The following is a 922,746-nucleotide window of genomic DNA, read 5'->3' on the forward strand; positions in this document are numbered from 1 at the left end:
CCCTGCCGGGCTACAAAGTGGGTAAGCTGCCCTTCTCCCCTCTCAACCGTAAGCTGGAAAGTGAGATCGTACAGGCCGCCGCCACTGTCTCTATCAAATGGGATGACGCACTGGAGCTGTGGCAGCGTGATAAAGAGATCTGGCTCTTCCCGAAAGCCGTCACCCCGCTGCTGGGCAAAGTGCGCTTTTCGCGCATTGGCCTGAAGCTGGCAGAAACCTTTGCTAAAGGCTATCGCTGGCAGCATGAAGCCGTGATTGCACTGGCGCAACCCGATGCGACGCAGGCCTTTGAGCTCACGGCGGCAGAAGCTGAAGAGTGGTATCGCGGCCGGGATATCTATCCGGAAACGGCACCCGTTAACAATGAGATGATTGTGACCTATCAGCAGCAGCCGCTGGGGCTGGCGAAGAAAGTTGGCACCCGCATCAAGAACAGCTATCCGCGCGAACTGGTGCGCGACGGTCGCCTGTTCCGCTAACTCACTTGAGTTGCAGCATCGTCAGATGATTGCCAAACACGGCGCCGGTATCGATGTAATGCAGATTGGCAATCGTCAGCGGCTGTTTCAGCGGGGTATGACCGAAGTAAAAGGCATCTGCGCCATGGATGCCCGCCTGCTCACCTGACTCCAGGTCCTCCAGCCGCTGACGGCTCCAGACCACCTTTTGCCAGTCGAGTGACTTATTCAATGCGTATTCCCGGGCCGGATAATCTGCATGGGCAATCACAATAGTGCGCTCACCCAATTGCAGATGCAGTATCAGCGGCCGTTCACCACAGCGCCGCAACGCATGACGTGCCGCGATTAACGCTGCGCCCCGCAGCCGGAAGAACCAGTCGCCGCCGTTCATCCGCCAGAGCGCCATTTCCTGTCCCTGCAACGCCGCCAGCGCCATCTCCTCATGATTGCCGCGCACGCAGCGAAACCAGGGCTCGTCCAGCAGGGTCAGACAACCCAGACTGTCGGGCCCGCGATCAATAATGTCGCCTACCGAAATCAGTAAATCCTGCTGAGAGTCAAACTGTTGCTGCTGCAACAGCGCATCGAGTTCGCGGCGGCATCCATGGATATCGCCCACCACCCAGATCCGTCGCCATGCTGCGCCATTCAGGACGTCGTAATACATGGGTGCATGCGCCTCTCTGCTGAAAACATTATCAGAGTATAGTCAGGGCTGGCCACGAATCGGCGTGATGAACGGGGAAACAGAACCAGTAAGGCTGTGGGGCGAAGAGAAACAGAGGGTGGAAGAAAAGTGCGTCCCTCCCGGCGCTTATCTCCGGCACTCAGTTAAGGTGGTAGCTCTGTCAGGGACGAGATTCATCATAACGGCATCGGGCCACGCAGGCTATTCTGCCTCTGACGTAATCGTCGTCATTTGAGATCAGCTGCGCATTTTGGCCGGATATTTCTGTAGTTTCTCTGCCGGACGCACCGGACGGCGCACCAGTTCACCGCCGCAGTTGGGGCAAACATGCGCGAAATGCTCATCGCAGTCAGCGCAGAAGGTGCATTCAAACGAGCAGATGCGTGCCGCCAGAGACGATGGCGGCAGATCGACGTCACAGTGTTCACAGTTCGGGCGCAGTTCCAGCATGGTATGACTCCTGAAGAAGCGGGTGACTCAGCATCGCTGCTGCTGGCCCGCCTGTCGAGCCAGTGACCGGACAGAAGTGAGCCAGATCCGGACATTATGCATAAAGCCATGCAAAGCCTGGCGAACAAGGTCCTGCCCTGTCGCGGCTATTTATGGCGCTGATCTTCGGAAACCTCCCCGGGATGATCGTCGGACAATGCCTCTTCATCAGTCGCGCCCTCGTCTCCACCGTACTCCTCCTCCGGTGCCTGACCGCCCATTGACGCCTGAATCACCTCCTCTTCCAGCGTCGGGATCAGCGCAGCACCCAGTGGCGAGGTCGCCAGACTGTCAGGCATGACCACGTGCGGCAGCGGGACTTCGGTTGTCGGAAGCGGACCTGGCGCACGGACAAAACTCAGTCCGCCAATCACCAGCGCACAGAGCGCAAAGAAGAGATAGAGCATATTGCTGCCCAGCGGCTGCATCAGCGCACCGACCACCAGCGGGCCGATACTGGCACCAATACCAAACGCCATCAGCAGACAGGCGGTTAACGACACGCGGCGCTCGGCGGCCACCTGATCGTTGGCCAGCGCCACCTGCAATGGATAGAGCGCGAACTGCATCATGCTGGCGGCAAAGGCGATGCCGATCATCCAGTCAAACGTCAGATGCGGCAGCAGGATAAGTGGCACGCAGATGACGGCAAACAGCATCGCAATAATAAACAGCAGTCGCTGACGATCGTAGCGGTCAGAAAGCCAGCTCAGTGGAAACTGCGACACCAGCCCGGCAAAGATCGTAAGACTCATAAAATAGCCGGTCTGACCGGTGGTGAAGCCTTTGCTGCTGCCATAAACGGGTGCCAGACCGTAGAAGGCACCAATTACCATGCCGGTTACCAGTGTGGTGCCGAGCAGTTTGGGGATGGTGCGGATAAAATAGCCCAGTTCCATGGGTGCGGGCGTCATCGGCCTGACATGGGTGCGGGTGGTCAGCGCTATCGGCACCAGACAGAGCGCGAAGCAGAGTGCGACAATCAGCAGCGTACTCACACCAAATCCGGTCTGCAGGCTCAGTATCACCTGCCCGCCACTCAGCCCAAGGTAGGTAGCGACCATATATAAGCCGAAAATCATGCCACGCTGCGACGATTCCGCCTGATCGTTGAGCCAGCTCTCCAGCACCATGTACTGGCACATCATGCAGAGTCCGATAATCAGACGCAGAAAGACCCAAAGCGGAATAAAGTCAGTCAGGCCGTGACCCACCACGGAGGCGGTAATGATCCCGGCGCAGGCGACGTAGGCACGGATATGGCCGACGCGGGCGATCAGGTTGTGCCCCACCTTGCCGCCAATGACCAGCCCGATATAGTTTGCCGCGATAATTGCACCAATCAGCGCGCCGTTAACCTGCTCGCTGGCCAGCCGTAATGAGACATAGGTGGTCAGTAAACCGGAACCAAGCAGCATCAGCAGCGTGGTGGTGTAGAGCGGCAGAAACGTACTGAATATTTTTCCCATATGACTCCCTGTCTATACCCTTCAGGCATCAGGCCAGCAAAGCCCTAAAGATAGACGATATCGGCAGGCGACGGCGTGTAACGGCTCGTCGATGGCAAAAAAAAACCCGCCAGCACAGTGCTGACGGGCCTGGTTTACACGCTTGGGAAGCTGATATTGCTGCCCGGCGCTTCACGGTTGAGATGGATGAAGTTCAGGTGTCGCTCATACTGATCCAGTATGTCGATGATCACCTGCTCTTTGCTGTAATCCATCAGGTCGTTACCCTGGCTGCCCTCCATCAGGAACGTTTCCAGTCGATAGTAGGTCGACTTACCGCTACGGGCGCGGTAGGTAAAGCCCGGAATCGAATATTGCTGCGGCCAGACCTGATAAATGAAGTCCTGCTCTTCGCCCAGATGAACACGCAGATCCAGATAGCCAATCGGGTTCGCCTCATCTGCCTCGACGCTTTCCAGTGTGACGCGGGCATCACGCAGTTCCAGCTCTTTTGCCACTTCCTGCATCGCCGGGAAAATGGTCTTTTCCATCATCTGCTGGGTGTAACGCGAACCCGGGTAGTTCATCAGGCGTGACAGACGCTTCTTCCAGGTCAGACGGTCGGTCGCATGCGCCAGATAGGGCGCAGTATCGCGCGTGGCGCTGGCACGGCGGTGATCCTCAATCTTCAGTGATTTAAACAGACCCGCCATCACAAAGAAGATCACAAAGCTGAACGGCAGTCCCATGATCACCGTGGTGTTCTGCAGGGCAGTGATACCGTTGGTCATCAGCATGCTCAGCGTCAGCACCCCAATCGCCACGGACCAGAAGATGCGCAGCCAGTTTGGCGCATCGCTGTTAATGTCTTTCAGCCGCGAGGTGAAGTTACCCAGCACCAGCGAACCGGAATCCGCAGAGGTCACGTAGAACAGCATGCCAGTGATGGTGGCAACCGATGCGCTGAGTTTAAACGCCGGATACTGCGCCAGCAGGCTGTAGAAGCCACGCTCTGCATGATTCATTACTTCCTGCGCAAATTCCGTATTACCGTGAATGATCTGATACAGCGCGGCGTTACCGAACACGGACAGCCACAGCAGTGTAAAGGTGAACGGAATAATCAGCGTGCCCAGCACGAACTCACGAATGGTACGACCGCGTGAGATACGCGCCAGGAACAGGCCGACAAACGGCGACCACGCCACCCACCACGCCCAGAAGAAGAGCGTCCAGCTGTTCATCCATTGGGTTGGACGATCAAAGGCAAAGGTATTGAGCGTCATGCCCATGAAGCGGTTGATGTAATCGCCAACGTTCAGCACCAGAGCATTCAGCAGGAACTCGGTGTTGCCGAAGAACAGCACAAACAGAATCAGGCCAAGCGCCATGATCACGTTGAGTTCGGAGAGGAAACGGATCCCTTTATCAACACCCGACGTCACAGAGATGGTAGCGATCACCACAGAGAGGACAATCAGCGCGGTCTGCGCGGTCAGGCCTTCCGGGATATCAAACAGCACTTTCAGGCCGTAGTTCAGCTGTACGACCCCTATCCCTAACGTGGTAGCGATACCAAAGATGGTGCCGACCACGGCTGCGATATCTACCGTGTGACCAATGGGGCCATAGATGCGTTTACCGAATATGGGATAGAGCGCCGAACGAATAGTCAGCGGCAGGTTATAACGGTAGCTGAAGTAGCCCAGCGCGATGCCCATCAGTGCGTACATCGACCAGCCGGTCAGTCCGTAGTGGAACAGCGTCCAGACCATCGCCTGGCGGGCGGCTTCCAGCGTCTGCCCTGCTCCTTCCGGCGGCTGCATATACTGCGTCACCGGTTCGGCGACCGAGAAGAACATCAGGTCGATGCCGATCCCGGCAGCAAACAGCATGGCGGACCAGCTGAGCACGCTAAATTCGGGTTTAGAGTGCTCCGGCCCAAGCTTAATAGAGCCAAAGCGTGAGCAGGCCATATAGAGCACAAAGACGATGTAGAGGGTGGCAGCCAGCATGTAGTACCAGCCGAAGGTGGCGGAAACCCAGTTGACCGCCTTGAGGATCCAGCTCGCGGCCAGTTCACTGTAGAGAATCGTCACAAGTGAAAACGTCAGAATCAATCCGGCAGAGGTATAAAATACAACGGGATTGAGTCTGTCTTTTTCACCGGAAGGTGGATTATTCATCGATTACCTCTGGTTAATGTCCTGAAAATTCGCAATGGATACGTCTTGCCGCCCACGGTGTTCAGGCCGTGCGGCTCTGTCTCGTTCTGTCACTTCCTGTTAATCGCTATGACAATCCAGCCTATTTTAGCACTCATTGCCGTTTCGCTTACGCTACATTTAAAAAACAGCATCCTAACAAATTTTCTTTTTATATTGAACGTGCAATCAAAAAAAGATTAAATAGGGGCTCGATTTGAGGGTGGAGCTGGAGCTATGCCAAAGGTAGGGATGCAGCCGATACGACGTCGGCAACTGATTGATGCGACCCTGAGCACGATTAATGAGATGGGGATTAATGATGCCACGATTGCCCAGATCGCCCGGCGGGCGGGGGTCTCAACCGGCATCATCAGTCACTACTTCAAGGACAAGAACGGTTTACTGGAAGCTACGATGCGTGATGTGACGCGTCAGCTACGCGAGGCAGTACTGTCGCGGCTAAAACCGCTGGCCGATGCCTCTGCAGAACAGCGGCTGTGTGCCATTGTTGATGGAAATTTTGATGAAACCCAGGTGCACACCGCGGTGATGAAAGCCTGGCTCGACTTCTGGTCGAGTAGCATGCATCAGCCCCAGCTTAACCGGCTTGAGCGGGTCAGCAGCCGTCGGCTTTACTCAACGCTGGTGGTCGAATTCCGGCGTGAACTGCCGCTGGAAAAAGCACGCCTGGCCGCACACGGTCTGGCTGCCCTGATCGACGGTCTGTGGCTGCGCGCCGCGCTAAGCGGTAAGCCATTCGATCCCGCTATCGCGCTCACACTGACCACCCAATTCATCCGTCAGCAACTGGCTGGCGAGCACGAATAACGGAAGGAGAAAACATGTCCCGATTCACCGAGCAGAAACTCTACATCGATGGCGCTTATGTTGCCGCAGCGTCTGGCGAAACGTTCCAGACAATCAACCCGGTCAACGGCGAAGTCCTGGCAGAGGTTCATGCCGCCGGCCAGGAAGATGTCGATCGCGCCGTTGCTGCCGCCAGAAAAGGCCAGAAGGTCTGGGCGGCAATGACCGCCATGGAGCGCTCACGCATCCTGCGTCGCGCCGTCGACATCCTGCGCGAGCGTAATGATGAGCTGGCAGAGCTGGAAATGCTGGACACCGGTAAACCTTACAGCGAAACCTCAGCAGTCGATATCGTCACCGGTGCAGACGTGCTGGAGTACTACGCGGGTCTGGTTCCGGCGCTGGAGGGTCAGCAGATCCCACTGCGTGAAACCGCCTTTGTTTATACCCGCCGCGAACCGCTGGGCGTGGTCGCCGGTATCGGTGCCTGGAACTACCCGATTCAGATCGCCCTGTGGAAATCCGCACCCGCGCTGGCAGCGGGTAACGCGATGATTTTCAAACCCAGCGAAATGACTCCGCTTACTGCCCTGAAGCTGGCAGAAATCTACACCGAAGCGGGCCTGCCGGATGGCGTGTTTAACGTGCTGCCGGGCATCGGTTCGGTGACCGGTCAGTTGCTCACCGAGCATCCGGGCATCGACAAAGTCTCCTTTACCGGCGGCGTTGTCAGCGGCAAAAAAGTGATGGCGAATGCAGCGGGGTCAACGCTGAAAGAGGTCACTATGGAGCTGGGCGGTAAATCACCGCTGATCATATTTGATGATGCCGATCTCGATCTGGCCGCTGACATTGCCATGATGGCGAACTTCTACAGCTCCGGTCAGGTCTGCACCAACGGCACCCGCGTCTTTATCCCTGCAAAACTGCAGGCGGCGTTCGAGACCAAAATCAGCGAACGCGTTGCCCGTATTAAAGCAGGCGATCTGCGTGATCCGGCTACCAACTTTGGTCCGCTGGTCAGCTTCAGCCATCGCGACAACGTGATGCGCTACATCGAATCCGGCATTGCTGAAGGCGCACGCGTGCTGTGTGGCGGCAAACGTCTGACTGGTGGTGATTTCGACCAGGGTGCCTGGGTGGCCCCCACCGTGTTCACCGACTGCCGTGATGAGATGAAGATTGTCCGTGAAGAGATCTTCGGGCCGGTGATGTCGATCCTGAGCTATGAAAGTGAAGAAGAAGTGATCCGCCGCGCCAACGATACCGAGTTTGGTCTGGCCGCCGGACTGGTGACGCAGGACCTGAATAAAGCGCACCGCGTGATTCATCAGATCGAAGCCGGTATCTGCTGGATCAACACCTGGGGCGAGTCCGCCGCAGAGATGCCGGTGGGCGGCTACAAGCACTCCGGTATTGGCCGCGAGAATGGTCTGATGACGCTGCAGAGCTACACCCAGGTGAAGTCCGTGCAGGTTGAGCTGACGCGTTTTCAGTCAGTCTTTTAATCACTTAACCTGAGGAACGACGAATGGAATTTGATTACATTATTATTGGAGCCGGATCCGCAGGTAATGTTCTGGCGACCCGTCTTACCGAGGAAAGCAACGTGAGCGTCCTGTTGCTCGAAGCGGGCGGCCCGGATTACCGTTTTGATTTTCGTACACAGATGCCTGCGGCCCTTGCCTTCCCGCTGCAGGGAAAACGCTATAACTGGGCCTATGAGACTGAGCCAGAGCCTTACATGAACAACCGCCGCATGGAGTGTGGTCGCGGCAAAGGCCTGGGTGGTTCATCCCTGATTAACGGCATGTGTTACATCCGCGGCAACGCGATGGATCTGGACAACTGGGCCAGCGAGCCGGGACTGGAGAACTGGAGTTATCTGGACTGCCTGCCCTACTACCGTAAAGCGGAAACCCGTGATATCGGCCCGAACGATTTCCACGGCGGCGATGGCCCGGTTTGCGTGGCAACGCCGAAAGCGGGCAACAACGTGCTGTTTGAAGCGATGATTGAGGCGGGTGTACAGGCGGGTTATCCACGCACCGACGATCTGAATGGCTACCAGCAGGAAGGTTTTGGTCCGATGGATCGTACCGTGACGCCAAAGGGTCGTCGTTCCAGCACTGCCCGTGGCTATCTCGATATGGCCAAAGGTCGCCCCAACCTGAAGATCATTACGCATGCCACCACCGATCGCATCATCTTCGACGGCAAGCGCGCGGTTGGCGTGGAGTATCTGCAGGGCGACAGCAACACCATCAATAAAGTGACGGCTCGTCGTGAAGTGCTGCTGTGCGCGGGTGCTATCGCCTCGCCACAGATCCTGCAGCGTTCTGGCGTGGGTTCGCCTGAGCTGCTGAAGCAATTCGACATTCCGCTGGTGCACGACTTGCCGGGCGTGGGTGAAAACCTGCAGGACCATCTGGAGATGTATCTGCAGTATGAGTGTAAAGAGCCGGTTTCTATCTATCCGGCCCTGAAGTGGTGGAACCAGCCGAAAATCGGTGCAGAGTGGATGTTTAACGGCACCGGAATCGGTGCCAGCAACCAGTTTGAAGCAGGCGGCTTTATCCGCAGCCGCGAAGAGTTCAGCTGGCCGAACATTCAGTATCACTTCCTGCCGGTAGCAATTAACTACAACGGTTCTAACGCTGTTGATGCCCACGGCTTCCAGTGTCACGTCGGCTCTATGCGTTCGCCAAGCCGTGGTCATGTGCGCCTGAAGTCACGCGATCCGCGTCGTCATCCGGCTATTCTGTTCAACTACATGTCACATGAGCAGGACTGGCATGAGTTCCGCGATGCTATCCGCATTACGCGTCAGATAATCAATCAGCCAGCGCTGGATAAATATCGTGGCCGTGAAATCAGTCCGGGTCTGGATTGCCAGACGGATGAGCAGCTGGACGAGTTCGTGCGCAACCACGGCGAAACCGCCTATCATCCGTGCGGCACCTGTAAGATGGGTAACGACCCGATGGCCGTCGTGGATGGCGAAGGTCGTGTACATGGGCTGGAAGGTTTACGTGTCGTTGATGCGTCGATTATGCCGCTGATTATCACCGGTAACCTGAATGCCACCACTATCATGATTGGCGAGAAGATTGCCGATAAGATTCGTGGCCGCAATCCGCTGCCACGCAGCACCGCCACTTACTATGTCGCGGGTGATGCGCCGGTTCGCACCGTGCCGCAGCGCGCTGAGTGATTCGTGACGGTGTCACGTAACAAAAACCGGGCATTCTGTTGCCCGGTTTTTTTTTGCACTGTTTTACGAACTCGCGCTTCCCTACATACGTTTTAAAAAAAACTGATTTTTGAACCATCAAACCTCAACAGGAATCAAAAATAGCAGCATCTGCTGTTGATTTCATGATGTGCAGAATGGTATAAATCCGGCGTGTATTTCACCGGAGGCATTATCCGTCCACTGACGAGAAGCAACAATGTGGATGCGTTGTAAATTTTATGAGCAGAATGTTCATGTCACATCTTACCCCCACCTTCCTTTCTGGCTGGAACGTCGCCGATCAGCACTGGCGTAACGCCCTGTAGTCCCCTCACCACTTCGACACTGTTCTGAGTCTGCCCTGTGTACTGTGGCAGGTCGTCTTTTATCGTTGCTGGAGAGCACCCATGCGCGCCTGGGTTTTACTATCACTCGCTATTGTTACTGAAATTATTGGTACCCTTTTCATGAAATGGTCCAGCCTCATTGGCAGCCATTCAGGCTATCTCATGATGCTGGGCATGATCGCTTGTTCCTATATTCTGCTGAGTTTCGCCATCAAACGTATCGCCCTGGGTGTGGCTTATGCCCTATGGGAAGGGATTGGCATCATGCTGGTTACGTTATTCAGCGTACAACTATTTGGCGAAGCGCTGTCAGCGCTGAAAATCTGCGGTCTGGTAACGCTGATCGTCGGGATTGTGCTGATCAAGACTGGCACCCAATCATCAGCGGAGGTTAATCATGGTCATCGCTGATTTTATTCATGCCGTCTGGCTGGCACTTGCTATCGTGCTGGAGATTGCCGCCAACATATTCCTTAAATATTCTGATGGGTTTAAGAAACCGCTGTACGGTCTGCTATCACTCTGCTGTGTGCTGCTCGCTTTCAGCGCACTCGCTCAGGCGGTCAAAGGCATCGATCTGTCGATCGCCTATGCAGTCTGGGGCGGTTTTGGGATTATTGCCACTGTCGCGGCTGGATGGGTGTTGTTTGGCCAGCGACTAAACCGCAAAGGCTGGGCCGGTCTGACTCTTCTGCTGGCTGGCATGATCCTGTTAAAGCTGGCCTGATCGCTTATCTCAATCAGTAATTCTGGTTAAGGGTGTGCGCTTGTACACTCTTACCTTTGCGTGCCTTCCAGCCCTTGTGCAGTTGATTTCTTCCTAATCTCTATGCTCGGAATCCTCTTACTTTTGTAAAGGCCCGTTTACATATCTTTTGCCTTAAGGCTTAGTGAGCGCCAAAAGCCGGGTAAAAACGAGGAAAAGTTATGTCTGCAACACGAGGTTGGTCAACGGAGCTGGAAGGGTTACGCGGCATTGCCTCTCTCTGGGTACTGGTTGGCCATATCAGCTTACTGGTTCATTGCCATATCACACTAATTTCATCACCGGGCATCGGGGTCGACCTTTTTATTCTGTTATCGGGTTATCTGATGGCGAAAAACTACGTCGAGCGCCAGCAGAAAGAGCCATGGCAGAGCGCGGAGACGATTAAGAAGTTTTGGATCCGCCGCTTCTTCCGTATCGCCCCGCTCTACTATCTGCTGTTAATCATTGCCCTGATTTATGGCCCGTGGTTTGGTGAAATGCGTGACACCATTGCGCATTTTTATTCCGGCACCGCCACGGAGTCGTCGCGTTACAACGACCAGTCGCTGGCAAATATCCTGACTCACTTCAGCTTCCTGTTCGGCATGTTGCCCGAGTATGGGTTTAACACCGTGCTACCTGACTGGAGTATTGGGCTGGAGATGCAGTTCTATCTGCTGTTCCCGTTCATCATGCTGGTCACGCTGCGCTTTGGTTATGCCGCCTCCCTGATTGGCATCATGGCGCTCTGCTGCGCCGGTCGGTACGTGCTGGCCGATTATTATGAGGCGTTTGAGATGCCTTCGATGATCCTGATTAAGCTGAACATGTTCCTGGCAGGAATGCTGCTGGCCGAAGCAATTCGCCGTAAATCGCTGCTCTATGTCGGCTATGCGCTGCTCGGCCCGGTCGTCACCGTGGCGATTGGCATGGACGCGATTAAGCTGCAGGTGATAATGGAGGCGCTGATGATCGTCGGTATGACGGCGATTCTGTGGCAATACCCGCAGGGCAGCATGATGGCTCAGCTGATTGCCCTGCCGCGGAAACTTCTGAACAACCGACTCAGCACGTGGCTGGGCGACGTCTCGTTCTCGGTCTACCTGCTGCACCTGCTGATCGTGATCCCGCTGATCGCCCTGCTGCTCACTCATACTGACTTTGAGTTTAAGAGCGACATGATGCGTTTCCTGATTGTCTGCATATCTGCCATCCCGGTGACCTATGCGCTGGCCTCTTTACTCTATAAGTATGTTGAGAAGCCCGGCATTCAGATGGGTAAGCGCGTACTGAAGCCTAAGCTGGCCAATCAGACCAGCTAAGTTTCAGTCCACTCATTTCTTAAAAGCCCCTGTCTGGGGCTTTTTTATTGCCTCTGACACCGTTGATCAGCCCTGTACAGGCAATGATTAAGCGCCCTCGCCAGCACGCCTGCTGAGGTGAACTACACTTTCCCGGTTAGCAATCTGAAGCAAAGGAGAGAACATGAGCATTCAGCATCTGCTGCTATCCAGTGACGGTGGCGCGGTGATCATTGAAGCAGAACAACTCGAAAGTGAGCTGGTTATCCCGCCCCATCTGCAGACCCTGAGCGGCGGTGAAGCTGACAGCGATACCGGCCATCGAGTGGCGGTAACAAAGCACTACTGCAAGGGACGCTATTATGCGGTTGCCCTTGATCGCCACGCGGCCAGCAATGAAATCGATGACGTAATTGACCTGCTGCATCCTGCCCCGCTTGATTAGCCTTTATCGGCCACGGTGCGTTTAAGGTCAGGTTCCGCTGAGAGTCCGGCAAAAGAACGGCCTGTTAAGGCATTATCGCCACGCGGCATTACTATTTTCAGAAGAGGAAAAGCATCATGGAAAAGAAGAAGTGGTTTGTTTCCTACGTCATTAAGCCAAAAGGTGAAAATCATGTTACGACGCATGCCTTTATTGAAGGTGATGATGTTGAGGAGGCGCTTGAGACCTTTATGTTCGAAACCAAAAAAAGCCTGTCGCTGGAAACTGAAGAACTGACGCTGCTGTCGGTAAGTCTGGTGTAACCTCTGATTAACCTCGCGATAGCGGGGTTTATCCCTTTCGAGAGGGAAAGGTTATCTATTTATATTATTTATAATTTCCCTGGTGCCGCACTCAGTTACTTAGTGGGATAAGGCCAGGCGTGATCCATGCCCGTCGATGACATCAGACCGGTCACAGCCAGATACGCCAGCATCAGGACAAACAGTACAATTGCAGCAATTTCAATGGATTTAAGTAAGTGATGCTTCGCCATAAATAACCCTCCTTCGGTTGTGTGTAATCATGCCTTCCCCTCATAAACTATAATGTTACCGGTAAAGTGCAAGCGAAAATCACACAATGAAACATAAAGCCGTGCTTATTAATGTTTGTGGGGAATACGCGTTAAGGCCTTCACGTGGCAGGACCAGGCGCTGCAGACATAAAAAAGCCCGCAATGCGCGGGCCTTAGTAACGCTCAGTTGGGTTCTAACTGGCAGGCTGACCGGTAAAGTCGATAACCATCCTGCCGCGGATTTTGCCGTGAATCATCTCATCGAAGATGGCATTGACCTCACCAATCTTCCTTTTGGTCACTTTCGGCACCACCTTGCCTTCTGCCGCAAACTGGAAAGCTTCCGCCAGATCGTTGCGCGTTCCGACCAGCGATCCCACCACCTGGATGCCATCAAGCACCAGTCGCGGGATATTCAGGCTCATTGCTTCCGGCGGCAGTCCGACTGCTACGACCCGACCTCCGGCTCTGACCGCGTCCACCGCTGAATTAAAGGCCGCTTTGGCGACGGCTGTGACCACAGCAGCATGTGCCCCACCGGTCTTCTCCTGAATAAAGCGTGCCGCATCTTCGCTGGCAGAGTTAACGACCAGATCGGCTCCCATCTCTTTCGCCAGCGCCAGCTGTCCATCACTGACATCAATCGCAATCACTTTGGCGTTGAAGACGTTTTTCGCATACTGCAGAGCGAGATTACCCAGCCCACCAAGGCCATAAATCGCCAGCCACTGTCCCGGTTTGACCTCTGATACTTTTACCGCTTTGTAGGTAGTGACACCGGCACAGGTAACGCTACTGGCGGCAAAGGGATCAAGTCCGTCGGGAACTTTGACCGAGTAGTCAGCAACGACGATACACTCTTCAGCCATGCCGCCATCGGCGGTAAAACCGGCATTGATGACGTCCCTGCAGAGCGTTTCATTACCGGAGTTACAGTATTCACAGTGTCCGCAGCCCTTGAAGAACCAGGCAACGCTGGCGCGATCGCCCGGCTTGAGCGAGGTGACATCTGGCGCGACTTCCTCAACGATACCGATCCCTTCATGACCCAGCGTTACACCGGTCTTATCACCAAAATCACCGTTCTTCACATGTAAATCGGTATGGCATACACCACAGCATTCCATCCTGAGCCGCGCTTCGCCGGTTTTGAGAGGACGTAGCGTCTTCTCAACCACTTCAACCTGGTGTTCACTATTAGCAATTGCCGCTTTCATAAACGTTCCTCCATTTGATTGGAGGTTAAGAATAAGCCAAACCGCGGTGATGACAAGATGACAGGTAAGCTTTGGGTGCTTGCTGCGGGAGTTGTTGTGGCTTTTGCGAGTGGGGTCGGTTTTTTAGGTGAAGCCGCGGGATTGTGTTTAGCGGCAACGCTTCGTCAGGCTTGAGTTTTCTGTCGGGGACAAATAAAGCGCGCTTACGGTACGATTTTAGTCAGGTAAAGATTGCCCGTTAAAAGGGGCAATAAAGCCCCTTGTCGCTTCAGATGATTTCGTACTATTTGCTCAAACGCGTCTTAAGAGTGCCAGCGGTGGATGCCACTGTCAGCGGGTGGCGGCCCCATATGCTGAGCGGCACTATCCGGCGCTGGTGGTGGTCCCATATGCTGAGAAGCATTGTTTACTGGCGAAGCAGGTCCGGCGTGCTGACTCCAGCTGGCGTCATTATGATGGTTTTCATGATGACGATGCCAGTCAGAAGATGGGCCACGATGATGACCACCATCAGCCATCACACAACCTGACGTTGCGGCACTCGCTAACGCTACAATTACACATGGGATAACTTTTTTTAAGAACATAACAGATCCTGATTGAATATCACCGGGGCAGGTTACGACTGAGTTTTTATACGTTGGGTAAACATGGTGAGGGGTTTGGGGAGGATGTTGGAAGAGGTTGATTGAGGTCAATTTTAGGTAGGATTGTGTTCCTTAAAGGCTATTCTCTGCTGTTGGGCTGCTAGTTAAGCGAGAGTGTCACCAGAAACTTACTGAACCTAAGATGAGGTTTGGTACTATTTCTTTTCTGACTTCCTCTGATGTTTAGCTATACATGAACAAACGCTAAATCCCTTTTTTCTCTGGTTGATGGGACACTCTAGCCCCATCAACTTACAAATCTTAAAGATTTGCGCCTGCTACGCAACGTGACCAGCATCGGAACCGTGTCGGCCCTCAATCTTGATAGCCCTTTATGCCGTGTTGTTACCTGAAAACACAATCAACTGGCTGAGCACCGGTGCGGATAAAACCCGCTCATGGAATGCGCCGTCAGTGGGCGAACAAGTTCTTGTTCTGTGTCTGGGCGGTGAACTTGATACCGGCTTTATGCTGTCAGATATTTTATCTGACAACACCCCGGCCTATGCTTTGCACTGGTCATTTCATGACGGCGCGGTGATCGAGTACGAGCCGGGAAACTGGCCTACTGGCCGAAACCGGCAAACAAACGGCCATCATCAAGACGGCGTTAAAAATCCTGTTCGACCTGGCTGAAGTGGAATACAAAACGCTGCGAAAATTGCGCAGCTGGAAGTCACCCAAGGCTGCACGCTGACCGATCTTGAGCACATATGGCAGTGAGTGCGAGTGGCCGTGTTCAAGCGTGAGCATAACGTTGATGCGGATAATTATGTATTACATCCACTTCGCGCCCGCTCATCCTGAGGATGCAATTCGCTGGCGTTCCTGGCGAAGAAAAATGGCGACAAAGTGGCGGGTAAAATTCCAGCAGAATAGAAATCCAGGTAACAGAATGGGTTTTAACTGGTTGATTTAGGTATTAAATTTTTTAAATTCCAGCCAAAAAAAGACCGAATACGATTCCTATATTCGGTCCAGGGAAATGGCTCTCAGGGAGCCGTGCGCTAAAAGTTGGCATTTATGAAGGCGATGTCGCCTTGCAATTTAAGGTTAGAACAGCGCGGTGGAAATGCCAGCAAACGCGGGGATCAGGGCCATAAAGTGGATCAGTTTGTGATCGCAACGGCAAAAAATCGGAGATTGGGCGCAGCGCGAGGCTGCACCCGAGAGGTTTATTTACCGCACAGCGCCTGGGTGCGCTCAATAATCGGCTGCAGGCTCATCATCTGGCCCGGATGCGCTTTGTCTTCGGCCTGAATCACGCTGATCGGCTGCGCTTTCACCTGCTTGTTTTTGAACAGCTGGTCGGCGATGTCGTTCAGCGGATATTGCATCAGTGTGCTCGGGTTGATGGCAAACATTGCTCCATCTTTCTCGCAGGTCAGCATCACCTCTTCACGGTTAAACGGCCACTTCTCTTTACCGATCTCAAAGCGGCTGACGGTAATGATTTGTGTCGCCAGCGCCTGGCCGCATACGGATAACAACAGGATTGCGGGGATCACTTTCTTCAGCAACATAACTACCCTTTTCTCTCTTAAACCACATTCAGGCTGGCGACAGCGTGGCAAATACGCTCACCAGCCCAACCACTCCACACGCCAGCAGCAGTTCAAGCTGCGTCATGCGAATAAATTTTTGCTGCGTGCCGCTGCCCGCCAGGCGGAAACGCGGCACCAGCCAGTATCGGTTAATCAGCGCCACCAGCACCATCAGGGCAACCAGCAGCATTTTGCACAGCAACAATATAATGTAGCGTGAATCGTGCCACATCAGTGGCCAGCCTGCGATCATCACGCTGTTTATCACGCCGCTCAGCAGCGTTAACGCCACCGCCAGATGACCGTAGCGCGAAAACCGCATCATGGTACGAATCGCGTCGGTGCGGCGATCAATCTGGCGCGCCTCGCGCATCAACAGCAGCAAGGGCAATAATCCCCCCACCCAAAACGCCGCCGCAATCAGATGCATTGCCTGGCTGATCTGCTGAAGCAGACCGGGCACTCCATCGCGCATTGCGGCGTGACCAATCAGGGCCATGCAGGACAGTTGCAGCACGCCTGCCAGCAGTAACACCTGCTGGCGCAGCTTTCCGGTCAGTAATAGCGCGAAAATGCCCATGACGCCGAAAATGATTTCCCACTGCCACACCGCACCAAAATGTGTGCCGAGCACCGCCAGCCAGATGTCGGTATCGGCCAGATTGGTACTGTCGCCGCTCATCAGCACATTCTGACAGGCCAGCATCAATAGCGCACTCAGCAGCGCCAGCCAGGCGCTCCCCTTCACCAGCGGGTTTAACCGTAACGCCAGCAGGAGTCGATAGCGTCTGGGTGCCAGCAGCGCGCTGTAACAGGCGCTGCCGGTCAGCAGCATCACGGCAGCGAAATGCAGTCCGCGCAGCAGGATCCAGAAGGTGTTCACCGGGTTACTTCACGCTGAAGCGATAGCTTCCTGCAGTTTTATGTCCATCCACTGACAGCACATGCCAGTTAACCTGATAACTCCCCGCTTTCAGCGGCTGAGGAAGACCGACAATCAGGCGATTTTTCTGGTCAGACTCAACGCGGGCTTTGGCGGTCGCGACCGGCTTCTGTTCACTGTCCAGCAACGTAACGCCGCTGAAGGCCGCTTCAATATCTTCACTGAAGTTCAGCGTCAGCGCATCGGGGGATGTCGTCACCTGCGCTTTGGCTGACGGGATAGAAGTCTGGAGATGCGCATGCGCGGCGGCCAGCGAGCTGAATGCCATCAGTCCTGCTGTCGCCAGCGCAATAACCATGCGGGAAATGGGTTTTTTCTGCATAATATCATCCTTTTAACCGCCGCCAGGGCGAAAAACGTGGCAAAAGGATACGCTGCTGCATTTGCACTGTCGAGGCCAGCGATGCGATCCTTATCCTTGATTCAGACCGCCGAAAACATTACTTTTGCCGGCTATCGTCAGGAGAATATTATGAGCCATAACCTTGCCGTGCTGTCCCAGGAAGAGAAAGACAAGATCAATGTCGATTTGGCGGCAGCGGGCGTGGCGTTCAAAGAGCGCTATAACATGCCGGTCGTCGCCGAAATGGTGGCGCAGGAGCAGCCCGAAGCGCTGCGTGACTGGTTTCGTCAGCGTCTGATGCAATACCGCCAGGCGTCACTCAGCCTGTCGCGCCTTCCTTATGAACCGAAGATGAAGCAATGATGTTTCGCGTTATCGATACCGAAACCTGCGGTCTGCAGGGCGGCGTGGTGGAAGTCGCGTCCGTGGATGTGGTCAACGGTCAGATTGTGAATCCGATGAGCGATCTCACCCTGCCCGACCGCCCTATCAGCCGTCAGGCGATGGCGGTGCATCGCATCACCGAAGCGATGGTCGCCGGTAAACCGACGATTGAAGAGGCGATCCCGCGCTATTACGGCAGTGCTTTCTACGTGGCGCATAACGCCAGCTTTGATCGCCGGATGCTGCCGGAGATGTACGGTGAATGGATCTGCACCATGCAGCTGGCGCGCCAGCTCTGGCCGGGCATTAAATATGGCAACCAGGCACTGCGTCATTCGCTGAAGCTGGATGTGACGCCGCCTGCTGACCTGCATGCCCACCGCGCACTCTATGACTGCTATGTCACAGCGGCGCTGCTGATTCGCATTATGGAGGTCTCCGGCTGGGGGGCCTCCGAGATGATTGTGCGTTCACAACCAGCGGCCCAGCGCGACGATATTCTGCCGTTCGGCAAATACCGCGGCCAGGCGATTGCAGTGATTGCGAGAAAGGATCCGAGCTACCTGAAGTGGGTGCTGAATAATGTTAGCGATCTGCGCCCGCCATTACGGCAGGCGCTGAATAAGTACCTGTCGGAGTCTCAGTAGTCCTGAGCTGGCGGCAGGGTACCCTGTGCCAGTCCGAGCAGGAAGGTGTACTCCATCGCGATGCCCTCGTAGGCTTTGTAACGCCCCGACTTCCCGCCGTGACCGGAATCCATATCGGTGCAGAGCAGCAGCAGGTTGTTATCGGTTTTCATCGCTCTCAGCTTCGCCACCCACTTGGCCGGTTCCCAGTACTGCACCTGTGAGTCATGCAGGCCGGTCGTGACCAGCAGGTGGGGATACGTTTTCGCCTCAATGTTGTCATAGGGGCTGTACTGGCGGATGTAGTAGTAATATTCCTGATCGTTGGGGTTACCCCACTCGTCATATTCACCCGTGGTCAGCGGAATTGACTCATCCAGCATGGTGGTGACCACATCCACAAACGGCACCTGCGCCACGACGCCGTGGAACCGCTGAGGCGCCAGATTAATCACGCCACCCATCAGCAGGCCGCCTGCACTGCCCCCCATCGCATAGAGCCGTTCCGGGTGGCCGATGCCGCGCGCCACCAGCGCATCCGTGACATCAATAAAGTCGGTAAAGCTGTTCATTTTGTTCAGCAGGCGACCGCCGTCATACCATTGCTGCCCCAGCTCACCGCCGCCGCGCACCTGTATCAGCGCATAGACAAAGCCGCGATCCAGCAGGCTCAGACGGCTGACGCTAAAATCGGCATCCATGCTGCTGCCGTAGGCACCATAGCCATAGACCAGCATCGGGTTCTGACCGGGCTGATAATGTTTGCGGTGATAGACCAGCGACACCGGCACTTCAGTGCCATCGCTGACTTTAATCCAGTGGTGCTCACTTTTGTAATCTTCCGCGTTGAAGCCTTTAACCTGGCTCTGCTTCAGGATGCGGCGTTCGCCGGTATCCATGTCCAGTTCAAACAGCGTGGTCGGCGTGGTCATCGACGAATAGCCGTAGCGCAGTTTGCTGGTACGCGGCGTCGGATTATAGGCCAGCCAGGTCACATAGGTGGGATCGTCAAAGGCGATGCCGCTGGTTTCGCCGCTGGCCCAGTTAATCTGACGCAGGCTGGTTAAACCGCGCTGGCGCTCCTCAACCACCAGCCAGTCGCGGAATAGCTGGAAATCCTCCATCACCACCTGTTCCCGCGCCGGGATGAGTGTTTCCCAGCGTGACTCATCCAGATAACGACTGCGGTAGAGACCGAAGTTTTTGCCTTCGCGGTTTGAGCGAATGAAGAACTGATGATCGTAATGGTCGATGCTGTATTCATGGTCGCGACGGCGCGGCAGAAAGACATGTGGCTGCGCATCGGGGAAGTTCGCATCGATAAGCTGAATTTCACTGGTGTTGGTGCTGTAGAGCGCAATCATGATGAACTGCTTAGAGGTGCTCTTGTGCACGCTGAGATGGTAAGTGTCATCCTGCTCTTCGTAGACGAGCTTGTCCTCCGACTGCGGCATCCCCAGTTCATGTCGCCACACCTGATAAGAGAGCAGCGTCTGCGGATGTTTCCGCACATAGTATATCGTGCGCGAGTCGTTGCCCCAGGCGAAGCTGGATGAGGCGTTACTCAGCACTTCAGGATACCAGCTGCCACTCTCCAGGTTGCGGAACCGGATGCCGTACTGGCGTCGCGACAGGAAATCTTCGGCCAGCGCCATCACCCGGTTATCGGGGCTGATGTGCAGCGCGCCCATCGTGTAAAAATCGCTGTGCGAGGCGCGCTGGTTAGCATCCAGCAGCAGGCTCCACTCGCCAGACTCCTCGCTTGCTGCCGGTTGACGGTAATAAGCCGGATATTCGTTACCACTCTGATAGCGGCTCTGATAGCGATAACCGTTTTTCACATAGGGCACAGAGTGATCTTCCGGCGGCAGTCGATCGATAATCTCTTTTAAAACCCGGTCCTGCAGCGGCTGCTGCGATGACATGATTTTTTTGCCGTAATTGTTTTCGGCACGCAGGTAATCAAGAACCTCGCTGTTTTCGCGTTTGTCGTCGCGCAGCCAGTAGTAGTCGTCAACGCGCGTCTCACCATGCAGCGTCATCTCATGGGGAATTTTTTTTGCGATGGGTGCTTTCATCCATCCGTCTCCGTGAACGTAATGATCTGTAAGCGTAACACTTCAGCCGTGGGAAGCCAGGTATGACGAGAGAAGCTGCCGCTGACGAATCACGTTCTGTGACCTGCCAGCGGACGTTTGAAAGGATTAACCGGCGGGCAGACGGGCTTTTTCAGCCTCCAGATCCTGCTGGATGCCGTCACGCACATCCTGAGGAATTTTCAGCGCGTCGCCCAGCGCGGAGAGATAGCTGCGTTCCATAAAGTGATCGACGTCAATAGCGGCACAGCTCAGGAAGTAAAGCTCCAGCGCCTCTTCCTCATTTTTCACATCGGCGGCCAGCCACTGCGGATCCAGCGGGCGGTTCATCGCTTTCTGAATGAGCTGCTCTGCATCCTGGCCGTAACCGGACTGATGAATATTCTGCTCAATAGCTGCCCGCTCCTGATCGTCGATGTGTCCGTCACTTTTAGCGGCAAACACCAGCGCCGTGACCAGACGTTCAGCGCGCTGATCGACTGGCGTCTGGGCCACGCCAAAGTCAGGTTCATTCTGGTGCGCTTCGCTGACCCGCTGCTTGTATTTGTTCCACAGCAACGCTCCTGCGGTCGCACCACCACCAATAATCAGCGCTTTACCGCCATATTTTGTCAGCAGTTTGCGTGAAGACTTACTGGAGACAAGCATTGCGGCCAGACCGCCCAGCGCACCCGGCGCCAGCATGTCACTTAAGCCGCTGCCCGATTTGCTTTCACCGCCCTTCTTAGTCAGTACCGACTGAATCTGTTGCAACCAGTTGTTCATCATCCACTCCTTTTTGAGATGTCAGCCCGCTATCCTGACCAAAAGGATGTCAGGAAACGTCAGAGCGGGAAAAGTACGGCAAACGGCGGTGTCGTATGGACGAAAGATGAGAACGCAAACGTTTTCGTTTATACTTGCGCGCGAATTTTGACTGCTTAGAGGAATGTATGACGACTCTCGGAACAGCGCTGCGTCCGGCGGCGACGCGCGTAATGCTATTGGGTTCAGGTGAACTGGGTAAAGAGGTGGCGCTGGAGTGTCAGCGTCTGGGTGTGGAAGTCATCGCAGTTGATCGTTACGCCGATGCCCCGGCGATGCATGTCGCCCATCGCAGTCATGTGATTAATATGCTGGATGGCGCAGCGCTGGCTGCGCTGATTGCCGAAGAGAAGCCAGACTTTGTGGTGCCGGAAATTGAAGCCATCGCTACAGATACACTGGTTGAGCTGGAGCAGCAGGGCCAGCGCGTGGTTCCGACCGCCCGCGCCGCAAAGCTGACTATGAATCGTGAAGGCATTCGTCGCCTTGCGGCTGAAGAGCTGGCGTTGCCGACCTCAAGCTATCGCTTTGCCGACAGCAAAGCGCGTTTTGATGAAGCCACAACCGAAATCGGCTTCCCGTGCATTGTAAAGCCGGTGATGAGTTCATCCGGCAAAGGTCAGAGCTTTATCCGCGACGTCAGTCAGCTTGAGAAAGCCTGGGATTATGCGCAACAGGGTGGCCGCGCCGGTGCCGGTCGCGTCATCGTCGAAGGCGTTGTTAACTTCGATTTTGAGATCACCCTGCTGACCATCAGCGCGGTCGACGGGATTCACTTCTGTGCGCCGATTGGTCACCGTCAGGAGGATGGCGATTATCGTGAATCCTGGCAGCCACAGCAGATGAGTGAACTGGCGCTGCAGCGAGCGCAGGATGTTGCCGCGCAGGTGGTGAAGGCGCTGGGCGGCTATGGCCTGTTTGGCGTTGAGCTATTTGTCTGCGGTGATGAGGTGGTGTTCAGTGAAGTATCACCTCGTCCTCATGATACCGGCATGGTGACGCTGATTTCACAGGATTTGTCAGAGTTTGCGCTGCACGTACGGGCGTTCCTGGGTCTGCCGATTGGCGGGATTCGTCAGTATGGTCCATCGGCATCTGCCGTTATCCTGCCGCAACTGACCAGCCAGAATGTGCAGTTTGTGAATGTCGAAGCAGCACTGGGGGCCGGTCTGCAGCTGCGGCTGTTCGGGAAGCCGGAGATCAGCGGGCAGCGTCGTCTTGGCGTTGCGCTGGCCAGCGGTGACAGCACCACGCAGGCGATTGCGCGTGCAGTGGCCAGCGCAGCGGCGGTTACGGTTCAGGGGTAAATTTGTGCGGTGAGCAGACGCTCACCGCCATTACTTACTTCGCGCCTTCGACAGCTTCGCGTGCCAGGCGGGTGATGCGATCCCAGTCGCCCGTTTCCAGGGCGTCGTTGGGTACCAGCCAGGAGCCGCCGATGCACAGCACGCTTTTCAGCGCCAGGTAGTCACGGTAGTTGGCGGGAGAGATGCCGCCGGTCGGACAGAAACGTACCTGCGGAAAAGGTCCGCCAATCGCCTGCAGCGCTTTCACGCCGCCATTCGCTTCTGCCGGGAAAAACTTAAACTCGCGCAGACCATAGTCCATACCGGTCATTAACTCTGAAACGGTGCTGATGCCCGGAATCAACGGAATCGGCCCTTCAACCGCCGCTTTCAGCAGCGATTCTGTTACGCCAGGACTGATAACAAACTGCGCACCGGCATCGGTCACTTCCTGTAACTGCTGCGGATTAATCACCGTTCCTGCCCCGACGATCGCATCCGGCACTTCTTTGATCATCGCACGCAGTGCATCCATCGCTACGGGCGTGCGCAGCGTCACTTCCAGCACTCTGACACCGCCTGCCACCAGCGCTTTCGCCATCGGCACAGCGTGTTCCAGTTTGTTCACCACGATTACCGGCACGACAGGTCCGGTGGTCAGAATCTGTTCAGCACTCGTTTTCCAGTTTTTCATCAGTTCCCCTTGCTTGATAACACCGGGATTGTGGCCCGGTCATGGAGCATCGGCTCCTGCCCTGTAATTTGCGTCACTACCATACATGATCCGCTTCCTGAGCGTCTATCCTCCTGCGCCGATTTTGAAACAGCAGTTCAGTTTTATTCATATCCGCTGGCCCGGTTTAAAGGCGAAAAAAAAGCCCGCATTGCGGGCTGTAACTGCAGATGAAACCAGGTTTCGTATTTGCCTGGCCGCAATGTCTTAGTTTAAGGCGCAGGGAACACGGGCAGAGGAGGAAAGCGTCCCGCGCCATGGACGGCGCGGGCCGAGCGGCCAGGGATTGGCTCAAGCGCCTTTCCGATCTGACCGTGTTCCTTTCGCAGTCACAGTCTTACAACAGACCGGGCTGATATAATCACCCATCTCACCACCGCGTTACGGGCTTCATCGTCACTTCAGTTATTCAAACTCGTTCCATGAGCGGCCATCGCGGGTGATCATCGCCACCGAGGCTACCGGGCCCCAGGTGCCGGCCTGATACGGCTTGGAAGAGTCACCATCCGCCGCCCAGGCTTCAATAATGGAATCGACATAGGTCCATGCGGCTTCAACTTCATCGCGACGCACAAACAGCGCCTGGATACCGCGCATGCTCTCCAGCAGCAGACGCTCGTAAGCATCGGCAAGGTGCGACTGGTTGAACGTCTCGGAGTAGCTCAGATCCAGCTTGGTGGTCTGCAGCTTGTGCTTGTGATCGAGGCCTGGCACTTTGTTCAGGATCTCGATATCCACGCCCTCGTCCGGTTGCAGACGAATGGTCAGCTTGTTCTGCGGCAGCTCTGAGTAGGAATCTTTGAACAGGTTCATCTCAGGGTTTTTAAAGTAGACCACGACTTCGGAACACTTGGTCGGTAAACGCTTGCCGGTACGCAGGTAGAACGGCACGCCTGCCCAGCGCCAGTTATCGATATCGACACGAATTGCGACGAAAGTCTCCGTAGCGCTCGTTTTATTGGCACCCTCTTCTTCCAGGTAGCCTGGCACTTTTTTACCCTGTACAAAGCCCGCAGTGTACTGACCGCGTACGGTTTTCTCACGCACGTTGGTCTGGTCGATGCGGCGCAGCGAGCGCAGCACTTTAACTTTTTCGTCACGGATGCTGTCGGCGCTAAGATCGGACGGCGGCGACATGGCGATCATGGTCAGAATCTGCAAAAGGTGGTTCTGAATCATGTCACGCATCTGACCCGCTTTATCGAAGTAACCCCAGCGGCCTTCGATACCCACCTCTTCGGCCACCGTGATCTGCACGTGGTCGATGGTGCGGTTATCCCAGTTGTTCACGAAGATAGAGTTCGCAAAGCGCAGCGCCAGCAGGTTAAGCACGGTCTCTTTGCCGAGATAGTGGTCGATACGGAACACCTGGCTCTCATCGAAGTATTCACCAACGCTGTCGTTGATCTCCTGCGAGGTTTCCAGTGAGGTACCCAGCGGCTTCTCCATCACGACACGCGCCGGTTTCGCATTCAGCTTCGCGGTGCCCAGTCCCTGACAGATCGCGCCAAAGGTGCTCGGCGGCATCGCGAAGTAGTTAATGGTGGTGCGGTTTTTCTGGTCCAGCATCTTGCCCAGTTTCGGGAAGTGCGTGGTGTCATTAACATCGAGGTTGCAGAAGTCGAGACGATTGCTGAGTTTGTCCCACAGCGCTTCGTCAATCTTCTCCTTCATGAAGGTTTCCAGCGCTTCACGTACCACTTTGGTGTATTCCGCTTTGTCCCACTCGGCACGGCCGACACCAATAATGCGGGTTTCCTCGTGGATCTGACCCGCTTTCTCTAACTGGTACAGTGAAGGCAACAGTTTACGGCGTGCAAGATCGCCTTTGGCACCGAAAATCACCAGATCGCATGCCTGGGCTGTTTGTGTTACCGCCATTTTCCTCTCCTCGTTGCAGGATAGTCCGGTGGTGATGCATCCTCTGCCACCGGGTCCAGGTTATTATTTTCTTTCAGCACAATGTACTTTTTTCCCCGCGCCAGGTAAACCGACTCGCCGGGTCAACCGCATTAACTCTGTACCGGATACGCTGAGCGCGTGTGATGACACGTGCGGATTGCCGGTTTTTTCTGTGTCTGCTGGTGTCAGGAAAATCTGGCATCGGTCAAAGTATCCCAAAAAAAAGCGCTATCGGCTTGTCAGCCGTTGCGCTCGCCGGATGCTGGCGCGATATAGTCGCTGTTAATCGCCTCCTGCGACAGTGATAATTGAAATTGATAAAAGTGATAATGGTTATCGGCTTATGAATATGCTGGAAAAAATTGAAGCGCAGTTTGCTGCGCTGAGCAAAGCGGAACAGAAAGTCGCCCGGCAGATTCTGGCTGCACCCCAGGCGGCAATGCACTCCAGCATTGCGACGCTGGCAGGCGTTGCCGGCGTGAGTGAGCCCACCGTAAATCGCTTCTGCCATCACCTTGGCGCACGCGGCTTTCCTGACTTTAAACTGCAACTGGCGCAGAGTCTGGTGAAAAGCAGCAGTTGGGTCAGCCGGGGCGTGGAGGATGACGACAGTGTGGAGAACTACAGCCACAAGATCTTCGACTCGGCGCTGGCTGGACTGCAGCGTGTGCGGGATCAACTAAACAGCACGCAGTTGCAACAGGCCGTCACCCTGCTTGCGCAGGCCGACAAACTCGCCTTTTTCGGGCTGGGAGCGTCCGCAGTCGTGGCGCATGATGCCTTTACCAAATTTCTGCGCTTTAATCTGCCGGTGATCTGGTCGGACGATATTGTGATCCAGCGCATGAGTTGCATAAATAGTCGAGCCGGTGACGTTTTTGTTCTCATTTCGCATACTGGACGCACAAAAAATATGGTAGAACTGGCTCGCCTGGCCCGTGTAAACGGTTCCACCGTTATTGCCATCACCTCTCCCGATTCACCCCTTGCCCATGAAGCAGCGATAGCTTTAGTGCTTGATGTACCGGAAGATACGGATGTCTATTTGCCGATGGTGTCGCGCCTGGCGCAGTTAACCGTGATCGATGTGCTGGCGACCGGTTTTACCCTGGAACGGGGAGCTCCCTTCCGGGAAAACCTGAAACGCGTGAAAGAGGCGTTGAAAGCGTCGCGTTACGAAAAGAACACCATTCGGGAAGAGAGTGATCAGCAAAAAAATTAACATCACATTTACAATGTGAGTCGTATCACAACCCGTCGATCATATAGAATAGATAACCATGCTGTGTCCACAGACCCGGACACGCTTAAATGTTTACGGAGTCCTCGATGTCAAGACGTCTCAGAAGAACCAAAATCGTAACAACCCTCGGCCCGGCTACCGATCGTGATAATAACCTCGAAAAAATCATCGCTGCCGGTGCGAATGTTGTACGACTCAACTTCTCTCACGGCACCGCAGAAGACCATCAGCTACGTGCCGATAAAGTGCGTGAGATTGCCGCAAAGCTGGGCCGCCACGTGGCTATTCTTGGTGACCTCCAGGGTCCAAAAATTCGTGTTTCGACCTTCAAAGAAGGCAAAGTTTTCCTGAATATTGGCGACCGTTTTCTGCTGGATGCGAGCCTGGGTAAAGGCGAAGGCGATAAAGAGCGCGTCGGTATCGACTACAAAGGTCTGCCTGAAGATGTGGTGCCGGGCGATATCCTGCTGCTGGATGATGGTCGCGTGCAGCTGAAGGTGCTGGAAGTTCAGGATACGAAAGTCTTCACCGAGGTCACCGTGGGTGGCCCGCTGTCGAACAACAAAGGCATTAACAAGCTGGGTGGCGGCCTGTCAGCTGAAGCGCTGACCGAAAAAGACAAGGCAGACATCATCACCGCCGCTAAGATCCGCGTCGATTATCTGGCTGTCTCTTTCCCACGCTGTGGCGAAGATATGAACCTGGCGCGTCGTCTGGCGCGTGAAGCGGGTTGTGACGCTAAGCTGGTCGCTAAAGTGGAACGTGCCGAAGCGGTCGCCAGTCAGGAAGCGATGGATGACATCATTCTGGCCTCAGACGTGGTGATGGTTGCGCGTGGCGACCTGGGCGTTGAGATTGGCGATCCGGAACTGGTCGGCATTCAGAAAGCATTGATTCGTCGTGCCCGTCAGCTTAACCGCACCATCATTACGGCGACGCAGATGATGGAGTCGATGATCACGAACCCGATGCCAACTCGCGCAGAAGTGATGGACGTGGCTAACGCCGTACTGGATGGCACCGATGCTGTGATGCTCTCTGCGGAAACCGCAGCGGGTCAGTATCCAGCGGAAACCGTCTCAGCGATGGCGAAGGTCTGCCTGGGCGCGGAGAAAATCCCAAGCGTCAACGTCTCCAAGCACCGTCTGGATGTGCAGTTCGACAACGTCGAAGAAGCGATCGCCATGTCTTCCATGTACGCCGCAAACCATCTGCAGGGTGTCACCGCGATCATTACCATGACCGAGTCGGGCCGTACTCCACTGATGACCTCACGTATCACGTCGGGCCTGCCGATTTTTGCGATGTCGCGCCATGAGCGCACGCTGAATCTTACCGCGCTCTATCGCGGTGTGACGCCGGTGTTCTTCGACAGTAACAACGACGGTGTCGCGGCCGCACACGACGCGGTTAATCTGCTGCGCGATAAAGGTTTCCTGGTTTCCGGCGATCTGGTCATCGTGACGCAGGGTGATGTAATGGGCGCCACCGGCACCACCAATACGACTCGTGTGCTGCGCGTGGATTAATTGCGCCCGCGTTGACATTGTCGGTGTAGAATCAACGACGCGACTGCCTGGCAGTCGCGTTTTTCTTTTCTGACAAGGAGGCAAGATGCCCCGTTTCCAGCCCATCAGCCAGCTTACAGGCCGAATTTTACTTTTTCCTCTGGCGTTAGTGCTGTTCGAGTTTGCGACCTATATCGCTCACGACATGATTCAGCCCGGCATGCTGATCGTCACCAGCGAGTTTTCTGTTGGCCCGGAATGGGTTTCTACATCGCTGACCGCTTACCTGATTGGTGGCGTGGTGCTGCAATGGCTGCTGGGTCCACTCTCCGATAAGTTTGGCCGGCGACCCGTGATGCTGTCCGGCATTCTGTTTTTTGCCGTCGCCTGTATGCTCACGCACTGGGTCAGTTCGATTGAAGAATTTGTCAGCCTGCGCTTTATTCAGGGCATCAGTCTCTGCTTTATTGGCGCAGTCGGCTATGCCGCGATTCAGGAAGCCTTTGATGAGGCGCTGGCGGTGCGCATAATGGCGCTGATGGCCAACGTCGCGCTGATGGCTCCGCTGGCAGGCCCATTGGCCGGTGCCGCCTGGCTCACCGTGGGCAGCTGGCGCAGTATGTTCTGGCTGTTTGCCGCCTGCAGCCTCGTTGCGTTTGTGGTGTTGTGGCGTGTGATGCCTGAAACCGCCGGCGATCGCAGTCACTCCATTGCCCTGCCCAATCTGGCGCGCAACTATGGCCGACTAATGAAAGACCGTCTGGTGATGTTCGGATCTTTTGCTATCGGACTGGTGTTTATTCCGATCCTCACCTGGGTTGCTCTGTCGCCGGTGATCCTGATGCATGACGAAGGTCTTTCTCGCATGCAGTATGCCCTGCTGCAATTGCCGGTGTTTCTGGCGATGATCGCCGGTAACCTGACGCTGAGTAAGCTGGCCGGACGCGTGCCGATTGAACAGCCGGTGAAGTTCGCCGCCTGGCCGATTCTGATTGGTCTGAGCCTGGCGTTGGTGGCAAGCCTGCTCAACAGTCACGGTTATCTGCTGATTACGGCAGGCCTGAGTCTCTACGCTTTTGGTGCGGGAATGGTGAATGCCGGACTCTATCGCCTGACGCTCTACGCCAGCGATGAAGGCAAAGGCAGCGTGGCGGCCATGCTGGGAATGATTAGCATTCTGACGCTGGCGGTGGGGATTGAGCTGGCGAAAAGTGGCTACTTCAGCGGCGGCACGTTGTGGTTCTGTCTGATCAACTTTATCAGTGGCGTGTTATGGTTTGGTCTCGTCACCCTGTTTATGCGCGAGCGTAAACGTCGCAGCAGGCTGGAAGCGTTATAAACAGGCAGCCCAGCCACAGGTTTGCCCTGAGCAGGCAGCTTAGAAGCTCAAAGCGACGGGCGCATACTGCTGTAGCCAATGATTAAGAAATAAGAAAAGGCCGCTTTCGCGGCCTTACTGCTATTTACGTGGATAAAGCTCTTTGCGCGAATAGGGTTCGATGTCACCCTCTTTACGGGTCTTCAGCAGCTTGAGGATCCACGTGTACTGCTCTGGATGCGGGCGAACAAACACTTCCACCTCTTCATTCATCCGGCGAGCCAGCTGGTGATCGTCTGCCTCCAGCAGGTCATCCATCGGCGGACGCACATAAATCTCAAGCTTATGCGTTTCACTGTTATAAACCGGGAACAACGGCACCACGCGGGCACGACACACCTTCATCAGCCGGCCTACCGCAGGCAACGTCGCCTTATAGGTAGCGAAGAAATCGACAAATTCGCTGTGCTCTGCACCGTGATCCTGATCGGGCAGATAGTAGCCCCAGTAACCATGACGTACTGAACTGATAAACGGCTTAATCCCGTCATTGCGGGCATGCATCCGGCCGCCATAGCGGCGACGGGCCGTATTCCAGGCATAGTCCAGCAGCGGGTCGCTCTGGTTGTGGAACATGGCCGCCATCTTCTGGCCTTCTGACGCCAGCAGCATGGCGGGAATATCCACCGCCCAGCCGTGTGGCACCAGGAAAATCACATTCTGCTGCTCAGCTTTCATCTGGTCGATGATTTCACGACCATGCCACTCAACGCGCTGCCGGATGCGCGCAGGATCGCGCAGCACCAGCTCGGTCATCATTGTCATCGCCTGCGGCGCTGTCGCAAACATCTCATCGACCAGCGTGGCGCGCTGCGCTTCACTGAGTTCCGGCAGGCAATAATAGAGATTAATCAGCGCGCGGCGACGTGCGCCCTTTGCCAGCTTACCGGCAAACCGGCCTAACCGGCCCAGCAGCGGATCGCGCACTTTCGGCGGTAAATAAGCCAGACCCGCCAGCGCACCTATTGCCAGCCAGCTGCCCCAGTACTTAGGTTTGAGAAAAGAACGTTCAAAAACGGGAATAAATTCAATGTTATTTTTTTTACGGGTTTCCATGCACTCGCCTCAAGCAATGACCGGCTTATGATAGTGACGACCTGAAAATTTGCAATCATCCTGCGCCAGATAGCAAAAAACCGACGGAGAAGCCGTCGGTTTTTGCGCGATTTGACGAAATTCGCTTACTTCAGACCCAGCTGGGGCAGCCAGGATTTAACCTGTGCCATGTAATCGCTGCGATCTTTGCCGGTCAGACCTTCCATGCGCGGCAGCTTCGCCGTTAATGGGTTAACCGCCTGGTTATTGATCCAGATTTCGAAATGCAGATGCGGGCCAGTGGAGCGTCCGGTGTTGCCAGACAGTCCGATGCGGTCGCCGCGTTTCACTTTCTGACCTGGTTTCACCAGCACTTTCTTCATGTGCATATAGCGCGTCATATACTGACGGCCATGGCGGATAGCGACGTAGTTACCCGCGGCTCCGCCGTTCTTCGCTACCACAATCTCACCATCACCGACTGCCAGCACCGGCGTACCGATTGGCAGCGCAAAGTCGACGCCTTTGTGCGGCGCAATGCGGCCGGTTACCGGGTTAAGACGACGCGGATTAAAGTTGGAAGAGACACGATACTGCTTAACCGTCGGGAAGCGCATAAAGCCGCGTGCCAGACCCGAGCCGCTGCGATCGTAGAACTTGCCATCTTCCGCGCGGAATGCGTAATAATCTTTACCGCCGCTGCGCAGGCGCACGCCCAGCAACTGACTCTGCGCACTCTTACCATCCAGCATTTCGCGTGACATCAGCACGCTGAACTGGTCACCGGCACGCAGCTTACGGAAGTCCATCTGCCACTGCATCGCTTTGATCACCGCGCTGGCTTCGGCACTGCTCAGTCCTGCACGCTGGGCGCTGGCGGCAAAACTGCCACGCACTTCGCCCTGCATTACGCTGTTGCGCCATTCGCCCTTCTGCATCTCCGCATCCATCTTAAAGCCACCCGCTGGGGTGCGCTCATAGGTGCGGGTTTCACGGCGGGAAATTTCCCAGCTCAGGGTTTTCAGGCCGCCATCATCATCCAGCGTCCAGCTAAGCTGCTGACCGACCTGCAGATTACGCAGATCGCGATCGCTCACCACCAGCGCATTAATGTCACCGATGTCGATGCCATACTGATTAAGGGCACTGCTCAGGGTATCGCCAGATGACACGGTGTAGTCATGCACCCCTGCCGTTTCGGGCGCGTCGGTGTCGACATCATCCGCAGGCAGCTCTTCGTCCGGTTCCGGTGTGCTTTGATCGATCGGCTCACTGGCTTCCGGCAACAGCGTGCGAAGCGTGTTCTTATCCAGTTCAATGTTCTTAACGATGGGCGTCACATCATCCGTGGGATGATAAACGTAGGGCCGCCAGACAGCGACGGCCAGAGTGACTACAGTTAAAGAACCCAGCATTACGCGGTGGGGGCGCGGCAAATTATTAAATGCGAGGGCGACAGAGCGGGCTATCTGCTGCACTTTTACCTATTCCTCATGCTCCATTCAGGCAGCTTTCATACTGGCTCGACAGTTGTGAGAGGAATTTCACATAGCTGTCTTTGGCTAAGCTGATGTCCGTGCCCAGGGGATCAAGCGTGCCTTTACGCACCTGTGTTCCGCGGGAGACAGCATCGATGACTGCTGGCCTGAATTGTGGCTCAGCAAAGACGCAGACCGCCTTTTGCTCAACCAACTGTGTTCGTATCTGGTGTAAACGCTGAGCGCCCGGTTGAATTTCAGGATTGACGGTAAAATGCCCGGCGGGCGAGAGACCGTAGTGCTTTTCAAAGTACGTGTAAGCGTCGTGAAAAACGAAATATCCTTTATTTCTGACCGGAGCAAGTTGTGCGCTGACGCGTTTGTCCGTGTCCGCCAAAGCTACCTCAAACTGCTGGAGGTTGGCGTCAAGTTTGGCTTTATCTTGCGGCATAAGTTCCAATAATTTTCCATGGATTGCAACCGCGGTTTTGCGCGCAATCTCTGGCGACAACCACAGGTGCATATTAAACTCGCCGTGATGGTGATGATGGGCTTCAGCATCCTGATCTTCGGATTTTTCCGCTGCATGTTCATCTTCATCTTCACCACCACTAATCAATAACGGTTTTACCCCGTCGATGTTCACCATCGCGAGGTTTTTTTGAGCCGGAAGTTCAGCCGCAGACTTTGCCATAAAGGCTTCCATTTCTGGCCCGACCCAGACAACTAAGTCCGCGTTTTTTAAGCGTTTTGCATCAGATGGCCGCAGGGCATAATCGTGTTCGGACGCGCCGTCTGGCAGCAGCACCTCGACCGGTGTAACGCCATCAGCAATAGCTGCGGCGATAAAACCTACCGGTTTGAGTGAAGCCACGACATTCGCCTGGGCAGGAAGGGTTAACAAAGCTGAAACAGATAAAGCAGTCAGGGCGAAAATTGTGCCCTTTTTATTATGTAACATATTGCGTCATTCCATCGTGACCATGAGGTGGAATGTGATATTATAACATTCGAAATTCTGTGCAACCTGTAAATACTATGACCTCACTTGTCACACTCGATAACGTTTCCATAAAATTTAACCAGCGCAATGTGTTATCAGGCGTCAGCCTGGCGTTGCAGCCTGGTCGCATCCTCACCCTGCTGGGTCCCAACGGTGCCGGAAAATCTACGCTGGTGCGTGTGGTGCTTGGCCTGCTCGCCCCTACAACCGGTTCGGTTCAGCGTGATCCTGCTCTGCGTATCGGCTACGTGCCACAGAAGCTCCACATCGATCCTACCCTGCCGGTCACGGTTGAGCGCTTTATGCGTCTGACCCGTGGCAGCAAACACGCGGAGATTATGCCGGCACTGAAACGAGTGCAGGCGGGCCATCTGCTCAATTCTCCGCTGCAGAAGCTGTCCGGCGGTGAAACTCAGCGTGTGTTGCTGGCGCGCGCCCTTCTGAACCAGCCTCAGTTGCTGGTGCTGGATGAACCGACGCAGGGAGTGGACGTGAACGGTCAGGTTGCCCTGTATGACCTGATCAATCAGTTACGTGTGGAACTGAACTGCGGTGTGCTGATGGTTTCCCACGATCTGCATCTGGTGATGGCAAAAACCGACGAAGTGTTGTGCCTCAACCACCATATCTGCTGTTCCGGCACGCCGGAAGCCGTCTCGCAGCATCCCGAATTTATCGCGATGTTTGGCCCGCGTGGCGCGCAGGAGCTGGCGATCTACCGTCATCATCATAATCATCGTCACGACCTTCAGGGACGTATCGTTTTACGCAAAGGACAGGGTTCATCATGATTGAGTTGTTATTACCGGGCTGGATAGGCGGTGTGATGTTAGCGCTGGCTGCCGGTCCGCTGGGTTCGTTCGTCGTCTGGCGTAAGATGTCCTACTTTGGCGATACCCTGGCGCACGCGTCTCTGCTCGGCGTAGCCTTTGGCCTGCTGCTGAACGTGAACCCCTACTATGCGGTGATTCTGGTGACGGTCTGCCTGGCACTGGGACTGGTCTGGCTGGAGCGTCGTCCGCATCTGGCTATCGATACCCTGCTGGGCATTATGGCGCACAGCGCGCTGTCGCTGGGCCTGGTCGTCGTCAGCCTGATGAAGAATGTGCGCGTCGATCTGATGGCGTATCTGTTTGGCGATCTGCTGGCGGTGACGCCAGACGATCTCTGGATGATGGGTGGCGGCGTGGTGATTGTGCTGCTGGTGATGGCGTGGCAGTGGCGGTCGCTGCTGTCCATGACCATCAGCCCGGAACTGGCGCAGGTCGATGGCGTCAACATCCAGCGTACCCGGCTGATTCTTATGCTGGTCACGGCGCTGACGATTGGCGTGGCGATGAAGTTTGTGGGTGCGCTGATCATCACCTCACTGCTGATTATTCCGGCTGCTACCGCACGCCGTTTTGTGCGCTCGCCGGAAGGCATGGCGGCCGTCGCGGTGGTCATCGGCGTGATCGCCGTCACTGGCGGTCTGACCTTCTCGGCGTTTTACGACACGCCTGCCGGGCCGTCAGTGGTGCTCTGTGCCGCCATCCTGTTTATCTTCAGCATGGTGCGCAAACCGGCTGTGTAATTACTCTTCGCGCGTAATGCCGAAGTGACGATAAGCATGCTGCGTGGCCAGACGGCCACGCGGTGTGCGCTGAATGAAGCCCTGCTGAATCAGGAAGGGTTCAATCACATCTTCGATGGTTTCACGCTCTTCACCAATCGCCGCAGCCAGGTTATCCAGCCCTACCGGCCCACCCATAAACTTGTCGATGATCGCCAGCAGCAGTTTACGGTCCATATAATCGAACCCTTCGCTGTCGACGTTAAGCATATCCAGCGCACTGCAGGAGACCTCACCGCTCATATCACCATTCGCCCGAACTTCAGCGAAGTCACGTACCCGGCGCAGCAGGCGATTAGCGATACGCGGGGTGCCGCGTGCACGACGAGCGATCTCTAATGCCCCTTCGTCACTCAGCGCCAGTCCCAGACAGGCGGCACTGCGTCCTACGATGTGCTGCAGATCTTTAACCTGATAAAACTCCAGACGCTGCACAATGCCAAAACGATCACGCAGCGGCGAGGTCAGCGAGCCTGCACGCGTGGTGGCACCAATCAGGGTGAACGGCGGCAGATCGAGCTTGATCGAACGCGCCGCCGGGCCTTCACCGATCATGATATCGAGCTGATAATCTTCCATTGCCGGATAGAGCACTTCTTCCACCACCGGTGACAGGCGATGGATCTCATCGATAAACAGCACGTCATGGGGTTCAAGGTTGGTCAGCATCGCCGCCAGATCGCCCGCCTTCTCCAGCACCGGACCCGATGTGGTACGCAGGTTCACGCCCATCTCGTTGGCCACGATGTTCGCCAGCGTGGTTTTCCCCAGACCTGGCGGACCGAAGATCAGCAGATGATCCAGCGCATCGCCACGCAGCTGGGCGGCTTTGATGAAAATCTCCATCTGCTCACGCACCTGTGGCTGACCGACATACTCGGTCAGCATCTTCGGACGAATGGCGCGGTCGATTATCTCTTCTTCGTTAATGCTGGCAGCGGAGACCAGGCGGTCGGCTTCTATCATGACTTACCTCAAATGGCGGCGCGGAGCGCTTCACGGATCAGGGTTTCACAATCCGCATCCGGTCGACCGACTTTACTGATCATACGGCTCGCTTCCTGCGGTTTATAACCCAGTGATACCAGTGCTGCAACCGCTTCAGATTCCGCATCGTTGGTTTCCGGCTCGGCGCTCGGCGTGGTGAGCGTAAAGGCCGAATCGCCGCCAAACAGGTCGCCGTGCATCCCTTTGAAGCGGTCCTTCATCTCGACGACCAGACGCTCAGCGGTCTTTTTACCTACGCCAGGCAGTTTCACCAGTGACGCGATCTCTTCTTTCTCAACAGCGGTCACAAATTGCTGCGCCGACATGCCGGAGAGGATCGCCAGCGCCAGCTTGGGTCCGACGCCATTCACTTTTATCAGCTCACGAAACAGCGCGCGCTCCTGCTTGCTGTTAAAACCAAACAGCAGCTGAGCATCTTCACGCACGACAAAGTGGGTAAAAATAACCGCTTCGTGCTGAAGTTCAGGCAACTCATAAAAACAGGTCATGGGCATGTAAATTTCATAGCCGACGCCGTGTGCCTCAAGCAGCACCAGTGGCGGCTGCTTTTCCAGAATGTTGCCCCGTAAACGACCTATCACCTGAATGCTTCCTTAACTAACGAATGTGGCGGATTTTATAACATAAAAAAGGCTGGATGAATATCCAGCCTGAGTGTCTGTTCTGTGCCATGCCCTAACCTGAGCGCAACCGTCCGCGCGTCAGCACCAGCTTGCTGTCACTCATGCGAGCGGCGTTCTGCGCCACATGACAGTGAGTAATGGCTATCGCCAGCGCATCGGCAGCATCCGCCTGCGGGTTTGCTGGCAGCTTCAGCAGGGTTCGCACCATATGCTGCACCTGACTTTTCTCGGCGCTACCGATGCCAACTACAGTCTGTTTTACCTGACGGGCAGCATACTCAAACACGGGCAGATCGTGGTTTACCGCAGCAACAATCGCGGCACCGCGCGCCTGGCCGAGCTTCAGCGCGGAGTCTGCATTCTTCGCCATAAACACCTGTTCAATGGCGAAGAAATCGGGTGAAAACTGCGTGATGATTTCACAGACGCCCGCATAAATCAGCTTCAGGCGGGCGGGCAATTCGGTGGTATTGGTGCGGATACAGCCGCTGCCCAGATACGTGAGCTGGCGGCCGGTCTGACGAATAACACCATAACCGGTGATGCGTGAGCCGGGATCGATACCCAGAATAATCGACATTACGCCTCTCCGGTTAACAGGGTGACAACCGCCATTACAGCGTTTCCGCCACCTCGTCGGAGATCTCACCGTTGTGATAAACCTCCTGCACATCATCGCAATCTTCCAGCATGTCGATCAGACGCAGCAGTTTTGGTGCGGTTTCTGCATCCATTTCCGCTTTGGTGGTCGGGATCATTGCCACTTCTGCGGTATCCGCTTTCAGGCCAGCGGCTTCCAGTGCATCACGCACGGTGCCCATCTCTTCCCATGCGGTAAAGACATCAATCGCGCCGTCGTCATAAGTGACGATGTCTTCGCCGCCCGCTTCCAGTGCGGCTTCCATCACCGCGTCTTCATCCTGACCTGGCGCGAAGGAGATCACACCTTTTTTGTTGAACAGGTACGCCACGGAACCGTCGGTGCCCAGGTTGCCGCCTGTTTTGGTGAAGGCGTGACGCACTTCGCCTACAGTACGGTTACGGTTATCACTCAGGCATTCAATCATGATGGCTGAGCCGCCAGGACCGTAACCTTCATAAATGATGGTCTCCATGTTGGCGTTGTCATCGCCGCCCACCCCGCGCGCGATGGCGCGATCCATGGTGTCACGGGTCATGTTGTTGGCCAGCGCTTTATCCATCGCTGCACGCAGACGCGGGTTGGAACCCGGATCGCCACCACCCAGCTTGGCCGCCGTCACCAGTTCACGAATGATTTTGGTAAAAATTTTGCCGCGCTTGGCATCCTGCGCCGCCTTACGGTGTTTGGTATTTGCCCACTTACTGTGTCCTGCCATGTTAAATATTCTCCGATCTTTTACAGGGTGCAGACTCTCCTGGCTGCGAGCTTATTTACCGTCGGTGCTCAGCCAGGTAAGTGACAACCTGACGGCCCTGAGAGGCGAGCGTTACGCGTTATCCTCACGTATCTGTGTACGCAGGGGATTCGCGCTGACGGTGAACAATTTCGTGGCGAGGATGACGCCTGACTGTTCAATAGGTTGGTGTAGTCCTGTTAAAACTCACCAGATTCATAAAATTTAATCTATCCGCCGCCGGAATACCGGGCGATGGCGAGCATTCAGATAAATTCTTCAATTGCCTGGCGATTACTCCATGATCGGGTTAATGCTGCAGCGTCAGCGGGTGCCAGCCAGCGAAACGCCAGATGCTCGGTCAGCGTGATATTACGCTCTTCCGGCAATTGCAGGCGAAACCAGTGCTCGTGATTATGGGTAACATCCGGCGCATAGCGATGGCGGAAATGGGGGAAGATTTCAAAATCAATCTGACGCTGACAATCCTCTATTTCCAGCTGCTCAGCCAGCACGTTAATGCCGACCTCTTCATGCACCTCACGACACGCGGTTGTCAGCGGTGACTCTCCCGCTTCCAGGCTGCCGGTCACCGACTGCCAGAACGTGGGATCGTCACGCCGCTGCAGCATCAGCACCCGGCCAGTATCGCGCGCCGAAATGACGACCAGCACTGAAACCGGGTGTTTATAGCCCATTATTTATTCTCAGGCTTTTCTTTTTTAACCACCTGGATGCCAAGCTCCAGCAGAGAAGCCGGGTTCGCTTCGCTTGGCGCTTCGGTCATCATGCAGGCTGCCGCCGTAGTTTTCGGGAACGCGATAACGTCACGAATGTTGTCGGTGCCGGTCAGCAGCATGGTCAGGCGATCCAGACCAAAAGCCAGGCCTGCATGCGGTGGTGTACCGAACTTCAGCGCATCCAGCAGGAAGCCAAACTTCTCGCGCTGCTCATGCTCTTCAATACCCAGAATGCTGAACACCGTCTGCTGCATTTTGCCGTTGTGGATACGCACTGAACCGCCGCCAACTTCATAACCGTTGATCACCATGTCATAAGCATTCGCCACGGCACGTGTCGGGTCGGCTGCCAGTTCTTCTGCGCTCATCTCTTTTGGTGCAGTGAACGGATGGTGCATGGCGGCCAGACCGCCTTCCTCGTCCTCTTCGAACATCGGGAAGTCGATCACCCACAGCGGTGCCCAGGCGTTCTCATCGGTGATGTTCAGCTCGCGGCCCACTTTCAGGCGAAGCGCACCCAGTGCGTCAGCGACCACTTTTGCGCGGTCAGCACCAAAGAAGATAATGTCGCCATCCTGCGCGCCGGTACGGCTCAGAATGCCTTCAACGATCTCTGCATTCAGGAACTTGGCAACCGGACTCTGCACGCCTTCCAGGCCATCTGCACGGACGTTAACCTTCATCCACGCCAGCCCTTTCGCGCCGTAAATCTCCACGAATTTGCCATATTCATCAATCTGCTTACGGCTCAGCTGCGCACCCGTCGGTACACGCAGCGCGGCAACACGGCCTTTTTCGTCGTTAGCCGGGCCAGAGAAGACCTGGAACTCCACGTTTTTCAGCAGGTCGCCAACGTCCACCAGCTCCATCGGGTTACGCAGATCCGGCTTATCGGAACCGTAGCGATGCATCGCTTCCGCAAAGGTCATCTGCGGGAACGCACCGAGATCTATGCCCTGCACGTCCTGCCACAGATTGCGGATTAAACGCTCCATGATTTCGCGCACCTGTGGCGCAGTCATAAAGGAGGTTTCTACGTCGATCTGGGTAAACTCTGGCTGACGATCGGCACGTAAATCTTCATCGCGGAAGCATTTTACGATCTGATAGTAGCGGTCAAAGCCGGACATCATCAGCAGCTGTTTGAACAGCTGTGGTGACTGCGGCAGCGCATAGAATTTGCCTTTGTGAACCCGGCTTGGCACCAGATAGTCGCGCGCGCCTTCTGGCGTCGCCTTGGTCAGCATCGGGGTTTCGATATCCAGGAACCCTTCGTCATCCATAAAGCGACGGACAAAGCTGGTGATTTTTGCGCGGGTTTTCAAACGCGTCACCATCTCAGGGCGACGCAGATCCAGGTAGCGGTATTTCAGGCGCGCTTCTTCGCTGTTGGTCTGGTTGGAGTCCAGCGGCAGTGGCTCAGAGCGGTTGATGATGGTCAGCGCCTGGGCAAACACTTCGACTTCGCCGGTCGCCATGTCGCTGTTTTTGTTCTTCTCATCGCGTGCGCGCACAGTACCGGTGATCTGGATGCAGAATTCGTTACGCAGTTCAGAAGCCAGCTTAAATGCGTCCTGACGATCGGGATCAAAAAATACCTGCACGATGCCTTCACGGTCGCGCATGTCGATAAAAATCAAACTGCCCAGATCGCGACGGCGGTTTACCCAGCCGCAAAGCGTGACTTGCTGACCCACATGAGACAGATTGAGCTGTCCGCAATATTCTGTACGCATAACACTATCCTTTTAACTTCGCCGCTGCAGCTGACAGCATCCGGCCGCGTTACCTGATGCGATGCTGTCGCAAAAATGGCGGCCATTATAATGGAAAAAGCCAGACAGGATAAGCAGATCAGCGCCAAAGCACCGATTTCCTGTGTGCATTTGCCCCTCAGCCTGACCATAGCGGATAATGAGGTCACTTAACCTGCAGCCAGGAGCGCGCGTGACACTTCGTATTGGCCTGCCCCAGTGGCAGCATTCACACTGGAAACGCTGGGGTATCGAAAGCCTGGCGGACTATGCCCGCTACTTCCACTGCGTAGAGGGAAATACCACCCTCTATGCGCTGCCGAATGCTGAAACGGTGATGCGCTGGCGCGACATGACCCACGATGCATTTCGCTTCTGCTTTAAATTTCCCAACACCATCAGCCATCAGGCGGCGCTGCAGCATAGCGATGATCTGCTGACCGATTTTCTGCGCCTGATGGAGCCGCTGGCCGATCGTATCGGTCAGTACTGGCTGCAGCTGCCCGCCAGCTTCTCCCCGGCACAGCTCAATGACCTGTGGCGTTTTCTGGATAGTCTGCCGCGCCGTTTTCACTATGGCGTTGAAGTGCGTCATCCGGCTTTCTTTGCCAAGGGCGAGGCGGAACGGTCATTGAATCGGGGCCTGCTGGCGCGTGGCATCAATCGTGTAATCCTCGATAGCCGTCCGGTTCACGCCTCCACCTCGCAAAGCCCGGCGGCGCTGGTCGCGCGTTCGCAGAAGCCGAGAGTGCCGCCGCATGCCCTGCGAACTGGCTCGCAGCCGATGGTGCGGTTTATCGGCAGCGACAGCGTGGACGAGAGCGTGCCGCTGTTCCAGATCTGGCGTACTAAGCTGGCTGAGTGGCAGCGACAGGGCGACGCCATGCTGTTTCTGCACACGCCCGATATGGGTCAGGTCTTTCCGCTGGTGCAGGCACTCTGGCCGCAGTTGCAGGAGATCGATCCGGCTATCGGTAACGGACCCGACTGGCCGCAACAGACGTCACTGTTTTGATTGCGTTACAGGACAGCGGGCTGTGCGCCCGTTAGAATCGAATCATTATGGACAGTCGCGGGAGTGGCTATGGTTAGCGCGTTATATGTGGTGATAGGGGCATTGCTGATAATGAAATTCACGCTGGACGTGGTGCGTTACCGTCGGTTCTACCGGGTGGCGTATGGCGATGGCGGCTATCACGACCTGAAAATGGCGATCCGCATTCATGGCAATGCCATCGAAACCATTCCACTGGCGCTGTTTCTGCTGGTGATGATGGAGATGAACGGCGCCGATATCTGGATGGTGCATCTCACCGGCCTGCTGTTCTTTATCAGCCGCCTGCTGCACGCATGGGGATTGCGCAGCAGCGCCATGGCGGGCCGTAAATATGGCATGCTCCTGACGCTGTTTTCACTGTGTGGCATGGTGATTTTCAACCTGATTTATATGCCGTGGGAACTGGTCCTGACGTTCCATTAAGCCAGCCTGGGTTAAGGGGTGCAGCCCGCCCCACTTTCTGCGAGAATAGCGCCCTTTCCGTCGTCTCTTCGGATTTTCGATATGTCTGACCGCGATCAACTCTTCTCAGCGCCCATTGCAAAACTGGGCGACTGGACTTTTGACGAGCGTGTAGCTGAAGTCTTTCCTGACATGATTCAGCGCTCGGTGCCCGGCTACTCCAACATCATTTCGATGATTGGCATGCTGGCAGAACGTTTTGTGACTCCGGACAGCAGGGTCTATGACCTGGGCTGCTCGCTGGGTGCGGCCACCCTTTCGGTGCGTCGCAATATTCATGTGCCGGGTTGCCAGATCATCGCGGTGGATAACTCCCCGGCGATGGTGGAGCGCTGTCGTCGCCATCTTGATGCGTTTCGCGCGGACACACCGGTCACGGTGCTGGAAGCGGATATCCGCGACATTGAGATTGAAGACGCCTCGCTGGTGGTACTCAACTTCACGCTGCAGTTTCTTGAGCCGCCTGCACGTCTGGCGCTGCTGGAAAAGATCTGGCAGGGACTCAAACCGGGCGGCGCGCTGGTGCTGTCGGAGAAGTTCAGCTTTGAAGATGCCGAGGTCGGTGAACTGCTGTTTAACATGCATCACGACTTCAAGCGCGCCAACGGCTACAGCGAACTGGAAATCAGCCAGAAACGCAGCATGCTGGAAAATGTGATGCTGACTGACAGCGTTGAAGCGCATAAAGCCCGCCTGAAACAGGCCGGGTTCTCGCACGCCGAACTCTGGTTCCAGTGCTTTAATTTTGGATCTCTGGTGGCGTTGAAATGATCGACTTTGGCCGTTTTTATCAGCAAATTGCAGTGGGCCCGCTGGCGAAGTGGCTGGAAGTCTTACCGGCGCAAATCAGTGAGTGGCAGCGTGAAAACCTGCACGGGCACTTTCGTGACTGGTACAAGTCGCTGGAGTATCTGCCGCTGCTGGAACCGCAAAAACTGGACCTGCTGCACAGCGTCACCGCCGACCGCGATGACATCAGCGACCGCCATCGTCAGGGGATTGAGAAATTACTGCGTAACCTGATGCCGTGGCGCAAAGGGCCTTATTTCCTCTATGGCACCCACATCAACACAGAATGGCGATCTGACTGGAAGTGGGAACGCGTGATACCGCACATCTCCCCGCTGGCGGGCCGCACAGTACTGGATGTCGGCTGTGGCAGCGGTTACCACATGTGGCGGATGATTGGCGCAGGCGCACACCTGGTGGTCGGCATCGATCCGATGCAGCTGTTCCTGGTGCAGTTCGAAGCAGTGCGTAAGCTGCTGAATGACGATCGCCGTGCGCATATGCTGCCGCTGGGCATTGAGCAACTCCCAGCGTTACAGGCGTTTGATACCGTATTTTCGATGGGTGTTCTCTATCACCGTCGTTCGCCGCTGGATCACTTGCTACAACTAAAAAATCAGCTGGTGAGCGGAGGCGAGCTGGTGCTGGAAACGCTGGTGATTGAAGGCAATGTGAATCAGGTGCTGGTGCCCGGTGAACGCTATGCACAGATGCGCAATGTGTTCTTTATCCCTTCAGCGAAAGCGCTGAAAAGCTGGCTGGAGAAAAGCGGCTTTGTCGATGTGCGGATTGTCGATTTTGCTCTGACCACCACCGAAGAGCAGCGCCGTACCGACTGGATGACCAGCGAGTCGCTGGCTGAATTCCTCGACCCCGATGATCCCAGCAAAACGGTTGAAGGCTATCCGGCGCCTCTGCGTGCCGTTCTGGTCGCCACCAAACCTTAATACCCTAGCGGCGAGACAACGCCAGTTTCGCCGCAAATCCAATAAATACACAGCCGGTCAGACGATCCATCCCCTTCAGCACCGTCGGTTTTCGCAGATGGCTGGCGAAATAGTGGCTGCCGCCAATCAGTACCGCATTCCAGAACAGCCCCAGTAGCATGTGCGCCAGTGCCATCAGTGTGCACCAGAGCGTCACGGACGCCCCCGCCGGAATGAACTGTGGCAGAAAAGTGACGTAAAACACGCCAATTTTAGGATTCAGCAGATTTCCCATTAATCCCCGACTGAAGCAGGCCAGATAGCCCTGCTGATGTGCAGGCTGTTCAGCTGTCCCCACGGATTGCTGACGCGGCTTAAGCAGCAGCTTTATGCCCAGACAGAGCAGCCAGCCTGCACCGATCCACTTTAGCAGGTTATAGGCGATTTCAGAGGCCATCAGCAGCGCGCCCAGCCCCAGCCCAACTGCGATCCCCCAAAGCAGACAACCCAGCGTTACGCCAAGGGCTGTCGCCCAGGCGCGTTGCCAGCCCTGTGCAATGGCGGTTCGCAGCACCAGCGCGGTATCAAATCCAGGTGTGAGTGTCAGAATAGTTATCGCAAACAGAAATGAAAAGAGCGTGGCGCTCATGACGATTCTCCGTTATTTCTCCCGGCAAGGGGTGTTCAGGCAGCTTAACAGCCCATGGAGCAGTCATGCGCGGAATCGACTGCCACTCTGAGTGGATTGTGCCAGGCTGGATCGGGTCGAACCATTCATCTTAAGGAGATGTGATTATGAGTAAATTTATTTTTTCATCACCCCGTAAATATGTGCAGGGCGCAGGTGTGCTTGATGAGCTGGGAACGTACCTGACTGAACTGGGCGATCAGGCCTTTCTGGTGGCGGATGACGTTGTCTGGAAGCTGATTGGCGAACGCACACAACAGACATTGCAGTCCGCCGGGGTGAAATTCAGCTGGCAGCAGTTTAACGGCGAGGCCTCCAGTAATGAGATCACCCGTCTCAGTGCGCTGGCGAAGAGCCAGGGCTGTAACGTGGTTGTCGGGCTGGGCGGCGGCAAAACGCTGGATACGGTTAAGGCGGTGGCGGACGAACTTAAACAGCCGGTGGCCATCGTGCCGACCATTGCCTCCACCGATGCCCCCTGTAGTGCGCTATCAGTCATCTACTCTGACAGCGGCGTATTTGAGAGCTATCGCTTCTACAGCAAAAATCCCGATTTGGTGCTGGTCGATACGGCAGTCTGCGCCAGTGCACCTGCGCGGCTCTTTGCCTCCGGCATTGCCGATGGTCTGGCCACCTGGGTTGAAGCGCAGGCAGTGGCGCGCTCCCATGCGAAATCGATGGTCAGCGGCGATCCGACTCTTGCCGGACTGGCGATTGCCCGCGCCTGCGAAGAAACACTGCTTAAGTGGGGATACAGCGCATACATCGCCGTTACCGAAAAACGGGTCACGCCCGCAGTGGAAGCGGTGGTTGAGGCGAACACGCTGCTTTCAGGGCTGGGCTTTGAAAACGGCGGGCTGGCAGCCGCCCACGCTATTCACAATGGTTTTACCGCCATCGATGGCGATATCCATCATCTCACCCACGGCGAGAAAGTCGCCTACGGCACACTGACGCAGATGGTGCTTGAGCAGCGGTCGGATGAGGAAATTGCGCGCTATATTCGTTTCTATCGCAGCATCAACATGCCGACCACGTTGCGTGAAATGCATCTGGAAAATGAAAGCTGGGAAAATCTGGTGAAAGTGGGGGCACTGGCGAACAGTGAGGGCGATACGCTGAAAAACCTCAACCCTCATCTGTCACCGGAAGATATCGCCAACGCCCTGCTGGCGCTGGATGCCTTTAGTCAGATGGTGAAATAAGCCGCCAACAGGCGATCATCCGATCGCCTGTTACTCTTCTGCCGCAGGCTGGTCCCAGTACTCATATTTGTAGGCGGAACTGAGATGGCGCTCAATGGTGCCACGCGTAAAGATTTCGGTTTCATGCAGATAGCTCAGTGTACAGTTGCCAACCTCATCCCAGGACTGACACTCATCGACCGACCGGATAGTGCTAAGCGGTGTGGTCGCAGTGCCGTTGAGCCGCACTTCACGCCACTGGTGATCGTAGGTGTATTCGTCGGTCCCCCGGGCAGAGGTGGTGCGCGTCACCAGACCTTTTGGGTTCCAGTGGTAGTGGAACTCGCCGTTGGTCAGCGGATCGCTGCCACGTGCCACACTCTTCTCCAGTCGTAGCTGGCGATCATACCGATAGGTGGTGTCGGTAAAGCCGCTTTTACCCATGCTGGTAAATCTGTCGGAAGCGCTGGTGATAGTGCCACGCTGGCCTTTCTGCCAGTTAATCGTTCCCTGCCGGTTATCAACCACGACTTCCCTGCCCTCTTTCAGCACTTTTACCAGATACGCATATTCCGCCACCCAGCCGTCCTGTACCCGGGCGATGTGTTGCTCCATGCTGAGGATCACGTTGCGTTCACTTTTGTCGTAGCTGACGTCAGCCACCGTCAGATTGCCGCAGGCGTCAAACTGTCCCAGCACCCGCTTTTGCGAATTCACATCTTTGCCAAATTCACCTGCAATCACCTGCTTCACCGCGCCTTTCGCATTTCCGCCAAGCAAAATCAGGGTATTACTGCTGGAAACGGCGGTGTTGTCTGGCCCACATACGCTGGCCGCAGCGCTTCCAGTACTAGCGGTCAGTATCAGGCTTAAAGTAAGAATCTGATTGCGTTTCATAGGGTAAATTCCAGGCGACGTTGCTTTCAGTGTAAACGCTGTGGAGATGAACAGCGGCGATGATTTAAGCCAGCATCGCCTTTTAAACATCGAAAATGCGACAAGGCGCCAGCGTAACGGATAAAGCGCATGTTAAGGATGCCGTCAGGCCTTAAATTCCTGGATGACATTAATTAGTTAGTAAAAGGCAGGCATTTTAACTGAACCGGACGAAACGCTGTCACGGCAAACGGAGCGTGTTTTACACAAAAAGAACCCCAGCAAGCTGTACTGGGGTTTGGTACTTGCAAACACCACGTCAATGATCGGCGTGCTGCGCGGCAAAATCTGTTGTGGTTCAGGCAACCCGAACGGTGCTCATCTGCATCACGCTTTTCATCGCCTCAACCACATCGCCGTCTACGCAGTAGCGGCTGAACTCATCGGTTTCGGCTTCAGAACACATGGAGACACCCGCTTTGCGGTAGCGCATCGGTGACGCCGTCAGGCGACTGGCCGAGCTATGGACTTCATCAATCCCCATGTCGAGAAACTTTTGCAGGTTGCTGAGACGCACGCCCGCACCTGCCATAATAATAGGACCGGTACTGGTCTCATTTAGTTCCCGAAGTAATGCAATTCCGTTTTCAGCGCTCTGCTGCTGACCGGATGTCAGAATGCGCGCTACACCCAAATCCGTTAACGCTTCCAGTGCGCGCTTAGGGCTGTGACAGAGATCGAAGGCGCGATGGAAGGTCACCGCCAGACCGTCACACAGCGCCATAATCTGTCGCATCTGCCCCTGATGAATATGGGCGTCTTCATCCAGCATCCCAATCACCAGACCGGGAAAACCGAGTTCACGAATTAACGCCACATCCGATTTCATCGCCTCGAATTCACGTGCGGTGTAACAAAAATCGCCACCCCGTGGCCGGACAATAGGATGAACCGGAATCGAAACCTCGCGCCGGGCGGCATTCAGCATCCCCGCAGACGGGGTCAGGCCGCCTTCGCGCGGTGCGGCACAAAGTTCAACCCGATCAGCGCCCGCCTGTTGTGCGGTCACGGCGCAATCCACGCCATAGCAGCAAATTTCCAGTGTGGTCATTCTCTTCTCCTTTACATGACTCTGGTTCAAGGCAGATTCATCAGTTAGTCTGGCTGCTGGAATGAGTTTACCGGGAAAGTTAACTATGGCATTCAATTTCGACCAACGGATAGACCGTCGTCACAGCGATAGCCTTAAATGGAACAAATATGCGGACCAGGACATTCTGCCGTTGTGGGTGGCAGATACGGATTTCCGATCCCCTGACTGCGTCATCGAGGCAATTAAGACCCGCGCCGTGCATGGGATTTTTGGTTATGGCGATACGCCGGTGGCGTTTATTGACAGTGCGATAGCGTGGCTCGCCTCACGCTATCATTGGCACGTTAATCCGGAGTGGATTGTGGTGTTGCCGGGTGTCGTGAGCGGGCTTAATCTCGCCGTGCGTGCGTTTACCGCGCCGGACGAGCTGACGATTGCCCCTACGCCAATCTATCCACCGTTTCGCGGTTCGGCAAAACTGGCAGAACGGGGTCAGCTCAATCTGCCGCTGACGCTGAAACAGGGACGCTGGGTGCTGGATATGGATGCGGCTGAAGATCAGCTCACCGGCAAAGAGCGGCTGTTAATGCTGTGTAATCCGCAGAACCCGGGCGGCACCGTTTATCGGCGCGACGAACTGCAGGCGCAGCTGGAATTTGCGCATAAGCACGATCTTATCGTCTGTTCAGACGAGATCCACAGCGATCTGCTGCTGGAACCGGGCGCTAAACACATTCCGTTTGCGTCGCTGAGTGAAGATGCCGCCCAGCGCAGTGTGACACTGATGTCACCCTCCAAGAGCTTTAATATTGCTGGTCTGGGTGCGTCCATTGCCATTATCCCTGATGCTGAACTGCGTGCGCGCTTTAACCGAATGCGACGCGGTATTGTGCCGGATGTGGATATTCTGGCGCTCACCGCCGCGGCAGCGGCATGGCGCGAAGGTGAACCCTGGCTGCAGGCGCAGAATACCTACCTGCGAAGTAATCGTGACTGGCTGGTCTCACAGGTTAATAAAATGACCGGTCTGTCCGTCGCCGCGCCGGAAGCGACCTACCTGGCCTGGATCGACGCCAGTGCGCTGGGTGTGGCCAGTCCTGCCCTCTATTTTGAGAAGCACGGACTCGGCTTAACCGCCGGTCGCGAGTTTGGCAATGACCAGTTTGTCCGGCTCAATTTTGGCTGTACCCGCGCGCTGCTGGATGAGGCCGTTGCGCGCCTGAAGCGCGCAGTAGCCGCCCGTATCTAGTTCTGCTCGCTGGCGACAATCTCTTCCAGTCGCCATGGGTGAAACTTGATTGTCGTCTGCCCATCCGTTACCGCCAGGGTCGGATTGGGCAAACGCTCATTCTCGCCCTGCGGTGAGCTGGTTTTAAATGAAATACCCGGCTGCGTCAGCGCGTCATCGGAAAGCAATGCCATCGCGCGCATGCCCAGCGTCTGATGATCGCCGCGCAACACCACTTCAATATGCTCCCAGCCTTCATGGCGATAACGCTTTTCACCCGGCCACGGCAGTTCAACCACATCAACCTGCCTGCCCGCCACGAACAGCGGATCATGTAGTTTAAACAGGCATATCTGTCTTCCGTTGATCATCGCTGCTGAAAATTCAGTACCAATCTGCTGCAGGCCTTGCTGCCAGCGCATTGCCGTCGTGTCCTGATGACAACGCAGCGAAATATGGTCAACTTCCAGATCGTTAAGGCGCAAACCCAGTCTCTGCGCAAAACTTTGCAACGATTCTTCAAAACGTCCTAAATCTGTCTTTAAATCATCCAATTCTGCCGGAAAAGATTGCTCAGCCACCGGGATTCCTCTCTGTTTGTTTAGTCTTTATAATCAGTCTGGTTCATTGTGCACCGCGTGCTCCGCGTCACAAAATGGTAAGATTCATCTTATTTGGCCCGGAATTTAACGCAAAACCGTATAATAACATCTTTCATTTCGGATTTATCTCCTGTTTAGGGCCATGAGTTCCTTGATGAAAGCACCTTAACTATATGATTTAAATGATCTTCTTTAATACAATAAGATAACTCTTATTTGAACGGCAAACAATTGCAGCCTCCCCCGCCTTCCTATAAATTTGACCTAACACAACCAAAAGGAATGGCTCTATGTCTATGCTCATCGTTGTCGCTGTCCTGATCGCACTGATGGGGTTTGCAATTTCCCGCCATTGGAAGGTGCGCGAAGATAAAAGCGTAAAGAACCCACGCCGTCATCTGCGACGTCGTTAACGCCTCCGGGAAACATCTTCTTCAGCTCTGTTTCCCCGCTTCATCCAACTGCTGACGCCCATCCACATTTCACGTATACTTTTCCCCTCATTTTTTTCCGTTTTGTCTGTCCTATCCGTTTCGGCCAATTCGTTACGCGATGCGCTCAGGCAAGATGATGACAGCCCGGCTTTTCATCCGGGCGTTGTTCAGCACATGAAGGTAACTCGGTGAATATTCAGGCACTTCTTTCCGCAAAAGTCAGTCAGGCAATGGTTTTAGCCGGCGCACCCGCCGATTGCGAACCGCAGGTTCGCCAGTCTGCCCGGGTTCAGTTTGGAGACTATCAGGCCAACGGCATTATGGCCGTGGCGAAAAAGCTGGGACAGGCACCGCGACAATTAGCGGAAGCGGTAATCCAGCACCTCGACCTGACCGGTATCGCCAGCAAAGTTGAAATTGCCGGACCGGGCTTCATCAATATCTTCCTCGACCACAACTGGCTGGCAAAGCATGCCCGCGAAGCGCTGAGTCTGCCGCGCCTGGGCGTGCAACTGGCCGAACCCCAGACCATTGTGGTCGACTACTCTGCGCCCAACGTTGCGAAAGAGATGCACGTGGGCCACATCCGCTCCACCATCATTGGTGATGCGGCGGTGCGCACGCTGGAGTTTCTCGGACACAAGGTGATCCGTGCGAACCACGTTGGTGACTGGGGTACGCAGTTCGGCATGCTGATTGCGTTCCTGGAAAAACAGCAGAATGAACACCACGCTGAGATGGCGCTGGCCGATCTTGAAGGCTTTTACCGTGAAGCCAAGCGCACCTACGATGAAGATCCTGAGTTTGCCGAGCGCGCGCGCAGCTATGTCGTGAAGCTCCAGAGCGGCGATGAATACTGCCGCCAGATGTGGAAGAAGCTGGTCGACATCACTATGAGTCAGAACCAGAAAATCTATGACCGTATGAACGTGACGCTGACGCGCAACGACGTCATGGGTGAAAGCCTCTATAACGATATGCTGCCTGGCATCGTCTCCGATCTGAAGCAGAAAGGCTTAGCGGTTGAGAGCGAAGGTGCGACCGTCGTGTTCCTGGATGAATTCCAGAACAAAGAAGGGGAGCCGATGGGCGTCATCATCCAGAAAAAGGATGGCGGCTACCTCTACACCACGACTGATATCGCCTGTGCGAAATACCGTTACGAAACGCTGAAAGCCGATCGGGTGCTCTACTACATCGACTCCCGTCAGCATCAGCATCTGGTTCAGGCCTGGACCATCGTGCGTAAAGCGGGTTATGTGCCGGAATCTGTGCCGCTGGAGCACCATGCGTTCGGCATGATGCTGGGCAAAGATGGCCGTCCGTTCAAAACCCGCAGCGGCGGCACCATCAAGCTCTCCGATCTGCTGGATGAAGCCTGGCAGCGTGCCTACACGCTGGTGCGTGAGAAGAATCCGGAGATGAGCGAAGCGGAAGTCAAAGCGCTGGCGGAAGTGATGGGCATCAGCGCGGTGAAATACGCTGACCTGTCAAAAAGTCGCACCACCGACTACATCTTCGACTGGGACAACATGCTGGCGTTTGAAGGCAACACGGCGCCTTACATGCAGTACGCCTACACCCGCGTGCTCTCTGTATTCCGCAAGGCAGGCATTGATGCCGATTCGCTGGATGCAGAGATCGTGATTAGCGAAGAGCGCGAAGCACAGCTGGCAACCCGCCTGCTGCAGTTCGAAGAGGTTATCACGCAGGTGGCTCGCGACGGTACGCCACACGTGATGTGTGCTTATCTCTACGATCTGGCCGGTCTGTTCTCCGGATTCTACGAGCACTGTCCGATTCTCAGCGCAGAATCAGACGCGACTCGTCTGAGCCGACTGCAGCTGGCCGCGCTGACCGCGAAGACACTGAAGCAGGGTCTGGATACGCTCGGTATCGACACCGTCGAGCGCATGTAATCGCTACAACGGAGAGGGAATTCCCTCTCCGTTGCTGACTCCTCACGTTTCCCCTGTTCTTCCTCCACTCTTTCAGCAGCAGGATGGTGCCATGTCTTTAGCCGCGCATCTCATCAGCAGCCACCTTCCCACAATTAAACAGTTACAGTGCTTTCTGGCGGTCGCGCACGAGCTTAATTTTCGCCGGGCTGCAGAACGCCTTAGCATGACGCAGCCTCCGCTCACCCGTCAGATTCAGAGTCTGGAAGATCTGCTGGGCCAGCCGCTTTTCGGGCGCACGACGCATAAGGTCACCCTGACAGATTCTGGCCACGCGCTGGTCACGAAAGCGGAAGCGATCCTGACTGCGCTGAGTGCCCTGAAGCAGGATGCGCAGCCCGCCGCGGCACGACTACGCATCGGGCTGACCCGCACGCTGAACTTTGAACTGATTTCCCCACTTAACCGGCTGCTCGCCGCTTTTCATGCCAGCGATGAGATGGAGATGCCCAGCCTCACTTCGGCTCAGCTGCTGCAGAGCCTGGCGAAAAATAGCCTGGATTTGATCCTTACCGGGGAAAAAGGTCCGGAGGCGGAAGATACCGTCCGGTATGCCTGGGTATACCGTGAGCCACTGCGGATTGCGATGCCGTCAGCACACCCCGCCAGCCTCTCTGAAAACGTTGCGCTGGAGGCGCTGGCTGACCTCCCGCTGTGCTGGTTTCCGCGCAGTGCCAATCCGCAGTTTTATGATAAATGTGAGCGCTACTTCTCCACACTCAGCGTCACGCTGAAACGGGTCAGAGAGCCAGAAGACTCCCTGCTGATGCTGGCGCACATCGCCAGAGGCAAAGGGTTCGCCCTGATGCCGCAGTCAAAATGTACCTTTCATCAGGCAGGCCTCTGTTACCGGCCACTGGCTGACGATGCAGCTAAACAGCTGGCAATTGACGTTTATGCGGCTATTCGCGCCGATGAAACCAATGCGGCAGTTGTTAATGCGCTGATCGCACTCTCGCAGCCTGATGAACCCGAAGCCCCCCGCCCATCCGCGCGTCTAAGTCGCTGTACTATCCGCACCAATAGTACCTGAAGCTCGCTGATACCTTTTTTGCATGACCGAAAGAGCAATTCATTGCTTTCACGCCAGGTGAAACAATCATCTCTCACTTACGAGGAGAGACAGATGAAAAAGCGATCGTTAACTCAGGGTCTGGAGGTCAGCGCCATCGGTTATGGTGCGATGGGGCTCAGCGAATTTTATGGTCAGACCGATGACCGCCATTCCCTCCAGCTGCTCAGCCGGCTGCGTGATCTGGATATCACCTTTATCGATACTGCAGACCTTTACGGGCGCGGCCACAACGAGCAGTTGATAGGCCAGTTTCTTGCCGGATTGAGCAAAGCCGAACGGCTGAAATTCACCGTCGCCACCAAGTGTGGCATTGAGCGTCCGGCGGAGGAGGCTTATGCCCGCACTATCAATAATCAGCCCGACTACCTAACCCGCAGCTGCCATGCCTCTCTGAAACGGCTGGGCGTTGAGCGTATCGATCTCTTTTATCTGCATCGCATCAGTCCGGCGACACCGATTGAGGAGAGCATGCAGTGTCTCAGCCGTCTGGTGCAGGAGGGAAAGATTGCCCGGATTGGGCTGTGTGAAGCATCGGCTTCAACACTGAATCGGGCGCAGGCGATCCATCCGCTGGCCGCGCTGCAGACGGAGTATTCACTCTGGACGCGTGACATCGAAGAAGAGATTCTCCCTATGGTGAAAAAACTCGGTATCGGACTGGTGCCCTATTCGCCGCTGGGCAGAGGATTCCTGACGGGTAAATACCGTAAAAACAGCGATTTTGCCGAGGGTGATTTCCGCAAAAATAATGACCGTTTCCGGCAGGAAAATATCGATCACAATCTCCAGCTTCTTAACGCGGTGACGCCACTTGCTGAGAAATATCACGCCACCACCGGACAGATTGCGCTGGCGTGGTTGCTGGCACAGTATGAAAAAATTGTGCCGATACCGGGCACCAAACAGATTGCTTATCTCACTGAGAATGCGCACGCCGCGGATATCAGGCTGGAAGAGGACGACGTGCGGTTACTGAATACGATACATCAGCAGATTGAGGTCAAAGGCGGTCGCTATTCTGAGGAGGGAATGAAGGGAGTTAACGCCTGAAGACACATTGCGCACTTGCGCACCGTGCAGCGGTGCGCAAGTCAATTCAGCAACGAGACTCTTACTCGTAATTGACCATGACTTCGCTGCTCACTACCCGTAATCCCGGTGGCAGCGCCCCGCTGCCGGCAAAACCAAACACCATATGCAGGGTTTCTCCAGCGTTAAGATGTGCCAGCCCGCGCGTGGTGCCGCTGGCACCCTCAAGCGTGGTGCAGCGCTGTTCGCCGCACAGCCGCACTTCCAGGCCCGACGGCGCAGGTCTGCTCAGCTCATAACGCCAGTTAATGATGCTGACCTCCCCGCCAACATCGGCGGGTGGCGTCAGCGGCTGCGTCCGTTGCCAGCTGCCGCGATTCGCCAGCAGCGGTCCGTTGGCCGTGGCGCTCCAGGCCCCCCCGGCCGCCTGAACCAGCATCGGCAGCATGAAGAGCACCAACAGCAGCCCGCGCATTATTTGCCTCCGATGGTGGCAGTCATACGGATCTGGCGGTTGTCGCTCAGTTCCAGATTCGAGAGCACCACCAGCTGCGGCAGATTGCGGCGCAGGAACCGTGCCAGCAGCGCACGCAGCGGATGATTGACCAGCAGCACCGGTGGCGCACCCAGCATCTCCTGACGCTGCAATGCCGCCTGTGCCTGACTCAACAGCCGATCGGCCAGCCCCGGCTCCAGGCCGCCACCGCCCTGCAACGCCTGTAACAGCAGACGCTCAAGCGTGGAATCCAGCCCGATAACCTGCACTTCATCATTGCCCGGGAACCACTGCTGAGTAATTGCGCGACCCAGCGCCACACGGACTACGCTGGTCAGTTCCTGCGGATCGCTCTGTACCGGCGCATGTTCCGCCAGTGTTTCGATAATAGTGCGCATATCGCGAATCGAGACCCGCTCAACCAACAGGTTCTGCAGTACCTTATGCAGCGTGGTCAGTGAGATCACCCCCGGCACCAGATCTTCGGTCAGCTTCGGCATCTCCTGCGTCACGCGATCCAGCAGCTGCTGCGCTTCCTGACGGCCAAACAGCTCACTGGCGAACTGGCCGATCAGATGGTTGAGGTGTGTTGCCACCACGGTACTGGCTTCTACTACGGTAAAGCCCTGGATCTGCGCCTGCTCTTTCAGCGCGCTGTCGATCCAGACCGCCGCCAGGCCAAAGGCCGGATCGACAGTTGCTTCTCCCGGCAGACTGCCGGCAGCCGTGCCTGGGTTAATCGCCATCCAGCGGCCCGGATAGGCATCCCCACTGCCAATCTCCACCCCTTTCATCAGAATGCGATAGCGCGCAGGTGGCAACTCCATGTTGTCACGGATATGCACCACCGGCGGCAGGAAACCGACATCCTGCGCAACTTTCTTACGGATACTGCGGATACGGCCCAGCAGCTCGCCATTTTGCTGATGATCGACCATCGGAATCAGGCGATAGCCCACTTCCATGCCCAGCGTATCTTCCAGCTGTACATCGGTCCAGGATGCTTCAGTGGCGGCGGGCGTGTCCGCTGCCGCTTTGTTGCTGATGCTGCCAGCAACGTCCACTTTCTTCTTCGGCTGCGTTTCGCGTCCGCGCAGCCACCAGGCCAGACCCAGCAAGGCGGCGGTGAACAGCAGGAAGACGAAGTTAGGCATGCCTGGCACCAGACCCAGCAAGCCAATCACCCCGGCGCTGAGCATCAGCACGCGAGGATCCTTAAACAGCTGGGTGACCATCTGCTCGCCGACATCCTGATCGGTGGCGACGCGCGTCACGATAACACCGGCTGCGGTAGAGATAACCAGCGCCGGGATCTGCGCAACCAGGCCATCACCGATGGTCAGCAGCGTATAGGTCTCTGCGGCGTGCCCCACATCCATACCGTGCTGCACTACGCCCACCAGCAGGCCGCCGATGACGTTGATCACCATGATCATGATACCGGCGACGGCATCACCACGAACGAACTTACTCGCACCGTCCATCGAACCGTAGAAGTCCGCTTCCTGGGTCACTTCAGCACGGCGGCGTTTAGCTTCATCTTCACCGATCAGCCCGGCGTTGAGGTCGGCATCGATCGCCATCTGCTTACCAGGCATCCCGTCCAGCACAAAGCGCGCGCCCACTTCGGCGATACGACCAGCACCCTTGGTGATAACCATGAAGTTGATGATGACCAGGATGATAAACACCACGATACCGATGGCGAAGTTACCGCCCACCAGGAAGTGACCGAAGGCTTCAACGACCTGTCCTGCCGCAGCGGCACCGGTGTGCCCCTCCATCAGGATGATACGGGTTGAGGCCACGTTCAGTGCCAGACGCAGTAACGTAGAGAACAGCAGAACAGTCGGGAACGCCGCAAACTCCAAAGTCCGCTGGGTGAACATCGACACCAGCAGGATCATGATCGACAGCGCAATGTTAAAGGTGAACAGCAGATCAAGAATGAACGGCGGTAATGGCAGAACCATCATCGACAGGATCATCAGGATCAGCACCGGCCCGGCCAGCACCTGCCACTGCATATCTTTAAAGTTGCCCGGTAAACGTAGTTTTGCGGCCAGGTTATTAGCCATCGTTTTTGCTCTCTCCTGCAAAGTCCATCTCTGCCGGAACCGGCAGGTTTTTTGGTTTGGTTGGGATCAGGCCGCCTTCGCGCTTCCAGCGACGCGACTGCCAGACCCACGCCAGTACTTCTGCCACGGCAGCATAGAGCGCGCCGGGGATGTGCTGACCAATTTCGGTATGTCGGTATAACGCACGCGCCAGCGGCGGTGCTTCCAGAACCGGGATGCGGTGTTCAGCAGCCAGTTCACGAATTCTCAGGGCGATCTCGCCCGCGCCTTTCGCAACCACTTTCGGCGCGCTCATCTTCTTCTCGTTGTACTGCAATGCCACTGAGTAGTGCGTCGGGTTGGTGACGATGACATCGGCTTTTGGCACATCGGCCATCATTCGGCGGCGCGCGGCGGCGCGCATCTGCTGCCGGATGCGCCCTTTAACGTGCGGGTCACCTTCCTGCTGCTTATGCTCGTCACGGATCTCCTGCATCGACATCTTCAGCTTTTTGAAGTGGCTGTAGAGCTGCCAGAAGACGTCATATCCCACCATCGGGATCAGCCCCAGCATCACCAGCGAACAGCAGACCGCGATCATCTCCATGCCGTGAATCAGCGCGGTGACGGGCGCTTCACTGATCAGCCGCAACATTTCCGGCCAGTGACTCCAGATGTACCACCAGCCTACTGCGCCCACCAGAATGGTTTTGAGAATGCCTTTAAACAGTTCGGTCCACGCCTGTGCCGCAAACATTCGCTTAAAACCGGCCATCGGATTGAGCTTTTTCAGGTCGAACTTGATCGATTTGCCGCTGAAAATGATACCGCCAAGCAGCATGGGCGCGGCAATCGCCACCAGCACCAGCCCGCCCATCAGCGGCAGCAGCGCCATCAGTGCCTGGGTGATCAGGCTGCCGATGTGGCTGACGATAATTTTGTCATCCCTGACCATGCCGTGGTCAAAACGGAGCCCGGTGGCCACCATGGCCGCCAGCCGGTGCGCCATCATATTGCCGCCCATCCACAGGATCATGATGCCGGCCAGCAGCATCAGCAGTGACGTCAGTTCGCGCGAACGCGGAATCTGGCCCTCTTCACGCGCTTTCTCAAGTCGGTGGGCCGTGGGCGATTCTGTTTTGTCTTCGTCGCTATCTTCAGCCACGACAAACCTCGGTTGGCAGGAATTCTGAGCTTAGAATGCCAAATCTGGCTTAAGTTAAAGCGGAGATAAGATGGGGAAAACAGGCGTTCTTTCGGGGATGGGTCTGACAATGCGGAACGGGGCCACCCGAAGGTGACCCTGTTTTTGACGCCGGGAGCCGTTTTGCCCGCCCGCAGGCGGACAACACCGGATCAGAATCCTAAGCTGTCCAGCAGGTCATCAACCTGATCCTGGTTCGCCACCACACCCGGTGCATCGGCGTGGATCTGCGGACCATTCAGCAGGCTGGTGCCTTCCTGACGCTTCTCAGCGCTGACTTCTGGCATGTTCTCCAGCAGCACCATTAACAGCTGGCGCTCAATCTCCTGGATCACATCCATCATGCGCTTGATTACCTGACCAGTCAGGTCCTGGAAATCCTGTGCCATCATGATTTCAAGCAGCTGCTTGTTGGTAAAGGCGGTGTGCTCTGGCACGGCGGTGAGGAATTCGCGCGTATCCGTCACCAACTCCCGCGCATCACCCAGTTCAATCGGGTTCTCAAACCACGCATCCCAACGCCCTTTCAGCTGAGTTGCCCCGGCTTCCATCTTATCCTGATGGGGTTGTGCTGCTTCAACACAGTTCAGCGCACGGTCGGCTGCCTGCGCCGTCATTTGCACCACATAATCAAGACGATCGCGGGCATCAGGAATGGCTTCAGCTGCATCGGCAATGGCTTTATCCAGCCCCAGCTCGCGCAGACTGTCGCGCAGCATGCGCGTCAGTGAGCCAATACGTGAAATGATGTCGTGTGCCGCGGCATCCTCAGTTGGTTTCGGAAAGTCGCTCATCACATCCCCTTACATGCCCAGTTTTTCGAAAATTTTGCCCAGCTTCTCTTCCAGGGTTGCCGCAGTGAATGGCTTCACCACATATCCACTGGCTCCCGCCTGGGCGGCGGCGATAATGTTCTCTTTCTTCGCTTCCGCGGTCACCATCAGCACCGGCAGCGAACTCATCGCCGCGTCGGCACGAATAGTCTGCAGCAGCTGCAGGCCATCCATGTTTGGCATGTTCCAGTCGGAAATCACGAAGTCGAAGCCACCCGCTTTCAGTTTGCCAAGGGCATCCACACCATCTTCCGCTTCTTCTACGTTATTGAAGCCCAGCTCTTTCAGCAGGTTACGCACAATACGACGCATCGTATTGAAATCGTCTACTACCAAAAAGCGCATGTTTTTATCAGCCATATCTACTCCTGAGTTGTCTCGCCCGGCGGGACGGGCCTGTTAAATACGCAATGCCTGTCCGGCGCTAATTTTCGCCAGCATGTGCTGGCTGATGTTGCTTAAATCCACGACTTCGCTCACGCCGCCTGTGGCGATGGCCTCACGCGGCATGCCAAATACCACACAGCTGGCTTCGTTCTGGGCGATAGTCCAGGCACCTGCCCGATGCATTTCCAGCATCCCGGCGGCACCATCATTGCCCATTCCGGTAAGGATGACCCCTACCGCATTTCGTCCGGCGTACGTTGCCACCGATTTAAACAGCACATCCACTGAGGGTTTGTGCCGGTTGACCGGTGGACCTTCATTCAGTTTCACCACATAGTTGGCACCACTTCGGGCCAGCTCCATGTGCATCGCGCCTGGCGCGATATAAGCGTGCCCCGGCAGAATACGCTCACCGTCTTCGGCCTCTTTCACCGTGATCTGACACAGCTTGTTCAGACGTTCGGCAAAAGAGCGGGTAAAGCCTGGCGGCATATGCTGGGTAATCAGCAGCGCCGGACTGGTGGCCGGTAACGGCTGCAGCACGTGACGAATCGCCTCGGTGCCGCCGGTAGAGGAGCCAATCGCAATCAGCTTCTCACTACTCAGCAGTGGCCCCGCTTTCAGCGTCGCGGGCACCGGCATCGCTGCACGGTTGTGCAGGCGGGCCCGGGCCGCCGCGCGGATTTTGTCGCCAATCATCTGGCTGTAGCCCAGCATGCCTTCGCGGATGCCGAGCTGGGGTTTGGTGACGAAATCCACCGCCCCCAGTTCCAGCGCACGCAGGGTGATTTCGGAGCCTTTTCCGGTCAGCGATGAAACCATCACCACCGGCATTGGCCGTAACCGCATCAGTTTTTCCAGGAAATCGAGGCCATCCATGCGCGGCATTTCCACATCCAGCGTCAGCACCTGCGGATTGAACTGCTTGATCAAATCGCGGGCGACCAGCGGATCGGGCGCCGTAGCGACCATCTCCATATCCGGATGGCTGTTGATGATCTCGGTCATCAACTGCCGCATCAGCGCAGAGTCATCTACGCACATCACGGTGATTTTGCTCATCATCTTTCCTTCGTCAGTCCATAGACGGTTTGTCCACGCAGCCAGAACTCTTTACTGATCTGACTAAAGTTTTCTGAGTGTCCGGCGAACAGGATGCCACCCGGCTTCAGCAGCGGCACAAACCGACGCAGAATCTTCTCCTGCGTCTCTTTATCGAAATAGATCATCACATTGCGACAGAAAATTGCGTCGAACTGACCCGGCAGCGCCCAGTCGTTGGCCAGCAGGTTAAGCTGTGCGTAGGTGACGAGGTTGGTCAGCTCAGGACGCGCCCGCACCATTCCGGCGTGTGGACCGGTGCCGCGCAGGAAGAAGCGCTGCATTTGCGCGGGTGACAGCGTGCGCAGCTCTTCCTGGCGATAAACACCCGATACCGCTTTTTCCAGTACCTGGGTGTCAATATCGCTGGCATGAACCTGGAACTTGCCCGGTCCGGTACCCAGCGTTTCCGCCAGTGTCATCGCGATGGAATAAGGCTCTTCGCCGGTTGACGCCGCGGTACTCCAGACGCTGAAATTGCCCTGGCGCTTACGTGCATGCTCCGCCAGAATCGGGAAGTGATGCGCTTCGCGGAAGAACGCGGTCAGGTTGGTGGTCAGGGCGTTGATAAACGCCTGCCACTCGGCACTGTTCGGATCGGACTCCAGCAGCGCCAGGTAGCGACCGAAATCATCGATATTCAGCGTACGCAGGCGACGAACCAGGCGGTTGTAGACCATCTCACGCTTGTGATCGGCCAGTACGATACCGGCACGCTGATAGATCAGCTGGCTGATACGACGAAAATGCGTATCGGAGAGCGGTAAACGCTGCACCATCTGCGACAGCAGCGTTGTCGTCTCACTTTGATCTAAAATTGTCGATTTTTTCATCTCTGCACCTGGCCCGAACTGAATATATTATTTTTCTGCTGCGATGCCCGGCGGCTAAATGGCGGCCGGGCCACGGGCGATTAAAAGGTTTCCCAGTTGTCGTCGCTGCGTACCGCAGACGAACGACCAACGGCTAACGGTGCATCTGACTGGAGCGTTTTTGTCGCCGTTGTCTTGTTAACGGCCTGAGCGACAAATTCTTTACCAATATTGAACACTGATACCGCTTGTTTTAAGTGACTTGCCTGATCTTCGAGCGCTGCAGCTGCTGCCGCTGACTCTTCAACCAGTGAGGCGTTCTGCTGCGTGACGCGATCCATCTCGGTCACCGCAAGGCCCACCTGGTCAATGCCACGGCTCTGTTCGTCTGACGCAGAGGCGATCTCGCCCATGATGTCAGTGACGCGTGTGACCGCGCTGACGATGTTGCTCATGGTGTCACCGGCGCTCTCTACCAGCACCGAGCCGGTATTAACGCGGCTAACGGAATCTTCGATGAGACCTTTAATCTCTTTGGCGGCCTGGGCGCTGCGCTGCGCCAGACTGCGTACTTCACCCGCCACCACGGCAAAGCCGCGGCCCTGCTCACCGGCACGGGCTGCTTCAACCGCCGCATTCAGTGCCAGGATGTTGGTCTGGAAGGCGATGCCGTCGATCACACTGGTGATATCGGCAATTTTCTTAGAGCTGCCCGCAATCTCTTTCATGGTGGTGACCACGCCATCCACCACTTTGCCGCCCTGCTGTGCGGTTTCAGAGGCGGTCAGCGCCAGCTTCGACGCCTGACGGGCGTTTTCGGCATTCTGCTTCACGGTCGCGGTGAGCTGCTCCATGCTGGCAGCAGTCTGCTCCAGCGAGGCGGCCTGCTGTTCGGTACGCGAAGAGAGATCGTTATTGCCGATGGAGATTTCGCTGGCACCGGTATAGATGGCTTCCGAGCCGTCACGGACGGTGCGGACAGTGCGTGCCAGCTCCTGCTGCATATGCTGCAGTGACGTCAGTAACTCACCAATTTCGTTGCGTACGGTAATCTCAACCGGCTGAGTCAGATCGCCGCGTGCGATGTGCTGGATGTGCTCAATGCTCTGACGCAGAGGACGGATCAGCACCGAGCGCATGACGTTCCACACCAGGATAATCATCAGCAACGTCACGGCCAGCGTGGCGATGACGATAGTGATGGAGCGGCTGTAAGCCTGCTGGTTGGCTTCCACACCCTGCTGTGACAGTGCTTTGTTGTTCTCAAGCCAGGCACTGTAATCTTTCTGGAACTTGTCCTGGAAACTCTGCGTTGGCTGATCCACAAAGCCTTTGAAGTTGCCGGTGGTGAAGAACACCATCAGTTCTGCCAGCGCATCGTGATAGGCCTTGTAGTTCGCCTGCAACGCCAGAACGTTTTCAGCCGTTTTGCCCTGTTCTGACAGGTTATCGTTGAAAATCTGATAGTTGACTTCAGCCTGTTTCAGCTCCTCGCCCGCCAGTGCGACCAGCTCTTTTACGCTGGCGCCCGATCCCGACATCTGCGCATCCTGCAGAAAACGGATACCGGCGCGGTTAAGGGTATTGCGCGCCTGAACCAGCGAAACCCATGAGGTGCCCATCGCCTGTTGCAACGTATTCAGACGCTGGTTGTAGGCAAAATTCTCTTTATCTGAACTGACAGTTTTGAAAAACATTCCGCCGGAAAACAGCTGCAGCAGCGCAAACAGCGCCAGCACACTCAGCAGGCCGGAAACAACGCGCACTCGACTAAACATAAACACCTCATTGGTTGGCGATTCGTGTTTATTTATCGGCGGCGTCGGGGGGAACTTTATGCGTGGCAACGGCTTTAAACCGCCACCACGCTGAAAGGCAGAAAATCAGGCGCGGGAAATTTTGAAAACCGAGACAGCCTGGGTGAGGACGCTGGCCTGCTGCTCCAGTGCGGCAGCGGCAGCGGCAGACTCCTCCACCAGCGAGGCGTTCTGCTGGGTCACGCGATCCATTTCGGTGACGGCCAGACCGACCTGCTCAATACCGCGGCTCTGCTCGTCTGATGCAGAGGCGATCTCGCCCATGATATCGGTTACGCGGGTCACGGCACCCACAATCTCATTCATGGTGCTGCCGGCGCTTTCAACCTGCAGTGAACCGCTGTTAACGCGAGACACGGAGTCCTCGATCAGGCCTTTGATCTCTTTAGCGGCCTGAGCACTGCGCTGTGCCAGGCTGCGCACTTCACCGGCCACTACCGCAAAACCGCGCCCCTGTTCCCCGGCACGCGCCGCTTCAACCGCGGCATTCAGCGCCAGGATGTTGGTCTGGAAGGCGATACCGTCGATCACGCTGATGATGTCTGCGATCTTCTTCGAGCTGCCCGCAATCTCTTTCATGGTCGTCACCACGCCGTTCACCACTTTGCCGCCCTGCTGCGCGGTTTCCGAGGCGGTCAACGCCAGCTGCGAGGCCTGACGGGCGTTGTCAGCATTCTGCTTCACCGTGGCGGTGAGCTGCTCCATGCTGGCTGCAGTCTGCTCGAGTGAGGCGGCCTGCTCTTCGGTGCGGGCTGACAGGTCGTTGTTACCGGCGGCGATTTCACTGGCACCGGTAAAGATAGCGTCAGATCCGTCACGTACATTACCGACCGTCATCACCAGCGATTGCTGCATCTCCTGGATGCCGGCCGCCAGCTGGCTCATCTCATTGCGTCCTTCAACCACAATTGGCTGGGTCAAATCGCCGGATGCGATAGCGCGAATCTGCGCCAGCAGCTGTTGCAGCGGCTGAATCAGAACCTGACGCAGGCCAAACCAGCACGTAATAATCACCGCGAGCACCGCAACGCCAATGATAGCCAGCAGCCACATCATCTGCTTAAAGGCTGTCTGATTCTGTTCCATACCTTTATCGGAGAGTTCGGTCTGACGCGCCCGCCATTGGTTGTAACTCTCCTGCATCGCCACCTGCTTCTGCTCAATATTCTGTTTAAACATTCCTTCCAGGTCACGCGCCTGTAAACTTTTCACCATCGCTTTCAGGCCGTTTTCGTAATTAGCGTAATCGGCTTCCAGCTTGTCGCCCATGGTTTCATCAAGGCCCGGCGTAGTTGGCAGATGGTAATAAATTTTAAAGTGGCGATCGGCTTCCGCCAGCTGCTTATTGGCTTTGGTGATCAGCTCATCAAGCTGACCGCCGTTCATCTGCGATGCCATGCTGGTCTGTAAGCGCAGCATGCCGCGGTTCAGCGTGGTACGGCTGTTATTTAATGAAATATAAGCGTCTGTCATCTCGGTGACATTGCGGTTAGAGACCTGTGACAGTGCAAAGGACTCTTTGTCTTTATTAAGCGCTGACCAGAAAAGGCTGCCAGCCACTAACTGGAGCGCGCCAAAGATAACCAGGACTGCGATTAAACTGGTCACCACTTTTATTTTTTTTAACATCTCGTTCCCCTGCAGGTTAATTTAGGTGCAGCGGCTATATCGGCGTGTTTATAGGATTAATTAACGCTTTTCAGCGCTTTCAGAAGAGAAGTGGCTTTTGTAATTAATTTTATTAGCAGGAGCTGCTGAGTTTGGCTTTAAGCAGAGGAATAAAGGGGGTGGCTGCGCATCCCACAGGATGCGCAGCTTTACATCAGAAGGTTTCCCAGTGCGTATCACTGACCGGGGCCGTCAGGGCTTTGCGCGGTGCCAGCGGCGCCGTGGCGGGCGCGGCAATCGGCAAATGCTTTGTCAGCGTCTGCCTGGCTTCACGTTTGATTTTAAAGACCGAGACTGACTGGCTTAACCGGCTGGCCTGATCTTCCAGCGAAGCGGCCGCTGCCGCGGACTCTTCCACCAGCGAGGCGTTCTGCTGGGTGACGCGATCCATCTCGGTGACGGCCTGCCCGACCTGATCGATACCGCGACTCTGCTCATCCGACGCCGAGGCGATTTCGCCCATGATATCGGTGACGCGCGTGACCGCACTGACGATATCGCTCATGGTTTCCCCGGCGGTACCGACCAGTTGCGAACCCACGCTGACGCGGTTGACTGAATCGTCGATCAGTCCTTTGATCTCTTTGGCGGCCTGGGCGCTGCGCTGCGCCAGACTACGCACCTCGCCTGCGACCACCGCAAAACCGCGCCCCTGTTCACCGGCACGCGCCGCTTCAACGGCGGCGTTGAGCGCCAGAATATTCGTCTGGAACGCGATGCCATCAATCACGCTGGTGATGTCAGCAATCTTCTTCGAACTGCCGGCGATTTCGCTCATGGTTTTCACCACGCCAGCCACCACATTACCGCCTTTTTCTGCGGTTTCGGACGCGCTGAGTGCCAGCTGTGACGCCTGGCGGGCGTTCTCGGCGTTCTGTTTCACGGTGGCGGTGAGCTGCTCCATACTGGCCGCCGTCTGCTCCAGTGATGCCGCCTGTTGTTCGGTGCGGGCGGAAAGATCATTGTTTCCGGCAGAGATCTCACTGGCACCGGTGAAAATCGCATCCGATCCGTCACGCACATTGGTCACGGTGCGGACCAGCGACTGCTGCATTTCATGCAGGCTGGCGGCGAGTTGCGTCATCTCGTTACGCCCTTCCACCGCGATCGGCTGGGTTAAATCGCCCTGGGCAATATGCTGAATGTGATTAATGCTGTTGTTGAGTGGTGTCATCACGATTTTGCGCAGGCCAAACCAGCAGAGCACGATCACGGCGATCACAACGACCATAATGGCGGCAAGAATCCACATCATACGGCTGTAAGCGTTACTGTTCTCGGCCACGCCCAGCGTGGTCAGGCGACTCTGATCGGCGCGCCATTCGCGGTAAAGCGTCAGAAACGCACTCTGGCTCGGGGCCACCGGGGCTTTTGCGGCTGCGGCCATATCATTGACCTGCAGCGCACTCTGCAGGCTGTTCAGCGCGCCCGCATAATCACTGAAGCGCTGGTCAAGCTGATTGTTAAGCTGCTCATCCTGCCCTGGGGTATCTGGCGTCTCTTTGAACGTCTTGTAGAAACCCGCTGCAGCCTGCTGGAAACGCTGACTGTCCTCAAACAGCGAGGCGATATCGGCCGTTTTACCTTCCAGTTTACTGGTGGCGATACGCAGCTGAATGCGGGTCAGCAACACACGACTCTGGTTAAGGCTCATATAGGCGTCATTAAGCGCCTGGGTGTTTTGCATCGCCAGCTGCGATACGGCAAAGCTTTGCTTGTCGTGGCTTAATGCGGAGTAGAAAACAGAACCGGAGAAGGCCTGTAACAGCCCGAACACCAGCAACACCAGTAGCAGGCTGGTGACCACACGGATTTTCGTTAACATGAGTAACCCTGAAAAATGTAGGTAATTTAAAAGTGACAGTGAGATTATCGGCAGGTGACAGCAGGAAATTAGGGGGAAGTGCGGTTTTAAATATATGAATTCAAACGAAACCATTACATATTGTAACTATCACGGACCAGCCGAAGCCAGCCCGTGATGATGCAATTACGCGGTACGCAGGTTATCCACCAGCGCCATCTCGTCGCTGCTCAGCAGCTTCTCAATGTCGACCAGAATCAGCATGCGCTCGCCCAGCGCACCCAGACCAGTCAGGTACTCGGTAGACATGGTTACCGCGAACTCTGGTGAAGGACGGATCTGATCCTGGGTCAGTGACAGCACGTCAGAAACGCCATCGACCACGATACCGACCACGCGATTTTCCAGATTCAGCACGATGACCACGGTGTTGTCATTGTACTCAACGTCAGGCTGCGCAAACTTTACGCGCAGATCGATAATCGGCACGATTACGCCGCGCAGGTTCGTGACGCCGCGGATGAATTCAGGGGTATTCGCAATACGCGTTACCTGATCGTAACCGCGAATTTCCTGAACTTTGAGGATATCGATGCCGTACTCTTCGTCGCCCAGCGTGAAGACCAGAAACTCCTGACCCACAGTTTCGCCAGCAATTTTTGTCACGGTTGCCATTCCATTCATGTTATTTACCCTTTCGTTATCTGTCAGGCGGCAGCGCCGGCCACACGTTTTTCGCGGTTAAGTGACTGCAGTGCTGATACATCAACAATCAGCGCTACGCTACCATCGCCAAGAATGGTCGCGGCGGAGATGCCCGGCACTTTGCGATAGTTACTTTCCAGGTTCTTCACCACCACCTGATGCTGACCAATCAGCTGATCGACCAGCAGCGCGTAACGTTTGCCCGCGCTCTGCAGGATCACCACGATGCCCTGCGTGGCCTCGGTTTTGGCACCCTGTACATCAAAGACGTTCCACAACTCGACCAGTGGCAGATATTCACCACGCACTTCCAGCACGCACTCGCCTCCCGCCAGCGGTTTCAGCTCTTCGGCACGCGGTTGCAGTGATTCCATCACCGCATTCAGCGGCAGAATAAAGACTTCATCAGCCACGCGAACAGACATGCCATCAAGGATGGCCAGCGTCAGTGGCAGCAGGATACGAATAGTGGTGCCTTTGCCCTGCTTCGAGGCGATTTCAACGTGACCGCCCATCTCCTGAATATTTCGTTTCACCACGTCCATTCCGACGCCGCGTCCTGAAACATCCGTCACCTGCTCCGCCGTAGAGAAGCCCGGTGCGAAGATCAGCATGCCGACCTCTTCGTCGCTCATGTTCTCGTGAACCGGCAGGCCCGATGACAGGGCTTTAGCCAGAATACGTTCACGGTTCAGGCCGGCACCATCATCTGACACTTCGATACAGATGTTGCCGCCCTGGTGTTCCGCGGAAAGCGTCAGGTTACCCGTGGCCACTTTACCGGCCACCAGACGTTTCTCGGGGGTTTCGATACCGTGGTCAAGACTGTTACGCACCAGGTGCGTTAATGGATCGATGATACGCTCAATCAGGCTCTTATCGAGTTCGGTGGAACTGCCCAGCAGGGTCAGTTCGACCTCTTTGCCGAGTTTGCTCGCCAGGTCACGCACCAGACGCGGGAAGCGGCTGAAGACATATTCCATTGGCATCATACGAATCGACATCACCGATTCCTGCAGGTCGCGGGCGTTACGTTCCAGCTGCCCCATGCTGTTCAGCAGGTCGCCGTGCGCCACCGGGTCGAGTTCACCGGAACGCTGGGCAAGCATTGACTGGGTAATGACCAGTTCACCCACCAGGTTGATCAGCTGATCGACCTTCTCTACCGCAACACGGATGCTGGTCGATTCGCTCGACTTGGCCGGTGCCGCGACGCGCTTACTTTCACGCTTCACCGCTGCCACGGGCAGTTCGGTAACGCTGGCGGTGTGAACCTCTTCTGCCTCGGGTGCGGCGGCTACAACAGCAGCAACCGGCGCGGCAACGGCTTCGTCAGCCTCCGGGAAACGGATCTGCGCTTCGTCGATGACGAAGCAAAGCACCGCCACGATGTCATCTTTACCGACGCCATCAATGCAGACGTCCAGCGTGGTGCTGCCCTTCTGCACATTGGTCAGGGTGCCGAGATTGCTCATCTCTTCCAGCATCAGGTCGACTTCTTTCTCTTTGAGGTCGATCAGCTGTACCCGCAGGCCGCTGGTGCTGGCGGGTTCTGCGCTGGCAGTGGTTACCGTAGCCGGAACATCAACCGGCAGACCTTTGGCCTCGAGCGCCAGCTGGCGCAGCGCTTCACAGATATATTTGAAGCTCTCCGCGTTAGGCTCCTGCGCGGTTTTATAAGCATCGAGCTGTTCCTGCATAATATCTTTGGTTTCCAAAAACAGGTTGATGATGTCGGTGCTGAGCTGCATCTCGCCGCGACGAGCACCATCCAGAATGTTTTCCAGGATATGAGTCGTTTCCTGTAATACCGTAAAACCAAAGGTTCCGGCCCCACCCTTAATGGAGTGAGCGGCACGGAAGATGGCGTTAAGCTGTTCCGAATCTGGCTCCTGCGGGTCCAGGCCCAACAGGTGTTGTTCCATATCCGCTAACAGCTCATCGGCTTCATCAAAAAACGTCTGGTAAAAATCGCTGATGTCCATACTCACGGGAATCACCTCGGCTGTGAGGGGGCTGCTGTATTCACCGCGCTGCCTGGTGTTGCAGGTGCGGTAATCTGTTCAATGGCCGCCGGATCGCTGATCTGGACGGCATCACTTTCTGCGTTCTCTTTTTCTATTGCTGCTTCGGTGTCGTGGTTCAACACCAGCAGGCTGATGCGGCGATTAACTGCGTCGTTACCGCCACGATTTTTCAGGCGCATGGTGTCGGCCATACCTAACACCCGTAAAACTTTGCCGCTATCCAGGCCGCCCATCACCAGTTCCCGGCGTGAAGCGTTAGCGCGGTCGGTAGAGAGTTCCCAGTTGCTGTAGCCCTTGTCACCGCTGGCATACTGAAAATCATCGGTATGTCCGGCCAGGCTGATGCGGTTCGGAATATCGTTAAGGATCGGCGCGATGGCACGCAGAATATCGCGCATATACGGCTCCACCTCCGCCCGACCGGTTTTAAACATCGGGCGATTCTGGCTGTCGATAATCTGAATACGCAGCCCCTCTTCCACCATGTTGATGATCAGATGCGGCCGCAGCGCTTTCAGACGCGGATCCGCTTCAATCATCTGGTCGAGCTTTTCACGCAGCCGGTTAAGGCGAATCTCATCCAGCTTGCGTTTCTGGGCGTCCATATCGACGACTTTGTTCACTTCGCCAATCTTTTTGGTCGGATCGTCACCGCCGCCAGGGATCGGGCTATCGCTGTCGCTGCTGCGCGCGCCGCCGGTAATTGCGACTTTAAGCGGCGTTTTGAAGTAGTCCGCAATCTGCACCAGCTCCTGCGGGTTGGCGATCGACAGCAGCCACATCACCATAAAAAAGGCCATCATCGCCGTCATAAAGTCGGCGTAGGCAATCTTCCACGATCCGTGGCTGCCTTCATGGCCTTTATGTTTGCGCTTTTTGATCAGCACAATTGGGCGATTGCCGTGTTTCATGAAGCCTCGTCTGAAGTCTGTTTAGCCGGGTTCTTAGCGTTACGTACATGCTCTTCCAGTTCGCTGAACGATGGGCGCTCGGCGGAGTAGAGCGTCTTACGACCAAACTCCACTGCAATCTGCGGCGCATATCCGTTCAGGCTCGACAGCAATGTCACCTTGATGCACTGCATCATCTTGGTGGTTTCTGCACATTTCTGACGCAGTACTGACGCCAGTGGAGAAACGAATCCGTAGGCCAGTAAAATGCCAAGGAAGGTTCCCACCATCGCATGGGCCACCAGCGCACCGAGTTCAGCAGCCGGACGGTCGGCTGAAGCCAGCGCATGGACCACGCCCATTACCGCGGCGACGATACCGAATGCCGGAAGACCATCGCCTACTGCAGAAATACTTTGCGCTGGTACGTCACACTCGTGTTCGTAAGTCTCAATCTCTTCATCCATCAACGCTTCGATTTCAAAGGCGTTCATGTTGCCGCTGACCATCAGGCGCAAATAGTCAGTAATAAAATCTACTAACTGTTTATCGGCAAGGATGCGGGGATAATTAGCAAAAATTTCACTCTGACTGGGATCTTCAATATCGCGTTCCAGCGATAACATCCCCTGCTGACGCGACTTCGCCATCAGGCGATAAAGCAGCGCCATCAAATCCATGTAAACGGCTTTGTTGTATTTGGAGCCGCGAAATAACTTTGGCAGCGCCTTCAGCGTTTTTTTAATCGACTTGCCATTGTTACCGACTAAAAAAGCACCGGCACCGGCACCGCCGATCATTAATAATTCGGCTGGCTGATAAAGCGCGCCCAGATGGCCACCTACCAGCGCATATCCGCCCAACACGGAGCCTAAAACAATCAGGTAACCTATAATTATCAGCACAAAAAAATCCTTACGTCCGTAACGTGTTGGTGGAAATTTAGCCAGAGAGCAGCAGGTGTTATTCCTGAACCGCAAGCAAAAAAAAAGCAGCGGTATTAACCGCTGCTGGATGGCTTCCACAATGCGAACAAACTTAAACGGCGTGTTTAACCTGTTCATCCAGCAGTTGTGGAAACATATCGGCAGGTTCTGCAGAAAGTTTACGTCTTTTTACGGCACGTGATGGCGGCTGGCACAGGCTGCAGGTAAAGCTCCCAACCGGCTGATGCGCATGATTAATAAAGCTGCCGTTGCAGCATTTGCAATCCGCCAGTTCCAGCATACCGCTATCAACGAATCGGACCAGGGTCCAGGCACGAGTCAGCGCCAACAGCGGGCCCTCGTCCGATTGAGGACACTGTTCAAGATACAGGCGGTAGGCTTTGATTACGGCATCTACACCGCTGCACAGGCCAGTTTTCAGTAAAAATTTCCAGGCGTTACAGAACATAGAAGCATGTATGTTCTGCTCCCATGTCATAAACCAGTCCGTGGAGAACGGCAGCATGCCTTTTGGCGGCGGACTGCCACGTAATTCTTTATAGAGCTTGATCAGACGACCACGGCTCAGCTGAGTTTCACTCTCTAACATCTGTAAGCGCGCACCTAAAGTGATGAGCTCCATAGCGAGCTGAATATCACGTGCTTCCTGAACGATACTTTTCTCACTCATGACATTGCTCTCTTTTTAGCAGGCGCTTCATCTTTAGACGCATTACGCAGTAAACGGCTCGATAATAAAATTCCGGTGTGGATTTGTTGTAAATCATCCACGCGTGATTCCTGCGTCAGGCGATTAATAGTGCTGCTATCGGTAAAACGGAAGTGGCAAACCAGCTGATTGGTTTCCGCCATTTTCACCATCTCAGGCAATGTTAATTCAGATAATGCGTTCGCCATCTTCTCGTCAATGCCGAGGCGAAACATTGCAGAAGCTTTATCCTGGTTAATTAAACGCTGCGCGAGCAGTAAATAAGACAAGTTGAGATCATAAATATGTTTCAGTACTTCAGAGTTGCCCATTATTTTTCCATCCTGAGAGATGCGACGTAACTGTATCGCAGATTAAAATCTGCGGTTCGAGCTGCTGTTTGTTAAATCAAAAGATGGCAAAAAAAACTTCACATAATTTTAATGTCACTGTTTTTCGCCTTCTATTTTCGCGGGTTTCAGACCCACTGAAGGTCGAAAATCCATGCCATTCTATTTTCAAGTTCCGGACATCTTCCGTGACGTCTTCTTACATTTTTTAGGACTATTCCGAAAACAACGCAAATCTATATCGTCTGATTTCGACATACAACGACAGCCGGATGAAATTTTAGATAAAGTGTGACGCAGATCACACTTTTAACGCAAATTTCTTCAGCAATCCTTTACGATTGCTTACTGACTGGTCGTTTTTTGAACAAAAAAGTGTGTTTTTAAGTCCAATTCGTCCTGAGAAAGGTTTAATAGGGGGTAAAAGCATCGCTATTCGTCGCTTTGCGCAGTCCGGAATGATTATCGGGTGTTAATCGTTTTAACACCCTATTTAGAACCACCTAAACGAAGGTTATCAGAATATTATGCTGGTAAGGTGGGACGTTATTTGCTGTTAAATTAGTTACTTAAGGGGAGTGTCGCAGGGTGTGAGTAATGAAATCGTTAAGGTTTCTACGGCAGTAAGGGGGGATTCTGGCAACCTGGTGTTAACAGCGACAGCGGGACGTTCAGGCTCCGAAACCCAATGTAACAAGGGGTTACATAAGAAAGACGAATGAATTAACGGCAGGTTATGCGTTGGCACTATCACTATCGGCAGTCTGAAGAAGAACTTTAGCAAAGTAGCTAAAGAAAGCGGCAGGCAGTGGTATGACAGGGTTTTCGGGGGTCATTGCATAGATCCGGCCACACTCAGCCGCTACTGAGGTCATCGGCACAAAATCGCAACGCAGAGTCGTTAACAGATAGCGGGCGAGTTTTCTGTGAGCTGGGCTTAAAAAAAAGCAGCGATACCGTCATAGTATCGCTGCTTCCATTATTGCCCTAAAGGCTCAGGTCAGGCGAGTTTCGGGAAGGTCGCCACCTTATTAACGGTACTGTGGTCAACACTGCGTGGGTCAATGCGCTCAAGGTCCTTCAGGAAGCTCTCACGCCAGGCGGTAATGTCGTTTTTGCGCAGTACCGCCATCATATCGTTGTAGCGTGAAATCCTTTCGGTACGCGGCATGGTAATCGCCTTATCCAGCGCAGCGGCCACTTCATCGCGGTCATACGGGTTCACTATCAGCGCTGAGGTCAGTTCGTTGGCGGCGCCGGCAAAGCGCGACAACACCAGTACACCCGGATCGTCCGGGTCTTGCGCTGCGACATACTCTTTCGCGACCAGGTTCATGCCGTCACGCAGCGGCGTCACCAGCCCCACATCGGTCAGCCGGAAGATCTTCATCAGCAGACGACGGTCGAAATGCTGGTTGAGATAGTAGAGCGGGGTCCAGCCCAGCGTACCGTACTTACCGTTGATGCGCCCTGCTTCAGTCTCCAGCTGATGACGGATGTCCTGATAGGCCTGCACATCGCCACGTGAGGTGGGTGCGATCTGCGAATAGCGGATCTTACCGCGATGCTCCGGGAAGTTCTCCAGCAGCGCTTCATAAGCAAGAAAACGCTCAGGCAGACCTTTGGAATAGTCGAGACGTTCACAGGCAATAATGTTGCGTGCATCGCCCAGCTCTTTCTTCATAGCCGCCATTTTTGGCGGTAGCGGCCCTTCTGCCATCTCTTTAATACTGTCTGGCTCAATCCCGATGGGATAAACCTCAGTCATAAAGGTGTTGCCAAACGCGCGATGCTTTTTGTCGCCTTTATTCTGTAGCTGCGTAAGCTGACTGACGCTGTCCAGGAACGCCACCCGATCGGATTCAGTCTGGAAGCCCAGCAGGTCATATTCACACAGCATTTCCAGCAGCTCTTTGTGCGGAGGCAATGCGTTGAAGATTTCAGGCGTCGGGAATGGAATATGCAGGAAGAAACCGATGCGGTTATTAATACCGGCCCGACGCAGTGCGGCGGCAAAAGGTAAAAAGTGATAATCGTGGATCCAGACAATATCATCAGGCTTGATCAGCGGTTTTAAACGCTGCGCCACCGAATCATTGACGTCGCAATACCCTTCCCACGCTTCACGCTGGAACTTTACCAGGTCGAGGCGGTAATGGAAGGCGGGCCAGATAACTGTATTAGAGAACTGGCAATAATAGAGATCGTAATCGTTCTGACTCAGCGGGAACGAGGCATACTCGATACCCTCATGCTCCTGAACCTTAACGTCTTCAACGTCTTCGCCTGTGAACTCGCTGATTTCACCGTTCCAGCCAAACCACATTCCACCGGTGCTTTTCAATGCATCGAGAATGCCGACGGCCAGGCCACCAGCGCTGGTTTTAGACCCATCTGGCATGGCGACACGGTTAGATACAACCACTAAACGACTCATAACCTAAACTCCTTACCGACGTTGTCTTGATCTAATAGTAATAATGTTTTTTCCAGCCAGCCGTAAACGTCATCGACATCGTTGAGTCGATAATTGGCCTGGCTTGCCCCTTCGCCGACTTTAACTGAGACGCCCTGTCGTTCATTAACGGCCAGAAAGCCCTTCTCATCCGTCAGATCGTCGCCAATAAAGACTGGCGTACGCCCGGCAAAAGGGGGCTGCTGCATAAAGTCGCTGATTGCCGCGCCTTTATCGATGCCTGCAGGTTTAATCTCAACGACACATTTCCCTGGCTGAAGCGCCAGTCCCGGGAAACGCTTCACTGACTGTTCAGCCAGTCGCAACACATCCTGCTCATGCTGCATCGCCTGGCGGTAATGAAGTGCAAAGGCCATGCCTTTCACCTCAAGCTGAGTGCCAGGCCAGCAAGCCATCGCATCCTGCAATTCCTTCCTGAGATTTTGTTCAACCTCAACAGGCAGGCTGATGCGCTGCACATTACCCTCTGCATCACGACGCTCAGCACCATGCACGCCCGCCGCCGGGCCGTGCCACGGCGCAGCCAGCGCATCCAGTTGTTCGATGGGTCTGCCGGAGACCAGCGCCAGTGCGCCCTGAGAAAGCGCAGAGAGCTGTTGAAGTTGTGCGATGACCTGCTCAGGAATAAATACCGCTTCGGGACGGGACTGTATCGCTGCCAGCGTGCCGTCGACATCAAAAAAGAAGGCGTACTGCCCGCTGCTTAATGTCGGGTACCTGGCATAGGTGTCTGCCGCTTGGGTCACGTTACTTCTCCTGAAAATCAAATTTAATAAAACATTGAGTTAAAACAAGAATGTCCTGACGCAGTCAGGTCAGCAAGCGGGAAATTCTGATAAAGCGGTGATTGAGGGGTAAAACGCGGTGATTGGATAGGTCACTCTCCTCAAACTTGCAAGCGCATTGCTGACAATACTGGCTAACTGAGAACATCTTCACAATAAGTGTAGTCATTAACAGGGGTTATGCCAGAAATATGCACTTTTCATGCCAGCCGCTGCGGTTAAGTCAGCAGAAAAGCGCCATTCACATCTGTTCCTTTTTTAATAATCGTAGCGGTATCGGTCCGCATCAGGCTGGAGTGATGCTGGTTACTCACCCGGAACAAATGACATTCTTCAAAGCTTAAGTTTCTTAAGGTATTCCTAATATAGAAAGCGCAATCTCGTGACACTTTTATTACTCTGGTTCCTGCTCACATGGTGTTTACCCTGAAGAGGCCGCTAATTAGCCGCCTAAGCTTGCTGATCCTGGCTGCGGTTTATATCGCGGTTTTCCTTAATATTGCTTATTACCGTCAGGTGCTGGCGGTAATGCCGCTGAACAACCTGCATACCACGCTGGTGTTTTTATCAATGCCATTCGTTGCCTTTAGCGTGATTAACATCGTGATTACGCTGGCCTCATTTGTCTGGCTGGATCGGCTGCTGGCCGCACTGTTTATTCTGCTCTCTGCGTCGGCACAGTTTTTTATTCAGACTTATAACATCGTGGTCGATCGCTCAATGATCACCAACATGATGGATACCACAGCTTCCGAATCCTTTGCGCTGATTACGCCGCAGCTGCTCTTCACCCTGCTCACCTCGGGCGTGCTGATGGCGTTACTGGTTTTCTGGCCGCGCATAAAACGGCAGCAGTGGCGTGGCGTGCTGGCGCGACTGCTCAGCGTGCTGCTTTCCGCCGCGCTGATCGTGCTGGTTGCCCTGCTCTTCTATAAAGATTACGCTTCGCTGTTTCGCAATAACCGCGAGCTGGTTAAAGCGCTCAGCCCTTCTAACAGCATTGCGGCAACGCTCTCCTGGTATAAGCATGAGCAGTTGCAGAATGTGCCGCTGGTACGCATTGGTGAAGATGCCCATCTGCAGCCCAGCCGCAGCAGCGGTAAGCCGAATCTGACCATTCTGGTGCTGGGAGAGACGTCGCGCGCGCAAAACTTCTCGCTGGGCGGTTACCGTCGTCTGACCAATCCTCTACTGGCGAAAGACGATGTGATCTACTTCCCGCACACGACCTCGTGCGGCACGGCGACGGCGGTTTCTGTGCCCTGTATGTTCTCCAACATGCCGCGCGCGCATTATGATGATGTGCTGGCTGCCCATCAGGAGGGACTGCTGGATATTATTCAGCGCGCCGGCATCAGCGTGTTATGGAATGAAAATGATGGTGGCTGCAAAGGTGCCTGTGACCGGGTGCCGCATCAGGACATGACCAGCCTGAACCTGCCCGGCATGTGTATTAATGGTGAATGTTATGACGACGTGCTGTTCCACGGTCTGGACGACTACATCAGCCAGCTGAAAGGTAACGGGGTCATTGTCCTGCACACCATTGGCAGTCATGGCCCGACCTACAGCCATCGCTATCCCCCACAGTTCCGTCAGTTTGAACCGACCTGTGACACTAATCAGATTCAGGACTGTTCGCAACAACAGCTGATCAACACCTATGACAACACGCTGGTCAATGTGGATCATATTGTCGATAAGGCCATCAATGTCCTGCGCGCGCATCAGGATCGCTTCACCACCAGCCTGGTCTATCTTTCTGATCATGGTGAATCGCTGGGTGAAAATGGGGCTTACCTGCATGGTCTGCCCTATGCTATTGCCCCGGATACGCAGAAACATGTGCCGATGCTGATCTGGCTCTCTGATGATTATCAGAAACGTTATGCGGTTAATCGCGGCTGTCTGAATAAACGGGCGGCGACAGATGATTTTTCACAGGATAATCTCTTTTCAACCATGCTGGGATTAACCGGCACCGCGACCCACGAATATGTGCCTGCGGATGATATTTTGACGCCGTGTCGGAGCCAACCTTAATGAAGATACTGATTGTTGAAGATGATGCTCTGCTGCTGCAGGGCCTTATGCTGGCGCTGGAGGGCGAAGGCTATGTCTGCGATGGCGTGAAACGGGTACGCGATGCAGAAGCGCATTTCGCCAGCGGTCTCTATAGTCTGGTGGTGCTGGACCTGGGCTTGCCGGATGAAGATGGATTGCACTTCCTGATACGCCTGCGGCGGCAGAAGAAGATGACACCGGTGCTGATCCTGACCGCGCGCGACACCATCAGCGAGCGCATTGCCGGGCTCGACGCGGGTGCTGATGACTATCTGATTAAACCGTTTTCGCTGGATGAGCTGCTGGCGCGCATCCGCGCCCTGATTCGCCGTCACGTCAATCAGGGCGACAGCCAGGTGAGAGTCGGCTCGCTGGCGCTGGATATGACCCATCGTCAGATCACCCTCGGCGATATGCTGCTGGATCTGACGCCCAAAGAGTTTGCGATTCTGTCACGACTGATGCTGAAGGCCGGCAATCCGGTTCACCGTGAAATTCTCTACCAGGACATCTATAACTGGGAGACCGAGCCTTCTACTAATACGCTGGAAGTGCATATCCATAATCTGCGCGACAAAATTGGCAAAAGCGCCATTCGTACCGTGCGCGGATTTGGTTATGCGCTGGTGACGCAGGATGGCGTTCGCGAGGCCACATGATAAAACGTTTCGATCACCGCAGTATGCGCTTTCGCCTGATCCTGACTATTGGTCTGATCCTGCTGGTATTCCAGGTGATCAGCGTGGTCTGGCTGTGGCATGAGAGTAAAGAGCAGATTCAGTTTCTGGTGGAAGCGCAGTTGCAGAAGCGCAACATGGACAGCCACGTGAAGCGTGAAATCCACGAAGCAGTGGCCAGCCTGGCGGTGCCGAGCCTGGTGATGATTACGCTGACGCTGCTGCTTTGCTATCAGGCGGTGAAATGGGTCACCCGACCGCTGTATCAGCTGCAGCGGGAACTGGAAAGCCGCAGCGAAGAGAATCTCGATCCCGTCACCTGTCACAGTCAGGTTCATGAGATCGATGCGGTAACTCAGGCGATAAACCAGCTGGTCGCCCGCCTCAACAGCAGTCTGGAGCGCGAAAGATTGTTTACCGCCGACGTGGCGCATGAGTTGCGCACGCCGCTGGCGGGATTACGGCTCCACCTGGAGTTAATCGAACGCAACAGCGATGTCAAAGTTCAGCCGCTGGTGCAACGCCTGGATCAGATGACCCACAGCGTATCGCAGCTGCTGAATCTGGCGCGCGCCGGACAGTCATTTACCTCAGGCACCTATCAGAACGTCGGGCTGATCGAAGATGTGATCCTGCCGATGGAAGCGGAGCTGAGTATCATGCTGGAGGCGCATCAGCAGACGCTGGTTCTGGATCTGCCGCAGGCGCAGTTTGTGCGTGGTGATGCCACCCTGCTGAAGATGCTGCTGCGTAACCTGGTGGAGAACGCCCATCGCTACAGCCCGGATAACAGTACTATCAGCGTGCAGCTGCTGTCTGTGCCACAGCCCATGATGGTGGTGGAAGATGAGGGACCGGGAATTGATGAAAGTAAAAGTGGTGAGCTGAGTAAAGCGTTTATCCGGATGGACAGTCGCTATGGCGGTATCGGACTCGGGCTGAGCATTGTCAGCCGCATCGTCCAGTTACACCGTTTTCAGTTTTTCTTAGAGAACCGTCGCGACCGGAGCGGTTGCCGGGCCGTCATTAAGTTTTAAGCGGTAAACCAGGCAAACAGGAACAGTACAACCGTTGCTGCGGCAATCAGCAGAGCCGTATATTCGCTCATCGGACGTGTCGGAGTGACAGCCAGGGTAGCAGGGGCAGTTTTCATAGTATTCTCCTCCGTTAAAGCAGGCAGTATCGCGCCTGCATATTAAGGAAACCTTAAGCTCGCGAGACGATCGGTGAAAATGTCTGCTCTGTCCTGTTTCTCCCATGGCCCCCTTTATGCCCGCTAACCTTCCTGCCGCACCCGCAGGGTGCTCTACACTTAATGGCACCATTCCGTTAAAGGAGCTACGCCATGAGCCAACGCATGCACAAATATGCTTTTCCGGTCAGCAAAGCCCGTAAATATCTTGAGCCCGGACCGGTATTGCTGCTCAGTTCGCAGTATCAGGATCAGCATGACATTATGACGCTCGGCTGGCACACGGTGCTGGAGTTCTCTCCGTCACTGGTCGGCTGCATGATTGCCGGCATGAATCACAGCCACGAGCTGATCCGCAACAGCGGTCAGTGCGTGCTGAATATCCCTTCTGCCTCGCTGATTAATGAAGTGGTGGCTGTCGGCAACAGCCACGGTGACAGTATTGATAAGTTTGAGGCGTTTGGCCTGACGCCGGAACCGGCTCAGGTAGTGGTTGCGCCAATGATTGCCGAATGTTTTGCCAGCTTTGAATGTCAGCTTTATGACGATTCTATGGTCGCCCGCTACAACCTGTTTATTTTTGAGATCGTCAAAGCGCATGTCGTCGGGGAGCCCGAATATCCCGCTACCCTGCACTATACCGGTGAAGGCCGCTTCAGCGTGATGGGCGACAAAATGCTGGATAAAAGCGGAGATTTTAAACCGGAGATGCTCATCTAGTTGAAAGCGCTCTGCTGCGCCCCCATTCACCTCTTTCGACCTGACAGGAGTAAATTATTATGGCAATCGAATACGCAGTTATCGCTGGCGGCTGTTTCTGGTGTACCGAAGCGGTATTTAAGGACGTGATCGGCGTAGAGTCGGTTGAAAGCGGCTATACCGGCGGAGCCCGTCCTAATCCGACCTATGGGCAGGTCTGCAGCGGTGCAACCGGTCATGCAGAAGCGATCCGCATTGGCTTTGATCCGGAGCAGGTAACCTACGGCGATCTGCTGGATATCAGCTTTGTCACGCATGATCCGACCCAGCTTAACCGTCAGGGCAATGATATCGGCACCCAGTATCGCTCCGCCATTTTCCCGGCGAATGCAGAACAGGAAGCAGAAGCGCGTGCCGCCATTGAACGCGCCCAGGCCGACCATGATGTGCCCGTGGTCACCACGATTGAGCCGCTGAAAGAGTGGTATCCCGCCGAGGCTTATCATCAGGATTACTGGGAAGGCGCGGGCCAGCGCAACGGCTACTGCATGGCCGTGATCCCACCGAAACTGCAGAAGCTGCGCAAGAGCTTCGCTAATCGGGTGAAGAGCTGATTTAGCGTCTGACGGTGCGGCGCCCGGCTGGGATACAGGCCCGGACGCCGCACCGGGTTATTTCAGTCGTAACGCAGCCCTGAAAATGACCCGGTCTGCTTCTTTGTTACTGTGGAATATGGCGCATAAACGGCCGGTTTTAAGCCGCAGTAAATCGATTCGTTCAGAGCTTAAGCGAATAGATCGAAAGAAAAAAATAGTGCTTGACCCTTTTCAGCCGACTCCCTATAGTAGCGCCCCGTTGACCCAGCGCGGTCAGCGAAGTAAATGTGGTGAGGTGTCCGAGTGGCTGAAGGAGCACGCCTGGAAAGTGTGTATACGGCAACGTATCGGGGGTTCGAATCCCCCTCTCACCGCCACATTCTGAAGAAGAGCCTGAACAAATGTTCAGGCTTTTTTTTGCCTATTGCACTGCGAGAGGGGGTGAGAACCCCCGCCGGGGTTCGACAGCAGGTGAAACCTGCTGGACAGCGGAGCCTGCGACGCTGCCCGCAGGGTGAGCGCAGCGAATCCATCCCCCTCTCACCGCCACATTCTGAAGAAGAGCCTGAACAAATGTTCAGGCTTTTTTTTGCCTATTGCACTGCGAGAGGGGGTGAGAACCCCTGCCGGGGTTCGACAGCAGGTGAAACCTGCTGGACAGCGGAGCCTGCGACGCTGCCCGCAGGGTGAGCGCAGCGAATCCATCCCCCTCTCACCGCCACATTCTGAAGAAGAGCCTGAACAAACGTTCAGGCTTTTTTTTTTTGCATATTGCACTGCGAGAGGGGGTGAGAACCCCCGCCGGGGTTCGACAGCAGGTGAAAGCTGCTGGACAGCGGAGCCTGCGACGCTGCCCGCAGAGTGAGCGCAGCGAATCCATCCCCCTCTCACCGCCACATTCTGAAGAAGAGCCTGAACAAACGTTCAGGCTTTTTTTTTTGCATATTGCACTACGAGAGGGGGTGAGAAGCCCCACAGTGGAAACGATCGCATGCTGAGCGAATTCCTCTCTTCGCTGATGTTCTCTTCTTTAATTTTCCTATCCTTTGCTCATTATTCTTATTTGAGGCCATTAATTAAATTTACGTAATTCTCAAACTGGAAAGTTTATATTTAATTCTGCGACACATTAAATGACCTGCCTCAAAAGGCATCTGCTATAGCCTGTTACTATACGCGGCTAAAAATTTGCAAGACGCTGATAATGAACGATGAAAAAAGATGAATTAAAAAAACACCTGTATGAATGTTTACGCTTCGAAGTGATGGTGAGTGAGAAACCTTTTAGCTGGACACGTACGCTTCATAAAGCCTTAAAGTGTCCGGACAGGCGATTTAACTTCTGGTGGCGGATTGTCTCATTTCTGTACCATTCCGAGAGTAAAACCTCAAAGAGGCTCGCGAAGAAAATTAATCGCAAATTAATTCAGAAGTACAACACTGAAATCCAGCCCGGCACCCAAATCGGACCGGGACTGAACGTCAGCCACTTCTTATCGGTGGTGATAAATGAATGCACCGTTATTGGCCGTAATTTCAAAATCCGTCAGAACTCCACGATCGGCATCCCCGGCCGCACAGATAACAGCACATCCGCCCGCATCGTTATTGGCGATAACGTTGAAGTGGGTGCCGGAAGTTGCATCATTGGGGACGACCTGGTCATAGGAAGTAACGTGACTATCGGCGCGATGTCATTTATCAATAAAAGCATCCCGGACAATAGCGTTGTTTATACCGAAAAAATTCTGGTCATCCGCGGTAAATAACAGCCAGCATTGTGGTTAAACTGCACGAAAGTTTCCTGCATAACGCTATGCAGGGCGTACCTTTGAATGCCAGCCTGCATTAATACGAAGTCATGATTAAGCCTTTAATGCCTGACTTATCAGCATCAGCCTGTTATTAAGTCCGTCAGGCAACATCCATTGCCTCAGCTTTTTTATATCAAAGTCTGCGGTGCCATCATTAACGACGTCACCTGTTATTCTGACATCCACTCCGTCCTGGCGCCCTAACCTGAACAGACAAAAGAAAACCCGGCCGGAGCCGGGTTTGGGCGCTACACTTCTACTCAATCGAACGCTAGCTATATGCGTGCAGGGTGCGCTGACAAAGCGCAGAACGCACACAATCCTCTTTGCCAAAGCGCACAATGCCAACCATCTCGTCCTCTTCAAAACGCGCCAGCGCGTCCGCGAGACCGGAAGGCACCCCAGCGGGCAAGTCGCACTGGGTAATATCGCCGTTAACAATGACCGTGACGTTTTCGCCCAGTCGGGTCAGGAACATTTTCATCTGCGCGGCGGTCACGTTCTGCGCCTCGTCCAGAATCACCACAGCATTTTCAAAGGTGCGGCCTCGCATATAGGCGAAGGGCGCAATCTCTACCTTGGCAATTTCCGGACGCAGACAATATTGCATAAATGATGTGCCAAGACGTTTAACCAGAATGTCATAAACCGGGCGGAAATAAGGGGCGAATTTCTCAGAAATATCACCGGGCAGGAATCCCAAATCCTCATCTGCCTGAAGTACCGGGCGCGTAACGATAATCCTGTCGATATCCTTATTAATCAGGGCTTCAGCCGCTTTCGCAGCACTGATCCAGGTTTTACCGCACCCGGCTTCACCGGTTGCGAAGATCAGCTGTTTTCTCTCTATGGCGTTAAGATAGTGCGCCTGAGCTTCATTACGGGCTTCAATCGGCAACCGGTCACGCGTATCGCGCGCCATGCCAATGGCATCCAGTCCGCTCATATGCACCAGCGAAGTGACCGACTCTTCTTCACGCTGACGATGACTCCGGGAGTCATTACGAAGCACTCTTCTTGCTTCACGACGCGCTTTGATCACTGCTTTCTGTCTTCCCATAGTGGCACCTTTCAGTTGGTTTCATTTCCCGCGCAGGCCGGTGGCCCGTTGCGATTACGTGAACGCTTTAGAGGTTTCAGTTGGCTTCCTTTTGAGCCATGACAGGACAGGATAGTGGGTATACAGCAGCGCAATAGCGTGGCTGAACACCGGATAAAACAGGCTGTGCTAAGACGAAAGAAATGGTTGAAGGAAGGGAGAAATAACGAGGCAGAATTGCCCTCGCGGTCAGGCGCAATTTATTCAGTGACAGTAACGTTCCATAAAAGACTCGACCCATGCGCGAACTCCAGTGTGATACATCGACACATCCGATTACGCCTGTTGAATAAAGTGCATCATTTCGTTGGACCTTTGCAATAGTAATTTTACCTGCTGGCAAAGGAATTGCTAATCACACGTAACTATTTCTTTTAAGGCGAAATGTAAAATCCATAGATTACAGTGAATTAGCTTATTTGATATATGCCAGAGCATGGCTTAATCTCAGCTAAAACTCAGTAAGCAAAGCGTTGAAACCTAAAAGGCAGGCGGTTGAGGATAAGCCGCCTGCGATGGTTAAATTTTAATCAGGCTTCCAGCAACGACTGTGCTAAATAATGGCTGGCGTCGGGGACACCGGGTAAAACGAAAAAGTAACCGCCGCCAAAAGGCCGGATATATTCTTCCAGCGCTTCACCGTTCAGACGCTGCTGCACGGTCAGAAACCCACGTTCCAGATCGTGCTGGTAGCAGACGAACAGCAGCCCCATCTCCAGCTGGCCGGATGCGGAGATACCCGCCGAGTAACTGTAGCCACGTCGCAGCATCAGGCTGCTGGCCGTCTCAGGTGTACGAGGGTTAGCAAGACGGATATGCGCATCCAGTGCAATCACATCGCCGTCCGGATCACGGGCGTAATCCGGAACGTCACGCTCATGCTTCATCCCCAGCGGCGCGCCGCTCAGCTTCTCGCGTCCAAAGATAGTCTGCTGCTCACCCAGCGGCGTGCGGTCCCACATTTCGACGTGAAAGCGGATAAGCCGCACGGCCTGATAGCTGCCGTTGCGTGCCCAGGCAGGTTCATCCTGGTCCGCGGTCACCCAAAGCAGCTGTTTCATTAACGCAGAATCGTGAGTATCCGGATTCGCGGTGCCATCTTTAAAGCCCAGCAGATTGATCGGCGTCTCCTGCCCCTGACTGCGTGCCGCGTGGTCGGAGATAAAGCCTTCACGCCGCCAGCGTACACCCAGCAGATCGGGCGTATGCTTGATGATGTCACGCAGGGCATGAATCACCGTATCCTGCGTATTGGCACAAATCTGCAACAGCAGGTCCCCATGACACTGGCTGGCATCCAGCGAATCATTGGGGAAGCGCGTCATCGGCTGCAATTTTTTCGGCTTACGCGGCGCCAGACCAAAGCGTTCATCAAACAGCGAATGCCCGACCGATACGGTAATCGTCAGATTATCCGGCGCGATCGTCGCCCCCAGAATGCCGGAATCCATCGGTGGCAGTTGCGGATTGGTGACCGCAGGTGCCGGACCGCCCGTCGTGAGAAAGGCGATACGCTGGGTCAGCAGCTGAAACAGACGCTTCAGTTCGGCTTTATCGCTGCTGAGCAGGTCAAACGCCACCAGCATCATTGATGCCTGCTGGGGCGTCGTGATCCCCGCCTGATGCTGACCATAAAACGGCTGCGTCTGCTGTCGCGCCTGCGGCGTCACCGTACCTGGCGAAAAGCTGTCAGCGGCAGCGGTATGGAACGGACAGCCGCCGCCGATGGCCGCTGCCCCGCCCAGCAGACCCAGTCCTTTCAGTAAACGACGGCGCGCAGGCTGCGCGTCATCTTCCTTACGACTCATGATTAATCCAGACCCAGAGTGCCACGAAGTAATGAAAGATCTTCCGCCAGCGCGGTGATCGGCCCTTTCAGCGCGTTACGGTCGGCGCTGGTCAGCTTCTCATAGGATTCGAAACCGGTCTGGGTGCGGTACTTGCTCAGGATCGCATCCACTTTTTTAAAGTTGGCGTCAACTTTGGCCAGCAGCTGCGGATTCGCTTTGCTCACCAGAGGGCGCAGCAGCTCAACGATTTTCTGTGCGCCATCGATATTGGCCTGGAAATCCCACAGGTCGGTGCGGCTGTAGCGATCTTCTTCGCCGGAAATCTTGCTGGAGGCCACTTCTTCAATCAGACCGGCTGCGCCGCCGACCACTTTGGCTGGCGGAAAGGCCAGCTCACTGATGCGCACCTGCAGATCTTTCACATCTTTATTCAGCTGCTCAGCGTAGTCCGCCATGCCTTTGGTGCTGTTATCAGCAAACAGCGCTTTCTCCAGACGGTGGAAACCGGTGAACTTCGGATCGGCTGATTTCTTTTCGTAGTCATCTTCGCGGGCATCAATGCTGCCGTCGAGATCGGAGAACAGCTCAGCAATCGGCTCAATGCGCTCATAGTACTGACGCGTTGGGGCAAACAGCGCTTTGGCTTTTTCCACATCGCCCGCTTTAACCGCGTCCGTGAATACCTGAGTGCTGCTCACCAGCTGGTTCACCTGCTCCGTCACATAAGCTTTATATTCGGTGATCGGCCCTTCGAGCTGCATACGTGCGGAAGTGCTGTTTGTCGCTGCGCCCTCACCTTTTACAATCAGCTTGCCTTTTGGATTGCTCAGCAGGCCACAGGTCATCTCATATTCACCCGCTTCCAGATTAGCGGTCAGCTTCTGACTGAAGCCCGGTGCGATATTTTCACGCTCTTCCACCACCAGCACGCCTTTGAGGATCTCCCACTCCAGCGCTTTCTGGCTGTTATTTTTAATCAGGAACTGGGTTTTGCCAGCCTTGACCGTCAGGTTCATCGGCTCACACTGCCTGTCATTGACGCTTACGGTAACCTGAGGAATCGCTGCGGTAGCCGATGCGGAGATTGCCAGCAGAGGAAGCAGCAGCGCCTTGCGGCGGAAACGCATTGTCATCTCGATATTCCCTGTTAAGTTGCAGGCGCGGCGGGCGCGCCTAAAAATGTCTGATTAGACCGTTGCCGACGCTGCAGGCCGCGCAGGCATAAAGAACAGAATCAGCGCCGGGATCAGATAGACGAAGTAAATCGTCACTTCACTCACGCTTGGCGTCTCCTGATAACCCAGAATGCCTTCCAGCAGCGTACCGAACAGCGAATGGGTCGATAAGGTATTGCTGAGATCGAAGGCCACATCCTGAAAGCGATTCCACAATCCTGCTTCGTGGAAGGCGCGAATCGCACCGGCTGCCAGGCCCGCTGCGACAAACAGGATGAAGACGCTGGTCCAGCGGAAGAAATGCGCCATGTTCAGGCGTATACCGCCCCAGTAAAGCAGCATGCCCAGCACCACGGCGGTTGCCAGACCCAGTACCGCGCCGATCGGCGGCGCATAACCGACATCCTGCGTAAAGGCCGCCAGCAGGAAGAACACCGACTCCAGCCCTTCACGTGCCACGGCAAGAAATACCATCAGCACCAGCGCCAGACCGCCCCGACCGGAACGTTGCAGCGCCTGATCGACCGCCTGCTCAAGTTCGACCCGGATGTTTCGGGCGACTTTGCGCATCCAGAACACCATTGAGGTCAGGATCACCACCGCAATCACCGCCACGATGCCCTCAAACAGCTCCTGCTCTTTTTGCGGGAATTCACCGGTAGTGGCATTGATAAACAGACCCAGACCCAGACAGAGCGCAGCGGCGATAAACACGCCAGCCCACATTGCCGGAAACCATTGGGTGCGCTGGGTGCGCTTGAGATAGCTGGCTATCAGGCTGACTATCAGCGCGGCTTCAAGCCCTTCGCGCAGCATGATGAGAAATGGAACAAACATCGCCAACCTCTTGAATGTTAAGCAGCGTCAATGAACAGTAAAATCAGGTAAAGTGTAAACGATACCGATTATCATTATCGCTGCGAAAAAAACAAGTTACTGGCGGAGATAATTTCATCTTTGGGTGATTTATCTTTGTAACAAAAAAGCCCGCTCCTTACGGGGCGGGCTCTCATGACTAACGCTTCGCTTATTTGGTCTGGAACTCCGCTTCTGCGGCAGCAAAGCGCTGCTGCGCTTCGGCTGAAGGTTCACGTCCCATCAGGCTGAAGACTACAATCGCGATGCTGGCGAAGATGAAGCCAGGGATGATTTCATACAGTCCCAGCCAGCCATACTGTTTCCATACCAGCACGGTCAGCGCACCGATGATCATCCCCGCCAGCGCACCGTTGCGGTTCATACGCTTCCAGCAGACGCCAAACAGCACTACCGGACCAAACGCCGCACCAAAACCCGCCCATGCGTAGCTTACCAGGCCCAGCACACGGTTTTCCGGGTTTGACGCCAGCGCAATCGCAATCAACGCCACCAGCAGCACCATCAGACGCCCTACCCATACCAGCTCTTTCTGACTGGCATTTTTGCGCAGGAAGCCTTTATAGAGGTCTTCGGTCAGGGCGCTGGAGCAGACCAGCAGCTGACAGCTCAGCGTGGACATCACGGCTGCCAGAATCGCTGACAGCAGAATACCGGCAATCCACGGGTTGAAGAGAATGCGTGCCAGCTCGATAAAGACGCGCTCAGCGTTGTCATTGACGCCGGTTGCCAGGGTCGGGTTGTTCTGGAAGTAGGCGATACCGAAGAAACCGACGGCCACCGCGCCCGCCAGACAGAGCACCATCCACGCCATACCGATACGGCGTGCGGTGCGGATAGAGCGATGCGAATCTGCCGCCATAAAGCGCGCCAGAATATGGGGTTGCCCGAAGTAGCCCAGACCCCAGCCGAGCAGGGAGATGACCGCGACGAAGTTCAGCCCTTTGAGCATATCGAGGTTTTCAAGGCTTTTCGCCTCAATCACCGTCAGCGAATCGGACCAGCCGCCTACTGCGATAATGACAAACACCGGGGTCAGGATCAGCGCAAAAATCATCAGGCTTGCCTGAACGGTATCGGTCCAGCTCACCGCCAGGAAACCGCCCACCAGCGTATAGAGAATGGTCGCTGCTGCACCCGCCCACAGAGCCGTCTGGTAGTCCATACCAAAGGTGCTTTCAAACAGACGCGCACCGGCCACCACGCCCGAGGCGCAGTAGATGGTGAAGAATACCAGAATCACAATAGCGGAGATGACGCGCAGAATTTTACTGTGGTCTTCAAAGCGGCTGGTAAAGAAGTCCGGCAGGGTCAGCGCGTTATTGTGATGCTCGGTCTGAACACGCAGGCGACCGGCCACGATTTTCCAGTTCAGCCAGGCACCGATCGTCAGGCCAATCGCAATCCAGCTCTCAGAGATGCCGGAAATAAAAATGGCTCCCGGTAAGCCCATCAGCAGCCAGCCGCTCATATCGGATGCACCGGCAGAGAGTGCCGTGACCACGCTACCCAGACTGCGGCCACCGAGGATGTAATCATCGAAGTTTTTGGTCGAGCGATAAGCCGCAAAACCGATTAATACCATCCCAAGAATATAAACCACAAAGGTCACCAGCATCGGTGTACTTACACTCATCTGTCTCTCCACTTATTATTTGATATCCCAGAGAAATCGCCAGCTACCCGCCTGCCGGAACGGGGCAAAGCGGGTCGATTTTCTTCGTCAGGGCGTCAGTCATTTCCCAGCGGCGCGGTATCCTGCCGGAAAGGCGTTCCGCGCACAATGGATTTAACACAGGCGTTACAGTGATTTCACTAACCGTTTGTGAAAACGTGCTGATAGGTTGCACTCGCTCACAGTTATCCGGTTGTACCTCTGTATAACCGGCCGTAAACCCGCTTTTTATCGGGCCTGCCGACCTGGCGAGGATCTTGCAGCAATATCCGTGCCGCATTGCGGGATTTAACAATTGCCGATGTAAGAAGGGTGTTAACTGGCTCACATTTAACACGGTTGCACAAAGTTGCAACTTAAGTGATAGTGCAGCCAACGCCGTACCGAACCACTATTAAGGAGCTCTGGAGTCATGGCTACAACCACCATGGGTGTGAAACTGGATGACGCAACACGTGAGCGCATCAAACTGGCTGCGCAGCGTATTGATCGCACGCCACACTGGCTGATTAAACAGGCCATCTTTAATTACCTGGGCCAGCTGGAGAGCGGCGATGCCGTGCCGGAGATCCCGCTTTCTGCCCAGGCGGCGGCCGAGTCTGACGACACCCAGCCAGAGGAGACGCATCAGCCGTTCCTTGACTTTGCAGAGCAGATTTTACCTCAGTCCGTGACGCGTTCAGCGGTGACTGCCGCCTGGCGTCGCCCGGAGACCGATGCGGTGCCAATGATGCTGGAGCAGGCGCGCTTACCGGCAGCGCTGGCAGAGAAAACCCATCAGCTGGCTTATCAGCTCGCCGACAGGCTGCGGCACCAGAAAGGTGCAACCGGACGCGCCGGTATGGTGCAAAGCCTGCTCCAGGAGTTCTCTCTTTCTTCACATGAAGGCGTGGCGCTGATGTGCCTTGCGGAAGCGCTGCTGCGTATTCCTGACAAGCCAACGCGCGATGCGCTCATCCGCGACAAGATCAGCAACGGCAACTGGCAGTCGCATCTGGGCCGCAGCCCGTCGCTGTTTGTCAACGCCGCGACCTGGGGCCTGCTGTTTACCGGCCGGCTGGTCTCAACCCACAACGAGGCGAATCTTTCCAGCTCGCTCAACCGCATCATCGGTAAGGGCGGCGAGCCCCTGATCCGCAAAGGCGTGGATATGGCGATGCGTCTGATGGGTGAGCAGTTCGTCACCGGTGAAACCATTGCTGAAGCGCTGGCCAATGCCCGCAAGCTGGAAGAGAAAGGCTTCCGTTACTCTTACGATATGCTGGGCGAAGCGGCCCTGACCGCAGGCGATGCTAAAGCCTATCTGCTCTCTTATCAGCAGGCGATCCACGCCATCGGTAAAGCGTCGAATGGTCGTGGCATTTATGAAGGCCCGGGCATCTCCATCAAGCTCTCAGCCCTGCATCCCCGCTACAGCCGCGCACAGTATGAGCGCGTGATGGAAGAGCTCTACCCTATTCTGAAATCACTGACGCTGCTGGCTCGCTCCTATGACATCGGCATCAACATCGACGCAGAAGAAGCTGACCGCCTGGAACTGTCGCTGGATTTACTGGAAAAGCTCTGTTTCGAACCAGAGCTGGAAGGCTGGAACGGCATCGGCTTCGTGATTCAGGCCTACATGAAACGCTGTCCGTTTGTGATCGATGAGCTAATCGATCTGGCGCAGCGCAGCCGCCGTCGTCTGATGATCCGTCTGGTGAAAGGCGCGTACTGGGACAGCGAAATCAAGCGCGCCCAGATGGAAGGTCTGGAAGGCTACCCGGTTTACACCCGTAAGGTTTACACCGATATCTCTTACCTGGCCTGCGCCCGCAAACTGCTTTCTGTTCCCAGCCTGATCTATCCGCAGTTTGCTACGCACAATGCCCACACCCTGGCCGCGATTTATCAGCTGGCAGGCAACAACTACTATCCGGGGCAGTATGAGTTCCAGTGTCTGCACGGCATGGGTGAACCGCTGTATGAGCAGGTCGTCGGCAAAGTGGCGGACGGCAAGCTTAACCGTCCCTGCCGCATCTATGCGCCGGTCGGCACCCATGAAACCCTGCTGGCCTATCTGGTTCGTCGACTGCTGGAAAACGGGGCCAACACCTCGTTTGTAAACCGCATCGCTGATACCTCGCTGCCGATTGATGAGCTGGTAGCCGATCCGGTAACTGCCGTCGAGAAACTGGGTGCCAGTGAAGGCGCCATTGGCCTGCCGCATCCGAAGATCCCCCTGCCGCGTGACCTGTATGGCGAGAACCGCGTGAACTCAGCGGGTCTGGATATGGCTAACGAGCACCGTCTCGCCTCACTCTCCAGCGCCCTGCTGAGCAGCGCTGCACAGCCCTGCCTGGCCGAGCCGATGATCGACGGTGAAGCGGGTGCGGGTGAGTTGCGCGACATTCTGAACCCGGCCGCACCGGGCGATCGTGTGGGTCAGGTGCGTGAAGCCACAGAACAGGAAGTCTCTGTGGCGCTGGATGCCGCCGTGAGCAGCGGACCGATCTGGTTTGCCACCCCGCCGCAGGAGCGCGCGGCGATTCTGGAACGCGCCGCACAGATTATGGAAGGCCAGATGCAGCAACTGCTTGGCATCCTGGTGCGTGAAGCAGGCAAGACCTATAACAATGCCATCGCGGAAGTGCGCGAAGCGGTGGATTTCCTCTATTATTACGCCGGTATGGTCCGTGACGATTTCGACAACGAAACCCATCGTCCGCTGGGTCCGGTGGTCTGTATCAGCCCATGGAACTTCCCGCTGGCGATCTTTACCGGCCAGATTGCGGCTGCACTGGCAGCAGGCAACAGCGTGCTGGCTAAACCGGCTGAGCAGACACCGCTGATTGCTGCACAGGCAGTTCAGATCCTGCTGGATGCGGGTGTACCGTCGGGCGTACTGCAACTCCTGCCGGGTCAGGGTGAAACCGTAGGCGCGCAGCTGACCGGGGACAATCGGGTCCGTGGCGTGATGTTTACCGGCTCAACCGCAGTCGCGACTTTGCTGCAGCGGAATCTGGCCGGTCGCCTTGATCAACACGGTCGTCCGGTGCCGCTGATTGCGGAAACCGGCGGGATGAACGCGATGATCGTTGACTCGTCGGCGCTGACTGAGCAGGTGGTGATCGATATCGTCGCGTCGGCCTTCGACAGTGCCGGACAGCGCTGCTCAGCCCTGCGCCTGCTCTGCATTCAGGAAGATGTCGCCGACCATACGCTGAAGATGTTGCGCGGCGCGATGGCGGAGTGCCGCATGGGCAATCCGGAGCGCTTCTCAACCGACATCGGCCCGGTGATTGATGCCGAGGCAAAAGCCAATATCGATCGCCATATTCAGGCGATGCGTAACAAGGGCTTCACGGTTTACCAGGCGGTACAGGATAACCCGCAGGACAGCAAAGAGTGGACCAGCGGCACCTTTGTCAAACCGACGCTGATTGAGCTAAATCAGGTCAGCGATCTGGATAAAGAGATTTTTGGACCGGTGCTGCATGTAGTGCGCTTCACCCGCAATAACCTGCCGAAGCTGGTTGAGCAGATCAACGCCTCCGGCTATGGCCTGACGCTGGGTGTGCATACCCGCATCGACGAGACCATCGCACAGGTTACGGCCAACGCCCGTGTCGGTAACCTCTACGTTAACCGCAACATGGTCGGTGCAGTGGTCGGTGTGCAGCCGTTTGGTGGGGAAGGCTTATCCGGAACGGGTCCGAAAGCGGGCGGTCCGCTCTATCTCTACCGCCTGCTGGCCAGTCGTCCGGATGGCGCGCTGCGTCTGACCTTTGATCGTCAGGATGCCGAGCGTCCGGCAGACAGCACGCTACGTCAGTCTCTGCTGGCACCGCATCAGGCGCTGAGCAACTGGGCGAAAGATAAGCCTGAACTGGCTGAACTCTGCCAGCACTATGACGAGCTGGCCCAGGCGGGCGTGGTCCGTCTGCTGCCTGGCCCGACCGGCGAGCGCAATACCTTCTCGCTGCTGCCGCGTGATCAGGTGCTTTGTCTGGCGGATAATGAGCAGGATGCGTTGATCCAGCTGGCTGCGGTCACCAGCGTGGGCAGTAAAGCGCTGTGGCAGGATGATGAGCTGCATCGCGCCCTGCGCGCCTCGCTGCCTGATGCCGTGAAAGCGCGCATCACGCTGGCACGTGATCCGTTAGCGGCAGAGTTTGATGCGGTGATCTATCACGGCGATGCCGATCAGCTGCGTACGCTGTGCGAGCAGATTGCAGCGCGTGACGGCGCGATTGTCTCGGTGCAGGGCTTTGCCCGTGGCGAAACCAATCTGCTGCTTGAGCGTCTGCTGATTGAGCGCTCGCTGAGTGTGAATACCGCGGCGGCGGGTGGTAATGCGAGTCTGATGACCATTGGGTAGCGCTGAAGCTTAAGGGGCTTGTTCGCTGCGCGAACGGGCTTACAGCTGAGCTGTTGCTGTGGGTTGTTCGCTGCGCGAACGGGCTCTGAGAGGGGTTTCGTTCGCCTGGCGGATGCATGCGCTAAAGCTGGGGTGGTTCGCTGCGCGAACGGGCTCTGAGAAGGGTTTCGTTCGCCTGATCAGTTGGGCAGTTTCAGACACGCCTCTGCAGGCGACCGACAAGGGGCGCCAGTCGCCGCGCCCCTTGACCCCCGGCTCCGGCCTGCTTCACCGCCGCTTCGCGGTCCCTTCGCTTCTTCCGGATTTCTCACGGACCACCGGGACGCGCCATCCCTGGCGCGAACCCGCCTCTTCGCGACATCCCTGTCGCTCGTCCTGAAATCCCTCATCCGCTCAGCGGTTCAGATGGCCTCCCTGACCCCTCGCTGTTATTTCTTCTTTCTGTGTTGGTTACTTTATCGCTTTACGTTTCCGGGATTGGCTTTGGCTTTGGCTTTGGCTTTGGCTTTGGCTTTGGCTTTGGCTTTGGCTTTGGCTTTGGCTTTTCAGGTCAGCAGACAATACAGCACCAGAGAAAACAAAAGAGATAACAGGCGGGGGTTTGCCAGAGGCATCCGAAGCGCTGAGGAACAATCGGAGGCCAGGATGAGCCGACAGGACGTCGGCGAAAGGACGGTTCACGCCAGGGATGGCGCGTCCGGCCGGTCCGCTGGCCGCAGGGCGTGACGAAGGTACCCCGCAGAGCGGGGCGCGCAGGCTGCCGGACGCCGGGATTGTTAAGGGGCGGGCATCCACCCCTTAACGCGTCCGCCTGCACAGGCAACCTGAAACTCCCCATCACCTGGCGGGCGAAATCTTCTCAGTGCCCGCCCGCTGCACAGCGTCCTCTTCCCACTGCAAAGCGCCCCTCACCCGCCGCCAGGCACCCTCTTCATCAGCGTCGGAAACACAAACAGCGACTGCCCCACCCCGCGATTGGTCAGCGACCAGATTGCCACTGAACAGACCGAACAGAGCCCCACGATGGCCACCGGATAGAAACAGGCCCAAAGAAACGAAAACCATGCCTGCTCGAACAGATGATGCCGCTGCGCGAACAGAATCGCGGACATCCCAAAGAACTCGATGAAAATACGGTGAATGACGTAAATCTGCAGCGTATTGCGGCCCACCCAGTTGAGATAGCGCATGCTGAAATGCTGATTCAGCCAACGGCATGCAGCAATACTGAACAACACCGCCAGCACACACAGGAACAGACTCTTATCCAGACCGAATATCACATGAATACCGGCGACCGCAGCAAGTAGCGCCCAGGGCATCAGATTCTCTCGCCGCCATTCACTCAGGCGCAGCATGGTCTGGCTCCAGAACGCACCTAAAAGGAAGAACAGGAAATATTGCGCCAGACTCTGCGGACCCCAGAACGGGATCACTTTTTCGACCGCCAGATAATTCAGCAGAATCGCCACCGCCACCAGGGCCAGCTTATATTGGCGAAAAACTTTGGCACAGAGGAAATAGAGTCCCAGCCCGTAGAGATACCATGAGGTACTCATGGCCATAAAGGTCAGCTTGAGAAATTCAAACAGCGAACCGGCATAGGCGGCATTCAGATTCTGCGAAATCCGCTGGCCGGTAATTTCAGTTGAGATGCCAATGATGGACCACCACTGAATAAATCCCCACAGAATATAGAGATAAAAGAGATTAGTGATGCGACTGGTAAACACCTGTTTCCAGGGCCGGTTAATAATGCCATTGGTCGCCAGCAATCCTGACACAAAGAAAAAGGCGGGCATACGCAGCGGCGACAGGACCGTATTAAACTGTATCCATATTTCGGCGGGGATCCATCCGGCAGTGAGGTATTTCATCGTCCCTTCAAAACCCGGTAATACCGTGTGATACAGGACCACCAGCAATATGCAGGCGCCCTTAAGGGTATCTACCCACAGGATCTGGTCTGACTTAGTCTGGCTCATTCAATGACTCCTGCTATGTAGGTCAGAATGCTGGAAAGTAAAAGCGAGGAAATTAGTATTGCTTTTATGATTATCCAGCGATTATTCGCCATTGAGCCGATGATGAATGTAGCGAAACTCTTAAAAGCCGCTGGGTGGCCCTGATGCCACAGTTATTTACTCTGCAGAACGTTTCCTTACACTTATTAATCAACATGCAAATACGCTAATTATCAGCGCCACAGCCAGGATAAATGATAATAATGTTTCATATTGCAGGGAATATAAATAAGAGAAAGCGGTATCGGGAAAAACCATTAAATATCCGATGAAAGGAAAAGATTTGTCAGATGTGGCAAAAGGTTTAACAGCTGAATAATGGGTTGTGCTATTACGGCACGCATTATGCTGACAGCCGCCCGTTATCGTTAAAAAGTGAGGCCATTGAGTCGGTTAAAACTGCCTTCCCGGGAAGGCAGTGAGGTTACTGACTGAGAAACTTATCGAGGAACTGACGGGTACGCGGCTGCTGAGGATTACTGAACAACGCTTTCGCCTCGCCCTGCTCCACAATGCGCCCCTGATCCATAAAAATAGCGCGGTCAGCGACGTCGCGGGCAAAGCTCATCTCATGTGTCACAATGACCATGGTGCGTTTCTCTTCGGCCAGCGCGCGAATAGTGCTGAGCACTTCACCCACCAGCTCCGGATCCAGCGCCGAGGTCGGTTCATCAAACAGGATCACTTCAGGTCGCATTGCCAGCGCACGCGCAATCGCCACGCGCTGTTGCTGTCCACCCGACAGACGACGCGGATAGCTCTCCTCTTTACCATGCAGACCGACCTTCTCCAGCAGCGTACGGGCGCGGGCTACCGCATCCGCTTTCGGTTCGCCTTTAACGATGACCGGTCCTTCAATGATATTCTCCATCACCGAACGGTGCGGAAACAGATTGAAGTTCTGGAAGACAAACCCGACCTGCTGACGCAGACGACGCACCTGCTCTTTCTGCTTACTTTGTGCCAGCGCCGCATCTACGATGATCTCTCCAACGCGGATGGTGCCGCTGTCCGGCACTTCCAGCAGGTTGATACTGCGCAGCAGCGTGGTTTTACCCGAGCCGCTGGGACCGATAATTGCCACCACTTCACCGGCGGCCACATCAAGGTCAATGTCGTGCAGCACCCTCTGGCCGTTAAAAGATTTCACCAGCTTTCTGACTTCGATGGCGCTCATTTCGACTCCGAATCCTGACGATTAACATGCTGTTCCAGCCGGTTCTGCAGCGCAGATAACACCGTTGCCATCACCCAGTAAATCAGCGAGGCGGCCAGATACATGGTGAAGACTTCCAGCGTACGTGAGGTGATCAGCTGCGCCTGACGGAACAGTTCCGGCACCTGAATGGTCGCCGCCAGCGAGGTATCCTTCACCAGGCTGATAAAGCTGTTGCCCAGCGGAGGCAGCGCGGTGCGGGCCGCCTGCGGCAGGATCACCCGGCGCAGGGTCTGCCAGCGGGTCATACCGATACTCGCCGCCGCTTCCCACTGTCCGCGTTCAATCGATGCAATCGCGCCGCGCAGTGACTCTGAAGCATACGCGGCGGTATTCAGGGAAAGACCAATCATCGCGGAGGGGATTGGATCAAGCTCGATGCCAAACTGCGGCAGGCCGTAGTAGATCATAAACAGCTGGGCGATCAGCGGCGTGCCACGGAAAATCGAGACATAGATCCGCGCCAGCCAGCGAACCGGCCAGAAGCGCGACAGACGCATCAGCGCCAGAATAAAGCCCAGCAGCAGACCAAAGAACATGCCGCCGATGCTGAGCTGCAGCGTGAACAGCGCGCCTTTTAATAAAAAAGGTGCTGAATCCAGCACCAGTTGAAGACTTTCCTGCATTATTTCGTCACGTCCGCGCCAAACCATTTCTGAGACAGCTTGCTCAGCGAGCCATCTTTCTGCATGTCAGCAATCGCCTGGTCAATCGCTTTCAGCAGATCGTCGTTGCCTTTACGCACTGCCACGCCCGATTCCTGACGTGAGAAGGCATCACCCGCAACCGCCATGGTATCGCCGGTTTTCTTGACCAGATCCAGCGCAGCCAGACGGTCAACCAGAATGGCATTCAGACGCCCAGAGCGCAGATCCTGATATTTTGTCGGGTCATCATCATAGGTACGGATGTCCACACCCTTCACGTTCTCACGCAGCCACTGTTCATAGTTGGTGCCCAGACCCACGCCCACTTTCTTGCCCGCCAGGTCGGCTGGTTTAGTGATGGTGTTCGCATTGGCTTTCATCGTCAGCGCCTGAATACCGGAGACCGTGTATGGCGTGGAGAAGTCATACTTCTTCTTACGCTCATCAGAGATGGTGACCTGGTTGATGACGACATCAATACGCTTCGCGTCGAGTGAGGCCAGCATGCCGTCCCACTTGGTCGGTTTCAGGCTCGCCTTAACGCCCATGTGCTGCGCCAGCTGTTCCGCGAACTCCACTTCAAAGCCGGTCAGCTTGCCCTTTTCATCCTGGAAACTGAATGGCGGATAGGTGCCTTCCAGCCCCACCAGCAGCGTACCGCGTTCTTTAATTTTGTTCAGCAGGTTTTCGGCTGCAAAGGTTTTAACGTTGACGCCTGCGATCAGCGCCACAGCCATGACGCCCATCACCATCTGACGACCTGCACGAGAAAAGGACATATTCACCCCATTATTGACAGTATTGTGTGTGTGTTCTTATAAGGGCAGCACCGCGAGCTGCTGCCAGTCCAGAATGATAACGCACGGAGTATAAACTGTTTTATTCGCTTGTCTCAGACCGAAGGATGATAAGCAAATAACGCCGGTGCGCCGCCCGTATGAATAAACAGCAACGGGCCTTCACGACGGAAACGATTCTGGCTGATGCCATCCAGCAATCCGGCCATCGCCTTGCCGGTATACACCGGGTCGAGCAGAATGCCTTCCAGCTGCGCCAGCAGTTTCACCGCCGCCATGCCTTCATCATTCGGCTCGCCGTAGCGCGGCGCAAAATAGTCATCCCACAGCGTGATCGGTGCCTTAGCCTCCACTTCCAGCGTCTCTGCCAGCGACTGACGCAGCCGCTCAACCAGCGGCAACTGCGCGTCGACCTGGCGTGAAACGGTGACGCCGACCAGCTCAGTTTCCGGCAGCAGATGCTCCAGACCTACCGCCAGTCCTGCATGGGTGCCGGCACTGCCCGAGGCGACAACCACGGCGGCGAAATCGACTACGCCTTCGCTCTGATGGGCGATCTCCTGCGCGCACTCTACATAGCCTAGTGCACCCAGCGCATTTGAGCCGCCGACCGGCACGATGTAAGGGCGAAATCCCTGGGCTTCCAGACGCGTGGCCTCTTCAGCCAGCTGTTCAGTGGGGTTGTGCAACGCATCCACCCTAATCACTTCCGCGTCCATCAGGTCCAGTAACAGACGGTTACCGTTGCTCAGGTAGTTTTCAGCATGGGTGCCAATCGGGTTTTCCAGCAGCGCCACACACTTCAGGCCAAGCCGGGCCGCGACGGCCGCCGTCTGACGCACATGATTAGACTGGATTGCGCCCGCGGTCAGCAGCACGTCTGCACCTTCGCGCAGCGCATCGGCTGCCAGGAATTCGAGTTTGCGCAGCTTATTGCCGCCCATCGCCACTGGTGTGAAGTCATCACGTTTGATGAAAATATCGCGACCCAGATAGTCGGAAAGCCGTGGCAGATGTTCTAACGGCGTCGGTGCGCCAAGCAGTTCAAGACGCGGGAATTGATGTAACAGATGTAAAGACAATGCTGCCTCCGGTCGGGCATGAAAATTATCCTTACAGTGTTGCAGAAGATGCGCAAAGGATCACCCTGATTCCGGTGTCCGCAGATGTGGTAATAGAGGTGAGAAGAAAGAAGCGCCGTGCTCCCCCTTCCCTTTTCCCTGGCGGGCAGGTAAGGGAGAACGTGCGGCAGGCACGCGGGGGAGCAATCGGTGCAGAACAGGCTTACGCCTGCTGCCAGCCTAAAAACTGATCGTACTTGCGCAGCGCAATACGGTAATTGTTATTACCGGCATCGGGCAGATCGCTTTCCAGACACTGATGCCAGCTATTTCCTTTAAGCCTGTCGGCCGGGAAATTTTTGGCTTTTAGCATCTCATCCAGTCGACGCAGACGCACCACATATTCACGAATCGTGCTAGGGCTCATCTCTGTCTGTTCAAACAAATATTGTTTAAACGCCATAATGTCGAAGTAATTAGGATGGGTATTACAAAAAATATCACTACAAAAACGACAAAGCGCGGTCAGTTCGGGCTGAAGTTTCAGCCACAGCTGCTCATCAATCATCTGGTCCATCCGTGCGATGGCCTCTTTATTGATGATCTGGCCACGAAAAACGAGCGCCATTCGATCTAATATCTTGCCACAGTGTGAACAGTTGCTCTGGCTGTGCTTATAGTCTTTAAGATAACGACTTAACGGTCTGGCCTTGGTCTTGGCTCCCATTACTGAGTCCCCGGTTTCTTATAATTTTGAATCGCCAGGAACTGATACTGCTAGCGCGCTCCCGCAAGTCGGGCCCGCAGGCGTTTAATCGCCTGACTGTGCAGCTGGCTGACACGGGATTCACCCACATCAAGTACCGCACCAATCTCTTTCAGGTTCAGTTCTTCCTGGTAGTACAGTGTCAGCACCATCTTTTCACGATCGGGTAACGCTTCGATCGCTTCAATGACGCGCTCACGCAGACTCCCTTCAAGCAACTGGTGAAGCGGATTAGCCTCTTCATGGCCTTCCGTCACCAGTTCCGCGCTGTCGCCGTGCTCTTCCCGATACTCGTCGTAGGAGAAAAGTTGACTATTGTTGGTGTCCAGCAGGATCTGCCGGTACTCCTCCATGGAAACATTCAGCTGCTGCGCCACTTCCTGCTCGGAAGCAGAACGCCCCAGCGACTGTTCCACTCTGTGCATTGCGCCCGCCACTTCACGTGCGTTACGACGCACGCTGCGTGGTGCCCAGTCCCGACTGCGAAGCTCGTCGAGCATTGCGCCACGAATACGCTGCACGGCGTAGGTGGTAAAAGCTGTGCCCTGGAGCGCGTCGTAACGCTCTACGGCATTTAACAGCCCTATCCCACCCGCCTGCAGCAAGTCGTCAAGCTCAACGCTGGCCGGCAGGCGAACCTGCAGACGCAACGCTTCATGGCGCACCAGCGGCACGTAGCGCTGCCAGAGCGAATGCTTGTCCATCACGCCTTCGGCGGTATAGAAATCGTTCACGTTGACTACCCTGCGTTAATGAAGTTATCGGCATGATTATCCAATTCTGTAGCGTTTTCGATTGGCTGAATAGGCGGGGTAAAACGAGGCTATTTGATTTTTGTTAAGTCAGCGTGCAGTTATTTCTGCACGCCTCCTGGAATTAACGACGGGCGCGCAGCCGTTGCCGCGTGGCGGGCGGCACCGCGGCCCACAAACTGCAGATACGCCCCTCCAGCTCCTGATACCAGGGCGCAATGTGCTGCCGCGCCTCCTCGCCGGGATGCACCTGAATCGCGCCTGATTCAGCATCAATGCTAATCAGTCGGTTAATAAATAGCCGCTGCAGATCGCTGCGTAAAAACAGGCCGTTATCGATGCTGTTGTCCGCCAGGACGCCATCATCGCCTTCCTGCGTGTCGATATGGCAGGCTTCCACCCACGGCCAGTTGTGCCGTTCGGTCAGCTCGGTGCCGGTCATCACGCAGGCACCGTAGCGGGCTTTGACACCGGCGCTGAATTCCGCCTGGCTGGCACGCTGCAGCACCCGTGCTTTGACGCGACGGCCGACTTCAGTACCCGGCATCACCGCTGCAGGGACCTTGTGCTGCGGCGTACTGAGCACCACGATGAACTGAATACGCTGCGACTGCGGAAAACAGGGGTCCGCCTGCGGATTAAAGAGCTGCCAGTAGATGTCCTCATCATCCTGATGCATCAGCACCAGTTTATAGCCGCGACTGTTTAACAGATTCTGTGCCGTGGCCGATTGTGGATCGATCATTGCGAAGACCTGACTGCTGCCCATCACTTTCCACAGATTGTCGCGCTTCTCGTTGTCGCTGCGACGAAAATAGAGGAATGAGAGATTCTGCTTAAGGTAGTGCTCAAAGCGGCGCAGATAATTTTTACGCTCGTTGTCATGGGAGATGAACAGCAGATCTTCCAGCGGACTGTTGCTCTCTTCGCGTGCGAACACCGCACGGATTTTCAGCGTGCGCAGGCCGGTAGACGGGCTAAGCAAGGCGCGCGCCGTCAGCTCTTTATCATCAGGATATTGCAGCGCATAACGCCGGGCGATCTCCTCGAAGGTCAGCCGCTCGCCCGGTAACAGGTCATAATTGAAGCGCATAGACACTCCACAAAGTTAAAATCAAAAATGATGTTGTTCTGTGGAGAGTTATCGGCAGGCTGGAGGGGAACTGTAACGGATGGGATGATCGTCATTATCTGGCTGACTGTGCCAGGCTGTGGAAATCCATGCACCGAATGGGTACGTATACGTACCCATCTTCCCGGTATCAGCGATCTTTACGGGCAAGCCATACCGGCAGTTCTCCCGACTGGTAAATCCAGCGTCTGTTAACTTCCTGATAGAGGTTTTCACCGAGGCTTTGCATTAAAAGCGGATTGCGGATCATTTTGTTAATCATAAATCGCCACTGCGACGTTTTATTTTTAATACGCTCAACGCTCATTATCTCTTTATAAGCATCGTGATCGCTGGCCAGCACCGGGTAACCGCAGGCACCTAACTGCGCGATAACACGATGCCCTTCCGCCTGGTTGAGTAACGAATCTGAGAGAGGTGCAAGCGCAAGGTTTAAATTTAAGGACTGAAACAACGGCGCAAGCCTGTTTTGCGGCACTTTACGATGATATTCATGGATAGAGGCTTTCCATGCGTCAGGACAGGCTCCGTAAATAATCCAGCAGACATCTTCACACATCTCCTTGATAAGCACCTCAATGTGCCGCCAGTCTTCCGGGTGCAAATCCGTCAGCACGATGCCCACTCTGGGCTTTGCGTCATTTTCGGCTGAACGATAATCAGGCTGAACGAGTCCCTGCCAGTCCGTGCCGAGCTTATCCTCCTGAAGGAGCATGTTTTTGTGGCTGAAAAGTTTCAGCGCAGCGGCATTCCTGACCACCAGCATGTCCGCGCCCTGCATAATCGCATCACGATCACGCTGATGACTGTTCGTGCTAAACGACGCCCGGGTTATGTCAACAATGAAACGGGTGTCAGGGAAAAGATGCCGGTTCTGTAACAGCCGCACCTGTCTGTTGGCCATCACATCGCTCAGCACAACATACTCAGGTTTTAGTCTGTAAAGTTCACCAGCAGATAAACGATGAGTGACCAGAGTGTGTAAGCCGCTTGCGGAGTGGGTAATCGCCTGATGACGATCTTTGACACGCTGAATTTCCGCGAAGTCTTCGGGATCAGACAAAAATAGCGAATCGGATTTTAAGCCCAGCCGGGCCGCTATCAGCGCGCTATTATTTTCCCGTACAAAACGCTCACCACTCCAGGAGAGATTAGGATTCATAACAGGGTCACGGGCTAACCGGTCGATCCACTGGGCTGTAAAGAGCGCAGTGCCGGGGATAAGTTCTGCTTCTGACATGATTTCATCGCAACATACCCGTGACTGAGGAACGGCTAACATGACAGATTCTTTTTCTGACGCCCTTAACAGCAGATCGCTGACTGCCTCATGGACGGTAGTGAACTTTTCATTAAGCCCTCCTGCCTGATGGCAGGCTGCGGTTTCTCAACATGATACATTCGCTGCTGAGCAGTAAATAGCGTTGCGGAACAATCTGTTCCGGGCTGTACGTCCCGTCTGCTGCGTTGAACTGATCATAGTGGCAGCGTACCGTCCCATCAATAATGCCCGGGGAGTAGAGGTGGTGACGTTTATCAGTTAAAAATGGCGCACAGGCGAGGAGTTCAGAACGCCCGCAATGGTTCAGCAATGCGTTCAGCCAGGCTTTATTATTAAAATAAACCCCACAGGAAAGATAAAGTGTAAATTCACCGCGCGCCACAGAGAGAGCATAATTCAGCGCACTGACGCTGCTGATTTTCTCATCAACGAAATAGACTCTGAAGATATCTTCATTTATTTCTGAGAGTGAAGATAGCCATGCTCTGACGCTCTCGTCTTCTGACAGATTATCGATAAAAATGATTTCATAGGCTGTATCAGTGACGGTGTCGACAAACGTCGACAGCGTCCGCTTAACCTGATCAATTTCATTGTCTACGATAAGAACGACGGTAAGCTTTTTAATTGCTGAGGTATTGTAATGTATAGCAAACACGTTCTTATTTTTTTCAACTGAAGCATTGCTGTACCCTCTCAGCGTCAGGTGCTCTGCCAGTAAAGCCTGCGTTAACTCGTCATTATTATTGTCTGCTGATAACACCTCTAACACAGGCAGCGGGATATGCTGAATATCAGCCATCATTCGCGCATTGAGCAGTGGGAATAAAAAATCGATTTCAACCGTCCGGGGTGAAATGTCACGTGATTTAATTATCTCCATACACAATTCACGTCTGAAGAAAGCCCCCCTGGCAAAGCACTCTGGCTTCGCTAAAAAGTAATCAGGATCAAAATCGGGCAGAAAAAGTGACGAAGTCTCCCCATCCGAATCCAGCCAGATACGGTCTGTATAAAATGCCAGCGAGGTCGTGATTTTTTCGCTGAAAAGAGAGAGACTGTTGAAAATATTCGGGAAAATTCTGTCGCCAGAATGGAGGAACATTATCCATTCATTCTGGTCTTCAGCCAGCAGTTGGCTTAACCAGCGGCTGAAGTGATTCGGTTTTGAATCCTTTTCACTCATTTCCACAGTGGCGTAGATGTTAATATCCACGCACAGCGTATGAAGTGAGGTGAGTGTAATATCAAGTGCCTGCTGCGATGAGTTGTCATCCAGAACCACCACGCTGAGGGACAGACCGCCATCCGTCTCAGCCAGATATTTTTCAGGCACGGGATAATGGGCCAGCCAGTTTTCCGTTGAGACAAACTTCTCTTCACTTTTCTTCTCTGCAGCCGTCTGCGTTTTACTAAAAAAGTGCGTTAACTGCTGCGAGAAATTTGCTTCAAATTTTCGCATGTGGTCGCGAACGTTATAAAGCCCGGCACGCGTGCTCTCCAGTTCCGCGGGATCGTCACTAAAGCAGACACCCGCCCCACCCATATCGCGAATCGAAGCATCGGAGATGGCGAGTTTTTCATAACCCGGGGCGACCAGAGAAACCACCGGCACCCCACACAATGCAGCCAGGTTACAGGTTTCCGGACCATTCAAAGGTGTACATCACCGTGGCCGACTTTAAAATTTCTGCCAGCTCTGCCAGAGGACGAGGATTTTTAACCGATATAATCGTGATATCGTCGGGTAAAGCAGTAAAATCGACTTTCTCTTCGGGTACCCGATTCAGATAGAGAAGTTTTGTCGTTTTTACTCTGCCGTCATCCGAGAACATCGCTAAATCCGGGCCTACCATCGTTAAAAAATCAACGTCAGGTTCTTTCACAATCAGCTGTGAGCTATACCAGAAAAAGAGATCCTCTTCTGTTTCATTAAGACGATTACCATTGAGCAGCGCTTCATGATTTAACATGTAGCGCACACAGACGTCAGCCTTAATCGGATTACCAGAATAAATTTCAGGATAAACAGCGATGGGGATCAGCTCCGATTTTTTATGCTGATCATAAATTTCAACATCCAGCTTAGGCGTATTCCAGGCAGGATTGGTGATATCGCTATTTACCATCCATGCATTGCCGCCATGCAGATTGATTTGATGACAGAGTTTGTGCAAAGCCTGAATACCGCCGGACGACTCCCGATAATCAGGTGAAAATATATAATAAGGATGTTTAAATTCAGACATTGCAACTCCGCCCGCCAGGTTGATGAAATCACTTAACCGTTCTGTGCTCTGCGCTGTTTCAGGCCATCTGAAATTTTGATCAGATAGCCTGAAAGGTTAACAGCTGCCGAAAGGAATCAGGGCTGCCATGCTTTTGCCCACAGCCGCAGGGTCTCACCGGTCAGCATCCAGTTACGTCGGATCTCAGCCTGCAATTCCATTCCCATTTTTGCGCTGGCATCCGGGTCAGCCAGATGCATCCGGATAGCCTCGCGCCAGTCAATGAACCGGTTATTAACACGGGTAACCGGCAGATTATCGTCCCGATAACAGGCAACGTTGCTGCAAATAACGGGCACTCCGCAGGCACCGTATTCCAGTAACCTCAAATTACTTTTACAGGCGTTAAAGATATTGTCTTCAACCGGTGCCAGCGCCAGATCGAGATTGAGCGACGCGAGCGCTGCAGGATAAAGTGTGAGATCAACGCCACTGTGTATTTCGTGCACATAAGGACGGAGTTTATCCGGACACATACCCATAAAGATCCATTCAACGTCTTTAGAAAATTCCCGGACAATGTCGAAAATCATTTCAAGATCGCCCCGATGGCTGACACCGCCAGCCCAGCCCACACGGGGTTTCTTACCCTGCTGACGCAGTGAGCGAAGGCTGCCCCAGGCCTCTGAAGGAAGGCGATTTTTCATCACAACGATATCCGGATGCATATCACGCATCGCGTCGGCCAGTGGTGCGGTAGAGACCACAAAGCGGTCAAAAAAGCTCAGGCTTTTACGTATTAATTTTGCCGTCTCCTGCTTATAAGCGTGACGGCCATGATGTTTCATGGGCAGATTGATGATGTAATCGTCCAGTTCAAACACCTTAAATACGTTGTGAAGTTTACTGACTCGCTCCATCCAGTTATGAAATGCTGGTGCATACCGGCGCTGGATAATCAGACTATCGGGGCTGAACTGCCCCATTTCACTCAATGTCAGCAGTGTCATGCCGCTTTTCCCCTGAGCAACGCCTTCCGCTATCATCGCCTCAAGCGGTTGAGTAATACGGTAATGTCCGCAACCGTAAATATCGGCATTATGCGCAAGGAAGGTGGGCAGATTTTCTGCTCTGACCGGCAGCCAGTTAACATCGTCATTTCGTAATTCGAAGTGACGACTTCGCATTGAAAGGTTTGGGTTATACGCAGGGTCACTGGCCACGACCGGCATCCATTCAGCATAAATTTTGTCTTCTTCCAGCTGTTTTAATTTACTGGACGTCTGCACGGTTTCATCCGGGAACGGGCTGGTGCGTGCTGCGGGACGATGCAGACGGGCATAAGGTGTCCAGACCGTCAGATAGCCCTGCTCCCGCGCCTTCAGGCACAGATCAACGTCAGCATATAAGCGCTTATCCTGATCAAATCCTCCCAGCTCGTCGAATACCGATTTGCGCATAAGCATCAGATCACCCGAAACGGCACTGTAGTTCTGATCGACATTCATGCGCCCCAGATAGTTGGCGTCTTTGTCGTCATTACCTCTGAAGACTTCACCCACTGCACCGTTTACCCCCAGGACGTAACCCGCATGCCTGATCTTATTGTCAGATGAGAGATGCTTTCCACCCACAGCAAAGACTTCAGGCCGTAGTCCATGATTCAGGAGATTATCGAGCCATTCACCGTCAGTGACCGCCATTTCACAATGCATGAAAAGCAGATAGTCTCCTGTAGCCTGTTCAGCGGCGAGATTAGCCATAGCACTGTGGCTGAATGCGCCGTTAAAGCTTGCGGTTTTTATACGGACAGGATCAACTTTTGCAATATCTGACAACCATTTATCCCGCTCAGTCGTCCCCTGGTTATCAGAGATGATGATCATCTCGTACTGGTGCCAGGTGGTTTTTTCCAGCACGGTCGTGACGCAACTAATCAGCGAGGCGAGATCCCAGTTAGCCAGAATGATGATTGAAACCACCGGCTTATCGGGATGGTTGTATCGTAAACGGTAATTGAAGAATTTATCTAATGCCGCCCGTCCATCCGGGTAGCCGCGATTATGCAAATGCCGCTCAATGATCGCCACATCTTCAAGGATATCTCTGCTTTTCAGATGGCCTGTTAACAATGGCTCAGCGAGGTGACCGATACTCTCAAACCCCTGAGATTCAATCAGCTTAAGAATGAGATCAAACTCTGCTGAAGCGGGATAATCGGCATCCAGTCCTTCCGCCGCTAACAGCAGCTCTCGCCGGAACAACCAGTGTTGCGCCATCGTTTTGGGCGAACTTAGCAGTAAATCAAGATTAAAATCGGGCCTGAAAGCGGCACCGAGTGGTGCATTATCGATATAAAAAAATTCATCCGCATAGAGTGCTAAATAATGGTTTTGAACGAGGAGCATTTTGCTCAATGCGATCATACCGGAGGCGTGCAGAATCGTGGTCGCCTCAAGAAACATGATCCACTGGTCTTCACGTTCATGGATGATTTGATTGATGACACTGATTCGGCTCTGCTCTGTTGCGGCATAGCATTCAGCGTTCGTGTCAGGCGTTACGTCGATGGCAACGATAACCGGTTCAAACCGGATGCCCACTGTCGCTGTCTGGCCGATTGATTTCAAAAGTATATCCAGACCGGTGACGGTCTCTTCTGTAACCGTAATCACGACCAGCACGCTGACGGGATGCGTGTGCGTCGCGGCAAGATCCACCAGCATATTATGCTGCAATGGATTCAGGGTGCGTGAAGCTCTCCACGTCGCAAGCGTGTCTAAGGTAAAGTTCTTCTGCTGCTCTTCAGAAAGATTTTTAATGCCAAACAGATCAGGTCGCTCCGTGGAAGCAACGCGCGCCAGATGTGGCTCATGGTCGACATCATTAAACCAGCTTTCGTTACGGATCTTTTCATATAACGCCTCTCGTCCGTCTCTGAAAATATCGTTACTTTCACGCTGATGAGGCTGAAATTCCACATCTGAAGCACGAATGCTACACAACGGCGTGGCAAACCAGAGAAGGTGGCTGTGCCTCAATAAATGGTGAAAAATAACCAGCGCCGGAACCGCCTGTAATGCCGGATCGCCGGTGGTGAGCAGTGAATGATCGATAAGGCTGCTGGTGAGATCTTCGCGGTAAAACAGCGCGGCGGTCATTTCTCCCGGCAGACTGTACGCTTTCAGTGTCTGATTACGCAGCAAATCCTGGCCGTTGATAATGCTGTTTTCACTGTACAAAGCCGATGTTGAGATAAGCTCGGGCAGCACTTCACCCTGTGGACCTACCCGCTCCCGACGGGAGGCCGCCACACGGCACTCAGGCTGTGTCATCAGGCCTGAGACTAATGTGGAGACGCAGGCAGGTTTCAGGAGATCGGCATCTGACAGGAATTTAATATATTTTCCGCGCGCTGCGCTGACGGCAGCCTGATAAACCGGTACCGTCCCATCATCTATTTTTAAATAGCGGAGAAGATGGCCGTATCGGACAAGATAACCCTGTAGCTTCTTATGAATAAAAGGCGCGTCACTGTAATCAGCCACAATGATTTCAATCTGCGGGTAATCCTGGCTGAGCACACTGTCGAGTGCGTTTGTAAACCAGGCTGAAGCGCCGGCGGTAATGATGATGCTGACCAGATCATGTTGATGCATTTTACTCTCTCTCACTGACTCCTCTGAGTCATGACCGACTGAGAGCAGCGCACATTTTGCTTTAGCATAATCTTTGTGCCTGGGTTCAATCGGAGAAGTAAAACAGCAAAGAGGGCCTAATCTGCCAGAACGGAAACGCTGGACTATTCTCCAGCCATAAAAAAACCCCGCCGAGGCGGGGTTTTTGCGTGGATTCTGAGGGAATCGATTAGCCCTGCAGCAGAGACAGAACCTGCTGTGGAACCTGGTTAGCTTTTGCCAACACTGAGTTACCAGCCTGCTGTACGATCTGCGCTTTAGACATGTTTGAAACTTCAGTTGCGTAGTCAGCATCCTGGATACGAGACTGTGCAGCTGACAGGTTGGTCGTGGTGTTGCTCAGGTTAGTCACGGCTGAGTTCAGACGGTTCTGAATCGCACCCAGTGAAGAACGGAACTTATCCACGCTTGCAATCGCTTCATCCAGTTTAGCCAGTGGGCTTGATGATGCACCCGTAGTCAGGCTGGACAGGCTCATGTTAGAGGTGTCCAGTTTGAACGCTGCGGTGCCTGCAGTCGTTGCAGTATCGGCTGACTGTGGGTCAACTGCGACAAAGAAGGACTGAGACGCGCCGCTGGCGATATCAAAGCCATTTGCTTTCAGGTTGTTGGTTTCAGCAGCGCTTGCTGATGCAACAGTGACTTTAGCAAACATTTTGCCGTTGTCATCTTTGTACACAGTACCGGTGTCAACAGTCACACCTGAAGTTGCCACACCCAGACGGGTAGACAGGGCATCAGCAGTTGATTCAGCAACAGTTGCGCCAGTTACGTTGGTAGTAGAACCGTAAGCAGCTTTAAATTCTGTTGCGCCAGCTGCAGTTGGGGTACCAGCAGGACCGTTCACGTTGAAGCTATCCAGACCCAGGGTCTTGGAGTCGATTTTTTTCAGGTCGATAGTGATGGTTTCGCCATCGTTAGCGCCAACCTGGATGTTCATTTTTCCGTCTTTAGCCAGCACGTTCACGCCGTTGAACTGAGTCTGACCCGATACGCGGTCAATCTCGTCCAGACGTGATTTGATTTCGTCCTGGATTGAAGATTTGTCAGAATCTGAGTTAGTACCGCTTGAAGCCTGTACAGTCAGCTCACGGATACGCTGTAAGTTGTTGTTGATTTCTGACAGCGCGCCTTCAGTCGTCTGCGCAGCAGAGATACCGTCGTTGGCGTTACGAGCAGCCTGAGTCAGACCCTTGATGTTAGAGGTGAAACGGTTGGCAATCGCCTGACCAGCAGCGTCATCTTTCGCGCTGTTGATACGTAAACCAGAAGACAGACGCTCCATTGAAGTAGACAGAGCTGACTGGTTCTTGTTGATGTTGTTCTGAGTGATCAGCGAGAGGCTGTTGGTATTAATGACTTGGGCCATGATAAATTTTCCTGTTAATCAAGTCTTTCGGTTAAGGTGTGGGCTTCAACCCGCCGGCTTCAGCGCCGTCAAAGTTGTTATCGTCTGCCGTTTAACAACCTTTAGAATTTTTTTAGTACCAGGCGAATTTTTCTGCTTCAGCCTGTCACGTTTTAAGTTATCGCCACCCGTCCCGACTTCTTTAGACTTAATTCATTAATTTTCTAGTCACTGAATTACCCTTCTCTATAGTGCTTATTTACCTCATTACCCTAAGGCAAATAACGTTAAACTTTACCTATTCAAGGCCGATAACCCAGGTATCAATTTCCCTGTCGACCTTATAAAGGAATTAACATGGCCAGTATCAGTAATCTCGGTGTGGGTTCCGGCCTGCCACTCAGTACCATGCTTGACAGTCTGACCACCGCGGAAAAAGCGGCACTGACACCCATTTCAAAACAGCAGTCAGCTTATACGTCCAAACTCAGTGCCTATGCCACCCTGAAAAGTTCTCTGACAACATTCCAGACGGCCAACACCAAGCTGAACAGTGCGGACCTGTTTACCGCAACGACCGCAACCAGCAGCTCCACGGCCTTCAGTGCCACGACCTCTGGCAGCAGCACCGTCGCCGGTAAATATGCGATTAACGTAACGCAGCTGGCGCAGGCGCAGGTTTTGACCTCTGCTGTGCAGAGCAGTAGCACTGCCGCACTGGGTGACAGTTCAGTGGCCAGCCGCAGCATTGCGATTACCTTAAAAGATGGTACCAGCAAAAGCGTAACGCTCTCGGCCGACCAGACCTCGCTGACCGGTATGCGTGACGCTATTAATGGCGCGAATGCGGGTATCACCGCCAGTATCATTAAGGTGTCAGACGGCAGTTTCCGCCTTTCCATGAGTGCCAACAAAACCGGCAGCGACAATGCGGTGGCAACGATTGCCGTCACCGGTGACAACACGCTGCAGGGAATTGTGGGCTTTGACGCATCCGCCAGCAGCAATGTAATGACAGAAAGCGTTAAAGCGCAGAATGCCCAGCTTACGGTAAACAACGTTGCAATTGAAAACAGCAGCAACCAGATCAGTGATGCACTGGAAGGGATTACGTTAAATCTGACTGCGCAGACGGTTGGCAGTCAGACACTGACCATTACCAAAGACACCTCAAAAGCCTCCAGCGCCATCAGTGCCTGGGTGGATGCATACAACACCTTGCTGGATCAGTTCAACACCCTGACCAAATACACCAAGGTTGATACCAATACGGATTCACAGGACTCCAGTAATGGCGCGCTGCTGGGCGATAGCACATTACGGACGATTGAGACGCAGCTCAAGACGATGCTGACCAACGCGCAAAGCTCATCATCCTATAAATCACTGGGTCAGATTGGTGTTACTACCGATCCCACCACCGGTTCATTAAAACTGGATTCGACCAAGCTGAGTGCCGCCCTGGATAAAGATGCGGCGGGCGTGAAAGAGATGATCGTGGGTGACGGTAAAACTGGCATTACTGCGAAAATCGACAGCAAACTGACTGACTGGCTGGCATCCAAAGGGATTGTCCAGGCTGCGACTGATGGCGTCAGTAAAACACTGAATACCTTAACCGCCCTTTATAACACCACCAGCGATCGCATCGATGCGGATATTGCGCGTTATAAAACACAGTTTACCCAACTGGATATGGCTATCAGTAAACTTAACTCGACCAGTACCTATCTGACACAGCAGTTCGATACGTCAGATTCGTCTAAAAAATAACAGGAGTGTCCATGTACAGCGCTACAGGCACCAAAGCCTATGCAAAAATTGGCGTAGAAAGCGCCGTGATGAGCGCCAGCCAGCAGCAGCTGGTCGTGATGCTGTTCGACGGCGCACTGAGCGCGTTAATCCGCGCCCGCCTGTTTATGCAGGATGGCAATATCGAAGGCAAAGGCAGCTCCATCTCCAAAGCCATCAATATTATCGAAGCGGGTCTGAAAGAGGGCCTGGCTGAAAACCGTGGTGATGAGCTGGCAGACAATCTGCTGGATCTTTACAACTACATGACGCGTCGCCTGTTGCAGGCCAACCTGCACAATGATGTTGCAGCAGTCGAGGAGGTCGAAGGCCTGCTGCGCAACATCGCGGACGCGTGGAAAGAAGTGGTTCAACCTAACCTGATTCAGGACGCCGTTTAATGACTACTGCACCGCATCTGATTGCCGTTTACCAACAGTTACTCGATCTCAGCCAGGGAATGCTGCGTCATGCCGCACAGGGCGAATGGGATGAATTGATCAGCCGGGAGATGGAGTATGTCAATGCGGTGCAGGACTTAGCCCAGTCGACAGAGGCAGTATCGCCTTCATCACAGACGCAGGAGCAGTTACGTCCGGTACTGCGCCGTATTCTCGACAACGAAAGCGAAGTAAAACGCCTGCTGCAGGCGCGGATGGATGAGCTGGCCTCGCTGGTCGGTCAGAACAGCCGTCAGAAATCGGTGATGTCCGCCTATGCCAACCAGGGCGGCATTGTGATGGTACCGCGCGAAACCCTCTCCTGATCCCCTGCTCTGCTACGCCGCCAGATTTATTTTTCTGCGCGGCGTCTCTTTTCTGCCGCTTACTCCATACTTGATTTTCATCATCCCCCTGGAGTGTGGTACATGCAAAACCCAACGTTATTACAGTTTTTCCATTGGTATTACCCGGATGGCAGCAAATTGTGGCCGGAAGTCGCCGATCGCGCGGCCTGGCTCAGCGAAATTGGTATCACTATGGCATGGCTGCCACCCTGCTACAAAGGGGGGTCGGGGGGCTATTCAGTGGGTTACGACAGCTACGATCTGTTCGACCTGGGGGAATTTGATCAGAAAGGCGGCGTTGCCACCAAATATGGTGATAAAGCGCAATTACTGGCTGCCATGGAAGCCCTGCGTAGCCACAACGTTGGGGTGCTGCTGGATGTGGTGCTGAACCACAAAATGGGCGCGGACGAGAAAGAGGCGATCAGCGTTAACCGCGTCAATCCGGACAACCGCGATGAAATTTATGATGAGGTCGTCGACTGTGAAGCCTGGACGAAATTCACCTTTCCGGCGCGGAAAGGTGAGTATTCGAAATTTGTCTGGGACCACAAATGTTTTAGCGGCGTAGACCACATCGAAAACCCGGACGAGAACGGCGTATTCAAAATCATCAACGACTACACCGCCGAAGGCTGGAACGATCAGGTCGATAACGAGCTGGGCAACTTCGACTATCTGATGGGTGCCAACATCGATTTCCGCAACAATGCGGTCAGGGAAGAGCTGAAATACTGGGCGCGCTGGGTGATGGAACAGGTGCCCTGCACCGGCTTCCGTCTGGATGCGGTAAAACATATCCCGGCCTGGTTCTATAAAGAGTGGATCGATCATATTCAGGACGTCGCTGAAGAACCGATGTTTATCGTCGCGGAATACTGGTCGTTTGAAACCGAGAAGCTGCAGGAGTACGTGCATCAGGTGGAAGGCAAAACCATGCTGTTTGATGCGCCACTGCACATGAACTTCCATCAGGCCTCTACCGCAGGCAGCGCCTACGATATGAGCCAGATTTTTGCTAACTCGCTGGTGGTGGCGGATCCGTGGCATGCCGTGACCATCGTGGCTAACCATGACACCCAGCCGCTGCAGTCGCTCGAAGCGCCGGTTGAGGCCTGGTTCAAACCGCTGGCCTATGCGCTGATCCTGCTGCGTGAGCAGGGCGTGCCAACCATTTTCTATCCTGACCTTTTCGGGGCGACTTATGAAGATGAGGGCGGCGACGGCGAGACGCACAAAATTGAGATGCCGGTCATTCCTGAACTGGAAGGATTAATCCGGGCACGTCAGCAGTATGGCTGGGGCGTGCAGACCGACTATTTTGATCATCCTAACTGCGTGGCGTTCAGCCGCAGCGGCACCGAAACGCAGCCAGGCTGTGTGGTGATCATGTCGAACGGCGATGCGGGCGAGAAAAGTGTGCCGATGGGCGAAGGCTTTGCCGGTAAGGTCTGGCGCGATCATCTGGGGAACCGTGAAGAGACCATTACGGCTGACGAGCACGGTACAGCCGTCTTTGCCTGTAACGGTGGCAGCGTCAGCGTCTGGGTAGTAGCAGAATAAGTGACTGAATAAGCGTAAAACCGCCCTGCCGGACGCTTTCGCGTGCTGCCGGGGCGGTTTTTTTATGGGCTGCGGTTAGGACTGCGCGTTATGCTCAGTAATCGGCGTGCGCAGCAGCTGCGGTTCAATATTCTGAATGACAGCAGCTTTCGGCTGTTTTGCCACTTCTTCCAGTGCCTGCTGACACTCTAGTGTCGGACGCGCCACTTTGCGCAGGGTCAGCCCGTCATACTTAAGTTCACTGTTATCGACGACCAGCGGCATCACCCGAATCTTTCGCGTGACGTTGACATAGTCACCGTTCAGACGGGTCAGCTTGCCTGGCTTCGCAATCACACGCATCCACTGGCGGCAATCCAGCGTGCTGCCATCCGCATTGATAATCAGACTGGCTATTGCCTGTTCGCTGATCAGGCTGCTTTGTGGGCCGACAGTTTGCCAGTTCCCCTGCAGATCAGCCGGTGCCGGCGCCTGTACCGCATTTTCATAATCGTTGATTTGCGCACAGCCACTCAGTGCCAGCGCGGCAATCAGCATCCACTTTTTCATGTTTAATCCCTAAGATCGCGTCAATGGCGGCTACGTTATAATTTTTTCACCGCGCAGCGCAAGGAATCTGGCTGTTCAGACACCCGCAAGCGGCCGATTGCAGCAGAATTTACTCATGAGCCAGGACATCGGTCAGCGTTTTAATCGGCTACTGGCAGTCTGAATGGGCTCTGGCACGCCTGACAAGCGGAAGACAACCCGATACACTGACGCGCTGCATCAGCCTTTCAGGAATATAAATATGAAAACGCCAGAAGCCTATTATGCCCAGGCACGTGAAATGTTTTTTACCGCGCATCCCGACTTTCAGTCAGCACTGGATGAGTTAACGGAGAGCGATGCCCGTGCCGCTAATCTGTCGCTGCGACAGCTGCGTGAATGGCACGCCGAACGCATCTATGCGGCCTTTTTACGGCAGAAGAATCTGGATGGGATGATTTTTTCTATTCAGCTCGCTGAGCCCGATAAAGCGGTAGCGGCTGAGGCTATCGAGACCTATCTCAAATCTCATGCTGAGTCGCTGGGAATGAGCTGGGAAGAGTTCTGCATCAAAAACGAGCTGTAACGTTCCCTGCACTGAAGAGGTATAAGTGACACCTCTCAGACTGTCGCACAGCATCGGATAGAGCAGTAAAGCAAAAACGCGATACCTTCACGTTAAGCCGCAGGTGATGATTGCACTTTTGGGCAAAGCAACTGCACTGCCTCCGGAGAGATTGCCGGGCTTTCCTCTCCGGAGGTGTATTGAAAAATGGCCCTACTCTCGCTCTTCCGTGGCTTTGCCTTTCACTTCTACATAGCTTGCAACCGCCAGCAGACGATTGATATGCGTCAGCAGCAGATCAACATCCGACTGCAGAAACTCAGTCGACGATTGCGAAGCGGTAATGATGGCATCCTGCACCGTTTCTGTAATGGTCAGCGAGTTGTCCTGTTTCGCCTGCACCAGCAGCGCTGCAACCAGCAGGGACTGCGCTTCAAGCTGCGCCGTCAGCTCTTTTGCATCGACGTCCATCTTTGCCAGCTTTAGCAGAATATCAATGACCAGTTGTCGCATCGCGGACCTCCTGAAAAGTAAGCCAGCATTATGTCGCGATGCGTGCGCATTTTGCTAGTCGAAGATGGAGGTTTTCGCGAGATAAAAATTTACGCGAAATCAGGCGCACTGCCTTGCTACTGTTTTTATTTACAGTATTATATATCAGCGATTTTGCCCTGAATGGATTGCCATCATGTTTGTTGAGTTGATTTATGACAAGCGCAACGTTGCCGGTTTACCGGGTGCTCGCGAGATGATTCGTGAGGAGCTGGAAAAGCGGGTACATCGGGTGTTTCCTGACATCGAAGTTAAGGTCAAGCCGATGGAACGTAACGCGATTGATACTGATTTGAGTAAGAACGATAAGGCGACAGTTGCGCGTATTGTTGAAGAGATGTTCGACGAAGCGGAAATGTGGCTGGTGGCCGACTAATCTCTTAGCGGCCACCGTATCAGTCAGCGGGAGATGAATCAGCTCTCCTGCTCACTGTGATTAATTTCAATCTCGATGTCCTGAATGGCGGCATCCAGATCTTCCAGCAGTTTCCCCTGCTTATTCAGCAACGCATCGATACGGTCGGCATTCGTCTTATCTTTATACTCACCAGCATCAAACGCTAACCAATGGCTGGACAGGGTTTCGGTGTTGGTCTGCGCGTAGTGGCGCATCTCTTTAAGCTGCGAAGTCACATCGCGCAGATAGTCATTTTTGGTTTTGGTTTCTGTTGAATCGCTCATGCTAAATTTCCTTCTGGTCAGTTATCAAAAGTGTTTAGGCTTAGCGGTTCATCAACCGGCCAATCAGCGGACGTCAGTTCAGGTACAAAATGTCGTCCGGAGATTTAAAACTAGTCGATCATAGCGAATCCGCACTAAGAATAATCGGAAGTTACGGTTTCCCGGTGGGTTTCGCGGATGGCACCTCATTCTCAATCACGACTTCTTTTACTTTTGTGATCGTTTTGTCGGCGACGCGATCAGGTATCACATCAAGCTTATGCTGTAATGCTGCAACCTGACTGGTCAGCAAATCCACCCGCTCATCACGCCGCGCTGCAATGACCCGATAATCTGCCCGGATCTCCTCAACCCGCTTATTTGCCGTGTTACTGACGTAGAGAAAAATAATTGTCATCAGAATGCAAATCATCGAACAGCTCAGCAGAATGCAGCCGAGGATAACTTTGCGCCGTTGTAACATAGGAGCCTTAAGGCTGTTAATTGTTGTCATCGCTGCGATCCTCCAGAGTTGAGATCAGCCGATTAATCTCATTACGAAATTTATCGTTCTGATCGGTTTCGGTCATCGCCAGTAAAATACCTACGGCATTCTTGATTAACCGTAGATCCGTTTCGAGTGTCGCAATACGTCGCAAATTTCTGTCATGACGTTCACGTAACTCATCGTTCTCCTCCCGTATCATCAGGTTGCTCTCTTTCAGCAACACCACCTGCTCTTTGTAGCTGGTAATAATTTCGCCGCCGGCTCGATTACTGGTTACGATTGACGCAATACCCGCCAATAACGGTTTCCAGAACAGTGCTGCTGCCCCCCCACCCAGAACCAACGCACCCATACTGGTAATCAGACTACTTTCCATGCCACACCCCTTTGTCCGGTAAGGTCTCTGGAACACACTGCGTGCAGAACAGCCACGTCCTTAACCCTGAATTTAAGATTGCTTAAATACCAGGGTTAAGTATACTTAAGTCACTCTCAATCAAAAAGTCAAGCTGATGAAAAATGAAACGCTGGGTGACCGCATCCGACTCCGACGTAAATCACTGCAATTAACGCAGAAGCAATTGGCACAACAGGTAAAAGTCTCCCATGTGGCTATTTCGCAATGGGAAAAAGAGGAGACGCTGCCGCGCGGTGAGAACCTGCTTCGGCTTGCCGAAGCGCTGGGCTGTGCACCGGCTTATCTGATAGATGGGGATGGTCCTGTTTTCAGCGAAAATAGCTGGGCAGGACTGCACCAGATCCCGCTGCTTGCTCAGCGTAACGTCGCACAATGGCTGAACGATGCCGGTGCTGTCCGGCATCAACTGCTGATGCACAACGATATGGCGCTGTCGAAACAGAGTTTTGCCTTCCGGGTGGAAGAACAGGCCATGTCACCCGCTATTCTGCGGGAGGATGTGGTGATTATCGATCCCTGCCTGTCACCTCAGCCTGGTGACCACGTACTGGCATTACAGCAACAGAATGTCCTGCTGCGCACCTGGCGCCAGCGCGGCAGTGAGGATGGTGTTACGCAGTTTGAACTGGCACCGGTCAATATCAACTTTCCCGAGCTGCATTCAGGCCGTGACAGCCTGAAGCTGATAGGCACGCTGGTGGAATTGCGCCGCTATCGGCAGCCATAAAAAAACCCGCCGGGTGCGGGTTAGCTTTTCAGCGAAAAACTGTAGTTAGAGTAATAGCCATGCAACTACAGGGCGTCGACCAGTTGATCCACTACGACCTTACCCTGCAGGTCGGTCTGCATAATGCGATAGTTGACTGGCCATGAGCGGCGGGTGCTGAGTTTATCGAACAGGGTCACGCCGCCTTTTTTGACACCCTGACGGCTGACAATAATCCATTCTGTCACCTCTTCCTGACCACGATTTCTCAGACTCAGTGTGCGTTGTTCAATTAGCTGGTCTTCAGCTTCAATCTTTAAATAGTCTCGTAACATAATTTCTATCTCCTGGTAACGCAGGTCACTATATGCTTTTTATTAATCAGTTCAATCGAATTTATTAATCGAAGATTTTATCGTCGGGAATGTGACCTGCCGCAGTCGATATGACAGGTTTGTCCATTTCTGCATCAGACCTTTCCCGTTAGCATGATTGTGCTGCACACACCCAAACATCGAAAAATGACGTGTTCAGTATGAGAGAAACTCCGATTAGCCCGCCTCTGGCGGGTTTTTTTTCGCTCTGTAATCCGATGTAAAGGCGGGATGTCAGGGCTGGTCTAGACTTAAGGCACTGGAAAAAAAGGAGTGAGTTATGTTTAAGCACAATACAAATGAAGAACGTAAGAAAGAAGGTGATGTCAGCAAGAGCCTGCCCGAAGCTGCGCCAAATGCGGGCAATGCTTATGAAGAAGATGATCACCCTGCCACTGACGCACCGAAAGATCATGGTGAAGTGCCGCGCAAAAATGATGACAGCCAGGATGATAAAAAAGATCCCTATAAAGCGAGTTGATGTGCAGATGGCGCGCCCGACGGGCGCGCTGTTTCCTGTTGCTCAGGGAAGCTTCAGGTAAAGAGTACGCCACACCTTCAGGGCAGAAAAGTTTTTGCGTAATAGCATTTCTCACCGTTTCGTTATGTTCCTGCTTTTACTACGGCAAAAACCGCCTGACAGACTGTTCATTAAACCCCGAAGGTTCAATTTGAAGTAGCGCTTCGCAAATTTTTCGTTCATTTCCCGTAACCCGTAAATTGAACCTTCCATTCGTCCTCCGTTAACTCAAAGTGAGGCAGGTATGTATTGTGTTCATGAATCGGTGACGCTGAGTGTTGTACCCTCTGCTCTCGCTGACTTAATCACAGGTTCGTGACAGAGCCTTAAAGGGCGCAGATTAGCCGGAAAAATGATAACGAGAGTGGATGCCATGAATAGATTAATAATCGCTCTGAGCGTAAGTTTGCTGAGCGGATGTGTAGATACGGGACGAGTTGGATTGCACCCGGAAACGAAGACCGCCTGGTTCGACGGTCATCCTTATCAGGTTGCGTCCTGCCTTACCGAAGTGGCACAGAATAAGCAGTCCTACCTGGAGCAGGATGATCCGCTGCCAGATGGCACGAAGCGATATAACCTCGAAAAGGATAATGAAACCGTAGCCTGGATTGAAATTGCAAAGTTCAGTCATCATCAGACCAGCGCGACGTTTTACTACGATCCAAAAGCGCCGGATATCAGCGCACTGGTTTCAGCGATGATTGCAGCGTGCAAAACAACGCGTTAGCGGCATCGCCGGGCTGGTCGCAGATCAGGCTATTTAGCGGGTTCGCAATCATAGAGTCCCCGTATGCGGATCTGACTCTGGCTGGTGCGGACGATTTGCGCCCGTAACATTCCTTTGCCCTCGCGCGTCGTCTGCTCCATATCTACCATGCCCGGCGCTTTGCTGTTTTTAACCAGCAACTTTATCGTGGCGTTGTCGTAATCACCCTTCTCTTTTGAAAACGTGACTTTCTGGGTCTTCGCACGTTCTTCGTTTACGGAGAACCAGCCACTCTTATCGGCTTTAAGGTAAAACGGCCCGCACTGTGTGGCGGCAAAAGCTGGGGCTGATAAGGCGATTAATGACGTTATCAGAATAAGTTTTTTTAGCATCGGGCTGGCGTCCTGTTGATGGGTGATGAAATATCGCCGGTGCCAAAAAGTGAGTTCACTGCTACACGGCTCATAATAAGAGGCAGTATAGCCAATGACGCCTGCATGATTGCCAGTGCAGGCCCATAGACTCAGCAAAGAAACTGGGGATATTGCTGGCAACCCTCATCCGCCACCAGGCAGGTGCTCATTGAGCAGCGAAATCAGTTCAACTAAACCTGCATATTCATAATTTCACTGTACGCCGACACCAGCTTGTTCCTGACCTGAATCCCCATCTGCATGGAGATGGAGGATTTCTGCAGATCGACCATCACATCATTCAGCGCGATGCCGGGTTTCCCCATTTCAAAATCCTGCGCCTGGGTGCGGGCGGTGGTCTGCGTTTCGCTGATCTTATCCAGCGCCGCTTTCATGGTTGCGCCAAAATCGATCTGATTAGTGGCTTCACTGCTGCGGTTACTGGCCTGCAGTGAGGTCGCCTGAAGCTGCTGCAGTACGCCGTCAATTGCCTGAATGGACATGAACGATACCTTATTAAAGAGGATGACATTTTTGATGTGAGGAAAAGTTAGCACGTTGTCAATGAGACAAAGCCGCTAAATGACAGCAAAAAACCTACCTTATCCAGCCATCGAATTTTGCTTATCACCTAATAATGCCTGGCATTGAAGTGGAAATTTTATCTACGCAGGTCAGGGAGTCTGTTTTGCCATCTCAACTTACCCGGTCAATTACGTCAGGCAGGAATCGGTCATGAATGCGAGCACAGCCGCCACAACAGAACAAGAAAAGAAAGGCTTCGGTGACCTGCTCGCTCGCCTGCGCGCAAATCCGCGTATTCCTTTAATCGTCGCGGCGGCTGCCGTGGTGGCGATCGTGATCGCGATGGTGCTGTGGGCCAAGCAGCCCAGCTATAGCGTCCTTTATAACAACCTCACTGATGAAGATGGCGGTGCCATCGTCACCCAGCTGACGCAGATGAACATCCCCTATCGCTTCGCCGAAAACGGTGGCGCACTGATGGTGCCGGAAGCGAACGTGCATGAGCTGCGTCTGCGTCTGGCTCAGCAGGGTCTGCCAAAAGGCGGATCGGTGGGCTTTGAGCTGCTGGATAAAGAGAAGTTCGGTATCAGCCAGTTCAGCGAGCAGGTTAACTACCAGCGCGCGCTGGAAGGCGAACTGGCCCGCACCATCGAATCACTGGGTCCGGTCAAAAGCGCCCGCGTTCATCTGGCGATGCCAAAACCCACCTTATTTGTGCGTGAGCAGAAAGCGCCATCCGCCTCTGTCACCTTAACCCTGCAGCCTGGCCGTGCGCTGGATGAAGGCCAGATTCAGGCCATCGCCCACATGGTTTCAAGCAGCGTCGCCGGTTTACCGCCGGGCAACGTCACCGTGGTCGATCAGACCGGTCGCCTGCTGACCCGTTCTGATAACGCCGGTCGCGATCTGAATGACGCGCAGCTGAAGTACTCTTCTGAAGTTGAAGCACGCTACCAGCAACGTATCGAAGCGATCCTGAATCCGATTCTTGGCCAGGGCAATGTGCATGCGCAGGTTACCGCACAGATTAACTTCGACACCAGCGAGCAAACCGACGAGAAATATCAGCCTAACGCTAACCCGTCGAACACGGCGATCCGTTCGCGTCAGACCAGCACCAGTGACCAGTCGGGCAGCCCTTATCCGGGTGGCGTGCCAGGCGCGCTCTCTAACCAGCCTGCGCCAGCCAACACCGCGCCGGTCACGACTAACAATGCAGCCAACGGTCAGGCCGCGAATGGTCAGAACAACGCAGCGAATAACGCTAACCAGACCACCAGCACCGCACCGGCCAGCTCAGGACCGACTAATTCACGTCGTGATGACACGGTGAACTACGAACTGGATCGCTCCATTCGTCATACCAAAGTTAACGTCGGCGACGTACAGCGTCTGTCGGTTGCGGTCGTCGTGAACTTCCGTGCAGATGATAAAGGCAAAGCGGTTGCGCTGAACGAGCAGCAGCTGAAGCAGATTGAAGACCTGACCCGCGAAGCGATGGGTTACTCCCAGACGCGTGGCGACAGCGTCAACGTGGTGAACTCGCAGTTCAACACCACTGAAGCAGTGACCGCCGATCTGCCCTTCTGGCAACAGCAGTCCTTCTTTGATCAGCTGATGAACGCCGGTAAGTGGCTGTTGATTGCCCTGGTCGCCTTTATCCTCTACCGCAAACTGGTTCGTCCGCACCTGGTTCGTAAGCAGGCCGCCGAGAAAGCCGCTGCCGAAGCCGTTGCTGCCCGCGCCGCTGCACAACAGCCAGAAGAAGAAGCCTTTAATGTGCAGCTCAGCAAAGATGAGCTTGATCAGGAACGTAAGTCTAACAACCGCATGAGCGCAGAAGTGATGAGTCAACGCATCCGCGACATGTCAGAAAACGATCCGCGCGTTGTTGCGCTGGTGATTCGCGAATGGATGAGTAAAGAGCTATGAGTCTGACCGGAACCGAAAAAAGCGCCATCCTGATGATGACCATCGGCGAAGAGCGCGCTGCGGAAGTTTTCAAACACCTGAACCAGCGCGAAGTACAACACCTGAGCGCGGCGATGGCCAATATGCGTCAGGTGTCACACAAGCAGCTGACTGAAATACTGCGTGAGTTCGAAACCGATGCTGAGCAGTTTGCTGCATTGAGCCTGAACTCCAACGAATACCTGCGTTCAGTGCTCACCCGTGCGCTGGGCGAAGAGCGCGCCTCCAGCCTGCTGGAGGACATTCTCGAAACGCGCGAAACCACCAGCGGGATGGAAACGCTCAACTTTATGGAGCCGCAGGCTGCCGCCGACCTTATCCGCGACGAGCATCCACAGATCATCGCCACCATCCTGGTCCACCTCAAGCGTGGTCAGGCCGCCGATATTGTGGCGCTGTTCGACGAACGTCTGCGTCACGATGTCATGCTGCGTATCGCCACCTTTGGTGGTGTACAGCCAGCTGCACTGGCCGAACTGACCGAAGTGCTGAATGGCCTGCTGGATGGCACCAACCTCAAGCGCGCGAAGATGGGCGGCGTGAGAACCGCAGCCGAGATCATCAACCTGATGAAAACGCAGCAGGAAGAGGCCGTTATCGAAGCGGTACGCGACTTCGATGGCGAACTGGCGCAGAAAATTATCGACGAGATGTTCCTGTTCGAAAACCTGGTGGAAGTGGACGACCGCAGCATCCAGCGTCTGTTGCAGGAAGTGGAGTCCGAACAGCTGCTGGTTGCACTGAAAGGTTCCGAGCAGCCACTGCGCGAGAAGTTCCTCAAAAACATGTCAGCCCGTGCGGCCGATATCCTGCGCGACGACCTGGCCAACCGGGGTCCGGTGCGTATGTCCGCTGTGGAGAACGAACAGAAAGCGATCCTGCTGGTGGTCCGTCGCCTGGCCGAATCGGGCGAGATGGTGATTGGTGGTGGCGAGGAAACTTATGTCTGATGCATTTTCTGCCCGCCCCTGGCAGCTGTGGCAGCCCACCGATTTAGGTCGTTTTGACGAGCCTGAACCGGAGCTGCAGCCAGAAATTTACGAAGCTGAAGACGGCGTGGATGAGCAGCAACAGCAGCTCGAACGTCTGCAGCAGCAGATGCGCAAAGAGGCGCAGGGCCAGGGCTACAACGAAGGCTATCAGCAGGGTATGACTGAAGGTCAGAAAGCAGGCTACGACGCCGGTTTTCAGCAGGGACTGGCCGATGCCCGGCAGCAGCAGGCACCGCTTCAGGCGCGGATGCAGCAACTGGTGACGGAGTTCCAGAACACGCTGGAGTCACTGGACAGCGTGATTGCTGCCCGTCTGATGCAGCTGGCGCTGGAAGCGGCTCGCTCGGTTATTGGCCAGGCCACCACGGTAGATGGTACCGCCCTGCTGCGCCAGATTCAGGGTCTGCTGCAGCAGGAACCGATGTTCAGCGGCAAACCACAGCTGCGTGTTCACCCGGACGACTTACAGCGTATTGAGCAGACTTTAGGTCCGACGCTGGATCTGCATGGCTGGCGGCTGATCGCAGACAGCACCCTGCACCCTGGCGGCTGCAAACTCAGCGCTGAAGATGGCGATCTGGATGCCAGCGTCGCAACGCGCTGGCAGGAACTCTGCCGTCTCGCTGCGCCAGGAGAAATCTGATGACTACCCGTCTGAACCGCTGGCTGGGCTCACTCGACGCCTTTGAAAAACGCATCGCCCAGGTGCAGCCGGTGCGCCGTTATGGCCGCCTGACCCGCGCGACCGGCCTGGTGCTGGAAGCGACGGGTTTACAGCTGCCGCTGGGTGCGACCTGCATCATCGAACGCAACGATGGCAAAACCATCAGCGAAATCGAAAGTGAAGTGGTGGGATTCAACGGTCAGAAACTGCTGATGATGCCACTGGAAGAAGTGGACGGTATTTTACCGGGTGCGCGGGTCTATGCGCGTCAGAATGGCGATAACCCGCAGGCGGGCAAACAGCTGATGCTGGGGCCGGAACTGCTGGGCCGCGTGCTCGACGGTAGCGGCCGACCGCTGGACGGTCTGCCGTCGCCGGATACCGGCTATCGCGCACCGCTGATCACCCCGCCGTTTAACCCGCTGCAGCGTACGCCGATTACTGATGTGCTGGATACCGGCGTACGTGCCATTAATGCCCTGCTGACGGTCGGTCGCGGGCAGCGTATGGGACTGTTTGCCGGTTCAGGCGTGGGGAAAAGCGTGCTGCTCGGCATGATGGCGCGCTACACCAAAGCGGACGTTATCGTAGTCGGTCTGATTGGCGAACGTGGCCGCGAAGTTAAAGATTTTATCGAAAACATTCTGGGTGCTGAAGGCCGCGCCCGTTCGGTGGTAATTGCTGCCCCGGCGGATGTTTCGCCACTGCTGCGTATGCAGGGTGCCGCTTACGCCACCCGTATCGCTGAAGATTTTCGCGATCGCGGCAAGCATGTGCTGCTGATTATGGATTCCCTGACCCGCTACGCCATGGCGCAGCGTGAAATCGCCCTGGCGATTGGTGAGCCACCGGCAACCAAAGGCTACCCGCCTTCTGTATTCGCCAAACTGCCTGCGCTGGTTGAACGCGCCGGTAACGGCATCGACGGCGGCGGTTCGATCACCGCCTTCTATACCGTCCTGACCGAAGGCGACGATCAGCAGGATCCGATCGCGGACTCCGCGCGCGCCATCCTTGACGGCCATATCGTGCTGTCGCGCCGGCTTGGCGAAGCGGGTCACTATCCGGCGATTGATATCGAAGCCTCAATCAGCCGTGCGATGACCTCGCTGATCGATGAGAACCACTATGCGCAGGTGCGCCAGTTCAAGCAGTTGCTCTCCAGCTTCCAGCGTAACCGCGATCTGGTCAGCGTCGGGGCCTATGCCGCCGGCAGCGATCCGATGCTCGATAAAGCCATCAGGCTCTATCCGCAGATGGAAGCCTTCCTGCAACAGGGCATCTTTGAGCGCAGCGATTATGACGACGCCAGCCTGCATCTGCATGCGCTGTTTGGCTCGTCACAATAATTAACGCGAGGTAACGGCAATGAAAACTGCAAATGCCATTGATACGCTGCGCGACTTAGCGGAGCAGGATCTCGAACGTGCCGCCATCTATTTAGGCGATATGCGCCGCGGCCAGCACGCCGCTAACGAGCAGCTGACGATGCTGCTCGATTATCAGGACGAGTATCGCAACAAGCTCAACGATGACATGTCATCCGGCATCGCCAGCACCCGCTGGACGAACTATCACCAGTTTATTCAGACGCTGGAAAAAGCGATTGAGCAGCATCGCAACCAGCTTAATAACTGGAATCAGCGGCTGGAGCAGGCGCTGATTAACTGGCGCGACAAACAGCAGCGGCTGAACGCCTATCAAACCCTGATAACGCGGGCAGCGGAAAATGCATTACGACAGGAAAACCGTCTCGATCAGAAACGGATGGATGAATTTGCCCAACGGGCCGCATCGAGGAGAGGCGAATGATTACGCTGCCACACATTGGCATAAAAGCGGCGGCTAAAACCGACGCGGAACCATCCGGCGCGACGGACCTGGTAGCAGGGGCTGATGCCCTGCCACAGGACTTTCTGACCACGCTGGGAAACCAGCTGGCAGGCCTGGCGAAACAACCGGGAAAAGCGGCGCAATCCGCTGACGTCAAAGCAGAAACTGCCGATGACGCCCGCCCGAAGGCGCCGCTGAATGCGCTGATGGCGGCGCTGGATAATCCTGCTGAACTGACCGCTCTGTTTAAGCCGGAAAATATTAAAGGTGGGTCAAAATCAGCCGATGATAAAGACAAGCCGGAGGCCGCACCTTTAAGCGCCAGTGACATGCAAAATGTGCAGGCACTGTTTGCCATGTTACCGGGTGCGGTAACGCCGACAGCGACGCCTTCGACGCCGGTCAGCAGTGAAGCCGGTGAGCTGATTGCCCAGACCGACACCGGCCGGAAAAGTCAGACCGCGCTGACGCAACTGCTGAACAGCGCGCAGCAGGGCCACGCACCGGATAGCCCTGCGCCGGGTAAAGATGAGAAGCATGATGCTAAAGGTGCCGCACTGAATTCACCTGCGGTGAACAGCTCCGCCAGTCAGAGTCAGCCCGCCGCGCAAAGTGCGACCAGCAGCGGCCTGACGCTCGACAGCAGCTTCCAGCAGGCGCTAAGCAATATGGTGAAGCAGGATGATCAGAGTGCGATCAAAGCCAGCACCAGCGACAACGCGATCAGCGCCACGCCGTTCGCCAGTGCCAGCAGCCTGCCCGCGCCAGTGACCGCCTCTGCGACCAGCAGCACCCCGTCCACCCCGATGCTGAATTCACAGCTGGGCAGCGACGAGTGGCAGCAGGCGCTGAGTCAGCAGATCGTGATGTTCAGCCGCAACGGCCAGCAGAACGCGGAGTTGCGTTTACATCCGGAAGACCTTGGCGCTATCCAGATCAGCCTGAAACTGGACAACGACCAGGCACAAATTAGTCTGGTTTCCAGCCATAGCCACGTCAGATCGGCACTGGAAGCCGCGATACCGCAGCTGCGCAGCGCGCTGGCAGAGAGCGGTATCAACCTGGGCGAGAGTCAGGTGAGCAGTGACAGTTCCGCGCAGGGCCAGCAATTCCAGCAACAACAGGAGGCGCGCCGCGATGGACAGCATGGCCGCTTCTCCCTCACCCAGGACAGTGACACCGACATTACGCCGATCGCCGTTCCCGCCGCCCTTCAGGCTCGCGTTAACGGCAACAGCGCCGTCGACACTTTCGCCTGACAGCGGCAAACGCTGAAGGTAAGCGTAAAACCCGCGTCTTTTCTACCCATTGGTTTGACTTAAGACGCGGATAATCTGTCCCGTGAGCCGAGAGGCTTGCCCATAATTCACAGGAAGTAACTGCACCATGTCTGATAACGCGAAAGCAAAAGGCAGCAAACGTAAAATCTTAATACCAGTGTTGATCATTCTGACGCTGGCCGCTTGCAGCGTGGCAGGCTATGCAGTCTGGCGAATGATGAATAAACACGAGGGCGATAAGCCTGAGGTGGCGAAAGTTGAACCGCCTCCCGCTCCGGTCTTTTTTGCACTTGATACATTTACGGTTAACCTGGTCAATCCCGACAACGATCCTGACCGCGTGCTTTACGTAGGCTTTACCCTGCGTCTGGCCGATGAAGAGTCCCGGAGTCGGATGAATGACTATCTGCCTGAGGTGCGCAGCCGTCTGCTGCTGCTGCTCTCGCGTCAGAGTGCTGCGGCGCTGGCGACGGAGCAAGGAAAACAGGCGCTTGTTGAACAAATCAAACAGGCGCTGACACCTCCGCTGGTAAAAGGTCAACCTCCGCAGGCCGTAAACGACGTGCTGTTTACTGCCTTCATTTTGAGGTGAATCAATGGGCGATAGCATTCTCTCCCAGGCTGAAATTGACGCCCTTTTAAACGGCGACAGTGGCAGCGCGGAAGAAGAAAAGAAACAAAACGGGCCGGAAGGCGATATTCGTCCTTACGACCCGAATACCCAGCGCCGCGTGGTGCGCGAGCGTTTGCAGGCGCTGGAAATTATTAACGAGCGTTTTGCCCGTAGTTTCCGTATGACGCTGTTTAACCTGTTGCGCCGTAGCCCGGACATCAGCGTCGGGGCGATTAAGATTCAGCCGTATCACGAGTTTGCCCGCAATCTGCCGGTGCCAACCAACCTGAATCTGATCCACCTGAAACCGCTGCGCGGCACGGCGCTGGTGGTGTTCTCACCCAGCCTGGTGTTTATCGCCGTCGACAACCTGTTTGGGGGTGACGGACGTTTTCCGACGAAAGTCGAAGGCCGTGAGTTTACCCATACCGAGCAGCGCGTTATCCGCCGCATGCTGAAGCTGGCGCTGGATGGTTACAGCGACGCATGGAAGGCTATTTATCCCCTGGACGTCGAGTATGTACGTTCAGAGATGCAGGTAAAGTTCACCAACATCACCACTTCACCGAACGACATCGTGGTTAACACGCCGTTCCAGGTGGAGATTGGTAACCTGGTGGGTGAGTTTAATATCTGCATCCCGTTTTCAATGATTGAACCGCTGCGCGAGCTGCTGGTGAATCCACCGCTCGAAAACTCACGTCAGGAAGATAACCACTGGCGCGATAACCTGGTCAAACAGGTGCAGCACTCTGAGCTGGAACTGATTGCTCACTTTGCCGAAACGTCACTGCGTCTCTCAAGGATTCTGCAGCTGAAACCCGGTGATGTGCTGCCGATTGAGAAGCCGGAACGCATTATCGCCCATGTCGATAGCGTACCGGTCTTAACCAGCCAATATGGCACGATGAATGGGCAATATGCGCTCCGTGTCGAACACCTGATTAACCCGATTTTGAATTCGCTTAACGAGGAACAGCCCCATGACTGACAGTAATAAACCGTCTGACGATATCTCTGCGGACGATCTGTGGGCTGAAGCAATGAACGAGCAGGTCGGCAGCAGCAGTGCGCCGCAGACCGATGACGTCTTTAAGTCATTCGACAGCGGCAATGTCGCGGGCTCGTTGCAGGATATCGATCTGATTATGGATATCCCGGTGAAACTCACCGTCGAACTGGGCCGCACCAAGATGACCATCAAAGAGCTGCTGCGCCTGGCGCAGGGTTCGGTGGTAGCACTGGACGGACTGGCAGGTGAGCCGCTGGATATTCTGATCAACGGTTACCTGATTGCACAGGGTGAAGTGGTGGTGGTGAACGACAAATATGGCGTTCGTATCACTGACATCATCACCCCGTCTGAACGTATGCGTCGTCTGAGTCGCTAAGAGTCACATTATGAATAGCCAGAATCAAACGCTGCAACCGGCCGCACCGCACGCACAGGCGATTTCGACCGGTTCTATGCTGGCACAGGTCAGCAGCGTGTTAGCAGTGATTATTTTATTGATTCTGGCCTGCGCCTGGCTGGCACGCCGTGCCGGCTTTGCGCCGAAAAAGGTCAGTGGTCAGGAGCTGAAACTCACGGCCAGCGTCTCAGTGGGCCAGCGTGAGCGGGTGGTGATTGTCGATACTGCCGATGCGCGTCTGGTGCTGGGCGTCACTGCCCAGCAGATTACTCATCTGCATACGCTGCCGCCGGGTGAACCGGTCTCTGTGACGCCAGTAAACAGTGCGCCACAGGATTTTCGTCAGCTGTTACAGAATCTGGTTAAACGTCCCGGAAAACCACAATGATGCGTCGACTGCTTCCTTTATTGCCACTGCTGTTACTGGCACCGGTTGCCCATGCCCAGTTGCCGGGCCTGGTGAGTCACTCACTGCCGAATGGCGGTCAGAGCTGGTCACTGCCGGTACAGACGCTGGTCTTTATCACTGCGCTGACCTTTATTCCGGCCGTGCTGCTGATGATGACCAGCTTCACCCGTATCATCATTGTGTTTGGTTTACTGCGTAACGCGCTGGGCACGCCCTCTGCGCCGCCTAACCAGGTGTTGCTCGGACTGTCGCTGTTTCTGACTTTCTTTATTATGGCACCGACCTTCGACAAGATTTATCAGGATGCTTACCTGCCGTTCAGCCAGGACAAGATCAGCATGGACGTGGCGATTGATAAAGGTGCCCAGCCGCTGCGCGAGTTTATGCTGCGTCAGACCCGTGAAGCGGATTTAGCCCTGTTTGCCCGTCTGGCGAATACCGCCCCGATTGCCGGTCCTGAAGCGGTGCCAATGCGTATTCTGCTGCCCGCCTATGTGACCAGCGAGCTGAAGACCGCGTTCCAGATTGGCTTTACCGTATTTATCCCGTTCCTGATCATCGACCTGGTGGTTGCCAGCGTGCTGATGGCGCTGGGGATGATGATGGTACCGCCAGCGTCCATCGCGCTGCCGTTTAAACTGATGCTGTTTGTTCTGGTCGATGGCTGGCAACTGCTGGTCGGTTCACTGGCGCAAAGCTTCTACTCCTGATCCCCTTTTCTTACCGGAGCACGACATGACACCCGAATCAGTAATGGTAATGGGACAGGAAGCGATGCGCGTCGCCCTGATGCTGGCCGCCCCGCTGCTGCTGGCAGCCCTGGTCAGCGGTCTGCTGATCAGCCTGATCCAGGCGGCGACCCAGGTCAACGAACAGACCTTATCCTTTATTCCTAAGATCCTGGCGGTTGCCACCACCGGTATCATTGCCGGTCCGTGGATGCTGAATCTGCTGCTGGACTATATCCGGACCGTCTTTACCAACCTGCCTTATATCATCGGCTGATGATTACTCTCGACAGCAGCCAGCTGGTTCAGTGGGTCAGCCAGTTTTTCTGGCCACTGGTGCGCATCATGGCGTTGTTCGCCACTGCGCCGATCCTCAGTGAACGATCCGTCAGCAAACGTGTCAAAATCGGACTGGCGGTGATGATCACCTGGCTGCTGATGCCGCTGTTACCTGCTGTCAATGTCACCCTGTTTTCCCCTGCCGGTTTCTGGCTGCTGATCCAGCAGATGCTGATTGGTATCGCGCTGGGCTTTACCATGCAGTTTGCGTTTGCGGCGGTGCGCCTTGCCGGGGAAGTGATTGGATTGCAGATGGGCATTTCGTTCGCCACCTTTTTTGATCCTGGCAGCCGTCTGAACATGCCGGTGCTGGCCCGTTTTCTCGACATGCTGGCCATGCTGCTGTTTCTGACCTTTAACGGACATCTGTGGCTGATCTCACTGCTGGCGGACAGTTTCCACACGCTACCGATTGGTGGCCACCCGCTAAATGCCAACGCATTTATGGCGCTGGTGAAATCCGGCGGATTAATTTTCCTTAATGGCATGATGTTAGCGCTGCCCTTAATCGTTTTGTTACTCATGGTAAATCTGGTACTGGGTTTGTTAAACCGTGTTTCACCACAGTTATCAATCTTCGCAATTGGCTTCCCGATTACCTTATCAGTCGGAATTTTAACCATCAGCCTGCTGATGCCCCTGCTGGCCCCGTTCTGCGAGCATTTGTTCAGTGAAATATTTGATTTACTGGCCCTGTTCCTGACAGAACTATCCCGCCCCTGAACATTAAGTTTCTAACTACCTTTGCTCAGCAACACTTAAGTATCGCAAAACCATCCCTGCATTTTCCGAACCATGTTTTCCAGAATGCAACTAAGGAAATTCTGATAAATGTGCTGAGAGTCTGAAAATAATTCTTATTAAACCGGGCTTCGCGTATTTTAGTTGGGTGGTTCACAGAAGCGGTCAGACTGTGAATGTGCATGCAAAACTGGCAATACACTGAATTCACAGGGAAAAAAACTTTAAGTGATTTTTCTTGTTAAAAAATGTTTTTTCCGGCATTGTCATCGCACGCTGAGACTTCACACTTTCGTAAAACAAATGTTTTTGAGAATTGTCCTATCAGAAAACTTCCTGTTTTCAGGGATAGTGACACAGCTCTCAAAAAATGAGCTTTACTGAATCTCCGGCACTTCACTGGCATTCCCCGCCATTGCCGGAGAATGTGTGACGTCATGGCAGCACAAATTTTTTGCAGAACGGGTCAGGGATGAAGACTTTTACGGGCGTTTGCCTGTTGCCACACTGCACGAGCAGAATAAAAAAGTACCTAAGAAATCTCTCTCGTACCGCAACGCGTATTCATCGTTGATTTAAACGGATAACAAATTGGTGAGGGTCGCTATTATGCCAACTATTATTATGGATTCCTGCAACTACACACGCCTGGGATTATCAGACTACATGTCTTTAAAGGGAGTTAAGAAGAAAAATATCTCTTCTGTCTCCGATATTGAGCAACTACAGCAAAAATGTGAGCAATTAAATCCTGGTGTCGTCTTTATTAATGAAGATTGTTTCATTCATGAGTCAGATTCCAGTGAACGTATCCGCAGTATTATTACGCAGCATCCTGATACGCTGTTCTTTATATTCATGGCGATTAGCAATATCCATTTTGAGGAATATCTCTACGTTCGTAAGAACCTGATTATTACATCAAAATCGATGAAGACATCGACCCTGGATTCCTTACTCAGCACCTATTTGCAGAAGAAGCTTAACCAGTCTGCGCGCATCTCTTCGGGCATGGATGTTCACCCGCTGACGCTGAGCCAGACTGAGTCAAACATGCTGAAGATGTGGATGTCAGGTCATGACACCATTCAGATCTCAGATAAAATGCAAATTAAGGCCAAAACGGTATCGTCACACAAAGGTAATATTAAACGCAAAATCAAAACCCATAATAAACAGGTTATTTATCATGTGGTGCGTTTAACCGATAATGTGACCTCGGGTATTTACGTTAATATTCGCTGATCGTCAGACCTGAAGAACCGGCCTTAATGGCCGGTTTTTTTTGCGCTGAATTGGGATCCAGGTCTCACTCTTGCTCCTAAGCCTTTACACTCTTTTGCCGATGTTAAGCCTTATAACAACAGCCTCAAGAGAGCAAGGATATGAACACTGCATTAGATAATAATGGACATAAAAGCGCTGGCATCTGGCAGAATCTCCGCCTGATGCCGCTGTTTAGCCTGATCTTCGGCGGCATATTGCTGCTGTTCGCACTCTGTATTGGTATCGCCAGTTACTTTCTTATCTCAAGCAACCACTCTCTCAATGATGCTACGGACGAAATCCAGGTTCGCATGGGCCTCGCTAACAGTTCCAACCACCTGCGTACGGCACGCCTGACCATTATTCAGGCCGGTGCCGCCGCGCGTATTGGTGAAATGGACGCGTTTCGCGCCAACGTGGCGGCTGCTGAAAAACGGATTCAGCAGGCTAAAGAGGGGTTTGCGGTCTATCAGGCACGTGAAGTGAAGACCCCCGCTGACGTTGAACTGGATGCCACGCTGCAGGCACGCTTCAACGATTACATCAATAAAGGCCTGATACCCATGATTAATGCCGGTAAACAGGGCAGCTTTGAGGGCATTATCGCCCAGGAGACGGACGTTACCCGCAGGCTGGATGATGACTATAACGCAGTGTTACTGAAGGCGATCAAAATTCGTACTGACCGCGCGAATGCTATTACTGCCGAAGCCGATCATCTGTCACGCATTGGCTTTATCTCGATGGCCGTGGCGTTTAGTGCCGCGCTGGTGCTGGTGCTGCTGACCTTTGTCTTCCTGCGACGCGTGGTGATTAACCCGCTGCGTCAGTCGGTGATGCGTATCGAACGCATTGCGCAGGGCGATCTGACCTCTGTTCCCCTGCCCTATGGCCGCAGTGAGATTGGTACGCTGATCCACAACCTGCAGCTGATGCAGCAGGCGCTGGTCACCACCGTCGGAACGGTGCGTGAAGGTGCTGTGGCGATTTATCAGGGCTCCAGCGAAATTTCAGCTGGTAACACCGATCTCTCTTCACGCACCGAGCAGCAGGCGGCAGCACTGGAGCAGACCGCTGCCAGCATGGAACAGCTCACCGCCACGGTAAAACAGAACGCCGAGAATGCCCATCACGCCAGCCAGCTGGCCGCGGATGCCTCTGGCAAGGCGCGCAGCGGGGGTGATCTGGTCGATAGCGTGGTGAAAACCATGACCAACATTTCCGGCAGCTCAAAGAAAATCGCTGAGATCACTAACGTCATTAACAGCATCGCGTTCCAGACCAACATCCTGGCGCTGAACGCAGCGGTTGAAGCAGCGCGCGCCGGTGAACAGGGTCGCGGCTTTGCGGTGGTGGCAAGCGAAGTGCGCAATCTGGCCCAGCGTAGTGCGCAGGCGGCCAAAGAGATTGAATCCCTGATTGCTGAGTCGGTCACGCTGATTAATGACGGTTCGCATCAGGTTGGCGCAGCGGGCAGTACCATGGGTGAGATTGTCGAGGCGGTACGTCGCGTCACCGATATTATGTCGGAAATCGCCGCGGCATCGGACGAACAGAGCCGGGGTATTCAGCAGGTGAGCCAGGCGGTCACTGAGATGGACAACGTCACACAGCAGAACGCCTCGCTGGTGGAAGAAGCCTCAGCAGCAGCAGCCTCGCTGGAAGATCAGGCGGGCAAACTGACACAGGCGGTAGCGGCATTCCGTCTGCAGGATTCGCCTGCCACGAAAAGTGTGGCCGCGCGCGTCACATCACCAGCCAAAACATCCGCTCTGACACCGCGCCCGGCGCTGACCACCGGTAGTGATAACTGGGAAACCTTCTGACGCCAGGCAGGTAACTGGCAGCGGCTGTTGTCGACGGCAGCGGCGCTGAATGCAAAAAAGCCCCGTTACGTTTAACGTAACGGGGCTTTTTTATGCATGTCAGGCTCAGGCGTCGTGGTAAGGCTCGACGAAAATACCATCCGGCTGCTGCGTTTCATTAAAAAACCAGATGCCTAATGGATAATCTTCCAGCGCGACCAGAAACATGGTGCCTTCATTAAATGGCTCCATAGCCAGAATGGTGCCAACGCGACGCGGGCCGCCATCGGTTTTGACGCTGACGCGGTCATTTACCTTCATTTCGGTTCTCCTGATTATTTACTGCGTACAGTCTAAACGAAGAACCGGCGCGATGCAGCGCGTTAGCGGCGGGCAATGACCCAGACGGCATGAACGATACCAGGGATGTAACCACAGATCGTCAGCAGAATATTCAGCCAGAAAGCACCACCAAAACCGACCTGCATAAACACACCCAGCGGTGGCAGCAGAATTGCGATAATAATTCTTAAGATGTCCATAACCATTCCTTTAGGTATTGAAAAAAATCAGCTTTATCATCAACTATAGCCGAATCTGCTCTGTTCAAGGGCAAAGTCAGGTAAATCTGAGTAAGGACCATTTTTGCAATTTCTTAACATTTCACCGCAAGACTTCTTACGCGCCTGGCCTTTACACTTCCTCCACTGCACCACCCCCATAGGTGCAGCCACAACCTGAAGTAACAAGGATTTTGCCCGCGCAGCGCGGGCTTTTTTTTGCCTGCGATCTGCCCGGTCCCCTCTTTCTGCCCCGCGTTCTATACTGATTATTCTGTTTGCTCTCAGGAGTCAGAAAATGACAGACGAAAAGCAGCACACCGATATGCCGGCGTCCGATTTGAAGGTGGATGTTGAGGGTTTACTGGCGGCGATTCAGGCGAAAACGTCAGGAGAGATACGGGAATATATGGAGCAGGGCCAGATGCCACGGCTCGAAGTTGAAGGTCAGATATTCCACTCCTATACCGAACTGGCAGAAGCGTTTGAAATCGACATCTGTGACTATCGCGCCTATGAAGCTAACCGCTGAAATCGATTTCAAAAAAATACCCGGCGGGAAGGCCGGGTAAAAATTCAATTCGTTACACCAGGGAATTCTTAACACCTATGCAGATTACGCGATCGCGTCACCGAAACAAGTATCAGATATGCACGTTTTTGCAACGAACCGGGTCGTTGTAAGGCTATAGTTACCGAAAACACCGGGCCAGCCAGTGACTTAGCGCCTGCACATTTCTTGTATCCCCCGTTTTCCCCTCTTCTCTTTTAAGATTTATCCTGGATTTTCAGCCGGCGTGGCAGGAAAAAAAGTGTGAGCCATATTCAACTATAATATTGAAAAATCGCTGCTTTAGCCGCGAACGTGATGAAAGGAGCCTGTTAATGCCCGATCTTCAACAGCCGTTAATGATTATTACCGATCTCGATGGTTCGCTACTGGACCACCATACCTATCGCTGGGATGCGGCCACGGAGTGGCTCACCACACTAAAACAGTCCGCTATTCCGCTGGTGATCTGTTCCAGTAAGACGGCAGCCGAAATCATTCCGCTGCAAAAAAAACTTGGGATCAGTGGTTCACCCTTTATTGCCGAGAACGGTGCCGTGCTTCAGCTGCAGGATCAGCAGCGTATCCGTCTGCCTGATAACACGCTGACTTATGACGCTCTCTGCCAGCGGCTGGCTGCATTGAAAACAGCCTACCGCTTTACCGGCTTTCATGATTTCTCCGATCCGGAAGTGGCCTCAATGACCGGACTGAGTGAGGGAGATGCCGCGCTGGCACGCCAGCGCGACGCCTCTGAAGTGATTGTCTGGCGCGACAGCGATGAAGCTTTCGATAGCTTTCAGGAGGCACTGCGTGCTGAAGGGCTGGCGCTGACGCAGGGCGGACGTTTCTGGCATGTCATGCCAGCAGGCTGCGGCAAAGGTGAAGCGCTGCGCTGGCTGCTGGATCATGCCCCCGGTGAAGCGCCCATCACAATTGGTCTCGGTGACGGGCCGAATGATGCGCCGATGCTGGATGCAGTTGATTATGCCGTCGTGATTAAGGGCTACAGTAAAACACCGGTAACACTCAGCCGGACCGATCAGCAGCAGGTCTATCACACCGCTCACCATGGCCCCGAAGGCTGGCGTGAAGGGCTGGACTATTTTTTGACTCAACCTCAATAAGCTGCCCACGGGCATTAAAAGGATGATGCGATGAGTGACTTTTATCAGAATGGCGTAATCACCAACTTCCACAACCTTACCCACCGCAGCGTGGAGTCGCTGGAAAAAGAGATGGTTCGCTTTGCCCGCAAACGCAAAATGGGGCTGATCCTGCCATCGCTGTTTTCCGAACTTGAAGGTCCGGCGCTGACGAAAATCGTTGATGAGCTGGCCAAAGTGCCTTATCTGGACGAAATTGTCATTGGTCTGGATCGTGCTGACCGCGATCAGTTCCTGTTTGCCCGCGAGTTCTTCTCCCGCCTGCCGCAACGGCATCGCATCCTGTGGAACGACGGCCCGCGTCTGAAAGCCATTGATGCGGAACTGGATAAAGAGGGTCTGTCGCCCACCAACCCCGGCAAAGGCCGTAACGTCTGGTTCTGCACCGGTTATACGCTGGCGTCAGATCGCACCAGCTGTGTGGCGCTGCATGACTGCGATATCGTCACGTATGAACGTGGCATGCTGGCCCGCCTGCTCTACCCGCTGGCCAACCCGGCGTTTCAGTATGAGTTCTGTAAGGGCTTCTACGCGCGCGTCGCGGATGGCAAGCTGAATGGCCGCGTCGGCCGTCTGCTGGTCGGGCCGCTGCTGCGCTCACTACAGAAAGTGTATGGCCATTCGGAATACCTGGATTACCTGACAAGCTTCCGCTATCCGCTCTCTGGCGAGTTCGCCATGCGAACGCATGTGCTGAACGGCATCAAGATCCCCGGCGACTGGGGACTGGAGATTGGCGTGCTGTCGGAGATTTATCGTAACTACACCACCCGCCAGTCGTGCCAGGTTGAGATCGCCGATAACTACGATCACAAGCATCAGCCGCTGGCAGAAGATGATGGCACCGGCGGCCTGAAGCGCATGAGCAGTGATATTGTCCAGTCACTGCTGCGCAAGCTCGCCACCATGGGTGTGCCGCTGACCAGCGACTCGTTCCGGGTGCTGAAAGCAACCTATTATCGTAATGCGCTGGATATGATGGAGACCTACAATCACGAAGCGGCAATGAACGGGCTGAAGTTTGATCAGCATGTGGAAGAGGCTGCGGTAGAGATGTTTACCCAGTCGATTCTGGAAGCAGGTCAGGCGTTTATTGAGCGTCCTAACGATAAGCCGTTTATACCGAGCTGGAGTCGTGTCCAGTCAGCCTTCCCGGATGTGCTGCAGCGAATCTATCAGGCGGTTGAAGAGGATAACGACGGTAACGTCTGAAAACAGGGCGGCACAGGGAGTGTGCCGGGCCATAGGCAGTCAGAAACCGGGCCTGGCGGGTCGCAGAACCCACAGGCCTGATGCTGTCAGCCCGCCAGTTGTTGTGCCGGATTCAGGGCGCAGAGTTCATCGCTGCGAAAAGCCTCGCTGCGCACGGCAAAGCCGTCATACCAGCGGCACTCCACCATGCCACTCGCGTAGCCGGTCACCACCATCGTCTGCCCCTCTTCCTTATGCTGCACTTCTTCACTGATTGCGAAAACCATAATGCGCTCCTTTCATGCGTGTTATTAACCTGAGTGATTATTTTCTTTATAGCAGGCAAAGCCGACCCTTGCCTGTTAAGGCACGCAAAAAAAGGGCGAATTCAGAATTAAGCAGCTGGATATGCGGAATATAAAAAAAGCGGATAAAACTTATCCGCTTTTATGAAGTGTTGACGCTGACGTCAGATTTTACAGCCTTCGCAATCGGCTTCGTCACCGAGATCATCCGGCACTTCGCTGGCTTTTTTCTCTGCTTTCGCTTCAGCCTGCTCAAGTTGTGCGTCGATATCAAATTCAAACATGTCGTCGTTCATCGTCATTCTCCTGACCTTTAATCACAGTGCGCTTTATACCGATTTTCCGCGCACTCTGGCAATAAGGTTGACCACTAACAGCACGATCGACCCAATGATAAAGCCGAGCACCAGGTTAGCGCCGTTGCTGAGCAGCATCGCGATCCAGCTGCTGAAGCCACTGCTGACTTCCTCTATCAGATGATGCAGCGGCGTGATGCCATGCACCACGATGCCGCCGCCGACCAGGAACATGGCGATGGTGCCGACTACCGAGAGGATCTTCATCAGCCAGGGCGCGGCGGCCAGCAGCACACTGCCGATACCCTGCGCAACGCGCGACGGCTTTTCACGCAGCCAGAAACCGAGGTCATCAATTTTCACGATGGCCGCCACGATGCCGTAAACGCCTACCGTAACCAGAATTGCGATGCCCGCAAGGATAATCACCTGGTTGAGCAGCGGCGATTCCGATACGATGCCTAAGGTAATCGCAACAATTTCGGCTGACAGAATGAAATCGGTGCGCACTGCGCCCTTGATCTTCTTCTTCTCAAACTCGGCCGCATTCTGATTCGCCAGCGACTCGAGTCGCTGCTGACGCGCTTCCGGTGATTTGCTCTGCTTGTCATGCTGCAGACTGTGCATTACCTTCTCCACGCCTTCGTAGCAGAGATAGGCACCGCCAATCATCAGCAGCGGCGTAATCAGCCAGGGCGCAAACGCGGAGATAATCAGCGCCAGTGGCACCAGGATCAGTTTGTTAAGAAACGATCCTTTGGCAACGCCCCATACTACCGGCAGCTCACGGTTGGCTTTGACGCCGCTGACCTGCTGAGCATTCAGCGACAGATCGTCGCCCAGTACGCCAGCAGTCTTTTTCGCCGCCACTTTCCCCATGACGGAAATATCGTCCAGAAGTGTTGCAATATCATCAAGTAAAGTCAGTAAACTGGTTCCCGCCAAAATCTTATCCTTAGTCTGGTTCGTTATGTTGACAACATGGGCAGCGCTCAATTTCCGTAACAGTCATCTCCGCGATGCCCTCACAATCCCACTCTACCCGCACCGTCTCGCCTGCTGCTCCTTCAGCATGCAGATATTTGCTGACCGGGCTTTCAGTCATACCGGTGATCTCCTCCGTGGCGATAAGCCTGTCACCACAGTAAACCCGCGCGGTCGCTTTGGTATTCACCATCCGCTCGTCACGAATCTGGTAAAGGCGTTTTACCGTCAGTTTTATGCTGCTCATTTCAGGATCCTTGCCACGGAGAAAGCGCCGATCTAACCAATTATGTCTCTGATTAGCAATCGGCGTTGTAATGATGAATGCCCTGATGGTCGATCTCCGCACTCTCCGGCATCGCCAGCAGCCACTCCTCCAGCCGCTCCAGCAGATCCTGATCCGCCAGGCGCAGTTTGCCACGTAGCGCACACTCCCAGATGATCAGCACTTTCCAGCCGCTTTCCTGCAGCTGGCGCACATAACGCCGGTCACGTTCAACATTGCTGTTAATTTTTCCGGTCCAGAATTCTGTGCGCGTCGCCGGCAGCTTAAACAGATAGCAGTGATGACGATGCCAGAAGCAGCCATGAACAAAAATAATCGCCTGCTGTTCGGTCAGAACAAAATCAGGCCGTCCCGGCAGATTTTTATCCTGCACGCGAAAACTGAATCCCCGATCTTTCAGCAGCAGCGCAATACGTTGCTCAATGGCCGTATCCTGAGCGCGAATGGCACGCATATTTTTGCTGCGTGTTTCGCTGGAGTGAACATCAGCCATAACGTCTCCTTTTTTGCTGGTTCTGTAACTTTAGCCTGCGCCGCGAAAAGCGAAAGCTGTCGCCGGACGACTTCGGAGATTACGCCGCAAAAACAGAACTTTCCGGCGGTCTGACACAGGGCACATCCCGGCAATTTCCTCGCAGCCTCTGGAGTGTTAGCATAGGCTCCTTACTGTTAAGGAAAAACGCATGCATCCCGCCGCCCTCGCTGAACCACTCTCTGCTGCACTTTCATCTGCTGATGCGTCTGAACTCTTTAGACAGGTGCTGGACATCTATTCGGTTCGTGATCTCACGGCCCGACTGCAGCAGGCAGGATTTTCCTGCTGGACGCCGGCCCTGCTGAACCGGATTCGTCAGGGTAAAAGCGTCCTGCCACCGCTGTGTGAGGCGGAGCTGTCGCTGTTGCAGAGTCTGCTGCCGACCCGGCCCGCCCACTATGATAACCCTGAGTTTCGTTTTATCGATCTCTTTGCCGGGATTGGCGGCATCCGTAAAGGATTCGAGGCGATCGGCGGTAAGTGTGTGTTCACCAGTGAATGGAATAAAGAGGCGGTTCGCACTTACAAAGCCAATCACTACAGCGATCCGCTGGAGCATCACTTCAATACCGATATTCGTCAGGTGACCCAGCCTGAAGGTCTGACTGACGATGAAGCGATATACCGCGCGATTGATGCGGCAATCCCTGACCATCAGGTGCTGCTGGCCGGTTTTCCCTGCCAGCCTTTTTCGCTGGCGGGGGTCAGCAAGAAAAATGCGCTGGGCCGCGCCCACGGGTTTGAGTGTCAGGTACAGGGCACGCTGTTTTTCGATGTTGCGCGCATTCTGGCTGCCAAGAAGCCGCCATTTTTTGTGCTGGAGAATGTGAAAAACCTCAAAAGCCACGATAAGGGCCGCACCTTCGCCATTATCATGGAGACGCTGGATGAGCTGGGCTATGACGTGGCCGATGCCGGAGCCAGCAGCCCCGATGCCAAAGTGATCGATGCGCGCAACTTCCTGCCGCAGCATCGCGAACGCATTGTGCTGGTGGGGATTCGCCGTGACCTGAAAAAGCAGGACTTTACGCTGCGCGATATCCGCCGTTTCTACCCGGCGCAGGTCCCCAGCCTGCAGAGCCTGCTGGAGAGTGCGCCGGACGACAAATATATCCTGTCACCGGTGCTGTGGCGCTACCTCTACCAGTATGCGAAAAAACATAAAGCCAAAGGTAATGGCTTTGGCTTTGGCCTCAACGATCCGCGCAATCCTGACTGCTGCGTGCGGACGCTGTCAGCGCGTTACTACAAAGATGGCTCAGAGATTCTGATTGATCGCGGCTGGGACAGTGCGCTGGGCGAAGCGGAGTTTCAGGATGCGGATAATATGGCGCGTCGACCACGCCGCCTTTCCCCGCGCGAATGCGCGCGCCTGATGGGCTTTGATGTGCCGGGTCGCGAGCCGTTCCGCATTCCGGTTTCAGATACCCAGGCCTATAAGCAGTTTGGTAACTCGGTGGTGGTGCCGGTGTTTGCAGCGGTGGCTCAGCTGTTGCTGCCGCATATTCGTCAGTTGAAGTCGTCATCGAACTGAAATAAAAAAACCCGTCTTGCGACGGGTTTCAGGTTTCTGTAAAACCTGGCCAGATTAGCGGTGAGAACGAGCCTGCTCAGGGAACAGGGTCAGATCGGAAAGACGCAAAAACTGTCATCCATGACCGCTCGGCCCGCGCCGTCCATGGCGCGGGACGCTTTCCTTATCTGACCCTGTTCCCTGCGCGCTGAGGTATTGAGTTGCGGCCAGATTTAGCGGGTTTCATCAAACCCTGAAATGAAAAAACCCGTCTGGCGACGGGTTTCTGTTTTATTTTTTCTTCTTGCTCTGCTTCTTCAGCAGCAGCCGAATCTGCTTCAGCTCTGTTGCACTTAATGCATCGGTCTTCACGTCAGCGGCACTGGATCCCTCAGTCCCCTCTTCAGTGATGTCCTGATTATCAATGGCGGGATGCGGATGCGTTTCGAGACTGGCCTGCAAACGCTGCACAATTTCCTGGCTCATTGAAACCTGGTTTTCCAGCGCCAGCTGTTTAATCGTTTCTTTCAGTTCGGGATCAATTTTAATCGTTAAATTAACAGTTTCGGTCATCGGGCAGCTCCTTTTTGTTATTGCTCACACGCTACCGGATGACCGTATCGATTAACATACTGTCATAAAAATTTAATATTCAGTTTTCAATGGAGTAAAATCCCGCAGCACGCCCTCATCCATCCCCACCAGATTGCCCTGAAGCTCGGCATACAGCTTCGCCATATAGCGCACCAGGAAATCGGCGTTATGCTCAGCCAGCATGCGGCCGGTTTCGGTATGCATGGTTTCCGGCAGGCGCAGCAGCTTCTTCTGGAAATGGTCCAGCGTCCACTTAACATCATTCAGCTCGCGATCTTTACCCAGCGGATCCTGACTGTCGAATAATGGACGATTCAGTGCACCGGCCGTGTAAAAGACCCGCGCCAGCCCGATTGCGCCCAGCGATTCGAGCCTGTCTGCATCCTGAACGATTCTGGCTTCGAGCGTCTCTGGCGGGATACCGGCGCTGAAACTGTGGGTTTTAACTGCATGCATCACGGCATCAATCTTTTCTGCCGGGAAATCGAGAAAATCCTGCTGCAGAATGCGCTGCGTTTCCGCGGCTGCATACGTTGAGGCGAGATGCCGTTCCGGATGATTCTTTGGAAGATTCACTACATCATGAAAATAGCAGGCGGTGAGCACCACCAGCGGGTCCGCCTTCGTGCCTGTCATGATTCGCTGCGCGCTCATCCAGACGCGTCGCAGATGGGCGATATCGTGCGCGCCGTCGTCGTGGATCCAGTTCGCCTGAAACCAGCTTTCATAGCGGGATTGCCAGAGTGTGAGTGACATAATCTATCTCCCTGTAGTGATCGACAGCGGATTCTCTGTCGTGATCAGTGCGCAAACGGCAAGCCATCATAGCGACTGGCTAATGACACCTTTTTTACAGTGCTGTTGAAAAGAGCAGTGCTGCCAGCTATTTCGGGCAGAAAAATGAGATCTGGATCATCTGTATAGCATCTCTGTTACATAAATACCGCAATTTCGGCGGTTTTAAGCCTTTCCTCAGTGAATTGCTGCTAAGAAAATTAGTTTAACAGCAGTAATGTTTGATTCATTCTCAACCAGCTAAACCTGTCGGGCTTAACCTTTTTTTGTCACGCATTTAATTGTAAAAGTGTGGGCAATAGCAGGTGAAAAAATCTGAAAAGGTTCCTATTTTTACCGTTATAACGTACTGTATCCGGGCTGTTCGTCGCGTTCTGCCGATTGCGTGATAAGCTTTGGTGCGCTTTTTGCATTTTGCTGGTTTTTAACACCCAACGTGACAATTTTGAAGTGACTGTCAGGCGACAAATTATTAAGCAAAATGATTTAAAGCTTTTATGATAATTCTCAGATGTGAAGCAAATGGACGTTTACAGCAGTAACCGGGTTCTACTAATAAAAAGAGGTAATCCATGAAAGAACGGCCGATTCTTTTTTCCGAACAGCGTGTTCGTGCCCTGTTGGTTGGCCAGCAAACACAAACCCGGCGCATTATGAAAACTCAGGCTTTCGGGCCGGGGCAGGATCATCACGAGGGCGTACATGCTTTTGATGTGAGTGCTAACCATCTGCATGGCTACAAGATGATGTCGATGGCGGACATCAGCTATCAGTGCCCCTACGGCAAGCCGGGTGACATCCTCTGGGTGCGTGAAACCTGGCGTGGCCCGATGGTGCCAGAAAGCGATCTGGCCGAATATGAACGTGATCCGACGCCGTTTCGCCTGCCGGAATATTGCCAGTATCGTGCCGACAGCAATGAGCTGGGTCAGCATGCGATGAGCACCCCGGAAGCCGAAGAGTTTGGCTGGCAGACCGCCATCCACATGCCGCGCTGGGCCAGTCGTATCAACCTCGAAATCACCGGCGTGCGCGCGGAGAAGATTCAGGATATCAGTGAAGATGACATTATGGCGGAGGGCGTACAGACCGACTCGCATTTCCTTAATAACTTCTTCACCATGAACGTTAATTCTGAGTCGCCTAAAGAGGCGTATCGTAAAGCCTGGGAAAAGCAGTATGGCGCAACCAGCTGGGAAGTGAATCCCTGGGTCTGGGTCATTGAATTTCAGCGCGTTGAACGCAGGTAATCCCTCAACCCTGCGCTTTGCGGGTTGAATCACAGACAACGGCTGCGCTAACGGGTTGAATAGACAGCCTTCAGCCCTGAAGTCAGACAGAAGATGCCAGCATTCGATGCTGGCATTTTTATGTCTGCCGCGTCAGGATAACGACATAGCCCGGTTCTGTGCAGGAGTTGCGATGTTTAAATGGCCCTGGAAAACGCATAACGACACCATGCTGGCGGCCCTGCCGTGGCAACAGGGGCTGTCACAGCCTGTCTTCAGCCCGCTGGATGAGGCTGAACAGCAGGCGCTGGTGGAGCTGGCAAGGCGCTTTCTGCAACAGAAAAAACTGGTGCCTCTCGGGGGTGCTCAACTGGATGAACTGCGCAGCGTGCGGATCGCCCTGCTCTTCTCTCTGCCAGTGCTGAAGCTGGGTCTGGAGTGGCTGGACGGTTTTCATGAGGTGCTGATCTATCCCGAGCCGTTTGAGGTTGACGATCAGTGGCAGGATGAAGATGGGCTGGTTCACAGCGCACCTGCCGTTCATGCCGGACAGAGCTGGACCCAGGGACCGGTCGTCCTCAACTGGCTCGATATTCAGGATTCATTCGATCTCTCCGGCTTTAATCTGGTGATTCATGAGGTGGCACACAAACTGGATGCGCGCGGCAGCGGTTATACCAGCGGTGTTCCGGTCATGCCGCTGCGTGACGTAGCCCAGTGGGAAAAGGATTTGCGAGCCGCGATGGCAGAGATTGAGAGTGAAGTGGAACTGGCAGGCGAACAGGCTGCGACCATTGATCCCTACGCCGCCAGCGATCCGGCAGAGTGTTTCGCTGTACTCTCTGAATATTTCTTTACGGCTCCGCTTCTGCTGGCAGAACGTTTTCCCGCCATGTATCAGCATCTGCGCCAGTTTTACCAGCAGGATCCCCTGAGCCGGATGACATCTGAAACGGCTCAAACTGCTTAAATCCCGATCGCATTGCGTTAAAGCTAGCCAGTTGAATGATAATGTCTTTTTTGCTGTTGACACCTCAGTGCGACGCCGCTAATATTCGCCTCGTTCAAACGATTCCTCTGTAGTTCAGTCGGTAGAACGGCGGACTGTTAATCCGTATGTCACTGGTTCGAGTCCAGTCAGAGGAGCCAGAATTAGAAAAGCCCGCTCAGGGAAACCTGAGCGGGCTTTTTGCTTTTCAGTACTCCCGATTTTCTCGTTCTTTCTGATTAGCATCCGGATCCGCCTGCTGTTACCTGCATATTCCTGGTGAATCCGGCGGTTATAAATGCAAGAAACCAGCCGGGCAATCCCTGCTCTGGCTGGCTCGTACTCCCGGCGAATTATTACTCAGGAATAGTCAATACCTGACCCGGCGCAATTTTATCCGGGTTGCTGAGGATATTTTTATTCGCCTCAAAGATTTTCATATATTTTGATGCGTCATTATAAAGTTGCTTAGCGATTGCGCTGAGCGTGTCCCCGGATTTCACCGTATATGTGCGAACACCTGATATTGAGGCATCAGTCTTATTCTCAACATTTTTATCAACGCTATGTAACAACTCATCGCCAATATTTTTAATATTATCCAGAATGCTCATAATTACTCCCCTATCGTTTCCGATACGTTTAGTTTAATTAAAAAAACAGGATTGCCAGACAAATACTACGCGGCGTACGATACACCTGCTTTTATGTTTCGGATTAAACCACTGCTAAACGTGCAGTAATTTATATAAAAAGAAGGATGGTAATGATGGGTATATTGTCATGGGTTGTATTTGGTCTGCTCGCCGGTATTATCGCCAGATGTATTATGCCAGGTAAAGAACATATGGGCATTTTCATGACCATGATTCTGGGTATTATCGGCGCACTGATTGGCGGTGTCGCCAGTACGGCTCTGGGCTTTGGCAAGGTCAGTGGTTTCAATATTTACAGCATTGCGATTGCAACCCTGGGTTCAATTATTGTGCTGTTTGTCATTCATAAAATCAGAGCATGTAAACAGTCTTAAGCGATCACTATTCAGGGGAAATAAAATGAGTTTATTGGAAACGGTGCTGGCGATGTGCGGCCTGAATACTCAGACCAGTCAGGAAGTGAAAGGTGTACTGGAGTGGGTGGAACAGCAAGGCGGTTTACACACCATCGTAAGCCATCTTCAGAGCGGTGAGTACAGCGAGGTGGTTAACTCCTGGCTGGGCGATCAGCAGAACGTTGCCCTGAGCAGCGATCTGGTGAAGAAGATGATTAACTCCGAAGCGATTGAGCAACTGGCTGCGCGGATGGGTATCAACACCAGCGATGCACTGAACCTGCTGGCAAAATATCTGCCACAGCTGGTGGATAAAGCGTCATCTGCAGGTGTGATTGATAAAAAAGCCGATCTCACCGGGCTGGTCAGTCAGTTAATGCACTGAGTATGATGCAATTGGGAGATAAAAGCCTGCTGCGAAAGTATGAGGCTTTTATCTTTTAGATTTGGGGAAGATGCGGAAGAATTTTCAATAGATGGCCTTAATATTTATCATAGGTCATTTTAGAAAGTATTCAAATTTATCTTCACAGCAAAATTTTATATCCTGTTGCTTTGTCCGTTAGAAAATCTGGATAATTTTATCAAATCGCTTTCCGAGCCTTTTTTTTGATAAATCTGAATGATGCCATGTTATTTTTATTGGCCTTCCAATCTGTACTCAGGCGATCCCATAAGGAATCCAGATCCCTGCCATATTATGGACCAAAATCCATCAACTCAGTCAGAGTACTATAAACATCAGATTCTGTATGTATATCATGACCATCTATGATTAAATTGCTATTACTTATCGCATTTATCCATTGAAAGAGCTTATTCAGTCATTTCCACAAGCTCTGGGTGCAGACTGGATGCGGTATAACAGAGGCAATAAGAGTAGCCCGATCATCGAGGTAGGAAGTGAGCTTAAAAATTTGTAATCATTCATGATGAAATTATGGATTTTCACACAGCCATCGCCTCATTCAACCGATCATTTCTGCCTTAAATGATCGGCGTTACGGATTAGATAGGAATTTATACCGATCTCATAAGAGTAACCCTGGATAATCTATCATTCTGATTAAATTGTAGATGTAGCTTATATCCCTCTTTTTCATACCTTATCCAACGATCAATATAACCCATAAGTGCATCCATTTTTCCACCACCAGAATCTAAGGGGTGGCCTAGCATTTGAACAGCCTTATGCTCCGAACTATCAATTGATAATGGTAAATCCCCTTCATACTCAGAAAACCCCTCATCCTTTGTTGCGTAAAATGTAATTTGATCGATAATTTTATCTTCTAACAAAAATAAAACACCAGACTGTAAAAATGAATAGTAGCTCCTGTCACCTAAAACACTCTCCTCAATCTTAGGCAACTCATTAAAATCACTTGAAATATTAATAAAATTATCATCGAATTTTTTGCAGCCTAATAACTTAATAAACTCATCCCACATCAACATTATTTTGTTACTCCTGTTTGAGAATTTCTTTTTTTGATTTCTATTATAGCATCATCAACAAGTTTAGGATCATATCCTCGGTTTAGCATATTTTTTCTATGTAAATCTGTATCGCGACATTCTGCACCACAAAGATCTATGGCATCTTGTTTTATTAGGGATGGCGTATTTTTACCACCATAAGTACGGCCTGCCTGATGTACATCTTTAGGTACTTCAATAGCTGTTGCATTATTGTATAGGCTTTTTTCTTCAGTTGGAGTTAACTTTCTTCCCAACTCATTTTCTTTTGCCTGACGAATAGCAGCAAATGATGGGATATGATCGTGCTCCAGTCCATCACCAACCACGGCACGATCTTTGAGTTCTTTAAATGAACCAACATCTAGCGGCTTAACTGCCTGAATTTGATCACTGGCCTTATTAATCAACTTCGATGCTTCAGCCACATCCCCTTTCTTCAGCGCCGTTTCTGCGGCCTTGATGACCTTTCCTGCCGCATCACCTGCGCCGGGTATAATACCGATTGCAGCCGCAAGATAATCCAGCGCACTCCGCGCCTCGGCAAAACTCTTGATGTCGCCTACAACCGGCACGAAGTCAGCGCCCAGTAACGCTGTATCTTTCAGCGCCTCACGCCGCTCTTCGTACATTTTCACCGAGCAGGCTTCGGCGCTCATCCCGTCGCAGTTGGCCTTCCTATAGCGTTCGTTTTCGACCTCAACGTACTCACCAGCCTTCTGCTCAACCGTTTTGCCTTCAGCCTGCGCCTGAGCTATATCAGCGAGAGAGTTGTTCTCAACCGCATTCTTCCCTGCAATCGCGCCGCCCGTCGCCGCAGCACTGCTGTTGCCCGCCATGCCGCCCGCCAGTCCTGCCGCCAGCGTGCCCAGCAGGCTCAGTTGCTCACGGTCTTCCTGCCCCAGTGCCGCTATCTTCTCCGGCGTGTCCGCGCCCCAGTATTTCTCTGCGATGTAGCGGGTGGCAAGCTCGCCGCTGAACGCCCCTGCCGCACCCGCCGCCGCACTTCCCCCGGACATCTGCGATGATACCGCACCCCACACCGCATGCGCCATGGCATTGGCTGCCACGTCAACGTTGCCGGAAGCGTCGGTCGTTTCCTTCTTAATCAGCTGCGCTGCCCACGGATTAAGGCCGCCTGCGACCGCCTGACCTGCATTGCCGGTTACCAGCCCCGTCAGGATGCTGCCAACCGTCTGTGCGACCTTCTGCGACGTGCTGCCGATACCCCACTGCTTTATCTCCGCCTGATACTCTGGCGAATCACGCATTTTCTCCAGCCACTCTCCCCACTGTTTTTCAGTTGCTCCGGCGGGCAGCGTTTCTGCGTTCTTCGCACTCTGCGCTTTCTCAAGCCCTCTGATATCGCCCATGGTTGTGACGATATTTGTCATCTGGCCGCTGATTTCACCGGCTAGCTGAGCGGTCTGAAGCCGCTTCTGCTCCTTCTCTTTGTCAAAGATCGCGCTGATGCTGCCGTTGGCATGTTCAGTATCACGGCTGAGCGCCGATACGTCCCGGGTCTGCCTGCTCTGATCGCGGACAATGAGAGTGCCATTTGCCACGGCGGCCCGGGTGGTGCCTTCGGCGTGCCCTTTATTATTCAGACCCGATAACAGCGTGCTGGCACTGTTGGAGGCGGCGTTAGCAAGCATCTGTTTACCCATGCCAGCGCCATTCGACAGCGCAATGCTGCCGCCGCTGTGACTGACTTTATAGTCAGCAGAGGCTCCATCCGCAATGCAGAGTCAAGGCGGGTTAACATGCATATACAGTATGAAAGTTTATCTTTAACGGATATTCCGGGAGGCTAAAGGAAGAAGGGATAAGCGAAATGCAGACCTGAAAAAAGAATCCGTTTTCAGAGTCATCTCGCAGTTTATTAATCAGCTTTCAGCGAGTTTGAGCAGCAGAAGGTGTATATTCAAACAGGAAAAAAATAGCATAGGAAGCGCATAACCAGCGATATTTAGCGCGGCTGAAGCGGGCGGCAACCCGCAGCAACCGCTGACCACAAGCAACTATCGAGGAGTTGATTATGGCTGACACGCATCATAAGCCAGAGACCCGCACGGCCACAACCGCCGCCAGTGAAACGCAGGCGCATTATTACAAAGTGGGATACCGGCCTGATAAAGGCCAGCCGAGCCCGCTGCCGCAGCTGACCATTAAAGGCCGCTGGCTGGAAGCGCGGGGATTTACCACCGGGCAGAAGATCGAGGTGATCCCGGAGATAGGGCAGCTGATTATCGGGCTGGCTGAGGAGTAGGCGGCAGGTAAAAATATCCCGGCGCGATGGCCGGGATATTTATTAATTTAATGCTGTAGATATCTGATCGAAGAAAAAATCACCAAAATCATCATAATATGGTTTAAAAGCAGCTTGTTGGTTTTTTATACCCGGCATCCACAGAAAAACTTTATTTTTCTCATCATTGCCGCAGTCTAACACAACGTAATCACCATCGCCTGTCGAATTTATAACTACATAGTTATTAGGTAAATTTGACTCCTGACGTTCCTTCATGGTTAACCATATAGCATCAGGTATTCCAGAGTTAATAAAATCTGCTTTGATGATTCCATAAAATTCCTGTCCTGCGATATCACCACAGCCTAGTTTTTCTAGGAAAAACCTATAACTATCAGGGAATTTAATACCTAGCGTTTTTTCCGCAAGAGTAATCAAACCGTCTTCTTTGGTTCCTTCAAAATCAGCACTATCCTGGTGCTGATTTATTAAAGAGATTGCTTTTTTAACGTTATCAATACTCATCATAACCTACTTTTTAAAATCAGTTGACCTTTGCTTCCAGTAATCAGAACGCCATTTATTAAATTCATTACGATTGATACCTGAAGGTATGCTGTTATCGTTAATATGAATAACGCTATGATTATCTTTATGGAAACTCTGAGTAACTTCTGCTATGGGGCCATCTTGTTTTTGCAGCATATGGTGAAGGTTTACTGATTGGCCATTTGCATCCAAAGGAGCCAATCCTTTCTCCATCCTTTGAATATTAGTTCTTCCTCTTGAATCTACTGCATTAGGATCAAACAAGTCATTCCTTTGGTAAACTTTATTTCCGTTAATGTTAACTGGATCAGCACTCCAGTATTTACGTTGCTGACCAAAATAGGTCGCTGATCCAACTTCATCACTGGCCTTATTTATTAGCTTAGAAGCTTCAGCAACATCCCCTTTCTTCAGCGCCGTTTCTGCGGCCTTGATGACCTTTCCTGCCGCATCTCCCGCGCCGGGAATTATACCGATTGCAGCCGCAAGATAATCAAGAGCCGACTGCGCTTCCGCAAAGCTCTTGATGTCGCCATAAACAGGTATAAAGTCGCTGCCAAACTCTGCACCCGCTGACGCCATATCTTTCAGCGCTTCACGCCGCTCAGTGTACATCTTCACCGAGCAGGCTTCTACGCTCATGCCGCCGCAGTTGGCCTCTTTATAGCGCTCGTTTTCGGCTTCAACCTGCTCACCGGCTTTCTGCTCCAGCGTTTTACCTTCAGACTGCGCTTGGGCGATATCGCCGAGAGAGTTATTCTCTACCGCATTCTTCCCGGCAATCGCGCCGCTCGTCGCCGCAGCACTGCTATTGCCAGCCATGCCGCCCGCCAGTCCTGCCGCCAGCGTGCCCAGCAGGCTCAGCTGCTCACGGTCTTCCTGCCCCAGTGCCGCTATCTTCTCCGGCGTGTCCGCGCCCCAGTATTTCTCTGCGATGTAGCGGGTGGCAAGCTCGCCGCTGAACGCCCCTGCCGCACCCGCCGCCGCACTTCCCCCGGACATCTGCGATGATACCGCACCCCACACCGCATGCGCCATGGCATTGGCTGCCACGTCAACGTTGCCGGAAGCGTCGGTCGTTTCCTTCTTAATCAGCTGCGCTGCCCACGGATTAAGGCCGCCTGCGACCGCCTGACCTGCATTGCCGGTTACCAGCCCCGTCAGGATGCTGCCAACCGTCTGTGCGACCTTCTGCGACGTGCTGCCGATACCCCACTGCTTTATCTCCTGCTGGTAAGCGTCACTTTGTCTCAGATCGTCCAGCCATTTCGTCCGGTCTTTCTCACTGGCATTTTCCTTCAGCGGTGCGGCGCTTTTCTTCGCCTCCTCAAGGCCTTTGATATCGCCCATGGTCGTGACGATATTTGTCATCTGGCCACTGATTTCACCGGCTAACTGAGCGGTCTGAAGCCGCTTCTGCTCTTTCTCTTTGTCAAAGATCGCGCTGATGCTGTCGTTAGCATGCTCAGTGTCACGGCTGAGCGCCGATACGTCCTGCTTCTGCCTGTTCTGATCGCGGACAATGATGGTGCCATTGGCCACGGCAGCCTGGGTGGTGCCTTCAGCGTGCCCTTTATTATTCAGACCCGATAACAGCGTGCTGGCACTGTTGGAGGCGGCGTTTGCAAGCATCTGTTTCCCCATGCCAGCGCCATTCGACAGCGCAATGCTGCCGCCGCTGTGACTGACTTTATAGTCAGCAGCGTTACCGATGTCGCTGAAGCCCAGCGTGCCGGTATCCAGACGGTTATCTGCGGCATCACCCTGGCTGGCAATCACTGCACCGTTAAGCTGCGTGTGATTGCCGACGGTGATATCGAAGCCGCCTTTACCGGCATAGATACCGCTTTGCTCCTGCACACTGTCGTAGTTGCTGTGCATTTTATCCTGATTGATGCTGGCATATCCGGAAGCCGTCATCGAACCAAAGGTAAAGCTGCCGCCCGCGCCGTAGCTGGTCTGTTTTGAATCGTAACGATCGCTGTCCTGCTGGCTGGTCAGGGTTAAATCGCGGCCTGCGTTTGCGATGACCTGGTCAGCGCTGACCTGAGCGCCCTCCAGTGTGGTGTCGCGCCCGCTGGTGAGGTTAAGTCTGCCGCCACTGTCCAGTGTGGTCTCAGTCCATCGCGTGCCGTTGCCGCTCTCTTTGCCTTTGGCGCCATTGATGCTGGCAAAAATACTGATGCCTGCACTGCCCTGGCCGGCACCCATACTGACGCCCACCCCGCCGCCGCTGCTGCTGTTCTTACCGCTGCTCTCCTGAGTATTTGCTGCGCCGGTCAGTAAAATTTCGAGCGCCCAAGCCCGCAGCCCATAACCAACTGCCAGGGGGTTGATTATGGGTGACACGCATCATAAGTCAGAGACCCACACGCCTAAAACCGCCACCAGTGAATCGCGGGCGCATCATTACAAAGTGAGCCATCGACCTGAAAAGGGCCAGCCGAACCCGCTGCCACAGCTCACCATCAAGGGCCGCTGGGTGGAAGCGCTGGGATTTAGGACCGGGCAGAAGATCGAGGTGATCACCGGGCAGGGACAGTTGATCATCCGGCCGGCCTAGGTGTAATCGATAGATAATCACATCCCGGCTCGGTAGCCGGGATATTTCTAACTTAGATTATTTTTCTTTTCTTCGTATTCTTGTAAATACTTTTCAATAGGATACGCCGTCCCAAGTTCATGTATTTCACCTGTATCTTTATCAACAAGAAATGGCGAATTACCTACGAGTTGAGCAGAAAACTCTCCCGTCTCCAGATATTCTCGAGATTGAAAACAAAAAAACCATCCTTCAGAAAAACGTCCCTGAAGGGTAATAACAACCGGAATATCAGTATTTTTTAAATATTCCGTCGCTTTTTCTACGGCCTCGCTAAAATTAACCATTAGTTCGTCCTCAATAATTGGAATGATTTAAACTGGCTGAGATCAGCAGACTTACCTGTTTGCCCATCAAGGAATCGAACTGTTCCGTTCTGGTTTACAACATTAAACACATGTCCAGGTTGACCTGGCCCATATGAACCAAAAACAATTCCTCGGGAACCAGAGCCTGCACTTGACATTTGCTGTGTAATGCTTTCGGACGAAGAAATATATTTAAATTTCGTCCCATATTGGTTTTCCAAAACGGCCAACGGGATACCGTTATTATGATTCACAGGCAACGCCGATGCAGGATTTCCAGCCAAAGTAGCATCAGTGGCAACAGAACAGTTCACACAGTTATGTTTTCTCCCTGGTTCCGGGTATCCTGGGTTAACATTTTTTATAGAGCCAGCATTCTCACCACTTGCTCCTGTACCCTTCATTCCATAAATCGCGCCACCAATCGCCGCCGTGGTATGAACGCCAGCCATCGCGGTATAAAGGCCGTCTGCTGTTTCCTTACTCACACCCCAGTTTTCAGCGATACGGTTAACATTAGCTTCACGCTCCGCTTTCGCATCCGCCGAGGCATACTGCCACATCAGCGCGTCAACATGACCTTTCCCTTCTTTATATACGCTGCCCATCGTGCCGATATATTGGCCGTCGAGTTGCTGGTCATAGCTCTTCGACATCGCTGCCAGTTCCTGGCAGGCTGCTGAAGAAAGTCCTTTACAGGCTGAGTCTAGCGCTGCATCGAATGCCTTGTCCTTCGCATTCAGGTCACTGATTAACCTCTCTGCCTGCTGTTTCTTTTCACCGTCCAGATAAGGCAGTGACCACTTCGCATCCTGACGTTTCTTATCGTCTGTGGCTGACAGCGCATTATTCTCAACCGCATTCTTTCCGGCAACCGCCCCCTGAATGCCACCCTCAACAGAACCGGATGCTAAACCCGCAGACAACTGCGCGGCTAACTGGCCGAGCGCGCTGACAACCTGCTTCTCATCCTGCGTCAGGTCGCTGGCCTGTTTGCGAGGATACATTGAGCTGATGATCGCTCTGGCCATCAACTCGCCACCTGCTGCCCCGGCTGCACCCGCTGTTGCGCTGTTTCCTGCCAGCTGAGCCAGCACTGCACCTGCGACCGCGTGCGCCATGGTGTTAGCCAGGACGTTAGTCTGCTCCTGTCCGTTAACAAATGTGCTGGTAGCGTGCTTGATTTTATTGGCGATATACGGTGCCATCCCACCTGCTGCGGCTGCGCCCAGGTTGCTTGCGCCAAGGCCGCCCAGCACGCCGGTCACCGCTGCTGCCGCCATGGAATAGCTGCCGCCTGTGCCCCACTTTTCTGCAACCGCCTTATATCCCGCATCTTTTACAATCAGATCGTTTAATGCCGCCCTGGATAAAGTGGCATTTTGCGGGTTCGCTTTTAGCAACCGTTCTAAGGTCTCTTTTTCAGCTGCCTGCATTTGATAGCTGCTGACATCGCCTGCTACACGCTGGCCCAGCTCCTGGATTCCCTGAGCGAACTCAAGCTTGCTGGCGACTTTATCTTTGTCGAATATCTTATCGATATGACCGTTGGCGTTGTCGGTATCTCTGCTCAGGTCCGCGACGTTCTGTATCTGAGCCTGACCGCTACGTACCGTTATGGAACCGTCCGACACGGCTGAACGGGTGGTGCCGGATGCACTGCCATGAGTATTTGCAGAGGTGGGTATCGCGCCCCCTGACATTTGCTTTTGTTCATAGCCTCCACTCATGCTGATCGATGAGCTGCTGGCTTTGTAAGAAGCGTGGTTGTCGATGTCAGACCAGCCCAGCGTACTAGTGGAGAGCGCATTGTTCGCGGACTGCGCCGTTGAGGCGATGACCGCGCCATTCAGCTGGGTGTGGTTGCCAACATAGATGTCATAGCCGCCATTCCCTGCAAACAGGCCGCTCTGATCGCCAACGCTGGCGTACTCACTGTTCACTTTGCTCTGGCTCAGGCTCAGGCTCAGGCCAGCTGAGCCGGTCATACTGCCGAACGTAAAGCTGAAGCCACTGCTGGCGGTGATGCATGTTCCGGCATCAGTCTTCTGTGTGCCATCTGGCGGCGTGACGGTCTGATTAACAAATCGCTGATCGATCCCGCTCAGATAGTAGCTGTCACTTCCGGGCTACCGCTGACGGAAGCGCTCATTGCTGCCGCTATTTTCAACAGCAGGGAAATCTTTTCGTTATCATTTTCGGCGGCGATACGTGGGTAATCAGGAAGACAGACTGAAGACAGGTTAACGCGGATTTATAGCATGAAAGCCCGCCCGCAACTGATATTCCAGAAGGCTACAGGACGAAGTAATAAGCGAATTGCAGACCGGGAAAAAGAATCCATTTTTCAGAGGCGACTCGCATTTTATGTCTTAGCTTTCAGCGAGTTTTCCCGACATAAGGTGTATCTTTGAACAGGTGAAAACGGAACAGGAAGAGCCCAAGAAGAGAATTTAGCGCGGCTGAAGCGGGGGGCAACCCGCAGCAGCCGCTGACCACAACTAACTATACGGGAGTTAATTATGGCTGATAAGCATCATAAGTCAGGAACACGCACGGCCACAACCGCTGCGCATTATTACAGAGTCGGATATCGGCCTAATAGGGGCCAGCCGAATCCCCTGCCCCAACTCACTATCAAGGGCCGCTGGCTGGAAGCGCTGGGATTTACCACCGGGCAGAAGATCAAGGTGATCACCGGGCCGGGACAGTTGATTATCCGGCTGGTGACTGAAGGGTAACTTACTGATAAAAGTAAAATCCCAGCCGGATTTGGCTGGGATTTCTTATTAATCATCATACAGGAAGCTGATGTTTATTTTCTCTTCCGGTATATCAACGGTTATTTCACAAGAGGTCCACGCGGGTTTTCCGTTAGTCATATTATTCTTAATATAAAAATCCCTCATCTCAACCAACAGAAGACGAAGGTCGTAACTGGCTAACTTATCAGGTACAAACCAGTCACTTTCATCCTCCTGATCAATATAATCATATTCATATTCGCACGACTCACCATCCAGAGGTAGATTTGCACGAACAATAATATTTTTGGCATTTTCAGGCCCAGCATCCACTAATAACTGACCAATTTTATTATGCAACTCATCTAGTTCGTTCATTTTACCCCCCCTGGAGTATTGCTAATATCTTTAATGACAGGGCGACCACCATCGACAGAGTATGTCACACTAAAGCTATCAGGCCGTTTATTATTTCCCGAGTAAACAGGCTCTATCTTAACGTCAACCTGTTTCCCATCTTTTAGCGCTTTAGCCCAAGTAGTTTCCATACTTTTCCAGACACCTTTATTAAGATTTCCATCCATAGGAACAAGATTCAACTTCTCCCCTGGACCATTAAAGATACTGGCTATTAAATGCCCACCTTCATCACCCGTATTTCCGTATTTCCGCATTTCCCTGCTTTACATTGCTGATACCCATTGCGATCTTTTTTTCGTCGGGGACAAAGTACTTGCAGCTAGACTAGTCCGACCTTGTGCATCCGTATGGAATGTTTTATCACCATCCACCTTATAAACCGTGTTCGGTTCCGGCTTATTCATCGTCTTGTTCCAGGCTCCTTTTTTACCTGAGTCTACAACAACGATGTTTTTACCTGCTTCAGATTTACCACTTTTACCCATTCCACCGGTAACAGCTCCTAAAGCAGCCGCTGCCAAAAGATCTGCCTGCTGACTATCGATTCCGTAAATGCTCTTGAGCCGGCTAGCAAACTCTGTACTCGATACAACTCCTTCCGCTTCTATCTGTTGCGCCAGTAATGAAGACATATCATTCTTCATTTTTGACGGTACATCAGCGCCTAAGACCCTATCGATTGCTTCACGTACCAGCATTCCATTTGCGGGAATATCACCATATTTTTCTTTACAGGCGGAAGGATTAGAAGAACATACCGCTATCATTTCCTGCTGCTGTTTAAGGCTTAGATCTTCCATTTCTTTAACGACTTTTCCGCAGTCGCCACGGACTTAGCAGCCTTTTGCTTTTTCTGCAAAATCGTCAATTTGTTCAGCATGCAGGAAGTTATTCTCAACCGCATTCTTCCCTGCAATCGCGCCGCTCGTCGCAGCAGCACTGCTGTTACCCGCCATGCCGCCCGCCAGTCCTGCCGCCAGCGTGCCCAGCAGGCTCAGCTGCTCACGGTCTTCCTGTCCCAGCGCCGCTATCTTCTCCGGCGTGTCCGCGCCCCAGTATTTCTCTGCGATGTAGCGGGTGGCAAGCTCGCCGCTGAACGCCCCTGCCGCACCCGCCGCCGCACTTCCCCCGGACATCTGCGATGATACCGCACCCCACACCGCATGCGCCATGGCATTGGCTGCCACGTCAACGTTGCCGGAAGCGTCGGTCGTTTCCTTCTTAATCAGCTGCGCTGCCCACGGATTAAGGCCGCCTGCGACCGCCTGACCTGCATTGCCGGTTACCAGCCCCGTCAGGATGCTGCCAACCGTCTGTGCGACCTTCTGCGACGTGCTGCCGATACCCCACTGCTTTATCTCCTGCTGGTAAGCGTCACTTTGTCTCAGATCGTCCAGCCATTTCGTCCGGTCTTTCTCACTGGCATTTTCCTTCAGCGGTGCGGCGCTTTTCTTCGCCTCCTCAAGGCCTTTGATATCGCCCAAGGTCGTGACGATATTTGTCATCTGGCCGCTGATTTCACCGGCTAACTGAGCGGTCTGAAGCCGCTTCTGCTCTTTCTCTTTGTCAAAGATCGCGCTGATGCTGTCGTTGGCATGTTCGGTATCACGGCTGAGCGCCGATACGTCCTGGGTCTGCCTGTTCTGATCGCGGACAATGATTGTGCCATTTGCCACGGCGGCCTGGGTGGTGCCTTCGGCGTGCCCTTTATTATTCAGACCCGATAACAGCGTGCTGGCACTGTTGGAGGCGGCGTTGGCAAGCATCTGTTTGCCCATGCCGGCGCCATTGGACATCCCAACGCTGCCGCCACTGTGACTGACTTTATAATCAGCAGAGGCGTAATCCGTAATGCAGAGTCAAGGCGGGTTAACATGGATATACAGTATGAAAGTTTATCTTTAACAGATATTCCGGGAGGCTAAAGGAAGAAGGGATAAGCGAAATGCAGACCTGAAAAAAAGAATCCGTTTTCAGAGTCATCTCGCAGTTTATTACTCAGCTTTCAGCGAGTTTGAGCAGCAGAAGGTGTATATTCAAACAGGAAAAAAAGCACAGGAAGCGCATAACGAGCGATATTTAGCGCGGCTGAAGCGGGCGGCAACCCGCAGCAGCCGCTGACCACAAGCAACTAAGAAGGAGTTGATTATGGCTGATACGCATCATAAGCCAGAGACCTGCACGCCTACAACCACCGCCAGCGCATCGCAGGCACATTATTACAAAGTAGGATACCGGCCTAACAAAGGCCAGCCGAACCCGTTGCCACAGCTGACCATAAAAGGCCGCTGGCTGGAAGCGCTGGGCTTTAAGACCGGGCAGAAGATCGAGGTGATCACCGGGCCGGGACAGTTAATCATCCGGCTGGCGAGTAAAGGATAACTGACTGGTCCATAAAGTAAAATCCCGGCACTAAGGCCGGGATTTGTAACATTAAATCTAACGATATTGCTCAGGGATATTTTTTAATTGCTCATCTAAAGACCAAACAGCTGGCTTTTCCTTTTCTCTAAACCAGACAGCTCCTTTTTTAAGCCACTTCTCGCGATATCGCTTTAACGCGTTAATATTCATATCTTCATAGCCGAACTCAACGCCACAACAGTCGCATATCTCATAACTAGGTGTCAGCCCATCCTCTCCCCAAGGTGGTTCCAACTGTTTAGCACCACATACTCTGCATACATTTAATCCATTACTATTGCGCATTGAAGTAATCCAAGTTTGTTTTAAATCCATGATCAGAAGTATCTGGCCTAAACATTGTTTTAAGCACCCTTGAGGTTCAGTGCGTCGCGTTTCTGTTGCTCCTGCGGGGTGAGGCTCTTTTTGTAGTTAAGTTCTATCTGGCGGCTCTTTTCCGTGCAGCTCAGATAGTTATTCTCAACCTCAGTTCTACCAGAAGAGTCTCACTGCTCACCTCAGCGCTGCCATCAACTGCACAGCCCGCTGCCACACCTGACAACGTTACAATGTTGGCAATCAGCATCTTGTCATCGGCTGATAGTTCCGATACATCTTTACCGTACAGAAGGTAACTGAGTGCATCGTTATAACTAAGCATCCCGGCAGGCACTTCATACCAAACTAAAAACGATAACTAAAGTAAATCAGACGAATATTTCTTCAAACTCGCAATAATTTCACTTATCTCTTTTTTTGGAATGGTAATATCTTCAAGGTTTGGTTGTTCTATGTCCTCCCATGCTCTTCCGTTTTCTCCATCAACTAACTCAGTTATTTTCCCCCCAACAATCCTCACTAAACTTTCATTTGAAACAGCAAAAAAATACGCCCCTGATTCATTGATTATTGTAGGGGATACGCAAAAATCTAACACCTGCTCAGGATATTCATCATCTTGTGTCGATTCTGGGTATGTCAGTTTAAATAAGGCATTAAAAGCTTCAATTGTAGTGGCCTTGAAAATATCATCATTGCATGGAAAAGAAAGCAGAGCATTTTTTTCATCAATAAGATCATTAATATCAACAAATAATGTTGATGTTCTTATATCTTCTGGATACATATGTCCATTTATAAAAAAATAAAAAAAACCATTTTTATAGGATTCACTCCATTGAGGAATACACTCTATCCAGATAGCAAACCGATATGGATCACCGAAAATCATATTTATCTCCATTTCCCAGGCAACCCGAATTCTTTTTTAACAGCATTGGGTATATCGCTTTTTTTGATTGGGACTGATGCATCTCCCGTGCTCCCTGACCAATGCCACGAACCATCATTTGTATTCGTAAACTGATGTACATTGCCATTCTCGTCCAATGCATACCTTTTCTTCCCATTCTCTACTGAATTACTAAACAACTGAATAGAGTTTGTAGGTTCTGTTCCAGCGTTTCTATTATAACCGGCTTGCCCGGGCGTATGTTTACCATTCGATTGATAAACCAAGCCATTTTCAGCCCGGGTTGGGGTAGGAACAGGCATCGCGCTTCCTTTACTTTTCCCGATTCCAGCAGCAATCCCTGCAGCACTGGTTCCAACCACCTGAGCCAGCGAGTTAATCGCAAGCTGCTTCGCCTCTTCCGAATCACCAGACATCAACGCATTATGAATCGCTGCATTTCTGTCCGCTTCTAGCTGGATCGTCGTTACCTGAAGGAAGGAAAGCTCGTTCTGTGCTGCCGGACTCAGACCACCATCAGCTCGGGCTTTTTCCAGTAACTCATTGGTACGGTTAGCATACTCAGTTTGCAACCTGCCAACATCATTCGCTTTATCAACACAGTCCTTAGCACCGGAGCAGTTCACCACGCTGTCATGCTGCTCGGCATTTATTTTCTTATATTTTTCAATAACGGCATTGCAGGCATCACCCTGACACTGGGTCATTTCGTTGGCCCGATCCTGGTTTTGCTGGACGCTCAGCGCATTATTCTCAACCGCATTCTTCCCGGCAATCGCGCCGCTCGTCGCAGCAGCACTGCTGTTACCCGCCATGCCGCCCGCCAGTCCTGCCGCCAGCGTGCCGAGCAGGCTCAGTTGCTCGCGGTCTTCCTGCCCCAGCGCCGCTATCTTCTCTGGCGTGTCCGCGCCCCAGTACTTCTCTGCAATATAGCGTGTGGCAAGCTCGCCGCTGAACGCGCCCGCCGCACCCGCTGCCGCACTTCCCCCGGACATCTGCGATGATACCGCACCCCATACCGCATGTGCCATGGCATTGGTTGCCACGTCAACGTTGCCGGAAGCGTCGGTCGTTTCCTTCTTAATCAGCTGCGCTGCCCACGGATTAAGGCCGCCTGCGACCGCCTGACCTGCATTGCCGGTTACCAGCCCCGTCAGGATGCTGCCAACCGTCTGTGCGACCTTCTGCGACGTGCTGCCGATACCCCACTGCTTCATCTCCGCCTGATACTCTGGCGAATCACGCATTTTCTCCAGCCACTCTCCCCGCTGTTTTTCAGTTGCTCCGGCGGGCAGCGTTTCTGCGTTCTTCGCACTCTGCGCTTTCTCAAGCCCTCTGATATCGCCCATGGTTGTGACGATATTTGTCATCTGGCCGCTGATTTCACCGGCTAACTGAGCGGTCTGAAGCCGCTTCTGCTCTTTCTCTTTGTCAAAGATCGCGCTGATGCTGTCGTTAGCATGCTCAGTGTCACGGCTGAGCGCCGATACGTCCTGCTTCTGCCTGTTCTGATCGCGGACAATGATGGTGCCATTGGCCACGGCAGCCTGGGTGGTGCCTTCGGCGTGCCCTTTATTATTCAGACCCGATAACAGCGTGCTGGCACTGTTGGAGGCGGCGTTAGCAAGCATCTGTTTACCCATGCCAGCGCCATTCGACAGCGCAATGCTGCCGCCGCTGTGACTGACTTTATAGTCAGCAGCGTTACCGATGTCGCTGAAGCCCAGCGTGCCGGTATCCAGACGGTTATCTGCGGCATCACCCTGGCTGGCAATCACTGCACCGTTAAGCTGCGTGTGATTGCCGACGGTGATATCGAAGCCGCCTTTACCGGCATAGATACCGCTTTGCTCCTGCACACTGTCGTAGTTGCTGTGCATTTTGTCCTGATTGATGCTGGCATATCCGGAAGCCGTCATCGAACCAAAGGTAAAGCTGCCGCCCGCGCCGTAGCTGGTCTGTTTTGAATCGTAACGATCGCTGTCCTGCTGGCTGGTCAGGGTTAAATCGCGCCCTGCGTTTGCGATGACCTGGTCAGCGCTGACCTGTGCGCCCTCCAGTGTGGTGTCGCGCCCGCTGGTGAGGTTAAGTCTGCCGCCACTGTCAAGTGTGGTCTCGGTCCATCGCGTGCCGTTGCCGCTCTCTTTGCCTTTGGCACCATTGATGCTGGCAAAAATACTGATGCCTGCACTGCCCTGGCCGGCACCCATACTGACGCCCACCCCGCCGCCGCTGCTGCTGTTCTTACCGCTGCTCTCCTGAGTATTTGCTGCGCCGGTCAGTAAAATATCATTAGCCGCATGCAGACTGCTGTCGCCTGCTGCTTTCAGCTGACTTCCGGCAATCTGAATATCACCACTGTGCGCACTGTTATTTTTTCCTATGGCAGTGATCGCGAGATTATTGCCAGCATTGATCGTAGATCCCGAAACGCTGTCCGTGCTCTGATGCTGCTGCGATTTGGATTTCTGCGTATTCAGTGAAAGACTGACGCCCATTCCATTGCTGGGATCGGCACTCACTTCCGCCATCTGGCTGGCCTGGGCCGCCTGAACGCCAGAGAGCGCAGCCTTTGTTGCCTGCAGAGCAGCCAGACGACCATCACTCTCTTTTTTCGAGGATTGTGCGGCGGCAACGGCATTATTGATGGCATCACCGACGGCACCGGATAACGCCAGTGTCAGCCCGCTCTTCTTCTGCTCAAACAGTTCATCGTGAGTCCGTTTATCATGGCCCGGATCGATGATTACGCTGTCGCCGGTAATGGCGAGATCACGCCCCGCCACCAGATCTGAGCCGCTGACATGAGCCTGTCCACCCGCAACAATGCTGACGTTACCGCCCGTGCTGCCCACCGTGCTGGCACTCTGACTCTGGGTGGTGCCCTTGTCACGTAAGTCATGGACCGATTTACTGCTGCCCACCGTGATGCCGATGCCGCCGGTTCCCATCAGGCCGCTTTTCTTCGTTTCCGAAAAGCGCCAGGTTGAGTCTGTATTGGTCGCAGCAACAATATCCACGTTGTTACCGGCCCTGAGCGCTACGGTGCCATCGCCTGCGACCTGTGAACCCTGTACAAGTAAATTGTTGCCCGCATTAAGCGTGACATTGTCGCCGCTCAGCAGGGTGCCATTTTCACGCGTATTACTGTCTTCGCTAATGGTATGGGTGGTCTTTTTACTCAAAAATCCTTTTTTGGCTTTGGTCTCTTCTTTGTAGGCATAATCGCTATCAGTTACAGTCGTCAGGTTGATGTCACGTCCGGCACCCACTGCGATATCACCGCTGGCGGTAACCTGAGCCGCTTCACTGTTAACATCCCGGCCCGCTTTAACCGTCGTACTGCCGCCGCTGACAATTTCAGTGCCCTGCTGGCGTACCGACTCATTAATCTCGACCTTCTTACCAGATTTGTAGCTGTTGCCAGAACCGGTTTCAGCCGCCAGCAGATTGACATCACGCCCCGCCTGCAAGGTCACGTCTTTGTCTGCGGCGATGCCTGCCGCCTGGCTATTGAGATCGCGTCCGGCCTTAAGTGCTACGTCGCCGCCACTGGTCAGCGTCGTGCGATCCAGCCCGGTTGAATGGGTTTCACGTTTACCCTTCAGATCATTCAGGCTGGTGGTCGCGCTGTTGAGATTAAGATCGTTACCGGCTGCCAGCGCCGCGTTTTTACCTGCGCTGATGCTGCTGGCGGTAACAGTCAGATCGTGGCCCGCCTGCATCGCCATGTTGCCGCCTGCGGCGATCTGGCTGCCGACTGTGGTGACGGTGGTTGTGCTGGTCGCATCCACCTTTTGCCAACGGTTTCCGAAGCCGGATTGCGCGCTGCCAGTGACGTTCTGATTGCCGGTGATTGCAATATCATTCCAGGCGTTCAGCAGCAGATCGCCACCCGCTTTGAGGTTAGCGCCGGTGACGGTAATATCGTTGCCCGCCTTAAGACTCAGAGAATCCAGTGACGTGATGCTCGCCGTTGGCCCGAACAGGGTTTCGGTATAGGATTTCTTCGCACCCTTACCGTTGCCTGCATCCAGATGCCAGAGCTGTGACGTGGTCAGGTTGTTGATATCACCGTTAAGACTCTCAAGCTCAACCTTTTTACCGCTGATGGTCGCGCTAACGTTGTTAATATCGTTCAGTGCGCTAAGTTGCAGGTCACCACCCGCATGGAGCAGACCGGCGTTGAGGTTACTGAGCGTATTCTGGCTGTCGATGGTCAGATCGTTTTTGGCCATCACGCTACTGCCGGTGTTGGTGACGTTCCCGCCTTTCAGCGTCACGTTGTTCCCTGCAATGACGCTGCCATCGCGCACTTCCACATCTTTAGTCGACAGATAAAGCTTCGGCACCATCACCGTTTCACCGTTGATCGTGGTGGCTTCCCACCAGACCATACTCTTGTCTAAAGAGGCGAGTTGCCCGGCAGAGAGTGAGACACCAAACTCCAGTCCCAGCGACTGTTGCGCCGCCGCAGCGTTGTCCATCAGATAACGCATCTGGGCGAGATCGGATCCCAGGCCATTGATATAGCGATTACCGGTCTGGTTCAGTACCGCATTGCTGACGTAGCGGGTATCAAATGCCGCATCACCGAGAAAACGATAATCATAATCTGGCTTCAGGTTCAGGCGATCGAGCATGTACGAGGAGCCGAGGAAAGCCTTCTCGTCGGTATACTGAGGACGTGTTTCCTGTAATGGCGTGGTAGCAGGCTGTTTGCTGAGTTTTGCGTTCAGCTCGCCGAACAGGCTCTGATCCAGCTGACCAAGGCCGTTAAGTTTGGGGTTAACGGTAATCAGATAGCGGCTATTGTTGTTCGACGCGACAAAGTAGCCGTTCTCACCTGAAGGTAATGGATAGGCGCTGATATCGACCTCAGCGGCCTTATAGTTATGCAGCGATGCAGGACCCTGAGGAGCATTTGTCAGGTTGACGGCTTTACCCAGTGCTGCGTTATTCTTACCCGCCGCAACATATTGCGTCAGCGGAGCGCTGCCCTGTGAAGCTGACTCCAGCGCCCCTGCGCCATTGACCTGCTGCAGTGCATTCTGGAGCTGGTCGCGCCATTGTGGTGTATTGATTGCGGCTTTATCAGCGGTTACCAGTTGCTGATGAGACTGCGCGCCAGCGATGCCTGTCGCGGGTAAGGCGCGTAAAGCCGGGGCTGAAAGCGTATTACCACTCCAGCCGGCATTCGCTGTGGTGTTGGTATTACTGATATCGCCGCTGAAGTTAGCAGAGACGTCGCCCCCGGCCTGAATAACGGCGCGGTAGAGTTGCCCAGGTGTAAAGGTTGTCTCTTGACCGGTAAGGGTATAGGTAATGAAATTACTTTCAGTTTCCAACTGGCCCGTACCTTTAAATGCACCGGTATTAGGACCCGTTACATTGTTGGTAGGTTTATTGCCCTTATATTCATAAACCGCATAGTTATTCTGTACACCGGCCTGCCATGACTGATTATTTAAATTATCGCCAACAAGACTAATATTACGACTCGCAAGCAGATTACTCGCCTGGTTATCCAGATTATTTGCCCTTATCAGCAAGTCGTGCCCGGATGAAACGAGACCTGCTGCGCCGTCACTACTGACATCTACCGTTGAACCGGAAAGCGCAAACTTCTGAATTAACGCTGACTGAAATGGCGCGTAGTAATTTTTTGTTGTAGTACGTACTGTGCATCCACCATCAGCCCCGGAACATCCTCCACCGCTCTCTTTTGTTTGAGTTATGGTGAAGTAACCATAAGATCCGGCAGGTAACTCATTAACATTAATTTTAATAGTGGCATTACCTACACCAGCTCGTGAAGGTGAGGTCGCGTCCGTCTGCGATGTCCTCAGCCCATCCCGCGTGTTCAGCAAATGTCCCGTATTAATCGTGATATCGCCGTTCTGCGTTTCGATGGTGCCGGAGTTATTGATCACCTCGCCGCTGGCATTCCCTGCGGCATCGCCCTGAAGCCACATACTGCCGCCTGCCAGCATATCGGCACGCTGGTTTTTAATACTGTTAGCAAACAGCGAGAGATTGCTGCCCGCATAAAGCAGCGCGGTGTTAACGATGCTGCCCAGTGCGCTGAGGGTCAGATTGCCCAACGTACCCGTAAAACCATCAACAGTGATGTCACTGCGGCTGTTCAGGCTGATATTACCGCCACCCTGCAGACTGCCATTTCCGTTCATGGCGATGCGGTTGCCGCTTAAGGCACTGTCACCCGAACCGGTAGTGAGCTGACCATTATTGGTGAGATCGCCGCCTGCACTCAGCGTCAGCGCCCCGCCCTGCATCGTGCCCTGGTTTTCTATCGCGCCATTACTGCTGACGGTGAGTCGCCCGCCCGCAGCCAGCACATCGCGACCGGTAAAACCATTCGCGATGTCCAGCGTGGCATTACCCAGCGCCACCACCTGTCCGTTCTGATCAAAGCCATTGCTGTGAACCAGCAGGTCACCACCGCTGAACAGACGACCACTACCTTGCTGACCGAACTGAGCCGCCATCACACTTAGCCGGTTGTTACCCAGCAGCGTACCGCTGTTGTTGACCTGCTGATAATTAACCTCAAGGTTGCCGCCCTGGGCTGTGCCCTGGTTGCTGAAGCCATTGCCGGTCAGCGTGCCCTGACCGTCGGCCAGCAGTGTGCCATTGTTGCTGGCATTGGTCGCATTAAGAATCAGCTGCGACGCCTGCAACCAGCCGTTGTTATTGAGCTGCGGCGTATTGATTGTCTGCGCACCGCCCGAGAGCCACCGGCCATCATTTTGCGTTAAACCGGTAATCGTCGCGACACCGTTGCCACTGCCCTGAATCAGGCCATAGTTGAACAGTTCCGGCCCGGTCAGCGTCAGGGCGTTTTGGGTGATCACGGCACCGTTACCGCCGTTAGTGATGCGCCCAACGGCACTGATCAGCAGGCTGTTGTCGCCCTGTAAGCGCCCGTTGTTATCCACTGCGCCACTGGTGATCTGCAGGTCGCCGCCCTGCACGCGTCCGGCATTATTGAGTGAGGATGACTGAAGCGTCAGCTTGCCCGCGCTGAGCAGCGTTTTATCCTGCTGCTGGGTCAGAGCACCGTTAAGGCCCACCGTCAGCGCCTCGACACCGGTCACGGCGCCGTTATTGTTTAACGTGTCACCGCGCAGCGTCAGGTTTCTGGCAATCCATTCGCCCTGATTGGTCAGCGTCAGTGCCTGTAGCGCCGCCGTACCATTCGCCGAAATCTTGCTGCCCGCGCCCGCATCAAGGCGGTCCGCCAGAATCAGTTGCAGCGCATCAGCACTCTGGATCGCGCCATTATTGGTCAGTTGCCGGGCATTCAGCAGGATCTGCTGACCCTGCCAGCTGCCGTTATTCACAACGTCACCGCCGTTGATGTTCAGCGTGCCCTGCGTCAGCAGCGATCCGCCCTGATTATTGATCAGCTGACGTGCTGGTGCGGCAAGCGCCCTGAGCAGCATTCGTCCGCTCACCTGTGGCATTGCCGCAAACGTTAATGCCTGCAGTCCAATCAGGCTGCCCTGATTAATCACGCTGGCGGGGGTAATGGTCAGGGTTTTACCCTGCACCGATCCGCTGTTATTCAGCGCGGCACCGTTCAGCGTCATCGCCCCTTCACTGAGCAGTGAGCCGCTGTTGTTCAGCGTGCCAGCCGCAACCTGGGCTTTGTCCTGACTCATCAGAGAGCCGGTGTTATGCAGCTCATTGCTGATGCTGACGTTCAGATCTTTGCTGCCCAGCAGCGATCCCTGATGCAGCCAGTTATCCGCAATAACCGTTGCCTGCTCGCCCTGCAGCAGCCCCTGAGTGTTAATCTGGCCTGCATTGAGCGTCAGTGTTCCGCCGCTCAGTGTTTTGCCGCCGGCTGATTGCGTGATGTTATCGGCCTGAGCAGTCAGCGCCGTGTTGCCCTGTAACAGACCGTCGTTGTTCAGGCTGGTGCTCTGAAACCCCAGCCGGTTCGCCATTATTTTGCCGCTATTGCGCAGCGTGCTGGCGTTCAGGTCGCCTTCTCCCTGACTGACCAGCGTGCCACTGTTGATCAGATCGCTGGCGATGTCAGCGCGCAAGGCGCTGATGCCATTGATGCTGCCGCGATTGGTGAGCGAATCCAGCGTGACGTCGAGTTGCTGACCCTGCCAGCTGCCATCATTGACCGCGCTACCGCCCTGAACGATCAGTCGATCGCCGCTCAGCAGCTGCCCATTGTTGTGATTGAGGGTCTGAGCAAATCCGAGATCCAGTAGCGTGTCGCCCTGGAGCAGCCCGCTGTTTTCCAGCGTATTACCGCTGGCGCTGAGTTGCTGTGCCGCAATCTGGCCGCTGTTACTGAGGGTTTTTGCCTGCAGGTCGGCCTGCTGGCCGGTCACGATCTGCCCCGTCCCGCTGTTCGTCAGCGTATCGCCAATCTGAAGATCCAGGTTGTCACTCAACAAACGTCCGCTGTTGTTGAGACGGTTGCCGTTGACCGCCAGCGCACCGTTAACCTGCAGCAACCCGGCGTTATCCAGCTGATCTAAGGTCAGCGTCAGCGGTCCTCCGGCGATCAACTGCCCGCCATTGAGGTTATGCAGTTGCTGATGATCCAGCAGCAACGTGCTGTTGCCCTGTAGCAGACCGGCGTTGCTGAGCACTGGCGCATGCAGGCTGAGGTTATCCGCCGCCAGTGTGCCCTGATTATTAATCTCTGCTGCCTGCAGATTCATCTGCTGCTGGCTGAGCAGATTGCCGCTGTTGGTCAGCGCACCGTTAATCACAGCAGTGAATGCTTTTCCGGCAAGAACAGTGCCGTCGTTCTGCAACGTCCCCGCGTTTAATTTCATCTCCCCGGCCTGCATTGCACCGTGGTTATTTAAAGCAATAAAGTCACCGTCCAGCGTGCCGTCACTGAGCAACTGGCCGCCCTGCTGATTGTCCAGCTGGCTGCCCTGCAGCGTAATCTTTTGATTACCCTGAATCAGGCCGCTGTTGATCATGTCGCCGCGCAGCGTCAGCGCCTGCGCAATCAGCCAGCCGCTGTTATCGGTGTGGTCAGATTTCAGTGCGATGCCCTGCTGCCCCAGAATTTTGCCGCTATTGATCAGGGTATCGCTTTGCAGATCGGCGTCAGTCTCACTCAGGGCATTGCCGCTGTTCTGCCAGTGGTCAATATTCACTGTCAGCTGCTTGCCCTGCACAAGTCCGCTGTTGTCCAGCGTCTGCTGTTTCACACTCAGCTGGCCTGCGCTCAGCAGCGTGCCGTTGTTGGTTAACGCGTTGCCCTGCAACGATAATGCCTTGTCGCCCTGGACCGTCCCGCTGTTAGTGATCTGACTGACATCACTGTTCAGCGTGCCGGCAGCCATCGTACCCTGATTGATCAGCGCATCGCCCTGCAACCGGAGCTGATCATCTGCCAGCAATTTACCGCCCTGCTGATTATGTAAGTTTTTGAGTGTGGTGCTCAGGCTAGCAGCGTTGATCTCTCCGCTGTTGTTCAGCTGGTCGCCTGTGGCAGTCAGTGTTTTGCCGCTGGTGATCAATCCGCTGTTATTGAGCTGTGGCAGCGCGAGGGCAAAGTCGTTGTCAGAGCTGATCGTACCCGCAGCCTGGTTATCCAGCTGCCCGGTATGGAAGGCGAGCAGCTGAATGCCCTGCAGCAGACCGCTATTAGTGATTTGCCCGGCGGTGAGAGTCAGATTGGGTGCAGTTAATGAACCTGTATTGCGCAGTTGCGCGCTGTTCAGGATCAGGGCGTTCTGACTGCTGATGGCGCCCTGATTTTCCAGCCAGCCACGGGCGGTCAACTGCGCGTCACCCCGGGCGGTGAACGAGCCGTTTTGCTGCAGCGTATCGGCGTTCATCACAACATCGCTATGACTCATCATCTCGCCGCTGTTAATCAGTGTCGGGGCATCAATTTGCAGGCGCTGACTGACCATTTTGCCGCTGTTGCTGAAGGTGTCAGCGATATTAAGCGTTGCATTCCCCTGCGCGGAGAGCGTGCCGTCCTGATTCAGACGACTAGCGGTGAGCAGGGCATCGCCGCTGCTGATCATTTTTCCGCTGTTGTCGAGCGTGTCGCTGGTTATATCCAGGCTATTTCCGCTCAGTTCACCGCTGTTACTTAACCGATCGGTGACTTTCAGCTGCAGTCTGCCCTGGGATGAGAGCGTTCCATCCTGCTGCAGGATGCCAGAGGTGATGTCTGTCTGCTGACTGCCCAGCAGATACCCGCTGTTAAGCAGCGATCCACTGTGGATATTCAGACTGCTCCCGCTCACTTCACCGCTGTTGTTCAGCGCGCCGGTAACGTTAAGCTGATTCGTGTTGCTGGCTGAAAGGGTGCCGCGTTGCTGCACGCTGTCTGCGGTGATCAGCGCATCGCCGCGGCTTAACAGCTTGCCCCCGTTATTGATTGACCCACTTTGAATGTTCAGGCTGCTGCCGCTGATCTCACCGTCATTGCTGAGCTGTCCGGCAACGATACTGTTATTACCCTGAGCCAGTAACATACCCTGCTGCCGCAGCGTGCTGGTGCGAACCTGCAGGTCACCCTGACTAATCAGGCTGCCACTGTTGATGATCTGTGCGGCCTGAAGATCAAGTTTCTTTCCAGCTGTCATCTGACCGCTATTCTGTAGCTGCGCGTTGGCAGAGAGCTGCATCGCGTCTGACGCATTGCCGCTGCTGCTGTTATCAATATCCAGAGCCTGGCCGCTGAGACGGGCCGTCTGGCCTGCCGTCAGGCTGCTGCCTTTAAGCGTTATCTGCCCCTGACTTTTCAGCTCGAGCGCCGCGTCGCTACCCAGTTTTGCGCCCGTTAAAGCAATATCCTGCTGCGCTGTCAGCGCGACATTGCCCCCGGCTTTATGTTCTCCCTGCAGGGCGATGCTGCTGCCTTTTACCGTCAGCGTGCCGCTGGTCAGGCTGTTGTTGATGCTTAAGCGACCCTGCGCATCCAGCACCATATCGCCCTGACGGGCATTCAGATTACCGAGATTAACGCCGACGCCGTTTTCGCTGGAGACCAGATGGATGCGGTTTGCGTACATGCCACCCAGCGCGCCGGTATCTACGGCGACCGCTGGCGCAGCACCTTCGCCCGCGATGGGTGTCACGCTGCCATCCGCACCAACCCGGTTTGCGCCCAGCGTCACATTAAGATCTTTGGCATGGATGCCCGCGTTGATTTCGGTTGCGCGCGCGATGATCGAGACAGCATCAGCCTGGCTGCCATCCAGTCCTTTACCCTCAATGCTGATTGCGCCTTTCGTCACCTCCAGCGATTGCAGATTGCCCTGCGCATCCAGCTGCGGTTTACCGGTAGTCAGCGTCACGTTTGGCGTATTGATAAAACCGCAGCCGTTACAGGTAATGCCATAGGGGTTGGCGACCATAACGTTGGCCGCTTTACCCGCCACTTCGGTGTAGCCCTGAAGCTGAGAACGGTTGGCCCCGACCACCTCGTTGATGATTGCCCTGGCTTCCTGCCCCGCTTTCAGATTCGGGTTGTTCTGGATGAGTCCACCCAGTTGCGTCTGCGTCAACCGGCCGGTTGTGTTGTTCAGGATCAACCCTTCCTGACCGACGTTGTAATTCTGATACTGGTTGTGCGACAGGCCCGCCGCATTCGGCGTCGCGATATTGATGACCTGCACGCCATTCCCGGCAGCATCCACCTGAGTACCCTGTGTCGCAGGCGTAATCGCGGCTGAAAAGGCGGGCAGCAGTGGCTGAAACGCGATCAGCGAGCAGATGAGATAGCTCAGCAGACGACGCGGCAGTGAAAGCGTTATTTGATCATCCATAATCGGGGCCTTTTTTTAGAAAACGAGTCCAATACGCGCGTAAACGCTGAGGCGGTCAGGCGCAAGGTAATCGGGATAGCTGACAGGGATGCCCAGCGACAGCTGAGTGGAGACATGCGCGTTACGGGTGCCAAGTCCCAGCGAACTGCCCCACAGCGTGCCTGCTGCGTAGCGATCCTGTTTGTCGCTCTGGAGCCACCCGCCGTCCAGCGCCAGGGTGGTGCTGACCTCGCCGATTGCAGGCAAGGTAAACAGCGAGTAATTCAGTTCGTTACGCAGATAGCCGCCAACATCGCCGGACAGGTATTGCTCCTTGTAGCCGCGAACCGAGTTCTCGCCACCAATCGTCAGGCGTTCGCTGCCATAGAGGCGATCCGGCGACCACTGAGCGTAAAAACTGCTGAGCCACCACATTTTCTGAGTAACTGGCCGCTGATAGCTGCTGCTGACGCTCCATTTGCGGAATTCAGCTTTCGGAAAATCGTCGCTTTTACCCTTGTCGCTTTCCGCATCAAACCACGGCATCCCGCGGCTCAGCATCGGGTTCAGGGTGGCCACCCCACCTGCAATTTTTTGCGTATGGTTAAAACCGATCTGCAGACTGGTCAGTTTGCGGCTACTGCTTTGCAACAGCGTCTGGTTCAGCCAGTTATGGCTGACATAATGGTTCAGCCCGAGCTGAACGCCGGTTTTGATTTGCCCGTTGCGGAACAGCACCCACGAGCCGCTGATACGATTAGAGATGTTGTCGCCGTTGCTGTACCAGTCGAAGCTATTGGCGTTAAAGCGGCTGTGATAATTGCTCCAGCTATAGCTGTAATCCAGCAGCCCATAGCCATAAGGCACGCTGACGCCCGCCTGGAAATTTTGCGCGTCACGCCAGTCGCTGAAAGCGCTGCTGCGACCACCGCTGACAAACCAGCGATCGGCAATGCCCAACAGGTCATTACCCACCAGCGAGGCGGAAAGCTGACCAGTGCCCGTCGTTCGCTGGCCGCTGTTGTCCATATTCAGCCCCAGCGTCAGCGGGAATTCAGGCGTGCTGGTCAGATTGACGATGGAATAACCGGGCTTAGCTGACGGGATGATTTCAATCTGAACCGGCGTGGTACGCAGCCGGTTTATCTGCTCCATACCCTGTTCAATGTCGCGTAAATTTAAAATGCGACCGGCACGGGTCGGGAATGCCATTGTCAACTGACGTGAACGGACACCCTGCAACCGAATTTCTTCCAGCCTTCCCTCAAGCACGGTAATCGTTAAAATCCCGTGAGACAGGTTCTGTTCTGTCAGGAAGGCCCGGCTGGTGATATAGCCCCGCTGGACATACCATTCAGATATCTCGCGTACCAGCTGATTAATGCGCGCCAGACTCAGACACTGATTGATGTAAGGCGCGACGAGTTTCGCCTGCTTATCTGGCGTAATTAACGTCGCCTGTTGCAGGGTAATCTGGCGGATAGCGAAGCAGGGACCATGAGCAGGAACCGGCACTGATTGTTGCAGTTCAACCTGATGCGCCTGCGTTAACGCGTCGCGCTGCTGCTGATCCTGTTGCAGACGCTGCTGCTGCTGATTCTGAATAACGTCAAGGTCACCGGGCGTAACCGGCGCAGCCATGAGATGGCTGATAAAAAAACTGGCTCCGAAAACCAGCCACTTCCCTGTATGAGGCATTTTCATCGAAGTATTAACGGCACTTATTGTAAGTTTTGTGTAAGGACAGGCGTGCAGACTACCACCTTAACAATCAGAAGTTCCTTATTGACTTGAAAAAAAGATGTAATTTCAGAAAAAGTGAAATTATCGATAAATAATTAATCCTTAAATCAAATTCACAGCTTCCTTGCAACTTTCGCAGGATGCAGCTCTTTTTGATTGTTAAGGAAATGAAAGTATTGTCCTGCATGCTTAACTCTTTATTCTCGCAGGATTGTTGTTTCTTATAGCAGTACGGCGGTATTTACAGGTTTAAAAGCAGTGATGGAGATATCTTCGTGATCAGATATGAAGGTTCAAATGACACTCAGCCCTGAACGCAAAAAGGCCCGCAAAGAAGCGGGCCTTTAACCAGACAAAGCACAACAACCGTTATTTTTCATGATAACGATGCACTGCCGGATAGTATTCCAGTCCATAGAGCTGGCTTAGCGGCAGTAGCAGTTCAACGTTAATGTCATGGCTATGGGCATCCGCCGCAGGGCCGCTCAGCAGCTGTTCAAACCAGGCTATCAGTTTCTGTTTCATCTCGGGTTCTCCGCATCAGTTTATGCCCTGAGTAAACCCGCTTACGCGCCCGATCAGAACCAAAAATTTCTGCGCTGCTTATGCCGAAAATGGCATAACGCGCCTTGCCTGGCCCATCATCAGCTGCCGCGAGACACCGGCCGGTTACTGCGTTATCAGCGTCACCCAGTTTGCCCCTTTGCCAGCTGGTGCTTCCGCCACCCGTTTAAGTTCGCCGCTGGCCGGAGCGATGGCGTAGCTGCCAATCACGGCGCTCTTCTCTCCGCTGACGATCAGCCATTTGCCCTGGGCATCAATCGCGATACTGCGCGGCTGTTTTTCCACCGGCCAGCTGCCGATGAGTGTTAACTCCCCCGACGATTTATCTACCCGATAGCCGCTGACGGTACTGGAGGTGCGCTCGGTCACATAGATAAATTGTCCATCCGGCGTGATTCTGATGTCCGCCGCCCAGATGCGCGGCGTCGGATCGCTGTAACCCGCCGGGCGCTGCTCGCCATGCTGCAGGTTATATTTCTTCGCCACCGCATTGGGCCAGGTTTTTAATGGCGTCAGCGTGCCATCGGCTGCACGCCGGAACTGCGTAATGGTGCCGCTCATCTCCGCGAGGTTGTAGAGGAAGCGATTATCCGGCGATATCACCGAATGCCGCGCACCGCTGTTCTTCTCGCCCTGAACAAAACCGGTGCCCAGCGGCGTGATCGCCCCGTCACTGGCAAAAGCATATTGCAGCACCCGATCCGCGCCAAGGTTGCCAACGTAGAGCGAATGATTGCTGACGTCGGTGATCACCGAATGGGCATGCGGCCCGGTTTTCACTTCGCCCGTAACCTGGGTCGTCACAATGCCTTTATCATCAATCCGGTTGCTGGTGACGATATCGCTGTCATAGGAGGCGGCCAGCAGGTAGCGCCCGCGCTTATCGGTAGTGATCCAGGGAAAGCTGGCTTTAACCGGCGTCAACGCCAGTTTCTGCAGATCACCGTGTGGACGGGTGACGCGCCAGCTGATGATTGCGTAAGGCGGCGAGCGCAGCGCGCCATAGAGATGTTTACCATCCGGGCTGACCGCCAGCGGCATAATCTTTTTCCCGGCGGGCGTATCGCCCCGCCATTGCAGGCTGCCATTCGCCTCGCTGAGCTGATAGCGGGAAACCGTGCCGGATTCGGCATTCGACACATAAACAAAGGTTGTCGCCCACAGCGGGGGGCTACACAGCAGCGGCAGAAGTGCCAGCGCCGTTTTCAGACGGATCATAGGGTCACCTTGATAAGAAATGTCTGCGTCAATGCGCAGCAGGAATTACGCTAACCCTGTCTGATGAGACTGGCTTTGTGCAACTGACTGAAATTATACCTGAAAGTCTGGAGATGTGACGAAGATGTTATTTTTAAAGGCGGGGGCCTGAGAGGTGATGCCTTCCCCCGGTGCCAGGAGAAGGCATATGCTTGTTGCTACCCGGTTTTCGCGATCATTTTATAGTAACGGTTAAGCCACTTGCCGCTGTTAAGTCGCCACCAGAAGAAGATGCCACGCACCGTCCAGTCGAGGAACATCCCCAGCCAGACGCCGGTGACGCCCATCCCCAGCTGAATACCCAGCAGATAACCGACCACCACGCGCGCACACCACATGCTGAACATCGACACATACATAGTGTAGCGCGCATCACGTGCGCCCTTAAGTCCGGCAGGTAGCACCCATGACGCAGCCCATAGCGGCATAAACAGCGCATTCAGCCAGAGCAGATGTTTCGTTACGTTGATCACTTCCGGGTCGCTGGTATAGAACCGCGCCAGCAACCCGGCCAGCGGCACCGTCAGCAGCGCTATCGCGCTCAGGCACGCCGTTGCCAGCCAGAAAACATGCCGCACCTGTCGTTCCGCCTGAAAGACCTGATTTTTGCCCAGACGGGTACCGGTAATAATGGTCGATGCTGAACCCAGCGCATTGCCCGGCAGGTTGATCAGCGACGCAACCGAGAACGCGATAAAGTTACCCGCAATCTCACTGGTGCCCATGCCTGCCACAAACACCTGCGTCAGCAATTTACCGCCGTTGAACAGCACCGACTCGATACTGGCAGGCACACCTATACCTAATACTTCCATCAGAATGCTGCTGTTCCAGCGTCGGAAATAACTCGACAGCGTGATTTTCAGCGAGGCATTAAAGCCAATCATCAGCACGTAAATCACCGCGATCGCCCCGATATAACGGGTGATGGTCAGACCGAGTCCGGCGCCGACAAACCCCAAACCGTCCCATGAGAAGCAGCCATAGATCAGCACGCTACTGATAATGATGTTAAGGATGTTCATGCCGCCGTTAATCAGCATCGGAATTTTGGTGTTACCCGCGCCACGCAGCGCACCGCTGCCGATCAGCGTGATGGCCGCTGCCGGGTAGCTCCAGGCGGAGGTCTGCAGATAGCTCAGCGCCAGCGCTTTAACTTTAGGGTCGGCGGCACCGGCTATCGCATCAACGATGAGATGGCCCCAGAACTCAATGGCGATCACCAGCACAAAGGCGAGTATCGTCATCATCGCCAGCGACTGACGCGTGGCGGCACGGGCGCGCTTGCCGTTGCGTTTTGCCAGGCTGAACGCCACCACCACCGTGGTACCGAGATCGATAGCCGCAAAGAACGAGATGATCACCATATTGAAGCTGTCGGCCAGGCCAACGCCCGCCATTGCCTCTTTGCCCAGCCAGCTGACCAGGAAGGTGCTCAGTACGCCCATCAACAGCACACAGGCGTTCTCGAAGAAGATAGGCACTGCTAATGGCGATATTTCACGCCAGTAGAGCGTGCGATAAGAGCGGCGTTTCGGGTACCACGCCGTGCGCTTAATCGCCTGCATCACTGCTACGCCGGGATTTTGCAAAGGATTACCAAATCAGAAGAGACTGACGAGATCTAATGATGATAGTGGGCAGAGAAATATGCAAAGTCTTTCCGGGACAAATTAATCATGGTTACAAACTTTTTAATTCAGATTCGGCAGATTCTGCCTCACCGGGTCGTCCCCTGTAGCAAACCTGATTATTTCCGGGACGTTACGATCGCCTGTCAGCACGGTACTGCTGGCTGCGCTGCCGCTCTCTTGTCATATGCAGCGCAACAGACACGGCGGCATCGCCTGTTGCGATAATAAAGATTTTCTTAACGGATTCTCGTGGCGTGCGTTCCGGCTCAGTGCAGCACTGGTCAGATTACGCGCGTCGTTAGCGCAAAAAAAAAGCGATCACAGATTCTTCACCAATCTCTGCAACAAACCCGCTAAGCTTGGGGCAAATTGCGGAAAAAAATGGAAGGAGAAACCATGCCGACACTACGGAAAAACCTGACCAGCCAGCAGGCGCTGGATGAACTCGAACGCCTTTACGACGGTGCCGTTGATGCGCTCCGTGCGGCGATTAAAGTGTTTACCGAAAACGGCACGCTGCCCGATGCCGCGGAACGGGAAAAGGGACTCTTTGTTTACCCGGAGCTGCGCATCACCTGGCACGGTGAAGGTCCACAGCAGAACCGCACGCGTGCCTGGGGCCGCTTTACCCATACCGGCAGTTACAGCACCACGGTCACCCGCCCGGCGCTGCTGCGCCACTATATTTCAGAACAGCTGGCGATGCTGGAGAAGGAATATGAGCTGGAGATCGACGTGGTGCCCTCCAGCCAGGAGATCCCCTATCCTTACGTGATCGACGGTTCCGATCTGTCGCTGGATCGCACCATGAGCGCCGGTATTGCGCGCCACTTCCCGACCACCGAGCTGTCACAGATTGGCGATGAGACCACCGACGGTCTGTTTCACGTCGACGCCAAATTCCCGCTGTCGCACTTCGATGCGCTGCGCACTGACTTCTCGCTGGCCCGTCTGCGTCACTACACCGGCACCAGCGTAGAGCACTTCCAGCCGTTTGTACTGTTCACTAACTACACCCGTTATGTCGACGAGTTTGTGCGCTGGGCAATTGAGCAGGTGCGCGATCCCAATACCCCTTACGACAGCCTGGCCTGTGCGGGTGATGTCGTGCTGACGGCCGACACCGCCGACAGCGAGTCGATGCTCTCGGATCTGGCGTGGAAGAAGCATCAGATGCCTGCCTGGCATCTCACCTCACCCAATCGCCGTGGCATTACGCTGATTAATATCGGTGTCGGCCCGTCGAATGCCAAAACCATCTGCGATCATCTGGCGGTGATGCGCCCGCACGCCTGGCTGATGATTGGTCACTGCGGCGGTCTGCGCGAGAGCCAGCGGATCGGCGACTATGTGCTGGCCCACGCCTATCTGCGTGACGATCACGTACTCGACAGCGTGCTGCCGCCAGACATCCCGGTGCCAAGCATTGCCGAAGTGCAGCGCGCACTGTATGACGCCACCAAGTCGGTGAGCGGCATGCCAGGTGAAGAGGTGAAACAGCGCCTGCGTACCGGCACCGTGGTGACTACCGACGATCGCAACTGGGAGTTGCGTTACTCCGCGTCGGCCCTGCGCTTTAACCTGAGCCGTGCGGTAGCGGTCGATATGGAGAGCGCCACCATTGCCGCGCAGGGCTATCGCTTCCGGGTGCCGTACGGCACGCTGCTGTGCGTCTCCGACAAGCCGCTGCACGGCGAGATTAAGTTACCCGGTCAGGCAAACCGCTTCTATGAGGGGGCGATTTCAGAGCATCTGCAGATTGGTATCCATGCGGTTGAACTGCTGCGCGCCGAAGGCGATAAGCTGCATTCGCGAAAGCTGCGGACGTTTAATGAGCCGCCTTTCCGGTAGGTGTATCGCCGCTGGCTTGGGGAGGTTTGTTCGCTGCGTGAACGGGGCTGCTGCGCTGACGCTGAGGTGTTCGCTGCGCGAACAGGCTATGAGAGGAGTTTCGTTCGCCTCGCGGGCTACATGCGCTAATAACATGGTGTTCGCTGCGCGAACAGGCTCTGAGAGGGGTTTCGTTCGCCTCGCGGGCTACATGCGCTAATAACATGGTGTTCGCTGCGCGAACAGGCTCTGAGAGGGGTTTCGTTCACCTCGCGGGCTACATGCGCTAATAACATGGTGTTCGCTGCGCGAACAGGCTCTGAGAGGGGTTTCGTTCACCTCGCGGGCTACATGCGCTAATAACATGTTGTTCGCTGCGCGAACAGGCTCTGAGAGGGGTTTCGTTCACCTCGCGGGCTACATGCGCTAATAACATGGTGTTCGCTGCGCGAACAGGCTCTGAGCGGGTTTTCGTTCGCCTGAGCAGTTAGGCAGTTTCAGACCCGCCTCTGCAGGCGACTGACAAGGGGGCGCCAGTCGCCGCGCCCCCTTGACCCCGGGCTCCGGCCTGCTTCACCGCCGCTTCGCGGTCCCTTCGCTTCTTCCGGATTTCTGACGGAACGGCGGGACGCGCCATCCCTGGCGCGAACCCGCCTCTTCGCGACATCCCTGTCGCTCGTCCTGAAATCCCTCATCCGCTCAGCGGTTCTGACGGCCTCCCTCTCCCGCTTTTATCTCTTCTTTTAATGTTGAGTAACTTTATCGTTTTACATTTCCGGGATTGGCTTTGGCTTTGGCTTTGGCTTTGGCTTTGGCTTTGGCTTTGGCTTTGGCTTTGGCTTTGGCTTTGGCTTTACAGGTTAGCAGACAACACAGCACCACAGTTAACACAAAGAAATCACAGGCGGGGGTTGGTGAGAGGCATCCGGAGTGCTGAGGAACAACCAGAGGCCAGGATGAGCCGACAGGACGTCGGCGAAAGGACGGTTCGCGCCAGGGAGGGCGCGTCCGGACGGTCCGTCGGCCGCAGGGCGTGACGAGGGTACCCCGCAAAGCGGGGCGCGCAGGCAGCCGGACGCCGGGATTGTTAAGGGGCGGGCGTCCGCCCCTTGACGCGTCCGCCTGCACAGGCAACCTGAAACTCCCCATAGCCTGGCGGGCGTAACCTTCTCAGTGCCAGCCCGCTGCAAAGCGTAATTTTCTCACCGGCAGGGGTCTGCCAGAGGCATCCGCAGCGCTGAGGAACAACCGGAGGCCAGGATGAGCCGACAGGACGTCGGCGAAAGGACGGTTCGCGCCAGGGAGGGCGCGTCCGGACGGTCCGCTGCCCGCAGGGCGTGACGAAGGCACCCCGCAGGGCGGGGCGCGCAGGCAGCCGGACGCCGGGATTGTTAAGGGGCGGGCGTACGCCCCTTGACGCGTCCGCCTGCACAGGCAACCTGAAACTCCCCATAGCCTGGCGGGCGTAACCTGCTCAGTGTGCCGGCACCGCGCAACATAACCTTCTCAGCGTCAGCTCGCTCGAAAGCGAAATTTATGCGGACCACTAAGTCCTGTCATTAACCCTAATTAAATCCCGTAATTAATATGCCTCTTAAAACAAAAAGCCCATAACCTTTCGGTTATGGGCATACTTCTTTTTTTATTATACAGACAACTTTCCCTGCGCATTGGCTTGTGATATTACTTTCACACCCATCCCGGCTTGCATAAAGGTACAATTAAAGTACGGCACTTTATATAAAGTGTTATTACTTTGTAGGGTTATTAAGTTGCAAGGTCAATTTAATGTAGAGTAATGAAACTGTAAGGACACGCTCATGAAAGAAATTACATTACCTGTCAGGCTTATCAGGATGTTTGAAAACGATCCTGTTGTCGGCTGGGGCGTGAAGGACAATCAGTCCCACTTTGTTTATGTCAATAATACGTTCAAAAGCTGGCAGACGCTTTCAACGAAATTTGACTACGAAGGTCGCCATATCAGAGATATGCCTGTTCCGGTTGCAGAATTTGCTGACCTGTTCAGCCAGCAGGAGAGAGAGATAGAAAGAACTGGCCAGGCGGTAAGAGCGATTACCACACATATACAGGGCAAAGAGAAAATCATGCAGCCCGCATACAGCGTTCAGGAGCCACTGTATGACGACACGCATAACTGTATAGGTACACTGGTCAGCGTCAGGCATGTCAGGATCATCACACCGGGAGCGTTGCTGGACGGCAAAATAATTCAGCATGCGACTTTTGAATCGCCCTCATCCGTCTTCACAGAAAAAGAGTGGGAAGTCGTTTATCTGCTGGTCTGTGGCATGAACATAAAAGAAATAAGCAGCATCCTGGCAATTTCAGCCGACGCAGTTAATGGCAGACTCAGAAGTTGTTACAGAAAGACTGGCCTGAATTCGCTTTCCGCACTGACCGGCTATTGCCGTGACAATAAGTTAGACCACTATATCCCACCGTTCTTTCTGAAAAAAGGCCATATTATAATAAGAGGATGAACTGATGGTCAGAAAGCTGAATCCTGTTGAATATTACTTTGATCACTCGCTGTTTGGCTGGGCTATTAAAAACAGTGTCTCACGCTATATTTATGCCAATAAGATTGCATGCAGTTATTTCAACGTTACGTCTGACACTCTTGTGGGGACATTTGACACCGACCTGACGCCAGACATTAGCGATTATTACCACCATATTCTGCATGATGATAAAAAAATCCTGAATACAAAAGAAATGAGCATTGTGCTTAAGACTTTTGAATACGGAAAAGAGAACAGGCTGCGATCTTTTATGGTGGAGAAACGCCCATGGACGTTCAATGACGGAACCGATGGTATTATCTGTACCTACCTTGAGATCACCAATGTTTACTTTTCAACGTTCCTCCGGCCACGTGACAGAAGACCCTTTGTCTTTACCCGGCCCGCGAATATCTTCACCGACAAAGAATGGGAAGTGATTCTGCTACTGCTTTGTGGGGTAAAGCAGAACCTTATGCCAGGAATTCTTGGCATCAGTGCTCCGGCCCTTCGCAACCGGCTTATACGCTGTTACGACAAATCTGGTGCAACCAACAACGCTGCGTTGAAGGAGCATTGTATGCAGGAGGGGTGGGATAACTACATCCCGCCTTTTTTTCTGAACAAAGGATATGTGCTGATTACCTGAGGCGCAGAGGCTGGGTTTGTTCGCTGCGCGAACGGGCGTTGAGAAGGTTTCATTTGCCTGCGGACCAGCATCTCCCGGGTGTGCGCTGCGCGAACAGGCTATGAGTGGGGTTTCGTTCGCCTGAGGAGTTGGGCAGTTGGGCAGTTGGGCAGTTGGGCAGTTTCACACCCGCCTCTGCAGGCGACCGACAAGGGGGCGCCAGTCGCCGCGCCCCCTTGACCCCGGGCTCCGGCCTGCTTCACCGCCGCTTTGCGGTCCCTTCGCTTTTTCAGGATTTCTGACGGACCAGCGGGACGCGCCATCCCTGGCGCGAATCCGCCTCTTCGCGACATCCCTGTCGCTCGTCCTGAAATTCCTCATCCGCTCTGCGGTTCTGACGGCCTCCCTCCCCCCTGCTGTTATCTCTTCTTTCTGTGTTGGGTACTTTATCGCTGTGGGTTTTTTGGGACTGGCTTTGACTTTGACTGTGGCTTTAAGTCCAGCAGACAACACAGCACCACAGTTAACACAAAGAAATCACAGGCGGGGGTTTGGGAGAGGCATCCGGAGCGCTGAGGAACAACCGGAGGCCAGGATGAGCCGACAGGACGTCGGCGAAAGGACGGTTTGCGCCAGGGATGGCGCGTCCGGACGGTCCGCTGGCCGCAGGGCGTGATGAAGGCACCCCGCACAGCGGGGCGCGCAGGCTGCCGGACGCCGGGATTGTTAAGGGCCGGGCGTCCGCCCCTTAACGCGTCCGCCTGCACAGGCAACCTGAAACTCCCTATCGCCTGGCGGGCGTAACCCGCTCAGAGTAAGCCCACTGCAACGCGTAACCCACCCAGAGCAAGCCGCTGCTAAGCATTCCTTAACCGCAACGCGGTAGATTAAGCACTTAACCACCCAAGTTTAATCACAAACAAAATCGACAGAATCACCAGTGCCGCATTCACCTCTTTCGCGCGACCACTCAACAGCTTCACCAGCGTCCAGGTAATAAAACCAAACGCGATGCCATTGGCGATGGAATAGGTCAGCGGCATGGTCAGCGCGGTCACGGTAACCGGGGCAGCCGTGGTGATATCTTTCCAGTCAATATCTGCCAGACCCGATGCCATCAGCACCGCCACAAACAGCAGTGCAGGCGCAGTAGCGTAAACCGGCACGCTGGAAGCCAGCGGTGAGAAGAACAGTGCCAGCAGGAACAGGATACCCACCACGATCGCGGTCAGTCCGGTACGGCCACCGGCACTCACGCCTGCCGCCGATTCCACATAACTGGTGGTGGTCGAGGTCCCGAGCAGTGAACCAAACAGTGCAGCCGCACTGTCAGCAATCAGCGCACGGCCCATCTTCGGCACGTTGCCCTGCTCATCCGCCAGACCAGCACGTTTCGTCACGCCCAGCAGCGTGCCGGTGTTATCAAACACATCGACAAACAGGAAGGCGAAAATCACGCTAATCAGGCCGACGTTAAATGCCCCGGCAATATCCAGCTGCATAAAGGTTGGTGCAATCGATGGCGGCGCAGAAAAGACCCCGGCAAACGGCGACAGACCCATGCCCATCGAGATAAAGGTCACCAGCAGAATACCGATCAGCACCGCGCCGGTGACGCGACGCGCTTCCAGTACCACGATCACCACAAAGCCAAGCATCGCCAGCAGCGGACCCGGTTTGGTCAGATCGCCAATGCCCACCAGCGTGGCCGGATTATCGACCACGATGCCCGCCCCTTCCAGCGCAATGATCGCCAGGAACAGCCCGATACCGGCGCCAATCCCGGCGCGCAGCGGCAGCGGGATACTGGCAATAATCCACTCACGGATTTTAAACAGGGACATTGCGAAGAAAATCACTGCCGAGAGAAACACTGCGCCCAGCGCAACCTGCCACGTGTAACCCATGTGCAACACCACGGTGTAGGTAAAGAAGGCGTTCAGTCCCATGCCTGGTGCCAGCGCGATCGGGTAGTTGGCGATCAGCCCCATCAGCACGCAGCCAATCGCCGCCGCCAGACAGGTGGCGACAAATACCGCGCCTTTATCCATGCCGGTTGCGCCCAGAATGCTCGGGTTCACAAACAGAATATAGGCCATCGCCAGGAAGGTGGTGATCCCGGCGATAATCTCGGTACGAACCGTGGTGTTATGCGCTTTGAGTTTGAATAGTTTTTCTAACATCATCATCTCTCGATACAGGAGACAGCCGTCTCTCTTGCCAAAGGGGTTTGTATGCTGATTATTCTGTTTCCGGGACATGGATGCCGGCCGCTGCATACCTGCGTGCCAGAACCGCCTGAAATCCCTGCCTTACCCACTGCCCAAAGCAATTGCCATGCCATCTGCCGACGCAATCGATTACCTGGCAGAGCCGGACTTGCCTAAGAAGAGTCCGAACCAAAACGAGGCGCGATTATGGTGCAATGCACCGATCCTGCGCAATCGTTTTCCTGCGGCAAATCAGCACCCCCTGAAAACTCTGCGCCAGCGCACGCTTCCATACTTTCACAGGCGAAGCGGGTCACGTTTCAGCACGCTGCCTCAGCAACCTTTTCTGGCCTGTGTAGACTCCAGAATTAACTCTTTCGTAACATTGAGGCCGCGCCATGAAGCCAGCGATTTTGGTGGTGGATGATGATCCTGCTGTCTGCGATGTCCTGCAGGATGCGTTAAGTGAACATCTGTTAACGGTCTACCGCTGTCATCAGGGACGCGAGGCGCTATCAATGCTCAACGCGCACCCGGAGATTTCGCTGGTGATGCTGGATATGATGCTGCCCGATACCAACGGTTTACTGGTGCTGCAGCAGCTTCAGCGGCAACGACCGGAAGTGCTGGTGATTATGCTGACCGGCATGGGTTCAGAAGCGGAGATGGTAGTCGGTCTGGAGATGGGCGCAGACGACTACATCGCTAAACCCTTTAATCCCCGCGTGGTAGTGGCGCGCGCCCGGGCGGCCCTGCGTCGCAGCGGGCGTATCGCACAGGCCGATCCTGAACAGGCGGGCTGGCGTTTTAGCGGCTGGCAACTGGACGATGGCCGCTGCCAGCTGTTTAATCCGCAGCGCGAACTTGTGCCGCTGACCCAGGGAGAATACAGTCTGCTGCGTGCGCTGGTGTGTCACGCCCGCAAGGTGCTGACCCGCGATCAGCTGCTGGAGCTGACCCACAGCGAAAGTCTCGATGTGTTTGACCGCACCATCGACGTGCTCATCATGCGGCTGCGCCGTAAAATTGAAACTAACCCGCATCAGCCTGACCTGATCCGCACCATCCGCGGGCTGGGTTACGTCTTTTCGGCCGATGTGGTGAAACCCGATTCGACAACGCGTGCCAGTCAGATTGCCTGATTACGCCTGCCGCGCTCAGGATAGCCAGTCCGAATAATCGTTGCACAGCAGCCAGCGCGGCGCTTCATCCTCATTCAGTGGATTAAAACGGGCCAGCGGCGTCAGAAACACGTTGTCGTTTTCATCATCGTTGGGCATTGATACCTCACCCACCAGCACATCGCCGAAGCCGCTTTCGCCCCAGAAACTGTGCCAGACGCCCGCCTCCAGCGTTACGCTTTCACCCGGAGAGAGCCGCAGTTGTGAACCGGCAGCATGAATCTGGCGCAGGCCATCCAGCGACACTGCCACCGGCGAGTCAGCCAGCCCGTCACCGTCGCGGTTATGCAGTTCGACAATCAGGTTGCCGCCGCCGCGATTGATGATGTCTTCCATCTTGCGCGGATGATAGTGCATCGGCGTCAGTTGCCCTTCACGCACGTGCATTATCTTCTCGGCGTAGGGTTTATGCCACGGCTGCCCGCCCGGCGAGCCGTTACGAAGGGTAAACAGCGTCAGGCCGGTCTGCATAAAATCTGCCGCGCCAAAACTGGTGAGGTCCCAGCCCAGCCGCAGCGCCAGAATCTCCTGTATCACGTCGCGATCCTGAGCGCGCCACTGGCTGACGCTGTAATCGGCCCACGGCGGCAGATGCACATCCTGCTGCCGGAAAAACTCGCGGGTATGTTGCAGATAAGAGTTAACCTCTGAACGTTGCATAGTGGCCTCCTGAGAGCGGCACCCGAAGGGTGCCACATTAAAGCCTATTTCACCGTCCAGCCCTGATAGCTGCCGATATTATTGCGGTCGATCAGTTTCACCGGGATCAGCACGGGCTTATCCGGGGCCGGTTTGCCCTGCAGGATGTCATAGCCAATCTCAACCGCTTTGGCCGCCATGACCTGCGGGTCCTGCGCAGGCGTCGCAACGAACAGTGAATTCTTGCGCTTCAGCGCCTCTTCACCGTCTGGCGAGCCATCGACGCCAACGATAAAGAACTCACTGCGCTGCGCCTGTTTCGCGGCTAAATCGGCACCAATCGCGGTCGGGTCGTTGATAGCAAAGACCGCATCGATTTTCGGGTTAGCCGAGAGCAGGCCGGTCATGACTTCCAGTCCGCCTTCACGACTGCCTTTGGCGTTCTGGTTGTAGGAGAGCAGCTTGATATCCGGATGGGTTTTCAGCTCATTCATGCAGCCTTCAACGCGGTTCTGTACGGCTGAAACCGGCGGTCCGTTGATGATCACCACGTTGCCTTTGTTCTTCAGGCGGTCAGAAATATATTTACAGGCCATCGCGCCCGCCTCGGTGTTATCGGAGGTGATGGTCGCATTCGCGCCATCGGCTGCCACGTCGACCGCCACCACCACGATACCGGCGTCACGCGCCCGCTTCACCGCCGGGGCGATCCCTTTGGAGTCAGCGGCATTGAGGATAATCATGTCGACTTTGGCCGCGATAAAGTTATCAATCTGGCCGACCTGCTGACCGAGATCGTAACCGCTGGAGACCAGCGTCACGTTGACCTTATCGCCCGCCAGCTGACGCGCCTTCATCTCTGCGCCTTTGGTGATCTGCACGAAGAAGGGGTTAGCGAGATCGCCGACCGTGACGCCAATAGATTTGAGTTCTTTTGCCTGAGCCAGGCCGGTGCTGAGCAGCGTCGCCGCCAGCAGCCCGGTTACAATCGGATTAAAACGCATAGACCTTCTCCTGCTGTTTTTAGGTGCCAACCACTTAATGGCGTTTTTTGGGTGGCGGAGGCGACACGGCGCATCCGCCCTTTTCAGCTTCAACTCACATGATGTCGGGTACGGTATTTGTCGATCAGGACCGCGATGATGATCACCGCCCCCTTGATCACCAGTTGCCAGAAATAGGAGACGCCCATCAGCGTCATGCCGTTATTCAGCGTGGCAATAATCAGTGCGCCAATCAGGGTGCCGGTGATGGTACCAATGCCGCCGACAAAGCTGGTGCCGCCGAGGATCACCGCCGCAATCGCATCCAGCTCGTAGCCGACGCCGAGGTTGCCGTTGGCGCTGTAGAGCCGCGAGGCGCTCATTAAGCCGCCCAGCCCCGACAGCAGGCCGCTCATGCCGTAGACAAACAGCAGCACCACGCCAACCTTGATGCCGGTAAGACGCGCCGCCTGGATGTTGCCGCCGACCGCGTAGATATGGACGCCCAGCGTGGTGCGACGCAGGATGAACCAGCAGATGGCGATTACCGCAAAGGCAATCACAATCAGCCACGGCACCGGCCCGAGATAGCCGTTACCAATCCACTCAAAGTTAATATCGGAGTTAATCACCGTGGTGCCGTTCGCCAGCAGATAGGCCGCCCCGCGCAGCGCAGTGTAGGTGCCGAGCGTGACAATAAAGGGCGGCAATCCGGCCCAGGCGACGAGGATACCGTTGAACAGCCCCATCACCAGGCCCGCGCCCAGCGCCATCGGAATAGTCAGGGAGGCGAGCATCGGATCCAGCGACGCCACCAGCGCGACCACCGCCGTAGTGCCCAGCATCGATCCCACCGACAGGTCGATGCCGCCGGTCAGAATGACAAAGGTCATGCCCGCCGCCAGCACGATGTTGATCGACGCCTGACGGGTAATGTTGAGCAGGTTCGCTTCGGTAAAGAAGTTGGGCGTAACGAACCCAAATACCGCCACGATCAGGATAAGAATCGGCAGGATACCCACCGTTTGCAGCAGATCGCCCATCAGGGCGCGTTTCAGCGTCGGCGCTTTGGTGCGGGCCAGTTGTGACATGATGGTCTCCTCAGATTTCGCCTGCTGACGTGCTGTGCGCACCGGTTGCCAGCGTCATAATGTTTTCCTGACTGATGTGGCTGCCCTCAAGCTCACCGACGATGGTGCCTTCGTGCATCACGTAAACGCGGTCGCTCATCCCGACCACTTCCGGCAGTTCGCTGGAGATCATTAAAATCGCCACACCCTGCCGCGCCATCGCCTGCATCATGCGGTAGATCTCGCTTTTCGCGCCGACATCGACGCCGCGCGTCGGCTCATCCAGGATCAGAATGCGCGGGCCAATCGCCACCCAGCGTGAGATCAGCAGCTTCTGCTGGTTGCCGCCCGACAGGCCGCCTGCACGGACCTGAGCGTGTGGTACACGAATATTGAGTGAGGCGATCGCCTCCGTCGCGATGGTCTGTCCTTTACGGCGGTTGAGCATGCCGTAACTCGAATCGCGCTCCAGCGTCGCCATGACGATGTTCTCCTGCGCCGCCATCTCCAGAAACAGCCCCTGCTCTTTGCGGTTCTCAGTGAGAAAACCGATACCGCGCGCAATCGCATCACGCGGCGAATGAATAGTGACCTTCTCGCCGTCGATCCAGATCTCACCCTGTTTCGGCTTGTGTACGCCAAAGATCAGCTGTGCCAGTTCACTGCGGCCTGCGCCCACCAGACCGGCCAGGCCGACTATTTCCCCGGCCCGCACCGCCAGACTGCTGGGATGCACTTTGCCGCCGTCGGCGAGGTGATTCACTGCCAGCCGGATGTCGCCCAACGGGATAGCCCGGTCTTTGTTAAACAGGTCGCTGAGCGGCCGCCCGACCATCATCCGCACCAGTTCACTGGCATTGAGCTGGTCACGGGTCAGGCTGCCCACATACTCCCCGTCACGCAGCACGCTGACGCGATCGGACAGCTCATAGACCTCCGCCATGCGGTGGCTGATATAGATAATGGCCATGCCTTCGCTGCGCAGCCGTTTAATCAGCGCAAAAAGCTGTTCGGTTTCGCGATTAGAGAGCGCGGCGGTCGGCTCATCCATCACCAGGATGCGGCTGTTGCGTTGCAGCGCGCGGGCGATCTCCACCTGCTGCTGCTCGGCGATGCTCAATCGACTCACCAGATCCCAGGCGCTGAACTGCGCGCCGAGCCGGTCAATCACCCGCTGCGCCTCTTCGGCCATCTGCCGCCGCTTCACCAGCCCGCCGGGTGCGATTTCGCTGCCGAGAAAAATGTTCTCCGCCACCGTCAGATTGGGTGCCAGGTTGATCTCCTGATAAATCAGGGTGATCCCGGCGGCCAGCGCCTCTTTCGGCCCCTTAATCGTATAGGGCCTGCCTTCAATGAGAATTTCCCCGCTGCTGGCGGTATAGGCACCGGCCAGAATCTTCATCAGTGTGCTTTTACCCGCGCCGTTCTCTCCCATCAGCGCATGAACCTCACCAGGATACACCGTGAGGTCAACGCCCTTCAGGGCATGAAAATTGCCGAAGCGCCGGGTAATGCCCCGCATTTCCAGTATCGGTGTGGCTGTCATCGCCCTGCTCCTGCGGACTGTGGATAGCCGCCAGTTAAGCAACACCAGATAAACGGAAAATGTCAGCCGCCATTCATATTTGTCATAAATGCCCGACATCACGCTCCTATACTCGGCCCACTGTTGCAGTGATGAAGAGGTTGTGGGATGCAGCGCAGTTATCCGTGGCAGGCCGGGGCACGTGGCCGCCTGTTGCTGTTCAATCTGCTGGTAGTGTCGGTCACGCTGATGGTGAGCGTGGTGGCGATTATCGGCTTTCGTCATGCCGGGGCGATTCAGGAGCAGGCGCAGGCGCAGACGCTGGCGGATATGAACGGCAGCCTGGCGCTGGCACGTGACACCGCCAACGTGGCGACAGCAGCGGTGCGGCTGTCTCAGGTGGTCGGGGCGCTGGAGTATCAGAGCGAATCACAGCGGCTGCAGCAGAATCAGCAGGCGTTGCAGCAGTCGCTGAGCCTGCTGGCCAGCGCGCCGCTGGCGGCCCGTCAGCCGGAGCGCATCGCCCGGATCCGCGCGCGCAGCCTGATGCTGGAACAGACGATTAACAGCCTGCTGCTGAACGGCCATCAGCGGCATCTGCAGCGCAACAACATGCTGAGCGATCTGTGGCAGACGCAGATTCTGCTCAGCCATATCGACCAGCGGGTGCAGCTGGAACAGCGGACGCGACCGGATGCCGCACTGCGCGAACAGACCGAACGGCTGATCACCATCGCCATCCGTACACCCTCGCCCATCGCCGTGATTGAGCAGCTTCAGCAGATCATGACGCAGTGGCGCACGGTGCCGCTGACGGGGATCACCGGTCAGCAGGTACAGCGGCTGCTGGTCACTCAGCAGCGCCTGCTGCCGCTGGCGGAGGCGCTGGAGCAGAGTGACCTGGCGATCGCCTACGCCACCTACCGGATTAAAGCGCTGGTCGCGATGCTGAACGACGATATCAATGCGTCGGTGCAGCAGGTCGCATTGCAGAGCGAGGCGCGCACCCAGGCCACCCATCACGAACTCGACTCCATCATCGGCTTTATCGCGCTATTTGTGCTGCTGGCGCTGGCGATCACCGGGTACGCCGGGATCTATATCTACCGCAATCTTGGGTCGAGCCTGACGGCGATTGCCGGGGCGATGACGCGGCTGGCGCAGGGCGAGCAGAACGTCAGCGTGCCGGGATTGCAGCGGCGCGACGAGCTGGGCGAGCTGGCGCGCGCCTTTAACGTCTTTGCCCGCAATACCGCCTCGCTGGCGCATACCTCACGACTGCTGAAAGAGAAAAGCAATCAGCTGGAATCCACGTTTCTGGCGATGCGCGACGGCTTTGCCCTGTTCGATCACCACGGTCAGCTGGTGGTGTGGAACGCCCAGTATGCCGAGCTGCTGGGTATCGCGCCGCGTGAGCTGCATCGTGGCGTCCATTATCAGCAACTGCTGGCTCCGCTGGCGGTCGATCTGCACGATCCCGGCGAACCGCAGGAGATCCGGCTGGCCGATGGCCGGACACTGGAGCTGCGCTTCAGCCCGATCCCCCGGCGCGGCATGGTCAATACCGTGCTGGATCGGACCTCGCGCAAAACGCTGGAGGAAGCGCTACAGCACAGCCAGAAGATGAAGGCGGTCGGTCAGCTGACCGGCGGCCTGGCGCACGACTTCAACAATCTGCTGGCGGTGATTATCGGCAGTCTGGCGCTGACTGAAGGCCAGCTGATGCCCGGCCCGCTGGCGACCCGGATAGAGCGGGCGCGGCAGGCCGCCGATCGCGCCGCCCAGCTGACGCAGCGGCTGCTGGCGTTTTCACGCAAGCAGGCGCTCTATCCCCGCGCGGTGTCGGTGGTGACGCTGGTGGATAACCTGCAGAGCCTGTTGCAACACTCGCTGCTGCCGGGACAGCAGCTGGTTATTGATGCGCAGCGTCCTGGCTGGCTGGCCTGGATTGATGCCAGCCAGCTGGAGAATGCGCTGATGAATCTGGTGGTAAACGCGCGCGATGCGATGTATCAGCAAAGCGGCGAAATCCGGCTGCGCATCTGGAATCAGCGTCGTCCGGAAGCAGGCGAGAAAAGTGACAGGGTCACAATAGAGGTCATCGATCGCGGTTGTGGTATGTCCGCCGAGGTTCGCGAGCAGGTTTTCGAGCCCTTCTTCACCACCAAAGCCACCGGCAGCGGCAGCGGACTGGGGCTGTCAATGGTTTACGGCTTTGTGCGACAGTCAGGCGGGCAGATCGAACTGGAAACCGCGCCGGGCCAGGGCACCACGGTGCGGCTGCTGTTGCCGCGCGCTTCGGAAGCCGCCGCCACTGCCGCGATCGCCCCGCCACCGCCAAAGCCCGCGGAGGCAGAGGCAGCGAACAACCGGCTGATACTGGTGCTGGATGATGAACCGGCGGTGCGCCAGACGCTGTGCGAGCATCTGCATCAGCTGGGGTATCTGACGCTGGAGTGTGGTGATGGTGAAGCGGCGCTGGCGCTGCTGCGCCAGACGCCCGATATCGACCTGCTGATCAGCGATCTGATGCTGCCCGGCGAGATCAATGGTGCAGAGGTGATCCGCCAGGCGCAGCAGAACTGGCCGCAGCTGGCGACGCTGCTTATCAGCGGTCAGGATCTGCGCCACCAGCCGGTGACGCTGCCGCTGTGCGAACGACTGGCGAAACCCTGGCAGCAGGCCCAGCTGGTGCAGGCGCTGCAGCGCGCCTGGCAGCGCAGCGAGCGACTTAATCGCGCGCAGCAGGCTGCCACAACGGCACCGGCTTGCCACTGATGTAGCGCTTACGCAGGCGGCTGGAGATCACATCCATCACCATGACCACTACCACCAGGATCAGCGTCAGGAACATCACCACATCCCAGTTCCACAGCCGCATGTTCTCGGCATAGACCAGGCCGACGCCACCCGCGCCGACAAAGCCCAGCACCGCCGCCGAACGGGTATTAGACTCAATCTGGTAAAGGCTGAGCGCCAGGAACTGCGGAAATGACTGGGTGAAGATGCCGAACCGGTGTTTCTGCAGACTGTTGGCCCCGACCGCGCCCAGCCCGCGACTGGGCGAGCGCTCCACCGCTTCATGCCCTTCGGCGTACAGCTTACCGAGCAGGCCGACATCCTGCAGGATAATCGCCAGCACCCCGGCCAGCGGCCCCATCCCCACCGCTCGCACGAATATCAGCCCCCAGATCGCCATATCGATGCCGCGTAACACATCGAACAGACGCCGCACCAGAAACGCCAGCGGCTTCGCAGCGCGATCGTGCATCACATTGCGTGCCGCCAGAAACGACAGCGGCAGCGCCAGCAGCGAGGCAGTCAGCGTGCCGGCAAAGACAATCCCTAAGGTGATGCCGACCTGCGACAGATAGTAGCCAAACGGCCAGTTCACGAAATCGTGCCAGACAAACATCCGCAGGAAATAGCGCCCCAGCTGCTGACAGCCCATCAGCAAACGCGACCACTCCAGACCAAATACCGAGAAGAAAAAGAGGTAGTAGAGCAGCACTGCCAGTGTCATCAGCGCCAGGCGACGCAGATAGCGCGGCTGTGCGGCGAAGAGTTCACGATGCTGCTGCTTCATTAGCGCGATATCGGGAACGGTGCTTATCATGTCCTGTCTCCTGTGACACGGCGACGAAGCTGGCCGGAGAGCGTATCCAGCAGCGACACCACAATCAGGATCAGCAGCAGCGTGATACTGACCTGATCGTAGCGGTCCAGTTTGATATTGGTCATCAGCTCCTGGCCGATGCCACCTGCGCCGACCAGCCCAAGAATGGTGGAGGAGCGAAAGTTAATCTCCAGCCGCATAAAGCTGTAGGAGAGAAAGATCGGTTTCACCTGTGGCCAGAAGGCGAAACGCATCCGCTGCAGCTTGCTGGCACCGCAGGCGGCCAGACCGCGCACCGGCTTATCCGACGCCGACTCAATCGCCTCGTAAAACAGCTTGGTCAGGCTGCCCACGGTGTGCAGCGCCAGCGCCAGAAAACCAGGGATCGCGCCGATGCCAAACGCCATGACAAACATCACCGCCCACGCCAGCTCTGGCATGGTGCGCAGAAAGGCAACACAGGCGCGAATCGTCATCCGCACGCTGACCGGCGTCTGGGTGTTGTCGGCGGCGAAAAAGGCCAGCACTGCGGCCAGTGCCACCGCCACCAGCGTCGAGGCCAGCGCCAGTTGCAGCGTTTCCCAGATCAGCGGCAGCTGAATCGGCAGACGGTAGCCCCAGTAAGCCAGCGAGCCACTGGTTTTGCCGTCGGCAAACAGCAGCGGCAGATGCAGCACCGGCAGGATTTCGTGCAGGTAGTCGAAGAAGTGCGGCAGCGACTGCCAGACGGTGAGCAGATTAAATTCTGCCACCCTGCCCGCCGCCAGATAGAGCGCCACCAGCAGCAGTGACCACAACAGCGTGTCACGCTTCTGCTGACGGCGGATGCGTTGGTAATAGTGTTCGAAGTCGGTCAAAGGGGTTCTCCGGCGCTAAAGCAGCGGGACGCAGGCGGGGTTGCCGCGTCCCGCCTTTCCCGCCTGGGCAGGAAAAGTCAGGAAGTCCGGCCTTAGCCGCGGCTGCCTTTCATCAGGTCACGTTTCATATCGATGATATTTTTGTAATCAGCGACCGTCGCCTCACCGATATGCTGCTCACCGCCTACCGCTTTCACGAAGCAGGCGTGATCTTCCTTATCCAGCTTTTTAATCGCCGACACCACTTTCGCTTTAATGTCGGCAGGCAGCTTGTTGCTGACCAGCACCGGGCCGTTGGGGATCAGCGGTGACTGCCAGATAATGCGGATCTGCTTCATCAGATCCGGATGGTCCATACGGATCAGACGGCCAAATGCGCCAGAGGTGTAGCCGCTGTTGTAGTCACCGACCAGCGAGGTCCAGGTGACCGCGCCATCGAACTGGTTGTTCAGCACGCCCAGAATGTCCTGCTCATGGCCGCCAGAGAAGGTGACGCTGGAGAAGGTGTTGTTATATTTGTCATCCACCGAGCCGCCGAACATCTTCTTAAACGCCTGGTTTGGCATCAGGAAACCGGACGTCGAGTCGGGATCGGCCATACCGAAAGATTTGCCCTTCAGGTCTTCCAGCTTTTTATACGGGCTGTCCGCTTTAACGATGACGACAGAGTGGTAGCCACGTGACTGATCTTTGTCATCCACCACAATGCCGACCACGTCTACCGCTTTCGGGTCCTGAATGTAGACCGAGGCAAACGAAGCCGGTGACATGCTCAGTACCATATCGATCTTGCCGCCCAGCAGGCCCTGAATCACGCCCGAATAGTCAGAGGCGTTGCGCATCTGGGTATCCACACCCAGCTCTTTATCAAAGAAGGTCTTCACACACTGATTATCGCCAATCTGCTGGGTGGCGTTCTGCCCGCCCAGAATCCCCAGATTAAGCTGTTTCGGCGCATCCGCTGCGCTGACACCAAACGCCATGACAGGGGTCAGAAGTGCTAAAGAAGTCAGTTTCATTCGGAATTATTCTCTTGCTGTGGACGTTAATGGATTTGGTTAAGTTCATCACCGTACAGCTGGTGCAGCAGGCTGTCGGTGAGTCGGGAAGGATGGCCGTCAAACAGCACCACGCCGCGCTGGATGCCAATCACACGGGTGCAATAGCTTTTCACCAGCTCAATCGAGTGCAGGTTGACCATGACGCTGATGCCCTGCTCGCTGACCTGACGCAGTACATCCATGATGCGTTTGGTATTTTTAGGGTCGAGCGACGCCACCGGCTCATCGGCCAGCAGGATTTTGGGGTTCTGCATTAATGCGCGACAGATCGCCACGCGCTGCATCTGACCGCCAGAGAGGTTTTCCGCCCGCTGCAGCGCCTGCGGCAGCATGTTCATCCACTGCAGCAGTTCGATGGCGTGCGCCCGGTCCTGGTCAGAGAAGATTTTAAAGAAAGACTTCAGCGTGCCGGTCTGGCTCAGACGGCCCAGCAGCACGTTGGTCAGCACGTCGAGTCGCGGCACCAGACAGAAGTCCTGAAAGATCATGCCGCACTGGCTGCGCCATTCGCGCAGCTGGCGGCTGTTGAGCGTGACCACGTTACGATCGGCTTCGCCTTCATGCAGGCTTATAATCGCGCCGGACGTGGCGTTAATCGTGCCGTTGAGCATATGCAGCAGGGTCGATTTACCCGCGCCCGAGCGGCCAATCACCGCCACCAGTTCACCGGCGTGCAGGTCGAAACTAACCTGATCCAGCACCTGGGTGTCGCCGTAGGCTTTGCTCAGTTTCTGCACCGACAACACTTTTTGTCCGCTGTGGCTGGCCGGTGGTACGTCGTTATCGACCACCGTTTTCAGAAGTGCCTGTGCCATGCTGTTCTCCGTCATCGCTGATTGCGTCTGCCGGTTATTAAGGCGTGGCGCGATGAACGCGGGATGACAGCAAGATGATCAAACCGTGACAGGCCAGTGCGCACCGCACAGCAATGTCTGACCGTCACGGGCAGGCTGCACACCCTCAGACAACGGGTTTTCGGCTAACCAGTTATCCATCTCATGACTGAGGTGGGTCAGCCACGTCTGACGCGGCTGAAGCAGCGCCGCAATCGCCAGTGCCCGGGTCACATCATTGTGATTACGCGGTTCGGCACGGGGCGGATCGTTGCAGTCAATCACCAGTTGATCCAGCGGCTGGCCACGCAGGAAGTCGGCGGTATCGGACGGCAGTCCGCAGGTGTCGCACAGCCAGGCGAGCCGGGTGCCATGCCAGTCGAACAGATAGCCGTGCGTCAGCTTCGAGTGTTGCAGGGGCAGCGGCGTGACCTGCAATTCACCGAAGGCGTGCGCCACAAACGGCGTTAAGGCGGGACGGAAATCGAGCAGGCCAGGGTGTTTATAGAGATCGTCACAGCCTCGCGGATCGGGTGGACCCCAGACCGGAATCGGTGCGCCCACTCCCCAGCGCAGCGCAAACAGGCCCTGCACATGATCCATGTGGTAATGGGTCAGCAGAATGCGCGTCAGCGTGCCGGGCGGAAAGCGCGACGCCAGCAGCGGCAGACCGGCATCCAGCAGGATTCGCTCGTGGCCAAACTCAATCAGCGCACTGCAGGCCGCACGCGCATGGGCGCTATTGCGCTGCGCCCGCTGGCAGGCGCGACAGTCGCAGCCCGGCAGCGGTGCCGCAGTCACCCCGCCGGTACCCAGAAAAGTGAGTTTCATTGATGCGCCTCCAGTATCTGGCGCAGCTGGCAGACGGTATCCGCCAGCGCGCCGTCGTTGTTGAGAATAAGGCAGCCATCGGGCTGCGGCTGAGCGGCGCGCGCCAGCCGCCGGGCGATCTCCGCCTCATCTTCCCGTCCGCGCTGACGCAGCCGCGCCGCCAGTACCGCGGGCGACACCTGCAGACAGACTGGCAGCAGCTGCGCACCAAACCGCGCCTGCGCCTGGGCCAGATGCAGCCGCGACCCGTTCACCACCACATTCTGCCCGCGCAACAGCCATTGCTCGGTCTCACAGCCGATGCCGTAGCGGAAACCGTGCGCCTCCCAGCTCACCGCAAACAGGCCGAGTGCGGCGCGACGCTCAAACTCCACCTCAGTCAGCGCCACATGGTTTTCACCGCCCGCATCGGCGGCGCGGGTAATGTAGCGATGGGCGATCAGCAGCCGGGGCGGCGGTGACGCCCGCAGCGCATCCAGCAGGCTGTCTTTACCCGAACCCGAGGGACCGGTGAGCCAGATCAGCCGCGCCATCAGTACACCTGCCGGCCTTTGCTCCAGACGTGCCGCACGTGCGGATAGCCGTGTGCGGTGTGCGCCAGCACCAGATCGGCGCGGCAGCCCTCGGCGATCACACCGCGATCCTCCAGCCCTAGCGCGCGGGCCGGGTTACAGGTCACCAGTGCAATCGCCTGCGCCATGCCGAGGCTGTTGCGCTCATCATCTGCCAGCCGGAACGCCGCATCCAGCAGGCTGGCCGGGTAGTAATCGGATGACAGAATATTCAGCAGGCCGTGTGACGCCAGTTCCCAGGCGGCAACGTTGCCGGAGTGCGAGCCGCCGCGTACGATGTTGGGCGCGCCCATCAGCACCTGCATGTTGCGATAGCGTGAGGCGCGAGCCGCCTCCAGCGTGGTCGGAAATTCCGCGATGCGGCTGCCTGCCGCATGGGACTCCTCCACGTGCGCCGCGGTAGCGTCATCGTGGCTGGCAATGGCGATGCCATGTTCACGGCACAGTCCGGCAATCGCCTGACGATTGGGCTGCGACCACGCTGCCGCCAGAGTGAGCTGGTCATGCTCGAACTGATCCATCTCGGCGTCGTTGAGCTGATATTTGCCCTGATAATATTCGCGATATTTGGTCAGCGACGCATACTGGCGCTGGCCCGGCGAATGGTCCATCAGCGACACCAGCGCCAGTTCCGGCGTGCCCATCAGCGCTTCAAACAGCGGCGCGGTGGTAGGATGCGGCAGTTCACAGCGCAGATGCAGCAGATGCTCGGCCCGGTTCAGCCCTTTACGGTTGCTGTCGCGGATGGCGTCGATCATCTTGCTGAGGTTATCCAGCCGGTGCCCGCCGTCGCGCACATCGCCCACGCCAATCGCGTCCAGCACAGTGGTGATGCCGCTGGAAACCATCAGCGCATCGTGGCTGCTCATCGCCGAATGTGCAGGCCAGTCCACTTTTGGCCGTGGGGTGAAAAACTTGTCGAGGTTATCGGTGTGCAGCTCCACCAGCCCCGGCAGCAGCCAGGCCCCTTCGCCATCCAGCGCGCCCGGCTGCTGGCTGGTGGTTTCGCTGAAGCTGCTGATGCGCTCATCACGAAACTCCAGCGATCCGTTCACCACTTCGTTTTCCAGCACCAGTCTGACGTTATTGATGATCATGCCTGCACTCCTGTGTCGGTCGGGTGCATCAGGTGCAGCCGGTCGGCTACCCGCTCGCGCACCGCCCGATCGTGAAAAATACCGACGATGGCGGCACCCCGGGCGCGCGCCTGTTCAATCAAACTCACTACCGCCGCGCTGTTGACGCTGTCGAGCGAGGCGGTGGGTTCATCCAGCAGCAGCACCGGATAGTCGGCGATAAAGCCGCGAGCGATGTTCACGCGCTGCTGCTCTCCGCCGGAAAAGGTGGACGGGGCCAACGACCAGAGACGCTGCGGCACATTCAGCCGGGCCAGCAGTTCGACGGCCCGCGCTTCGCAGAATTCACGATCCACGCCGCGCTCCAGCAGCGGCTGCATCACAATCTCCAGTGTCGGCACGCGCGGGATCACCCGCAGAAACTGGCTGACCCAGCCCAGCGTGTCACGGCGCAGGGCGATAATCTGACGCGCTGATGCCTGCGCCATATCGATCCATTCGCCCTGATGCGCCACGCGGATGTGGCCGCTGTCGGGCTGATAGTTGCCATAAAGCGCGCGCAGCAGCGTGGATTTGCCGCTACCAGAGTGACCGTGCAGCACCACGCATTCGCCCTCGCCTGCCGTCAGACTGGCGTTGTGCAGCACCGGCAGCGCCGCGCCGTTCTGATTGTGCAGCACAAAGGTTTTACACAGATTTTCTACACGCAGACGCGGAGTGTGAGTCGTCATTTAATTGAGCACCGAAGAGACCAGCAGTTGAGTGTAAGGATGATGAGGATCGTCCAGCACGCGGTCGGTCAGACCGCTCTCCACCACCCGCCCCTGTTTCATCACCAGCAGGCGATGCGCCAGCAGTCGCGCTACGCCGAGATCGTGAGTGACAATCACCACCGCCAGATTCAGCTCGCGCACCAGCGTTCGCAGCAGATCCAGCAGTCGCGCCTGCACCGAGACATCCAGCCCGCCGGTTGGCTCATCCATAAACATCAGCTGCGGCTGCGTCACCAGGTTGCGGGCAATCTGCAGACGCTGCTGCATCCCGCCGGAAAAGGTGGTCGGCAGATCGTCGATGCGACCGGCATCAATCTCTACCGCCTGTAACCAGCGGCTCGCCTCGGCGCGGATGTCGCCATAGTGGCGCTGCCCGGTCGCCATCAGCCGTTCGCCGATGTTGCCGCCCGCACTGACCTGCGAACGCAGTCCGTCCATCGGATGCTGATGTACTACGCCCCACTCGGTGCGCAGCAGGCGACGGCGATCGCTTTCACTCATCTGATAAAGGTTGCGGTTCTGATAAAGAATGCTGCCCTGCTGCGGCGTCAGACGCGCCGACAGGCTCTGCAGCAGCGTGGTTTTACCGGAGCCGGACTCGCCGACAATCCCCAGCACTTCACCGGGCCAGAGATCAAAACTGACCTGCTCAAACCCTTTGCCCGGCGCGTAAAGATGGGTGAGCTGGTTCACCGCAAGCAGCGGCTGTTCACTGTGCATGTTGCTGTTCCTGCTGCTGATGGCAAAAGTCGGTGTCGGAGCAGACAAACATCCGCGTTCCCTGATCGTCCATCACCACCTCATCGAGATAGCTGTGGCGCGAGCCGCACAGCGCGCAGGGTTCTTCCCACTGCTGCACGGTGAACGGGTGATCGTCGAAGTCGAGACTCTCCACGCGGGTATAAGGCGGCAAAGCGTAGATGCGCTTTTCACGCCCGGCACCAAACAGCTGCAACGCGGGCATCATGTGCATCTTCGGGTTATCGAATTTAGGGATGGGCGACGGATCCATCACGTAGCGATCGTTGACCCGCACCGGATAAGCGTAGGTGGTGGCGATATGCCCGTAGCGGGCGATATCTTCATACAGCTTCACCTGCATGATGCCGTACTCCTCCAGCGCGTGCATGGTGCGGGTCTCGGTTTCGCGCGGCTCAATAAAACGCAGTGGCTCCGGGATCGGCACCTGAAAAATCAGGATCTGATCCTCCTCCAGTGGCGTTTCCGGGATGCGATGGCGGGTCTGGATCAGCGTGGCATCGGCGGTGCGCTCGGTAGTGGCCGCGCCGCTGACCCGCTTAAAGAACTGGCGGATCGATACCGCATTCGTGGTGTCATCTGCGCCCTGATCGATCACCTTGAGCACATCCTGATCGCCAATCACGCTGGCGGTGATCTGGATGCCGCCAGTGCCCCAGCCGTAAGGCATCGGCATCTCGCGTCCGGCGAATGGCACCTGATAGCCGGGGATCGCCACCGCTTTCAGGATGGCGCGACGGATGGTGCGTTTGGTCTGCTCGTCGAGATAGCCGTTGTTATAGCCGGTGAGTTCAGCCATGGTTGCGTTCCTGATAATCGTTCTGGAGCTGTTTCAGCAATTCCAGCTCGGCCTGAAAATCGACGTAGTGCGGCAGCTTGAGGTGCGAGACAAAGCCCGCCGCTTCGACGTTGTCGGCGTGCGACAGCACAAACTCTTCATCCTGCGCCGGGCTGGTCACACGCTCATTCTGCTCGCGGCTTTGCAGCGCGCGGTCTACCAGCGCCATCGCCATCGCTTTGCGTTCGGCACGGCCAAACACCAGCCCGTAACCCCGGGTAAACTGCGGCGCAGCATCATCGCTGTGGGCGACGCCGTTGACCATTTCACACTCCGTCAGCAGCAGTTCCCCGATCTCCAGCTCAAAACCCAGCTCTTCGGGACAGATGCTGACGCTGAGAGTGCCGGTGCGGATCTCACCGGCAAACGGATGGGTACGGCCATAGCCGCGCTGGGTCGAATAGCCCAGCGCCAGCAGAAACCCTTCGTCGCCGCGCACCAGCTGTTGCAGCCGCGCGGCGCGTGAGGCGGGAAAACTCACTGGCTCGCGGGTGATATCGACCGGCTCGCTGCCGTCATCCACCTCGCCAGCAGCCAGCCCTTCCTCGCTCATCATGCTGAACATATGGGGGCACTGGTCTGGCACCGGGCAATCGTCACGCGGCGCAGCGGGCGTTTCACCGTTAGCCAGCAGCGTGAAGTCGAGCAGCCGGTGGCTGTAGTCATAGGTTGGGCCCAGCACCTGGCCGCCCGGCAGATCTTTGTAGACCGCCGAGATGCGGCGTTCGATACGCATCGCACCGGTCGCCAGCGGCGTGCTCTCCGCCAGCCGTGGCAATGTGGTTCGATAAGCGCGCAGCAGAAAGATCGCCTCGACCAGATCGCCGCTGGCCTGCTTGATAGCCAGCGCCGCCAGTTGCGGATCGTAAATTCCGCCTTCGGTCATCACCCGGTCCACCGCCAGGCCCAGCTGCTGCGCCACCTGGTCACAGCCGAGTTCCGCTACTGCCCGATCCCCGCGTCGCAGATCGGCCTGCAGCTGGTGGGCATTAGAGATGGCTTTTTCGCCCCCTTTCACCGCGACATACATCAGCACACCTCCACAACGGTGGTGCGCGGCACGGCCATGATCGCTTCGCCACAGGTGAAGATCAGATCCACGCCCTGTGGAAACGGATGCGGACGGGTGCGCAGATATTCCAGTACGCTTTCCGGCAGCTGCGGCGCAATGGCGCGGGTTTCCCGCAGGCCGGGACCGGAGAGACGCAGCGTTAATCCGCCATTCAGCGACGGTACCTCGATAATCAGCGTGGTGCTTTTTTCCGGCGACATGTTGTCACCCGCCGCGAACTGCGTCGGATCCGGCTGCGCCGCCGCATGGCTCAGCGCGAAAGGGGCGTCCTGCTGCGTGGTGATGGGCGCGCCGGTGTGGAAGCGCAGATTGTTGCGCAGCTGTTCGTTGTCGATTTGCGCATCCAGCCAGACCGGACTTTCCTGGTCGACCAGCGTCAGCAGCAGCGCCGTGGCCGCCGGGGACAGTGCGCCCCAGCCCTGTTGCAGCGGCAGCGAGACCATCACGCCCGGTTCGCTCATCGCTTTCAGAATGCGGCGAAACGCGCGCTGTGCATCCGCGACCGGATGGTTAAAACTTGCCAGTAAAGTCATCAGTTATCTCCGCGAACCAGCGTAAAGAAATCCACTTTGCTGCTGGCGATTTCACGGGCGCGCAGCTGTCGCTGCTCATCGCGCCACGCTGCCAGCGGCGTAATAATCTTCTCTTCCAGCAAAAGCCGGGTTTCCGGCTGCTGCAACAGCGCATCCAGCAGGGCGCAGCGTTCGGCATGGGCTTTGTCGCGCCCTAACAGGTAGCTGTAGCCCAGGGTGCCGTCGCCCAGCTGCACCACTGCGCGCGTTACCGTGGCATCACCCATCACGAAGCGTTTTCCGGTAGCCCCCATCCGCGCCTGTAACCGCGTCAGCCCGATCTCTGCCGGACGAACCAGCGTGAATTCGGGCTGGAGATTAAGCGCCTGCCAGTGCGCTTCAAGCAGGGTGGCGCTGCTGTGTGCCAGCACCGACAGCCAGCGCTGGCGATCCGTTTGCTGTTCCATTAGTGCTCCAGAGTCAGTTCGATCATGTCGCCGCGCGTCAGGCTGACGGAGTATTCCGCCACCGCGCCATCACTGGTTTTGTTCAGGGTCCGCACGCAGAGCAGCGGCGCATGCAGCGCGATATCCAGCTGCCGACACTCCTTTGCCTGCGCCCGGCGGGTGCTGATACGCGTCTGGGTGCGCACCAGCTGTTTGCCGGTGTGCTCCACTAAGAAATCGTGCAGCGACCCGCTGTTAAATTGCTGCAGCTGTGGCCACCAGCTGAGGTCGGCGAGGAAATGGTTGATCAGGCAGAGCGGCACGCCGTTGGCGCGGCGCAGGGTGCGCAGGTGAATGACGTTTTCGCCCTCTTTTACGCCCAGCGCACTGGCGACGTCGTTGCTGGCCGGACGCAGCACCGCCAGCAGCCGTTCGCTGGTCGGGTGACTGCCCTGCTCCATCAGGTTCTGGCTAAAGCGCGCCTGCGCATGCAGCGGATAGTCATACGGGCGCATCAGCACCAGGATGCCGACGCCATGACGGCGCTGCAGCAGCCCTTTGTGCACCAGCTCATCGACAGCGCGGCGCAGGGTGTGGCGGTTCACCTCATAGTGATCGGCCAGCTGTTGTTCGGAAGGAAGATAGTCGCCGCAGCGGTAGCGCTCTTTCAGCGCCTGCTCCAGTTGTGCGGCAACAGCCTGATAGACAGTGGTCGGATGTCTGGATAACTCCATCACGATGAAATCCTCACGGGTTACAGAGTGGGAACGCAGTGATAAGACGCTGCGGGATGGGGTTAGCCTGAGGGACGCAGATGACAGAATAGTGACGCAGGGGTGAAGGTGGGGTGAATGTGAAAGTCGGGACAGAAGCCAGTTAAGGATAAAGAGGCGTCATGGGAATAGAGCTCAGGCCTGAAACCCTCTGCTCTGTTTGTCCGGGAACACTTTCAGGGTGCTGCACGATGGCTTTACGCTTCTTGCCGTGTTTCAAACCAGGGCGTAATGAGCATATGCGGAATCGCCAGTGCGGCCAGTGCCGCAAAAAGTGACTGAATTCCCGCTTTATCCGTGGGATGCATCATCGCGACGGTTCCCGCCGCCAGCAGAATGGCTGCCGTCAGTACCGGCCATGTGGCATGCAGGTAGCCTGTGTAGCTTTTGCATCCCAGCAGATCGCGCCGCTGCCGGGTTTGCGGGAGCGCATGCAAAATCAGAAAGCCCATTGAAAAACCGACGAAAGGCGGAAGGAGTAATAATGCCAGTGTACCGGCCAGAAGACGTCTGTCCCGGCGGAGTAAGCCCACAAAAATAAGGCCTGCTGCACAAACTCCCCCTGTGAGGGCAATGCCTGCAGCAAAAGAGTGTGGCAATGAAAATCCCAGCCCCGCCTCATGCAGAATTGTACTGAACGCCTGCAGATGCAAAGCAGCTGGCGTCGCTATCATGCTTATTCCCCGCGCCAGACGTTCAATGCTGCATCCATGAGGGGCATCCTCAAGTGCAAAGTGTATGGCTGAGGCCAGGAGAAAAACGGGCAGCGCCAGTGCCGGCGCACCGTGCCACCAGAACAGACAGAGCACAATGACCAGCCCATAGGCGGCAAGAAATGGAAACTGACGCTCGCGTTTCACGACGTCAAGATCGCTGGCACCGTGCGCCATGCCGATAAGGCCAATCGCTCCGGTCGCAAACAGCACCTGCCCGGCAAGAGGGCTGAAAGAGGCCGCCAGCGCTGCCCCCCACAGTCCTGCCCAGCCGAGCCGCACCTGGCCTCTCATCTCCTGACTGCACCAACAGGCACGGCATGAGAAAGGGCTTTCTTCATGTTAGCCGCGGCGTAGAAGGCATAGAAAACTTTTGCGATGATATCCAGAATCAGGAATGCCCAGACCGATGTCGCATCAGTAATGATGTTGAGCCCTTCCGGACCCACCAGAAAAACGATCGGATAGATAAACCATACGATGGTCAGCAAGGCCACATTTCTGTTATATGCACCTGCCAGCGCACTACCCCGCGTAGCGGCTATAGCACGCAGCGGTCCCCAGAGCAGATAAACAACGCCCAGAAATGCCGCGCATGACCACAGATACCAGACCCATTTCGCGACAGCATTTTCAGCCAGCGAAGAGACCAGACCGGTGACGATCATCATCACATCCAGCACAATGATGGCCGTGAGAAAGCCCGCCATTTCGCCCGGCTTACCCTGTTCATGGAAAGCCAGCATGACCAGCCCGGCCAGTAAAAGAGGCGTGGTGACAGACCAGTCAGCATAACGTGCCAGATACACTACCGTGCCACTGTCCAGCGTGAGGTTGCCAAATTCAAACGCCATGGCCAGATAAGCCGTGGCCGCAATAAACGGAACTGACGCGTGCACGAGTGTATGGTGGCCAAAAGGATATTTTTTGTCACCCGTCACGTAGATAATCAGTGATGCGATGGCCATGACCGAAAACCCAATCATGAATGCGGATTGATCCATTTTTCTCTCTCCTGTACTAAAACGCCGGTATCGCGCCAGCAATGCAGCGACAAATTATCGTTAATCAAGCAGGTTTATATTCATTCAACGAATATGCTGAAAGTATATGGTGATATTCGTCATCTGCTCAGGATGATTAACTCACAAGTTCTTATTTTTAAATAAACGGTTAAATTAACCTCTTTTATCAACCTGGTAAGCGTCTGATAAAAAATTCAATGTAAAGTTATGTTTCTCAGCGTTTCGCTTTACTTCCATAACCTCAAAAAAAGAGAAAGCAATCCTGCAAATAACCTATTGATTTAAGTCATATTTTTCATCATGGCGGTGGGTCAGACCTCTTATTTGCATAAACTGACAAAAGAGCAATAATTTTATTTTTCAGTGGTAAATATGAAATCGGGCGCTATGAGAATAGCGTGGTGAGGCGTTTCACATGGGTTCAATGGCATAAATAAAAACTGAATTCTGATGTCTGCCGATTAAACGTAAAACGATAAAAAGAAATAATGTCTAAAAGTTGCCCCCATCCTGCCCGTTATCTTATGCCCAATCCATAAGTGGGGAAAGAATGCGCAAACTTAATTTCTGGCTTATAAAATCGAAACGACAGCTGTATTTTTCTGCAAACCCAATTAAACTGCCGTTTCTCTCCTTCTCTAAATATTTTCTTCCATTACTGCTCTCCCCACCTTCTCCGACCCACTATCCGTCAGCGACGCCCTCACCTGTGGCAGGCTTTCCGGGTAATTCTGCTGAATAAACTCAATCATCTTTTCACGCACATAACAGCGCAAATCAAAGGCGATCGGGGAGTTCTGGGCGGTCATCAGCATCCTGATGGTCATGGTTTTCTCGGTGGTGTCGGTCACCTGAAGCACCGAGGTTTCCTGGTCCCAGAGTTTGGTTTCACTCAGGATTTTGTCGAAATGCTTACGCAATGGCTCCAGCGGCATCGAGTAATCCACATAGAGAAATACCGAGCCTAAAATCTGCGCGTTGTTGCGCGTCCAGTTCTGAAACGGATTCTCGGTGAAGTAAGTAATCGGCAGCACCAGACGGCGTAGATCCCAGATGCGCACCACCACATAGGTCAGGTTGATCTCTTCAATCCAGCCCCACTCCTTTTCCACCACCACTGCATCATCAATCTTAATCGGCTGGGTAAAGGCGATCTGAATACCGGCGAACAGGTTAACCAGCGACTTCTGTAAAGCGAAACCAATAATGATACCGGCCACACCCGCACCGGCCAGAATAGTGGTGCCGAATTTACGCACGCCGGGAAAACTCAGCAGAATCAGCGAAACGCAGAACAGCACCAGGATGACAATAACGACTTTCTTGACATAGATAATCTGAGTACGGATTTTTCGCGCACGCAGGTTATTGGAAATATTAATGTCGTAGCGGATATAAAGCATATCCTGCGCCACGTTGGTCAGCCGGATTAAGACCGAGCAGAATGACATGATGATAAAAACGTTGATGATATTGGTGATGAGTTCAAGTGATTCAGGATGGAAATCGATGTAGTTAATCCCGACATTGATCATCAATAACGGCACGAAAAAGAACATCGAACCGCTAAGGTGCTTTTCCAGAGATTTGAACAGCTTTCTGTCACGGCCCTGCCAGTAGCGGATAAACGCGAGCAGGATAAGGCGGGCCAGGAAACCCAGAATAAAAGAAAGCGAGACGAGTAATACAACAGGTACCCATGACGGGAAACCAGATAACTCACCGAATAACAATGGCATTATTTTCCCTTTTCGTTAGCTGTCAGGCGCAGGCTGTCAGATAAGTGACCCACTCAGTAACCGTTGTCTGCACGGTTATCCATTCGTAACACAATCAGCGCTCATGAGTATGAACCATAGCAGCGAAGTTGGCAGGAAATGCGCGGTGATGGACTTGCGGCCGAATTCAGCCTGTCAGCCTTACCGCACAGGTCAGGGTTTACCATCCTGACCTTTATGCCCTCGGCATGACTGCCGCGCTCATTAAAATAACTGATAAAACGTACTCACTTTCTTTCCCTGACTGTCAGCCTGCCCCCGCCGCTCGTTAACAGAAAAACGCTCGCCTGCTCACTATCCATCAAGCTTTTCATGGAAGATCTGTTCCTATCTGCTAATTTTTAAGCTGTTCCCCTGCTGCTGAGAAAAACAACAATATGATTAACACTCTTAAACTTTCCTCTGATTTTCGCCACAGTTTTCTGCGCGAAGTGTTGGTGCCGCTGGTGGCTATCCTTGTGCTGACGTTTGCCGGTGCGGGTGCGGCACTATTTATTGGCACGTCACTGACCAATACTGAGGCCCGGCATCAGCAGCAGCGGATGATTGAGGCCTCTTTTTCGCAGAGTCTGAATGAGCATCTGCGCCAGTTGCATAGCCTGTCACGCTGGTGGCCCTTTGAGGAGCATCTGGCTGAGGGGAACAGCGACAGGTGGCTGGATGAGAACATCGGGCAGTGGCTGTATGAGATGTTCGGTCATCAGCTGATTATGGTGCTGGATGCGCAAAACCAGATCGTCAGAGTCTGGCGTGAAGGCCAGCCGGTTATGGAAGCGGACAACGGTCCGCTGATCGCCGAGGTGCTGCAAAACACGCTGATCCAGGATCCCAGGCGTCAGGATAACGCCGATTATGCCCGTGTTACCCAGCGAGCTGCGGCGCTGGCCGTGGGTAGCATCCAGCGGGATAGCAACGACCTGCCGCGTTTCCGGCTGGTGAGCCTGAAATTTCTTGACGACGGTTATCTGGCGAGCCTGGCGGAACGCAATCAGCTGGAGGGACTGCACTTTTCTGATGGCACATCTCAGTCCGGCACCAGCGCACGCTATCTGCTGATCGCGCAGGCGGGCGAGCCGGTTGGCTATCTCAACTGGATCCCCGCCCGCCCGGGTGCGCAGATGCTGCGCACCATCGGGCCGTCTACCGGGCTGGCGGTGCTGGCGATATCGCTGCTTTGTCTTTATATGGTACGGCGACTCTGGAACTCGTCAGTTAACCTCTCGCAATCGATGCTCAGGCTGGGCGCATCGGAAGCGCAGGCACAACATCTGGCATTTCATGACGTGCTGACCGGCCTGCCGAACCGCGCGCTGGTTGAAGACCGCTTAACCCAGGCGCTGGCCCTGGCGACGCGCAACGATCAGCGGGTAGCCTTGCTGCTGATCGATCTTGACCGCTTCAAGGCCGTCAACGATACCCACGGTCATCATGCTGGCGATGAGCTGATCATCGCGGTGGCGCAGCGCCTGAGTCGTATCGTGCGGGCCAGCGATACCGTGGGACGCATCGGGGGCGATGAATTTATCGTGGTGATGCCGGAGGTCGATAATATTGGTCAGGTGAATAGCCTGGCGCAGCGCATGATTGACGAGCTGGCTCAGCCGTTTACCCTGTTCGGCAGCGATGTCTGGAGCGGGGCCAGTATCGGACTGGCGCTGGCACCTAAAGACGGCATTGATCGGCTGGAGCTGATGCGCAAAGCCGATATCGCGCTGTATGAAGCCAAAAGCGGCGGGCGCGGCCGGTTTCGTCAGTTTGAACGGGCAATGGATGAGTCAGTGCAAACCCGGCAGACCATCGCCGCCGATCTGCGTACGGCGCTGCAAACCCGACAGGGACTGGAGGTATGGTATCAGCCACTGATGGACGTTGGCGGTCAGCTGATGGTCGGCATTGAAGCGCTGCTGCGCTGGCATCACCCGACGCGCGGCCTGATCGCACCCGGTGAATTTATCGCGATTGCCGAAGAGACCGGCCTGATTATCCCGCTGGGCGAATGGGTGCTGGCTGAAGCCTGTGCCACTCAGCAGCGCTTTCCCGATTTGCTGGTGGCTGTCAATGTCTCGCCCGTGCAGTTCCGCTCTACCGGCTTTGTTGACCGTGTAATGGCGATTGTCAGCCAGCACGGCGGTGACCCAAAGCGGCTGGAGCTGGAAATCACTGAGGGCGTATTAATCGAGGATGAACGCGAAGCACGCGAGATTATTGTGTCGCTGCGGGAAGCAGGCTTCCGCATCGCGCTGGATGACTTCGGCACCGGCTACTCCAGCCTCAACTACCTCAGCACCTTCCCGGTGGACAAAATCAAAATTGACCGCTCGTTCACCCAGTCGCTGGGCGTGGCGGAAAATTCCGTGGCGATTGTTGAATCCGTGGTGAAACTGGGCCATGCCATGGGGCTGATAGTGACGGCGGAGGGTGTCGAGACCACCGGGCAGATGTCTGCACTGGCAGATGCAGGCTGTAATCAGCTGCAGGGCTATCTGTTCAGTCAGGCGGTACCCGCCGATCAGCTTGAAGCGCTGATGAGATTACCTGCGCCAGAGGATACGCAGCGCGAATAGTGCTGCGGATGGCCTGAGCGCATAACGGCGCTCAGGCCAGGCGGAATCGCCCTGAGAATCAGGGCAGCACCTCTTACTGTGGGATGCAAAACGCTACACGCCCAGGCTATCCAGCAGCGCGGCCGACGTAGCGACCGCGCCAAAGATGCCGCCCTGCATAGGGATCATGCTCAGCGCCGCCTCATGATGCCGCTGCTCGGTCGCAGCACAGCAATCGGAGAGCACCAGGCACTCAAAGCCGCGATCGTTGGCTTCGCGCAGCGTGGTATGGACGCAGACGTCGGTGGTAATACCGGTCAGGATCAGGTTACGGATGCCGCGACTGCGCAGAATCAGCTCCAGATCGGTGGCGTAAAACGATCCCTTCCCCGGTTTATCAATCACCACTTCCTCCGGCAACGGAGCCAGCTCCGGGATGATTTCCCAGCCCGGTTCACCGCGCACCAGAATACGGCCACAGGGTCCCACATCGCCGATCCCGGCGTTCATCCGTCGCGAGCGCCAGCGCTTGTTGGCGGGCAGATCGCTGAGGTCGGGCCGGTGTCCTTCACGGGTATGGATAATCGGAAACTGCCGGGCGCGCATCGCCGCCAGCACCTGCTGCAAAGGGACGATGGGCGCGCGGGTCAGGCTCACATCATAGCCCATGCTGTGGACATAGCCGCCGACACCACAGAAATCGGTCTGCATATCAATCACGATCAGCGCCGTGTCAGCCGGGCTAAAGCTGCCGTCAAACGGCCAGGCGTAGGGGGTCGAATTAACGCTGTAGTCGGGCATTGCTGTTCTCCATTACCGGGCGCGGCATGCGCATTTTACTGATCAGGGTGTAGCTGATGGCGGCGGTCATCAAACCGATCACCGCTTCACCGAACTGCGGGAAAGCCACATGGGCGATGACTGCACACAGGCTGCCAATCGCCCAGGCGGCAAACGCGGTGCCACGGAAACGCTGCGCCGGACGCTGCTCGCTGATGCGCGCCATGAAAATCAAATCCACAATCATTACCGCACCAAACGGCGGCACCACAATGCCCAGCAGGCTGAGCCACTCCAGGAAGTAAGACCAGACTCCCGCGAGCGCCAGCACGCCGCCAATGGCACCGAGGATCAGCGTCCAGAGGCGCATTTTGCTGCTGAACAGATGGCTGAAACCCACCGCACCGTTGTAGAGACAGTGGGTGCAAACTGACCCCAGATTGATAAAGACAAACAGACAGGCCACCACCGACAGGAAGGCGCTGTGTCCCATCAGCATCGGCAGAAAGTTACCGCCGTTGGTCAGCGGATCAACCGCCGCGCCCACTGCCACAATCACCACGCCAAACAGATAGGAGATCACATTGGCGATCGGAAACGCAGAGAACGCGGCAATCACCGCCGAGCGGCCATTCTTCGACCAGCGGGTGAAGTCAGCGGTCATGGTGCCGGAGTCAGCAAAACCGGCCACCACCATAGTGACGGCGGTGCCCATGCTCATGGCACCGGCGGCGCTGGCGCTGCCCTTCCACTGCGTCACGATGGAGAAGTCGTGCTGTTTGCTGATCAGCCACAACGCCACCATCCCCAGCACCACAAACAGCGGCGCGGCGATCATCCCCAGTACCGACAGCGCCCGCACGCCCAGGAACGTAATACCTGTGTAAAGGATCATGGCAAAGGCGGTCACCGCCAGCGCATTCCAGCCAAAGGTCTGATTAATCACCGTGCCGGTGAGACCGGTCTGGAAGGCATACCAGCCGATCACCACCGTCGAGAGAAAACCGGAAACCAGGATGTAGCCTTTGCTGCCAAAGGTGCGTCTGGCCTGCAGAGCGAAGTTCATCCCGCTGTTACCGGCGTACCAGCTCAGCGCACCGACATAGGCGAACAGCACCAGGTTGCCCAGCAGAATGGCGATCAGCGCGGGCCAGAATCCCAGATGCCAGGTGATGATGCCGCCAAACAGCGCGTTGGTGAGGATCATCGGAAAGCCAAACCAGACCGCCGAGACGGAGCGGGTGGAATGACGGTGCGACAGCGGCACCGGCTCATGTTCAAACTCCTGCTCCAGCGCAGGTGTATCAGATGTTTTCATTGGGCGATTCCGGGTTGAAGGTGATTCCACGGCTGAATGCGCTCGAAAGCGGCACTGGCAGCCAGCACTAACGCATCATCAAGATGACGTCCGACAATCTGCATCCCGACGGGCAGGCCGCTGGCGGTAAAACCGGCGGGCACAGACGCAGCAGGCTGTCCGGTGAAGTTGAACGGGAAGCAGAACGAGAGCCAGTGATCGCTGCGGACCATGCGGCCATCAATGATCTCTGGTCCCTGCATCCCCAGCGGAAATGGCGGCACTGCCAGCGTCGGCGTGATCAGCAGATCAAAGCGCTGCATAAAGCGCCACAGGCTGTTGCTGACCGCTTTTCGGGTGGTGATGGCATCGGTGAAGTTTTCCGCCCGCCAGTCGCGCTGCAGCATGGCGACCAGATGCGGCGACATCTTGCTGTCCTGCTCCGCCATCATCTGGCGCATGCCGGTGAGATCGCTCTCCATCGCCACCAGCGCGCCAAAGGCGGCAGCCGGATCAGGGAAGCCGGGATCGGCCAGCTCCAGTTCAGCCCCGATTTCAGCGGCAAAACGCTGCACCGCCGCGCTGACCAGCGCCCGCACCTCCGGGTCAACAGCCACATAACCAAAATCTGCGCTAAAGGCGATGCGCAGTTTGCCAGGCAAATGCTCTGGTGCGCCCAGCCAGTCAACGTCGCAGCAAGGGATCGAGTGGCGGTCACGCATATCCGGCCCGGCCATCAGCGACATCATCAGGGCGGCATCGCGCACGCTGCGCGTCATCGGCCCGATATGCTCCAGTGACTCCCAGCTCGACACGCCGGGATAGCGCTCATCGCGGCAGCCGGGCCACAATGGCACCCGGCCCATTGACGCCTTAAAGCCAAAAATGCCGCAGTGCGCTGCCGGAATGCGTACCGAGCCGCCACCGTCGCTGCCCAGTGCAATCGGGCAGAGCCGCGCCGCTACCGCTGCGCCGGAACCTGCGCTCGAACCGCCTGGCGTCATTGCCCGATCCCAGGGATTGCGTGGTGACGGGAACAGCGGATTGTGTCCGACGCCGCTGTAACCAAACTCCGGCGCAGTCGTTTTGCCCAGCAGGATGGCGTCGGCGGCCAGCAACCGTTCCACCGTGATGTCGTCATCTTCCGGTACGAAATCTTTGTATGCCGCCGATCCGGAGGTGGTTCTGACGTTTGCGGTGCAGATTAAATCCTTCACCGCCAGCGGTACGCCCGCCAGCGCGCCCAGCGTTTCCCCGCGCACCCGTCGGGCATCCACTTCTCTGGCCTGTGCCATTGCCCGTTCAGGCGTCGGGGTACAAAAAGCCTGTATCGCCGGTTCCCGCTGTTCCATCCGCGCCAGCGCCGCCCCGGTCAGCTCGCACGCCGACACGTCCCCGCTGCGAATCAGAGCGGCCATCGTGGTGGCATCTTCGTCTAATAAGGAGTCAAACATGGGTTACCTCGCCAGAATTGTACCTGTCAGCGAGTGCATGAAGCGTGCCAGTTAGCGGTGATGCATCCGGTCTGAAACGGGGATGCCAGATGGAATACGGGCTGGGATACAAGATCGAATTCTTATGATGTTGGGGATGGGTGGCTGTTTATTTTTTCAGCACGATGATGGCGCAGGCCTGCGCGATAAAGGGGCGTAATAGCTGAATGGTTTGCGGGCTGGCTTACAAAACGATGTCGATAATCAGCAACAGCGGCCGATATGCTGGAATCAATAACCACATCTTTACCAGTGATGTTTGAGGTTACTGAGCAGGAGAGCAAAAATCGAGTTTCAGGGATTCATAAGCTGCGGCAGGGATGAGAAGTGCGCTTTGAAGAAGATATTTATCTTGAAAACTACGAAATCAGGCGAAAAAAATTCATTTACGATCGGCGTATTCATTACAGTTACGCGTTTGTTGCCGGTAATGAGAATTACACTGTCATCGTGGGCACGCTAATGGATGAACAGACCTTTACCCGCATCGGATACCAGTTGCCACCCGGTATCGCTTTTCCGGTTAACGGGCTGGCTGAAGTCTGTTTTGACGTGTTCGATGGTCTGGAGTGTCTGGGCGATTTCCGCCATATCAGCTTTGCAGGATTAGGGGGTGCTGTCGTTTTCAAAAGCGTACTCCTGGCGTTAATGGCACACCATGAAAGCTTCTTTATAGGCGGTTTTGTTTTCCAGGCTGCATCAGGAGAGATCGTCGACCGCAATCGCCCGACACCCCTTGAGGAGATCTATGACGCTTTGCTTGGGTTAAAAAATGAACTACGCTACAATCGCCGAACAGGGTTGCCGAAGAAAGCACCGCAACCTTTAATCCCGAAATATTTCCGGGCTTATAAAGTAGTGACTACAGGGAGAGCTTGCTATGTCGTTTTACGATAAATACGATGGCATCACAGATGCGGCTGATGCCGAGAACAGGGAGTTAAGGGCACTATTGATAGCTGAGTGGCTGGCCAGACCCGATCTGCCCGCCATTAAAGCCCAGTTAGCTCAGAGGAAAAAACGCTCCTCATCTGCCCTGTTGCGCCGCAAGCTGAAAGAGCTGAATGCGCGCGAAATGCAGAAAGCTAAGATCAGCGCTTAACTCTTAAAGGCCCGATAAACGGGCCTTTCGTATTTTTATCAGCTTCTGGCTCACACGCGGGCGGCTTTCCGCCACCCACAGCGCACTCACCTCTACTCCGGAAAATCCGTCTCCACTGACGTCTGTTTCCACGCTTCTATCTCAGCCAGACGCTCTTTGAGCTTGCTGGTAACGGCGTCATGGCCCCAGGCCCCCATCACCAGATGGCGTGGCGGGTTGTCATGTTCGGTGATGGCGATCATCGCCGCGGCGGCCCGTGCCGGATCGCCTTTCTGAGTACCGCTGTATTCGGCGGTGGCTTTCATCCGTGCGGCTGCAGTCTCTGCATAGTCCGGCAAGTTACTCGGCGTCTGATGCAGTGAGCGTCCGGCCCAGTCGGTGCGGAACGGACCGGGTTCGACGCAGGTAACGTGAATCCCCAACGGCCCCGCTTCCAGCGCCAGCGAGTCGGACCAGCCTTCCACCGCATGTTTGCTGGCAGAGTAGTAGCCTGAGCTGGCAAAGCCAATTAAGCCAGCCACAGAGGTGATGTTGATAACATGACCGCTGCGCGCTTTGCGCATCGCAGGCAGCACCGCGCGCGTCAGGGCGAACAGGCCAAAAACGTTGGCATCAAACTGGGCGCGAATTTCACTTTCCACACCCTCTTCCACCGAACTCTGGTAGCCGTAACCGGCGTTGTTTACCAGCACATCAATGGTGCCGAAGGTGTCTAAAGCTGCTTTGACGGCCTGGTCGATGCTCGCCTGCCGGGTCACATCCAGCGCCAACGCCAGTGCGTTGTCGTGTCCTTCAACCAGATCGGCGATGGACGACGTATCACGCGCCGTTACGACGACCTTAAAACCACGCGCGATGGTCTGCTGCGCCAGTTCACGACCAAAACCGGTTGAACATCCCGAGATTAACCAGACAGGGCTGGAATGAGCAGTCATGTTAAGACTCCCGTTAAGTATGATGAAGGGGTTTACGACCCGGACGCGAGTGCATCCGGGGATCAAGGTTAGCGAGGCGGAACCGCCCCACTTAGCCCTTAATGCTTTTTATGGAACAGCTGGCTGGCGGTGTCGCTGATGATCTGCGCCGCCCCGCGATCGCCTTTCACCATCGACGCCATAAAGGCTTTCGCCTGCTTAAAGGTGATATGCGGCGGTAACGGCGCAACTTCCGGATCGGTTTTCACCTCCAGCAAGACCGGGCGATCGGCGCTGAGCGCACGCTGCCATGCACCGGCCAGATCGTCAGGATTATCGACATAAATGCCGACCATCCCCAGCGACTGCGCAAACTCGGCATACTTCACGTCCGGCAACTGCTGCGAGGCGTCAAAGCGCGGATTACCCTCCATCACGCGTTGCTCCCAGGTGACCTGATTGAGATCCTGATTGTTGAACACGCAGACGATCAGGCGCGGATCGGCCCATTGTTGCCAGTATTTCTGGATGGTGATCAGCTCGGCCATGTTGTTCATCTGCATCGCGCCGTCACCTACCAGCGCCACCACCGGTTTCTCCGGGTGAGCAAATTTCGCGGCAATGGCGTAGGGCACCGCCGCGCCCATACAGGCCAGGCCGCCGGAGAGCGAAGCGCGCTGCCCCTGTTTCACCCGATAGTCGCGGGCGAACCAATTGGCGCAGGAGCCGGAATCCGAGGTAACAATGGCGTTGTCCGGCAACTGAGGCGACATCTCCCACACTACCCGCTGCGGATTGACCGGATTAGCGGGTGCCATGGCGCGCTCTTCCATCAGCGTCCACCAGTCACGTACCTGAACCGCGATAGCTTCCTGCCAGCTGCGATCCTCTTTGTGGGTCAGCAGCGGCAGCAGCGCACGCAGGGTTTCAGCCGCATCGCCATGCAGATTGACTTCGCTGGGATAGCGCAGGCCGAGCATGGCCGGGTCGATGTCAATCTGTACCGCACGCGCCTTGCCCTCTTCCGGCAGGAATTCTGTCCACGGGAAGCCGCTGCCGATCATTAGCAGGGTATCGCAGTTCTGCATTAAATCAGATGAGGGCTTCGTGCCCAGCAGGCCAATCGAACCGGTCACAAACGGCGCATCGTCCGGCAGCACATCTTTGCCCAGCAGCGCTTTTGCCACGCCCGCACCCAGCACATTGGCGACCTGAACCACTTCCACGGCGGCGTCGCGTGCGCCTGCCCCGATCAGAATCGCCACTTTTTTACCGGCGTTAAGCACCTCAGCGGCGCGTTGCAGATCCGCTTCGTAAGGAATGACTTTAGGACGTTGATAGCCGCTGCCGGAATGGGTAAAACCGTGCAGATGCTGCGGCGGCTGCCACTCTTCATCCTGAATATCTTTAGGGATGATGATCACCGCCACGCCGTTTTGCGCTTTGGCGATGCGCACGCCACGGTCCAGCAGATGGCGCACCTGCGTTGAGGTCGAGGCTTCCTGAACAAAGTTGGCGACGTCCGAGAAGATGCGATCCAGATTCATCTCCTGCTGGTAACTGGCACCCCGTGCAGTCGCCTCTGCCTGTCCGGCAATGGCCAGCACGGGGGCATGGTCCATTTTGGCGTCATAGAGTCCGGTCAACAGATGGGTTGCGCCCGGTCCGCCAGTCGACAGGCAGACGCCCAGCTCACCGGTAAATTTTGCGTGTCCGGCCGCCATAAAGGCCGCCATCTCTTCATGACGCACCTGAATAAATTCGATGCCGTCCCCTTTGGCGTTTGCGCGCTGAATCGCCCCCAGCACGCCGTTAATCCCGTCTCCCGGATAGCCGTAAATGCGTGTGACGCCCCACTCTTTCAGGCGCTGGACAAAAAAATCACTGGTTTTCATGCTCATCGTCGCGTTTCCCCTCGTTGTCCTTACAGACTTAAAGCGTAGTAGACGATGAGCCATCACCGTTAACTGTTCGCCATTGCCGGGTATCGCTGACGCAAATCACTGAATATTTGCGCCATATCCGCCGTTTCGCCTGTCTCCTCCACCGCCCGGAATACCTGGGTTTTCAGGAAGTGACGCCAGCTCACCGGCGCGTTTGCCAGAAAGGCGGTCAGCAACTGATAACGCTGAGGCGTCCAGCACGTTTCGAAGCGACTCCGTGCTTCGCCGTGCTCAAAATGGTGTGCGACCTGCTGCGGCATGTCGGCGCGCAACCTTTCTGTCGCCGCCTGATCCACGCGGTTATCCACTACCACCACGCCATACTGCGCTCTGGCCGCCGCGACGCTGAGATACCCACAGCGCACATCCTGCATGACCGCCTCAACATCGCGCTGTGACGGCAGGCCGTAACCGCCTGCACCGGGTCCGCGCACGTCGACCACATCACCTGGCTGGCAGTGGATCACATCGGTGTTACCGTGATTAATGACTTCACCGTTGCGCCGGGTACGGAAGGTCGACAGCGCACCGCTCTGTCCGCCCACTACACCCGCCGAGGCAAACACTGACCGGTTACGGTTGCGCGCGGTAATGGTGGTGTTGGGCGAGAAAATCTCGAACGCCATTTCGGTCGCCAGGCCGCCGCGATAGCGACCGGCGCCGGCGCTGTCCTGCGCCAGTCCGTAGCGATGGAAGCGAATCGGCACTTCCGCTTCGTTGATCTCAATCGGGGTGTTTTTCAGAAAGGCGGAAAGCCCGCCAGAACCATCGGGTCCGTCATGATGCGGCGTGCCGCCCGCCCCACCGCCCACCGGCCCCAGTGAGGCGACTACGCTGCGGTTCTGCGTCTGAGTGCGGATGTTCATAATCGAGTTGCCGCCCGGTGAGTTCGCGGGCAGTCGGTCCGGCATCGCCAGCGAGAAGACGCCAATCGTCGCAATCTGCGACAGTGCACAGGTCAGCGAACGCATCCCCACTGCTGCAGGTGCTTCACAGTTCATCACCGTGCCTGGCGGCAGAATTGCCCGGGTTGGCCGCAGCGTACCGGCGTTAAGCAGCAGCGAACGGTCCAGCGTTGATAGCACATAGGTGACGCCCACCAGCGCCAGCGGATGCCGCTCGCGCCCGCCAGTCGGCATGTTCAGCGACGACGCCAGCTGCGGATCGCTGCCGGTGTAGTCCAGCTCCAGCCGGTCGCCCTGCACCCGCAGCGTAATGGCGATGCGACAGGGATAGCCGCCCTCGCCATCTTCATCGGCGTAGTCGGCGTAAAAGTATTCACCGTCGGGAATGGTACTGATAATCGTGCGCGCCTGCGCTTCGGCATAATCGAGAATGCCCTCAATGCCCTGCAAAAAATCATCAATGCCAAAGCGGGCAATGATGTCGTGGATTTTGCGCTCGCCCACGTTCACCGACGCCAGCTGCGCCTTGAAATCGCCCCAGTTCTGATCAGGCACCCGGACGTTGAGCCGCATAATGCTGGCGACCTCTTCGTTGAGCTGACCCTGTTGTATGATCTTCAGCGGCGGGATGCGAATACCCTCCTGCACGATATCGGTCAGCGAGCGCGACAGCGAGGCAGGCACTGCGCCGCCGACGTCGGTGTTGTGAATGTGACCGACCACGAAGCAGACAATTTCGCCCTGATGGAATACCGGCTTCCAGATGTGGATATCGGGCGAGTGAGTTGCCACGTTACCGGCGTAGGCGTCGTTGGTAATACAGATGTCGCCCTCGGCGTACTCCTCTATCAGCGCCAGCACCGGCGCATAGTCGATGCCGCTGTACCAGGGCGCGCCAAAGCTGCGCGGCGAGGCAAATGCCAGCCCGCTGCGGCTGACAATCTGGCAGGAGAAATCTTCCGTCTCTTTCACGAAAGTGGAGTGCGCGGTGCGCATCAGCGTAAAGGCCATCGCATCAGCCGCAGCGGCGCAGTAGTTCGCCAGGATCTGTAAGTTACGTCCGTCAATCGCCATGTTATGCCTCGTTCGCCGTGATGAGCAGATTACCGAATGAATCGACCGTGACGCTCATGCCGGGCGGCACGCAGGTGGTGCAGTCGTCCTGGGCGATGATGACCGGGCCACTGAGCTGATGTCCGGCACGCAGCACTGAACGCAGCACTAAATCGATCTGATGCCAGCCGCCGTCGATCCAGGCTCTGGTCTGTTTCAGGACCGGCACGGGTGCTGTGGCGGGGGGAAGTGTGATGAGCACCGGTTTCGGCGTCGGTGAGGTCATCACCAGCCGCAGGGTGATCAGCTGCACTGGCGCCTCCGGGTCACAGTGACCAAACAGCTGCTGGTGCTGCCGGTCAAAGGCGTCATGCAGCGCAGCGAAGTCCGCCTGCACCAGCCAGCTCGCCTCCAGCGGCACGTCGATTTCAAACGACTGACCGCGATAGCGCATATCCGCGCTGAACTGCAGGCTGTATGGCATGTCGCTGCCGTGCTCCTGCGCCAGCCAGCCGCAGGCGCGCTGCTGCAAGGCGTCGGCTTCACTGGCTAAGGTGTCGGCCAGCGCAGGCGTCAGATCGCCGTAGAGCGTACGGATAAAGTCGTTGCGGATGTCCGCCACCAGCCCGCCCAGCGCGGAGAGCACGCCCGGCGTCGGCGGCACGATCACCCCTTTCATGTTCAGTTCGCGGGCGAGAAAACAGCCCATCATCGGTCCCGCGCCGCCAAAGGCGAGGAACCAGAATTCACGTGGATCGAGGCCAAAGCGCGACAGCAGGCCGCTGGTGTCGCTGTACATGCTGGAGATCGCCAGCTGGATAGCGGTCTCGGCGGTTTCTTCAACCGAAATTGCGAGCGCATCCGCCAGCGGCTGCCAGGCCGCACAGGCGGCGGCAACATCCACCGTCACCGCGTCATAACCCAGCGCACCGTGGCCCATCATGCCGCAGGCGGCAAAGGCATCGGTAGCGGTCGGCTGCGTGCCGCCGCGCTGGAAGCAGACCGGCCCGGGTAGCGAACCGGCGCTGTCCGGCCCCATCTGCAATACGCCCTGCCCATCAATCCACGCCAGCGAGCCGCCGCCCTGACCCACCGAGGTCACAGCGACGGAAGGAATAAAGATCGGGAAATCCCCGATGATTTCGCCATTGCCCTGCGCCACCTTGCCGTCGATGATCACCGCCACGTCGGCGCTGGTGCCGCCGATATCCAGGCTGAGGATTTTGTCAAAACCGCAGGCGCTGGCGAGGTAACTGGCGCCAATCACGCCGGATGCGGTGCCGGAGAGCACCATCTGCACACATTCGCGCTTCGCCTGGTCAACGCCCATTACCCCGCCGTTGGATTTGGTGATGCGCGGCGGTGGCTTAACGCCAAGCCGTTGCAGTGCCTGCTCAAAGGATTCCAGGTAGTGAATGACCATCGGCTGCACGTAGGCGTTGATGGTGGCGGTGATGGTGCGTTCATATTCGCGGATGATCGGCCAGATGTCGGCGGAACAGGAGGTCAGCAGTTCAGGTGCCACCTCATCGATAATCGCCTTCACCGCCGCTTCATTGTGTCGGTTGCGATAGCTGTGCAGCAGCGACACCACAATGCCCTGACAGCCGGCAGCGCGTGCCTGATGGATTGCGTCGAGCACACTCTGGCGATCCACGGGTTGCAGTATGTTGCCCTGCGCGTCGCTGCGTTCGCGGATGGCAAACACCCTGTCACGGGTAATCAGCGGCGCTGCACGCCGTGAGAAAAGGTCATGGATATGCGGGATTTTCAGCCGGGCCAGCTCCAGTACATCGCAGAAGCCCTCGGTGGCAAACAGCGCCAGCCGCACGCCGCGCCGCTGGATCACCGCATTGATGCCTACCGTGGTGCCGTGAGTGAAGTAGCCAATTTCAGCGGGATCAATGCCCTGCTGCTGCTGAAACTGCGCCAGCCCGGTTAAGATTTCGCTGCCGGGCTTATCCGGTCGCGACAGGACCTTCAGGGTGTGGATCTGGTTCGTTTGCTGATCGAGCACGGCGAAATCGGTAAAGGAACCACCAATATCCACGCCAACGCGGTATCGCATATCGGGTTAACTCCAGTGTCAGGAAGGGGGAAATTCCATCAGCGCCTCGGGATGCTGCACCACACGCCAGCCGAGCCGTTGGTAGACCTGATGCGCATCCTGGGTTGAGAGCATCCAGCGATGCACCGTTTGCAGCTCCGGGTGTTCACGAACACAGGTCGCCAGCCAGCTACCCAGCCCGTGACCACGCCAGTTTTCATCAATTATCACGTCGCACAGCCAGCCAAAGCGGGTGTAGTCGGTGATCAGTCGGGCAAAGCCAATCTGTGCCTGCTGGTGATAGAGGCCAAACGGCAGCGAACCGGCAATCGCCCGCCGGGTTTTCGCTTCCGGCTGGCCTTTGGCCCAGTACGACTTCTCCGCCAGCTGGATGTGGATCCAGGCCAGATCGAGCCGCTGGCGATCGGTAGAGACAGTGAACGCATCGCGCTGCCACTGCTGGTCAGCAATCAGTAGTGAGTCCATCACAACTCCTTGTATCGGTTGAATTCAGTGTAAAAGGGTTCGCTCAACGATTGAGACCGTAGCACGCGACAAAACCGGACAGAGCGACTGAATTTTGGGCAGGGAAAAAATTTTATGCTGAGGGAAAAATCGCAAAGGTTAAAGGGGAAAGGAAGCCCGTCTGTGAACAAAGGTGGGTGGGGGGAACAGCAGACAGAGACAATGCGTGTGGCCGCCCTCTCCACCGGGGAGGTGGCGAGAGGCGACCGCCCGTTATACGCCGAATTCGACTGAGTTATGTTTGCCGATGAGCGAGCGTAATGGCACGCTGCTTTTCATGATCGGGGATTTGATGACGATATAGCTGAAGTACTTATCGATGCCGATCTGCGCGTCGAGCATCTTCTCAATCACTTCCTGGTAATGTTCAATGCTGCGGGTAATAAAGCGCAGCAGATAGTCATAGCCGCCGGTGATCAGATGGCACTCCATCAGTTCATCGACGTCGCGCATCGCACTTTCAAATTTCATAAAATCTTCGCGGCGATGGCCGGACAGGGTGACTTCGGTAAAGACAGTCACTGAATCAGTGATGCGGGTGAGATTAATGTGCGCTTCATAACCGGTGATAAAACCGGCCTGTTCCAGACGTTTGACCCGTTGCAGACAGGGGCTGGGCGAGAGGCCTACGGCGTCGGCGAGGTTAACGTTGCTGATACGGCCATCTTTCTGGAGTTGCACCAGGATGTTGATGTCGATGCGGTCGAGTTTCATTAAGCCGTTCATAGCACCCCCCTCATTGTCAGAGCCTGTTGGGCCAGGCGCGCAATCAAATGTTCAGAACCTCCCGAAGATATAACATGCTTTACCGTAAACGCGCCAGCGCTTCGCAGTGGTTATACCAGCGGGAGATTTTCAAATTACTCTAACAAAATCAATGAGGAATACGGTTTAACCCAGCCGGCCGGTGGCACGTGCCAGCGCAATATCGAAAATATGCAGCGCCTCTTCCAGCTGTGAGTCGGTAGTGACCAGCGGTGCCAGGAAACGGATGGTGTTGCGATGCAGGCCGCACTTAATCAGCAGCAGTCCTTCCTGACAGGCGCTGTCGAGGATCTTCTGGGTCAGCGCCGCATCGGGACGACCGGTTTCGAAATCAAGAATTTCTACCGCCTGCATGAAGCCCACACCGCGCACGTCACCGATGCAGGCATATTTATCCGCCAGCTGTCGCAGACGGGCATTGAGCTGTTCGCCGAGCTGACAGGAACGCTGCAGCAGGTTCTCATGCTCAAACAGATCCAGCACCGCCAGTGCCGCCGCACAGGCCAGTGCGTTGCCGCCATAAGTACCGCCTAACCCGCCAGGCGTCGGTGCCTCCATGATCTCCGCACGCCCCACCACGCCAGAAATCGGCAGCCCCCCGCCCAGGCTTTTCGCCAGCGTGACTAAATCGGGTTTGATACCCAGTTGCTGGAAGGCGAACATCGTGCCGGTACGCCCGAAGCCGGACTGGATTTCATCACAAATCAGCAGAATGCCGTGCTGGCTGGTAATGCGACGCAACGCCTGCATAAATGCCGGGCCAGCGGGCAGGAAGCCGCCGTCGCCCTGAACCGGCTCAATGATAATCGCCGCCACACGCTCCGGCAGGATCTGCACCGCGAATAGCTGATCCAGCGCCTTCAGGCAGTCCGCTTCCGTCACGCCGTGCAGTGGATTCGGGAAGGGAAGACGATAGATGTCGCCGGGGAACGGGCCAAAGTTCTGTTTGTATGGCGCGGACATGCCGGTCAGGGTGACGCCCAGCAGGGTGCGGCCATGAAACGCGCCATCAAACGCGATAATGCCGGGGCGCTGGGTGTGTGAGCGGGCAATCTTCACCGCATTTTCCACCGCTTCGGCGCCGCTGGTGAAGAAGACACTTTTGTACGCCTCATCGCCACCCACCAGTCTATTCAGCCGCTGCGCCAGCTCAATGTAGCCCGGATAGGCCACCACCTGAAAACAGGCGTGTGACACCAGACCAAGCTGGCGGGTCACCGCATTGACTACCGCCGGGTGATTGTGACCGACATTCAGCACGCCGATGCCGCCAACAAAGTCGAGATAGCGATTGCCCTCAACGTCCCACACTTCACTGCCTCTGGCGCGTTCAATCACCAGCGGATGGGCGGTCACTACACCGCGCGGCACGTTCTGCTCGCGTGCATCCAGTAACAGGCTGTTATCGGAGTATGCTTGCTGCTCTGCCATGACATTCTGCATTTTAAACCCTCATCCACGTAACGTTCGGTTGGCTCAAGTATCGCAACCCGCTGGTTTCTCACGCTGCCGTAATTTCCGAGGCAGCGGCATTTCCTGTCAAAATCCCGCTGCATTCAGCAGGGAAATTTCTCTGCCAGCGCCTGGCGTACCAGCGCGACAAAAACGTTAACGCCATGCGGGATCAGCGCATCGTTGAAGTCATAAGCGGCATGGTGCAATGGCTTGCAGGGTGCCGATCCCAGCCACAGATAGGCACCGGGACACGCCTGTAACATAAAAGCGAAATCTTCCGAGGTGAGCGCGGGTCTGGCCGCGGTGTCAACCGGTATGCCCGCCTGCGTCAGCGCCTCCAGACAAAACTGCGCTTCCGTCGCGCTGTTAATCGTCGCCGGGTAGTAACGCTGATAGTTCACTTCTGCGCGCAGGCCATGAGCCGCCGTGACGTGCTCCGCCATCTGGCGCAGCCGCGCTTCAATCGTATCCTGCGCCGCCGGGCTGAAGGTACGCACCGTGCCGGTGATACTCGCCTCGGCCGGGATCATGTTGTGTGAAAAGCCACCCTGCATCCGTGTGACGGTGAGCAGCGCGGTTTCACACGGGTCGAGTGCGCGTGAAACCAGCGTATTGAGCTGCACCACCAGCTCGCTGACCGCCAGCAGGGTGTCGCGTGTAAGGTGCGGCTGCGCGGCGTGGCCGCCGCCGCCCAGCACCCTGATATCAAAGCGGTCGGCCGCTGCCATAATCGGGCCAGGGCGGGTCTGTACCTGACCGAGCGGCAGTTCCGGCCAGTTGTGAATGGCGTAGACCGCCTCACAGGGAAAGCGGCTGAAGAGGCCGTCGTCGATCATCGCTTTTGCACCCGCCAGTCCCTCTTCAGCAGGCTGGAAGATAAAGCAGACGCTGCCGTCAAAGCTGACGTCCCGCGCCAGTTTTTCAGCGGCACCCAGCAGCATCACGGTGTGACCATCGTGGCCGCAGGCGTGACTCACCTGCTCTGCCTGACTTTGCCATTCCGTGCCGCCTTGATCCTGCATCGGCAGCGCATCCATATCGGCGCGCAGGCCAATCATGCGTTCACTGGTGCCCTTTTTCAGTATCCCGACCACGCCGGTTTTACCGATGCCGCGATGCACCTCGATGCCCAGCTGGTGCAGGAAGTTCGCCACGATGTCGCTGGTGCGCTGCTCCTGAAAACCCAGCTCCGGGTGCACATGCAGGTCGCGGCGCAGTACCACTAAATGTTCCATCTTAATATCCTCGCGAACGGTCAATCTCACCGTGCAGCGGCTCACCACGCTGGTAGCGCCGCAGATTCTCCAGCAGGGCCGCAATGGCACTCTCATTCTGCGTCTGGCTGGCAATGTGCGGCGTCAGCCAGATGGCGGGATGGTGCCAGAAGGGATGGCCCGGCGGTAACGGCTCCGGATCGGTGACGTCAATGACGGCGGCGCGGAGCTGACCGCTCTCCAGCGCCTGCAGCAGATCATCATGATTCAGCTGCGGGCCGCGTCCGGCCTGTACCAGCGCCGCGCCGTGCGGTAGCTGGCTGAACAGGGACTGATTCAGCAAACCCTGGGTGGTGTCGGTCAGCGGCAGCAGGCAGACCAGAATCTCGCTGTGCGCCAGGAAGTCAGCGAGTTGATCCGCGCCGTGCCAGCAGCGCACACCGGGGCACTCGCGCGGTGTGCGGCTCCAGCCTGCGCAGTCAAAGCCCAGCGCCACCAGCCGGGCTAACGCGGCCTGCCCGAGTTCGCCAAGCCCCATCACGCCGACCCGACGCTGCCCGGCAGGTATGGCTGCATGAGGCTGCCACTGTTGCTGGCGTTGCTGATGGAAATAGCGCGGCATGTCGCGATGCAGACCGAGCACCGCGAAGGTGACATATTCCACCATGCCCTGCGTCAGGCCTGGCTCGATCATTCTGATTACCGGCAGGTCGGGCGGCAGCGTGCTGAAGTCAAACTGGTCGGCACCGGCCCCCACCGAGAACAGCATTTTCAGGCGGGGAAACAGCGCCGGAATGTCAGCTGGTGGCTGCCAGGCGACCAGCGCCTCAACCTGCTCCGGATCACCGGTCTCCGGCCAGAGATGCAGCTGAATATCAGGCGCATGTTCCGCCAGCCAGCGCTGCCAGATCCGGCCTCGTTCCGGCTCCGATTTATAGACGATATGCATCAGGCCATCGCCTGCGTCATCAGTCCAAATGCGTGCATACCCTGCGGCGTCCAGGGCGTGCCGCGCACCATGGTGGTGGGCGCATCGACCTGAGGGATACCAAGACGTTCAAGCCAGGCTGCCATCGGCAGCGCGGCATCGGTGTCGATGCGCAGAAACTCACCCTGCAGCGACTGCATCAGCGAGGCGACCAGCGCCTGAGCCATCGGGAAATCCGCCGCTATCACCGGGCCAATCGCCCAGCCGTGACCAAAGCGGCGCAGGCTGGCGAAGCCCTGAATCCGCTGTGCCGCGTCCTCTAAGAGCACCGTCTGGCAGTCGCGCACTAAATGCTCAATCAGCGCCGGACGATGCATGCCGTGTGCCTGCTGATCCAGCGTGACCAGCGTGTCACGATCGGCTACTGTCGCCGGGCGCAGTTTCAGCCCCGCGGGGATCACCACCTCTGGCAGCGTGGTAACTGCACGCGTCTGGTGCTGACGGATCTCACCACAGCTGACAAAGCCAAGTTTTTCATACAGCCCTTTGCCCATTTCGGTGGCATGCAGACGCACGTTAACGTCGGGCAGTTTTTCCAGCTGCGCCAGCATCAGTTGCTTGCCGAGGCCGCGTCCCTGCTGCTGGTTATCGATAATCACCAGTCCCACCGTGGCGGCACGGTCACCCCAGCGCCAGAGCACAGCGCTGCCCATCAGTTTGCCCTGCTCTTCTATTACTGTGCCTTCGCCCAGTTGTAACGCCAGCTGCCAGTCTTCACGTCGGTGGGGCCATTTCAGCGCCTGCGTTAAGGCGAAACATGGGTCGAGATCGTCTGGCGTCATTGCGCGTATTGTCAGGCTCATTCGCGTTCTCCTTACATCATGCCTGGCGTGTCAAGTCCGCTGCCGTCAACCAGACGGCTGTAGCGGTAAGGGGTCGGGTCAACGATGGGTGTGGCGTCGGTCGCCAGATCGGCGGCCAGTCGTCCGGCACCCGGTCCGATACCGAAACCGTGGGCGCTGTAACCCGCCGAGAGCACCAGCCCCGGCAGTTTCGCCACGGTGGAGATAACCGGAATGGCGTCCGGGGTGCTGTCAATCATGCCGCCCCATGACTGCGCCAGCCGGAGATTCGCCAGCGCCGGGTATTCACGCCGCATTGCCGCCAGTCCTTCTTCCACGATTTTTGCATCCGCTGCCGGATCGAGAATGCGCATCCGCTCAAACGGCGACTCGCGGTCGAATGACCAGCCCCCCATCGCCTCAGGGCCGTTGAAGAACGGTGACAGGCCGAGATTCAGGGTCAGATTCTTGCGGCGGCTCTTAAAGGTCGGATAGAACTGACGGGCATAGCGCAGCCCCTGTGCGCCCGGCTCCAGACGACCACGACCAGATACTGACACGGTATAGCTGCCATCCATTTGTGGGCGACAGGCGAAGCCCGGTGTGTAGAGCGGCATGGCGATCGCCTGCTCAATGGGCTGCGTGCGGAAGGCCGTGCCAATCACGTTGCCCAGCGGCAGGTCGATGCCGTGACGACGGCAGAACATGGAGGTCCAGGCCCCGGCGGCACAGATAACCCGGCTGGTTTTGATCAGACCGCGCTCGGTCCAGACGCCGCTGACCCGTCCGGCGGCGATATCCAGTCCCCGCACGGCGCACTGCTGAAACAGCAGTGCACCCTTTTTCTGCGCGCCAGCCACCAGCCCAGGCGCCGCCAGGCGCGGCTCGGCGTGACCATCGGTGGGCGACGAGAGACCGCCCAGCCAGTTTGTGGTGCTGCCGGGCGTCATCGCTTTAGCCTGCTCTGCGGTGAGAATCGAACTGCGCATGCCATAGCCTTTCGCCATCTGGTTCCACTTATCCCAGGCCGCGATATCCGACTCTGCCTGCGTGGCGTAAACCAGCCCGCTGCGGCGGAAACCCAGCTCTTCGCCGGTTTCTTCACTGAGCTCACCCCAGCGTTGCAGCGCATAGATAATCAGCGGCAGCTCACGCTCATCACGGTTTTGCTGGCGGCACCAGCCCCAGTTGCGGCTTGACTGCTCAGCGCCGACCAGTCCTTTTTCAATCAGCACCACCTTCACTCCCTGCTTCGCCAGCTCCCAGGTGGCGGCGGCACCGGCGATACCGGCGCCAATCACCACCACATCGGCGGAATCGGGAAAGTCAGCACTGTCCTGTACATAACGAATCGGTGCGGGCATAACAAGATGACCTCTGTTGTCAGTATCGGGTCTGGCGCAGAGCGACGTCGCCGCTGTACGCTGACCCACGCCGCCTGCCTTGCACATCAGTACTATGCAGACGGATAAATTCAGTTGCCCGTAAGGCTCAGCGGCAACTCACTCCGCTTTTAAAATCTCTTCATGCTCATCCAGCCAGCCCTGCCGCAGCTCCGGCACTGCGCGCTTCAGCCGCTCGAAATACAACTCGCTGGTCGGCTTGTCGTAGTCGTTGCGTGCCAGCTGGGTGACGATGCGACCGCTTTTCATCACCACAATTTCGTCGCACACCGCGCGCACCGCATGCATGTCGTGGCTGATGAAGATCACGGAAAGCCCCAGTTCGCGGCGCAGTTCGCTGATTAAGTCGAGGACGGCGGCGGCGACCACAGTATCCAGCGCTGAGGTCACTTCATCACACAAAATCAGATCCGGCTCCGCTGCCAGCGCACGCGCCAGGTTGACGCGCTGCTTCTGACCGCCGGAGAGTGCCCAGGGACGCCGCCACAGTACGCTGCGTGGCAGCTGCACCAGATCCAGCAGCTGATAAAGTCGCTGCTGTCGGGCTGCGCCGCTCAGGCCGTGAAACAGCGTTAGCGGGCGCGACAGGATGCGCTCAACGCTATGGGCCGGATTCAGCGCGGTATCTGCCATCTGGAACACATACTGAATGCGCCGCAGCTCGTTGTCAGGACGTTTCTGCATATCGCCGGCGATATAATGGCCGTTAAACAGGATATGCCCGTGGCTCGGCGCGTTGAGACCAGCAATGGCATGAGCCAGCGTCGTTTTGCCTGAACCTGACTCGCCGATGATGCCAATCGCCTGCCCTTTCCACAGCTTAAGGTTAATCTCCTCCAGAATGCGTATTTTTGGCTGGCCGTCGCTGCCGCGCGGACCGTAACCGGCATAGAGATCGCGCACTTCCAGCAGCGGCTGAATATCGGCGGCAGCCGGACACCAGTTGCTGGGCCGCTCTTTCTGCCGCGCTGCGTCCATCAGCAGCCGCGTGTACTCTGCCTGCGGCGCGCCAATCAGGTGCGCGGTGCTGCCATACTCCGCCATTTTACCGCGCAGCAGCACCAGAATCCGGTCAGCCATCTGTGCCACCACGGCCAGATCGTGACTGACGTAAATCGCGGTGACGCCGCGCTGCACCACCACGCGGCGAAACGCCTTCAGCACTTCCACCTGCGTGGTGACATCCAGTGCGGTCGTAGGCTCATCAAGGATCACGACGTCGGGATCGCCAATCAGCGCCATCGCCGTCATCAGACGCTGTAACTGACCACCCGACACCTGGTGCGGGAACCGGTCACCAATGGTCCCGGGATTGGGCAGCGCCAGCTCACGGAACAGGCCGATCGCTTTCGCTTTCGCGTCTTTACGGGTCATCGTGCCGTGAATAACCACCGGCTCAATCACCTGGTCGAGGATCTTCATGCCCGGATTAAATGACGCCGCCGCGCTCTGGGCGATATAGGCGACTTTATTGCCGCGAAACGCGCGCAGCTGGCCCGGTGTCAGACTGTTAATGTCGGTGCCGGCAACGTGAATATTGCCCTCGGCGATGCGGCAGCCGCTGCGGGCATAGCCCATCAGCGCCATCGCGATAGTGGTTTTCCCGGAGCCGGATTCGCCAATCAGCGCCAGCACCTCGCCCTTCTGCACCGTGAAGTGAATGTCGGAAACGAGGTCGATCTCTTCGCCGCGATCGGTCTGCGCGGTAACGCGCAGTTTATCCACCGAAATCACCGGCATGGCGGTATGTGGTGTCACGTTCATGCTCCCTCCTTCGCCAGCGTCATCGGACGCATCGCCTGCAGGCTGTCTATAAACAGGTTGGCGCCAATGGTCAGGCTGGCAATCGCCAGCGCGGGCATCAGTACCGCGGGCGAGCCATCAAACAGCCCCTGCATATTTTCACGTACCAGCGTGCCCCAGTCAGCGTACGGCGGCTGCACTCCCAGGCCAAGGAAGCTCAGGCCGCTCAGCAGCAGCACGATGTAGACAAAGCGCAGGCCAAAGTCCGTCAGCATCGGGTGCACCATGTTAGGCAGGATATCGTGAAGGGCGATATACCAGCGGCTTTCGCCCCGCAGCCGTGATGCCCGGACGTAGTCCATGCTGCGCAGCGAGCTGGCCATGGCAAACGCGATGCGGAATGCGCCCGGCCAGTAGGTGAACACCGCCGTGAGGATCAGCATGGGCAGCGAGGAGCCAAACACCGCGACAATCATCAGCGACAGCACTTTGCCCGGCAGCACCAGCAGGGCATCGTTGACGCGGCCCAGCAGCTCCTCCAGCCAGCGTCCCGTTACCGCCGCCAGCAGCGCCAGCAGCGTGCCGATCAGGCTGGCCAGCAGTGCCGCACTCAGCGCCAGACCGATGGAGAACTTCGCGCCGTAGAGAATACGGCTCAGCATGTCGCGTCCCAGGTAGTCGGTCCCCAGCAGGTTATCCGCCGTCATGCCGCCCATCAGCGGACCGCCGCCGATGTCATCAATGCTGTGCGGAGCCAGTGGCGTGCCAAACACCGCCATCAGCAGCCAGAACAGCGACATGATGAGACCCAGCCGGCCTGACCAGGAGAGCGACTGTAAGAAACGCCAGGGCAACAAGAGAGTATTCATGCGCTTCTCCATTTCGGGTTAAAGGCGATAGTCAGAATGTCGGCCGCCAGCAGCAGAACCAGGTAGCAGGCGGCGAACAACATCACGCAGAGCTGCACCACCGGCAGGTCGCGATTACTGACCGCATCCACCAGCTGGCTGGCCAGACCGGGATAGCTGAAGATGGTTTCGATGATGATCACGCCGCCAAACAGGTAGGAGAGGCTGAGTGAAATCGCATTGGCGATCGGGCCAACCGCGTTGGGTAGCGCATGACGCAGCACGGCGCGGAGCGGCGATACCCCTTTCAGCAGCGCCATCTCCAGGTAGGGGCTGTCGAGCTGGTTGATAATGGCGGCTCGCGTCATACGCGCCATCTGCGCCACCAGCACGCAGCAGAGCGTCAGCACCGGCAGCGCATAGGCTTTGAGGTAACTCAGCAGGTCGCTATCCGGACTGCCGAACGACATCGCCGACACCCAGTGCAGCTTCACGGCAAAAATCAGCACCGCTACCGTCGCCACCAGAAACTCCGGCACGGCCACCGTCGCCATGGTGCCGATAACCAGGGCCCGGTCGAGCCGGGAACCGCGATTCATCGCCGCAATAATGCCGATAATCAGCGCCAGCGGCACGCAGATCAGCGTGGTGATGCCCGCCAGTTCAAAGGTGGCGGGAATGCGCTGCGCCACCAGCTGCGAGACCGGCAAATGGCTGGCAAACGAGGTGCCAAAGTCGCCCTGCACCATGCCTGTCAGCCAGTGGAAGTAGCGCATCAGCAAAGGCTGATCGAGACCCAGTTGCTGCCGTAACGCCGCCACCGTTTCCGGTGTGGCATTCTGGCCAAGGATCATCTGCGCCGCGTCACCCGGCAGCAGGCTGGTGATGAAAAACACCACCGCCGAGACGATAAGCAACGTCAGGATGCCAGCACCAATGCGCCGGGCAATCAGGAACAGCATGTATCGGTTCATCGGCGAACTCCTTATGAATAGCCTGATGGGACAGGCTGAGATCAGGCGGTCAGCCAGGCAAACTCATGGAAGCGATAGCCCATCATCATGCCTGACGGCCAGGCTTCGACCCCTTTAACCTTTTTGTTGTAGCCATCGGTGGAGCTGATAAAGGTCGGGATGATCGTGCCGCAGTGGTCATAAATCAGCGTCTGCATATCGCCATACATCTGCTTGCGCTTTGCCTGATCGCGTTCCCCTCGCGCGGCGACCACCAGCTGATCAAACTGGGGATTTTTCCAGCCCGATTCATTATTCGGTGCGGTAGAGAGATAAAACTGTGAGAAGAGCATGTCGAGCGTCGGACGCGGATTTATCGAGCCATATCCCACCGGATCTTTCATCCAGTGCGAAGACCAGTAACCGTCATACGGCACACGTCGCACTTTTACATTCAGCCCTGCCCCGCGCGCCATCTGCTGGATCATCTGCCCGCCTTCGTTCGCCCCTTCAATGTTGGGCGTCGTGATGATCTCTACTGTCGCGCCAGCCATACCCGCTTTTTTAATGTGGAACTTCGCTTTTTCTATGTCGAGCGGACGCGGTTTGAGGTCGGCGTTGTAGAGCGGATGCCACGGCGGCACCGGCGTGTCATTACTGACGTCGCCATAACCCTGCAGTACCGTTTTCACCAGCATGTCGCGCGGCTGCAGATATTTCATCGCCAGCACAAAGTCTTCGTTGTTACCCGGTTTCACGTCGGTGCGGATAATCAGGTTGGTGTACATGCCTGATTTGCTCTCCAGTATGCCAAACTCGCTGCTGGCTTTAATGCGTTTGCAGTCTGCGGCTGTCAGGGTGGAGACCATCTGCAGATCGCCCGACATCAGGGCATTGACGCGTGCTGCACCGTCGGTAACGCCAATCAGCTCCACCTCATCCAGGTGCGGCAAGCCGGGCTTGTAGTAATGGGGATTTTTGGTGCCGATGGTGCGTGTGCCTGGCATAAAGGTTTTGCAGACAAACGGACCGGTGCCGATGCCTTTGCTGAAGTCGGTGGTGCCGTCTTTGACAATCAAAAAAGGCGGCGTCGCCAGCATGTAAGGGACGTCAAAGTTGGCGCTATTCAGCTCCAGCTGCACCTCGTTATCATTGACTGCGCTGAAGGTTTTGAACTGATCGGCCAGCTTAAAGGCGATTGAGGCGATAGCCGGATCTTTGTGTCGGCTGAGCGAGAAGATCACATCTTTAGCGGTCAGCGGTTTGCCATCATGGAAGGTGACGCCCTTCCGCAGTTTAATATGCCAGGTGATGCCGTCGCTGGACTCCAGTGATTCGGCCAGCGCCGGTTGCGCCATCAGGTTTTTGTCCAGTTCGGTCAGGCCGCTGTAGAACATGAACTGACGGGTATAGTCCGCGCTGTTGTTACTTTTCGCCGGATCGAGCGTGTCGGTAGCGGAAGCATTCGACATTGCCGCCCGCACTTTACCGCCTTTGACCGGCTTGTCGTCCGCCAGTGCCGCCCCGGAAAAGCCCACCAGCCCGCTGCTCATCACCGCACCAGCGGAAAGCATTTTCATCAGGCTGCGACGTGACAGCGATCCTTCGGTGATCATGCGCGTCAGTGCCGGATTTACCGCATCAGCGTCGTTATTATCAAATTTACTCATCTCTCTACCCTCAATAGTCAGGCGAACCGGGATCATGTTCTGGCGGTGCTGGCAACCTGGCGGCCAGCACCCGACGGGACGTTAAGAAAGGCGATCCTTTGCTTTGTAATAGAGTCCTGCGAGCGGTAAAAACCATGGCTTGCCGTGATAACCGGGCAGCGCGGGCCATGCATCACGCTGCCAGGGATTTTCAGTGCGCTTTTCGGCCAGCAAATCGGCCATTACCCGTCCCATCCACACCGACATCTGCGTGCCGTGGCCGCTGTAGCCCAGTGAATAGAACAGGCCATTCTGTTCACCCGCGTGCGGCAGACGGTCGGCCGTCATATCGACCATGCCTCCCCAGCAGTACTCCACCTTTGCCTGGCCGAGCTGTGGCAGCATCTGCGTCATCGCGTGGCGCAGGATCTCGCCGCTGCGCGAATCAGAGGTTGGGTTACTGACCGCAAACCGCGCCCGCCCGCCAAACACCAGTCGGCTGTCGGCAGTGGTGCGGAAGTAGTTGCCGATATTCAGCGATGTCACATAGGTCCGATTATGGGGCAGCGCCTGGCGCAGCAGCGCCGGGTCGAGCGCTTCCGTCACCACAATAAAGCTGCCGACCGGCACGATGCGGCGCTGAAACCAGGGGAAAGGGCCGCTGTTGGAGCAGCCCGTCGCCATCAGCACTTTATCCGCCAGAAGGGTGCCCTGCGCGGTGTGAATCCGGTGCTGATAGCCCTTCAGACGTTCCAGCTTCGTCACGGCGTGGTGCGGGTAAATTTTCGCCCCGCTGCGGGCGGCGGCTTCAGCCAGCCCAATGCCAAACTTGCCCATGTGCATCTGACCGCCACGCTTCTGCAGCAGGCCGCCGTGGAATTTGTCACTGGCGATTTCGTCGCGCACTGCCGTTTTGTCGAGCAGTTCGATCTCGGGGTCCACAGTGCGACGCATCAGTTCATAGGCTTCCCGTAGCCCGGCGACATGCGATGCTTTGCTGGCGAGCTTGAGTTTGCCGCACAGACGGAAGTCGCAGTTGATCGCTTCAGCCTGAATCAGTTGCTGGACGTAGCTCACCGCGTCGTCAAATGCCCGGTAGAAGCGGCTGGCCTGATCCAGACCCTGACTCGCCACCAGCGAGGCGAAGTTCTGCGCCACACCGGTATTGCAGTGACCGCCGTTGCGGGCCGATGCCTGGCTCATGACGTCGCCACTCTCCAGCAGCACCACGCTGATGCCGCTGCGCGCCAGGTTAAGTGCTGCCGAAACGCCGGTGAAGCCGCCGCCAATCACCACCACGTCCGCCTGGGCGGGCAGCGGTTCGCGGGCAGCACCGGTAAAGGCCGGTGCCGTGGCCTGCCAGAACGATTCCAGTTTCATGGGGAGTTCCTCAGAGTCCGACGACGCCAGGCAGGCCGCCGATATCTTTGATTTCGGTGTACTGGTAGTACGGGTTCGCCGGTTCATGACCACGGTTGACCCAGACTTTGTTTTTGATGCCGAGATCGTAGGCGGTCATCAGGTCATAGCGGAAGCTGGAGGAGACGTGCAGGATCTCTTCCGGACCACAGCCAAGCTTATCCAGCATGTACTCGAAGCCCTTCATCTGCGGTTTATAAGCGCCTGCCTCTTCTGCCGTGATGGTCATGTGAATGGGCGCGCCCAGACGCGGTACATGGTGCGGGATGAGGTCTTTCATCGAATTGGTCAGTAGCACCAGCGGAAACGCCTTAGCGACTTTTGCCAGTCCGGCCGGCACGTCGGGGTGCGGACCCCAGCTGGCGCAGTCGGTGTAGATAAAGTCGCTGTCGGCTTTGTCCCACTTAATGCCCCACTTTTTGCAGGTGCGCTGTATCGCATTACTGACCACGTCGTAATAGGGTTTCCATGCGCCGAGCACCTCATCCAGCCGGTAGCTGGCAAAGTCGGCGGTAAACGCGTTCATCGCATCCGGGTCGACGCGGTCGCTGAAACAGCGTTGTGCCGCACCGGCCATATCGAAGCGAATCAGCGTGCCGTAACAGTCAAACGTGATGAATTTCGGTTTAAACAGTGCCATGTAACACCCCTGTCTTGTCAGTTGCGCTTAGAAATCGATGAGTACGCTTTTCTGGCGCTGGCAGGCCTGAAACGCCTGACGCCCTAAATCTTTACCAATGCCGGAGCCGAGAAAACCGCCTGTGGGAATGATGAAGTCGCCGGAGCGACCATAGCGATTGATCCAGACAGTGCCCGCGTCGATGGCGCGCATCGCCCGCAGCGCGCGCGGCAGGCTTAGGGTGTGAACACCGGCGCAGAGGCCATAGGTGTCGTGCGCAGCCATCGCCAGGCCCTGCTCTTCATCATCAAACGTCTGTACCGTCAGCACCGGACCAAAAATTTCCTGCTGTACCGCCGGGTTATCCTGCGCCACATGGCTCAGCAGCGTCGGCTGCCAGAACCAGCCGCCTTGGGTGTCGGCAAAGCGCTCTCCACCCACCAGCACCTCTGCGCCCTGCGCTTTTGCGGCTTCAATGACCGAGCAGACTTTATTGCCCTGGCGTTCATCGATCAGCGGCGCGTAGCGGCTGCCTTCCTGCCAGGTGACGCCCGGTTTCACTTCCCGGCAAAGCTGGGCCAGTCGCTCAACCAGCGGATCGGCAATGTTGCGCTGCACAATAAGACGGGTGCCCGCTACACAGGCCTGACCACCGTTGGCGGTGAAGCCGCGCAGAATGCGCTGAGCCAGCACCTCAAGGTCACCCGCATCATCAAACACCAGTTGCGGGCTTTTGCCGCCCAGCTCCAGCGTCACCGGTTTCATGCCGTGCTGCGCGGCATCACTCATGATGCGCGCGCCGGTCAGGGTCGAGCCGGTAAACGAGACTTTGCGCACCAGCGGATGTTTCACCAGCGCGCTGCCGGTCACCGCGCCACTGCCCTGCACAATGTTCAGCACGCCCGCTGGCAGGCCCGCCTGAATCGCCAGTTCGGCCATGCGCACCGTTGAAAACGGGGTCAGTTCAGAGGGTTTCAGCACGACCGCATTGCCTGCTGCCAGCGCGGGTCCGCATTTCCACGACGCCATCGACAGCGGGAAATTCCACGGGGTAATCGCGGCGATGACGCCATAGGGTTCCGCAATCAGCATGCCGAGGCTGCTGTCCCGGGTGGGAAAGAGATCGCCACTGTATTTGTCGGCGCATTCGGCATAGAAGCGAATCGCCTCGGCGGTAAATGGAATTTCGTGCAGCACCACGTCGCTGATGGGTCGCGTTGAGCCCAGCGCTTCCAGTTGAGCCAGTAGCGTATCCTGCTCGATCAAATCGGCCCAACGGCGTAAGACGCGACCACGTTCACGCGGCGGACAGCCTGACCAGCCGCTGGATTTTAGCGCCTGATGCGCGACGGTGACGGCACGATCAACATCCTGCGGCATGGCGTCCTGCAGCGTGGCATAGACGCTGCCATCAGAGGGACGTTTAACCTCGAAGGCTGCGCCCTGGCTCTGGCAATGCTGGCCGCCAATATAATGGCCAACCGGAAGAGAAACTTTTTCAGGGTCGAAACTTAACATGGAAGAATTCCTTATTTGTAACACCCATCAGTTGCTGGCTTATTAGCGTTTTTAACTGGCATTTTCTGCGCTGTTAATAAGCTAATGCAGAAAGTATGCCAGCCGGGCAAAAAATAAAAATGCGTTTAAAACAGCGCAAAAAAATTTTCTGCCGTATTACCGGGATAATTTTTGTGGATTTGCCGAACAATTAAACAGATGATTTACTTCACAAAATTTATGCGCCCTGCTGGTGCAACCTGCACGGAAATTGCACCAAAGCGGATATTCCGGGTCAGGCTGCCCACTTTTGCGCTCATGCCCCGCCAATTTACCGACCCGCCTCACATCCCTGATAAATTCTTTACTTTTTAAAGAGGATTATTTGACGCAGCAGAATTTATTCTGTGCGCCAGGCGAAAAAAAACGCCAGCCGGAAAATCCGGCTGGCGTTGGGGTCATATTTAATTACAGACTGCCAATGTGAAACGTTTTCTGTTCCAGATATTCATCCATTCCGTAGCGGGATCCTTCCCGGCCAATACCGGAAAGTTTCACACCACCAAACGGCGCAACCTCAAGAGAAATCGCGCCGGTATTGAAGCCGACCATGCCAAACTCCAGCGCTTCCGCCACCCGCCAGGCGCGCCGGATATTTTCGGTAAAGAAGTAGGCGCCCAGGCCGTATGGCGTGTCGTTCGCCATCGCGATCGCCTGCTCTTCATCATCAAAAATAAACAGCGGCGCGACCGGGCCGAACGTCTCTTCATGGGCGATGCGCATGCTGGACGTGACCTCGCCGAGCACCGTGGGCTGAACAAAAGTGCCGTTGCCCTGGCTGATGCCGCCGGTCAACAGCGTAGCTCCCTGACTCAGCGCATCATCAATGTGACCGTTCACTTTCTCCACCGCGCGGCTGTTGATCAGCGGGCCAATGGTACTGTCGGGTGCAAAGCCATCGCCCACTTTCAGGGTGGCGACCGCCTCCAGCAGTCTTGCGGTAAAGCGTGGATAGATGTTGCGCTGCACCAGAATGCGGTTGGCGCAAACGCAGGTCTGCCCGGCATTGCGGAACTTGCTGAGCATGACGCCCGCGACCGCAATCTCAATGTCGGCATCATCGAACACGATCAGCGGGGCGTTGCCGCCCAGTTCCAGGCTCAGACGTTTGATGCTGTCAGCGCTCTGCTGCATTAATAACTGCCCGATGCGGGTCGAGCCGGTAAAGGAGATTTTACGCACCGTACGGCTACTGGTCAGTGCCGCGCCAATCTCCGTGGGCAGGCCGGTCAGCACCTGCAATACGCCTGACGGAAAACCGGCACGCTCTGCCAGTACCGCCAGCGCCAGTGCCGAGAGCGGCGTTAACTCAGAGGGTTTGACAACAATCGGGCATCCGGCGGCCAGTGCGGGAGCCACCTTGCGGGTGATCATCGCAATCGGGAAGTTCCAGGGTGTGATGGCGGCGGCAACGCCTACCGGCTGTTTCAGCACCAGAATGCGCCGGTCGTCGCTGGGCGCGGGAATAGTGTCGCCATAGATACGGCGCGCCTCTTCCGCGAACCATTTCACAAAACTGGCCCCGTAGAGCACTTCACCTCTGGCTTCCGCCAGCGGTTTTCCCTGCTCGGCAGTCATGATGATTGCCAGGTCGTCAGCATGTTCAATAATCAGCTGATGCCATTTTTCCAGCAGTGCGGCACGGCTGGCGTTAGGGGTTTTGCCCCAGCTGATGCGTACCGTTTCCGCATAGGCTATCGCCTGCTCTGTTTCCGCACGGCCCAGCGCCGGAATAGTCGCCAGCGTTTCGCCCGTGGCGGGATCGGTAACCGGCAGCGTGGCACCCTGATGCGCATCCTGCCAGCGTCCGGCAAACAGCGCCTGCTGGCGCAGCAGATCGCTGTCTTTAAGTTGTAATCGCGACATAACATCCCCTTGTGGTCAGCTGATTCCACTTTATCGCGCCGTGTCAGCGCAGGATGTTGTTGTGCGGGGTCAGAAAGGTCGCTAAGCGAGTTTTTCGCGGTGATTTGAAATTTTATGCTGTGCGGAAATGGGCGCGCATCCGGCGGGATGCGCACGCGCTTTAAATCTGGAAGTCGATAACCGGTTCGTCGTCATTACTGTAGGAGAGCGCCTGCCGTTTGATCTCCTCCAGCGACAGGTTAGCGTTGCAGAGCTCCAGGAACTGCCAGACGTAATTACGCTGCAGCTGACCCCGCTTGAGGCCGAGCCAGACGGTGCTGGCATCAAACAGATGTGTGGCGTCGATGCGTACCAGCTCTTCACTCTCTTCGGTTTCACACGCCTGATCGGCCAGTATCCCGACGCCCAGACCAAGTTTAACGTAGGTTTTCACCACGTCGGAGTCCTGGGCGCTGAGCACGATATCCGGTTTTAAGCCCGCCGACTGGAAGGCACGGTCAACCCGCGAACGGCCGGTGATACCCTGGCGGTAAGTAATAAGAGGATAACGGCTGAGGGTGCTCAGTGAAACCGGTTGATTCTGCACCAGTTCATGATCTTTCGGCACCAGCAATGCGTGATGCCAGCTGAACCAGGGGAATGCCGCCAGACTGCTGTTATTAACCAGCATTTCACTGGCGATGCCGATATCCGCTTCACCCGCCAGCAGCATGGTGACAATTTCCTGTGGCGATCCCTGATTGAGTTCCAGCCGGACGTTGGGGTAGAGCTGACGAAACGCTTTGATGATTTTCGGCAGGCTGTAGCGCGCCTGAGTGTGGGTAGTGGCGATGGTCAGAATGCCGCTGGTTTCATTGGTAAAAACATCGGCCAGACGTCGTACCTTCCCCGCTTCATCGAGGATGCGTTCGGCGATGGTCAGCAGCGCTTTACCCGGTTCGGTCATTCCCAGCAGGCGCTTACCGCGACGGATAAAGATCTCAACACCCAGTTCATCTTCCAGGTCACGAATATGCCGACTGACACCTGACTGAGAGGTAAACAGCGTATTAGCGACTTCCGTTAAATTAAACTCACAGCGGGCCGCCTCGCGGATGATTTTAAGCTGCTGGAAATTCACGGTATTTACCTCCCTTTACATAATCTGATTCCCCGATGTTAAGAACTATTATTGATAACAGGAAATACTAAAAAATTTGGCTTTATGAATTTAGGGAATAACGGGGTGGGGCTGAGGTTGTGCGAACATGCTGAGATGATTGGCCTGGCAGCCCGGGCTTAACAGGTGTTCGCTGCGCGAATGGCTGCTGCAGAGCTGAAGCTGGAGTGTTCGCTGCGCGAACGGGCTGGCAGCAGAGCTGATGCTGCGGTTTGTTCGCTGCGCGAACGGGCTATGAGAGGGGTTTCGTTCGCCTGAGAAGTTGGGCAGTTTCAGACCCGCCTCTGCAGGCGACCGACAAGGGGCCGCCAGTCGCCGCGCCCCCTTGCCCCCCGGCTCCGGCCTGCTTCACCGCCGCTTCGCGGTCCCTTCGCTTCTTCCGGATTTCTGACGGACCAGCAGGACGCGCCATCCCTGGCGCGAACCCGCCTCTTCGCGACATCCCTGTCGCTCGTCCTGAAATCCCTTATCCGCTCAGCGGTTCTGACGGCCTCCCCACCCCCTCGCTGTTATCTCTTCTCTCAACGTTAAGTACTTAACTGCGGTTAGTTTCAATGAAGGTCTTTGGCTCTCATGCGAGCAGACAACTCCTCATTCAGGAAAAACAAAAATTTTACAGGCGGGGGTTTTGGAGAGGCATCCGGAGCGCTGAGGAACAACCGGAGGCGAAGATGAGCCGACAGGACGTCGGCGAAAGGACGGTCCGCTGGCCGCAGGGCGTGACGAAGGTACCCCGCGAAGCGGGGCGCGCAGGCTGCCGGACGCCGGGATTGTTAAGGGGCGGGCGTCCGCCCCTTGACGCGTCCGCCTGCTCGGGCAACCTGAAACTCCCATACGCCTGGCGGGCGTCACCTTCTCAGGTGAACGCGCTGCAAAGCTTAACCTCAGCCCGCTGCAAGCGCCCCTACCCCACTAGCATCAACTCCCGCTCCTCATTCAGCGGCTTATTCAGCAGTGACAGCAGGATATTTTTCACGGCCTGTGCAGAAGGCGATAGCGGCAACCGGGCGGAGATGTTCAGCGACAAAGGCAGACTCAGTGACGGGCTGTTGATGCGTGACATCCAGGCATCCGTCGAACCCAACAGCGCCCGGGCAGCGGATTCAGGTAATACGGTGACGCCCATACCGCTGGAAATCGCTGCGGTCAGGGTTGAAATCGATTCGATCTCACCAATGATGCGCGCACTCAGGCGACGCAGTGAAAATGCCTCATCAACCCGTTTGCGCACTGCGCTGTAGTCGCGTGGTAAAAACAGGCTCATCTGCGCCACATCGGCCAGATCGACGCTGGCACCTGGGTAATCGGATGCACCGACCAGGAAGAGATCTTCTTTCATCAGCGGCACGCTGTTGATTCCGGCAGTCGGTGCGCGATCGTACAGCACTGCCATATCCAGCTGACCGTTCATCACCTTCTCATTCAGTACGCTGCCGCTGTTTTCGTGCAGGTAGACCAGGATTTCAGGAAACTGATCGCGGACGGTCTGCAGCAGCGGCATGGTCAGTGAAGAGGCTGCCGTGCCCGGTGCCAGTCCAATCGACACCTGGCCGCTCAGCACCTGACCAGCATTGATCACCGCCGTCTGGGCCTGCTCGCACTGGCGCAGAATAGTACGCGCATGGCCATAGAGAATCTTTCCGGCTTCCGTTGGCGTGACGCCGCGCTTGGTGCGGATCAGCAGTTGCTGATCCAGCTCATTCTCCAGCGTTGCCACCTGCTGACTGAGTGCAGGCTGTGCGATGTGCAGCACTTCGGCTGCCTGCGTCAGACTGCCGATATCGACGATTTTCACAAAGTACTTCAGTCGTCTTAAATTCATCTTGCCTCCGTCACTTACCCCGAATAGCGAAATAGGTCTGATCCTATCGCCCTGATAACAGAGATTTTGCAAGATGCAGGCCAGGTTTAAATTGTACACCTCACCCGTCGGCCAGATTTTTCCTAACGGCCCGGAAAATAAGCGTTTCTGATTACCTCTTAAGGGTTAATAAGGATCAGGAATGTGTAATTGCAATGAAGGAGAGGGGTGGGCGCACTGTGGCAGTGCAGACGCTGCGAGTCAGACGTGCAGAAAAGTGATGGCGGGCTGTACAGTTTAAGTGCAGTGGAAACGCATTGCACCTGATTAAAGCTTGCCGGGCTTACAGGAAAGCATTAACGAACAGCATAAGAATGTAACCGGTATCAGCAGGAAGTCTTATCTCTGCCGAATCACTGAGGCTAAAAGCAACCGTTGCCCTCTCCCGTTACGGAAGAAGGCAACGCCTGTTGATTAACGTTTTTTGCGGTTACGGTGCATGTCGATAGAAACCGCGGCCACGATGATTATCCCTTTAATAATGTCCTGAATGTAGGCGTCAACACCCACGAAGGTGAAGCCGCTTTTGATCAGACCGAGGATAACCGCGCCGATTAATGTGCCGGTGATACGACCTACACCACCCATCAGGCTGCTGCCGCCGATAACAGCTGCGGCAATCGCATCCAGCTCGTAGGACATTCCCATGCTCGACTGGCCGCTGCTGACACGCGCCGCCAGTACCACACCCGCCAGGCCAGAGAGCGCACCGGCAATGGTGTAGACGATGATCAGATACTTATTAACGTTGATACCGGAGACTTTCGCCGAGGTCATGTTGCCGCCGATGGCGTAAACATATTTACCGTAACGGGTATGTTTCAGGGCGATATGGAACAGCAGTGCCACCACCAGGAAAATCACGACCGGCATGGCACCCTGACCGATTGAGGTAAAGCCGTCAGACAGGAAGCTGATCGGATTACCCTGGGTGTAATACTGCGCCAGACCACGTGCCGACACCATCATGCCCAGCGTGGCAATGAAGGGCGGAATGCCGGTGCGGGTAATCAGTACACCATTGACAACGCCCGCCAGCAGACCCACACCGATACCGGCCGCGATAGGGATCACCGCAGGCATATTGACCAGCGAGGGATACATCGGCGACAGGCTGTCAGAGGTCTGCGCCAGACTGGCCGCTACCACCGCCGCCAGGGCGATGACGGAACCGGACGAGAGATCGATACCGGTGGTGATGATGACCTGGGTCACGCCAACGGCGATAATCCCGATAATCGCCACCTGCAGGACAATCAGGATCAGACGGTTGGTGTTGAGCAGGAAAGACTGGTCACGCACGTACCAGCCGAACATTTCAAAAATCAACGCAATCCCCACCATCACCACAAAAATGCCGGTATCTTTCGGCAGTTTATGGCGCAGGCTGGCAAAAAAAGAGGGTTGCTGCGGGGCTGCCGGGGTAGCAGTAGCTTTCATATTGCTCATAGTGGTCTCGCGCCTCACTCGGATGCCAACGACAGAATGGTTTCCTGATCGGCTTCTTCTTTATCGAGGATGCCGGTTATACGCCCGCCGTGCATCACCATCACCCGGTCGCTCATGCCAAGGATTTCCGGCAGTTCAGAGGAGACCATGATGATAGCCACGCCACGGTTGGCGAGTTCACTGATTAAGCGGTAAATCTCCGCTTTTGCACCGACGTCAATGCCGCGCGTCGGTTCGTCCAGAATCAGAATCTTCGGTTGCGCCAGCAACCAGCGGGCAATAAGAACCTTCTGCTGATTACCGCCGCTGAGGTTATTGATGATTTGATCCATGGTCGGCGTTTTGATATTGAGCCGACGGATCTGGTCCATGCAGTCCTGCGCCATCTTCACATGGCTGACAAAACCGCTTTTGCCGCTGTACTCCGGCATGTTGACGATGCTCATGTTCTCCATCACCGACAGCACCAGAAACAGCCCGGACTTTTTACGGTCCTCGGTCAGGAACGCCATGCCCTTTTCAATCGCGGTTGAGGGCGAGTCGATCGTCACCGGCACGCCATCAATCAGGATCTCACCGCTGTCGAAACTCTCCATGCCGAACAGGCTTTCCATCACTTCACTGCGACCGGCCCCCACCAGCCCGGCGACGCCGAGGATTTCACCCCGGCGCACGCTGAAACTGACGTCGGTGAAACGATCTTTGCAGGTGAGGTTACGCACCGTCAGCACCTCTTCGCCAATGGCGCTGTTGAATTTCGGGAACAACTGCGTCAGCTCGCGCCCTACCATCTGTGTGATCAGCGACTGACGGGTGTATTTAGCCGTCTGATCGCTGGCGATCCAGCTGCCGTCGCGGAAGATACTGACCTCATCGGTGATGTTAAAGATCTCATCCATCTTGTGGCTGATGTAGATGATTGCTTTGCCCTGCTCCCGCAGATCGCGAATGATGGTAAACAGATGCGCGACTTCGGTTTCCGTGAGCGCGGAGGTCGGTTCATCCATAATGACGATGTCTGAATCCCAGGAGACCGCTTTGGCAATCTCGACCATCTGCTGCGACGCAATGCTCAGCTCGCCAACCATCCGATCGGCTTTCAGGCGGATGTTGAGGCGGTTGAGCAGTTCCTGCGTCTTCTGATTAAGTCTGGCATGATCGACAAAGCCAAACTTCATCGGTTCGCGGCCAAGCCAGATATTCTCGGCGACGGTCATGTAAGGCACCAGATTGAGTTCCTGGTGGATCATTGAAATGCCGGAACGCAACGCGTCCATGGTGTCCTGAAACTGCACCGGCTCCCCTTTAATTTTGATGGTGCCCTTATCGGGACGATACATCCCGATAAGGCACTTCATTAAAGTGGATTTGCCCGCGCCATTTTCGCCCATCAAGGCATGTACCGTACCCGGACGCACCCGCAACGATACGTTGTCGAGGGCTTTGACACCGGGGAAGAACTTGCTGATGCCTTCGGCTTCAAGCGCAAACGCGTTCATACATCACCTCCGTACAGCTGGGTCGGGAACGATTATTTCAGGTTACGCTGGGTAAACTGTTCCATGTTTTCTTTGGTAATCAGCTGGTAAGGGATGTTGATGACTTTCTGGACTTTTTCGCCTTTCACCAGCTTGATTGCTGTCTGTACCGCGCCTTCCCCCTGGCCCTGCGCATCCTGGAATACCGTGGCGACCATTTTGCCCTGCTTCAGCATCTGCAGCGCATCGGGAGTGCCATCGACGCCAGCGATCAGGATTTTGTCCGGGTTTTTACCCAGCGCCTGCAGCGCACCGATCGCCATTTCATCGTTGTTCGACGCGATGGCATTGATTTCATCACCCGCCGTCATCCAGTTACTGACCACATCCACCGCGTCGTTTCGGGTAAATTTGGCGGTCTGTTTCTGAACGATTTTGATACCAGGGAATTTAGCGGCAACTTCTTCCACACCTTTGGTACGGTCGCGGGTCGCTTCGTTCGCCAGATCACCCATCAGGATGGCGACATTGCCTTTGCCGTTCATCGCTTTAGCCAGCGCTTCCATCTGTAAGCGCCCGGCCAGTTCTGAATCGGAACCCACATAGGCCATTTTGCCGGTCAGTTCCGCCTGTGGACGGCGGTTGACAAAGATCAACGGGATACCCGCTTTGCTCGCCTGATCCATAATCGGTTTCACCGCATTGGTGTCGACCGGGTTGACGATCAGGGCATCCACACCCTGACCGATAAAGTTCTGAACCTGCTGAAGCTGCTGTGAAACGTCACCTTTTGCATCCTCAACCTGGCCTTTAACGCCATCCTTCTGCATCTCCTTCTGCATTGACGTACGCAGAATCGTCAGGAAGTTGTCATCAAACAGCGCCATTGAGACGCCCACCGAGACATCTTTTGCCATAACCGCGGCAGGTAACATGCAGGCTAACAGTGAGGCGACAATCGTTTTTTTAATGTTCATAGGGACCCTTCTTATTTGTTAACTTGCTCAGGGGCTGAAGCCGCGAATGAAAAATATCTTTTACATTCACCCAGCCTGTCTGGCGTCTGTTTCGGGAAATTTGAGGTAAGACTTCAGGTTATGGCTATTTTTGTGATCGACCACTCCTTTTCACAATCACTTGATCTGCAAACAGTTAGTTTAAAAATGCCGTTTCATTTCCGGATGATAATCACGACCGTGATGATAAGCAGTTTATTTGTTCCATATAGTTTCGTTTTGAAATTTTTATCATAAAAGCACTGAAACGGTTGTTTTAACATCGGCAAACAACAAAACTTTGACATGCCTCTAACATCTGCCGAGAAATGCCCGCAAAGTGAGATCCTGTTGGCAGTTTGAAAAGCCAGCAGATTTACGTAAAAACCGCCAATCCGCTGCTTTTACGAGCATCTGAACGCAATTCAGTAAACAGGGCTTTGACAAGCGGGATCAGCGCCGTTAATATTCGCCCCGTTCAAGCGATTCCTCTGTAGTTCAGTCGGTAGAACGGCGGACTGTTAATCCGTATGTCACTGGTTCGAGTCCAGTCAGAGGAGCCAGAATTAGAAAAGCCCGCTCAGGGAAACCTGAGCGGGCTTTTTGCATTGATGTTTTTAATCACGGCGACGTGGTTTTCACGCCAGAGGCTTACACCACGAACCCGTAGTGGGAACCATCCGGCAACTCTACCACCAGCCGCAGTTTCCCCCCTGCCGCATCGACATAACGTTTGAGCGTGGAAAGCTTCAGGTCACGCCCCGGCTTTTCCATGCCCGCCACGGTCGGCTGTGTGATGCCCAGCGCCTGCGCCATTTCCACTTGCGTTTTCTGCACTTTCTCACGCAGCTCGGCAAGGTGAATGTTGAGCAGGATTTCGGTCGCCATAGCCTGTGCGTCGGCAACGACTTCCGGTTTTTCATCCGCAATAAGCTGTTCCAGCGTTCTGCCCATCACGTTACTCCTTATGGTTAAAGCTTTTTAGCCAGTGTGTGAATTCCCGATCGGCAACCGGAAGCATCTCCCGATAAAATCGCTTTTCATTGCCCGCCTTATTACCGGCACACAGCACAATTGCCGTGCGGTTCGGGTCAAAAGCAAAGAAAGCCCTTATTGGGTCGCCGCGGCTCTGGATACGTAACTCTTTCATGTTGATATAAGCGGAACCTTTAATCGTATCCGCATAGGGTCGGCTTAATCCCGGCCCCTTTTCCCGCAGCACCATCAATGCAGCCAGCACGCAGGCGCGATCGCTGTCATTAAGCAACGTAAACCAGCGATCAAACCGCTCTGTCGTTTTAATCATCCACACGAGATCTCCTTATCAATATAGGTCAGATGCTATATAGGTGTAAAGCGATAACCGAGTGTGATGTCGCGGCATGTCAAAATCATGGGTCTTAAATGAAATGCGAGAGAAGTATTCAGTTATGTCAGTGAAAACCGCACAAGATCTGCACACATTCGCGAGCTGTATCTGATTTGCTGCGGGTTGTGGTGATCTCATGGCGGTCAGACGAAAGCCCACTCAGGCTTCACTGAGTGGGCTTTAAGAAGGTTAGCGGCTAAACGCTAAGAGGTAACGCCTGGCGCGTGCTTATGGCAACACGATACGAGCAATCTCGTCAGTGCCTTTAGTGGAGGAATCTTTGTTAAATTCCGCTTTAAGGGTGACAAACAGGGTATTGTTATCCGGACCTATCAGCAGGCTGTTGGGATTTTTTTCGAACGACCAGCTGTTTTTCACCGCATAGGTGGTGGCATCCAGTTGCAGTACTCTCTTCGATTCGCGCTGGCTGATGTAAAGCTCATTGCGCTTAGCGTTGAACTTAATGCCCATCGCATCACCTTCAATGCGTTTGATTACCTTGCCGGTGCGCTCATCAAAGATCAGCGTGGCTTTGCCTTTGGAATCGTCGGTCACGAACAGGCGACCGGTTTCAGGATCTTCTGCCATGTTCAGGAACAGATATGCTTTGCCATCGCCTGGCGTCCAGCGCTTCTCGATTTTATGGCTGCGCGGATTAATCACCAGAATTTCACCCGAGCCATTAGCAGCATAGATGCGATCAGTCAGCGGTGAGTAGATGATACCCGTCACCCATTTACCGGCATTCTTAATTTCGGTTTTAAGCGTAAAGGTTTTGGTGTCGACTACCGAGATATAGCCTGGTTCAGCCACGCGGCCCACATAGAGTTCGTTGCCATGCCATAACACTTCACGTGCACCTGCCGGATAGCCCTCTTTACTGATTTTGCCCGGGAAGACCAGACGCTGCAGCACTTTGCCACTCTTCGCATCCACTCTGGAGATTGCGCCATCCAGCGAGTTGGTGGTGTAGAAGACCTCACCCGCTTCATCGATAGCGGTGCCGAAATTTTTCATGTCGGTATGTGTTTCACCCTGAGTAGTTAGTGTGGCGGGATCAAGACGGTAGATCATGCCGCCGTTCACATCCTTAAACGCCTGCGCACTGGCAACAAATAACGCTTTTGCTGCAGGAGAATAAGCCATTTCATACAGACCATCCCCCAGGGCGCGCTGAGTTACCGCGCTGTCGACTGGTTTAGAGGCTTCTGCAGCAGGCGCATCAACTTTTTTAGCAGGTGCCTGACATGCTGTCAGGCTAATGGCAGCGGCGGCAGCCATGGCAACAGCGGCTTTGCGCGGGCTTAACGATTTCATGCAGAACTCCATCAGGGAATAAAGGGTGCCGGGCCATTCTGATCGGCCAGAATAAGGAATGCGAATCATACTCATTAACAGTCGCTAAGCAAACTACGGCTCAGATTCCTGTAGCGCTCCAGTGCGTTCTCACGACATAAACCTTCAACTTCCGCTTTTTATTAGGGTCAATTCGCCCTTTTTCAGCACCAGAATAATGTAAACGCCAGCAAGTATGAGGCTTTTATCGCGCTTATTTATCTGATTTATTTGAAATTAATATAATGTTACATCTTCAATTGAATCTCACAGGGAATTTATAAAGCAAATGATTATCATTGGCATTCTCACAACTAATTCAGCTTCTCTCTTTCTGTGATGGGCTGAGAAATATAACGATCAAAGCGTAATGACTTAACGCAATACCAACATTTAATGGAAAATTTATGGCTCGTAGTGGCAGGGAATCAGATTTCAAAAACGTTTTCAGCGTTTCATTACTGGCACTGACGGTGCATGCCCTTCTCAACTCCGCTCTGGCGGCTGCGGAAACATCGCAGGATATGGTAGTCAGCGCGGCCCCCGCCGATAACAGTGAAAGTGATAAGCAGAATTACGCAGTCCAGACCACCCGCGCGGGCACTAAACTAATGCTGACACCACGCGATGTGCCGCAATCCCTTAGCGTGGTGACGCAGCAGCGGATGCAGGATCAGGATCTGCAATCCGTTAGCGATGTGCTGACCAATGCCACCGGTATCTCCACCAATCTGATCGACAGTGAACGCTCCGAGTACTATTCACGCGGCTTTAAGGTCAGTAACTTCACCTTCGATGGCATTCCGACGTCAGTCAACGATAACTGGAATTACGGCGATGCGGCGTCTGACACTGCCATCTATGACCGCATTGAGATCGTGCGTGGGGCAACCGGGCTGATGACCGGCGCGGGCAGCCCGTCAGCCTCTATCAACATGGTGCGTAAACATGCCGACAGCAAAACCGCCACCGGTACGCTGAGCGCCAGCTATGGCAGCTGGAATAAACAGCGGTATGTGGCGGATCTCTCCTCTCCGCTGAACGGCGACGGCAGCCTGCGTGGCCGCGTGGTAACCGGCTATACCGATCAGCAGAGCTGGCTGGACCGCTATCAGAAAACCCAAAAGTTTATCTACGGTGTGATGGATGCCGATCTCTCTGAGAAGACCACGCTGTCACTGGGTTACGACTATGAAGATAACAATACCGGCAATCCGACCTGGGGTGGCCTGCCGATGTTTTACAGCAACAACGCCACCACACATTACGATCGCAGCCTGAATTCGTCAGCCAACTGGACACGTTACAACACTAACTCGCGCAAAGTCTTTGCGGACATCGAGCATAACTTTGACAACGGCTGGAATATTCATGTCAACGGCACGCACGCCGAAAACACCTTCAGCGATAAGCTTCTCTATGTGATGGGCAATCCCGACCAAGAGAGCGGTGAAGGCACCACCGGCTACGGCAGCATGGATCGCGGCAAGCGTAAAATGGATTCCATTGATGGTTTCGCCAGCGGCCCGTTTGACTTACTGGGCCGTCAGCACCTGTTAATGGCGGGTGCGAACTACAGTCGGCAGCATAATGCCGCTTACAGTCAGGATGGTTTCAGCGATGCAGAGGCTCGTGAGATCGCCACTGCTGATATGGGTATTTTCAATAATCACTGGAGCGGTAACGTCGCGGAGCCTGAGTGGCAGGGCTGGTATCTCAACGATGATGACACGGTTCGTCAGAAATCGGTGTACAGTGCTGCACGTCTTTCGCTGGCCGATCCGCTGTCACTGATCGTTGGCGCACGCTATACCCAGTGGAGCACGAACGGCAGCAGCGGAGAGATGACCAAAAACAACACCACGCCTTACGCCGGGCTGGTCTATGACATCGATGACACCTGGTCCGCCTATGGCAGTTACACCGCCATTTTCCTGCCGCAGACCTATCGTGATACTCATGGCAGTTATCTCTCGCCTGTCACCGGAAAAAACTACGAAACCGGTCTGAAATCGGCCTGGAACGACGGACTGCTGACGGCCAGCGTGGCGATTTTCCGCATTGAGCAGGATAACGTCGGTCAGGCGCTTGATGGTGTCTACCTGAGCGGCAGTGAGCAGGCCTATGTTGCAGCCAAAGGTGCTGTGAGTAAAGGTGCTGAGTTCGAACTGAATGGTGCGCTGACTGATAATCTGCAACTTACCTTTGGCGCAACCCGGTATGTGGCACGTGACCAGAGTGGCCGCTTTAACAGCTATCAGCCACAAACCTCATTTAAGCTTTTTACCCGTTATCAACTGGCCGCAATCCCCGACCTGACTGTCGGCGGCGGCATCAACTGGCAGAACCGGGTATTTAAAGATGTCACTAATGCCAGCGGCGACAGCGTACGGGTTTATCAGGGCAGTTATCCCCTGGCGTCGTTGTTTGCCCGCTATCAGGTGAATAAACAGGTCGCGGTGCAGGCCAACGTCGATAACCTCTTCGACCGCGAGTATTACAGCTATATGAACAGTTACGTATACGGTGAGCCACGTAATGTGAACGTCAGCGTTTCGTATCAGTTCTGAATGGCCTGCCAGAGATATCAAAAAGCCCGCGATGAATATCACGGGCTTTTTTGTTTTTCAGCAACGAGGGCGGTGACTCCTGTGCAGCTGACTATCCTTTTAAAAGGGTTAATGAAAAGAGTCATACGTGAATATGTCTGAATTGTAGCTGGCTTATTTTATCGATTTATTACGCCAGAAAACAAAAGCAACCACCGCGGTTAACACACCAATCAGCGGCATGGTCGCTGCGCCCGCCAGAAAGTTGTGCTGGTCGATACGCTGGTTCCTGCGGATATCCGCGAAGCGTGCCAGCGCCTCTGTTTCACCTGATGCACGCACTTCCTCAAACTCTTTTTTATACCCCTGCTCTGTTAGATCTGAAGCCCGGTTTACGTCTGATCTTTTCAATGCAACGGTGTGTTTGCCTCTGGAATAGAATCTGTAGTCTGACATTCAGTGAGCTCGCGGTCAGTAGAGTGAATGTCTGTTATATCGGGCAGGCAGTGATTTGCAAAATGGTTTTAGTAAAGCGTGAGGCACGATAAAGATTTCGTGCTGGTTAAACTAACCGCACGCCATCTTCTGGCAGACTCCGTGCGGTACAGGCGACAACATTCCACGCGATGAGAGTGAACCAGGCTCTTAGATCACGTCCAGCCCCAGATTTTCACGCAGCGTGGCAAACTCATACTCCTCACGAAACAGCCCGCGACGGCGCAGTTCCGGGATCACCAGTTCCACAAACAGATCGAGCTGTTCCGGCATGATGGCGGGCATGATGTTGAAGCCATCCGCACCGCCCTGCTCCAGCCACAGCTGGAAATCATCGGCGATATCTTCAGCCGTACCGACAATCACGCGGTGCCCGCGTGAACCGGCGGCGACGGCGGCCAGTTCGCGCAGCGTCAGGTTTTCGCGTTTTGCCATATCGGTCATCAGCTTAACGCGGCTCTGGTTCCCTTCGCCCAGCGGCACCTCCGGCACCGGGCCATCCAGCGGATACTGACTGAGATCCATGCTGAACCGCAGTGAGAGCTGACGCAGCCCATTCTCAATATCCACCAGCGTATTCAGCTCTTTCCACAGCGCCTTAGCGTCTTCGCGCGTGCGGCCGATAATCGGCATGACGCCAGGCATGATCACCACCTGATCCGGGTTGCGCCCGGCGGCCACCACCTGCGCCTTCTGCGCGCGATAGAAAGATTGCGCCTCCTCCAGACTGGCAGAGGCGGTAAAGATCACTTCCGCCGTCTCCGCCGCCAGCTTCTGACCATCCGCCGAAGAACCCGCTTCGATAATCACCGGACGGCCCTGCGGCGAGCGGGTGATATTCAGTGGACCCTGCACCTGAAAATGTTCGCCCTGATGATTAATCGGCTGGATTTTCTCATCAACAAAATAGTTTCCGGTCGCTTTATCCGGCTGCACGGCGCCCTCTTCCCACCCCGCCCACAGTTTACAGGCCACCTCGAGGAACTCACGCGCTCGGGCGTAGCGTGAAGCATGATCGGGCATATCACTGCGGCTGAAGTTTCTTGCAACGTCTGCGGAAAACGAGGTCACCACATTCCACGCGGCACGGCCCCGGCTGATGTGATCCAGTGATGAGAAGCTGCGCGCCAGCGTAAAGGGATCGCTGAAGGTGGTGGAGGCCGTCGCGGCCAGGCCAATGCGCCGGGTATTGACTGCCAGCGCCGCCAGCATCGTCAGAGGTTCAAGACGGGCCATGGTGGACGGCAGACGGTACATGCTGGTTGCCAGGGCATCACCCACAAAAAAGAGGTCGAACTTACCCGCTTCGGCTTTTTTTGCCAGGGCGATCAGCCAGTCAATATCGGTGGGATCGCCCAGTTGTTCGGTCAGACGCCAGCCACTGACGTGCTGACCCACAGGTTGAACAAACAGGCCGAGCCGCAGGCGACGTGGTGAAGTTGCAGAGTTCATAAACGATTCCTGGTCTGAAAGATGAAAAAGCGCGCCGCAGCGCGCTTAGAAAAGGGTGTCGGTCGCCAGCAGGGCCTGTTCCAGCGCGCTGGCAGAGACGTTAAATGGCAGGCGATCTGCACAGGCTTTGGGAAATGTAATCTGCTGTGCGATGTGACGCAGCGCGGTATCACGATCACCCGGCAACGCGGGAAGCTTTAATGGCATGCCGTAATAGCGCAGCAGCGCCAGCAGTTCTGCATCCGGTTCCCCGTCATGCTCAATCAGCGACTGCACCAGCAGGCTGAAGCCCACTTTTTCGCCATGAAGCCAGTGATGGAGTTCCGGCTGGTGGGTCAGACGATTATGGATGGCATGCGCCAGCCCCGGCGTCGGCAGCGCGTCGCGCACGCTGTTCGCCAGCCCTGCCAGCACGATACTGGCATCGATGACTTTGACCAGTTCGGGTGTGACCCGCTGCTGCTGGCAGGCGGCTAGCGCGGCCTCACCATATTGCAGAAACACATCTGCCGCCTGCCGTGCGGTCATCACCTTTAAATCCAGCGCCAGATCGTTGGGGTTATGCCGCTGGTAAGGGCGGAATTCGTAATATTTTGCCAGCGCATCCACAATACCCGCTTTCAGAAAGCGCACGTCGCTTCGGGCAATGACCTCACTGTCTACCAGCAACAGTTCCGGCATTTTGCCCAGAGGCTGGCTGCGCAGATGCCCGCCCGCTTCGTTATAGATGATGGCAATCGGTGACCAGGCGGCACAGGTCGCTGCCTGAGTAGCAAAGTTAATCAGCGTAAGTGCCGGTAACTGGCTGGCGGCGGCTTTGGCGGCATCCAGCACCCGTCCACCGCCAATTGCCAGCAGTAACTCTGCGCCCTGCTGTTCGGTTTGCTGTTTTACGCGGGCAATCGCCTCTTCAGTACATTCACCCGCTAAATAATCCAGCTGCCAGTGAATGCCCGATGCCTCAAGACTCTGGCTTAATTCCGGATTAACCGCCTGCCACGCGTGCGGCGAGGTCAATATCCGGATATGGCTGGCGTAGGGTTTAATAAACTCACCGACGCGTGCACGCAGGCCCGCCTCATGTGCATAGGCTCGCGGAGAAGTAATCGCTAACACAGCGGCATCCTGATTATAAGAATTAGGCCAAAAAGGCTTTAATTACACTTATTTATTAACGAAAGAGCAGCGTTATTTCTTTTTTAAATACTACGACAACCAGCAATTTAAGCAATTGAAAACCGGCCATTCTTTATTCACAAATCTGCATGAGGATAGTTATTTTTCACATATAGCGACCCGGCTTTTTACTGTTAACCTGCCCCTCTGGCTGAATTAATTAACTGCTTATCAGGCAGTGTTCCGGGAAAGAATATGCAACTCGATTTTCGTCAGGTCAGAGAAGATGAAACAGATGTTTATCTGGCGCTGATGCATGCGGCCTATGCGCCGGTGAAAGCGCTGGGCATTAAGTTTGATGCCGCTACCGCAGACCGCGCTATGGCTCTGCGCCATCTGCAGAGCCACGGGGTGTATGCGCTCTATGCTGACGAGAAGATGGTCTCGTCAGTGACCGTCCGCTATCCCTGGGGGCCGCTGCCCGGCCCGTTTGGTCTGCCGCATATTGGCTGGTTCGGCGCGCACCCTGACTATCCCGGCCAGCAGTTTGGTCGTCAGGTGCTGGAAAGGGTCGAACAGGCGATTCTGATCGGTCAGCTGCGTGCTCCTGCGGTCTCGCTGGGAACGGCCACCCGTCACCCCTGGCTGCAGGCGATGTACCTGAAGCGCGGCTTCCAGCCAATGCATACCCGCGACCTCGGCAAGGGTCATATCACCCTCTATATGAAGAAAGTACTGGACCCGGTGGCACACGATGCCTGGCTGAGCCGCCAGACAGCAGCACAAGGAAACCCACAATGAGCATCACTATCCCCTCGACATTAGGCGAACCGCTGATCGCCTTCCGTCACGAACTGCATCAGTTCCCGGAGCTGTCGAATCAGGAGTTTGAGACTACGCGCCGACTGCGCGATCAGCTGGAACAGCATCAGATACGCATTCTCGATCTGCCGCTGAAAACCGGCCTGGTGGCGGAGATTGGGGCGTCAGCGGGGCCGCTGATTGTACTGCGGGCCGATATCGACGCGCTGCCGATTGAAGAGCAGTCTGGCGTCAGCTTTCGCTCGCAGCGTCCGGGCGTGATGCACGCCTGCGGTCATGATTTTCACAGCGCAGCGGCAATGGGCGCGGCGATCCTGTTAAAGCAGCAGGAAGCGAACCTGCCAGGCCGGGTACGGATTCTGTTTCAGGCCGCAGAAGAGACCGGCCAGGGCGCGCCGGAGGTGATTGCCAGCGGCGCATTAACTGACGCGCTGGCGATTTTCGGTATCCACAACGATCCTTCACTGCCTGCTGGCGTCATCGGTTCCAGAGCCGGGCCGCTGACTGCCGCCGTCGACCGTTTTGAAATTGCGATTACCGGTATCGGCAGCCATGCCGCCAAACCCGATCAGGGCAACGATCCGATTGTCATCGCGGCACAGATTGTCTCGGCGGCGCAGACGCTGATCAGCCGCAATGCCCCTTCTGCCGATAACGCGGTGGTCTCTGTCACCCAGATCCACAGCGGCAGCACCTGGAACGTCATTCCGGACAGCGCCTGGCTGGAGGGCACGGTGCGCTCGTTTTCATCATCCACCCGCCAGCGTCTTGAGCAGCGCTTCCGGGCAATTGTGGCGGGCATCGCGTCAGCCTTTGATGCGCAGGTGAGCTTTACCTGGCACGCCGGGCCGCCATCGGTAGTAAATAATGCGCACTGGGCGGACTTTGCTTTGCAGCAGGCTGAGAACAGCGGACTGGAAGCACGCGTGGTCGAGGCGAGTCCGATTGGTGAAGATTTTGCCTTCTATCAGCAACAGTTGCCCGGTGCCTTTATGATGGTGGGCACCGGTGAACCCTATGCGCTGCACCACCCTGCTTTTCGCATCAATGATGAGGTGCTGCTGCCAACGGCGCACTATCTGGCCGGCCTGGCACGGGCGGCACTTCTTTCTCCGGAGCAGCCATAATGAGCCTGACTGCCGCGCTGGCTGATGCGATCCTGTACAGCCAGCCGGATGCCCCGGCACGTGAGCATGCGCGCGAAGGCATCCGGGATTTTCTGGCGGTGAGCTGGCCGGTGCTGCAGGGCACGGTACCGGATAGCGGCTTACCGGCTCTGCGCACCCTCTACAGCGATGGCAGCGTGCGTTCACAGGCGCTGCTGCTGGGCTATGCAGGACATGCGCTGGACTACGATGACTTTCATGCCGATTTTCGCGGTCATCCCAGCGTCGTGATCCTGCCTGCACTTTTCGCCTGGCAACGGGTTCAGCCCAGAAGCCTGGAGCAATTTCTGGATGCTTACGTCACGGGGGTAGAGATGGCCGGTCGTCTGGGGCTGGCGGTCAGCCAGCAACATTACGCTCTGGGCTATCACAACACGGCGACGCTGGGGACCCTTGCGGCGGCAGGGGCGCTGGCGCGTCTGCTGGGGATGAAGAGTGATGCCACGGCCACCCTGCTGGGTATTGCGGCGACCCAGGCCAGCGGTTTACGCGCTCAGTTTGGTTCGGCGGTGAAACCGCTGCACGCGGGCTTTGCCGCCGAACGGGCCGTAACCGCGGCTCAGCTGACCCTGGCCGGAATCGATGGCCGCCAGCAGGGGGTCATTGAGGCCTTTGTTGCCGCCAGCAGCGCGGACCAGGCTCAGCCGGAGAAAGTGCTGGAAAACTGGGGCAGCCCGTGGCGGATCAGCACGCCGGGACTGGAATTCAAACCCTTCCCGACCTGCGCCGGTACGCATAGTGCGGCAGAAGCGGCTCGCATCCTGCGCCAGCAGTGGCTGGCTGCGGGTAAACCGCTTGATGCGCTGCTGAGCCAGATTGTTGATATCACCGTCGCCTTCCCGCCTGGCGGTGACATCGCTGCCTCGATACGGGTGCCGGTTAACGGTATTGAAGCGCGCTTCAGCCTGGAGTATGTGATTGCCGCCATGCTGATTTATGGCGATTTGCGCCTGCAGGACTTTGCGGAAGGCGATCTCAATCATCAGGTTATGCCGCTGGCCGCCCGTGTGCGACGGACACCGGATGAGAGTGCGCCGCCCGATGCGATCAATCCCGCGCTGCGCTTTCACGTCGTTACGCTGACGCTCGCGGATGGCACAACGCTGCATCAGCGCCGTACGCGCCAGCACTCGCTGGCGGAGGGGGTAATTGTGAGCAGCAAACTTCAACGGGCGCTGGGTGATGCGTCACCAGAACTGCTTGCTGCCACTGCGCTGCATTCCACGGCAGAGTTGCAGAGGCTGACCGGGGCGCTGACCCGATAGTGGCTTAGCGCGGCGGAACGAAGGCCTGAACCGGCGTAACCTCACCGGCAAATTTCCGCACCTGCACTACCGTAATCTGGCCGCTGCAGCCCTGCGTCAGCGACGACGTGCCGATATCCATGGTCAGCACATTGGGATTACCGTGGCGGCATAACGGACGGGCGGCAGCAGGCTCGACCGGATCGTACCAGGCACCGGTTGGCAGCTGAACCACGCCAGGCATGATGGTGTCAGTGAGACGCGCGCTGGCGAGCACATGGCCGCGCGCGTTATAGAGTTCGACGATGTCGCCATCCGCGATCGCCTGTGCTGCCGCATCGTCCCGGTTCAGGCTACAGACTTCGCGTCCGTCCCGCTTGCTGCGCTGGCTGTAATCACCAAAATCGAGCTGGCTGTGCAGACGCGTCGCGGGCTGATTGGCAATCAGCCAGAACGGATAGTCAGCGCTGGGTTTTTGCTGCGGTTCACGCCATACCGGATGGCCGGGACAATTTTCATAGCCAAAGCTGGCGATAGTAGCGGAGAAAATCTCAATTTTTCCGCCTGGCGTCGGCAGTGGCGCGGCGTCGGGGTCGGCGCGAAACGCATTGATCATCCGCCCACCATCCTTTAACTGCGGCAGCTCCAGCACGCCCTCCTGCCAGAACTGACTGAAATCGGGTGTCTGCACCTGATGAGCGGCCAGTTTTTCCTGCAGCTGGCCGTAAAGATGCTGCAACCAGCCACGCGCATCACGACCTTCGCTGAATGCCACTTCCCTGCCCAGCCGCCGGGCCAGGTCATGAAAAATCGTATAATCATCCCGGGCTTCGGCGTAAGGCGCAGCCACCGGCTGCATGGCGATTAAATGGCGATCGGTCGGCGCACCGCCGATATCCTCACGTTCCAGCGTCATGGTGGCAGGCAGGACAATATCCGCATGACGCGTCGTGGCGGTCCAGGCGCTTTCATGCACGATCAGCGTATCCAGCTGGCAGAAAGCCTGACGCAGCCGCGCCAGATCCTGATGATGGTGAAACGGATTGCCTCCCGCCCAGTAAGCCAGACGAATATGGGGATAGGTCAGCTGGCGGCCATTATAGTCAAACTTTGTGCCGGGATTGAGCAGCATGTCGGCGATACGCGCCACCGGAATAAAGCGGTCAATGCCATTTTTACCCTGCGGCAGGGCCGGAAAGCTGACCAGATTATGATGCTTGCCATAATGGCCCAGCGCGCCCAGTGCATACGTATATCCACCGCCGGGCAGCCCTGGCTGTCCGAGCGCCGCCGCCATCACCAGGCCGAGCCACACTGGCTGTTCGCCATGCTCGGCACGCTGCAAAGCATGAGCCACGGTCACCAGTACGCGCTTACCGTGCAACTGCCGTGCAAACTGACCGATCAGATCGCTGCTGACGCCGCAGATTTCAGCCGCCCAGTGCGCGTCACGGACTACGCCATCCTCTTCACCGCGAATGTAAGCGACCATCTGCGGCCAGCCGACACAGTAGCGCGCCAGAAACGCCTCGTCGGTTAACGCTTCCGCAATCAGCACCGCCAGCAGACCCAGCATAAACGCCGCATCCGTGCCGGGCCGCAGCGCCAGCCACTCGCCCTGCGCCTCTTCAGGCAGATCGCTTTTCAGCGGGCTCACTGAGATAAACCGGGTACCGCGCTGTGCCGCTCGCTGCATAAAATTCCGCTCGGTGTGTTCGCTCAGGCCGCCGCTGGCCACCTGTGCATTTTTCAGCGCCAGGCCGCCAAACGCCAGCACCACCTCGCTGTGCGCGGCGATCTCTTCCCAGCTCACGCCACGTCGGGCGATCTCGTTCATGTCACCGACAATGTGTGGCAGCAGGACAGATGCCGCGCCAGAACTGTAGCTGTTGACCGAACGGACATAACCGCCCAGCGTGGTGTTCAGAAATCGGTGCACCTGGCTTTGCGCATGATGAAAACGGCCTGCGCTTGACCAGCCATACGATCCACCAAAGATGCCTTCCGGGCCGTATGCTTCACCAACCCGTTTAAGTTCCTGCGCCACCCGCTGACTGGCCTCTTCCCAGCTAACCGCGACATACTCATCGGCACCACGACGCTGATCCGGGCCTGGCCCGTTTTCCAGCCAGCCACGCCGTATCATCGGCTGCGCGACACGCGCCGGATGATTGAGTGCATGACGGAAGTTTTGCAATAGCGGGCTGGGATCGGGATCGCGGTGGAACGGCTCAATCAGCAGTTGATCGTCCCTGTGCTGGACGTGAAAAGCGCCCCAGTGGGCGCTGTGCATTACCGGTTTCTGGGTCATGCTGATTCCTGATTACCAAAAAAGAAACGGTGCTCAAAGCACCGTTGCAATAAAGTTTCTGACACGTCCGTTGTCCGGATCGTCGAGGACCTGCTGCGTCGGACCCGCTGCGACAATTCTGCCGCTCTCCATAAATACGATGTTGTCGGCAACCTCGCGGGCAAAGCCAATCTCATGCGTGACCACCACCATGGTGATACCGGAGTGCGCCAGTTGCTTAATCACCTGCAGCACTTCCCCTACCAGCTCCGGGTCAAGTGCCGAGGTCGGTTCATCAAACAGCATGACGCCGGGATCCATCGCCAGCGCGCGGGCAATGGCCACACGCTGCTGCTGACCACCAGAGAGGTTCTGCGGCCACTCATCTTCGCGGCCAGACAGCCCCACCTGCTTCAGCAGCGCCAGCGCTTTGGTCGTGGCCTGATGACGGCTCTGCTTTTTTACCCGCATCGGTGCATCCGTAATGTTCTGCAGCACGGTGCGGTGCGGAAACAGGTTGAACTGCTGAAACACCATGCCAATTTCCGCCCGCTGGCGGGCAATGGCACTGCTGCTGAGTTCGTGCAGCGCCTGGCCTTTTTGCCGGTATCCCACCATCTGGCCGCCGATGCGGATCGTGCCGCCATCCAGTTTTTCAAGATGATTAATACAGCGCAGCAGCGTGGATTTACCGGAACCCGATGGCCCCAGAATTACGGTCACCGATCCGGCAGGAATATCGAGATTAACCTCGTCGAGAATGGTGACGCCGGAGAAGCGCTTGGTGACTTTGCGTAGCGCGATTGCTTCAGCCATTGCTCACGCTCCTTTGCGTTTTCGGCAGCGAAAAGCGCGGTAACGATGACAGCAGGCTGCGCTTTTCTCGCCGCGCCACACCGCGACCAAAGTAGCGCTCGACATAGTACTGGCCGACAGAGAGCACGGAGGTCATCAGCAGATACCACAAGGTTGCGACCAGCAGCAGCGGGATTACTTCATAGGTGCGCTGATAAATAATCTGTGCCGAAAACAGCACATCCTGCAGAGAGATCACCGACACCACTGCGGTGGTTTTAAGCTGACCAATAATCTCATTACCCGCTGGCGGCATAATGGCGCGCATCGCCTGCGGTAAGACGGTGTGACGGAAAATCTGCGCCGGGCGATATCCCAGGGCGCGAGCCGCTTCTATCTGTCCATTACCCACGCTCTGGATACCGGCGCGCACAATTTCTGCGGCGTAGGCGGACTGATGCATCACCAACGCGATCACCGCCGCACTAAATGGACTCACCAGCGCATTAGACTGCGCGCTCCAGAGTTCGCCTAATCCTGGGATCGACAGCGCGATGCGGGGATAGAGCGCGGCGATGTTGTACCAGAGAAACAGCTGCACCAGCATCGGCACACCGCGGAAAAACCAGGTGTAAGCCCAGCTCACCGCCACCAGCACCGGGTTAGAAGAGAGGCGCATCAGCGCCAGCACCGTGCCAAAAGCGAATCCCAGCACCACCGAGATGGCCGTGAGCTGCAGCGTCATTAACACACCCTGCAGAATAGAGGGCGCAGTGAAGTTCTCTGCAATCACCTGCCATTCAAAGCGCGGATTGTTAATCATCGAATGCGCCATCGCCACCACGCATAACAGCACCACCAGCGCACTCAGCCAGCGACCATAGTAGCGTTTACCGACGATTTTCAGGTCGTCGGTGTGGTCCGGAGTTTCTCTCATTTAAAGATCTCTTCGTTGCGTCGGGCTTCGGTCACGGCACCAAAACCGATTCCCCAGTTATCGAGGATTTTCCGGTAGCTGCCATCTTTGATTAACGAATTCAGTGCCGCCTGTACGGCTGGCTCCAGCGGCGAGTCTTTCGGGAACGCGACCGAGACCGGTGCATCATTCACGGTGATTTCACCGCTCATGGTCAGCGGTTTGATCACTTTGGTCTGCCACAGCAGTCCTTCATAAGGACCGAGGAACAAGGGAACGCGACCGCTGACTACAGCCTGCACGCCCGCCGGACGATCCGGGAATATCGCTACCTTGATCGGTTGTTTACCGGCGGCTTCACAGGCTTTGCTGGCCTCTTCCAGCCGCGTCACCTGAGTCGTACCGGAGCCAGCGCCCACCTCTTTGCCACACACATCGCTGAGTGATTTAAAGGGAGCGATATCAGCGTCTTTGCGGGAAATAATGCCCAGCAGGCTGGCATTGTAGTAACCGACAAAGTCGATCTGTTTCAGGCGGGTCGGCGTGGCATTGATGTTTGACAGCGCCACGTCGTAACGTCCGGTCTTGAGGCCAGGAATAATATTGTCGAAGCCGCCGGTGTCGCGCCACTGAACGGTGATGCCCAGACGCTCACCGACCGCATTCATGATGTCGATTTCACGACCCGCCAGCGTTTTGTTGTCTTCTTTATAGAAGGTGGTGGGCGGCGTATTCGGGTTAGTACCCGCCACAATATAGCCACGCTTAAGGATATCCGCGGGTATCAGGCTTTTCAGCGCCGGATCGGCTTTGACATGTAAGCTGCTTTCAGCAGGCACTGACGGTTCGGCTGCAAAACTGGCGTGCGCACTGAGCGCGAGGGCAAAAAGGGGCATTCCTTTTATATATTTCACTGGAACCTTTCTCCTGATAATTAAAATGTTCCCCCCAGAGGGAAAAGTTATCGCGATCTGTTGTCCGCACCGGAAGCCAGCGAAGCTGCGGGCTTCAGTGCTTTTATCATCCTCGTCACGTTCTGTTGTCATTCTCAGTGAAGACCGACGGCGATCACAAATGCTAAAACCGGGATTATTTAGCCGGAATATGGCAATGAAGAGGTTTCTCCGCTTTTTGATCAGGAAATGAGATGTTGCAGGGCAAGAACAGGGGGCAGAGGTCTCCGGGCGCTGGCGAAATAATAGTAGTTTCCGCAGCGGTTCGCTAACGGCAGAACAACCTCTAAAATGTCATTTTATTGATAAGTTTATTTTTAAAATCGCTGAAATCTTTTCAGGCGAATTTTCAACAGTCATTTAATTGATCAAGATCAATAAATAATGATTGAGTTAGTGCAAACACCCTTGAATGAAAACTATCAACCTCAATTAATTATATTAATCATTAACTTAAACAAAAACCCATCAATTAGCATGAAAATAATTACATCGTAAAACAATGGAGCTCTAATTAATAAGATTACTGAATAAATGATAAATACCTTTAAAGGATTATCAGAAGCTGACGATAAAAAGATCAGGATTGAATTATGTGAATTTCTTTCGTCTGCTTTGAACCTCAATAAAGGTGAACCTCATGGGCCTTGCTCAACGCATCTCCAGTATCAAAATCGGGAAAAAACTTGGCGTCGGTTTTATCGTCGTCATCGCGGCGTCTCTCGCCATAACCTTTATCGCTTTTGACTGTTTCCGCAGTATTAAAGACAACTCTGCACGCCGCACAACAACCGTGGAAATGGTGAATACGTTAAGCAAGGCACGTCTTAATCGCACGCTTTACCAGTACACCAAAAATCCTGAATTTGCCGCGAAGAACGTTCAGGCTCTTAAGGAGCTGGATACCCTTTATCAACGACTGAGTGGATTTAAGTGGGATGATGAAGGTCAGCAAAAAATTACGCTGATGGGCCAGTTACTTAATGATTATCAAAATCAGCGCCAGAAGTTCGTGGCATCTGCGGAGGTGACATCTGTCGCCTTTGCTGCCATTAAACCGGACATGCTAATCGGTCTTGCTCATCAGTCTGAATTACTCGATATGGCTATGGCACCCGACGCCGCGCTGCCGGTCATGAAACTGGCCGCCGCGCTGTTTGATGCCGCGAATATCGAAAAAGCGTTTCTTGATAAGCCAACAGCGGCCAGCAGAGATGCGGTTATTGAGGAGTACACCGCCATCAATACGCTGAGTGAACAACTGGACAGTTTTAATCAGCCAGCGATCAATGCCGTCACGCAAAATGTCATCACTATCCTTACGCAGCAACGTCAGGCATTGACGCGTTATGTTGATGCTTCAGAGAAAGAAAAAAGCGAATCTGCGGACCTGACCACAGCTGCAGAGCGGCTCAATGCGGCAGTTTCTGATACTTTTGCCTTCCAGTCCCGGCTGTCTGCTGAATTTATCAAACAGGCAGAGTGGCGCATCGCCTTTGCTGCGCTGATTTGTGTCGTCCTGAGCCTGCTGATTGCCTGGCGGATTACACGCAACATTACGCTGCCATTGAAAGAGACCCTGAATGCAGCGCAGCGTATTGCCAGCGGTGATTTAACGACCTCACTGAACACCACCCGGGGTGATGAGCTGGGCCAACTGATGCAGGCCGTCGATGCGATGAACCTCAGCCTGCAGAACATCATTACCAATGTGCGCGATGGCGTCAGCAGCGTAGCGCGTGCCTCGGCAGAGATTGCAGCAGGTAATACCGATCTGTCATCCCGCACCGAACAACAGTCTGCGGCAGTGGTTCAGACGGCGGCCAGTATGGAAGAGCTCTCATCCACGGTGAAACAGAATGCGGAAAATGCTCACCATGCGAGCCAGCTGGCGACAGATGCGTCGGTGAATGCCGGACGCGGTGGCGAGATTATCCGTGATGTTATCGTCACCATGAATAACATCAGCCAGAGTTCAGGCAAAATTGGTGAAATCATTCACGTCATCAACAGCATCTCCTTCCAGACCAATATACTGGCATTAAATGCCGCGGTTGAAGCGGCTCGCGCCGGTGAACAGGGTCGTGGGTTTGCGGTGGTGGCCGGTGAAGTCAGAAATCTGGCCCAGCGCAGTTCGCTGGCTGCCAAAGAGATTGAAACGCTGATTCGCGAGTCACTTGACCGGGTTCATGATGGTTCGGAGTTTGTGGAACGCGCCGGAAGCACGATGGATGATATCGTCCGCTCGGTCAGCCAGGTCAAAGACATCATGGGCGAGATTGCTGCCGCATCCGACGAGCAGAATCGCGGTATTTCCCAGATTGCGACAGCAATGTCCGAAATGGATACCACCACGCAGCAGAACGCCGCGCTGGTTGAAGAGTCTTCTGCCGCAGCCAGTTCCCTGGAAGCGCAGGCAGACGAGCTGGAAAAAACGGTGGCGGTATTCCGCTTATCAGACGGGCAAAGTGCCCCCAGCCGGACTGCACATGCCCTGGCGCCGCGTTTAGTGCCCGCGATGCCGGTTAAAGCATCAGCCGAATCCAGCTGGGAAAGCTTCTGATACACAGCGCCGCTTTGACTTAAGCGTCATGCTAATACAGCCAGCCTGATTTAATGAGGCTGGCTAAAGTATGAATTGGCCACAGACAAGGCATCACAGTAATCACAGAAAAAAGCCGGCGCGGGAGCGTATTCGTCCGGGTCAGTTATTGTTTCAGGGCCGGCAGGGTTGTGGCTTCAGGAAAGCCTTCTTAAAGATGGGTATCAAATCGCGGTGGCAGGAGAAGTATCGTCCATGACAGTTTCTCCGGCCGGTATACGCTTCGCGCAACCGATGAGGTCGTCCGCTTCGTCGTTTTCCGGCCGGAGCCGGACTACGTCCACTGGCGTCAGTTCAGTTAATGCTGCTTCAGTTCTTCGTTCAGGGCTGCAAGGGTCTGCAGGTACGGCACCTGCTGTTGGGCAACCGACGGTGACTTAAAACTACTCAGCCAGCGCCTGGCTTCGGAGATTTGCGTCAGCCGATCGGGGTTGCTTTCAGATTTCGCCATAAAACCCAGCTGAGTAAAGAGTGATGCGATACTGATTTCTTTCTCACCCAGGGCAAGGCTTAGTGCCGCTTCGCCAATAATGACGTGGCCTTTCTCGTCGATTTGAATTAACACAGAAAATCCTCCATTAGTACGAATTGATGACAACCTCACCAGAGACTGTAGTCGTAAAAGCAGGACCTGCCCGAATAAATCACTAAGAATCTCGCAACCTTCTGATAGAATACACTTAATGTTTTTTTCCGGATTGTTCTGTTTGTCTCTGCCGTCCATCCTGCCAGACTGGCTGGCCTTATCAGCGACGGATGCACCTATGAAACTCTCTGTTCTTCTCACGTTGTTAGCCGCAACGGTTTGCTCAGTTTTTGCTGCCCATGGTGGATTCGGCACGCATCAGGCCAGCCATTCGCTTCCCACACAAAGTGGCGAAACGGTTACGGAAGAATAAGGGTGAAGTCCGGCGTCGTCAGTGAACCGGCAATCGGTTATGATCCCCTGCCATTCTGCTGCCGGTTGCCCGATGTCTGCCATTATCGATACGTTTATCGCCCCACCCTGCTTTGATGAGATTACTCTCCTGTTTCAGGACGATCATCTGCTGGTGATCAACAAACCCAGCGGGCTGCTGAGCCTGTCAGGCAAAAATCTGCAAAATCTCGACTCCGTGCATCATCGGCTGGTAACGCGTTTTCCCGGCTGCACGCTGGTTCATCGGCTCGATTTTGGCACCTCCGGGCTGATGGTGGTGGCACGAACCAAAGCGATTAATGCCGCCCTCTGTCAGCAGTTCAGCCAGCGCACGGTGAGCAAAACCTATCAGGCACTGCTGTGCGGACACCTTGCCGATGATGAAGGTGTGATTGATGCCGCAATAGCCAAAGATCCGGCGCTGTTTCCCCGCATGGTGATATGCGCTATTCAGGGCAAGCCGGCGCGCTCACGCTATCGGGTCACTGAACGCAGTTATTACCAGGGAAAAGAGGGAAAGGCGTTGCCGGTTACGCGGGTTGAGCTGACACCAGAAACCGGACGCACCCACCAGCTGCGCATTCACTGTCAGCATCTGGGGCATCCGATTCTGGGCTGTGATCTTTACGGCGGGTTGTTACTGCCGGGTGCTGAGCAGGCAGAGAGGCTGATGTTGCACGCCAGTGGATTAACGTTTTTGCATCCTGTCAGCGGCGAGACAGTGCAGCTCTCTGCCGCCAGCCCCTTCTGACTGCATCAACGCGCCATTACCACATCAGATCATCTGGCACTTTGAAATCAGCATAAGGATCATCTTCGTCCTGAGCTTCTTCGCTTAATGCGCTGTTTAAGACGATGGCGCTGGCATCACGCTGGGCAATTTTATCCGCCACGCTGGCCGGGATGATGGCGTACTGGTTTTCACCATTCGCGTCAGCCGCCAGGCGGGCAATGGCGAGACGGCCATTGATCAGCTGAGCCTGCGTCGGCTTATCCACCATAATCTTTTTGATCAGATTATTGTCGGTGAAGTTGAAGCTGATATTGCCCCTCTCCATGGCAATTTTGTTCATTTCGATCAGCTGCTTGACCTGCGCTTTATACTCTTTCGACAGCACAGCCAGCTTCTGCTGCTCGTTCAGCTGCTTATCCCGCTCAAGCTGCGCTTTTTTGTTATCTTCCACTGCTGCTCTGGCTTCGCGCGCCTGAACCCGGGATTTCTTGGCGGTCCGCTGAACCTTGTCCATTTTTTTGCTGGATACTAAGCCCGCTTTCAGCATCTGCTCTTGCAAGGTGAGTTTTGTCATTGTCGTCTCTGAACCTGTGAAATAATGCCCGGGATTATACCTGCAATCGTCCGGAGTGTGCCAGGTTGCCGCATTTGCCGCGCCCGGGGTTGCGCGCAGCCTCTCAACACTGTGCTAACATTCCCCGGTCAGAATCACCTTATTGAGCACCATGTCAGAACTCACAAAACGTAAAAATGACCCTGAAGGGCTGAAGAAACGCATTATTGCAGGCGCACTGAAAACCTTCGCTGAATTTGGTATGCAGGGTGCCAGGCTGGAGCAGATTGCTGAGCATGCGCAAACCACGAAACGCATGGTGGTCTATCACTTTGGCACTAAAGAACAGCTTTATATCGCCGTACTTGAGCAGGTTTATCAGCAGATACGTCAGCATGAAACCGGCCTGAATCTGGCGGCGATGGCGCCGGAACTGGCCATGACCCGACTGGTGGAAGCCAGTTTTGACTATCACGTCGAGCATCCCGATTTTATCCGGCTGGTCTGCAGTGAAAACCTGCTGCGCGGTCGCTACATCACCCAGTCGCCGCAGATTAAAGCGCTGAACCGCAGCGCACTGGATCTGCTGGATGACATCCTGGCGCGCGGTCAGCAACAGGGGGTATTTACTGGTGATGTGCAGACCATCGATGTCCATCGCCTGATCAGCAGTATCTGCGTGCATCACGTCTCAAACCGCTACACCTTCAACGCCCTGTTCAGTCCTGACAACAGCGAAGCCGAGAGTATCCGCCGCAATCGTCAGCTCGCTGTCACTGCAACGTTACGCTATGTCCGCAAATAAATGTCCGCCGCCCCGGCTCCGCTTAGCAATAGTCTACGCTTAGTTAAACTTGTCATTAAAATGCGATTATAAGGAATGCTGTTGTGAGCAGAGACGCACGCCTCTATCCGCTTCGCCAGACCCATGTTGAACCCAATGATGATGCGCTGTGGAACTGGGCGCAGAATGCGCAAATTGGCACTCATCATCAGGTTCAGCGTCCCGCCAGCGAAGCAGAACTACAGAAACTGATCAGCGAATCACACGGCAAAATCCGGGTGATCGGCAGCAAGCTGTCGCCCGGCCGGATGCTGCATGTCGCCGATAACGATGTACTGCTCGATCTCAGCGCACTGAGCGGTCAGCTCGCCAGTGATGAGCAGAGCGTGACCTTTGGTGGTGCCACCCCGCTTGAGCAGGTTTATCGCAGCCTGACCGACATGAACCGGATGCTGGCGTCATCGCCGGGTGTGATTGCGATTCAGACGCTGGCAGGCGCGATGGCGACCGGTACGCACGGTCAGGGTTTGCAGCAGAGTTCCATTGCCGATGAAGCGCTGGCCATACGGATGGTGCTGGCCGATGGCAGCGTGCGGGAATTTGTCCGCGGCGACGCTGACTTTCCGGCGGCGCAGGTCTCGCTGGGGGCGCTGGGCATTGTCACTGCCGTTACCCTGCGCACCCAGCCGTTTAAGATCTTTACCTGCCACAAAAATGCTGTCTCTGCCGATACGCTGGAAGAGGATCTGCTGCAGTGGAACAACGACTATCCGCTGAGCAAGGCCTGGTGGTTTGTTGACGACAACCTGATGCACGTCTGGAACGCCCATGAGGCGAGCGATGAAGAGCGTCAGCGCTATGAAGCGCAGGGTCGCCAGGTGGTCGAGCATGAGGGTGACGTTGATGACAGCCTCAACGACACCATCGACCAGACGCTGGCGCATATGCACCGCGACACGCAGATTCAGGGCAAAGGCGGAAAACAATTCCGTACCGTCACCCGTTTTCGCGACTTCACCGATGTTACCGGTGACATCTACCAGCTCTTCTGTCGCGGCATTGCGGTGCCACAGATTAATGTGGAAATCGGCGTGCCGCTGGCAAAAACCCCGGCCATCATCCGCCGGATTAAGCAGTGGTATGCGGAGAATCGTCCGCACATGCACTACCCGATTATTCTGCGCTGTACCGGCGCCTCGTCGGCCTGGCTTAGCCCGGCTGCTGGCCAGCCGACCTGCTTTTTCGGCTTTGTGGTCTATTACGCCGACGATGGCTCGCTGTCCCAGGAAGGGCTGCACTTCCTGACCGAAGTGGAAAAACTGCTCGCCGAAGAGGGCGGACGCCCGCACTGGGGCAAGTATTACGACGAAGAACGCTACAACTGGCGTGAGATCTATCCGCAGTGGGACGCCTTCCGCGCCCTGCGCAGCCAGCTCGACCCGCAGGGCCGACTGGGGAACGACTACATCACGCCACTTTTTGACTGATTGAGGAAAGCTATGTTTGCCTGGGTAACGCTGTTAACACAACCCGATTATCTGGTGGGCGTGAAAGCGCTGCACCGTTCGCTGCAGGAGAGCCAGAGCCAGTGGCCACTGGTGGTGATGACCACGCCAGCCATTTCAGACGCTGACTGTCAGAGTCTGCAGGATGAGGGCTGTGTGATTAAACCGGTTGAACCACTCTATCCGCGCGACGATCTCGATCAGCATTACGCCTCGGCGCAGTTTGGCGAGGTCTGGACCAAGCTGCGTGCCTGGCAGCTTACCGATTATGAGCGCGTGGTGTTTCTGGATGCCGATATGCTGGTGCTGCAGAACATGGACGAGCTGTTTACCCTGGATCTGGGCGATAATCCGCTGGCGGCCTGTCACGCCTGCCGCTGTAATCCGAACCAGATTGCCTCTTATCCGCCAGAATGGCAGCCCGAGCAGTGCCACTACACCTGGCAGGCACGCGGTGAGCAGGCTCCGGACAGCGTTGACTACTACCTGAACGGCGGTTTTCTGGTGCTTAAGCCCGACAGTGCGATGTTCGATGTACTGGAAAAACGGATTGCGGCGATTGACGATCTCAGCGCTTATCCCTTCTCCGAGCAGGATCTGCTGAATGAAGTCTTTGCCGATCGCTGGAAACCGCTCTCGTATATCTACAATGCGTTAAAAACGCTGCCATTCCAGCACAGCGGTCTGTGGCAGGGGGATGAGGTGAAGAACCTGCACTACATTCTTGCGAAGCCCTGGAAGCGCGACCTCAGCCAGCCCGAGAGCCAGCGCGACCGCTTCTATGCGCTGGATAAACTGTGGTGGGAAAAAAGCGGTCTGATCTGACTGGATACGGGCGGGACACTCCCGCCCTTCGCGCCTGTTCACTCAACTCCGTAGTCTGCCACTCGCTATATCTTCTCTTTCTCAGATTCTGCCTTACACCTCGACCCAGCGGCGCTGCTCTGCGGAGTGGGCAATCGCTTCCAGCACCCTCTGCACCTGCAATCCCTCGGCAAAATCGGGCCACATGCGATCGCCCGCCGCGATACCGTTGATCAGGTCGCGGATCTCCACCGTTTTCTGATCGTTAAACCCGATGCCGTGTCCGGCTGAAACGCAGAAGTTCGCGTAGTCAGGATGGGCCGGTCCGGTCAGGATGGTTTTAAATCCCTGTCGCCCGGCAGGTTCGTCATGCAGATAAAGCTCCAGTTCCGCCATGCGCTCCTGGGTGTAGCGCAGCGTGCCTTTTGTGCCGGTGACAACATAGGTCAGGCCCATTTTTGCGCCACAGGCGATACGCGAGGTTTCAATCACGCCGTGTGCGCCATTGCGGAAGCGCAGCAGCGCGCTGGCCTGATCTTCGTTTTCTACCGGTAACAGTCGCGCAGGTTCTTTCGGGTCGGGCCGTGAGGTGATGACCGTCATCATGTCGCCGCTGACCTCGGTAATATCCCCGACCAGGTAGTGCGCCATATTGACGATGTGCGCCGCCAGATCGCCCAGCGCGCCCAGGCCAGCCAGCGCTTTCTGGCAGTGCCAGTCGAGCGGCGTTTCCGGTCTGGCGAGATAATCTTCGTTATGGGTGCCGTAGAAATGCACCACGTCACCAATCTCGCCTCTGGCAATGATCTCTTTTGCCAGCTGGCTGGTCGGGTTTTTCATGTAGTTAAAGCCGACCAGCGTTTTCACCCCTGCCGCTTCGGCGGCCGCCACCATCTCCTGCGCATCCGCCACGCTCAGCGACAGCGGCTTTTCTGAATAGACGTGCTTGCCGTGACGTATCGCCTCCAGCGCCATCTCTTTATGCAGGAAGTTGGGTGCGCAGATGTCCACCACATCAATCGCCGGATCGCTGACCAGCGCGCGCCAGTCACCGGTAGAACGCGCAAAACCAAAGGTTGCCGCCTGGCGGGCCGCCAGTTCAGGATTCACTTCGGCCAGCATCTCCCGCACGATTTCGCCTTTCAGCGCGAATACAGTGGGGGCCTGGGCATAGGCAATGGCGTGGCAGCGCCCGATATAGCCGCTGCCAATCATGCCGATTCTGACTTTGTTCATTTCAACTCCGGATATTCAGTTCAGGGTTGAAATGGAATCTACGTTTCGTTTTTGTTGCTGACAAAGCCAGAATCGGGACTTTGTGACGGCCATAAAAAACTATCCGGTTAAATCACGCACAATGCCTTCTGACAAGCGCTTTACCGCGTCAGAAAACCTCATAAACACCTCAGATTTACGTGCCGCTTTTTGCCGCGTGAAGCCGTAGTGCAGACCCTTCTTCTATGACGTAAATCGCCATTGTGGCGACTATTTCAGCAGTCGCACGAATTTATGAAAAAGAGCTTTGACATGATCCGACGTGGCCGTTACTATGCGCCCCGTTCAAACGATTCCTCTGTAGTTCAGTCGGTAGAACGGCGGACTGTTAATCCGTATGTCACTGGTTCGAGTCCAGTCAGAGGAGCCAAATTCGAGAAGCCCGCTCAGGGAAACCTGAGCGGGTTTTTTATTGGCTGTGTTTAGCTACTCCAGTGTTCAGTTCAGAATGGCGTCCAGCCGTGCCAGCACTTCATTCACGATAGCGTCAGGTAATTGCTCAAGCCGCCTGCCTTCGCGGGCTTCCATATCGAGCGTCCCCGGCTGATCGCAGCGAATGACGCCCTTTGTCCTGCATCCTGCCCCCTCCAGTGAAACCGTAAAACCCGCTGCGCGGGCAAAGTTTCCGCCACTGGTAACCGGAACCACAATCGGTAATCGGGTGAACGCGTTAAACGAGGCCGGAGAAACGATCAGTACCGGACGCTTCCCACTTTGTTCATGACCTGCGGTGGGGTCGAGTGTCACCAGCCAGATTTCTCCTCTTTCCATTTACAGGTTCTCCTTACCTGCTGCAGGCGCCTCAATCCATTCCCGATCCTCTGTGCTCATTTCAGCGTGTGGATCACATTGCGCCAGCAGTTCCTCGAGTGAATATCGCGGACGATTCTGGGGCTTAACGATCAGATAACCATTATCGATAGTCATACCGACTTCGCTGTTTGTCGACAATGCCAGGGTTTTCAGAACGGCGGGAGGAACCGCCAGCATGACCGATCCGCCAACCTTTTTAAGACGCGTGTTAAACATAAAGCACCTCCTGATGTTATATTTTAATATAACACTGGCGGGCGATGGCGAGTAATTATTAATCAGTTCCATTCTATTATTCTCCTGAAGCGGACCTGTACGGGGATCGACTGTTTTCATCAGGATGACAATAAAAAACGTTTCCGGGGAGGCAAAGATTTGGGCTAAATCTGACGAAAAAATTGCGGCGCGGCTTCCATACGCAGACGACAGGACCAGTAATCAGAAGAAATCTGGCAAAAAAAACTGCACCTTAATCAGTCGGATCACCGACTTTTAGGGTGCAGTTGAATATTAGCGAATGACAGCTTTTACATAATCAACAGCAATCAGATATCAAACCGATCCAGATTCATCACTTTTGTCCAGGCGGCGACAAAGTCTTTGACGAATTTTTCACGGGCATCGCTGCTGGCATAGACTTCTGCCGAGGCGCGTAACACCGCGTTGGAACCAAACACCAGATCGGCGCGGGTAGCGGTGAAACGGGTTTCACCACTGACGCGATCGCGTCCGATGAATTTCTCATTGCTGCCATCAGTCGCTTTCCACTCGGTACGCATATCCAGCAGATTCACGAAGAAGTCCGTGTTCAGCGATCCCACATTGTGCGTGAAGATACCGTGCTGGCTGCCATCGAAGTTAGTGCCAAGCGCACGCATCCCGCCTATCAGCACCGTCAACTCTGGCACGGTCAGGGTCAGCTGCTGTGCCTTGTCGATCAGCAGGCTTTCGGTGGTGGTTTTGCCGAAGCCGGTGCCGAAGTTACGGAAACCATCCGCACGCGGTTTAAGCAGATCGAATGACTCGATGTCGGTCTGATCCTGACGCGCATCGACACGGCCCGGGGTAAAGGGCACGTCGATCGAGACGCCAGCCGCTTTCGCCGCCTGCTCAACACCAACCACACCCGCCAGAACGATGACATCCGCCAGTGAAGCCTTGTGGGCTTCGCGCTGAATCGCTTCCAGCGCAGGCAGAACACGTGCTGCGACGGCATTGACGTCCCACTCACGCTGCGGCAGCAACGCCAGTCGGGCACCGTTGGCACCACCGCGCTTGTCGCCACCACGGAACGTCGATGCCGAAGCCCAGGCAACGGAAACCAGCTCGCTGACGCTGAGGCCGGATGCGGCAATCTTCTCTTTCAGCTGGGCGATGTCTGCCACGGTTGGGTGATAAACCGGTGCAGGCAGCGGATCCTGCCAGATCAGATCTTCCTGTGGCACTTCAGGTCCGATGTAGCGCGCTTTCGGTCCCATATCACGGTGCGTCAGCTTAAACCACGCACGGGCAAAGGCTTCGTTGAACGCCTGCGGATCGTTGTGGAAACGACGCGAAATTTTTTCAAACTCCGGGTCAAAACGCAGCGTCAGGTCGGTGACCAGCATGGTCGGTTTGTGTTTCTTAGTGGAATCAAACGCATCCGGGATGATATCCGGTGCATCAGCCGCTACAAACTGGATGGCTCCCGCGGGGCTGCGCGTCTGAACCCACTCATATTTGAACAGGTTCTCGAAGAAATAGTTGCTCCACTGGGTCGGTGTCTGCGACCAGATCACTTCCAGGCCAGAGGTAATCGCATCTGCGCCGACGCCCGTACCGTGGCTGTTGACCCAGCCCAGACCCTGCGCTTCAATCGGTGCGGTTTCCGGATCGACGCCCACGTGGCTGGCCGGTGCGGCACCGTGGGTTTTACCCAGGGTATGGCCACCGGCAATCAGTGCCACGATCTCTTCGTCGTTCATGCCCATGTTGCCAAAGGTGGCGCGAATCGCCGGGGCCGCAGAGGCAGGATCGCCGCTGTGTTCCGGACCTTCCGGGTTGACGTAGATCAGACCCATTTCGGTGGCACCCAGAGGCGACTGTGCCAGGGATTCCGGGTGACGGTGTTCCAGCCAGGCGGCTTCTTCGCCCCAGTTCACATCCATATCCGGTTCCCAGACATCTTCGCGTCCGGCACCAAAGCCGAAGGTACGGAAGCCGGAGTTTTCCAGCGCAACGTTACCCGCCAGGATGTAGAGGTCAGCCCAGGAGATTTTCTGGCCATATTTCTGTTTAATCGGCCACAGCAGGCGGCGCGCTTTATCCAGACTGACGTTGTCCGGCCAGGAGTTTAAGGGGGCGAAACGTTGCTGACCACGGCCTGAACCACCGCGTCCGTCTACGGAGCGATAGGTTCCGGCGCTGTGCCAGGCCATGCGAATAAACAGGCCGATATAGCTGCCCCAGTCAGCGGGCCACCAGGCCTGTGACTCGGTGAGCAACCCTTTAATGTCAGCTTTCAGCGCAGAGTAATCTAATCTGGCAAATTCTTTACGGTAGTCGAAGGATGCATCAAGCGGATTCGAACGGGATGAGTGCTGGTTCAGCAGGTCAACGCGGAGCTGGTTAGGCCACCAGTCACGGTTAGTTGTTCCGCCACCCGGCGCCTGATTTGGCTGCGCTGGCTTGCCTGCATGAAAAGGGCATTTGCTTTCAGGCGCTTCGCGATCGGCTTCAACAATAGGCTTTGCATCTTTTGCATCTTCATCAATGGAATTGCTCATGGTCACACCTCTTTTTGTATTTTCATCGCTACTCTATAGAGGATCTTCAGGAACTCACACCTGTCTCATCCTATAAGATTGATAGCTTATCCCTTTGAATAAGGTTTATTTCAACAGCTTCCAGCAATGGCGCAACGGATGTTACTACCCGGAATCATCAACGAAGCGGCACCGACCTGCATCAGACTATTCCGACACAACCGGTTGCACAACCGTCTTATTCAATGCTGGCAGAACAACGGCCTGACCAGATTTAGCCGCGGTCGCTGGCTAAACCGGTGTAGTTGATGGAATGGACGGAACACACGCCAGACAAGAGCGGCAGAAAGACGAAAAGAGAAAATGATTAAAAAACGTTAACGATCGCAGAGGTGAATGACAGGTAATACAGGTTTATGGAGAAACAACTGAGCGCCCGCTTGCGCGGGCGCTCGGGTAGTGACTTAACGCCAGCCGAGTTCCGGGGCAACATACTTCAGAATCGCCTCAATCACATGGGCGTTGTAGGCGACACCAAGCTGGTTAGGCACGGTCAACAGCAGCGTATCCGCTTCAGCAATCGCCTCATCCTGCGCCAGTTGCTTAATCAGTACTTCAGGCTCTGCGGCGTAGCTGCGGCCAAAGATGGCACGGGTTTTCTCATCCAGGAAACCAACGGAATCCTGATCGTTACCGCTGCGGCCAAAGTAGGCGCGGTCCATATCATTCACCAGCGCAAAGATGCTGCGACTGACGGAAACGCGTGGCGCATGCTGATGCCCCGCCGCTTTCCAGGCCTCGCGGTAGGCGCGGATCTGTTTCGCCTGCTGAATGTGGAACGGCTCGCCGGTTTCATCATCTTTCAGGGTTGAACTTTGCAGGTTCATGCCCATTTTTGCTGCCCATTCTGCGGTGGCATTGGAACCGGAGCCCCACCAGATGCGATCACGCAGCCCTTCCGAAAGCGGCTCTGGTCGCAGCAGGCCCGGCGGGTTCGGGAACATTGGCTGTGGATTCGGCTTTGCAAACCCTTCGCCGCGCAGCACGTCCAGGAACTCTTCGGTGTGACGACGGCCCATATCCGCATCGCTTTCACCCGCTTTCGGTTCAAAACCAAAGTAGCGCCAGCCATCGATCACCTGCTCAGGGGAACCGCGGCTCAGGCCCAGCTGCAGACGCCCGTTGGAGATGAGGTCTGCCGCGCTGGCATCTTCCACCATGTAAAGCGGGTTTTCGTAACGCATGTCAATAACACCGGTACCGATCTCAATTTTGCGGGTCCGCGCTGCCACGGCAGCCAGCAGCGGAAACGGCGAGCTGAGCTGGCGGGCAAAATGGTGGACACGGAAATAAGCGCCATCTGCGCCCAGCTCCTCAGCAGCGACCGCTAAGTCGATCGATTGCAGTAACACATCCTGCGCGGTGCGGGTGGCGGACTGCGACGAAGGCGTCCAGTGACCAAAGGATAAGAAGCCAATATTTTTCATCTGTATTTCTCCTGACAGGCGGTAAGCGCCTGTGGGCTATAGGCGATTTTTGATAAGGAAAGGTTACGCCCTCCACGCGGCGACTGATAGTGAATATCTTTAAGCGCCATATTCAGGAATTTCGACATAGCTAAGCAGATTATCCACTTTGTCTTTGTTCGTCCTTTCTTTCACTCTCCAGACTCTTGCTTCCGCTGTCAGGTGAATGATGCACAACGGCTATCTCTCTTTACAGCAGCGCGCCTGGCTGAAACAACGCGCGCGCAGCTGGCTCTGGCGCAGCGAACTGCCGACCTGGCTGCTGATGGGCGTGATTTACGGCGGCTGGTTCCCGGTGATGCTTAACTGGCAGACGCTGGGACGACTGCCCGCTACCCTGCTGCTGATCGTTTTCACCACCTGGTATATGTCACTGCAGCATGAGCTGATCCACGGTCATCCCACACGCTGGCCGCGGGTGAATCAGCTGTTCGGCACTCTGCCGCTGGCGGTCTGGTATCCCTATGGTCTGTATCGCGACTCTCATCTGGCCCATCATCGCAATCACACCCTGACTGAGCCGGACGAAGACCCGGAAACCTACTATTTTTCCGCTGCACGCTGGGCGCAGTTGCCGCGCTGGCAGCAGCGGCTGATTCATCTGCGCAACACATTTCCGGGACGGTTGCTGCTTGGCCCGCTACTGGATATCGCGTCGACCGTTGGCGGGATGTGGCAGGCGTTGCGACGTGGCGATCGCTCTGCGACGGGCATGTGGCTGCTGCATGGCGCGCTGCTGGCTCTGCTGTTTTACTGGATGGCGGAGCTCGGGTTTTCGCCGCTGTGGTATCTGCTGGCGGTAAGTTATCCGGCGCTGGCGCTGACCAAAATACGATCCTTTTATGAACATCGTGCAGCGGAAGACCCGCTGGCACGTTCGGTGAATAATGAAGCGGCCTGGCCCTGGCGCTTACTGTTCCTGAATCTGAACTACCATTCAGTGCATCACGATCTGCCTGGCGTTCCCTGGTATGGCCTGCGCCCGCTCTATCTTCGCGACCGCGAGCATTACTATCAGCGCAACCACGGTTTTCGGGTGGCGGGCTATCGAGTCTGGCTGCGCCAGTTCTGGGCCAGACCGGTTAGCGTCAATGCCCATCCGGGCCGCTCAGGGGAGAAAACCCATGAATAATCTGCTCGCTTTGCCCATGTATGCGCTCCATCCGCCTGCCACGCGGGCATTGATGCAGGCTGTGGTTACGCTGCTGGCGCAGCATGACACAGAGGCACAGCCGGTCTGGCCTGACGATCTGCTGGTCCACTGGCGGGATGACCGGTTGCTGCTGAGTCAGACCTGCGGCTATCCGCTGGTCAGCCAGTTACCGGCGGTTCAGTTGGTCGGCACCTTTCACTATCAGGCTGCGGGCTGCAGCGGGCGCGATTATCGCAGCTGGCTGGTGGCGCGAAATAAACAGGCGACGCTGGCCGATTTCAACGGTCAGCGGGCCGTAGCTAATAGTACGAACTCGCACTCCGGCTATAACGCGCTGCGGTTTGTGGCGGCGCTCCAGGGCGTGACGTTTTCACAGCTACTGCTAAGTGGCGGACACCGTCAGTCGCTGGCAGCGCTGCGTGATTCGCAGGCAGATATCGCCGCTATCGACTGCGTCAGCTGGGCGCTGCTGGCGCGCTATGCGCCGGATGAACTGCGCGGCCTGCATATCATCGGTGAGACGCCCGCCGCACCCGGATTGCCGCTGATCACGGCCGCCTCAACGTCAGCCGCCCGGCTGGAGACGTTGCGTACAGCGCTGCATCAGCTGGTAAACGATCCCGCCTTTCGCAGCGTCTGCGACGACAATCTCATCAGTGGATTCAGCCCGGTGCAGCGAGACGATTATCAGGACGTGCTGGCGTGGGAACAGCAGGCTGCCGAGCTGGGCGTCACCTGGCTTTAACGCCGCACGCTAATTCGCCCTGCTGACCGGGAAAATCTGATTTTTCTGCATTCTCGCCTCACTGCTCATGCTTTCCCTGCCTGTTTTTTCACGCACCCCGAAACGCTACGCCGGAGGCTAACGCTGGTAAGCACGCTCGCGGCGTTCTAAGGTAAAGGTTTTCAGCAAAGGGAGAGTGGAATGCGGATTCTGATGGCAGGCGCCGGCGCGACCGGTGGATACTTTGGTGCACGACTGGCTCAGGCAGGTCAGGACGTGACTTTTCTGGTGCGTGAACGCCGTTATCAGCAGCTGCAAAACAACGGGCTGGTGCTGCAGACGCCGCAGGGTACCGAAACGTTACAGCCGCAGCTGACGCAGGTCAGCACCCTGACGGGCCACTATGATCTGATTATTGTGACGGTGAAGAGCTTTGCCCTTGAACAGGTGATGGAGGACATTGCACCTGCGGTCGGCCCGGACACGCTGATTATGCCGATTCTTAACGGAATGCGGCACATCGCGACGCTGCAACAGCGCTTCGGCGAAGATAAGGTGATTGGCGGCCTGTGCAAGATCAACGCTACGCTGGGCGAACAGGGCGAAATCATCCAGATGACACCGCTGCATCAGATCTTTTACGGCGCGCTGGACGGCAATAATGATGAACGGCTGCAACGGGTTGATGCCGCGCTGCGCGACTGTCAGGTTGATACCCTGTTCAGCGATAACATCATGGATGAGCTGTGGGAGAAGTGGCTGCTGCTCAGCACGCTCGGCGCGGTCTGCTGCCTGGCACGCGGCGATACCCGGCAGATCCTCACCTCGCGCGGCGGCGAAGCGCTGCTACAGGGGATCTTTACGGAGATTCTGTCCGTCATTACTGCCGAAGGCTATCAGCCGCGCCCGGCGGTGACGGCCCGCATTTTTGAGCTGTTAAACAATCCCGCGACCCCGATGACCTCCTCAATGTACCGCGATCTCACTCAAGGTTATGATATTGAAGCCGATCAGATCATCGGTGACCTGCTGCTGCGGGCGAAACGAAACGGGCTTGCCACGCCGCTGCTGAACGCGGTGGATGTGAACCTGCAGGTCTATCTGCAGCAGCGTTAACAACCGGCAACGTCCGCGGGTCGGGTGCCGCCATTTTCCCCCGCTGGCATGGTGGTGAACAGGTGGCCGGCAGCAGCACAGCATGAAAATTTGTTACACTCGTCGCTTCATCTTTTGGAGAGTTCAATGACTTCCCGCTCCGTGACCCTTGATGATGTCGCTCAACTGGCCGGCGTCTCATATCAAACTGTTTCACGTGTTTTAAATCGTTCTGAACAGGTGTCAGCCCGCACGCGGGAAAGGGTTGAGGCGGCGATGCAACAGCTCAATTATGTGCCCAATCGGGTGGCGCAGCAGCTGGCGGGCAAAGCAACGCGCACGTTAGGTCTCGCGACCAGCGACCTGGCCCTGATGGCACCGGCGCAGATCGCCTCGGCGATTCAGCAGCGTGCTGCACAGGCGGGTTATCATCTGGTGATTGCGATGGACAGCGGTCACGATGCGGCTGCCACCGTGAATGAACTGCTGGCTCAGCGGGTCGATGGGCTGCTGATTAACCTGCCGCTGGATGCCGATGAAGCGCAGCAGATTCAGTTACTGTGCGGCGGCAAGCCGGTGCTGTTTCTGGATGTCGAACCGCAGGCGGCGGTGGCACAGTGTCAGTATCCCAATGAGTCCGGCGCACGTGCCGCCGTTGAACATCTGGTGGCGCTGGGGCATCGTCAGATTGGCCTGTTAAACGGGCCGCTGCGCTCGGTGTCAGCCCGTCAGCGCGAAAAGGTATGGCGTCAGGCGCTGGCCGATCATCAGTTAACGCCGCATTGCGCGCTGCGCGGTGACTGGAGCGCGCAGTCGGGTTATCAGGCGCTGCTGACACAATTACCTGACGACCTGCCGCAGGCGCTGCTGGTGGCTAACGATCAGATGGCGCTGGGTGCAATGCGGGCGCTGCATCAGTATGGCGTCGCCATTCCTGCCGGGATCTCCGTGATTGGTTATGACGATACCGCCGAGAGCGCGTGGTATCAGCCGCCGCTGACCACGGTGCGGCAGGATTTACACTATCTTGGCGCACAAAGTGTTGAGCGAATGCTGGCGCGGCTTCAGGGTGAAGAGGCACCAGCCAACGCGCTGAAAACCACGCTGGTAATTCGTGAGACCACCGCCCCGCCCGCGGATAAGCGGGTCGATGTAGTGGCGCTCTCTCGTCAGCTACAGGAGATTGCCCGCAGGCTGGCGGGTAAATAATTCTGCGCTGAGACAGATAATAAAAAACCCGCACCACCGGAGTGAATGCGGGTTCACAGGGAACACAGAACGCATAAGCGCTCTGTTCTTAGGCTTTCGGGTGTTCGCCCACGCCCATCGCTTTGATTTTTTTCGACAGCTCGCGACGCTCTTTAGACAGGTCGGCGTTTTTGATGATGTACTCATCCACGCGGTCTTCATAATCCACACGCATGCTGGCGATGATTTCCTGAATGGCCTCAACGCTCATGCCGGGTTTGATATATTCGCTCAGGTTGTCGAGCAGCAGTACGCGCTTCTGGTTATCGCGGATTTTCTTCTCATTATCGACAATTTCACGCTGCAGTTTGTTTTTGCGGCGGAACATACGCACGAACTCCAGTACGTCCTGAAATGACTGCTTGGCATTTTCCATGATGGCACCTTTCTTTAAGCCTGCTGACGCAGGGAGAGAGTCAAAACGATCAGCTTAGCGGCTAGCCCGCCAGGTAAGCAATTTTCACAGCTAAATTCAGACTGGCTCTTATCTTAGCGCAAAGAAACCCGGTTTCACATTAAGTCCTTGTCTGAGGTGATTATTTGCGCAGCGCCATCCGCATCAGATCGGTCATCCGCTCCAGCTGTTTCGCCAGTTCCAGCGTCAGCCAGACGTAGCCGTAGATTGGCGTCTCTTCCAGCCCGTCGCTGCCCGCTTCGGCGATCAGTCTGCGCAGTTCGCCACTGATTTCGGTCAGCTCATGGCTGTTGGCAATCACCTCTTCTGTTTCACCCTCAATCGCCATCACCGACAGCGCCCGTAGCGTATTCTCGGTCATCTGCTGCGTGCGGCGGAGTGCAGGCGCGTTAAGCATAATCAGGTGGCTCTCACGCGAGGCCCACCAGGCATTAATCTGCATCTCAATGGTGTAAACCATATTACGGTTTATGGTCTGAATCGCTTCAAGCACCGACTTCGGAATGCGCGTCTCTTTGCTCGACGGCTCCAGCAGCGCCCGCATTTTGATCACGCTGGTCAGCAATTTGCCCAGCGGCTTATTGAGACGCGGCTTTTCAACCAGGTTAGGCGAGAAGCCGGCGTGATAGATTTTTGCCATGCCCGCCAGCGTGTCGGAGAGCTGAATGCGCCAGTGTGTGTAGGCGCGCTGCGCCCAGATAGCGGTAAACAGCAGCGCCATCAGCGATCCCAGAATGACATCACCACCGCGCCACAGTGCCACGGTGAAATCGCCGGTTGGCGCACCCACCACCACGCTCAGCGTAATCCCGATCAGCAGCGCCATGTAGGGATGTTTGCCCAGCGTCAGGTAGCCGCTGATCACCATGATGATGCCGCACCAGGCCAGCATCACCGGCATGGAAATAAGCTCCAGCTTCAGGGCAATCAGCCCGGAAATCGAGCCCGCCACCGTGCCGCAGATGCGCTGCAGGGCGCGTGGAAAGACATTTCCCCAGGTGGAAATCGGCCCCATCACCACCACCAGCGTGATCAGCGGCCAGGTGCCTTCCGGAATACCGGTTGCCCGGACAAAAATAAAGCAGAGCAAAAAGGCGATGGCAATGCGCACGCCGTGGACGTATCGGTAATGGCGATAAAACCAGAACTCCAGTTTCGAGATGGGCTTGTCAGGACGCAAAGTGACTTTCCGGTTACGGGAACATGATGGGGCTATCTTAACCCTGAACGCGGCCTGGACTTAGCGCGGGCCGGATATTTCAAAACAGTTTTGACGTTCGCTTACAATTATCAACATCCGCCTCACATACCTGACCGGAAGTCATGAACAACTTAATACGGCTTTTTAACCTTTATCAGGTATCGGTAACAGGCTCAGGGTATAAATGTGAAAACGGGCAGCCCGCAGGCTACCCGTTTCTGTACTGCCCGGCGACAATCAGAACCTCTGTTTAAGATAGTCCGTCAGGCGAGTAATCACGCCTGCTGGCTCGACCGCACTCAGTGCCACCAGCGGATAGTGAGCAATCTGCTGATCTTTATCCATCACCTGAATCTCGCCGATCACTTCATTGGCTTTCAGCGGTGCTTCCAGATCTTTACGATCGATGACGTATTTCGCCTTCACGTTCTGCACTTCACTGCGCGGCAGAGACAGATAAACATCTTCTGCCGTTCCCACCTCTACCTGATGCGGATTGCCGTACCAGACATTTTCGCTGCCAATCTTCTTACCCGCATGGAACAGCTGAACGGTATCGAAGGTGTTCTGGCCCCAGACCAGCAGTTTACGCGCCTGCTCTTCCCGGCCTTTCGAACTTTTCCCCCCCATGACGACAGCGATCAGGCGATGTTTGCCCACCACATTTGACGCGATGATATTAAAGCCCGCGGTTTCAGTGTGACCGGTTTTCAGCCCATCAACGTGGAGATTATTATCCCATAGCAGACCATTACGGTTATTCTGGGTAATGCCATTCCAGGTCAGGGTCTTTTCACTGTACATGGCATAAAAATCAGGCTCGCCATCGATGATGGCGCGTGACAGCTTCGCCATATCCAGCGCGCTGGAGTACTGACCTGGCGCATCCAGACCATGAACCGTTTCAAAATGCGTATTCTGCAGGCCGAGCTTCTCAACATAATGATTCATCATACCGACGAAGTTCGCTTCGCTGCCCGCCACGTAATCCGCCAGCGCAACGCAGGCGTCATTGCCGGAGTCGATGATCACGCCGCGGCTTAGATCCCGGACGCTCAGCTTATCACCTGGCTTCAGGAACATCAGGGAGGACCCTTTAAACACCGGATTCCCTGCACCCCAGGCATCTTTTCCAACCGTGACCATGTCGTCCCGGCTGATTTTCTTCTGGTCGATAGCGCGATCGACCACGTAGCCGGTCATCAGTTTGGTCAGGCTGGCGGGATTGCGGCGTTCATCGGGATTGCCCGCGGTCAGCACCTGCCCGGTAGTGGCATCCATCAATACCCAGGAAGCCGCATCAATCGCCGGAGGCGTCACAGGAAAGGGAATCGCATCAGCCTGTGCCAGCGAGGCCCAAAAAACAGTAGCGGTAACGGTGAACAACAGACGCCTTTTCAACACTTCATCCTTAATTGCACGGGAGAGAATATTTCTAAAACCGAAACGGAAACAGCCGCACGTTGTACGGCAAAAGCGTTGTGAAGGTTTGAATAAATTGAAAAAAAGTATGAACCGGGCGCCAGGCGGGTGCGCGTCTGACGAAGTAACGCGGTTCGCCCGCCAGGGCAGAACAGAGGAAGCGCAGGCGTCATTTCATACGCTGCGCTGAGAGCGGCATACATAGGCTGCGAAAATGCGTAGCGGATTCCGCTTTTGAGATGAAAATGGCGTCCGCTGATACAGGCTCGCACGCCTGCTGCAGTGATTGCAGAGGTCTGACGGTTGCAGAGAAGCATCAGGCCGACTGAACCCTTAACTTCAGACGTACCGGAATATGGTTTACCATATGGGAGAGCGTCAGACGATCCCCTGATCCGCTATAATAGCTCTGTGGCAGAACGCACAGTCAGCGCGCACCAGACGCAACGATTACCCTCCTCTGTGGCGCAAAAATTCAGAGCGGACAGAGAGCGGTCTTTACGCTTTCTGTTCTCTACGCCAGTAAACGCAATGAACGGATATGAAATTTGAATAACGACCGCGTACAGCCCACTTTTCTGTTTCACGATTATGAGACCTTCGGTACCAGCCCCTCTCGTGACCGGCCCGCCCAGTTTGCCGGCCTGCGCACCGACAGTGAGTTTAATCCGGTCGGCGAGCCTGAAGTGTTCTACTGCCGTCCGCCTGATGACTATCTGCCACAGCCCGAAGCGGTAATGATTACCGGCATCACCCCGCAGATAGCGATGAGCCGCGGCGTCATCGAAGCAGAGTTTGCCGAACGCATTCATAAGCTGTTCACCACCGAACAAACCTGCGTGGTGGGCTACAACAACGTGCGTTTCGATGATGAAGTGACGCGTAATATCTTCTATCGCAACTTTTATGACCCTTATGGCTGGGCCTGGCAAAACGGCAACTCACGCTGGGACCTGCTCGACGTGATGCGTGCCTGCTATGCGCTGCGGCCTGACGGGATCAACTGGCCGGAAAATGAAGAAGGCTTTCCCAGCTTCCGGCTGGAGCATCTGACCAAAGCCAACGGCGTGGCCCATGAAAATGCGCACGATGCAATGTCCGATGTTTACGCCACGCTGGCGATGGCAAAGCTGGTAAAAGAGAAGCAGCCGAAACTGTTTGAGTTTTTGTTTACCCATCGCAACAAAAACAAGCTGATGAACCTGATCGACATCCCGCAGATGAAACCGCTGGTCCATGTCTCTGGCATGTTCGGCGCCGCGCGCGGCAACACCAGCTGGATCGTGCCGCTGGCCTGGCATCCCGATAACCGGAATGCGCTGATCGTGGTGGATCTGGCAGGCGATATGTCACCGCTGCTGCAACTGGATGCTGACACGCTGCGTGAACGTCTTTACACGCCGAAAAACGACCTCGGCGATCTGCCTGCGGTACCGGTTAAACTGGTGCATATCAACAAGTGTCCGGTGCTGGCACCTGCCAGTACGCTGCGTCCGGAAGATGCGGCCCGTCTGGGTATTGATCGTCAGCACTGTCTGACGAATCTGGCGCTGTTGCGTCAGCAGCCTGACGTGCGGGAAAAACTGGTTACGCTGTTTGCCGAAGCCGAGCCGTTTACACCGTCAGAGGATGTGGACACGCAGCTCTACGATGGATTCTTCAGCGATGCCGATCGCGCCGGGATGAACATTATTCGTCAGACCGCGCCGGCCAATCTGCCTGCGCTTGACCTGAGCTTTGAGAGTGCGCGGGTGGCGAAACTGCTGTTCCGCTATCGGGCGCGTAATTTCCCCGGCACGCTGGATGATGCCGAGCAACAGCGCTGGCTGGAGCATCGCCGTGACGTGCTGAACGGTGATCGGGTGCAGGCGTTTATGCAGGAACTGGAAGGACTGGCTAATCTGCATGAAGCTGATGCAGAAAAGGTTGGGCAGCTCAAAGCGCTCTATCTTTATGCGCAGGAGCTGGTTTCCTGAACCCATGAGAAAGCCTGACCCGGCATCCCCTGCCGGGTCAGGCTTTCCTGTCTTGCTCAATCAGAGCACCATCCACGCCAGCCAGGTCAGCACAAAACCGCTTAATCCCATTATCGTCGTCAGCACCGTCCAGGTGCGTAAACCGTCGGCCACGGAAAGTCCGAGATAACGGGTGACCACCCAGAAGCCCGCATCATTGACATGTGAAAGCCCCAGGCCGCCAAAACAGGCTGCCAGGGTAACCAGTACCCGTTGCATATCCGTCACGCCGGTTACCGCCTGCGTCAGCAGACCGCTGGTGGTCAGAATGGCTACCGTGGCGGAACCCTGTGACGCCCTCAGCGCCAGTGACAGGATAAACGCAGCAGGCACCAGCGGCAGATGCAGCGTTTCCAGCGTCACCGCCAGCGCTTTGCCGACCCCTGATTCCACCAGGACTTTGCCAAATGCCCCACCCGCACCGGCCACCAGAATCACACTGGCGGAGGTGGGAATTGCCCGGCCGGTCAGATCTTCCAGCTTGTCTTTGCTCCAGCCACGACGGACGCCCAGCAGCCAGGCCGCCAGTCCTAAGGCAATCAGCAGGGCAATCGGCGGCGTGCCAATCACAGTCATGACGTTACGCAGCAGACTGCCTTCAGCCAGCAGGGTGTGGGACAGCGTTCCCAGCACGATCAATACAATCGGGACCACAATCAGACCGCTGATGGTCAGCGCGCCCGGTGGGGCAGGTTCATGCTTCTTTTCCTGCCCCTCTGGCTTCGCCATCTGCAACTGCTCCAGCACCTCGACCGACAGATGATAATGGCGACGGTTCATCACTTTCGCCACGTAGTAGCCAATGATCCCGACCGGCACGGAAATCGCGATACCCAGCATCATCAGCCAGCCCATGTCCGTGTGCAGGATCCCGGCGGCGGCCGCGGCCCCCGGATGGGTTGGCAGCGCCACGTGCACCGTCAGCATGACGCCCGCCATCGGCAGGCCAAACTTCAGCGGTGAGACACGCGCTACCTTAGTGAAGCCATAAATCAGCGGGATGACGATGATAAAGCCCACTTCGAAAAACACCGGAATACCCAGGATAAAAGCCGCCATGGTTAAAGCGGCGACGGTCCGCTTCAGACCCAGCGTTTTACTGAAGCGTTGCGCCAGCGATTCAGCGCCCCCTGAGGCTTCAATAATTGCCCCGAGCATAGCACCCAGCACGATGATGATGGTGATATGACCGAGCAACCCGCCCATTCCGGTGATAATCGTCTCCATGATTTTCTCAGCCGGAATGCCGGTCGCGATAGCCACCAGCAGGCTGACAATCAGCAGGGCGACAAACGGATGAACTTTGGCTTTGATGACCAGCAGCAGCAGGATCACGATGCTGGCGGTCGCTATGGCTAACAGCAGTGCGGTGGACATAGTAAACCTCAGAAATTGTTATATTTTTTGGGTTATCGGCGTACAGGGTCAGCAGGTGCAGGGCCAGATAAAGGGCGAGCCTGACCCAACCGGTGCTGAAACACCGGTTTAAGAGCACGTTAAATCAGGCTTTTAATTTCCAGGGAGCAAACCAGCCCAGGCCCGCGTTGGTGTCACCACGCGGGATATATTCGCAGCCGACCCAGCCGGAATAGCCAACCTCATCCAGTAGTGAGAAGAGCCAGGGATAGTTAACTTCCCCCTCATCCGGCTCATGGCGATCCGGCGCTGACGCAATCTGTACGTGTCGATAACGTCCCGCATAGTGTCGAATCAGATGGCTGAGGTTGCCGTCTACCCGCTGTGCATGAAACAGGTCGAGCTGAGTGAACACGTTTGGCCGGTCGATCTGTTCAACCATCTCCAGCGTCTGATACTGACTGGCGTAGAGATAGTTGGGCTTGGTTACAGGGTTAAGCGCTTCTATCAGCAGGTTGATGCCGTGCGGCGCAAAGCGCTCAGCCGCATAGCGCATGTTGCTGATAAAGGTCTCAACGTAACGCTGACGATCGGCACCGGGCGGCACCGTCGCCGCCATGATGTGAACCTGCGGGCAGTTCAGCGCCAGCGCATAACTCAGGGCGCGGTCGATATCCGCCTTTGCTTCCGCTTCCCGTCCGGGGATGGCGGAAACACCCCACTCACCCGCGGCGACATTGCCCGGCGCGGTATTGAACAGCACCAGTTGCAGCAGGTTTACATCGAGCCACTGTTTTATCTGCGTGGCGGGATAGTCATAAGGAAACAGAAATTCGACCGCCGTGAAACCGGCTTTCGCCGCTGCAGCAAAGCGTTCAGCAAAGGGATATTCTGTAAACTGCGTCGAGAGGTTAGCAGCAAACTTCGGCATTATCGGCTCCTGAGTTCTGCCACTTCGGCATCGCTGAGATAACGGATCGGGCGGTCGCCCAGGGTAAAGATCAGACGAGCAGTCTCTTCCAGCTCTTCGGTGTTGTCTGCCGCTTCCTGTAAGGATTTCCCCACCACCACCGGGCCGTGATTCGCCAGCAGGAAGGCGCGGTAGCGCGGCGCCAGCGCCGCCAGATCTTCGGCCAGACGCCCATCGCCCGGCTTGTAGTAAGGCACAACAGGCACATCACCGACGCGCATTACCACATAGGGGGTAAACGGACGGATGCAGTTGTCCGTATCCAGCCCCTGTAAACAGGAGAGCGCCGTCAGGTAGTGGCTATGCAAATGCACCACTGCGCGGCAGTCGGGGTTATTCAGGTAGAGCGCGCGGTGAAACGCAATCTCTTTGGAGGGTTTATCGCCGGAGAGCCATTCCCCCTCAGGCGTCACTTTCGACAGCCGGTCACCCTGTAATTCCCCGAGGCAGGAGCCGGTAGGGGTCGCCAGCAGGTTGCCATCCGCCAGCAACATTGAGAGGTTGCCCGCTGAGCCGGTGGCATAGCCGCGCTGAAAGAACGAGGCACCGAGACGTACCATTTCGTCACGCGCCTGCTGCTCCGCTAAAAGTAAAGATTCAGACATCGGTAAACTCCGTTTGCGCGCGGCGGAAGAAATCTTCGTCGCCAAAATTGCCCGATTTCAGAGCCAGGGAGAGCGGCTGATGAATGTCGCGCACCCAGGGCACGCCGGGCGAGATGGTCGGGCCGATGTGAAAGGCAGTTACGCCCAGGCTCTGCGCCACCACGCCGGAGGTTTCCCCTCCCGCCACAATAAAACGTTGCCAGCCACGCTGTTTCAGCTCACGGGTGACGGCGGCGAACAGCTGCTCAACGGCTTCGCTGCTGCGCTGCGCACCATAGCGCTGCTGAATCACCTGCAGTTGCTGCGCGTCAGCGGTGGCAAAAAGCAGCGGGGCCATCGTCTGATGGCTGTTGGCTTCCACCCAGTCGCACAGCTGCCGGGCATACCCTTCTGCATCTTCCAGACAATGCTCAATCTCTACTTCGCAGGCCGGTGCCAGCTGGCGGTACGCGGCAACCTGACGATTGGTCATCTGCGAACAGGAACCGGAGAGCACTACAGCGCGATCGCCGTGCGGACGGCCTGCCCGCTCCGCCTCTGCATCCGTCCCGGCCGTCGTCCACTGTCGTGCCAGACCGATAGCCAGCCCGGAACCGCCGGTCACCAGCCGCCTGTCACTGAGTGCTTCACCCAGGGTCAACAGATGCCCCTGATGCAGGGTGTCAGTAACGACGTAGCTGATGCCCTGCTCCGCCAGCTGGTCCAGCGCCTGACGTACTGACTCCGCGCCCTGATCGATCTGTGCTGCGGCGATTAGCCCGGCTTTGCCGGTTGCCTGCGAGGTCATCAGACGCATCAGGTTGCTGTCCTGCATCGGTGTAACCGGATGGTGCCGCATGCCGGAATCGGACAGCAGTTGATCGCCGACAAACAGATAGCCCTGATAGACGGTGCGCCCGTTCACCGGCAATGCCGGGCAGATGACCGTCTGCGTCTCACCAAGCGCATTCAGCAGCGCATCGGTCACCGGACCGATATTGCCCTGCGCGGTACTGTCGAAGGTGGAGCAATATTTGAAGTAGAAGCGCTCGCAGCCCTGCTTTTGCAGCCACGCCAGCGCGGCCAGCGACTGCGAAACCGCCTGATCTGCCGGGCAGGAACGGCTTTTCAGGCTGATCACAATCGCCTGCGCCTCTGTCATCTCTTCGCTGGCGGGAATGCCGTTGAACTGAATGGTCGTCAGGCCGTTCTGCACCAGAAAACTGGCGATATCCGTTGCGCCGGTAAAATCGTCCGCTATGACACCAAGACGCATCAGCTGCTCTCCCCTGCCTGCGGCAGCGTGATGCCGCTGAAGATCTTAATCACCGCACTGTCATCTTCCCGGCCATAACCGGCGTTGCTGGCTTCGGTAAACATGTTGAGGGCGGTCGAGGCCAGCGGCAGCGGGAAGTGCAGTGACTTCGCGGTATCGGCCACCAGGTTGAGATCTTTCACAAAGATATCGACGGCTGATTTCGGGCTGTAGTCGCCGTCTACCACATGCCTCATACGGTTCTCGAACATCCACGAGTTACCCGCAGCATTGGTGACCACTTCATACATGGTTTCCAGCGGAATACCGGCTCGCGCCGCCAGCGCCATCGCTTCTGCACCCACCGCGATGTGAACGCCCGCCAGCAGCTGATGGATAATTTTGACGGTTGACCCGAGGCCAATTTCCTTGCCCACGCGATAGACTTTGGCGGCGACCGCATCCAGCACCGGCTGCAGTTGTGCAAAGACTGCATCACTGCCGGATGCCATCACCGTCATTTCACCGCTGGCCGCTTTGGCCGCGCCGCCCGACACCGGGGCATCCAGCATCAGCAACTGATGTTCAGCCAGCCGCTGTTCAATCAGCTGTGCATCCTGCGCTGAGAGTGTGGATGAGACCATCACCACCGTGCCCGGACGCAGTTTTGCGGCCAGGCCCTCTTCACCGAACAGGATGGCGTTAACCTGCTTTGCATTGACCACCAGCAGCAAAACGGCATCGAGCTGGTCTGCAAAGGCAGAGGCGGAAGTCTGCGCATCACGTGCGCCGGCCTGACGTAAGCTCTCCAGGGCTGCAGAATTCAAATCGACCCCCCAGGTGTTGAGTCCGGCGCGCAGACAGGACTTTGCCGCACCCATACCCATGGAACCTAACCCGATAACGCAGATGTTTTCAGCTGGCACGTTACGCCTCCACTGTTAAATTAAGTGATTATTTGTTTGTTACTGTTAATCCTGCCAGCTTCCGGTCGGTAAAAATGTGCCACTCCTCACAAAAAAACATCCATCATGTGAACGTGAACAATTTTTAACATCACGCATTTTACTGTCTGCGCCTTGTATCAGCCCGGTAACTCCCGTTCTCCGCCCTGTATCAGCTGTTATTTTTTGTTCTGGTTGACTGGGAGATACTTTATAATGTGAAAAAATGGTAATTATCAGGGAGCAGATATGATTCCGGTTGAACGTCATCAACAGATTCTGGCACTGGTGGCCGATCGTGGCGTGGTGAGCATTGCTGAGTTAACTGAGCGGCTTGGCGTGTCACACATGACCATCCGCCGGGATGTGCAAAAACTGGAGGAACAAGGTGCTGTGCTGTCGGTTTCCGGCGGCGTGCGTTCTGCCGATCGACTGGCAGCTGAACCGTCACATCTGACGAAAAGCACCCTGTACAACGATGAAAAGCGCGCTATTGGCCGCACTGCTGCCCGTCACATTCCCCGTAACAGCTGCATCTATCTGGATGCCGGGACCACGACGTTAGCACTGGCACAGGAAGTGGTTGATCGTGATGATTTACTGGTGGTGACCAATGATTTCATGGTGGCGAATTTGCTGATGGAGGCGAGTCAGTGCCGGGTGATCCACACGGGCGGCACCGTATGCCGGGAGAACCGCTCCTGCGTCGGCGACTCGGCAGCACGCAGCCTGCGCAATCTGGCGATTGATATCGCCTTTATCTCCGCCTCCTGCTGGGGACCACGTGGCTTGTTTACACCGGATGAAGATAAAGTGATGGTGAAGCAGGCAGTAAGCGAAGTAAGCAGCAAACGGGTTTTACTGAGTGACAGTTCGAAGTACAACAGAATAGCGACGTTTCTGGCGTTACCGCTGGAGAGGTTTGATCAGGTGGTGACGGACAACAAACTGAGTGATGCGGGGCGGGATCTGTTAAGTGCGGGCAACCTGGAACTGGTGCTGGCCGGTTAACAGTTGCCGCCTTCCCGATAAAGCCCGGAAGGCGGCAACGTGAGCACGATTAAACTTCTTCGCTGAACTGCGGCACCGGATTACGGAAGCTGCGGGTCACGAATGCCAGGTAGATAATCCCGATGGCGGCCCAGATCAGGCCCAGAACCATAGAGCTCTCTTCCAGATTCACCCACAACGCTCCGACCGTTATCGCGCCGAGCAGCGGCAGCAGCAGATACTGAACGTGATCTTTCAGCGTGCGGTTACGCTTCTCACGGATCCAGAACTGTGCGATCACCGACAGGTTCACGAAGGTAAACGCCACCAGCGCACCGAAGTTAATCAGCGCGGTCGCGGTGACCAGGTCAAAGTTAATCGCCATCAGCGCAATCGCACCGACCAGCAGCACGTTGAGCGACGGGGTACGCCATTTTGGATGGATGTAACCGAAGAAACGCTCCGGGAATACACCATCACGGCCCATCACATACATCAGACGCGATACGCCTGCGTGCGCCGCCATACCGGATGCCAGTACCGTGACCACCGAGAAGATCAGGATACCGACCTGCAGCGCTTTACCGGCTACGAACAGCATAATCTCAGGCTGTGAGGAGTCCGGATCCTGGAAACGGGTGATGTCCGGGAAGTAGAGCTGCAGGAAGTAAGATGCCGCGATAAAGATCACACCGCCAATCAGCGCCGTCAGGAAAATAGCGCGTGGAATGGTGCGTTCTGCATCTTTGGTCTCTTCCGACAGCGAACTGATGCCATCAAAGCCGAGGAACGAGAAGCAGAGTATGGTCGCACCGGTAATCATCGGCACCACGTGCGCATTCTCAGACCAGAACGGACGGCTGCTCACCAGGGTACCGGAACCGACGCCGCTTGCCACACCGTAGATCACCATGCCGGTGATCCCGACCATGACAATGACCTGCAGCACTACAATGACACTATTGAAGTTGGCGACGGTTTTGATGCCCTTGAGGTTAGAGAGCGTCATAAAGCCGACCAGCAACACCACGAAGATCCACGACGGGATGCCCGGCACCAGCGATTCGAAATAGTTTTTAGCCAGCAGGATGTTGATCATCGGCATGAACAGGTAGTCCAGCAGTGATGACCAGCCGACCATAAAGCCGACGTGCGGACTGATCGCCTTCTGAGCGTAGGTATAAGCGGAGCCCGCAGAGGGGAAGCGGCGTACCAGCTTACCGTAACTCACGGCAGTGAACAGAATCGCAATCAGTGCGAAAGCATAAGCGGTGGCGACGTGACCATCGGTCAGACCGGAAACGATGCCAAAGGTATCGAACAGGGTCATAGGCTGCATGTAGGCTAAGCCCATCATGACGACCGGAAGTAACGTAAGCGTCTTTTTGAGTTGCGCACGCTGCGGTGCGGCGGAGGTATTAAGCGACATGCTTCAGTCCCCCCTGTGCGACAACCTGGCTGGGCTGGGTCACAGGGCAACTGCGCATTAAGCGACAGGGAGTAAGGTTAGCGGTTGACGCGGCGCCGTAGTCATCACGAAAACGCGTACCAGCGTTGGCTGGCAGAGTGAAAAACATCCCCATCTTTGTAATCCTCAATCTCACGCTTACGCGTGTTTTCAGTGTTTATCTATCCGGGTGCGTGCCCGGCCTCGGTTAAGTCAGCAAAAACGCTCTGTTAAAACTGGATGCAAAAAAATAACCGGCGCGTTAAGCGTCGGTTATCATCTGATTTTGCAGGCCGCGTATTCTGCCCTAACCCGTGGCAGTATTACAAGCCGTCGGGGCACCTTATGCAAAAAAAAGCGCGACAGAGTAACGCTGAAAAGCTCATCAGGCGTTTTTCAGCATCCAGTCTATTTCCGTAGACGTAATCAGTCGTTCAAACTGCATCAGTTCATGATGCTTGCAGCTGTGCCAGACACTGGCAAAGCGTTCGCCCAGTAACTTCTGCAGCGGATAGCTGCTGTCAAACTCATACAGCGCATCACTCTGCCGGATCGGCAGTGCCAGCCCCTCGGCATGGTGTCCGTTGCCGGTGACCGGATGCGGCAATGGCAGCTGCGTATCCAGCCCATGCAGCATCCCGGCCAGGATAGCCGAGACGACCAGATAGGGATTAGCATCAGCGCCTGCCACCCGATACTCAATACGGTGGTTGTCGATATCGCCGCACGGCACGCGCAGCGCAACGGTACGGTTGTTATGACCCCACGAAGCCTGTAACGGCACATAGGCTTCAGGGACAAAGCGGCGATAGGCATTCACATTGGGTGCCAGCAGCGCCATTGAGGCGGGCATCAGATCGATCATCCCGGCCAGCGCCCGTTTCATCAGCGGAGAATCGCTGCCGTCATCGCAGGCAAAGGCGTTGTGATCGGCGGCATCCAGCATGCTGATGTGCACATGCATGCCGCTGCCCGCGTACTCCTCATAGGGCTTCGCCATAAACGTCGCGGTCATACCGTGGTTTTCTGCCACCTGACGAATCAGGCGCTTCAGCTGCACCGCATGGTCGCAGGCGCGCAGCACGTCACGGGTATGATGCAGGTTGATCTCAAACTGTCCGGGCGAGGCTTCCGCCAGCGCGCCATCGGCCGGTATGCCCTGCTGACGGGCCAAATCGTCAATATCGCGCAGGACATCAGCGAAATGATCGAGATTATCGACCGAGTAGACCTGGCTCTGCATATTGCGTTCATCGCTGCCAGGCGAACAGGGCGGCTGGATAAAGCCTTCAGCATCGCGCTTTTTGTCCACCAGATAGAACTCCAGCTCTACCGCTACCACCGGAAACAGACCTCGGTTGCGCAACTGTTGCCACAGTCGGTTGAGGACATTTCGGGGTTCAACGTCAAAGGGAGTGCCATCTTGGTTGCACATGGTTAACAGCAGCTGTGCAATGTGTTGAGGGTCAGAGGCGGAGGGAACTAACGTGCCGCTAACGGGCAGACAGAGATTATCGGGTTCACCAAGAGACTGGCCGAGTCCCGCTTCTTCCACCGTGTTGCCGAGGATATCCATGGCAAACACTGAGGCGGGGAAATAACATCCTTTTTCCAGCTTAGGTAGCGCAGAGACCGGAATACGCTTACCGCGGAACACACCATTTAAATCATTTAACAGGATGTCGACATACTGCGTTTCAGGATGGCGCTCCAGCCAGGTTTTCACCTCAAGCTGGAACGCGCTGGTTCGTTTCTCTTCACTGTGAAGCGTGAAGTCTTCCACTTCTACCAGGTTAGTCATGATCTCACCCGCCCCTATTAGGTTTGCGTAATGCTCAAAATAACAGCCACACCACTAACATAGCGCCAACATAAAAAGTGTGCAAATGTAACAAATCTGTTTGAAGAACAAACAGCACATTGCTAGATTGAAAAAATATTGCACACTTAACCGCCAGACGTGCCCTTTCGGTAGATATTTCGACCAGTAATGCGAGGACGTAAGATGGGCATTATTTTTGACAAGCCGTTGATTGGCGTAGTGATGTGCCAGAAGGATCTGGGCGGCCATCCGACTCAGACGGTGCATAACAAGTATATTGATGCGGTCGTCCTGGCGGGTGGCGTGCCTCTCGCCCTGCCCCAAAGTCTTACTAATGCGCCTCATCTATCAGAAAACGCTATGGCTGTGCTGGATGGCCTGCTCCTCACCGGCAGTCCCAGCAACATCGAACCCTGGCATTATGGCGAAGCCGGTGAAGAGCCGCATGCCGATCCGGGCCGCGACCGTCTCGCCTTTCAGCTGATCACCTGGGCCACCAGCCACAAAATGCCGATGTTTGGCATCTGCCGTGGACTGCAGGAGCTGGTGGTGGCCAATGGTGGCGCGCTGTGGCGGAATCTCAGTGAGCAGGCAAAATTTCAGCGTCATCATGAAGATGAGACACTGCCATTTGATGACCAGTATGCGCCAGCGCATACCATCACTATCGAACCGGATGGCCTGCTGGCAACGCTGCTGGACAGCAATATGCCGCTTGCGGTCAATTCACTTCATCATCAGGGCGTGCGCGAACCGGGGCCGCAGCTGCGCGTTGAGGCACGCGCGCCGGATGGCCTGATTGAGGCGGTGAGCCTGCGTCATCATCCCTTCGCCCTGGCGGTACAGTGGCATCCCGAATGGCAACCGGAAAACACGGCGGGATCGCAGGCGCTGTTCAGCGGCTTTATTCAGGCCGCGAGTCGTTACCACAGGGGAAAAGCAGATGAGTGATGCCACGCTGGCACCGGGACGACGGCTGGCGCAGATCCGGCAGACGATGGGATTGTCGCAACGTCGCGTTGCTGAACTGGCCGGACTGACCCACAGCGCTATCAGCACCATTGAGCAGGATAAGGTCAGCCCGGCGGTCAGCACCCTGCAGAAGCTGCTAAAGGTCTATGGGCTGTCGCTGTCGGAATTCTTCTCCGACCCCAAACCGGATGCGGAGCCGAAAGTGATTGTCCGACCCAGCGATCTGCTGGAGATTGGCAGCCAGGGTGTGTCGCTGAAGCTGATCGACAATGGCCGTGCGCAGCGCACGCTGGGCATGCTGCTGGAAACCTATCAACCCGGTGCCAGCACTGGCGAGAAGCTCCGTCATCCAGGCGAAGAGACCGGTACGCTGCTGGAAGGCGAAATTACGCTGATCATCAACGGACAGCAGTTTCATCTCTCCGCTGGCGAGAGCTATGTGATTGACACCGGTTTACCGCACAGCTTCACCAACAGGGCTGAAATCCCCTGCCGCATTGTCAGTGCCCACACGCCAGCCAACTTTTAGGCGCTTCCCGGAGGTTGTTATGAATTATGTGGAGAGTTATTACGCAGCGACCGCCAATCCGCATGCGCCCTGGCCGACCCTGCAGGAGAGCATTCAGTGTGACGTCTGCATAATTGGTGGCGGTTTCACCGGTCTTTCAGCGGCGCTGCATCTGACCGAGGTCGGCTATGACGTGGTCGTGCTGGAAGCGGCGCGGGTCGGCTTCGGTGCCAGCGGGCGAAACGGCGGTCAGGTGGTGAACTCCTACAGCCGCGACGTGGATGTGATTGAGCAGCGCTACGGTAAAGAGAGCGCCCGCATGCTGGGCAGCATGATGTTTGAAGGCGCTGAGATTATCCGCGATCGCATTAAGCGGTATGCAATTGACTGTGACTACCGGCCCGGCGGCATTTTTGCAGCGCTGAATGCACGTCAGATGGCACATCTGCAAAAACAGAAAACGCTATGGCAGCAGTACGGCAATTACGATCTGGAGTTGCTGGACGAACGGGGTATTCGCCGCGAAGTTGCCACCGAACGTTATGTCGGCGGGCTACTGGATCGACGTGGCGGCCATCTGCATCCGCTGAATCTGGCGCTGGGAGAAGCGGAAGCCATTCGTCGACATGGTGGACGCATTTATGAGCAGTCCGCGGCGACAGATGTGGTTTATGGCACACCTAACCGGGTGAAGACCGCTCAGGGCGAAGTCAGTGCGACATTTGTGATCTTCGCCGGTAATGCCTATCTGTCACCCCAGCTGGAGCCACGCCTGAGCAGGAAAAGCATGCCATGCGGCTCGCAGATTGTGGCAACCGAACCGCTGACACCCGACCAGGCACTGTCGCTGATGCCGAACAATTACTGTGTGGAGGATTGTAACTATCTGCTGGATTACTTCCGTCTGACCGCCGACAACCGGCTGCTCTATGGCGGCGGCGTGGTCTACGGCGCGCGGGAACCAGCCGATATTGAAGCGCTGATCCGGCCCAAGCTGCGCCGTACTTTCCCGCAATTGCAGAACGTGAAGCTGGACTTCAGCTGGAGCGGCAATTTCCTGCTAACGCTGTCGCGTATGCCGCAGTTTGGCCGGATGGAGAAGAATGTCTATTTTATGCAGGGCGACAGCGGCCATGGCGTCACCAGTACCCATCTCTCCGGCAAGCTGATTAGCGAAGTGTTACGCGGCGATGCGGAGCGGTTCGACGCCTTTGCTCGTCTGCCTCACCTGCCGTTTCCCGGCGGGCGGCGGTTTAAGGTGCCGCTGACGGCGATGGGGGCGGTGTGGTATGCGTTGAGGGATCGGCTGGGGGTGTAGCATTGTTTATTACACCCTTCTCTCACGTGTTAATCTCAGGTCTTTTAATTGAGAACGTGATCTTTATCGGCAAACTTGACCCATAGGCTGTTGAAAAATAAGAATTGATTGCCTCAAACAATCACAAATGCATATTACTTAATTTCAGATGCCACTGAAGCCTGCCTAAGTAATTGTGTGTTTTTTATGCTCTATGGATGCTATAGGATGACCTTTAAAGCACGAGTGGCGCTTTATTGAATCCACACTGCGGATTTTTCATCATCTATTGAATAGCATTATTGAAAAGTCTTGGTTTAGAATAGGAGTTAATCCTGTCACGGACAAATGTGACTGTTTTGCAGGGAAGCTGACTCAACGGCCTCAACAATCCCTTGATCCTATTGCTGCCAGCTGTCAGGATTTGCACTTCACTTTTCACAGAACATTGCGATGCTGAAAATCTTTGCCAGGTACATTTCAGTTGGTGTCATTAACACGCTAATCCATTGGATAAGCTTCGCCTTTTTAATTGAGAGGGGGATGCAGCAGTCACTCTCTAACCTTATCGCATTCTGTGTTGCCGTCACCTTCTCTTTCTTTGCTAACGCAAAATGGACCTTCGATTCAGAAGCCACAACTATAAGATACATTATGTACGTGTTTTTCATGGGCATGGTGGCCGTCATGATTGGCTCATATGGTGATCGAATGAAAATAAATCCAATAGTTACTCTTATCGTTTTCTCAGCAATAAGTTTGGTCTGCGGTTTTGTCTACTCAAAGTACATTATTTTCAGAGATAAAAAATGAAGATTTCGCTTGTTGTTCCTGTTCTGAATGAGCAGGAAGCCCTTCCAGTTTTCTATCAGACTGTAAGAAACTTCACACCATTTTCAGATGATGAAATTGAGATTGTTTTCGTCAACGATGGTAGCACTGATAACACAGAATCTCTGATTCTGGCGATCATGAAAAACGATCCATTAGTAAAAAACATCTGCTTCACGCGGAATTTTGGTAAAGAACCTGCTCTTTTTGCAGGTTTGGAGGCATCGACTGGAGACGTTGTTATTCCTATAGATGTTGACCTGCAGGACCCAATTGAAGTTATTCCTCTTCTGATCTCTAAATGGAAAGAAGGCGCAGATGTTGTGCTGGCTAAGCGTGCAGACCGTTCATTGGATAGCCACCTTAAGCGTAAAAGCGCTGAATGGTTTTATAAATTTCACAATATTATTAGCAAACCTCAGATTGAAGAAAACGTTGGTGATTTCAGGCTGATGTCCCGGCACGTAGTGGACAATATTAAGCTATTGCCTGAGCGGAATCTGTTTATGAAAGGTATTCTTTCATGGGTAGGTGGAAGAACAGAGGTGGTTGAATACACTCGCGCTGAAAGAGTCGCTGGATCGACAAAATTTGACGGGTGGAAACTTTGGAACCTGGCGCTTGAGGGCATTACCTCTTTTTCTACATTTCCATTACGTATGTGGACATATATAGGATTTTTTGTTGCCGGGCTCTCTTTCTTTTATGGAATATGGATGATCGCAGATAAAATTATTTGGGGAAATCCCGTAGCTGGTTATCCATCAATACTGGTTTCAATCCTTTTTCTGGGTGGCGTTCAGCTAATAGGAATCGGTGTATTAGGTGAGTACATTGGTAGGATTTATATCGAGACAAAGCAACGACCCAGGTATATTATTAAAAAAGAGTGATGACACAATTAGCAATAATGTTAAGATTGAACACAGGGAAGTAATACGGATTTTTTATGTATTATACTTTACTATAATAATAAAAAATTACTGATATTGTCTTTTTTTCAAAAAAATTAAATATCATACAAGAAAAATATTAACCAGCATTGAATGCAAGAGAAATCTCCGCATTGAATGCCATAATATATGTCAGACATTCTCATATCCACTTCAGCTTTGAAGTAGGTGACAAAAAACGAATTAATATACCATATATTTACATCATAAAATGAAGTGGATACAATTAATCTCTCGTAAGAATCGCAAAGACATCGCCTGAAAAAGTTAAGAAGTGCGCTTTTTAAGAGCTTATTCCTAACGCTAACGACACAACTTTTAAGAGAAATTATGCATGAAAACAAATGTTACAATAAAAATAAATTTATTTTTTATTTCATTTCTAACATCGCTACTGGTCCTATTGATTATTTACGGCTTTGAGCTTACACATTTTACCTTATCTATTGATGAGGAATTTAGTAATAATATCGCGCATACTATTAGTATGGGACGGTGGGGGCATGCATTACTAAAATCAACGATCTTACCAGAACCATTCATTCCATTTTATACTGAAATACTGTCTTTGGTGATACTAGCCTTTTCATGCTCAGTAATCTCACATACCTTAAGCCTTAACTCTCAACAGTCTATATTCTTCTCGATTCTTTACTCATCACTGCCTCAATTTGCATACCAACTTCAATTCTCTAATCAATCTGATACATTAGCCATAGCGGTACTCTTATCATCTGTTTCAATTTATCTCATATTAAAGGAGAAAGGAGTAATGATGAATTTCATTGCTCCTATCATTGCGTTAACGCTGGCAACTTCAATTTACCAATCTATAATTTTTCTTCCTGTAGCACTAATCGCTTCATATGCTTGCTACACGATTATCAATAAAAAAGATGAATTAACACTCAAGCGAGTGATAATTAATCCAGCCATAGTGTTATTTTTATCTGCCATTGCATACTCATTAATAACAAAGATTATTCAGTGGTATTTTGGCACAAGCTCAGAATCATATTTCATCAATATGATAGGCTGGATTAATCAACCAGTAGATTTAACTATAAAGTCTGTGCTAATATTTATAGCTGGCTATTTTTCTTTTAATGCCCCATACGGGCTTAATATTTATATCATTTCTTTATTGGCATTACCTATAGCTTTTACCATAGCCGGTAGAAATAGACTGTTATTCCTGTTTTCAGCAATAGCCATGATACTTTCGCCATTTCTTATGAATGTGCTCATTGGCGGAATTTTGCCAGCCAGAGCTATGAATTGTCTTGCAGTATCGTTTGCAGTATCAGGTGTAATCTTATTTACCCGATATTCTGATAAAAATATTTTATGGATCATTCCTTTGTTCTCTTTATTATATGGAACTGCTTCATCAAGTAGACTTTTTTACACTGATTATTTGTCTTACAATCAAGATTATAATGTATCATCTTTTATTGCTAACGATATATACAGATACGTCGATGCGCCTCCAGGAAGCCCTGTCAAAGTCTATTTTTATGGCGCACTGAACATAGACTTAGTTAATAAACCTAAAAATAATGACATGTTCGGCAGTTCTTTCCTGAACTGGGATGCAGGTAATTCCGCGCGAATTTCAGCGTTTATGAATGCTACCGCAATAGCAAAAATAGTTCCGGCAAATTTTGCTGAAGTGAATTCAGAAATAAAGAAAATAAATTCCGCACCCTTATGGCCGAGTAAAGGTTCTGTATTTACAGTTAACAAAGTTGTAGTGGTTAAACTAGGTCAATCCCCAGGAAATTGTATCAATGGTGTGTACAAAGGAAATGATCCTACCAGATGCCTGTAATACCTAAAGCCCCTTCCGGGGCTTTTATTATAAAAACCATGTCTGTCTTATCCAAATTAATAAATCACAGCACAATGTTTTCGTAAAAGCCGTTCACAACAAAGCCTATTATTTATTCAATTAAAAAATTTCTTGCAATAATCTGACGCAAACTATTTATGACTACACTCTAATATATGGTTACTGAAAATAAGGTAGGGGATTTATCAAAAACTAAGCTTTAAGCTTATTGCTGACATGGCTGGCTATAAAATGTCATTGTTTGTTAGGATGGGATTTCGTCATCCCATCCGACAATATAAATGAAGAAAATGCCCTAATGGGCTCAAAGTAGCAACCTCCCCGCCTTATGAAAGTATTTTTACTCCAGCGGCATCTTCACCGGGTCGTCATAGCGGTACTCAAACCCGAGTTCACTACAGATGCGTGACCCATCAATCAGCTTGCCGCTGTCTTTTACGGCCTCTGGCGCGAACTGCGGCGGCTGCAGACCAAGCTGGCGCGTAACGGCGGGATAGAAGGTGTCGCGCGTCGGATGTTTCGGCGCACTAAGGTTATAAACCCGGCCCCCTTTTGGCGACTGCAGCAGCAGCGTAATCGCCTCAACCACGTCATCCAGATGCACCAGATTGACGCCCTGCGAGCCATTTGCCACATCCTGCTTACCGGCGAGGAAGCGTCCCGGATGACGCTTTGGCCCGACCAGACCGGACAAACGCACAATATCCACGCTGGTTCCTGGCAGATCGTGCAGCCAGCTCTCCAGCTTAACCAGGGTTTTACCGGCTACCGTTTCGGCGGTCAGCGGGCTGTTTTCCCGTTTAATGCCAGAGATGCCACCATAGACTGACGTTGAGCTGGTAAAGATGATGCGCGGCACTTTATACACCAGCGCGGTATCGACCACATTCTGCACCGCCTGCAGATAAGCTTCACCGCCTTCCGCTGTACGGCTGGCAGGTAACGTGACAATCAATGCATCGACGTTAAAGAGCGGCTCGATATCGGCAGCATCACACAGCAGTTCCGGCGTCAGTTCCAGCTGGAACGCCTCAATGCCGCAGCGGCGTGCGGCTTCAACTCCGTCTGGCGTGGTTTTGCTGCCGGTGACCTGCCAGCCTCGCGCCGTTAACGCCGTGGCCAGCGGCATACCCAGCCAGCCCAGTCCCACAATCGCGACCTTCTTCATTTTGACTCCTGACGTGAAACATCAACCCTGACTTCACCGTAGTTTGCCCCCGGATTGCAAACAAGAACAACCTGTTTCAGCGCTTTCCGAAGCGCCTGTTTAAAAAAGTGTTGCCAAGTGCTGCCATCTTCGCTAGGTTAAACCCCACAAATGAATACTCATTCATCGACGAGATTATTATGACACGCGTTCAGTTTAACCATCATCACCACCATCATCCTGACTAGTCTTTCAGGCGATTGGTGCTGGAAGACTTTCAAGATCTTCCAGTGGTGTGAACGCAAGAGAACCCCCGGAAGATCGTCTTCCGGGGGTTTTTTTATGGGCTGACGCAACCACACTTTCAGGACAGGATTAAGAGGACAGGAACCATGTTAGATAACACCCGTTTACGCATAGCTATGCAGAAATCTGGCCGTTTAAGTGATGATTCACGCGAACTGCTGGCGCGCTGCGGCGTTAAAATCAACCTTCAGCAACAGCGCCTGATTGCGTTTGCGGAGAACATGCCAATCGACATCCTGCGCGTGCGCGATGACGATATCCCTGGCCTGGTGATGGACGGTGTGGTCGATCTCGGCATCATCGGTGAAAACGTGCTGGAAGAGGAATTACTCTCGCGCCGTGCCCAGGGCGAAGACCCGCGCTATTTTACGCTGCGTCGCCTGGATTTCGGCGGTTGCCGTCTGTCACTGGCGATGGCGACAGACGCCGAGTACACCGGCCCGGAATGCCTCGATAAATCCCGCATCGCTACCTCTTATCCGCACCTGCTCAAACAGTACCTCGACAAAAAAGGCGTCAGCTTTAAAACCTGTATGCTGAATGGCTCTGTTGAAGTGGCGACCCGCGCCGGTCTGGCGGATGCCATCTGCGATCTGGTCTCCACCGGTGCCACGCTGGAAGCGAATGGCCTGCGTGAAGTGGAAGTCATCTATCGCTCAAAAGCCGTCCTGATCCAGCGCGACGGCGAGATGCCAGCCGCCAAGCAGGAGCTGATCGACAAGATGATGACCCGTATTCAGGGCGTGATTAAAGCGCGTGAATCGAAGTACATCATGCTGCACGCGCCGAGTGAGCGGCTGGAAGAAGTAATCAGCCTGCTGCCTGGCGCGGAGCGTCCGACCGTTCTGCCGCTGGCAGGCGATGTCAGTCGCGTGGCAATGCACATGGTCAGCAGCGAAACCCTGTTCTGGGAAACCATGGAAAAACTGAAAGCGTTGGGTGCCAGTTCAATTCTGGTGCTGCCTATTGAGAAGATGATGGAGTAAGCCATGGCCTTTTCTACCCCGATTGAGTGGCAGCAGTGCACCTCCGAACAGCAGCAGGCGCTGCTGTTGCGTCCTGCCATCGCCGCCTCTGAAAACGTCACGCTGACAGTGCGTAACGTGCTGGAGCAGGTAAAGCTGAACGGTGATGACGCGCTGCGCGAGTTCAGCGCCCGCTTCGACAAGGCGCAGGTTGAAAATCTGCGTGTGACGCCGCAGCAAATCGCAGACGCCAGCGCCCAACTGAGTGCCGAGCTGAAGCAGGCGATGGCCGTCGCGGTGGGCAATATCGAAACCTTCCACAACGCGCAGATTTTGCCGCCAGTGGATGTGGAAACCCAGCCCGGCGTGCGCTGCCAGCAGATCACCCGCCCGGTGAAATCGGTCGGACTTTATATTCCTGGTGGTTCCGCCCCACTCTTCTCCACCGTGCTGATGCTGGCGACTCCGGCCCGTATCGCCGGTTGTGGCCGCGTGGTGCTCTGTTCGCCGCCGCCGATTGCCGATGAGATCCTCTATGCCGCGCAGCTGTGCGGCGTAGAAGAGGTGTTCCAGGTGGGCGGCGCGCAGGCTATCGCCGCGCTGGCCTTCGGCACTGAAACCGTGCCACGCGTGGACAAGATTTTTGGCCCGGGCAACGCCTGGGTGACCGAAGCGAAACGTCAGGTAAGTCAGCGACTCGATGGCGCGGCGATTGATATGCCGGCGGGTCCTTCTGAAGTGCTGGTGATTGCGGATGAAGGCGCCACGCCCGCGTTTGTCGCGTCTGATTTACTCTCACAGGCAGAGCATGGGCCCGACTCGCAGGTTATTCTGCTGACGCCTTCATTAAAGCTGGCCGAGGCGGTCGCGGTCGCGGTTGAGCAGCAGCTGGCACAGTTGCCGCGTGCGGCCACGGCGCGTCAGGCGCTGGAGAGCAGCCGCCTGATCGTGGCGCGCGACCTTGAGCAATGCGTTGAGATTTCCAATCTCTACGGCCCTGAGCACCTGATTCTGCAGACCCGTCAGCCGCGCGATCTGGTGGAGTCGATCACCAGCGCCGGTTCAGTCTTCTTAGGCGACTGGTCGCCGGAGTCCGCGGGCGATTATGCCTCGGGCACGAATCACGTGTTACCGACCTACGGTTATACGTCGACCTGTTCCAGCCTGGGCCTGGCCGACTTCCAGAAACGCATGACGGTGCAGGAGCTGACGCCGCAGGGCTTCCTGAATCTGGCCGCCACGATTGAAACCCTGGCCGCCGCTGAGCAGCTGGATGCCCACAAGAATGCCGTCACCCTGCGCGTTGCCGCACTGAAGGAGCAAGCATGAGTCAGGATATTGAGCAGCTGGCGCGCGCGAATGTGCGCGCTCTGACGCCTTATATGTCGGCGCGTCGTCTGGGTGGCAACGGTGATGTCTGGCTCAATGCCAACGAATTCCCGCTGCCGGTGCCGTTTGAGCTGTCGCAACAGACGCTGAACCGCTATCCCGAATGTCAGCCAAAGCTGGTTATTGAGCGCTATGCGGCTTACGCAGGTTTAACGCCGGAGCAGGTGCTGGTCAGCCGTGGCGCGGATGAAGCCATCGAACTAATCATGCGTGCCTTTTGTGAGCCGGGACAGGATGCGATTCTGTTCTGTCCGCCGACCTATGGCATGTACAGCGTCAGCGCCGAAACCATCGGCATTGAATATCGCACCGTTCCGGCGCTTAGCGACTGGCAGCTCAACCTGCCCGCTATCGCGGAACAGCTTGATGGCGTCAAAGTCGTTTACCTTTGCAGCCCGAACAACCCGACCGGCAACCTGATTAATCAGGACGACATCCGCCAGTTACTGGCGATGACCGCCGGTAAAGCGCTGGTGGTAGCCGATGAAGCCTATATTGAATTCTGCCCGCAGGCGACGCTGACCGGCTGGCTGAAGGATTATCCGCATCTGGTCATTCTGCGTACCCTTTCAAAAGCCTTTGCGCTGGCGGGCCTGCGTTGTGGGTTTGCGCTGGCGAATAAGCCGGTGATCGACCTACTGATGAAGGTGATTGCGCCCTACCCGCTGGCGACGCCGGTAGCGGACGTGGCGGGTCAGGCGCTGAGCGAGCAAGGCATTGCGCTGATGCGTGAGCATGTGGTCCAGCTGAACGACAATCGCAGCTGGCTGCTGGCTGAACTGGCGCAGCTGGCCTGCGTTGAGCAGGTTTTTCCCAGCGAAACCAACTATGTGCTGGCGCGCTTTACCGATTCCCCAAAAGTCTTCAAAACCTTATGGGATCAGGGCATTATCCTGCGTGATCAGAACAAAAATCCGGGCCTGTCGGGATGCCTGCGCATCTCCATCGGCACGCGTGAAGAGTGCGAACGAGCGATCGCCGCGCTGCAAGCCTTTTCTCTGGAGCAAGCATGAGTCAGAAGACCCTTTTTATTGACCGCGACGGTACGTTAATCTCTGAGCCGCCTGAGGATTACCAGGTGGATAGACTGGATAAACTGGCATTTGAGCCAGACGTTATCCCGGCGCTGCTGGCGCTGCAGGCCGCCGGTTATCGCCTGGTGATGATTACCAACCAGGATGGTCTTGGCACCGCCAGTTTCCCGCAGGCGGATTTTGATGGGCCGCACAATCTGATGATGCAGGTCCTGACCTCGCAGGGCATCGCGTTTGACGATGTGCTGATCTGCCCGCACATGCCGGACGATCATTGCGACTGCCGCAAGCCGAAAACGAAAATGGTAGAAGCCTGGCTGGCAGAAGGCGCGCTGGATACCGCCAACAGTTATGTGATTGGCGATCGTCTGACCGACGTGCAGCTGGCGGAGAACATGGGCATTCAGCCTATCCGCTACGGCGCTGACGGCGAGAACTGGCAGACCATTCAGCAGCGTCTGACCCAGCGTGACCGCCATGCGCTGGTGCAGCGCAACACGAAAGAGACGCAGGTTCGGGTCGAACTCTGGCTGGATCGCGAAGGCGGCAGCAAGATTAATACCGGCGTGGGTTTCTTCGACCACATGCTGGACCAGATTGCGGTGCACGGCGGCTTCCGCATGAACATTGAAGTGAAAGGCGATCTCTATATTGACGATCACCACACGGTGGAAGATACCGGTCTGGCACTGGGCGAAGCGCTGCTGAAGGCGCTGGGCGACAAGCGTGGCATTGGCCGTTTCGGCTTTGTGCTGCCGATGGATGAATGCCTGGCGCGCTGCGCGCTGGATATCTCCGGCCGTCCGCACATCGAGTTCAAAGCAGAGTTCAACTATCAACGCGTGGGCGACCTCAGCACTGAGATGGTCGAGCACTTCTTCAGCTCGCTCTCTTACGCCATGATGAGCACCCTGCATCTGAAAACCAAAGGCAAGAATGACCATCATCGCGTCGAGAGCCTGTTTAAAGCCTTTGGTCGTACGCTGCGCCAGGCGATCCGCGTTGAGGGTAATACCCTGCCGAGTTCGAAGGGAGTGCTGTGATGAACGTGGTGATCATGGATACCGGTTGCGCCAATCTCTCGTCGGTGAAATGGGCAATTGAACGTCTGGGCTATACCCCGGAAGTGAGCCGCGATTCCGATGTGGTGCTGCGCGCCGACAAACTGTTTCTGCCAGGCGTAGGCACCGCGCAGGCGGCAATGAAGCAACTGGAAGAGCGTGACCTGATCGATCTGGTAAAAGCCTGTACCCAGCCGGTGCTGGGGATCTGTCTGGGTATGCAGCTGCTGGGACGCGGCAGCGATGAAAACGGCGGCGTGCCGACGCTGGGCATTATCGATGAGCCGGTGTCACTCATGGACACCCACGGCCTGCCGCTGCCGCACATGGGCTGGAACCAGATTACCGCGCAGGCGGGCAATCATCTGTTCCGCGGCATTGATGAAGGATCCTATTTCTACTTCGTCCACAGCTATGCCATGCCGGTCAACGCCAGCACCATCGCCCAGTGTCACTACGGTGAAGCGTTCACCGCCGCGGTGCAGAAAGATAACTTCTTCGGCGTCCAGTTCCATCCGGAACGCTCGGGCAAAGCGGGCGCGCAGTTGCTGAAAAACTTCCTGGAGATGTAATGATTATCCCCGCGTTAGATTTAATTGACGGCAAAGTGGTTCGTCTGCATCAGGGCGATTATGGCCAGCAGCGTGATTACGGCAGTGAGCCGCTGCCACGTCTGAAAGATTACGTAAGCCAGGGCGCGACTGTGCTGCATCTGGTGGATTTAACCGGCGCGAAAGATCCGGCGAAACGCCAGATTACGCTGCTGAAATCCCTGCTGGACGGCGTTGATGTGACGGTGCAGGTGGGTGGCGGCATTCGCAGCCGTGACGATGTGCACGCGCTGCTGGAAGCGGGTGCGAGTCGTGTGGTGGTCGGTTCCACTGCTGTGAAAGAGCCTGAAGAGGTCAAACGGTGGTTCGCGGAGTTTGGCGCAGAGGCGATTGTGCTGGCGTTAGATGTGCGCATTGACGCCAGTAACCGCAAAGAAGTGGCGATCAGTGGCTGGCAGGAAGCGGCGGGTGTTACCCTGGAAGAGGTGGTTACCGACTTTCAGCAGGTGGGCCTGAAGCATGTGCTGTGCACCGATATTTCCCGCGACGGCACCCTGAGCGGTTCCAATGTTGCGCTCTATCAGGAAGTCACGGCGCGCTTCCCGACGATCGCTTTCCAGTCCTCGGGTGGCATTGGCGACCTCAATGATATCGCCGCCCTGCGCGGCAGCGGCGTTCAGGGCGTGATTGTCGGACGTGCGCTGCTGGAAAATAAATTCACAGTTTCGGAGGCGATCGCATGCTGGCAAAACGGATAATTCCCTGTCTGGACGTACGTGACGGTCAGGTGGTCAAAGGCGTACAGTTTCGCAATCACGAAATCATCGGCGACATCGTGCCGCTGGCGCAGCGCTACGCCGCTGAAGGAGCAGACGAACTGGTCTTCTATGACATCACCGCCTCATCTGATGGCCGCGTCGTCGACAAAAGCTGGGTATCACGCGTTGCGGAAGTGATCGATATTCCATTCTGCGTCGCGGGCGGCATCAAAACCCCTGAAGACGCGGCACGTATTCTGGAGTTTGGTGCGGATAAGATCTCGATTAACTCCCCGGCGCTTGCCGATCCCACGCTCATCACCCGCCTCGCAGACCGGTTTGGCGTGCAGTGTATCGTGGTCGGCATCGATACCTGGTTTGACGAGGCCAGCGGCAAGTATCAGGTGAATCAGTATACCGGTGACGAAGCACGCACCCGCGTGACGCAGTGGGAAACGCTGGAGTGGGTGCAGGAAGTGCAGAAACTGGGCGCAGGCGAGATCGTGCTAAACATGATGAATCAGGATGGCGTGCGTAACGGCTATGACCTGGTGCAGCTGAAGAAAATGCGTGAAGTCTGCAACGTGCCCCTGATCGCCTCTGGCGGCGCAGGCACCATGCAGCACTTCCTGGAGGCGTTTACCGAGGCGAATGTCGATGGTGCTTTAGCCGCCTCGGTATTCCATAAGCAGATTATTAATATTGGTGAGCTGAAGAGCTTTCTGATCGACAACGGAGTGGAGATTCGCGCGTGCTAACTCAACAACAACAGGCCCTTCTCGACTGGGATAAAACACAGGGCATGATGCCGGTCATCGTTCAGCACAACGTCTCAGGCGAAGTGCTGATGCATGGCTACATGAACCCGGCAGCGCTGGAAAAAACCCTGGCAGAAGGCAATGTCACCTTTTTCTCCCGCACCAAAAACCGTCTGTGGACCAAAGGCGAGACCTCCGGCAACTTTCTGCAGGTGGTAAGCATCACGCCTGACTGCGACAACGACACACTGCTGGTACTGGCGAACCCGATTGGCCCGACCTGCCATCTCGGCACCACCAGCTGCTTCTCTCCGGCTGTGCCTGAATGGACCTTCCTCTATCAGCTGGAAGAGCTGCTGGCGTCGCGCAAAACGGCTGACCCTGAAAGCTCTTACACTGCACGGCTCTACGCCAGCGGCACGAAGCGCATCGCGCAGAAAGTGGGTGAAGAAGGCGTTGAGACCGCGCTGGCGGCGACCGTCAACGATCGGGATGAACTGACCAATGAAGCTTCAGACCTTGTCTATCACCTGATGGTGTTGTTACAGGATCAGAATCTCGACTTCAGCGCGGTGATTAACAACCTGCGCAACCGCCATAAGTAATTGTGCAATATGCTGCTCAGAATTTCGTTTTACAGGCGGATTCTGAGCAGAATCCTTCTCAAAAATTAAACGCTATTGTTGAGCATAATATTGCTCAACAGGTGTTGCCATGCGCACACTCCAGCTATTTATTAAGGGCCGCTGGTATAATGCCGCCCAACTCAATATTCAGCATCCCCTCCAGGGCCGTGAAAGCGCCGCCTTACTTGCGTACGATTATCTTGATCAGCGTATTAAAGGCTGGCAACTATGAAAAAAACGCTGTCACCTTTGGAACGCGAAGCGATGCTGCTGAACCTTACTCAGCAGTTTCCTGAAGAGAAACTGTCACAGGGCGAGCTCCTGATGCAGCTTCGCAAAAACGTGCTGGGATTCTTTCAGGAACGTTATGCCGCGCTGGCCGGGATTAGCCGCCGCACACTGTCAGATATTGAACAGGACAGGGACAATACCACGCTGAGCACCCTCAACCGGGCGCTTAAACCGCTGGGTCTGAAAACCGGCATATTGCCACGTCAGCCGCATATGCTGCAGACACTGATGCTGCAACTGACCGCAGGAGAGCACCGTGACCACCCATGAAAAGTTAATCGCTCTGCTCGAGCAACACCAGGCGCGTTATCGCCTGATGGAACATGAGGCGACCGGCAAATGTGAAGCGGTTGCGGCGATACGCGGCACCGAAATCGGTCAGGGCGCGAAAGCGCTGGTCTGTCATGTGAAAGGCAATGGCATTAAGCAGCATGTGCTGGCGGTATTACCGGCCGACCGGCAGGCCGATCTGGGCAAAGTCGCGGCAGCAGTAGGCGGTCGACGCGCTTCACTCGCCAGCCCGGCGGAGACCGCTCTGCTGACCGGCTGCGTATTCGGGGCGATACCACCGTTCAGCTTTCATCCTGACCTCAGGCTGATTGTGGACTCCGCGCTGTTTGAACGTTATCCGGCGATCGCGTTTAACGCCGGTCTGCTGGAACGCTCAGTGATCCTGAATACCGAAGATTATCGCGCGTTATGCGCGGCTGACGTGGTGGCGATTACGCAGTAATTGCCATCCCGGCAGCCCGGCGATACTCTGCATAATCACTCATCACGACAGAATAAGAGCAAAATCATGAACATTTTCACTCAACGCCTGCGTCAGACGCTGGCTGTGGCGGTTATGGCAGGCTGCGCTTTTAGCGCGCAGGCAAAAATCGAACAGGTGCGTTTCGCGGTCGATCCGACCTATCCGCCCTTCGAATCGAAAACGCCACAGGGCAAGCTGGTCGGCTTTGATATTGATCTGGGCAATGCGCTCTGTACTCAGATGCAGGCAAAATGTGTCTGGGTTGAAAGCCAGTTTGACGGCATGATCCCGGCCCTTAAAGCGCGTAAATTTGATGCCATTCTGTCTGACATGGGCATTACCGAAGAGCGCCTGAAGCAGATCGATTTCACTGTTCCACTCTATGACACCCACACCCAGCTGATTGCCCGTAAAGGCGCTGGCATCCTGCCCACCGTTGAATCCCTGAAAGGAAAAACGGTCGGCGTAGAACAGGGAACGGTTCAGGAGCGCTATGCGCTGGCAAAATGGCAGCCTCACGGTGTGACCGTAGTGCCTTATGGCGATCAGGCACAGGTTGAAAGCGATCTGGTTTCAGGCCGACTGGATGCGGTATTCACCGATGCGGCACAGGCGGCCATCGGCTTCCTGAAGCATCCGCAGGGCAAAGATTTTGAACTGGCTGGACCGATTATTCAGGATCCGATTATCGGCCCCGGCACGGCTATTGGCCTGCGCAAAGGCGATACCGAACTGAAAACCGCACTGGATAATGCCTTTGCCGAAATCAAAAAGAACGGCACCTTTGACCAGATTCAGAAGCGCTACTTCGCCACGGATATCTCTATCCAGCAGTAACCTCGCGGTCATCCTTTTTCGTCCTCACCGCGATCCGGCACTATACTCTAACTTTTTCGGGACGGCGCGCTGTCGTCCTTTGCCGATTAAAGGACATTAACACGGTATGCATCAACAACATCATCCACTGTTAAGCGCCTCTTTAGGCACCCAGCGTGAAATCATCAGTTTCCATTTCGGTGAAGATTACCAGCGTCAGGTTTATATCCAGGCTGCCCTGCATGGCGACGAACTGCCCGGTATGGCGGTGGCGTGGTTTTTAAAGCAGCGACTACAGGCGCTGGAGTCCGCCGGTCAACTTAAAGCCGCCTTTACACTGGTGCCAGTTGCCAATCCACTGGCGCTGGGACAGCACTGGCATGGCACCCATCTGGGCCGATTCCATACGCTCTCTGGCCAGGACTTCAACCGCCGTTTCCCGTCACTGGGCGCAACCCTGGCGGCCGGGCTGGCTGAAAGTCTGACCCAGAGTGAAACGCAGAATAAGAGTCTGATCCGCGAGGCAATTGATCGCCACTATCGCGATACCGTGCCAAAAACCGAGCTGGATGCGCAGCGCTTTACGCTGATGCGGATGGCCAGTCAGGCCGATCTGATGATTGACCTGCACTGTGACTGGGAAGCCGTGCCGCACCTCTACACGACGCCGCACGCCTGGCCGGACATTGAGCCGCTGGCGCGCTGGTTAGGCAGTGAAGTACAGCTGCTGGCGCAGATCTCCGGTGGAGAGCCGTTTGATGAAGCCTGCTGCGAACCCTGGCTGACGCTGGCAGAGCGATTTGGTAAGGATTACCCGATGCCACGCGGACTGCTGCCAGTGACACTGGAGTTGCGAGGCATGCGTGATGTGTCGCCTGAACAGGCCGAGAAAGACGCGGAGGCGATTATTTCAGCGCTGCAGGAAGGCGGCTATATCGGCTACAGCGAACCTTCAATTTCCGTAGAGGTGGCCGCGCCCGTCATTGGTGGCGATGAACTGGTCCCGGCGAGCGCGGGCGGCGATGATGTGGTAGCAATCAATGACGGGCCGATTGGTTTGAACGTACCTGACGTTGCTGAAGCACCGGGAGAGGCGAGCGTGATTAAAGAACGTCACAGCGAAGGATCGTCGGCGGCCTCCCCTTCCCTGAAAAATCCACCAACGCCGTTAGCGGGCTGTGAATATATTCATTCGCCGGTTTCAGGGTTGATTTTGCATCGCAAACCGCTGGGCGCACTGATTCGTCCGGGAGAAGTGGTGGCTGAGATTGTTGATCCGCTGACCGACCATATTACGCCGCTGGTCGCAGAGTATGGCGGTATTCTCTATGCAAGGCACTGGGTAAGGTTTGCGACAGCGGGCATGCTGGTGGTGCGGCTGGCAGGTGAGCGAGAGATTCGGAGCGGGGATTTGCTGGTAGGATAAAAAAGGGCTTCCCTCGGGAAGCCCTTTTTAGTGATTAGTCTAACCACTCGGTGTGGAACACACCGTCTTTATCAATGCGCTTGTAGGTATGCGCACCAAAGTAGTCACGCTGCGCCTGAATCAGGTTAGCAGGCAGCACTTCTGAACGATAGCTGTCATAGTAAGCGATCGCCGCAGAGAAGGTTGGCGTCGGGATACCGTTCTGAATCGCATAAGAAACGACATCACGCAGCGCCTGCTGATACTGATCCGCGATATCTTTGAAGTACGGAGCCAGCAACAGGTTAGCGATGCCTGCATCGGCTTCATAAGCATCAGTGATCTTCTGCAGGAACTGGGCACGGATGATGCAGCCAGCGCGGAAGATCTTCGCGATTTCCCCGTAGTGCAGATCCCAGTTGTTCTCTTCTGACGCGGCACGCAGCTGTGAGAAGCCCTGCGCATAAGAGACGATTTTACCGAGGTACAGCGCGCGACGAACTTTCTCGATGAACTCCGCTTTGTCGCCAGTGAAGGCTTTCGCCTGTGGACCGCTCAGTACTTTAGAGGCCGCAACACGCTGCGTTTTCAGCGAGGAGAGATAACGGGCGAAGACAGACTCGGTGATCAGTGACAGAGGCTCACCGAGATCCAGTGAACTCTGGCTGGTCCATTTACCGGTGCCTTTGTTTGCTGCTTCATCCAGAATCACATCAACCAGGTATTTACCGTCTTCGTCTTTCTTGGTGAAGATATCTTTGGTGATGTCAATCAGGTAGCTGCTCAGCTCGCCGTTGTTCCAGTCGGTGAAGGTCTCAGCCAGCTCTTCGTTGTTCAGGCCCAGTGCGCCTTTCAGCAGCGCATAGGCTTCTGCGATCAGCTGCATGTCGCCATATTCGATGCCGTTGTGAACCATCTTCACGTAGTGGCCCGCGCCGTCCGGACCGATATAGGCCACACAGGCTTCGCCATCTTCCGCACGCGCCGCGATCTTATCCAGAATCGGCGCAACCAGCTCGTAGGCTTCTTTCTGGCCACCAGGCATGATGGATGGACCTTTCAGTGCGCCCTCTTCACCGCCGGAAACGCCGGTACCGATGAAGTTGAAGCCCTGGTCAGACAGTTCTTTGTTACGACGGATGGTGTCTTTATAGAAGGTGTTACCGCCATCAATCAGGATGTCGCCTTTATCCAGGTGTGGAGTCAGTGAGGCGATAGTCTTGTCAGTCGCTTCACCCGCCTGAACCATCAGCAGGATACGACGAGGTTTTTCCAGCGATTCAACAAACTCTTCAACGGTGTAAAAAGGAGCAAGCTTCTTGCCCTGGTTCTCGGCGATGACTTCATCAGTCTTTTCGCGTGAACGGTTGAAGATTGAAACAGTGTAACCGCGGCTCTCAATGTTAAGAGCCAGATTGCGGCCCATCACTGCCATACCTACAACGCCGATCTGTTGCTTGGACATATTTACTCCTGTCTGAAAGTCACTAACTGTGCCGTATAGGCCTAGCGGAAATAACACTTCAATATAACTCAAATAAATAAAATTCGGTAGATTTGATTAATCTGAAACGTTATTTAACATTAATTAATAGAGTTCATTAGCACAATATGAGCATTGACATCTTAAATTTAAACGCCAGAAGCACTAAATAACAAGCAAAGTAGACTGGTCCGTATATAAAAAAACCAAAGCCGTAAACCGACCTTTCAAAACAGAAAGTATCAGTATGTTACAAGCCGGAAATTATTTATTTCCATTAAGAGATGAAAGACATCGACTATTTAATTTATCTCTCTCATTGTCCTTAAACCAGCCCCACTTATTGAAGTATCGTACTGCCGAAGAAATATGATAAAAAAGAAACTTAACATCTTTATAGGAACGACGCTGAGATTCATGAACCACTGTTGAATAAGGACAATAAAGGACAGGATAGCCAGAAGCACAAACTCTCCGGCTAAAATCGACATCTTCTAAATAAAGAAAGAATCTCTCATCAAAATTCCTGACGCTCTCTAGTGCAAATTGGCTAACGAGAATGAAACATCCAGAGAGCGAGGGTGCAAAGAAAACTTTTTCGTAATCAGCTTCACGAAGTTCATATTTAATGTTTATACGTTCAGCCAATGCTGGCCAAAAACGACGAAGAAAAAGCTGATGTGGTTCAGGAAGGAGTTTACATCCATGCTGTAAACTTCCATCGGGATAAATAACTTTAGGGATTGCAAGACCACTTTTTTGTTGAATACTAAATTCGTAAAGATTATCGACCTGGCCGGGAGAAAAAGAAATATCAGGATTGCAGATCAAGAAAAAATTCGAACTTTTCCAGAAATGTTTAAAAGTGGCATTATGGCCACTGCCAAACCCTCTGTTCACAGGCAGCTTTATAATATTGACTTTAGGGTGAGCAAACTTATTTAACCATTCGCAATGAGATCCATTGTCGACTATACATATTTTATCGACACTCTTTTCTGAAATGAGTGAACTTAAGGTTTTCTCTATATCAGAGTAAGTGTGCTTGTAGAGAAACTAACGAGGCAATTATTTTCACTAAAACACCAATTTTACATACGATTCATTAATGTGTGAACAAAAGTAGTCAGTGTCCCTATCAGTTGTTGATGATAAACACCTGATTCTTTTAAGCTTAATACTCTTTTTAATAAAGACCTTTGTCGAATTGAACGAAATAGATGAAGTGTCTTTTTTGCTTCAACTGTCAGATGCGGATAGATTCTTTCAAGCATAGAAATGTTTGTATCATTCCAGACTTGCCTTCTGCCCTGAGACGCAAGTTTGTAGTTTCTGAAACGTTGCTTTAATCCCATGCTATTGCCAATAACATTTGCTGTGTGCTGGCGATAAAAAACAGACGGGGAAGAATCGTAGAACACTTGCCCACCGCATGCAGTAACAACTAAATACAGGCTCCAGTCATGAATTACAACAGGACCGCTAAGTGAAAGTTTAAGTAATTCACGCGCAGCATGGTTAAACACCATTGTGTTACCACTGGCAATATTTTGAATTAGCGCATTTTTGAAGTCGGGCTTTTTTTTAAATTCCGGTGAAAAACCAATAAATTCATTATCCTGATCAATAAGCTCTGTTCGACTACAAAAAAAAGCTGGGACCTCAGAGGGAACAGTATCAAGCCATTCAACAGCTCTCTTAAGCTTTGATTTTGCCCAAATATCGTCCTGATCTGAGAAAGCGTAATACTCAGAACGTATCGCTTCATTCATAATTAAAGATTTAAAATTTTCATTAAACCCTTTTCCAGGGCCGGTTAAAAGCTTTCCTGCGCCTTTATTTTCATTAAGAAAATCAGTTATATAATCAATGGTTGAATCAGTGGAATTATCATCTGAAATCCATAGGAACCAATCTTCAAAACTTTGTCCTTTTATTGAATTCAGCTGCTGCTTAATAAAACCCTCGCCATTATATGAACCCATTATAATAGCAACCTTGGAAGTATTCATTTATTTCACCAAAATAATATGGATGCCCTAAAGCATCCATATCAGATATTAACGTGCTTTTAACTCACCAAACCACGACCGCAATAATCATCATCAAGAACCAATTGTTGCAATACGCTATTTTGCTTATCTTTTCCGGAATCAACGAACCCAGTATATAACTTGTCCGCCACATAAAGTGATGGAGTAAACAGAGGGTAAAAGTCAGACTTGATTTCAATCGCAGCTGCAACAAAGTCCATAATACCTCTCTGCAGTTCATTACGAATTGGTTGAGTAGCCAACTCTTCATCACGTAAAGGTTTGAATACTTTTTCAAGCTCACCATTTTCAGAAAGAACATATTTGGCAATTTGAGCATCATTGGCACTTAATAATTGCTCAAGAGCAAAGCTTTTACTGAAAATTCTGGAATCTGCAAAATTTTCCAAAGAGTTGCTAACAAAGCACCCCTCGGCAAGAGCCTGAGGATTTAAATCATTACGAATCAGATTAGATGTTGCCATATAGAAACCATTAACTGGCTTATCTAAGAGTTGTATCAAAGATTTCTGAATCGTTCCTGAATAGCCGACGTCGACAATGGCCACATCTTGTTTGTAAGTGATCCCAGTACTTTCAAGATAATGGCTCATTGCTTTATTCTCATTACTCGCACACTCCATAATTTCGGGTAGCAAATACTGAAGAACAGGTTCAATGTTTGAAATATCTTTATTCCTGACTTCGACTTTTCTTGAATTATTCCATAATCCCTTATCAAAGATCTCTTGCCATTTTTCGTTATTTAGCTCGAGACCATATCGCTCAAAAAGAAATGTCGCTAACTCATTCGGATAAAAATCAATTGCTGCAATCTCTTTAACATGTTCGAAGTTCTTAATTTTAGGAACATTGACTGAGCGGCGTGAAAGTTGCAGATACGATGAACCTGGAATTGGTTTTTCATATGTGGCGTTCCACTTGTCGAAAACTTCTTTAATTATTTTACCTTCCCTCGCAAGGAAGAATAAATGCTGAGTGTTGGTATCATAAGACTTCTTATAAAGCCAGTCACAGAATGAAATTAATAAAGGTCCGACTAAATTATAACCGAGTTGATATGGTCTTTCACTGTAAAGCCTCAAATCATCTGGCTCAATCGAAGCAACCTTATTGAGATTTTTCTGAATAATCAAACCTAGCGTAATTTCATTATTCAAATCATTAGAAATCGAAAGATCTCCAACAAGAGGCTTATAGTCAGTCAATGATTTCGCAATATCATTGGCTCTTAATAAATGAAGACATCTGGTTTTAAAGAAATCAGCAGGCAACTGGAGATCAGATCTCTCATTGTCGCCAATCATAACCAGATTTTCACCTTTGATGCCTTCATTCTCGAAAACGTATTCATAAAGTTTACCTGTATCTTTCCTGTAACCTATATCTGAAGAAAGATAAAGTTCGTCCCAGCAACTAATATCGAACTTATTAAGCATATCGATAATCGTACTTTTGCTTAAGAACATATCGCTTACTAACACGACTTTCTTACCTGCATTTTTAGCACGCAACATGAGCTCTTTGGCATCAGGCCTGAGATAAACAGAAGAGTATTCTACTTTAGATTCTAAATCAGCAATCTGTTTACATCTCTCTTCTGAATATCCCGTTATTTTCGCAAAAACTTTGTATATGTTATAGATATCTACATCTCTGTCAGCATTGTTCCTTGCCTGAGCCTCAGCATTGGCGCGATGCTTTATAAATACTTCTTTTTCGTGCTCTTCAAGATATTGAACAACAATTTTTTTAGTATGATCAGGATTTAATAGTGGTCGTGTTAAAATGGTATCAAAAATATCAAATGCGACCAGATGAGTATCATGATCGTTAAAGAGATATTGATACATATCAAATGTACGGCCAAAATACTGCTGATCAAATCTAAATGTTGACCATGATGGTGACTGTTTATCTTTGATAATTAAAGACTCATAATTTAGTGCGGTTGGAACTATACCAAGAAGGCGCTCGATAGCATGCGCAACAGTACCGTCATTCTGAGCTAGCTCTTCAGGGAAATCTTCCAACTTAAGATTTAAATCAAAAAGTGGTCGCATAGCACTCATGCGCGCCCAAAACATTGAACCTGCGGGAAAGTTAAAATATGCTTCAGGCATTTCGATGCCCATCATATTACATAGGCGATGACCATCTGCTTTGTTAGCAAGCCATGTAAATGCCGCATAAGGTACTTGCACAAAGGCTTGAGGATAGACAATACCTAACGCTGGATTAGTTTCAAACTGATGGAAAATACGTTCAACATTTTCTCTAGAACCGAGAAGTGCATTAAACAAGTATTCACGCCATCCTAACGTTGCACCAGCATTATAGAGTGATTTTTTACTCTGAATGTGACCCACATAATCGTAAACTTTTAGCCTACTACCGAAGTGAGCAAACATAGGTCCAATATCCCGACCTCTGTTAGGCACGATCTCGACAACAAGTTTCCTGATATTAGGAAGTTTTTCTAGTTCACTTTTACAGGTTGTCAGACCTTCTTGGGTAGTTACTGATACAAAAACATCCAGTTCAAAGGGGACCTGCGATATATGATGAGAAAATTCAGAAATTAAATCATGATAAAATATATGGCAATGCAACGCCACATTTTGTGGTCTGGCAGAGATAGTCGCAGGTAGTGAGTCAATATCAACTAACAACTGTTGAATATTAGACTCAATATTAGAAAAACTACCGTTTAGCTTTTGATACTCAGGATGATTTACAAACCATGTTGGTCTGACTTTAAACGCAATTTCTAATAACTGCCGACGATACTGAACAGGCGCTTGATAATAAAGCCCTTTTAGCTTGTTACGCAAGTTGCTTTTTAAAGGTTGTAATGCGATTTGATGTTGTCCACGTAATAATCTCATGGAAAATCTTAGGGGCTTAGTAATTTTCCAGGAGTTAGTAGAAATCAACCTATTAACTTCAGCATTCAGCTCATTAATTTTAAGAGTATTATTATGATTTTGTTTTTCCAACTGCAACAATCTGGTTTTATCTGAGGATGCAGAATTTATGTTGTTATTAACATCCTGATGTAATTTGCTATTCTCTTGCTCCAATCTTTCGAGCATCTCTTTTTGATCAAGGATACTTTTATGGAGAAGTTCGTTGGTTTCTGACAACTCTGCATTTTGTTGTTCAAAAGCCTGCACGATAGCCTTTAAAGAGGCTACATTTTCGTCGTGAATGTCAGTTAGAGAAGCGATTTTTTTGTCGTAAATCTCTGACAGTTCAACACGTTCCTTGTTAATTGAATCTTTCACTATAGTCTCGTATTCTGTGATTTTTGATTGCAGCGCTGCGTTTCTTACAGCGTAATCAATCAAAGAAACTCGGGTTTTAAGTACCGCCTTAGAAAAGGCATTTCTGATATTAGCTACATCGCCAATTTGCGTTTGTTCCATAAAAACAAACTCGCGTTCCCAGTATGATTCTACATCTCCAAGCTCAATATTTAACGTTGAAGATAAAAGAATATCTTCAAGCAACTGCTGCAAATTCAGGTTCTCTCCATCAATTGAGTTTGATACAGATGTTACTCGTAATAATGAATGCAGAACACCCCTGAATACTATATAGCCTAATGAAATACTCTCCTGAGCTATCCATTCAAGATCGATAAACTTTACATTATTCTTGCCATCAACCAGGATATTGAATGGCATTGCATCGTTGTACTTTCCAGGCAATAAAGTATCTTTATCAATGCTGGTTTCAATATTTTCTTCGCGCACAATAATCCTGATCCAGGAATCAAGCCAAGCCTGGATATCAGTTTTTTTCCAACCAGGCTTATTTAATATATCAATTAAATTCAGCCATAAGCTTTCACCTGGGAAGAAAGGTGTTCTTTCGACACTTTCATGGAAAAAATTATGATTTTCATCAGGCTTGACGAAATTTTTATTCGCGCTCGACGTAAGAACTTCCAGGTCGTTAGAGTCGTTTTCAATTATAATCAGATTTTTATTATATTCTGGTAAACGACCGTCTGAATAATGATGCAGAAGGGTATTATCTTCATAGCTAAATTGATTTGGTGAAGCGACAAATAAAAAAGAATTTGATAAATCAGCACTAAGTTCATTTCTCCATACAGACTTTAAAGCCTGCTCAATAGAGAATACAGGTTCAGCGATTCCCTGAATATCTTTATGTGCACTTTCAACAGCTATCTGGCTCAACTGCTTAGAATACTTCTTCCAGCCCAGAGGAGTTACAACATCGGTTGGTAATTTATAATCAGGCAGTGGAAGATACTCTTCGACATGGTTAAAACCAGCATCTCTGACCAGGGATTTTAACTCTTCACGCCCAAAAGTCACAACGCCATTACTTTCATAACTGTTGTTGATGCCATACATCTGCTGCCCGACGTGGTCTTCGAAAGCACCAGCAAAATATTTGATACCCACTTTGTTTTCAATAGCAACAAATAATTTTCCATCAGCATCTAATTTCGAGCGGCAGCTATCAAGTAAAATGGCCTGACCATTTTCTCCTAAAAACATCCTTGCGTATTCCAGTACGCCGATCAGCAGAACGTAATCAAATTTGCCCAGGTCAGGAAGCTTATCGCTTGACGAGCAGATAACTTCTACGTTGTTCAAATCTTCACATCTTGCTCTTGCAATCGACGCCCTGCGAAAACTACCTTCAACAGAAACTACTTCAGCACCAGCTTCGCCTAAAAAACGCGTAATGGCGCCGCAACCGCAGCCAATCTCAAGAACGCGCTTATTTTTAAAATGACTTTCGAAAGGCCGCAGTAAATTGGCTCTGCGTGAGGTCAGATGATAGGTTGAAGGCCAATCAATCATCTTACTTGCAAGTTCGGTTGAGCGGCAGCTCTTATCTTTCGCGTTTTTGATGACCCTCAGAAGATAGAGTTCAGCCTCATCGCCATCATTATAAGCAAATTCACCAATTTCTTTTGCATGCCAGACTTTATCTTCATTACGAACAAAATCAGAACTGATGAGTGTCTGCAATAAGCTATTCATGATCAATCTCAATTTTTGCGCTTAGATCTGCAAAACCCGTAAATGTGCTTACTGGTGCTACAGAAATGTGAATGGAGTCATAACGGCGATCATGAGGAACTACTTCCCCGTGGGTATCACTACTTGCAACACCAAGGGAGAGGAAATAATCACCTTCATATAAAATATTCGGGAAATCAATCTTAACAATAGCTTCTCTACCGGATTTCCCTTCCGTTAAAGGCGTTATCTCCTGCCATTCACTATTTGTATTATAAATAGTAACGCCTTCTTTAGTTTTTATTGCAAACCCGAAAATTGGCCTTATAACAAGTTCATTGAAGACCACTTTAACCATCAATTTTATATTTTCATGGTGCTCAAAAGAAGATGGATAAGCAGTATCATTTTGTTCTAAATAAAAATCGGTAATTTCTGCCGCTTTATCGCCCCATCTGAATTCGTTAGGGTTATAATTCATTCGACTTTCAAAAACCCCATTCAGTAGTGAACTTTTCACGGAATTGGTTTTTTCAGCAGGATGTTCAATCCTTTCTAAACGTTCTTTTTCACCAGCTGCTGCATCTTTAATCTGTTTTGCGACTGCTTCTCTTTGATTATCTTTACCTTTCTTACCAAAGAGTATATCAAGATACTGATTTACAACTATTTTTGGCTTGCCAGAAGCTTTCAAAAGCCCGCCGTCAAGCAAGACGGCCAGGTCACAGTGCGTAACGATCTGTTCTGTGGCGTGTGAGACAAAAAGTATTGAGGTTCCATTTTCTTTCAATCGCTTAAGGCGACTGAAACATTTAGCCTGGAACTTTGCGTCTCCTACAGCTAGCGCCTCATCTACAATCAATATTTCAGGGTCAATTTGAGCTTGTACTGAGAAAGCTAATCTAACCAACATTCCACTTGAATAAGAACGCACAGGAGAATCAATGAAGCGACCTATATCAGCAAATCCTAATATGTCATCCAGTTTGCTGTCAGTTTCTTCTTTAGTTAATCCCAGAAGAGAGGCATTTAAATAAATGTTTTCTCTGCCAGTAAAGTCACTATTAAAACCTGCACCTAATTCAAGTAATGCCGCTACCCGACCTTTTACATTTACGTGACCAGTGGAAGGACTAAGAGTCCCTGCAATAATCTGAAGTAATGTTGACTTGCCAGACCCATTACGACCTACTATACCCATCGTCTGGCCTTTGGGTAATTCAAAAGAAATATCTTTGAGAGCCCAGAAATCTTCGTGGTACGCTCGTCCTACCCTGCCGAATGCTCTATCGATACGGGGTACAATAAATTGTTTTAAACGGTGCACCGGATTTTCATAAACCTGATAACACTTGCCCACGCCATGAATTTCAATTGCATTATCTTTAGAGGACATCAGCAAAGCCTTTTCGAGTTTTCTGGAACCAGACGAAGCATAACCACATTATTACTATCGAAATGACAGAATAAATTGCTAAACCATAAAAGTCGGGCATTTTGCCCCAAATTAAGACATTACGAGACTGCTCAATGATAAATGTGAGAGGATTTAACATTATCAAAGACTGAAATTCTTTTGGTAGTGCACTGATAGGATAAAATATAGGTGATAAAAACATCAATATAGTAACTATGATAGATATTGTTTGCCCAACATCTCTCAGGTATACACCCAATGATGATAGAAACCAGGATAGCCCTAACGTGAAAACAACTAAAGGGAAAAGAACCAACGGCATAAGTAAAACCGTCCAGTGCAGATATCCATTAAATATAACAAAAGCAACGAGCAAAACTAATATGCTAATAAATGTATGAAACAGCACACTTAGTAAATTACTGATTGATAATATTTCTAAAGGAAAAACCACCTTTTTGACATAGTTCGCATTACCTATTATCAATGTCGGCGCCCTGCTTAACGCCTCAGCGAACAACGTATGTACCAGCAATCCTGCAAACAAAATAACCGCAAAATCACTTTTAGATTCACTCAGTGCTCCAGTCCCCCAGCGCGCTTTAAAAACAACCGAGAATACGAATGTGTATACTGAAAGCATTAATATCGGGTTAATAAATGTCCAGAGAATACCCATAACAGAACCACGGTATCTACCTGTAATCTCTCTCTTAGTCATCTGGTAAATAAGATTACGGTTTGTAAAGCAACTTTTTATTATTGTTATAAGCGAGCTAGGTTTACTTGAATGAGGATCCATTTATTTTCTCTTCAAAATAATCTGTTTTCAAATGCAAAACTTGACATGAGTAAATATCTTTAAGAGCAATTTAATATTTCAATTTACAAGATTACGTTTAACTCAATAGCATTGAAATGTTGCCATTATTTGCGTACACGTTAATCAATCGAAATAAACAGCCTTATCAAAAGGTAAGCCTTCTTTGTCTTTTAAAGAAAGTAACGGTTCTGTGCCTTCAATAATTGGCCATTCAATCCCTAAAAATTCGTCATTCCACAAAAGTGAATGTTCAGCGGATGGCGTATAGTAGTTTGTACATTTATATACAAACTCTGCACTATTCGATGTCACATAAAAACCATGTGCAAATCCTTCTGGCACCCATAATTGTCGTTTATTCTCAGCCGAGAGTATCACTCCTACCCACTGTCCAAAGGTAGGTGATGATTGTCGCATGTCTACAGCAACATCATAGACCTCCCCTTCAACAACTCTTACCAGTTTACCTTGTGTGTTTTCTGTCTGATAATGCAGGCCACGCAATATTCCTTTCAGAGATTTAGAGTGGTTATCCTGCACAAACTGACGGGGGCAAACTAATTCTTCAAATTTTTGCTGATTCCATGTCTCCATAAAAAAACCACGCTCATCACCAAACACTTTTGGCTCAATGATTTTTACATCAGGAATTTTAGTATCAATAATCTTCATTATAAACGTCCTTCAACCAGCGCCATCAGATATTTGCCGTATTCATTTTTAAGATATGGCTTAGCGAGTTCCTGCAATTGCTCTTTATTAATGAAACCCATTCTGAATGCGATCTCTTCCGGGCAGGCAACTTTTAAACCCTGACGTGATTCAATCGTCTGGATAAAATTGTTCGCTTCCATCAGGCTCTGGTGCGTACCTGTATCAAGCCAGGCATGCCCGCGGCCCATGATGGAAACAGAAAGCTTACCCTGCTCCATGTAGATACGGTTGATGTCCGTAATCTCAAGTTCACCACGAGGTGATGGCGCAAGATTTTTAGCCATTTCTACAACACTGTTGTCATAGAAATAAAGACCGGTCACCGCATAGTTGCTGCGTGGATGTTCAGGTTTTTCTACCAATGAAATTGCTTTGCCTTCGCTGTCGAATTCCACAACGCCATAACGCTCAGGATCGGTAACATGATAAGCAAATACGGTTGCCCCATCATCTTTCATCGATGCGGCTTCAAGTTGCTTGTAGAGGTCGTGACCATAGAAAATATTGTCGCCAAGGATGAGCGCGACTGAGTCGTCACCTATAAACTCTTCACCAATGATAAACGCCTGCGCCAGGCCATCCGGGCTTGGTTGTACTTTATACTGAATTGAGATGCCCCATTGGGAACCATCACCTAACAGGCTCTCAAAGCGCGGTGTGTCCTGCGGTGTACTAATGATCAGGATATCGTTGATTCCTGCCAGCATTAGCGTACTGAGCGGATAGTAAATCATTGGCTTGTCGTAAACCGGCAGCAACTGCTTGCTGACTGCCATCGTTACCGGATAGAGGCGTGTTCCTGAGCCACCAGCGAGAATAATGCCTTTATTCTTTTTCACAATTTCACCTTAAATGGTCAGGCCGCTATTGCGGCCTGTTTCGATTAAATAAGCGTTTCGAGCAGCATACGTTCAACGCCGACCGTCCAGTCGGGCAGGTTCAGACCAAAGGTCTGCTGAAATTTCTCTGTATTGAGTCTTGAGTTTGCAGGACGTTTAGCCGGTGTAGGGAATGCACTGGTTGGAACAGCATTGATCGTCTGCACCTGCAGTTCGACACCCTGTGCTTTCGCAAACTCTATGACTTTAGTGGCATAGGCATGCCAGGTCGTCTCACCTGCTGCAATGAGGTGATACAGGCCTGCGACATTGCTATTTTCCAGAGCCACTCTGATTGCATGAGCCGTGCAGTCAGCAATAAGCTCAGCGCCGGTAGGTGCACCAAACTGATCGTTTATTACTGACAGGGATTCCCGGTCTTTTGCCAGTTTCAGCATTGTTTTGGCAAAGTTGTTACCCTTCGCGGCATAGACCCAACTGGTGCGGAAAATCAGGTATTTCGTCATATTGCTGACAATAGCCTGCTCTCCTTCCAGCTTGGTCTGACCGTAGGTGTTAAGCGGCGCAGTAGCATCGTCTTCACGCCATGGTTGATTACCAGAGCCGTCAAAAACATAGTCGGTAGAGTAATGGATTAACCATGCCCCTGTCTCTTCGGCGACTGCAGCCAAAGCTTCAATAGAAGTAGCGTTAATCAGCCGAGCTTTATTCTGCTCTGATTCCGCTTTATCCACCGCAGTGTAAGCGGTGGCATTAACGATAACCGCTGGCTTAATTTTGCGAACCGTTTCAGCAACGCCTTCAGGATTTTCAAAATCACCGCAGTAGTCACGGGAATGACGATCGACCACGATTAAATTGCCTAACGGCGCAAGCGCACGCTGCAATTCCCAGCCGACCTGTCCGTTTTTACCAAACAGCAAAATATCCATTAGCTACGCTTCTCGTAGTTCTGTTCGATCCAGTTCTGATAGGCACCGCTCTTCACATGCTCAACCCACTGAGAATTATTGAGGTACCATTCAACGGTTTTCTTCAGACCCGTTTCAAAGGTCTCTTCCGGTTTCCAGCCAAGATCTTTCTCAATCTTAGCGGCATCAATCGCGTAGCGGCGATCATGTCCCGGACGGTCCTGAACATAGGTGATTTGATCGCTGTACGAGGTTGCTTTGGGACGCAGCTGATCCAGCAGTTCGCAGACTTTCAACACAACATCGATATTTTTCTTTTCGTTATGACCACCGATGTTATAGGTAGTGCCCGTCTCTGCATTTTTAACCACGGTATAGAGCGCGCGCGCGTGATCTTCAACATAGAGCCAGTCACGGATCTGGTCGCCCTTGCCATAGATTGGCAGTGGTTTACCTTCCAGCGCATTGCTGATGATCAGTGGAATGAGTTTTTCCGGGAAATGATAAGGACCGTAGTTGTTTGAGCAGTTGGTTACAATAACCGGCAATTTATAGGTGCGGCCCCAGGCGCGAACCAGATGATCGCTGGCTGCTTTTGTTGAGGAGTAGGGACTGCTCGGGGCATAAGGGGTCTCTTCGGTAAACAGCGGTAAATCGCCGTCCATCTCATCCGGATGCGGTAGATCACCATACACTTCGTCAGTAGAAATATGGTGGAAACGAAATGCCGCTTTACGTTCTTCAGGCAATGCGCTCCAGTACTGGCGGCTCGCCTCTAACAGAGCATAGGTGCCTACCACGTTAGTCTGAACAAACTCAGCCGGACCGGTGATCGAGCGGTCTACATGACTTTCAGCGGCCAGATGCATGATAGCATCCGGCTGAAATTCATTTAATGCTGCAGAAATCGCCTGACCGTCGCAAATATCGATCTGCTTAAAGGTGTAGCGTGGGTCGCTGCTGACCTCTTTTAAAGACTCAAGATTGCCTGCATAGGTAAGTTTATCAACGTTTATGACTTCATCATTTGTATTGTTGATAACATGACGTACAACCGCCGAACCGATAAAACCTGCACCACCAGTGATAAGAATCTTCATAACGTGTTTATTCCTGACAAGCTATCTGAGGCATGGACGCCTGAATGAAAAGCAGACAATCATACGCGTTTTCAGAGCACGCTACCGCCCCTGGGTTACAGCCCCCACAATGCTGATTATCTTTGACCGAATGAGTATGCTGACAACATGAACCCGACAGATGTTCAGCATTCAGTTGATTGATATCACTTTATTAATGAAATTAGTTAAGTGGGTTTATCATTCAACAATCGCAAATTCTATCACTCAGGTATAGCTATTACGAATAAAATGCGATTATGCCTTGGGTGTTAGTTCAACTAATGAGCATTTTTATGGCGTAGGGGATGGTTGCTGATGCGTCAGGATGATGCAATCAGAATAGTGGGAAAGGACTGGTAAGATAATTCAAATCAAATATAAGAAAGGCGAACCGGAGTTCGCCTTTTTTCAACTACCTGAACCCATCCGGGTTCTTACTCTGCCAGTTCCACGTATCGCGCATCATCTCATCGATTCCGCGCGTCACGCGCCAGTCGAGCTCGCTGTTCGCCAGTGATGCATCGGCCCAGAACGCAGGCAGGTCACCGTCACGGCGTGGCTTGATCTCAAACGGGATCGCTTTACCGGACGCCTTCTCGAATGCCTTAATCATCTCCAGCACGGAGAAGCCTTTGCCGCCGCCCAGGTTGAAGGCGGTGTAGCCTTCCACTTTGCTCAGGTGATCCAGCGCTTTCAGGTGCCCTTCCGCTAGGTCAACCACGTGGATGTAGTCACGCAGGCAGGTTCCGTCTGGCGTATCGTAATCGCCACCAAACACGCCCAGCTTCTCCAGACGACCAATCGCGACCTGCGCGATATAGGGCAGCAGGTTGTTCGGGATGCCGGTCGGGTCTTCACCGATTTCACCAGACTCATGCGCGCCGACCGGATTGAAATAACGCAGGGCAATCGCCTTGAACTTCGGCTCCGCTTTGGCGAAGTCGCGCATGACGAATTCGGTCATCAGCTTGGAGGTGCCGTAAGGACTGGTGGTGCCGCCAATTGGCGTAGTCTCAACGTAAGGAACCGGTGCATCTGCGCCGTAGACGGTCGCGGATGAGCTGAAGATAAAGTTCCAGACGCCGGCATCACGCATCTCTTCCAGCAGTACCACTGTGCCCGCAACGTTGTTCTCGTAGTACTCCAGCGGCATACGCGTAGATTCACCGACTGCTTTAAGCGCAGCGAAGTGGATTACGGCTGAAATGCTGTTGGCTGCGAACAGGTCACGCAGACAGGCGCGGTCACGGATATCGCCCTCGACGAAGGTCGCTTTCTTACCCGCCAGTTTCTCCACGCGGTTAATGGCTTCGCGTGAGGCGTTGCAGAGGTTATCCAGAACCACAACATCATCACCGCGCTGCAACAGCGCCAGTACCGTATGGGAGCCGATATAGCCTGCTCCACCCGTTACTAAAATTGCCATGTGAGCTCCTTTCAATCTGCCGCGCATGACGCGGCGATTTAATTACTTTTGTTTTGCGAGAATCGTCTGGATAGCTTCGCGGAAATCGCGACCCTGCGCATTGTTGCGCAGTCCGTAAGAGACGAACGCCTGCATGTAACCCAGTTTACGACCGCAGTCGAAACTGTGACCGGTCAGCAGAGAGACATCAACCGTTTTGTGCTTACTCAGGCTGGCGATCGCATCGGTCAGTTGGATACGGCCCCAGGCGCCTGGCTCCGTGCGTTCCAGTTCTGCCCAGATATCAGCAGAAAGGACATAGCGGCCAACCGCGGCCAGGTCAGAGTTCAGTCCGGTGGTATCTTCAGGCTTCTCAACGAAATCGGTAATGGTGCTGATGTCGCCAGGGTGATCAATCGGCTCTGCAGTGGTGATTACCGAGTACTCAGTGAGATTGGACGCGGGCATATGTTGCGCCAGGACCTGGCTGTGGCCGGTCTCTTCAAAACGGGCAACCATCGCAGCGAGGTTATAACGCATGTGGTCAGCCGTTGAGTCATCCAGCAGAACGTCTGGCAGTACGACCACGAACGGGTTATCACCGATCATCGGACGGGCACAGAGAATCGAGTGGCCCAGGCCCAGCGGCTGTGCCTGACGCACGTTCATGATGGTGACGCCTGGCGGGCAGATAGACTGCACTTCGCTCAGCAGCTGACGCTTCACGCGCGCTTCCAGCAGCGCTTCGAGTTCATAAGTGGTGTCGAAGTGGTTTTCTACGGCATTTTTCGATGCATGCGTGACCAGCACAATCTCTTTAATACCCGCGGCAACACACTCGTCAATGATGTACTGAATCATCGGTTTGTCGACGACAGGCAGCATCTCTTTCGGAATGGCTTTAGTCGCAGGGAGCATATGCATACCGAGGCCCGCAACCGGGATTACTGCTTTAAGCTTGGTCATATTTATTCCGTTTAATAAAATGAAGATGTGGGTCGATTATGCAGGATCGGCCGGAAGAGCAAGTATAATCTTTATCTGAAAAGCGGACAGTAACTCTCTGTCATAACTTGGAAATTCGGCATTTTGCCCATTGCCAGCAACACCATAAACTGAATAAAGACAATCAGTAATCGAATATTGCCACTGTGACCTACAGCACTCTTCGTTGCATGGCTGAGACCAGCTATAAATGAAAACGGGCGACCCTGAGGCCGCCCGTTGATATAACGCTTTGTAATCAGAGCCAGCCTTCAAACCACTCTGGCATCACAAACAGATTAAAGTGATTTACCAGCAGCATCACGCCAACAAATACCACCGACACGGCCACCCACTGCCGGGCATAAGGAATAAACCGAATGCCAATCACCGGCTTGATAAAGAATGGATGCGCCAGTGCCGAGATCAGAATCTGCGAGATGGAGAGCGTCAGCGCGACGTAGAGCACGTTTGGCCAGATAAAGGTGGTCGCCAGTACCGCCAGGACCACAATGCTCGCCACGATGTTCCAGTAGAACTCAACGTTGGTCCGTCCGTTGGCCTGGGAAATTGCCCCGGTCAGCCCCCCCATCGGCCGCAGCATACCAAACAGCAGCATCAGCGGGATCAGGTGATAGACCTGCTCATGTGATGCGCCATAGAGCACACGCACAATAACCGGCGAGAAGATACCAATGGCCAGATACATGGCGCTGCTGAACAGCATGATCCCCAGCGTACCTTTCAGGAACAGCTTTTTCAGCTGCTCGGCATCGTGCTGTTTCTCAGCAAAGCGCGGCAGTGCCAGACGATTAATCACCGGCGTGACAAGCTTCAGCGGTTGCAGCACCAGCTCTTTCGCCAGCGAGTAAACGCCCAGCATCTCAGCACCCATGACTTTACCGACCACCAGCGCATCCGCCTGGGTACGTAACTGGTTAATGGTCTGCGAACCGAGCTGATAGCTGCCGTAGCGAATCGCGCCGAAGAAGGTCGCTTTGTCGAACTCCCAGGTCGGACGCCACGACTTCTCACCCAGTGCAATCATGCAAAGGATGCGCGTAAAGGCGTTGATGAACAGACCCAGAATTGCCGCCGCCACCGTCAGCGAGGTGAACTCCAGCATCGCCACGACACAGAGGAAGGCAAACAGTTTGGTGCCCATCTCAATCTTCGCCAGCGAGACCATCCGCTTGGTTTTGATGTAGTGCGCCTGATATTGCGACAGGTGCCCCAGCACCAGGAAGTTCAGGCTGGTCAGCATGATCAGCCCGGTCAGCTCCGGCAGGTGATAGAACCAGGAGACCGGGAAGGCGATCAGCAACATGATTAACCCGGTACACAGGCTGAGCGAGACGTTCACCCAGTAGATGGTGCTCTGCTCACGACGGGTAATGTTCTGGCGGTGCACCAGATAACTGCTCATCCCCATATCCTGCAACACACCCGCCACCGCCAGGATGGCGTTGATGATGGCTAACAGGCCCAGCTCGTGGGTTTCCAGTTTGCGGGCGAGAAAGCTCAGCTGTGCAACCTGCAGCACCGCAGAAAAGCAGGTACTGCCGAACAGCCAAATCGCCTGTGACTTAAATCCACTCACACCAGTCGCTCCAGAATCTGTGCCAGTTCGCCGTAGGCGATATGCTGATTAAATTCAGTCTCAACTTTGTGACGGGCGGCCGCGACCACGGGCGCCACATCGACTTCGCCCTGAGACAACTTCAACAGCGTTTCCGCCAGCGCCTCGGGGTCGTCCTCTTCCACCAGCCAGCCAGAAACGTTGTTCTCAATCAGCTCCGGAATGCCGCTGTGGAAGGTAGAGACCACAGGCAGGCCAACCGCCATCGCTTCCATCAGTGCGACCGGAATACCCTCCATATCGCCATCTGCGGCGGTTTTGGACGGCAGCAGGAAGATGTCAGCCTCGCTTAGCGCACGACGGATCTCCTCCTGCGGCTTAAAGCCCGGCATGCTGACACAATCTTCCATCCCCTCACGGGCGATGAAATCACGCATCATCTCATCCTGATCGCCGTTGCCGATAATGGTGTACTGAAACTGACCGCCACGCTGCTTCAGGATGGCGCTGGCTTTCACCGCCACATCCAGGCCTTTTTTCTCGGTCAGACGCGCCACCGAAACGATACGGAGCGGCGTATGGAACGCCTGGCGCGGCTGGAAGTTAAACTTCTCCGGCTCAATGCCCATACGCGTCACGTGAATTTTATCCGGCGGGCACCCCATCTCAATCAGCTTGTTCTCCCACAGATGGCTGATGGGCAGCATCAGCTCACTCTGGCGGAACAGATTCACGTAGTCGAGTTTGTGCTCTTCCAGAATGTGACGGCGGGAAATATCAGCGCCATGAAACACGGTCGCCTGTTTACCCTTAAGCACGCCCAGTTCACGCAGTTTGTTTGCCAGTGCGCCGGCATAGCCGAAATGCACCAGAAACACATCTGCGGTAAAGGTCTGCTTAGCATTCGCTACAATCGACGGCAGCAGCAGTTTGCTGGACTGCGCGCCATAACGGCGTACATTCAGCGAACGCAGCAGCGACGGCTTCGTTACTTTTGGCAGCACCAGTTTGATACGCTGGTTCAGCTTATCAACAATCGAGACTTTCTCTTCCGGCAGCAGATAGTGCGTCTTCGCCGCCAGACCATACTCATCAAACGCCGCATGCCGGTTCACTAAATCGCCGGGAAAGACTGAAATAATCTCCACCTCGTAACCGGCATCAATAAAATGGGTCACCTGATTTAGAACGAATGTCTCAGAGGCAACCGGGAAACGCATGGTGAAAAAAGTCAGTTTCATCACATTACCCTAATACTTTGAGAATCTCTTCAGTGATCCGGTTGCCAATTTCCCTTTCATTCGCAACGGCCGTATTGACCTTAAGCTTAATGTTGTCGTAATCGGCAAGAACCGTTTTCACCTTGTCGATCAGCGAGCCGTCCATCAGGCTTTTCACATCGGTTGCCATCTGCGGCAGACCCAACTGGTTCATTACACCCATCGACTTGTGCTCATAGTTGATTGCCACAGCCGGGGTGCCAAAGTTCATGGAGATAATCGCCGAGTGCAGGCGGGTACCGATGGTCAGATGGCAGTGACTCAGCAGAATGCCCAGCTCCAGGTCATTAAACTCGTCCATGATGACATGGTAATGTTCCGGCTGCGCCACGTGGTCACGCAGCGTCAGTGCCACCATGCGGTCATCTTTGGCATAGCTGTCGATGCCGGTACAGGTGGAGAACGCCACAACCTGATAGCCTTCAGCAATCATGGCATTAATCACCCGGCCAAACGCCGCTTCATACTCTTTCTGTGTGACACCCAGACGTTTATCAAACGGCGCCAGTTCACGCACGGTAATCGCGATGGTTTTACGGCCATCGATAATGCCCTGCCAGTAAAGCAGGTTATGGCTCGGGTTTTCGACTTCACGCGCACGCACCAGGAAAGCGGTATCCACACCCGATGCCACTTTAGAGCTGGTCACGCCATCGCGTTTCATCAGATCAAGGCTGACCGATTCACGCAGCACCAGGCTGTCGACCCGATCAAAAACAAAATTTGCCAGCGCATTGACGCGCGGGTTCTGGAAAGGTCCCACTGAGTGGCCGATCAGATAGATCGGTTTTTTCGCCATCAGCGCACAGAGCGCATGGTCAAACTGGGTCACGCCATAGAGATCGACGAAGAAGGATCCGCCAACCTGAATAATCGCATCATATTTTGCCAGGCTTTCGGTAAAGGCCTTCAGGTGAGGCGGCACAGAGAACGACTTAAAGATCCCGCCCTTGCCCAGATGCGCCATCATGATATCGGGCATCAGACGATTCGCCACTTTACGCTTAAACGAACCGACCAGACCTTTACCTGATTTGCTGTTGTGCAGATACAGCGCATCCTGCTGAATATCCTGCTGGAGCAGATAACCGGAGCTGGTTGGATAACGGCTAATAACATCAATGTCTAAATCACTGCGTGCAGACTTCATTGAATCGATTAGTCCACGAAGAATCGCGCCATCCCCGCGATTCCCACACGTATGGTTACCCACCAATAAAATTTTCATAACAACTCCGAATAAATTTTTTTAATTCTGTAAGCCGCCCAGATCCGAAATGGGCAAAATGAACGCTGTTTAAAGTCATGCTTTACGGGATAACGCACCCAAAGGTACTGCTCCTGTTAAACCGGCCGCCTCCATTCTGGCGGCCCTGATACAAGGGGTTATGACTTAATCGCGAAGTAAGGCAACGCAACCTGTTTACCGTTGATCACCACGGAAACAAAGCCTTCCGGCTTACTGGTATCGACCTGCCCGGCGGAGAGCGGACGGGAAGCCATCAGCAGATCGCCCTGCTCGTTGGCACCCACGCCCGCTTTGCCGTTGTGCAGGCTGAAACGCTGCGGCGCGCGTTTGGCCGCGTCACCCGATGGCGGATTGCCCTTCTCCATCTTTGCATTGACCCGCGCACAGCGACCGGTCACAAAGCGATCTTTACCGGTGGTTTTCACCAGCACGGCCGCCGACGGCGTCCAGCCCGCCAGTCTGACGAAGATACGGACATCGGTGTCATGCTCAGCCACGTAGCGCACATCCACAATCGGGCTGCTGCCTTCGGCCGACCAGCTCGCTTCCGACAGGTCTTTCTTGCGCTGCACGTGGATCACTGCGCGGCCGCCGGTGGTCTTGTCGCCAATCAGGTTCATCAGCGGCTTATCGCCACTGCCGTTACTGAACTGCGACTGACCGAAGATTTCGATCTCCCACGAATCACCCACCGTCGGTGAGTAGAGGCTGCCAAGGTCAAACCAGGTCTCCTGGTTCGTATTGTTCTCTAAACGCCAGCGCGAGGTGATGTAGTTATAATTCAGGCTGCCATCCAGCGCGACGCCGTAAGACTCCACACGGGTCGAGCCCATTTCCCAGATACTGAGCAGACGATCGCCCTGCATGGAGTTATCTATCCAGCTGCCCGACTGCAGGCTGGTCTGACGCATATTCAGGCGGCTGTTATGGGCGATAAGCGGATTCTTACAATCTTCCAGGCTTAATGCATCGATAATCCACTGGCCGTTGGAGATATCGCCTGGATTATCACAGTGCTCAATCCAGCCATTGTGAATAATCGACTGGGCGCAGCGCGCCAGGTTAAGAACCTTGCCGCCGCGACAGTGCTGCGCATTGAAGTTTGACAGCTCGATTGCGGTACTGTGATCCCAGTTGCCCTGCTTCTGACCAGACCAGCCTGCTTTGATCACATCACCGCTGCAGCGTGAGGCGTACCACTGATCGATTTTGCAATCGAGCGTATCCTGCAGACTGATGGCCGTGCCGCCTACTGCGGTAAAGCGCAGGCAGGCCCCACGGAAAAATTGTCCGCCAGGACACGTATTATGGAAAAAGCCCTGCTGATTCGGGTTTTTATCGCTATTACCGTTAAAAATCAGGTTAGAAAGCTCGACCCGACGGGCATTCATCTCAAAAACAAAATCTGACTTACCATCAGAGACAATCGTGGTCGCCGGGAAGTAGCCGAAGTTAACCATCGCCCCTGAGATGCGGAATAGATTGAGATTCTTCTCGCCCAGATTACAGGCGGAAACCATAAAGGTCCCGGCCGGGAACTGGACGCAGATCTGCTGGTTAGCCTGCTGTGACCAATTGAACATTGCCATAATGGCAGGGGCTGTATCGGTCTGGCCATCGGCAATCGCACCGAAATCAAACAGCGTCAGACGGTTGAAATCGTCTACCACACGACGCCATGAGAAGCCCTCACCGGCAATGTTTACGCCGCCATCATTCTGAGTGGACTGGAAGCTACCGACAAACTCACCGCCGCCGACTTCCCGTCCTTCATGCCAGCTTTTGAGCTTAACCTTGGCCCCTTCAAACAGCGGACGGGTTTTGCGTAACTCCGCGACAGACGCGATCTCGCCAATCAGCTGATAACCCGCCGGCTGCGCCAGACGCTGACTGAAATCAGCGGAGCCCGGACGGCTGACATCGGCGATATTAAACAGGGTCTGACCGTTGTTGTCCTCGACCGTCATCGAATGAGAAGGATCGGCAATCAGTGCAGCGTTGTCCTGAATAAACTGGGTAAAATTGCCCTTGTTCAGCGCGATAGGCTGAGCAATCTCAGACACTTTACCGCTGGCATCGCGCAGGAAGACCGGAATCTGGTTACCCGGTTTGCTGGCATCCACACCCGCTTTACCAATCCAGAGTTTGCCCTCAAAGCCCTGCCAGAACTGTGGTGGCATGGCGTAGACATTCTCTGGCGTCAGGATAGGCACGTCGCCTTTAGGGATAGCAGCCGCATCAACCGGCTTCAGGGCAATGCCGTTACTTTTTGCAGCGTAGCTGGAAAAGGTGCTCACGGAGAGAGCCCCCACCAGAGCGGAGGCGGCGGTCTGTAAAACTTCTCTTCTTTTCATGCATCAATTCCCGTAGTCAATAAGGCCATTGGCCATGGCGGTGTCCCTGAGGCACGTCGCAAGTGAGCTTTTCCAGCTTCTGTTAAACCAATGACAGCCAGCTTTGCTTAATCTGGTTACCGTCAAATTTCAGCGCGGTTTGTCTGGTTTTTTCGCTCATGGCATAGAACAGCGCGTCATCGGTGGCAAGCTGCTCCATTCGGGCCAGAAACGTGGCTTTGTCATTCATCGGGACCAGGAATCCATCTTCACCGTGGTTGATGATCTCCTGCGGCCCGGTCGGGCAGTCATACGCGACGACCGGCAGTGACCAGGATTTCGCTTCCAGCAGCACCAGTGGCAAACCTTCATAGCGCGACGTCATCAGCGCCATGTCGCTGTCGCGATAATAGTCATTGATATTGCTGACCTTGCCGACAAACTTCACGCTGTCGGTAATGCCCAGCACGGCCGCCTGGTCATGCAGTTGCTGACGCAGTTCGCCGTCACCGGCAATCACCAGCGTCCAGTCGGCATGAGTGCGGGAGAAGTCGCGCCAGATATCCAGCAGCAGATCAAAGCCCTTCTGGTTATCCAGACGGCCCACCGCCAGCGCCTGGCGATGACGGGTCTGACGCTGATAGCCTTTGTATACCACCGGGTTGGGGATTGGCTTGCTGGGAATGCGCCAGCGGCTGAACACCTGATGATCTTTTTCGGTCAGAACAATCACGCGATCGTAGTAGCGCAGCAGCAGAAACTTGAGGAACTTAATCGGTTTGCTGAAGGAGTTAATGGCGATATGTTCGCAGGCGTAGGCTTTGCCTCGCTTCTTCTTCATGGCCAGCAGATTCCAGAAGGCGAACATCACGCTCAGGCGACCCATGCTGATCAGGAAGACGGTATCGAAACCCTCTTCGTTAATTCGCGCTACCGCGCTTTTAATCGGGTTGCTCTGCCCTTCGAAGCTGACGATTTCTCTGACATGCTCAAACGGATAAAAGGTTTTACCGCTACCTTCCAGCGAGTAGATGGTGACGTCATGCGTTTCGCCAAGACACTCTGACATAAAGTTACAGATGTTCTCGGTGCCCGCATACGAATAAGCATCTTTGATCACCAGGACAATTTTTTTCATGAAACGCTATCCACCTCAAATTTTAAAGACAATCCTGCCGACAGGCTTAACGATGCTTAAGGGTAAATAGCACACCATTCACCATATACCAGGCGTAATAGTAATAGATTTTTAACGGATTGTTTTTATAGATAATTCTTAATAGTTCAAGGTGCCACTGGGCCGCTTTGTTCTTATTACGCGAAAGGGAATCGCCTAACTCGTAATAGTTGACCAGAATCGTCTGAATTACGCGTGCCTGCTTATAGCGGGTGAATAATTCATACAAAAACAGAAAATCTTCGTGTCCTTTTCGCTGGAAGAACAGACCCTGCGGTGGACGGCGGAAACAGACAGAAGAGAAACAGACGCGATACTGCTTCTTCACAAAGTTTTCCTGCTGCAGGTAAGGTTTGCCGTAGGTGATGTCGTGCTCAGCTTTGCGGGTTTTATAGTGATATTCGGTAATCACAAAATCATCACCCGCCGCGATGGCCGCAACCTGCTGGGTCAGTTTATCGGCATGCCACTCATCGTCGCTGTCGAGAAACGCGATAATCTCTTCAGTCGCCGCGCGCAGCCCGACGTTGCGGGTCTCTGCTGCACCCATGTTGACGGCGTTATCCAGAATAGTAATGCGCGGGTCCTGACAATGCTCGCGCACAAATTCCAGCGAGTCATCGGTGGACTTATCATTAACCAGATAGAGGTGCCAGTCGGTATAGCGCTGATTGATAACCGATTGCACAGCGCGTAATACCGTCTGACGTGCATTATACATAGGCATGACAATGCCAACGGTTCCAACAGAAGTATTCATCTTCAACCCTGAATTAAACGAAAAGAGAGGTGCTCCTGGCGTCAGGAGCAGAACGAGGCGCGGCGTGCGTCAGGAGTGTGCTTTCTCACCGCCGAAACGTGCTTTGACCTTGTCTTTAACCCGGTTCATAAAATAAGCACGGTTGTCTTTATTGGTGAGGAAGAAGTAACGCGCAAAGCTCAGGCTCGCCATCAGCGACTTGCCATCCATTTTGTAGCGCAGCGGCAGCTTAAAGGCTTTGTAGGTGTGGATATCACGCGGGGTAAGATGCGGCTTCATGCTATCAAGCCAGAACATCGAGTAGTTCACCGATTCGCCTTTGTGTTTCGAGCCAAATTTCGTGACCAGGTGGTAGTTCGCCAGCGGTGCGGCGATCATGACAAAGTCATAGCCCATGCGGTCGGCACGAATGCAGAAATCATAATCCTGATGACGGATGTAGCGGGTATCGAACTGAATCTTCGCCGCGTCTTCGCGCTTCAGCACAATCGTGCTGGTCTGGATAAAGCCGTAACAGCCGAACAGATATTCCGCAACGGTTTCATTTTTACCCGGTGGCTGCATCGGCATCACTTTCAGGAAGGTCCCATCCTGGTAGATATTCACCTGGCTGAAAATGACGACGTTCTTTTTGCCCTGGGCTTCCAGCTGCGCAATTTTTTCGTTCACCTGCTGCAGTTTGTCCGCGGCCCACTCATCATCGGCGTCAAGAAAGCTGACATAATCACCGGTCGCCAGCTCTATACCTTTATTACGCGCACCGGCTCCGTTGAGCTTAACCTCAGAGAGCACAAGATTGATGTCGAGATCCTGGTAGCGTTCGCTGCGAACCACCTCCGCCAGCGCGGCGGCATCCGCCGATTTATCATCCACGATGATGACTTCAAAATTGCGATACGTCTGCGCCTTAACGCAATCCAGCGTAGTTACAATCGATTCTGACGCATTGTAAGCGGGGATCACGATAGAGAAGCGAATGTCCTTCATTGCCAGCACCTCATTAAAAACATTTACAATTCAAATATATAACGTTTGGACGTGGCAGGGTAACCGGTGATGTCCTAAATTGTTGCCGAAGCGTTGGCCGCCTCTTTTTTCTTCTGACTGCTGGTGATAAAGGGCTTCTCAACGCAGAGATAGGTCAGTCTGGCAACATAGAAGGAGGCCACAAAGAACAGCGTGGAAAGCAAGGTGTAGAAGACAAAGTTATGCTGAATCAATGATTCTGGAATCATCTTGATGAAATAGAGCACGATGCCGTGGATCAGATAGAGGCTGTAGCTGACCTCACCGACCGACATCAGGGTTTTACTTTCCAGCAGGCCGAACAGCGAATTGCCGCTGCTGATAATGAAAAACACCACGGCCAGCAGGCAGAGGAAAATCAGGTAGTAGAACGTACTACTGGTAAAGAACAGCGCGATAACGGCCAGAGCAATGGCCATTGCCGCCGCCAGACCTGAGGAGCGGAAAGCCATAAAGCGGTCGCGGTAATGCCATGCCAGATACCCGGTTGCAAAGCCCAGCACCGGACGGGGATCGGTATAGGCGGTGCCCCAGAGACGCAGCGCGATAGCGACGGCCAGAATTCCGCCAATCGATCCCATGATCAGCAGCATCTTAAAGCGGCCACCGGTGGCACGATTCAGCAGGTAGATGAACGGAATTGACAGATAGAGCAGCCATTCCAGTCGCAGCGTCCACTCGACACCCGCGTTGATATTAGCCGTCGGAATTGAACCGATATGGTAATTGCCGATAAACAGGAACCAGCGCAGACCGTCCACCAGCATTGCGCCGCTCGCCACCACATCCCCACTGAACCAGCCAATGACCACGATCAGCAGTGCAGAGAACCAGAACATCGGCACAATGCGTCGCACGCGTGACTTCAGCAATTTGCGTGTCAGTTCAGCGGTGGTCAGCTTGTCGTTGTCCAGCCAGCGATAGAACAGAAAAGCTGAGATCATGAAAAACAGGGCGACACCGAATTTACCGGAGTTGGCAAAAAAGTTTCCCTGCGACACCCATGCAAAATAGTCTTTATCAAAGATCCACTCATGGTCGAGTGAATAGACGTAATGCGCAAAGTGTGAAAAGGCGACGATGCTGGCCAGCAGCGCACGCAATCCCGAGATACTTTTAATACCGCTGCCGTTATAAACGCCGCGATGGAATGAAAATAACCGTAATACCATCAGTGCCATGACTAATGACAGCACCATCATGAGTACGTACATACCGCCCTGCTCCTTCTGTTTTTAAATAACTTAATTAGTGAGTCGATTTAAAAACGGCATCAAAATCGTGGCTCAGCAGCGCGAACGTCTGCTGCGCTTTTAACTGATAAAGATCTTTCGTCGGGTGAATACAGTCAGGAGACATCTGACTGTTCCACGTTTTCTGCTGCTTAATCAGTTCATACTGTCTTACTACCGGGACCTGCTGTTCGCGGGCCACCGCATTTATCTGATAGACATAAGGCCAGACATTCCATTGCTCTGCACGGCCACACAGCGGATTAGGCTGCTGCAGCACCACCTGTTTGCCATGCGCTTTCGCCGTTTTCACCAGGCCCGTCAGGATACGGTTAAAATCCTGCGGGCTTTCTGCGCCATGAGAGTGGTTTTTACCTGAAAAGACGCGCGCATCATTGATGCCATAGTTGATGAGAATGATGCTGGCATCGGATTGCGCCATACGCTGTTCCCAGCTCTCTTTCGCGTTAATCAGTTCTGAAACCTGTGCGCCTGGCGAACCATGATTCTCAATACGGATGTCCGGGCCATATTTTTCCTGCAGCATCTGCTGCAGATAAGTCATTTCATTCTCTTTGCTGATGACATTACGTCCGCCAGAAGAGGTCACACCGGCGGTCGTCGAGTCGCCATAGGCTGCGATAACAACCGCAGCCGGAGCATCGGCTGCCTGCACCATTAACGGCGCAGCAATCACTAACAGGGGGAGGAATCGAATCATTTTCAGCTCTCGTCTTAGTGAACTAACTTGAATTCACGCGCCACTTCATACCCCACAACCGCCTGTTTAAGCGAGATGGTGTTGTAGTAGAGGTAGTACATCTGGAAGAAGACAAACATCGCAAACATCGCGGGCTTCCAGGCTCTCTTAGACTGGTAGATCAACAGCGTCAGCACTATTGGCTCTACCTGCAGCAGGTAGTTTGAGAGACGAGCGCCCGATGAGTAGTTGTAGAAAAAGATCCTGATAGCCCCCCCGATTGCGAAGGTAATAATCAGCAGGTAATTCAGTCGCCAGACATCATAATTGTCACGCTTCAGGCGGTTCGACAGCATGAAGTAGACAAAAATAAAGACCAGCGCCACGTTTTTCAGGTTCGAAACCGAGAAAACACTGCCGGTACTGGCTGTCGCTGCGTTGTCATTGTTGTAGCCAGCGGCCCTCTCCCCTAATCCCCCCAGATGGCCGGCAATGGCTGTAACGAAGCCCATCCCACCCACTTTCGAAGCCGGAATACTCAACACAATAATCGCAATCGGGAACCAGCGACGTTCACGCAGGAACAGGAAGGGGATCAGCGTGACCACCATGACCGCAGTATTGTGGCTGATAAATGAGAGAACAAAGAAGCCAAACGCCAGCCAGTAACGCTTCAGATAAAGCGTCCAGATTACTCCCAGGAAAAAGGCCGAGCTCAGACCAAAACGGATCTGGTTAACATCTTTGTTAATAAAGATATGGGCCGAATAGAGCGCCAGTGCCAGCACCGGATAAGGTGACATCTTTTTAAAGAAGATGGCGTTCGTCCCTACCGCGAGGATCGAGAAGACAAACAGAAAGGCGCTGGCATTATGGGAAACCAGGCTGGTCAGCCAGGCAATGGCAAAGATCAGCGGTTCATAACGGAAAAATGCTACGGTATTGAAGAAGCCGTTGACCTCGATGCGCCGGACGAAATCTTCAAAGAAGCTGCGGTACTGATAATCATCCATGCCCGTGCCAAGTCCGCGGATACCGCCGAACACAATCAGCGTCACGGTCGCGATGCAGAGCAGATAAGTCAGAATATGGGAGGTGCGTTCGTCTTTTTTTAGCAATATTTCAAACAGCGAAAGCAGCAGTAAAAAGCCTGATACATACCAATATGGAGCCATGGTGTGATTCCTTAATTCCACAAGTTCTCATGCCAGCAATAATCACGCTTCGCCTTCCCGGCTTGCTTTTCCGGGTCTGATAGCACGGTCACAAGTTGCGTGCAGGCGATGCCATGCTGGTGATGAATTCTGTTGAGTGACGCTCGCCATGCGATTTATAGAGGTATCGCTTTCGTGGGTTTGGACAGAATAACCTGTGTAAATTGATGCGTGTCGTCATTCAAAGGGACGATAAAAAGGGGCGGTCAGACCGCCCCCTGTTTATTACTCAATGATCAGCTTTTTTCGGGCTTGCTGTAGTCATAGGCATAGTAGTCATAACCATGGCCATATGAATTAGCAGCTTTACGCACCACGGCGTTGAGGATCACACCTTTAATCTCAATACCGTTCTGGGCAAAGCGCTTGAAGCTGACGTCCACTTCTTTGGTGGTGTTGGCTTCGAAACGCGCCACCATCAGTGAGGTGCCGGCCAGCTTACCGATAATGGAGGCATCGGTGACGGCCAGGATGGGTGGCGTATCGATTAACACCAGGTCGTAGTTCTTGCTCGCCCATTCCAGCAGCTCACCCATGCGACGATGCATCAGCAGCTCAGACGGGTTTGGCGGAACCTGACCACGTGGCAGGAAGTCGAAACCGTACACGCCCTGCTGAATCAGCGCCGGACTGAACTCAGTTTTGCCAGACAGCACGTTTGACAGGCCAGATTTGTTATCCGCGCCCAGCAGTTCGTGGGTATAACCACGACGCATGTCGCCATCGATAAACAGAACACGCTGACCTGCTTTCGCGACCAGAGTCGCCAGGTTGGCACAGATAAAGGTTTTACCGATACCCGGGCTGGCACCGGTGATCATCAGGATGTTGTTTTTCGCTTCCATCATGGCGAAGTGCAGGCTGGTACGCAGACTACGAATCGCTTCAATGGAGAGGTCAGTCGGATTACCCAATGCCAGCAGCGTTTCGTGCGGATCGGTTTTCACCTTGCTGCCACGGCGCGCCAGTGCTTCGGTATCCTTCTTACGCTGCCAGTCAGACAGTGGAACGCTGGCATAGACATTCATACCCAGCTCTTCCAGCTGATCCGGATTCTCAATGCCGTGATGCAGCAGTGCTTTGAGCAGAACCAGACCTACTGATACGAACAGACCCAGAATCAGGCTCGCAGCAATGATCAGCAGCTTCTTCGGTGCAACCGGTGAGTTAGCGGTCTGCGCGCTGTCAATGATGCGGACATCACCCACGGTGCTCGCCTTGCTAATGCCCAGCTCCTGCTGACGGTTCAGCAACTGCATGTAGATCTCCTGACCAGACTGAACGTCACGGGTCAGACGCAGGATTTCCTGCTGAGTCTGTGGCATGCCAGAAATTTTCTTGTTCAGCTGAGCCTGCTCACCTTCCAGCGTTTTGCGTTTTTCCAGCAGCGCGCGGTAAGTCGGGTGATCTTTGGTGAACAGCTGGGAGACTTCTGCTTCACGGAAGGTCAGTTCGTTCAACTGACTCTGCACGCTGACAGAGGAGTCCAGGGCAGATTTCGCTTCCAGTGACAGGTCAACAGATTCGTTCTGACGACGGAAGGTATTCAGCTTGTTCTCTGCTTCATCCAGCTTGCTGCGAACGGCAGGCAGCTGCGTGCGTAAGAACTCCAGGCTTTTCTCGGCCTGCTCTGACTTGCGTTCAACGTTCTGTAACAGATAGTTGTTCACAATCTGGTTCAGCACTTTGCTGATCTGCTCCGGATCTTCACCCAGATACTCCAGACCCAGTACGCCGGTATCTTTACCTTTGTCTGCCACGGTCAGGTTAGAGAGCACAGAACGGATCGCCTGCAGGTCATTCAGCTTGGTCACGGTGAAGCTGGTGCCTTCATCGGCATGAATCTCGCTTACCAGCATGCTGATGTCGCCGTGCGACTCCAGCTGGCCGACTTTACCTTTGAACAGCTCATCGCCATCTTTAGAGACGGTGTAGCTATCCGGACCGGTCACTTCCAGTTCAACGTTACGTTTGTCGATAGTGCGTGGGATTTCCAGACGCGAAATCGCGATACTGGCGGGTTTGTTGCCCATCAGGCGCGACAGACCCTTGCCGATGACCGGTAAGTAGTTCTGCTCAACCACGGTATCCAGACCCAGATCGTCAACGGTTTTGCCGATGACCATACGGGATTCCAGAATCTCGATTTCCGTATCAGAGGCAGGTGTCGGTGGCAGAATGCTGTCAATCTCGTTCAGAACGGTGCTGGCATTCTTCTGCTCAACCTGAACTAATGCATCAGCGCTATAAATCGGTGTCGCAAACAGTGTGTAGAGTGTTCCCGCCAGCATGAAAAATGCAGTAACGGCAACAATGATCCAGCGATGGTCAATGAGCTGTCCCACAAGATGTGCCAGATCCCATCCATTCGACTCCTCGCCCGGCGCGGTTCTGACCTTATTTTTTATATTCATGGATAATCCCAACTATCGGCTTAATACGTTGACCCATTTCTGGGTAGCGTTTTCCAGTAATCCGTAAATCTCTTCAAAGGCCTCACGGCTTTTTCGGTACGGATCCGCAATTTCTTTCTGATTGAGCCAGTGCCCAAGCAACATGGTTTTGCCACGTGCGGCGGGGTCGATGCGATTCACCTGTTCAATATGTCGCTTCTCCATGACCAGAATCAGGTCAGTGTTGCGGCACATTTCGGCTGTTAACTGTTGTGCCTGATGGCCTTCCAGCGACAGACCCTGCGCTTCGGCAACAGAGGATGCCATTTTGTCGGCCGGGTGGCCGACAAGCGCCCCCAGGCCGGCAGAGCGAACATCTAAATCGGGCAGCGCACGTTTAAACAGGCGCTCTCCGGTCGGAGAGCGGCAGATGTTGCCAACGCAAACGACTAACACGGACGTAATCATGGTCAGACCTTAGTTCGACCAGTTGCGGATACGCAGTGCGCTCTCGCTCACATCGTTGATACCCGCAATGGTTGGCAGTAATTGCGAGATCACACGGTTCCAGCGCGTCAGCGGCGTTGAGGTGACATACACGATGTCATATGGCTGAAGCTGGAATTCGGTTCCCATCACCATGGATGCCGCATCTTTGGTGTTCAACTGATAGATGTTGGCAATCTTATTGCGATCGGTGCCGCGCAGTGGACGGATAACGAAGACGCCGGTGGCGTCAGAGGTGGTTTGATCCATCCCGGCCGCGTTGCCCAGTGCTTCCGCCAGCGTCATGCCGCTACGGTCCATTTTCAGGGTCGCCTGCTGCTTCACTTCACCCATCACGAAGATTTTCAGATCATCGTTACGCGGGACGTAAAGGATATCGCCCGGATAGAGGAGGTGGTTCTGGCTCAGGTCGCCATTCTGCATCAGTGCCTGCAGAGAGACGCGCTGTTCACGACCGTTGTGCGTCAGCACGACGTTACGCCAGTCAGCATCAGGGGCCAGGCCGCCAGCAGCGTTAATCGCGTCCAGAATCGTCAATGGCACGTTAGTGATCGGCTGCTGACCTGAAGTCGTGACCGAACCGGTGACATAGGTTTTCTGTGATTTGAACGAGGCGATGCTCACATCAACCTGTGGGCTTTCAATGTACTGTGCCAGGCGGCGTGCTACTTCGTTACGCACTTCGCCAACAGTACGGCCCGCTACACGCACACGGCCAATGTAGGGATAGAAGATAGTGCCGTCAGAATGTACCCAGTTGCCGGTGTCGCTGGCGCTACGGTACTGGCCCGCAGGTGTCGTCAGTTCCGGGTGATCCCAGACCGTCACGGTCAGGACATCGCCCACACCGATACGGTATTCATAGTTCTGAATTTCGTTCTGCAGTGAAGGGTTCGCCTGAGCCACCAGAGGCTTAGGACGCATTTTCTCAACCAGTGAAGGCGTTAACGGGAAGACGTTGACATATTTATCGATGTCAAAGTTGCTATCCTGTTGCTCAATAACATCTTTTCCTGATGTAGAAAGACGAGAACCGGGTTCGACAGTACACCCGACAAGGAATGTGGCGGATACCAGCAAGGGTATCAATTTCATTTTGATTGTAATCATTTAGATCTTCGCTATCAGTTATTTATTGATAGAGGCGAAACCGCCGCTGTGTAAGCGTCCAACAAAAAGTAAATCCTGGCTGACTTAAGCCTTAAGCTCTGAACCTGTCGTTCATTATCCTTGCTCCACTTGTTATAAGTAGTGGCCATCAACCAGGGTGTACCCGAAACGCCTTGCATCATAGCGGACTATAGATGCACTGCGATATCCCTGATGATGGCCGCTATTAACGACACGCCTGACAACGGCATAACACCTCGGAGCGCGCGTGAGCACGCTCATTCCGACTCACGATTAATAGGCACCGTCGCGTTTCAACACCACGCCCACTGTTTTAAACAGAATGGCGATGTCATTCCACAGTGACCAGTTTTTCACGTACCACGAGTCGAAATAGACGCGGGTTTCATAGTCAACATCATTACGACCGCTGACCTGCCACAATCCCGTCATGCCTGGTTTAGCCATCAGGTAATAATCAACATCACCAGCATAACGACAGAGTTCATCTTCAATGACCGGACGAGGCCCGACCAGACTCATATCACCGCGCACCACGTTCCAGAGCTGAGGCAACTCATCGAGGCTTGTTTTACGGATGAAGTGGCCCACTTTAGTAATACGTGGATCATTTTTGAGTTTGAAATCTTTATCCCATTCCGCACGCGCAATCGGATCAGTACGAAGCACTTCTTCCAGCACTTCTTTTGAATTAATCACCATTGAACGGAATTTCAGACATTTGAATTTACGGCCATTCATGCCGACACGTTCGTGACCATAAATCGGTGGTCCGCCATCACGGCCAACCAGGAAGCCCAGGACCAGCAGTGCCGGCATCAGCATCAGAATAATCGACAGCGCACCGACGATATCAAAGGCTCGCTTCAGGAAACGCGAAGTGCGTTTTGCCAGGTTATTCTGAACCCGCAGGATCATCACTTCGTGGCTGAAGATATAGGCCATATCAGTACCGTAAAGCGGTACACCGCGTAGCGTCGGGATGACAGAAACTGAACGACAGTTGTGCATCGCCAGCGATTTCAGCCACACATCGCGATACTGACTCTGCTCATATTCTACTGCCACGATAAACTGGGTTTCGCTGTTAGTCAGGCTCCACAGCTCCTGCTCGTCGCGCAGAACCGGTACGCCGTTCATGATCTCCTGAGGACAGGTTCCGTCAACGTCATAGAAGGCGATGACGTCAAATCCCATGACCTCTTCACTTTGCAGCGCCTGCCAGGCTTCGTGCGCATTTTTGCTGCTGCCGATAATAATGGTCTGTTTTTTCCACAAGCCATTTTTATTCAGCAGACGCTTAGCCAGCGCGCGACAGGTCGGAATTAAAATCAGCGCCAGAATCCAGGTCAGTAACCAGACGAAACGCGACATCTGCCACTGTGACAGCGCGGTAATCGACAGGTCGATAACAGAAAATATAAGAATGGTACGAAAAACTTCTTTTAATTCGAACCAGAAAGGTTTGCGGTAAGTGTAGTGACGCAGCCTTACCCAGAACCAGCCAATACAAATTACCGACAGGCAAATGTGTGTGGCAATTTTTAAATTCATTTCTTTTTCAGAAATATCTGCCAGCGGCGAACCTGACTGAGCATTAATTAGCATCATCGCCACAAATAACGCTGCGTTGAAACAAATTAAATCTGAACATGCCAGCATTAATTTGGTAATAAGACTTTTAAACGTAAATTCAGTATCGCGCATATTTAACTCTTTATTTTATTTCCTTAAACCCGCAACGGCTATCGCCTGTTTAATCGTTAAGCGATGAAACCTTTCCAGACTGAGCCGTTTCTAAGGGGAGCTCCTGCGGCGTTTACGCCAGTGATCTTAACCATGACACCAATAATATTGTGATGAATACCAACAGATTACTCTGACTTTACGCACCGCCAGCACTGCTCATTTTATCAACGAAAAACGCGATTCAGGCACGCTACCGCCCTTGGCTGTCGCTGCCAATATCGCTGTCATCATTCATATTGCTCCCCGTAATGCGTTTACGTTACCGCAGCGCATCATACAGACGTTTTTTAGCGAATAACTCATTCGTCACATTTCGATTAATGTCGAATAGGCACGCAAATTACGACTCTGGGACAGAGTTTGCTAACTTGTTGCTATACTAGTTATTACTGGCTTGTTTACAAGCAGGTCCCGCCATCCCTGGACTATTTTAGGAAAAAGACTACCAGCAATTAGTATTGATGCCTGACAGGCAGTGCAATCCTTTCTGTACAATTCGGATTAATGCCATACTCCCGGTGAGATAAATCTCATAAGCCCGGCAGGTGAATATCACTTTCCCGTGACAAAATGGCTCAGAATAGTCTTCTCTACACCCTGTGAATTTAATCAAAGCGTCACACTGTTATGTTCATATTTTGCACGATATATCGCGCTGTGCTGGTTATCCCTCCCTGCCCTGCCATTTGTACGCGGCTTCGCACTCCACTATCATCAGAGAAAACCCAATTTAAGACATTCAGGTGAACAATACATGCTGGAGGTAATTGCAGATCCCTCGCTTTGGGCGGGATTAGTAACGCTAATCGTTCTGGAACTGGTTTTAGGCATCGACAATCTGATCTTCATTGCCATCCTGGTTGAGAAGCTTCCCGGCCCCCTTCGCGACCGCGCGCGCGTAATCGGACTGCTGCTGGCATTAGTGTGCCGCTTATTGCTGCTGGCTTCGCTTTCCTGGCTGGTTACGCTGAAAGAACCCTGGGTTACGCTGGCCGGTCACCCCTTTAGTGCGCGCGACTTACTGCTGTTGTCCGGCGGGATTTTCCTGTTATTTAAAGCCACAACAGAGCTGAACGCGCGCCTTGAAGGCCATGATGACGATGCTGGTCAACAAAAAGGCGGCGCTAAATTCTGGCCGGTGGTGGCGCAAATTGTGGTGCTGGATGCCATCTTTTCGCTGGATGCGGTAATTACCGCCGTCGGCATGGTGAATGAATTGCCGGTCATGATGATTGCGGTCACCATCGCCATTCTGCTGATGCTGCTCGCCAGCAAGCCGCTGACCCGCTTTGTGAATAACCATCCTACGATTGTCATCCTCTGCTTAAGCTTCCTGCTGATGATTGGCTTCAGCCTGGTGGCGGAGGGCTTTGGCTTTGTCATTCCCAAAGGCTATCTCTACGCGGCTATCGGCTTCTCGGTAATCATTGAGGCACTCAACCAGCTGGCCCACTTTAACCGTCGGCGTGTGCTGTCGGCGGGTCGCCCGTTGCGCCAGCGCACGGCGGAAGCGGTGTTACGGATGCTGCGCGGTGCAGCGGAACCGGCGGAACTGGATGCAAAAACCTCGTCGCTGATTGCTGACAGCGACGCCAGCATGCTGTTCAACCGCCAGGAGCGGGTGATGATTGCCCGGGTGCTGGGCATGGGTCAGCGCCACGTTAACAGCATCATGACCTCACGCCATGATGTCGAACATATCGATCTCAGTGATGACCCGGCAGAGATCATGTCACGCCTCGACCGCAACCAGCACACACGCATTCTGATAACGGACAATTCCAGCGAACCGCTGGGCGTGGTGCATGTCATCGATTTGCTGCACCAGTCGCTGCACCATAATTCACTCGATCTGCGCGCCCTGATTCGGCAGCCGCTGGTCTTTCCTGAACGTCTGACGCTGCTGCAGGCGCTGGAACAGTTCCGGCAGGCCCATACTCACTTTGCTTTTGTGGTGGATGAGTTTGGTTCAGTGGAGGGCGTGGTGACCCTGAGTGATGTGATGGAAACCATCGCGGGCAATCTGCCGAATGAGGCGGGAGAGATTGATGCCCGCTACGATATTCAGATTCAGGGAGAGGGACACTGGATTGCCAACGGCCACATGCCGCTGGAAGACCTGGCGCTCTATGTGAAATTGCCGCTGGACGAGCAGCGTGATTATCATACGCTGGCAGGATTACTGATGGATAAGCTGCAACATATCCCTCAGGAAGGGGAAGTGTTGCAGCTGGGGGATTATCTGCTGCGAACCCTGCAGGTGGAAAATCATCGGGTTCAGAAAGTCGACATTCTGCTGCAGCCCGATAGCGATTACGAGGTGTAAGCATTCACCCGGTTTGACAGCATGCGCCCGCTATGGGCGCATGATTTTCTTCAGGTTCTCTTTGTTCTCGCCCTCTTTCTGACGATCAATCCACTGATTCAGTCGTGACTTCGCTTCACTCTGAAGACGGTCACGCAGCACGGCATCCACCGGCAGAGAATATTGCAGGCTGTTCCAGTCACCATACATACGCAGCGGAACCGGCTGACTGGAGAGCGTCTTTACCAGCGCCTCGTCGCCATGCCAGCCGCTGATTTTCAGCCCCAGGGTGAGGTCCAACTGTTGCTGCACCATGTCGACTTTACCCGCGCCCTGCAGGCCCAGATTCTGACCATTGCCATTGATATCGCTGAAGCTGAGAACGCCTTTATTCAGCGCGACCTGACCACTGATCGACTCAATGCCTTCATCGGCGGCTTCCTGACTGCTGACTTTATCACTGACCCGTGCCACGGCACGCTGCACCATCTGCTGCAGATTAAGCTGTGCCAGCTTCAGGTTACTGGCGCTGATGGTCGCCCTGCCCTGCCAGCGTCGTTTTGCCGCCTCAACCGTCAGCGTATTGCCCCACAGCTCGCCATCAAGGCTCAGATTTCCCTGCAGGCTTTCCGGCAGGTCAAACGCTTTAAGCAGTGGCTGAATGGCAATCAACCGGAGTTGCGGTTTCAGGCTGGCCTGCGTTTCCGGCTGACGAATATCGATGCTGCCGGGAACCGAGAAACTGCCATTGCCCAGTTTGCCGCTAAGCGTGTTCAGTGTCATCAGTCCCTGCTGGTTGCTGGCGTTTACCGCCAGTCCGGTCAGGGAGAGGCCGCGCCATATCACACTATCCGCCTGTAATTTCAGCGCCAGGTTCAGGTCATTCAGCGGAGAGTCGGCATTGCTGCGCTCCCGTGGGGCAGCAATCACCGGGGAACGAGCCACAGTGGCATGCTGCACGCCAGATGTTTCAGAGACCGGCGTGCTGGTGAGCAAATTATCAAGATTCAGCGTGCTGGCTTTCAGATCCAGCGCCAGCTGCTGTGGCGGAGTAATCTGTCCGTTGCCCTGCCCGGTCAGTGTACTGTCGTTGGCGGTGAGCTGCAGATTGCTGAAGGAGAACTGCTGGCGGTCACCATTCCATTCGCCCTGCAGGCTCAGAGAGCCTTTGATTCCCTGAACCGGAATATCGGCACCGGAGAGGGTGTAATCAAGCTGCTGCAACTGGCCGCTGAGACGATGGGGATATTGTGCGGCATCAAGCTGACCTTTGAGATTCAGGGTCGCGTTGCGCTGATTGCGCATCAGACTGGTGCTCAGCGACAGGGTCGCCAGCTTATTCGCGTCCTGTTCCATATTAATATTGAGGTCGCGAAAATTATATTCGTCGCCGCCCGGCTGCTGCCAGATAAGCAGACTGTCGGCTACCTGCAGCTTAGCAATATCAAATGACCAGCCGCTGGACGCCGCGGCTGGCTCCGCATCGCGCGGCCCCTGCGGCGCATTTTTAGCACGCTGCGCACTGCTCTCTGGCGTGACCCGCACGATCGCATTTTTCAGCAGTACCTGACTGACGCTGAGCTGATGGGATAAGAGTGGCCAGAGATCGACATCAAGCCGCATGTTTTCTGCCGAAACCAGCGGCTGGCTGGCACCCGGCGCGGTGAGACTCATCCGGCCTGCCAGGATACTGAGCTGAGGCCAGACGTGCCAGCGCAGATCGCTGCTGACTTCAAGGCGATAACCACTGCGTTGTTCGACCTGTTGCACCATATAGGCACGAAAGTCGTTGGGATTGACCAGCAGCACCAGCGCGCTCATTCCCGTTACGACCACCACTAACAGGATGGCCAGCGTGGTTATCACTCTTTTCATTACATCCTCAAATCAGTCTTTATCGATACGGCTGGCATCAGCGCCCTGCTGACCGCGATATTTCGCATCTTCACGTCGGTTGTAGGGACGCGCAGCCGGGCCTGAAAGCGGTTCAAAACTTAGCGCGCCAATTAACATACCGGGACGCAGCGCCAGCGGCAGTTTACCTGAATTGTAGAACTCCAGCACGATACGGCCCTGCCAGCCTGGATCAATGCGGTGAGCCGTCACATGAACCATCAGTCCAAGACGCGCCAGCGAGGAGCGGCCATCCAGCCAGCCGACCAGATCGTCGGGCAGCGTCACGGACTCCAGCGTCACCGCCAGCGCCAGTTCACCCGGATGAAGGAAAAAGGCTTCGCCATCAGGCAGCACGATCTCATCGCTCATTACCCGGTCCAGTGCCGCGCTCACTTCCTGTTTCGGGCCGCTCAGATCGATAAAGGCCGCGGTATGACCGCTGAAGGTACGGAACTGATTACCCAGACGCACATCGACCGTGGCACCATTAATGCGCTCGACCGGCGGGCGCGGCTCAATGGCCAGTTTTCCATTGTCCAGCCAGGCTTCGATATCGCGATCGCATAATCTCATTGCGGTAACTCCATGACATAAGTGTAGCAAACCGGCATGCGTGGCTGCCGCCGGTCTGCACCACGTCCGGACGGACGTGCGTTATTCAAAAAACTGGTTGATTTTCGCCTTGAGGATATCGATGGCGATACGGTTTTTTCCGCCGCGCGGCACAATAATATCGGCGTACTGTTTTGATGGCTCGATAAACTGCAGGAACATCGGACGCACGGTCTTCTGATACTGACTCATTACCGAATCCATTGAACGGCCACGCTCATTGACGTCACGTTTCATGCGGCGCATCAGACAGATGTCGAGCGGTGTGTCCACGAAGATAGAGAAGTTGAGTTCCTGGCGCAGACGGGCATCGGTTAACAGCAGAATACCTTCAAGGATAATGACCTTTTTGGCCTTCAGGTGTTGCGTTTGCTGGGTGCGGGTGTGTTCAACATAGCTGTAAACCGGCAGCTCAATATCCTGACCGGCTTTCACCGCCTGCAGATGCTGCAACAGCAAATCATGATCCATCGCACTCGGATGGTCATAATTGGTTTTAACCCTCTCTTCCATGGTGAGGTGACTTTGATCTTTGTAATAAGCATCTTCCGGGATAACCCCGATGTGCTCGTCACCTACCTGATCACGGATTTCACGATAGAGCGTGCTGGCTATTAAACTTTTACCGGATGCGGAAGCGCCGGCAATGCCTACAATCACGCACTGATGAGACTTGTCAGTCATACTTTTTTGAGACCTGATAACTGGAGCCTGCCACTGGTCACACATTACGCGGGCAGTGGACGGGCCGAAATGGAGAGGGTGTGTTCGCGCTAAGTATAGGGATTTCGGCCTTTTGATGCCACAAAAATGGCGTCGGCGACTTTTCAGACTTTCTCCTTTGGACGCCACTCATTTCACCGATAAACTAACGTCACACCATACTATAAATAAAATGGCCTGTGCGGCACGCTGTTCTGACGACGCGTGTCGCAAACGTTCCGACCGAATGATGCATCAGGAGTGGTATGCACTGGAAGACTTTGACCTATTTTGGCGACAGCATGCTGTTGATTCCGACAGCGGTGATTATTGCGCTGATTTTGCCGTGGAAGAGTGACAATCGTCTTACGGTCTTTTACTGGATTGTGGCCTTTGGCCTGGCTGGGCTGACTGTCAGCCTCTCGAAAATCCTGTTTCTGGGATTTGGCATTGGCAGCGCCCGCTTTAATTTCACCGGTTTCAGCGGTCACAGCGCCATGTCCGCCACGCTGTGGCCGGTCATGTTATGGCTGGTTTCCGGGCGCTGGAAAGCCCTGTGGCGCATTGCGGCGATAGGCGTCGGTTACCTGATCCCCCTGATGGTCGGTTTCTCCCGCCTGGTGATCCACGCCCATTCTAAAAGTGAGGTCGCTACCGGTCTGCTGCTGGGCTTTACGCTGAGCACCGCGTTTCTGATTTCGCAGCGCCGTACCTCATTAAAAGGCTTCAGCTGGCCGCAGGTGGGTGCCGCGCTGTTAGTGCCGTTTGTATTGATGGGTCACGGTCGCGTCGCGACGACGCAGCAGTTTCTGGAGCGCTTCTCTGCCAGCCTCGCGGGCCTGGAAAAACCCTATACCCGCGCCGATCTTTTCCGCCAGTAATCAACACGCTGGCAATCAATTATACCGTGCCCGTCAATTCGCCGAATAACGGGCAATATTGATTTCACCCCTTTTTTCTTTGCCGAATGTGCTAGCATGCAGTCAGAGAATGACTGGTGCCTGATTCGCCGTTGCGGAGCCCTGCACCCTGCCGGAAGTCCGCATGACGATAGAGATCCTGTCCCCGCAAAATAACATGCCAAACCGCTGGCTCTCGGCCCTGGTGCTTGGCTGCGTGGTGTTTGTCCTGACCCTGTTCTGTCTTGAACTGATTGTTGTCAGTGGGAAGATTTCCCCGCTCTGGTTCCCGACCACCTTAATGACCGTCGTGGTTTTCCGCTGCCCGTCACGACAGTTGCCGCTGCTGTTGACCGCTTGTGTGCTGGGCACCGCGGGGGCTAATGCCATCATCATCGGACCTGCTCTCTCTAATATTAAATTCGCGCTGCTTAATCTTATTCAGGCCGGCATAGGTGGCATGCTGCTGCGCGCCCTGCTAAATCGGCGCGCGCCGCTGAATTCGCTCAACGACTGGGCCAGGATGGTGTTGTCAGTCGGCATCGTGACGCCGGTGCTTGGCGGCCTGCTCGCGATCTGGACGCTACAGGTCAGCGGTCATGCCTCGTTTCCCTTCTTCTATACCTGGGTAATCTCCGAGATCATCGGCATGCTGGTGTTAGGCCCGATGCTGCTTCTGCTGCCCTGGCCGCTGCGGCGCGCGCAGTTCAGCGATCTGCGCCTGGCCGAATCGCTGCTGACGCTGCTGCTTACCCTCGGGGCCAGTTATCTGGCACTGCGTTTCCTGCCGTGGCCCTTTACCTTTATTGTGGTAATCCTGTTCTGGTGTGCAGTTCGCCTGCCCAAGCTGCAGGCGTTTGTCCTGTTCTTCCTGAACGCCAGTTTTATCTCAATGCTGCTGGCTTTTGATTTGGTCAACGTGGTCAATAACAACAGCGCCCTTGGCCCGGTCTCCAGCTGGCTGCCATTTCTGCTGGTGTTAATCCCCAGCCATATTATGTCGCTGGTGATGGATGCGTCCCGGCGTGAAAAACTCCATATTACTGACAGCGAAACCCGCTTCCGGCATGCTATGGAGTACTCCGCCATCGGTATGGCGCTCGTCGCACCTGAGGGCAACTGGCTGCAGGTGAATCGATCTCTGTGTCAGACTCTGGGTTATCCGGCAGAAGAGCTGAAGCGTCTGACCTTTCAGCAGATTACCCATCCCGACGATCTCTCACTCGATTTGCAGCATGTGAGCCGGCTGCTGGAAGGCGAGATTGATACTTATACCTTCGAAAAGCGCTATTTCCGTAAGGATGGCGAAATTGTCTGGGCGCGGCTGACGGTCTCGCTGGTGCGCGACAGCAGTCATGCCCCGCTCTACTTTATTGCGCAGATTATCGATATCTCAGAGCTGAAGCAGAGTGAGCAGGTGAACCGCCGGCTGATGGAGCGTATTACGCTGGCCAACGAGGCGGGCGGCATCGGCGTGTGGGAGTGGAACCTGCTGACCGGCGAGATGTTGTGGGATAAGCGCATGTACGCCCTGTTTGGCCTTGCGCCGCATGAGTCGCCCAGCTATGACCTCTGGATCCATCTGCTGCACACCACCGATCGGGAATATGCCGCGATGACGGTACAGCAGGCAATTGAACTGCGCAGCGCGTTCCACATGGAGTATCGCGTAGTCAATGCTGAAGGACAGCGCTGGGTACGTACCCAGGCTAACCGGCAACTGAGCAAAGAGGGGCGCATTGAGCGCATGCTGGGTATCTGCCAGGACATCACGCCACTCCGCAACCTGAATGAAGCACTGTTTCAGGAGAAAGAGCGCATGGCGATCACCCTGGATTCCATCGGCGAAGCGGTGATCAGCACCGATAAAGAGATGCGCGTCGCCTTTATGAACCCGGTAGCAGAAAAGATGAGTGGCCTCTCGCAGGAACAGGCAGCCGGTCAGCCGCTGAGTGAACTGCTGCATATCACTCAGGGGCGTAACGGCCCGGAAGTCGAAAATCTGCTGTTATGCCAGCTGCCGGCGGAAAAAATCACCCCTGGGCTCGCGGAAGATCTGGTGCTGCATACGCCCGAAGGCGGCCATATCGATATTCACTACAGCATCACACCGCTGCGCTCCGAAGCGGGCCTGGAACAGGGTGCCGTCATGGTTATTCAGGATGTCAGCGAATCCCGCAAACTGATGAAGCGGCTGAGCTATAGCGCGCTGCATGACACCCTGACCCGCCTGCCGAATCGTGCCAGTTTCGAGCTTCAGCTTAAACGTCTGCTGTTTGATGCCGCTGAACATCAGCATCAGCATGTGCTGGTGTTTATCGACCTGGATAAGTTTAAAGCGGTCAATGACAGCGCCGGACACGCCGCAGGCGATGCGTTATTGCGTGAGCTCTCTGATTTAATGCAGCAACATCTGCGAAGCAGCGATTTCCTGGCCCGGCTGGGCGGTGACGAGTTTGCGCTGCTGATGCCAGATTGCGAAGTCGCTCAGGCGCATGACGTGGTGCAGCGCATCGTCGCCGCGGTCAATCATTACCGGTTTCAGTGGCTGGGCCGCCTTTATCATGTGGGTGCCAGCGCGGGCGTTACGCAGATTTCAGCGGATAACTGCCAGAGCGGCGACGTGCTTTCGCAGGCGGATATCGCCTGTTACAACGCCAAACGCAGCGGGCGCGGACGGCTGGTCATCTATGAACAGCATCGGTTACCGCTGCCAGGTAATCATCAGGGCATGGATGCAGCAATGATTGATGCGCTGCAGATCGAACTGCCTGCCTGGGCCGTTGCGCCGCCCAAAACACCGCAGGCAGCCTTTATCTGGCTGCTTGAGGTTCAGCTGTTAACGGCTGACGGGCTGCTGGTGGATGAAACGTTGCTGCGCAATAACCTGTCTGACGATACGCTGCGGCGGCAGCTGGATAACACTATTCTGGATGCTTTTTTCCGTCACGATGTGCAGAGGCTGAATAACAAAGGCATTCCGGTGATCCTGCCACTCAATGCACAGGTTCTGAGCGATGCCGCCTGTGTGCAGCAACTCTGTCAGCGCTTTGTTGCCGAGGGTCTCTCCGACAGCCGCTGTGGTTTCGCTTTCCCTGCAGCCAGTGTGCTCAGCAAAGGCGATCAGCTCTATGCCGCACTAATGCAACTGCGGCAGTGTGGCTGTCGTGTCGTGTTGCAGCATTTTGGCCGTAATCTGGATGCCTTCAATCTGCTGAGCGACGAAGTAGTTGATTATCTGGTGCTGGCGCCTGAACTGGTTGCTAACGTTCATAATAATCTGATGGATGAGATGCTGCTGACCATCATTCAGGGCCAGGCAAAACAGCGCAATATCTCGGTCCTGGCCGGGCCAATTTCAGTACCCGCCGTACTCAGCACGCTGGCGACCCTTGATGTGGATGGCGTCTGGGGCAGTGCCGTAGCCGAGCGTCAGCCGTTGCGTTCTCTGGCTGAAGATCGCATCTTCGCTATCCGTTAATTCCCGCGCTGCCTGCTTGCCACCCTGCTGAAGCTGCGCTAAAGTCGCCCCCTTTTTTCCGGCATGGGGGCGAAAATGTTCATAGGATTCGATTACGGCACGGCTAACTGCGCCATTGCAGTCAGCGAAAATGGCACGCCACGTCTGTTAACGCTGGAAAATGATCAGCGCCTGCTGCCGTCAATGATCTGTGCGCCGACCCGCGAGTCGATCAGCGAATGGCTCTATCGTCATCATCAGGTGGCGACACCAGACAGCGAAACCACGGCGCTGCTGCAGCGTGCGATGCGTTATAACCGCGAAGAGGATATCGAGGTCCAGCCCAACAGCGTGCAGTTCGGCCTCACCGCGCTGCAGCATTACATGGTCGACCCCGAAGATGTCTGGTTCGTTAAATCGCCCAAATCGTTCCTCGGTGCCAGTGGCCTGAAGCCGCAGCAGATCGCCCTGTTTGAAGATCTGGTCTGCGCCATGATGCTGCACATCCGCCAGCAGGGTGAAAGCCAGCTTGATCAGCCCATCGATCAGGCGGTGATCGGGCGGCCGGTCAACTTCCAGGGCTTAGGCAGCAAAGAGTCTAACCAGCAGGCGGAAGGCATTCTGCTGCGCGCCGCCCACCGCGCCGGTTTCCGCGACGTGGAGTTTCAGTTTGAGCCGGTCGCCGCCGGGCTCGATTTCGAAGCGACGCTGAAGCAGGAGACGACGGTTCTGGTGGTGGATATCGGCGGCGGTACGACCGACTGCTCGATGTTGCTGATGGGACCAGAATGGCGTGATAAGGCGGACCGGCGGGAAAGCCTGCTGGGCCACAGCGGTTGCCGCGTGGGCGGTAACGATCTGGATATTATGCTGACGTTTAAGACTCTGATGCCGTTACTGGGCCTGGGCGGTAACACCCTGAAAGGCACCGCGTTGCCTGCCCTGCCGTGGTGGAACGCCATCGCGATTAATGATGTTCCGGCGCAAAGCGACTTTTATAGCCCCGCCTGCGGCAAGTGGCTGCGGGATTTAGTACGGGATGCGGAACAGGGTAATGTTGTGGCTCGTCTGCTGAAAGTGTGGCAGCAGAAGCTCAGTTATCGCCTGGTGCGCGCCGCGGAAGAGAGCAAGATTGCGCTGTCATCCAGCCCGGCGCAGACCGCCTCTCTCGACTTTATTGCCGCGGCATTAGAGACAGAGATTGGCGTGGATCAGCTGCAGGATGCCATCAGTCAGCCGCTGGAGAAAATTCTGGAGCAGGTGCAGCTCGCGCTGGCCACCAGCCAGATTAAGCCCGATGTGATTTATCTGACCGGCGGCAGTGCGCGCTCACCGTTGCTGCGCGCAGCGCTGCAGCAGACGCTGCCGGATACGCCGATTGCGGGAGGCGATGATTTCGCCTCCGTCACCGCAGGGCTGGCCCGCTGGGCGGAAGTGATGTTCCGTTAATTCTGCTCTACGCTGCGCTGCAATAAAAAACGGCACCTGAAGGTGCTGTTTTTGTTTGCGGATCACTGAGAGCAGGCTCAGGGAGCATACGCCTTTCGCAAAGACGCAAAACCCGCCATCCCTGGCGGGCTCAGCGCGGGCCATCCCAGGCCCGCTATGCTTTGCTACTGGCGTATACACCCATCGCTTTAAGTCTGGGAGTCGTCTGTTTAGGTGCCGTTTTTATTGTAAATCAGAATGCAATATTGGCGCTGATACCGCCTATAAACGCATCTTTCACTTCGCTCACCGCGCCTGGTGCCACCACATACTGCAGGTTAGGTCGCAGTGACATCCAGTTCGTCACTTTGGCGTTGTAGTAAACCTCATAGTTGTACTCTGAACCTTCCTGAATCGGCAGATAAGTCGGGCTGTCAAAGCGGCTCTCGCCATTGGCCTGATTTTGTTGACGCAATGAGCGGGTATAGTCGCTGTTCACGTGAATACGCGATGCGCCCACACCGATCTCATCCTGCGGACGGGCATCGAACGGTCCAGTCCAGGTAAAGGCGATAGACTGGTAGTTATCGGTCTTCGAGGTCTTGTGATCGTTCATCACCGCCTGAACCCGCACGCCCAGACCGCGATTCACATCGCCATCCTGCGCGGTCAGCTGTTGCTGCAATAACAGATAGCCGCCGTAGGAATGCGCCTGATCCTGATAGCCACCGTTGCGCCAACTGCCATAGACATCGCCATCCACTGACGAATAGTAATAACCGATGCGGTAGTTACCCGGTAATTTCTCCGGCCCGAAGGTCGGTTTCCAGCCCAGTTCGACCGGCACCAGATTGCCTTCTGAATTGCTGGTATCCAGACGGAAGCCATCGCCGCGATCGTAGTTAGCACGGTTCTGATTATAGAAACCGACCTGGAAGAAGACATCCGGCGTGATATTGAACTTAACCCGGCCGCCCCACTGCGACACCGGCCAGTTGAACCAGCGATCGCCACGCCAGTTACCCGCCTGCCCGCTGCCCAGCGCCAGATTCTGGAACAAATTGCCATCGAAATTATCGAAATCTTCACCTACCGTTACCCGTCCGGCTTTAATATCAACCACATCGTTGAAGAGCCCTTTGCGCAACCAGAACTGCGTCAGACGCCAGGTCTGACCGCGACCATAAACTTCCTGGACTGAGGAGAGCATACCGGTGCGTTGATCCGCGACCTGATCGGAAAGATTCTGCCCGTTACGACTGGTGACGGTCATCTGAAACTCGGCATCCTGCCAGTCCAGCAGCTTCTGCAGATCGAAATTGGTGCCGAACGTCCACTGGTCGCTGTAGCGCATGGTGGTATTGGTATCGGCTCCGCCGCCTAAATTCGCGGCGCTTTCCATGGTGTAGTTAACGTCAAACTTAATGCCGTCGTCCTGCAGCTGCGTTCGGTACCCGCCCCAGTCACCAAACATCCATTCGGAGTCCGGGCTGAAAGCATCAGCGGCCAACGCCTGCGCGGAAAACATGGCCAGGATCAGGGTGCCGGTTGCCACACGGCGCAGCGGGAAACGCTGCTCTGCTTTTCTGTTTTTCATCTTGCTTATTCTTATGTAAGTTACGGAAAATGACGCGCAGAGGATAGTGCTGGATAACCTCTGTTTTTTGTAAATACGTGCGCATAATTACCCGTAACATCCGTTTATTAACGCATTTGTGATCGGGATCTCTGATTGGTTATTCTCTGGGCGAGGTGCGTATTTTTTGACAGATACAGCGTAAAAAGGGGCGCTATCGCCCCTTGTGTTTACTGGCTGGCCTGATCCAGTTGATCAATCTGTGCCGGGGTCAGCGTCAGCTGCATGGCGCCAGTCAGATCGTCGAGCTGTTTAAGTGAGGTAGCACTGACAATCGGTGCGGTAATACCGGGCCGGGCAATCTGCCAGGCCAGCGCCACCTGCGTCGGTGTCACCTGATGCGCATCGCTGATCGCATCAAGCGCGTCCAGGATCCGCAAACCGCGCGGGTTGAGGTATTTGTCTACCACGCCCTGCCCCCGCGCGCTTTTACTGGCATCCGCTGCATCACGGTATTTACCACTGAGAAAACCGCTGGCGAGTGAGTAGTAGTTGATCACACCTAAACCGTGCGCCCTGACCACCGGCTCCAGCGCCGACTCATAGGGCTGGCGGTCATAAAGGTTGTATTCAGGTTGCAGGGTTTCATAGCGCGCCAGCCCCTCCGTTTCACTGATCTTTAATGCTTCCTCAAGCCGCGCCGCGCTGTAATTCGAGGCACCAATCGCCCGCACTTTCCCCTCGCGGATCAGACTGTCAAAGGTGCTCAGCGTGTCTGCCAGTGGCGTGTCCTGATCGTCACGGTGCGCCTGATAGAGGTCGATGTAGTCGGTCTGCAACCGGCGCAGTGAATCTTCGACCGCCTGACGGATATATTGCGGCTTCAGCCCGGTTTTCTCCGGGGACAGCTCCATACCGACTTTGGTTGCCAGCACGACCCGATCGCGCTTGCCGCTTTTTTTCAGCCACTCACCAATAATGGTTTCCGATTCACCGCCTTTATTGCCCGGCGCCCAGCGGGAATAGACATCCGCGGTGTCGATAAACCACAGCCCTCGATCCACCAGCGCATCCAGCAGAGAAAAGGAGGTGGATTGATCCACCGTCCAGCCAAACACATTGCCGCCAAACGTCAGTAACGGCACCGTAATACCACTGTCACCCAACTGCCGGGTTTGATTCTGACTCATTATCTGCTCCTGATTTGCCTGCAAACGGTCTGTTTTTCAGCATAGCAAAGTCATTTCACGCCTTTATGACGATTGTGCTGCGATTAATGAAGGAACAGGCATAATTACCCCGCCCTGACAGATATCCTTATTTCCTTCAACTTTTGCCCGTCAGAGGCGACTACACTCTGTCGTTTGCAGGCTACCCCTTTCATGCCTGCGCCTGGGACTACGTCACTGCTGGAGAGCATCAACAATCATGAGCACCCGACATCCTGTTATGAAAAAAACCCTGATCGTGCTGGCCCTGATCGCCGTGGCCGCTGGCGGCTACTATGCCTGGCAACGCAATGCCCAGCCGCAGAGCAGCAGCCAGACGGATTCGCCAGCGCCACGTGGCGGTAAAGGCGGCGGTGATGGCGCGCGTCGTCCCCTCGCACCGGTTCAGGCCGCAACCGCCACTCGCCAGAGCGTGCCGCAATTTCTCAGCGGACTGGGAACGGTGACCGCCGCTAACACCGCCACGGTGCGCAGTCGGGTCAATGGCGACCTGCTGGCGATCCACTTCACCGAAGGCCAGCAGGTGAACGCAGGCGATCTCCTGGCAGAAGTCGACCCGCGGCCTTATCAGGTGGCGTTAACCCAGGCTCAGGGCCAGCTGGCGAAAGATCAGGCGACGCTGGCGAATGCCCGTCGTGACCTGGCGCGCTTCGAGAAGCTGGCAAAAACCTCGCTGGTGTCACAACAGGAGCTGGACACTCAGCGCTCACTGGTGAGTGAAACGCTCGGCACCCTGAAAGCGGATGAGGGCGGCGTTGCCAGTGCGCAACTCAACCTGACCTACAGCCGGATCACCGCGCCGATTGCTGGCCGGGTCGGGCTGAAACAGGTGGATGTTGGCAACTATGTCACCAGCGGCGACACTTCCGGTATCGTGGTGATCACCCAGACGCACCCGATTGATGTGGTTTTTACCCTGGCAGAAAACAGCATCAGTTCCATTCTGCAGGCGCAGAAAAGCGGCCTGCCGCTATTGGTTGAGACCTGGGATCGCAGTAATCAGAATCTGATCGCCAGCGGCAAACTGCTGAGCCTGGATAACCAGATTGATGTCACCACCGGCACCATCAAAATCAAAGCGCGTTTTGATAATCAGGACGATACGCTGTTCCCTAACCAGTTCGTCAATGTGCGGCTGAAGGTCAACACCCTGCAGGATGCAGTGGTCATTCCGCCTGCCGCATTGCAGATGGGCAACGAAGGCCACTTTGTCTGGGTGGTGAACAGTGACAATAAGGTCAGCAAAAAAAGCGTAATTGCTGGTCTGCAGGACAGTGAGAAAGTGGTGATCAGCGCCGGTCTGGAGGCGGGTGAACGCGTAGTGACAGACGGGCTGGATCGCCTGACCGAAGGCGCGAAAGTTGAGGTGGTCGCGCCGCAGAGCAATGCTCCGCGCGCCACCCGCGCGACCCTGCCGTCAAAAGGAGAGCGTGAGTAATGCAGGTCATGCCTCCCGATCACAGTGGCGGGCCGTCACGCCAGTTTATTCTGCGCCCGGTTGCCACCACGCTGTTGATGATTGCGATTTTGCTGGCCGGGATACTGGGCTACCGCTTCCTGCCGGTCTCGGCGCTGCCCGAAGTCGACTATCCGACCATCCAGGTCGTCACGCTCTATCCGGGTGCCAGCCCGGATGTGGTCACCTCATCGATTACTGCCCCGCTTGAGCGTCAGTTTGGTCAGATGTCTGGCCTGAAACAGATGGCGTCGCAAAGCTCCGGCGGTGCCTCGGTAGTGACACTGCAGTTCCAGCTGACGCTGCCGCTGGATGTGGCAGAACAGGAGGTGCAGGCAGCCATTAACTCAGCTACCAATCTGCTGCCCAACGATCTGCCTAATCCGCCGGTCTACAGCAAAGTGAACCCTGCCGATCCGCCGATCATGACGCTGGCCGTTACCACCCGCAGCATGCCGCTGACGCAGGTGCAGGACATGGTGGAAACGCGCGTCGCACAGAAAATCTCTCAGGTCAGCGGCGTCGGACTGGTGACGCTGTCGGGTGGTCAGCGTCCGGCGGTGCGGGTGAAGATGAATGCGCAGGCGCTGGCGGCGCTGGGTCTGACCAGCGAAACGGTGCGGACCGCGATCAGCAATGCCAACGTCAATTCGGCTAAAGGCAGCCTGGATGGCCCGACCCGCTCCGTCACTCTGTCAGCCAATGACCAGATGAAGTCGGCGGAAGATTATCGCCAGCTTATCATCAGCTATAAAAATGGTGCGCCGGTACGACTGGGGGATGTGGCAACCATTGAGCAGGGAGCAGAAAACAGCTGGCTCGGTGCCTGGGCCAACCGCGATGCGGCGATTGTGCTCAACGTTCAGCGTCAGCCCGGCGCCAATATCATCGCCACGGCAGATAATATCCGTGCCATGTTGCCCGCCCTGACCGCCGCCCTGCCAAAGTCGGTAGACGTTAAACTGCTCACCGACCGCACCACTAATATTCGCGCTTCGGTTAACGACACACAGTTTGAGCTGATGCTGGCGATGGCGCTGGTCGTGATGATCATTTATCTGTTTCTGCGCAACGTACCCGCCACGCTGATCCCGGCGGTGGCCGTACCGCTTTCGCTGATCGGTACCTTTGCAGCGATGTACTTCCTTGGCTTTTCCATTAACAACCTGACGCTGATGGCGCTGACCATCGCCACCGGCTTTGTGGTCGATGATGCCATCGTAGTGATTGAGAACATCTCACGCTATATCGAGAAAGGGGAAAAACCGCTGACCGCCGCACTGAAAGGGGCCGGGGAAATTGGCTTTACCATTATCTCCCTCACCTTCTCACTGATTGCGGTGCTGATTCCGCTGCTGTTTATGGGCGACGTCATTGGCCGCCTGTTCCGTGAATTTGCCGTCACGCTGGCGGTGGCGATTCTGATTTCAGCGGTGGTGTCACTGACCCTGACGCCGATGATGTGCGCCAGGATGCTGAGCGCGGAGTCGCTGCGCAAACAGAACCGCTTTTCGCGGGCCAGTGAAGCGATGTTTGATCGTATCGTCGCCACCTACGGTCGTGGCCTGAGCCGGGTGCTGAATCACCCCTGGCTGACGCTGTCGGTGGCGCTGGGCATGCTGGTCCTGACGCTGCTGCTGTGGATGGTGATCCCGAAAGGCTTCTTCCCGCAGCAGGACAACAGCATTATTCAGGGTACGCTCCAGGCTCCGCAGTCGGTCTCCTACGCCAGTATGGCGCAGCGCACCCGCGATGTTGCCTCCATTATCATGAAAGATCCGGCGGTTGAGAGCATGACCTCGTTTGTCGGCGTAGATGGCACCAATGCCTCGCTGAACAGCGCGCGGCTGCAGATCAACCTCAAACCGCTGGATCAACGCGACGACCGCATTCCTGCCATTCAGCAGCGCCTGCAACAGCAGGTCAGTGAGGTACCGGGCGTGCAGCTGTGGCTGCAGGCGGTGCAGGATCTCACCATTGATACCCAGGCGAGCCGCACGCCTTATCAGTTCACGCTGCAATCGGGTTCACTATCGTCGCTCAGCACCTGGGTTCCGGCCCTGCTGACCCGGCTCAGCACCCTGCCACAGCTGCGCGATGTCAGCAGTGACTGGCAGGATCAGGGGCTGGAAGCCTATGTCAACGTGGACCGCGACAGTGCCAGCCGGCTTGGCATCAGCATGGCGGACGTCGATAACGCGCTCTATAACGCCTTTGGGCAGCGGCTCATCTCAACCATCTATACGCAGGCGAATCAGTATCGTGTAGTGCTGGAGCAGGATAATAACGCCACGCCAGGGCTGGCGAGTCTGGATGCTATTCGCCTGAACAGCAGCGACGGCGGCAGCGTGCCGCTAAGTGCCATTGCCCGTATCGAGCAGCGCCACACGCCGCTGAGTATTAACCATCTCGACCAGTTCCCGTCGGCGACCTTCTCGTTCAACGTGGCTGACGGCTATTCGCTGGAAGATGCGGTAAAAGCCGTCTCACAGGCAGAAGCGCAGCTTGGCATGCCTGCCGAACTGATGACCCAGTTCCAGGGCAGCACGCTTGCCTTTGAGGCGGCGCTCGGCAGCACGGTCTGGCTGATGGTGGCGGCCATTGTGGCGATGTACATCGTGCTGGGCGTGCTTTATGAGAGCTTTATTCACCCGATCACCATTCTCTCGACGCTGCCTACCGCGGGTGTTGGCGCGCTGCTGGCGCTGATGCTCAGCGGCAATGAACTGGATATTGTGGCGATTATCGGCATCATCCTGCTAATCGGCATCGTGAAAAAGAACGCCATCATGATGATCGACTTTGCGCTGGCGGCGGAGCGTGAACAGGGTATGAAGCCTGTTGATGCCATCTATCAGGCCTGCCTGCTGCGCTTTCGCCCGATTCTGATGACCACGCTGGCCGCCCTGCTCGGCGCGCTGCCGCTGATGCTCAGCACCGGCGTCGGTGCTGAGCTGCGCCATCCGTTGGGCATTGCCATGGTCGGCGGGCTGATTCTGAGCCAGGTGCTGACGCTGTTCACCACGCCGGTGATCTACCTGCTGTTTGATCGTCTGGCGCACGCTACCCGTCGCCGCTTTGGCCGCACGGAGGCCGCAGAGTGAAGTTCTTTGCCCTGTTCATCAACCGGCCCGTCGCGACGACCCTGCTGACGCTGGCCATCGCCCTGGCGGGCATGCTGGGTTTCCGGCTGCTACCGGTAGCACCGCTGCCGCAGGTCGATTTCCCGGTGATTGTCATCTCGGCATCACTGCCGGGTGCCTCACCGGAGATTATGGCGTCGTCGGTGGCCACGCCGCTGGAGCGCTCGCTGGGACGCATCGCGGGCGTCAGTGAAATGACCTCCACCAGTTCGCTGGGCAGCACCCGCATCATTCTGGTGTTCGATTTTGATCGCGATATCAATGGCGCGGCGCGCGATGTGCAGGCCGCGATCAATGCGGCGCAGAGCCTGCTGCCCACAGGCATGCCGACGCGTCCCACCTATCGCAAAGTAAATCCTTCTGATGCGCCAATTATGATCATGACGCTGACCTCGGATACCTACAATCCTGGTCAGCTCTATGATTACGCCTCGACCCAGCTGGCACAAAAGCTGTCGCAGATCGAGGGCGTGGGCGACGTCACCGTGGGCGGCAGTTCGTTGCCTGCGGTGCGTGTGGCGCTCAATCCGCAGGCGCTGTTTAATCAGGGCGTGTCGCTGGATGCGGTGCGCACCGCGATCTCGAACGCCAACCAGCGTCGGCCGCAGGGCGCACTGGATGACGCGCAGCAGCGCTGGCAGTTGCGTACCAATGACGCGCTGCAGACCGCCCGTGAGTATCAGCCGCTGGTGGTGCATTACAAAAACGGTGCAGCGGTGAAGCTGTCCGATGTGGCGACCGTCGAGGATTCGGTGCAGGACGTGCGTAACGCCGGGATGTCGCGCGGTAAACCCGCGGTGCTGCTGCTGATCCGCAAAACGCCTGAAGCCAACGTCATCGATACGGTTGACCGGATCCGTGCCGAAATGCCGCTGCTGCATGAGGTGATCCCGGCCGCCATCGATCTGCAGATTGCTCAGGATCGCTCGCCCACCATTCGCGCCTCGCTGCATGAAGTGGAGCAGTCTCTGTTAATCGCCGTGGCGCTGGTGATCCTGGTGGTGTTTGTTTTCCTGCGCTCGGGGCGTGCCACACTGATCCCCGCCGTCGCCGTGCCGGTTTCGCTGATCGGCACCTTTGCCGCGATGTACCTGTGCGGCTTCAGCCTGAATAACCTGTCGCTGATGGCGCTCACTATCGCCACCGGCTTTGTGGTGGATGATGCAATCGTAGTGCTGGAGAACATTGCCCGCCATGTCGAAGCGGGCATGAAACCGCTGGCCGCCGCGCTGAAAGGGGTACGGGAAGTCGGCTTTACCGTGCTGTCGATGAGCCTGTCGCTGGTTGCCGTGTTCCTGCCGCTGCTGATGATCGGCGGCCTGATTGGCCGTTTCTTCTCTGAGTTTGCCATTACGCTGTCGGTGTCTATCATCATCTCGCTGTTTATCTCCATCACCCTGACACCGATGATGTGCGCGTATCTGCTGAAGCCCCACGGGCCGCGCAGCCAGCCCCGTCGCCGCGGCGCAGGCCGGCTGCTGATGGCGCTTCAGCAGGGTTATGGTCGCTCGCTTAACGTGGTATTGAACCATGCACGCTGGGTCATGCTGCTGTTTTTCGCCACCATCTTCCTGACCGGCTGGCTGTTTGTTCATATCCCGAAAACCTTTATGCCGGAACAGGATACCGGGCGACTCTCCGGCTTTATCTCTGCTGACCAGAGCATTTCGTTTCAGGCGATGCGCAGTAAACTGCAGGATTTTATGGAGATCGTCGGTGACGATCCCGCTGTAGACAGCGTGGTGGGCTTTACCGGTGGCATGCGCACCAACAGTGGCTCCATGTTTATCTCACTGAAGCCGCTGTCAGAGCGCAAAGAGAGTGCCGTGGAGATCATCGCCCGGTTGCGTACAAAGCTGGCGAAAGAGCCGGGCGCCAGCCTCTATCTGAATGCGGTGCAGGATCTGCGCGCAGGTGGCCGGGAGTCGAATGCCGGTTATCAGTATTCGCTGCTATCGGACGATCTCGCCGCGCTGCGGACGTGGGAGCCGAAAATTCGCGAGGCGTTCTCTGCCCTGCCGCAGCTGGCGGATGTGAACTCCGATCAGCAGGATAAAGGCAGCGAGATGGCGCTGACCTATGACCGGGAAAGCATGGCGCGGCTCGGCATCGATGTCTCTCAGGCCAATGCCCTGCTGAATAACGCCTTTGGTCAGCGTCAGATCTCCACCATCTACCAGCCGCTTAACCAGTACAAAGTGGTGATGGAGGTCGATCCACGCTACACCCAGGATATCAGCGCCCTGTCGCAGATGTTCGTGATAAACAGCGAAGGTAAAGCGATTCCGCTGTCGTGGTTCGCCCACTGGCAGCCCGCGAATGCGCCACTCTCGGTCAATCATGAAGGGCTGTCTGCCGCCTCGACCATCTCATTCAACCTGCCGGAAGGTGTGTCGCTGTCGCAGGCATCGGAGGCAATTGAACGCACCATGACCGCGATTGGCGTGCCCTCCAGCGTGCGCGGCAGCTTTGCCGGAACCGCGCAGGTGTTTCAGCAGTCGCAGAGCAGCCAGCTCTGGCTGATGCTGGCGGCGATAGCGGCGGTCTATATCGTGCTGGGGATCCTCTATGAGAGCTATGTCCATCCGCTGACGATCCTCTCTACCCTGCCTTCGGCGGGTGTCGGCGCGCTGCTGGCACTGGAACTGTTTGATACGCCCTTCAGCCTGATTGCGCTGATCGGGATTCTGCTGCTCATCGGCATTGTGAAAAAGAACGCCATCATGATGGTCGACTTTGCACTGGAGGCAGAGCGAAACGGCCAGCTCAGCGCGCGCGAGGCGATATTCCAGGCCTGCCTGTTACGCTTCCGGCCCATTATGATGACCACGCTGGCGGCGCTGTTTGGCGCGCTACCGCTGGTGCTGAGCAGCGGCGACGGTGCTGAACTGCGCCAGCCGCTGGGGATTACCATCGCGGGCGGACTGGTGATGAGTCAGCTGCTGACGCTCTTCACGACGCCGGTCGTCTATTTAATGATGGATAAGCTGCGGCGCAGAAAACGCCCGCTGGCCGCTGCGCAGCAGCCGTAATGGGTCTGGCGGCGACAGACGGGGAATATGACGCCTTGATCGGGGGGATTGATGACTACGCAAAGCACTAACGTCCGCTGGCAACTGTGGATTGTTGCTATCGGTTTCTTTATGCAGACGCTGGATACCACCATCGTCAATACCGCGATCCCGTCGATGGCACACGACCTGGGCGTCAGCCCGCTGCACATGCACTCGGTGATCGTCTATTACGTGCTGACGGTGGCCGTGATGCTGCCGGTCAGCGGCTGGCTGGCGGATCGCTTTGGCGTGCGCAACATCTTCTTCTGCGCGATTGTGCTGTTCAGCCTGGGTTCGCTACTGTGCGCCCTGTCCGGCACGCTGGATCAGCTGGTGCTGTCGCGCGTGGTTCAGGGGATTGGCGGGGCCATGATGGTGCCGGTGGGTCGCCTGACGGTGATGAAAATCGTGCCGCGAGAACAGTATATGTCCGCCATGACCTTTGTGACCCTGCCTGGCCAGATTGGTCCGCTGCTGGGTCCGGCGTTGGGCGGTGTGCTGGTCGAGTGCGCCAGCTGGCACTGGATCTTTCTGATTAATATTCCGGTCGGTATCGCAGGCGCTATCGCCACCCTGATGCTGATGCCCAACTACAGCATGCAGACGCGCCGCTTTGATTTCGGTGGTTTTATTCTGCTGGCCGCCGGTATGGCTACCCTGACACTGGCGCTGGATGGTCAGCGCAGCAGCGGCGGTTCGCCGTTGCTGCTGGGGGCCATGATCCTCACTGGCATTTTCTCTCTGCTGTTTTACCTGATGCATGCGCGCGGAAATGATAACGCCCTGTTCAGCCTGAAGTTGTTTGATCATCGCGTTTACTCTATTGGCCTGCTCGGCAGTTTTACCGGCCGCATCGGCAGCGGCATGCTGCCCTTTATGACGCCCATTTTTCTGCAGCTCGGCATGGGCTACAGCCCGTTTCACGCCGGTCTGATGATGATTCCGATGGTGCTGGGGAATATGGGGATGAAGCGCATTGTGGTGCGCATCGTCAATCTCTATGGCTACCGTAATGTGCTGGTGATGTCGACCGTAGCGCTGGCGCTGGTGGTCCTGTTGTTCCCGCTGGTGGCGCTCATGGGTTGGGTCTGGCTGCTGCCGCTGGTGCTGTTTCTGCAGGGTATGGTCAACGCCATCCGCTTCTCTTCGATGAATACCCTGACGCTGAAGGAGTTGCCCGATGAGCTGGCCTCCAGCGGTAACAGCCTGCTGTCGATGATTATGCAGCTGTCGATGAGTATTGGCGTCACCGTGGCCGGGCTGCTGCTGGGCGCGTTTGCCCAGCAGAGTACGGCAAACAGCCCAGCGGAACACCAGATGTTTATTTATACCTACCTTTGCATGTCGCTGATTATCATCCTGCCCGCGCTGGTGTTCTGGCGCGTTCCGCCACAGGTGAGTACCAACGTTGATCTGCGACGCCGGAGAAAAAAATGAGTGTTAACCTGCGCCTGGGAATCGGGGCCAAACTGTTTATGGCGATTTTCGCCACCTGCATGCTGGTGCTGATCACTATGCACTGGGGCGTTCGCCTCAGTTTCGAACACGGCTTTGTCGACTACATTAAGCGCGGCAATGAGCAGCGGTTAAATCTGCTCAGCGATGCGCTGGCCGATCAGTATGAGCAGCATGGGAACTGGGATTTTTTACGCCACAACGATCGGCTGGTCTTCACCATGCTGCGCTCACTGGAGCAGAATCCCGACAGCAACAGCCAGCTGCCGCCACACGGCTGGCGCACCCAGTTCTGGATCCTCGATCAACAATATAAAGTGATGGTCGGGCCGCGTGCGCCGGTGCCGCCGGAGGGGACGCGCCGCAACATTACCACCAGCACCGGCAAAGTAGTCGGCTGGGTCATCGGCTCGCCGCCGGAGCGGCTGACGCGCAGTACCGACATTAATTTTGATCAACAGCAGCGGCGCACCAGCTGGATTATCGTGGGGCTGTCAACGCTGCTGGCGGCGCTGGCGACCTGGCTGATGGCGCGTGGCCTGCTGGCGCCGGTCAAGCGGCTGGTCGATGGCACGCATCATCTGGCGGCTGGTAATTTTGCCACCCGCGTTGAGGTCAGCAGCCGGGATGAGCTTGGCCAGCTGGCCGGTGACTTTAACCTGCTGGCCAGTTCGCTGGAGAAAAACGAAAGCATGCGCCGCGCCTTTATGGCCGATATCTCCCACGAGCTGCGCACGCCCCTGGCAATCCTGCGCGGTGAACTGGAAGCGATGCAGGATGGCGTACGCAAACTGACGCCAGACGCGATCGCCTCACTCCAGAGTGAAGTGGTGGTGCTGACCAAGCTGGTCGAAGACCTGCATCAGCTGTCGCTGTCGGACGTGGGTGCCCTCGCCTACCGCAAGCAGGCGACCGATCTGGTGCAACTGCTGGAAGTAACGGCGGGCAGCTTTGCCGAGCGCTACCGCGCGCATGGCCTGACGCTGAAGCTGAATTTACCCGACAACGCTCCCTTCTTTGGCGATCCCGACCGCCTGATGCAGTTGTTCACGAATCTGCTGGAGAACAGCCTGCGCTACACTGACAGCGGTGGCTGGGTTGAAGTGACGCTGAAGTATGAAGCCCCTCACTGGCATATTGAGTTTGATGACAGCGCACCCGGCGTTGACAGAGAACATCAGGTGCAGATTTTTGAGCGCTTTTTCCGCACCGAAGGCTCGCGCAATCGCGCCAGCGGCGGTTCGGGCCTGGGCCTGGCCATCTGTAAAAATATCGCAGACGCCCACGGCGGCGATATTCATGCGACGCACTCTGATTTAGGTGGACTGAAAATCGCGCTACACTTGCGCTATGTTCCCCCTGTGTAAACGCTTATGAGCCAGGAAAACCATGACCCGCTGATTCTGGTGGTCGAAGATGAGCCGAAACTGGCGCAGCTGATGATCGATTATCTGCACGCTTCGAACTACCGTACCCATCACATCGCCGACGGCAACGCGGTACTGGATTACGTGCGCCAGACGCCACCCGACCTGATGCTGCTGGATTTAATGCTGCCAGGCACCGACGGTTTAACGCTGTGCCGTGAAATCCGTCGCCATTCCGAGCTGCCGATTATTATGGTCACCGCCCGCACCGAGGAGATTGATCGGCTGCTGGGGCTGGAGCTGGGCGCGGATGACTACATCTGTAAACCCTTCAGCCCGCGTGAAGTGGTGGCGCGGGTCAAAACAATCCTGCGCCGGATAAAACGGTCGACGGAGGAGCCGCAGAGCGCCTCGTTACTGCGGGTTGATGAGAGCCGATTCTTCGCCAGCTGGCGTGAAAAGCCGCTGGATCTTACCCCGGCGGAGTTCCGGCTGCTGAAAACCCTGTCGCTGGAGCCGGGCAAGGTCTTTTCACGCGAACAGCTGCTCAACCATCTCTATGATGACTATCGCGTGGTCACGGATCGCACCATCGACAGCCATATCAAGAATCTGCGGCGCAAGCTGGAGAATCTCGACAGCGAGCAACCCTTTATCCGTGCCGTTTACGGCATGGGCTATCGCTGGGAAGCCGATGCCTGTCATTTGATCTAGTTTGATCCCGATCAATTTACTTCCCTTTTCTCACTGCCTACAATTCCGCACCTTTTGCAGGGCTTAGAGCCTATCCCAGTAGGCGTAATTGTTGCAGGCAGTCTGGACACGGACAGCGCGGAACAACCGGAGCGTACACGTAGTACGTGAGGATTGTGAGCACTGCCCAGGTTCAGACTGACAAATAAAATAGCCGAATGGGATAGGCTCTTAACGGCTCTGCTTCTGCCGCTTAAGGCGACATACTGACCTGACATCAGTGAGAACATCATGAAACCCGAACTGCTTTCCCCCGCCGGCACGCTGAAGAACATGCGTTACGCCTTTGCTTATGGTGCCGATGCCGTCTATGCCGGCCAGCCACGCTACAGCCTGCGCGTGCGCAACAACGAATTTACCCACGAGAATCTCGCACTGGGCATTAATGAAGCGCACGCGCTGGGTAAAAAATTCTACGTGGTGGTGAACATTGCGCCCCACAACGCCAAGCTGAAAACCTTTATTCGTGACTTAACGCCGGTGGTGGCGATGCAGCCCGACGCGCTGATCATGTCCGATCCCGGCCTGATCATGCTGGTACGTGAGGCTTTCCCGACGATGCCGATTCACCTGTCGGTGCAGGCCAATGCGGTCAACTGGGCCACGGTAAAATTCTGGCAGCAGATGGGGCTGAGCCGGGTGATTCTGTCACGCGAGCTGTCACTGGAGGAGATCGCTGAGATCCGCCAGCAGGTGCCGGAGATGGAGCTGGAAGTCTTTGTTCATGGTGCGCTCTGTATGGCCTATTCCGGTCGCTGTCTGCTGTCGGGCTATATGAACAAACGCGATCCGAATCAGGGCACCTGCACCAACGCCTGCCGCTGGGAGTATAAAGTGGCGGAAGGCCAGCAGGATGAAGTGGGGAATATCGTCGGTAGTCATGAGCCTATTCCGGTACAGGATGTGACGCCCACGCTGGGCATCGGTCAGCCCACCGACAAGGTATTTCTGCTGGAAGAGAAGATGAAGCCCGGCGAGGTGATGAGTGCGTTCGAAGATGAACACGGCACCTACATCATGAACTCGCGGGATCTGCGCGCAGTGGCGCACGTGGAGCGGCTCAGCGAGATGGGCGTACATTCACTGAAGATTGAGGGACGCACCAAGTCCTACTACTACTGCGCCCGCACTGCCCAGGTTTATCGCCGGGCGATTGATGATGCCGCGGCCGGTAAGCCGTTTGATCCCTCACTGCTGTTAACGCTGGAAGGCCTGGCCCATCGTGGCTACACCGAAGGTTTCCTGCGCCGCCACACTCACGACAGTTACCAGAATTATCAGCAGGGCTTTTCGGTGTCCGACCGCCAGCAGTTTGTCGGCGAATTCACCGGCGAACGCCGGGGCGAATGGGCTGAAGTAGCGGTGAAGAATAAGTTTATGCTGCACGACAGCGTGGAGATCATGACGCCTCAAGGGAATCTGAATTGCCAGCTGGACGCGCTGCAGAATGCACGCGGCGAACCCACTGAAGTTGCGCCGGGCGATGGCCATCGCGTCTGGCTGCGGGTGCCCGAGGAGGTGGATCTGCGTTTTGCACTGCTGCTGCGCAATTTTGATCACGGTGAAGATACCCGGGACCCTCATAATCGTTTACCAACGGAAACATTTTGAGGAAATCAGAACAGGATCACAGACCCCTGCGCAGCGCTGCTTTATAGTCCCGCCTGCTGCTAACGAGTAACAACAAACGGCAGATTTACCAGGAACCACCTCATTTACCCGCCCGGCTCCCCCGTGCGGGTTTTCTTTTTTCTCTCTTTCGCCAATAATTTACTGCTGGCAGCTGTGTTATAAATCCCTTCTTACTCTGTAGATCTTCAAGGAACGCAAAATGGATAATAAACCGCTTACGCTGCTCATCCTGAATGGGAAAGGCGCGGGTAATGATGATCTGCGCGAAGCTATTACGACTCTGCGTGAAGAAGGCTTCGACATTGCGGTGCGTGTCACGTTTGAAAAAGGTGACGGCGACAGGTACGTTAAAGAGGCCATTGCGCTGCAGGCCGCGACCGTGGTGGCCGGTGGTGGCGATGGCACCATCAATGAAATTGCGACAGCGCTGGCTTCTTCTGAAGCGGATCATCGCCCGGTGCTGGGCATCCTGCCGCTGGGTACCGCCAACGATTTTGCCACCAGCGTCGGCATCCCGGAAGAGATGGAACCGGCACTGCGACTGGCAATTCAGGGCAAAGCTAGTTCCATCGATCTGGCCAGGGTAAATCAGAGCCACTACTTCATCAATATGGCGACCGGCGGGTTTGGCACCCGTATCACGACTGAAACGCCGGAAAAGCTGAAGTCGGCGCTGGGTGGCGTCTCCTACTTTATTCACGGCCTGATGCGCATGGATACCCTGAAACCCGATACCTGCGAGATCAGCGGCCCCGATTTCGCCTGGCAGGGTGATGCGCTGGTGATCGGTATTGGTAATGGTCGTCAGGCGGGCGGCGGTCAGCGGTTATGCCCTTCTGCCCTGATCAATGATGGCCGACTGGACGTCAGTGTTGTCACCGCGCAGGAGCTGCTGCCGACGCTGCTGCACTCCCTGACCGGCGACGATGACAATCCCGGCATCGTCACCACGCAGCTGGAGTCGCTTACGATTCGCTCTCCGCACGAGATGACCTTTAACCTTGATGGTGAACCGCTCTCCGGGCGCGAATTCGTGATTCAGGTGATGGCGGGCGCGCTGAGCTGTCGCCTGCCACCACAGTGTGAACTCCTTTCCTGAGCATGGGTCAGGGGGCGAAAGCCCCTTCAGATTACTGACAAACTCACAGCTGTACGAATTTAGCAGCAACGCATTAGCTTAAAGCGTAGGGAACACGGGCAGAGGAGGAAAGCGTCCCGCGTCAGGGACAAAAACGCCGGGAGCGTTTTTGAACAACGCAACGCGTTGGCCCGGTTACGGGCGCACCTCAGGGATGAGGTGCGTAATCGCGCGGGACGAGCATGCCAGGGATGGCGGCTTTTGCGACTTTCCGATCTGACTGTGTTCCCTTCGTCGGCTGGGTCTTACAGCCAGCAGGGGCAGACGCTGTCAATAACCTTAAGAGGGCGAAAGCCCCTTTTTCACGCTGGCCGCCCGTCGTTTTACTACCACGCCGCCCTTTTTGTCGCCAAATAATACGCCAGTTCATTACCCCATTTCGTCCCAGAAAACAGTCTGTGACTGGCTTCACAACTCTGCCAGACTAACTTGTATGGTAGTATTAAAGCGCGTACTTTTTCGTCATTGAACGCTGACTGAAAGGCAACCAGGATGAAAATTGTTAAGGCGGAAGTATTTGTAACCTGCGCAGGCAGAAACTTTGTCACACTCAAAATCACCACCGATGAGGGTCTGACCGGCGTGGGTGATGCCACGCTGAATGGCCGCGAGCTGCCGGTCGCCTCCTACCTGAAAGATCATGTCTGCCCGCAGCTGATTGGCCGCGATGCGCATCAGATCGAAGACATCTGGCAATATTTCTACAAGGGCGCTTACTGGCGTCGTGGCCCGGTCACCATGTCCGCTATCTCGGCCGTCGATATGGCACTGTGGGATATCAAAGGCAAAGCCGCCAACATGCCGGTGTATCAGTTGCTGGGTGGCGCATCACGCACCGGCGTGATGGTTTATTGCCACACCACCGGCCACTCCATTGATGAAGTGATGGATGACTACGCGAAGCACAAAGAGCTGGGCTTTAAAGCGATCCGCGCGCAGTGCGGCGTCCCGGGCATGAAAACCACCTACGGCATGGCGAAAGGCAAAGGTCTGGCCTATGAGCCTGCAACTAAAGGTAACTGGCCCGAAGAGCAGCTCTGGTCAACCGAGAAATACCTCGATTTCACCCCGAAACTGTTCGCCGCCATCCGTGACAAGTTTGGTTTCGATGAGCACTTGCTGCATGACATGCATCATCGCCTGACGCCAATCGAAGCGGCGCGTTTTGGCAAGAGCGTGGAAGATTATCGCCTGTTCTGGATGGAAGATCCGACGCCTGCTGAGAATCAGGAGTGCTTCCGCCTGATCCGCCAGCATACCGTCACGCCGATTGCCGTGGGGGAAGTGTTCAACAGCATCTGGGATTGTAAGCAGCTGATTGAAGAACAGCTGATCGACTACATCCGCACCACCATTACGCATGCGGGCGGCATTACCGGTATGCGGCGTATCGCTGATTTTGCCTCGCTCTATCAGGTACGCACCGGCTCGCACGGTCCTTCTGATCTCTCCCCTATCTGCATGGCGGCTGCACTGCACTTTGACCTCTGGGTGCCGAACTTCGGTGTGCAGGAGTACATGGGCTTCTCCGAACAGATGATGGAGCTGTTTGAGGCTAACTGGACCTTTGACCAGGGCTACATGCATCCAGGCGACAAACCCGGTCTCGGCATTGAATTCAACGAGAAACTGGCGTCGAAATATCCCTATGAACCTGCCTATCTCCCGGTTGCCCGTCTTGAAGATGGCACCCTGTGGAACTGGTGAGGAGAAGCTGATGAAAAGCGTTGTTATTGAACAGCCGGGTGAACTGGTGGTGGCTGAACGTCCACGGCCACAACCCGCGGCGGGCGAAGTCCGTATTAAAGTGGCCTATGCCAGCATCTGCGGATCGGACGTGCATATCTGGCACGGTCATAACCCGTTCGCCAAATATCCGCGAGTGATTGGTCACGAGTTTTTTGGCGTGATTGACGCGGTGGGCGACGGTGTTGATCCGGCCCGGCTGGGCGACCGCGTGGCGGTGGATCCGGTGGTGAGCTGCGGCAGCTGTTATCCCTGCTCGGTAGGCCGTCCCAATGTCTGCACCACACTGCAGGTGATTGGAGTGCACCGTGATGGCGGCTTCAGCGAGTTTGCGCTGGCTCCGGCGAAAAATGCCTTTTCCCTGCCGGACAGCATCCCCGATCGGCTCGCCAGTCTGATTGAGCCTTTCACTATTGCCGCCAATATCACCGCGTTTCTCAAGCCACAGCCAGACGATGTGGCGCTGATTTACGGCGCCGGTCCGATGGGGCTTACTGCGATTCAGGTGCTGAAGGGCGTCTATAAGGTTAAAAAGGTGATGGTGGTGGATCGCCTGCCGGAAAGGCTGGCACTTGCAGAACAGAGCGGTGCCGATCAACTGTTCGATAACAGCGAAATCCCGCTGGCGGCACAACTTGAGGGCGTGCAGCCTACGCTGATTATCGACGCGGCGTGCCATCCCACCATTCTGGCTGAAGCAGCTGCCCTCGCCTCACCCGCCGCGCGCATCGGTCTGCTGGGCTTCTCCGGCGAGCCGTGCAGCATTACTCAGCAGAGCCTGACCAGTAAGGAGCTGTCGCTGTTTACCTCACGTCTTAACAGCAATCGTTTCCCACAGGTGATTGAATGGATGGAAAAAGGGTTAATCCAGCCAGAGAAGCTGGTCACTCACTACTTTCCGCTGCATGAAATTGAACGCGCGATGACCCTGTTCGAAAAAGATCCGCGCACCTGCTGCAAAGTCATACTTCAGATGGGTTAATTATCCGCTGAACACCAGGTCTCCTCAGCCGGTGCGTACCCGCCGGCATGACTATAAAGATAAAACAGATCACGGAGTTTGTATGTTCAAGAATCTGCGCTGGACCCTCGTTTTGCTGCTGTTCCTGGTTTACATGATTAACTACCTCGATCGTGTCGCCCTGTCGCTGACCGTACCGCTGGTAGAGAAGGATCTGGCGATTAATGCTGAGCAGTTTGGCATGATCTTCGGCAGCTTTTTCTTTGGCTATGCCCTGTTTAACTTCCTTGGCGGGCTTGCCACTGACCGCTATGGTCCAAAAATCGTACTGGCCGTGGCGGTGGGTGCCTGGTCCATTTTCTGCGGCATGACCGCGCTGGCCACCGGCTTCTGGTCGCTGCTGATCCTGCGTGTGCTGTTCGGCATGGCTGAAGGCCCGATCTGCTCTTCGGCTAACAAAGCGATTAATGGCTGGTTCCCGAAGAAACAGGCCGCCACGGCGATGGGTTTACTTAGTGCCGGGTCACCTTTAGGTGGCGCAGTCGCCGGCCCGATCATTGGTTATCTGGCCCTGGCCTATGGCTGGCGTCCGGCCTTTGTGATCGTCTGCTGTATCGGTCTGGTATGGATGGCGTTCTGGCTCTTCTTTGCCGCTGATAATCCGGCGAAGAGCAAACTGGTCACCGAAAAAGAGCGTCAGCTGATCGATCGCCTGAAAGCCACCAGCCCGAATGATGAGGTTGACCTGTCAGAAACGTCACATCCGTTTGGCTACTACCTGCGCCAGCCGATTATCCTGGTCACGGCATTTGCCTTCTTCTGCTACAACTACATCCTGTTCTTCTTCCTGAGCTGGTTCCCGGCCTACCTTGTGCAGGCGCACGGCCTGGATATCAAATCAATGAGCATCACCACCATGATCCCGTGGATCGTCGGTTTCGTTGGCCTGGCACTGGGTGGCTGGATCTCCGATAAGATCTTTAACATCACCGGCAAGCTGTTGTTGTCCCGCAAAATTGTGCTGGTGGTCTCACTGCTGGCCGCCGCAATTTGTGTGGCGCTGGCGGGTACGATAAAAGATGTGGTGCCTGCGGTAATTATGATGTCTGTGTCGATTTTCTTCCTCTACATCACCGGCGCGATCTACTGGGCGATTATTCAGGATGTGGTGCACAAAAGTCGTATCGGCAGCATCAGCGGCTTTATCCATCTGGTGGGGAGCCTTTCCGGCATCATCGGGCCGATCGTCACCGGCTTTATTGTTCAGCATACCGGTAAATTCGATAGCGCCTTTGTGCTGGCGGGTTGTGTCGCCGCGCTGGGGGCTTTCCTGGTGCTGTTTGTGATTCGCAGTCCGAAACCTGAGGATAAACCGGTTTCGGTCTGAGTGTTGTTCCGCTAACAGAACGATGTTTTGGGGCGCTTTGCGCCCCGTTTGCCATAAGGACGGACTATGTTACAGATTGATTGCCTCCCCGCTGAGGTCCGGCGCCCCGCTTACGACCGCAGCCAGTTAAAAACCCGCATGGTGCATATCGGTTTTGGTGCTTTTCATCGCGCTCATCAGGCACTTTGCAGCGACAGGCTGGCTGAACAGGGTAGCGACTGGGGATACTGCGAAGTGAACCTCAACAGCGGCGCGCTGATTCAGGCTCTGCGTGAGCAGCATCTGCTCTATACCCTCACCGAGATGGCTGATGATTCCCTGCATACCCGGGTAATTGGCGTTATTACCCAGGCGCTGCACGGTAAAAGTGACGGTATTGAGGCGGTGATTAACGCCATGAGTCAGCCTGAAGTGGCGATTGTCTCCATGACCGTCACTGAAAAAGGCTACTGTCATCAGCCCGCCAGTGGCAATTTAAATCCCGATCATCCCGATATCGTCCATGACCTGCAGCATCCGGATGCGCCACGCTCGCTGCCAGGTCTGATTCTGGCCGCGATCCGCCGCCGCCGTGACCAGGGGCTACCTGCCTTCAGCGTGATGTCCTGTGACAACATGCCGGAAAATGGTCATGTCACCCGCAACGTGATTGTGCAACTGGCGCGGCAGCAGGATCCGGCGCTGGCAGAGTACATTCAGCAGCACATTACCTTCCCCTCAACCATGGTCGATCGCATCGTTCCGGCGATGACCGATGCGGCGTTTGCGGCCCTGAGCGCGCGCCTGGGTTCCAGCGACCCGGTTGCGGTTGAAGCGGAACCCTTCTTCCAGTGGGTGATTGAAGATAACTTCGTCAATGGTCGTCCGGCGTGGGAAAACGCGGGCGCAGAACTGGTCAGTGACGTTCTGCCCTATGAAGAGATGAAACTGCGCATGCTGAATGGCAGCCACTCTTTCCTGGCCTATCTCGGCTTCCTTGCCGGTTATGAATACATCAGCGACTGCATGGCCGATCACCATTTCCGCGCCGCCGCCCGTTCACTGATGATCGATGAGCAGGCTCCTACTTTGCGCACTCAGGGCGTGGATCTCAACGCCTATGCCGATTCACTGATTGCGCGTTATGAAAATCGCGCCATTAAACATCGCACCGGACAGATTGCCACTGACGGCACACAGAAACTGCCACAGCGTATGCTCGATAGCCTGCGCTGGCACCTGCAGCGCGGTAGTGACTGCGACCTGCTGCTGCTGGGCGTAGCGGGCTGGATGCGCTATGTCGGCGGCGTCGATGAACAGGGTCAGCCGATCGACATCCGCGATCCGCTGAAAGCGCAGCTCGCAGAGTGCGTTGCCGCCAGTGAAGAAGGTGAGTCTCGCGTGCGGGCATTGCTCGCCATCCGCGAAGTATTCGGCGAGGATCTGGCGCAGAATAGCGACGTGGTTGCCCGACTGACTGTCTGGTATCAGCAACTCACCACCCAGGGCGCGCGTGCTACAGTGCATCAGTGTCTCAACCGCGGCTAAAAGCGCTGGCGCAGACGCAGCGCGCTGATTAGACTGACACTTTCCCATCGCGCTGGCCCCGGTCAGCCGTAATATGGATATTGCTGCATGTCGATCGCCTATACCATTACTACCAGCGAACCGGTAAATCAGCAGATTTACCGTTATCTGCGCAAAGATATTGTTACCTGCGCAATTCAGCCAGGTTCGCTGCTCTCTGAAAAAGAGGTCTCAGCACGCTTCAACGTCTCACGCCAGCCGGTGCGTGAAGCGTTCATAAAGCTGGCTGAAGCCGGACTGGTACAGGTATTGCCGCAGCGCGGCACCTTCGTGCGCAAAATCTCCGCTAAACGTGTCGCGGATGGCCGGTTTATCCGTGAGGCGGTGGAAGTGTCGGTAGTGCGGCGGGCAGCGGTGGAGATTGACGATCCCGCCCTGATGGCACTGGAACATAATCTGCAGCTGCAGCGCATGGCCGCTGAGCGGCATGACAGCCAGGCTTTCCTCACTCTGGACGATGAGTTTCATCGCCTGATCGCTGAAAGCATTGACTGCAAGCTCGCCTGGGAGACGGTGGAAAACATAAAAGCGGCTATGGACAGGGTGCGGTTTCTGACGCTGAGTGAAGTCTCACCACCGGAGAGGCTGATTGAGCAGCATGAAGAGATTTTTGCCGCGCTGAAGCGCCATGACGCCGATGCCGCCGAAGCGGCGATGCGTCGTCACCTGCAGGAGATGATCTTCTCAATCACCCCGATTGCCGAGCGTAACAGCGCCTGGTTTGAAGCGCCCTGAAACGGAAACTGCCCGCACCGCCTGATTACCAGGTCGATGCGGACCTTCGCCGTCACCACCACTGATGAAAATGGTGCACCGGTCCGATGCCGTTCCCGACCTCCAGCGAATCCGCCTGTAACAGCGCCTGCTGCAACCAGTTTTTCGCTTCCTCAATCGTCTCTGCCCAGTCAGTATGGCGCGGACGTAACGCGGCTAAGGCGGCCGACAGCGTGCAGCCGGTGCCATGGGTATGACGGGTATGCACGCGTGGCGTGCTGAATCGCTGTTCCGCTGAGTGAGTAATCAGCCAGTCCGGACTCTCCGACGCCGCCAGATGACCGCCCTTCATCAGCACGGCCTGACAGCCGAGTGCCAGCAAGGCCCGCCCCTGCTCGCGCATCTCTGCCTCATTGGTGGCGATAGCGCAATCCAGCAACGCCGCCGCTTCCGGCAGATTTGGCGTGATCAGCGACACCTGCGGTAATAACTGCTCCCGTACGCTGGCCACGGCGTCTGGCGAAAGCAGCGCATCACCACTTTTCGCGACCATGACCGTATCCAGCACGACAAACGGGATCTCAGCACGCCTCAGCCGGGCTGCAACCTGTTCCACAATGGCCGTTTCAGACAGCATGCCGATTTTTGCGCTGTCGATACGCACATCATCCAGTACCGAATCGAGCTGGGCGGCAACAAAGTCAGGCGCAATGCGATAAACCGACTGCACGCCCTGGGTGTTTTGTGCCACCAGCGCGGTAATCACACTGGTGCCGTAGGCACCCAGAGCTGAGAAGGTTTTCAGATCGGCCTGGATGCCCGCGCCGCCACTGGGATCGGTACCGGCAATCGTCAGAGCATTAATGCGCTTCATGCTCTACCTCCAGCGTCCAGAGTGCATCAATAAACGCCGTGACAAAGCTGCCGGGTCCGGCTGCCTGCGCCGCTGCCTTTTCACCCGACAGGGCCATTATCTGACAGGCCGCCGCCACGTTCATCAGCCGATCGCCTGGCAGAGCAGTGAATCCCGCCACTACAGCAGAAAGTGCGCAGCCGGTTCCGACCACGCGCGTCATTAACGGGCTTCCACCGGTTATGGCAAGGAGTCGCCGGCCGTCGGTGGCGTAGTCCACTTCACCGGTGACGACCACAAGCGTGCTCCAGGTTTCCGCGAGCTGTTGGGCCGCATTGAGTGCTGCATCCGCCTGATGCAGCGTGTCGACACCGCGCCCGCCGCCGGCCTGTTGTGCCAGCGCCAGAATCTCTGACGCATTTCCCCGAATCACCGCCGGTTGCTGGCTGAGCAGTTGCTGACAGAAGTCGCTGCGCAGCGTCAGCGCGCCGACGGCAACCGGATCGAGTGTCCAGGGGGTGCCCGCCTGATTAGCCGCGATAACGGCAGCCTGCATCGCCTGCTGGCGCTCGCGGGTTAACGTGCCCACGTTAATCAGCAACGCATCGGCAAAGCGGCCGAACTGTGCCGCTTCGTCAGCATCGATCACCATTGCCGGTGAGGCATTGAGCGCGAGTAACACATTGGCAGTGAAGTTCTGGACCACGTCATTGGTCATGCAGTGCACCAGCGGTGACTGACGGCGGAAAGTGTGCAGAACGGGCGCGAAGTGCGCAGCAGAAAGGTGTTGAGATTGATGTGTCATCGTAGCTCCCAACCGGCGAACAAGAAGGCGAATGCGGTCAGGCATCAGACTTCCCTACGCTGGCATTATCCAGATCAGGTAATACGGGTATTTCTCAGCCTTCATTTAAGAAGGGCACCCCGAGTCGTGTTACGGCTTGCAGCATAGGCAAGCCGTACTGTTAAAGCAAGCCTGGAAAATAATCGGAACTGAAACAATTCACATGATCCCGATCAACTCTCAGCAGTACAAAAAAAGGCTTAATGCTGCGGGCTATCGGAATACCTCTTTATAAGTAGAAGTGTTTATTACCCTGATGAGTAATATTTCCCGCAGTGACTCTGGTGACCCCATAATAACTAACCTGCTCGCAGCATTATCGTAAAAAACACGTTATTTCATGGAGTTAAAAAACTTCTGAAGCGGAACTTCATACTATTCAGGACGTATGATGCGATTTTTAGCGCTTATTCCACACCGTCATCGATGGCAGGAGATTAATATTGAACGCAAGGGTGCCGTGGCACCCAATGGCAGACAGTACCTCTCCACCTATCTTTCCGCCCGCTGCACAGGCTGTGGCGAAATTATTCACCGGGTCTATTATCGGGATATCAGTGACAGACAGGCACGCCGCTGGTTAGGTTAGTGTCCGGGCAACGGTCATTCCAGACACAGTTCAAGTTAACAGTTAGTTAGCAATTTGTTAGTCTGGTAACTAATCATCGCCTGACCAGACTCTCTCTATGCCACTGCTGTTTGAAAGCTTAAGCCATCAAATTTATCTGTCAGCCCCGCTGTTTATCCTGATCCTGCTGGGATACTGTCTGACGCGCCTCGGAAAATGGCCCGCCAGCATCAGCGAAGGGATGAACCGCTTTGTATTTAACGTCGCACTGCCCTGCATGCTGTTTCGGGTGATGAGCACCTTCTCGCAAAGTCCGCCGGTGGATGCGCGCCTGTTGCTGGCCTTCTTCGGCAGTTGCCTGCTGGTGTTTATCGTGGGGCGACTGCTGGCAACAAGGCTGTTCAATCTGGATGGCGTAGCGGCGTCGGTTTTTGCGCTGGGCGGCATCTTTTCCAATAACGTGATGCTGGGGATCCCGGTGGCCACAGTACTGCTGGGGCCAGAAGCCCTGCCCCCGGTGGCGCTGGTTCTGGTATTTAACAGCCTGATCCTCTGGACCTTACTCACCGTTTCGGTCGAATGGGCGAAACAGGGCAGCTTCTCGCTGGAAGGCGTGTGGCGCACCCTGATTGGGGTAGTAAAGAATCCACTCATCATCGGCATTCTCAGCGGGACGGCCTGGAGTTTTCTGCAGCGTCCTTTGCCGATGCTGGCCGCAGAACCGTTAAAGATGCTGGCTTCACTGGCCGCGCCCCTGTCGCTGGTGACGCTGGGCATGAGCCTGGCGCATTATCGGGTGCGGGAAGGACTTAAAGAGAGCTATACCCTCTGCCTGCTGAAGCTGGTGCTGCAGCCGATGACGGTATGGGCTATCGCGTGGCTGACCGATTTGCCACCGCTGGAGAGTAAAGTGGTGGTACTGCTGGGATCGATGGCAGTCGGGGTTAACGTCTATCTGATGTCGCAGAAGTTCAATGTCATTACCGGCCCGGCGGCGGCGAGTATGCTGTTTTCAACGGTATTTGCGGCGGTGACGACGCCGATATGGATGATGCTGATGACACTGGCGGGCTATTAAAAAAGCCCCTCAGCAGGCGTGCTGAAGGGCTATTGTCTGGCTAACTAAATGTTATTCAGCCGATTTGGTACGAATCAGATAGTCAAACGCGCTCAGTGAGGCTTTAGCACCTTCACCACTGGCGATGATGATCTGTTTGTACGGCACGGTGGTGCAGTCGCCCGCAGCAAACACGCCCTTCAGGCTGGTTTCGCATTTACCATCGATGATGATCTCACCCATTTTGTTGCGCTCAACCGCGCCTTCCAGCCACGGGGTGTTCGGCAGCAGACCGATCTGAACGAAGATACCGGAGAGCGGCAGCTCGTGGGTGGTCTGCGTCGTACGGTCGATATAGTGCAGGCCGGTCACTTTGGTGCCGTCGCCTTTCACTTCAGTGGTCTGCGCGTTCAGGATCACATCAACGTTCTTCAGGCTGCGCAGCTTATCCTGCAGCACCTGATCGGCGCGCATCTCACCGGCAAACTCCAGCAGCGTAACGTGTTCAACGATACCGGCCAGATCGATGGCCGCTTCCACGCCGGAGTTACCGCCGCCGATCACCGCTGTGCGTTTGCCTTTGAACAGCGGACCATCGCAGTGTGGGCAGTAGGTCACGCCTTTGGTGCGATACTCTTCTTCACCCGGCACGCCCATGTTACGCCAGCGTGCGCCGGTCGCCAGGATGATGCTGCGGGATTTCAATACTGCGCCGGAGGCGGTTTCGATGGCGTGCATTCCGCCCTCTTTCGCTGCCGGGATCAGTTTGATGGCGCTCTGGCTTTCAATGACGTCCACGTTGTAATCATCCACGTGTGCGCGCAGTGAACCGGCCAGTTTTGCCCCTTCGGTTTTCGGTACGGAGATATAGTTTTCGATATCGACCGTGTCAAGCACCTGGCCGCCAAAACGCTCACCCAGCAGGCCGGTACGGATGCCTTTACGTGCTGAGTAGATGGCTGCCGCTGCGCCCGCCGGACCACTGCCGATAATCAGGACTTCATACGCGTCACGCTTGTTCAGCTCTTCTGCCGCACGTTTATCCGCATTGGTATCCACTTTGCTGACGATTTCCGCCAGGCTCATGCGACCCTGACCAAACTCTTTACCATTGAGGTAAACCGCTGGCACGCCCATCACGTTACGTTCCTGAATCTCGTTCTGGAACAGGCCACCGTCGATAGCGGTGTGGCTGATGCGCGGATTAATCACCGCCATAAGGTTCAGCGCCTGTACGACGTCAGGGCAGTTATGGCATGAGAGTGAATAGTAAGTTTCGAAATGGAAGTCACTGTCCAGCGCCGCGATCTGATCCAGCAGGCTCTGTGCTTCTTTCGACGGATGCCCACCGGTCTGTAACAGCGCCAGCACCAGTGAGGTAAATTCGTGGCCCAGTGGGGAACCGGCAAAACGCGGGCCGCTGTTCGAACCTGGGTTAGTGATCAGAAATGAGGGCTTACGCACCTGACGATCGTTCTCTTCGCGGAAGCTGACTTTGTCAGACAGGCCGGCGATATCAACCAACAGTTCACGAATCTCGGTTGATTTTGCACCCTCATCCAGGGTGGCGATCAACTCAACAGGTTTGGTTAATTTCTCAAGGTAAGCCTTGAGCTGCGTCTTCAAATTTGTGTCGAGCATAGTGATATCCTGGTCAAAAAATCGGGTGCCGCAGCACCCGATTGGAGAATGGTCGAAAGGGCGAAGCGGAATTAGATTTTGCCAACCAGGTCCAGAGACGGAGCCAGAGTTGCATCACCTTCTTTCCATTTAGCCGGGCACACTTCACCTGGGTGAGAAGCCACGTACTGAGCCGCTTTCACTTTGCGCAGCAGGTCAGAGGCGTCACGGCCAATGCCTTCAGCAGTGATTTCGATGGCCTGGATAACGCCTTCCGGGTCAACGATGAACGTACCGCGGTCAGCCAGACCTTCGTCTTCACGCATGATTTCGAAGTTACGGGTCAGCGCGCCAGTCGGGTCACCAATCATCGCGTACTGAATTTTCGCGATGGTGTCTGAAGAACCGTGCCAGGCTTTGTGGGTAAAGTGGGTGTCGGTAGAAACGGAGTAGATATCTACGCCCAGTTTCTGGAATTCTTCGTAGTGGTCAGCCACGTCGCCCAGTTCGGTCGGGCAGACGAAGGTGAAGTCAGCTGGATAGAAGAAGAACACACTCCATTTACCTTCAACGTCTTTCTCGGTTACGTCGATGAATTCGCCGTTTTTGAATGCTGCGTTTTTGAACGGCTTGATTTTGGTATTGATAATAGACATCTGTGGCCTCCGTTAAAATATGTGATGCAGGTTACATAATTTTCGGGCCAACATCTAATACGCGGTCGTTATCAATCTGATAAACGAAAGCTATCAAACGCTGAAAGCCTGATGCTCTCTGGCCCGGCAGGCAGTGTACAGCGATTTTCGTGACATTTAACCCGCTTTATCTTTTCGCCTGTCTTCGCGAATCACTGCTAGTTTTGTAAGACCGGATTATAAGGGAGCTGACCTGTGGAGATTCGTCCGTTTACGGAAGCCGATCGTCCTTTCCTGCGCACGCTGTTTCTGGCGGCGCGACGACACAACTGGCGCTGGCTTGACGGCAGCGAGTGGCAGCTGGAAGATTTTGATGGCGTGATTCTGGGCGAAACCGTGCTGGTCGCGGAAGCAGAGGGGCAGCGTGTCGGATTTGCCGGGCTGCTGGAGAACGACAACTTCCTGCACAGTCTTTATGTCGATCCTGACTGGCAGGGACGCGGCGTGGGCAGCGCTTTACTGGAAGCAGTCGAAGCGCGCTTTACCTCAACCGGCGCGCTGAAGTGCCTGCAGAAGAACAAAGCGGCACAGGCGTTTTACCTGAAACACGGCTGGAAAATGATTTCACAGGGCGAAGGTGAGCACGGCGGCTACGTGTTGATGCATTACCCGCTGGCCTCACACTATGCCAGCGGGTCGGGTCGGGCTTAAAGCGCGCGGAAGGCGATGTCGCCGGGGATGACTTCGCCCTGCCAGTAAAGCTGAGCCGCAACGCGTCCGGCCAGCTGGCGATAGAGCGCGGTAAATTCGCTGTCGGGACGACGAATCACCGTCGGTTCACCTTCATCAAGATCTTCGCGCAGGTCAATGTGCAGCGGCAGCTGGGCCAGCAGCTGTGTCTGGTAATCCTCCACCAGTTTCTGCGCGCCGCCGGTGCCAAAGATGGGCTCGTGGAAGCCACACTGACTGCAGATATGCAGGCTCATGTTTTCCACCACGCCGAGCACCGGCACATTGACCTTTTCAAACATCACCAGCCCTTTGCGGGCATCAATCAGGGCGATGTCCTGCGGTGTCGTCACCACCAGCGCACCGGTGACCGGCACGTTCTGCGCCAGCGTCAGCTGAATGTCGCCGGTGCCGGGCGGCATATCCAGCACCAGATAATCCAGCTCCGGCCACAGCGTTTCGTTGAGCAGTTGCATCAGCGCTTTGCTGGCCATCGGCCCGCGCCACACCATCGCATTGTCATCCGTGACCAGATAACCAATGGAGTTGGTGGCCAGCCCGTGCGCCATGATCGGTGCCATATGGGTGCCATCCGGCGAGGTTGGCCGATGAGCCTGAGTGCCGAGCATGTTCGGCACAGACGGGCCGTAGATATCAGCGTCCAGAATCCCGACCCGCGCGCCTTCTGCTGCCAGCGCAAGCGCCATGTTTACGGCGGTGCTGGATTTTCCCACGCCGCCTTTGCCGGAGCTGACCGCAATAATGTTTTTGACGCCGTTAACGCCCGGCTGGTTTTTTACCCGCTTCAGGGTGGCAATATCATGGCTGAGCCGCCAGTCGATGGCGCGTGCGCCGGTCTGGCGCAGCAGTTCGGCGCTGACTTGCTCTTTCAGGTCGTCGAATCCGCTGGCCCAGGCAAACGGCATCACCAGTTCCACATGCAGCGTTCCATCCAGCTGCGCCACATGGTGCAATGCCTTCAGGGCGGTGAGATTCTGCTTAAGGGTCGGATGCTCAAAGCTTCTCAATACGCCTGCCACGATGGCGCGCAGGCCTTCTGGCGTATGCGGTTCCCGGGATTGTACTGTCATCCCCTGCTCCTTATTTCTGCTGTGCTTACGCTGTGTTTCAGCGATGTATTGTCAATGATATCAGATGCTCGTGGATCTGCGGCGACTGGCAGGGTGAATCCCTTGTGTTTACGCAGGTGAAGCCTTCAGTTACCATCTAAGCCCGTTTTTTCAATCAACAGAAAGCTACGCAAACTATGACTCAAGTCGCTAAAAAAATTCTGGTAACGTGCGCACTGCCTTACGCGAACGGATCAATCCATCTCGGCCACATGCTCGAGCATATCCAGGCAGACATTTGGGTGCGTTATCAGCGAATGCGTGGCAATCAGGTTTATTTCATCTGCGCCGATGATGCGCACGGCACGCCGATCATGCTGAAAGCTCAGCAGCTGGGCATTGCACCGGAGCAGATGATTGCAGAGATGAAAAGCGAGCATGAAGCCGACTTTGCCGGTTTTAATGTCAGCTATGACAACTATCATTCGACCCACGGCGACGAGAACCGTGAGCTTTCAGCGCTGATTTACGGCCGTCTGAAAGAGAACGGTTTTATTAAAAACCGCACCATCTCCCAGCTCTACGATCCGGAAAAAGGGATGTTCCTGCCGGACCGTTTTGTGAAAGGCACCTGCCCGAAATGTAAATCACCTGATCAGTATGGCGACAACTGTGAAGTCTGCAGCGCGACCTACAGCCCGACCGAGCTGATCGATCCGAAATCGGTGGTATCCGGTGCGACGCCAGTCCTGCGCGACTCCGAGCACTTCTTCTTTGATCTGCCGTCCTTCAGCGCCATGCTGCAGGCCTGGACCCGCTCCGGTGCGCTGCAGGATCAGGTGGCGAACAAAATGCAGGAGTGGTTTGAATCGGGCCTGCAGCAGTGGGATATCTCCCGCGATGCGCCTTATTTCGGCTTTGAAATCCCGGACGCGCCAGGCAAATATTTCTACGTCTGGCTGGATGCGCCTATCGGTTACATGGGCTCGTTCAAGAACCTGTGCGACAAGCGTGGCGACATCGACTTCGACGAATTCTGGCGTAAAGACTCGACGACCGAGCTGTATCACTTCATCGGTAAAGATATCGTCTACTTCCACAGCCTGTTCTGGCCAGCGATGCTGGAAGGCAGTCACTTCCGCAAGCCAAACAACCTGTTTGTACACGGCTATGTCACCGTCAACGGTGCCAAGATGTCGAAGTCGCGCGGCACATTTATTAAAGCCAGCACCTGGCTGCAGCATCTGGATGCCGACAGCCTTCGTTACTACTACGCGGCGAAACTCTCTTCACGCATTGACGATATCGACCTGAATCTGGAAGATTTCGTCCAGCGCGTGAATGCTGACATCGTTAACAAAGTGGTTAACCTGGCGTCACGTAACGCGGGCTTCATTACCAAACGCTTTGACGGCAAACTGGCGGCAGACCTGGCCGATCCGGCGCTCTATCAGACCTTCGTGGATGCGTCAGAGAAGATTGGTGACGCCTGGGCGGGTCGTGAATACAGCCGTGCTATCCGTGAAATCATGGCGCTGGCTGACCTGGCGAACCGTTATGTCGATGAGCAGGCTCCGTGGGTGGTGGCGAAGCAGGAAGGCCGTGATGCCGATCTGCAGGCAATCTGCTCCATGGGCATTAACCTGTTCCGCATTCTGATGACCTGGCTGAAGCCGGTACTGCCGTCACTGAGCGCCCGCGCAGAAGGCTTCCTGAACGGTGAACTGAGCTGGGATGCCATCGCGCAGCCGCTGCTGGATCATCAGGTCGCACCGTTCAAAGCGCTCTACAGCCGCATTGAAATGGCGAAAGTCGAAGGACTTATTGAGGCTTCGAAAGAGGATGCCGCTGCGGCCAGTGCATCGCCCGCCACGGGCCCGCTGGCCGATGCACCGATCGGTGAAACCATTACCATTGATGATTTCGCCAAAGTGGATATGCGCGTCGCGCTGATTGAGCAGGCGGAACTGGTGGAAGGTTCGGACAAGCTGCTGCGTCTGCAACTCGACCTGGGCGGTGAGAAGCGTCAGATCTTCTCAGGTATTCGTGCCGCCTATCCTGACCCCGCCGTGCTGGTCGGTAAAATGACCATTATCGTGGCCAACCTGGCACCGCGTAAAATGCGCTTTGGTATCTCTGAAGGCATGGTGCTGTCAGCGGGTCCGGGCGGCAAAGATCTGTTCGTGCTGTCTGTCGACAGCGGTGCTGTACCGGGTATGCCGGTTAAGTAATCGCCTGCCGAGGCTTAACAGGCTAAGCGCAGTGCCGTTCTGAACCCTTCGCGCCGTATCACTGGCGCGAAGGGTTATTTTCCCCGCTTCGCATTCTCACCGCTACTGCCCCGCTTCCTTCTGCTGAAACGCTTTGCCCGTTGCTGCTACTCTGCGGCATAAATGTGATCGCTAGCACGCTAAGCGGTTAATGCGTATGATGAAGCTCAGTGAAAACAGGAGCCTGCCATGCTCACCGTGCTGTCTGTCTGCGGACGTTATCTTCGCGCCTTTATCATCATTTATCTCTGCTTATACTCTGGCATCGGCATCGCTTCGCTGCTGCCCATTAAACTGCCAGGCAGCATCCTGGGAATGTTAATTCTGTTCGGCCTGCTGGCGTCGCAGATCCTGCCGGTCAGCTGGGTAAAACCGGGCTGCCATCTGCTGATTCGCTACATGGCGCTGCTGTTTGTGCCAATCAGCGTCGGAGTGATGAGTTACACCGATATACTCACCGCCCAGTTTGGCCCGATTGTTGTTTCCTGTGTTGTCAGTACCTTCCTGGTACTCTCCATTGTCGGCGTCAGCGCCCACCGGCTTCACAGCCGCCGTCCTGCCGGAGAGTCAGCCGATGAGTGACATGTGGTGGTCACTGCCACTGACGCTGGCAGCCTTTTTTCTGGCGCGCAAGCTGGCGATACGACTGAAAATCTCGCTGCTTAATCCGCTACTGGTCGCCATGGGGATGATTATCCCGATACTGCTGCTGTTGCAGCTTCCTTACTCGCGCTATTTCGCCGGCAGCCAGATTCTTAATCAGCTGCTGCAACCGGCTGTGGTCGCGCTGGCACTGCCGCTGTATGAGCAGATGCATCAGATTCGTGCCCGGTGGAAATCGATTATTGGCGTCTGCTTTATCGGCAGCCTGACCGCCATGATCTCAGGCACCGCTATTGCCCTGTGGATGGGTGCCACACCTGAAATTGCCGCCACCATCGTACCTAAATCCGTGACCACGCCCATCGCGATGGCCGTCTCCGGTTCGCTGCACGGCATTCCCGCCATCAGCGCCATCTGCGTGCTGATTGCCGGAGTACTGGGTGCGGTATTCGGACACACGCTGCTGAATCTGCTGGGCGTAAAATCGAAAGCGGCGCGCGGACTGGCAATTGGCAATGCATCGCATGCGCTGGGCACGGCGCGTGCCGCGGAACTGGACTATCAGGAAGGAGCATTCAGCTCACTGGCGCTGGTGATCTGCGGCATCATCACCTCTCTGCTGGCACCGTTTATTTTTCCGCTGCTGATGCACTGGTTTGGCTGAAAGTTTGCGAGAGATCTCGCAAAGTTGAAACATGCAACACATGTTACATTGTCAGAGCGATGTGGATCACATATAAACCGGTGACTGGCACATCGCCCTGCTGAATTTAATGAGGCTCACATGCATTCCCGTTTCCTTTCTGCTTTTGAGGCATTGCCGTCAACGCTGCAAACTGCACTTGCTCCCCTGTTGAACGATCCTGACTTTCATGCGGTGATCAGCGCCGACCAGGTCACCTCACTGCAACAACAGACACAAATGGAGGCCGATGCGCTGGCGCTGGCGCTGCTGCCCCTCGCGGCCTCCTGTGCCGTTGCTACCGTGTCGCATTTTAACGTTGGGGCGATAGCCCGCGGCGTCAGCGGCAACTGGTACTTCGGGGCTAACATGGAATTTGTCGGCACGCCCATGCAGCAGACCGTCCATGCTGAGCAGAGCGCTATTACCCATGCGTGGCTGCGCGGCGAGCGCCAGCTTGAGACCATCACCGTTAACTACACGCCGTGCGGTCACTGCCGTCAGTTCATGAACGAGCTGAACAGCGGCACCAACATTCGCATCAGCCTGCCACAACGCGCAATCAGCACCCTGGCCGATTATCTGCCGGATGCCTTTGGCCCGCGCGATCTGGACATTACGACCTTCCTGATGGACGAGGTGGACCACGGCTATGTGGCCGAAGGCGATGAACTGCTGCAGGCTGCGGTTGCCGCTGCCAATGCCAGCCACGCGCCTTACAGCCAGTCCCACGCGGGTGTTGCGCTGCTGACCACGGATGGCGCGATTGTCGCCGGTCGCTATGCCGAAAATGCCGCGTTTAACCCGAGCTTCCCGCCGCTTCAGGCGGCACTGGTCTTGCTGAACATGCAGGGCGGCGATGTTCGTCAGATAAAAAAAGCGGTACTGGCCGAAGTGGAAAATGCCACGTTAAGCCAGTTTGCCGCCACGCAGGCGACGCTTGAGACATTTGGTTGCGGTGAGCTGCTGCAGGTAACGCTGTACAAAGCATAACCCGCTGTCAGAGAAGCCACAGTTTTGTGAGCTTTTGTGAACAAACGCTGTACTTCTGCGGGAAATTTCATAGGATCTGGCGCCAGAATTCACGCAATTACAAATTACTCTGAATAATTCAGGTTGCAGGATAGCAGCACGGTCGTGAATGTTTCCGCAGCGGTTACCCTGCCGCTGCCTGACCTGCAGTCTGAGCTATAACGGGTGAGAAAACTGGCGCTACCTTTCCGGCGTGACGCCAGACAACACTGCAACCGGAGCATTACCGCATGGAACTCGACTACGAAAGTAAACGCCCGCTGTATATCCCTTATGCTGGCCCGATTTTGCTGGAATTTCCCCTGCTGAATAAAGGCAGCGCCTTTAGCATCGAAGAACGTAATGAATTCAACCTCAACGGTTTGCTGCCAGAAGCAGTGGAATCGATTGAAGAGCAGGCGCAGCGTGCCTGGCGTCAGTTCCAGGACTTCAAAAATAATAACGATAAGCATGTCTACCTGCGTAACATCCAGGACACCAACGAAACGCTGTTCTATCGCCTGCTGGATAATCATCTTGAAGAGATGATGCCGATTATCTACACCCCGACTGTGGGCGCAGCCTGCGAACACTTCTCTGAGATCTACCGTCGTGCGCGTGGCGTGTTCATCTCCTACCCTAACCGTGACCGCATCGAAGATATGCTGCAAAACGCCACCAAGCAGAATGTGAAGGTGATTGTAGTGACCGATGGCGAGCGCATCCTGGGCCTCGGCGATCAGGGCATCGGCGGCATGGGTATCCCGATTGGTAAGCTTTCACTCTATACCGCCTGTGGTGGCATCAGTCCGGCTTACACCTTGCCGGTGGTGCTGGATGTCGGCACCAATAACCAGCAGTTGCTGAACGATCCGCTCTATATGGGCTGGCGTCATCCGCGCATTACCGGCGAAGAGTACGACGAGTTCGTCAATGAATTTATCCAGGCCGTTAAACGCCGCTGGCCGAAAGTTCTGCTGCAGTTTGAAGATTTCGCCCAGAAGAACGCCATGCCGCTGCTGAATCGCTATCGCGATGAGGTCTGCTGCTTTAACGACGATATTCAGGGCACTGCAGCCGTTACGGTAGGTACGTTGATTGCCGCCAGCCGCGCGGCCGGTAGCCGCCTGTGCGAGCAGAAAGTGGTGTTCCTGGGTGCCGGTTCCGCGGGTTGTGGTATCGCTGAACAGATCATAGCGCAGATGAAATCAGAAGGCCTGAGCGACGAGGAAGCACGTGGCCGGGTGATGATGGTCGATCGCTTTGGTCTGCTGACGGACAAGCTGCCTAACCTGCTCGATTTCCAGAGCAAGCTGGTGCAGAAGAGCGAAAACCTGCAGCAGTGGGATGTCACCAATGATTCCATCTCGCTGCTGGACGTGGTGCGCAATGCGCAGCCCGATATTCTGATTGGTGTCTCTGGCCAGCCGGGCCTGTTCACCGAAGAGATCATCCGCGAGATGCACAAGCACTGTCAGCGCCCTATTGTGATGCCACTGTCGAACCCGACATCACGCGTGGAAGCGACGCCAGCCGATATCATCGCCTGGACTGACGGTGCCGCGCTGGTCGCAACTGGCAGTCCGTTCTCGCCGGTGAGCTGGAACGGTAAAACCTATCCGATTGCGCAGTGCAACAACTCCTACATCTTCCCGGGCATTGGTCTGGGTGTGATTGCTTCGGGTGCCAGCCGCGTTACCGATACCATGCTGATGACCGCCAGCCGCGCACTCGCTGACTGTTCTCCGCTGGTGAATGAAGGTGAAGGCCCGGTACTGCCTGAGATTAAAGATATCCAGGGCGTGTCGAAAATCATAGCGATGGAAGTGGGTAAAGCTGCTCAACTGGCGGGTGTCGCCGTGGTGACCTCTGAAGATGTGTTGTCACAGGCTATCGCCAACAACTTCTGGCTGCCGCAGTATCGTCACTATCGTCGTACCTCGATTTAATCTTCCCACTGCCGGATCGCCTCTGGTCCGGCAGTGTTCAAAAAACGTACAGCCAGCCGGCAGTCACTTGCTTCGCTGCGGCTGCTCAAGTAGCCTTGTCCCATCTCACTATTTTGACATCGAGTCTCCAGGCGCATGCTGAAACGCGTTCTCATTGGTCTGCTTTTCATCATCTTACTGATGGTGGCAACGGCGCTCGGCCTTGATCGCTGGATCAGCTGGAAAACTGCGCCTTTTATATACGAAAATGTCGCTTCATTGCCGCATCGTCAGGTAGGTGTGGTCCTGGGGACGGCGAAATATTATCGTACAGGCGTTATCAATCAGTATTACCTCTATCGTATGCAGGGCGCGCTTAATGCCTATAACAGCGGCAAGGTGAATTATCTGCTGCTGAGCGGTGACAACGCGCTGCAAAGCTATAATGAGCCGATGACGATGCGCCGCGATCTTATCAAAGCCGGTGTCGATCCGGCTGATATCGTGCTCGATTATGCCGGGTTCCGGACGCTTGATTCGATTGTGCGCACCCGCAAAGTGTTTGATACCAATGATTTCATTATTATCACGCAGCGCTTCCACTGTGAGCGCGCGCTGTTTATCGCCCTGCAACTGGGCATTCAGGCCCAGTGCTATGCGGTGCCCTCACCGAAAAACATGCTGAGCGTGCGCTTCCGTGAGGTCGGTGCCCGGCTGGGTGCACTGGCGGACCTCTTCCTGCTTAAGCGTGAACCCCGTTTCTTAGGCCCGCTGGTGCCAATTCCTGCCGTACACGATGTTCCTGAAGACGCGCAGAGTTATCCGGCGGTGACGCCGGAGCAGCTGCTGGAGCTGGAACAGAAGCTGCGGAAATAGCTCACGCGCTGCGACTTCTTTATGCTGGTTACTGCTGTGCCGAGGTCTGGCAGTAACGTGCAGGGCTCAGGGAGCTGACGGTAATATGCTGGCTCAGGGAGCATACGTTTAGTCGCCATCTGTTACTATGCAGCGATCATTAAGCTGATTAATTACATGACTACGGTAGATAATTCAGTGCTACTTCCCCTCTGAAAGCCGACTTAGACTGCTGAGAAATCTGAAGAGGGTGAATCTTATAACAATGAATAAGCTCAACGCGCAGGGAACACGGTCAGAAGAGGAAAGCGTCCCACGCCAGGGATGGCGTGGGCCGAGCATGTCATGGATGACGGCTTTTGCGACTTTCCGATCTGACCGTGTTCCCTACGCATACTCGATCTCACAGCAACGACCCCAGCACTCTCCCCTATAAAAAGCGTTCTGCGGAGGAATGACACGGGCAGATCATTTACTGGCCTTAGCGTCTTTCCGATCTGACCGTGTTCCCTTCGCAGACTCGATCTCACAGCGACAATGCCTGCACTCCACCCACAATGCCTGCACTCCAGCGACAATGCCCGTACTCCAGCAACAATGCCTGCGCTCCCATAATAAAAAAGCGACCCGAAGGTCGCTTTTTTAGCGTTGAATAAGACTTACTTCTTACGAGAATATTTCAGGGAATCCAGCGCCACGGCGAAGATAATGATGCCGCCCTTAATGATGTACTGCCAGTAAGGGTTCACGCCGATATAGGTCAGACCGTAGTTGATAACGGTGAAGATCAGCACACCGGTGACGACACCCGCCACACTACCCACACCACCGGCGAAGGAAACACCGCCGACCACACAGGCCGCAATCGCATCCAGCTCATACATAAAGCCAAGGTTGTTGGTGGCAGAACCGATACGACCCGCCTCCAGCATCCCACCAAAGGCGTAGAACACACCTGACAGGGCATAAATCATGATCAGGTTCAAAGGCACGTTCACGCCTGACACTTTCGCCGCTTCCGGGTTACCGCCGATAGCAAAAATGTTTTTGCCGAAGCGGGTTTTGTTCCACAGAATCCAGACGAAAATAATGGCAATCACAGCGTAGAACGTGATGAACGAGAGTTTAAAATCACCAAAGCGTAAGAAACCCTGAGCAAATTTCGAGAACCCTGCGTCAAAGCCAGCAATCGGTGAGGCACCCACAAAGTCGTAATAGAGTGAGTTGATACCGTAAACGATAATCATGGTGCCCAGCGTGGTGATAAATGGCGTTACCTTCAGGTAAGCAATAATCACACCATTCACCAGACCAATTACACCGCCAATGATGCACACCGTCAGGATAACCAGTGGAATCGGCACGGTATCCAGCGTCGGGAAGACTTTGTTCGCGTTATCCATCGCCTGCAACAGCGTTGCGGCAACGACCGCCGCTAAGCCAACCTGACGTCCGGCTGACAGGTCAGTACCCTGGGTCACAATCAGACCCGCCACACCCAGTGCAATAATAATGCGCACCGAAGATTGGGTCAGAATATTACTCAGGTTCATCAAACTTAAAAATGTCGGATCCTGGAAAATAATAATAGCCAGCAATACCAGCAGAACGACATAAATGCCGCCCTCTTTTAACCAGGTTAGCGCATTCTTTTTTGTAGTCGCTTTCATGTTAACAGCCCTTGCTTCATTAAAGGTGTAATGACGCTAAACGCAATATTTCGTTCTGCGTGGTCGTTTTGGTATCAACTATGCCTGCTACCAGACCATTACTCATTACCAGAATACGATCGGTAATGCCTAACAGCTCCGGCATTTCGGATGAGATAATAATGATGCCCTTTTCTCTTTTCGCCAGTTCAGCAATCAGCTGGTAAATTTCGAATTTCGCACCAACATCAATACCGCGTGTTGGTTCATCAAGCATCAGGATTTCAGGCTGGGTCAATAACCAGCGGCCAATAATCACTTTTTGCTGGTTACCGCCCGAAAGCGAACCAATTTGTGTATGATGCCCTGGGGTTTTAACACGCATTGAATCGATAACCCATTGGGTATCACTCTTCATGCGTTTATTATCCAGCAGTCCCATACTGTTTTTATATTTTTTAATATTGGAAATAAGCGAGTTAAAACCAATATCCAGGTAAGCATAAATACCAGTCGAACGACGCTCTTCAGTCACCAGCGCGAAACCGTGGTTAATGGCTTCATTGGCGCTGTGATTATTAATCGGTTTGCCATGCAGTTTGATGGTGCCGCCCGATTTTTCGCGAATGCCAAACAGCGTTTCGACGATATCGGTACGTTTGGCGCCCACCAGCCCGGCAATGCCGAGTATCTCCCCTTTACGCAAATCAAATGAGATATCGCGAATAGACGGCTGACGCAGTGACGTCAGGTTGCGAACTTCAAGAATTGTCTCGCCTGGCACGTTGGTACGGTCAGGGAAACGCTGGTTCAGTGAACGGCCGACCATCATGGCGATGATCTTATCCATATCCAGCCCGTCCAGCGGCTGAGAGGTGATCCACTGACCATCACGCAGAATCGTGATCTCATCACACAACTGGAAAATCTCTTCCATCTTGTGCGAAATATAAACAATGCCACAGCCGCGATCTTTCAGCTTACGAATAATCGTGAACAGGTGATTCACCTCTTTCTCGGTTAACGAGGAAGTCGGCTCATCCATAATCACTATTTTCGCGTCGTAGGAGAACGCTTTAGCAATTTCAATCATCTGCATCTGTGACACAGAAAGATTGGCAACTTTGTCGCGTGGATCGATATCGATATCCAGCTCGTCAAAAATCGCCTTAGTGTCCTGGTACATCTTATCCTGATCGACAAAGAAGCCTTTGCGCGGATAACGCCCCAGCCACATGTTATCCATCACGGTACGCTGAAGAACCAGGTTTAATTCCTGATGCACCATCGACACGCCATTTTCCAGCGCTTCTTTGGAGCTTTTATAGTCGATCTCTTTACCCTGAAACAGGATACTGCCGGTATCTTTTTTATAAATACCAAACAGGCATTTTAATAAGGTGGATTTCCCGGCACCGTTCTCGCCCATTAATGCATGAACAGAGTGAGGCCGCACTTTCAAATTCACATTATCTAACGCTTTAACGCCGGGAAATGATTTTGAAACATTCGTCATTTCCAGCAAATATTCTCGCTGCGCGGTCGTGTTATCACTGGCCATATTTTACCTGGCTAAAAAACGGTGGTGACATAAAAAAGGCGCGACAGCTGTCGCGCCCGTAATCAATCTTATTTCGAGAACTGAGACAGATTTTCTTTATCAACCGGAACGTAAGGAACACGGACGATCTTATCGACCATTTTGAAGTTTGTTCCATCGGTTGCCGCTTTGCCGTTCGCCAGGTTGTTGGCAATATCCAGCGTCGCTTTCGCCTGGTTTTCCGCATCGTTCAGCACGGTACCGGCCAGCGCACCGGATTTCACCAGTGCCATCGCTTCTGGCAGGGCATCGACGCCGAAGACCGGGATAGAAGTCATGTTGTGCGCTTTCAGCGCTTCAACGGCACCCATCGCCATCGCATCGTTATTGGCAATCACAACTTCAATTTTCTTCGCGTTCGGGCCTGACAGCCACGCATCCATCTTATCTTTGGCCTGTGCGGTGTCCCACATCGCCGTATCCATCGCTAACTGCTGCGTCTTCAGACCATCTTTGTTCAGGGTGTCGATAACATATTTAGTACGGGCTTCAGCATCTGGATGGCCTGGCTCGCCTTTCAGCAGGACGAACTGAATGGTGCCATCTTTGTTCAGATCCCAGGCTGGGGTCGCTTTCCAGTGCTTCTCAATCAGCTGACCCTGGATGATGCCGGACTCTTTGGAGTCGGTACCCACATAGTAAGCTTTGTCATAGCCGGCCAGGACTTTAGCGTTCGGTTCTTTGTTAAAGAAGACAACCGGCACGTCGTTGGCACGTGCTTTGTCTACGATGACGGCAGCGGCAGCCGGGTCAACCAGGTTAATCGCCAGCGCTTTCACGCCTTTTGCCATCAGCACGTCCACCTGATCGTTCTGTTTGGACTGGTCGTTCTGCGAGTCATTCATCAGCAGCTGTACGCCACCGATTGTTTTCGCTTCTTTCTCGATGTCTTTGCGCACCATTGACATGAAGTTGTCATCATATTTGTAAATGGTCACGCCGATACGGGTGTCAGCTGCGTGAGCGGTTGCACCAAACATCATGCTGGCAACCAGTGCTGTAAGCGTGAAAACCTTCTTATTCATGGTATCTCCGGTTTTATTATGCAGGGTCTTTTTAGCGCTGCCGCAAAATGTGCGGAAGAGCAATTGGTAAAACAGATCGGCGCGTTGGTTAACGTAATGAGGCTGTTAAGCCATCAGACGCCGTCTAAAACCTGACTTCCCTGTGCCAGAACGCTTCCATGAAGAGGGTATGAACCCTTTAACCGGCTACTGAGACCACAACTGATGCCGTTACACTGGCGTTACATAATGTTTCAGTCCGGTAAGACGCTGCCATCATAGTGAGAGCAATGTTAATTAACTGTGAATACAATCACAGATTGAAAACGGTTACATGCCTGAATCGCCTGAATTAGTGACGGACTCCACATTTTGCCGCTGCGCCACAGAATGACGCCGCACCAGGGTTGGCATAAAGATATGCGTTGCCGTGTCATCAAGCAGTCCGGCTGCGCCCTGCAGTGCCAGCTCAGTGGCAATTTTTGCCATAGATACAATGGGATAGCGCACAGTGGTCAACTGCGGATCGGTATAACGGGAAATCGGGATATCATCAAAGCCAATGACAGAAAAATGCTGTGGCACCTGAATGCCGTTGTCTTTCAGCGCAGTAAGTGCGCCAGCCGCCATGCCGTCGTTATAAGCAAACACTGCTGTAAGGTTGAGATTGCGCCCCAGCAGCTCCACCATCGCCGCTTCGCCCCCCTGCATATCTGGCTCTGCGCTGGCGATCCAGCTCTCCTGCGGCCGGATGCCCTGTTCGGCCATCGCCTGCATCCACCCTTCACGGCGCTGCGCCACATCCTCAATGGGATGACTGGAGCAAAGATAGCCAATGCGGCTATGCCCCTGTTGCAGCAGGGTTCTTGAGGCCATCAGTGCACCCGTGACGTTATCCAGACTGACGCTGCGGTGTTCGAATCCAGGGACAATGCGGTTAATCACTACCATGCCGGGCACGTGCTGCATAAAGTCCGCCAGCTCCGCGTCCGGCAGCGTTTTTGCGTGGACCACCAGGGCGCTGCAGCGCTGCCTGATCAGCACCTCGATAGCATGACGCTCTTTCTCTTCCTGATGCCAGGAGTTGCTGATTAACACATGCTTGTGCACGCGCTGCGCCACGGTATCCACTGCTTTAACCAGCGCCCCGAAGAAGGGATCAGAGACATCCATCACCACTACCCCGATCGTATCGCTGACCTGCGTCGCCAGCGCCTGGGCGTTGGCGTTAGGGCGATACCCCAGCGCTTCAACCGCCTGTAACACGGCGTCGCGGGTGTCAGAGGTCACGGCGTTGCTCTGATTGAGAACACGCGACACGGTCGCCACTGACACGCCAGCCTGACGGGCAACATCACGAATAGTTATCATGCAGCAGTTCCAGAAGGGAAAAATAGGGCTTCACGCCGGGTTATACACCGGCGCTATTCTGTCAGGGGCGGGAGGCGTGCAGCGTGAATTGCGTCACATCAATGAAAACGGTTACATACAATTCTGTAACCTTTGTGATGGCGGTCATTATCTGGCGTTGTCGGTAATGCGTGATTTGCCGGCTGAGAGCAGCGTAAACCGCCGCCACAGCCATTCCAGCGGACCCTGTGCGAAGAAATGTAACCAGATGAGTGAAAACAGGATATTGATGAGCCATATCGCAGGCACCATCAGCACCAGTTCCAGCCGGGTGAAATGCATGTAGAAGCCGAAGCGATAGAACAGCGTGGTGCAGATGAGCGTTTGCAGCAGGTAGTTGGTCAGCGCCATACGGCCCACGCACTGGATGGCGTGGCTGATATGCCAGTGAGAAATTTGTGGCCAGTAGGCCAGACAGAGCGCGGCATAGCCCAGGCTAATCAGCGGGCTGGCAAGATCGCGCGGGGCCTGCAGGTAAAAAGCCGCCCAGCGGAATTCCCAATGTAACAGCCATTGCGCGGCTACACCGGCTACCGCAATGGAGAAGCCCATTGTCAGCAGCAGGGCCGCCGCCTGACGATAGTGGCGGAGGGAAAATTCTCCAGTCAGCCAGCCGCTGCGCAGCATTGCGCCACCCATCATCATTAAGCCCGCCAGCTGCCAGCCATATTGAGCCGCCAGCGCCATCAGCCCTGATGAGAGATGATCCAGCCGGTTCTGTATCGCTTCCCAGCCGCCGCTCAGTTTCCAGTACTGCTCATATTGCAGATCGGCAGCACCCGGCAGCCAGGATCGCGTCGGTTCGGGATCGGAGATCGACCCAAACACCAGCAGCACGCCGCAGCCCACCAGATAAAGCAGAATGCCGGTATTCATCAGGCTGCGGGTTGACGGGACGTCACGCAGCACCCGCCAGACCACCAGCCCGATGATGCCGTAATCCAGCAGGATATCGCCTTCCCAGAGAAAGACACCATGCAGAAAACCGATGAGTACCAGAATGGAAAGCCGGGCAGTCAGCCAGCGACTGCCGCGCGGCAGCTGCATTTGCAGACCTGCGCCAAACAGCAGTGCAAACAGGGTGAGGAATTTGAGCTGAGCAAAGGCGTCAGAGAGTGCCCAGGTCCAGACGTCGGAGAGACTGACACTGCCCTGCCAGGCCGGATTCAGGTAAGCAGCAGAAGGCAGGCCGAAGCCCACAATATTGAGCAGCAGGATGCCGAGAATGGCACAGCCTCGAATGAAATCCAGCACGTGATAGCGTTGCATGCGGCACCCTGCCCCATTGAGGCGGGCAGCATTATGCGCCCGCCGTTAACTCAACTATGGCGTACCGCGCGCAAGAATTCCTGGCGGGTATTCTGACTGGACTTGAACAGGCCGCCCAGAGAGGTCGTGGTGGTGGCGCTGGTCGCATCTTTGACGCCACGCGCTTTCACACAGTAATGTACCGCATCAATCGAGACAGCAACGTTGTTGGTGCCCAGCAGCGTCTGCAAGGCCACCAGTACCTGCTGTGTCAGGCGCTCCTGCACCTGCGGGCGCTGGGCGAAGAACTGCACGATGCGGTTGATTTTCGACAGGCCAATCACCTTTTCCTTGGGAATATAGGCAACCGTGGCTTTGCCATCAATGATCACAAAGTGATGTTCACAGGTGCTGGTCAGGGTGATATCACGCACGGTCACCATCTCATCGACCTTCATTTTATTCTCAATGACGGTGATTTTCGGGAAGTTGGCATAATCGAGACCGGAAAAGACCTCATCCACATACATTTTGGCGATGCGATGCGGCGTTTCCATCAGGCTGTCATCTTCAAGATCCAGATTCAGCAGCTGCATAATCTCGGTCATGTGCCCGGCAATCAGGCTCTTACGCGTTTCGTCATCAATGTCGCGCGTCGGTGCACGTAACGGCGTTTCCAGTCCACGCGCCAGCAGCGCTTCGTGAACCAGGGCAGCTTCCTGACTTAGGGTGCTCATGTACTCTTCTCCGGCTGGTGTTGCGCCCGCAAGCTTTTGCCTGCAGGCCCTGTAATCAGGCGCGTATTGTGAAACTTTCTTTGCGGGGAATCCAGCAATCAATCAGATTGGTGATGAAAGCTTTTCATTCAATTTTTCGCCAGACCAGCAGGCCCGCCCACACCAGGCTGATCCCGGCCACCCACAGGGCAGGCTCCAGCCGATGTAACAGAGCCGTTGAGAGAAAAGAGAGCAGCGGACCAACCAGCTGTCCGACCGCATAGCCGGTGGTCAGGAGGCCGGCCATGTAACGCAGATGATGGGGTGCCAGTTCACGGGCGCAAAGCAGCGACAGCTGTACCACGCTGAGGAAGCCGCCGCCCACCAGCAGCGCCCCGGCCAGCAGGCCACTAAAGCCGGGCAGCAGTGCCGCAGCAAAAACGCCCAGCGCCTGAGCCCAGAGCACTACCGCCAGGCGGACGTGACTATGCCCCCAGCGCCGCGTCAGGATGCCCAGCAGGATGCCGACCATCGCCGCACCGCCAAATATCGGCCAGACAAACTGCGCGAAGATGCCGTCAGGAAAACGCGTAGCGGCCATCTGCGATAAAAAGGTGGCGGGCAGGATATAACCAAAGCCCGCCAGACTGTAACTCAGCACCAGACGTTTCAGGTTGCGATCCAGCACCAGCGGCTCAGGTGCCTGATCCGGGCGATGCAGTTCGCCCCGACGCGGCAGATTACGGGTAATCAGCGCAATCAGCAGCAGTGCCAGCGTACCGTAAGCGGCCCAGGCCAGACCGGCAGAGACCTGTAGAGTATGCAGCGCCACCCCCAGCAGACCGCTGACAAAAATACCGCAGCCCGGCCCGGCAAACACGGCCGCCGACAGCCCTGCCCGGCCGTGGCGATGCAGTTGTTCGTTGCTCCAGGCCGCCACCAGCACCATCGCCCATCCACTGGCCCAGCCAATCAGAAAGCGGATCGCACCGTGCAGCCACGGTCCGGTTGCCAGTGCAGAGAGCAGCGTCAGGATCACTGCACCCCATACGCCCGCCTGCAAACGCAGCTCCACCCGCCGGTGCGCGCGCATGGCATCGAATGAGCCACACAGATAGCCAAGATAGTTGAGCGCAGCGACCAGGCTGGCACTGGTGAGCGTCAGCTGGTGCGCCTGAATCATCAGCGGCACCTGCGGCGTAAAGGCGAATCGCCCAATGCCCATCGCCACAAATAAGGTTAAAAACGCGCTGAGCGCGACGCGTAACGCCATTGCTGAACTCCTGTTGTTCTGCCTTGCGATCTCTTCTGACTTGCTAACAGCATGCAGGATGATTAAACTCACGGAAAGTGAATAATATTAACCAACTTGTTTACGGGAAAAGAAGATATGGATTTAGTTCAGCTGCGTATGTTCTGTTCCGTTGCCGAAACGGGTTCCCTGGCGCGCGCAGCCGAACAGCTGCATCGCGTTCCCTCTAATCTCACCACGCGGCTGCGTCAGCTGGAAGAAGAATTAGGTGTGGATCTCTTTATTCGTGAGAAGCAGCGCATTCGCCTGTCACCGATGGGCCATAATTTCCTGAATTATGCGCAGCGTATTCTGGCATTAAGTGAAGAAGCGATGAGCATGACCCGCACTGGTGAACCGGCAGGCAACTTTGCGCTGGGCTCAATGGAGAGTACCGCAGCGACCCGCCTGCCTGGTCTGCTCGCCGCCTATCACCAGCGCTTCCCTAAAGTGGCGCTGTCGCTGATTACCGGCACCTCGGGCGAAATCATCGATCGGGTTCGCGAAGGCACTCTGGCCGCCGCGCTGGTGGATGGCCCGGTTTCCCATGACGATCTGAATGGCTGCATCGCCTTTCGTGAGGAGATGGTGCTGATCACCGGGCTGGATCACGCGCCTATCACCACAGCGCGCGATGTGCAGGACGACACCCTGTTTGCCTTCCGCAATAGCTGCTCTTACCGGGTGAAGCTGGAGAGCTGGTATCGCGACAGCCAGACCGCGCCCGACAATGTGATGGAGATTCAGTCCTATCACGCCATGCTGGCCTGCGTGGCGGGCGGTGCGGGTGTCGCGATGATCCCGGCTTCGGTGCTGAAGCAGATGGCGGATCGGTCGCGGGTGCAGGCGCATACCTTACCTGCGGCTTATCGCGATACCGCCACCTGGCTAATGTGGCGACGCGATGCTTTTACTCCGAATGTTGAAGCGCTGAAGTATCTGATTATTGAACAGTTTGACGATCGTCCGCTCAACGATGAGTTGATCTATCCATTACAGGCGGCGCAATAAGCGTTCCACGCTATGTTTAAACCATAACCACACGACGCCATCGTGCGTCACAATCTGACTGGAAGAGGGATTGCATGAACATGATCAAAACCCGTGCCGCTGTTGCCTGGGCCGCTGGCGAACCGCTGAAAATCGAAGAAGTGGATTTGATGCCACCGCAGAAAGGCGAAGTGCTGGTGCGCATCGTCGCGACTGGCGTCTGTCATACCGACGCCTACACCCTCTCCGGCACCGATCCGGAAGGCGTTTTCCCGGCGATTCTCGGCCATGAAGGCGGCGGCATCGTAGAAGCCGTGGGCGAAGGCGTGACCAGTGTGGAAGTAGGTGACCATGTCATTCCGCTTTACACCCCGGAGTGTGGCAAATGTAAGTTCTGCCTGTCGGGCAAAACTAACCTCTGCCAGGCGATCCGTGCCACTCAGGGCAAAGGCCTGATGCCGGACGGCACCACGCGCTTCTTTAAAGATGGCAAACCGATTTTCCACTATATGGGCACGTCGACCTTCTCTGAATACACCGTGATCCCGGAAATCTCGCTGGCGAAAATCAGTAAAGAAGCGCCGCTGGAAGAAGTTTGTCTGCTGGGTTGTGGCGTGACTACCGGCATGGGCGCGGTAATGAACACCGCTAAAGTAAAAGAAGGCGACACCGTCGCGATTTTCGGTCTCGGCGGTATCGGTCTTTCTGCGGTTATCGGCGCAAAAATGGCGAAGGCTGGCCGCATCATCGCAATCGACCTCAACACCAGCAAATTCGATCTGGCGCGCAAACTGGGTGCCACCGATCTGATTAATCCGAAAGATTACGATAAGCCGATTCAGGATGTGATTGTCGAGCTGACCGACGGCGGTGTGGACTTCTCATTTGAGTGTATCGGTAACGTCAACGTGATGCGTTCCGCGCTGGAGTGCTGCCACAAAGGCTGGGGTGAGTCTGTGATTATCGGCGTCGCCGGTGCCGGTGAAGAGATCTCTACCCGTCCGTTCCAGCTGGTAACTGGTCGCGTCTGGCGCGGTTCCGCCTTTGGTGGCGTGAAAGGCCGCTCACAGCTGCCGGGCATTGTGCAGGATTACCTTGATGGTAAGTTTGCCCTGAACGACTTCATCACCCACACCATGCCGCTGGAAGAGATCAACGACGCCTTTGATTTGATGCACGAAGGAAAATCGATTCGCTCGGTCGTGCACTTTAACAAGTAATCAGGAGGCGTTATGGCATCCACTCTGGAGCTACTGGAAGAACACCGCATTTTTGGCGGCTGGCAGCAGCGCTGGCGTCATCAGTCGGCCGTGCTGAACTGCCCGATGACCTTCAGCATCTACCTGCCTGAACCGCACGGTGATGCGCCGCCGCCAGTGGTCTGGTTTCTGGCCGGGCTGACCTGCAACGATGAGAACTTCACCACCAAAGCGGGCGCGCAGCGCGTGGCGGCGGAACTGGGTCTGGTAATGATTATGCCGGATACCAGCCCGCGCGGTGAAGGCGTTGCCAACGATGAGGGCTACGATCTGGGTCAGGGCGCGGGATTTTATCTCAATGCCACTCAGCACCCCTGGGCCACTCATTTCCGCATGTTCGACTATCTGAGCAGCGAGCTGCCCGCCCTGATTGCGGATAACTTCAAAGTCAGTGAACGTCAGTCGATTATGGGTCACTCCATGGGCGGACACGGCGCGCTGATGCTGGCGCTGCGTCTGGGTAACCGCTTTGCCTCAGCGTCTGCGTTTGCGCCGATTGTAAACCCTATGCAGGTGCCGTGGGGCCAGAAAGCGTTTAAGGCCTATCTGGGCGACGACCAGGCGGCGTGGCGGGAATATGACAGCTGCCAGCTGATGGCAGAGGTGTCGCATCGTCTGCCAGTCCTGATCGATCAGGGCGACAGCGATCAGTTCCTGGCCGATCAGCTGCAACCGGAGCGGTTAGAAGAGATTGCTAAAGCAGTCGGTTTCCCGCTGACGCTGCGTATTCAGCCGGGTTATGACCATAGCTACTTCTTTATAGCCAGCTTTGTGGAAGATCATCTGCGCTTCCATGCACAACATCTGCTAACGTAAAACATCAGGGCCGCAATTGCGGCCCTGAACTTTTCTGCATCCTGTACTGCTACTGCCGCAAACGCTGGCTCAAGGCCAGGCCTGCCCGACTTTCAGACCAGTGCCGGTCCGGTCAGCCCGTCGATCATTACCTGCGGAATGCCGCGTGAGCAGTGTTCGATACGGCCATTCACGCCATACACTTTTGCCAGCGTAGTCGGCGTAATCACCTTATCCGGTTGCCCTTCCGCTACCAGTGCGCCCTGCTTCAGCATCAGCGCGTGTTGCGCATGACGCAGCGCGATATTGATGTCATGCACCACCACCACCGTCACGATGTTGCGCTGGGCTGTTTCGCGGCGTACCAGATCCATCACGTGGAACTGATAGTTGAGATCGAGCGCGCTCAGCGGTTCATCCAGCAGCAGCAGCTTAGGGCGACGGATCAGGGACTGCGCCAGCCCGACCAGCTGCTTCTGACCGCCGGAGAGCTGATCGAGGTAACGCATCGCGAGATGCGCTATCCCCAGTTGTTCAAGCAGATGCATGATTTCGGCTTCGCTGCTGGCGCTGTGCAGTCCACCAGAGGCACGCTGCGCCACAATGATCGACTCCAGCACGTGCAGATGCACGCCCGCAGGCAACGACTGCGGCAGATAGACCACGTTCTTCGCGCGGCGGGCAAACGGCTGAGTCATCAGATCTTCACCGTTGAGCCACATCTCACCCTGACCTTTATTCAGCCCGGCCAGTGCACGCAGCAGCGTCGATTTACCACAGCCATTCGGCCCGAGCAGCACGGTGATCTCACCGCGTGGCAGCGGTGCCACGTTGAGATTTTCAATGACTTTATGTTTGGGATAACCGGCACTGAAGCCGCGTAACGTCAGACCCTGTTCCATCATACCGTCCCCCGATGACGCAGAATAATACTCAGGAAGAACGGCACGCCAATCAGTGAGGTGACGATGCCGACAGGGATGATCACGCCGGGGAGCAGGTTTTTCGAGGCGACTGATGCCAGCGACAGCACCAGCGCGCCAACCAGCGCACTGGCGGGCAGATAGAAGCGGTGATCTTCACCAAACATCATGCGGGCAATATGCGGCGCGACCAGCCCGATGAAGCCGATCGGGCCAACAAACGCCACCGCCAGCGCCGAGAGAATACTGATACGCAGCAGGGTGGTCAGGCGCAGACGACGTACATCAATACCAAAGCTCACCGCGCGATCTTCACCCAGACGCAGCGCCGTCAGCTTCCAGCTGCTCATCATTGAGAACGGCACCAGAATGGCCAGCGCTACGGTCAGTACACCCAGCTTTTCCCAGGAAGCACGCGCCAGGCTGCCCATGGTCCAGAACACCAGACCCTGCAGGGTATCTTCGCTGGCGATGAACTGCATCATTGAAACTAACGCGTTAAAGGTGAAGACCAGTGCAATACCGAACAGCACCACGCCCGCCGACGAAACCTGCGTCCAGCGGGTCACGGCATCCAGCATCAGCGCGGCAAACAGCGCAAAGACAAAGGCATTGGCAGAGATTAACCACTGATCAGGAATGCCGGGAATACCGATGCCGAGAATGATCGCCAGCGCGGCACCAAACGCTGCCGCCGAGGAGACACCGAGTGTAAACGGGCTGGCCAGCGGGTTATTCAGGATGGTCTGCATCTCTGCACCTGCCAGGCCCAGCGACAGCCCTACCACCAGCGCCATCAGCGCATAGGGCAGACGAATGTCCCAGACAATCACGCGGGTGCCGGCATCGACGCTGTCGGGGCTGAGCAGCGTATTCCACAGCGTATCAAGTGAGAGTCCGGCCGGACCCAGCGTGAAGTCGAGGATCAGCGAGGCGACAATAGCCACCAGTAATACGCCAATCCAGATCAGGCGGCGGCGCAGCACCTGATGGTAGTTTTGCATGGTGTGGTGAAGCGTCTCTTCCCCCGCCAGCAGCGAAGTTTCAGTAGTCATGTTTGAACCCTGTGTGGCTATCACGTCAGAAAACGCAGCCACAATAGTGCAGGTGATAATAATTATCAATTCGTGAAGATAAGCGAGACGTGAAAAAAGGGTAAAAAACGGTGTTGTTATGGGCAGGATACCGGCAGACACAGCGCGTTGAGGCTGTTCCCGGACTTAAAGCGATGGGAGCATACGTCTGGAGCAAAGCATCGCGGGCCAGGGATGGCCCGCGCTGAGCTTGCCAGGGATGGCGTTTTTGCGTCTTTGCGAAAGACGTATGCTCCCTGAGCATGTGCCCCATCTGCAGCCTCAACGCGCTGTGTCAGGCACCTGACTCAACAGAGCAAGCGCACAGAACTACTCTTTATGAACCGGGAACTCCATCTCGCTGTACTTCACGAAACGGCTGCCGCGCGTCAGTTTGTAGCCGAACCAGATAATCAGGAACAGCGGAAGACCAATATAGGTTGCCGCTACGCCATACCAGTCGATGCTGTCGTTGAGGAAGGCCTGATAGTTCTGACCCAGCGTAATGATCAGGCAGAGCACGAAAGCAAAAATCGGTCCCAGCGGGAAGAAGCCGGAACGGTATGGCAGATCGTTCAGATCACGTCCCTGGGCGACATAGCCGCGACGGAAGCGATAGTGACTGATGGCAATACCTAGCCAGGCGATAAAACCGGTCATGCCTGAGGTGTTCAGCAGCCACAGATAAACCTCCTGGTTGCCAAATTTTGAGGTCAGGAAGCACAGCCCGGCCACGACGGTCGTCGCCCATAAGGCATTGCGCGGCACGCCGCCCTTAGACAGTTTCGCGAAAATACGCGGTGCCTTGCCTTCGGAGGCCAGGTTATACAGCATGCGCGTTGAGGCATACATACCGGAGTTACCGGCTGACAGCACCGCCGTCAGGATAACCGCATTCATCACTGCTGCCGCAGAGAGCAGACCGGCGTTGCGGAACACCAGGGTGAACGGGCTGACGCTGATATCATCAATGTCGTTATGCAGTAATTGCGGATCGGTGTACGGCAGGATCAGACTGATAATGAGAATGGCGAACACATAGAACAGCAGGATACGCCAGAAAATCTGCCGCACGGCGCGCGGGATATTTTTTGCCGGGTCTTCAGATTCGCCCGCCGCGATACCGATCAGCTCGGTGCCCTGGAAGGAGAATCCCACAATCATCGCCACGCCGATCATCGCCGCAAAGCCGCCCGCAAACGGCGCATCGCCCACCTGCCAGTTCTGCCAGCCCGCATGCTCTGCACCGCGCATGATGCCCGTGATCATCAGCACACCCACGATGATAAAGATAATGACGGTGGCCACTTTGATCAGCGAGAACCAGTACTCCGCCTCGCCAAAGCCTTTTACTGAGATGTAGTTGAGCAGGAATATCAGTCCCAGGAACAGCGCGCTCCAGATCCAGCCCGGCGTGTCGGGGAACCAGTAGGTCATCACCAGCTGCGACGCCACCAGGTCAACCGCGATGGTCACCGCCCAGTTGTACCAGTAGTTCCAGCCGAGTGCGAAACCAAAGCCCTCCTCGACATATTTTGCGCCGTAGGTGGCGAAAGAACCGGATACGGGCATGAAGGCAGCCAGCTCACCGAGACTGGTCATCAGGAAGTAGACCATCAGGCCGATCAGCATGTAGGAGAGCAGTGCCCCGCCAGGACCAGCCTGAGCAATCGTTGCGCCGGAAGCGACAAACAGGCCGGTACCGATGGAGCCGCCGATGGCGATCATCGTAAGATGACGGGCTTTTAACGCACGTCGTAATGCAGGTTGTTGTGTTGTTTTTGAGTCATTATGCATGTGTTAACGCTACGCTGGGTAAAAATGAGGCGCGATTGTAGCAGCCAGACCGCCTCTGTATAGCTGATGCCATGCTGTTATAAGTTAAGTTCATGATCGCGCCCGAATTATTAGCAATCACTCACGGCAATAGGACAAAAAGCGCGTCAGTGCCTTTGAAATATGCTTCTGCCGGTGATGGATGCGATAGAGCGTCCGGGTCAGACGCGGCAACGGAATCGTCAGTTCTGTCAGCGTCCCCGCCTCCAGCAAATCGGCAATTACCCGGCGCGACAGGCAGCTGATCCCCATGCCGTGCCGCACTGCATGCTTGATCGCTTCTGAGTTGCCGAGCTCCATACCCAGCTGAAAACTCGGCAGGTGTGACAGCAGCAGATAATCGACGATTTCCCGGGTGCCGGAGCCACGTTCACGCAGGATCCACGGCGCTTCTGCCAGGGTTTTCAGCGTCACCGACTGTTGCAGAATCGCGGCATCGGGCGCGGCAAACACCACCAGCTCATCTTCCAGCCAGGGTTCGCTGACCAGTTCGGTCATATGGCACGGCCCTTCAATCAGGCCGACATCCACGCGGAAATCGGAAACCGCCTGAATCACATCCTGACTGTTACCGACGCTCAGCTCCAGCGGCAGACCAGGAAAGTCACGACGATAGGCCGCCATCATGCCCGGCAGCAGATAGTTACCAATAGTGCTGCTGGCGGAGATGCGGATCGCGCCGTTATCCTCTTTGAATAGCTGCTCAATTTCGCCCGCCTGCTCCAGCAGACCGACCGCACGCGGATAGAGCAGTCGCCCATGCTCATTCAGCACCAGCCGTTTGCCGACCCGATCAAACAACTGCACCCCGAGCTGACTTTCCAGATCGGCCAGCGCCGCGCTGACCGCCGACTGTGACAGCGCCAGCAGTTGCGACGCCTGAGTAGTGGAACCGCTTTTCAGCACTTCGGTAAACACTTCGATTTGCCGCAGCGTAATGTGCATCGTCGCCTCTTAACTCAGTGAATGCCTGACAAGGTAAATAATTAACGCCAGCCAGATCAGCCCAACCACGACCAGCCAGCCTGCCATCTTTTTGCCGCGCGAACGCTGAGACTGTGCGCGTTCGCTGCTGCTGATGCGCACCTCTTGTGGCAGCAGCCGCAACAGAATCATGATGCCCGTGGGAATAATCACCGCGTCATCCAGCAGACCAACAAACGGGATCACATCCGGGATGAGATCGATCGGGCTGACCCCATAAGCAACCAGTCCCAGCATGCCCAGCTTGTTCCACCAGGGTGTGCGCGGATCGCGAAAGGCGAACCACAGCACGAACACATCTCTTTTGATCAGCGTCGCCCAGCGGCGCAGACGCGAAACTATCATGATCACTGCCTTATCGTTTATTCTGGTCAATTATAAATATATTATCAATTTCACTTTTAAGCCAGTCGCCCTCATGATCATGACTCAACGACGAGGAGTGACCATCATGACCGAACTGAGCATCCCTAAAACGCATCATCCCGTTACGCTCTGGTTCCCTGGTCTGCTGCTGACGGCTGCGATTGCCGGGGCAGCCAGCTGGCTGGCGCAGCAACCGGCGATTGCAGCAGCAGGGCTGGGTTCACTGACCCTGGCGATTATGCTGGGGATTCTGGTTGGCAACAGCGTCTATACACCGCTGGCGTCGCGCTGCGACAGTGGCGTGGTGCTGGCTAAACAGAAGCTGCTGCGACTGGGGATCATCCTGTTTGGCTTCCGCATTACCTTACAACAGATTGCTGACGTCGGTTTAAGCGGCATCCTGATTGATGCGCTGACGCTGAGCAGCACCTTTTTTGTGACCTGCCTGCTGGGCATCCGGCTGCTGAAGCTGGATCGCGATACCGTCTGGCTGATTGGCGCAGGCAGCAGTATCTGTGGGGCTGCGGCCGTACTGGCGACCGAGCCGGTGGTGAAAGCGGCGTCGTCAAAAGTTGCCGTGGCTATCGCGACCGTGGTGCTGTTCGGCACCCTGGCCATCTTTATCTATCCGCTGATGTGGCCGCTGGCGCATCACCTGTTTCCGGGGCTGAGTGCCGCGCAGTTTGGGGTCTTCACCGGTTCCACTATTCATGAAGTCGCGCAGGTGGTAGCTGCCGGGCACAGCATCAGCCCGGAGGCTGAGAACAGCGCCGTGATTGCCAAAATGCTGCGGGTAATGATGCTGGCGCCGTTCCTGCTCTGCCTGAGTGCGGTAATCCGCGGCAAACGCAACGCGAGCAAAGCGCGTCAGCCAGTGACCTTTCCCTGGTTCGCCCTGCTGTTTATCGCGGTCGCGCTGTTTAACTCGCTGCAGCTGTTGCCTGCGGCGTTGGTGGCCACGCTGAATGAGCTGGCGGGTCTGCTGCTGGCGATGGCGATGGCCGCGCTGGGCTTAACCACCCGTTTCGGGGCATTGCGTGAGGCGGGCGTTAAACCGCTATTGCTGGGCGCGCTGGTGTTTGTCTGGTTGATTGCGGGCGGCGGCACCATCAATCTGCTGGTGCAACATTTCATGGGCTAGCGGCATCGGGTATCATGCCGTTTCACCCGTGCATAGCCCCAGGAGAAAGGCATGAAATATATTGGCGCACACGTGAGTGCGGCAGGTGGTGTGGATCAGGCCGTGATCCGCGCCCATGAAATAGAAGCCACCGCCTTCGCCCTCTTTACTAAAAATCAGCGTCAGTGGAAGGCCGCCCCGCTCTCCACAGAGGTGATTGATGCTTTTCGCGCCGCCTGCGAGACGTACAAATTCAGTTCGCAGCAAATCCTGCCGCACGACAGTTTTCTGATTAACCTCGGTCACCCGGTTGAAGAGGCGCTGGAGAAATCCCGCGCGGCCTTTATTGATGAACTGCAACGTTGTGACCAGCTCGGCCTGACACTCCTGAACTTCCATCCCGGCAGCCATCTGCATCAGATTGATGAAGAAGCGTGCCTGAAGCGGATTGCGGAGTCGATCAACATCGCGCTCGATCAGACACAGAACGTGACTGCCGTCATTGAGAATACCGCGGGTCAGGGCAGTAACCTGGGTTTCCGCTTCGAGCATCTCGCCACTATTATTGAGCATGTCGAAGATAAGTCGCGCGTCGGCGTCTGCATTGATACCTGCCATGCGTTTGCCGGCGGTTATGACCTGCGCACCGAAGCGGACTGCGAAGCGACCTTTGCAGAGTTTGATCGCATTGTCGGCTTTAACTATCTGCGCGGCATGCACCTGAACGATGCCAAAAGCGCCTTTGACAGTCGCGTTGACCGCCATCACAGTCTGGGTGAAGGGAATATCGGTAAAACGGCGTTTAGCTGGCTGATGAAAGATCCGCGGTTTGATGGTATCCCATTGATTCTGGAAACCATTAACCCTGATATCTGGAAAGATGAGATTGCCTGGCTGAAAGCCGAACAGCAGGGATAGAAAAAGGGAGCCAGCTGGCTCCCTGAGATTTTTGACAAAGTCTGGCCTGGTTGCTGTAAGACTGAGCTTGCACAGGGAACACGGTCAGATCGGAAAGACGCAAAATCCGTCATCCATGACACGCTCGGCCCGCGCGATTATGCACCTCATCCCTGAGGTGCGCCCGTTGCCGGGCTAACGCGTTGCGTTGTTCAAAAACGCCTGGCGTTTTTATCCGGGCGGCGGGACGCTTTCCTCCTCTGACCGTGTTCCCTGAGTTTTAGCTAATTCATCGCTGCCAGATGCACCCTGATAAGAATTTGTGAGTAGTCTGAGGAAGCCAGCTGGCTCCCTGGCCCGCGATGCTTTACTCCAGTCGTATGCTCCCGTCGCTTTAATTTCGGGAACCGTCTGTAAAAACAAACAGGGAGCCATCCGGCTCCCTGTTTGTTTTTACTTCAGCAGATTATGCACTTCAGCACATCAGGCTTTCGCCAGCTGCTCTTCCGGACGTTTCAGAACCGCATAGCTCAGACCTGCAATCGCGGTGCCGATGATAATCGCCATCAGATAACCGATAACCGGCGTAATTGCGCCAGGGATCAGCAGGACGAACAGTCCACCGTGCGGTGCCATCAGTTTTGCGCCAATCGCCATGGAGATCGCGCCGGTAACCGCGCCGCCGACGATGCAGCAAGGCAGTACGCGCATCGGGTCACGGGCAGCGAACGGAATCGCACCTTCAGAGATAAAGCAGAGACCCAGAACCAGTGCCGCTTTACCGCCTTCCTGCTGACCTTTGTTGAATTTACGACGGGCAACCAGCGTAGCCAGACCCATCGCCAGCGGTGGCACCATACCGGCGGCCATGATGGCGGCCATCGGTGCATACGTCTGCGAACTCAGTAAGCCGACACCAAATGCGTAAGCCACCTTGTTCACCGGCCCACCCATATCGGTACACATCATGCCGCCCAGAATGGCACCCAGCAGGACTGCATTCGCCGTACCCATGTTGGCCAGCCAGTGCGTCAGGCCATTCATGATGCCCGCAACCGGTTTGCCCACTACGTAGATCATCAGCAGGCCGGTGATCAGGCTGGCGAACAGCGGAATAATCAGTATCGGTTTCAGCGCTTCCATACTCTGCGGCAGTTTAACTTTGCCGCTGATCAGCTTCGCCGCATAACCTGCAATGAAGCCCGCGATGATACCGCCTAAGAAGCCCGCATTGATGCTGGTGGCGATCATACCGCCAATCAGACCAGGCGTCAGACCCGGACGGTCAGCGATGGAGAAGGCGATAAAGCCGGCCAGCACCGGAACCATCAGGGCGAAGGCGCTGCCACCACCGATTTGCATCAGTGCCGCAGCCAGTGTGCCCTGCTCTTTAAAGGCTGTGATACCAAAAGCGAACGACAGGGCGATGCTCAGACCACCCGCGACCACCATCGGCAGCATGTAAGAAACACCGGTCAGCAGGTGACGATAAGCCCCTGCTCCGCCTTTCTTCTCTTCTTCACTGCTATTGCTCTGCCCGGCCGCTGCCGCTTTGTACGGCTTCGCTTCTGCTACTGCTTTATCCAGTTCCTGCGCGGTTTTCTTCAGCGCCAGACCGGTTGAGGTGCGGTACATTGGCTTACCAGCAAATTTCGCCAGATCGACTTCGATATCAGCAGCGACGATCACCAGATCGGCAGCTGCCACTTCTTCCGGGGTAATCGCATTACCGGCACCCACGGAACCGCGCGTTTCAACTTTCACCCACCAGCCGCGACGGGTCGCTTCAGCCTGAATGGCTTCGGCAGCCATAAAGGTGTGTGCCACGCCGGTCGGACAGGCGGTAACGGCAACCACGCGTTTCGGCGCGCCATTCTGAGCCGGTGCCGCAGCCGATGCGCCAGCCGGTGTGGCCACCGCAGCGGTTGCCTGCCAGGTTTTGGCTTCGGCTTTCGCCCGGTTCAGGAAAGTTTCCGGCTCGCGAACTGCCAGCTGGATATCGCCCAGCCAGACCGCTTTGCCGTTCAGCGCCGCATCGTCCGGCACGTTTTTGCCCAGCACGATCGCCAGTTCCGCGTCGGCAGGGTTATCAGTCAGAGTCAGGCCCGCAGCAGGTGCGGCAGCAGCCAGACGTTGTTGCGCCATATAAGCGGAAGCCAGTCCCAGTACAGGGTCTTTAATCAGCAGCGTTTTCATTATCGCTCTCCTGCTGTCAGTTAACGGGTTGTAAGTCGACGCGCGCCATCATTGCGGCCAACTGAGTACGATCGGAAACGCCAACATTGCTCTGGCTGACGGCCATCGCCGCCACGGCCGTCGCAAGACGCAGCGTGTGTTCGCTGGATTCGCGCATCAGCAGGCCATAAATCAGGCCGCCAACCATGGAATCACCTGCACCCACGGTGCTGACGACTTCACACACCGGCGGTTTAGCAATCCATTCACCAGAGGCGTTGACCCACAGCGCACCTTCTGCGCCCAGCGAAATCACCACATGGGCGATGCCCTGCTCGCGCAGTTCGTGCGCCGCACCAATCACATCCTGCAGCGTTGGCAGTTTGCGACCAGCCCAGATTTCCAGCTCACGACGGTTAGGTTTAACCAGCCACGGTGCGGCTTTCAGGCCTGCCACCAGCGCCTCGCGGCTGCTGTCAAAGATGATGCATGGGCAGTGGGTGCGCAGTTCGGTCATCCAGCGGGTAAAGGCATCGTGATCGACACCTTCCGGCAGGCTGCCGCTGACGCAGACCATATCGAACTGGCCCAGCCAGGTCAGCGAGTCGCTCGTAAAACGATCCCAGTCCTGAGCGGTGACCTGAAAACCGGAGAAATTCAGATCGGTCACGTCGCCGGTCTGTTCAGTGAGTTTAACGTTGATACGGGTACGGCCTGGCACCACCTGGAAACGGTTAGCAATGCCCAGCTCGCTGAACAGTTGCTGGAAGCCATCCTGATTCTCTTTACCCAGGAAGCCACCCACGGTGACATCGATACCCAGATCTTTCAGGACCTTCGCAACGTTGATGCCCTTGCCCGCAGCATGCAGCCCGGTGGTTTTCACCAGGTTGACTTCACCGCGTTCAATTTCAGGGGTATATCCCACCAGATCATATGCCGGATTCAGCGTGATGGTGGCGACGCGTCTGCTCATGATGCCCCCTCACCCAGACCGCTGGTGATCGCTTCTTCAATCGCGTTCAGCGCCTGCTGTGCATCGTCACCGCTGGCGGTGAAGCGCAGGCGATGGCCTTTCTTCACGCCCAGCGCAACCACTTTCATCAGGCTGCGGCCATTGGCAGGTTTACCGCTGCCGTCGAGGTTGGTCACAGTGATGTCGCTGTTGAACTGCTTGATTACGCTAACCAGTGCGGTACCCGGACGGGCATGCAGGCCATGTTCGTTACGGATGGTGTATTCGGCGGTCAGTACCTCAGCCTGCTCATCCACTTCGCTGGTCAGCAGCGCGTAGACGCCTGCCGCATCGGCTTTCAGCAGACGATCGGCTTTGCCCTGCTGTAGTAATGCGCTGAGGTAACCCAGCACTTCCAGCGGACGCTCATCGGTTGCCGACACGCTGATTAGCAGCGCAGCCTGTTCGCCCTGATGCTCGAAGGCATGTTCAGCGCGGCTGATGGCCACGCCACTGCGCAGGTTGCCGAGGCTGCTGTCGCTGAGCCAGATGCCCTGTCCCAGGTTCAGCGGCGTCGTTGAGACCACGTCTGCGACGTAGCTGGCATCCACCACGCCCGCGGACTGCAGCCGACCGGCGTTCATCGCCTGGAGGGTGATCAGATCGCTGGCGGCGACGTTGAGCGTAATTAATGAAGTGTCGAAGCTGAATTCAGCGGCTTGTTTCTCGCCCATCAGCAACGCACGAAGGTCTTCAGCAGAGGCAGTTTTAAGCTGTTCGGCAATGGAGTCATCGCTCAGAACGTGCGTCAGCTGACGCAGCAGCGCCAGATGTTCATCTGACTTAGCAGCAATACCGATAGCGACATAGGCGGTCTGATCGTCGCCCCAGGCAATGCCCTGCGGGAACTGGAACACCTGAACACCGGTTTTCAGCACCAGATCGCGGGTATCGGTGGTGCCATGCGGGATAGCGATGCCGTTGCCAAGGAAGGTGGAGGTCTGCTGTTCGCGCGCCAGCATGCCGTTGACGTAGCCTTCCGTCACATTGCCAGCCGCGGTTAACGCGGCAGCAACCTGACGAATGGCCTCTTCTTTGTTCTGGGCGCTGGCTCCGGTATGGATGGCCTGCAATTCGAGCTGGAACATAATTCTCCTCGCTTGCTGAGATTGAATCGTTTCAGCCAGTGGGGATTTTTTTACGCCATGCTGTTGAAAACAGGTGGTGCAGTCACCGCTGAAACGTTTCAGGGATTGTGGTACAGCAACTTTCCCGAGGCAAGAAAATGCGCAAATGGCGTAACAGATTTTTGACGTTACGCACATTTCGGGGTGGTTAAGGGGAATAAAAAGTGAACAGGCTGACGCAGATGCTGTAAACCAGAGATGAGTGGACCAGAAAGTTCAGCAGCGTCAGCGCCTCAGGGCGCGGTATCTGCTTCGAGTTGCAGCAGATAGGTCATCGCCTGATGGCGCGAATCGCCGCACATGCTGTGTGCAGGTTGCAGACCTGCGCAGACGGCTGGACGCAGGGGTGAGCCAAACAGTTTGCAGCGAAGTGTGTCATCAAGCTGAACACAGGGCGTGTTGGCGGGCTTGCCGTCAGGCATGCCAGGAATCGGCGAGGAGATCGAAGGTGCTGTGCAACAGGCACCGCACTGGCTACGGCATTGCATGCTGTGCTCCGGCAGAGAAAGTCGCGGCGACAATAGCAGTCCACCACACTAATTGCCATGAAAGCCGCGGTCTGACACAAAATTTCGCATCCACGATATTGCCAGTTTTCACCGGCGCGAGTAACGTTGCGCGCACTTCACTCTCAAGATAGCGAGAACAGCAATGCCAAAAGCCAACGAAATTAAAAAAGGGATGGCCGTCACGCACAACGGTAAACTGCTGCTGGTTAAGGATATTGATGTCCAGAGCCCCAGCGCACGCGGTGCCGCCACCCTGTATAAAATGCGCTTTACCGATGTCCGCACCGGTTTAAAAGTCGAAGAGCGCTTCAAGGGCGACGAGATTATTGATGCGATTTCGCTCAGCCGCCGCAGTGTGACCTTCTCTTATATAGATGGTGACGAATACATCTTTATGGATGATGAGGATTACACCCCTTACTCCTTTAAACAGGAGCAGATTGAAGAAGAGCTCCTGTTTATCCCTGAAGGCGGCATCCCAGGCATTCACGTACTGACGATGGAAGGTCAGGTGCTGGCGCTGGAACTGCCACAAACCGTAGACATGGAAATCGTGGATACCTCACCCGGCATTAAAGGCGCTTCCGCCAGCGCCCGAACGAAACCGGCCGGTATGAGCACGGGTCTCTCTATCCAGGTGCCGGAATACCTCAGCAACGGTGATCGCATCCGCATTCATATTGCTGAACGCCGCTACATGGGCCGTGCAGACTAACCACTCAACTGCTGCCAGTCGTGATAGTGTTATAGTATTACATTACCACGCTATTCTCAGGCAGGAGCAGGCCCCATGACGCGCGTTAATCTGATTACCGGTTTTCTGGGCAGCGGCAAAACTACGCTGCTCTGCCATCTGCTGGCAGCCAGACCGCCCGAAGAGAAGTGGGCGGTGCTGGTCAATGAGTTTGGCGAGATTGGGATCGACGGTGCACTGCTGGCCGATCGCGGTGCCACCCTGAAAGAGATCCCCGGCGGCTGTCTCTGTTGCGTTAATGGCCTGCCGATGCAGGTCGGGCTGAATATTTTGCTGAAGAGCAAGCCGGATCGGCTGCTGATTGAGCCAACCGGCCTGGGTCATCCGCGTCAGGTGTTGCAGATGTTAAGTGCGCCGGTTTATCAGGCGTGGCTGCAACTTAATGCGACCCTGACGCTGCTGGATGCCCGTCAGCTGTCCGATCCTCGCATCCTTGCCAATGAAAACTTCCGCGATCAGCTCGCTGCTGCCGATATGATTATCGCCAACAAGCGCGATTGCTGGGGTGAGGAGGACCGTCAGCGCCTGGCTGACTGGCAGCAGCAGATGCAGCCTCTGCGTCCATTAATACAGACAGAATTTGGTCAGATCCCCCTTTCCCTGCTTGATACGCCTTATCAGCCACGCGATCTTCCCCTGCCGCATCATCATCATCCGTCTAACCCGACCAGCGGCCTCGCGGCGTTACGACTGGACGGCGAAGCGCGCTGGCGCCGGGCGCTGAACCACGGTCAGGGTTACAGCGCCTGCGGCTGGATTTTTGATGCTGATACGCGGTTTGACAGCAGTGCGCTGCTGGAATGGGTACGCCAGGCACCGGTTGATCGCATTAAAGGTGTGATGCGCACGAAAGAAGGCACTCTGCGTATCAATCGTCAGGCAAATGAGCTGCAGAGTGAAACACTCCCCTCACCGCCATCCGATAGCCGCATTGAGATCATTCATTTTCAACAGGCTGACTGGAATCGACTACAATCGGCATTGTTGAAGTGCCGTTTACGCTGACAGAGGTATTGTCGGCGGTTATTTTTAATAATAATGAGTTTAACTATGCGCGTAACTCGCCTTATTACTATCCTGCTGCTTAATGCACTGGGCGTGATGCTATTTCTGTCATGGTATCTGCCGCCAGAACATGGCTTCTGGTTCGGCGTCGATAAATCTATATTCTATGGCTTCAACAATCAGATGGTGAGCCATCCGCTGTTCGCACTGATCGTCGCTATCACCAATTTTCGTGGATTTGATGCGGTGTCATTGCTGGCAATGGGCCTGCTTTATCTGTCGATCTGGCGACGTGAAACGCCACACGCGCGGCGGCGGATGCTGGCTATCGGTATCACTATGCTGCTTACCGCTGTAGTACTTAATCAGCTGGGCCACCTGTTGCCGGTGAAGCACTCCAGTCCGACGCTGTTCTTCGAGAATGTGCATCGCGTCAGCGAACTCACCGGTATTCCCGCTAAAGATGCCTCGAAAGACAGCTTCCCTGGCGACCACGGTATGATGCTGATTATTTTCGCCTGCTTTATCTGGCGTTATTTTGGTTTTAGCCGCTTCTTAATTGCCACGGCTATTGTGGTGATATTTTCACTGCCGCGCGTCATGGCGGGTGCACACTGGTTTACCGATATTGCCGTCGGTTCAATGTCAGTGATATTAGTGGGTCTGAGCTGGTGGCTATTAACGCCAGCCAGTGACGTGCTGGTAAACTGGTTTTATCGCAAATTACCGGGTAAATATAAGCCCGTGACGTAAATGTTAAGCGCGGACGATTTAATCGGCCTGGTCCTGACCGTCCGCGCTTATAAAAAACAGCCCACCACTATTAGCCTGCTAATTAAATTGACGAAAAGAAAAGGTTATGACCCTGCTGGCTGGTTAAACAGTCACCAATATTCTCTGTCAATAAAGAAAACGCTAAAAACAGAAGCTATGCCCTGAATTGACGCCCCTTTCGCTGCCTGTTCTCATCATCATTTCACCACAATTGTTGCTAAAGTAGTCAGGGTGTTACGGTTTGATTTCACATCAAAAAAACCTATATAAAATTGATTAAAAGCACTCGCCACGGCGTCTGTAATCAGTTAACCTCAGTCGCAGTGAGGCTACAGCGGCAGAAAATTCGGATTTTTTACCGTAAAAATGTGTCCATTAACACATTTTAGTAATTAAGGATTTGTCTTAGGCTGTTTCGCTTATTAATCTCCCTGTTTTGTCATCTGGCTGGCGACAATTTTGTCGTAAGGAAATCGAAGGAAAACCCGAATAATGGTCAAGTCTCAACCAATACTGAGATATATTTTGCGGATCGTGCCCGCACTGGCGCTGGCCACACTCCTCTCAGCTTGTAGCAGTACCCATAGCAGTCAAAACGCGAATAACGAGAATCATGAAGTTAACAACCACAATGGTTTTTTACTTCAGGCGTCTCAGGATGAGTTTGAAGAAATGGTGCGTAACGTCGACGTTAAGTCGCGCATCATGGAACAATACGCCGTCTGGAAAGGTGTGCGCTATCGCCTCGGTGGCGATACCAAACGCGGAATCGATTGTTCCGCCTTTGTACAACGCACCTTCCGCGATCAGTTTGGCTTAGAATTACCGCGCTCGACCTCTGAGCAGCAGGACACCGGTAAAGAGATTACCCGCAGTAAACTGCGTCCTGGCGATCTGGTAATGTTCCGTGCCGGCTCAACAGGCCGTCATGTGGGTATTTATCTGGGTAACGACAATTTTGTTCATGCCTCCACCAGCAGTGGCGTCATGATCTCCAGCCTCAATGATGACTACTGGAAAAAGCGTTACCGTGAAGGACGCCGTGTATTAAGTCGTAACCCGACCTGATTATCACTTTCGATCTTCTCTCAGCCAGAGAACATGAAACGCTGCTTACGCAGCGTTTTTTTTCGTGCCTTATTCTTAGCACCAGCCGCTATATAAGATAAAAGCATTGTATTTCAGATTAATAACGAGACATTTCGGACACTCTCGTTATATTCTCGGTCGCTTAAACCGAAGCAGTCGTGTGCAATAACATAATAATAATTTGATCAGGGGAAGTTCCTCATGCCACTGTCGGGGGCGCTAAGGCGCCATGCCACCTATCCTCGCCGAATCGCATGGAGTAGCGCGATGGTCGGTGGCGTATTCTTTCTTCTGTTTGCCGCCCTGTCATTTCACCAGACCTGGCAGAAGCGCGAACGACAGCACCAGCAACTGCTGGAGAACAGCCGAACAGCACTACAGCAAACACTCTCCAGTCTGCTCATCAGCACCCTCAGTCCTCTGCTTCCGTTCACCCACACTGCCTGTCATACCATTAATCGTGAACTGACCTCGCGCGCCGCGTTTGCCGGTAATCTCCGCGCCATCCTGCTGGTTAACAATGGCAATGCCTTTTGCTCGTCGGCCACCGGCAGTTTTAGTCTGCCGCTTAATGTTATCGCACCCAATAGTGATACCTCACGCGATATTGATCTGCAGCTCATGTCAGGCACGCCGCTTCAGCCAAATAAACCGGCGCTGGGATTGTGGATTAAAAATCCTGGCCGTCAGCAGTCAGGTGTCTTCGCGACGCTGAATATCAGCCTGGCTCCCTACCAGCTGCAGATCTCCGGGCATCCGGAAATTACTGGTATGGCGCTGATGGCGCAAAAGAGTGCCTTAACCAGCTGGCAGCCTGGCGTGATGAAAAATAAAAGTCTGCCGCCGCCGCTGTATCAGCAGGCGCTGACAGGCTATCCGCTGGAGTTTGTGTTGTTCGGTTCGGTTCTGGCGTTCAGTGATTATCAGAATATCCTGCTGTGCAGCCTGCTGCTGTCACTGCTGGTTTCCGGCGGCTGCTGGCTGCTGTTATCTGTTTATCAGCGTCCGGGGAAAGAGCTGATTCGGGGCATGAAGCGCGGCGAGTTTCATGTTGAATATCAGCCGCTGGTTACTTCCCATGATGGTCAGCCTTATGGTATGGAAGCGTTACTGCGCTGGACCCATCCGACCGAAGGCCCGATCCCGCCCGATGTGTTTATTCAGTATGCCGAGTCGCAGAACCTTATTATTCCTCTGACCCGGCATCTGTTTCAGCTGGTTTCACGTGATGCTCACCAACTGTGTCATACCATTCCCCGTCATGCCTGCCTCAGCCTTAACATCTCTGCGTTGCATCTGGCTGACAGCGGTTTCCGGCAGGATGTGCTGCGCTGGCTTGATACCATGCCTGCGGCTCACTTTAATTACGTGTTTGAGATTACCGAGCGCGCCATGGTGCGAGATGAAAACGTCGGAGAACTGTTTGACTGGCTGCATCAGCAGCATATCAACATTGCTATTGATGATTTTGGTACCGGCCACAGTGCGCTGATCTATCTGGAACGTTATGCGTTTGATTACCTGAAAATCGATCGTGGCTTTGTCCAGCGCATCGGCACAGAAACCCTGACCTCGCCGGTGCTGGACACCGTGCTGCAACTGGCGAAGAAGCTGAATCTGAAAAGTGTGGCGGAAGGGGTAGAAACCGGCGAACAGGCCGCCTGGCTGATCCATCGAGGTGTAACCCATCTGCAGGGTTATATCTTCAGCCGTCCGCTGCGACCAGAAACACTGATAGACTATTTCCGGCGTCATAACGCCTGAGACTCTCTGGCCCAAATCGCGCCGGATATTTAACAGGAGAGAGCATGCTTTTTCGCTTAGGATTTCTGCTGCTGTGCGGCCTGTTCAGCGCCCCACTGCTGGCGGCCACGGTCCTGCAAACGTTCGCCTTCACCCAGGCGGGCGAAGCGAAATATCCGCCCGGCTTCAGCCATTACGATTACGCCGATCCCCGCGCGCCTAAAGGCGGTAGCATCACTATGGCGGTAGTGGGCACTTATGACAACTTTAACCGTTACGCCTCGCGCGGCAATCCGGGCATTAACACCGGCACGCTTTATGACGGGCTTTACACCAGCTCAGACGATGAACCGGGCAGTTATTATCCGCTGATTGCTGAATCAGCACGCTACGCCAGCGATTTTACCTGGATTGAGATCCGCCTGAATCCCCGCGCCCGGTTTCATGACGGCACGCAGGTCATCGCCCGCGACGTAGCGTTCACTTTTCAGAAGTTTATGACCGAGGGCGTGCCTCAGTTCCGCGTCGCCTATCGTGGCGTGACCGTCAGGGCGCTGGACGATATCACGGTCCGCATCGAGGCACAGAAACCGGATAAAGATCTGCTGCTTGGATTACTGACGCTACCGGTTATCCCCGAGTCGTTCTGGCGCGATAAGAAGTTTAACGAGCCGTTAAGCGCACCGCCGCTTTCCAGTGGGCCTTATCGCATCACGCGCTGGAAGCTGGGCCAGTTTATTGAGTTCAGCCGGGTAAAAGATTACTGGGCTGCCGATCTGCCGGTGAATCGTGGACGCTTTAATTTTGATCGCATGCGCTATGACTACTATCTGGATGACAATGTTGCGTTCGAAGCCTTTAAAGCGGGTGGCTACGATCTGCGTGAAGAGACATCGGCGAAGAAATGGGCGACCCAGTATCGTGGCCGCAATTTCGACGATGGCAGCATTGTAAAAGAAACCACGCCCAATGAAGCCGCTATCGATACCCGCTGGCTGGCATTCAACAACGAAAAACCGCTGTTCCACGATCGCCGGGTGCGCCAGGCGTTATCACTAATGTTCGATTTCGAGTGGATGAATAAAGCGCTCTATTACGGTGCCTGGCTGCGTGCCAGCAGCTATTTCCAGAATACAGAGTATGCTGCCCACGGGGTGCCGGATGCACAGCAACGGGCGCTGCTCGAACCCTGGCGCGCGCAGCTGCCTCCTGCGCTGTTCAGCCAGCCTTACCTGCCACACAAAACCGATGGCAGCGGCTATGATCGCGCCAGTCTGTTAAACGCGTTTGAGCTCCTGAAACAGGCGGGCTGGCAGATCAAAAATCGCCGACTGGTTAACAATAAAACCGGTCAGCCTTTTACGGTCGAACTGCTGCTGCGCGGTGGCACCAGTACCGAATGGGCACTACCGTTGCAGCACAACCTTGCGCGGCTTGGCATTACGCTGAACCTGCGGCAGATCGACAGCTCACAGTACCTGCGGCGCTGGCGTGAAGGCGACTATGACATGATTGCCACCGTTTACGGGGCGATGCCGATCCCGACCTCCAGTCTGCAGATCCTCTGGCAGTCCGACTACATCACCTCGTCGTGGAATACCGCACGGGTCAACGATCCTATCGTCGATCACTTTGTGAAACAGATTGTCGCGCATCAGGGCGACCCTGCCGCGTTGCGGCCGCTGGCACAGGCGCTGGATCGGGTACTGCTGTGGAATGCGTATATGATCCCGATGTGGTACAACGCTGAACAGCGGCTGGCGTACTGGGATAAGTTTTCTCACCCTGTCCGCAAGCCTGCCTACAGCACCGGGCTGGAAAACTGGTGGTACGACACTAACAAAGCCGGACGCTTGCCGGCCAGCAAACGCTAAGGAGATGACCGTTGGCCGCATACTTTCTGCGCAGATTGCTGCTGATTATCCCGACCTTATGGGCGATCATCACGCTCAACTTCTTTATTGTGCAAATCGCGCCCGGAGGACCGGTCGACCAGGCGCTGGCAAATATTGAGTTTGGTCAGACAACTGGCCTGCCCGGCAGCGGCGCGGAGAGCGCCAGTTCACGCGCCAGCATCAGTCATATTAATCCTGCTGATAATCAGTACCGTGGCGCGCGCGGGCTGGATCCCGAAGTGATTGCGGAGATTAAAAAGCGTTACGGCTTCGATAAACCGCTATGGCAGCGCTACGGCGAGATGCTGTGGAACTACCTGCGTTTTGACTTTGGCGACAGCCTGTTTCGTAGCGCCTCGGTAATCGGGTTGATTAAGGAGAGCCTGCCGGTCTCGATCAGTCTGGGATTATGGAGCACGCTGATCATCTATCTGGTGTCGATCCCACTGGGGATCCGCAAAGCGGTGCGCAACGGCAGCGCCTTTGATGTCTGGAGCAGCGCGTTTATTATCATTGGCTACTCCATTCCGGCTTTTCTGTTCGGCATCATGCTGATCGTACTGTTTGCCGGTGGCAGCTACCTTGACTGGTTCCCGCTGCGCGGGCTCACCTCTGCGCAGCACGACACGCTGCCCTGGTATGGCAAAGTACTGGATTACTTCTGGCATATCGCCCTGCCGGTACTGGCAACGGTGATTGGCGGCTTTGCCACACTGACCATGCTGACGAAAAACGCCTTTCTGGATGAGATCCGCAAGCTCTATGTCGTCACCGCGCGCGCCAAAGGGGTGCCGGAACGCCGAATTCTTTATCACCATGTGTTTCGCAATGCGATGCTGCTGGTCATCGCCAGCTTCCCCGCTACGTTTATCAGCATGTTTTTTACCAGTTCGGTGCTGATCGAAGTGATGTTCTCGCTCAACGGACTCGGCCTGCTCGGCTATGACGCGACGCTGCAACGTGACTATCCGGTGATGTTTGGCACGCTCTATATTTTCACGCTGATCGGTTTGCTGATGAATATTCTCAGCGATCTGACTTATACGCTGGTCGATCCGCGCATCGATTTCGGGAGCCGCTCATGACGCGCTCTCCACTCAATCAACAGCGCTGGCAGCGCTTTCGCCATAACCGGCGCGGCTACTGGTCGCTGTGGATCTTTCTGGTTATTTTTCTGCTGTCACTCTGTGCCGAACTGATCGCCAATGACAAGCCACTGCTGGTGCATTATCAGCAGCGCTGGATGGTGCCGCTGCTGTTTGACTACAGCGAAACCGACTATGGCGGCGTACTGGCGACAGCGGCGGATTATCAGGATCCCTGGCTGCGGCAGCGCATCGCACAGAACGGCTGGGCCTTATGGGCTCCGGTTCACTTCAGCGACAGCACCATCAATTTTGCCACCGAGGTGCCGTTCCCCTCTCCGCCCTCGGCGCAGAACTGGCTCGGCACAGACGCCAACGGTGGCGACGTACTGGCACGGCTGCTCTATGGCACGCGCATCTCCCTGCTGTTCGGCGTGCTGCTGACACTTATCTCCAGCGTCATCGGAATTGTGGTTGGCGCGGTGCAGGGTTATTTCGGCGGCAGAATTGATCTGATTGGGCAGCGGATGATTGAAGTCTGGTCTGGTATGCCGTCGTTGTTTCTGCTGATCCTCCTTTCCAGCGTCATTCAGCCCGGTTTCTGGTGGCTGCTGCTGGTCACCGTCGCATTCGGCTGGATGAGCCTGGTAAGCGTGGTCCGGGCCGAGTTTTTGCGTACCCGAAACTTTGACTACATCCGCGCAGCACAGGCGCTGGGGGTCAGCGATGCCCGGATCATGCTGCGTCACATGCTGCCTAACGCGATGGTGGCTACCCTGACCTTTCTGCCATTTATTTTGTGCGGTTCGATCACCACGCTCACCTCCCTCGACTTTCTCGGTTTCGGTCTGCCGCTGGGTTCACCCTCGCTGGGTGAGTTGCTGCTGCAGGGCAAAAATAATCTGCAGGCACCCTGGCTGGGCCTGGCGGGCTTTTTCACCCTGGCGATCCTGCTTTCGCTGTTGATTTTTATTGGCGAAGCGGTGCGCGACGCCTTTGATCCGGGCAAAGGAGCCTGAATGACGACGCCACTGCTTGCCATCAATCATCTCTCGGTCGCCTTTCGTCAGGGCGAGCAGCTTCGTCAGGTCGTGGATGATGTTTCACTGCACATCGACGCGGGCGAAACGCTGGCGCTGGTGGGCGAGTCGGGTTCCGGCAAAAGCGTCACGGCGCTGTCGGTAATGCGACTGCTGCATGAGGCAGCGGTGGTTTATCCCCGCGGAGAGATTCTGTTTAACGGTGAAGATCTGCTGCGTGCCCGCGAACAGCGTCTGCGTGCTATTCGTGGCAACCAGATTGCGATGATTTTTCAGGAGCCGATGGTATCGTTGAATCCGCTACACACCGTAGAGAAGCAGCTGTATGAAGTGCTGTCGCTGCATCGTGGGCTGCGTCGTCAGGCGGCACGCGGTGAGATTATCAGCGTGCTCGATCGGGTCGGTATCCGTCAGCCTGCCGCCCGGCTCAACGATTTCCCCCACCAGCTTTCCGGCGGGGAACGCCAGCGAGTGATGATCGCTATGGCGCTGCTGACCGAGCCGCAGTTGCTGATTGCCGATGAGCCCACCACTGCACTGGATGTGACGGTGCAGGCGCAGATTCTGGCGCTGCTGCGTGAACTGCAGCGGGAGCTGAATATGGGCATGCTGTTTATCACCCATAACCTGAATATCGTGCGTCAGCTGGCGGATAACGTCAGCGTGATGCGTCAGGGTCACATCGTGGAACAGAATCGCTGCCAGATTCTGCTGAACCAGCCGCAACATCCTTACAGCCAGCAGTTGCTGGCTGCCGAGCCGGAAGGAAAAGCGCTACCGCTCCCTGCAGATGCGCCTGTCATTCTTCGGGTCGGGCAGCTTCAGGTCAGTTTTGCGCAGCGGCGCGGACTGTTCCGGCGGCAGGCCAGTGAAAAGCAGGTACTGTCCGGACTAAGTTTCAGCCTGCGGCGTGGCGAAAGTCTGGGTCTGGTGGGCGAGTCCGGGTCGGGTAAAAGCACCACCGGCCTGGCGCTGTTGCGGCTGATTGCCTCACGTGGCGAAATCTGGTTTGACGGCCAGCCGCTGCATCAGCTGTCGCGCCGGCAACTTCTGCCACTGCGTCAGCGCATTCAGGTAGTGTTTCAGGACCCGAATTCTTCTCACAATCCGCGTATGACGGTGCAGCAGATTATTGCTGAAGGTCTGGCGGTGCATCAGCCTGAACTCAACAGTGCGCAGCAGGCGCAGCGCGTGATTGCGGTGATGGAGGAAGTCGGGCTTGAAGCAGAAAGTCGCCATCGTTATCCGGCCGAATTCTCTGGCGGTCAGCGACAGCGGATTGCTATCGCGCGGGCACTGATTCTGGAGCCAGAGCTGCTGATACTGGATGAACCCACCTCATCGCTGGATCGCACGGTGCAGAAGCAGATTCTGACACTATTACGCCGCTTACAGCAGCAGCGTCAGCTCAGCTATCTGTTTATCAGTCACGACCTGGATGTGGTTCGCGCCCTGTGTCATCAGCTTATCGTGCTGCGTCAGGGGGAGGTGGTTGAACAGGGAGAGTGTGAAACGTTGTTTGCGTCACCGACAACTGTTTATACTCGCGAGCTGCTGCAGTCGGCGCAACTCAGCCTGCGATAAAGGTTTCCGCAATCGCCACGCCCTGATTTTTCAGGCAGCAGTTAGTGGCGCTTTCGTCGCGACGCTGAATAAACAGGCAGGGCTGCCCTTCACATTCGGCCACTTTGCAGTCGACCTGAATATCCGCCAGCACCTCTTTCAGCTGCTGCAGAATCTCCCATGCCGGAATGCCGTCATGGCTGATCAGTCGCAGCGCCACGAACTCCTGCTCATCCAGCGTCGTGTCATCGGATTCAATGGCACTATGGTGATCGCTGGCCCAGCGAAAACGCTGTGGCAGACGATGCACAATTGAAAGTTGCAGCATAGGTTACTCTCCCGGATGAGTTTATGTCGCAACACCGACCTTCCCGGCTGAAAACGGGTTGATCCCCGCAGAGTCAGGACAGGGATGGCAGGCCCGTCTATGCGGATTGCAGAAGCGCATTTTTGCGACTTACATCGCACTTCAGCCTATATGTACCGCGTTCACACGACGTTAACAATCATTTTAGCTGCATTGTGGTTACTTTTTTAACTAAAAGTTTTCACAATAAAGAAACAAAACCGGCGAGATGTGCATCACTGCGGATAAAGGCGGGAAAACCACTGCGCCCGATTAACGGGCCGCAGGGCGGGAACGTGAAGCGTAGAAAAAGAGCAGTAGTGAGATTGTTGCGCAGAGCGCGATAGTACCGACCATCGGCCAGGCGCTGTTAAAACTTACCAGCGACAGCAACGCCCCCACAAAAGCACCAACGCCAAAACGCAGCGTACCCGCCAGGGACGAGGCCGTACCCGCCATGTGGGGAAACTCATCCAGAATCACCGCCATCGCATTCGATGAGACCATCGACACGCAACCGATAAACAGCGCGATCCCCATCACCAGCGGCAGGAAGCCGAGGCTGAAGGCGCTGACAATCAGCAGCCAGATCCCCATGCAGAATTGTATCAGCAGGCCCAGACGGAACATCGCCACCGGACCAAAGCGGCGTACGGCGCGGCTGTTAATCAGCGTCAGCAGAAACAGAAACACCACGTTGAGGCCAAAATAGTAGCCAAAGTTTTGCGGTGAGACGTGATTAAGCTCGATGTAGACAAAGGGACCGGCATTGAGAAAGGTAAAGAGTCCGGCAAAGGAGAAGCCGCTCGCCAGCATGTAACTGAACGCCCGCTTGTGGCGGAACAGCGTCACGAAATTACCCAGCGTAGTGCGCAGGTGAAACCGCTGTCGCTGCTCCGGCTTCAGGGTTTCGCGGATCTGCGTGGTCACCAACACGGTCGTCACCAGTGCCGCACCCGCGAGCGCCCAAAAGATAGCGTGCCAGCTCCAGAGCACCAGCAGCCAGCCGCCGATGATCGGAGCCAGCAGCGGCGCAATGGTGGTAATCAGCATCACAAAGGACATCATGCGGGAGAAGTCCTCTTTCGAGTAACTGTCACGCATCAAGGCATTGATCACCACACTGGCTGCGGCAGCCGACAGCCCGTGAAGGAAGCGCATCAGAATCAGCTGGTCGATACTCTGCGACAGCGCACAGGCCGCGGCGGCACAGGCAAAGATCAGAGTCCCGAGTGCAATCACTGGCTTGCGCCCATAGCTGTCTGCCAGTGGCCCATAAATAAGCTGGCCAATCGCGAAGCCAAGAATATAGAGGTTGAGCGACATCTGCACGCTACCGGCTGAAACGCCAAATTCTCTTGCTATCTGGGGCATCGCAGGCAGATACATGTCGATCGACAGTGGCATCAGCATGGCTAACAAACCAAGGATAACCACCAGTCCTGTTGGTGAATTCTTTTCCTTACGCACACCCTCTCCTGCACGAATGAATCAGGTACGAGCCGCCTGGCCCGCCCGATTATTTTGCCTTCAGCTCTTTTGGCAGACCGATGCTGGCGATCTCGTCTTCCGTCAGCGCCCGGTATTCGCCCGGTTCCAGATCGTCGTCCAGCGCAATGTCACCGATACGTTCGCGATGCAGCTCAATGACCCGGTTACCGACGGCGGCAAACATCCGTTTCACCTGGTGATAACGGCCTTCGCTCAGGGTCAGCCGCACGTCTGTGGGGGTAATCACCTCCAGCTGTGCCGGTTTCGTCAGGCTCTTCTCATTGTGGAGCTGCACGCCCGCGGTAAACTGCGCGGCCGTGTCGTCACCGATCGGCGATTCCAGGGTGACGCGATAGGTTTTCTCGCAGTGATGACGTGGCGAAGTAATGCGGTGTGACCACTGGCCATCATCTGTCAGCAGCACCAGCCCGGTGGTGTCAATATCAAGACGCCCTGCCGCGTGCAGTTTGAATGACATTGGCTCTTCGATGAAATAGAGGATAGTCGGATGATCGGGATCGTCGGTTGAGCAGACGTAGCCCTGCGGTTTGTTCAGCATAAAGTAGCGTGGGCCGGTGAGCATCTGCAGCACGTTGCCGTCGTAGGCGACTTCGTGATCGGGCAGCAGTTTAAACGCGGTGTCGCGCACCACTTCACCGTTGACGGTGACACGCTGGCCACGGATCTCGCGATGAGCGATAGCGCGGCTGATTTCCAGTTGCTGAGAGATGAATTTGTCGAGTCGCATGAATTCGTTTTGCCTGTTACTGCGGAGGGAATCTGAAACGGCCTGGTTAACCGTTGAAAATGTGCGGGAAGTATAACGTGATCCGCGCCAGCCTGACAGCGCGTTTACCGCCCTTTCATGGCATAATTACCACCAGTTTTATAAAAGTGAGCAACATGTCTTTTACCTTACGTCCCTATCAACAGGATGCGGTGAATGCCACCGTGGCGCATTTCCGTCGCCATCAGGAGCCTGCCGTCATTGTGCTGCCAACCGGTGCCGGAAAAAGTCTGGTGATTGCCGAGCTGGCACGGCTGGCGCGTGGCCGGGTGCTGGTGCTGGCGCACGTCAAAGAGCTGGTGGCGCAGAACCACAGTAAATATCAGGCCTACGGGCTGGAGGCGGATATCTTTGCCGCCGGACTGCAGCGCAAAGAGAGCCAGCGCAAAGTGGTGTTTGGCAGCGTACAGTCGGTGGCGCGCAACCTCGACCTGTTCGACAGCGTCTTCTCGCTGGTGATCGTCGACGAGTGTCACCGCATCGGCGATGACAAAGAGAGCCAGTATCAGCAGATCTTCAATCATCTGCGTCAGCACAATCCTCAGCTCCGTTTACTCGGCCTGACCGCCACGCCCTTCCGTCTGGGTAAAGGCTGGATTTATCAGTTCCACTATCACGGCATGGTGCGTGGCGACGAAAAGTCGCTGTTCCGCGACTGTATCTATGAACTGCCGCTGCGCTATATGATCAAGCATCAGTTTCTGGTGCCGCCGGAGCGGCTGGATATGCCAGTAGTGCAGTATGATTTCAGCCGCCTGACAGCACAGTCTAATGGCCTGTTCAGCGAAGCCGATCTGAATCGCGAACTGAAACAGCAGCAGCGCGTGACGCCCCATATCATCCGTCAGATTGAGGCGTTCGCCCAAGATCGGCTAGGGGTGATGATTTTCGCCTCAACGGTGGAACATGCGCGTGAAATTCTGCAGCTGCTGCCTGAAAACAGCGCGCTGGTCTCCGCTGAGACGCCCCCCCGAGAGCGTGATGCCCTGATTCTGGCGTTTAAAGCGCAGCAGCTGAAATTCCTGGTGAACGTGGCGGTGCTGACCACCGGGTTTGATGCCCCGCACGTGGATCTGATTGCGATCCTGCGCCCGACAGAGTCGGTCAGCCTCTATCAGCAGATCGTCGGCCGCGGGCTGCGGCTCTCGCCCGGTAAAACCGACTGTCTGATCCTCGATTACGCCGGTAATCCGCATGACCTCTTTACGCCCGAAGTCGGCGCGCCTAAAGGGGCCAGCGACAATCAGCCGGTTCAGGTTTTCTGTCCCGCCTGCGGTTTCGCCAATACCTTCTGGGGCAAGGCGACCGCTGATGGCATGGTGATTGAGCATTTTGGCCGACGCTGTCAGGGCGTGCTGGAAGATGATGAGGGTGAGCGCGAACAGTGTGATTTCCGCTTCCGCTTTAAAAGTTGCCCCGACTGCGGCGCAGAGAATGATATTGCCGCCCGGCGTTGTCATCAGTGCGACAAAATTCTGGTCGACCCGGACGATATGCTTAAAGCTGCCCTGAAACTGAAGGATGCGCTGGTGCTGCGCTGTGGCGGCATGACGCTGGAACAGGGCCGCGACGCCAAAGGTGAATGGCTGAAGGCAACCTATTTTGATGAGGAAGGTACCAGCGTCAGCGAACGGTTTCGTCTGCAGACACCCGCCCAGCGTAAGGCGTTTGAACAGCTCTTTATGCGCCCGCATCAGCGCGCGCCCGGCGTACCGCTGGGCTGGCAGACCGCCGCTGACGTGCTGGCGTTGCAGCCATTGCTGCGTCATCCTGACTTTGTCGTGGCGCGCGCCAAAGGCCAGTTCTGGCAAATCCGCGAGAAAATGTTCGATTATCAGGGTCGTTATCGCCGCGCCAATGAGCTGCGTTAATGGACGACACAGGCAATCCGGAACCCGGCGGGCGGGTATATCGTTTGCTACCACCCGGCATAACGGCTATACTGCCGCCCGCTTTTGCATGTGCATCAGCGGGATTGAATAACCTGCCTGTTACTGGGTCGCCTGTAGCAGGATTAAATAAAGAGAGATATTAATGCTCACTATCAATGCAGTAGAACGTAAAGAGCAGGGTAAGGGTGCGAGCCGCCGCCTGCGTACAGCAAACCGTTTCCCGGCCATCATCTACGGTGGTTCTGAAGCGGCTGTTGCCATCGACCTGGATCACGACTCCGTAATGAACCTGCAAGCTAAGCCAGGTTTCTACGACGAAGTGCTGACCCTGTCAGTTGACGGCAAAGAAACTAAAGTGAAAGTTCAGGCTGTTCAGCGTCACCCGTTCAAGCCAAAACTGTTCCACATCGACTTCGTTCGCGCTTAATCGCGAATTATGTTGAAAAGTAAAAGGGCCGGTTGAAAAACCGGCCCTTTTATTTTGTCGCTGCCAGGTGAAGATTATCGTTGCGGGCAGGAAATGAAAGCCGGGCTAAGCCCGGCTTTTTTATTTGCTGCTGGTACGGCGCTGAAGCTGATCGCGCAGATTAGGCGGTGTGCCCTTAATCGTCAGGGTGTCCGTGGCCGGATCCCAGAAAATGCGTTCGCCCAGCAACATCGCATCGAAATTCAGGGTCAGTCCCCCGCCGCTTCCGGCAAACTTTGTCAGCTGGCGCAGCGTGCTGCGATCCGCAGGAAAACTCTCTTCCAGCTCATAGCCCTGCTCCTGGGTAAAGGCCTGGAAGGTTTTTTCGCCCAGCGGAGGCAGTTCGCTCGACAGATCTTCCAGCGCAATCTCCTCGCCCGCCTGTAACTGCTCATTGCAGTAGCTGTAGACCTGCTGGCGATAGTTCTGCCGCTCCTGCTTATCCAGTTCCGATTCATTGCAGTAGTCATCGACCGCCTGCAACAGACCGCGGTTCTGCGCCTTAGTGTCTAATCCCACTTCGGCACCGAGGAAGTCCATAAAGAAGTCAGCGACCTTACGACCAACGCGGCCGCGCAGGAAAGTCAGGTAACGGGTCGATTCCGGGTTGGTTTCCCATTCGGTTAAGTCGATACGCGCCACGATGTCCGCATGATTAATATCGAGATAATGCGTGCTGCTGATATCCAGCTGCTCATTGACGCGCATGCTGGACTGGCTGTTCAGCACCGCAATCAGCAGGTACTCCACCGCCAGATAGCGATAGTGAATAAACAGCACCACGCCGCCTTCCGCAAACGGATATTTTGCCAGCTCGTCGCGCAGACGACCGGTCGCGGCACGGCTAAAAGCGAGAAAATCATCGTTGCCCTTACGGCAATTACGCAGCGCTTCTGCCAGTTCACTCTCAGTGTTGAACAGGCCATAGGCTTTGCTTTTTGCGCTATAAACCCGGTGTAACTCCTCCACCATCGCGTTGACCGTGTTGGTGGCAGGCAGCAGCGAATCGCGCAGCGCCAGTTCAAGCTGGTTTTCATCGCGTTTAATTAACTGATGCAGGGCAATCTGGTCGATATCCAGACTCATGGTAGACTCTCCTTTTAGCACAGGCGCGTATTCAAACACCGCCAGCATCGGCTTTCAACTCCATGCTGAAAGCGAACGCGGTGCTTTCGATAAAATTGCGGTAAAAAGTGCGCTCTTCCGGTAATATATCGCCTTTTGAAATGAGCTTAGACGACGATATGGCACAATCATCACGCTACAGTGACGAACGCGTGGAACAACTCCTCGCGGAAATGGCCCAAATCCTGCACAAGGACAAAGCCCCCACCGATCTCTCCCTGATGGTACTGGGAAATATGGTGACCAACTTAATTAACAGCGATGTCGCTCCGGCGCAACGTCGTTCACTGGCACGATCTTTCGCCGATGCCCTTCAGGCATCTGTGCGCGACGACAACGCCCATTAATTGGCTGATTTGACTTCATAATATGGTAACCAACCGGCAGCGCTACCGCGAAAAAGTCTCCCAGATGATCAGTTGGGGGCACTGGTTTGCTCTGTTTAATATCTTATTCGCGCTGATTTTAGGCAGTCGCTACCTGTTGGTCGCCGACTGGCCTTCTTCGCTGGCGGGGCGTATCTACGCCTATACCAGCTGGGTTGGTCATTTCAGTTTTGTCGTGTTTGCCGCCTATCTGCTGATTATCTTCCCGCTGACCTTTGTGGTGATGTCGCAACGGCTGATGCGGGTGTTGTCCGCGGTGGTCGCTACCGCCGGGCTGACGCTGGTGATGGTCGACAGTGCGGTATTCAGCCGTTTCCACCTGCACCTGAATCCGGTGGTGTGGGAGCTGGTCATTAACCCCGATCAGAGCGAGATGGCGCGCGACTGGCAGCTGATGTTTATCAGCGTGCCGCTGATTTTCCTGGTCGAGATGCTGTTTGCGACCTGGAGCTGGCAAAAGCTACGCAGCCTGAATCGCCGTTCATTTGGCAAGCCTGTCGCCGCCCTGTTTATCAGCGCCTTCTTTGCCAGCCACCTGATGTATATCTGGGCTGATGCCAACTTCTATCGCCCGATTACCATGCAGCGTGCCAATCTGCCCCTCTCCTATCCGATGACCGCCCGCCGCTTCCTGGAACGTCACGGCTTGCTCGATGCGCAGGAGTATCAGCGTCGGCTGATTCAGCAAGGCGACCCGGAAGCGGTGGCGGTGGAGTATCCGCTGAGCGATATTACGTTCCGTGATGCCGGCACGCGTAACAATCTGCTGGTGCTGACGGTTGATGGTCTGAACAACGCTACGCTGGCCAAAGCGCTACCGCAACTCAATCAGTTCGCCAGCGAAAACGTGCGTTTCACGCAGCACTACAGCGCGGGTGATACGCCGGAGAAAGGCTTATTTGGCCTGTTCTACGGTATCTCCTCCAGCTATATGAACGGAATTCTGGCCTCCCGGACGCCGTCTGCGCTGCTGGGTGCATTGAGTACCCAGGGTTATCAGTTTGGCCTGTTCTCCTCCGAAGGCTTTAATCCACCGCTCTACCGGCAGGCACTACTGACCGATTATTCACTGCCTGCGACCAACAGTCAGCCCAACGCCAGCACGGTGGCGCAATGGCAGAACTGGCTGGAGAAACAGAACGGTTCACAGGCACCCTGGTTCTCATGGATTGCCCTGAACGGCCCTGATGTGACCGGCGACAGTGCTAAAGCCCGTCAGCGCAGCTACCTGCGTCAGGCTCCGGCTGTTGATGAACAGATTCAGGCGGTACTTAACAGCCTGCAGGCGCGTGATTTACTGAAGAACACCGTCGTGGTGATCACCGCGCAGCGTGGTCTGGCGCTGGACGGCAATCCTGACAGTGCCGGAAACCGCCAGACATTGCAGGTGCCGTTAGTGATTCACTGGCCTGATACCCCCGCGCAGACTGTTGATCGCCTTTCTGATCATCAGGATGTGATGGCGACGCTGATGCAGCGCCTGCTGCATGTGCGCACCAATCCGGTGAATTACTCGCAGGGTGAAGATCTGTTTGCAGCGCGTCGTCGCCATGACTGGGTCGCCAGCAGTGAAGAGAATAAACTGGTCATTACCACGCCGCAGGTGACGCTGGTACTCAACAACAACGGCAGCTATCGCGCTTATGATGCGCAGGGCAACGCGCTGAAAGATCACAAGCCAGAACTGGCGCTGCTGTTGCAGGTACTCACCGAGGAGAAGCGGTTTATCGCTAACTGATTAATTATCAGGCAAATAGTTTGCAGGTATCTTGCATTAATGGTGATAACCAGTAGACTAATCCTCCAGAGTTCGGCACGTAGCGCAGCCTGGTAGCGCACGGTCATGGGGTGTCCGGGGTCGGAGGTTCAAATCCTCTCGTGCCGACCAAATTCTCCCAACGTTTTGTCTGGTGAAGTCCAGAGAGAACCATAAAAAACAGTTTAAACAGTAGGTTGTTGAAACCTGCTGTTTTTCTGTTGTCTAGTGAAATCCTGATTGATACAGTGGAATCCACCTGATTTAGGCATACTCATGGGCATACGTTTCTAAGACTGCCTTTTGATATGCCTAAGCCTTCCGAGGAACAGAATGGAGACTGCTCATGGCAAGACAGACCAAGCCCTTAAACAATACCGAAGTGAAGAACGCCAAAGCTGCTGAACGAGCATTGGTTCTTTATGACGGGGACGGTCTGGAACTGCAGGTAACTCCCGGAGGCTCAAAACTCTGGCGGTTTCGTTATTACAAACCCTTCACTCGTAAACGGGCCATGATCAGCTTTGGTTCATACCCTTCCGTTTCGCTTTCCGAAGCCCGCCAAAATCGTGAATCAGCCCGCGCTCTTCTCAGCAAAGATGTCGACCCTCAAGAGCACAAAAAGGCAGAGCAACTTCGTCAGAAGAGTGTGAGTGAAAGTACGTTTGAAAAAGTTGCAGCTGAGTGGTTTAAGACCAAAGAGGCAGCAGGATTAACAACTCACACTCTTAACGATATCTGGCGTTCAATGAGTAAATATGTGTTCCCACATATTGGCTCTATACCTATTTCCAGCATTACAGCCCAACAGTTCATTGGATCCCTTAGCCCAACTCATGCGGCAGGCAGACTCGAAACTGTTAAAAGGTTGAGTCAGCGTATTAATGAGATTATGGATTACGCTTTGAACTCTGGCTTAGTGACTTCAAACCCAGCGGCTAAAATCGGTAAGACGTTCCATAAGCCAAAAGTAAAACACCGCCCCGCCCTCTTACCTGAACAGCTACCTCTGCTTATGAAGAATCTCGCCTTTGCGAGTATTGGCAAACAGACGCGCTGTCTCATCGAATGGCAGCTCCTTACAATGACACGACCGGCAGAAGCGGCGATGACACGCTGGGATGAGATCAACTTCGAGACAAAGGAATGGCACATTCCTGCTGGGCGCATGAAAATGAAACGTATGCATATTGTACCGCTGTCTGAACAGGCACTTGCTGTGCTAGAAGTTATGAAGCCAATCAGCCAGCATAGACCACACGTTTTTCCCGGTTACCGCAATCCCCTGGAACCAATGAACAGTCAGACGGCAAACATGGCGCTGAAACGTATGGGCTTCAAAGATATCCTTGTTGCGCATGGTATGAGATCCATAGCCTCAACTGTTCTCAACGAGAAGGGATTTCAACCTGACGTCATTGAAGCAGCACTGGCTCACATTGATACCAATGAGGTCAGGAGAGCTTATAACCGTTCTCAGTATCTCGATCAACGAAGAGAAATGATGGCTTGGTGGGGCGGACATGTTGAACTGTCAGCAAGCGGTAATTATAGCATTCACTCTGGCTTAGATTAGTATTGATGATTTTTTATTGGTTTTTTATGTACTACATTAGAAATGTCACTATGGTTTGGAATTTTTACTGGGCTTTACCTTTGGATTATTTCCCGGGGTTTTCTTGTTATCACGCTGACGCTGGTCAGGTTGACCTGTTGAGTCAGCAATACGTTTCGGACCAGGTTTGAGTGCCATAGAAATTCTCCTGTGAACGTTTAAAAGGGAAGCCTCCTGTCCAAAATATGAGCAATAGTTGACTATATCAAGAGATCTTTTGACAAACTAATGGGTATTTGATCAAGGTCTAATTTTATGAGTTCATAGCAAGATGAACATAGATACAATTAATACTAAATCTCGTTTTGACCGAGATACTATCTGAGTATCGTATTGCATAATTTGAGCTTTACACTCGTATCCAGCAAAGGTGTAGTCACATCATCAGAGTAATGAACCCACATAACTGGAGAAGTATAATTTTTTTGTAAATTACTAATAAATAATTAGTTCATGTTGATATGAACGGGGTACAAATACTCAACTAACTGTGTTAAACACAACTACGTGATGATAAAATGTTCATCTAAAAATCTATATTTTATGACTAATGTGAATGGGACGAAAAATTTCTGCATTTTTAAAGATATTAGGAGTCATGGGATCTTTATGCGGGATTATTGCGACAGTATTCGCAATCTATGCTTACTACAACCCGACCGCCCCTACTACTCAGAGAAATGACAGTATTTTAGGAAGCTGGCTATCTGATTACTCTTATACCGTGAAAGGTAATACCGTTAGTGTTAATGGCAAAACAACCTTTTTCTCTAATGGAAAATACAACTTTCATGGCTGTATCTCTATTGACTCATATGCTCTAGGAGACCATATATTCATAGACTATCTTTCTGATGGTGCTGGTGAATGGGAACAATATGATAGTGAGTTAATAACAACATTAAATAGTTTGAAAACAAAACCTATCAAGCTCGTTGTGAATAACGAAGATATTGACCCACTAAAAATAGAGGTGATAAACAATAAAAAACTACCAACTATTGAAGAAGAAATGGCCAATGGAAAAACCCAGGCCTATAAAGTAGTTCGAGCTACAAATAATCGGTTAACAGTGGAAGTTATTAACGAAATTGGAGAAAATTTTAAGTTTGATATGTATAAATAAAATGAACCTGATGGCGACCCAAGATCGCCATCATATCTTCACTCTTGATAGTTCTCAGCTTCAAGACCACAATAGGATAGCATATCCGTAATCAATGGGATCTCATTAAAATTCTGCCTGAAAGGTCTGCCATAACTATTGTTTCTTATTTTACAACGAGTCATTAATACCTCTTCAATGGCTCTTGAAAATGCCACAAAGACTGTTTTTTGATTTTCTATTTGCTCTTCTTCCTTACCAAAATAGGCACCGGGTTCAAGACCCACAACGATGACCTTCCTAAACTCTAAGCCTTTACTTTTATGGATGGTCATGAGAGGTATCGTTTTATTACCAAGTAATAAATCAATGGCTTCTGATGTTTTATCTCTTACATTTAGCTTATCGAGGTGGCGAGAAAGTGATTCAATACAATATTCCAAACTATTTCCAATCATATACTGCGGGAAGTAAGATTTTATTTCATCGATACCAAATATTCCTAATAATGAATATAAATAATCGACAATATCTTCTTTAATAACACGATGAGATTTAATAAAAAGACTTAGTTCTCTTTCTAACCTTGTAACATCACCTCTTTTACTTACTCCTCTAATATTACATAGTAGCTCCATTGTAGAGCCCCAACTTTCTATGGATTTCCTATTACAGACAAACATTAGCATTTGTAAAATTAACTGTACCACAGCTTCATTCAACAAATCCTGATACTCATTCTCAATCCGACTTTGTATACCCAAAGATTGCAATACTGAAATGATATCATCTGTATATTGTTTAGCTGAATTTCTTAGCAGTATACATATATCTCTTTCGTTTACCCCTTCAGCGATCCATTGTTGGATACATAATGCTATATATGCTCCTTCAATGCTACTTTCGTTAAATTGTAGTAACTTAGCTGAACCTTCATTTTCAACCAACATCATATCAGGCTTTTTATCAGCATGATTCATGAAAGCTTCCATCATACGTTGATAATTTATGAGGTTTTTTAATGATCTTCTATTGCTAACTAGTTCATTAGGTTGTTCGATTTCAAAGTCTTTTTTAAACATTTCAGAAGCATTGTGCATTGCACCTGCCCAACCCATTATTCTTTGTTTTGTATCACCGACTGCTGTTATTTTTATTTTTTTACCCAAGAAAATTCTCTTAAATATTTCATATTGCCTATATGTAGTGTCCTGAAATTCATCAATAAAGGCATACTCATATGTTGAATTGATAGCATTAGACAGATACTTATTTTTGCTAATAATGTAATTAGCAAGGAAATTTATCATCTTGAACGAAAGTCTTGATCTTGGTTTTAATAAGTGTGACCATATAAAACGTCTTATCCTCCCATCTACAGTATGTTCTGTTTTTTTATCATACGGTGTTACTATATAATTCTCTTCAAAATTATAAGGTTGTAATTTATCCAGCTCTGCGGATGTTAATCCCTCAAAATCCACAGCCTCTTTTTTAATTTCTTCAACAAAAACTTTATTATTCGGAAAGATTATTTCATAGTCATCTGAAGGACGATAAGCTTCCGGAATAGTACTTTTAAATCGATCTAAAATACTTTTACAAAAAGCATCAAATGTCGTTGATTCAAACTTATTTCTATATTTCGAATCAAGCCGTGAGTTTACTCGATCTTGAAGGTTTTTTGCCGCATCTTTTTTGAAAGATAATGCGATAATTTTTTTCTTGCTGCACTTTGCCGTCTCGATTAAAAAACAGGCTTTCTGAGCTAATAATTCAGTTTTTCCTGCACCGGGACCAGCAAGAACGAGATTATGATCTGTACTATTTCGTATTACCCTCATAGCCTCGTCTTCTACTTCTTGGATGTCTTTTAGAATCCAATTATCATCATTTATAATTGGCATCACAGAAGACCTCTAACTTTTTCAATAAGTTCATTGAGAACTTTAGGACTATTATCTCTTAACCTATCGTCTTCCATTTTGGATAGAACATAATTATGCGATAATGGCTTACCTCTTCCTAAAAATAAGTAGCGGTACCAAAAATATTTCTCAAAATCATCGAACTTCTTAATATCAATTTCTTTTTCTTCTTTTTTCAAAACTGAAGCTATTGCAGCTTCAATTTTCTTGTTATATTCAGGATCATCATTCTTTGGCAGTCTTGGGCCTCCATTTTCGGGAACAAATGTCTTATAATCCTTAAAGAATTTATTAAGCATTATCCAATCTAAATCATAGGGATAGGAAAAATAAACATTATAATCCTTCAGACACTTTATCCATCCCGATTCACTATCTGGATCCTCATCCCATGTATGCATTTCATCAAGTTCTTCATCGCTTAAAGTTCCTGAAGTAGTACTCAACAATTCAATTTTATCCGCACCAATAGAAATTAATTGTTTGACTGCATATTTAATTCGTCCCCAACCACCACCTCCTCTCCTGAAGTCATAATCGAGAAGAGTAACATGTGGAATTGAGAGCTCATTGAGTAATTTCCAAAAGTGATTTACATATCGCCCACCTAAAGGGGCAAATGTTATCAATGAAGTATCAAGCTCTATTCCATTTACTTGAGCTATTTTAGGTATTACTATTTCTTCGCTATCCCCTTCACCAAGTATAACAACTTTTGCAAAATAAATTTCTGGATATGCTTTTACGGCTTCCTTAACATATGTGAAAGTATCAACACTTTCTCCATCGCCTTCATCTTCAATTGGTAATAATATTTCCTTCACAACTGTATTTTTATTATCTTGCAGTCGAAAATAACGAATATTTTCGGGTTCAACTCTATTCAATAAAGCTGGTGCATGTGTCGTCAAAACAATCTGTGCTCGATCATTCTCAGATATCTCTTCACACAGTTTAACTATTCGCCCTAAATATTGCGGTGAAAGATGGTTTTCTGGTTCTTCGATTAATATTATTGTTAAGTTTGGAGGGTCTAATGCTTCTATTGATATTGATAATTCTTTTTCTTCTGAATTAATCATTTCATCTTCTATATCGAATGCCGATTTGACTAAAGATAAATAAAATAATGATTTCATACCATCACTCAATCTTTCAGTTGGCAATGGTTGTGTATCTGGACTTGGTAAAAATACAGTATCGATATGTTTTAATACATCTTCAATACCATTTACTACTGGCTTGATTTGAAGTTCTTCGAAGTAACCACCAGTGAAAAGGGATTTCCAATTCCTGCCTAATGAAGATGTTATTGTCTGGACCCCTACTTCCTCTTGGAACTGGTTTCCGATTGTTACAGCAACCTCATCAACAGTTGCCCCCATTTTTTCAGACCATTCGACTGCATTGATCAAACGATGCATGATGGTTCCTGCTGTTTGCTTCAGTTGTTGGGCAGGATCTCGGTAAGCAGGGACATAATGAACATGAATTTTTGATCTTTCATATGCCGTTATATTTTTTTCATAATCCCCAATTTCCCATACTAGATCGCTTTCTATATCCCCTTCAGCAAGATTAGTCTTTGTCCATTTTGCTTTTAATTTTGCCATGCAGAATGGGACCTCTCCTGCTTCACTTGAAATTAAATGCTTAAAGAAGTCTGCAACTGAGTCATCCTCACCGTCCTTTAAGTCTGCGAATTCGAATTTTAAACAAATTGATAATTCTCGTTCACTTTGATCTTCGATTTCATCGCCAGGAGGAACATAAAAATCATCAATTGTAATTATTCTGTCAGAGCTTTTAACACCAAACATTCTTGTCAATGCGAGGAGAACAGCCGTTTTACCTGTTCCGTTTCCTCCAATTAAGCTGGTGAATGAATCTATATTTATAGTTTGCCCTACAATATCAAAGCTCTTAAAGCCTTTGATCTCCATTTGTGTAATTTTCATTATCACCTCAATTGCTGTTTCAAAAAATTATAATCATTGTCATTAATGATCGACTTCATGTTGGTTGATTATTATTGTAACCGGCAGCTTTTAGGCAACTCCCGAAGGTGTAATACAGCTCGGTGTGGAGTGTAGACGACTTAAGTTCAAGTCATCCCGTTTTGCCTCATTTGTGCACCAGGTATTCTGAAAAGACATTTATCGGCTCTCAGTCAGACATTCCTGACTTATTCAATGTTGAAACACTCACCCGTGACATTGTTCGTTGACGTTCAAAAGCTTGAGAAATCAATACATGAATCTATTTCACATACCCATCCCTAATAATTTCGTTTTTTGTATTCAACACTTTTATCAGTTTTATTATTTGCAGTAAAGGATGTCTGGTCGCTGTGCTATTGAGCATGTCAGCCACTTCTGCTAAACAAAAATACCCAAGCTTTTACGTATGATGAGAAGAATCATTGTCAGCAGGCGCAGTCGACGCTCGTTTAACAAGTTATTAGAAACATAATCCATGCTTAAGACGTTGTTCGGGCACTCCCCATGCTCGCTGTAAGAAGTTAGAACCGTTTGCAGTCATAGCACCAGTCTTCCCATCAAAGCATCCTATTCACGCGACTTTAACTATATGTATCCGTATGGTTATTATTTCCCAATTGCACATGGGAAGTTCACTCTTGCAGGTTTTACTCTCACAGTAAGCCCATAAGCTCATTGCGACTTTGCGACTTTGCGACTTTGCGACTTTGCGACTTTGCGACTTTGCGACTTTGCGACTTTGCCATTCAAAGGAGCAGCATTTTTGAACAATGTCAATATGCTTATTAGAGCAATGACCTAATACTTGCCCAGTTTTTTACTCCCCAAAGCTAAATATAACCCAAGCTTATGTATAATTTCAAAAACAACCAGTCCAAAACACAAAACAACACTTAACCAATTGATTTAAAATGAATTAAAAGACAATCACTACAATTAATTAGAAAATTCTTAATTTTTTGACTGAAACATTCTAATATGTACAGAAAAATTGCAGTGATTTAGAGCTATTAGCATAACTCACTGATTACTGGTAAATTTTCAATTCAAGGTTATGCGTAATGGACGAAATTGAAGGCTCACTTTACAAAAACTCCAATCTGTCACTCAGCCAGAAACTTGAAAAGTCGCGAGCAGAGTTACTCGATCTAACAGCTAGAAATCGTTTACTTAACATACCAAAATCAAAAACTACAAAATTTTTAGAAGTAGTTAATGAAAGGTCTGACATTCTCTTCAAGATGCTTTTTGAAGAAGGCAAGCCGTTCACTTTTCTTCATGGTCGAGAAGATAAAAAGACAGATGAAAGCAATGAGAACAGTGAGACAGACTCAGAGTCTGAAGATATTATTTTCTTAGATGACTCCGAAACCAACCACAATGATACAAAACTCCAGACCAAGCTCACGCCAAAAACATTACAAAAAAAGCTATTAGATTTATATTATGACTCAAAAACCCTTGAAGAAGAACAAGGCGTAAATATCCTGTTTCTGTCTCTAGGATCGCTTAAATGGATAGATCCTAATAATAAAGCAAACATACGCCATGCCCCTATTTTATTGTTACCAGTTGAATTAATGCGAGCAAAAGCAGGAGAACGCTTTAAAATTAAAGTCAGGGATGAGGACATCATTAGCAACCTGTCGCTGGAGACATTCCTCAGCCGTGTACACCAAATAACCCTACCTCCCCTGAGTATCGATGAGGATTTTTCTTTAACGAATTATTTCGCAGATATAAAACAAGCTATATCATTGAAAGAAGGTTGGGAAGTATTAGAAAATGAAGTCAATCTAGGTCTGTTTTCCTATGCTAAATTTATGATGTATACAGATTTAGATCCTGATAACTGGCCTTCGGATTCAAAAATCACAGATCAGGAATCAATAAAATGTCTTTTAGAAACAGGCTTCTCTGGTGGAGAGTTAATCTCTGACGACATTGTAATTGACTCAGTCATTCCCCCCCGAGAAATGCTTCATATTTTGGACAGTGATAGCTCACAGACTCTTGCCATTCACGAAGTACGTAATGGTAAAAGCTTGGTTATTCAGGGTCCCCCAGGGACTGGTAAATCTCAAACAATCGCTAACATCATAGCTTCAGCAGTCGCAGACGGTAAAAAAGTATTGTTTGTAGCTGAAAAGATGGCGGCCCTTGAAGTAGTTAAGCGCAGACTTGATCAGGCGGGTGTTGGAGATGCTTGTTTAGAGCTACATAGCAATAAAACCAACAAAAGAGCATTCCTTGAAGAACTGAAGCGAGTCTGGGAACTTGGTTCACCTCGAGGAGAATTTCCAGATACATTAGTCAATAATCTCACAGAAAGCCGAGATATCCTCAACAATCACCCCGTAAGGATTCATAAAACGTACATGCCATCAGGCTTAACGCCATATAAGGTTATGGCGCAACTGGTACGTCTCAGACAATCAGGTTTTGACCCTAACGATTATAAGCTTAGCGGGTATGAATCATGGAGTAACGACGATTTCTCCAAAAGACATGCACTTATTGATGAATTAATTGAGAGGATAAGTGATATTGGCATTCCTGATTCACACCCATGGAATGGTATCGATAGAACTGAGATACTTCCTAGTGAAGTTGAAAGACTCACTGCCTCATTAACGAACCTGAAGTCTGAACTTTCAGATTCTATTGAAGAGTCTATCAATCTTTCTAAACTTACCAATGAAGCCTATCATATAGGCTCATTAAAAGAGTTACAGGAATTCATTCTAATAGCTGAATTAATTAACTCAGCGCCTAATTTATCACCTGAATCATTAAGTTCGCCATTATGGGCCCCTTCTAAAGATGAGACAAAGACGTTAATTGAAACTGGATTCTCATTTAAAGAGCTCTACAGCAAGCTTGAAAAAGAATTACATGCAGATAAATTCAACACCGAGGTCGACAGCCTTTCAGAAGATTATCGTAAATTACCTGTAGATATTAATATTAATGCTTTTACTACTGCCTATAGACTGAAGACACTTACACCTAGAATCTTAAAAGAGTCTTCAAGATTGCAGCAGGAGTTGGGTTCTAAAATCGGATTCTCGAATTTAAGTGAGATTGAAAGTCTTATTGAGTTGGGTGAAAGTATTACTCAAGCTCCAAATGTGAGTCCAGAAGCATTCATTGCCACTGTCTGGGAAGGTGGTATTGAAAAAGCGGCAAGTCTGGTTGCAGATATTAAACAACTTAGTATTTATAAAGAAAAAGTCAATCTCATCTTTGTTGAAAAGGCGTGGGAAACAGATGTAGAAAGCACACGAAACAGCCTTGAAAACAACACTGGCGCTTTAAAATTCCTTAATAGCGAATGGCGAAAGTCGAAAAAGCTTGCCCTTTCATTGATAAATGATAAAGGTTTGACGATCCCTCAACAGGTTGAGTACCTCGATCTGTTGATAAAAGCACAGAAATTAAGAAAATCCATCATTGATTTGAATGAGTTCGGACAGTCTGCATTTGGTTCAGACTGGCGAGGTGAGAATAGCGATAGTGAATTGCTGAAATCACTTGTAGAATGGATGCGTACCTTACGTGGTATCAACTCTGAAGCCCGAATAATTGCAAGTCGCCTCTCCAACAAAGACGCCTTAGCATATCAAGTGAGTCAGCTTAAAAAACTCACCCATGAAGTTTTAGATGAAAGCCGTATTCTTTGGGATTCATTGGGAGCCACGCCAGAAGAGTATTTTGATAACTACTATTCCGTTAAAAGCCTTCCACTGGAATCACTCCTTGTAAAGTCTGATATGCTAAGCACTATGGACTCCGCGTATAAAGATGTTTTCGCCAACAATGAATCCTCTGTTTCTGATCGTATTGAATTGTTGAGCTTGTTATCAAGCGCCCAGCAAAAAATGAATATCATTCATACTTTCGATAATTTGGCTCAGTCAACCATGTATCCATTATGGTTGAAAGAAAACAGTGACTGGGATCTGTTACTTCAATCTCATTCCTGGATTGAATCAAATGACGACTTAAGAATCTTAGCGTCTAAAATAGATGACAGACAGGGTTTAGTTCATAAATCAAGAAGTTTGAGTGAGTCTATTCAAGCGCAGTTTGCCAAACTCACATCAGTGATTACTTCTCTTAAATCTTCCTATGGAGCAATTTTCAAAAATGAAAATGTTCATGAAATTCCATTTAATTTAGTCTATGACAAGATTACTCTTTGGATAGATAATTCTGAACAACTTTCAAAATGGGTTGCTTGGCAAAACCGTGTAGAGCTGGCGAAAACATTTGGTATTTATCCATTAATCTCCGATTTGAGTAGTGGAGTTCTTTCCTCCGAACGTTTACTAGGTACTTTTGACAGAACTTATTTCGACTCAATTCTGTCTTTAATGGTCGAAGATGAGCCAGAACTGGCTCGTTTTGATGGTGATTTGCATTCAAGAAGAGTAGCAAGCTTCGCTGAGATGGATCTGCGAAGAATTAAAGCTTCAAGTTTTGAAGTCGTAAGAGCTCACCACAGAGCAATTCCCTCTAAAATTGGCGTAGGCCCTGTGGGTGTACTGCGGGGTGAGATGGCACGCAAACGCGGTCATATGGCGATTCGACAACTCATGACAAAAGCTGGTGCAGCTATTCAGGCATTAAAGCCAGTTATGATGATGAGTCCTCTGTCAGTTGCCCAGTTTTTAGTGCCGGGTAAGCAGTCGTTTGATTTACTGGTAATGGATGAAGCCAGTCAGATCCAACCTGTAGATGCATTAGGAGCTATTGCACGTAGTAAGCAGATAGTTGTTGTCGGAGACGAACGTCAGTTACCTCCAACTTCTTTCTTCGCCAAAATGACAGGTTCCGCAGATGAGCAGGATGATGAAGACTCAGCACAAGTCGCAGACATTGAGAGCATACTGGGACTTTTTGTTGCCAGAGGGTTGCCTCAAAAAATGCTTCGCTGGCATTACAGAAGTCGTCACCAGTCATTGATTGCTGTTTCGAATAGTCAGTTTTATGAAAACAAGCTTTTTATAGTTCCCAGCCCCTATACACAAGAAGCAGGTATGGGCCTACGTTTCCATAAAGTTGAAGATGGCGTATTCGAATCTGGAAGCAATGCAAATGAAGCAAAACGCGTAGCAACAGCAATTCTCGAACATGCAAGAAGCCACCCTCATTTATCTTTAGGTGTTGCTACCTTTTCTGTTACCCAGAGAAAGCGTATTCAGGACGAGCTTGAAGTGCTTCGCAGGTTGAACCCTGAGTTCGAGGACTTTTTCTATGCACACCCAAGCGAACCGTTTTTTGTAAAAAACCTTGAAAACATTCAGGGTGACGAACGCGACGTCATTATCATTTCTGTTGGATATGCCAGAAATCCACAAAACTACATGGCAATGAGATTTGGTCCTCTTGGAGCAGAGGGTGGTGAAAGACGCCTGAACGTTCTTATCAGTCGAGCCAAAAGGCGTTGCGAAGTTTATGCCTCAATCACTGACGAAGATATCGATCTTGAAAGAGCTAAAGGCAGAGGTGTATTCGCTTTTAAACTTTTCCTGCAATATGCAAGAACAGGACGCTTGTCAGTTGCAGAACAAAGTGGCCGTGCAATGGACAGTGTGTTCGAAGAACAGGTTGCAAATGCTCTGCAAAAAGAAGGCTTCCAGGTCCACCCTCAAGTTGGTATAGCAGGCTTCTTTATTGATTTAGCTATTGCCGACCCTGATATGCCGGGCCGCTACCTTATCGGGATTGAATGCGATGGTATGACTTACCACTCTTCCCGCTCTTCAAGAGAAAGAGATCGCCTACGTCAGGCAGTGCTTGAGGACCATGGTTGGATCATTCACAGGATTTGGAGCACAGATTGGTTCCAGCGCCCCGAAGAGCAACTAAAGAAAACTCTTTCTGCTATTCAGGCGGCTAAGAAAGAGCTCGAAAATCGTTCTGAAACTTCTCTATCTCGGTCAAGAGCTGTACCTGTCGAGATAGTCACAGTAGAAAGAGAGACTGTCACTGAGATTGGTCTAGATACAATTGAAGGCAGTTTCAATGAAGCTGTGGCATATGTTGAGGCGGTTCCTGACGTTGACACAAGATTCCAGATTCATGAGACCCCAGTTGGCGTGCTCGCCAAGATAGTTGAGCAAATTGTTCTTATTGAGGCCCCAATACATGTGAATGAAGTGACCACACGTATCAGGTCAGCATGGGGTCTACAACGTGCAGGGGCTAGAATTGATTCTGCTGTTAACAACGCGATTCAGATTTTTTTAGGCAATGGAGGGATAAAATCAGAAGAAAACTTTCTTACTTTTGATAACTTCCAAATTAAAATTAGAAATCGACAAGATGTCTTATCGCAAACATTAAGAAAACCAGAAAACATTTCTCATGAAGAGATTGCCGTTGGTATATTGGCAACTATCACAAAAGGCTTTGGAGCCACAAATGACGAACTTATTATTTCAGTATCACGATTACTTGGATTCAGATCCACAAGTTCGTTATTAAGGAAAAACATAAGCGATTCAATTCAGGCTCTGATTAATTACGGCCAAATAAAATTGGAGAATGGTCTCCTCACCCTTTAGTTTGATGAATCTCAAGTTATAGCTGCCAAGCTTATAAATTAGGTGAGGCAGCAACATTTACTCCTAAGGTTTAAAAGGCAACTTTGAAAATCACTTTACATGAGGTCTAATTAATGGAAAAAAACAGTAAAAACACTCTGAAAATCGAAGGGAACATAGACAACCTTCATATTAATGGAGTTGTAAATATAGAAAAGGTTACGCAGTCATCCAATACTGCAAAAAAAATCATGAAGCCTATTGGCTGGCTTTCCCTATCACTAAAAATTCTGTTGCCTTTTTTCATTTTAGCTTTGTTCTTCTTTATTTTTAGGTTTTTCTCAAACGCTGCAAATTACTGGATTATTGTACTCATGCCCATACTTTACGGTTGGATTTTTTACAATTTTTCGGCATATAGCACACCTGAAAATTTCAATTACTTGAAAAAACTAACTGATATGGTGACATTGTTAGCATCTCTTGTCGCAGCAGCACTAATCTTACTCAAGATTTTCAACATGAATAGTAGCATTGCCGAATATCTAGTATACATTAATAAAAAAGAGTTAGAGGGAAATATAGATACTACTTTATCTATTGGTCAGTCACTTTTTTTATTTATGGTTTTAGAGACATTTTCAGCATTCGCAAGCATAAAATTCCTGTTTTCTGTTAAAGATTTTTTAGAAGCACGAAGGGCTGTCAAAGGAAAGTAGGAAATCAAATTTTATTAAATTTCACCTTCTTCATTTTCTCTTGGTAATCATCTAAAGCCAAGAGAAAATAAACAGGAAAAGATAATATAAGAACCAAAGCAGACATATATATTAGTATCTCCAACACTCCAATAGCTATACCTTTCCACATAGTCATCTCTAAAGATAATATATATTTATATAGAACCACATCTAATATTAAAAGAACAGTTACCGCCATTAAAACCTTTAGCAATGAAACACGTTGAAAAAGCGAACTTATTTTTATACCCATAATTTAGTCTCCTATATTTTATATATTAAATCATCTACCATTGATTGCAATTATATGCAAATATTTTTAGCAAGGGCTAACTCAGCGAAGCTGAGTTGCCTTGCTTTTTCTGCCCTTCGGTTGAAAAAGGGAAGTCAAAACCCACATCGTTGACATAATTTAGCTATCGGTTATAAATAGATCAGGCATAAGGAATATGCTTATTTTTAGAAATGGAGCTTCTATGAGAGATATATACTACCCTCCCCTTGCAGAAAACCTACGTATTCATTGCGTCAGCGTCAGATTAAATAACTCAGAGCTAAATAGATTGGAGCATGAGCGCAAAGGATATGCTAAAAGCGAATGGCTTCGCATGTGCTTCATGAAAAACCAACCTGTTGTCGTTCCTGAGATCAACAGAGCAGCATGGAAAATGTTGGGTGAGATAAATCACAGGCTTAACGAAATTATTAAACACCTAAATACTAAGCAATCATGTAGCTCGCTGACAAAGACAGAACTCTTCGCTGTAAAACGTCAAATCAGTGAGCTCCGCTCTCGCCTCATTACAACCGATCTTTGGAGTATCCCCTCTCATGAAGGGTATGCAGAAGATCAAGCGAGGTAAGAGTTTTACTGGGGTTGTCCTATACGCATTAAAGCCTGGAACGCACCATAAAACAGATCCGGTTGTTATCGGCGGGAACATGTTGGGCGCTTCAGCAACTGAGTTGATAGCTGAGTTCAGCGCTTCTGCTTCACTTCGCTCTGACGTTGTCAAACCTGTATGGCACAACTCGCTTCGCCTCCCACAGGGTGAATCCCTCACAGCGAAACTGACCTGCTCCCCGTTGATTAACACACCCCGATGTTAGTAATGTCTTCATAAGCCACATGAGGACATCCCCATGAAGAAGCGTTTTTCCGACGAACAGATCATCAGTATTCTTCGCGAAGCGGAAGCCGGGGTTTCTGCCCGTGAGCTCTGCCGTAAGCACGCCATTTCCGATGCCACTTTCTACACCTGGCGCAAGAAGTTTGGTGGCATGGAAGTCCCTGAGGTGAAGCGGCTTAAATCTCTTGAAGAGGAGAACGCCCGCCTCAAGAAGCTACTTGCCGAAGCCATGCTGGATAAGGAGGCGCTTCAGGTGGCTCTGGGGCGAAAGTACTGACGACAGGCCAGAAGCGGGAAGCCGTTGAGTTTATGTGTGATGCGACCGGTCTGTCGCAACGTCGTGCCTGCAGGCTTACAGGTTTGTCCCTGTCGACCTGCCGTTATGACGCTCAGCGTCCATCTGCTGATGCACATTTATCAGGGCGTATCACTGAACTGGCGCTTGAACGCAGACGTTTTGGTTACCGGCGCATCTGGCAGCTACTGCGTCGGGAGGGCCTTCACGTCAATCACAAGCGGGTATACCGTATTTACCACCTTAATGGACTGAGCGTAAAACGCAGACGACGCCGTAAAGGGCTGGCGACCGAACGGTTTCCGCTTCTACGTCCGGATGCGCCGAACCTGACATGGTCGATGGATTTCGTTATGGACGCACTGGCCAACGGTCGCAGGCTCAAGTGCCTGACCTGTGTGGATGATTTCACGAAGGAGTGTCTGACGATCACCGCTGCTTTCGGTATTTCAGGCGTTCAGGTCACGCGTATTCTGGACAGTATCGCGTTGTTTCGCGGTTATCCGGCTACGATAAGAACCGATCAGGGCCCGGAATTTACCTGCCGCGCGCTCGATCAATGGGCTTTTGAGCATGGTGTGGAACTACGGCTTATCCAGCCGGGCAAGCCGACACAGAACGGATTTATTGAGAGCTTTAACGGCCGATTCAGAGATGAATGCCTGAACGAGCACTGGTTCAGCGATATCGTTCACGCCAGGAAAATCATTAACGACTGGCGGCAGGATTATAACGAGTGCCGTCCACATTCATCGCTGGATTACCAGACGCCAGCTGAATTTGCAGCGGACTGGCGAAACGGGAAATATGAAGAAAAACCAACCGACATTACTAACTGAAGGTTGTATCTAATCTTGGGGGCAGGTCAAAACAGTGGGTTGTGTTTGCCGACGACTATATGAATAGCATGGGGTTCTGTGAGACGCACCTACGTTGTTATGTCCTACATGACGATGAGGCCGGCCAGCACATTCATATCATTGCCAGCAGAGTCGACTTAGTTGGGGGTAAGCTTTACCTGGGCAGGAATGAAAACCTTGCGAGTACCCGCATAATCCAGGAGCTTGAGCTGGCATATGACCTGACCAGAACCAAAGGCCCCTCTCCTTCACATGTTCCTTACCCTGCGAGCAAGCGCAAGAAGCTGTCCCGCAACGAGCAACAGAAAGAGAAGCGCGAAGGTCAGCCAACGCCTAAGACGTTCTTACAGAACACTATCGACGAACTCCTTACGAGTGCCATTAATATCTTGGGCTTCGTTGAAGCACTTACTGAGAACGGTATAACGATCATACCCAATATTTCCTCTACGGGTCGTATGAATGGTTTCTCATTCGAATACTCCGGGATCGCCTTCAAAGCTTCCCAGCTGGGAAAGTCTTACTCATGGGCCAACCTGCAAGAGAAGCTTCGCTACGAACCTGAACGTGACAATCCTCTGCTCTTTGCTTTGAAAGCTTCGTCCATAGGAGATAATGAGAAGAGTGATTTAGTAACAGAAACTACGAAGGAGGATACTAGGCTGTCATTGAATGCTGCCATGGTAAAAGACGTTATTACTCGTCCTCCAGAGCATGAACAGAGAGTTGTAGCAACGGAAACCTACGAGGCAGATATACCTGCCAGCACTGTGCTAACAGTAATGGAATCAGCCAGCAACAAAGACTACCTCATGACAGCAGTCATGAAGTGGCTAATGAGTATTCCGTACCTCGTAGCATTCGCAAAATTGCTCAAAGGGACAGGTAAAACGTTTCTCCACAGAAAATCCTCATTTTCCGTTATCAACGCGGTGAGTTCAGCCGAGCCTGACGTTAAAACCTCAAACGAAGTTACTGAATATTTCATAAAAAGCTCATACACACCTTATTAACCAACTGTATTAAGAACATCATCTTTCCTGCATAAGCACTTCAATATACAAAACAATTGATCGTTTTCACAGATCAATAATAAATTTTATGACAACTTTTAGCTATCAAAAAAGATCTAACGATCGGTACAAGCAATTTGCTTAAGTTTTGAGCTTAACCAAAAAAGCTTAGTAAAAGCATGGACCAATCAGTCAGTTACGAACCACTTATACCTCAACTATTGTTTTAAAAGGAATTCAACATGAGAAGCATTAGTTTGAGAAAATCCTCTTACTTCTGTTCGATCAGAGTCTGGTTCACAATCGGCGTGGCAGTTTTAATCGTTCTCTAGGCAAAACCGACTGACGCAATGTGAATACTTATCTCTGGCGCATTCCTGCTTTTTTCCTTCTAGTAACCGCAGGGATTAGCTACAAAACACAAGAAAGACAATGCTCCTACATTTGATTCCTCCACCCAAGGCAACGACGGCATCAAGAGCCATGAATTCAACGACTTAAAGCTGCAGTCTAATGAGAAGCAGCAAACTATTACGATTAAGAATGGTAGGAAAGAAAAAACGTATCCGTTTAGCTCAATAATCGGATGGCGATACAATTTGGATTTTAAAGGGCGCTTAGAATGTTTTTCACCAACGGGAGTTAAACTCCAAAACGTATATCTAAAGACTCTCTATCGGTTAAAAACCATAGGAAACTGAAGGTGTTAGTCGGATAAATTATTTTTATAGAAAATCTAAGTTGATTTAAGGCTGTTAACGATTGATCTAAATGAATAAACTATAGTCAATCTCTCCCCATTATGGACTGTGCTAACTGCATGATTTGATTTACTAGATATCTCAAAGCCCTGAACACTTCCCGATACTGGATGGATAACTTCAACTATCTCTTGATCATCTAAAATTAGGAGAAACCCACCATTTTCTTCTTGAAAGTTTTTGTTTAATTGAAACAGTATTCTGTGTGTCTCCCTGTTTTCAACATCTCTCATGTCGTTATGTATTTTAATGGTTTGGTTCTTCTCTAACTTATGAGCTACCACATCAATCTCATCTGATAAAATCACTGAGAATATTGACTCTACTTTATCTTTTAAGTTGTAAATAAATTCCTTTTCAGTCAAAAAAGATATCTCTGGTGGGAGTTTTATATGCTGCAAACTAAATTCATACTGTTGGTAAAAGTCTGTCACTTTTAATTTCCATGGAGCTAGTTTTTCCATCCATGAAATTATTAAAAGCTCTTCATCTTTGCTTAATGTTGATTGAGTACTGAAGTATTTATATGGGTTTTTGTTTAACGTTATTTTTGACGGTATCATTATACACTCCCAACTATTTTTTTGACTTTTCTTATTAAAAAAGCGTGATCTGCGCAGTAAACCGATGGGTTATTGTATCCATTATCATCGCTCCATCTGTACAATGGCATCCCCCCACCACATACATTTAAATCGGGACATGAGATACAAATTTCTGATGATGGTTTTTGTAAGTCAGAAACGTCTATGAATTCTTGTGAATTCAGGACTTTATCTAAACTAGTATGTTTTATATTCTCTCTAATTGAGAAGAAATCGGCACCGTCATAAGATGATCGTAACGTGTCGTTTTTCCTTATCTCACCATCAGTTTCTATAATTAAAATTCCAAAATTCTGCGATCCTTTTCCTTCTTTGAAAGATTCCCCCCCCAAGGAAAGCCTGATTATATCGTCTAAAAATGGTATTTTTACTGGGGAGCTATCATTCAAATATTCATCTAGTAGATCAGCTGTCCACTGGCCATACTCAGTTGATGTTAAAGAGTATTTATTTTTAGGTAATCTATCCCTATTTCCATCTTGTAGCAGAAAATCCATAGAGGGAACATCTAGCCCTTTAAAGAAATTATATGTCTCTTTAGCACTAGACTCTAATTGAATAACTGAAAGCGTTCCTGAGAAAAGAAAATCATAATCCCTATGTTTTTTTAACAAATCTATTGCTGCAATGACACTATCGAATGAACTATTTCCTTTCGTTGTTAGTCTTGATATGTCATTTATTTTTTTATCTCCATCAAGACTTATGGATACATTAGCCCTGAACTTTGAAAAGAGATCCAAAAAATCATTGTTCAGCAAAGCTCCGTTGGTTTGGATACTGATAGGATAATTTTCCGGATCAAACGTATCTCTTAAAGATTTTAGCAGGTATTCCATACCCTGCTTTCCAAGTAAAAGGGGTTCGCCACCATGAAGAACGATTGCAAACCCAATTTCTTGTTTCGTACTTTGCTCTAACAGTCTTTTTACGAGGATATCTATTGTATCTAAAGACATTTTACGTGGCTGTTTTTTCCAACTTGTATCTTTCCCTTGATACACATAGCAGTAAGAACAATCCAAGTTACATCGACTAGCTGTCTTTATTAAAACGGTATCCAAGCGAGACATTTAACTTACTGCCCCCTGTTGTGGCGGTTGTGTGTGCGGTCATAGCTTCCATTAACAGTGTTTTGGTTATTGTTTCTAACCTCATCCATCAGACGCTCCAATACAGGGCTAAGATTCTTCTTTACTGCTACAAGAGTTGCTTTCTGGTTGTTCATTTAGTAATCCTCATATGAGCGGGTCAAGTTTTATTATAGCTGAAGCTAAGCTCATGTAATAGAGAAGTTTTTTTTGGCTTAAAATCCATTAAGTACATGATTTTAATAATGTAATAGGATTTATCTTAGAGGCTTTATTTTTTATTTTGCACCAAAACAACCTATATGGGGTTTGAGGGTGTCCTGCTCCTCTAGTGGAATACTAAATCTGGGCACCTGAATAGAGGTGATATCATCGCATCATAGTCAAAACAGGTGACATTATGACCGGACTTAACAGACGCAATTTTAGCCCAGAGTTCCGACTTGAGGCTGCCCAGCTTGTACTCGATCAGCATTACACCGTTGCCTCTGCTGCAACGGCAATGAATGTCGGTAAATCCACGATGGCCGGAGCATCGCTACAAAATAACCACAAAAGAGCATGTGGATATCCCTAATCATCTGGATCGTCAGTTTGCAGCAACGAAACATAATCAGACTTGGTGCGGCTACGTGACCTGCATCTAGACGGGCAAACGCTGGGCTTATCTGGCAGTTGTTCTGGATTTATTTTCCCGCAAGCCAATAGGCTGAACGATGTCGTTTTCTCCGGACTCAGGTCTGATAGGAAAAGCATAAACGATGGCTTGGGAAGTCAGGGGAAAACCGGCTGACGTTATGTATCATTCAGAGCAGGCAATGCACTATAAAAGTAGGAAATTCAGACTGTTACTGTGGCGCTATCGCAAAAGCAAGGCATAAGTCGACGTGGGAAACTGCTGGGACTACAGCCCAATGGAACGATTTTTTCGCAGCCTGAAATCAGAATGGGTACCGAACTGTGGATACGCTAATTTTAGCGAAGCAAATAGATCATTAACGAATTACATCATTGGTTATTACAGCAAGCTCAGACCTCACCAATATAACGGTGGCTTAACACCCAATGAATCAAAGCGATTATTCTGGAAAAACTTTAAAGCTGTGACCAGTTTTTGTTGACCATTAAAAATACCCCTCAGCATTACACGTATGGCATGCGAGCAAACCAGCAGTGCTGACTTCTTCATGACAAGGGTATTGAGATGGCTGCTGAGCATTCCTTACCTGGCCGTTTTCACAGACATGCTGAAGAAGACAGGCAAAACACTTCTCCACAGAAAATCCTCATTTTCGACAATTCATGCAGTCCTCTCAGCTGAACCTGCGTTATCTGAACTACCAGGTAACAGCGAAATACTGGCTGAGCGCATAACAATGCCCTTTCGTTAACCTCCTGCCTCAACGCAATTTTCCAGCCTAAGTTCTTATTTGCACAAACAATTGATCGTTTTTACAGATCGATAAACTACATATAATAGTCAATACCTATCAAAATAGAATCATCGATCGGTACAAGTGATTTGCTTAAGTTTTGAACTCGTTCAAAAATGCGTCCTAAAAGCAGTTACCAATCAGCTAGTTATGAATCACATAATGTCAAAGGTATATAAAATGTACACAGCGGCTTTGAATGGTCAGAAAGTTCGTAAACCTTCTTTCTTTCGTTCTATCAGGTTATGGATTGTTGTACTGGTGATTGTCTGGATACTGACTGATTCAAACCCCAAGGACACTGCAGGTTTCCTGTTCATGTGGACATTACCTGCCTTCTTCTTACTCCTTACGGCATATGTGTCATACACACATAAAAGAGCAAATGCCTCGACTATCGACCTGCTGAACGTCAATGACAACGGATTGTGGAGCCATGAATTCCAGAACACCAAAATGACCATTGATACGAATCGCGAGTTGCTGACCCTGGAAGCTGGTAAGCGCAAGAAAGCTTACAAGTTCAGTGACGTCAAAGGCTGGCGATATCACTTAGCCGTTGGAGGTGAAATCGTAGCTTTTGATTTAGTTGGTATGGCGGGAGCGAAGGGTCACAACAACCTTACCCGCCTTAAAAACTTCGAGAGCTCTGGATTCTTTATCCAGGTGAGAGACATTGAATGCCCGGAGTGGCAGATAAAATTTCACCCCCGTAAAGGCCGGTTCCACCATGAACGAGGGATCCGTGATACGGAAATGCAGTTGAAGCAGTGGTGTGAAATTTTTGACCAGACACTGATTAAATCCACAGCAACACAATAATCATCAATATCAAATAAGGGATTAAGAAATGAATAAACTTTCAATAGTTGCAGTCCTGTCCTTGGCGGCTTTACTTACAGGCTGCGACAGTGAGCCTTCCTCTTCCGAAATCCAGAAAGCTATGCAGGAAAACATTGAGCACACGAACCAGCAAGCCAGACAACGGTTCGGTGAGAACAGCAAAGACATGCTCACGACTCTGAACAAAGCAGAAAAGGTTTCTTGTAAGGAGTCAGAGGCAAAAGGTACATACCTATGCAAAGTGGATACTGACATAACACTACCACTCATGGGCGAGAAGCAAACTGTTGCTGAATTCAAATTCACGAAAAATAATGGGAACTGGAAAGTATCACCTTAATTGAATCCAATAATTAACAATTTCATTTTTCATCGGAATTTCAAAGTACTTTTTTATGCGCAAGTGTTAGCACCAGGGAACCATTCAAAAAAAATAAAAAACCAGAAGCCTTTCAAAGGCCTGTCCGGTTTGTATAGGGCTTAGGTAATGAGTTACAATCAGACTATCTTAAGACAAATGAATGACGCTTATTATGAACAAAATGCAAATCGAAGAAATGCTTGTAAAAGAGGGGTTTACACCAAAAGAAGTCTCTGTGATACGTCAGCATGCTGAGAAAGACGGTTATCCTTATCCCTGGCTCCTTTCACAGTTAAAGAAGAGATTCATAGTTTCAATGATATTAATAGCAATCCTTCTCGCAGGGCTCATCTATACCTTTCGCAGTGGTACACAAGAAAACCTTGTTTCGTATTCAATCACGCTTGTAGCAGGTTTCGTTATTTTATATATATTCGTCCCTTTGAAACCTGCATTTAAAGCTTACAGATTCATGAAAAAGCATGGTCACTCTTTGTAAGTATCAGAGATTGATTTAATGGCTGAAGCGTCATTATAGACTTCAATGAACAGCTCTTTTCTGCTCATTTCCTTAATTCCGCGAACGTAGTCGGTATTAAGGAAATAGTAGAGACGCCAGGCCTCAGGTTTTTGTACCAGACGCACGATACCATAGAGAGACAGTGCCAGGTCCATTGAACTGTATGCTAACTGCCCAACCCTCTGATCGAACCCTAAAAACTCGGCTGTTGCTACATAACCCTGTTTGAGTAATCCTACACTATCAGTTTTGCCATACACCAGGTTCTCAACTGACTCCTGGAAACCGTTGAGTCCATGCAGAACCAACATTCCGCCAAAGGCAGAACCTATGATTGTCCCTGACGCAAGGGAAGCACCGATCACTGATACACCGGCTATTACCTGCATACCGCTTAGCACTACCCCAACGCCATTGATCACATAGCCCCAAAAATCTCCATTCCTGACCAACTGCACCGAAGCATGAACCGCAGCTGTTCCTGCTCTTAGCATTCTGTCCTGAATCGTAAGGTACTCATTTTCCTTTTTGAGATTCTGGATGGATTCCTGGCATTGATCATCAGTGGAGCCAGAACGGATAACGTTAAGCTGAGCGTTAACGAAAGCTTTAACGTTATCTTGGAACTGTAACCTATTAAATCCGTCTTTAAGGTAGATGTGAGAAAGGTGATTAGCATTGCTAACCACCTGATTTGCCTCAGCATGAGCCATAGTCAGAAAGTAATCCTTGAATCGGTCTGGTTTCCAGTAGTCCATGACTGTGCCTTTATGTCATTATACGTATCATTAAGTTTATTTAATCAGATTACCCTTCTCAGGGAAAGAAAAAGGACCAGCCATGAGCACAGATCTCTTCTTGAAAATTGATGGCATTAAAGGTGAATCACAGGACAGTAATCATAAAGGCTGGATTGCGATTGAATCTTTCACATGGGGCGCTAACCAGCCAGGCAACATGGTAGTTGGAGGCGGAGGTGGTGCAGGAAAAGTTCAGTATCGCGATCTCTCGGTTCAGGCCCACATAGACAAAGCAACTCCTGCAATCATGCGCTATGTCTCTAACGGCAAGCATGTAGGTAAGCTAGAGCTTTCAGTATGTAAGGCCGGAGGCAGCCAGATCGAGTATTGCCGTATTACGCTTGAAGACGTCCTTATCACCAATGTGATTTTCAATGGCACTACAAGTCGTGATCTGATCGGAATCACATATCAGTTCCAGGCTTCAAAAGTTAAAACACAGTACTGGGAACAGTCAGCAAGCGGCGGCAAAGGTGCCGAAAGCCAGTCGAGTTGGGACATCAAAGAAAGTAAAGAGTTATAGTTTTTTTTAATAACTCAAAAAACTCAAATATGCCATTAGATTAATCATGAAGAAATTAATTTAAAATTTTATTTTTTCATAGAATCTATATTATTCATGGTATACAACTAGGATAACATCCCCGAAATATTTTTTTATCCTTAGTAAATTACTATAGTTTTTAATTTTCAAAAAGTTCGTAGTTGATATTCAAGCAGTTAATAAGTCAAAATTCACCTTAATAAACTAAATGTAGAAATTGATTTCCATGCAAAAGTCATGTTAAAATGAATGGTTTTCTATAAAAAAAAGAGGGAATTATGAGTGATGGTTTCTACCAAAATATTATAGAAGGAGGGTTTAGATACAAAAGATTAGACCTTTCAGCCTCACTTATACTCCGAAAAAAACTGAACGGAAGTTTAGATATACACTCTCAATTCAAAGGCCATGAGAACTGGAGTCAAGTAAGAAAAAGTAAATTTATTGAGTCCACATTATTGGGAATACCCACAAATTCTATTTTTTGTGAAGAGAACAATGATGGTCAATGGTTTGCTTTAGATGGTATTGAAAGGCTAAATTCCATTTGTGACTTCATGCTTGATAGATATCCTTTGCGAGGTCTATCAATATATTCTCATTTAGATGGGAAGGTATTCAATGATTTAAGCTTTAGAGATAAAAACATAATATCTGATAGATATACATTAAGCTTTATCATTACAAGTTATGATACGCCAGCTTTTTTAAAGTTAGAGTTTTTAAAACGCATTCATTCCAACGATTATAAATTTAACGCACAATCCGCAAGAAATTATGCATACCCTGATGTTTCGCTTTATTTGAAAGAAATAGCTAACAATCTGAATGGAGTTATTAACTTTACAAGCTTTAACAGAAGTTATGATCCCATGATTGGTTCTTTAGAAATTGATAGTTTTCTTCTTTATTTAATCTGTATTGTTTTTATTAAGCATAATATCATTAGCGCTCCGTTTAGAAATGAAACAATTATAGACTTAATGGATCGGGTAACTATATTAATTCACGAACGTGAAGGCTTGAAGTTTGGATTAGGTGAACACATCAAGGAAATTACAAATAAAATTTCACCTCTTTATTTTTATGCCACGTTGAATATAAATTGCATTAAGGAACGGCTTTCTTTTGGCGGCCATGAATCATTAAGTATGGAACGTTTTATTAACTATTTCATTGCTGCAATTAAAAATAATAACATTTATGACATCATGGAAAAAAGAGTACCTAAGTTTTTCGATTTAGGTAGAAGTTCATCTCTAATTTACAAGGAACTTAAAGAGGATTTCAATGATAAGCAATTTACATATTAAAAACGTAAAGTGTTTTAAAGATGCCAATTTCAATTTCTCTCCTCTAACGATTTTCTGCGGAGCAAACTCGGCTGGCAAATCAACTGCTATACAATGTTTATTAATTTTAAGACAGAATTATAATAAGCATAAATTTGAGAAAAATAAAATATTCCTTAATGGTGAGTATTTTTCAGCTGGGCATGTAAGTGATTTTATTAACCACGATGCAGATGGAGAGTGTCTCTCAATTAAAGTCGATGATGTAAGTTTTGAGTCTAAACTTTCTGAAACAATTACTGATGAATATTATATTTCAATTAATAGTAATGTAAAAACTGAGCTAGATTTTTTTCATAAAAGCTTTCATTATCTGAGTGCTTATCGTCTTGCGCCACAAAATAGTTATGAGATTAATCACGACACATCTAATATTAATTTCGGTATATATGGTGAATTTGCCATCTCTGAATTAATAAGATATCAAGATGTGGCTGCTCCAAATCAAAAACTTGCGCGTTTAATTAGTCAACACCTGACAAATAGTAGTGTTAAGTTAGAGATTGCTTTCAAAGAAGCAATGAAAAAAATAGTGCCCGAATTCGATATAAAATTGAGCGAATTTCCTGATATGGATAAAGTTGCTAATGCTTTTCCAACAAATGGTACTTTGAATGCTGTAAGACCTGTAAATACCGGATTTGGAGTAAGCTATGTATTGCCCATCATACTTGCTGCTTTATGTACAAATGAAAATGGCATATTGATTGTTGAAAACCCGGAGGTTCATTTACATCCATCTGCACAATCAGCATTAGCAGAGTTTTTAACATTGGCTTCAACTTGCAATATACAAGTAATAATAGAAACTCATAGTGACCATATAATTAATGGCATGCGTGCAACTATAAAAGAAAAGTCACTGCCAAATGATTTAGTAACTATAAACTCTATAAAAAATGTGAATAGAGAGCGTCTAATTACAGAAATTAAAATCTCATCAGAAGGTGATCTTAGCGATATCGATGAAGGTTTTTTTGATCAAGCAGAAAAAGATCTGATGAGGCTGTTCTAATGAAACTATTTCTTAACGATGTTTCAATATCGTCTCAAGCACAAAATTTTGAGCAAGCAAAAAAAATTATCCAAGAAATGATTATTGCTTTTTCTCATGCAAAATCAGTTGCTTCGGAAAAAAAGGGATATATAACAAAAAGCCTTAAAAATAAGTACATTACTCATGACATGACTATACATGATATTATTTTTAAACTCGACGCTAAAAATAGTGATGAAGAAAAACTTAGAAAATTAATGATCGAAGTTTTAATGAAAAGACCTCATTGCGAAGATAAACATATAAACATAAATGATACAATTGAAGATAAGCTAAAAACCTGTCTAAAAGAAACTTGTTTTGATGATGCCAGTAGTTCAGTGTGTGGTTCTTTAGTCATATCTGCTAAAGGATGGACTTTTAGTGATACTACGAACATTGAAATAAAGAGTTCTATTTATGGTATAAAAAAAATCATGAATTATAGTTCATTATCTGATATTGACAAGATATTAAGAAAATATGAACATAATGAAAAACACCAAAAAGAAACTAGATTTTTAAATGGTGAGGAAGCTAGTGCAATGGATCTTTCTGACTCAGAAGCGCAAATTGCACTGTGCAACGGAATTTTGATCGGTAAAAGGATATACTCCTTCTTTAAAGGTAATTGGTATCAATTTCACCCTCATGATAGTAATATTTCTTTATATCATGGATTTAGATTAAAATGCTTAACTGAAAATAATTTAGATCATTCACTGGCAAAAAAAATACACTCATCTTTTTCAGGCATAGATTATGGCCAAGTAGATTCTAATTACCTCTAACTAACCTTTAAAAATGGCTGGCTATTTATGATTTTATTAAAAAATATCTATCAATAGTCAGTCATTTTAATTATTTTTTATTTATTTTACCTTTGAATAAGTTCACCCCAAGCTCTAATATCTTTCTTTCATATTTAACACGTTCTTGATGATAAAGCTCCTCCGCATCTTCTTCATTATCTAATACGTAAAAAATCAAAATATGAAAAAAACAATAAATATCATGATCAAACCCTAACTTTAAAATGATTCTTGGGGAACTCGATTTAAGAGCGTTTGAAAGCATAGATATGATCGTAAAACGATCTGCACGTTCTGTTTTAGATTGTGGAAGGTAGTACTTAATGTAGTAGCCGACACAGAATAGCCAGATATATCTAATTATCTTGTCCTGAGCAAAACCTGATTTTTTTAATCTCTCAATGAACATTTGTAAAAGCAAAAGTAACTTTTCTTCCCTTGAAAGAGCGTCTGTATTTTTCATAGATTGCGTCCTTGCAAAATTGATCAACCACTCCCTGGTTGTATATACAAGATAACATATAATTTTAATTGCGCAATATCTGCGCAACTAAATATTTAATCAGCATTTGTTTCCCTGTCTATCCTGGGCAATCCATTATTAAGTTGTTCAAAACTGAGTCCGTGATTAATAGCATTAAACTGCCATACAACAAACCTCTCTTCCAGACTCCTTAGCTCTTCTGCCAGTACCTTATTTTTGAATTCGAGATTACTGATACGCTGTGAGGCCATTTTTAAATTAGCTGGCCGTTTTTCTTCATCGTTTCCAGACTTAATATTTTTCTTCTTAATATTGAAAGCCATGACAATATCTTTGTGACGCCCCAGTGACTGACGGGTTGGTCGCTTACCAATCAGAGGTTCAAGCCTATCACAAAGATATTCCCATGAAAGCTTACCTGACTTCTCACTGTCCCAACCTGCTATTGTGTTTTTAATTATGCTGATATCTTTATCATCTAGATGTTTAGCCATATGACTCTCCTTTTAATTATGATTAATCCTTTCATTTCCAATCAGTTCATTTCTGCTCGCGCCTGTGAGATTTTTCATATGTGTAAAATCATCACCCTCCAGTCTTACCATCGCCCCGTCCTCAAGATTTTTGCTTTTGAGTAACGCTATCAAATCCAGAAGTCTTGCTTGAGTTCTTTCGTGATAGGCCGCCCACTTGTCAGCCCCGTATTCCTCTTCCATATCAACCTTTGCCTTTTCAAGGAGCTGCTCTGTGTAGGCCGCAGTAGCTTCCAGCCTGCCTAGCGAGGCTTTGTCCCCTTTCACGCACACATGATTGCTGCAATTGATACAGTCCCTGAACTTCGTACACGGAGAGATTACGTAGTCATGAGTGCAGTAGCCAAACTCTGTCACGTGAATGGCTGCGTGGCCTGTATCTTTGACATCAATACGCCATGAAGGGTTTGCTATAGCTCTTGGGGTGGTGTTTTCTGGTTTAATGCCAATATTCTGCACACCACGCTTAACTGACTCTTGGACCTTCTCTTCCTGGCTGACGTGGTTATAGGTCCTGTTTTGTGTCTCCCTCACTCGTCCTGACCACTTGGCTAGTTCAAAATCTCCAAGCCCACCACGTTGTGCAATCGTATTAAGTAAGTGTCTTGCCTGATGACTTCTGAGTGAAAGGTTATTCCCCTTTGACCCTTTGTAGCCGTGCCTGTCAAAAATCGTAGAAATGGAGTGCGTCCTGCGATACTCAGTGCTTCCCAGATTGGCGCTGACCAGATTGGCGGTTGGTCTGAAAAGAGATCTTTGCGTCGTTAAACTTGCACTGAGCTGATACCGGAGCAGAAGACATAGTGCGTTGCTGTATCGTACGTTCTTTTCTTTGTCGTACCAGGGGAAGTCTGGGTAAAGCTCACGGCCCTCACCAGAAATCTCAATCTCCCCGGCATATGTCCGGGCGTTTTCTGAAAGAGTCCTCAGCCTCCTGATAGCTATCTCAGCAACCGGGACCATGACTTCTGGAATCCACTTCACATTTCCACCAAAGCCTTTTTCGGAATAGAATCTCAACCCATACCTCAGCTTTCCTTCCCTGTCCGCCTCACGGATTTCACAATCCGCAGGGAGCGTCAGGATTTCAGTTACTCTGGAAGGCGCACACATAAGCAACGCAAAGACAGAGCTTATGAATACGTCCATTTCTGAAAGCTGACCGTCTGGAAGTGCGAAGATTTCAGCGATAGCATTCAATGACTCTTCGTCAGGTAACTTTGCCTCACGGGCTTCTTGTGCAGTTTTAGTGAGCCTGTGGCTTGCTTCCGGCGCTTTAAGTGGGCTCTTCCAGAGCAGTGACTGAGTGATCAGGAATTCTTTTTCTCTGAGAAATGAAACCAGTCCTTCCAGTACTTTGCCGCAGGCGTGCGCTACTGCTTTGGTGTATGTGCTTTTTAAGGTGACAACGCATTGGTCCAGAACAGTGAGGTTAACGTACTGAATATGACTCCGCCCATTGACTCGCAATAGGGCGGCCTCAAGTGTTCTGAAAACGATATTCAGACGCTGATTGATTTTCTTGCCCCCATTCATGTAGTGGTAAAGGACATAGCTTTTAGCGAACTCAATAAAATTCTTGTCTAAGGGCTCATTTACAATAACAGAACTTTTTTTTACGCCTTTGACAGGGGTTTTAGTGAAAAGGAAAACTTTTGGCCAGTTAACCTTCTCCCATCTCACAAGGTCGTTTTTATTGAGAGTGAACCGACAGTAGCTCACAAAATCATCTATTTTCTGCGCGCAATGTTTTTCCCTGCGCGTTTCGAGTACTCTAACTTTATCATTTTTGATATTATCCATTTGACACCTCCGGGTTTGATTTAATTTCTTTGCACTTATTTATCACCTCTGATACTGCAATAATTGTTCTGTCCAGTATTTGTGTAGTCATAGGATCAGCCACTATGCACTGAATCCTGTTACGCTCATCGAGTAAATATTCGAGTAATTTTTCATGCGGCCCTTCAACAAAAGGTCTGAAATGCATGCAGGTGTAACAGGGGATGGGCACACATGCTGTGCAGGATTTGCAACTGCCGCATTGTCCTGTTTTTTCACCAGTATTATTCCTGATACTGCCACCGGGATATTTATCCTCACTCTTGTTAATCAGCATTCCCTGAAACATCTTTGAGTAGTAGCCAAGCTCAACTGAAACGGCATCTTCGATTTTATTTAAACTATCTGGACCTGACTGAACATAAACGCCTGTATACATTAAAGTGGAATGATCAAGTAATTCGCCTATGACGACTTCTCCATAACCTTCTCTGGCAAGCCGGGTTCCTAAGGTATAGCGAAACCGCCTGGCATTCATATTTATTACTTCACCCGTCCTTTCCGAGATCACGTTCTCTGTTGTAGCTATTTTTTTGAGCGTTTGAGTGCACTTTATCGCATAGGCATGAAGTCTGTCTGAAGAAAGAATCTCATGTAAATTCTCACACTCAACAACCCCCTCAAGCCTTTCCTGACAGACAAACAATGGTAATTCTAATATCTCCTTCTCAGAGAGTTTTCTACCGATCTGCTTGCTAAAACTCTCAGAAACAATACGTGCCTGCTCTTTAAATATGTTGAATAATTCATCTGTAATTCTGAATCGCCTGAATGAGGCTCTATACTTCTCACCTTGCTTTATTCTGGGGATATTTATATAGCATTCGTTTATAGCTCTTTCTTTTATGATATCTTTCGTTTTTATCTGTGTGATTTGTAAACTTCTTCTGCCCGTGTGAATGGTGATTAAAGCCATTGCCAGATCAGAATAGGATATCGTCCCCTTCTGGTATGCGCGTGAGACAGCATCGTAAAAGTTATCAAACTCCATGTCTGTCAGAGGCCCCTGGTAAGGGTCTCGTCTTTTAACCACCTCCCCCTTTTTATTGTCTTTTATCGTCCAGTTATCAACGAGGTCTACACAATTTTTGGTAATCCCCTCAAAACCTAGTTCATACCATTTTTTGATTAGGATTCTGAGACAAATGAGATCCTGATTCGAGAACTTATCACTTGATTTTGTTGTTAGCATTACAGCTTCGTCAATTGAATCAAAGCTCATAAACGAAATGAATTTCATGAAAACCCTGTTAATTTGCTTAACAGAACCAGGGCTGATTTCTTCTGCGAAATATTTCAGTGTATTCACATAGCCGAACCTGAGGTTGCCTGACAACCTTTTAGTGACCTCACCCACATTCAGTTTTATATTTCTACTTAACTCCCAGAATTCATCATCCAATCCAAATGTGTAACTTTCATTTTTTGCATGAAAGATATCTCGATGCGCGTCCAGAAAATTTAATTTATTCATAAGACACCCCACTGCGCTTTTGGAAAATAACTTTCTGAACTGCCAGGGCTGCTTCCTCTGATTTTGAAACGATAAACCGTCTGTTGTAGGTCTGTGCTGTTCCAGAACCCGGCTCCCAACCCATATGGTTGGAACGCATTTTCTCTTGCATCTCTTCACTCACATACTCGGTACTTTCATCCATCAGTTTCGAAAATAAATAGTTCCAGGTATGTCTGAACTTATGTCCAGTCAACTGGCTTAAACCTGAGTCAATGCCTCTGAGTCTGTAAATGATCTTATGGTATGAAGGAACCGACAGAGGATCGCCACGTGTCTCTCCTTCTTTGTGAGTAATAAAAAGGTATCCGTGCTTTTTCTTTCTGATATTGGCTTTTCTTTCGCCTGTAATATATGAATGGAGAAGTCTGGTAAGTTCGTCAGACATGGGTAAATTTCTTTCAAGCGTTTTTACGAGGGGCTGATTGACTCTTGTGTCCTCAATACTGTCAGCCCTTCGTCTTACGAAAAGCATTTGCGCCGCAAAATCAATATCTTCAACTCTCAGGTTCAATAACTCTCCACACCTTATCCCTAATGAATGTAATATTATGACTATAAGCTGATTTCTATGGCGAACTTTTTTGTCGAATGGATTCAATTCACATTGAGGATCAATAACTGAAAGAAGGATTTCCAGGTCTTCTTCTTCGATTGTTTTATAGACGTTGCCTTCTGAATTCCTGTATTTTATCTTCGGCCTTCTGGCTTTTATTTTTTTCACGAAGTAGGAAATTTTCCTGTAGCCATCATCTATATTTTTGATAGTTAGCTGACACAACCATTCGAGATATTTTGCTATTGTCGTAAGCCGTATATACTTTGTCGCACTGCATACTCCAGGATGATGATCTTTGATATTAATCACTTTCGCAGTTCTCATCCTCTTCCCGACAAAATCCCGCAGAAGATCAATTTCGTTGTTATCCAGGAATCTGGCTGTTTGAATTCGCTCTTCAATGTCTATGTTACGTATAAAAAGAAAACGATAAAAAAGTGCGATACACCCTGCCTGAGTCTCAATCGTTTTTATCGATTCATTACTATTTCTCAGTTGCGTTGTAATAAATAAACATGGATAAAATACCGGGATACCTGTTTTCTTGTTTTTTATAATGCAATAGCGCTCACCATTTTTCATTTTAAACGTTTTAATACCAAATCTTTCCATAAACTCTCCTTTATTTCAGTTAAATTCTTTGCAAAACAGGTATAGGTTAAATATTCAAAAACAATGACCTACAATAATTTTGCAAAAATATTCTATTAATATACCGCTTAATAACTGTCAATAAAGGATGGCACTAAATATTCTTTCCAAATGTTAATAAGGTATATATAAGGATGTTTCTATTTACCTGATACCTTCAAAACACTCTGTGCAGCTTGATACAACTAACTTCGCTTTATTTCCGTAAAGAATTTTGCAAAATTTAAGCTGTTTTGGCTTTTAATTCTTTCCATTTTATCGACAACTTTCACGGTATTAATTTTTAATAACACAACTATTTAACTAGTCAATACTTGCTTTTACTTTATCATTTGTTATATATAAATAAAAACCAGGGAGATCCTATGATTGATATTAAAAATAACTTAGAAATTATGTGGGTATATTTTCCTGATAATGAAAACGAGATCCTGCAAGAATTAAATGAATCATCTGCCTTCGAGTTCTACGATCGCTACCTGTTAGAGTTATCAGCAAGTGAGTTCCTTGATTTCTTCCAATATTTATCAGACTACAAAATAGATAATAATCTTGATGATAAACATTCAATATCTCAACTCATAAGCTATGGATTTGGTCAGCAATTCACTCTCGACGGAGAACCGCAATTCGAAAACTTTATGTCTATTCAATCACGTGTTGCCGATCTTAGAAGCGAACATTTAACTCAAAGAATTAAAAATGAACAGGAAGTGTTGGATTCGAAGATTGAACCACTATCAGAAACCATAAAAAAGCCATACAGATTGTAATTCATATATATGAAGGGCCATGCATATGATACATGGCCCCATTCCTGTTACTGCCAAATTAACTCTATACAAATAAGGTTTTTTAAAAAATCTTACAACTTAAAATTCTTAAATTCATGTTCAGATTTAAATAAAAGGATCATTTTTGCCAAATTTTCAACATCTGCTTTCTGTTTAAATAAAGTCATCCATATTGAAAAGACCGCGTACTGTATTTTAAACTCAAGTTCAAAAATAGCAGATACTGCCCCCTTTATATTCCCTGAGAGATATTCTCCCAACCAGAAAGCAATGCTTTTAGAAAATTCATCATTACACATGGCTACAACTTCGTCATGTTCGAATTTTTCATCAAATGCTTGTTTATTCATGTCCGCGAAATATTTATTAGTGCTGATAAAATCATTCAGTTTCATAATAAAGCCCTCTTAAAAGGTTTCGCTTCGTGATTTAGAAATTAACATTTCAATCCATTCATCAATTTCACCCTCAATAAATGCCACCGCACGAGAGCCAATCTTGATAGGTTGAGGAAACTGCTTTTGATTGATCAACTCGTAGATCCAAGAACGGCTAAAACCAGTCCTCTCAATCACAGCAGGTAAACGCATTAGTTTCGTATTTTGTGTTTTCATGTTGCTCTCCTCGGTGCAGTTTCGACGAGAGCAAATGTAAGGGAAATATGGAGAGGAGGGTTAGTGCGACTCAAGACAACAGAACCGCTGAAGGATAGGTCAGTTAGAATCCGAGAGTTTCATAACCTCCGAAACTCTCATGTTTTTCAGGTGTAGGTTTCGATTTATGAAGAAGTTGAACTGCCTAATGAAATCTATGGTCGCAGCTTTCATCGCAAGGGGTCTGTCTGCGTCTTTGATATGGTAGTGCAGACGAATAACTGCCTCATCATCTTCGTCTGTGTACAAAAGTCTCGACAGCCTGTCGTCTGAAAGGCGTAGGTCATTCATTTTTGCCCACAGAAGCACGTCGAGCATTGCTATGAGCCGATAAGAGATAACCTTCTTAATTGTGCCGTAGCCGAAGCGCACAGCTCTTGACTCGTCAGCTTCAATCCCCTTCACGCGTCTCCATTGCGGAAGAGCTGATTTGATAGACTCTGCAATTTCATCGTCTGTACCACTGGCAAGGTCGATTTCTAAAAGGACGGTGCTTTCACATATCGCTGACATAACCGTAGATACATATGCTTCATGGTGGGGAAGGTTGACGCAGTACTCGTCACTACCTTGCTCCCAAGAGAACAGATTGACCCGGAGACCAGTTACACTAAGTTGAGCAAGTCTGGTTATATCAGTAATGAAGACGTGAGGAATGCTTTGAAGAGTTTGATCATCTTGCATGTAGTTAAGCTGTTCGGGCTCGAAGAGGAAAGGCTTCCCATTGAAGATCTGTCTCATGTATCCACCAAGACCGACCTTTTCCTCTTCAGTCGGCCATGGCTTAAAAAGAAGGGCTCTTGCCCATAACTCGTGGTATAGCGCATTGAGCGTTGTATCTTCAAAACTTTTATAGTTTTCTATGTTCAGCCAAGCTTTAACTGCTCTTGTATCCTCAGCAGACCAATTTTTCATAATTTTCCTATTTGGTAATAAAGTTCGACTCACGATTAATGCCTATACTTATTAATAACCTGTCTGCTGAGAATTCATATGAATATTTTCATAAGTTCGTTGATATCGGGTTTTGAAGATAAAAGAAAAGCTGTCAAGGATGCCGTTTGTGTTCTTGGGCATAAACCTCTTATGGCAGAGGATTTTGGGGCTAGAGCAAATTCGCCACAAATCACTTGTCTTAACGGTGTTCGTGAATCTGACGCTGTAATTTTGATTTTAGGCTCTCGATATGGAGCGATACAACAGTCAGGCCTATCAGCAACCCACGAGGAAGTCATCGAAGCTCGTAATACCAAGCCCTTGATTATCTTCATCGAAAGTGAAATCAGCGAAGCGGAACCTGAACAGGATAAACTGATAAAGGAAGTAAGTACTTGGGAAAAAGGCCTTTTTAGAGGGGAATTTTCTTCAGCTGAAGATCTAAAAGCTAAAGCTCTTAAAGCAATTCATGACCTTGTACTTGCCCGTGCAGTAGCACCTCTTGATCCTGTGGGCCTTAAAACTAGAGCAGTTGAGAATCTGCCGCGCAGTAACCAAACTTTTTCACAAAGCGCAATCAATCTGGATATCTCAATTGCTGCCGGCCCTGATTCAACCATTATCCGTCCTGCTCAAATGGACTCTAAAGAGCTCGAGGATAAGTTATCAAAAGAAGCTCTTTTCGGCAGGCATGCTATCTTCGACAAGCAATTTGGCACAAATGTATCGCTTGAAAATGGAGCGCTGTGTATATGTCAGACGCTAAACCGGGATCTTAAGAATCTTGTAAAGCTACATTCTAATGGCGATCTACTGATCTCATTACCTTTGTCTTCACCTTCAGGAGGCCTTCCCGCCATCATCGAAGAACAGGTAACTGAGCAGCTCTCAAAAGCTTTAGATTATGCTTTATGGATCTACTCTGACATCGATCCTACACAACGATTAACTCATCTCGTGCCTGCACTAAGCATATCAGGTGGCTCCTCAGCCTCATGGAAAACTCAGGCTGAGTACCTGGCTAGTCCCAATACTATGTATTCATCATTCTCAATGGGACAAGATAAAGCTCCGGTCTTCTTGAACCCTGCTCATGTTGGAAGACAGGCATTTACCTTAGATAAGCTTTTATATGTCGAAGATTTCATAGCCCTCTTACGACGACAATGGAAAAGTAAGTAAATTTCATAAGCACATGTTTTAGGCATATGCATAGGCATATTTAACTTATATATCAGTTTTAAATACCTTTAAATGCATAAGGTTAGTTTAACTTTTCAAATCCTCTCGTGCCGACCAAATTCCCCGAAAAGCAGCCCAAAAGGCTGCTTTTTGCGTTTCTGTCATCAGACCTTCACTTTCCTCGCACCTTCCGCAATCCGATCTATACTTAAAAGCATGTGGGTAACAAGAGGAGAGTTCATGACATTCATCGAAAAAGACGATCCAACAGAAGCACCCGAGTCTGGCGATAAGCAACCTTCTCCGCCAGACGAAAAGTAACCCACGAGGCCGCGTCTGACGCGGCCTTTCTCTGTCACGACTTCCCATGGCTTAACATTCAGATTAATCCCGAACGGGGTTAGCATTCTTCATGAAATCATCAGGTTATCGCTTGCAAAAAAGCCTGACCCGCTTCACAAAAGTAGTCGCCCGCTGCGCTTTTTCATCAAACTGAAACAAAAATGTCACAGAAAATAACTACCCTGAACTTCCCAGAAATTGACGGATAATTTTTATGGCGATCAAAGCGAAAAGCCTGAAAGATGCAGAAGCGTTACTTCATTCAGGCATTAGCAAAGTGGAACTGGCGTATGACATTGGCAGCGACGATTTCTTTCGTCTGGCGAGCCACTGGTGCGACCGGGGTGCACGCATCAGCAGGGGTCACCACCATTTCGTTGTTTCTCTCAAGAGTTTTGCCATTCCTCCCAACGACTGATTGCGGCGGGCTGCTTGCCCTGGACCATCGCGCCTGATTAAATGCCTTTTTAGGTTCTGATGATGGTTTCGCATGCGCTATCCCGACCTGCCGCTGCCGCCTGTTGCAGGCGGCTTTATCCTTTCCTGTCATCTTAACCACAGCGATCCTTTGCTGGCGGTGAGTCACTTTGACCCACAAAAATATCATGACGCGCTGGCTGTCGAATGGCGTATTCCGCTGCCTGCCCGACTGCAGCAGGCGGTCAATAAAAGACGTGCGGAATATCTCGCCAGCCGATTACTTGCCCGGTCAGTAATGGCAGAACTGGGCATTGATGATTTCATTCTGACCAACGCGCCTGACCGATCTCCCTGCTGGCCCGCTGGCATTCAGGCCTCACTGTCTCACAGTAGTGGTGTCGTCGTGGTGGCGGCTACGCGTCAGCCCTGCGCTATCGGGGTCGACGTCGAGCAGCTCATGTCGGAGACCACCGCGCAGGAAACGGCCGGCCTGCTGATGAATGAGCAGGAACAGCAGCTGTTGCAGACACTGCCCGTCTCCTTCAGTGCGGCCGCTACCCTGCTCTTCTCGCTCAAAGAGAGCGTATATAAAGCACTATGGCCACAACTGCATCAGCCGATGGACTTTCTGGATGCGGCACTGGTGTCCGTAGATTTCGCGCAGCAAAGTGCCACGCTGCGCCTGACTCAGCACTTCGGCGAGCGTTTTGTGAGGGGTACGTTACTGGAAGCGGACTTTATGTGGCAGGAAAATCAGGTGATCACCCTGGTCTCGCATCGGCTTTAAAAAAACCGGCTAAACAAGGGTATTTAGCCGGGGTAAACACAGACGAAAGAAGACGTTTCAGGATGGCAGAAACTGACGTTTCTGATGATTGCTAAAGTAGCCTGTCTGACGCGCAGCACGCCAGTGCGCTTTTCTGCTAAGTTTTGCCAGTTGCCGTCAAAGTCCGGTGTCGGTGCGCTTTACCGAGTCGAGTGTGGCGAGATCGCGCTCATTACCGGTCAGCTCCGTTAACTGACCTTCGCGCATCTCCAGCAGCCGATCGGCATGAATGAAGTAGTGATCGTCATGACTGATGGCAAACACCGTTTTACCCGCCTGCTGCAACCACGGCAGCAGCTCACGATAAAAGATGCGGCGAAAATGGGGATCCTGATCTGCCGCCCATTCATCCAGTAACAGCACATCGCGCTCTTCCGCCACCGCCAGCAGCAGTGCCAGTCGTTTACTCTGCCCTTTAGATAGCCGCAGGTTCAGCACTTTGTTGCCTTCAATCTTCAGTTTGTCCTGCATCTTCAGCCGCTCCAGCCACTGCTGCACCAGCGCCGGATTGGCTGCCACGCCTTCCCGCCCGATCAACCGGTCAAACAGATGCAGGTCGGTGAAGACCGCCGAAAACTGACTGCGCCACACATCCAGCTCCTCTGCCGTGATCGCTTTACCATCCAGCAGCAGCGTGCCGGACTGCGGCTGATACAGCCCGGTCAGCAACATCGCCAGCGTCGATTTACCGCTGCCGTTGCCGCCAATCAGGAACACCAGTTCCCCCCGGCGCAACGTCAGGTTAATCGGCCCGACCTGAAAACCGTTATCACCATAATGGAAAGAGACGTCGCGCAGCTCCAGTGTCTGCCAGTCAGAGACGGGAGATGGCGCGTGAAACCCGGGCTGATAGGGGGCGAGGTCAAAGGCGTTGAGCTTACGGAATGCGACCTGGGCACTGAGCAACGTCGGTAACGCACCCACCGCCGAGAGCAGCGGCGTGCGTAAGAACAGCAGCGTCAGGGAAAAGGTAGCGGCGACGGCGGTATTAGCCCAGCCCAGGCTGTTGGCCATAAAAAAGACCATGCCGATAGCGCCTAACGTCATGATATTCGACCAGTTAACCGCACTGAGATGGTATGTATCTGCGCGTACAATATGGTGACGCCAGGCACGGGCATCCTCCTGATACACGGTGTCATAGACCTGCTGTGCACGGGAGCGGTTAAGCTGCAGCTCTTTGCGCCCTTCAATCACCGTCTGGTAATCGCGATAAAGGTTGTCTTCGATTTCCCGCAGCTTTGCCATGTGCTGGTAGACGCGTGAAACCAGCATCCAGCCGCCCACCAGCGTGACACCCAGCCAGAGACTGGTCACCAGCAACATTTTCGGGGACAGCCAGGCGAGATAAAGTGCCGAGCCAAGCGTAATGATGACGCCCTGAAACAGCTCCGGCAGGCGCACAAAGGCCAGCGTAATCGCCCGCACATCGCTGGTCAGTCCTGCCAGCAACTGCGCGCTGCCAAGTTGCTCGATACGTTCAACCCGGGAATCGAGGATACGCTTAATAAATTCGCCGCGCAGTCGCCAGACAAACTGATGGCCAAGCATCGTCAGCGCCAGCTGCGAGGCCAGCGTCACCGCCATCAGCACCACCAGCTGCAACAGAAACTGCGGCAACACCGCAAAAGAGGTGTTAATGGCGACAATCATTTCGCGGTTGATAAAGGCGATCATGCCGATACCCAGCACGGCGCTTAACAACGTCAGCGCAATCACCCCGATAAAAGGCCAGCGGAACTGGCGAAAAACAACGCTTAACAACGTCATGCAGGCAATCCATCAGCTAAAAATAGCCTGCAGTGTAATGGGATGCCAAATGATAGCAATAGTTATTCTCACCACGCCGTGACCGGCGTAACGGGTCAAAAGGCGCGGCGAAACGTCAGGTTATAACGCCAGGGACCGGCCAGCGGATGAACGCCTGGCTTCAGCGGCAGAATGCCGTGGTAGCGCAGGCGCGACGGCCCGCCCCATACCACAATATCACTGTGTTCCAGCAGCACACGCTGAGTTGTGTCACCACGCTCGAAGCCGCCAAACTGGAAAACCGCAGGCAAGCCCAGCGACACCGAAACGATAGGCTGTCGCAAATCTTTCTCATCTTTATCCTGATGCAGTGTCAGCTTCGCGCCCGGTTCATAGCGATTAAGCAGGCAGGCATCCGGATTAAAATCAGCAAATCCTGCCTCTGATGCTGCCTGCTGTGCCAGAGTACGAAACAGCGGCGGCATTGGTGGCCATTTACGTCCGTTGAGGTTGTCCTGCTGCTGATAATTGTAGCCACGTGAATCCACCGACCAGCCAAAATCGCCGCAATTGGTCATCGCCACCGACATGCGATGACCGCCGGGCGTAATGCGATGGGCAAACGGGTTCTGTTCCGCAATTGTCAGGATCTGTTGATAAAGCGCTTCTGCATCTTCGCGCGCGCGACGCCGCAGGATCATGGCACCTTCAGCCAGCGGCTCCTGCCAGGGGTGCTCTTCACTAAAAAGATCTAACATCAGGGTTCTCCGGATTTGTCGGGGATCAGGAAAGCAGCAAACTGCGGCGACATCCAGCTGACAAATTTATCGCCCTGCTTACTGATCAGATAGACCGCCAGATGCTCTTTTATCGCCAGCGCTTTGGCTTTTTCGGTACCGAGTACCATCAATCCGGTATCCCAGCCGTCGGCTTCCAGTGCCGTAGTGGCGATCACCGTGGCGGAAACCAGTTTATGCTCAATGGGCCGTCCGGTAACGGGATCGATCACATGAGAAATGCGCTTGCCATCCAGTTCATAATAGTTGCGATAGCTGCCGGATGTGCTGATACCGTGTCCCTGCAGATCAACGCGCGCCTGAACCGCATTTTCGCGATCGGTCGGTTTCTGAATCGCTACGCGCCACGGCTGCTGCTGCGCATTCAGACCACGACTCAGCACCGCGCCCCCGACCGACACCAGATAGTTGTTGATGCCGAGTTGCTCCATCAGGCGTGCCAGATGATCGGTTGCGAAGCCCTCGCCCACTGTTGAGAGATCGACATAAAGGTCAGGCAGATCTTTCTGCAGCCACTGCGCGTCTGCACCCTGCACCACCCGCAGATGCTGCAACCCGGTCTGCGCCCGGGCGGTGGCGATCTGTGCAGCATCCGGCGTATGAGCTGGCTGTCTGGTCGGGCCAAAACCCCATAAGTTAACCAGTGGCCCGACAGTAATATCCATCGCCCCGCCGGTTTTACGGCCAATTCGCAGTGAGGTGGTGACAATATCCGCCATGTTTTCACTTACTGCCCACGGTGACAGATCCCGGCTCTGATTGAAGCGTGATAACACGGAATCGGCTTTCCAGGTTGAGAGTTCAGCATCGTCCGCATCCAGCTGCCGCTGGATGCGCTGCTGCAGCTCCGCTTTACGTTCGATCTCCACACCCGCCAGGCTCACACGCCAGACGGTTCCCATCGTTTTTCCTTCCAGTACCAGTGCGGTTGTTGCTGCTGGCTTATCGCAGGCTGCTAACATCAGTACTAACGTCACTATAAACAGCAGATTAATCTGAGAACGCATCCTTCCTCGCATGTAACACTTTATTAGTCTCTGCTACAAAGCATAAACTTCGGGTAAATTAGCTTAAATAGCGTTGAATATTTTTCTGAATCACGAGAACATTCACTGGTCATCTATCCTGACCCCGCCTCCCGACAGGCGATAAACATTATTTCAAAGTAAGGAGCTACAGATGATTTATGCGATTCTCGTTATGGCCCTGGGCCTGTTTATTTACGGAAGTTATAAAGTGGTCGAACAGCGTCGTCATCGTCATATGACACCTTCACGGCCGCGCCATTAACAAGCCTGACTGCACCTGATTGGGGCAATGCCTCTCTGATGCGTGCGGCAAGTGTATCAAAACGGGCGCGCCGTCTGTGGCTGTGAGAGCGGTAAAGCTGGCATGAATTCTGCACTGTTGAAACAGTGTTTATCTCTGAGAGGTGCAGAATGAAAAATTCACAGAAGTGGCCGTCGGCATGGCATCACTGGCTGAGCTTTTCAGCCTTTACGCTGGCAGGTGTCGCATTTGAAGGTGCGCGATTCGGCAGTGTTGTGTCGTCGGTAACGACAGCACCGGAACCCACGAAGTGGCAAAAGGCTGAAGCGCTCAGCCCCGAAGGCGATGCAGGAGCGCAGCGGTAACTGCGCTCCCTGACAACTCAGAACGTTTAGAACTGGTAAACCAGACCCAGTGCCACCACGTCGTCGGTATTGATACCGGCTGCGTCGGTGAACGCGTTGTCGTCCAGCAGGTTGATCTGGTAATCAACATAGGTAGACATGTTTTTGTTGAAGTAGTAGGTCGCGCCAACATCAATATATTTTTTCAGATTCTGTTTGCCCCAGTTCTGAACATCGGTGCCGCGTGAGGTGACATAGGCCAGGGATGGACGCAGGCCGAAGTCGAACTGATACTGTGCAACCAGTTCCCAGTTATCCGCTTTATCCGCATAGCCGTAAGCTGAAGAGGCGTCACTGCTGTCACCAAAGCGGGTCGCATTGTAAGCACGCGAGTACATCGCGGCCAGATAGACATTGTTTGCGTCATATTTCAGACCGCCCGTGTACACTTCCGCTTTATCGCCGCGGCCAAGAATACCTGATGTCGCGCTGTTCTGATCGTTGGTACGGTCAGACTGGAAAGCCGCGGCACCAATGCCAAAGCCCTGACCCAGATCATACGTGGTGCTCAGACCCCAGCCGTCGCCATTCTGACCCAGTACGTCACGGCCATTTGCAGATTCGGTGTTGTTGCCATTCTTGCCCTGATACTGCACGGCGAAGTTCCAGCCATCCACCAGACCAAAGAAGTTATTATTGCGGTAGGTCGCCATGCCGTTGCCACGCTGATACATAAAGTTATCTGCGCCATAGGTATCGCCACCAAACTCGGGCAGCACGTCGGTCCATGCGCCGATATCGTAAGCTACGCCGTAGTTACGACCGTAGTCGAACGAGCCCGCATCCCCAAATTTTACCCCGGCAAAGCCGACACGCGTGAAACTATCAGCAGTGCCTTCAGACTCGGCGTTGTTCAGCGCAGCCTGATATTCCCACTGACCGTAACCGGTCAGTTGATCGCTGATTTCGGTTTCGCCTTTGAAGCCGAAGCGCACGTAGGATTGGTCGCCGTCAGAGCTGTCGTTGTCAGAGAAGTAGTGCAGACCGTCAACTTTACCGAAGAGGTCTAATTTGTTGCCGTCTTTGTTATAGATTTCAGCTGCGTTTGCTGATCCTGCTGCAACCAGCAATGCAGGGATCACCAGGGAGAGAACGCGACGTTTCATTTTATTACCCTCTGTTATGTGCCTTTATTATTTGCCACTGCGAACTGAATGATTAAAAATTCAGCCGGCAGGCCATTGTTGTTATATAACGGGCAATAATCCACCAGGAAAATGCTACTAAATTTCCAAAACTGTTTCATAGATCGAAACAGTTATTTCTTAATGTAAATATCGGGGAACTAATAACCAGCACAGATCGATAAAAATCAGCGCACGAATCGTTAATCTCAATTCGTATTGTTTGTTATCAACAGGTTGCATCAGAGCTTTATGAAGCACTGAATGATAAAACTTTTACGGCATCTGGTAATAGAATAGTCCCCGCTATCATCATTTATTCCATTATTACCTTCATTCTCCCCGAATGAGATGTACAACTTATTATTTCCCGCCGGACACGTTGTCCGGCATTTTTTTGCCTGAAATTTGCCGTTCCGTTATATCTGCGTAAACTTTCTTAAGCTGATTAAATTAACTCTGCCCCAGTTCCGCACAGAGTGCTAAATTTCGCACGCTTTGCGCCCTGAATGATGAAATATCCGCCATGTTAATTTATCACCGTAATTAAGCAGGCGGAGAGTGGTTATGGTGCTGATTTTCATCGCTCGCGCAGCGATTCTTTGACTTTATTCAGCGGCTTAATCAGATAGTCCATGACCGATTTCTGACCGGTTTTAATCTCCACGTTAGCCACCATACCCGGCACAATCGGAAATTTTCGTCCGGCACGGTTGGTCAGCTCTGCTTTCTGAGTACGAACGTAAACACGATAGTAATATTGATCGCGTTTTACCTCATCCTGCAGGGTATCGGGCGATACCGTTTCAACTTCGCCGGGCAGATCACCATAGATAGAAGAGTCATAGGCGGTCACTTTTACGGTGGCGGCCAGGCCGGGGCGGATGTACGCGATATCACGTGGATTGATACGCGTCTCAATCAGCAGCTGATCCTCCAGCGGCACGATCTCCATCAGTTTACCGCCCGGCTCCAGTACGCCTCCGACCGTGGTGACCTGAATATCTTTGACGATGCCGCGTACCGGCGAGTAGAGCGTGGCACGCGTCAGCTGATCTTCTTTGCCCGCAGCAACCTGCAGTTGTGCATCCAGTTCGGCATTGTTTTTCACCTGCTCTTCATGGGCGCGCACCAGATAGTCGTTACGCGCCTCATCAATTTTACCGCGCAGATCGCTGACCTGACGGCGCAAACGAATCACCTCGACCTGCCCTGCCGCACCCTTAGCCACCAGCGGTTCCGTCAGCCGCAGTTCATCCTGTACCAGTCTCAGCGACTGCTGCAGGTTACTGATGGTTTCGGTGAGATTACGACGACGCGACTCGTAGAGCTGCCGTTCGCGCGTGACCAGGTTCGGCTCCTTCAGGGTTTCGGCGCTGAACGTAAGCGGCGTGCCTGACAACTCCGCCTCAAGCCTTTCGGATGAGGCACGCAGCGTGCGCACTTTGGCCTGTGCTTCGCCGAAGTTGGACTGGAAGCGCGTCGGATCGAGCGTGGCCAGCACCTGCCCTTTCTCAACAATATCGCCCTCATGCACATTCAGCTGTTTGACGATGCCGCCGTCCAGGCTGTCGATCACCTGCGCGCGGCTGGAAGGTGTTACCTTGCCGATGCCGACGGTCACCTCATCCAGAATGGCGAAGTGCGCCCAGATGAGAAAAATTGCCAGTGCGGCGGTGCAGAGCCAGATAATCGCCGATGTCCGGCGCTCATGACGGGCAAGATCTTTATCAACAATAACCAGACTCATGCAGCATCTCCTTTCCCTGGCGCCGCTGGCGTCGTCGCACGGCGCAGGATCTCGTCACGCGCACCATCGGCCACAATCCGGCCGTTATCCATCACCACAATACGGTCGACCATCTTCAGCAGCGCCGGCCGGTGCGTCACCAGCACCAGCGTCCGGCCACTGATCCAGCCCTGTAGCTGACGGATCACATGCTCCTCCAGCTGTTCATCCATGGCCGCAGTCGGCTCATCCAGCAGGACGACCTGCGGCTGCCGCAGGATCATACGACTCAGCATCACCATCTGACGCTGCCCGCCTGACAGTCCGCGTCCGCCTTCATTAATAATGCGATCCAGACTGGCGGCATCCTGCTGGACCAGCGACAGTGCGCCGCTGATGCGCAGCGCCTGCAGCATCTCCTGTTCGCTGGCGTGGGGATTACCCAGCATCAGGTTCTGCCGCAGCGTGCCAAAGAAGAGACGGGAGTCATGCGACAGCCAGCCGAGCTGACGGCGTAAATCGACAGGATCGATACGCTCAATATCGACGCCATCGACAATCACCTTGCCCTGAGTGGCCTGCGCCTGACCGGCCAGGATCTTCAGCAGCGTCGACTTCCCTGCCCCGACTTTACCCAGAATGGCAATCTTCTCGCCGGGCTTGATCTGCAGCTGCTGCACGTTGAGCACATTCTTTTCATTCTCTTCGTCATAGCTGTAATGGACATTGCGCAGATCGTACTGGCCGGTAAGCGTCGGACAGTGCGCCAGCGTAGCGGCTTCAGGCTGATCGAGCGGCTTTTTCAGCAGCTCATCCAGCCCTTTCATCGCCATTTTGGCGTGCTGCCAGCGTGAGAAAACCATCGTCAGCTGCATTAACGGGGCGATGGTACGGGATGAGAGCAGGCTACAGGCGACCAGCGTACCGGTGGTGATTTGAGAATCGAGCACCAGATAGACACCAAACACCAGCATTCCGGCATAGGTGAGCTGCTGCACGGTTGACGCCCAGCCGGTAAGACGCGCGCCCCATAACCGCTGCTGATTGCTGATTGAAGCGCTGACTTCGTGGGTCTGTTCCCATTGACGCTGAAAATAGGGTTCCGCCTGTAGCGCCTTGATATCCTCAATCCCCTCGATGGTCTCCACCAGCACCGCATTGCGCAGCGCGCCCTCGCGCAGCCCCTCTTTGGCCAGCTTCGCCATCGGAATCTGCACCAGCAGGCCGGGAATGACGATCAGCGGGATCGCCGCCAGCGGGATTAGCACCAGCCAGCCCCCCACAAATGACATGATAAACAGGAACAGGATGACAAACGGCAGATCGGCTGCTGCACCCACCGTAGTTGAGGTTAGCAACTCGCGCACCTGGTCGATCTCACGCAGCTGCGAGATAAAGGAGCCGGTCGATTTTGGCCGCGCCTCATTTCGGATACTCATCGCCCGGGCAAACAGCATGGCCGAGACTTTGAGGTCGATGCGTTTACCCATCAGGTCTGATACCTGGGTGCGCATCAGCCGGATCACATACTCAATGGCCGCGGCGATCAGCACCCCGACAAACAGCACCCACAGCGTGGATTGCGACTGCGCCGGAATCACCCGATCGTAGACCTGCATCGAAAAAAGAATACCGGCCAGCGCCAGCACGTTGCTGATCACTGAGGCCAGCGAGATCTCGGTAATACGGCGCCCCATGCCGCGAAAGTTTTTCCAGAACCAGTGCGGCTCATAGGGCTGAACGAATTCGTCGATACGCGCATCCCGGCCACGCGCCGCTACGCCTATCACCCCGACATCGCCCTGAGCACGTGCCAGCAGTTCCGATAAGGCGCTTTCACGCACCACATCGCCGCCTTCACTGAGCCAGTAGCGCGCGCTGCCGTCGGCATCAATGCTCTCCAGCACCGCCACGCTGGCATTTTCCAGCACCAGCACTACCGGAGTGATCTCCTGACGCCAGCGCAGTTTGTTCTGCGGCACCATGGTCAGATGCAATCCCAGCAGCCCGGAGAGCCGCTCCAGCTGCTGGGACACCGGCAGATGTTCAAACCAGCGCATCTGCTGACGCAGGGTTTTGCCATCGGCAGGTTTACCGAATCGCGCGGCGACGCGCAGCATGGCGGCAATCCAGTTATCGGTATTCAGGGTTGATGTACTCATTATTAATGCCTTATCGCTATTGCAGCGAAGGAAGGAGATCGCCGCTGCTTTGCTGGCGATCGATACCCATGATATCGAGCAGATTGTCTACCGCGGCGGCATAGCGCACGGTGGCATCCCAGCCGTCATAAAGCGCGGTGATACGTGAGCTGTCAGCCTGAAACACATCCTGTTCCACGCTCAGCAGATCGTTCAGGCTGCGCTTGCTCAGGCGATATTCATCGGCGTAGACATTTCGGGTATGGTCGGCGCTGGCCAGCTGCACTTCCCCGGCAGCCTGCCGTTGCTGCGCGCCAATCATGTCGGCATAGGCGGTGGAGGCATTCTGATTAATGGCGAGTTTGGCCTGCTGAACTGCGGCCTGCGCCGCTTCACGATCGCCCTCCGCTGACGCGGTTCTGGCATTGACCATGCCGCCCTGATAAAGCGGCGCTTCCACCTGCAGCTGCACTTCATCATCCCAGTAAGACGCACGATCGTTTTCATAGCGGGTCCGGCCCGCCTGCACTTTAATCGTCGGCCAGTGACCGGACTCTGCCTGGCGCACCCGTTCACGGGCGGCTTCCTGTTTCGACTGCGCGCTGCGCACCGCCGCGCTGCTTTCATAGGCGATTTTGTCGAGGGTGATCTGCTGCTTAAGCAGCGCCTGTGGCAGTTCCGGCAGCGTGGCGGGAACCACGCCGGTCAGCACAGTCAGCTGCGCGGTGGCGGAACGGTGCTGGGCACGATATTGCTCAAGCGTGGCCTGCATTGCGGCGATGCGGGTTTCCGCCTGCAAAACATCTGACTGCGAGTTGAGTCCGGCATCGGCGCGCAGTTTTGCAATATCCCGTACCCGCTGCAGCGAGGCGATATTGGTCTGCGCCGTTTCAGACAGCGCCTGATAGCGTTTGACTTCAAGGTAGGCCTGCAGCGTATCTTCCGCCACGGTAGTCATCGAATCAAACAAGCCGAAACGATAGGCATCTGACAGCGCATGCTGTTCATCGATGGCGCTGCCGGTGCGGCCAAAATCGTAAAGCAGTTGACTGAGTGTGATACCGCCGGAGCCATTATTGTTCAGACTGCCAGCGGAGTCGGTCTGGTGAGAGCGTCCCGCGGCACCCTGCAGTGAGATCTGCGGATACCAGGCGCTGCGGGCGGCATCCATATCCCCCTTGCCGACGTGGATCTGTGCCGCCGCTTCCGAGATTTTCGGATTGCGGGCGAAGGCCCGGAGAATGGCGTCGCGCAGCGTTAAGCTGGCAATCTGTTCTTCGGTCGGCGCAGCACGCCAGTTAAATTCGGCTTTAGGTAACGGTGCGGCAAAGGCCGCGTGCACTGCCACGCCACTCAGGGCGCACAACAAAAAAGTTAATCGCGCTTTGTTCATCATCAATACCAGCAGGGGTTCTTATCATCATGGTGTTTTTCCTGGTGAACAAAGCGAGCTAAAGGAGTATGTCTCAGAGCCAGACAGCGTTATTGCTTTATTTTTTTTATGGTTTGTTAGCGGGACGCCAAACGACATTTAACATTATTAGATCATATCCCGCGCTTATTCCTGCTAAAAATAGATGAAATCATTAATATTTCTCCTGAACGGACGAAAAACAACCATCAGACAAGTCCATGCCAATCCAGACAGGCTTAACAAACCTGTCCGGAAGGCAGTGCTTTTACTAATGTGTCGGCGTCAGACTATCGGCTGTGCTGCAGGATGCTGCAGCAGATGGTCGGCAAGGGTATAAGGAACATCGGAGAAGAGATGGCTCTCCTGCGGAACAGCAGAAGCCGTGGAGGTGTGCGCCACGTACGCGGTCTCTGCCTGCTGAGTCAGAGTGACGGTTTCAAGCACATTATCCACCGTCTGGTCCGCCATCAGGCTGGCCGTTTCGGTATGCGATGCTACCTGCACCGTCTGACTGGCCGTGGCCAGATTACCGGCGCTGTCTTTGCCGCTGACCGTCATCTGGTACTCACCATTATCCAGCGGTGCCAGCTGTCCGGCCAGAATAGTCAGCGCCCAGCCACCATCCGCTTTTACGCTGGCGCTGTAATGCTGATCGCTTAGGGTTAATTCTACCAGGCTGCCCGGTTGCAGATGGCTGGAGCTACCCTGGATCAGATGCCAGCTGTTGACATCGGCAGCATCAATTTTATTGTCACCAAAAGCCGTATCCAGGGTCAGCGTCGGGCGCTGATGCACGGCTACGGTAAAGAGTTTATCGCTGGTCTGGGTGTCGCTGTTGCCATATTCATCCCAGCGGTGAAAGATGGCGGCGACCGGGCCATCCGGCAGCGCCAGCAGCTCGCTGGAGGTCAGTGTTACCATACCTTTGGCATCAGGCTGATAGGTTTTACCGTTGATCTCCAGGGTGTTGGCACCTTCAACATAGAAGCTCAGATCGTGCTGCGCCTCCTGATAGTTAAGCGTCATGTCACCGCCGATATCCATTTCGGTGTAGATCGGAATAAAACCGGTGTGGATATTCAGCTCATGCGTGACGTCAAGGTAGTTTTTGGCCCCGTCGATCGACCAGGCACGAATTTCTCCAACGTTGATAAAAGCGGGCACATCCGCTGCCGGGATTACCACCTGCCAGTGTCCATCTTCGCCTATTGTGGCGGCATAATCTTTCTGGTTGGCACCGGTGATCACCAGCCGGTGACCCGGCATCACGGTAGAGAGCGTGCCGCTCAGCAGCAGATCCTGCTGGGTTTCCGCCAGATTAATGACGTCGTCCGACGTGACCTTATCAAAGGTGATGATGGGCACGCTACTCAGGTGAGTAATCAACGTCAGATCGTGATATTCGGTCGCGGTTTTTCCATTGGGATCGGTCGCCGTGACTTTCAGACTGTAGACGCCATCCGCCAGCGCTTTCATATCACTTTCCTGGAAAGAGCCATACCACTTGCCATCACGTCCCATGACGGCGGTGGTCGTTTGCGTGCCCAACGTTAATTTCAGCACCGACCCCACCGGCAGGTGCGTTGCGCTACCGCTGATTTCAACGCCGTAAATGCTCTCAGCAATATTTACCGCGTTGTCGCCACTGATCGTGTCCACTGTCAGTGTCGGTTTGATGGTGCGGTCAACATAGAGACCAAAATCGACGTCGGTTGTGGTGCTGTGGCCCGCTTTATCGGTAAGGGTCAGCGTCAGCGAGTGATTGCCATCCGGCACACCTTTTAGCGCCTCAGCCGGCATGGAAGCGTTCCAGTAGCCCCACTTGTTAACGGTGCTGTGCCAGCTCTGGTCGTTGAACGTCAGTGTGACCGTTGAGCCTGCTTCGCCTTCCGCCCGGCCGCGCAGATGTACCGGTTTTTGCGCCTCCCAGCCGGCAATAACACCATCCATAGCAAGAGGTTCATAGGGGCGTAGCGCAACAGGAGGGGGACTCTCAACCGCGCTGACAGCCAGGGCACTGTAGTTGAGCGGGCTGCTATGCGGTGACTCCGCAGAGAAAGGGGTAACAGGCAGAGAGAGACTCTGCGTTGTGACTGGCGCAATGGCGGGCAGCGCGCTGTCGGCGACGGCAAAGTCGCTCACCGCCGTCTGGAAAATGGATTCGAACCGGACGGAACGAAGCGTATCGCGTGTTGACATAGGTAACCTCAGTTCAGAACAGAAATGCAGACCAAAGGGCCCGGATAAACCGGACGTTAAGACTGTCGATAGGTAGTGGGTCAGCTGACGCTGCCCGTTTTCGCTGGTCGGAACTGATTACCCGCAGGTAACAGGGATGATGAAAGAGGACGCTGATAAAAGCGACAAATGGAGCCAGAATGCTGATTTACGGCGTAACGCCGTTTGCTGCGCTTACCCTAATCTTTCATTCTGCTAATGGATAGTGGCGATAATCTGGAAAGTGAAATTATTACGTGACTAAAATAAAAAAAGCGGGTGCTTACGCACCCGCTTCTCAGAGCGACCTGACAGACGTTGGTGTGACTACGCCACGTGGACCTGCAGGTTCTGCTGCACCAGCACATCACCCAGGGTGTTTTCACTGCTCAGCGCCGAGTTGTGGTAGATCTCAAAGACTCTGCCCTCCACCGTGCGCTCGCCGGTCACTTCCCAGATACCGCCGTTGCTGTTCGCCAGTGTGACCTGACTGCCTTCTGCGCCTTTAATCAGCAAATCATCACTCTGTTTGTCCGTAATATTGAGTGCCTCATTGAGATCGAGTTTCACGGAGTTGGTGCCGGTTTTACCCAAATCAAGCACTTCAATGTGTTCAACTTTCAGGCCCAGCGCGGTGAGATCCAGATTGAGATACTCACCATTCAGCACCAGAGTATCGGTGCCTGCGCCGCCATCAATATGGGTAAAGTTAAGATCGCTGACCGTCACGGTATCTGCACCGCTGCTGCCGATCACCGAAGCGCCCTCTGCCGTACTGCCATCGGCCAGCGTAATCACGACGCCGCCAATGGTGTAGCCCACCTCCTCTGCCGGTGCCGCCGCCACAGCGGTGTCACTGGCTACCACGGTTTCACTGCTGCTGACCGGCGTCACCGTATCCGCTTCGGTAATCAGCGTCGAGGCCACGGCTACATGGGCGCTGTTATCGTCGCTGCTGGTACTGCTGCTATGCTGCGTCTCCACGCTGGCACTGGCGACGGTAACGCTGTCGTCCGCTACCGAGAAGAGTGCCACCGACTCGGTTGCCGCCAGCGTTGCCGGCAGCAGCGAACCCAGCAACAGAGTGTTGGTGGTGGTGTAGCTGTTACCGGCCACATCAGTGATGGAGACTTTTGCCAGCGTGTTCAGCGACAGCAGCAGGCCACCCACCGACAGCAGTGAGGGTGAGAAGTTGACCGCGTAACGCCCCAGCGCATCGGTGGTGGTGTTCAGCGTTGGCCCGTTGCTGCCGTTGGAAAGCAGCAGCGTCACGCTGACTTTCGATCCCTGCGCTGCATTCAGCGATCCCCCCTGCACGACCAGACCGGTAAGCAGAGAACCGACGATGCTGAGCACCGGATCAACCCCGACCAGCGGCTGATTATGGGACAGCGCAGTAAAGCTGCTGGTGCTGGTCGCGGTATTGCCCCCAATATCCGTCACCGTCACGGTCAGTGGATGGCTGCCATCTGCGATCCCTTTCAGCGTCGCTGACGGCACGCTGATGCTCCATGCCCCATTCGCGCCGATGGTCGTGGTAAGGACATTGCCTGCCACGTTAACCGTTACCGTACCGCCCGCCGCGTTGGTACTGGTTCCTCTGATGGTTTCAGCCGTATTGGCTTCCGCGATGTTGAGATAACCATCGCCACCAAAGAAACTGTTCACACTGACGGTCGGCGTGGTGTGACTCACCACACCCAGCGACGCCGAGGTGGAACCGTTGCTGCCCGCGCCGTTGATGACGCTGGCCGTCACGGTCTGCAGACCATCCGCAATGGCGGCGAGGTTGGCCGCCGGTACAGAGAGGCTCCAGTTGCCGTTACTGCTCACCGTGGTGCTGTAAGTCTGGCCACCCAGCGTAACGCGTATTACCGATCCTTCGGCGTTGCTGGCGGTGCCTGAAATAGTCTGCGCGGTTTTGACATCGGCTGCACTCAGCGCATTGTCGCCAAACAGAGAGGTAATGGCGACCACAGGCGTTGACTGACTGATAACACTCAGTGTTCCGCTGCTGTTCGCCACGTTACCGTAGGCATCTGTGCCGGTCACCGTCACGGTTTTACTGCCGTCAGTGATCGCGGCAAGATCCGCTTTCGGCACGCTGATGCTCCAGTTGCCGCCACTCACCACTTTGGTGGTATAGGTCAGGCCGTTCAGCGTGGCGCTGACGGTCGAACCGGCCGACAGGCTGGAGGTCCCGCTCAGCGTCTGGTTCGAGGCCAGATCGGCGGCACTCAGGACGCCATCGCCGAACACCGTATTCACCGTCAGGGTTGGCTGCACCAGCCCCAGTGACACGCCTGCGCTGGTGCTGCTGACGTTGCCGACCGGGTCAGTGACCGCCGCGCTGACGGTGAAGTTACCGTTCAGCAGTGTCGAGAGCACAGCTGGCGAAACGGTGGTGGAGAAGGTGCCATCAGCGTTGACCAGCGCGGTGGCTGTTGTGTTGCCAATGGCCAGCCTGACGCTGCTGCCCGCTGCCACGCCGGAGACCGTGCCGCTGATGGTCTGGGTAACCAGCGATTCCGCCAGGTTCAGCACGCCATCACCAAACAACGGATTGAGCGTAACCTTCGGCAGATTGTGAATACCTACCAGCGCGCCGGCAGTGGTGCTGCTGGTGTTACCGGCGCTGTCGGTGACGCTGACGCCGACGGTCAGATTGCCATCCGCAATTCCCTGCAGCAGCGCAGGCGTCAGTGAGACGTTAAAGTTGCCGCTGGCATCGGTTGCCGTCACAAACTGCTGTGAACCCACCGATACGACAACACGCGATCCCGCTTCTGCACCACCGACGACGCCGCCAATCACCTGGGTTACCAGCGCATCCGCTACGTTCAGCAGACCATCACCAAACAGCGGATTTACCGTGATGGTTGGCAGCAGCGTATCGACGCGAATACCGGCGCTGGTGCTGGCGGTATTCCCCGCTGCATCCGTTACTGACGCGCCGACCGTCAGATTGCCCTGCGCCAGGGTGCCCAGGATATCCGGCGTCACCGTGGCGCTGAAGGCGCCGCCCGCACCCACGGTCGCGGTCAGCTGGCTGTTGCCCACTGAAAGCGTCACCACACTGCCCTGCGCAACGTTGTTCACCACCCCGCTGATGATCTGGCCGGTGGCGATATCAGCCAGATTCAGCACGCCATCGCCAAACAGAGAGGTCAGGGAAATGGAGGGTGTCTGGGTAAAGATGCCAATCGACGCGCTGTTCGAGGCGACATTACCCGCCGCATCCCGGACGCTGACGCCCAGCGTCAGATTGCCATCAAGCAGTGAGGTGAGATCGCTGCCCGGCAGGCTAACGCTCCATGCTCCGCCCGCCTGCACTGTCGTGCTGTAAGTTTTACTGCCAAAGGTCACCGTCACCTGTGAACCTGCAGCCGCATTACTGATTACGCCACCCACCAGCTGTCCGGCAGCCGCTTCCGCAATGTTCAGCAGGTTATCGCCGCCAAACAGCCCGGTGAGCGCGCCCACCACCGGCACCGCATCAACAATCGCCGTCACGGTTTCACCCACCGTGCGGGTGTTGCCTGCCGCATCGGTCAGGGTGACGTTAACCGCAAGATTGCCGTCCGTGACCAGATCCAGCACCGCAGGTGGCACCACGATGGCCCATTTACCATCCTGACCCACAGAAGCAGAGAGCGTGGTGCCGCCCAGTACCACCGATACCGTGGCCCCGACACCTGCCGACGTCGCCGTTCCCGAGATGGTCTGCGCCACCGTGGTATCCAGCGCACTGAGCGTGCCGTCGCCGAATACCGAATCAACCACCAGCGTCAGCGCACTGTTAACTACTTTGTTGACCGTCAGCGTCGCGTCGGTCTGGTTACCGGCTAAATCATTCACCCGCACGCCAAACACCAGCGCACCGTCAGTGAGGCCCGACAGGACATTCGGTGCAAGATCGATGCTCCAGCGGCCATCTGCACCCACCGTTGCGGTAGCGATCGGCGCGGCATCGCCCAGGTAGAGGCCGATGGTCTGGCCTTCTGCGCCCTGTGCGCTGCCTGTCAGTACCTGACTGATGGCCAGATCAGCGGCGTTAAGCACGTTATCACCCGCCAGCGCGTCAACCTGCACCAGCGGCGCGGCAGTATCCACCGTCACCTGCTGTGTCACGGTCGTCACGTTACCGGCGACATCCGCCAACTGCGCGGTGATCACCGGCGCGCTGCCATCGGTCAGTGCCTGCATCGCGCTGGCAGGAACGGTGGTGGACCAGGTGCCGTTACTCTGCACTACGGCGCTGTAAGTCTGGTTGTTGAAGGTCACAACCACCGTACGGCCTGCTTCACCGACATCGGCGGTGCCGCTAATTGCCTGGCTGGTGGCGTTTTCATTACCATTGACCTGATTATCACCCGCAAAGGCATTAATCGTCAGAGCCGGTGGCGTCAGATCAATCAACACATTACCGCTAACGGTGACAGGGGTCGTGCCATCAGTGGCATTTACCGTGATGGCGACGCTGCCGTCCGCATTGCCAAAGGCAGTGACCGGCAACGCAGCCGTTGACCAGTTGCCCGATGCATCCAGCGTAGTGGCATAGGTCTGACCGTTAATAGTGACCGTCACTGAACCACTCGTGCCGAGGTTAGCCGAAGTACCGCTTAACACCACGCCACCCGCCACATCCTGAGAACTGATGATATTGTCGCCTGACACCGTACCCAGCGTGACCAGCGGGCCTGGCGGTGGCGTCAGATCCACCGTCAGCGGGACACTGCTGGTTGCGGTATTGCCTGCCAGATCGGTCACGGCCAGCGCCAGGGTGGTCGATGGCGTAAAGGTGGCCATCTGCTCCGGCGTCAGCGTCACGCTCCAGTTGCCGTTACCGTCAACTATTGCCGTGCCGAGGGTTGTGGTATTCAGCGACACCGTGACGACGGCACCGGTCTCAGCGCCTGACGCGGTGCCGCTGAGGATCTGCGGCTGAATGCTCTCGGCGTAGTTCAGTGCGTTGTCGCCAGTAAAGGCTGTGAAGCTAAGCACTGGCGGGGTTTTATCGAGCACCAGCGAACTGTTAATGGTCGTGCTGTTGCCCGCTGCATCCGTTGCCGTCACGGTAACCGGATAGGTGGCATCCGGCAGCGCTGAAAGCTGCGCCTGTGTCAGTGGCACTGTCCAGTTGCCATTGGCATCCACTGTTGCAGGGTAAGTCGTGCCGCCCAGCGTTAACTGCACCGTCTGATTCGCGCCCGCCTCACCGGTGGTGCCGCTTAGCGTAATGCCTGTGTCAACATCGCCGCTATTCACATAGCCGCCGAGGAATTCCGGATTGACCGCAGGCTGCGGCGCGCTGAGATCGGAGGTGAACGGCAACTGTGTTGATGCGCTGTTACCCGCCGCATCCACGACGTTAAGCGTCAGGATTTGCGTCCCGTTACCCAGAGAACTCAGCGCGTTGCCAGGAAGGTCAACGGTCCAGTTGCCGTTGCCATCCACCGAGCCGGAATAAAGACTGCCATTGAGATCAACAGTGATGCTGACCGCCTGATTATCCCCCACGCTGCCGGTGGTGCCGGTCAGGGTGATACCTGCCGCGGCTTCACTGATATTCAGGACGTTATCGCCGCCAAACGCGCCAGTATTGAAGGTTGGGACAGGCACAGCCACTTCGGTTACCACACTCAGGGCCGTCACATCACTGTTACCCGCAATATCGGTGGCGGTCACGGTAATGGTATGCGTGCCGCTGGTGAAGGTGGCTAACTGTGCCGGCGACAGAGCCAGCGACCAGCTGCCATCGTTCTGCACCGTGGCGGCCAGCGGCTGGTCGCCATTAAAGCCGGCGATCAGCACCGATACCGTCTGTCCTGCACCCGTAATGCCGGTAGTGCCACTGAGGATTTGCTCTGTTCCCGCTTCGGTGGCGTTCAGCGCACCGTCACCAAACGGCAGGTTCAGCGTCACGTCCGGCAGCGCATTGACGGCCACCAGCACAGTGCCACTGGTACTGGCACTGTTGCCGTTCGCGTCGGTGACGGTCACGCTCACCGGCCAGTTGCCATCCGGCAATGACTGCAATACAGAAGGCGGCAGATCCAGCGACCAGCGCGAACCATCCGCACTGAGCGTAGCGGAATAGACCGTGCCATTAACGGCTACCGTAACCGAGGTGGCATTATCAATGTTTACCGTACCGGTCAGGGATCCGCCTGCAGCGGCCTCTTCAGCATTGATACGGCCATCGATAAATGGCGTATCCAGCGTTGGATTAGCAATCGGCGTAATCGCGGCGACGAACGTTTTGGTCGTTTCAATACTGTTACCGGCCCGATCCGTGGTAATCAGGGTCAGCGTGTGTTCACCGGTTCCCAGATTGGCGATGAACTCTGGGGGCAGGCTGGCAGTCCAGTTGCCATTGGCATCGACCGTCACCGACAGCGGGATATTGTCATCGCCTACCGTGACGCTCAGGGTCTGGCCCGGCACGACGGTGGAGGTGCCGGTTACCAGCTGAACGGAACCGGCTTCGCTGATATTAATGATGTTATCGCCGAACAGTGTCGTGTCGAAGGCGGCTGAAACAGGATCACTCTGCAGGATCTCAACGCCTGCGGTAACCTGCGCCGGATTTCCTGCCGCATCCGCGGCGGTGACGACTACCTGTGTCAGTCCATCGTCCAGGCCCGTCAGTGCGCCTGCAGCCAGGTTCAGCGTCCAGTTACCGCTGGCATCGGTGGTGGTGCTGAAAGTCTGTGTGCCGACGGTGATATTCACTACGCTGCCTTCCGACAGATTAGTACTGTCACCACTTAGTGTTAACGCGCCTTCGGCATCGGCTGCACTGACCAGCGCATCGCCAAACGGCGTGTTCAGGGTCAGCGCTGGCAGGGTATTAAACGCCACATCCAGTGTGGTGGTGGTGTCGGTGGTGACATTGCCCGCCGCGTCAGTGACCGACACGATGATGACGTTAGGGCCGTCTGCCAGTTGCTGCACGTCGGCTGTGGGAATGGTGAGGGTCCAGTTCCCGTCAGCATCCGCCGTGGCCGTGTAGCTGACATTATTCATCGTCACCGTTACCGTCACCGGCAGGGCGCCCGTGGTGGTGCCGTTGATGGTGAGATCCTGCAGCGACTCCGCCAGATTAAGGGTGTTACCCGCGCTGACCGTAATATCTGCCAGTACAGGCGGTGTGGTGCTGAAACTGACCTCCTGCGTGGCGACGGCCGGGTTACCGGCAACATCACTGGCGGTGACGGTAAAGGTTTGCGTGCTGCCCGGCGCAACGTTGATGAAGGCTGCAGACGGTACCGTCACCGTCCAGTTGCCGTCAGCATCAATCGTGGTGCTGTAATCAGTACCGTTAAACGACACGGTCACCGGCGTTCCTGCCGCCAGCAGGGTACTGCTGCCGCTGACCGCGACATCCGTGGTGGCCTCAGTCGCATTGATCACATCATCGCCTGCCACCACGTTCAGAGTCAGCGTTGGCTGAACCAGCGCGCTGGCCAGCACGACCAGGCTGGCGCTGGCGCTGGCCGGATTGCCAGACGTATCCGCTGAGACGACAACCAGCAGTTGATCGCCATCCGGCAGATTGCCCAGATCGGCAGCCGGAACGATTACGGTCCAGCTGCCATCCGCAGCCACCGTGCCGCTGTACTGAATGGCGTTCAGCGTTACCGTGACCAGCTGGCCTTCCAACAGATTGGTGCTGGTGCCGCCGATGCTCAGATCCTGCAGCGACTCGGCCTGGTTAAGGAAGTTATCGTCACTGATTGTCCCGATGGTCAGGGTCGGCAGATTCAGGCTGTCAGCATCACGCGTCAGCGTCTGGGTCACCGTGGTCAGGTTACCCGCCGCATCTCTGATCGTCACATCGACCGGATAGCTGCCATCCGCCAGCCCCTGTACGACACCGGCAGGCAGAGTCACCTGCCATGTGCCATCAGAGAGGACCCGGGTGGTGTAATCGGTATTCTGGAAACTGACGGTGACCGTCTGTCCGGCATCCGCGACTGAGGCGGTTCCGCTGATCGCGACTGCTTCCAGCACCTCAACTGAATTGATAACGTTGTCGCTGCCGATAGGATTGATGCTTAACGGAGGCGGTGTGAGATCGACCGTGACGGCGCTGGTCAGTGAACCGCTGTTACCGGCGGCATCGCTGGCGTTGACCACCAGGGTCGTCACGCCCTCACCCAGTGCCTGCACCTGCGCTGGCGTTAAGATCAGCGTCCAGTTGCCCTGCGCATCGACTGCAACAGGGTAGTCATTATCGCCCAGCGTCACGCTGACGGTCTGACCCTCGCCCGCGACGCCGGTGCTGCCGCTCAGCGTCTGACTGACCGTCGTTTCAGCCTGGTTAAGATAGCCATCGCCAAATGGTGTATTAATGCTGACCGACAGGGCACCGGTTGCGACGGTGATTTCACGCGTCTCCGTAACCGGATTGCCCGCCGCATCACTGACCGTCACGGTCAGGGTATACGCACCGGCCGGAATCCCTGCCAGGGCACCCGCGGGCAGCGTCAGACTCCAGTCGCCATCCTGGGTGACGGTGGTGGTCCAAATCTGGTTGTTAAGGGTAAGAGTGACCTGCTGACCGGCTTCGGCATTACTGCTGCCGCTGAGCACAATCGGCGCGGTGCTTTCAGCGATATTGACGCTGTTGTCGCCCGCAACCGGATCAAGCGACAGGGTCGGTGGCGTCAGATCGACCGTGACGCTGCCCTGGCTGCTGCCCGTGTTACCCGCCGCATCCTGTACGTTAACGGTGTAGTTAAGCGTCTCTTCCGGCAGAACGGCCAGCGCGGAGGCTGGCACGCTGGCCTGCCAGTTGCCATTGCTGTCGACCGTGCCGTTGTAGGTCACGCCGTTGAGAAGCACGCTCACCGTCTGGCCGTCACCTGTCACACCTGTGGTGCCGCTCAGGGTTTGTGGCGTGGTGATGTCGCTGCTGTTAAGCAGACCATCGCCAAAAGCAGAGACGACCTGCGGTGCTGGCAGCGTCGCCAGCACGCTGAGCGCGGCTTCGCTGCTCAGGGTCGCCCCGCCGCTGTCTGTCGCGGTGACCGCGACGGTGTAAGGCCCGTCGGCGAGCGCCGTCAGTGACTCAGCCGGAACGATCACACTCCAGCGACCACTGGCCGAGACCTGCGCGGTGTAGCTGATGTTATTAAACAGCAGCGTGACCAGACTGCCTTCAGGCACATTCGCCGAGGTGCCAGTGACAATCAGCGGCTGACCCAGCTCCTGTGCATTCAGATAGTTGTCCTGACTGATGGCATCCATCGCCAGGCCAGACGCATTGCTGTTAATGTCAAAGGTAAGATTAGTGGTGGTGGTGTTGCCCGCCACGTCGCTGACCGCCACGGTGAAACTGGCGCTGCCCTCCGCAATCGCCGCCAGCGCACCGGCTGGCACGATCAGGCTCCATGCTCCGCTCGCCTGCACGGCGGCGCTGTAGACCGTGCCATCAAGGGTCACGGTGACCAGCTGGCCCGCTTCGACGTTGGACGTGGTGCCAGTCAGACGCTGATCGGTGAGGCGTTCCGCACCATCGACCACATTATTACCGGCAAAGGCATCCAGCGTCAGGGTCGGCAGCGTGCCAGCCTCTACTTTCAGCGCCAGATCGCGGCTGGTGGTGCTGGCATTACCTGCTGCGTCGCTGGCGGTCACGGTCAGAGGATAGGTGCCGTTGCCCAGCCCGGTATAAACCGTGGCGGGCAGATCCAGCGACCAGTTGCCGTTGACGTCTGCGGTGGTGCTCAGACTGGTGCCGTTGAAGCTGGCCACAATCAGTGCATTGGCTTCACTGCTGCCGGTCAGCGTCAGCGGCTGCTGACTCTCAGCGGCGTTGATAATACCATCGGAAGGGGTGATGAAGTTCAGTACCGGTGGCAGGGTATCCACCACCAGGTTGCCGTCAGCCTGGCTGCTGTTGCCTGCCACATCACTGACCACTACGGTGTAAGGCGTGGTGCCCTGTGGTAGCGCAGAGAGCGCCGCTGGCGGAACCGCGACCTGCCAGTTACCCGCTGCGTCGACCGTGCCGCTGTAGTTAGTGCCGCCCAGCGTGACGATAACCGTCTGGCCGTCACCGGGCACGCCAGTGTTACCGGTGATCACGCCGCCGCTGAGGGCTTCCTCGCCGTTGAGAATGCCGTCATCAAAGGCCACGCCTGGGGTGGCCACCGGCAGTGTGCTGGCCACCACCGTCAGGGTAGCGTCGCTGGTGGCAAGCTGTTGTCCACTGCCGTCGCTGGCTGTGGCGGTAATCGTCTGCGCGCCATCGGCCGCGCCGTTAAAGGCGCCTGCCGGTAAGGTCAGGCTCCAGCTTCCATCGGCCGCCACGCTGGTGCTGGCTGTGGTGCCGTTGGCAAGCACGGTAATAATGCTGCCATCAGGCAGGCCGCTGGTGCTGCCGCTGACCACAACGGCACCGCCCAGCTCCTGAGCATTTAGGTAGTTGTCGTCGCTGATCGGTGCCAGCGCGATCGATGGCAGCGTGTTGTCCACACTGAAATTAAGCGAGCTGCTGGCACTGTTGCCGACGACGTTGATCACGCTGACGTTCAGCGTCTGGCTGCCCTCGCCCAGCTCTGCCAGTGCGCCCGCAGGCAGCGTAATGCTCCAGTTGCCGCTGGCCCCGACCACGCCGCTGTAGTCGGTGCCGTTCAGGGTGATGACGACCTGCTGGCCCGCTTCGACGTTACTGCTGCTGCCGCGCACCGTAATCGGCTGTAACTGTTCGGCGGCCGTGACGATACCGTCGCCGGCAAAGGCGCTGCTATCGACAGTCAGCACAGGCAGCACGTCCGGCGAGGTTGCCACATTCAGCTCAACCACCTGGCTGCTCTGATTCCCGTTAGCATTGATTTCGGTAACGGTGAGCGGATTCGTGCCCTGAGGCAGCGCCGCCAGATCACTCGCGTCGATTTGCAGCGTCCACTGCCCATTTACGCCGACGGTGGTGCTGTAGAGCTGGTCACTGAGCTGGACCGTGACAATGTCGCCGTTCTGACCGCTGCCGCTGACGACCAGCGGCTCCGCCAGTTCAGCGGTGCTCAGCGCGTTGTCACCGCTGACCGGGGCGACCACCAGCGGCGGCGGCGTGGTGGCAACCGTCAGCGCACTGTTCTGGCTGCTGCTGTTGCCAGCCGCGTCGGTGACGGTGACCACCACCGGATAGCTGCTGCCGTTGGTCAGACCGGCAAGCGCAGCAGGCGGTACGGCCAGTGCCCAGTTTCCATCAGCATCAACCGTGCCGGTATAGGTGACGCCATTCAGCGTCACACTGACGCGGTCGCCATCACTGCCTGCGCCGCTGAAGCTGAAGCCAGCAGCCTGCTCCGCGATGTTCAGCACGCCATCGCCAGCGGGCGCATTAATGCTAAAGTCGGGTGCGGTGGTAGCCACGGTGACCGGCAATGGCGTGGTAGCAACGTTGCCACTGACGCTGGTAACGGTCACGTTGAGATCGTAACGGCCATCAGTCAGCTGCTGCAGATCGGCAGCGGGTACGGTGGCGGTCCAGCTGCCATCCGCGGCAACCGTGGCGCTGTAGGTCTCACCATTCAGCACAAAGCTGACGCTGCTGCCCGGGGCGACGGTGCCGCTGATGGTCAGATCGGTGACTGTTTCAGCCGCATTGATAATGCCATCGATGGCAATCGGATTAACGGTCAGCGCCGGTACCCCGGTATCCACCGTTATCGGTTCAATGATGCTGGTGCTGTTACCCGCGACATCGCTCACCGTTACGGTAACGGGATTGCTGCCCTGCGCCAGTGCCTGTAGCGCATCGGGCGGCAGCGTGACGCTCCAGTCACCATTTGCCGCTACCGTTGCCGGATAGCTGATGCCACCCAGGGTCACGCTGACGGCCTGGCCAGGCTGGACAGAGCCGGTCAGCGTCTGCGCTGTGCTGGCTTCCTCAGTGTTGAGAATGCCGTCAGTGAAAGGTGTGTTGATTTGGGGTTCTGCCAGCGGCGTCGTTGCCACCAGCAGCGTCTGGCTGGTCTGTACATCCCCTGAGGAGACGGTAACGGTGGTATTACCCTGCGCCAGGTTCGCCAGGTCGGCGGCGGGCACGGTCAGGGTCCAGCTACCGGTTTCATCGGTTGTGGTGCTGTACAGAGTGCCGCCCGGCACCAGCGTCACGCTGATTGGGCTGTTCGCCGGCAGGTTTGCGGAACTGCCGCTGAGGATCAAATCGCTCTGCGCATCCAGCACGTTGAGTGCGTTGTCATCACTGATCGGGGCAATCGACAGCGACGGCACGTTGGTGGCGATCACGGTGAACTGCCCCTCGGCAGGCAGTGCCGGATTTCCGGCCACGTCGGTAATCGCCACGGTAAAGGTTTTATCGCCTGCGGCACCCAGCGATCCGGCGGGCAGAGTCACGCTCCAGCTTCCGTTCCCCAGCACTGCGCCATCATAAGACTGACCGTTAATGGTCAGTAATACCGGCTGACCGGCCGGTACGCCAGTGACGCTACCGGTGACCAGAATGTCCGTGAGCTGTTCCGCGCTGTCGACCTGGTTATCGCCGGTCACAGGATCAATAGTCAGTGCCGGTGACGTTGCCGCCAGCACCGTGACACTGGAAGCGACGGTCGTGCTGTTGCCATAAGCGTCGCTGATGACCACGTCAACCGGGTAGAGAGCGTCTCCCAGCTGACTGATGATGGCAGCGGGTACCGTCACGCTCCATGCGCCATTGGTGTCAACCGTGGCGGTGTAAGTCTCGCCATTGAAACTGACTGCCACCGTGTCGCCCTGCGTCCCTCCGCGCCCGTTGATGGTGAGATCCTGCGTGTGTTCAGCGATGTTGATATAACCATCACTGCCCGGCGTAGAGACGTCCAGCAGTGGCGGCGTGGTCGCGAAAATCAGCGAGCTGCTGGCTGGCGTGGTATTGCCATCCGCGTCCGTCGCCACGATCGAGACCAGCTGAGTACCGTTGGGCACACCCGCCAGATCGGCAGCCGGAACGTTTACACTCCAGTTGCCATCCTGCGCCACTACGGCGCTGTAGGTCAGGTTATTCAGCGTGACGCGAATGATGTCACCTTCGTCGCCGGTTCCGCTGACGATTAGCGGCTGCTGCGCGTCGCTGATATTGATCACGCCGTCAGCGTCCAGAGGATTCAGGGTTAAAGCAGGTACTTCGGTAGCAACCCGCAGATCGGTATCCTGCGTGCTGCTGTTACCGGCCGGATCGGTCACGGTCACGGTGACCGGATAAGTCTGGTTGGTCAGCGTGGCAAGATCGGCAACCGGGACGGATGCACGCCAGCTACCGTTTTCGTCCACGATAGCAGCATACGTTTTACCATTTAACCCGACCGCTACACTGTCGCCCGCGGTGCCGGTTCCGCTGATCAGCAGCGGCTCAGTGAGTTCATTATTGGTCAGAACGCCATCCCCGCCCGGTACGGTGACGGTGGCAACCGGCGGCTGCGTGCTGACTGCCAGCGTCTGCGCCTGGGTGGCGATATTGCCGCTGGCGTCGGTCAGGGTCACTACCAGCGTATAGCTGCTGCCATCTGACAGCGCCTGCAGCGCCGCTGGCGGCAGATCGACTGTCCAGTTGCCCTGCTCATCCACGGTTGCGCTGTAAATGACGTTGTTCAGCAAGACCGTTACCCGTTCGCCCGGCAGCGCACCTGAACCGCTGACCGGCACGCCTGCAGCTACTTCCGTGCTGTTAAGGATACCATCACCGCCTGCGACTTCCGCCACAATCAGGTTCGGTGGCAGCGTGTCGACACTGAAGCTCTGCGTCTCATCCACGCGGTTGCCCGCCTCATCAATCGCGGTAATGGTCAGGCTGTTAGCGCCCTGCGACAGTAAGGCGAGATCGGCGGCAGGCAGCGTCAGGTCCCAGCTGCCGTCGTCATTGACCGTGGTGCTGTAGGTTTTGCCGTTGAGTAGTACTTCGACCAATTGGCCCGCCACCGCTTTACCGGTGCTGCCACCGATCAGCAGATCACTGGCCGCTTCGGTCTGATTGAGAATGCCATCGGTAATCGCGCTTTCATTCAGCGTGATTTGCGGCAGTGTGGTGGTGATCACATTCAGCTGAGCGGAGTCCGTCAGCAGCGCACCACTGGCGTCGGTTGCGGTGACGGAGATCAGTTTCACACCGTCAGTGATACCATTGAGATCGCCCGCCGGAACGGTAACGCTCCAGAAGCCGTTACTGCCCACCACCGCACTGTAATTGTTGCCGTTGAAGTTAAGCTGCACCGCCTGGCCCGGATTGACGCCCACCGCCGAGCCGCCGATGATCAGATCGCTGCTCAATTCCTGCAGGTTAAGGAAACCATCAACGCTGACAGGTTCACTGATAGAGACCACGCCAGGTTCACCGGCTGCCGGCGCCACGTTGATGTCACGGCTGTCAGTGGCTAAAGCACCGGCTACCGACGTGACGCTAACCGTGATGGCCGTGGAGCCTGCCGCCAGGGCACTGAGCGCCGCAGACGGAATCTGCGTGCTCCAGCTGCCGTCCGGGTTGACCAGCGCACTGTAATTCTGACTCCCCAGGGTAATGGTAACCGTCTGGCCCGCCTCCACGTTGCTGGTGCTGCCGGACAGCGTCTGATCGACGGCCTTCTCGCTGTTATCCACCAGATCGTCACCGGCAAACAGAGCGATCGTGACTGTCGGCGTGCCCGGCTCCGCAGGCGCTTCCACCGCGATCACCCGATCTTCGCTTACCGTTACGCCTGCCTGACTGGTGACCGTGGCCGCGATGGTGGCACTGCCCGCCGCCAGGGCCGCCAGCGCGCTGGCAGGAATGCTCAGGCTCCAGCTGCCATCCGCGCCAACCGTGGCGCTGTAGGTCTGATCACCCAGCGTGACCGTAACAATCTGACCCGCCTCAACGTTGGTGGTGGTACCGCTCAATAGCTGATCGCTGGTTTTCTCGTCGTTACTCAGGACATCATCACCGGCAAACTGATCGAGCGTGATCACCGGCTGGCCCGGCTCAGTAACCGGTGGTTCCACGGTAATTCCCAGCGTATCGCTGACGGTGGTGCCAGCCGCATTGCTGACCGTCACGACCAGCGAGGCTGCGCCCGCCGCCAGCGCACCGAGTGCATCGGAAGGGATAGCGATATTCCAGCTGCCATCGGCGTCGACCGTGCCGCTGTAGTTCTGGCCGCCCAGCGTCACCGTGACAATCTGTCCCGCTTCGACATTGGTGGTACTGCCGGAGACCGCCTGAGCGTCCAGCTTCTCATCGTTGGTCAGGACGTTGTCGTCAGCGAAGGCATTGATGGTTAATGTCGGGGTACCTGGCGCAGTGCCCGATGACTCCACCAGGAAGTCGCGGGTTTCGCTGACGGGGGTGCCGGGCTGATTGTTAACCGTAGCGTTCAGGGTCGCACTTCCGGCTGTCAACGCGGCCAGCGAGCTGGCCGGAATCGTGACGCTCCAGCTGCCATCTGCGCCAACCGTGGCGGTGAAGGTTTCTCCGTTCAGCGTGACAGTAACCTGCTGCCCCTCAGCGATATTGGTGGTAGTGCCACTCAGCAACTGGTCGCTGGCTTTCTCGCTGTTGCTGAGGATGTCATCCCCGGCAAAGGCGTCGATGGTCACGGTGGCCTGACCCGGCTGCGTTGCCGGGGCTTCGACGGTGATCGGCTGCGCGGTTGTGGCGACATCGCCCGCCGCATTGCTGACCGAAACGGTGAGTGTGGTCGTGCCGGCTGCCAGCGCGTTGAGCGCAGCTGACGGAACGGTGACGCTCCAGCTACCATCACCCTGCACGCTGGCGCTGTAGGTCTGTCCGCCCAGGGTAACCGTCACCAGCTGTCCGGCTTCAACATTACTGGTGGTGCCGCTGACCAGCTGATCAACCGCCTTTTCGTCGTTGCTCAGAGCGTTATCGCCCGCGAAATCATTCAGGGTCAGGGCGGGTACGCCTGGCTCTGTTGTCGGCGCATCCACCGAAATATCGCGGGTTTCGCTGGTGGTTACGCCCGCGACGTTACTGACGGTGACGCCAATGGCATTCGAGCCCGCTGGCAGATTGCCCAGCGCGGCTGTCGGAATAATCACACTCCAGTTTCCACTGCCATCGACGGTGCCGGGATAAGTCTGCCCCCCCAGGGTAACGGTTACCGTCTGGCCCGCTTCGATATTGGTGGTCGTGCCGGAGAGGGTCTGTGCCGTCCCTTTTTCATCGTTGCTGAGAATGTCATCCCCGGCAAACTGACCAATGGTCACGGTCGGCTCGCCCGGCTGCGTGACTGGCGCTTCCACGCTGATCGGCAGGCTGCCGGTCACGGTGTTACCGGCAGCATTGCTGACCGAAACCGTCAGGGTTGTTTCACCAGCAGCCAGTACGCTCAGGGCCGCTGATGGCAATGTGATGCTCCAGTTGCCCTGCGCATCCACGCTGCCGCTGTAAGTCTGACCGCCCAGCGTCACCGTCACCCGCTGGCCGGGTTCGATGTTACTGGTGCTGCCGGTCACGATCTGCTCAGCGGCTTTCTCCGCATTACTCAGCTGATTGTCACCGGTAAAGTCATCCACTGTGACCGCTGGCGGGCCCGTAACCACCGGCGTATCGACGGTGATGGCGCGGTTTTCGCTGGCTTCAGTGCCAGCCTGATTGGTGACGACCGCCGAAATGGCAACCGTTCCGGCGGCCAGCGCATTCAGCTGTGCAGGCGACAGCGTGATGCTCCAGTTGCCCTGCGCATCCACCAGCGCGCTATAGGTCTGGTCGCCCAGCGTAATAGTGACAATCTGGCCGGCTTCGACGTTGGTGGTCGAGCCGCTCAGCAGCTGGTCACCGCTTTTCTCAGCATTGCTGAGGATGTCATCCCCGGCAAACTGATCGATGGTGATGACCGGCGTACCCGGCTGCGTCAGCGGTGCCTCTACGGTAAGAGACAGGCTGCCGCTGGCGGCGGTTCCCGCCTGGTTAGTGACCGTTGCCGTGACGGTGGTGGTGCCTGAGGCCAGCGCGCTCAGCGCATCGGCAGGCACGGTGATGCTCCAGCTGCCGTCGCCTGCTACGCTGCCGCTGTAGCTCTGGCCGCCCAGTATCACGGTAACAATCTGTCCTGCTTCGACGTTACCGGTGGAGCCAGACAGCGTTTGTGGCGTGGTTTTTTCGCTGTTGTCCAGCAGGTTGTCGCCCGCAAACGGGTTCAGGCTGATGACCGGCGTCGCTGGCGTGCCAGGATCGGCGGCGACGACGGTAATCGGCAGGCTGCCGGTGGCCGCCGTGCCTGCGGCATTCGTGACGCTGACGCCGATGGTGGTGGTGCCTGCCGCGAGTCCTGCCAGTGCCGCAGCCGGAATCGCAACGCTCCAGCTGCCATCCGCACCCACGGTGCCATTGTAGGTCTGGCCACCCAGCGTGACGGTAACAATCTGACCTGCCTCAACATTGCTGGTGGAGCCGGATACCGTTTGTGGCGTGGTTTTTTCGCTGTTATCCAGCAGGTTGTCGCCCGCAAACGGGTTCAGGCTGATAGCTGGCGTCGCAGGCGTGCCAGGATCGGCAGCGGTGACGGTAATCGGCAGGCTGCCGGTGGCCGCCGTGCCTGCTGTGTTAGTGACGCTGACATCGATGGTGGTGGTGCCTGCAGCCAGTCCCGCCAGCGCCGCTGCCGGGATCGTAACGCTCCAGCTGCCGTCCGCACCTACGGTAGCGTTGTAGGTCTGGCCGCCCAGCGTAACAGTGACAATCTGTCCCGCTTCAACATTGCTGGTGGTGCCGCTCAGCACCTGGTCGGTGGCTTTTTCTGCGTTATCCAGTACATCGTCGCCAGCGAATGTATTCAGAGTGATAGCAGGTGTCCCTGGCGTAACCGGTGTACCGGGATCGGTGCCGCCATCGTTGCCGCCACCACCACCACCGCCGCCGCCGATGCCAACGGCCAGCCCGGCTAAGCCGAGCACACCCAGACCGCCCGCTGTTATCACGCCCATTGAGGTGTTGGTGTTATCCGCCAGGAGCAGTGGCTCTACGCTGTCGAGTGATTCATAGGTGGGCGTCACCGAACTGGAGGCGAGTTCAGCACCCTCGGCAGTCTGCGGAAAGAGCGCATGTTCCGGTGGATTGACCCCATCATCGAACACCAGTTCGCTGTGCTGACCATCGGCGTCGTCGAGGAAGAATTTCTGATAGCGTACCGTGCTACCGTCTCGCATTTTCAGCACCAGATCGTTACCCTGGCGCTCGAACTGCGTCACCATGTCGCGCGTGCCGCTGATGCGCACAACGCTGGGTTCGGTGAGGTTAATGGATTGTGACGAACCGCCAGCGGTCTGTGAGAGGAGTGTGCCGTTTTCGCGCGAGATAATGTCTACACGGCCTTGCGTGAGTTCTGCCATTTGTAACCTCTATTCCACCAGATTGGCTAATATACTGAATCTATAAACATAAAATTATTTTATGCTTATAGCCTTCACACATAGTTTCACCTTCTGAACAACAGAAGGCGTCTCAACCTGGTGCATATAGAAACGGCAAAACAAAAGTGCGTCACACGCCCCTGGAAAAGCGAAGCGTGGCGGTATTATTGTTAGATTTAGCTGTACAGACTGACGCGAAATGTAACAGTTCTGACAGGGTGATTTTTAGCGTAACCGCGATAAAAATCAACGTAAATGTACAGATTTCATTATGATTTAATCTTGATTACATTAGCCACAGATGAAGTTCAGTTTTCAAAAAAATGTGCTTTGCCCTTGTTTTTTATGTCAATTTATTGCTGACTGTTTCCATGAATGATAAAAAACGGTTAAAAAACCACCCTTTAGAAAACCTGAGACCGGAAAAATAAATTTGTTAATTATGCGATTCAGCCATCATTTATGACTGGTCCTGTTCCGTCTTGTTGGGCAGCAAGTGGTTGAAAACTGGTCTTGAAATTTGAGTTAAGTCACGCCGCGGGTGTGGTGGTCATACCAGGAAAGTTCTGGAAAAAATTCGCGGCGCAGCAAAAGTCGGTAAACTCCCGGTTTTGCCCTTTAAACGATGTTGCTGCACCACTTTGATAAGAGGCGCAACGGCCACTGAACTCGCGGCCAGAGCTACACTTTTCCGCTTTATCTTTGATGAATCTGACCTATGACTGCACTGGACGCTGCACAACAACATAAGCATCAGAGCCGCCTGAACTGGGGCACGCGCACTATCTTTCTGATTAATGGCTTGGGGATGTCAGCCTGGGCACCGCTGGTGCCGTTTGCCCGCGATCGTCTGCAGCTCAGCGGTGCCTCCTTAGGCGCGTTACTGCTTTGCCTGGGAATTGGTTCGCTGGCCGCGATGCCGGTGACCGGCACGCTGGTGGCACGTTTTGGCTGCCGTCGGGTGATGGGTTTCTCGACGCTGTTAGTGCTGCTTATGATGCCGCTGCTGGCCACGGCTGACTCTCATCTGGTAATGGCCGCGGCGCTGATGCTGTTTGGTGCCGGTCTGGGCATGCTGGATGTGGCGATGAATTATCAGGCGGTACAGGTTGAGCAGGCTGCTGATAAGCCGATGATGTCTGGCTTTCATGGCTTCTTCAGTCTGGGCGGGATTCTCGGTGCGGGTACGGTGAGCCTGTTGCTGAGCCGCTCATTTACGCCGCTGCACGCGACCCTGGTGGTGATGGCCGTAATGCTGTTACTGCTGTTGTGGCGACTGCCGGTGTTAATGAGCCAGCGTCTGCACCAGCCGGATCAGCCCTGGCTGGTGATCCCACGTGGCTGGGTCGCATTTCTTGGCCTGCTCTGCTTTATCCTGTTCCTGGCGGAAGGGGCAGTGCTGGACTGGGGTGCGCTGCTGTTGCTGCAGAACCCGGCGATGTCACCCGCTTACGCCGGTCTGGGCTATGCGGTCTTTTCGGTGGCGATGACGCTGGGCCGTTTTAGCGGCGATAAGATCATCCAGCGTTTTGGCCGCTATCCGGTGATGCTGACGGGCGCACTGACCGCCGCAGCGGGCATGACGCTGGCCGTCTGGCTGCCGTGGCCGGAGATCGCCCTGCTGGCATTCCTGCTGGTTGGCTTTGGTTTATCCAATACGGTGCCGATGTTGTTCAATGCTGCCGGGAATCAACAGGATATGCCTGCGAACCTGGCGATTTCTGCCATGACAACGCTGGGATATGCGGGTATTCTCTCAGGTCCGGCTTTAATCGGATTCATTTCGCAATGGATCAGCCTCAGCGGCGCATTTCTAATGATCGCGCTGTTGCTGCTAGCGGTAGCCGCCAGTGCGCGAAAAGTTGCGCGATAATTCAGGTACCTGACACGCTATGTTGTATAAGTTTCCACTGACCTCCGGCAATGTCACCCGCTTTTTTGTGGTTTTCAATCTGGTGCTGCTGCTGGCGCTGGGCTTTATGGTGCATAACTCGGTCAATGCCTGGCTGACTGGCAAACGCTATGCGATGGACGATCTGGCGCGTGACGTGCAGAAGCGCATCGACGCCTACCGCTTTGCCACCTGGCAGATCTATGAAAACCTCTCCACCAGTGCGGCAGGCGCAACACCCGGCAGTAATCTGCAGGAGACGCGGCTGCGTCCTGACGTCTATTACCTGGAAAAAACCCGGCGTAAAACCGAGGCGCTGATTTTCGGCTCACACGACAGCAGCACGCTGGATATGACCATGCGGATGTCGAACTATCTCGACACGCTGTGGGGCGCAGAAAATCCCACCTGGTCGATGTACTTTTTAAATGGTCAGGACAACAGCCTGATTATGATCTCGACCCTGCCGCTGAAAGATATGGCGACGCGCTATAAAGAGAGCGCTATCAGCTCAATGGTAGATAGCCGCCGCGCGGAGATGCTGCAACAGGCCAATGCGCTGGATGAACGCGAGAGCTTCTCGCCGCTGCGCCATCTCGCCTTCCAGAACGACCACTATTTCACGCTGCGCACCACCTTCAATCAGCCGGGCCATCTGGCCACGGTGGTCGCCTTTGATCTGCCGGTTAACGATATTGTTCCGCAGAACATGCCGCTGGAAAACTTCCAGCTGCGTCAGGACAGCTCAATGCCTGCCACGACAGCCGATCAGCAGGAGGTGGAAAACACCCGCATCACGCTGGTTAATCCCAATATTGAGATTACGGCCACCCTGCCCAGTACGTCGCTGCAACTGGTCTATCAGGTGCCGATTACCCGCCTGATTATCGACAGCCTGCACAACCTGCTCTGGCCGCTGCTGATCAACCTGCTGCTGTTCCTGCTGTCGCTGGCGGGTATTGTGCTGCTGCGCCAGCAGTCGCTACGTCCCAGCGAGAATCAGAGCGCTGAACTTGATTCGCTACGGGTACTGAATGAAGAGATTGTGGCCAGCCTGCCGGTCGGCCTGCTGGTGTATGACTTTGCCAGCAACCGCACCCTGCTGAGCAATAAGATTGCTGAACATCTTTTGCCGCATCTCAATCTGCAGAAGATTATTAATATGTCCGACCAGCATCAGGGCGTGCTGCAGGCCACTATCAATAACGAAGTGTATGAGATTCGCCACGCCCGCAGCGTGCTGTCGCCACATACTCAGCTGTTTATGATGCGTGACCAGGATCGTGAGCTGCTGGTGAATAAGAAACTGCAGAAAGCGCAGCAGGTGCTGGATCGCAATCATCAGATGCGTCAGCAGCTGCTGCACAATCTGGGCCATGCACTGAATCAGCCTCTGGAGAAGATGGTGACGCAGCTGGTGCAGCTCAGCCAGCGTGATGCCGATGAGACCGTGCTGGACCTGCTCGATGAGAGCCAGGGACTGGCGCGACTGGTAGATGATATCGTGCTGCTCAACCGGCTTGAGGCGCATGACTGGTCACCGGATGCGACCGTCTTTAACCTGCAGGAGCTGCTGGACGAAATCGCACTGGAAAGCCTGCCGCTGATGCGTCGCAAAGGACTGTCGCTGGTGGTCAATAATCATCTGGCGAATGACGAGACGCGATTTGGCGACCGTCGCGCACTGCGTAAAGTGCTGACCACGCTGATGCACTATGCTCTGACCACCACCCGCTGGGGAAAAATCACCCTGGAAGTTAAGGCTGCGGACAAACAGGCCGATAGAGTGATCATCGAACTGGTGGACACCGGTGCGGGTCTGACGGTGGATGAGCTGGCGAATGTCGACTTCCCGTTCCTGGGCGATACCAGTCAGGATCGCTACGGACAGGCTTCCGGCATGGCGTTCTTCCTGTGTAAGCAGCTTTGCAAGCAGATGGGTGGCAGTCTCGATATCGTGGCAAAAGCGGATATCGGCACGCGCTACAACATGCAGCTGCCGCTGGTGCTGGAAGAGAAGCGCGAAGAAGAAGAGGAGAAGATTCTGGATGGTGTGACCGCGCTGGTGGAGATCACCGTGGAGGACGTGCATAAAATCGTCTGCCGCCATCTGGAAAACTGGGGCGCACGTTGTCTGACGCCCGATGAGCGCATTTCCGGTCAGGATCACGATGTGCTGGTGACCGACGATCCCGCAAAGCTTAGCGGCTGGGCACTGCTGCTGGCGGAAGATGAGCTGGGTCATCATGCACTGAACGACCAGCAGTATCGGGTCAATTTCAATCTCAGTAATGCGATGCTCGATGCCTTACTGGCCCTGATTGAGAAGCAACTGTCGCATGATGTGATGGATAATGACATGGAAGACGACACGGCCACGCCATTGATGAGCGGTGGCTATTTCCAGCTGTTTACGGAGACAGTACCGGTTGATGTGAAGAGACTGTATACTGAGTCAGCGGAAAAGGACTACGCCTCGCTTGCTCAGACAGCGCATCGCCTAAAGGGCGTGTTTGCCATGCTCAATCTGACTCCCGGCAAACAGCTTTGTGAAGAGTTAGAACACCACATTAAAGCGTGTGACGATTCAAACATTACAAATACCACCAGTGATATTGACGCTTACGTCAATCAACTGCTGCAGCAAGGTAACCAATAAGATGAATAACTTAAACGTAATTATTGCCGATGACCATCCAATTGTCCTTTTCGGTATCCGAAAGTCTCTGGAACAAATTGAATGGGTCAACGTTGTAGGTGAGTTCGAAGACTCAACAGCACTGATCAATAATCTGTCCAAGCTTGATGCTAACGTCCTGATCACCGACCTCTCTATGCCAGGTGAGAAGTATGGCGATGGCATTACGCTGATTAAATATATTAAACGTCACTATCCGGATCTGTCGATTATTGTTCTGACCATGAACAATAACCCGGCGATTCTGAGTTCTGTACTGGATCTCGATATCGAAGGGATTGTCCTGAAACAGGGCGCGCCTACCGATTTACCAAAAGCACTGGCTGCACTGCAGAAAGGCAAGAAATATACGCCGGAAAGCGTTGCGAAGCTGCTGGAGAAGATCAGCGCAGGTGGTTATGGCGACAAACGCCTGTCACCGAAAGAGAGCGAAGTACTGCGTCTGTTCGCAGAAGGTTTCCTGGTGACCGAAATCGCCAAGAAACTGAACCGCAGTATCAAAACCATCAGTAGCCAGAAGAAATCAGCAATGATGAAACTGGGCGTGGATAATGATATCGCGCTGCTGAACTACCTGTCGTCTGTCAGCCAGAGTCAGGTCGAAAGAGACTAAGTTACGTCTGAGGCGGTGCAGTCTGCACCGCCTCTTCTCCTGCCCTATCCTGCTTTATCCTGGCCGCGTTTTACGCACCCGATCAGCATAGATTGCCAGCGTCACCTTCAGCACATCCAGCGTCACCGGTTTCGACAGACAGTTATCCATACCCGCATCCATACAACGCTGTTTCTCTTCCGCCAGCGCATTCGCCGTCACGCCCACCACCGGGAAGAGATGGCCCAGCTGACGCAACCGCTGCGTCAGGCGATAACCATCCATGTTTGGCATGTTCACGTCCGTCAGCACGATGTCGATTTCATTACGACTCAGCACGTTAAGCGCATCCACGCCATCCTGCGCGGTTTTGACCTGATAGCCCAGCGTGCCAAGCTGTTCCGATAGCAGCATGCGGTTAATCGGATGGTCATCAACAATCAGCACCATGATGTCATCGTTATGCACTTTCTCTTCGACCGGCGCGGCAAGCAGCAACGCATCCGCTGTATCGTGGCCCAGCGAAATACGATAGATGCGCGCCAGAAGAGCCGGCACCTCGTGCAGCGTGGCTGTCGAGTGGATCCAGCGCCCCGGCTGACGTTCACGCGGCATATCCACATGCGATCCGTCAAAGGTGATCAGCGCCCGCAGCGGTAAGTCGATTTCCAGTTCGTAATCGGTCATCACCACATCGTCGTGACCCGGCTTACCGTTATACTCCGCAACCTCAATGCCCTGCTGCTGAATCTGGCGGGTAACAAATTGCGCCAGATAGTCATTGCGCATCGCCAGCCAGATTTTCTTATCCTGCAAACCCTCCAGCAGCATCAGCGACGGCTTCTGTCCTTTGTAGATCGGAATACGGACAATGAACTGGCTGCCCATGCCCGGCTCTGAGTCGACCTCGATGTCACCATCCATCATGTTGATCAGCTTTTCACAGATCGCCAGTCCCAGCCCCGTGCCCTGGAAATTACGCTGCACGCCATTTCCCACCTGGAAGAAGGGATCAAACAGGCGCGGCAGCTCCTTCGCCGGGATGCCGACCCCGGTATCCCGGACGCGGAAGGCCAGATAGCCCTCCGCAACCCAGGCATGCAGGATAATACAACCGGTGTGCGTAAACTTAATCGCGTTATTCAGCAGGTTCGAGATCACCTGCTGCAGACGCAGCGGATCGCCGTCCAGCACCTGTGGCACGTCATGTTCGATGAAGCAGTAGAGCGTCAGCCGCTTCTTCACCACCAGCGACAGATAGTTGCCGACGATGTGTGTCACGATTTCACGTGGGGCAAACGGACGCGGCTCGATTTTCAACTGCTCGGACTCAATTTTCGAGAAGTCGAGAATATCGCTGATGATCTTCAGCAGCAGGCTGGAGGAGTTGTTCATCGCCGTCACCAGCGAGTCGATGCCGCTGGGCAGCTCTTTGGTCTGTAACAGGTCGAGGTTACCGATAATGCCATACAGCGGCGTGCGCAGTTCGTGACTGACGGTAGCAAGGAACATCGATTTTGACTGGCTCGCCTGCTCTGCCGCGTGAGCCATCTCCTGCAGAGACTGCTCCATCCGCACACGCGCTGAGACATCGACCAGCACGCAAATCGCCACGTTCTCATTACGATAACGCGAATGCACAAAGCTGATTTGCAGGTTGGTATTACTGCCGGTCAGCACATCGACAAAATTGACCTGCTGTCCGCCGATTATCTCATTCAGCTTCAGACGATCTTCCTGCGTCAGCAACGTCAGATAGTTATGCGCCAGTTCGTTACTCAGAATATTGGTGCCGTCGCTGGTGCGTAAAATACAGATCCCGACCGGCGCAGAAGCAACAATCTTACGGTTAAACTGCTCATGCTCTTCCAGCCGGTGCGCATTCTCCTCCGCCGGCAGGAACATCCGCCGCTCAAATACCCAGGCAAGCGTAAACAGGATCACCGCACTGAAAATATTGAGCAGCAGCGCATTAATGATCATCAGCTTGAGCTGATCCACCATCACATCGGTGGGTATCGACCAGACCACATTAAGGTCGGACGGCGGCAGCGGTTTCTTCAGCACCAGCTGACGATACCCATTCAGATAACCGAACCAGGTTTTATCATCCGGCAGATTATCGAGCGAGAAGCCCAGCCCGCCGCGCCGCGAGTTAAGCAGTGGACGATAATTTTCATCGGTAATGGACGCAATGACCGGCAGGCTACCCGGCTGAATAAACTCATCCAGGCGGATATTCTGCTCAACACCCAGCAGCGCCTGTAACTTGTTGGCGACGTAAACCGGCACCACCATATAGAAGGTGCCGACACCGGGCTGAGCACTGCTGTTGATCCAGTACATCGGATTGCGGCGATCCTCCTCACTGCTATTGCGATAGCGGAGCACATTCTCACGCAGCGATTTCAGGCTGCGTTCCCGATCGGCATTACTGCTGCCAATGGTAAAGTCGGCCAGACACTGGCTCTCGCCACCGATAAAGAACACCCGATTCAGTTCATACGATGAGGCGAAGTTACTTTTCCAGTAATTGATGTAGTAGCTGAGTGAATCGAGCGAATTGCGCCAGGTATTGCTCATTGAGGTGCAGTCGCCATCCGAGAACAGCGGCGTATACTGCGGCTGGGTGGCTTTACCTGGCATCATGCCGGTCAGCACATCCAGACCACTGCTGGCGTTGGTTAAGCGGTTTTCAGTGATGTACTTCAGCTCACGCATCATGTCCGCCGAATGGCGCACATACCACTGTATCGTGCCGTAGTTGCTGGCGAACTCCTGCCGGACCTGCGTCTCTTTATTGTGCAGTACGCTGATGATGTAAAACGCTGTCAGAACGGCACCCAGCGTCCAGATTAGCAGCGCCAGCGCGCGAAAAAGATAGCGCGAAATGCGAAGCGTAGTGCGGAAAGAGACAGGATATTTCAAAGGTAACTCGCAGTTGGCAAGGTTAGTCGCATCATCGATTTTTAATGCCCATACACTAGCTTTATCGGGCGAAAAAAGCCAGCCAGCCGCAGGCTTAGCGGAAGGTTTGGGAATCTTTTAAGACAGCCAAAGCGCCATCTGCATCTCCTCAAAGCGACACCACAACCCCAATAAGAAAGGCCTGCTGTGCCCGAAGAGCAAAGCGTCCACGCCACGGATGGTGTGGACGATCCGCAGGGAGGCGGGAATCCTTTGCGATCGGGCATTGCGACCGCTCCCGACTCATAGCCACCAGCCATGTGCCCGCCCCACATCTCACCCCGCAAACACCACGCCCATCCCCTCAAAGCGACACCCAAATCCCCACAAAAAAGGCCTGCTGTGCCCGAAGAGCAACGTGTCCACGGCAGGGATGGCGTGGCCGATCCGCAGGGATGCGGGAATCCTTTGCGATCGGGCACAGCAGGCATTGCGACGGCTCCCGACTCACAGCCATCAGCTCCCAGCCACCCGCCATAAACTCTCTGCCCCTGCAATCTGTCCATCACACACAAAAAAACGGCAGGCCGGGTTTCCCCTGACCTGCCGTTTCTGCAACGAACCTCAGCTCACGTCAGACAAATTACTCTTCGTCTTCAGCTGCGTCGTCTTCGTCTTCTGCATCCGCTTCCGGTGCAATCTCTTCATCGTCAATCTCAGCTTCCGGCGCAATATCATCTTCGCCTTCCGCCACGCTGCCGTCGATTGAATCCAGCTCTTCTTCTTCAACCGGCTCGGCAACACGCTGCAGAGCGACTACGTTCTCATCCTCTGCGGTACGAATCAGGATCACACCCTGGGTATTACGACCCACGACGCTCACTTCTGAAACGCGAGTACGCACCAGCGTACCGGCATCGGTGATCATCATAATCTGATCGCCATCGACAACCTGAACCGCGCCAATTACCGGACCATTACGTTCAGTCACTTTGATTGAAATAACACCCTGCGTCGCACGCGACTTGGTCGGGTATTCGCTGTTGGCAGTCCGCTTACCGTAACCATTCTGCGTTACGGTCATAATGGCACCCTCTTCACGCGGCACAATCAACGACACGACACGATCGCCTTCAGCCAGCCTGATGCCGCGCACGCCAGAAGCGGTACGACCCATGGCACGAACTGCGGTTTCTGCGAAGCGCACCACTTTACCGGCCGCTGAGAACAGCATCGCTTCGTCATTACCGTTGGTCAGCGCCACACCGATCAGCTCATCGTCATCACGCAGATTCACGGCAATAATGCCGGCGCTACGCGGACGACTGAACTCTTTCAGCGCAGTCTTCTTCACGGTACCCAGCGCGGTCGCCATAAAGATATTGAAGCCTTCGGTATACTCACGTACCGGCAGAATCGCCGTAATGCGCTCGTTGGCTTCCAGCGGCAGCAGATTGACGATTGGACGTCCACGTGCGCCACGACTGGCTTCCGGCAGCTGATAAACCTTCATCCAGTAGAGACGGCCACGGCTTGAGAAGCAAAGAATCGTGTCATGGGTATTCGCCACCAGCAGACGATCAATGAAGTCCTCTTCTTTGATACGTGCGGCTGACTTGCCTTTACCACCACGACGCTGCGCTTCATAGTCGGTCAGCGGCTGATACTTCACATAGCCCTGATGCGACAATGTCACCACAACATCTTCCTGATTGATCAGGTCTTCGATGTTAATATCGGCGGTATTTGCGGTGATCTCTGTACGACGATCGTCGCCAAACTGATCGCGCATCAGCTCCAGCTCTTCGCGGATCACTTCCATCAGACGCTCAGCGCTCGACAGAATGTGCAGCAACTCAGCGATCTGCTCCAGCAGTGCCTTATACTCATCCAGCAGCTTCTCGTGCTCAAGGCCGGTCAGTTTCTGCAGACGCAGATCCAGAATCGCCTGAGCCTGCTGCTCGGTCAGATAGTACTGACCATCACGGATGCCGTACTGCGGATCCAGCCACTCGGGACGCGCGGCGTCATCACCGGCACGCTCCAGCATCGCTGACACGTTACCCAGATCCCACGCCTGTGCAATCAAACCCGCTTTCGCTTCTGCCGGGTTTGGTGCACGACGAATCAGCTCGATAATTGGATCGATATTCGCCAGCGCAATCGCCAGACCTTCCAGGATATGCGCGCGGTCACGGGCTTTACGCAGTTCAAAGATGGTACGACGCGTTACGACTTCACGACGATGGCGAACAAAGGCATCCAGAATTTCCTTCAGCGCCATAATCTTCGGCTGGCCCTGATGCAGCGCCACCATATTGATGCCAAACGATGTCTGCAACTGGGTCAGTGAATAGAGATTATTCAGCACCACTTCGCCGACCGCATCACGCTTGATTTCAATCACGATGCGCATGCCGTCTTTATCAGACTCATCGCGCAGTGCGCTGATGCCTTCGACACGCTTCTCTTTCACCAGCTCCGCAATCTTCTCAATCAGGCGTGCTTTGTTCACCTGATACGGCAGCTCGTGAATGATGATGGTCTCGCGGCCCGTTTTCGCATCGGCTTCCACTTCGCCACGTGCGCGAATGTAAATCTTGCCGCGTCCGGTGCGGTACGCTTCTTCGATGCCACGACGACCATTGATGATGGCGGCGGTCGGGAAATCAGGCCCCGGAATGTGCTCCATCAGCGCTTCAATGCTGATGTTCTCATCTTCAATGTACGCCAGGCAGCCGTTAATCACTTCACGCAGGTTGTGCGGTGGAATGTTGGTTGCCATACCCACGGCGATACCGGAAGAACCGTTCACCAGCAGGTTAGGGATTTTGGTCGGCAGAACTTCAGGGATCTGCTCAGTGCCGTCATAGTTCGGTACGAAATCGACGGTCTCTTTTTCCAGGTCAGCTAACAGGTCGTGGGCGATTTTCGACATGCGAATTTCGGTATAACGCATCGCTGCAGCGGAGTCGCCGTCGATGGAACCGAAGTTGCCTTGTCCGTCCACCAGCATGTAACGCAGGGAGAAAGGCTGGGCCATACGTACAATGGTGTCGTAAACGGCGGAATCACCATGCGGGTGATATTTACCGATAACGTCACCGACGACGCGGGCAGATTTTTTATAGGGTTTGTTCCAGTCGTTACCCAGTACGCTCATCGCATAGAGTACGCGACGGTGAACCGGCTTCAGGCCATCACGCACATCGGGTAAAGCTCGGCCAACGATGACCGACATGGCGTAACCGAGGTAAGAATTCTTTAATTCTTCTTCGATATTGACCGGTGTAATTTCTCTCGCAAGGTCGCTCATGGAGCCGCTATCCCTCTACTTAATCCCGGATTTTAAAGGTGCGAAAGTATATCACACTGCAATGCTCTGGTGAACGTTAACCACCGATTTCCCCTGCTTTTCATTGCCCCTGAAAGGTGTGCCAACTGCGGTTAAGCGTTTATACTGTGGGCACATTTTGTCAGGAGTTACGATTCAATGAATGCACAACCGCAGAATCATCAGCATAACGTCGATGCGCAGGAAATTGCCAAGTTTGAGGCCGTTGCCTCACGCTGGTGGGATCTGGAGGGTGAATTTAAACCGTTGCACCGTATCAACCCCCTGCGCCTGGGCTACATCGCGCAGCACAGCAATGGCCTGTTCGGTAAAACCGTGCTCGACGTTGGATGCGGCGGCGGCATTTTATCCGAAAGCATGGCGCGTGAAGGCGCAGTTGTGACCGGTCTGGATATGGGTGCCGAACCACTGGCCGTGGCGCGTCTGCATGCTCTGGAGAGCGGCGTCACGCTGGACTACGTTCAGCAGACCGTTGAAGAGCATGCGGAGCAGAACGCAGGGAAATATGATGTGGTGACCTGCATGGAGATGCTGGAGCACGTGCCGGATCCCCGCTCGGTGATTCACGCCTGTGCGAAACTGGTCAAACCCGGCGGCGAAGTCTTTTTCTCTACGCTGAACCGCAATCCCAAAGCCTGGCTACTGGCGATCTTTGGCGCGGAATATGTGCTCCGCATGCTGCCCCGCGGCACCCATGACGTGAAGAAGTTTATCCGTCCTTCCGAACTGCTGGGCTGGGTGGATGAAACGACGCTGCGTGAACGTAACATTATCGGCCTGCACTACAATCCGCTGACCAATCGCTTCAAACTGGCCCCCGGCACTGACGTGAATTATATGGTGCACACGCACCGCGCCGTATAAGTGATCGGCCCGCCTGAATCAGGGCGGGCTTGTTCTTCCCTTGCTGCTTTTCATCGCCTGCGGCTCCTGGAATCAACCGCAACAGAGGCATAGTGTTATCTGCCAGTGGGTTACGTCTCACCCACTCTCTTCTGCCTCAGATTTCAGTCCGCGTCATCTTGCAACGGCCCATGCACGTAGTCTCTTTTCGCTTTTTTTCCTCCCCTGCAGGGCCGAAAAGGGAGGATTGAATAAGAAATACGCGTCCGATCAAAGTTAGAAAAAAAAGTGTGATCTGGTTGACATGTTGCCAGGCCTTACAAGGCGTGGGCTAAGAAATTTCGCAAGAATTACAACCCCTCCAGCCATCATTTTTTGCTCTTGTTAAGCGGCCGTAAAATACTAAAATATGCCCCCATGTAGTTATGACTTTTCTCATCACCCCCTAGATGTAGTGTTTATCCACACATTATTCACAATGAATAGGCTGTGTATAAACCGGGATTTCTTTTAATTTTTGGATACTCACGCAAAGGTAAAAACGCGACATGAACCAGAGTCTGCTCGTTACTAAACGCGATGGCCGCCAGGAGCGCATTGATCTCGACAAAATTCACCGTGTGCTGGACTGGGCAGCTGAAGGGCTGAACAACGTCTCAGTGTCACAGGTGGAGCTGCGCTCCCATATTCAGTTCTATGATGGCATCAGAACCTCTGACATTCATGAGACCATCATCAAGGCCGCAGCAGACCTCATCTCTCGCGATGCCCCTGACTATCAGTACCTGGCTGCCCGCCTGGCAATCTTCCACCTGCGTAAAAAAGCGTATGGTCAGTTTGAGCCGCCGAAGCTTTATGACCAGGTCGTTAAGATGGTCGACATGGGCAAATATGATCGCCACCTGCTGGAAGATTACAGCCAGGAAGAGTTCGCGCAGATGGACGAGTTTCTCGACCACTGGCGTGACATGAACTTCTCCTACGCAGCGGTAAAGCAGCTGGAAGGCAAATATCTGGTCCAGAACCGCGTCTCGGGTGAAATTTACGAGAGCGCGCAGTTCCTCTACATTCTGGTCGCTGCCTGCCTCTTCTCTGGCTATCCGCGCGACACGCGTATGGATTACATCAAGCGTTTCTATGATGCGATCTCCACGTTTAAAATCTCACTGCCGACGCCAATCATGTCGGGCGTGCGTACCCCGACGCGTCAGTTCAGTTCCTGTGTGCTGATCGAGTGCGGCGACAGCCTGGACTCCATCAACGCCACCTCCAGTGCAATTGTGAAATATGTCTCTCAGCGTGCCGGTATCGGCATCAACGCCGGTCGTATCCGTGCGCTGGGCAGCCCGATTCGCGGCGGTGAAGCGTTCCACACCGGCTGTATTCCGTTCTATAAGCATTTCCAGACCGCAGTGAAGTCCTGTTCTCAGGGCGGCGTACGTGGCGGCGCAGCGACGCTGTTCTACCCGATGTGGCATCTCGAAATCGAAAGTCTGCTGGTGCTGAAAAACAACCGTGGTGTTGAAGGTAACCGCGTGCGTCACATGGACTATGGCGTTCAGCTCAACAAGCTGATGTATCAGCGCCTGCTGAAAGGCGAAGACATCACCCTGTTCAGCCCGTCTGACGTGCCTGGCCTGTATGACGCGTTCTTCGCCGATCAGGATGAGTTTGAGCGCCTTTACACCAAATATGAGCAGGATAAGAGCATCCGTCAGCAGCGTGTTAAAGCGGTCGATCTCTTCTCGCTGATGATGCAGGAACGTGCTTCAACTGGCCGTATCTACATTCAGAACGTCGATCACTGCAACACTCACAGCCCGTTTGATCCGCGCATCGCGCCGGTTCGCCAGTCTAACCTCTGCCTGGAAATCGCCCTGCCGACCAAACCGCTGGAAGATGTTAACGACGAAAATGGTGAGATCGCCCTGTGTACGCTCTCTGCGTTCAACCTTGGCGCCATTGAAAGCCTCGACGATTTGGAAGAGCTGGCTACCCTGGCGGTGCGTGCCCTTGATGCCCTGCTCGACTATCAGGACTACCCGATTCCGGCTGCACAGCGTGGTGCCATGGGTCGTCGTACCCTGGGCATTGGCGTCATCAACTACGCTTACTATCTGGCGAAGCACGGTGTGCGCTACTCCGATGGCAGCGCTAATGGCCTGACCCACAAAACGTTTGAAGCGATTCAGTACTACCTGCTGAAAGCGTCAAACGAGCTGGCGAAAGAGCAAGGTGCCTGCCCGTGGTTCAATGAAACTACCTATGCACAGGGCATTCTGCCGATCGATACCTATAAGAAAGACCTGGACGCGATCAGCAACGAACCGCTGCATCTCGACTGGGAGAGCCTGCGTGAAGAGATCAAGACGCACGGCCTGCGCAACTCGACCCTGTCCGCGCTGATGCCGTCTGAAACCTCGTCGCAGATCTCCAATGCCACCAATGGCATTGAGCCGCCACGTGGCCACATCAGCATCAAAGCATCAAAAGATGGCATCCTGCGTCAGGTGGTGCCGGAGTACGAGCGTCTGAAAGATCAGTACGAGCTGCTGTGGGAAATGCCTAACAACGATGGCTACCTGCAACTGGTGGGTCTGATGCAGAAATTCATCGACCAGGCCATTTCGTCCAACACCAACTACGATCCGTCACGCTTTGCCAACGGTAAAGTGCCGATGAAACAGCTGCTGAAAGATCTGCTGACGGCGTACAAGTTCGGCGTGAAAACGCTCTACTATCAGAACACCCGTGACGGTGCGGAAGATGCGCAGGATGACCTGGCACCTTCTATCCAGGATGATGGCTGCGAGAGCGGCGCCTGTAAGATCTAATGGTCAGGCGGGAGACTCTCCCGCCTCATTCATTTCACGAGGCCTGGCTTCGTCTACTTTTGGACAACTTTTATGGCTTACTCTACTTTCTCACAGAACAAAAATGATCAGCTGAAAGAGCCGATGTTTTTCGGTCAGTCCGTCAACGTGGCGCGCTTCGATCAGCAGAAATATGACATCTTTGAAAAGCTGATCGAAAAGCAGCTCTCCTTCTTCTGGCGTCCGGAAGAGGTGGATGTCTCACGCGACCGTATCGACTACCAGGCACTGCCGGATCACGAAAAGCATATCTTCATCAGCAACCTGAAGTATCAGACGCTGCTGGATTCGATTCAGGGTCGCAGCCCGAACGTTGCCCTGCTGCCGCTGATCTCAATTCCTGAGCTGGAAACCTGGATTGAAACCTGGGCGTTCTCTGAGACGATTCACTCTCGTTCATACACCCATATCATCCGTAACATCGTTAACGATCCGGCGGTAGTGTTTGACGATATCGTTACCAATGAACAGATCCTGGCGCGTGCCCAGGATATCTCACGTTATTACGACGACCTGATTGAGATGACTAACTACTGGCATCAGCTGGGCGAAGGCACGCATCAGGTCAACGGCAAGCAGGTTGTGGTCAGCCTGCGCGCCCTGAAGAAGCAGCTCTATATTTGCCTGATGAGCGTCAATGCGCTGGAAGCAATCCGTTTCTATGTCAGCTTCGCCTGTTCATTCGCTTTTGCTGAGCGTGAGCTGATGGAAGGTAACGCCAAAATCATCAAACTGATTGCTCGCGATGAAGCGCTGCACCTGACCGGCACTCAGCATATGCTGAACCTGCTGCGCAGCGGTGAAGACGATCCAGAGATGAAAGAGATTGCAGCAGAGTGCCGTGAAGAGTGCTTCGAGCTGTTTAAGAAGGCGGCGCTGCAGGAGAAAGAGTGGGCAGAATATCTGTTCAGCGGCGGCTCTATGATCGGCCTGAACAAAGACATTCTCTGCCAGTATATTGAGTACATCACCAATATCCGTATGCAGGCGGTGGGTCTTGACCTGCCCTTCCAGACGCGCTCTAACCCGATTCCCTGGATCAACTCGTGGCTGGTGTCTGATAACGTTCAGGTCGCGCCGCAGGAAGTGGAAGTGAGCTCTTACCTGGTCGGTCAGATCGACTCTGAAGTGGGCGCTAACGACTTCGACGACTTCCAGCTTTAATCATGAGCCGTGACGTTGTTATTCTGCGCAGTTCCGGCACCCGGCTGGAATGCACAGACGAGCATACCAATCTGCTGACGCTGCTGGAAGCCAACAATCTCTGCGTGGAGTTTCAGTGCCGCGAAGGTTACTGCGGCTCCTGCCGGATGCGGCTGCTGAAAGGCGAAGTGCATTATCCACAGCGGCCGCTGGCCTTTGTGCAGCAGGATGAGATCCTGCCCTGCTGCTGCAAAGCCAAAGGCGAGATTGAGCTGGAGTTATAACTGAGGTGGAATAAGTCTGGCTTGATTTGCTGTGAGATCGAGTCAGCTTAGGGAACACGGTCAGATCGGAAAGACGCAAAAAGCGTCATCCCTGACAGCTCGTCCCGCGCGATTACGCACCTCATCCCTGAGGTGCGCCCGTAGCCGGGCCAACGCGTTGCGTTGTTCAAAAACGCTCCCGGCGTTTTTAGTACGCACCTCATCCCTGAGGTGCGCCCGTAGCCGGACCAACGCGTTGCGTTGTTCAAAAACGCCTGGCGTTTTAGTCCCAGGCGCGGGACGCTTTCCTCCTCTGCCCGTGTTCCCTGCGCTTTGAGCTAATTTATTGCTGCGAGAATGACGCTGTATGGGGTTAATTCGCAGTCACATACAAGACGGGCGCCTCAGGCGCCCGTTTTATTTTCACTGATATTACTGTCTGACAGTTTCAACCACATCAATCCAGCCGTGACCGGTGCTGACTTCACTGCCGTGCAACCAGCGGCGCAGCATATTCATCGCCATCATTGCCACCACCTTCTGCCGCGTCTCCAGATTATGGCGACCGGTACTGAACTTCACGCGCTGACCAAAGCTGCCATCCGGCGTATGCAACGCCACCGAAATCTCCTCCTGCTCCAGGCTGCCAACAGAGAGTGCCAGCGCTGCCTGCTGCTGCGCGGCAAAATCACGAGTGCGGTTCACCTGTTGCTCCAGCGTCTCCTGCTGTGGTGGCAGAATGTCAGCACCACGCAATGGCACGCTGGCGGTAGCCAGCTGCCAGTAAAGCAGACCGGCGGTGTATTGCTCGCTGACCGCCAGTTGTTCACCGCGCTGCTCCAGCTCGCGGGCCAGCAGGGCCGGCAGGCCTTCGGTGCCTTCAAAAATGGTGCACTCCGCCAGCAGCAGACGCACCTGCTGCCACACCTGCTCCATCGCTACCCGCTGACTGGCCGGGCCGGTAAGTTTGATCTCAATAATCGGCATCGATGAGCGATACCCCATCACCACGCCTTCCGGCAACGCCAGCGGCTCCAGTTCAGCGGCAATATCGCTTTCACCGCGACCAAAGGTCGTCAGTCGCAGGCAAACCGGCGGCTCGGGGGGCGAGAATTTGGCTTTCAGGCGGAGAATGATCTGCTGCTCCACCATCACTTTAAATTCAGACGGCACGCCAGGCGTGAAGAACATCCAGCAGCGATTAAGTTGCAGGGCAAAACCACAGGCGGTTCCGACGGGATTATCAATCAGCTCCGCATTGGCCGGAATTTCAGCCTGTTTGCGATTGCTGGCCGCCATTATCCGTCCGCGACTGGCGAACCAGGCTTCCATCTGTTCCAGCCAGTCCTGCTGCATTGCCAGTTCTACGCCACAGGCATGCGCGGCAGCCAGCGCGCTGAGATCGTCACTGGTTGGCCCCAGGCCGCCATTGACTATCAGCACATCGGCCTCATGACTGCGCGCCTGCAGCGTGGCGATCAGCGACTCGAGTGAATCGCCTACCGTGGTGCGACTGGTCATGGGTAAACCCTGCTGGAACAACGTATCCGCCAGCCAGGCTGCATTGGTGTCGACGATTTGGCCATGCAGCACCTCATCCCCGGTTGACAGCATCTCTATTCTAATCACATCGGATCCTCCTTTTCACGTTTGCTTTACTGTATGAAGTCCACCCGGGAAACACAATCGGCATTACCCGCGATTATGATTGTTGCGGCGGAGGCAGCACGTAGCGCCTGAAAGTCAGAGGGTGGAGCAGGATTGTATGACTCAGATGAGAGTATTCAGGATAGTGAGAGACCCACAAAAACGGCGGGATTTCCCCGCCGTTTTTTACTACGTTTGTCTGCTACAACTGTGTGAGCAGGTCGCGATTAGCGACGCGCCAGCAGCAGACCAAGCACCAGACCGGCAGTTGCACCAATACCGACGCCCTGCCACGGTTTTTCATGCACGTAATCGTCAGCGCGGTAAGCCGCCTGTTTAGCGCGATAGTAGTAACTATCTGACGCCTGGCTGACACGGGATTTCACATCGTTCAGCGCCTGTTCAGCTTTGCTTTTTAGCTCAATATACTTCTGATCGGCCGGATCGCCTGATGCCTTAAGCACTTCTTCAAGGGTTTCGGTCAGTAACGCAATATCGTCATCGAGGCCCGATTCGAATTGATTTGTCTGATTTACCATCATTTCCTCCGTGTGAATTGCAAAGCAGTTCATTAACTATAGTCATAATCTGGCGCTCTGCTGTTTTCCTGCTCCAGGAATCACCTGATTTTTCATCTGCTAAAGTTGCTCAGTTCAGGCGGTGCGCCGTTTCGCTGCGCAAAGAAATGTAAGACGCCACGGCAACCACCGAATTTCGCTTCGCTTCTTTGATTAATCTGATAAATTTTGTCGGGACTGAATTTTCCAGTAACCCTACTGTCGTACCCCTCTGTTGCCTGTGATTATCGGGCCATGAAAGTGCATTTTGCACGACAGTCACGACACCCTCGAACAGCTAAGGAATGATCTCTGGCATGAATCGAAGAATGTTTATGAAAGCGTCAATGGCCTTCTCCGCCGTCAGCGGCATGACCGGCCTGTCAACGCTGTTTGCGCAATCAGCATGGGCAGAAGATGGCATTGCTGACGGCACCGCCGTACGCTTCGATTTTGACGTACTGAAGAAAAATGCGGCCGCGCTGGCGAAAAAACCCTGGGGCGGTGCGCCAGGCGCGTTGCCGGAGACGCTGGCTACACTGACCCCGCAGGCGTACAACGAAATTCAGTATGACGCTAATCACTCGCTGTGGAATAACCTGCCCGACCGTCAGCTGGATGTGCAGTTCTTCCATGTCGGTATGGGCTTTAAGCGTCGCATCCGTATGTTCTCTGTTGATGGCGCAAGCCGCGAGGCGCGCGAGATTCATTTCCGCCCCGAGCTGTTCAACTACAACAATGCGCACGTTGATACAAAGCAGCTGGAGGGCAAAACTGACCTCGGCTTCGCCGGTTTCCGCGCCTTTAAAAAGCCGGAGCTGACCCGTCGCGACATCGTCTCTTTCCTCGGCGCAAGCTACTTCCGTGCCGTGGACGATACCTTCCAGTACGGTCTCTCGGCGCGTGGTGTGGCGATTAACACTTTCAGCAACGGTCAGGAAGAGTTTCCGGACTTCACTGCCTTCTGGTTTGAAACGCCAAAGGCGGAAGATACCACCTTCACCTGTTACGCCCTGCTGGATGGTGCCAGCCTTACCGGTGCCTATAAGTTCATCATCCACTGCGAAGAGAAACGTGTGGTGATGGAAGTAGAAAACCACCTGTTTGCCCGTAAAGAGATCCGTCAGATCGGCATCTCACCGATGACCAGCATGTTCAGCTGTGGTACCAACGAGCGTCGCATGTGCAATACCTACCATCCGCAGATCCATGACTCCGACCGTCTGGCGATGTGGACCGGTAAAGGCGAATGGATTGCCCGCCCGCTGAATAATCCGCAGCGTCTGCAGTTCAACGCCTATGAAGATGAGAATCCGCGTGGCTTTGGCCTGCTGCAGCTGAATCACGACTTCAAAGATTATCAGGATGTGATCGGCTGGTATGACAAACGTCCGAGCCTGTGGGTTGAGCCGGTCGGCAAGTGGGGCAAAGGCGCGATCAACCTGATGGAGATCCCGACAACCGGTGAAACGCTGGATAACGTGGTCTGCTTCTGGCAACCGGCTGAACCAGTCAAAGCGGGCAGCGAGCTGAACTTCTCCTACAAGCTTTACTGGAGTGGTCTGCCGCCAGTACGAAGCGGTCTGGCGCGCGTGGATGCTACCCGTACCGGTATCGGTGGCTTCCCGGAAGGCTGGGCGCCTGGCGAGCACTTCCCTGAAACCTGGTGCCGTCGCTTCGCCATCGATTTTATTGGTGGTGATCTGCAGGCCGCTGCGCCGAAAGGCATTGAGCCGGTGATTACTGTCTCATCGGGCAGTGTGAAGCAGGTTGAAATTCTGTATGTCGATCCGCTCAAGGGTTACCGCATCCTGTTTGACTGGTATCCGAACAGCGATTCCACCCAGCCGGTTGAGATGCGTCTGTTCCTGCGCAGCAAGGATGAGACGCTGAGTGAAACCTGGCTTTATCAGTATTTCCCGCCTGCGCCGGATCAGCGCAAATATGTTGATGACCGCCAGATGACGGTGGGTTGATGTAAACAGGCGAGGCTCAGGCCTCGCCTGAGATTAATGACAAAGTGTGGCCCGGTTAGCTGTGAGACCAAGCCAGTGCAGGAAACATGGTCAGATCGGAAAGTCGCTTACGCCAATCCCTGCCTCGCTGGGCCTGCGCCGTCCATGGCGCGGGACGCTTTCCTCTTCTGACCATATTCCCTGCGTATTGAACTAATCCATCGCTGCCAGTTGCACCCTGATTTGAGTTTGTCAGCTGTATGAGACGAGGCTCCGGCCTCGCGTTTTTACGGCGCCTTCTTCAGCATATCGACGTGTGGGATACCATCTTCCAGATAACTCTCCCCTGTCGCCACAAATCCATGCTGCTCATAGAAGTTTTCCAGATGCGCCTGAGCGGAGAGAAACATGTCACGACCCGGCCAGTGCTGCTGACAGCTGCTGATCGCCTGCTCCATCAGACGATTGCCCAGCCGCGCACCGCGAACCCGATCTGATACAATTACCCGTCCAATTTTTACCGGGCTGTTTTCATCAATCGGAGAGAGAAGGCGCGCATAGGCCACCAGCTGGTCATCCGCCATGCCCAGCAGATGCCGGTTTTCCGCCTCCAAATCTTTGCCATCCACATCAAGGTAAGCACACTGCTGTTCGACTACGAACACGGCGCTGCGCAACGCCAGCAGCGCATAGAGTTCCGGGGCGGTGAGTTCACTATGATGTTTATCCTGCCAGTCAAGGTTCATCGTCTCTCCTTTAAACCACACACTCTACATCAGTGTGGTGTCGCCAGCACCTGCTGGTCACGGCGTCTGACAGGCAAAAAAAATCAGGCCCGAAGGCCTGATTCATCACTTGCAGTCAGCTGCTTACATCAGTGGCTGTGCCATCTGCACCAGTCTGATCAGCGGCTGCGGATAAACCCCTAACAGCAGCACCAGAATGGCGGAGATCAGCACGACCACACCACCAGCCGTAAATGCCCAGTTAGCCGGGGTATCACGGGTATGCAGTTCCGGCGGACTGAGATAGAGACTCACCGTCACGCGCAGATAGTAGTAGAGGCCAATCGCACTACCCGCAACCACAGCTCCGGTCAGCCACCACAGGTGCGCACTCACACCTGATGCGATAACGTAGAATTTACCGATAAAGCCCAGCGTCATCGGGATACCCGCCAGCGACAACATCATCACCGTCATCACGGCTGACAGGATAGGACGATGCCAGAACAGACCACGATAGGAGTAGAGCGAGTCGGCATCCGGGCCACGATACGGGCTGGACATCAGGCTCACCACACCAAAGGCACCCAGGCTGCTGAACAGATAACCCGCCAGGTATACACCCGAGGTTTCCAGCGACAGCTGATGATCTTTCACCGCAATCAGCGCGACCAGCAGATAACCGAGATGGGCGATAGAGGAGTAGCCCAGCAGACGCTTGATGTTGCTCTGCGAAATCGCCATCAGGTTACCGAACAGAATCGACACGAAGGCGATCATGGCCAGCACCGTGCGCACCGCTTCGCTGTCGGTCACCGGCGCATACATGAACAGACGCATGATGACACCGAAGATGGCAATCTTGCTGGCAGTGGCCAGGAAGGTTGAAACCGGCGCAGGCGCACCCTGATAGACATCGGGCGTCCAGAGGTGGAACGGCACCAGTGAGAGCTTAAAGCCCAGACCGATGATCATCATGCCCAGACCCACCAGCAGCAGTGGCTCGTGGATCATACTGTCTGTCAGGCTCTGACCCAGCGCCACAAAGCTCAGGTTACCGGAATCAGCGTAGATCAGTGCAATACCAAACAGCAGGAACGATGAGGCCGCCGCAGAAAGAATGGTATATTTCAGCGCCGCTTCCAGCGAACGTTTCTGGCGGAAAGCGTAGCCAATCAGACCAAACAACGGCAGTGACAGCAGTTCAATGCCGATGAACAGCGAGGCCAGATGGTTAGCGCTGGCCAGTACGATGCCACCGAGCGCCGCAATCAGCACCAGCAGATAGAACTCATCTTTGTTGTCGGGATAGCCTGCCAGCCACGGATAGGCAAAGGTGCAGGTTGCCAGACTCGCCAGCATTACCAGCGCGGTGTAGAACATCGAATAGCCATCGACGCGCAGCAGCGGCGTGACATCCATCGCCCCGACCTGACCGACAAAGTAAAGCGAGAGCAGCGCCAGGTTCAGGCCAACTACCGTTAGCGTGGCGTTAACGAAGTGGTTGCGTCGCCAGGCAATGGACAGCATCACAACCACCACCGTCAATCCGACGATTAACAGCGGTAGCAACGCAATCAATTGGTGAGGAGTTATTGTCATGGCGAATTACGGCCTTGTAGTTGAAATTGAAGCGGTAAACCACTGCTGAATATTGCTCATGGCAGCGTGCGAAGTATCCAGAATCGGCTGTGGATAGACGCCCAGCAGCACCAGCAGCACCACCAGAACACCGATGGTCATAAACTCACGCGGTGACATGCCTGGCAGCGGATCTTTCGATTTCGCTTCGCCGTAGTAAGCGCGCTGCATCATCACCAGCGAGTATACGGAGGCGAACACCAGACCAAAGGTCGCGATGATAATAATCATCGGCACCACCTGGAAGCTGCCGGTCAGAATCATAAATTCACCGACGAAGTTACCGGTGCCCGGCATACCGAGGTTGGCGACAGCAAAGAACAGCGACAGACCCGGAATCCATTTGATGCGCGACCACAGGCCACCCATCTGACGCATATCACGGGTATGCAGACGCTCATACAACTGACCACACAGAATGAAGAGTGCAGCAGCGGAGAGACCGTGCGCAATCATCTGAATCACCGCACCCTGCAGCGCCAGCTGGCTGCCGGTGTAGATGGCAATTAGCACAAAGCCCATGTGCGAAATCGAGGTGTACGCAATCAGACGTTTGATATCGGTCTGCGAGAAGGCCATCCAGGCACCGTAGAAGATACCGATGATGCCTAACCACATGGCGATGGGCGCAAACTCGGCTGACGCGTTCGGGAACAGCGGCAGGCTGAAACGCAGTAAGCCGTAAGCCGCGGTTTTCAGCAGGATACCCGCCAGGTCGACAGAACCGGCTGTTGGCGCCTGACTGTGTGCATCCGGCAGCCAGCCGTGCAAAGGCACCACCGGCATCTTGACTGCAAAGGCGATAAAGAAGCCCAGCATCAGCAGATATTCAACACCGCTCGACATTGGTGTCTGTAGCAGTTGTTCGTAGTTGAATGTCCAGACGCCGGTCGCGTTGTAGTGAACAAATACCAGGCCCAGAATCGCAATCAGCATCACCAGACCTGAAGCCTGGGTATAGATGAAGAATTTGGTCGCGGCGGAGATACGGGTTTTGCCGTCCGATGCTTTATGACCCCAGAGCGCGATGAGGAAGTACATCGGCACCAGCATCATTTCCCAGAAGAAGAAGAACAGGAACAGGTCGATGGAAAGGAACACACCGATTACGCCGCCCAGAATCCACATCAGGTTCAGATGGAAGAAGCCCTGATACTTTGAGATCTCATTCCAGGAACAGAGCACCGCCATCAGACCGAGCAGACCGGTCAGCACTACCATCAGCAGTGACAGGCCATCAATGGCTAAATGGAAGCTGATGCCGAAGCGTGGGATCCACGGAACGGAGAAACTTGACTGCCACTGCGGAATACCCGCTGCCTGCGTCAGTGAATAGCCTCCCTGCAACCAGAGTTGCAGTGAAAGCGCCAACGTCAGCCCCATGGTGATCAGCGCGATCCAGCGTGGCACCTTCGCGCCAAGGCGCTCAGTGAGCCAGCAGATCAGACCACCGACGAAGGGTATGATAATTAGCCAAGGTAATAACACGGCACACTTCCCTTTTCTTTGTCTTAGTTCGGGCTATCTTACTTGCCATTTTGCTTCCCGATAGTGCTCGCAATCCTCACATACCTCGGTATGCTCCGGTTGCTGTGCGCTGGCGGTAGCCAAACTGGCCGCGACGATAACGCCCTTGCTCAGGACAATTTTTGACATTCTCAATGGGCAGATTAGCTAACCTGCCCCGCTCATCAATCTTTAAATCACCAGCAGCAGAGCCAGCACCAGCACGGCACCCACGCTCATTGACGCAACGTACCAGCGCAGGTAGCCATTCTCACTGACCACCAGGCCTTTGTTGGCAATGCGTGACAGCAGCGCAGGCAGGTTCATCAGACCATTCAGTGGATCGCGCTTCAGCAGCCACGCAATACCCAGGTAAGGTTTGACGAACACTTTATCGTAGAGCCAGTCAAAGCCCCAGGCCGCAAACCACCAGGTGCCGAAGAAACGGCCTGGCGCACTGTTTGCAATGCGGGTAACCAGCTCACGTTTGCCCAGCCACAGCGCGGCAGCGATCAGAATGCCAACGATCGCGACCACGCCCGAGGTGATTTCCAGTCCCACTTTGCCCGCTTCACCGAACTCGCTGGCTGGCAGTACACCTGCCAGCGGTGGCGTGATCAGCGCACCAATAAAGGTGGAGAGCAGCAGCAGCACAATCAGCGGCAGATGATGGGTAATGCCTTTACCTGCGTGCGCATGAATTTTCTCTTCGCCATGGAACACAATGAAGATCATGCGGAAGGTATAGATAGAGGTCAGGAACGCCCCCACCAGACCCGCGACCATCAGATTGATGTGACCGTTAGCCAGCGCGCCAAACAGAATCTCATCTTTACTGTAGAAGCCCGCCGTAATCAGCGGCAGTGCCGCCAGTGCCGCGCCGCCTACCAGGAAGCAGGTGTAGACCAGCGGAATGCTCTTACGCAGGCCACCCATTTTAAAGATGTTCTGTTCGTGATGGCAGGCCAGAATCACTGAACCCGAAGAGAGGAACAGTAACGCTTTAAAGAAGGCGTGCGTCATCAGATGGAAAATCGCCGCATCCCACGCCTGAACACCCAGCGCCAGGAACATATAGCCAATCTGGCTCATGGTGGAGTAAGCGAGAACGCGTTTGATGTCGGTCTGCACCAGCGCGGCAAAGCCTGCCAGCACCAGGGTAATTGCCCCGATGATGCCGACCAGATGCAGCACTTCCGGCGTCAGCAGGAAGAGACCGTGGCTGCGGGCAATCAGGTAAACACCTGCCGTCACCATGGTCGCGGCGTGGATAAGTGCTGAAACCGGTGTCGGACCGGCCATCGCATCTGCCAGCCAGGTCTGTAACGGCAGCTGTGCCGATTTACCGACCGCGCCACCCAGCAGCATCAGCGTTGCCCACTGCAGCATATGGTTATCTGCGGCAAAGTGCGCAGGAGCCAGCTCCATCATCTCGCGGAAGTTCAGCGTGCCCAGCTCGTTGTAGAGAATGAACAAGCCAAATGCCAGGAAGACGTCGCCCACGCGGGTGATGATGAACGCTTTCATCGCCGCTTTACCGTTTTCCGGATTGCTGTAGTAGAAACCGATCAGCAGATAAGAGCAGAGCCCTACCCCTTCCCAGCCCAGATACATCAGCATCAGGTTATCGGCCAGCACCAGAATAACCATGCTGGCGATAAACAGGTTGGTATAGGCGAAGAAGCGGGAGTAGCCCTCTTCTCCACGCATGTACCAGGAGGCAAACATGTGAATGAAGAAGCCGACGCCGGTCACCACCGACAGCATGGTCAGCGACAGGCCATCCAGCGTCAGGTTCACCTTCATGTCGAAGTTGCCGACATGCATCCAGGTCCAGAGTGACTGAGTATAAGCTTGCTGACCACTGGCGAAGAACTCGAAACCGATCAACGCCGTCGTCAGTGCGGCCAGACCCACCGATCCCATACCTACCGTGGCCGACAGGTTCTCAGACCAGCGACCGCGGGAAAACGCTAACAGCAGAAAGCCGATCAGCGGAAACAAGACAGTTAAATAGAGAAGATTCATCCGCGCATCTCGCTCACAGTATCAATGTTCAGCGTCTGACGACGACGATAGAGCTGAAGCAGCAGTGCCAGACCAATACTGGCTTCCGCTGCCGCCAGGCTGATCGCCAGGATATACATCACCTGTCCATCGGCCTGACCCCAGTAGCTCCCGGCAACCACCAGAGCTAAAGCGGCGGCGTTGATCATGATTTCAAGGCCGATCAGCATAAACAGCAGATTGCGGCGTATCACCAGCGACGTCAGTCCAAGGACAAACAGCACGGCAGCAAGAATCAATCCATGTTGTAACGGGATCATGCGTTCTCCTTTTTCACCTGAGCGGCATCAGCATTGCGGTTACTCAGGACTTCGCCCTGACGCTCTTCACGACCGATATGGAACGCCACGACCAGACCCGCCAGCAGCAGCATAGAGGCCAGTTCGACCGCCAGTACGTAAGGACCAAACAGGCTGATGCCGACCGCTTTAGCGTCGATGATGGTGCCATCAATGCCCTGGTCATTCGCCGTCAGAATGGCGTAGATCATTACCACCAGCAGTAGTAACGAAACGATGCCCGGACCAATCCACAGCGACGGACTGAGCCACTCACGCTCCTGCTTCTCAGTCTGTTTGCCCAGGTTCAGCATCATGACCACGAAGACGAACAGCACCATGATGGCCCCGGCGTAAACGATGATCTCCAGCGCACCGGCAAAATAGGCTCCCATTGAGAAGAAGACGCCCGCGATCGATAACAGCGAAACGATCAGGTACAGCAATGCATGTACCGGATTAGTGTGGGTAATGACGCGCAACGTCGTCAGCACCGCCACCAGTCCGCAAAGATAAAACGCAAATTCCATGCCTTGCTCCTTAAGGTAATAAGCCTTTGACGTCGATAGGCTTCGCTTCGTTTTCTGCTTCGCCCTTATCTTTACCGTCAATCGCCATACCTGCCATGCGGTAGAAGTTGTACTCCGGATATTTACCCGGCCCCGAAATCAGCAGATCGTCCTTCTCATACACCAGATCCTGACGCTTAAACTCACCCAGTTCGAAATCGGGAGTCAGCTGAATCGCCGTGGTCGGACAGGCTTCTTCACACATGCCGCAGAAGATGCAGCGTGAGAAGTTGATTCGGAAGAACTCCGGGTACCAGCGGCCATCTTTGGTTTCTGCTTTCTGCAGCGAGATACAGCCAACCGGACAGGCAACCGCACACAGGTTACAGGCGACGCAACGCTCCTGACCATCCGGATCGCGGGTTAACACGATACGGCCACGATAGCGTGGTGGCAGATAAACCGGCTCTTCCGGATACATCTGAGTTTCACGTTTGGCGAAGGCGTGCAGCCCGATCAGCCAGATACTGCGAACTGTCGTGCCAAAGCCTACGACAATATCTTTCAAAGTCATTTGTTAACCCCTTACGGCGCTGTGTAGAGAATCACTGCGGCAGTCGCCAGCAGGTTCAACAGCGTCAACGGCAGACACACTTTCCAGCCGAATGACAGCACCTGGTCGTAGCGCGGACGCGGAAGCGCAGCACGAATCAGGATGAACATCATCATAAAGAACGCCGTTTTCAGGGCGAACCAGATGAACGGCGGCAGGAATGGGCCGTGCCAGCCACCAAAGAACAGCGTTACGATCAGCGCTGAAACGGTGGTAATCGCCACATATTCGCCAACAAAGAACAGACCGAACTTCATACCGGCATATTCAATGTGGTAGCCGTCCGCCAGTTCCTGCTCCGCTTCTGGCTGGTCAAACGGATGACGGTGACACACCGCCACGCCCGCAATACAGAAGGTCACGAAGCCGAAGAACTGCGGAATGATGTTCCACAGATGCGTCTGGCTGTTGACGATATCGTTCATATTGAACGAGCCCGCCTGCGCTACCACACCCATCAGCGACAGCCCCAGGAACACTTCATAGCTCAGGGTCTGTGCCGAGGCGCGCATCGCACCCAGCAGCGAGTATTTGTTATTACTCGACCAGCCGGCAAACAGCACTGCGTAGACCGCAAGGCCCGCCATCATCAGGAAGAACAGCAGACCGATATTCAGGTCTGTTACCATCCAGGTTGGCGAAACCGGCACGATAGCAAAGGCCAGTAGCAGTGAAACAAAGGCGATAACCGGCGCAAGGGTAAAGATAAAGCGGTCGGTAAACGGCGGAACCCAGTCCTCTTTGAAGAACATTTTGATCATGTCCGCCACCAGCTGGAGCGAACCGCCCCAGCCTACGCGGTTTGGCCCATAACGGTTCTGGAACAGGCCGAGCAGACGACGCTCAGCGAAGCTCATGAACGCGCCGCAGGCCACCACCACCAGCAGAATCACGATGGCTTTAACAATGGCCAGCAGAATGTCGATCACGTCCGGTGTTAACCAGCTCATTGCGCTGCCTCCTGCAGAGTGTCGATTTTACCGTTCGCCAGGAATGGTGGAACGCCCGGCATTCCCAGCGGCAGACCAATCTGTCCCGCCTGCAGTGACGCCGAGAAACGGACCGGCAGACGCACTGTCTCTCCGGCACAGCTGAACTCCACCGCCGCACCATTGTTGACGCCCAGCTTCGCCGCATCCTCCGGGTTTATCACCAGCGCAGGCTCAGCCATACGCTGCTGGAAGACCGGTGAACGCTGTGACATCTCTTCGCTGCCGAACAACCGGTGAAGAGGCGCCACGCGCCACTGTGCATCACTGACAAAGGCTTTTGGTACGGTCGTAAACCACGGCAACTCACTCGAGCTGGCTTCAAACAGGCGCACGCCCGGATCGCCATGACGCAGTTTGCCGCCCACTTCCGCCTGGAATTTGTTCCACGCCTGTGGTGAGTTCCAGCCTGGTGCCCAGGCAAACGGAATCTGTGAACGCGGTGCGCCTGGCTGATTGTTCCCTTCCATTGAGAAGGCGAACATCGTGTCCTGATCCTGCGGCTGACGCGGTTCGTGCACGCTGATATTCGCGCGCGCCGCGGTACGGCCACTGGCACGGTGCGGTGAACGCGACAGTTTCTGTCCGCGAATGCGGAAGCTGGCGTCAGGTGCGGCTTCTTTAATACCCGCGAGCTGTGGCAGACGGGTGACTACCGCATCGATCACGTGATCGAGCTGCGTCCAGTCCACATGGCGGCTTTCCAGCGTGCTGTGCAGTGAATGCAGCCAGCGCCAGCTCTCCAGCATCACAATGTTGTTGTCGTAATAAGCAGGATCATAAACCTGGAAGAAACGCTGAGCGCGGCCTTCATGGTTAATTGAGGTACCGTCGCTTTCGGCGAAGCTGGCGGTTGAGAGCACCAGACCCGCTTTCTCCAGCGTTGGGGTACGCTGATGATCCACCACAATCACGTTAGTGGTCTGAGCCAGCGCCGCATCCACCAGCGCTTTCGGCGCATGGCGATAAAGGTCATTTTCCAGCACTACCAGGGCATCAGCTTCACCGTTGCTCAGCTGCTCCAGCGCCTGCTCCAGCGGATTGCCGCCAATCATGCCCAGCCCGATGCTGTTCGCGTGACCCGCCAGCAGGGTAATGCCGACATCTGCACCACGTGCCTTGAGGGCTTTCGCCACGTTAGCAGCGGCTTCAATGACTGCGCTGCTGCCTGAGTGAGTTCCGGAGATAATTAATGGCTTTTTCGCGCCGGCCAGCGCCTGAACGACAACATCCATTTTCCCGCTGAGTTTGCTGTCGAAATCGGTGACTGCAGGCGCAGATTCATCCAGCGCACTGGCGATAGCGAAGCCGAGGCGCGCCTGATCTTCAACCGGTGCACGATAGCTCCATGCCGCGATATCATCCAGACGGGTTTCATCAACGTGCGTAACAAACAGCGGATGTTTCGCGTTCTGACCGATGTTCATGATGGCGGCGATCTGCCAGTCTGCGACTTTCTGCGCAGCGGCCATATCACGCGCTTTGCCTTTTACTGCCTGGCGCACAGAGAGTGCCACACGAGCACCCACCTGTGTCAGGTCTTCACCCAGTACCAGCACCGCATCGTAGCTTTCAATTTCACGTAGCGATGGCGTATAGATTCCGCCCTCGCGCAGGACTTTCAGCATGAGTTCAAGACGGGCCTGCTCATCCGCTGGCATGCCGGTTGAGAAGTTCTCTGCACCCACCAGTTCACGAAGGGCGAAGTTACTTTCAATGCTGGCGCGCGGCGAGCCAATACCGATCACTTTCTTCGCCTGACGCAGCAAATCTGCTCCGGCGTTGACCGCCTGCTCTGCGTTCAGCGTGACCCAGTCGTTGCCGCGCAGCAGCATCGGCTGACGTGGGCGATCTTTGCGGTTCACGTAGCCATAGCCAAAGCGGCCACGGTCACACAGGAAGTAGTGGTTTACGGTACCGTTATAGCGGTTTTCAATACGGCGTAACTCACCATAACGCTCACCCGGGCTGGTGTTACAGCCGACGCTGCACTGCTGACAGATGCTCGGTGCAAACTGCATATCCCATTTACGGTTATAGCGTTCGGAGTGCGTTTTATCGGTGAAGACGCCGGTCGGGCAAATTTCAACCAGGTTGCCGGAGAATTCGCTCTCCAGCGTGCCATCTTCCGGGCGACCGAAGTAGACGTTGTCGTGCGCGCCGTAGACACCCAGATCTTTGCCATCGGCATAATCTTTGTAGTAGCGCACGCAGCGGTAACAGGCGATACAGCGGTTCATCTCATGAGAGATGAACGGGCCGAGATCCTGATTACGGTGAGTACGCTTAGTGAAGCGATAGCGACGGAAGCTGTGGCCGGTCATCACTGTCATATCCTGCAGGTGACAGTTACCGCCCTCTTCACACACCGGGCAGTCGTGCGGGTGGTTGGTCATCAGCCACTCCACCACGCTTTCGCGGAACTCTTTCGCTTCGCCATCATCGATGGAGATGAATGTGCCGTCAGAGGCCGGCGTCATGCAGGACATGACAAGACGGCCGCGGGTATCTTCGGCATTCTGGAATTGCTTTACCGCACACTGGCGGCAGGCCCCAACGCTTCCCAGCGCCGGATGCCAGCAAAAGTAAGGAATATCAAGGCCCAGAGAGAGACACGCCTGTAGCAGGTTGTCCGCTCCGTTCACATCATACTCTTTACCGTCTACATGAATTGTAGCCATAGTGACATGCTTCCGTAAGGCTCGTCAGAGACGAGCGTTAATCATATTCTTGCCCCGACGCACGACATTGTCGGGGCGGCGGCACCAGGCCTGTTCCGTGTGATGCGGTGAATTACCAGCGCGCTTTCAGCAGGTTTGGCTGGATCCCACCAATAGCGCGGGTATTGCCAAACACCTGCGGTGCCATGCCAGCTTCAAACTCTTCACGGAAATATTTAATCGCACTCTGTAGCGGCTCAACCGCACCCGGCGCATGCGCGCAGAAGGTTTTACCCGGGCCAAGCTGACGGCAGAGTTGCAGTAAGGTTTCGATATCCCCTGGCTGACCCTGTTTCTGCTCCAGCGCACGCAAAATTTTCACGCTCCACGGCAGGCCATCGCGACACGGCGTACACCAGCCACACGACTCACGGGCAAAGAACTCTTCCAGGTTACGCACCAGCGAAACCATATTGATTTCGTGATCGACCGCCATCGCCAGTGCGGTGCCCAGACGGCTGCCCGCTTTACCAATGCTGGCAAATTCCATCGGCAGATCCAGGTGCTGGTCGGTCAGGAAGTCGGTTCCTGCGCCGCCAGGCTGCCAGGCTTTGAACTTCAGCCCGTCACGCATGCCGCCCGCATAATCTTCAAGAATTTCACGCGCGGTGATACCGAATGGCAGCTCCCAGACGCCAGGATTTTTCACCCGTCCGGAGAAGCCCATCATTTTGGTACCGGCATCTTCGCTTTTAGAGATGTTTTTGTACCACTCGACGCCATTGGCCAGAATCGCCGGGACGTTGGAGAGGGTTTCCACGTTGTTCACGCAGGTCGGTTTGCCCCACGCGCCCGCACTCGCCGGAAATGGCGGCTTGGAACGCGGGTTAGCACGACGGCCTTCCAGTGAGTTAATCAGTGCCGTCTCTTCGCCGCAGATATAACGACCTGCGCCGGTGTGAACAATCAGCTCAAAGTCGAAGCCGGTACCCAGAATATTTTTACCGATATAGCCCGCTTCCGTCGCTTCAGCAATCGCACGACGCAGATGCACCGCGGCTTCAATGTATTCGCCACGTAAGAAGATATAGCCACGGTAAGCCTTCAGCGCAAAGGCGCTGATCAGCATTCCTTCCACCAGCTGGTGAGGCATCTGCTCCATCAGCAGGCGGTCTTTATAGGTGCCCGGCTCCATCTCATCAGCGTTACACAGCAGGTAGCGGATGTTCATCGACTCATCTTTCGGCATCAGGCTCCACTTCAGACCGGTAGAGAAGCCTGCACCGCCGCGCCCTTTCAGGCCGGAATCTTTCACTGCTGCGACGATTTCATCCTGCGACATGCTTTTCAGCGCTTTTTCCGCACCGGCATAGCCGTTTTTGCTGCGGTATTCATCAAGCCAGACAGGTTGCTTGTCGTCACGCATCCGCCAGGTCAGCGGATGGGTTTCAGCAGTACGAATGATCTGTTTAATTGTCATTGATACTGCTCCAGTAAACCAGGGATGCCTTCCGGCGTCAGATGCACATGCGTGTCTTCATCCACCATCATCGTTGGGCCCTTGTCGCAGTTGCCCAGACAGCAGGTTGGCAGCAGCGTAAAGCGGCCATCAGCCGTGGTCTGACCCGGTTTGATATTCAGTTGCTGTTCCAGTGCTGACTGGATGCCCTGATAACCGGTGATATGACAGACCACGCTGTCACAGTAACGGATCACATGACGACCCACCGGCTGACGGAAGATCTGGCTGTAAAATGTCGCCACACCTTCAACATCACTTGCCGGGATACCCAGGACTTCGGCAATCGCGTTGATTGCACCGTCCGGCACCCAGCCGCGCTGTTTCTGCACGATCTTCAGCGCTTCAATTGAGGCTGCACGCGCGTCTTCGTAATGGTGTTTTTCGTGCTCAATAGCGTGATGCTCTTCCGCGCTCAGCACGAAGACCTCGTTAGGGTCGATCGTTTTAATGGCAATGTGTTGATCGTGCATAATTAGCGGTCCACGTCTGACATAACAAAATCGATACTACCCAGATATACGATCAGGTCGGATACCAGGCTGCCACGGATTACGGAAGGAATCTGCTGCAGATGCGGGAAGCTCGGCGTACGCACGCGGGTGCGGTAGCTCATGGTGCTGCCATCGCTGGTCAGGTAGTAGCTGTTGATCCCTTTCGTCGCTTCAATCATCTGGAACGATTCATTGGCAGGCATAACCGGCCCCCACGACACCTGCAGGAAGTGTGTGATCAGCGTTTCAATGTGCTGCAGCGTGCGCTCTTTAGGTGGCGGCGTGGTCAGCGGATGATCCGCTTTAAACGGCCCCTCTGGCATGTTGTTGAGACACTGCTCAAGAATGCGCAGCGATTGCCACATCTCTTCCATTTTCAGCATGACGCGGCTGTAAGCATCGCTGACGCCGTCGCCAACCGGGATTTCAAAATCGAAGTTTTCGTAGCCGGAGTATGGACGCCATTTACGTACGTCAAAGTCGAGACCTGTCGCACGCAGACCAGCACCGGTAGTGCCCCACGCCAGCGCCTCTTCCATGTTGTAAGCGGCAACGCCTTTGGAGCGGCCAATAAGTACGCTGTTGCGCAGTGCCGCTTTGTCATACTCTTTAAGACGCTTTGGCATCCAGTCGAGGAAGTCACGCAGCAGACGTTCCCAGCCTCGCGGCAGGTCATGCGCGACGCCACCGATACGGAACCACGCCGGGTGCATACGGAAACCGGTAATCGCCTCAACCACGTCATAGATTTTCTGACGGTCGGTAAAGGCAAAGAACACCGGCGTCATGGCCCCGACGTCCTGAATAAAGGTGGAGATATAAAGCAGGTGGCTGTTGATGCGGAACAGCTCAGAGAGCATCACGCGGATCACGTTAACGCGATCGGGCACCACGATACCGGCCAGTTTTTCCACCGCCAGTACGTACGGCATCTCGTTTACGCAGCCGCCGAGGTACTCGATGCGGTCAGTGTAAGGAATGTAGCTGTGCCACGACTGACGCTCGCCCATCTTTTCAGCACCACGGTGGTGATAACCGATGTCAGGCACGCAGTCGACAATCTCTTCACCATCCAGCTGCAGAATGATGCGGAACGCACCGTGCGCCGACGGGTGGTTAGGCCCGAGGTTCAGGAACATGAAGTCTTCGTTAGTGGTACTACGTTTCATACCCCAGTCTTCAGGCTTAAAGGTCAGCGCCTCCATCTCTAAATCTTCTTTCTGCCTGGTCAGCGTGAAAGGATCGAATTCAGTGGCACGCGCCGGGTAATCTTTACGCAGCGGATGACCTTCCCAGGTCGACGGCATCATGATGCGCGTCAGATGCGGGTGGCCATCAAAGGTGATACCAAACATTTCCCAGGTTTCACGCTCATACCAGTTGGCATTCGGGAAAAGACGGGTAATGGTCGGCAGATGCATGTCGTTTTCTGAGAGTGCCACCTTGAGCATGATGTCGCGGTTGCGTTCAATCGACAGCAGGTGGTAGAAAACGGAGAAATCCGCCGCAGGCAGGCCTGCACGGTGGGTACGTAAACGCTCATCCACGCCATGCAGGTCATACAGCATGACGTAAGGCTTGGGTAATTTACGCAGGAACTCGATAATTTCCAGTATCTGTTCACGCTTCACCCACACCACCGGGATACCGGTACGGGTTGGCTGAACAGTGAAGGCATCCGGCCCAAAACGGTTACGCAACTCGCCGATCACCGGGTCATCAAGGTGATCACGGGTTTGCCATAGAGGCTGAGCGAGATCTTGCGTGGTCAAATCTGTCATACGTTACTCACCATTCCGGCCTGGTCTCAGGCACTCAAATGAAGGCGTCAGGATGGGGCCATGCATTAAATTGTGATGTTCTGCTGCAGGCGCTGTTTTCCATCCATACGGTTTTAAACTTCGTCCGGGCTGCGCAGATTTGTGACTGCGATGCGCTCGCCGCGTTTTCTTTCACGCTCTGAAGGCATATTGGCGCGGTAAACGCCCTGATCGCCGACAACCCATGAAAGCGGACGGCGCTCTTTGCCGATCGATTCCTGCAGCAGCAGCAGTGCCTGCATGTAGGCTTCAGGACGTGGCGGGCAGCCAGGAATGTAAACATCGACCGGCAGGAATTTATCGACGCCCTGCACCACCGAATAGATGTCATACATACCGCCCGAGTTGGCGCAGGCACCCATGGAGATCACCCATTTTGGTTCCAGCATTTGATCGTATAAACGCTGAATAACCGGAGCCATTTTAGTAAATGGCGTACCGGCAATAACCATGAAATCCGCCTGACGTGGCGAGGCACGCATAACTTCAGCACCAAAACGCGCCACGTCGTGGACCGCGGTAAACGATGTTGTCATCTCTACGTAACAACATGACAGGCCAAAGTTATAAGGCCAGAGGGAGTTTTTACGTCCCCAGTTCACCATGTCATGCAGGGCATTTTCGAGTTTGCCCATATAAACGCTGCGATGAACGTGCTGCTCCAGCGGATCGCTGACGATTTCCTGCTTTTGCAGAGGATAACGGTCGTTCTCACCACCGTTCGGGTCTATGCGGGTGAGCGTATAGTCCATCTTATTGCCTCTCTTTTACTGCTTATGAGGATTGGTGTGGCTGACCGTAGTGGTTTTCACCACCACGCGACGGCGAGCTGGCGCCCAGTCCAGTGCGCCAATGCGTACCAGATAGACCAGACCCGCCAGGAGCACCAAAATGAAAATTGCGGCTTCCACAAAGCCGATCCAACCGCTTTCACGGATTGAAGTCGCCCATGCGTATAAAAAGAGGGCTTCGACGTCGAAAATGACGAAAAACATCGCAACCAGATAAAATTTCGCCGAGAGGCGGATATGGGTATCACCAACGGATTCGATGCCCGATTCGAATGGCGTGTCTTTGTAGCGGGCGCGCGCTCTGCCGCCAAGCAGCCATCCTCCGGTCAGCATGAAAGCACACAGGCCAAAGGCAATAACGATAAATACGATAAACGCCCAGTGCTGAGCGATGATTTCGGTGGTAGTTGACATACTCATTGCTTACTCATCAAAAGTGGCGCTGGCATCCTGCACGCGTTTCCCGCAGCAAACTGACCACATCGATTCAAGGGAAGGGTAAAAACCTTTTAAATGTTGCTGTTATCAGGTAATAAGCAGCCATTTTATGGGGTTTTTACTCCTTTCTATAACCTTTTGTCAACTTTGACAAAAGTATCCAAACATTATTTCACACCTGCATCATATTATTAACAAATGATGCCCCGCTTTCCAGCTAAATCGCTTCAGTCTGTAGGGTTAATTTTAGTGTAGCGGGTATTCACATGCATGGATCGTGCATTTAACAAACATATTTTGACAGGTATGACTCTGTTTTCCTTCCCCTTATCAGGGGTATTTTCTTGATCCAGAACACAGTTCTGCCCTTTTTGCGTTAAATTTCTTCACCTCAAGCTGCAATCCGGAACAAATGGTTCATTTAGTCGGTTGGCAAGTTTCAGTTCGTTAGTGAGTGAAATGTAGTGAGGGTTTTACATCAGGCAAAGTGGCAGGTGGGAAAAGTCTGAAGAGTGTCAGAAATAAAAAAGCCTCTCATTCTGTTCAGGAAAAGAGAGGCCTATGTATAAGCGTTTGTTAAGGCAATCACGCCAGTGTTGAGTACAACACGTTAGCGAAATTACTCTTCGTCATCCAGCAGCAATGTACCATCTGGATTGTTGCTCAGGTTATAAGGATCATTGGTGGACTGCATGGCGTTGAAGATTGCCAGCGCCAGCTCATTATCGCTGTCAGGATTGCGGCACAGCAGATATTGCGTATCTGGCAGAACCGGCAGCCCTTCCGCCGCACCCATCACGCGCAGTTCCGGACTCATCATCTCTACCGGACGCGCAGTTACGCCCAGCCCCGCTTTCACCGCGGCACGAACTGCAGCCAGTGTGGAAGCGACATAAGAGATACGCCACGGGATACCCGCTTCATTGAGATGATCAATTGCCATATCGCGATAAGGACTTGGCTCATCCAGCAGCACCAATGGAATGGCTTCGCCGCGCTGGAAAATATAATCCGCTGCGCAGTACCACAACGTAGGTGAGGTACGCAGGACCTGATAGGTAAAGTTGCCCGGGCTGGAGGTGGTCACGACCAGGTCCACTTCACCCTGATTGAGCATTTCCATCATAAATGGATTACGTTTAACCCGCACATCGATTGCCAGTTTCGGATAAACCGAGGTTACCCGGTTTAACAGGAAAGGCAGAATAGTGTCAGAGGTATCATCAGAGGCACCAATGGTCAGGACGCCCTGAATGTTACTGTACATCAGAGATGTGCAGGCTTCGTCGTTAAAACGAAGAATTTTTCTCGCATAGCCTAAAAGCTGGATACCGTGCTCTGTTAACAGCTTGTTACGTCCATGTCTGGCAAACAGCTCTTTACCTACCAGTTGTTCCAGACGCTGCATTTGCTGACTGACTGCTGACTGCGTTCTGCAGACCGCTGCAGCGGCCGCTGCAAAGGTATTCAAATCCGCAACGGCAACGAAAGTTCTCAGCAGATCGAGGTCGAGATTAAGTATCGGACGATTTGCATTAGTCATGTTTTTTCTTCACTTATAAGATTTTTACGAACTACTACCCTGGTGTTATTACAAGCTTATCAAAGTGATAAGCAGTAATGGTGCTTAATGACAGTCCTGTGTGAAGACTGACACAAAAAAAATTTATGTGGATCCTGCACTGTTGACTCCCCTGAAAGGGCCATAGCGCTTTTCAATCCATAGTACTTTTCAAGACAGATACAACTTCTGAACCGATGGCGCTGGGGTGCGCAAATGCAGGAAGCTGCGTAGTTGTCTTATTCCCACCAGAAATAATCGGGCGGGATAAAAATCGCACTTTTCAGGCCAGTAAGACGAAGCGGCCATGTGCATTAAATAATAAATTATACTTAATCATTTTTGACTTCAAAATGGAAATGATTTTGTGAAAAGCGCTGTAAATTTTGTGCTAAGGGCATTTCCGGACCCTTATGCCACATTATTGATCACTTTTTAAGCCTTCAGCGTTCCGAAATTTAGTGAAGAAGTGTTAAGTACTGCTCACAATCCTGATAAATGCGCGCCAGAAACGCCTCGTCATTTGGTAATTTTCCGGCGATCACAAGGCCTTAAACAGGCAACTCTTAAGCAGTGTTAAGGCGTAGACGTTGCACGCGTCATAAAATTGTCCACAAAGTGAACATTTATAAAATATCCTTTAACTATTTACCTGGGTGTATATCTCAGGTGCAAAGAAAAGCGTCCTTTACATAACGTTCATATTTCATTTCACAATACCAGAGCCTTATGTTGTCTCAGCACCCCTTTAGATAGTTTAAAATATTTCTATATACATCATTTTTGGTTTTATCAACCATCTCACGCCTTGTTAAATCTTTTTTACGCTACTCACCGTCTAAAAAGTTGTCGAACCCGCCAAAACGGGGCGGCACCCTTCATTTGTGACCGGCAGGAGAGTACATTGTGCTGGTTCGATTTCAGTGGCAGCCAAAAAGGATTCTGCCCGTTAAGGCGGTAACAATGACTTTTCAAATAGATAAATCCGGAAAACTCGATAACGTCTGCTATGACATCCGTGGCCCGGTCCTGAAAGAGGCGAAGCGCCTCGAAGAAGAAGGCAATAAAGTTCTTAAACTGAACATCGGCAATCCGGCGCCGTTCGGTTTCGAAGCACCGGACGAGATTCTGGTCGATGTAATTCGTAATCTTCCCAGCGCTCAGGGCTATTGCGACTCCAAGGGGCTCTATTCCGCCCGTAAAGCGATCATGCAGCACTATCAGGCGCGCGACATGCGTGATGTCACGGTAGAAGATATCTACATTGGCAACGGCGTTTCAGAACTCATTGTCCAGGCGATGCAGGCGTTACTGAACAGCGGCGACGAAATGCTGGTGCCAGCACCTGACTATCCGTTGTGGACGGCTGCGGTTTCCCTCTCCAGCGGAAAAGCGGTGCACTATCTGTGTGATGAGTCAGCAGGCTGGTTCCCTGACCTGGATGATATCCGCAGCAAGATAACACCCCGTACCCGTGGTATTGTAATTATCAACCCGAATAACCCGACCGGCGCGGTCTACAGCAAAGAACTGCTGTTAGAAGTGGTTAAAATTGCGCGTCAGCATAACCTGATCATCTTTGCTGATGAGATCTACGACAAGATCCTTTACGACGAGGCACAGCACCACTGCATCGCTGCCCTGGCCCCGGATCTGCTGACCGTGACCTTCAATGGCCTGTCTAAAACCTATCGTGTAGCCGGCTTCCGTCAGGGCTGGATGGTACTCAACGGGCCGAAGAAACATGCGAAAGGCTACATTGAAGGGCTGGAGATGCTGGCGTCTATGCGCCTGTGTGCCAACGTACCGGCCCAGCATGCCATCCAGACAGCGCTCGGCGGCTACCAGAGCATCAGCGAATTTATCATGCCTGGCGGTCGTCTCTATGAGCAGCGCCAGCGTGCCTGGGAATTGATCAACGATATTCCCGGCGTCAGCTGTGTGAAGCCGCAGGGCGCGCTCTACATGTTCCCAAAAATTGACGCCAAAAAATTTAATATCTTTGACGATCAAAAAATGGTGCTGGATTTTCTCCTTCAGGAGAAGGTGCTGCTGGTACAGGGTAGCGCGTTCAACTGGCCATGGCCCGATCACCTGCGCATTGTTACGCTGCCTCGTGTGGATGATCTGGAGATGGCGATTAATAAATTTGGTCGCTTCCTGCAAGGCTATCGCCAGTAATCACGCCCGCGTATACTGATGCTATTTGGGGAGAGCCTGTCTCTCCCCTGCCTGCTAACAGGAACGCTCATGACACAAAGCCACTTCTTTGCTCACCTCTCCCGTCTTAAGCTGATCAACCGCTGGCCACTGATGCGCAATGTGCGTACCGAGAATGTTTCTGAACACAGTCTGCAGGTCGCCATGGTGGCGCACGCGCTAGCCGTCATCAAAAATCTTAAATTTGGCGGCTCGCTTAATGCCGACCGCATCGCCATGCTGGCGCTTTATCATGACGCCAGCGAAGTGCTCACCGGCGATTTACCCACTCCGGTTAAGTATTACAACGCACAGATTGCCCACGAATATAAGAAAATCGAGAAGATTGCCCAGCAGAAGCTGATTGAGATGCTGCCGGAAGAGTTTCAGGCAATCTATCGCCCGCTGATTGATGAGCATCTGCACAGTGAAGAGGAGCAGGCCGTTGTGAAACAGGCGGATGCACTCTGCGCCTACGTTAAGTGTCTTGAGGAGTTGTCTGCCGGAAATAACGAATTTTTACTGGCCAAAGCGCGACTGGAAAAGACGTTAGCGCAGCGGCGTTCGCTGGAGATGGATTACTTCGTTGAGGTGTTTATTCCGAGTTTCAGCCTGTCGCTGGATGAAATTTCGCAGGATACGCCACTGTAAACCCGACGGCCTGGCCGCCGGGCAAATCTTTAAGCCTGCTGGCTGAAGGTAAAGCTGCCGTCAGACTCGCGGGTGACAACCAGAGACGCCAGTGAGTCGAGCCGAAGCGCCACGTCATCCAGCCGCGGTGTCTCCGCCGGAGCATTGATGGCAATTACCGCACAACCCGCGTTCAGGCCGGATAAAATACCCGCGGGTGCATCTTCTGCCACCACACATGACGTCGCCGCTAACCCCAGCTTCTCCGCACCAAGCAGGTAAGGATCGGGCTCAGGTTTGCCTTTAGCGACCTGCTCAGCGGTAATGAACACGGCGGGCTTCGGTAATCCTGCCGCTTTGTGACGGGCATGAGCGACCGGCACCGAGCCAGAGGTGACTATCGCCCAGGGAATCTGCAACTCATTCAGCCGGTTCAGCAGCGCATGGGCGCCTGGCAGCGCCTGCACACCGTCGGTGTCTGCCGCTTCAGCCTGCTCCAGCGCGACAAACTCTGCCTGGATAGCCTCTTCCGACTGGCCTGCCATGAAATGACGCAGAGAGGTAATCGCCTGTTTGCCATGGATGAAATCCAGGATCTCATCAGCGGCGATACCATGACGGGCACCCCACTGGCTCCAGGCTCGTTCAACCGCTGGCAGTGAATCTACCAGCGTGCCGTCTAAATCAAATAGAAAACCTCTGTAGGTCACGCGCTTCTCCTCATCAGGCATTAATCACTTGCGCAATTTCGTTTGCACTTAAATGGTACTGGCGCGGACAAGTCTGCCACAAAGCTAACATCCGTTGATACTTTTCCCACATCGGGGTCTGCGCGTTAAAACCGTGTGTACCGGAATCGAAGTGGGTATAACGCCCTTCGGTATTGACCATAAAACGGACGTAGCCCAGCAGGCGTGCTTCTGTTGCCGCATCAAAGCCCAGAAAGGCGAGACGGCGCTCCTCAACCTGACTTTTCTCTTTAAGATTCGACCAGGAGACGTGCAGTGCGTGATGCATCTCCATTATGTCGATCACTGTCCGGCAGATCGCTTCACTCAGTTCGCCAAACTCTTTATCCAGCTCGCGCATCTGCAGCGCATAACCGCGTTCGATAATGGTCTGGTAACGGCGAAAACGTTCAGCGTTTTCCGGCTCAAGCATGGTCATGATTTTGTACTGGTTGGTAAGAATCAGACGCTGCGCATGGGTCATTTCCATCATTTACTCCCGGTCAGAGACCGCTCAGTTAATCGACAATGAAGAAATGATTGCACAGCGTTAGCAACACGGGAATCGCCGTATCGTCTTTCTTTGATTTAGCCGCAGGTTAGCGGCAACTATTTTACCGCCAGCCCGGGATGGGTCAGAGATCGTCGAGGAAGGTGCGGTCGAGTTGTTTAAACGCCCGCTTAAGCAGATCGGCCAGTGCCTGATAAGTCGGCTTGCCTTCTACCGGTGCTATCGCCTGCCCCGCTTCTTCCAGCCGGGCACGCACTTCATGAAACCAGTTAAGCAGCGTAGGCGGTAGCGGCGTTACTGAACGCTTACCCAGCCACCACAGTCCCTGCATCGGCAGGCTGCAGGCAAACAGCGCCGTTGCTACTGCCGGACCTAACTGACCGCCCATCGCAATCTGCCAGGTCAGCGTAAAAATCGCCAGAGGTGGCATAAAGCGAATGGCGAAACGCGTTGCCGATGAAACGCGGTTTTCCGGGAACACCGGGGCCAGGCGCTTATCAGCGGGCCAGGTCTTCATATAGTGTTGGCCGCGCTGAAACATCCGAAACCAATTGGTACTGCCAGATTCATTCGCCATGGCTCACCTCAACTAATGCTGCAAAGATTAAAAAATAGTTATAAAGACACAACTTTACGTAACAACCTTCAATTATTTTTGTCTTTAAAGAGGACTCCGGCTATTCTGACGCCGTTTTAAACCTCTCCGGGAGCGGAATGCGCCTTTGGGAAGAGGCCTGAGCCATATTTCGACAAGGCAATCTTAAAATTTTCACGTAAGATTGCTAAAATTTTTTGCGGAATTGAGAATTTCTGTCTACCGCATGATGTTTGTCATTAATCTACCAGCTTTCATGGGCTACGCTGATAGTCTGATTGCGTTATATTTAGCCACTCTCAAAAAATAGGTACTTCCATGTCGAGTAAGTTAGTTCTGGTTCTGAACTGTGGCAGCTCTTCCCTCAAGTTTGCCATCCTTAACCCTGCCAGCGGTGAAGAGTTCCTGTCAGGCCTGGCGGAATGTTTCCATCTTCCTGAAGCCCGCATCAAATGGAAGCTGGAAGGCGAAAAACAGGAAGCGCCTCTGGGTGCTGGCGCAGCGCACAGCGAAGCGCTGAACTTTATCGTTAAAACCATTCTGGCACAAAAACCTGAGCTTTCGGCACAAATTGCTGCAATCGGCCATCGTATCGTACATGGCGGCGAGAAGCTGACGCAGTCAGTCATCATCACTGAAGACGTGGTACAGGGCATCAAAGACGCCTCCTCTTTTGCACCGCTGCACAATCCGGCTCATCTGATCGGTATTGATGAAGCGATGAAAAACTTCCCGCACCTGTCAGATAAGAATGTCGCGGTATTCGACACCGCTTTCCATCAGACAATGCCGGAAGAGTCTTATCTCTATGCGCTACCGTACAAATTATATAAAGAGCATGGCGTTCGTCGCTATGGCGCGCATGGCACCAGCCATTTCTATGTGACTCACGAAGCCGCCAAAATGCTTAATAAGCCGCTTGAGTCCCTGAACATTATCACCTGTCACCTCGGTAATGGTGGTTCAGTTTCTGCCATTCGTAACGGCGAGTGCGTAGACACCTCAATGGGTCTGACTCCGCTGGAAGGTCTGGTGATGGGAACCCGCAGTGGCGACATCGATCCCGCGATCATCTTCTTCCTGCACGATACGCTGGGTATGAGCGTTGACGCCATCAATAAACTGCTGACCAAAGAGTCAGGCCTGTTAGGTCTGACCGAAGTCACCAGCGACTGCCGCTACGTAGAAGACAACTACACCACCAAAGAAGATGCGAAGCGCGCAATGGATGTCTTCTGTCATCGCCTGGCGAAATATATCGGCAGCTACACCGCGCTGATGGATGGCCGTCTTGACGCCGTCGTGTTCACTGGCGGCATCGGTGAAAATGCCGCGATGGTCCGTGAGCTTTCACTGAAAAAACTGGCACTGCTGGGCTTCGACGTCGACCACGAGCGCAACCTGGCGGCCCGTTTCGGCAAGTCAGGTTACATCAATAAAGAAGGCACCCGCCCGGCGCTGGTCATTCCGACCAACGAAGAGCTGGTCATTGCCCAGGACGCCGCGCGTCTGACTGCGTAAAATACTTCTCTCCGTCAGCTCAGGCTGACGGAGTTGTTTTTGACACCCTGCCACTACTGAGAGGTTCAAACGTGTCACGTACAATTATGCTCATTCCGACCGGCACCAGCGTCGGCCTGACCAGCGTCAGCCTTGGCGTTATTCGCGCCATGGAACGTAAAGGCGTTCGCCTTAGCGTCTTTAAGCCAATTGCTCAGCCACGTGCTGGCGGCGACACCCCGGATCAAACCACCACCATCATCCGTAAGAACTCCTCGATTCCTGCCGCAGAACCGCTGCAGATGTCGCGTGTTGAGTCACTGCTGGGCTCCAACCAGCAGGATGTGCTGATGGAAGAGATCATCTCCCGTTACCATGCCAACACCCAGGATGCGGAAGTGGTGCTGGTTGAAGGTCTGGTTCCAACCCGTAAGCATCAGTTCGCCAACGCGCTGAACTATGAAATCGCGAAAACCCTGAACGCGGAAATCGTCTTCGTGATGGCGCTGGGCAATGACTCTCCGGCACAGCTGAAAGAGCGCATTGAACTGACGCAAAGCAGCTTCGGCGGTCAGAAGAACAAAAATATCACTGGCGTGATCATCAACAAACTCAACGCACCGGTTGACGATCAGGGACGTACCCGCCCTGACCTGTCAGAAATCTTTGATGACTCATCAAAAGCCAGTATTGCCAATATCGATCCTAAGCAACTGTTCTCAGACAGTCCGCTGCCGGTGCTGGGCTGCGTGCCGTGGAGCTTTGATCTGATTGCTACCCGCGCGATCGATATGTGCCGCCACCTGGATGCTCGCATCATCAATGAAGGTGAGATTCAGACTCGCCGGGTTAAATCTGTTACCTTCTGCGCCCGCAGTATTCCGCACATGCTGGAGCATTTTCGTCCTGGCTCACTGCTGGTGACTTCTGCTGACCGTCCGGATGTGCTGGTCGCCGCCTGTCTGGCCGCGATGAACGGCATTGAGATTGGCGCAATCCTGCTGACCGGTAACTACGAGATTGACGATCGCATTGCCCGTCTCTGCGACCGCGCCTTCCAGACCGGCCTGCCGGTGTTTATGGTGAAAACCAATACCTGGCAGACCTCACTGAGCCTGCAGAGCTTTAATCTTGAAGTGCCTGCTGATGACACGCAGCGCATCGAGAAAGTGCAGGAATATGTCGCCAGCTACATTAATGCAGAGTGGATTGAGTCACTGACCGCCACATCTGAACGCAGCCGTCGCCTGTCACCACCCGCCTTCCGCTATCAGCTTACCGAGCTGGCGCGTAAAGCGGGCAAACGCGTGGTGCTGCCAGAGGGTGATGAGCCGCGTACGGTTAAAGCGGCTGCTATCTGTGCTGAACGCGGCATCGCCACCTGCGTACTGTTAGGTAACCCGGAGGAGATTCAGCGTGTCGCTGCGGCTCAGGGTGTTGAACTGGGCAAAGGCGTTGAGATTGTTGACCCGGAACAGGTTCGTGAAAACTATGTGCCGCGTCTGGTTGAGCTGCGTAAGAGCAAAGGCATGACCGAGGTCGTCGCTCAGGAGCAGCTGGAAGATAACGTGGTACTCGGCACCATGATGCTGGAGAGCGGCGAAGTGGATGGCCTGGTGTCAGGTGCGGTTCATACGACCGCCAACACCATTCGTCCGCCGCTGCAGTTGATCAAAACCGCGCCTAACAGCTCACTGGTATCCTCGGTGTTCTTTATGCTGCTGCCGGAGCAGGTGCTGGTTTACGGTGATTGTGCCATTAACCCGGATCCGACCGCTGAGCAGCTGGCTGAGATCGCTATCCAGTCAGCTGATTCTGCCAGCGCCTTTGGTATCGATCCGCGTGTTGCGATGATCTCCTACTCTACTGGCACGTCAGGTGCGGGCAGCGACGTTGAGAAAGTGCGTGAAGCAACGCGCATTGCGCAGGAGAAACGTCCTGATCTGGTGATCGATGGTCCGCTGCAGTATGACGCCGCGATCATGGAAGATGTGGCGAAATCTAAAGCGCCGAATTCCCAGGTTGCCGGGCGCGCTACTGTGTTTATCTTCCCGGATCTCAACACCGGTAACACCACCTACAAAGCAGTACAGCGTTCAGCCGATCTGATCTCCATCGGACCGATGCTGCAGGGTATGCGTAAGCCGGTTAATGACCTGTCTCGCGGTGCGCTGGTGGATGACATCGTCTACACCATCGCCCTGACCGCCATTCAGTCTCAGCAGGCTGAAGGCTAAACGGCTGGTCATAACGAAAAAGGCATGCCCCAGAGCATGCCTTTTTTTCGCCGGTAACAAAGCGGCCCGGTCTGATGCAGATGAATAACCTGAATTAAGGCGCCTGTTTTCAGGCCCGGTTATCGCCGTTGCGGCTCATCCACAGGGAGAGCGCTTTCAGCGAATCATCGGTGAACTCATCACAACGCGCGGTGATCTCATCGGGCGTCATCCAGATAATCTCATCGACTTCCGATTCCTGCATGGCGAATGGCCCGTGTGACACACAACTGAACAGACCGCCCCAGACACGACAGTGCTGATCTTCGAAGTAGAATTTGCCATGTTCAGCAAATGGCACCGCGGCGATCCCTAACTCCTCTTCTGCTTCACGTCGCGCAGATTCCAGCATATCTTCACCGCTCTGCACCACGCCGCCCGCGGTTGCGTCGAGTTTGCCCGGCATAAAATCTTTTATCTCGGTGCGACGCTGTACCAGAATCTTACCCATACCGTCATGAACCACAATATAGGTAGCGCGGTGACGCAGGCATTGAGCACGCATCTGCGCACGTGTCGCCTGAGCAACGACTTCATTCTCTTCGTTTACGATATCGACCCACTCGATGCCGTCACCCGCAGTTTGATCCACCATCAGTAACCCTTTCCTGTTTGGCGTACAGTTGTGTACGCAGTTTGCCACGTCGTTATTTTTATGTGGCGTAAGGTAATCACTTCCGACAGCCTGAGCAAGCCCTGGCTGTTACCGATTTTTACCACTTTCTGCTAACCACAGCTGCACCGAGGCGCGCTGCCACTGAAACTCAGCATAATGCCGCAGACGGGCGGGCAAAGGATCGCCATGTAATACCAGCCGGTTAAGCATTACTGCCAGATCGGTATCCGCGATGGACCACTCACCAAACAGGTTCTGTTGCCCCTCAGGCAGCAGACGATCGACAGCGGTAACCAGTTTATCCACCGCCTGCTGCGCTGACGCAGTCAGTGGCGCAAAACGCTCACCAGCAAACAACACTTCTGTCGGACGCTCCTGACGGATCCACAGGAAGTCACTGCGTAGCCAGGCCTGAATCTCCCTGGCACGGGCGCGCTTCTCACGGTCACGTGGATAGAGGCGTTCAAATTCGGGGGCAGGAAAACGCTCTTCGAGATATTCCGTAATCGCCGAGGATTCGCTTAACAGGAAGTCATCAATCTGGAGAGTCGGCACACGGCAGGTCAGCGACAGCTCGCGGTATGCTGCGGCGTTTTGCTGATTCTGCGACAGATCGACACGTTTCAGCTGGAATGGGATCCCTTTTTCGGTAAGAGCAACATAGGCAGACATAGCGTAAGGACTGAAAAATGATGAATCTGACCACAGGGTGATGGACGGATAATTCATCGGTTACCTCAATTGGCTGTCAGGGTTGCATCATGTTTACCGATTTTTTTTTGCGAAGGCAACGCTGAGCTGCTCCGATCTCTGCCACCGGAATAAGAAAGCGCGACGCGACTCACTCTGGAATGGCTCGACTCTTCTATGCTGAAAGGTGCAAATAACAAAAACATCAAGGGAGCCGCAACATGCACATTCTAATTACCGGTGGCACGGGACTGATTGGCCGACACCTGATCCCGCGCCTGCAACAGCTGGGGCATCAGATAAGCGTGGTGACACGTGACGTGGTCAGCGCACGTGAAAAACTGGGCGAGAACGTCGCACTCTGGTCAGGCCTGGCGCAACAATCGAATCTGGATAACATCGATGCGGTAATTAATCTGGCGGGAGAACCCATCGCCGACAAGCGCTGGACGGAGCCGCACAAACAGCAGCTGTGCGAAAGCCGCTGGCAGATCACCGAGCAGATTGCCTCACTGATTAATGCCAGTGCAACGCCACCCGCCGTCCTGATTTCTGGTTCGGCAACTGGCTTCTATGGCAATACCGGCGATCTGGTGCTGACTGAAGAGGACCAGGGACAGGATGAGTTTACCCATCAGCTCTGCGCCCGCTGGGAGCAGCTGGCGCTCAGCGCCGCGAGTGAGCGCACCCGCGTCTGCCTGATACGCACCGGCGTGGTGCTGGCTCGTGAAGGCGGCGCACTCAGTAAAATGAAACTCCCCTTTAAGTTTGGCGCGGGCGGGCCGATCGGCAGTGGCAAACAGTATATGCCATGGATCCATATTGATGACATGGTCAACGCGATTCTCTGGCTGCTGGATCATGAGGATCTGCACGGCCCGTTCAACATGGTGGCCCCTTACGCGGTACGTAATGAGCAGTTTGCCGCCACGCTGGGGCGGGTGATGCATCGTCCGGCCTTTATGCGCACGCCAGCCAGCGCCATTAAGCTCATGATGGGCGAATCGTCGGTACTGGTGTTGGGAGGACAGCATGTGCTGCCAAAGCGGCTGGAAGCCTCTGGTTTCGGCTTCCGCTGGTACGATTTGCAGGAAGCCTTACAGGATGTCGCAGGATAACCCTGCAGCGGCCCAGGGCCGCCGCAGGGGTAATTAGCTACGCTGTCCGGCCACCCGCGACTGCATTGCCTTCTCTTCCCGCGTGTGCCCCGGTTGTGGCACGCGGATAATAAAGGTCAGCACGCCAGCGAACACATACAGCGCGGTATAGGCCCATACCACTCCGACGATGTCGAAGAATGGCAGCATGATGGAGGCGATAGCCGGTGCCACAAAGTTACTGAGTCCCGCGGAGAGATTGTAAATCGAGACCGCTGCCCCTTTGTGATGCGGCTCCAGCGTCGGAAAGACGGCGGTCATCGGCACAAACGCGGCAACAAAGATCCCCAGCATGACCGCAGGAATTAATGCGACCCAGAAATTATGCCCCGCATGCAGCGGCAGGTAATAGAATGTCAGGCTGGAGATAGCCATGCCCAGGCAACCAAACCAGCGTACCTGACGGATCCAGCCTAGCTTCTCACCGGTGAGGCCCCAGAAGATATTCGTAAAGATGGTAACAAAGAAGAACACCGCCCAGATCTGTAGCCATTCAGAAAGGGTAAAGCCGAGACGGTCGACAAACAGCAGTGGCATGATAATGGCGAAACCAAACAGCGACAGCGTGTTGATGATGCGAATCAGGCAGGCATAAAAGACATGCTGATTGGTGAACAGGATGGTCACGGCACGCGACATCTCTGTCATCTTCTCACGCATCGGCAGATTCACGCGGGAACGATCTACCGGCACGTTGCGCAGGCTGAACCAGGCAAGAATCCCACCACAGGCGACCCAGATGATGGCCAGCCACAGCGTTCCGGTCTCCCCCAGCATCGGAATGGTCAGACTGGGCAGATAGCTGCCCACCACGCCAATGCCGATTGAATACATCGCCCAGAACCAGCCGGTCGCCGCCGCCAGTTTCTCGCGCGGTAAGACCTGCACCAGCATCATCATGAAAGAGTAGATAAACAGCGGATAAGCCAGCCCGCGAATGCCGTAAAACAGCACCATAAGGGGATAATTACGCAGCCCAAGCCCAAGCGACATAAACAGTGCATGCATGACGATCCACAGCACAAAGCCAATCAGCATCGCGCGCTGCGGCGTGATCAGCTCGGCGACCACGCCCGATGCCCAGGCTGCCAGCGCTGCTGCCAGACCATAGAAGGTGAACACGACGGCAGACTGCGCGGGCGAAAAGCCCATGTCGGTGATATGGCGCGACAGAAACGCCATTTCAAAGCCATCACCCGCCATAAAGATGGCGATAGCGAGGAAGCCCCAGAACATCTTTTTCGGTAAGCCAAACCAGTATTCATTCGATTGCATCACAATCACCTTCTGTTTGGTTAGTCGTTATGCAGGCAGCAGGTTACGCACCTGTTGCTGCTGGATGTAAAGTTCCCGGAACAGACGCAGCCGCTGTTGCAGCACGGCTCCGCGAGCGTTGTTCGGTTGATAGCGCGCCTGGACTGGCGGCTTCAGACACACCTCATGCTCAGCACCGCCCTCAGCCAGCCACGCCAGACGTGCCGCCCCCAGCGCGCCAGAGGCGCTGGCCGGGTGGGTAATAACCGGCAGTTGCAGCACATCGGCAATCAATTGCGCCCACAGCGTGCTGCGCGCTCCCCCACCGGTGAGGCTGTATTGCTGAATGTGGTGCCGGGCCTCGCCAAGCGCCTCTGCCCCATCAGCCAGTCCAAATGCCACGCCTTCAATCACCGCATAGCCCAGCAGGGCGCGCGGCATTTCATGCCGCAGATTGAAGAAAGCACCGGAGGCGTCAGGATCGTTGTGAGGGGTGCGCTCCCCGGAGAGATAGGGCAAAAAAATCGGGGCGCTACGCAGCTGTTCATCACTGAGCTGTGCCATCTCCTCCATCAGATGGCTTTCACTCACTGACAGCAGATTGCACAGCCAGCGTAGACAACTGGCGGCGCTGAGCATCACACTCATCTGATGCCAGCGGCCCGGTAGCGCATGGCAAAAGGCGTGCACCCCGGATTGCGGGTCCGCCTGTAAACGGTCATTGACGACAAAAATCACCCCGGACGTCCCCAGTGAGATAAAAGCATCCCCGGCGTTCACCGCACCTACCCCGACGGCCGACGCGGCATTGTCCCCGCCGCCTCCTGCAACCTTGACTAAGGTGGATAAGCCCCACTCGCTCGCCAGTGTCGGCTGCAGATGTCCACTTACTGCACTGCCTTCCACCAGTTCAGGCATTTGGGAACGCTTCAATCCAGTGATGGCCAGCAGTTCGTCCGACCAGTCACGCCGTGACACGTCGAGCCACAGCGTTCCGGCAGCATCCGAAGGCTCAGTGACAAAGCGCCCGGTCAGACGCCAGCGCAGGTAATCTTTCGGCAGCAGAACCTTATCGATGCGGCTGAAGATTTCTGGCTCATGTTCCGCAACCCAGCAGAGCTTCGGTGCAGTGAAGCCAGGCATAATCATATTGCCGCTGATCGCTATCATCCGGGGATGGTGCTTCGCCAGCCTTTCACACTGCGGTGCACTGCGCGTGTCGTTCCACAGGATACATGGACGCAGCACCCTGCCCCCGGCATCCAGCAGCACGGCCCCGTGCATCTGACCGGACAATCCTATCGCGCGAATCTCAGCCCATGCCTGAGGAAAATGATGACGCAATTCCGTCAGAACCTCACAGCAGGCTTGCCACCAGCGTTCAGGTTCCTGTTCTGCCCAGTGAGGATGCGGACGCTGCACGCTGAGCGTGGCGTGCTGAGACGCCACAATCTCACCCTGAGTGTTCACGATCAGCGCTTTAAGCTCTGAAGTACCGATATCAATACCGAGATACATGATTACACCGCCGCCAGTTCAGGCTGCTTCAGCCACTGCTGCAGACTCGTCACCCGGCGCGTCACCAGCTCATGAAACGCCCTATCGGACGCCAGTTCCGCAAACAGCGCGCGATCGCTCAGGAACGCACGGAGCGGATCGGCGCTGGCAAACTGTTTACGCAGCAATTCGACCTGAAGCGCACCATCCTGATAGGGATAGGGTAAGTCGTCACTGGCCCAACGCTGCATAAACAGGAAGAAGAGTGCCGGGATCACCGCCGTTGCGGCCGGCTGCACGCCGCGCTGGTAACACGCCTGCAGGGTTGGCGTCACCATGCCGGGAATTTTGGACAAGCCATCGGCACCGACGCGCTGATTGGTGTCCTGAATATAGGGATTACTGAAGCGGGCCAGCACCACATCGCGATAATCCGCCAGATCGAGCGGGCTGGGCGAAAGTGAGGGAATGACATCCTGGGTCACGTAGTCGTGCGCCAGTTGATAAATGGCCGGATGACGGGTGCTCTCATCAATATAGTTCAGCCCAATCAGCGTGCCCGCCCAGGCAATCGCGGCATGGGTCGCATTGAGGATGCGAATTTTCGCTTCTTCCCACGGCAGCACCGATTCCACCAGCTCTACGCCCGCCTTTTCCAGTGCCGGGCGTCCGGCAATGAAATCATCCTCAATGACCCACTGAATAAAAGATTCGGCCATTACTGCTGCGCCATCCTGTTTGCCGGTCGCCGCCTGCACGCGTTCGGCCACCTGCGGGGTGGGTCGCGGCGTTATGCGATCGACCATGGTATTCGGTGAACGGGTCTGTGCACGCACCCAGTCGGCCAGCGTGGTATCGCCTTTGGCAGTCAGAAACGCCAGGAAGGCGTCACGGAAACGCTCACCATTGTGCCGCAGATTGTCGCAGTTCAGCAGCGTGACCGGTGCCCCGCCCTCGGCAACTCGCTGTGTCAGAATGCGGCTGAGTGCGCCGTAGAGGGTGCGGATATCGCCACCCAGATCGGCCTTCACGTCCGCCTGACTGAGATCCAGCGTAAACGCGGGCGTCAGGTAGTAGCCTGCTTCAGTCACGGTGAAGCTAATCACACGCGTTTCCGCACGCGCGCCCTGCTCAATCAGCGCGCTGATGTCGCTGTCCCAGGGCAAAATTTTGCGCAGCGACGTGATGGTTTCATAGTCGCGCTCACCTTCAGGCGTCACGGTTTCCAGCACATATTCGCCCTGCTGCTGCGCGAGCTGATCAAGCAGCGGCGCGGCGTCCTGGCGGATATTGCCCAGCGCGATGCCCCAGCTTTCGTCGCCCTGCTTACGCAACTGATGCAGATACCACGCCTGATGTGCCCGATGAAAAGATCCTGCGCCGATATGCATCCACACGGATTGATTGGTCATAATCGCCTCGATTAAACATTTGCCACGATGAGGGGCATTTGCCCGATAGCCGTTAGCATAGTGTTCATCACGCAGACCCTTCTGCGAGCTCTGTCACAAATAATGCTTTTGCTCTTGTATTGGGCTTTTGCCCGATTAGCGCTTTTTGCACGGCTCGCGTTAAGATGTCTCCCTGAATTCGACGGAACAGCGTGATGAGCAGAGAAGAGAAAAAGCAGGAGCTGGCCGCGCGTGCCGCGTGGATGTATTACGTTGCGGGCGTGACACAGCAGGAGATTGCGCAGGCACTGGGATTATCGCGCCAGGTGGCGCAGCGTCTGGTATCCAGTGCTCGTGAAATGGGCATGGTAAACGTAAAAATCGATCATCCCGTCACGCACTGTCTGCAGCTGGCGCGTGAGGTCAAGGAGAAGTTTGGTCTGGATCTCTGTCGCGTCGTGCCCTCGGCCAGTCTGAACGAGGATGCCATTCAGCAAATGCTGGCAGTCGAAGGGGCGGCGGTGATGGCACAGTTCATCAGTGAGGAAGCGCCACAGGTCTTTGGTATTGGTTCCGGTAAAACCTTACGCTCTATCATCGACGCGTTACCCTGGGTGGATCGCCCGCAGCATCATTGCGTTTCGATGATTGGCGCCATCGCGCGGGATGATTCCGGAACACGTTATGATGTCCCGCTGAAGATGGCCGAAAAGATGCAGGGTAAGTATTTCTTTATTCCGGCCCCCCTCTACGCCGACACGCCTGAGGATAAAGCGATGTGGGTGCAGCATAAGGTCTACCAGCGCGTCACCGAACGCGCCTTACGGGCAGACGTAGCCTTTGTCGGGATTGGCGAAGTGATGCCAGGCTGTCCACTGAACGCCGAGGGATTTATTACCGATGCGCAGGTTGAGGCGCTGAATGCGCGTGGCGTCGCAGGCGAGATGCTCGGTCACTTTTTCAATCAGCAGGGTGAACGCGTGTGGGGGGAAACGGATGAACTCCTGACCAGCGTGCATCTGGAAAGTCAGACACAACGCAAAATCATTGGCTTTGCCGGTAGCGAACGCAAGTACCCGGCGATCCGAGCCGCCTTACAGGGCGGCTGGGTATCGGGTCTGGTGACCGATGAGGACACGGCGCTGAAGTTACTGCAGACGTGAAGCAGCGGGCAGGCAGCGTACCGGCGCAGGGCACGTAACGCCGGAGTCCTGCTTCCCGCACCTGTCCTCCCCGATAACCGTTACTTCAGCGATCCCTTGAGGAACTGCTGTAAACGCGGACTTTTCGGGCTGCCGAACACCTCCGCAGGCGGACCCTGCTCTTCGATTTTTCCCTGATGCAGGAAAATCACGTGATTTGAGACGTGACGGGCAAACTCCATCTCGTGGGTCACCACCACCATAGTTTTTCCTTCTTCCGCCAGCTTCTGCATGATGCGCAGTACTTCCCCGACCAGTTCCGGATCAAGCGCCGAAGTGGGTTCGTCAAACAGCAACACTTCTGGCTCCATCGCCAGCGCGCGCGCAATCGACACACGCTGCTGCTGACCACCAGAAAGGTGCACCGGATATTTTGCCTGCGCCCGCGCATCAATCCCGACTTTATCGAGGTATTTGATGGCACGCTCACGCGCCGCCGCTTTGCTCAGCCCCAGCACCTGAATCGGCGCTTCCATCACGTTTTCCAGCACGGTCATGTGACTCCACAGATTAAAGTGCTGGAACACCATGGTCAGGCTGGTACGTAACGCGCGCAGCTGCTCTTTGTCAGCCACTTTGAGCTGACCATCTTTGTCACGGACTAAGGTAATTTGTTGGTTATTCACCATGATGCTGCCTTCACTCGGTTTTTCGAGGAAGTTAATGCAGCGTAAAAAGGTACTTTTCCCTGAACCGGACGATCCAATGATACTAATCACATCGCCCGCTTTAGCAGTTAACGAGACCCCTTTCAGCACTTCATGTTCACCGTAACGTTTATGCAATTCGGTGACGCTTAATTTATTGTCAGCCATAGTTCTTCTCAATGCGATGAAGAGGGTTTCACGTGGGCCAGCCAGCGACGTTCCGCCAGGCGGAACAGGCTGATCAACACGTAAGAGATAATCAGGTACAACACAGCCGCCAGACCAAAGGCGGTAAACGGCTGATAGGTCGCCGAGTTAATATCCCGCGCGATTTTCAGCAGATCCGGCACGGTGGCGGTGAAGGCCAGCGCCGTGGAGTGCAGCATCAGAATCACTTCGTTGCTGTAGGCCGGCAGTGCCGTACGCAGCGCCGATGGCAGGATAATGCAGCGATAAAGTTTAAAAGTAGAGAAGCCGTACGCCCGTGCCGCCTCAATTTCACCGTGTGGCACCGAGCGAATCGCACCGGCAAAAATTTCCGTGGTGTAGGCGCAGGTGTTGAGGGTGAAGGCGAGCAGCGTACAGTTCAGACCACTGCGGAAAAAGGCATTCAGCAGTTCAGTGCCTTTCACAATCTCCAGCGTGTACATGCCGGAGTAGAACACCAGCAGCTGCACATAGAGCGGCGTGCCGCGAAAGACGTAGGTAAAGAGCCAGACCGGAAAGCTGATAAAACGGTTTGGCGAAACCCGGGCTATCGCCAGCAGAATGGCCAGACAGCCGCCAATGGTGACGGAGAGAATTAACAGCCACAGGGTGATAGCCACACCGGTAAAACGATAGCCGTCCGTCCAGAGCAGCGATTTCCAGTATTCCTGAATAATCTCAATCATAACTCGCCCTCTTCACACCGACCGTATAGCGGCGGTTCAGCCACCACAGCACGCCGTTCGACAGCGTAGTGAACACCAGATAGATCACACCGGCGACAATGGCGAAGTAGAACGGCTGCCAGGTACTTTTCCCCGCCAGCTGCGTTGCCTTCACCACATCTTCCAGCCCCAGCAGCGAAACCAGCGCGGTAGCTTTCAGGATCACCTGCCAGTTATTTCCGATGCCCGGCAGCGCATAGCGCATCATGGCCGGAAACAGAATGCGGCGGAACACCTGCGCGCCGGTAAAGCCAAACGCAGTAGCCGCTTCAATCTGCCCTTTTGGCACCGCCATAAAGGCGCCACGGAACGTTTCGGTGAAGTAAGCACCATAGATAAAGCCGAGCGTGATGATACCAGCAACCATCGGGTCGATATCAAACTGCGCCATGCCCAGTGCGTCGGTGACCTGGTTGAGGACAATCTGCAGACCATAGAAGATCAGCAGCATGAGTACGAGGTCTGGCACACCACGAATCAGCGTGGTGTAGCCTTCAAAAATCATCGCCAGTGGCCGGCTGCGCGACAGTTTCGCGCCTGCGCCTATCAGGCCCAGCAGCACTGCCAGCACGACGGAGGTGAGCGCCAGCTCCAGCGTCACCAGCGTGCCCCGGAGAATTACATCAGAATAGCCATACAGCATCGAGAGGGTCCTGTCGTGGGGTGAAAACGAAACGCTGCCCGCCAGTGATTGACGGGCAGTTTAGCCTTACCTCTCCTGTGTGAATGCCATACGCCAGAAAGCCTGTCCGGTTTCCGCGCCAGGCAGAACCAGCTCAGGCCCGACACAACGGCAGCCGGGTCACAGCGGGTAAAGCGACAGGATGATTAGTCGCCGTACACATTGAAATCGAAGTATTTCTTCGCAATCTTGTCGTAAGTGCCATCTTTACGTATATCAGCAAAAGCTTTGTCGATGGCGGCTTTCAGTTCGCTGTCATCTTTACGCAGTCCCATGCCGGTACCGACGCCAAAAATCTTGTCATCTTTCACGGCCGGACCCGCGAAGGCGTAATTTTTACCGACCGGCTGCTTCAGGAATCCTTCGCTGGCCTGCACTTCATCCTGGAAGGCAGCATCAATACGACCGGCATTCAGATCCTGATAGACCAGATCCTGGTTAGCATAAGGCGTAACGTTCACCCCTTTTGGCCGCCAGTTCTGATTGGCGTAGGTTTCCTGGGTGGTGCCCTGCAGCAGACCGATGTTTTTGCCTTTCAGCGACTCAATGGTCGGCTCAATTTTCGATCCCTTCGGTGCGACTAAACGCGCGTTCGCCGCATAGAGTTTTTCCGAGAAGGCGATCTCTTCCTGACGTTTTGCTGTGATGGAAAGTGAGGAGATGATGGCATCAATTTTCTTCGCTTTCAGCGAGGGGATTAGCGCATCAAAGTCGCTTTCAACGTAGGTACATTGGGTATGAATGCGTTTACAGATTTCGTTAGCGAGGTCGATATCGAAGCCTACTAACTTGCCTTGCGCGTCTTTCGACTCAAACGGTGGGTAAGTTGGATCTGTGCCGATACGGATTGAACCCGGAACTGCCGCAAAGACGCTGGCAGCACTGGTTAAGCCCAGCATCAGGGAAAGAGCCAGAACACGCTTTTTCATAGATTACCCTCAAGTGAAGTGCTTTTTGTTATGTGGTTCGTGATGTGTTTGCGCAAAGTAATTTGCATGTTTCATGCCAGTTCTGCAAGTTATCCACGCCGTTAACGTGATGACAGACAGGCGAAAACGCTGAGTTTGTGAGGGGAATATAGCAGTGAAGTAAAAGAGAAAAAGCGACGTTGTTAACTTTTGGTGCGTCAAATGCACGAAGAGTGATCCGAGGCGCGCTTATGCACTAAATAAGTGCGCCAGGGGAACTTTATGCACCCTGCCAGCGCATAAAGAGATCTTCCGGTAATTCGATATCGAACTGATCGATTACCCGATTAACAGTCTGGTCGATGAGCTGATCGATGGTTTCAGGCCGATGATAAAATGCCGGCACGGGCGGCATGATAATGGCACCCAGTTCGGCCGCGGTGGTCATCATCCGCAGGTGGCCGACATGCAGCGGGGTTTCGCGTACGCACAACACCAGCTTACGCTGCTCTTTTAACACTACGTCAGCCGCACGGGTCAGCAACGAGTCACTGTAACTGTGGACGATGCCAGAGAGCGTTTTCATTGAGCAGGGTAAAATCGCCATGCCCAGCGTTTTAAACGATCCAGATGAGATATTTGCTGCAATATCGCGCACGTCATGCACCACATCGGCCAGCGCCTGCACGTCACGCAGCGAATAGTCGCTCTCCAGCCCCAGCGTCTGACGCGCCGCCTGACTCATGACCAGATGTGTTTCTACCTCTTCCACCTGCTGCAACACCTGCAGCATGCGCACGCCATAGATCACCCCGCTTGCGCCAGAGATGCCAATGATGAGTCGTTTCATATTCCAACCTTATGTCAGCCAATGGGCCATCATACGCGGCCAGCGGGTTTCTGAAAACAAACAGGGCGGGATTGCTCCCGCCCTGTTTTATGCTGCCCGATTATGGCTGGATATCAGCCTTCGTTGTGCAGCTCAAGGTTTTCGACTTCGTTCTGGCGCTGAAGCGCTTTGGCATCGTCATTACGCAGCGACTCCAGATACTCCAGATACTGCTGGTCGACATCTTTCGTCACGTAAATGCCGTTGAACACCGAGCACTCAAATTGTGCAATGTCCGGATTCTCCTCACGCACCGCTTCGATCAGATCGTCGAGATCCTGGAAAATCAGTGCATCGGCTTTAATCAGCTGTCGAATCTCTTCGACTTCGCGGCCGTGCGCAATCAGTTCCGTGGCGCTCGGCATATCGATGCCGTAGACGTTCGGGAAACGAATTTCCGGTGCCGCTGAGGCCAGGTAAACCCGTTTCGCACCCGCTTCACGCGCCATCTCAATGATCTGCTCTGAGGTGGTACCGCGTACGATAGAGTCATCCACCAGCAGCACATTTTTATCACGGAATTCAGCGCGGTTCGCGTTGAGCTTGCGGCGCACCGCGCTGCGGCGTAACTGCTGGCCTGGCATGATAAAGGTACGACCAACGTAACGGTTTTTCACGAAGCCCTGGCGATAAGGCTTGTCAAGAATACGGGCGATTTCCAGCGCGATATCGGTAGAGGTTTCCGGAATCGGAATCACGACGTCGATATCGAGATCTTCCCACTCGCGGGCAATTTTCTCGCCCAGCTTGGTGCCCATGCGGACACGGGCGCTGTAGACCGAAATCTTGTCCAGGAAGGAGTCCGGACGCGCAAAGTAGACATACTCGAACAGGCACGGATTGCTTTTTGGGTTTTCAGCACACTGACGGGTCGAAAGCTGGCCTGCTTCAGTGACATAAACCGCTTCACCCGGAGCAACGTCACGGATGAACTCAAAGCCCAGCGTATCCAGCGCGACGCTCTCGGAGGCGACCATATATTCGATGCGGCCATCGGCGATAACGCGCTTGCCCAGCACCAGCGGACGGATGCCGTTAGGGTCGCGGAAGGCCACCATGCCGTGGCCGATAATCATCGCTACGACGGCGTAGGCACCGCGCACCTGCTGATGTACGGCAGCCACCGCAGCAAAAATGTTGTCAGCTTCCAGCGGATCGTTCTGGAAACGATCTAACTCCTGCGCAAAAATATTCAGCAGGATTTCAGAATCTGAAGTGGTGTTAACGTGGCGGCGACCCTTTTCAAACAGGTGCTTACGCAGCACATGTGCGTTGGTCAGATTACCGTTGTGCGCCAGGGTAATGCCATACGGGGAGTTTACATAAAATGGCTGCGCTTCAGAGGCACTTGAGCTGCCTGCGGTGGGATAACGCGCGTGACCGATCCCCATATTGCCCTGCAGTCGCTGCATGTGGCGTGCTTCGAAAACGTCGCTGACCAGGCCGTTTGCCTTTCGCAGGCGAAAACATTTCAGCGCATCGATAGTACAAATGCCTGCGGCATCCTGCCCGCGGTGCTGGAGCACCGTTAACGCGTCATAGATCGACTGGTTGACCGGCATGAAACCGGTGATACCGACAATACCGCACATGTTGTCATTTCCTCATTTAGCCGCACACCCGGTCACATCACCGGGGTAAAAAACTCGACGTGCTTTTCAGGTAATCAAAGAACCACCTGATGATATAACTGAACTCGGGAATGAGTTGAGACTGTTGCCAGTCCGGACTTTTGGAAAAGCCAGTGAATGTATCAAGGAAGAACAGCAAAGCGGCTACGATCAGCACACCACGCAACGCCCCGAAACAGACGCCCAACACCCGGTCGGTTCCCGACAGGCCGGTTTTTTCTACCAGCGTGCCGATAACGTAGTTCACAATGGCACCCACAATCAGCGTCGCCACAAACAGCACACCGATGGCAATACCGTTACGAACCAGTTCGTCGTCAAAACCTGTAAACCAGACTGCAAGGTAGGCGTAGTAATGACTGGCGACAAAAAACGCGCATCCCCAGGTAACAAGAGATAAGGCTTCCCGGACAAACCCACGAACCAGGCTGACCAGAGCCGAAAAACCAACTACCGCAATAATGACGTAATCAATCCAGATCATGAACTCTTCCAGCGCCAGTGCAATTGCACCCCTGCATCCAGTTCGGGGCGCATTCTAACAGAAAAAGAAAACGTTTGCGTAGCGGTTTTCTTTTTCTGCATCCATAAAAGCGGCGATGAAAAAAACTGCAATCGCCCGGGTGATTCTCAACCAGACAGCCCGTTGAAAATCTTCACTCTTTTTCGTGACAGCGCGCGTTAAGCGCGCTGCCTGCCCGGTAAAAGACGCTGCCTGTTACTGCTATCGGCAGCGCCAATCGCCGGTTTAACGGGCGCTATACGGTTTTACAACACCGCCCAGTCCTGAGATGCTTTTCAGTTCACCCACCGCGCCTTGCATTTTAGCTTTCGAGGCATCAGGGCCAACGTAGATACGGGTAATCTGACCCTGAACCGGCGTTGACGGCACGGTAAAGGCGCGATAGCCCGACAGCCGCAACTGCGCGACAATCTCATTTACTTTACTGGCGTTCTTCAGCGCACCTAACTGCACCACATAAGCCTGCCCCGCCGGAGCCGTGGTCTCTGCCACTTTTGGCGCCTCTTCCTGCTTTGGCTGCTCAACCGCTTTGGATTGCTCAACCGGCTTCGGTTTAGGCTGCTCCACGACTTTTGGCTTCTGCTGTTCAACCGGCTTCTGCTTAGGCTGCTCGGTGACTTTAGGTTTCTGCTGCTCTGCCGCTTTCGGCTTCGTCACCGTCTGTGCAGGCACAGACTGATGGACCGGCGGCGGCGAGACGACGACAGGATCGCTCTCTTCATACGGCTGCGTCCGTCCCTGCTCCGCCGTGGCGTTGGTTTTACCATTGCCATTGCTGCTATTGACGGCACTGCCTGCGCCTTCCGGCGGCTGAGCGGGCAGCGACTGGGTTACCGGCGGCACCATTTCGCTATCCTGCTGATCGTCAGGTTTCGGCACCAGCGGGATGGCGGCGAACTCCTCTTTGTAATGCTTTTTCTGACCATCCAGCAGCCCTGGCAACACAATCACGCCAACGGCAACCAGAATAACGGTGCCGACTAAACGGTTCTGAAACTTACTTGCCACGTCCTTTCTCCGTTTCAATCGATTCCATGACCTGTGCCACAGTGTGGAATGAACCACACACCAGCACAGTGTCCTGCGGCGCAGCCCGCTGGTGTGCCTGCTGCCAGGCGAGTTCAACCGAACCAAAGGTCTCGCCCTGCGGCAGCGCGTCCAGCAGTTGCTCTGCACTGGCACCGCGCGGACCGTCAAGCGGTGCACAGTACCAGGCATCAACTATTGGAGCCAATGCGGCGAGCGTTCCGGCGATATCTTTATCGTGCAGCATGCCCACGACGGCATGCACCTTGCCACGTTTCGGCAGGGCCGCCAGCCGCGACGCCAGATAGCCTGCCGCGTGCGGATTATGGGCGACATCCAGAATCACGCGCGGTGATTCACTGATAGTCTGAAACCGCCCTGGCAGCATCGCCAGCGGCAGGCTGGCGCGAATCTGCGCTTCACTGACCTCAAGCCCTGAAACACGCAGCGCCACCAGCGCGGTCGCCGCGTTAGGCAGCGGCACCTGAGGCAGCGGCAGATCGTTCAGCTCGCCCTGCACATCACGCAGCGACCAGCTTTCGGCCTGCGCATGCCAGGACCAGTCGCGGTTGCGCTGTAACAACTGAGCGCCTTTTTCCTGCGCGACCACAGCGATGCTGTGTGGCATATCGGGTTCACCGACTATCGCCGGTTTCCCCGCGCGGAAGACGCCCGCTTTCTCACGTCCGATGCTTTCGCGATCCGGTCCCAGCCAGTCGGTGTGATCCAGTGCAATGCTGGTGACTACGGCGACATCGGCATCCACGATGTTGGTGGCATCCAGTCGTCCGCCGAGGCCGACCTCGAGGATCACGACATCCAGCTGCGCCTGGCGAAACAGATTCAGCGCAGAGAGCGTACCGAATTCAAAGTAGGTCAGCGAAATATCAGCCCGTCCGGCTTCAATCTCCGCAAAGCTGGCGCAGTGCTGCGCTTCACTCAGTTCCTCGCCCTGAACCCGGACGCGTTCGGTATAGCGCACCAGATGCGGCGAGCTATAGACGCCTACGCGATAGCCTGCGGCAATCAGCAGCGTTTCCAGGATGCGACAGGTGGTGCCTTTACCATTGGTACCGGCTACGGTAAAGACAAACGGAGCGGGTTTCAGCAGGTCGAGACGAAGTGCTACCTGACGAATACGGTCCAGACCCAGTTCGATGGCCTGAGTATGCAGGTGCTCAAGATAATAAAGCCACGTGGCCAAAGGCGACGTGGCTTGAGGAAGGTGAAGATTGTCCATATGTCCCGTTTTGCTTATTTATACCTGGCAGACTGGTGCTGCGGTATACGGTGCATTGGTAAGAGGCGCGACAGGCGCGCCTCTCTATCTCCTGTCAGGCCTCGTTGCTTTCCGATTCAGTCGTCGCGGGAGCGGACGGTTCACCGTCATGCAGCGGTGCCGGCAGGTTCATCATTTTGGCCAGCAGGCTTGCCAGTTTGTAGCGCATTTCCGGGCGGCGGATGATCATATCAATCGCGCCCTTCTCAATAAGAAACTCACTGCGCTGGAAGCCCGGCGGCAGTTTTTCACGCACTGTCTGCTCGATGACGCGTGGGCCGGCAAAGCCGATGAGCGCTTTAGGCTCTGCGATGTTGAGGTCACCCAGCATGGCGAAACTGGCAGAAACGCCACCCATAGTCGGGTCAGTCAGCACGGAAATATACGGAAGACCACGCTCCTGCATTTTTGCCAGTGCCGCACTGGTTTTCGCCATCTGCATCAGTGACTGCAGCGCTTCCTGCATACGGGCACCGCCACTGGCGGAGAAGCAGATCAGCGGACAGTTATCTTCCAGCGCCTGCTCAACTGCACGTACAAAGCGCGCCCCCACTACAGAGCCCATTGAACCACCCATAAAGGCAAATTCAAACGCTGCCGCAACAACTGGCATACTGTGCAGCTGACCTTTCATGACGATCAGCGCATCTTTCTCGCCGGTGTCTTTCTGGGCCGCGATCAGACGATCTTTGTACTTCTTCGAATCGCGGAACTTCAGCAGATCTTTGGGTTCAAGTTCACTGCCAAGCTCAACCATCGTGCCCTGATCGAGGAAACTGCCGAGGCGCTCACGCGCGTGCATACGCATGTGGTGGTCACACTTCGGGCAAACCTCAAGATTACGCTCCAGCTCGGCGCGGTAGAGAACCTGCCCACAGCTGTCACACTTGGTCCAGACCCCTTCCGGGATACTGGCTTTGCGCACAGGCGTTCCGGTGCTTTTATTAAGAATGCGTTCAATCCAGCTCATTGATGACCTTTCTGTTTAAAACTGACCTGGTCCAGTCGTCTTGATACTGCTGAAAACCGCTTCAGCAGACGGTAAATGTCGCTCATTAAACCACAACCTGTTCAGACTGTGGATAAAAATCTGGTCTTACCCCTGAGCGAAGTCTTACGGCAGCTTCTGCTGCTTCGCCTGACGGCGATGACGCCAGACTTCAATCACACCCGGCAGAATCGAGACCAGGATAATGCCCACAATCAGCAGCTTCAGGTTTTCCTGCACCACCGGCAGATCGCCAAACAGGTAGCCGGCATAGGAGAACAGCAGCACCCATAACAGCGCACCCGTTACGTTGAACAGCGCGAAATGGCGATAGGACATATGGCCCATACCGGCAACAAACGGGGCAAACGTGCGGACAATTGGCACAAAGCGCGCCAGGATAATGGTTTTTCCACCGTGACGGGCATAAAACGCATGGGTTTTATCCAGATGACTACGACGGAAAATCTTCGAGTTCGGGTTACTGAACAGCCGTTCGCCAAACAGGCGGCCAATGGTATAGTTCACCGCATCGCCCAGCACCGCGGCCACCACTAACAACGCCACCATCACATGCACATTGAGATCGTTACCCGGCAGTGCAGCCAGTGCGCCCGCAACAAACAGCAGCGAATCGCCCGGCAGGAATGGCGTCACAACCAGCCCGGTTTCGCAGAACAAAATCAGGAACAAAATAGCGTAAATCCAGATACCGTACTGTGCAACCAGCTCGGCCAGATGCACATCGATGTGCAGAATAAAATCGACCAGAAAATGGAGAAACTCCATAGCGCGCCCTTTTAAGTCCTGAAAGTGAATTAATCCGCAAGGAACAACGGTCCCATCGACGGCTGTGGTAACGCAAAGTGGGGTGGGTAATCCACCGCCACCAGATACAACCCTTCTGCCCGGGCTGTGGCTGCGGCTAATGTCCGATCCTTCGCCGCCAGCAGCGTTGCCATCCATGACTCCGGCTTATTGCCGCAGCCTATCTCCATCAGGCTGCCCACGATATTACGCACCATGTGATGCACAAAAGCGTTGGCTTTAATATCCACAATCACATAGGGACCCTGACGCATCACGTTGAGGTGAATCACGTTGCGCCAGGGTGTACGTGACTGGCACTGCACTGCGCGGAATGAAGTGAAATCATTCTCGCCTAACAAACATTGCCCGGCGCGCTGCATCTTCTCTGCATCCAGTGGATGGTAGAAGTGCGTCACGCCCTGCGCCAGCACCGCCGGACGCAGGCGCTGATTGTAGATCAGGTAGCGATAGCGTCGGGCCGTGGCGCTGAAGCGGGCATGAAATTCATCCGGCACCGCTTTCACCCAGCGCACTGCAATATCCGGCGGCAGATTGGCGTTGACGCCCAGCGTCCAGGCGCTATCAGGCCGCTGCGAAGTCGTCTCGAAATGGACCACCTGCCCCGTCCCGTGCACGCCCGCATCGGTACGACCAGCACAAAAAATGCTGACCGGGTGATCGGCGACCTTCGACAGCGCGCGCTCTACCTTTTCCTGCACGCTGCGAACTTCATTCTGGCGCTGCCAGCCGTAGTAACGGCTGCCGTCATACTCGATGCCGAGCGCCAGTTTTTTCGTCTGACCATCGGACATGGTTACAGATACTCCTGAACCAGTTTCTCAGCGGTTTTCACCGCCATCAGCGCGCCACCAAAACGAATGTTGTCCGCCACTGACCAGAACTGCAGCAGCTCTGGAATACCGTAGTCGTTGCGCACAGCGCCGATGCTCAGTTCGCCGTTGCCTGAGGCATCCGTCACTGGCGTCGGCACGTCATCCTCTTCGCTCAGACGAATATCTGACGCCAGCGCCAGCTCGGCACGCGCTTCTTCCGCAGAGAGCGGGCGCAGGTTTTCGATATGCACAATCTGCGCGTTACCGTAGAACACCGGAGCCTGTACGCTGCTGACCGCAATGGGCAAGCCTTCGTCCTGCAGGACTTTGCGCACCTGATCAATCAGACGGCGTTCACTCTCCACGCTACCTTCTGCGTCGGCCTGTTGTGGCATCAGGTTAAACGCCAGCTGACGACCAAAGTGATGTTCATCAGCCGGAATACCGTTGAGCAGGCGGGCACTTTCCCCCGCCAGCGCATCGACTGCCACTTTGCCGTAGCTGGAAACCGAGATCAGATTCGTCACCTGTAAACGGCTCAGCCCGGCCGCATCTACCAGCGGTTTAATCGCGGTCAGCAACTGGCTCACCAGGTTGTCCGCCACGCTGATGATGTTGCGATTGCGATAATCTGCCAGCACCTGCGGATTCACATCCGGCACCACCAGCGGCACATCGGGTTCCAGCGCAAACAGCTCGCTGCTGTCGATCACCAGACAACCGGCATTGGCCGCTTCGTCGGCAAAACGTGCCGAAGCGTCACGGCCCGCGACGAAAAAGGCCAGCTGCGCCTGTGACCAGTCGAACGTCTCTGCATTATCGACCCGCACCGAGCGGCCTTCGAAACGTTTGATTTCACCCGCACTGTTTTCGCTGGCCAGCAAATATAATTCACCAACCGGGAACTGGCGTTCCGCCAGCAGTTCCAGTACAGCGTTCCCTACTGCGCCTGTCGCGCCAAGTAGCGCAATATTCCAGCCGTCAGACATGTTGGTTTACTCCAGACAATGACATAAAAACAGAAGGCGGTGATATTCACCGCCCAGGGATTCAGATTTATTCCCCCCTTAAATCCAGCCGCCATACAGAGACGCCCGCGTGACACGCGCCTTCCGTTCACTGATTAATTCAGTGCGGAAACCGCGCCAGGGCGCCTGACCTTCAGCGCCCGCTATTCTGGGGAGTAGATTGCGTTAAAGCCCAGCTGGTTCAGCATCTCAGCCGTTGAGGCGTCATCGCAGCTTACCTGCAGCGAAGACCACTCGCGGCGCTCCAGATACTGCTTGCGCAGGCGATCAAACTCGCCGGGTTTCGCCGCCACTTTACGTAGCGGGGCATCATCGCGGCGCACATCATACACCAGATGCGCCAGACGTTTCAGTGTTGGCTGATCCAGCGAGCCATTCAGGGTAATTTCACTGAATTCCGGCTCCGGCAGTAAGGTGCTGAGTGGCACCTGCTGCGGCTGACCAATAAAGTCGCACCAGGCTTCAAAGACCTGAGTGGTGCCACGTGCTTTGCCTTCCAGCGTGTAGCCCGCGATGTGCGGCGTGGCGATGTCGACCTTATCCAGCAGCGCCAGCGAGAGATCCGGCTCCGGTTCCCAGACATCCAGCACTACGCTCAGGTCATGGCGCATTTTCAGCACCTCCAGCAGCGCGCTATTGTCCACTACCGGGCCGCGACAGGCGTTAATCAGGATGGTGTTGGGCTTCAGCGCCATTAGCAGCGCTGCATCCGCCAGATGCCAGCTTTTGTAGGGGCCGTCTTTAAACAGCGGCGTGTGGAAGGTCAGAATATCTGCCTGCGCTGTCACCGCCTCCAGGGACAGAAAATCGCCTTCGTCACCGCGATCGGCGCGTGGCGGATCGCACAACAGGGTTTTGATGCCCCAGGCCTCAAGACGCTTTTGCAGCCGCCCGCCGACGTTACCGACACCAACGATGCCGACTGTGCGGTCACGCAGCTCAAAACCATCGCGCTCCGCCAGCATCAGCAGCGCAGAGAAAACATATTCCACCACCGCAATAGCGTTACAGCCGGGAGCGGCTGAAAACGCAACGCCCGCCTGCTGCAGCCAGTTCTCGTCGATATGATCGGTGCCCGCCGTCGCGGTGCCGACAAACCTCACCGGTTTTCCTGCCAGCAGCGATTCATTCACCTGGGTGACGGAGCGCACCATCAGGCCATCGGCATCGGCCAGCTCAGCCACTGGCAGCGGACGCCCCGGCACCGCGACCACGACGCCGGTGCGACTGAATAACTCACGGGCATAAGGCATATTTTCATCGACCAGAATTTTCACCACGGCTTTCCTGTCTGTTACATGTGAGGCAATTATTCTGGCACAAAGCGACGCGTTAGCCTAACCGCGCACGGTAGCGATCGGGCGTGGTGCCTGCCTGTTGCTGGAACATCACAATCAGCGCCGAGGCGGAACTGTATCCCAGCTCATGGGCGATACTCTGCACGCTTTCTCCCTGCTCGAGCAGTACGATGGCGCGAAGATACCGCAGACGCTGCCGCCACTCACCAAACGTCATATGCAGATGCTGCTGGCAGCGCCGCGCCAGCGTCCGTTCGGTCGTAAAGACCCGCGCCGCCCAGCCCGCCAGCGTGGTGTTATCGCCCGGATGCGCTTCCAGCGCATGTAACACAGGCGCCAGAAATTTATCATCTGAAGTCGGCAGATAACTCTCCTGCACCTGCGCCAGCTTCAGGCGATCGCGCAGCACCTCGCACAGCCGCCACTGGGCATCCGTGGCGGGTTGCTCGATTTGCTGCTCAGCGAAATCGTCCATGATGGCGTGTGCAATGGGATCTATCAGCATCAGACAGGCGCGCCGGGGTAAGTCGGCGCAGAGCGGTGACGCCAGATTAAAGGTGCGAAACTGCGCCTGACAATGGTTATAGCTACTGTGCAGCTGACCCGGCGGGATCCAGACCGGAATATCGGCCGGCGTCAGCAAGCGCTCGCCCTCGACCTGCATCTCCAGGACGTGGCTTTTCACCATGATCAGCTGGCCCCAGGCATGCGCATGCGGCAGATATTCGGTGCGGGCATTGGCCTGTTCATAACGCATAAAGTAGCGTAACTGCGGCGCATTCACCGGCGGCTGGTAGGTCACTTTCAGGCTCATTCTGTCCGCTCATTCGCTCATTTTGTCCGATATTAACTATCTGAATAAATCCGGACAAGCGTACACTGCGCCTCATCAATGGCGTGTAATGACGTATGGAGAGTCAGCATGTTTTTCCTGTACCCGCTCTTTGCGGTGATGATCTGGTCGATCAACTCAATTGTCAGCAAACTGTCGGCCAGTGCGATCGATCCGGCAGCGATCTCATTCTATCGCTGGCTGCTGGCACTGCTGGTACTTACTCCCTTTGTGCTGCCTGGCGTGTGGCGCTCGCGTAAGATCATCAAACCGCATCTGTGGCGGCTGGCGATCCTTGGGCTGCTCGGTATGGTGCTCTATCAGAGTCTTGCCTATTACGCGGCACATAGTGTCAGCGCACTGTTTATGGGCATTATTGGCGCGCTGATCCCGCTGCTCACCGTACTGCTGAGCGTGGTTATCCTTCGGATTGCGCCAACGCTCGGTATCCTGCTCGGCAGTATTCTCTCTTTTTGCGGACTCGTGTGGCTGGTCAGTCAGGGTGACGTGATGCAGTTGCTGAATCATGGCATGGGCAAAGGTGAACTGATGATGCTGGCCGCTTCCACCTCCTATGCGCTGTATGGCGTCCTGACGAAACGCTGGGCGCTGCCATTGCCAATCTGGCAGAGTCTCTATGTGCAGATCGTATTCGGCGTACTGCTGTTGCTGCCCGGCTTTTTACTGGCACCAGACGTGTCGCTTAACTGGCATAACCTGCCACTGGTAGCGTTTGCCGGGCTGTTCGCCTCCATCATCGCGCCTTTTTTGTGGATCCATGGCGTGCAGCGCCTTGGTGCCAGCACCACCAGCATCTTTATGAATCTGACGCCGCTGTTTACCGCATTGATCGCCGTGCTGTTTCTGCACGAGCAACTGCACAGTTACCACTGGATTGGCGGTGGTCTGACGCTGGGCGGTGTCATACTGGCGCAGCGACTGCGGACGCCACTAACCCGGCACAAACCGGTCATTCAGCCACCATCCTGAATCATACCTTCTGCCGATTAAGGAGTCTGGCTGCGGTGAGTGAAGATGCAGCTAAAGAGGGTGGTAAATAAAGGCGGCTGAGGTTCACAACTCAAGCGTAAATCTCGCGCCGAAACGCGAGTCCCCCGTGGGATTTCCCGGGGGCTTTTGCTATCATGGCCTATTCGTTTTCCGGCGCACCCCACGCTGTTCTGTTTTCCCAAGGAATCCGCCATGCAACCTCTCAGCGGCCCCGGTGCGCCGGTCGATCGTTCATCTGTCAATCCGCAAACCGGTGTGACCCGTCACGGTTCTGTGGCGGGTGAACAGCCACTCTCCCCTGCTCAGCGCACGACGTTAGAACGCCTGATCGTGCGTATCTCATCGCTCAGCACTCTTAAAGCGCCTGAACTCTGGGCGGGCGTCCGTCATGAAGTGGGCGTAAAGAGTGAAGCGGAGTTACAGTCGCGTCATTTTCCGGCTGCGGAACAGTATCTGAATGGTCGCCTGACGCAGGCGCAGAACGGACATGGCACCCGCCAGCTGATGACTCAGCTCACCGAGCTACTGCCGAAAGGTAATAACCGTCAGGCCGTCAGTGATTTTATCCGTCAGCAGTTTGGTCAGACCGTCCTGAGCGCGCTGAGTCAGGATCAGCTGCGCCAGGTGCTGACGATGCTGCAGAACGGGCAGATGACGATTCCCCAGCCGCAGCAGATCCGCGTCAGCGATCGCACGCTGCTCCCTGCCGAGCACCATACCCTGAATCAGCAGGTGGTGCGCCTGGCCGCCGCCACCGGCGAATCCACCGGTAAGCTGTGGTCGGCAGCGCTGAAACTGGTGAATCTGACCAGCGGCGATCCGATCCCCTCACGCCACTTTCCGCTGCTGACACAGTATCTGCAGGTACGCCAGACGCTGAGTCAGCACAGTGCACCGACGCTGCAACTGCTGGAAGCGTCCCTGAAGCAGCCGCTCGATCAGCAGGAACGGCAGCAACTGGAAGATTACAGCCAGCAGCGTTTTCAGGCGACGCCGCAGATGGTTCTGACCACTGCACAGACGCAGGATCTGCTGAACTTCCTGTTCAGCCGTCGCGCTGACCGGGCAGAAAAACTTCTTGAGCAGCCGCTTGCACCCAGCGAGATTAAACCTCAGCCGATCTGGTCACCCTTTGTGGCATCGCTGCCGCCCGCGATACAGCCGCTGGCGCAGCGTCCCCTGCTGGGATTTTTTGTCGCACTGGGGGTCATCACCCTTTTACTCTGGCTGGTACTCTGAGTCAGCAGCCGCAGGATGCTATGGGCGCGGCGGCAGGCCATTCGCCCGCTGCATCACCCCAGGTCAGCGGATGACCGTCACGTTTCCAGAAATCCAGCCCGCCAATTAACTCCTTCACCTGAAATCCCAGCGATGCCAGTTTCCATGCCGCTTTCGTCGAGCCGTTACAGCCAATACCGTCACAATAGGTGACATACACTTTGCTGCGGTCAAGCCGCGCCGTCGTGCTGGCATCCATCCCGCGATGCGGAAAATTTATCGCGCCGCAGATATGACCGGCGCGATAAGCCTCCGGCGCACGGGCATCGATCACCACAATTTCTGGTGCCTGACGGGCCAGATCTTCCGCCAGATCCCAGGCGTCGGTGTAATAAGCGAGTTTGGCCTGCAGATAGTCGAGGCTTTGCTGCGGCGTGGCGGCCGGAATCTGTAAAACCGATGACATAGCGATTCTCCTGTTGTGATGAAGCTGCAGTTTACGGCAAAGTGGACTGCTTACTGATACCCATTATCCAGCAGGGTTAAGACCCATATGCCTTCACCGTGGTTACAACTTTTCCAGCACCAGGCCAGTGGCGGCGTGCGTGAGCGGCTCTGCTCTACCCTGCGACTGGCGATCAACCGGCATCATCTGCACGCCGGTCAGCAGTTACCCTCCAGCCGGCAGCTGGCGCAGGATCTGCGTCTGTCACGTGTGACGGTGGAAGCGGCCTACGGACAGCTGGAAAGTGAAGGCTATCTGCGACGCGAGACCGGTCGCGGTACTTTTGTTGCCATCATCATCCCCTCCTATTCATCATCATTACCTGCCCGGCCTCAGCCCGTCCGCTTCTCGGCGCGGGGCCAGCAGGTTCTGGCAACCGGTGGCTGTCAGGATCCCCCTTTTCCGCACGCATTCGCCGCCGGTTCACCGGAGTTACGCGCTTTTCCCCACAACACCTGGCGACGCCTGAGCAGCAGCGTACAGCGTTCCCTGGGCAGCGCGGCAATGGGATATGGCGATCCCTGCGGCTACCTGCCGTTACGCAGCGCACTCGCTGATTATCTGGCGCTCTCACGAGGCGTAGCGTGCCAGCCAGAGCAGGTGATCATTCTGACAAGTTCACAGCAGGCGCTGCAGTTACTGGCGATGATGTTCGTCGATCCCGGTGATGCGGTGTGGATGGAGGAGCCTGGCTATCCTGGCGCGCGCAACGCCTTCAGGGCCACAGGCGCACAGGTGCGCGGCATTGAGGTCGATGCCGAAGGTGCTATCCCCGCCAGCGGCAGTGCGAAGCTGATGTATCTGACACCCTCGCATCATTATCCAACCGGCGTCACGCTCAGCCTGTCGCGGCGTCTGGCGTGGCTCGACTGGGCGCAGCGCAACCAATGCTGGTTAATCGAAGATGATTACGATAGTGAGTTTCATTATGATGATCGCCCTGTTCCGGCACTGCAGGGACTGGATCGCCATCAGCGGGTGATCACGCTAGGCACCTTTTCGAAATCGCTGTTTCCCTCTCTGCGCCTGGCGTGGATGGTCGTGCCGCCCGCGCTGATTACGCCCATTGGTCAGGCACGCAGCGTGCTTGATGGGCATAGCGCCCTGCTACCGCAGGCTGTCACCGCTGCCTTCCTGCAGCAGGGACATTTCGCCAGCCATCTGCGGCTGATGCGTCAACTCTATCGCAGCCGTCGCGATCGGTTACTCGAGCAGATTGCTCAGCGGTTCTCGCCCTGGATCACGCCGATTGTCAGCAGCGGCGGATTACAGGTAACGGTCAGACTGCAACAGGATGAAGCGCGATTAAGCGCACTGGCGGCTCAACAGGGTTTGCTGCTGCCGCGTCTGAGCCCACTCTATGCCGGGCCTTCGTCTCAGCAAGGCTGGATGTTGGGCTTTGCCGCACTGACGCCTGACGAGATTGTGGCAGGATGCAATACATTGCTGCGGCTGCTGCAGCGGGAGGGCTAAAACGGAGGGTTGAACGAGGTAACGCGGATGGGCTGTAAAACGTCAGACGACTGACCAACCCCATTCAGGATGTATCTTACCGCAACACAGTAGCACAACGCGCAGGGAATAGGGGCAGAGGAGGAAAGCGTCCCGCGCCATGGACGGCGCGGGCCGAGCGGCCAGGGATTGGCTTTAGCGTCTTTCCGATCTGCCCGTGTTCCCTGAGCATACAATGCGTTGCAGCGAAGCATGTTCACCAAAAACAAAAAGGGCCGGCAAGCCGGCCCTTCAGCGTACTGACGTAATGATTACGCCTGATATTTACGCATGGTCAGGGTGGCGTTGGTGCCGCCGAAACCAAAGCTGTTAGACATCACGGTGGTCAGCTCTTTTTCCATCGGCGCAGTGACGATGTTCATACCGGTTGCAGCGGCGTCCAGCGAGGTGATGTTGATGCTTGGCGCAATAAAACCATGTTCCAGCATCAGCAGCGAGTAAATCGCTTCCTGCACGCCCGCCGCACCCAGTGAGTGGCCGGTCATCGCTTTGGTCGCTGAGATGTAAGGCGTGTTATCGCCAAACACTTCACGAATCGCACCCAGCTCTTTCACATCACCCACCGGAGTAGAGGTTCCGTGGCTGTTCAGATAGTCGATTGGTGTATCGACACCGTTCATCGCCATCTTCATGCAGCGCACTGCGCCTTCACCTGATGGTGCAACCATGTCTGCACCGTCTGACGTCGCACCGTAACCGACGATTTCGGCATAGATGTGTGCTCCGCGAGCCAGCGCATGCTCCAGCTCTTCCACCACCACCATGCCGCCGCCACCGGCGATAACAAAGCCGTCGCGCTCATTGTCATAAGTACGTGACGCTTTCTCTGGCGTGTCGTTGTAACGGGTAGAGAGCGCGCCCATGGCATCGAACTCACAGGCCATTTCCCAGCACAGCTCTTCGCCGCCACCCGCAAAAACGATATCCTGTTTGCCGAGCTGAATCTGCTCAACGGCATTACCGATACAGTGCGCTGAGGTGGCACAGGCAGAGCTAATCGAGTAGTTTACGCCATGAATTTTGAATGGCGTGGCGAGGCAGGCAGAAACGCCAGAGGCCATCGCTTTAGTGACCACATAGGGGCCAACCGCTTTCAGGCCGCGTGGGCTGCGCATAGCATCCGCACCAAATACCTGGAAGCGTGGAGAACCGCCGCCTGAACCCGCAATCAGACCCACACGTGGGTTACTCTGATACATTTCAGTGGTGAGGCCGGAATCTTTAATCGCTTCTTCCATGGAAAGATAAGCATAGATGGACGCATCACTCATAAAACGCACAACTTTGCGATCGATGAGGCCGGTGGTATCTAATTTAACGTTACCCCAGACGTGACTACGCATGCCGGAATCTTTCATCTCTTCAGAAAAGGTGATGCCAGAGCGTCCTTCACGCAGAGATGACAGCACCTCTTGCTGGTTATTACCAATACTGGAAACGATCCCTAAGCCAGTAATCACAGCACGTTTCATTCAATCTTCCTCATCCACTTCTTCTTAATTGGCATGCACTCTAGCGTACACTTGTACGCCGAACAAGTCCGATCAGCTATTTCCTTTTGTAAATTTGCGTCATGTCACGTGGGTCGTTAGAATCGCGCCACTGCCTGAAAAACGAGCCTTTACCGTGAAACTAACCCCGGTTGAACATGCACAGCTAAACTGGAATGAACAGGGTACACCTGTTTCCCGAGCGTTTGGCGACGTCTATTTCTCTAATGACAATGGTCTGGAAGAGACACGTTATGTCTTCCTTGGCGGCAACGGTTTTCCCGATCGTTTTGCAGAGCATCCGCGCGATCTGCTGATCGTGGCGGAAAGCGGTTTTGGTACCGGCCTCAACTTTCTGACGCTGTGGCAGGCGTTCGACACGTTTCAGCGTGAACAGCCCGATGCCACTTTAAAACGTCTGCATTTCATCAGCTTTGAGAAATTTCCGTTAACCCGTGAAGACCTGGCTGCTGCGCAGCAGCACTGGCCGGAACTGGCTCCCTGGGCCGAAACGCTGCAGGCGCAGTGGCCTGCGGCCCTGCCCGGCTGCCAGCGTTTGCTGTTTGACGGGGGACGGATCACGCTCGATCTCTGGCTGGGCGATATCAACCAGCTGATGGAAGAGCTGGATGAGAGCCTGCATCGTCAGGTGGATGCCTGGTTCCTGGATGGTTTCGCGCCGTCGAAGAACCCGGATATGTGGACGCCGGAACTGTTCAGCATGATGGCAAAACTGGCGCGTCCACAAGGGACCTTCGCGACCTTTACCGCCGCAGGTATTGTCCGGCGCGGCCTGCAGCAGGCGGGCTTTGACGTTATCCGCCGCAAAGGATTTGGTCCCAAGCGCGAAATGCTGTGCGGGCCGTTGCAGGATGCGCCTCCGTTACCCAGTCCGCAGCCCTGGTATCATCGTCAATCTGCGGAGCAGCGTGATGTGGCCCTGATTGGCGGCGGCGTCGCCAGTGCCACCTTAGCGCTGGCGCTGCTGCGTCGCGGCTGGCAGGTCACCCTTTACTGTGCCGACGAAGCACCCGCGCTGGGCGCGTCCGGTAATCGTCAGGGCGCGCTCTATCCGCTGCTCAACCAGCACGACCCGGCGCTCGCCACCTTTTTCCCGGCGGCCTTCAGCTTCGCCCGGCGGCTCTACGATCAGTTAACCGTCCACTATGAGCATCACTGGAGCGGTGTGCTGCAGCTCGGCTGGGATGAGAAAAGTCGTAAGAAGATTGATCAGATGCTGGCGATGGGCCTGCCTGAATCCATCGCTCGTGGCGTGGATGTCGCAGAGGCGGAGGCACTGGCAAATGTTGATCATGGCTGCAGCGGCATTTTCTATCCGGAAGGTGGCTGGCTCTCACCGGCCGAACTGACCACCGCGATGCTGGCTTATGGTGAAACCCAGGGATTGCGCATTCACTGGCTACACCGGGTGAGCAGCCTTTCACGGGATGATGATCACTGGACGCTGACGTTCAGCGATCGCCCCGCGGTCCGTCATCCGACAGTGGTGCTGGCTAACGGCCATGCGATTGCCGACGTTGCGCAAAGCGCCCCGCTGCCGACCTATCCGGTGGCCGGTCAGGTGAGCCATGTTCCTTCAACCCCAGGTCTCGACGCGCTGCAGACCGTGCTCTGTTACGACGGCTACCTGACGCCCGTCAGCCCGCAGTTTGGCACCCACTGTATCGGTGCCAGCTATCATCGTGGCGAAACCGCAATAGATTACCGGGAAGAGGATCAGCAGGAGAACCGCAGCCGACTACTGGATTGCCTGCCTGACCGGCGCTGGGCAGAGAGCGTGGATGTCAGTGACGGCGAGGCGAGAATGGGTGTGCGCTGCGCCACGCGGGATCACCTGCCGATGGTGGGCGGTGCGCCGGATTATGACGCCACGCTGGTGCAGTACGCTGATTTACCGGCGCAGCTGGCCGCAAGTCACGATATCGCTGATGCGCCCGATCTGGCGGGCCTGTACCTGTTTGGTGCGCTGGGATCGCGCGGCCTGTGCAGTGCACCGCTGGCAGCCGAAGTACTGGCAGCTCAGCTGACGGGCGAACCGCAGCCGCTGGACGTGAGTACACTGGCAGCGCTTAATCCGAATCGCTACTGGGTGAGAAAATTACTGAAGGGAAAAGCAGTTTAGCCGATGCTGAGGGCGGCACGCCGCCCTGCAACGTTATGCGGAGAGCTGGCGTGCCTGAACAAACAGGTTGTCCCACATTCCAACCACTAATGCCTGGTCGCGCGGTGAGAGTTCTCCGGCAGCGATAGCATTTTGCAGACTGCGGGAGACCTGAATCTGCAGCGCTTCTGGCGTATGTTCGCCCAGTTGCTCCACTTCGGCCACAGCCAGTGTCAGATGCCCGCGCAGATAACCGCTGGCGAACAGCTCATCATCGCTGGCATGCTCGACCATGTCGTCAATCAGGGCCAGAATACGCGCTTCAAATTCTGCGATCATCTCAATTCCTCTATTAATAATACCTTCCTGCATCACAGATCGTCCGGCCAGGGAAACTGCGACGCGGTGAGCGAAGGCCTGCCATAAAATTTCGCCAGAGCGGTAATAAAACGCGCGGGACGGTCGGGAATGCCCGACGTCAGATAGCTCATGACCTGAGCATGCACTTTACGCTGGAACGCAATGCGATCCGGCTCACAATCTCCGTCGAGATTGTCACAACTCACGTTGAAGGGAAAGCCTGCCGCCATACAAAACATCCACTCCAGCGCCTGCGGCTTCACTTCAACCGCTTCAAACTGACTCTGGGTCAGCGCGTCTCGGCCATCCGGGCAGTACCAGTAGCCAAAATCGACCAGTTTGCGGCGTGCTTCACCGGCAATGCACCAGTGCGAGATCTCATGCAGAGCGCTGGCGTAAAAGCCGTGGGCAAACACCACACGGTTCCACGGCGACTCCGTATCAGCAGGAAGATAGATCGGTTCATCGTCGCCTTTAATTAGACGGGTCTGAAATTCATCGCTGAAGCAGCGATCAAACAGCGTGATCAGCTGTTCATAATGATGGGTCGGGTTCATGACGGTATCGCGTTTCAGGTTACGAATGCAGCGTGGTAAGCCAGGCCAGAACGTCGCTGCCGTGGCTGTCCCACAGTAATTTAATGCTCATGACGGCAGAGACAATCACCACCATCGGGCGGATCAATTTCTGTCCGCGGCTCAGCACCAGTCGTGCGCCCAGACGCGCGCCGCAGAAGGCACCGAGCATCATGATCAGACCGGTTCCCCACACCACTTTGCCGCCGAACATAAAGAACAGCAGGCTGCCCATGTTTGAGGTGAAATTCAGCACCTTGGCATGGGCGGTCGCTTTGGCCAGGTTGTAGCCGCAGAGGGTAACGAAAGCCAGCGCATAAAACGAGCCTGCGCCTGGCCCGAAAAATCCGTCGTAGAAGCCCACTGCCCCGCCGCCCACCAGCGCATAAGGCAGACCATGCAGGCGGCGTGCCTGATCCACTTCACCGAGCTTTGGCATCAGCAGGAACCACAGGCCAATCGCGATCAAAAACAGCGGCAGCATCTGACGCAGAAAATCAGCCTGCAGTCGCTGAATCAGTATCGCGCCCAGAATGGATCCCAACAGCGTCATGGCGATGTTCAGCCACTGCTCATTCAGATTGACCGCTCCACGCCGGACAAAATAGAGACTGGCGGAGAACGAGCCGCCGACCGATTGCAGTTTATTGGTCGCCAGCGCCTGCGCCGGAGAGAGGCCCGCCGCCAGCAGTGAAGGCACCGTCAGTAACCCCCCGCCACCGGCGATAGAGTCAATGAAACCGGCGAGCATGGCGATTAAAAACAGCAGCCCGACCAGCAGCGGGCTGACAACAAACCACTCCATGGAATCCCTTACAGTAAATGTTTATCCAGCAGGGCCTGACAGGCAGGCGGTAACGGCGGCGGCTCACGTTTCACGGGCGCGCCAGAACCCGGCTGTTTCGGCAGGAACCAGCTCTGCAGCTCTGCGCCACAGCCATCGCCCGGAGGCGGTGCGGGCTGATCTTCACAGCCGATACTGCCCGCAGGGCAGCGCAGTCGCACATGCATATGAGCACGATGCGCGAACCACGGGCGCACTTTTCTCAGCCAGTCGCGATCGTTACCTGCATCCGCACAAAGCTGCTTTTTAATCGCCGGATTGACGAAGATCCGTGTAACATCATCGTCTTTTGCGGCCAGTTTAATCAGGCTGTCGATTTCCGGCTGCCAGTGGCGCGCAATGACATTCTTATCGCCCGGCCCAACCAAATCCAGCGGCTGCGGCTTCAGCAGTTGCTGCGCGCTCCAGCGTGTTTTTGGCAGTTGCAGCCAGATATCCACATCCAGGCCGGTCTGGTGACTGGCGTGACCGCTGCTGAAGCGCCCGCCAGCCGCCATGCCCATGTCGCCAATCAGCACGTTGCCCAGTTGCAGGTTATGCACCTGGGTGCTGAGCCGCTGAATAAACTGAATCAGATCGGGATGGCCAAAATAGCGCCGCTGATCCTGACGCATCACCTGATAGTGCGGTGAATTGAGCGGCAGTGCCTGCGCGCCGACGATACAGCCGTTGGCAAAGCCACCAATTGACTGCGGTGCGCCGCTGATCGGCTGCTGAATCTGTTGCCACGGCGTTGCGGCCAGGCTGGAGGCGCTGATCAGCAGCGCATTAAGAGTAAGCAGGAGCGCCTTCATGCCATCACCAGCGCGGTACAGAGCTGTTGACATCACCATTCTGCGCCCGCTGGCGCAGCAGATGATCCATCAGGACGATCGCCATCATCGCCTCGGCGATCGGCACCGCGCGGATCCCGACGCAGGGATCGTGACGGCCTTTGGTGATCATCTCCACCTCTTCGCCGTTGCGGGTAATGGTTTTACCTGGCACGGTGATGCTGGAGGTCGGTTTCATCGCCAGATTGGCACTGATGGTCTGGCCGCTGCTGATACCACCCAGAATGCCGCCGGCGTGATTGCTCTGAAAACCGTCGTGGCGGATCTCATCACGATGCTGACTGCCGCGCTGGTTAACCACCGCAAAGCCGTCGCCAATTTCGACGCCTTTCACCGCATTGATACTCATCAGCGCGTGCGCCAGATCGGCGTCCAGTCGGTCAAAGACCGGCTCGCCCAGGCCTGGCGGCACGTTATCTGCCATCACTGTAACTTTAGCACCGATGGAGTCGCCCTCTTTTTTCAGGCCGCGCATCAGTTCATCCAGCGCCTCGAGCTTATCGGCATCCGGACAGAAGAACGGGTTCTGCTCCACGATGCTCCAGTCTTTCAGCTCACAGGCGACATCACCAATCTGTGACAGATAGCCACGTACCACGACACCGTGTTTCATCTGCAGATATTTCTTGGCAATCGCCCCGGCCGCCACGCGCATCGCGGTTTCACGCGCCGATGAGCGGCCGCCGCCACGATAGTCGCGCTGACCATACTTCTGCTCGTAGGTGTAATCAGCATGGCCCGGACGGAAGAGATCTTTGATGGCACCGTAATCCTGCGAGCGCTGATCGGTGTTCTCAATCAGCAGGCCGATCGAGGTGCCGGTGGTCACACCCTCAAAGACACCGGACAAAATTTTCACCTGATCCGGCTCGCGGCGCTGCGTGGTATAGCGCGAAGTGCCAGGACGGCGGCGATCGAGGTCATGCTGAATATCGGCTTCGGTCAGCGGGATGCCTGGCGGCACGCCGTCAACGATACAGCCCAGTGCCAGACCGTGGGACTCGCCAAAGGTCGTTACTCGAAAAAATTGCCCGATGCTGTTTCCGGCCATGCTGTTTCCTTGTCAGAGTTCGGCGGGCGAGGCTTCGCCCCACTTTTAGTCTTTATAAAAAGAGAAATGGTGTTGTGCGTCGACAATCTGCTGGCGCGTCAGCGTGAAGACGCCATCACCGCCGTTGTCGAATTCCAGCCAGGTAAAGGGCACGTCGGGATACTGCTCGATCATGTGCACCATGCTGTTGCCCACTTCGCAGACCAGTACGCCCTGCTCGCTAAGATAGTCGGGCGCGCAGGCCAGAATACGGCGCACCAGCTTCAGGCCATCGCTACCTGCTGCCAGGCCAAGCTCTGGTTCGTGGCGATATTCGTTCGGCAGATCGTCCATATCTTCCGCATCAACGTACGGCGGATTGGTGACGATCAAATCATATTTCAGCTGTGGCAGTTCGCGGAACAGGTCAGCACGAATCGGCGTCACCTGGTGGATGAGTCCATGTTCTTCAATGTTCTGTTCGGCTACCGCCAGCGCACCGGTGGAGATATCCACGGCATCCACTTCGGCTTCCGGGAAAGCATAGGCACAGGCAATCGCGATACAGCCGCTGCCGGTACACATATCCAGAATATGACGCGGCGGTGTGCTCACCAGACCGGCAAAGCGGTTTTCAATCAGTTCGCCAATCGGTGAACGCGGCACCAGCACGCGCTCATCGACAAAGAATTCGTGCCCGCAGAACCACGCTTTATTGGTCAGATAGGCAACCGGAATGCGTTCGTTAACGCGACGGATAACGCGCTCAACGATCAGAAGACGTTCGCTCGCGGTGAGACGCGCACTGCGCATATCTTCAGGAATATCCAGCGGCAGCCAGAGTGACGGCAGGACCAGTTGAACGGCTTCGTCCCAGGGATTGTCTGTGCCATGCCCGTACCAGATTCCGGCAGCGGAAAAGCGGCTTACCGCCCAGCGCAGCATGTCCTGGATAGTGTGCAGTTCGTTCACTGCCTCATCGACGAAAATTTTGTCCACGTAGCCCTCCGCAGGCCTTTTGCTAAATCGGCCAGTAGTGTGCCATGAAGCCGGGGAGAATTCAGCGCAGCAAGGTGAAAAAGCTGACATTTAATGACATTAATCGGTAAGGTATCGCCTATGCTGTGTAGCAGACTTTTCTTAGATAACTGACCCGTCATGAGTAAAAAAACACCCTTAAGCCCGGATGACCAGGCGCTGTTTCGACAGTTAATGACTGGCACGCGTCAGTTGAAACAAGATACTTTCGTGCATAAATTACCGGTTAAAACCCGCGTATTGCCGGTAAAACGACTGCTTTCAGAGCAGGCGGACAACAGCCATTACTTTTCGGATGAGTTCCAGCCGCTGCTCTCCACCGAAGGAGCCACCCGCTACGTGCGTGCCGATGTCAGCCACTTTGAGCTGAAAAAACTGCGTCGTGGCGACTATACGCCGGAGATTTTCCTCGATCTGCATGGCTTAACGCAGCAGCAGGCCAAGCAGGAACTGGGCGCACTGATCGCCGCCTGCCGCCGTGAACATCTGTTCTGCGCCAGCGTTATGACCGGTCATGGAAAGCATATTCTGAAGCAGCAGACGCCGCTGTGGCTGGCCCAGCATCCGTGGGTGATGGCTTTTCACCAGGCGCCGAAGCTGTTTGGCGGTGACGCCGCGCTGCTGGTTTTAATTGAGATTGAGGAGTGGCAACCGCCTGAGTTGCCCTGATAGGGGCCGGGAGGATCGGCCCAAAGACGTCAGATCGCTTTCGCCAGCTTTTTGGGACTGACCTGCCACAGTAGTTTACCGGCATGCTGCGCGGGATCGAATTCCACGCAGGCAATAGCGGAAGTGGCAAACATGGGGGGGGCTTCCTGCGGGCACAGTTCAGAGACTAAATATCCCACCAATGGTAAATGAGAGATCACCAGCGCCGATTTCACACCTTCGTTTGCCAGGGTCTGCAGATAGCACCCGACCATTTCCGGATCGCCGCCCGGCGTTAACTCCGGCAGAACATCCTGGTTTTCCGGCAGGGGAAAAGCTTCACGCACGGTCGCGAGGGTTTGCTGCGCGCGTAAATAGGGACTCACCAGGACACGCTCAATGTCTGGCGTCTGGCTGTTGAGCCAGTTGGCCATCTGGCGTGATTCATTGCAGCCACATAAGGTTAAAGGCCTGACTGAATCACTGGCTGCTTCCAGAGCCGCATCGCCGTGACGCATGATAAAAACTTGCATAAAGCACCGCTGTTGTTTGTCGACATCGCCCGACGCCTGGCGCCTGACTCTTAACTCTGCGAATGAACGCTGTGTTTTACCCTAATGGCTTCAGTATAGTCAACCGGTTGTTTATTAAATAAGCGCTTCTCAGAATCATGCTGCGCCGCACACTCTGGCGGCGCTTTTCTAACCCGCTGAATCGGATTGGTTATTCCATTTACAGCAGAAATGTAAAATTTCGTCTATTCTCTGGCCGCTTCAACCAGTGCTTCGCAGGGCGTAAATCGATCGCCATGCTGCTGCGTAAGGCGGGTTAAGCGGTCGACCACCTCCGCCGCACCCAGTTTGTCCATGTAGTGGAACGGCCCCCCCAGGAAAGGCGGAAAGCCGATACCAAACACAGCACCGATATCGCCATCGCGGGCACAGCGAATGACCTGCTCATCAAGGCAGCGGGCCGCCTCATTCAGCATCATCATCATGCAGCGTTCTGCAATCTGCGCGTCACTCTGTCTTGCCTGCGGCGTGACTTTCAGCAACGTATACAGCGAGGTGTCCGGCTTTTTACGCTGCCAGCGCGGCTGGTCATAACGATAAAAGCCTTTGCTGTTTTTACGTCCCTTGCGGCCATCTTTGAGCACCGCGTCAAAAGCAGCGGGTGCGGCAAAGCGTTCACCATAAGCCTGATGCAGGATGGGACTGATTTTGCTGCCGACGTCGATGCCAACCTCATCGAGCAGCTGAATCGGACCGACCGGAAAACCAGCCTTCACCAGCGCCCGATCGATATGGTCAATCGGCTCGCCCTCCAGCAGGCAACGCATCGCTTCATTTATATAGGGCGTCAGGATGCGATTAACATAGAAACCCGGCTTGTCCGCTACCACTATCGGCGTTTTGCCCTGGCTGCGCGCCAGCGCCACAATGGTCACTACCGTTGCGGTGGAGGTGTTCAGATGGGGAATCACTTCCACCAGCGGCATTTTATCGACCGGGCTGAAGTAGTGCAGGCCGATGACGTTTTCCGGACGCTGTGCTTTGGCGGCAATCTCTTCAATCGGCAGCGACGAGGTGTTAGAAGCAAACAGCGTATGCGGCTGACAGTGGGCTTCCACTTCGCTGACCATCTGCTGCTTGAGTGCTAAATCTTCGAACACGGCTTCGATCACCACATCGCGCTGCGAGAACCCCTGGTAATCGATGCCGCCCGTGATACGAGCCATCTGCTGCTGACGCTGTGCCGGAGTAAGCTGGCGTCGTTTGACCTTTTTGCTCAGCAGATCCCAGCTGGTTTTCAGCGCATGGTTAACGCCTTCCAGGCTGATATCTTTGATGCGTACCGGTAATCCGGCGTTGATTGCGGTGACGCTGGCGATGCCACCGCCCATGAGACCGCCGCCGAGAATCGCGACACCCTTCACCGCAGCGGGTTCCGCCTCACCGCCCCGCTCCTTCTTCATGGCCGTGGTCGCGAAAAAGAGTCCGCGCAGCGCCGCAGATTCCGGCGTCATTGCCAGCTCACCGAAGGCACGCGCTTCAGCATCATGTCCGGCCCGGCTGCCCCTCTCCAGCCCGATGCGCACCACCTCAATAATGCGGTTTGCCGCCGGATAGTTACCCTGGGTTTTGGCTGCAGTCTGGCGGGTTGCGAGTGTAAATAGTGCCTGACGGCCAACCGGCCCGTGCAGCAGACGGTCGCGCAGCGGCAGCGTGCGTCCACTGACCTTGCCCTTTTTCACCCGCGCGATAGCCGTCTCCAGCAGAATCGCCTGCGGCACCGCATCATCAACCACCCCCAGCTTACGGGCCTGTTTCGCCCGCAACGACTTGCCGGTCAGAATCAGCGGCAGCGCCTGCTGCACGCCAATTAACCGAGGCAGTCGCTGGGTACCTCCGGAGCCGGGCAGTAAGCCGAGTTGCACCTCCGGCAAACCCAGGCGGGTTTTCTCATCCAGCGAGCAGATACGCGCATCGCAGGCCAGCGCCAGCTCCAGCCCGCCGCCCAGGCAGGCACCATGGATTGCGGCTACTACCGGGAATGGCAGCGCATCAAGCGCAGCCATCACTTCCTGACCCTGTTTTGCCAGCGCTTCGGCTTCCTGTGCGCTCTGACAGCGATCGATCATGCTGATGTCCGCGCCAGCGATAAAATTGTCCGCTTTGCCCGAAATCAGTACCAGGCCTGCCAGCTGCGGATCGCGTCGCGCCTCTGCAATGATGGCGGTGATCTGCCCGGCAAATTCTGCTTTCAGGGTGTTCATCTTCTCGCCAGGGACATCGATTGTAATGATGCCAACGTGATCAAGTCGCATCTTCAGGTGAAACGCATTCTGATCCATTATTCGGCCTCCAGAACCATTGCCGCACCCAGACCGCCCGCCGCACACGCCGTGACCAGTCCTAACCCGCCACCGCGACGGCGTAATTCATTCAGCGTCTGGGTGATCATGCGCGCGCCCGTGGCGGCAAAAGGATGACCATAAGCGATTGAACCGCCCAGCACGTTAAAGCGCTCTTCATTCACTTCGCCCAGCGCATGAGCACGGTTCAGCACCTCGCGGGCAAAGCGCTCGTCGCGAAAAAGTTGCAGATTGCTCAGGGTCTGGGCCGCGAACGCTTCATGCATATCAATTAGCGTCAGATCGGCCAGCGTGATTCCGGCGCGATCCAGTGCCAGTGGTGAGGAGTACGCCGGACCCAGCAGCATATCCTGCTGTACACCAATCGCGGTAAACGCGTAGCTGCGCAGATAGCCCAGCGGCGTGACACCCAGTTCACGGGCGCGGCCTTCGCGCATCAGAATCACGGCGGCCGCGCCGTCGGTGAGAGGCGTGCTGTTGGCCGCCGTGACGCTGCCGTGCTGACGATCAAACGCCGGACGCAGCCGGGCGTAATCCTCTGCTCTGGCATTCATACGGACGTTATTGTCCTGGTCAATAGCGGTTTTCCACGGCGGCACAAAGGCTGCCATCACTTCCTGATTCAGTACTCCGGATTGCCAGGCCCTGGCGGCATGCTGATGGGATCGCAGCGCCAGCGCATCCTGTGCTTCGCGAGTGATGCCGTGACGCTTAGCCATCTGCTCCGCAGTGTCGCCCATACGCAGGCCGGTCGAATACTCCGCCACTGCAGGCGGGACCGGCAGCAGATCACGCGGACGCAGACGCCGCAGGATGTGCAGTTTTTGACCGAAGCTGCGGGCTTTATTGAGATCCACCAGCGCGCGGGCCAGCGTTTTACTGACCCCAATCGGCAACACCGACGAAGAGTCTGCGCCACCGGCAATACCGGCAGAGATGGTGCCCGCCAGCAGACTTTCTGCCACATTCGCTACCGCCTGAAAGCTGGTGGCGCAGGCACGGCTGACGCTGTAGGCATCGGTATGCACACTCAGCCCGCTGCTTAATACAATTTCACGCGCAATGTTCGGCGCTTCCGGCATCTGCACCACCTGACCAAAGACCAGTTGCTCGATCACCTCAGCCGGCAGTTCACTGCGCGCCATTAATTCGCTGACCACCATCCGTCCCAGCTCAATGGCGGGAATGCCATGGAAGCCGGTCGCCTGGCGCAAAAAAGGGGTGCGTAACCCGTGGGTTATTGCGATGCGTTCACCATCACGCGTCAGCAGCGGCTGCGCTTTGCTCATTGTTCTCACCTGTGGCTGGGACTGTGGCATCATTGCCTGAAGAGGTCTGACCTGATCAGTGTTAACCACAAGCGGGTGAGCCGCCAATACCGGAAAGGAAAAAGTGCGAAGAGAAACACGAAAATGAAAAACGCCGCATTAATGCGGCGTTATGAGACTTAACGCAAACCGAGCTGAAAAATCATCGTTTCAGCCTGGCAGCTGAAAGTAAAATCGATATCCAGCTGCACACCCTGATTCACCTCACTGAAGCGCGACTCAATCACACAGGGTTCCGATTCAACTTCACGTGCACGTTCGGTGAGGAGAGCTAATTTGGCTTCCGCATCGGCACGCTGAGCAAACCACTCCGACCAGCTGGCGGTGCAATCGGTATTATCCATTACCGTGCCCACATCAACACAACAACAGGCTGCTGTTTCGGTCGCACTGCATTTTTTAATGGCATCAGTCATTTCATTCTCCTGACCAGCGATCTGGTGGGTTGAGCGATTTTATGGCCGAAATTTTACCTGCTCGCGTAAAGATGCGCCATGTACATGGCGCTAAGTGACGAATATCACAATAAAAATTGATCCAGAACAAACTGGAATCGGTATGCTGTGCAGAATCAGGGCTGTTTTGTTATGCAGATCGAATTTTAAACGATCAAACCTGAAATATTTTAAAAACAATATTGCAACATGCACACAGGTCGGACCTATACTCTCCGCACTGGTCTGATATGTGCGTTTTACATCAGTCCCTACAATCCGCCGTCCTTTGTTACGCGACGTTATAGCGTTAAATAATAATTCACATGAGGTTGTGGTCATGAACCATAAAAACCTGTTTGCAAAGTCAGCCGTGGCGGCTGCAGTGGCGCTTGTCTCTTCACACGTTTACGCAGCTGGGTTTCAGTTAAATGAGTTTTCTACGATTGGTTTAGGTCGCGCATATTCAGGCGAAGGGGCAATGGGCGATACGGCGGCATCAGCCAGCCGTAACCCGGCGACGATGGCATTAATGGATCGTCCGGAATTTTCACTCGGTGCGGTCTATATTGCGCCAGATGTCAATATTAGTGGTCGCAGTCCCAGCGGACGCAGCCTGGATGCTAATAATATTGCCCCGAATCAGTGGGTTCCCAATATTCATTATGTCCAGCCCATCAACGATCAGTGGTGGATCGGCGCGTCTGCAACCTCTAACTATGGCTTAGCAACAGAGTTTAATAATGGCTACACCGCGGGGGGTTACGGCGGTAAAACCGATCTGGTGACCGGCAATTTTAATCTCAGCACCGCGTACCGTTTAAATGAACATTTTAGTTTTGGCGTCGGTTTTGATGCGGTTTATGCCAAAGCCAAAATTGAACGCTATGCCGGTGAGTCAGGCGCAAGACTGGGCGTTCCGGCTGATACGCAGGTTGCCCATCTGAAAGGCGATGAGTGGGGATATGGCTGGAACGCCGGTGTCCTGTATGAAGTGGATGAGAATAACCGCTTCGGCTTTACCTATCGTTCAGAAGTGAAAGTCGACTTCGATGGCGATTACAAAAGCAGCCTCTCTTCCCGACTGAATGCAGTGAATAATCCGGAAGTGTCAGGTGTGCCGTTTGGCACCAATGGTACCACCGTTCCTGGCGCGTTAACCCTGAATCTGCCAGAGATGTGGGAAGTATCGGGCTGGCATAAAGTGGCACCGCAGTGGGCGGTTCACTACAGCATGGCGTACACCAGCTGGAGCCAGTTCCAGGAGCTGAAAGCCACCGGTTCTAACGGCCAGACGCTGTTCTATAAAGATGAAAGCTTCCACGATGCCTACCGCATTGCACTGGGCACAACCTATTCCTACGACAAGAACTGGACGTTCCGCACCGGTATTGCGTTTGATGACAGCCCGGTTCCGGCCGATAAGCGCTCTATCTCTATTCCGGACCAGGATCGTTTATGGCTGAGTGCGGGTACGTCTTATGCCTTTAACGATGATGCCTCGGTTGATTTAGGCATCTCTTATATGCACGGACAGAAAGTGACGGTGAAAGAAGGGCCTTATACCTTTACCTCTGAAGGTAAAGCCTGGCTCTACGGTGCGAACTTTAATTACAAGTTCTGACTGGATGGTACGATCATAAAGGGCGACTCTGGTGAGTCGCCCTTTTTTATGGACGTGGATCGCTTAATGGTTCAGGGAGCATACGCCTTGCACAAAGACGCAAAACCGCCATCCCTGGCTGCTCAGCGCGGGCGATTACTCGGCGTCAATATCCTTCAGGTCATCCTGAATCGCGGCTGCGTTAGGATTATCTTCCGGCTTGAGCTTGCCGCCACGTGCCAGGAAGTCGTGACGCTGGAAGTACGCGTTACGGATAAAGGCGTACGGATCGCTCTGCTGTTTCAGGATTGCATCAGAGTCCAGCAGCTGCGCGCGGGTCTCAATCCCTTCAAGCGTCCATTTACCAATCGACATTGGCCAGGTCAGCCAGCCGAGGATCGGATAAAGCGTATCAACGTAGTCGCCGCCATCCTGACGCACCGTGAAGCTGCCGTAAGCAGGCAGCTCAACATAAGGCCCGTAGCCGACGCCATAGTGACCAAGCGTGGTACCGAAACGGTGCGGCTCTTCACGCGCCAGTTCCGGGTTCGCCTTGCCGGCAACGTCAATGAAACCGCCCAGTCCCAGCACGCTGTTCAGGAAGAAACGGGTAAAGTGAATACCCGCATCACGTCCGTTACCGACCAGAATGGCGTTGACCATACTGGCTGGCTCTTCCAGGTTGCCGAGGAAATTGCTCAGCCCGGTACGTGCCGGGACCGGCACATAATCACGCCAGGCCACAGCGACCGGACGAAGCACGTACGGATCCAGCACGTTGTAGTTAAAGTTAAACATCGTGCGGTTAAAGCCTTCAAATGGATCGCTGCGCTGCGCAGGATCGCTATTCGCTGGCTTTGAACTGGCACAACCCACCAGAAGGACGCTGGCGACAGCCAGGCTGGTCAGGCGATAATTCATTCCAATCTCCCTGTGCGGATGAAAAAGGTCAGCCCATCGTTCAGGTCACAGCCCTGTCGTATCGGCTTATCCGATGAGCATAGCTGACTTTGTGCCAGAGGCAGCAGGCAATGGCACGCATCATTTCTAACGTTATCATTTTGACGTTCAGGGTAGCTGCTTATTGATCTCCACCGCGATCGGCTGATGCCCATCCCAGGGCGTCACCGCGCTCAGACCCAGCCAGTCGCCTGGCTGCGGATTGGCGCTGCCATCGCGGGAAATCCGCACCCGAACCTCAACCTGATGCTGCGCCGAAAGCAGGCGATTCGGCATCATGGCATTGCTGTCATCCAGCGTCAGCGTCAGCGGGAAGTGGCTGAGTGGCATACGCTTAACCGCCACCGGTACCGGTGAATCCCCGTCAGAAACCGAAATATACAACACTCCGTCCTGCGGTAACATTTTTTCTGCCTCTGGGGTCAGCGTCACTGTCAGCGCCAGCTGACGACTCTGCTGCCCGGCGTCGCTTCGGGCCTTTTCAATGCTGCGGGCGATCATCGCGTGTCGCGAATCACCGGCAGGCAACAGACCCAGCAGAGTCTGCCATGCATCAATAGCCTGATCATACTGTTGCTGACCGTAAGCGTTATACGCCAGCAGGCTCAGCGTCCGCAGGTTTTGCGGATCAGCTTTAAGCAAGGATTGCAGCAGCAGTGACGCCTGACGGTTATCCTGCGGATCGGCGGATCTTGTCAGCACCTCTGCATAATCCTGCTTCAGCGCCAGATCGTTGGGGGCCAGCTGTAGTGCATGCTCAAAGGCCTGGCTGGCAATCTCCGCATTATTCAGCACCATGCCGAGCCGTCCCAGCATTGTCCAGTCGGCCAGATTATCCGGTTCGGTTTGCAACGCGGTACGCAATCCGAGCTGTAAACGCGCCAGCTCCTCCATGCTTAGCGATTTTGCGCCGGGGTCCATCAGACGGGCGCGCAGCTCAGGATACGCCTGCTGCACCTGCATCCAGCCGGTGTATTGTGCCAGTCCGCCGGTTTTCAGATAAGTCCCCAGCGAAACCGCAACCAGTACGATCAAACCTGGCAGCAGAATCCAGCGGCGGCTGCTGTGTGACCGCAGCGTCTGTGCTGGCGGAATATCCGCCAGGAGTGCCTGCTGTAGCTCCCGCTCCATTAGCGGACGCTCAGCAACGACGCCCTGCGCTTCATCCTGCGCCAGCTCATCTATACGCTGATGATAGAAACGCTGATTAAGGCGATCGCGATCGCCGGCGCTCGCCTGACGTTGCCGCCAGCCTGCCGCCAGAAACAGCGTGCAGGCTGCCAGTAGCAACAAAAAAAGGGTAATCCAGAATGCACTCATTACGGCTTCCTGTCTGACTTCAGTAGCGCATTAAGACGCTGTTGCTCATATTCATCCAGTTCACTGCGGGTTTTGCGCTGACGACTGCGCAGAATGATCACGGCGCCACCCAGTAGCACAAACAGCGTGGGACCCGCCCACAGAATCAGGGTAGAAGGCGTGACCGGTGGCGAATAGCTGACGAAGTTGCCGTAACGCGCCACCATGTAGTCGATAATCTGCTGGCGACTCTGGCCCTGCTTCATCAATTGATAGACTTTCAGTCGCATGTCGGCGGCAATCATCGCGTTCGAGTCGGCAATGCTGTTATTCTGGCATTTCGGACAGCGCAGTGACGCGGTCAGATCGCGGTATTGCTCTTCCTGAGCCTCCGAGTCAAATTGCAGCGTGTCGATGCTTGCCCACAGGTTGATGCTGAACAGCAGGCCGCAGAGCAGAAACAGCATTTTCATGATCCCGCCTCCGCACTGTATTTTATCCACAAGGGTTTCACTTCCTGCTCCCAGACGCGCGCATTGAGATCGCCCGCGTGGCGATAACGGATGATCCCTTTACCGTCGATCAGGAAGGTCTCCGGCGCGCCATAGACGCCGAGATCCAGCCCCAGCATGCCGTTGCCGTCGTAGAGACTTAGCGCATAGGGATTGCCCAGCGTATTCAGCCAGTTAACCGCCTTCTGACGATCGTCTTTATAGTTCAACCCGACGACACGAATGCCCTGCTCCGCCAGCGTATTCAGATAGTGATGCTCAGCGCGGCAGGTCGGACACCAGGTCGCCCAGACGTTGAGCAATATCGGTTTGCCATCCGTCAGCACGCGCTGATCGTACGTTTTGCCCGGCTGATCCAGTGCTTCCAGCCGGAACAGCGGCACCGGTTTGCCAATCAGAGCCGATTCAAGACGGGTCGGATCGTCACCATCGGCATTACGCGTCAGCTGCCACAGCAGCGCGGCCGCCAGCAGCAGAAACAGCATCAAGGGAATAAACAGGATTTTCTTGTTCATGTCCGTGCCTCCGGGCCCGCTTTTTTGCGCGAACGGTAACGGGGATCAAACAGGCAGAACAGCCCACCCAGCGCCATCAGCGCACCACCGAACCAGATCCAGCGGACAAAGGGTTTGTAGTAGATGCGTACGGCCCAGCCGCCATCCTCCAGCTCCTCTCCCAGCGCCGCGTAAAGGTCGCGGCTGAAACCGCCATCAATCGCCGCTTCGGTCATCATGGTGCGGGCGGCGGTATAAAAGCGTTTTTCCGCCTGCAGCGTCGCTTCATGTTTGCCATTGCGTGTGACATCAATAATGCCCATGCCGCCACTGTAGTTAGGCCCCTGCAGATTCTGCACGCCACGGAAGACAAAGTGATAATGATGAATATCGACGCTATCACCCGCTTTCATCCGCACGTCGCGTTCCACGCTGTACTGCGTACTGAAGGCAATGCCAATCACCGTCACACCCACGCCAAGATGGCCCAGCACCATGCCCCAGTGGCTGCGTGACAGGTGACGTAAACCCACAAAGAACGGATGACGATGGGTGGCGCGCTCATGCAGTTCCAGCAGCGTCAGCACGATAATCCAGAGCGACATCAGCAGACCCACCACCGTCATCGCTTCGATGCGATCCTGCAGCCACCAGGGAACGATCATGGAACAGGCCAGAGTGACAATCAGCGCCAGCGCCAGCCGTTTTGCCAGCTTCTGCGGTTCATCGCGACGCCAGCGCACCAGCGGGCCGATCCCCATCAGCAAAGCAAACGGTGCCATCAGCCAGCTGAACATCGTGTTGAAGAAGGGTTCACCGACCGAAATGCTGCCCAGCCCCAGTTGCTTGTGCACCAGTGGCAATAGCGTGCCAAGCAGCACCACCAGCATCGCGGCAATCAGCAGCACGTTATTACCCAGCAGGAACGATTCCCGCGACCAGGTTTCATTCTGAACCCGGCCACGCACCTGCCCGCCTTTAATGGCGTAGAGCAGCAGTGAACTGCCGATAACGATCACCAGAAACGCAAGGATGAACATCCCGCGCGCCGGATCGGAGGCAAAAGAATGCACTGACACCAGCACGCCGGATCGTACCAGGAATGTCCCCAGCAGGCTAAGCGAAAACGCCGTAATCGCCAGCAGCACGGTCCAGGCTTTAAAGGTGCCGCGCTTTTCGGTGACTGCCAGCGAGTGCATCAGGGCCGTGCCCGCCAGCCACGGCATAAATGAGGCATTTTCAACCGGGTCCCAGAACCACCAGCCGCCCCAGCCCAGTTCGTAATAGGCCCAGGCCGAGCCAAGGACGATACCAATCGTCAGAAAGATCCAGGCCGCCGTCGTCCAGGGACGCGACCAGCGCGCCCACGCGGTATCGAGCCGTCCGGCCATCAGTGAGGCGATGGCAAAGGCAAACGCCACCGAGAAGCCGACGTAGCCCATATAGAGCAGCGGCGGATGGAAAATGAGACCGATATCCTGCAGCATCGGATTCAGATCATGCCCGTCTATCGGAAAGTCCGGCAGCGTGCGGCTAAACGGATTGGAGGTCAGCAGGATAAACAGCAGGAAGCCGAGGTTAATCATTCCCATGACCGCCAGCACGCGCGCAAGCGCATCCTGCGGCATCCCGCGGCTGAAGATCGCCACCGCCAGTGTCCAGGTGCTGAGCAGCAGCACCCACAGCAGCAGTGAACCTTCGTGCGCGCCCCAGGTGGCGGCGATGCGGTAGTAGACCGGCAGCAGACTGTTGGAGTTCGTGACGACATAGGCAACGGTAAAGTCGTTGCTGATGAAGGCCCAGACCAGCAGCGCAAACGCCGCCGCGATGCAGACAAACAGGCCGCAGGCCAGCGGACGCGCCATTGCCATCAGGCGGGCATCCTGGCGCACCGCGCCCCACAGCGGATAACTGCTCAGCAGCAGCGAAAGCCCCAGCGCCAGGCAGAGCAGAAAGGTTCCGATTTCAGGCATCATGAGGATTTATTTCCCGCCTGATATAACGACTGCGGGCCGATGTGATTACTTTTCATGGCGTCTTCAATCTCCGGCGGCGTGTATTTCTCATCATGTTTCGCCAGCACTTCTTTGGCGATCACCTGGTTGCCCGCCGCCAGCACGCCCTGTGCGACAACGCCCTGCCCTTCCCGGAACAGATCCGGCAGGATGCCTTCAAAACTGACGCTGACCACACCGCGCGCATCATAAAGTTTGAACGATACCGCCAGGGTATTGGGATCGCGCCGGACGCTGCCGGGCATGACCATGCCACCGACGCGCAACCGCTGACCCGCTTCCGGCTTCTCGTGCGCCTCGCCTTTGCCGTAGAGGATTTCACCCGGGGTATAGAACAGATCGATGTTTGAGCGTAGCGCATACATGACCAGCGCGGTGGCCAGGCCGAGGCCGAGCAGGATCGCTACTGCCGCATAGAGACGGTTGCGTCGACGGATATTCACAATGTCTCTCCTGCCGCTTCAGCCGCGGCTTTTTTCGTTTTCGCCGCCCGGATGCGGCGTTCCCGCGCCTCGCGCTGGCGAATCTCAGCCAGCAGGCGACGTCGCAGCAACAGGGTATGCAGCGTCAGGCCGATAAGCGGAAGCAGCGTGCAGATAACCGCCAGCCAGACGAAGAAGGCGTAGCCCCCCATCGCAAAGAAGGCGTACCAGGAGGTAAATGCCGGGGTCATGCCTGCTCTCCCTGCTTCGCCACATCTATCGCCCAGGGACGATGACGTTCAGTTAACAGGATCAGGTTGCGCAGCCGCATCAGCGTCAGCGTGATAAACAGCAGCAGATAACCGAGAATCGCCCAGCGCAGCGGCGTGCGCATGACCGGCGCAATTGCCTGCTGAAGAATGCCTGATGAGCCCTGATGCAGGGTATTCCACCACTGCACCGAGAAGTGAATGATGGGCAGATTGACCACGCCGACCAGAATCAGAATTCCGGCGGCCCGGCCTGCGGTGCGGCGGTCATCAAAAGCGTGATAAAGCGCAATCACACCCATATAGAGGAACAGCAGCACCAGTTCCGAGGTCAGACGCGCATCCCAGATCCACCAGGTGCCCCACATCGGCTTGCCCCAGGCGGACCCGGTGACCAGCGCAATAAAGGTAAAAACCGCGCCCACCGGAGCCATGGCGGCAGAGACCAGATCGGCCATTTTCATCTGCCACACCAGACCAGTAAAGGCTGCGATAGCCATTGAGGCATAGATGCCCATCGACCACATCGCCGCGGGTACATGGATATACATGATGCGAAAACTGTCGCCCTGCTGATAGTCAGCAGGGGCAAATCCGAATCCCCATACCCAGCCCAGCAGCAACGACGCCAGCCCTGCAACGGCAAACCAGGGCACCAGTCGCCCCGAAAATTGATAAAGCCGTTCAGGCCTGGCCAGCTGATGTAACGCTTTCCACATATCAGATGCTCACATTAACGATAAAAGAGTATTGCCGCGTCTTTTACGCGCGGTGGATACAAGCCGGTTACTGCAAAGTAATGCGTAGCGCCGCTGCCGTGGCAAAGGGCGCGAGCGTGGCGCTGCCCAGCAGCATCGCGCCGAGAATCGCCAGATAACCACCAATCGGCAATCCCTGACTGGCCGCCTCCATCGCCGCACTGGCGAAGATCAATACCGGAATCGCCAGCGGCAGCACCAGCAGGCTCAGCAGCACACCGCCGCGTCGCAACCCCACCGTCAGACCCACGCCAATCGCACCAAGGAAACTCAGCGTTGGCGTTCCGAGCAGCAGCGTCAGGGCCATCGCCCGCCAGCCATTAAAGTCCAGCGACAGCAGCAGCGCGGCCAGGGGCGACAGAATGATCAGCGGCACGCCGGTGACCAGCCAGTGTGCCACCACTTTGCCTATGACCGTTACCGGCAGTGGCGTCGGCAGCAGTACCAGTTGCTCCAGCGAGCCATCACTGAAGTCATCGCGAAACAGCCGTTCCAGCGCCAGCAGCGACGCCAGCAGTGCGGCAACCCAGGCAACGCCCGGCGCAATGCGCGCCAGCTGTTGCGGGTCCGGTCCGATGCCCAAGGGAAACAGGGTGATGACAATCAGGAAAAACCAGAGCGGATTAATCACATCTGCACCGCCGCGAAAGGCAATGCGCAGTTCACGCTGGATGAGGCGAAACAGCATCACTCTGCCTCCCCGTCGCCAAGGCGAATTTTACGCACCCGCGCCGCATCCGCAGGTAAATCCTGATGGGTTGTCAGGATCACTGCACCGCCGTTATCGGCATGGCGGGCGAATTGCGCCATTAATTTTTCAATACCCGCTTTGTCGATGGCGGTCAGCGGCTCGTCGAGAATCCAGATGCGGGCCTGACTGAGCCACAGCCGCGCCAGCGCCACCCGACGCTGCTGACCTGCCGACAAGCGGCTGACCGGCACCTCTTCATCGCCCGTAAGGTCGACACTTTCGAGTGCTGCAAAGATCTGCGCATCACTGCAACCGGGATGGTAAAAGCGCAGATTTTCCAGCGGCGTGAGCACGCCTTTGACACCGGGATGGTGGCCAAGATAAAGCATCGCCTGATGCCAGGCTTCGCGCTGCCGCAGGATGGGCTGCTGTTGCCAGCGTATTTCACCCTCTTCCGGACGGCTAAGACCCGCCAGCAGGCGCAATAACGAGGTCTTTCCGGCACCATTGGGGCCTTCAATCTGCACAATGTCACCAGCAGAGACACGAAAAGAGAGCCGCCGGAACAGCGCGCGTTCGTCGTATGCACAAGTGAGCGTAATGATTTCCAACATCGAGGGGAGAATCGCACCAGCTAAAAGTGGCCGGGATATTACCACAATGTTGCTGTGGGCCGAAGTGTGAGCTACTGCTCAGTTTCGATACCAGTAGCTTATTCGTGCGATATCGCAAAGAGTCTGAATAAAAATGCAGTTCCGAAAAACGTTGTTACGCTTATTCGCACTGGTCGTTACATTATCAGCAAATAAAAAACGGCTACGCTTATTACGCGACAGCACTATCACCCGGAGAAAATATGAAGCCTTCATCAGGTAATGAACAGGGTCCAAACGACGTAGAGAGTGAAGAGAAGGATAAGGGCACTGACATCGAAGTCGATGAGGAGGCTTTACCCTCCCGCGCCGCCGCCATCCATGAAGAGATCCGCCAGGATGGGGAGAAGGAGCTGGAGCGCGACGGTGTGGCGCTGCTCTGGTCAGCCATTGCGGCGGGCTTATCCATGGGTGCCTCGCTGATGGCGAAGGGGATATTTCAGGTGCATCTGGATGGCGTACCCGGCGCATTCCTACTGGAAAACCTCGGTTATACCTTTGGTTTTGTTATCGTTATTATGGCGCGCCAGCAACTGTTTACTGAAAATACCGTTACCGCCGTGTTACCAGTGATGCACAAACCGACCTGGAGTAATGCGGGTCTGCTGTTGCGGTTATGGGGCATTGTTTTATTCGGAAATTTAATCGGTACGGCACTCGGTGCGCTGGCGTTCAATGAGATGCCGATATTTGACGATGCCACCCGTCAGGCCTTTACCAATATCAGTATGAAGGTGATGGAACACACCCCTGGCGAGATGTTTGCTAATGCGGTGATTTCCGGCTGGATTATCGCCACCATGGTCTGGATGTTCCCCTCTGCGGGCGGCGCTAAACTGCTGGTCATTGTCATGATGACCTGGCTGGTTGCGCTGGGCGATCTCGCACATATCGTTGTGGGCTCGGTCGAAGTGCTCTATCTGGTGTTTAACGGCAGTATCAGCTGGCATGAATTTTTGTGGCCGTTTGCCCTGCCGACGCTGCTTGGCAACATTACCGGCGGCACCCTGATTTTTGCGCTGATCAGCCACGCACAGATCCGTAATGACATGAGTGAGGCGGCAGTAGCGAAAGCGAAGGCGGAAAAACGGAAGCAGGAGAAACGCCGTCAGCGCGAAGAGCAGGAAAAGGCGGAGTAACAGTCAGTCGATCAGAGTCATGCTGTGCAGGTTTTTCTGGCAGCATGGCTCCGTGACACACTGACGGCAAAAAGATGGAAATCGTTCGCTGAGGAAAGATGAGTATGCAAGAGCAGCTATTATCGTTTGCATTTAGCGCTCATCAACCGTAAATTAATTTGACCTCTTGTCAATTTACTTCTTAATATCTTCAGAATATTCCCATCCTGGAATACAGGTTAATAGAATCTGAAAGCACCTAACAAAATCCTTTCCTTATATTAACTCTCATCAGCATTTGAATAAATATATATAACCCTCAACATATATTGCACGACCGGATTTTTTGTTACATTTACCGCCAACAGGAAAGCTTAATTCCTGACGCGATGCTGTAAAAACCGGACTGGTAACTTATTTATTTTTTCGCTTTAATTTTATTAAGGCGAGAAAAAGTTAAGTCCTGAAAAAACATTTATTTTCGCGCCTGGCCACTTCCTGTTAATTACACACAACCAGGACCGGGTAATTAATCCTGCGTCATCACGTTAAGAGCTTTTTTAATGTAGCAACGCACGCCACATTAATCAGACTCAATAATAGGATTATAAAAATGAAAAAATTAGCGTTTAATAAAATCACTGCAGGAATTGCCCTGTTAATGACCTGCCAGGTCGCTTTCGCCACCTCGACTACCGCTGACGTCGGCGGTGGCACAATCACCTTTTACGGTGCGGTGACTGATGCAACCTGTAACGTAACAACTAACAGCGGAAGTGACTTCGCCGTTGATTTAAATCCGGTCACCAGCAGCGACATGGGAACTACGGTCGGTGTCATTCCGACGAATGCAAAACAGTTTACGCTGAATGTCGATGGCTGTTCGGGTTTCAACAGCACTAGCACTACAGCGCAAACGCTGAAAATCACCTTTTCAGGCGGAAATGTTTCTGATGATAACACCTACCTGAAAAACACAACCGGTACCTCCAGCGGTGTAGGCATTGGTATTACTAAAGATGGTAGTCAGCTGGTTACCCTGAACACGGCGCTGGACACTGGCCTGAAAACCACCTCTTCAGATGGTACAAACTTTGATACCGCACCAGCTTCTGGCGCTATTAACTACTATGCCAACTACTACAACTACGGTGGCGCAGCAGTAACAGCCGGTTCAGTAGTGACCACTGCAACTTATACCTTCAATTACGATTAATTGTAAAACAGGATATTTCGCTCAGACAAGGATGTCTAAAAATGAGGACTGAAAATGAAACTCGTTTCTTTAGGCACATTGCTGTGCATTATTTCATTAAGCGCAAACGCCAGCGTGGTGATGAATAATACGCGTGTTATCTATAGTGGTGACAAGAAAAGCGTCAACGTACAGCTCGTCAATAAATCAGCAGAAGCTCATCTCGTTCAGTCATGGATAGACAACGGAAATCCTGATGCGAAGCCTGAAAACCTCCGGCTGGCACTGGCTGTCGTACCCTCGGTAGTGCGCATCGGCGCCAATGATGGCCAGATTCTGACTGTAGTAAAAAACAATCTGGCAGCCTCGCTGCCAAAAGATCGTGAAAGCCTCTTCTGGCTGAATTTCATTGATATCCCACCTAACCCGAAAGATAAAAGCGGTAGCTACCTCCAGTTCGCTGTCAGAAACCGCGTCAAAGTTTTTTATCGCCCTGCTAATCTGAGTGTCGATCAAAATAAACTACAGGATTATCTTAAGCTGACCCATGATAATAATGGTATTTGTATTAATAATAGCTCGCCCTATTACGTCACCGTGGCAGGATTAAGCAAAGTCAGGAATGGCAGCAAAAAAGATAACCTGCTGCAGGAAACCGTGCTGGCAAAACCCTTTAGTTGCGCTTCGACAGGTAAGTCTGCGGGCTTGTCCATCCAGGGGAAATTTTATCTGACATATATTGATGATTTCGGAACCTTAAGAACAGTTGATATCAGCCGCTAATGAACACCAGACTGACTCTTTTAAAAACAACGTTACTTTTCATCAGCATCGCTGTGTGTATTCGCAGCTATGCTGAGGAAGAATTTAATCAGGGCTTTATGCTCGGTAGCGCCTCGAATGAAGCCTGGTCCGGTGAGAGAAACCCTATCTCTCCTGGCGTCTACAGCGTGGATATTTATGTTAATAAAGAGTGGAAAGGTAATCATCAGCTAAGAGTAGAAGGGAATGGCGTCTTTCTTATTCCCAGAAAAGATATCAGTGCTTTAGATATCAAAAGCGACCCTGACGCACACAATAAGATACTGACGCCGCTGAACCAGGATTGGGTTGACCTGCAGGATATTCTCACTGGCGACGCGCTTAAGTTTCGTCAGGATATTTTCCAGCTGGATATTACCGTCCCGCAGGCTCGTATTATTGCGCACGACCGCAACTGGATGCCGCCGGAACTGTGGGATAAAGGTATCACCGGACTTTTCACTAATTACAGCGCAATCTATTCCGGAGGAAAATACAATAACAGTAATGACCAGTCGAACCTCTACCTGACCCTGAACAGCGGGTTTAATGTTGCTGACTGGCATCTGCGCGATAATAGTTACTATTATCGAAATCAGACCGATTCAAGATGGATTAACCGCTCTCGTTATCTTGAAAAATCTCTACCTTCAATAAGCTCGACGGTTAAAGTGGGTGAAGATAATACCAGTTCATCCTGGTTTGACAGTGTAAAGTTCCGTGGCGTGAGTCTGACTAAAGATCTCGGCATGCTGCCGGACAGCTACCGAACTTATATGCCAGTGATCAGCGGCATAGCACAAACCAATGCGATAGTTAAAGTGCTGCAGGATGACCGGATCGTTTTTCAGCAAAGCGTACCCGTGGGCCCTTTTGAGTTTAGTGATCTGATGCCAACCGGTTCACGTTCCGATCTCTATCTGGTGATTGAAAACGCGGATGGCAGTAAAACTACAACCGTCATTCCTTATTCGTCTGCAGGCAGCCTGCTCAGGAGCGGCTCAACCGACTGGGCAATGTATACCGGTAAATTCAAAAGTGACGCCCTGTTCAGACAGAGTAATTTTTTACAGGCAGAGTACAGCCGGGGGATCAATAATTATCTGACGCTGGTGACCGGTGCCATAGCTGCCGAAAAATATCAGTCCGGACTGATTGGTACCGGTCTGCTCGTTCCGTGGCTCGGAACACTCACCACCAGCTATCAATATACCCAGGCGAATTTAGCAGAGGATAAGCAGCAGGGTGAGAAAGTCCGGGTAGCACTGAATAAACATTTTCCAACCCGAACATCCGTCACTGTTGCGGCCTCTTACAGCGACAAAAATTTCATTACGCTGAGTCAGGCAGACACTACCGCTGAATATATCAGTGACCGTATAGGCTATCGAGCTCAGGAAAAGAACAGTCTGAACCTGGCAATTGATCAACAATTGCCAGCCGGTTTCGGCAGGTTAAACGCCAGCCTGTACGCTGTGGGTTACTGGAATACCGAAAAAGTCTCTCGCCAGTTTAGTGTGGGATGGAGCAATACTTATAATCAGATTTCCTGGTCAGTTAACGCAGGCAAAAGAATCTATACCAATGCTGAACTGTATGAAGAGAATCGCAGTAAGGCGGTTTATCGCCAGGAAGAGTACGCCAGTTTAACACTCAGCATTCCCTGGAGCCTATTTGGGCACGATGGCACAGTCAGTGCCTCATCCAGTGTTGAGGGAAGCCAGTCAAGCGCCTCGCTGGGCTGGAATGAAAAGGTTTCAGACGCGTTCAGGTATAACCTGTTAGTGAATAATCGAAGCCGTGACGGTGCCTCATCCGGCGGTTATTTCTCTTATGCCTCTCCGTGGTCGACCTTTACCGGGAATTTGACACAGGGCGAGAAATATACCCAATATGGCGCGACGGCTTCGGGAACGATTCTGCTCTCTCAGCACGGCTTGCTAACGTCACCACAGACCGGTAATCACTTCGTGATTATTGATGCGCCAGGCGTTGCGGGTGCGAAAGTTAATGGTAACGCGACAATTTATACTAACAGTCAGGGTAAGGCGCTGGTGCCCTTCGCGACGCCGTGGCGTAAAAATACGTTTTATCTTAACTCTGAATCAGCCAGTGATATTCAGGGAAATATTAAAAAAATTGCGCCGTGGAAAGGCAGTATTTCTTATGTGAAATACATTACGGATACCCGTAAAACCTTTTCTCTGCAGGCGCGCTATACAGATGGAACGCCGCTGGCGTTTGGTGCCGCTCTGTTCGACCGTAAAGGTGGCGAATTAGGGTATGTGGCGCAGGGTGGGCTTATTTACGTTAAAGCCGATACCCTGCCTGACTATATTCTGGCACGGACCGATAAACAGCAGTCCTGCGTAATTAAAAACGCGGTTCTCACCGGAGATAATCTATGCACACGTTTATAAAGAATCTGATAATCGCCTCGGGATTATTTTTCGCACTCGCCATCGTTTCAATTAATCAGGCGCTGGCATATTGTAACCCTTATACGCTGGCTACTGATAAGGCGACTGTTGCCACTTCCACAACAAGTGATATTGATCTGGCTAATATGCTTTCACTGGCAAGCAGTTATTCCGTCACCAGTAGCTCAAATTTTTCGGCATTTAAACTGGGCTGTGCCAATGGTGGTGAAACCCTCTATTACCGTAACGGTCTTGAAGGCGGCTACACAGTAAAATTCACGACAGGCGACCAGGAAAATTACATCAAATTTACGGCATCTCTTCCGGTGACCAGTAAAAATTTTAGTGCGGGACTGTCACAGGATTATCCGGCTTCCGATTTTGATACTGACATTACAATTCATGCTGAAATAACAGACAGCACTACTTATGATACCGCCACCACTAATGGCAAGACAGAACTTCCATTGATGTATTTGATCTCATCGAACGGCAGTACTGCTTATCCTACTGCCAGTGCGCTTCGTGGTCTGGTAGCGACTAAAGCTGCAGCCGCGTCCGCTTCTTATATCGATCTAAAAGGATTTGCGTCGATCGATATCTCATTTGTGCCGGTCAGCACGACCTGCAGCATCCAGAATCAGCAGTTCACCCTGCCTTCTACAACGCTGTTTACCCTTAAATCCGGTGATTACTCGGATACGCGCTTCTCTATTCCCCTCTCCTGCAGTGGAAGCATTGACAGTAAGGCAACGAAAACGTTTAACCTGCGTGCCTACAGTAACGATATTGTTGATAGTGCTAACTACATCGTCAGGAATGCCTCTTCCACCTCTTCAGGCATCGGCTTTCAGCTGTTTAATACCCTTTCTGATCCATTAAAATTCACGACCGGTTATGACTCCGCATCAACCTCACTGGCAGCGATGACCAAAGGCAAAGATCTCGTTTCATCGCTGACGGCGATCGATATTGGTGCACGCTATAAAATTTTTGATGCAGCGAACGCATCACCTGGCACCGTGGTCGGCACCATTATTATCTATATGGAATATGAGTAAGCTTACTGGCGGCGATGCGCTTATTTTGGGTTTAGCACCTTCGCCGTCACGACCTGAATAGCAGCAGAAGGAAGACATAAAAGCAGTGTTGCTGGCGGAATGAGCAAACGCACGGCAACCTGGTGAATCTTCAGACCTCTTTCGCTATACTGCACGCCGCGGTCCTCTTAGTTAAATGGATATAACGAGCCCCTCCTAAGGGCTAGTTGCAGGTTCGATTCCTGCAGGGGACACCAGACTTCTCCTCTTTTGAAAACGCCCCCATCATTTAAAACCCTTAAAAATCAACATTATGCTATTAATGACGGCTACACCCCTTTGCCTTTTTTCTGCTCACTTACCATTGATTGTTTAACGGCTATGGCTATGCTCTTCAGACAAATGAATGAACACCTGCGAATGCGTTGTAATCATGACCGGCCGGGTATGGGTAATTGGCTGCATCGAATGCTTCAGATATTTTTTATTTAGATGCATTCTGTTTTATTTCTGCATAACGGGCAATCAGTTGCTTCAGGTGCATCTCCAGCTGAGCTTTGGCAGCAGCAGGCAGAGGTTCGCCTGCGGGATTTTGTGACAATGCCCTTAGCTGCTCTTCAGCCGGTATCGATTGGCTGAAAGACTGCATGGCTGAAAAAACGACTGACTTCAGCTCACTGACCGTTACGTATTTACCTTTCTGCTCATCAAGCCCGTTAAGTCTGTCACTGAGTTTTTGTAGCGTTGTCATTCCCTGATACCAGTCAGCAAGATGTTCTGTCGGTAATGCAATCGCCTTGAGTTGCTGCTGCCAGTTTTGTGCCAGAGGTTTAGCCTGCTCTGGCGAAAGCACCTGCGCCTGTTTTACAAGCTGTCGACTGAAGTCCATATTCCAGTCAGGCGGCAACTTATCCAGCCTGGCAAGCTGCCGCTGTGTCTGTGCGATAAGATCCTGCGGTAACGGAGTCTGCTGACGCAACATCCCCAACTGTTCAGACGTGAGAGGTGCAGGGAACGGAGCCAGTGAAGCAGCAAGCTGATTCTGTAGAGGGTCTGGCCGGTGAAGAAAATGCCAGCTCCACACTGAAACTATGCTTATTACCAGCATGGTACACATCCCGGCGGAGAAGGATTTCCATTTTTTTATCGGAGTGGGCATAGTTGCCAGCACTTCCACATTCGGCTGCTGTTCCGACTGCGCAACGTAAGCCCTCTTCACTGCACTCTCTGGCGTATCTTCATCCGGATCACCAGCAAAGTCTCTGGTGGATGCTGTCGCATCATTCATCACGGTGGCAGCCAACACGATACCTGGCTGAATGTTCGACCCGCTGCTGGTTATGCCATCGCTGTTTTCCAGCCGGACAGCACTGTTGTGCATCAGGGTACGCAACGTATCGAGCTGACTCAGATGCTTAAGTTCCAGACGCTGCAGTACCTCTCCGAGTCCGGTAAGCAGTTGCTCCGCCCGATACAGGTGGCTGAGGTCGCTGTAATTCAGCGGCAGCGAGCGCATCCGTTGCTGCAGGCGCTGACTCAGGCTGCTGAGGATTTCCATGCGCGCATGGACTGGCTGCGGCCACAGCGCCCCCCACTGATGGCTTATCAGAGCCTCGAGTATCGCCAGCCCCTCATTGAGCCCGGGTAAGCCGGTCAGTTGTGTACGCGCAAGCGTATACCAGGCTGCGGTTTGCAATTCCACACCGTTCTGCTCAAACAGTGAGAGGCAGAGTTTTTCGACATAATGCCAGTTCACATCCGGGCGAGCCGGATGTGTCAGCTTACTCAGTTCATGACGCAGAGTGGCATAGTCCGGTAGCGTGCGCGGGTCGCCGCCGGTTTTGATTTTTCGCGGGTTGATGTCATTCATGACCAGTTGTCCATTTGACGTACCAGGGGCTATTAAAGGTTATTGTTTATGCGGCCTGGCTTTCTGCATATTCGAGACTCTGCAGATACTGTAGCGCCACCGGGTCAGCAATATATTCAACCTGTCCATGATGACGCTCAACCTCATCGATTATCCGGCTGAGCTCGGCCCGGAAAAACGCCTTACGCTGGTTAAATCGCCCATTAATATTGATTAATGCTCTTACCGCGACATAAATACCCCAGGCAATGACGCCAATAATAACCAGAAAAATACCCGCAGCATTGTCATCTTTTTTTCTTCTTGTCATGTTTTATGTCTCTCCTTTCTTATTTTTATCCTGACGATTTAATTTGAATAACGAGAAGAGAATCTCTGCCCTATCCGACTAATACTGATTCCCTGAGCAAATCGGTAAATGAGTGTATCCGGGCTTACTGGCCATATAGAGGGGAGCGCATGTGGGCTGTCGGGGTTGGTTACTGACCGGTTCATTGTTGTCTGCAACGCTTTGCTGTTCCTGTTTTTTCGCAGTTGTCACTTTTTTCGTTTTAGCTTTGCGAGTGGAAGTAGACTGTTTAACCGGATTGCTGGTTGCTGAAGAACTATATCCGGAGCAGAATCGCTTCGACTGGCTCAGGCTCCCGTCATTACAGACAAAACGTCCATCCGATGTGCAGTGCGCTATACCGCCTTTTGAACCTGAGCAGGGTTGCCTTCCACGCGCAGCATCGGCTTGTGCCGTAAACAGTATCCCTGAGACCAGAATAAAGATTAATTTTCTCATTTCCATATCCGTTATTTATTTCGTTACTTTGTGGCTAAGTAATCCGAAAGCTATTAACCGCTTCGTCAGGAAAACGAGCAATGATTTAAAGCATTAAAATAATGATTCATTTTCAGCTCCAGCTATGGCAGAAGCGCTAAAATCAGGTCAAAGAAAATGCTTTCATCAAAATGCTGCCCAGGGCGGGATAAAGTACCTGGCGGACTAAAGGTCCAGTTGTTCACCATTCCTGACCGCATGAATAAACGTCCCAGTGAAGTCGTATGTCTCCCATCACGGAAGGTCGCCTCCACGCACCCGGTCACACCCTGACCATAAAGGAACGCCGGCACAAATTTTACAGACCGGTCGTCGATACGCAGAACGAGGGCGGTAATCTCAAAAGTCCCGTTCTCCACCAGCAGATCCGTAACGGATGTACTGTACGCCTCCACATTCAGTCCGGTACCTTCCAGCCACACGTCCATCTGCTCCTGAAGTTGCGTCATTCGCAGGCGAAACTCTGCAATATCGGCCTGACTCTTACTGACAGATGAAACCGGAGCAGGTTGTCGGGCCTGCAATTTATCGAGAAACTGTGATTTTACTGACATGATGCTCTCTGGCCTTACAGATAGGTTGCGGTATCAATATACTGCTGTTGCTTCAGGTGTCTCAGCATCACTCGTCCCTCGGGCATAAACTCGGTGCCGTAACGCACGAGGCCAATCCCCTTAAGCTCAGCATCAATGGCATAACGCAACTCGCCGGGGACGTTCTGCTCCAGCAGGACGACCGTAATTTTTTTCAGGCGTGGCTCATATTTGAGCAGGACAGCAGACAGGGTGCCCATCAGCTCATGGGCGGTACCCGGCATCCCCTGCAGGATTTTGGTCATATCCGGCAGACCGTAGTCCGGCAGATGCGCCAGCGTGCCGGCACGGCAGTTGAGGACGCGCTGCATGTTATCGAGCACGGACAAAATCACCTGATTTTGTTCACTGACCTGATGGAGATCGAGGCCGCCGGTAAAGTTGCCGGTCAGCATTTCATACAGTGAAGGTGTGTTGTGTCCCTGGGGCATCAGTCGTCCTTTAGAGGTTGCAGCGTAAGATGATTGTTACCGGCTTCCAGAATGCGCGGCTTATCCGGGTCAAGGTCTTCGCGCCCTATCACCAGCTTCCAGGTGTTGTTGACCATATCCGGGTGACGGAACAACCCGACCACGGCGACAAACTGCGCATCTTCTTCCATGGGCATATCAAGATTTGCATCCCCGCCAGGTTTCACCACGACATCGCGGGTGGCCAGCAGGTCAGCCTTCAGAATAGTTTCCCCGTCTTTCAGCAACTGCTGGTAGACCGTTTTGTCGAAGATTTTGCGGTCTTTCAGTTGCCAGACACGGATAACCACCGGCTCGGACAGCGAGTTACTCTCGCGTGAATCGGTGTTAAGCGCCTCACGGGCGGTGAAATCCAGGTGCAGCACCTTAATTTTTTTGTAGAACACGGCGTTAAATGCTGATTTGGTGCCATCGGTGATGCTTTGCGTCGCCCCGCAGCCTGCAAGGCTGAATGCCAGCAGCGGTAACAGCCAGCGCATGGTTTTAGTTAAACTTGTACGTAACACGTCGGTTTCCTTGTTGTAGTGTCGCGGGCTGCAGGCCGGTGTAATAGCCCAGTTCGGTCGTATAGGTCTGCGGGATATCGTCCAGGAGACCTTCGTCTTCCGCGCCCAGCACGCCATTCATCCCCAGCCAGAATGGGCCTTCGCCAAGGGGCGGCGCGGCCAGCAGACGGGTGGCGGTAGTCAGGGTGATTTTTGCCTTAAAGCGCCAGCCCAGATAGACACGCAGCATCACGAGAAAGTCCTGATACAGCAGACCATCCGGTTTCCAGCCCTGTGATTCCTGTTCGTTATCGGTGGACAGGGCAATCAGCAGCTGACTGTTAGCATCCATCGCTTCTTCACCCAGCGGCGTGTTGCCATCCAGAAGAAAATCGTCATCGCCGTAAAAGCCCAGCGGCTGACTGACCTCCACCGGCCTCAGGCAGTACGGGCTCACCTGCACCGTCGTGTCAGGTGCCAGCAGGCTCACCAGCGCCTGCATCCCTTCCTGGGTTTTACCTGGCTGCTGCAGTACGCCCAGCAGCGACAGAAAGCGCGATACCGGGGTAGCGATGTGCTCTGCGGTGCCCGGAATGCCCAGCCCCACCAGACCCAGCAACGACTGCGAAATGCTGTCTGTGCCGCCGGGCTCAAACGTGGCCGGGTAAGAGTATTTACGCCAGATGCGGTAAAACTGTGTCAGGATGCGGTGGCTGAAGATATCCAGAAAGCCCTGAAGCGCCTCGTGCCCTTCGCGACGCTGGGTGATGTCATCCAGGTAGGCCGTTGGTAAGGGGGAATCGACACCGTACATCCCCATAAAGGTCGTACGGATGAGCGGTGGCCTGCGGTCATCATCCTCGTCATATTCGACAGCTTTCAGTTCACTGGCAGGGAAACCCATCCCCGGATGCGGCGCAAACCGCACCGGGTCATCTGCCGGATGGCTGGTCGAGCCCATCAGTGGCCTGCCCGGATTACGTTTCTCCAGCAGCTGGCATAAACGGTAAAAGTTAATGCGGTGAAGGTCAGACTCCAGCCGCGGGGTCAGCCGGGAATGCGGCGGTTGTGCTTCTCTTCCCATTCCAGGCGCTCTCCGGTCGGTTGCAGAATAATAATCAGGCGGTTAAACAGGTAGATGTCGGTGTACAGCGCGAAGAAGCGGCTCAGCATCTCGCCGAACAGACAGATATCACCGCGCCCGGCAAAGCCGTGGCTGTCCAGCGTCACCTCAATTTGCACACCGCGTACCAGGTAGCCCTGCTCAAACCGCTCGGTTTCGCTGTGCTTCACGTCAATGATGGCTTCCAGTCGGCGGCGGTTCATCTCGCTGTCGGTCCATTCGTATAGCGCCAGGGTACCGCGCAGCACATCGGCATTATCCATCATCGACAGGAATCCGCTGCCGAGGTGACTCAGCACGCGCCAGTGAAAACGATCCTGCGCCGGCGGATAACAGGGCAGTGTCGGCGCACACAGGTTACGCACGCCGATACTGGCCGAGGTGGTTTTCATCACCGTATCCAGCACCGTGCTCTGCAGTGCTCGTCGTGGCAGCTGGCCGTTGGTGCCGGTAAGCGTCAGCGACAGGCTTTCGTCTTCCGGTACGGTGTGGTTATCAAAGGCCTCACCGCCAAGGATAAGCCAGGTATTATGCAGGCCCGATGGGCCACGGCGCACGCGGGTGTGGTAGTAATATTCCGGCGCTTCATGACGCATCATTCCGCCTTTGTGGCGGAAGCTCGAAAACGGCACGTAGGTATGCTGGCTCGATGACATCACCGAATCCACCGCGTAAATCTCGGTATGGCCATCCTGCACGCGCATCGGGCGCAGCATGTATTCTGTCTGCAGGGAGTTGAGCGTCAGCGGGTCGGATTCCAGCGGGAACAGGTTAATCACCGCCACACAGTTCAGGCGCAGATGCTTTTCGGTAAAGCTGAAATCATGCTCCCAGCGCTCCGCCAGCACCACGTCAATTTCAAACCATGGGAGCTCAGCCGGAAAGACCACGGTCTCCAGCCCACGCAGCCCTGTGAACATGAATTTTTCACGGAAGGTGAAGTACTCCAGCAGCAGCTGATAGCCGCTAAAGCTGCTGCTTCCCTTCGGCCACAGGTCATCGTCGTCGCCGAAACCCAGCGCGGTGAAATACCCGTCGAGCGGTCTTCTGTCCATGTCTCCGGGCATCCGCAACCATAGGCGGGCCGTGTTCATGGTAAAGGCCTCATGCATGGCGCAGGCCAACGGTGCATCAGCGTTGAAGTAGAACGGGAGCTGGCTGAGATCGACACGGCTCCAGTCGGCGAGATGACTGCAGTTAAAGCGCAGAGTGATGACCGAACGGCCATCTGGATCGGTCGCCAGTCGGGCACTCTCAAGCGACAATGGCTGAAGGGTAATCTCTTTGGTGGTGGTGTACCGGCAACGCGTGCCTTTCTCACCGATCGGCCGCGAGTTCACCTCAAAGCCTTTGACGATGCGCATCTGCTCTTTCATCTCACGCCAGTCAGGGGTGAATTCCACCACCGACATGGACGGAATGGTACGCAGGTAATGCGGCCACAGCAGGCTGACCAGCCCTTCGGTCAGTTCAGGCAGGTCGTCATCGAGCTTTTCGCGCAGCCGGCCCATCAGGAAGGCAAAGCCCTCGAACAGCCGCTCCACGTAAGGGTCGCGCGCTCCTGCTTTATCGAGATTGAGCATTGCCGCCTGCTCCGGGTGAGCACGCGCAAACTCTTCACCGGCTTCCAGCAGATATCGCATTTCAGCGTCATAATAACGCAGGGTTAAATCATCCATATTTATTTCTGCTCAATAATTGCTGAATGAATAGTATTATCTGAATAAAATTGTGCTGATGATGTTCCTGAGGAAAGGAACATCTTATTAATTACCACGCTGCCCACATACCGATGGTGGTAGTACATACTCAGTGGCCATCCCCGGCATCCATCCATCAGGACGGCCGGTGCATTTCACATAGCCTTTACTCTCAAGAGTCGAAATGTACGCAAACGAAAAGATGACAGAACTGACGATAAAAACACCTACCAGACCAATAAATACTCTGCTTGTTTTTTTACATTTAATAACCGCCCGTTCCTCGCCGTACCGCATAGCCAAATACCAATATATACATGGAAATATCAGAATAATCGGAATCATTAGCAAAGCGGGAACTGTCGGTGAAAATACAATGTCACTTCCAAACCCAAATAACTCACTATATGCATCAATTGCGAACCACAAAGAGCCTATTGACGAAACACACCAAATAATAAGGTTACCAATAAATCTATGTTTAGGGCTCATAAATCAATCACCTGCGATGTTAGGTCGCCAATATACTTCTTAAGATACTGCTTTATCTCAGTCTCGATGACATGCCGCCCTTTCCTGAGCATTCCATCAATATACATACCACCCAAGTCGAGCACATCATTTGATATCTCTCTGGATTTTTCTACAAACTCTTGCTGCGCTGATTCAATGTAAGGTGCCATTAACTCCACCAAACTATCTGTAATATGATATTTTTTATCAAGTGTGTTAAGCACCCAGGCTATACCTGCGCCAAAAACAAGAACAACAGCAATATTCAGCACAACATACGCAGACATTGTATATAACCCAACGGCATAAAGTGCTGCCGAAGAAATCCCTACTTTGACAATGTCAGTAGCAAGTGTCCCAAGGAACATTGCAAGTGAGGTTTCATCATTCAATATGAAATCAATTGTATCTATTACCGATACATAGACAAAACCGAGAATCGCACCGTCGATGATGGCTTTCTGCAAACCAAACTTCCCTATCCCTGCCTCGATGATATTTGGATTCATTTCACCAAAAACTGGAGCCTTCAGTGTTTTTCTGATTGCTGCATAACCACTGATTTTTATCAGACGTGTTCCTTTGTGGTTAACAAACACTGTCGCGGTAATACCGATGCTTCCCAGTTTGTAAATCATCGCTGAAGCATTGGCTGCATCATCGATATTCGTTGCATATGTTTTGACAGTATTTACGACGGGATTTGTTGTGGCATCTTTCCATTTCTTTTTAACGAAATCCCAGCCGTCAATAATCCTCTGGCATTCCTCCAGCGTCAGCAAGAGGAAATCATGTCTGTTACGTCTCAGCATCCCTCGCACATTGTCATCCGGAACGGTGTGGGTGTTAATCAACGTAGGATATCCCGGAGCTAACATCGTATCAGCCTGCGCGCCTGCCAGAAAAGCCTGAGAAATGGCATTCGCTATCGATGTCTTTCCAGGCTCCTCAGCAGAAGCTGCTGCTCCTGCTGAACTTTTCTCGTATGTATCATCCATCATCGACGGAATAAACTTCGCCTTGCAGGGGCAGGTACTGTAGCTGTCGAGGGTTCCGGCCATTCGCCGGTCATGAATGGTATCGTTGTCGATGCCACCGGCTATCTTGAATAGCCCGGCATGCTTCCCGCAGGTCACACTGTCCTGCTCCCGGGCAACAGGTTTATCAAACAGAGTGTGATCCTCTGCGCCCGTGGTGATTTTCCCGCCGCAGGTCGTCTTGTCGCCCTGCACCAGGTAAAAGCCTTCTGCTGCCATATTTTTCCCTTTAGCTGAATTCTGTCCGGGTTATCCGCAAAGCACTGCACTGCTGGCCGGATCGAGCGCAATCAGACCGGACAGAAGCAAATCCATCTCAGGCTGAAGCCGTGATTTATCAGTTTCACTGCGTGTGGCTTTCATTCGCAGCAGTCTGAGGCGACGTGATTTCACTTCAAACAGCAGTGCAGGAGTCCACTGTGTGAGGGTGATTGACTGTGCGGCAATGTCGAGCTCACCCAGCAAATGCAACGCCAGTTCATTCTTACCTTTCTGCTCGGCCACACGGGCCATCAGCAGACGCAACAGCCATTTGTCTTTTGCGGAGTCGGCGCCCGGGCGAGTCTGCAGCCAGTGAAGTGTGGCATCCAGACCATCAGTATCCGCTTTCTCCAGCGCTTCCGGCTCAAGAGCCAGAATATCGTTATTATCTCCACTGTCGGCACTGACTGGCTCATCTCGCCAGCCGGACATATCGTCCAGCACGCTCTGGTTTATCCAGTTCAGCGTGACCTCATCGGCAAACGGCGTACCGTCATTAAAGGCCAGGGTTTCAAGCCCGGTAAGGCGGCGCAGCAGCCCTTTCAGGTCGGCGGCGATGATATCAGCCAGCACATTCTGCCCTGACTTCACCAGGGCCTGGTGGATATACCACTGCAAATCCAGCCAGAGGTGATTGGCGCCACGAGAAAAAGCGCTGTCTGCCTGCTCCATAATTTCGGACCAGCTCTGCTGCAGGTACAGGCGTTTGAGCATGGCCCGCTGGTCTGCACGAGGCGGTTCGATGCGCGTTTTTCCTTCAGCATCCGGTGCCGGAATAGCGCTCAGCGTGTCATGACGCAGGCTTTTCATCAACCGGTGGGCGGCAAGCCAGCCATCGGGTTGATCACGCAAATATCCTGTCAGTGTACGGGCCTGAGCCAGCAAATCCTGACCGGAGGTAATGCGACTCAGAACTGGCGCGTCAGGCTCCGTCATGTGCGTGGAGGTCTGTGACTGTGCCTTGTTACCGGCGTTCTGTGGCACCACAGCATCCACACCACCGGCTTTCATCAGGCGAGATTCCAGCGCGCTGTACAGAGCATTCAGCTCAGGGCGTGACGCTTCCGGCTCAGTCTCCTGACTGTCGCGAATAAGCAGCAGCGCACCGGCAGTGCGCAGCGCATCGTCGCGTACCACTTCCGGCCAGAGTGACAGGCTGTCCAGCACACGGGAGCCTGCGAGCCACTCCAGCGCCGGTTTACGGCTCCGCTCACGCTGAGGATGAAGCTGCGTTCCATAGCGCTGTAGCAATCCCGCCAGCAGTTCAAGCCCTTGGGCAAATCCGGTTTCCCCGTCCTGATGCAAACGCGCCCAGCAGTAGTAGGTGGCGATCCGGATATCTTTGGCAGTGCTGGCCAGCAGTTTTTCGGCAAGCGTGCAAATCAGCCCGGTATCGATGCCGGAAAGCTTATTGACCTCCTCCCGGATACGCTGAAAATCGTCGTCATAGCCAGGGTCTTCTCCGGTAGGACTGGTGTCACTTATCGGAGCAAGCCAGGCCTGCCAGTTTTCCGTGCGTGTTTGCGCCTGTTGCCGCAGCTGCGTGTCGTCAGCCTGACAGGCCACAACCAGATTCTGCAGTGTGCTCATTATTCGCCCCCATCCATGTCACTGTTTCCGGCGCTGGCCATCAGCGCCTGAGCCGTGGCTGCGCTGTCGACACTGAATATCTGATCCGGCAGCGTGAATCCGCGCAGATCCAGCAGCGCCAGCGGACCTTTTCCGAGTTGTGAGCGCAATACCCACTGCAGGGTTCGACCGTCCGGAGCGGTGAAGCTCATCATCCACTGGCTGCGGTCAAGCTGCTGGCGCTTACCCTGGTCCAGCCAGCGAATAAAGCCCCAGGTCCCGCTGTAATCTCCGAATAGACGCGCGCCGGCGTTGACCGTAGTCCAGGTCAGCATCGTCCCCGGCTTGTAAGTCTCTCCCGGCCAGCGGAAGCTCTGCCAGTCAGCCATCTGATTGAAGTAATGCAACGGCTGGCCATCAATGGTTAGCTGTGTTTCGACCACCTGCGGCACAGGGCGCGCCTGCAGCTCAAAGCTGATGCCCTGGCTGCCATCGGTGAACAGAATGTCTGACAGCTGGCTCAGTTGATTAATCGCCCGCAGGAAAGCCGGGTTAAAGCTCAGCCCCTGGCTGTTGACCTTATCCGGTACCCACTGGCTGCCCTCTTTGTGCAGTACTCCGCTGAGTTCTGTGGTCAGGAAGCGCTCAATACGTCCGCTGTCCTTGCGCAAAAACTCAGCCAGCATAGGCAGGGAGGCATCACTTTTACTCGCCGCAAACGGGAAACGTCCGTCAAAGGCGGTGTGCCAGTTCGCCACCACCGAACGGCTCCACTTGTCATTCAGACTCGCTGCCGACGGCTGAAGCACGGTCTCCCAGGCCTGGGTCAGTGGCTGCACAAACATCGTGCTGCCAAAACCGCTCCACTCTTCGCCAAGGCTTGCCGAAATCAGACTGCCGTACTGCTGGGTGTCGGTCAGATCCACGCTTTTGCCCTGGAATACGGTCTGCGCCAGAGTCTGCATCATTTCCTGCGGATCAGAGGCGCTGGCCACCTGTTGCAGACGCAGACGCACGCGGGTGATGCGGGTCAGATACGTCTGCAGGCTCAGTGAATTGTCAGCCGACATGACGTTGCTGCCTTTGTTTTTCCCCATCAGCGTCAGCAGTGGGCCAAAGGTTTCATCAAGCGGCCCCTGCGGCCCTGACGCAGACTGGTCAATCGCAGGTTTGTCTTTCCCGCCTACGAGATCTTTAGCCGATTTGATGATGGAGTCCGAAAGGCCTTCGCTTTGCTGGCCGGTCTGCCCCTGCCAGGCGATGGTATTCATCAGGGCAATCAGTGGCGACTGACGGACATCACTCATCAGCGTCAGCTGGTCAGTCACATCAGCAATGTTGTTTGCCGGATTCCAGTGCAGGCTGTTGAGGAAGCTCAGCCAGCTGCCGGCAAAGTCGGTGAAGTAACGTTGCGTCAGACGTGCTTTCAGGGCTTCCGGCGACAGGTCTGAGGAAACCGCTTTCCGGCTGTCGCTCAACACCCAGTCAATTTCATCCCGGCGGGAATTTGCGGCCTTTTCGATAGCCTGCTGAATGCCCCCCTCCCACGCCTGGCGCGTAAACATGCCGGGCACCACTTCCTCGGTGGTGAACAGTCGCCGCGCATCGGTACCGCCGGTCATGTCTTCCAGAGACACATCGGCGAAGTTACGACGCACGGATTTGAGCATGTTCTCATACAGAGTGCTTTCAGCATTACGCCGTCCAATTTGCTGCAACAACACCTGACGGCTCTGGCTCACCAGCTGCGCATCCGGCGTGATTTTCCACTGTGGCTGTTTTGGCAGTTCGGAAATGTAGAAGGCCCACAAATCCGGTGACATGCTTTGCCACAGGCCGGTTGAAATGCCCATCCGCGTCGGCTGCACGGCTTTCATGGTCTGAGCGTAATACGCGCCATCGGCTTTATCCGGACGGGCCATCATCAGCCAGGCCTTCAGCTGGTCATAGCCCGGCTTCGCCAGCTGTGCACGCTGGTCGCTACCGGGAGCGGAGCCTGCCAGCACGCTGAGCTTCTGCGTCAGGGCGGCATTTGCCGGGTCGCGGATCAGGCGGTTGTTCGCCACGCCGTACCAGGGCAGCATCGCGTCGAGCAGTTGCTGGTTATGGTCCAGACCGAAGCGCTGATACCATGGCGCGCCTTCCTGAATTCGGTGCTGCAGGCGGCCGGCGTCATTACGCAGCGTATGCAGAGCCGTCAGCTGATAATCCGATACGGAGGGATGCTCCACCAGAGCATGCGCCTGCTGCGCCACAGAGACAATCTGCAGGCGGTTGACCGCAAACGACAGCAGCGTCCCCGCCCCCCAGACACCGATAATGGCCATCAGCGTCCAGGCCAGCGTCTGTTCCAACGCCATACCGACACGGCGGCCACGCACGCGGGTACAGTCATCCACAATGCCCTGCCAGGTTACCGGCAGGGTCAGCGCATGGCGTTGTGATTCCGGAATATATTTCTCAGCGTCGGCAGGTGCAGCACCGGCTGTTTCTCCTGCGGTAGCGGCGGGTTTATTCTCCGGCAGGCTGAACATCAGGCCTCGCAGCGGAACGCGCTGCTGAGAGGCAGCCAGCCATGGCACCAGTTGCTGAGCCCAGCGGGCGATGCCGTCGTCTTTAAGATGCTGGCCAAGGCGCAGCAGGAAGTCGTGGCTATTGTTCTCAGCGACCTGACTCACGCCCTGCGTTCGCAGGGCCGGCAGCATCAGCTCAAGCTGGCGGGTAATATCGTCGGGCTTAGCACGCAGTGGGAAACTGGCCCCTACCGGCTGCTCAGTGCGTTTTGCCTGCGACCAGGTGCTGTCACTCAGTTTCCACAGCCAGACCGGGGCGGAGTAACGAAGCAGTTCGCTGATTTTTTCCAGTCCGCGTAAATCGTTGTCGCTGATTTGTGGGGTCAGATTAAGCGAATGCGGTATGACGCGAACAATGCCGTCCAGTGGGCGCCCGCGACGCAGTTTACGCAGCGCGGTGTATTTTTCCTTATCGGGCTCAGCAGTCAGAGCGCCGCCGTAAATCAGAACGGTACGGTTACCTTCAAGCCACTGGTTTTCCTGCAGGCCAGGTACCAGCTGCTCGATTGCCACCTCATCGCCAGTGATGAGCAACAGACGGGTTTTACGACGCCAGTAAAGGCCAATACGGGAGCGGAGATGTCCCCGAATCTTGTTACACATGGCCACCGCAGGGTGAACAGGCGCTTTATCATGTTCCCGCTTCCTTTTCTCATCATCACCGTTGGTGTTGTCGACAAGCGCATTAAACTCCTGTTTACCGGCATTGCGTACCGCCGCCAGAAGCACCATTGATACGATAAGGGAGCAGCCTGAAATACATCCGCCGGCGATAAGCCAGTAAATTTGCTGCTGACTTCCGTCTTCAATCCCGGCTATATCCGGATGCTTCCAGACCATGAACGTCATAACGGCTAACAGCAAAAAGAAAATCAATGCGACAGCAAGATAGCGGCCTTCCGTAGTCTTCGGTGCTAAAGGTAGCTTCACGGATCCATCTCCTGTCGGGAAGCAATCGGGGTAATGAGCGTGCTCCACAGCACATTCTGTGTGGTATCACCGCAGATAATCATCTGTGGTAACTGAGTTTGTCGGGCGATTTCGGTGGCGGCAGCGATAGCCAGCCAGGGGGCCGCAGTACCGGCATGCCCCATAGATGTATCGAGCGAAATGACGGCTTCGTCCTCTACAGATTGCGCAGGGTGAGCATTCTGGCACTCGATCACTTCTGCACGCTGCTCACCTGTTAGCCCGGCAAGCCATAAATTTTTGACGATGTTTTCTTTGAGCGGGACGTTATAGGCGGCCATGTTCATCCCCTCCCTCAGCTCACCGGTTGGAGCAGGATCTGGCCGGTGCAGCAACGCGAGAGGTTCGAGTGCCTCCTGGGTCAGGCGGTTGCCAAGAAGCAGAGCAACGGCTGCTTCAGCAGTATTGTTTGAAACAACCGGATCAATCTGGAGGCCAACAATCAATAACATCGCATCATCTTTAATGCGGTGATCCAGCCAGTGGTTAACTACCCCCGGCCCATTTCTGTCTGTGTACTCAAGCGCACAGGTTATGCCACTCTCCTGCCAGGCTTCCTGCCAGATATTTCTGACAGCAGGGAGTGGCAGAGATGACGAGACATCGAGGATGACTACAAGCGAAGCGTTCTCAGGAAACTGGTGAACTGGAAGATCGGCAATAAGCTCAGAGAACAAACGTGAGATAACCAATCCAGGAGTATCTTCTGGTTCTGCCGTAATACGGCTCAGCCTCCTGCTTTTTTCGCCTTTCCAGTCCGACTGCGAAATGATAATGCTGTGATTATTGAGCATATCATCAGCGACAGAACGCTGTTCGTCTTCCTGATGGGCTGTAATAAATGTCGTATTCAACACCTGAAGCGCACGACGTGCTCTACGGGTCTCACCTAAGATCCATTGCTCCCGACGTCGGTCAAAACCATTCGCTTTAGTGTCTTGTAATGACCACGCCCACATGCGAATAATGAAACTAACAGTCCATATAACGACGGGTGTGCCTATGGCAATTAACCAAAAGTGCCGGGTATCAATGTAGCGTCCGAATATGCGCATGAGGATCACGCTAATGACCAACATTGCTGCCAGGACGGCAAACCAGCGCGATACTTTTGGATGATCTGGACGTGGATAACAATCAGGAAGATGTTTAAGGGAATACAACATTAATTATCTCGATATGAAAACATCACAAACGAATTTTTTGATTATGAGTAATGCTCATCGCAATAAAAATCAGTCAATAATGAGTTGCCAAAGCGTCTACTCAGCAGAAACCTTGGACAAAACACTTTTAGGGAAGTGGTTCAGGCATTCAGGGCTTACAGTTACATTAAAATGGCTAACGTGACCTATATTACTAATATACATAGCACTTACATCAGGCGATCCATCTTTAGCAATATCACGATAAAACACCCCTCCAACCCCGCGATTAGATTTACTTAAATATATAACTTCGTCAGTTTGGTCGCCATTTTCCATACTATATATGGTCAAGGAATCTAATTTTAAAAGGGCGCCATTTAAAATATATGCATGTCCATCGATAGCTAACCTGTCGTCACCCCAAGAATAATTTGCTTCACTGGCACTTGTTACAAGGAGGTAAGAATTATCTTCACTCGTTTTAGCACTCATGCTTTGATAAACATCAGAAATAGCATCAGTGGGAAACATAGCACACATTGATACAGATTCTTTGTCAGCGCTATCATTAGCAAGGCAATAAGTTGCCGGCAAAACAATCAATAGACCACACAAAATCGAGTTTGATATCGACCAGCTAAATTTGAAAGAATAATTGATTATCCATTTCATGATTCACCCCTTCCAGTTAAAAGTAATCACCGACCCTCAGCCATCTATACTAATATTTAATTTCCTCAAGCGTTTTGAGTCGAATATAGCATGATTTGTAGGTATTGCCGTCATAAATAACATTAACCAAAGTATCCCTCTCAACTCTGATATTGACAAACTCATCCCCGCATGATGGCTTTATCTCTTTGAATTGTTTATCACCAGGGAAAAAGATAAATAACCTATATATTTTATAAATGCCCATACCCTCATCCATGTGCCAAATACTAAAATCCCTATAACCATCATGGTTGTAATCTTCAAATGATATGTGGTTTTTTTTATCAGATGAAACATCAATTCTTTCTATATTAACCTGTTTATCTGCATCTAAAACGGATACTAACAACGAATCATTATCAACCAGCAAAATCTCTGCAGAAAGTTTTTTTCCATTATTAACATCTAAAATGCAATTATCACATCCAATTGCAATCTTTGTAAAAATGCACAGGAAGAAAAAAATATATTTCATGATAGTATCATTAGGGATTTTGAGTAATTATCCAGCAGGGCTTAGACGGGCTGTGGCTTAAGGATATCTATTAAATTCCCACGAGCTATTTTTCTTGCACGTTTCAAAGTTATTATCATCCGTAGGATCAAATTCTGACCCAACTGGCTTCAAATTTCCATTTGCAAGATTTAAAAACACCCCCTGATTGGTTCCGATATAAGCGAGATCCTTTCCTTTTATAAAATCAATGCTAAAAACACCTTCACTCACACTCTTTTCAATTTTTTTATATCTGTGCTCCAAATCTACAAGTATGACATTTGTATCCTGAGGATTGCCCTCATTAATTATTTTCGGCTTACCCCAGAGAATTATTTTATCACCGCTACATTTAACATTATAGCCATTGATAACGGTATCAAACTTAAGAGTCTTTGTATGATTGTTAATGTCAACGGTTATTGAGTCAGTACCATTTAATGTAACTCCTGAAGCATATGCATTAAATGAAATAAAAAAACCGGCAATTGTTGAAATAATCAAATTCATTTATTAACCCATCAAATAACTGTAGCAATAATACCCCCCCTAATTGACCTTTGATTTGTTACTGCCATTCAACATTTTTTCATTTGCTTTATTATCCAAACCTATTTCCATACTTTCAAAAGTCTTTAATATGTAAGGGATTTGACTACTATCTGAGGCAAGGCCACCTGAACCGCAAAGTGCACTATAGGTAGAATCTTGAACTAAGCAAAAACTAACCAGCTCTTTTGCATTCTTATAGGTTTCTTTATCATCTTTTGTAATATTCTCATCAAATACAACATATCCCTCAGCATTTTTTGCTTTGATATTATATAACTTCAGCGACTTGTAAGGTCCATCTTGATCTGAAGGAATAATTTCAGATTTTTTATTGTTTGCTTTGACCCATAAAGATTTGCTTCTCGAATAAACAATTTTTTCATTCATACTTCTGTCATACCCATTACTGTACACAGTATCGGACGATAAACAGACCCAGGTATTGACAGGGAATGTGTTAGTGGGGTTATTTACCTCAGCACTTACTTTATTTTTAGGTGATGCTCTATACTCTTTAAATTTTATAATACTGCAACCGCTAGACTCTGCAGTATTGTAAGAAATAGATGAATTATCATTAATTTCCCTTGCTATAAAGTTATCACCATTAAAATCAGCGGGCATATTTATTTCAGGATTGATATCTGCAAAGGTGAACTTACAAATTGAAAATATGAACAAAGCAAAATATTTTGTTCTCATCTCTTATCTCCTTAACACAATGCCTTCAGGCTTATCTAAAGTGAACGCATTGTTTTCATCTGGGAATTTAATTTCAGTCAACACAGCCAAGGCACAAGTATATGCGCAGCAACGCTCTATAAATCCATTTATCCCTTGATAATTTCGTCTACTGATAGCTCCTGGCAAATTCACAGTTGCACTCGCCCGCCAGAATGCTGGGCTACGGTAATAGATCTTAATACCATGCCCTGCTGTCACTGCCTGTCTCTGTAGTTCATGAACTTCATCGGCATATTTTGCCATGCCGGTTAATGACCAATAAAACCCTGCGCTATCGGAGGGGTCGAAAAGTCCAACATCGACATCTTCACGCCAAGACACCACTTCTTGCTCAAGTCCAGGATGTTGTCCGTCATATAGAATCCTGTTATCTAATCTTTTTTCCCGTTCCCTGAGAGCACGGTCACCTTGGACCCTTCTGTAGTCACTGACCAATTCGTCTCGTACATCATTATTAAATGACCTACCACGATATGTAAAATATTTATAGAAATTATCAGGGTTAGTTAACTGCAGGAATCCCCTGCCGTACCACGGGAAATACCAAATATTATAATGGTATCTATGTCCATGTTCGTCTGTAGCGGAATATCGATAATCTTCTCTAGTCACATTCAGCCATTTGGTTTCCTGTACCGAATTCCCTAAAAAACTCACCAATCTGGAAGGTGTGTTAATGCAATACTTCCTAAACATCTTATTCAGCATTGGATAATGTTTTGAGAAGACAGATGTATCATTTTCATGAAACGTGACTGGTTCCCAACTATAGCGAGAACCCGAGGGCCTTATTATATTACGTGGTATAACTTGTTTAAATTCTTCTCGACTGAGCCAATTACACTTACGAAAGTGATAAATAAATACTCTTGGTTCTATATGCCACAAATTCCCGCTACCGAGATCTCCAGAATCAAAACACAGCGCTTCTGCGTGTTGCTTGAATTTGCCATAGTCTTCCTCACTCATTAGCGTACGTTCATTTGATTCCTGCGATCCGGGAACCTGCCATACGGCCGTTTTTTCCGGCGTACACTGCTCCCAGGGCAGACCGGTCATCAACCATTTATATCTGGCATCTATTGTGCTTTTTTCCCACTCGAATGGTAAACAGCAGATAAGCCTGTTGCTTTGAGTTTCGTAACTGCCTTCTTCCTGCAACTTTCTTATGATCGCCGAATTACACTGACTGTGTGTATCGTTGTCATCATCAACCAACAACCATCCTGTCCAGTGGGGGAAATCTGCATCGCTAAACTTTTTGATATCGGGAGCGGCAAGATTTACCACCCCTGTTCCACCTGGATACCTGACTGTCATCCATAATGGTGCGTCAGCCGGAACCAGGGTTTCATTGTCCGTGTTGATAACCCGGCCAAAACGAAGCAACTCAAATCCGGCACTGGGGCTCTGCTCATAATTTCGCATAGCGGTTTTATAAAGATTATATTCATAATCTTCACCATCTGCGTTAACCAGCGGCTCTCCCAGCAGATCATACTTCCCATCAATTTGCGCACTTCTTTGCCGGGTCACCATCGTGCAGTGGCCTTTTTCCAGGGTCATGCTGACATACAGAGGCGCATTACTTGTATAGCGTTCAGAAATACCTGTTGTGGAGGTACTGTTGTTCGTTGGCGCTTTATCGTAAAACTTTGTTCCTGCTGGCAGATAAAAATGGATATCACCGTAAACAGCATCAGTACGACCATCTTTCGAAATATCCAGTTCCTTCGTTTTTCGTCCCGTCAGTTTACTGATGTTGTCATCATCGCAGAAAACCTGGAAGTGAAATTCATTCTGGCCGTCAGTCATTCCGGAAGAACCAAGTGGGTCTTTCCGGTAAATTTTGGCGTCAGCTTTTATCTCAGCTTCCAGAAACTTCAGATGCATATAAAGAGAGTAAAAAACGACCTTACCGTCCTCTCCGGAACCTATTTCAGTCTCATGTTTCAATAAAACATAACCATCATCCGTACCCCTTACAGGTGCATACTTTAGTGGGAACTGGTCTCTTTTTTCTGGCGGAGATGGCTTGCGGAATGACACCACGGTCCCGTCAGCGATTGCCCTCACTTTCTCCGGTGTTATGCCTGCATCTGTATGTGATATATGGATGCCCCCATGCCAGGACTCTGATGCATTGAGAGGATATCCCCGGCGAGCATTGACAGGCATCATCGCTTCAATCCAGTCTGCGTCAGACTGAGTGGCATCTTTATTTCTCAGAAACGGAGGACTGATAATCATGTGTTGACTCCTTGTCAGGAAAAACTGAAGTTACTGGAAGGTTCGGTCGTTTCAGGTGCCACATTCGGGAAGTCTTTTGGCTCATTGGCTTTATCTTTTCGCCCGTAATGCCCGGCTTTGGTCCGATACTCCCCCTGAGTGGCAGACTCAATACCATTGGCATCAAGCGTGATATAACTTCCGCCCCCGTTAATCGTAACTTTTTTCTTCGCTGTTATATGGATTTCATCTTCGGTGCTGGTGAGATTTAGTTCGCCGCGGGCGATCAGATCCATCAGGTCATTCTGCGCCTGTATTTTCACCGGCCCCTGGTTCGCGATGAGCTTGATCCCCAGCTTACGAACAAACACGCTCAGGGCATTACCTACCCCGACGAACAGATTTTTCACCACGCTGACGTCGGCATTTTTACCGGCCGTAGCTATCAGGTTCTGCCCGGCGGATACCTGCAGATGTTGTCCGCTGGTCAGCGCCATTCCATCCGGTGCACTGAGCAGCAGCACTGATTTTTTGAGGTCTGTCAGCTGCTGTTCCAGCAGTTTGATTTGCGCCTGGAGATCGGCCGGGTTCGCGGTTGCCTTCTGCGCATCATCGGAGATAGACGTCATCTGCTCCCGGGCATTACCCAGATTGCTGACCGCTGGCTGCATCTCCAGCACCTGACCCTGTGCTTTCGTCTGGCCATCAGCGCTGATGAACATCCCTTTCTGTGCCCGGATGGCTCCCCAGCTGTCGGTTCTGAGCTCAAAACCCTCACCGCGCTTCTGCTTCTCCGCATCCACTAAATGTCCGAGATTCAGCTGACTCTTGCCGCCGTACTCCGTGGAGACCTTGATATGCTCCTGGTCGCGGCTGTCATCGAGGCGGATTTTGTTGTTCGCCGGGGTGCGCAGGACGTTACGTTTGTAGTTTCGGATAGTGACATGGTCACCGTGGGCTGAATCGTGCAGGACTCCGGAGATATAAGCTCTGTCCGGGTTGCCGTCCTCAAAACCAATCGCCACTTCAGTGCCCGCCAGCAGCGGCAGGTGCAGACCGTAGGTGTCGCCGGCATACGGGCGAGACTGGCGCACCCACAGGCTCTCGAACCCGGTTTCCCAGTTATCACGGTCAAACAGCATGTTGACGCGATAGCGGCCGTCTTTATCGATGTGGCCGTAGGTGTCGTTCTCAGTGGTGCTGGTGACGCGGGCAGGCAAGGTGCCAGCCATCACGGGGCGTGACCCAGGCTCAGGGCGGAAACTAAAATCAGTGCTGTCCGGGATGCCGTCGAAGTTGACGCCAAAGTCTTCATCACGGCGCGCATGGCTGTGCATCGCCGTGACGACCACGCCCTGAGCAAACACGTCTGCCACTTCGTACCCGCCGGCGACTTTCAGCACCTGACCCGGAGAGAGGGTCGGGCAGCTGGTGATGGCATGCGTCTGCGTCTGGCCATTCAGATAACGCTCATGACGAATGCGGGCAAAAAAGGCCCCGGACTCCGGGGCCGGATTGCGGTCATGGGGATTCCCCGCCGTCAGGTAGTTATCTCCCCAGTGGTAAGCCTCCCCACAGGTGGTGGTATCCCCGCGGGTCGCATCGACCTGCGTGTTCATGTCCTCAGTGGCCTGGCGATAGTTGTAATCATGGGTGCTGACCTGCTTTTGCACCACGCTGTGATGGCTCTCCATGCCCCAGACCGAGTCTATCCCTTCCGAATGTTGTCCTGATGGCGGAACAGATGGCAGCGTCAGGCCCTTTTCATAACCCTGCTGACCGTCATAAAACTCCACGACGTCGATGTTCAGGCGCGTATCTGTGGTAAAGCGGAACCAGATACCCACCTCACCCAGCAGGCGGGTAATAAAGTACAGGTCATTCTCGCCGTACTGCATCACCTGTTCACGACGCGGGTACTCTTTTGAGAGTGAGAACAGAAAATCCTGACCGCGCATGTTGTGACGCTCGCGCAGAATTTTTTCCACGATTTGTGGGACCGACATGTCCTGATAAATGGCGTTCTGGTGCGAACGATCGAGCAGCGCCAGGCGTGGCTGCAGCGTCAGGGCATAATGGGTTTCATCTTTTGAGGTGTTGAGACGTTCAAAGCCGCTCACCACTCCCTGAAGAGTTCGCACGGCCTGCTGCATTTTGATACCGTAACCCTGGTCAACCGAGGCCTGCAGCGTCAGGGAGGCTGCTTTCATCAGCATCATTTCTTTGCTGATGGCATGGTCAGGGCTGGTGAATTCAATACGGTAGCTGAACGGTTTACTTAATGCCTCATCGCCTTCAAACGCCAGTACATCGAGCTCTGCGTCACATCCCTTCACTGCCAAATGGTGATGGTTGTGGCTGAATCTGATCGGGGGATTGTTGCTCATGCGTGCACTCCTTGTGTACGGTCAAACTCCAGCCCGATACCCTCTTCCTCACTCCAGCTAAGGCATAGCGACTGTGGTTTCTGTTTCGCAGCCATGTGGGTCAGCAGCTGTTGACTCAGCACCGGCAGAATTTGTTGATTGAGCAGACTGTCGACGTTGCGTGCGCCGGTGTCCGGCAGCAGGCAGGCGGCAGTGAGTACGTCATACAGGCTCTCATCAATCTGTGTGGTCAGGCCGTAGTGACGATGTAAGCGCTTGCTGACCTGCGACAGCTTCATTTCCACGATAGTACGCATCGCCGCTTCCGCCAGCGGGCGGTAAATCACGGTCTGGAAACGGGCCAGCAGTGCCGGCTGGAAGTGGTCGCGTAAAATCGGGCGCAACAGCTCGTGCATATCCGCTTCAGTCGCTTCCGGCTGTTCGTCCAGCAGCTGCATCAGATGATCGCTGCCGAGGTTGGAGGTCATCAGGATAACGGTGTTACGGAAGTCGATTTCACGCCCTTCGCCGTCGCGCATAAAGCCGCGGTCGAAGACCTGATAGAACAGGTTCATGACGTCGCGGTGAGCTTTCTCCACTTCATCCAGCAGCACCACGCTGTACGGACGCTTGCGCACGGCTTCGGTGAGAATGCCGCCCTGACCGTAGCCGACGTAACCCGGAGGCGAACCTTTTAACTGGGAAACGGTGTGCGGCTCCTGGTACTCGGACAGGTTGATGGTAATCAGTGATTTTTCACCGCCGTACAGCACGTCTGCCAGCGCCAGTGCGGTTTCAGTCTTACCGACGCCACTCGGGCCGACCAGCAGGAACACGCCCTGTGGGCCATTCTCTGACGTCAGCCCGGTCTTCGCCGCGCGCAGGCGCTGGGCGATGGCCTCAAGAGAAATATCCTGACCGACGACACGCTGGCCGATTTCATTTTCCAGGGTCAGCAGCTCAGTCTGCTCATCTTTCATCAGGGAAGAGAGCGGCACGCCGGTCCAGTCGGCAATCACGTTAGCGACAGTGCGGGTGTCCACATCCACCTGAACCAGCACGTCGCCCTGTTGTGCCTGTTCGAGCTGCTGCTGCAGGTCGGAAATCTCAGCCTGCTGGCTGATGTCCTGTCGGCTGGCCATCAGCTGCTGCGCCAGCGCCTTTTCAGTGCTGAAACGCACTTCCTGCTCTTCAATACGCGCATCCAGTTCAGCCCGCTGCTGCTCGATGGCACCCAGGCGGTCACCATGGCGGTTGCTGCCGGCGGCGATATCTTCCAGCAGCGCCTGCTCTTCGAGTTCCAGCGCGGTCAGCTGTGCTTTCAGACGCACAATTTGTTCCGGCACGGTATCGAGACTCATACGCACGCGCGCGGCGGCGGTGTCAAGCAGGTCAACGGCCTTGTCCGGCAGCTGGCGTCCGGTCAGATAGCGGCGGGACAGCGTGACGGCAGCACGTACCGCATCATCGGTGATATGTACGTTGTGGTGTTCGGCATAGCGGGATTTGAGGCCACGCAGCATCAGACACGCGGTGTCGTCGTCCGGCTCGTCGACCTTCACCATCTGGAAGCGACGTTCCAGCGCGGCATCGCGCTCGAAGTACTGTTTGTACTCACTCCAGGTGGTCGCGGCGATAGTACGCAGTTCGCCGCGCGCCAGTGCCGGTTTCAGCAGATTGGCCGCATCCGCGCCACCTGCCTGGTTACCTGCACCGATAATGGTGTGGGCTTCGTCGATAAACAGCAAAATCGGTACCGGTGACTGCTGCACGGCATCGATAACGTTTTTCAGGCGCTGTTCGAACTCGCCTTTCACACCTGCGCCAGCCTGCAACAGGCCGAGGTCAAGGGTACGCAGGATGACCGGCTTGAGCGATTCCGGGACGTTGCCCTCGGCGATACGCAACGCCAGACCTTCAACCAGTGCGGTTTTGCCGACACCCGGTTCGCCGACCAGAATCGGGTTATTTTTACGGCGGCGTGAGAGAATATCGACCATCTGGCGGATCTCAGTGTCGCGCCCGAATACCGGGTCGATTTTGCCCTCTTTCGCTTTGGCGGTAACATCGAGGGTGAATTTATCCAGCGCGTTCTGCAGCGCCGGGTTTAGTTCGCCTTCTTTCAGCTCTGCACCGACCGGGCGGCCCACAAACTCCACGTCACTGCCATGCTCCTGGGCCAGTTCAGCCTCAAACTGCAGCTCCGGGCGTTCATCAGATTGTGCATCCAGCAGCGGACGCAGGCGGGAGAGCTGGCTCATCCCGAGCGTCAGCAGTGGCCACAGACCGTCGCAGTGAGCAAGTCGTGGATTTTCCGTCAGCGCCATCAGCAGGTGTACACTACGGATACTTTCCTCTCCGGCTAGTGAGGCCTGCATCCAGGCTTCCTGCATCAGTTTCTGAATATCTGCGGACAGCTGCGGGCGGCGGCGTACCGAACGCGGTTGATTATCCAGCCAGCCGAGCAAATCCTGCCACAGTGCATCCATATCCCACTCGTAGCGGCGTGCCAGTACGGTCAGGTCACCTTCCCCCTGCTCGAGCAGCTTCAGCAGCCAGTGCTCCGGCAAAATTTCCGCATGGGCACGGGTCTGGCAGAGCGAAGCCGCCCCTTCCATCGCACGGGCACAGTAAGGGTTCAGACGTCGCAACAGGATGGCTGGATTTTCCATGAATCTCTCTCTTTGTCGGTTCCTGGACACGCTACCGCCCATCGCTGTTTCCCGTGAAGGGGACCAAAGCGCATACGGTCAGGCTGGCAGTTTGTGGTTTTCTTTGCTGAAAGCCCGTTTCACACAGGCACTCAGCAAAAAACTGCGGACAGGAAACCCCGTCCGCATCGGGCTTACGCGGTGGCGCGTTCGTTCCAGGAATCGGAATGAATGATGTTGCCGTCTTTGTAGGTCCAGGTGATTTTTTCGTAACGCAGTTCAATGCGCTCAAGGTGGTTATGCTTCTCTTTAGAAGGATCCTTGATGTCATACATTTCAGGATTCACTTTCACCACTTTCACGTTTTCCAGTTTGGTGTTGAAGTACTCCACTTCCTGGCCCGCGTCGTTGATTTTGTACCACTTGAATTCCGCAGACTTGAGGGTCTGACCGGTGGTCACAGCCTTGTACAGGTACGGGCTGGACGAGTCGATTTCCTTGGTGAACAGGAACGGGGTGTGGATACGGGTACCGGTCAGCTTGCCGGTGTTGTTGTCGGTCGGGATGTACAGGTTATGCTCCTGAGCGACAACTTCGATGCTGCCTTCACGATCCTGAACGTCCACAGAACCTTTAATGTCCGCGCCGCCGTCGTCTTTCAGCCAAAGATAAACAGGAATTGCCATGAGAGTTACTCTCCATTTGATTGTGATGCGCCATCATCCTGCGATGACGCCTGGGTGTGGCCCGGTAACTGACAGGCATTGGCCTGCGGTACCAGACTGATTTCGACACGGCGGTTGAGCGCGCGCCCATCCGGGGTGTCATTGGTTGCGATCGGACGGCTCTCGCCATAGCCCTGCACCGCAAAACAGCTTTCCGGTACATCACCGGTATCACGCATCCAGTTGCGCACTGCTTCGGCACGCTTGAGTGAAAGCGTCTGGTTAAGTTTTGGATTGCCGGTGTTATCGGTATGCCCGGCGACCACAATCAGCCAGCCCGGCTTCGCTTTGATACCGACCAGGGAGTTGACCAGCAGTTTGGTGGAGCCGGATTTGAGGTCAAATTTGCCCGAATCGAACAGCGACATGCTGTCGAGGCGAACAATTTTCGGCACAGATTTCGGCTGCGGCTCAGGCGGTGGAGGCGGTGGTTCATAAGAGCGAATAGCATCCAGCACAGGCATTCGCAGACGCTCCCCCTGATACAGACCAAGGCCCATACGCGCCGGTACGCCATTGCGCGCCCAGCCATCAAGCTCTGCCGCATCGTCACGCAGGACAGCAACAGCATCGGCTTTGGGTCCGAAATCATGCATCGGGATACGGTCATAGCGGGCAATATCGAAGCTCACACGCTGCAGCAACTGGTGATTGTTCCAGCCACTGCTGAGCAGCGCAGCAATCGCCGCCAGCGTGAAAATCCCGAGCGCACAACGGAAGGTTCGCCCACGTGGCGTCAGGCCTCGCCCTTCGGGCAGCAGCGGCAGGATAAAATCCGGGAAGGGGGAGATAACCGTACTGTCCGTTCCAACCGGCTGCCAGCCCGCCACCTGCTGCATCGCAGTGTGACGGGAAAGCCATGCAGTCCAGGCTGATGTGGCCAGACTTCCGGCAAGGATCGGTCCCATACCCCACAGCACCGCTACAGGTTTAATGACTGGAACATCAGGATTCTCATCCATAAAGACTGCTTTGACGTGCTGATGGAACCAGTTCATCAGACTGTTCATCAGCACCTGTTGCTGCATCGCAGGCGACCCACCGGTGGTAACCCATGCAGCGATTGAACCCGGCGCTGAAGATTCACGCCAGACCCTCACCCCTTCCCCCGGGATAGCCGCCTGCCAGAGCAGATCATTCGTCATCGCGCTGCCAACCTGGCCATTCAGAACCAGCGGCACGGAATGCCCGGTTTCTTTACGCAACTGGCTGATTTGCCAGCGCAGAGCCAGCAGGCGGCTGGTCAGAGCTTCGCTGTCGGCGTGTTTTTGCGGACAGACGCTGACCATCACCGACAGCTGGCGACCCCAGTCAGGTCTTAACCACAGTACCTGGCGGGCTACCTGCTCCAGATCCTGATGATCCTCCACACGGATCCAGCACCCCTGCGTGACCTTAAGCACCGGTGACTGCTGCATACATGCCAGCGGCAGATCGCCACAGACCAGCACCACGGGCTGACGGTAAGTGGCTTCCGGGAGGTCATCCAGACGCAGGGTGACGTCATGCTCCGCACGACGACTGGCGACATACAAGAAAGCCAGGATAAGCCCCAGCATCGCCAACAGAACAAGCACAGAAACCAGTCGGGATACCGGCAGGAAGCCCAGGCAGATCACTGCACTCAGCAGGGCGGCCCACAGCGCAAGCCCGCGCTGTTGTGCAGGACTCATTTGACGGCTCCCGGCAGCAAGGCCAGCAGTGTCTGATCCAGCCAGTGGCTCAGTCCCCACCACAGCGCAGCAACCACCACCACGCTCAGGCCAATTCGCACGGGCCATGACGCCAGCCAGCCGCCCATTCCACGCCCGGTACGACTTTGCGCCAGGACAGGATGGGTTTGTGGATAACTGAACGGCGTGACATGTTCACTGAGCGCGTTGACGAGTTTCTGGCGCTCCGGATCGTTCAGCGAGCGGAAACTGCCGAGGAACCCCAGCATCATGACCCGCTGGAAGCAGGTCACGACAGCATGATCAGGCGCCGGTTCACGCAGCACATCGCGCATCCGATCGCACAGCGTATCACCGGCATCCATGGTGCCGAGGAAGTGTCCCTGCAGGGGAATGTCATACCACTGCACGCAGGCATCATCCTCCACACCGCGACCTTTGACGGCTTCATCAAGCAGCGCACACTGTGCTGTGAGAATATGCTGACAGCTGGCTTCATCGAGTTCGCTCGCTTTGAGCTCACGCTGCACACGCTCAACATCAGCAATGCAGCGCTCCCACAACGTGCGCCCTTCTCCATCCTGAAACTTCGGACCGTGACGCAGGCTGATTACCTGCAGCCAGGTGTCCTGCAGCAGGGCATCAATATCAATGGACGCGGCCGGGCCGCGTTTGCGCTCACTCATGTTCTCAGCACCGCAAAGAGTTCAAGTTCAGGCTCGCCGAGCATGCCCGGAACGTAAAACATACAGGTCCCCCCTTGGAGCATTTCGGTGGCCAGAGGATGAGAGACATCGAGGCTGAAATACTGATTTTCCAGACGCAGTGGAATGGCGGCCGGCACATGACGCAGTGGCGTCAGCGGCACACCCACCCGTGAAGAATTGACGATACTCCTGACATGATCCGGACTGCCGACCTTGCACTGGCGCGGGAACTGTTCCTGCAGCTGTGCCACCGGCATCGGTGATCGTACGGAGAGGTAGTAATCCGCCCCTTCCCGAAGACGTGGGTCATGCAGACGCGCCTGCCAGAAGTGAAGCCGGGCATCATGGTCAAGGTCAATCGCCACCACCCGCGACGGCAGGCTGGCTTCCAGCAGGTCGCCCAGCAGGTCAAAGAGTGGCGGGAAGACGCTGTTCAGCTGCTCATGCTGCCAGACCGGTATGGCACTCACCTGGTGTTCCAGCGAGAAGGTCAGCAGGCTGCCCGCAAGGCGTGCCAGCTCCGGGTACAGACGTTCCGGTGGACTTTGCGGGTGACGCTGAAACTGTCCGAGCACGGGCTCTGCGCTGTTCAGGGCATTGAGCAACCAGAACAGAGACACATCCGCCACGGCAAAATTGGCCATGCGCTCGTTGCTTTCGCGTCGCATGTCCATCAGGCGGCTCAGACGGGCACGCAGTTGCGTCATCAGCTGTTCCAGCTGGGTCACCAGCCAGCGGCTACCCTGCAGAGCCAGCAGTGGCGGAAGAAAGGTTTCATCGAGTGCCCAGCTCCCCTGTGAATCCTGCTGCAGACGGGCAACCGGACAGGTCAGATAATCACTATTGTTCTGATGGGCGAAACGCAGCGTCAGCTCTGGCTGCATCACCGCAATCTGACGGGTATCGTCCCCAAAGGTGTTGCGGACATCCCGCCAGCGCTGGCGAAAACGCACAGGGCGCTCGGCCATCTCATCGGGTTTAAGGCAGTTGCCGCCATTCGCCCGCAGCAGCGGAAGCGCCAGAACCACCACCACTTCCTGTGATCCGCCTTCAAGCGCCAGCACCGGCGGCAGGGAGTCGGCATTATCCGTGTCGATAAGCGTGCCATCGGGGAAACGGATGTGCAGATGGCTGGGCTGCAGGCGGCCCAGCTTCAGTGCATCCGGTTCGAAAGTGGCATCAATCATCCCCCAGGGATGGGAGAGGCCCAGTCGGGCGATGCATTCCGCAGACCAGGCCGCATAAGCGGCCTGTTGCTGGAAGTGCTGGGGAGAGACCATAACGCCCCTGCCCCATAACGGTTGTTCCGTTTTCATTGGCTTCCTGCCTTAGCTTATGATTTCGCCTTCGGCATCTGGGAAACCAGCGACAGGTTGACGTCCATCCCTTCCACCTGGAAGTGTGGCACGGCGTACAGCTTCACGCGGAAGAAACCCGGATTATCCTCGATATCTTCCACCACAACTTTCGCGTCACGCAGCGGGTGAGAGGCCTGTAGCTCGTCGCCCGGGTCGGTCATTTCGGTCACCAGACTGCGCACCCAGGTGTTGAGCTCAAGCTCCAGCAGACGACGGTCTTTGGTTGTGCCGATATTTTCACGCTGAATCAACTTCAGGTAGTGTGCAATACGCGACAGCAGGAAAATATACGGCAGACGCGCATTGATACGGCTGTTGGCCGTGGCATCCGCTGTGTCATACAGGGCTGGCTTCTGGGTGGAGTTAGCGCTGAAGAAGCAGGAATAATCTCTGTTTTTATAGTAACTTAATGGAATAAAGCCCAGGTTCGCAAACTCAAATTCACGGGTTTCCGGGATCATCACTTCTGACGGGATCTTCACCTGATTGCCGGTACCCAGATCGTACAGATGAATAGGCAGGTCCTGCACGGCACCACCGGCCTGCGGGCCACGAATTTGTACACACCAGCCGTTGTTGATGAAGCTGCGAACCATGTTGGATGCAAAGGCGAAGGATGCGTTAGTCCACAGGTATTTATCGTGATCCGGGCCTTTCACTTCTTCCACGTAGTTAAAGCTGCGTACGGGCACGGTATCCGGACCATACGGCAGGCGACCCAGCACGCGCGGCATCACCAGGCCGATATAGCGGGCATCGTCCGTCTCACGGAAGGATTTCCACTTAATGTACTCCGCACGGTCGAAGTAGTTACCAATGTCCTTGATGGCCGCCACTTCCTCCATCGAATCCTTGAGGAAAAATTTCGGGCCGGCAGAGCCGATAAACGGCATATGTGCTGCAGCAGACACTTTAGAGATGTTGCGCAGGAGCGCGACATCCTGCGCAGACGCATCAAATTCGTAAGCGGAAATCAGCGCAGCGATCGGCTCTCCACCCGGTGTGTCATACTCATCGATATATGTGTGTTTATACAGTCCACTCTGAATGATTTCCGGGCTGTCTTCGAAGTCCTGACGCAGATCTTCTTTCGACATATCCAGCAACTCAACCTTCACGTTCTGACGGAAATCGGTTTTGTCGACCAGAGATTTCACGCCGCGCCACAGGCTCTCCACCGCCTGGAATTCTTCGCTATGCATTACCGCATCCAGCTGACGGCTAATCTGGTAGTCCAGCTCCGCGATATGGTGGTCAATCAGGTTTTTGTCGAGTTTTTCAACCTTTGAGCCTGATTTTGTCAGGCACTCCAGGAACACCTGCATCCCGGCCGTTAATCGTTCATCCGCGGTCGCATCCGACATCGCCTGCGCGTCCTGCCAGATATCCAGCGCACTCAGCTCAGAGACCGGATTCAGGTTGATTTTTTCAAACAGAGAGGCATAAACCCCGCCCGCAGCAGGACGTTCCAGCACCACACTCTCGCTACCTGCGGCATTCTCATTTTTTACAGACATCAGCATCTTCCTTTTAAATCCGTTAAATCATCGTGACCGTTATGGCTGCTTAGGTGCCAGGGCTGAAAGTTCGGCTCTGAGTTCTGCGCTTAACGCCGGGTCGAGCAGAATTTTTTCCAGCTCCTTTCGGAAAGCCTGATTGTCCAGCAGGTTTGCCTTTAAATCGTGCAGCAGGTTGCGCATGGAAAGCATCGCCTTCAGCTGAGGGATTTGTCGGGAAACCTGCTCCGGGGTGAAATCTTTCATGCTCTTGAAGGTCAGGCTGATGTTGTCTTCGCTACCGTCACCGGAAAGCGTGTTTTTAACGGTCAGATTGACTTTTGGGGAATATTCGGAAAGTACTGAGTCGAAGTTATTTTTGTTCAGGCTAACTTTTTTGCGCTCAGAGAGTGGTGCAGACTCCTGACCATTACTGAAGTCACCCGCCACCAGCAATTTCAGGGGGAGCTCGGTTTTCTTGCTCGCGCCACCCGTATGCAAATCGAGTTTGAGATTAATACGTGCTTTAGGGATTTCTGACTGAAAGGAAGAGTTAGACATGGCTGTCCCTGTTCTATGGAGTGATAGAAACCGCCACAGCCAGTGTCAAATATTAAGAACGGCTTACCCTGCCATAAAACATTCCTGCCATTAAACATTCAGTGAAAAGCAGAACCTGCAGTCAGAAGCGAGTACATTCCATTTACTGGCGATATGACGTGATGAAAGAGCGTAAATCCGAAATTCATTTTTCAGATAAACACTCATGGCGCGAGTTTAGAAATAGTGGGTCAGCCAAAGGAAATGATAATATGTAACCATATGTAACAGGATAAAGTTGCCAGCAAAAATCTTATACTGATTTGATACATAAGATTTTTCTTAAGTTTCTGCTTGTGAGGCGCATGATAGCTGGGAATAAAAAATGTTTCAGTAAGTAGTTCATTGCGGGATTAAGCAGAAAAATGACCCATAGCTAAAAAGTGCGGTTAATGCTTTTTTTACAGGATCACGGCAGAAAGTGAAAACGGGAACCCACCCAAAAAGGTTAGTTTTTATAGTAAGAAATGTTAATGATTTGTGGCGCTATTATGCGCTGCTAATATTTCTGTTACCGCTAAGAAGTTCATCGACTTTCCCGACGACACGCCGAGGGCGTCATGCCATAAACCTGCCGGAAACGGTGGCTGAAGTGGGCTGAAGAGTGGTAACCACACTGAAGGGCAATATCGGTCAGCGTCAGCTCGGGCCGCTCAAGCAACATCCTTGCACGATCCATACGACGGCGCATCACGAACTGGTGTGGTGCCTCGCTAGTGGTATGACGAAACATGCGGGCAAAGTGAAACTCACTCAATGCCGCTTCCTGCGCCAGCACCGCCAGGGTTAAAGGCTGATCGAGATGGGTTTCAATAAATTCCAGAACCCGCCGTAATACCACTGGAGCGAGTCCACCCCGCACCTGGGGCAGTCGCCATTTAACTTCACTGTAGTGCTGCAGCAGATGGGTCAGCAGGAGTGTTGATGCGCTGCTCAGCGTCAGCTGGCTGGCGGGCTGTTGCCAGTCGCTGCTCAGCAGAAAGTGTCGATAGAGCTGGGTAATGCGGTCATCAACAGAAAAGATTTTCTCATGCAGGTTTAACTGCGCCGGATTACGGTCCCAGACCCTTTCGGCCAGTTGCCGCAGCTGGTTCTCGCTGCAATAGAGATGAACAAAGGCGAGATCCGCACGCAGATCCCAGGTCGATTCCGTGCCAGCCGGCATCAGACAGAAGCGGTCCGGTGCGCCACCGTTACGCCAGCCATGCGGGGTTTTATGCCAGGTATCGTAGCCGCCCGCTACGTAAAGGCTCAGCGTGTGATGATCGCTGAAGTTTGTCACGCGATCGCCACTATTGAACCAGGCTGCCAGCTGAATGCCGCTGTGAAGCTGCACCTGATCACGCAGTTGTGCTTTGTGGCGTTGCAGCATTTCAAAGGTTTGATAGGTACGCATCGGAGCATCAGTTCAGATAAACAGAAGGCCAGTTTACGGATTGCAGGGGACAGAAAACAGGCCATATCGGGACGGGCGGCAAAAATGCGCAAGATTTTGCAAACCTTGCGCAATCCGCTGCAAGACCAGGGAGCGTTGCGGGTGCAGACTCGGCGTTTTAGGGTGGAGAATCTGGCAATGAACCTGTTTTTGTATCTCTCAGTCGTGCTGATCTGGGGCACGACCTGGATTGCGATTTATGCGCAACAGTCTGCAGGCATAGGGGCCGTAACTGTCGCTGTCTTCTGGCGTTTTTTGCTGGCCTCGCTGGTCATGTTATTGCTGCTTAAGCTGATAAAGCGTCTGCACAGGCTGACGCTGCGCGATCATCTCTTCTGCATGCTCCAGGGCTGCAGCGTCTTTGGCTTCAACTTTGTCTGCTTTTATTACGCTTCCGGCTATATCAGCAGCGGACTGGAGTCGGTCATTTTCTCGATGGCCGTGATGTATAACGCCATTAACAGCTGGATATTTTTCCGTCAGCGTCCTTCCGCACGTCTGATTCCGGCCATCGTGCTGGGCATGGCAGGCATTGTGGCGTTGTTCTGGCACGATCTGCGCAGCACGCAGGCCTCTGCCGGGCTGATGTGGGGCATTGGGTTAAGTGCGCTGGGCACACTGGGATTTTCATTCGGCAATATGATCAGTCAGCGGCATCAGCGTCTGCAACGTGACGTGCTGACAACTAACAGTTACGGCATGTTATACGGTGCGCTGATCATGGCACTGGTCTCGCTGCTGCAGGGTGTTTCACTGCAGCCGACATGGAATACACAGTGGTTTGGGGCATTGCTCTATCTGGCTATCGTGGGATCGGTGATGGGTTTCGGCGCTTACTTCACACTGGCGGGACGCATCGGCGCCAGTCGGGCTGCCTATACAACGGTCCTGTTTCCGCTGGTTGCGCTGGCACTCTCTACGCGCTTTGAGGGGTATGAGTGGCATGTCAGCGCCATCCCTGGCCTTGTCATGATTCTGCTGGGCAATATCGTGATGTTTGCCCGCTGGCCGGCAAGCCATTGCCGGGTCACTACCTGACACGGAGCGGGCTCAGACCCGCGTCCGGATGGGCATTACGCCCACTGCTGCTGAAGAAGTTTCTGTGGTTGATTGATCGCTTTACGCGCAATCCAGTAAAGCAGAACACGCTCATCGTCACTATCACGATCGGCCATCGACAGCAGTTTTAATGCCAGCGTCGATTTGGTCACAGGCTGTTGTTCTGTACTGAGTTCAATCACCGCCTGACCGATGATGCAGCAAACGTCATCCTCACTGGTACTGGATTCATATGTCCGGTCTTTCATATTTCCTCCTGTTAAGTGAACTGTAAGCATGGCAAATAATCTGTAAACCTGCTCACAGAAAGAGCTATCTGAAACATTATCTTACGGCTAATTACGCTTAATCATTAACATGCCACTTTGCTTACTAGTGACGCAGTGTCGCGCCCCCTTTTGATGTCATTCATACCGCCTGAATGGCATTTCATTCCCTGATACGTTCCGTTCATACCTTTGCTGCTCACGCGCGCGAATCACTGTTTTATTCTGACCGCAGTTTCCAGATTCCCGGACGGGAGAGATAAATTATGAACCAGACTCAACAGGCGTCTTACCAGCGTTCCCGCTGGCTTACATTGTTCGGAACGGTTATTACTCAGTTTGCGCTGGGGTCAGTTTATACATGGAGTTTGTTTAACGGCCAGCTGTCACAGAAGCTGGATGCACCGATCAGTCAGGTCGCATTTTCCTTTGGCCTGCTGAGCCTGGGTCTGGCTATCGCCTCTTCACTGGCCGGAAAATTACAGGAACGTTTTGGCGTACGCCGCGTCACTATTGGCGCGGGTGTACTGATGGCGCTGGGCTTCTGGCTCACCGCGCAGGCTAATAACCTGATGATGCTCTACTTCAGTGCCGGACTGTTGGTTGGTCTGGCCGATGGCGCCGGTTATCTGATGACGCTCTCAAACTGTGTGAAATGGTTCCCGGAGCGTAAGGGGATGATCTCGGCCTGTGCAATTGGCGCTTACGGCCTTGGCAGTCTGGGATTCAAGTTTATCTGCGGAACACTGCTGGCGACGGTCGGTCTGGAGCAAACCTTTATGATCTGGGGCGTGCTGGCCATGTCGATGATTATTCTCGGTGCGCTGCTGATGCGTGAAGCGCCACTGCAACAGACCGGAACCACCGCTAAAGGTCAGCAACATGCGCGGGATTACACGCTGGCCCAGTCAGTGCGTCTGCCGCAGTACTGGATGCTGGCGCTGATGTTCCTGACCGCCTGTATGAGTGGACTCTATGTGATAGGGGTTGCCAAAGATATCGGCGAAGGTCTGGTGCATCTCTCCACGCAGACTGCTGCCAGCGCGGTAACGGTGATTGCGATTGCCAACCTGAGTGGCCGTCTGGTGCTGGGTGTGCTCTCTGACAAAATGCTGCGCATCCGGGTCATTTCGCTGGCGCAAATTGTGTCGCTGATTGGTATGAGTGTGCTGCTGTTCACCCGGATGAATGAGGTCACCTTCTTCCTGTCACTCGCCTGTGTGGCCTTCAGCTTTGGCGGGACCATTACGGTGTTCCCGTCGCTGGTCAGTGACTTCTTTGGACTCAACAACCTGACAAAAAACTATGGCCTGCTCTACCTGGGCTTTGGTATCGGAAGCGTGCTGGGATCGCTGGTCGCCTCGCTGTTTGGTGGTTTCACCGTTACCTTTAGCCTGATTATGACGCTACTGGTCATCTCCCTGTTTCTGTCGCTTACCATTCGCCTGCCGCAAAGTCCCGTCACAACAGAACCTGTGTTGCAACGTCACTAATCACGGGCAACGACCACGGGCCGCCATTACGCGGCCCGTTAACGTTTAGCCGCGGAATCGCGGCTCTGCTATTCCTGCCACCGCGACGTCCACGGCAAAGATATCGCCGGACTGCGGATAGCGCGCCAGTTCCTCTTTGGTGCGATCTTCACGTGAACTGGTAATAAACAGCGTTTTAAGATCGGCCCCGCCAAAGGCCACCATGGTTGGCCACTTCACCGGCAGCAGAATCTCATCGACAATGTCACTGCTCTGCGGATCGATACGCACCACGCGTCCGCCATCAAACTGTGCTGACCAGTAGAAACCTTCGCTATCCACCGCGGCACCATCCGGTAATCCACCTTTCGCGTCGAAACGGCGGAACAGGGTGCGTTCGCCCGGTTCGCCCTGCGCGTTTAATGGATAGCGATAGAGCGATTCATTCGGCGTGTCACTGTGATACATCCAGCGCCGGTCGGGAGAGAAGGCCAGCCCATTGGAAATTTTAATATCACGCGCTTTGACCTCCAGTTTCAGGTCAGGCGTCACGCGGCACAGCAGCCCGCCATTTTTATCCTGCGGTTCCCACAGGCTGCCGCACCAGAAGTTACCCCACGGATCCACACGGCCATCATTAAATCGACTCTTAGCGGCCACACCGGGATTCTCTGCAATCTTTTTCTCGGGTTTACCCTGCGCATCCAGCAGCCAGACACCGTTGCGCAATGCGGCTATCAGCCCGCCCTGCTCACGCAGACCGATGCATCCCACCTCTTCCGCCTGCGGGAAGGTTTGCAGTTCACCGCTGACCGGATCAAAACGGTGAATGGCGGATGCCAGAATATCGACACAGTACAGCACCTGTTCTTCCACTGACCAGAGCGGGCATTCGCCCAGTTCAGCCTGTAAAGCCAGAATATTTTTTACGCTATGCGCCATGTTTCTCTCCCATTGAAATGACATGCTAATAATGTAGTGGTAAAAACTTTCAAATGAGAATTATTTTCGCTTGATTTTAAGACTATTCTCTTTGATAGTATTTATTATTCAGTTGATTCCGATTTTTTTATTTCCTGCCGCTGAAGAACAGAGCGATCTGAAATATTCCGTCATATCTTCTTAAATAACTCTACAAAGCCTGCATCTTCACTCCACTTTTCCAGCGTAGTGTCATAGTCATTGGAAAAGAGGAGAAGCTTCCGATGAAGAGATTAATTAAAGTCGCTTCGGTGGTTGCGCTGATGACCTTATTAAGTGGTTGTATCATCAGCCCCAGACACGACAATGGCTGGCATCGCGGGGGTGGCGGCGGATATCATGGAGGCTACTATGGAGGTTATCACGGTGGGTATCATGGCGGTCACCATCGCCGCTAACGGGCAAAGATGTCACACAGCATAAAATAAAAGCAGTAACTTTAAGGGCGGGATAATTATCCCGCCCGTTTTATTTAGCTTTTCACAGCATAATTACACTGGAACCACGCTTTCTGCAGTCCCGGAATATGACTCTCCTGCGCAGGTAACGCCTCGACTTTATCAAAGCCTTTATTGCTGCAGTAATTCGCCAGATCAATATCCATTGCATCACGATTGACCTTTACCGGGTCATAACGGTACTGCACGGTATTTGAGCCTGGATCTTCATCAACGCGTTCAAATGCCCCGGGTTTGCTGGCGGTACATCCACTCAGCAGAATCAGCGCCAGTGCGCCGGTAATTAATTTTTTCATTTAGTTATCCTCACGTTGTCACGCAGTGTATGACGCAGCATGCCACGCATCCATAGGATTAATGCGCGAAAAATCAAAAATTGAGAAGCTTTAGCCGATTAATTCAATACGATTAAACGGCTATTACTATCAGTCCAAAAGTGACAGGATATATTCAGACCAAACGAAGACTGCACCACACCAGGAAATGCCAAAAATAAAAATCTGTTCCTCTCTCTTCCCTGCCCGCGTTTAGCGGGCTTTTTTTCGCCCGCTAAACGCGAGTTTACTGGCCGGTCAGTGCCACCATTTTACGTAACAGGTTAGCGGCGCGCTTATCAGGTAATGCCAGAACGGCGCTGTAGAGGTCAATTGACATGGCACATAGCGAAGAGCGATCCACCGCCGTGTCGGCAGGCATATTCAATTGCTGCAGTTTGTCGCCCCACTTCAGATAAAGCCGGCCGACAATCTTTTGCAGATCATCCTGCGCCTGAGCCTTATCAAGGGGCTGCTCGGGTGGCGGACTATTGAGCAGCAGCAGCTCCATGGCATCGGCCTCTTTCTGATTCAGCGAGGCTGGAAGTGTGGTCTGCAAATTGATGCCACCACTGACCTGCGGATAGAGATAACGGAAGCAGAGGCCCGGATCGATCTGGTTCAACGCGCGCATTTCTTCTACCGAGACGCTGATATAGTTAACGACCGCCGCATCTGTTCCGCGCATCAGTCGCTGATTAATCACCTCAATCAGCCAGCCACGCAGTTCACCTGTCGCCCTTTCAGGCTGCTCGCCCGCACGGATCCGCCGGGTCAGCTCCTGAGTCAGCAACAACCATAATGCTGGTTCCTGCGTCTGCAATACCCGATAGCCCGGCATCTTTGCCAGCTGATTCACCGCCTGCTCATGCTGAGCAGTCTGCTGCTGATGCGGCGCGACCCAGCTGAACCAGAGCAGATTTGCCAGTATCAGTGGCAGCAGAAAGAGGATCAGCCCCTGCCACAAACGCAGCCGGGTGGTTCTGATCAGCACAATGATAATCAGCGCCAGCAGCGTAAACGCGGCCAGCGTAATAAAAAACAGAGAGTTCATGCTGCGCGATTAATCCTTACGCACATCGATCAGCACAGGACAGTGAGCACGCTCAATAACTGATGCGCTGACCGAGCCTTTTAACAGCCGATTAAAAGAGGAGAGATGGCGACGTCCCATGATAATCATGCTGGCTTTAAGCTGTTGCGACTGGGCAACGATGGTATCTGCTGCGTCACCCGCCAGAATCATGCCACGCGCATTAATGCCCGCGCGCAATAACGGTGCCAGCGCATGGCGCACCACCATTTCCGCCGTATTCTGCTCATCCTGCGCCGCCACAAAATCGGCGGGATCTTCACCTGCATCGATTTCCATTGGCTGATTGCAGGAGGAGTAAGCAGGATCAACACAGCACAGCACCACCACATCGGCGCGATGCGCCAGCGCTTCTTCAATGGTTAAGGCAACCACTTTCTCCGCGACCGGAGAGTGATCAATAGCCATCAGCAGGGTTTTCATCAGATGCTTATCCTTCTATCGCGGCGACTTTGCCGATTTCACGCACCAGAGCCTCTTTGCACTTCAGCATCTCGTCACGGAAACGGGCTTCGTGACGCAGAAAACGTGCAGAGGGCACCAGCAAAGAGACAGAAAAGCGACCAAACAGTGTATCCAGTGCAAACGCCATGGTAGAGATACCTTCCAGCGTTTCACCGCGATCCACAGCGATACCGGTTTCGCGCACTTCCCTGATAAGTTGCAGCAACTGCGGCAGCGTTTTCACCGTCATATCGGTTAATTCCTGCCAGCCCTCACCGACAATCGTCCGCACATCTTTTTCACACTCCAGCGCCAGCAGCGCCCGTCCACCGGAGGTGCTGTAGAGCGGCAGATTGAGTCCCATATGCGGAACCACCCGCAACTCCCGCGACGCCACCACGTGGTGAATAATCGCCAGCTGGCTGCCGCTGGCGCGCGCCAGTGAAACCGTCTCATTGGTGTCGGAAGAGAGTTTTTCCAGTAGCGGACTGACCAGATCGACCACGTCGGTGTGGACGCTGGAGATCAGTTTTAACAGTGCCGGACCCAGTCGCAGTCCACCCGCCCCGCTGCTGCGCACTAGCTCGGCGCTGTCAAGTGCGGCGACAATGCGCTGCACCGTTGAACGGGGGAGTTCTACCGCCTGAGCAATTTCGCCAAGGCTCATGCCGCCCGGCTGTTCGCCCAGCGCATTTAGAATTTTTGCCGCACGTGCGATGACCTGAATGCCGCCCGTTTTTTCATCCTCACGGCTGGAGGGTTGATGTGCCATAGCGTCGTCCTGTTTGAGCTGCCTTACTGTAGCGCGAATGCCGCACTTTTTACAGTCTGTACCACATTGCAATACAGCATACCGGGATGTAATATTACGCCCTGTATCACATCGCAGTACACTGCATCATAATAATGAGATCGCCTGCAATGAACGCTAAGCCAGCCGCCGCGCCGGCCCCTCATCCTTTTACTTTTCGACTGGCGTTTGGCCTGGTCGGCGTGCTCATTGCTGCGCTGACCTCCGGGCTGAACGACCGCGTCAGTGATATCGCGCTGGCAGATATCCGGGCTGCCATTGGCATCGGTTACGATCAGGGTAGCTGGATTATTTCCGGTTATCAGGCCGCAGAAGTCGCTGCCATGATGATCGCGCCCTGGTTTGCCGTCACTCTGTCGCTGCGGCGTTTCACCCTTGGCGTTTCGTCGGGATTTATGCTGACCGGCATTCTGCTGCCGCTGGTGCCTGACCCAACGCTGTTTATCAGCCTGCGCGTGCTGCAGGGCCTGTTTGGTGGCGCACTGCCGCCGATGCTGATGACCGTCGCCCTGCGCTTTCTGCCGCCGCCCTTTAAGCTGTTTGGTCTGGCGGGCTATGCCCTGACCGCGACGTTTGGCCCCAATATGGCGGCCTCACTGGCGTCGTTATGGACCGATCATGTCAGCTGGATGATGGTGTTCTGGCAGGTTGTGCCATTAATGCTCATTGCTATGGTGCTGATTAGCTGGGGGATACCGCAGGACCCGCTGCGTCCTGAACGCTTCCAGCAGATCGACCTGTTCGGCATGGTGACCGGCTGCAGTGCAGTCTCGCTGCTGGTTCTGGTGCTGACCCAGGGTGAGCGCCTGGACTGGCTGAACTCCCCACTGATCGTCGGTATGTTACTAACCGCGCTGCCGCTGCTGCTGGTTTTCCTGATTAATGAGTGGTTTCACCCGCTGCCTCTGTTTAAATTGCAGATGCTCCGCCGGCCAAATCTGGCGCATGGCTTACTGGGGCTGGCCTGCGTGCTCATCCTTGGGCTTTCTGGTTCTGCGCTGCCGTCGGCCTATTTTGCGCAGGTCAGCGGCTTTCGCACCCTGGAGTTTGCCCCGCTGGCGCTGGCAGTGGGCCTGCCGCAACTGCTGATCGCACCGCTGATTGCGGCCCTGCTGAATATCCGCTGGATCGACTGCCGCTGGATGCTGACGGCGGGCGTCGGCCTGCTGGTGACCTCCTGTCTGCTGGGCACACAGATCACCAGTGAGTGGGCGCGCCAGAATTTCTGGCTGCTGCAGATTCTGCAGGCGTTCGGACAACCGATGATTATTCTGCCGATACTGATGAGCGCCACCAGCGTGGTGGCTCCACCGGAAGGCCCGTTTGCCTCGGCGATGTTTAATACGGTGCGCGGCTTCTCCAGCATCGCCGCCTCTACGCTGGTTGAGGTTTTCCTCTCCCATCGCGAGCAGTTTCACTCCAGTATCCTGATTAATCAGGCCGCCAGTCGCAGCTGGCTGATGACAACGCCGACGGCCAGTCAGGCCAGCAGCAGCTTGCCGCTGTTGCCGGATGGCAGCATCAGCGCCAGCGAAAATCTCAGCGGATTCGCCACGCTGGTCCGGCATCAGGCCACGGTACTGAGTCTGAGCGACAGCTGGCTGATGCTGACCGGTTTTGCCGCGTGCCTGTTACTGCTTACCGCCATCCTGCCAAAACGGGTCTGGCCGCCTCAAACTTTGCTTCAAAACCCTTCCCGGAATAACTGAATATGCGTGCTTTCGAAATGAGAAGAACTCTGGTGCTCACACTGCTGCTGCTGGTGTTACTGGCCATCGCTTTTGCAGTCTGGTCAATGATGAGCGGCAACGATCACCGTACCAACGACGCTTACGTCAATGCGGACTACACCCTGGTGGCACCGAAAGTCTCCGGCTACATCAGCAATGTGCAGGTGCAGGATAATCAGCAGGTCAAAGCCGGCCAGTTGCTGGCAACGCTGGACGATCGTGACTATCGGGTGGCGCTGGAGAGTGCCGAGGCTGACCTGCAGGTGAGTCAGGCGAAACTGCTGAGCAGCCAGGCACAGCTGGAACAGCAGCAGTCGGTGATTGATCAGCAGAAAGCCAGCGTCGCGGCCAGCCAGGCGTCCGCGCAGTATGCCGGACAGAGCGCCGATCGCTACAACCGACTCTATAAAAGCGGCACTGTGGCCGCCGACGATCAGCAGAAAGCCAGCTCGAACCAGCGTTCAGCACTGGCAGCCGTGCATCAGAGTCAGGCCGCGCTGGCGTCAGCAGTAAAACAGGTGGGCGTGCTACAGGCGGCGGTGCGTTCAGCGGAAGCGGATGTTGCCGCAGCTAAAGCCAGCGTCGATCAGGCCAGGCTGAACCTCTCCTACACGCGTATTACGGCGCCCGTTGACGGCATGGTGGGTCAGCGCTCGGTGCGGACTGGCGCTTACGTGTCAGCCGGAACCCGTCTGCTGGCGGTAGTACCCCTGCAGCAAACCTACATTACCGCTAACTACCTTGAAACGCAGCTAAGCGATGTGCGTCCGGGTCAGCGGGTACAGATTCGTGTCGATGCCCTGCCAGGCAAGACCTTCACCGGCCACGTGGACAGCATTGCGCCGGCCACCGGGGCAACTTTTTCCGCGATCGCCCCCGATAACGCCACCGGCAACTACACTAAAGTCGTTCAACGTCTGCCGGTTAAAATTGTGCTGGATAGTGACCAACAGCATCTGGCTCAGTTACGTGTCGGCATGTCGGCGATCCCGGACATTCAGGTGCCGTAAAATTGTGAGCAATATCTCAGAACGGACCTATTTCATTTAGGCAGGATTACGCGTAAATTAGCGCCTGATCCTGTTCTGAGTTATTCAGATCGACCCGGAAATGAGCAGACCATTACTGAAATGGTGATCTCTTTTCCACAGCTGTTCGCGTTGCACTGGTTTGGGATCGCCATCATCGTAACCGCTCAGAGGAGTTGCTTTGTGAAATATGCCTTGATGGGAATATCTTTTTTCGCGTTACTTTGGTTCGGAACCTTTGTTCTGCTGCTGAAGTAATGGCGTGACAGTGCCGCCACGGGGCGACCCTTGCGTCGCCCCTGCTGGCTGTCAGTTCTCTTCTTCTGTTTTCATGCTGCCTGGCAAAACGCCATCGGCACGAAACATCGCTTTAATTCCCCGTATTGCCTGACGAATGCGATCGCTGTTTTCAATCAGTGCAAAACGCACGTGCGTATCACCATAGTCGCCAAACCCGATACCGGGTGAAACACAGACTTTCGCCTCCTGCAGCATATGTTTGGCAAACTCCAGGGACCCCAGATGCGCATAGTGGTCCGGAATTTTTGCCCAGACATACATTGAGGCTTTCGGGTTATCTACCATCCAGCCCGCTTCATGCAATCCCTTGACCAGCACATCTCGACGCCGTTTATACTGCTCTGCGATGTCGCGAACACACTGTTGATCCCCTTCCAGCGCTGCAATCGCCGCCACCTGCAGCGGCGTAAAGGTGCCGTAGTCATGGTAACTTTTGATGCGTGCCAGCGCGGCGACCAGCTCTTTGTTGCCCACCATAAAACCGATGCGCCAGCCCGCCATGTTGTAGCTTTTTGACAGGGTAAAGAATTCGACGGCGACATCACGCGCGCCCGGCACCTGCATAATCGATGGCGCTTTCCAGCCATCGTAGACGATATCGGCATAGGCCAGATCGTGGATCACCAGCACGTTGTATTGTTTTGCCAGCGCAATTACCCGCTCGAAAAAGTCGAGCTCCACACACTGTGCGGTGGGATTAGACGGGAAGCCAAGGATCATCATTTTTGGCTTGGGGTAACTCTCGCGAATGGCGCGTTCCAGCTCATTGAAGAAGTCGACACCCGCCACCAGCGGCACTGAGCGTACCTGCGCGCCAGCAATCACCGCACCGTAGATATGAATCGGATAGCTAGGGTTTGGTACCAGCACGGTATCACCGTGGTCCAGCGTCGCCAGCATCAGGTGTGCCAGCCCCTCTTTGGAACCGATAGTAACAATTGCCTCAGATTCAGGATCGATTTCAACCTGGTAGCGATCGGCGTACCAGCGCGAAATCGCCCGGCGCAGACGCGGAATACCGCGTGAGGTGGAATAACCGTGGGTGTCGTCGCGCTGCGCTACCTGACATAACTTTTCGACGATGTGCGGCGGGGTCGGACCATCAGGGTTGCCCATTGAAAAGTCGATGATATCTTCGCCGCGCCGGCGCGCAGCCATCTTCAGTTCAGCGGTGATGTTGAAAACGTAAGGGGGTAAACGTTCAATACGTGAGAAACGACGGGGTGTGCTGTTATCAGCCATGATGACCTCTGGATTACGTAAGCGCCCGGACCATCCGAGCGACGCGGGTCACTGCGGTGACCCGTTACGAACATAACGCGGTGAGGATCATTTTGTCGAGGGGCAGAAAATATTTTTATTTTTGTGAATTCAGGCGTCCCAGCAGCCAATCGTTCACCCAGCAGCCGTTCAGTAGATAATTATCCCGTAGCGTGCCCTCCATCTGGAAACCGTTTTTCTCCAGAATCCGGCGTGACGCCCAGTTACCTTCAACCACCATCGCCTTGAGTTTATGGAAATCGGCTTCAAGCAGAAACTGACACAGCGCCGCCAGCGCCTCGCTGCCATAGCCCTGTCCGCAGTGGCGATGCAGCAGCATATAACCCACCTCGGCCTGACGGTGTGGCTCCCACTCGGGGCTGCAGCCAAACAGGCCAATTGGCTCACCGCTATCGCGTCGCCGTGCCACCAGACAAAGCATATGAAAACTGCCTGGCTGCCATGGAGCCAGACGCGCGGTGAAGCGCTGGCGAATATCCGCTTCATCGGGGATCTCGCTCACCCACGTCATCGTGTCGCGATCTTCATGGACAGCACGAAACAGTTGCCAGTCTTCTGGCTGTAATTTATTCAGGGTTAATCTGGCGGTGACAAGTTGCATCTGCTGCTCCCGATGGGCCAGTTTTCCAGCTGTCGCTGGCACGCGTCATCGCGCAACATAGCAAAACGACACCGCAGCGACCAGCGTTCGCAGGCTGAAAAACTGTTCCCCTTTATTGCACTCAACCTTTCCTCTTTTTATGCACAGGCCTCAAAAATTGATCTGAAACATGAAGTCCCGGCGTGATGGTGCGGGGCGCTAGCGGTTCGCGATCACATTTTTTATCATAGGCACACTTTCCATTGCTGACGAGCCGCCTGTGTCCTCCCACTTCACGATGTTACTGGCAGTATTTGACCGCGCCGCCCTGATGTTGATCTGCCTGTTCTTCCTGACGCGCACCCGCCCGTTTCGTCAGCTGCTTCAAAAAGATGAACACACGCGCGCAGAGAAAATGGCGGTAACCGCCATCTTTTCCCTGTTTGCGCTGTTCAGTACCTGGTCTGGGGTCAATGTCGACGGTTCGCTGCTGAATGTGCGTGTCATTGCCGTGATGGCGGGTGGCATTCTGTTTGGTCCCTGGGTCGGCATCGCCACCGGTATTATTGCGGGGCTGCACCGTTTTCTGATCGATATTCACGGCGTGACCTCCGTGCCCTGTCTGATTACCAGCATCATTGCCGGTATCGTCGCGGGCGGCATTAATCGCCGGGTGCTGAAAGAGCATCGCTGGCGCGCCGGTATTGTCGGCGGCATGCTGTGTGAAGCCCTGACGATGTTGCTGATCGTCCTGTGGGCGCGGCCAACCTCACTCGGGCTGGCGATTGTGTCAGAAATTGCCCTGCCGATGATCCTCGGTGCCTCCAGTATCGGTATCATTGTGTTGCTGGTGCAGAGCGTTGAGGGAGAGAAAGAGGCGATTGCCGCCCGTCAGGCCAAGCTGGCGCTGGAGATCGCCAACAAAACCCTGCCGCTGTTTCGTCAGGTGAACAGCGACTCACTTCGCAATATCTGTGACATTATCCGGCGGGAGATCAAAGCCGATGCGGTGGCGATGACCGACAAGAAACAGATTCTGGCTTACGTCGGCTATGGCGAAAATAACTATCAGCATGGGGATGATGGCATCAGTCCCACCACCGCGCAGTCGATCGCCAGCGGTAAAATTATCATTAAGAACAACGATGAAGCGCACCGCACCAAAGATATCCATTCGATGATCGTCATCCCGCTGTGGGAAAAAGGCAAAGTCACCGGCACGCTGAAAATCTACTATCGCCGCGCGCACCGTATTACCGGCTCGCTGAAGGAGATGGCCATAGGCCTGTCGCAAATCATCTCTACACAGCTTGAAGTGTCACGTGCCGAGCAGCTGCGAGAGATGGCCAATAAAGCGGAACTGCGGGCGCTGCAAAGTAAAATAAATCCCCATTTCCTGTTCAATGCCCTGAATGCCATCTCCTCTTCTATCCGGCTTAATCCCGATACTGCCCGCCAGCTGGTGATTAACCTGTCACGCTACCTGCGCTACAACCTGGAGCTGAACGATGATGAGTTGATCGATATCCGTAAGGAGCTGTGGCAGGTCAAAGATTACATCGCCATTGAGCAGGCGCGGTTTGGCGATAAGCTGACGATGATCTATGACGTAGACGAAGATCTGCATTTTCTGCTGCCAAGTCTGCTGATCCAGCCGCTGGTGGAGAATGCGATTGTGCATGGCATCCAGCCCTGTAAAGGCAAAGGCGTGGTAACGCTGAGCGTTCGGGATCGGGGCGATAAGGTGCAGATCTCGGTGCGGGACACCGGCCAGGGCATCAGTGACGAAGTCATGGCAAGAGTGGCGCGCAATGAGATGCCCGGTAATAAAATCGGCCTGCTCAATGTGCATCATCGGGTAAAACTCCTGTCAGGTCAGGGACTGAACATCGTGCGACACCAGCCGGGCACCGAGATTTCCTTTACGCTGAGTAAGAATGGCCAGCGGCTGGCGGAGAATCTGTTATGAAAGCCATTATTGTGGAAGATGAATTCCTGGCGCAGCAGGAGTTGAGCTGGATGATTCAGCATCACAGCAAAATCGAGATTGAAGCCTGCTTTGATGATGGCCTCGACGTGCTGAAGTATCTGCAACAGCATCGGGTTGATGTGATTTTTCTCGACATCAATATTCCTTCGCTGGATGGCATGCTGCTGGCACAGAATATCCATCAGTTTGCGCACAAGCCGCTGATTGTCTTTATCACCGCATGGAAAGAGCATGCGGTGGAGGCGTTTGAGCTGGAGGCGTTTGACTACATTCTCAAGCCTTATCAGGAGTCGCGGATTGTCACCATGCTGAACAAGCTGGAAGCCACTGCACAGGCGCAGCAGGCGGTCAGCCATCTCAGCGCCACGCCAGCACCGCAGACGGTCAACCTGATCAAAGATGAGCGTATTATCGTCACGGACGTGAACGACATTTACTATGTAGAAGCCCATGAAAAGCTGACGTTTGTGTACACGCGGCGTGAGTCTTACGTGATGTCGATGAATATTACCGAATTCTGTTCACGTCTGCCGGAACAACAGTTCTTCCGCTGCCACCGCTCTTACTGCGTCAGCCTCAGCAAGATTCGTGAAATCGAGCCGTGGTTTAACAACACTTATCTGTTGAAGCTGCGCGATCTGGAGTTTCAGGTACCGGTGAGCCGCAGCAAGGTGAAGCAGTTTCGGCAGCTGATGCGCCTGTAGCAAAGGAGAGAGGGGAATGTCTCAGGAGAGCGAGTACTGAAACTGAGAGTGATTTCCCGATCCTGTCCTGCTGAAGCAGTCAGGTCGGGAAAATCGATCGCGCGCAAAGTGGCCGTGCGCGCGAGGTGAAACTGAATCAGATAATGCGACCCAGCGTCTGGCGCAGATGTGCGCCCGCGCCCAGCAGGCCAGGCTGATCGTGCGTGATCATATAGACCGGGATACTGGCAACATAGTCGCGGAAGCGGCCTTTATCTTCGAAAGCAGCACGGAAACCTGACGCCTTAAAGAACTCCAGGAAACGTGGCACGATGCCACCCGCAATGTAGACGCCACCAAAGGTGCCGAGGTTCAATGCCAGATTGCCGCCGAAACGGCCCATAATGACGCAGAACATCGACAGCGCCCGACGGCAGTCGATGCAGCTGTCATCCAGCGCACGCTGGCTGACATCTTTAGGCTTCAGGTTTTCCGGCACACGATTATCAACTTTAACAATCGCACGATAGAGGTTGACCAGACCGGCACCGGACAGGATACGTTCTGCTGAAACATGGCCCAGCTCTTCACGCAGCACTTCCAGAATTTGATCTTCTTCTTCGCTGTTGGCGGCGAAATCGACATGACCGCCCTCGCCAGGCAGGCTGACCCAGCGTTTGTCCACGTGCACCAGATGGCTGACGCCTAATCCGGTACCGGCACCATAAATCGCAATAGGCTTGTCTTTAACCGGGGCTGTGCCGCCAAACTGAATTACGTTGTCGGCGGTCAGCATCGGAATCGCCATGGATACCGCAGTGAAGTCGTTAATGATTTCCAGGTGTTCAAAACCGATGTTCTCTTTGAGCTTGCGCGTAGAAAACGCCCAGTCATGGTTGGTCATTTCAACCCAGTCATCGGTAATCGGGCAGGCGATAGCGATACAGCCATCTTTAACATCCTGCTGTTGTTCATCAAGATAGTGGCGGATGACGGCTTCGAGGCTGTCGTATTCTGATGTTGAGAATGTTTTGGCCTGGGTGATGCTGCCGCTTTCCACCTCACACAGGGCGAGGCGTGCGTTAGTACCGCCGACATCGCCGACCAAGGCATAGGTTGTCATTCTTCTGTTGCTCCGCTTGGGGTCTTAAGAGTTGGAGGACACTATAAATTTCTGCCCATAAAACAACAACGCTCACCGGTGCGATTGGTGAGCGTCTTACTCAGGTGTGCTACAGCCTAACCGCGATAGTCCACCCTGCACAGCGGCAACTATCTGAATCTTAGCCGCCGTTGCGTTGATTCAGGCAGGCGGTGACTTTTCGTAACAGTGGCGGCAAATCCTCTTTCTGCATGACCACCTCAACCAGCGACAGCCTTTGAGGCGCGGAAAGTCGCGCCATCACCTCGTCTAACTGTACGGTTTCACTGATGCGCCAGCTCTGCGCCTGGCCCTGCAGACTCAGTGCGTGCGGTAAGGCCGTCCAGTTCCACGGGGCAATATCATTATAACGCTGTGTTGCGCCATGAATGGCCCGTTCGACGGTATAGCCTTCATTATTCAGCAAAAAGAGTATCAGTCGCTGCTCATCACGCAGCATGGAACCCAGTTCCTGAATCGTCAGCTGCGCCGAACCGTCTCCGATAATCAGGATAACCCGTCGATCGGGGTCAGCGGTTTGCGCGCCAAACGCTGCAGGAAGAGTATAGCCGATTGATCCCCATAATGGCTGAACCACCAGCTGCACCTGCGAGGGCAGTCGTAACGCGGCGGCACCAAAAGCGGCTGTCCCCTGCTCTGCCAGAATCAGGTCGCCGGGTTGCAGAAATTTCTGCATCGCCTGCCAGAAAGCCTGCTGACTGATCACGGCTGCCGGTTCATCCGGTTGCACGGCAGACGGTGCTATGGCGGGCTGCCACTGCTGGCCGTAGTGTTCAAACAGCGGTTGCAGTTCGCTAAGCGCATCCGCCATCGACAACAGCGCAAAATGTTCCTCGCCCACGCTGGCGCTGAAGGGTTGCAGATCGATCAGTCGCTCAGGCGCAAACTGCTGCGTGAAGCCTGCAGTAATGGTGTCGGTGAAACGCACCCCGACGCAGATCGCCACATCCACCTGCTCAATTTGCCCGCACACCTGACCTGCGCTGGCTTCACCGGCATAGGTTCCGACGTAACCTGGCTGCTGCTCATCCAGTACACCTTTGCCCATCAGCAGGCTGGCGCAGGGAATTGCGCTCTTTTCACGCAGCGCGGCCAGCGCAGACTGCTGCTGCCAGCGCAGTGCCAGAAAATCGGCCAGCAGTGAAACGCGCTCTGCTGGTGCCAGCAACCGCTCCGCCGCGTCGCGGAAAGCACGACGCGCCTCGGGCGAAGAGGATTGATGGGGGTTCAGGGGCTGAACAGGGGGCTGCACCTCTATAGCCGCCACGTCGACGGCCAGCGACAGATAGCCGGGACGACGGGCCTGTAACGCGTGCTCTATCACCCTGTCAATTTCAGCAGTGGCATTATCGGCAGTAAGTTGTGCCGTTGCGGCACTGACTTCGGCGGCCATGCGTATGAAATGCCGGAAATCGCCATCGCCCAGCGAATGGTGGACACAGTCACCCTGTAACTGTGCTGAAGTCGCTGGTGCGCCAACGATATGGATCACCGGCAGATACTCTGCATAACTGCCTGCAATGCCGTTAATCGCGCTGAGTTCGCCAACACCAAAGGTGGTTAATAGCGCCCCAGCACCGTTGCTGCGTGCATAGCCGTCCGCCGCATAGGCGGCATTAAGCTCGTTGGCACAGCCTACCCAACGGATGTCCGGATGGTCGATGACCCGATCAAGAAACTGCAGGTTATAGTCGCCCGGTACGCCAAACAGATGCTTTATACCTATCTCCTGCAGACGGGTCAGCAGGTAATCTCCAATAGTGAATGTGGACATTGCACAATCCTTTCAGGGAAGAGTTGGGTTAAGTATCTGACAGCCGATGAAATTAGCGAGGAGGGCCACGATTTTCGCCAGCCGCATTGGCTGGAAAGGCGGCGTTACGCTGGCGGATTATTCTGTAAAAATGCGAACTGCTGCGCGCTGTCACTGAGTGTAACCGTATACACTGATAGACTTTTGGCACATATGCCCGTTTTTACTCAGGAGCGCTGAATGTCCTCTTTCCCCCATCCCGATCGCTATCAACAGATGCAATACCGTCGCAGCGGCCGCAGCGGCATTAAACTGCCCGCCATTTCGCTGGGGCTGTGGCATAACTTTGGTGACAGTACCCGGGTCGATAACAGCCGTGAGCTGCTGCGTCATGCGTTTGACCTCGGCATCACCCACTTCGACTTAGCCAATAACTACGGTCCGCCGCCGGGCTCAGCCGAAGAGAACTTCGGGCGTATTCTGCGGGAAGATTTTCGTGCCCATCGTGATGAGCTGATCATCTCCACTAAAGCGGGCTATACCATGTGGCAGGGACCTTATGGGGATTGGGGTTCGCGTAAATATCTGGTCGCCAGTCTGGATCAGAGCCTGAAGCGAATGGGGCTGGACTATGTGGATATTTTCTATCATCACCGTCCCGATCCGGAAACCCCGCTGGAAGAGACAATGCGCGCGCTGGATCATGTCGTGCGCCAGGGCAAAGCGCTTTACGCTGCCCTCTCTAACTATCCGGCCGATCTCGCCGCCGAAGCGATAGCTATCCTGCGCGATCTCGGCACCCCTTGTCTGATCCACCAGCCGCGCTATTCGATGTTTGAACGAACGCCTGAACAGGGATTGATTCAGACGCTGGGCGATGCGGGCGTCGGCTGTATCGCCTTCTCGCCGCTGGCAGGCGGCGTGCTCACCGATCGCTACCTGCAGGGCATCCCGGAAGATTCGCGTGCGGCCAGCGGCAGCAAGTTCCTGAGTGAAAGTCAGTTGACGGATGAGAAGATGGAAAAGGTCCGCAGGCTGAATGTGATTGCGCAGCAGCGCGAGCAGAAGCTGGCGCAGATGGCGCTGGCGTGGGTATTGCGCGACGATCGTGTCACCTCGGTGCTGATTGGTGCCAGTAAAACGGCTCAGATTGATGACGCGGTGGCAATGCTCGCCCGACGTCAGTTCAGCGACACGGAGTTAGCGGCGATTGACGCGGCCCTGCTGTAATTTTTCCCCGCCCGGCGCAGGCCGGGTGTTTTCTCACCAGAATAGTCTCAATCCCCTTTCTCTCCCCAATTTCCTCACAATCTTCCGACACAATGATGCGGTAACGACAGCATTACGCAGGCATAATCACTGCGCCGCAACAGCATCAGACTGTTGATGAGGAGAATATAATGAAAAGAGCACTTATTTTTGCTGCCCTGCTGGCGGTGTTGTCGCCGCTGGCAAATCACACAGCTGAGGCCTCCAGTGCCTCTATTACTCTGGCCCCCGGCGTTACGCTGAATCTGGGCGATCGCGACAATCGTGGTTATTACTGGGATGGCGGTCGCTGGCGTGAACCACGCTGGTGGAATGATCGTTATTCCTATAAAGAACGCCGCTGGTGGCGACACGAAGAGTGGCGTCGTCAGCAGCAGTGGGAGCGTGAACGTCGCTGGCATGAGCGCGACCGTGAGCGCCGCTGGGATCATCAGCATCGCCGCGATCGTGATCGTGGCTGGGATCATCATGACCGTCGTGGGCCTGACCATCGCGGTCCAGACCATCACGGACACGATCGCCATTAATAAAAACGCCCGGCAGAACCGGGCGTTTTCTTATTTACCATAACCGCTACAGCCCCAGCGCTTCACCCACCAGCAGGTAAAGATTCAGCGTAATCACCAGCAGCACGATCAGTCGCCCGGTGTTCTGCATCAGACGCGAGTTAACCATATCATCGCCCATCAGCTCGCGGTTGCCGGTAAAGGAGAGCAGCGGAATCAACGCCAGCGCAATACCGAAACTCAGCAGCACCTGACTCATCACCAGCACCTTTGTTGGATCCCAGCCAGCCCAGATAACAATAAAGGAAGGCAGCATGGTTACCGTACGCCGCACCCAGAGCGGAATATGGAAACGGATAAAGCCCTGCATCACCACCTGTCCCGCCAGCGTTCCGACCACCGTTGAGGAAAGTCCGGCAGCCACCAGGCTCAGCCCAAATACTGTTGCCGCCGCCTGACCTAACAACGGTTGCAGCGTGAGATAGGCCTGGTCAAGCTCAGCGATTTTGCTGTGGCCGCTGAAGTGGAAGGCCGCTGCCGCGGTCGCCATCATCGCCAGGTTAACAAATCCGGCGATGGTCATGGCAATCGCCACATCCAGTTTAGTTGAGGAGTACCGCTGACCTTTGCTGTCCTCACTTTTGCCCTGCGTCAGCGCGGAGTGCAGATAAATCACGTGCGGCATAATGGTCGCACCCAGCACACCCGCCGCCAGGAATACAGCATCCGACGTGGGTAACGCGGGCAGCGCCATGCCGATCACCAGCTCTTTGACACTGGGCTGAGAGAAGAAGAGTTCGACGATATAGGCCGCCGCCACAAACAGCAGCAGTCCGCCAATCACCCGCTCCAGCGGTTTCTGACCGCGGCTCTGTAACATCAATATCAGGAACGTGGCGATGCCGGTCAGTACCGCGCCCTGCATCAGTGAGATGCCGAGCAGCAGTTTGAAGCCCAGCGCCGCGCCGATAAATTCCGCCAGGTCGGTGGCCATCGCAATAATTTCCGCCTGCACCCAGTAAAACCAGACGGCGGGACGAGGAAAGCGATCGCGGATATGCTCGGCGAGATTTTTGCCGGTGGCGATCCCCAGCTTGGCAGACATCAGCTGGATAAGCATGGCCATGATATTGGCCCACACCACCACCCACAGCAATTTGTAGCCGTAAGCAGCGCCCGCCTGGATGTTGGTCGCAAAGTTGCCCGGATCGATATAGCCGATAGCGGCGATAAAGGCGGGGCCCAGCAGTGCGAGTTTGACTTTTCTGACTCCGCGAGCGGCGCGCTCGGCGGTACGACTTTCAAACATATCCGGTACCCTGTCTGAACATTTGCCTGCCCCGGCAGCTTAGGGGTTGGCATGTGCAAGTAAAATTCGTTTATTGTTATCGGTGTAATAGATGCTGCTATAAAGTATAGCCATTGCTATACATTACAGTAAAGGAGGTGATTGCTAAAAATGTGAGCAATAGTGTCACTCTACGCCCCGTGTAAAATATAGACAATAATTATGTGGTTATCTGAAGTGAATGATTTGTAAAGAGGACGTGATCTCTGGAACTTTTCTGGAAAATATAGCGATAGTGAATACTTATATTGTGGTTCAGATCTCGTTTTTAAGTAACGCGTTACATAGAATACGCAACAAAATACAACCCTCCTCAAATTTGGAGCAACCATGTCCCATATTTTGCAATTTCTTTTAGCACTGGTGGTGGTCGGGATACTCTCCTTGCTGGTCAGTCACGATCGTAAAAGCATTCGCATTCGCTACATTATACAGCTACTGGTGATTGAAATTGTGCTCGCCTGGTTCTTCCTGAACTCAGAAGCGGGACTGGGTTTCGTCAAAGGCTTCGCGGGCTTCTTTGACCATCTGTTGAAGTATGCGGCTCAGGGAACCAATTTTGTCTTCGGCAACATGAGCGATAAAGGCCTCGCCTTCTTCTTCCTTAACGTACTGTGCCCAATCGTCTTTATCTCTGCACTGATCGGTATTCTGCAGCATTTCCGTATCCTGCCGTGGGTTATCCGCGGTATCGGTACCGTGCTGTCGAAAGTCAATGGCATGGGAAAACTGGAATCATTCAACGCCGTGAGTTCTCTGATACTGGGACAGTCAGAAAACTTCATCGCCTATAAAGATATTCTGGGCAAGATGTCACAGCGCCGCATGTACACCATGGCTGCGACCGCAATGTCGACGGTATCGATGTCCATCGTCGGAGCCTACATGACGATGCTGCAGCCAAAATATGTGGTCGCTGCACTGGTGCTCAACATGTTCAGTACCTTTATCGTGCTGTCGCTGATCAACCCTTACCGTGTTGAGAACGAAGAAGACCTGCAGCTGCAGGATCTGCATAAAGGTCAGAGCTTCTTTGAGATGCTGGGCGAATATATCCTGGCCGGTTTCCGCGTCGCGATTATCGTTGCGGCCATGCTGATTGGCTTTATCGCGCTGATTTCAGGTCTGAATGCGCTGTTTGATCTGATTTTTGGTATCAGCTTCCAGGGCGTTCTCGGCTTTGTCTTCTATCCGTTTGCCTGGATGATGGGTGTGCCTTCTGGCGAAGCGCTGCAGGTCGGCAGCATTATGGCGACCAAGCTGGTGTCGAATGAGTTTGTAGCCATGATGGATCTGCAGAAAATCGCGGGTCAGCTGTCGCCAAATTCAGAAGGTATTCTGTCCGTGTTCCTGGTGTCGTTCGCCAACTTCTCTTCAATCGGCATCGTGGCCGGCGCGATTAAAGGTCTGAACGAAGAGCAGGGTAACGTGGTTTCGCGCTTTGGCCTGAAGCTGCTGTACGGTTCTACGCTGGTCAGCGTGCTCTCCGCCGCTATCGCCGGTCTGGTTCTGGCGTTCTGATAAGTTTCTAAGCAATAAAGGGCGAGTGTCTCTCGCCCTCTTCTTTCTGCGCCATTCCTGCTCTGCTCCCCGCTGGTTCGCCCACAGGCGTCACTTCTCACGTCGCACAACAAAGTCACATCTGCAGTTAAACCATGCGCGAGAGACAGCACCGCGTCCCGGAAGGTCATGCCCGTTGAAACGCCTGAGCGTATGCAGCAGCGTGGCGTGAATAGTAAAGCAATAAGGTTTTTATCCGCACGAGAAGGCGAATGAAAGAGATAGCAGAAAGGATGTTGACAACGACGTGTCAGAAAATGGTGGAGATAAGCGGGATCGAACCGCTGACCTCTTGCATGCCATGCAAGCGCTCTCCCAGCTGAGCTATACCCCCACATCTGGACTCGTTTTTCAGTGCCAAACTTTTGGGAAGAAGTTTGGTGGAGCTAAGCGGGATCGAACCGCTGACCTCCTGCATGCCATGCAGGCGCTCTCCCAGCTGAGCTATAGCCCCGAACCGAAAAACTGTCGCGTTAAGCGACGGACGGCATAATATGAAACCGCCTCCAGGGTGTCAACGGCAAAATGACATTCTCTGTTTGATCGCTGAAAAAGGCGGCAACCTGCGAAGTTTCAGCAGCATGCTGCAGGTGAAAATCGTGTCTGGTCAGGCAGGACCGTTTTTTAACTGTTATTCAGTCTGCCGTGAGGTTAATTCCCGGTTAAATATGTTATAGGAATTTTCTTGTCTTCGTCTTTTTCGCGTGCAAAACTTAGCCCGCTAATTTAGTGGTCACCGGGACCCTCTCCCGCACACCACGCGTCCACCAGGCGTTATCGTCCCATTAATCATAAAAAACTATTGAGATACTATGTCGCTGCATACACCTAAAGAAATCGCACAACTGGCGATCCAGTCAGGCGTGGCCAAAAGCCGTGCGCCTGTCAGCATCCTCCTGATTCTCGGCTTTATGGCGGGCGCATTTATTGCGACCGGCTTCCTGCTGGATCTTCACGTGATTAACACCCTGCCGGCTGAGTGGGGCTCATTTGGTGGCCTGTTAGGCGCGGCTGTCTTCCCGGTGGGTATCATCATGACCGTGCTGGCGGGGGGTGAGCTGCTGACCGGCAATATGATGACCCTGCCGGTAGCCTGGTTTGCCCGCCGCATCAGCTTTATGAGCGTGGCGCGAAACTGGTTCTGGGTGACCCTGGCGAACTTCCTCGGCAGCGTGGCGGTCGCCTGGTTCTTTGGCCATATGCTGGGCATGACCGAAGGCGATTACCTGAAAAAGACCGTCGCGATTGCCTCTGCAAAAGTCCATGCCGATTTCCTGCACGCCTTTATTTCAGGCATTGGCTGTAACTGGCTGGTGTGTCTGGCGGTGTGGCTGGCGTTTGCCAGTAAAGATGTGGTCGGCAAGATCTTCGGCATGTGGTTCCCGGTTATGGCGTTTGTTGCCATTGGCTTCCAGCACGTTGTCGCCAACATGTTTATCATTCCGGCCGCCATTTTTGCCGGTCAGATGAGCTGGGCAGAGTATCTCCCTAACTTTGTTGCCGTCTTCCTGGGCAATGCTGTGGGCGGTGCCGTCTTCGTTGGCCTGGCTTACTTCCTTGCCTTCCGCCCTGCCGCAGAACCTGCCAGCAACCCGCAGTAATCCTGCTTTGCCTTTTGTCAAAAGACAAAAGGCAATTTCAGCTTCAGTTACTTTCCCCCGTTACGTTTTGCTGTAATATGTACCGCTAATGTATTTAACAGGGACAGCATCGTGAAAAAGGAATGGCTTACTCCCGAAGAGCTGGCTGCAGAAACGGGTTACAGTCGGCAAACGGTGAACAAATGGATCAAGCGAGAGAACTGGACAACCACGCCAAAGCCCGGTGTACAAGGCGGTAAGGCACGTCTGATTCATATTGATGAACGCGTAAAAAGTTTTATTCAGTCAACACGCAATCTCAACGAGCCCCCAGCGACCTATGGTGCAGTGGCTAATTCTTTACCTGCGTTATTGATAAGTTCCATCCAGCAAATGAGTCAGGATGAACAGGATCAGTTCACCGCATTAATCTTACGTGAAGGGATTAAGGGCGTTATGCAGCGTCTGGGAATTGGTGAAGAGTAAAGAAACCGGAAGCGTGATGCTTCCGGCTGTGTTTATTAAGCCTGTGCTTCACGCTCACTGATAAAGGCCAGAGCCTGCTCAATACGTGCCACACTGCGGCTGCGGCCAATCGCTGCAACAGTGACGTCCAGACCCGGTGACTGACCGGCGCCGGTTACCGCCACACGCAGCGGCATGCCGACTTTACCCATCCCCACGTCCAGCTCATCTGCGGTGCTCTGAATCGCCTGATGGACGTTTTCAGCGTTCCATTCAGTGATTGCGGCCAGCTTATCGCGCACGACTTCCAGCGGCTGACGCGCCACCGGACGAAGATGTTTCTTCGCGGCATCGGCATCAAACTCTGCAAAGTCTTCATAGAAGTAGCGACAGGACGCCGCCATCTCCTTCAGCGTTTTGCAGCGCTCGCCCAGCAGGCTAACCAGTTTCGCCAGTTCCGGCCCGGTACGGGTATCAATTTTCTGCTCTTCAATATGCCACTGCAGATGCGTCGCCACATATTCTGGCGGCAGCGTATTGATGTAGTGATGATTCAGCCACTGCAGTTTCTCAGTGTTGAACGCACTGGCAGACTTACTGACGGCGTCCAGAGTAAACAGCTCAGTCATTTCAGGCACGCTGAAAATTTCCTGATCGCCATGCGACCAGCCCAGACGAACCAGATAGTTGAGCAGCGCTTCCGGCAGGTAGCCATCATCCCGATACTGCATCACCCCTACTGCGCCATGACGCTTGGAGAGCTTTTTGCCATCGTCGCCCAGGATCATTGAGACGTGGGCATAGACCGGAACCTGCGCGCCAATCGCTTTAAGGATATTGATCTGACGTGGTGTGTTGTTGATGTGGTCTTCACCGCGAATAACATGCGTGATGCCCATATCCCAGTCATCTACCACGACGCAGAAGTTATAGGTGGGGGAACCATCGGTGCGGCGGATAATCAGATCATCGAGTTCCTGGTTGCTGAACTCGATCGGGCCGCGAATCTGGTCGTCAAAGATGACCGAACCGTCCTGTGGATTGCGGAAACGCACAACGCACGGCTCATCATCGGCATGATGTTCATGGCTGTCACGGCAGCGGCCGTCGTAACGCGGCTTTTCGTTGTTGGCCATCTGCTCTTCACGCAGGGCTTCCAGACGCTCTTTAGAACAGTAGCATTTGTATGCCGTGCCCGCTTCCAGCATTTCATCAATGACCGCGTTGTAGCGATCAAAACGCTTAGTCTGGTAGTAAGGGCCTTCATTCCAGTCCAGGCTGAGCCAGTTCATGCCATCCATGATGGCTTCGATAGCTTCCGGCGTGGAGCGCTCCAGATCGGTATCTTCAATGCGCAGCACGAACTCGCCCTGGTTATGACGCGCAAAGAGCCAGGAATAAAGTGCGGTACGGGCGCCACCAACATGCAGGTAGCCGGTCGGGCTGGGCGCGAAGCGTGTTTTGATTTTCATTGAGTATTGCCTTAGATGCGCGGGTTCTCTGTCTGGATGACAAAAAACAGGTTAGACGCGAAAAAACAGTGGGCACATTCTAGCATCTGACGGTGAATCCTCAATGCGTGGCCGCAGGTTGCCTTCCGGGAAAAGGGGCTTTTCTGCCAGTAAAACCAGCACATTGACTAAAAGCGCGACAGGATGTTTAAAAATAAACCGAACGCACATTTATGTTTTAAAAAGCGTTGACTCAAAATCAACTATCCCTATAATGCGACTCCACACAGCGGGGGTGATTAGCTCAGTTGGTAGAGCATCTCCCTTACAAGGAGGGGGTCGGCGGTTCGAACCCGTCATCACCCACCACTCTTAACAGGGTGCCCGCAGTGAACAGGTATGAAGATATGGGTGATTAGCTCAGTTGGTAGAGCATCTCCCTTACAAGGAGGGGGTCGGCGGTTCGAACCCGTCATCACCCACCATATCTTGCCTGTTAGCAGTATCGAAGTACGAAGTGGGTGATTAGCTCAGTTGGTAGAGCATCTCCCTTACAAGGAGGGGGTCGGCGGTTCGAACCCGTCATCACCCACCACTTCGGGTCGTTAGCTCAGTTGGTAGAGCAGTTGACTTTTAATCAATTGGTCGCAGGTTCGAATCCTGCACGACCCACCAATTCAGAATAAAGCGCCTTTAAGGCGCTTTTTTCGTTTCCGGGGCACGGACTTTACCGTGCAGGATGAGAACCTGCTGCAGGTTCGACTGAATCGCTATGCGATTCAGGCTGATGCGACAGCATCACCCGGAGGGCGAGGCCCGGATGGGCCGAGGCTATCCTGCAGAACCCACCAATTCAGAATAAAGCGCCTTTAAGGCGCTTTTTTCGTTTCCGGGGCACGGACTTTTTACCGTGCAGGATGAGAACCTGCTGCAGGTTCGACTGAATCGCTATGCGATTCAGGCTGATGCGACAGCATCACCCGGAGGGCGAGGCCCGGATGGGCCGAGGCTATCCTGCACGACCCACCAATTCAGAATAAAGCGCCTTTCAGGCGCTTTTTTCGTTTCTGCTGCACTGACTTAAGCATGACTTAAATCTGAGCTGCCCTTTTCTGCGACTTCAGTCTTTAAAAAGCGTGCTGGCTCAGGGAGCACAGGCCTTTCGCAAAGACGCAAAAACGCCATCCATGGCAGGCTCAGCGCGGGCGATTACGCACCTCATCCCTGAGGTGCGCCCGCAGACGGGCCAACGCTTTGCGTTGTTCAAAAACGCTCCCGGCGTTTTGTCCCTGTCCCGCGATGCTTTGCTACAGGCCTGCGCTCCCCTCGCTTTAAACTTATCTGCTGTCTGTTAGCCCTTTCTGCTGCCTGTTTTTTTCTGCTGCACTGACATTGGCGTAACCGATAAGCTCTCACCTTTTCGCAACCTTAACAATTTCAGCTCTCAAGTCGTTTCGCAGCGTGCCGATAACGTATGTGACGACTTACAGGGAGAAAATGATGTCTTCAATTTCCGGAATTTTAAGCGGTGCGGTCAGTAATGGTGACAGCGGCAACGGCAGTGTGGCCTCGCAGGTCGCTGCGCTGAATAAACAGATTCAGGGTGTGTTAACGCAGGTTAAGGAGCTGGCTGACAATAAAGAACTGACTGACGAACAGAAGTCTGAGATGCAGCAGATGTACCAGTCACAAATCACCATGCTGCAGGCACAGATTGCGCAGCTGGAACAGAAACAGGCTGAGCAGGATCAGCCAAAAAGTGACAGTGCGCCCGCCAGTGAGATCAAAGCGGACGGGATTAACCGCCCTACCGATACTAACAAAGTTGATGTTTATATTTAAAATGCCGGTTTAACCGCGCGTTGTTGCGCCAGCAGCGCCGCCTGCTGGCGCACTTCCTGCCATATGGCTTCTGCGGCAGGCGTCAGCGAACGGTTTTTCCGTTTGATTAGCGTCAGGCTACGATTGATTTCCGGATAGAGACGCCGCACCGTGAGTGCGCGATCCGCCGGTAAGGGTAACGCCAGCGCGGGCAGAATACTGATGCCGATTCCCACCTGTACCATCGGGAACAGCGTGGCGGGATGACCAATCTCCTGCACGACTTCAGCCCTGATATTCTGCTGCTGCATTGCCGCATCAATCAAAACCCGACTGCCGGACGCGTAATCCTGCAATACCATGGTGCGGCCATCCAGCATCGCCCATTCAGCCCTTTCCACCTTCGCCAGCGGATCATCCTCGCGACATAACAGCAGGAAAGGCTCATCCAGAATCGCAATGCTATCGAAATCGCTGTCGCTGAGTGGCCCAATCACGATTCCGAAATCGACTTCGGCGTTACGCACACTTTGCAGCACCCATTGCTGGGCGCGATCGTGCAGGATGACTTTGATATCGGGGAAATGGTGCTGACTGGCGGCAAGACATTGCGGCATCAGGTGCGCGGAAATAGTCTGGCTGGCGGCGACTCTGACGGTGCCACTGCGCTGCTCGCCAAAACTGCGGATATCCAGCAATGTGGTATGAACCTCCTCCAGCAGGCGCTCCATGCGTGATGCCAGCTGTTTGCCCGCCTCCGTCAGCATCACCTCACGCGTGGTGCGATCCAGCAACCGCACGCCGGTTTCCGCCTCCAGCTCTTTAATACTGTGGCTCACCGCCGACTGACTCAGACCTATCGCCTGCCCTGCCTGACTGAAACCACCGTAGTGGGCCACCGCAATAAAGGTACGAAGCTGACGCAGGGTGTAATTCATCAATTTTGCTCATAGATTAATTCAATAAATCAATTTTATTTCTAAAACTACTTGTCGCACAATCGCGCTATTGAAAAATTTACCGGATTTTAACAATGGGCTTTTTAAAACTCGATCCGATGATGATTAAACTCATCATCACCGTGCTGCTGGCCTCCTTCCTGCCAGCGAAAGGAATCTACGTCGATATCTTCAGCTACCTTGCGACGGCAGCGATAGCGCTGTTGTTCTTTATGCACGGTGCCAAACTTTCGCGTGAAAAGATCATCGCAGGCAGCAGTCACTGGCAACTGCATCTGTGGATTATGTTCAGCACCTTCGTGCTGTTTCCGGCGCTGGGTCTGCTGCTGGTGTGGTGGCATCCGGTTGATGTCGGTCCGGAAATTTATACCGGCTTTATCTACCTTTGTATCCTGCCGGCTACCGTCCAGTCTGCCATCGCATTTACCTCAATGGCGGGCGGTAACGTCGCAGCAGCGGTATGTAGCGCCTCGGCGTCGAGCCTGCTGGGTGTGTTTATTTCGCCGTTGCTGGTGAACCTGGTGATGGATATTCACAGCAGCGCCCCGAGTGATGGTCTGGAGCAGATCGGCAAGATTATGTTGCAACTGATGGTGCCTTTCATTCTGGGTCACCTCTCCCGTCGCTGGATTGGTGGCTGGATTGAGAAACACCGCAGCCTGATTGGTAAAACTGACCAGACTTCGATTCTGCTGGTAGTCTATTCCGCCTTCAGTGAAGCCGTGGTGAACGGCATCTGGCATCGCGTTGGCCTGATTACGCTGCTGTGGATTGTGGCGGGGTCCATCATCCTGCTGACTGCCGTGCTGATTATCAACCTGCTGGCCTCGCGCCTGTTCCGCTTTAAACGCGCCGATGAGATTGTGGTGCTATTTTGTGGTTCGAAGAAGAGTCTGGCGAATGGCGTGCCGATGGCGAACATTTTGTTCCCGGCCAGTACCGTGGGAATTATTGTGCTGCCGCTGATGATTTTCCATCAGGTACAGCTGATGGTCTGCTCGTTTATCGCCGGACGCTACAAGAGGACCAATGAGAAACAGCAGGTTCTGAAGGTTAAGGATTCGGTGATGGAGTCACAGAAGTAAAACCATTGCCCGCCTGCGCGGGCACGATTACTTACGGGTCTGGAGCGGTTTAACTAATCCCTCCAGACCTTCTATTTTTATCGTCAGGGTCAGTTGCATCAAATCCCCCAGCAACCCGGACGGGAAGTCGCCACTGCGGGCAAACCACAGCAGGTAAGGCTCAGGCAGATCGATCAGCATCCGCCCTTTATATTTGCCAAACGGCATAGGCGTATTGGCTATCGCCACCAGCTGATGTTCATCCATCTCAGGCACCCAGCAGACGGATCATTTCCGCTTCATCAATCACTTCAATGCCCAGCTCCTGTGCTTTCGCCAGCTTTGAACCGGCCGCTTCACCGGCAATCAGCAGATCGGTTTTCTTCGATACGCTGCCGCTGACTTTTGCACCCAGCGCGATAAGCTGCGCTTTGGCATCATCGCGGTTCATCTGCGACAGCGAACCGGTCAGCACCACGGTTTTTCCGGCGAACGGACTGTCGATCTCTTCGGCTTTCACCACCACCACCTGCGGCCAGTGAATGCCAATCTCTTCGGTCAGCTGACGGATAACCTCACGGTTGCTCTCCTCTTCCATGAAGTTACGCACGTGTGCGGCAACGACTTTGCCGACATCCGGCACGGCAATCAGCGCCTCAAGGTCGGCATCCATCACTTTTTGCAGCTCACCAAAATGGTTAGCCAGATTGGCGGCGGTGGCTTCACCCACTTCGCGAATGCCCAGCGCATAGAGAAAACGAGCCAGCGTGGTCGACTTCGCTTTCTCCAGCGCATCGACAACGTTTTGCGCCGATTTCGGCCCCATGCGATCCAGTCCGGTCAGCTTGCCCGCCGTAAGACGGAACAGATCGGCGGGCGTATTGACGTACTCTTTCTCCACCAGCTGGTCGATAATCTTATCGCCCATACCGTCAACATCCAGCGCCCGACGCGAGACAAAATGCTTCAGTGCCTCTTTGCGTTGCGCACCGCAGATCAGACCGCCGGTGCAGCGCGTGACCGACTCCCCTTCGACCCGCTCCACCTCGGAACCACAGACCGGGCAATGGGCAGGAAAGACCACTTCACGCGTCTCTTCAGGGCGCTCAGCAATCACCACGTTGACCACCTGCGGGATTACATCACCGGCGCGGCGAATCACGACCCGATCTCCGATGCGTAATCCCAGCCGCTCAATTTCATCCGCATTATGCAGCGTGGCATTGCTGACGATAACGCCTGCGACTTGCACCGGCTCAAGGCGAGCCACCGGTGTGATCGCACCCGTGCGGCCAACCTGAAATTCGACGTCACGTACCCAGGTCAGCTGTTCCTGTGCCGGGAATTTAAAAGCAATCGCCCAGCGCGGCGCGCGCGCAACAAACCCCAACTGCTCCTGCAGAGCCTGTGAATCTACTTTGATTACGACACCATCAATATCAAAACCCAGGTTCGGACGCTGTTGCTCAATATCTCGATAGAAGGCCAGGGCCTCTTCGGCGTTATGCACCAGCTTAATGCGGTCGCTAACCGGCAGGCCCCAGGATTTGAACTGTTGCAGACGCCCCATGTGACTGTGCGGCATCTCCCCGCCTTCCAGCAGGCCAAAACCGTAGCAGAAGAAGGTCAGTGGACGTTTAGCGGTAATGCGCGGATCAAGCTGACGCAGAGAACCTGCTGCTGCGTTACGCGGGTTAGCAAAGACTTTGCCGTCAGTGCGTCGCGCTTCCTCATTCAGCTTTTCGAAGCCGCGCTGCGTCATAAATATTTCGCCGCGTACTTCCAGCCGGGCCGGAATGTTGTCGCCTTTTAGCCGTAGCGGGATAGCGCGAATGGTACGAACATTGGCGGTAATGTTCTCGCCGGTCGTGCCGTCACCGCGCGTCGCAGCCCGAACCAGCAGGCCATTTTCATACATCAGGCTGACTGCAGCGCCATCAAGCTTGAGTTCGCAGCAGTAAGTAATGTCGTCACTGCTTTTCAGCCGATCCTGCACCCGCTTGTTGAAGGCCATGAACGTGGCTTCATCAAAGGCGTTATCCAGCGACAGCATCGGCACCTCATGGCGGACCTGCTCGAATACCGTCAGCGGCGCAGCGCCCACACGTTGCGTTGGCGAGTCCGGGGTGATGAGATCGGGATGGTCCTCTTCCAGTTGACGCAGTTCGCGCATCAGACGATCGTATTCAGCATCCGGTACTTCCGGCGCATCCATGACGTGATAGAGATATTCGTGATGGCGCAACGTGGTGCGCAGTTCGGTGATGTGATCCTGGACGGATTTCATATAGCCCCATCAGATAAAAAACCCCCGACAGGCGGGGGTTTGTTTTAACAATTCAGATAGCGGTTAGCGCAGAGCTCAGACACCAACCACATCGCGAATACGCGCTTTGTAGGTTTCCAGCTTCTGCGGCGTCATCATACGACGCTCATCATCCAGCACGACACCGCCAACGTCGTCAGCGATACGCTGTGCCGACTGCAGCATCAGCTTGAAGTTCTGATTCGCATCACCATAAGAAGGCACCATCATAAAGATAGAGATGCCTGGCGTGCTGAAATCGGTCATCAGGTCAGGGTTGAACGAGCCCGGCTTAACCATGTTAGCCAGACTGAACAGAACCGGCCCGCTGCCTGCTGGACTCAGATGACGATGGAAAATGTTCATTTCACCAAACTGGAAGCCCGCCTGCAGGATACCCTGCAGTAATGCCTCACCGTTCAGCTCACCGCCCGAATGGGCTGCAACATGCAGTACCAGTACCGCTTCTTTCGGTTTTTCCGCTGGCGCTTTCGCTGCAGGCTGTGCAGGCGCGGGAGCCGGTGTCACTTCTGGCTGTGGCTCAGGTTCAGCCTGGTACTGCGGAGCGGGCTGGACAGATTCCAGCGGATCGAGATCCAGCAGCGGGTCAGCCTGGACTGGCGGCGCGACAAAAGTCGGCGCTGGCTGCTGACGAGCCGGTTCAGAGCGCGGCTGCGGAGCAGGCTGCGGTGCCGTGTTGAAAAGCGGATCGCTTTCTGGTTCAGGTTGCGGTGCGGGTCGTGGCGCAGGCTGACGCACAGGCTCAGCAGGCGCTTGCTTACGCGGCGCTTCTGGCTGTGGCTCACGAATCTCATCGAATCGCGGTTCCTGATGTGTGCTGCGATCAGAACGAACGCGAACCTCGCCGACGCCGTCGTCTTCGTCGTCAATCAGGTCCTGCTCATCATGTTCTTCACGTTGTTTCAGACGTTTGTGCGGGCGATCGCGGAACACTGACGAACGCTCTTTACGGCTGGTCCACAGCCCGTGAAGAAGGAGCGCTATAATGGCGATCGCGCCAACAACGATTAATATCAGACGCAAATCCTGCATCATTGTATTCTCTGTTGTTCCAATACCTTGCCACCGCGGCAAACTTTATCCTCTAACTGTATTTGCCCTGCTACACAAGTGCAAGTCTGTGCACTATTTTCTGACAAATAAGATAGGCAACCCACGCTTTTTCGCTGTTTTTTTACCCAAACGGCACCTGGACTGGAAAAAAAGCCAGGTTATAGTGGGCGCGCCTCAACACTTTCAGGAGAAATGGCTTTATGGCCCTTGAGAATTCGGTCTCAGATTTTAACGGCATGCACTACTTTAGCCAGGGCTGGAAACTGGTCCGTCTGCCTGGCATTCGCCGCTTTGTAGTGATGCCACTGCTGATTAACATGATCATGCTCGGTGGCGCATTCGTCTGGCTGTTTTATCGTCTCGGTGACTGGATCCCGCGCCTGATGGCCCATATTCCGGATTGGCTGCAGTGGCTGAGCTATCTGTTGTGGCCGCTGTCGGTGATTGCGATTGTGTTGGTGTTCAGCTACTTCTTCTCGACGCTGGCAAACCTGATTGCCGCCCCTTTCTGCGGTCTGCTGGCCGAGCAGCTCGAAGGACGCCTGACCGGTAAGCCTCTGCCCGACAGCGGCTGGGCAGGAATGCTTAAAGATGTGCCGCGCATCATGAAGCGCGAGATGCAAAAACTGGGCTATTACCTGCCCCGCGCGCTGGGACTGTTGCTGCTCTACTTTATTCCTGGCTTTGGTCAGACGGTTGCCCCGGTGCTGTGGTTCCTGTTCAGTGCCTGGATGTTATCCATCCAGTATTGCGACTATCCGTTTGACAACCACAAAGTGCCGTTTCAGCAGATGCGAAACGCCCTGCGTCGGCACAAAACAGCCAATATGCAGTTTGGCGCACTCACCAGCCTGTTCACGATGATTCCGATTCTGAACCTCGTGATTATGCCGGTTGCCGTTTGCGGTGCCACCGCCATGTGGGTCGATCGCTACCGACCGCAGCTGGCGCGCAGTGAGGTGCGTTAAACTTATCAGCGCGCCTTATGCTCTTTTTTGCAGGGCTTATTGCCGGGGGACATATAGATATACGATTTCTTTCCTTCCGCCCCCTGGCAGAACAGGTATGCTCATAGGGTTCCCAATAATTCATACAGTTAAGGGCAGGCTATGAGTAAGATCTATGAAGACAACTCTTTGACAATTGGTCATACGCCGCTGGTTCGACTGAACCGCATCGGTAACGGCCGCATTCTTGCGAAAGTTGAATCCCGTAACCCGAGCTTCAGCATCAAATGTCGTATCGGTGCCAATATGATTTGGGACGCAGAGAAACGCGGTATTCTGAAACCCGGCATTGAGCTGGTTGAACCGACCAGCGGTAACACCGGTATCGCCCTGGCCTACGTTGCCGCTGCGCGCGGTTATAAACTCACGCTGACCATGCCCGAAACCATGTCGGTGGAACGTCGTAAACTGCTGAAAGCGCTGGGCGCGAAGCTGGTTCTGACCGAAGGTGCTAAAGGCATGAAAGGTGCCATCGGCAAAGCGGAAGAGATTGTCGCCAGCGACCCGGACAAATATGTGCTGCTGCAGCAGTTCAGCAACCCGGCTAACCCGGAAATCCATGAAAAGACCACCGGCCCGGAAATCTGGGAAGATACCGATGGCGAAGTGGATGTCTTTATTGCGGGTGTCGGCACAGGCGGAACGCTGACCGGCGTGAGTCGCTACATCAAAAACACCAAAGGCAAAAAAGATCTGATTACTGTCGCGGTTGAGCCGACCGATTCGCCAGTGATTGCGCAGGCGCTGGCGGGTGAAGAGATCAAACCCGGCCCGCATAAAATTCAGGGTATTGGTGCCGGCTTTATTCCGGGCAATCTGGAACTGAACCTGGTTGACCGCGTGGTGGCCATTACCAATGAAGAAGCGATCAGCACGGCGCGCAGGCTGATGGAAGAAGAAGGTATCCTGGCCGGTATCTCATCCGGTGCTGCTGTCGCCGCCGCGCTGAAGCTGCAGGAAGACGAAACCTTCGCCAACAAAAACATCGTGGTGATTCTGCCCTCCTCTGGCGAACGCTATCTGAGTACCGCGCTGTTCGCCGATCTCTTCACTGAAAAAGAGCTGCAGTAGCCGGAGCCGATAGTCTGAAAATGTCGAAAAAAGCACCCATCCGGGTGCTTTTTTGTGGTGCAGATCTCACTTTCATCACCCGGCAGATTGATTTCAGTGATGCCGATCTGGTATTCAGACTGCCAATTATTTCGATGCCTGAAATTAATCCGCGCTTGAAGTGGATCAAGCTGAATCGATTTACGGATTCAGTGAAACGGCGAATCACGGCATAATTAACCGGTGACGTGTAGAATCGGTTTTGAGACGCAACGGATTGTAGATTTGACGCATGCGCGTCTTTGGTCAGCATGAAGCTATACCCGCGCACCTACACAGGCTAAAGTGAAGGCTCCAGGCTAGACTTTAGATCCATAACACTCATCCTGATAACGTTGGGGAAATAGAATGTTCCAGCAAGAAGTTACCATTACTGCACCAAACGGTCTGCATACTCGCCCAGCTGCGCAATTCGTTAAAGAAGCCAAAGCTTTCCAGTCAGAAATCACCGTGACCTCTAACGGCAAATCAGCGAGCGCGAAAAGCCTGTTCAAACTGCAGACGCTGGGTTTAACCCAGGGAACGGTTGTGACTCTTTCCGCGGAAGGTGAAGACGAACAGAAAGCAGTTGAGCATCTGGTCAAACTGATGGCTGAACTGGAGTAATCTCCGCTCAGCTCGCCAGCCAATCGACTCCTCTGCGCCATTGAGTGCAAACATCTTGATCGCGGACAACCTGTCCGCGTTATTGCTTTCGTAGAGTACGTGTCCCGCGACAATGGCACCGCAAAGAGTCCCATCAGCCATCGTGATTAAAAGGTAGCGTTATGATTTCAGGCATTTTAGCATCACCAGGTATCGCTTTCGGCAAAGCACTGCTGCTGAAAGAAGACGAGATCGTCATCAACCGCAAGAAAATTTCTGATGATCAGGTTGAGCAGGAAGTTCAGCGCTTCCTCGATGGCCGCAGCAAAGCGGCATTACAACTGGAAGCGATTCGCGTCAAAGCGGGTGAAACCCTCGGTGAAGAGAAAGCAGCCATCTTCGAAGGCCACATCATGTTGCTGGAAGATGAAGAGCTGGAGCAGGAAATCATCGACCTGATCAAAAAAGATCACGCGACCGCTGATGCTGCTGCTTACTCGGTCATTGATGGCCAGGCGAAAGCACTGGAAGAATTAGATGACGAATATCTGAAAGAGCGTGCGGCTGACGTGCGTGACATCGGTAAGCGTCTGCTGCAAAACATCCTCGGTCTGCACATCGTCGACCTGAGCGCTATTCCGGACGAATCTATTCTGGTGGCCAAAGATTTAACGCCGTCAGAAACCGCACAGCTGAACCTGAAAAAGGTGCTGGGCTTTATCACTGATCTGGGCGGCCGTACCTCACATACCTCAATCATGGCGCGCTCGCTGGAAATCCCGGCCATTGTCGGCACCGGCAATGTAACCGTCACGGTTAAAAACGGCGATTTCCTGATCCTGGATGGCGTTAACAATGCGATTCACGTCAATCCTTCCGAAGCGATTCAGGAAGAACTGAAAGCCGTACAGAATCAGTATCTGTCCGAAAAACATGAATTAGCCAAGCTGAAAGATCTGCCAGCCGTGACGCTGGATGGCCATCAGGTTGAAGTCTGTGCCAACATCGGTACTGTGCGCGATATCGCCGGTGCGGAGCGTAACGGCGCGGAAGGCGTAGGTCTCTACCGCACCGAATTCCTGTTCATGGATCGCGACTCTCTCCCAAGTGAAGAAGAGCAGTTCCAGGCGTATAAAGCCGTTGCTGAAGCGATGGGCTCACAGGCGGTTATCGTGCGCACCATGGATATCGGCGGTGACAAAGATCTGCCTTACATGAACCTGCCAAAAGAAGAGAACCCGTTCCTCGGCTGGCGTGCTATCCGTATCGCGATGGACCGCAAAGAGATTCTGCATGCACAGCTGCGTGCCATCCTGCGCGCCTCCTCCTTCGGTAAACTGCGCATCATGTTCCCGATGATCATTTCGGTTGAAGAAGTACGCAGCCTGAAAGCGGAACTGGAACTGCTGAAAGCGCAGTTGCGTGATGAAGGTAAAGCCTTTGATGAAAGCATTGAAGTCGGCATCATGGTAGAGACCCCGGCTTCAGCCGTCATTGCCCATCATCTGGCGAAAGAAGTCGACTTCTTCAGTATTGGGACAAACGATCTGACGCAGTATACTCTGGCGGTCGATCGTGGTAATGATTTGATCTCGCACCTGTACAACCCAATGACGCCGTCTGTGCTTAACTTAATCAAGCAAGTCATTGATGCATCTCACGCTGAAGGTAAATGGACCGGCATGTGTGGTGAGCTGGCAGGTGATGAACGTGCTACACTACTGTTACTGGGAATGGGGCTGGACGAGTTCAGCATGAGTGCCATTTCTATCCCTGGCATCAAAAAAATCATTCGTAATACTAATTTTGAAGATGCGAAGGCATTGGCAGAGCAGGCACTGGCTCAACCGACAGCGGAAGACTTAATGAACCTGGTTAACAAGTTCATTAAGGAAAAAACGCTCTGCTAACCTGCATGATGCTGGCCCCAAATTACTGCTTAGGAGAAGATCATGGGTTTGTTTTCTAAACTTTTTGGCGAAAAAACGGATAGCGCTGGGACAATCGACATCGTAGCGCCTCTGTCGGGCGAAATCGTGAACATTGAAGACGTACCAGATGTGGTGTTTGCAGAAAAAATCGTGGGCGACGGTATTGCGATCAAACCCAGCGGCAACAAAATGGTTGCGCCTGTTGATGGCACTATCGGCAAGATTTTTGAAACCAATCACGCTTTTTCGATCGAATCAGACAACGGCATTGAGCTGTTCGTCCATTTTGGTATCGATACGGTTGAACTGAAAGGTGAAGGCTTCAAACGCATCGCTGAAGAAGGCCAGAAGGTCAAAAAAGGCGACGTGGTTATTGAGTTCGATCTGCCGTTGCTGGAAGAGAAAGCAAAATCAACCCTGACACCGGTTGTCATCTCCAACATGGATGAAATCAAGGAATTGATTAAGCTGTCTGGTCAGGTCACCGTCGGCGAAACGCCGGTGATTCGCATCAAAAAGTAAGCATTCGTATATAACATAACGGCACCTGCGGGTGCCGTTATCGTTTCTGCGGTACAGGTTTTCAGGGCTGCCAGTGCGGCAGACGCAGCGTCAGTTCAAGTCCGCCCTCTGGCCGGTTCCGCGCCTCAACTTCACCATGATGCGCCAGCACCACTTTACGCACAATAGCCAGTCCCAGACCATAACCTTTACCCATCAGCGGCGAATTTACCCGCACAAACGGGTCAAAAATGCTGGAGAGTTTCTCCTCATCGACACCTGGCCCCTGATCGCGTACCTGAATCGCCAGCCACTGCTGTTCAGCGCGTAAGCCGACCTCAATCCGCTGCCCTGGCAAAGAGAAGCGCAGCGCGTTGCGTAAGACGTTCTCGATCCCGCGCCGTATCAGCTCCGCATTGCCCCGCACGGTGTAGTCGCCCCGCTCGTCAACCTTTAACTCCACCTGTACACCAGGGATCTGTGCTTCATAGCGGACATCGGTGATGACCGCCTCCAGCAAACCGGTCAGGTCAAAATATTGCTCATCCGGGATGCTTTCATGTTCAGCTCGCGACAGCGTCAGCAGTTCACCGATCATTTTGTCCAGCCGCCGCGCCTCTTCATCAATGCGATCAAGCGAACTGTTTACGCTTTCTGGCGTCTGTCTGGCGAGTCCGGTCGCCAGTTGCAGCCGCGCCAGTGGTGAACGAAGCTCATGTGAGATATCGTGCAGCAGCTCTTCACGGGCGCGCACCAGGGTATCAAGCCGCTCAACCATGGCATCAAACGCTTCAGCGACATTTGAAATCTCGTCGTGCCGCTTTCGCATAATCGGGAACAGACGCACGCTTAAATCACCCTCGGCGACGCGGGAAAATCCCTCCCTCAACTGACGCATGGGCCGCGTCAGATTCCAGGCCAGCAGCAGACTGAACAGCAACCCCACCGACCCGGCGAAGACAAACATCGGCTCGGGGATATTCAGAAATTTCCGCGGCATCATGTTCTGTTTGCTGTTCATGCGCATGCCATCCAGGTCGTAGCGCAGCTGATATTCTTTTCCATCCGCGCCGTGTACCCGGCGCACCACCTCTTCAGGAAGACGGCCCCTGAAATCCAGGTTGCCGCTGTCCTGTGATTGTAGCGGTTTAGTCTGCTGCGTGACGTGAAAGAACTGACGATCAGTTTCATCCCAGTCCGACAGCATCGCATTCAGCTCATCAGGCCCGCCCCGCTCCAGTACCGATGCAGCAGAGGTCATCTGCAGATCCACAATGCGACGGATAGCCATAATTTCAGGCGGTTCATGCCGTTTACCGGAGAGCGAAAAACCGAGCCAGATAAGCTGGCTCATGATGATAAAAACAAGCCAGAAGCCGATAAAGATCTTCCAGAACATGCGTCCGCGGTAACTCTGTTTCATCGAATACGGTAACCGATGCTGCGAACAGTTTCGATATTGATGCTGTCAGCGGTCAGTGCGCTGAGTTTCTGACGGATGTTGCTGATGTGCACATCAACGCTGCGGTCATAGGCTTCACGCGGACGGCCCAGCCCCTTTTCAGAGAGCTCATCTTTTGACACAACCCTGTCCGGCGCGCGCAGCAGCAAATCCAGCAGATTAAATTCTGATGCTGTCAGATCAAATGTTTTACCCTGCCATTCACTCATGCGGGTGGCAGGATTAAGCGTCAGGCCTCCCCAGCGCAGCGGCTCTTTGGCATCCGGCTGCGGTACCTGCTCCTCGAAACGGCGCAATACCGCGCGCAGGCGGGCGACCAGTTCACGGGGATAACAGGGTTTAGGCATATAGTCATCCGCCCCCATCTCAAGGCCGATCACGCGATCAATATTATCGCCTTTGGCAGTCAGCATGATCACCGGTATCCGGCTGTTCTGGCGCACCTGACGCAACACATCGATGCCACTCATGTCGGGCAGCATAATATCCAGAATCATGGCAGTGAAATCGCCAGAGAGCGCGCCCTGAATTCCGGCGCTGCCGGTCAGCACCAGCTGGGCATCGAACCCTTCAGCGATCAGGTACTGGCTTAGCATCGTGCCCAATTCGACATCATCATCAACAAGCAAAATTTTCATGGTTATCTCTCACTGGAATTGGCGCTATTTTGTCCTGTGCCGGGCATTCGCGCAGCCTGATTTACGCGATCCTTACAGATTCAGTCTATCCGGCACGGGAAATCCTGACTAAAAAAAAGCCTGTGGGCAGCAAACGCGCGCACAGGCTTGATTTCCGCATCAGCAGAGGTTACTGATGATAGAGTCCGGTCGAGAGATAACGATCGCCGCGATCGCAGGCGATCGCTACCACGACGCTGCCCGGGTTCGCCTGCGCAATACGCAGTGCACCCGCCACCGCACCGCCTGAGCTGACACCGCAGAAAATGCCTTCACGGCGCGCCAGCGCCCGCATGGTCTCTTCCGCTTCTTTCTGCGTCATATCCATCACATCATCCACTAAGTCGGGCCGGTAGATCCCCGGAAGATAGGCCAGCGGCCAGCGACGAATGCCCGGAATACTGCTGCCTTCACTCGGCTGTAAACCGATCACCTGCACGCCCGTGTTGTGCTCTTTCAGGTAACGTCCCACGCCGGTGATCGTGCCGGTGGTACCCATGCTGGAGATAAAATGGGTCATGCGCTGGTTCGACTGCTGCCACAACTCCGGCCCGGTAGTCTGATAGTGACCCAGCGGGTTATCGGGATTATTAAACTGATCCAGCACCCGGCCTTCACCACGCGCCGCCATCGCCAGTGCCAGATCGCGTGCACCCTCCATGCCCTGCTGTCGCGGCACCAGAATCAGCTCTGCGCCATAAGCACGCATCGCATCCTGTCGCTCCTGACTCATGTTGTCCGGCATCAGCAGGCGAAGTCGGTAGCCTTTCATCGCCGCGATCATCGCCAGCGCAATGCCGGTATTCCCACTGGTTGCTTCAATCAGCTGATCGCCGGGTGAAAGTTCACCGCGCAGCTCCGCCTGATTAATCATCGACCAGGCCGCGCGATCTTTTACCGAGCCCGCCGGATTATTGCCTTCCAGCTTGAGCCAGACCTCACTGCCGTTAGCTGGCGTCAGGCGCTGCAGCTTAATCAGCGGGGTATTGCCGATGGTGTTTTCAAGAGTCGTCACGGTGCGGTTCCTGGCATCTTACAAACGAGAGGCGAAAAAAAGGCGGGAGTCACACTCCCGCCCGCTGTGGATGAGAAAATATCAGGCGCTCTGTGCAAAGGCAACTGCACGCAGCGGCGTATCGCCTTTATAGAGGCGCGCCTGCTGCAACCCGACGAACAGGCGCTCGCCGCGAATCGGGGCTGTCTGCTCACCTTCAAACACCACCGAAACCGGCTCGCTCTGCCAGCCGACAGGCTGAACCACCAGCTGCCAGAAGTGACCACGCGGGCTGACTTCAAGCACCTGCACCGGCAGCGGCGTTTCCAGGCTGCTGCGACGTGATACATCGATTTCCCACGGACGCAGGAATAGCTCAACCGCGCCCTGATGAGCTGAGGTATAACCCAGCGGCCAGTGATGCGCGCCGACGTGGAACTGCGATCCCTGAATTTCGCCATCAAAGCGATTCACTTCACCCAGGAACTCCAGCACAAAGCGGGTCGCCGGATCGCGCCATACATCATCTGGCGTGCCAACCTGTTCAATATTTCCCTGACTCATCACCACGACGCGATCCGCGACCTCCATCGCCTCTTCCTGATCGTGGGTCACGAACACGCTGGTGAATTTAATCTCTTCATGCAGTTGACGCAGCCAGCGGCGCAGCTCTTTACGCACCTGAGCATCCAGCGCGCCAAAAGGTTCATCCAGCAGCAGAATCTGCGGTTCAACCGCTAATGCACGCGCCAGCGCCACACGCTGCTTCTGACCGCCCGACAGCTGTGCAGGAAAGCGGTTTGCCAGATGGGCCAGCTGCACCATCTCCAGCAGACGGGTCACACGCTGCTTGATCTCCGCCGCTGAAGGACGTTCGCGACGCGGCAGCACGGTCAGGCCAAAGGCGATGTTGTCGAACACCGTCATGTGACGGAACAGCGCATAGTGCTGGAAGACGAAACCAACCTGACGATCGCGCGCATGCAGGCGGCTGACGTCGTTGCCATGAAAACGGATCTGACCGCTGTTCTGATGCTCCAGCCCGGCAATAATGCGCAGCAGCGTGGTTTTACCCGAGCCTGATGGGCCAAGCAGCGCCACCATTTCACCTGAGGCAATATCCAGAGAGATATCGTTCAGCACCGAGGTGCGACCAAAGGACTTGTTGATCTTGTTAATCTCAATGCTCATGATTTCCCTCCTGTTGCAGGCGTTTGTGCTGTTGCTCTAAACGCCACTGCACAATGCTTTTCAGAAACAGCGTCACAATTGCCATCAGGGTTAACAGGGCGGCCGCGGTGAACGCGCCAACGGTGTTGTAGTCCTGATGCAACAATTCAACCTGAAGCGGTAATGTGTAGGTTTCACCGCGAATCGATCCCGATACCACCGAAACCGCACCAAATTCACCAATCGCACGGGCGTTGGTCAGGACGATGCCATACAGCAGCGCCCAGCGAATGTTCGGCAGCGTCACACGACGGAACATCTGCCAGCCTGACGCGCCTAACAGCACCGCCGCTTCATCTTCATGACTGCCCTGACTCAGCATCACCGGGACCAGTTCGCGCACCACAAACGGACAGGTCACAAACACCGTCGCCAGCACCATACCAGGCCAGGCAAACATAATCTGGATGTTATGCGCATCCAGCCAGCCGCCTGCCGGGCCATTCACGCCCCAGAACAGCAGATACATCAGACCGGCTACGACGGGCGACACGGCAAAAGGAATATCAAACAGGGTCAGCAGCAACTGCCGGCCCGGAAAGGTAAAGCGCGTCACCAGCCAGGCGAGCAGCGTGCCGAACACAAGGTTAACCGGTACGGTGATCAGCGCCACCATCACGGTCAGCCAGATGGCGTGCAGCATGTCCGGATCCGCCAGATTGCTGAGAGCGACAATGAGCCCCTGATTCAGCGCTTCCCAGAAGATGGAGGCCATCGGCACCACCAGCAGCAGAATCGAGATCAGCGTGCCGATACTAATCAGCAGCCACTTGCCCCAGTTTACAGGCTGACGCGCAGCATGATTAATTTGTGAAACCTCAGCCATTAGTGACCTCCCAGACGACGGCCAAAGCGGCTCTGCAATGTATTAATCGCGAATAGCAGAATCAGCGATGCCGCCAGGATCACCGAGGCGATAGCGCTGGCTGCCGGATAGTCGAACTCCTGCAGCCGGACAAAAATCATCAGCGAGGTGACTTCCGTTTTCCAGGCGATGTTACCGGCAATAAAGATCACCGCACCAAACTCACCCAGGCTGCGGGTAAAGGAGAGCGCCGTACCGGCCAGCAGCGCCGGTGCCACTTCCGGCAGCACGACGCGGCGGAAGCTCTGCCACGGCGTGGCACCCAGCGTTTCGGCGGCTTCTTCATACTCCGGACCTAACTCTTCCAGCACCGGCTGCACGGTACGCACCACAAACGGAATGCTGGTAAAGGCCATGGCAATGGCGATACCAATCCAGGTGTAAGAAATTTTGATGTCGAACTGAGCGAACCACTGTCCGTACCAGCCGTTAACCGAAAAGAGTCCGGCCAGGGTCAGGCCCGCCACCGCCGTAGGCAATGCAAACGGCAGATCCATCAGGCCATCCAGCAGTGTCCGGCCTGGAAAACGATAGCGGGTCAGGATCCATGCCATCAGCATGCCGAACACCGCGTTAAACAGGGAGGCGACACCGGCAGAGAGAAGCGTCACTTTATAGGCGGCCACCAGCTGAGGGTTGGTCACGACATCCCAGTACTGTTGCAGCGTCATCTGCGACAGCTGCATAATCACCGCGCTGATCGGCAGCAGCAGGATCAGACAGGTAAAGAGCAGGCTGGTGCCGAGGCTGAGACCAAAGCCGGGCAACACGCGTTTCTGGCTGGCAGCAAACATTATCCACGCCCCGCCGATAACAATTTATCCAGCTCACCGCCGCTGACGAAATGCGTCTGCATCACCTTATCCCAGCCGCCAAAGGCATCTTCGACCCGGAACAGGCTGGTCTGCGGGAAGCGATCTTTCTGCTCCGCCATCAGCTGTGGGTTATTCACACGATAATAGTAGTGAGTAATAATATTCTGCGCTTCTGGCGTGTAGAGATAGTTCAGGTAGGCGCTGGCCGCATCAGCGGTTTTATTTGTCGCGACGTTCTTATCCACCCATGCCACCGGAAACTCCGCCAGAATGTTGGTTTTCGGCACCACCACTTCGTATTCATCTTTACCATACTGGTTGCGGATGTTATTCACTTCGGACTCAAAGCTAATCAGTACGTCGCCCAGGCCGCGCTCAGCAAAGGTGGTGGTCGCGCCGCGACCGCCGGTATCAAATACTTCCACGTTTTTCAGGAACTGCGTCATAAAGGCACGGGTTTTAGCCTGATCGCCGCCGTCCGCTTTGTCTGTTGCGCCCCAGGCGGCCAGGTAGGTATAGCGGCCATTACCCGAGGTTTTCGGGTTCGGGAAAATCAGCTTCACATCGCTGCGGGTCAAATCTGACCAGTCGTGAATCTGCTTTGGGTTCCCTTTGCGCACCAGAAACGCCATGGTGGAATAGAAAGGCGAGCTGTTGTTCGGCAGGCGGCCTTTCCAGTCTGCCGCAATGAGATTGCCTTTATCGTGCAGCACCTGCACATCTGTTACCTGGTTGTACGTGACCACATCTGCGCGCAGGCCCTGCAGGATAGCCAGCGCCTGCTTCGATGAACCGGCGTGCGACATCTTAATGGTCAGTGGATCCGCGGGGTGACTGGCATCCCACTGTTTAACAAACGGAGCATTCAGGGCAACAAACAGCTCCCGCGACACATCGTATGAGCTATTAAGAAGTTCAGTGGCATTGGCTGCGCCGGCCAGGCTCAGCGACAACGCGATACCGCTCACGATTTTTCTCATCGCTTGTAATGTCATTTGGCACCCTGAAAAAGTTTGATGCGGATCTCACCCGCTGAGGCATCAGTTTATTTATAACTCAGTGAAAACCAGTAACGGTTTTATATATCGTTTGATGATTTCAAAGTCGAAAAAAGCATAAGACGACGGCAGAGTTTATGCAGAAATCAGCAAAAGCCGATAGAGGAGCGGAACCGCGGGCAGCCCGTGCGGGCAGGAGTTTTAAGAGGCGTCAGCGGCTGCCTGAGGGGCAGCACGCTGAAGAAAAGGATTAACGCTGCCAGACAATCTTGCTGATTTTCCAGCTTTTCAGCGTATCGTCAGAGGGCATTAAGCCCTCCGGACCGTGCCAGTCACCCTGATAGATATAGGTCAGATGCTGACTGCCTGGCGCACGGCACGCCACGTCACGCGCATCGGTGCCGCTGGCTAAGGTGCAGTTGTCGAAGGCTTTGCTGAACTTATTACTGAAGGCGTCTCCCACTTTACTGCCGTCACTGCTGGCAATCGCACTGTCCATCACCTCAATACGTTCGACCTGCGACTGCCCGTAAATCACCAGCTTAACGTTGCCATCATCCAGCGCCTGCCAGAAAGAGACCACCTGACCGTTCTGACTGCGCATGCCCTGACGCAGGCTATAGTCACCGTTCAGTCCGGCATTAATCGCGTCCTCTTTCATGGCGGTCGAGGCAGTTACCCCGCCCACCCCCTGTTCAGTCGCGGTCAGCGAGGAACCGAACCAGTTCCACGGCAGCGCCGAAGACCAGTGATAAGTCAGCGGATTCCACCAGCTTGCCTGCTGGCTGCTGTCAGCGCCGGAACCCGAACTGGCACAGCCGCTTAGTACAACGGCGGCGATCAGTAGCGTGGAACGAACAGCTTTCATGAGAACTCCTGTAAATGCGATGCCGGAAAGGCGGAACTGATTGGAGTCGCAAAGCGACAAAAAGTTTAGTGAAGATGATGTTCGGGCAGAAAGCAGTCGCGACAGCGGCGGCTGGATTGCAGCCAGATCAGCGCCAGCAGGTCAAACAACGTCAGCAGCAATGGCAGCGGTGAGGTGAGCAGATCGCCCTGCACAAACTGCCAGCCCTGCCAGAGCAGATTCACCAGCAGCGACAGCGCCAGCACGCTGCGCCAGTGCTGCCAGAGTCGCGGCAGGCGGGTGCGATATCCGGTCAGCAGCAGGGCCGCCAGTGCCGGTAAACCCAGCGCAAGACCGATCCAGAACGTCCGACGATCCGGATAGAAGAGTGCCAGCAGGTCGTTGCCCTGCTGCCGTGACGCCCCGGCCATCACCAGCAGCAGCCAGGTCCGCGCCTGGAGTAACAGGATCAGCCAAAAAAGAAACGGCAGCCGCAGCTGCCCTCTGGCGTCATACTCGTCCGGCAGATAGCCCGGTGACGGCTTAGTATTCACGGTCTTCGATCAGACGTTTACCAAACAGCAGCGCATCGACCGGCTCATAATCGAGCTTCTCATAGAACGCCACCACCTGATCATTTTCTTCACGGATCATCAGATGCAGTTTCGGACAGCCGCGTGCGATAAGCTTCTTCTCCAGACGGTTCATCAGCGCATTCGCAAAGCCGCGTCCCTGATAGTCGGGATGCACGGCCAGATAGTAAGCCGCGCCGCGATGACCATCGTAACCGCCCATCAGCGTGCCAACGACCACGCCGCCCACTTCAGCGACCAGAAAGAGATCGGGGTCGTGATTCATTTTGCGTTCGATATCCAGCTCCGGATCGTTCCATGGCCGTAACAAATCGCAACGTTCCCATAAGGTGATCACTTCTTCAAAATCTTCCTGGCGGAAGGCGCGGATTTCCATCTTAATTACCTGCAGATAAGCACAATTTGCTGATTATCACGCATTCTCTGCTGCACGCAACCCTCGATGGCCGGCGGAAAATAAAAAAGCGCGAATTTTCTGTTCGCGACCTGCAATACAAAGTAATGCCCTGAAATGGTTCTGTGATCGCAGGCAACAGAGCCTTAGGCTATAACACCGGCAAGATTCCTGTTACCGGACCCGTACATGCAGCTGCTTAAACGTTTGATTCATCGTCGTCAGTTACTTCTTTCCGGGCTGGCTCTGGCCATTTTATCGCCGCGTGCGATTCAGGCTAAAGAGCAGTCGGGCCTTACCGGGGCAAATCGTCATGCACGCCCTGACCCGCCCGCGAAAAACGGTAAACGTATTGTAATGATCGATCCCGGCCACGGTGGCATCGACTCGGGTGCCGTTGGCGAAGAGGGTTCTGAAGAGAAACACATCGTGCTGGAGATTGCCGGTAACGTGCAGCGCCAGCTGCAGAGCCATCCGCGCATTGAAGTGCGACTGACGCGCGACAGTGATCACTTTATTCCGCTTTATCAGCGGGTGGAAATCGCCCACCAGCACGGTGCCGATCTTTTTATGTCGATTCATGCCGACGGTTTTACCAGCCCCGATGCCAGTGGCGCCTCGGTATTTGCGCTCTCTAACCGTGGTGCCAGCAGCTCGATGGCACGTTATCTCTCACAGCGGGAGAACGATGCGGACAAACTGGGCGGCGTAAAAGCTCAGCAGCAGGATCACTATCTGCAGCAGATTCTGTTCGACCTGGTACAGACCGACACCATCAAGAACAGCCTGACACTGGGCAAGCACGTGCTGGATCAGATCCGCCCGGTGCACCATCTGCACAGCCAGCACACCGAGCAGGCGGCCTTCGCGGTGCTCAAGTCACCGTCGATTCCCTCAGTGCTGGTCGAAACCTCTTTTATTACCAATCCACGTGAAGAGCAGTTGCTCGGCACCATCGCATTTCGCCAGAAAATTGCTTCGGCTATTGCCAGCGGCATCGTCAACTACTTCGATGAGTTTGACCGCCGCAATGCCTGATTCATCTGGCCGGTTTGCGTCGTGCAACGCGCCGCGCCCATACAAGCGGCGCGCTTTTGCGTATAATCGCGTCAGACTTTGATAAACGATAAGCGAAAAGATGGCTGATATTTCCCGCGTAAAAGCGTTCCTGCTCGCATTGCAGGATGAGATTTGTAACCAGCTGGCGGCTGAAGATGGCGGCGCACAGTTTGCTGAAGATAGCTGGCAGCGCCCTGGCGGCGGCGGTGGTCAGAGCCGCGTCCTGCGCAACGGCGCGGTGTTTGAGCAGGCAGGCGTCAACTTTTCGCATGTGCATGGCGATCAGATGCCGGCATCAGCGACCGCGCACCGGCCCGAGCTGGCCGGTCGCAGCTTTGAAGCGATGGGCGTGTCGCTGGTGATCCACCCGAATAATCCCTATGTGCCGACCAGCCACGCCAACGTGCGCTTTTTTATCGCAGAGAAACCGGGGGCCGATCCGGTCTGGTGGTTTGGCGGCGGCTTTGACCTGACGCCGTTTTATGGCTTTGAAGAAGATGCGCTGCACTGGCATCAGACAGCCGCTAATCTCTGTCAGCCCTTTGGCGAGGATGTCTATCCGCGCTATAAAAAGTGGTGTGATGATTACTTCTATCTGAAGCATCGTGATGAGCAGCGCGGCATTGGCGGCCTCTTTTTTGACGATCTCAACACGCCCGACTTTGAGCAGAGCTTCAGCTTTATGCAGGCAGTAGGCCGCGGCTTTATGGATGCCTATCGGCCCATTGTGGCGCGCCGTAAAGATCACCCGTGGGGCGATCGTGAGCGCCAGTTCCAGCTCTACCGCCGTGGTCGCTATGTGGAGTTCAATCTGGTGTGGGACCGTGGCACGCTGTTTGGTTTGCAGACCGGCGGCCGTACGGAATCGATTCTGATGTCGATGCCACCGCTGGTGCGCTGGGAATATGATTATCAGCCCGATGCCGACTCTCCAGAAGCTGCGCTCTATCGCGATTTCCTGCCGGTAAAAAACTGGCTGAACCTCCCGGTCTGATCGCTTCTCCCGCTGCAGCGCGGCCCGCAACCCGCGCTGCGCTTACCTTTCTCCCGACAGACCCGTTCCGTTTCACAGGGCACAGATTGCTACAGTGTTACCTGCGTCATTCGTCCTGACTGCTATGCTTAAGGATGGAATATGGCGCACCCCACGGTAAAAACCGCATGACGGCTCCTTCTCACCGCCTCGCAGCGCAACAATCAGAGAAACCGCATTTTCATCAGAAAGTCTCTGTTGCAATGTTATGGGTTCGCGTTACCGGTAGCAGAACATGCCACAGACCGGCTGCGAGGCCTGAGGTGCACCCTGTTCGCTTTCATTTTTCTTTTCAAGGAGTTTAGAGATGAACCAGCTAGAAGCCCTAAAACAGTTCACCACCGTGGTGGCGGACAGTGGTGATATCGAATCGATTCGTAATTACCACCCGGAAGACGCCACCACCAACCCTTCACTTATTCTGAAAGCGTCCGGTCTGGAAGGGTATAAGCACCTGATGGATGACGCGATTGAGTACGCGAAAAAACAGGGCGGCAGCAAAGAGACGCAGATTATCAATGCAAGCGACAAAGTGGCGATCAACCTCGGTATGGAAATCCTGAAAAGCATACCGGGCCGTGTTTCGACCGAAGTGGATGCGCGCCTCTCCTTCGATCGTGGCATGTGTGTCACCAAAGCAGAAAAACTGATTCGGATGTATGAAGAGCATGGCATCGATCGCTCACGCGTACTGATTAAGCTGGCCTCGACCTGGGAAGGCATCCGTGCAGCGGAAGAGCTGGAGAAAAACGGCATCCACTGTAATCTGACGCTGCTGTTCTCCTTTGCGCAGGCGCGTGCCTGTGCCGAAGCGGGCGTGTTCCTGATCTCTCCGTTCGTTGGCCGTATCTACGACTGGTATAACTCACGCAAGCCACTGGAACCCTACGTGGCGGATGAAGATCCAGGCGTAAAATCTGTGCGTCGTATCTATGACTACTACAAAAAGCACCGTTACAGCACCATCATCATGGGCGCCAGCTTCCGTAAAGTGGAGCAGATTATCGCGCTGGCCGGCTGCGATCGCCTGACGCTGTCGCCGAACCTGCTGGAAGAGCTGCAGAACAGCGATGCGCCGCTGGAACGAAAACTGGAACCTTCTACCGAAGGCTTCCATCAGCCGTCACCGCTCTCCGAGGCGGAGTTCCGCTGGGAACATAACCAGGATCCAATGGCAGTCGAAAAACTCTCTGACGGCATCCGCCAGTTCGCGGTTGACCAGCAGAAGCTGGAAGATGTGCTCGCCGCACGCCTGTAGTCTTTATTTTAATCGGGCGGGACGTTCCCGCCCTGATGCATAACAAGGGAGAACTTTATGTCCTCACGCAGAGAGTTGGCAAACGCGATTCGTGCACTGAGCATGGATGCGGTTCAGAAGGCAAATTCAGGCCACCCCGGTGCGCCGATGGGTATGGCCGATATCGCCGAAGTGTTGTGGCGCGACTTCCTCCAGCATAATCCGACCAATCCCGCCTGGCTTGATCGTGACCGCTTTATCCTCTCCAACGGCCACGGCTCCATGCTGCTTTATAGCCTGCTGCACCTGAGCGGTTATGACCTGCCGATTGAAGAACTGAAAAATTTCCGTCAGCTGCACTCTAAGACCCCAGGCCACCCGGAGATCGGTTATACGCCTGGCGTTGAAACCACCACCGGCCCACTGGGTCAGGGTCTGGCTAATGCCGTAGGCCTGGCGATTGCTGAGCGCACGCTGGCTGCACAGTTTAACCGTCCGGACCATGAAATCGTTGACCACCATACCTATGTGTTTATGGGCGATGGCTGTCTGATGGAAGGGATCTCGCACGAAGTCTGTTCTCTGGCGGGCACCCTGGGTCTGGGCAAACTGATCGGCTTCTATGACCACAACGGCATCTCGATTGATGGCGAAACCGAAGGCTGGTTTACCGACGATACGCATAAACGCTTTGAGTCATATAACTGGCATGTGATCGGCGACATCGACGGCCATGACGCTGATGCTATCCGCGAGGCGATCAAAGAAGCGCAGAGCGTCACCGATAAGCCTTCACTGATTATCTGCCGCACCATTATCGGTTTCGGTTCACCGAACAAAGCCGGTAAAGAGGAATCGCACGGCGCAGCGCTGGGCGAGGCCGAAGTGGCGCTGACCCGTAAACAGCTTGGCTGGAACTATCCGGCATTTGAAATCCCGGCTGAAATCTACCAGCAGTGGGATGCCAAAGCAGCGGGTGCTGAACGCGAAAAAGCCTGGGATGCGAAGTTTGCGGCTTATAAAGAGGCCCATCCCGAGCTGGCGAAAGAGTATGAGCGCCGTATGAATGGCGAAATGCCTGCCACATGGGAAACCGAAGCGACCCGCTTCATCCAGGATCTGCAGGCTAATCCGCAGAAAATCGCCAGCCGTAAAGCATCTCAGAACTCACTGGAAGCCTACGGCAAAATGCTGCCGGAATTCCTTGGCGGTTCCGCTGACCTGGCGCCGAGTAACCTCACCATCTGGTCAGGCTCTAAATCGATCAAAGAGGATCCTGCGGGTAACTACATTCACTACGGCGTGCGTGAATTTGGTATGACGGCAATTGGCAACGGTATCGCGCATCATGGTGGTTTCGTGCCTTACACCGCAACCTTCCTGATGTTTGTCGAATATGCGCGTAACGCCGCGCGTATGGCTGCACTGATGAAGGCACGCCAGATTCTGGTCTACACCCATGACTCCATCGGTCTGGGTGAAGATGGCCCGACGCACCAGCCGGTAGAGCAGATCGCCAGCCTGCGTCTGACGCCAAACATGAGCGTATGGCGTCCGTGCGATCAGGTCGAAACGGCTGTAGCGTGGAAAGCCGCCGTCGAACGTCATCACGGCCCGACAGCGCTAATCCTTTCGCGTCAGAATCTGCTGCAGCCGGAACGTACCCCGGAGCAGATCGAAAACATCAAACGCGGCGGCTACGTGCTGAAGGATTGCGACGGTACACCAGACGTGATTCTTATCGCGACCGGTTCAGAGATTGAGATCACCCTGGGTGCAGCGGATAAGCTCACGTCAGGCGGTCACAAGGTGCGGGTGGTTTCACTGCCTTCAACTGACCTGTTTGATGCGCAGGATGCTGCTTACCGCGAATCCGTACTGCCGAGCGGCGTGAAAGCGCGTGTGGCGGTAGAAGCGGGTATTGCGGACTACTGGTTCAAGTATGTCGGTCTGGACGGTGCGATTGTCGGTATGACCACCTTTGGTGAATCCGCCCCGGCCAGTCAGCTGTTCCCGGAGTTTGGCTTCACGGTTGAGAATATCGTCAGCCACGCTGAAGCATTACTCAAGCCAGTTTAATGCTTATGCCCTTCCCGGCTCACCGGGAAGGGCCATTTCCACATATAGCCTGATACATAAAAAAAACTCCATTCCCCCCCTTCCCGCCCTGCGCAAACTCATTACTATAGAGCCGTCATACTTAATGCTGCCTGTGCGCTGGCTGTCCGTCTTTCCCTGCTGTTGTTCTGCCGGGATAACGCGGTTCGGACCTGATGCATCCCGATGAGTGAAGGCAGATTTCCTCCGATTTTATAGCGAAGCCACTTCCGTTGAACATGCGCACACCCTATTTACTGGCCCTGATGGTTTCACTGCTTCCATTAAAAAGCATGGCGCAGGTCGCGCCCGATCCGCTGCTGGCCTCTCAGATTGTTGATCGCTATGCGGAACATATCTTTTACGGCAGCGGTGCAACCGGCATGGCACTGGTGGCAATTGATGGCAATCAGCGGGTGTTCGCCAGCTTTGGTGAAACCCGTCCCGGCAACAATGTCCGTCCGCAGAAAGATTCGCTGATTCGCATCGCCTCGCTGAGTAAGCTGATGACCAGTGAAGTAATGGTAAAAATGGCTGAGCGCGGACAGATTCGCCTTGACGATCCCCTGAGTAAATATGCGCCGCCGGGTGCACGGGTGCCCACTTACAATGGCCAGCCGATTCGCCTGATTAATCTCTCAACCCACACCAGTGGACTGCCGCGCGAGCAGCCAGGCGGCAAAGCGCAGCGTCCGGTGTTTGTCTGGCCAACGAAGAGCGAACGCTGGGCATGGCTGGCGCGCGCGAACCTCAAAGCCGCACCAGGCAGCAGTGCCGCCTATTCCAACCTGGGCTACGATCTGCTGGGCGATGCGCTGTCACGTGCCAGTGGAACACCCTATCCGGCGTTGTTTCAGCAGCTGATTACCCGTCCGCTCGGCATGAAGGACACCACGTTTACGCCATCGCCTGAGCAGTGCGGACGCCTGATGGTGGCCGAAAAAGGGGCCAGTCCGTGTAATAACACGCTGGCCGCGATTGGCAGCGGCGGGGTTTACTCAACACCGGATGATATGGGCCGCTGGATGCAGCAGTTCCTGAACTCGTCGGTTAACCATCGCACGCCGCAGATCGATCGCCTGCAGACGCTGATCTATCGCCGCGACCAGCTCACTAAAGTCGAAGGCATGGATGTGCCGGGTAAAGCGGATGCGCTGGGCATGGGCTGGGTCTACATGGGACCGAAAAGTGGTCGTCCCGGTATCATTCAGAAAACCGGCGGCGGCGGCGGATTCATCACCTATATGGCGATGGTGCCGCAGCATAACGTGGGGGTTTTTGTGGTGGTGACGCGTTCGCCGCTGACCCGCTTTACGCCGATGAGCGACGGTGTGAATAATATGCTGGCCGAACTGGTCGGCAACCAGCTTGGCTCACCGATGATGGTGCAGGTCATTCGTTAACGCTGCTGTACGCCACCGTCAGACTGGCTGACCCACAGGGTTGGCCAGTCATCACTGCTATGCCAGGCATCACAGGTCGACTCTTCCGCATATTCCGCTAACACAAAATGTGTGCCATCAAATTGCCAGCGTGTCGCCCTGCCGCAGTCGCCTAATCCACGGCCCTTACCAAACGTGTAGAGCTGACCGCTGGCCGCGTCATATTCGGCGTTAATCAGCTCAAGCTGACGATCGCTGGCGCCTGGCGGGGTGAACGGCAGAGTCAGGGTGATCCCACGCGCCACATAGGGCGGACTGCGTGTCACTTCAAACGCCAGATCGATCACGTTATATGCACCCATTTCACAACTCACCAGCAGCAGCGCGCGCTGGTCGGTAAGTGGCGCCACGCTGACTTCACGGCGCAGCGGATCGAGTGAGCAGGCGTCGGTATTAACCCGCCAGGTGCCGTAGTCAATTAATCCGCTGGTCTCATCGCGCGTCAGTGCAGCGGGTGACCTGACCGCAGGCGGCAGCGGCGGCAGTGCAGGCGGTGGCGGGACATCCCAGCTGGCCCTGTCGCCACGTTTGATCCACGCGCTCATACTGTTGACCCGTCCCTGAGTGTCATCCATCAACAACAGCGCGGCCTTCATGCCGCGCAGGGAGATCAGCGCATTGGGATCAAAAGTGAGCTGCAGGTTTTTGGCCTCCATCACCAGATCAAAAAATTCATCAATGGCGATAGCATTGCTGGTGGCGAGATGATGCGGCTCTACCGTCCAGTGTTTGAGGTCGGGTTTAAGCCGGCGCTGATCGAGCAGCAGGTTATCCTGTAGCGGGCCACCCGGCAGCGCACCACTGTAGGCGCTGCCATAGTCTATTCGGAGCAAGGGGCGATCGTTGACGCCCGCATGCCGCGAAATCGTCATCACCAGCCCTTTGTCCCCCGGAATATTCCGCGCCACGCAAAAGGCTTCATTGTTACAGGTAATTTGCCAGTCGTTGAATGACTTTTGCAACGGTTCCGCCTGAACAGAGGCAACCCACAGAGACGGCAACAGCCAAAACGATTTCATCCAATACGACATTAAGAAGATCGATCCCCGAATACCCAGAGTGGAGAGAATAGCGCATCAACGGGCCTGCCAGGGTTTACAATCTGTGAACCTGTGCAAAAAGCGCAGTTAACTGCTTAAAAAGCGCACATAAAGTGGATTAACTCTCACCACTCTCCCTCAATGCCGGCACGCGGCAACAGGCTTACTGGCACGGTTTTATGGCGTCAGCCAGCCCGCAATCTGTGCATGCTGAAGCAGCATGATGGTTTTGCCGTCACGAATGCGACCCTCAGCGACCATTGCCAGCGCATCCGGAAAGCTTAATTCCAGCACGTCGATCGACTCATCTTCAACGCCGCCCCCCGCATTGTCGCGCAGCGATTCATTATAAACCGCTGCAAAAAAGTGGATTAATTCAGTGACGCCGCCCGGCGACATATAGCAGGCATAGAGTTTTTCCACCTCGCCCACCGCATAACCGGTCTCTTCAATCGCCTCTTTGCGAATGCAATCTTCCGGAGAGTCGTCGTCCAGCAAGCCCGCACAGGCTTCGATTAACATGCCGTCGTCGTTACCGTTGACGTAAGTCGCAATACGGAACTGGCGTGTCAGGACCACGCTGTTCTTTTCACGGTTGTAGAGCAGTATAGTCGCCCCATTTCCGCGGTCGTAGACTTCGCGTTTATGGCGGATAACCTCGCCACGACGATCGGTAATCTCATAGGTGTAGTTACGCAGCACAAACCAGTTTTCAGACAGGAGCTTATCTTTGATGATAGTGATCTTAAACGACATGAGGACTCCACTACCGCATAAAGGGAGCTTTTCATCATAGAGGGGGGCTTACGGGAAAACTATCCTAATTCTTGTCGTAACGTGTCGATTTGCGGGCAAAAAAAAGCCAGCCCGGAGGCTGGCCTGATTGCTGCAAAACTTATCAGCTTGACGTGTCGTCAGCCAGGCGGGTCGGCTGAGGCTCTTCTTCGTGATGATCCTGTTCGGTCTCAGCTATGGCGTGAACGCGCTTACGCACGCCAAACCATCCCAGCACCAGTAATACCGCAATCAGCGGAATGGAGGCGATGGTGTACGTCCCGTTCGGGTAGTCAAACGCCATCAGCACCAGCACACTGAACAGGAACAGCAGCGTCAGCCACGAGGTAAACGGCGCGCCTGGCAGCTTGAAGCTGACATCATCCGCCTTGCCCTCTTTGATCGCTTTGCGCAGACGCAACTGGCAAACCACGATAAAGGCCCAGGAGGAGATAATGCCCAGCGAGGCAACGTTCAGGACGATCTCAAACACCTGAGAAGGCACATAGTAGTTAAGCACCACACCAATCACATAGACGGCGACGGTCACCAGAATACCGGCATAAGGAACCTGCTGACTGTTCATCTTTGACATGAATTTCGGCGCAGAGCCACCCATCGACATGGAGCGCAGAATACGCCCGGTCGAGTAGAGGCCGGAGTTCAGGCTGGAAAGCGCCGCACTCAGCACTACGATATTCATGATGCTGCCAACGTAAGGCACGCCCAGCTTCGAGAAGAAGGTCACGAACGGACTCTGACCCGCCTGATAAGCGTTCCATGGCAGCAGCAGCACCAGCAGCACCACAGAGCCGACATAGAACAGGCCAATACGCCAGATCACGCTGTTGATTGCTTTCGGCAGCATGGTTTTCGGGTCTTTACATTCGCCGGCCGCCGTACCCACCAGTTCGATAGAGGCAAAGGCGAACACTACGCCCTGAATCAGCACCAGTGCTGGCAGTAAACCGTGCGGGAACAGGCCACCGTTATCGGTGATCAGATGGAAGCCGGTGCTGTTGCCATCCAGCGGTTTGCCGGTGCCAAGGAATACCACGCCCACCACCAGGAAGATGACAATCGCCAGCACTTTTACCAGCGCGAACCAGAACTCCATCTCGGCAAACCACTTAACGCCAATCATGTTCATGGTGCCGACAATCGCCAGCGCGCCCAGGGCGAAGACCCACTGTGGCACATCACCAAACGCGCCCCAGTAGTGCATGTAGAGCGCGACGGCGGTGATATCAACGATGCCGGTCATCGCCCAGTTGACGAAGTACATCCAGCCCGCCACATAAGAGGCTTTCTCGCCCAGGAATTCACGGGCATAGGAGACGAAGCTGCCGCTGCTGGGACGGTGTAATACCAGTTCGCCCAGCGCACGCAGAATAAAGAAGGAGAAGATGCCACACACCAGATAGATGATGGCTAAAGCGGGGCCAGCAGCCTGCAAACGGCCACCTGCGCCCAGGAACAAACCGGTACCGATGGCACCGCCGATCGCAATCATCTGTACGTGACGGTTACCCATCGCCTTCTGGTAGCCGGCGTCATGAGAGTTGAGCCAGCGTCGTTTCGCAGCGCGCATCTCGCCTGGGGTTTTGTTTTTAGATTTCATAGCATTCCTGTTTGTCCTGACTATCAGTCGTCGCATCCCCGTTTCGGGCGTAATGCCTTGTGAAATGGGGTATTTTCCTCTATGCGTTTGCCTGTGAGTGAGTGCCAGGCAGCGCGGGAATTTACGGCGATGAATCCTACCCGTTCTGCAAGAACGAAGCAAAATATACCGGGCAGATGCACAGGCTGATTTGTAAGAATCCATCCTGATGCACAAAAACAAAAAAACCGGCCATTTTCAGGCCGGTAAAAGCTACAGGGATGGAAACAGGAGGGTTGGGTTAGCGATAAATCTCTGCGGTGCCGCTCCACAGGCTGGAGTCGCCTGGGTTATCGACGCCGATAACGCGGTAATGGCTGGCGCCCATCTCTTCCGCTTTTTGCGACAACTGGCGATTCGCATCGTCCAGTGAGCCGCGAACGCCGGAGACTGACACGCTGCCGATGCTCTGCATGTTCTGAGCCTGTGACCGGTCGACCGGCGCAGCAGCAAAAGCGGTAAAGGAAGCGGTAGCCAATAATGCGCCCGCCAGTACAGCATTCAGCTTTTTCATTGGATGCTCCTTAATCTGTGATCGGGTTGAGCTGATGACTGGATGAATTATTAGCGTTGCAATGAAAAGCAACATCGGGACGATGTAAACCTGTTCCTTTTTTAACCACAAATCGGTAGCCCATCCTGGGAACTGTCAGTTGTGGTCATTTTATGTGCGATGTGTAACCGCCTGTGCGATAAACAGGGGAAGGATCATTTGCGTTACGTTATTGCGCTCTTATAATTCCCGCACTTTCAACAGGGCCATCCATGTGATTGTTAAACGTTCCGTTACTCAAAGCATCGCTAAGGCGCTCAGCGCCATTGTCCTGCTGTCGCTGCTCACCACCGGTCTCGCCTTAGTCACGCTGCTCAGCAGTCAGCGCGATGCGGAGGCGATCAATCTGGCGGGATCCCTGCGCATGCAGAGCTATCGCATGGCATGGGACGCCAGCCGTCAGCCACAAAATCTTGCGCATCACCTGACGCTCTATCAGCAAACGCTGGATGCCCCGGTGCTGCAAAAGCTGGATCGGCCCTGGGTACCACGCGAAGTCAGCGCTCGCTATCAGCGACTGCGCGCTGCATGGCCTTCCCTGCAGCAGCAGTTGCAGCAGGGTGATACCGTGGCATACCAGCAGCAGGTGCCGATCTACGTCGGTGAAATTGATCGCTTTGTACTGGGTTTGCAGCGCTATACCGAGCTGAAAATGCGTCTGGTGGCGGCCAGCAGCCTGGCAGGTGTCATTGCTATTGTCGTGCTGGCACTGATGACGATTCGCTTTACCCGGCTGCAGGTGGTGCGGCCACTTAATGCGCTGGTCACGGCCAGTCGCTACGTCGAAAGCGGCAACTTTGCTTTTCCGCCGCTGCACGTTGAGCAGCAGAATGAACTGCGGGTACTGTCGCATGCTTTCAGCGGCATGGCGGCGCGTCTGCATTCGCACTATCAACTACTGGAAAGTACGGTACGCGCGAAAACGGAAGACTTAACCCAGGCGAATCGCACGCTGTCACTGCTTTACGACAGCTCGCAGATGCTGACGGCCAGCCCGTTGCATCCGGCACTGTTTGAGGCAGTGTTAACCACTGTGCTGACGCGCGAAAAACTGACAGCGATCCGGCTGGACAGCGACCAGTTTCAGTTCTGCGCGGGGGATGCTCAGGCTGACGGTGAGTGGCAGCGTCTGCCGTTACAGCAGGACGATCAACAGATTGGCGAACTGCGCTGGCAGTCGGCTGGCGTTACGTATCCCAATGAGCTGATGCGCAGCCTGGCGGCGATGCTGGGACGGGCAATCTGGATCTGGCAGGCACAGCAGCAATATCAGCAGATGCTGCTGATTGAAGAGCGCGCCACCATTGCCCGGGAATTACATGACTCGCTGGCCCAGTCGCTCTCGTTTTTACGTATTCAGCTGACCCTGCTGCGCCGCACTGTGGATAAGGATGACAGCGCCGCCCACGCGATTATCGCTGACTTCGATCAGGCGCTGGCCGATGCCTACCGTCAGCTGCGTGAGCTGCTGACCACCTTCCGCCTGACCATTGAGCAGGCGGATCTGGTGGCGGCGATGCAGGCGATGATCGCCTCGTTGCAGGAAAAAAGCGGCGCAGAGATACACTTTAACTATAAGACCGGCCTGCAGAGTCTTGAGGCACAACAGCAGGTGCATGTGTTGCAGATTGCCCGTGAGGCGCTGCTGAATGCCATCCGTCACGCCAGCGCGCAGGTGATTCGGGTGGATTATCAGCACAGCGAACAAGGTGAGCACTTACTGACAATTACGGATGACGGGGTGGGAATGAACAGCACTGACGAACCCGCGGGCCATTACGGTCTGACGATTATGACAGAGCGTGCCCAGCGCCTGAGTGGCAATCTGACGATTCACACTCAGCAACGGGGCACCCGGGTCGAACTGCGCTTTCCACCGCAACCGGCGCGCTCACTGACATAAAGCGCCCGACGTGATGTTAACTTATTCAGATAATCTATCGGTCTCAGCGCGCAGGCCAGCGGGTACGGACCTCTATGGTGCCAGCTCTGCTCTTCTGCCGCCGCCTGAAGCCGATGAAATGGAGAACCTATGCAACAGCCCGCATTAACATTGATGATTGTGGATGACCATCCGCTGATGCGCCGCGGTGTTCGTCAGCTGCTGGCGCTGGATCCCCGACTTGAGGTCATCGCAGAAGCCAACAACGGCACGGAAGCGCTGGCCGAGGCCCGCCGTCAGGAACCCGATATTATTCTGCTCGACCTGAATATGAAAGGTATGTCCGGGCTGGATACGCTGAAGGCGTTGCGCCATGAAGGGATCAGTTCACGCATTCTGGTCCTGACGGTCTCTGATGCCCGCAGTGATATCTTCGCCATGGTGGATGCGGGTGCCGATGGCTATCTGCTTAAGGACAGCGAGCCGGAAATCCTGCTGGGGCATATTCTGCAGGCATCGCAGGGTGAAAAGGTCTTCAGTGAAGGCGTGGCCCGTTATCTGGCTAATCGCCAGCACAGTGCCGATCCCCTGCGTCAGCTCACCGGGCGCGAGTGCGACGTGCTGCAGGAGGTGGCGCGCGGCCTGTCGAACAAAGAGATTGCGGCTATTCTGCACATTTCTGAAGAGACCGTAAAAGTGCATATCCGCAACCTGCTGCGTAAGCTGGATGTCCGCTCACGCGTCGCTGCCACGGTAATGTGGCTTGAAAGCCGCAAATAGCCAACGAATTTACATTTTCTCCTCAATTTCTCCACGATTTCCCCCGCTGCCGCACGTAGAGTAAATGGCGGCGGAAAATCGTGGCAAAAACCATCCGGTTTGTCGGCCAGTGCGCCCGTTGCCGGTGGGCCTGAACGCTTATGAAAGTCCCTGAGGAGTGTCGATTTAATGTCGAATTTCTTTATCGACCGTCCCATCTTTGCCTGGGTTCTGGCGATTCTGCTGTGCCTGTGCGGCACGCTTTCGATTATTTCGCTGCCTGTTGAACAGTATCCCGATCTGGCACCACCCAACGTGCGCATCACCGCCAACTACCCCGGCGCATCCGCCCAGACGCTGGAGAACACCGTTACTCAGGTTATCGAGCAGAACATGACCGGCATCGATAATCTGATGTACATGTCCTCGAACAGCAGCAACACGGGTCAGGCACAGATCACCCTCACCTTTACCGCCGGGACCAATCCCGATGAAGCCCGTCAGCAGGTTCAGAACCAGTTGCAGTCAGCGCTGCGCAAATTGCCGCAGGCGGTTCAGTCGCAGGGCGTGACGGTCAATAAAACCGGTGACAGCAATATTCTGATGGTCGCTTTCGTCTCAACCGACGGCAGTATGGATAAGCAGGATATTTCAGACTATGTCGCCAGTAATATTCAGGACCCGCTGAGCCGTATTGATGGTGTCGGCCAGGTAGACGCTTACGGCTCGCAATACGCGATGCGCATCTGGCTCGACCCTAACAAACTGATCGCCTACGCGCTGACCACCGACGATGTGGTCAGTGCAATTCAGTCGCAGAACACTCAGGTTGCCGTGGGTCAGGTCGGTGGTCTGCCATCCGTAGAGAAGCAGGCGCTGAACGCGACGGTGAATGCCCAGTCGATGCTGCAGACCCCCGGGCAGTTCCGGGCCATTACGCTGAAGAACAATCCCGACGGTTCTGTGGTGACGCTGGGTGATGTCGCCACCGTGGCGCTGGGCGCGGAGAAGTATGATTATCTGAGCCGCTATAACGGCCAGCCCGCGTCAGGCCTGGGCGTAAAACTTGCGTCCGGTGCCAACGAGATGAACACCGATAAGCTGGTCCGTGCACGTATAGAGGAGCTGTCGCACTACTTCCCGCACGGTCTGGAAGCGAAAATTGCCTATGAAACCTCGCCGTTCGTTAAAGCGTCGATCACCGATGTGGTGAAGACGCTGCTGGAGGCGATCGTGCTGGTCTTCGGCGTGATGTACCTGTTTATGCAGAACTTCCGTGCCACGTTAATCCCGACCATTGCCGTGCCGGTCGTGCTGTTCGGTACCTTCAGCGTGCTCTATGCCTGCGGGTTCAGTATCAATACCCTGACCATGTTTGCCATGGTGCTGGCGATAGGGCTGCTGGTAGACGATGCCATCGTCGTGGTGGAGAACGTCGAACGTATCATGCACGAAGAGGGGCTCTCGCCGCGTGCCGCCACGCGAAAATCGATGGGCCAGATTCAGGGCGCACTGGTTGGTATCGCGCTGGTGCTCTCTGCGGTGTTTGTGCCGATGGCATTTTTTGGCGGTACCGTCGGCGCGATTTACCGTCAGTTCTCCATCACCATTGTTTCGGCAATGGTGCTGTCGGTGCTGATCGCGATGATCCTGACACCGGCGCTGTGTGCCACGTTGCTGAACCCCGTGGTGAAGGGCGAGCAGCCTGAGCGTCGCGGTTTCTTCGGCTGGTTCAATCGTCACTTCAATCGCAATGCTGACCGCTATCAGCGCGGCGTTGCAGGCATTCTGCGCAGGGGCGGTCGCTGGCTGCTGCTCTATCTCGGCATTATCGGCCTGATGGCGTTTCTGTTTCTGCGTCTGCCAACCTCGTTTCTGCCGCTGGAAGATCGCGGCGTCTTCCTGACTCAGGTTCAGCTTCCGGCGGGCGCAACGCTTGAGCAAACCGACAGCGTGGTCGCGAAAGTTGAACACTATTATCTCACTGAGGAGAAGGCCAACGTGCTGTCGGTGTTCTCTACCATCGGGGCCGGCCCGGGCGGCAATGGGCAGAATGTGGCACGTCTGTTTGTGCGGCTGAAAGACTGGGAAAATCGGCCAGGTGCCGATCGCACCTCATTCGCCATTATCGATCGTGCGACTCAGGCGTTTCAGAAAATTAAAGAGGGGCGGGTGATTGCCAGCAGTCCGCCCGCCATTACCGGCATGGGCAGCAGCTCCGGCTTTGACATGCAGCTACAGGATCACGCGGGTATCGGTCATACGCAACTGATGGCGATGCGCGACAAACTGCTGGAGATGGCGGGCAACGATAAGTCGCTATCGCGGGTACGGCACAATGGACTGGATGACAGCCCGCAGCTGCAGATTGATGTGGATGCCCGCAAAGCGCAGGCGCTGGGCGTGTCGCTGGACACCATCAACGACACCCTGACTACCGCGTGGGGCTCCAGCTATGTGAATGACTTCCTGGATCGGGGGCGGGTAAAAAAGGTCTATGTGCAGGCCGCCGCCGAATTCCGCATGCTGCCGGACGACATCAACAAGTGGTACGTGCGCAACAGCAGCGGCAAAATGGTGCCCTTCTCCGCGTTTGCCACCAGCCGCTGGGAGACCGGTTCACCACGCCTTGAACGTTACAACGGCTATTCGTCGCTGGAGATTGTCGGCGAAGCGGCGAATGGCGTCAGCAGCGGTACGGCGATGGATGAAATGGAAAAGCTGGTCAATGCGCTGCCGCTGGGTGTCGGGTTCCAGTGGACCGGTGCTTCTTATCAGGAACGGCTCTCCGGCTCGCAGGCTCCAGCGCTTTATGCGATTTCGCTGCTGGTGGTGTTCCTCTGCCTGGCCGCGCTGTATGAGAGCTGGTCGATCCCGTTCTCGGTAATGCTGGTGGTGCCGCTGGGTGTGGTGGGCGCGCTTATCGCCACCTGGATGCGCGGGCTGGAGAATGATGTCTATTTCCAGGTTGGCCTGCTGACGGTCGTGGGGCTATCCGCCAAAAACGCCATCCTGATTGTTGAGTTTGCTAATGAGATTAACAGCAAAGGCCGTGAACTGGTGGAGTCCACGCTGGAGGCATCGCGTCAGCGTCTGCGGCCGATTCTGATGACCTCGCTGGCCTTTATTTTTGGGGTGCTGCCGATGGCAATCAGTAGCGGTGCAGGTTCCGGCAGCCAGCACGCCGTGGGAACCGGCGTGATGGGCGGGATGATCTCCGCCACGCTGCTGGCGATCTTTTTTGTGCCGCTGTTCTTTGTGCTGGTCCGCCGTCGCTTCCCGCTTAAAGAGAAACTGCACGACTAACGCTAAATAAAAAGCGGCCACTGAACTCAGTGGCCGCTTTATTTCTGTGTGTGGTAAGAATTCCAGCAAGTGGGAATGACCTGCTTTTTTCTGAGCGTATTACTTGTTGCGTAACATCGCTTCGATAAATTCTTTCCAGGTTCCCATTTCAGTGTCAATCATAATGCCCTCTCTTATTGTGCTGACAATATTACGCGCTTTTTTTAAGCAGGTGAATACGTTTACACCTGTTATACCTATCGGCAAGCCTCACAAAAACATGAATGTTGCTGATTCTGGAAGCTGACGCACATTTCAGCAACTCCTTAACCTCATTGAAAATAATTTATTTTAAGCCCAGCGGTAGACTATTTTATCAACATGGCGAAATTCTTAAGCACGCATCGATAAGCAGGATAATAATTGCCTGCGCAATTGATAGCGTTTACCCGAGGGGAAATTAAGAGACGGCATGCAGGATACCCGGCCTGATTCCCGCGCCAGCGCGGATGCCGCAACCGATTACACTATGCTAAACTCGCGCTTTGGCTGCTTTTTTCAGCTTTCTCTTCTCACAGGACAATAAGGATCGGGCAATGAGCACGCAGTGGGTGATGTTCGGGATTAAAAATTGCGACACCATAAAAAAAGCCCGGCGCTTTTTGACAGATGCAGGTATTGATTATCACTTTCACGACTACCGTGCCGATGGCCTGAGCGATGCCCTGCTGCAGGAATTTATCGATGCGCTGGGCTATGAAGCCCTGATTAACACACGCGGCACGACCTGGCGTAAACTGCCCGAGGCTGATCGTGAAGCGGTTAACGATGCCAGCAGCGCCAGGGCGCTGATGCTGGCGCATCCCGCCATGATTAAGCGTCCGCTGTTGCGCACCCCGGATGGCTCCCTGCTCGCCGGTTTCAGCGAAGCCACCTATCAGAATGCTATTCAGGAGAAGTCATAATATGTTTTGCCCGGTCATTGAGCTGACGCAGCAGCTTATTCGTCGCCCCTCTCTCAGCCCCGATGATGCCGGATGTCAGGCTCTGCTGATCGCCCGTCTTGAAGCCATTGGCTTTAAGATTGAAACGATGAACATCGACGATACCCTGAATTTCTGGGCCACCCGTGGTGAAGGTGAAACGCTGGCGTTTGCCGGTCACACCGATGTGGTGCCGCCTGGCGATGCCAGTCGCTGGATCAACCCGCCATTTGAACCGACCATCCGCGATGGCATGCTGTTTGGCCGTGGCGCGGCTGATATGAAAGGCTCGCTGGCGGCCATGGTGGTGGCCGCCGAACGTTTTGTGGCGGTGCGTCCCCATCACCGGGGCCGCCTCGCCTTTATGATTACCTCTGATGAAGAGGCCAGTGGGACCAACGGCACGGTTAAAGTGGTTGAGCGGCTGATGGCGCGTCGCGAACGCCTGGACTATTGCCTGGTCGGCGAGCCTTCCAGCACGGAAGTCGTCGGTGACGTGGTGAAGAATGGCCGGCGCGGCTCAATTACCGCCAACCTGACGGTACACGGTGTGCAGGGCCACGTCGCCTATCCGCATCTGGCGGATAATCCGGTTCACCGGGCGATGCCTGCGCTGACTGAGCTGGTCACGACGGAGTGGGATCAGGGAAATGAGTTCTTCCCGGCCACCAGCATGCAGATTGCTAATGTCCAGGCGGGCACCGGCAGCAACAATGTGATCCCCGGCGAGCTGTTTGTGCAGTTCAACTTCCGCTTCAGCACCGAACTCACCGATGAGATGATCCGTCAGCGGGTCGCAGAGTTGCTGGATCGTCATCAGCTGCGTTATACAATCGAGTGGAAACTTTCGGGTCAGCCCTTCCTGACCTCACGCGGTAAGCTGGTGGATGCCGTAGTGAAAGCTGTAGCGCACTATAATGAAATTAAGCCGCAGCTGCTGACCACGGGCGGCACCTCTGATGGCCGGTTTATAGCCCGGATGGGCGCGCAGGTGGTGGAGCTGGGGCCGGTGAATGCCACCATTCACAAAATCAATGAGTGTGTGAAAGCCTCCGACCTGCAGATGCTGAGCCGGATGTACCAGCGCATCATGGAACAACTGATCGCCTGACGGCGATGTTAAGGAGCATCAAATGGAATTTATTAAAGATTACTGGTGGATCCTGGTGATCCTGCTGATGGTTGGTGTGTTGATGAATGTTTATAAAGATCTGAAACGCATCGATCACAAAAAATTTATGGATAACAAACCTGACCTGCCACCGCATCGTGATTTCAACGATAAATGGGATGACGACGACAACTGGCCGAAGAAGAAGTAAATGAAAAAGCCCCTGCACTGCAGGGGCTTTTTTACATCATCACGATAACGTCATCGTCACCCGGTTTTGCGCCGCTTAACGCCTCATCAAAGTAGCGTTTTGGCACCGTATAGCGCAGATGATTCAGCGCCAGCTCCATGCTGCGGTGATCGATGGCATGCGCCAGATCGTCAACGATATCGAGTGTCACGTCGCCACCGCAGGCGGTCAGCCGCTGTTCCGCCTCCCGGGCATGGTGAAGCGGGATCTGTTCATCATAATCACCGTGGATCAGGTGAATCGTGGTGCGGGTAGTGGCCTTTTCCGGCAGGGTAATAAATCGGCCATTAAACACCACTGCGCGACCTGCCAGGTCCGGATGGGCTTTAACCCCTTCCAGCACCATACTGCCGCCCTGCGAAAAACCGATTAAGGCTGTCGCTTCCGGCCGCACGCCGCTCTTTTTCTGCCAGTGACGCACCGACGCAACAAACTGCGGCATTGCCGCATCAACCCGCTGCTGGATAGTCTGATCGTGCAGGTCAGTCTCGCCAAACCACTGACGAACCACGCCGGGTGAACCGACGGAAACCACCAGCGCGTCGGGAAAAGTTTTCGCAAACCAGTTGCCAATCTCACCCATTGAATCCGGGTTGTCGCCAACGCCGTGATAGAGCAGAAACAGCTGTGCGGTGGTGGCAGGCTGTTGAACGATTACATATTTCAGTGTCATGTTGACCTCCTGTGTTCACTCTACGCCGCCTGGCACAAAATGATATGGGGATAATTTGAACCAGCTGGTCGAATTATTTCAACGGCAGATGCAGCGCGTCAGCAGTAACGCCCAGGCTTTCGAGGGCTGAAGCCGCCTGCTGACGTAGCTTAGCTATCAGCGCTTTGCGGCCGCTTAAGCCCGCCTGCCGGGCCAGGTCGCTTAGCGCATCAGGTGCAGCAACCGCGGAGGCCAGCAGCGGTACGGAGACGGCACTGGACTCAACCAGGCGCTGCAATACCGGCAGGCTCGCCTCCAGTGGCCGCTGCGCCCAGGCGAAACCGATGGCCAGATGGTTATCCTGAGCGATCAATCCATCATCTGTGGTCTTATCAAACTGCAGTTCCAGCGCGATATGCTGTTGCAATCGCGGCCAGTCACGCGCCAGCTGTTCTGCTGCCCGGCGCGTCAGTGCCTCACCCGCAGCAGAACAGGGCAATATGGCCATCGCCGCGTAACAGCCGCTGCTGGCTTCGCGCTGACTGCCAATCCGCACCAGAGCAAAGCCACAGGCACGCCAGAACGCCCAGAGTGATTCAGTGTAGCCGAAGCTGACAGAGAGGTAGTCGTGATCGGCAGCCGCATTAACCGCCGCCGCAACAAGCTGCTGTCCGGTTCCCCGACGACGGCTCTCCGCCGCCACGGCAATCCGGCTGATGCGCTGCGAGCGCAGGGTTGCCGCCTCAGCCAGACCGGCGTGGGCTGCCAGCGACTGCGCAACCAGATTGCCGCGCGGTCGCCGGATGCCCGCCCAGACCGCCTGCGCCAGCTCAGGTTCAAGACCGCCCTCCTCCACCAGCCAGAGCGCGCCCTGTAACGCAGGTGCATTGCCCGCCCGCCACAGCTGCATACCTGGTGCATCCAGCAGGCGGCGCAGATCAAGCGGCGACGTGCGATAGTGCGCGCTGGTGAGCAGACGGTAAGCGGCTTCAAGCGCGCTGAAATCGTGACGTTCAACACGATGCGGTGTTACCAGAGTATCAGGCGCACTGGAGCGGGCATCGTCAAACAGCAGCGCCTGATTCAGCCACTGCTCCAGCGGATCAAAACGCGACCAGCGTAGCGGCTCATCCAGTGTGAAATAGTGAACCCCGGTAAGCCCGGCGCAGAATTTAAGGATAAAGCCGCGCCCGCTGCCTTCATAGCCCTGAACGGTGGTGGTGAGCAATATGCGGGGATAGCGGCTGACCAGCGCCTGCAGCAGCGGGGCCGGGATCGCCGCGGCTTCATCCACAATCAGCCACTCCGCCGGTGGCGGCGTCTCCTGCGCCAGCAGTGCATCAGGTGCCATAAAGTGAAAATGCTCAGCGGCAAAAGCAGCCAGCACCTCTGTTGAGGCTTTGGCCGGTGCCGTCACCAGGCAATGTCTGTTTTGCCGGGCCAGCATTCCCGCCAGCGCCGATTTACCCCGTCCACGGGCAGCGGTCAGTACGGCGATACCCGAGGGCAGCGCGATCAGCTTATCGAGGATCGCCTGCTGCTGCTGTGGTGCCTGACAGTGCCACTGCGGCCAGTCCGGCTGCGCCGGAAAACGGCAGGGCTGATGCTGCCGCTCCAGCAGCACCTGGTCATCCGCCAGGATCAGCTGTTGCAGGTGGTGAACAAAAAGAGGGGTTGAGATGGGTTCAGCGACGTCCGCCCAGCGCAGGCTGTCGCTGTCAGGCTGTTGCGGCCACGCTTGCCAGGGCGGCACCAGCAGCAGCAGCCAGCTACCGGCGGTCAGCGTACCGGCCAGCGCAGCGAAAGCCTCGGCATGAAAGCCCTGGCGTGCATCGAATATCGCATGATGGAACTCGCGTCCCAGCAGCGTGCGTACCGCGCCAGGCGGCCTGTGCAGAGCTGACTCGTCAGATGAAGCAGAAAATAGTGGCGCCGGACTCAGCGCCAGCCAGTCGCCTGGCAGCGCTCCACGCCACGCCGCAGCCCGATCTAAGCACCAGGCCGGGTCGCCGCTGATGACTGCCAGACGACGCACACCGGCCTGTTGCATAAGCTGCGTTGGGTTCATCAGTTGCTGGCGAAGGTGTTGCACTGTCCTGGATCGCCACCATCAAACCCGCGCTTAAACCAGGTGTAGCGCTGCTCAGAAGTACCGTGGGTGAAGCTGTCCGGCACGACGCGGCCCTGACCTTTCTGCTGCAGACGGTCATCGCCAATCGCCTCAGCGGCATTCAGCGCTTCCTGCAGATCGCCTGCTTCAAGAACGTTTTCCTTCTGCATATAGTGTCCCCAGACACCCGCAAAACAGTCCGCCTGCAGTTCCATTTTGACGGAGAGCTGATTCACCTGCTTCTCGCTGGCACCCTGCTGCATTTCACGCACTTTCGGCTCAATGCCCAGCAGTTTCTGGACATGATGGCCAACTTCATGCGCGACGACGTAGCCCTGGGCGAAGTCACCGCCAGCACCCAGCTTAGTTTTCATCTCGTCATAGAAAGAGAGGTCGATGTAGACGGTCTGATCGGCAGGACAGTAGAACGGTCCCATCACAGACTGTCCGGTTCCGCAGCCGGTGCGGGTTGCACCGCGATACATCACCAGCTTCGGCGCCACATACTGTTTGTTCATCTGCTGGAACAGTTTGCCCCAGGTGTCTTCCGTTGTAGCCAGGATCACTTTCGTGAATTTCGCGGCCTCGTCATCATTGGCACTGACGCTGCGCTGTTGCTGCTGGCTGGTCGGTGCGACGTCCCCCCCCGTCAGCAGTCCGGTCAGGTCATATCCGTAATAACCGGCGACTGCCACCACGATCAGCAATACGATACCGCCTTTGCCACGCGGCAGACGAATCTGGCGGCCTCCGCCACCTAAACCGGACGATTGATCGCGACGGTCCTCTACATTGTCGCTTTCGCGACGCCCTTGCCAGCGCATGCTGTATTCCCTCAGTCATTTTTCAGATGGCATGATTTTAGTTGTGTGACGGGGCAATCACCAGCTTTACCCTGAAATGAAAAAAGGAGAGCCGGGGCTCTCCTTGTTCTGTGTGCTTTCTTTCTGCGCTGCAGGCAAACTCAGTCGAGTTTCACACCAAGCCGCTGTGCCACGGCTTCATAGGCTTCAACCACGCCGCCAAGGCTCTGACGGAAACGGTCTTTGTCCATTTTATCCAGCGTCTCTTTATCCCACAGGCGTGCACCGTCTGGCGAAAACTCATCGCCCAGCGTCACTTCGCCGTTAAACAGACCAAATTCCAGTTTGAAGTCGACCAGAATCAGGCCCGCATCGTCGAACAGTTTGCTCAGCACCTCGTTGGCTTTAAAGGTCAGCTCCTGCATCCGCGCCAGGTTCTGTTTGCTGACCCAGCCAAAGGTTTCGCAGTAAGATTCGTTGACCATCGGGTCGTGTTTTGCATCATCTTTCAGGAAAAGATCAAACAGCGGCGGATTGAGCACAATGCCCTCTTCCACGCCCAGACGCTTTACCAGCGAGCCTGCGGCACGGTTACGCACCACGCACTCAACCGGCACCATCTCCAGCTTCTTCACCAGCGCTTCGGTATCGGACAGCAGCGCTTCCATCTGGGTCGGGATACCTGCTTCCTGCAATTTGGTCATAATGAAGTGGTTAAACTTGTTGTTAACCATTCCTTTGCGATCAAACTGCTCGATTCGGGCACCATCACCTGCTGACGTATCGTTGCGGAATTCGAGTATCAGCAGATCCGGGTTATCGGTGCTATATACAGTTTTCGCTTTACCGCGATACAACTCAGCTCGCTTTTGCATCTTGTTCACTCCAGACTTGAAATAACGGGTGTTCAGCGACCAGTGCCGCTGCGGCGATTGCCTTGACGCAATCGTTTACTTCGCCGCGCGCTAGTATGCCAAAAACAAAATAAAAAGGCCGGAGAATCTCCGGCCTGAGGCAACTTTATTTGTTCAGCGCCGCCTGGAACACGGCCACCAGCGCATCGTTCTGCGACTGGGTCAGCACATGCCCTTTCGGGTCGATGAATTGCAGGCTGGTGCGGTTGTCGAGATCGCCGACCTGCACTTTGTAATCACCGTTTGGTAATTCCGGATCTTTTGCACCCACTGAATCCCAGTCGCTGCTGCCCGGTGACTTGTAAGTCACCTTCATACTGCCGGTTGAGCGGGTGGTATCGGTCACTTCCATTCCAACGCGTTTCATCGCATCTGGTAAACGCTGCCATGCCACATTGTATGGCGTACGCAGAATCAGCATGGGCAGACCGGTGTCATCTGCGCCGCTCTGCACATCAATAGCACCACTTACCCGACCTGATGCCGCGTTTTCACTGGCGGTATCAATTTTGTCCAGACCGCTGCTGATTTCATTCATCATCTGCGCGGTGTAACGCTGGATCTGCACAGGCGACGTAATGGTTTTACCATCCTGCTGCAGCTCCAGCAGGCGCACGGTAAGCTGCTGCTGATAGCTCTGCGACTGCACGCTGATCTGATAGCGGCCACGATACTGCTGATCTTCATCAGCACGGTTCCACTGCACCCAGTCGGTCGTCAGCTGCTGACCGGCATCGTTACGTGAAGCAATCGGGAATTTGTTTGACTCAACGACGTTAACGACCCGTGACCAGACTGAACCGCGGCTGTTGTCGATCATCAGCGCACCGGTATTGTTGCTGAACTGCGCGCGGGTCCCGTTCATCAGCGCCAGCGGCTGGGCTGGCGGACGGATGTCGAGCTGCTTGCCGGTTGGTGCCTGGCTGCTGGTGCGCGGCACATCATAGTCACCACGCTGAACCGGCAGGATCATACCGGCTGGTGCTTTCAGTTCACTTAACTGGCTGGCTTCAAGATAAGATTCGTCACCGCTGACCTGGCGCTTATAACGCTGATCGCTTGAACAGGCCGACAACAGCATCAGAGTAGAAAGCCCGACTACTGTGGCTACTGTTGACCGCTTTACTGAGTAATTCATTCAAACTCCCTAAATTATCGCAAACCCGCTTTCACCAGCGCCTGCTCCACTTTCGGCTGGCCGGCTGCAGTCAGTGGCGTCATTGGCAGACGCAGCGTGTCGTTAGCGATTAATCCTAGCTGTTTCGCAGCCCATTTCACCGGGATAGGATTGGGTTCACAGAAAAGCGTCTGGTGCAGGTGCATCAGACGCTGATTCAGGCGGCGTGCCTCAACGAAATTGCCCTGCTGTGCGAGTTGACACAGCTCGACCATCTCACGTGCAGCCACATTTGCGGTCACCGAAATGACGCCTTTGCCGCCCAGTTGCATAAAGTCCAGCGCAGTCGCGTCATCGCCACTCACCAGAATAAAGTCTTCATTAACCAGCTCTTGGATCTGACTAACCCGCGATAAGTTCCCGGTTGCCTCTTTGATTCCGATAATATTTTTAATTTCGGCCAGGCGGGCAACGGTTTCCGGCAGCATGTCACAACCGGTACGCGAGGGAACGTTATACAGCATCTGCGGCAGGCTGGTGCTATTCGCAATCGCTTTAAAGTGCTGGAACAGCCCTTCCTGCGTCGGACGATTGTAATAAGGCGTCACGGTCAGGCAACCCACTACGCCGGAATTTTCAAAACGCTTCGTCAGAGAGATGCCTTCAGCGGTGGCATTTGCACCGGTTCCGGCAATCACCGGAATACGGCCATCGGCCAGTTCCAGGGTCAGCATCACCACATCACCATGTTCTTCATGGCTCAGGGTTGCAGATTCGCCTGTGGTGCCGACGGAAACGATCGCCGCGGTGCCGCTGGCGACGTGATAATCAATCAGTTTTTTCAGACTCAACCGGCAGACATTACCGCTGTCATCCATTGGCGTAACGAGTGCAACAATACTTCCCGTAAACATTGGCGATCCCCTCGACAAACAAGTGCTTCATGGTACGTTTTACACTTAGGGAAAAGCAAGCAAGCCACGCCATTCCCGCGCTTGTCAGCAGTTTTTTTTATGTTTACCTTATGGTTATTAGCGAAAGCAGAGGAAAAGCCATTTTGCCGCAATCTCAGCCCCATCATCTGGTGATCACCGCGCTCGGTGTTGACCGGCCGGGTATCGTCAATACGATTACCCGACACGTCAGCAGCTGCGGTTGCAATATTGAAGATAGCCGTCTTGCCATGCTTGGGGATGAGTTCACCTTTATCATGCTGCTGTCGGGCAGCTGGAACGCAATTACGCTGATTGAATCGACGCTGCCGCTGAAAGGCGCAGAGCTGGAGCTGCTTATCGTCATGAAGCGCACCAACGCCGGGGTTCGTCCGCCGATGCCCGATACCGCGTTCATTCAGGTGGAAGTGGCCGACTCGCCGCATATTATTGAACGCTTTACCGATCTTATTGATAAGCATCAGATGAATGTGGCCGAACTGGTGTCGCGTATCACACCCGCGCAACACAATTTGCCACCAACGCTCTATATTCAAATGACCGCCCACAGTCCGACACGAACCAGTGGCACCACTTTTGAGCAGGCTTTTAATACCCTGTGTCAGGAGCTGAATGCGCAGGGAACGCTGCGTCTCTACAGTGTGTCTGACGCCGACAGCAGCGAATCTGTCAGCGCGGTACGCTAAGCTTTAGTTAATAAACCGGAGCTATTTCTCCACATGCCTGACGCGTGATCGGCTATGTGGTGAAATACCCCCTGATGGTAATGTTCCCTCTGGTCGTTTCGGCCCGGATGGTGTATTACCCACAGCCTGAATAAGAAAATGGAGAGATGTGATGAATCCACTGAAAGCCGGAGATACTGCACCTGCATTTAGCCTGCCCGACCAGGACGGCGAACACGTGAATCTGACCGACTTCCAGGGACAGCGCGTTCTGGTGTACTTCTACCCGAAAGCGATGACGCCAGGCTGTACCGTGCAGGCGTGCGGTCTGCGTGACAACATGGATGAGTTGAAAAAAGCGGGCGTGGAAGTCCTGGGTATCAGCACTGACAAACCGGAAAAACTGTCAAAGTTTGTCGAAAAAGAGCTGCTGAACTTCACACTGCTGTCAGATGAAAATCATGAAGTCTGCCAGGCGTTTGGCGTCTGGGGTGAAAAAACCTTTATGGGGAAAACCTATGACGGCATTCATCGCATCAGCTTCCTGATTGACGCTGAAGGCAGGATTGAGAAAGTGTTTGATAACTTTAAGACCTCGAATCACCACGACATGGTGCTGGATTACGTTAAGTCAGCCTGATGTTGAGGGGCGCGGTAGCCCGACCACCGCGCCCTGCTTATCTTCTTTCCTTTCACGCTTCCCTGCCGTAAAAAAATATCCGCTATTTGTGTGATTAAGCTGCGGCTACGATAACGCAGTTTCGCCCGGCATTTTTCGCCGCGTAGAGCGCCGCATCCGCCTGTTTCAGACTCGTTTCCAGCCCGGTATCCTGGGTGCCATTCCACGCCGCAACGCCAATAGACAAGGTAATTCGTCCTACATCCGTAAGCCAGGCTTCGGCAATACCCAGCCGTACGCGCTCTGCGATGATCTGTGCCTCATCCAGGGCCGTGCCCGGCAGCAGCATCAGAAACTCCTCTCCGCCGTTGCGACACACCACATCAGACTGACGGGCGCTGGCACGCAGCGTGCTCGCCACCTGTTGAATCACCCGGTCACCGACATCATGACCCCAGCTGTCGTTGACGTTTTTGAAGTGGTCGATATCCAGAGCCAGCACCGAGAAAGGCTGGCGCAGCGTACGGTAATACTCCAGCACCGCGTTCAGACCACGGCGATTGAGCAACTGGGTCAGCGGATCGGTCTGCGCTTCCGAGCTAAGACGGCCAATCTTGTCCTGCACCAGACTAATACCAGTGAGCAGTGCACGTTTGACCTGAGCCGCCTCAAAATACCAGGCGGTGATGCCACCAATCTCTTTTGATACCCCCTGCGCATCCATCCGGCTGGCTTTGCGGGCCAGTTGGAAGAGTGGTCGGGCTATCAGCCGCGCCAGAACCACGGCTACCAGCAGAGTCAGCAGCGCAAACGGCACCGAGTTTGTCAGGACTTTTATTAACAGGCCCGACAGCGGATCCAGCGTGACGTTAATCGGCTTGAGCGCCACCACCGTCCAGCCGGTAGTCGGCACGATCGCAAAGCCCGCCAGCTGAGCTGACTCACCCGGACCGGCAAGCATCAGCGAGCCATTGGTCTGCTCATCGCGTGGACTGACGATGGCCGGCAGCGTTTTACCCACCAGTTGCCGGTTCGGGTGATACAACACTTCATTATTGCTGTCGAGCACATAGACCGTAGTGCCATCCCGGTAAAACTGCTCACCCAGCAGCGCATTCAGAATGCTTTTTTTCTTCAGATAGATGGTGCCGCCGATGTAGCCCAGATAGTCGCCATCGGCACTCCAGACAGGCCAGGAGACAAACACCAGCAAATTGTTGGCGGCAGAAAGGGTGGGTTTACTGATGCCTGGCTGGCGCAGGGTCAGCGCTTCCCGTGAGGCGTCGCTGGTCAGGTGCATGCCTTTCAGGGGCAACGACTCAGGCGAAATCGCTTTGATCACGCCCTGCGCATCCACTATCGCCACTGAGTTGAAACTGCTGGTCTGCTCGCGCAGGCGGCTGACTTCGCTTTCCAGCAGCGCCTCATTATTAAAGTCGCGGCTGAGCTGATTTGCGCTGTAGTGCAGCTGTGACTGCGCCAGCTGAAAGAAAATCTCACTGGTTGAGGCCAGCTTGGCGGCATAGGCCCGGTTGGCCTCAAGCGTGGTGTCAATCAGCACCTGGCGCTGAACCCGCCAGGTGGCATAAAGCGTATTCGCGAGCGTGATAACAATGCTGACAATCACCAGCAGGGCGATCAGATTGCGCAAATCGGCCTTGGGCCGAAAGAGCTTTAGCATGGCGTCGCCGCCCTGGAGATAAATGTCATGTCGTCAATGCCTGATTATTTTTTTAATGTGTGCCAGAAGCCCTGATATCCGGGTTTAAGTCTACACGGTGTCGGCATTTTTGAGCAGCATTAAGACAAATTTCACGCCTGAGAATCCAGGTTTGACTGGCACTAATCGATTAATCCCTGACTATCGTAAAAAGGCCAGGGTCCCGAAAAGCGGCCAATCGCACACTGATGCGTGACCAGTCCCTGGCCGGGTTGCCAGCAATGAAGCAAAAAGCCGGGCGGCTCCAGAATAAAGTGAGCCGGCCCTCTGGGATGCAGATCCAGCGCCACCTGATGCGATACGCCCGGCGCAACACAGGCCAGCGTGCCGGCAAAGCGGGTCTGCAGACTGCGATGCAGATGACCGCATAACACCCGCTCAACCTGCGGATGGCGGGCAATGATCGCCTCAAGGGCCTCCGGATGACGTAACCGTTGCCGGTCCATATGGGCAATGCCGCAGGCAAAAGGAGGATGATGCAGCATCACCAGCGTGGGCTGTTCGGCAGCCGCGCTCAGTGCCTGATCCAGCCATTGCAACTGGTGTTCGTCCAGCTCACCCCATGGCTGTTGCGGCACGCTGGAGTCCAGCGCCAGCAGCCTGACGCCGCCGACGCAAAGCTGCCAGTTCAGGGTGGGTCCCGCCTGCAGATAGGTGTGATCCGGGAAAGCAGCACGCAGCGCCTCGCGGTCGTCGTGATTGCCCGCCATCAGGTAAAATGGCAATCGCAGGCGTTGCAAAGCTTCCCGCAGTGTCTGGTACTCTTCAGGCCTGCCAAAATCGACCAGGTCGCCGGTCATCACCACCACATCTGGCCGCGGCTGCAGCGCATTAAGGGTGTCGATCACCTGCAACAATGCCGCATGGGTATCGACCTGTTTGTACGAGAGGCGGCCATTGGCCTTGATATGCAGATCGCTGATTTGGGCGATCACTGTGGGTTGAACTGACACAACAGACTCCTTAGCAACTGAATTCCAGCGCGGCCTGACTGGTCAGCGACCAGCTGATGCGCTGCCCGGCCTGCCAGATTTCGCGCGCATGACGTTCTACCTGAATGGGGCTATCCAGCCCGATATCGATCAGTAAGCGCTGCGAAGCGCCGAGAAACGTGCTGCCCACCACTACGCCGCGCTGCGGATAACGCGTGTCGTCGGCCAGCAGTACATCTTCCGGGCGGCAAAAACGCAGGGGCTGACCCGTGGGATCGTGCGCAATGCAGTTAATGGCCCCCACAAAATCGGCCACAAAGCGCGAAGCCGGGCGCTGATAAATGCCCTGCGGCGTATCGAGCTGCACCAGGCGGCCCTGCTCCATCACCGCGATGCGATCGCCCAGCGCCATCGCCTCCTGCTGATCGTGCGTGACGTAAACGGCGGTGATCGCCAGCCGTTTGAGCAGCGCACCGATCTCCAGCCGCAGTCGATCGCGTAGCCTGGCATCAAGCGCCGCCAGCGGCTCATCAAACAGCAGCACTTTAGGCCGGGCGGCCAGCGCGCGAGCCAGGGCCACACGCTGCTTCTGCCCGCCGGACAACTTATCAATCGCGCGATGTGCCAGAGGGGTCAGATCAACCAGCGCCAGCATCTCTGCCACCCGCGCCTCACGCTCAGCACGCGGCACGCCCTGCACCTTCAGGCCATAGGCGACGTTCTGCGCCACGTTGAGCGTCGGGAACAGCGCGTAGTTCTGGAACACCATGCCGACATTGCGTTTCTCAATCGGTAGCGCGGTGACGTTACGCTTATCAAACCAGATCTCACCCGGTGGATCGCTGCTTTCCAGACCGCTGATGATACGCAGCAGCGTGGTTTTACCGCAGCCCGACGGCCCCAGCAGCACCAGCGTTTCACCGGCGTGAACCCGCAAATCGAGCGGATGCAGCGCGACCTGCTGATTGAAGCGACGCGAGCAGTGGCGCAGCGTCACGTTGATAGCCTCTTTCATAAGGTTTCCTCTCTCTGCTGCCGCGCTGATTGCCGTTCCAGCCAGTGATTACAGGCGTTGAGCAACAGCAGCAGCGGTAAAATCATCATGATAAAAATCAGGGTGTAGGCGGATCCAACTTCCAGCCGCATCGAGGTGTAGCTGTCGGCCAGCCCGACCGGCAGGGTTTTGGTCAGGGGCGTGTGCAGCATCCATGTGATATTGAACTCCCCTACCGACAGCGTGATCACCATAAACGCGCCCGCCAGAATGCCGTTGCGACAGTTCGGGACGATCACGGTAAAAAAGCGACGCCAGAAACCCGCCCCCAGGCTGGCGGCGGCCTCTTCCAGACGCGGCAGATCAATCGCCTGCATTACCGACAGCACCGGTCGGATCATAAAGGGCAGTGTAAAGAGCACATGGCCGATCAGGATGAAGAGCCAGCTGTCGCGCAACGCGCTGAACTGACCATAAAGCAGAATGATCCCCAGCGCGGTAGCCAGGCCCGGCAACGCGACCGGCAGCATCAGACACTCTTCGATGCGTGAGGCCCAGCGCGACGGTGACTTCAGTAAGCCCCAGGCGGCGGGTACACCCACGATGACCGTCACCGCCAGACAGCTCAGCGCAATCAGCAGCGACAGCCAGAAGGTGTCGGCATACATCTGCCACACCAGTTCCACCCACTTCAGCGTCAGGCCGCTGCGCAGACCCGCGAAATAGTTCTGCGTGACGCCCGCCAGCATTGAGAGCACGATCGGCACGATCATAAACAGCGCGGTGAGGCTGGTGATCGCCACCTGCAGCCAGAACAGAGCCCGGCGCTTCATGATGAACGCTCCCTGCGACGGGCAAGCCCATTAGCCAGCATCAGCGCCAGCCAGGCCACCGCGCCCATCACCACCGAGAGCGCCGCTGCGGTGGCAAAGTTGGCGTAATTGGTGAACTCGCCGTAAATAGTCAGCGGCAGCACCGCCAGCTCTGTGCCCAGGGTAAATGCGGTACCAAACGCCCCCATGCTGGTGGCGAAACAGAGCGCGCCACAGGAGAACAGCGCCGGTTTCAGCCCTGGCATGATGACGTCGACGATGATGCGCCACTGGCTGGCCCCCAGCGAACGGGCGGCCTCTTCCAGTGAACAGTCCAGCTTTTCACTGGCCGCCACCAGCGTCACGATGGCGCGCGGCAGCGAAAAATAGAGATAGCCAATAAATAAGCCACTGAGCGAATAGGCGAAAACCCAGCGCTCATGAAACAGGCTGAGGCTGAGTTGCGCCAGAACACCCTGACGCCCCGCCAGCATCACCATCAGAAATCCCACCACCACGCCCGGAAAGGCCAGCGGAAAGGTCAGCAGCGCCAGCAGCATGCCGCGCCCGGTAAAGCGCTGGCGTGCCAGAAAGCAGCCCACCACCGCAGCAATCAGCAGCGTCACCAGTGTAACCGCCGCCGAGAGCAGCACGGTATTCAGCAGGCTTTGCAGATACTGCGGCTGGCTGATTACCGTCCAGTAGCCGCTGTGGTGAGTCGTGCGATCCTCCGTCATACCGATCTGTAACAGACGAGCAAACGGCAATAGCCAGAAGGCAGTAAAGAACAGCAGCGCAGGCAGCAGCATCCACGGCCAGTTTGCCCCCAGCGGCCGAAGGCGGTGGCGAACTGAGTCGCCAGCAGCAAACGGATTGATTTCTGAGAGTGACATCAGCGGATCTCGCTCAGATAGCGGGCGGAGAAGCCTTTCTGCGCATCGGCCATCTGCTGATAATCGACCGTATGGGCACGCGCATAATCGCTGTCAGGCAGGAAATATTTCTTCGCCTCGGCTGACATCGCCCCAGCCCGCACCGGACGCAGCCAGGCATTGGCCCAGATCGCCTGACCGGCATCTGACAGCACGAAATCAATCACTTTCTTACCGTTTGCCGGATGCGGCGCGTTCTTCACCAGGCTGATAACGTACGGCACCGTAACCGTTCCCTCGCTCGGGATGACAAACCCGACGTTGGCGTGATCTTTGTAGCGGGCGCGATAGGCGTTGAAGTCATAATCGATCAGAATCGGGATTTCGCCTGAAATCAGTCGCGCATAGGCGGTCTGCTTAGGCACAATCGGCTGGTTGCGCTGCAGCGCCTTAAACCAGTTAATCGCCGGGGTGAAGTCATGCAGGCTGCCGCCTTTGGCCTGATTGACTGCTACGGCCGCGACGTAGCCCACAAAAGCACTGGCCGGATCCAGATATCCCACCATACCTTTATATTCCGGCTTCAGCAGATCATCCCAGGAACGCGGCACCGGCACGCCACCCAGCGCATCAACATTGACCATAAACCCCACGGTGCCGGAGTGCAGCGCCACCCACCTGCCATTCGGATCCTTCATGCCTGCCGGGATCTGATCCCAGTTAGCGGGTTTGTAAGCGCTGACCACGTCGGCACTAACAGCCTGAATACCAAAGCTGACGCCGTAATAGACCACGTCGGCGACCGGATTGTTTTTCTCCGCCACCAGCTGCGCCAGCGCCTGCCCCGAATTTTTATTATCCTGCGGCACATGAATGCCGGTCGCTTTTTCAATCGCCTGGAGCTGCGTGGCCCAGTCGGCCCACTCTGGCGGGCAGTTGTAGCAGATAGCATTTTCCGCCGCCTGCGCCCACGAACTGGTTAGCGAGCAACCGGCAAGCAGCGCAGCACTGACGATCTGTTTGATATTAACGGTGAGTGACATGATGTTTCCCTGAAGAAGAGCCATGAAATGCCGGGGCGATACTCTCCCCGAGCCGTAAATGATGGGCCAACAAGGGGATCTTACCGGCCGGATTCAGAAGCAGATCGATGGCGCGCGTGCCCATCAGCGCAATCGGCTGAACCACGCTGGCCAGTGACGGTGAAAGCTGTTCACCCAGCTCAATGCCGTCGAAGCCGATGACTGACAATTGATTCGGTACGCTGACACCGGCACGCGCAGCAGCCCCCAGCAGGCTGATAGCCAGCAGATCGTTACTGCAAATCACTGCAGTCAGCGGCGAAGGGGCATTCATCAATGGCAGCAGCCGCCGGAAGTCGGACTGAATATGGCTGGGCATCTCAATCATTGCCCGCGGCGTCAGACCCGCCTGCTGCATGGCTTCGCAGTAGCCGAGGTAGCGCAGACGCGCACGGTCAGATTGCTGCATCGGGCCAGCGGCCATCACGATGTGGCGGTGGCCGAGCGAGATAAGATGGGCGGTCGCTTCCGTCATCGCTTTACGATTGTCGACGCACAGTGCGGGCCAGTCGTGCTGTTGCGGCACGTTGTGGGTCAGTACGAAAGGCATTTTCGCGGTCGCCAGCGTCGTCAGCAGCGCACTGCGGTCGGCGTCTGCCACGGTCAGTACCAGACCGGCGACACGCTGGTGCAGCATATGTTCGACAATAGCCGCTTCCCGCTCAGGCTGATAATCACTGGTTGCCACCAGCAGCGCATACCCAGCCTGCCGGGCCTGCTGCTCCATCGCCTGCAATTGCAGGGCAAAAACCGGATTGAGCAGTGAAGGCAGCAGAACGCCAAGCGTGGTGGAGTGTTGGGTACGGAGCTGACGGGCAATATGATTCGGGCGAAAGCCCATCTGCTCTGAGGCGGCAAGCACCTTTTGCAGCGTGCCAGGTTTGAGCAGATGGGGATCAGAAAAGGCGCGCGCCGCGGTTGCGCGGGAAACCCCTGCCAGTCTGGCTACGCTGATTAAATCGGTCATGACTGCCTCGTTTATCGTCAATGAGATCGATCTCATTGCGATGTAAACTAGCGGCGTTATATGACAGGCGTATCACAGGAATCTGACTGGCAGGTGACAGCGGCAGTGACGCCGCTGCTGGAGAATTAAAGCATCAGGAAGGCGTAACCGCTGTTTTCCAGGGTGGCAACGGTGGTGCCGCTGGAGATGGTGTGGGTGACCATCGGGTCGATCCAGTTGCGATCAAGCTGATGAAACGCCACGGACTGGTCGCAGATCGTGACCTGAACGCCCGCTTTTTTCAGTTCGCTGATCAGCTTCAGGTTTGGGTTATCCACGCCGTAGGCTTTGCTGAACTGGTCATTATTCAGCGCTGACGACACCGCGTCGCCGTTGATCGACACCACAAATTTCAGCTGGTCGAGTGGCACACCCGCTGCATAATAGAGGTTGGTGACACGCGCTACACGCTCCAGGCCCAGATTCGGCTTACGAATATCGCCATCATTATGGTTAATCTGGAAAACAATTTTATTACTCAGACCCGCTGTGGTGCCGGGTTTAAATGCCGGCGTATCGACATAATGTATTTTGCCGTAGCCATCAATCGCAGGCGTACTCCAGAAATCAGCGGGCTCAGGTTTATTATCTGCCATTTTGCCGCTGACCTTATCGAATAATTCCGGCAACTGTAAAACATTGCCGCCAATAAATCCTGCTACGGCTGCCATCACTACTAACGCTGCTGGACGCATTAACTCTTCTCCCGGTCGTTTAAAACATCAATTACATTGCCAGCCACGCGTACCCCTGGTTTTGCAGGGTGGATACCGTGGTCGGACTGGAAAGCGCATGGACGACTGATTTATCAATCCAGTTATTCGGATAGTGATGGAATGCCACGGACTGATCGCAGACCGAGACTTTCACTCCCGCCTGATTCAGCTCATTAATCAGCTTCAGGTTTGGATTTTCGATGCCGTAAAACTGTTTGAAATGGGCGTTATCCAGCATGGCAGGTGTCGCGTTACCCGTAACCGAAACCACAAACTTCAGCTGGTCAGCCGGAATGCCGGAGGCGATATAGAGATTGACCACGCGCGCCACACGTTCCAGTCCCAGATTCGGTGCGGTCATCGCGCCGTCGCTTCGGGTAATCTGGAAAACAATTTTGTTGCTCAGGCCCGCTACCGGTTTAAACGCGGCATCAGGCTCGTAATGAATTTTGCCATAACCTTCAATCGCCGGGGTGCTCCAGAATCCAGGGGCTTCCTGTGGCTCGGTTGCAAAATGACGTGTCACTTTGTCGTAAATATCGCCACTCTGTGTGACAGCCGCGCCAACGACGCCGCCAATAATGGCGATTAACGCGTATGAAACAACTGAACGCATAACACTTCTCTCCGGCAAATAATGTCTGTCAGATTCAGGACTGAATCAGGTCGGCTATCTATACCACAGCGCGGGTTTAATTCTCGCTTCTGTAAATTCAGGTCAACGCGCTATTGATAACCGCTGAAATTATTCACAGAGAGAATTAATTGAAGATTTTCATCATGCAGAAAAAAGTGTCTTAGCAGCAGTGGATCTGACTATCAGGGATTTAATCTCTGCCTGTTGAGTTGACGCGAAAAAATAAAATCCAGGCTTAGCTGGAATCAGGAAGAGGGGGGCAGACGAATCGATTTAATTTATCAATGGCGAAAAGACATTTTGCGGCTCAGCGTGGGCTATTTTTTCAGAGTAGACCTGGAAAAACACGTGCCATATTCAGTTTTTCTGATTGAATTTACATAACTTTAAAAAAAGAACGATTACTGTTCCGGATGTCTGTCAGCGGATTCTGCTCTATTCCGGCGAAGCGCGACGGGAATGAACAGATAATTGGCAACTTACCTGCTCAGGATCCCGGTAAAACCTCGCCGGATTTACCTCGTTTAACTGCGGTTTAAGTTGGCAGGATGTTCAGTTTTTTTCGTCAAAATCTGCGATTTTGCACAAATTACATCAGGCGATGACCAGAAAACGACATTTCTTTCTTTTGATGCTCTGGTTAAGATAGTCACAAACCGCCGTTATCTGCGAAAAATGGAACATTCCCGCTGTGCACCTGTCCATTTTCAGGGCCTCTCTACAGGATTAAGGCATGTTGAACCGGTTAAAGAAAACGCTAATCGCCGCGCTCCTCCCGACGCTCATTTTCACCACTCTGACACCGGCCCACGCTGATGTCAGTGATTCACTTCCCGATATTGGCACAACGGCCGGTTCGACCCTGTCGATTAATCAGGAACTGCAGATGGGCGACTTTTATGTGCGCCAGCTGCGTGCCAGTGCGCCGCTGATCAACGATCCGCTGCTTAATCAGTACATTAATCAGCTGGGGCAGCGGCTGGTCTCGCACGCCGACGCCGTAAAAACCCCGTTCCACTTCTTTCTGATCCAGAATGATGAGCTCAACGCCTTTGCCTTCTTCGGTGGCAACGTGGTGCTGCATTCTGCGCTGTTCCGCTTTACCGAAAATGAAAGTCAGCTGGCATCAGTGATGGCGCATGAAATTTCACATGTCACCCAGCGCCATCTGGCGCGTGCCATGGAAGATCAGAAGCGCAATGCGCCGCTGACCTGGGTCGGAGCGCTGGGTTCGATTCTGCTGGCGATGGCCAGTCCGCAGGCGGGCATGGCAGCGCTGACCGGCACCCTGGCGGGTACGCAGCAGGGAATTATCAGCTTTACGCAGGGCAATGAGCAGGAGGCGGACCGCATCGGCATTCAGGTGCTGCAGCGCGCCGGTTTCGATCCCCAGGCGATGCCAAATTTTCTGCAGAAGCTGGCCGATCAGAGCCGCTTCTCCTCGAAGCCACCTGAAATTCTGCTGACCCACCCCCTGCCCGACAGCCGTCTGGCGGATGCCCGCAACCGTGCTAACCAGATGCGCCCCGTCGTCGTTCAGTCTACTGAAGATTTTTACCTGGCGAAGGTGCGTGCGCTGGGGATGTACGCCACCGGGCGTAATCAGCTCACTGACGAACTGCTGAGTCAGTATGCCAGCGGTAATGCCCGCGAGCAGCTGGCGTCACAATATGGCAAGGCTATACAGTTTTTACAGGCGAAGAGCTATGCCGATGCGAAGCGGATTATGACGCCACTGCTGGCGAAACAGCCCAATAACGTCTGGTTCCTGGATATCATGTCAGATATCGACATCGGCCTGAACCAGCCACAACAGGCGATCGCCCTGCTCACCGCCGCCACTGGTGCCAAAAACAGTCCGGTGGTGCAGCTCAACCTGGCGAATGCCTATGTTGAAGCGAAGCAGTATGCCAGTGCCAGTCGTATTCTGAACCGCTATACCTGGGCCAATAAAGATGATCCTAACGGCTGGGATTTACTGGCACAGGCTTCTGCCCAGCAGGGACTGAATGATGAAGAGTTGTCGGCACGGGCAGAGAGCCTGGCGCTGAATGGCCAGCTTGATCAGGCAATCACCGCGTTAGGCAGCGCCAGCGCACAGGTGCCGCTCGGCAGCCTGAAACAGGCGCGCTACGATGCCCGTATCGATCAGCTTCGTCAGTTGCAGCAGCGTTTTAAGCAATATCAGAAAGGCTGAGAAACGACGTTGCTGACATGCCAAAAATAAAAGGAGAGTCTGAAATGGTGACGATTTACCACAACCCGCGCTGCAGCAAGAGCCGCGAAACGCTGGCGCTGCTGAACGCGCGCGGGATTGAGCCGGAAGTGGTGCTCTATCTGCAGACGCCACCCGATCGCTAGACGCTGCAAATTCTGCTACAGAAACTGGGGATGCAGAGCGCACGAGAGTTGATGCGTACCAAAGAGGCGATCTACAGCGAGGTGGCACTCGGCGACAAAAACGAAAGTGCGCTGCTGAATGCGCTGGTGGGAAATCCGGTGCTGATTGAAAGACCGATTGTGATCAATGGCGATAAGGCGCGGATTGGACGTCCGCCAGAAGCGGTGCTCGACATTCTTTAAAGGCCGAGCGTCTCTTTAACGAAGGGAATCGTGAGCTTACGCTGTGCGCTGATCGAGGCGCGATCAAGCCGATCCAGCGTATCAAACAGCGTGCGCATTTCCCGATCCAGTCGCTTCAGCAGGAAGCGACCCACATCTTCCGGCAGCTCAAAACCACGTAACCCGGCACGCAGTTGCAGCGCCTGCAGTTTGTCTTCGTCGGAGAGCGGCTGCAGGCGATAGATCTGTCCCCAGTCCAGCCGCGAGGCGAGATCGGGCAGCTGCAGATTCAGCTGGCGTGGCGGACGATCGCCGGTAATAAACAGGCGCGTATTGCCGGTTTCCAGAATGCGGTTATAGAGATCGAAGATCGCCATCTCCCACTCCGGTTCGCCTGCAATGCACTCAATGTTATCGATGCAGACCAGTGACAGCTGCTCCATCCCTTCCAGTACTTCCGGAACAAACCAGGTGCGTTTATCCAGCGGAACGTAGCCGACCGCTTCGCTGCGCGCGGACATTTCAGCGCACGCGGCGTGCAGCAGATGGCTCCGCCCGCCGCCTTCGCGTGACCAGAAGTAGAGATAGCTGCCATGTTGTTGATTGAGAGCGCCTTTGAGTGCGGCAATCAGCGACGGGTTTTCCCCCGGCCAGAAGCTGGAAAAGGTTTCATCGTCGGGTAAATAGAGTGGCAATGACAATTGTGCCGGCGTGTTCAGAAGCACCTCAGCAAGAGAACAAGCAAAAAATCGGGGGAAGTCTAACACAGTTTTCAGAAAGAGATGAATGGGGCGTCCCTGCCCCGATCCTGTCAGGCGCGCTGCGATCAATGCTCGCGTGGTTCCTCAGCCTCCAGCACCACTTCTTCCGGACGTAACAGCGAGATCACACGGAAGATCAGCGCCAGGCCGACACCCACGATCGTCGCCAGTGCCATGCCTTTTAGCTCTGCTGCGCCGATATGCACCTTCGCTCCGCTGACGCCGATGATCAGGATCACCGAGGTCAGGATCAGGTTCTGCGCTTTGTTGTAATCGACTTTGGATTCGATCAACACGCGGATACCGGATGCGCCAATCACGCCATAGAGCAGCAGCGACACGCCGCCCATGACCGGAACCGGAATCGCCTGGATCATCGCCGCCAGTTTGCCGACGCAGGAGAGCAGAATCGCCAGAATCGCCGCGCCGCCAATCACCCAGGTGCTATAGACGCGGGTAATCGCCATCACCCCGATGTTTTCACCGTAGGTGGTATTTGGCGTCGAACCAAAGAAGCCTGAAATAACGGTGGATAAGCCGTTGGCGAACATCGAACGATGCAGGCCAGGGTCGCGAATCAAATCTTTCTTCACGATGTTGGCGGTGACAACCAGATGACCGATATGCTCGGCAATCACGACCAGCGCCGCGGGCAGAATCGTCAGCATCGCCACCCACTCAAAGCGCGGTGTATAGAAGGTTGGCAGGGCAAACCAGGGGGCTTTGATCACGCCACTCCAGTCAACGATGCCCATAAAGGCAGAGAGCAGATACCCCGCCACGACGCCGACCAGAATCGGGATGATTGCCAGGAAACCGCGGAACAGCACTGAACCGAATACCGTTACCGCCAGCGTGACCAGCGAAATCAGCACGGTTTTGCTGTCGGGCGCACTGCCTTCAGCGGGCAGCAGGCCAGCCATATTGGCGGCGACACCCGCCAGCTCCAGACCAATGACGGCCACAATCGCGCCCATGGCCGCCGGGGGGAACATCACGTCGAGCCAGCCGGTACCCGCGCGTTTCACAATCAGCGCCACGAGACAGAACAGCACGCCGCACAGGATAAATCCGCCCAGCGCGACCTCATAACCCAGTGGCAACAGCAGCAGCACCGGCGAGATAAAGGCAAAACTGGAACCAAGATAGGCGGGAATTTTGCCTTTACAGATAAAGAGATAAATCAGTGTGCCGACGCCGTTAAACAACAGCACCGTCGCCGGGTTAATGTGGAACAGAATCGGCACCAGTACCGTGGCACCAAACATGGCAAACAGGTGTTGCAGGCTGAGTGGAATGGTTTGCAGTAACGGCGGCCGTTCACTGACGCCAATGGCGCGACGAGTCATCATTTATCCCCTTATGTTTTTTATCCCCGGGGTTTCGCGCCTCTGGCACAGCAGCAGTGATGCCGATGCGCCTTGCGGCAGACCGAATTCATTCGGGGAGTTTTTTTGCCAAAAAAAAGCCGACTCTCTGGTCGGCTGTGCGATTTATTTGGTTCCGAAAATCTTGTCCCCGGCATCGCCGAGCCCGGGAATGATGTAACCCTTTTCGTTCAGTCCCTGATCCACTGACGCGGTGTAAAGCTCGACGTCAGGATGCGCTTTCTCCAGGGCGGCAATCCCCTCTGGTGCGGCAACCAGAACCAGCACTTTGATGCTGGTGCAGCCCGCTTTCTTCAGCAGGTCGATGGTGGCGATCATAGAGCCACCGGTCGCCAGCATCGGGTCGACCACCAGCGCCAGGCGCTCTTCAATGTTAGAGACCAGCTTCTGGAAATAAGGAACCGGCTCCAGCGTCTCTTCATCACGGTAAACACCCACCACGCTGATACGGGCGCTGGGAACGTGTTCAAGCACCCCTTCCATCATGCCCAGGCCGGCACGCAGGATCGGAACCACCGTGATTTTTTTGCCTTTAATCTGATCGATCTCTACCGGGCCGTTCCAGCCCTCAATGGTGACGCGCTCTGTTTCCAGATCGGCGGTCGCTTCGTAGGTCAGCAGGCTGCCCACTTCAGAGGCCAGCTCGCGAAAACGCTTTGTACTGATATCATGCTCACGCATCAGGCCCAGTTTATGTTTGACCAGCGGGTGTCTGACTTCCACGATCTTCATTGGTGTTCTCCCGGAATGAGTTGAGCTAAAAAAAAATCGCGGGATTATACCGCCTTTTGCGCGCTGCGCCACCTGCTCTTGCGCAAAGCCACGGGTTTTACCGGGACAAATAGAGGATTAATGAAAATCGCCTGATGCGCAATGCCGGACTCGCAAACGTTTGCCTGCACTGATAGAATTGCCGCGCTTTATTTTAAACCACCAACCGCAACTCGCGTGGGGACCTCGCAGTGACCGACAAAACCTCTCTCAGTTACAAAGACGCCGGTGTTGATATTGATGCTGGTAACGCTCTGGTTGACCGTATTAAAGGCGTAGTGAAAAAGACGCGTCGCCCGGAAGTGATGGGTGGACTGGGCGGTTTTGGTGCGCTTTGCGCGCTGCCGCAAAAATACCGTGAACCCGTGCTGGTCTCCGGCACCGATGGCGTTGGCACCAAGCTGCGTCTGGCGATGGATCTTAAACGTCACGATGCCATTGGCGTTGACCTGGTCGCGATGTGCGTCAACGACCTGGTGGTTCAGGGCGCCGAGCCGCTCTTCTTTCTCGACTACTACGCCACTGGCAAACTGGATGTGGATACCGCCTCTGCGGTGATCACCGGCATCGCCGAAGGGTGTCTGCAGTCGGGTTGTGCGCTGGTTGGCGGTGAAACCGCTGAGATGCCAGGCATGTATCACGGCGAAGATTACGACGTGGCCGGTTTCTGTGTCGGCGTGGTGGAAAAGTCAGAAATTATCGATGGCAGTAAGGTGCAGGATGGCGACGTGCTGATCGCCCTCGGCTCCAGCGGCCCGCACTCTAACGGCTATTCGCTGGTGCGTAAGATTCTGGAAGTCAGCAATATCGATCCGCTGGCTGAACAGCTGGAAGGTAAACCGCTGGCCGATCATCTGCTGGAACCGACCCGCATCTACGTGAAAAATATCCTGAGCCTGATTGAGCAGGTCGATGTGCACGCTATCGCGCACCTGACCGGCGGTGGCTTCTGGGAGAATATTCCGCGCGTGCTGCCCGACAACACCCAGGCCGTGATCGACGAGAAGAGCTGGCAGTGGCCGGCGGTCTTCAGCTGGTTACAGCAGGCGGGCAACGTCAGCCGCTTCGAGATGTACCGCACCTTTAACTGCGGCGTGGGCATGATCATCGCACTGAGCCCGACAGATGCGGACAACGCGATTGCGCTGATGCAGGCCGCGGGCGAGAAAGCCTGGAAGCTCGGCGTGATTAAAGCGTCTGATGCAGAAGAGCGTGTGGTCATCAACGGATGAAGAAGCTGGTTGTACTGATTTCCGGTAACGGAAGTAACCTTCAGTCCATCCTTGACGCCTGTGAGAGCGGGCGGATTCACGGCAGTGTCGCTGCCGTGTTCAGCAACCGTGCCGCCGCTTATGGCCTGACGCGGGCACAGGAGGCGGGGATCCCCGCCCACGCGCTTGCCGCCAGCGACTTCGCTGACCGCGAAGCTTTTGATCGTCAGCTCATCGCTGAAATCGAAGCCTACCGTCCGGATCTGATTGTGCTGGCGGGTTATATGCGCATTCTCAGCAGCGCATTTGTGGCGCATTTTCACGATCGACTGCTGAATATCCACCCTTCCCTGCTGCCGAAATATCCGGGTCTGCATACGCACCGTCAGGCACTGGAAAACGGCGACAGCGAACATGGCACCTCCGTGCATTTCGTCACTGACGAGCTGGATGGCGGTCCGGTGATCCTGCAGGCAAAAGTCCCGGTTTTTCCCGGCGACAGCGAAGCGGAGATTACGGAGCGGGTGCAGCATCAGGAGCATGCCATCTATCCGATGGTAATCGGCTGGTTTGTTGAGGGTCGTCTGGCGATGCGTGACGGCAAGGCCTGGCTGGATGGCGAACCGCTGCCGCCGCAGGGTTATGCTAACGGTTGATGCACTGGAAGCCAGGGCTTCTTATGAAGTACTGGCAGAGTAAAGGCTCAGGAAGCCTATGCCCTCCGTAAAGACGCAAAAAATGCCATCCATGGCAGCTCAGCACGGGCGATTACGCACCTCATACCTGAGGTGCGCCCGAAGCCGGCCCAACGTTTTGCGTTGTTCAAAAACGCACCCGGCGTTTTTGTCCATGGCCCGCGATGCTTTACTACGGGCATTGGCTCCCATCGCTTTAAGCCTATGAGCCGTCTGACACAAAAACCTGCTCTGCTCCCGTTGCTGGCTCAGCCGTAACGCCCCGTAATGTAATCTTCGGTCCGTCGCTGCTTCGGCGCGGTGAAAATCCGGTCGGTCTCATCAAACTCCACTAACGCGCCCTGATGCATAAACGCGGTGTAATCTGACACGCGCGACGCCTGCTGCATGTTGTGCGTTACCAGCACCAGCGTGAAATGCTGCTTGAGCGTGGTCATCAACTCTTCAATCACCAGTGTAGAAATCGGATCCAGCGCGGAAGTCGGCTCATCCAGCAGCAGCACTTCCGGCTCAATCGCGATGGCGCGGGCAATCACCAGCCGCTGCTGCTGTCCGGTGGAGAGCGTCAGCGCATTCTGTGACAGCTGGTCTTTCACCTCACTCCACAGCGCGGCTGCGCGCAGCGCACGCTCACAGGCTTCGTTCAGTATCCGCCGATCGCGCACACCCTGTAAACGCAGCCCGTAGACCACATTTTCATAAATCGATTTTGGAAAAGGATTAGGCCGCTGAAACACCATGCCGACCCGACGGCGCAGCGCGGAGAGATCCTGTTCGGGGCGCAGGATCGCCTGCGATCCCAGTAACACCTCACCCTCTACCCGGCAGTGGTCAATCACGTCGTTCATGCGATTAAAGCAGCGCAGCAGCGTCGACTTGCCACAGCCCGACGGGCCAATCAGCGCAGTAATCCTGTTTTTCGGCACCTGCAGAGAGATATCCTGCAGCGCCTGGCGCTCGCCATACCACAGCGACAGATGGTTAACGGTCAGCGCGATATCCGTGTCGGACGTCATAGTCATAGCCTGTTATTGAGTCATAAGACGATAGCGTTCACGCAGGCGGTGACGCAGGCCCATTGCCAGCAGATTAAGCGACAGAATAATCAGCACCAGCAGCAGCGCGGTGGCGAACACCAGCGGCCGGTCGGCTTCAATATTTGGACTCTGAAACGCCAGATCGTAAATCTGGAAGCCCAGATGCATGAACTTGCGATCCAGATGCAGATAAGGAAATACCGCGTCGACCGGCAGTTCCGGCACCATTTTCACCACGCCCACCAGCATCAGCGGCGCGGTTTCACCTGCTGCTCGCGCCACCGCCAGGATCAGGCCGGTGAGCATGGCCGGCACCGCCATCGGTAGCACCACGTTCCATAGCGTTTCCGCCTGGGTCGCGCCCAGCGCCAGCGAACCCTGCCGCAGGCTGTTGGGAATACGGGATAAGCCCTCTTCGGTCGCCACAATGACTACCGGCAGCGTCAGTAACGCCAGGGTCAGCGACGCCCAGAGTAAACCTGGCGTGCCGAAGGTGGGGTTGGGCAACGTGCTGGCAAAGAAGAGCTGATCAATCGTGCCGCCTGCCAGCCAGACAAAGAAGCCCAGACCAAATACCCCATAAACAATGGAAGGGACGCCGGCCAGATTGACCACCGCGATGCGTACCAGTCTGGTCAGCGCATTCCGTCCGGCATATTCATGCAGCCAGATAGCGGCGATAACGCCCAGCGGCATCACCACCACCGACATCAGCAGCACCATCAGCACGGTGCCGAAGATCGCCGGAAATGCGCCTGATTCACTTTCGCCCCCGGCGGGTGAATCACTGACGAAACGCCACAACTGATGCAGAAAATGCCCGGTTTTGCCGGTCAGCGTCATCGCGTTCGGCTTCCAGCTATCGACAATTTCGGTCAGCGGAATAGCATGTTCGTTGCCCTGCACATCCCGCAGGATTAACAGATCGCGCTGACTCTGCTGTTGCAGAGAAGCCAGTGTTTCACTCAGCTGATTAAAGCGCCGCTGCAACGCCGCCTGATTGGCCTGATATTCTGACTCTGCCTGCAGATCAAAGCGTCCGGCTGTCCGGTCTGTGGCCGCCTGCTCATCAAGCTCTTCGCGCTGGCTGTTAAGGCGCGCCATATCCACCCGGCGAATCTGGTTAGCCTGCCGCACCAGCATCTGCACCTGTCCAAGCCGCTGATGCAGTAGCGCATCGGGATCCTGCGCGGTCAGCTCTTCGTTATCTTCACGCAGGCCGACAAACCAGCCATAGGCCTGACCGTGGCTGCGCCGCTGCAGCACCATGACGTCCGGCGGCTGACTGACCTTCGCGGCCGCGCGGCTGTAGACCATGCGGAAATCGGGGGCGTCCCAGTCACGGTTACCGGTTTTAATCAGATAGCGATGCACCTGTCCGCCGTTGTTGCCCTGCTCATCGGCCGGAGCCGGGAAACGCCGCTGATGCTCCAGAGTTTCGCCCAGCAGGCGCGTTTCGCCACCTTCAGGCTGGCTGAAGGTATAGAGGTCCACACCCTGCGGCCAGAAAGCACGGACGCCCTGCCACGCCAGCAGCCCGATTAGCAGCGTAAAGGCCAGCAGGCAGACGGCGACAGCACCAGCCGTTAACCAGCGCCAGCGATCGTTCTGTCGCATCGCCTTCATGCCTGTTCCTCATGCTGGCTGTAGCGCTGACGCAGTCGCTGACGGATCAGCTCGGCAACCGTGTTAATCACCAGCGTAAACAGCAGCAGCATCAGGGCACTGAGAAACAGCACGCGATAGTGCGCACTGCCTGCTGCGGCTTCCGGCATCTCAATGGCGATATTGGCGGACAACGCGCGCAGGCCGCTGAACAGGCCACCTTCACTTTGCGGCGTGTTGCCGGTCGCCATCAGCAAAATCATGGTTTCTCCTACGGCACGTCCCAGACCGATCATCAGCGCGGCAAAAATCCCGGCGGAGGCACCCGGCAGTACGACGCGTGTCAGGGTTTGCCACGACGTTGCGCCCAGAGCCAGTGAACCCTGGCCCAGCGCCGCAGGTACGCTGAAGAGGGCATCTTCGGAGAGGGTGAAAATCAGCGGCACCAGCGCAAAGCCCATCGCCAGCGCGGCCACCAGCAGGTTGCGCTGCTCGTAATGCGGCAGCCAGTCGCCCGCATCCGGTATAAACAGGGTGGGCAGCCACAGCGTCAATAGCGTAACCAGCAGCAACAGCGGCAGCAGAATCAGTACCTCACGCCCCGGCTGACGCCAGCGCGGCGGTAAACGCGCGCTGAATACGCCACATAACAGCAGCGCGCCTGCCAGCGTTACGGGCAGCAGCAGTACACCCACCAGCGCCTGACCAATATGCGGCGCGAGCCAGATTCCGGCAATCAGCCCCACCACTACGCTTGGCAGCGCGCCCATCATCTCGATGGCCGGTTTAACCCAGCGCCGCAGCCCCGGTGCCATAAACCACGCGGTGTACATCGCTGCGGCCAGCGCCAGCGGCGTGGCAAACAGCAGCGCTAAACTGGCCGCTTTCAGCGTTCCCATCACCATTGGCATCAGGCTGAACTTAGCCTGATAGCTGTCACCGGCGGCGGTGGATTGCCAGACCCAATCGGGTTCGGGATAGTTTTCATACCAGATTTTCTGCCAGAAATTGCGCCAGGTGACGTCCGGCCACGGATTATCAAGCCGCAGGGTCTGCCAGCTTCCCGCCCGTTCAATCAGCAGGCTGTCGCCATGGGGCGAAAACTGCGACTGCACAATGCCAGGTTCCAGCTGACGCTGCAGTATCGGGCCGTTTTGCTTGCTGGCAAAGAGCCGCAGCATCCCCTGCTTACTGAGTGTGGCAAACACGCGACGCTGTGATTCTGTCACCAGAATCGTCTCGCCGTCGCTGTCGGCAAAGGTCCGGATACGCTGCAGGCGCGGCCCCTTGTCGCTGGCGATAGCAAACCATTGGGTGACGCCACTGCGATCCTGAATCAGCAGGCTTTTGCCGCCCACCAGCAGATGCAGACTTTGTGGGGGCTGCGACAGAGTATGCGTTTCGCGCAGCAGGGCATGGTCATCATCGAGCTGCCAGACCCGCAGCAGCGTGCCTTCGGTGGTGTAGAGCAGATCGCCGGACGGTGAGAGCGCCAGCAGATCCAGTTGGCGTTGCGGCAGCGGGATAACCGACGCCTGACGATCGGTGCCGAGCGTCAGCACCCGCAGGCCGGCCTCAGTGAGAGCAGCGATGCGCCACTGACCCGCATGACGCGTCGCCAGCGCCATCTTTGTCACGGCACCGTCGGGCAGATGAAAGGGTTTGTCGCCCAGCGGGAAGCGCCACTGCTGGTCAGTCGCAGGCTGCATCAGCGTCAGCGCGCCCTGCATATTCAGTAGCAGCGTCTGCCCATCAGCACTCTGCACCACCTCATCGGGCGCCGGGGTCAGCGCCAGCGCCGGCTCCGCAGGCTGACCATCCAGTGGAATAAAACGTGCTGCACCGTGCGCGCTGATACGCCAGCCGATATTGCCCTGATTGCCTATCGCTAAGGCGGGCGTACGATCCCAGAGTTGCTGGCTGGCCGCGATCTGCAGGCCCGGCGCATTAAACAGCGGTAATACCACGCCAATCAGCCAGCAGAACAGCAGCAGCATCAGCAGCAGGATCGCGACGCCACAGCAGGTGATCAGCCGCCGCGTCAGACGATCAACGGCACGACGCTTGCGATCGCTGAATTGGACAGGAATGTGGTTTGCGCTCATGCGGTTCCGGTAGCAGGCCAAAATAAGCCGCTATGTTGCCCGTAGCCGATTGATAAGACAACTCCTTGCGTTGGACAACGCTGCCATACTCTCGCCATAATGTTGATGGATACTGGATCTTCAGTCCTGCAACCGCTAAATGGAGTGAGAATGGGTCAGGTAAAGCTTTATATTGAAAAAGAATTAAGCTGGTTATCCTTTAATGAACGGGTTTTGCAGGAAGCAGCAGACAAAAGCAATCCACTGATTGAGCGGATGCGCTTTCTGGGCATCTACTCCAACAATCTCGACGAATTCTATAAAGTGCGTTTCGCCGACCTCAAACGCCGCATTCTGATTGGTGAAGAGCAGGGTTCTGCCAGTACGCCACGCCATCTTTTTAAAAAAATTCAGCAGCGCGTAATGAAGTCCGATCAGGAGTTTGATGCGCTTTATAACGATCTGCTGCTGGAAATGGCTCGCAACCAGATCTTCCTGATCAACGAACGTCAGCTCTCATCCAATCAGCAGGCGTGGCTGCGTCACTATTTCAAGCATGAGTTGCGCCAGCATATCTCCCCGATTCTGATCACCCAGGAAACGGATCTGACCGAATTCCTTAAAGATGACTACACCTATCTGGCGGTTGAGATCATTCGCGGTGACAATATTCAGTATGCGCTGCTGGAGATCCCGTCCGATAAAGTGCCGCGCTTCATCAATTTACCGGCAGAGCCACCGCGCCGCCGTAAACCGATGATCCTGCTGGATAACATTCTGCGTTACTGCCTGGATGACATTTTTAAAGGCTTCTATGACTTCGACGCGCTCAACGCCTATTCAATGAAAATGACGCGCGACGCCGAGTACGATCTGGTCACGGAGATGGAGTCGAGCCTGCTGGAGCTGATGTCCTCCAGCCTGAAGCAGCGACTGACGGCGGAACCAGTGCGTTTTGTCTATCAGCGCGATATGCCCGACACGATGGTGTCGCTGCTGTGCCACAAGCTTTCCATCTCTAACCTGGACTCCATCCTGCCAGGCGGCCGCTACCACAACTTCAAAGACTTTATCGGCTTCCCGAACGTCGGCAAAAATAACCTGGTGAACCGCCCGCTGCCGCAGATTCGCCACATCGGTTTTGATGGCTTCCGCAACGGCTTCGATGCGATTCGCGACCGCGACGTGCTGCTCTACTATCCGTACCACACCTTTGAACACGTGCTGGAACTGCTGCGTCAGGCGTCATTTGACCCCAGCGTGCTGGCGATCAAAATCAACATCTACCGCGTCGCGAAACACTCGCGCATCATGGATGCGATGATCCATGCCGCCTATAACGGTAAAAAAGTCACGGTGGTCGTTGAGCTGCAGGCACGCTTCGATGAAGAAGCCAACATCTATTGGGCGAAACGCCTGACCGAAGCGGGCGTGCATGTGATTTTCTCTGCACCTGGCCTGAAGATCCACGCCAAGCTGTTCCTGATCTCACGCCGCGAAGGCGAAGAGATTGTGCGCTACGCGCATATCGGCACCGGCAACTTTAACGAGAAGACCGCGCGGCTTTATACCGACTACTCACTGCTGACCGCGGATGCGCGCATCACCAATGAAGTACGTCGGGTGTTCAACTTTATTGAGAATCCTTATCGGCCCGTGACGTTCGATCACCTGATGGTGTCGCCACAGAACTCGCGCCGGATGCTGTATGAACTGATCGACACCGAAATTGCCAATGCACAGCAGAATAAGCCCTGCGGTATTACTCTGAAAATCAACAATCTGGTAGACAAAGGTCTGGTAGATCGGCTTTATACAGCCTCCAGCGTAGGGGTGAAGGTCAATCTTCTGGTGCGCGGAATGTGCTCATTAATCCCGGACCTGCCTGGGATCAGTGAAAATATTCGTGTCATCAGTATTGTTGACCGTTATCTGGAACACGATCGCGTCTATATTTTTGAGAATGGCGGCGATAAGAAGGTGTTCCTCTCCTCCGCTGACTGGATGACACGTAACATTGATTACCGCATCGAAGTGGCCGTGGCGATTCTCGATCCCCACATCCGGCAGCGCATACTCGACATTATTGCTATTCAGTTAAGTGATACGGTGAAAGCCCGCATCGTCGATAAAGAGTTGAGTAACCATTACGTCCAGCGTGGCAATCGCCGTAAAGTGCGCTCGCAGCTGGCCATCTATGATTACATCAAGAAACTGGAACAACCTGAATAAATCCTATGCCAATTTCTCATAAAAGTACGCCAAAACCCCAGGAGTTTGCGGCGATTGACCTGGGCTCGAACAGTTTCCATATGGTGATTGCGCGGGTTGTCGATGGTGCGATGCAGGTACTGGGCCGCCTTAAACAGCGCGTCCATCTGGCTGACGGGCTGGATGCTCAACATAACCTCAGCGAAGAGGCGATGGAGCGCGGCTTAGCCTGTCTGGCGCTGTTTGCCGAGCGCCTGCAGGGCTTCAGCCCCAGCAACGTGACGATTGTCGGCACCCATACGCTGCGCGAGGCGGTTAACGCCGAAACCTTCCTGCAGCGTGCGGCTGAAGTGATCCCCTATCCGATCGAAGTGATTTCAGGTCATGAAGAGGCGCGTCTGATCTTTATGGGTGTTGAGCACACGCAGCCAGAGAAAGGTCGCAAGCTGGTGATCGACATCGGCGGCGGCTCTACCGAGCTGGTGATTGGCGAGGATTTTGAACCGCAACTGGTTGAGAGCCGGCGCATGGGATGCGTCAGTTTCGCCCAGCTCTATTTCCCGAAAGGCGAAATCAGCCGTGAAAACTTCCGTCGCGCCCGCTTAGCGGCGGCGCAGAAGCTGGAAACGCTGGCGTGGCAATATCGTCTGCATGGCTGGCAATATGCGCTGGGTGCGTCCGGCACCATCAAGGCCGCCTGCGAAGTGCTGCAGGCAATGGATGAGAAAGAGAAGCTGATTACGCCTGAGCGCCTCGAAAAGCTCTATGACGAGGTGATGAAACATAAATCCTTTGCGGCCCTCAGCCTGCCGGGCCTGTCAGAAGAGCGCAAAGGCGTGTTTGTACCCGGACTGGCGATTCTGTGTGGCGTCTTTGATGCGCTGGCGATTCGCGAGCTGCGTCTTTCTGATGGTGCGCTGCGTGAAGGCGTGCTCTATGAGATGGAGGGCCGTTTCCGCCATCAGGATATTCGCAGCCGTACAGCACAAAGTCTGGCGAATCATTACGCCATCGACAGCGATCAGGCGCGCCGCGTGCTGGATACCACCGAGCAGCTTTATCTGCAGTGGCGCGAGCAGAACCCGAAACTGGCCAATCCGCAGCTGGCAGCCCTGCTGAAGTGGGCGGCGATGCTGCACGAAGTGGGTCTGACAATTAATCACAGCGCCCTGCAACGTCATTCCGCCTACATTTTGCAAAACACCAACCTGCCTGGCTTCAATCAGGATCAGCAGATGCTGCTGGCGGCGCTGGTCAGATTCCACCGCAAAGCAGTGAAGCTCGACGAGTTGCCGCGCGTGACGCTGTTTAAGAAAAAGCAGTTTGTGCCGCTGATTTTCCTGCTGCGCCTGGGTACTCTGCTGAATAATCAGCGTCAGGCTACTACGCGTCCGGATGCGTTAACCCTGAAATGCGATGACGGCCACTGGACGCTGATTTTCCCGGCGGGCTACTTCACCCAGAACAACCTGGTTCAGCTCGATCTGGAACGTGAGCAGGTTTACTGGAACGACGTAACAGGATGGAAGCTGATCCTCGAAGAAGAAGCCTGACAACCCGGGCGCCTTGCGCCCGTTTAACTGAATTGATGAATATGACACAACCAACTGCACCCCTTTCAGCCGAAAACTATTTTGCCGAAACCTATGGTTTAACGCCGCCCCACTCTGAAGTGGTTGCGGCGCTGCCCCAGCTCAACGTCGGCAAGGCGCTTGATCTGGGCTGTGGCGTGGGACGCAATACGCTGTTTCTGAACCAGCACGGCTTTGACGTCACGGCATGGGACCATAATCCGCAAAGCCTGGCGCGCCTGCAGGAAATTATTGCGCAGGAAAATCTCAGCGGTATTCATACCGAGCAGCGCGACCTGAACAACACGCGCTTTAACGGCGGCTTCAACTTTGTGCTGTCGACCGTGGTGATGATGTTCCTGCAGCCGCAGACCATTCCACAGCTGATTGCCGACATGCAGGCCTGTACGGTCAGGGAGGGTTACAACCTGATTGTGGCAGCGATGAACACGGAAGATATGCCCTGCCCGGCTGATTTCGCTTTTGCTTTTAAGTCGGGCGAGCTGAGCCATTATTACCGCAACTGGCACATCGTGAAGTACAATGAACATCCCGGTCAGCTGCATCGCAAAGATGAAAATGGCAACCGCATTACCTGCCGCTTTGCGACGCTGCTGGCGCAAAAAGCGAGTTACTGATCTTTATCTGCTGTTTTTTTCAACAGCGATTGATTTCATCAGGCGACTGTGACTAAATATTGCAGTCGCCCCTGATGGGGTCATTACAGGAACCACCCCGCGTGAACAGCGCTATTTCTCCCCGAAGACGTCAAAAAACCGGCACCATGACCCGCATTGTGCTGTTGATCAGTTTTATCATTCTCTTTAGTCGCCTGATATTTATCCTGCCCGCTGCCTTCGAGCATCACCAGCAACAGAAAGCGATTCCTGAACCCGTTACCGTCACATCAGGTGATACGCGCTAACAAATACTGATTTTTCGCCTGAAAGACGCCTTAAAAGTAAATGTTATCCAGACAACTGGACTCTTTTTTGCATCCCTTTTTCAGGCGAAACGCTACACTTCGTGCTGGTGCTTTCAGACTAAAGGGATCCAATGTGTCTGCCTCTCACTCTCAACGTTTAAGTGAAATACGTCATCGCATTCTGACGCTGCTGCTCAACGAGCACGATCTGGTTGATTCTCTGCTGGCGAAATCCGGCGATCTCAATCCTGAACAGCAACGTGAAAATGCGGCCCAGCGTGATGCGCTGGAACAGGACATTCTGCAACTGCATGCCGCTGACCTCGCGGATATTCTCGAAGCCCTGCCCGAAGAGGAGCGTCAGGCGCTATGGCGGCTGGTGCCGAATGAGCGGCGCGGACACGTACTGGTCGAAGCCTCTGAAACGGTCTGGGCCAGCCTCACCGAGGAGATGAGCGATCGCGATATTCTGCGTGCTATCCAGCCGCTGGATATCGACGACCAGGTCTGGCTGGCGCGTTATCTGCCGCGTGACCTGACCGGACGTCTGCTGGCGACCGTGGAGCCTGCTCTGCGCGCCCGCATGTTCGATATGGTACAGCTCGATCGCGATCGCGTGGGCCGGGTGATGGATTTCAATATTCTGACGGTGCGCGACGATGTCACGCTGGCAACGGTACAGCGTTTTCTGCGTAAGCGTAAAGACATGCCAAACGGCACGGATAAGCTGTTTATCACCAATAAAGACAACCAGCTGCTGGGCGAGCTGATGCTGACGGATATCCTGCTTAACAAACCTAAAACCCTGGTCAGCGACGTCATGAACGCGCGCCCGACCACCTTCCAGCTCAACGATAAGGCCGAAGATGCCGCCAGTGCCTTTGAGCGTTATAACCTGATCTCTGCCGCCGTCACTGACGCAAAAGGCAAACTGATTGGCCGTGTGACCATTGAAGACATCATCGACCTGGTGAATGCCGAAAACGAAAGCAACATCCGTAAAATGGGCGGTATCAGTCAGGAAGAGGATGTTTTCGCGCCGGTGCGTAAATCGGTGCGTAAACGCTGGGCCTGGCTGGCGATTAATCTCTGTACCGCCTTTGTCGCCTCGCGGGTCATCGGACTGTTTGAAGGAACGATTTCACAGATCGTCGCCCTCGCCACCCTGATGCCGATTGTCGCGGGTATCGGTGGCAACACCGGTAATCAGACCATTACCATGATTGTGCGGGCGCTGGCCTTACATCAGGTTGAACCGGGCAACTTTTCGTTTTTGATCGTCCGCGAGCTTGGCGTGGCGCTGATCAACGGCCTGTTCTGGGGCGGCATCATGGGCGGCATCACCTGGCTGATGTATGACAATATGGCGCTTGGCGGCGTTATGATGCTGGCCATGGCGCTTAATCTGCTGCTGGCCGCGCTGATGGGCGTGCTGGTGCCGCTGGTCATGACTAAAATGAATCGCGATCCCGCCGTTGGCTCCAGCGTATTGATCACCGCCCTTACCGATACCGGCGGCTTCTTTATCTTCCTGGGACTGGCAACGATCTTCCTGCTGCCGCACTGATCAGGTGTGAAGGCCGTAACGTTGCAGCGATCCATTAAGATTGCGCTGCCGCGTTACCTGCGCCAGCTCACGGGTGGCCGCAGGCAGCGCATAATTGCCGCGCTGGCTCAGCCACTCCAGTACATCCGACAGGTGCCAGATGGCAGTTTTACCGTCATGCACCGGCAGCGGAAACGGCGGGCGGTGGCTAAGCATCAGTTTGCGCATATTCTGTCGCGTCATGCCGATGATCTCCGCCACGTCTGTCAGGCCCACAAAATCGGGTGCCGCTTCCACCAGTGTGGCACCCGGTATCGCGCGCAGTACATCCTCTTCCGCCTGCTTTAATACGTCCGTTGCAGAGTCAGACTCCCGGCTGAACTCAAATGCTATTCGCCCTGGCATCCCCAGGCCGATCAGCGCATCATCACAGCCTGCTGCTGCCAGCGTTTCAAGCAGTTCATCCACCGGCGCATGCCCTTCCGGCAGGCTGAACCGCAGCGTAAAACAATATTCCATATGCCTCTCCTTGTGCTGTGTCAGGACTTCAGATAATGACAGTTATCGACCACGCGCCGCAGCGCACGGGCATGTTGATGTACATTTTTCGGTGTACTCCAGATACAGGTCAGACAGAACTCCCCGCATCGGCACATCAACAGATTTTTTGGACAGTACATTTTGCCCCAGGCATGATGGCCTCCGGTAACCACCAGCCAGCCGTGGGATTCAGCGTAACGTAATGCCATCTCTATCTCTTTACTGGGATGCCGCTTCCTTGCCATATGTCCCCCCTATGCTGACGCCGAATGTGTGAGTTGTCAACTGACAACTCAATGAATATTTCTTAACGCGGTTCAGCATGCGGAGACTTTTTCTCGCAGTAAAACAGTCAGGGTATAAACTGGAAAACGTCACGCAAAAAACGATCGGCAGCAGTAACGATAATTAATGGAGGCAATATGTTTAAAGCAGAGGATTTTGTTCAGTCCAAAACCGGCGGCCCTAAAATGCAGGTGCTGCGCGTGGAAGGCGACACCCTGTGGTGCGCGCGCGTTGATGATGCAGCGAAGAAAGAGATCGAAGTAAAGGCAGAGAGCGTCAACCTCTATCACGAAGAGGGTGACTTTGGCGTGTGCTGAGGCAAAACGGCCCCTGACGGGGCCATATTGTCAGGGCTTATCCTGCTGAAGATTGTCGTTGCCCAGACCGCCAATAAACGGCAGCCGCAGCCGGAACGGCGAAAAATCGAGTCCCATGTTCAGACCCAGCAGGTTCATTTCAAATCCCTCTTCTGCACCCAGTGTCACGCCCGCTACGCCCAGAATCGACACCTGCACACCGCGCCCGGATGGCGGCAGCCCGACAGGACGCCACAGTGGCCGGTAATCTTTGCCCAGCGCATTGGCGGGGAGATCAAGCCTCAGGGCTGGCACTTCGCGGCCAATGTGCGCCAGGAAAGTATTGCTGTTCGGTCCTGGCCAGGCACGGTAGGTTGTCGGCCACGGATACGAGTTAATGGCGGCTTCTATCTGCGGGATCATCGCTTCGGCTTCCGGTCCGCGATGTTCCACCAGCAGCCGCGGTTTTGCGCCATACCAGTAGCCATCTGGCAGGTTGGTGTTACGGCGAACCTTATCGCCGCTGCCCCAGCTAATCACTTCATAACGCGTGTAGTGCGTTTCACCCGCACGTTTAAAAATGATCCAGGGATGCACCGCCACCCGCCCTTTCCAGCCATAGGTCGGCGCAGCGTAGACCTGGACGATAGCCAGGCTATATAAAGCGCGCGGATCGGGCGCTATGCCAGCCGAATCGCGCCGGGCAGTCGCCCAGCCACCTGGCTCTGAACTTTCGCCGTGACGCGCTGCCTGCGCAATGCTGGCTCCGAGCGATAACAGCAGTACGGCAACAAAAAACAGGCTGAACACTTTCAGTGAGAGCATGACAACATTCCTGGTGACGTAAAAATCACGAAACGCCTGATCAGCAGGCGGTTTCAGTAAGCGGTGGCGTTGGGATACAGACAATCGGTGAAAGCGGCGGATAAAAGCGGGACACCAATGACGTCAGTTGCGGGCTTTTACTGCATGGAGGATAGCGTAATTTCCGGCAAAGTGAACAGGAAAACACCAGCGATGGGTGTGGATGTGGTGAAAGGTTAAAACAGCGAGTCTGCGCACGGTCAGAGCAATAAAAAAAGCCCGCTTGGGAGCGGGCTTCAGAATTATCAGAGATTACCTGGCTGAGGCCTGGTTATTCCCACTCGATCGTCGCCGGTGGCTTACCGCTGATGTCATACACCACGCGGGAGATGCCGTCGACTTCATTGATGATGCGGTTAGAGACACGGCCAAGGAAATCATATGGCAGGTGCGCCCAGTGTGCGGTCATAAAGTCGATGGTTTCCACCGCACGCAGCGAGACAACCCAGTCATACTTACGGCCATCACCCATCACGCCGACCGAACGAACCGGCAGGAAAACGGTGAACGCCTGGCTGACTTTGTTGTAGAGATCCGCTTTGTGCAGCTCTTCAATGAAGATAGCATCGGCACGACGCAGCAGGTCGCAATACTCTTTCTTCACTTCGCCCAACACGCGCACACCCAGACCCGGACCCGGGAACGGATGGCGGTAGAGCATATCGTACGGCAGGCCCAGCTCCAGACCAATTTTGCGCACTTCGTCTTTGAACAGCTCTTTCAGCGGCTCAACCAGGCCCATCTTCATCTCTTTCGGCAGGCCACCGACGTTGTGGTGCGATTTGATCACGTGCGCTTTACCGGTGGCTGAGGCCGCCGATTCAATCACGTCCGGATAGATGGTGCCCTGCGCCAGCCACTTCACGTCCTGCAGCTTAAGCGCTTCTTCGTCGAACACTTCCACAAAGACGCGACCAATGGTTTTACGCTTGGCTTCAGGCTCATCGATACCCGCCAGCGCATCCAGAAAACGCATTTCAGCCGGTACATGGATAATGTTGAGACCGAAGTGGTCGCCAAACATATCCATCACCTGCTGTGCTTCGTTCAGACGCAGCAGACCGTTATCCACAAACACGCAGGTCAGACGATCACCAATAGCGCGATGCAGCAGCATCGCCGTGACAGAGGAGTCCACACCACCTGACAGACCGAGGATTACTTTGTCGTTACCCACCTGCTCACGCAGGCGCTCAACGGCATCTTCGATAATTTTGGCAGGCGTCCACAGGGCTTCACATTCACAGATGTCGATGATGAAGCGCTCGAGCATCCGCAGACCCTGGCGGGTGTGAGTCACTTCCGGATGGAACTGCACGCCGTAGAAACGCTTCTCTTCGTTGGCCATGATGGCGAACGGACAGGTTTCTGTGCTGGCCACGGTGACGAAGTCAGCCGGGATCGCCGTGACTTTGTCACCGTGGCTCATCCAGACATCCAGCAGCGGTTTACCGGCGGCGCTGATCGCATCTTCAATGTCGCGAACCAACGCACTTGGTGTGGTGACTTCGACCTGCGCATAACCGAATTCGCGCTCGTTTGAGCCAGCAACGGTGCCGCCCAGTTGCATCGCCATGGTCTGCATACCGTAGCAGACGCCCAGCACCGGCACGCCAGCGCTGAAGACATAGTCAGGTGCGCGCGGGCTGTTCAGTTCGGTGGTGCTTTCCGGGCCGCCTGAAAGGATGATACCGCTTGGATTGAACTGGCGGATCTGCTCTTCGGTGACATCCCATGCCCAGAGTTCACAGTAAACGCCAAGCTCGCGCACGCGGCGGGCAACCAGCTGAGTATATTGTGAGCCGAAATCGAGAATCAGAATGCGGTGCTTATGGATATTTTCCGTCGTCATTGAGGGGTTTCCAGAACGGTGACTTGATCAATAAAAGCGCCCGGCATGAGCCGGGCGGGAAATCGGGATTATGAACCCATGCGGTAGTTTGGTGACTCTTTGGTGATGGTCACGTCATGCACGTGGCTCTCATTGATGCCCGCGCCGCTGATGCGGACAAATTCCGCTTTAGTGCGCAGGTCGTCAATGGTCGGGCAACCGGTCAGGCCCATGCACGAACGCAGGCCGCCCATCTGCTGATGTACGATCTCTTTCAGACGGCCTTTATAGGCCACGCGGCCTTCGATACCTTCCGGCACCAGTTTGTCAGCGGCGTTATCGGTCTGGAAGTAACGGTCAGAAGAGCCTTTGGACATCGCGCCCAGTGAGCCCATGCCGCGATAGGATTTGAATGAACGGCCCTGATAGAGTTCGATTTCGCCCGGTGACTCTTCGGTCCCCGCCAGCATGGAACCCACCATCACACAGGACGCACCGGCGGCGATCGCTTTGGCGATGTCACCAGAGAAACGGATACCGCCATCGGCAATGACCGGAATGCCGGTGCCTTCCAGCGCGGTGACCGCGTCAGAAACGGCAGTGATCTGCGGAACGCCCACACCGGTGACAATACGGGTCGTACAGATAGAGCCAGGGCCGATACCGACTTTAACGGCACTGACGCCTGCCGCGACCAGCGCCAGTGCGCCTGCACCAGTGGCGACGTTACCGCCGACAATTTCCAGGTCCGGATATTTAGCACGGGTTTCACGGATACGTGACAGCACGCCTTCAGAATGGCCGTGTGAAGAGTCAATCAGCAGCACGTCAACGCCCGCTGCGACCAGCGCATCAATACGCTCTTCGTTACCGGCACCGGCACCCACCGCTGCACCCACACGCAGACGACCCTGCGCATCTTTACAGGCGTTAGGTTTGCGTTCGGCTTTCTGGAAGTCTTTAACGGTAATCATGCCCAGCAGATGGAAGCTGTCATCCACGACCAGCGCTTTCTCAACGCGCTTTTCGTGCATTTTATGCAGCACCACATCGCGCGCTTCGCCCTCTTTCACCGTCACCAGACGATCTTTCGGGGTCATAACCGCAGAGACCGGCTGAGAAAGGTCAGTCACAAAGCGCACGTCACGACCGGTGATGATACCCACCAGTTCGTTGTCGCGGTTAACGACCGGGTAGCCCGCAAAGCCGTTGCGCTCGGTCAGCACTTTAACATCAGCCAGGGGTGTCGTTGGCAGAACGGTCTGGGGTTCAGTAACCACGCCGCTTTCATGTTTCTTCACCTTGCGCACTTCGTCCGCCTGGCGTTCAATCGACATGTTTTTATGGATGAAGCCAAGACCGCCTTCCTGTGCCAGCGCAATCGCCAGACCCGCTTCGGTCACGGTATCCATGGCAGCGGAGAGCATAGGAATATTTAAACGGATATTTTTGGTCAGCTGAGTGCTGAGATCGGCCGTATTCGGCAGGACGGTGGAGTGTGCAGGGACGAGCAGAACGTCGTCAAAAGTGAGTGCTTCTTTAGCGATTCTTAACATGGCAATACTCCACCTCGGGTGATTGAGAATAGATAAAATATTGCCGCGGCATTATACAGGCCGTAATCGATTGCCTCCAGCATTATTTACGAAAAACCCTTGATCCGCACTGACAGCCCTGTAGTATCGATGAATTAACCTGCTGATTTGGAATTTGATCTTCGTCACATGTCGCTGCCATCTACTGCCAATATTTTTACCGTCAGCCGTCTCAATACGACAGTGCGTCAGCTGCTGGAGAAAGAGATGGGCCTGGTCTGGATCAGCGCTGAGATCTCCAACTTCACCCAACCGGCTTCCGGTCACTGGTACTTCACGCTGAAAGATGATGGCGCTCAGGTTCGCTGCGCCATGTTCCGCAACAGCAATCGTCGCGTCACCTTCCGTCCCCAGCATGGTCAGCAGGTACTGGTACGCGCTAACATTACCCTCTATGAACCTCGTGGTGACTATCAGCTGATTGCCGAAAGCATGCATCCGGCGGGGGAAGGCTTGCTGCAGCAGCAGTTTGAACTGCTGAAAGCAAAGCTGGCGAGCGAAGGCTTATTTGAGCCACAGCATAAGCAACCGCTGCCGGAACCGGCGCGTCAGGTCGGGGTGATCACCTCCTCCTCCGGCGCGGCGCTGCACGATGTGTTACGCGTCCTGCATCGCCGGGATCCCTCCCTGCCCGTGGTCATCTACCCGACCGTGGTACAGGGCGTCGATGCGCCAGCCGCTATTGTCCGGGCAATTGAAATTGCCAACCTGCGTAACGAGTGCGATGTGTTAATCGTCGGGCGCGGCGGCGGTTCGCTGGAAGATTTATGGAGCTTTAACGACGAACGGGTGGCGCGCGCCATTTTTGCCAGCCGCATTCCCATCGTCAGCGCCGTCGGTCATGAAACCGACGTCACCATTGCCGACTTCGTCGCCGATTTACGCGCCCCTACCCCTTCAGCAGCCGCAGAAATTGTCAGCCGCAACCAGCTGGAGCTGTTGCGCCAGTTGCAGTCGCAGCAGCAGCGGCTGGAGATGGCGATGGATTACTACCTGGCGTGCCAGCAGCGGCTTTACACGCGTCTTGAGCATCGCCTGCAGCAGCAGCATCCGCAGCTGCGGCTGGCCCGTCAGCAGACCGCCCTGTTCCGCCTGCAACAGCGTCTGGGTGAAGCGATGGAAACGCGCCTTCGTCAGGCCACACGTCAGCAGGATCGCCTGGCGCATCGACTCAACGCCCGGCAGCCGCAGCAGCGTCTGTTCGAGGCGCAAAAACAGCTGCAAAGCTGGCACTATCGCCTGCAGCAGAGCATGGCAACGCAGCTGAACAGCAATAAACAACAGTTTGGTCAGCTGGTCGCACAGCTCGAAGGTGTCAGCCCGCTGGCAACGCTGGCGCGTGGTTTTAGCGTGACCACCGACATCGCCGGTCAGGTGGTGAAGCAAACCGCACAGCTTCAGAGCGGCGACCTGCTGCGCACCCGTCTGGATGATGGCTGGGTTGAAAGCCAGGTGACGCAGCTGTTACCTGAGAAAAAGCGCCGCCGCAAAACCACCTCCTGACGCTGCCCGCCAACTTACATTTCTCCATTAACAACTGGTCTCACATATCAGGACCACCTGGTCTGGCAGGCTATTTTTATGACTAATTTTTGCTACCAGGCGTTCTCATATAATCCGTCAGAATGATTGTCTGAAAAATAAGCGCTGCCGCAAATCCGCTCCCTGATACTGACTCTGCGCGCCTCCTCACATTTTTCCAATTACCGCTGGCCTCACTCATGAGGTCTAACCAGCCAGACGGGTCTATACTTTTGACTCATTCCTTTTTGCCAAGGAGTCTCACATGGCTTACTGCGTTATTCCTCCCTATATCCTTCGCAAGATTATCGCTCACAGTTCCGGCCATCAGCAGGCGCAGGCGCGCCGCACCCTGACGCACGTTCAGCACCTGATGGCGGAACACTGGCAAAAATCGACTGGCGTGAAAACGGCGGCGGGCGGTCATGTTGACCGTGAAATTTATGATGCCCAGAGCCAGGAAACCCTGCCGGGTAAGCTGGTTCGTCAGGAAGGCCAGCCAGGTAATGATGACGTCGCGGCTGAAGAAGCCTGGGACTACCTTGGCGTCACCTATGACTTCTTCTGGCAGGCGTATCAGCGTAATTCGCTGGATGGTCAGGGCCTGAAGTTGCTGGGTACCGTGCACTACGGTGAGAAATACCAGAACGCCTTCTGGAACGGTCAACAGATGGTATTTGGCGATGGTGACGGCGAAATTTTTAATCGCTTTACCATTGCGATTGACGTTGTGGCCCACGAACTGGCGCATGGCGTCACGGAAAACGAAGCCGGGTTGATCTACTTTGAGCAGGCTGGTGCACTGAATGAGTCGCTGTCGGATGTTTTTGGCTCGCTGGTAAAACAGTTCAGCAAAAAGCAGCGTGCGGATGAAGCAGACTGGATTATTGGTGAAGGCCTGCTGGCGAAGGGTATTAATGGGCGTGGTCTGCGGTCGATGTCTGAACCCGGCACCGCCTACGATGACCCGCTGCTGGGCAAAGATCCGCAACCGGCACACATGGATCACTACGTGAAAACCCGTGAAGATAATGGCGGTGTTCATATCAACTCCGGCATTCCTAACCGGGCCTTTTATCTGGCGGCCAAAGCGCTGGGGGGTTATGCCTGGGAACAGGCGGGATATGCCTGGTATGACACGGTGTGTGACGACGAACTGCCACAGGATGCGGATTTCAAAACCTTTGCCCGCTTCACCATTGAGCATGGTAAAAAGCGGTTCAATGAGTCGGTCAGCAGTGCTATTGAACAGGCGTGGAAGGAGGTTGGCGTGCTATGAGTGAACTGCCCGAACTCACAGATGATGCCACCATCATCGTCGCGCGTGAAGGCGGCATGGCCTTTATTCCGGGGCTGCGCGCCGAACGACGCTTTATGCTTGGCGAGTTGCCGGCGCCAGAAAAACAGCGCGTCTGTCATGCGCTGGAGCAGGCAATGCCGCTGGGCGAACCCGAGGAGAAAGCCGCGCAGGTGGGCAGTGGCGATCAGCGTTATTTCCGTATCCAGATTCAGTATGCCACCCGCCGTGAGGTAGGCACTATTGTGCTGCTGATTCCGGAACAGGTCGCGCCGCCGGAGCTAAAAGCGCTGTGGCACGACGGAAAATAAGCAAATAAAAAGGGCCGACAATGTCGGCCCTTTTCCTTATGCGTTATTACTTGCTGTCTGGCAGCGCGTAAGCAATCACGTAATCACCGCGGTCCGGTGACTGACGTGCGCCACCAGCTGAAATCAGGATGTACTGCTTACCATCTTTCGGTGAAACGTAGCTCATCGGGCCACCCTGACTGCCAACCGGCAGGCGTGCTTTCCACACCTCTTTACCGGTTGAAGAATCAAAGGCACGCAGATAGTAATCCTGGGTACCGGCGATGAACACCAGGCCACCCTGTGTTGCCAGCGTACCGCCCAGCGTTGGCATACCAACTGGCATTTTCACGCGCATTTTGATGCCAAATGGACCGGTATCCTGCACGGTGCCGACCGGCACCTGCCAGACGATTTTCTGGGTTTTCAGGTCAATCGCCGACAGCGTACCAAACGGCGGCTTCTGACAAGGAATGCCCAGCGGCGACATAAAGCGGTTTTTATTCACTGCATAAGGCGTGCCTTTCAGCGGAACGGCACCCATACCGGTGTTAATTGCTTCGCCGCCGTTGCTGCCACGGGCAATGCTGCTGGTATCCGCCGGGATCATCTGAACCCACAGGCCCAGACGCATGTCATTGACGAACAGCAGATGGTTGTTCGGATCGATCGACATGCTGCCCCAGTTCATACCCCCAAGCGAACCCGGGAAGCTCAGCGACTTGTCGGTGTCTGGCACGGTGAACAGTCCGTCATAGCGCATCGATTTGAAGGCGACACGGCAGGCAAGCTGATCAAACGGCGTTGCACCCCACATGTCAGACTCTTTCAGCGTCTGGTTGCCAATCTGCGGCATTCCGGTCGAGTGTGGCTGTGTTTTCGTGTACTGCTCGTTCGGAATATGGCCCTGCGGCATCGGCAGTTCTTCGACTTTGGTCAGCGGCTTGCCGGTCATACGGTCAAGCACGAAGATCATGCCGGTTTTACCACCAATCACCACCGCTGGCGTGGTGCTGCCATCTTTCTGCGGGAAGTCGATCAGGCTTGGCTGCATCGGCAGGTCGAAGTCCCACAGATCGTTATGTACGGTCTGATAGACCCACTTCTCTTTACCGGTAGTCGCATCCAGCGCCAGCACCGAAGCACCGTATTTGTGATCCAGTTCGGTACGGTTCGCACCCCAGAGGTCAACCGACGAACTGCCCATCGGGATGAACACGGTGTTCATTGCCGGGTCGTAAGACATCGGCGCCCAGGAGTTCGGCGTACTGCGGGTGTAATCTTTACCCGGCATCAGAATCGCATTCGGGTCAACATTGCCTGGGTCAAATGCCCAGCGCATTTTACCGGTGATAACGTCAAAGCCACGCAGCACACCACCAGGCATATCAGTCTGCACGTTATCTGCGACACGCCCCCCCACCACGACGGTGGTGCCCGCCAGCGTTGGCGCTGACGTCAGCTGATACTGTGGATCCGGTGCCTGGCCCAGTCCCGCTTTAAGATCAACGATGCCGTGATCGCCGAAGTTTTCACAGAACTCACCGTTGTCGGCGTTGATCGCAATCAGACGCGCGTCGATGGTGTTCATCAGAATACGACGCTGGCAGCTGTCACCAGCTGGCAGCACAGCGGCTGGTACAGGTGAAGAACCCGGCTTATCCGGCTGTTGCAGCGGCCTGGTTACGTCAAAGTAAGCCAGACCACGGCAGCGCGGCCAGACGTCTGCTTTGGCATTGATTTCACGTTTCCAGATCTGTTTACCCGTATTGGCTTCAACGGCGATGACGTTGTTGTGCGGCGTACAGAGGTAAAGGGTGTTACCAATCTGCAATGGCGTCTGCTGATCTTCTGCGCCGTTTCCGGTCGGGCTGACAGGCGTATCACCAGTGTGGAAGGTCCAGGCAACTTTCAAATCCTTCACGTTATCGCGGGTAATCTGGTCCAGCGCCACAAAGCGGCTGCCCTGCGGGGTATTACCGTAATTATCCCAGTCTTTCTGCTGTCTGGTTTTATCAACCGGGATCAGTGGCAGCTCTTCGCCGGTGCCGGCAACGGTAGGATGGGGCTGGAACATCTGTACCAGCGTGACCACCATGCCTGCCGCCAATAGCGCAGAGAAGGCGTAAGAGGGTTTTGCCAGTGAGTGCTTACCTTCGTGCTTACGCAGTGAAGGCCAGATCAGGAAGGCCAGCAGCATCAGCCCGGCAGGCACCATCAGGCGAGAGACCAGCGGCCAGAACTCCAGACCCGCATCGAACAGCGACCAGATCAGGGTGCCGACAAAGACCAGCAGGAACAGAACCACTGCCGATGATTTGCGACGGAAGAATTGAATTGCGGAGAGTACAGTGACGATACCCGCAATTAAAAAGTACCTGCTGCCGCCAAGGGCTACCAGTTTACCGCCGCCAATGGCAAAAAACAGACCGGTAGCAAGCAGCACCAGTCCGAGCAGCACGGATGCGATTCCCAGCCCCTTTCCGGAGCGGGAGGATGTTTCAGCCATAACACTTACTCTCCTGAATAAACAGAGCATCCGGACTGTTGCCGTCCGGACTCTGGCGCGTTATGCACGTCCGCGCAGAGCATTGCTCTGTTTCAAAACGAATATAAACAGACCCGCGTCCGTGAGAATCTGTGGGCCGGAAGAGCACGGATGTGGCTGACCCCTCCCACGACGCGGCAGGATTGTACCACCTGGTACATTACAGAGTGAACATATACAACGCGTTTGTTACGGAGTAATAGCATTTTTGCTACAAAAAGGGCCAGGAATCGCTCTGCCTTATTTGACATTTTAAGCGTAGCTGAAAGCGAGGTCAGTGGCCGGGTGGCTGGAAAACTACGCGCTTGCGGGAGATCAGACCATGTCCGTTACGGCAAAAATAGTCCACTGCGCCGCAGGCTTTCAGCACTTCAAGTGGCTGGTGACACTCAGGACAGCAGGGATGCGCCGGGTAATGCGCTCCGCAGGCTGTGCAGATAAATTCACCGTCGCTGAGCGACAGCGGTTGCTGACATTTTTCACAAAGCACACGCATTATGTTCTCCACCCTGCGTTATTCAGCGCAAAAAAAAAAGAGGGCCAGATGGCCCTCATTTTGTTAACGCTTATTCTTTTTCATATGCGCCATCAGACGCTTACGCTTACGCTGCTGCGTTGGCGTCAGCAGGTTACGTTTGCCTTCATAAGGGTTATCACCCTCTTTGAACTGAATGCGAATTGGCGTTCCCATCACGTTAAGTGATTTACGGAAATAGTTCATCAGGTAGCGTTTATAAGAATCAGGCAGATCCTTAACCTGGTTACCGTGGATCACCACGATAGGCGGGTTATAGCCACCAGCATGCGCGTATTTAAGCTTAACGCGACGACCGCGTACCAGCGGCGGCTGGTGATCGTCTGCCGCCATGTTCATGATGCGGGTCAGCAGCGAGGTGTTTACGCGGCGGGTCGAACAGTCATAGGCTTCCGTGATCGACTCAAACAGATTACCTACGCCGCTCCCGTGCAGCGCAGAGATAAAGTGGATGCGGGCGAAATCGATAAAGCCCAGACGGAAATCCAGCGTCTCTTTCACTTCATCACGCACTTCCTGCGACAAGCCATCCCATTTGTTGACCACAATCACCAGCGAGCGACCACTGTTAAGAATGAAGCCCAGCAGCGAGAGATCCTGATCGGAAATACCGGCATGAGCATCAATCACCAGCATCACGACGTTGGCATCTTCAATCGCCTGCAGCGTCTTGATGACTGAGAATTTCTCAACGGTGTCAGAGATTTTGGCACGCTTACGCACGCCTGCGGTGTCGATCAGAACGTATTCACGTCCATCACGCTCCATCGGAATATAAATACTGTCGCGGGTGGTGCCCGGCATGTCGTAGACGACCACGCGATCTTCACCGAGGATGCGGTTAGTAAGCGTTGACTTACCTACGTTAGGACGGCCAACAATCGCCAGTTTGATTGGCAAACCAGTCGGGTCGAAGTTTTCTTCTTCCTCCGCCGCTTCCTGCTCAGCAATCTCGTCAGCTTCAAGCGCAGCCCAGTAAGCCTGGTTCTCTTCTTCTTCAGTGAGCTCAACCGCCTCAACTTTGTCCATCCACGGCAGGAGTGCCTCTTCTATCAGGCTACTCACACCACGACCATGCGAGGCTGCAATGGCATGAATCTCGCCCAGGCCCAGTGAATAGAAGTCGACAACCGCCTGATCCGGATCGAGCCCGTCAGTTTTGTTCGCCACCAGGAAGGTCGCTTTCTGACGGGAGCGGAGATGCTTAGCAATTTGCTGATCGGCGGCCATCATGCCCGCACGCGCATCAACCATAAACAGCACAACATCGGCTTCTTCAATCGCCAGCAGTGACTGCTCGGCCATCCGCGTTTCAACACCCTCTTCGGTGCCGTCGATACCACCGGTATCAATAACAATAAATTCGCGCCCTTCCACTTCGGCGCGACCATATTTGCGATCGCGAGTCAGTCCAGGAAAATCCGCTACCAGCGCATCACGTGTGCGGGTTAAGCGGTTGAATAGCGTAGATTTTCCCACATTGGGACGCCCAACCAGCGCGACCACAGGTACCATAACAAAATGCCTCAATAAATAATTAATCGCCCGAATGGCGTGATTATAACGGCTCTGGCCGTTAAGTTCAGGCTTAAGGCGCAAAGAATACCATGCCTGACTAAAAACGAAACGGCCCCTGATTAAATCAGGAGCCGTCAAAACGGAGGATTTCACCTGCCAGACGTTTACCCATTAACGGGTAATCGCATAAACCTCGCCGTCTTTCGACTGGATCAGAAGCTTATCGCTGGCAACCACCGGCTCAGTCTGGAAGCCTGAGCTATCCAGTTTCTGCTGAGCAACAAAACGACCATCAGTGGTGTTTAGCCAGTGCAGATAACCTTCACTGTCGCCAACCACAAGGTAGCCGTTGTAGAGCACCGGAGAAGTCAGGTTGCGATGCAGCAGGTCGCTTTGACGCCAGATGGCAACACCGCCGTCAGCGTTCAGCGCAATCACGCGGTCATCCTGATCGACCAGATAGATGCGACCGGCATCGACAATCAGATCTTTCACACCGCCAATTTCGCGTTTCCACAAAATCTGGCCAGAGCGCAGATCCAGCGCCGACAGGTTACCGTTGTAAGCGAGTGCATACACTACGCCATTGACGATAACCGGCGTGGTATCGACGTCGTTAAGACGGTCAATCTCAGTGGCACCGCTGACCTGAGAAATACGCTGCTGCCAGATCAGCTGTCCCTGGTTCATCACCACGGCACTGACGCGACCGTTGTCGCCACCGACAATGGCGCCGCCAAATGCGACAGCAGGTGCAGATTCACCGCGAAGAGACAACGCTGGCATATCCAGGTTGACGCTCCACTTCACCGCACCGCTGCTCTGATCCAGTCCCTGCAGCATGCCGTTACTGGTATGTACCAGTACCAGACCATCGCTGACTACAGGACGAGACAGCGCTTCACCTGCGACGCTGGTCTGCCAGGCCAGGCTGCCATCGCTGCTGTTCAGGGCATAAACTTTGCCGCGCTCGCTGCCAACATAAACCCGATCGCCATCAGCGGTCAGGCCGCCGGATAACAGCGCTGAGCGGTTTTTCGAGAAGAAACCGGTTTTTTCAGAGAGATCGACTTTCCATTTTTCTTTACCGTCTGCGGCATCCAGCGCTTTGACAATACCAAAACGATCGGCTGCAAAAACGGTGTTGTCCTGCCAGGCAGGATGCAGATTTGAGTAGAAGTCACCGACGCCATCGCCTACCGAGGTGTTCCACACTTTCTGTGGCGTGAACTGATTTTCCACCTTCGGCAACGGGGCCATTTTTACTACATCTTCTTCGCCGCTAAACAGCGAACAACCGCTGAGCAAAGTGACTGAAATCAGTCCCGGCAGCAGGTATTTACGTAATTCCATGCGCTCTCTCTTGACTGGTTTAGCTTAAGTTATTCATCTTCATCTGCATCATTTGCTTCAATGCCGGAGAGGCGTCAGATTCGACTCCTTTACTCCAGGCATCGCGCGCGCCCTGCCTGTCACCTTTGGTCAGCAGCGCTTCGCCGCGAATATCGGCCACAATGGCTGTCCAGCCATCACCCTTCACACCGTCAAGGGTTTTAAGCGCCGCATCCGCTTGATTCTGTTGCAGTTGAATGCGTGCCAGGCGCAGGTTAATCACCGCCTGCAGATTGGCATCTTTCGTATCTTTCAGTCCGTTTTGCAGCAGCGTTGCGGCCTTATCAAGCTGACCGGCGTCAACATACTGCTTCGCCAGATCCATCGCAGCCAGCGCACCGTAGGTATTGCTGTTTTCACTGGCAAAGCGGTTAACCGCTTCCAGCGTTTCCGGTTTATCCGCCTGCATGGCGCTGGTGAGCTGCTGATACTGCGCGGACACGGATTTCGCCGTATCATCCTGATGACTGCTCCAGTAACGCCAGCCACCCAGCGCAGCAATGCCGATGACTACGCCAATGGCTAACGCTTTGCCATTACTGGCAAAAAAGTTGCGCAGCGCGTCGGTCTGCTCGTTCTCATTGCTATACACTTCCACGCAATCCCTCTCCTTTCTATGGTTGGTGCTGTGTCACGCTTACTGTAACAGCGTGCGTAATACAGCAGCAGCCTCTGCCTGATCCAGCGTTTGCTGCTCGCCACGGCGCAGATCTTTAATCACGACCTGACCGGCTTTGACTTCATCTTCGCCTAACACCAGGGCAACGCGTGCGCCCCACTTGTCAGCACGGGCAAATTGCTTTTTAAAGTTGCCGCCGCCAAAGTTAGTCATCAGCCTCAGTTCCGGCGCTTCATCACGCAATTTCTCAGCCAGTTGCATCGCAGCAGACTGCACGCCCTGACCTGAAGCGATAACATAGACATCCACATTGCTCGTCGGTTCAAATTCAGGATTAACCGCCTGAACCAGCAACACCAGACGCTCCATGCCCATGGCGAAACCCACGGCAGGTGTTGCACGACCACCAAGCTGCTCAACCAGGCCATCGTAGCGACCGCCGCCACACACCGTGCCCTGTGAACCCAGGCTATCGGTGACCCACTCAATCACGGTGCGGTTGTAATAATCCAGGCCGCGTACCAGACGCTGATTGACGGTGTAGCTGATGCCAGCGTCATCCAGCAGCGCACACAGGCCGCTGAAGTGCTCGCGAGACTCGTCATCCAGATAGTCGCCAAGCTGTGGCGCATCATTCAGCAGTTGCTGAACCTCGGGATTTTTACTGTCGAGAACGCGCATCGGGTTACTGTACATGCGGCGTTTGCAATCCTCGTCCAGCACCGCTTTGTGCTGCTCAAGGAAGGCAACCAGCGCGTCACGATAATGCGCGCGTGCTTCCAGTGAACCGATAGAGTTGAGTTCCAGGCGAACGTGCTCAGAGATACCCAGGGCTTTCCACCAGCGGGCATTCAGCATGATCAGTTCAGCATCAATGTCCGGTCCCTGCAGACCAAACACTTCCACGCCGATCTGATAGAACTGACGATAGCGGCCTTTCTGCGGACGCTCATAGCGGAACATGGGGCCCATGTACCACAGGCGCTGTTCCTGGTTGTAGAGTAAACCGTGTTCGATACCGGCGCGCACGCAGCCTGCCGTGCCTTCCGGACGCAGCGTCAGGCTTTCACCGTTGCGGTCATCAAAGGTATACATCTCTTTTTCAACCACATCGGTGACTTCACCGATGGCGCGTTTAAACAGTGGGGTTTGCTCCACCAGCGGTAAGCGAATTTCGCTGTAACCGTAGCTCGCCAGCGTCTGCTTGAGAACGCCTTCAATCCGTTGCCAGAGGGCAGTATCCGCAGGCAGGTAGTCGTTCATCCCGCGAATTGCCTGTATATTCTTCGCCACGTTAAAATCTCTTAATGCAAAAAAACCTGTCCGGCATCATACCTTATGAGGATGAAACCGCACAGGTTCAGTCAAAAAAGTCACGTACGCAGGCCGCGCACGCCATTATTTTTCCAGATGCTGAACATCAATACGGCGGCTGGCATCCAGCATCGACGCTTTGGCACGAATGCGCGCTTCCAGCTGATCGATCATGTCATTGTTGTCGAGACGATCGCGCTGACGCACACCATCTTCGTAGAAACCGCTCTTCTTGCTGCCGCCGGTCACGCCCAGCGTAGAGAGGGTCGCTTCGCCCGGTCCGTTGACTACGCAGCCGATAATGGAGACGTCCATCGGCGTGATGAGATCTTCCAGACGCTGCTCAAGCGCGTTGACCGTACCGATGACGTCAAACTCCTGACGTGAGCAGGTCGGACAGGCGATGAAGTTGATACCGCGAGAACGAATGCGCAGTGACTTCAGGATATCGAAACCGACTTTGACTTCTTCAACTGGATCGGCCGCCAGCGAGATGCGTAGCGTATCGCCGATCCCTTCTGACAGCAGCAGTCCCAGGCCAATCGCCGATTTCACCGCGCCCGCACGTGCGCCACCCGCTTCGGTAATGCCGAGATGCAGAGGCTGTTCGATCTGTTTCGCCAGCAGACGATAAGATTCAACGGCGAGGAAGACATCTGACGCTTTTACGCTGACTTTGAATTGATCGAAGTTAAGACGGTCGAGATGATCGACATGGCGCATGGCGGATTCCAGCAGCGCCTGTGGCGTCGGCTCGCCATACTTCTCCTGCAGATCTTTTTCCAGCGAACCGGCGTTTACGCCAATTCGGATCGGAATATTATTGTCGCGTGCGCAGTCGACCACCATACGGATGCGCTCATTGTTCCCGATGTTACCGGGATTGATGCGCAGGCAGTCAACGCCATATTCGGCGACTTTCAGGGCGATGCGGTAGTCAAAATGAATATCTGCAACCAGCGGGACGTTCACCTGCTGTTTGATCAGCCTGAACGCTTCTGCGGCATCCATGGTAGGCACCGAGATACGAACGATGTCGACACCGACTCGCTCAAGGGCTTTGATCTGATTTACCGTCGCTTCCACGTCAGTGGTGCGGGTGTTGGTCATCGACTGTACGGCGATTGGCGCGCCGTCACCGACCGGCACCTTGCCGACGTAAATGCGTTTGGATTTACGGCGGATAATGGGTGCTTCGTTATGCATATTTCTTCTCCACAATTGCCCGGTACGCGATACGCTGTTATTGCGCACCCAACGTCAGGCGAGCAACCTGGTTATTACGGATAAAACGGCTTAAATCAACGGGCTGATTCTGATATTGCACCTGAACCGCGGACGGCGCGCCAATTTTCAGACGATACGGAGGCGTTCCTGCCAGGCTGAGTTTACCACCACTGCGCTGAATACCGCTGAACAGTTTTTTGCCGGTGGCATCACTCACTTCCAGCCAGCAGTCGGCGTTAAAAGTCATGACCACTGCGTTAGGGTCAGCAGCCGGTTCACTGACCGCGGCTGCGCCGACTGGCATCTGAGGTGATGTGCTGGTACCGGACTGGGTGGCTGCAGGCGCAGCCGCCGTGTTTTCCACAGGAGCCTGACTTGGCGACACCACCGCATTGCTGCTGGTGTCCTGCTGTGCAGCAGTCGCGCCATTGCTGGCGCTGGCGGCCGGAGCCGTACTCGCTGGCGTGCTGGCCGCACTGTTATCGCGGGTCGCGGTATTGCTTTCGTCAGGCGCGGCAGGTGCCACGCTGTCACCGCTGGATTCACCCAGCGGAATCGACTGACCGTTATCACTGCTGCTGTTCTGATCGGTCATCGGCACCAGATCATCCTGCGACGCTTTATGATTCTGCCACCACCAGGCGCCGGTCAGACCCACCACCACAAACACGACCAGCCAGGTGAAAATCATCAGCCAGCCGTCGCGTTTTTTGCGGCGCTTACCCAGCGAGAAACTTTGCATCGGTTCGATTTTTGCAGCCCGAACCGGTGTCTGTTTCGCCATCATTGGCAGCAGTTCCTCTTCAGGAATGTGCACCAGACGCGCGTAAGAACGAATGTAGCCGCGCAGGAACGTAGAGGCTAAATCGGCAGGCGATTTGTCTTCCTCAATGTCACGCACGGTAGAGAGTTTCAGGCACAGGCGCTCAGCGACGTTCTGCTGCGTCAGCCCCATCTGCTCACGGGCCAGACGCAGGCGTTCACCTGTTGAATGTAATGCAGAGTTTTCTTGAGTGGCTTCAGTATTCATTAGCTAAATAACGCTGGTACTGTATCGATTGCGGAAAACGTCGCGCTAACTGGTCGCCATAACGTGAAACGTCAGCGGCATTTCCCTGTAGCGCGGCGAAACGTAAGTGTAACGCCAGACTTCGTGCCGTTTCGGGCAGCTGTTGCTGGTAAACGTCGAGCAAAACCTGCACCTTTGCCAGCTGGTTATCTGCCATCAGCTTTTCAGCTTCCGACAGCAACGAATCCGCTTTGCGTCTGTCGGCCTCAAGGGCCTGGCGTAACGTCCTGCGGGCAGTGGCAACATCGCCCGCCTGCAGATAACAAAACCCTGCCAGTTCACGCGCGTCATTACGTGCATCAAACTGAGGTGCAGCGCCTGCCCGACTAAACTGTTGATGCGCTTCGTCATACTGCCTTAAAGCGCAGAGAAACGCACCGTAATTGTTAGCAACAAAACCATTATCCGGGGCCTGCTGCTGTGCCAGTATAAACCGTGCCTGCGCCGCTGTCTGATTACCCTGCTGCTGCGCCAGCCGTGCCAGTGCAAGCGAGACCCGGTAGTCCTCGGGCGCGGCGGCCTGTGCACGCAGAAAGTTTCGCTCAGCTGCGGTATAGTCTCCACCGGCCAGATAGTGCATCCCTAACTGCAGACGCACCTCTTCAGCGCCAGGTTCGTATGGCTGGCTGACACACCCGCTTACAACAAACAGCGCCAGTAAAACAGCAGGTAATCCGTTACGCATAATCGTTTCCATCCGGTTGACGTTGACAGGCTGCAGCCTGCCACGCGTCATCACTTCAGGAAACGCACTCTGCCACTCTTCTAGAGAGCCTTCACAGATATGGCTTCACCCGCCATTTTTTTACGCAGCGTTCGCTTGGTACGGTCGATCACTTCTCCGGCTAACTGACCACAGGCGGCATCAATATCGTCGCCACGGGTTTTACGCACGATGGTGGTAAAACCATAGTCCATCAGCACCTTGGAGAAACGATCAATGCGGCTGTTTGAGCTACGGCCATACGGCGCACCCGGGAAGGGGTTCCATGGAATCAGGTTGATTTTACACGGTGTTTCTTTCAGTAATGCGGCAAGTTCATGCGCATCGTCGGTGCTGTCGTTGACATGATCCAGCAACACGTACTCAATGGTCACACGTCCCTGATTGGCGTTGGATTTACCAATGTAGCGTTTCACCGCCGCCAGGAAGGTTTCGATATTGTACTTTTTGTTGATCGGCACGATATCATCACGCAGCTTATCGTTCGGCGCATGCAGGGAAATGGCCAGCGCGACGTCAATCATATCGCCCAGTTTATCCAGCGCAGGAACAACACCTGAAGTAGAGAGGGTCACGCGACGCTTCGACAGACCAAAGCCGAAGTCATCCAGCATGATCTCCATCGCCGGGACCACGTTATTGAGGTTGAGCAGCGGCTCACCCATGCCCATCATCACCACGTTGGTGATAGGACGCTGGCCGGTAATTTTCGCTGCGCCGACAATTTTCGCCGCACGCCACACCTGACCAATAATTTCTGACACCCGCAGGTTACGGTTAAAGCCCTGCTGTGCGGTCGAACAGAATTTACACTCCAGCGCACACCCCACCTGTGACGAAACACAGAGCGTAGCGCGGTCGCCTTCCGGGATGTAGACCGTTTCCACCAGCTGGTCACCTACACGAATGGCCCATTTGATGGTGCCGTCGGTAGAGCGCATCTCTTCCGCCACTTCTGGTGCGCGGATCTCCGTCAGCTCCATTAGCCGGTTACGCAGCTTTTTGTTGATGTCGGTCATCTGCTCGAAATCATCGCAGCAGTAGTGATAAATCCACTTCATGACCTGATCGGCGCGGAACGGCTTTTCACCCAGCGACAGGAAGAATTCGCGCATCTGCTGACGGTTGAGATCCAGCAGGTTAATTTTCTGGTTTTTGGGGGAGACGACAATAGGGGATGCGGACGCGGACGTCACAATCTGTTCGGACATAATATTCTCTGGCCTCGTTGTTACACGTTATGGCGCTGTTCAGGGATAGGTGAAAAAATTGCGCCTTCATTAAGCGATGTCAATGAAGGCGCAATATTGTACAACATCTGCGGCCTGATAACAGGCGGGAGTGACCTCCCCTACGCAGATTTTTGTAAAGCCGCTGTAACGTTTATCGCCGGGCGATTAACGAGTACGTGGGCAGATTTCGTTTTCGCCGAAGAAATAAGCGATTTCACGGGCAGCAGATTCCGCTGAATCTGAACCGTGGGTCGCGTTTTCGGTGAAGCTGTCAGCGTAGTCAGCACGCAGAGTGCCAGCCAGTGCGTTTGCCGGGTTAGTGGCACCCATCAGGTCACGGTGACGCTGAACGGCATTTTCACCTTCCAGCACGGAAACAACAACCGGGCCAGAGGTCATGAATTCAACCAGACCATCGAAGAATGGCTTGCCCTGGTGCTCAGCGTAAAAGCCTTCAGCCTGCTCTTTGCTCAGCTGCAGCATTTTAGCGCCAACGATTTTGAAGCCTGCGCTTTCAAAACGGTTGTAGATAGCACCAATCACATTTTTAGCGACGGCGTTTGGCTTGATGATAGAAAAAGTACGTTCGATTGCCATGATGACCTCTGTCTTGACGTTCTGAAGAAACCGGTGGCGTCCGCCCCGGTTAATAAACGGCGCCGATTATAGGGGCTGAGTCCGGCATTGCCTATCAGAGATCCCTAATTTGTTGAAAATTCTTGATCTGAGTCGAAGCGGATGCGCTTCAGTTATGATTTAGCGCAGAAAACCATCATCCCCGACTGAAGGTGACCGAGACAAGCTGGCCCTCTTCATCCATCACCACCAGCTGATACTCGCCTGGATGATCAAGATGCAGCGACATCTCTGCGGCGTTTTGCGTCGTGAGAGGCTCACCATTCAGGAACCACCAGCGCTGCGCGCCCTGCCCTCCCTGCACCGCGACCGGGATCGTCAGTGCACTGTTGCCCGGCAGCGGCTTAACGATTTGTCCCTCAATGACGCCGGTGACGATCAGCGGTGCACTGCTGCCCTGCTGTAGCGGTGGACAGTGCGTATCAACAGCTGGCAGACGCTGCGCCCGCCGCTCCTGAGGCGGCAGCCAGGCTTCCAGCGGCAGCGGCCAGACCAGCCGTTCGTGACGGGTGGCGCCGGGGCAGTCAGCGGCAACGCGCAGTCCCTGCGCATTCTGCCAGTAACTCAGGCGTAATCCGCTGAGGCTCTCCTGACCCGGTGCCAGCAGCGTTGGCGGCAGAGTGTCTGAGGCGACCCAGCTTTGCCGCCGCTGACGACAGTTTTCATCTCCGGCGGGCAGCGGCTGACCACCAGGCCAGCAGAGGGTCGCTACCGTGACCGAGGCCGGACGCGGATCGCCTGGTACGTCACGCCTGCCGAGTCGGCTCATCAGCATGCTGTTAATCTGATTCATAATCGGCACAGCAGAGGCGAAACCAAACTGCCCGGCAACCGGAGTGGCATCCGGGCGCCCGACCCAGACGCCGATCAGATAGCGAGGATTGATACCCACCGACCAGGCGTCGCGATAGCCGTAGCTGGTGCCGGTCTTCCAGGCCAGCGGCACCACGTCGGGTACGCTGCCATTACCGGCAGGCTGCGCTTCGCCTGCGAGGATACGCCGGATGATCCACGCCGATTCCTTTGATAGCAGCGGCCGTTGCTGCAACGGTTGATCGGGCATCCAGCGCAGCTGAGCAGCATTGCCGTGACGGGCAAAGGCGCTGTAGGCTGCCACGATCTCATCCATGCGCGCCCCGGTGCCGCCGAGAATCAGCGAAAGATTGGGTTCCGCGCCAGGCGGAAAACGTAAATTCAGCCCCACATTACGCAGCCGCGCCGCGACGTTTTTTGGCCCAAGTGCTTCCAGCAGCTGAACGGCGGGCAGATTCAGGGAGCGTACCAGCGCCTCACTGGCGCTGACCGGTCCGTGAAAACCGGTGTCAAAGTTGCCGGGCCGGTAATCACCAAAGCGACGCGGCACATCCTGCAGCAGCGATTCGGCATGAATCAGCCCTTCGTCCAGCGCCATGCCGTAAATAAAGGGTTTTAACACCGAACCTGGCGAGCGCACGCTGGCGATCATATCCACATGACCAAAACGGCTGTCATCAGTAAAGTCAGCCGAGCCGACGTAGCCACGAACCGCCATGGTGGTGTGATCCACCACCAGCATGGCCAGTGAGGTGCGCGGCGGCAGCTGATTTTTAACGTTCAGCGCCAGGCTTTCCAGTTCGCGCTGCAGTGAAGGATCGAGCGTAGAGACAATCTTATCGCTGCGGCTGCTCGACAGCAGTCGCCGGGCCAGCAGCGGTGCCATCTGCGGCATCTGGCGCGGCGGCAGCCACACCGGCTCCTGACGGATTTCCGCCACCTGTTCAGCGGACCAGATGCGGTATTGCGCCAGTCGATCCAGCACTTTATTGCGAGCGGCTTCCGCCCGTTCAGGCCAGCGATCGGGCCGCAGACGGCTGGGTGCCTGCGGCAACACGGCCAGCAGCGCCGCTTCGCCTGGTGTCAGCTGTGACGGCGCTTTTCCCAGCCAGCTCCAGCTTGCTGCGCCCACCCCTTCCAGCGTACCGCCAAAGGGCGCACGGTTAAGATAGAGCGTCAGGATGTCACGTTTGGAAAGATGCCACTCCAGCTGCAGCGCACGCCACGCCTGAATCAGCTTGCCCCGCAACGTGCGGGGTTGCGGGTCGATAAGGCGCGCCACCTGCATAGTCAGGGTGCTGCCGCCGGAAATCACACTCTGATGACGCAAATCCTGCCAGGCGGCACGCAGCAGGGCCAGAGGGTTGATGCCGGGGTGATACCAGAACCAGCGATCTTCATAGGTCAGCAGCGCCTGCAGATAAGCCGGTGCCACCTCCTCTGGCGTGACCGGATAGCGCCAGATACCCTTGCTGTCAGCAAAGCGCCACAGCGGCGTACCGTCGCTGGCCACAATGACCCGTGCAGGCTGCACCTGTTTAAGCGGAAGCGGAAACAGCCGATCCAGTCCCCACGTCGCCAGCCATAAACCCAGAAAAAAAAGCGGCAGCACGAGCCACCCCTTTTTAAGGGTGCGAGGTTTTAACACGCGTCGCGTCACTTACTGAATATGCAACTGCGACGGCGTGCTGCCGGTGGCGCGCCACTCCGGCACATACATCGACTCCACCTGTGGAGGCGGCACCAGGAAGCGACCCGGCGTGACCGCCCGCGCCAGATAGACCAGCGTTGCGGGACGATAAGTATCCACCGCCAGTGCCGCGACAAAGCGATCGTCGCGGAACTCAATGTGTTTAATGTCGGCCTGCTGCATGTCGCCCATGCTCTCCTTCAGCGCATCCGCACTGTCACCGAGGCTGGCGCTGCTGTCGGCCAGATTCTGGTTTTCCAGCTCCAGACCGGCAGGCAGCAGATCCACCACCAGCGCATCATTGATGCTGCGCTTTGACGAAACGGTCAGACGCACTACCAGCAACTCCCCGCTGCGCAGATTACTGAGATCGGCGGCTTTGCCATCCAGGGTGAAGTATTCACGTTTTATCCCGAGCACATTGCTCTCCGGCTGTGGGGCGGTCAGCGGATAGCCTGTCACATCCAGACGACCATACAGCGGTGCACTGCCCGGGTTACGGATGGCTAAGCCCTGCAACAGGCGTTCAGCCGCCAGCCCTTTATTCAGTGGCGCATCGCCCTGCAGAGGTTCAGGATTGCCCGATAATAGCGCCTGCCAGCTTCCGCCCTGTGCACGTTGCAGAGTGTGTGCTGCCAGATAAAGTGCATTATTTTCCTGCGTCGAGAACCAGCGTTTGCCGTTGACCTCTTTGGACAGGGACAGCAGCAGACTATTTTGCAAATCCGGCTGCAGCTTATTTTCTGCTAACAGGGCAATCATCATCCCCTGATCGCGCACCGTGCTACCGTAGTCGCCATACCACTCGTTGTCTGAACGCGTCAGCGTAGCTCCCTGCATGATCGCCTGCTGTGCACGCTGTCCGTCACCCATCAGCTTCAGCGCTACACCAAGCTGCATCAGCGCCAGGCCGGAACGAGCTTTCTCTCGTTTTTCATACAATGCACGCAACGCACCCAGTGGCGCACGCTGCTGACGCGCCAGCACGAGTCCGGCGTAAGCCTGTACGCTGAACTGCAGCGCGGCATTGTTATCACCGCCGCCGCTTATCTGCGAGGGATCCTGCAGATAGCGCAGCAGCCGTGCATTAGCGCGCTCCACCACATTATCCGGCAGCGCATAGCCCACCTCGCTGGCGCGAAGCAGGAAGTCCGTCACGTAAGGTGTCAGCCAGAACTCCTCTTCACCTTGTTTATCCCACAGCCCGAAGCTGCCGTTAGCGCGCTGCATCCCGGCCAGACGGGCAATACCGGTGTCGACGGCGGCCCGTCGTGCTTCATCGCTGCTGGTTTTAATGCCCATCGCGGTCAGCTCAGCATGACTGGTATAGAGCGAAGGCCAGAGCCCGCTGGTAGTCTGCTCCAGACAGCCGTAGGGATAGGCATAAAGCGCACTGATATAGCTGGCGATATTCAGCGGCGGACGATTGCTCAGCGTCAGCTGTCCGCTCAGGGTTTGTGCATCCAGCCCCGTAAGCGCCGCCGCCGCGACCTCCCAGGGCTGATCGGGGCTGATCACGGCATCAAAGTTCAGCGTCTGCGCCGGATAAGGCGGTCTGACGCCAATTTTCCACTGCTGTCTGCCGGGCTTAACCTGCTCACCCGGCAGGTTCAGACCGGAAATCTGTACGGTGATCTCGCCATCACCAAAACCCGTTTTCGCCGTGACCGGAATCTGCAACGTGCTGCGTGCACCTTTAGCCAGCGTGACGCTCTGGCTGGCAGCACCGGCCAGATCCACCAGGCCACTGCTGGAGAGATCCACCTTCAGGGTTTGCGGCAGATCGGTCAGGTTAGTGAGATCCAGCGCCAGAGATGCCGAGTCACCGCTGGCCAGGAAGCGCGGGGTGGCCAGTTCGCTGATCAGCGGCGCCGCAACCACCAGTTTGCGTTCGGCCGCGCCGAAGCTGTCATCGCTCCATGCCTGGGTCATCAGTCGCAGTTCGCCGTTAAACGCCGGGATCGGCAGCGTAATCGATCCGTTGCCCTCTTTATCCAGCGTCACCGCCTGTAACTGCTGTGCGACGATATTGACGTGCGTCACCGGTTTTTTACCGCCGCGCGTCATCGATTCATCCTCGCCATCACCACCAAAACGCAGTGCCGCAAGCCGGCCGCCGCCTTCGATCAACTGACCAAAGACGTCATACTGATCGACGTTGTAGCGTTTACGGCCAAAGAAAGCCTGCCACGGATCGGGGGTTTTATAATCCGTCACGCTCAGTACACCACTGTCCACCGCGGACAGGAGCACATTCACTTTTTCTGGTAGCGGACCGCCGTCACGACTGGCGTGAATGTTGACCGTCAGGCGTTGCTCCGGGCGAATTTTATCGGGTGCCGCAAGCGTCAGGTTTAAGCGACGTGCTTCAGTCGCCATCGGCAGGTGCAATAGCCCTACCGCGCGTTTGGGTGTTGCGCCGCTGACCTTATCGCCGTCACGCACCACAATAGCGCTGAAGTAGAGATCGTGCCGCTGCCAGCTCTCAGCCACCGGCACATCCACCGTTGTGCCGCCCTTAGGTACGGTCAGCGGCTGCCACCAGAGCGTGCCGCTGCTCGACTCCACCATCAGGTAGCCTTTACCGGCCGCCGGTGATTCGACCTGCAGGTGCACGGTATCGCCCGGCTGGTAAGCGGCTTTGTCCAGCTTCAGTCTGACCTGATCGGGACGCAATGCACCTGTGCCGTTGGTGTTATCCTGCCAGTCATAACCCGCCTGGAACCGGACGCTGCTGACGATCTTCTCGCCCGCCTGCACTTCCAGCCGGTAGTGGCCCCACTCGACCGGGAAGCTGACTTTGGTGCTGCCATCAGCCGGGATAGAGATGGCGCGTTCATCTTCCTGCAGATCCTTGTCGCTATACTGCGACTGCCAGCCTTCGCTGTCAGAGAAGCTCCAGTAGTAATCGCGGCGCTCACGGATCAGGCGCACATCCAGCTTGTCCGCTGCCAGTTTTTTGCCCTGACTGTTGGCATAAACAATGTCGAATTCGGCCAGGCTCTGTTCCGGCACGGTAGGCTCATCGTGATAGCTGTCACTGCGGTAGTCATAAACCGCCTTGTTACCAAACAGCGGCCGGATACCCGGCAGGGCGTCAGCGGGCCAGATGGCCTGGGTGGCACGACGGGTGATCGGACGTCCGCCGGTCTCCAGCAGGCTGGCCTGCAGGATCAGGTTAAGCGGGGAGTGCAGCTGATCCCACTGATTTTCTACCGTGAGTTGTGCTTTACCGCTGGCATCGAGCTTGAGGTCCACCTCATCCAGCGTGCGCTTTAATCCCTCTTCGGTGATGTCACCAAACTGGTAGCCTGGCAGTGCAGTCACCGCCTCGCGTGCCGGTCGCAGATAGAGTTGACCCTGTAGCGTGTTACCTGCTGCTGGGGCGCCATAGAGATAGCGCCCCTCAATACCGAATTCAACACTGGCATCAGCGGCCTGTGGCTGAGGGTCATTTTTCAGGGTTAACGCCATACGCTCCGGCAGAAAATCTTCGACGTGAAACTTCCACTCGCGCTTGAGGTTATCGCCGGTATTCAGTCGCAGCATCCAGTCGCCGGTCATGGCCGACGCGGGCAGCGCCAGTCGCTGCTGGTAGAATCCCGCTTCAGACTGCCAGACAAAGGTCCGCATCACCTGGCCGTCAGGCTGCACCAGCTCCGCTTTGATCGGCTGGGCGGGCAACGGATGTCCGTCGGCATCGCGCAGCAGCGCATTGACGATGACGATTTCGCCGGGCCGGTAGATATCACGTGGGCCAAAGACAAACAGCTGTTTGTCATAGCCCTGCGGTCCGGCAACCGGAAACTCAGCGAGATCCAGCGCCGGACGCGCCAGGTCGATCATCGAGGTCTGTTCACCCTGCACGGCCAGCAGGAGCTTACCTTTTTCATCCGCTTTCAGGCGCAGATGACCGGTGCTGTCACTGGTACCGCTCTGCAGAACCTGCCCTTTCTCATCCAGCAATCTGACGCTGACGCCGGAAAGTGGCTGGCCGCTTGCCAGACTCTGGGCAAAGAGTTCAAACTGAGCCGGGAAGCGGTGCAGTGACAGGCCAATATCGCTCAGGGTGAAAAGCGTGGCGGGCTGGCTGTAGTGATAAGTCCCGGCCTGCTTCATGACGGCCAGATAGACGCCGGGCTGCTGAAGCACCTTGATGTCACTCATCGGCAGTTGCAGTTTTTCACGCGTGTTTCGCGCCGGGTTGAGCTCAAAGCGTCCGCTATAAACCAGCTGGCTGCTTTTCAGCAGCTCCTGCGACTGCCAGCTTGAGAGGTTGTTGCCGTAATTCCACTGCGAGAGAAATTCCGCCAGGCCGGCATTCTTTATCCGGAAGAAATCGACATCGACCTGGTCAACATTCAGCGCCAGCACCGGCAATCCCTGGGTGATACGCAGCGGCAGCAGTGAACCGCGACTGGCAAAGCCCACCATCGGCTGGATATCACGGGTGACGATTTTCTGACTGTAATCGGCGGCAAGCGTCTCACCGCTGGCCGCACGCAGTCCCGCATCCACCGTGACGGTAAAGTGGCGCGACGGCTCGGGATGGCGGAAGCGCAACGTTTTACGATTAGCGGCAAGTTCCCAGCCGCCATCCACCCGGCCCTGTTTATCGTCGGTCAGCCTGACTTTCTGCGCGATGTCCTGCTTGTCATCCAGTGGCTGGCTGAAGGTTAAGACCAGCGCAGCGGCACCGTCGATCTGCAGTTCCGAAAGATCGATAATCGTCAGCGGTTTGCTGACCTGGGCGGTTGTGGATATCTCTGCCGCCTGAAGAGGCAGAACAGGTAACAGAGTCGCTGACAGCAGCGAGCCACCGATCAGCATGCTGAGCAGCAGCCGGTTGTTGCGTTTCTTCATGGTAGTTCCTTCACCGGGACGCAGGGAGTGTCGTTTAATTACGCTGCGCAATTTCATATCAATGCTCGCATTTAATCAACGCTTCTCTTGAGATGGCGCGCACATTCCCTGACACTGGTATGACAGATTGCTGAGATGAGGTTGTTATGACGACGCCACTGATTGTGTCCGCCGACTGGTTACAAGAGCACTACAATGATGAGCGGCTTCAGGTGCTGGATGCACGTCTGTTGCCACCCGGGATGGAAGCGGTTCGCGATGTTCAGGCTGAATATCTGGCGGGTCATCTACCCGACGCCCCTTACTTTGATATTGAAGCGCTTTCCGATCACACCAGCCCTTATCCGCATATGCTGCCACGTGCCGAGACCTTTGCCGTCGCGATGCGCGAGCTGGGCATCAGCAGTGATAAGCATCTGGTGGTCTATGACGAGGGCAACCTCTTTTCCGCGCCACGCGCCTGGTGGATGCTCAAAACCTTTGGCGTGGCGCAGGTGTCAATTCTGGCCGGTGGTTTGCAGGGCTGGAAAGAAGCCGGTTTTGCGCTCGCAACTGGCAACGTGAATCTCCCGGAAGGTGAGTTTGAAGCGCACGCGGATGAAAGCCGGGTTAAACGCCTGACGGACGTGCTGCTGATCAGTCATGAAGGCGGCGCACAGATTGTTGATGCGCGTGCCGCTAATCGTTTTAACGCTGAAGTGGACGAACCGCGTCCCGGCCTGCATCGCGGACATATTCCCAACAGCCTGAATGTGCCGTGGAATACGCTGGTTGAGCAGGGAAAACTTAAGCCGGAAGCGGAGCTGCGCAGGCTGTTTGCCGACGCGGGCGTTGATATCACACAACCGGTGGTCGCCAGCTGTGGCTCAGGCGTAACGGCGGTGGTATTGATTCTGGCGCTGACGGCGCTGGGCGCTCGGGATGTCACGCTGTATGACGGATCCTGGGGCGAATGGGGCAGTCGTGACGACTTACCGATTGCAAAATAATAAACAGGCAGCTGATAAGCCGCCTGTTTATTGATAATGCCTGGTTCGTTCTGCTGTAATACCGACGTTGCACAGGAAACAGAGTCAGATCGGAAAGTCGCTTAAGCCAATCCATGGCGCGGGACGCTTTCCTCTTCTGGCCCTGCTCTCTGCGCGTTAAGCTTATTCGTTGCGGCCAGATTCCCCTGATGCGGGATTATCAACTGTCTGAGGCGGCCCATGAGCCGCCTGTTCTTTTAAGTGAATCAGATAATCCGCTCACTGCCCTTGAAGTCGCGCAGGAAACTGCCCCAGCGACGCTCATAAAATGGCGGGATGTGGGCGGTAAAGAAGTGGCTGATGCCACGGTCGTGCAGCGTGACTTCACAGATATCAATCGGTGCATCGTCCGGCAGCGTGTCCGTTGCCACACTGCCCGCCGCCTGAATAATCGCCTCAATGTTGCTGTCAGCTTCAATACCAATCAACAGATTGGGCGCTTCATCAGCCCGCTCACGAATACTGGCGACAAATGCCCGGCGCACCTGTTTATGCTTACTGAACAACTGCGTCAGCGAATCGATCATCTGCGCAGGTGGCTCGGCCACTTCAGACAAGAGCAGGGACTGTCCGCCTTCCAGCACGGTTTGCTGGCTTAGCGCACTGCCCTCCTCAGCCAGCAGATGGGTGATCTCGGCTGCAGTAAACTCTTTACCGGAAGGCAGTTTGGGATTGAGAAACAGCGTCTCGCCGCGTGTGATCTCAAACAGCGTCCGGACCGGCAGACGCAGCCAGGATTGCTCACCGCTCACCGCTTCACTCATCGCCTCTTCAGACGTGAAAAAAGGAATGATGCTGCTGCCATCCTCTTTTTCCCAGTGCTGCAGATCAACGGGCGTGCTGGCATCAAGCTGTTGCGTGGTGCTTTCGCCTGGAACAAAGACATCAGACTCCAGCAGCAGTTGGAAAAATTCGGGCCGATGGGCAGGCTCGGTGGCTGCCAGCTTCAGCACCTCTTCAAGACGGTTCATAGTTTCCCTCTGAACAGCGGCGGCATCCGCCACCGCTGAGCCTTACTTATTTCAGTAACAGATTGGCGATGGTACGCACGCCAAGACCTGTAGCACCCGCCGCCCATTGATCAACCGCGCCCTTGCGATAGGTCGCGGAGCAGTCGATGTGCAGCCAGCCCTGCTGATAGTTGCTCACGAAATGGGACAGGAACGCTGCCGCACTGCTGGCTCCTGCCGCATGAGACGGGCTGGCGATGTTATTGAGATCGGCGAAGTTAGACGGCAGATGGCTGCGGTGGAATTCAGCCAGCGGCAGACGCCAGAACGGCTCGTTCTCACTTACCGCGCTGCCCATCAGCGACTGCGCCATCACATCATCAAAGGTAAACAGCGCATGGTAGTCGTTGCCCAGCGCCGTCTTGGCCGCGCCGGTCAGCGTTGCAGCATCGATGATCAGCGTCGGGTTCTGCTCGCTGGCGTCGATTAAACCGTCGGCCAGGACAAGGCGACCTTCCGCATCGGTGTTCATGACTTCCACCGATTTGCCGTTGCGATAGCGAATGATGTCGCCCAGCTTGAAGGCGTTGCTGCTGACCATGTTATCGGCACAGCAGAGGTAGAGTTTGACGCGCTTGTTCAGACCACGCGAAATCGCCATAGCCAGTGCACCAGTAACGGTCGCCGCACCGCCCATGTCAGACTTCATCGAGTCCATAAAGCTGCTCTGCTTCAGGCTGTAGCCGCCGGTATCAAAGGTGATGCCTTTACCGACCAGACAGGCGTAAACCTGTGCATTCTCATCGCCGGTTGGGTTGTAGTCGAGCGCCAGGTAAACCGGCGGGCGATTTGAACCACGTCCCACCGTGTGCAGGCCCATATAGCCCTGAACACGCAGATCGTCGCCTTTAGTAATGCGATAGCTGACGGCGCTGCCGCCCACTTCACTGATCAGATCAACTGCCGTATGCGCCAGCTGTTCCGGCCCCAGATCTTCTGCAGGCAGGTTAATCACGTTGCGGACCCAGTCGATGATTTTCAGACGGCGATCAAACTCCGCCTGCTCATGTTCGCCCAGCGCTGGCCACTCAACCTGACGCTGACCTTTCGGGCCACGGAAGCCCTGCCAGAATGCCCAGCACTGCTCCAGGTGCCAGCCTTCGCCGGTCAGCGCCACGTGGCGGATCCCCTGGCTGTCGATTTTGTGCGCCGCACGCTGGATGGTATTCAGCGCATCCACGCCGGTGAGATGCAGCGTCATGCCGCTGTCGTTGCTGCTCAGAATCGCTTTTTCGCCCCAGCGCGCATCGGCGGGCTGGCTGCTAAGCGTAATGTTCATGGGTTGTGTGGTCATCGAAAAGCTCCGTAATCGTTATCTGTTTCGTCCAGCCTGATTGTTATGACGGCTTTAATAAGATGTTAAATGTATTTCGCAGAGACCTGATAACAGATTCCGCCGGACGTTGCCAGCGAAGCGCCCATATTGGCGCAGTTTCCGGACTATGACCGGGTATCAGGATTTCATTAAGGCCCGCAGCCGGGTCACCGACTTCTGCACCAGGGCAATGGCGTAGTCGATCTCTTCCTCGGTCGTGAAGCGTCCCAGCGAGAAGCGCAGCGAACTGTGCGCCAGCTCCTCACTTACGCCCAGCGCGCGTAAAACATAGGAAGGCTCCAGGCTGGCAGAGGTACAGGCCGAGCCGGAAGAGAGGGCCAGATCTTTCAGCGCCATGATCAGGGATTCACCCTCAACGTCAGCGAAACTGATATTAAGAATGTTCGGCGCACGCTGATGCGGGTCGCCATTGAGGGTAATGTCCGGCAATACGCTGATACCCTGCCACAGACGATCGCGCAGCGCCTGCAGACGCGCCATCTCGGTTTCGCGCTCTTCTGCCGCGATACGATAGGCCTCGCCCATGCCGACAATCTGATGCACCGGCAGGGTGCCGGAGCGCATCCCGCGTTCATGTCCGCCGCCGTGGATCTGCGCAGCGATTAGTACGCGCGGTTTACGCCGCACATAGAGCGCGCCAATGCCTTTCGGTCCATAGAGTTTGTGAGCTGAAAAGGACATTAAATCGATCGGTAACTGGCTGAGATCGATGGGCAACTTACCGATGCTCTGGGTCGCATCGACATGGAACAGAATCTCACGTTCGCGGCAGAGTTCGCCAAAGGCGGCAATATCCTGAATCACCCCGGTTTCATTATTCACGTGCATCAGAGTGACTAAAATGGTGTCGTCGCGTAGCGCCGCACGCAGCTGGTCAGGCGTGATAATGCCGTTTGCCGCCGGCGCCAGATACGTGACATCAAAACCTTCGCGCTCCAGCTGCTGACAGCTGTCGAGCACCGCTTTGTGTTCCGTCTGGCTGGTGATGATATGTTTGCCGCGCGCCTGATGGGCATGGGCTGCGCCTTTAATCGCGAGGTTATCGGATTCGGTGGCGCCAGAGGTAAAGACGATTTCGCGCGGATCGGCGTTGACCAGTTCGGCGATCTGATTGCGGGCAACATCGACCGCTTCTTCAGACTGCCAGCCAAAACGGTGCGATCGCGAAGCCGGATTACCGAACGTGCCATCCAGCGTCAGAAACTGCATCATTTTGCTGGCCACACGCGGATCGGCCGGCGTGGTGGCGGCATAATCCAGGTAAATCGGTAATTTCATTGCGCTACAGCTCCGTATTGAAAATCATACGTCTTTATAGCAGATTCGGCCCTGACCGCGTTAGCAGTAAGGGCCGCAATAGCGGGGACTACGAGGCGCGCTGGTTGACGTTAATTTCCTGCGAACGCGGGCTCTGGAAGCGGCGATTATCGATCGCATTCTGACGATCGGCCACATCCAGAATCTCCTGATTATTCACCAGCTCAGCCAGCGTAATATTGTTCAGGAAGTCACTGATACGTACGCTCAGATCGCGCCACAGAACGTGGGTCAGACAACGCTCGCCGCCCTGGCAGCCTTCTTTGCCCTGGCATTTGGTCGCATCAACCGACTCATCAACCGCAGTAATTACCTCGCCGACAGAGATGGTGTCTGACGCTTTACCCAGCAGATAACCGCCACCCGGGCCACGAACGCTGGAAACCAGGTCGTTTTTACGCAGTCGGGAGAATAACTGCTCCAGATAGGAGAGCGAGATGCCCTGACGTTCTGAAATATCAGCCAGCGGGACCGGACCTTCATGGGAGTGAAGGGCAACGTCCAGCATTGCAGTAACGGCATAACGTCCTTTGGATGTCAGTCTCATAGCGTACAACCTCAATAGCGTCCGGTTATCGGAGGATTAGCAACAGATGCCATGAAGTCTGACATTCCCGAGTAAATTGGTCAACTATTTAACCTGGTAAATTAGTCAGGTATTTAACCAGGTAATTTACTCAACTATTATCTGCTTCTTTTTTCTCGTTTTTCCGCTTTTCAAACGACGAAAGCATACCGCGCAGGATGTTGAGTTCATCACGTTCCGGACGGGCGCGGGTATAAAGACGACGCAGTTTGCTCATCACCTGGCCTGGATTGGCTTCGCGGATAAAGCCGCTGTTCAGCATCATCTGTTCCATATGCTGATAGAAGCGCTCAAGGTCATCCACCAGCGGATAAGGGGATTCTTCATACTTCGGTGGCGGGCTGGCCTGCTCCTGAGACTGTAACCATGCCATGCGCACTTCATAGGCGATAATCTGTACCGCCATCGCCAGATTCAGTGAGCTGTACTCCGGGTTGGCCTGAATCGCGACGTGATAGTGACACTTCTGCAACTCTTCGTTAGTCAGGCCGACACGTTCACGACCAAACACCAGTGCGACCGGTGCCTGCTGGCCCTCTTCCACGCTTTTTACGCCGCATTCACGCGCATCCAGCATCGGCCAGGGCAGCGAACGTGAACGTGCGCTGGTACCGACCACCAGACTGCATCCGGCGATGGCCTCATCCAGTGAATCAACGATTTTTGCGTCGCCGATAACGTCACTGGCACCGGCAGCCAGGGAGATCGCCTGTGAGTCGGGTTTGACCAGCGGATTAACCAGATAGAGGTTGGTTAAGCCCATGGTTTTCATGGCGCGCGCAACGGAGCCCATGTTACCGGTGTGAGAAGTCTCGACCAATACGATACGAATATTTTGCAACATGATTAGGGATACTCAGAAACGGGTCAGTAAAATCAGTGGAGAGAATCGTAACATAAAGCAGGACATTTACCGAACACGCTGCTATACTCCGCGCCGTTTTCCCCGTTCTTTAACATCCAGCGAGAGATACCGATGCATCCCATGCTCAACATTGCCGTGCGCGCAGCGCGCAAGGCCGGAAATTTAATTGCCAAATATTATGAAACCCCGGACGCCGTCGAAGCCAGCCAGAAAGGCAGCAACGACTTCGTAACCAATGTTGACCGCGAAGCAGAACGCCTGATTATCGAAATTATTCGTAAATCTTACCCGAAACATACCATCATCACTGAAGAAAGCGGTGAACTGGCGGGCGAAGATCAGGACGTTCAATGGGTTATCGATCCGCTGGATGGCACTTCTAACTTCATCAAACGTCTGCCCCACTTTGCTGTTTCTATCGCTGTGCGCATCAAAGGCCGCACTGAAGTCGCCGTCGTTTATGATCCAATGCGCAATGAACTGTTCACCTCTTCACGTGGCCAGGGCGCTCAGCTGAATGGCTATCGTCTGCGTGGCAGCATTGCCCGCGATCTGGATGGCACCGTTCTGGCAACGGGCTTCCCGTTCAAAATGAAGCAGCACGCGCCAGCTTACATGAACATCCTGACCAAACTCTTTACACAGTGCGCTGACTTCCGTCGCACCGGCTCTGCTGCGCTGGATCTGGCCTATGTGGCTGCGGGTCGCGTAGATGGCTATTTTGAGATTGGCCTGAAGCCGTGGGATTTTGCGGCGGGTGAACTGCTGGTTCGTGAAGCGGGTGGTCTGGTCACTGACTTCACCGGTAACCACGGTTATCTGCTGTCAGGTAACCTGGTCGCGGGTAACCCGCGCGTGGTGAAAGCTATGCTGTCGAACATGCGTGATGAGCTGAGCGAAGCGTTAAAACGCTAAGTTTCATTACGGAAAAAGGCGGCTTTTCAGCCGCCTTTTTTATTGCCTGCTAATCAGTGATGATTAACGACGTTCGTGTGCCAGCACCTGACGGGGCTGAGTACGACGACCCACCATACCCATCACACCAGCCAGTACGGCTTCGATGATCAGCAGAATCAGGGCATACCAGCTCGCTTTAGCGGTCGCAGCAGCGGCTTTTTCGCCCGCTTCACGTGCTTTCTGCTCAGCCTGCTGTTTCAGTTCATTATACTTCTGGACGGCCTGCTGATAGCTCTGCTCGGTTTTCGCAACGATCTGATCCACTTCCTCATCGCTTTTACCGGTACGCGCTTTAATGATATTTTTCAGTGCGTCACGATCGGCTGCCTGCAGAGTATCTGAATGACGATCCATTACACCTTTTACCCAGTTAGTCAGATCGGTATCCGCTGTCTGTGGGTGGTTCGCAGTGTTGTTAGCCTGGTTTTCCGCATTCTGCGCTTCTTTATTTGCGTCCTGCTTCAGATTCTCTGGCTGTAATTCCGGCTTACCGGTCTGACGTAATGTGGTTTCCAGTTCGTTTTGCAGGTTGTCTAAATTAATATTATTTTCCTGCAGCTTTTCTTTTGCCATTTGAGTAACCGAAGGCGCAGCAGCGGAAATACCACTACCCAGCGCCTGGAAGCCTGAACCCACAATATTCATCGCGCCGCCTAATACGCTGGTTGCCAGCGCAATAGCCAGGTAAATAGTGAAAATTGTGCTAAGGCCAAACATCAGTAAACCGTGCAGTGCGCCTTCACGCTGTGCCAGTCGGCCGGCAACATAACTACCTGCCGCCATCGCAACCAGCATCTCAATAGCCGTCCAGACCAGCGCGCCAGTGCCAAGGCCGTCCAGCGGATTCTGTTCTTTCATCGGATCAATGGTGGTGGCCCCAATGGCTGTGCCCAGCAGCGTCAGAATGATATGAACGATTAATGCACAAATAACACCGGCAAAGACCGCGCTCCAGGAAATACGTTTTAACGGTAGTCCTGCCGGCCCGGTCGCCAGCGTTTCGGTGTAGCCATTATTAATACGGGTATCAGCCATGAAATATACTCCTCGCAATAAACAGCAAGCTGTTCTGATCTTTTATCATCCCGACGGCGGAATGCCGTTTTGGTATTAACAGCGTAGACAGGGAATAGTCATTTCACCACTAAACTGCCCCGAGAAAAAAAATAAAGAGATGAATTCAGAGATAATTAGCGAGATAAGTATAACCGCGGGAATTTTATTCCCGCTGCGTTTATAGTCAGAAGGGTCGAATTCCGCCGCCCGGCGTGAGTTGTGCTGACTGCCATAATGCGATACCCGCCACAATTAAAATCAGGCTACCGGTTAAGGCCAGCGTTGGCATTAGTAGTCGCGAGATACCTGAGACAGCACCAGGTTGTGCCAGCCGCTGCGCCACCGAACGCGCCTGCTGAACCAGCAGGCCAATCGCCGAAATGGTCAGTGCCGTGCCGACCGCCATCACGGCAGCAGAGAGAATGCCCCAGCCATAAACACCTATTACTTTGGCAAACAGCAGCATCATAATCGCGCCGGAACAGGGGCGTAATCCCATCGATACCACCACCAGCAGCTGGGTTTTCCAGCTAATGTTGCCGCTCATCTGCTGCGGCGTCGGCAGATGCGCATGTCCGCAGCCACAATGCTCATCATGCTGATGGTGAGCACGGAAGGCGCGGAACACCGGAGCTGGCCGCGGACGCAATGCCCGCCACAGTGAGCGCAGCGCCCGATAGCCGATCATCACACCCAGCCCAATCACCAGCAGATAACTGCCCTTCTCCAGCCAGAAACTGCTGAGATGCAGCTGGCGCGACGAGGTTTTCAGCAGCACCAGCATCACCGTTACCAGCACAATCGCGACTGAGCCCTGCAACAGTGAGGCGAGCAGCGTCAGCCTGATACTGGTTCTGACGCGGCTCGGATGGGTCGCCAGAAAAGTCGCGATAACAACTTTGCCGTGGCCCGGCCCCAGCGCGTGCAGCACACCATATAGCAGGCTGAATATCACCAGCGACATGCCAGCCTGATGGGGCTGCTCCGCCACCTGTTGTAACAGCTGGGTCATCTGCCGGTGCAGATCTTTCTGCCACAGCACGCTCTGCAGCAAAATCTGCGACCAGTAAAGCCAGACCAGCAGCGCGCCGCCTATGAAGAGTCCCGCCAGCAACCACAGAGGCCAGAGCCGGGAAGCGCGCAGGGGCGCAGAAATTACTGACATGTCAGTACCACCGTTTGTGCGAACTGGCGGCCTAAATCCATCTCCTCTGCAGGCGCGTCGGCTTTATCCAGCGACAGCGCATACTGCTTCAGAGAGTCATTAGGTTTTGGCGTATTGAGCGCAAATTTACAGCGGGTCTGCAATGCCGGCGGCAGCGTTAACGCGCCGGGATTGTCATAGAACATATCGACGAAGTAAGTGGGATCGAAGGTCAGGATCTCAAAGCGCTGCCCGGCCAGCGTCGGGGGTTCCGCCAGCGGCAGAACAAATTCCAGTACCGCTTTGTGGCCGTTACGCGACAGATTATATTCCGTTGGCAGATTCAAAAACTTTACCCGCTGTTGGTTGTGCCAGATTTCAGAAAAGTAGTGCTGGCCCAGTACGTTCGCCATCACGCCCGCCGCCAGCTTTTTCCACACCACGCTGCCTGGCTTCGCCTCGCCCGCGTCATACAGCAGATCGGCGGAGGTGATCTCATCCATGGTCCAGGTCATCTTTAATCCGGTGAAGGTGTCACCCTGCACCACCAGTTCGGTTTTCATATCGATGAAACTGTGAGGATGGGCCAGCAGAGCCGGACTTAATACCATCAGTAAGGCAAAGAGTGCGCGTTTCATAATGTTATAAAGTAACGTTCCTGATGAAAAGAATCTATAAGTAACAAAATTTTGTGACCCGCTTTAAACCTCCGGCAAATAAACCGCGTAAACCGCGCGGGCGCTGACCGGGTTGACTACGCTTAGCTCAAAATAGTCTGCTGGAAATCTGATTGATGAGTTCTGCTACCCCTTTGGCACCACTCTTCACCCGTTCACAGCGTCAGTGCCATCTTTTATTGTTGCTGTTTCTGCCCGCACCCATGCTTACGCTTGAAAAAATCTGCCAGCTGAATGGCATCGATCCTGCCGTTGCCCGACAGGATATCGCGGATGTAGGCCTTGAGATACAGCGATATCACCAGCTGGAATTGCATCAGATGGTGGATGGCAGCTTTCGTCTTCATGGTACAGAGTTGGACCGTCGCCTTTGTCTGCTGCACAACCTGCGACGCAGTCTGCGTTTATCGCAGGATTTTGTCTGCGAGCATTTTGCTGCGCCCCTGCGCCAGCGCCTGAAGGTCATGAAGATTGAGAAAGCGTTGTGGGATGAGACCAATTTACAGGCGCTGATTCAGCATTGCAGCCTGCGTCTGAAGCGTGATTTCAGCGAACGCGACCGGCTTTTTCTGCAGATATTTATGAAGTATGGCTTGTGCCAGCGTCAGCCGGTGCTGTTCAGTGAGGCGCAGTCCCTCTGGCTGCAGCAGAAGCCTGAGCGGCAGGCCGCCGAAGATGTGATACATCACTGGCGAAAACGCTGCCATCTTGCCCCGCATGTCAGTGAAACCGACTTCTGGACGCTGCTGTTTAGCCAGATTCATACGCCGGTCGTGGATGCGGTTGCACATCCTGCTGAACAGCAGTTGATGAACGCGACGCAGCAACTGATCAATGACTTTGAAGCCTGTGCCGAAATCACCTTTGCTGACCGCGACGAACTGCTGCACCAGCTCTATCCGCATCTGGCGCAGGCACTCGATCGCACTCACTTTACTATCGGTATCGACAATTGCGTGGCACTGGATGTCAGCCGACTCTATCCTCGCCTGCTGCGTACGACTCAGCAGGCCCTGCAGGCTTTTGAGCAGCACTACAACATTACTTTTACGCCGGAAGAGGTGAGTTTAGTCACCATTATTTTTGGTGCCTGGCTGATGCAGGAGAGTGCGCTGCAGGAGAAGCAGGTCCTGATACTGACCGGCGACGATGCCGACCTGGAGCAGGATGTGGAACAGCAGATCCGGGAGATCACGCTGCTGCCGATCAATATTTCTTATCTGGATGTGAAGCAGTTTCAGCGGGATGGCGCGCCACGGGACACCGACATCATTATCTCGCCCTACCCGACCTCGCTGCCCTTGTTCTCACCGCCGCTGGTGCATGCTGAACTGCCGCTGACGCTGCATCATCAGCAGCGCATTCGTTATTTACTGGAGTCGTAGCCGGGACGCAGAAACAGTGCGGGCAGGGCTACCAGTGCCATTACCCAGAAAAGATGCCCCTGCAGATGCGCGAACAGCACGCCGCAGATCATGGTCATTATCGCAATACCCCCGCCCATCGCCAGCGCGGAATAGAGTGACTGCAGCCGGATCACTTCCGCCCCCTGCCGCGCCGCGATAAAACGCATCGCCGCCAGATGACACACGGTGAAACTGCCACAGTGAAGGATTTGCGCCACAATCAGCAGCGGCAGCGCGGTGCTGGCTCCCAGCAGGCCCCAGCGAATGAGCGCGCAGATGCCTGAAAGCAGCAGCAGGTCACGCGCGCGCCAGCGGCGGAACAGGCGGTTGCTCAGAGCGAACACGATAATTTCCGCTACCACGCCCAGCGACCAGAGATAACCCACCGTTGAGGCGGAGTAGCCGCTCTCCTGCCACCAGATAGCACTGAAGCCGTAATAGGCAGCATGCGCGCCCTGCAGCAGCGTCACGCAGAGCATAAATCGCCATACAGCATTTTCACGCAGCAAATCACGCCATTCCTGCCAGCCGCCGCCTGCAGCACCCTGACGCTCATGACCCTGTGGCTGGGTGGCTGGTCTCAGCATCATGCCAGCGAGCATGGCGATGACACCGACGGAAAGCAGCAGCAAAATGGCCTGAGAGGAGTAAGCACTGACCAGCACGCCGGTTAACGCCGAGCTGATTACAAAGGCCAGCGATCCCCACAGTCGCACCGGCCCGTACGCCAGCCCAATCTGCTGTGTCCAGGTAGCAGCCAGCGCATCGCTGAGCGGCACCAGCGGCGAGAAGAAGAGGTTGAAGCCGATCATCACAGTCAGCAGCCACATCCACTGCTCACCCACCCAGAAACCGGCAGCAAACAGAGAGGTCATCAGCGCCAGCAGACGCAGCGCCGTAATTAACCGGCCGGGATTCTTAACCTGCGAGGCAATAAGCAGACTACCGACGAAGCGCGCAACCATACCACAGCCGAGCAGCAGGCCAATCTTCTCAGCATCCAGACCGGTGCCTTTCAGCCACACGCCCCAGAATGGCAGATAGATGCCGTAACAGAAGAAGTAAGTGAAGTAGCCCAATCCGAGCCATCTGGCGGAGCCGATTGCCATATTCCCTCCAGCAGGTTTGCTGCTTCGCAGCATAAGTGGGCGCTACTCTGGCAGAGCCCTGCGGCACAGGCAATAAAAAAGGATGGCAGATGCCATCCTTTTTATGCTGTCTCACAACAGGTTAGCGATTAAGCGTAGACCGGCAGACGGCTGCAGATATCCAGCACTTTCTTCTTGGTGCGCTCAATGGTCGCTTCGTCATTGATGTTATCCAGCACATCGGCGATCCAGCCAGCCAGCTCGCGTACGTCTGCCTCTTTGAAGCCACGACGGGTAACCGCTGGTGTACCGATACGGATACCAGACGTCACAAACGGGCTTTTCGGATCGTTTGGCACGCTGTTCTTGTTAACCGTGATGTTGGCACGGCCCAGCGCCGCATCGGCTTCTTTACCGGTCAGGTTCTTGCTCACCAGATCGATCAGGAACAGATGGTTATGCGTGCCGCCAGACACGATGTCATAGCCACGCTCGATCAGCACTTCTACCATCGCTTTGGCGTTTTTTGCCACCTGCTGCTGGTAGGTTTTGAACTCCGGCTCCATCGCCTCTTTGAAGGCAACCGCTTTACCGGCGATAACGTGCATCAGTGGACCACCCTGACCGCCAGGGAAGACAGCAGAGTTCAGTTTCTTATAGAAATCTTCATCACCGTTTTTCGCCAGAATGATGCCGCCGCGCGGACCCGCCAGCGTTTTGTGAGTGGTGGAGGTCACGATGTGCGCATGCGGGATCGGACTTGGGTAAACGTCAGCAGCAATCAGGCCAGCAACGTGTGCCATATCGACAAACAGCCAGGCTCCCACGCTGTCCGCGATTTCGCGCATTTTCGCCCAGTCACAGACGCCGGAGTACGCCGAGAATCCGCCTACGATCATTTTTGGCTTGTGGGTTTTCGCCAGTTCAGCCAGTTCGTCGTAATCGATTTTACCGGTCTCATCGATACCGTAAGCCACCACGTTATAGAGTTTGCCGGACAGGTTAACCGGTGAGCCGTGAGTCAGGTGCCCACCGTGCGCCAGGTTCATCCCCAGAATAGTATCGCCCGGCTGCAGCAGCGCGGTGTAAACCGCAAAGTTAGCCTGTGAACCTGAGTGTGGCTGCACGTTAGCGTAATCGGCACCAAACAGTTCTTTTGCGCGATCGATCGCCAGCTGCTCAACGATATCAACGTACTCACAGCCGCCGTAGTAGCGTTTGCCCGGATAGCCTTCAGCGTATTTATTGGTGAGCTGAGAACCCTGTGCCTGCATAACACGCGGGCTGGTGTAGTTTTCAGAAGCAATCAGTTCAATGTGCTCTTCCTGACGCACTGTCTCCTGCTCCATCGCCTGCCACAACTCGGCATCGTAATCGGCAATGTTCATATCACGCTTTAACATCCGGATCTCCTGACTCAGCTAACTTTCTGACGGTATTTACCCCCCTTCAGGGGCGAAGGCCCACAGTGTAAACCGTTTTAACAGGTGAAGGTAGGGTGAACCTCCTCTTTTTACGCAAACGATTGGCTGGCTACTGGCACAGCATTTTTACACCTTTTTACCCTGTTCAGACGCCACGTTTTTTCTTCAGGCTGTGCCGAAGGTTTTCTTGATGCACTAAAAAGTTGCCACTCAGACAAGCAGAAAGTTCATTGGATTATTTACACCGCAGACGAAGCAGCTATAAGATGCATTTAAAATACATGTTTAATAAGAGGCCGCCTTTATGCTTGATGCACACGCCATCGCCACCGTTAAATCGACCCTGCCTGCCATCGCCGCCTGCGGTCCAAAGCTTACCGCCCACTTCTATGACCGCATGCTGTCGCACCATCCGGAACTTAAAAACGTCTTCAATATGAATAACCAGCGTAATGGCGATCAGCGGGAAGCCCTGTTCAACGCCATCTGCGCCTATGGCGCAAACCTGGAGAATCTGGCCGTGCTGCTGCCTGCGGTGGAAAAGATTGCGCAGAAACATACCAGCCTGAATATCCAGCCTGCACAGTACGCCATCGTCGGTGAAAATCTGCTGGCAACCATTAAAGAACTGCTGGATCCGGGCGAAGAGGCGCTGGCGGCATGGGGCCAGGCCTACGGCGTGCTGGCAGAGGTATTCATCAATCGCGAAGAGGAAATTTATCAGGCCACAGAGCAGCAAACCGGCGGCTGGCGTGGCACCCGGGCGTTTCGCATCAGTGCGATTGAGCAGCAGAGCGAGGTGATTAAAAGCTTTACCTTCACGCCGGTGGATGGCGGCCCGGTCGCCGCCTTTAAGCCCGGTCAGTATCTGACAGTCCACCTGCAGCCTGCCAGCTTCGAACATCACCAGATTCGTCAGTACTCGCTGACGCATCTCAGCAACGGCAAAGAGTATCGCATCGCGGTGAAACGAGAAGCACAGGGCACCGTCTCCGGCTGGCTGCATCAGAATGGCAAGGTGGGTGATGAGCTGATGCTCGCCGCACCGCACGGCGACTTCTTCCTTGAGGTCGACCCTGTCACGCCTGTGGCGCTGATTTCTGCAGGCGTGGGTCAGACGCCGATGCTGGCGATGCTCCATGCGCTGGCAGCAAGCCAGCACCGCGCGCCGGTCAGCTGGCTGCATGCCGCAGAGAACAGCAAACAGCATGCATTTGGCCCGGAAGTGATAGCTACAGGCGCGCAGCTCACCGATTTCGTCAGCGAGGTCTGGTATCGCGAGCCCGCGGCTGAAGATGCCGGTCGCTATGACGCGCAGGGTCTGATGGATATCACCGCGCTTTCAGCACGCTTCACCTCACCCGACACCCACTTCTATCTCTGCGGTCCGCTGCCCTTTATGCAGCATGTGGTGGCGCAACTGCGCGATGCCAGCGTGGCAGATACACGCATTCATTACGAACTCTTTGGACCTCATAAAGGCATGTGATTGAGCGATAAAAAAGCCCGCGCTGCGGGCTTAGATTACTGGCAAACCCGATCTAAATCTGACAGCAATGAATCAGCTAAAAGCGCAGGGAATGCTCTCACCGCTAACCGTACCAGATTGTAATCTGCCCAATGTGAGTCTTGCAGCAACGCATAAGCTCAAAGCGAAGGGAACACGGGCAGAAGAGGAAAGCGTCCCGCGCCATGGACAAAAACGCCGGGAGCGTTTTTGAACAACGCAACGCGTTGGCCCGACTACGGGCGCATCTCAGGGATGAGGTGCGTAATCGCGCGGGCCGAGCGTGCCATGGATGGCGGGTTTTGCGTCTTTCCGATCTGTCCGTGTTCTCTAAGCAGGCGCGATCACACAGCCAACGATTCCAGATGAGGCACTAAGGGACTGGCTTTTGCGTCTTTCCGATCTGACCGTGTTCCCAGAGCTGGCTCGATCTCAAAGCTATTCGTCCCAGGCTCCCCAGGCATAAAAAAAGCCCGCAGCGCGGGCTTCTTTATGCTGATAAAGAGCTGATAAAAAGACTATCAGATCGCCTCTTCATCCTCTTCGCCCGTACGGATACGCACTACACGCGCCACGTCAAAGACGAAAATCTTACCGTCACCGATTTTGCCGGTCTGCGCCGTGCGCATAATGGTCTCGACGCAGGTATCAACGATATCGTCGCCCACCACCATCTCGATTTTCACTTTAGGTAAGAAATCGACCATATACTCTGCGCCGCGGTACAGCTCGGTGTGCCCTTTCTGGCGACCAAAGCCCTTTACTTCACTCACGGTCATCCCGGTGATGCCCACTTCCGCTAAGGCTTCACGAACATCATCGAGTTTGAATGGTTTGATAATCGCATCAATCTTTTTCATGTCAGACCCTTTTTCACTCCCTCCATGGTCAGAGGGTTTATCAAGTATAAATGTTACTGGCGCTGTCGGGCGGTAATATCCGGGTTTCTTCAGGTTGCCGCAAGCGCTGTCAGATTGTGCTGACTGCAACCATTCTGCGTCGGGCCTGAGCAGTCAACCTCCCGGTATCACTTCGCCGCCCCCGCTACTCTTTGAAATCACTGGCGTCCAGTTCATGACGAGACAGCAGCTTATAGAACTCCGTGCGATTACGCCCGGCCAGACGTGCGGCGTTGGTCACATTGCCTTTGGTCATCTGCAACAACTTGCGCAGATAGTTCAGCTCAAACTGATTGCGCGCCTCCGCAAATGTCGGCAACGCGCTGTTTTCACCGCTTAAGGCCTGCTCCACCAGCGCATCGCTAATCACCGGCGATGAACTCAGTGCCACGCACTGCTCAATCACGTTCACCAGCTGACGCACGTTGCCCGGCCAGCTGGCCGCCATCAGACGCTTCATTGCATCGACGGAAAAACTGCGAATCTGCGGTTTATGCCGTTCTGCCGCCTGACGTAACAGGTGATTAGCCAGCAGCGGGATATCTTCGGTGCGCTGATGCAGTGCCGGAATCTTCAGATTCACCACATTCAGACGATAGAAGAGATCCTCACGGAATTCCTTCTTCTCCATCGCCTTTGGCAGATCGCGATGGGTAGCTGAAATGATGCGCACGTCGATCTCAATATCGTGATCGCTGCCCAGCGGCCTGACCTTACGCTCCTGTAGCACCCGCAGCAATTTCACCTGCAGCGGTTGCGGCATATCGCCAATCTCATCCAGGAACAGCGTGCCGCCGCCAGCGGTTTTAAATAAACCGTCACGGGCACTGACGGCACCGGTGAACGCCCCTTTAGCGTGACCGAACAGCTCTGACTCCAGCAGTTGCTCCGGCAGTGCGCCACAGTTAATGGCGACAAACGGCTTGCCGTTGCGCGGGCTGGCGGCGTGAATCGCCTGCGCCAGCATCTCTTTACCGGTACCGCTCTGACCGTTAATCAGCACGCTGACATCCGACTGCGCCACCATGTGCGCCTGCTCCAGCAGCTTCAACATCAGCGGGCTGCGGGTGACAATCGCTTCGCGCCAGCGGTCATCACTGACCGGCACCTGCTGTGCCAGCGCCTCATCAATGGCTTTATAGAGCGCATCTTTGTCTACTGGTTTGGTCAGGAAGCTGAAAACGCCCTGCTGGGTGGCAGAGACCGCGTCCGGAATAGAGCCGTGCGCCGTCAGGATAATCACTGGCAAGTTGGTGTGGCGTTTCTGGATTTCGCCAAACAGCGCCAGACCGTCCATCTCATCCATACGCAGATCGCTGATCACCAGCTCGATCTTCTCTTTCTGCAGCAGGCGCAACGCTTCGGGTCCGCTGCCTGCCGTGGTGACCTGATACCCTTCGCTGCGAAGACGCATGCCCAGCAGCTTCAGCAGGCTGGGATCGTCATCCACCAGCAGCAATTTTGCCGCTTGCCTCACCATTATTGCTCCTCATCCTGCGGCAGTGCCGTGCCGTGACCGCTGTCAGACACATCCGGGGCTTTGCGTGATGAAAGCTGACGCTCAATGTCAGTCAGCCGCTCCAGCTTATGCTGCGTGTCGCTGAGCTGCTGCTGCTGTTTCACCATCTGCTGGCGTATCGCCTCAAGCTGCGTATCACTGCTCTGCTGCAGATGGGCATAACGGGTGCGCGCTTCACTGAGGTCAAGCTGCGCGGTCTGATTACTGCGCCACAGCTGAATCAGCGGGCGCACAGACTGCGGAAAATCGCTGCTGTAGCGATCCAGGGTTTCAACATAGCGACGACGTTCAACAGGCGTCACGTTGCCGTTGGACATCAGTACGCCCTGCTTGAAGGCGCGCGACCAGTTTTCAGCCGGCCAGCGATGGGCTTCGGCACGGGCCTCCGCGGGAGAAAGACGTTCGGCACAGTCGATCGCCCGCATCCAGTAGAGGGTGTTACCCAGCGCCGTACTATTTTCTATCGGCCACAGGTCACTGCAACGGGTCGCCAGGTAATCAGCGATTCTGACCTCGGGTTCCGCCACCTGATGGCCTGACGGCAAAGAGGAGGTGGCCGGGGAGGTCGTACATCCGCTGAGGAGCAGCGTAGTCAGCGTGCTCAACAGCAAAGCGGGTAAATATTTCATCAGTCAGACTTTCCCGGCTGTGGTGTTCAGTTCAATTCGAAAACAGACGTCAGCCTGCTCGCAGGAGACCAGCGTCAGATCGCCCTGCATCCGGCGCAGGCAATCTTTGGCGATACTCAATCCCAGCCCGCTGCCTTTCACCGGCCCTTTACGCTGCTGGCTGCCCTGGTAGAACGGTTCGAAAATCATCGCCTGCTCTTCAGGCGGGATCGGCGAGCCGCTATTCGCGACCTCAATGCAGATCCGATCGCCCTGCTGCTGACTGCGAAGCCAGATGGTACCGGATTCGCTGCCGTAGTTCACGGCGTTCGAATAGAGGTTGTCGATGACCCGCATCAGTAACATCGGTTCTGCGAGGCAGTGACTGACCTTAAGATCGACGACCGTCTGCATCAGTTTGGCGCGCGCCGAAAGCGCATGTGCGTTAACGACATCTTCCACAATCTCCGCCACGCTGACCGGCTCCAGCGCGATCGGGCCATCCGCCAGTTTGCGGTTGTAATCGAGCAGCTGTTCAATCAGCTGCTGCAGATGGCGACTGCTGCTGTCGAGGATAGTGACCACTTCTTTTTGATCGACATTCAGCGAGCCGGCGACTTCGTCCGCCAGCAGTTCCGTGCCTTCACGCAGGCTGGCCAGCGGCGTTTTCAGCTCGTGAGAGAGATGGCGAAGAAATTCATGACGCTGCGATTCCAGCCACTGAAGCCGCTCGCTGAGCCAGACGATGCGCTGTCCCAGCGATCGCAATTCGCGCGGACCGCGAAATGTCCCGCTGTTACCCAGTGCCCGCCCTTCGCCAAGCCGGTTGATCATCCGTTCAATGCGCTTAACCGGACCGATAATCATGCCGGTAAACAGCGTCATCAGTGCCAGACTGATGATAAACAGAATCAGCGCCTGCCAGCCAAAAAACTGGCCGCGATCGGCAATTTCGCGCTGCAGCTGTAAGCCACGCGAAAAGACCACTTCGCGCGTGTCCTGCACCATCTGCGCATTGGTCGCAGAAAAGCGATCCAGCGCCTCTGCGGCAACCGGCACCGGATTACCATTGTCACATTTCAGTGGCGTCAGCAGCGGCAGCGTCGCCTGTAAGGTCTGGAATGCGGGCAGTTCGGGCAGGCTGGCGCTGTGCGAGCTCAGCATCTGACTGTAGCGGGTATGCTGAGTCTGATAGAGGCGCGCCAGCGAGGCATCATCCAGCACGCAGTACTGGCGATAGCTACGCTCCAGCTCAACCGCCGTTCGCGCCATCGCCTCACTTCTGCGCACATCGGTAAAGGTATTGCGGTTAGTGTCCGCAGCCTGTTCGCTTAATGCAGAGAGACTTTCCCACGCCTGCCAGGCCAGTACCAGCAGGGGCAGCAGCACCAGGACAAACGCCATCAGCACCAGCTGACGCAGAGAACGGGGAAATAAACGCCATTTATTCACGCAGCCGCTTCCTTAAGATTCGCTGTCTGGATGCTAGCGGACTCTGTCTGCGGAAGAAAGGGGAATGAAAGAAAACGGCAGGCTCAATGGCCTGCCGCTGGCACGACGCGTGATGCATCGCGTAAGAATGGGTGGAGCCTTACTCAACGTTACGTCCGGTGTTTGATAACGCAAGCGATTATCGGTCAGGTGGACGGCAGGCTCCGTTTGGTGCGTCATTCGGGCTTTATGAGCTCTTATCCGCTAAGCGGGGCAATCATAAACAGGTGAATGAGCAGCTGCATGAGTATAGCAAGTTCCATGCCAGAAAATAAATCATTATATTTTTCAGCAAATTGAGCAGGCCCGCCCGCTGACTGTCGCGAAAAATCTTATATCAGCACAGGCTGTCTGTCTTCGTAAGGCGACACTAAAATCAGTCTGATAAGCACGCATTAAAAATCAACGAGATAAATGTCGCCATACAGCGACAGCGCAAAGGCTCTGTTGTCGCTATTTGCCAACAGCGGCGCAAAAATGAACAGGAGGCACGCTAGCCTCCTGTTCATTTCAGTGGATTAAATTAACCCAGCTGTCTGCGCGCATTGCGGAAAATGCGCATCCACGGACTGTCTTCGCCCCACTCGGCCGGATGCCAGGAGTTGCTGACGGTACGGAACACGCGCTCCGGATGCGGCATCATAATGGTGACGCGGCCACTTTCATTGGTCACCGCGGTGATGCCGTCAGGAGAACCATTCGGGTTAGCCGGATAGGTTTCTGTCACCTTGCCGAAGTTATCGACAAAGCGCAGTGCCACCAGCCCTTTCGACTCCAGCGCCGCCAGATGTGTCGCATCACGGACTTCAACAAAGCCTTCACCGTGCGACACCGCGATAGGCATATGCGAACCGGCCATGCCGTCCAGCAGCAGTGATGGACTGGCGGCCACTTCAACCAGGCTGAAGCGTGCTTCAAAGCGCTCAGACTGGTTACGCACAAAGCGCGGCCAGAGGTCGCTACCTGGGATCAGTTCGCGCAGGTTGGACATCATCTGGCAACCGTTGCAGACGCCCAGCGCCAGAGTTTGCGGACGGTGGAAGAAGGTTTCGAACTCGTCACGCACGCTTGGGTTGAACAGAATCGATTTCGCCCAGCCCTCACCGGCACCCAGCACATCGCCGTAAGAGAAGCCGCCACAGGCCACCAGCGCCTGGAACTCTTCCAGACCGCGACGTCCGGCCAGCAGATCGCTCATGTGGACGTCAATGGCGGTGAAACCGGCCCGATCAAAGGCGGCGGCCATCTCCACATGGGAGTTGACGCCCTGCTCACGCAGCACGGCGACGCGTGGACGTGCGCCCGTAGCGATCATCGGTGCTGCCACATCTTCCTGCGGATTGAAGGTCAGATTCACGTTCAGGCCAGGGTCGCTGTCGTTCTTCTTCGCTTCATGTTCCTGATCCGCACACGCCGGGTTGTCGCGCAGGCGCTGCATCTGCCAGGTGGTTTCCGCCCACCAGGTGCGCAGCGTGGTACGGCTTTCGCTGTAAACCGCGCTGTCACCGGCACGGATCACAAAGCGATCGCCCGGCTGTGCACTGCCCAGCAGATGCGTCGAAGCGGCAAGGCCATGATCCGCCAGGATCTGCTCAACCGCTGCGCGATCGGCGGCATTGATCTGGATCACCGCGCCCAGCTCTTCGGTAAACAGGGCGGCCAGCGCATCGTTGCCCAGCGAGGCGATATCAACGTCAATACCGCAGTGACCGGCAAAGGCCATCTCGGCCAGCGTCACCAGCAGACCGCCGTCGGAACGATCGTGGTAAGCCAGCAGTTTCTGCTCAGCCACCAGCGCCTGAATCGCATTGAAGAAGCCCGCCAGCTGTGTGGCATCACGCACGTCGGCAGGTTTGTCGCCGAGCTGACGATAGACCTGCGACAGCGCGGTTGCGCCCAGCGTATTCGCGCCGTTACCCAGATCAATCAGCAGCAGCAGGTTGTCCTGTTCGGCCTGCAGCTGTGGCGTGACGGTACGACGCACATCTTCGACGCGGGCAAACGCGGTAATCACCAGCGACAGCGGCGAGGTCATCTCACGCTGTTCGGTGCCTTCCTGCCAGCGGGTTTTCATCGACATCGAATCTTTACCGACCGGGATAGTGATCCCCAGCGCCGGGCAAAGCTCTTCGCCGACTGCTTTCACCGCCGCATATAAACCGGCATCTTCACCCGGGTGACCGGCTGCAGACATCCAGTTAGCGGAGAGTTTCACACGCTTCAGCGAACCAATCTGCGTTGCCGCCAGGTTGGTCAGTGCTTCACCGACAGCCAGACGCCCCGACGCTGCGAAATCCAGCAGCGCAACCGGTGAACGTTCGCCGAGGGCAAAGGCCTCACCGTGGTAGCTGTCGAGGCTGGCGGTGGTCACCGCACAGTTGGCAACCGGGATCTGCCACGGGCCGACCATCTGATCGCGCGCTACCATGCCGGTCACGCTGCGGTCACCGATGGTGATCAGGAAGGTTTTTTCCGCCACGGCAGGCAGATGCAGTACGCGATTCACCGCATCGACCAGCGTAATGCCGTCGCGCTGCAGTTCGGTACCCTGTGCCTGCTGTGTCACCACATCACGCGTCATCTTCGGCGTTTTGCCCAGCAGCACGTCAAGCGGCATGTCGATGGGCTTATTATCGAAATGGCTGTCTTCCAGGCTCAGGTGCAGCTCTTCGGTCGCTTCACCAATCACCGCGAACGGTGCGCGTTCGCGCTGGCAGATCGCCTCGAACTGTGCGAGCTGATCGGGCGCTACGGCCATCACATAACGTTCCTGTGATTCGTTACACCAGACTTCCAGCGGGCTCATGCCTGGCTCATCACTCAGGATGTCACGCAGGTTAAACCGGCCACCACGACCGCCGTCGCTGACCAGCTCCGGCATGGCATTGGAAAGGCCGCCCGCGCCCACGTCGTGGATAAACAGAATCGGGTTCTCATCGCCCAGCTGCCAGCAGCGGTCGATCACTTCCTGGCAACGGCGTTCCATCTCCGGGTTGTCACGCTGAACGGAGGCGAAATCGAGATCGGCATCAGACTGACCCGAAGCCATGGATGACGCCGCGCCGCCGCCCAGACCGATGTTCATGGCCGGACCACCCAGCACCACCAGCTTCGCGCCGACGGTAATTTCGCCTTTCTGCACGTGATCGGCGCGGATGTTACCGATGCCGCCCGCCAGCATAATCGGCTTATGATAGCCACGCAGCTCGGTGCCGTTGTGGCTGGTGACCTGCTCTTCATAGGTACGGAAATAGCCATTCAGTGCCGGACGACCAAATTCATTGTTAAACGCAGCGCCGCCCAGAGGCCCGTCGGTCATGATTTCCAGCGCGCTGACGATACGCGCCGGTTTGCCGAAGTCCTCTTCCCATGGCTGTTCAAAGCCAGGGATGCGCAGGTTAGAGACCGAGAATCCAACCAGGCCCGCTTTGGGCTTGGAGCCGCGTCCGGTTGCGCCTTCATCACGGATCTCACCACCGGAACCGGTCGCGGCGCCTGGCCACGGCGAGATGGCCGTTGGATGGTTATGCGTTTCCACCTTCATCAGGATGTGCGCGGCTTCCTGATGCCAGCGGTATTCGCTTTCGCCGGCGTCAGCAAAGAAGCGGCCAACCTCTGACCCTTCCATCACGGCGGCATTATCTTTATAAGCAGAGAGCACGAAGTCCGGCGTCTGCTCCATAGTGTTTTTAATCATCTTAAACAGCGACTTCGGCTGTTTCTCGCCGTCGATAATCCAGTCGGCGTTGAAGATCTTGTGACGACAGTGCTCAGAGTTCGCCTGCGCAAACATATAGAGTTCAATGTCGTTGGGATTGCGGCCCAGCGCGGTAAATGCCGCCACCAGGTAGTCAATTTCATCGTCTGCCAGCGCCAGACCCAGCGAGATATTTGCCTGAACCAGCGCCTGACGGCCCTCACCCAGCAGATCGACACTCTTCACTGGCTGCGGCGTATGGTGCGCAAACAGCTGCTCAGCCTGCGCCAGATCGCTATAGACCGTTTCCATCATCCTATCGTGCAGCAGTGTACCCAGCGTCTGCCACTGCGCTTCCGTCAGTTGCGGAGCCTGCACATAAAAAGCCAGACCACGTTCCAGACGACGTACCTGCGGCAGGCCGCAGTTATGAGCAATGTCGGTGGCTTTGGATGACCAGGGCGAAATGGTGCCGGGACGTGGCGTCACCAGCAGCAGACGTCCCTGTGGAGCATGTTCAGCGAGAGAGGGACCATATTTAAGCAGGCGTTGCAGGCGGCTCTGTTCGTCAGCGGTTAAGGGCGTACTGACATCAGCAAAATGGATGTACTCAGCGTAAATATCACTCACCGGCAGATGAGCGTCCTGAAAGCGGGTCAGCAGTTTGTTTACACGAAATGCCGACAGGGCGGGCGAACCACGCAGAATTTCCATTAATAAGTCTCTCGTCAGGGCGCCGGGCGACGCTTGATTGGGCGCAACAGGGAAAACGGGGCGTATTATAGAGAAAGCGACCTCGCGACGAAACCGTTTGCGCACAATTTTTGGCAACCCGGATTTGCCTGAATTTTGCGCAAAAGCTGCTATAAAAGTTGCTCAGTGTGATTTTGTTGCGCAAAATGCCCCTCGCTCTGGGAGTTCAAAGAAGATAAATACTGCCTTTAAAAGACAGAGGCCTTAGAGCCAGCGAGAGATAACTATTTGAAACGCCTAAAATTTAATTATCTGTTTATCGGTCTGGTTGCCGTGCTGTTAGCGTTAGCGCTGTGGCCATCCATTCCCTGGTATGGGGGTGGGCAGGACAGGATTTCACAGATTAAATCACGGGGAGTCCTGCGGGTCAGTACCATCAACTCCCCATTGACGTACTACACAGTTAACCAGTTACCGGCCGGTATGGATTATGAGCTGGCAAAACGCTTCGCCGATTATCTTGGCGTCAAACTGAAGGTGACGGTTCGTCCTAACCTGAGCGATCTGTTTGATGACCTTGACGATGGTAAAGCCGATTTGCTGGCCGCTGGCCTGAACTACAACAATGAACGCCTGACGCGCTATCAGACCGGGCCAGGTTACTACAACGTTTCACAACAGCTGGTCTATCGCGTGGATAAGCCACGCCCTAAAAACCTCGGTGACTTAAAGGGGCGGCTGACGGTTGCATCAGGATCGGCCTATCTGTCAACGCTAAAGAGCGCGCGTTCCAATCAGTTCCCCGATCTGGACTGGGCGATCTCCACCGATCAGAGTCCTAAAGCTCTGCTGGAAGCGGTCGCCGACGGCAAGCTCGACTATACCATTGGTGACTCCGTCACTATTGCACTGTTGCAGCGCATCTATCCGCAGCTGGCGGTGGCGTTCGATGTTACCGATGAAGAGCCGGTAACCTGGTATGTGCGGCACAGCGATGACGATAGCCTGAATGCAGCAATGCTCGACTTCTTTAATGGTATGGGCGAAGAAGGCGCGATGGCGCGGCTGGAGGAGAAATATCTCGGTCACGTCGGCACCTTTGACTATGTTGATACGCGCACGTTCCTGCGCGCCATCGACAATACGCTGCCCGACATCAGGCCACTGTTTGAGAAGTACGCCACCAGCATCGACTGGCGGCTGCTGGCGGCAATCTCCTATCAGGAGTCGCACTGGAACCCGCAGGCTACCTCGCCGACCGGCGTGCGCGGCATGATGATGCTGACGCGTAACACCGCTGATAGCCTGGATGTGGGCGATCGAACCGATCCCGAACAGAGCATTCGCGGTGGCAGTCAGTATCTGCAGGATATGATGGCGAAGGTGCCGCAGACCATCCCGGAAGATGAGCGCATCTGGTTTGCGCTGGCGGCTTATAACATGGGTTATGCCCATATGCTTGACGTCCGCAAGCTGACGGCACGCCAGGGCGGTAATCCGGACAGCTGGGCGGATGTGAAGCTGCGTCTGCCCATGCTGAGTCAGAAGCGTTACTACACCCAGACGGCTTATGGCTATGCCCGTGGGCATGAAGCCTATAACTATGTGGAGAACATCCGCAAATATCAGTTAAGCCTGGTGGGTTATCTGCAGGAGCAGGAAAAACGCCTGGCGCAGCAGGCTGAAGCACAAGAAGCACAAGCCGAACTGGCCAAAGGCTACCCGGCGGTCGAACCAAAGATCGCCATGAATTAATCCTGGCGTTGCGCCTGACGCAGCGCTTTTTTCTGCTCGCGACGCATACGGAAGAAGTCGCTCAGCATAGCGGCACACTCTTCAGCCAGCACGCCGCTGTGCAGTTCAACCTGATGATTCATGCCGGGGTGGCCCAGCACATCCAGCAGCGACCCCGCCGCCCCACTTTTAATATCGTGCGCACCATAGATCAGCCGGCTGATGCGGCTGTGAACCATGGCGCCGGCGCACATCACGCACGGCTCCAGCGTCACGTAGAGCGTGGTGTCCAGCAGACGATAATTTTCCAGTACCTTACCGCCCTGCCGCAACGCCATAATCTCCGCATGCGCCGTCGGATCGTGCTGGCCGATGGGCCGGTTCCAGCCTTCACCGATCACCCGATCATTCTGAACCAGCACCGCACCCACCGGCACTTCGCCCTGCTCCCACGCCCGGCGCGCCAGGTCAAGCGCATGGCGCATCCAGTATTCATCTTGTTGTTTCATGCTGACCACTCCGGGCGACAGAAAAGCGGCGCATTATAGCGGTCTCACCGATCCTTTAGAAATTTATTCCAGCTGTTGCAGCTCACCTGCGGGTGTTACGCGCCAGCGATGCTGACAGAAAAACAGCAGCGGGTTGTCCTGTTTGCTGTCGCTATAGCCGCTGTAGAGCTGTAGCGGCGTGCCGATTTTCTCTTCAAGCTGGGCCACTTTCTCATGGCCGAGGCAGCGCATTGCCAGTACCCGCCCGCCCCAGCCGCGCTGCATCTGACTGGCAATCAGCTTCACGCGTGGCAGAAACGCGGAGTCGTAATAGACCTGCTCTACCAATGACTGTGGCGATCCGGTGATGAGCCAGACGTCAGCATCATCACTGCCGAGGTAATCCGTCAGGCGCTGCTGCACCACTGGGAAAGCTTTTACGCGCAGGCGAAACCACTGGGCAAACTCGGCTTCGAGGCGCAGCAATGTCTGCTCGGAGCGGCCAAAGGTAATTGACCAGAGCAGCAGGCTCATGGGCCAGCGTGCCGCGCGGCCTTTAAACAGCAAGCCCATGCCCACCACCGGCAGTAACGGCACCACCAGCAGCAGATTCAGCGGACGGCGACGCAGCAGATAGCGCATAAAGGTGCCGAACATGTCCTGCTGATGCAAAGTGCCATCGAGGTCGAAAAATACGATGCGACGTTGTGTTCCCCTGGTCAAACAACTCTCCTTAACGGCTGATTCCGGGATGATAAAGAGTAGTGTAGCCATCATCAGGCGGTACGGCGATGACGGTCATTTTTAATTCCGATGACTACAATGCCTGATGAATAGTTTATTCTTCACTGATTATCCCTGAATTACGAGGATTGGGCATGAGTTCATTGCTGCGCATTCGCCAGCTTTATCCACGTCTGGCATTGAACGAGCGTCGGCTGGCGGATTTTTTACTGTCGCAACCCGATAAGGCACGTCACCTGAGTTCGCAAAAGCTGGCGGAAGAGTCCGGCGTCAGCCAGTCGAGCGTGGTGAAGTTTGCTCAGAAGCTGGGATACAAAGGCTTTCCGGCGCTTAAGCTGGCTCTGAGTGAGTCACTGGCGGACAAGGATGCTATTACCGTGCATAACCATATCCTCAGCGACGACCCGCTTAAAATGGTGGGGGAAAAGCTGCTGACCGAAAAGCTTTCGGCGATTCGCGCCACGCTGGATATTAATAGCGAAGAGAAGCTCAACGATGTGTTACAGCTGCTGAAAAATGCCCGGCGCATTTTACTGGTCGGCATCGGTGCATCGGGCCTGGTGGCGAAGGATTTCTCCTGGAAGCTGATGAAGATTGGCATTAATGCAGTGGCGGAACAGGATATGCACGCCCTGCTGGCCAGCGTGCAGGCGATGGGGCCAGGCGATGTGCTGCTGGCCATCTCCTACACCGGGGAACGGCGCGAGATTAATCTGGCGGCGCAGGAAGCGGTGCAGGTGGGCGCCGATGTGGTGGCGTTTACCGGCTTTACGCCGAACACCCTGCAGCAGAGTGCCAGCTATTGTCTCTACACGGTGGCGGAAGAACAGAGCACCCGCAGCGCAGCGATCTCTTCGACCACCGCACAGCTGGCGCTGACCGATCTGCTGTTTATGGCGCTGGTGCAAAACGATCCGGAGCGTGCGTCGAGTCATATTCGTCACAGCGAAGCGCTGGTGAAAAAGCTGGTCTGATCAGCGACAGCGCGTATAATACCCGCGCTTTTTCTGTTGTTATCAGGTGGGAAAAATGGCGCTGTTGATTACGGCCAGATGCATTAACTGCGATATGTGTGAACCGGAGTGCCCGAACCAGGCGATTTCACTGGGCGATGCGATCTATGAGATTGATGTCAGCCGCTGCACGGAATGCGTCGGGCATTATGAGGTGCCAACCTGTCAGCAGGTCTGCCCCATCGACAACACCATCATCACTGACCCACAGCACACCGAATCACGCGATGCGCTGTGGGAGAAGTTCGTGCTGCTGCACGGCTAGCTCTCAATGATGACTGTGGCGCAGGCATAGTGACGCTCATCGGCCAGCGTCACGTGAACGTGTTTAACGCCCAGCCTCTCCGCCACGTCAGCTGCATGCTGAAAGAAGCGTAACCCCGGTTTACCCAGCGCATCGTTGTAAACTTCAAACTGATTAAACGCCAGACCACCGCGAATGCCGGTGCCAAAGGCTTTTGCTGCCGCCTCTTTGACTGCAAACCGCTTGGAGAGAAAGCGCACCGGCTGCTTGTGTGCCTGATACTGCTGCCATTCGGCTTCGCTCAGCACCCGGCGCGCCAGCCGGTCGCCGGAGCGCTCAATCACCCCGGCGATGCGTTCAATCTCAACGATGTCGCTGCCCAGTCCCAGAATAGCCATTAGCGGCGGGCTTCACGCAGCAGTTGCTTCATCTCTTTAACCGCCTCCGGCAGGCCACTCATCACCGCACGACCGATAATGGCATGGCCGATGTTCAGCTCATGCATTTCCGGCAGCGCCGCAATCGGCAACACGTTGTGGTAGGTCAGACCGTGACCGGCGTTGACCTTCAGCCCCAGGCTGGCGGCAAAGGTGGCGGCATGGCGAATGCGTGCCAGCTCCGCGTCACGTCCCCGTCCCTCTGGTGCCTCGGCATAAGCGCCGGTGTGAATTTCGATATAAGGCGCACCTGTGGCAACGGCCGCTTCGATCTGGCGGTGGTCGGCATCAATAAACAGTGAAACCAGAATGCCCGCATCACGCAGCAGTCGTACAGCCGCGTTCATCTTCTCCTGCTGCCCTGCCACATCCAGTCCGCCTTCCGTGGTCACTTCCTGACGCTTTTCGGGCACCAGACAGCAGAAATGGGGCTGGATATCGCAGGCGATGCCGATCATCTCATCAGTGACCGCCATCTCCAGATTCATGCGCGTCTGGATAGTGTCACGCAGGATACGCACGTCGCGGTCGGTAATGTGACGGCGATCTTCGCGCAGGTGCACCGTAATACCGTCTGCGCCTGCCTGCTCGGCGATGAACGCCGCCTGCACCGGATCGGGATAGTTTGTCCCACGGGCGTTACGCACCGTGGCAATGTGATCGATATTGACACCTAACAGCAACTCAGCCATGACCATCCTCACTTCTTTTCCATCGTGATGTTGAGTGTACCGCGCAAATGTAAACAGGCGGTACGACCAGCGCTATTCTTCTTCCTGTTCGGGCTTTTTCTTCGGGATAAACTGGCGGAACAGCTCCTGACTTTTCAGCGGCTTGCCACCCAGATAGGGCTTCAGGGCGATGCGGGTAAAGCGCTTAGCAGCGCGCAGCGTATCGGCATCGGGAAACTCACGTTCACACAGGGCGTGCAACTCACGGCCGGTAAAGCTGCGCTGATTGACCACCAGACTGGCGATAAAACCGCGCTCTTCACGGTAGCTGTACGTCATGTCTTCGCTGACCGGCTCGCCGCTACCGGCGCAATGCAGGAAGTCGACGCCATACCCCAGATGACCGAGCAGCGCCAGTTCAAAACGGCGCAGTGCCGGTTCGGGCTTGCCGTGCGTGGAAGCTAATGCCTGAAGGCAGTTGAGATAGTCGAAGAAAAGTTCCTGGAAAGGAGATTCCGGCTGCAATACGCGCGAGACCAGCTCATTGACGTAGAGACCGCAGTAGAGCGTGATGCCGCTGAGCGGTAAGGCCAGCGACACCGCTTCAGCATTGCGCAGGGTTTTGACGTCCCCGCGCCCGCTCCAGCGAACCAGCAGCGGGGTAAAAGGCTGTAACGCACCTTTCAGCTGAGAGCGCCGCGAGCGTGCGCCCTTGGCCAGCACCCGTACCCGCCCTTCGTTTTCGCTGAACAGGTCGAGCAGCAGGCTGGTTTCGCTGAAGGGACGACTATGCAGCACAAAGGCGCGTTGCCAGCCTTCCATTGAATCAGAGATCGTCTGTATAACCCAGGCTGCGCAGCGCTCGTTCGTCATCTGCCCAGCCGGATTTCACTTTCACCCACAGTTCGAGGTGCACTTTCGCTTCGAACATCTCTTCCATGTCCCTGCGCGCTTCTGTTCCGATGACTTTGATTTTGGCACCTTTGTTGCCAATCACCATCTTCTTCTGCCCTTCGCGCTCGACCAGAATCAGTCCATGAATGTCGTAACCGCCGCGTTCGTTGGTCACGAAGCGCTCAATCTCCACGGTGACCGAGTAAGGCAGTTCAGCGCCCAGGAAGCGCATCAGTTTTTCACGGATCATCTCTGACGCCATGAAACGCTGAGAGCGATCGGTGATGTAATCTTCCGGGAAGTGATGATCGGCCTGCGGCAGATGCTTGCGGGTAATGGCCGCAATGGTATCGACGTTTTTGCCGCTCTCCGCAGAGACTGGCACGATATCAAGGAAGTTCATCTGCTGGCTCAGGAACTGCAGATGCGGCAGCAGGATGGTTTTATCCTGGATGTTGTCGACTTTATTCACAGCCAGCACAACCGGCACTTTATTGTCGCGCAGTTTGTTTAACACCATCTCATCATCTGGCGTCCAGCGGGTACCTTCAACGACGAAGATCACCAGCTCTACGTCGCCGATAGAACTGCTGGCTGCACGGTTCATCAGACGGTTAATGGCGCGCTTCTCTTCCATGTGCAGTCCGGGGGTATCGACGTAAATCGCCTGATAGTTGCCCTCAGTATGAATGCCCATGATACGGTGGCGCGTGGTTTGCGGCTTACGCGAGGTGATCGACACCTTCTGCCCCAGCAACTGGTTCAGTAAGGTGGATTTACCGACGTTCGGTCGGCCAACAATCGCGACAAAGCCGCAATAAGTAACGTTTTCGCTCATTCGAGTCCTGAATTGTTCAGCGCCTGATGCGGCGCCGAAGAGTGCTATTTGAGTCATGTGTCATTCAGCGTCTTCTGACGCCGGGATAGAGCTGTCAGAGGGTGATTGATTCAGCACCGGTTATGGCACTGTCACCCGACAGACCTATTCGAGACCTAATTTTATCAGTGCCTGTTCAGCCGCTGCCTGCTCGGCTTTACGACGGCTGGAGCCGACGCCGACGACCGGCTCGGCCATGCCACTCACCTGACAGTGAATGGTGAATTCCTGATCGTGGGCTTCGCCGCGCACCTGCACCACCAGATAACTTGGCAGCGGCAGATGACGTCCCTGCAGATACTCCTGCAGGCGCGTTTTGGGATCTTTTTGTTTGTCGCCAGGACTGATTTCATCCAGGCGCGTCTGATACCAGTCGAGGATCAGCTGCTCTACCCGCTCGATGCTGCTGTCGAGGAAGATGCCGCCAATCAGCGCTTCCACCGTATCCGCCAGGATCGATTCGCGACGGAAACCGCCGCTTTTCAGCTCACCCGGCCCTAAGCGCAGGCACTCGCCAAGATCAAATTCGCGTGCCATTTCAGCCAGCGTATTGCCGCGCACCAGCGTGGCACGCATGCGGCTCATGTCACCTTCGTCAACCCGCGGGAAGCGGTGATAAAGGGCATTCGCAATCACATAGCTAAGAATAGAATCGCCCAGAAATTCCAGGCGCTCGTTGTGCTTGCTGCTGGCGCTGCGGTGAGTCAGGGCCTGCTGTAACAGTTCCGAATGAGTAAAAGTGTAGCCCAGTTTGCGCTGAAGCTTGTTAATCAGGATGGGGTTCATGCGATTCCAGTTCTTTGTTGCGTCTGTGACTCTGCATACCAAACGGGGCTGGCAGTCCAACACGTTCCGTTTGGTGTGCAGTGGCCTCCCTGAGGAGGCCACCCGATTTGCCTGTTAATCAGACAAAATTATTAGTGGATACCGCCGATGCGACTGAATCGCACGCCGGTTGGCCACTGACCTTCTTGTTTCTCAAAACTCATCCAGATAGCGACCGCTTTACCGACCAGATTACGCTCCGGGACAAAGCCCCAGTAACGGCTGTCGGCGCTGTTATCACGGTTGTCGCCCATCATGAAGTATTGCCCTTTCGGCACGACCCAGCTCGCCTGCGGCTGACCCGGCTGCTGATAATACATGCCCGCCTGACTCTGCGCTTCGTTAACCAGCAGAATGTCATGGGTCACGTTACCGATAGTCTCTTTACGGGTTGCCATGCGCAGACCACCGCGCAGGGTATCGCCCTGTGGCACCTGATAAAAACCGTTGCCGGTTTCGTTGCCATCAAAGCCGCTAAAAGTCTGAATAAAGTTGCTTGGTTCAACGTCGGTATAAGTCACTGCCAACGCTGTGTCACAGGCTTTATCATCACCACAGGTCGGTTTCACCGTTAGCGTTTTGCTGTAAGGATCATAGATGACTTTATCGCCTGGCAGGCCAATCACGCGCTTAATATAATCCAGGCTCGGATCTTTCGGGTATTTAAATACCGCAATGTCGCCGCGCTTCGGCTGACCGGTTGGGATCAGCGTCGTCTGGGTAATCGGATCTTTAATGCCGTAAGCAAACTTCTCCACCAGAATAAAGTCGCCAATCAGCAGCGTTGGCATCATCGAGCCAGAGGGAATCTGGAACGGTTCGTAAATAAACGAACGCACGATGAAAACCACGGCCAGCACCGGGAACACGGAGGCGGTCGTCTCAACCCAGCCTGGCTGTGAAGAGACTTTCGCCAGCGTTTTGCTGTCAAGCGCGTTACCGGTCTGGGCCTGCGCCGCCGCCTGTTTCGCGCGACGCTCGGGTGCCCATTTGAAACGATCAATTACCCAGACGATGCCAGTAATCAGCGTCGCTATCGCCAGAATCAGGGCGAACATATTAGCCATTGGAAATCCTTATTTGCTGTCCTTACCGACATGCAGAATGGCGAGGAACGCTTCCTGTGGCAGCTCAACGTTACCAACCTGCTTCATACGCTTCTTACCATCTTTCTGTTTCTGCAACAGTTTCTTCTTACGGCTGACGTCACCGCCATAACACTTGGCGAGAACGTTTTTACGCAGCTGTTTAACCGTTGAGCGAGCAATAATGTGGTTACCGATGGCAGCCTGAATCGCAATATCAAACTGCTGGCGCGGGATGAGATCTTTCATTTTCTCAACCAGATCGCGGCCACGATAAGGCGCATTGTCGCGGTGAGTAATCAGCGCCAGCGCATCCACACGTTCAGAGTTAATCAGTACGTCGACACGCACCATGTCTGAAGGCTGGAAACGTTTGAAGTTGTAATCCAGCGAGGCATAACCGCGCGAGGTGGATTTCAGACGGTCAAAGAAGTCGAGAACCACTTCTGCCATCGGAATTTCATACGTCAGTGCAACCTGATTGCCGTGGTAAACCATGTTGGTCTGCACGCCACGCTTCTCAATACAGAGCGTGATGACGTTGCCCAGATACTCCTGTGGCAGCAGCATGTGACATTCCGCGATCGGCTCACGCAGCTCTTCGATGTTATTCAGTGGCGGCAGCTTGGATGGACTATCGACATGAACAATTTCGCCACCGGTGGTCACGACTTCATACACTACCGTCGGTGCAGTGGTAATCAGATCGAGATCGTATTCGCGCTCCAGACGCTCCTGGATGATCTCCATGTGCAGCAGACCGAGGAAGCCACAGCGGAAACCAAAGCCCAGCGCCGTTGAGCTTTCTGGCTCATAGAACAGCGAGGCATCGTTCAGGCTCAGCTTGCCGAGCGCATCACGGAACGCTTCATAATCGTCAGAGCTGATCGGGAACAGACCGGCATAAACCTGCGGCTTCACTTTTTTAAAGCCTGGCAGCGCTTTGTCTGCCGGGTTGCGAGCGGTGGTGAGGGTATCGCCCACCGGTGCGCCGAGGATATCTTTAATGGCGCAGACCAGCCAGCCGACTTCACCGCAGTTCAGTTCATTACGGTCGACACGTTTCGGGGTAAAGATACCCAGGCGGTCAGCGTTATAAACCTGACCGGTGCTGAGGACTTTGATCTTGTCACCTTTACGCATGGTGCCGTTTTTTACACGCACCAGCGAGACAACGCCCAGATAGTTATCAAACCAGGAATCGATAATCAGCGCCTGTAGCGGACCTTCCGGATCGCCTTCCGGCGGCGGAATATCGCGCACTAAGCGTTCCAGCACGTCCGGAACGCCGACGCCGGTTTTAGCGGAGCAGCGCACCGCATCAGCAGCATCGATGCCGACGATATCTTCAATCTCCTGCGCAGCGCGATCGGGATCGGCAGCAGGCAGGTCGATTTTGTTCAGAACCGGCACTACTTCCAGATCCATCTCCATCGCGGTGTAGCAGTTCGCCAGTGTCTGCGCTTCAACACCCTGACCCGCATCCACCACCAGCAATGCACCTTCGCAGGCAGCCAGTGAGCGGGAAACTTCATAAGAGAAGTCTACGTGGCCCGGAGTATCAATGAAATTGAGCTGGTAAGTTTCGCCGTCTTTCGCGTGGTAATCGAGTGTGACGCTCTGTGCTTTGATAGTAATGCCACGCTCACGCTCCAAATCCATGGAGTCAAGAACCTGCGCAGCCATTTCACGGTCAGAAAGGCCACCGCAGATCTGAATAAGGCGGTCAGAGAGCGTAGATTTACCATGGTCGATATGAGCGATGATGGAGAAATTTCTTATGTGCTTCATTTATAGGGATATCTTCGCTTAAAATTCAGTTGAAAATCTGAGCACAGACACATTCAGGAAGATCGCTCTTTACCCACAATCCTGTCAGCCTCATTAATGACGACGCATATTACACTGTTAACGCCGCGCATAAAAGAATGGAACGTGGTGGAAGCGAAACAGATATCTGCGCAAGGCAGAACGGACAAAGGCCGCGGGATGCGCGGCCTGGGCGTACATTACGCTTCGCTTTCAACACGCAGCGCATCGGGCGGGAGGGCGATGTTCAGAATAACCGGCTGAAAGGCTTCGCGATCGCCAAATTTCATTGAAACGCCTTTCGCAACAATAAAGCCACCGATGCCACCCAGCAGTGCACCGCAGGCGGCCGCCAGATCGCTGCTGAACAGCGACTGAAACAGTCCGGCAATCAGGAACAAACCAAATAGCGGCGTCATATAGACCAGCAGCGCTGAACCCAGAAGGCTACTCTCTTTGATGCCTAACTCAATGCGCTGTCCCGGCTGCAGCGGCTTGCTGCTGGCAATCTGCATCACATGAGCATTCTTCGGACCGAGTTTATTCAGCATATGGCTGCCGCAACCTTTGCGCGCCTGGCAGCTATTGCAGGACGTTTTTGCTTCGGTATGCAGTGTGGCAATGCCATCCTGCCATGCCACCACGGTGGCCCATTCTCTCATCATTTTTGTGACCCCAGGTCGATGCTGTCAGCAATACGTTTTGCGGTTGAAGGCGGTAATTCGCCGATCACCGCAATTTCGTTATTATTGCGCACAACGGTCTGGACCGTACGACGCCCAGTGCGCAATGTCTGCGTTGTGCTGCTTTTATCGGCAGGCGTCACATTGATCGCGAAACTAAACAGCCCATCGCTGTAGAGCTTCGACTCAATATTTTTGTTCAGCCCCGGCAGCGTGCGACGATTCTGCGACACCAGCGTCATGCCTGCGGGTATCCAGCCTGGCTGCCATGCGACAGTAATCACGTCCCCTTTTGGCACGGAAAGCGATGGTGGCAGATTCGCTTTCTCCAGCCCTTGCATCAGATTGCGTACTCCTTCATCCACTGCAAAGCTGATAACGCGGAACTGTTCCAGCGTTTCACCGTCACGATCAAGCAGGTCGATACGTAGCGGTAGCCTGGTATCCACATCCAGCCAGACCACATAGCTGTAACGGGTGCCATCGCGAGACACGATACGCAGCACATCACACATCTGATCGGCAATGCGCGAGCGACCCACGGTAATAAAATCGTAGGCAGTGGCAAGTTTGGTGAAGTCAGCAAAAATCACCGACGGCAAAGCGTCAATAATGTGATTGCCCGGGAGCGAAAAGGGATCAAGGCCTGGTTCGAAGTAGCTGATATCGTTGCCACGCTGGATCACTTCCCGACGTGGCCCGTCCATCTGCAACAGCTGCGCGAATATTCGGTTATCGATCACAGCATGACGGTAGCGCAGCGATTCAATGCCGATGCGTGAGACGTTAATATAGGCAAATTCATAGTTGAGGTTCTGACTTGCCTGCTCCATCTGCTGCAATAGCGCCCCGGACGCAGTAGTTTGCGCCGGGGCGGCAGATGACCATAACAGGCTGCCTGTCAGCAGGCTAACAGCATACCAAAACGGCTTCATTACTGCTGCTGCTGTCCTAATGACTGGTTTCCGGGAACATCAACCTGCGCCTGTTTTGGCGCATCGGTTTCAAACTGCAGCTGATCAGCGTGCAGCCGGCGTTGCAGTTCATAGTCCTGCAGCATGGCGTTCACGCGACGACGCTGATCCTGAACCTGCTGATTAGAGCTGTTCGTGTCAAAGGCATCAGACGGCACGCCCAGGCTCACCGGTGAGGCTTTACCCATCATCGGCAGCGTATTGAACACCGGAGAGTCAGATGTCTGCGTGGCGCTACCCTGCGGCTGGTTGTAGTGCTGAACACCCACGATCACGGCCAGTGACACGCAGGCAGCCACACCCACCTGAGTCAGTTGCGCAGCCCACGGACGCGCTTTTTTCCAGAACGGCATTTTTTCCCAGCGGGAAGGTTCTGGCTGAGCTTCAGGGATCAGCGTGGTAACCGTACGTAACGGTTCTTTTTCGATAGCAGCAGCGACGTGCGCAGAGATATCAAAATGCAGGACATCACCCACATCACCGCGCATGGTATCGCGAATAAGATGATAGCTCGCCCAGCTTTTCTGTAGTTCTGCGTCCTTAGACAAGGCGGAAAACAGCTCGTTATCTAAGGTCTCACCATCCATTAAAGCGGAAAGTTTTTCTTTCTGCATGCCTATGTACCCTTCCAGTAGCCGTTATCACTAACGTTGGATAAGCGGTTGAACTTTGTTATCAATGGCCTCTCGCGCACGAAAGATACGTGATCGAACAGTGCCTACCGGGCAATCCATAATGACGGCGATCTCTTCATAGCTCAGACCGTCCAGTTCCCTGAGGGTAATTGCCATACGCAAGTCCTCGGGTAGCGCCTCGATGGTACGAAAGACAATTTGTTTCAATTCGTCAGACAACATTAAGTTCTCAGGGTTCGAAATTTCTTTTAATGCACCCGCACTTTCGAAATTTTCGGCGTCAATAGCATCCACATCACTGGATGGTGGACGACGCCCCTGAGCAACCAGGTAATTTTTCGCTGTGTTTACCGCAATGCGGTACAGCCAGGTATAAAACGCGCTATCGCCCCGGAAAGAGTCCAGTGCGCGATACGCTTTAATAAACGATTCCTGTACTACATCAGGCACGTCGCCCGAGGGAACATAGCGTGAAACCAAACTCGCCACTTTATGCTGGTAACGAATCACCAGTAAGTTGAACGCTTTTTGATCTCCCTTCTGTACCCGCTCGACAAGGACCTGATCCGTTAACTGCTCGCTCATCCGAGGTAATGTCTCCCCAAATTTTTCATATGCATAAAGTAACTGCCAGCACATCTCATGTTCTGAGCAAGCATGCGCTTAGAGTTGTGATGTGGTGCGAAGTTCACTTCCCGCCGTGATATTTACCGCTCCGATGGAGATAACACAGGTTGTTCGTTTTCGTTCAGTGTCAGGAGCGTAAATCGCAGGCAGAGTAACCTATGACAGCAGCTTTTTCATCATTAAATCCTTTAGGTTTAATAAGTTTGCTATAAAAAACCAGAGTTAAAGCAGCCCGTTTTTAACGTACTGATTATAGAAGACTTATGATCATAGCCAGATGAACGCGCGTGGCATGTGTTTAAAATACTTCACAGAACCTCCTGTTGCGCTTATGCTCAGGCCTGGTCTTGTTTAGTAAATTAAACATTATGATGAATGCGAATCCGGATTATCAGTGTGATGTGTTGATTGTGGGCAGCGGTGCGGCCGGCCTGTCGCTGGCGTTACGGCTGGCGAAACAGTATCAGGTAACCGTTCTCAGTAAAGCGCAGGTCAATGAAGGGTCAACCCTTTATGCGCAGGGTGGTATTGCTGCGGTATTTGATGAGACGGACAGCATCGAGTCGCATATCGAAGATACGCTGATTGCCGGCGCAGGATTATGCGATCGTGAGGCCGTGTCGTTTATTGCCAGTAATGCCCGGCATTGCGTGCAGTGGCTGATCGACAACGGCGTTGCCTTTGATCTCGATCCGCAGGCGGCGGGTGACATGCGCTATCACCTGACTCGTGAAGGCGGCCACAGTCATCGCCGCATTCTGCACAGCGCTGACGCCACCGGCCATGCGGTGGAAACCACGCTGGTAAGCCAGGCATTAAGCCACCCTAACATCCGGATTCTGGAACGGACTAATGCGGTCGATCTGATTCTTTCAGATAAAATCGGCCTGCCTGGCCCACGCCGGGTGGTGGGTGCGTGGTTCTGGAACCGTAATCGCGAGCAGGTCGAAACCTGTCGGGCGCGGGCCGTCGTCGTTGCAACCGGCGGTGCCGCCAAAGTCTATCAATATACCACTAACCCTGACATTGCTTCCGGTGATGGCATAGCGATGGCGTGGCGCGCGGGCTGCCGGGTGGCCAATCTGGAATTTAACCAGTTCCATCCGACCTGCCTGTTTCATCCGCAGGCGCAGAATTTCCTGTTAACCGAAGCGTTACGCGGAGAAGGTGCCTGGCTGTTACGTCCCGATGGTAGCCGTTTTATGCCCGATTTCGATGAGCGCGCCGAACTGGCCCCGCGCGATATTGTTGCCCGGGCTATCGACCATGAGATGAAACGGCTGGGCGTTGACTGTATGTATCTGGATATCAGCCACCAGCCTGAAGAGTTTGTGCGCGCACACTTCCCGATGATCTATGAGAAATTGCTGACCTTTGGCTTTGACCTGACCAAAGAGCCGATCCCGATTGTACCCGCCGCGCACTACACCTGCGGTGGCGTCGTCGTCGATCAGCACGGTCAGACCGACGTCAGTGGCCTGTATGCCATTGGTGAGGTGAGTTATACCGGCCTGCATGGCGCTAACCGCATGGCCTCCAATTCGCTGCTGGAGTGTCTGGTGTATGGCTGGTCCGCGTCAGAGGAGTTGATGCGTACCCTGCCCGGCATTGAAGCCGTCACTGCACTCCCCGCATGGGATGAGAGTCAGGTTGATGACGCCGATGAACGCGTCGTGATCCAGCATAACTGGCATGAGTTGCGTCTGTTCATGTGGGATTATATGGGAATCGTCCGCACTACCCGGCGGCTGGAACGGGCGTTGCGTCGCATAAACCTGCTTCAGCAGGAGATTGATGAATATTACCGCCATTTCCGCCTCTCCAATAATCTGCTGGAGCTGCGGAATCTGGTGCAGGTCGCTGACCTGATGGTGCGCTGCGCGCTGGAGCGTAAAGAAAGTCGCGGCCTGCACTATATCCGTGACTATCCTGACTTACTGCCAGAAGCGCTGCCAACTATTCTGACCCCGCCAGGTTACATGAAGAGGTAAAAGTCCTGCGTCAGGCTACACCACTCATCAGAATAGCGGGTGTCTGGTGCGCGGATTGCGAGACGCTCCAGCAGCGTTTCACCGGCCTGCGGCGACAGCCCCAGCACGACGCGGTGCGGCGGACGATGGGCATATTCCGCCACGTCCAGCCGGAAACGCAGATACCAGCCATCGGCCTGCGCCAGGGTGATAAACGTCTGCCCAATATCGATGGGCAGCACCACGCAGAACATCCCCTCTTCTTCAATTAATAAGGCTGAACTGCGTAACAGCGTCTGATGATCGAGCGAGGCCGTTGCACGTGCGTTGTCCCGAGCCACGGTAGAGCAGGCTACGCCCGGCGCGAAATAAGGGGGATTGCTGACAATCAGTGAATAACGTTTATCACACTGTTCAGCCCAACTGGCGATATCCTGCTGATGAACCTGAATACGTTCAGGCCACGGTGACTGCTGCACATTCTCCTGCGCCTGCTGTGCGGCTTCAGGTTCTAACTCCACCGCATCGATTTGAATCTGTGACGGCGTGCGCTGCGCAAGCATCAGCGCGATTAATCCGCTGCCACTGCCAATATCCAGAATGCGTCTCACTCCGGCGACCGGTGCCCAGGCACCAAGCAGAATGGCATCGGTGCCCACTTTCATCGCACAGCGATCGTGGGCAACAAAAAATTGTTTAAAGGTAAAACCGTTCTTGTTTAACTGAGGCCGTTCACGCGGCTTATCCTGCATCATTCGTCACTACCATCGTTTTTTTCCTGCCGCACGGCAGCGCGTGAGTGTAACGTGACAACAGTGGGAATTCACGCAGCAGACAACCCCAGGCGCAGCGGAAACGGATTAACAGATGAAGATTCAGTCTGATCTGTCTATAATCAGCGCCCCAAACTGAGGTAGACCATGACAGTAACCACATTTTCCGAACTCGAACTCGACGAAAGCCTGCTACAAGCGTTGCAGGAAAAAGGCTTTACGCGCCCAACAGTGATCCAGGCCGCTGCAATTCCGCCCGCGCTGGAGGGCCGTGACGTTCTGGGTTCGGCACCTACAGGAACCGGGAAAACCGCCGCGTATCTGTTACCGGCGCTGCAGCACCTGCTTGATTTTCCGCGCAAGAAATCGGGGCCGCCACGCATCCTGATTGTGACCCCGACCCGTGAACTGGCGATGCAGGTTGCCGATCATGCGCGTGAGCTGGCGAAACATACGCATCTGGACATCGCCACGATCACCGGCGGCGTGGCTTATATGAACCATGCCGAAGTTTTCAGCGAAAATCAGGACATTGTGGTCGCGACCACCGGCCGTCTGTTGCAGTACATCAAAGAAGAGAACTTTGACTGCCGCGCCGTAGAAACCCTGATACTGGATGAAGCGGACCGCATGCTTGATATGGGCTTTGCTCAGGATATCGAAACCATCGCGGCTGAAACGCGCTGGCGCAAGCAAACCATGCTGTTTTCCGCCACGCTGGAAGGCGACAATATCCGTGACTTCGCCGAGCGTCTGCTTAACGAACCGGTTGAGCTGGAAGCGGATCCGAGCCGTCGCGAGCGCAAAAAGATCCAGCAGTGGTACTACCGCGCTGATGATCTGCAGCATAAAACCAAATTACTGATTCATCTGCTGAAGCAGCCGGATGTGACGCGCAGCATCGTGTTTGTGCGTAAGCGTGAACGTCTGCATGAACTGGTGAGCTGGCTGCACGAAGCGGGGATTCGTAGCAGCTATCTTGAAGGCGAAATGGTTCAGGCCAAGCGTAACGAAGCGATTAAGCGTCTGAGTGAAGGACGCGTTAACGTGCTGGTTGCGACGGATATCGCCGCGCGTGGTATCGATGTTGAAGATGTCAGCCATGTCTTCAACTATGACATGCCGCGTACCGCCGATACCTATCTGCACCGCATCGGTCGTACCGGTCGTGCGGGCCGTAAAGGCATCGCCATTTCACTGGTCGAAGCGCACGACTTCGTTCTGCTGGGCAAAATCACCCGCTATGTGAACGAACCGATCAAAGCGCGCGTGATTGATGAGCTGCGCCCTGAAACGCGTGCGCCAAATGCTAAAACTACGGGTAAACCGTCGAAAAAGGTGCTGGCGAAGCGTGCAGAGAAGAAAGCCAGCGAAACGGAAAAACCGCGAGTGAAAAAACGCCATCGTGATGCCAAAAATGTCGGCAAACGCCGCAAGGCAAGCGGCACTACGCCAGCTAACGAGAATGCGGAATAAAACATCATACGCATAAAAAAATCGCCTCTCAGGAGGCGATTTTTTTTATCTGATAGTCAGTTACGGCCTTTTAAGAGTGTTTTTTCTGCCAGTACGTTTTCCTGACAACACTGGCATTCACATGCCCTGTAGTTAACTGCTTATCTCTTTAACAATACTAATAAAAATTGCTGTGTGCGCTTTGCGCTAATTGGCAGCACCCGATAATTCAGGCGGTTTACAGACTTTCTGTAAATGTACGGGTGATTACATCGCGCTGCTGCTCAGGCGTCAACGAGTTAAAACGTACGGCATAGCCTGAAACACGAATAGTCAGCTGTGGGTAGTTTTCAGGATGTTTAACCGCATCTTCCAGCGTTTCACGACGCAGAACGTTGACGTTCAGATGCTGTCCGCCTTCAACGCGCACCTGCGGTTTAATTTCAACCGGCACTTCACGGTAAGCGAACTCGCCCAGTTCGCTGATGGCGACAACCTGATCTTCTTCATAGCCTGCTTTTGCACACAGGCAACGCGCTTCAGCTTTCTCTTCATCCAGCAGCCAGAAGGAGTTCAGAAGTTGAGAATTGTTAGTTTGAGTGATCTGGATACCAGTGATCATGATTGCGTCTCCCGGATAATACGTGAATAAATCAAATTTGAGGCCCCGGTATACCATCGTTCATTCGCAACAGCCTTGACTTGTATCAATATTAATCAGCCATTCGGCGCACTTTTTCGCTAAACCATTGATCTCAAAATACCTGCCACTTAAAAATAATTTGTATTTTTCAAATTATTTTTGCCTTCAGGTCAGCGGCAGGAACGGCTAAGCTTACTCCACTAACGTTAAGGGAGTTAAACATGGCTGAAAAGCTGACCTGGCACGACGTGCTGGCTGAAGAGAAAGAGAAACCCTATTTTATTGAGACGCTGAAGCAGGTCGCCGATGAACGCGCCGCGGGTGTAACCGTCTATCCGCCGCAGAAAGATGTGTTCAATGCGTTTCGCCTGACGGAACTCGGTGACGTCAGCGTCGTGATTCTGGGGCAGGATCCCTATCACGGGCCGAATCAGGCGCATGGACTCGCCTTCTCAGTGTTGCCGGGCGTTCAGGTGCCTCCGTCACTGCAGAATATCTACAAAGAACTGATGCAGGATATTCCCGGCTTCCGGAAACCCGATCACGGCTTTCTTGAGAGCTGGGCAAAACAGGGGGTGATGTTGCTGAACACGGTGTTAACGGTCGAGGCGGGTAAAGCTCATTCCCATGCTCGTTTTGGCTGGGAGACCTTTACGGACAACGTCATTGCGGCGATTAACCAGCACTGTGAAGGGGTGATTTTCCTGCTGTGGGGCTCACATGCGCAGAAGAAAGGCAGCATTATTGATCGCAAGCGCCATCATGTGCTGCAGGCGCCCCATCCCTCGCCACTTTCTGCACATCGTGGATTTTTCGGCAGCAAACACTTCTCAGCGACCAATGAATTGCTGAGCGCTGCCGGTAAAAATCCGGTGGACTGGACGCCGGTCTTACCTGCATAGCGCCAGATCGCACACGGCCGCGTCAGTGCGCGGCCGTGTAACAGGATTCAGGCGTTGAATCAGCTTTTAGCTTTAGAAACCGCAACCATCGCCGGGCGCAGCAGGCGACCATTCAGCGTATAGCCACGCTGCATCACCAGCATGACATGGTTAGGTTCAAATTCTTCAGACTCCATCATCGACATCGCCTGATGGACTTCAGGGTTGAATGGCACGCCGGTTTCGCCGACCACTTCAACACCGAACTTACGCACGGCACCGAGCAAGCCTTTGAGCGTCAGTTCAATCCCTTCGATCATGGATGCCAGCTGTGGGTCCTCTTTATTGGCCACTTCCAGCGCACGTTCCAGGCTGTCGATGACCGGGAGCAGTTCATTGGCAAACTTCTCCAGCGCAAACTTGTGCGCCTTCTCAACGTCCATCTCGGCACGACGACGAATGTTCTCAACCTCAGCCTGCGCACGCAGTTGGGCATCGCGTACACCGGTCTGCGACTGCGCTAATTCAGCTTCGAGCTGAGCAATACGCTCATCACGCGGATCCACCTCTGCTGCTGTCTCCGCTTCCTGAGGTTGCTGCTGATCCTGCTGAATTTCGTCTGAGACTTGCTCGTTTGGGGTGTTCTGTTCTTTACTACTCATGAATTTCTCCGCGTTTTGCACATTCATTTCGCTGGTTGGCTTATTATGGGGATTGGTATGACGGATTCAAGGGAACCTATCACATTGCCTTGCCGTTTTGGCTTATAAGGAACACCGACCAGATGAACAAACACTTTAACTGCATTGGTATCGTGGGTCATCCGCGCCATCCCACCGCGCTAACCACGCATGAGATGCTCTGGCGCTGGCTGACGGCCAAAGGTTATCAGGTGATCGTTGAGAAGCAGATTGCCCAGGAGCTGTCGCTTCACGACGTGCAGACCGGCACGCTGGCGGAGATTGGTGCACAGGCTGATTTAGCAGTCGTCGTGGGCGGTGATGGTAATATGCTGGGCGCTGCGCGGGTGCTGGCGCGCTATGATATTAAAGTGATTGGCATTAATCGCGGTAATCTCGGTTTTCTCACCGATCTTGACCCGGACAATGCGCAGCAACAGCTGGATGAGGTGCTTCAGGGCAACTATTTCGTCGAGAGCCGCTTTCTGCTGGAAGCGCAGGTGTGCAAATCTGACTGCTCACCGCGTATTGGCTCTGCCATCAACGAAGTGGTGCTGCATCCCGGTAAAGTCGCGCACATGATCGAATTTGAAGTCTACATTGATGAAGTGTTCGCCTTTTCCCAGCGCTCTGATGGGCTGATTATCTCAACACCCACCGGCTCTACTGCCTATTCCCTCTCTGCGGGTGGTCCGATTCTGACGCCGTCACTCGAAGCCATTGTGCTGGTACCGATGTTCCCGCATACGCTGTCAGCGCGTCCACTGGTCATCAACAGCAGCAGTACCATCCGTCTGCGCTTTTCTTCACGTCGCAGCGACCTGGAAATCAGCTGTGACAGCCAGATTGCGCTGCCTATTCTGGAAGGTGAAGATGTACTGATTCGACGCAGTGCCGGTCATCTTGATTTAATTCATCCTAAAAATTATAGCTATTTCAATACGCTGAGTTCAAAGCTAGGCTGGTCAAAAAAATTGTTCTGAAAACCGGCCTCTTCTCTTTACTGGATAAAAAACCAGTTTATACTGTATGAAAAACCATATGTGTTTATTCGTACAGGTGAACCTATGCTGGCCCAACTGACCATCAGTAATTTCGCTATCGTTCGTGAGCTCGACATTGATTTCCAACGCGGCATGACTGCAATCACTGGTGAAACCGGTGCCGGTAAGTCCATCGCGATTGATGCGCTGGGATTATGTCTGGGCGGCCGTGCCGATGCTGACATGGTGCGTCAGGGTGCCAGCCGGGCTGACCTTTGCGCCCGCTTCCAGCTTAAGTCCTCCCCTTCTGCTCAGCGCTGGCTGATGGATAATCAACTCGACGACGGCAACGAGTGTCTGCTGCGTCGGGTCATCAGCGCTGACGGTCGTTCCCGCGGCTTTATCAATGGCACAGCGGTGCCGCTCTCTCAGCTGCGCGATCTGGGCCAGCTGCTTATCCAGATCCACGGTCAGCATGCCCATCAGCTTTTGCTCAAACCCGATCATCAGAAGCATCTGCTGGATGCCTATGCCGGTCACGACGATCTCCTGCAGCAAATGCGCGCCAGTTATCAGACCTGGCACCAGAGCTGTCGCACCCTGGCGCTGCATCAGCAGCAGGCGCAGGAGCGCGAATCACGTCGCGAGCTATTGCAGTATCAGCTCAAAGAGCTGAACGAGTTTGCGCCGCAGCAGGGCGAATACGAGCAGATTGACGAAGAGTACAAGCGCCTTGCCAACAGCGGACAGCTGCTGTCGACCAGCCAGCAGGCGCTGCAGCTGTTAGCAGACAGCGATGACAATAATCTCAACAGCCTGCTCTACACCGCGCGTGAGATGATTTCAGAACTGACCTCGCTGGATGAGAAGCTGAACGGCGTTCATAACCTGCTGGAGGAGGCGGCGATTCAGCTGAGCGAAGCCAGCGACGAACTGCGTCACTACTGCGACAGCCTTGACCTTGACCCCAATCGCCTGTACGAACTGGAAAAGCGTATTTCCCGCCAGATTGCGCTGGCACGTAAGCATCATGTCACGCCAGAAGGTCTGCCTGAACTGCATCAGCAGTTGCTGGCAGAAGCCGAGTTGCTGTCACAGCACGAAAGCGACCAGGAAAGCCTGCAATCGCTGGTGGGTGAACATTATCAGGCGGCACTGCAAAGCGCAGAGCAGCTGCATCAGCAGCGCAGCCACTTTGCCGATGAACTGCAGCAGCTGATTACCCAGAGTATGCATCTGCTTTCAATGCCCCATGGCCAGTTTAAAATCGCCCTGAACTTTAATCCGGATCAACTGACGGCAGATGGCGCGAGCCGCGTTGACTTCCAGGTGACGACGAACCCAGGTCAGCCACTTCAGCCGTTAGGCAAAGTCGCTTCGGGCGGTGAACTGTCACGTATCGCGCTGGCGATTCAGGTGATCACCGCGAAGAAAATGGAAACGCCGGCGATGATTTTCGATGAAGTGGATGTCGGAATCAGCGGCCCGACCGCCGCCGTCGTCGGTAAACTGCTCCGTCAACTGGGTGAATCGACCCAGGTCATGTGTGTCACCCACCTGCCGCAGGTTGCCGGTTGTGGTCATCAGCACTTCTATGTCAGCAAAGAGACCGATGGCGCGATGACCGAAACCCATATGCAGCCGCTGGATAAGCGGGCGCGTCTGCAGGAACTGGCGCGACTGCTGGGCGGCAGCGAGGTGACACGCAATACCCTGGCCAACGCAAAAGAACTTTTAGCCGCATAGCAGCGCACTTTTTTAACCCACCGTGGTCATATGCTTGCTCTGTAGAGGTTTCCAACGGCGAAAAGGTTTATTATCATCGGCACTTATGTCGCCAGAGTAATAAAGCCTGCCGCAGGCAGAGTTCAGATTTTGATGGCAAGAAAGCCGCCTGTTAAAGGCGTTTGGCCCCGGAAAAGGAATGTATAGATGCGCTGTAAAACGCTGACTGCCGCGGCAGTGGTAATGTTGATGATGACCGCCGGATGTTCCACCTTAGAGCGCGTGGTCTATCGTCCTGATATCAACCAGGGTAATTATCTGGTTGCCAACGATGTGGCCAAGATCCATACCGGTATGACACAGCAGCAGGTGGCTTACACGCTCGGTACGCCGATGATGAAAGATCCGTTTGGCAGCAACGTCTGGTATTACGTTTTCCGTCAGGAGCCAGGTCATGAGCGCGTGAAGCAGCAGACGCTGACGCTGACCTTTGATGGCAACGGTGTTCTGACCAATATCGATAACAAGCAGAATCTGTCAAAGAACAACGACTGATTTCACGACAGACCGTTTAAAGACAGCACAAAAGGCGCACTGAGCGCCTTTTTTTATGCCGGCTATCCGCTGATTCTGGCGGTATAACGACTTATTTTTTGCTTTCTGCCGCTCGCTCTGCACGCTGACGACGCAGCTCTTTTGGATCAGCAATCAGCGGACGATAGATCTCAATACGATCGCCCTCCTGAACCACATCATCCAGCTTCACTGGCCGACTGTAGATGCCTACTTTGTTGCTGGCGAGGTCAATCTCACGACGCAGTTCAGGCAGGCCTGATTTCAGGATAGCCTGTTCAACCGTGCTGCCCTGCTCCACTTTCACGTAAAGCTGATACTGTTTTTCAGGTAGGGCGTAGACCACCTCAACGGAGATCTCAGGCACTGTATACCTCTTTGGCACGCTGAGTGAAAGCCTGCACCATGCTGTTGGCAAGCTCTTTGAAAATACGTCCAAAGGCCATCTCTACCAGCATGTTGGTGAATTCAAACTCCAGGCTTAACTCCACCTTACAGGCGTCATCGCCCAGCGAGACGAACGTCCAGCCGCCGGTCAGCTTGCGGAACGGTCCATCTACCAGTTCCATATGAATGCTCTGGTTATCCGTAAGGGTGTTGCGGGTAGTAAATGTTTTGCTGATGCCCGCCTTCGACACATCTACCGACGCCGTCATCTGATTTTCAGACGCATCCAGTACGCGGCTTCCGGTGCAACCCGGCAGGAATTGCGGATAGGCATCCACATCATTTACAAGTTTGTACATCTGCCCGGCACTAAACGGGACCAGCGCCGAACGACTAATCTGAGCCATAATGGTTCCTGTTCATCACAAAACCGCTGAATAGTAGCATTTTCAGCGATTAAACAAAAATGTCCCCGAGTGAGGGTGTGCTAGAATATCCCGTTTCCTGCTGCCCCGCTGGACTGGGGATGCGATAACCGACTAAGTGATGTAAAATACGCCACACTATGACAAAGAAAAAAGCACACAAACCCGGTTCTGCCACTGTTGCCATGAACAAACGCGCTCGCCACGAGTACTTCATCGAAGAGGAGTATGAGGCGGGATTGTCGTTACAAGGATGGGAAGTTAAGTCACTTCGTGCTGGTAAAGCTAACATCAGCGACAGCTATATTCTGCTGCGCGATGGCGAAGCCTTTCTGTTCGGTTCAACCTTTCAACCCTTAGCCGTTGCCTCCAGTCACGTGGTCTGTGACCCGACGCGCAGCCGTAAGCTGCTGCTGAAGCAACGTGAACTCGACTCCCTGTATGGACGCGTCAACCGCGAAGGTTACACCATCGTGGCACTGTCGCTGTACTGGAAGAATGCCTGGTGCAAACTGAAGATTGGTGTTGCACGCGGTAAGAAAGAGCATGACAAGCGCGATGACATTAAAGATCGCGAATGGAAATTAGACAAAGCACGTATCATGAAGAATTCAGCGCGCTAAGCACTGGATTTTAAGCTATTTAGTTGCTAGTATTTAAAGTTCTGGGGCTGATTCTGGACTCGACGGGATTGTGAAGCCTTAGGAGCATGCCGAGGGGCGGTTTGCCTCGTAAAAAGCCGCAAAAAAATAGTCGCAAACGACGAAAACTACGCACTAGCAGCTTAATAACCTGCTTAGAGCCTTCTCTCCCTAGCTTCCGCTCTTAAGACGGGGATCAAGAGAAGTCAAACCCAAAAGAGATCGCGTGGATACCTTGCCTGGGGTTGAAGCGTTAAATCCAATCAGGCTAGTCTGTTAGTGGCGTGTCTGTTCGCAGCTAACCGGCGAATGTAAAAACTGACTAAGCATGTAGTGCCGACGGTGTAGTAATTTCGGACGCGGGTTCAACTCCCGCCAGCTCCACCAAAATTCTCCATCGGTGATTACCAGAGTCATCCGATGAAGTCCTAAAAGCCCGCATGGCGCAAGCCATGCGGGCTTTTTTGTGCCCTCATTTTGTCCCCCGAAGTCCGAACTCAACTAATTAAATCCGAACCTTTTAGGCACCTTGTTAGGCACCTCATAAAGCTTTATTGTTTTTGAGGTGCCTAAAACTATGGAAACCCGGCAATGGCAAGACAAACCAAACCTCTCTCCGTTAAGGAAATCGAATCTGCCAAACCCAAGGAAGCGGACTATATGCTCTATGATGGCGATGGCCTTGAGCTACTGATCAAATCCAGCGGGAGTAAAATCTGGCAGTTTCGCTACATTCGCCCTGTCACCAAGAAGCGAGCGAAAAAGAGCATTGGCCCCTACCCGTCAGTTACGCTTGCCGATGCTCGAAGCTATCGGGCAGAGTCTCGCTCACTCCTTGCGAAACAAATCGATCCTCAGGAACATCAGCAAGAACAACTGCGTAGCTCGATTGAAGCCAAAACTAATACTTTCCAGCTCGTTGCGGAACGTTGGTGGAATTTGAAGAAAGCCAGTGTTACCGAGGACTATGCAGAGGATATATGGCGCTCTCTTGAAAGAGATGTCTTTCCAGCGATTGGTGACGTTAGCGTTACAGATATCAAAGCTCATACGCTGGTTCAGGCTGTGCAACCAGTACAAGCCAGAGGTGCACTGGAAACTGTTCGTCGCCTTTGCCAGCGCATCAATGAGGTCATGATATATGCCCAAAACACGGGGCTGATTGATGCTGTGCCCAGTGTCAATATTGGAAAAGCATTCGAGAAGCCGCAGAAGAAAAACATGCCCAGCATTCGTCCCGACCAGTTGCCTCAGTTAATGCAGACGATGCGAACGGCTAGCATTAGTCTTTCAACACGATGCCTGTTCATGTGGCAACTTCTTACCATCACCCGCCCTGCCGAAGCGGCTGAAGCCCGTTGGGAAGAGGTAGACATGGAAGCACGAGAATGGAAGATCCCTGCATCACGCATGAAGATGAACCGTGACCATACTGTGCCATTGTCAGATCAAGCCATTGCAGTTCTGGAAATGATGAAGCCGTTAAGTGGTAATCGGGAATTCATTTTTCCAAGTCGTTTGAAACCCACTCAGCCAATGAACAGCCAAACGGTAAATGCTTCGCTTAAGAGAGCGGGATTCGGCGGTATTCTTGTATCACATGGGTTGCGTTCAATTGCCAGCACTGCGCTCAATGAGCAAGGTTTCCCTCCTGATGTTATTGAGGCAGCACTGGCTCATGTGGACAAGAATGAGGTTCGTCGTGCATACAACCGAAGCGATTATCTTGAGCAACGTCGTCCAATGATGCAATGGTGGGCAAATTTTGTAATAGCTGCGGATCGTGGAAATATGATTGGAGATGGTATTCGAGGTATAAGGCTTGTCGGATGATACAGATAAAGCGCCAGCCATGGCGCTTTATTCAAATTTAATGCTCTATATTTGCATGTATTTTACCATTACCAAAGACATGCATTGCAGCGTAAGCACCAACGCCTACAAATTTATCTTTCACGGCCATATTAGCAATATAATTTGATTTAGCTACGTCTTTTCCATTTTTAAAAGCATCAACAAATGTTTTAGACCATACACCAGCAAGCATAACGTTATAGCTCCACGCCGGTGCGATCACAGTTTTATATCCCATAGATAGGACTTTATCAATGAGTGTATTAATTTTGTTTGAATACCACGAGGCTTTCGAACTGCCAGAATGACAAATAAACAATATAGCTATTTCACCCGTACCAAATATTAAATTCTCATCTGTTATATACAGCCCAGAGCCGGTAGATATACTCCTGAAACCGTATAGGTCATCTTTACCACCGTGAGAAATAAAAATATTTATATCTTGATTTAGCTCGATTTTAGGATCAAGACTATCAACTTTAATCATTTCTTGGTCACTAAATTCATCAGATATTTTGCTATATGCCATTTGTATGGCGAAATCGCTACTTTCTATAGGTGCCCATAGTTTTATTTTCCTTGTATCAATAACACCTTTTTTATCATTAATATATTCCGTTACTGATAATGGTGTAATTATAACATGGTCGTCACACAGCGGTGTATTTGAATTTTTTTTCAATAAATTCATTGGGATAACTGATATTTCAGAGTCTCTAAAAATAACAATTTCTTGGCATTCTATATTTGGTATTAGAGATGGGATTTTTTTCATTAATTCTATTGACTCATTAAGCCAGAATCCTTCTTTTGATTGCAAAATTTCATTTATAGAGGGTTGGTCGTTGAAAGCAAATTTAGCAATTTCATTTTCATTCCAATTACGAGCATCATTTCGTTTGAAGTCATTATTCTGTGAAATGGAAAAAATACCTTTGTATAAACTTATTGAATATGAAAAATACTCATTACACCCAATCCATAAAAATTGTTTATTATCTGATTCTATTATGATTGGTTCAAGATACAATATATAATTTTCATAAATAGAATCTGATTCATCTTTACTCAATATATCTATGGGATAATACCCCACCCCAAAGAAATCTTTACATATAGGAAGATATGATGTGTCTGACATTAAGGAGTGAGCAATTAAAGCACCTTCAAAATCTTCATTTATGATACTATTTTTCAATAAGTTATGAATCAGTGGTCTGATTGCGGTTATTTCATAGTTAACATCTTGATGGTTTCGGGATTGTTGAATATTCTTTATGTGCTGCTTAACGATTTCTTTATTTTGGGAGACATCATCATTTAGCCCCTGAAAAATATTTTTAATTAGAGGTTCATTTTTTATATCTTCATCATTAAGTAGCTTTGTATATAAATCAAACAAATTTTTATTGTTTTTAAACTTCTCCGAGTCCAACTTGTGAAGGTTATGTAACAATGTAAGCCATGGGATCCCAGCATTTTTCCCAAATTTCATCACGTCGTTTTCTTCTAAATGGCACTGAATTAGGTCAAATAAATCATCTGAACGACTCAAAAGTAACATATTAAAATATGCCATATTAAATTGATGAAGATCATACTCATCATCTACTATTAATCTTGTTCGTGCGTCTCTAACTCTCTCTGCATATGGATAAAACTGAAAGTTCCTTAACAGAATAAATAACTCCAAAAGAATTTTGGATAAAAATAGATCATGTTCTTTGCTAGAAAAATTAATTCCATATAACAACATATTTGCTGAAAGTAAGGAGTCGATAATGTTTCTCTGCCTAGCAAAATTAGCCATCTTAATATAAAAACAATAATGAAAAACCTTATCCTTCAGAGATAGAAGAAGTGCCAACTCAGACAAATCTCGAGCTAGTTGATTTTTCCCAAGAAAATTTAATTTATGTAACAGAGAATTGAAATATATATAAAACTCGTATAGCCTGTCATTCTTTTTTGATAGCTCCCACATATTAACCATCGAATTCAGTGCAGTAGGTATATCATCATTCCCTCCTTCTCTAAGAAAATGTTCAAATACCCTTCGTAATCCTATATATAATTTCTTTTTCCCTATTGATGACTGCCCTTTTTTATGATTAAAAAAATTGATATTACGTTCAGTATTTTCAATAAGGTCATTCATTAAAAATTTGCCAACATCTTCTATGTTTACCTCGCCTTCGAGTGTGGTGCTGACTAGAACGTTAGGCGTATTAACATTCTCCAAATTATCTAGGAGGTATTTTAGCAAGATGATAATAGCAGGATCACCAATTTCATGAATTGCTGTTGATAAATCAAGCAACTTGATTCTTATCTTATCTGCATTTGTTGATTTATATATTTCGGAAAAAATTGAATTGAGGTTTTTATTTATTTCCTCATAATTATCATAACATCCTGTTATTATGGTTTTTTTTATTTCTTTTGATAAATCCGCGATATTTTCCATGCTTTCCATTTTATTTCCTATCAGTAGATTATTTTTTAAATATATACTAATTTATTCTATCTTCTTCGGCTCCAAGAATCGGTAACTTTTAGCCATTTACTTTATAACTATTTGATATTGAAAAGTAACATTATTTTATCTCAATCAAATTCAGATACGGATTACTTTCAGGGATAGCAGCTTCATCACCAAACAGTACGACTGTTGGTCTCTAGAATATAGCTTTAAACCTTGCGAGTTTTATGCGCCTCTTTTACTTCACAAGCCAAATGTTGATCTCTTCCTTATCCCGGCGGTGCAGTTTGAGTACGAAGTCAGCATTTGGCACAGAGCGGACTGTCAATTTAGGTTAAGCCCTGTGCAGTAACATTGCCAGATCAAGTTTGAGCTAATACATACCTTCTTTTTCAGCACGCCAACCGAATAGAATTTGGTGCTGACGGTTTCTCTAAGGTTCGTAGGATTATCTAAATGATTAATAACTTACCAATCTTCTTAAATTACCAGAAAGCTGGGCTCTAACATCCATCGGGCTCATACCCCATAATGTGGCTAACTGGGTCTCGGCAATCTCACTATCCCATGGCATTAATGGATCATTACGAAACTTAGCGAATGGACCATCGGTTTCTGTAAGAATGCGTGATTTAGGAATTTTTAAAGCTAACGCCTTCCCCTTAATTGTATCGAGCATAGCAGGCCCCACGGAGAACCAACACCCTAAATCGATTGCTCTTTCTAGTTGCTTTGGTGTGCCAGTAAACCAATGCAATATCGTTATTCCATCGATATTTTCAATCTCATCAATGGTTGCTGATGCACTTCCCCGACTATGAATAGTCATAATCTTACCTCCAGCACGGTGCACGCTATTGAGTATGTGTCGAAATACCATTAGCTGGACGTCCCAATGCTCTCTAAATCCCTTACCACCATCAAGCCCTATTTCACCAACATACCTGGTCTCAGAAAGCAGCGAATCAAACAGCTCTAATTCATGAGATCTTTGATGTGCAATTTGGGGATGGAGGCCAAGAGCAGTTCGGATCCGTTGGCTTCCTTTAGCCAATGATGAAGTCCCATGCCATGCTCTGGGTGTCGTTGTAACCGACAGTATATAAGTCCCTCGACGTCTGCACTCCTCAGCCACTTGTTCTGGCTGAGGATATAAATCAAGATGACAGTGCATGTCGATGCTCACACAATACCCTCACTCAATAAGTAGTTTTCAACCTCATTTAGCCCTTCCATAAACACCTGCTTAAAATTATTGAAAGCGGCCACAGGCAAGGGACCACTCTTGGCGATCCATGCTCCTATTTTCAAAGTGGATTTTTGCGCAATTGCAATCCTGAGAGCGATAAGATCATCCCTACGATCAATTTCATTCATTACTTTAACCAGAGACTGGAAAGTATAACCAGCGTCTCTATTAATTCCCCCTGCATGAAGCGATGCCCGACGAATGATGCACGGTACACATACCCCGCACTGCTGATTCGTCCGTTTCCAATGACTGCAAGATACTGTACTTTCTACAATTTCAGTTAATAGTTGCTTATTCAAACATTGATGAGCCATTTGCCCCTTAGTTTTGAACTGATATGGATTGATTATTTGGCAAGGAATTCCGACCGCATCAAACAGCTGTTGTATGCTGGCAATAAAATATGGGTGTGTTGTTCGTGTGCTCAACGTACCTATCCGGCGTGGAGTTAGTGGAGCATTTAACGAGATAAACCCATTTTCGGGCACATAAAGATCGACCTTTTTTTGTTGAGATACTTCTTGTATAGCACAAGCGCCCACTGCCGCAAAAGCAAGAAAATTGAAACTCCGCGTTCGCATCGTAATATCAGTCAAACCTTGATAGTGATGCGGATCAGCATTAATTTCAAACCGTGAATATCGACCATTCAATCTTTCAGCAATTTGATCTTGGCGTGACTTATCTCCTTTATAAGCATGACTAACCAAAAGTGGAGCGCGCCCCACTGTCAGTAGATCTATTGCGCCAATCGCTGAATCCAATCCTCCTGAGAATAAGCTGACGCAATCAAGCTCTTTGAGCTTTATCAGATTAAACCTTGAACTATATGGTTCTGGTGGTGCATAACCACCGCTACAAAATTCGAAATTCCAGATGTCTCCACTAAGGAAATGCAATGCGCTTTCAAGCTCCTTCTTTAGAGCAATCCATGGAGATGGCTCATGAAGTGGAAGTCGTAGCGAGAATTGGCGAGTCCAGCCATCCTCAGAGCTTTCACGTTGAACAAAGGTATCAGCCGCTGTTACTGCTAGTGCGATGCTTAGAAAATCCATAACCTGAGCAGGGATTTTGACTCCCAACCTCTTAATTCGCTCAATCGCAGGATTCCCAATAATAGATATATCACCCTGACCCTGCCCACTTAATCCATAAAGCTGTACGGGCAACAAGTTCTCACCTGCTGGCGGTAAGAGACGATGATCATGGTGGAAAACTAAATGTGTCATTGATAGGCCTCCCATTCTTGCCAAGCCTCAATAATTACCTGACGCTCAATTTTAACCATTTGATTTTTCGTTAAAGTTCTAATATTACCGACAAGTTTTGGAGCCATATGCTTATCAACAACAACTTTGATCAATTCTCGAAGCTCAGTTTCTGCATGGATGGCCTTTGCAGGAGTGTCCGCTTTATTCCATGCCTTGTTAGAATCCATGACCATTTGCAGAAAAATGCTTTCAGCTAAATAACAAATCATTGTGTCAACGATCACACCATCAGTTATTTTTTGGGGATCGAAAATTGCTACACCATCAAGAGCTTCCACTAAGGCATGATTCATGGCTGCACAAATCTTTTCTGAATCACCATCCTGTGACGTTAAAGCTTGAGCAATGGCTGATATAGCCATTTCGCATGAAAGACCAGCCAAACTTCCCAAATCAATGCTTGGTTCTCCTGGAGCCGCTTGCACTCCCGCCAGAGCCCCAAACAATCCGCCCCCTGCCTGTGTGACACTCCCTAATCGTCGAGCTGCACTACTGCTTCCTCCAGAGGCTTTTCGCGCGTAATGCCCTATGGCTTTTCTGAAGTCTGATCTATTGCCGTTTGAAACCGCATTTCCCAAAGATTCCCGGAAAGGCGCAAACCTTCTTTCTTGAGGCGAAGGTAAGGGTTGTTGGGGCTGATCATCAGCCCATGGTGGAACCAGTGGCGAACCACCACCCGGACCTGTACTTGATTGTGAAGTTCCCATTAAGTGTCCTTATTCCATTGCTCATCTTTTAGTGCTGCAGCCATCCATGCTGGTGTCTTCATTCCTTGCTGCAACTCCTGCAAGTAGCGAATAAATATACTGGCCGCATCTGCCGAATGGCGAGCCAAGAGGCATGCACCAGAAAAACCTTTAGGCCTACGAGCCCAATCCGATACCTGTCTCAACTGGCTAATTAAACCTTCCATTACCGGCACCTGTTCTTCACGAGGAAGCGTTTCCAGAAGAGCTTCTGCTGTAGGAGAACTGGTGTTTTTCATTTCAATAAGCGCATTCAATGCTTCCCGTCCAGATGGAGACAGACCAACTACATATGCACCTATTGGCATAGTTTCTCTGGACAGATATATGGCGGCTCTCAAATCGATTCCACCAAGGCGTGGTTCAAGCTGGGCCCATTGAGAAATGAAAGCTTTAGTTGTTGGATTATCAGTCCATGTCTTTGGTGCTTCTGAAGGTATTCGACCGTCAGTTTCCTCAAGCTGTTTAAGCAATTGGGGCATACCTTGTTCAATATCCACTAGGTTATATAAGTCAGCGGTACCATCTACTCCAACACATCGCTCAAAGATTACTAACTTAGTGATGATTGCTTCATCCAAAGGCATTGCTCGTCGCTTAGCGATTTGAGATCGCATTTTGACAACATTCAACAAGCGTTTAACGATCCTGGGATTGCCATGGATAATTGGCGAATTGGCTAATACAGGAGCAATACGGTCCGCACGTGCAAATGCTAAAGCGAGATTACTATCCTCAGATTCACCAGTCATTTTGAGAGCGTCCTGCCGATTAATTGGTTCATCTTTCCAGGATTGCTGTAATGCCTTTTCTAGGCCGTCACGGATCGCAGTAAGTTTCTCGCCTTTTAAGCCATGCTCAATGGCATAAAGCATGAACAGGTATGAACGAATCTCACGCACCCCAGCTTTTGGTACCCGGATAGGAACCTGGATGAGCTTATCTATATAGTCTATTTGATGGCGCTGTGATGCCCCCTTGAAATAATCAGCTACAGAAGAGCGAATCATGTCCTCATCTGCTGCAATGATAAAGGCTGTATTAGTTAAGAAAAGGAATAACCTGATTGCTTCAAGTGTATGGATAGCATTAGCCGGCAGGCAGCGATCGAGGTTATCAATTACCACGATGAGTGGCTTACCAAGCTCTTCTAAAATTTCTCCATATTCCTTACGAAATGCATCGATCTGCTGAGGAGGGCTTTTTTTAGCTTCAGGTTTAATCAAACCACCAGCCTTCTCTTTGCCTTCTTTAGCCAGATTGCTTAAAGCCTCATATTCTTCCTGGCTCTGGATACCGTCGGTAGCATTCCTAAACGCGCCAATCCCCCTAGAAAGTAAACCGCCAGTAGGGACTCCGGCGAATAAAGCAGCGCCTTCCGCCAGAAACCCCATTGCTCTAAACCCATCAACCCGGCTCAGAAGTCTCTTAGCTTTTGAGATGAGTGGTGTATTTCCATCCGCAGCTTTTGTCAATGCTGTAGCGATGACTTCAAGTAGGGCAGCACGTGCATCGTCGTAGCCCTGATAGAGCCAAGAGTCAAAGTTAATTACTATCCAATCTTTGTCATCTTGCTCAAGTTTTTGCTCTATCAGTTTCAAAAGTGAAGATTTGCCAGCCCCCCAGTTACCAAAAATGCCTATTGATACTGGCAACATATTTTCGGTGGTAAGCACATCGACTGCAAGCTGAGATACTTCACCAAAATTTAGGTAATCCTCTGATGATTCCTTATCTGACCACATCTATTTATCCTTTATTTCTCTCGACTTATGGATGATTTAAATCAACCAAGGCAAAGTTTATTAAAGATGTATGTTTCGGTTCTCAATCTGTTAGGAATTACAACTCAACTATCTGATTTAATTTAAATTATCGGATAGGTGATATGTCCTACGATCGCACAAATCAGCCTGTAATCGGCTACGTAGAAGACCTCATGGTCCTCAGTACTTTGCTCACCGATGAAAAAAATCTGAGCCCTGTCTTTTAGCTTTTTCTTCCCCGCATCCTTCGCTTCTTCCTGGGCGGCCTCCAGCTCATTTCGAAGTGCTGTGCGTTTAGCTTGGGACCAGCCGCTCCATTCCACATGGAGTTTGTAACTTCGAGAAGGCTTGAGCTTTCCGGATTCATCTTTAGCCCATTCTCCCGAAAGCGGAATGATAATCCGATTCTCATCTTGCTCAAATTTCTGCCACAACAACTGTGAGTAGAAAACCCGTTGCTTCGGATAGGACTGAATAGGATCTTTAAGTTTTTTAAAGACGGACATGTAAGTATCGGCATCAATATCCGGTATATTTAGTGACATACCTCGATCATACGGGAAGCGAATAAACGCTTTACAAATCTGACGAATAGCATTAACCGGACGACGCGATTGTCGTGTTAGGGCATTACCATTACTGGATGTTGATGGTGCAGAACGTGTTGTGCTTGAATTGTTTTCACCGCTCATTGCGTCAGGATCAATAACTGGACGTTTTTCAATTAACTTTAACCCTGCTGGCATCAAACCCGGTGCACTGTCCAAGAGATGGCGTACGCTTTTCTTCTGGCCCTGCTTAACAACAGTGCTCTCAGCATCAGCATCGCAGTTAATGTGATCTTTTCCTGGCATTTTATTAAACGACGGTCTTTTCTTACTGCCTTGTTGCCAAGCGGAAGGATACATTTCGATTCCGCATCCCCAGCAGACATAACCACTGGTATCAATAATATCTAACAACCAGAGCTCTTCAGCATCCACTTTTTTTCCGGTGCGTTTGTCACGAGCAGATTCCATTATTTCCTCCTTAAATGAACATCCTTTGAACTTTTTCAGGTCAAGCGCCCAGCCGCCTCGCTTTATTAGTCGGCGCAATGCTATTAGGTTATCTGCAATTCAGATGCAGTTACCCCTTCAGGGGTTGGTACAAGTGACCACAGCCGTGCATGAATGCCATCATTTTGCAATTTGCGCATGAAATAACGAGCCTGAAGGGCATCATGCGTTGCGATGACAACCTGAAAACCATGGTCAACGATGTAATCACGCAGCAAGTCGAATACGGACGCTGCATGGACTAGATCATGGTGCTGTGTAGGATCGTCCAGCAGCAGGCCGCGCCATGAGGACCACTGATGTTCAAGCGCCATTGAAAGCAGGAATGTCAACTGCAGATCTGTCAACTGAGCTTCGCTTGCAATCGCCGGGGAGCAGGTCAACTGGACAGTAAAAGCCGTGAGCAGTTTTACGCAGCAATTAATGCACTACAGGGTGATGTGGCCGCTGCGGCTGCACGGCTCTCTGTTGATCCCCGTCTACGCCTTGAGTACTCAAAACGCATCAAAGATATGGCAGAGGATCTAAGATCAAGGGCTAATCTGGGGCTCATAACCTGGGAACAGGCTGCGAGAGAGGCGCAGGAAATGCGTAATCTGATTATGGAAATAATCAGGACACGCAGCACTCCACTTGGGCGTGCTATGGCGGAGCAGATAAAATCGTCTGGTAAAACGCTCAATGAGTTGGTAGCGAAGAAAGCGACCTCAATGTTTGGGCCTAAAGCAAATTTTGCTACCCTTTCGGAAATGCAAAAAAATCAGGTTTATGCCAGCATCGTAGAGTCTGCGGGTAAATCTAACCCAAAAGTAAATCTCAGGATGCTACAACTTTCACGGGCGGGTAAAGGGCTTATTGTTCTTTCCATTGCGATATCTGTTTATGAAATTTACACAGCTGAAGACAAAGTTACTGAAACCGGGAAACAATTAGCTGTTAACGGGGCAGGTATAGCTGGAGGGGCTGCGGTGGGCGCTTTAGCAGGCTTAGTATGTGGTCCAGGAGCACCTGTTTGTGTACTGATTGGTGGTTTTGTTGGTGGTGCACTTGCTGCCTTTGAAATGGGAAGTTTATGGTGATAGTTATGGAACAAACAGCCTCGGTTAAGCTCATTGAGAAAAGCAAAGCCTCTGATTTCAGACAGGCAACCTCTGAAGTTATTGTTGGGGATAAATCGACAGGTATCACCATTGACGGGCAGGAACTGGAAGCGGCTGTTAAGGTGGATAGTGACAGATATATTCTGTTCACGACTGATGATGTCATTTTCGAGGAATCCCTTACCGTCACGCTCATCAGTTTGAGTCAGGGAAAACTTGAAAGCCTGCAGATTGGCAGTGAATACTCATCCGGTTCTTTCGAACAGCTGTCTGTGCATGACGAATATATCCGCTTCAATTTCATCGGCCATTCTGCATGGGTGATAAAAGTGAATGACAGCCCAAAGCTGCGTCTTCCTTTTGTTTCGGATCCGCGTGGAGTCAAGCGCGCCTCGGGTCTGAAAACATACCTCTCTATTGATGCAAAGCCCTGCCCCACTATCTGACTGAACGCCTTAATGGATGGGATAGTTATAGGCCTGGTGATACCCATAATCTCTGTATCAGGCGTTTACCAGGCAAGAGATAACGCTCAGGCACTTTCCCAATCTATAAGACCAGCCCTTCTCACACTTCCTTCCCCCTAACACACCCCCTTTACAGCCCCAACCCAAACACGAAATAATACCATTCTACGCCGGGCCACAATGCCCTGCCAACGCTTAAACTCAAACTCAACTCTGCGGACACCTTATGAATAACGAAATCTCTCTCAAATACTATGATGTCGCAGATGAGTATGCGACGGAGTCCGCTAAGCCGGTAAGCGAAGCTGAACGTACGCCACTGGCGCATTACTTCCAGCTGCTGATCACCCGTCTGATGAATAACGAAGAGATCAGTGAAGAGTCGCAGCAGGATATGGCGCGCGAAGCGGGTATCGATGAGCAGCGTATTGATGATATCGCCGAGTTCCTGAACCGCTGGGGCAACGAGTAGCTAACACTCACCGGCAGGCGAGCGTTGCGCCGTCCGCCGGTTAATCTCTCTGTCCCAAAGCGCTTTCACCTCAGCGCTGGCCCCCCATACATTCTCTTGCCCGGTCGAAAATTATCATCCAGACTTATATAGTCTGCGCAGGCATTGTGCTTTACACTGCGCGCTGTAAAAAACTGAGTAGATTAAGCAGGCAAAAATGGCGATGAACGGAACGATCACAACCTGGTTTGAAGATAAAGGTTTTGGCTTTATCAAAGATGAAAACGGTGATAACCGCTATTTTCATGTGATTAAAGTCGCCAATCCTGATCTGATTAAGAAAGATGCGGCGGTGACATTTGAACCCACCACCAACAATAAAGGCTTATCCGCCTATGCGGTGAAAGTCGCGCCGACCAGCAAATACATCTATATCGCAGGTGAGCGGCTCAAGATCACCTCGATTAAGTCTTATCTGGTCTACAACGAAGAAGTGCCGGTCGATGCCGGTGTCGACAAAGAGAACGCAGTGTTGTCAGTGGGCCTGTTGCTGAATAATATACGGCCAAAGTCTGACCCGAACGCCAGTGAGATGCGCTCGCTGAAAAAGCTGGCGGTCACCACGTTCCAGGGAACGACACTGATCTTCTCCGAAGATGAGATCGACATTGAAAGCACGGTTAAAGTGCTTAAAGGTCTGAAGTAATCCCGCAGGCGGGCTGAAATTCTCTGAGCAGGATTTCGGCCTTTATACCCGCATCCGCCTGCTATTCAGGTACATCTCGCTGACATGATGCTGCCCTGTGACGTGAAAAAGCGAATCTCTGGCAGATAAAACCGCCCTGCTCTCCCGCCTAATCCGTTGTTTATGATAAAACAAAGGTCAAAAGCGCAACGCATCAAGGTTCATCCCCACAACGCCACTTTCCAGGGTAGAATCAGATACTTTGTTCAGTCATTGCCAATGTTTTCCATCATCGCAAAGTGATACGAAAAGCGGGTGAAATAAGGTATAAAGCCGCATGAAAATCCCAAACAGAATCCAGCCCCTGGTCGATGACGGCCTGATTGACGATGTCCTGCAGCGGCTGAAAAGCGGCAAAGAAGCAGACGTCTATACCGTGCTATGCGGCGGCAAGGTGCAGTGCGCCAAAGTTTATAAAGAAGCGACCCAGCGTAGCTTCAAGCAGGCGGTGCAGTATCAGGAAGGACGTAAAACCCGCAACAGCCGTAACGCCCGTGCCATGCAGAAAGGCACGAAGTTTGGCCGTAAGCAGCAGGAGGAGTCCTGGCAGACTGCTGAAGTGGACGCCCTGTTCCGCCTGGCTAATGCCGGTGTTCGCGTGCCCCAGCCTTATCTCTGCATTGACGGCGTGTTATTGATGGAGCTGGTGACCGATGCCAATGGCTCTGTCGCACCGCGCCTCAGCGACGTCACGCTCTCCGAAGAGGAAGCGATTACCGACTTCCACACCATGATCCGCAACATCGTGCGTATGCTCTGCGCCGGTATCGTCCATGGTGACTTATCCGAGTTCAACGTGCTGCTGGACGATCAGGGGCCGGTGATTATCGACCTGCCACAGGCGGTCGATGCGGCAGCCAACAATCATGCTGAGTCGATGTTCGAACGTGACGTGGACAACATCACCTCTTACTACGGTCAGTTCGCTCCGCAGTTGTTGAAGACGCGCTATGCCAAAGAGATCTGGCAACTTTACGAAGATGGCAAACTGACCCCGGAAACGCCGCTTACCGGGAAGTTTGTGGAAGAGGAGCGCGTGGTGGATATGGATTCGCTGATGGATGAGATCATCACAGCAGAAGATGAATACTATGAGCGCCAGCGCGCCAGCCGTGAGCGCGACGAAGAGTAACTGCATCAATAAAAAAGGCAGCGAGTTGCCTCGCTGCCTCTCAATTACCGCTCTATCACAACGCCATCACCGCACGATGACCGTCAGCGCAATCAGAGTTAAGCCGATGATCATCACGCCGAAAAAAACCGTATCGAGCCTGCCTTTTTTCATCTTCGCCTCCCTAGAACCACTGACCAAACCGACGGATGTAGAAACGCTTCATGCCCTGCGCCACCAGGCAGTAGCTGAACAGCGTCAGCACCAGCCACGGGAAATATTGCCATGGCAGTGGCACCAGTCCGACCATCGCACCCAGCGGTGAAAACGGAATCAGGATGCCCAGCGCCATCACCGCCAGCGTGGTCAGCATCACCGGTAAGGTGGCGCGACTCTGGATAAACGGAATCTTCCGGGTACGCAGCATATGCACCACCAGCGTCTGTGACAGTAACCCCTCGATAAACCAGCCGGACTGGAACAGCGACTGCACGCCTGCATGGTTAGCGCCGAAAACGAACCACATCAGCGCAAAGGTGGTGACGTCAAAAATTGATGACGTCGGGCCCATCCACAGCATGAAGCGCTTGATGTTGCCGGCATCCCATTTACGCGGCTTATTCAGAAACTCGCGGTCAACCTTGTCCCACGGCAGCGCCAGCTGAGAAACGTCATACATCAGGTTCTGAATCAGCAGATGAATCGACAGCATCGGCAGAAACGGAATAAAGGCACTGGCCACCAGCAGCGAGAAAACGTTGCCGAAGTTGGAGCTGGCGGTCATGTTGAGATACTTGATGATGTTGCCAAAGGTCTCGCGTCCTTTGAGTACACCCTCATTCAGCACCTGTAAATCCTTCTCCAGCAGGATGATGTCCGATGAGGCTTTCGCCACATCCGCCGCGCTGTCCACGGAAATCCCGGTATCAGCCGCCCGCAGCGCAGGCGCGTCATTAATGCCATCGCCCAGGAACCCGACGGTGTGACCGTTCTGCTGCATCAGCCGCACCAGACGGGATTTCTGCAGCGGCGTCAGCTGAGCAAAGAGGGTGCAGCGTTCAGCTTCCTGCGCCAGCTCATCATCGTTCATCGCCTCAATCTGATCGCCGGTCAGCATCGCCGGATCGGTCAGCCCGACATCGGCACAGACCCGCAGCGTCACCAGCGGATTGTCACCGGTCAGCACTTTCACCGTCACACCGCTGTCACGCAGGGCTTTAATCGCCTTACCCGCGCTGGCTTTAGGTGGATCGCGGAAAGTCAGCATTCCCTGGATAATCAGATCGCGCTCATCACTGTCGCTGAGCGGCGCGTGTAGCTCACCATCACGGGTTGCCACCAGCAGCACGCGATAACCCTGCTGATGATAGTGTTCAGTCTGCGCCAGCAGCGCCGCACGCTGTGCCGCATCCAGTGCGACCACCGTGTCGCCCTGCCGCACAGCAATGCTCACTGCCAGCATCTCTTCCACTGCGCCTTTGCAGATCAGTTGTGAACGATGCTGAGTCAGATCTTCCACCAGCACCGACACCCGACGGCGGGTAAAATCAAACGGAAGCTCATCGATCAGCTGGAACTGGCTGCGCTGAGACTGTGAAATGACCTTGTCGCCGGCGCAGAGTAAGGCGCGATCCATCAGGTTTTTCGCGCCACTCTGGCTGCCGCTGTTGAGCCAGGCCAGCAGCAGCACCTGTGCATCTTCGTTGCCCCGCGCATCCAGATGATGCGCCAGCAGGATGGTGTCCTGGGTCAGCGTGCCGGTTTTATCGGTGCAGAGCACATCCATCGCGCCGAGGTTCTGAATGGCGTTGAGCTTTTTAACGATCACTTTGCGACGTGACATCGCAATCGCGCCCTTAGCCAGGTTAGCGCTGACAATCATCGGCAGCATTTCCGGGGTCAACCCGACCGCGACCGCCAAAGCAAACAGCGTGGCATCCATCCAGTCCCCTTTGGTGAAGCCGTTAATCAGCAGCACCACCGGGACCATCACCAGCATAAAGCGGATCAGCAGCTTGCTGACGCTGTTCACCCCGCGGTCAAACGCGGTCTGCGGACGGCTTCCGGTCAGCGATGAAGCCAGTGAACCAAACCAGGTTTCGCCACCGGTCGCGACGACGACTGCGCTGGCTGTGCCACTGGCCACGCTGGTGCCCATCAGGCAGATATTCGGTGATGCCAGCCGCTCCTGGGCGGTCTGACCTTCGGCATCGATACCCGCATCGCAGCTCTGTTTCTCAACCGGCAGCGACTCGCCGGTCAGTACTGCTTCACTGATAAACAGATTACGTGAACTCAGCAGACGGACATCGGCAGGCACCTGATCGCCAGTGCTGAGCAGAATGATATCGCCTGGCACCAGTTCACTCATATCCACATCCTGGCGCTGCGCGGTTTCGCTGCCCGGCTCACGGCGCAGCACGGTGACCTGGCTGCGCACCAGTGACTTCAGAGCCTGCGCCGCACGGTTGGTGCGAAACTCCTGCCAGAAACGCAGCAGCCCGCTCAGCATCACCATGGTGAAGATGATGATGACGCCGGAGAGATCGGTCTCCTGACCGGCGCGCAGCGGCAGAATATAGTCGGTAAACAGGCTCACCAGCGCCAGGACCAGTAATACGTAGATAAACGGGTTATTAAATGCCATCAGCAGCTGAATCAGCGCAGGTGGCGCTTTCTCATGCGCCACTTCATTACGGCCATACAAAGCCAGTCGTTTCGCCGCTTCATCCTGACTCAGCCCCTGACGCTGGCTGCGCAGGTTCGCCAGCGTCATATCAATGTGCTGGTCTGCCTGCTGCGCCACAGCAAACATTTTTTTACTTTTTTTATCATTACGGTTGCCGGATGAAGTGATCGCAACCTGTTCCAGTTTCATGTCGCTCATTTCGACATCTCCCTGATTTAAAGCAATAGTTGTCCTGCACGGAAAATAACGTGCATGGATAAAACCTGGCGTGGCCGGGTTATTTAATGGAGTGACTTTCAGAAACAGTCAGGTTATTCCGCCTGCGTGAAAAATAATGACGCGCGCAGGGTTACCTGACGCCGTTTATACGCGGCGTTTTAAAAGTCTGATATCAGCGATTGGGCGCAGCCTGGGCTACGCCAGACGGGGCGGAGGAAAAAGAGCCAATATAAACAGCAGCATAACGCGCACTCCTGGTGATAACAGGATTAAAAATAAGGAGCGCGATCGTTAATTAAAGCGGGGATCGCTGCTCGCCGGTTGGCAAGCAGCAGAGGAAATTCAGCTTGCCAGAATAAAGGGTAATCTCGGGTGACTGTCCAACTGAATTCTCCTGAAGTTATCTGCCGCCATTATAAAGAGAGGCCGGCTTCGGTAAAGCAATAACGTATTGAATAACGGTTTCGTTGAGGATTTGTTTCTGCTCAGGTTGCCGCTTCGGTAACAGCGTGGCGATCTTCTTATAACCTCCCGATAGCCCTTATAACCTTTTGGCATATGATTAGCCCATATTCGACTATTCTTCGCATCGGCCCTTTCGTAAACTCGCGTAACTTTTCAGAGGCAAGGAAATTTCATGAAAACTATAATTCCATCACTGCTGGCGCTGACGCTGGCTGCCGCCTTCACAGCCCAGGCCGCAACACCAAAAGATACGCTGGTCATTGCTCAATCTACCGACGACGCCGACAGCTTCGACCCGGCCAAAGGGTTTGAACTGACCAGCGTTCAGGCCTTTACGAACATCTATCAGCGTCTGGTACAGTCTGACCCGCAGAATCCGGTGGACCTGAAACCGACACTGGCGACCTCATGGCAGCCCGGCAGCGACAACCGCAGCCTGACCTTTGAACTGCGCAAAGATGCGAAATTCTCCACCGGTAACCCGCTGCGCCCGGAAGATGTGATCTTCTCGCTGGGCCGCGTGGTGAAACTGAACCTCGATCCCTCTTTCATCCTGACGCAGCTCGGCTGGACCAAAGATAACGTTGATGGCTTCCTGAAGAAGATCGACGACAATCATGTGCAGATCAGCTGGACCGCCAACGTCAGCCCGACCTACGTGCTGAGCCTGCTCTCTGCACCGGTTTCTTCGATCGTCGATGAAAAAACCGCGATGGCAAACGCGAAGAACGGCGATTTTGGTAACGCCTGGCTGGCAACCCACTCAGCGGGCAGCGGTCCGTACCAGATCCGTAAAGTGGTGATGCATCAGGTGGTGCTGCTCAGCGCCAACCCGACCTCACCGGCGGGCGCGCCAAAAATGAAGAACATCCTGATAAAAAACGTCCCGGAACCGGCTGCGCGTCGTCTGCTGCTGGAACAGGGTGATGCCGATATCGCCCGTAACCTGGGTGCCGATCAGATTGCTGCCCTGAACGGCAAACCTGGCGTGAAGACGGAAGCGATTCCAATGGCGTCACTCTACTACATCCAGTTCAACATCGGCGCGAATGAGACGATGAAGAACCCGGCCTTCTGGGAAGCAGCACGCTACCTGTGGGACTACAAAGGTATTGCTAATGAGTTGCTGAAAGGTCAGTTCGACGTACATCAGAGCTTCCTGCCTAAGGGCTTCCTGGGCGCAATCAACGACACGCCATACAGCTACGATCCGGAAAAAGCCAAAGCGATTCTGAAGAAAGCGGGCCTGAACAACGTCACCTTCAAGCTCTCCACCAGCAACCAGCCGCCTTATCTGGATATCGCGCAGGCGCTGCAGGGCAGCTTCGCCAAAGCGGGCGTGAAAGTGGAAGTGGTGCCGGGCCTGAGTTCCGAAGTCTCTACCAACGTGAAAGCGCATAAATATGAAGCGACGCTGAACGCCTGGGGTTCCGACTACTTCGATCCGAACACCAATGCCGCCTCGTTTGCATATAACCCGGAAGATGGCAGCAAAACCATCGCTTACCGTTCAGACTGGCATATTCCTGAGCTGAACAAGCAGGTGATTGCGGCCACGGCGGAGAGCGATCCGAAGAAGCGCATCGCGCTGTATGAAGCGATGCAGCGTGACGTGATGAAGAGCTCTCCTTACGTGATTGGCATGCAGGCGAAGAACCTGATTGCCCTGCGCGACAACCTGAAAGGCTATGTGCAGGGCATCAACCCTGACATGGTGTATTACTCGCAGGTCACTAAGTAATGGCACAGTCTGTTCCTTCAGCCGGGTTCGCCCGGCTTTTTTGGCAGCGTGGCGGACGGCTGATCGGTAGCGTGTTGTCGCTGCTGGTCACGCTGCTTGGCCTGCTCGCCTTCACCTTTATGCTGTCGCATCTCTCGCCGATTGATCCCGTGCAGCAGATCGCTGGCGATCATGCCAGTGAAGCAACCTATCAACAGGTGCGTCACGACCTGGGTCTCGACCAACCGGTGCTGATGCAGTTCTGGCGCTACATCGAACATCTGGCGCACGGCGATCTCGGTGTCTCCCGTCTGACCAATCAGTCGGTGAGCGGCGACCTGATGACCACCTTCCCCGCCACCATTGAGCTGGCGACCTGCGCGATGATCTTCGCAGTGGTGTTCGGCGTCACGCTGGCGCTGCTGGCCGCCTGGAAACCAGGCAGCTGGATTGATAATCTCGCCCGCTTTATCTCGCTGCTGGGCTACTCGGTGCCGGTGTTCTGGCTCGGCCTGCTGGGTCTGCTGCTCTTTTATGCGGTGCTGCACTGGTCCGCCGGACCGGGACGGCTGGATGATATCTGGGTCTATACCCTGGAGCCGAAGACCGGCTTTGTCCTGATCGACAGCTGGCTGTCGGGTGAACCGGAAATGTTCCGCAATGCGATTGCGCACCTCTGGCTGCCGGTGGTGATCCTCGGCCTGCTGGCGATGGCGGGCATTACACGCCTGCTGCGTGCTGCGCTGCTGGAAGAGAGCAGCAAAGAGTATGTGGTGCTGGCGCGTGCTAAAGGCGCGGGTCGGGTGCGCATCCTGCTGCGCCATATCTTCCCTAACGTGCTGGGCACGCTGGTTACGGTAATCGCCCTCTCCTACGCCACGCTGCTGGAAGGTTCGGTGCTGACCGAAACTGTCTTTGCCTGGCCGGGTGTGGGTCGCTACATGACCAATGCGCTGTTCTCCGGCGATGTGCCGGCAATTCTGGGATCCACCCTGTTGATCGGCAGCTGCTTTATTCTGATTAACGCCCTGGCGGATGTTTTAACCTGGTTAACCGATCCGAGAACCCGATGACGCAACAACTCTCTGAACTCGAAACGCTGCGACCACGCCGTCGCCGTCAACGCGTGACCTCGTTAACCGTTGGGCTGACGCTGGTGGCGATTCTTATCCTGATGGCGCTGCTGGCACCGCTGATTGCGCCGTTCGACCCAAATATGCAGACCATGTCGAGCCGCCTGCTGGCACCGTCGGCGCAGCACTGGTTTGGTACCGACGGCTTTGGCCGCGATCTGCTGTCGCGCGTGATTTACGGCGCACGTCCTACGCTGCTGCTGGTGTCGCTGATTCTGGTGCTGACCATTCCGGCAGGGCTGCTGATCGGCATCACCGCTGGTTACGTCGGCGGCTGGACCGAACGCCTGCTGATGCGCATTACCGATATCTTCCTGTCGCTGCCGAACCTGGTGATCGCGCTGGCGCTGGTGGCGATTCTCGGCCCAGGGCTGATGAACGGTGCGCTGGCACTGGCGCTGACCAGCTGGCCGCCGTTTGCCCGTCAGGCGCGTGCCGAGACTCTGGCGCTGCGTCGCAGCGACTACCTTGCTGCCGCGCGGATGCAGGGCATTACGGGCTTTCGCCTGATGTTTGGTCATATCCTGCCGCTGTGTATGCCGACGGCGGTCGTCCGCGCCGCGCTGAGCCTGGGCGGGATTATCCTGGCTGCTGCCGGTCTTGGTTTCCTCGGCATGGGCGTTCAGCCGCCGACGGCGGAGTGGGGTTCAATGGTCGCCGAAGGCAGTAAAGTGATCTTCGATCAGTGGTGGGTTGCCGCCGCCCCAGGCGCGGCCATTCTGTTTGCCAGCCTGGCCTTTAACCTGACAGGCGATGGCCTGCGCGACCGACTGGATACCCGTCATGCAAAATAATCTGCTCCATGCCGAAGGGCTGACCATTCGCAGCGATGATGCGCTGCTGGTCGATAACATCAGCTTTTCCGTGGGTCGCGAGCGCGTGGCGCTGGTGGGTGAGTCCGGTTCCGGCAAATCACTGACCGCCCGCAGCCTGATGGGCTTACTCTCGCCCGCGCTGCATCTGCAGGCCAGCCAGCTTCAGGTCGCCGGTGAGAATGCGCTGACGCTGAGTGAGCGTCACTGGAATCAGCTGCGCGGTAACCGCGTGGCGATGGTGATGCAGGACCCGAAGTATGCCCTTAACCCGACGCGCACCATTGGCTGGCAGGTGGAAGAGCCGCTGATCCTGCATCGCCGCCTGAGCCGTGCCGAGCGCAAAGAGAAAGTGTGTGAAATGCTGGATGCGGTCGGCCTGCCCGATCCGCGTCGTCTGATGCAGCAGTATCCGCATCAGCTCTCTGGCGGCATGGGTCAGCGGGTGATGCTGGCGATCGCCCTGATTACCGATCCCGATTTCCTGATCGCCGATGAACCGACTTCTGCGCTGGATCATGCCATGCGCGATCAGGTGCTGGCGCTGATCCGCGGTCTGGTGGAAGCGCGCAACATGGGTCTGCTCCTGATTAGCCATGATCTGCAGCAGGTTTCAGAACATTGCGAGCGGGTAATGGTGATGTACAAAGGCCGATTGCTGGATACGCTGCCCGCCGCCGACCTGTCGCGCGCCACCCATCCCTATACCCGCACGCTGTGGGCCTGCCGTCCGGGCAAAGCGACTCACGGACAGGCTTTACCGGTGCTGGATCGCGCTGCGCTGGAGGCAAATTATGATTAAGCTGCAGAATCTAAGCGTCGCCCACAAACAGGGTTATGATCTGCGCACCGTGGTGCACGAGGTCAACCTGGCGGTTAATGCTGGTGAGTGTTTTGGTCTGGTGGGGCCTTCGGGCTGCGGTAAGTCGTCGCTGCTGTGGGTGCTGGCAGGTCTGAATCCACACTGGCAGGGCCAGATGCAACTTGCCGGTCACGCGGTTCAGCCGGGCAAAGTCTTTACCGGCGCGCTGCGTCAGGAAGTGCAGATGGTGTTTCAGGATCCCTATGCCTCGCTGCATCCACGTCACCGGCTGCGCCGCACCCTGGCGGAGCCGCTCAAGCTACTGAAACGCGACAATATCAACGATCGTATCGATCAGGGCTTTCGTCACGTCGGACTCGATCCCGCGCTGGCGGATCGCTATCCGCATCAGCTCTCCGGCGGTCAGCGTCAGCGCGTCGCCATCGTGCGCGCCCTGCTGCTGCAGCCGAAGATCCTGCTGCTGGATGAGCCGACGTCGGCGCTGGATATGTCAGTGCAGGCGGAGATCCTTAATCTGCTCAACGATCTGAAACAGCAGGATGGCCTGACCATGGTGCTGGTGAGCCACGATCCCGATGTGATCGACCATATGTGCGATCGCGCCGTGCACATGTCGCAGGGTCGCATCATCGAACAGATCTCTGCCTGAAATCAGGCCGGACGGCGTTAATCTGCCGTCCGGCGCTATTGCTTTCTCCCGCCTGTCTTAACACGCCCCTATGCCCGCCGTTACCTCTCTTCTCCCACGCCATAACGCCTAAAGCCAGAACAGGTATGCGACTGCGCAAATCGCAGCACAAGGCTGATGCGGTATACTCGCGGCAGTTTCTTTAAAAAAGGAGTCAGGTAATGACGGTAAAACTGCGTCCGCTGGAGCGGGAAGATCTGCACTTTGTCCATCAGCTGGATAACAACGCCAGCGTGATGCGCTACTGGTTCGAGGAGCCTTATGAGGCGTTTGTGGAGTTGTCCGATCTCTACAACAAACATATTCACGATCAGACCGAACGCCGCTTTGTAGTGGAACACAGCGGGCAGAAAGCGGGATTAGTGGAACTGGTCGAAATCAACCATGTGCACCGCCGCGCTGAGTTTCAGATCATCATCGATCCGGCCCATCAGGGCAAAGGGCTGGCCACACAGGCGGCAAAGCTGGCGATGGATTACGGCTTCTCGGTGCTGAATCTTTATAAGCTCTACCTGATTGTCGATCAGGAAAACGAAAAAGCGATCCACATCTACACCAAGCTCGGCTTTGAGATCGAAGGCGTGCTTAAGCATGAGTTTTTCATTAACGGGGAGTACCGCAACACCATCCGCATGTGCATTTTCCAGCATCAGTATCTGGAACGCCATAAAACGCCAGGCGGAATGGTGAAGCCGACCGCGCAGTAATCAGCCGCGCGCGCCAACCGGGTTCATAAAGGGACGCGGATGTTCCGGCTTGAGGTCGTACATGCCACCATAGAAGGGATCGACCAGCAGCCAGCCGGGGAAGCCACCCAGCGGGATATTGCCCAGCAGATACCACAGGTTAGCGCGTGCCTCGATCGGCACCGTGACCGGCACGTAGCCCGGGCTTTCCAGCATCAGCAGGTAGTGCTTTTTGCCGAAGTAGCGGCCGGTCGATTTAGCCAGCTCAACGGTCTGCGGCGTGAAACCCTGCGCCACCGCATAACCACGCTCATCCTGCACGGTAAAGCGCGCGCCCTGCGGCAGAGAGTCGATGCGCACCAGCTGGGTTTCATTGCCGACAATAGTGGCACAGCCGCTAAGCAGCAGCGCGGCGGCCAGGGCCAGAATTCGCTGTTTCATGAAGGGGTCCACAGAGTGATCAGTGATCAGAGTGTAGACCGCCCTCTCCACCTCAATCGGGCTATCATCGCCCGATTCAGCCAGCTTATTGCGGTTGACAAGCGCGGGCGATAGCCGCGATGTCGTTGGGTGAGGTGCGACAGCAGCCGCCAATCAGCTTCGCGCCCGCCTGCTGCCACTCTGCCAGTTTGTCATGCAGCGTGCAGCCTGATGGCGCTGAATGCCAGGTTTTGCTGCTGGCATCATACTGCTCGCCGGAGTTGGGATAGACCACCAGCGATTTGTCGGTCAGCCTCTGCAGCTGGTGCAGCGCAGGCGTCACGCTCTCAAGTGCCACACAGTTAACCCCCAGCGCTACCACCTGTGGCTGCTGATTCAGCCAGCTCACCACCTCTGACAGCGGCGTACCGTCGCTGATGTGCCCGGCGTCACGCAGGGTAAACGTGAACCAGGCGCGGCTTTCAGGAAATTCAGCCAGCAGCTTCACCAGCGCCTGCGCTTCAGCAAAGGACGGCAGGGTTTCACAGGCCAGCAGATCGGCACCCGCCGCCAGCAGCGCCTGCACGCGCGGGCGGTGAAACGCCATCATCTCCGCTTCCGGCAACGCGTAATCGCCGCGATATTCCGAACCATCCGCCAGGAATGCACCATACGGCCCCACCGATCCCGCCACCAGCAGCGTTTTTGCGTCGGGCCGGACCGCCAGATAATCCTGACGGGCGCGCCGCGCCAGCTCGACGCTCTGGGCGATCAACGCCAGTGACTGCGCCTCATCAAGGCCACGTGTGGCAAAGCCCTGCGGCGTCGCCTGATAGCTGGCAGTGATGGCACAGCGCGCCCCGGCAACAAAATAGTCGTAGTGCACCTGGTAGATCAGCTCAGGATTTTCCATCAGCACTTTCGCTGACCAGAGCGCATCGGCCAGATGACAGCCGCGGGCTTCCAGTTCGGTGGCCAGCGCGCCATCCAGAATCAGTAACGGCGACTCTGTTAAAGCCTGCGCGACAGGGTTATGCGACATCTTTGGCCTCCTCAGGCTTCGGGGATGATTTGTGGGTCAGATGGTAAGCGGCATAGCAGAACAGCACAAACGGGATGCCACACCACAGCGCGATGCGCTGGGTCGGATCAAACGCCAGCCCGACACAGGCCAGCAGGCAGAGCAGAAAGCCCAGGATCGGCGTCAGCGGATAGAGCGGCGCGCGGTAGCCCAGATCGGCCAGCGATTTGCCCTGCTGAAGATGACGCCGACGGAAAACAAAATGCGAGGCGCAGATGCTAAGCCAGACCGCGACGACCGCGAAACCAGAGATAGCCGACAGCGCCACAAATACCGTGTCTGGCGCGACTACACTGGAGACCAGCGCCAGTAAGCCACCGATCATGCTGACGGTGATGGCCAGCAGGGGCACGCCGCGCTTGTTGACGCTGGCAAAGGCGCGCGGCAGCGTGTTTTCGTTGGCCAGCGACCAGAGCATCCGCCCGGAGGCATAGAGGCCCGAGTTGGCCGCTGACAGGATAGCGGTCAGAATGACAAAGTTGATAATGTCAGCCGCATAAGGGATGCCGATCTTTTCAAACACCAGCACAAACGGACTTTTGACAATCCCCGCCTGATCCATCGGAATCAGCGCCGCCAGCACAAATACCGTGCCGATAAAGAAAATAATCAGTCGGGCCACCGTCGTGCGGATCGCCAGCGGCAGCACTTTCTCCGGCTGCTGAGTTTCACCGGCCGCAATCCCGATCAGCTCGGTGCCGGAAAAGGCGAAGTTTACTGCCACCATGGTCATCAGAATCGGCAGTACACCGTTGGGCAGCCAGCCGTGCGCGGTGAGATTGCTCAGGCCCGGCGCTGGGGTGCCATCTTTCATCGGGATAAAGCCAAACATCGCCGCGCCGCCCAGCACGATAAAGGCGACGATCGTGACAACTTTTATCAGCGAGAACCAGAACTCTCCTTCTGCGAAGAAGCGGGTGGAGATGACGTTGAGCAGATAGATGGCGCAGCAGAAGACCAGGCACCAAATCCAGACCGGGATCTGCGGGAACCAGTACTGCATACAGAAGCCCGCCGCCGTCAGGCTGGAGCCGAGGGCGACGGTCCAGGTGAGCCAGTAGAGCCAGGCCACGGTGTAGCCGGTTGCCGGGCTGAGATAGCGTGCGGCATAGACGTGGAACGCGCCGGTTTCCGGCATCGCCACGGAAAGTTCGCCCAGACAGACCATCACCAGCCAGACCACCAGCGCGCCAATCAGATAGGCGAGCAGCGTACCCGCTGCCCCGGTGGTTGAAATGATATAGCCAGTGTTAAAAAAGAGGCCGGTGCCGATCACGCCGCCCAGCGATAACATCACCAGATGGCGCACTTTCATGGTGCGTTTGAATTGTTCCTGCGAGGGAGTTGGCTGTTCGCTCATCACTTTTATCCGTATGGACGTCTAAACATCTATAAGGGACAAATTTATACGCGTCACAGCGGGTAATTGCAACGGCAGGGTAAACAGGGAGGACGGACAGGCGGTGCAGTGCCCCGTCGCGGCGGGGCCTGATGCGTTAGCCGAAAACGCTTTGAATATAGCGTTCCAGCGCCATGCGGGAACTGAATCCGTGCGGGATGCCGTAATGTTCCTGTGAATCACCCGCCAGGTAGAGAGGGAATTGGGTGTAGTGATCGCAGGTCTTCATTTCTGAAGCAGGTTCAGCGAACGGCTGGCTCTTCTCTTTCAGCGTCGGGTGAATCACTAAAGCCATGCGCCCCATGCGCGCCTCGCGATTCACATAAACGTAGTTCTCACCACGGCGATAGCCATAGGCCCGTGGAGTAATTTCGTCGACTTCGAAACCCGCTTTTTCCAGTACGCGCGCTACCTCATCTGGTCGTAAATACATGCTCGATCCTCTCCTCTTTCAAAAGCTTCGCAACCTTACATCAGCATGACAGAGTGGGCATTCGGAATTTTCCCTAAAGAACACTCCCGCGTCTCGTTTATCAAAAGGTCGTCTACACTAGTATTACGTTTTTAAATCAAAGGGAGCTAAAAAATGTTTAATCGCACTGTAAAAAACGATGACATTGATATCAATCAGGATGTGAATGAGCTGGCCGATTCACTCGAAGCGCTGTTGAAATCTTATGGCAGTGACGCCAAAGACGAAGTGGATTCAGCCCGCAGTCAGGCAGAAAAACTGCTCAAGCAGACCCGCTCTAAACTGAACGGCGGCAGCAACCGTGTATCCCAGGTTGCGCGTGATGCCGGTGCGCAGGTTGATACCTACGTGCATGACAAACCATGGCACGGTGTGGGTGTCGGTGCTGCGTTCGGTATCGTAGTCGGTATACTGCTGGCTTCTCGCCGCTAAGTATAAAAGATCCCCTAAGCCCTGCCCTGTGCGGGGCTTTTTTTTTGCCCTTTTTCTGGCCGACGACATTTACAAAAGATTTTTTCAGGCTGCAGGGCGCATTACTGCTGGCTTTGCCTCTGTTGCGCAAATGCAAATCATAAAACCCTATATCTGGTGGGCTTGACCACCAAAACCACTACATCTAGTATTTATCTCATCAGTACGACACCCGATGTCCGACCGAATGAAGCCCGCAACAGGCTGCATCGACTTTATTTCCGGTCATCAGAACCGCATACAGAGGGAAATACGAATCATGCGCATTATTATTTACACTAAAGACAATTGTGTCCAGTGCACGGCGACCAAAAATGCGATGGACCGTCAGGGTCTCGCTTATCAGCTGATCAATCTCGACAGCCAGCCGGAGGCGATCGACAACCTGAAATCACTGGGTTATCGCCAGGTTCCGGTGGTGATGGCAGATAACGATCACTGGAGCGGTTTCCGTCCGGACAAGATCGCCACTCTGCGCACGCTTTCTGCCGTCGGGGGCTAATCGTATGTTCCCGCTGGTCTATTTTTCCAGCCAGTCGGAAAACACCCACCGGTTTGTGACGCGCCTCGGCCTGCCCGCCCGGCGCATCCCGCTTGATGCCCGCGAGCACCTGCATATCGACCAGCCCTATATTCTGGTGGTGCCCAGCTATGGCGGTGGCAGCAGTCGTGGTGCGGTACCCGGTCAGGTGATTCAGTTTCTTAATGATGAGGCGAACCGACGCGGTATTCGGGGCGTGATCGCGGCAGGCAACCGTAACTTCGGTGCCGGTTACTGCCTGGCGGGCAGCATCATTGCAAAAAAATGTCAGGTGCCCTGCCTCTACCGCTTCGAGCTGATGGGAACGCCTGACGATATTGCGAAAGTTAAAGCGGGAGTAACCCAATTTTGGCAACAACAGATACCCTCAACGGCGTGACGCTCGATTATCACGCCCTCAATGCCATGCTGAACCTCTATGACGCAGAGGGCCGCATCCAGTTCGATAAGGATCGCGAAGCGACACGGCAGTTCTATCTGCAGCATGTGCAGCCCAATACGGTTTCCTTCGCCAGCAACGCTGAGCGTTTACGCTATCTGGTGGCAGAGAGCTATTACGAAGCGGACATGCTGAACCAGTACGATTTTGATTTCCTGCTTGCGCTGCATGAGGTGGCCGAAAACTGGGGATTTGAGTTCAAAACCTTTCTTGGTGCCTGGAAGTACTACACCAGCTATACGCTGAAGACCTTTGACGGCAAACGCTATCTGGAAACCTTCGAGCAGCGTGCCTGCATGGTTGCGCTGACGCTGGCTCAGGGCGATGAAACGCTGGCGCGGGCGCTACTGGAAGAGATTCTCAGTGGCCGTTTCCAGCCCGCCACGCCGACTTTTCTGAACTGCGGCAAACAGCAGCGCGGTGAGCTGGTCTCCTGTTTCCTGCTGCGAATCGAAGACAATATGGAGTCGATTGGTCGTGCCGTAAACTCAGCACTGCAGCTGTCGAAACGGGGCGGCGGCGTCGCCTTTTTGTTGTCGAACCTGCGAGAATCCGGTGCGCCGATCAAACGCATCGAAAATCAGTCGTCGGGCATCATTCCGGTGATGAAAATGCTGGAAGATGCCTTCTCCTATGCAAATCAGCTTGGCGCACGTCAGGGCGCTGGCGCGGTGTGGCTCAATGCGCACCATCCCGATATCTTCCGCTTTCTGGATACCAAGCGCGAAAACGCCGACGAGAAGATCCGCATCAAAACGTTGTCGTTAGGCGTGGTAATCCCCGATATCACCTTCCAGCTGGCAAAAGAGAACAAACCGATGGCGCTGTTCTCGCCCTACGACGTGGAACGGATCTACGGCCAGGCCTTTGGTGATATCAGCATCAGCGAGAAGTATGACGAGATGCTGGCAGACGATCGCATCCGCAAAACCTATATTCAGCCACGTGACTTCTTCCAGACGCTGGCCGAGATTCAGTTTGAGTCGGGCTATCCCTACATCATGTATGAGGACAGCGTGAACCGCAGTAACCCGATTGCTGGTCGCATTAATATGAGCAACCTCTGCTCGGAGATTCTGCAGGTCAACAGCGCCAGCGAGTACAACGACGATCTCAGCTATCGCAGGATCGGCAAAGATATCTCCTGTAATCTTGGCTCACTGAATATTGCGCACGCCATGGATTCGCGCGATCTGGCGCGTACCGTGGATGTGGCGGTCCGCGCGCTGACCTCGGTGTCAATGATGAGCGAGATCGGCTCGGTACCTTCTGTTGCCGAAGGCAACCGCCGTTCGCACGCCATTGGCCTGGGACAGATGAACCTGCACGGCTATCTGGCGCGCGAAGGCATCGCCTACGGTTCGCCGGAAGCGCTGGACTTCACCAATCTCTACTTCTATTGCATCACTTACTATGCGCTGCGCACCTCTAATCAGCTGGCGCAGGAGCATCAGCAGACCTTCGACGGCTTTGCGAATTCGGACTACGCCAGCGGCGTTTACTTTGATAAGTATCTGCAGCGCGAGTGGCTGCCGCGTACTGAACGGGTAGCTCAACTGTTTGCCGATGCCGGACTGACGCTGCCAACTCAGGCGGACTGGAAGGCACTGCGTGATGCGGTGATGCAGTACGGGCTGTTTAATCAGAACCTGCAGGCTATCCCGCCGACCGGTTCGATCTCTTACATCAATCATGCCACCTCCAGCATCCATCCGATTGTCTCCCCTGTCGAGATCCGCAAAGAGGGCAAAACCGGCCGCGTCTACTATCCCGCGCCGTTTATGACCAATGAGAATCTGCACCTCTATCAGGATGCGTATCAGATTGGGCCGGAAGCGATTATTGATACCTACGCAGAAGCAACGCAGCACGTCGATCAGGGATTGTCGCTGACGCTGTTCTTCCGCGATGACGTCACCACCCGTGACATCAACAAAGCGCAGATTTACGCGTGGAAAAAAGGGATCAAAACGCTCTATTACATTCGACTGCGTCAGATGGCGCTTCAGGGCACGGAGGTTCAGGGCTGCGTTTCCTGCTCCCTGTAATAATAACGATGAAACTTAAACAGATTCAGGCCATTAACTGGAACCGCATTCAGGATGATAAAGATCTTGAGGTGTGGAACCGTCTTACCAGCAACTTCTGGCTGCCGGAAAAGGTGCCGCTCTCCAACGATCTGCCCGGCTGGCAGACGCTGGATAAACAGCAGCAGCAGCTGACCATCCGGGTCTTTACCGGCCTGACGCTGCTCGACACCATCCAGAACGTGATCGGCGCGCCGGGGCTAATGGAGGATGCGATTACCCCACACGAAGAAGCAGTGCTGTCGAATATCAGCTTTATGGAAGCGGTACATGCCCGCTCCTACAGTTCGATCTTCTCGACCCTGTGCAACACGCAGGATGTGGATGCCGCCTACCAGTGGAGCGAAGAGAATGCGCCGTTGCAGAACAAGGCGCGCATCATCCTGGAGCACTACCGGGCAGACGATCCGCTGAAGAAGAAGATCGCCAGCGTCTTCCTGGAGTCGTTTCTGTTCTATTCCGGCTTCTGGCTGCCGATGTACTGGTCAAGCCGGGGTAAGCTGACCAATACCGCAGACCTGATTCGCCTGATTATCCGCGATGAAGCAGTGCACGGTTACTACATCGGCTATAAATATCAGCAGGCGCTGGCCAGCGCTGACGATCTGCGTCGTGAAGAACTGCAGCAGTTCGCCTATGATCTGCTGCTGGCGCTGTATGAAAATGAAGTGGCTTACACCGAGGCGCTCTACGCCGATGTCGGCTGGGTGGACGAAGTGAAAACCTTCCTGCACTACAACGCCAATAAAGCACTGATGAATCTGGGCTACGAGGCGCTCTTCCCGGCAGAGCTGACGGCCGTCAATCCGGCCATTCTGTCGGCACTGTCACCCAACGCTGACGAGAACCACGACTTCTTCTCCGGCTCAGGCTCCTCCTATGTGATGGGTAAAGCGGTCGAAACTGAAGACGAAGACTGGAATTTCTGATGGTCGGGCAGGTCATTCTGATTGTCAGGATGGCCTGCGACAGAGGATAAAGAGGCCGGCTCAGGGAGCATACGCCTTCCGCAAAGGCGCAAAACATGCCCTCTAAGGCGTGGCTCAGCGCGGGCGATTACGCACCACATGCCTGAAGTGCGCCCGTACCGGGCCAACGCGTTGCGTTGTTCAAAACGCTCCCGGCGTTTTTGTCCATGGCCCGCTATGCTTTGCTACAGGCGTATGCTCCCATCCCTTTAAACTTCTGAAGACGTTAAGCCCTGAGCCGTAAGTTGCCCCCTTCTTAGGGCGCACCTCCTCTACCGTTGTTTAAACCTCTCGTTATGACTGGTATGGCCTGTTAATAAACATGCGTGTGAAATAGTTTTTTGAGTTATTATTAACCTCAAATGATTATTAGCGACCGATGCTGTTTATGAATGCGACTCGCCAGGGTCTGACGCCTGCTTTAGTGGTCCTGATGTCGGTAGCAACCGGCCTCTGCGTAGCCAGTAACTATTACGTTCAGCCACTGCTTAATACTATCGCCCAACAGTTTGATCTCTCTGTTAGCCTCGCCGGGTTTATTGTCACCACGGCGCAACTCGGCTACGCCTGCGGTCTTCTGTTGCTGGTGCCGCTGGGCGATCGCTTTGAACGACGCAGCCTGATTGTGACGATGATCCTGCTGGCTGCGGCGGGCATGGTAATTATCGCCCTGTCGCACACGTTCCTCTTTTTACTGCTGGGCACGATCATGACCGGCCTGTTTTCGGTCGCCGCACAAATTCTGGTGCCGCTGGCCGCCACGCTGGCCGAGCCAGAGCGGCGCGGCAAAATCGTTGGGACGGTCATGAGCGGTCTGCTGCTGGGGATTCTGCTGGCACGCACCGTGGCAGGTGGCCTGGCGCAGCTCGGCGGCTGGCGCACGGTTTACTGGACCGCCAGTCTGCTGATGGTGGTTATGGCGCTGGCGCTTTGGCGATCGTTGCCACGCGTAAAGCAGTCAATGGCCATGAGCTATCCGCAACTGCTGGCTTCCATCTTTCGTCTGTATGCAGGCAATCGGGTGATCCGCACACGCGCCTGGACCGGCTGTCTCTCCTTTGCCAATTTCAGCCTGCTCTGGACCTCAATGGCATTTCTGCTCTCCGGCGCGCCTTATCATTTTTCTGAGGGCAGGATTGGTTTGCTGGGATTAGTGGGTGCTGCGGGTGCGCTGGCCGCACGTCAGGCGGGTTCACTGGCCGACAAAGGCAAAGCGAAGCTGACCACCCGACTGGGCCTGCTGCTTATGCTGCTCTCCTGGGCCGCCATTGCGTGGGGTGCGGAGCAGCTTGTGCCGCTGATCGTCGGTATCCTGCTACTGGATCTGGCGGTGCAGGCCGTGCATATCACCAACCAGAGCGTGATTTATGCGCAGATGCCGGAGGCGCGAAACCGTCTGAATGCCGGTTACATGACCAGCTACTTTATCGGCGGCGCGGCGGGCTCGCTGCTCTCCGCTACCGCTTACCATCTTTGGGGCTGGTATGGCGTCTGTGGAGCTGGCGCGCTACTGACGCTGATTAATCTGCTGATTTGGGCAGGGGGATCGCGCTTTGAGCCGGAAAAAATCAACTGAAGGCTGTCCGGACAACGCATTGGTCTGGTCACAAATGGTTAGGTTTGTTATGGTTAGTAACAAACCTATTCACTTCAGTTATTTTTCCTCGCGATATTAATAAATTTGCCCCCTTTTTGATAACGTCCTGGCACTGCGGCTGCCGCCGGGCGTACGGGTTTTTGACCCAGGGCCAGGGACTGGCCTGGAATACCTTTGATGGTGCAGCGTGCGAGTCTGTCAGCGATCACTTGCTGAAAAGTGACTACGCTTAGCCTGTCACCATAGTTATTATACAAGTTGCAATTAGTGAGGTTTTTTTTAATGGAAAGTTCGTTTACTCCCATTGAGCAGATGCTAAACATCCGTGCCAATCGCCATAAGGATTTTCCGTTACAGGAAATTATTCTGACGCGTCTCTGTATGCATATGCAGGGTAAACTGCTGGACAACCGCAATAAGATGCTGAAAGCACAGGGTATTAATGAGACCCTGTTTATGGCGTTGATTACGCTGGATGCGCAGGAAAATCACAGCATTCAGCCCTCTGAGCTCAGTTCTGCCCTTGGCTCTTCACGCACCAATGCTACGCGCATTGCTGATGAGCTGGAGAAGCGCGGCTGGATTGAGCGTCGCGAAAGCGATCACGACCGTCGCTGCCTGCACCTGCATCTGACCGATAAAGGCATGGAATTCCTGCGTCAGCTGCTGCCACCTCAGCATCAGAGCCTGCAGTATCTCTGGTCGTCGCTGTCAGTCGATGAGAAGTCTCAGCTGGAAGGCATTACCCGTAAGTTGCTTAATCGTCTTGATAAAATGGATGAAGATCAGCTGATCGCCTCGCTGTCCCGCTAATAGCAACAAGTGCGACACAATCACCTGTCGAAATCGTTATCTTAATTTCCTTTTTAATCTGGCCAGCGCTCAGTCGCTGGCTTTTTCGACTCGGGCGCTGGCAGAAAAGGATTTCTGCTGCCCGACTAAATGGAAAACGTGGAGAAAGTCATGAGTGCAACGGCAGAAGCACAAAGCCCGCAACCGTCAGCCAGTAAGAAAAGAAAGCGCAAAAGTGTGCTCATTATGCTGGCGCTTATCTTTGTGCTGATTGGTATTGCCTGGGGCGCCTACTGGTTCCTGGTCCTGCGCCATTTTCAGGAGACTGATGACGCCTACGTTGCGGGCAATCAGGTGCAGGTGATGGCACAGGTCTCCGGTAGCGTGAATAAGGTCTGGTTTGAAGATACCGATTTCGTCAAAAAAGGCGATGTACTGGTTTCACTTGATAAGACCGATGCCGAGCAGGCGTTTGAAAAAGCCCAGACGGCTCTGGCTACCAGCGTGCGTCAGACGCATCAGCTGATGATCAATGGCAAACAGTATCAGGCCAGCATCACGCTGCAGCAGACCGCACTGGCACAGGCAGAGGCGGACCTGAAACGCCGTGAACCGTTAGGCGCAGCCAACCTGATTGGCCGTGAAGAGTTGCAGCACGCCCGTGACGCCGTTGCAACGGCTAAAGCGCAGCTGGACGTGGCCATTCAGCAATACAATGCCAATCAGGCGATGATCCTCAACACCTCGCTGGAAAATCAGCCTGCCGTGCAACAGAGCGCGGCTGAACTGCGTGACGCCTGGCTGGCGCTGCAGCGCACCGAAATCCGCAGCCCGATGGATGGCTTTGTCTCCCGTCGCAGCGTACAGGTCGGTTCGCAAATTTCTACCAGCACCCCGCTGCTCGCTGTCGTACCTGCCACCAATCTGTGGGTCGATGCGAACTTCAAAGAGACGCAGCTGGCTGGTGTCCGTATTGGTCAGCCTGCCACCGTGGTCGCCGATATCTACGGTGACGAAGTGGTTTATCAGGGTAAAGTGGTGGGTCTGGATATGGGCACCGGCAGCGCCTTCTCTTTGCTGCCAGCACAGAACGCCACTGGTAACTGGATTAAAGTGGTTCAGCGTCTGCCGGTCCGTATCGAACTGAATCAGGACGATATCGCCAGACATCCACTGCGCATCGGCCTCTCCACGCTGGTCAAAATCGATACCACCAGCAAAGAGGGTAGCGCGCTTGCCACCAGCGCCCGTCAGCAGGCCGCTTACAGTAGTAATGCTCTGGCGATTGACCTTACGCCGGTCAATCAGCTGATCACCGATATCGTCCGCGCCAACGCCGGATGATGACGCGGAGGCTGTAATGGCACAAAAACCGCTTGAAGGGATGCCGCTGGTCCTGATGACCATTGCGCTGTCGCTGGCGACGTTCATGCAGGTGCTGGATTCGACCATCGCCAACGTGGCTATCCCCACCATTGCCGGTAACCTGGGAGCGTCGAACTCGCAGGGCACCTGGGTGATCACCTCGTTTGGCGTCGCCAATGCGATTTCGATCCCCCTGACCGGCTGGCTGGCAAAACGCATCGGTGAAGTGAAGCTGTTTACCTGGTCGACCATTCTGTTTGCTATCGCCTCCTGGGCGTGTGGCATGTCAGACAGCCTGGAGATGCTGATTTTCTTCCGCGTCATTCAGGGGATAGTCGCAGGTCCATTGATCCCGCTGTCGCAAAGCCTGCTGCTCAACAACTATCCGCCCGCTAAGCGCAGTGTTGCACTGTCGCTATGGGCGATGACGGTGATCGTGGCACCGATCTGCGGCCCGATATTGGGCGGCTGGATCAGCGATAACTATCACTGGGGCTGGATCTTCTTTATCAACGTGCCGATTGGTGTGGCAGTGGTGATACTGACGCTGCAAACCCTGCGTGGTCGGGAAACCAAAACCGAAATCCGGCGGATCGATATGGTCGGGCTGGTGCTGCTGGTCGTGGGGATCGGCTGTCTGCAGGTGATGCTGGACCGCGGGAAGGAGCTCGACTGGTTTAACTCGTCCGAAATTATCGTGTTGGGGGTCGTGGCTGTAATTGCGCTGTCCGTCCTGCTGGTGTGGGAGCTGACGGACGATCACCCGATCATTGACCTGTCGCTGTTTAAGTCGCGCAACTTCACCATCGGCTGCCTGTCGATCAGCCTGGCTTATATGCTCTACTTCGGCTCAATAGTTCTGTTGCCGCAGCTGCTGCAGGAGGTTTACGGGTATACCGCAACCTGGGCAGGGCTGGCGTCTGCGCCGGTAGGGATTTTGCCGGTGATCCTGTCGCCGATCATTGGTCGCTTCGCCCATAAGCTCGACATGCGGCGACTGGTTACGTTCAGCTTCATTATGTATGCCGTCTGCTTTTACTGGCGTGCTTATACGTTTGAACCGGGGATGGACTTTGGTGCCTCAGCCTGGCCACAGTTTATTCAGGGCTTTGCCGTGGCCTGCTTCTTTATGCCGCTGACCACCATTACGCTGTCGGGACTGCCGCCGGAGCGCATGGCGGCTGCCTCCAGCCTGTCGAACTTTATGCGTACCTTTGCCGGCTCAGTGGGAACGTCGATTACCACCACCATGTGGACGAATCGCGAGTCGATGCATCATAGCTACCTGACGGAGTCGATTACCCCTTACAACACCAATTCGCAACAGATGTATAGCCAGCTGGAGAGCCTGGGGATGACACAGCAGCAGGCGTCAGCTTATATCGCGCAGCAGATTACCAATCAGGGACTGATTATTTCAGCGAATGAAATCTTCTGGGCGTCGGCGGGGGTCTTTTTGATTCTGCTGGTGCTGATCTGGTTTGCCCGCCCGCCGTTTGGCGCAGGCGGTGGTGGCGGTGGCGGTGGCGCGCACTGATGTCACACAGCAAAACGGGCCTTTCGGCCCGTTTTTTTATGCGTTCTGACGCCACCATTCGGCGAGCAGTACGCCGGTTGCGACCGAGACATTGAGGCTTTCCACGTTGCCGGTACCGCCAATTGACAGGCTCATGTCGCCCTGCCTGAACGCGGTGTCAGAAAGACCTTCACGCTCCTGACCTAACACCAGCACCATTTTCTCCGGCAGCTGAGCCTGCGCCAGCGGCGTGCCCTGATGGCTGGAGGTGGTCACGATGGTGTAACCCGCTTTACGAAACGCTTCCAGACCTTCGCTGAAGGTTGCACCGCTGATGGCCTGCACATGCTCAGCGCCGCCTTCTGCAGTACGCACCGCTGCACCTGACTCCAGCAGAGAAGCATCATTGACCAGCAAACCTTTTACGCCAAAGTGTGCGCAGCTGCGCATAATCGCGCCGAGGTTATGCGGGTTGCTGACATCTTCCAGTGCCAGTACGCAATCTTTCGTATTCGCCTGGCTCAGCCATTCAGACACCGCCATGCCCATACGCTTTTTGATCAGGAAGCAGACGCCGCCATGATGCTCAGTACCTGACGCTTTGGTGATCTCAGCATCTTCTACCACGTGATAGGCTTTGCGGTTAGCCGCCAGCCAGCGCAGCGCTTCGCGAAAACGCGGTGTAACTTCCTGCACGAACCAGGCGCGAACAATCGCTTCCGGACGGCTCTGGAACAGCGCCTGACAGGCGTTCTCGCCATAGACGCGGGTCTCTTCATTACGCTGACGACGGATCTGCTCAGGATCGACGAAGCTCTTGCCGCTGATACCGCCGTGATCCGGCTTATCGTTCTCAGGCGATGACGCACGATCGGCAGAAGGCGCGCGTGACACGGTGCGCCACGGGGAGTCGCTGCTGCCATAAGCGCCACGGCTGTCATCACCACGATCGTTGCGGCGACCTGCGCCATCGTCTGAACGGCGTGGTGCGCCACGTCCGCCTTCATCACGACGCGGTGAACTGCTGCGACCGGTGTCGTCACTACGACGACCAGCGGAGCGACCGCCTTCCTGAGTGCGTTCAGTGCGCGGGCCAGATGAACGACGATTATCATCCTGGCGGGCAGCAGAGTGACCACCTTTGCCTGTGCGAGGATTCGGCGCGCGCGCGCTTTTATCGTCCTCGCCACGCACGTACATCACCTTAACTTTGCCGCTCTTGCCTTTATATTCGTCGTTCATCTCTTCCTCCCGCATTTAGAGCGCGCAGATTACCTGATGTGCTGGCGCTTAGCTATCAACTATTGAACCTATAGAGCAATCCAGATTGAGCGAAAATCCGCCCCCTTTCATAATGGACAACGATTACCAGACTGACACTTTTCAACATCAGAGGTTCCTATGAATACGGTATGCGCTTCCTGTCAGGCAACCAATCGCGTTCCTGACGAACGCCTTGCCGACGTGGCGAAATGTGGTCGCTGTGGAAATGAGCTGTTCGATGGCGAAGTGGTGAATGCCACCAGCGCCAACTTTGACAAATATCTGCAGGATGATTTGCCGGTGGTGATCGATTTCTGGGCGCCCTGGTGCAGCCCCTGCGTCAATTTTGCGCCAGTGTTTAAAGATGTCGCCAGTGAACGCAGCGGCAAGGTCCGCTTTATTAAAGTGAACACCGAAGCGGAACCAGCCCTGAGCGCCCGTTTCAATATTCGCAGTATCCCGACCATCATGCTGTTTAAAAATGGCGAGCGGGTCGACATGCTGAACGGCGCTATGCCCAAAGCGCCTTTTAACGAATGGCTCGACGAATCACTTTAAACTTCAACGGCCAGCCAGTCTGGCCTTTTCCTTTTCATCTGCGCTTCGATTACACTGACGTTTTTCCTGCCCTGAATACTCATGTCTGATAATGCTGTTTTGCGCTTGCGCACCCAACGCCTGGCCCGCGCCACCCGTCCTTTCCTGGCGCGCGGAAATCGGGTCATTCGCTGCCAGGGCTGCCTGCTGCCAGAGGCAAACTGTCTCTGCAATCAGATCGTGCCGCAGTCTGCCCGTAGTCGCTTCTGCCTGGTGATGTTTGATACCGAGCCAATGAAGCCGAGTAACACTGGCCGTCTGATTGCCGATATTCTGCCGCATACCCAGGCATTTGGCTGGTCACGCACCGAGCCGGATCCGCTGCTGCTTGCGGCTGTGCGCAACCCTGAATATCAGCCGCTGGTGGTCTTCCCGGCCGCCTATGCCGATCCCGGTCGCGAAGTGCTGACAACGCCGCCCGCCAGCGGCAAGCCGCCGCTGTTTATTATGCTGGATGGTACCTGGACCGAAGCGCGCAAGATGTTTCGCAAAAGTCCCTGGCTCGACGCCCTGCCGGTAATGTCGCTGGATGTCAGCACGCCTTCGCGTTACACGCTGCGTGAGGCGCACGGCGAAGGTCAGCATTGCACCGCTGAAGTGGCGGCGGCGCTACTGGCACAGGCGGGCGATCGGCAGGCGGCAGAGGCGTTATCTCACCATTTCGATCAGTTCCGCGCGGCCTATCTGGCAGGAAAACCGCATCACCCCGGACAGGCTTAACCGTGTCCCTCTCCGGCTGGCAGGCGTGAGCCTGCTCTGACAGTTTTCAGGATCCGGATGTTCAGCCTGCGATCTGCCCGGAAGCGCGGCCAGCAAAAAGCGTTTACAATCACGCAAATCCCGATCTCTGGAGGGCGAGATGAGCCAACGCGGACTGGAAGCGCTGTTACGACCTAAGTCAATTGCGGTGATAGGTGCCTCGGTCACGCCCGGGCGTGCCGGCTACTTTATGATGCGTAACCTGCTGGCAGGCGGTTTTAGCGGGCCTGTACTGCCGGTCACGCCAAAATATAAAGCGGTCAGCGGCGTACTCGCCTGGCCCACCATCGACAGCTTACCTTTCGCGCCTGACCTGGCGGTGATCTGCACCCACTCAAAACGTAACCTCGAATTGCTGCAACAGCTCGGCGAGAAAGGTTGCAAGGCCTGTATTATTCTCTCTGCACCTGCCAGCCAGTCGGCTGAACTCAAAGCCTGCGCCAGCCAGTGGCAGATACGTCTGCTGGGGCCGAACAGTCTTGGCCTGCTGGCGCCCTGGCAGGGTCTCAATGCCAGCTTCTCGCCGGTGCCGATAGAGAAAGGCCGTATCGCATTTATCTCCCAGTCTGCCGCCGTATCGAATACCATTCTCGACTGGGCGCAGCAGCGTAACCTCGGTTTTTCGTGGTTTATCGCGCTGGGTGACAGCCTGGATACCGATGTTGATGACCTGCTCGACTTCCTGGCCCGCGACGGTAAAACAAGTGCCATCCTCCTTTATCTGGAGCACCTCAGTGACGCACGTCGCTTTGTTTCTGCCTCACGCAGCGCTTCCCGTAATAAACCGATTCTGGTGATCAAGAGTGGTCGCAGCCGTGAAGCGCAGGCGCTGCTGGGCACCCACAGTGGTCTGGATGCTGCCTGGGATGCGGCCATTCAGCGTGCCGGATTGCTGCGGGTACAGGATACCCATGAGCTGTTCTCCGCTGTTGAATCGCTAAGCCATATGCGGCCACTGCGCGGCGACAGGCTGATGATCATCAGTAATGGTGCGGCGCCCGCCGCGCTGGCGCTGGATGAGCTTTACGCCCGCAATGGGAAACTGGCGCAGCTCAGCGATGAAACGCGTCAGCAGCTTGAGGCTATTTTGCCTGCCGGTGCGGGTCGCGGTAATCCGCTGGATTTAAAAGATGACGCCACCGCTGAGCGCTACGCTGCCTGCACAGAGATCCTGCTCGACAGCCATGAACTTGATGCCTTAATGATCATTCATGCGCCAAGCGCGGTCGCGCCTGCGACTGAAACGGCCGCACATCTGATCGATACTGTGGCCCGCCACCCGCGCGGTAAGCTGGTGACGCTGCTGACCAACTGGAGCGGCGAGTTCTCTTCACAGGCTGCACGTCGTGCCTTTACGCAGGCGGGTATACCCACCTGGCGCACGCCGGAAGGCACCGTAACCGCCTTTATGCATCAGGTTGAGTACCGACGTAATCAGAAGCAGCTGCGCGAGACGCCTGCCCTGCCCGCTACACTGAACCAGGATAGTGCACATGCTCACCAGCTGCTGTCACAGGCGCTGGCGCGTGGCATTACCTCACTGGATACTCACGAAGTGCAGCCGGTGCTGCAGGCTTATGGGCTGGCCACGCTGCCAACCTGGATCGCCAGTGACAGCGCGGCAGCGGTAACCATTGCCGGCCAGATTGGCTATCCGGTGGCGCTAAAGCTGCGTTCACCCGATATCGCCCATAAATCAGAGGTTCAGGGTGTGATGCTCTACCTGCGTAATGCCAGTGAAGTGGAGCATGCCGCCGAAGCCATTTTTGATCGGGTAAAGCAGACGCTGCCGCAGGCGCGTATAGAGGGACTGCTGGTTCAGAGCATGGCCAGCCGGGCGGGCGCGCAGGAATTGCGGGTCGTGGTCGAACAGGATGCACTGTTTGGCCCAATCATTATGCTGGGTGAAGGCGGGGTGGAATGGCAGGCTGATAAACAGGCTGCCGTTGCCCTGCCCCCACTGAATATGACGCTGGCACGCTATCTGGTCATTCAGGCTATTAAGAGCGGAAAAATCCGCAGCCGCAGCGCCCTGAATCCGCTGGATATCTCTGGTTTAAGCCAGCTGCTGGTGCAGGTCTCTGATCTGGTAGTGGATTGCCCGGAGATCCAGCGACTGGATATTCATCCGCTGCTGGCGGCAGGCAATGATTTTACCCTGCTGGATGTCACCCTGACGCTGGCTCCGTTCCACGGCGATAACGAAGCAAGGCTGGCCATTCGCCCTTATCCGCAGCATCTGGAAGAACAGGTAGAGTTAAAAGATGGGCAATCCTGCCTGTTCCGTCCAATCCTGCCAGAGGATGAACCATTATTGCGCGATTTTATCAGCCAGGTGACCAAAGAGGATCTTTACTACCGCTACTTCAGTGAGATCAATGAGTTCACGCATGATGACCTCGCCAATATGACTCAGATCGATTATGACCGCGAGATGGCGATTGTGGCGGTCCGTCAGCATCAGGAACGTCATGAGATCATTGGTGTCACTCGCGCGATCTCTGACGCCGATAACATCGATGCGGAGTTTTCAGTGCTGGTCCGTTCTGACCTGAAAGGGTTAGGCATGGGCCGTCGTCTGCTGGAAAAGATGATCCGCTACACCCGACATCACGGCTTGCAACAATTGAACGGTATCACCATGCCCCATAACCGCGGCATGATCACCCTGGCCCGAAAACTCAATTTTCATGTTGATATTCAACTGGATGACGGTATCGTCAGCCTGAAATTGTCTTTACAGAATGAGATCAACTAACCTTGTACAGAAAGGTAAAAAACGTTCGAATCGACGGAGTTGATGTTATTATTTATGGTTATAACCCTGATTTGATGGCAAAAGGCCATGCAATGAACAGAGAAGAAGTGCACTGTGATGTTGTCTAAATTTAAACGTAATAAACACCAACAACACCTCGCAGAGCTGCCGAAACTGTCACAATCCGTTGCGGATATGTCGACACTTTACTCGCCTGCCGAATTTCGTCAGACGTTGCTGGAGAAGATTGCGGCAGCGCAGACCCGCATCTGTATCGTTGCGCTCTATCTGGAAAACGATGACGCCGGGCGTGCCGTTATGGATGCGCTTTATCATGCGAAGCAGGCGAGACCGGAGCTGGATATCTCGATTCTGGTAGACTGGCATCGTGCGCAGCGTGGCCGAATTGGCGCAGCACGAGGCGTAACCAATGCCGACTGGTATTGCGAAATGGCGACGCGTTATGCCGATATTGCCATCCCGGTTTATGGTATCCCGGTCAATACCCGTGAAGCCCTGGGTGTACTCCATCTTAAAGGTTTCATCATAGATGATACGCTGCTCTACAGCGGCGCCAGCATCAATGATGTTTACCTGCATCAGCATGACAAGTATCGTTATGATCGCTACCAGGTTATCCGCAATTCGCAGCTGACCGATACCATGTATGACTGGATCACGCTCAATCTGAAGCCAGCAGAAGCGGTTAACCGGCTCGATTTCGCTGAGCGCCCTTCCAGCCCCGAAATTAAAAATGAGACGCGCCAGTTCCGTCAGGATCTGCGTGGCTTCAATTATCAGTTTGAAGGGAATGCCGGCAACGATGAACTGGCAGTTACACCGCTGGTCGGTCTGGGTAAGCATAGCCTGCTCAATAAAACCATTTTCCATCTGATGCCGTGTGCAGAACAGAAGCTGATTATCTGTACCCCCTACTTCAACATGCCCGCCTTGCTGGTACGTAATATCATTCATCTTCTGCGCCAGGGAAAGCAGGTTGAGATCATCGTCGGCGATAAAACAGCCAATGACTTCTATATTGCGCCTGATCAGCCGTTCAAAATCATAGGCGCGCTGCCTTACCTGTATGAAATCAATCTGCGTCGCTTTATGAGCCGTTTGCACTACTACGTTACGACCGATCAGCTGGTCGTGAGACTGTGGAAGGATGGCGAGAACAGTTATCACCTTAAAGGAATGTGGGTTGATGACGAATGGCAGCTGATTACCGGTAATAACCTCAATCCACGTGCCTGGCGGCTCGATCTGGAAAATGCCGTGCTGATCCACGATCCTCATCAGGAGTTAGCGGCTCAGCGTGAGAAGGAATTGACGTTAATCCGGCAGAACACGACGGTAGTGACGCATTTCCGTGAGCTAGAGAGTATTGCTGATTACCCGGCCAAGGTGCGCAAGCTCATTCGCCGTCTGCGCCGGATACGTATCGATCGCCTGATCAGCCGGATTCTTTAATCACTGCGGTCAATAAGGCATCCATTATGCGAAGTGTGCTGCTTGCTGTGCTGTTGTTTCGTTAAGTTCTGGGGCGGGAAAAGAGCTGTATGACAGCCGCCCGAATGGCAGCGGCTGGAGCTGGAAAGATTTCGCTGGGATGCCGCCGGTGCAGCCAGCGGCATTGCTCTCTGGAATCTGAGCCAGTAGCTATTTTAAAGCTTAATCCCCTTACCACGCTTGTGCAGCAACAGCGACACCAGAAACGCCACCGCGCCCATCGCAGAGACATACCAGAAGAAGGTAGTCTCGATCCCCTGCTTCTTCATCAGCAACGCTACATACTCTGCCGAACCCCCGAAGATCGCATTCGCGACGGCGTAGGAGAGCCCGACACCCAGTGCACGCACCTGTGGCGGGAACATTTCGGCTTTAAGAATGCCGCTGATGGCCGTGTAGAAGCTGGTGATCAGCAAGGCCAGCATAATCAACAGGAAAGCCACGCCGGGACTTTGCACGTTTTGCAGCAGGGTCAGAATTGGCACCGTACAGATCGCCGCAGCTGCGCCAAAGATCATCATCGAAGTGCGACGACCAATTTTATCTGACAGCGCACCGATAATTGGCTGAATCAGCATAAAGACCAGCAGCGCACCGGTCATCAGCCCGCTGGCTGTTTTAGGATCCATACCCGACGTGTTAACCAGATACTTCTGCATGTAGGTGGTGAAGGTGTAAAAACTCAGGGAACCGCCCGCGGTAAAACCCAGCACCATCAGGAAAGGACGGGTATGATTGCGCAGCAATCCGATTACGCTTCCCGCATCGCGATGTTCCCGGCTGGTCTTGTCTGACGTTTCTTCCAGAGAGCGCCGTAGCCACAATGCGACAACCGCGAGCAGTGCGCCGAGGAAGAACGGAATTCGCCAGCCCCAGCTGCGCAGTTCTGCATCAGTAAGCAGGAATTGTAGCACCACTACGGTCAGTACCGCCGCTAACTGACCACCAATCAGCGTGACATACTGGAATGAGGCGTAGAATCCTTTGCGTCCTTCCAAAGCCACTTCGCTCATGTAGGTTGCGCTGGTCCCATATTCCCCACCTACCGATAATCCCTGAAACATACGCGCCAGCAGCAGAATGACGGGAGCCGCCACGCCGATCGTTGCGTAACCCGGCAGGCAGGCGATGACCAGTGACCCGAAACACATCATGCAGACCGAAACCAGCATCGAATTTTTTCGGCCATGTTTGTCACCGATATAGCCGAACAGCCAGCCACCAATCGGACGCATCAAAAATCCTGCCGCAAAAACGCCCGCCGTCTGCAACAACTGCGTGGTGGTATCTCCCTGCGGGAAGAATATGTGCGCAAAGTAGAGCGAGAAGAATGAATAGACATAGAAGTCGAACCACTCGACCAGGTTGCCCGATGACGCGCCAACAATAGCCCAGATGCGTTTCCTGGTATCATCCGGCTGAATTTTATTATTTGTTGTTGTCATGCCTTACCTCTGTTCCTTGCTGATCAACAGCGTTTAAAGGATTGAGTAAAGCATTTAAGTCTACCAGAGGTAAAGGCGGGGTAATCTGAGATGAATATTGTGAGCCATATCGCCAATTATCGAAAAATCAGCGGGTTGCTGGCGATGCCGTAAGACCATATGAGGTGATGAGGGTTGCAGAAAGTGGGTTTGTGGTCAATGTTTCTGTTCAAAAGAGCAAAATTCAGACGTAAAAAAGCCCCGCACTGCGTGCGGGGCTTCTTCACTTATTTAATGCCTGGCAGTTCCCTACTCTCGCATGGGGAGACCCCACACTACCATCGGCGCTACGGCGTTTCACTTCTGAGTTCGGCATGGGGTCAGGTGGGACCACCGCGCTAAAGCCGCCAGGCAAATCTTGGTGCACGAAACGAATCTTTTACGCCATGACCGCGTTGCCATCGCTCAGCCACACCGGTCACATACCTCAGTATGCTCCCGCTGATGTCTTCGCTCTGCGCCTTGTCACGCCGCAAAATCTTTCGTTTCCGCTAATTTTATCCGGAATAAGCTGAAAATCGTGTCTCTCAAAAACGCCTCTGGCGTTGTAAGGTTAAGCCTCACGGGTCATTAGTACCGGTTAGCTCAACGCATCGCTGCGCTTACACACCCGGCCTATCAACGTCGTAGTCTTCAACGTCCCTTCAGGACCCTCAAGGAGTCAGGGAGAACTCATCTCGGGGCAAGTTTCGTGCTTAGATGCTTTCAGCACTTATCTTTTCCGCACTTAGCTACCGGGCAGTGCCATTGGCATGACAACCCGAACACCAGTGGTGCGTTCACTCCGGTCCTCTCGTACTAGGAGCAACCCCCCTCAATTCTCCAGCGCCCACGGCAGATAGGGACCGAACTGTCTCACGACGTTCTAAACCCAGCTCGCGTACCACTTTAAACGGCGAACAGCCGTACCCTTGGGACCTACTTCAGCCCCAGGATGTGATGAGCCGACATCGAGGTGCCAAACACCGCCGTCGATATGAACTCTTGGGCGGTATCAGCCTGTTATCCCCGGAGTACCTTTTATCCGTTGAGCGATGGCCCTTCCATTCAGAACCACCGGATCACTATGACCTGCTTTCGCACCTGCTCGAGCCGTCACTCTCGCAGTCAAGCCAGCTTATGCCATTGCACTAACCTCACGATGTCCGACCGTGATTAGCTGACCTTCGTGCTCCTCCGTTACTCTTTAGGAGGAGACCGCCCCAGTCAAACTACCCACCAGACACTGTCCGCAGCCCGGATAACGGGCCTACGTTAGAACATCAAACATTAAAGGGTGGTATTTCAAGGTTGGCTCCACGCAGACTGGCGTCCGCGCTTCAAAGCCTCCCACCTATCCTACACATCAAGGCTCAATGTTCAGTGTCAAGCTGTAGTAAAGGTTCACGGGGTCTTTCCGTCTTGCCGCGGGTACACTGCATCTTCACAGCGAGTTCAATTTCACTGAGTCTCGGGTGGAGACAGCCTGGCCATCATTACGCCATTCGTGCAGGTCGGAACTTACCCGACAAGGAATTTCGCTACCTTAGGACCGTTATAGTTACGGCCGCCGTTTACCGGGGCTTCGATCAAGAGCTTCTCCTTGCGGATAACCCCATCAATTAACCTTCCGGCACCGGGCAGGCGTCACACCGTATACGTCCACTTTCGTGTTTGCACAGTGCTGTGTTTTTAATAAACAGTTGCAGCCAGCTGGTATCTTCGACTGGCTTCGGCTCGGGGAGTAAATCCCTCCACCTACGCGCCAGCGTGCCTTCTCCCGAAGTTACGGCACCATTTTGCCTAGTTCCTTCACCCGAGTTCTCTCAAGCGCCTTGGTATTCTCTACCTGACCACCTGTGTCGGTTTGGGGTACGATTCTGTGTTACCTGATGCTTAGAGGCTTTTCCTGGAAGCTGGGCATTTATCACTTCAGCACCGTAGTGCCTCGTCGTCACGCCTCAGCGTTAATAAGGGACCGGATTTACCTGGACCCTCCGCCTACACGCTTAAACCGGGACAACCGTCGCCCGGCTGATATAGCCATCTCCGTCCCCCCTTCGCAGTAACACCGAGTACAGGAATATTAACCTGTTTCCCATCGACTACGCCTTTCGGCCTCGCCTTAGGGGTCGACTCACCCTGCTCCGATTAACGTTGAACAGGAACCCTTGGTCTTCCGGCGAGCGGGCTTTTCACCCGCTTTATCGTTACTTATGTCAGCATTCGCACTTCTGATACCTCCAGCATGCCTCGCAGCACACCTTCGACGGCTTACAGAACGCTCCCCTACCCAACAACACATAGTGTCGCTGCCGCAGCTTCGGTGCATGGTTTAGCCCCGTTACATCTTCCGCGCAGGCCGACTCGACCAGTGAGCTATTACGCTTTCTTTAAATGATGGCTGCTTCTAAGCCAACATCCTGGCTGTCTGTGCCTTCCCACATCGTTTCCCACTTAACCATGACTTTGGGACCTTAGCTGGCGGTCTGGGTTGTTTCCCTCTTCACGACGGACGTTAGCACCCGCCGTGTGTCTCCCGTGATAACATTCTCCGGTATTCGCAGTTTGCATCGGGTTGGTAAGCCGGGATGGCCCCCTAGCCGAAACAGTGCTCTACCCCCGGAGATGAGTTCACGAGGCGCTACCTAAATAGCTTTCGGGGAGAACCAGCTATCTCCCGGTTTGATTGGCCTTTCACCCCCAGCCACAGGTCATCCGCTAATTTTTCAACATTAGTCGGTTCGGTCCTCCAGTTAGTGTTACCCAACCTTCAACCTGCCCATGGCTAGATCACCGGGTTTCGGGTCTATACCCTGCAACTTAACGCCCAGTTAAGACTCGGTTTCCCTGCGGCTCCCCTATACGGTTAACCTTGCTACAGAATATAAGTCGCTGACCCATTATACAAAAGGTACGCAGTCACCCCCGTAAAGAGGGCTCCCACTGCTTGTACGTACACGGTTTCAGGTTCTGTTTCACTCCCCTCGCCGGGGTTCTTTTCGCCTTTCCCTCACGGTACTGGTTCACTATCGGTCAGTCAGGAGTATTTAGCCTTGGAGGATGGTCCCCCCATATTCAGACAGGATACCACGTGTCCCGCCTTACTCATCGAGCTCACAGCGCGTGTGCTTTTGTGTACGGGAGTATCACCCTGTACCCTGCGACTTTCCAGACGCTTCCACTAACACACATGCTGATTCAGGCTCTGGGCTGCTCCCCGTTCGCTCGCCGCTACTGGGGGAATCTCGGTTGATTTCTTTTCCTCGGGGTACTTAGATGTTTCAGTTCCCCCGGTTCGCCTTGCAGCACTATGTATTCATGCTGCAATGATGCACAGAGTGCACCGGGTTTCCCCATTCGGACATCGACGGCTGTAGCGGTTCATATCACCTTACCGTCGCTTTACGCAGATTAGCACGTCCTTCATCGCCTCTGACTGCCTGGGCATCCACCGTGTACGCTTAGTCGCTTAACCTCACAACCCACAGGCGTTTTGCAACGCTGCAGACTGCAAGCATTTGAGAGACTCGAACGTGCCGCATTTTTCATTCTTATTACGGAGAATGAAAGCGACACGTCGTTTCAATTTTCAGCTTGTTCCGGATTGTTAAAGAGCAAATATCTCAAACGCGTCACGGCTGCTTACGCAGCCAGAACGGCTTTGAGATACTGTATGGAGACATCTTTCACCTGTCACCAAGCAGGTGGCGTCCCCTAGGGGATTCGAACCCCTGTTGCCGCCGTGAAAGGGCGGAGTCCTAACCGCTAGACGAAGGGGACACGATAGTGTCACGACTTCGCAGCCGTCCTGCTCATTACTTTTTATCAGACAATCTGTGTGAGCACTGCGCGGGAAGGTATCTTCAGGTAAGGAGGTGATCCAACCGCAGGTTCCCCTACGGTTACCTTGTTACGACTTCACCCCAGTCATGAATCACAAAGTGGTAAGCGCCCTCCCGAAGGTTAAGCTACCTACTTCTTTTGCAACCCACTCCCATGGTGTGACGGGCGGTGTGTACAAGGCCCGGGAACGTATTCACCGTGGCATTCTGATCCACGATTACTAGCGATTCCGACTTCACGGAGTCGAGTTGCAGACTCCGATCCGGACTACGACGCACTTTGTGAGGTCCGCTTACTCTCGCGAGGTCGCTTCTCTTTGTATGCGCCATTGTAGCACGTGTGTAGCCCTACTCGTAAGGGCCATGATGACTTGACGTCATCCCCACCTTCCTCCGGTTTATCACCGGCAGTCTCCTTTGAGTTCCCGACCGAATCGCTGGCAACAAAGGATAAGGGTTGCGCTCGTTGCGGGACTTAACCCAACATTTCACAACACGAGCTGACGACAGCCATGCAGCACCTGTCTCACGGTTCCCGAAGGCACTAAGGCATCTCTGCCGAATTCCGTGGATGTCAAGAGTAGGTAAGGTTCTTCGCGTTGCATCGAATTAAACCACATGCTCCACCGCTTGTGCGGGCCCCCGTCAATTCATTTGAGTTTTAACCTTGCGGCCGTACTCCCCAGGCGGTCGACTTAACGCGTTAGCTCCGGAAGCCACTCCTCAAGGGAACAACCTCCAAGTCGACATCGTTTACGGCGTGGACTACCAGGGTATCTAATCCTGTTTGCTCCCCACGCTTTCGCACCTGAGCGTCAGTCTTTGTCCAGGGGGCCGCCTTCGCCACCGGTATTCCTCCAGATCTCTACGCATTTCACCGCTACACCTGGAATTCTACCCCCCTCTACAAGACTCAAGCCTGCCAGTTTCAAATGCAGTTCCCAGGTTAAGCCCGGGGATTTCACATCTGACTTAACAGACCGCCTGCGTGCGCTTTACGCCCAGTAATTCCGATTAACGCTTGCACCCTCCGTATTACCGCGGCTGCTGGCACGGAGTTAGCCGGTGCTTCTTCTGCGGGTAACGTCAATCGGCGCGGTTATTAACCGCACCGCCTTCCTCCCCGCTGAAAGTACTTTACAACCCGAAGGCCTTCTTCATACACGCGGCATGGCTGCATCAGGCTTGCGCCCATTGTGCAATATTCCCCACTGCTGCCTCCCGTAGGAGTCTGGACCGTGTCTCAGTTCCAGTGTGGCTGGTCATCCTCTCAGACCAGCTAGGGATCGTCGCCTAGGTGGGCCATTACCCCGCCTACTAGCTAATCCCATCTGGGTTCATCCGATAGTGAGAGGCCCGAAGGTCCCCCTCTTTGGTCTTGCGACGTTATGCGGTATTAGCCACCGTTTCCAGTGGTTATCCCCCTCTATCGGGCAGATCCCCAGACATTACTCACCCGTCCGCCACTCGTCACCCGAGAGCAAGCTCTCTGTGCTACCGTCCGACTTGCATGTGTTAGGCCTGCCGCCAGCGTTCAATCTGAGCCATGATCAAACTCTTCAATTTAAGTTTGATTTGCTTAAACAAGTTAAGCGGTGCTCATCTGTAAAACGTCATAATGAATTTCATTATGTGTTCACTCGTGAGGCTTTGATACTTTTGTGCGTCCAAAGACGCTGATATCAATCCTGCGAGTGCCCACACAGATTGTCTGATAAATTGTTAAAGAGCAGTGCGAACAGTGCGTTAGCGTCCTGTCGCGAGGTGGCGTATATTACGCTTTCCTCCTGCAGAGTCAACCTCTTTCTCAGAAGTTTTTCTCCGGCGGCGCAGTCTCCTGTGCCTCTCAACCCGTTTCCCGTTGCCGGTTTGCCGTGTCAGTGGAGGCGCATTATAGGGAACGGCTCAGATAGCGCAAGTGCAAATCACAACTTTTTTACTGACCGTTCAATTTGCGCTCAAAAGGAGTAATAAATAAGCAAAAATCCCCCAAAAGGGCAAAAAAAAACGGGCCAGAGGCCCGTTTTTCAACTCGCACCCTTACTGATGTGCAGTTATGACGTCGTTTACAACATCCATTTCGATGGTTTTACCCGGCACCAGCGAACCTGCAAGGATCTGCTGAGCCAGCGGGTTCTCAATCTGCTGCTGTATCGCCCGTTTCAGCGGACGCGCACCATAGACCGGGTCATACCCGTTCTCCGCCAGCAGTTTGATCGCATCATCGGAGATGTGCAGCTGATAGCCACGTTCATCCAGACGTTTGTACAACCGCTGCAGCTGAATCTGCGCAATAGAAGCAATGTGTTTCTCAGCCAGCGGATGGAACACCACCACCTCATCGATACGGTTGACGAATTCCGGACGGAAATGCTGTCCGACCACACCCATAACAATATCTTTCATTTCCGGATAGCTGAGATTGCCGAACCGTTCCTGGATTAAATCCGATCCCAGGTTAGAGGTCATGATCACCACGCTGTTACGGAAATCGACCGTACGACCCTGCCCATCCGTCAGACGCCCATCATCCAGCACCTGCAGCAGAATGTTGAAGACATCAGGATGCGCCTTCTCGACTTCATCCAGCAGGATTACCGAATAAGGACGACGACGTACAGCTTCGGTCAGATAACCGCCCTCTTCATAGCCGACATAACCTGGAGGTGCGCCCACCAGCCGCGACACTGAATGTTTTTCCATAAATTCGGACATGTCGATACGAACCATCGCATCGTCACTGTCGAACAGGAAGTTAGCCAGCGACTTACACAGTTCGGTCTTACCTACCCCGGTAGGGCCCAGGAACAGGAAGGAACCAATAGGCCGGTTAGGATCTGACAGGCCAGCACGACTACGGCGAATCGCATTTGATACTGCTTCAACCGCTTCATCCTGTCCGATGACCCGGCCATGAAGATCCTGCTCCATGCGCAGTAACTTATCGCGCTCACCTTCCATCATTCGCGCCACCGGAATCCCGGTCCAGCGCGCCAGCACATCGGCAATCTCCACATCGGTTACCCGGTTGCGCAGTAACTTCATGGTTTTGCCTTCCGCCTGAGTCGCTGCGGCCAGCTGTTTTTCCAGTTCAGGAATTTTACCGTACTGCAGTTCTGACATCTGCGCGAGATCGCCCTGACGACGAGCCTGCTCTAAGTTCAGACGCGCCTGCTCAAGTTCAGCTTTAATATTCTGCGTGCCGGACAGCGAGGCTTTTTCAGTCTTCCACTCATCTTCCAGCTCGGCGTATTCGCGCTCTTTCTGGTTCAGCTCAGTTTCCAGCATCTCCAGACGTTTGATACTGGCATCATCCGCCTCTTTCTTCAGCGCCTGCTGCTCCAGCTTCAGCTGAATAATACGGCGCTCAAGGCGATCCAGTGACTCCGGCTTCGAGTCCATCTGCATACGAATGCTGGAAGCTGCCTCATCGATCAGGTCAATCGCTTTGTCCGGCAGCTGGCGGTCCGCAATGTAACGATGAGAAAGCGTTGCTGCTGCGACAATCGCCGGGTCAGTGATCTGCACATGGTGATGCAGCTCATAACGCTCTTTCAGACCACGCAGAATGGCGATGGTATCTTCCACAGTCGGCTCAGCCACAAAGACTTTCTGGAAACGACGCTCCAGCGCGGCATCTTTTTCAATGTACTGGCGATACTCATCAAGCGTAGTGGCACCTACGCAGTGCAGTTCACCACGCGCCAGCGCTGGCTTGAGCATGTTACCGGCATCCATCGCACCGTCCGCTTTACCGGCTCCCACCATGGTGTGCAGCTCGTCTATAAACAGAATGACGTTGCCTTCCTGTTTCGACAGGTCACTCAGTACGCCTTTCAGACGCTCTTCGAATTCACCACGATATTTCGCCCCGGCCACCAGCGCCCCCATATCCAGCGCCAGTACCCGGCGGCCTTTCAGGCCTTCAGGGACTTCACCGTTAATGATGCGCTGCGCCAGCCCTTCAACAATCGCGGTTTTACCCACGCCAGGCTCACCAATCAGCACCGGGTTATTTTTGGTTCGGCGCTGCAGAACCTGGATAGTGCGACGAATCTCTTCATCACGACCAATCACCGGATCGAGTTTGCCCTTCTCGGCTCGCTCGGTCAGGTCAATGGTGTATTTTTTTAATGCCTGGCGCTGATCTTCAGCCCCCTGATCGTTCACGTTGTCTCCTCCCCGCATCTGTTCAATCGCACTGGTGATTTTTTCGCGCGTTGCGCCCGCGGCTTTAAGCAGATCGGCCAGTGCACCACGTGATTCAAGGGCGGCCAGAACAAATAATTCGGATGAAATGAAGTTATCATTGCGCTTCTGCGCCAGCTTGTCGCACAGGTTTAATACCCGTACGAGGTCAGATGAGGGTTGTACATCCCCTTCGCTGCCTTCAACTTGTGGCAGGCGATCGATGGCCTCCTCAATGTGAGCGCGAAAAGGCGTAACGTTGACACCCGCAGAAGTCAGTAAAGGTGAAACCGATCCGCCTTCCTGTTTGAGCAACGCGCTCATCAGGTGCAGAGGTTCAATGAATTGGTTGTCGTGTCCCAGAGCCAGGGACTGCGCGTCGGCGAGAGCCAGCTGAAATTTGTTAGTAAGACGATCCAGACGCATAATTCCTCCCATTACAGGTCAAAATGCTACTGGAGATTAAATGAGGTCATCCCTCAAATTTTCAAGGTTAATGACCTGAGATTTGAGTAAAAAACACGCTAACTGGACCGTCTTATGGCGTAAGGTTATAACAGCCAGATCAAAGTTGCCATACGCCCGGTGATCCCCTCGCGACGGAAGGAAAAGAAATCGTCGCGCTGGGTGAAGGTACAACGGCTGTCGGCACTGATTGATTTCACGCCCGCTGCCTGCAGTCGCATACGCGCCAGCAGCCAGATATCAGCGTAAAATTTGCCGCCTGAAGGACGGAAAGCCTGCACGGCGCGAGGATCCTGAGCCATAAAGGCCTCACGTACTTCTGCACCAACTTCAAATGCATCCGGCCCGATTGCCGGACCCAGCCAGGCATGGATCTGCTCCGATGGCGAACGAAACTGCGCCAGCGTATTTTCCAGTACACTCGCACAAAGTCCGCGCCAGCCTGCATGTGCCGCCGCCACTTCCGTCCCATCCTGCGAACAGAACAGGACCGGGAGGCAGTCAGCGGTCATGATGGCGCAGACGACGCCAGGCTGATCGGTGATACAGGCATCGGCACACAATGGCGTACTTGCTCCTGCAGCCAGACGCACAACTTCAGTGCCATGAACCTGATCCAGCCACTGCGGCATCGCAGGCAAGCCCGCCTCTTCCATCAGCAACTGCCGGTTACGCGTTACCGTATCCGGATTATCCCCCACGTGCCCGCCGAGATTCAGTGCATCCCAGGGCGATGTACTGATGCCGCCCTGTCGCTGCGTCGAGCAGGCCCGAACGCGTGACGGAGCAGGCCATTGAGGCGTAATCAGATTCATCACCAGTTCATCTGGTCTTTGAATTCTTCGGTGTCTGCTTTTAACGCTGCGATCAGATCAACCATATCCTGTGGAAGCGCCGCATGGAATTCCATTTCAATCCCGCTGATAGGATGATACAGACGCAGCATGGTGGCGTGCAGTGCCTGACGATCGAAACCGCGCAGCGTAGTGATAAATGCCTCTGATGCGCCTTTTGGCGGACGCGGACGGCCACCATAAAGCGGATCGCCTACCAGCGGATGGCTGATGTGAGACATATGCACACGGATCTGGTGAGTACGACCGGTTTCCAGACGCAGGCGAAGACGGGTATGCGCGCGGAAGTGCTCCATGATGCGGTAATGCGTCACCGCCGGCTTACCCATCGGGTGAACCGCCATGTGGGTGCGTTTGGTTGAGTGACGGCTGATAGGCTGCTCAACAGTACCGCCCGCCGTCATATTACCAATCGCAACCGCTTCATATTCACGGGTGATTTCGCGACGTTGCAGCGAGTCCACCAGATGCGTCTGAGCCGGTACAGTTTTCGCAACCACCATTAAACCGGTGGTGTCTTTATCCAGGCGGTGTACGATGCCCGCACGCGGCACATCCATAATCGCTGGATAGTGATGCAGTAAGGCGTTGAGTACCGTACCATCCGGGTTACCGGCGCCAGGGTGAACCACAAAGTCGCGTGGTTTGTTGATGACGATGATGTCCTCATCTTCATAAACGATGTCGAGTGGCAGATTTTGCGGTTCCCAGCGCTGTGCCTCTTCGATCTCAGCGTCAATCGCGACCAGCTCGCCGCCCAGCACTTTTTCTTTAGGTGTATCGACCATGACGCCGTTTACTGTCACGCGACGGTCGAGGATCCACTCTTTTATGCGGGAACGTGAATAATCAGGGAACAATTCCGCCAAAGTCTGATCTAAGCGTTGTCCGAGTTGTGATTCGGATACCGTTGCGGTGAGTTGAACTTGTTGTGCCATATACAGCTTCTTCGTTAACGTTGGGTTTTCACGGCGATGCCGTTTAATATAATGTGCTATCGTACCTGGTCATTACCGGGAGCTATACGGACAGCTTCCGCCATAACATTTGAGGATAATCACTTCGTCATGACGCGTATGAAACATCTGGTGGCTGCTGCCACACTGAGCCTGGCACTTGTTGGTTGTTCCGGCTCAAATGACGCGGTACCGGACAGCCCGCCTTCTGAAATCTATGCTACAGCGCAGCAAAAGCTGCAGGACGGTAACTTTAAAGCTGCGATTAAGCAACTGGAAGCGCTGGATAATCGTTATCCGTTCGGTCCTTATTCGCAGCAGGTGCAGCTGGATTTAATCTACGCGTACTATAAAAATGCCGATCTGCCCCTGGCACAGGCTGCCATTGCCCGCTTTATGCGTCTTAACCCCACACATCCGAACATTGACTATGTCATCTATATGAAAGGTCTGACGGATATGGCGCTGGATGACTCAGCACTGCAGGGCTTCTTTGGTATTGATCGTTCTGACCGCGATCCGACGCACGCTCGTGATGCCTTCCGCGACTTCTCACAACTGCTGCGCAGTTACCCGAACAGCCAGTATGCGGCTGATGCTCAGAAACGTCTGGTCTATCTGAAAGACCGCCTGGCGAAATATGAGCTGTCAGTGGCGCAATTCTATACTAAGCGCGAGGCGTATGTCGCGGTTGTTAACCGTGTCGAAGGTATGATGCGCGATTATCCGGATACTCAGGCAACACACGATGCACTGCCGCTGATGGAAAATGCTTACCGCAATCTGCAACTGAACGCTGAAGCAGACAAAGTGGCGAAAATCATTGCAGCGAACAACAGCTGATAGCCCGGTAGCTTTTCAGCCATAAAAAAAAGCAGCCTGTGATGGCTGCTTTTTTTTGCTCAAAGAACAGTCATAAGTGGATCTGCTGCCAGCGAGCTAACTCATCAAGCATGCCGTGTTAATCGTTTCGCTTCAAGCCATTTCGGCCAGTTTCTCTGCCTTTCTCACAGAATGTTGTGACTGACAAAAAGTGACATTTTTTCGTGACCGAAATCTCACATTCAACGCTTTTTCGCGCTATGCTGAAAAGACCAAGACGGAAATGACAGAGAGGTAAGAAAGATGGTTCTGAACATTACCAGTAAACAAATGGACATCACTCCGGCAATCCGAAGCCATGTTGAAGACCGTCTCGCCAAGCTCGAAAAATGGCAAACCGACCTGATTAACCCACATATTGTCCTCTCCAAAGAGCCCAAAGAATTCGTGGCTGACGCCACTATTAACACACCTAACGGGACTCTGGTGGCCAGCGCCAAGCATGATGATATGTATACCGCGATCAACGATTTAATCGCGAAGCTCGAACGTCAGCTGAATAAAGTTCAGCATAAGTCTGAAGCGCGCCGCGCCAGTGCCAGCGTAAAAGACATTATCCCCGCCGACGAAGAGTCCTGATTTTCATAACGCGCCTCCGGGCGCGTTTTTTATTGACAGCTTTTAATCAGTACGGTTACTCTCAGGTCACTCTTTTTTCGGACGTTCACATGAAACCTGATCTGTTTTTCTTCGCTTTCTTTTTTACCTTCCCCTGAACGGGAGGCTATTCGTCGTGTGAAAATGAAAGCGAAGACGAACAACGAAGCCTCCCAACCGGGAGGCTTTTTTATTGGATAGCATACAGGTGAGCCCTATGAATCCCGACAATCCATTGCTGGCACTACGCGATAAGATCAGCGCAGTGGATAAAAAACTTCTGACGCTGCTGGCCGAGCGTCGTCTGCTGGCAGTGGAAGTCGCACAAGCGAAACTGGCAACGCATCGCCCGATTCGCGATGTGGAGCGCGAACGCGCGCTGCTGGAGAATCTGATTGTGCTGGGTAAAGCGCATAAACTGGATGCGCACTACATCACCCGCCTGTTCCAGCTGGTCATCGAAGATTCCGTACTGACGCAGCAGGCATTGCTGCAGAAAAACCTCAATCATCCCCATGCACATGCCGCCCGCATCGCTTTCCTGGGTCCGAAAGGCTCTTACTCGCACCTTGCCGCACGCAACTACGCGTCACGTCATTTCGATAGCATGGTGGAGTGTGGCTGCCTGAAGTTTCACGACATCATTAAGCAGGTCGAAAATGGCGTGGCTGATTACGCCGTGATGCCGATTGAGAACACCAGTTCGGGTTCGATCAACGATGTCTACGATCTGCTGCAACAGACCAGTCTCTCTATTGTGGGCGAGCTGACCTTACCTATCGACCACTGCGTGCTGGTGAATGGTTCTACCGATCTGCAGCAGATTGAGACGGTGTACAGCCATCCTCAGCCCTTCCAGCAGTGCAGTCAGTTCATTAACCGTTTCCCGCACTGGAAGATCGAATATACCGAGAGTACCGCGGCAGCGATGGAGAAAGTGGCTGCGCTCAACTCACCTAAGGTGGCGGCGCTGGGCAGTGAAGCCGGTGGCGAGCTCTATCAGCTGCAGGTGCTGGAGCGTAATCTGGCGAATCAGCAGCAGAACCATACCCGCTTTATCGTGCTGGCCCGCAAAGCCATCGAGGTTTCAGATCAGGTGCCAGCGAAAACCACGCTGATTATGGCAACAGGCCAGCAGGCGGGTGCGTTGGTTGATGCGCTGCTGGTTCTGCGTCAGCACAATCTGATTATGAGCAAGCTGGAGTCCCGCCCGATTAATGGCAATCCGTGGGAAGAGATGTTTTACATTGATGTGCAGGGCAACCTGCAATCGGAGCGGATGCAGCAGGCGCTTCAGGAATTACAGACCATGACCCGCTCTCTGAAGGTACTGGGCTGCTACCCCAGCGAAAATGTGGTGCCCGCTGAGCCTGGCGAATAAAAAGAATAAAAAAAGGCATCCAGCTGGATGCCTTTTTCATAGATGGATGGCTGTTATTTATGGGCGGCTGTCATTGGCCGAACGCAGCAGACTTCGGCTTTCGACCAGGAAGCGTTTTGCGTGATCGCCAAACCACTGTTCAACCCGGTTAAAGCTGGTGATAAATGCCTGCTTGTCGCCCTGCTCCAGCAGCGCAATCGCTTCACCAAACCGCTGGTAATAGCGTTTTATCAGCGCCAGATTACTCTCTGAAGACATGATGATATCCGCATAGAGTTGCGGATCCTGCGCGAACAACCGCCCCACCATCGCCAGTTCAAGCCGGTAAATGGGTGACGAGAGCGCCAGCAGCTGATCCAGATTGACGTTCTCTTCGGCTAAATGCAGACCATACGCAAAGGTCGCAAAGTGACGCAGCGCCTGTATGAATGCCATGTTCTGGTCATGCTCAACAGCGCTGATACGATGCAGACGCGCACCCCAGACCTGAATCTGCTCCAGGAACCACTGATACGCTTCCGGTTGTCTTCCATCACACCAGACCACCACCTGTTTTGCCAGGCTGCCGCTGTCCGGGCCAAACATCGGATGCAGACCCAGTACCGGGCCGTTATGAGCGGCCAGCATCGCCTGCAGAGGCCGGTTTTTCACTGACGCCAGATCGACCAGGATACAATCTTCAGGCAGTGGCGGCAGCTGAGCAATGACCTGCTCGGTCAGATGAATCGGCACGCTAATGATCACCATGCCGGCATCGCTAAGCAGTGCCCCAGCCTGTGGCCAGTCCTCTTTATCCAGCGTTTTAACCGTATAGCCAGATAGCCCGAGCATTTTTTCAAACAGCCGGCCCATCTGGCCCTTACCACCGACGATGACCACCGGACGCAGTTCAGGACAAAGGGTTTTAAAGCCTTTGTCATTCTCGCTGGTATAGGATTCCCGCATTACGCGACGCAGCACATCCTCAATCAGATCCGGTGGGACGCCGAGCGCTTCGGCCTCTTTGCGACGCGAAGCCAGCATCGACGCTTCACGCTCAGGCACATAGATAGGCAGGCCGTAACGGCTCTTCACTTCTCCTACTTCGGCCACCAGTTCCAGTCGCTTAGCCAGCAGATCCAGCAGCGCTTTATCAACACTGTCAATTTGATCGCGTAACGCGGTCAGTTCAGCCACCATTGCTCTTACACCTCTTGTGACAGACGCGCCGACAGCACTCCCTGCAGATCCTGATGCATTTCACGCAGCAACGTTTCGGTCACTTCCCAGTTGATGCATGCATCGGTTACGGAAACGCCATACTTCATTTCGCTGCGTGGCTGCTCAGAAGACTGGTTACCTTCATTGATATGGCTTTCCAGCATCAGACCAATGATAGAACGGTTCCCGTCTTTGATCTGCGCAATAGCGGATTCCGCTACGCCAGGCTGACGGCTGTAGTCTTTGTTCGAATTACCATGGCTGCAATCTATCATTAAGGCTGGACGCAGTCCCGCCTTGAGCATCTCTTTTTCACACTGCGCGACATCTTCAGGACCGTAGTTCGGCGCTTTGCCACCACGCAGGATCACGTGACCATCCGGATTGCCCTGCGTCTGCAGCAGGCAGACCTGACCAGCCTGATTGATCCCGACAAAACGGTGCGGCATTGCGGCAGCACGCATGGCGTTGATTGCCGTTCCCAGACTACCATCGGTGCCATTTTTAAAGCCTACCGGCATTGACAGGCCCGAGGCCATTTCACGGTGCGTCTGAGATTCAGTAGTACGTGCACCAATGGCAGACCAACTGAACAGGTCGCCCAGATATTGCGGGCTATTAGGATCCAGCGCTTCAGTGGCCAGAGGCAAACCCATTTCAACCAGGTTCACCAGCAGCTGGCGCGCAATGTGCAGACCCGCTTCCATATCAAACGAGTTATCCATGAAAGGATCGTTGATCAGCCCTTTCCAGCCGACGGTGGTACGAGGTTTTTCAAAATAGACGCGCATCACGATAAAAAGCTGATCTTTCAGCTCTTCAGAAAGGGTTTGCAGACGACGAGCATAGTCCAGTGCCACTTCGGTATCGTGAATTGAGCAGGGTCCGCACACCACCAGCAGACGCGGGTCGCGGCCGGCAATAATGTCAGAGATGGTCTGGCGGGACGCCGCAACCTGATCCTGCTGTTCAGCGGTCAGTGGAAACTTCGCTTTCAGCTCTTCAGGCGTGATGAGTACCTGTTCACCGGCGATATGCACATTGTTCAGCGCGTCTTTTTGCATGATGGCGATCCTTTGGCTCGTATTAGCTGATTGGGGCTCCTCATCGAGGAATATAAATACTGTATCACAGGCAATACATAGCGCAATATTATATGTACACATTCATTACCACAGATCAAAAGCAACAAACAGCACCTTAATAAAAACCATAAATATCAATATTATAAAAAATAACCGCACTACAATAATTTCCGTTAATAGTAAAGTTAAGTTTACGATTAGCTTTATTGCGTTTCTGCCTGCTGCAGGCAAAATGAACATAATGTTTATTTTAATGCTGAGTCCATCATGCACGCCTCCCCACTTAACATCTATCTGCGACCTTTTGAGCTTAACGACGTTTCCGCGTTTACTGCTGCGGTGAATGACTCACTGGACAGCCTGATCCCCTGGATGGTCTGGGCGCATCACGATTATCAGCCTCACGAAGCAGAAAGCTGGATCCGCTTTACTCACTGGCAACGGATGAGGGAGGAGGCGGAAGAGTTTGCAATCGTTGATCAGCATGACCAGCTGCTGGGAGGCGCAGGAATACGCTTTGCCCGTCATCCGGGTGACACCAGCGCAATTGGTTACTGGGTTCGCAGTGATGCACAGCGTCAGGGAATCGCCAGCCGCGCGGTGGCCGCTTTGCTGCCGCTGGGGTTTTCACGCCAACAGACCCGGGTGATTGAGATTCTGGCAGCAGAGGATAACCTGGCCAGTCGGAGCGTGGCTGAGAAGTGCGGTGGTCAGTTCATTGGCTGTCGCTATGGCCTGATCGTCTTAGAGAAAGGGCCGGTTAATACTGCGATTTATCATTTTCAGCGGCCGGCTGCCGGTTAGCTTCTGTCAGCTGGCTGCCATCAGGAAAAAAAAAGGGGCTGGCAGATGCCAACCCCTTGTTTGCTATTAACTTTTAGATGTCGCGTTAGCGATACCTTAGTTAAGACGCTCTTTAATACGAGCAGACTTACCAGTACGCTCACGCAGGTAGTACAGTTTGGCTTTACGCACAGCGCCACGACGTTTAACAGCGATGCTGTCAATTACAGGTGAATGAGTCTGGAATACACGCTCAACGCCTTCGCCGTTAGAAATTTTGCGAACAGTGAATGCAGAGTGCAGACCGCGGTTACGGATAGCGATAACCACGCCCTCGAATGCCTGCAGACGTTTTTTAGAACCTTCAACGACCCATACTTTCACTTCCACGGAATCACCCGGGCGGAAGGAAGGTACGTCCTGTTTCATCTGCTCTTGTTCAATTTGCTTGATAATGTTGCTCATAATTAAATCTCATATCCTGGGTAAACTGATAGTCGGGGAAGATCACTCTTCCACATCATCGTTTTGTTGCTGCCGGGATTCCCGCTGGAACTCGTTCAGCAACCTTGCTTGCTCTTCAGTCAGAGCCAGGTTTTCCAGAAGTTCAGGTCTTCTCAGCCAGGTACGGCCTAGCGACTGCTTCAGACGCCAGCGGCGAATATCAGCATGGTTACCTGACAGTAATACTGCCGGGACCTCCACGCCGTCTAACACTTCAGGACGGGTATAGTGCGGACAATCCAGCAAACCGTCAGAGAACGAATCCTCATCGGCTGACGCCTGCTTGCCGAGTACGCCTGGAATAAACCGGGCAACTGCGTCAATCATCGTCATCGCTGGCAGTTCCCCGCCGCTGAGAACGTAATCACCGATTGACCATTCTTCGTCAATTTCGGAATGAATTACGCGCTCATCAATCCCTTCATAACGACCACAGACCAGAATTAACTTGTCTCGTGCCGCCAGTTCGCAAACGCCCTGTTGGTCCAGTTTGCGGCCCTGAGGTGAAAGATATATCACTCTGGCGCCATCACCTGCCGCTGCTTTCGCTGCGGAGATGGCATCCCGTAAGGGTTGTACCATCATCAGCATTCCCGGTCCGCCGCCATAAGGACGATCATCCACGGTACGGTGCCGGTCGTGCGTGAAGTCACGAGGACTCCAGCTCTGAATGCTGAGCAGACCGTTTTTTACAGCCCGGCCAGTTACCCCGTAATCGGTAATAGCGCGAAACATTTCTGGAAACAGGCTGATAACACCAATCCACATTGTATTCGCCGTTACGTTACCGTTCGATTCGGAGATCAAAAACCAGGATCCCAATCTACCTCAATGACGCCAGTAGAGAGATCGACTTTCCTGATAACCTGTTCATCAAGAAACGGAATTAACCGCTCCTGAGCACCGAATGCATCTTTCAGGTTTGCCTTAACGACGAGTACGTCGTTCGAGCCGGTTTCCATCATATCGATGACTTTACCCATCTCGTAGCCTTCGAGGTTAACTACCTGGCAGCCCATAAGGTCTTTCCAGTAGTAATCACCCTCTTCCAGCGATGGCAACTGCGTCGAGTCAACCTGAATTTCGCAATTGGTTAACTGAGCCGCCGCATCCCGATCGTCAATGCCTTTGACTTTGATGATCAGGTCCTGATTGTGGTGCTTCCAACCGTCCAGTTCGACCTGCTGCCATTTACCGGCGCGCTGGATGAACCAGGGTTGGTAGTTGAAGATGCTTTCAGCGTCTTCAGTGGAGGAAAACACTTTGAGCCAGCCGCGAATACCGTAGGCGGCTCCCATCTTACCCAATACAATCGGGTTAACAGGAGGCTGTGCGGCAAGTTGTCTGCTCATGCTCACCACCGTGACAGATTAAGCTGCTTTCTTAGCTTCTTTGACCAGCGCGTTAACGCGATCAGAGAGTGTTGCGCCCTGGCCAACCCAGTGCTCGATACGGTCCAGATCCAGACGCAGACCTTCAGCCTGACCAGATGCGATCGGGTTGAAGAAACCAACGCGCTCGATGAAACGACCGTTGCGTGCATTGCGGCTGTCAGTGACGACGACCTGATAGAACGGACGCTTTTTAGCGCCGTGACGTGCCAAACGAATTGTTACCATAACATCCTCTTCAGTTAATAAAACACCCGGCCCCCATCGAGGAACGGGGTCCGGGTGCTGTATAAAAAGCCCGAAAATTTTACTCATTTTGGCGAAAAAAGCAACCTAAACCGTGCCTTTCCGGGCTTTTTTGTAGAACGCTTAGCGGCCAGGGAATCCTGGCGGCATCATACCCTTCATGCCGCGCATCATTTTCGCCATACCGCCCTTCTTCATTTTCTTCATCATACGCTGCATGTCGTCGAACTGCTTCAATAAGCGGTTAACGTCCTGCACCTGCATTCCGGAGCCAGTTGCGATGCGGCGCTTGCGCGAGCCTTTGATGATTTCTGGTTTCTCACGCTCTTTGCGTGTCATCGAGTTGATGATGGCTTCCATGCGTACCAGCACTTTGTCATCCATCTGCGATTTCACATTGTCAGGCAACTGTCCCATACCGGGCAGTTTGCCCATCAGACTGGCCATGCCGCCCATGTTGCGCATCTGCTTCAGCTGCTCAAGGAAGTCATTGAGATCAAAACCGTCGCCGGTTTTCAGCTTCTTAGCCAGTTTCTCCGCCTGATCACGGTCAACCTTGCTTTCGATATCTTCGATCAGTGACAGCACGTCACCCATGCCGAGGATACGTGACGCAATACGGTCAGGATAGAACGGTTCAAGCGCTTCGGTTTTTTCACCGACACCCATGAATTTAATCGGCTTGCCGGTGATATGGCGAATCGACAGCGCTGCACCACCGCGGGCATCACCGTCAACCTTAGTCAGGATAACCCCGGTCAGCGGTAGGGCTTCATTAAAGGCCTTAGCCGTGTTTGCGGCATCCTGACCGGTCATGGCATCGACCACAAACAGCGTTTCTACCGGCTTAATCGCGGCATGAACCTGTTTGATTTCGTCCATCATCGCTTCGTCAACGTGCAGACGACCGGCGGTATCCACCAGCAACACATCGTAAAACTTCAGGCGGGCTTCACGCAGCGCATTATTGACGATATCGACCGGCTTCTGACTGAGATCGGACGGACAGAAATCCACGCCAACCTGCTGTGCCAGCGTTTCCAGCTGTTTGATTGCCGCCGGACGATAGACGTCGGCAGAAACCACTAAGACTTTCTTTTTGTGTTTTTCACGCAGGAACTTACCCAGCTTAGCGACGCTGGTGGTTTTACCGGCACCCTGCAGGCCCGCCATCAGTACTACGGCTGGTGGCTGAGCCGCCAGGTCGAGTGCGTTGTTCTCTGCACCCATCGCCGCAACCAGCTCGTTGCGAACGATTTTGATAAACTCCTGACCTGGCGTCAGGCTTTTATTCACATCATGGCCGACCGCGCTCTCTTTCACACGGTTGATGAAGTCACGTACCACTGGCAGGGCAACGTCAGCTTCAAGCAGCGCCATGCGCACTTCACGCAGGGTCTCTTTGATGTTCTCTTCAGTCAGCCTTCCGCGGCCGCTGATATTTCGCAGGGTTTGCGACAAACGATCGGTTAAATTATCAAACATGGTCTCTCACTTAAAAAGATCGCGAGGCGCCTGATCGGCAGAATGCGGCGGATTATAACACGAAGCCTCGGCGATCTCTGCAATTGCCCCTCAGATCGTTTGGAGCCTGCTTCGGCTGGCGCTATACTGCCTTTTTCCTTATCTGACTGAACCTGAAAGGATCTATGTTCGTTTTCGCGATAGTGGCGCTATTCGCCTACTCTTTAAGCCTTGCCCTGATCATTCCCAGCCTGTTGAAACGTAACGGCGGCTGGCGGCGAATGGCGATGCTCTCTGCCTGTGTGGCGCTGGTGACACACGCGGTGGCCTTGCAGCAACGCATATTTGCGGTTGATAGCGGACAGAATTTAAGCCTGCTCAACATAGGCTCGCTGGTCAGCCTGTTGATTTGCGCCATCATGACCATTGTGGCGTCACGCAACCGTGGCTGGCTGTTGCTGCCGATTGTTTACAGCTTCGCGCTGATTAATCTGGCCTTCGCCACTTTCGTCCCCAATGCGTTCATTACCCATCTGGAAACCACGCCAGGCATGATGATCCATATCGGTCTGTCGCTGTTCGCCTATGCGACACTGATTATTGCCGCGCTCTATGCGCTGCAGCTGGCGTGGATTGATTACCAGCTAAAAAACAAGCGACTGGCGTTTACTCAGGATATGCCGCCACTGCTGACCATCGAACGTAAGATGTTTCACATTACCCAGGTCGGCGTCGTGCTGCTGACGCTGGTGCTCTGCACCGGTCTGTTTTATATGCAGGATCTCTTCAGCGCAGAAAACGTCGATAAAGCCGTTCTCTCCATCATTGCGTGGTTTGTTTATATCGTTTTGCTCTGGGGGCACTATCATGAAGGCTGGCGTGGTCGCCGCGTTGTCTGGTTTAACTGCAGCGGTGCGGTGCTGTTAACCATGGCTTACTTCGGCAGTCGCATCCTGCAGCATCTGCTTGTCCCTACCTCTCGTTAAAAAGGAAGTTCTGCGTTGGAGAATGTTTCAACCACCACGCTGATTATTATTCTCTGCGTCATGGTCCTGGTTTCCGCCTGGTTTGCCGGGTCGGAAACCGGAATGATGACGCTTAACCGCTATAAGCTGCGCCATCAGGCAAAAAACGGTAATCGCGCCGCACGCCGGGTGGAGAAGCTACTGCGTCGTCCTGACCGGCTGCTCAGTCTGGTTTTAATCGGTAACAACCTGGTCAATATTCTGGCCTCTGCCCTTGCCACCATCGTAGGCATGCGCATTCACGGTGATGAAGGCGTCGCGATTGCGACCGGCATCCTGACCTTTGTGGTGCTGGTCTTCGCTGAAGTGCTGCCAAAAATCGTGGCGGCGCTCTATCCTGAGCGTGTCGCCTTTCCCAGCAGCCTGCTGCTGGTCCCGTTGCAATACATCATGCTGCCGCTGGTCTGGTTGCTTAACACCATTACCCGGCTGCTGATGAGGATAGCGGGTATCCGCGCTGACGGTGCCATTAACTCTGCGCTGAGCAAAGAGGAGTTACGTACTATCGTCTATGAGTCGCGTAGCCTGATGTCACGCCGGAACCAGGACATGCTGCTCTCTGTTCTCGACCTGGAGAAAGTCAGCGTTGACGACATCATGGTGCCGCGTAATGAGATTGTCGGCATCAACATCAACGATGACTGGAAGTCGGTCGTACGTCAATTAAGCCACTCGCCACACGGCCGCATCGTGCTGTTCCGGGACTCGCTGGATGACTGCGTCGGCATGCTGCGGGTACGCGAAGCCTGGCGCATGATGACGGAGAAAAAAGAGTTCACCAAAGAGACGCTGCTGCGTGCCGCCGATGAGATCTACTACATCCCGGAAGGGACACCGCTTAACACCCAACTGGTGAAGTTTCAGCGCAATAAAGAGAAAGCGGGCGTGGTGGTGGATGAATATGGCGACATCAAAGGGCTGGTGACGATTGAGGACATTCTGGAGGAGATTGTCGGTGACTTCACTACCTCCATGTCACCGTCACTGGCAGAAGAAGTAATGCCGCAGAATGATGGCTCGGTGCTGATTGAGGGTAGTGCTAACGTGCGTGAAATCAACAAGGCATTTAACTGGCAGTTGCCAGAGCAGGAAGCCCGCACTATTAACGGCATGCTGCTGGAAGCGCTGGAAGAGATCCCTGCCATCGCCACCCGTGTTCAGATCGGCCATTACAACGTCGATATTCTGGACGTGCAGGACAACATGATTAAACAGGTGCGCATCACGCCAAAGACGCCACTGAAAAAATCGGTCGGTTCCTGAAGCCATAAAAAACGCCGCAATCGACATGATGCGGCGTTTTTTTTAGCAGAGAGGCTCTGGCTAGATGTGCAGTTCTTTCAGCTTTTCAGCAGGCAGCTTCAGATCGTCGTTGCGGTTAACGCCGATCTCATGCGCCAGCACATTGCGCGCGATCTGCTGCGCTTCATCCAGTGAGTGCAGCTTGTAGCTGCCACACTGGTATTCATTCAGCTCAGGGATCTGGTTCTGATCTTTCACTTTCAGAACATCTTCCATCGCCCCTTTCCACGCTTTCGCAACGCGCTGCTCGTCTGGCGTACCAATCAGGCTCATGTAGAAGCCGGTACGGCAACCCATTGGCGAGATATCGACGATTTCCACACCGTCACCATTCAGGTGATCGCGCATGAATCCGGCAAAGAGATGCTCCAGCGTATGAATGCCACGCTCAGTGAGAATATCAATGTTCGGGCGGCAAAAACGCAGGTCAAAAACGGTAATCGTATCGCCATGCGGAGTCTTCATGGTTTTTGCAACGCGTACTGCCGGTGCGCCCATGATGGTGTGATCAACGGTAAAACTGTCCAGTAGTGGCATACGTCACCTCCTGTTCTGAGAATTTTTTTTAAAACGATGAAACTTTTCTGTTCGCCCAACGTCTGAATATATGAAAGACGCGCATTTGTTATCATCATCCCTGACAACAGAGATGTTAATTTGGCCACATTGATGTGGCCTTTTTCTTTTCTACCCTTCCCGGCTCGCCAGATATGCTTCAAAATCCAGCTTATCACTCGCTTCCAGCTGCTGCTGTGCAGCAACAGATTCCTGCGCCTGACGCGTGAAATCGTCTTCTGTCAGCACTTCCAGCGGCTCTTCGCAGAGCAGATGGCGATACTGTTCAGCCAGCGCCACGCCGGTTCCGGTTACACCATTGTCCTTCATTGCCTGAAGGATGCGCGCCGAGTAGGTTAGCTCAGGATCGTCGAACGATGCTACCAGTTGATCGCAAACCTGCTGATATTCCGTGCTGTCCTGATTATTGCTGTCTAAGACTTCAGCAACCCGACGCAGATCGGCAAACAGGGTCTTGCCGACTTCCACCAGCGAATGTTCCGCTTCTCCGCATCCTACGGCAATTTTCTGGTCCGGTTTACGCCCTTCCAGCACAACCCGGTTCCAGTTTATGCGGGTGCATTGCAGCTCATCGGCACTCATCTCCGGCGCATCCGCCAGGGTACACCAGATCAGGAACAGGTCGAGAAAGCGAACCTGATTTTCATCAACGCCGATGGCAGAGAATGGGTTGATATCCAGCGAACGCACTTCAATGTACTCAATACCACCACGCAGCAGCGCATCAGAAGGCGCTTCACCCGAGCGTGTCACACGCTTAGGCCGGATTGGCGCATAGAGCTCGTTTTCTATCTGCAGCACGTTGGTGTTGAGCTGCAGCCAGTTACCGTCGGCATCTTTAGTGCCCATCGCTGCATACTCTTCTGACGGCGTCTTAATCGCTTTTTTCAGCGCGGTGACATAGCCTTCCAGCGAGTTAAACGTGATGCCCAGAGAGCTCTGCGATTTATTGGTGTAGCCTAAATCGCTCAGACGCAGCGAGGTGGCGTACGGCAGCCACATCGTATCTTTGTCGTTGGTTTCGAACGACAGCGCGCTCTCACGGCCCTGCAGGAAGCTGGAGCTGATAGCAGGCGATGCGCCAAACAGATAGGGGATGACCCAGCCGAAGCGATAATAGTTGCGGATCAGCCGCAGATAGCCCGCCGAAATCGTCTCTTTTCCGCTTTCCTGATCTTTCACGTCAGCCCACTCCTGCCAGAATGAGAGTGGCAGCGAGAAGTTATAGTGAATGCCGGAGATGGTCTGCATCAACGCGCCGTAGCGGTTTTTAAGGCCTTCGCGGTAGAGCGTCTTCATCTGACCGATATTGGACGTGCCATATTGCGCCAGCTCAATATTGTCTGCGTCGTCAATCTCGCATGGCATACTGAAAGGCCACATGCGTTCATCACCCAGTTCACGGGCCACGTGACGATGAATATCGCGCAGGAATGCCAGCATATGATCAATGCTGTGATCCACTGGCGTAATAAATTCCAGCAACGTTTCGGCAAAGTCAGTGGTGATCCAGTCATGTTTCAGCGCCGACCCCAGAGATTCCGGGTGGCCGCTTTTTGCCAGTTCGCCATTTGCCTGTACACGCAGCGTTTCACGCTCGATGCCACGGCCAATACCTTTAAGGGCATTGGGATGCGCTTCCAGCCAGGAGAGCGCTTTAGATACGTCCGGGATCACATTCCCCCCCCGCTGTGATAATAATTTATTTTTGTTCAGCATAATGTTAACCGTAGCCTCGAATCTATGCGAATCAATGCCACCATTGCATACCCTGTAATGTGGCAGTCGCGATAACGATATAACGCAGTGTTTTGCCGACAGCGAGAAACAGCATCGCGGGTAGCCAGGCGAAACGTAACCAGCCTGCCAGAACGCAGAGCAGATCACCTATCACTGGCAGCCAGCTGAATAACAGTGCTGCAGGTCCCAGTCGGTGCAACCACGTCATTGCTGTGTCATGCCATCGCCCCTGACGTTTTAACGGCAGCAAGCGACCAATAAGAATGTTGGTTAAGCCGCCCAAGGTGTTTCCCAGTGATGCGGCCAAAAGCAACCCGTAAACTGATGTTTTTTTTGCTATCAATAGTGCTATCAGCAGTGCTTCAGAACTTCCCGGCAGGAGCGTTGCACTTAAAAAGCTGCTGCCGAACATTGAGGCATAGGTAAGAACGTCACTCACAGTAAGCGGACATCCACCACAGCCATACCTGCCGCCTTCGCTGCCTGAATACCAAAGTCCGCATCCTCAAACACCACACAACGTGCCGGCGTCACACCCATCAGCTCAGCGCAGCGTAAGAAGGTTTCAGGCTCAGGTTTATGACGCTGTACGTCGTCAGCACCAACGACTGCAGAGAAGAGCTCACGCACGCCCAGCTGCGTCAGTAACGCCTCTGCCATACTGTGTTCGCTTCCGGTACCCACCGCCATCGGACGCCGCCCGTGATACGCTTTCACCACCTCCATTAAAGGCAGTGGCTTCACGTTTTCCAGCAGCATCGCTTTCACGGCAGCGGTTTTTTCTGCGGCAAGAAGATGAGGGTCGAGTGACGACTGATTGGATTCAATGATGAACTGCGACAGCCGCCAGGTTGGTGCGCCATTGAAGTCGATAATACGAGCTTCATCCAGCGTTAATCCATAACGCGCCAGTACCTGACGCCACGCTTTTCGATGTGTCGGCTCAGTATCAAGAATCGTGCCGTCCATATCGAAAATCAGGGCGTCATATTGATCGTACATTGTCACTCCGGACATCCACCAAATGAGACATTACTTTAGCCTAATGTGGACAGGTTGTCGCCAGGGGGGATGAACAGCAAATGCTTTGAAAGCATTAGCAATTTTTGTTTTCAGATAAAGGTGATCGTGCGCGGCCAGTGATAACAGTACGAATTTTAAGCGAATTTTTAACATTCTTTTGGCTGACAGGCGGCGGCGGACGGGCGTGGGCAGCAAAACAGAAGGCGTTGATGCGGGAAACAGGCGTTTCGGATCGCTTAAGTCAGGATGATGAATCAATGGGGCAGATTAAACAGGAAAAGAGGGCGTGTGAAGCCAGAGGGAAACTGCAGAGGTTTTTCAGGATACTCACTCAGCGTTTGCTGTACGGGCGGTTACGGAAGTAACGCTAGCGTGTTTAGTGATGTCTTAGCGATCATCGCGCCATGATACTTTGAGGGATTTTAAGACTGGATTTTGAGACTAAAGAAGAAGATGGTGCATCCAGGAGGATGACTCAGCTTGCGCTTCGCCCTGCGGGCCGTTGCTGATGCAACGTTATCCCCCTTCGTGCGGCCGGAACGCTTATTGCGTCATGTCACACTGAGGAACTGCCAACATTCGAGAAGATGGTGCATCCAGGAGGATTCGAACCTCCGACCGCTCGGTTCGTAGCCGAGTACTCTATCCAGCTGAGCTATGGATGCATTGGGGTCTATCTTTGGGGGTCACACTTTTTTATGGACTTTCGGAAACCAACCTGAGGATGTTACAAAGAATGGTGCATCCAGGAGGATTGCTTAGCTTGCGCTTCGCCCTATGGGCCGTTGCTGATGCAACGTTATCCTCCTTAGTGCGGCCTGAACGATAATCACGTCATGACACACTGAGGCACTGTCCATATTCGGGAAGAATATGGTGCATCCAGGAGGATTCGAACCTCCGACCGCTCGGTTCGTAGCCGAGTACTCTATCCAGCTGAGCTATGGATGCATAAATCAAATTCTTGTACAACGCAGGGTGCTAACTACTCACCATGAAAGGAATTGCTAATTCGCTTTGTTTCGATGGTGCATCCAGGAGGATTACTCAGCTTGCGCTTCGCCCTGCGGGCCGTTGCTAAAGCAACGTTATCCTCCTTAGTGCGGCCTGAACGCTAATGCGTCATGTCACACCGAGGCACTTTTCCATATTCGAAAATATGGTGCATCCAGGAGGATTCGAACCTCCGACCGCTCGGTTCGTAGCCGAGTACTCTATCCAGCTGAGCTATGGATGCATCGAAAATGGCGGTGAGGGAGGGATTCGAACCCTCGATACAGCTTTTGACCGTATACTCCCTTAGCAGGGGAGCGCCTTCAGCCTCTCGGCCACCTCACCTTACGCTTTCTTTCGAACTGTGCGTCTGAACGTTGTTTCTGCTCATCGGCACTGCGTGGCGCACATATTACTTTCCCGGACTTTTAAGTCAAACAATTTTTCCGAAACTTTGTTTGATTGCGCAAATCACACACAATTGGGACAAAATGGCGACAAAAAGAGTGAATTATCAACAATGAAAGGTGATGTCGTTAACGAAACCGGGAAGAGAAAGCAGAAAAGAAAAAGCAGGATTTTTAACAAAGCGGTAGCGCCTCGCACTTGTGCGAGACGCTGAATCCGTTAAACGCTGGTTTGTTGCGTTTTTTCAGCCTGGATGCGTTGATAGATCTCTTCGCGATGCACAGACACTTCTTTCGGCGCGTTAACCCCTATACGAACCTGGTTACCCTTAACACCCAGCACCGTTACAGTTACCTCATCACCGATCATGAGGGTTTCACCAACTCGACGAGTTAGAATAAGCATTCTTTGCTCCTTGAAAGATTAAAAGAGTCGGGCTTGTACAGGCTCCCGGCATTATCCATCATTTAACGCTGCACAATGTGTATGAGAAATACACCAATGCACATCGATGCGCCAATACATTCTGCTGATAGTTAGTTTAGCCGAAATACACTACATCAACCTGACTTTGTCATTTGCTGCTTTAGCATCGTATTAAAAAGCGCCGGAACAACCGTTCTGACGCTTTTTACGATGCCTTGTTTTAATTCACTTACAGACGGCTGCTGACCCAGTCCTCAACCCCTGCTAATGCGCCTTTCAGAGCACCCGCATCGTTACCACCAGCTTGTGCCATATCAGGACGGCCACCGCCCTTCCCGCCAACCTGCTGAGCCAGACCGGCAATCAACTCACCCGCTTTAACACGGTCAGTCAGATCTTTGGTCACACCCGCAATCAGCGACACCTTACCTTCAGTAACCGTTGCCAGCACAATAATCGCCGACCCCAGCTGATTCTTAAGATCATCAACCATGGTACGCAACATTTTAGGTTCAACATTGTTGAGCTCACTGACCAGCAGTTTCACTCCCTTAACGTCGATGGCATTGCTGCTCAGTGAAGCGCTCTCCTGCGCGGCTTGCTGATCGCGCAGTTGCTGCAACTCTTTCTCCAGAGCCCGCACATGATCAACCAGACCACGTACTTTCTCGTTCAGGTTGCTGCTGTTCGCTTTGACCAGCTGCGCAAGATCCTGCAGCTGGCTGCTCTGCGCATTGACCTGCGCCAGCGCCCCTTCACCGGTAATGGCTTCGATACGACGGATGCCTGCCGCCGTTCCTGACTCAGCCTGAATACGGAACAGGCCGATATCACCCGTGCGCGCAGCATGAGTCCCCCCGCACAGCTCAACAGAGAAATCACCCATGGTCAGAACGCGTACGCGCTGATCATATTTCTCGCCAAACAGTGCCATCGCACCCTTAGACTTTGCCGCATCCAGATCCATCACTTCAGTTTCAACCGGCAGGTTGCGACGAATCTGCGCATTGACGATATCTTCGACCTGACGAATCTCCTGAGGTTTCATCGCTTCGAAATGCGAAAAATCGAAACGCAGGTATTTGTCGTTAACCAGCGAGCCTTTCTGCGCCACATGCTCACCTAAAACCTGACGCAATGCGGCATGCAATAAGTGGGTCGCGGAGTGGTTAAGACGGATGCGTGCACGGCGTGCCGCATCAACCTGGGCCTCAAGACGATCTCCGATACGCAACTGCCCTGCGGTCAGCTTACCGACATGACCGATTGCCTGACCATATTTTTGTGTATCCTGGACGCTAAATTCAGCATTCTTCCCTTTCAGAAGACCGGTATCGCCTACCTGACCACCGGATTCGCCATAGAATGGCGTTTCATCCAGCACGACTACAGCATCCTGACCGGCGGTCACTTCATCAACCGCCTCGCCCGCAACGTAGAGCGCTTTCACCGTGGCGGCCAGATCAAGCTGGTCGTAGCCTTTGAAGGAGGAGGCGGCATCAATGCGGATAACGTTGCTGTAGTCAGCGCCGAAGCCACTTGCTTCACGTGCACGCTGACGCTGCTGTTCCATCGCCTGCTCAAAGCCCGCTTCATCAATTTTCAGGTTGCGTTCGCGGCAGACGTCAGCCGTTAAATCAGCCGGGAAGCCAAAGGTATCGTAAAGACGGAAGACGATTTCGCCATCCAGCGTGTCGCCCTGCAGTTTTTCCAGCTCTTCGTCCAGTAGCGCCAGTCCGCGCTCCAGCGTTCTGGCAAACTGATCCTCTTCGCTTTTCAGCACCTGCTCAACCTGAGCCTGCTGACGCTGTAACTCTTCGCCCGCAGCCCCCATAACCTCAACCAGTGGCGCAACCAGCTTATAGAAGAAAGCCTCTTTGGCGCCCAGCATATTGCCATGACGTACGGCACGACGAATGATACGACGCAGCACGTAGCCACGGTTCTCATTCGACGGAATCACGCCATCGGCAATCAGGAAAGCACAGGAGCGGATATGGTCGGCAATCACGCGCAGCGATTTATTACTCAGATCGGTCGCGCCGGTAACCTGTGCCACAGCCTGAATCAGTTTCTGGAACAGGTCGATTTCATAGTTGGAGTTAACGTGTTGCAGAACGGCAGAAATACGCTCAAGGCCCATTCCGGTATCAACCGACGGTTTTGGCAGCGGCAGCATAGTGCCATCAGCCTGACGATTGAACTGCATAAAGACGATGTTCCAGATCTCAATATAACGGTCACCATCTTCTTCCGGGCTGCCTGGCGGGCCACCCCAGATGTGATCGCCATGATCGTAGAAAATTTCACTGCACGGACCACAAGGACCGGTATCGCCCATCTGCCAGAAATTATCTGACGCGTACGCGCTGCCCTTATTGTCGCCGATGCGGATAATGCGCTCGCGTGGCACGCCGATTTCGTCCGCCCAGATATTGTAGGCTTCATCATCGGTTTCATAGACCGTCACCCACAGACGCTCTTTCGGCAGGCTGAACCACTGCTCGCTCGTCAGCAGTTCCCAGGCAAAACCAATCGCCTCTTTCTTGAAGTAGTCACCAAAGCTGAAGTTACCCAGCATTTCAAAGAAGGTGTGGTGACGTGCGGTGTAGCCGACGTTTTCAAGATCGTTGTGTTTGCCGCCTGCGCGTACGCAGCGCTGTGACGTGGTCGCACGTGTATAATCACGTTTGTCCTGACCGAGGAACACATCTTTAAACTGGTTCATCCCGGCGTTAGTAAACAACAACGTTGGATCGTTATTCGGTACGAGGGAGCTGCTGGTTACAACCTCATGTCCCTTGCTATGAAAAAAGTCGAGAAACGCTTGACGGATCTCAGCAGTGCTCTTGCTCATATATGTCCTGGAATCACGCTAACGAACGTTCCCTCTGATCGGCGCGGCCACATTCTCGTGGTGCCTGATTAGCGGAACAAAAAGTGGGAATAAGATAAATTTTCTTCGGTGGGAAGTAAAATTACATCGGCTTTTAGTCATCAAAATTTCTGAAAATGGACTGGATATCGTCGGTCTGAAAGCCCTTTGACTGCAGATAGCGTAGTACTTTCGCTTTCTCTTTCCACTCTGTGGGCAGCGGATGTCCGAATTTTCTTTCAGCCAACTGAGCCGCGCAGGCCGCCCAGTCGACTTCAGTCTCTTCCATCGCAATATCAATGGCTTCACGATCGATGCCTTTCTGGGCCAGTTCAAGCCGTACGCGCTGCGACCCAAAACCTTTACGGCTTCGGCTCTGAATAAACCGATCGGTAAAACGCTCGTCGTTTAACCAGCCGCTTTCCTGACACCAGTCCAGTACCTGCTCCAGCAGCGCTTCAGTAATAATTTCAGGCTCTTTTTTCTGCGCCCATGCGGCACGCTGAGCTGACTGTTGTAGCTTACGGGATAACTCTGCACGGCTGTGGTCGCGCTGACCCAAAATGCGCATCGCACGGTCAAGCAGACGAGAATAAGAGACAACATTGGGTTGGGGCTGAGAGGATTCAGTCATACTGCGCACCTTCTACAAACAGAGGGAAATTATGGCGACAGAACAGGACAGAGGGAAGGCAGGAAAGGTATGAGGGGGATAAAACAGCGGGAGAGGCTTTTGCCCCTCCCGCATCATAAATCAGAAGTCTTCGTTCGCTTCACTTGCCGCGTCTTCTTTCTCAGCAGCTTTGTCGGCTGCTGCGAGTTTCTCATCTGCGCCGTTGAGCAACATCTCACGCAACTTCAGATCAATTTCGTTTGCCACAGCAGCATTCTCTTTCAGGAAGTTGCCGGCATTCGATTTACCCTGACCAATCTTGTCGCCATTGTAACTGTACCATGCACCCGCTTTTTCAATAAGCTTGTGCTTAACGCCCAGGTCGACCAGCTCACCAAAGGTGTTGATACCTTCGCCGTACATGATCTGGAATTCAGCCTGTTTAAATGGCGCGGCGATTTTGTTTTTCACTACCTTAACGCGGGTCTCACTACCCACCACGTTATCGCCCTCTTTGATGGCACCGATACGGCGGATATCAAGACGGACAGACGCATAGAACTTCAGCGCGTTACCACCGGTAGTGGTTTCCGGGTTACCAAACATCACACCAATTTTCATACGGATCTGGTTGATGAAGATCAGCAGCGTATTGGACTGCTTCAGGTTACCGGCCAGTTTACGCATCGCCTGGCTCATCATACGTGCCGCGAGGCCCATATGTGAGTCACCGATTTCACCTTCAATTTCCGCTTTCGGCGTCAGCGCCGCAACGGAGTCGACGATGATGACATCAACAGCACCAGAACGCGCCAGCGCATCACAGATTTCCAGCGCCTGCTCACCGGTGTCGGGCTGAGAACAGAGCAGGTTTTCAATATCTACGCCCAGTTTTTTGGCGTAAACCGGATCAAGCGCATGCTCAGCATCGATAAAGGCACAGGTTTTGCCTTTACGCTGTGCAGATGCGATAACCTGCAGGGTCAGCGTGGTTTTACCGGAAGACTCTGGTCCGTAGATCTCAACGATACGTCCCATTGGCAGACCGCCTGCACCTAATGCGATATCTAGCGAGAGCGAACCGGTAGAGATGGTTTCCACATCCATTGAGCGGTCTTCACCCAAGCGCATGATGGAGCCTTTACCAAATTGTTTCTCAATCTGGCCCAGCGCGGCAGCTAAAGCCTTCTGTTTGTTTTCATCAATCGCCATTTCAACTCCTAATCAAGCCGGGTAAACACGCACTCAGGGTGCCTGCACTCTTTCTGTTGCCGACAATTATACTGTATAGTCATACAGTATCAAGTTTAATTTGTCAGAAATTCGCCATACAGTTTCTGCAGGGCCCATGCCACCGACTGGCGGCGGACGGCATCACGACCGCCGCTAAAATGCTGTTGAAAAGTCAATACGTTATCCTGCGGCCCGGCAAAGCCAAACCACACTGTGCCGACCGGTTTTTCTTCACTGCCGCCATCCGGACCGGCAATGCCGCTTACGGAGATCGCGTAGTCAGCATGGGCCGCCTTACGGGCACCCAGCGCCATCTCACGTACCACCGCATCACTCACCGCGCCATACTGCGCCAGCGAGTCTGTCTGCACATTGACCAGTTGCTGTTTAGCCTCATTACTGTAGGTGACAAAACCGCGTTCGAACCAGGCGGAACTGCCGCTGATATCGGTAAAGACTTTGGCAATCCAGCCGCCGGTACAGGATTCCGCACAGGTTACGGTAGCATTACGCTGCTTCAGCTTCTCACCTATCTGCGCGCTTAACGCCTGCAATTGCTGATCGTCCATTGCAACTCTCCCTTTGGTCGTAGGTTGAAGGTGGTGCAGAAAAACCACTTTTTCAAGGGCTCTTATCATTATTGCCCTGATTTTGCGGCAGGCTTTCCAGCGCCATCACCTTTTTTCACTGCAACCATAAAAAGTCGCGGAAAGGCGAGCAGAATCTGACCATCGGCCTGAGCCGGATAAGCAGTAAGTAAGCGCTGATGATAATCAGACAGAAAAGCCGACTGTTCAGATTCATTCAGCATAGCCAGGAAAGGCCTCAGGCCGGTCGCCTGCAACCAGCTGATAATCGCCTGTGCATCGGCCATCACGTGATAATAGGTGGTCCGCCAGATATCTACCTCACAGCCAGCCTCGGTCAGCAGATTGTAGTACTCGCCCGTAGAAAGCAGCTGTGTACGTTCAGCGACACTGGCATTAATGAGTGACGACCAGCGATCTCCAGCCGCCACCTCGCGCATCAGATGGTGCGACGGCTCATTGAGGTTATCAGGCATCTGTATCGCCAGCACGCCATCGGGTGCAAGCTGGCTGACCAGATGAGGAAACAGCGTGGCGTGATTATCCAGCCATTGCAGAGATGCGTTCGCATAAATCACTTGCTGCGGCGTATCCGCCTGCCATGTACGGATATCTGCCTGGACGAAACGGCAGTGCGGCAGACGTTCACGGGCCTGAGTTAGCATCGTCGCTGAACTGTCTAGTCCTGTGATCTGCGCCAGCGGCCAGGCATCGGCGAGCAGCTCGGTGCTGTTGCCGGGTCCGCAGCCCAGATCCGTCACCTGCTCAACCTGTTCCAGGCTGATCCGAGCCAGCAGTTCGCGGGCTGGACGGGTTCGTTCCGCTTCAAATTTGCGATACAGCACGGGATCCCACTCTTTCATCATCACCTCTCGCTCAGTTGTAAGAAGTATTCGCTTACTGAGACGGATGAAAGGCGAAAAAGTGCGACTCGTTGCTCATTTTTGCATCACGCGCTGGCAGAGACTGGCTGGAGCCATTAAGTTAAAACACTGTTTCATTTTTAACATTTACTTCAGGAGACAGCTATGCGTGAAAAATCGGCCTTTGCCGGTGTCTGGTGCCCTACCGTCACCCCTTTCAGTGCGCAGGGCGGCCTTGATATCGACGCGCTCGGGCGACACTTCTCCCGCCTCAATGACTCCGGTATTGACACCCTGCTGGTGATGGGCAGCATTGGCGAGTTTGCCTCACTGACGCAGCAGGAGCGTTTACAGCTGATTCAGGAAGCCAGACCCTTGTCACCACTAAAAATGGTAGCGAACATCTCAGCAACCTGTATCCCGGACATGCTGACACTGGCCGAAGCCGCCTGGAAAAATGACTTTGACGCGGTGATGGTGCTGCCGCCCTACTACTACGGACAGACGCAACGGCAGCTGTTGCACTACTTCGAAGCGCTTGATGCGCAGCTGGGTGGCAAATGGTTTGCCTACAACTTCCCGGCTCGCACCGGCTGCGATCTGACGCCAACGCTGATTGCCGCTCTGGCGGCAAAGCTGCCCAACTTTGTCGGTATCAAAGATACGGTGGATTGCCTGTCGCATAACCGGGCAATGATTGAGGAGACCCGCAAGGTACGCAGTGATTTTGCCGTGCTGTCAGGATATGACGAATACCTGCTTCCCAATCTGCTGGCGGGGGGGGCCGGGGTGATTTCAGGCCTGAATAATATTGTGCCGGAGTACTTCGCCGGAATGATGAACGCGTGGCGGACAGGCAATCTTCCTGAGCTGACGCGTCTGCAGCAGCAGATTGGTCGGCTGATGGCGATTTACAGTATCGGGGATGATTTTGTGACAACGATTAAAACGGCTGTAGCGCGTCGCTATGACTCAATGAGCAGTAATTCGCGTAATTACGGTGGTGCTCTGAACGCGGAACAGTGCGCCGCAATCGATCGGCTGTTCAGCTAAAAGAAAGGCGGGCGCATCCCTGCGCCCCGGATCTCAGTTCTTTTTTACAAACTCAGATTTTAATTTCATCGGGCCAAAACCGTCGATTTTACAGTCGATGTTGTGGTCCCCTTCAACCAGGCGAATGCTTTTCACTTTGGTGCCGATCTTCAACGATGAGGAACTGCCCTTCACCTTGAGATCTTTGATCACCGTGACGCTGTCGCCATCTGCCAGCAGATTGCCGTTGGCATCACGCACTTCCAGCGATCCGTTGCTGCTGTCCCCCTCTCCTTCGGTCCAGATATGGCCGCAGGAGGGGCAGTTGAGATTATCACCATCTTGCCAGGTGTAATCGGCGTGACAAGCTGGGCAGGCAGGTAAAGACATAACGACTCCAGAGGTATCAGTGGCTGTATGGCCTGAAAAAGGGCGTCATCATATAACCTTACAGTTAACAAGGATAGCCTTTATAACAGGCCGCCCTGCCGTGCCTTGCTCACCGCCTCACCCAGTTGCCATACCGCCATCGCATAATGAGTACTGTGGTTGTAGCGGGTAATGACATAGAAATTGGGTAAGCCGTACCAGTACTGGTAGCTGGTGCCTAAGTCGAGGCGCAGCAGACTGACCTGATTGTTACCGTCCAGCGAACCCTGAGGTGACAGGCCTGACGCCGCCAGCATGCTCACGCTGTAACGGGTTTTGAAGCCATCTTCCAGCATCGGTGCCTGACCGCTTGCCGGGACCGCCACATTTTCACCGCTGCGCCAGCCGTGTTTCTGGAAGTAGTGCGCCACGCTGCCGATCGCATCCACCGGATCCCACAGGTTTGCATGGCCGTCGCCGTTGAAATCAACCGCGTAATCATTGTAAGAGGAAGGCATAAACTGACCATAGCCCATCGCCCCGGCGAAAGAGCCTTTCAGCGCCAGCGGATCATCCTGCTCTTTACGCGACATCAGCAGGAAGGTTTCCAGCTCGCTGCTGAAGTACGCGGCACGGCGCGGATAGTTAAACGATAAGGTTGCAAGCGCATCCAGAATCCGCGTTTTCCCCATTACGCGACCCCAGCGGGTTTCCACGCCAATGATGCCGACAATGATTTCCGGCGGCACGCCATAGACCTGCTGCGCGCGTTGCAGCGCATCCTGATACTGGTTCCAGAACGCCACGCCGTTTTGCACGTTATCCGGCGTAATGAACTTGTTGCGATAGCGGATCCAGGCACCGTTAGGTCCCGGCGCAGGCGTATAGCTCGGTGCCTGACGATCCATCAGCCGCAGCACGTAATCAAGTCGCTTAGCCTGACCGATTATGTTGTGCAGCTGCTCACGGTCGAAGTCATGCTTCTCAACCATCTTATCGATAAACTGCTCTGCGGCCGGATTACCGGCAAAGTCGCCGAACATCGCCTGCCCGCTGTGCGACGGCTGCAGTAAGAAACCGCCCTGTGGCGCAGCCAGCATCTTCTGCTGGGAAGGAACGTCAGGTTTGCTGCTGCAGGAGGCCAGAAGCGGGATGAACGCAAGGAGGGCTAACTTGAGACGCATCGGTTATCCATAAACGAAGGGTAAATTCAGATGCGGTAATAGTAGTCGTTCAGCGCGTTGACATACAGTCCGGAATCTTAAAAAAACGTCAACGCAGCCGTGGGTTAACATGGCTGCGGGGCGGTATCTCCCCCCACAGCCTTTTCGGGATTAGCGGCGGTTTCTCACCAGCTGATAACGGCGGGTCAGATATTCAACTGGTGCGCTCCAGATATGCACCAGACGACAGAACGGGAACAGCAGGAACAGCGTCATGCCCAGTACCATGTGCACGCGATAGATAAACGCGACGCCCTCAAGATGTTGCGACGCGCCACCGTGGAAGGTCACCACCGCCTGTGCCCAGCCCACCAGCTTCATCATCTCACTGCCGTCCATATGCTGAGCAGAGAACGGAATGGTCAGAAGACCCAGCGTGGCCTGAGCCACCAGCAACGTCAGGATCAGAATGTCGCCGACGCTGCTGGTCGCCCGCACTCGTGGATTGGTCAGACGGCGCTTCAGCAGCAGCGCCCCACCCGCCAGCGTCATCGCACCGAACAGGCCACCGGCAATCATCGCCAGCTTCTGCTTCACGTCGATCGGCAGGAAGGATTCATACATCCAGTGCGGGGTCAGCATCCCGACGATATGACCGAAGAAGATACCGATGATGCCGATGTGGAAAAGGTTAGAGGCAAGCCGCATTCCTTTTTTGTCCAGCATCTGACTGGAACCGGCCCGCCAGCTGTACTGCCCGTAGTCATAGCGCAGCCAGCTCCCAACCAGAAAAATCGTCCCGGCCAGGTAAGGGTAAATATCGAAGAAGAAAGTGTTAATAAAATTCATGCTGATTCTCCTGTGGTGCGCGCCGTCGCCGCGGCGATATCCAGATACTGCGGCGCGACCGCATCGGCGAAGCGACGCTGATGCCTCGCCTGCTGCGCTGAGGCACAGCCCTGTTCGCCGAGAAATTTAATCTGCTCCTCTTCCCAGACCGCATCGAGTGCTGCCGGGGTATCATCACGCGCTTCCTGCGCCACCTGGGGCTTGAGGGCCGCAGGATCGACTGCGCTGCCGGACAGCGTCAGTAACACGGTGAACAGGTCAGCATAAGGACTCTGTCGCTCTTCCAGACGCGCGGCCAGCAAGGCCAGAATTGGCACGATGTCCTCCAGCCCCTGACGCGCGGCCTCATCGCTTTTGCAGGCGAGATATTCCAGGTAGAGCGGCAGATAATCGGGCAACTCTTTGCTGTCCAGTTCCAGACCGTCAGCCCGGTACTGTTCCAGCAGATCAACCATCGCCTGACCGCGATCGCGCGACTCACCGTGCACATGTTCAAACAGCAGCAGCGAGGTGGCGCGGCCGCGATCAAACAGTTCGCAGTAGTCAGCCTGCACATCCAGCATGGGCCGGGTGCAGAGCTGATTGATGAAGCGTACCAGCCGTGCGCTCTGTTGCAGGTTGAGTTCGCTGGCCTCTTCCAGCGCCGCGATCAGGTCGGGATAGTGGGTAAACAGCGCCTCATCCGGGTAGTCCAGCAGACGCGACACAACACGCAGCGTGATCATGAGGCATCCTCCGGACGGCTGGTTTTCCTGCTGACGTCAATGGCATCAATACGGCGGCTGTTGAACAGGTTAAATTTGCTGTCGCTGCCGTGGCAGCCATCGCCAAAGCTGAAGCCACAGCCTTTGCTTTCCGGGAAGGCTTCACGCGCCAGTTCACGATGGCTGGAAGGCACCACAAAGCGATCTTCATAGTTAGCGATCGCCAGATAACGGTACATCTCCTGCGCCTGCGCTTCGGTCAGACCGACCTGCTCCAGCGCCCGGACATCATGCTCACCGTCCACGCTTTCTGCGCGCTTGTAATGGCGCATCGCCAGCATGCGTTTCAGTGCCAGCAGCACCGGTGCGGTGTCGCCTGCGGTCAGCAGGTTCGCCAGGTACTCAACCGGAATGCGCAGGCTTTCCACATCCGGCAGCACGCCGGTATGCGCCAGCGCCCCGCCATCCACCGCCGACTGAATCGGTGATAATGGCGGCACATACCAGACCATCGGCAGCGTGCGGTATTCAGGATGAAGCGGCAGCGCCAGCTTCCATTCCATCGCCATTTTGTAGACCGGAGAGCGTTGCGCGGCGTCGATCACGCTCTGCGCAACGCCATCTTTCAGTGCCTGGGCGATCACGGCCGTATCGTGGGGATCAAGGAAGATATCCAGCTGGCTCTGATAGAGATCTTTCTCGTTTTCCGCTGCGGCCGCCTGTTCAATGCGGTCAGCGTCATAGAGCAGCACGCCGAGATAGCGGATGCGGCCGACACAGGTTTCCGAGCAGACGGTGGGCTGGCCCGCTTCAATACGTGGATAACAGAAAATGCATTTTTCCGATTTGCCGCTTTTCCAGTTGAAGTAGATCTTCTTGTACGGACAGCCGGTCAGGCACATCCGCCAGCCGCGACATTTATCCTGGTCGATCAGCACAATGCCATCTTCGCCGCGCTTGTAGATCGCGCCACTGGGGCAGGTCGCCACGCACGCCGGGTTGAGGCAGTGCTCACACAGGCGCGGCAGATACATCATGAAGGTATGCTCAAACTGGCCGTAGATCTCCTTCTGGATATTATCGAAGTTCTTATCCTGCGAGCGCTTGGCAAATTCGCCGCCAAGGATCTCTTCCCAGTTCGGGCCGTTTTCGATCTTTTTCATCCGCTCACCGGTGATCAGTGAGCGCGGACGTGCGATCGGCTGATGTTTACCGGCAGGCGCGTTGTGCAGATGCTGATAATCGAAATCGAACGGCTCGTAGTAATCATCCAGTGCAGGCACATCCGGGTTAGCGAAGATCTTCGACAGCAGGCCGACGCGACTGCCCATGCGCGGCTCCAGCTTGCCGTTGATCTTACGGATCCAGCCACCCTTCCATTTCTGCTGATTTTCCCAGGCGTGCGGATAGCCGACGCCAGGTTTGCTTTCGACGTTATTGAACCAGGCGTATTCCATGCCCTCGCGACTGGTCCAGACATTTTTACAGGTCACCGAACAGGTGTGGCAGCCGATACATTTGTCGAGATTCAGCACCATGCCGACCTGTGAACGAATTTTCATGGTTTTACCTCCTGCTGGCTGCCCTGGCAGGCATCGTTGCCTTCCCCATCTAACCAGTTAATGTTGTTCATTTTTCTGACCACCACGAACTCATCGCGGTTAGAGCCGACGGTGCCGTAGTAGTTAAAGCCCCAGGAGAGCTGGGCATAACCGCCGATCATATGGGTCGGTTTCGGGCAGGTTCGCGTCACGGAGTTATGGATGCCGCCGCGCTGGCTGGTGATCTCCGAACCGGGGATATTCACGATGCGTTCCTGAGCGTGATACATCATGGTCATACCGGCCGGGATACGCTGGCTCACCACCGCACGCGCGGTCAGTGCACCGTTGGCGTTGAACGCCTCGATCCAGTCGTTATCCACAATGCCCAGCTCGCGGGCGTCATCTTCACTCATCCAGACAATCGGGCCGCCGCGTGATAGCGTCAGCATCAGCAGGTTGTCGCTGTAGGTGGAGTGAATGCCCCATTTCTGATGTGGCGTCAGGAAGTTCAGCGCCTTCTCCGGGTTACCGTTGGGTTTGCTGTTCAGCAACGGCTTCGCCGCACGGGTATCAATTGGCGGACGATAAACCATCAGGCTCTCACCGAAGGCGCGCATCCACTCATGGTCCTGATAGAGCTGCTGCCGACCGCTCAGGGTACGCCACGGGATCAGCTCATGAACGTTGGTGTAGCAGGCGTTGTAGGAGACATGTTCATCTTCCAGACCTGACCAGGTCGGACTGGAGATAATTTTGCGCGGCTGTGCCTGGATATCGCGGAAGCGGATCTTCTCATCTTCTTTGTTCAGTGCCAGATGCGTGTGGTCACGACCGGTAATCGCCCCCAGCGCCTGCCAGGCTTTCACCGCCACCTGACCATTGGTTTCTGGTGCCAGTGCCAGGATCACTTCTGCTGCATCGATCGCCGTGTCAATATTTGGCCGCCCCGCTGCCGGACCATCGGCTTTGACATAGTTAAGCAGCTTGAGGAAATCGACCTCTTTGCTGGTGTTCCAGCTGATGCCTTTGCCGCCGTTACCCAGGGTATCCAGCAACGGTCCCAGCGAGGTAAAGCGTTCCCAGATCGCCGGATAGTCGCGCTCTACCACCATAATGTGTGGCGCGGTTTTGCCCGGAATCAGGTCGCACTCGCCTTTTTTCCAGTCTTTAGTCTCGAACGGCTGCGCCAGTTCGGCCGGTGAGTCATGCAACACCGGCAGCGTCACCACATCCGTTTCAACACCTAAATGGCCAGGGCAGAGATCGGAGAAGGCTTTCGCGATGCCTTTATAAATCTCCCAGTCGCTTTTTGAATCCCAGGCCGGGTCGACGGCCGCCGACAGCGGATGAATAAACGGATGCATATCCGAGGTATTCATATCGTCTTTTTCATACCAGGTGGCGGTTGGCAGTACGACATCGGAGTAGAGACAGGTGCTCGACATACGGAAGTCGAGTGTGACCACCAGATCCAGCTTGCCTTCGGCACCCTGATCCAGCCATTCCACTTCTTCCGGCTTCACGCGGCCCTGCTGACCTAAATCTTTACCCTGAATGCCGTTTTCGGTGCCCAGCAGGTACTTGAGCATGTACTCATGCCCTTTACCTGAGGAGCCGAGCAGGTTAGAGCGCCAGACAAACAGGTTACGCGGGAAGTTCTGCGGGTCGTCCGGCTGTTCAGCGGCAAACCGCATGGTGCCCTGCTTCAGGCTTTCCACTGTGTAATCCAGCGGGGACTGACCGGCGGCTTTCGCCTGCGCCGCGATGTGCAGCGGGTTGACGTTAAGCTGCGGTGCGGAAGGCAGCCAGCCCATGCGTTCGGCACGCACGTTGAGGTCGATCAGGCTGCCGCTGTAGCGACTTTTATCCGCCAGCGGTGACAGCAGTTCGCTGGTAGCCAGGGTTTCATAGCGCCACTGACTGGAGTGGTTGTAGAAGAAAGAGGTGCTGTTCATCTGACGCGGCGGACGCTGCCAGTCGAGGCCAAAGGCCAGCGGGGTCCAGCCAGTCTGTGGACGGAGTTTCTCCTGACCGACATAGTGCGCCCAGCCCCCGCCGCTCTGACCGACGCAGCCGCAGAAAATCAGCATGTTCATCAGGCCGCGGTAGTTCATGTCCATGTGGTACCAGTGGTTCATACCGGCACCGACGATAATCATTGAACGGCCACGGGTTTTCTCGGCGTTTTCGGCAAACTCACGGGCAATGCGGATGATGTTCTGCCGGGAAACACCCGTAATCTGCTCTGCCCAGGCCGGACTGTAGGCTTTAATTTCGTCGTAGCTTTGCGCGCAGTTAGTATCATCAAGGCCGCGATCCAGACCGTAGTTCGCCAGCGTCAGATCGTAGACGCTGGTGACCAGCGCTTCACTGCCATCCGCCAGTTTCAGGCGTTTCACCGGCAGCTTGTGCAGCAGAATCTCATCCAGCGCGACGCTGTTAAAATGCTCGCTGGTGATGCCGCCAAAGTAAGGGAAACCGACTTCAACGACCTCATCGTGGCTGCCGAGCAGGCTGAGTTGCAGCTCCACTTCTTTTTGTGACAGGCCGTCGCGCTGCTCCAGGTTCCATTTCCCTTTTTCGCCCCAGCGGAAGCCGATAGAGCCCTGCGGCGCAATCAATTCACCGGTCGCCTGATCCAGCGCCACGGTTTTCCACTCCGGGTTATTCTCCTGACCCAGACCATCCACCAGATCGCTGGCGCGTAGCTGACGGCCTGCGGCGTAGTAGCCACCCTCGCGTGGCTCCAGCATGACCAGCATCGGCATATCGGTGTAGCGGCGCACATAGTCGCGGAAATAACCGACTTCGCGATCAAGATGAAACTCTTTCAGCATCACATGGCCCATCGCCAGCGCCATCGCGCTGTCGGTGCCCTGCTTCGGACTCAGCCACTGGTCGCACAGCTTCGCGACTTCTGCATAGTCCGGGGTGATTGCCACGGTTTTTGTCCCTTTATAGCGGACTTCCGTAAAGAAGTGCGCATCCGGGGTACGGGTCTGCGGCACGTTGGAGCCCCAGGCAATAATGTAAGAGGAGTTGTACCAGTCGGCCGATTCCGGCACGTCGGTCTGCTCGCCCCAGGTCATCGGTGACGCAGGCGGCAGATCGCAATACCAGTCATAGAAGCTCAGGCAGGTTCCGCCGATCAGTGACAGATAACGAGCGCCGGCAGCGTAAGAGACCATCGACATCGCCGGAATCGGCGAGAATCCCATAATTCGGTCAGGGCCGTAGGTCTTCGCGGTGCAGATGTTCGCAGCAGCGATCATCTCGTTCACTTCCTGCCAGCTGGAACGCACAAAGCCGCCGCGTCCGCGCGCCTGCTTGTAGCTTTTCGCTTTCTCTGGATTGCTGATAATGGATGCCCAGGCCTCCACCGGATCGCTGTGCTGCGCTTTCGCGTCGCGCCACAGCTGAATCAGCTTCTTACGCATCAGCGGATATTTCAGGCGGTTAGCGCTGTAGAGATACCAGGAGTAGCTGGCTCCACGTGGGCAACCACGCGGCTCATGGTTAGGCAGATCGGGACGCGTACGCGGATAGTCGGTCTGCTGGGTCTCCCAGGTGACCAATCCATTTTTGACGTAGATTTTCCAGCTGCAGGAGCCGGTACAGTTAACACCGTGGGTAGAGCGTACGACTTTATCGTGCTGCCAGCGGCTGCGATAACCATCTTCCCAGTCGCGGTTACTGTTTAAAGTCTGCCCATGCTGGCCGGAAAAGGGCTCAGCCAGCTGTTTGAAATAACGAAATCGATCAAGAAACTTGCTCATCCGGAATACTCCTGAAGGCCTGGTATGACATTGCTGACTCTGCATCTGTCGCGATACAGAAAGTAAAATGGTGCCGGTGCGCCACACCGGCTTTGTCGTTATCAGGCGCGGGCTTTTCGTCCGTAAACCAGCCAGGTCACGGCGATGCAGCAGAGATAGAAGACCAGGAAGATTTTCATCGCGCCAGCAGGTGAACCTGTCATGGCAAGCGACAGGCCAAAGGTCTGTGGAATAAAGAAGCCGCCCAGTGCACCAATGGCGGAGATAAAGCCCAGCGCAGCCGAGGTTTCAGTTGCCGCTTCACGCTGCGCATGCGCATCGTCACCACCTTCAGCTTTGATACGTTCCAGCGTCAGCTTGCGGAAGATCACCGCAATCATCTGGTAGGTGGAGCCACTGCCCAGACCGGCGGTCAGAAACAGGCCCATAAACACGGCGAAGAAGGCAATGAACGAGCCATCATGTCCATCTCCCGGCAGTGTGAGGAACAACAGTGCGGCAAACAGCGCCATCAGGATGTAGTTAACCAGCGTGACGCGGGTACCGCCGAGGCGGTCAGAAACGATGCCGCCTGCTGAACGGGCCAGCGCACCAATTAACGGGCCGAAAAAGGCGTAATGCATGATCACAACATCTGGAAACTGCGTTTTCGTCAGCATGGCGAAACCAGCAGAAAATCCGATAAAGGAACCGAAGGTCGCCAGATAGAGCAGTGCCATAATCCACAAATGTGGACGTTTCAGCACCGGCAACTGCTCACGCAGCGAGGATTTCGCCGCCGCGAGATCGTTCATGCCGAACCAGGCTGCGAGCGTGCCGATCGCCAGGAAAGGCACCCAGATCCAGGACGCATTTTCCAGCCAGATGCTGTCGCCGGTGACGGTGGTTTGACCCACATCGGCAAAGCCAAAAATGGCACAGGAGATTGCCAGTGGTGCGACAAACTGCATCACGCTGACGCCAAGATTACCAAGGCCGCCGTTGATACCCAGCGCGCCCCCCTGATGGGCTTTAGGGAAGAAGAAGCTGATGTTGCCCATGCTCGAAGCAAAGTTAGCGCCACCAAATCCGCACAGCAGGGAGATCACCATAAATGTGGCGAATGAGGTCTGGCTGTCCTGTACCGCAAAGCCGAGCCACAGGCAGGGGATAATCAGGATGCCGCTGCTGAAAGCAGTCCAGCGGCGACCACCAAAGATGGGAATAACAAAAGAGTAAGGCACACGCAGCAGCGCGCCGGACACAGACGGCAGCGCGGTCAGCAAAAAGAGCTGCTCCGTAGTGAAGTTAAAGCCGACTTTATTCAGATTCACCGCGACGGTGCTGAACAGCATCCAGACGCAGAAGCCCAGCAGCAGGCAAAAAACAGAAATCCACAGGTTACGGCTGGCGATACGCTTGCCGCGCGTCTGCCAGAACGCCTCATTTTCAGGTTGCCAGTCCTGGATTAACGCGCCGCGCGTCGGGGTTTGCAATGGGGCAGATTGGGTCATAAATCTCTCATCAGCAGAATAATAATTGTGCATATCCTGCGCATCCGGCCTGGTGGCTTGCTTGATACAAATCAACGGCAATGCAGGTTACAAAGGCGTGGCAATCTCAGCTCATCCCGGTTAAGTAGTTAACTGAATGCAGATAACCCTTATAAATCATGCGGTTTAATTGCAGCTGCGAACATCTTCAGCAAAAGGGCATCTGAATGGAAATAAAGGAGTAGTCCTTTGGGGGTATATAGCGACCCCGCTTCACCGGTAAGATAGGCACCTTCGCCCGTACAGGGCTGGCGTATAGGACAGGAAAGATTGTGACGGCAGAGAAATTTACGCTCTTATTAATCGATGATCATCCTATGCTGCGCAACGGTCTGAAGCAGCTGATTGCGCTGGATGAACGACTGCAGGTAGTGGCCGAAGCGGGTAACGGCATTGATGGTCTGGCGCTGGCACAACAGCACGATCCCGACCTGATCCTGCTGGATCTTAATATGCCGGGTCTGAGCGGGCTGGATACCCTCACCCAACTGCGCGAAATCGCCCTTTCTGGCCGGGTGGTGGTGTTCAGCGTTTCCGATAATGAAGAGGATGTGGTCAGCGCGCTGAAGCGCGGTGCGGATGGTTATCTGCTGAAAGATATGGAACCCGAAGCCTTGCTGAAAGCGCTGCATCAGGCGGCCGCCGGGCAGATCGTACTGAGCGAAGCGTTAACCCCAATTCTGGTTGCGCGGTTGCGCAATTCACAGCCTGCGCAGACGCGCGATATCAGCCAGCTGACCCGACGTGAACGCGACATCCTGCAACTGATCAGCGATGGAATGACCAACAAAGCGATTGCCCGCAAACTGGCTATCAGTGAAAGCACGGTCAAGGTTCACGTCAAATATCTGCTGAAAAAAATGAACCTCAAATCCCGCCTTGAAGCCGCCGTCTGGGCGCTGCAGAACGGGCTGCACTAAGTATTTTCCTTCTGCTGTGCGCTGTAGCGCCGCCCCTTCCGCCATAAACTGACGCAGAAATCGCGAGCCGCCTCGCAGCACCGCGCCAGCATCATGAAAAACGCCACTTTTCTGTCGCCAGCCGTCGCCACATTTGCCAGGATGCCTGTCAGGTTACACCCGGTCAGGATCAGGGCGATTATCAGGCTGGCATATGCCCTGCCCTATTCGTTATCATCTGGTTATCCTGCGCGCCGACGCGAATCCCTTTCGGTTTCATGGGCGTTGACCGCCAGAAATTTACCGCATTAAAGATGAGTTAAAACCTTATGCAAGAGCCAACCGAAAAGGACTTTCCTTCCCATACGCCCATGATGCAGCAGTACCTGCGCCTCAAGGCTGAGCATCCTGATATTCTGCTGTTTTACCGTATGGGTGACTTCTACGAGCTGTTTTATGACGACGCAAAACGCGCCTCACAGCTGCTGGAGATTTCACTCACCAAACGCGGCGCGTCCGCGGGCGAACCGATCCCGATGGCAGGTGTGCCCTATCATGCGGTTGAAGGCTATCTGGCTAAGCTGGTTCAGCTGGGCGAATCGGTTGCCATCTGCGAGCAGATAGGCGATCCGGCGCTGAGCAAAGGACCGGTCGAGCGCAAAGTGGTGCGCATTGTAACACCCGGCACCATCAGTGATGAGGCGCTATTGCAGGAGCGGCATGACAATCTGCTGGCGGCGATTGTGCAAAGTCCGCGCGGTTTTGGCTACGCCACGCTGGATATCAGCTCAGGCCGTTTTCGATTAAGCGAACCGGCTGATGCCGAAACCATGGCGGCAGAGCTACAGCGCACCAATCCTGCTGAGCTGCTCTACCCTGAAGATTTTCAGGCGATGTCGCTGATCGATCAGCGTCGTGGCCTGCGCCGTCGTCCGCTGTGGGAGTTTGAAATTGACACCGCGCGCCAGCAGCTGAATCTGCAGTTCGGCACCCGCGACCTCAATTGCTTCGGCGTAGAGAACGCGCACCTCGGACTGAGTGCGGCGGGCTGCCTGTTGCAATATGTCAAAGATACCCAGCGCACCACGCTGCCCCACATCCGCTCGCTGAGCATGGAGCGGCAGCAGGACAGCATCATCATGGATGCCGCCACCCGCCGCAATCTGGAGATTACCCAGAACCTGGCTGGCGGTACTGACAACACCTTAGCGGCTGTGCTGGATAAAACCGTCACCCCGATGGGCAGCCGGATGCTGAAGCGCTGGTTGCATATGCCGCTGCGTGATGTGCGCATCATTAACCAGCGTCAGGAGTCGATTGCTGAACTGCAGAATCTCAGCGACGTACTGCAGCCGGTGCTGCGTCAGGTCGGCGATCTGGAGCGTATCCTGGCGCGTCTCGCACTGCGCACCGCGCGTCCGCGCGACCTGGCCCGCATGCGTCATGCGTTTCAACAACTGCCGGAACTCAACCAACTGCTGGCCGACGTTAAAGCGCCACAGCTACAGAAGCTGCGCACGCAGATGGGCGAATTCAGCGCGTTACGTGAGCTGCTGGAACAGGCGGTGATTGAGTCACCGCCGGTGCTGATTCGCGACGGCGGGGTGATTGCGCCAGGCTACAACGCGGAGCTGGATGAGTGGCGCGCGCTGGCCGATGGCGCTACCGACTACCTTGACCGGCTGGAGATCCGTGAACGCGAGAAGTTGGGACTGGATACGCTGAAGGTCGGCTTTAACGGTGTGCATGGTTATTACATCCAGGTGAGTCGGGGACAGAGTCATCAGGTTCCGATGCACTATGTCCGTCGTCAGACGCTGAAAAACGCTGAGCGCTACATCATCCCGGAACTGAAAGAGTACGAAGATAAAGTTCTCACCTCGAAGGGTAAAGCGCTGTCGCTGGAGAAGAGCCTGTATGAGGCGCTGTTCGATCAGCTGCTGCCGCACCTTGAAGCGCTACAGCTGAGTGCCGCCGCGCTGGCCGAACTGGACGTGTTGAGCAACCTGGCAGAACGTGCCTGGACCCTGAACTATTGCCGTCCTGTGCTGCAGGATAAAGCCGGCATTAAAATCAGTGGCGGTCGCCATCCGGTGGTTGAACAGGTCCTGAAAGAGCCGTTTATTGCTAACCCGCTGTCACTGGCACCCCAGCGCAGAATGCTGATTATTACCGGTCCTAACATGGGTGGTAAAAGTACCTATATGCGACAGGCGGCACTGATTGCGCTGATGGCATGGATTGGCAGTTTCGTTCCTGCCGATGAGACGCTGATTGGACCACTGGATCGCATCTTTACCCGCATCGGTGCCGCTGACGATCTCGCCTCCGGGCGCTCGACCTTTATGGTTGAGATGACCGAAACCGCAAACATCCTGCATAACGCCACTGAAAACAGTCTGGTGCTAATGGATGAGATTGGACGCGGCACCTCGACCTACGACGGTTTATCGCTGGCCTGGGCATGCGCCGAAAACCTGGCGAACCGCATCAAGGCGATGACGCTGTTTGCCACCCACTACTTTGAGCTGACAACATTGCCGGAAAAAATGGAAGGCGTGGTCAACGTCCATCTGGATGCGGTTGAGCATGGCGACACTATTGCCTTTATGCACAGCGTTCAGGAAGGTGCAGCGAGCAAGAGTTATGGTCTGGCCGTAGCCGCGCTGGCCGGCGTGCCAAAAGAGGTGATCAAGCGAGCGCGCAACAAGCTGAAAGAGCTGGAAACCGTTTCAAATCACTCGGCATCATCAACGGTAGATGGTTCTCAGCTGCCGCTGCTGGTTGAAGAGACCTCGCCAGCGGTGGAGGCGCTTGAGGCGCTGGATCCGGATACGCTGACACCGCGTCAGGCGCTCGACTGGATTTACCGGCTTAAATCACTGGTGTGATAGCACGCCGCATCGTGTGAACGCACGGTGCGGCGCTGGCACACTTCTGTAAATCACTTTTCTGCAGGCATAAAAAAAACGGTGGTTTTCACCACCGCTTTTTGCATTCGAACTCAGACCATCTTACAGACGATTATTCACGAAACAGTGCTTCGATGCTAAGGCCCTGCGCCTGCAGGATTTCTCGCAGACGGCGCAAACCTTCAACCTGAATCTGACGTACACGCTCACGGGTTAAGCCGATTTCACGACCCACATCCTCAAGCGTTGCCGCTTCATAGCCTAACAGGCCGAAACGACGTGCCAGCACTTCACGCTGCTTGGCGTTCAGTTCGAACAGCCATTTGACGATGCTTTGTTTCATATCATCGTCCTGCGTGGTGTCTTCAGGGCCGTTGTCTTTCTCATCGGCCAGAATATCCAGCAGCGCTTTTTCAGAATCACCGCCCAATGGCGTATCAACTGAGGTAATGCGTTCGTTGAGACGTAACATACGGCTTACGTCCTCAACAGGTTTATCAAGCTGATCGGCGATCTCTTCCGCACTCGGCTCATGGTCGAGCTTGTGGGAAAGTTCACGCGCAGTTCGCAGATAAACATTCAGTTCTTTTACAATGTGAATCGGCAGACGAATGGTACGGGTTTGATTCATGATCGCCCGTTCAATGGTCTGACGAATCCACCAGGTAGCATAGGTTGAGAAACGGAACCCGCGCTCGGGGTCAAATTTCTCAACGGCACGAATCAGGCCGAGGTTACCTTCTTCAATCAGGTCCAGCAGGGCTAAACCACGATTGCTGTAACGACGGGCGATTTTCACTACCAGGCGTAAGTTACTTTCGATCATGCGGCGACGGGAAGGGATGTCACCTCTCAATGCACGGCGAGCGAAGAAAACTTCTTCCTCTGCCGTTAACAACGGAGAATAGCCAATCTCCCCAAGATAGAGCTGCGTCGCATCTAATACACGCTGCGTCGCACCCTGTGATAGCAACTCTTCTTCCGCTACGTCGCTATCACTGGCTTCGTTTTCAACGAGTGCCTTCTCGTCAAAAATTTCAGCTCCATTCTCATCGAATTCCGCGTTCTCATGTAACTCGTTTACTTTCAGCGTATTCTGGCTCATAAGCGGCTCCTACCCGTGATTCCAGGGCAGAACATAAAACAGTTTTGTTCTGCCGGATTATCGCTGCGGTAAATAACGCAACGGGTTTACGGATTTCCCCTTGTAACGAATTTCAAAGTGTAATCTGACTGAACTGGTTCCGGTGCTACCCATGGTAGCGATCTTTTGCCCCGCCTTAACTTCCTGTTGTTCCCGAACCAGCATTGTATCGTTGTGGGCGTAGGCGCTCAGGTAATCATCGTTGTGTTTAATGATGATCAAATTACCGTAACCCCGGAGTGCGTTACCTGCGTAAACCACTCGTCCTGAAGCAGTGGCAACCACAGATTGTCCGCGCGTCCCGGCGATATCGATACCTTTATTGCCACCTTCGGCGGCAGAGAAGTTATCGATAATCTTCCCGTCAGTCGGCCAGCGCCAGCTTCCGACCGGCGTTGAACTGTTGGTAGTACTGCTAACCGTTGGGGGTGCGGTAATCACCGGAGCTGTTGTCGTTGCAACATTTGCTCCTTTCGAAGGCAACAATTTGCTGCCACCCGAATTACCTGAATCATCAGAATACGTAATAACAGGTTGCTGTGCAACAGCAGGCGATTTAATTTGTGGCGCGGCCGGCACGCCGCCCTGCGTTGCATCAGCAACGGTAATGGGATTTCCACCGGTAATCGGCTGGCCCGATCCGTTACCAATCTGTAAAGTCTGGCCTACATTCAGGCTATATGGCGCGGCAACGTTATTGCGCTGGGCTAAATCACGGAAATCATTGCCGGTAATCCAGGCAATGTAAAACAAGGTGTCTCCGCGCTTAACGGTATACGTTTCACCGGAGTAGCTACCCTTAGGAATATTCTGGTAACTGCGGTTGTACACTATCCGGCCGTTCTGCGTCTCAACATTACTGTTGGTACTAATCATTCCACCATTGCTGGGAACAGATGCTGAATTTCTGCTTAACATTTGTCCCTGAGACGGCGCGGCAGGAACGCCACCCGAAACCGGGCCTGCGACAGCCTGGCTGTTCATCATGCCACCATCATCGCCAACGCGACTGATGGGTGCCTGTGAGTTGTCGCCGGAGCTGCAGCCTGCAAGCCAGAATCCTACCAGTGAAAGTGCCGCCAGACGGCGTAACTGAAAAAGTGTGCTTCCCGTGCTCATTAATCCCCCGTGATGGCAACGCTGATCTATCTGTTTCACTGTACCGGCCAGCAGAATGCTCTGCGCGGCGCGATAAAATCTGTGTTTTCGTTGAATAAACTGGATAGTAACAATATCAACCAGGTGGTGCCATGAAACAGTTGTGAAGAAATACGAAGAGCGTCAGGCGAGATCGCCCTGCACCAGCGGAACAAAACGCACCGGTTCAATGATCTCTTCCGTAACTTCTGCGCCCTGGCGACGCAGGCGCTTCAGTACCTGCTGATCTTCGCCAACCGGCAGCACCATAATGCCGCCTTCTGCCAGTTGTGCTATCAGCGCATTCGGAATTTCCGGTGGAGCGGCTGTAACGATAATGGCATCGAACGGCCCGCGAGAAGGCCAGCCCTGCCAGCCATCGCCATGGCGGGTTGAGACATTATGCAGATCCAGCTGTTTCAGACGACGCTTGGCCTGCCACTGCAGCCCTTTGATGCGTTCCACTGAATAAACATGGTCTACCAGATGGGCAAGAATCGCTGTCTGATACCCGGACCCCGTACCAATCTCCAGTACACGCGAATGCGGATTCAGGCCGAGTAACGCGGTCATCCGCGCGACCATATAGGGCTGTGAGATCGTCTGACCGGAGCCGATAGGCAAGGCTACATTGTCCCAGGCTTTATGCTCGAACGCCTCGTCGATAAACCGTTCGCGTGGCACCTCGCTGATGGCTTTCAGCAGGTTCTCATCATCAATACCCTGCTGACGCAGTTGTGACAGCAATGTCTCAATACGCCGATTCACCATGCCAGGTTCACCTCAGCTTTAGCCAGCCAGTCACTGAGCACATTCTGCGCGCTGTGCGCCGTTAAATCGACATGTAGTGCGGTCACAGAAACGTAGCCCTGATCCACGGCGGCAAAGTCCGTATCCGGGCCCGCATCCAGTTTTTCGCCCGGCGGGCCAATCCAGTAGAGGGTATTGCCACGCGGATCCTGCTGCGCAATCACCTGATCCGCTGGATGGCGACTGCCACAGCGCGTCACGCGGATGCCTTTAAGTTCGGCCAGCGGCAGATCGGGGACATTGATGTTGAGAATGCGGCCGGTGCGCAGCGGTTCATGCGTCAGCGCCCTGAGGATTGCGCAGGTCACCGCTGCCGCAGTGGCGTAGTGCTGATGGCCGTTAAGCGAAACCGCTATCGCCGGTAAACCAAGATGTCGCCCTTCCATCGCCGCCGCCACCGTGCCGGAGTAGATGACATCATCGCCCAGATTAGGGCCGGCATTGATGCCTGACACCACAATGTCAGGACGCGGCTGCATCAGCGCATTCACCCCCAGATAGACGCAATCGGTCGGGGTGCCCATCTGAACCGCGATATCGCCGTTTTCATGGGTGAAAGTACGCAGAGGTGTTTCCAGCGTTAAGGAGTTGGAGGCACCGCTTCGGTTACGATCGGGAGCAACAACCTGCACGTCAGCAATCTGCCGCAGAGCGTTTGCCAGAGTCTGAATGCCTGGCGCATGAATGCCGTCATCGTTGCTGAGCAATATCCGCATTTCGTTCTGACCTTTTTTTATTCGACTGGTCGCCGTGACTGAACCTGTTTCAACGGCATGGCAACAGGTGATGAATGGACAGCGATTTTTGCATTCTAGCGAGGCACGCAAGGAAGTGGTAGGCGTAAATCACACGACGGTGGGGGTTTGCCGCAACATTACCCACAAGTCGGGTCATGTTGCAGCGAAGATTACTCATCAGGCTGATCGGGCGAATCCGTTTGAGTCAACAGCTCCCGGACCACGCTGGTGGCAAAGCTACCCGCAGGCAGCCAGAACGCCAGTTCCAGCGTGACGTCATCCCACCAGCTCCATTGCATATCGCGCGGCACCACCAGCATGGCGCGGCGGGCGGCATCGACCTTCTCACGTTCCATTAATTCCAGCAGCAGCGACTCATC

At 54.5% G+C, this 922,746-nt stretch carries 794 protein-coding genes, 17 tRNA genes, 3 rRNA genes, 3 other RNA genes, 6 pseudogenes, 1 riboswitch and 2 other annotated features (2 of these 826 cut by a window edge); of the genes and pseudogenes, 314 read left to right on the top strand and 509 right to left on the bottom strand.

Going from position 1 to position 922,746, the window contains the following annotated elements; genetic code table 11:
- Positions 1-479: the 3' portion of a 16S rRNA (cytosine(1407)-C(5))-methyltransferase RsmF gene (gene rsmF / locus AC6I8J_RS10615; protein WP_497825342.1), read on the top strand. It extends 949 nt beyond the left edge of the window; only the last 479 of its 1,428 coding nucleotides appear in the window; the start codon falls outside the window, past its left edge; it ends in the stop codon at positions 477-479.
- Between the two features lies 1 nt (position 480).
- Here the strand turns inward: rsmF and AC6I8J_RS10620 are convergent, their stop codons facing one another.
- The 4 genes from AC6I8J_RS10620 to AC6I8J_RS10635 all read right to left on the bottom strand — a co-directional run bounded on the left by AC6I8J_RS10620 (position 481) and on the right by AC6I8J_RS10635 (position 5,272).
- Positions 481-1,128, bottom strand: coding sequence for a metallophosphoesterase (locus AC6I8J_RS10620; RefSeq protein ID WP_497825343.1), 648 nt, complete (start codon positions 1,126-1,128; stop codon positions 481-483).
- Between the two features lie 258 nt (positions 1,129-1,386).
- The gene (locus AC6I8J_RS10625) at positions 1,387-1,599 is read right to left on the bottom strand and encodes a DUF1272 domain-containing protein (protein ID WP_161733087.1); all 213 of its coding nucleotides are present in this window, start codon (positions 1,597-1,599) and stop codon (positions 1,387-1,389) included.
- A gap of 146 nt (positions 1,600-1,745) precedes the next feature.
- Positions 1,746-3,107 (bottom strand): MFS transporter, encoded by a 1,362-nt coding sequence (locus AC6I8J_RS10630; protein ID WP_222925380.1) that lies wholly within the window; start codon positions 3,105-3,107, stop codon positions 1,746-1,748.
- A gap of 134 nt (positions 3,108-3,241) precedes the next feature.
- Positions 3,242-5,272: a choline transporter gene (locus tag AC6I8J_RS10635; protein ID WP_161733091.1), complete on the bottom strand. Its 2,031-nt coding sequence runs from the start codon at positions 5,270-5,272 to the stop codon at positions 3,242-3,244.
- A 255-nt stretch (positions 5,273-5,527) separates the two neighbouring features.
- Between AC6I8J_RS10635 and betI the strand changes: the two genes are divergently transcribed.
- From betI to AC6I8J_RS10675, 8 genes are all read left to right on the top strand, one after another.
- Positions 5,528-6,121: a transcriptional regulator BetI gene (gene betI / locus AC6I8J_RS10640; RefSeq protein ID WP_222925379.1), complete on the top strand. Its 594-nt coding sequence runs from the start codon at positions 5,528-5,530 to the stop codon at positions 6,119-6,121.
- Positions 6,122-6,135: 14 nt separating this feature from the next.
- The gene (gene betB / locus AC6I8J_RS10645; RefSeq protein ID WP_497825344.1) at positions 6,136-7,608 is read left to right on the top strand and encodes a betaine-aldehyde dehydrogenase; all 1,473 of its coding nucleotides are present in this window, start codon (positions 6,136-6,138) and stop codon (positions 7,606-7,608) included.
- 23 nt (positions 7,609-7,631) lie between these two features.
- Positions 7,632-9,314 carry a choline dehydrogenase gene (betA, locus tag AC6I8J_RS10650; protein ID WP_161733097.1) on the top strand — a complete coding sequence of 561 codons (1,683 nt, stop codon included), beginning with the start codon at positions 7,632-7,634 and terminating at the stop codon, positions 9,312-9,314.
- A gap of 428 nt (positions 9,315-9,742) precedes the next feature.
- Complete coding sequence (gene mdtJ / locus AC6I8J_RS10655; protein WP_497825345.1) at positions 9,743-10,093, top strand: multidrug/spermidine efflux SMR transporter subunit MdtJ; 351 nt, start codon at positions 9,743-9,745, stop codon at positions 10,091-10,093.
- Positions 10,080-10,409: a multidrug/spermidine efflux SMR transporter subunit MdtI gene (gene mdtI, locus AC6I8J_RS10660; RefSeq protein WP_161733099.1), complete on the top strand. Its 330-nt coding sequence runs from the start codon at positions 10,080-10,082 to the stop codon at positions 10,407-10,409. The genes mdtJ and mdtI overlap by 14 nt, the downstream gene beginning before the upstream one ends.
- Before the next feature lie 200 nt (positions 10,410-10,609).
- Positions 10,610-11,752 (top strand): acyltransferase family protein, encoded by a 1,143-nt coding sequence (locus AC6I8J_RS10665; protein ID WP_222925378.1) that lies wholly within the window; start codon positions 10,610-10,612, stop codon positions 11,750-11,752.
- A 163-nt stretch (positions 11,753-11,915) separates the two neighbouring features.
- Positions 11,916-12,176: a hypothetical protein gene (locus AC6I8J_RS10670; RefSeq protein ID WP_013358126.1), complete on the top strand. Its 261-nt coding sequence runs from the start codon at positions 11,916-11,918 to the stop codon at positions 12,174-12,176.
- A 116-nt stretch (positions 12,177-12,292) separates the two neighbouring features.
- Positions 12,293-12,478, top strand: a complete 186-nt coding sequence (locus AC6I8J_RS10675; protein ID WP_150015032.1) for a hypothetical protein — start codon at positions 12,293-12,295, stop codon at positions 12,476-12,478.
- Positions 12,479-12,573: 95 nt separating this feature from the next.
- On the opposite strand, the gene AC6I8J_RS10680 is transcribed toward AC6I8J_RS10675, so the two are convergent.
- The 3 genes from AC6I8J_RS10680 to AC6I8J_RS10690 form a co-directional block, all read right to left on the bottom strand.
- Entirely contained in the window at positions 12,574-12,711 is a 138-nt protein-coding gene (locus AC6I8J_RS10680; protein WP_497825346.1) for a hypothetical protein, read from the bottom strand.
- A 215-nt stretch (positions 12,712-12,926) separates the two neighbouring features.
- Positions 12,927-13,949 carry an alcohol dehydrogenase AdhP gene (gene adhP / locus AC6I8J_RS10685; protein WP_161733103.1) on the bottom strand — a complete coding sequence of 341 codons (1,023 nt, stop codon included), beginning with the start codon at positions 13,947-13,949 and terminating at the stop codon, positions 12,927-12,929.
- Positions 13,950-14,251: 302 nt separating this feature from the next.
- A complete protein-coding gene (locus AC6I8J_RS10690; RefSeq protein ID WP_202604893.1) occupies positions 14,252-14,536 on the bottom strand; it encodes a hypothetical protein in 285 nt (94 codons plus the stop codon).
- Positions 14,537-14,917: 381 nt separating this feature from the next.
- Between AC6I8J_RS10690 and AC6I8J_RS10695 the strand changes: the two genes are divergently transcribed.
- Positions 14,918-15,232, top strand: a complete 315-nt coding sequence (locus AC6I8J_RS10695; protein WP_497825347.1) for a phage baseplate assembly protein V — start codon at positions 14,918-14,920, stop codon at positions 15,230-15,232.
- A 539-nt stretch (positions 15,233-15,771) separates the two neighbouring features.
- On the opposite strand, the gene AC6I8J_RS10700 is transcribed toward AC6I8J_RS10695, so the two are convergent.
- From AC6I8J_RS10700 to copC, 3 genes are read right to left on the bottom strand one after another with little or no spacing between them, the layout of a single operon-like run.
- Positions 15,772-16,119: a YebY family protein gene (locus AC6I8J_RS10700; RefSeq protein ID WP_161733105.1), complete on the bottom strand. Its 348-nt coding sequence runs from the start codon at positions 16,117-16,119 to the stop codon at positions 15,772-15,774.
- A gap of 28 nt (positions 16,120-16,147) precedes the next feature.
- A complete protein-coding gene (gene copD, locus AC6I8J_RS10705) occupies positions 16,148-17,023 on the bottom strand; it encodes a copper homeostasis membrane protein CopD (protein WP_161733107.1) in 876 nt (291 codons plus the stop codon).
- A gap of 4 nt (positions 17,024-17,027) precedes the next feature.
- The gene (gene copC / locus AC6I8J_RS10710) at positions 17,028-17,405 is read right to left on the bottom strand and encodes a copper homeostasis periplasmic binding protein CopC (RefSeq protein ID WP_161733109.1); all 378 of its coding nucleotides are present in this window, start codon (positions 17,403-17,405) and stop codon (positions 17,028-17,030) included.
- A gap of 150 nt (positions 17,406-17,555) precedes the next feature.
- Between copC and AC6I8J_RS10715 the strand changes: the two genes are divergently transcribed.
- Together AC6I8J_RS10715 and exoX are read left to right on the top strand one after the other, a co-directional pair.
- Complete coding sequence (locus AC6I8J_RS10715; protein ID WP_033733020.1) at positions 17,556-17,789, top strand: DNA polymerase III subunit theta; 234 nt, start codon at positions 17,556-17,558, stop codon at positions 17,787-17,789.
- Positions 17,789-18,457, top strand: a complete 669-nt coding sequence (gene exoX / locus AC6I8J_RS10720) for an exodeoxyribonuclease X (protein ID WP_161733186.1) — start codon at positions 17,789-17,791, stop codon at positions 18,455-18,457. Before AC6I8J_RS10715 ends, exoX begins: the two co-directional genes overlap by 1 nt.
- Here the strand turns inward: exoX and AC6I8J_RS10725 are convergent.
- Entirely contained in the window at positions 18,451-20,514 is a 2,064-nt protein-coding gene (locus AC6I8J_RS10725; protein WP_497825348.1) for a prolyl oligopeptidase family serine peptidase, read from the bottom strand. The two genes, exoX and AC6I8J_RS10725, sit on opposite strands and share 7 nt — an antisense overlap.
- Positions 20,515-20,640: 126 nt before the next feature.
- Complete coding sequence (locus AC6I8J_RS10730) at positions 20,641-21,297, bottom strand: tellurite resistance TerB family protein (RefSeq protein WP_161733188.1); 657 nt, start codon at positions 21,295-21,297, stop codon at positions 20,641-20,643.
- 167 nt (positions 21,298-21,464) lie between these two features.
- On the opposite strand from AC6I8J_RS10730, the gene purT reads away from it, so the two are divergent.
- Entirely contained in the window at positions 21,465-22,643 is a 1,179-nt protein-coding gene (gene purT, locus AC6I8J_RS10735) for a formate-dependent phosphoribosylglycinamide formyltransferase (protein WP_161733114.1), read from the top strand.
- Between the two features lie 34 nt (positions 22,644-22,677).
- Here the strand turns inward: purT and AC6I8J_RS10740 are convergent, their stop codons facing one another.
- Together AC6I8J_RS10740 and zwf are read right to left on the bottom strand one after the other, a co-directional pair.
- Positions 22,678-23,316 (bottom strand): bifunctional 4-hydroxy-2-oxoglutarate aldolase/2-dehydro-3-deoxy-phosphogluconate aldolase, encoded by a 639-nt coding sequence (locus tag AC6I8J_RS10740; protein WP_497825349.1) that lies wholly within the window; start codon positions 23,314-23,316, stop codon positions 22,678-22,680.
- A 444-nt stretch (positions 23,317-23,760) separates the two neighbouring features.
- Entirely contained in the window at positions 23,761-25,236 is a 1,476-nt protein-coding gene (gene zwf, locus AC6I8J_RS10745; RefSeq protein WP_033732917.1) for a glucose-6-phosphate dehydrogenase, read from the bottom strand.
- Between the two features lie 364 nt (positions 25,237-25,600).
- On the opposite strand from zwf, the gene AC6I8J_RS10750 reads away from it, so the two are divergent.
- From AC6I8J_RS10750 to AC6I8J_RS10760, 3 genes are all read left to right on the top strand, one after another.
- Entirely contained in the window at positions 25,601-26,479 is an 879-nt protein-coding gene (locus tag AC6I8J_RS10750; RefSeq protein WP_202604894.1) for a MurR/RpiR family transcriptional regulator, read from the top strand.
- Between the two features lie 107 nt (positions 26,480-26,586).
- Entirely contained in the window at positions 26,587-28,029 is a 1,443-nt protein-coding gene (gene pyk, locus AC6I8J_RS10755; protein ID WP_161733116.1) for a pyruvate kinase, read from the top strand.
- 85 nt (positions 28,030-28,114) lie between these two features.
- Positions 28,115-29,347 (top strand): MFS transporter, encoded by a 1,233-nt coding sequence (locus tag AC6I8J_RS10760; protein ID WP_260058385.1) that lies wholly within the window; start codon positions 28,115-28,117, stop codon positions 29,345-29,347.
- 120 nt (positions 29,348-29,467) lie between these two features.
- Here the strand turns inward: AC6I8J_RS10760 and lpxM are convergent, their stop codons facing one another.
- From lpxM to znuA, 3 genes are all read right to left on the bottom strand, one after another.
- The gene (gene lpxM, locus AC6I8J_RS10765) at positions 29,468-30,442 is read right to left on the bottom strand and encodes a lauroyl-Kdo(2)-lipid IV(A) myristoyltransferase (RefSeq protein ID WP_497825350.1); all 975 of its coding nucleotides are present in this window, start codon (positions 30,440-30,442) and stop codon (positions 29,468-29,470) included.
- Positions 30,443-30,567: 125 nt separating this feature from the next.
- Positions 30,568-31,899, bottom strand: a complete 1,332-nt coding sequence (gene mepM / locus AC6I8J_RS10770) for a murein DD-endopeptidase MepM (RefSeq protein WP_161733122.1) — start codon at positions 31,897-31,899, stop codon at positions 30,568-30,570.
- A gap of 13 nt (positions 31,900-31,912) precedes the next feature.
- Positions 31,913-32,860 carry a zinc ABC transporter substrate-binding protein ZnuA gene (znuA, locus tag AC6I8J_RS10775; RefSeq protein ID WP_095707041.1) on the bottom strand — a complete coding sequence of 316 codons (948 nt, stop codon included), beginning with the start codon at positions 32,858-32,860 and terminating at the stop codon, positions 31,913-31,915.
- 77 nt (positions 32,861-32,937) lie between these two features.
- Here znuA and znuC point away from each other — a divergent pair, with 77 nt between their 5' ends.
- Both znuC and znuB read left to right on the top strand, forming a co-directional pair.
- The gene (gene znuC, locus AC6I8J_RS10780; protein ID WP_013358168.1) at positions 32,938-33,693 is read left to right on the top strand and encodes a zinc ABC transporter ATP-binding protein ZnuC; all 756 of its coding nucleotides are present in this window, start codon (positions 32,938-32,940) and stop codon (positions 33,691-33,693) included.
- Complete coding sequence (gene znuB, locus AC6I8J_RS10785; RefSeq protein WP_098050283.1) at positions 33,690-34,475, top strand: zinc ABC transporter permease subunit ZnuB; 786 nt, start codon at positions 33,690-33,692, stop codon at positions 34,473-34,475. Before znuC ends, znuB begins: the two co-directional genes overlap by 4 nt.
- Here the strand turns inward: znuB and ruvB are convergent, their stop codons facing one another.
- From ruvB to aspS, 6 genes are all read right to left on the bottom strand, one after another.
- Positions 34,476-35,480 (bottom strand): Holliday junction branch migration DNA helicase RuvB, encoded by a 1,005-nt coding sequence (gene ruvB, locus AC6I8J_RS10790; RefSeq protein ID WP_013358170.1) that lies wholly within the window; start codon positions 35,478-35,480, stop codon positions 34,476-34,478.
- Between the two features lie 8 nt (positions 35,481-35,488).
- On the bottom strand, positions 35,489-36,103 hold the full coding sequence (gene ruvA / locus AC6I8J_RS10795) for a Holliday junction branch migration protein RuvA (protein WP_003849207.1): 615 nt from the start codon (positions 36,101-36,103) through the stop codon (positions 35,489-35,491).
- A gap of 94 nt (positions 36,104-36,197) precedes the next feature.
- A complete protein-coding gene (gene ruvC / locus AC6I8J_RS10800; RefSeq protein ID WP_003849205.1) occupies positions 36,198-36,725 on the bottom strand; it encodes a crossover junction endodeoxyribonuclease RuvC in 528 nt (175 codons plus the stop codon).
- A gap of 34 nt (positions 36,726-36,759) precedes the next feature.
- Positions 36,760-37,503, bottom strand: a complete 744-nt coding sequence (locus AC6I8J_RS10805) for a YebC/PmpR family DNA-binding transcriptional regulator (RefSeq protein WP_033732924.1) — start codon at positions 37,501-37,503, stop codon at positions 36,760-36,762.
- Between the two features lie 284 nt (positions 37,504-37,787).
- Positions 37,788-38,219 (bottom strand): dihydroneopterin triphosphate diphosphatase, encoded by a 432-nt coding sequence (gene nudB, locus AC6I8J_RS10810; RefSeq protein ID WP_161733124.1) that lies wholly within the window; start codon positions 38,217-38,219, stop codon positions 37,788-37,790.
- Positions 38,219-39,997: an aspartate--tRNA ligase gene (gene aspS, locus AC6I8J_RS10815; RefSeq protein WP_222925375.1), complete on the bottom strand. Its 1,779-nt coding sequence runs from the start codon at positions 39,995-39,997 to the stop codon at positions 38,219-38,221. Before aspS ends, nudB begins: the two co-directional genes overlap by 1 nt.
- Before the next feature lie 211 nt (positions 39,998-40,208).
- On the opposite strand from aspS, the gene AC6I8J_RS10820 reads away from it, so the two are divergent.
- From AC6I8J_RS10820 to cmoB, 4 genes are all read left to right on the top strand, one after another.
- Complete coding sequence (locus AC6I8J_RS10820) at positions 40,209-41,030, top strand: DUF72 domain-containing protein (RefSeq protein WP_253418902.1); 822 nt, start codon at positions 40,209-40,211, stop codon at positions 41,028-41,030.
- A 69-nt stretch (positions 41,031-41,099) separates the two neighbouring features.
- The gene (locus tag AC6I8J_RS10825; RefSeq protein ID WP_161733130.1) at positions 41,100-41,495 is read left to right on the top strand and encodes an MAPEG family protein; all 396 of its coding nucleotides are present in this window, start codon (positions 41,100-41,102) and stop codon (positions 41,493-41,495) included.
- A gap of 81 nt (positions 41,496-41,576) precedes the next feature.
- Positions 41,577-42,305 carry a carboxy-S-adenosyl-L-methionine synthase CmoA gene (gene cmoA, locus AC6I8J_RS10830; RefSeq protein ID WP_033732927.1) on the top strand — a complete coding sequence of 243 codons (729 nt, stop codon included), beginning with the start codon at positions 41,577-41,579 and terminating at the stop codon, positions 42,303-42,305.
- Positions 42,302-43,270: a tRNA 5-methoxyuridine(34)/uridine 5-oxyacetic acid(34) synthase CmoB gene (cmoB, locus tag AC6I8J_RS10835; protein ID WP_497825351.1), complete on the top strand. Its 969-nt coding sequence runs from the start codon at positions 42,302-42,304 to the stop codon at positions 43,268-43,270. The genes cmoA and cmoB overlap by 4 nt, the downstream gene beginning before the upstream one ends.
- A 4-nt stretch (positions 43,271-43,274) precedes the next feature.
- Here the strand turns inward: cmoB and AC6I8J_RS10840 are convergent, their stop codons facing one another.
- Positions 43,275-43,898 carry a LysE family translocator gene (locus AC6I8J_RS10840; RefSeq protein ID WP_222925371.1) on the bottom strand — a complete coding sequence of 208 codons (624 nt, stop codon included), beginning with the start codon at positions 43,896-43,898 and terminating at the stop codon, positions 43,275-43,277.
- A gap of 146 nt (positions 43,899-44,044) precedes the next feature.
- Here AC6I8J_RS10840 and AC6I8J_RS10845 point away from each other — a divergent pair, with 146 nt between their 5' ends.
- Entirely contained in the window at positions 44,045-45,142 is a 1,098-nt protein-coding gene (locus AC6I8J_RS10845) for a glycerol dehydrogenase (RefSeq protein ID WP_161733136.1), read from the top strand.
- Between the two features lie 30 nt (positions 45,143-45,172).
- Here AC6I8J_RS10845 and AC6I8J_RS10850 read toward each other — a convergent pair whose 3' ends face one another.
- Positions 45,173-46,018 (bottom strand): hypothetical protein, encoded by an 846-nt coding sequence (locus tag AC6I8J_RS10850; protein ID WP_161733138.1) that lies wholly within the window; start codon positions 46,016-46,018, stop codon positions 45,173-45,175.
- Positions 46,019-46,355: 337 nt separating this feature from the next.
- Positions 46,356-47,108 (bottom strand): copper homeostasis protein CutC, encoded by a 753-nt coding sequence (cutC, locus tag AC6I8J_RS10855; RefSeq protein WP_161733140.1) that lies wholly within the window; start codon positions 47,106-47,108, stop codon positions 46,356-46,358.
- Positions 47,109-47,193: 85 nt separating this feature from the next.
- On the opposite strand from cutC, the gene AC6I8J_RS10860 reads away from it, so the two are divergent.
- Positions 47,194-48,339 (top strand): MalY/PatB family protein, encoded by a 1,146-nt coding sequence (locus AC6I8J_RS10860; protein ID WP_497825352.1) that lies wholly within the window; start codon positions 47,194-47,196, stop codon positions 48,337-48,339.
- Here AC6I8J_RS10860 and AC6I8J_RS10865 read toward each other — a convergent pair.
- Positions 48,336-48,899, bottom strand: a complete 564-nt coding sequence (locus tag AC6I8J_RS10865) for a VOC family protein (RefSeq protein ID WP_161733145.1) — start codon at positions 48,897-48,899, stop codon at positions 48,336-48,338. The two genes, AC6I8J_RS10860 and AC6I8J_RS10865, sit on opposite strands and share 4 nt — an antisense overlap.
- 311 nt (positions 48,900-49,210) lie before the next feature.
- On the opposite strand from AC6I8J_RS10865, the gene AC6I8J_RS10870 reads away from it, so the two are divergent.
- The 4 genes from AC6I8J_RS10870 to AC6I8J_RS10885 all read left to right on the top strand — a co-directional run bounded on the left by AC6I8J_RS10870 (position 49,211) and on the right by AC6I8J_RS10885 (position 53,437).
- On the top strand, positions 49,211-49,333 hold the full coding sequence (locus AC6I8J_RS10870) for a hypothetical protein (protein WP_009089698.1): 123 nt from the start codon (positions 49,211-49,213) through the stop codon (positions 49,331-49,333).
- A 209-nt stretch (positions 49,334-49,542) separates the two neighbouring features.
- On the top strand, positions 49,543-51,273 hold the full coding sequence (gene argS / locus AC6I8J_RS10875; protein WP_222925368.1) for an arginine--tRNA ligase: 1,731 nt from the start codon (positions 49,543-49,545) through the stop codon (positions 51,271-51,273).
- Between the two features lie 91 nt (positions 51,274-51,364).
- A complete protein-coding gene (locus tag AC6I8J_RS10880; RefSeq protein WP_497825353.1) occupies positions 51,365-52,345 on the top strand; it encodes a LysR family transcriptional regulator in 981 nt (326 codons plus the stop codon).
- Between the two features lie 93 nt (positions 52,346-52,438).
- Positions 52,439-53,437, top strand: a complete 999-nt coding sequence (locus tag AC6I8J_RS10885; RefSeq protein WP_260058391.1) for an aldo/keto reductase — start codon at positions 52,439-52,441, stop codon at positions 53,435-53,437.
- A 61-nt stretch (positions 53,438-53,498) separates the two neighbouring features.
- Here AC6I8J_RS10885 and flhE read toward each other — a convergent pair whose 3' ends face one another.
- The 18 genes from flhE to otsB form a co-directional block, all read right to left on the bottom strand.
- On the bottom strand, positions 53,499-53,891 hold the full coding sequence (gene flhE, locus AC6I8J_RS10890; protein WP_161733153.1) for a flagellar protein FlhE: 393 nt from the start codon (positions 53,889-53,891) through the stop codon (positions 53,499-53,501).
- The gene (gene flhA / locus AC6I8J_RS10895; RefSeq protein WP_098050260.1) at positions 53,891-55,990 is read right to left on the bottom strand and encodes a flagellar biosynthesis protein FlhA; all 2,100 of its coding nucleotides are present in this window, start codon (positions 55,988-55,990) and stop codon (positions 53,891-53,893) included. The genes flhE and flhA overlap by 1 nt, the downstream gene beginning before the upstream one ends.
- Positions 55,983-57,134, bottom strand: coding sequence for a flagellar biosynthesis protein FlhB (gene flhB / locus AC6I8J_RS10900; RefSeq protein WP_161733155.1), 1,152 nt, complete (start codon positions 57,132-57,134; stop codon positions 55,983-55,985). Before flhB ends, flhA begins: the two co-directional genes overlap by 8 nt.
- Before the next feature lie 191 nt (positions 57,135-57,325).
- A complete protein-coding gene (cheZ, locus tag AC6I8J_RS10905) occupies positions 57,326-57,967 on the bottom strand; it encodes a protein phosphatase CheZ (RefSeq protein ID WP_013358224.1) in 642 nt (213 codons plus the stop codon).
- Positions 57,968-57,976: 9 nt separating this feature from the next.
- Positions 57,977-58,366, bottom strand: coding sequence for a chemotaxis response regulator CheY (gene cheY / locus AC6I8J_RS10910; RefSeq protein ID WP_010258559.1), 390 nt, complete (start codon positions 58,364-58,366; stop codon positions 57,977-57,979).
- A gap of 39 nt (positions 58,367-58,405) precedes the next feature.
- On the bottom strand, positions 58,406-59,455 hold the full coding sequence (locus AC6I8J_RS10915) for a protein-glutamate methylesterase/protein-glutamine glutaminase (RefSeq protein WP_150015331.1): 1,050 nt from the start codon (positions 59,453-59,455) through the stop codon (positions 58,406-58,408).
- Positions 59,455-60,327, bottom strand: a complete 873-nt coding sequence (gene cheR / locus AC6I8J_RS10920; protein ID WP_161733157.1) for a protein-glutamate O-methyltransferase CheR — start codon at positions 60,325-60,327, stop codon at positions 59,455-59,457. The genes AC6I8J_RS10915 and cheR overlap by 1 nt, the downstream gene beginning before the upstream one ends.
- Positions 60,328-60,407: 80 nt before the next feature.
- Positions 60,408-62,084 carry a methyl-accepting chemotaxis protein gene (locus tag AC6I8J_RS10925; protein WP_222925365.1) on the bottom strand — a complete coding sequence of 559 codons (1,677 nt, stop codon included), beginning with the start codon at positions 62,082-62,084 and terminating at the stop codon, positions 60,408-60,410.
- A gap of 105 nt (positions 62,085-62,189) precedes the next feature.
- A complete protein-coding gene (locus tag AC6I8J_RS10930) occupies positions 62,190-63,752 on the bottom strand; it encodes a methyl-accepting chemotaxis protein (protein ID WP_222925364.1) in 1,563 nt (520 codons plus the stop codon).
- Between the two features lie 193 nt (positions 63,753-63,945).
- Complete coding sequence (locus tag AC6I8J_RS10935; protein WP_497825354.1) at positions 63,946-65,616, bottom strand: methyl-accepting chemotaxis protein; 1,671 nt, start codon at positions 65,614-65,616, stop codon at positions 63,946-63,948.
- A 165-nt stretch (positions 65,617-65,781) separates the two neighbouring features.
- On the bottom strand, positions 65,782-66,279 hold the full coding sequence (gene cheW / locus AC6I8J_RS10940) for a chemotaxis protein CheW (protein WP_150015287.1): 498 nt from the start codon (positions 66,277-66,279) through the stop codon (positions 65,782-65,784).
- 23 nt (positions 66,280-66,302) lie between these two features.
- Positions 66,303-68,285 (bottom strand): chemotaxis protein CheA, encoded by a 1,983-nt coding sequence (cheA, locus tag AC6I8J_RS10945; RefSeq protein ID WP_202604904.1) that lies wholly within the window; start codon positions 68,283-68,285, stop codon positions 66,303-66,305.
- Between the two features lie 11 nt (positions 68,286-68,296).
- On the bottom strand, positions 68,297-69,238 hold the full coding sequence (motB, locus tag AC6I8J_RS10950) for a flagellar motor protein MotB (protein ID WP_161733167.1): 942 nt from the start codon (positions 69,236-69,238) through the stop codon (positions 68,297-68,299).
- Positions 69,235-70,122, bottom strand: a complete 888-nt coding sequence (motA, locus tag AC6I8J_RS10955) for a flagellar motor stator protein MotA (RefSeq protein WP_161733169.1) — start codon at positions 70,120-70,122, stop codon at positions 69,235-69,237. Before motA ends, motB begins: the two co-directional genes overlap by 4 nt.
- 133 nt (positions 70,123-70,255) lie before the next feature.
- A complete protein-coding gene (flhC, locus tag AC6I8J_RS10960; RefSeq protein ID WP_033732951.1) occupies positions 70,256-70,834 on the bottom strand; it encodes a flagellar transcriptional regulator FlhC in 579 nt (192 codons plus the stop codon).
- On the bottom strand, positions 70,831-71,184 hold the full coding sequence (gene flhD, locus AC6I8J_RS10965; RefSeq protein WP_161733171.1) for a flagellar transcriptional regulator FlhD: 354 nt from the start codon (positions 71,182-71,184) through the stop codon (positions 70,831-70,833). Before flhD ends, flhC begins: the two co-directional genes overlap by 4 nt.
- Positions 71,185-72,202: 1,018 nt before the next feature.
- Positions 72,203-73,639, bottom strand: coding sequence for an alpha,alpha-trehalose-phosphate synthase (gene otsA / locus AC6I8J_RS10970; RefSeq protein WP_161733173.1), 1,437 nt, complete (start codon positions 73,637-73,639; stop codon positions 72,203-72,205).
- Positions 73,636-74,424 (bottom strand): trehalose-phosphatase, encoded by a 789-nt coding sequence (otsB, locus tag AC6I8J_RS10975; RefSeq protein ID WP_161733175.1) that lies wholly within the window; start codon positions 74,422-74,424, stop codon positions 73,636-73,638. Before otsB ends, otsA begins: the two co-directional genes overlap by 4 nt.
- A 453-nt stretch (positions 74,425-74,877) precedes the next feature.
- On the opposite strand from otsB, the gene eptA reads away from it, so the two are divergent.
- The 7 genes from eptA (at position 74,878) to AC6I8J_RS11010 (ending at position 81,460) form a co-directional block, all read left to right on the top strand.
- The gene (gene eptA / locus AC6I8J_RS10980; protein ID WP_161733177.1) at positions 74,878-76,506 is read left to right on the top strand and encodes a phosphoethanolamine transferase EptA; all 1,629 of its coding nucleotides are present in this window, start codon (positions 74,878-74,880) and stop codon (positions 76,504-76,506) included.
- Entirely contained in the window at positions 76,506-77,186 is a 681-nt protein-coding gene (gene pmrA / locus AC6I8J_RS10985) for a two-component system response regulator PmrA (protein ID WP_161733179.1), read from the top strand. The genes eptA and pmrA overlap by 1 nt, the downstream gene beginning before the upstream one ends.
- Positions 77,183-78,241, top strand: coding sequence for a two-component system sensor histidine kinase PmrB (gene pmrB / locus AC6I8J_RS10990; protein WP_161733181.1), 1,059 nt, complete (start codon positions 77,183-77,185; stop codon positions 78,239-78,241). The genes pmrA and pmrB overlap by 4 nt, the downstream gene beginning before the upstream one ends.
- Positions 78,242-78,549: 308 nt before the next feature.
- Positions 78,550-79,116: a flavin reductase family protein gene (locus tag AC6I8J_RS10995; RefSeq protein ID WP_202604897.1), complete on the top strand. Its 567-nt coding sequence runs from the start codon at positions 78,550-78,552 to the stop codon at positions 79,114-79,116.
- Between the two features lie 59 nt (positions 79,117-79,175).
- Positions 79,176-79,709 carry a peptide-methionine (S)-S-oxide reductase MsrA gene (gene msrA, locus AC6I8J_RS11000; protein WP_497825355.1) on the top strand — a complete coding sequence of 178 codons (534 nt, stop codon included), beginning with the start codon at positions 79,176-79,178 and terminating at the stop codon, positions 79,707-79,709.
- Positions 79,710-79,980: 271 nt separating this feature from the next.
- A tRNA-Ser gene (locus AC6I8J_RS11005) sits at positions 79,981-80,068 on the top strand.
- A gap of 834 nt (positions 80,069-80,902) precedes the next feature.
- Complete coding sequence (locus AC6I8J_RS11010; RefSeq protein ID WP_497825356.1) at positions 80,903-81,460, top strand: serine acetyltransferase; 558 nt, start codon at positions 80,903-80,905, stop codon at positions 81,458-81,460.
- 316 nt (positions 81,461-81,776) lie between these two features.
- On the opposite strand, the gene phoH is transcribed toward AC6I8J_RS11010, so the two are convergent.
- From phoH to putP, 5 genes are all read right to left on the bottom strand, one after another.
- Positions 81,777-82,565: a phosphate starvation-inducible protein PhoH gene (gene phoH / locus AC6I8J_RS11015; RefSeq protein WP_161735993.1), complete on the bottom strand. Its 789-nt coding sequence runs from the start codon at positions 82,563-82,565 to the stop codon at positions 81,777-81,779.
- Positions 82,566-83,134: 569 nt separating this feature from the next.
- Positions 83,135-84,412: an iron uptake transporter deferrochelatase/peroxidase subunit gene (gene efeB / locus AC6I8J_RS11020; protein ID WP_161735994.1), complete on the bottom strand. Its 1,278-nt coding sequence runs from the start codon at positions 84,410-84,412 to the stop codon at positions 83,135-83,137.
- A 2-nt stretch (positions 84,413-84,414) separates the two neighbouring features.
- Positions 84,415-85,527, bottom strand: a complete 1,113-nt coding sequence (gene efeO / locus AC6I8J_RS11025; RefSeq protein ID WP_222925359.1) for an iron uptake system protein EfeO — start codon at positions 85,525-85,527, stop codon at positions 84,415-84,417.
- A 54-nt stretch (positions 85,528-85,581) separates the two neighbouring features.
- Positions 85,582-86,406 (bottom strand): iron uptake transporter permease EfeU, encoded by an 825-nt coding sequence (efeU, locus tag AC6I8J_RS11030; RefSeq protein WP_033783356.1) that lies wholly within the window; start codon positions 86,404-86,406, stop codon positions 85,582-85,584.
- A 190-nt stretch (positions 86,407-86,596) separates the two neighbouring features.
- Positions 86,597-88,081, bottom strand: a complete 1,485-nt coding sequence (putP, locus tag AC6I8J_RS11035; RefSeq protein WP_033732967.1) for a sodium/proline symporter PutP — start codon at positions 88,079-88,081, stop codon at positions 86,597-86,599.
- 451 nt (positions 88,082-88,532) lie between these two features.
- Between putP and putA the strand changes: the two genes are divergently transcribed.
- Positions 88,533-92,480, top strand: a complete 3,948-nt coding sequence (gene putA, locus AC6I8J_RS11040; protein WP_497825357.1) for a trifunctional transcriptional regulator/proline dehydrogenase/L-glutamate gamma-semialdehyde dehydrogenase — start codon at positions 88,533-88,535, stop codon at positions 92,478-92,480.
- Positions 92,481-92,923: 443 nt separating this feature from the next.
- Entirely contained in the window at positions 92,924-93,070 is a 147-nt protein-coding gene (locus tag AC6I8J_RS11045) for a hypothetical protein (protein WP_480343235.1), read from the top strand.
- Between the two features lie 318 nt (positions 93,071-93,388).
- On the opposite strand, the gene AC6I8J_RS11050 is transcribed toward AC6I8J_RS11045, so the two are convergent.
- From AC6I8J_RS11050 to AC6I8J_RS11110, 13 genes are all read right to left on the bottom strand, one after another.
- Entirely contained in the window at positions 93,389-94,465 is a 1,077-nt protein-coding gene (locus AC6I8J_RS11050) for an acyltransferase family protein (RefSeq protein WP_161736967.1), read from the bottom strand.
- 463 nt (positions 94,466-94,928) lie between these two features.
- Entirely contained in the window at positions 94,929-95,681 is a 753-nt protein-coding gene (gene tcyN / locus AC6I8J_RS11055) for an L-cystine ABC transporter ATP-binding protein TcyN (RefSeq protein ID WP_161736968.1), read from the bottom strand.
- Positions 95,678-96,346: a cystine ABC transporter permease gene (gene tcyL / locus AC6I8J_RS11060; protein WP_013358251.1), complete on the bottom strand. Its 669-nt coding sequence runs from the start codon at positions 96,344-96,346 to the stop codon at positions 95,678-95,680. Before tcyL ends, tcyN begins: the two co-directional genes overlap by 4 nt.
- Positions 96,346-97,146: a cystine ABC transporter substrate-binding protein gene (tcyJ, locus tag AC6I8J_RS11065; RefSeq protein WP_031593429.1), complete on the bottom strand. Its 801-nt coding sequence runs from the start codon at positions 97,144-97,146 to the stop codon at positions 96,346-96,348. Before tcyJ ends, tcyL begins: the two co-directional genes overlap by 1 nt.
- A gap of 113 nt (positions 97,147-97,259) precedes the next feature.
- A complete protein-coding gene (locus AC6I8J_RS11070; RefSeq protein WP_161736969.1) occupies positions 97,260-98,246 on the bottom strand; it encodes a D-cysteine desulfhydrase in 987 nt (328 codons plus the stop codon).
- 202 nt (positions 98,247-98,448) lie between these two features.
- Complete coding sequence (fliZ, locus tag AC6I8J_RS11075) at positions 98,449-98,952, bottom strand: flagella biosynthesis regulatory protein FliZ (RefSeq protein ID WP_222925356.1); 504 nt, start codon at positions 98,950-98,952, stop codon at positions 98,449-98,451.
- Between the two features lie 50 nt (positions 98,953-99,002).
- Positions 99,003-99,725 carry an RNA polymerase sigma factor FliA gene (locus AC6I8J_RS11080; protein WP_003854529.1) on the bottom strand — a complete coding sequence of 241 codons (723 nt, stop codon included), beginning with the start codon at positions 99,723-99,725 and terminating at the stop codon, positions 99,003-99,005.
- A gap of 142 nt (positions 99,726-99,867) precedes the next feature.
- Positions 99,868-100,836 (bottom strand): HNH endonuclease signature motif containing protein, encoded by a 969-nt coding sequence (locus AC6I8J_RS11085; protein WP_161736513.1) that lies wholly within the window; start codon positions 100,834-100,836, stop codon positions 99,868-99,870.
- A gap of 169 nt (positions 100,837-101,005) precedes the next feature.
- Positions 101,006-102,115, bottom strand: a complete 1,110-nt coding sequence (locus AC6I8J_RS11090; protein ID WP_497825358.1) for a hypothetical protein — start codon at positions 102,113-102,115, stop codon at positions 101,006-101,008.
- A gap of 112 nt (positions 102,116-102,227) precedes the next feature.
- Positions 102,228-103,766 (bottom strand): glycosyltransferase family 2 protein, encoded by a 1,539-nt coding sequence (locus tag AC6I8J_RS11095; protein WP_497825359.1) that lies wholly within the window; start codon positions 103,764-103,766, stop codon positions 102,228-102,230.
- A 25-nt stretch (positions 103,767-103,791) separates the two neighbouring features.
- Positions 103,792-104,406: a hypothetical protein gene (locus tag AC6I8J_RS11100; RefSeq protein WP_497825360.1), complete on the bottom strand. Its 615-nt coding sequence runs from the start codon at positions 104,404-104,406 to the stop codon at positions 103,792-103,794.
- Positions 104,407-104,522: 116 nt separating this feature from the next.
- On the bottom strand, positions 104,523-108,044 hold the full coding sequence (locus AC6I8J_RS11105) for a glycosyltransferase (RefSeq protein ID WP_497825361.1): 3,522 nt from the start codon (positions 108,042-108,044) through the stop codon (positions 104,523-104,525).
- A 208-nt stretch (positions 108,045-108,252) separates the two neighbouring features.
- Complete coding sequence (locus AC6I8J_RS11110) at positions 108,253-109,452, bottom strand: FliC/FljB family flagellin (protein ID WP_150014882.1); 1,200 nt, start codon at positions 109,450-109,452, stop codon at positions 108,253-108,255.
- Between the two features lie 336 nt (positions 109,453-109,788).
- Between AC6I8J_RS11110 and fliD the strand changes: the two genes are divergently transcribed.
- From fliD to amyA, 4 genes are all read left to right on the top strand, one after another.
- The gene (gene fliD, locus AC6I8J_RS11115) at positions 109,789-111,204 is read left to right on the top strand and encodes a flagellar filament capping protein FliD (protein ID WP_161736516.1); all 1,416 of its coding nucleotides are present in this window, start codon (positions 109,789-109,791) and stop codon (positions 111,202-111,204) included.
- Positions 111,205-111,215: 11 nt separating this feature from the next.
- Entirely contained in the window at positions 111,216-111,623 is a 408-nt protein-coding gene (gene fliS, locus AC6I8J_RS11120) for a flagellar export chaperone FliS (protein ID WP_110330520.1), read from the top strand.
- Complete coding sequence (fliT, locus tag AC6I8J_RS11125; protein WP_161736517.1) at positions 111,623-111,988, top strand: flagella biosynthesis regulatory protein FliT; 366 nt, start codon at positions 111,623-111,625, stop codon at positions 111,986-111,988. Before fliS ends, fliT begins: the two co-directional genes overlap by 1 nt.
- 102 nt (positions 111,989-112,090) lie before the next feature.
- Positions 112,091-113,572: an alpha-amylase gene (gene amyA, locus AC6I8J_RS11130; protein WP_253418970.1), complete on the top strand. Its 1,482-nt coding sequence runs from the start codon at positions 112,091-112,093 to the stop codon at positions 113,570-113,572.
- Positions 113,573-113,647: 75 nt separating this feature from the next.
- Here amyA and yedD read toward each other — a convergent pair whose 3' ends face one another.
- Positions 113,648-114,121, bottom strand: a complete 474-nt coding sequence (yedD, locus tag AC6I8J_RS11135; RefSeq protein ID WP_440829201.1) for a lipoprotein YedD — start codon at positions 114,119-114,121, stop codon at positions 113,648-113,650.
- A gap of 241 nt (positions 114,122-114,362) precedes the next feature.
- Here yedD and AC6I8J_RS11140 point away from each other — a divergent pair, with 241 nt between their 5' ends.
- A complete protein-coding gene (locus AC6I8J_RS11140; RefSeq protein WP_008926858.1) occupies positions 114,363-114,686 on the top strand; it encodes a DUF6388 family protein in 324 nt (107 codons plus the stop codon).
- Between the two features lie 192 nt (positions 114,687-114,878).
- Here AC6I8J_RS11140 and iraP read toward each other — a convergent pair whose 3' ends face one another.
- The gene (gene iraP, locus AC6I8J_RS11145; RefSeq protein ID WP_013358264.1) at positions 114,879-115,178 is read right to left on the bottom strand and encodes an anti-adapter protein IraP; all 300 of its coding nucleotides are present in this window, start codon (positions 115,176-115,178) and stop codon (positions 114,879-114,881) included.
- A gap of 175 nt (positions 115,179-115,353) precedes the next feature.
- On the opposite strand from iraP, the gene AC6I8J_RS11150 reads away from it, so the two are divergent.
- Complete coding sequence (locus tag AC6I8J_RS11150) at positions 115,354-115,593, top strand: DinI-like family protein (protein ID WP_003854508.1); 240 nt, start codon at positions 115,354-115,356, stop codon at positions 115,591-115,593.
- A 38-nt stretch (positions 115,594-115,631) separates the two neighbouring features.
- On the opposite strand, the gene AC6I8J_RS11155 is transcribed toward AC6I8J_RS11150, so the two are convergent.
- The 3 genes from AC6I8J_RS11155 to AC6I8J_RS11165 all read right to left on the bottom strand — a co-directional run bounded on the left by AC6I8J_RS11155 (position 115,632) and on the right by AC6I8J_RS11165 (position 116,761).
- A complete protein-coding gene (locus AC6I8J_RS11155) occupies positions 115,632-115,898 on the bottom strand; it encodes a hypothetical protein (RefSeq protein ID WP_013358265.1) in 267 nt (88 codons plus the stop codon).
- 151 nt (positions 115,899-116,049) lie between these two features.
- Entirely contained in the window at positions 116,050-116,295 is a 246-nt protein-coding gene (locus AC6I8J_RS11160) for a hypothetical protein (RefSeq protein WP_237566756.1), read from the bottom strand.
- Positions 116,296-116,377: 82 nt separating this feature from the next.
- Positions 116,378-116,761, bottom strand: a complete 384-nt coding sequence (locus AC6I8J_RS11165; protein WP_161736521.1) for a hypothetical protein — start codon at positions 116,759-116,761, stop codon at positions 116,378-116,380.
- A gap of 136 nt (positions 116,762-116,897) precedes the next feature.
- Between AC6I8J_RS11165 and AC6I8J_RS11170 the strand changes: the two genes are divergently transcribed.
- On the top strand, positions 116,898-117,530 hold the full coding sequence (locus tag AC6I8J_RS11170; RefSeq protein WP_222925349.1) for a helix-turn-helix domain-containing protein: 633 nt from the start codon (positions 116,898-116,900) through the stop codon (positions 117,528-117,530).
- A 65-nt stretch (positions 117,531-117,595) separates the two neighbouring features.
- Here the strand turns inward: AC6I8J_RS11170 and AC6I8J_RS11175 are convergent, their stop codons facing one another.
- On the bottom strand, positions 117,596-117,844 hold the full coding sequence (locus AC6I8J_RS11175) for a hypothetical protein (RefSeq protein ID WP_013358269.1): 249 nt from the start codon (positions 117,842-117,844) through the stop codon (positions 117,596-117,598).
- 319 nt (positions 117,845-118,163) lie between these two features.
- Between AC6I8J_RS11175 and AC6I8J_RS11180 the strand changes: the two genes are divergently transcribed.
- Together AC6I8J_RS11180 and AC6I8J_RS11185 are read left to right on the top strand one after the other, a co-directional pair.
- Positions 118,164-118,364: a hypothetical protein gene (locus AC6I8J_RS11180; protein ID WP_010247636.1), complete on the top strand. Its 201-nt coding sequence runs from the start codon at positions 118,164-118,166 to the stop codon at positions 118,362-118,364.
- A gap of 412 nt (positions 118,365-118,776) precedes the next feature.
- Positions 118,777-119,133 carry a hypothetical protein gene (locus AC6I8J_RS11185; protein WP_222925348.1) on the top strand — a complete coding sequence of 119 codons (357 nt, stop codon included), beginning with the start codon at positions 118,777-118,779 and terminating at the stop codon, positions 119,131-119,133.
- 29 nt (positions 119,134-119,162) lie between these two features.
- On the opposite strand, the gene AC6I8J_RS11190 is transcribed toward AC6I8J_RS11185, so the two are convergent.
- Both AC6I8J_RS11190 and fliE read right to left on the bottom strand, forming a co-directional pair.
- A complete protein-coding gene (locus AC6I8J_RS11190) occupies positions 119,163-119,504 on the bottom strand; it encodes a hypothetical protein (RefSeq protein WP_222925473.1) in 342 nt (113 codons plus the stop codon).
- 212 nt (positions 119,505-119,716) lie between these two features.
- Positions 119,717-120,028 carry a flagellar hook-basal body complex protein FliE gene (gene fliE, locus AC6I8J_RS11195; protein WP_013358280.1) on the bottom strand — a complete coding sequence of 104 codons (312 nt, stop codon included), beginning with the start codon at positions 120,026-120,028 and terminating at the stop codon, positions 119,717-119,719.
- A 232-nt stretch (positions 120,029-120,260) separates the two neighbouring features.
- Between fliE and fliF the strand changes: the two genes are divergently transcribed.
- From fliF to AC6I8J_RS11270, 15 genes are all read left to right on the top strand, one after another.
- On the top strand, positions 120,261-121,982 hold the full coding sequence (gene fliF, locus AC6I8J_RS11200) for a flagellar basal-body MS-ring/collar protein FliF (RefSeq protein ID WP_161736212.1): 1,722 nt from the start codon (positions 120,261-120,263) through the stop codon (positions 121,980-121,982).
- Entirely contained in the window at positions 121,979-122,971 is a 993-nt protein-coding gene (gene fliG, locus AC6I8J_RS11205) for a flagellar motor switch protein FliG (protein ID WP_013358282.1), read from the top strand. The genes fliF and fliG overlap by 4 nt, the downstream gene beginning before the upstream one ends.
- A complete protein-coding gene (fliH, locus tag AC6I8J_RS11210; protein WP_161736211.1) occupies positions 122,964-123,656 on the top strand; it encodes a flagellar assembly protein FliH in 693 nt (230 codons plus the stop codon). The genes fliG and fliH overlap by 8 nt, the downstream gene beginning before the upstream one ends.
- Positions 123,656-125,026, top strand: a complete 1,371-nt coding sequence (gene fliI, locus AC6I8J_RS11215) for a flagellar protein export ATPase FliI (RefSeq protein WP_161736210.1) — start codon at positions 123,656-123,658, stop codon at positions 125,024-125,026. Before fliH ends, fliI begins: the two co-directional genes overlap by 1 nt.
- 19 nt (positions 125,027-125,045) lie before the next feature.
- Positions 125,046-125,489, top strand: coding sequence for a flagellar export protein FliJ (fliJ, locus tag AC6I8J_RS11220; RefSeq protein WP_003854478.1), 444 nt, complete (start codon positions 125,046-125,048; stop codon positions 125,487-125,489).
- The gene (locus tag AC6I8J_RS11225) at positions 125,486-126,769 is read left to right on the top strand and encodes a flagellar hook-length control protein FliK (protein ID WP_253419056.1); all 1,284 of its coding nucleotides are present in this window, start codon (positions 125,486-125,488) and stop codon (positions 126,767-126,769) included. Before fliJ ends, AC6I8J_RS11225 begins: the two co-directional genes overlap by 4 nt.
- A gap of 127 nt (positions 126,770-126,896) precedes the next feature.
- Positions 126,897-127,382 carry a flagellar basal body-associated protein FliL gene (gene fliL / locus AC6I8J_RS11230; protein ID WP_013358286.1) on the top strand — a complete coding sequence of 162 codons (486 nt, stop codon included), beginning with the start codon at positions 126,897-126,899 and terminating at the stop codon, positions 127,380-127,382.
- Between the two features lie 4 nt (positions 127,383-127,386).
- On the top strand, positions 127,387-128,394 hold the full coding sequence (gene fliM / locus AC6I8J_RS11235) for a flagellar motor switch protein FliM (RefSeq protein WP_013358287.1): 1,008 nt from the start codon (positions 127,387-127,389) through the stop codon (positions 128,392-128,394).
- Entirely contained in the window at positions 128,387-128,794 is a 408-nt protein-coding gene (gene fliN / locus AC6I8J_RS11240) for a flagellar motor switch protein FliN (RefSeq protein ID WP_033733054.1), read from the top strand. Before fliM ends, fliN begins: the two co-directional genes overlap by 8 nt.
- A gap of 10 nt (positions 128,795-128,804) precedes the next feature.
- Positions 128,805-129,203 (top strand): flagellar biosynthetic protein FliO, encoded by a 399-nt coding sequence (fliO, locus tag AC6I8J_RS11245; RefSeq protein WP_161736208.1) that lies wholly within the window; start codon positions 128,805-128,807, stop codon positions 129,201-129,203.
- Complete coding sequence (gene fliP, locus AC6I8J_RS11250) at positions 129,203-129,934, top strand: flagellar type III secretion system pore protein FliP (RefSeq protein ID WP_031593200.1); 732 nt, start codon at positions 129,203-129,205, stop codon at positions 129,932-129,934. Before fliO ends, fliP begins: the two co-directional genes overlap by 1 nt.
- Before the next feature lie 25 nt (positions 129,935-129,959).
- Positions 129,960-130,229, top strand: a complete 270-nt coding sequence (gene fliQ, locus AC6I8J_RS11255) for a flagellar biosynthesis protein FliQ (RefSeq protein WP_003854466.1) — start codon at positions 129,960-129,962, stop codon at positions 130,227-130,229.
- Positions 130,229-131,014, top strand: coding sequence for a flagellar biosynthetic protein FliR (fliR, locus tag AC6I8J_RS11260; protein WP_061062740.1), 786 nt, complete (start codon positions 130,229-130,231; stop codon positions 131,012-131,014). The genes fliQ and fliR overlap by 1 nt, the downstream gene beginning before the upstream one ends.
- A 627-nt stretch (positions 131,015-131,641) precedes the next feature.
- Positions 131,642-132,277: a transcriptional regulator RcsA gene (rcsA, locus tag AC6I8J_RS11265; RefSeq protein WP_010247685.1), complete on the top strand. Its 636-nt coding sequence runs from the start codon at positions 131,642-131,644 to the stop codon at positions 132,275-132,277.
- 140 nt (positions 132,278-132,417) lie between these two features.
- On the top strand, positions 132,418-134,124 hold the full coding sequence (locus AC6I8J_RS11270; protein ID WP_497825362.1) for a methyl-accepting chemotaxis protein: 1,707 nt from the start codon (positions 132,418-132,420) through the stop codon (positions 134,122-134,124).
- A 105-nt stretch (positions 134,125-134,229) separates the two neighbouring features.
- On the opposite strand, the gene dsrB is transcribed toward AC6I8J_RS11270, so the two are convergent.
- Complete coding sequence (gene dsrB, locus AC6I8J_RS11275; RefSeq protein ID WP_013358293.1) at positions 134,230-134,424, bottom strand: protein DsrB; 195 nt, start codon at positions 134,422-134,424, stop codon at positions 134,230-134,232.
- A 62-nt stretch (positions 134,425-134,486) separates the two neighbouring features.
- Positions 134,487-134,645, bottom strand: a complete 159-nt coding sequence (locus tag AC6I8J_RS11280) for a YqaE/Pmp3 family membrane protein (RefSeq protein ID WP_013358294.1) — start codon at positions 134,643-134,645, stop codon at positions 134,487-134,489.
- A gap of 316 nt (positions 134,646-134,961) precedes the next feature.
- Here AC6I8J_RS11280 and AC6I8J_RS11285 point away from each other — a divergent pair, with 316 nt between their 5' ends.
- The 3 genes from AC6I8J_RS11285 (at position 134,962) to AC6I8J_RS11295 (ending at position 137,591) form a co-directional block, all read left to right on the top strand.
- Positions 134,962-135,195, top strand: coding sequence for a DUF2525 domain-containing protein (locus AC6I8J_RS11285; RefSeq protein WP_013358295.1), 234 nt, complete (start codon positions 134,962-134,964; stop codon positions 135,193-135,195).
- Between the two features lie 353 nt (positions 135,196-135,548).
- Positions 135,549-136,340, top strand: coding sequence for a mannosyl-3-phosphoglycerate phosphatase-related protein (locus AC6I8J_RS11290; protein WP_161736205.1), 792 nt, complete (start codon positions 135,549-135,551; stop codon positions 136,338-136,340).
- Positions 136,341-136,370: 30 nt separating this feature from the next.
- A complete protein-coding gene (locus AC6I8J_RS11295) occupies positions 136,371-137,591 on the top strand; it encodes a glycosyltransferase family protein (RefSeq protein WP_013358297.1) in 1,221 nt (406 codons plus the stop codon).
- An 86-nt stretch (positions 137,592-137,677) separates the two neighbouring features.
- Here the strand turns inward: AC6I8J_RS11295 and AC6I8J_RS11300 are convergent, their stop codons facing one another.
- The 5 genes from AC6I8J_RS11300 to AC6I8J_RS11320 form a co-directional block, all read right to left on the bottom strand.
- Positions 137,678-137,857, bottom strand: a complete 180-nt coding sequence (locus AC6I8J_RS11300; RefSeq protein WP_161736204.1) for a YodC family protein — start codon at positions 137,855-137,857, stop codon at positions 137,678-137,680.
- 182 nt (positions 137,858-138,039) lie between these two features.
- Entirely contained in the window at positions 138,040-138,171 is a 132-nt protein-coding gene (locus tag AC6I8J_RS11305) for a hypothetical protein (RefSeq protein ID WP_003854444.1), read from the bottom strand.
- Positions 138,172-138,204: 33 nt separating this feature from the next.
- Positions 138,205-139,116: a DUF808 domain-containing protein gene (locus AC6I8J_RS11310; protein ID WP_161736203.1), complete on the bottom strand. Its 912-nt coding sequence runs from the start codon at positions 139,114-139,116 to the stop codon at positions 138,205-138,207.
- Between the two features lie 10 nt (positions 139,117-139,126).
- A complete protein-coding gene (locus AC6I8J_RS11315) occupies positions 139,127-139,402 on the bottom strand; it encodes a hypothetical protein (RefSeq protein ID WP_090959971.1) in 276 nt (91 codons plus the stop codon).
- 52 nt (positions 139,403-139,454) lie between these two features.
- A complete protein-coding gene (locus tag AC6I8J_RS11320) occupies positions 139,455-139,934 on the bottom strand; it encodes a very short patch repair endonuclease (RefSeq protein WP_161736202.1) in 480 nt (159 codons plus the stop codon).
- A 190-nt stretch (positions 139,935-140,124) separates the two neighbouring features.
- On the opposite strand from AC6I8J_RS11320, the gene dcm reads away from it, so the two are divergent.
- Positions 140,125-141,510, top strand: coding sequence for a DNA (cytosine-5-)-methyltransferase (gene dcm, locus AC6I8J_RS11325; RefSeq protein ID WP_497825363.1), 1,386 nt, complete (start codon positions 140,125-140,127; stop codon positions 141,508-141,510).
- Positions 141,511-141,780: 270 nt separating this feature from the next.
- Here dcm and AC6I8J_RS11330 read toward each other — a convergent pair whose 3' ends face one another.
- Positions 141,781-142,062, bottom strand: a complete 282-nt coding sequence (locus tag AC6I8J_RS11330) for an Arc family DNA-binding protein (protein WP_161736200.1) — start codon at positions 142,060-142,062, stop codon at positions 141,781-141,783.
- Between the two features lie 72 nt (positions 142,063-142,134).
- Positions 142,135-142,839 (bottom strand): phosphohydrolase, encoded by a 705-nt coding sequence (locus AC6I8J_RS11335; RefSeq protein WP_161736199.1) that lies wholly within the window; start codon positions 142,837-142,839, stop codon positions 142,135-142,137.
- 611 nt (positions 142,840-143,450) lie between these two features.
- Between AC6I8J_RS11335 and AC6I8J_RS11340 the strand changes: the two genes are divergently transcribed.
- The 3 genes from AC6I8J_RS11340 (at position 143,451) to AC6I8J_RS11350 (ending at position 145,256) form a co-directional block, all read left to right on the top strand.
- Entirely contained in the window at positions 143,451-144,128 is a 678-nt protein-coding gene (locus AC6I8J_RS11340) for an ASCH domain-containing protein (protein WP_161736198.1), read from the top strand.
- A 172-nt stretch (positions 144,129-144,300) separates the two neighbouring features.
- A complete protein-coding gene (mtfA, locus tag AC6I8J_RS11345; protein WP_202605051.1) occupies positions 144,301-145,077 on the top strand; it encodes a DgsA anti-repressor MtfA in 777 nt (258 codons plus the stop codon).
- A gap of 103 nt (positions 145,078-145,180) precedes the next feature.
- Positions 145,181-145,256, top strand: a tRNA-Asn gene (locus AC6I8J_RS11350).
- A 195-nt stretch (positions 145,257-145,451) separates the two neighbouring features.
- On the opposite strand, the pseudogene AC6I8J_RS11355 reads toward AC6I8J_RS11350, so the two are convergent.
- Positions 145,452-145,712: pseudogene (locus AC6I8J_RS11355) on the bottom strand (LysM peptidoglycan-binding domain-containing protein); the annotation flags it as partial.
- Between the two features lie 152 nt (positions 145,713-145,864).
- Here AC6I8J_RS11355 and AC6I8J_RS11360 point away from each other — a divergent pair.
- Positions 145,865-146,125, top strand: coding sequence for a GlsB/YeaQ/YmgE family stress response membrane protein (locus tag AC6I8J_RS11360; RefSeq protein ID WP_041456944.1), 261 nt, complete (start codon positions 145,865-145,867; stop codon positions 146,123-146,125).
- Positions 146,126-146,150: 25 nt separating this feature from the next.
- Positions 146,151-146,531, top strand: a complete 381-nt coding sequence (locus AC6I8J_RS11365; protein WP_161736195.1) for a YidB family protein — start codon at positions 146,151-146,153, stop codon at positions 146,529-146,531.
- Positions 146,532-147,166: 635 nt separating this feature from the next.
- On the opposite strand, the gene AC6I8J_RS11370 is transcribed toward AC6I8J_RS11365, so the two are convergent.
- Together AC6I8J_RS11370 and AC6I8J_RS11375 are read right to left on the bottom strand one after the other, a co-directional pair.
- Positions 147,167-147,604 carry a DUF6392 family protein gene (locus AC6I8J_RS11370; protein ID WP_480265886.1) on the bottom strand — a complete coding sequence of 146 codons (438 nt, stop codon included), beginning with the start codon at positions 147,602-147,604 and terminating at the stop codon, positions 147,167-147,169.
- The gene (locus AC6I8J_RS11375; protein WP_497825364.1) at positions 147,604-149,292 is read right to left on the bottom strand and encodes a VENN motif pre-toxin domain-containing protein; all 1,689 of its coding nucleotides are present in this window, start codon (positions 149,290-149,292) and stop codon (positions 147,604-147,606) included. The genes AC6I8J_RS11370 and AC6I8J_RS11375 overlap by 1 nt, the downstream gene beginning before the upstream one ends.
- A 371-nt stretch (positions 149,293-149,663) precedes the next feature.
- Between AC6I8J_RS11375 and AC6I8J_RS11380 the strand changes: the two genes are divergently transcribed.
- Entirely contained in the window at positions 149,664-149,894 is a 231-nt protein-coding gene (locus AC6I8J_RS11380; RefSeq protein WP_497825365.1) for a SymE family type I addiction module toxin, read from the top strand.
- 42 nt (positions 149,895-149,936) lie between these two features.
- Here the strand turns inward: AC6I8J_RS11380 and AC6I8J_RS11385 are convergent, their stop codons facing one another.
- The 3 genes and pseudogenes from AC6I8J_RS11385 to AC6I8J_RS11395 all read right to left on the bottom strand — a co-directional run.
- Positions 149,937-150,404 (bottom strand): SMI1/KNR4 family protein, encoded by a 468-nt coding sequence (locus AC6I8J_RS11385; protein WP_497825366.1) that lies wholly within the window; start codon positions 150,402-150,404, stop codon positions 149,937-149,939.
- Positions 150,405-150,407: 3 nt separating this feature from the next.
- Positions 150,408-151,067 carry an HNH/ENDO VII family nuclease gene (locus tag AC6I8J_RS11390; protein WP_161736531.1) on the bottom strand — a complete coding sequence of 220 codons (660 nt, stop codon included), beginning with the start codon at positions 151,065-151,067 and terminating at the stop codon, positions 150,408-150,410.
- A 105-nt stretch (positions 151,068-151,172) separates the two neighbouring features.
- Positions 151,173-152,714 (bottom strand): annotated as a pseudogene (locus AC6I8J_RS11395) (hemagglutinin repeat-containing protein); the annotation flags it as partial.
- Positions 152,715-152,763: 49 nt separating this feature from the next.
- On the opposite strand from AC6I8J_RS11395, the gene AC6I8J_RS11400 reads away from it, so the two are divergent.
- Complete coding sequence (locus AC6I8J_RS11400) at positions 152,764-152,988, top strand: SymE family type I addiction module toxin (RefSeq protein ID WP_497825367.1); 225 nt, start codon at positions 152,764-152,766, stop codon at positions 152,986-152,988.
- A 47-nt stretch (positions 152,989-153,035) separates the two neighbouring features.
- On the opposite strand, the gene AC6I8J_RS11405 is transcribed toward AC6I8J_RS11400, so the two are convergent.
- Positions 153,036-153,314, bottom strand: a complete 279-nt coding sequence (locus tag AC6I8J_RS11405) for a YrhB domain-containing protein (RefSeq protein ID WP_260058441.1) — start codon at positions 153,312-153,314, stop codon at positions 153,036-153,038.
- Positions 153,314-155,323, bottom strand: coding sequence for a toxin glutamine deamidase domain-containing protein (locus AC6I8J_RS11410; protein ID WP_497825368.1), 2,010 nt, complete (start codon positions 155,321-155,323; stop codon positions 153,314-153,316). Before AC6I8J_RS11410 ends, AC6I8J_RS11405 begins: the two co-directional genes overlap by 1 nt.
- Before the next feature lie 534 nt (positions 155,324-155,857).
- Here AC6I8J_RS11410 and AC6I8J_RS11415 point away from each other — a divergent pair.
- Complete coding sequence (locus AC6I8J_RS11415) at positions 155,858-156,076, top strand: SymE family type I addiction module toxin (RefSeq protein WP_161736976.1); 219 nt, start codon at positions 155,858-155,860, stop codon at positions 156,074-156,076.
- 48 nt (positions 156,077-156,124) lie between these two features.
- On the opposite strand, the gene AC6I8J_RS11420 is transcribed toward AC6I8J_RS11415, so the two are convergent.
- The 4 genes from AC6I8J_RS11420 to AC6I8J_RS11435 are packed head-to-tail and all read right to left on the bottom strand — an operon-like array spanning position 156,125 to position 158,295.
- The gene (locus tag AC6I8J_RS11420) at positions 156,125-156,457 is read right to left on the bottom strand and encodes a hypothetical protein (protein WP_497825369.1); all 333 of its coding nucleotides are present in this window, start codon (positions 156,455-156,457) and stop codon (positions 156,125-156,127) included.
- The gene (locus AC6I8J_RS11425; RefSeq protein ID WP_497825370.1) at positions 156,454-156,753 is read right to left on the bottom strand and encodes a DNA/RNA non-specific endonuclease; all 300 of its coding nucleotides are present in this window, start codon (positions 156,751-156,753) and stop codon (positions 156,454-156,456) included. The genes AC6I8J_RS11420 and AC6I8J_RS11425 overlap by 4 nt, the downstream gene beginning before the upstream one ends.
- A 9-nt stretch (positions 156,754-156,762) precedes the next feature.
- The gene (locus AC6I8J_RS11430) at positions 156,763-157,299 is read right to left on the bottom strand and encodes a hypothetical protein (RefSeq protein ID WP_497825371.1); all 537 of its coding nucleotides are present in this window, start codon (positions 157,297-157,299) and stop codon (positions 156,763-156,765) included.
- A 33-nt stretch (positions 157,300-157,332) separates the two neighbouring features.
- A complete protein-coding gene (locus tag AC6I8J_RS11435; protein WP_497825372.1) occupies positions 157,333-158,295 on the bottom strand; it encodes a VENN motif pre-toxin domain-containing protein in 963 nt (320 codons plus the stop codon).
- Between the two features lie 352 nt (positions 158,296-158,647).
- On the opposite strand from AC6I8J_RS11435, the gene AC6I8J_RS11440 reads away from it, so the two are divergent.
- Positions 158,648-158,881 (top strand): SymE family type I addiction module toxin, encoded by a 234-nt coding sequence (locus AC6I8J_RS11440; RefSeq protein ID WP_497825373.1) that lies wholly within the window; start codon positions 158,648-158,650, stop codon positions 158,879-158,881.
- 57 nt (positions 158,882-158,938) lie between these two features.
- On the opposite strand, the gene AC6I8J_RS11445 is transcribed toward AC6I8J_RS11440, so the two are convergent.
- The 7 genes from AC6I8J_RS11445 to AC6I8J_RS11475 form a co-directional block, all read right to left on the bottom strand.
- Complete coding sequence (locus tag AC6I8J_RS11445) at positions 158,939-159,238, bottom strand: hypothetical protein (RefSeq protein ID WP_497825374.1); 300 nt, start codon at positions 159,236-159,238, stop codon at positions 158,939-158,941.
- Positions 159,239-159,599: 361 nt separating this feature from the next.
- On the bottom strand, positions 159,600-160,133 hold the full coding sequence (locus tag AC6I8J_RS11450; RefSeq protein WP_497825375.1) for an immunity 42 family protein: 534 nt from the start codon (positions 160,131-160,133) through the stop codon (positions 159,600-159,602).
- Positions 160,134-160,135: 2 nt separating this feature from the next.
- Positions 160,136-171,949, bottom strand: a complete 11,814-nt coding sequence (locus tag AC6I8J_RS11455; RefSeq protein WP_497825376.1) for a hemagglutinin repeat-containing protein — start codon at positions 171,947-171,949, stop codon at positions 160,136-160,138.
- Positions 171,950-171,964: 15 nt separating this feature from the next.
- The gene (locus AC6I8J_RS11460; protein ID WP_260058444.1) at positions 171,965-173,632 is read right to left on the bottom strand and encodes a ShlB/FhaC/HecB family hemolysin secretion/activation protein; all 1,668 of its coding nucleotides are present in this window, start codon (positions 173,630-173,632) and stop codon (positions 171,965-171,967) included.
- A gap of 408 nt (positions 173,633-174,040) precedes the next feature.
- Positions 174,041-174,196 (bottom strand): hypothetical protein, encoded by a 156-nt coding sequence (locus AC6I8J_RS11465; RefSeq protein WP_202605085.1) that lies wholly within the window; start codon positions 174,194-174,196, stop codon positions 174,041-174,043.
- Positions 174,197-174,340: 144 nt separating this feature from the next.
- Positions 174,341-175,453 (bottom strand): lactonase family protein, encoded by a 1,113-nt coding sequence (locus tag AC6I8J_RS11470; protein ID WP_253419077.1) that lies wholly within the window; start codon positions 175,451-175,453, stop codon positions 174,341-174,343.
- Between the two features lie 197 nt (positions 175,454-175,650).
- Complete coding sequence (locus tag AC6I8J_RS11475; protein WP_161736528.1) at positions 175,651-177,060, bottom strand: EmmdR/YeeO family multidrug/toxin efflux MATE transporter; 1,410 nt, start codon at positions 177,058-177,060, stop codon at positions 175,651-175,653.
- A 462-nt stretch (positions 177,061-177,522) separates the two neighbouring features.
- Between AC6I8J_RS11475 and AC6I8J_RS11480 the strand changes: the two genes are divergently transcribed.
- A complete protein-coding gene (locus AC6I8J_RS11480) occupies positions 177,523-178,977 on the top strand; it encodes an AMP nucleosidase (RefSeq protein ID WP_222925324.1) in 1,455 nt (484 codons plus the stop codon).
- A gap of 738 nt (positions 178,978-179,715) precedes the next feature.
- Here AC6I8J_RS11480 and AC6I8J_RS11485 read toward each other — a convergent pair.
- The gene (locus AC6I8J_RS11485; RefSeq protein WP_497825377.1) at positions 179,716-179,847 is read right to left on the bottom strand and encodes a hypothetical protein; all 132 of its coding nucleotides are present in this window, start codon (positions 179,845-179,847) and stop codon (positions 179,716-179,718) included.
- A 929-nt stretch (positions 179,848-180,776) separates the two neighbouring features.
- On the opposite strand from AC6I8J_RS11485, the gene AC6I8J_RS11490 reads away from it, so the two are divergent.
- Complete coding sequence (locus AC6I8J_RS11490) at positions 180,777-181,460, top strand: helix-turn-helix transcriptional regulator (protein ID WP_497825378.1); 684 nt, start codon at positions 180,777-180,779, stop codon at positions 181,458-181,460.
- Between the two features lie 4 nt (positions 181,461-181,464).
- Positions 181,465-182,130 carry a PAS domain-containing protein gene (locus AC6I8J_RS11495; RefSeq protein WP_497825379.1) on the top strand — a complete coding sequence of 222 codons (666 nt, stop codon included), beginning with the start codon at positions 181,465-181,467 and terminating at the stop codon, positions 182,128-182,130.
- A gap of 866 nt (positions 182,131-182,996) precedes the next feature.
- On the opposite strand, the gene AC6I8J_RS11500 is transcribed toward AC6I8J_RS11495, so the two are convergent.
- The gene (locus AC6I8J_RS11500) at positions 182,997-184,295 is read right to left on the bottom strand and encodes an NCS2 family permease (protein WP_222925472.1); all 1,299 of its coding nucleotides are present in this window, start codon (positions 184,293-184,295) and stop codon (positions 182,997-182,999) included.
- A 422-nt stretch (positions 184,296-184,717) separates the two neighbouring features.
- On the opposite strand from AC6I8J_RS11500, the gene AC6I8J_RS11505 reads away from it, so the two are divergent.
- Complete coding sequence (locus AC6I8J_RS11505) at positions 184,718-185,461, top strand: response regulator (protein WP_161735998.1); 744 nt, start codon at positions 184,718-184,720, stop codon at positions 185,459-185,461.
- Positions 185,462-185,476: 15 nt separating this feature from the next.
- On the opposite strand, the gene AC6I8J_RS11510 is transcribed toward AC6I8J_RS11505, so the two are convergent.
- The 4 genes from AC6I8J_RS11510 to AC6I8J_RS11525 form a co-directional block, all read right to left on the bottom strand.
- Positions 185,477-186,160, bottom strand: a complete 684-nt coding sequence (locus tag AC6I8J_RS11510; protein ID WP_161735999.1) for a D-lyxose/D-mannose isomerase — start codon at positions 186,158-186,160, stop codon at positions 185,477-185,479.
- A gap of 44 nt (positions 186,161-186,204) precedes the next feature.
- Entirely contained in the window at positions 186,205-187,143 is a 939-nt protein-coding gene (locus AC6I8J_RS11515) for an ABC transporter substrate-binding protein (protein WP_161736000.1), read from the bottom strand.
- Positions 187,144-187,232: 89 nt separating this feature from the next.
- Positions 187,233-188,213 carry an ABC transporter permease subunit gene (locus AC6I8J_RS11520; RefSeq protein ID WP_161736001.1) on the bottom strand — a complete coding sequence of 327 codons (981 nt, stop codon included), beginning with the start codon at positions 188,211-188,213 and terminating at the stop codon, positions 187,233-187,235.
- A 10-nt stretch (positions 188,214-188,223) separates the two neighbouring features.
- Positions 188,224-189,738 (bottom strand): sugar ABC transporter ATP-binding protein, encoded by a 1,515-nt coding sequence (locus AC6I8J_RS11525; RefSeq protein ID WP_161736002.1) that lies wholly within the window; start codon positions 189,736-189,738, stop codon positions 188,224-188,226.
- 147 nt (positions 189,739-189,885) lie between these two features.
- Between AC6I8J_RS11525 and AC6I8J_RS11530 the strand changes: the two genes are divergently transcribed.
- Complete coding sequence (locus AC6I8J_RS11530; RefSeq protein WP_161736003.1) at positions 189,886-192,495, top strand: ATP-binding protein; 2,610 nt, start codon at positions 189,886-189,888, stop codon at positions 192,493-192,495.
- On the opposite strand, the gene phnE (AC6I8J_RS11535) is transcribed toward AC6I8J_RS11530, so the two are convergent.
- The 17 genes from phnE (AC6I8J_RS11535) to AC6I8J_RS11615 form a co-directional block, all read right to left on the bottom strand.
- Positions 192,449-193,333, bottom strand: coding sequence for a phosphonate ABC transporter, permease protein PhnE (phnE, locus tag AC6I8J_RS11535; protein WP_161736004.1), 885 nt, complete (start codon positions 193,331-193,333; stop codon positions 192,449-192,451). The genes AC6I8J_RS11530 and phnE (AC6I8J_RS11535) overlap by 47 nt on opposite strands.
- The gene (phnE, locus tag AC6I8J_RS11540; RefSeq protein WP_222925317.1) at positions 193,330-194,190 is read right to left on the bottom strand and encodes a phosphonate ABC transporter, permease protein PhnE; all 861 of its coding nucleotides are present in this window, start codon (positions 194,188-194,190) and stop codon (positions 193,330-193,332) included. Before phnE (AC6I8J_RS11540) ends, phnE (AC6I8J_RS11535) begins: the two co-directional genes overlap by 4 nt.
- A gap of 92 nt (positions 194,191-194,282) precedes the next feature.
- Entirely contained in the window at positions 194,283-195,209 is a 927-nt protein-coding gene (phnD, locus tag AC6I8J_RS11545; RefSeq protein ID WP_497825380.1) for a phosphonate ABC transporter substrate-binding protein, read from the bottom strand.
- Between the two features lie 26 nt (positions 195,210-195,235).
- On the bottom strand, positions 195,236-196,066 hold the full coding sequence (gene phnC / locus AC6I8J_RS11550) for a phosphonate ABC transporter ATP-binding protein (protein ID WP_161736007.1): 831 nt from the start codon (positions 196,064-196,066) through the stop codon (positions 195,236-195,238).
- 78 nt (positions 196,067-196,144) lie between these two features.
- Positions 196,145-196,915: a phosphonate metabolism protein PhnP gene (phnP, locus tag AC6I8J_RS11555; RefSeq protein WP_260058771.1), complete on the bottom strand. Its 771-nt coding sequence runs from the start codon at positions 196,913-196,915 to the stop codon at positions 196,145-196,147.
- Positions 196,912-197,448, bottom strand: a complete 537-nt coding sequence (phnN, locus tag AC6I8J_RS11560; protein WP_260058773.1) for a ribose 1,5-bisphosphokinase — start codon at positions 197,446-197,448, stop codon at positions 196,912-196,914. Before phnN ends, phnP begins: the two co-directional genes overlap by 4 nt.
- Positions 197,448-198,584 (bottom strand): alpha-D-ribose 1-methylphosphonate 5-triphosphate diphosphatase, encoded by a 1,137-nt coding sequence (phnM, locus tag AC6I8J_RS11565; RefSeq protein ID WP_161736010.1) that lies wholly within the window; start codon positions 198,582-198,584, stop codon positions 197,448-197,450. Before phnM ends, phnN begins: the two co-directional genes overlap by 1 nt.
- The gene (phnL, locus tag AC6I8J_RS11570) at positions 198,581-199,294 is read right to left on the bottom strand and encodes a phosphonate C-P lyase system protein PhnL (RefSeq protein WP_497825381.1); all 714 of its coding nucleotides are present in this window, start codon (positions 199,292-199,294) and stop codon (positions 198,581-198,583) included. The genes phnM and phnL overlap by 4 nt, the downstream gene beginning before the upstream one ends.
- A complete protein-coding gene (gene phnK, locus AC6I8J_RS11575; RefSeq protein ID WP_161736012.1) occupies positions 199,295-200,056 on the bottom strand; it encodes a phosphonate C-P lyase system protein PhnK in 762 nt (253 codons plus the stop codon).
- Positions 200,046-200,894: an alpha-D-ribose 1-methylphosphonate 5-phosphate C-P-lyase PhnJ gene (locus AC6I8J_RS11580; protein ID WP_110330551.1), complete on the bottom strand. Its 849-nt coding sequence runs from the start codon at positions 200,892-200,894 to the stop codon at positions 200,046-200,048. The genes phnK and AC6I8J_RS11580 overlap by 11 nt, the downstream gene beginning before the upstream one ends.
- Positions 200,887-201,963: a carbon-phosphorus lyase complex subunit gene (locus tag AC6I8J_RS11585; protein WP_161736014.1), complete on the bottom strand. Its 1,077-nt coding sequence runs from the start codon at positions 201,961-201,963 to the stop codon at positions 200,887-200,889. The genes AC6I8J_RS11580 and AC6I8J_RS11585 overlap by 8 nt, the downstream gene beginning before the upstream one ends.
- Positions 201,963-202,538 (bottom strand): phosphonate C-P lyase system protein PhnH, encoded by a 576-nt coding sequence (gene phnH, locus AC6I8J_RS11590; RefSeq protein ID WP_090959849.1) that lies wholly within the window; start codon positions 202,536-202,538, stop codon positions 201,963-201,965. The genes AC6I8J_RS11585 and phnH overlap by 1 nt, the downstream gene beginning before the upstream one ends.
- On the bottom strand, positions 202,538-202,984 hold the full coding sequence (phnG, locus tag AC6I8J_RS11595) for a phosphonate C-P lyase system protein PhnG (protein WP_161736015.1): 447 nt from the start codon (positions 202,982-202,984) through the stop codon (positions 202,538-202,540). The genes phnH and phnG overlap by 1 nt, the downstream gene beginning before the upstream one ends.
- Positions 202,984-203,697 carry a phosphonate metabolism transcriptional regulator PhnF gene (phnF, locus tag AC6I8J_RS11600; RefSeq protein WP_222925471.1) on the bottom strand — a complete coding sequence of 238 codons (714 nt, stop codon included), beginning with the start codon at positions 203,695-203,697 and terminating at the stop codon, positions 202,984-202,986. The genes phnG and phnF overlap by 1 nt, the downstream gene beginning before the upstream one ends.
- Positions 203,698-203,933: 236 nt before the next feature.
- Entirely contained in the window at positions 203,934-204,743 is an 810-nt protein-coding gene (locus AC6I8J_RS11605; protein WP_253419097.1) for a Brp/Blh family beta-carotene 15,15'-dioxygenase, read from the bottom strand.
- On the bottom strand, positions 204,740-205,453 hold the full coding sequence (locus tag AC6I8J_RS11610) for a bacteriorhodopsin (RefSeq protein WP_161735922.1): 714 nt from the start codon (positions 205,451-205,453) through the stop codon (positions 204,740-204,742). Before AC6I8J_RS11610 ends, AC6I8J_RS11605 begins: the two co-directional genes overlap by 4 nt.
- A gap of 659 nt (positions 205,454-206,112) precedes the next feature.
- A complete protein-coding gene (locus tag AC6I8J_RS11615) occupies positions 206,113-207,213 on the bottom strand; it encodes a mechanosensitive ion channel family protein (RefSeq protein WP_222925311.1) in 1,101 nt (366 codons plus the stop codon).
- Positions 207,214-207,629: 416 nt separating this feature from the next.
- Between AC6I8J_RS11615 and AC6I8J_RS11620 the strand changes: the two genes are divergently transcribed.
- The gene (locus tag AC6I8J_RS11620; protein WP_497825382.1) at positions 207,630-209,816 is read left to right on the top strand and encodes a putative bifunctional diguanylate cyclase/phosphodiesterase; all 2,187 of its coding nucleotides are present in this window, start codon (positions 207,630-207,632) and stop codon (positions 209,814-209,816) included.
- 93 nt (positions 209,817-209,909) lie between these two features.
- Here the strand turns inward: AC6I8J_RS11620 and biuH are convergent, their stop codons facing one another.
- The 3 genes from biuH to AC6I8J_RS11635 are packed head-to-tail and all read right to left on the bottom strand — an operon-like array spanning position 209,910 to position 213,326.
- Positions 209,910-210,596, bottom strand: a complete 687-nt coding sequence (gene biuH / locus AC6I8J_RS11625) for a biuret amidohydrolase (RefSeq protein WP_161735926.1) — start codon at positions 210,594-210,596, stop codon at positions 209,910-209,912.
- Positions 210,577-211,893, bottom strand: coding sequence for a purine-cytosine permease family protein (locus AC6I8J_RS11630; protein ID WP_161735927.1), 1,317 nt, complete (start codon positions 211,891-211,893; stop codon positions 210,577-210,579). Before AC6I8J_RS11630 ends, biuH begins: the two co-directional genes overlap by 20 nt.
- The gene (locus AC6I8J_RS11635; protein ID WP_260058782.1) at positions 211,890-213,326 is read right to left on the bottom strand and encodes an amidase; all 1,437 of its coding nucleotides are present in this window, start codon (positions 213,324-213,326) and stop codon (positions 211,890-211,892) included. Before AC6I8J_RS11635 ends, AC6I8J_RS11630 begins: the two co-directional genes overlap by 4 nt.
- A 366-nt stretch (positions 213,327-213,692) precedes the next feature.
- Between AC6I8J_RS11635 and AC6I8J_RS11640 the strand changes: the two genes are divergently transcribed.
- Together AC6I8J_RS11640 and AC6I8J_RS11645 are read left to right on the top strand one after the other, a co-directional pair.
- On the top strand, positions 213,693-214,262 hold the full coding sequence (locus tag AC6I8J_RS11640) for a hypothetical protein (protein ID WP_222925306.1): 570 nt from the start codon (positions 213,693-213,695) through the stop codon (positions 214,260-214,262).
- On the top strand, positions 214,246-214,467 hold the full coding sequence (locus AC6I8J_RS11645) for a hypothetical protein (protein ID WP_010670899.1): 222 nt from the start codon (positions 214,246-214,248) through the stop codon (positions 214,465-214,467). The genes AC6I8J_RS11640 and AC6I8J_RS11645 overlap by 17 nt, the downstream gene beginning before the upstream one ends.
- Positions 214,468-214,559: 92 nt before the next feature.
- Here the strand turns inward: AC6I8J_RS11645 and AC6I8J_RS11650 are convergent, their stop codons facing one another.
- The 24 genes from AC6I8J_RS11650 to AC6I8J_RS11765 form a co-directional block, all read right to left on the bottom strand.
- The gene (locus tag AC6I8J_RS11650; RefSeq protein ID WP_161735930.1) at positions 214,560-215,402 is read right to left on the bottom strand and encodes an oxidoreductase; all 843 of its coding nucleotides are present in this window, start codon (positions 215,400-215,402) and stop codon (positions 214,560-214,562) included.
- A gap of 98 nt (positions 215,403-215,500) precedes the next feature.
- The gene (locus tag AC6I8J_RS11655; protein ID WP_222925305.1) at positions 215,501-217,282 is read right to left on the bottom strand and encodes a thiamine pyrophosphate-requiring protein; all 1,782 of its coding nucleotides are present in this window, start codon (positions 217,280-217,282) and stop codon (positions 215,501-215,503) included.
- 62 nt (positions 217,283-217,344) lie between these two features.
- Positions 217,345-219,303, bottom strand: coding sequence for a hydantoinase B/oxoprolinase family protein (locus tag AC6I8J_RS11660; RefSeq protein ID WP_222925304.1), 1,959 nt, complete (start codon positions 219,301-219,303; stop codon positions 217,345-217,347).
- Between the two features lies 1 nt (position 219,304).
- The gene (locus tag AC6I8J_RS11665; protein WP_260058786.1) at positions 219,305-221,350 is read right to left on the bottom strand and encodes a hydantoinase/oxoprolinase family protein; all 2,046 of its coding nucleotides are present in this window, start codon (positions 221,348-221,350) and stop codon (positions 219,305-219,307) included.
- Positions 221,351-221,368: 18 nt separating this feature from the next.
- Positions 221,369-221,815, bottom strand: coding sequence for a GNAT family N-acetyltransferase (locus AC6I8J_RS11670; RefSeq protein WP_253419135.1), 447 nt, complete (start codon positions 221,813-221,815; stop codon positions 221,369-221,371).
- Between the two features lie 252 nt (positions 221,816-222,067).
- Entirely contained in the window at positions 222,068-222,580 is a 513-nt protein-coding gene (locus AC6I8J_RS11675) for an Lrp/AsnC family transcriptional regulator (RefSeq protein ID WP_010247853.1), read from the bottom strand.
- A gap of 165 nt (positions 222,581-222,745) precedes the next feature.
- Positions 222,746-224,062 carry a 4-aminobutyrate--2-oxoglutarate transaminase gene (gene gabT / locus AC6I8J_RS11680; protein ID WP_222925301.1) on the bottom strand — a complete coding sequence of 439 codons (1,317 nt, stop codon included), beginning with the start codon at positions 224,060-224,062 and terminating at the stop codon, positions 222,746-222,748.
- 113 nt (positions 224,063-224,175) lie between these two features.
- On the bottom strand, positions 224,176-225,309 hold the full coding sequence (locus AC6I8J_RS11685) for a M20 aminoacylase family protein (RefSeq protein ID WP_161735936.1): 1,134 nt from the start codon (positions 225,307-225,309) through the stop codon (positions 224,176-224,178).
- A gap of 1 nt (position 225,310) precedes the next feature.
- Positions 225,311-226,237 (bottom strand): 2-hydroxyacid dehydrogenase, encoded by a 927-nt coding sequence (locus AC6I8J_RS11690; protein WP_497825383.1) that lies wholly within the window; start codon positions 226,235-226,237, stop codon positions 225,311-225,313.
- Positions 226,237-227,079, bottom strand: a complete 843-nt coding sequence (locus AC6I8J_RS11695; RefSeq protein WP_161735938.1) for a GNAT family N-acetyltransferase — start codon at positions 227,077-227,079, stop codon at positions 226,237-226,239. The genes AC6I8J_RS11690 and AC6I8J_RS11695 overlap by 1 nt, the downstream gene beginning before the upstream one ends.
- A gap of 11 nt (positions 227,080-227,090) precedes the next feature.
- The gene (locus AC6I8J_RS11700; protein WP_161735948.1) at positions 227,091-228,422 is read right to left on the bottom strand and encodes an NAD(P)/FAD-dependent oxidoreductase; all 1,332 of its coding nucleotides are present in this window, start codon (positions 228,420-228,422) and stop codon (positions 227,091-227,093) included.
- A gap of 138 nt (positions 228,423-228,560) precedes the next feature.
- The gene (locus tag AC6I8J_RS11705; RefSeq protein ID WP_161735939.1) at positions 228,561-230,225 is read right to left on the bottom strand and encodes an ABC transporter ATP-binding protein; all 1,665 of its coding nucleotides are present in this window, start codon (positions 230,223-230,225) and stop codon (positions 228,561-228,563) included.
- Positions 230,222-231,073 (bottom strand): ABC transporter permease, encoded by an 852-nt coding sequence (locus AC6I8J_RS11710; RefSeq protein WP_161735940.1) that lies wholly within the window; start codon positions 231,071-231,073, stop codon positions 230,222-230,224. The genes AC6I8J_RS11705 and AC6I8J_RS11710 overlap by 4 nt, the downstream gene beginning before the upstream one ends.
- Positions 231,070-232,026 (bottom strand): ABC transporter permease, encoded by a 957-nt coding sequence (locus AC6I8J_RS11715; protein WP_010247875.1) that lies wholly within the window; start codon positions 232,024-232,026, stop codon positions 231,070-231,072. Before AC6I8J_RS11715 ends, AC6I8J_RS11710 begins: the two co-directional genes overlap by 4 nt.
- Positions 232,027-232,067: 41 nt before the next feature.
- A complete protein-coding gene (locus tag AC6I8J_RS11720) occupies positions 232,068-233,675 on the bottom strand; it encodes an ABC transporter substrate-binding protein (protein ID WP_161735942.1) in 1,608 nt (535 codons plus the stop codon).
- An 81-nt stretch (positions 233,676-233,756) separates the two neighbouring features.
- Entirely contained in the window at positions 233,757-235,034 is a 1,278-nt protein-coding gene (locus AC6I8J_RS11725; RefSeq protein WP_497825384.1) for an NAD(P)/FAD-dependent oxidoreductase, read from the bottom strand.
- Between the two features lie 10 nt (positions 235,035-235,044).
- Complete coding sequence (locus tag AC6I8J_RS11730; protein ID WP_161735944.1) at positions 235,045-235,713, bottom strand: haloacid dehalogenase type II; 669 nt, start codon at positions 235,711-235,713, stop codon at positions 235,045-235,047.
- Positions 235,714-235,740: 27 nt separating this feature from the next.
- Positions 235,741-237,210: an aldehyde dehydrogenase family protein gene (locus tag AC6I8J_RS11735; protein ID WP_497825385.1), complete on the bottom strand. Its 1,470-nt coding sequence runs from the start codon at positions 237,208-237,210 to the stop codon at positions 235,741-235,743.
- 447 nt (positions 237,211-237,657) lie between these two features.
- Positions 237,658-239,115: an NAD-dependent succinate-semialdehyde dehydrogenase gene (locus tag AC6I8J_RS11740; protein WP_161735946.1), complete on the bottom strand. Its 1,458-nt coding sequence runs from the start codon at positions 239,113-239,115 to the stop codon at positions 237,658-237,660.
- Between the two features lie 160 nt (positions 239,116-239,275).
- Complete coding sequence (gene cbl / locus AC6I8J_RS11745; protein ID WP_013358380.1) at positions 239,276-240,235, bottom strand: HTH-type transcriptional regulator Cbl; 960 nt, start codon at positions 240,233-240,235, stop codon at positions 239,276-239,278.
- A gap of 943 nt (positions 240,236-241,178) precedes the next feature.
- A complete protein-coding gene (gene nac, locus AC6I8J_RS11750; RefSeq protein ID WP_497825386.1) occupies positions 241,179-242,096 on the bottom strand; it encodes a nitrogen assimilation transcriptional regulator NAC in 918 nt (305 codons plus the stop codon).
- A 453-nt stretch (positions 242,097-242,549) separates the two neighbouring features.
- The gene (locus AC6I8J_RS11755) at positions 242,550-243,575 is read right to left on the bottom strand and encodes an ABC transporter permease (protein WP_181162214.1); all 1,026 of its coding nucleotides are present in this window, start codon (positions 243,573-243,575) and stop codon (positions 242,550-242,552) included.
- A gap of 23 nt (positions 243,576-243,598) precedes the next feature.
- Positions 243,599-245,083, bottom strand: coding sequence for a sugar ABC transporter ATP-binding protein (locus AC6I8J_RS11760; protein WP_098052921.1), 1,485 nt, complete (start codon positions 245,081-245,083; stop codon positions 243,599-243,601).
- A 32-nt stretch (positions 245,084-245,115) separates the two neighbouring features.
- Entirely contained in the window at positions 245,116-246,039 is a 924-nt protein-coding gene (locus AC6I8J_RS11765) for a sugar ABC transporter substrate-binding protein (protein WP_285088351.1), read from the bottom strand.
- A gap of 505 nt (positions 246,040-246,544) precedes the next feature.
- Here AC6I8J_RS11765 and AC6I8J_RS11770 point away from each other — a divergent pair.
- Positions 246,545-246,620 (top strand) — tRNA-Asn (locus tag AC6I8J_RS11770).
- 88 nt (positions 246,621-246,708) lie between these two features.
- On the opposite strand, the gene proR is transcribed toward AC6I8J_RS11770, so the two are convergent.
- From proR to AC6I8J_RS11785, 3 genes are all read right to left on the bottom strand, one after another.
- Positions 246,709-247,011: a transcriptional regulator ProR gene (gene proR / locus AC6I8J_RS11775; protein WP_033733169.1), complete on the bottom strand. Its 303-nt coding sequence runs from the start codon at positions 247,009-247,011 to the stop codon at positions 246,709-246,711.
- Between the two features lie 4 nt (positions 247,012-247,015).
- Entirely contained in the window at positions 247,016-247,369 is a 354-nt protein-coding gene (locus tag AC6I8J_RS11780) for a type II toxin-antitoxin system RelE/ParE family toxin (protein WP_253419151.1), read from the bottom strand.
- Positions 247,370-247,654: 285 nt separating this feature from the next.
- Positions 247,655-248,743 (bottom strand): YncE family protein, encoded by a 1,089-nt coding sequence (locus tag AC6I8J_RS11785; protein WP_161736888.1) that lies wholly within the window; start codon positions 248,741-248,743, stop codon positions 247,655-247,657.
- 425 nt (positions 248,744-249,168) lie between these two features.
- Here AC6I8J_RS11785 and fhuE point away from each other — a divergent pair, with 425 nt between their 5' ends.
- Positions 249,169-251,331, top strand: coding sequence for a ferric-rhodotorulic acid/ferric-coprogen receptor FhuE (fhuE, locus tag AC6I8J_RS11790; RefSeq protein ID WP_497825387.1), 2,163 nt, complete (start codon positions 249,169-249,171; stop codon positions 251,329-251,331).
- A gap of 153 nt (positions 251,332-251,484) precedes the next feature.
- On the opposite strand, the gene AC6I8J_RS11795 is transcribed toward fhuE, so the two are convergent.
- The 3 genes from AC6I8J_RS11795 to AC6I8J_RS11805 all read right to left on the bottom strand — a co-directional run bounded on the left by AC6I8J_RS11795 (position 251,485) and on the right by AC6I8J_RS11805 (position 254,373).
- A complete protein-coding gene (locus AC6I8J_RS11795) occupies positions 251,485-251,766 on the bottom strand; it encodes a hypothetical protein (RefSeq protein WP_285088349.1) in 282 nt (93 codons plus the stop codon).
- A gap of 189 nt (positions 251,767-251,955) precedes the next feature.
- Positions 251,956-253,257, bottom strand: a complete 1,302-nt coding sequence (locus AC6I8J_RS11800) for an LLM class flavin-dependent oxidoreductase (protein ID WP_253419160.1) — start codon at positions 253,255-253,257, stop codon at positions 251,956-251,958.
- Positions 253,258-253,302: 45 nt separating this feature from the next.
- Positions 253,303-254,373 carry an iron-containing alcohol dehydrogenase family protein gene (locus AC6I8J_RS11805; RefSeq protein WP_497825388.1) on the bottom strand — a complete coding sequence of 357 codons (1,071 nt, stop codon included), beginning with the start codon at positions 254,371-254,373 and terminating at the stop codon, positions 253,303-253,305.
- Positions 254,374-254,628: 255 nt separating this feature from the next.
- Between AC6I8J_RS11805 and AC6I8J_RS11810 the strand changes: the two genes are divergently transcribed.
- Genes AC6I8J_RS11810 through AC6I8J_RS11820 form a run of 3 tightly spaced genes read left to right on the top strand, consistent with a single transcriptional unit; the run spans position 254,629 to position 257,626 of the window.
- On the top strand, positions 254,629-255,174 hold the full coding sequence (locus tag AC6I8J_RS11810; protein ID WP_161736729.1) for a GNAT family N-acetyltransferase: 546 nt from the start codon (positions 254,629-254,631) through the stop codon (positions 255,172-255,174).
- Positions 255,171-256,322: an amidohydrolase gene (locus AC6I8J_RS11815; protein WP_497825389.1), complete on the top strand. Its 1,152-nt coding sequence runs from the start codon at positions 255,171-255,173 to the stop codon at positions 256,320-256,322. Before AC6I8J_RS11810 ends, AC6I8J_RS11815 begins: the two co-directional genes overlap by 4 nt.
- Positions 256,322-257,626 carry an MmgE/PrpD family protein gene (locus AC6I8J_RS11820; RefSeq protein WP_497825390.1) on the top strand — a complete coding sequence of 435 codons (1,305 nt, stop codon included), beginning with the start codon at positions 256,322-256,324 and terminating at the stop codon, positions 257,624-257,626. Before AC6I8J_RS11815 ends, AC6I8J_RS11820 begins: the two co-directional genes overlap by 1 nt.
- 4 nt (positions 257,627-257,630) lie before the next feature.
- On the opposite strand, the gene AC6I8J_RS11825 is transcribed toward AC6I8J_RS11820, so the two are convergent.
- The 4 genes from AC6I8J_RS11825 to AC6I8J_RS11840 are packed head-to-tail and all read right to left on the bottom strand — an operon-like array spanning position 257,631 to position 262,520.
- A complete protein-coding gene (locus tag AC6I8J_RS11825; RefSeq protein ID WP_497825391.1) occupies positions 257,631-259,916 on the bottom strand; it encodes a molybdopterin-dependent oxidoreductase in 2,286 nt (761 codons plus the stop codon).
- A gap of 33 nt (positions 259,917-259,949) precedes the next feature.
- Positions 259,950-260,711 (bottom strand): amino acid ABC transporter ATP-binding protein, encoded by a 762-nt coding sequence (locus AC6I8J_RS11830; protein ID WP_013358395.1) that lies wholly within the window; start codon positions 260,709-260,711, stop codon positions 259,950-259,952.
- Entirely contained in the window at positions 260,704-261,627 is a 924-nt protein-coding gene (locus tag AC6I8J_RS11835; RefSeq protein ID WP_253419181.1) for an amino acid ABC transporter permease, read from the bottom strand. Before AC6I8J_RS11835 ends, AC6I8J_RS11830 begins: the two co-directional genes overlap by 8 nt.
- Entirely contained in the window at positions 261,624-262,520 is an 897-nt protein-coding gene (locus AC6I8J_RS11840; RefSeq protein WP_285088343.1) for an ABC transporter substrate-binding protein, read from the bottom strand. The genes AC6I8J_RS11835 and AC6I8J_RS11840 overlap by 4 nt, the downstream gene beginning before the upstream one ends.
- 679 nt (positions 262,521-263,199) lie before the next feature.
- Here AC6I8J_RS11840 and AC6I8J_RS11845 point away from each other — a divergent pair.
- Positions 263,200-265,122, top strand: coding sequence for a methyl-accepting chemotaxis protein (locus AC6I8J_RS11845; protein WP_253419184.1), 1,923 nt, complete (start codon positions 263,200-263,202; stop codon positions 265,120-265,122).
- 337 nt (positions 265,123-265,459) lie between these two features.
- Here the strand turns inward: AC6I8J_RS11845 and AC6I8J_RS11850 are convergent, their stop codons facing one another.
- Positions 265,460-265,726: a hypothetical protein gene (locus AC6I8J_RS11850; RefSeq protein WP_161736853.1), complete on the bottom strand. Its 267-nt coding sequence runs from the start codon at positions 265,724-265,726 to the stop codon at positions 265,460-265,462.
- A 199-nt stretch (positions 265,727-265,925) separates the two neighbouring features.
- On the opposite strand from AC6I8J_RS11850, the gene AC6I8J_RS11855 reads away from it, so the two are divergent.
- Both AC6I8J_RS11855 and AC6I8J_RS11860 read left to right on the top strand, forming a co-directional pair.
- Positions 265,926-266,060, top strand: coding sequence for a hypothetical protein (locus AC6I8J_RS11855; RefSeq protein WP_285088341.1), 135 nt, complete (start codon positions 265,926-265,928; stop codon positions 266,058-266,060).
- Positions 266,061-266,132: 72 nt separating this feature from the next.
- A complete protein-coding gene (locus AC6I8J_RS11860) occupies positions 266,133-266,831 on the top strand; it encodes an RluA family pseudouridine synthase (protein ID WP_497825392.1) in 699 nt (232 codons plus the stop codon).
- A 16-nt stretch (positions 266,832-266,847) separates the two neighbouring features.
- Here the strand turns inward: AC6I8J_RS11860 and AC6I8J_RS11865 are convergent, their stop codons facing one another.
- Entirely contained in the window at positions 266,848-267,387 is a 540-nt protein-coding gene (locus tag AC6I8J_RS11865; RefSeq protein ID WP_497825393.1) for a DUF2058 domain-containing protein, read from the bottom strand.
- A gap of 151 nt (positions 267,388-267,538) precedes the next feature.
- Between AC6I8J_RS11865 and AC6I8J_RS11870 the strand changes: the two genes are divergently transcribed.
- From AC6I8J_RS11870 to AC6I8J_RS11880, 3 genes are all read left to right on the top strand, one after another.
- Positions 267,539-268,171, top strand: coding sequence for a TetR/AcrR family transcriptional regulator (locus AC6I8J_RS11870; RefSeq protein WP_161736849.1), 633 nt, complete (start codon positions 267,539-267,541; stop codon positions 268,169-268,171).
- Positions 268,172-268,254: 83 nt separating this feature from the next.
- Entirely contained in the window at positions 268,255-269,637 is a 1,383-nt protein-coding gene (locus tag AC6I8J_RS11875; RefSeq protein WP_161736848.1) for a D-arabinono-1,4-lactone oxidase, read from the top strand.
- A 12-nt stretch (positions 269,638-269,649) separates the two neighbouring features.
- The gene (locus AC6I8J_RS11880) at positions 269,650-270,480 is read left to right on the top strand and encodes a glycosyltransferase family 8 protein (RefSeq protein WP_285088338.1); all 831 of its coding nucleotides are present in this window, start codon (positions 269,650-269,652) and stop codon (positions 270,478-270,480) included.
- A 93-nt stretch (positions 270,481-270,573) separates the two neighbouring features.
- Here the strand turns inward: AC6I8J_RS11880 and AC6I8J_RS11885 are convergent, their stop codons facing one another.
- Positions 270,574-271,695, bottom strand: a complete 1,122-nt coding sequence (locus AC6I8J_RS11885) for a Gfo/Idh/MocA family protein (RefSeq protein WP_497825394.1) — start codon at positions 271,693-271,695, stop codon at positions 270,574-270,576.
- A 333-nt stretch (positions 271,696-272,028) separates the two neighbouring features.
- On the opposite strand from AC6I8J_RS11885, the gene AC6I8J_RS11890 reads away from it, so the two are divergent.
- Positions 272,029-272,104 (top strand) — tRNA-Asn (locus tag AC6I8J_RS11890).
- A gap of 68 nt (positions 272,105-272,172) precedes the next feature.
- Here the strand turns inward: AC6I8J_RS11890 and AC6I8J_RS11895 are convergent.
- From AC6I8J_RS11895 to AC6I8J_RS11910, 4 genes are all read right to left on the bottom strand, one after another.
- On the bottom strand, positions 272,173-272,505 hold the full coding sequence (locus AC6I8J_RS11895; protein ID WP_497825395.1) for a type II toxin-antitoxin system PemK/MazF family toxin: 333 nt from the start codon (positions 272,503-272,505) through the stop codon (positions 272,173-272,175).
- Positions 272,506-272,763, bottom strand: coding sequence for an AbrB/MazE/SpoVT family DNA-binding domain-containing protein (locus AC6I8J_RS11900; RefSeq protein WP_497825396.1), 258 nt, complete (start codon positions 272,761-272,763; stop codon positions 272,506-272,508).
- Between the two features lie 329 nt (positions 272,764-273,092).
- Complete coding sequence (katG, locus tag AC6I8J_RS11905) at positions 273,093-275,312, bottom strand: catalase/peroxidase HPI (RefSeq protein ID WP_497825397.1); 2,220 nt, start codon at positions 275,310-275,312, stop codon at positions 273,093-273,095.
- Positions 275,313-275,755: 443 nt separating this feature from the next.
- Entirely contained in the window at positions 275,756-276,778 is a 1,023-nt protein-coding gene (locus AC6I8J_RS11910) for an LLM class flavin-dependent oxidoreductase (RefSeq protein WP_480343177.1), read from the bottom strand.
- A 208-nt stretch (positions 276,779-276,986) separates the two neighbouring features.
- On the opposite strand from AC6I8J_RS11910, the gene AC6I8J_RS11915 reads away from it, so the two are divergent.
- The 4 genes from AC6I8J_RS11915 (at position 276,987) to AC6I8J_RS11930 (ending at position 280,998) form a co-directional block, all read left to right on the top strand.
- The gene (locus tag AC6I8J_RS11915) at positions 276,987-277,949 is read left to right on the top strand and encodes a fatty acid desaturase (protein WP_497825642.1); all 963 of its coding nucleotides are present in this window, start codon (positions 276,987-276,989) and stop codon (positions 277,947-277,949) included.
- On the top strand, positions 277,942-278,715 hold the full coding sequence (locus AC6I8J_RS11920) for a phosphate/phosphite/phosphonate ABC transporter substrate-binding protein (protein WP_497825398.1): 774 nt from the start codon (positions 277,942-277,944) through the stop codon (positions 278,713-278,715). The genes AC6I8J_RS11915 and AC6I8J_RS11920 overlap by 8 nt, the downstream gene beginning before the upstream one ends.
- A gap of 180 nt (positions 278,716-278,895) precedes the next feature.
- Complete coding sequence (locus tag AC6I8J_RS11925) at positions 278,896-279,810, top strand: ketopantoate reductase family protein (RefSeq protein ID WP_161734405.1); 915 nt, start codon at positions 278,896-278,898, stop codon at positions 279,808-279,810.
- 126 nt (positions 279,811-279,936) lie between these two features.
- Entirely contained in the window at positions 279,937-280,998 is a 1,062-nt protein-coding gene (locus AC6I8J_RS11930; RefSeq protein ID WP_161734407.1) for a LacI family DNA-binding transcriptional regulator, read from the top strand.
- 88 nt (positions 280,999-281,086) lie between these two features.
- Here AC6I8J_RS11930 and tmaR read toward each other — a convergent pair whose 3' ends face one another.
- The 3 genes from tmaR to dacD all read right to left on the bottom strand — a co-directional run bounded on the left by tmaR (position 281,087) and on the right by dacD (position 284,054).
- A complete protein-coding gene (tmaR, locus tag AC6I8J_RS11935) occupies positions 281,087-281,413 on the bottom strand; it encodes a PTS system regulator TmaR (protein ID WP_004571340.1) in 327 nt (108 codons plus the stop codon).
- Between the two features lie 160 nt (positions 281,414-281,573).
- The gene (locus AC6I8J_RS11940; RefSeq protein ID WP_161734409.1) at positions 281,574-282,632 is read right to left on the bottom strand and encodes an FUSC family protein; all 1,059 of its coding nucleotides are present in this window, start codon (positions 282,630-282,632) and stop codon (positions 281,574-281,576) included.
- Positions 282,633-282,890: 258 nt separating this feature from the next.
- Positions 282,891-284,054 carry a serine-type D-Ala-D-Ala carboxypeptidase DacD gene (dacD, locus tag AC6I8J_RS11945; RefSeq protein WP_497825399.1) on the bottom strand — a complete coding sequence of 388 codons (1,164 nt, stop codon included), beginning with the start codon at positions 284,052-284,054 and terminating at the stop codon, positions 282,891-282,893.
- Positions 284,055-284,623: 569 nt separating this feature from the next.
- Between dacD and sbcB the strand changes: the two genes are divergently transcribed.
- Entirely contained in the window at positions 284,624-286,051 is a 1,428-nt protein-coding gene (gene sbcB / locus AC6I8J_RS11950; RefSeq protein WP_161734413.1) for an exodeoxyribonuclease I, read from the top strand.
- A gap of 60 nt (positions 286,052-286,111) precedes the next feature.
- On the opposite strand, the gene AC6I8J_RS11955 is transcribed toward sbcB, so the two are convergent.
- From AC6I8J_RS11955 to ltnD, 5 genes are all read right to left on the bottom strand, one after another.
- Complete coding sequence (locus AC6I8J_RS11955) at positions 286,112-287,467, bottom strand: GntP family transporter (protein ID WP_161734415.1); 1,356 nt, start codon at positions 287,465-287,467, stop codon at positions 286,112-286,114.
- 124 nt (positions 287,468-287,591) lie between these two features.
- On the bottom strand, positions 287,592-288,377 hold the full coding sequence (locus AC6I8J_RS11960) for an HPr family phosphocarrier protein (RefSeq protein ID WP_161734417.1): 786 nt from the start codon (positions 288,375-288,377) through the stop codon (positions 287,592-287,594).
- Positions 288,377-289,021: a 3-oxo-tetronate 4-phosphate decarboxylase gene (gene otnC, locus AC6I8J_RS11965; RefSeq protein ID WP_161734419.1), complete on the bottom strand. Its 645-nt coding sequence runs from the start codon at positions 289,019-289,021 to the stop codon at positions 288,377-288,379. The genes AC6I8J_RS11960 and otnC overlap by 1 nt, the downstream gene beginning before the upstream one ends.
- Positions 289,014-290,276 carry a 3-oxo-tetronate kinase gene (gene otnK / locus AC6I8J_RS11970; RefSeq protein WP_222925263.1) on the bottom strand — a complete coding sequence of 421 codons (1,263 nt, stop codon included), beginning with the start codon at positions 290,274-290,276 and terminating at the stop codon, positions 289,014-289,016. The genes otnC and otnK overlap by 8 nt, the downstream gene beginning before the upstream one ends.
- The gene (ltnD, locus tag AC6I8J_RS11975) at positions 290,276-291,181 is read right to left on the bottom strand and encodes an L-threonate dehydrogenase (protein ID WP_161734423.1); all 906 of its coding nucleotides are present in this window, start codon (positions 291,179-291,181) and stop codon (positions 290,276-290,278) included. The genes otnK and ltnD overlap by 1 nt, the downstream gene beginning before the upstream one ends.
- A 267-nt stretch (positions 291,182-291,448) precedes the next feature.
- Here ltnD and ygbI point away from each other — a divergent pair, with 267 nt between their 5' ends.
- Entirely contained in the window at positions 291,449-292,210 is a 762-nt protein-coding gene (ygbI, locus tag AC6I8J_RS11980; protein ID WP_222925261.1) for a DNA-binding transcriptional repressor YgbI, read from the top strand.
- A 49-nt stretch (positions 292,211-292,259) separates the two neighbouring features.
- Here ygbI and AC6I8J_RS11985 read toward each other — a convergent pair whose 3' ends face one another.
- Together AC6I8J_RS11985 and AC6I8J_RS11990 are read right to left on the bottom strand one after the other, a co-directional pair.
- Positions 292,260-293,618, bottom strand: coding sequence for an APC family permease (locus AC6I8J_RS11985; RefSeq protein WP_161734426.1), 1,359 nt, complete (start codon positions 293,616-293,618; stop codon positions 292,260-292,262).
- Between the two features lie 403 nt (positions 293,619-294,021).
- Positions 294,022-295,437 carry a glutamine synthetase family protein gene (locus AC6I8J_RS11990; RefSeq protein WP_161734428.1) on the bottom strand — a complete coding sequence of 472 codons (1,416 nt, stop codon included), beginning with the start codon at positions 295,435-295,437 and terminating at the stop codon, positions 294,022-294,024.
- Between the two features lie 204 nt (positions 295,438-295,641).
- Here AC6I8J_RS11990 and puuD point away from each other — a divergent pair, with 204 nt between their 5' ends.
- The 6 genes from puuD (at position 295,642) to AC6I8J_RS12020 (ending at position 301,850) form a co-directional block, all read left to right on the top strand.
- Complete coding sequence (puuD, locus tag AC6I8J_RS11995) at positions 295,642-296,409, top strand: gamma-glutamyl-gamma-aminobutyrate hydrolase (RefSeq protein WP_161734430.1); 768 nt, start codon at positions 295,642-295,644, stop codon at positions 296,407-296,409.
- Positions 296,402-296,959, top strand: coding sequence for an HTH-type transcriptional regulator PuuR (gene puuR / locus AC6I8J_RS12000; RefSeq protein WP_161734432.1), 558 nt, complete (start codon positions 296,402-296,404; stop codon positions 296,957-296,959). The genes puuD and puuR overlap by 8 nt, the downstream gene beginning before the upstream one ends.
- A gap of 19 nt (positions 296,960-296,978) precedes the next feature.
- A complete protein-coding gene (locus AC6I8J_RS12005) occupies positions 296,979-298,256 on the top strand; it encodes an NAD(P)/FAD-dependent oxidoreductase (protein ID WP_161734434.1) in 1,278 nt (425 codons plus the stop codon).
- Positions 298,257-298,688: 432 nt separating this feature from the next.
- Positions 298,689-299,048, top strand: a complete 360-nt coding sequence (locus AC6I8J_RS12010; protein ID WP_497825400.1) for a GtrA family protein — start codon at positions 298,689-298,691, stop codon at positions 299,046-299,048.
- Positions 299,045-299,959: a glycosyltransferase family 2 protein gene (locus AC6I8J_RS12015; RefSeq protein WP_497825401.1), complete on the top strand. Its 915-nt coding sequence runs from the start codon at positions 299,045-299,047 to the stop codon at positions 299,957-299,959. Before AC6I8J_RS12010 ends, AC6I8J_RS12015 begins: the two co-directional genes overlap by 4 nt.
- A 394-nt stretch (positions 299,960-300,353) precedes the next feature.
- The gene (locus AC6I8J_RS12020) at positions 300,354-301,850 is read left to right on the top strand and encodes a glucosyltransferase domain-containing protein (protein WP_497825402.1); all 1,497 of its coding nucleotides are present in this window, start codon (positions 300,354-300,356) and stop codon (positions 301,848-301,850) included.
- Between the two features lie 361 nt (positions 301,851-302,211).
- On the opposite strand, the gene AC6I8J_RS12025 is transcribed toward AC6I8J_RS12020, so the two are convergent.
- On the bottom strand, positions 302,212-303,039 hold the full coding sequence (locus tag AC6I8J_RS12025) for an SDR family oxidoreductase (protein WP_497825403.1): 828 nt from the start codon (positions 303,037-303,039) through the stop codon (positions 302,212-302,214).
- A 179-nt stretch (positions 303,040-303,218) separates the two neighbouring features.
- Between AC6I8J_RS12025 and hisL the strand changes: the two genes are divergently transcribed.
- From hisL to AC6I8J_RS12090, 13 genes are all read left to right on the top strand, one after another.
- On the top strand, positions 303,219-303,266 hold the full coding sequence (hisL, locus tag AC6I8J_RS12030) for a his operon leader peptide (protein WP_100396937.1): 48 nt from the start codon (positions 303,219-303,221) through the stop codon (positions 303,264-303,266).
- Positions 303,242-303,362: a sequence feature (His leader region), on the top strand. Its footprint overlaps the gene before it by 25 nt.
- Before the next feature lie 48 nt (positions 303,363-303,410).
- Entirely contained in the window at positions 303,411-304,310 is a 900-nt protein-coding gene (hisG, locus tag AC6I8J_RS12035) for an ATP phosphoribosyltransferase (protein ID WP_061062857.1), read from the top strand.
- Positions 304,311-304,313: 3 nt separating this feature from the next.
- Positions 304,314-305,618, top strand: coding sequence for a histidinol dehydrogenase (gene hisD, locus AC6I8J_RS12040; protein WP_161734438.1), 1,305 nt, complete (start codon positions 304,314-304,316; stop codon positions 305,616-305,618).
- The gene (hisC, locus tag AC6I8J_RS12045; RefSeq protein ID WP_161734440.1) at positions 305,615-306,691 is read left to right on the top strand and encodes a histidinol-phosphate transaminase; all 1,077 of its coding nucleotides are present in this window, start codon (positions 305,615-305,617) and stop codon (positions 306,689-306,691) included. The genes hisD and hisC overlap by 4 nt, the downstream gene beginning before the upstream one ends.
- Positions 306,688-307,755: a bifunctional histidinol-phosphatase/imidazoleglycerol-phosphate dehydratase HisB gene (hisB, locus tag AC6I8J_RS12050; RefSeq protein ID WP_253419265.1), complete on the top strand. Its 1,068-nt coding sequence runs from the start codon at positions 306,688-306,690 to the stop codon at positions 307,753-307,755. The genes hisC and hisB overlap by 4 nt, the downstream gene beginning before the upstream one ends.
- On the top strand, positions 307,755-308,345 hold the full coding sequence (gene hisH / locus AC6I8J_RS12055) for an imidazole glycerol phosphate synthase subunit HisH (RefSeq protein ID WP_161734444.1): 591 nt from the start codon (positions 307,755-307,757) through the stop codon (positions 308,343-308,345). Before hisB ends, hisH begins: the two co-directional genes overlap by 1 nt.
- Positions 308,345-309,082, top strand: coding sequence for a 1-(5-phosphoribosyl)-5-[(5-phosphoribosylamino)methylideneamino]imidazole-4-carboxamide isomerase (gene hisA / locus AC6I8J_RS12060; RefSeq protein ID WP_161734446.1), 738 nt, complete (start codon positions 308,345-308,347; stop codon positions 309,080-309,082). The genes hisH and hisA overlap by 1 nt, the downstream gene beginning before the upstream one ends.
- Positions 309,064-309,840: an imidazole glycerol phosphate synthase subunit HisF gene (hisF, locus tag AC6I8J_RS12065; RefSeq protein ID WP_033783632.1), complete on the top strand. Its 777-nt coding sequence runs from the start codon at positions 309,064-309,066 to the stop codon at positions 309,838-309,840. Before hisA ends, hisF begins: the two co-directional genes overlap by 19 nt.
- Complete coding sequence (hisIE, locus tag AC6I8J_RS12070; protein ID WP_161734447.1) at positions 309,834-310,445, top strand: bifunctional phosphoribosyl-AMP cyclohydrolase/phosphoribosyl-ATP diphosphatase HisIE; 612 nt, start codon at positions 309,834-309,836, stop codon at positions 310,443-310,445. The genes hisF and hisIE overlap by 7 nt, the downstream gene beginning before the upstream one ends.
- A 249-nt stretch (positions 310,446-310,694) precedes the next feature.
- On the top strand, positions 310,695-311,027 hold the full coding sequence (locus AC6I8J_RS12075) for a helix-turn-helix domain-containing protein (RefSeq protein ID WP_497825404.1): 333 nt from the start codon (positions 310,695-310,697) through the stop codon (positions 311,025-311,027).
- Complete coding sequence (locus AC6I8J_RS12080; RefSeq protein ID WP_497825405.1) at positions 311,014-311,490, top strand: YbaK/prolyl-tRNA synthetase associated domain-containing protein; 477 nt, start codon at positions 311,014-311,016, stop codon at positions 311,488-311,490. Before AC6I8J_RS12075 ends, AC6I8J_RS12080 begins: the two co-directional genes overlap by 14 nt.
- 66 nt (positions 311,491-311,556) lie before the next feature.
- A complete protein-coding gene (locus AC6I8J_RS12085; protein WP_161734453.1) occupies positions 311,557-312,348 on the top strand; it encodes an ABC transporter substrate-binding protein in 792 nt (263 codons plus the stop codon).
- 106 nt (positions 312,349-312,454) lie between these two features.
- Positions 312,455-313,753 (top strand): succinylglutamate desuccinylase/aspartoacylase family protein, encoded by a 1,299-nt coding sequence (locus AC6I8J_RS12090; RefSeq protein ID WP_161734455.1) that lies wholly within the window; start codon positions 312,455-312,457, stop codon positions 313,751-313,753.
- A gap of 34 nt (positions 313,754-313,787) precedes the next feature.
- Here the strand turns inward: AC6I8J_RS12090 and gnd are convergent, their stop codons facing one another.
- The 26 genes from gnd to wbaP form a co-directional block, all read right to left on the bottom strand.
- On the bottom strand, positions 313,788-315,197 hold the full coding sequence (gene gnd / locus AC6I8J_RS12095) for an NADP-dependent phosphogluconate dehydrogenase (protein ID WP_033733220.1): 1,410 nt from the start codon (positions 315,195-315,197) through the stop codon (positions 313,788-313,790).
- Positions 315,198-315,479: 282 nt separating this feature from the next.
- A complete protein-coding gene (locus tag AC6I8J_RS12100) occupies positions 315,480-316,244 on the bottom strand; it encodes a glycosyltransferase (protein WP_497825643.1) in 765 nt (254 codons plus the stop codon).
- A gap of 62 nt (positions 316,245-316,306) precedes the next feature.
- Entirely contained in the window at positions 316,307-317,227 is a 921-nt protein-coding gene (locus AC6I8J_RS12105) for a glycosyltransferase family 2 protein (RefSeq protein WP_497825406.1), read from the bottom strand.
- Positions 317,228-317,286: 59 nt separating this feature from the next.
- The gene (locus tag AC6I8J_RS12110) at positions 317,287-322,296 is read right to left on the bottom strand and encodes a rhamnan synthesis F family protein (RefSeq protein ID WP_497825407.1); all 5,010 of its coding nucleotides are present in this window, start codon (positions 322,294-322,296) and stop codon (positions 317,287-317,289) included.
- Complete coding sequence (locus AC6I8J_RS12115; RefSeq protein ID WP_497825408.1) at positions 322,289-323,671, bottom strand: ABC transporter ATP-binding protein; 1,383 nt, start codon at positions 323,669-323,671, stop codon at positions 322,289-322,291. The genes AC6I8J_RS12110 and AC6I8J_RS12115 overlap by 8 nt, the downstream gene beginning before the upstream one ends.
- Positions 323,661-324,494, bottom strand: coding sequence for an ABC transporter permease (locus tag AC6I8J_RS12120; protein WP_497825409.1), 834 nt, complete (start codon positions 324,492-324,494; stop codon positions 323,661-323,663). Before AC6I8J_RS12120 ends, AC6I8J_RS12115 begins: the two co-directional genes overlap by 11 nt.
- A gap of 144 nt (positions 324,495-324,638) precedes the next feature.
- Positions 324,639-325,187: a dTDP-4-dehydrorhamnose 3,5-epimerase gene (gene rfbC / locus AC6I8J_RS12125; RefSeq protein WP_497825410.1), complete on the bottom strand. Its 549-nt coding sequence runs from the start codon at positions 325,185-325,187 to the stop codon at positions 324,639-324,641.
- Positions 325,187-326,068, bottom strand: a complete 882-nt coding sequence (rfbA, locus tag AC6I8J_RS12130; protein WP_222925949.1) for a glucose-1-phosphate thymidylyltransferase RfbA — start codon at positions 326,066-326,068, stop codon at positions 325,187-325,189. The genes rfbC and rfbA overlap by 1 nt, the downstream gene beginning before the upstream one ends.
- Before the next feature lie 44 nt (positions 326,069-326,112).
- A complete protein-coding gene (gene rfbD, locus AC6I8J_RS12135) occupies positions 326,113-327,000 on the bottom strand; it encodes a dTDP-4-dehydrorhamnose reductase (protein ID WP_253419277.1) in 888 nt (295 codons plus the stop codon).
- On the bottom strand, positions 327,000-328,079 hold the full coding sequence (rfbB, locus tag AC6I8J_RS12140) for a dTDP-glucose 4,6-dehydratase (protein ID WP_440829143.1): 1,080 nt from the start codon (positions 328,077-328,079) through the stop codon (positions 327,000-327,002). The genes rfbD and rfbB overlap by 1 nt, the downstream gene beginning before the upstream one ends.
- Before the next feature lie 433 nt (positions 328,080-328,512).
- On the bottom strand, positions 328,513-329,526 hold the full coding sequence (gene galE, locus AC6I8J_RS12145; RefSeq protein ID WP_161732306.1) for a UDP-glucose 4-epimerase GalE: 1,014 nt from the start codon (positions 329,524-329,526) through the stop codon (positions 328,513-328,515).
- Between the two features lie 42 nt (positions 329,527-329,568).
- The gene (gene galF, locus AC6I8J_RS12150; protein ID WP_161732304.1) at positions 329,569-330,471 is read right to left on the bottom strand and encodes a UTP--glucose-1-phosphate uridylyltransferase GalF; all 903 of its coding nucleotides are present in this window, start codon (positions 330,469-330,471) and stop codon (positions 329,569-329,571) included.
- Positions 330,472-330,748: 277 nt separating this feature from the next.
- Positions 330,749-332,089: a lipopolysaccharide biosynthesis protein gene (locus AC6I8J_RS12155; protein ID WP_033733234.1), complete on the bottom strand. Its 1,341-nt coding sequence runs from the start codon at positions 332,087-332,089 to the stop codon at positions 330,749-330,751.
- Positions 332,086-333,309, bottom strand: coding sequence for a glycosyltransferase (locus AC6I8J_RS12160; RefSeq protein ID WP_161732302.1), 1,224 nt, complete (start codon positions 333,307-333,309; stop codon positions 332,086-332,088). The genes AC6I8J_RS12155 and AC6I8J_RS12160 overlap by 4 nt, the downstream gene beginning before the upstream one ends.
- Before the next feature lie 4 nt (positions 333,310-333,313).
- Positions 333,314-334,576 (bottom strand): colanic acid biosynthesis pyruvyl transferase WcaK, encoded by a 1,263-nt coding sequence (wcaK, locus tag AC6I8J_RS12165; protein WP_260058865.1) that lies wholly within the window; start codon positions 334,574-334,576, stop codon positions 333,314-333,316.
- Positions 334,577-334,734: 158 nt separating this feature from the next.
- A complete protein-coding gene (locus tag AC6I8J_RS12170; RefSeq protein ID WP_497825411.1) occupies positions 334,735-336,951 on the bottom strand; it encodes a phage tailspike protein in 2,217 nt (738 codons plus the stop codon).
- A gap of 82 nt (positions 336,952-337,033) precedes the next feature.
- Positions 337,034-338,068 (bottom strand): glycosyltransferase, encoded by a 1,035-nt coding sequence (locus AC6I8J_RS12175; protein WP_161732296.1) that lies wholly within the window; start codon positions 338,066-338,068, stop codon positions 337,034-337,036.
- Positions 338,069-338,114: 46 nt separating this feature from the next.
- Positions 338,115-338,867 carry a glycosyltransferase family 2 protein gene (locus tag AC6I8J_RS12180; RefSeq protein WP_260058867.1) on the bottom strand — a complete coding sequence of 251 codons (753 nt, stop codon included), beginning with the start codon at positions 338,865-338,867 and terminating at the stop codon, positions 338,115-338,117.
- Positions 338,868-338,936: 69 nt separating this feature from the next.
- Positions 338,937-339,854 (bottom strand): glycosyltransferase family 2 protein, encoded by a 918-nt coding sequence (locus tag AC6I8J_RS12185; RefSeq protein WP_253419287.1) that lies wholly within the window; start codon positions 339,852-339,854, stop codon positions 338,937-338,939.
- Positions 339,855-339,928: 74 nt separating this feature from the next.
- Positions 339,929-341,107: an acyltransferase family protein gene (locus AC6I8J_RS12190; protein WP_161732292.1), complete on the bottom strand. Its 1,179-nt coding sequence runs from the start codon at positions 341,105-341,107 to the stop codon at positions 339,929-339,931.
- 34 nt (positions 341,108-341,141) lie between these two features.
- On the bottom strand, positions 341,142-341,846 hold the full coding sequence (locus AC6I8J_RS12195) for an SGNH/GDSL hydrolase family protein (RefSeq protein ID WP_253419290.1): 705 nt from the start codon (positions 341,844-341,846) through the stop codon (positions 341,142-341,144).
- Positions 341,847-341,860: 14 nt separating this feature from the next.
- On the bottom strand, positions 341,861-343,000 hold the full coding sequence (locus AC6I8J_RS12200) for an EpsG family protein (RefSeq protein ID WP_161732288.1): 1,140 nt from the start codon (positions 342,998-343,000) through the stop codon (positions 341,861-341,863).
- A gap of 275 nt (positions 343,001-343,275) precedes the next feature.
- On the bottom strand, positions 343,276-345,453 hold the full coding sequence (gene wzc, locus AC6I8J_RS12205) for a tyrosine-protein kinase Wzc (protein WP_161732286.1): 2,178 nt from the start codon (positions 345,451-345,453) through the stop codon (positions 343,276-343,278).
- A 12-nt stretch (positions 345,454-345,465) separates the two neighbouring features.
- Positions 345,466-345,900, bottom strand: coding sequence for an arsenate reductase/protein-tyrosine-phosphatase family protein (locus AC6I8J_RS12210; RefSeq protein WP_013358465.1), 435 nt, complete (start codon positions 345,898-345,900; stop codon positions 345,466-345,468).
- 9 nt (positions 345,901-345,909) lie between these two features.
- Positions 345,910-347,049, bottom strand: coding sequence for a polysaccharide export protein (locus AC6I8J_RS12215; protein ID WP_033733244.1), 1,140 nt, complete (start codon positions 347,047-347,049; stop codon positions 345,910-345,912).
- Positions 347,050-347,343: 294 nt separating this feature from the next.
- Positions 347,344-348,777: an undecaprenyl-phosphate galactose phosphotransferase WbaP gene (gene wbaP / locus AC6I8J_RS12220; protein WP_222925241.1), complete on the bottom strand. Its 1,434-nt coding sequence runs from the start codon at positions 348,775-348,777 to the stop codon at positions 347,344-347,346.
- A gap of 796 nt (positions 348,778-349,573) precedes the next feature.
- On the opposite strand from wbaP, the gene AC6I8J_RS12225 reads away from it, so the two are divergent.
- Positions 349,574-351,145 (top strand): TerC family protein, encoded by a 1,572-nt coding sequence (locus AC6I8J_RS12225; RefSeq protein ID WP_161732282.1) that lies wholly within the window; start codon positions 349,574-349,576, stop codon positions 351,143-351,145.
- 30 nt (positions 351,146-351,175) lie between these two features.
- Here the strand turns inward: AC6I8J_RS12225 and asmA are convergent, their stop codons facing one another.
- The 3 genes from asmA to udk all read right to left on the bottom strand — a co-directional run bounded on the left by asmA (position 351,176) and on the right by udk (position 354,316).
- Positions 351,176-352,999 (bottom strand): outer membrane assembly protein AsmA, encoded by a 1,824-nt coding sequence (asmA, locus tag AC6I8J_RS12230; protein WP_222925239.1) that lies wholly within the window; start codon positions 352,997-352,999, stop codon positions 351,176-351,178.
- A 12-nt stretch (positions 353,000-353,011) separates the two neighbouring features.
- The gene (dcd, locus tag AC6I8J_RS12235; protein ID WP_004571280.1) at positions 353,012-353,593 is read right to left on the bottom strand and encodes a dCTP deaminase; all 582 of its coding nucleotides are present in this window, start codon (positions 353,591-353,593) and stop codon (positions 353,012-353,014) included.
- 81 nt (positions 353,594-353,674) lie between these two features.
- Positions 353,675-354,316 carry a uridine kinase gene (udk, locus tag AC6I8J_RS12240; RefSeq protein ID WP_004571279.1) on the bottom strand — a complete coding sequence of 214 codons (642 nt, stop codon included), beginning with the start codon at positions 354,314-354,316 and terminating at the stop codon, positions 353,675-353,677.
- A gap of 284 nt (positions 354,317-354,600) precedes the next feature.
- On the opposite strand from udk, the gene AC6I8J_RS12245 reads away from it, so the two are divergent.
- The 3 genes from AC6I8J_RS12245 to yegD all read left to right on the top strand — a co-directional run bounded on the left by AC6I8J_RS12245 (position 354,601) and on the right by yegD (position 360,142).
- A complete protein-coding gene (locus AC6I8J_RS12245) occupies positions 354,601-355,215 on the top strand; it encodes a phosphatase PAP2 family protein (protein WP_161732278.1) in 615 nt (204 codons plus the stop codon).
- A gap of 163 nt (positions 355,216-355,378) precedes the next feature.
- Positions 355,379-358,714, top strand: a complete 3,336-nt coding sequence (locus AC6I8J_RS12250; RefSeq protein ID WP_497825412.1) for a diguanylate cyclase — start codon at positions 355,379-355,381, stop codon at positions 358,712-358,714.
- A gap of 75 nt (positions 358,715-358,789) precedes the next feature.
- On the top strand, positions 358,790-360,142 hold the full coding sequence (gene yegD, locus AC6I8J_RS12255; RefSeq protein WP_497825413.1) for a molecular chaperone: 1,353 nt from the start codon (positions 358,790-358,792) through the stop codon (positions 360,140-360,142).
- A gap of 232 nt (positions 360,143-360,374) precedes the next feature.
- Here yegD and AC6I8J_RS12260 read toward each other — a convergent pair whose 3' ends face one another.
- On the bottom strand, positions 360,375-361,718 hold the full coding sequence (locus AC6I8J_RS12260; RefSeq protein WP_497825414.1) for a carbohydrate porin: 1,344 nt from the start codon (positions 361,716-361,718) through the stop codon (positions 360,375-360,377).
- Positions 361,719-361,927: 209 nt separating this feature from the next.
- Positions 361,928-362,887 carry an aldo/keto reductase gene (locus AC6I8J_RS12265; RefSeq protein WP_253419301.1) on the bottom strand — a complete coding sequence of 320 codons (960 nt, stop codon included), beginning with the start codon at positions 362,885-362,887 and terminating at the stop codon, positions 361,928-361,930.
- Between the two features lie 238 nt (positions 362,888-363,125).
- Between AC6I8J_RS12265 and AC6I8J_RS12270 the strand changes: the two genes are divergently transcribed.
- The 13 genes from AC6I8J_RS12270 (at position 363,126) to AC6I8J_RS12330 (ending at position 383,318) form a co-directional block, all read left to right on the top strand.
- The gene (locus AC6I8J_RS12270) at positions 363,126-364,364 is read left to right on the top strand and encodes an MdtA/MuxA family multidrug efflux RND transporter periplasmic adaptor subunit (protein ID WP_285088308.1); all 1,239 of its coding nucleotides are present in this window, start codon (positions 363,126-363,128) and stop codon (positions 364,362-364,364) included.
- Complete coding sequence (locus AC6I8J_RS12275; RefSeq protein WP_253419307.1) at positions 364,364-367,486, top strand: MdtB/MuxB family multidrug efflux RND transporter permease subunit; 3,123 nt, start codon at positions 364,364-364,366, stop codon at positions 367,484-367,486. Before AC6I8J_RS12270 ends, AC6I8J_RS12275 begins: the two co-directional genes overlap by 1 nt.
- Positions 367,483-370,557, top strand: coding sequence for a multidrug efflux RND transporter permease subunit MdtC (gene mdtC / locus AC6I8J_RS12280; protein WP_497825415.1), 3,075 nt, complete (start codon positions 367,483-367,485; stop codon positions 370,555-370,557). Before AC6I8J_RS12275 ends, mdtC begins: the two co-directional genes overlap by 4 nt.
- 51 nt (positions 370,558-370,608) lie before the next feature.
- The gene (locus AC6I8J_RS12285) at positions 370,609-372,015 is read left to right on the top strand and encodes an MFS transporter (RefSeq protein WP_497825416.1); all 1,407 of its coding nucleotides are present in this window, start codon (positions 370,609-370,611) and stop codon (positions 372,013-372,015) included.
- Positions 372,012-373,400, top strand: a complete 1,389-nt coding sequence (gene baeS / locus AC6I8J_RS12290; protein WP_497825417.1) for an envelope stress sensor histidine kinase BaeS — start codon at positions 372,012-372,014, stop codon at positions 373,398-373,400. The genes AC6I8J_RS12285 and baeS overlap by 4 nt, the downstream gene beginning before the upstream one ends.
- 6 nt (positions 373,401-373,406) lie before the next feature.
- Complete coding sequence (gene baeR, locus AC6I8J_RS12295) at positions 373,407-374,114, top strand: envelope stress response regulator BaeR (RefSeq protein WP_161732258.1); 708 nt, start codon at positions 373,407-373,409, stop codon at positions 374,112-374,114.
- A gap of 267 nt (positions 374,115-374,381) precedes the next feature.
- Complete coding sequence (gene trhP / locus AC6I8J_RS12300; protein ID WP_222925464.1) at positions 374,382-375,764, top strand: prephenate-dependent tRNA uridine(34) hydroxylase TrhP; 1,383 nt, start codon at positions 374,382-374,384, stop codon at positions 375,762-375,764.
- Positions 375,765-375,984: 220 nt separating this feature from the next.
- Entirely contained in the window at positions 375,985-376,884 is a 900-nt protein-coding gene (gene yegS, locus AC6I8J_RS12305; RefSeq protein ID WP_497825418.1) for a lipid kinase YegS, read from the top strand.
- A gap of 531 nt (positions 376,885-377,415) precedes the next feature.
- Positions 377,416-378,630: a D-mannonate dehydratase ManD gene (gene manD, locus AC6I8J_RS12310; RefSeq protein ID WP_161732254.1), complete on the top strand. Its 1,215-nt coding sequence runs from the start codon at positions 377,416-377,418 to the stop codon at positions 378,628-378,630.
- Positions 378,631-378,640: 10 nt separating this feature from the next.
- Positions 378,641-379,651 (top strand): Zn-dependent oxidoreductase, encoded by a 1,011-nt coding sequence (locus tag AC6I8J_RS12315; protein WP_222925229.1) that lies wholly within the window; start codon positions 378,641-378,643, stop codon positions 379,649-379,651.
- A gap of 82 nt (positions 379,652-379,733) precedes the next feature.
- Complete coding sequence (locus AC6I8J_RS12320) at positions 379,734-381,017, top strand: MFS transporter (RefSeq protein ID WP_222925228.1); 1,284 nt, start codon at positions 379,734-379,736, stop codon at positions 381,015-381,017.
- A 66-nt stretch (positions 381,018-381,083) separates the two neighbouring features.
- Entirely contained in the window at positions 381,084-382,544 is a 1,461-nt protein-coding gene (locus AC6I8J_RS12325; protein ID WP_161732249.1) for a mannitol dehydrogenase family protein, read from the top strand.
- Between the two features lie 87 nt (positions 382,545-382,631).
- The gene (locus tag AC6I8J_RS12330; protein ID WP_161732247.1) at positions 382,632-383,318 is read left to right on the top strand and encodes a GntR family transcriptional regulator; all 687 of its coding nucleotides are present in this window, start codon (positions 382,632-382,634) and stop codon (positions 383,316-383,318) included.
- 52 nt (positions 383,319-383,370) lie between these two features.
- On the opposite strand, the gene thiD is transcribed toward AC6I8J_RS12330, so the two are convergent.
- Together thiD and thiM are read right to left on the bottom strand one after the other, a co-directional pair.
- Positions 383,371-384,171 (bottom strand): bifunctional hydroxymethylpyrimidine kinase/phosphomethylpyrimidine kinase, encoded by an 801-nt coding sequence (thiD, locus tag AC6I8J_RS12335; RefSeq protein WP_222925226.1) that lies wholly within the window; start codon positions 384,169-384,171, stop codon positions 383,371-383,373.
- Positions 384,158-384,955, bottom strand: a complete 798-nt coding sequence (gene thiM / locus AC6I8J_RS12340) for a hydroxyethylthiazole kinase (protein WP_161732243.1) — start codon at positions 384,953-384,955, stop codon at positions 384,158-384,160. Before thiM ends, thiD begins: the two co-directional genes overlap by 14 nt.
- Before the next feature lie 34 nt (positions 384,956-384,989).
- A riboswitch (TPP riboswitch) is annotated at positions 384,990-385,087 on the bottom strand.
- Between the two features lie 298 nt (positions 385,088-385,385).
- On the opposite strand from thiM, the gene AC6I8J_RS12345 reads away from it, so the two are divergent.
- Both AC6I8J_RS12345 and AC6I8J_RS12350 read left to right on the top strand, forming a co-directional pair.
- Positions 385,386-385,583: a hypothetical protein gene (locus AC6I8J_RS12345; protein WP_222925463.1), complete on the top strand. Its 198-nt coding sequence runs from the start codon at positions 385,386-385,388 to the stop codon at positions 385,581-385,583.
- A 97-nt stretch (positions 385,584-385,680) separates the two neighbouring features.
- The gene (locus tag AC6I8J_RS12350) at positions 385,681-386,640 is read left to right on the top strand and encodes an AEC family transporter (RefSeq protein WP_222925225.1); all 960 of its coding nucleotides are present in this window, start codon (positions 385,681-385,683) and stop codon (positions 386,638-386,640) included.
- 51 nt (positions 386,641-386,691) lie between these two features.
- On the opposite strand, the gene ahpF is transcribed toward AC6I8J_RS12350, so the two are convergent.
- On the bottom strand, positions 386,692-388,260 hold the full coding sequence (ahpF, locus tag AC6I8J_RS12355; protein ID WP_010248223.1) for an alkyl hydroperoxide reductase subunit F: 1,569 nt from the start codon (positions 388,258-388,260) through the stop codon (positions 386,692-386,694).
- Positions 388,261-388,331: 71 nt separating this feature from the next.
- A complete protein-coding gene (gene ahpC / locus AC6I8J_RS12360; RefSeq protein ID WP_013358496.1) occupies positions 388,332-388,895 on the bottom strand; it encodes an alkyl hydroperoxide reductase subunit C in 564 nt (187 codons plus the stop codon).
- Positions 388,896-389,129: 234 nt separating this feature from the next.
- On the opposite strand from ahpC, the gene AC6I8J_RS12365 reads away from it, so the two are divergent.
- Positions 389,130-389,585: a GNAT family N-acetyltransferase gene (locus tag AC6I8J_RS12365; RefSeq protein ID WP_161732239.1), complete on the top strand. Its 456-nt coding sequence runs from the start codon at positions 389,130-389,132 to the stop codon at positions 389,583-389,585.
- On the opposite strand, the gene apbC is transcribed toward AC6I8J_RS12365, so the two are convergent.
- Positions 389,582-390,694, bottom strand: coding sequence for an iron-sulfur cluster carrier protein ApbC (gene apbC, locus AC6I8J_RS12370; protein ID WP_497825419.1), 1,113 nt, complete (start codon positions 390,692-390,694; stop codon positions 389,582-389,584). The genes AC6I8J_RS12365 and apbC overlap by 4 nt on opposite strands.
- Before the next feature lie 176 nt (positions 390,695-390,870).
- On the opposite strand from apbC, the gene metG reads away from it, so the two are divergent.
- The 6 genes from metG (at position 390,871) to sanA (ending at position 398,043) form a co-directional block, all read left to right on the top strand.
- Positions 390,871-392,904: a methionine--tRNA ligase gene (gene metG, locus AC6I8J_RS12375; protein WP_480343156.1), complete on the top strand. Its 2,034-nt coding sequence runs from the start codon at positions 390,871-390,873 to the stop codon at positions 392,902-392,904.
- A gap of 228 nt (positions 392,905-393,132) precedes the next feature.
- Entirely contained in the window at positions 393,133-393,525 is a 393-nt protein-coding gene (locus AC6I8J_RS12380) for a CidA/LrgA family protein (protein ID WP_161732233.1), read from the top strand.
- The gene (locus AC6I8J_RS12385; RefSeq protein ID WP_222925222.1) at positions 393,518-394,210 is read left to right on the top strand and encodes a CidB/LrgB family autolysis modulator; all 693 of its coding nucleotides are present in this window, start codon (positions 393,518-393,520) and stop codon (positions 394,208-394,210) included. The genes AC6I8J_RS12380 and AC6I8J_RS12385 overlap by 8 nt, the downstream gene beginning before the upstream one ends.
- A 120-nt stretch (positions 394,211-394,330) precedes the next feature.
- Positions 394,331-395,221 carry a cytidine deaminase gene (gene cdd / locus AC6I8J_RS12390; protein WP_497825420.1) on the top strand — a complete coding sequence of 297 codons (891 nt, stop codon included), beginning with the start codon at positions 394,331-394,333 and terminating at the stop codon, positions 395,219-395,221.
- 269 nt (positions 395,222-395,490) lie between these two features.
- Entirely contained in the window at positions 395,491-397,188 is a 1,698-nt protein-coding gene (locus AC6I8J_RS12395) for an NAD-dependent malic enzyme (protein ID WP_253419328.1), read from the top strand.
- A 135-nt stretch (positions 397,189-397,323) separates the two neighbouring features.
- The gene (gene sanA / locus AC6I8J_RS12400; protein WP_013358504.1) at positions 397,324-398,043 is read left to right on the top strand and encodes an outer membrane permeability protein SanA; all 720 of its coding nucleotides are present in this window, start codon (positions 397,324-397,326) and stop codon (positions 398,041-398,043) included.
- 638 nt (positions 398,044-398,681) lie between these two features.
- Here the strand turns inward: sanA and mglC are convergent.
- The 7 genes from mglC to AC6I8J_RS12435 form a co-directional block, all read right to left on the bottom strand.
- On the bottom strand, positions 398,682-399,692 hold the full coding sequence (gene mglC, locus AC6I8J_RS12405; RefSeq protein WP_161732226.1) for a galactose/methyl galactoside ABC transporter permease MglC: 1,011 nt from the start codon (positions 399,690-399,692) through the stop codon (positions 398,682-398,684).
- 19 nt (positions 399,693-399,711) lie between these two features.
- Positions 399,712-401,232 carry a galactose/methyl galactoside ABC transporter ATP-binding protein MglA gene (mglA, locus tag AC6I8J_RS12410; protein WP_161732224.1) on the bottom strand — a complete coding sequence of 507 codons (1,521 nt, stop codon included), beginning with the start codon at positions 401,230-401,232 and terminating at the stop codon, positions 399,712-399,714.
- 68 nt (positions 401,233-401,300) lie between these two features.
- Positions 401,301-402,296, bottom strand: a complete 996-nt coding sequence (mglB, locus tag AC6I8J_RS12415) for a galactose/glucose ABC transporter substrate-binding protein MglB (protein WP_222925220.1) — start codon at positions 402,294-402,296, stop codon at positions 401,301-401,303.
- Positions 402,297-402,605: 309 nt separating this feature from the next.
- Entirely contained in the window at positions 402,606-403,646 is a 1,041-nt protein-coding gene (gene galS / locus AC6I8J_RS12420) for an HTH-type transcriptional regulator GalS (protein ID WP_013358509.1), read from the bottom strand.
- A 147-nt stretch (positions 403,647-403,793) separates the two neighbouring features.
- Positions 403,794-404,954 (bottom strand): DUF418 domain-containing protein YeiB, encoded by a 1,161-nt coding sequence (gene yeiB, locus AC6I8J_RS12425; protein WP_161732220.1) that lies wholly within the window; start codon positions 404,952-404,954, stop codon positions 403,794-403,796.
- Between the two features lie 50 nt (positions 404,955-405,004).
- Entirely contained in the window at positions 405,005-405,670 is a 666-nt protein-coding gene (folE, locus tag AC6I8J_RS12430; protein WP_061062924.1) for a GTP cyclohydrolase I FolE, read from the bottom strand.
- A gap of 124 nt (positions 405,671-405,794) precedes the next feature.
- On the bottom strand, positions 405,795-406,922 hold the full coding sequence (locus tag AC6I8J_RS12435; protein WP_222925219.1) for a YbfB/YjiJ family MFS transporter: 1,128 nt from the start codon (positions 406,920-406,922) through the stop codon (positions 405,795-405,797).
- Positions 406,923-407,039: 117 nt separating this feature from the next.
- Between AC6I8J_RS12435 and ptrR the strand changes: the two genes are divergently transcribed.
- The 3 genes from ptrR to fghA all read left to right on the top strand — a co-directional run bounded on the left by ptrR (position 407,040) and on the right by fghA (position 410,005).
- Positions 407,040-407,951 (top strand): putrescine utilization regulator PtrR, encoded by a 912-nt coding sequence (gene ptrR, locus AC6I8J_RS12440; RefSeq protein ID WP_161732216.1) that lies wholly within the window; start codon positions 407,040-407,042, stop codon positions 407,949-407,951.
- Between the two features lie 74 nt (positions 407,952-408,025).
- Positions 408,026-409,150, top strand: coding sequence for an S-(hydroxymethyl)glutathione dehydrogenase/class III alcohol dehydrogenase (locus AC6I8J_RS12445; RefSeq protein ID WP_161732214.1), 1,125 nt, complete (start codon positions 408,026-408,028; stop codon positions 409,148-409,150).
- Positions 409,151-409,162: 12 nt separating this feature from the next.
- Positions 409,163-410,005: an S-formylglutathione hydrolase gene (fghA, locus tag AC6I8J_RS12450; protein WP_161732212.1), complete on the top strand. Its 843-nt coding sequence runs from the start codon at positions 409,163-409,165 to the stop codon at positions 410,003-410,005.
- A gap of 92 nt (positions 410,006-410,097) precedes the next feature.
- Here fghA and AC6I8J_RS12455 read toward each other — a convergent pair whose 3' ends face one another.
- The 5 genes from AC6I8J_RS12455 to AC6I8J_RS12475 all read right to left on the bottom strand — a co-directional run bounded on the left by AC6I8J_RS12455 (position 410,098) and on the right by AC6I8J_RS12475 (position 415,145).
- The gene (locus AC6I8J_RS12455) at positions 410,098-410,886 is read right to left on the bottom strand and encodes an ABC transporter ATP-binding protein (RefSeq protein ID WP_161732321.1); all 789 of its coding nucleotides are present in this window, start codon (positions 410,884-410,886) and stop codon (positions 410,098-410,100) included.
- Positions 410,886-411,962, bottom strand: coding sequence for a FecCD family ABC transporter permease (locus AC6I8J_RS12460; RefSeq protein WP_222925217.1), 1,077 nt, complete (start codon positions 411,960-411,962; stop codon positions 410,886-410,888). The genes AC6I8J_RS12455 and AC6I8J_RS12460 overlap by 1 nt, the downstream gene beginning before the upstream one ends.
- 348 nt (positions 411,963-412,310) lie before the next feature.
- The gene (locus tag AC6I8J_RS12465) at positions 412,311-413,777 is read right to left on the bottom strand and encodes an amino acid permease (protein ID WP_161732210.1); all 1,467 of its coding nucleotides are present in this window, start codon (positions 413,775-413,777) and stop codon (positions 412,311-412,313) included.
- A gap of 117 nt (positions 413,778-413,894) precedes the next feature.
- On the bottom strand, positions 413,895-414,761 hold the full coding sequence (yieE, locus tag AC6I8J_RS12470; RefSeq protein WP_285088300.1) for a DNA-binding transcriptional regulator YeiE: 867 nt from the start codon (positions 414,759-414,761) through the stop codon (positions 413,895-413,897).
- Between the two features lie 9 nt (positions 414,762-414,770).
- Entirely contained in the window at positions 414,771-415,145 is a 375-nt protein-coding gene (locus AC6I8J_RS12475) for a YkvA family protein (RefSeq protein ID WP_497825421.1), read from the bottom strand.
- Between the two features lie 106 nt (positions 415,146-415,251).
- On the opposite strand from AC6I8J_RS12475, the gene AC6I8J_RS12480 reads away from it, so the two are divergent.
- Both AC6I8J_RS12480 and nfo read left to right on the top strand, forming a co-directional pair.
- Complete coding sequence (locus tag AC6I8J_RS12480; protein ID WP_161732206.1) at positions 415,252-416,307, top strand: YeiH family protein; 1,056 nt, start codon at positions 415,252-415,254, stop codon at positions 416,305-416,307.
- 51 nt (positions 416,308-416,358) lie between these two features.
- Positions 416,359-417,204, top strand: coding sequence for a deoxyribonuclease IV (nfo, locus tag AC6I8J_RS12485; RefSeq protein ID WP_161732204.1), 846 nt, complete (start codon positions 416,359-416,361; stop codon positions 417,202-417,204).
- A gap of 462 nt (positions 417,205-417,666) precedes the next feature.
- Here nfo and fruA read toward each other — a convergent pair whose 3' ends face one another.
- The 4 genes from fruA to AC6I8J_RS12505 all read right to left on the bottom strand — a co-directional run bounded on the left by fruA (position 417,667) and on the right by AC6I8J_RS12505 (position 421,988).
- The gene (fruA, locus tag AC6I8J_RS12490) at positions 417,667-419,379 is read right to left on the bottom strand and encodes a PTS fructose transporter subunit IIBC (protein ID WP_260058893.1); all 1,713 of its coding nucleotides are present in this window, start codon (positions 419,377-419,379) and stop codon (positions 417,667-417,669) included.
- A gap of 16 nt (positions 419,380-419,395) precedes the next feature.
- Complete coding sequence (fruK, locus tag AC6I8J_RS12495; protein WP_161732200.1) at positions 419,396-420,334, bottom strand: 1-phosphofructokinase; 939 nt, start codon at positions 420,332-420,334, stop codon at positions 419,396-419,398.
- The gene (gene fruB / locus AC6I8J_RS12500; RefSeq protein WP_222925210.1) at positions 420,331-421,461 is read right to left on the bottom strand and encodes a fused PTS fructose transporter subunit IIA/HPr protein; all 1,131 of its coding nucleotides are present in this window, start codon (positions 421,459-421,461) and stop codon (positions 420,331-420,333) included. Before fruB ends, fruK begins: the two co-directional genes overlap by 4 nt.
- A 272-nt stretch (positions 421,462-421,733) precedes the next feature.
- On the bottom strand, positions 421,734-421,988 hold the full coding sequence (locus AC6I8J_RS12505; RefSeq protein ID WP_090959387.1) for a YkgJ family cysteine cluster protein: 255 nt from the start codon (positions 421,986-421,988) through the stop codon (positions 421,734-421,736).
- A gap of 163 nt (positions 421,989-422,151) precedes the next feature.
- Between AC6I8J_RS12505 and yeiP the strand changes: the two genes are divergently transcribed.
- From yeiP to yejF, 9 genes are all read left to right on the top strand, one after another.
- Positions 422,152-422,724: an elongation factor P-like protein YeiP gene (yeiP, locus tag AC6I8J_RS12510; protein ID WP_003854146.1), complete on the top strand. Its 573-nt coding sequence runs from the start codon at positions 422,152-422,154 to the stop codon at positions 422,722-422,724.
- A gap of 75 nt (positions 422,725-422,799) precedes the next feature.
- The gene (locus AC6I8J_RS12515) at positions 422,800-423,768 is read left to right on the top strand and encodes a CobW family GTP-binding protein (RefSeq protein WP_253419343.1); all 969 of its coding nucleotides are present in this window, start codon (positions 422,800-422,802) and stop codon (positions 423,766-423,768) included.
- 45 nt (positions 423,769-423,813) lie between these two features.
- A complete protein-coding gene (locus tag AC6I8J_RS12520) occupies positions 423,814-424,521 on the top strand; it encodes a phosphatase PAP2 family protein (protein WP_161732194.1) in 708 nt (235 codons plus the stop codon).
- Between the two features lie 513 nt (positions 424,522-425,034).
- Entirely contained in the window at positions 425,035-425,610 is a 576-nt protein-coding gene (gene mepS / locus AC6I8J_RS12525) for a bifunctional murein DD-endopeptidase/murein LD-carboxypeptidase (RefSeq protein ID WP_013358530.1), read from the top strand.
- A 222-nt stretch (positions 425,611-425,832) separates the two neighbouring features.
- The gene (gene pdeN, locus AC6I8J_RS12530) at positions 425,833-427,395 is read left to right on the top strand and encodes a cyclic di-3',5'-guanosine monophosphate phosphodiesterase PdeN (RefSeq protein ID WP_222925208.1); all 1,563 of its coding nucleotides are present in this window, start codon (positions 425,833-425,835) and stop codon (positions 427,393-427,395) included.
- Between the two features lie 44 nt (positions 427,396-427,439).
- Positions 427,440-429,248 carry an extracellular solute-binding protein gene (locus AC6I8J_RS12535; RefSeq protein WP_497825422.1) on the top strand — a complete coding sequence of 603 codons (1,809 nt, stop codon included), beginning with the start codon at positions 427,440-427,442 and terminating at the stop codon, positions 429,246-429,248.
- An 11-nt stretch (positions 429,249-429,259) separates the two neighbouring features.
- On the top strand, positions 429,260-430,354 hold the full coding sequence (locus tag AC6I8J_RS12540; protein ID WP_253419354.1) for a microcin C ABC transporter permease YejB: 1,095 nt from the start codon (positions 429,260-429,262) through the stop codon (positions 430,352-430,354).
- Positions 430,351-431,373: an ABC transporter permease gene (locus AC6I8J_RS12545; protein WP_161732188.1), complete on the top strand. Its 1,023-nt coding sequence runs from the start codon at positions 430,351-430,353 to the stop codon at positions 431,371-431,373. Before AC6I8J_RS12540 ends, AC6I8J_RS12545 begins: the two co-directional genes overlap by 4 nt.
- Entirely contained in the window at positions 431,374-432,978 is a 1,605-nt protein-coding gene (gene yejF, locus AC6I8J_RS12550) for a microcin C ABC transporter ATP-binding protein YejF (RefSeq protein WP_497825423.1), read from the top strand.
- Here the strand turns inward: yejF and AC6I8J_RS12555 are convergent.
- From AC6I8J_RS12555 to rsuA, 3 genes are all read right to left on the bottom strand, one after another.
- Positions 432,965-433,285, bottom strand: a complete 321-nt coding sequence (locus tag AC6I8J_RS12555) for a YejG family protein (RefSeq protein ID WP_098052788.1) — start codon at positions 433,283-433,285, stop codon at positions 432,965-432,967. The genes yejF and AC6I8J_RS12555 overlap by 14 nt on opposite strands.
- Before the next feature lie 291 nt (positions 433,286-433,576).
- Positions 433,577-434,773, bottom strand: a complete 1,197-nt coding sequence (locus AC6I8J_RS12560; protein ID WP_161732183.1) for a Bcr/CflA family multidrug efflux MFS transporter — start codon at positions 434,771-434,773, stop codon at positions 433,577-433,579.
- A gap of 49 nt (positions 434,774-434,822) precedes the next feature.
- Positions 434,823-435,542, bottom strand: coding sequence for a 16S rRNA pseudouridine(516) synthase RsuA (gene rsuA, locus AC6I8J_RS12565; protein ID WP_260058898.1), 720 nt, complete (start codon positions 435,540-435,542; stop codon positions 434,823-434,825).
- Positions 435,543-435,697: 155 nt separating this feature from the next.
- Between rsuA and radD the strand changes: the two genes are divergently transcribed.
- Complete coding sequence (radD, locus tag AC6I8J_RS12570; RefSeq protein WP_260058899.1) at positions 435,698-437,452, top strand: DNA repair helicase RadD; 1,755 nt, start codon at positions 435,698-435,700, stop codon at positions 437,450-437,452.
- Between the two features lie 163 nt (positions 437,453-437,615).
- Positions 437,616-437,900 (top strand): 50S ribosomal protein L25, encoded by a 285-nt coding sequence (gene rplY / locus AC6I8J_RS12575; protein WP_013358540.1) that lies wholly within the window; start codon positions 437,616-437,618, stop codon positions 437,898-437,900.
- Between the two features lie 120 nt (positions 437,901-438,020).
- Here rplY and yejK read toward each other — a convergent pair whose 3' ends face one another.
- The gene (yejK, locus tag AC6I8J_RS12580) at positions 438,021-439,025 is read right to left on the bottom strand and encodes a nucleoid-associated protein YejK (protein ID WP_161732180.1); all 1,005 of its coding nucleotides are present in this window, start codon (positions 439,023-439,025) and stop codon (positions 438,021-438,023) included.
- 158 nt (positions 439,026-439,183) lie between these two features.
- On the opposite strand from yejK, the gene AC6I8J_RS12585 reads away from it, so the two are divergent.
- The 4 genes from AC6I8J_RS12585 (at position 439,184) to AC6I8J_RS12600 (ending at position 442,782) form a co-directional block, all read left to right on the top strand.
- Positions 439,184-439,411, top strand: coding sequence for a YejL family protein (locus tag AC6I8J_RS12585; protein WP_010248348.1), 228 nt, complete (start codon positions 439,184-439,186; stop codon positions 439,409-439,411).
- A 22-nt stretch (positions 439,412-439,433) separates the two neighbouring features.
- On the top strand, positions 439,434-441,188 hold the full coding sequence (yejM, locus tag AC6I8J_RS12590; RefSeq protein WP_161732179.1) for an LPS biosynthesis-modulating metalloenzyme YejM: 1,755 nt from the start codon (positions 439,434-439,436) through the stop codon (positions 441,186-441,188).
- Positions 441,189-441,261: 73 nt separating this feature from the next.
- Positions 441,262-441,338, top strand: a tRNA-Pro gene (locus AC6I8J_RS12595).
- A 214-nt stretch (positions 441,339-441,552) separates the two neighbouring features.
- The gene (locus AC6I8J_RS12600) at positions 441,553-442,782 is read left to right on the top strand and encodes an integrase domain-containing protein (protein ID WP_497825424.1); all 1,230 of its coding nucleotides are present in this window, start codon (positions 441,553-441,555) and stop codon (positions 442,780-442,782) included.
- 48 nt (positions 442,783-442,830) lie between these two features.
- Here the strand turns inward: AC6I8J_RS12600 and AC6I8J_RS12605 are convergent, their stop codons facing one another.
- Entirely contained in the window at positions 442,831-442,959 is a 129-nt protein-coding gene (locus AC6I8J_RS12605) for a hypothetical protein (protein ID WP_004170286.1), read from the bottom strand.
- A 418-nt stretch (positions 442,960-443,377) separates the two neighbouring features.
- On the opposite strand from AC6I8J_RS12605, the gene AC6I8J_RS12610 reads away from it, so the two are divergent.
- Complete coding sequence (locus tag AC6I8J_RS12610; RefSeq protein WP_208002953.1) at positions 443,378-443,947, top strand: hypothetical protein; 570 nt, start codon at positions 443,378-443,380, stop codon at positions 443,945-443,947.
- Between the two features lie 38 nt (positions 443,948-443,985).
- Here AC6I8J_RS12610 and AC6I8J_RS12615 read toward each other — a convergent pair whose 3' ends face one another.
- Together AC6I8J_RS12615 and AC6I8J_RS12620 are read right to left on the bottom strand one after the other, a co-directional pair.
- A complete protein-coding gene (locus AC6I8J_RS12615; RefSeq protein ID WP_497825425.1) occupies positions 443,986-445,833 on the bottom strand; it encodes a UvrD-helicase domain-containing protein in 1,848 nt (615 codons plus the stop codon).
- Positions 445,833-447,812: an ATP-dependent nuclease gene (locus AC6I8J_RS12620; RefSeq protein ID WP_497825426.1), complete on the bottom strand. Its 1,980-nt coding sequence runs from the start codon at positions 447,810-447,812 to the stop codon at positions 445,833-445,835. Before AC6I8J_RS12620 ends, AC6I8J_RS12615 begins: the two co-directional genes overlap by 1 nt.
- A gap of 1,103 nt (positions 447,813-448,915) precedes the next feature.
- On the opposite strand from AC6I8J_RS12620, the gene AC6I8J_RS12625 reads away from it, so the two are divergent.
- Positions 448,916-454,426 (top strand): DUF3320 domain-containing protein, encoded by a 5,511-nt coding sequence (locus AC6I8J_RS12625; protein ID WP_497825427.1) that lies wholly within the window; start codon positions 448,916-448,918, stop codon positions 454,424-454,426.
- Positions 454,427-454,539: 113 nt separating this feature from the next.
- Positions 454,540-455,124, top strand: a complete 585-nt coding sequence (locus tag AC6I8J_RS12630) for a hypothetical protein (protein WP_497825428.1) — start codon at positions 454,540-454,542, stop codon at positions 455,122-455,124.
- 4 nt (positions 455,125-455,128) lie between these two features.
- On the opposite strand, the gene AC6I8J_RS12635 is transcribed toward AC6I8J_RS12630, so the two are convergent.
- The gene (locus tag AC6I8J_RS12635; protein WP_089517155.1) at positions 455,129-455,398 is read right to left on the bottom strand and encodes a hypothetical protein; all 270 of its coding nucleotides are present in this window, start codon (positions 455,396-455,398) and stop codon (positions 455,129-455,131) included.
- 223 nt (positions 455,399-455,621) lie between these two features.
- Between AC6I8J_RS12635 and AC6I8J_RS12640 the strand changes: the two genes are divergently transcribed.
- The 4 genes and pseudogenes from AC6I8J_RS12640 (at position 455,622) to AC6I8J_RS12655 (ending at position 458,443) form a co-directional block, all read left to right on the top strand.
- A complete protein-coding gene (locus AC6I8J_RS12640; protein WP_497825429.1) occupies positions 455,622-456,008 on the top strand; it encodes a hypothetical protein in 387 nt (128 codons plus the stop codon).
- Positions 455,977-456,210: pseudogene (locus tag AC6I8J_RS12645) on the top strand (relaxase/mobilization nuclease domain-containing protein); the annotation flags it as partial. The gene AC6I8J_RS12640 and the pseudogene AC6I8J_RS12645, both read left to right, overlap by 32 nt.
- Before the next feature lie 78 nt (positions 456,211-456,288).
- A protein-coding gene (locus AC6I8J_RS12650) for an IS3 family transposase (RefSeq protein ID WP_145032956.1) occupies positions 456,289-457,409 on the top strand; the annotation gives its coding sequence in 2 pieces (ribosomal slippage) (positions 456,289-456,547 and positions 456,547-457,409; 1,122 coding nt in all).
- A gap of 41 nt (positions 457,410-457,450) precedes the next feature.
- A complete protein-coding gene (locus tag AC6I8J_RS12655; RefSeq protein ID WP_497825430.1) occupies positions 457,451-458,443 on the top strand; it encodes a relaxase/mobilization nuclease domain-containing protein in 993 nt (330 codons plus the stop codon).
- A gap of 736 nt (positions 458,444-459,179) precedes the next feature.
- Here AC6I8J_RS12655 and yhhC read toward each other — a convergent pair.
- Genes yhhC through yhhA form a run of 3 tightly spaced genes read right to left on the bottom strand, consistent with a single transcriptional unit; the run spans position 459,180 to position 461,037 of the window.
- The gene (gene yhhC / locus AC6I8J_RS12660; protein WP_115765228.1) at positions 459,180-459,767 is read right to left on the bottom strand and encodes a cyclophane-containing peptide 2OG-Fe(II) oxygenase YhhC; all 588 of its coding nucleotides are present in this window, start codon (positions 459,765-459,767) and stop codon (positions 459,180-459,182) included.
- Positions 459,767-460,882: a cyclophane-forming radical SAM/SPASM peptide maturase YhhB gene (gene yhhB / locus AC6I8J_RS12665; protein WP_208002948.1), complete on the bottom strand. Its 1,116-nt coding sequence runs from the start codon at positions 460,880-460,882 to the stop codon at positions 459,767-459,769. Before yhhB ends, yhhC begins: the two co-directional genes overlap by 1 nt.
- A gap of 5 nt (positions 460,883-460,887) precedes the next feature.
- Positions 460,888-461,037 (bottom strand): YhhA family cyclophane-containing RiPP, encoded by a 150-nt coding sequence (gene yhhA / locus AC6I8J_RS12670; RefSeq protein ID WP_205317927.1) that lies wholly within the window; start codon positions 461,035-461,037, stop codon positions 460,888-460,890.
- A gap of 390 nt (positions 461,038-461,427) precedes the next feature.
- Here yhhA and AC6I8J_RS12675 point away from each other — a divergent pair.
- From AC6I8J_RS12675 to AC6I8J_RS12690, 4 genes and pseudogenes are all read left to right on the top strand, one after another.
- Positions 461,428-462,021: pseudogene (locus tag AC6I8J_RS12675) on the top strand (IS3 family transposase); the annotation flags it as partial.
- Positions 462,022-462,513: 492 nt separating this feature from the next.
- Complete coding sequence (locus AC6I8J_RS12680; RefSeq protein WP_497825431.1) at positions 462,514-463,155, top strand: DUF4755 domain-containing protein; 642 nt, start codon at positions 462,514-462,516, stop codon at positions 463,153-463,155.
- Positions 463,156-463,183: 28 nt separating this feature from the next.
- Complete coding sequence (locus tag AC6I8J_RS12685) at positions 463,184-463,516, top strand: hypothetical protein (protein WP_497825432.1); 333 nt, start codon at positions 463,184-463,186, stop codon at positions 463,514-463,516.
- Positions 463,517-463,709: 193 nt separating this feature from the next.
- Complete coding sequence (locus AC6I8J_RS12690) at positions 463,710-464,036, top strand: hypothetical protein (RefSeq protein WP_497825433.1); 327 nt, start codon at positions 463,710-463,712, stop codon at positions 464,034-464,036.
- Here the strand turns inward: AC6I8J_RS12690 and AC6I8J_RS12695 are convergent.
- Complete coding sequence (locus AC6I8J_RS12695; RefSeq protein WP_497825434.1) at positions 464,024-464,815, bottom strand: DUF4225 domain-containing protein; 792 nt, start codon at positions 464,813-464,815, stop codon at positions 464,024-464,026. The two genes, AC6I8J_RS12690 and AC6I8J_RS12695, sit on opposite strands and share 13 nt — an antisense overlap.
- A gap of 82 nt (positions 464,816-464,897) precedes the next feature.
- On the opposite strand from AC6I8J_RS12695, the gene AC6I8J_RS12700 reads away from it, so the two are divergent.
- The 4 genes from AC6I8J_RS12700 (at position 464,898) to AC6I8J_RS12715 (ending at position 468,580) form a co-directional block, all read left to right on the top strand.
- Positions 464,898-465,380, top strand: coding sequence for an Hcp family type VI secretion system effector (locus tag AC6I8J_RS12700; RefSeq protein WP_497825435.1), 483 nt, complete (start codon positions 464,898-464,900; stop codon positions 465,378-465,380).
- Positions 465,381-465,679: 299 nt separating this feature from the next.
- Positions 465,680-466,714, top strand: a complete 1,035-nt coding sequence (locus tag AC6I8J_RS12705; RefSeq protein WP_346443075.1) for a DUF262 domain-containing protein — start codon at positions 465,680-465,682, stop codon at positions 466,712-466,714.
- Positions 466,692-467,768, top strand: a complete 1,077-nt coding sequence (locus AC6I8J_RS12710; protein WP_346443073.1) for an AAA family ATPase — start codon at positions 466,692-466,694, stop codon at positions 467,766-467,768. The genes AC6I8J_RS12705 and AC6I8J_RS12710 overlap by 23 nt, the downstream gene beginning before the upstream one ends.
- On the top strand, positions 467,768-468,580 hold the full coding sequence (locus AC6I8J_RS12715) for a hypothetical protein (protein WP_346443071.1): 813 nt from the start codon (positions 467,768-467,770) through the stop codon (positions 468,578-468,580). The genes AC6I8J_RS12710 and AC6I8J_RS12715 overlap by 1 nt, the downstream gene beginning before the upstream one ends.
- A 70-nt stretch (positions 468,581-468,650) precedes the next feature.
- On the opposite strand, the gene AC6I8J_RS12720 is transcribed toward AC6I8J_RS12715, so the two are convergent.
- The 5 genes from AC6I8J_RS12720 to AC6I8J_RS12740 all read right to left on the bottom strand — a co-directional run bounded on the left by AC6I8J_RS12720 (position 468,651) and on the right by AC6I8J_RS12740 (position 474,144).
- Complete coding sequence (locus AC6I8J_RS12720; RefSeq protein WP_497825436.1) at positions 468,651-469,064, bottom strand: hypothetical protein; 414 nt, start codon at positions 469,062-469,064, stop codon at positions 468,651-468,653.
- Between the two features lie 95 nt (positions 469,065-469,159).
- On the bottom strand, positions 469,160-469,579 hold the full coding sequence (locus AC6I8J_RS12725) for a hypothetical protein (protein WP_497825437.1): 420 nt from the start codon (positions 469,577-469,579) through the stop codon (positions 469,160-469,162).
- A gap of 12 nt (positions 469,580-469,591) precedes the next feature.
- Positions 469,592-471,421, bottom strand: a complete 1,830-nt coding sequence (locus AC6I8J_RS12730) for a hypothetical protein (RefSeq protein WP_497825438.1) — start codon at positions 471,419-471,421, stop codon at positions 469,592-469,594.
- Complete coding sequence (locus AC6I8J_RS12735) at positions 471,414-472,934, bottom strand: site-specific integrase (RefSeq protein WP_497825439.1); 1,521 nt, start codon at positions 472,932-472,934, stop codon at positions 471,414-471,416. Before AC6I8J_RS12735 ends, AC6I8J_RS12730 begins: the two co-directional genes overlap by 8 nt.
- Positions 472,927-474,144 (bottom strand): tyrosine-type recombinase/integrase, encoded by a 1,218-nt coding sequence (locus AC6I8J_RS12740; protein ID WP_440829100.1) that lies wholly within the window; start codon positions 474,142-474,144, stop codon positions 472,927-472,929. Before AC6I8J_RS12740 ends, AC6I8J_RS12735 begins: the two co-directional genes overlap by 8 nt.
- 404 nt (positions 474,145-474,548) lie before the next feature.
- On the opposite strand from AC6I8J_RS12740, the gene AC6I8J_RS12745 reads away from it, so the two are divergent.
- Positions 474,549-474,956, top strand: a complete 408-nt coding sequence (locus AC6I8J_RS12745) for a hypothetical protein (protein WP_176018952.1) — start codon at positions 474,549-474,551, stop codon at positions 474,954-474,956.
- Between the two features lie 92 nt (positions 474,957-475,048).
- On the opposite strand, the gene AC6I8J_RS12750 is transcribed toward AC6I8J_RS12745, so the two are convergent.
- The 3 genes from AC6I8J_RS12750 to AC6I8J_RS12760 all read right to left on the bottom strand — a co-directional run bounded on the left by AC6I8J_RS12750 (position 475,049) and on the right by AC6I8J_RS12760 (position 476,545).
- Positions 475,049-475,372, bottom strand: a complete 324-nt coding sequence (locus AC6I8J_RS12750) for a hypothetical protein (protein ID WP_277283027.1) — start codon at positions 475,370-475,372, stop codon at positions 475,049-475,051.
- A 12-nt stretch (positions 475,373-475,384) separates the two neighbouring features.
- A complete protein-coding gene (locus AC6I8J_RS12755; protein WP_061062976.1) occupies positions 475,385-475,591 on the bottom strand; it encodes a helix-turn-helix transcriptional regulator in 207 nt (68 codons plus the stop codon).
- 99 nt (positions 475,592-475,690) lie between these two features.
- Positions 475,691-476,545, bottom strand: coding sequence for a DUF6387 family protein (locus AC6I8J_RS12760; protein WP_497825440.1), 855 nt, complete (start codon positions 476,543-476,545; stop codon positions 475,691-475,693).
- A gap of 78 nt (positions 476,546-476,623) precedes the next feature.
- Between AC6I8J_RS12760 and AC6I8J_RS12765 the strand changes: the two genes are divergently transcribed.
- The 3 genes from AC6I8J_RS12765 (at position 476,624) to AC6I8J_RS12775 (ending at position 479,297) form a co-directional block, all read left to right on the top strand.
- Positions 476,624-477,748 (top strand): DUF4062 domain-containing protein, encoded by a 1,125-nt coding sequence (locus AC6I8J_RS12765; protein ID WP_062758662.1) that lies wholly within the window; start codon positions 476,624-476,626, stop codon positions 477,746-477,748.
- A 556-nt stretch (positions 477,749-478,304) separates the two neighbouring features.
- Positions 478,305-478,508, top strand: coding sequence for a hypothetical protein (locus tag AC6I8J_RS12770; protein WP_003854174.1), 204 nt, complete (start codon positions 478,305-478,307; stop codon positions 478,506-478,508).
- 72 nt (positions 478,509-478,580) lie between these two features.
- On the top strand, positions 478,581-479,297 hold the full coding sequence (locus AC6I8J_RS12775; protein WP_253419372.1) for a 4'-phosphopantetheinyl transferase family protein: 717 nt from the start codon (positions 478,581-478,583) through the stop codon (positions 479,295-479,297).
- 156 nt (positions 479,298-479,453) lie between these two features.
- Here AC6I8J_RS12775 and AC6I8J_RS12780 read toward each other — a convergent pair whose 3' ends face one another.
- From AC6I8J_RS12780 to apbE, 3 genes are all read right to left on the bottom strand, one after another.
- A complete protein-coding gene (locus tag AC6I8J_RS12780; RefSeq protein WP_161732176.1) occupies positions 479,454-481,106 on the bottom strand; it encodes a multidrug ABC transporter permease/ATP-binding protein in 1,653 nt (550 codons plus the stop codon).
- 95 nt (positions 481,107-481,201) lie between these two features.
- Complete coding sequence (gene alkB, locus AC6I8J_RS12785; RefSeq protein ID WP_497825441.1) at positions 481,202-481,843, bottom strand: DNA oxidative demethylase AlkB; 642 nt, start codon at positions 481,841-481,843, stop codon at positions 481,202-481,204.
- Complete coding sequence (gene apbE, locus AC6I8J_RS12790) at positions 481,843-482,889, bottom strand: FAD:protein FMN transferase ApbE (protein ID WP_260058902.1); 1,047 nt, start codon at positions 482,887-482,889, stop codon at positions 481,843-481,845. The genes alkB and apbE overlap by 1 nt, the downstream gene beginning before the upstream one ends.
- 172 nt (positions 482,890-483,061) lie before the next feature.
- Here apbE and AC6I8J_RS12795 point away from each other — a divergent pair, with 172 nt between their 5' ends.
- The gene (locus AC6I8J_RS12795) at positions 483,062-483,172 is read left to right on the top strand and encodes a response regulator (protein ID WP_202604857.1); all 111 of its coding nucleotides are present in this window, start codon (positions 483,062-483,064) and stop codon (positions 483,170-483,172) included.
- A 149-nt stretch (positions 483,173-483,321) separates the two neighbouring features.
- On the top strand, positions 483,322-483,516 hold the full coding sequence (locus tag AC6I8J_RS12800; RefSeq protein WP_150010500.1) for a hypothetical protein: 195 nt from the start codon (positions 483,322-483,324) through the stop codon (positions 483,514-483,516).
- A gap of 26 nt (positions 483,517-483,542) precedes the next feature.
- On the opposite strand, the gene ompC is transcribed toward AC6I8J_RS12800, so the two are convergent.
- From ompC to AC6I8J_RS12830, 6 genes are all read right to left on the bottom strand, one after another.
- Complete coding sequence (ompC, locus tag AC6I8J_RS12805; RefSeq protein WP_161732173.1) at positions 483,543-484,661, bottom strand: porin OmpC; 1,119 nt, start codon at positions 484,659-484,661, stop codon at positions 483,543-483,545.
- Between the two features lie 598 nt (positions 484,662-485,259).
- Positions 485,260-486,429, bottom strand: coding sequence for a beta-barrel domain-containing protein (locus tag AC6I8J_RS12810; RefSeq protein WP_161732172.1), 1,170 nt, complete (start codon positions 486,427-486,429; stop codon positions 485,260-485,262).
- The gene (locus AC6I8J_RS12815) at positions 486,426-488,570 is read right to left on the bottom strand and encodes a type I secretion system permease/ATPase (RefSeq protein WP_497825442.1); all 2,145 of its coding nucleotides are present in this window, start codon (positions 488,568-488,570) and stop codon (positions 486,426-486,428) included. The genes AC6I8J_RS12810 and AC6I8J_RS12815 overlap by 4 nt, the downstream gene beginning before the upstream one ends.
- Positions 488,571-488,586: 16 nt before the next feature.
- Positions 488,587-489,942 carry a TolC family outer membrane protein gene (locus tag AC6I8J_RS12820; RefSeq protein WP_161732317.1) on the bottom strand — a complete coding sequence of 452 codons (1,356 nt, stop codon included), beginning with the start codon at positions 489,940-489,942 and terminating at the stop codon, positions 488,587-488,589.
- A 303-nt stretch (positions 489,943-490,245) separates the two neighbouring features.
- Positions 490,246-492,162, bottom strand: coding sequence for an Ig-like domain-containing protein (locus tag AC6I8J_RS12825; RefSeq protein ID WP_161732168.1), 1,917 nt, complete (start codon positions 492,160-492,162; stop codon positions 490,246-490,248).
- Between the two features lie 345 nt (positions 492,163-492,507).
- Positions 492,508-510,513 (bottom strand): Ig-like domain-containing protein, encoded by an 18,006-nt coding sequence (locus AC6I8J_RS12830; RefSeq protein ID WP_497825443.1) that lies wholly within the window; start codon positions 510,511-510,513, stop codon positions 492,508-492,510.
- A gap of 739 nt (positions 510,514-511,252) precedes the next feature.
- Here AC6I8J_RS12830 and AC6I8J_RS12835 point away from each other — a divergent pair.
- Genes AC6I8J_RS12835 through rcsB form a run of 3 tightly spaced genes read left to right on the top strand, consistent with a single transcriptional unit; the run spans position 511,253 to position 515,736 of the window.
- Entirely contained in the window at positions 511,253-512,407 is a 1,155-nt protein-coding gene (locus AC6I8J_RS12835; protein ID WP_150010514.1) for an MFS transporter, read from the top strand.
- 19 nt (positions 512,408-512,426) lie between these two features.
- Positions 512,427-515,084: a phosphotransferase RcsD gene (gene rcsD, locus AC6I8J_RS12840; protein ID WP_161733348.1), complete on the top strand. Its 2,658-nt coding sequence runs from the start codon at positions 512,427-512,429 to the stop codon at positions 515,082-515,084.
- A 1-nt stretch (position 515,085) separates the two neighbouring features.
- Positions 515,086-515,736 (top strand): response regulator transcription factor RcsB, encoded by a 651-nt coding sequence (gene rcsB / locus AC6I8J_RS12845; protein ID WP_003854204.1) that lies wholly within the window; start codon positions 515,086-515,088, stop codon positions 515,734-515,736.
- A gap of 54 nt (positions 515,737-515,790) precedes the next feature.
- Here the strand turns inward: rcsB and rcsC are convergent, their stop codons facing one another.
- Together rcsC and gyrA are read right to left on the bottom strand one after the other, a co-directional pair.
- Positions 515,791-518,643 (bottom strand): two-component system sensor histidine kinase RcsC, encoded by a 2,853-nt coding sequence (gene rcsC, locus AC6I8J_RS12850; RefSeq protein ID WP_161733350.1) that lies wholly within the window; start codon positions 518,641-518,643, stop codon positions 515,791-515,793.
- A gap of 622 nt (positions 518,644-519,265) precedes the next feature.
- On the bottom strand, positions 519,266-521,938 hold the full coding sequence (gene gyrA / locus AC6I8J_RS12855; RefSeq protein WP_161733352.1) for a DNA topoisomerase (ATP-hydrolyzing) subunit A: 2,673 nt from the start codon (positions 521,936-521,938) through the stop codon (positions 519,266-519,268).
- A 177-nt stretch (positions 521,939-522,115) separates the two neighbouring features.
- Here gyrA and ubiG point away from each other — a divergent pair, with 177 nt between their 5' ends.
- From ubiG to yfaE, 4 genes are all read left to right on the top strand, one after another.
- Complete coding sequence (gene ubiG, locus AC6I8J_RS12860) at positions 522,116-522,841, top strand: bifunctional 2-polyprenyl-6-hydroxyphenol methylase/3-demethylubiquinol 3-O-methyltransferase UbiG (protein WP_090959232.1); 726 nt, start codon at positions 522,116-522,118, stop codon at positions 522,839-522,841.
- Between the two features lie 527 nt (positions 522,842-523,368).
- A complete protein-coding gene (gene nrdA / locus AC6I8J_RS12865; protein ID WP_013358562.1) occupies positions 523,369-525,654 on the top strand; it encodes a class 1a ribonucleoside-diphosphate reductase subunit alpha in 2,286 nt (761 codons plus the stop codon).
- A gap of 72 nt (positions 525,655-525,726) precedes the next feature.
- On the top strand, positions 525,727-526,857 hold the full coding sequence (gene nrdB, locus AC6I8J_RS12870) for a class Ia ribonucleoside-diphosphate reductase subunit beta (protein ID WP_161733354.1): 1,131 nt from the start codon (positions 525,727-525,729) through the stop codon (positions 526,855-526,857).
- A gap of 2 nt (positions 526,858-526,859) precedes the next feature.
- The gene (gene yfaE, locus AC6I8J_RS12875) at positions 526,860-527,120 is read left to right on the top strand and encodes a class I ribonucleotide reductase maintenance protein YfaE (protein WP_010258095.1); all 261 of its coding nucleotides are present in this window, start codon (positions 526,860-526,862) and stop codon (positions 527,118-527,120) included.
- Between the two features lie 411 nt (positions 527,121-527,531).
- On the opposite strand, the gene AC6I8J_RS12880 is transcribed toward yfaE, so the two are convergent.
- Entirely contained in the window at positions 527,532-528,728 is a 1,197-nt protein-coding gene (locus AC6I8J_RS12880; RefSeq protein WP_497825444.1) for a nicotinamide mononucleotide deamidase-related protein YfaY, read from the bottom strand.
- 245 nt (positions 528,729-528,973) lie between these two features.
- Positions 528,974-529,285, bottom strand: a complete 312-nt coding sequence (gene elaB, locus AC6I8J_RS12885) for a stress response protein ElaB (RefSeq protein WP_003854223.1) — start codon at positions 529,283-529,285, stop codon at positions 528,974-528,976.
- A gap of 335 nt (positions 529,286-529,620) precedes the next feature.
- On the opposite strand from elaB, the gene AC6I8J_RS12890 reads away from it, so the two are divergent.
- Positions 529,621-531,279 (top strand): glucan biosynthesis protein D, encoded by a 1,659-nt coding sequence (locus AC6I8J_RS12890; protein WP_253419408.1) that lies wholly within the window; start codon positions 529,621-529,623, stop codon positions 531,277-531,279.
- A 266-nt stretch (positions 531,280-531,545) separates the two neighbouring features.
- Here AC6I8J_RS12890 and AC6I8J_RS12895 read toward each other — a convergent pair whose 3' ends face one another.
- The 15 genes from AC6I8J_RS12895 to lrhA form a co-directional block, all read right to left on the bottom strand.
- Positions 531,546-532,004 (bottom strand): GNAT family N-acetyltransferase, encoded by a 459-nt coding sequence (locus AC6I8J_RS12895; protein WP_285088281.1) that lies wholly within the window; start codon positions 532,002-532,004, stop codon positions 531,546-531,548.
- Positions 532,005-532,127: 123 nt separating this feature from the next.
- Positions 532,128-533,585 carry an NADH-quinone oxidoreductase subunit NuoN gene (nuoN, locus tag AC6I8J_RS12900; protein WP_003854230.1) on the bottom strand — a complete coding sequence of 486 codons (1,458 nt, stop codon included), beginning with the start codon at positions 533,583-533,585 and terminating at the stop codon, positions 532,128-532,130.
- Between the two features lie 6 nt (positions 533,586-533,591).
- Entirely contained in the window at positions 533,592-535,112 is a 1,521-nt protein-coding gene (gene nuoM, locus AC6I8J_RS12905; protein ID WP_161733362.1) for an NADH-quinone oxidoreductase subunit M, read from the bottom strand.
- A gap of 210 nt (positions 535,113-535,322) precedes the next feature.
- Positions 535,323-537,158, bottom strand: coding sequence for an NADH-quinone oxidoreductase subunit L (gene nuoL / locus AC6I8J_RS12910; protein ID WP_161733364.1), 1,836 nt, complete (start codon positions 537,156-537,158; stop codon positions 535,323-535,325).
- A complete protein-coding gene (gene nuoK, locus AC6I8J_RS12915) occupies positions 537,155-537,457 on the bottom strand; it encodes an NADH-quinone oxidoreductase subunit NuoK (RefSeq protein WP_003854236.1) in 303 nt (100 codons plus the stop codon). Before nuoK ends, nuoL begins: the two co-directional genes overlap by 4 nt.
- Complete coding sequence (gene nuoJ, locus AC6I8J_RS12920; protein WP_003854237.1) at positions 537,454-538,005, bottom strand: NADH-quinone oxidoreductase subunit J; 552 nt, start codon at positions 538,003-538,005, stop codon at positions 537,454-537,456. Before nuoJ ends, nuoK begins: the two co-directional genes overlap by 4 nt.
- Positions 538,006-538,015: 10 nt before the next feature.
- Positions 538,016-538,558 carry an NADH-quinone oxidoreductase subunit NuoI gene (gene nuoI, locus AC6I8J_RS12925; protein WP_003854239.1) on the bottom strand — a complete coding sequence of 181 codons (543 nt, stop codon included), beginning with the start codon at positions 538,556-538,558 and terminating at the stop codon, positions 538,016-538,018.
- Positions 538,559-538,569: 11 nt separating this feature from the next.
- On the bottom strand, positions 538,570-539,547 hold the full coding sequence (nuoH, locus tag AC6I8J_RS12930) for an NADH-quinone oxidoreductase subunit NuoH (protein ID WP_003854240.1): 978 nt from the start codon (positions 539,545-539,547) through the stop codon (positions 538,570-538,572).
- Entirely contained in the window at positions 539,544-542,267 is a 2,724-nt protein-coding gene (nuoG, locus tag AC6I8J_RS12935; protein ID WP_161733366.1) for an NADH-quinone oxidoreductase subunit NuoG, read from the bottom strand. Before nuoG ends, nuoH begins: the two co-directional genes overlap by 4 nt.
- Before the next feature lie 112 nt (positions 542,268-542,379).
- Positions 542,380-543,720: an NADH-quinone oxidoreductase subunit NuoF gene (nuoF, locus tag AC6I8J_RS12940; protein WP_029519446.1), complete on the bottom strand. Its 1,341-nt coding sequence runs from the start codon at positions 543,718-543,720 to the stop codon at positions 542,380-542,382.
- A gap of 2 nt (positions 543,721-543,722) precedes the next feature.
- Positions 543,723-544,238, bottom strand: a complete 516-nt coding sequence (gene nuoE / locus AC6I8J_RS12945; protein WP_010258066.1) for an NADH-quinone oxidoreductase subunit NuoE — start codon at positions 544,236-544,238, stop codon at positions 543,723-543,725.
- A 2-nt stretch (positions 544,239-544,240) separates the two neighbouring features.
- Complete coding sequence (nuoC, locus tag AC6I8J_RS12950) at positions 544,241-546,040, bottom strand: NADH-quinone oxidoreductase subunit C/D (protein WP_161733368.1); 1,800 nt, start codon at positions 546,038-546,040, stop codon at positions 544,241-544,243.
- Positions 546,041-546,153: 113 nt separating this feature from the next.
- A complete protein-coding gene (locus tag AC6I8J_RS12955; RefSeq protein ID WP_003854245.1) occupies positions 546,154-546,831 on the bottom strand; it encodes a NuoB/complex I 20 kDa subunit family protein in 678 nt (225 codons plus the stop codon).
- 15 nt (positions 546,832-546,846) lie between these two features.
- Positions 546,847-547,290 (bottom strand): NADH-quinone oxidoreductase subunit A, encoded by a 444-nt coding sequence (locus AC6I8J_RS12960; RefSeq protein ID WP_010258058.1) that lies wholly within the window; start codon positions 547,288-547,290, stop codon positions 546,847-546,849.
- Between the two features lie 637 nt (positions 547,291-547,927).
- Positions 547,928-548,851: a transcriptional regulator LrhA gene (gene lrhA / locus AC6I8J_RS12965; protein WP_013358575.1), complete on the bottom strand. Its 924-nt coding sequence runs from the start codon at positions 548,849-548,851 to the stop codon at positions 547,928-547,930.
- A 981-nt stretch (positions 548,852-549,832) separates the two neighbouring features.
- On the opposite strand from lrhA, the gene AC6I8J_RS12970 reads away from it, so the two are divergent.
- Both AC6I8J_RS12970 and yfbR read left to right on the top strand, forming a co-directional pair.
- Positions 549,833-551,050, top strand: coding sequence for a pyridoxal phosphate-dependent aminotransferase (locus tag AC6I8J_RS12970; protein ID WP_497825445.1), 1,218 nt, complete (start codon positions 549,833-549,835; stop codon positions 551,048-551,050).
- 69 nt (positions 551,051-551,119) lie between these two features.
- The gene (gene yfbR, locus AC6I8J_RS12975; protein WP_260058919.1) at positions 551,120-551,719 is read left to right on the top strand and encodes a 5'-deoxynucleotidase; all 600 of its coding nucleotides are present in this window, start codon (positions 551,120-551,122) and stop codon (positions 551,717-551,719) included.
- A gap of 29 nt (positions 551,720-551,748) precedes the next feature.
- On the opposite strand, the gene AC6I8J_RS12980 is transcribed toward yfbR, so the two are convergent.
- The 3 genes from AC6I8J_RS12980 to yfbV all read right to left on the bottom strand — a co-directional run bounded on the left by AC6I8J_RS12980 (position 551,749) and on the right by yfbV (position 553,514).
- Positions 551,749-552,408, bottom strand: a complete 660-nt coding sequence (locus tag AC6I8J_RS12980; protein WP_161733372.1) for a sugar phosphatase — start codon at positions 552,406-552,408, stop codon at positions 551,749-551,751.
- A gap of 13 nt (positions 552,409-552,421) precedes the next feature.
- Positions 552,422-552,916, bottom strand: coding sequence for a YfbU family protein (locus AC6I8J_RS12985; protein WP_497825644.1), 495 nt, complete (start codon positions 552,914-552,916; stop codon positions 552,422-552,424).
- A 145-nt stretch (positions 552,917-553,061) separates the two neighbouring features.
- Positions 553,062-553,514: a terminus macrodomain insulation protein YfbV gene (yfbV, locus tag AC6I8J_RS12990; RefSeq protein ID WP_161733374.1), complete on the bottom strand. Its 453-nt coding sequence runs from the start codon at positions 553,512-553,514 to the stop codon at positions 553,062-553,064.
- 336 nt (positions 553,515-553,850) lie between these two features.
- Here yfbV and ackA point away from each other — a divergent pair, with 336 nt between their 5' ends.
- Positions 553,851-555,053, top strand: a complete 1,203-nt coding sequence (gene ackA, locus AC6I8J_RS12995) for an acetate kinase (RefSeq protein WP_033733374.1) — start codon at positions 553,851-553,853, stop codon at positions 555,051-555,053.
- An 86-nt stretch (positions 555,054-555,139) separates the two neighbouring features.
- Positions 555,140-557,269, top strand: coding sequence for a phosphate acetyltransferase (gene pta, locus AC6I8J_RS13000; RefSeq protein WP_033733375.1), 2,130 nt, complete (start codon positions 555,140-555,142; stop codon positions 557,267-557,269).
- Between the two features lie 109 nt (positions 557,270-557,378).
- Here the strand turns inward: pta and yfcD are convergent, their stop codons facing one another.
- Both yfcD and yfcF read right to left on the bottom strand, forming a co-directional pair.
- Entirely contained in the window at positions 557,379-557,903 is a 525-nt protein-coding gene (yfcD, locus tag AC6I8J_RS13005) for an NUDIX hydrolase YfcD (protein WP_003854255.1), read from the bottom strand.
- A 108-nt stretch (positions 557,904-558,011) separates the two neighbouring features.
- Positions 558,012-558,653 (bottom strand): glutathione transferase, encoded by a 642-nt coding sequence (yfcF, locus tag AC6I8J_RS13010; protein WP_161733376.1) that lies wholly within the window; start codon positions 558,651-558,653, stop codon positions 558,012-558,014.
- 182 nt (positions 558,654-558,835) lie between these two features.
- Here yfcF and AC6I8J_RS13015 point away from each other — a divergent pair, with 182 nt between their 5' ends.
- Positions 558,836-559,732, top strand: coding sequence for a TIGR01777 family oxidoreductase (locus AC6I8J_RS13015; RefSeq protein WP_161733378.1), 897 nt, complete (start codon positions 558,836-558,838; stop codon positions 559,730-559,732).
- Positions 559,733-559,765: 33 nt separating this feature from the next.
- Here AC6I8J_RS13015 and AC6I8J_RS13020 read toward each other — a convergent pair whose 3' ends face one another.
- The 3 genes from AC6I8J_RS13020 to dalD are packed head-to-tail and all read right to left on the bottom strand — an operon-like array spanning position 559,766 to position 563,934.
- Positions 559,766-561,046, bottom strand: coding sequence for an MFS transporter (locus tag AC6I8J_RS13020; protein ID WP_497825446.1), 1,281 nt, complete (start codon positions 561,044-561,046; stop codon positions 559,766-559,768).
- A 27-nt stretch (positions 561,047-561,073) separates the two neighbouring features.
- A complete protein-coding gene (xylB, locus tag AC6I8J_RS13025; protein ID WP_497825447.1) occupies positions 561,074-562,543 on the bottom strand; it encodes a xylulokinase in 1,470 nt (489 codons plus the stop codon).
- 2 nt (positions 562,544-562,545) lie between these two features.
- Positions 562,546-563,934, bottom strand: coding sequence for a D-arabinitol 4-dehydrogenase (gene dalD / locus AC6I8J_RS13030; protein WP_497825448.1), 1,389 nt, complete (start codon positions 563,932-563,934; stop codon positions 562,546-562,548).
- Between the two features lie 194 nt (positions 563,935-564,128).
- On the opposite strand from dalD, the gene AC6I8J_RS13035 reads away from it, so the two are divergent.
- The gene (locus AC6I8J_RS13035) at positions 564,129-565,076 is read left to right on the top strand and encodes a sugar-binding transcriptional regulator (protein WP_161733385.1); all 948 of its coding nucleotides are present in this window, start codon (positions 564,129-564,131) and stop codon (positions 565,074-565,076) included.
- Positions 565,077-565,156: 80 nt separating this feature from the next.
- Here AC6I8J_RS13035 and hisP read toward each other — a convergent pair whose 3' ends face one another.
- The 15 genes from hisP to AC6I8J_RS13110 form a co-directional block, all read right to left on the bottom strand.
- Positions 565,157-565,930 (bottom strand): histidine ABC transporter ATP-binding protein HisP, encoded by a 774-nt coding sequence (hisP, locus tag AC6I8J_RS13040; RefSeq protein ID WP_161733387.1) that lies wholly within the window; start codon positions 565,928-565,930, stop codon positions 565,157-565,159.
- 8 nt (positions 565,931-565,938) lie between these two features.
- The gene (locus AC6I8J_RS13045; protein ID WP_033733383.1) at positions 565,939-566,655 is read right to left on the bottom strand and encodes an ABC transporter permease; all 717 of its coding nucleotides are present in this window, start codon (positions 566,653-566,655) and stop codon (positions 565,939-565,941) included.
- The gene (locus AC6I8J_RS13050) at positions 566,648-567,337 is read right to left on the bottom strand and encodes a histidine ABC transporter permease HisQ (protein ID WP_033733384.1); all 690 of its coding nucleotides are present in this window, start codon (positions 567,335-567,337) and stop codon (positions 566,648-566,650) included. Before AC6I8J_RS13050 ends, AC6I8J_RS13045 begins: the two co-directional genes overlap by 8 nt.
- Positions 567,338-567,522: 185 nt before the next feature.
- Positions 567,523-568,305, bottom strand: coding sequence for a lysine/arginine/ornithine ABC transporter substrate-binding protein ArgT (gene argT / locus AC6I8J_RS13055; protein WP_222925187.1), 783 nt, complete (start codon positions 568,303-568,305; stop codon positions 567,523-567,525).
- 259 nt (positions 568,306-568,564) lie between these two features.
- Positions 568,565-569,134, bottom strand: coding sequence for a UbiX family flavin prenyltransferase (locus AC6I8J_RS13060; protein ID WP_013358589.1), 570 nt, complete (start codon positions 569,132-569,134; stop codon positions 568,565-568,567).
- Between the two features lie 113 nt (positions 569,135-569,247).
- Positions 569,248-570,765: an amidophosphoribosyltransferase gene (gene purF / locus AC6I8J_RS13065; protein ID WP_497825449.1), complete on the bottom strand. Its 1,518-nt coding sequence runs from the start codon at positions 570,763-570,765 to the stop codon at positions 569,248-569,250.
- Positions 570,766-570,802: 37 nt separating this feature from the next.
- A complete protein-coding gene (gene cvpA / locus AC6I8J_RS13070) occupies positions 570,803-571,288 on the bottom strand; it encodes a colicin V production protein (protein ID WP_003854265.1) in 486 nt (161 codons plus the stop codon).
- A 264-nt stretch (positions 571,289-571,552) separates the two neighbouring features.
- Entirely contained in the window at positions 571,553-572,335 is a 783-nt protein-coding gene (gene dedD / locus AC6I8J_RS13075) for a cell division protein DedD (RefSeq protein ID WP_161733393.1), read from the bottom strand.
- The gene (gene folC / locus AC6I8J_RS13080) at positions 572,325-573,593 is read right to left on the bottom strand and encodes a bifunctional tetrahydrofolate synthase/dihydrofolate synthase (RefSeq protein ID WP_222925186.1); all 1,269 of its coding nucleotides are present in this window, start codon (positions 573,591-573,593) and stop codon (positions 572,325-572,327) included. Before folC ends, dedD begins: the two co-directional genes overlap by 11 nt.
- 94 nt (positions 573,594-573,687) lie before the next feature.
- Positions 573,688-574,602, bottom strand: a complete 915-nt coding sequence (gene accD, locus AC6I8J_RS13085; RefSeq protein ID WP_161733397.1) for an acetyl-CoA carboxylase, carboxyltransferase subunit beta — start codon at positions 574,600-574,602, stop codon at positions 573,688-573,690.
- 144 nt (positions 574,603-574,746) lie between these two features.
- On the bottom strand, positions 574,747-575,409 hold the full coding sequence (locus AC6I8J_RS13090) for a DedA family protein (protein WP_033783739.1): 663 nt from the start codon (positions 575,407-575,409) through the stop codon (positions 574,747-574,749).
- A gap of 29 nt (positions 575,410-575,438) precedes the next feature.
- Complete coding sequence (truA, locus tag AC6I8J_RS13095; RefSeq protein ID WP_222925184.1) at positions 575,439-576,242, bottom strand: tRNA pseudouridine(38-40) synthase TruA; 804 nt, start codon at positions 576,240-576,242, stop codon at positions 575,439-575,441.
- A gap of 2 nt (positions 576,243-576,244) precedes the next feature.
- Complete coding sequence (locus tag AC6I8J_RS13100) at positions 576,245-577,252, bottom strand: aspartate-semialdehyde dehydrogenase (protein WP_161733401.1); 1,008 nt, start codon at positions 577,250-577,252, stop codon at positions 576,245-576,247.
- A gap of 182 nt (positions 577,253-577,434) precedes the next feature.
- The gene (gene pdxB, locus AC6I8J_RS13105) at positions 577,435-578,568 is read right to left on the bottom strand and encodes a 4-phosphoerythronate dehydrogenase PdxB (RefSeq protein ID WP_161733403.1); all 1,134 of its coding nucleotides are present in this window, start codon (positions 578,566-578,568) and stop codon (positions 577,435-577,437) included.
- 55 nt (positions 578,569-578,623) lie between these two features.
- Positions 578,624-579,403 (bottom strand): AraC family transcriptional regulator, encoded by a 780-nt coding sequence (locus AC6I8J_RS13110; protein ID WP_497825450.1) that lies wholly within the window; start codon positions 579,401-579,403, stop codon positions 578,624-578,626.
- A gap of 108 nt (positions 579,404-579,511) precedes the next feature.
- Between AC6I8J_RS13110 and AC6I8J_RS13115 the strand changes: the two genes are divergently transcribed.
- Both AC6I8J_RS13115 and flk read left to right on the top strand, forming a co-directional pair.
- Positions 579,512-580,411 carry a DMT family transporter gene (locus AC6I8J_RS13115; protein ID WP_222925183.1) on the top strand — a complete coding sequence of 300 codons (900 nt, stop codon included), beginning with the start codon at positions 579,512-579,514 and terminating at the stop codon, positions 580,409-580,411.
- Between the two features lie 213 nt (positions 580,412-580,624).
- On the top strand, positions 580,625-581,671 hold the full coding sequence (gene flk / locus AC6I8J_RS13120) for a flagella biosynthesis regulator Flk (protein WP_161733409.1): 1,047 nt from the start codon (positions 580,625-580,627) through the stop codon (positions 581,669-581,671).
- Between the two features lies 1 nt (position 581,672).
- Here the strand turns inward: flk and AC6I8J_RS13125 are convergent, their stop codons facing one another.
- Positions 581,673-582,116 carry a rhodanese-like domain-containing protein gene (locus tag AC6I8J_RS13125; RefSeq protein ID WP_161733411.1) on the bottom strand — a complete coding sequence of 148 codons (444 nt, stop codon included), beginning with the start codon at positions 582,114-582,116 and terminating at the stop codon, positions 581,673-581,675.
- Positions 582,117-582,203: 87 nt separating this feature from the next.
- Between AC6I8J_RS13125 and pdxR the strand changes: the two genes are divergently transcribed.
- On the top strand, positions 582,204-583,628 hold the full coding sequence (gene pdxR, locus AC6I8J_RS13130; RefSeq protein WP_497825451.1) for a MocR-like pyridoxine biosynthesis transcription factor PdxR: 1,425 nt from the start codon (positions 582,204-582,206) through the stop codon (positions 583,626-583,628).
- Between the two features lie 290 nt (positions 583,629-583,918).
- Here the strand turns inward: pdxR and fabB are convergent, their stop codons facing one another.
- Positions 583,919-585,139, bottom strand: coding sequence for a beta-ketoacyl-ACP synthase I (gene fabB, locus AC6I8J_RS13135; RefSeq protein ID WP_033783746.1), 1,221 nt, complete (start codon positions 585,137-585,139; stop codon positions 583,919-583,921).
- Between the two features lie 154 nt (positions 585,140-585,293).
- Between fabB and mnmC the strand changes: the two genes are divergently transcribed.
- Positions 585,294-587,300 carry a bifunctional tRNA (5-methylaminomethyl-2-thiouridine)(34)-methyltransferase MnmC2/FAD-dependent 5-carboxymethylaminomethyl-2-thiouridine(34) oxidoreductase MnmC1 gene (gene mnmC, locus AC6I8J_RS13140; protein ID WP_285088274.1) on the top strand — a complete coding sequence of 669 codons (2,007 nt, stop codon included), beginning with the start codon at positions 585,294-585,296 and terminating at the stop codon, positions 587,298-587,300.
- A gap of 33 nt (positions 587,301-587,333) precedes the next feature.
- Here mnmC and AC6I8J_RS13145 read toward each other — a convergent pair whose 3' ends face one another.
- Genes AC6I8J_RS13145 through prmB form a run of 6 tightly spaced genes read right to left on the bottom strand, consistent with a single transcriptional unit; the run spans position 587,334 to position 591,920 of the window.
- Positions 587,334-587,618, bottom strand: a complete 285-nt coding sequence (locus tag AC6I8J_RS13145) for a YfcL family protein (RefSeq protein ID WP_003854283.1) — start codon at positions 587,616-587,618, stop codon at positions 587,334-587,336.
- Between the two features lie 32 nt (positions 587,619-587,650).
- Positions 587,651-588,196, bottom strand: coding sequence for an elongation factor P hydroxylase (locus AC6I8J_RS13150; protein WP_161733418.1), 546 nt, complete (start codon positions 588,194-588,196; stop codon positions 587,651-587,653).
- 19 nt (positions 588,197-588,215) lie between these two features.
- Entirely contained in the window at positions 588,216-589,019 is an 804-nt protein-coding gene (locus AC6I8J_RS13155; protein WP_253419483.1) for a sulfite exporter TauE/SafE family protein, read from the bottom strand.
- 8 nt (positions 589,020-589,027) lie between these two features.
- The gene (gene mepA, locus AC6I8J_RS13160; RefSeq protein ID WP_161733422.1) at positions 589,028-589,852 is read right to left on the bottom strand and encodes a penicillin-insensitive murein endopeptidase; all 825 of its coding nucleotides are present in this window, start codon (positions 589,850-589,852) and stop codon (positions 589,028-589,030) included.
- A 4-nt stretch (positions 589,853-589,856) separates the two neighbouring features.
- Complete coding sequence (gene aroC / locus AC6I8J_RS13165) at positions 589,857-590,942, bottom strand: chorismate synthase (RefSeq protein WP_161733424.1); 1,086 nt, start codon at positions 590,940-590,942, stop codon at positions 589,857-589,859.
- A gap of 45 nt (positions 590,943-590,987) precedes the next feature.
- Entirely contained in the window at positions 590,988-591,920 is a 933-nt protein-coding gene (gene prmB, locus AC6I8J_RS13170) for a 50S ribosomal protein L3 N(5)-glutamine methyltransferase (protein ID WP_033783751.1), read from the bottom strand.
- Between the two features lie 159 nt (positions 591,921-592,079).
- Here prmB and smrB point away from each other — a divergent pair, with 159 nt between their 5' ends.
- Entirely contained in the window at positions 592,080-592,628 is a 549-nt protein-coding gene (gene smrB, locus AC6I8J_RS13175) for an endonuclease SmrB (RefSeq protein ID WP_161733426.1), read from the top strand.
- A 29-nt stretch (positions 592,629-592,657) separates the two neighbouring features.
- Here smrB and sixA read toward each other — a convergent pair whose 3' ends face one another.
- From sixA to AC6I8J_RS13195, 4 genes are all read right to left on the bottom strand, one after another.
- Positions 592,658-593,140 carry a phosphohistidine phosphatase SixA gene (gene sixA, locus AC6I8J_RS13180; protein ID WP_013358611.1) on the bottom strand — a complete coding sequence of 161 codons (483 nt, stop codon included), beginning with the start codon at positions 593,138-593,140 and terminating at the stop codon, positions 592,658-592,660.
- A gap of 224 nt (positions 593,141-593,364) precedes the next feature.
- Positions 593,365-595,461, bottom strand: coding sequence for a fatty acid oxidation complex subunit alpha FadJ (gene fadJ / locus AC6I8J_RS13185; protein ID WP_285088273.1), 2,097 nt, complete (start codon positions 595,459-595,461; stop codon positions 593,365-593,367).
- A complete protein-coding gene (fadI, locus tag AC6I8J_RS13190) occupies positions 595,461-596,771 on the bottom strand; it encodes an acetyl-CoA C-acyltransferase FadI (protein WP_161733430.1) in 1,311 nt (436 codons plus the stop codon). The genes fadJ and fadI overlap by 1 nt, the downstream gene beginning before the upstream one ends.
- 158 nt (positions 596,772-596,929) lie before the next feature.
- Complete coding sequence (locus AC6I8J_RS13195; protein ID WP_161733432.1) at positions 596,930-597,226, bottom strand: YfcZ/YiiS family protein; 297 nt, start codon at positions 597,224-597,226, stop codon at positions 596,930-596,932.
- A 358-nt stretch (positions 597,227-597,584) separates the two neighbouring features.
- On the opposite strand from AC6I8J_RS13195, the gene fadL reads away from it, so the two are divergent.
- Positions 597,585-598,868: a long-chain fatty acid transporter FadL gene (gene fadL / locus AC6I8J_RS13200; protein WP_161733434.1), complete on the top strand. Its 1,284-nt coding sequence runs from the start codon at positions 597,585-597,587 to the stop codon at positions 598,866-598,868.
- A gap of 135 nt (positions 598,869-599,003) precedes the next feature.
- On the opposite strand, the gene mlaA is transcribed toward fadL, so the two are convergent.
- From mlaA to ccmA, 10 genes are all read right to left on the bottom strand, one after another.
- Entirely contained in the window at positions 599,004-599,768 is a 765-nt protein-coding gene (gene mlaA / locus AC6I8J_RS13205; protein ID WP_137229673.1) for a phospholipid-binding lipoprotein MlaA, read from the bottom strand.
- 147 nt (positions 599,769-599,915) lie between these two features.
- Positions 599,916-601,127, bottom strand: a complete 1,212-nt coding sequence (ccmI, locus tag AC6I8J_RS13210; protein WP_222925177.1) for a c-type cytochrome biogenesis protein CcmI — start codon at positions 601,125-601,127, stop codon at positions 599,916-599,918.
- Complete coding sequence (locus AC6I8J_RS13215; RefSeq protein ID WP_285088272.1) at positions 601,127-601,579, bottom strand: cytochrome c-type biogenesis protein; 453 nt, start codon at positions 601,577-601,579, stop codon at positions 601,127-601,129. The genes ccmI and AC6I8J_RS13215 overlap by 1 nt, the downstream gene beginning before the upstream one ends.
- Positions 601,576-602,133, bottom strand: coding sequence for a DsbE family thiol:disulfide interchange protein (locus AC6I8J_RS13220; RefSeq protein WP_161733438.1), 558 nt, complete (start codon positions 602,131-602,133; stop codon positions 601,576-601,578). The genes AC6I8J_RS13215 and AC6I8J_RS13220 overlap by 4 nt, the downstream gene beginning before the upstream one ends.
- Positions 602,130-604,088: a heme lyase CcmF/NrfE family subunit gene (locus tag AC6I8J_RS13225; RefSeq protein ID WP_161733440.1), complete on the bottom strand. Its 1,959-nt coding sequence runs from the start codon at positions 604,086-604,088 to the stop codon at positions 602,130-602,132. The genes AC6I8J_RS13220 and AC6I8J_RS13225 overlap by 4 nt, the downstream gene beginning before the upstream one ends.
- Positions 604,085-604,570, bottom strand: coding sequence for a cytochrome c maturation protein CcmE (gene ccmE / locus AC6I8J_RS13230; RefSeq protein WP_161733442.1), 486 nt, complete (start codon positions 604,568-604,570; stop codon positions 604,085-604,087). The genes AC6I8J_RS13225 and ccmE overlap by 4 nt, the downstream gene beginning before the upstream one ends.
- A complete protein-coding gene (gene ccmD / locus AC6I8J_RS13235) occupies positions 604,567-604,800 on the bottom strand; it encodes a heme exporter protein CcmD (protein ID WP_161733444.1) in 234 nt (77 codons plus the stop codon). Before ccmD ends, ccmE begins: the two co-directional genes overlap by 4 nt.
- Entirely contained in the window at positions 604,797-605,537 is a 741-nt protein-coding gene (locus AC6I8J_RS13240) for a heme ABC transporter permease (RefSeq protein ID WP_161733446.1), read from the bottom strand. Before AC6I8J_RS13240 ends, ccmD begins: the two co-directional genes overlap by 4 nt.
- A gap of 67 nt (positions 605,538-605,604) precedes the next feature.
- The gene (gene ccmB, locus AC6I8J_RS13245; RefSeq protein WP_285088271.1) at positions 605,605-606,264 is read right to left on the bottom strand and encodes a heme exporter protein CcmB; all 660 of its coding nucleotides are present in this window, start codon (positions 606,262-606,264) and stop codon (positions 605,605-605,607) included.
- Complete coding sequence (gene ccmA, locus AC6I8J_RS13250) at positions 606,264-606,881, bottom strand: cytochrome c biogenesis heme-transporting ATPase CcmA (RefSeq protein WP_285088270.1); 618 nt, start codon at positions 606,879-606,881, stop codon at positions 606,264-606,266. The genes ccmB and ccmA overlap by 1 nt, the downstream gene beginning before the upstream one ends.
- A 242-nt stretch (positions 606,882-607,123) precedes the next feature.
- Here ccmA and AC6I8J_RS13255 point away from each other — a divergent pair, with 242 nt between their 5' ends.
- From AC6I8J_RS13255 to AC6I8J_RS13280, 6 genes are all read left to right on the top strand, one after another.
- Positions 607,124-608,059 (top strand): formate/nitrite transporter family protein, encoded by a 936-nt coding sequence (locus AC6I8J_RS13255; RefSeq protein WP_285088269.1) that lies wholly within the window; start codon positions 607,124-607,126, stop codon positions 608,057-608,059.
- 592 nt (positions 608,060-608,651) lie between these two features.
- Positions 608,652-609,254 carry a fimbrial protein gene (locus AC6I8J_RS13260; protein ID WP_161733454.1) on the top strand — a complete coding sequence of 201 codons (603 nt, stop codon included), beginning with the start codon at positions 608,652-608,654 and terminating at the stop codon, positions 609,252-609,254.
- 54 nt (positions 609,255-609,308) lie between these two features.
- On the top strand, positions 609,309-610,016 hold the full coding sequence (locus tag AC6I8J_RS13265) for a fimbrial biogenesis chaperone (protein ID WP_161733456.1): 708 nt from the start codon (positions 609,309-609,311) through the stop codon (positions 610,014-610,016).
- A 53-nt stretch (positions 610,017-610,069) separates the two neighbouring features.
- The gene (locus tag AC6I8J_RS13270; protein WP_285088268.1) at positions 610,070-612,454 is read left to right on the top strand and encodes a fimbria/pilus outer membrane usher protein; all 2,385 of its coding nucleotides are present in this window, start codon (positions 610,070-610,072) and stop codon (positions 612,452-612,454) included.
- Positions 612,439-613,515, top strand: coding sequence for a fimbrial protein (locus tag AC6I8J_RS13275; RefSeq protein WP_497825452.1), 1,077 nt, complete (start codon positions 612,439-612,441; stop codon positions 613,513-613,515). Before AC6I8J_RS13270 ends, AC6I8J_RS13275 begins: the two co-directional genes overlap by 16 nt.
- A gap of 161 nt (positions 613,516-613,676) precedes the next feature.
- Positions 613,677-613,751 (top strand) — tRNA-Arg (locus AC6I8J_RS13280).
- A 227-nt stretch (positions 613,752-613,978) separates the two neighbouring features.
- On the opposite strand, the gene AC6I8J_RS13285 is transcribed toward AC6I8J_RS13280, so the two are convergent.
- The 27 genes and pseudogenes from AC6I8J_RS13285 to AC6I8J_RS13415 form a co-directional block, all read right to left on the bottom strand.
- Positions 613,979-615,364, bottom strand: coding sequence for a VasL domain-containing protein (locus AC6I8J_RS13285; RefSeq protein ID WP_161733462.1), 1,386 nt, complete (start codon positions 615,362-615,364; stop codon positions 613,979-613,981).
- 46 nt (positions 615,365-615,410) lie between these two features.
- Positions 615,411-615,563 (bottom strand): annotated as a pseudogene (locus AC6I8J_RS13290) (GIY-YIG nuclease family protein); the annotation flags it as partial.
- 189 nt (positions 615,564-615,752) lie between these two features.
- A complete protein-coding gene (locus AC6I8J_RS13295; protein ID WP_497825453.1) occupies positions 615,753-616,151 on the bottom strand; it encodes a YdcA family protein in 399 nt (132 codons plus the stop codon).
- Positions 616,152-616,273: 122 nt separating this feature from the next.
- Complete coding sequence (locus AC6I8J_RS13300) at positions 616,274-616,744, bottom strand: hypothetical protein (protein WP_253419556.1); 471 nt, start codon at positions 616,742-616,744, stop codon at positions 616,274-616,276.
- Between the two features lie 14 nt (positions 616,745-616,758).
- A complete protein-coding gene (tssE, locus tag AC6I8J_RS13305; RefSeq protein WP_217217261.1) occupies positions 616,759-617,214 on the bottom strand; it encodes a type VI secretion system baseplate subunit TssE in 456 nt (151 codons plus the stop codon).
- Positions 617,214-617,759 carry a type VI secretion system lipoprotein TssJ gene (gene tssJ, locus AC6I8J_RS13310; RefSeq protein WP_497825454.1) on the bottom strand — a complete coding sequence of 182 codons (546 nt, stop codon included), beginning with the start codon at positions 617,757-617,759 and terminating at the stop codon, positions 617,214-617,216. Before tssJ ends, tssE begins: the two co-directional genes overlap by 1 nt.
- A complete protein-coding gene (gene tssG, locus AC6I8J_RS13315) occupies positions 617,737-618,822 on the bottom strand; it encodes a type VI secretion system baseplate subunit TssG (protein WP_253419561.1) in 1,086 nt (361 codons plus the stop codon). The genes tssJ and tssG overlap by 23 nt, the downstream gene beginning before the upstream one ends.
- Positions 618,786-620,540, bottom strand: coding sequence for a type VI secretion system baseplate subunit TssF (tssF, locus tag AC6I8J_RS13320; protein ID WP_497825455.1), 1,755 nt, complete (start codon positions 620,538-620,540; stop codon positions 618,786-618,788). The genes tssG and tssF overlap by 37 nt, the downstream gene beginning before the upstream one ends.
- An 87-nt stretch (positions 620,541-620,627) precedes the next feature.
- On the bottom strand, positions 620,628-621,053 hold the full coding sequence (locus AC6I8J_RS13325) for a DUF1240 domain-containing protein (RefSeq protein WP_497825456.1): 426 nt from the start codon (positions 621,051-621,053) through the stop codon (positions 620,628-620,630).
- Positions 621,050-622,330 (bottom strand): PAAR domain-containing protein, encoded by a 1,281-nt coding sequence (locus AC6I8J_RS13330; RefSeq protein ID WP_497825457.1) that lies wholly within the window; start codon positions 622,328-622,330, stop codon positions 621,050-621,052. Before AC6I8J_RS13330 ends, AC6I8J_RS13325 begins: the two co-directional genes overlap by 4 nt.
- Positions 622,331-622,360: 30 nt before the next feature.
- Positions 622,361-623,962: a type VI secretion system protein TssA gene (gene tssA, locus AC6I8J_RS13335; RefSeq protein ID WP_497825458.1), complete on the bottom strand. Its 1,602-nt coding sequence runs from the start codon at positions 623,960-623,962 to the stop codon at positions 622,361-622,363.
- Positions 623,962-627,444 carry an ImcF-related family protein gene (locus AC6I8J_RS13340; RefSeq protein WP_497825459.1) on the bottom strand — a complete coding sequence of 1,161 codons (3,483 nt, stop codon included), beginning with the start codon at positions 627,442-627,444 and terminating at the stop codon, positions 623,962-623,964. Before AC6I8J_RS13340 ends, tssA begins: the two co-directional genes overlap by 1 nt.
- A complete protein-coding gene (locus tag AC6I8J_RS13345; protein ID WP_497825460.1) occupies positions 627,441-628,649 on the bottom strand; it encodes a KPHS_23130 family T6SS system protein in 1,209 nt (402 codons plus the stop codon). The genes AC6I8J_RS13340 and AC6I8J_RS13345 overlap by 4 nt, the downstream gene beginning before the upstream one ends.
- A gap of 96 nt (positions 628,650-628,745) precedes the next feature.
- A complete protein-coding gene (locus AC6I8J_RS13350) occupies positions 628,746-629,303 on the bottom strand; it encodes a hypothetical protein (protein ID WP_497825461.1) in 558 nt (185 codons plus the stop codon).
- A 49-nt stretch (positions 629,304-629,352) separates the two neighbouring features.
- Positions 629,353-629,820 (bottom strand): hypothetical protein, encoded by a 468-nt coding sequence (locus AC6I8J_RS13355; protein ID WP_497825462.1) that lies wholly within the window; start codon positions 629,818-629,820, stop codon positions 629,353-629,355.
- A 57-nt stretch (positions 629,821-629,877) separates the two neighbouring features.
- The gene (locus tag AC6I8J_RS13360) at positions 629,878-630,351 is read right to left on the bottom strand and encodes a hypothetical protein (RefSeq protein WP_497825463.1); all 474 of its coding nucleotides are present in this window, start codon (positions 630,349-630,351) and stop codon (positions 629,878-629,880) included.
- Between the two features lie 39 nt (positions 630,352-630,390).
- A complete protein-coding gene (locus AC6I8J_RS13365; RefSeq protein WP_497825464.1) occupies positions 630,391-631,095 on the bottom strand; it encodes a hypothetical protein in 705 nt (234 codons plus the stop codon).
- Between the two features lie 3 nt (positions 631,096-631,098).
- The gene (locus AC6I8J_RS13370; RefSeq protein ID WP_497825465.1) at positions 631,099-633,387 is read right to left on the bottom strand and encodes a M23 family metallopeptidase; all 2,289 of its coding nucleotides are present in this window, start codon (positions 633,385-633,387) and stop codon (positions 631,099-631,101) included.
- Between the two features lie 14 nt (positions 633,388-633,401).
- Positions 633,402-635,753, bottom strand: a complete 2,352-nt coding sequence (locus AC6I8J_RS13375) for a type VI secretion system Vgr family protein (protein ID WP_497825466.1) — start codon at positions 635,751-635,753, stop codon at positions 633,402-633,404.
- Complete coding sequence (gene tssH / locus AC6I8J_RS13380; RefSeq protein ID WP_497825467.1) at positions 635,750-638,404, bottom strand: type VI secretion system ATPase TssH; 2,655 nt, start codon at positions 638,402-638,404, stop codon at positions 635,750-635,752. Before tssH ends, AC6I8J_RS13375 begins: the two co-directional genes overlap by 4 nt.
- A 173-nt stretch (positions 638,405-638,577) precedes the next feature.
- Positions 638,578-639,069 carry a type VI secretion system effector Hcp gene (gene hcp / locus AC6I8J_RS13385; RefSeq protein WP_024558534.1) on the bottom strand — a complete coding sequence of 164 codons (492 nt, stop codon included), beginning with the start codon at positions 639,067-639,069 and terminating at the stop codon, positions 638,578-638,580.
- 5 nt (positions 639,070-639,074) lie between these two features.
- The gene (locus tag AC6I8J_RS13390) at positions 639,075-640,781 is read right to left on the bottom strand and encodes an OmpA family protein (RefSeq protein ID WP_497825468.1); all 1,707 of its coding nucleotides are present in this window, start codon (positions 640,779-640,781) and stop codon (positions 639,075-639,077) included.
- The gene (gene tssL, locus AC6I8J_RS13395) at positions 640,778-641,467 is read right to left on the bottom strand and encodes a type VI secretion system protein TssL, short form (protein WP_497825469.1); all 690 of its coding nucleotides are present in this window, start codon (positions 641,465-641,467) and stop codon (positions 640,778-640,780) included. Before tssL ends, AC6I8J_RS13390 begins: the two co-directional genes overlap by 4 nt.
- Positions 641,464-642,804 (bottom strand): type VI secretion system baseplate subunit TssK, encoded by a 1,341-nt coding sequence (gene tssK, locus AC6I8J_RS13400; RefSeq protein WP_497825470.1) that lies wholly within the window; start codon positions 642,802-642,804, stop codon positions 641,464-641,466. The genes tssL and tssK overlap by 4 nt, the downstream gene beginning before the upstream one ends.
- A gap of 17 nt (positions 642,805-642,821) precedes the next feature.
- Positions 642,822-644,369, bottom strand: coding sequence for a type VI secretion system contractile sheath large subunit (gene tssC, locus AC6I8J_RS13405; protein WP_480343101.1), 1,548 nt, complete (start codon positions 644,367-644,369; stop codon positions 642,822-642,824).
- Positions 644,370-644,402: 33 nt separating this feature from the next.
- Complete coding sequence (tssB, locus tag AC6I8J_RS13410; protein WP_497825471.1) at positions 644,403-644,903, bottom strand: type VI secretion system contractile sheath small subunit; 501 nt, start codon at positions 644,901-644,903, stop codon at positions 644,403-644,405.
- 565 nt (positions 644,904-645,468) lie between these two features.
- Positions 645,469-646,338, bottom strand: a complete 870-nt coding sequence (locus AC6I8J_RS13415; protein WP_497825472.1) for an AraC family transcriptional regulator — start codon at positions 646,336-646,338, stop codon at positions 645,469-645,471.
- 177 nt (positions 646,339-646,515) lie between these two features.
- On the opposite strand from AC6I8J_RS13415, the gene AC6I8J_RS13420 reads away from it, so the two are divergent.
- The gene (locus tag AC6I8J_RS13420) at positions 646,516-647,415 is read left to right on the top strand and encodes a DMT family transporter (protein WP_222925170.1); all 900 of its coding nucleotides are present in this window, start codon (positions 646,516-646,518) and stop codon (positions 647,413-647,415) included.
- A gap of 35 nt (positions 647,416-647,450) precedes the next feature.
- Here the strand turns inward: AC6I8J_RS13420 and AC6I8J_RS13425 are convergent, their stop codons facing one another.
- Complete coding sequence (locus tag AC6I8J_RS13425; RefSeq protein WP_090958994.1) at positions 647,451-647,684, bottom strand: hypothetical protein; 234 nt, start codon at positions 647,682-647,684, stop codon at positions 647,451-647,453.
- 284 nt (positions 647,685-647,968) lie between these two features.
- Between AC6I8J_RS13425 and AC6I8J_RS13430 the strand changes: the two genes are divergently transcribed.
- Positions 647,969-649,195 (top strand): L-lactate MFS transporter, encoded by a 1,227-nt coding sequence (locus tag AC6I8J_RS13430; protein WP_253419569.1) that lies wholly within the window; start codon positions 647,969-647,971, stop codon positions 649,193-649,195.
- Positions 649,196-649,240: 45 nt separating this feature from the next.
- Here AC6I8J_RS13430 and AC6I8J_RS13435 read toward each other — a convergent pair whose 3' ends face one another.
- The 5 genes from AC6I8J_RS13435 to AC6I8J_RS13455 all read right to left on the bottom strand — a co-directional run bounded on the left by AC6I8J_RS13435 (position 649,241) and on the right by AC6I8J_RS13455 (position 653,236).
- On the bottom strand, positions 649,241-650,116 hold the full coding sequence (locus tag AC6I8J_RS13435; protein ID WP_161735057.1) for an SMP-30/gluconolactonase/LRE family protein: 876 nt from the start codon (positions 650,114-650,116) through the stop codon (positions 649,241-649,243).
- 511 nt (positions 650,117-650,627) lie between these two features.
- Entirely contained in the window at positions 650,628-650,909 is a 282-nt protein-coding gene (locus AC6I8J_RS13440) for a putative periplasmic lipoprotein (RefSeq protein ID WP_222925167.1), read from the bottom strand.
- A gap of 265 nt (positions 650,910-651,174) precedes the next feature.
- Positions 651,175-651,981, bottom strand: coding sequence for a hypothetical protein (locus AC6I8J_RS13445; RefSeq protein WP_161735063.1), 807 nt, complete (start codon positions 651,979-651,981; stop codon positions 651,175-651,177).
- 9 nt (positions 651,982-651,990) lie between these two features.
- Positions 651,991-652,443, bottom strand: coding sequence for a universal stress protein (locus AC6I8J_RS13450; RefSeq protein ID WP_013358635.1), 453 nt, complete (start codon positions 652,441-652,443; stop codon positions 651,991-651,993).
- A 7-nt stretch (positions 652,444-652,450) separates the two neighbouring features.
- The gene (locus AC6I8J_RS13455; protein WP_222925166.1) at positions 652,451-653,236 is read right to left on the bottom strand and encodes an IclR family transcriptional regulator; all 786 of its coding nucleotides are present in this window, start codon (positions 653,234-653,236) and stop codon (positions 652,451-652,453) included.
- Positions 653,237-653,385: 149 nt separating this feature from the next.
- Here AC6I8J_RS13455 and AC6I8J_RS13460 point away from each other — a divergent pair, with 149 nt between their 5' ends.
- From AC6I8J_RS13460 to ypdK, 3 genes are all read left to right on the top strand, one after another.
- On the top strand, positions 653,386-654,984 hold the full coding sequence (locus AC6I8J_RS13460) for an MFS transporter (protein ID WP_253419572.1): 1,599 nt from the start codon (positions 653,386-653,388) through the stop codon (positions 654,982-654,984).
- 2 nt (positions 654,985-654,986) lie between these two features.
- Entirely contained in the window at positions 654,987-656,015 is a 1,029-nt protein-coding gene (locus tag AC6I8J_RS13465) for an HlyD family secretion protein (protein ID WP_497825473.1), read from the top strand.
- Between the two features lie 201 nt (positions 656,016-656,216).
- Positions 656,217-656,291, top strand: a complete 75-nt coding sequence (gene ypdK, locus AC6I8J_RS13470) for a membrane protein YpdK (protein ID WP_099257831.1) — start codon at positions 656,217-656,219, stop codon at positions 656,289-656,291.
- Between the two features lie 51 nt (positions 656,292-656,342).
- On the opposite strand, the gene alaC is transcribed toward ypdK, so the two are convergent.
- The gene (alaC, locus tag AC6I8J_RS13475) at positions 656,343-657,575 is read right to left on the bottom strand and encodes an alanine transaminase (protein ID WP_222925163.1); all 1,233 of its coding nucleotides are present in this window, start codon (positions 657,573-657,575) and stop codon (positions 656,343-656,345) included.
- A 115-nt stretch (positions 657,576-657,690) separates the two neighbouring features.
- Entirely contained in the window at positions 657,691-658,215 is a 525-nt protein-coding gene (locus tag AC6I8J_RS13480) for a GNAT family N-acetyltransferase (protein ID WP_161735077.1), read from the bottom strand.
- Positions 658,216-658,492: 277 nt separating this feature from the next.
- Here AC6I8J_RS13480 and AC6I8J_RS13485 point away from each other — a divergent pair, with 277 nt between their 5' ends.
- Both AC6I8J_RS13485 and AC6I8J_RS13490 read left to right on the top strand, forming a co-directional pair.
- Complete coding sequence (locus tag AC6I8J_RS13485; RefSeq protein WP_161735149.1) at positions 658,493-660,163, top strand: sensor histidine kinase; 1,671 nt, start codon at positions 658,493-658,495, stop codon at positions 660,161-660,163.
- A complete protein-coding gene (locus tag AC6I8J_RS13490; RefSeq protein ID WP_003848909.1) occupies positions 660,160-660,888 on the top strand; it encodes a LytR/AlgR family response regulator transcription factor in 729 nt (242 codons plus the stop codon). Before AC6I8J_RS13485 ends, AC6I8J_RS13490 begins: the two co-directional genes overlap by 4 nt.
- Before the next feature lie 136 nt (positions 660,889-661,024).
- On the opposite strand, the gene glk is transcribed toward AC6I8J_RS13490, so the two are convergent.
- Both glk and ipdC read right to left on the bottom strand, forming a co-directional pair.
- Positions 661,025-661,990, bottom strand: coding sequence for a glucokinase (glk, locus tag AC6I8J_RS13495; protein WP_013358641.1), 966 nt, complete (start codon positions 661,988-661,990; stop codon positions 661,025-661,027).
- 160 nt (positions 661,991-662,150) lie between these two features.
- The gene (gene ipdC / locus AC6I8J_RS13500; protein ID WP_497825474.1) at positions 662,151-663,803 is read right to left on the bottom strand and encodes an indolepyruvate decarboxylase; all 1,653 of its coding nucleotides are present in this window, start codon (positions 663,801-663,803) and stop codon (positions 662,151-662,153) included.
- Between the two features lie 219 nt (positions 663,804-664,022).
- Between ipdC and mgrA the strand changes: the two genes are divergently transcribed.
- A complete protein-coding gene (gene mgrA, locus AC6I8J_RS13505; protein WP_161735082.1) occupies positions 664,023-665,012 on the top strand; it encodes an L-glyceraldehyde 3-phosphate reductase in 990 nt (329 codons plus the stop codon).
- Positions 665,013-665,182: 170 nt separating this feature from the next.
- Positions 665,183-665,578 (top strand): DUF2502 domain-containing protein, encoded by a 396-nt coding sequence (locus tag AC6I8J_RS13510; RefSeq protein WP_161735085.1) that lies wholly within the window; start codon positions 665,183-665,185, stop codon positions 665,576-665,578.
- A 46-nt stretch (positions 665,579-665,624) separates the two neighbouring features.
- Here AC6I8J_RS13510 and AC6I8J_RS13515 read toward each other — a convergent pair whose 3' ends face one another.
- Positions 665,625-666,866, bottom strand: a complete 1,242-nt coding sequence (locus tag AC6I8J_RS13515; RefSeq protein WP_161735088.1) for an Nramp family divalent metal transporter — start codon at positions 666,864-666,866, stop codon at positions 665,625-665,627.
- 369 nt (positions 666,867-667,235) lie between these two features.
- Between AC6I8J_RS13515 and AC6I8J_RS13520 the strand changes: the two genes are divergently transcribed.
- Entirely contained in the window at positions 667,236-668,426 is a 1,191-nt protein-coding gene (locus AC6I8J_RS13520; protein WP_013358646.1) for a NupC/NupG family nucleoside CNT transporter, read from the top strand.
- Positions 668,427-668,723: 297 nt separating this feature from the next.
- Here AC6I8J_RS13520 and AC6I8J_RS13525 read toward each other — a convergent pair.
- A tRNA-Ala gene (locus tag AC6I8J_RS13525) sits at positions 668,724-668,799 on the bottom strand.
- Between the two features lie 44 nt (positions 668,800-668,843).
- Positions 668,844-668,919, bottom strand: a tRNA-Ala gene (locus AC6I8J_RS13530).
- Between the two features lie 358 nt (positions 668,920-669,277).
- Between AC6I8J_RS13530 and AC6I8J_RS13535 the strand changes: the two genes are divergently transcribed.
- Positions 669,278-670,066 (top strand): formate/nitrite transporter family protein, encoded by a 789-nt coding sequence (locus AC6I8J_RS13535; RefSeq protein ID WP_013358647.1) that lies wholly within the window; start codon positions 669,278-669,280, stop codon positions 670,064-670,066.
- A gap of 111 nt (positions 670,067-670,177) precedes the next feature.
- Positions 670,178-670,531 carry a YfeC-like transcriptional regulator gene (locus AC6I8J_RS13540; protein ID WP_161735090.1) on the top strand — a complete coding sequence of 118 codons (354 nt, stop codon included), beginning with the start codon at positions 670,178-670,180 and terminating at the stop codon, positions 670,529-670,531.
- A 35-nt stretch (positions 670,532-670,566) separates the two neighbouring features.
- On the opposite strand, the gene gltX is transcribed toward AC6I8J_RS13540, so the two are convergent.
- Positions 670,567-671,982 carry a glutamate--tRNA ligase gene (gene gltX, locus AC6I8J_RS13545; protein ID WP_161735093.1) on the bottom strand — a complete coding sequence of 472 codons (1,416 nt, stop codon included), beginning with the start codon at positions 671,980-671,982 and terminating at the stop codon, positions 670,567-670,569.
- A gap of 272 nt (positions 671,983-672,254) precedes the next feature.
- Between gltX and AC6I8J_RS13550 the strand changes: the two genes are divergently transcribed.
- The 7 genes from AC6I8J_RS13550 (at position 672,255) to AC6I8J_RS13580 (ending at position 673,803) form a co-directional block, all read left to right on the top strand.
- A tRNA-Val gene (locus AC6I8J_RS13550) sits at positions 672,255-672,330 on the top strand.
- A 40-nt stretch (positions 672,331-672,370) separates the two neighbouring features.
- A tRNA-Val gene (locus tag AC6I8J_RS13555) sits at positions 672,371-672,446 on the top strand.
- A gap of 34 nt (positions 672,447-672,480) precedes the next feature.
- A tRNA-Val gene (locus AC6I8J_RS13560) sits at positions 672,481-672,556 on the top strand.
- Between the two features lie 4 nt (positions 672,557-672,560).
- Positions 672,561-672,636 (top strand) — tRNA-Lys (locus AC6I8J_RS13565).
- 43 nt (positions 672,637-672,679) lie between these two features.
- A non-coding RNA gene (locus AC6I8J_RS13570) (RtT sRNA) lies at positions 672,680-672,812 on the top strand.
- A 45-nt stretch (positions 672,813-672,857) separates the two neighbouring features.
- A non-coding RNA gene (locus tag AC6I8J_RS13575) (RtT sRNA) lies at positions 672,858-672,990 on the top strand.
- Between the two features lie 471 nt (positions 672,991-673,461).
- Positions 673,462-673,803, top strand: coding sequence for a FlxA-like family protein (locus tag AC6I8J_RS13580; protein WP_222925460.1), 342 nt, complete (start codon positions 673,462-673,464; stop codon positions 673,801-673,803).
- Here AC6I8J_RS13580 and AC6I8J_RS13585 read toward each other — a convergent pair.
- Positions 673,800-674,720, bottom strand: a complete 921-nt coding sequence (locus AC6I8J_RS13585; RefSeq protein ID WP_253419582.1) for a LysR family transcriptional regulator — start codon at positions 674,718-674,720, stop codon at positions 673,800-673,802. The genes AC6I8J_RS13580 and AC6I8J_RS13585 overlap by 4 nt on opposite strands.
- Before the next feature lie 95 nt (positions 674,721-674,815).
- Between AC6I8J_RS13585 and AC6I8J_RS13590 the strand changes: the two genes are divergently transcribed.
- The gene (locus AC6I8J_RS13590; protein ID WP_161735099.1) at positions 674,816-675,826 is read left to right on the top strand and encodes a bile acid:sodium symporter family protein; all 1,011 of its coding nucleotides are present in this window, start codon (positions 674,816-674,818) and stop codon (positions 675,824-675,826) included.
- Between the two features lie 27 nt (positions 675,827-675,853).
- Here AC6I8J_RS13590 and AC6I8J_RS13595 read toward each other — a convergent pair whose 3' ends face one another.
- The 3 genes from AC6I8J_RS13595 to zipA form a co-directional block, all read right to left on the bottom strand.
- A complete protein-coding gene (locus tag AC6I8J_RS13595) occupies positions 675,854-676,072 on the bottom strand; it encodes a DUF3820 family protein (protein WP_003848878.1) in 219 nt (72 codons plus the stop codon).
- A gap of 1 nt (position 676,073) precedes the next feature.
- Positions 676,074-678,092 carry an NAD-dependent DNA ligase LigA gene (ligA, locus tag AC6I8J_RS13600; RefSeq protein WP_161735102.1) on the bottom strand — a complete coding sequence of 673 codons (2,019 nt, stop codon included), beginning with the start codon at positions 678,090-678,092 and terminating at the stop codon, positions 676,074-676,076.
- 75 nt (positions 678,093-678,167) lie between these two features.
- Positions 678,168-679,166 carry a cell division protein ZipA gene (gene zipA / locus AC6I8J_RS13605; protein ID WP_222925155.1) on the bottom strand — a complete coding sequence of 333 codons (999 nt, stop codon included), beginning with the start codon at positions 679,164-679,166 and terminating at the stop codon, positions 678,168-678,170.
- A 218-nt stretch (positions 679,167-679,384) separates the two neighbouring features.
- On the opposite strand from zipA, the gene cysZ reads away from it, so the two are divergent.
- The 6 genes from cysZ (at position 679,385) to crr (ending at position 684,339) form a co-directional block, all read left to right on the top strand.
- The gene (gene cysZ, locus AC6I8J_RS13610) at positions 679,385-680,152 is read left to right on the top strand and encodes a sulfate transporter CysZ (protein WP_161735108.1); all 768 of its coding nucleotides are present in this window, start codon (positions 679,385-679,387) and stop codon (positions 680,150-680,152) included.
- 141 nt (positions 680,153-680,293) lie between these two features.
- A complete protein-coding gene (gene cysK / locus AC6I8J_RS13615) occupies positions 680,294-681,262 on the top strand; it encodes a cysteine synthase A (protein ID WP_033733457.1) in 969 nt (322 codons plus the stop codon).
- A gap of 20 nt (positions 681,263-681,282) precedes the next feature.
- Positions 681,283-681,477: a hypothetical protein gene (locus AC6I8J_RS13620; protein WP_150012489.1), complete on the top strand. Its 195-nt coding sequence runs from the start codon at positions 681,283-681,285 to the stop codon at positions 681,475-681,477.
- A gap of 172 nt (positions 681,478-681,649) precedes the next feature.
- The gene (gene ptsH / locus AC6I8J_RS13625; RefSeq protein WP_003848868.1) at positions 681,650-681,907 is read left to right on the top strand and encodes a phosphocarrier protein Hpr; all 258 of its coding nucleotides are present in this window, start codon (positions 681,650-681,652) and stop codon (positions 681,905-681,907) included.
- Positions 681,908-682,068: 161 nt separating this feature from the next.
- Positions 682,069-683,796 (top strand): phosphoenolpyruvate-protein phosphotransferase PtsI, encoded by a 1,728-nt coding sequence (gene ptsI, locus AC6I8J_RS13630; protein WP_161735111.1) that lies wholly within the window; start codon positions 682,069-682,071, stop codon positions 683,794-683,796.
- Positions 683,797-683,838: 42 nt separating this feature from the next.
- Positions 683,839-684,339: a PTS glucose transporter subunit IIA gene (gene crr, locus AC6I8J_RS13635; protein WP_069728735.1), complete on the top strand. Its 501-nt coding sequence runs from the start codon at positions 683,839-683,841 to the stop codon at positions 684,337-684,339.
- Positions 684,340-684,400: 61 nt separating this feature from the next.
- Here crr and AC6I8J_RS13640 read toward each other — a convergent pair whose 3' ends face one another.
- The 10 genes from AC6I8J_RS13640 to AC6I8J_RS13685 form a co-directional block, all read right to left on the bottom strand.
- Positions 684,401-685,741, bottom strand: coding sequence for an ATP-binding protein (locus AC6I8J_RS13640; RefSeq protein WP_260059574.1), 1,341 nt, complete (start codon positions 685,739-685,741; stop codon positions 684,401-684,403).
- On the bottom strand, positions 685,738-686,418 hold the full coding sequence (locus tag AC6I8J_RS13645; protein WP_161735117.1) for a response regulator transcription factor: 681 nt from the start codon (positions 686,416-686,418) through the stop codon (positions 685,738-685,740). The genes AC6I8J_RS13640 and AC6I8J_RS13645 overlap by 4 nt, the downstream gene beginning before the upstream one ends.
- Before the next feature lie 169 nt (positions 686,419-686,587).
- Positions 686,588-687,472, bottom strand: a complete 885-nt coding sequence (gene cysM / locus AC6I8J_RS13650) for a cysteine synthase CysM (protein WP_260059573.1) — start codon at positions 687,470-687,472, stop codon at positions 686,588-686,590.
- Between the two features lie 81 nt (positions 687,473-687,553).
- Positions 687,554-688,642 carry a sulfate/thiosulfate ABC transporter ATP-binding protein CysA gene (gene cysA, locus AC6I8J_RS13655; RefSeq protein WP_161735123.1) on the bottom strand — a complete coding sequence of 363 codons (1,089 nt, stop codon included), beginning with the start codon at positions 688,640-688,642 and terminating at the stop codon, positions 687,554-687,556.
- Complete coding sequence (gene cysW, locus AC6I8J_RS13660; protein WP_161735126.1) at positions 688,632-689,507, bottom strand: sulfate/thiosulfate ABC transporter permease CysW; 876 nt, start codon at positions 689,505-689,507, stop codon at positions 688,632-688,634. The genes cysA and cysW overlap by 11 nt, the downstream gene beginning before the upstream one ends.
- Positions 689,507-690,340 carry a sulfate/thiosulfate ABC transporter permease CysT gene (gene cysT / locus AC6I8J_RS13665; RefSeq protein WP_161735129.1) on the bottom strand — a complete coding sequence of 278 codons (834 nt, stop codon included), beginning with the start codon at positions 690,338-690,340 and terminating at the stop codon, positions 689,507-689,509. The genes cysW and cysT overlap by 1 nt, the downstream gene beginning before the upstream one ends.
- Positions 690,340-691,356, bottom strand: coding sequence for a sulfate ABC transporter substrate-binding protein (locus AC6I8J_RS13670; RefSeq protein ID WP_161735132.1), 1,017 nt, complete (start codon positions 691,354-691,356; stop codon positions 690,340-690,342). The genes cysT and AC6I8J_RS13670 overlap by 1 nt, the downstream gene beginning before the upstream one ends.
- A gap of 253 nt (positions 691,357-691,609) precedes the next feature.
- Entirely contained in the window at positions 691,610-692,227 is a 618-nt protein-coding gene (locus AC6I8J_RS13675) for an RpoE-regulated lipoprotein (RefSeq protein ID WP_222925152.1), read from the bottom strand.
- A gap of 65 nt (positions 692,228-692,292) precedes the next feature.
- Positions 692,293-692,760: a DUF2919 family protein gene (locus AC6I8J_RS13680; protein ID WP_497825475.1), complete on the bottom strand. Its 468-nt coding sequence runs from the start codon at positions 692,758-692,760 to the stop codon at positions 692,293-692,295.
- On the bottom strand, positions 692,750-693,175 hold the full coding sequence (locus AC6I8J_RS13685; RefSeq protein WP_003848834.1) for a GNAT family acetyltransferase: 426 nt from the start codon (positions 693,173-693,175) through the stop codon (positions 692,750-692,752). Before AC6I8J_RS13685 ends, AC6I8J_RS13680 begins: the two co-directional genes overlap by 11 nt.
- 207 nt (positions 693,176-693,382) lie before the next feature.
- On the opposite strand from AC6I8J_RS13685, the gene amiA reads away from it, so the two are divergent.
- From amiA to ampH, 5 genes are all read left to right on the top strand, one after another.
- On the top strand, positions 693,383-694,231 hold the full coding sequence (amiA, locus tag AC6I8J_RS13690) for an N-acetylmuramoyl-L-alanine amidase AmiA (protein ID WP_497825476.1): 849 nt from the start codon (positions 693,383-693,385) through the stop codon (positions 694,229-694,231).
- A gap of 100 nt (positions 694,232-694,331) precedes the next feature.
- A complete protein-coding gene (hemF, locus tag AC6I8J_RS13695; protein WP_260059570.1) occupies positions 694,332-695,246 on the top strand; it encodes an oxygen-dependent coproporphyrinogen oxidase in 915 nt (304 codons plus the stop codon).
- Between the two features lie 346 nt (positions 695,247-695,592).
- Positions 695,593-696,543, top strand: a complete 951-nt coding sequence (tal, locus tag AC6I8J_RS13700; RefSeq protein ID WP_013358671.1) for a transaldolase — start codon at positions 695,593-695,595, stop codon at positions 696,541-696,543.
- 57 nt (positions 696,544-696,600) lie between these two features.
- Positions 696,601-698,601, top strand: coding sequence for a transketolase (gene tkt / locus AC6I8J_RS13705; RefSeq protein WP_253419594.1), 2,001 nt, complete (start codon positions 696,601-696,603; stop codon positions 698,599-698,601).
- 257 nt (positions 698,602-698,858) lie between these two features.
- Positions 698,859-700,022, top strand: a complete 1,164-nt coding sequence (gene ampH / locus AC6I8J_RS13710; protein ID WP_202605073.1) for a D-alanyl-D-alanine-carboxypeptidase/endopeptidase AmpH — start codon at positions 698,859-698,861, stop codon at positions 700,020-700,022.
- Here the strand turns inward: ampH and AC6I8J_RS13715 are convergent.
- The 4 genes from AC6I8J_RS13715 to AC6I8J_RS13730 all read right to left on the bottom strand — a co-directional run bounded on the left by AC6I8J_RS13715 (position 700,019) and on the right by AC6I8J_RS13730 (position 704,049).
- The gene (locus tag AC6I8J_RS13715; RefSeq protein ID WP_161736424.1) at positions 700,019-701,092 is read right to left on the bottom strand and encodes a DUF1176 domain-containing protein; all 1,074 of its coding nucleotides are present in this window, start codon (positions 701,090-701,092) and stop codon (positions 700,019-700,021) included. The genes ampH and AC6I8J_RS13715 overlap by 4 nt on opposite strands.
- A gap of 186 nt (positions 701,093-701,278) precedes the next feature.
- Positions 701,279-701,857, bottom strand: coding sequence for a GDP-mannose pyrophosphatase NudK (gene nudK / locus AC6I8J_RS13720; protein WP_161736423.1), 579 nt, complete (start codon positions 701,855-701,857; stop codon positions 701,279-701,281).
- 142 nt (positions 701,858-701,999) lie between these two features.
- A complete protein-coding gene (gene ansP, locus AC6I8J_RS13725) occupies positions 702,000-703,496 on the bottom strand; it encodes an L-asparagine permease (protein WP_497825477.1) in 1,497 nt (498 codons plus the stop codon).
- A 280-nt stretch (positions 703,497-703,776) separates the two neighbouring features.
- The gene (locus tag AC6I8J_RS13730; protein WP_161736421.1) at positions 703,777-704,049 is read right to left on the bottom strand and encodes a YdgH/BhsA/McbA family protein; all 273 of its coding nucleotides are present in this window, start codon (positions 704,047-704,049) and stop codon (positions 703,777-703,779) included.
- Positions 704,050-704,302: 253 nt separating this feature from the next.
- On the opposite strand from AC6I8J_RS13730, the gene narQ reads away from it, so the two are divergent.
- The 3 genes from narQ (at position 704,303) to acrD (ending at position 710,035) form a co-directional block, all read left to right on the top strand.
- Positions 704,303-705,991 carry a nitrate/nitrite two-component system sensor histidine kinase NarQ gene (gene narQ, locus AC6I8J_RS13735; RefSeq protein ID WP_497825478.1) on the top strand — a complete coding sequence of 563 codons (1,689 nt, stop codon included), beginning with the start codon at positions 704,303-704,305 and terminating at the stop codon, positions 705,989-705,991.
- Between the two features lie 129 nt (positions 705,992-706,120).
- A complete protein-coding gene (locus AC6I8J_RS13740; protein WP_161736419.1) occupies positions 706,121-706,750 on the top strand; it encodes a response regulator in 630 nt (209 codons plus the stop codon).
- A gap of 168 nt (positions 706,751-706,918) precedes the next feature.
- A complete protein-coding gene (gene acrD, locus AC6I8J_RS13745; RefSeq protein ID WP_497825479.1) occupies positions 706,919-710,035 on the top strand; it encodes a multidrug efflux RND transporter permease AcrD in 3,117 nt (1,038 codons plus the stop codon).
- 99 nt (positions 710,036-710,134) lie between these two features.
- Here acrD and ypfM read toward each other — a convergent pair whose 3' ends face one another.
- On the bottom strand, positions 710,135-710,197 hold the full coding sequence (gene ypfM, locus AC6I8J_RS13750; protein WP_376747919.1) for a protein YpfM: 63 nt from the start codon (positions 710,195-710,197) through the stop codon (positions 710,135-710,137).
- A gap of 413 nt (positions 710,198-710,610) precedes the next feature.
- Between ypfM and AC6I8J_RS13755 the strand changes: the two genes are divergently transcribed.
- From AC6I8J_RS13755 to AC6I8J_RS13765, 3 genes are read left to right on the top strand one after another with little or no spacing between them, the layout of a single operon-like run.
- A complete protein-coding gene (locus AC6I8J_RS13755) occupies positions 710,611-710,979 on the top strand; it encodes an ArsC family reductase (protein WP_161736417.1) in 369 nt (122 codons plus the stop codon).
- Position 710,980: 1 nt separating this feature from the next.
- Entirely contained in the window at positions 710,981-712,108 is a 1,128-nt protein-coding gene (dapE, locus tag AC6I8J_RS13760; RefSeq protein WP_497825480.1) for a succinyl-diaminopimelate desuccinylase, read from the top strand.
- A gap of 22 nt (positions 712,109-712,130) precedes the next feature.
- Positions 712,131-712,319 (top strand): YpfN family protein, encoded by a 189-nt coding sequence (locus tag AC6I8J_RS13765; protein WP_003848800.1) that lies wholly within the window; start codon positions 712,131-712,133, stop codon positions 712,317-712,319.
- Positions 712,320-712,350: 31 nt separating this feature from the next.
- Here AC6I8J_RS13765 and ypfH read toward each other — a convergent pair whose 3' ends face one another.
- The 6 genes from ypfH to dapA all read right to left on the bottom strand — a co-directional run bounded on the left by ypfH (position 712,351) and on the right by dapA (position 718,868).
- Positions 712,351-713,031 carry an esterase gene (gene ypfH / locus AC6I8J_RS13770; protein WP_161736415.1) on the bottom strand — a complete coding sequence of 227 codons (681 nt, stop codon included), beginning with the start codon at positions 713,029-713,031 and terminating at the stop codon, positions 712,351-712,353.
- Positions 713,032-713,104: 73 nt separating this feature from the next.
- The gene (locus AC6I8J_RS13775) at positions 713,105-715,078 is read right to left on the bottom strand and encodes a tRNA(Met) cytidine acetyltransferase TmcA (protein WP_497825645.1); all 1,974 of its coding nucleotides are present in this window, start codon (positions 715,076-715,078) and stop codon (positions 713,105-713,107) included.
- On the bottom strand, positions 715,078-715,944 hold the full coding sequence (gene ypfJ, locus AC6I8J_RS13780; protein WP_161736414.1) for a KPN_02809 family neutral zinc metallopeptidase: 867 nt from the start codon (positions 715,942-715,944) through the stop codon (positions 715,078-715,080). Before ypfJ ends, AC6I8J_RS13775 begins: the two co-directional genes overlap by 1 nt.
- A gap of 140 nt (positions 715,945-716,084) precedes the next feature.
- Positions 716,085-716,798 carry a phosphoribosylaminoimidazolesuccinocarboxamide synthase gene (gene purC, locus AC6I8J_RS13785; RefSeq protein ID WP_010260002.1) on the bottom strand — a complete coding sequence of 238 codons (714 nt, stop codon included), beginning with the start codon at positions 716,796-716,798 and terminating at the stop codon, positions 716,085-716,087.
- A 145-nt stretch (positions 716,799-716,943) separates the two neighbouring features.
- Positions 716,944-717,975 (bottom strand): outer membrane protein assembly factor BamC, encoded by a 1,032-nt coding sequence (bamC, locus tag AC6I8J_RS13790; RefSeq protein WP_253419606.1) that lies wholly within the window; start codon positions 717,973-717,975, stop codon positions 716,944-716,946.
- Positions 717,976-717,989: 14 nt separating this feature from the next.
- On the bottom strand, positions 717,990-718,868 hold the full coding sequence (gene dapA, locus AC6I8J_RS13795) for a 4-hydroxy-tetrahydrodipicolinate synthase (protein WP_161736412.1): 879 nt from the start codon (positions 718,866-718,868) through the stop codon (positions 717,990-717,992).
- A 143-nt stretch (positions 718,869-719,011) separates the two neighbouring features.
- On the opposite strand from dapA, the gene AC6I8J_RS13800 reads away from it, so the two are divergent.
- Positions 719,012-719,593 (top strand): glycine cleavage system transcriptional repressor, encoded by a 582-nt coding sequence (locus tag AC6I8J_RS13800; RefSeq protein WP_150012539.1) that lies wholly within the window; start codon positions 719,012-719,014, stop codon positions 719,591-719,593.
- 151 nt (positions 719,594-719,744) lie between these two features.
- Complete coding sequence (gene bcp, locus AC6I8J_RS13805; RefSeq protein ID WP_010260016.1) at positions 719,745-720,212, top strand: thioredoxin-dependent thiol peroxidase; 468 nt, start codon at positions 719,745-719,747, stop codon at positions 720,210-720,212.
- Positions 720,213-720,306: 94 nt separating this feature from the next.
- Here the strand turns inward: bcp and AC6I8J_RS13810 are convergent, their stop codons facing one another.
- The 9 genes from AC6I8J_RS13810 to AC6I8J_RS13850 all read right to left on the bottom strand — a co-directional run bounded on the left by AC6I8J_RS13810 (position 720,307) and on the right by AC6I8J_RS13850 (position 728,941).
- Complete coding sequence (locus AC6I8J_RS13810) at positions 720,307-721,872, bottom strand: sensor domain-containing diguanylate cyclase (protein WP_161736411.1); 1,566 nt, start codon at positions 721,870-721,872, stop codon at positions 720,307-720,309.
- A gap of 161 nt (positions 721,873-722,033) precedes the next feature.
- Positions 722,034-722,864, bottom strand: a complete 831-nt coding sequence (locus AC6I8J_RS13815) for a phosphodiesterase (protein ID WP_260059561.1) — start codon at positions 722,862-722,864, stop codon at positions 722,034-722,036.
- A gap of 10 nt (positions 722,865-722,874) precedes the next feature.
- A complete protein-coding gene (locus AC6I8J_RS13820) occupies positions 722,875-723,858 on the bottom strand; it encodes an ABC transporter ATP-binding protein (RefSeq protein WP_161736926.1) in 984 nt (327 codons plus the stop codon).
- Positions 723,855-724,670, bottom strand: coding sequence for an ABC transporter permease (locus AC6I8J_RS13825; protein WP_497825481.1), 816 nt, complete (start codon positions 724,668-724,670; stop codon positions 723,855-723,857). The genes AC6I8J_RS13820 and AC6I8J_RS13825 overlap by 4 nt, the downstream gene beginning before the upstream one ends.
- Positions 724,667-725,542 (bottom strand): ABC transporter permease, encoded by an 876-nt coding sequence (locus tag AC6I8J_RS13830; RefSeq protein WP_253419612.1) that lies wholly within the window; start codon positions 725,540-725,542, stop codon positions 724,667-724,669. The genes AC6I8J_RS13825 and AC6I8J_RS13830 overlap by 4 nt, the downstream gene beginning before the upstream one ends.
- On the bottom strand, positions 725,542-726,564 hold the full coding sequence (locus AC6I8J_RS13835; RefSeq protein ID WP_161736929.1) for an ABC transporter substrate-binding protein: 1,023 nt from the start codon (positions 726,562-726,564) through the stop codon (positions 725,542-725,544). The genes AC6I8J_RS13830 and AC6I8J_RS13835 overlap by 1 nt, the downstream gene beginning before the upstream one ends.
- A complete protein-coding gene (locus tag AC6I8J_RS13840; RefSeq protein WP_497825482.1) occupies positions 726,548-727,570 on the bottom strand; it encodes a LacI family DNA-binding transcriptional regulator in 1,023 nt (340 codons plus the stop codon). Before AC6I8J_RS13840 ends, AC6I8J_RS13835 begins: the two co-directional genes overlap by 17 nt.
- 125 nt (positions 727,571-727,695) lie before the next feature.
- The gene (locus AC6I8J_RS13845) at positions 727,696-728,304 is read right to left on the bottom strand and encodes a DsrE family protein (RefSeq protein ID WP_161736931.1); all 609 of its coding nucleotides are present in this window, start codon (positions 728,302-728,304) and stop codon (positions 727,696-727,698) included.
- A gap of 31 nt (positions 728,305-728,335) precedes the next feature.
- Complete coding sequence (locus AC6I8J_RS13850) at positions 728,336-728,941, bottom strand: DsrE family protein (RefSeq protein WP_497825483.1); 606 nt, start codon at positions 728,939-728,941, stop codon at positions 728,336-728,338.
- A gap of 754 nt (positions 728,942-729,695) precedes the next feature.
- Here AC6I8J_RS13850 and bepA point away from each other — a divergent pair.
- Both bepA and arsC read left to right on the top strand, forming a co-directional pair.
- Positions 729,696-731,159: a beta-barrel assembly-enhancing protease gene (bepA, locus tag AC6I8J_RS13855; protein ID WP_150012547.1), complete on the top strand. Its 1,464-nt coding sequence runs from the start codon at positions 729,696-729,698 to the stop codon at positions 731,157-731,159.
- A gap of 44 nt (positions 731,160-731,203) precedes the next feature.
- Positions 731,204-731,545, top strand: a pseudogene (gene arsC / locus AC6I8J_RS13860) (arsenate reductase (glutaredoxin)).
- Here arsC and hda read toward each other — a convergent pair.
- The 3 genes from hda to upp form a co-directional block, all read right to left on the bottom strand.
- Entirely contained in the window at positions 731,542-732,243 is a 702-nt protein-coding gene (gene hda, locus AC6I8J_RS13865; RefSeq protein ID WP_195719715.1) for a DnaA inactivator Hda, read from the bottom strand. The pseudogene arsC and the gene hda sit on opposite strands and share 4 nt — an antisense overlap.
- A 107-nt stretch (positions 732,244-732,350) precedes the next feature.
- Positions 732,351-733,634 (bottom strand): uracil permease, encoded by a 1,284-nt coding sequence (uraA, locus tag AC6I8J_RS13870; protein WP_497825646.1) that lies wholly within the window; start codon positions 733,632-733,634, stop codon positions 732,351-732,353.
- Positions 733,635-733,778: 144 nt separating this feature from the next.
- A complete protein-coding gene (upp, locus tag AC6I8J_RS13875; protein WP_009088774.1) occupies positions 733,779-734,405 on the bottom strand; it encodes a uracil phosphoribosyltransferase in 627 nt (208 codons plus the stop codon).
- A gap of 230 nt (positions 734,406-734,635) precedes the next feature.
- Here upp and purM point away from each other — a divergent pair, with 230 nt between their 5' ends.
- On the top strand, positions 734,636-735,676 hold the full coding sequence (gene purM, locus AC6I8J_RS13880; RefSeq protein WP_497825484.1) for a phosphoribosylformylglycinamidine cyclo-ligase: 1,041 nt from the start codon (positions 734,636-734,638) through the stop codon (positions 735,674-735,676).
- A complete protein-coding gene (gene purN / locus AC6I8J_RS13885; protein ID WP_161734310.1) occupies positions 735,673-736,311 on the top strand; it encodes a phosphoribosylglycinamide formyltransferase in 639 nt (212 codons plus the stop codon). The genes purM and purN overlap by 4 nt, the downstream gene beginning before the upstream one ends.
- Positions 736,312-736,598: 287 nt before the next feature.
- On the opposite strand, the gene pstB is transcribed toward purN, so the two are convergent.
- From pstB to AC6I8J_RS13900, 3 genes are read right to left on the bottom strand one after another with little or no spacing between them, the layout of a single operon-like run.
- On the bottom strand, positions 736,599-737,366 hold the full coding sequence (pstB, locus tag AC6I8J_RS13890; protein ID WP_480343787.1) for a phosphate ABC transporter ATP-binding protein PstB: 768 nt from the start codon (positions 737,364-737,366) through the stop codon (positions 736,599-736,601).
- A 12-nt stretch (positions 737,367-737,378) separates the two neighbouring features.
- On the bottom strand, positions 737,379-739,013 hold the full coding sequence (gene pstA, locus AC6I8J_RS13895; protein ID WP_497825485.1) for a phosphate ABC transporter permease PstA: 1,635 nt from the start codon (positions 739,011-739,013) through the stop codon (positions 737,379-737,381).
- Entirely contained in the window at positions 739,010-741,097 is a 2,088-nt protein-coding gene (locus AC6I8J_RS13900) for an ABC transporter permease subunit (RefSeq protein WP_497825486.1), read from the bottom strand. Before AC6I8J_RS13900 ends, pstA begins: the two co-directional genes overlap by 4 nt.
- A gap of 150 nt (positions 741,098-741,247) precedes the next feature.
- Here AC6I8J_RS13900 and ppk1 point away from each other — a divergent pair, with 150 nt between their 5' ends.
- The 5 genes from ppk1 (at position 741,248) to mgtE (ending at position 747,350) form a co-directional block, all read left to right on the top strand.
- Entirely contained in the window at positions 741,248-743,308 is a 2,061-nt protein-coding gene (ppk1, locus tag AC6I8J_RS13905) for a polyphosphate kinase 1 (protein ID WP_161734318.1), read from the top strand.
- Between the two features lie 5 nt (positions 743,309-743,313).
- Positions 743,314-744,840, top strand: coding sequence for an exopolyphosphatase (gene ppx, locus AC6I8J_RS13910; RefSeq protein ID WP_161734320.1), 1,527 nt, complete (start codon positions 743,314-743,316; stop codon positions 744,838-744,840).
- Between the two features lie 41 nt (positions 744,841-744,881).
- Positions 744,882-745,496, top strand: coding sequence for a tellurite resistance methyltransferase TehB (gene tehB, locus AC6I8J_RS13915; RefSeq protein ID WP_285088150.1), 615 nt, complete (start codon positions 744,882-744,884; stop codon positions 745,494-745,496).
- 101 nt (positions 745,497-745,597) lie between these two features.
- Positions 745,598-745,783 (top strand): YfgG family protein, encoded by a 186-nt coding sequence (locus AC6I8J_RS13920; RefSeq protein WP_013358709.1) that lies wholly within the window; start codon positions 745,598-745,600, stop codon positions 745,781-745,783.
- Positions 745,784-745,916: 133 nt separating this feature from the next.
- The gene (gene mgtE / locus AC6I8J_RS13925; protein WP_497825487.1) at positions 745,917-747,350 is read left to right on the top strand and encodes a magnesium transporter; all 1,434 of its coding nucleotides are present in this window, start codon (positions 745,917-745,919) and stop codon (positions 747,348-747,350) included.
- On the opposite strand, the gene AC6I8J_RS13930 is transcribed toward mgtE, so the two are convergent.
- Positions 747,351-747,848 carry a helix-turn-helix transcriptional regulator gene (locus tag AC6I8J_RS13930; RefSeq protein ID WP_161734326.1) on the bottom strand — a complete coding sequence of 166 codons (498 nt, stop codon included), beginning with the start codon at positions 747,846-747,848 and terminating at the stop codon, positions 747,351-747,353.
- Positions 747,849-747,868: 20 nt separating this feature from the next.
- On the bottom strand, positions 747,869-748,114 hold the full coding sequence (locus AC6I8J_RS13935; protein ID WP_135907869.1) for a hypothetical protein: 246 nt from the start codon (positions 748,112-748,114) through the stop codon (positions 747,869-747,871).
- Between the two features lie 177 nt (positions 748,115-748,291).
- Here AC6I8J_RS13935 and AC6I8J_RS13940 point away from each other — a divergent pair, with 177 nt between their 5' ends.
- Complete coding sequence (locus AC6I8J_RS13940) at positions 748,292-748,471, top strand: GDFGVC terminal motif YodC-like protein (RefSeq protein ID WP_022624131.1); 180 nt, start codon at positions 748,292-748,294, stop codon at positions 748,469-748,471.
- 30 nt (positions 748,472-748,501) lie between these two features.
- Here AC6I8J_RS13940 and AC6I8J_RS13945 read toward each other — a convergent pair whose 3' ends face one another.
- From AC6I8J_RS13945 to guaB, 3 genes are all read right to left on the bottom strand, one after another.
- Positions 748,502-749,275, bottom strand: coding sequence for a DUF3750 domain-containing protein (locus AC6I8J_RS13945; protein ID WP_161734328.1), 774 nt, complete (start codon positions 749,273-749,275; stop codon positions 748,502-748,504).
- A gap of 310 nt (positions 749,276-749,585) precedes the next feature.
- On the bottom strand, positions 749,586-751,166 hold the full coding sequence (guaA, locus tag AC6I8J_RS13950) for a glutamine-hydrolyzing GMP synthase (RefSeq protein ID WP_161734330.1): 1,581 nt from the start codon (positions 751,164-751,166) through the stop codon (positions 749,586-749,588).
- Positions 751,167-751,234: 68 nt separating this feature from the next.
- A complete protein-coding gene (guaB, locus tag AC6I8J_RS13955; RefSeq protein ID WP_161734332.1) occupies positions 751,235-752,701 on the bottom strand; it encodes an IMP dehydrogenase in 1,467 nt (488 codons plus the stop codon).
- Between the two features lie 168 nt (positions 752,702-752,869).
- Here guaB and xseA point away from each other — a divergent pair, with 168 nt between their 5' ends.
- From xseA to AC6I8J_RS13970, 3 genes are all read left to right on the top strand, one after another.
- Positions 752,870-754,243 carry an exodeoxyribonuclease VII large subunit gene (gene xseA / locus AC6I8J_RS13960; RefSeq protein WP_497825488.1) on the top strand — a complete coding sequence of 458 codons (1,374 nt, stop codon included), beginning with the start codon at positions 752,870-752,872 and terminating at the stop codon, positions 754,241-754,243.
- Positions 754,244-754,526: 283 nt separating this feature from the next.
- The gene (locus AC6I8J_RS13965) at positions 754,527-755,540 is read left to right on the top strand and encodes a M4 family metallopeptidase (RefSeq protein WP_161734334.1); all 1,014 of its coding nucleotides are present in this window, start codon (positions 754,527-754,529) and stop codon (positions 755,538-755,540) included.
- Positions 755,537-755,869: a protealysin inhibitor emfourin gene (locus AC6I8J_RS13970; protein ID WP_161734336.1), complete on the top strand. Its 333-nt coding sequence runs from the start codon at positions 755,537-755,539 to the stop codon at positions 755,867-755,869. Before AC6I8J_RS13965 ends, AC6I8J_RS13970 begins: the two co-directional genes overlap by 4 nt.
- 46 nt (positions 755,870-755,915) lie before the next feature.
- On the opposite strand, the gene AC6I8J_RS13975 is transcribed toward AC6I8J_RS13970, so the two are convergent.
- From AC6I8J_RS13975 to AC6I8J_RS14035, 13 genes are all read right to left on the bottom strand, one after another.
- The gene (locus tag AC6I8J_RS13975; protein ID WP_222925132.1) at positions 755,916-758,357 is read right to left on the bottom strand and encodes a glucose/quinate/shikimate family membrane-bound PQQ-dependent dehydrogenase; all 2,442 of its coding nucleotides are present in this window, start codon (positions 758,355-758,357) and stop codon (positions 755,916-755,918) included.
- 313 nt (positions 758,358-758,670) lie between these two features.
- Positions 758,671-758,892 carry a zinc ribbon domain-containing protein gene (locus tag AC6I8J_RS13980; protein ID WP_161734340.1) on the bottom strand — a complete coding sequence of 74 codons (222 nt, stop codon included), beginning with the start codon at positions 758,890-758,892 and terminating at the stop codon, positions 758,671-758,673.
- A gap of 63 nt (positions 758,893-758,955) precedes the next feature.
- Positions 758,956-760,446: a ribosome biogenesis GTPase Der gene (der, locus tag AC6I8J_RS13985; RefSeq protein WP_033733523.1), complete on the bottom strand. Its 1,491-nt coding sequence runs from the start codon at positions 760,444-760,446 to the stop codon at positions 758,956-758,958.
- A gap of 174 nt (positions 760,447-760,620) precedes the next feature.
- On the bottom strand, positions 760,621-761,802 hold the full coding sequence (bamB, locus tag AC6I8J_RS13990; protein WP_013358724.1) for an outer membrane protein assembly factor BamB: 1,182 nt from the start codon (positions 761,800-761,802) through the stop codon (positions 760,621-760,623).
- A gap of 19 nt (positions 761,803-761,821) precedes the next feature.
- Positions 761,822-762,439, bottom strand: a complete 618-nt coding sequence (locus tag AC6I8J_RS13995; RefSeq protein WP_161734341.1) for a YfgM family protein — start codon at positions 762,437-762,439, stop codon at positions 761,822-761,824.
- Positions 762,440-762,478: 39 nt separating this feature from the next.
- On the bottom strand, positions 762,479-763,753 hold the full coding sequence (gene hisS, locus AC6I8J_RS14000) for a histidine--tRNA ligase (RefSeq protein WP_161734343.1): 1,275 nt from the start codon (positions 763,751-763,753) through the stop codon (positions 762,479-762,481).
- A gap of 105 nt (positions 763,754-763,858) precedes the next feature.
- Positions 763,859-764,980 (bottom strand): flavodoxin-dependent (E)-4-hydroxy-3-methylbut-2-enyl-diphosphate synthase, encoded by a 1,122-nt coding sequence (gene ispG / locus AC6I8J_RS14005; protein ID WP_003848692.1) that lies wholly within the window; start codon positions 764,978-764,980, stop codon positions 763,859-763,861.
- A gap of 37 nt (positions 764,981-765,017) precedes the next feature.
- On the bottom strand, positions 765,018-766,031 hold the full coding sequence (gene rodZ / locus AC6I8J_RS14010; RefSeq protein WP_497825489.1) for a cytoskeleton protein RodZ: 1,014 nt from the start codon (positions 766,029-766,031) through the stop codon (positions 765,018-765,020).
- Positions 766,021-766,755 carry a type IV pilus biogenesis/stability protein PilW gene (pilW, locus tag AC6I8J_RS14015; RefSeq protein WP_253419655.1) on the bottom strand — a complete coding sequence of 245 codons (735 nt, stop codon included), beginning with the start codon at positions 766,753-766,755 and terminating at the stop codon, positions 766,021-766,023. Before pilW ends, rodZ begins: the two co-directional genes overlap by 11 nt.
- Before the next feature lie 80 nt (positions 766,756-766,835).
- Positions 766,836-768,005, bottom strand: coding sequence for a dual-specificity RNA methyltransferase RlmN (gene rlmN / locus AC6I8J_RS14020; protein ID WP_161734349.1), 1,170 nt, complete (start codon positions 768,003-768,005; stop codon positions 766,836-766,838).
- A gap of 186 nt (positions 768,006-768,191) precedes the next feature.
- Complete coding sequence (gene ndk / locus AC6I8J_RS14025) at positions 768,192-768,623, bottom strand: nucleoside-diphosphate kinase (protein WP_003848684.1); 432 nt, start codon at positions 768,621-768,623, stop codon at positions 768,192-768,194.
- Positions 768,624-768,798: 175 nt separating this feature from the next.
- Positions 768,799-771,123 (bottom strand): peptidoglycan glycosyltransferase PbpC, encoded by a 2,325-nt coding sequence (pbpC, locus tag AC6I8J_RS14030; RefSeq protein ID WP_253419658.1) that lies wholly within the window; start codon positions 771,121-771,123, stop codon positions 768,799-768,801.
- 12 nt (positions 771,124-771,135) lie between these two features.
- Positions 771,136-776,028: an alpha-2-macroglobulin family protein gene (locus AC6I8J_RS14035; protein ID WP_497825490.1), complete on the bottom strand. Its 4,893-nt coding sequence runs from the start codon at positions 776,026-776,028 to the stop codon at positions 771,136-771,138.
- Positions 776,029-776,174: 146 nt separating this feature from the next.
- Here AC6I8J_RS14035 and sseA point away from each other — a divergent pair, with 146 nt between their 5' ends.
- Positions 776,175-777,017 (top strand): 3-mercaptopyruvate sulfurtransferase, encoded by an 843-nt coding sequence (sseA, locus tag AC6I8J_RS14040; RefSeq protein WP_222925126.1) that lies wholly within the window; start codon positions 776,175-776,177, stop codon positions 777,015-777,017.
- Between the two features lie 245 nt (positions 777,018-777,262).
- Here the strand turns inward: sseA and sseB are convergent, their stop codons facing one another.
- The 5 genes from sseB to trmJ form a co-directional block, all read right to left on the bottom strand.
- Positions 777,263-778,027 carry an enhanced serine sensitivity protein SseB gene (gene sseB / locus AC6I8J_RS14045; protein WP_253419663.1) on the bottom strand — a complete coding sequence of 255 codons (765 nt, stop codon included), beginning with the start codon at positions 778,025-778,027 and terminating at the stop codon, positions 777,263-777,265.
- A gap of 46 nt (positions 778,028-778,073) precedes the next feature.
- Positions 778,074-779,360, bottom strand: coding sequence for an aminopeptidase PepB (pepB, locus tag AC6I8J_RS14050; protein WP_161734359.1), 1,287 nt, complete (start codon positions 779,358-779,360; stop codon positions 778,074-778,076).
- A 159-nt stretch (positions 779,361-779,519) separates the two neighbouring features.
- Entirely contained in the window at positions 779,520-780,680 is a 1,161-nt protein-coding gene (locus tag AC6I8J_RS14055) for an IscS subfamily cysteine desulfurase (protein ID WP_222925124.1), read from the bottom strand.
- Between the two features lie 88 nt (positions 780,681-780,768).
- On the bottom strand, positions 780,769-781,266 hold the full coding sequence (iscR, locus tag AC6I8J_RS14060) for a Fe-S cluster assembly transcriptional regulator IscR (protein WP_013358736.1): 498 nt from the start codon (positions 781,264-781,266) through the stop codon (positions 780,769-780,771).
- Between the two features lie 130 nt (positions 781,267-781,396).
- The gene (trmJ, locus tag AC6I8J_RS14065) at positions 781,397-782,149 is read right to left on the bottom strand and encodes a tRNA (cytosine(32)/uridine(32)-2'-O)-methyltransferase TrmJ (protein ID WP_161734363.1); all 753 of its coding nucleotides are present in this window, start codon (positions 782,147-782,149) and stop codon (positions 781,397-781,399) included.
- A 132-nt stretch (positions 782,150-782,281) separates the two neighbouring features.
- Between trmJ and suhB the strand changes: the two genes are divergently transcribed.
- Positions 782,282-783,085 (top strand): inositol-1-monophosphatase, encoded by an 804-nt coding sequence (gene suhB, locus AC6I8J_RS14070; protein WP_013358738.1) that lies wholly within the window; start codon positions 782,282-782,284, stop codon positions 783,083-783,085.
- A 63-nt stretch (positions 783,086-783,148) separates the two neighbouring features.
- Here suhB and AC6I8J_RS14075 read toward each other — a convergent pair whose 3' ends face one another.
- From AC6I8J_RS14075 to AC6I8J_RS14085, 3 genes are all read right to left on the bottom strand, one after another.
- Positions 783,149-784,162 (bottom strand): TIGR04086 family membrane protein, encoded by a 1,014-nt coding sequence (locus AC6I8J_RS14075; RefSeq protein ID WP_013358739.1) that lies wholly within the window; start codon positions 784,160-784,162, stop codon positions 783,149-783,151.
- Positions 784,163-784,367: 205 nt separating this feature from the next.
- Complete coding sequence (locus tag AC6I8J_RS14080; RefSeq protein ID WP_161734367.1) at positions 784,368-785,348, bottom strand: nickel/cobalt transporter; 981 nt, start codon at positions 785,346-785,348, stop codon at positions 784,368-784,370.
- The gene (locus AC6I8J_RS14085; protein ID WP_161734369.1) at positions 785,339-785,965 is read right to left on the bottom strand and encodes a DUF1007 family protein; all 627 of its coding nucleotides are present in this window, start codon (positions 785,963-785,965) and stop codon (positions 785,339-785,341) included. Before AC6I8J_RS14085 ends, AC6I8J_RS14080 begins: the two co-directional genes overlap by 10 nt.
- Before the next feature lie 155 nt (positions 785,966-786,120).
- Here AC6I8J_RS14085 and csiE point away from each other — a divergent pair, with 155 nt between their 5' ends.
- On the top strand, positions 786,121-787,389 hold the full coding sequence (gene csiE, locus AC6I8J_RS14090) for a stationary phase inducible protein CsiE (protein WP_497825491.1): 1,269 nt from the start codon (positions 786,121-786,123) through the stop codon (positions 787,387-787,389).
- Here the strand turns inward: csiE and AC6I8J_RS14095 are convergent.
- Positions 787,371-788,519 (bottom strand): 3-phenylpropionate MFS transporter, encoded by a 1,149-nt coding sequence (locus tag AC6I8J_RS14095; RefSeq protein ID WP_161734374.1) that lies wholly within the window; start codon positions 788,517-788,519, stop codon positions 787,371-787,373. The two genes, csiE and AC6I8J_RS14095, sit on opposite strands and share 19 nt — an antisense overlap.
- Positions 788,520-788,647: 128 nt before the next feature.
- The gene (gene glyA, locus AC6I8J_RS14100) at positions 788,648-789,901 is read right to left on the bottom strand and encodes a serine hydroxymethyltransferase (protein WP_161734376.1); all 1,254 of its coding nucleotides are present in this window, start codon (positions 789,899-789,901) and stop codon (positions 788,648-788,650) included.
- A gap of 325 nt (positions 789,902-790,226) precedes the next feature.
- Here glyA and hmpA point away from each other — a divergent pair, with 325 nt between their 5' ends.
- On the top strand, positions 790,227-791,411 hold the full coding sequence (gene hmpA, locus AC6I8J_RS14105) for an NO-inducible flavohemoprotein (protein ID WP_497825492.1): 1,185 nt from the start codon (positions 790,227-790,229) through the stop codon (positions 791,409-791,411).
- Between the two features lie 539 nt (positions 791,412-791,950).
- On the opposite strand, the gene glnB is transcribed toward hmpA, so the two are convergent.
- The 5 genes from glnB to purL all read right to left on the bottom strand — a co-directional run bounded on the left by glnB (position 791,951) and on the right by purL (position 800,357).
- Complete coding sequence (gene glnB / locus AC6I8J_RS14110) at positions 791,951-792,289, bottom strand: nitrogen regulatory protein P-II (RefSeq protein ID WP_003848647.1); 339 nt, start codon at positions 792,287-792,289, stop codon at positions 791,951-791,953.
- A gap of 184 nt (positions 792,290-792,473) precedes the next feature.
- Entirely contained in the window at positions 792,474-793,808 is a 1,335-nt protein-coding gene (glrR, locus tag AC6I8J_RS14115; protein WP_161736192.1) for a two-component system response regulator GlrR, read from the bottom strand.
- Positions 793,808-794,476: a two-component system QseEF-associated lipoprotein QseG gene (gene qseG / locus AC6I8J_RS14120; protein WP_107320023.1), complete on the bottom strand. Its 669-nt coding sequence runs from the start codon at positions 794,474-794,476 to the stop codon at positions 793,808-793,810. The genes glrR and qseG overlap by 1 nt, the downstream gene beginning before the upstream one ends.
- A gap of 3 nt (positions 794,477-794,479) precedes the next feature.
- Positions 794,480-795,907: a sensor histidine kinase gene (locus AC6I8J_RS14125; RefSeq protein WP_497825493.1), complete on the bottom strand. Its 1,428-nt coding sequence runs from the start codon at positions 795,905-795,907 to the stop codon at positions 794,480-794,482.
- Between the two features lie 562 nt (positions 795,908-796,469).
- Positions 796,470-800,357: a phosphoribosylformylglycinamidine synthase gene (gene purL, locus AC6I8J_RS14130; protein ID WP_222925118.1), complete on the bottom strand. Its 3,888-nt coding sequence runs from the start codon at positions 800,355-800,357 to the stop codon at positions 796,470-796,472.
- Positions 800,358-800,624: 267 nt separating this feature from the next.
- Between purL and mltF the strand changes: the two genes are divergently transcribed.
- Positions 800,625-802,091 (top strand): membrane-bound lytic murein transglycosylase MltF, encoded by a 1,467-nt coding sequence (gene mltF, locus AC6I8J_RS14135; RefSeq protein ID WP_253419680.1) that lies wholly within the window; start codon positions 800,625-800,627, stop codon positions 802,089-802,091.
- On the opposite strand, the gene tadA is transcribed toward mltF, so the two are convergent.
- Together tadA and yfhb are read right to left on the bottom strand one after the other, a co-directional pair.
- On the bottom strand, positions 802,088-802,579 hold the full coding sequence (tadA, locus tag AC6I8J_RS14140) for a tRNA adenosine(34) deaminase TadA (protein WP_260059524.1): 492 nt from the start codon (positions 802,577-802,579) through the stop codon (positions 802,088-802,090). The two genes, mltF and tadA, sit on opposite strands and share 4 nt — an antisense overlap.
- Positions 802,580-802,642: 63 nt before the next feature.
- Positions 802,643-803,281, bottom strand: a complete 639-nt coding sequence (yfhb, locus tag AC6I8J_RS14145) for a phosphatidylglycerophosphatase C (protein WP_161736187.1) — start codon at positions 803,279-803,281, stop codon at positions 802,643-802,645.
- 155 nt (positions 803,282-803,436) lie between these two features.
- On the opposite strand from yfhb, the gene AC6I8J_RS14150 reads away from it, so the two are divergent.
- Together AC6I8J_RS14150 and AC6I8J_RS14155 are read left to right on the top strand one after the other, a co-directional pair.
- Positions 803,437-804,276, top strand: a complete 840-nt coding sequence (locus AC6I8J_RS14150) for a MurR/RpiR family transcriptional regulator (protein ID WP_150012637.1) — start codon at positions 803,437-803,439, stop codon at positions 804,274-804,276.
- Between the two features lie 55 nt (positions 804,277-804,331).
- Positions 804,332-804,580: a YfhL family 4Fe-4S dicluster ferredoxin gene (locus AC6I8J_RS14155; protein WP_161736185.1), complete on the top strand. Its 249-nt coding sequence runs from the start codon at positions 804,332-804,334 to the stop codon at positions 804,578-804,580.
- On the opposite strand, the gene acpS is transcribed toward AC6I8J_RS14155, so the two are convergent.
- From acpS to rpoE, 11 genes are all read right to left on the bottom strand, one after another.
- Positions 804,577-804,957 (bottom strand): holo-ACP synthase, encoded by a 381-nt coding sequence (acpS, locus tag AC6I8J_RS14160; protein ID WP_161736184.1) that lies wholly within the window; start codon positions 804,955-804,957, stop codon positions 804,577-804,579. The genes AC6I8J_RS14155 and acpS overlap by 4 nt on opposite strands.
- Complete coding sequence (gene pdxJ, locus AC6I8J_RS14165; RefSeq protein ID WP_161736183.1) at positions 804,957-805,688, bottom strand: pyridoxine 5'-phosphate synthase; 732 nt, start codon at positions 805,686-805,688, stop codon at positions 804,957-804,959. The genes acpS and pdxJ overlap by 1 nt, the downstream gene beginning before the upstream one ends.
- Before the next feature lie 72 nt (positions 805,689-805,760).
- Positions 805,761-806,489 (bottom strand): DNA repair protein RecO, encoded by a 729-nt coding sequence (gene recO / locus AC6I8J_RS14170; RefSeq protein WP_161736182.1) that lies wholly within the window; start codon positions 806,487-806,489, stop codon positions 805,761-805,763.
- A gap of 4 nt (positions 806,490-806,493) precedes the next feature.
- A complete protein-coding gene (gene era, locus AC6I8J_RS14175) occupies positions 806,494-807,399 on the bottom strand; it encodes a GTPase Era (protein ID WP_161736181.1) in 906 nt (301 codons plus the stop codon).
- Between the two features lie 144 nt (positions 807,400-807,543).
- A complete protein-coding gene (rnc, locus tag AC6I8J_RS14180; RefSeq protein WP_010257656.1) occupies positions 807,544-808,224 on the bottom strand; it encodes a ribonuclease III in 681 nt (226 codons plus the stop codon).
- A 131-nt stretch (positions 808,225-808,355) separates the two neighbouring features.
- Entirely contained in the window at positions 808,356-809,330 is a 975-nt protein-coding gene (gene lepB / locus AC6I8J_RS14185; protein ID WP_161736180.1) for a signal peptidase I, read from the bottom strand.
- Positions 809,331-809,339: 9 nt separating this feature from the next.
- The gene (gene lepA / locus AC6I8J_RS14190) at positions 809,340-811,139 is read right to left on the bottom strand and encodes a translation elongation factor 4 (RefSeq protein ID WP_033783908.1); all 1,800 of its coding nucleotides are present in this window, start codon (positions 811,137-811,139) and stop codon (positions 809,340-809,342) included.
- Positions 811,140-811,357: 218 nt separating this feature from the next.
- A complete protein-coding gene (gene rseC / locus AC6I8J_RS14195) occupies positions 811,358-811,822 on the bottom strand; it encodes a SoxR-reducing system protein RseC (RefSeq protein ID WP_161736179.1) in 465 nt (154 codons plus the stop codon).
- Positions 811,819-812,775, bottom strand: coding sequence for a sigma-E factor regulatory protein RseB (rseB, locus tag AC6I8J_RS14200; RefSeq protein ID WP_497825494.1), 957 nt, complete (start codon positions 812,773-812,775; stop codon positions 811,819-811,821). The genes rseC and rseB overlap by 4 nt, the downstream gene beginning before the upstream one ends.
- Positions 812,775-813,428 (bottom strand): anti-sigma-E factor RseA, encoded by a 654-nt coding sequence (gene rseA, locus AC6I8J_RS14205; RefSeq protein WP_497825495.1) that lies wholly within the window; start codon positions 813,426-813,428, stop codon positions 812,775-812,777. Before rseA ends, rseB begins: the two co-directional genes overlap by 1 nt.
- A 30-nt stretch (positions 813,429-813,458) precedes the next feature.
- A complete protein-coding gene (gene rpoE / locus AC6I8J_RS14210) occupies positions 813,459-814,034 on the bottom strand; it encodes an RNA polymerase sigma factor RpoE (protein ID WP_013358764.1) in 576 nt (191 codons plus the stop codon).
- 413 nt (positions 814,035-814,447) lie between these two features.
- Between rpoE and nadB the strand changes: the two genes are divergently transcribed.
- A complete protein-coding gene (gene nadB / locus AC6I8J_RS14215; protein ID WP_497825647.1) occupies positions 814,448-816,067 on the top strand; it encodes an L-aspartate oxidase in 1,620 nt (539 codons plus the stop codon).
- On the opposite strand, the gene trmN is transcribed toward nadB, so the two are convergent.
- Entirely contained in the window at positions 816,052-816,801 is a 750-nt protein-coding gene (trmN, locus tag AC6I8J_RS14220; RefSeq protein WP_440829069.1) for a tRNA(1)(Val) (adenine(37)-N(6))-methyltransferase TrmN, read from the bottom strand. The two genes, nadB and trmN, sit on opposite strands and share 16 nt — an antisense overlap.
- 165 nt (positions 816,802-816,966) lie before the next feature.
- Here trmN and srmB point away from each other — a divergent pair, with 165 nt between their 5' ends.
- Positions 816,967-818,295: an ATP-dependent RNA helicase SrmB gene (gene srmB, locus AC6I8J_RS14225; RefSeq protein ID WP_161736175.1), complete on the top strand. Its 1,329-nt coding sequence runs from the start codon at positions 816,967-816,969 to the stop codon at positions 818,293-818,295.
- Positions 818,296-818,512: 217 nt separating this feature from the next.
- Here srmB and grcA read toward each other — a convergent pair whose 3' ends face one another.
- On the bottom strand, positions 818,513-818,896 hold the full coding sequence (gene grcA / locus AC6I8J_RS14230) for an autonomous glycyl radical cofactor GrcA (RefSeq protein WP_013358769.1): 384 nt from the start codon (positions 818,894-818,896) through the stop codon (positions 818,513-818,515).
- Between the two features lie 242 nt (positions 818,897-819,138).
- On the opposite strand from grcA, the gene ung reads away from it, so the two are divergent.
- Entirely contained in the window at positions 819,139-819,819 is a 681-nt protein-coding gene (gene ung, locus AC6I8J_RS14235) for a uracil-DNA glycosylase (protein ID WP_222925114.1), read from the top strand.
- Positions 819,820-819,878: 59 nt separating this feature from the next.
- On the opposite strand, the gene grpE is transcribed toward ung, so the two are convergent.
- The gene (gene grpE / locus AC6I8J_RS14240) at positions 819,879-820,460 is read right to left on the bottom strand and encodes a nucleotide exchange factor GrpE (RefSeq protein ID WP_003848585.1); all 582 of its coding nucleotides are present in this window, start codon (positions 820,458-820,460) and stop codon (positions 819,879-819,881) included.
- A gap of 122 nt (positions 820,461-820,582) precedes the next feature.
- Here grpE and nadK point away from each other — a divergent pair, with 122 nt between their 5' ends.
- The 3 genes from nadK to bamE all read left to right on the top strand — a co-directional run bounded on the left by nadK (position 820,583) and on the right by bamE (position 823,741).
- Positions 820,583-821,461 (top strand): NAD(+) kinase, encoded by an 879-nt coding sequence (gene nadK, locus AC6I8J_RS14245; RefSeq protein WP_497825496.1) that lies wholly within the window; start codon positions 820,583-820,585, stop codon positions 821,459-821,461.
- Between the two features lie 84 nt (positions 821,462-821,545).
- Positions 821,546-823,207 carry a DNA repair protein RecN gene (gene recN / locus AC6I8J_RS14250; RefSeq protein WP_260059504.1) on the top strand — a complete coding sequence of 554 codons (1,662 nt, stop codon included), beginning with the start codon at positions 821,546-821,548 and terminating at the stop codon, positions 823,205-823,207.
- Between the two features lie 186 nt (positions 823,208-823,393).
- On the top strand, positions 823,394-823,741 hold the full coding sequence (gene bamE, locus AC6I8J_RS14255) for an outer membrane protein assembly factor BamE (protein ID WP_161735770.1): 348 nt from the start codon (positions 823,394-823,396) through the stop codon (positions 823,739-823,741).
- A gap of 91 nt (positions 823,742-823,832) precedes the next feature.
- Here the strand turns inward: bamE and AC6I8J_RS14260 are convergent, their stop codons facing one another.
- Positions 823,833-824,126, bottom strand: coding sequence for an RnfH family protein (locus tag AC6I8J_RS14260; RefSeq protein ID WP_222925112.1), 294 nt, complete (start codon positions 824,124-824,126; stop codon positions 823,833-823,835).
- Positions 824,119-824,553, bottom strand: coding sequence for a type II toxin-antitoxin system RatA family toxin (locus AC6I8J_RS14265; protein ID WP_222925111.1), 435 nt, complete (start codon positions 824,551-824,553; stop codon positions 824,119-824,121). The genes AC6I8J_RS14260 and AC6I8J_RS14265 overlap by 8 nt, the downstream gene beginning before the upstream one ends.
- 158 nt (positions 824,554-824,711) lie before the next feature.
- Here AC6I8J_RS14265 and smpB point away from each other — a divergent pair, with 158 nt between their 5' ends.
- From smpB to AC6I8J_RS14280, 3 genes are all read left to right on the top strand, one after another.
- Positions 824,712-825,194, top strand: coding sequence for an SsrA-binding protein SmpB (gene smpB / locus AC6I8J_RS14270; protein ID WP_033733561.1), 483 nt, complete (start codon positions 824,712-824,714; stop codon positions 825,192-825,194).
- 43 nt (positions 825,195-825,237) lie between these two features.
- Positions 825,238-825,599: a transfer-messenger RNA gene (gene ssrA / locus AC6I8J_RS14275) on the top strand.
- Between the two features lie 204 nt (positions 825,600-825,803).
- On the top strand, positions 825,804-827,045 hold the full coding sequence (locus tag AC6I8J_RS14280; protein WP_497825497.1) for an integrase: 1,242 nt from the start codon (positions 825,804-825,806) through the stop codon (positions 827,043-827,045).
- 37 nt (positions 827,046-827,082) lie between these two features.
- Here the strand turns inward: AC6I8J_RS14280 and AC6I8J_RS14285 are convergent, their stop codons facing one another.
- The 7 genes from AC6I8J_RS14285 to AC6I8J_RS14315 all read right to left on the bottom strand — a co-directional run bounded on the left by AC6I8J_RS14285 (position 827,083) and on the right by AC6I8J_RS14315 (position 835,991).
- Entirely contained in the window at positions 827,083-829,545 is a 2,463-nt protein-coding gene (locus AC6I8J_RS14285; RefSeq protein ID WP_497825498.1) for a hypothetical protein, read from the bottom strand.
- Positions 829,546-830,011: 466 nt separating this feature from the next.
- Positions 830,012-830,725, bottom strand: coding sequence for a Qat anti-phage system TatD family nuclease QatD (gene qatD, locus AC6I8J_RS14290; protein ID WP_471803434.1), 714 nt, complete (start codon positions 830,723-830,725; stop codon positions 830,012-830,014).
- An 8-nt stretch (positions 830,726-830,733) separates the two neighbouring features.
- Positions 830,734-832,047, bottom strand: a complete 1,314-nt coding sequence (gene qatC, locus AC6I8J_RS14295; RefSeq protein WP_205317850.1) for a Qat anti-phage system QueC-like protein QatC — start codon at positions 832,045-832,047, stop codon at positions 830,734-830,736.
- A complete protein-coding gene (locus AC6I8J_RS14300) occupies positions 832,029-832,781 on the bottom strand; it encodes a Qat anti-phage system associated protein QatB (RefSeq protein ID WP_115759168.1) in 753 nt (250 codons plus the stop codon). Before AC6I8J_RS14300 ends, qatC begins: the two co-directional genes overlap by 19 nt.
- On the bottom strand, positions 832,781-834,565 hold the full coding sequence (locus tag AC6I8J_RS14305) for a KAP family P-loop NTPase fold protein (protein WP_115759169.1): 1,785 nt from the start codon (positions 834,563-834,565) through the stop codon (positions 832,781-832,783). Before AC6I8J_RS14305 ends, AC6I8J_RS14300 begins: the two co-directional genes overlap by 1 nt.
- A 122-nt stretch (positions 834,566-834,687) precedes the next feature.
- A complete protein-coding gene (locus AC6I8J_RS14310) occupies positions 834,688-835,605 on the bottom strand; it encodes a hypothetical protein (protein ID WP_497825499.1) in 918 nt (305 codons plus the stop codon).
- A gap of 83 nt (positions 835,606-835,688) precedes the next feature.
- Entirely contained in the window at positions 835,689-835,991 is a 303-nt protein-coding gene (locus AC6I8J_RS14315) for a hypothetical protein (protein ID WP_497825500.1), read from the bottom strand.
- A gap of 240 nt (positions 835,992-836,231) precedes the next feature.
- Between AC6I8J_RS14315 and AC6I8J_RS14320 the strand changes: the two genes are divergently transcribed.
- The 5 genes from AC6I8J_RS14320 (at position 836,232) to AC6I8J_RS14340 (ending at position 839,539) form a co-directional block, all read left to right on the top strand.
- Positions 836,232-836,723 (top strand): hypothetical protein, encoded by a 492-nt coding sequence (locus AC6I8J_RS14320; protein ID WP_497825501.1) that lies wholly within the window; start codon positions 836,232-836,234, stop codon positions 836,721-836,723.
- A 5-nt stretch (positions 836,724-836,728) separates the two neighbouring features.
- The gene (locus AC6I8J_RS14325) at positions 836,729-837,190 is read left to right on the top strand and encodes a hypothetical protein (protein ID WP_497825502.1); all 462 of its coding nucleotides are present in this window, start codon (positions 836,729-836,731) and stop codon (positions 837,188-837,190) included.
- Between the two features lie 247 nt (positions 837,191-837,437).
- Complete coding sequence (locus tag AC6I8J_RS14330) at positions 837,438-837,683, top strand: YmjA family protein (RefSeq protein ID WP_161735776.1); 246 nt, start codon at positions 837,438-837,440, stop codon at positions 837,681-837,683.
- A gap of 196 nt (positions 837,684-837,879) precedes the next feature.
- Entirely contained in the window at positions 837,880-838,368 is a 489-nt protein-coding gene (locus AC6I8J_RS14335; RefSeq protein ID WP_135907825.1) for a cold-shock protein, read from the top strand.
- Between the two features lie 316 nt (positions 838,369-838,684).
- Entirely contained in the window at positions 838,685-839,539 is an 855-nt protein-coding gene (locus tag AC6I8J_RS14340) for a PA4780 family RIO1-like protein kinase (RefSeq protein WP_253419691.1), read from the top strand.
- Between the two features lie 66 nt (positions 839,540-839,605).
- Here the strand turns inward: AC6I8J_RS14340 and mgtU are convergent, their stop codons facing one another.
- Entirely contained in the window at positions 839,606-839,692 is an 87-nt protein-coding gene (mgtU, locus tag AC6I8J_RS14345) for a magnesium transporter protection protein MgtU (RefSeq protein WP_371876303.1), read from the bottom strand.
- 10 nt (positions 839,693-839,702) lie between these two features.
- Positions 839,703-842,405, bottom strand: coding sequence for a magnesium-translocating P-type ATPase (mgtA, locus tag AC6I8J_RS14350; RefSeq protein ID WP_440829068.1), 2,703 nt, complete (start codon positions 842,403-842,405; stop codon positions 839,703-839,705).
- 658 nt (positions 842,406-843,063) lie between these two features.
- On the opposite strand from mgtA, the gene AC6I8J_RS14355 reads away from it, so the two are divergent.
- From AC6I8J_RS14355 to speG, 6 genes are all read left to right on the top strand, one after another.
- Positions 843,064-844,632: an ABC transporter substrate-binding protein gene (locus tag AC6I8J_RS14355; protein ID WP_161735782.1), complete on the top strand. Its 1,569-nt coding sequence runs from the start codon at positions 843,064-843,066 to the stop codon at positions 844,630-844,632.
- Positions 844,632-845,684 carry an ABC transporter permease gene (locus AC6I8J_RS14360; protein ID WP_033733570.1) on the top strand — a complete coding sequence of 351 codons (1,053 nt, stop codon included), beginning with the start codon at positions 844,632-844,634 and terminating at the stop codon, positions 845,682-845,684. The genes AC6I8J_RS14355 and AC6I8J_RS14360 overlap by 1 nt, the downstream gene beginning before the upstream one ends.
- Entirely contained in the window at positions 845,681-846,538 is an 858-nt protein-coding gene (locus AC6I8J_RS14365; protein ID WP_033733571.1) for an ABC transporter permease, read from the top strand. The genes AC6I8J_RS14360 and AC6I8J_RS14365 overlap by 4 nt, the downstream gene beginning before the upstream one ends.
- Positions 846,528-847,358, top strand: a complete 831-nt coding sequence (locus AC6I8J_RS14370) for an ABC transporter ATP-binding protein (RefSeq protein WP_497825503.1) — start codon at positions 846,528-846,530, stop codon at positions 847,356-847,358. The genes AC6I8J_RS14365 and AC6I8J_RS14370 overlap by 11 nt, the downstream gene beginning before the upstream one ends.
- Complete coding sequence (locus AC6I8J_RS14375; RefSeq protein WP_222925108.1) at positions 847,351-848,028, top strand: ABC transporter ATP-binding protein; 678 nt, start codon at positions 847,351-847,353, stop codon at positions 848,026-848,028. The genes AC6I8J_RS14370 and AC6I8J_RS14375 overlap by 8 nt, the downstream gene beginning before the upstream one ends.
- A gap of 200 nt (positions 848,029-848,228) precedes the next feature.
- Positions 848,229-848,774 carry a spermidine N1-acetyltransferase gene (gene speG, locus AC6I8J_RS14380; protein WP_003850356.1) on the top strand — a complete coding sequence of 182 codons (546 nt, stop codon included), beginning with the start codon at positions 848,229-848,231 and terminating at the stop codon, positions 848,772-848,774.
- Here the strand turns inward: speG and AC6I8J_RS14385 are convergent, their stop codons facing one another.
- The 4 genes from AC6I8J_RS14385 to AC6I8J_RS14400 form a co-directional block, all read right to left on the bottom strand.
- Entirely contained in the window at positions 848,775-849,194 is a 420-nt protein-coding gene (locus AC6I8J_RS14385; protein WP_009088566.1) for a hypothetical protein, read from the bottom strand.
- Positions 849,195-849,279: 85 nt separating this feature from the next.
- Entirely contained in the window at positions 849,280-850,215 is a 936-nt protein-coding gene (gene mmuM, locus AC6I8J_RS14390; RefSeq protein WP_497825504.1) for a homocysteine S-methyltransferase, read from the bottom strand.
- Entirely contained in the window at positions 850,205-851,614 is a 1,410-nt protein-coding gene (gene mmuP / locus AC6I8J_RS14395) for an S-methylmethionine permease (protein ID WP_161735789.1), read from the bottom strand. The genes mmuM and mmuP overlap by 11 nt, the downstream gene beginning before the upstream one ends.
- A gap of 136 nt (positions 851,615-851,750) precedes the next feature.
- Entirely contained in the window at positions 851,751-852,086 is a 336-nt protein-coding gene (locus AC6I8J_RS14400) for a DUF2002 family protein (protein WP_003850360.1), read from the bottom strand.
- 153 nt (positions 852,087-852,239) lie between these two features.
- Between AC6I8J_RS14400 and AC6I8J_RS14405 the strand changes: the two genes are divergently transcribed.
- The 9 genes from AC6I8J_RS14405 (at position 852,240) to emrB (ending at position 861,922) form a co-directional block, all read left to right on the top strand.
- Complete coding sequence (locus AC6I8J_RS14405; protein ID WP_033733577.1) at positions 852,240-852,557, top strand: DUF883 family protein; 318 nt, start codon at positions 852,240-852,242, stop codon at positions 852,555-852,557.
- A 298-nt stretch (positions 852,558-852,855) separates the two neighbouring features.
- Positions 852,856-853,098, top strand: coding sequence for a glutaredoxin-like protein NrdH (gene nrdH, locus AC6I8J_RS14410; protein WP_010257769.1), 243 nt, complete (start codon positions 852,856-852,858; stop codon positions 853,096-853,098).
- Positions 853,099-853,102: 4 nt separating this feature from the next.
- A complete protein-coding gene (gene nrdI / locus AC6I8J_RS14415) occupies positions 853,103-853,516 on the top strand; it encodes a class Ib ribonucleoside-diphosphate reductase assembly flavoprotein NrdI (RefSeq protein WP_161735791.1) in 414 nt (137 codons plus the stop codon).
- Complete coding sequence (gene nrdE, locus AC6I8J_RS14420; RefSeq protein WP_497825505.1) at positions 853,486-855,624, top strand: class 1b ribonucleoside-diphosphate reductase subunit alpha; 2,139 nt, start codon at positions 853,486-853,488, stop codon at positions 855,622-855,624. The genes nrdI and nrdE overlap by 31 nt, the downstream gene beginning before the upstream one ends.
- Positions 855,625-855,632: 8 nt before the next feature.
- On the top strand, positions 855,633-856,592 hold the full coding sequence (gene nrdF, locus AC6I8J_RS14425; RefSeq protein ID WP_222925104.1) for a class 1b ribonucleoside-diphosphate reductase subunit beta: 960 nt from the start codon (positions 855,633-855,635) through the stop codon (positions 856,590-856,592).
- Positions 856,593-857,019: 427 nt separating this feature from the next.
- Positions 857,020-858,207 carry an MFS transporter gene (locus AC6I8J_RS14430; protein ID WP_161735797.1) on the top strand — a complete coding sequence of 396 codons (1,188 nt, stop codon included), beginning with the start codon at positions 857,020-857,022 and terminating at the stop codon, positions 858,205-858,207.
- Between the two features lie 303 nt (positions 858,208-858,510).
- A complete protein-coding gene (gene mprA, locus AC6I8J_RS14435) occupies positions 858,511-859,041 on the top strand; it encodes a transcriptional repressor MprA (protein ID WP_003850381.1) in 531 nt (176 codons plus the stop codon).
- A 150-nt stretch (positions 859,042-859,191) separates the two neighbouring features.
- Positions 859,192-860,364 (top strand): multidrug efflux MFS transporter periplasmic adaptor subunit EmrA, encoded by a 1,173-nt coding sequence (emrA, locus tag AC6I8J_RS14440; RefSeq protein WP_253419718.1) that lies wholly within the window; start codon positions 859,192-859,194, stop codon positions 860,362-860,364.
- A gap of 16 nt (positions 860,365-860,380) precedes the next feature.
- Complete coding sequence (gene emrB, locus AC6I8J_RS14445) at positions 860,381-861,922, top strand: multidrug efflux MFS transporter permease subunit EmrB (RefSeq protein WP_161735801.1); 1,542 nt, start codon at positions 860,381-860,383, stop codon at positions 861,920-861,922.
- A gap of 36 nt (positions 861,923-861,958) precedes the next feature.
- Here emrB and AC6I8J_RS14450 read toward each other — a convergent pair whose 3' ends face one another.
- Positions 861,959-863,143 (bottom strand): tRNA/rRNA methyltransferase, encoded by a 1,185-nt coding sequence (locus AC6I8J_RS14450; protein ID WP_161735802.1) that lies wholly within the window; start codon positions 863,141-863,143, stop codon positions 861,959-861,961.
- A 159-nt stretch (positions 863,144-863,302) separates the two neighbouring features.
- On the opposite strand from AC6I8J_RS14450, the gene trxC reads away from it, so the two are divergent.
- The 4 genes from trxC (at position 863,303) to pssA (ending at position 868,751) form a co-directional block, all read left to right on the top strand.
- On the top strand, positions 863,303-863,722 hold the full coding sequence (gene trxC / locus AC6I8J_RS14455; protein WP_161735804.1) for a thioredoxin TrxC: 420 nt from the start codon (positions 863,303-863,305) through the stop codon (positions 863,720-863,722).
- Between the two features lie 81 nt (positions 863,723-863,803).
- Positions 863,804-864,481 (top strand): tRNA-uridine aminocarboxypropyltransferase, encoded by a 678-nt coding sequence (locus AC6I8J_RS14460; protein ID WP_222925100.1) that lies wholly within the window; start codon positions 863,804-863,806, stop codon positions 864,479-864,481.
- Positions 864,482-864,620: 139 nt separating this feature from the next.
- Positions 864,621-867,278 (top strand): bifunctional acetate--CoA ligase family protein/GNAT family N-acetyltransferase, encoded by a 2,658-nt coding sequence (locus AC6I8J_RS14465; protein WP_497825506.1) that lies wholly within the window; start codon positions 864,621-864,623, stop codon positions 867,276-867,278.
- Positions 867,279-867,395: 117 nt separating this feature from the next.
- Complete coding sequence (pssA, locus tag AC6I8J_RS14470; RefSeq protein WP_161735810.1) at positions 867,396-868,751, top strand: CDP-diacylglycerol--serine O-phosphatidyltransferase; 1,356 nt, start codon at positions 867,396-867,398, stop codon at positions 868,749-868,751.
- A 194-nt stretch (positions 868,752-868,945) separates the two neighbouring features.
- Here pssA and AC6I8J_RS14475 read toward each other — a convergent pair whose 3' ends face one another.
- The 8 genes from AC6I8J_RS14475 to rluD all read right to left on the bottom strand — a co-directional run bounded on the left by AC6I8J_RS14475 (position 868,946) and on the right by rluD (position 880,543).
- Complete coding sequence (locus AC6I8J_RS14475; protein ID WP_161735812.1) at positions 868,946-870,235, bottom strand: MFS family transporter; 1,290 nt, start codon at positions 870,233-870,235, stop codon at positions 868,946-868,948.
- A gap of 275 nt (positions 870,236-870,510) precedes the next feature.
- Positions 870,511-870,626, bottom strand: a 5S ribosomal RNA gene (rrf, locus tag AC6I8J_RS14480).
- Positions 870,627-870,823: 197 nt separating this feature from the next.
- Positions 870,824-873,731, bottom strand: a 23S ribosomal RNA gene (locus AC6I8J_RS14485).
- A 230-nt stretch (positions 873,732-873,961) separates the two neighbouring features.
- Positions 873,962-874,036 (bottom strand) — tRNA-Glu (locus AC6I8J_RS14490).
- Positions 874,037-874,124: 88 nt separating this feature from the next.
- Positions 874,125-875,664, bottom strand: a 16S ribosomal RNA gene (locus AC6I8J_RS14495).
- The 16S, 23S and 5S rRNA genes sit together here with 1 tRNA gene alongside, the layout of an rRNA operon.
- Positions 875,665-876,138: 474 nt before the next feature.
- On the bottom strand, positions 876,139-878,724 hold the full coding sequence (gene clpB / locus AC6I8J_RS14500; RefSeq protein ID WP_202605109.1) for an ATP-dependent chaperone ClpB: 2,586 nt from the start codon (positions 878,722-878,724) through the stop codon (positions 876,139-876,141).
- A 113-nt stretch (positions 878,725-878,837) separates the two neighbouring features.
- Positions 878,838-879,566, bottom strand: a complete 729-nt coding sequence (gene yfiH / locus AC6I8J_RS14505; protein ID WP_497825507.1) for a purine nucleoside phosphorylase YfiH — start codon at positions 879,564-879,566, stop codon at positions 878,838-878,840.
- A complete protein-coding gene (gene rluD / locus AC6I8J_RS14510; RefSeq protein ID WP_013358810.1) occupies positions 879,566-880,543 on the bottom strand; it encodes a 23S rRNA pseudouridine(1911/1915/1917) synthase RluD in 978 nt (325 codons plus the stop codon). Before rluD ends, yfiH begins: the two co-directional genes overlap by 1 nt.
- Positions 880,544-880,672: 129 nt before the next feature.
- On the opposite strand from rluD, the gene bamD reads away from it, so the two are divergent.
- From bamD to pheA, 4 genes are all read left to right on the top strand, one after another.
- A complete protein-coding gene (bamD, locus tag AC6I8J_RS14515) occupies positions 880,673-881,404 on the top strand; it encodes an outer membrane protein assembly factor BamD (RefSeq protein WP_009086788.1) in 732 nt (243 codons plus the stop codon).
- 282 nt (positions 881,405-881,686) lie between these two features.
- Positions 881,687-882,022: a ribosome-associated translation inhibitor RaiA gene (raiA, locus tag AC6I8J_RS14520; protein WP_161736779.1), complete on the top strand. Its 336-nt coding sequence runs from the start codon at positions 881,687-881,689 to the stop codon at positions 882,020-882,022.
- 88 nt (positions 882,023-882,110) lie between these two features.
- Positions 882,111-882,235 (top strand) — a sequence feature (Phe leader region).
- Positions 882,112-882,159 (top strand): pheA operon leader peptide PheL, encoded by a 48-nt coding sequence (pheL, locus tag AC6I8J_RS14525; protein ID WP_193555295.1) that lies wholly within the window; start codon positions 882,112-882,114, stop codon positions 882,157-882,159. It overlaps the preceding feature by 48 nt.
- A gap of 22 nt (positions 882,236-882,257) precedes the next feature.
- Entirely contained in the window at positions 882,258-883,421 is a 1,164-nt protein-coding gene (gene pheA, locus AC6I8J_RS14530) for a bifunctional chorismate mutase/prephenate dehydratase (RefSeq protein WP_222925099.1), read from the top strand.
- Between the two features lie 57 nt (positions 883,422-883,478).
- Here pheA and tyrA read toward each other — a convergent pair whose 3' ends face one another.
- A complete protein-coding gene (tyrA, locus tag AC6I8J_RS14535) occupies positions 883,479-884,600 on the bottom strand; it encodes a bifunctional chorismate mutase/prephenate dehydrogenase (protein ID WP_161736781.1) in 1,122 nt (373 codons plus the stop codon).
- Positions 884,601-884,605: 5 nt separating this feature from the next.
- Entirely contained in the window at positions 884,606-885,685 is a 1,080-nt protein-coding gene (locus AC6I8J_RS14540) for a 3-deoxy-7-phosphoheptulonate synthase (protein WP_161736782.1), read from the bottom strand.
- 288 nt (positions 885,686-885,973) lie between these two features.
- Here AC6I8J_RS14540 and AC6I8J_RS14545 point away from each other — a divergent pair, with 288 nt between their 5' ends.
- On the top strand, positions 885,974-886,510 hold the full coding sequence (locus AC6I8J_RS14545) for a GNAT family N-acetyltransferase (protein WP_497825508.1): 537 nt from the start codon (positions 885,974-885,976) through the stop codon (positions 886,508-886,510).
- Between the two features lie 96 nt (positions 886,511-886,606).
- Here AC6I8J_RS14545 and rplS read toward each other — a convergent pair whose 3' ends face one another.
- The 5 genes from rplS to ffh form a co-directional block, all read right to left on the bottom strand.
- On the bottom strand, positions 886,607-886,954 hold the full coding sequence (gene rplS / locus AC6I8J_RS14550; protein WP_003849035.1) for a 50S ribosomal protein L19: 348 nt from the start codon (positions 886,952-886,954) through the stop codon (positions 886,607-886,609).
- Positions 886,955-886,996: 42 nt separating this feature from the next.
- Complete coding sequence (trmD, locus tag AC6I8J_RS14555; protein WP_050496505.1) at positions 886,997-887,761, bottom strand: tRNA (guanosine(37)-N1)-methyltransferase TrmD; 765 nt, start codon at positions 887,759-887,761, stop codon at positions 886,997-886,999.
- 35 nt (positions 887,762-887,796) lie between these two features.
- Positions 887,797-888,345: a ribosome maturation factor RimM gene (rimM, locus tag AC6I8J_RS14560; RefSeq protein ID WP_497825509.1), complete on the bottom strand. Its 549-nt coding sequence runs from the start codon at positions 888,343-888,345 to the stop codon at positions 887,797-887,799.
- A gap of 18 nt (positions 888,346-888,363) precedes the next feature.
- Positions 888,364-888,612 carry a 30S ribosomal protein S16 gene (gene rpsP, locus AC6I8J_RS14565; protein WP_003849041.1) on the bottom strand — a complete coding sequence of 83 codons (249 nt, stop codon included), beginning with the start codon at positions 888,610-888,612 and terminating at the stop codon, positions 888,364-888,366.
- Positions 888,613-888,753: 141 nt separating this feature from the next.
- Positions 888,754-890,115, bottom strand: a complete 1,362-nt coding sequence (gene ffh / locus AC6I8J_RS14570) for a signal recognition particle protein (RefSeq protein WP_013358819.1) — start codon at positions 890,113-890,115, stop codon at positions 888,754-888,756.
- A 164-nt stretch (positions 890,116-890,279) separates the two neighbouring features.
- Here ffh and AC6I8J_RS14575 point away from each other — a divergent pair, with 164 nt between their 5' ends.
- Together AC6I8J_RS14575 and AC6I8J_RS14580 are read left to right on the top strand one after the other, a co-directional pair.
- Complete coding sequence (locus tag AC6I8J_RS14575; RefSeq protein ID WP_010248489.1) at positions 890,280-891,080, top strand: cytochrome C assembly family protein; 801 nt, start codon at positions 890,280-890,282, stop codon at positions 891,078-891,080.
- Positions 891,081-891,095: 15 nt separating this feature from the next.
- Positions 891,096-892,382: an HlyC/CorC family transporter gene (locus AC6I8J_RS14580; RefSeq protein WP_497825510.1), complete on the top strand. Its 1,287-nt coding sequence runs from the start codon at positions 891,096-891,098 to the stop codon at positions 892,380-892,382.
- A 60-nt stretch (positions 892,383-892,442) separates the two neighbouring features.
- Here the strand turns inward: AC6I8J_RS14580 and luxS are convergent, their stop codons facing one another.
- The 14 genes from luxS to tam form a co-directional block, all read right to left on the bottom strand.
- Positions 892,443-892,958, bottom strand: a complete 516-nt coding sequence (gene luxS / locus AC6I8J_RS14585; protein ID WP_003849049.1) for an S-ribosylhomocysteine lyase — start codon at positions 892,956-892,958, stop codon at positions 892,443-892,445.
- Positions 892,959-893,108: 150 nt separating this feature from the next.
- Positions 893,109-894,716: a glutamate--cysteine ligase gene (gene gshA, locus AC6I8J_RS14590; protein ID WP_497825511.1), complete on the bottom strand. Its 1,608-nt coding sequence runs from the start codon at positions 894,714-894,716 to the stop codon at positions 893,109-893,111.
- Between the two features lie 31 nt (positions 894,717-894,747).
- Positions 894,748-895,176 (bottom strand): YqaA family protein, encoded by a 429-nt coding sequence (locus AC6I8J_RS14595; RefSeq protein WP_010248498.1) that lies wholly within the window; start codon positions 895,174-895,176, stop codon positions 894,748-894,750.
- Positions 895,173-895,739, bottom strand: a complete 567-nt coding sequence (gene yqaB, locus AC6I8J_RS14600; protein ID WP_253419845.1) for a fructose-1-phosphate/6-phosphogluconate phosphatase — start codon at positions 895,737-895,739, stop codon at positions 895,173-895,175. Before yqaB ends, AC6I8J_RS14595 begins: the two co-directional genes overlap by 4 nt.
- Positions 895,740-896,348: 609 nt before the next feature.
- A tRNA-Arg gene (locus tag AC6I8J_RS14605) sits at positions 896,349-896,425 on the bottom strand.
- Between the two features lie 209 nt (positions 896,426-896,634).
- A tRNA-Arg gene (locus AC6I8J_RS14610) sits at positions 896,635-896,711 on the bottom strand.
- Between the two features lie 209 nt (positions 896,712-896,920).
- Positions 896,921-896,997, bottom strand: a tRNA-Arg gene (locus AC6I8J_RS14615).
- Between the two features lie 8 nt (positions 896,998-897,005).
- Positions 897,006-897,098 (bottom strand) — tRNA-Ser (locus tag AC6I8J_RS14620).
- A 282-nt stretch (positions 897,099-897,380) separates the two neighbouring features.
- Entirely contained in the window at positions 897,381-897,566 is a 186-nt protein-coding gene (gene csrA / locus AC6I8J_RS14625; RefSeq protein ID WP_008927091.1) for a carbon storage regulator CsrA, read from the bottom strand.
- Positions 897,567-897,816: 250 nt separating this feature from the next.
- Positions 897,817-900,444, bottom strand: a complete 2,628-nt coding sequence (gene alaS / locus AC6I8J_RS14630) for an alanine--tRNA ligase (protein ID WP_161732750.1) — start codon at positions 900,442-900,444, stop codon at positions 897,817-897,819.
- A gap of 133 nt (positions 900,445-900,577) precedes the next feature.
- Positions 900,578-901,096 (bottom strand): regulatory protein RecX, encoded by a 519-nt coding sequence (locus tag AC6I8J_RS14635; RefSeq protein ID WP_150014588.1) that lies wholly within the window; start codon positions 901,094-901,096, stop codon positions 900,578-900,580.
- Between the two features lie 120 nt (positions 901,097-901,216).
- Positions 901,217-902,287, bottom strand: coding sequence for a recombinase RecA (gene recA, locus AC6I8J_RS14640; protein ID WP_161732752.1), 1,071 nt, complete (start codon positions 902,285-902,287; stop codon positions 901,217-901,219).
- A 95-nt stretch (positions 902,288-902,382) separates the two neighbouring features.
- Positions 902,383-902,877, bottom strand: coding sequence for a nicotinamide-nucleotide amidase (gene pncC / locus AC6I8J_RS14645; RefSeq protein WP_161732754.1), 495 nt, complete (start codon positions 902,875-902,877; stop codon positions 902,383-902,385).
- A 68-nt stretch (positions 902,878-902,945) separates the two neighbouring features.
- On the bottom strand, positions 902,946-903,758 hold the full coding sequence (tam, locus tag AC6I8J_RS14650; RefSeq protein ID WP_285088423.1) for a trans-aconitate 2-methyltransferase: 813 nt from the start codon (positions 903,756-903,758) through the stop codon (positions 902,946-902,948).
- A gap of 165 nt (positions 903,759-903,923) precedes the next feature.
- Between tam and AC6I8J_RS14655 the strand changes: the two genes are divergently transcribed.
- Entirely contained in the window at positions 903,924-904,811 is an 888-nt protein-coding gene (locus tag AC6I8J_RS14655) for a dihydrodipicolinate synthase family protein (RefSeq protein ID WP_497825512.1), read from the top strand.
- A gap of 33 nt (positions 904,812-904,844) precedes the next feature.
- On the opposite strand, the gene AC6I8J_RS14660 is transcribed toward AC6I8J_RS14655, so the two are convergent.
- The 7 genes from AC6I8J_RS14660 to AC6I8J_RS14690 form a co-directional block, all read right to left on the bottom strand.
- Positions 904,845-905,180: a zinc ribbon domain-containing protein YjdM gene (locus AC6I8J_RS14660; protein WP_222925060.1), complete on the bottom strand. Its 336-nt coding sequence runs from the start codon at positions 905,178-905,180 to the stop codon at positions 904,845-904,847.
- 80 nt (positions 905,181-905,260) lie between these two features.
- Positions 905,261-906,343 carry a lytic murein transglycosylase B gene (gene mltB, locus AC6I8J_RS14665; RefSeq protein ID WP_161732760.1) on the bottom strand — a complete coding sequence of 361 codons (1,083 nt, stop codon included), beginning with the start codon at positions 906,341-906,343 and terminating at the stop codon, positions 905,261-905,263.
- Positions 906,344-906,493: 150 nt separating this feature from the next.
- Positions 906,494-907,171, bottom strand: a complete 678-nt coding sequence (gene narI, locus AC6I8J_RS14670; RefSeq protein WP_161732762.1) for a respiratory nitrate reductase subunit gamma — start codon at positions 907,169-907,171, stop codon at positions 906,494-906,496.
- Entirely contained in the window at positions 907,168-907,896 is a 729-nt protein-coding gene (gene narJ, locus AC6I8J_RS14675; protein ID WP_161732764.1) for a nitrate reductase molybdenum cofactor assembly chaperone, read from the bottom strand. Before narJ ends, narI begins: the two co-directional genes overlap by 4 nt.
- Positions 907,893-909,437, bottom strand: coding sequence for a nitrate reductase subunit beta (gene narH, locus AC6I8J_RS14680; protein WP_161732766.1), 1,545 nt, complete (start codon positions 909,435-909,437; stop codon positions 907,893-907,895). Before narH ends, narJ begins: the two co-directional genes overlap by 4 nt.
- A complete protein-coding gene (locus AC6I8J_RS14685) occupies positions 909,434-913,195 on the bottom strand; it encodes a nitrate reductase subunit alpha (protein WP_161732768.1) in 3,762 nt (1,253 codons plus the stop codon). Before AC6I8J_RS14685 ends, narH begins: the two co-directional genes overlap by 4 nt.
- A 101-nt stretch (positions 913,196-913,296) precedes the next feature.
- Entirely contained in the window at positions 913,297-914,688 is a 1,392-nt protein-coding gene (locus AC6I8J_RS14690) for a NarK family nitrate/nitrite MFS transporter (protein ID WP_497825513.1), read from the bottom strand.
- A gap of 311 nt (positions 914,689-914,999) precedes the next feature.
- Here AC6I8J_RS14690 and narL point away from each other — a divergent pair, with 311 nt between their 5' ends.
- Complete coding sequence (gene narL, locus AC6I8J_RS14695; protein ID WP_161732772.1) at positions 915,000-915,647, top strand: two-component system response regulator NarL; 648 nt, start codon at positions 915,000-915,002, stop codon at positions 915,645-915,647.
- A gap of 308 nt (positions 915,648-915,955) precedes the next feature.
- Complete coding sequence (gene mutS / locus AC6I8J_RS14700; RefSeq protein ID WP_497825514.1) at positions 915,956-918,517, top strand: DNA mismatch repair protein MutS; 2,562 nt, start codon at positions 915,956-915,958, stop codon at positions 918,515-918,517.
- A 133-nt stretch (positions 918,518-918,650) separates the two neighbouring features.
- Here mutS and rpoS read toward each other — a convergent pair whose 3' ends face one another.
- From rpoS to truD, 5 genes are all read right to left on the bottom strand, one after another.
- Positions 918,651-919,643, bottom strand: a complete 993-nt coding sequence (rpoS, locus tag AC6I8J_RS14705) for an RNA polymerase sigma factor RpoS (protein WP_161732776.1) — start codon at positions 919,641-919,643, stop codon at positions 918,651-918,653.
- A 57-nt stretch (positions 919,644-919,700) separates the two neighbouring features.
- Positions 919,701-920,801, bottom strand: coding sequence for a murein hydrolase activator NlpD (gene nlpD, locus AC6I8J_RS14710; RefSeq protein ID WP_497825515.1), 1,101 nt, complete (start codon positions 920,799-920,801; stop codon positions 919,701-919,703).
- Positions 920,802-920,963: 162 nt separating this feature from the next.
- The gene (locus AC6I8J_RS14715) at positions 920,964-921,590 is read right to left on the bottom strand and encodes a protein-L-isoaspartate(D-aspartate) O-methyltransferase (protein WP_260059938.1); all 627 of its coding nucleotides are present in this window, start codon (positions 921,588-921,590) and stop codon (positions 920,964-920,966) included.
- Positions 921,584-922,345: a 5'/3'-nucleotidase SurE gene (surE, locus tag AC6I8J_RS14720; protein WP_150014618.1), complete on the bottom strand. Its 762-nt coding sequence runs from the start codon at positions 922,343-922,345 to the stop codon at positions 921,584-921,586. Before surE ends, AC6I8J_RS14715 begins: the two co-directional genes overlap by 7 nt.
- Before the next feature lie 191 nt (positions 922,346-922,536).
- Positions 922,537-922,746 carry the end of a tRNA pseudouridine(13) synthase TruD gene (truD, locus tag AC6I8J_RS14725; RefSeq protein WP_497825516.1) on the bottom strand. It continues 831 nt past the right edge of the window, so 210 of the gene's 1,041 nt are visible here — the last part of the coding sequence; its start codon lies off the right edge, out of view; it ends in the stop codon at positions 922,537-922,539.

This window comes from Pantoea sp. X-Soil-ISGK-355, assembly GCF_059730805.1.

Excerpts from the sequence above, each read along its gene's own strand:
- AC6I8J_RS10620 (WP_497825343.1), bottom strand. The coding sequence starts at position 1,128 with ATGTATTACGACGTCCTGAATGGCGCAGCATGGCGACGGATCTGGGTG.
- AC6I8J_RS10625 (WP_161733087.1), bottom strand. The coding sequence starts at position 1,599 with ATGCTGGAACTGCGCCCGAACTGTGAACACTGTGACGTCGATCTGCCG.
- AC6I8J_RS10630 (WP_222925380.1), bottom strand. The coding sequence starts at position 3,107 with ATGGGAAAAATATTCAGTACGTTTCTGCCGCTCTACACCACCACGCTG.
- AC6I8J_RS10635 (WP_161733091.1), bottom strand. The coding sequence starts at position 5,272 with ATGAATAATCCACCTTCCGGTGAAAAAGACAGACTCAATCCCGTTGTA.
- betI (WP_222925379.1), top strand. The coding sequence starts at position 5,528 with ATGCCAAAGGTAGGGATGCAGCCGATACGACGTCGGCAACTGATTGAT.
- betB (WP_497825344.1), top strand. The coding sequence starts at position 6,136 with ATGTCCCGATTCACCGAGCAGAAACTCTACATCGATGGCGCTTATGTT.
- betA (WP_161733097.1), top strand. The coding sequence starts at position 7,632 with ATGGAATTTGATTACATTATTATTGGAGCCGGATCCGCAGGTAATGTT.
- mdtJ (WP_497825345.1), top strand. The coding sequence starts at position 9,743 with ATGCGCGCCTGGGTTTTACTATCACTCGCTATTGTTACTGAAATTATT.
- mdtI (WP_161733099.1), top strand. The coding sequence starts at position 10,080 with ATGGTCATCGCTGATTTTATTCATGCCGTCTGGCTGGCACTTGCTATC.
- AC6I8J_RS10665 (WP_222925378.1), top strand. The coding sequence starts at position 10,610 with ATGTCTGCAACACGAGGTTGGTCAACGGAGCTGGAAGGGTTACGCGGC.
- AC6I8J_RS10670 (WP_013358126.1), top strand. The coding sequence starts at position 11,916 with ATGAGCATTCAGCATCTGCTGCTATCCAGTGACGGTGGCGCGGTGATC.
- AC6I8J_RS10675 (WP_150015032.1), top strand. The coding sequence starts at position 12,293 with ATGGAAAAGAAGAAGTGGTTTGTTTCCTACGTCATTAAGCCAAAAGGT.
- AC6I8J_RS10680 (WP_497825346.1), bottom strand. The coding sequence starts at position 12,711 with ATGGCGAAGCATCACTTACTTAAATCCATTGAAATTGCTGCAATTGTA.
- adhP (WP_161733103.1), bottom strand. The coding sequence starts at position 13,949 with ATGAAAGCGGCAATTGCTAATAGTGAACACCAGGTTGAAGTGGTTGAG.
- AC6I8J_RS10690 (WP_202604893.1), bottom strand. The coding sequence starts at position 14,536 with ATGTTCTTAAAAAAAGTTATCCCATGTGTAATTGTAGCGTTAGCGAGT.
- AC6I8J_RS10700 (WP_161733105.1), bottom strand. The coding sequence starts at position 16,119 with ATGTTGCTGAAGAAAGTGATCCCCGCAATCCTGTTGTTATCCGTATGC.
- copC (WP_161733109.1), bottom strand. The coding sequence starts at position 17,405 with ATGCAGAAAAAACCCATTTCCCGCATGGTTATTGCGCTGGCGACAGCA.
- AC6I8J_RS10715 (WP_033733020.1), top strand. The coding sequence starts at position 17,556 with ATGAGCCATAACCTTGCCGTGCTGTCCCAGGAAGAGAAAGACAAGATC.
- exoX (WP_161733186.1), top strand. The coding sequence starts at position 17,789 with ATGTTTCGCGTTATCGATACCGAAACCTGCGGTCTGCAGGGCGGCGTG.
- AC6I8J_RS10725 (WP_497825348.1), bottom strand. The coding sequence starts at position 20,514 with ATGAAAGCACCCATCGCAAAAAAAATTCCCCATGAGATGACGCTGCAT.
- AC6I8J_RS10730 (WP_161733188.1), bottom strand. The coding sequence starts at position 21,297 with ATGAACAACTGGTTGCAACAGATTCAGTCGGTACTGACTAAGAAGGGC.
- purT (WP_161733114.1), top strand. The coding sequence starts at position 21,465 with ATGACGACTCTCGGAACAGCGCTGCGTCCGGCGGCGACGCGCGTAATG.
- AC6I8J_RS10740 (WP_497825349.1), bottom strand. The coding sequence starts at position 23,316 with ATGAAAAACTGGAAAACGAGTGCTGAACAGATTCTGACCACCGGACCT.
- zwf (WP_033732917.1), bottom strand. The coding sequence starts at position 25,236 with ATGGCGGTAACACAAACAGCCCAGGCATGCGATCTGGTGATTTTCGGT.
- AC6I8J_RS10750 (WP_202604894.1), top strand. The coding sequence starts at position 25,601 with ATGAATATGCTGGAAAAAATTGAAGCGCAGTTTGCTGCGCTGAGCAAA.
- pyk (WP_161733116.1), top strand. The coding sequence starts at position 26,587 with ATGTCAAGACGTCTCAGAAGAACCAAAATCGTAACAACCCTCGGCCCG.
- AC6I8J_RS10760 (WP_260058385.1), top strand. The coding sequence starts at position 28,115 with ATGCCCCGTTTCCAGCCCATCAGCCAGCTTACAGGCCGAATTTTACTT.
- lpxM (WP_497825350.1), bottom strand. The coding sequence starts at position 30,442 with ATGGAAACCCGTAAAAAAAATAACATTGAATTTATTCCCGTTTTTGAA.
- znuA (WP_095707041.1), bottom strand. The coding sequence starts at position 32,860 with ATGTTACATAATAAAAAGGGCACAATTTTCGCCCTGACTGCTTTATCT.
- znuC (WP_013358168.1), top strand. The coding sequence starts at position 32,938 with ATGACCTCACTTGTCACACTCGATAACGTTTCCATAAAATTTAACCAG.
- znuB (WP_098050283.1), top strand. The coding sequence starts at position 33,690 with ATGATTGAGTTGTTATTACCGGGCTGGATAGGCGGTGTGATGTTAGCG.
- ruvB (WP_013358170.1), bottom strand. The coding sequence starts at position 35,480 with ATGATAGAAGCCGACCGCCTGGTCTCCGCTGCCAGCATTAACGAAGAA.
- ruvC (WP_003849205.1), bottom strand. The coding sequence starts at position 36,725 with ATGTCGATTATTCTGGGTATCGATCCCGGCTCACGCATCACCGGTTAT.
- AC6I8J_RS10805 (WP_033732924.1), bottom strand. The coding sequence starts at position 37,503 with ATGGCAGGACACAGTAAGTGGGCAAATACCAAACACCGTAAGGCGGCG.
- nudB (WP_161733124.1), bottom strand. The coding sequence starts at position 38,219 with ATGGGCTATAAACACCCGGTTTCAGTGCTGGTCGTCATTTCGGCGCGC.
- aspS (WP_222925375.1), bottom strand. The coding sequence starts at position 39,997 with ATGCGTACAGAATATTGCGGACAGCTCAATCTGTCTCATGTGGGTCAG.
- AC6I8J_RS10825 (WP_161733130.1), top strand. The coding sequence starts at position 41,100 with ATGGTTAGCGCGTTATATGTGGTGATAGGGGCATTGCTGATAATGAAA.
- cmoA (WP_033732927.1), top strand. The coding sequence starts at position 41,577 with ATGTCTGACCGCGATCAACTCTTCTCAGCGCCCATTGCAAAACTGGGC.
- cmoB (WP_497825351.1), top strand. The coding sequence starts at position 42,302 with ATGATCGACTTTGGCCGTTTTTATCAGCAAATTGCAGTGGGCCCGCTG.
- AC6I8J_RS10840 (WP_222925371.1), bottom strand. The coding sequence starts at position 43,898 with ATGAGCGCCACGCTCTTTTCATTTCTGTTTGCGATAACTATTCTGACA.
- AC6I8J_RS10845 (WP_161733136.1), top strand. The coding sequence starts at position 44,045 with ATGAGTAAATTTATTTTTTCATCACCCCGTAAATATGTGCAGGGCGCA.
- AC6I8J_RS10850 (WP_161733138.1), bottom strand. The coding sequence starts at position 46,018 with ATGAAACGCAATCAGATTCTTACTTTAAGCCTGATACTGACCGCTAGT.
- cutC (WP_161733140.1), bottom strand. The coding sequence starts at position 47,108 with ATGACCACACTGGAAATTTGCTGCTATGGCGTGGATTGCGCCGTGACC.
- AC6I8J_RS10860 (WP_497825352.1), top strand. The coding sequence starts at position 47,194 with ATGGCATTCAATTTCGACCAACGGATAGACCGTCGTCACAGCGATAGC.
- AC6I8J_RS10870 (WP_009089698.1), top strand. The coding sequence starts at position 49,211 with ATGTCTATGCTCATCGTTGTCGCTGTCCTGATCGCACTGATGGGGTTT.
- AC6I8J_RS10880 (WP_497825353.1), top strand. The coding sequence starts at position 51,365 with ATGTCTTTAGCCGCGCATCTCATCAGCAGCCACCTTCCCACAATTAAA.
- AC6I8J_RS10885 (WP_260058391.1), top strand. The coding sequence starts at position 52,439 with ATGAAAAAGCGATCGTTAACTCAGGGTCTGGAGGTCAGCGCCATCGGT.
- flhE (WP_161733153.1), bottom strand. The coding sequence starts at position 53,891 with ATGCGCGGGCTGCTGTTGGTGCTCTTCATGCTGCCGATGCTGGTTCAG.
- flhA (WP_098050260.1), bottom strand. The coding sequence starts at position 55,990 with ATGGCTAATAACCTGGCCGCAAAACTACGTTTACCGGGCAACTTTAAA.
- cheZ (WP_013358224.1), bottom strand. The coding sequence starts at position 57,967 with ATGAGCGACTTTCCGAAACCAACTGAGGATGCCGCGGCACACGACATC.
- cheY (WP_010258559.1), bottom strand. The coding sequence starts at position 58,366 with ATGGCTGATAAAAACATGCGCTTTTTGGTAGTAGACGATTTCAATACG.
- AC6I8J_RS10915 (WP_150015331.1), bottom strand. The coding sequence starts at position 59,455 with ATGAGCAAAATCACCGTGATGTGCGTAGATGACTCTGCGCTGATGCGG.
- cheR (WP_161733157.1), bottom strand. The coding sequence starts at position 60,327 with ATGAAAAAATCGACAATTTTAGATCAAAGTGAGACGACAACGCTGCTG.
- AC6I8J_RS10925 (WP_222925365.1), bottom strand. The coding sequence starts at position 62,084 with ATGTTTAGTCGAGTGCGCGTTGTTTCCGGCCTGCTGAGTGTGCTGGCG.
- AC6I8J_RS10930 (WP_222925364.1), bottom strand. The coding sequence starts at position 63,752 with ATGTTAAAAAAAATAAAAGTGGTGACCAGTTTAATCGCAGTCCTGGTT.
- AC6I8J_RS10935 (WP_497825354.1), bottom strand. The coding sequence starts at position 65,616 with ATGTTAACGAAAATCCGTGTGGTCACCAGCCTGCTACTGGTGTTGCTG.
- cheW (WP_150015287.1), bottom strand. The coding sequence starts at position 66,279 with ATGAATGGAATGGCAACCGTGACAAAAATTGCTGGCGAAACTGTGGGT.
- cheA (WP_202604904.1), bottom strand. The coding sequence starts at position 68,285 with ATGGACATCAGCGATTTTTACCAGACGTTTTTTGATGAAGCCGATGAG.
- motB (WP_161733167.1), bottom strand. The coding sequence starts at position 69,238 with ATGAAACACGGCAATCGCCCAATTGTGCTGATCAAAAAGCGCAAACAT.
- flhC (WP_033732951.1), bottom strand. The coding sequence starts at position 70,834 with ATGAGTGAGAAAAGTATCGTTCAGGAAGCACGTGATATTCAGCTCGCT.
- flhD (WP_161733171.1), bottom strand. The coding sequence starts at position 71,184 with ATGGGCAACTCTGAAGTACTGAAACATATTTATGATCTCAACTTGTCT.
- otsA (WP_161733173.1), bottom strand. The coding sequence starts at position 73,639 with ATGAGTCGTTTAGTGGTTGTATCTAACCGTGTCGCCATGCCAGATGGG.
- eptA (WP_161733177.1), top strand. The coding sequence starts at position 74,878 with ATGGTGTTTACCCTGAAGAGGCCGCTAATTAGCCGCCTAAGCTTGCTG.
- pmrA (WP_161733179.1), top strand. The coding sequence starts at position 76,506 with ATGAAGATACTGATTGTTGAAGATGATGCTCTGCTGCTGCAGGGCCTT.
- pmrB (WP_161733181.1), top strand. The coding sequence starts at position 77,183 with ATGATAAAACGTTTCGATCACCGCAGTATGCGCTTTCGCCTGATCCTG.
- AC6I8J_RS10995 (WP_202604897.1), top strand. The coding sequence starts at position 78,550 with ATGAGCCAACGCATGCACAAATATGCTTTTCCGGTCAGCAAAGCCCGT.
- msrA (WP_497825355.1), top strand. The coding sequence starts at position 79,176 with ATGGCAATCGAATACGCAGTTATCGCTGGCGGCTGTTTCTGGTGTACC.
- AC6I8J_RS11010 (WP_497825356.1), top strand. The coding sequence starts at position 80,903 with ATGAAAAAAGATGAATTAAAAAAACACCTGTATGAATGTTTACGCTTC.
- phoH (WP_161735993.1), bottom strand. The coding sequence starts at position 82,565 with ATGGGAAGACAGAAAGCAGTGATCAAAGCGCGTCGTGAAGCAAGAAGA.
- efeB (WP_161735994.1), bottom strand. The coding sequence starts at position 84,412 with ATGAGTCGTAAGGAAGATGACGCGCAGCCTGCGCGCCGTCGTTTACTG.
- efeO (WP_222925359.1), bottom strand. The coding sequence starts at position 85,527 with ATGACAATGCGTTTCCGCCGCAAGGCGCTGCTGCTTCCTCTGCTGGCA.
- efeU (WP_033783356.1), bottom strand. The coding sequence starts at position 86,406 with ATGTTTGTTCCATTTCTCATCATGCTGCGCGAAGGGCTTGAAGCCGCG.
- putP (WP_033732967.1), bottom strand. The coding sequence starts at position 88,081 with ATGAGTGTAAGTACACCGATGCTGGTGACCTTTGTGGTTTATATTCTT.
- putA (WP_497825357.1), top strand. The coding sequence starts at position 88,533 with ATGGCTACAACCACCATGGGTGTGAAACTGGATGACGCAACACGTGAG.
- AC6I8J_RS11050 (WP_161736967.1), bottom strand. The coding sequence starts at position 94,465 with ATGAGCCAGACTAAGTCAGACCAGATCCTGTGGGTAGATACCCTTAAG.
- tcyN (WP_161736968.1), bottom strand. The coding sequence starts at position 95,681 with ATGAGCGCCATCGAAGTCAGAAAGCTGGTGAAATCTTTTAACGGCCAG.
- tcyL (WP_013358251.1), bottom strand. The coding sequence starts at position 96,346 with ATGCAGGAAAGTCTTCAACTGGTGCTGGATTCAGCACCTTTTTTATTA.
- tcyJ (WP_031593429.1), bottom strand. The coding sequence starts at position 97,146 with ATGTCCTTTTCTCGTGCAGGTCGTCAGATGGTGATGGGCGTCATGGCT.
- fliZ (WP_222925356.1), bottom strand. The coding sequence starts at position 98,952 with ATGGGAGCCAAGACCAAGGCCAGACCGTTAAGTCGTTATCTTAAAGAC.
- AC6I8J_RS11085 (WP_161736513.1), bottom strand. The coding sequence starts at position 100,836 with ATGCGCTTCAATTATGACCTGTTACCGGGCGAGCGGCTGACCTTCGAG.
- AC6I8J_RS11090 (WP_497825358.1), bottom strand. The coding sequence starts at position 102,115 with ATGTCAGAAGCAGAACTTATCCCCGGCACTGCGCTCTTTACAGCCCAG.
- AC6I8J_RS11100 (WP_497825360.1), bottom strand. The coding sequence starts at position 104,406 with ATGTCTGAATTTAAACATCCTTATTATATATTTTCACCTGATTATCGG.
- AC6I8J_RS11105 (WP_497825361.1), bottom strand. The coding sequence starts at position 108,044 with ATGCATCAACATGATCTGGTCAGCATCATCATTACCGCCGGCGCTTCA.
- AC6I8J_RS11110 (WP_150014882.1), bottom strand. The coding sequence starts at position 109,452 with ATGGCCCAAGTCATTAATACCAACAGCCTCTCGCTGATCACTCAGAAC.
- fliD (WP_161736516.1), top strand. The coding sequence starts at position 109,789 with ATGGCCAGTATCAGTAATCTCGGTGTGGGTTCCGGCCTGCCACTCAGT.
- fliS (WP_110330520.1), top strand. The coding sequence starts at position 111,216 with ATGTACAGCGCTACAGGCACCAAAGCCTATGCAAAAATTGGCGTAGAA.
- fliT (WP_161736517.1), top strand. The coding sequence starts at position 111,623 with ATGACTACTGCACCGCATCTGATTGCCGTTTACCAACAGTTACTCGAT.
- amyA (WP_253418970.1), top strand. The coding sequence starts at position 112,091 with ATGCAAAACCCAACGTTATTACAGTTTTTCCATTGGTATTACCCGGAT.
- yedD (WP_440829201.1), bottom strand. The coding sequence starts at position 114,121 with ATGAAAAAGTGGATGCTGATTGCCGCGCTGGCACTGAGTGGCTGTGCG.
- AC6I8J_RS11140 (WP_008926858.1), top strand. The coding sequence starts at position 114,363 with ATGAAAACGCCAGAAGCCTATTATGCCCAGGCACGTGAAATGTTTTTT.
- iraP (WP_013358264.1), bottom strand. The coding sequence starts at position 115,178 with ATGCGACAACTGGTCATTGATATTCTGCTAAAGCTGGCAAAGATGGAC.
- AC6I8J_RS11150 (WP_003854508.1), top strand. The coding sequence starts at position 115,354 with ATGTTTGTTGAGTTGATTTATGACAAGCGCAACGTTGCCGGTTTACCG.
- AC6I8J_RS11155 (WP_013358265.1), bottom strand. The coding sequence starts at position 115,898 with ATGAGCGATTCAACAGAAACCAAAACCAAAAATGACTATCTGCGCGAT.
- AC6I8J_RS11160 (WP_237566756.1), bottom strand. The coding sequence starts at position 116,295 with ATGACAATTATTTTTCTCTACGTCAGTAACACGGCAAATAAGCGGGTT.
- AC6I8J_RS11165 (WP_161736521.1), bottom strand. The coding sequence starts at position 116,761 with ATGGAAAGTAGTCTGATTACCAGTATGGGTGCGTTGGTTCTGGGTGGG.
- AC6I8J_RS11170 (WP_222925349.1), top strand. The coding sequence starts at position 116,898 with ATGAAAAATGAAACGCTGGGTGACCGCATCCGACTCCGACGTAAATCA.
- AC6I8J_RS11175 (WP_013358269.1), bottom strand. The coding sequence starts at position 117,844 with ATGTTACGAGACTATTTAAAGATTGAAGCTGAAGACCAGCTAATTGAA.
- AC6I8J_RS11180 (WP_010247636.1), top strand. The coding sequence starts at position 118,164 with ATGTTTAAGCACAATACAAATGAAGAACGTAAGAAAGAAGGTGATGTC.
- AC6I8J_RS11185 (WP_222925348.1), top strand. The coding sequence starts at position 118,777 with ATGAATAGATTAATAATCGCTCTGAGCGTAAGTTTGCTGAGCGGATGT.
- AC6I8J_RS11190 (WP_222925473.1), bottom strand. The coding sequence starts at position 119,504 with ATGCTAAAAAAACTTATTCTGATAACGTCATTAATCGCCTTATCAGCC.
- fliE (WP_013358280.1), bottom strand. The coding sequence starts at position 120,028 with ATGTCCATTCAGGCAATTGACGGCGTACTGCAGCAGCTTCAGGCGACC.
- fliF (WP_161736212.1), top strand. The coding sequence starts at position 120,261 with ATGAATGCGAGCACAGCCGCCACAACAGAACAAGAAAAGAAAGGCTTC.
- fliG (WP_013358282.1), top strand. The coding sequence starts at position 121,979 with ATGAGTCTGACCGGAACCGAAAAAAGCGCCATCCTGATGATGACCATC.
- fliH (WP_161736211.1), top strand. The coding sequence starts at position 122,964 with ATGTCTGATGCATTTTCTGCCCGCCCCTGGCAGCTGTGGCAGCCCACC.
- fliI (WP_161736210.1), top strand. The coding sequence starts at position 123,656 with ATGACTACCCGTCTGAACCGCTGGCTGGGCTCACTCGACGCCTTTGAA.
- fliJ (WP_003854478.1), top strand. The coding sequence starts at position 125,046 with ATGAAAACTGCAAATGCCATTGATACGCTGCGCGACTTAGCGGAGCAG.
- AC6I8J_RS11225 (WP_253419056.1), top strand. The coding sequence starts at position 125,486 with ATGATTACGCTGCCACACATTGGCATAAAAGCGGCGGCTAAAACCGAC.
- fliL (WP_013358286.1), top strand. The coding sequence starts at position 126,897 with ATGTCTGATAACGCGAAAGCAAAAGGCAGCAAACGTAAAATCTTAATA.
- fliM (WP_013358287.1), top strand. The coding sequence starts at position 127,387 with ATGGGCGATAGCATTCTCTCCCAGGCTGAAATTGACGCCCTTTTAAAC.
- fliN (WP_033733054.1), top strand. The coding sequence starts at position 128,387 with ATGACTGACAGTAATAAACCGTCTGACGATATCTCTGCGGACGATCTG.
- fliO (WP_161736208.1), top strand. The coding sequence starts at position 128,805 with ATGAATAGCCAGAATCAAACGCTGCAACCGGCCGCACCGCACGCACAG.
- fliP (WP_031593200.1), top strand. The coding sequence starts at position 129,203 with ATGCGTCGACTGCTTCCTTTATTGCCACTGCTGTTACTGGCACCGGTT.
- fliQ (WP_003854466.1), top strand. The coding sequence starts at position 129,960 with ATGACACCCGAATCAGTAATGGTAATGGGACAGGAAGCGATGCGCGTC.
- fliR (WP_061062740.1), top strand. The coding sequence starts at position 130,229 with ATGATTACTCTCGACAGCAGCCAGCTGGTTCAGTGGGTCAGCCAGTTT.
- rcsA (WP_010247685.1), top strand. The coding sequence starts at position 131,642 with ATGCCAACTATTATTATGGATTCCTGCAACTACACACGCCTGGGATTA.
- AC6I8J_RS11270 (WP_497825362.1), top strand. The coding sequence starts at position 132,418 with ATGAACACTGCATTAGATAATAATGGACATAAAAGCGCTGGCATCTGG.
- dsrB (WP_013358293.1), bottom strand. The coding sequence starts at position 134,424 with ATGAAGGTAAATGACCGCGTCAGCGTCAAAACCGATGGCGGCCCGCGT.
- AC6I8J_RS11280 (WP_013358294.1), bottom strand. The coding sequence starts at position 134,645 with ATGGACATCTTAAGAATTATTATCGCAATTCTGCTGCCACCGCTGGGT.
- AC6I8J_RS11285 (WP_013358295.1), top strand. The coding sequence starts at position 134,962 with ATGACAGACGAAAAGCAGCACACCGATATGCCGGCGTCCGATTTGAAG.
- AC6I8J_RS11290 (WP_161736205.1), top strand. The coding sequence starts at position 135,549 with ATGCCCGATCTTCAACAGCCGTTAATGATTATTACCGATCTCGATGGT.
- AC6I8J_RS11295 (WP_013358297.1), top strand. The coding sequence starts at position 136,371 with ATGAGTGACTTTTATCAGAATGGCGTAATCACCAACTTCCACAACCTT.
- AC6I8J_RS11300 (WP_161736204.1), bottom strand. The coding sequence starts at position 137,857 with ATGGTTTTCGCAATCAGTGAAGAAGTGCAGCATAAGGAAGAGGGGCAG.
- AC6I8J_RS11305 (WP_003854444.1), bottom strand. The coding sequence starts at position 138,171 with ATGAACGACGACATGTTTGAATTTGATATCGACGCACAACTTGAGCAG.
- AC6I8J_RS11315 (WP_090959971.1), bottom strand. The coding sequence starts at position 139,402 with ATGAGCAGCATAAAACTGACGGTAAAACGCCTTTACCAGATTCGTGAC.
- AC6I8J_RS11320 (WP_161736202.1), bottom strand. The coding sequence starts at position 139,934 with ATGGCTGATGTTCACTCCAGCGAAACACGCAGCAAAAATATGCGTGCC.
- dcm (WP_497825363.1), top strand. The coding sequence starts at position 140,125 with ATGCATCCCGCCGCCCTCGCTGAACCACTCTCTGCTGCACTTTCATCT.
- AC6I8J_RS11330 (WP_161736200.1), bottom strand. The coding sequence starts at position 142,062 with ATGACCGAAACTGTTAATTTAACGATTAAAATTGATCCCGAACTGAAA.
- AC6I8J_RS11335 (WP_161736199.1), bottom strand. The coding sequence starts at position 142,839 with ATGTCACTCACACTCTGGCAATCCCGCTATGAAAGCTGGTTTCAGGCG.
- AC6I8J_RS11340 (WP_161736198.1), top strand. The coding sequence starts at position 143,451 with ATGAAAGAACGGCCGATTCTTTTTTCCGAACAGCGTGTTCGTGCCCTG.
- mtfA (WP_202605051.1), top strand. The coding sequence starts at position 144,301 with ATGTTTAAATGGCCCTGGAAAACGCATAACGACACCATGCTGGCGGCC.
- AC6I8J_RS11360 (WP_041456944.1), top strand. The coding sequence starts at position 145,865 with ATGGGTATATTGTCATGGGTTGTATTTGGTCTGCTCGCCGGTATTATC.
- AC6I8J_RS11365 (WP_161736195.1), top strand. The coding sequence starts at position 146,151 with ATGAGTTTATTGGAAACGGTGCTGGCGATGTGCGGCCTGAATACTCAG.
- AC6I8J_RS11370 (WP_480265886.1), bottom strand. The coding sequence starts at position 147,604 with ATGTTGATGTGGGATGAGTTTATTAAGTTATTAGGCTGCAAAAAATTC.
- AC6I8J_RS11375 (WP_497825364.1), bottom strand. The coding sequence starts at position 149,292 with ATGGGTAAACAGATGCTTGCTAACGCCGCCTCCAACAGTGCCAGCACG.
- AC6I8J_RS11380 (WP_497825365.1), top strand. The coding sequence starts at position 149,664 with ATGGCTGACACGCATCATAAGCCAGAGACCCGCACGGCCACAACCGCC.
- AC6I8J_RS11385 (WP_497825366.1), bottom strand. The coding sequence starts at position 150,404 with ATGATGAGTATTGATAACGTTAAAAAAGCAATCTCTTTAATAAATCAG.
- AC6I8J_RS11390 (WP_161736531.1), bottom strand. The coding sequence starts at position 151,067 with ATGAGCGTAGAAGCCTGCTCGGTGAAGATGTACACTGAGCGGCGTGAA.
- AC6I8J_RS11400 (WP_497825367.1), top strand. The coding sequence starts at position 152,764 with ATGGGTGACACGCATCATAAGTCAGAGACCCACACGCCTAAAACCGCC.
- AC6I8J_RS11405 (WP_260058441.1), bottom strand. The coding sequence starts at position 153,314 with ATGGTTAATTTTAGCGAGGCCGTAGAAAAAGCGACGGAATATTTAAAA.
- AC6I8J_RS11410 (WP_497825368.1), bottom strand. The coding sequence starts at position 155,323 with ATGACCGGCTCAGCTGGCCTGAGCCTGAGCCTGAGCCAGAGCAAAGTG.
- AC6I8J_RS11415 (WP_161736976.1), top strand. The coding sequence starts at position 155,858 with ATGGCTGATAAGCATCATAAGTCAGGAACACGCACGGCCACAACCGCT.
- AC6I8J_RS11420 (WP_497825369.1), bottom strand. The coding sequence starts at position 156,457 with ATGAACGAACTAGATGAGTTGCATAATAAAATTGGTCAGTTATTAGTG.
- AC6I8J_RS11425 (WP_497825370.1), bottom strand. The coding sequence starts at position 156,753 with ATGCGGAAATACGGAAATACGGGTGATGAAGGTGGGCATTTAATAGCC.
- AC6I8J_RS11430 (WP_497825371.1), bottom strand. The coding sequence starts at position 157,299 with ATGGAAGATCTAAGCCTTAAACAGCAGCAGGAAATGATAGCGGTATGT.
- AC6I8J_RS11435 (WP_497825372.1), bottom strand. The coding sequence starts at position 158,295 with ATGTCCAATGGCGCCGGCATGGGCAAACAGATGCTTGCCAACGCCGCC.
- AC6I8J_RS11440 (WP_497825373.1), top strand. The coding sequence starts at position 158,648 with ATGGCTGATACGCATCATAAGCCAGAGACCTGCACGCCTACAACCACC.
- AC6I8J_RS11445 (WP_497825374.1), bottom strand. The coding sequence starts at position 159,238 with ATGGATTTAAAACAAACTTGGATTACTTCAATGCGCAATAGTAATGGA.
- AC6I8J_RS11450 (WP_497825375.1), bottom strand. The coding sequence starts at position 160,133 with ATGATTTTCGGTGATCCATATCGGTTTGCTATCTGGATAGAGTGTATT.
- AC6I8J_RS11455 (WP_497825376.1), bottom strand. The coding sequence starts at position 171,949 with ATGGATGATCAAATAACGCTTTCACTGCCGCGTCGTCTGCTGAGCTAT.
- AC6I8J_RS11460 (WP_260058444.1), bottom strand. The coding sequence starts at position 173,632 with ATGAAAATGCCTCATACAGGGAAGTGGCTGGTTTTCGGAGCCAGTTTT.
- AC6I8J_RS11465 (WP_202605085.1), bottom strand. The coding sequence starts at position 174,196 with ATGAAACAGAAACTGATAGCCTGGTTTGAACAGCTGCTGAGCGGCCCT.
- AC6I8J_RS11470 (WP_253419077.1), bottom strand. The coding sequence starts at position 175,453 with ATGATCCGTCTGAAAACGGCGCTGGCACTTCTGCCGCTGCTGTGTAGC.
- AC6I8J_RS11475 (WP_161736528.1), bottom strand. The coding sequence starts at position 177,060 with ATGCAGGCGATTAAGCGCACGGCGTGGTACCCGAAACGCCGCTCTTAT.
- AC6I8J_RS11480 (WP_222925324.1), top strand. The coding sequence starts at position 177,523 with ATGCCGACACTACGGAAAAACCTGACCAGCCAGCAGGCGCTGGATGAA.
- AC6I8J_RS11490 (WP_497825378.1), top strand. The coding sequence starts at position 180,777 with ATGAAAGAAATTACATTACCTGTCAGGCTTATCAGGATGTTTGAAAAC.
- AC6I8J_RS11495 (WP_497825379.1), top strand. The coding sequence starts at position 181,465 with ATGGTCAGAAAGCTGAATCCTGTTGAATATTACTTTGATCACTCGCTG.
- AC6I8J_RS11500 (WP_222925472.1), bottom strand. The coding sequence starts at position 184,295 with ATGATGTTAGAAAAACTATTCAAACTCAAAGCGCATAACACCACGGTT.
- AC6I8J_RS11505 (WP_161735998.1), top strand. The coding sequence starts at position 184,718 with ATGAAGCCAGCGATTTTGGTGGTGGATGATGATCCTGCTGTCTGCGAT.
- AC6I8J_RS11510 (WP_161735999.1), bottom strand. The coding sequence starts at position 186,160 with ATGCAACGTTCAGAGGTTAACTCTTATCTGCAACATACCCGCGAGTTT.
- AC6I8J_RS11515 (WP_161736000.1), bottom strand. The coding sequence starts at position 187,143 with ATGCGTTTTAATCCGATTGTAACCGGGCTGCTGGCGGCGACGCTGCTC.
- AC6I8J_RS11520 (WP_161736001.1), bottom strand. The coding sequence starts at position 188,213 with ATGTCACAACTGGCCCGCACCAAAGCGCCGACGCTGAAACGCGCCCTG.
- AC6I8J_RS11525 (WP_161736002.1), bottom strand. The coding sequence starts at position 189,738 with ATGACAGCCACACCGATACTGGAAATGCGGGGCATTACCCGGCGCTTC.
- AC6I8J_RS11530 (WP_161736003.1), top strand. The coding sequence starts at position 189,886 with ATGCAGCGCAGTTATCCGTGGCAGGCCGGGGCACGTGGCCGCCTGTTG.
- phnE (WP_161736004.1), bottom strand. The coding sequence starts at position 193,333 with ATGATAAGCACCGTTCCCGATATCGCGCTAATGAAGCAGCAGCATCGT.
- phnD (WP_497825380.1), bottom strand. The coding sequence starts at position 195,209 with ATGAAACTGACTTCTTTAGCACTTCTGACCCCTGTCATGGCGTTTGGT.
- phnC (WP_161736007.1), bottom strand. The coding sequence starts at position 196,066 with ATGGCACAGGCACTTCTGAAAACGGTGGTCGATAACGACGTACCACCG.
- phnP (WP_260058771.1), bottom strand. The coding sequence starts at position 196,915 with ATGAAACTCACTTTTCTGGGTACCGGCGGGGTGACTGCGGCACCGCTG.
- phnN (WP_260058773.1), bottom strand. The coding sequence starts at position 197,448 with ATGGCGCGGCTGATCTGGCTCACCGGTCCCTCGGGTTCGGGTAAAGAC.
- phnM (WP_161736010.1), bottom strand. The coding sequence starts at position 198,584 with ATGATCATCAATAACGTCAGACTGGTGCTGGAAAACGAAGTGGTGAAC.
- phnL (WP_497825381.1), bottom strand. The coding sequence starts at position 199,294 with ATGACGACTCACACTCCGCGTCTGCGTGTAGAAAATCTGTGTAAAACC.
- phnK (WP_161736012.1), bottom strand. The coding sequence starts at position 200,056 with ATGCACAGTGAACAGCCGCTGCTTGCGGTGAACCAGCTCACCCATCTT.
- AC6I8J_RS11580 (WP_110330551.1), bottom strand. The coding sequence starts at position 200,894 with ATGGCTGAACTCACCGGCTATAACAACGGCTATCTCGACGAGCAGACC.
- AC6I8J_RS11585 (WP_161736014.1), bottom strand. The coding sequence starts at position 201,963 with ATGTATGTCGCGGTGAAAGGGGGCGAAAAAGCCATCTCTAATGCCCAC.
- phnH (WP_090959849.1), bottom strand. The coding sequence starts at position 202,538 with ATGACTTTACTGGCAAGTTTTAACCATCCGGTCGCGGATGCACAGCGC.
- phnG (WP_161736015.1), bottom strand. The coding sequence starts at position 202,984 with ATGGAACAGCAAACGGATCGCCAGCGCTGGCTGTCGGTGCTGGCACAC.
- phnF (WP_222925471.1), bottom strand. The coding sequence starts at position 203,697 with ATGGAGTTATCCAGACATCCGACCACTGTCTATCAGGCTGTTGCCGCA.
- AC6I8J_RS11605 (WP_253419097.1), bottom strand. The coding sequence starts at position 204,743 with ATGAGAGGCCAGGTGCGGCTCGGCTGGGCAGGACTGTGGGGGGCAGCG.
- AC6I8J_RS11610 (WP_161735922.1), bottom strand. The coding sequence starts at position 205,453 with ATGGATCAATCCGCATTCATGATTGGGTTTTCGGTCATGGCCATCGCA.
- AC6I8J_RS11615 (WP_222925311.1), bottom strand. The coding sequence starts at position 207,213 with ATGCCATTGTTATTCGGTGAGTTATCTGGTTTCCCGTCATGGGTACCT.
- AC6I8J_RS11620 (WP_497825382.1), top strand. The coding sequence starts at position 207,630 with ATGATTAACACTCTTAAACTTTCCTCTGATTTTCGCCACAGTTTTCTG.
- biuH (WP_161735926.1), bottom strand. The coding sequence starts at position 210,596 with ATGCCCGACTACAGCGTTAATTCGACCCCCTACGCCTGGCCGTTTGAC.
- AC6I8J_RS11630 (WP_161735927.1), bottom strand. The coding sequence starts at position 211,893 with ATGAAAACATCTGATACACCTGCGCTGGAGCAGGAGTTTGAACATGAG.
- AC6I8J_RS11635 (WP_260058782.1), bottom strand. The coding sequence starts at position 213,326 with ATGTTTGACTCCTTATTAGACGAAGATGCCACCACGATGGCCGCTCTG.
- AC6I8J_RS11645 (WP_010670899.1), top strand. The coding sequence starts at position 214,246 with ATGTCGTTTTACGATAAATACGATGGCATCACAGATGCGGCTGATGCC.
- AC6I8J_RS11650 (WP_161735930.1), bottom strand. The coding sequence starts at position 215,402 with ATGACTGCTCATTCCAGCCCTGTCTGGTTAATCTCGGGATGTTCAACC.
- AC6I8J_RS11655 (WP_222925305.1), bottom strand. The coding sequence starts at position 217,282 with ATGAGCATGAAAACCAGTGATTTTTTTGTCCAGCGCCTGAAAGAGTGG.
- AC6I8J_RS11660 (WP_222925304.1), bottom strand. The coding sequence starts at position 219,303 with ATGGCGATTGACGGACGTAACTTACAGATCCTGGCGAACTACTGCGCC.
- AC6I8J_RS11665 (WP_260058786.1), bottom strand. The coding sequence starts at position 221,350 with ATGCGATACCGCGTTGGCGTGGATATTGGTGGTTCCTTTACCGATTTC.
- AC6I8J_RS11670 (WP_253419135.1), bottom strand. The coding sequence starts at position 221,815 with ATGGACTCACTACTGATTGCTGACCAGCAGTGGCAGCGCGATGCGTTC.
- AC6I8J_RS11675 (WP_010247853.1), bottom strand. The coding sequence starts at position 222,580 with ATGAACGGCTTAATGAAACTCGACCGCATCGACATCAACATCCTGGTG.
- gabT (WP_222925301.1), bottom strand. The coding sequence starts at position 224,062 with ATGCAGAATGTCATGGCAGAGCAGCAAGCATACTCCGATAACAGCCTG.
- AC6I8J_RS11685 (WP_161735936.1), bottom strand. The coding sequence starts at position 225,309 with ATGGAACATTTAGTGGTACTGCGCCGCGACCTGCATGTGCACCCGGAG.
- AC6I8J_RS11690 (WP_497825383.1), bottom strand. The coding sequence starts at position 226,237 with ATGCATATCGTCTATAAATCGGAGCCGGAACGAGGCCGGATCTGGCAG.
- AC6I8J_RS11695 (WP_161735938.1), bottom strand. The coding sequence starts at position 227,079 with ATGAGCCTGACAATACGCGCAATGACGCCAGACGATCTCGACCCATGT.
- AC6I8J_RS11700 (WP_161735948.1), bottom strand. The coding sequence starts at position 228,422 with ATGCCCGCACCGATTCGTTATGTACAGGACAGTGCTGACTTTCCCGAT.
- AC6I8J_RS11705 (WP_161735939.1), bottom strand. The coding sequence starts at position 230,225 with ATGAACGTGACACCACATACCGCCATGCCGGTGATTTCGGTGGATAAA.
- AC6I8J_RS11710 (WP_161735940.1), bottom strand. The coding sequence starts at position 231,073 with ATGAATACTCTCTTGTTGCCCTGGCGTTTCTTACAGTCGCTCTCCTGG.
- AC6I8J_RS11715 (WP_010247875.1), bottom strand. The coding sequence starts at position 232,026 with ATGAACCGATACATGCTGTTCCTGATTGCCCGGCGCATTGGTGCTGGC.
- AC6I8J_RS11720 (WP_161735942.1), bottom strand. The coding sequence starts at position 233,675 with ATGAGTAAATTTGATAATAACGACGCTGATGCGGTAAATCCGGCACTG.
- AC6I8J_RS11725 (WP_497825384.1), bottom strand. The coding sequence starts at position 235,034 with ATGAAACTGGAATCGTTCTGGCAGGCCACGGCACCGGCCTTTACCGGT.
- AC6I8J_RS11730 (WP_161735944.1), bottom strand. The coding sequence starts at position 235,713 with ATGGCACTGTTTAAACCGAAATTCATCACGTTTGACTGTTACGGCACG.
- AC6I8J_RS11735 (WP_497825385.1), bottom strand. The coding sequence starts at position 237,210 with ATGTTAAGTTTCGACCCTGAAAAAGTTTCTCTTCCGGTTGGCCATTAT.
- AC6I8J_RS11740 (WP_161735946.1), bottom strand. The coding sequence starts at position 239,115 with ATGTCGCGATTACAACTTAAAGACAGCGATCTGCTGCGCCAGCAGGCG.
- nac (WP_497825386.1), bottom strand. The coding sequence starts at position 242,096 with ATGAATTTAAGACGACTGAAGTACTTTGTGAAAATCGTCGATATCGGC.
- AC6I8J_RS11755 (WP_181162214.1), bottom strand. The coding sequence starts at position 243,575 with ATGAAAGCTACTGCTACCCCGGCAGCCCCGCAGCAACCCTCTTTTTTT.
- AC6I8J_RS11760 (WP_098052921.1), bottom strand. The coding sequence starts at position 245,083 with ATGAACGCGTTTGCGCTTGAAGCCGAAGGCATCAGCAAGTTCTTCCCC.
- AC6I8J_RS11765 (WP_285088351.1), bottom strand. The coding sequence starts at position 246,039 with ATGAACATTAAAAAAACGATTGTCGCCTCACTGTTAGCCTGCATGTTA.
- proR (WP_033733169.1), bottom strand. The coding sequence starts at position 247,011 with ATGGGCAGAACGCTGGAACAGCTTATTGCGGATGAAAAACCGGAAGTC.
- AC6I8J_RS11785 (WP_161736888.1), bottom strand. The coding sequence starts at position 248,743 with ATGAAATCGTTAAGCCCGCGCAAAGCCGCTGTTGCCATGGCTGCCGCC.
- fhuE (WP_497825387.1), top strand. The coding sequence starts at position 249,169 with ATGGCTCGTAGTGGCAGGGAATCAGATTTCAAAAACGTTTTCAGCGTT.
- AC6I8J_RS11795 (WP_285088349.1), bottom strand. The coding sequence starts at position 251,766 with ATGTCAGACTACAGATTCTATTCCAGAGGCAAACACACCGTTGCATTG.
- AC6I8J_RS11800 (WP_253419160.1), bottom strand. The coding sequence starts at position 253,257 with ATGAACTCTGCAACTTCACCACGTCGCCTGCGGCTCGGCCTGTTTGTT.
- AC6I8J_RS11810 (WP_161736729.1), top strand. The coding sequence starts at position 254,629 with ATGCAACTCGATTTTCGTCAGGTCAGAGAAGATGAAACAGATGTTTAT.
- AC6I8J_RS11815 (WP_497825389.1), top strand. The coding sequence starts at position 255,171 with ATGAGCATCACTATCCCCTCGACATTAGGCGAACCGCTGATCGCCTTC.
- AC6I8J_RS11820 (WP_497825390.1), top strand. The coding sequence starts at position 256,322 with ATGAGCCTGACTGCCGCGCTGGCTGATGCGATCCTGTACAGCCAGCCG.
- AC6I8J_RS11825 (WP_497825391.1), bottom strand. The coding sequence starts at position 259,916 with ATGACCCAGAAACCGGTAATGCACAGCGCCCACTGGGGCGCTTTTCAC.
- AC6I8J_RS11830 (WP_013358395.1), bottom strand. The coding sequence starts at position 260,711 with ATGGCTGAAGCAATCGCGCTACGCAAAGTCACCAAGCGCTTCTCCGGC.
- AC6I8J_RS11835 (WP_253419181.1), bottom strand. The coding sequence starts at position 261,627 with ATGAGAGAAACTCCGGACCACACCGACGACCTGAAAATCGTCGGTAAA.
- AC6I8J_RS11845 (WP_253419184.1), top strand. The coding sequence starts at position 263,200 with ATGGGCCTTGCTCAACGCATCTCCAGTATCAAAATCGGGAAAAAACTT.
- AC6I8J_RS11855 (WP_285088341.1), top strand. The coding sequence starts at position 265,926 with ATGAAACTCTCTGTTCTTCTCACGTTGTTAGCCGCAACGGTTTGCTCA.
- AC6I8J_RS11860 (WP_497825392.1), top strand. The coding sequence starts at position 266,133 with ATGTCTGCCATTATCGATACGTTTATCGCCCCACCCTGCTTTGATGAG.
- AC6I8J_RS11865 (WP_497825393.1), bottom strand. The coding sequence starts at position 267,387 with ATGACAAAACTCACCTTGCAAGAGCAGATGCTGAAAGCGGGCTTAGTA.
- AC6I8J_RS11870 (WP_161736849.1), top strand. The coding sequence starts at position 267,539 with ATGTCAGAACTCACAAAACGTAAAAATGACCCTGAAGGGCTGAAGAAA.
- AC6I8J_RS11880 (WP_285088338.1), top strand. The coding sequence starts at position 269,650 with ATGTTTGCCTGGGTAACGCTGTTAACACAACCCGATTATCTGGTGGGC.
- AC6I8J_RS11885 (WP_497825394.1), bottom strand. The coding sequence starts at position 271,695 with ATGAACAAAGTCAGAATCGGCATGATTGGCAGCGGCTATATCGGGCGC.
- AC6I8J_RS11895 (WP_497825395.1), bottom strand. The coding sequence starts at position 272,505 with ATGGAAAGAGGAGAAATCTGGCTGGTGACACTCGACCCCACCGCAGGT.
- AC6I8J_RS11900 (WP_497825396.1), bottom strand. The coding sequence starts at position 272,763 with ATGTTTAACACGCGTCTTAAAAAGGTTGGCGGATCGGTCATGCTGGCG.
- katG (WP_497825397.1), bottom strand. The coding sequence starts at position 275,312 with ATGAGCAATTCCATTGATGAAGATGCAAAAGATGCAAAGCCTATTGTT.
- AC6I8J_RS11910 (WP_480343177.1), bottom strand. The coding sequence starts at position 276,778 with ATGAAAAATATTGGCTTCTTATCCTTTGGTCACTGGACGCCTTCGTCG.
- AC6I8J_RS11915 (WP_497825642.1), top strand. The coding sequence starts at position 276,987 with ATGCACAACGGCTATCTCTCTTTACAGCAGCGCGCCTGGCTGAAACAA.
- AC6I8J_RS11920 (WP_497825398.1), top strand. The coding sequence starts at position 277,942 with ATGAATAATCTGCTCGCTTTGCCCATGTATGCGCTCCATCCGCCTGCC.
- AC6I8J_RS11925 (WP_161734405.1), top strand. The coding sequence starts at position 278,896 with ATGCGGATTCTGATGGCAGGCGCCGGCGCGACCGGTGGATACTTTGGT.
- AC6I8J_RS11930 (WP_161734407.1), top strand. The coding sequence starts at position 279,937 with ATGACTTCCCGCTCCGTGACCCTTGATGATGTCGCTCAACTGGCCGGC.
- tmaR (WP_004571340.1), bottom strand. The coding sequence starts at position 281,413 with ATGGAAAATGCCAAGCAGTCATTTCAGGACGTACTGGAGTTCGTGCGT.
- AC6I8J_RS11955 (WP_161734415.1), bottom strand. The coding sequence starts at position 287,467 with ATGTCCACCGCACTGCTGTTAGCCATAGCGACCGCCAGCATCGTGATC.
- AC6I8J_RS11960 (WP_161734417.1), bottom strand. The coding sequence starts at position 288,377 with ATGCCGAAGTTTGCTGCTAACCTCTCGACGCAGTTTACAGAATATCCC.
- otnC (WP_161734419.1), bottom strand. The coding sequence starts at position 289,021 with ATGTCTGAATCTTTACTTTTAGCGGAGCAGCAGGCGCGTGACGAAATG.
- otnK (WP_222925263.1), bottom strand. The coding sequence starts at position 290,276 with ATGCGTCTTGGTGTCATAGCGGACGATTTTACCGGCGCAACGGATATC.
- ygbI (WP_222925261.1), top strand. The coding sequence starts at position 291,449 with ATGATTCCGGTTGAACGTCATCAACAGATTCTGGCACTGGTGGCCGAT.
- AC6I8J_RS11985 (WP_161734426.1), bottom strand. The coding sequence starts at position 293,618 with ATGTCGCTTAATACCTCCGCCGCACCGCAGCGTGCGCAACTCAAAAAG.
- AC6I8J_RS11990 (WP_161734428.1), bottom strand. The coding sequence starts at position 295,437 with ATGACTAACCTGGTAGAAGTGGAAGACTTCACGCTTCACAGTGAAGAG.
- puuD (WP_161734430.1), top strand. The coding sequence starts at position 295,642 with ATGGGCATTATTTTTGACAAGCCGTTGATTGGCGTAGTGATGTGCCAG.
- puuR (WP_161734432.1), top strand. The coding sequence starts at position 296,402 with ATGAGTGATGCCACGCTGGCACCGGGACGACGGCTGGCGCAGATCCGG.
- AC6I8J_RS12005 (WP_161734434.1), top strand. The coding sequence starts at position 296,979 with ATGAATTATGTGGAGAGTTATTACGCAGCGACCGCCAATCCGCATGCG.
- AC6I8J_RS12010 (WP_497825400.1), top strand. The coding sequence starts at position 298,689 with ATGCTGAAAATCTTTGCCAGGTACATTTCAGTTGGTGTCATTAACACG.
- AC6I8J_RS12015 (WP_497825401.1), top strand. The coding sequence starts at position 299,045 with ATGAAGATTTCGCTTGTTGTTCCTGTTCTGAATGAGCAGGAAGCCCTT.
- AC6I8J_RS12020 (WP_497825402.1), top strand. The coding sequence starts at position 300,354 with ATGAAAACAAATGTTACAATAAAAATAAATTTATTTTTTATTTCATTT.
- AC6I8J_RS12025 (WP_497825403.1), bottom strand. The coding sequence starts at position 303,039 with ATGAAGAAGGTCGCGATTGTGGGACTGGGCTGGCTGGGTATGCCGCTG.
- hisG (WP_061062857.1), top strand. The coding sequence starts at position 303,411 with ATGTTAGATAACACCCGTTTACGCATAGCTATGCAGAAATCTGGCCGT.
- hisD (WP_161734438.1), top strand. The coding sequence starts at position 304,314 with ATGGCCTTTTCTACCCCGATTGAGTGGCAGCAGTGCACCTCCGAACAG.
- hisC (WP_161734440.1), top strand. The coding sequence starts at position 305,615 with ATGAGTCAGGATATTGAGCAGCTGGCGCGCGCGAATGTGCGCGCTCTG.
- hisB (WP_253419265.1), top strand. The coding sequence starts at position 306,688 with ATGAGTCAGAAGACCCTTTTTATTGACCGCGACGGTACGTTAATCTCT.
- hisH (WP_161734444.1), top strand. The coding sequence starts at position 307,755 with ATGAACGTGGTGATCATGGATACCGGTTGCGCCAATCTCTCGTCGGTG.
- hisA (WP_161734446.1), top strand. The coding sequence starts at position 308,345 with ATGATTATCCCCGCGTTAGATTTAATTGACGGCAAAGTGGTTCGTCTG.
- hisF (WP_033783632.1), top strand. The coding sequence starts at position 309,064 with ATGCTGGCAAAACGGATAATTCCCTGTCTGGACGTACGTGACGGTCAG.
- AC6I8J_RS12075 (WP_497825404.1), top strand. The coding sequence starts at position 310,695 with ATGAAAAAAACGCTGTCACCTTTGGAACGCGAAGCGATGCTGCTGAAC.
- AC6I8J_RS12085 (WP_161734453.1), top strand. The coding sequence starts at position 311,557 with ATGAACATTTTCACTCAACGCCTGCGTCAGACGCTGGCTGTGGCGGTT.
- AC6I8J_RS12090 (WP_161734455.1), top strand. The coding sequence starts at position 312,455 with ATGCATCAACAACATCATCCACTGTTAAGCGCCTCTTTAGGCACCCAG.
- gnd (WP_033733220.1), bottom strand. The coding sequence starts at position 315,197 with ATGTCCAAGCAACAGATCGGCGTTGTAGGTATGGCAGTGATGGGCCGC.
- AC6I8J_RS12105 (WP_497825406.1), bottom strand. The coding sequence starts at position 317,227 with ATGAATACTTCCAAGGTTGCTATTATAATGGGTTCATATAATGGCGAG.
- AC6I8J_RS12110 (WP_497825407.1), bottom strand. The coding sequence starts at position 322,296 with ATGAATAGCTTATTGCAGACACTCATCAGTTCTGATTTTGTTCGTAAT.
- AC6I8J_RS12115 (WP_497825408.1), bottom strand. The coding sequence starts at position 323,671 with ATGTCCTCTAAAGATAATGCAATTGAAATTCATGGCGTGGGCAAGTGT.
- AC6I8J_RS12120 (WP_497825409.1), bottom strand. The coding sequence starts at position 324,494 with ATGGATCCTCATTCAAGTAAACCTAGCTCGCTTATAACAATAATAAAA.
- rfbC (WP_497825410.1), bottom strand. The coding sequence starts at position 325,187 with ATGAAGATTATTGATACTAAAATTCCTGATGTAAAAATCATTGAGCCA.
- rfbD (WP_253419277.1), bottom strand. The coding sequence starts at position 327,000 with ATGGATATTTTGCTGTTTGGTAAAAACGGACAGGTCGGCTGGGAATTG.
- rfbB (WP_440829143.1), bottom strand. The coding sequence starts at position 328,079 with ATGAAGATTCTTATCACTGGTGGTGCAGGTTTTATCGGTTCGGCGGTT.
- galE (WP_161732306.1), bottom strand. The coding sequence starts at position 329,526 with ATGGCAATTTTAGTAACGGGTGGAGCAGGCTATATCGGCTCCCATACG.
- galF (WP_161732304.1), bottom strand. The coding sequence starts at position 330,471 with ATGACCAAGCTTAAAGCAGTAATCCCGGTTGCGGGCCTCGGTATGCAT.
- AC6I8J_RS12160 (WP_161732302.1), bottom strand. The coding sequence starts at position 333,309 with ATGAAACTGACTTTTTTCACCATGCGTTTCCCGGTTGCCTCTGAGACA.
- wcaK (WP_260058865.1), bottom strand. The coding sequence starts at position 334,576 with ATGAAAATTTTATTGGTGGGTAACCATACGTGTGGGAATCGCGGGGAT.
- AC6I8J_RS12170 (WP_497825411.1), bottom strand. The coding sequence starts at position 336,951 with ATGAAAAGAAGAGAAGTTTTACAGACCGCCGCCTCCGCTCTGGTGGGG.
- AC6I8J_RS12175 (WP_161732296.1), bottom strand. The coding sequence starts at position 338,068 with ATGAAAAAAATTGTCCTGGTGATCAAAGATGCTTATTCGTATGCGGGC.
- AC6I8J_RS12180 (WP_260058867.1), bottom strand. The coding sequence starts at position 338,867 with ATGAATACTTCTGTTGGAACCGTTGGCATTGTCATGCCTATGTATAAT.
- AC6I8J_RS12185 (WP_253419287.1), bottom strand. The coding sequence starts at position 339,854 with ATGAAGGACATTCGCTTCTCTATCGTGATCCCCGCTTACAATGCGTCA.
- AC6I8J_RS12190 (WP_161732292.1), bottom strand. The coding sequence starts at position 341,107 with ATGTACGTACTCATGATGGTGCTGTCATTAGTCATGGCACTGATGGTA.
- AC6I8J_RS12195 (WP_253419290.1), bottom strand. The coding sequence starts at position 341,846 with ATGATTCGATTCCTCCCCCTGTTAGTGATTGCTGCGCCGTTAATGGTG.
- AC6I8J_RS12200 (WP_161732288.1), bottom strand. The coding sequence starts at position 343,000 with ATGGCTCCATATTGGTATGTATCAGGCTTTTTACTGCTGCTTTCGCTG.
- wzc (WP_161732286.1), bottom strand. The coding sequence starts at position 345,453 with ATGAATATAAAAAATAAGGTCAGAACCGCGCCGGGCGAGGAGTCGAAT.
- AC6I8J_RS12210 (WP_013358465.1), bottom strand. The coding sequence starts at position 345,900 with ATGATTACGTCCGTGTTAGTCGTTTGCGTTGGCAACATCTGCCGCTCT.
- AC6I8J_RS12215 (WP_033733244.1), bottom strand. The coding sequence starts at position 347,049 with ATGATTACAATCAAAATGAAATTGATACCCTTGCTGGTATCCGCCACA.
- wbaP (WP_222925241.1), bottom strand. The coding sequence starts at position 348,777 with ATGCGCGATACTGAATTTACGTTTAAAAGTCTTATTACCAAATTAATG.
- AC6I8J_RS12225 (WP_161732282.1), top strand. The coding sequence starts at position 349,574 with ATGCTGGAGGTAATTGCAGATCCCTCGCTTTGGGCGGGATTAGTAACG.
- asmA (WP_222925239.1), bottom strand. The coding sequence starts at position 352,999 with ATGAAAAGAGTGATAACCACGCTGGCCATCCTGTTAGTGGTGGTCGTA.
- dcd (WP_004571280.1), bottom strand. The coding sequence starts at position 353,593 with ATGAGATTATGCGATCGCGATATCGAAGCCTGGCTGGACAATGGAAAA.
- udk (WP_004571279.1), bottom strand. The coding sequence starts at position 354,316 with ATGACTGACAAGTCTCATCAGTGCGTGATTGTAGGCATTGCCGGCGCT.
- AC6I8J_RS12245 (WP_161732278.1), top strand. The coding sequence starts at position 354,601 with ATGCACTGGAAGACTTTGACCTATTTTGGCGACAGCATGCTGTTGATT.
- AC6I8J_RS12250 (WP_497825412.1), top strand. The coding sequence starts at position 355,379 with ATGACGATAGAGATCCTGTCCCCGCAAAATAACATGCCAAACCGCTGG.
- yegD (WP_497825413.1), top strand. The coding sequence starts at position 358,790 with ATGTTCATAGGATTCGATTACGGCACGGCTAACTGCGCCATTGCAGTC.
- AC6I8J_RS12260 (WP_497825414.1), bottom strand. The coding sequence starts at position 361,718 with ATGAAAAACAGAAAAGCAGAGCAGCGTTTCCCGCTGCGCCGTGTGGCA.
- AC6I8J_RS12265 (WP_253419301.1), bottom strand. The coding sequence starts at position 362,887 with ATGAGTCAGAATCAAACCCGGCAGTTGGGTGACAGTGGTATTACGGTG.
- AC6I8J_RS12270 (WP_285088308.1), top strand. The coding sequence starts at position 363,126 with ATGAGCACCCGACATCCTGTTATGAAAAAAACCCTGATCGTGCTGGCC.
- AC6I8J_RS12275 (WP_253419307.1), top strand. The coding sequence starts at position 364,364 with ATGCAGGTCATGCCTCCCGATCACAGTGGCGGGCCGTCACGCCAGTTT.
- AC6I8J_RS12285 (WP_497825416.1), top strand. The coding sequence starts at position 370,609 with ATGACTACGCAAAGCACTAACGTCCGCTGGCAACTGTGGATTGTTGCT.
- baeS (WP_497825417.1), top strand. The coding sequence starts at position 372,012 with ATGAGTGTTAACCTGCGCCTGGGAATCGGGGCCAAACTGTTTATGGCG.
- baeR (WP_161732258.1), top strand. The coding sequence starts at position 373,407 with ATGAGCCAGGAAAACCATGACCCGCTGATTCTGGTGGTCGAAGATGAG.
- yegS (WP_497825418.1), top strand. The coding sequence starts at position 375,985 with ATGGATAATAAACCGCTTACGCTGCTCATCCTGAATGGGAAAGGCGCG.
- manD (WP_161732254.1), top strand. The coding sequence starts at position 377,416 with ATGAAAATTGTTAAGGCGGAAGTATTTGTAACCTGCGCAGGCAGAAAC.
- AC6I8J_RS12315 (WP_222925229.1), top strand. The coding sequence starts at position 378,641 with ATGAAAAGCGTTGTTATTGAACAGCCGGGTGAACTGGTGGTGGCTGAA.
- AC6I8J_RS12320 (WP_222925228.1), top strand. The coding sequence starts at position 379,734 with ATGTTCAAGAATCTGCGCTGGACCCTCGTTTTGCTGCTGTTCCTGGTT.
- AC6I8J_RS12325 (WP_161732249.1), top strand. The coding sequence starts at position 381,084 with ATGTTACAGATTGATTGCCTCCCCGCTGAGGTCCGGCGCCCCGCTTAC.
- AC6I8J_RS12330 (WP_161732247.1), top strand. The coding sequence starts at position 382,632 with ATGTCGATCGCCTATACCATTACTACCAGCGAACCGGTAAATCAGCAG.
- thiD (WP_222925226.1), bottom strand. The coding sequence starts at position 384,171 with ATGAAGCGCATTAATGCTCTGACGATTGCCGGTACCGATCCCAGTGGC.
- thiM (WP_161732243.1), bottom strand. The coding sequence starts at position 384,955 with ATGACACATCAATCTCAACACCTTTCTGCTGCGCACTTCGCGCCCGTT.
- AC6I8J_RS12345 (WP_222925463.1), top strand. The coding sequence starts at position 385,386 with ATGCGATTTTTAGCGCTTATTCCACACCGTCATCGATGGCAGGAGATT.
- AC6I8J_RS12350 (WP_222925225.1), top strand. The coding sequence starts at position 385,681 with ATGCCACTGCTGTTTGAAAGCTTAAGCCATCAAATTTATCTGTCAGCC.
- ahpF (WP_010248223.1), bottom strand. The coding sequence starts at position 388,260 with ATGCTCGACACAAATTTGAAGACGCAGCTCAAGGCTTACCTTGAGAAA.
- ahpC (WP_013358496.1), bottom strand. The coding sequence starts at position 388,895 with ATGTCTATTATCAATACCAAAATCAAGCCGTTCAAAAACGCAGCATTC.
- apbC (WP_497825419.1), bottom strand. The coding sequence starts at position 390,694 with ATGACAGTACAATCCCGGGAACCGCATACGCCAGAAGGCCTGCGCGCC.
- metG (WP_480343156.1), top strand. The coding sequence starts at position 390,871 with ATGACTCAAGTCGCTAAAAAAATTCTGGTAACGTGCGCACTGCCTTAC.
- AC6I8J_RS12380 (WP_161732233.1), top strand. The coding sequence starts at position 393,133 with ATGCTCACCGTGCTGTCTGTCTGCGGACGTTATCTTCGCGCCTTTATC.
- AC6I8J_RS12385 (WP_222925222.1), top strand. The coding sequence starts at position 393,518 with ATGAGTGACATGTGGTGGTCACTGCCACTGACGCTGGCAGCCTTTTTT.
- cdd (WP_497825420.1), top strand. The coding sequence starts at position 394,331 with ATGCATTCCCGTTTCCTTTCTGCTTTTGAGGCATTGCCGTCAACGCTG.
- AC6I8J_RS12395 (WP_253419328.1), top strand. The coding sequence starts at position 395,491 with ATGGAACTCGACTACGAAAGTAAACGCCCGCTGTATATCCCTTATGCT.
- sanA (WP_013358504.1), top strand. The coding sequence starts at position 397,324 with ATGCTGAAACGCGTTCTCATTGGTCTGCTTTTCATCATCTTACTGATG.
- mglC (WP_161732226.1), bottom strand. The coding sequence starts at position 399,692 with ATGAAAGCGACTACAAAAAAGAATGCGCTAACCTGGTTAAAAGAGGGC.
- mglA (WP_161732224.1), bottom strand. The coding sequence starts at position 401,232 with ATGGCCAGTGATAACACGACCGCGCAGCGAGAATATTTGCTGGAAATG.
- mglB (WP_222925220.1), bottom strand. The coding sequence starts at position 402,296 with ATGAATAAGAAGGTTTTCACGCTTACAGCACTGGTTGCCAGCATGATG.
- galS (WP_013358509.1), bottom strand. The coding sequence starts at position 403,646 with ATGATAACTATTCGTGATGTTGCCCGTCAGGCTGGCGTGTCAGTGGCG.
- yeiB (WP_161732220.1), bottom strand. The coding sequence starts at position 404,954 with ATGCAACGCTATCACGTGCTGGATTTCATTCGAGGCTGTGCCATTCTC.
- folE (WP_061062924.1), bottom strand. The coding sequence starts at position 405,670 with ATGAGCACCCTAAGTCAGGAAGCTGCCCTGGTTCACGAAGCGCTGCTG.
- AC6I8J_RS12435 (WP_222925219.1), bottom strand. The coding sequence starts at position 406,922 with ATGGCGTTACGCGTCGCGCTCAGCGCGTTTTTAACCTTATTTGTGGCG.
- ptrR (WP_161732216.1), top strand. The coding sequence starts at position 407,040 with ATGGATTTAGTTCAGCTGCGTATGTTCTGTTCCGTTGCCGAAACGGGT.
- AC6I8J_RS12445 (WP_161732214.1), top strand. The coding sequence starts at position 408,026 with ATGAACATGATCAAAACCCGTGCCGCTGTTGCCTGGGCCGCTGGCGAA.
- fghA (WP_161732212.1), top strand. The coding sequence starts at position 409,163 with ATGGCATCCACTCTGGAGCTACTGGAAGAACACCGCATTTTTGGCGGC.
- AC6I8J_RS12455 (WP_161732321.1), bottom strand. The coding sequence starts at position 410,886 with ATGGAACAGGGTCTGACGTTACGCGGCTTCAGTGCCGGTTATCCCAAA.
- AC6I8J_RS12460 (WP_222925217.1), bottom strand. The coding sequence starts at position 411,962 with ATGACTACTGAAACTTCGCTGCTGGCGGGGGAAGAGACGCTTCACCAC.
- AC6I8J_RS12465 (WP_161732210.1), bottom strand. The coding sequence starts at position 413,777 with ATGCATAATGACTCAAAAACAACACAACAACCTGCATTACGACGTGCG.
- yieE (WP_285088300.1), bottom strand. The coding sequence starts at position 414,761 with ATGCACATTACGCTGCGGCAAATCGAAGTGTTTACCGAAGTGCTGAAA.
- AC6I8J_RS12475 (WP_497825421.1), bottom strand. The coding sequence starts at position 415,145 with ATGATAGTTTCGCGTCTGCGCCGCTGGGCGACGCTGATCAAAAGAGAT.
- AC6I8J_RS12480 (WP_161732206.1), top strand. The coding sequence starts at position 415,252 with ATGACCGAACTGAGCATCCCTAAAACGCATCATCCCGTTACGCTCTGG.
- nfo (WP_161732204.1), top strand. The coding sequence starts at position 416,359 with ATGAAATATATTGGCGCACACGTGAGTGCGGCAGGTGGTGTGGATCAG.
- fruA (WP_260058893.1), bottom strand. The coding sequence starts at position 419,379 with ATGAAAACGCTGCTGATTAAAGACCCTGTACTGGGACTGGCTTCCGCT.
- fruK (WP_161732200.1), bottom strand. The coding sequence starts at position 420,334 with ATGAGCAGACGCGTCGCCACCATCACGCTGAATCCGGCATATGATCTG.
- fruB (WP_222925210.1), bottom strand. The coding sequence starts at position 421,461 with ATGTTCCAGCTCGAATTGCAGGCCATCCATACCGGAGCCAGCGCCCAG.
- AC6I8J_RS12505 (WP_090959387.1), bottom strand. The coding sequence starts at position 421,988 with ATGCAATGCCGTAGCCAGTGCGGTGCCTGTTGCACAGCACCTTCGATC.
- yeiP (WP_003854146.1), top strand. The coding sequence starts at position 422,152 with ATGCCAAAAGCCAACGAAATTAAAAAAGGGATGGCCGTCACGCACAAC.
- AC6I8J_RS12515 (WP_253419343.1), top strand. The coding sequence starts at position 422,800 with ATGACGCGCGTTAATCTGATTACCGGTTTTCTGGGCAGCGGCAAAACT.
- AC6I8J_RS12520 (WP_161732194.1), top strand. The coding sequence starts at position 423,814 with ATGCGCGTAACTCGCCTTATTACTATCCTGCTGCTTAATGCACTGGGC.
- mepS (WP_013358530.1), top strand. The coding sequence starts at position 425,035 with ATGGTCAAGTCTCAACCAATACTGAGATATATTTTGCGGATCGTGCCC.
- pdeN (WP_222925208.1), top strand. The coding sequence starts at position 425,833 with ATGCCACTGTCGGGGGCGCTAAGGCGCCATGCCACCTATCCTCGCCGA.
- AC6I8J_RS12535 (WP_497825422.1), top strand. The coding sequence starts at position 427,440 with ATGCTTTTTCGCTTAGGATTTCTGCTGCTGTGCGGCCTGTTCAGCGCC.
- AC6I8J_RS12545 (WP_161732188.1), top strand. The coding sequence starts at position 430,351 with ATGACGCGCTCTCCACTCAATCAACAGCGCTGGCAGCGCTTTCGCCAT.
- yejF (WP_497825423.1), top strand. The coding sequence starts at position 431,374 with ATGACGACGCCACTGCTTGCCATCAATCATCTCTCGGTCGCCTTTCGT.
- AC6I8J_RS12555 (WP_098052788.1), bottom strand. The coding sequence starts at position 433,285 with ATGCTGCAACTTTCAATTGTGCATCGTCTGCCACAGCGTTTTCGCTGG.
- rsuA (WP_260058898.1), bottom strand. The coding sequence starts at position 435,542 with ATGCGACTCGACAAATTCATCTCTCAGCAACTGGAAATCAGCCGCGCT.
- radD (WP_260058899.1), top strand. The coding sequence starts at position 435,698 with ATGTCTTTTACCTTACGTCCCTATCAACAGGATGCGGTGAATGCCACC.
- rplY (WP_013358540.1), top strand. The coding sequence starts at position 437,616 with ATGCTCACTATCAATGCAGTAGAACGTAAAGAGCAGGGTAAGGGTGCG.
- yejK (WP_161732180.1), bottom strand. The coding sequence starts at position 439,025 with ATGAGTCTGGATATCGACCAGATTGCCCTGCATCAGTTAATTAAACGC.
- AC6I8J_RS12585 (WP_010248348.1), top strand. The coding sequence starts at position 439,184 with ATGGCACAATCATCACGCTACAGTGACGAACGCGTGGAACAACTCCTC.
- yejM (WP_161732179.1), top strand. The coding sequence starts at position 439,434 with ATGGTAACCAACCGGCAGCGCTACCGCGAAAAAGTCTCCCAGATGATC.
- AC6I8J_RS12600 (WP_497825424.1), top strand. The coding sequence starts at position 441,553 with ATGGCAAGACAGACCAAGCCCTTAAACAATACCGAAGTGAAGAACGCC.
- AC6I8J_RS12605 (WP_004170286.1), bottom strand. The coding sequence starts at position 442,959 with ATGGCACTCAAACCTGGTCCGAAACGTATTGCTGACTCAACAGGTCAA.
- AC6I8J_RS12610 (WP_208002953.1), top strand. The coding sequence starts at position 443,378 with ATGGGACGAAAAATTTCTGCATTTTTAAAGATATTAGGAGTCATGGGA.
- AC6I8J_RS12615 (WP_497825425.1), bottom strand. The coding sequence starts at position 445,833 with ATGCCAATTATAAATGATGATAATTGGATTCTAAAAGACATCCAAGAA.
- AC6I8J_RS12620 (WP_497825426.1), bottom strand. The coding sequence starts at position 447,812 with ATGAAAATTACACAAATGGAGATCAAAGGCTTTAAGAGCTTTGATATT.
- AC6I8J_RS12625 (WP_497825427.1), top strand. The coding sequence starts at position 448,916 with ATGGACGAAATTGAAGGCTCACTTTACAAAAACTCCAATCTGTCACTC.
- AC6I8J_RS12630 (WP_497825428.1), top strand. The coding sequence starts at position 454,540 with ATGGAAAAAAACAGTAAAAACACTCTGAAAATCGAAGGGAACATAGAC.
- AC6I8J_RS12635 (WP_089517155.1), bottom strand. The coding sequence starts at position 455,398 with ATGGGTATAAAAATAAGTTCGCTTTTTCAACGTGTTTCATTGCTAAAG.
- AC6I8J_RS12640 (WP_497825429.1), top strand. The coding sequence starts at position 455,622 with ATGAGAGATATATACTACCCTCCCCTTGCAGAAAACCTACGTATTCAT.
- yhhC (WP_115765228.1), bottom strand. The coding sequence starts at position 459,767 with ATGATACCGTCAAAAATAACGTTAAACAAAAACCCATATAAATACTTC.
- yhhB (WP_208002948.1), bottom strand. The coding sequence starts at position 460,882 with ATGTCTCGCTTGGATACCGTTTTAATAAAGACAGCTAGTCGATGTAAC.
- yhhA (WP_205317927.1), bottom strand. The coding sequence starts at position 461,037 with ATGAACAACCAGAAAGCAACTCTTGTAGCAGTAAAGAAGAATCTTAGC.
- AC6I8J_RS12680 (WP_497825431.1), top strand. The coding sequence starts at position 462,514 with ATGTACACAGCGGCTTTGAATGGTCAGAAAGTTCGTAAACCTTCTTTC.
- AC6I8J_RS12685 (WP_497825432.1), top strand. The coding sequence starts at position 463,184 with ATGAATAAACTTTCAATAGTTGCAGTCCTGTCCTTGGCGGCTTTACTT.
- AC6I8J_RS12690 (WP_497825433.1), top strand. The coding sequence starts at position 463,710 with ATGAACAAAATGCAAATCGAAGAAATGCTTGTAAAAGAGGGGTTTACA.
- AC6I8J_RS12695 (WP_497825434.1), bottom strand. The coding sequence starts at position 464,815 with ATGGACTACTGGAAACCAGACCGATTCAAGGATTACTTTCTGACTATG.
- AC6I8J_RS12700 (WP_497825435.1), top strand. The coding sequence starts at position 464,898 with ATGAGCACAGATCTCTTCTTGAAAATTGATGGCATTAAAGGTGAATCA.
- AC6I8J_RS12705 (WP_346443075.1), top strand. The coding sequence starts at position 465,680 with ATGAGTGATGGTTTCTACCAAAATATTATAGAAGGAGGGTTTAGATAC.
- AC6I8J_RS12710 (WP_346443073.1), top strand. The coding sequence starts at position 466,692 with ATGATAAGCAATTTACATATTAAAAACGTAAAGTGTTTTAAAGATGCC.
- AC6I8J_RS12715 (WP_346443071.1), top strand. The coding sequence starts at position 467,768 with ATGAAACTATTTCTTAACGATGTTTCAATATCGTCTCAAGCACAAAAT.
- AC6I8J_RS12720 (WP_497825436.1), bottom strand. The coding sequence starts at position 469,064 with ATGAAAAATACAGACGCTCTTTCAAGGGAAGAAAAGTTACTTTTGCTT.
- AC6I8J_RS12725 (WP_497825437.1), bottom strand. The coding sequence starts at position 469,579 with ATGGCTAAACATCTAGATGATAAAGATATCAGCATAATTAAAAACACA.
- AC6I8J_RS12730 (WP_497825438.1), bottom strand. The coding sequence starts at position 471,421 with ATGGATAATATCAAAAATGATAAAGTTAGAGTACTCGAAACGCGCAGG.
- AC6I8J_RS12735 (WP_497825439.1), bottom strand. The coding sequence starts at position 472,934 with ATGAATAAATTAAATTTTCTGGACGCGCATCGAGATATCTTTCATGCA.
- AC6I8J_RS12740 (WP_440829100.1), bottom strand. The coding sequence starts at position 474,144 with ATGGAAAGATTTGGTATTAAAACGTTTAAAATGAAAAATGGTGAGCGC.
- AC6I8J_RS12745 (WP_176018952.1), top strand. The coding sequence starts at position 474,549 with ATGATTGATATTAAAAATAACTTAGAAATTATGTGGGTATATTTTCCT.
- AC6I8J_RS12750 (WP_277283027.1), bottom strand. The coding sequence starts at position 475,372 with ATGAAACTGAATGATTTTATCAGCACTAATAAATATTTCGCGGACATG.
- AC6I8J_RS12755 (WP_061062976.1), bottom strand. The coding sequence starts at position 475,591 with ATGAAAACACAAAATACGAAACTAATGCGTTTACCTGCTGTGATTGAG.
- AC6I8J_RS12760 (WP_497825440.1), bottom strand. The coding sequence starts at position 476,545 with ATGAAAAATTGGTCTGCTGAGGATACAAGAGCAGTTAAAGCTTGGCTG.
- AC6I8J_RS12765 (WP_062758662.1), top strand. The coding sequence starts at position 476,624 with ATGAATATTTTCATAAGTTCGTTGATATCGGGTTTTGAAGATAAAAGA.
- AC6I8J_RS12770 (WP_003854174.1), top strand. The coding sequence starts at position 478,305 with ATGGCGATCAAAGCGAAAAGCCTGAAAGATGCAGAAGCGTTACTTCAT.
- AC6I8J_RS12775 (WP_253419372.1), top strand. The coding sequence starts at position 478,581 with ATGCGCTATCCCGACCTGCCGCTGCCGCCTGTTGCAGGCGGCTTTATC.
- AC6I8J_RS12780 (WP_161732176.1), bottom strand. The coding sequence starts at position 481,106 with ATGACGTTGTTAAGCGTTGTTTTTCGCCAGTTCCGCTGGCCTTTTATC.
- alkB (WP_497825441.1), bottom strand. The coding sequence starts at position 481,843 with ATGTTAGATCTTTTTAGTGAAGAGCACCCCTGGCAGGAGCCGCTGGCT.
- apbE (WP_260058902.1), bottom strand. The coding sequence starts at position 482,889 with ATGCGTTCTCAGATTAATCTGCTGTTTATAGTGACGTTAGTACTGATG.
- AC6I8J_RS12795 (WP_202604857.1), top strand. The coding sequence starts at position 483,062 with ATGATTTATGCGATTCTCGTTATGGCCCTGGGCCTGTTTATTTACGGA.
- AC6I8J_RS12800 (WP_150010500.1), top strand. The coding sequence starts at position 483,322 with ATGAAAAATTCACAGAAGTGGCCGTCGGCATGGCATCACTGGCTGAGC.
- ompC (WP_161732173.1), bottom strand. The coding sequence starts at position 484,661 with ATGAAACGTCGCGTTCTCTCCCTGGTGATCCCTGCATTGCTGGTTGCA.
- AC6I8J_RS12810 (WP_161732172.1), bottom strand. The coding sequence starts at position 486,429 with ATGAGTCTGGTTATTGTTGATAAAGATCTTGCCCGTCATGAGCGCCGG.
- AC6I8J_RS12815 (WP_497825442.1), bottom strand. The coding sequence starts at position 488,570 with ATGAGTACATCAACCCTGAATACCGATAACTGGATTGCCGCCATGCTG.
- AC6I8J_RS12820 (WP_161732317.1), bottom strand. The coding sequence starts at position 489,942 with ATGAACAAAGCGCGATTAACTTTTTTGTTGTGCGCCCTGAGTGGCGTG.
- AC6I8J_RS12825 (WP_161732168.1), bottom strand. The coding sequence starts at position 492,162 with ATGTCAACACGCGATACGCTTCGTTCCGTCCGGTTCGAATCCATTTTC.
- AC6I8J_RS12830 (WP_497825443.1), bottom strand. The coding sequence starts at position 510,513 with ATGGCAGAACTCACGCAAGGCCGTGTAGACATTATCTCGCGCGAAAAC.
- AC6I8J_RS12835 (WP_150010514.1), top strand. The coding sequence starts at position 511,253 with ATGACTGCACTGGACGCTGCACAACAACATAAGCATCAGAGCCGCCTG.
- rcsD (WP_161733348.1), top strand. The coding sequence starts at position 512,427 with ATGTTGTATAAGTTTCCACTGACCTCCGGCAATGTCACCCGCTTTTTT.
- rcsB (WP_003854204.1), top strand. The coding sequence starts at position 515,086 with ATGAATAACTTAAACGTAATTATTGCCGATGACCATCCAATTGTCCTT.
- gyrA (WP_161733352.1), bottom strand. The coding sequence starts at position 521,938 with ATGAGCGACCTTGCGAGAGAAATTACACCGGTCAATATCGAAGAAGAA.
- ubiG (WP_090959232.1), top strand. The coding sequence starts at position 522,116 with ATGAATGCACAACCGCAGAATCATCAGCATAACGTCGATGCGCAGGAA.
- nrdA (WP_013358562.1), top strand. The coding sequence starts at position 523,369 with ATGAACCAGAGTCTGCTCGTTACTAAACGCGATGGCCGCCAGGAGCGC.
- nrdB (WP_161733354.1), top strand. The coding sequence starts at position 525,727 with ATGGCTTACTCTACTTTCTCACAGAACAAAAATGATCAGCTGAAAGAG.
- yfaE (WP_010258095.1), top strand. The coding sequence starts at position 526,860 with ATGAGCCGTGACGTTGTTATTCTGCGCAGTTCCGGCACCCGGCTGGAA.
- elaB (WP_003854223.1), bottom strand. The coding sequence starts at position 529,285 with ATGGTAAATCAGACAAATCAATTCGAATCGGGCCTCGATGACGATATT.
- AC6I8J_RS12890 (WP_253419408.1), top strand. The coding sequence starts at position 529,621 with ATGAATCGAAGAATGTTTATGAAAGCGTCAATGGCCTTCTCCGCCGTC.
- AC6I8J_RS12895 (WP_285088281.1), bottom strand. The coding sequence starts at position 532,004 with ATGAACCTTGACTGGCAGGATAAACATCATAGTGAACTCACCGCCCCG.
- nuoN (WP_003854230.1), bottom strand. The coding sequence starts at position 533,585 with ATGACAATAACTCCTCACCAATTGATTGCGTTGCTACCGCTGTTAATC.
- nuoL (WP_161733364.1), bottom strand. The coding sequence starts at position 537,158 with ATGAATCTTCTCTATTTAACTGTCTTGTTTCCGCTGATCGGCTTTCTG.
- nuoK (WP_003854236.1), bottom strand. The coding sequence starts at position 537,457 with ATGATCCCGTTACAACATGGATTGATTCTTGCTGCCGTGCTGTTTGTC.
- nuoJ (WP_003854237.1), bottom strand. The coding sequence starts at position 538,005 with ATGGAATTTGCGTTTTATCTTTGCGGACTGGTGGCGGTGCTGACGACG.
- nuoI (WP_003854239.1), bottom strand. The coding sequence starts at position 538,558 with ATGACTTTGAAAGATATTGTCGTAGGCTTTGGCACGACAGTTCGCAGT.
- nuoH (WP_003854240.1), bottom strand. The coding sequence starts at position 539,547 with ATGAGCTGGTTAACACCGGACGTGATCGACATTCTGCTGGCCATTGTT.
- nuoG (WP_161733366.1), bottom strand. The coding sequence starts at position 542,267 with ATGGCTACAATTCATGTAGACGGTAAAGAGTATGATGTGAACGGAGCG.
- nuoE (WP_010258066.1), bottom strand. The coding sequence starts at position 544,238 with ATGCACGATCAACACATTGCCATTAAAACGATCGACCCTAACGAGGTC.
- nuoC (WP_161733368.1), bottom strand. The coding sequence starts at position 546,040 with ATGACAGATTTGACCACGCAAGATCTCGCTCAGCCTCTATGGCAAACC.
- AC6I8J_RS12955 (WP_003854245.1), bottom strand. The coding sequence starts at position 546,831 with ATGGACTATACGCTCACCCGCATAGACCCGAACGGTGGTGAGAACGAC.
- AC6I8J_RS12960 (WP_010258058.1), bottom strand. The coding sequence starts at position 547,290 with ATGAGTATGTCAACTACCACCGAAATCATCGCTCAGCACTGGGCGTTT.
- lrhA (WP_013358575.1), bottom strand. The coding sequence starts at position 548,851 with ATGACTAATGCAAATCGTCCGATACTTAATCTCGACCTCGATCTGCTG.
- AC6I8J_RS12970 (WP_497825445.1), top strand. The coding sequence starts at position 549,833 with ATGACTTTTCAAATAGATAAATCCGGAAAACTCGATAACGTCTGCTAT.
- yfbR (WP_260058919.1), top strand. The coding sequence starts at position 551,120 with ATGACACAAAGCCACTTCTTTGCTCACCTCTCCCGTCTTAAGCTGATC.
- AC6I8J_RS12985 (WP_497825644.1), bottom strand. The coding sequence starts at position 552,916 with ATGGAAATGACCCATGCGCAGCGTCTGATTCTTACCAACCAGTACAAA.
- yfbV (WP_161733374.1), bottom strand. The coding sequence starts at position 553,514 with ATGGCGAATGAATCTGGCAGTACCAATTGGTTTCGGATGTTTCAGCGC.
- ackA (WP_033733374.1), top strand. The coding sequence starts at position 553,851 with ATGTCGAGTAAGTTAGTTCTGGTTCTGAACTGTGGCAGCTCTTCCCTC.
- pta (WP_033733375.1), top strand. The coding sequence starts at position 555,140 with ATGCTCATTCCGACCGGCACCAGCGTCGGCCTGACCAGCGTCAGCCTT.
- yfcD (WP_003854255.1), bottom strand. The coding sequence starts at position 557,903 with ATGGTGGATCAAACTGCGGGTGACGGCATCGAGTGGGTCGATATCGTA.
- yfcF (WP_161733376.1), bottom strand. The coding sequence starts at position 558,653 with ATGAATTATCCGTCCATCACCCTGTGGTCAGATTCATCATTTTTCAGT.
- AC6I8J_RS13015 (WP_161733378.1), top strand. The coding sequence starts at position 558,836 with ATGCACATTCTAATTACCGGTGGCACGGGACTGATTGGCCGACACCTG.
- AC6I8J_RS13020 (WP_497825446.1), bottom strand. The coding sequence starts at position 561,046 with ATGCAATCGAATGAATACTGGTTTGGCTTACCGAAAAAGATGTTCTGG.
- xylB (WP_497825447.1), bottom strand. The coding sequence starts at position 562,543 with ATGTATCTCGGTATTGATATCGGTACTTCAGAGCTTAAAGCGCTGATC.
- dalD (WP_497825448.1), bottom strand. The coding sequence starts at position 563,934 with ATGACCAATCAATCCGTGTGGATGCATATCGGCGCAGGATCTTTTCAT.
- AC6I8J_RS13035 (WP_161733385.1), top strand. The coding sequence starts at position 564,129 with ATGAGCAGAGAAGAGAAAAAGCAGGAGCTGGCCGCGCGTGCCGCGTGG.
- hisP (WP_161733387.1), bottom strand. The coding sequence starts at position 565,930 with ATGGCTGACAATAAATTAAGCGTCACCGAATTGCATAAACGTTACGGT.
- AC6I8J_RS13045 (WP_033733383.1), bottom strand. The coding sequence starts at position 566,655 with ATGATTGAGATTATTCAGGAATACTGGAAATCGCTGCTCTGGACGGAC.
- AC6I8J_RS13050 (WP_033733384.1), bottom strand. The coding sequence starts at position 567,337 with ATGCTGTATGGCTATTCTGATGTAATTCTCCGGGGCACGCTGGTGACG.
- argT (WP_222925187.1), bottom strand. The coding sequence starts at position 568,305 with ATGAAAAAGCGTGTTCTGGCTCTTTCCCTGATGCTGGGCTTAACCAGT.
- AC6I8J_RS13060 (WP_013358589.1), bottom strand. The coding sequence starts at position 569,134 with ATGAAACGACTCATCATTGGCATCTCTGGCGCAAGCGGGGTGATCTAT.
- purF (WP_497825449.1), bottom strand. The coding sequence starts at position 570,765 with ATGTGCGGTATTGTCGGTATCACCGGTTTCATGCCGGTCAACCAGTCG.
- cvpA (WP_003854265.1), bottom strand. The coding sequence starts at position 571,288 with ATGATCTGGATTGATTACGTCATTATTGCGGTAGTTGGTTTTTCGGCT.
- folC (WP_222925186.1), bottom strand. The coding sequence starts at position 573,593 with ATGGACAATCTTCACCTTCCTCAAGCCACGTCGCCTTTGGCCACGTGG.
- accD (WP_161733397.1), bottom strand. The coding sequence starts at position 574,602 with ATGAGCTGGATTGAACGCATTCTTAATAAAAGCACCGGAACGCCTGTG.
- AC6I8J_RS13090 (WP_033783739.1), bottom strand. The coding sequence starts at position 575,409 with ATGGAGTTTCTCCATTTTCTGGTCGATTTTATTCTGCACATCGATGTG.
- truA (WP_222925184.1), bottom strand. The coding sequence starts at position 576,242 with ATGTCCGATGGTCAGACGAAAAAACTGGCGCTCGGCATCGAGTATGAC.
- AC6I8J_RS13100 (WP_161733401.1), bottom strand. The coding sequence starts at position 577,252 with ATGTCTGACGGCTGGAATATTGCGCTACTTGGCGCGACAGGCGCAGTA.
- AC6I8J_RS13110 (WP_497825450.1), bottom strand. The coding sequence starts at position 579,403 with ATGAGCCTGAAAGTGACCTACCAGCCGCCGGTGAATGCGCCGCAGTTA.
- AC6I8J_RS13115 (WP_222925183.1), top strand. The coding sequence starts at position 579,512 with ATGTTTTTCCTGTACCCGCTCTTTGCGGTGATGATCTGGTCGATCAAC.
- flk (WP_161733409.1), top strand. The coding sequence starts at position 580,625 with ATGCAACCTCTCAGCGGCCCCGGTGCGCCGGTCGATCGTTCATCTGTC.
- AC6I8J_RS13125 (WP_161733411.1), bottom strand. The coding sequence starts at position 582,116 with ATGTCATCGGTTTTACAGATTCCGGCCGCCACGCCGCAGCAAAGCCTC.
- pdxR (WP_497825451.1), top strand. The coding sequence starts at position 582,204 with ATGCCTTCACCGTGGTTACAACTTTTCCAGCACCAGGCCAGTGGCGGC.
- fabB (WP_033783746.1), bottom strand. The coding sequence starts at position 585,139 with ATGAAACGTGCTGTGATTACTGGCTTAGGGATCGTTTCCAGTATTGGT.
- AC6I8J_RS13145 (WP_003854283.1), bottom strand. The coding sequence starts at position 587,618 with ATGATCGCAGAATTTGAAGCGCGTATTCTGGCCCTGATTGACGACATG.
- AC6I8J_RS13150 (WP_161733418.1), bottom strand. The coding sequence starts at position 588,196 with ATGAACCCGACCCATCATTATGAACAGCTGATCACGCTGTTTGATCGC.
- AC6I8J_RS13155 (WP_253419483.1), bottom strand. The coding sequence starts at position 589,019 with ATGGAGTGGTTTGTTGTCAGCCCGCTGCTGGTCGGGCTGCTGTTTTTA.
- mepA (WP_161733422.1), bottom strand. The coding sequence starts at position 589,852 with ATGAAGGCGCTCCTGCTTACTCTTAATGCGCTGCTGATCAGCGCCTCC.
- aroC (WP_161733424.1), bottom strand. The coding sequence starts at position 590,942 with ATGGCCGGAAACAGCATCGGGCAATTTTTTCGAGTAACGACCTTTGGC.
- smrB (WP_161733426.1), top strand. The coding sequence starts at position 592,080 with ATGAGTAAAAAAACACCCTTAAGCCCGGATGACCAGGCGCTGTTTCGA.
- sixA (WP_013358611.1), bottom strand. The coding sequence starts at position 593,140 with ATGCAAGTTTTTATCATGCGTCACGGCGATGCGGCTCTGGAAGCAGCC.
- fadJ (WP_285088273.1), bottom strand. The coding sequence starts at position 595,461 with ATGGATCAGAATGCGTTTCACCTGAAGATGCGACTTGATCACGTTGGC.
- fadI (WP_161733430.1), bottom strand. The coding sequence starts at position 596,771 with ATGAGCAAAGCGCAGCCGCTGCTGACGCGTGATGGTGAACGCATCGCA.
- AC6I8J_RS13195 (WP_161733432.1), bottom strand. The coding sequence starts at position 597,226 with ATGACTGATGCCATTAAAAAATGCAGTGCGACCGAAACAGCAGCCTGT.
- fadL (WP_161733434.1), top strand. The coding sequence starts at position 597,585 with ATGAACCATAAAAACCTGTTTGCAAAGTCAGCCGTGGCGGCTGCAGTG.
- mlaA (WP_137229673.1), bottom strand. The coding sequence starts at position 599,768 with ATGAATTATCGCCTGACCAGCCTGGCTGTCGCCAGCGTCCTTCTGGTG.
- ccmI (WP_222925177.1), bottom strand. The coding sequence starts at position 601,127 with ATGAGTGCATTCTGGATTACCCTTTTTTTGTTGCTACTGGCAGCCTGC.
- AC6I8J_RS13215 (WP_285088272.1), bottom strand. The coding sequence starts at position 601,579 with ATGAAAATGCTGTTTCTGCTCTGCGGCCTGCTGTTCAGCATCAACCTG.
- AC6I8J_RS13220 (WP_161733438.1), bottom strand. The coding sequence starts at position 602,133 with ATGAACAAGAAAATCCTGTTTATTCCCTTGATGCTGTTTCTGCTGCTG.
- AC6I8J_RS13225 (WP_161733440.1), bottom strand. The coding sequence starts at position 604,088 with ATGATGCCTGAAATCGGAACCTTTCTGCTCTGCCTGGCGCTGGGGCTT.
- ccmD (WP_161733444.1), bottom strand. The coding sequence starts at position 604,800 with ATGACCCCGGCATTTACCTCCTGGTACGCCTTCTTTGCGATGGGGGGC.
- AC6I8J_RS13240 (WP_161733446.1), bottom strand. The coding sequence starts at position 605,537 with ATGTGGAAAGCGTTACATCAGCTGGCCAGGCCTGAACGGCTTTATCAA.
- ccmB (WP_285088271.1), bottom strand. The coding sequence starts at position 606,264 with ATGCTGTTTCGCCTCATCCAGCGTGAACTGCGCATTGCCTTTCGCGGC.
- ccmA (WP_285088270.1), bottom strand. The coding sequence starts at position 606,881 with ATGTTGGAAATCATTACGCTCACTTGTGCATACGACGAACGCGCGCTG.
- AC6I8J_RS13255 (WP_285088269.1), top strand. The coding sequence starts at position 607,124 with ATGAAGCCTTCATCAGGTAATGAACAGGGTCCAAACGACGTAGAGAGT.
- AC6I8J_RS13260 (WP_161733454.1), top strand. The coding sequence starts at position 608,652 with ATGAAAAAATTAGCGTTTAATAAAATCACTGCAGGAATTGCCCTGTTA.
- AC6I8J_RS13265 (WP_161733456.1), top strand. The coding sequence starts at position 609,309 with ATGAAACTCGTTTCTTTAGGCACATTGCTGTGCATTATTTCATTAAGC.
- AC6I8J_RS13275 (WP_497825452.1), top strand. The coding sequence starts at position 612,439 with ATGCACACGTTTATAAAGAATCTGATAATCGCCTCGGGATTATTTTTC.
- AC6I8J_RS13285 (WP_161733462.1), bottom strand. The coding sequence starts at position 615,364 with ATGAATGACATCAACCCGCGAAAAATCAAAACCGGCGGCGACCCGCGC.
- AC6I8J_RS13295 (WP_497825453.1), bottom strand. The coding sequence starts at position 616,151 with ATGAGAAAATTAATCTTTATTCTGGTCTCAGGGATACTGTTTACGGCA.
- AC6I8J_RS13300 (WP_253419556.1), bottom strand. The coding sequence starts at position 616,744 with ATGTCAGTAAAATCACAGTTTCTCGATAAATTGCAGGCCCGACAACCT.
- tssE (WP_217217261.1), bottom strand. The coding sequence starts at position 617,214 with ATGCCCCAGGGACACAACACACCTTCACTGTATGAAATGCTGACCGGC.
- tssG (WP_253419561.1), bottom strand. The coding sequence starts at position 618,822 with ATGGGAAGAGAAGCACAACCGCCGCATTCCCGGCTGACCCCGCGGCTG.
- tssF (WP_497825455.1), bottom strand. The coding sequence starts at position 620,540 with ATGGATGATTTAACCCTGCGTTATTATGACGCTGAAATGCGATATCTG.
- AC6I8J_RS13325 (WP_497825456.1), bottom strand. The coding sequence starts at position 621,053 with ATGAGCCCTAAACATAGATTTATTGGTAACCTTATTATTTGGTGTGTT.
- AC6I8J_RS13330 (WP_497825457.1), bottom strand. The coding sequence starts at position 622,330 with ATGGCAGCAGAAGGCTTTTACCTGGTGCAGGGCGACAAGACGACCTGC.
- tssA (WP_497825458.1), bottom strand. The coding sequence starts at position 623,962 with ATGAGCACACTGCAGAATCTGGTTGTGGCCTGTCAGGCTGACGACACG.
- AC6I8J_RS13345 (WP_497825460.1), bottom strand. The coding sequence starts at position 628,649 with ATGTTGTATTCCCTTAAACATCTTCCTGATTGTTATCCACGTCCAGAT.
- AC6I8J_RS13350 (WP_497825461.1), bottom strand. The coding sequence starts at position 629,303 with ATGAAATGGATAATCAATTATTCTTTCAAATTTAGCTGGTCGATATCA.
- AC6I8J_RS13355 (WP_497825462.1), bottom strand. The coding sequence starts at position 629,820 with ATGAAATATATTTTTTTCTTCCTGTGCATTTTTACAAAGATTGCAATT.
- AC6I8J_RS13360 (WP_497825463.1), bottom strand. The coding sequence starts at position 630,351 with ATGAATTTGATTATTTCAACAATTGCCGGTTTTTTTATTTCATTTAAT.
- AC6I8J_RS13365 (WP_497825464.1), bottom strand. The coding sequence starts at position 631,095 with ATGAGAACAAAATATTTTGCTTTGTTCATATTTTCAATTTGTAAGTTC.
- AC6I8J_RS13370 (WP_497825465.1), bottom strand. The coding sequence starts at position 633,387 with ATGATTATCAGTCCTCCGTTTCTGAGAAATAAAGATGCCACTCAGTCT.
- AC6I8J_RS13375 (WP_497825466.1), bottom strand. The coding sequence starts at position 635,753 with ATGAGCAACAATCCCCCGATCAGATTCAGCCACAACCATCACCATTTG.
- tssH (WP_497825467.1), bottom strand. The coding sequence starts at position 638,404 with ATGGAAAATCCAGCCATCCTGTTGCGACGTCTGAACCCTTACTGTGCC.
- hcp (WP_024558534.1), bottom strand. The coding sequence starts at position 639,069 with ATGGCAATTCCTGTTTATCTTTGGCTGAAAGACGACGGCGGCGCGGAC.
- AC6I8J_RS13390 (WP_497825468.1), bottom strand. The coding sequence starts at position 640,781 with ATGAGTCCTGCACAACAGCGCGGGCTTGCGCTGTGGGCCGCCCTGCTG.
- tssL (WP_497825469.1), bottom strand. The coding sequence starts at position 641,467 with ATGAGTGAGCGCAAACGCGGCCCGGCCGCGTCCATTGATATTGATGCC.
- tssK (WP_497825470.1), bottom strand. The coding sequence starts at position 642,804 with ATGAAAACGGAACAACCGTTATGGGGCAGGGGCGTTATGGTCTCTCCC.
- tssC (WP_480343101.1), bottom strand. The coding sequence starts at position 644,369 with ATGCTGATGTCTGTAAAAAATGAGAATGCCGCAGGTAGCGAGAGTGTG.
- tssB (WP_497825471.1), bottom strand. The coding sequence starts at position 644,903 with ATGTCTAACTCTTCCTTTCAGTCAGAAATCCCTAAAGCACGTATTAAT.
- AC6I8J_RS13415 (WP_497825472.1), bottom strand. The coding sequence starts at position 646,338 with ATGCGTACCTATCAAACCTTTGAAATGCTGCAACGCCACAAAGCACAA.
- AC6I8J_RS13420 (WP_222925170.1), top strand. The coding sequence starts at position 646,516 with ATGAACCTGTTTTTGTATCTCTCAGTCGTGCTGATCTGGGGCACGACC.
- AC6I8J_RS13425 (WP_090958994.1), bottom strand. The coding sequence starts at position 647,684 with ATGAAAGACCGGACATATGAATCCAGTACCAGTGAGGATGACGTTTGC.
- AC6I8J_RS13430 (WP_253419569.1), top strand. The coding sequence starts at position 647,969 with ATGAACCAGACTCAACAGGCGTCTTACCAGCGTTCCCGCTGGCTTACA.
- AC6I8J_RS13435 (WP_161735057.1), bottom strand. The coding sequence starts at position 650,116 with ATGGCGCATAGCGTAAAAAATATTCTGGCTTTACAGGCTGAACTGGGC.
- AC6I8J_RS13440 (WP_222925167.1), bottom strand. The coding sequence starts at position 650,909 with ATGAAAAAATTAATTACCGGCGCACTGGCGCTGATTCTGCTGAGTGGA.
- AC6I8J_RS13445 (WP_161735063.1), bottom strand. The coding sequence starts at position 651,981 with ATGAACTCTCTGTTTTTTATTACGCTGGCCGCGTTTACGCTGCTGGCG.
- AC6I8J_RS13450 (WP_013358635.1), bottom strand. The coding sequence starts at position 652,443 with ATGAAAACCCTGCTGATGGCTATTGATCACTCTCCGGTCGCGGAGAAA.
- AC6I8J_RS13455 (WP_222925166.1), bottom strand. The coding sequence starts at position 653,236 with ATGGCACATCAACCCTCCAGCCGTGAGGATGAAAAAACGGGCGGCATT.
- AC6I8J_RS13460 (WP_253419572.1), top strand. The coding sequence starts at position 653,386 with ATGAACGCTAAGCCAGCCGCCGCGCCGGCCCCTCATCCTTTTACTTTT.
- AC6I8J_RS13465 (WP_497825473.1), top strand. The coding sequence starts at position 654,987 with ATGCGTGCTTTCGAAATGAGAAGAACTCTGGTGCTCACACTGCTGCTG.
- alaC (WP_222925163.1), bottom strand. The coding sequence starts at position 657,575 with ATGGCTGATAACAGCACACCCCGTCGTTTCTCACGTATTGAACGTTTA.
- AC6I8J_RS13480 (WP_161735077.1), bottom strand. The coding sequence starts at position 658,215 with ATGCAACTTGTCACCGCCAGATTAACCCTGAATAAATTACAGCCAGAA.
- AC6I8J_RS13485 (WP_161735149.1), top strand. The coding sequence starts at position 658,493 with ATGTTACTGGCAGTATTTGACCGCGCCGCCCTGATGTTGATCTGCCTG.
- AC6I8J_RS13490 (WP_003848909.1), top strand. The coding sequence starts at position 660,160 with ATGAAAGCCATTATTGTGGAAGATGAATTCCTGGCGCAGCAGGAGTTG.
- glk (WP_013358641.1), bottom strand. The coding sequence starts at position 661,990 with ATGACAACCTATGCCTTGGTCGGCGATGTCGGCGGTACTAACGCACGC.
- ipdC (WP_497825474.1), bottom strand. The coding sequence starts at position 663,803 with ATGTCCACATTCACTATTGGAGATTACCTGCTGACCCGTCTGCAGGAG.
- mgrA (WP_161735082.1), top strand. The coding sequence starts at position 664,023 with ATGTCCTCTTTCCCCCATCCCGATCGCTATCAACAGATGCAATACCGT.
- AC6I8J_RS13510 (WP_161735085.1), top strand. The coding sequence starts at position 665,183 with ATGAAAAGAGCACTTATTTTTGCTGCCCTGCTGGCGGTGTTGTCGCCG.
- AC6I8J_RS13515 (WP_161735088.1), bottom strand. The coding sequence starts at position 666,866 with ATGTTTGAAAGTCGTACCGCCGAGCGCGCCGCTCGCGGAGTCAGAAAA.
- AC6I8J_RS13520 (WP_013358646.1), top strand. The coding sequence starts at position 667,236 with ATGTCCCATATTTTGCAATTTCTTTTAGCACTGGTGGTGGTCGGGATA.
- AC6I8J_RS13535 (WP_013358647.1), top strand. The coding sequence starts at position 669,278 with ATGTCGCTGCATACACCTAAAGAAATCGCACAACTGGCGATCCAGTCA.
- gltX (WP_161735093.1), bottom strand. The coding sequence starts at position 671,982 with ATGAAAATCAAAACACGCTTCGCGCCCAGCCCGACCGGCTACCTGCAT.
- AC6I8J_RS13580 (WP_222925460.1), top strand. The coding sequence starts at position 673,462 with ATGTCTTCAATTTCCGGAATTTTAAGCGGTGCGGTCAGTAATGGTGAC.
- AC6I8J_RS13585 (WP_253419582.1), bottom strand. The coding sequence starts at position 674,720 with ATGAATTACACCCTGCGTCAGCTTCGTACCTTTATTGCGGTGGCCCAC.
- AC6I8J_RS13590 (WP_161735099.1), top strand. The coding sequence starts at position 674,816 with ATGGGCTTTTTAAAACTCGATCCGATGATGATTAAACTCATCATCACC.
- AC6I8J_RS13595 (WP_003848878.1), bottom strand. The coding sequence starts at position 676,072 with ATGGATGAACATCAGCTGGTGGCGATAGCCAATACGCCTATGCCGTTT.
- ligA (WP_161735102.1), bottom strand. The coding sequence starts at position 678,092 with ATGAAATCCGTCCAGGATCACATCACCGAACTGCGCACCACGTTGCGC.
- zipA (WP_222925155.1), bottom strand. The coding sequence starts at position 679,166 with ATGATGCAGGATTTGCGTCTGATATTAATCGTTGTTGGCGCGATCGCC.
- cysZ (WP_161735108.1), top strand. The coding sequence starts at position 679,385 with ATGGCCCTTGAGAATTCGGTCTCAGATTTTAACGGCATGCACTACTTT.
- cysK (WP_033733457.1), top strand. The coding sequence starts at position 680,294 with ATGAGTAAGATCTATGAAGACAACTCTTTGACAATTGGTCATACGCCG.
- AC6I8J_RS13620 (WP_150012489.1), top strand. The coding sequence starts at position 681,283 with ATGTCGAAAAAAGCACCCATCCGGGTGCTTTTTTGTGGTGCAGATCTC.
- ptsH (WP_003848868.1), top strand. The coding sequence starts at position 681,650 with ATGTTCCAGCAAGAAGTTACCATTACTGCACCAAACGGTCTGCATACT.
- ptsI (WP_161735111.1), top strand. The coding sequence starts at position 682,069 with ATGATTTCAGGCATTTTAGCATCACCAGGTATCGCTTTCGGCAAAGCA.
- crr (WP_069728735.1), top strand. The coding sequence starts at position 683,839 with ATGGGTTTGTTTTCTAAACTTTTTGGCGAAAAAACGGATAGCGCTGGG.
- AC6I8J_RS13640 (WP_260059574.1), bottom strand. The coding sequence starts at position 685,741 with ATGAAACAGAGTTACCGCGGACGCATGTTCTGGAAGATCTTTATCGGC.
- AC6I8J_RS13645 (WP_161735117.1), bottom strand. The coding sequence starts at position 686,418 with ATGAAAATTTTGCTTGTTGATGATGATGTCGAATTGGGCACGATGCTA.
- cysA (WP_161735123.1), bottom strand. The coding sequence starts at position 688,642 with ATGAGCATTGAGATTAACAAGATCAACAAGTCCTTTGGTCGCACCTCG.
- cysW (WP_161735126.1), bottom strand. The coding sequence starts at position 689,507 with ATGGCTGAGGTTTCACAAATTAATCATGCTGCGCGTCAGCCTGTAAAC.
- cysT (WP_161735129.1), bottom strand. The coding sequence starts at position 690,340 with ATGTTTGCTGCCAGCCAGAAACGCGTGTTGCCCGGCTTTGGTCTCAGC.
- AC6I8J_RS13670 (WP_161735132.1), bottom strand. The coding sequence starts at position 691,356 with ATGACATTACAAGCGATGAGAAAAATCGTGAGCGGTATCGCGTTGTCG.
- AC6I8J_RS13675 (WP_222925152.1), bottom strand. The coding sequence starts at position 692,227 with ATGAAAGCTGTTCGTTCCACGCTACTGATCGCCGCCGTTGTACTAAGC.
- AC6I8J_RS13685 (WP_003848834.1), bottom strand. The coding sequence starts at position 693,175 with ATGGAAATCCGCGCCTTCCGCCAGGAAGATTTTGAAGAAGTGATCACC.
- amiA (WP_497825476.1), top strand. The coding sequence starts at position 693,383 with ATGCAGCTGCTTAAACGTTTGATTCATCGTCGTCAGTTACTTCTTTCC.
- hemF (WP_260059570.1), top strand. The coding sequence starts at position 694,332 with ATGGCTGATATTTCCCGCGTAAAAGCGTTCCTGCTCGCATTGCAGGAT.
- tal (WP_013358671.1), top strand. The coding sequence starts at position 695,593 with ATGAACCAGCTAGAAGCCCTAAAACAGTTCACCACCGTGGTGGCGGAC.
- tkt (WP_253419594.1), top strand. The coding sequence starts at position 696,601 with ATGTCCTCACGCAGAGAGTTGGCAAACGCGATTCGTGCACTGAGCATG.
- ampH (WP_202605073.1), top strand. The coding sequence starts at position 698,859 with ATGCGCACACCCTATTTACTGGCCCTGATGGTTTCACTGCTTCCATTA.
- AC6I8J_RS13715 (WP_161736424.1), bottom strand. The coding sequence starts at position 701,092 with ATGTCGTATTGGATGAAATCGTTTTGGCTGTTGCCGTCTCTGTGGGTT.
- nudK (WP_161736423.1), bottom strand. The coding sequence starts at position 701,857 with ATGTCGTTTAAGATCACTATCATCAAAGATAAGCTCCTGTCTGAAAAC.
- ansP (WP_497825477.1), bottom strand. The coding sequence starts at position 703,496 with ATGAAATCTAAAAACAAAACCCCAGGCGAGATGCGCGCTGCGAAACGA.
- AC6I8J_RS13730 (WP_161736421.1), bottom strand. The coding sequence starts at position 704,049 with ATGAAAAAGCTGAATGCTGTACTGGCGGGCGCATTATTGGCTACCGCT.
- AC6I8J_RS13740 (WP_161736419.1), top strand. The coding sequence starts at position 706,121 with ATGCAACAGCCCGCATTAACATTGATGATTGTGGATGACCATCCGCTG.
- acrD (WP_497825479.1), top strand. The coding sequence starts at position 706,919 with ATGTCGAATTTCTTTATCGACCGTCCCATCTTTGCCTGGGTTCTGGCG.
- AC6I8J_RS13755 (WP_161736417.1), top strand. The coding sequence starts at position 710,611 with ATGAGCACGCAGTGGGTGATGTTCGGGATTAAAAATTGCGACACCATA.
- dapE (WP_497825480.1), top strand. The coding sequence starts at position 710,981 with ATGTTTTGCCCGGTCATTGAGCTGACGCAGCAGCTTATTCGTCGCCCC.
- AC6I8J_RS13765 (WP_003848800.1), top strand. The coding sequence starts at position 712,131 with ATGGAATTTATTAAAGATTACTGGTGGATCCTGGTGATCCTGCTGATG.
- ypfH (WP_161736415.1), bottom strand. The coding sequence starts at position 713,031 with ATGACACTGAAATATGTAATCGTTCAACAGCCTGCCACCACCGCACAG.
- AC6I8J_RS13775 (WP_497825645.1), bottom strand. The coding sequence starts at position 715,078 with ATGAACCCAACGCAGCTTATGCAACAGGCCGGTGTGCGTCGTCTGGCA.
- ypfJ (WP_161736414.1), bottom strand. The coding sequence starts at position 715,944 with ATGCGCTGGCAAGGGCGTCGCGAAAGCGACAATGTAGAGGACCGTCGC.
- purC (WP_010260002.1), bottom strand. The coding sequence starts at position 716,798 with ATGCAAAAGCGAGCTGAGTTGTATCGCGGTAAAGCGAAAACTGTATAT.
- bamC (WP_253419606.1), bottom strand. The coding sequence starts at position 717,975 with ATGAATTACTCAGTAAAGCGGTCAACAGTAGCCACAGTAGTCGGGCTT.
- dapA (WP_161736412.1), bottom strand. The coding sequence starts at position 718,868 with ATGTTTACGGGAAGTATTGTTGCACTCGTTACGCCAATGGATGACAGC.
- bcp (WP_010260016.1), top strand. The coding sequence starts at position 719,745 with ATGAATCCACTGAAAGCCGGAGATACTGCACCTGCATTTAGCCTGCCC.
- AC6I8J_RS13810 (WP_161736411.1), bottom strand. The coding sequence starts at position 721,872 with ATGCTAAAGCTCTTTCGGCCCAAGGCCGATTTGCGCAATCTGATCGCC.
- AC6I8J_RS13820 (WP_161736926.1), bottom strand. The coding sequence starts at position 723,858 with ATGAAAGAGGCTATCAACGTGACGCTGCGCCACTGCTCGCGTCGCTTC.
- AC6I8J_RS13825 (WP_497825481.1), bottom strand. The coding sequence starts at position 724,670 with ATGAAGCGCCGGGCTCTGTTCTGGCTGCAGGTGGCGATCACCAGCCTC.
- AC6I8J_RS13830 (WP_253419612.1), bottom strand. The coding sequence starts at position 725,542 with ATGTCACTCTCAGAAATCAATCCGTTTGCTGCTGGCGACTCAGTTCGC.
- AC6I8J_RS13835 (WP_161736929.1), bottom strand. The coding sequence starts at position 726,564 with ATGTCACTCACCGTTAATATCAAACAGATCGTCAGTGCTGCGCTGCTT.
- AC6I8J_RS13840 (WP_497825482.1), bottom strand. The coding sequence starts at position 727,570 with ATGACCGATTTAATCAGCGTAGCCAGACTGGCAGGGGTTTCCCGCGCA.
- AC6I8J_RS13845 (WP_161736931.1), bottom strand. The coding sequence starts at position 728,304 with ATGCGTCCAGCAGCGTTAGTAGTGATGGCAGCCGTAGCAGGATTTATT.
- AC6I8J_RS13850 (WP_497825483.1), bottom strand. The coding sequence starts at position 728,941 with ATGCGTTCAGTTGTTTCATACGCGTTAATCGCCATTATTGGCGGCGTC.
- bepA (WP_150012547.1), top strand. The coding sequence starts at position 729,696 with ATGTTGAACCGGTTAAAGAAAACGCTAATCGCCGCGCTCCTCCCGACG.
- uraA (WP_497825646.1), bottom strand. The coding sequence starts at position 733,634 with ATGACTCGTCGCGCCATTGGCGTCAGTGAACGGCCGCCGTTACTGCAA.
- upp (WP_009088774.1), bottom strand. The coding sequence starts at position 734,405 with ATGAAGATCGTGGAAGTCAGACACCCGCTGGTCAAACATAAACTGGGC.
- purN (WP_161734310.1), top strand. The coding sequence starts at position 735,673 with ATGAAGAAGCTGGTTGTACTGATTTCCGGTAACGGAAGTAACCTTCAG.
- pstB (WP_480343787.1), bottom strand. The coding sequence starts at position 737,366 with ATGACGTCCGACACGGATATCGCGCTGACCGTTAACCATCTGTCGCTG.
- pstA (WP_497825485.1), bottom strand. The coding sequence starts at position 739,013 with ATGAAGGCGATGCGACAGAACGATCGCTGGCGCTGGTTAACGGCTGGT.
- AC6I8J_RS13900 (WP_497825486.1), bottom strand. The coding sequence starts at position 741,097 with ATGAGCGCAAACCACATTCCTGTCCAATTCAGCGATCGCAAGCGTCGT.
- ppk1 (WP_161734318.1), top strand. The coding sequence starts at position 741,248 with ATGGGTCAGGTAAAGCTTTATATTGAAAAAGAATTAAGCTGGTTATCC.
- ppx (WP_161734320.1), top strand. The coding sequence starts at position 743,314 with ATGCCAATTTCTCATAAAAGTACGCCAAAACCCCAGGAGTTTGCGGCG.
- tehB (WP_285088150.1), top strand. The coding sequence starts at position 744,882 with ATGACACAACCAACTGCACCCCTTTCAGCCGAAAACTATTTTGCCGAA.
- AC6I8J_RS13930 (WP_161734326.1), bottom strand. The coding sequence starts at position 747,848 with ATGGAATATTGTTTTACGCTGCGGTTCAGCCTGCCGGAAGGGCATGCG.
- AC6I8J_RS13935 (WP_135907869.1), bottom strand. The coding sequence starts at position 748,114 with ATGGCAAGGAAGCGGCATCCCAGTAAAGAGATAGAGATGGCATTACGT.
- AC6I8J_RS13940 (WP_022624131.1), top strand. The coding sequence starts at position 748,292 with ATGTTTAAAGCAGAGGATTTTGTTCAGTCCAAAACCGGCGGCCCTAAA.
- AC6I8J_RS13945 (WP_161734328.1), bottom strand. The coding sequence starts at position 749,275 with ATGCTCTCACTGAAAGTGTTCAGCCTGTTTTTTGTTGCCGTACTGCTG.
- guaA (WP_161734330.1), bottom strand. The coding sequence starts at position 751,166 with ATGACGACGGAAAATATCCATAAGCACCGCATTCTGATTCTCGATTTC.
- guaB (WP_161734332.1), bottom strand. The coding sequence starts at position 752,701 with ATGTTAAGAATCGCTAAAGAAGCACTCACTTTTGACGACGTTCTGCTC.
- xseA (WP_497825488.1), top strand. The coding sequence starts at position 752,870 with ATGTCGCTGCCATCTACTGCCAATATTTTTACCGTCAGCCGTCTCAAT.
- AC6I8J_RS13965 (WP_161734334.1), top strand. The coding sequence starts at position 754,527 with ATGGCTTACTGCGTTATTCCTCCCTATATCCTTCGCAAGATTATCGCT.
- AC6I8J_RS13970 (WP_161734336.1), top strand. The coding sequence starts at position 755,537 with ATGAGTGAACTGCCCGAACTCACAGATGATGCCACCATCATCGTCGCG.
- AC6I8J_RS13975 (WP_222925132.1), bottom strand. The coding sequence starts at position 758,357 with ATGGCTGAAACATCCTCCCGCTCCGGAAAGGGGCTGGGAATCGCATCC.
- AC6I8J_RS13980 (WP_161734340.1), bottom strand. The coding sequence starts at position 758,892 with ATGCGTGTGCTTTGTGAAAAATGTCAGCAACCGCTGTCGCTCAGCGAC.
- der (WP_033733523.1), bottom strand. The coding sequence starts at position 760,446 with ATGGTACCTGTGGTCGCGCTGGTTGGGCGTCCCAATGTGGGAAAATCT.
- bamB (WP_013358724.1), bottom strand. The coding sequence starts at position 761,802 with ATGGAATTACGTAAATACCTGCTGCCGGGACTGATTTCAGTCACTTTG.
- ispG (WP_003848692.1), bottom strand. The coding sequence starts at position 764,980 with ATGCATAACGAAGCACCCATTATCCGCCGTAAATCCAAACGCATTTAC.
- rodZ (WP_497825489.1), bottom strand. The coding sequence starts at position 766,031 with ATGAATACTGAAGCCACTCAAGAAAACTCTGCATTACATTCAACAGGT.
- pilW (WP_253419655.1), bottom strand. The coding sequence starts at position 766,755 with ATGCGTAACGGATTACCTGCTGTTTTACTGGCGCTGTTTGTTGTAAGC.
- rlmN (WP_161734349.1), bottom strand. The coding sequence starts at position 768,005 with ATGTCCGAACAGATTGTGACGTCCGCGTCCGCATCCCCTATTGTCGTC.
- ndk (WP_003848684.1), bottom strand. The coding sequence starts at position 768,623 with ATGGCAATCGAACGTACTTTTTCTATCATCAAGCCAAACGCCGTCGCT.
- AC6I8J_RS14035 (WP_497825490.1), bottom strand. The coding sequence starts at position 776,028 with ATGAAGAAACGCAACAACCGGCTGCTGCTCAGCATGCTGATCGGTGGC.
- sseA (WP_222925126.1), top strand. The coding sequence starts at position 776,175 with ATGACGACGCCACTGATTGTGTCCGCCGACTGGTTACAAGAGCACTAC.
- sseB (WP_253419663.1), bottom strand. The coding sequence starts at position 778,027 with ATGAACCGTCTTGAAGAGGTGCTGAAGCTGGCAGCCACCGAGCCTGCC.
- pepB (WP_161734359.1), bottom strand. The coding sequence starts at position 779,360 with ATGACCACACAACCCATGAACATTACGCTTAGCAGCCAGCCCGCCGAT.
- AC6I8J_RS14055 (WP_222925124.1), bottom strand. The coding sequence starts at position 780,680 with ATGAAATTACCGATTTACCTGGATTATGCCGCCACCACGCCGGCCGAT.
- iscR (WP_013358736.1), bottom strand. The coding sequence starts at position 781,266 with ATGAGACTGACATCCAAAGGACGTTATGCCGTTACTGCAATGCTGGAC.
- trmJ (WP_161734363.1), bottom strand. The coding sequence starts at position 782,149 with ATGTTGCAAAATATTCGTATCGTATTGGTCGAGACTTCTCACACCGGT.
- suhB (WP_013358738.1), top strand. The coding sequence starts at position 782,282 with ATGCATCCCATGCTCAACATTGCCGTGCGCGCAGCGCGCAAGGCCGGA.
- AC6I8J_RS14075 (WP_013358739.1), bottom strand. The coding sequence starts at position 784,162 with ATGGCTGATACCCGTATTAATAATGGCTACACCGAAACGCTGGCGACC.
- AC6I8J_RS14080 (WP_161734367.1), bottom strand. The coding sequence starts at position 785,348 with ATGTCAGTAATTTCTGCGCCCCTGCGCGCTTCCCGGCTCTGGCCTCTG.
- AC6I8J_RS14085 (WP_161734369.1), bottom strand. The coding sequence starts at position 785,965 with ATGAAACGCGCACTCTTTGCCTTACTGATGGTATTAAGTCCGGCTCTG.
- csiE (WP_497825491.1), top strand. The coding sequence starts at position 786,121 with ATGAGTTCTGCTACCCCTTTGGCACCACTCTTCACCCGTTCACAGCGT.
- AC6I8J_RS14095 (WP_161734374.1), bottom strand. The coding sequence starts at position 788,519 with ATGGCAATCGGCTCCGCCAGATGGCTCGGATTGGGCTACTTCACTTAC.
- glyA (WP_161734376.1), bottom strand. The coding sequence starts at position 789,901 with ATGTTAAAGCGTGATATGAACATTGCCGATTACGATGCCGAGTTGTGG.
- hmpA (WP_497825492.1), top strand. The coding sequence starts at position 790,227 with ATGCTTGATGCACACGCCATCGCCACCGTTAAATCGACCCTGCCTGCC.
- glnB (WP_003848647.1), bottom strand. The coding sequence starts at position 792,289 with ATGAAAAAGATTGATGCGATTATCAAACCATTCAAACTCGATGATGTT.
- glrR (WP_161736192.1), bottom strand. The coding sequence starts at position 793,808 with ATGGTGAGGCAAGCGGCAAAATTGCTGCTGGTGGATGACGATCCCAGC.
- qseG (WP_107320023.1), bottom strand. The coding sequence starts at position 794,476 with ATGAAATATTTACCCGCTTTGCTGTTGAGCACGCTGACTACGCTGCTC.
- purL (WP_222925118.1), bottom strand. The coding sequence starts at position 800,357 with ATGGAAATTCTGCGTGGTTCGCCCGCCCTGTCGGCATTTCGTGTAAAC.
- tadA (WP_260059524.1), bottom strand. The coding sequence starts at position 802,579 with ATGAAACAACAAGATGAATACTGGATGCGCCATGCGCTTGACCTGGCG.
- AC6I8J_RS14150 (WP_150012637.1), top strand. The coding sequence starts at position 803,437 with ATGAGTTCATTGCTGCGCATTCGCCAGCTTTATCCACGTCTGGCATTG.
- AC6I8J_RS14155 (WP_161736185.1), top strand. The coding sequence starts at position 804,332 with ATGGCGCTGTTGATTACGGCCAGATGCATTAACTGCGATATGTGTGAA.
- acpS (WP_161736184.1), bottom strand. The coding sequence starts at position 804,957 with ATGGCTATTCTGGGACTGGGCAGCGACATCGTTGAGATTGAACGCATC.
- pdxJ (WP_161736183.1), bottom strand. The coding sequence starts at position 805,688 with ATGGCTGAGTTGCTGTTAGGTGTCAATATCGATCACATTGCCACGGTG.
- recO (WP_161736182.1), bottom strand. The coding sequence starts at position 806,489 with ATGGAAGGCTGGCAACGCGCCTTTGTGCTGCATAGTCGTCCCTTCAGC.
- era (WP_161736181.1), bottom strand. The coding sequence starts at position 807,399 with ATGAGCGAAAACGTTACTTATTGCGGCTTTGTCGCGATTGTTGGCCGA.
- rnc (WP_010257656.1), bottom strand. The coding sequence starts at position 808,224 with ATGAACCCCATCCTGATTAACAAGCTTCAGCGCAAACTGGGCTACACT.
- lepB (WP_161736180.1), bottom strand. The coding sequence starts at position 809,330 with ATGGCTAATATGTTCGCCCTGATTCTGGCGATAGCGACGCTGATTACT.
- lepA (WP_033783908.1), bottom strand. The coding sequence starts at position 811,139 with ATGAAGCACATAAGAAATTTCTCCATCATCGCTCATATCGACCATGGT.
- rseC (WP_161736179.1), bottom strand. The coding sequence starts at position 811,822 with ATGATGAGAGAATGGGCCACCGTGGTGGCATGGCAGGATGGCATTGCC.
- rseB (WP_497825494.1), bottom strand. The coding sequence starts at position 812,775 with ATGAAGCCGTTTTGGTATGCTGTTAGCCTGCTGACAGGCAGCCTGTTA.
- rseA (WP_497825495.1), bottom strand. The coding sequence starts at position 813,428 with ATGCAGAAAGAAAAACTTTCCGCTTTAATGGATGGTGAGACCTTAGAT.
- rpoE (WP_013358764.1), bottom strand. The coding sequence starts at position 814,034 with ATGAGCGAGCAGTTAACGGATCAGGTCCTTGTCGAGCGGGTACAGAAG.
- nadB (WP_497825647.1), top strand. The coding sequence starts at position 814,448 with ATGAATGCGAATCCGGATTATCAGTGTGATGTGTTGATTGTGGGCAGC.
- trmN (WP_440829069.1), bottom strand. The coding sequence starts at position 816,801 with ATGATGCAGGATAAGCCGCGTGAACGGCCTCAGTTAAACAAGAACGGT.
- srmB (WP_161736175.1), top strand. The coding sequence starts at position 816,967 with ATGACAGTAACCACATTTTCCGAACTCGAACTCGACGAAAGCCTGCTA.
- grcA (WP_013358769.1), bottom strand. The coding sequence starts at position 818,896 with ATGATCACTGGTATCCAGATCACTCAAACTAACAATTCTCAACTTCTG.
- ung (WP_222925114.1), top strand. The coding sequence starts at position 819,139 with ATGGCTGAAAAGCTGACCTGGCACGACGTGCTGGCTGAAGAGAAAGAG.
- grpE (WP_003848585.1), bottom strand. The coding sequence starts at position 820,460 with ATGAGTAGTAAAGAACAGAACACCCCAAACGAGCAAGTCTCAGACGAA.
- nadK (WP_497825496.1), top strand. The coding sequence starts at position 820,583 with ATGAACAAACACTTTAACTGCATTGGTATCGTGGGTCATCCGCGCCAT.
- recN (WP_260059504.1), top strand. The coding sequence starts at position 821,546 with ATGCTGGCCCAACTGACCATCAGTAATTTCGCTATCGTTCGTGAGCTC.
- bamE (WP_161735770.1), top strand. The coding sequence starts at position 823,394 with ATGCGCTGTAAAACGCTGACTGCCGCGGCAGTGGTAATGTTGATGATG.
- AC6I8J_RS14265 (WP_222925111.1), bottom strand. The coding sequence starts at position 824,553 with ATGGCTCAGATTAGTCGTTCGGCGCTGGTCCCGTTTAGTGCCGGGCAG.
- smpB (WP_033733561.1), top strand. The coding sequence starts at position 824,712 with ATGACAAAGAAAAAAGCACACAAACCCGGTTCTGCCACTGTTGCCATG.
- AC6I8J_RS14280 (WP_497825497.1), top strand. The coding sequence starts at position 825,804 with ATGGCAAGACAAACCAAACCTCTCTCCGTTAAGGAAATCGAATCTGCC.
- AC6I8J_RS14285 (WP_497825498.1), bottom strand. The coding sequence starts at position 829,545 with ATGGAAAGCATGGAAAATATCGCGGATTTATCAAAAGAAATAAAAAAA.
- qatD (WP_471803434.1), bottom strand. The coding sequence starts at position 830,725 with ATGCACTGTCATCTTGATTTATATCCTCAGCCAGAACAAGTGGCTGAG.
- qatC (WP_205317850.1), bottom strand. The coding sequence starts at position 832,047 with ATGGGAGGCCTATCAATGACACATTTAGTTTTCCACCATGATCATCGT.
- AC6I8J_RS14300 (WP_115759168.1), bottom strand. The coding sequence starts at position 832,781 with ATGGGAACTTCACAATCAAGTACAGGTCCGGGTGGTGGTTCGCCACTG.
- AC6I8J_RS14305 (WP_115759169.1), bottom strand. The coding sequence starts at position 834,565 with ATGTGGTCAGATAAGGAATCATCAGAGGATTACCTAAATTTTGGTGAA.
- AC6I8J_RS14310 (WP_497825499.1), bottom strand. The coding sequence starts at position 835,605 with ATGGAATCTGCTCGTGACAAACGCACCGGAAAAAAAGTGGATGCTGAA.
- AC6I8J_RS14320 (WP_497825501.1), top strand. The coding sequence starts at position 836,232 with ATGCGTAATCTGATTATGGAAATAATCAGGACACGCAGCACTCCACTT.
- AC6I8J_RS14325 (WP_497825502.1), top strand. The coding sequence starts at position 836,729 with ATGGAACAAACAGCCTCGGTTAAGCTCATTGAGAAAAGCAAAGCCTCT.
- AC6I8J_RS14330 (WP_161735776.1), top strand. The coding sequence starts at position 837,438 with ATGAATAACGAAATCTCTCTCAAATACTATGATGTCGCAGATGAGTAT.
- AC6I8J_RS14335 (WP_135907825.1), top strand. The coding sequence starts at position 837,880 with ATGGCGATGAACGGAACGATCACAACCTGGTTTGAAGATAAAGGTTTT.
- AC6I8J_RS14340 (WP_253419691.1), top strand. The coding sequence starts at position 838,685 with ATGAAAATCCCAAACAGAATCCAGCCCCTGGTCGATGACGGCCTGATT.
- mgtU (WP_371876303.1), bottom strand. The coding sequence starts at position 839,692 with ATGAAAAAAGGCAGGCTCGATACGGTTTTTTTCGGCGTGATGATCATC.
- mgtA (WP_440829068.1), bottom strand. The coding sequence starts at position 842,405 with ATGAGCGACATGAAACTGGAACAGGTTGCGATCACTTCATCCGGCAAC.
- AC6I8J_RS14355 (WP_161735782.1), top strand. The coding sequence starts at position 843,064 with ATGAAAACTATAATTCCATCACTGCTGGCGCTGACGCTGGCTGCCGCC.
- AC6I8J_RS14360 (WP_033733570.1), top strand. The coding sequence starts at position 844,632 with ATGGCACAGTCTGTTCCTTCAGCCGGGTTCGCCCGGCTTTTTTGGCAG.
- AC6I8J_RS14365 (WP_033733571.1), top strand. The coding sequence starts at position 845,681 with ATGACGCAACAACTCTCTGAACTCGAAACGCTGCGACCACGCCGTCGC.
- AC6I8J_RS14370 (WP_497825503.1), top strand. The coding sequence starts at position 846,528 with ATGCAAAATAATCTGCTCCATGCCGAAGGGCTGACCATTCGCAGCGAT.
- AC6I8J_RS14375 (WP_222925108.1), top strand. The coding sequence starts at position 847,351 with ATGATTAAGCTGCAGAATCTAAGCGTCGCCCACAAACAGGGTTATGAT.
- speG (WP_003850356.1), top strand. The coding sequence starts at position 848,229 with ATGACGGTAAAACTGCGTCCGCTGGAGCGGGAAGATCTGCACTTTGTC.
- AC6I8J_RS14385 (WP_009088566.1), bottom strand. The coding sequence starts at position 849,194 with ATGAAACAGCGAATTCTGGCCCTGGCCGCCGCGCTGCTGCTTAGCGGC.
- mmuM (WP_497825504.1), bottom strand. The coding sequence starts at position 850,215 with ATGTCGCATAACCCTGTCGCGCAGGCTTTAACAGAGTCGCCGTTACTG.
- mmuP (WP_161735789.1), bottom strand. The coding sequence starts at position 851,614 with ATGAGCGAACAGCCAACTCCCTCGCAGGAACAATTCAAACGCACCATG.
- AC6I8J_RS14400 (WP_003850360.1), bottom strand. The coding sequence starts at position 852,086 with ATGTATTTACGACCAGATGAGGTAGCGCGCGTACTGGAAAAAGCGGGT.
- AC6I8J_RS14405 (WP_033733577.1), top strand. The coding sequence starts at position 852,240 with ATGTTTAATCGCACTGTAAAAAACGATGACATTGATATCAATCAGGAT.
- nrdH (WP_010257769.1), top strand. The coding sequence starts at position 852,856 with ATGCGCATTATTATTTACACTAAAGACAATTGTGTCCAGTGCACGGCG.
- nrdI (WP_161735791.1), top strand. The coding sequence starts at position 853,103 with ATGTTCCCGCTGGTCTATTTTTCCAGCCAGTCGGAAAACACCCACCGG.
- nrdF (WP_222925104.1), top strand. The coding sequence starts at position 855,633 with ATGAAACTTAAACAGATTCAGGCCATTAACTGGAACCGCATTCAGGAT.
- AC6I8J_RS14430 (WP_161735797.1), top strand. The coding sequence starts at position 857,020 with ATGAATGCGACTCGCCAGGGTCTGACGCCTGCTTTAGTGGTCCTGATG.
- mprA (WP_003850381.1), top strand. The coding sequence starts at position 858,511 with ATGGAAAGTTCGTTTACTCCCATTGAGCAGATGCTAAACATCCGTGCC.
- emrA (WP_253419718.1), top strand. The coding sequence starts at position 859,192 with ATGAGTGCAACGGCAGAAGCACAAAGCCCGCAACCGTCAGCCAGTAAG.
- emrB (WP_161735801.1), top strand. The coding sequence starts at position 860,381 with ATGGCACAAAAACCGCTTGAAGGGATGCCGCTGGTCCTGATGACCATT.
- AC6I8J_RS14450 (WP_161735802.1), bottom strand. The coding sequence starts at position 863,143 with ATGAACGACGAATATAAAGGCAAGAGCGGCAAAGTTAAGGTGATGTAC.
- trxC (WP_161735804.1), top strand. The coding sequence starts at position 863,303 with ATGAATACGGTATGCGCTTCCTGTCAGGCAACCAATCGCGTTCCTGAC.
- AC6I8J_RS14460 (WP_222925100.1), top strand. The coding sequence starts at position 863,804 with ATGTCTGATAATGCTGTTTTGCGCTTGCGCACCCAACGCCTGGCCCGC.
- AC6I8J_RS14465 (WP_497825506.1), top strand. The coding sequence starts at position 864,621 with ATGAGCCAACGCGGACTGGAAGCGCTGTTACGACCTAAGTCAATTGCG.
- pssA (WP_161735810.1), top strand. The coding sequence starts at position 867,396 with ATGTTGTCTAAATTTAAACGTAATAAACACCAACAACACCTCGCAGAG.
- AC6I8J_RS14475 (WP_161735812.1), bottom strand. The coding sequence starts at position 870,235 with ATGACAACAACAAATAATAAAATTCAGCCGGATGATACCAGGAAACGC.
- clpB (WP_202605109.1), bottom strand. The coding sequence starts at position 878,724 with ATGGGAGGAATTATGCGTCTGGATCGTCTTACTAACAAATTTCAGCTG.
- yfiH (WP_497825507.1), bottom strand. The coding sequence starts at position 879,566 with ATGAATCTGATTACGCCTCAATGGCCTGCTCCGTCACGCGTTCGGGCC.
- rluD (WP_013358810.1), bottom strand. The coding sequence starts at position 880,543 with ATGGCACAACAAGTTCAACTCACCGCAACGGTATCCGAATCACAACTC.
- bamD (WP_009086788.1), top strand. The coding sequence starts at position 880,673 with ATGACGCGTATGAAACATCTGGTGGCTGCTGCCACACTGAGCCTGGCA.
- raiA (WP_161736779.1), top strand. The coding sequence starts at position 881,687 with ATGGTTCTGAACATTACCAGTAAACAAATGGACATCACTCCGGCAATC.
- pheA (WP_222925099.1), top strand. The coding sequence starts at position 882,258 with ATGAATCCCGACAATCCATTGCTGGCACTACGCGATAAGATCAGCGCA.
- tyrA (WP_161736781.1), bottom strand. The coding sequence starts at position 884,600 with ATGGTGGCTGAACTGACCGCGTTACGCGATCAAATTGACAGTGTTGAT.
- AC6I8J_RS14540 (WP_161736782.1), bottom strand. The coding sequence starts at position 885,685 with ATGCAAAAAGACGCGCTGAACAATGTGCATATCGCCGGTGAACAGGTA.
- AC6I8J_RS14545 (WP_497825508.1), top strand. The coding sequence starts at position 885,974 with ATGCACGCCTCCCCACTTAACATCTATCTGCGACCTTTTGAGCTTAAC.
- rplS (WP_003849035.1), bottom strand. The coding sequence starts at position 886,954 with ATGAGCAACATTATCAAGCAAATTGAACAAGAGCAGATGAAACAGGAC.
- trmD (WP_050496505.1), bottom strand. The coding sequence starts at position 887,761 with ATGTGGATTGGTGTTATCAGCCTGTTTCCAGAAATGTTTCGCGCTATT.
- rimM (WP_497825509.1), bottom strand. The coding sequence starts at position 888,345 with ATGAGCAGACAACTTGCCGCACAGCCTCCTGTTAACCCGATTGTATTG.
- rpsP (WP_003849041.1), bottom strand. The coding sequence starts at position 888,612 with ATGGTAACAATTCGTTTGGCACGTCACGGCGCTAAAAAGCGTCCGTTC.
- ffh (WP_013358819.1), bottom strand. The coding sequence starts at position 890,115 with ATGTTTGATAATTTAACCGATCGTTTGTCGCAAACCCTGCGAAATATC.
- AC6I8J_RS14575 (WP_010248489.1), top strand. The coding sequence starts at position 890,280 with ATGTTCGTTTTCGCGATAGTGGCGCTATTCGCCTACTCTTTAAGCCTT.
- luxS (WP_003849049.1), bottom strand. The coding sequence starts at position 892,958 with ATGCCACTACTGGACAGTTTTACCGTTGATCACACCATCATGGGCGCA.
- gshA (WP_497825511.1), bottom strand. The coding sequence starts at position 894,716 with ATGCTGAACAAAAATAAATTATTATCACAGCGGGGGGGGAATGTGATC.
- yqaB (WP_253419845.1), bottom strand. The coding sequence starts at position 895,739 with ATGTACGATCAATATGACGCCCTGATTTTCGATATGGACGGCACGATT.
- csrA (WP_008927091.1), bottom strand. The coding sequence starts at position 897,566 with ATGCTTATTCTAACTCGTCGAGTTGGTGAAACCCTCATGATCGGTGAT.
- alaS (WP_161732750.1), bottom strand. The coding sequence starts at position 900,444 with ATGAGCAAGAGCACTGCTGAGATCCGTCAAGCGTTTCTCGACTTTTTT.
- AC6I8J_RS14635 (WP_150014588.1), bottom strand. The coding sequence starts at position 901,096 with ATGACTGAATCCTCTCAGCCCCAACCCAATGTTGTCTCTTATTCTCGT.
- recA (WP_161732752.1), bottom strand. The coding sequence starts at position 902,287 with ATGGCGATTGATGAAAACAAACAGAAGGCTTTAGCTGCCGCGCTGGGC.
- pncC (WP_161732754.1), bottom strand. The coding sequence starts at position 902,877 with ATGGACGATCAGCAATTGCAGGCGTTAAGCGCGCAGATAGGTGAGAAG.
- tam (WP_285088423.1), bottom strand. The coding sequence starts at position 903,758 with ATGAAAGAGTGGGATCCCGTGCTGTATCGCAAATTTGAAGCGGAACGA.
- AC6I8J_RS14655 (WP_497825512.1), top strand. The coding sequence starts at position 903,924 with ATGCGTGAAAAATCGGCCTTTGCCGGTGTCTGGTGCCCTACCGTCACC.
- AC6I8J_RS14660 (WP_222925060.1), bottom strand. The coding sequence starts at position 905,180 with ATGTCTTTACCTGCCTGCCCAGCTTGTCACGCCGATTACACCTGGCAA.
- mltB (WP_161732760.1), bottom strand. The coding sequence starts at position 906,343 with ATGCGTCTCAAGTTAGCCCTCCTTGCGTTCATCCCGCTTCTGGCCTCC.
- narI (WP_161732762.1), bottom strand. The coding sequence starts at position 907,171 with ATGAATTTTATTAACACTTTCTTCTTCGATATTTACCCTTACCTGGCC.
- narJ (WP_161732764.1), bottom strand. The coding sequence starts at position 907,896 with ATGATCACGCTGCGTGTTGTGTCGCGTCTGCTGGACTACCCGGATGAG.
- narH (WP_161732766.1), bottom strand. The coding sequence starts at position 909,437 with ATGAAAATTCGTTCACAGGTCGGCATGGTGCTGAATCTCGACAAATGT.
- AC6I8J_RS14685 (WP_161732768.1), bottom strand. The coding sequence starts at position 913,195 with ATGAGCAAGTTTCTTGATCGATTTCGTTATTTCAAACAGCTGGCTGAG.
- AC6I8J_RS14690 (WP_497825513.1), bottom strand. The coding sequence starts at position 914,688 with ATGACCCAATCTGCCCCATTGCAAACCCCGACGCGCGGCGCGTTAATC.
- mutS (WP_497825514.1), top strand. The coding sequence starts at position 915,956 with ATGCAAGAGCCAACCGAAAAGGACTTTCCTTCCCATACGCCCATGATG.
- rpoS (WP_161732776.1), bottom strand. The coding sequence starts at position 919,643 with ATGAGCCAGAATACGCTGAAAGTAAACGAGTTACATGAGAACGCGGAA.
- nlpD (WP_497825515.1), bottom strand. The coding sequence starts at position 920,801 with ATGAGCACGGGAAGCACACTTTTTCAGTTACGCCGTCTGGCGGCACTT.
- AC6I8J_RS14715 (WP_260059938.1), bottom strand. The coding sequence starts at position 921,590 with ATGGTGAATCGGCGTATTGAGACATTGCTGTCACAACTGCGTCAGCAG.
- surE (WP_150014618.1), bottom strand. The coding sequence starts at position 922,345 with ATGCGGATATTGCTCAGCAACGATGACGGCATTCATGCGCCAGGCATT.